Here is a 919,500-nt window from a genome sequence, read left to right on the forward strand (position 1 = left end):
TTAAAGCAAAATAGCTAAAAAAAAGGCTGATTCCATGATGGAGTCAGCCTTTATCTGTATCGATTGTCTCGCTTTCGAGATATCGGTACAACGTACTTTTACTAATACCGGTCTGTTCGCGGATATCAGCGAGCGAATAGTTTTTACTTTGATACATCGCGATCGCGCGGCGGACATTTTCATCCGGCTTCCGCGGTCGACCGGTCTGCTTTCCTTGTTCTTTTGCTTTTGAGAGTCCGGCACGCGTCGACATGCTGATGACGTCACTTTGCAGCTGGACCAGGTGGCGTGCCGTTTCAAGAAACGACAAGGAAGCACGCTCGCTCGTCCGAATCTGTTCGCGGAGTGACCACAGCGTCGCACCGCGTGTCTCCATGTGCTCGAGCATCTCGATCAAGTGCCGCGTCGAGTCTGCTAAGATGTAGAGATGCGTGACGATGACTTCGTCTCCCGTCTGAAGGGTCTCGAGCATCTGTTCTAATTCCGTCCGTCGTTTCGCTGAATCATGCGTCTCGATGACACGTGTCGTCACATTCATCTTGTCGGCTTCCGCTTGTTGCGTAGAACAGTCTGGATCATCCGGATAGGGTCTCATGTAGAAATATTGCATGGATGGAGCTCCTCTCTGTCGATCACGATCGACGTCAGTTCCTCATCAGTATACCGTATTCTCACCTCCGTGCCGCAGAAAACCGAAAACAAGCCTTTCTTCTCATGTTCGTATCGACTAATTTGTGGTAAATTGAGTGGAAGTAAGTTTCTCGGACTCATCCCGATACCATTCATTCTTTTTAAATGAGGTGCTCATCATGAACAAAGAAGATCATCAACTCGCCCGTCAGCTTTTGACGACCTATTTCATCGGCACACAGTTAGCGACGGTCCATGTCGCAGGCTACGTCACGCTCGAATTCATCAATTTGTTCGATACGACTGCGCCTGAACTACGACTTCGGATCGAGACGGATCGTCTGTTTTATGGCGATGTCGAGACGACACAGGACTGGGTCGTCCGCCATGCGACGAAGGAAGAGATGTTACACTTGATCGTCTCGCTTCACGCGGAACGCATCACCGGTGTCCGGATCGGAAAGACGGCACCCCACTTATTCCTAACGTTTAGCAACGGACAAACGCTCGTCCTGAACGGATCGGATACATATTATGAATCGTGGGCGATCGATATCGGTCTCGCGCCACATCGAGCCGACGCGACGATCGTTGCCGTACCAGGTGACGAACTGGCCGTCTTCTCCGGAATCGGTGAACAAGTTGAAGACTAAGTGGACACGCATGGAGTGGTGCGACTGGATCATGCCGCTCGTTGCGTCACGGTACCCGAATCACTGTGCTGTTTTACTTGCCGGCAGCCATACGCGAGGGCAAGCGACCGCACAATCAGATGTCGATGTGATCATTTTTGAAGCAAGTCGAGGTCAGGCGTACCGAGAGTCGTTCATCCATGACGGTGTCCCGGTCGAAGCATTCGTCCATTCCTTTGAGACGATTGCACATTTTTTCGAGAGTGATCGGGAACGTGGTCGCCCGTCCCTGCAACGAATGATTGCTGACAGTTGGACAATCGAGGATCATCCGCGACTTGCCTCTATCCGTCAAGAAGCGGCTCAACAATTGGTAGACGGACCGATTGCGTGGACGACTTCGGAACAAGAGCGCGCACGTTATTTTTTAAGTGATGTGCTCGACGAATTCGAGAGTGTGACGAACCGCGCAGAAAGTTTAGCGATTGCGTCAGGTTTATATGAACAGAGCATCGAGTTCGTCCTTCGCGCCAATCGTCGCTTCATTGGGCAAGGGAAGTGGGCGATCCGTGCTCTTGCGGAGTTTGACGAAGATTATGCCAGTCGACACACAATGGCATTCGAGTTGTATTATCAATCGGATGACCGACGAGAGGTCGTCGCGTTAGTCGATGATTATCTCGCACCATTCGGCGGGCGTTATTTTGACGGCTTTACGCTCGGTAAACGATAACAAGCAAAAGGAGGTACGCTTTCGGATCAATCGACCGAAAACGTGCCTCCTTATCGTTCACTTCCGTTTAACGCCAATGGGACGGACGGAGTAAGCGACGCGGTAACTGCGTCGCCGCATTACCGATTGCCGCATTGATTTGTGCTTGTGTCAAAAAGAGCGCGTCCGTCAGATCGGCGTCTTTGACGTTACAGTCTCGCAAATCAGCCCCAAGAAAGTTGACTCCGCGCAGGTCACTGTGCGACAAGTTCGTCGAAAGCAACCACTGATTCTGAACACTGGCACCTGAGAAATTACGTCCTTGTAGCTGTTTTCCGACCCAGTCGCGTGGTGTCTGGTCGCGTCTTCCGCTATACTGAGCTTGAACACGCGATGCAATTATTTCAAGGAGTGGTCGGACGGTTTGACGAACCGGTATCAAGTCAAGTCGTTCAAATTGATCGGCTGGTAATGCCGCGTACCGAGTCAGTGCGGCAAGCGTCTCATCGAGTTGATCGTGGATGTCACGCGTGACATCACGTTTCCCGTCGGTTATGTACCACATCATCTCAAACAAATGAACCATCTTCGGGAAGGCAGCATAGATCGCTTGGCGTCGCTTAGGTGCATCATCGCCTTCGAATGTCCGCTGTGATAGATGCTGTCCGGCACCGAGACAATCATAGACGGTACAGCCTTTGTAGCCGCTGTCGCGTAACCGGTCATGGATGCGACAGCTGTAGTCCGCGTCAAGATTACGACACGGTGTTGCTTCCGGTTTGTCATGACCAAAATCACTGGATTTCGAAAAAGCGAGTGCGGTACAACATAAACCAAAACACTTCGTACAATCAATCTGGAACGTAGGTTCCATCGGATTCACCTCCACTACTACTATAACAAGAAAGGAGTTTGAACATGCTGCAATTTCAACTTAATGAAAATGAGGACGGACAGGACTGGCTTAGGCAACAAGTGCGTCAATACAATGTCGAGCGTTCACCGCTTCATGCGACGAAACGCTCCGAGGGAACACAAGCCGTCACATTACTTGCGACGCGTGATGATCAACCGATCGGCGGCATCTCAGGGGAAATGTACTGGGGCTGGTTACATATTGAATGGTTCTTCGTTGCCGAAGAGGAACGGGGAAGTGGGCTCGGTACTCAGTTATTCCGTCAACTGGAGGAATGGGCACGAGCAGCGGGTGTTCAGCGAATCCGCGTCGAGACATTCTCGTTTCAAGCGCTCCCGTTTTATGAGCGACAAGGATTCGTCGAAGTCGGACGAATCGATGACTATCCACCAGGGATGAGCTATCATCTGCTCGTCAAACAGGTCGACTGATGAAACGGCGTCTTTTCCTCATCTTATTGTTCGGTCTCGTGCTCGGAACGCTGACGGGGATTCAGCCACGTCAAGAGACCGCTTCTTTTACGGCGAAGCAAGTCGCCCAGTTATATACACAGATGACGAACACGCCGATTGAAGCGCGCGACGTCTACTTCGTCGAACGACTGTCTGACCATTACGCCGTCGCGTATCTTGAAGCGAACCACGACCGCTTGTTTTTGCTCCTGCAACAAACCGATGAGGCACAACGAATCGACCGAATCATTCGCTCGAAACAGACGAGGGAGACGGATTGGTTTGAAGGTCGTTTGTTGACGACGGACGAAGGTCGATACCTTGTCGCCTACGGCATGAACGGTTCGAAACAAATGAAATCGATCCGGTTCGAGCCGTATAAGACGACGGCTGATGGCGAAGCGCCGCTTCGTCCGATGCAACGCTCATTGTCGGTAGCAGAGCAGGAACGTTTCCATACTGTCCAACCGTTACCGGATGCCTTCCCGCATTCGCTCTATTTCGAGATGATCGCGACGAGCGTAGACGGAAAAGAGACGATCCAACGATTGACGTTACCAAGCGATAACGCATCCGCGTTTTCAACCCGGAATGACTTTTAGTATACTGAAGACGAAAAAAGGGGGAGAAGAACATGTGGATCGTCATGAACCAGTTACACGTCGTCAAAGGTGCAGCAGATCAAGTCGCAGCGCGTTTTAAGACGACGAAAGGAATCGAACGAATGGAAGGGTTCCACCGGATGCAAGTCCTCGTCGATATCAGTCAGGCAGAAGAAGACATCGTCACGATCATGACGACATGGTCGAATCAAGCGGCATTCCATGCATGGCAAGAGAGTCAAGCGTACAAAGGCGTTCACCATAAGCGGGATAACGGAACGTCGGAAGTCAAACCGCTCGTGACGTCGAATACCGTCACGGAATATGCGATCGTCGCTGATCACAGTGCCGTCGTGGACTAAACACTAACACCCCTGAGAAGATTTCTCTCAGGGGTGTTGTTTGTAATGATAGATTAGAATGTTTTCCCGTAATCTGGGTATATTCTAACAAACTAGATGAAACGAGGTGACACCGCATGGTCTATCGTAAACCTGTCGTCTCTAGCCTGTCCGTCCTCGGTGGTATGATCCTGCTCTTTGGTTTCTTGACGAGCGGTAGCTTCATTTATCTCTACTTCTTCGTCTTACTATTCGCTTGCGTGTCCTTTTTACGTGAACCGTTGACGCGTAAAGAGTGGTTACGCGAGGGGATTGCCTTTATCTTCTGGTGTTCCTTGATTTATTTGCTCCAACATCTCATCTTTATGGTGTGAGTCATTTTTCGTATAGCTCAAATAAGGAAAGGATGATGTCACGACCTGTCGCCGAAAGATGAACCGACACGTCACGTTTCGGATCCTTCAAGTAAATCTCGGTCTTTTTGACACGCTTGTCGAGATAAACTTCGTATTGTTGTCCTTTCACTCCTTTTCGGAACGTCAAGTATTTCCACTTCGCCCGTTTTCCTCGTACGTCAGCCTGTTCACTTGTCTTGATTGCTTTTTGCAATTTCCCGGACTCATCACTTGTCATCATGATCGTATCCTCGACTTTAAGACGATCTTTAGAAGAATCGCTTTGATCATAAAGATAATGCTTGAACTGCTTTTGATGGAAGAGTGTTATGTCATTGATAGTGGATAGAACATCTTCTTCCGATAAGTCCTGTCGAGCAAGCTCAGACGGACGTTCCATCGTGTGCTGAATCGACAATTCGTAGCGGAATTGGCGTCCGTTTTTTTCTGTTGCGATAAGCGTGCCGTAATGTTCCGGTGTGCCGTCACCAGGAATGAAGCGGACTTTTCCGGGCTGTTTCATCGCATGGATCGACGTCTCCATCTGCTGTCCACTGATCAATTGCGGTATGCGTACAAAGGAGTTATACGATATATCGTCATTCTCATTATATTTCTCATTGTACGTCAGATAAAGCTTCGTATCTTCAGTAAAGGGAGTAAGGGCTTCTGCATAGACGACGAATGTCTTTCGTTCGTCTTTTTTCGTTACATCAGTCGCTTTCATCACCAGGTAACCTGATCCAGGTAGCGCTAATTTTCGAACAGAACCGTTTATGATGTTATCATCACGTGAGAACCAGTCCTCTTTTTTAATGGTGTCTGGCTGTACTTCTAACTCGGTCGGATGTTCAACCAGCTTCGTTTTCGCAAAGACATCTTGTTTGGTTGATAAGAGGTGATACTCGCTGTCAGCCATATTCTGACAATACAGATATGTTTGTTCTCCGGACTGGACATAACGAGCCATTTGTCCTAAGTAATCTTCAAATGGTGCCGTCATCACGACGGAGAACGTGTCACCATAAGAATAATTTTTTGGAGCTTTTACCGCTTTTGATCGACACTCCTCCATGATGACACTCATTTCCTTTTCCGATAACATCTTCGGAGGTTCTTTGCCTTTAAACCGCGCTCCATCATACAATTTCGATAAGTAATCCCATTTGAAATTCGGAGCGTCACTTTGACAACCGCTTAACGCGAGCGTTGCTGCAAGTGTGAGTCCGATCCAGTAACGTTTGTTCATTTGTTAAGCACCTCACTGAGTGCTTCACTTGTCGTACCCGACAGCTTAGCACCGTTCTTTGTTCCCTTTTTGACGACATAGATTTCAAGCTTTTTGGCGCGTTTGCGTTCAAATAGCTCGAACGTTTGGCTTTTTCCTTGGCGCATCAATGTTAATTTTTTCTGATTTAGTTTCGTGCCCTGTGGCTCCATGACATCGGTCTCTTTTAATTCCTGAGCGATTTTTTTCGCTAATTTATCCGGTATTGCCGAGACAAACTTATAATCGCTCTCGACGAGCTCTTTCGGTGATTGATGGATAAAACCGACATAGCTGGTTGGCGATGTATCAAAGAATACGTATTTGTAATTCGCGGGTTTTTCGTAAGTCTGATTGAGACGCATATAAATCGATGTTTCCTGAACGATTTTGCCTTCTTCTTTCTTCCGAACAGTCGCAAAAGGAACCGTCTGTCCCACTGAAAGTGTATCAGGAAGTTGTTTTCGTTCGATTTGATACGATTGCCCCATCACATGATCTTGAATGACGGATGGAATTCCGATACGATCACCACTGGTCATTAGTTCGATTGATGTATGTTGCAAACCACTATTCGGAATGACACGAAAAGCTAAATTCAATTCGGAACCGGATAGGGATTCGGTCGTCTCAAAGAGTGTTTGTTCGTCGTCCTTACTTTTGTCTTTCATGAAAAGAACGAATTGACCTTCCGGTGGTAAGGACAGCTGGTAGGACGGGAAGAGGTAATGTCCCATCTCTTTCGATTGCTTACTTTCTTCATTTTCCTGTTTTTGCTGATCCATTACTTTTTTTGGTACAGGTTTAAAACGGACAATCGTCGATTTAGCTTTAACCGGTTGTTTTGACCAATTGACGAATGGATAATCACTTCGTTTAATCTGATGGACCGCATAATCCGCATGGCGTATCGGCTGACAGGCCAGATAGTCTTTTTTTTCGTCTGATAGGAAACGAACGTGTTGGAACTCACGCCCTTGGATATTTGCAGGAAGGAAATACAAATCGAATCCTTCGTGTTGCACGTATCGGTCAGGTAAGCGCTTCATGTCAGATTTTTGCTGACAACCCTTCAACAAAGCAGCCGTTTGTTTTTTCGGGAGATCCGGTATCTCTTGACCATCAAAGGTAGTCGAAATACCACCCCAGTAATTGGCATCGTATGTAAGATCTAAGTATTGTTCTTTACCGCATCCGGCAAGTAGGACTACGCCTGCGAGAATACCGGTATGTATATAGCGTCTCATGGAAAACCTCCTTTATCCTAGTGACTATATTTTACCATAATTTCTAGAATAGACAGAATTTTCTATAATACTTTAGCATCAAGATGTTTGACATCTCTTGACTCGGGAATAATAGATGCATGCACGGCAATCTATTACTATGGGGGTTTTATGATGGGTACATTCATTCAAGCAGTTGATGGCACGAAAATTTATGTCGAGGATGTCGGGTCGGGTCAACCGGTCGTCTTTTTACACGGCTGGCCGGCAAACAATAACATGTTCGAGTATCAAAAGAACTTGCTCGTCGAAGAAGGGTACCGTTACGTCGGAATCGATTATCGCGGTTATGGCAAATCAGATGCACCAGCAACGGGATACGATTATAAGACGATGGCGTCCGACATTAATGAAGTCATCGAACAGCTGAAATTAACGAATGTCACGTTGCTCGGCTTCTCGATGGGAGGAGGAATCGCCTTGTCCTATCTCTTGCAATACGGGGATTCAAAAGTCAGTAAGCTCGTTCTCGCTGGAGCCGCAGCCCCTGTCTTTACACAACGCGACGGCTATCCATACGGGATGACAAAAGAAGAAGTCGATGCGTTGATTGCCGACACGAAACAGGATCGTCCGTCAATGCTCAAAGGATTCGGGGAAATCTTCTTTGCGAAGGAACATCCAGAACCACTTCAACAATGGTTCCATGGACTTAGTATCGCCGCTTCGTCCCACGGTACGATTCAGTCAGCGATCGCCTTACGTGACGAGGACTTGCGTGGGAAACTCGGAGACATCAAAGTCGATACGTTAATCATCCACGGTAAAAAAGACCAAGTCTGTCCGTTCGAGTTCGCGGAAGAAATGCAAAAGGAAATTCCACATGCACGCCTCGAAGTCTTTGAAGAGAGTGGGCACGGTATGTTGCTTGATGAACAAGAGAAGTTCAACGAAACGTTACTCTCGTACGTTAAAGGAAATCAAACCGTCTAATCCAACAAGCCATGGACACCCGTCCATGGCTTGTTTTTGTGTACAGGAAAAAGCGTGCGCCGGCGCACGCTTTTATGGGCGATACTTCCGCATGAACCGTTGATCGATCCAGCGCTTCAAGTACCAACCGAACGGGTGAGTCGAATACTGATTGCCATACATTGAAACCGCATGCCGTGGTCCCATCGATAAAATCGTCAAATAGTTCATTTGCGGACGATAGGTTTGCAGTGCCTCTTCCTGGACGTACCGTAAGAGATTTGCTAGTAAGATCGGTGCTTGCCGGACAGCTGTGACGCCATTCTTTGGAATATCGGGATAAGCGACGAGGGTCGCTGCGTCACCCGCAGCAAACAGACTTGGATGATTGAGCGCTTGCAACTGCTCATTGACGAGTAGGAACCCGTCTTCCGTGAAGAGCTTACTGTCTGCAAACAATACCGGTGCTTTCGCACCCGTCAAGCGGATGATCGCATCTGACTCGATTGGTGGGTGATGCTTGAAGCGGAGTGGTGGTTCGTCATCTATTGGACGTTCCCGGATCCAATATACATCGAGTTCTTTTAACCGTCGTGTAATGGCTTCCGCTGCTGGGTGTCCTGAAAGTAACTTTGGATCCGTGATCAGTGTAATCGGCACATCCGCCACTTTCAAGGACGCCGCCATCTCGACGGCCGCTGCACCGCTTCCAATCAAGACTGGACGCTTTGCTTGTTGCAGACGCTTTAATGTATCCGGTAACCGGTAGTTCGGTTTAATCGATAATCGTGTCGTATCTTCCGACCAATCGAACGAGCCGATATTCGTCGAGACGACGTCATAAGTATAGTGTCTGCCGGATGCACCGAAGACGACTTTTTCAACGGGATCGATTTTGATGACGATCTCCTCGATGAATTGTTTATCATAGGCGCGACATAAGGCGGCGACGTCGATACGGATCTCATCAATGCCGTATGTTCCGTCAGCAAGTCCGGAGTACATGCCCGAGTAATATTGGTACGTCGAGGCGTTTAAAATCAGCCACTCGACGTCTTCTGTTGGTCCGTGTGTAATGCAATGCAGATGAGCGTGCCCTGCACCAATCAAGAGGATTCGTTTCATGTCGTTCTCCTTCAATCTGTCTTGCTAGAATGTACCCGGATACGGGTGGCGGTAATCATAGACAAAAGACAAGACTGATAAACAGGAGGATGACCACGAGGTAGATAATATCCTTGCGCTGAACGACTGGCACTTCATAATATGTCCGTTCCACTGAAAAATGACGGGCTTCGAAAGCGATTGCCATCCGTTCTGCCCGCTGGATCGATCGCGAGAAGAGCGGTAAGCCGATTGATAGGAACGCATCACCAGGAAAGCGACTGTGCACGTTCCGAATCATTCGGACTCGCCGTAAGACGCGGACTTCTTCGACCAGTTGTGGCAGAAAGCGGATCCCGGCAAGGAACCCATACGCGAAGCGAGGCGACACCTTTGCCTGGTGAATTAAGCTCATCACGAACCGGGTCGCATCGGTCGTCGTGACGAAAGCGAAACTTAAGCAGACGAACGTTGCCATCCGTAAGGCAAGTAACCAGCCGTGCATGACACTTTCCGACGTGACATGAAACCAACCAAACGACCATAGAGGATTCGTTCCTTTGCCGAAGGCTGCCATCATCCAGAACGTCAATAAGAATAATAGACTGTAAGGTGCGAGTCGTTTCAAGAAATCGCGAGGACCCCACCCGGAGAGGAGTAGCAGAGCGATAGCAAAACTCAGGAACACCAACGTCTTGACCCAGTCGTTCGTTGCAATCAAGGCAAACATGATCAAAACCAATCCGCTCCCCTTAATGACAGGATTGAGTTTAGCGAACGGTGACGCGTTCGTCTGCATTGCGCTTCACCTCCTGGAATTGGTACGAAAGTGGACGTTGTAGCTGACAGCGTTCGAGTAACGGAACGTCAGCGAATAACTCGCTCGGACGTCCGTCAAAGGCAATCCGGCCTTGCTCCATGACGAGGACACGATCCGCGTATCGGGCAACGAGTTCCATATCGTGTGTTGCCATGACGAGCGTCGTTCCGTTTTGTTGTTCCGTCAACAACTGTTCCATGAGCCGCCGTGTCGTCAATCCATCCTGTCCGAACGTCGGTTCATCGAGCAACAATAAATCCTTCGTCTGCCCGAGCATCGTCGCGACGCTGAGCCGTCGTTGTTGCCCCGTACTAAGCGCAAGCGGTGACTGCTGTTTGACAGATGCGAGTTCCAGTCGTTCGAGCAACGCTGTGCGCTCATCACTCGTCGCTGCCCGGTGACTCCAGTCGATTTCCGCTTCGACTGTCAGTTTGAGAAACTGCAGATCCGGTTGTTGAAAGACATAACCAACGTGCTCATAAAAGCGTCGCCGGGAGTAACGCTGAGCCGGACGTTCCTGGAACCGATATGTTCCACGATGCGAGAGCAACCGACCGAGTGTTGCAAGCAACGTACTTTTCCCGGAGCCGTTTGCCCCGAGCAGCATCACCCATTCTCCCGTCTTCAGGGAAAATGTCGCATCGGTCAGCGGGTAAGGTGCTTTCGTCGATAATGCAGCGACGTGTAACAAGGGAATGCCTGCAGTAGCGACTGGAGGAAGCACATGAAGTCGCGCTGCTTGTGGTCCATCTATGGGTAACGTCTCTAACGTGTACGGATACAAAGAGGGAACAGCGATCCCTTTCGATTGAAGATCCGTATACGCCTGCGGGAACAAATCCTGCGGATGCGCCGTTGCAGTCACCGATCCGTCCTCAAGTAAGACGATTTTGTCGATGTAAGGTAAACAGACATCGAGTTGGTGTTCGATCAAGACGATCGTTAAATCATGTTCTTTCTGAATCCGAAAGATCAACGCCATCAGCTCGTGTTGCCCGATCGGGTCAATCTGAGCTGTTGGTTCATCGAGTAATAAGATCGTCGGCTCAAGTGCCAGGACCGCGGCGAGCGCGAGGCGTTGTTTCATCCCCCCGGATAGACTCGCGATTGGTGTCGAGAAGGGGAGAGGGAGACCAACGAGTGCGAGTAAGCGTTCAATGCGTTCCTCCATCTCTGCGCGTGGAATCGACCGGTTTTCTAAGCTAAAAGCGATTTCCCGTCCGATCGTTTCCATGCAGAACTGTTCTTCTGGATTTTGGAACAGCACTCCGACCGAACCGGACCGGGTAACGGTTCCAGTCTGTTCGACTTCAATCGTCTCTGGTGTCAGTCCGGCTAGGGCATGAAGCAGTGTCGTCTTGCCACTCCCGCTTCGTCCGAGCAGAAGGGTCGTTCCTTGCTCGATCGTCAGCGATACATGATCGAGCACCGACTTCATCTGACCGGGGTAGCGGATGCTGAGATCGTCGACAGTAATCATGCGACTTCCCGTTTCGCACGTCCTGCCGCAAACCCGTTCAAGACACCGGTCGCAACAAGGCGACGGACGAGAATCGCTGCAAGCAAGCCGCCCAGTAATGCGCCACTAATTAATTGTAAGCCAGTTGTCGCAAGCAACGTCGTCGTCGTGTAGTAACCGAATCCGTTCGCGATCAGACTATAGACAATGCTACCAATCGCGGCTCCAACACCCGATAACATCAATGTCCATGTGTCATAACGGCGATAACGCGTCATCGCAAAGACGATTTCCGCACCAAGCCCTTGGCATACCCCGATCAGTAGAGCCGATAAACCAAAGTGACTACCCGTGAACAGCTCGACGGCTGCCGCGACGATTTCCGCGATGAGAGCGGCACCTGGTTTTTGAATGATTGCTGCGACGAGCGGGCTCGCGATGATCCAGATCCCAAACATCCAGTTGGCACCGACAGGTCCGAAGATCGCAGACATCGGTAACCAGAGTGTTGACCAACCAAGATAGATGACCCCGCAAGCGACGGCGAGCATCATCATGACCATAATTTCTTTCATTTTCCAGTTTTGCATTAGGTACGTCCTCCTTAGAATGGGGGAGACGCCAAAAAAGACCGCCCTCCGTAAAAAAGAGAGCGGTCCTCAGAAAAACTGCGCGCAGCAGGAGTCATTGGATGTGATCGCTCCACTTTCCTACGCTAGTATGAACTAGATCAGGTTCGAAGGGTCCGAAGTGAATCGTCTCAGCCAAATGGGCTCCCCTAGTGGATATGGTAATAGGTGATACGCTGTTCACTTTAGGCAATCTTCTGTCTATTGTCAAGACACAAAAAAACGATACGCCACGAAGGGCGTATCGTCAAACGACTTATTTGTTGTCTTCGTTCTCTTCTTTTGCTTCTTCTGAAGACTCTTCCGTAGCTTCCGCTTCGTTGTCTTCACCAGCTTCCGCTTGTGCCTCAGCTTCTGCTTCTTCGATTTCCTCAAGCTCTTGTTCAAGCGTTGATTCGACGACAGCTGCGACTTGAATGTCGCCTTCTGTGACGATACGGAAATCTTTTTGTTCTGGAAGATCAGCAACAGAAATCGAATCGCCGATTTCGAGGTTCGTGACGTCGACTTCGACGTTCTCTGGTAATTTATCTGGTGTAGCTGCGACTGTTACTTTAAAGAGTGTCTGTGACAGGAATCCACCGACTTTAGCGCCAGCTGCTTCGCCGACGAGTACGACGTCTGCTTCGACTTCTGTCTCTTCATCCATTTTAACGGCGATGAATTCAACGTGATCGACAGTTGGTGTGAAGACATCCATATCACGACGGTTGATCAAGACGTTAATATTTTTACCGTCGAGTTTCAGTGAAATCAAGACGTTCTCACCGTTTTCTCGAACGATTTTAAGCAATTCTTTTTCTTCGAATGAGATTGGTGTACTTTCCACTTTGTAACCATACACGACACCAAGAGCTTTTCCTTCATGACGTAATTGTTTACGGAGTGAGCGTGGACGTACCTCGCGTTTTTCGGCTGTTAATTTAACTGACATGTTCATTTCCCCCTTGAATTTGGTATAGCCCTCAAAAGGTAATGAATGTAGGAGCAGGACAAGTCCTGAACAATATGAAACATGCTAAGACAATCGGTTTCAGACTCGCTTTGAATCTGACGCTTTCGTGACTTTGCATTTCTCTCCCAGGTCATTACGCTGATATTGAGAAACATGTGTGAGTAAGTCACCGGTTTGATGCGGTGCTAGTGAGTTTATACCCCTATGTTTTAAATCCTTAAACCTCTATTTTTTATTTTTTAAAGTCGAAAGACCTCCAAACCGCTTGAAATCAAGGGTTAAGAGGTCTTTCATTTTTTTCATTTTTTATGGTGATGCGTTGGTTTTCACGGACTAATACTCGGATGAGACGTTCGATGTGCCGCATCGTCGTCTGTCCCATCGTTGAGATTTGGAGCCATTGATTATGGACGAGATAGTCGCTTTCATATTGAACATGATAGCCCTGGATCCGGAGAGCGTCTCCTAAAGCGGTTGCCGACGGATGGACGATCGTCAGAATTCCCGGCGCTTGTGCTTCTTGAGTCGCAAGCAGGTTAAAACCAGTCGCTCGAACGACCTGTTCGAGATAAGTCATCTTGATGGCGGCTTGATCGAGATCAAGGGCATCGAGCGCTGCCTGACAAGCCAGCAACAAGTTCGATGAGCCGGAAAAGGCGACGCCTTCCGCATAGAGTCCGAGATCCAGATAACGTGGAACACGTGGAGAAGGTAGGATGCAGTCTGTATGACCGATGAACGCAAGACCCGGTAAACCTCCAATTGCCTTTCCGGAGACGGTCGTGACGAATCTGCAGCCAGCGTATGAGAAACGTCCGGTCCCGACGGCGCTGATCGCATCGACGATGAGTGCGGTTCGTTGATTTAACAGCGCTTTTACCGCATCGAGATCGTAGAGAACGCCCGTAGACGTCTCACAATGCGTCAACCAAATCCAGTCGTACTCCGTTTGATGCAGCTGGCTTGCGAGCTGTTCTAATTCGATTGGGTGACCGGACGGAAGCAGGTGGATATCAAATGACTTTCCTGCTCGTGCCGCGTGATCGATCAAGCGTTGACCGAACTCGCCACCGTTTAGGATCAATCCATGTCCACTCAGTTGTTGTGCGACAATATCGTTGGCGAGGGTGCCACTGCCAACAGCCATCGAGACATGTGGCAAATCCAGCAACTGACACATCCGACCACGTAAATCTTGATCGAGCTGGCGCATCGAAGCCGTCCGGTGTGGGCGCGGTGCTTGTTGCGCCGCTTGGCGGACTGTTGGTGCAACCTCGACCGGACCGGCTAGAAAATGCAGAGGACGTAAAACGTCCGCGATGACGGACCGTTCGTATGTTGCGCGCGACAACAACATCGGTACGAACTGGGCATCGCCACTACCGAGCGTTGCTGCGATTGGTGTGAAGCCGAACCGCGCATATAGTTTAGCTTCCCGTGTCGTACCACTGATATAGACATGATCAATCGTTTCCCGCTCCAAGTAGACCATCAAAAAGCGCATCAATTGCATGAACGTAAGACTATTGCGGTATTCGGGACGAACGCTGAGTAAACGGATTTCCGCTGGGTCCGTCAGTGTCTCATCTAGCGTCACGCCCTTTTCCTCAAGCGAAAAAGGACGATGCTTCCGAATGGCGATCATCGCGACGAGTCGATCGTCTTCCTTGCCGATCAGATAAGTATTTTGATCATGAAACCGGTCAATCCGTTTCCGTTCGGTGTTCGGTTGATGTTGCGGAATCTCTTCCGTGAAGGTGAGGTAGTTCAGTTCATGGATTGCTTCCGCGTCCGAAGCGGTGGCAATGGAAAAATCAATCATGAGACGTCCTCCTTATGTAATGACTGGCTTGTGAAGTGCATCATGAGCCCACAGGACAAGTAGACTTACGGCAACGGTACACAAGATATTGATGGGTCCCGCGTCAAAGTAGACAGGGAGTAACGGGAGCAGAACAACCGGAATCAGCCCCGCTTTGACGCTATCTTTCGTTACGAGATAAGACAGACCGAGTATGCCTAGTCCGGCAAGATATGCCCACGGCGTGATGGCGAAGACGATTCCGGAAAATACGGCATACCCTTTACCGCCGCGTCGCGGATGAAACAATGGAAACAAATGACCGATAAGTACGGCAAGAGCGACCGGATAAAATGCGTCTGTGATCTGTAATGCAAGAACCGTCTTCGCGGCATCAAACAGGTACACGAATAAAAAAGCCGGGAGCCCACCGGCGCGATGGGCGTTGCGGGCACCGATGTTTCCGGAGCCGATCTGAGCCAAATCGGTACGACTGACGTACTTCCAGAGCGTACCGCCAAGAATACTACCGATAAAGTAACCAAGCAGGAGATCAAGGATCACCGATGTTCCTCCTTTGTCGTTACGAGATGAACGAGTTCCTTGACGGTCAAGGCATCACTGTCTGGAGCCGTCAGGACAGCATCGACCATCTGGGCTTTTCGATCTTGTAATTCCGTCATCTTTTCTTCGATTGTCCCGCGTGTCAGCAGTTTGATGACCGTCACGTCGGACTGTTGTCCAAGCCGGTGAGCGCGATCGGCAGCTTGCTGTTCGACGGCCGGATTCCACCAGCTGTCAAAGAGAATGACGGTATCAGCAGTTGCGAGATTCAGTCCCGTCCCGCCCGCTTTTAAAGAAATCAAGAAGAGATCGACTTCACCGTCATTGAACCGATCGCATAACGCCACCCGGTCTTCGAGTGGTGTCTCACCCGTCAACAGGAAGTGGGGGAGGTGACGTTGCGCGAGATCCGAGCGAATACGCTCGAGCATTTGTGTATACTGCGAGAAAATCAAGATCCGCTTTCCGACGGCCCGTTTTTCGACAATCAATGAGAGCAGACGCGTTCGTTTTGTTGCCTCCCCTGTGTATCCCTCAACGAATAAACCTGGATCGTTGCAAATTTGCCGCAAACGCGTTAACCCAGCTAGTAACTTCAAACGATCTTCGCGTTTCGTCTCGTCTAAGTGTTGCAGCGTCTCCAGTTGCAATTTGGCAAGATACGACGCATATAACCGTTTTTGGTTCGGACCGAGCTCGACATAATGATGCTCGATCTGTTTCTTCGGTAAGTCCTGTAAGACATCTTGTTTCTCACGTCGCAATAAAAACGGTTGGATGAACTGTTGCATGTCATCGAACGACCATTTCTCAAACGTCATTAGATCCGGCAGTAGCTCCGGAAACAAGACATGGAAAATCGACCAGATATCACGCGGTCGATTCTCGAGCGGTGTGCCTGTTAAGGCGAACCGTCGTTTTGCTTGCAGATGCCGCAGTTGACTGACTGTTTGTGACTGCGGATTCTTCAAGTGCTGGGCTTCATCAAAGAAGACGACGTCATATACAGGATGAAGACGGACGTCGGTCCGAAGCGTCGTATAGGAGACGATCGTTACCGTATCGTCAGGTAAGTGCTCCAGTTTGCGGAGTCGGCTGGCTTGAGAACCCGTGACGACATGAACCGGTCGACCGGGTAAAAAGCGCTTCAGTTCCGCTTCCCAGTTGCGGAGCAGTGACGCCGGCGCGACGACGAGCGCACGACGGGCAGGAATCGTCGCGATATAACCAATCGCTTGAATCGTCTTCCCGAGCCCCATCTCATCGGCTAGGATCCCGTGACATCCTTGTGCGTCAAGATTCTTCAGAAATTGGATACCCGTCCGTTGATACGGATAGAGTCGTGACTCTAACGAATTCGGCAAGTCGAGCTGGAATCCTTGTCCCGATTTCAATTCAAGCCATTTCTCGAGCAAATCGGCATGGAGATGGAGGACGGAAGCGCCAATTAGATGCTTCATGTTCCGGACAGCAGGTAAGACGATTCGTCCGTCGCGTAAGTCGCGTTCACTTGCTTCCATCTGAGCGAGGACCCGTTGTAACTGCTGAAAAGCCCTTGTTTCTAAAGAAACGAACTGTCCGGATTTCAAGCGGTGATAGCGCTTTTGTAAGACGAGCGACTTCAGGACACGTTTCAGCTCGTCTTCCGGAATCCCGTCCATCGAGAAGTTGAACACGAGCCAATCGAGGCGGTCCGTTACGTCGACTTCGATCCGCGGATGGAACGGACCTTTTGGTAACGTCGTCCGGATCGCTTGTGTTGCAAATAACTCCAGTTGACCGAGCGCAACCCGTTCGTCAAGCAGACTCCGCAAAAAGGCATACTGCGCGGCGTCACCCGTGATGATGTATCGCATGTCTCGTGGTGTTGCTTGGAATTCACGTAAGAAGCGTAAGACACTTTGCTCCGTTACTTGATCCCGTCCAGCGTAAATCGTCTCATCGAGCGGATTCAGCTGAATCCCTTGATAATCAAACGACACGCGGACTTCGACTTCCTGAGCCGTTCGGTCGAGATGGAGTTTGACGATTGGTGTCCCGGAAACGATTCGTTCTTGTAAATCAGGACTGAACGAAACATCGGCGACTCGCTGCAAATACTCCGTCTGTCCAAGCAGACGATCAAAGTAGGATAGGGACAGTTGATGCTGCTGATTGTCCGTCAATCGTTTTAGCGTCACGACGGGTCCTGTCAGTTCGAAATGAATCGCCACCCGACGATCCGGTGTGAGACTGCGTAAATAATGGCGCGCGCCAGCGTCATCGACTTGAAACGCCGTGAAGGGACGAATCTGCGGCGATAGCGGCGTCGGTGTACCGTGCGCCTGTACATGATGCATCGCTAGTAAAACAGCGACGATATGTCCACAAAACGATGTATCCATCGCAAGTGATGGACAATTACAGCCGGCGTCGACACCGTGCGTCTTGACGCGGACCGTCACCGTGAATCGTTCCTCACCGTCGACACTCGCTTCGATCAGCTCGTCGCCCATTCGATAATTATGCAACGTGACCTTTCGAGCGGCGACATATTTCTTTCCCCGTCGAAAGGCATAGGCATCAGACATCTGTTTGATTTTGCGTTCACTGAGCCCGTAATTCATGACATCCCTCCTTAGTTAACATAATGTTATTATCGTTCACCATCGAATAAATCGACGGCGCGTTTTTTCTCCGAATCGCCGATGTGGGCATAGACTTGTGTCGTCGCGACGGATTCATGACCAAGTAACTGCTGGATCGTCAGAACATCGACCCCACCGGTCGCAAGACGTGTCGCAAACGTATGCCGCAATTTATGCGGTGTAATTTTTTTGCGCTCTAAAAAGGGCAGGACTGGCTTTAATCGTTCCGTGTGCCGCTGCAAAATATGCTGGACTGCCCGTGGACTGAGTGGTTTCCCATGTTTTTGAAAGACAGGCACGGCGCCGCTCGTTGGCATCTGATAATGAATCGCGTATTTACGTAAGGCGATCCGGGCTGGTTTTGCGAGCGGAATCAGTCGTTCTTTGTTACCTTTTCCGATGACGCGGAGCGTGTTTTCATGGAAATCGACATCGTTCCAGACGAGTTGAGTCATCTCACTGAGACGCATCCCGCTATAGCCGAGCAGTTGGAATAACGTCACGTCGCGGACGCGGTCTCGTTCATAATGCGAAGCTTCCCGGGTATTCATCTCGACGTTTGACGGTAACAACTGAATCAATTCGTCCCACTCGCGTTTCGTCAGGTAAACCGGTTCCCGTTTTGCTTGTTTCGGACGATTGACTTTGGCGACCGGATTTTCCGACAGCTGACCTGTATCGACCAAATAACGGAATAACGACTGTAATGCTGATAATTTCCGATTGATGACGCTTGGTGCATTTTGTTTCGTTAAGGCAAGGTATTCAGCGTAAGCTTCGATTCCTGCTGCGTCGATCTCGACGAACGCTTCGAGTGGAATATCCCGCGCCGTTACTTCTTCACCTGACGCTGCAGCGACAAATTGAAAGAACGCTTCGTAGTCGTAAACGTAGCGACGCATCGTCGCTAACGAGAAATGTTTTGCTGCTAACTGATCCAAATAGGACTGAATGAAGCGTGGCATCCGCTCATAACCGGGAATCGCTGGTGCTGTAGCCGAAACGGTCGTTTTATGTATCGTTTTTCCTAGGTTTTTAAATAAACTCATCCGACAATCACCCCTCTAGTGGTAGTATACCAAACGTTGGTGCGTCAGACACTTGTTTGCGTGAAATAGTTATTTCACGCAACGTTAAATTGTCAGACAGGGAGCTCTCAGTTGCATCGACAAGGTATCAGGCGGGTCGTTGATCAACTCGATGCACGTGAGAATTCAACCTATTTTTATCGTTTTTGAGCTACAACATTCTCTTTAATGACAATAATAGTATTATGTCACCTCAATCATCAAAAAAGAATGAATATTCAATTTCGCTCTCAGTTGCATCGAGAAGTCGTTCGACGGGTCATCGGTCGACTCATTTGATTTCAAGACGATTTCTGAAAAACGTCGAAAACGTGCTCGATTTCGCATACTTCATCTCGGTTCGGGTATAGAGTGTTAGGTAAGAGTTATTTTCATAAGGGGGAGTTCTAGATGATTACCGATCAACAAGCACGTCAATATTTGAAGGATGCGAAACGCATTGCCGTCGTCGGCGTCTCGAGTGATTCCGGAAAGACCGCGAACTGGATTGCTGACTACTTAGTCCAACACGGATACGAAGTCATTCCAGTCAATCCGACATTAAACGAGTGGAACGGTCAGAAAGTCTATCCGAGCGTCGCAAGTATTCCAGGACACATCGATATCGTCGATGTCTTCCGTCGGTCTGAGTTTTTAGCGGATGTCGCCAAAGATGCTGTTGCTCACGGTGACGTCGGGATGATTTGGAATCAGCTTGGTCTCTCGAGTGTCGAAGCAGAAAGTCTCGCACTTGGTGCTGGTATTCCATATATTGAGAATCGTTGCATCAAAATCGAGCATCAATATCTGTGAGTCATCGCACGATTTCAGGCATCTTCACCCGTTCGTGAAGGTGTCTTTTTTCATGCGCTTTACAGGTTATGCTTGTCAGGAAGCAAGAAGATGCCTACAATTAGAGACAGACTACTCGAAATAACGAACGAACGTTTGTAAAAACGACGTCGTACTTTCGAATTTTGAGGTGAAATGAATGGCGACAGACTTAAATAACTACAATGATGATGCCATACAGGTGCTCGAAGGACTCGAAGCAGTCCGGAAGCGCCCAGGTATGTATATCGGTTCAACCGATCACCGTGGACTTCACCATCTCGTCTACGAGATCGTCGATAACGCGATCGATGAGGCACTCGCAGGGTTCGGGGAACAAATTGACGTTACGATCCATAAAGATAATGCAATCACGGTCCGTGACCATGGACGTGGGATGCCAACGGGGATGCATGCGTCTGGAAAACCGACTGCTGAAGTCATCTTCACGGTCCTTCACGCTGGTGGTAAGTTCGGTCAAGGTGGATATAAGACGTCTGGTGGCTTACACGGCGTCGGGGCGTCGGTCGTTAACGCCTTGTCAACGGATCTGAAAGTGACGATCTTCCGTGACGGGAAACAATATGAGCAAACGTTTGAAAACGGTGGGATGCCGAAGACGACGTTGCTTGAAACGGGTACGACGCGTCAAAAAGGAACGAGCGTTTACTTTAAACCAGATGGCTCGATCTTCAGTACGTTGACATACAACTACGATACGCTCGCGGAACGCTTACGCGAATCCGCTTTCTTGCTGAAAGGTCTGAAGATTACGCTGACGGACGAACGGTCCGATAAACAGGACATCTTCCAGTACCAAGACGGTGTCAGCGAATTCGTCCAGTACTTGAATGATGATAAAGATACGCTTCATCCGACGGTCGCGTTCGAAGGTACGGAAAACGAGATCGAAGTCGATATCGCCTTCCAGTTCACGGATGCGTACTCGGAAAACGTCCTGTCGTTCGTCAACAACGTCCGGACACGCGACGGTGGAACACACGAAGTCGGTGCGAAGACGGCGATGACGCGGGTCATGAATGAATACGCCCGAAAGAACACGCTCTTGAAGGAAAAGGATAAGAACCTTGACGGAAATGATATTCGCGAAGGGTTGACGATGATCGTCTCGATCCGAATTCCGGAAGAATTCCTTCAGTTCGAAGGACAAACGAAGTCGAAACTCGGTTCACCGGAAGCACGGACGAGCTGTGACGCTGTCATCAGTCGTCGTCTCTCGACGTACTTGGAAGAGAACCCGCAAACGGCGACGCTGTTGATCAAAAAAGCGATCCGCGCAGCGCAAGCTCGTGAAGCAGCACGCAAAGCCCGCGAAGAAGCACGAAACGGGAAAAAGAAGAAACGCTCGAGCATCTTGAACGGAAAACTGACACCTGCTGCTTCGAAAAACGCGGACAAGAATGAATTGTTCCTTGTCGAGGGTGATTCTGCCGGTGGTTCTGCGAAACAAGGACGGAACCGGACGTTCCAAGCGATCCTTCCTCTCCGTGGGAAGGTCTTGAATACGGAAAAAGCGAAACTCGCTGATATCATGAAGAATGAAGAAATCAACACGATCATTCACGCGATTGGCGGCGGTGTCGGAGCCGATTTTGACTTGTCGGATTGTAATTTCGATAAAGTCATCATCATGACCGATGCCGATACCGATGGCGCGCACATCCAAGTCTTGTTATTGACGTTCTTCTTCCGCTACATGCGCCCGTTGATCGACGCCGGGAAGGTCTTCGTTGCCTTACCACCGCTCTATCGTGTCTCAAAAGGAAAAGGCAAATCGGAGAAGTTCGAATATGTCTGGGACGAAGAGACGCTCAAGAAAACGACGAAGAAGTTCGGTAAAGGTTATATGATCCAACGTTACAAAGGACTTGGGGAGATGAATGCACCACAGCTCTGGGAAACGACGATGGATCCTGAGACACGGACGTTGATTCGGGTCACGATCGACGATGCTGCTGTTGCGGAAAAACGCGTCTCTGTCCTCATGGGCGATAACGTCGGGCACCGCCGAACGTGGATCGAGGACAATGTCGCCTTCGGTCTCGCGGAAGACCTCTCGATCATCGAGAATGAGCACGTGACGAAAGAGAGTGTGAACGAACATGTCTAATCTACAAAACATCCTGAACCTGTCGCTCGAGCAAGTCGTCGGCGACCGGTTTGGTCGTTATTCGAAATATATCATCCAAGATCGTGCCTTACCGGATGCCCGGGATGGTCTGAAACCGGTTCAACGCCGTATCTTGTATGCGATGCATACGGAAGGCAACCTGTTTGACCGTGCTTACCGGAAATCGGCGAAGACGGTCGGTGTCGTCATCGGTAACTACCACCCGCACGGTGATTCATCGGTCTATGAAGCAATGGTCCGCTTGAGCCAAGAGTGGAAACTGCGTTACCCGTTGATCGATATGCAAGGGAATAATGGATCAATCGACGGCGATAGCGCGGCAGCGATGCGGTATACGGAAGCCCGTTTATCAAAAGTTTCGAGTCTGATTCTCGACGGGATCAACAAACAAACCGTCGATTACACGCTGAACTTCGATGATACGACGGAAGAACCACTCGTCTTACCGTCACTCCTGCCGAACTTGCTGATGAACGGTTCGACGGGGATTTCCGCCGGTTATGCAACCGAGATTCCACCGCACCACGCGGGAGAAGTCCTCGATGCTGCAATCGGTCGGATTTCCGGTACGGTCCAGAACGTCGATGACTTGTTGACGCACATGCAAGGTCCTGATTTCCCGACTGGTGGTGTTGTTCAAGGGCTTGACGGCATCAAGAAGGCGTTCGAGACAGGACGCGGGAAAGTCATCATCCGCTCGCGCTCAACGATTGAGACACTGCGGGGTGGTCGTCAGCAAATCGTCATCACGGAGCTCCCGTATGAGGTCAATAAAGCCAATCTCGTTAAACGGATGGAAGAACTCCGTCTTGATAAAAAGGTCGAAGGTGTCGCTGAAGTCCGTGATGAGACCGACCGCGACGGCTTACGGGTCGTCATCGAGTTGAAGAAGGAAGCGGACGCAGAAGGTGTCTTACACTTCTACCTCAAACAGACTGACTTACAAATTGCCTATAACTACAACATGGTCGCGATCCATGAACGGACACCGCGGCAAATGGGCGTCTTGACACTACTTGATGCGTATCTTGCACACGTCAAGGAAGTCGTCATCCGCCGGACAGCGTTTGATCTCGAACAAGCGAAACGCCGTCAGGAAGTCGTTTCTGCCTTGATGACAGCAATCTCTGTCCTCGATGAGACGCTTGCCTTGATCCGATCTGCGTCGAACAAAGCGGACGCAAAGGAGAAGCTGATCGCGCGCTTCAACTTCACGGATCGCCAAGCGGAAGCCGTCGTTATGCTTCAACTTTACCGGTTAACGAATACCGATATCGTCGAGTTGCAGGAAGAAGCTGCGAAACTCGAGAAGGAAATCGCTCGTCTTGAGAAGATCCTTAACGATGAAAAGACACGGAATCGTCTGATCATCAAGGAATTGACAGTCTTGAAGGATCAAGTCGCGGACAAACGTCGCTCGACGATCGAAGCGGAAGTTGAAGAACTGAAGCTGAAGACGGAAGTCATGATCGCTGTCGAAGAAACGATGGTCTTCCTGTCAAAAAACGGTTACGTCAAACGTTCGTCGCTCCGTTCATTCGGTGCCTCGAACGACTTACCGGACTTGAAGGAACAGGATCGTCCATTGCTCCAAGGGCAAGCGATGACGACGGATCACTTGATCGTCTGGACCGTTCGCGGGAATTACTTGCTGATTCCGGTCCATCAATTGCCGGATACGAAGTGGAAAGATGGCGGTCAACACGTCGCGAACCTCGTTCCACTCGAACCGGGTGACCGGGTTCTCTCGGCGGATCTCGTCCGCTCGTTCGACGAAGCACAGCATTGCTTGTTCGTGACTCGTCAAGGGATGGTCAAACGCTCGAAACTGAGTGACTACAACGCCCAGCGGAAGTCAAAACCACTTCAAGGTGTCCGTTTGAAGGCAGACGACGAAGTCTTGTATGCTCAGGTCTCAACGGGTCAAACGGAGCTGTTCCTTGCAACACAGAACGGTTTCGGTCTCTGGTTCACGGAAGACGACGTTCCAGTCGTCGGTGTCCGGGCAGCTGGTGTTAAAGCGATCAACCTGAAGGATCAGGATGTCGTCGCGGGTGCAATTGGCTTCAAGGAAGCACCACAGATCGTCCTCTTGACGCAACGGGGTGCCTTGAAGAAGATGCGCCTCGCGGATCAGTTCCAAGTCTCGAGCCGTGCGCTCCGTGGCTTACAGTTGCTCCGTGACTTGAAATCGAAACCACACCAAGTCGCAGCATTGATCGACGTCACACAAGCGAAAGAATTGGTCCTCAGCGGAAAAGAGCAGGAAAAAACGATCCAAATCGGTTCGTTATCGTTCCTCGACCGCTTATCGAACGGTTCATTTGCCTACGATGAAGAGAAATTCGGTCCCTTACTCGACTGGTATACACGATAAGACGAGGCTCCTCCGGATAACGGGGGAGCTTTTTTAGATCTAGCGGGGCAGGAGAGGGGGAATTTTGAGACGAATGCTCGGAATTTTGAGATTTATCGCTATAAATATCGTTTACAAATTGAAACACTGACCAATAACGGCTACAATAGAAGAAATAGTCAGGTCACGATTCGTCACGAACAAGCGTCGGGTCACGCGTCTCCGCAGCTTTGCTTATAGCGTCAATTGATCAAGCAGCTACGGGACCGTCCCTTTAGCTGCTTGTTGTGCAATCTGCCGACCTTGGAGAGGTGATGAAGATGAAATTCAGACGTCGCGAAAAAGTAGCAATCTATATCACTCGGGAAAAACCTAACGGATGGGAACTACTTGTTTTTCATCCACAATCGGCTCCTGAGAGTGATTGGCAGATCCCCGCAGGTACGATCGAAGATGCTGAAATCGCAAAAGAAGCGGCTGTCCGTGAGACGCTTGAGGAAAGTGGTCTCTCGTTAGCATCCGTCCAGTACATCGGCGAAGAAGAGATGCGCTATCCGGAGCGAATGCGGGTGCATTACACGTATTTCTACCATGCGCACATCGAATGCCAAGAGAACCGCTGGACGCATTGTGTGGCTGGTGACGGTCAGGATTGCGGTGATTTCTTTGATTTCGCGTGGTTGCCACTTGAACGGATCACGCAACTTGAACGCCGCCATCATATATTCCTGGATCGTTTGATTCATCGATTAGAACGGACACGTCCGTATGATTGTCGAAAACACGGTTAATTCCGTGTTTTTTTGTTTTGTCTCACTATCTTAAGTTTACCTTGATTATGAGACAAAATCTTATGACTATTGATAATATATGTTATGTTAACTTGAATAAAAAAATGATTTCCTGGTCAGATTCATTCATCCCCCCTGTCATCTAAAAATCGGTCTATCGTCCTGTTGGTCTTCTTCTTCATTCTTTGTTACTCTAATAACAGTAACACCGCGAATGTTACCTTTTTAACGGTAACAAATCAAATGTTTCCATGATTGTGGCAACAAATGAACAGGAGGAATCGTCATGCAAGCTGTTGCCTTGTCGTTTGATGTCAAAGGCTCCCGCGATTATCCGAGCAAAGAAGCATTACTTCAAGCGCTCCGAGAACTCGCGAACGATCTGAATACGGCATTTCCTACGAGTATCGTTCCGTTCCAAATCAAATCCGGTGATAGCTTACTGGCGGTATTTGCGGATTATCCGGTCAGTTATCCGGTCATGCTGCACTTATTGAATCAAGAATTACCAGGTTACATCGGGATCGGATTTGGTCAATATGAGACGATTTCAACGACCCAAGCTGAAGAAGCCAATGGCAGTGCGATCATTCATGCCTTTGAAGCACAGGAATTGGCGAAGACGCTTCCGTCACAGATCGCCTTTGCTGGACCGCCCTACTTACCGACCGCCCTGCTGAATGGTTATCTTGAGATGCTCTATCCGGCGTATTTCGGGAAGACGGACCGTCAAATTGAGTTGCACCGGTTGATGGATCAATATCCGGATGATACGTATGAAGAGATCGGTTTAAAGATGGGCTTTAAGGAACAAGATGCTCGCGCGAATGTCGCAAAACTCGTCTCTCGCTCGCAGCGTAAGCAACGCAAGCGACTTGAAGCTGCCTTGGCACAGGCACTGGAGCAATTCCAAGTCTGGGAGGCGATTCGGTGACTGTCTTACTTAGCCTTATCCTTGTCCACTTACTTGCTGATTTTCCATTACAGACGAGACGGATGGCGCAACTGAAACATCGACACCGACGCATCTTGTTCCAACATCTTGCCGTCCATGCGTCTCTGATGCTACTTGTCCTCGCGTTCTTCGTCATCCGAGGGCAGTTGACCCTCGACATCGCCGGATGGCTAGGAGGGAGCATTCTCGTGTTTCACGCCCTACTCGATGCTTCCCCGCTCAAACGTCGCGTCAAGCAAGCAGCGGCGTACTGGATCGATCAAGCGTTACATATCGCTGCCATCATTGCCTTGACATGGGTGTTCGTTCCGATTGATTGGTCATTGTCGTTCGGGCGACCTGAGCAGGTCCTCTGGATTCTGTGCTTTAGTTTAGTGACGACAGAGTTACTCGGTCACGGGATTGCTTTGATGCTCGCACCATTTGCTCCGCGCTTGATCGAAGCACATTTCGAGCGAAAAGTGACACGTAAAGAGCAACTCGACGGCGTCTCACGGACCGTCACACATGAAGTCGAAGATTCTGCCCGCAGTTATACGACGGAATTAAACGGGATCGGACGTTATATCGGTCTCGTCGAACGGGCAATCATTACCCTGCTCGTCGTCACGAACGCAACCGGAGCCATCGGCTTCATCATTGCCTTGAAGGCACTGGCCCGTTTTAAACAGTTTGAAGATCGCCGCTTTGCGGAATATTACATCATCGGGAGCTTGCTCAGTATCTTAGGTGCGATTTTATGTGGACTGGCGATTCGCGCCGCACTCTAAATGATGAATGAAAGTGAGGGAGACGGTCTTGACCGTCGCACGAAGCATGAAACAAATTGGATTAGTGAGACATCACCGGGTGACGGAAGGATACCCGACAAAAGGCTGGATCAGCGCCAGCGATATTGAAAAATGGATTGAACGGTATGATACGTCAGACATCGATATTCAACCGGTCGAGCTTGGTCAGATTGACTGGACGGTCTGTTATGCCAGTAGCATGCCACGCGCCGTCCAGACGGCGAAGAGTGTCTACGATAAAGAGATCATCGTGACGGATCTACTACGGGAAGTACCGTTTCCGACGATTCAGTCGAATCTACGGTTACCGTTTCTTGGCTGGGCGGTCCTCGGTCGACTCGCAGCCCCGTTCAGCAAACGGATTCAAGCGGAGATCAAGGAAGCGAATGAACGGATTGAGGTCCTGTTGAATCAACTGATGTTCGAGGATGATGAACGGGTCTTACTCGTCGGGCATGGCGGTATGATGATTTTAATGCGTGCTGCCTTGAAACGGCGCGGTTACCGGGGGCCACGGTTCGGTCATCCGCGTAACGGCATGCTGTATCTGTTCGAGAAAGAGGAACCGACATGTTGAAATGGGGATCAACGATTCTGTTAGCACTCTGCCTGATCGTCATCTTCTATACGACACGGGACGAAGAGCCCCTTGCCCCAACAGAGGGACAAATGGAGGTCTACGGTTTTGACGTCGGTCAAGGAGATAGCACGTTCATCCGGACGAAGGAAGACGCAATCTTGATTGACGGCGGGAATAACGGCAAAGGTGAGGATGTCGTCCGCTACCTGCAAGAATTGGGTGTCAAACGCTTAACAGCAGTCATTGCGACACATCCGGACTCCGATCATATCGGTGGACTTGATACCGTCCTCGATGCCTTTCCAGTCGATAGCGTCTATGCCCCGCGTGTCACGCATACGACAGAGACATACCGCGATTTCCTCTTTGCCGTCAAACGCGAAGGGGTGACGATCAAGTCGGTTAAGGCAGGTCTTGAGATCCCGAGTGAAGCTGCACGCTTTACGTTCCTTGCGCCCCTAACGGACGGAACGCAGGATCTCAACAGTTGGAGTGCCGTTCTGCGGGTCGAACATGGACAGGACCGGTTCCTCTTCATGGGTGACGCTCCGATCCGGACGGAACGACAATTGCTCGAGTCGGATGCCGATCTTAGCGCCGATGTCTTGAAGCTTGGGCATCACGGAGCAGACACATCGTCCTCCCTGCCCTTCCTACAAGCCGTTGATCCGAAGCGAGCCTTGATCTCAGCCGGGCAGGATAATGCTTATCGTCACCCACGTCCCTCCGTTTTACAGGAACTGAAAGCAGAACGGATTACGATTGACCGGACCGATCAAAGTGGAACGATTCAGTATATTTCGACCGGTGACGGCATCAAGGAATCGAACCGGACCGATTTACGACCGGAATAACGAGACGTGGAGGTGCATCAGATGCGATTGACCCTAGCAGATTTTGAAGACGATCTAGCGATTTGCGAAACCGACGAACGCGAGACAATCACGTTACCGAAAAGTCGTTTACCGCGCCAGGCAACGATCGGCGACCGACTTGACTGGACCGGACGTTCGATTCGGATCTTACGCGATGAGACGAACGCACGTAAAAAAGAGATCTCCGAGTTGATGGATGATCTCTTTGAAGAATGATGAGACTCCCTCGGAATGCTGAGGGAGTCTTTTTTAACCGAGTAGACTGATGACGAGTCCAGCGAGGATGCCTGCTGTGAATAAGGAACCGATCGTATACGTCAGCAAACGTAATGCGAATGGGAGCCGACGAATCGCGGCAAAGGCTCGGCGATTCGGAGGTCCTCCAGCAACAATCCGTTGATACTCGTCGATAGGACTGTGAGCAACGTCCTGTTGCTGGTTTAGAGTAGAGTTCGATTCGGTAGTATGTAGTTTCATCTGTCCATCCCCCCTATTCTAATGACTATATCCTTCTATTCGCTAAGTAACTTCATAATCCTGTTTCAATTTTTTTGATATTTCACGAAACTTTTGGATGAAACTGGTAGTATAAAAGATAGACGTATTTCTTTATGCGTGATTCCTGGAAAATCACTAGCAGTTTTTTCTGAATTTTCGTACACTTTAGAAATACGATGCATCTTAAAGGGGGAATCATCTATGTTTCAAACGTTACGTACATCACTCAAACAATCTGTCCTTGGTCAGGACGATGTGATTGATCATTTATTGATGGGCTTGCTCGCAGAAGGTCATGTGTTGCTCGAAGACCGTCCGGGGACCGGTAAGACGACACTAGCAAAAGCACTAGCGCAGACACTCGAAGCGAAGTTCTCACGTATTCAATGTACAGCGGATACGTTACCGACCGATCTACTTGGGATGGAGCTGTTCAACCCGCTGACAGGATCGTTCGAACAACGGTTTGGTCCGCTGTTTGCGAACATCGTCCTCGTCGATGAGATTAACCGGACGACGCCACGGACACAGTCAGCATTGCTCGAGGCAATGGCGGAAGGACAAGTGACGATCGGGGATACCTCCTATACGTTACCGCAACACTTTCTTGTCATCGCGACACAAAATCCATTCGATGGACACGGCACATTCCCACTGCCGCATGCCCAACTCGACCGTTTCTTGTTCAAGTTGTCGTTCGCTCCGCTGACACGTCAGGCGGAGAAGGCATTATTACGTGGAGCACACTTAACAGCAGCCGAACTACAGATTCCGCTCGAACAACTCAATGACTGGAAAGAGGAAGTCATCGCCGTCTCGATCGAAGATAGCGTCGAAAACTACTTACTCGATGTCTGTGACGCACTCCGCGCCCATCGTGACGTTGAGATTGGACCGAGTCCACGAGCGACGCTCGCACTCTTAAAAGCCGCGAAAGCACGGGCCTGGATGCAGGAGCGGACGTACGTCACACCAGAGGACGTCAAGCACTTGGCGACGCCATTGCTTGCCCACCGTCTCGTCTTGACGCTCGAAGCGACGCTGAAGCTATCGAACGAACGTCTCGTCGAGCAAGTCCTCGATTCACTCACTGTTCCAACTGAGGTGTAATCATGCAATTGATCATACCAAAAGGCTTTAACCTCATCATTCTTACGATGACAGGTGCAAGCGGCGTCATCGTCGGTCTCTATGGTCCTGTCTGGATTGCGACTTTATTACTCGCCTATACATTATATGGCTGGGTGATGCCGTATTATCTCGAATACGTTGCGAAGCGGATTCGCGTCCGCCTCCTTGAGACCGTTCGCGCTTTTCGAGAGGAAACGATCCAGATACCGTTCGAGTTATCGAACCCAACGAAGTTACCACTCGGTCGCATCACGATTTCTGGCTTGCTCGGGGATCAGATCAAGCTTCCTGATGCGAGTAGTCAATTTTGGCGTCAACACTTATATGTCAGCAAACAGACGATTGTACCGTTTTCAATCGATGTCATTGCCGCTCACCGGGGAACGATTCGAATTCAGTCGTTTGACGTCATGATCTCGGATCCGTTTCATTTGATCACAATCTATGTGACGCTTGATATCCAAGAGCTGGGTCACGTCTTCCCTGACTTTGCACCAGCGTCGGTCGAGTGGAATGAACGGATGATTCCCGGTGAGACGATTGATCGCTCGAGTCCGTTCACCGATCGCTCGAGTTTCCACTCCGTCGTTCCCTACTCCGGAGATGCGAAGTCGATCTACTGGTCCGCTTATGCGAAGACGAATGAACTGTACTCGTATCAATATGACCGGAAACGTAACCATGATTATGCCGTCATCGTCGATGGCTTGTCCGCAGACGGACTCGCTCTCCGCTCGGACTTCGAGAAACTATTATCGCGTGCCGCGACGATCATCCGTGAACTCGAGAAACAAGGGGCTTCCTACAGCCTCTGGATTTCGATGGTCAACCGATCCGGGCAGTGGTACCATGTTCCGTCTGGTATGGGAAAACATCAATTCCTACGGACGATGGAATGCCTTGCTCGGATTTCCGAATACGATCTACCGCTCGAACGCCGGTACTTCACGAAACGATTGCAACGTAGTGTACCGTCGACGACGGCGGAGATCCATCTCGGTCACCGGCAGAAAGGAGTGAGCGCATGATTCTCTGGTGGATATTCCTTGCGAGTCTGTTACCGGTTCCGTTCTATCTCGCGCTCGCTCTTCCGGCACTTGCCTTCGTGCCGCATCGTTCGCTTCGCATCGGATTACAGCTACTCGTAGCGGGGTCCTTATATTTCCTCTCTCCCGTAGCTAGCGTCTTAGCGCTCGTCTTCGTCGCCTGGACCGCGTTTCTTGATACGGTCGATTCGCCGTGGCGATACGCTACGAGTGCGATGGTCATCGGCGTCGTGATGGTATTGTTCCCAGGAGTGACACCACCGATTGGCGCATTTTTAATTTTGGTCTTCGTCATTGCGTATCCATTCGTCGTCACGTACATGACAGAATGGCGGCGTATCTTACCGACGATCGCGTTAGTCCTCAGCGCGGGGCTGATCATCGCTGTCGTCTTCCGGCTCACGAAAGAAGCGCTCGTCGGATCCGTCACGAGTGCGATTCGTCCGCTATTTGAAGCATTCGGTTCATTATTCCTTTGGACGGAACCACTTGGTCGAGAAGCGGACACGATGACGAACCGGGCAATGGGGCTAAAGAATATCAAAGGTGTTCAAGACGTGGATCAAGCTGCCGTCCAGGCAGGAACACCGGATTGGATTTGGATCGCAACGACGCTTCTGACCGTGATCTTAGTTGCGGTTACGCTTTATGTCATCCGGAAGCGAAAAGTCATAGCAATCGAAAGAGAACAAACCGTCAAGCACTCCAAGCAGGTACGGGCGCATGCGCCAAAGCGGCATAGTCATCATCCGCTTCTGAAGATTGCCTCTCAACTCGAGCAAGCCTTCCCAAGACGCCATGAAGAGACGACGCTTGAATGGCTGACACGGATCGAGTTCCCGGATGCGTCACCAAACGCGCGTCTGATTGACGGAATCGAGTTCAGTCCAAGTGAACCAGCTTACGACATCCAGACGTTCCGCCGTCAAGTACGGGAACAAATCGAACGTTAACAAAAAGCCCCTGCTCATGGAGCGGGGGCTTCCTCGTCGCATAACGTGCGCATCAATTGGTTGCGTGGTGTCGTCGCAAGACCCCAGTCGCAAATCGCATCAAGTAAGGGAATCAAAGAGATTCCTTTTTCGCTCAAGGCATATTCGACGCGGGGTGGAATCTCCGGGTAAACGGTCCGTGTAATCAAGCCATCTTGTTCGAGTTGTTTCAACTGTTGCGTCAGCGTCTTTGGTGAGACGTCCTGGATATAACGCTCCAGTGTATTAAAACGTACTGTCCCTTCTTCGTGCAGCTCGTACAAGATCATAACTTTCCACTTGCCTTGAATCTGACGCATCGTCGCATCGAACTCATTTAGATACGGCATACCGTCCCCTCCCTTACCAAAAGGTAACCGACTGACCTAAAAGTGCGTACTTCTCGGATTGGTTTCCCTCTGTTATCTTCAATCTATCATATCAAATAAGGAGACGATATCATGAAAACAGGATTCATTGCCATCACAGGTGCAACGTCAGGAATCGGGCATGCGATTGCGCGAACGTTCATTCAAAAAGGATACCGTGTCTTATTGCTCGGACGACGGATTGACCGTCTGGCGAGCCTTGCTTCAGATGATGTCTTGATTCGCCAAGTCGCAGCCACCGACCGAGTTGCCCTCGATGCTGCTTTAGCAGACGCGACGGAAGCGTTCGGACCGGTCGAAGCGATCATCAACAATGCAGGACGGATGTTACTCGGTCAAATCGAGACGCAAGGAGCGGAAGAATGGGAAGAGATGTTTGACGTCAATGCGCTCGGTGTCTTACACGGGATGCAAGCCGTCCTTCCCTCGATGGTAGAGCGGAAGACCGGTACGATCATCAATATCAGTTCGATTGCCGGTAAAAAGACGTTCGCCGACCACGCCGCATACGTCGGCACGAAATTCGCCGTCCACGCGATGAGTGAGAACGTCCGGGGTGAAGTCGCCTCTCACGGTGTCCGCGTCATGACGATCGCACCAGGAGTCGTCGAGACGGAATTACTCGGTCATACGACAAGTGACGCGATCAAGGACGGCTACAACGAATGGAAACAGTCGATTGACGGTGGTCTCGATCCGCAAGTCGTCGCGGACACCGTCTTATTCGCCTTCGAGCAACCACAACACGTCAATATTCGAGAAATCGTCTTAGCCCCGACGAAACAAGTCGATTGACGAATAATAGACCGAAGCGCTCGGAAATGGATGTACTTCCGAGCGCTTCGGTCTGTTTTCATGTAAGCGTTACTTTATTAGGTGACTCTGTTCAATCGTTTGAAAGATTGATTGATAGATCTTCAGTTGCTCTGAACGATTCGGTCGTTCGATCCCCTCACCGAACAACCAGGTCGTCTCTTGTGTATCGTCATAGAGCATACCAGCCGCAAACGTCGGATTCGGCACCGAGATGCTTTCCTCATAGGAGAGACTCGGATCAAGAAACGGTTCGACGGATTTTTGAGAGCCGATGAAGAAAAACGGAATCTGTGCTTTCCGGTAGACGGTGGCATAGTCACGTCCCGATGCCTGATGTAAGTACTCCGGCATGATCATGACGGCATCGTAACGTCGTAAATCCCTTTTGATATCCTGCAGATCAATCGAGTGGAAGTCCGGGGATTGCGTAAGTACTGGAGCCTTTCCGACGACAGCGATGGTGAGATCGATGGTACTGGCCTTTGGCGTCAACGTTGTTTTTTTCATCATACATACGGTAAGCAGTAAACTGAGTGCAAGTAAAGTCATGACGGTTCTTTGTCTCATCTGTCCCTCCATGATTTCCTAATATTAGGTCTTTCGCCTAGTTCCTTTATACCATAGAAATGGATGACATTATGTTTTTTCACAATAGGGAAATCGTGCGAATAAAGTAACAATAGGATCCAATAAAAAAAGACTCCCTGAATGGAGTCTCCTTACTTTTCAGCATCGATTTTTGAAGCCTTACGCGCAATGACGACAATAAAGACGATGGCACCGACAGGAATCACGAGCGGCATCCAGTCGAGGATATACTGTGCGTTCATCGTATCCCCCCTTACCTAGCAAGCTATAAGCGTAGCATATGCCAATTGTTAGGGAGTTGCAAGTCACGGTCGGGGCAGAAGTTCGTTAGCAAGTGAGTAATAAATCAGCACACTTGTCGAAAGGATGTATCCGATCAATAAAAGCGGTGTGAATTTAGGTTTCATGCGTCGTTCGATCAAGCGTAACGAGCCGATGGTGACAACAAGAGCGACGAGCGGACTGAATCCGAATACGACGATATCTAAGGATGTCGCGACATCTTCTGGAAACACGAGATGAAAGACAAAAAGTGAGAATAAGTACCACGATGTATAGGATAGACAAACGAAGAAGAGGAAAGTAGCTAGTTTCCGCATCCCGTTTGATTGGCTTTTTTCCATCTGTTGCATGTCGTTCCTCCTACATAAGTATCAGATATCCTTAATAGTAACTGGAACTATTCGCTTAAAATATTCAAATATGAATATCCGACAAAAAACGACAAAAAGTTTTTTTCTCGACAATTAAAAAAAGCAAGATCCACGGTCAAGTGAACCTTGCTTCAACTCTTAAAGAGCAGGTGTTTCGACTTGATACATCGTCGCAAGACCTGCCACCTTGTTCTTGAATGTCTCCCGGCGTTCGACAGGCGCAATGATTTCCGCCTGATTGCCGAATTGAATCAGCCACATCATGAACCCGTCGGAAAAGAGCGCATCGACCTTGACTTCGAACCAGAGGTCATCGAGACGACGGCAGCGGATATCCGTTCCGAACCGGTCGACGACGGTCGGCATTAGACTTTCCTGAAATTTAAGCGTCAATTGCTCGTTCTCTCCCCCATACATGTTGAACATGTTACTTAAGTAACTCGGCTCGACATGGACCGGTTCTTCCATCGGTTCAAACGCTTTACAATTGACGATTCGGTCGACCCGGTACGTCCGAATCTCTTTGATCCGCTCATCACGTCCAATCAAATAGTAATTTCCGTTATCCATCAACAGGTGAGCCGGAGAAACGAGGTAATGCTCGCCATCTTTCCGTAACTCGAACTTTCGCGTCCGTTCGTTAAACTTTCCTTGATACTGGAAACTGATGACGAACTCATCACTGATAGCTTTCTGGATCGTATCGATCGAGCGCGACGTCATTCCTTTTGGTTTTTTGACAGTATGTAGTACCGGCTGGAGAGACTCCGCCATCTTATCACTCGTCAACGACTGAATCGTCTGAACGAGCGACGTCGTCTCACTTTCCGAGATAAACTTCGCACTGGCGATGGCATCGACCAGCAATCGGAGTTGATGATGCTCAAAGGGACGACTGACGAGATGATACGGAATGGCAAGTCCATTCTTCGTCTCTTCCGCCACGACGTCAAAACCTGATTTGGCAAGTGCCGCAATATCATCCTTCAACGATTTTCGGGATAGCTTCTCGATCAGTCCTCGTTTCGAGAGTTCCGTGCTCAATTGCTCAAGCGTCAACGTATGGTCTTCATCCGACTGACGTTCGAAGATTTCTCGTACAGCAAGTAAGCGGTCACGGTTCGTTAATTTTTCGTTAGACACTACGCATCCTCATTTCCTAAGTCACAATGGTTTGGTTATACTTTACAGTATACATGAAAATAAACACGAGATTAACAATAAAATGGTAAAAATTAAGAGATAGGAGAATTGGGATGCATTATATCGCAGAATGGAACGGTCAGCGTTTTGAATACCGGGATAGCGGGAGTGGTCCCGTCATTTTATTAATTCATGGTACACAATCGGATTACCGAGAAGTCTACCATGTCGAGAAGTTAATCGCGGCAGGATATCGCGTCATCGTACCGTCACGCCCCGGGTACGGACAAACCCCACTTCAGCTCGCTGATAGTCCAGAGGCGCTCGCAACATTCTATTCTAAGTGGCTAGCTTCCCGTCAGATTAAACATTACACCGTTTATGGCATCTCTGCCGGCGGACCGACGGCAATCGCGCTTGCTGGAATGGATCCAGGCGTCCATGCCCTTGTCTTAGCGTGTGCGATGACGCACCGGATTTCCCTGCCGTACCATCGTCTTCTGATCCAACCGGTCTTACAACGTCCTTTACAGTTCATCCAGTGGGGGCTTTGGACGTATGTGAAGGATAAGATACGCAAGTTTCCTGAAGAAGCAGCAGTTCGGATGGTCGAGATGACGAGTCTGTTACCACGCGAAACAATCCGTACCCACATTAGTGAGACGGATGCGTCGTTATTATATGAAGTTGGTCTTCAAAATGGTCCTGGGCGAGGTGTCTTGTTTGATATCACACAAGACATCGAACGAGAACGGCTTGAAGCCGTCACGTGTCCCGTCTTGATCGTCCATTCGAAGTCAGACCGTGCTGTTCCGTTCGAGCATGCCGAACACGCACGACGGAGTATTCCTCACGCGCAGTTCATTGAATCGAAAAGTCCCGGTCACCTGATTTGGATTGGTCCATCCGCACGTCGAGATGAACGGATGATCGAACGATTCATCGCCTTCAATCAGATAACTTGAAGGCGGAGCCGCATTTTTAGCTTCTCATCATCTTCCTCGATCGCAATCAGACCACGACGCGTCAGTTCACCAATCGCACGACGCGTCCGGTCTTGATTAAGTCGGGCACAGCGGGCAATCTCAGCGATGCCCATCCGACATGACAGTTGGTTCGCCTTAATCTTTGATGAAGGCTTCGCGACGGAGCGTTGTAAGAGGCGCCAAAAGACATGGCGGGCATCCTCTGATAAAGCATAGGCATTTTTCTCGATCACCGGTGGCATGTAACGAACGTCTTCTCGAATCCGGCGAATCAGATAGAGACTGAGCCATTCTTCAAGCTCCGCTTGAATTCGTGAGAATTCGAACCACCAAAGCTGCTCGAGTGCCTCTTCTTCTTTCGTTGCCAGCTGCCAGCTAGCAGGAATCTCATCAAACTCTTCCTCGAGCCAGTCTTCGTAGTCGAGTGCCGTCTCATACAAGACTTGTGACGGAATCTGCTCGAGTGACGTCCGATGTTTATAGATATCAAAGCTCATCCGTCGAAAATGTTCGACGGATGCAGCCACTTGGCTCAAATGAATTAATTGTTTCGTAATGAGGCGCGCCAGTCCATCCATCTCGAGGTGGATGGCATATAAGTGTTTTTCTAGCGCAATGAGCGTGCTTCTCTCCATTCGACTGTTCCTCCCCTATTTGTTTTTCGTCTTCTTGTCTTTTTCCGCAAAACCCTTATTCAAAACCAATTGTGAGCATATCGGTGTATTGACAGTGCAGTTTGGAATAGAATAGAACAATCGAATTCAAAAGGAGATGCACGATATGTATACGATTTTTGGTAGCTCACGTAAAGGAAACAGTGAATGGCTCGGGGAACAAGCATTGAAAGGAATCCCTCATGTTGCTGTCGATTTGGCGAACGTCTCGATTCAGCCGATTGAAGACCGCCGTCATCACGGAGGCTTTTTGCCGATTGGCGATGACTATCGCCGGATCGTCGAAGAGATGCTTGAACACGATGACATCCTGTTCATCACTCCGATTTACTGGTACTCGATGTCGACGAAGATGAAATTATTCATTGACCGATTCAGCGAGTCACTGCGCGATGAAGAACTTGAATTCAAACGTCGGATGGCAGGGAAACGATTCCACTTGATTGCGGTCGGAGGAGATAATCCACGCGTCAAAGGACAAGCACTCGTCACGCAGTTCGAGCATATCGCATCGTTCCTTGGCGCAACGCTTGAGACAGCGATTCTTGCCGAAGGGAATGCACCAGGTGAGGTCGAGCACGATCAAGAGGCGATTGCCGCAATCGAGGCGTTTCGTGAAAAAATGTCAGGAGCACGTGTTTAAGCACTGTTCGTGAAGGGAAATAACTGAAGCAGAGCGCACGACTATCTAGCGTACGACTCAATTCAGGAGGTGGTCAGCCATGTTCGCATCTAAAAAACGATCGAATCGCAAGTGGAAACAACTGACTTCACGCCAGCATATCCTTCATCTTGAACATCTGTATCAATCACGCGAAGAGACGATCGTTCGTGATCGCCTCTCCTTACAACACATCATGGAACGTGCAGTCCGGACCGGACAGACGGTCCACGTCCGATTAAAACAACTCGATACGGTATCCGGTTCGATCCAAGCGATTTTTCATGACCGCGGAACGATTGAACTCGTCACATCGACAGGTATGCGCCGGATGGTGCGATCGTCGGACGTCATCGATATCCAGTGGACGACAACCTAACAGCATGTAACCCCTTCTCGACTAGAGGAGGGGTTTTTGGTTTACATGAGTCCTTTGCCACCGAGCGGGTGGTCTTCGAGCACGCGTTCAACATGCTCGAGCAATGGACGCGCTTGCGTAATCAAACGCCGCGTCACCGGTAACTCTAAAGACGCGAGGTGTGCAGCGGCATCCGTCCAGATTTCACGGACATGTAGCACATCCGATTCGTCAGAAATACTGATGATGTAGTGCAGACAACTCGGATGAGTCTCTAAAGAAGCCGCAGCTTCAAGTAACAGGGCGATGACGTGGTCGCGTTGTCCGGTTTGAGTCGTAAATGTCGTCCATAATCCATACATCAAGAGGTACCTGATAATGGACGGACTTCTGCGCGCCAACCGTAAGATTCCCCTTCTGCGACTTGAGTCGTCGGATGAAGGGAAGCCAGTTCCATCGCATGATTCAAATCACGTGCTTCAAAGACAATCAAACTGCCAATCTGCTCTCCATGCGCTCGATCCGGCTCTACTTTCTTCTGTACGACCCCATCTTGCCAGTAAAATGCTTGTGTCGTAAGACCCGGGTGCCAGTCTGATAGGACATCGACTTGTTCATTGAAGGTGTTCATCAACGCATCACAACGCGACATCAAAGCATCGATCTCTTCCTTCGATAAAACATCCATTCGGTCTGCATCATAATAACCAACGTATAAGAATTGCATCGTCTTTCCTCCTCTCAATTTTCCCATTCCCTTCCATGAGAAGGCTAAACAAAAGCCTCTTGTCTCTACGCTGAGAAACAGGAGGCTTATGTATCATTCATCTTTTAACTTGACGTTTTGATCGGCTGGTAACGTCGTCGTCGTTTCCTCGTCTTCAAGTTTCGGAACTCCAGCACCATAATCGGTTGCTTCATCCGTCACGTAAGACGCCGCGAACGCTGGATTCAGTAAATCGGACTTCGAACCGACGATGACGATCCGCCCGTGTCGGACTTCTTCTTCTAGATCCTCAGCGACATCCTTCGTCATGCCAAGCTCGGACAACTGAGCAATCCGGTCATTTCGGTTACTCCGGACGGCTGATAATAACGTCTCAAAGAACGACTTCTTCGTCACGCGGTATGGTAACGTCTGTGTGTCATTCGCGATCCGTTCCGCGAGTTCTTCGTCTTTGGCAAAGATGTAAATCTGTTTATTCGAATAGCCACTTGATTTGAGGCTCGTCACTTCTGCGTCGACAGCGGTCATGTTTCGTACGATGCGTGTTTCAAGCATAAAAATCCCTCTCTTTCATGCAGCAAGCTGCTGATAAGAAGTTATACCCGGAACATAATAGTTGAAACCTGAAATTGAAAAATGGATCAAGCAGCAGTCTGGATTGAAGACGCACGCCGCTTTTGCCAGATCGTAAACAAGGCAATCAGAATCATCAGGACGACTTGTGGGATAAGCGTCTCGAGCGTTGGGTAGAAACCAATCCACCCGGCAGTTCCGAGTCCATTGATCGGATGAATCGGTAAGACGTTCGTCAGCTGCAACGCGTGCAGACTCGTACCAAGAATCTTGAACGCCATTAGATAGATTAACCACGACGCGACTTGGAACAGACGATGGATCGGTAAACGGACACCAATCTGGATGACCGCATACGAGACGAGACCGATGATGATGATCGCGAGACCGATTCCGGATAATAAGGCAGTTTTCGTCATCGCTGGTGCCATTCCGATATAAAATAACAACGTCTCGGCGCCTTCTCGGAAGATCGTCAAGAAGCTGACGAAGAACAAGGACGTCGTCGAAAGCGTCGATAAAAAGTGTTTTCGTTTCGCAACGGCGCTTTTCGAGTGCAACCAATAGCCGACGAACAACATGACGACGACTGCAACGATGCCCGTGTAGCCTTCAATTTGTTCCCGACCCGTCGCCGCGAACGAGGCCTGAAAGACCGTCTGGAGGATGAGCGCTAACAGACCGCTTGCGATCAGACCAAGCCCAGCGCCTGCCCAGACCTTCCCTTCTTGTTTTGAACGACTTTTCCGTGCGAAAGCAACGAGCGCACTGACGATCAGTAACGCTTCGAGACCTTCCCGCAGCATGACGAGCATTGCATCAACAAACGTATAATGCGTCTTCGTTTGTAATTGTGCGATAGCATTCTCAAACGACTGGAGTTCTTGTGCCGTCTTTTCCCGCGTTTCCGGCGTCAGGCGGGCAAGTAACAGTGGTACATCTGATTCAAGCTGGGAATAGAGACCTTCATTACGTGTCCGGACCTCGCCTTCCGCACGTGGCCAAGTCTTCAGAAACGATTCGAGTGCTTGTTTCGCTTTCGGTAAATCATTTTCAGCTAGTGCGGTTTGCGCCTCCTCGAGTGGCGTCAGCAGCGACTGCAGTCCCGTTTTCTTCGCCTGGACTTTCTCTCCGTCGAGGAAAGACTGAACGGCCGTATCGAACTGATCAAGTGCGGCTTGCCATTCCTTCGTATCCGCGGAATCACGCGCCGCCGCGATCCGGATCGACGCGAGCGCCATCTCGATGTTGCCATAGTGACCGACACTGTCATTGCGAACAAGACTCTCGTGCGTCGCCCATGCGGTCAACAATCGTTGCTCCGCTGCCGGACGGTCGCTCGCCTTGACCTGCCGCATCTCTTTCGTCAACGAAAGCAATTGCTTCACCTTTGCTTTCGCGACCGGATCCGTCTTCGGTTTCGTTGCTTCTTCCTGCTTCCGGACGGCAGCAGAGAGAGCTGTCAGTTGCTCGCGGACTTCCGGAAACGCTGCCGATCGTTTCGCATCGACCTGTTTGACGGCTTTCGTGATTGCCGCTTGTTGATCAGGTAAGTCTTTAGATGCTTGATTCAGTTCATCAATCGCTTGATTCAGTGCCGCGCGATCTTCACTTGCGACGGCAGACAGGGCTTGTCCGATTGCGACATAGAGATCATCCGTCGATGCAGCATGGACGGGCACCGCGTGTTGACCGGCTATAAGGAGTACAAATACAAGGACGAGATTACGCAAATAACGCATCACCGATGTAGCCTCCTTTCGAGATTCCACCGAAGCAAGCGAAGATGGCACTTCCACGGTGCGTGATGTATTCATTCAATCGGTCCTGTGCGGCAAGACGACGCTGAATCTCGATGAATTGTTTCGGTGAACGCTGATACGATAAAAACAGCAGTCCGGCATCAAGGGCACCCGTCTTTTCATCGATGCCGTCTTGATACGAGTAGGAACGGCGTAAGATCGCTGTCTTCCCGTCCCCGTGTGCGACAGCGGTATGCGAGTCAACCGGTAAGGCGGCTTCGCCACGAGCTTGTCGTTTCGCTGGTGTGACGGAAGCGAACTCGTCTGTTGAGCCAAGCGGAGCCCCGGAAGCACGTTCGCGTCCGAAGGTCCGTTCTTGCTCTTTTAGAATCGTCCGGTCCCAGACTTCAAGATGCATCTGGATGCGACGGACGACAAGGAACGAGCCGTTCGTCAACCATGGTGTCCCGTCTTGCCACTGACAAAAGAGAGAGTCTTTCCGGACCTGCTTCTTCGAGACGTCAGGATTCCCCGTGCCGTCCTTGAAGCCGAACAGATTACGCGGCGTCCCACCAGAGGCATCTGCTGCTTTACTGCGCTGGAAACCAGCTTGCGACCAACGCATCGCGACCGTCCCACGCCCGACACGGACGAGGTTACGGATCGCATGGAAGACGACTTGGGCATCATCACCACACACTTGGACGACGAGGTCGCCACCGCTCCATTTTTCGTCCAGACGATCGAGATCGAACGTCGGCAACGGTTTAAGGGCATCCGGTTGTTTATGACGGATGCCGAAGCGACCGTCAAACAGACTTGGACCGCACCCGAACGTAAACGTCAAGTGTCCGGCAGATAATCCATCCGCTTCCCCCGTATCTTCCGGTGGAACATAACGGGACTCAGAGTCGCCATATGGTAACCCGGCCGCAAGTCTGGCGCATAATCGCGTCCAACGCTTTAGTAAATCAACGAGTTCGTCGCGTCGGTCCGTCTTGATATCAAACGCTACGACTTGGACGTGATTTTGTGGTGGAGTCAGAATTCCCGCTTGATACGTACCGTAGAACGGCTCTTGATCACTGGCTTCAACAGTCAATGTCCGCGGAAGAAACTTTTCAAGACCACTGGCATACAGGGCAGCACCGAGACTCGTCAAGCCCGCGACCTTAAGAACGTCACGCCGCGTGACACCTTCTTGGATTGGTTTCATGCTTATCCCTCCAGTACGATGCCCATCTTCGAGAGCGGTTCCGCGAGTTCATTGATGGCGACACTCATCTGTTTGACATCTTGTTTCGAGAGACTCGTATAAAGGACATAGCCATCGCCCTTTTTCTTCGCGTCGAGTAACGCATGGACATCCTTGAAGCGAGCCGCAATCTCTTTTGATAACGCCGCATCTTGTTTTTTCAGCGCCGGGTTCAATAGTTCGTAAATTTTTTCAGCCCCTTCGACGTTTGCCGCGAAGTCATATAAATCAGTATGCGAATAACGGTCTTCTTCCCCTGTCACTTTTGACGTCGAGACCTCGTTTAACAGATCGGTCGCCCCCGTGACGAGTAATTCTGGTGTCACCTCGACCGTCTCGACCTTTGCCCGAAGTAAGTGGACGTCCTTCATCAATTGTTTCGCGTACGCTTCATAACCTTTTGTCGTTCCCTTTTCAAATAACCCTTGCTCGATCCGGTGGTAACCACCCCATTCCGACGCTTTCACGTCGCCTGCTCGCGCATCGATCTTCGGATCAAGGTCACCGAACACTTCCGCGATTGGTTCTGCGCGTTCGTAATACATCCGTGTTGGTGCGTACAATGCTTTCGCTTCTTCAAGCTTGCCAGCCTGTACGGCATCGGTGAATTTTTCCGTCTCGCGGACGAACGTATCGATTTCGTTAATCGCATACGTCCGGTAATCCTCAACGACCTGGTCAAAATTCTCTTTTTTCGGTGCTGGTGTCTCCGCCTGTTTCGCTTCACTGCAACCTGCTAAAACGACGGCGAGCGCCCCTGTCATCAATAATGCTTGTTTCATGTATGGTTCCCCCTGTTACTAATTAAGTCAGTTCCTTAAATAGTATAGACGACAATGATAATCGTTATCAATAAAAATTTTTTGCAATAAAAAAAAGCTTGAACCGGTTTATTTCAACCGATTCAAGCGCTCTATCAGGCTTGTTCTTTGCGTTTTTTGAAGTACGTCCGTGAAATGATGAACGTGACGATCCCGAAGCCAATGAAGACGAACGCTTTTTGGAATAAGCTCAGGAACGACAAATCGAACAGTAAGAGCTTGACGGCACTGATGGTCAGTAGCAACAATCCGGACAATCGCCACGTCGACGACGTCCGCATCCGACCGATCGCGACAAGGACGAGTGCGAGAACAATATAGGCAGCGGACAACGTCGTACTACGCGCCGTCTCTTCAAGACCGCGGTAGAATGGTAACTCCATGATGATCAACGTGTAGGTCGTAAAAACCCCGATTGCGGCTAAAACGAGGACAAGTTGCCATGACCCTTTCCAGAGCGGATCACGATGTGTCTGAACGAGGAGCAAGACGAATGCCGTTGAAGCGACGACCATCGCGAGAACAGTCAAAGCGTAGGACAAACCTATGTTTTGATAGGATTCATAATCAATGACGGCTGAAAAGATAAAGACGACATACAAGCCGACGTTAAACAACCGTTGATGTGGCATGCGCGCCCGCGGAACGAACCAAAATGCGGCGATCAATCCGGCAATCAAGAAGTAGCGTAGTTGATACGTCCAGCTGAGGGCATCTGCCGGAATCAAGAGGACGGCGACGAGTAAGGCAACGTGACCGACGCCGTTTTGAGCGTGATCCTTCAATCGTTCCGCAAGCACGTAGGCAATTCCGGCGAACAGAATCGCTACCAGCATTCCGAACGACCAATCAAGGATCAGTAACGTCAGTAAGACGACAATTCCGGCAAGCCAGCTTGGGACGTTTGGCTGAAACTGGATGCGTCGGCCGACGAACGACGTCGCACCGTAACCAAAGAGTGCTGCAAGTAAGACCGACCACTCATCAAGTCGTGGTACCTGTTCATCAAGCCAGTAGAGCTCTAACGAGAGTAGACCGAACGCGAGTGCGATCGTAAAGATCATCCAAGCGAAGACGAACGCCTTTTTTGCCTTCAGTCGGTCAACGGCAAAGAAGATCACTGCGAACAAGACGACTTCGTACAATAAGAAGAGCGGCAAGTTCGGCTCGTCTGATAATTGTAGATACGGTAATAAGAAACCGGTGATGGATACGAGGACGAGCAAGGCTTGCGATCGCATCCAGAGCATCAAACCGTACGCGATGAAGACGACGACGAGCTCAAGTAAGAAAGCTAAAGACGGTGGATAGAATTGATATAAGGCCATCCCGGCGAACAGTGCCGCCAACGCGACGATCGTACCGGTCGCGACAAGTCCGACCCCGAGCTCACGTCGTTTCTTCTCATACTGGTATTCTCCGAGAGCGATGACGAGTAAACCAATTAAGACCCCACTTCCGATGCGGACAGGTGGACTGATCAGACCGGCAACCGAGGCGTAGGAGAAAAGGAATAAAGCCCCGAGCGCAGCGAATATCGCTCCAATCCGGGGTAACCAGACGGTCGCGATGACCTGTTCCCATTCTTCGCGGGAGCGTTTTTCCTTAAATGTTGGTGGAGGAACAACCGGTTTTCGTTTCGTATAAGCAGGGCGCGGAGCTGGGCGAGCGACTGTACTTACTTCTGGTTCGCTCGGTTCAGGTGCGACAGGCGAAGTGTGCTGTCCTTCAAGGGCAGCTACTCGTTGTCGTAACGCCGCGACCTCCTGCTCGAGACGCGTGATCCGTGGATCTTCCATCTCTTCACTTCCTTTCATGAATACATTGTCATTCTTTTACACACCTAGCAGGTGAACTCCTTCATTTTACAGTAGACTTCGTATCGATATGCCTGAAAATGACAAAAATCCGGTCGCGTCGGAGCGACCGGATGAGGGTTTAACGAACAGATAACGCATATTGTCCCGTTTGATTGAAAACGGATGTGAACTGCGAGCGACTGACACTGTACTTGCCGCGGTATGGGTCCGAGACGTAGAACGAACCACTTGAGACACCTGTCACGAGCATGACGTGATAGTTCCGGTAGCCTGTGAATGTTTTACCGTCCGGTTTGATCCAAGAAAAGTAGCCATATGGATTCTTGAAATCGACCGTTGCCCAGACGATGACTGGGTTACCGCTACGGATTTCACTCTCAATTTTCGAGACGCCTTGTTTCGAGATATCAACGGCACCACTGCGGTATTTTTTCGCAAGTGGTAGGATCCCTTTCGGGTAGATGCCCCAGTTCTTGTAGTAGTCGAGCGTACCGGCTGGATTCCCCGTGAACATTTTTTCTGGATCTGCCCAGTAATACTTTCCGTTCTTATACGTCGCGTTCTTCATACTTTTTGGCATTTGCTTATAGAGTGACGCAGCAGAGACGGCTTTTTTCTTGTATTCGAGTGCCATCTTCAACGAGACGAACTCACAGCCAGATGGATACCCGAGTGAATATTGGTTGTAGTACGGGACGTTTAGCTTCTTCGTCGTCGTCGATGGTTTCGACTTCGAGACGTATTGCGTCGAGATATAGCGGTAGCTTCCCTTGTAGAGAATCCGTGTCCAGCTCCCTGACGTGCCGTATGTCGCGACGGCAACCCCTTTATTCAGCTGCCCTACGACCTTATACTTCGTTCCAGCACCCGTCCGGACGTTAAGTGTGCCGACCGTCGTATACTTCGTCCCGGTCGATGTGTACTTCGACGAAGACGATTTGACGAAATCCTTGTGTATGTAGCCGGTGCGGGATTTAAAGCTGATTTTGTACCAGCTGCCAGACGTGCCTTTTGAACTGTAGACGTTTCCTTTGTAAATCTTTCCGAGAATCTTACTCGATGTCGACGGTTTTTCGCGAACGCGCAAAACATCCGTCGTCACGGTTAATTTCGTTGCTGCTTCAGCAATGAGCGAAGGACTGAGTACGCCAACGAAGATGACTGCAATCAGCAGTACGGAGAAAAAACGTTTCATGATAGACCCCCTATGGTGTAATTTGGTGACTCGTTCCCCTTTTCCCAACTTTTTGAAAAAATAATCAACATTTCTTTAGAAAAATCTGAAAAATGAGGAACGTCCTTGTTCGTTATATCAAAAAAACTCGATCATGCCTACGGGCACAGTCGAGTTGTCATCTTTCTGAAATCAAAATAAAATTTAATTTTTAATCGTTAAAATATATGGTGATGGTTGCGCAAATGCTTGTTCGAGCAGATGAGCGACGAACAAGGTATCCTCTTCCTTGACTGGTAGCGGCGCGTCCTCGACGATACTACGGTAAAAGGCGCGATACATTTTACCGTAATCGCCAACAGGACTTGGAATCCGGACGTCTTGCAGATGACCGTGTTCATCATGATAAATCAAACGCCCATAATCGTCTTCTGAATCCTCACCGAACCCCTCTTCTCCCGGGAAGTAGTTCGCTTTCAGGTCGAGCTCTTGCCGGTCGACGTGTTGTTTGATGAACGTGCCGTTCGTGCCGTGTAACATCCACCGGGGTGCCGGGGCAAGTGCGACATGACTCGTCCGGACGCTGACCTTGAGCTCCGGATAATAGAGATCAATCGCAAACGCGTCGTCTGGATTATGCGGCAGTCGAACACTGCGCACGTCAAAGGCGACCTTGTCCGGTTTTCCGAACAAAGCGATGATTTGATCGAGCGTATGGACGCCGAGTCCGTAAAGCGCACCGTTTTCGTGACGCGCATCAGCTGACGCCGCTTCTGGGCGGAATAGATCAAATTGCGAGACGACCTCGACGAGACGACCAAGTTTCCCGGACCGGATGATTTGCGCGACGACTTGGAAGTCGCTGTCGTAACGTCGGTTTTGATAGGCGAGAATCTTGACGCCTTGCGCATGTGCTTCTGCAAATAGACGCTTCGTCTCCTCTTCCGTCACCGTAAATGGCTTTTCGACGAGAACGTGCTTTTGATGTTGCAGCGCGAGCAACGCGTATTCGAAATGTGTCGCCGGTGGTGTATTGATGACGACGACATCAAGTGCCGGGTCAGCGAGCATTTCGGACAGATCCGTCGTAAAACGGGCATCCGGCAGTCGATCCTGATAGGATGCGAACAGCTCCGGTTTTTCCTTCCGATTGTAAATCCAGGTGACGTGATAATTGTCCTCGATCATCACGTACGGTAAATGGTAACGGGTCGTACTTTTGCCAAAGCCGATGAAGCCGATATTCAATCGCATCCGATCACTCCTTGAACCGTTCTTTTTCTATTACCATACCAAACGAAACGACCGTTGTCTTGATTGAACCGCTTCAAGCCGTCGCTTCGATGCGTTCATACTCATAAATCGAGAAGCCGTCCCGTGTTCCTTGATGGACGAATCCGAAAGACGTGTAATACGCGTTGAGAAACTCGTTTGAAGCGACACAGTCGAGTCGTAGGATTTCTCCTTCATCCTCTGTCACTGCAATCGCGTGTTCCAGTAGTTTTCGACCGACACCACGTCCTTTTGCGCGGTCGCTGACGACGATTCGATGGATATACAGACCTTCTACATCATCCCACAAGGATTGATCCCATTCGAGCGAAGGAAGCAGGGCAACGGAACCAAGCAGCTCGTTCTGATCCTCAAAGACATACAGGCGGCCGGCTTCTAAATCTCGCGCGACGAGTTGTTCGATGTCTTGCTCCAGATAAGCAGACCACTGGCTACTGCCACTGGCTTTGAGGGAGAGCGCTTTTTGCTCAAGTAGGGTTGCGATGTTTCGAACGTCTTTTGATGTAGCTTGTCGTATCATGTTATTCCTCCTGTTACAAAAAAATTCTTCTCTATCCTAACGAATGTACAGCGAGAAGAAAACCTTTTTGCTTCAAGATTTCATCGTTCCCCATTATTTTGTGATTTTTTTCATATTCCACAATTTTATTTCAATGTAACGTATCCTTTAGGAGTGATCTGACCCCCAGTCGTCACAACGGTAAACGACCGGCTTCCCACGAGCCGGTCGTTTTTTTTGTCATTCAGGCGAGTTCGACCCAGCGGCGCGACAGATTCCGTGCTTGTGCCCGGTACTCGTCGTCTTCGACGATCGGATTGCTGAGTCGTGGAGCGGAATCCGCATAGTAGCCGCCGTTGTCAAGCGGATCGTCGGTTGTTGCGAGATAGAGTGCCGTCTTTGCGCCGTATTCCGGCGTATAGAGTTTTCCGGTCCAGTACCCGACTTGCGCGACCGGTTTGAGTAACGTCTTCATCACTTTGCCGTACTTGCCGCGATAGAACAAATCCGTATTGACGATCCCCGGGTGGACGCTGACGAACGTGATCCGGTCGCCGTGTATTTCAGCCAGTTCACGCATATGAATCATTTGCAGGAGCTTTGATTCGCGGTAAGAACGCATCGGACTATAGTGTTCTTTTTTGACGTGGGCGATTGCTTCAAGTTCGACGTCGGTCCGAATCAAGCCACCTTCACCTGCGAGCGACGAAATCGAGATGACGCGCGGGTCGTTCCCTTTCTCAAGTAACGGCAATAAGCGCTCAATCAAATAGAAATGACTCAAGTAGTTGACCTGGAATTGTGATTCGAAGCCGTCCTTCGTGACATGATACGGCGGTACCATGACACCGGCGTTTAAAATCAAGCGGTCGATGCGACCCACTAAATCAAACAGACGATCCGCGAAGCGACGGACGGAGTCCAGTTGATCGAGTTGGACGATCTCGATTTCCAGGTGCGTATGCGATACACCATGTTCCCGCAGTAGTTGCACGAGTGCCGTCGCTTTTTTCTGCGAACGGACGGTAGCGATGACCCGATCTCCTCGCTCCAATAATTCTTGAATCGTGACCATCCCCATGCCGGAGTTGGCACCCGTGACGATACAGATGTTCATCCCTTTTCCTCCTTGTGTTCCGTATTGAACGCAAATAGTTCTGTTTCTAGTTTTCCTTTTTCTTTTCGTTTGTACACCTCGTTTTGACGTTATTTTTCGAAAATTTCAAAAAGTAACGTATACTAAAAGGAGAACATGTTATCACGAAAGAGGTGGTCGGATGGAAGAAGGGACGATCTTATTCGTCGCAGGAACGTTACTATTGATTGCGATCATCACGACGAAGTTTGCCGTCCGGTTAAATGTACCGACGTTGATCCTGTTCGTCGTCGTCGGGATCGTGGCAGGGTCAGATGTTACAGGAATCATCAACTTTGGTGATTTCGAGCAAGCTCGTCTCTTTGGGACGATGGCGCTCGTCCTGATTCTGTTTGACGGTGGCTTGCATACGAAGTGGACACACTTCCGGAAAATTCTCCCCGCTGCCCTGTCGCTTGCGACCGTCGGGGTCCTTGCAACGACCGGGATCATTGCCATCGTTGCGTATCTATTACTTGATTTTTCTTGGCCGGTCGCGCTATTGATCGGCGCGCTCGTCGGCTCGACTGATGCGGCTGCTGTTTTTTCCCTGCTTAGTGGACGACCGGTCGATGCCAAAGTCAAACATACGCTCGAAGCGGAGTCCGGAACGAATGATCCGATGGCCGTCTTCCTGACGATCTTGTTCACATCGTTTGCGTTAGCGCCGGAATCGTTCTCGATCGGTGCGGGTATTCTGTCCTTCATCTACGAGATGGGACTCGGGACGCTAGTTGGTCTTGCGATCGGGTATCTCGTCACACAACTGCTGAACCGGATCGAGTTGCCATCGTCCGCCCTTTATCCGACGCTTCTGTTCAGTGGGGCGCTCTTCTCGTATGGTCTCGCGACGATTTTGCACGCCAGTGGGTTTCTCGCCGTCTATCTGACCGGGATTTGGATCAACAATCATGACATGATCTACCGCGAGACGCTCAAACGATTCAGTGGTAGCTTGTCGCATTTAGCAGAGATCGGCATGTTCATCATGCTCGGACTGCTCGTCTTTCCAAAACAATTACTCGATCCTCGGACCTTGTTCGTCTCGGCCGTCATCGTCCTGACGTTGATCCTGCTCGCTCGTCCACTTGCCGTCGTCTTGTCGTTGCTGCCGTTTCGATACACGGTCAAAGAACAGAGTGTCATCACGGCAGCCGGATTACGGGGCGCCGTTCCAATCATTCTCGCGACCTATCCGCTTTCAAGCGGTCTCGCGGAAGCGCCGCTTCTTTTCAATATCGTTTTCTTCACCGTCATGACGTCTGCTCTTTTGCAAGGAACGGCCTTGCCGTGGATCGTCCGGCGAATGGGGCTAGAGACACAGCCCGACACGACGGTCGAACCATTCCTGAAATTCATGACCGTCACCCATCCACAAGCGGAGATCATCGAGGTCAGGGTCTCGACAAACAGTGTGATTGCCGGAAAAACGCTACAGGATATCGAGATGCCCCAGGATGTGCTCGTCGTTGCAATCATTCGTGAAGATGAAATTCTGACGCCGCGTGGTCAGACACGTGTCCTCGTAGACGATCAACTGTTGATTTTGACACCTAAACAAGCGGATCAGGATGTTCGACGGCTAATCGTGTCGCTCGGGTTATAGGTCGTTCTTTACACATCCTCCAGTAGGGTGTGTTTTTTGGTGTGGATTGGTATACTCAATAAGGAAAATAAAGGAGGAAAATTCATGTTGAAGCGATTGCTTGCCGTTATTATGACAACCGGTCTCGTTTGCACTGTGCTGACGTACATATCATATACACCGATTACAGAGAGGGAAGCGAATACGATGTATGATTCATTCGGTTCAACATTTTTGTCATACGTCTTATTCGCCTTGCCAATCATCTTGCTGTCCGGCTTTTTACTTGACTTTATCATCGGCATGATCATTAATCGTTCTTCAACGACACTAGCGTATGTGCCGACAGTCGTTGGTTATGGGATGTACGGCATCGTGATTGCGAGTCTCCTGATTCTCTTGACGACGAAGGACGAATTTGACCTGCCGCTTTCTTTTACGATCGCTACTCTGACAGCAATGATCTATTACAGTCTGTCCGTCGTCTTTCATCGATTGTCACAGCACGCGCACTAAAAAAACGAACAGGCACGTCTGCTTACTCGCGGACGTGCCTGTTCGTGTTATTCTGCTTCCGCTCGTTCAATCGTGATGACACCCGGTGGACGATGCGGGAAGGTCAACGTCAGACCGGCAAAGCGACAAATATCATCTTCGTTCGGTGCCCGGTGCACCCACTCGATCGTCTCTTGTCGTGCTAGCGCGTGGCGGATCCGGTTATCGGCTTGTGTACGCGAGATGCCGTGGCAATCGACGTTCGTGATATACGTTGCTTCGTCCGACTCGATCTGTTGCCAAATCCCGAGGATCAGTTGACCAATCGGACTGACGGATTGACCATCCGGTTCTTCACTGCTGACGGCATCATCGAGCATTTCGATGACAGCGTCACACGTCTCACCGGAAGCAAGCAATCGCGTCGATCCTTGTTGTAGAATCCGGTATCGCGTCACGCCGTTCTCGAGCCACAAGCGCTGTGCGAATGGATTGACCGGAACACCGTGGAAAAATGTCTGCGTCCCGCGCCAAGCAAAACCAAATGATGGATCGTACGCCCGAATCGTCGCCATGGCGCGATCATGGAACTTAGCGATCGTCTGTCGTTCTGTTTCCAGTAAAGTCCGGATCGCGTTATCGTCTTCTAACGGGACCGTCTTTGGTGTCACGGTGAATAATTCCGATTCCGGTAAGCGGTGTGGGGATAAAATCGTTCCGTCGAATCGATAATCGTTCGCCGGACGTCCAGTGCGCCCGACGGATAAGCGCCACGTTCGTTCTTCCGGCATGAAGGCATAACTTTGATGGGCAAAAGGTGGTGCGACGAACAGTCCCGGAAACGGATCGAATGTGTCGACTCGCAGGACGTCACCGTCATACCAACACTCTTCGATCAGACGGACGAGCCGTCCGACGGGTGCATTACGGTCCGTCAGGTAACGACCGGTATTCGCATGAAATCCGAGTAGGAACTCGCGCTCTTCTTCTTGGAACGTCACCATCAAGAGTTGGAACAACGACGCAATCTGCTGCTCGACGAGTTGTGGCTCCTCCTCCGTCTTTGCCTCGAAGGCGACCATCTTCCAGCCGGACCGCTCATACAGATGGATCGTCACCGGAAAGAACAGGAAGGCACCATGTGTCGCTTCGAGCTTGACCATGTCCTGCGATGCTAATCGTTCCGTCAGTAGGGAAAAGCCCATTCGTTCGAAATGATCTTGCAGCCGTCGTTTCCAATGTGTGAACTCCACGCAATCCTCTCCTCTCGCGAATTATGCGCCGCGCTTTCGTAACGGATTCTTTGACCAGTAGATGTAGAGACCAACGAGTCCCGCGATGCCGATGAGATAAGACGGCGTTCCGCTGACTTGAATTAAGACGTCTGGTGCCGGGAAGACCGTCACGAGCAGTGCCTTGTAGGTTGAAAATAAAATGAAGCTGATGACGAATTGAATCCACACCCGCGGTTTGACTTGTTTAAGCTTCGGTGCCGTGATGACTTGTGACATCGCGTCGATCAAGAATAGAGCGATGATCGAGAAGAATAAGTAGTCAATCAAAGCGAATTGGAACAATCCATCGATCCCTTCGATGAAGATGAACATCAGGATCGACGAGACATAGTTTCGCGTCCAGCGTTTTTGTGTCTCCATCCGGTGTCGTTGTGGTAATTCAGCAATCATCTGATCGAGGCGTGCTTCGACCGATAGTCCGTGAATCTCTTCGAATGGACGCTGTTTCCGCTGGGCTTCATAGATATCTGCCCGCAGACGGTCTTCAATCTCCGTCCGGTCCGGTTCTGCGACATTCAGGTTCAAGCGTGGTAAAACGGTTTCTAATAGACGTGTGTTGGCTTTCGTTAATTTCAATCGATTTCCCCCTTTTTCATGTTTAAGTATACTGGGTTTTTGGGAAAAATACGTAATGGAAGTAAAAGATTGCTTGACGAAACGATGAAGAATGTTCAGAATTATTAAAATATAGTGTCGGAATCAGACAGAAAGGACGTGTCGGACCATGCGTCAAACATTGACGAGCGCCGCCTTGATCACCTTGCTGACAAGTGCGGGCATCGCCTTCCCGTTGGCTGAAGCGAAGCCACCTGTGGACCAAGAACCGGTCGAACTCGATCAGCAACAGGAACAAACGCCTGAAACAGAATAATAATAACCCGCGCTCAAGCAGGAGCGCGGGTTATTTCATGTATCACTAGGTTGGGTGACGCGTTCGTCAATCGTGACGGTCCATGTAACGACCGTCGTACTGTCACGAACACCCTGTGCCTCGATCGTCGAGAGAAGTTCTTTGACACCACCTGATCGTAAAGTTTCCTCGATCTTCATCGCGTTAGCATATGGGGTTCCCGGGCACTCAAGCAAACCATCCGTCGTCACGAACAACTGATTCTCGCCTTGGCGCAATTCGCGGACGCCTCTTGTATAACTCGGCACCGGTAACGCAAACGTGTTCGCGCGTCCAATCCATTCATAGAATTGCCGCTGGTTCAAGGCGGCTTGTCCCATCTTCATCAGCTCCGGTTGAAACAGATACAAGACGACGTCACCGACCGAGAACCACCAGATGAACCGCCCTTTCCGGACGGCAATCAGACACGCTGTCTCCCCTTGCAACGTCGCACACGCCGCTAAAAAGTCCGGATCTTGAAAGAAATCCAGCACGGTCGTCTCGATTCGTTGGAATGCGTCCGTAAGTGGGGCATCAAGATCAGTCCGAATGCGCGACTCGTGTTGTGCTAACTGCTGTAAGACAAGTGCCGCACTATCCGCTGTCTTATGAGCGTCTAAGACGACGGTCATCTCCCAATCGTCGCCGATTAAGATGGCAGCCCCGTCTTCGTTTTTATATTGACCGCTTCTTGAGCAGCCTCCGAATCGTCCGAGCGTCACTCGACCAATCTGGTCAATCTGCTTCGTGTCGACGAATGGTTCGTCGGATCCGACCCAGAAGTAGGATGGATGTGTCGTCTGCATGCATCAGTCTTCCCTTCTTTACATCTCCCGCAAGTACGGTTGCAAGAATAAGCGTAATCGTTTTTCGTAGTTATCCGGGTCCATCGTGTACGTCTCGTCATGACCGGCATCGCGAACTGGATACAATTGTTTTAATCCCGTTTTTGCTTGATACAGTTCGTACATCATCCGAACCGGAACGAGTTCGTCCTTCATTCCATGAATGAACATCGTCGGAACCCGACTCTTCGTTGCTTGACGGGTCACCGAGACGTCACCATAAAAGAAATCTTGCTCGCCCTTGTTCCACATGCTCGCGATCGTCAGAGACGGAAGTGCCGGGTAACGGATCTGTTCGTCCGCAAGTAGACTGAGCCAGTCGTCGAGTCGGGCGTAAGCTCCTTCAGCGACGATCGCCCGGACTTGGGTTGGTACGGTCTCGCCAGAAGCGAGTAAGACGGTCGCTGCGCCGACACCGAGTCCGTGATAGACGATTCGTGTATCGTCTCCGTTTTCAGCAAGCAGGCGTTTCGTCCATTCCAAGACATCCAGTCGATCGAGCCAACCGTAATTCCGGACGCCACCGCTTCGATCCTGCCCACGCCGTTCGATGAGTAAGACATTGAAATTAGCCTCATGGTAATAACGGGCAAGCGCATAAACACCGGTCTGTGAAAACATCATCTCATCCGGAACGAGGAGGACCGTCTGTTTGCTACCGTCAACCGGTAGATAACGTCCGAAGCGGACGATCCCGTCCTTCGACCATTGCTGCGTCTCGCTCGTTTGTTTGAACCATGTCTCGTCGTTCGTCACTTGTCCGTTTCTTGTCGTCTTCAGAATCGGAGAAGCGTCCGACTGACCGATCAATGTTTCTTGCATCCGGTATCCATCATAGACGATGAACAATAGCAGACACGTGACGAGCAACACGATGCCGATTCCCCATTTGCGCATGTGCTTCGCTTCCTTTCCGACAGTGAGTCTTTCCTTATTCGTCGTCGGTTTTCACTTCCCCTGCTAACGGGGTCGAAAGGAACGATTGTTTATACCAGCGCTGTAAGGTATCGATATCTGTTCGTTCAAAATAGAGCGCGTTAAAGGCAGTATTGCCCCGCAGTTGAATCTCAATCCGGGCAATCTCCTTTGCTTCGAGCCAGCGGGAGACGGACCAGGTCAATTCCTCAATCTTCAGTCGCGGCGTATAGACGGTCTCTTTTTGGACCCATTGTTTGCGTAACATCAAGAGATCGTGACCGGTTCCGAAACGGGTCTTTCGGTAACCGCTGCGCACAGCGAAGTAATAGAACGGTAACCAGATGAACAGAAGCAAGATTAAGAAGCGCCAGGAAGAATCAAGGACGATGATGGCGATACTGCTTAGTGCCGTAAATAACAGCGCATAACCGAGTAACGGCCAACGAACCCGGTAGCGAAAGCCAATCGGTGCGACTTCATGCTGCGGACTGAACTGACGAAAGCGCGGCAGATATGTCGCTAGGAACGGATCAATCTCGTTCGTCCGGATGAATGGATGGAGCAACAGTCGCTCCTTCTCTCCGGTCGCCGAGATGATGTGTAAGGACAGACTCGCTCGACCGATCAAACGCTGAATCCAGCTTTCCTGAATGACGAGGGCTTGAATCTTATCAGCATGAAACGCGACCTCGGTCCGGTTCAACATCCCGTACCCGATCAACAATCGGTTGTGTTGCAAGACGGCACGGTACGAACCGTATTTCAAGATATAGACGATGATCGAGCCGATGTAGATGACGAGTAAGACGAGTACGCCAAGTCCCGTCAAAACGAACAACGATAAATGCGCGAGTTCCGAGAACAGTCGATCGACATAACGTTCAATGAACTGATCGATGAATTGATAGGCGGTCCCGATCCCGACGAGCGCTAGTCCGACGCGTCCCGACAAGGCACCAGCTAATGCCAAATCGCGGACCGGGATCGTATAGGCGACTTCCGCCTGCTGTTCTTCGACGACGAGTTGCCCCTCATTTTTGATCGACGATTTCAGTTCTTTCGCAAAATCAAGACGGATCCCTTTTAATTCGACTTCTGGTGTTCCGCTCTCAGACGACGTCTCGACGGTCAACGTCGCAAGACGCAACAGTCGTTCGATGACGTTTTGCTGAATGCCGATCGACTCGATCCGTTTACGTTGCGTCGTCCGTTCACTTTTTTGAAAAATTCCTTTGCGGACCCGAATCGTCTCGGCATCAATCGTGAACGTATAGAAATACCAGGAGGCGATCCCGTATAAGAGGACGAACACAATCCCAACACTGATCCCGATCCACGTATAGGTGTTGATCTCGCCTTTGCGGATCGCATTTAAAATCAAGGCGGCGAACGGAATCAGGAGCGAGCGGATGATCGAGATACTCGACATCACGATGAACAGCGGGTGGACACGCCGGGTCATAACGATTCCTCCTCCCGCTCCTCGAGTTTCGCGAAGCGTTCGACTTGTATGCGTAGCACGTCTCCTTGCGCACGATCGAGTCGTGACAACGTGACGAAGCCGGATGCCGTTCGAATATCCAGTGTGATCAAATCATAGCGACGCAGAATCGGACCCGTTTGGCTATCGATCAATTGCACCTTGACGAGCGGCACGGTGACTTCGCGGCGGAAGAAGATGCCGTTGCGGACGACGAGAAATTCCTCATCGATGCGATAACGCATATACTTCAAGCGAAGAACGGGTATGTAGACGATACGGGGAATGAAATAGATCAGCCAAAGCAGACCGGCGATGCCCATCCACCAAGGTGTCAGGTCGAGCCACATGACTTGGGTAATCGTCGTTCCGATCAAAATGACGGCGATCAAGCCGTGTAACGGCAACAATCCGAGCCGTTCTGCTCGAATCGATCGTTCTGGCAGCGTATGCCATTGTACAGTAGACATCAAAAAAACACTTCCTTTCGTTTCCATTTACGGTTAAAATCGTCGCTTAGTTTCAGACAGCGGTTGACATTTTGTATGATTTCATCGCATATATAGAAGTGAAGAACTGTAACACCAAGGAGGAACCATGTTAACTTTTGAAGAAAAATTACGAATTATCGAGACTTTCCCACAGCTCGTCCGCAAAGATGTCTCGCTAAAACGCGTCAATTTCCAATTCCCGGACAGTCAGTATGAGAAGAAGAATCTCGTCTATCATTTGCATCCGAACGGGAACGGCTTCGTCTATGCCGCTGGTCTACCAGGTTATGAAACGGACGAAAAAGGATTCGTTAATATCCGTGAATTTTCAGAGCCTGCTTTAATTCTCTTATTAGAAGATGCAATCAAAGCACTCTCGACGGTCCAATCGGTCGAAACACTCGAAGAAACATGGGTCAACGATAACCAGTTCGAATTAACGTTGCTCAATGAAGACATCGACACGTGGCTCGTCTACGCTGGTGATCTTTTAGACGGTGCATTCAACTCGTATAAGGAAGCAGCGAACTATCTTGAAGAAGAAGGTTTCCGCCGTAAATAAGACAATGAGCGATCCGGTTAATCCGGGTCGCTCATTTTCATGACGAGACGATTCAGTGCCGCTTTGACGACGCGTAAGTCTTCTTCGTCGACGTCGAGTGTCTGGACGAGATCAAGCGGAACAGTCTCTGCTTGTTTCCTTAACGCACGACCAGCATCCGTTAAAAAGATTTGGATGTGCCGTTCGTCTTCCGGCTTACGGACGCGTCGCAACAGATCTGCCGCTTCGAGTTTCTTCAGTAACGGCGTCAACGTTCCCGAATCAAGATGGAGCCGTTCACCGATGGCTTTCAGCGATTGTCCCTCCTCTTCCCAGACGACGAGCATGACGAGATATTGCGGATACGTCAGACCAAGTGGTTCAAGTAACGGACGATAACGACGCGTGATCTCACGCGAAATCGCATAAAACGGAAAACAGAGTTGTTCATCTAAAGCTAACGGGTTCATAAAAAATTCCTCCTATCGTGAGCAAACGAGTTGCATTTCGATTTAAATTGTATACAATCTAATTGTAAGCTACTTATTTGAATCTAACAACGAAAGGGAGTTACACACATGAAACCAATGTTCACATCATCTGCAACAGCTGTCGGAGGTCGCGACGGACGCGTCGTATCGGAGGACGGTATTCTTGACGTCGCCCTCGCAATGCCGGTACCAGGATCGAAAAAACAAGCAACGAACCCAGAACAACTCTTTGCTGCAGGATATTCTGCTTGCTTCGACTCTGCCTTGAACATGGTCGCTCGCAAACAAGGGATCAAACACGATGGCAGTGAAGTCACAGCACACGTGACATTAAACGAAGCAGCTGACGGATTCATGCTTTCCGTCGAACTCGATGTTCTCGTCCGTGGGATTTCGGAAGAAGCGGCGGCTGAACTTGCGAAAGTCGCGCATACGGTCTGCCCTTACTCACGTGCAACTGCTGGAAACATCCAAGTCGACGTCTACACACGTACGACTGACGCAGAATAAGTGTAGCATTTCTAGCCAGCCCGAGGTTTACTCTGGGCTGGTTTTTTATTTTTTATATTAATTATGGTATCTGAAATAATTGTATGTTCATACAGACGGGACTGATTCAAAAGTCAGTTTCTACAAGGATAAGGTTGGCAGATCATCATTCTGCCAACCTTATCTCGTAACAAAAAGAATGACGCATCACACGCTACTCCTACAGGAAAAGCGCATTTATGCGCTGGCAGAGACAAACAAGACCCGATTTCCTGCTTGAATAAGGCAGGAAATCGGGTCTTGTTTGTCTCGCCTGAGGAAAGGGCGTGAAAAGACGCGTCATTCTTTTTTTGAGTCAGCCCCACCTTTTTATAATTGATGTACCGATAAAATGACGAGTTCCCCGGACACGGTGACGTAATACGCATCCTCAAAGCGATGACGCTCATTGTGCTCTGCGTCATAAACCGTGACCATTGGTTCCGCATCGTCACCAATCGCTTCGTGTAGATAAAAGCGTCCCCGTAAGACCCGTTCGAATGGCTCCTTATCGAGAAAGCGAGCCCCGTTGCGTAAGTTGATCACTTCATGATGGTGCTCGGACCGGTCATTGACGATGAAGATCGTCGACTCAACGTCATCATACGTGAAATCAAGCGGTTCATAGTTGCTCCACTGAATCCGGGCGACTTCTTCAACACTCGCTTCCGTATCAATCCGGTAAAAGACTTCTTCATTCAAACGATCGGTATAGGCACTGAAGATCAGATGCCCTTCTTGTTCTCCGAGATACTGGACGGTATCCCCTTCCCCGTCTAATTTTAACAAGGTTGCGAACGATAAGTGCTCAACACCGCGTTCAATCTCTTCAATCAAGGTTTGCAGTGGGGCAATCAACAGACTTTCCGAATGGTCGATTGGGTCTTCCGGTGAGATGACACCACTTTCAAGGGCGTCATAGAATGAGAACTCATCGAGCCGGGCGTTACAGACGATGTACTCCTTGTCTTCAAGCGTGACGAGAAAGAAATAGAGTTCCCGGTAGTTCTCCGTCATCCCGTAGAGTCGTGGATCGCGAATCGTCTGCCGGGATTCGTCCTTGACGTCATACAAAAACGCGGACGTCGTATCCGTCGTCTGTAAGAACACGAGATAGTTCTCATTGAGCACCCAGTAAAGCGTCAAATCCCCTTCAACATAAAACGACGCAATCTGCTCCCGTTTCCCGGACAAGAGATCGATGACGAGCACTTCCGTCTCACCGCCCTGCTCTTGCGTATGTTCATTCAGACAATAGACTTTCCCGTGACGCACGAATGGTCGGGTCGGTCCATGATCCGTCAAGACCTGCGGCGTCAGATCGACTTGTTCTTGATCTTCAAGATCATATCGGCTGATGTGATAACGTGCGTCATCGAGACGACGTCGAAAATAGATCGACGACGGTGTGACATGCAAGACATCCATATGGTCGGCAGGTAAAGCACGGGCATCCACTATTTCCATTTTCAATCTCCTCCTGAACACGTACTACTTGTCTTTTTCCCACGAATCACTCTGCTTCAAACAGGGTCTTCTTGTGCGTTTAGCGAAGCAGAGTGCTACAATATGGCTAGATGACTACAGGATGAGGAAGGTGCGAAACGGTGCAATCACAAGATTTGAATACAATGATGCTTGAATATGTCAATGATAAGGAAGAATACGATGCTTACGCCGACAAGTTGAAGATGCTCTTGTCCGAGTTGCTCGACGCGGCAGGTATCAAGTACCACTCGATCGTCGCCCGAACGAAGGACTCCGAGAGTCTGTATCAAAAAGTCTTGCGGCAACCGAATAAATACCGCTCGCTCAAGGACGTCCATGACTTGACCGGAATCCGGATCGTCACCTATTTCCATGACGACGTCCGGGAAGCGGCACGGATCATCGAGAATGAGTTCGCGATCGATCGCGATCAATCGGTCGATAAGTCGACCTTGCTCGATACGACGGAATTCGGTTATCTCTCGGTCCACTTCGTCGCGTCACTGAGCGAACAGCGACTCGCCTTAAGCGAGTACGGACGCTTCAAGGACTATACGGCTGAGATCCAAATCCGCTCGATCCTCCAGCATGCGTGGGCGGAGATCGAACATGATCTCGGATACAAAAATCCAAACAGTGTTCCAGCAGAAGTTCGGCGCAGCTTCAGTCGGGTGGCAGGATTACTCGAGATCGCCGATCAGGAATTCGTCAACATCAAGAAACAATTGAAACAATTCGAGGACGAGACCGTCCAGCAAATCTTGTCTGACCCGCATCAAGTCCGGATCACGGCAGATAACTTGAACTACTTCATCGACCACTCCCCGGTCATTAACGAACTCGACAAACGACTCGTCACGTCGCAGATGATGCTCGATTCCGACCAACAGTTGATTAACGAACTGATCCGGATGTTCCATTATGTCGATATCCGGACGTACGGGGAACTAATCGAGGCGGTCTCGACACACAGCCCGCTCGCCCTGCGCTGTGCGAAGGTCATGCCGAATCCATTCCTGCCCCGTCAAGGAATCGGGATCGCCTATATCTGTATGGCGTTGACGATTGCTGGCGAAGATACGCACCGGATTGACTACTTCTTCCGCCGTTTCTACCCAGAGTTACGCAACGTCGAAGAAATCGTCGCCCAAGTCGCTCGCGTCGTCGAGTCAGATGATTCAAGAGAAAAATATTGATTAAACTAAAATTTTTCACTATACTAAATCACGAGTGAAAGAAACTACGGTATAGAAAGAGTGAAGGATACATGGCAACTACACTAGAAGTGGCACAACGCGATCAATTGATCGTTGATACGGAAAAAGGATTACGGATGAACTACCGCGCGATCAAAAAGGACGTGCGTAGCATGTTCACGACCTACTTGACACGTAACGAGTTCTTCATCTTAAAATCACTTTGTGCGAACAGTCCGCAAATCGCTTCAGCCCTCTCGCAAGAGTTTCAGTTTTCAGCGAGCATGATCACGGCACTAGCTGACGAATTGACGAAAAAAGAGTTGATCTCACGTGAACGGAGCGAACTCGATCGTCGCGTCGTCGAACTGCGGGCCACACCGAAAGGCATCGAGCTCTACGAAAAACTCGAGTCGATGAAGATGGATTACCTCGCAGACGTCTTCGAGGACTTCTCGGATCAGGAACTGGAACTGTTCCGCTCGCTCTTAACGAAGCTTGAAAAAACAGTCTAAGCTGTTCGATGGAACGGATCCGGTCAGGACGACCGGGTCCGTTTTTTAATGCATGCAAAAGGAGGAAACGATATGTTTGATTTTGAATCGGTGCAACACTTACGGCAGACGGGACAATATGAAGCAGCAAAGGCAGTCGTTCTTCAATATGTCGAGATGGCGCCAGACGATCCGACCGTTCTCTATCAGATGGCATGGTGTCATGATAGTCTCGGTGAGGAACATGCTGCTGTCCCCTACTATGAACAAGCACTAGCGCTCGGCCTTGCAGGTGAGGACCGTCTGCAAGCGTATATCGGACTCGGCAGTACCTACCGCGTCATCGGTCAGTTTGAAGATGCGTCAGACGTGTTCCACCGCGCATTGCTTGAATTCCCGGAAGCTTACGCCCTGAAAGCATTCCTCGCGATGACGGAGTACAATCTCGGTCAAACCGATCAGGCTGTCGGTCGCTTGCTGAAGACGCTCGCAACGACGTCGTCGGACGTCTCGATCCAGACATTCGACCGGGCAATCCGTTATTATGCCGATCATTTGGACGAGATCGTTAAAGAATGAACGGCAACGGTTGACGAGTGCTCGTTTTGCACAGCATAATGTAACAGCCAAGCGGACTCGCTTTTGGCAAGAAAGGAAGTTAAGGATGTCATCAAAAAAAGTATGGACCGTAGAAGGATACGAAGAACAAGGGCAAGAAAAACACGGCAAAGCCAGTAAGTCAGAGACATATACGACTGAAGCGGATGCTAAGAAAGCTGCTAAGAAAATGGCGGATCAGAATGATCATCTCGACGTCTACGTCATTTTTACGAGTACAGTCAATGGTAAAACAGAAGAACGGTTCTTCAATTCGAACGGTAAGTATAGTGAAGAAGGTTTCGAATGGTAATCCGCGTTTTCATTTAATGATTCACAAAAAGCAACGGGTTCGTTTCTCTTCGAGTGAGAGACGGACCCGTTGCTTTTGTAATGACTTCTTTACGTCTCGTACCAAAGCGGCATTTCAAGCTGAAATCCATCGTGATCTCGGATGATTCGCTGGATACGTCGTTGCATCGCTTCCATTCCGTCTACATCGAACCGCTTCGCCCAAACGAGTGCTGAAAAGACGACCATCGCCATATAGAGACTGTAAATCTCCCAAAATCGCTTCGGTACCTGCTTCTCAAAATATCCCTCGATCATGCGGCGTGCGAACACAGGACTTGTCTCAACTTGAAATAATCCACATTTGACGAAGTCATGCCATGGATCGCCGTAGTCATGATTGCCGTAATCGAGGAATGCGGAGAGATGCCCGTTCTCGACAAGGAGATTACCGAGATGGACATCGTCATGTTGCAACCGGTTCGGACGCGTCTCAAGTAACGGAATCCTCTCGCCGATGAATCGATCGAGACGATCCACCCACTCCGGGGCAAGTAAATCATGAACCGCTGCGCGATACCGGTCATGCTTCGCCTGACAACGTACATGCCAAGACGTCATCACGCTGGGAGCAGGTACCTCATGGATATGTTTCAATGCTTTTCCTGTCTCCTGACCGAGTCGGGGTGCTAATTCCGGCGACTCGAGGAGCACACTTTGGACGGTTCGTCCGGGTAAGTATGGATAAATGCCGTACGCAGTCGTTGCGGTCCGTCCGGTCGCAAGTGGTAAGGCATGAGCAATCCCCTGTTGTTTTGGAATCATCAAAGTTGCTTCTCGTTCAAACTGACGACTTGACGGGTCTGTCACGACCTTGACGATGTAGTGTGCTGTTGTTGTCTTGACGGACCAGACGGCTTGATGCGAGCGTCCGGCAAGGCGTTTAACGCTATCAATATCGATTAGTAATGGATGATCGGGTAGCATGAAAACTCCTTTCTGACACCAAAAAGAGGACGCATCTTGCGCCCTCTTCGTCATACCTGTGGAATGTAGCCAGCAATGATCTCAAGCAGATCGGCATACGCTGTCTCAAAATCGATGTTTTCAATCATATAATCATAATGATCGCGTTCTTTCCACGCTTCCTCGTAATCGACGAGTCGCGCTTCAAACTCCGGTGTATCCCCGCGCATCAACAGTCGTTCCTTCATCAAGTCGGGTGGGACCGAGACGAAAATCGTGATCACTTGGTCGCCAAACAAACGCTTGAAGTTCGCCGCCCCTTTCGGATCAATGTCCTTGATGACGATTTGATCCTGTTCGAGGACATCGACATACGCTTGACGCGGTGTCCCGTACCACGCCCGGTGGACGTGGGCGTATTCGATGAAGCCGTCGTCTTGGATCAATTGTTGGAACGTCTTGACGTCGACGAAATGATAGCTTGCTCCATCAATCTCTGTCGGTCGTTTCGGTCGGGTCGTCACCGACGGGATGAACCGGACGTGCGCGTATTCCGTTCGCAGACGTTTGATCAGGGAGGACTTTCCGCTGCCCGATCCACCAATCAAGAGAATGATTTTACCTGACATCGTTTTCCCCCTGTTGTTGTGTCGTGAAGTAACCTGTAAAGCGAAGAGCGAACTGTTCGAGTTCACTATCGACGACCGTTCCGTAAATCGGTCGAATGACGATTAAATAGCGTTCATACGAGATGATCCGGGATGTCTCGTTTCGTGTCATCTGGACTTGTTCTTCCGGATAACTCTCGACGTAATACCAATCGACCGCAATTCGTTCATCGGATGGGGTCTCATAAATCCAGGTCACCGTCGTTCCATCCGCAGGAAGGGTGCTTTTCAAGGTGAAGCGCTGAATCTGCTTCAGTTCCCGTTTCGCTGACGCAAGTCCTGCCTGATAATCCGCAGGGCGCATCGGTGTCGTCGTCACTTGCTTCGGTTTTGGTTCCGGCAAGCGGGCAAAGCCAAGCTGAAGTCCGACGAATAAAGCGACGAGCGACAAACTGATGACGAATACGTATTCCTTGCGCATCCCTTCCTCCTCCTCATCCTTCGAATGTGTCACGCATCCCTTTTGGATCATTGACGATGACGGCGTCGACACCGATTCGTTGCATCTGCCGGACATCCTCGACCGTCTTCGGAGTGTAAACCCGGACCGTGACGTCTTGCGCGTGAGCGAACGCAACGTCCGCTTCCGTCACCCGTCGATAATCGGGATGGATACCGGTCGCACCAATTCGGAGGGCTTGTTCTTCCGGATGATAGATCGGATACGGATAGAGAATCGCTGTTTCAACGCGTGGGTCGAGCTTTTGGATCAAGGCAACCGAATAATGGTTGAACGAACTGAATAACAGCCGGTCAGTCGCGATGCCGTGTGCGGCGCAGCGTTCAAGGACATACGCTTCAAGCCCGTCATAGCGGATCGTATCCGTCTTCAGCTCGATGTTGAGCCGCAGGGTCACTGGTGCAAGGATTGCGAGGACTTCGTCAAGCGTTGGAATCTTCGTCTTGATCGGTTCCCCTTTGAATCGTGCTCCAGCATCCAGCGCCTGCAGTTCAGCAACCGTCATGTCGATGACACGTCCTGTCCCGTTCGTCGTCCGGTTGACGGTCTCATCGTGAATAATGACACCGACACCGTCCTTTGAGAAATGGACATCGAATTCGACCCCATCGACGTCGTCTTCAATCGCAGCAGCGATGGCTTCGAGCGTGTTCTCCGGAAAACGGTCACTGACGCCGCGGTGTGCAAACCACAACATCAGAGTGCCTCGACGACACGCGTGTATTTCTTCGTCAAGTAGTTGACGAGTGGTGCGACAGAGATCGATTGCCCCGTTGCTGCTTCGATCAGTTCAGCCGGTGTCTTCGATTTCCCGTGACGGTGGATGTTCTCTTTCAGCCAGCCTTTGATTGGAGCGAGTGTTCCCGCCGCGATTAGACCATCGACGTTATCGACGTCACGACGAAGCGCTTCGTTCAGCTGTGCCGCATAGACGAGACCGAGCGCGTAACTTGGGAAGTAACCGAACGAGCCACCTGACCAATGGACGTCCTGTAAGACACCTTTTGCGTCACTCGGCACATCCACACCGAGATACTCTTTATAGAGGCGGTTCCATTCTTGCGGAAGATCCTTGACTTCGAGCTCTTTCGTCATCAAGCGTTTTTCCAGCTCATAGCGGATGATGATATGAAGCGCATACGTCAATTCATCGGCTTCGATCCGAATCAGTGACGGTTTGACTTCATTGACCGCAGCATAGAAGCGTTCGAACGGGACGTCAGCCAGTGACGGAATCGCTTGTTGTAAGCCATGATAACGTGCGTCGAGGAAGCCTTGGTTGCGTCCGATGAAGTTCTCAAAGAACAGTGATTGTGATTCGTGAATCCCCATCGAAGCCCCGTCACCAAGACCGAGTGAATCGAGTTCCGGTTCGATCCCTTGCTCATACGTCGCGTGTCCGGCTTCATGCATCGTGCCGAAGACAGAGTTCCGGTAGTCGTTCTCATCGTATTTCGTCGTGATGCGTGCGTCCTTCCGGTTGATCGTCGTCTGGAACGGATGGACCGTCTCATCCAAGCGACCAGACGTGAAATCATAGCCGATATCGCGGAGCCATTCTTGGTTCAAGGCGATCTGTGTCTCGCGGTCCGCTGACCAATCAAGCGTCGGGAAGTCTTTTCCTTCGAGCTGACCGAGCAAACCAATGATTGCTTGACGAAGTTCTGCGAACAACGGATCGAGTGTCGCGACCGTCATCCCCGGCTCATAATCATGGAGCAATGCGTCATATGGGTGCGCGTCATAGCCCCAGTACTCGACGAACTGGCGCTCCATCGCGACGATTTTCTCGAGGTATGGTTCGAACATCGACCAATCGTTTGCGTCCTTCGCCTTTTCCCAGACGCTCTCTGCCTCAGAGATCAACGTGATGAACGTTTGGTACTCGGCTTCTGGAATCTTCGAGTCGCGATCGAATGCCTCTTTTGCTTTTGCGAACGAGATCGCTTCGATGCCCGTCAGCGTCTCTTTCTCCATTGCTGCTAGTAATTGTTGGTATGTTTCGCCTGTCCGGCGACGGAAGCTCTCTGTCGAGAGGAATCCGATCGACGCGGAACGGTTTGCTGCGCCTTGATCCGGCATGTATGTCCGCATGTCCCAGTAAAGTAATGCGACGGCTTCTTCGTATGCGCGAAGACCATCGAAATGGTCGCGCCATTGTTGTGTCGTTGACATGATTAAAAACCCCCTTGAAGTATGTAACAGTGTAACATTTTTAGCATATCACATAATGTTCAAAACTTTCACACACAAGTGATTTTTGAAACTTTTCCTGTCAGATGAGCGTATAATGGGTATAAGAAATGAAGGAGGAAAGGAAGTGACACCATTGAAAACTGACGCTGAGTTAGCGCAATTGATCCAATTGAAAGAAACAGGCTTCGTTTGTACGATCGAGCATCTTCCGAGTGAACTTGACTTAATCGGGACAGGACGAAGTGCGTTCGTCTTTCGCATCCGCGGCACGGATCGCGTCATCAAGAAATTTTACCCGTCGTTTCGAACGCTCGCTGATCTCGAAGGGAGCATCTACGCACAGTTGACTGATTTTCCGACGTATGCGCAAGTCTACGAATACGGTGCCGATTATATCGTGCTTGAATACATTGAAGGTCAAACGTTATTTGAATGTCTCGTCAGCGGGACGTTCATCCCAGAATCCGTCTTAACGACAGTCGATACGGCTTTAGCACAAGCACAATCCGTCGGTTTGAACCCATCAGACATCCATTTACGCAATATCCTTTTGACCGCTAACGGAACACGAATCATCGACGTCGCTCGGTTCCGTCAAACGGAACCGTGTACACAATGGGATGATTTGAAAAAGGCGTATCATTATGTGTATGCAAAACCGTTCTTCCCGAAAAAGTTGAGCGAGACGTTCCTCAATACGATTGCCGACGTCTATAAGGGACGATTATTCGAATCGATCCGAAAGACCGGTTAACGAAAAAGCGCGCTGGATCTCTATAAAAGAGAATCAGCGCGCTTTTTTGTATGTAGCCATAGAATCTAATAGGCAAATGACCTGTCTTAGTGATTTTTGGTCTGTAAACATTAAAATCATTTATACGGTCAGTGAAATAAATTCACTTCGAATAAACAAGTCGAAAGACGATCATACTGGCGACGGCTAAGAGACGTTCCTTCGTGTCACAGTCAAAGACGAGTTGCGCCCCGTGCCGTGACCCTGTTGCGATGCAATCCCCGTTTTGATAAACGCCGATTTTTCTCGTGACTGTCGAGGACCGAATCTGATACTCCTGACCGGCATACGAGACGAGTAAGACTTCTTTCAGCTGCAGTTGCTGACGAAGTGCCGCATCCGTGCGAATCGTTCCGACATCGCGTCCGTCTTTACGAATCACAAAATGTGTCGTATTGCGAAGCCACTCCGTCTTCGTCTCTTTAATTTGTAATTGTTCCCCGTCTCCTTCGAACGTCACGTCGAGGAAAAATGATTCAAACTTTTCGAAGCGCGCAAGGATTGCCTGCCACCATGTGGCGTAACGTCGTGAGAACGTTAGCCATCGTTCATGCGCGAGAAAGACCGTATTCATCTTTCGGCTCGCCCGGTCCGCTAAGCGAACGGATACTCCCTCTTCTACTCCTCGATAACGTAAATCGCAACGGATTTGCCACCATTCGACTCCACCGATAACGAAAGCGACGCCCGTTACACCGAGTAATCCGTACAACTCACGTGGAGCGAGTTCCCCTGTCATCAAATAATGTCCAATCAAAGCGAAAAAGCATAAAACAATCAGTAGTATACTCTGAACCATAAACCATTCACACCTCCACTTTCATTTTTCCATAAAGCGACAAAAAATCCTCCTTTCACGTAGAAAGGAGGGATCACTTATAGAGTTGCTGCGACTTCTTGTAAGTCATCCGCTGTCTCAGCAATCGCTTCTGCAATCTTACGCATACCTTCGATCGTTCCGGCGACATCCTTCGTATCGGTCGATAGTTCATGAATTTGCCGCGAGACCGCATCCGTCTGTTCTGAAATCCGTGAAAAGGCACGGACGACTTGTTGCATCTCCGTCGTCGTTCGGACAACCGCTGTCTCCGTCGTTCCCATCCGCTCTGAGACGACGAGCATCTTTTGCGTGATTTCTTGGGCGATCCGCGACGTCTCGGCTGCCGACTGTTTACTCTCTTCAGCGAGTTTCCGAATTTCTTGCGCTACGACGGTAAATCCGCGCCCCATCTCCCCGGCACGCGCCGCTTCGATTGAGGCGTTCAAGCTGAGAAGGTTCGTCTGATCAGAAATCGTCGTCACCATCCCGGCGATTCGCTCGATTTCCTGCGACAGACGAGACAGTTCAGCGACTTGTTCGGTCGTCCGTGATAAATCCGCGACAACCTCCTGAAAGCGTCGTGTCTCCTCTTCGACGAGGACGACACCTGCTTCTGCTTCACTGACCGCTTCCGTCAACTGGATCGAAATTGCGTCTGTCGTCGTCGAGACGTGTTTGGCGTGCCGTTCAATCTCCTGGAAGTTCGCTGACGACTCTTCACTCATCGCAGCAAGTTCTTCCGTTGATTTTTGAACGCCATCTCCGACGTGCCGTTTGGCTGTCGCGATTGCTTGGCGTTCCTCATCGATTTGATCCTCATACATCGTCATGACGATTTGTTGCTCGAGGTTGAAGAGTTTCCCCGCTGCCCGCATGATCCGGACACGTTCTACTTCCGGCCAATCACTGCCGTCAATCTGTTCACTGAGGACGTTCCAAACTTTTTGGAAGGCGGCGATATACCATTTATTATGCAGCCCGATTTGAACATGCCGTTCAGCGATCCGGCGCCGGGCTTCGATGTAGTCCATCGTCACCTGACCATCGAACATTTGTAGGATGTGCCGAGCGAGAGTGCCTTTCAATCGTTCGAGCGTCGAATGCTGTTCAATCAAATGCCGGAGTGACGGAACACGAACCAGCTCCTCGTAGAACGCGTCGACCATGCTCGGCATCCAACGGGATACATCTTCGCGGATGACCCGGACAATTTGTAAATCGACTGCTTCTAGACCGATTAAACGTAATTGTTCATGTAAGGATGTCGGAACGTTCAACACGACATGAGCGCGTTCGCCTTCGATGCGCACATCGAAGGACGGTGATGCTGATTTCGCGAACCATTTCATATGCTTCTCTCCCTCATTCATAGATGGACTTCATTTTCTTTATCGTCACCTATAATTGACATTTGAATGGCTATCATTCGAAAATCCAAAATTTTCATATGGAATTTCCCGTCATGATTGGTACTTTTAATGTGCGACACTCGCCCATTTCCTCAAGCATTCTAGGTAAGTACCATTCAAAAAATGGAAAATTTGACCGATATCTATATAACACTTCTCGCTTTTTAACTTAAGGAGGTCCGTTCAACTCATGTGGCGTTACTTCTCTTTCATCGTCTTTCCTGTATTCCTGGTTTTCTATGGTTGGATTCGTTTTGGACCTGCTGAAGAGTGGGCACACTTGATTGGAATCAACGTCTTTCATATGATGGCGGGTCTGATTGCCGCCTATTGGATGATTCGCGCACGCATTGAACAGCGCAATCCACACCTCCGTTTTCTAAGTTTCTTGTTCGCGGGTCTTCTATTACACGTCCTCGGGAATGGTCTATGGCTGTTCCTTCAATTGACAGACGGACGGGTCGATGCACCGATTGCCTCGACCATTCTTTGGTGTTCGTCTTATTTCAGCTATGTCTTAGCGCTAATCACGAAGATGCGTAGCATCGGATTGAACTTCACGAATAAGAACTACATCTTCAATTTAGTCGTGTTCATGACGACGGCTTTCGTCATGAGCGACTATTATTTATTGCAACCCTATTTTGAGATCCTGAATCCCTCGCTCGAGCGAACGATCTCCACCTTCGGATTTCTCATTGCTGATGTGTTACTCCTCTTTTTCAGTGCGATTTTGTATTACCATGTTCGTTATAACCAAGGAAAACCGCATCACCGTTTTCTCGTCGTTGGTTTTTTGTTTCAAGTGTGCGGTGATGTCATGCTTACCGTCTTTACGTTTAACAACAGTCCGTTTCTTGAACATCTCGTCGATGTTTTCTGGGTCATCGCGCTTCTGTCCATCGGATGGAGTGGTCATTTAGAAGGAAGACAGCATCCGCAACAAGAACGACACTTTCGTTCTCAGCGAACGGTAACGGAACGCGATTTCATCTTGCCTTATGTTAGCATCGGTTTACTGACAGGGTTCGTCTTATCGACTTATGACTGGTACCTCAATATTCTATCGAGCGGTTGGCTGCTCTTGTTCTTTCTTGTTCTCGGTCGGCAAATCTTTACCTTACGAAACAACAATCGCTTGCTAAACGAAGTCTCATTTATCGCTTACCACGATTCGCTGACACAGCTCGCGAATCGGCAACACTTCATCGAACGGCTTACGAACGACTTACCGCGTTCTTTTGCGGCCGTCTCGCTTGATTTACATCGTTTGACGATCGTCAATGATACGATGGGGCATGCGACGGGTGACCGTGTCTTGATTGAGACGGCGAATCGACTTCGGCTGTTGCGTCACGATGACCTGGAAATCTACCGAATCGGTGGGGATGAGTTCGCGCTCATCCTTCCGTACGCGACAAATGATTCGTTGACCGCTCTTGAACAGGCTTTATTACACCAATTCGAGCGCCCGTTCCGAATTCGCGGATATTCGATTCAAGTCAACATCCATGCTGGTAGTTGTCTCATCGAAGACACTTCCGTGCACCAGGACATTCTTCCTTGTCTTGATACGGCACTTCTTCAAGCGAAACAACAAGGACCGATGCACTGCGTCCGGTATGATGAACGACTCCATCAATGGTTCATTCGGAAAATCCAGCTAGAAATGGATATGCCGGCAGCAATCGAGAACGATCAATTCCAACTGGTCTATCAGCCAAAAGTCGATTTGATGACGAACCGTCCGATCGGTATGGAAGCACTCGTTCGCTGGCATCATCCAGTCTTTGGTTTGATTTCTCCCGTCGAATTCATCTCGATCGCTGAAGAGAGCGGTCATATCATCGCTCTTGGACGCTGGATTCTAAAGACGGCATGCCGCAGAACATTTGACTGGCATGAGCAAGGCTATCCGCTAATCGTCGCCGTCAACATCTCCGTTCCCCAGTTCAAGGATCAACATTTCCTAAACATGATTGAAGAGACCTTGTCTGAGACGAACTTATCTCCAGCTTATCTGGAACTCGAAATTACCGAGAGCGTCTTACAAGACGTCACAGATAGCAGCAAGATGTTACATTCGTTGCGCGATCAGGGAATTCACTGTGCCATCGATGACTTCGGAACCGGTTTCTCTTCTTTATCCATCCTGCATCAACTGCCAGTTCATGCGCTGAAGATTGATAAATCATTCGTCGACGATTGTCCGGAAACAACGGGTGGAGCTGCTTTACTCCCACATATCATCGCAATGGGACAAACGATTGGTCTGACGATGATCGCAGAAGGTGTCGAAAACGAGGCGCAGCACTTGTATCTTAAATCCGTCGGCTGTCACATCGGTCAGGGGTATTACTATGCGCGTCCTTTATCGGAAGAAGCTTTTTCTCTGTATTTGAAGGAACAGTTACCGTCAACCGAATCCAATCTCCCCCCCCGCTCAATAAAGAAGACCCGTATGCTTAGTAGATTGAACTACTAAGCAAAACGGGTCTTTCTGTTAGCTTGACGGCAAGGTCAACTTGACATCCTGAATCTGATATTGGGCAGAACGCAAGATTTCAAGCGTAAACGCCTCATCTGTGACGATCGTTCCCTCTTCAAAAGCAGCCGTCCGTGATTGGATATATCCACCGATCGTGTCGACCGCCTCTGCTTCAGTGAACCGAAGACCAAATCGTTCTTCAATTTCAACTAATAGGACAGTACCCGCTAAGCGGTACGAGCCGTCCGGTAACTGTTCGATTTCGGCTTGCTCCGCTTCATCGAATTCATCACGGATATCACCGACGATTTCCTCCAAAATATCCTCCATCGTGATCAAACCGGATGTCCCACCATACTCGTCGATGACGAGAGCGATGTGTGACCGTGTCTGCTTCATCTTCAAGAGTGTTTCTTGCAGCGGTGTCAATTCCGAAACGACCGGCAACGGTTTAAGGAACGATGCAAGTTCTCGTTCGTCTTGTACCGCGTGATGGGCGAGCACTTCCTTGACGTTGATATAACCACTAATCCGGTCCTTATCCGTTCCCTCACTGACCGGGTAACGTGTATACGGATTGTCAGACATCGTCTGTAATAGATTTTCCCAACTCATCTCGTCCGAAATGACCATCATGTTCATCCGTGGCACCATGATGTCACGTGTGACACGCTCATCAAACGCAAAGACGTTTTGCATCAAGGCGAGTTCCGATTGATTGATCTCACCACTTTGAAAACTTTGAGCCATGATGATCTTCAACTCTTCTTCGGAATGGGCTTGTTCGTGACCGGCTGGTTTCACACCGAACATCCGCAAGAGGACACGGGCCGAACCGTTCATGATCCAGATGAATGGATACATGACTTTTCCGAATACATAGAGTGACGGCGCCAGTAATAACGTCATCCGTTCCGCATACTGGATCGCGAGCGTCTTCGGTGCGAGTTCTCCGATGACGACGTGGAGAAACGTGACGAAGATGAAAGCGATACTGTATGAGAGAAGCGTTGAGAGCGCAACGGCGACACCGAGTTCATCAAAGACCGGTGTCAACAATTTCTCGACGGTCGGTTTTCCGAGTGCACCAAGACCAAGTGCAGTAATCGTAATACCAAGCTGACAGGCCGACAAGTAATAATCGAGATCTCCTGCGACCTTCTTCGCAAGTACTGCTCCCTTTTTTCCTTCTTGCACCATCTGGTCGAGACGTGATATCCGGACTTTGACGACAGCAAATTCCGAACCGACGAAAAACGCAGTCAAACCAATCAATACGACGAGCAACAACAAATTCAGTGTTAAGACGATGTCCAACTTGTATCCCCCTAGAAGCGGGGGATCACCTCCTTTTGATTTTAAACTGTACAGTATAACGTGACACTTGATAAGAGTGTACGATGCTTTTTCTTCAAACGCAACCAATATCACTTCGTTGAAGTTCAGACGACCATTAATCATGTAACTGTAATACTAGGTTTCTCTTACTTATTTAGCGGTTATATAAGAGCTATGCGCGTAAGAAACTTGAGATGAAGCTTTTACATTCATGAACATCTCGAACTTGAAAGACCAATTTGGGGAGAGGTAGTGCTTATTATGGAAAAGACAAACAGAGGCTTTTCGTCGCATTTCCGAGCGGAAGCGGACGGAGCAGGTCGTAACATCTCATGGAGCTCGATTTTTGCAGGTGTGGTATCATTTCTATCTTTATTGATCTTATTTAGCTTAATCGGTTCAGCGATCGGACTCGGCGTCACGGACGTCACGTCAAATAACCCATTCGATGGTGTTGGAACTGGCTTAATCATCTGGGCAATCCTTTCATTGCTCATCTCGCTGTTCGTTGCCGGATTCGTCTCCGGTGTGACGTCGGCACGTGCCGGTCTCGTCCACGGTTTCTTGACATGGTCGACGAGCGTCATCTTACTGTTCGCTCTCTTGACATTCACGACGGTCAATACGTTACAATCGGTCGGCTCACTACTCGGTACGGTTGGTGGTGCGGCTGGTAACGGTATCGGATCCGTTGCTTCGACGGCGCAAGACGCTGCGACGAAAGGATTCGATTCGATTACGAAAAACGTGTCACAAGTTGATACGAAAGAACTTGAAGGGAACGTCGACGAAATCTTAAAAGATACGGACATCAAAGAATTGCAACCAGGTTACTTGCAGAACGAACTTGACGCTGTTCAAGAAGACGTCACGGCTGCTGGTAAGGAAGCAATCACGAAACCAGAAAATTTCGATACGATCGTCCAGGATCTTGGTGATTCGTTGACAGCACGAGCTGAAAAAATCGAGAAATCAGTCGATGAAGACAAAATCGCTGATGCAGTCGCAAAAAACACCGATTTGACAGGTGCTGAAGCGGAAGAAGCGACACAAAATATCGTCGATGGTCTCAACACGGCAACAAAAGAAACGACGCAACAAATCGAAAACGCCAAACAAACGCTTGATGAAACATCCGCTGACCTCAAGAAAACGGTCCAAGATGTCCGCGAGCAAACAGAACAAGCGACACAAACGGCGTCAAAAGTTTCAATCTGGGCGTTCGTCGGACTGCTTCTGACTCTTATCTTCACGTCATTCGCAGGAATCGTCGGCTCACGCGTCGCAACACGCGGTCGTGTCATGAATAAATAATGATTCTTCCTTAACTGATTCCGCCTTCGCGGAGTCAGTTTTTTTGTGCGGTAAGACAATCTGATTGACTGCATTTGAAATTTACTGTTACAGTGTTACCTAACGACCGTTAGGAAGGTGATTCATCTGAAAGCCCAACAATTGTTACAGACGAGCATCCATCATTTTGCTGCGCACGGCTATGAAGGGGCATCGTTGCAAGAGATCGCGACAGAGGTTGGCATAAAAAAGCCATCGATCTATGCGCACTATAAAGGGAAGGACGACCTGTTCCTGCAAGCGACGACGTACGCCTTGCAAGAACAAAAGCGCCGCTTTGCGACGTATTTCACGAGTACGCGGCAGCAGCCGCTCGAGCAATCGCTGCACGGCTTCTTCGATTGGTTCATTTCGGAACAGCAAGACGATATCCTGATGCGATTCATCCTTCGGGCTGCCTATTTTCCACCGGAGAAGCTCGAACAAGAAATGACGGACCGCTTCAATCCGTTTTTCGATTCACTGCACGATCTATTAACGCGATTACTACGCGAACGAGACCGAACGGAACAGATTCTCTATTCGACGGATTACAAAAGTGCCGCTCTTGCCTATCTGACGGTTGCGGAAGGTACGCTGACGGAACTCGTCTACAACGGTGTCGACGCGTTTCACGCTCGACAGCAAGCTGTCTGGCCGATCGTCTGGCGCGGTATGTCAAAAACGATTTAATTCTATTGAGGTGAACTATGCAAAACAATACATTGATTTTAAGTACACTCCTGCTCAACTTATTCATCGCCTTTTTAGGTATCGGACTCGTCATTCCCGTCACACCGACGATCATGAACGAGTTGAACATCTCCGGGGCGACAGTCGGTTACATGGTTTCCGCCTTCGCCTTTGCGCAACTAATTCTTTCACCACTCGCGGGACGTGCCGTTGACAAGTACGGACGTAAACCGATGATCATCATCGGTTTATTCATCTTCAGCATGTCCGAGCTCTTATTCGGTCTCGGTCAAAGCGTCGAAGTCCTGTTCGCGTCACGGATTCTCGGTGGTGTCAGCGCGGCTTTCATCATGCCAGCCGTCACGGCATTCATCGCTGATATCACGACGAACGAAACTCGTCCGAAAGCGCTCGGATATATGTCTGCTGCCATCTCGACCGGTTTCATCATCGGACCAGGGATTGGTGGGTTCCTCGCTGACCTCGGCTCGCGGACACCGTTCTTCTTTGCTGCTGCGTTCGGTTTAACAGCGATGGTGTTATCCGTCTTTACGCTTAAGGAACCGGAACGTCATTACGAGACAACGACTGTCAAACAACAGACCGGTTTCCGGAAAATCTTCAGTCCGCTCTATTTCATCGCTTTTCTTGTCCTATTGATCTCATCGTTCGGTCTCGCCTCGTTTGAGTCGTTGTTCGCCTTGTTCGTCGACCGGAAGTTCGGCTTCACGGCGAAGGACATTGCGCTTGCGATTTCTCTCGGTGCGATCGTCGGCGTCATCGTCCAAGTTGGACTGTTCGATCGTTTGACGCGCTGGTTCGGTGAGATTCGCTTGATCCGATACAGCTTGATCGGTTCGACACTGCTCGTCGTCTTGATGACGTTCGTGACGAACTATCTCTCGATCATTCTCGTGACGATGGTCGTCTTCGTCGGTTTCGACTTGATGCGACCTGCTGTCACGACCTATCTTTCGAAGATTGCCGGAAATGAACAGGGATTCGTCGGCGGAATGAACTCGATGTTTACGAGCATCGGCAACATTCTCGGACCGATCGTTGGTGGACTACTCTTTGACGTCAATTTGAACTATCCGTTCTATTTCGCGACAGTCATGCTCGCAGTCGGCATTTTACTGACGTATTTCTGGCGTGCACCACGCGCTGAAGCAACCGAAGCAGATCGATTGTCTTCTTAAAAAAAAGCCCCGTTTCCATCACTGGAAGCGGGGCTGTCGTTATGTCAGTAACAATTCCTTTAATCGACCGGGCGACGTTACGGTATACGTCGCAACGGTCTCATTTGGTCGGTTGCTTATCAAACACGTCTTGATACCGGCATGATGTCCGGCTAAGACATCGAGTTCCCGGTCTCCAATCATGATCGTCTCGTCTCGTGCCATCTGATGCCGATTGACTAAATACGTGACAGCTTCCGGATCCGGTTTTCGGGCGAATCCATCCGGTGCCGTCAACACATCTTGAAAATGATGCGTCAACCCATGTTTTGCAAGCAACGCATGAATCGATGTTCCGCGATGGGTGACGATATGATGCGTCGCACCTCTCGTCGATAACGCCTCTAGCAGTTCACGAATTCCGAGAAACGGTTCAGACTGTTCTTGTTCAATCATCATCTTTTGTTGCTTGTAGTTCAGAATGAATGCTTCAGACACATCAAACGTATCATACGTCGTTTTTGCTGAAATCGCCATCAGCTCTGCTACTTGCTCGCGTTCGACCGTTCGCCCCTCACGCTCGAGTAATTCCACGAACACATCGACTAACACCGGATACGTATCAAACAAGGTGCCGTCAAAATCCCAAATGAAATGTTTCAACATCTGCCTCTTCCTCTCCCACTCTCTTGACGCCGACAAAGACGGCTTGCCCGTCCATCTCGACTTTCCATTTGCTATGATCAAGACCTTCGCCAGAAATACGGATTCCGACCTGCCCGGGACGACCCATCTCGTGTCCTTGTTCGACGATGATCGCTGTTTCCGTTTCAAGTGGCTGGATGAATTTTCGATAATAGACACCCATCACACCACTCGCCGTTCCCGTAACCGGATCTTCGACGCTACCTGCCCCCGTTGCTGAGAAGTGACGTCCATGCATCGTCGCTTGTCGGTCATATGTATCGAGACAAATCGGATGAATCGAGGCTTGTGGGAGATCGGTCAACACGGTGGTAAAGCGTTGGTTATCCGGCACCATCCGGTGAAAGTCCTCAAGTCGACGAATCGGGAGGAGCAGTGTCCAGTTCCCAGTACTGCCGTATACGATTGGCCATCGGTCATCGAGATGTGTCAATTCGAGACCAATCGCGGCTAGAACGTGCTTTATGTCACCGTCAAACTGATGTAATTGTGGTTGTCCCTGTTGCAAGCGAAACATTCCGTTCGCTAAACGCATCACGGGCAAGATGCCTGACTTTGTCTCGATCTGACATGCCGTAGATAAACGGATCTTTGAATCAAGTGCCGTCAATGCGGCAATCGTACCATGTCCGCATAAGTCCATTTCCCGTTCCGGTGCAAAGTAGCGCATGCGGTAGTCCGCTTGCTCGGATGACAAGACGAACGTCGTCTCGGTAAAGCCATTCGTACGCGCGATTCGTTGCATTTCCGACTCAGTCAATTGATCGGCGTCTAAGACGACCCCAGCTGGATTACCGCTTCCTGGCGTCGTTGTAAACACATCATAATGTAGCGTCTTGATCATTTTTTTACTCCTCTCTTTTCTAAATAGCGTTCAACGGATCGTAATGAGTCTTCTAAGTGTCCACCATGACTCGGATCGGTCTCTGTCCCAATCAATGAAATCGCTGCATGCTCCACTCCGAGATTGATAGCATGATATGCCGGGAAATCCACGAGTGGGGCTGCATCGGCTCGTGATGCTGTCCAACTATCTGTCGACCAGTCTTTATATGCCCAACCAATCGGCTGACGCGCTTGTTCACCGAACAGACGAACCAGCTGCGCGAGTACCGTTTCCTTGATTTCCGCCTCGGTCAATAATCGTCGTTCACGTGCCGGTGTCCGGAAAAAACCGAACAACGCTCCCGGTCCATCTTGTGGGGAAGCGTCATGAATCTCTTGCACCATCCCAGTCCAGCTAATTGCCTGACCGGACCAGCCCGAATCACGCCAAAACGGTTTCTCGTAAAAAATCAGACATTTCGCTTGCTGCGCCATCCAAGTCGGTAATGCTTCAAGTTCACCCAGAACTGCTTCAGGTAAAGATGGTACAAATGATAGTGTTGCCGCTAGACGCGGTGGTAGTGCGAGAACGATCTCATCGAACGGTTGAATCTTCCTTCCTGAACTGACGATAATCCGATTCATGACATCAATCTGGCTGATGGGAGACTTGAGTCGAATCGTTCCCGGTGTGAGTCGTGCAGCAAGTGCCGTAGCAACGGAGCGGATTCCGTCACGAAGGCGAAGCGCCGTCGGTTGATTCGCAACCACATGCGACTCGATTCCGTCAGCCCGTTCGAGTCGAAGCGCACCCGTCGTGTATTGTTCCAGTTTCGGTAAATCGAATCGATGGATCAAATCAACCATCAGTGGTTCACTGTCCGGCCAAAACCAAGTCGGTCCAAGATCAAACGCATATGCTTGTCCGGCTAGGTCGAAATCGACCGTCTCAATTCTCCCACCGATTCGGTCGCGTGCTTCATAGATCGTCACGTCGTGTCCAAGCTCCTGCATACGCGTCGCGAGATATAAACCACTGATTCCTGCTCCAATGATGGCAACGTTCATTTTACTTCATCCTCTCGATTTGAGATGCTTGTTTTAGTATACCGGAACACGCGAAAAAACAAGGACGTGACGTCCTTGCCTTAGGATGATTGCATTTGCTGCCAGTCGTCTTCTTCACCAATTGATTGAACCCATTCGATCGGAACATACAAGGATCGGGCAATCGCTTCGTCCGTCTTCCCCAGTTTTCGCAACAGATGGACGATCCGAATCCTTCGTTCGAGCTCCCGGTTATCCGGTATCAGTTCAGGCATCATCTTCTCTTCTCCTTTCCACTGAATCGGCGATGGCGTTTTCAACAGAATACCCCATAACTATCTGAATATTCCGATTGATGTGCAGAAGCGAGGATTTTTGATAAAGTTCAGGGATAGATAACAGAAAGGAATTCATCGCTTTTTGTAGAAACATATTGAATAGGTGCAACAATAGGATTTCTTGCGTCAACCAAACAGAATAGGAGTATGCATATGATTAAACATAACGCACTATTTCGTCTGTCGATCGGCTTGTTGCTAACTGGTGTCTTTGGCGGTATCCTTTTAGATGCCATCGGCTTCTTTCCACACGCGACAGCTTACTTATTGAGCATCCCGATTGCTTCGAATAGCACGGAGTTTTGGCTAGGATGGATTTTATCCGATATGACGATCACTGGGCTGGTCACGTTTTTCTTATCCTTACGTCATCATCAGGGATTGACGACGTTCGCCTGTCTCATGGCTGTCATTTTGACACCTTACGCATTTTAATGTTCACGTGGGCTTCAGATGACTGATCCTAAAAAATGACGCGTCTTTTCACGCCCTTTCCTCAGGCGAGACACAAGTCAGTTTTCCCGCTCCGTTCGAGCAGGAAAACGGGTCTTGTTTGTCTCTGACAGCGCAAAATCGCGCTTTTTCCTGTAGGAGTGGCGTGTAATGCGTCATTTTTTTATATCCGGAAGAAGGATCAGAGAAGCGTTTTGTTCACTCGACATCGCTTCCTAGGGAAAAACAAGCAGGAGCGACCCTGCAGCGAAGCGAAGCGGCTCGATGCTTTTCCCAGGAAAACGATTCGAGATGAACAAAAAAAAGCGCAATCCTTTTTGTTAAAAGAAAAATTACGCTTTGTCTTCAGTCTGAGGAGTTGACTTTTGAGTCAGCTCCATTTTTTACATATATGACGTAAAGTCTACTTTACAAAATGTAAACCCAACTTTACAATGTAAACAACTGGAAAGGAGGTCGTCAGATGAAACTGACGAACCATGTCCGCCTCTATCGTCAACAGCACAAGTGGACACAAGAGCAGTTCGCTGAACGAATCGGTGTGACACGACAAACTGTCATCTCACTTGAAAAAGGAAGCTATACGCCGTCGCTCTTACTCGCGATGCAGATTGCCCGCGTCTTTGATTGCCCGATCGAGGAACTATTTCAATTAGAGGAGGAATCCTGATGAAACGTGTCGTCACTCAATCTTTACTTAATTGTTGTCTCTACTTTTTAGCTGCTTATCTCATTAGTGCCATTCATGCGAACCTACAACTATTTCAAGATGATCCGGTATCCGGTACGGGATTGTCGCTGGAATTGAATCTAATGAGTGTCCTTCCAGTGCTAGTGATTGCGATTGTCCTTTCGATCGTCAGCTATTTCTTACGAGAAGACCGTACAAGTTCGTTTGCGACAGCAGAATTTTCCGACTCCGATGAACGTGAGGCACAAATCACCGGTAAAGCGACCCGCGCAGCGTACGTCGCTTTTATGATCAGCCTTCCTGTCCTGATGATTGCTTTCTTGTTTGAACAGCCGTTACTACAACTGTTTCCAGCGTTTCCGTTCTATGCGATCGCTCTTGTCTTATCGATCGGAACACTTACGTACATGTCGGCTTGGATCGTGCACGTCCGGCGTTAAAGTCGCTTGACGAAGAAGTATTGAGTTTGTCCAATCGATGGATGATCGGTCAGTCGTCCATACTCTTCATAACCATGCTTGCGGTAAAAGTCTGGTGCTTGAAAATCAAACGTGTCCAAAAGAATTTTCGTACACCTTGCTTCCTTCGCATATCCTTCGATTGCTTGCAGCAGGCGGGTTCCGATACCTGCCTGTCGTGCTGTATCGCTCACCCAAATGAACTGGACATGAATGTGTTGCCAACCGTAAGACGCGGTAATTCCTCCGATGCATTCGCCCTTCTCGTTATATGCTGTAAAACAAAGTTCTTCCGATTGTTCATATAAGGCTTTAGGAACATGTTGCCGATTGTAGGCAATCAATTGCTCGCGGATGAATGTCCTATCTTCCTTCGTTCCAGTTTGAATTTTCATTTCTTCTCTCCTTAAATTTACAAATGATACCATCCCTGCCATAATGATAGCATATTCCATCTAGAACGGAGGATTACATATGCAGACGATGCACCACTCGTTCGATACACAACGGTACCAGATTCGACCGGCTCGACTCAGTGACGCTGAAGCCCTCGCCGAACTCCGCCAAACACTCGATGCGGAAACGGAATACTTCGACCGAATGCCTGGTGAGGACGTGATGACCGCGACGGATTTCGCAAATCAGTTACGCGATTCCTCGGTTCCGGATCGTATCCTCGTCGTCGAGCGCGATGGACGACTCATCGCCTACGCCCGATGTCGTGGTTTTCATTTAAAACGTTTCGCGCACAAGGCATCATTTGGACTCGGTGTACTTCAATCCGACTGGGGGCAAGGAATCGGTACCCAACTGCTGGAACGAATGATTGCTTGGGCAAAAGCGCAATCCCTGCAAAAAATTCAGCTCGAAGTCGTCGAGACGAACCTCGGCGCCATTCGCCTCTATCAGCGACATGGATTTCAAGAAGAAGGACGACTACGCCACGATCGGTTACTATCGGACGGTTGCTTTTACGATACGGTGTTGATGGGCTTACAGCTATGAGTCTTTCATTGTCGATTGCGACATATAACATCTGGCATCACCCGCACAAACGACAAAAACGGTTCGAGGCGTTATGCGCGGAGATCAAGCAACACCAACCGGACATTCTCCTTCTGCAAGAAGTCATGTCGACGTTTCATCCGGATGAACCATTCGTCTCGATCGCTGAGCACCTCGCAGAGGCGACCGGTTATCCGTATATGATGATGGATCCTTACATGGATTCACCAGATGAAGGACTTGCCATTCTGACGAAATTGCCGTTTGAACGAACCGATTCGAGTGCCGCTGCGACAGCAAACATCAACCATCACTGTGCGATTCGGATTCCGTTTTCGATTGAAGGTTTTCGATTTGCCGTGACGAACATTCATTTCAACTGGCGTGCTTCAGACATTCGACTCGATCAACTTCGATTCGTCAACGAATGGATTGCCTCACAAACAGATGACGCGACGGTCGAGTTCCTTGGTGGTGACTTTAATGATTGTCCAAATTCTTCTCTGCATCAAGCTGCGCTTAAGGAATGGGTCGATCTCGCCGGTAGTTTTGCCGCTCGTACAGGACAGATTGCCGCCGCGACGCTTGATTCTGTGATGAATCCGTACGCAAGGAAGAATGACGGCATCACAAGCCCCGTTCGATATGATTGGTTACTCTGTCAGCGTTCGCTTTCACAGGTGACCTTACAGCACGTCCAGCTAATCGGAAATCATCGACTGCCGCATCACCTTGTACCGAGCGATCATTACGGTGTCCTCGCTCATGTGACGCTACACTAAGACAACAGGTCTACACCCCTTACGGGTGCAGACCTGTTGTTTATTTTTTATATTCTTTTTCGGTTCCGTCTGAGAATTCGATTTCAACCTCTAAGCGAGAAGCATCTTGAATCGCAAACACACGTTCAACCTCACTGATGACCTCATTTTCAGATGTATCCGCATCAATCTTTAAGTTCTTGAACTTCGCGTCGAGTTCCGCCATCGCGTCGTCTCCTTGCTTTTGCTCCCCTTTATAGCGATATTCCGCTTCCGTTCCGTCATTATCCCGGTCATAACTAATATCAATGGCATCGTTATCCCCATCAACGTCCGCTTCAATCGACAGACTGTTGAAGCCATAATCGGTGTCGGCATTTTTCGTTACCGTATCCTTGTCCTGCATCGTATCGTCAGTCGTGTTCGAATTCGTTGATCCTTCTTCAACCTTGTCCGTAGACGCTTCGTCGTTTCCGCAACCCGCAAGCATTAAACTCATCGCGAACAATGTGGCGACACCGTACCCTGTTAAACGTTGTTTTTTCATTCCATCACATTCCCTTCTGCTGGAATCGGATGCTCCTTTAACATCTTCGCAAAATGGTATAGGTTGGCAGCTAAAAACTGTGCGTGTCGCTTCGTAAAATCGTTGTCCCGTCCTGCTTCGATGTACGATGGTCCTGGTCCCGCTTCACCGACCCAGTAAGCATCGACGTTCGGCGGAATCGTAAAGCCAATATGCGACAGACCGTACAAGATGGAGGCAGACGCATGTTTAGCTCCATCTTCATTCCCCGTGACGATGACGCCACCGACCTTGTTGTAGTAAATTGCTTGTCCAAGATTGTTCGTCAAGCCGCTCCCTCCGTATAATCGTTCAATGACTTGCGTCGCAACACTACTTTTTTCACCTAGCCAGAGCGGTGTCCCGATGACGACGATGTCGGCTCGTTTCACCTTTTCAAAAATCACGGGCCATTCATCCCCGTTGCCTTCGTCTTCCGTGACGCCGAACGCCACTTGGTGATCGGCGATCCGGACAATTTCTGAAGTGACGTCCTCCTGTTTCCAATATGTGATCACGTCACGGATCAGCGCCTCCGTATTCGATGGTTCACGTGATGCTTTTAAGGTGCAGTTCAAGAATAAGGCATGCAACATCCGTCCATCCTCCTCTGTCATTTTAGGTAGTATCATTCGTCTTTAATACTTCCCTTCTTCCATCGACGGATAAACTAAAAAACCTTCGCTTCAGCGAAGGCAGATCATGGTAGAAGAATTGAATTGAAAAATCAAACGCCGAAACATCACTTCATCACCTGAGGTCATTTCGTCGCTCAAATAACAACGTGTCTCGCCAGACACCATGATGCTGTGCGATGGCACGTCGTCGACCAACTAGCTCGAACCCAAGTCGCTCATGCAGCCGTCTGCTTGCGATGTTTTCTGGGAACATGTGTGATTGAAGCGTCCAGATCCCATTGGCGTCCGCATAGGTGATCAATGTCTCCATTAAGAATCGTCCACCGCCGAGTCCTCGAGCGGAACGCTCTAGATATATACTGATTTCTCGAACGCCACGATAGACATGACGTTCAGAAATACGTCCCAGTTTAGCCCAGCCAATCACTTTTCCACCTTGCGCTAGAACGAATCGTTCAGATTGCGTCAGCGTTCTCCACCACTCTTGCTCATGAATCATCGTCTCGAACGTCGCGTTCCCTTCTTCTACTCCTTGACGATAGATGGCTAACACAGTGCTACGATCTTTCTCTTCCATCGAACGAACAAGCATCCAATTTCCCCCTTTCCTTATTTACAATTGAATATGAGAAAATCATATATTTATTATTTGCAATTTGCAAGTTTATATCGTATAACTGATTCATAAGCAAAATAGAGAAGGGAGAGCTATACATGAATGAAACGCGTGAATTATTTCAAACGTTCACTCGGCGCTTTGGATTATTGAATAAGAATTGTTGTGCCGTCCTAGATGAAGAGATATCTCTCGTTCAAAGTCATCTGCTGTATCAGGTTGCCAAACATCCTGACTCCGCAATGCAAGAAATTGCGGACCAACTCGCTCTTGATATCACTACGTTCAGCAGACAAGTACAAACATTGATTAAGCGGGACCTACTCGTAAAGCGTCCCGCGATCAACGATCGGCGAATTCACCTACTTCGCCTGTCCGAGAAAGGATTACATGTTGCTCAAGCCATTGATGAAGAGATGAAAACGTATCTTGATTCTATCTTCTCGTCAATGACTTCCTTCGAAAAAGCACATGTCCTCCAGGCAATCGACTTGCTGAATACGAAGATGGGCGAGAGTGACGTCTGCTGTAAACCATGTCTCTAATACTTGCAACTTACAAATAAAAAGGAGGTTTTATTCATGTCATACGCTTCTTCCCACCCCATCGTCATCATCGGTGCCGGTCCGATCGGTCTTGCGGCTGCAGCTCAACTTGTAGTGGAAGGTCAATCGTTTTTACTATTTGAGAAAGGTCCTTCGGTTGCCCACCATATCAAACAATGGGAACACGTTCGGATGTTTTCGACGTGGCAATACAATATTAGTGACGCAGCACGTCACTTGCTCGAGCTGACGGACTGGATTGCACCAGCAAACGATACTGTGCCGACCGGAACTGAATTGATTAAGCAATACCTTGCCCCACTTGCTGCATTACCGGAAATTGCTCCCTCTCTATATTTCCAACATGAGATTCTCTCGATCTCACGGGCAGGTCTAGACAAAATGACGAATACCTCACGTGATTTAACACCGTTCGAATTAGTCATAGACACGCCGAACGGACGTAAACATATGCTCGCTCGCGCGGTCATCGATGCGTCTGGCGTCCTCGGGCGACCAAATCCTGCAATCAGTTCTGGTCATCGAGTCGAAATCGAGCAGAACTTACCTGTCCGGTATTCGATCGTAGATGCGAAACGTGATACTGTTGTTTTCGCGAATCAATCCGTCGCTGTCATCGGTAGCGGGCACTCGGCTTTGAACTCGCTCCTTGAACTCGTTTCTATTAAAGCGCACCACCCTGAAACGGAGATTCATTGGATCCTTCGCAAATCGGACCCGGTTCAAGCCTACGGCGGAGAAGAAAAGGATGCACTGGAAGGTCGCGGAGCACTCGGTTCGCGTCTCCGTCAGCTCGTTGAACGAGATCAGATTAGGGTTCACTCCAGCTTCAAGACCCAATCCATTGAATCGGAAGGAAAGTCGTTTGACATCACTGCTCAAGATGGTCGGTCCCTTCATCAGATCGATCAGCTGATCGTCAATGCAGGAAGTCGACCCGACTTTTCGTTCCTCGAGGAAGTACGGCTTGATATCGACCCTGTCACCGAGAGTAGTCGAATACTTGCTCCTCTGATTGATCCGAACCTTCATAGCTGCGGAACTGTCCGTCCACATGGAGAAGCGGAGTTACGTCATCCAGATCTCGGACTTTATCTGGTCGGTGCAAAAAGTTACGGTCGTGCTCCGACCTTCCTGCTTGCGACCGGTTATGAACAAGTTCGATCAATCGTTGCTTTTCTTGTCGGAGACGAGGCACGTGCGAAGCAGGTCAAGTTATCATTACCAGAGACGGGTGTGTGCAACGTTTCCCTGCCACAATCATCGACTTCCTGTTGTTCTTAACAATATACATCGGACCAGTCTTAGACAGGTCCGATTTTTTCTGCCAACTCAATGATCACGCCTTCTGGTCCTCTTACGTAACATAGGCGATATTCATTTTCGTAATTCGCGACGTCGCCAATCGACTGATATCCATTGTCCGCTAAACGTTCGACGAGCGCGGCGAGTGCCGTTACTTCAAAACAGAGATGACGCAATCCACCTGCGTGGACGGATTGGATCACGGAAGGCGTGTCACGCGGGTGTTTAAATCGAACGAGTTCAAGCCAGATTGCTTCACCTGGTAATCCGAGTGCAACACACTCCGTCTCCGCTCCCTCTAAATTTAATAAACGATCGAGTAACTCTCCTTTCATCTCCCATCGTCCGCGTACTTCGAGGCCACAAAGCGAAAAAAAGTGAATCGCTTCTTCTAGGTTCACGACGTTCAGACTGATATGATCCATTCGTTTACTCGGCATCCGTCACTCCTCCTCAAGTGTGTCAAAATGTTGTCAAACCGTTGATAGACTGCACATCAAGAGCGTTTCGACGTGGTGTCTGAAGTTTGTATCGTCAGTAAAATAAAAGTATGAAAGGTCGTGTCCACTTACGAAAAGGAGTCGAAACAACATGGAAGACGTCAACCTTCTCGTTCTTGCGACCCAGTATATGTTCTGGGTCGGATTCGTCGGAATGGCCGCCGGTACGCTCTATTTTCTCGTCGAACGAAATTCCCTCGCCCCGGAATACCGCTCGACCGCAACAGTCGCTGCACTCGTCACGTTCGTCGCTGCGATTCATTATTATTTCATGAAGCAAGCTGTCGGGGAATCCGGTTTGTTGTCGGAGATCGATGGCTTTCCGACTGAAATCCGCTACATCGATTGGCTCGTCACGACACCTCTCTTGCTGATCAAGTTTCCGCTGTTACTCGGTTTAAAAGGTGGAAAAGGACGTTCCCTTCTAACGAAACTCGTCATCGCCGACATCATCATGATCATCGGTGGGTATATCGGCGAGTCGTCGATCAATCTGGCGGGTGGCTTCACGCAACTCGGTCTTTGGGCATACGTCGTTGGTTGTGTCGCATGGTTTTATATCATTTATCTGCTGTTCACGAACGTCACGAAAGCCGCTGAAGATAAGCCTGCACCGATTCGTAAAGCCTTGCTGCAGATGCGCTTGTTCATCTTGATTGGATGGGCGATCTATCCGGTCGGTTACGCGGTCACCTTGTTTGCACCCGGTATCGAGGTGCAACTCGTCCGCGAATTGATCTATAACTTCGCTGACTTGATCAACAAGGTCGGATTCGGTCTGATTGCCTTCTTTGCCGTCAAAACGATGTCTGCTACGAAAAATTTAAAATCGACTTAATCAAAAGACCGGATGTTTTGAGCATCCGGTCTTTATTTGAATTCATGCTGTAAATCCTGTGGAAATCCTCCGTTTTTAAAGATAAAACTTGACAGCCTAATCCTTTTCCCATCCATATCTAGAAAATAAGTTACGTTAGGTTCATTTGCAAATTCGACTTCGATTGAAGCCGGATTCGCCGAAGACTCATACGAAAATTTTTGTGTTTTTGTAGTGTATACTTCATCAGGGAATTGACGTGCTAGTTCCATCTTAAGCAATTTCTCATTCTCAGCAATCTGTTGATTGACGAGCGTCGGTCGGATGTACCAAAAGGAACTGCACCCGATCGCCACCAAACCAAGTAAAATCAAGCCATAGCGCTTCCACCGTTTCGGAAGACAAATCACACCACATCCCAGTACGAGTAATAGAAAAGCAATCGTCATCCCTTCGATTATGAAATTCGGTACCATCTTATCCACTCCTTTCGTTCTATCCTCGACTAGAAAACCGTGGTATGATCAATTCCTATGACAAAAAATAGGAGGTCTATGATGCGAAAAATCATCCTGATCGGTTCCGGTGGATCCGGTAAATCGACGCTTGCTCGTGCGATGGGCAAAAAACTCGGTTATCCCGTCGATCATCTCGACACCTTATTATGGCGTCCGAACTGGGAGGCGGTTTCGCGTGAGGAGCAACGCCAGATTCAACACATGCTCACGTCGCGCGACACGTGGATCATCGACGGCAACTACGGTGGAACGCTTGATTTACGAATCAAAGCCGCAGATACGATCATCTTCCTTGATCTACCGCGGACGATCTGTCTGTACCGAGCACTGAAACGGACGTGGCGCTACCGCAAGACCGGTCGACCGGATATGGCAGCAGACTGTCCGGAGAAACTATCGTTTGATTTTTTGAAATGGATTTGGCGGTTCCCGATCGATAAACGACCGAGTATCCTCTCAACGCTTAAAGCGACGTCCGATAAACAAATCATTCATTTGACGTCCCGTCGTGCTGTCAAACAGTTTCTTCAATCTTTACCTGAGGCGTGATAACGTCCGTTCGTAACCGACCGTACATCCGTGCATCATGCGACATTTCGCCTTGATAGAGATAGCCGCGTAAGACGCCTTCAAACGTAAATCCGAGTTTTTCGAGTAAGCGATAGGATGCTTCGTTCTCAAGAAATGTCACCGCACCTAACCGATGAAGCGCCAATTCTTTGAACGAAAACCGGATGACTTCTTGAACAGCTTCCGATACATAGCCTCGTCGCCAAAAATCTGGATGTAATTCGAATCCAAGTTCGGCTTTTTTCGCATATGGACTCCAGTTATTGAGTCCGACCGTTCCAATGAACCGCCCTGTCGAACGGTCGATCATGCCCCATCGGATTCCCCGTTTCATAGAAAACGTTTGATCAAATGAATGGATGATCTGACTTGCTTCCTCAAGAGACGTGAGCGGATCAATGCCATAATATTGAGTCACGCGTGAATCAGATAAGATCGTATAGAAATCATTGACGTGACTTTCCGTAACGCGAATCAAATCCAGCCTATTTGTCGATAACGATTGAAAGTTCATATTTATGCCTCCTAAAATATAGTATTCAGATACATACGACGCGTCTCCATGAATCACCTTCTTTTCCCATTTATCCCTACATAAAAACGACCTCGATCATGTCTCCATCGAGGTCGTTTTTAATCTTATACGGTAAATCGTCCGGTAACGTGTTTCAAATCATCCGCCATCGTTGCGAGTGATTGGGACGCGGATGCAATCTCTTCCATCGACGCCATCTGTTCCTCGGTTGAAGCGGAGATGTTTTGCGTTCCGGCAGCAGTTCCTTCCGTCACTGCTTGAATCGTCCGCATGACAGATGCGATCTGTTCACTCGCCGCCGCCATTTCCTGAACGGCACCGGATACCTCCTCGACGTGCCCTGTCACGTCGGTGATGGCTGTCTCAATTTCTGAGAATGAGGCACCTGCCCGATCGACGACAGCGATTCCACTCGTCATCTCGGTTGAGACTTTTTCCATCGAGACAACCGATGCTTCCGTCTCTTGTTGGATGACACGAATCAACGACTCGATCTGTTTTGCCGAGACTGCCGACTGCTCAGCGAGCGTTTTGACTTCCGCTGCGACAACGGCGAATCCGCGTCCTTGTTCACCGGCGCGCGCTGCTTCGATTGCTGCGTTTAACGCGAGTAAGTTCGTCTGCGCCGCGACACCTTTGATCGAATCCGTAATTTGTCCGATTTCCTGCGATCGGTTACCGAGACCATCGATGACGTGGCTGAGACGCGAGACGTCTTCCTGAATCCGTCCCATCTGTGTCCCGAGTGTTCCGACGACCTGACCACCGAGCGAAACTTTTTCCATCGCCTCTGCCGTGCGTTCCGTCATCTGCTGCGCATTGCCAGCGACGTAACGGACCGACGTCGTTAACTCTTCGATCGTCCGTGAAGCATCAGACACTTGGTGCAGCTGCTGACTCGCACCACTTGCCATCTCTTCCATCGTCACGGCAACCATCTCGGTTGCTTTCGTCGTCGATTCTGCGTTGACGCTGAGTTCATCTGAAGCAACAGCGACACGCTCTGCTGTTCCCGTCAATTCTAAAACGACTTGTTGTTGTGACGCGATCATCTCATTAAAGGACGTCGTCAATTGACCGAGTTCGTCTTTAGAATCATAATCGCCACGAACCGTCAAATCACCGTTACCCGATTGGTCCATCCAGCCTTGTAATCGACGAATCGGACGGGTAATCAGACGCGTGATGTATAAAGCAAGTCCCACGAATAGGACGACACCTAACAAGATAATCCCGAGCATTAAGTAAAAGGCGGTCTGTTTTTCTGACTGATTTTGAGCGTTCAGATCCTTCGCCTGTCTCGTCATCGAAGCCATCAACGACTTCGCTGAACTGGCAACATTGTCCCGGACTTGCTCCAAACTATCCGAGTAGGCTTTATAAGCCTCTTCGTTCTCATTTCGCGTCGCGGCATCTTGGACGAGGCTCATCCCGTTATCATAGGCTAGGACGTTATCCTTTAAGTCTTCTAATTGTTTTTTTGACTGTGCGGTAAATAGTCCTGTATCTTCTACCTTATTGAGCGATGAACGGATTTGCGCTTGTCGCGTATCGATATCCGCCTGCAGTTCACCGATTCGAGTCTCGTCCTTCGTCAAAATCATCTCGACTAAAAAGGAATCGAGTGCCCGTGTATCGATTCGGATCTGTGCCACCTCTTGAATTGGTATCAGATTTTCTTGATACATCGTGCGTGAAGCATTCGACATCTGATTCAAGAAATAGAGTCCTGCTCCTGCGATTAAGAGCATTGAGATGATTGCTGTCGCAATCAATACTTGAATCTTCCGTCTGACTGACATGTGTTTCATTCCATCCCCTCCCGTTTTTTTATCGGTTCAGGATTAAAATAGTTGATTGATTTTTCAATATTCCTATATTTTGATGTGCTCAAGCAAAGCCCTGCCGTACGACTTTCTCTCTCGTGTTCGATATAATCAGCATACAGCAGGTGAAGAAAGGATGGATTCCATGCAACGTGTAGCCAATGAGATCACACAATTCCGCGGCAGTCATTATGAGTTCGGTCGCGAACAAGGGCGTTACGTCAAACGAAACCAGTTGCTCCATAACCGGGAGGACAACTGGAAGATCCGTGTTCCGCGCTTTCAAGTCGATCCGGTCGAGACGAAGGAGATGTTTCTCCGGTACGCCCCGCATATTTGGGACGAGTTACTTGGACTCCAGGACGAACTTGAACTGTCGCTTCCGGATACGTTACTCCATTTCGGGCATTACCGGGTCGAAGGACCGAAAAGTGGTTGTTCGATCATGACCGGTGATAATTTCCTCGTCCGTAACTATGATTACCATCCGATGACATATGATGGTCGATTTTCCGTCTTTCAACCGAATGATGGTGGCTCAGCAATCATCGGTCCCGCATCGCGGGTGACCGGTCGGATGGACGGGATGAATGAACATGGGCTTGCAATGGGCTATAACTTCATCAACCGTCGCCGTCCGGGCGATGGGTTCGTCAGTTTCATGATCGGGCGGATCATCCTCGAGATGTGCACGTCGGTCGACGACGCGATTTCACTCGTCAAGGAAATTCCGCATCGCGGATCGTTCACGTACGTCGTCCACGATAAATCGGCGCGTTCGTTCGTCATCGAGGCGACGGCACGCGACGTCCAAGTACGGGAATCGAACATGTGCACCAATCACTTCGATTTGCTGCAGCACGAAAACCGTTATCACCTCGATGACTCAAAACGTCGAATGATGGAGTTAAAGACGCATCAACACATGATTCAAGATGCGGAGTCCGCATTCCGACTACTCAACGATACTGATAAAGGCGTCTTCGCTGATTTATATGCGCAGTGGGCGGGAACGATCCATACGTCTGCCTACTTCCCGGAAGAATTGAAGGTCTGGTTCGCGCTCGGTGGTGATCAGGAACCGGTCACGTTCGACTTTGCCGACTGGCTCGCTGGCAATGACTTCACAGCAAGCGAGATTACAGGAGAACTGGAGACGAACATCCAGTTCGCGAATACATTACAGACGTGGCGTTAATACACGAACTCCCTTAGTGAACGATTCACTAAGGGAGTTTTTGTTCAAAATACATGTTGCAGTAACTGTTGATCACTCGCTTGCAATAAGTTTTTGTGAATGACTTGATCCGGTTTTGCCTTCAACGCTTGTTCCAAATAGCTCGCCTGGCTCCGCTCACCAATTAAAATCAGCCGTTCCCAGTCTTGTGTCCGTCGTAATGTATCGATTTCAGACGCTAGTTCACGATAGAAGCGTTCCGCTTGCTGATTGACACGTGCTTGGAAATCGTCTGACTGACTACTGCTCGATGCTCCTTGCCGTGCACTTCGTCCTTGATAACGGCGCCATTGTCCCGTATCCAAATCAAGTTCATAGTCCCGTCTTGATTCGACTTCACCGACCCGGACATCAAGAATCGATGCCGAGTCGAGATGCGTCAAGATAATACCCGTTCTCGGAAACTGATGATCGAGCACCTCTAATTGATTGACGTTCGCTTTTGGACCGTAGCTGACCTCATCGGTCACATCTACTTGTAACAGATGAATTTCCTTTAATTGACCATCGTCCGTAAAGAAAGCAACGACACTACGTAATAGTTGCGTCCGATGTTCTTGAATCGCTCGCTCAACAGCATCAAAACAACCTTCAATCGTTGATTGATCGTCGTGTTCAGACAGGATGCGTTTTCGCTCATTGCGTAAGATCGTTTGCCATTGATTCCGTTTGTCCGGTGCTGTGCTCAAATAGACCGATAAGACTGGCTTGCCCGAATAATTTTTCAGACGACTAATATCCTCTTGTAATCCCATTTTCCAAACCTCCATTCAATAGATGAACGACGCTAAAATACCGGTGATGAAGACGGATGTGATCGTCACCGTCGAAAAACCGGCAACGACCATCTTGGGTAAAATTTCGTTTTCAATGATTTGGACCTCATCTTCCGTCTCCCCGATATTTTTAGCAGCTTCTTGACTGAGAATCAATGTACCTGGAAAGCCATATAAAGACGTCAAACCAATCGCGATCGCCATCGAATAGGAATATCCGAGCAGTTTCCCGGCAAGCATCGCGAACAACACGATGCCTAGTACACCAAGAGAAAAGGCGATCAAAAGTGGTACGAGTAGTTCGACGAGGTCCGCAAATGAAGTCGTCGCAAGTGGACCGAAGATGATTAATAAAATCGCCAGCATCATCAAACCATAGGCATCGATCCCGTTCAAGACGTTTGGTTTTAGGACGCCCGTTGCCCGTAAGGCGATACCGAGCAATAAGGCAATGACGAACGTATTGAGCCAGCCATTCGTCAAACCGCTGAGAAACGTCGAGACGATTACGACGACTCCGACGACGAACAATGTACCTGCCGTCGTTCGAAACGGTTCTGGAAGAATCGTTTGCTTGTCAGACGTTTGTTCTGGATTAAGCTCCGTACGTTTCGTGATACTACCATCCCGAACACCGTCCCGAATCCGGAGCGCTTCTTTCCGAAGAATGATCGATGTCAGCGGAAAACCGATCAATCCTTGTAAGGCGGCAATCAAGACTGGAAAAACAGCTACAGAGATTAGTCCAGCATTTAATGCTTCCTCCTGCACGATGATGACGGAAATCGTTCCACCACTGATGGCAGCAATCGCACTTAAGACGTAATTGGTATCAAGCAGTAATCGTCCGATCGTAAACAATAGGACACTGATACCTAACACTGCTGATACCCCGATCAAGAACGTTTTCCACTGTCGCTTGAATTCATCAAGACTGATCAAAGTTCCGAGGTGGACGATGATCATACCGACGACCGTTTGACCAAGTGGCAGTAATGAGGACGTCGGTAACAAATCTTCTGGAAAAAGATTCGTCTTGAATCCAATCAAGAAAATAATGGAGGCAACGAATAAGGAAGATAATAAGGCCTTCGTTTTTTCGTTAAACATAATCGCTGACAGTCCAGATGAGCATAATGATCGTAAAGGCGATGATGGGTTGCATGCGGTTTCCTCCCTTTTAGACGACCAGGCGGCAGCTTATCCATGACCAAGAACACCTTAATTTGACGACTTAATTTGACGATGGGAAAGAAGGCATCTGTCGAACGAGTTCAAGTGCGAAGTTGACGGCTTGTTCGAATTCTTCGATTAGAATATATTCATTCACCGTATGAATTTCTTCATAACCGATCGATACGTTGACGACATCCTTCCCTTTTTCATTAAAAACGTTAGCATCGGTTCCTCCACCACTCCGCTCAAAACGAGCATGACGCCCGACTACCTCAAGACACGTTTTGGCATGGACCACTAGTGGATGCGTCTCTTCAAAATGATATCCGGTGATCAGGGGCGTCGCCTGAAAGTCCAGTTTTGCTCCATACTTCGTGACCTCTTCGTTTAATAACGTCTCCATCATCTTGACGTGTTCTAAACACTTGTGATGATCAAACGATCGAACTTCTGCGACGAATTCTAACCGTTCCATGACGACGTTCATCGCCGTTCCACCAGTTATCTGACCGATATTTGCTGTCGTTTCATGGTCAATCCGTCCTAGCTTCATCCGACTGATTGCCTGAGCAACAACTTCAATTGCCGATATCCCTTTTTCTGGTTCGAGACCGGCGTGAGCGGCGCGACCAGTCACGCTTACATCCAACCGATACATCGAGGGGCTCGTCGTGATGATCCCACCGACGGGACCTCCATTATCAAGGACATATCCATAGGTCGCTTCTAACATCGCCATGTCGACGGCCTTCGCCCCTAGCAAACCAACCTCTTCCCCTGCCGTCAGGATGAATTCGATCGGACCGTGCTGAATTCGTTGTTCTTGAATCCGTTTAATCAATTCGAGCATGATTGCGATCCCTGCCTTATCATCCGCAGCAAGTATCGTCGTCTGATCCGACTCGATCCGATCGTCTTTTTCTCGCGGACGAATGCCTTGACCGGGGGAAACGGTATCCATGTGTGAGGAGAAGAAGATCGGTTCAATTCCTTCAACACCCTTAAGACGGGCAACGAAGTTATTGGCACCTAGTCCTGTCTGCCCTTTTGTATCATCCTCTAAAATCGTCAAACCAAGTGCTTGAAAACGCTGAATTAAAGCATGCTGAAACTCCCCTTCTGCGTAAGATACAGAATCGATTTGAACCAACTCCATGAATTCTTGTAAGAGTCGCGACGTTGACATCTTGATTCCTCCTCCACCTAAGTGCTTGATGAAATGGATCATGAAATGATTTGAGCATGTTCGACAACTGTTTATTCGGTTTAGTCGAGTGAATGAATCAGTTGGGAGAATCAAAGAGAGATGATGAGAATAATCAGGAAGGCGAACTGTGCTTGTCAATGTGATGTTTTAGCAGTCTCATACGAAAAGGAATGAAGGTAGTGTGCGAAGTAGATCAATGAGGATTTTCACTTATAAGAACGATGCGATCAAGTTAACTTATGATTACCCATTCTGTTTAGAAAATAACAATTATATGTAATAAAGAATATATTGTTCAAAATATTCAAATTATTTTAGGCGTTTTCGGGAAAGGATACAACATGTCCATGATATTTAGAGAGGGTGATCGTTTTGTCTCGCTTGATTTCCAATCGTTCCTTTCGCATCGGATTGTTCATCTTGCTCGTGCTTGGCATCATCTACATGGCACGGCTCGTCGATTTTCTTTTCTACCCGCTGTTCGTACTCTTCACGACGATTTTCACACCTTTCATCATCGCTGGTATTTTATTCTATCTGTCGGTCGGCTTCGTCGATTCACTTGAACGCCGACTCCGCTCACGTAAACTAGCTATCGTCATCGTCTTGATCGGCTTATTCAGTCTTGTTCTTCTTTTCTTTTTGACGTTATTTCCTTTGATTACGAAACAATTGGTTGCTTTCGTCGCTGCCGTTCCTGGATTTGCTGAACGATTATATGCACAATCCTTATTGTTATATGCAAAATACGGCACCTCCATCCCATCCATTGAAGATAACTTCGCATCGTTCGAAAACTCGATGAAAAGTGCGACGACTTTTCTTGGTCATGTTTTTTCATCCATCGCAGGGTCCGTCGTATGGTTGATTCGATTCATTGCTTCAACCGTCTTTACATTGTTCATTGCCCTCTTTTTATATGTTTTCATGTTAGTAGACGGAAAAAAATTACCGAACGCCTTGGTCCAGTTCATTCCTGCCAGTTATCGAAAAGAAGCCCTATTCATAATAAAAGACATGAATGGAACGATCCGGTCATACGTCCGAGCTCAATTGATTGTCTGTACTTTCGTCGGGAGCCTCGCGACACTCGTCCTTTGGTGGCTCGATATTCCGTACTTCTTACCACTCGGACTATTCATCTTCGCGACGAACATCATCCCTTATCTCGGTCCTTTTCTTGGAGCAGCTCCCGCAGTCGTGATCGCCTTTCTCGATGAGCCGATCAAAGGACTGTACGCCATCATTGGCATTACGATCGTGCAACAGCTCGATGCTAACGTCATTTCCCCACTCGTTCAAGGAAAATCATTAAGAATTCATCCGATCACGATCACGGTCGTCTTACTCGTTGCTGGGCAACTAGCAGGCATCCTCGGAATGTTACTCGCGGTTCCGTTTTACGCCGTTGCTAAAGTCACCGTCCTTAATGTCATCAAACTTGCTAAGCTTCGACATACCGCATTACGATCGGACGAACCAGTTCCGGATCATATCCCGGAAAATCCAACATAAGATACCACACGCCACTATGATTCCGGGAACTAAGAGGACATGACTATGCGTCGCCCACCAAGTCGAGAATCGGTTCAACAACCCGTAAGCTCCTAAACGATGGATCAAAAACGTCCAACTCAACGCATAGACACCGGTTCCGGCTAACGTCACGAGTACGTACGGACGAAATGGATAGGCAAGCAAACCCGCCATGTAATGAATCGGACGCCGAATTCCGGGTAGGAAAAATGATATCGCGATCGCAAAAGCACCTTTCTCTTGTAAAATCGCTTCGGCTTTTGCGAGATGTTTTGTGGTCAATAGCTTTTGAATGATCGGAAGCTCACGGAACAACCGTGGAATACCGTAGAAGAGAATAAAACAAACGAAACATGCTGACCAGACCAACAAAAAAATGGCGAACGGCACTTGACCTTGCTGGAGCCAATTCGAAATTTGACGGATGACCAATAAATCATCCGAAATCGGAATGAAAATGATGCGTGAGATGAAGCGTACCCACTCCAAGACCATCGTTCCTTCCTCCTGTCAACGTCATTCTTTTGAAAACGAGGTGTTCGTATTGATGGACTATACCCTTATTCTATCGATTTTGTTCTACGCCATTTTCTTCGCCAACGTAGCCGCAGCCATCGCCATCCTATTCTTCGAGCGACGCGACATCAGCGCGACCTGGGCTTGGCTGATGATTCTTTTCTTCCTACCGATCATCGGGTTCTTGATTTACTTGGTACTCGGTCGCTCATTAAAACAGGACACCTTTTACCATGTGCCTGAAGAACACCTCCGAGTACGTGAACAACAATTCGTTGCACAAGACAAAACCGAAATCGCATACAACACCCCTCTTTTTCCTTATCAAAAACTGATTCAAGCCAATCGGGCGTCAGGTGCCCTCTTAACAGAAGCGACAGATGTCCGGACACTATTCGATGGTCATCAGAAATTCGATACCTTACTGTCAGATATTCAAAAGGCACAACTCGAAATCAACATCCAATATTTCATCCTGAAACGCGATCCGCTCGGCGATCGACTTCTTACTGCCTTGTTCGAACAAGCCAAGCGCGGTGTCAAAGTTCGGATTCTGTATGATGCCGTCGGATCTTGGAAATTAAAAGCGAAGGACTTTGATGCGTTCAAAAACGATGGTGGTGAGGTTCGATCGTTCTTTTCATCACCGCTTGGTATCTTGAATCTACGAATCAATAACCGCAATCATCGGAAATTATGTACGATCGACCGACGCATCGGCTACATTGGAGGATTTAACGTCGGTTCCGAGTATCTCGGGGAAGATGAACAATTCGGCTATTGGCGAGATACACACCTGCGCGTCCTCGGCCCTGTCGTCGAAGAGCTCGAATATCATTTTGAACAAGATTGGGATGCGGCAAGCAAAGAGCGAACGGATTGGTCGACGACACCGATTCCAGTCCATGACCGAACGAACGACACCGTGCCGGTTCAAATCGTTACATCCGGACCGACATCTGAATCGGAATACTTAAAGAACATGCTGATTCAAATGATCCTTACGGCAGAGAAATCCATCTATATCCAGTCGCCTTACTTCATCCCCGATACAAGTTTCATGGATGCCTGCAAAATCGCTCTTGCCTCAGGCGTGACACTAAAAATCATGATCCCGAATCAACCGGATCATCCATTTGTTTACTGGGCAACCTATGCCTCTGTCGGTGAATTGATTCAACATGGTGCTGACGTGTATACGTATGACCTCGGTTTCATGCATGCGAAGACGATCGTCGTCGATGGGAAGATCGCCTCGGTCGGAACGACGAACATCGACGCGCGAAGTTTTCGATTGAATTTTGAAATGAATGCGATTCTATATCATCAAGCCGTAGCAGAAGAATTGGAATTACTCTTTTTGTCTGACGTCGCAGATAGCGAAAAGCTGACAATTGAAAAATATGCTGCTCGCTCGCGGATGATTCGTTTCAAGGAGAGTATTTCTAGGCTCTTGTCACCCATTCTATGACAAAACCCGCCCTATCTTCAGGCGGGTTTTCTAATTATTCATCCAATAAGGACTTCGACATATGATAATCCGTTTTCTCGTACCCAAGCGATTCATACACATGAATCGCCCGTTCGTTATGCGCAAAGACGTGTAAGGAAATCTTCTTGACGTTCATCCGCTTCAACATCACTTCCAGTAAGCGGAGCGCTTCCTTGCCGTATCCTTGGTTTTGCTTTTCAGACGTAATCTTGACGTCGAAGATGAAAGCGCAACGTCCGCGTGATTCTTCTGTCACATGGACCCAAACCATCCCGATGTCGCTATCTGTCTCATCACGAAACGTAAACAAATAATGATCCTTCGTTTTCAGACCTTCTGGCAACAATGTTGCGAACTCTTCAGTCGCCTTCTCAAGTGACTCGTTCTCTGACCACGTACCAGCGCGACACTTATCTCCCGCATATTCCTCGATTGCTACCGGTAGATACGACTCATAAGTCGCTTGATTCATTGGCTCGATACGCATGCTGCCACCTCCTTTGTTTTTAACCAGTCCTGCTTTAACATCGCATAGACGACAATGTCATGATAGGTCCCGTATAATTTTTCAGCGTCCCGTAAGACGCCTTCTTCCGTGAAGCCGAGTCGTTCCGGGATTCGTCGGCTCCGATTATTTCCGGTCGCACACTCGATGACGACTCGGTTTAAGCCGAGCGTCTCGAAACAATAGTTCGTGACGAACCGGACGACGTCCGTCATGACGCCTTTTCGAAGTCCCTTTTCTCCTAAATAATAGCCGAGCGACGTTTGCCCGAGGTGTCGATTAATCTCATGCAAACCGATCGTTCCGACGAGCTCGTCCTCAAGATAAATGCCACATGTAAAGCCGTTGCCATCGGCGAACTGTTGCAGCCATGCTGGAATGATGATCTCCTGATATGTAATGGCATCTGTTGTACCATCGACCCAACCGAGCCATTCGCGAAGATGTGTGCGATTGGCATCGACGAGGGCGAATAATCCTTCCGCATGGTGCCGTTCGATTAATTGAAGCGATACGTGATTGGATACTTGTAATCTGAACATGACCTCTCTCCTTTCTAGTACCTGTTGTTTGACATCACGTTGTCGTTTCCCTGCTTGACGTCACGTTCCATTCCATTCGTCTCGAGCGGACAGCCATTCCAAGTGCCTCGTAAAAGGCGATCGCTTCTTGATTGGCGTCATCGACGCCGAGTTCGATTTTGTCACAGCCAATCGTTTCCGCATGTGCGTAAGCGGCTTGCATCAATCGTTTCCCGACGCCTTGTTTTTGATGCGTATCCGCAACGACGAGACTGATGACGCGTAAGTAATGCTTATCGAAGACGAAGCCGCTTCCTTCGACGATGTCTTCCTTTAGGACGATCACACCGGCAAGCCCGTCTTGTTCCGCAACGAGTAATGCAAAATCCGGATTCTCGAGTTGCGACAGAAATAAGTCTTCCGGAACCGGCATCTCGTGCGGACGGTAATGATCGGGTCGTAAGGCGACGTGTTGATCGTGAATTTGCTGGAACAATGGAATCAATTCCTGAAAATCGTCAGGTCGAGCAGTGCGGATATTCATCAGTAGTTCGCTCCCTTTCCGTTTTGTAGTATATTAACATATTATTCCAAAGTGTAGAGGTACTTTTTTATACAAAAAGGCACTCCGTTACCGGAATGCCGTCTCTCACTTAAATTGCTTTTGTAAAGTCTCGCGCTGTCTTCGTTAACGTCGATGCCGCACTCTGAACGTCATGGAAGCGATCGACCGTTTCTGCGACGACCGTGACACTTGCTTGTGCATCCGACGTTGCTTGCGTCATCGCACGGGCAATCCGCTGCAGTTCATCATTCATTCGCTGCGTCGTTTGTCGGACATCGACGACGGCTTGTTCGACGAGCTTTGAGAGATTTCGGACTTCCGTCGCGACGACATTGAATCCTTTGCCGTGTTCTCCGGCTCGCGCTGCCTCGATCGATGCATTCAGTGACAAGAGATTCGTCTGTGACGCAATTGTTTTGATCGTCTCGGTCACTTGAGTGATGTCCTGTGCCTGGCGTTGCAACCGTTCAATCGTCTGATGGTTATCACGGGTCGTCTCGGCCATCTGTTCGATCGTTCGCCGTAACGCTTCGCTTTCCTGCTCGCCATGCGTCGACCGCGTATTTAAATCACTAGCAATCGTGTCAAACGAAGTCGCGAACTTTTGAATCGTCTGCTGACGATCAGTAATATCGGAAGCAATCTTCAAGACACCGGTCACTTCCGTTCCATCGTAAATCGGCATATAGGTTGCTTCTAGCCAAATCGATTGACCATGCGCATCGATGCGTTCAATTTTATCTGCCGTACTGAAGCCACTAAACAGCTTCTGCCAAAATGCTTGGTAACTGTCACTCATTGCAAACTCCGTCGTGCAGAAGAGGTGATGTTGCATCCCGATCATCTCTTCTCGTTTATATTTCATCGTCTTTGCGAATAAACCATTGACGTCGACGACACGACGTTGCCGGTCGAATCGAATCATTGCGACATTATCTTGCAGGGAGGCTAAAATATCTTGGGATCCTAGGTTGGTTGAAAGTTGGGTGGTCATGATTACAAACTCCTCTCGTCATCTACCTCCCGTTGCAGGCTATCCAAGATATTACAAATCGGAATAGTATGAATTAAAGATATATGACTAAAATTTTTTTATCTTCTATTTATATATCCAGACAACGATAGGATGAAACGTTATTTCTCTAAATATTCTTATCCTACACCTCTTTTTTAAACTTGTCTTTTTCTTCCGACCTGCTATACTCAAATCAAAACTTATTAAACTTTTTTAATAAGTGATTTAGATTGGAGGTCTTTGTTTGACTGAACTCATTTCACTTACACGTCACGCTTTTTTAGTCGACCATCTGGATACGATCCCTGCGATTCGTCAAGTCTTGGATGTCAGTTTTCCGACTGCAAGCAAACAGATCGATCAGATGATCGCTGCTCTTGAAATTGAAGAGACACCACTTGAATTGGTTCGCGGAGGGCGTCCGGCAAAACGGTATCGCTACCGCGCGGATCGCTTCCACGGACTCGCTCTATATCTCGAACGCACGTATCTGCAGTATCGCATACACGACGTCGGTGGACATCTGATCGCAACGGATCGCCTGAACTTCAATTCGTCGGATCATGGATCTGTTTTATCGAAAACACTGACAACATTACTCGACGATCATCCATCTATTCAAACGCTTGCGATTGGTGTCGCTGGTGCCGTTGATACAACCGGCACGATCCTATTCGCCCCGGATTATCCGACGCTAGACGGTCGCCCTTTGCAACAAGAACTGACGGAACGGTTCGAGCGACCCGTCATCGTCGAAAATGATATGAATGCGGCTGTCATCGCTCCGGCTCAAGAAAACGAATCGACGGTCTATATGTATCTCGGAACGAACGGACCGGGAGCCGGCGTCGCCGTTTCCGGTCATGTCGTCCGCGGAGCGCATCACTTTGCTGGAGAGATCTCGTTCATCCCGTTTGACGACAAGCGAAATGTCGGTCAAATTCTCGCAGAGAGTTCACCATACTCTGACGACTGGTATGAGGCGTTATGCCGGATCATTCTCTCGTTTAGCGTCACTTTGAATCCAGATGTCATCTTGTTTACGTCGTCAGATGTTTCGGATGACGGATTAGCACGGTTGACGGAACGATGCGCCAAGCGCTTTCCGCTCGACAAATTACCTCAATTGCGGCAAGGCGACTGGGAAACTGATTATTTAGATGGTCTGATGCAACTGAGCATCCAGTCATTCATTGAACAAATTCCGTTAGGAGGTCTCGCCCATTGACCCGTCTACTATTACCTTTGATTTATCTCGCTTTCATCAGTCTTGGGCTTCCGGATGCGTTACTCGGTACAGCGTGGCCCGTGATGCGGCTCGATCTCGACGCACCGCTCGACATGGCAGGTTGGCTCTTCATGACGATCGCTGCCGGAACGATCGTCTCGAGTCTGTTTAGCGGTCGTCTGATCGAACGTTATTCAACGGGTCCAATCACGGCAGCTTCTGCCGGTTTGACGGCACTGGCGTTAATTGGTTTTTACGTTGCTCCGTCCTTGATTTGGCTCTTCGTCCTTGCGATCCCGCTCGGACTCGGTGCTGGAGTCGTCGACGCGGCGTTAAACCACTTCGTTGCCACCCATTATCAAGCACATCATATGAACTGGCTCCATTGCTTCTGGGGCATTGGTGCGACGGCTGGTCCGCTCATCATGGCTGGTGTATTGCTCGATTCCGGCTGGCGTTTTGGTTACCTCGTCGTCGGCGCATTGCAACTTATTTTGATGATTGTCTTGATTGTCAGCTTACCACTCTGGAAGCGGGCTCCGAAACAGGTGTCTGAACAGGTTCAGTCCGTGAATACGTCGTCCGGAAAACCACGCGGATTGATTGCCGCTCTCGCAGCGTTTTGCTTTTATTGTGGGGTTGAGGCGGTCGTCGGGCTGTGGGGCAGTAGTTATCTTGTCCAAGTCCGGTCCTTTTCCGTAACATCAGCAGCGACGTGGATTTCCGTCTATTACGGAAGCATCACCGCGGGGCGATTCATCAGTGGTTTTCTGTCGCTACGCTGGTCGAATCGTCGTTTGATTCGTGTCGGTCAATGGACGGCATTCGTCGGAGCCGCCTGTTTCATCCTCGCACCCGCTGCCTGGATGCCGCTTGGTTTCGTACTTGTCGGGCTTGGTCTCGCACCGATTTACCCGGCAATGCTACATGAGACGCCGGTACGGTTCGGAGAAGCTGCGGCGCAACGGCTGATGGGGGTACAAATGGCATTCGCCTATACCGGTAGTACCTTCATGCCACCATTGTTCGGATGGCTGGCGACGTCCTACTCCTTATCATTGTTCCATTGGTTTACGATCAGTCTCATCTTCTTGATGCTGGTCGCTACGGAAGGCTTGAACCGGATGTTATTCAGACAGCGATTGGCAAAAGCGTCTTGAAAAAAGGAGGAATGGAGATGAAGATTGAACATATCGCCCTCTGGGTGGCAGACCTTGACGGGATGCGTCAATTCTACGAAACACATTTTGATGCTACGGCAGGCGAGCGGTATCATAATCCGACGAAAGGGTTCACGTCGTATTTCCTGACGTTCTCGAGTGGTGCGCGTCTTGAGTTGATGCAACGGACGGATATCACGGAACGGACGATGAATGCGCTCGGGTATGCCCACCTCGCCTTCTCGCTTGGCAGCAAACAAGCGGTCGACGACTGGACGGCTCGGTTACGGGACGCCGGTATACAACACCTTGACGGTCCCCGGACGACGGGTGACGGGTATTATGAAAGTACGATCGCAGACCCGGAAGGTAATGTGATTGAGTTGACGGTCTAATGATGAAACGAAACAATCCCTCATTCTGATTAGAGTGAGGGATTGTTTGTTGGTCGATGACTGTTCAATTGTTTTCTGCTTATTGGTATGTCCCGTGACGAGCAGTTGTCTGACACGTATTTCATTCAGGTTATCATTAAGCGACGATTACAAAACTCTTTCGCTGTAAACATTTGTAATGATATGCTAAAAAAGAACCAAATTATGACTATACGTATTCATTTTAAGAGGAGGCAGTTTATGCGAAAACATCTAGGATGGATCTCGATCGGCATCGTAGTCTTTACTTTTATAACGTTCAAGTTCTTGCCTTTCAATGGCTTTTGGGGAACGAACTATATGTTAGCTGGACTAGTGCTTGCGCTAGTGTGCGCCATCATAAGTCTAAGAAATACGGGGAAAATCCTTGCGTTAACATTGCTCACTTCTCTATTGGTGCTTTTTATTTTTTCAGTGATCGGCTTCTTGGCACTAGCTTGAGTATTTCTAAAAGCGATTAAATTCGATTAGCTGATATCATTACGATATTTCTTCTTGAACACGTCATACGTTGCTGAATCACCGAACAGTAGGAAACAACCGCGATCATCATAGATATTCATGACGATCTTTTGATCCACGTTCACGAAAAAGATTTCTGGATAGTATGTATACGTTTGACGAAATCTTGGATGTAGCGTCGGAAAATCCTGATGGCAGATTGCTTTGATTACACGCTTATAATCTAATGCGCTTTTGTTCGGTAATAACACGGCATATTCGGATACCTGCTCTTCTTCATCCATTATTTTCTCTACGAATTTTATGTTGTATTGATCTTCTCTTCTTTTTAAGTGACGGAATACTTTCGTCGCTGACTTTTGATACTTACCGCGCTCACTTCTCACATGCACGATGAAGTAAAGGGACTCCTCTTCTCGGAATAGATCTTCAAACAGTTCGTTCGATTTTTGATATGCCTGTTTGAAGTATTCCTCGTTGATTTCATCTGAATTTTTCTTTAACTGATACAGGTCCTTTACTAAGTCTACGTGGAATACTAAATCCTTCTCGACAAAGGAACGATCAAATAAGTTTACCTTCCCAAAATGGTGTTGCAAGTATTGTTCGAAGTTCATTCCAAAGCTCCTTTATTCTGATCAGGACAGATTAATTTAACGATCGATACAACCAGTCTAGAATGGAGGATGAAAAGATGATCATTGATACATTATCGAATCATCCTGAACAACTAGAAGTAGTTGCCACAATGATTCATACCGAATTCGTTCAAAAGAAAAAAGGGACGACACCCTATGAACAAATAAAAGCCTTTTTAGACAAAAAATCAGATGAGTCGTATCCTGTGACGTTGATTGCCTTAGATGATGTCACGTGTATCGGAACCGTCTCCTTCTTTGAAAATGACTTGAAGGAACGACCAGCCTATACGCCTTGGCTCGCTTCTTTATTCGTTGAAAAAGTCTATCGAAATCAAGGGATCGCGCTGCAACTGATCAATCAACTAATCGTCTACGCCAAGTCACGACAGATCACAATAATCTATTTAAAAACAGAAAACGCTTCAGCATATTATAAAAAATTAGGATGGACTTTAGTTGAGGCGATTGAGACGACGAATTCACCCATGTATATTTTCGCTTATAATATTGATGACGCTTATTACGTTCTAGTGAGCGACAACAGCAACTATTAAAGCTTTACTCTTATGAGATAACAGAAAGGACGTTTTTATGAATCTCGAAATTAAAAGCTATCTTGAAATTCCTCCTGAAAAAGAAGAGCATGATGTGAATCACACTTATCCAGGATTCGTAGAGATGACCCATACGATCGACAACGATATCTTTAACTATGCTTTTGGTCGAGCTGGCGGCTATCCTGCTGGAAAAGTCGTTTTTTGTATAGAGGGCATGCCTCTCTCTTTTAACGCACACGTGAGCGAGCTATTCCAATTTTGGCATGCGTTAATAAAAAGTGTGACCACGAATGATTTGCATGACATCGAAAAGTTCGATTGGTCACTTCCATATGAAAACGAAGAAATTTCTAACCAGTTCATTATTCGATTTTTCTATCGAAAAAAACGAGTAGAATTTCATTATCAAAATCAACTCTTGGCTACTTTTTCACTAGAGACCTATAAAAAAGCAGTCCTGCATGGGTTTTTAGATTTCATGTGGCATACGAATCTGGAGTTTGAGACGATCGTGTATGATTCGCTTGGTGAGGAGATTAATTACGCAGCGATGCGAGAAGATACAGGAGACGATTTATACACATGTCGCTACATCTTCTTACAATTCATGAGAGAACTTTATCGTCAAAAAAATGATATACAGACGTTGATTGACTTCGATTTTAAGATTAGTCGCCCTTTCTCTAAATTACATTATGATTTAAACGACTAAGGACATACTGACTTAGACGAACTTACAGTTCTTTTTTAAATCGATTCTTCGTATTCGTATAGACGCCTGCAAAAATTATAAAAAACACGAGTAGAACGAAGCCTACTATGAATAAAAACGAGTATCCAGATATCTCACTGAATGCGATCAATAATAGGCTAAAGCTAATCCCATACATGATTTTCCCCATAAATTTACACAGGGCGACTTCGTCATATGTTTCCTTTTTACTTTCTGACATCGTATTATATCCTGCAAGCAATGAGGCACCCGTTCCTCTTGATAAAACGATCGCAAACACTAGCATGGGGATTAAAATCACGACATACAAGATGGAATCGTTCAAGGTCGTTCGCTCCTTTCTCCTGTTTTAATAGATATCATGTTATTTATCCATTTACGTTCTATAAGCAGTCTGCGTTTCATAAAATATCATAAGTACACTACCACAGTAATATGTTGATTTAGTAAATGACCGAAAGAACAATCGTATGTTGAAACTCTTAATCGTACCCATTATCTGTATCCCTTAATTGATTCTATCTGCGTGTAAGGAATAACACTCAAGTGATCAAGTAAGAGCAAAGACCGCAGTGATCAACCAAGATAGTGAGCTGAACATCGTTCTACTATATGATTCCTACCAAAAATACTTTAGCGCTAGAGAGCGATTCCTTTTGAGTCAGAACCGCATGTAAAGCTTTCATCCTTAGTTCTTCTGGTTAGCGTGTCCACTTTGTTCGATTATCAAATGTAGATAATACTCCCATGCGATATTTTGTCCTTCAACTATTCAAGGGCGTGACTGAAAACTCGAAGAGCGAGGCGATTGACTTAATCGAGTCTGTTCCATCCTCACCCATCGTGACGAAAATGATGTATTGTTTTTGACCTATCAAAATCTAGATGTAGCTATAGTAAAAGCTCCCCCAAAAAGTAGACAGTTGAAATATCAAAGCTGTCTACTTTTTTAGGGAGCTTACCATTCTTATTTCATCAAGACCATTTTTCTTCAGCATCCATCCAACAATTGTTTTTTAAATCAAGAGAATCATCACTATCGTGTATCGTAAAGTACGATGGAAGATTTAGTGACGCTCCACCAGCTTTTTCCCAGCACAATCTGAACCATTGTGCAAAAACGCTTTGTTCTTGTGGAATTAACTTTTCTTCATTTTGCTCATGAAATTCAAAAAAAACCTCGAGTTGACTGTCGTTCATTTGATGATATTCGACTTCTTGTAATACATCTTCGCTCCCAGCAAAAACAGTTGAATCGTTTCCTTCGTAAAATACTTCATTTGCTTCTTTATCCATTGAGAACATGATGACCGAAAGTTCAAATCTAGTCGGTTCAATGAATGCTGTGAAGTCCAGTACTTCGATGTCCTTAGAGAACGGATAAGAAAAGATTTTCTGGAGTTGGTCCTCCACTAAACCTGACTGCTTTTCAAGATGGATCTTAATTGAATCAATATAGTTTTCGACTGTAAACATGATAAGTACCTCCAAGCATGAATCTATCAATTTATGTTGTTAATTCGTCAGCCTTGCTTAATGTTTTCATCGTGTTTCTCTTGAAGTCGTCTCTCTAGAACGAATACGTATATTACAGCAACCAATACTCCAATTATTCCTGGCAAAACAGCAACGATGGGATCCTTCAAATATGCGAATGGAATTACATACGTCAACAACATCTTGATCCCATATGAAACCAACACGGACGTCAGTAAAACTAAAGTTATAGTCCGCTTTTCGATATTCCCAAAAAATTGATGTCTTTGTTTCTCTACTTTATGTATACCGAGCCAAGATAACATCTTCAAATCTCCTTTATTCATAGCTAATAGTTGACAATCATCACTCTACCATACGACCTTCTATTTGTATTAAAAAGTAAGTTTACTTTAATGATTTTCACCAAAAATGCTTATCAATATAAAAAAACTAACCTAATCAAAATTTACGATACGTATAAGAGGATGATTCATAGTTATCATTAAGTATGTGAGATAGGATGACAGACGTTTAGAAGAGAGACGTACACCTTTAATTGTTTGAATAACATCCCATTTTTTGTATACTGATAATGGAATTTATACAAATAAAAGGGGGTCTTCTCTTGAGAGCAAAACTTGGCTGGATTTCTATCGGATTAATGGTTCTTACTTTCTTGGTACTTTTTACATTCCCGATTAATGGATTTTGGGGCGACGCCATCCTCATTGGTGGTCTGGTCCTTGCTTTATTAGCTGCTATCTTTAGTAATCGAGGTATAGGCAAAATGTTAGCATTTATTTTAATGATAGTTCTTTTAATTTTATTTGTACTATCTGTCTTGAATTTTTTAGGGATTTTCGCATAAAATCGGATCGTTCGAATTGGATAACGAATGTCTAAGCTCTTACAAAGATGTGACTGTCTAAAAAGAACGCTCCCTCAGAGTATATGTAAGAGAGAAAACATTCTTATATCCAATAGATCGTCACGCTGTCACTTCAGCATAACTTTATCTGAGAGTATGCTCTTCACATTCTCTATTATATCTTCGGTTGCTTTTGGCATTTTGACCTTCTAGATTGAAAGTATTTACTTTTTCGCTTCAAACGTCAGTGTTTTTTAATGCACCTTCTCCTCTTTACTCAAGAATCAATTTAAACTTTCCTTCATGAATGACATCTGAAACTGGTGTTAATGAAAACTCTTGCAGTGTCTGCTCAGATTTTTTTTGTCGGAAATCTGACATTAACTCCGTTCCTAAACTGTAAACAGTTAATCGAGGGACATCCTTTGCTTCACTTCCAGTGCTAAGTTCTTCGTAGCTTAAGGAGTTGTTCTTAACCTGTTCGAGTATCTTCTTTTTATCGCTGAAAGCCATCTTCTCTGTTTCTATAGGGGGCGCTTTAGGATAAAGTTCCTTCGCAAACACCTCCGCTTTACCTTCGAATATGAGATAGTCGATGGAACTTGGTTGCCTGATTTCAGGATGTTCGTTCACTACGGAATGATTATACTCATGCGCAACAACGTACTCCAGTATCTCATGCGTATACTCTTCACCTAACATAATCACCATACTACCATCGCTCATCGTAGAACCAATCAGCCCGCTCGTCGCCTTTGCGGCGTATCGATGCTCTTCCGATAAGGGTAGCATCAGGATAATCTTATCTTTACCAGGAAGGTGGTCAGCTGATTTTCGGAGTGCCTCATGAACAGCTTTCATATTTTCTTTCTCTTCATGCATCAAACGTTTCGTCAATCTTTTTAAATCGTTCAAATAGGAAGTGGCGGAAAACACGTCATTGAACCCCTTGAAATCAAGAAAGATATCCTGCTCTTTCTGAATGCGATCCAGTTCCCGACGGACGGTTTTATCGAAGATTCGCTGTAGGTCCTCGTCCGTGACGTTTGTGTCCTTCATCTTTTTCTGAACTTTTGTGATGTAGTCGATATAGGCTGGATACAACGTGATGATTTTTGCATGCTGGTCTTTTGCTAGTTCAACTTCTCGAATAGTGGACTTGGGTTTCTCAGTCGACTGCGTCGGTTGGAATGTACATCCTGATACACAACAAATGAGTATTGATAAAAAGAACGCTAGACGTATTCTCAAAATTATTTACCACCTTATTGTTGAAATGATTGTATCGAATAATGCTTATAAAATAATTATATAGATTTATTTTCCATCTATCCATAAAAAAGTAAGTTCTAGTTTATTCATAGACCATTTTTAAGAACCGATAACGTTATCTACGTATACATTTGTTTTTCTAAAATTCTCATCGTTTGGAGTGATTAGCATGTCAATTGGGTGGAGTGGTACGATTCAAAATTATTTACAGACCGATCAACGTCAACGGAATTCGTCCTATCGAACATCGGAATTGCCGCGCCTGGTCCACTCGATACGAAGAATGGACTTCTGTTATCTCCACCAAATTTACCAGGATGAGATGAAGTCGACTTGGTTACCCCACTTTCCTCCGCATTCGACTTACCCGTCTTTCTCGAGAACGATGCTAATGCTGCGGCTCTTGGTGAAGCGTTATACGGTGTGGGACGTCACTCATCATCTGTCTACTATGTAACCGTCAGTTCAGGAATCGGCGGAGGTTATGTCTATAAGAAACAACTGATCCGTGGAGCAAATGGATACGCTGGTGAGATTGGCAATACGATTATCGACTCCTCGGGTCCACTGCATCCTGTGTTGAACAAAGGTTCTCTCGAAGGATATGCCAGTGGTACAGCACTACAATCACACGCTTCAAATCGCCATGTCTCATCCATCGAGCGATTACTCGCCCATCCGCAAGAGTGAGATCGTTTTACTAATCATTTAGCAACTGGACTTGCAAACATCACTCACACGATTGATTCGGAAATTATCGTCGTTGGAGGAGGTGTTACGGAATCTGCTGATTTATACTGGGAAGCGCGTTACTGGAACGTGTTCGCGAACTCGTATATCCGTCCCTTCGTTCAAAGGTCGATATCCGTCTTGCTGAATTAAAAGGACAGGCAGGCGTCATCGGAGCTGCTGCTCTAGATGAAGTAGAGTAAGCAACACATCACTTACCTTATTTAATCAAAGCAAAGAGGGTGATCCATTCCGTTATTGAAATGGATCACCCTCTTTGTATACATCCTATCTATTCGAATATAGCTATTTTTTAGAGCAGCGAATTGCTAAAAATGACTTCAGCTCGTTCTCAATCCGTTTTGGGTTTAAGGAAGAACAGAAAAATGTTAAATACCAAAAAAAGACCAAGCAGTACCCACAAGACAGAATAAAATGCTGTATTCGGAACGAACAAATAATCTATCAATAGCACGATTAAAAAGAGAATATATCCAACAAAATATACTTTTTTCTTACGCGGATCCATCGTCTCATCTCCTTTATACATATAAGTGTTCTGTCGATTACTTCGTATTTTTAATAATCACTACAGCTAAAACAAGGGACGGGATGAAACAAATCAGTAGATCCGAGAGTGAGATCGAGAGTGAAGTAGGATGAATCAGCATCTCTATCCCTTTAAAAATGGCACCGAGTACAACAAGTAAAGATAGGAGAACCGGAACGAAAATACGCATCCATCTAGGAATACTCAGCCACATCCGTAAGATCTTTTGTGTTTTATCATCCATGTCATTCACTTCTTTTACAATTTTACATAAATTAGTATATCATACGTATGATTTTTGTGAAAAAATGTCGAAGTCACGTGTCGATTGAATCTCCTCCTTTACGTACAAAAGCAGTAAAAAAGACACTTACACATCATGTAAGCTTCTGTTTTACTGCTTTATAGGATACAGATCAATGTCTCTTCCCCTGCTACTTTGAACTAATTGATCACACCTTCTGCACTACAATAAAACTCCAGAGGAATGTTGTGTGTGGAAGAAATACCATTTTGAATGAATTCTCCACCGACCGTCACATCGTATGTTCTTCCGCCATCCATCAAAGCAGCGGTATATCCAAGCTGTCTCCATGTCCCCTTACTCGATGAAGCGGTTGACGTCATAGACGTGATGGCTTTAAAGACTTGCCTTTCTGCCTCCTCACGAAGTGCGGTATCAAATGTACCAGTGATCGAAATGGCAAATGTTGTCCCCTTCGCATGAATCGTTTTTGATTTAGATGTGGATTCTTTCTTTGAGAAATCGAACGTCGATGCGAACTTTACTTTGACTCGATCTTCCGCTATCTTTCGAAAACGGTTCGGCGTCACCCAATCCTTTTCCTTGAAGGATTTTTGATTGACGAGTTCTAAATCTGTATCTGGATGATGCGAATTAATAGTACCAAGAATAACCGCATACTGCTGATAATATTGGTTTTTTTGTTGTGGAGTCAGCGCCTTTTGTTTTCCCTCTGCAAATGCCTCGTACATAAAGGAGCTGGTTAAGGTAACACTCAATGCTGTTAAGAACGTCATCGTTTTACGCTTCATTTTTTCCACTCACTTTTTTTTAGATTATGTAATATATTCTCAAATTATCACGTTATTTGTTCTTTTCCTATACTTTCACCGTCTGTTTTTCTATTCTTACTCACACTTCAATTTTATATTTATTTTCGAATTGAAATTTATGAATTCAGCGTGATGTGACTTAGACCATTATTTATTCACAGATTCTGTGATGAGGAAGTTAAAGTCATTTGCTCCTTTTGCCAATCATTCCTTTATATTGATGTACGAAATGAACTGCAGTACCTTTCTCTTCTGGTCATTAAAAAAACGACCTCTTTTGAGATCGTCTTCCTTTAGAAAATATGTACGCTTTCCATCATAGTGTATCGTGGACTCGCATCCGTTCTAGTTCTTTTTCTTGCTTCTTTTTAAAGATTTCCGCCCATTCGACCATTCAACTTAGAGGAAGCGTCGTTGGAAGAGATCTTCTTGAATTTAGGTACGGAAATCCGTTCAGCATAAAGTTGATTAACTTCATTCATTTAGAGTTCAAGAGGTTTCTGAAAACATTAGCAACGATTTAAATTATTCAACTAAGAGCGAGCTAAAAAAAATAGGGTATCTCACATCGTATTTCTCAGATGTAAGATACCCTATTGCTAATATGGAGTTAAACATTTATCACTTAACAATATATGACGATTATTATACTAGGTTGTTCACTGCGTACTTCTTTTTAGAGCACTTAACTCAAAATAGTCGCATTCACATCGACTTCATTTTTTCCATAAGACAGATTAGAACTAGGCATAATTCCCTCTTCATCCATTTCGATGCTTCTAAAGTACTCTTGTGCAACCATCGATGTTTTGAACTCAGCAGTTGGATCGATTGTTTCGACTAAGTTTTGTAATTCTTCAACTGTTGTTACGAAAAACTCTTTGCGTAAATTTACTTTATTAAATCGCTTAGCCGTCAATTCTTGATGAAGTTGATATTCTAACCCTACTGCATCATCGGAGAAAATCATTGCATGTACATCAAATTTAAATGGTACAGAGGCATCTCCAAGTTCGTCGACTCGATCTTGTGGGTTCATACGTCTTGTCATTCCCACTTTGAATATCTGTTGACCGAACGATCCTAGATTCGAGATAACGTAAACGTATCCAGCCTTACCGTTCGCTCTCTTTAAAATTTCTTCTTTCTGCTCTAAAATGTTATTTTGTTGTTGTATAAGCTCTTCAACACGTAACTGTAGTTGAGCAATAATATCAGGGTTATTTTCGCTTACTAGAAGCTCGTTCGTTCGTTGTAATTCTACATCGAATTTTGCCTCTTCTGATTCTAACTTTTTCTTTTGTGCTTCTAGTTCTTTGCGTTCTGCAGCTTCTTGACGCATTTGCTCTAGTATTAGACGTTGTTCTTCTTTTTCCTGTTCACGTTTAATGTAGTATTGATACTCAACATCTACCGCTTCGATGAATAATGGTTCTAGTTCTGCTAGGAATTTCGAGATTGTAGGTGAAATAGAAGCATTGCCGTTAGTTGAAATAGCTAAATATTTCCGAATTAAAGACTTCGCATTACCAATAGCCTCTTCATGCTTAGCGTACGAAAGAGTATATAGAATGTTTTGCAGCTCAGCCTGTAAACCAATTACCATTAGCTGATAAATAGCTTGATTCGTTTTTGTTTTGTAGCGATCTTTGTATTTGTCTAACAATGTAGCAATCTCTTTTTTGATTTTATTAATTTGTTTACGTAACTCTTTTGAACTCATGGCATGGTATTCTAACTCAACCAAACTCTTCATGATGCTTTCTTCATCATAATCTGCTAATAACTGTTCTAACTCATTCGGAAGATCTTCTTCGTTGAACAACTTAGGGAATAAATTAATTAAATTGCGAATACCAATGAACTCCGTTTTCAATTTTGAAAGTTTTGTACTTTGAGATTTAATGTTTTTGCTTAACTTTTCATTTTCAATCGCTAAGACATCACGTTCTTCCGCGAACTTTTGGAGCTCGGCTACTTTCTCTTGATTGTCTAAAATGATTTCGTCGACAATTCGTTTTCCTTCAGATTCATATTCAAGACGAATTTGCTTTAAGTACTCCGTTTTACTTTCCTCAAAAATGCTCTCAGAATTCGAGATGTTGCTTTGAATTTCTTTTTGCTTGATTTCTAGCGTATCCAACTCCGACTTTAAGGAAGTGACTTCTTGTTGTAAGTTCGTAATTTCAAAGATTTGAAATTTTAGCTTTTCAGACTTGATATAGTAGTAACGACCGAACCATAATATGATACCTATCATTGATGTTATACCAACCGTTGAAACTCCAGCTAGAATCAATAAGATTATTAGCCAACCATTAAAGTACCAAGGAATTTTCGCCTTCATACCTCCAGATTTATTTTGCCCCATATATATCGACCTCTTCCTCTATAATGTTTGTTGAACTCGTTTCACTCACTGAGCCAAAAAGTATCAATTACTAAACGAATCTTATTGTAACCATCTCACAATATGTAAATATTTACAAACAAATAAGTAAAAAATTAAACAGTGCTATTTATTGACTCAAAATAGAGGAAACTTCCTTATAAGGAATCTTCTTGAACTTATATATTAAAAAACAATCTGCTTAACTAATATTAGAATTTAAAGTCACAGTGTTACTAAAAATGGAGTTCCCAGCGTTCACGCTAAGGACACTCCATTTTTATAATATCGAACTTTATGCCGCCCGCTCTCTCCGTAAGAGATACAGAAAGTACGGTACACCGATGATTGCTGTGATCAATCCGGCTGGTACTTCAAGTGGCGGATGAATTCCGCGACCGAGCGCATCAGCGACGACGAGTAACCCACCGCCGAGCAACAGCGCCATCGGTAAGACAGCGAGGTGTTTATGTCCGACGAGACGACGTGCCATATGTGGGGCAATCAGACCGATGAAGCCGATTGCACCGACTGTTGCGACGGCAACACCGGCTAGGACGACAGCGAGCGCCAAGAAGACGTGCCGTGTCCGCTGAATTGGTAACCCGAGACCAATGCTGACTTCCTCACTAAGTGATAAGACATCGAGTTGACGATGGCGATAGAAGAGGATCGCACCAATCACGACGAGCACCGGCGCTAAGATCAACACTTCCTGCCACCCTTTCCCGAACAGACTTCCAGCAAGCCAGACGAGTGAATCGTTCGTCTGGAGTGGAAATTTAATCAACAGGTATTCTGTTCCGGAAGCACAGATCGCACTAACGGCGATACCAAGTAACGCAAACGAACTGCGGGAAACGTTCCCCCCCCGCTCAAGCATCATCAACGCTAACATGACGAGTGCTGCCCCGATAAAGGCGGCGATCGGTGTCAACAAGAGCGGACCGTCCGGCACGAGGGCAATCGTCAAGACAGCGAACAGCGACGCTCCGTTCGTCACCCCGATCACGTCCGGTGAGATCAATGGATTACGGATTACACTTTGTAAGATGACTCCAGCAAGAGCGAAACTCGCACCTGCTAAAAAGGCAAGGACCGTTCGCGGCAAGCGGTAATTTTGGACGATGAAGGCATCCTTTCCACCGAAGAACGACTGCCAGAGTTCCGTTAACGACAACTGAATCGAACCGACCGACAGTAAGGCGAAACTTGTGACAAGAACGATTACTGCGACAAGTAGAATCCGACGCATCTCTCTCATCGTAATCCCCCTTTCATCTGACGGCGTGCCAAGATAAGGAAGAAAGGTGCCCCGAGCAATGACGTCACGATGCCGACCGGTGATTCATACGGATAGGCAATAAAGCGCGCCAGGACATCGGCGTACGTCAACAACAGACCACCGATGACGGCAGAGACAGGTAAGACGATTCGGTAGTCCTCGCCAACGAGTCGACGTGTGATATGCGGCACCATCAGACCGATGAAGCCAATTGCTCCGGCAACGGCGACCGTTACCCCTGCGAGTAACACGACACTGATGCCGGCAAGCAGACGGATCCGCGTCACTTTTTGTCCGAGTCCGACCGCGACGTCTTGCCCGAGTTGGAAAACGGCGAGCGACTTCGCGAGACTTGCCGCAAGAATCAAACCGGCGAGCGACCACGGTAAGACGATCCGGAGTTCGAGCCAGCTTGCATCACTGAGCGAACCAGACAACCAGTACAACACATTCGTGATTCGATCATTGAACAAAATCAAGCCTTTCGTTAGCGACGTCAACAAGAGATGGATCGCCATCCCGACGAGGGCGAGTTTTAACGCCGTCATCCCGCGAATCGAAGCGAACGAAAAGACGAGCACGCCACCGAGTAAGGCACCAGCAAAAGCGAAGTAAAGCAAGTTCGCCGTTCCGAGTGACGGAAAGATGAGCAGGCTTAAGACGACAAGAAACGACGCACCGGCATTGACCCCAAAGACTTGTGGTGAAGCGAGCGGGTTCCGCGTCACAGCTTGCATGATCGCTCCAGCGACGGCAAGGTTTGCTCCGAGCAACAATCCGAGTAAGAGACGCGGCAGGCGCAGATTCGTCAGGACGAGTCCCGCTTTAGAGGTCGTGCCACTGATCCACTCCTGCACTAAGTGGACCGGATTCATCTGTGTGATACCAAAGAACAAGCTAATATAAACGGCCAAGCCACTGAGTAAGATAAGTACGAAAATCAGACGTTTCCGCTGCACCGGATCTTTCCCCTTTCATCAAGACGAAAAGCCAGATTGCTCCGGCTTTTTGTCGTTCGTTATTTCTGTTTGAGCAATTGAATTGCTTCGTCAACGATTTGTTCAGCAGCGTCCAGACCACGGTAACGTGTCCAGAGGTCACGATTGACTTCATAGACTTCTCCGTTTTTGACCGCTGTGATCTGATTCCAGAGCGGATTGTTTTTCCACTCCTTCAATAACTTCGGATCGGCTTCCGCCATGAAGATGACGTCCGGATCCCACTTGACCATCTGCTCTAACGTGATCGTCACAGTCGGTTCCGCTGTTTTCGTAACGGCATTCTCGATACCGATCTTCTCGAGCAACTCACCGTCAAACGACGTCTCACCGTGCGCTGTCAGTGAATCGGCGCGGAAGACACCGACCATGACTTTCCGGTCATCTTTTGGATCAACCTTCTTCTTCGCTGCCTGCAAGCGCTCTTCATGCAGGGCAAGGCGATCGTCCATCTGTTTCGTTTTGCCGACCGCTTCCGCAATCGTCTTGAACGAATCGATGTTCTCTTCATACGTCGCATTGCGACTCTTCAAGATGATCGTCGGTGCGATTTCTTGCAATTGCTTGTAAATTCCTTTATGACGGTTGAAGTCGCCGATAATCAAATCCGGTTGCAAGGAACTGATCACTTCAAGATTCGGTTGTTGGCGTGTACCGACTTCCGTGAACTCGATGTCTTTTCCGAGTAATCCAGAGACATCGGTCTTGTTTTCTTGTGCAATCCCGACCGGTGTGATGCCGAGTTCGTCTAACGCATCAACGAACGAGAATTCGAGCGCGACGACCTTCTTCGGCTTTTCCGGTACTTTCGTTTTTCCTGCTTCGTGCGTGATCGTCCGCGTTTTTTCGTTCGATTGCTCTGCTTGACCTGAACATGCTGCAAGCATCAAACTGCTCAACACGAGGAGCGTCAACGCTGTCATCCAAGTTTTCCGTCTCATGGTGAGACCTCCTTTAATTCGTGATTCGACATTGAGAATCATTCTTAATTAATCCTGTCTCAGCATATCAAAGATTTCCATCGAACAAAAGGGAAATCCTTATTTTCAGATAATATAGACTGAAATCCACATTTTCTGAAGGAATATGGGATAATCAGGTAGTGAATAAAGGAGGAATCAGAGATGGATTGGATGAAAGACTTAGGACAGCGAATTGAGTTTCCGCTCGATGCAATCACGTTTGATCAATTACCTGACTTACTCGAAGCCTTCGCCTACCAGTTACCGTTCGAGAATACGACCGTCCTTGAGAAACGCATCCGTCCGTTTAGCGACGAGCGCTTCATCGAGACGTTTCTGACAGAACGACGCGGTGGTGTCTGTTATGACTTAAACGGACTGCTGCACCGAATCCTGCAGGAACTGAATTGTCCCGTTCGACTCGTTCAAGCGACTGTTTACGATACGAAGTCGAACGTCTGGTCAGCGACCGGACCGACCCATGTCGCGATCATTTGGAATGAAACACACTTGCTCGATACCGGCTTCGGCGTTAATTTACCGCTCGTTCCTGTTCCGTTGAATGGGGAGACCGTTCATTCCGCGAGCGGCAGTTACCGGATCATCAATAATGACACACTTGAGATGAAGCGAACGGGACAAGCGGAGTTTGTGACTGGATACCGGTTCGACCGAGAGACATCCATTACAACAGATGACTTATCGAAGATGGAACAGATCATCCAGCAGAGCGACGCTTCGCCGTTCAATAAAGGTCGCCTCGTCGCGATGCGGACGCCGCGCGGACAAAAGACGTTGACCGAGCGGACGTTACGGATTGAAGAAACGACGACGACCGAGTTACCGGTCGCAGGTCCCGCCCAATTCGAGATGCTGTACAACACACACTTTTTAGGACGGGAGTCGTAAACCATGGATTGTTACACACTTTGTTTAATCCGCCACGCAGACCACTTTTTACTCGTCAATCGGCAAAAACGTCCGGCGATGGGCATGTGGAATGGTGTCGGTGGTAAGATCGAACCGGGCGAGACACCGGAAGCTGCCGTCATCCGCGAGACGTTTGAAGAGACAGGTATCACGCTCACCTCAGTGACATCAAAAGGCATCGTCCGCTTACATGGGGAAGAGACTTCTGGCATGTACCTCTACCTGGCTGATTTAGAAGATCGTCCATTTCCGACACCGGTCATGACAGTTGAAGGAATCCTCGATTGGAAATCACTCGACTGGATTTTAAGCGACGATAACATGGGTATCATCAGCAACCTCCGGCACTACCTACCGATTGCTCTGTCGACCGAACACCCGTTACTGCATGACTTCCATTACGATGCCCATACGATCACGGCATACGAGACACATGAATTAATCGAGACATAACACAACATCCCCGCTCGTCCTTTCGGACAGGCGGGGATGTTTCGTTAGAATAGATGTAAGCCCGTCACGATGACAGCGACGATGACGATGCCCGGTAACAAGTTCGCGACGCGGATCTTCGTGATTCCGGCGAGATTAAGACCGATCGCTGCAATCATCACTCCACCGGTCGCCGTCATCTCCAAGATGAATTCTTGCAAGGCGGCGTCGGGAATGAACTTCGTGATCGCAACGGCACTCAGTGCGATCGCTCCTTGATACAGAAAGACGGGAATCGCTGAGAACATGACGCCGATCCCGAGCGTTGAACTGAGGACGAGCGCCGTGAAGCCGTCAATCAATCCCTTCGTATAGAGGACGTCGTGATCCTGACGTAGTCCACCGTCGAGCGCACCGAGAACACCCATCGCTCCAATGACGAAAATCAACGTCGCGGTAACGAAGCCTTCGGCGATATTCGATGGTCGACCGCGACTGATTTTACGTTCGAGCCATGCCCCCATCCGGTCGAGCTTCTCATCGAGACGGAACCATTCCCCGATCGCACCTCCGAGAACGAGACTACCGATGACGATCAAAAAGTTCGTGCTTTTCATTCCCATCTGGATCCCGAGGACGACGACGGCTAGACCAATCGCTTGCAAGACCGTCTCCTTCATCCGTTCCGGAATCCGGTGGAACATCAATCCGAGCAACGTCCCGACGATGATCAGGACGGTATTGACGAGTGTACCTGTTAAAACCATCTGACAGCCTACTTTCTCAATTGATTTTTCGTTTCGCAGGACGGACGACCGTCCGCTCCACCTGATTCAAGCTATGCAACGTCATCCCGAGCATGACGAGGATGATCCCGAATGTCGCGAGTCCCGTCGGTAGTGCCGCATGGAGAAACAAAATCTCCCCGAGAACGGTGAAGACGATCTCAAACGACTGGGTCGCCTCGATCGCGGCTAACCGGACCGGTTCCGTCCGGACGAGTGACGTCGCGTAGAAGAAGAGCGATGTCGCGATGACGCCTGAGAATAAGGCGACGAAGCCGGACTGGGTCACTTGACTGACACTTGGTAATCCGACTTGTATGTAAGCAATTACGGAGAGCACGATCCAAAACGGTAGACTCGCGATCGTCATCCCAAGGATCCGTTCAAACACGTCGAGCTCGTTTCCATACCGTTCCATCATCTTTCGGTTCCCGAGCGGATAGGCAATCGCAGCGACGAGCACCGGCAAGGCACCGAACAGTAAGGATTGTAGCGATAGACTTCCTGCGATGGATAACTGCATGACGACGACGCCAAGGACGATCAAGACGGAATACTTGAGAGCCGACCACGGAATCCGTTGCTTGAACAAGGGCGCAAGCAACGGTCCGGCTAGGATCGTCAATTGCCACGTTCCGGCAATCAGCCAGCCCGGCGCATGATCGGCAGCAAGACAGATGCTACCGTAAAACAGTCCAAAACCAATCGTTCCGTACAGTAACCAAAAGCCGATATCTGTTCGAAGTGCTTGTATGACACGTCCGATACCCCGGCGCATCAAGACGATGACGATAAAGAACGGCAACATCAAGAAGAAGCGAAGCGATCCACTGTAGATCCAGTGCCCGCCTGCTCCTTGCATCGATTGATTCAAGATGAAGGTGACGGCAAAGAACATCGCCGCTAGGATGCCATACATGATCGGTCGCATCAGCGCTCCTCCTTTAGGGTCGAGACGAGTAGACGTCCGAGTCCGTTCCAGTTGTGTTCCGTCGCTTGGACGAGCTGTTCGATATCCCGTTGTTGGCACGCGATCAAAATCGCCGCATGATCGGCAATCGATTGGCGTCCGAGTCGATCGAACTGGGCGTATTCAAGCCGGCGGATCAGCGGTGTTAATCGGCGAATCGTTTCTCGTAGCTGAGCGTTCTGACTGCGCAACACAAAGACATCGTGAAAGGCATCGTCTAACGTCAGTGCTGTCTCCGTCTCCTGTTGATCGATTGCCGTCGTGAACTGTTGATGGATCGTCTGAAGTTCCATCAAGTCGTCTTCCGTCAATTGCGGTCCGGCTAGACGCGCTGCCAGCCCGTGCAACGTCGCGATGATTGGATAGGTTTGCTGTGCCTGTTCAGCGTCAAGCTCTGTCACGATCGTCCGCGAGCCCCGTTTCGCAAAAATCAATCCTTCCTCCTCGAGTCGTTTCAAGGCTTCGCGGACCGGTGTTCGGCTGACCCCGAACATTTCCGCGAGCGCTTGATCGTTCACCTTCTCACCTGGGGCGAGGCGTAAGGTGATGATGTGATGTTGCAAACGTCGATATACTTCCTCACTGAGAGGAAGTCGTGCAATGGCTAAATCATCTGTAGGTTTCATACAAGTAATATATTACATATTAATCATTGATACTAGCTTTATTCAAAAAAACTCCCCGTCAAACAACGAGGAGTCAACTATTCAAACGTTACGTGGATTCATCGGTCCATTCAGGTGACTGAGATCGTGCCGTTTCAACAAGATCAATTGAATGACAATCGCGACGAGTAGATAAGCTTGTGTCAAAAGAGGAGTGATGCCTAAATTGACGTTCACGACATCCGCTGCGATGCTCGCGAAATCCCATAACGCATGAAAAATGATCAATGGCCAAAGAGTATTCAGCTTGAGTGCGATGATCGCTAAGAACACACCAAAGACGAATGTATTCGCAAGTTGAAACAACATCGCTGCTGGGGGAATCAAAGCGATCAAATTAAGCAAGTGGAAAGATGAGAATAGGAGCGCACTGATGAGGACGGCACGATACGGATGTTCGTTCGGTCGAAGGTAACGTAAGATGATGCCTCGAAACAAGACTTCCTCATTGAAACCAACGAATAAGGTCGTCAGGAAGACGATTCCGACAAGTTGGAGTGCCGATGATGAAATCGAGGTCGTGAGCATCGCATTGACGATCAATCCGACTTGAACGATAACGATCAGCAGTAACGGAATGTACCAGATCAGACCCCGCGACTGCAGTTTCGAAAACCCGACGGCAGCAAACGTGGAATGTCGACGAATGTACCAGACGAGAAAAATCGCTGTAACGACTTCACCGAAGATCGCGATACGTAACAACTCCGGTTCACCATAATGAATGCCGAAACCAAACGCAGAGACAGCCATGACGATACCCATGATGATGAAGACGACGGTCGCCGAGACGACAGTATTCCGCTTATCCACGATCAATACCTCCCTTTTCTAAACAAGCGACGTATCTACTTTATGATTTGTTTACCTTTTTTTCAGGGAAATGAATCTTTTTCCTCCAGCTACCTTGCAATACAAAATAGCTTGGTATATCATTACCTTGTAATACCAAGTAGCGAAAGGATGATGCGGATGTCATCGACACAAATGTTAAAGGGGATTCTCGACGGTTGTTTACTTGCACTGATCGCGGAAGAAGAGATTTATGGTTATGAACTTGCGACGAAACTGAAAGCATACGGTTTCGCTGACATCAGCGAAGGAACGATCTATCCCTTATTAATCCGGATGCAAAAACTGGGCTGGATCGAAGCGACTTCACGCGTCTCTCCGTCCGGTCCGAAACGGAAGTATTATTCGATCACGACGAGCGGTGCAGAAGAACTCACCGCATTCAAGGAAAGATGGCAACACCTTTCGACAAGTGTTGAAAGTATTTTAAAGGAGGATGATTGAGATGACCCTATCAACGGAATCAACCCGATTTTTGGAAGACTTGAAGGTCTACCTGCTTGCTTCGGGAAAAAATGAACAAGCGACGAACGAGATCGTCCTTGAACTCGAAGACCATCTGATTGAAGCGGAAGCGGATGGCAAATCGGTTCGTTCCATCACGGGTGACAGTCCTGCTGCCTACATCCAGTCGATCTCACACGAGATGGCATTTGATTCAAAACAAGCCTTTTGGACGATCATGCAAGTGTATCTTGGTGCTTCCAGCTTTCTATACTTACAAAATCTCTTGAATGGCACGACGACTTACAGTATCCTGCTCGTCGGTGGCTTCCTACTGATAAGCGCTGTTTATTTGACGACACTTGCATTGTTGTTCCGCAAAGACGCCTTACGCGATACTGCTCGACCACGCCTCCTGCGTTACGGGATTCATGGGAGTGTTCATCTTCTTCTGATCGTCGGACTGTTGATCGTCAACGGACTCGTTGATTCGCCCAAAATCACGTTATCTCCAAGCGTCGGCTGGATGATTGGTGCCTTTCTAATTGCCTGGATTCTCGTCACGGCATGGAAAACAAAGACATGGATTTTACCGATTGCAGTGTTCGTCTTTTTCGTGCCTCAACTACTGCTTTTGTTTGTATTTAATTTGTCAGAGATTACCGCCGTCCTCGTGAGTTATGTTTTGACCTCGATTACGATTGCAGTTACTTTTATCCGTTCATCTAAGAACAGTCAGGCAGATTAATCACTTAATCATTAAGTAGAAAATAAGATAAAGCAGCGATGTTCTCCTACTTTGAGAACGTCGCTGCTTTGTCTTATGACTTTTCACACCTTTCACATCTTGAGTTATTTGAGTGGATTAATGATTTACACTCGTCTTTTTAATGTAAAAATCACACCACCTAAAACAATGAACGTTAGAGGAATAAGTAATCCTAATATATTTCGATAATCGACAAACGTCAGATCAGCGTAATTACGATGATAGGTTTCTAACAGTAACCAACCAATCGGAAAAATCGGAAAAGTATACGTATATGCGCTTGAAACAATTCGTCTTCCCCGCTCATCTTTTCCTTCCTCACCGAAAATAAACGGTAGCGATACGAATAAGCTTAATAGAAAAATCGGTATTACTATTATGTTTATAATCACCCTTTTCCCTCACCTTCTCGTTCATATTGAAATACTTCGTTAATATCCTTATCAAATAAATATGCAATTTCAAACGCCAGAATCAACGAAGGGCTGTAGCGACTTCCTTCTAAAGAAATAATGGTTTGTCTACTGACTCCGACCTTCTCTGCCAATTCTTTTTGCGACCATCCTTTTTCAGCTCTTAAAATCGCTAATCGATTCTTAATGAATCCATTACTCTTGATGCCCAAACCATCTCTCCTTTCATCAAACTATATTTATTACCATAAATAAACAGTAAAGTTTTTTTGACTTAAAGTAAAGTTTTTTTTACACATCAAATCAAATAAAAAGCGAAATTCTCAGATTAAGAGAAGTTCGCTTTTTATTTGTGTCGGTTTCAATTACGTGTTCGTTATTTCACGCTTTGCTTCATACCGCTCACGCGTCCAGTTGTAGACATGACTCGTCACTGTCCGACCGTCGATTCGTTCTAAGACGAATGGGCGGTCAAGAACAGGCGTAAACCCGAGTTTTTCAACGACACGGCGTGATTGGTCATTGAAATCAAAGTGACCACACCAGACGATGTCGATCGGCAGTTCCCGGAAGATGAAATCGAGCATCGCTTCGACGATTTCCGGCATCCGTCCTTCTCCCCAGTAATCAGGTGCGAGGACATACCCAATCTCGACTTGACGGTCATGGGTGATTGAATCGTCCGGCCGACGATTAAAGTGAAATCCGAAGCTACCGATCACTTCACCAGTTTCCTTATCGGTCACTGCATATTCGCCAGGTGACGCTTGGAAAATGCCGATCACTTCTTGGCTTTCGTCAAGTGACGCGTGCGGCGCCCAGCCTGCTTTTGGTCCGACATTTGGATCCTTCGCGTAAGCATACAATGCTTCCGCATCCTCATCCTGCCAACGGCGTAACAGGTGCCGTGGCGTTTCAATAGTATCTGGTAAGTTCATCTATATTCCCCCTTATTAAGATACGTTTCGCTCTCGCTCGACAGATTCCTTCACGAACAGACTCGTATAAACTAATCCAAAGCCCGTCAAGAGGATCAATCCGAGGTATACACTCATCATTGATGGAATCAAGAAGGTCCCGACGAGAATCGTCGACCGAGAAAGTAAATCGGCTCCAGCAAACGACGTTCCCGCGAACGCTGAGTACGCCCCACGTTGATCGGCTGGCATCATGTTCGCTTTTTGTGTGTTCAAGACCGGAGAGTAGAGCAACTCGCCAATCGTTGCGATGAAGATGAAGACCATCAGTGCCGTCATGCTGTTGGCACTCGTCACGACGACGTAACCGATCGTGTACAGCATGAGACCTGCAGCGAGCGTCCGGCGCGGAGACAAGCGTTTCGCTAGTCGCTGGACGATGAACGTCAATGTGACGACGAGTAACGTATTTTCGATGTTGATGATACTCATCATCCGAACCCCGTTGATCGACCACCCGGCAAATGATAACGGTTCAAACGAATCGGCGAGTCGGACGGCGACATAACTGCCCATCGAAAACTCAGCCGCTAAGATACACATCGAACCGAAGACAACCTTAACGAACGGACGGTCCCGCCAAGCGAGTTGATAGCTCGTGAAGATATCCGTGAGGACACCACGAAGTTTTTGACGTTGCCACGTCCTTGGTGTGTCGTCAAGAAACAGGAAGTATGCAATTGGTAAAACGGATGACGTGAAGCTCAAGATCCAGAACAACAGCAATTGGTTACTGACGTAGAGCCAGCCCCCGAGTGCTGTACCGATGGCGATCGAGAGATTGATCAGCCAGTAGTCGAGCGCATAAACCGCTTGGCGATTTTCCTTCGTCGTTGCATCGATGATGATCGCCCCCATTGCCGGCCGACCAAGATTACTCGTCACCGAAAAGACAGCGTAGATGACCATGAACAACAGCATCCAGTCGAGTGTCAATGAGATCGTCATCGTGATGAACGTCAGCGCTGTGAGCGCAGAAGTCGTGACGAGCAGACGTTTGCGGGAAAAACGATCGGCAAGATATCCGCCGAGTAGATTCGTGATGAAGCTGACAAAGACCATCGCGATCAAAAATGCACCGGCGATGACTTCGTTGAATGCCTGTACGAACAAGAGGGCCATGAACGGCATGATCGAGAACGAGACAGCCCGGTTGAAAAACGATGTGATGAGACGTACTTTAATTGGTTTAGGTATTTCTTTCCATTTCATATTGTCACCTTCCATTCTCTACCTGTATCATAAACAAGACAAGACACAGGAAAAATGGACGTCATTTAAAAAAGATGTCCCCTTTTAAGGAGGAGAAGTACGATGGATGCTTATCTTTTTATGTTATGGAAGACTTGCCGAAATGGACACTACTCGATTGCGACGCTTGCCGACGCCATCCATCTCAGTCCTAAACAAACGAAACGATATCTCAATAAATGGCAGGAAGACGGCTGGATTGGTTACACAAGTGGTCGCGGACGAGGCAACTTAAGTGAACTCGTCTGGTTGCGTCACGTTGAACGGGAATATGCGAAACGGATGCTCGAGCGGATCGATCGCGACTCGATCGAATCAGTGACGGAGGAATTGACGTGGGACTGGTCGCCGGCGCAAGCAGGTCGCTTCATGCGGCAGCTCGAACGAAAATTCGGCTATACACAGACGACGTCTGATGCGTTATTGATTCCTCGAAAACGGAATTTCCTGACGACCCACCCGTTAGAAGCAGCGGATATCCATAGTGCCCATCTCGTCCAGAACGTCTTCAACCGCCTGTTTACGATCGACGTCGACGGCAATATTCAAGGTGAACTGGCGCATCACTATGTCTGGAACGGGACGACGCTCAGTCTCTTCTTACGGAAGGACGTCCGCTTCCATGACGGCTCGCTCCTGACGAGTAAAGAGGTGACGAAGAGTCTGCGTGCTTTGATCGCCTATCCGGCTTACGCTTATTCCTACCGGCACGTAAAACAGATCGTCTCGAACGGTCCGTACCGGGTCGACCTCACACTCGATCAACGCCGGAGTTCGATTTTGCCGCAACTTGCCTCGATACATACGAGCATCATCAAGGATGGCATTGGAACGGGACCGTTCCAACTGACGCAACATGACGACAAGAAAACCGTTCTGACAGCGTTCCCGCATTACTTTGGCATCCGTGCCCTGCTCGACCGGATTGAGTTCATCCAGATGCCGGAGCAATATGACCCGGTCTACCGGACATCGGTCTCTGACTCTAGTCCGATTGATACGATCGCGACACAATCCGGGTTTGGTCTCGTCTTACTCCATCCACGCGCCGGTGGTCCGTTTGAATCAAAAGCCGCGCGACATTATATCCACCGGCTCGTCGCGGAAATTCGTGGTGGCATTCATGACTTCCATGAACGGGCACAACCGAACGACTGTGGTTTTCTTGAGTCCTATAGTCAACCGTATACTGTCCCGGATGGTCCTGCCGTCTTTTTCACGCAACCGATCCGAATCAAGCTGACTGACTTTACGGACAAGGTGACACGCTGGCTCTGTCAGCGATTTGATCAAGACGGGATTCCGTATGAGTTCGTCGAGGTCGGATTTGAAGAGAGCATCACGGATTTTCATGCCTACGATACGATCGATCTCGCCATCCATGCCGAAGTGTTCGAGCGAAATATCCAGTACGCCTTTTATCAGTTCATGACGAACACGTTCTCACCACCGATCCGACTGTTTCAGCAGATGCCAGAGATGTTGAAATCGATTGAACAATATGACGCGACACCGTTCGAAGACTGGCTCCCGATCCATCAAACGATCGAGCGTTACTTGATCGACGAATCGTACTTCATCCCGTTCTATCACGATACACGACTGATTCCGTATCCGATCGAGTTGCAAAACATCACGATCGACTCGTTCGGTTACTTTGATTTCTCGAAGCTCTGGATCTCCAACCAATCGTGACGAATCGTTGACGAAATCTTGACCTGCTTGTGACAAAACGCACGATATCCTTTAATCTAGTATTTTAAATGTTGTATTAAAGGTGAGGCTGCGAAATACTAAGACTGTCTTCATTACTTAGAGAAAAGGAAGTGGTCTTATGTTATCAACCTCTACCATTCAAATCGTTCAATCGACTGTTCCAGTCCTCGCGTCGCACGGTGCCGCGATCACGAAAGTCTTTTATCAGCGCTTGTTTCAGGCTCATCCGGAACTGAAACACGTCTTCAATCAATCGAATCAACGAAGCGATCGTCAATCGCAAGCACTCGCGACCGCCGTGTATGCCGCTGCTGCCCACATCGATCGACTCGAGACGTTAAAGCCGGTCTTATTACCGGTGCTCCATAAACACCGTAGTCTACAAATCAAACCGGAGATGTATCCCATCGTCGGACACGAATTACTCGGGGCGATGCAAGATGTCTTAGGACAAGCCGCAACGCCAGAAATCTTGCACGCGTGGGGAGAAGCATATGGGGAGATTGCCAATCTGTTCATCACGCTTGAAGCCGAACTTTACGCACAGGATGAACAAGCAAAAGGTTTTTCCGGATATCAGACAGTCGAGATTTCGGATGTCGAGGAGCAAGCGAGTGGGATTCGCGCCTTGACCTTCCGCAAGGACGGTCCACTCCCCGCTTATCGAGCCGGACAATACATCACGGTGCGGATTCAAGACAAAGATGGCTTATGGCACAATCGTCAATACAGTCTGACGACGGCATCGAACACGGAGACATATACGATTGGTGTCAAACGAGAAGGCATCGTCTCGGACTATTTACATGCAGCGCAAGTCGGTGACACGGTGTTCATTAGTGCGCCAGCGGGTGCTTTTACACTCGATGCGTCAGACGAACCAGTCGTGCTGATTGCCGGTGGGATCGGGATTACACCGATGCTTGCGATGGCTGACGAAGCGTTAGCTGCTGGTCGACAGGTCACGTTACATCACGCTGTCCAAGACGAACGCAATCGTCCATTTAACGAGCAACTTGCCTTGCTTGAGCAACGTGGCGCACGCGTCATTCGTTACGCAGAACACAAGGCAATGGATCAAGAGGGTCGCCTGCCGAAAGACGTTATCGCAGGTATCACGGATTCGACATACGTCTGTGGTCCGGAAGCAATGATTCAATATGTGATCGAACACTTCACGGCGTCACCCGACAAACTGCATTACGAAATCTTTGGACCAACGCTTGCTTTTGCAGCAGAAACTCCAGTTGCACAATAAAAAACATCCCGCTCTCTTTGACACGTGTCAAGGAGAGCGGGATGTTTGATTAGAGGGGCAATCGTTCTGACAATGGACGGACCAAGACGACGTCCGTTGCCATTCGGTTATCACGGCGTGGTTCATCGACCGGTTCGATCGTCCAGTTTTTCGCATGAAGCGTATTCAAGGCACGCGCTAAGTCGTACATCGAATAACGCTCGTTGCCGTTCAACTGATAGAGCCCTGCTTCCTGTTCAAGTAAAATCGTAACGAGCGCTTCTGCCGTGTCCTCAAGTAGCGAACTCGACGGATACCAGTTTTGACTCGCTCGAATGACGCCGTGCTGTTTCATCTCGTTCATGAAGTAGTCGACCATATTGTTCGAACCAGCTTCCGTCCCGATCTGCCAACCGATCCGGACAATCTTCGCTTGTGGATTGAGTGCTTGAATTGCTTGCTCGCAAGCAATCTTGTAGGCACCATACTCGTCGGTCGCGTCCGGTACCGCGTCCTTGTCAATCGGTGCCGGCACGTCGTCTGAGAAGACAGACACCGTGCTCGTGAAGAAGAACGGAATCGCATATTCTTGGCACAAACGGACGAGCGCTTCCGTCCAACTGACGGACCCCATCCCGATATGTAAGAAATAATCTGGTCGTTCCGTTTCTAAAAACGTGCGCATCGCGGATTCGTCAGTCGTCGAGACTTTCGTTCGGTCCCAGGCGACTGTCTCGATGTCGTGCTTTGCTAAGACGTCCGCAACGACGGGTGCTACCGTTCCGTTCATACCTGTAATGATTGCTTTCATATAAATACCTCTTTCCTTAATATATAAAAATAGTAAACATTTAGTACGATAAAGAAGTTTATAATAATTTTTACATAATTCATTAAAATATTTTATTCAAAGGAGATTAGATTTGATTGAAGGTAGCAGATCGGCTCAGTAGAATTGTCGTTATCTTTACACTTGTAAGTTTCATTAGTTTCTCACTTAAATTTTTGCTTAGGATTTATTCAATATCGTTTTCTAATATCTACTTAGGTAAGTTGTTGATTAGCGAGGAACAACTGTTAGCAATAGCACTAATTATAAACACAATAATTATATTATATTTTTTATTTAACTATTGTTATTACGAAATGCAAGCATTTTATAACATCAAAGAAACAAAACTTAAACACGAACTCGAAGAAAAAATTGATGAACAATACACAAAAATCTTTAAGGTAATGAGTTTTTGTTTAAAACTATCCTTATTTATTTTCTTATTACGTTCGTTCATTCTACCTCTACTTCTTTACTTAATAGAATTAGATTTCATCAAAGATATTCGTTTTATCATTTTTATTATTATATTAATAATAATAAATTTATTTATTTTCTACATAGAAAAAAATGATAAAACAAGTTACAATCTCAAAAAAATAATTAGAAAAAAGAACTGTATTTCATATTATTTTTAGTATGGATAATTTCTGCACTATTATTGAGTTCAATTGGAATAACTCAATTTTCTAATCCAATTTTACGAATAAATTTTATTGAATCTAACAATAAAAAAAATCCTGAAATCTCGTTTAAATTTACGGATCGAATATCAAACAAAATGCCTAACAAAATTGAATTATTAATAATAACTAACACTAATAATTCAGAGAGTGAAATTAATTTGTCACCATCAGATTTTTTCAAAACATTCACAGAGATTAACGTAAATAAAAATCAAAAATCTTTATTAGATAATTATTTTAAAAATGATGAAAAATTTTTTGACATTAACAAAAGTAATGTTTCACTTTATAAAAAATTGAATTACCAAAAATAAAAGATTCAGGTTCTCTAATCATTACTTTTGATGAAAACAATCCACTCGAAAATAAGAAATCCTATAAAATTGTAAATGATTTTTATATTGAAAATAATAAACTTCACTTTAACGAACCTAGTATAAAAGTAAATTTAAAATAGTTCATCAAAAAACAGCTGACAATTTTCTAATTAAGAAGATTTGTCAGCTGTTTTAGTCATTACTCCGAAACGCCTTCCGTTTCCATTCGGCGCCACAGTACATTCAAAAAGACCGTCATCCCACTAATCGGAATCAAAAACAATAACGCTGTGATCCATAAACTCTCCATCGACTCCACTCCTCATCGTTCATTTCTATCTCTAGTGTACATAAGCGCGAAACCGCTTACCTCCACCTCAAGGCGGATATTTCATCCGACCTTGTCCTGTCGTACCTCAGTAAAGGAAACGGTACGATGAAGAAGTAACCAGACACTGGTCATCACAAGACCACTTAAGGCAAAGAACAGGAAAACGAATGAGATGCTGAAGAACGACGTCAAGTACGACGAGAGACCGTAACAGAGCGCAGAACACGCCGTTGATGCTGCGACCATCGCCGTCCGGACCCGGCCGAGCAAATGCGCAGGCGTCGAGCGCTGCAACAAGGTCGCAAATGGAATCCCGAATAACGTCAGCGCCATCCCGAGCAAGACGAAACCGCCAACAGCCACTGGGACGAATGAGACATAGGCGACGATCGCAATCGCAAGACCTTGCAAGACGACGGCAAAACGAAACAGTTTATCCTGTCGTACGGAGGCGACCCATTTTCCGTAAAGGAGCGACATCGCGATTCCCCCGATCACCGTCGATAGTTCGAGTGCAGAAAACGTCTGGGCATTTCCCAACAAGACATCCTTGGCATATGGTGCAAGTAAAGTATTCATTGGTGTGATCATCCAGTTTGCAAGGATCGCACAACCGAGGATCCATTTCAGGCGACCGTCACGGACGACGTGACCGATCCCTTCGAGCAACGCTTCGCGGTACGAACCATGACGCGCTCCTTCTGCGACTTGCCCTGTCATATGTCGAACGAGTAACCAGGCGGCAAGATGTAGACCAAGATCAAGCCATAAGATACTCGTAATCGAGAAATGGGCAATCATCATCCCACCGAGCAAAAATCCGCTCAACGTACCGATCCGCTCAATCGTTGCAAGATACGCATTCGCTTGCGGCAATTGGTCATCTTCGACTAGATCAACGACCCACGTGAAGACGGCATTGCCACCAATGATTTGCAGAATCGTCTGCACGACGAGTAAGCCGAGTAACCATGGCAAGACGATGTTCGTCAGACCGATTCCCGCTAACGCGATCCCAAGCGCAAGCAAGCGAATGAGTAGCGACGTTTGATACAACGATGCACTGACGAATCGATCGATCCATGGTCCGACGAACGTTGAAACGAGAAAACGAATCAAAAAGACACCAGTCGCAAGCAAGGCGACGCCAGAAGCACTAATCTCTTCCGCACTCACCCAGTAGATTGCGATATAGACAAAACTCGTCCCGACGGTCGATAACAAATCCGAGACATACATAAAACGAAACGCACGCGACATGATGCATTATTCCTTTCCTAAAACGACTTCTTGTCTATCTTACAATTTTTCTCAATTGCTGCCCATTCTTTTTTCGTCATCACATCGTCATCGTCTGTTAAGGCATTCTTACCCGTCTGTAACAGAGCCGACATGTTCATTCGCTATACTAAAACGCATAGGGAGGTGAAGATCCATGAAAACGCAAACGCGTTATGACTATGAAACCGAACAGGAACAAGTCGACGTCCCATCCGAGGCACGTCTAGGCTACTACTTTCTTTTGATCGTCCTGCCGCTTGGTCTCGCGCATCTTGTCCAGTCGCTTGCTCCTTCGCCGGATCAACACCACTCGTCCGTATTGACGGGTTTGACGTTCTTATCCATCGTCTCTTTCATGTACTTAGGTAACCGAGCTGCTGGAAATGCCAAAACGACCTTTTTCGGATACTCGATGTTCTTGAGTATCAGTCTGTTCGCGACGCTGTTTCTACCAACGGTGCCGATCATTTGAGCATAAGCAAACGAGCACCCGTCCGACTTGGACGCGTGCTCGTTTTTTAATGCGTATGCGATTCGTGTTTACCGTCACAATACAACGTATTACCGTGCGCATGCTGATCCGTTTCGACCTGGATCGTTGCATGGTTAATCCCGACGTGTTTTAAATCGTGATCAATCTGTTCACGAATCGACTCCGATTCCCTGACGGTCATGTCCTCATTGACGACGACGTGACACGATAATGCGTTATACCCACTCGTGATCGACCAGATGTGTAGATCATGTAATCCGAGGACGGCTTCGTTCGTCTGAATCGTCGAAACGACCTCATCGATATCGACGTCGCTCGGCGTTCCTTCCATCAAGACGTGAACGGATGCCTTCGTCACGTAATAGCCGCTCCGTAAGACGAGGATCGCAACGATGACACTTGCCAGTGGATCCGCCCATCCCCAACCGAAGAACATGATCAGAAGAGCAGCTGCAATCGCACCGACCGATCCGAGCATGTCACTTAACACATGTAGATACGCACCGCGCATGTTGAGGTTGTGTTCATGTCCACCGCCGCGCGTCATGATCCAGGCAACGAGAATGTTGACGAGCAACCCGAGGACACTGATGATCAGCATCCCGGTCGTTGCGACAGCGGGTGGATCGATGAAGCGTTGAATCGCTTCAATGAAAATATAAAGGGCGATGACGATCAGCGTCACACCATTTATGATAGCGGCTAAGATTTCAAAGCGTTTTGAACCGAATGTCTTACTCGCATCCGGTGCTTGACTCGAGAACTGGAAGGCTAACAGGGCGATCGCGAGTGAAATCGAATCACTTAACATGTGCCCTGCGTCCGATAACAACGCGAGACTATTCGTCCAAATCCCGCCGATGACTTCGACGATCATGAACGCGGTGATGATCAGGAACGATAAGAGCAGTACCTTTTTATTGTCGGTATGATGATGGTGGTGGTGATGATCATGTGCCATGACGTTGCCTCCTTTTACCTTACATTCAAACGTATATTTGAATTATAACGTGCCTCCGTTCTGTGGTCAACGGGCTCATCTGTTATATCCCACGCCTTTACTCTTCTAAAACGACTCATCTGACTAAACAAAAAAACGATGGCTCATTACCATCGCTTTTTCCATATCCATTTCAAATAAACGACCGAAAATCCTCTGTTTGCTGCTCGAGTTGTCGTGCGACCTCTTCGATCGCAGTAAAGCGTTGCATCGTTTCTTTTACCGTCACAAGGCTCGACGCAACTTCGAGATGGGACGCTTCAATCTTTTTCATCATCGCCATGATTTGACGGTTCATCGTTTCCGTATTCGTGCGTACTTCGACGACTGCACTGCCGACTAAATCCGATAAGTTTTTGACTTCACTGGCAACGACGGTAAAGCCTTTACCGTGTTCCCCAGCCCGTGCCGCTTCGATTGCCGCATTCAAAGACAATAAATTCGTCCGGGCCGCAATCTCCTTGATCGTATCAGCAATCTTCGTGATCTCGATGGCTTGGTCATACAGTGTTTCGAACGTCTGTTGGTTTTCTGCCGTTTCACTCGCGATCGTAGTCATCGTCTCTTGAAGCTGGTTGCCCTCTTTCGATCCTTGAACCGATTGCAAATTCAGTCCTTCAGCAAGCGTCTGGAAGCTTTTCGCATATCCTTGCACGCGGTCGATCCGGTCCGTAATGTTACTCGCAATCTTGACGACACCGACGACCTCTTCTCCTTCAAAAATCGGCATGTAGGTTGCTTCAAGCCACAAGATGTCGCCCCGGGCATCGACTCGTTTGATTTTATCCGCTGTACTGAAGCCCGAAAACAGACGTGTCCAAAAGTCCTGATACTCACGGCTGTTCGCGAATTCTGGTGTGCAAAACGTATGGTGCTGTAAGCCAATCATCTCGTCTCGTTTATATTTCATCGTTTTCGCAAACAAGTCATTGACGTCGACGACGCGTCGTTGGCGATCAAAACAGATCATCGCGACGTTTGCTTCAAGGCTCGACAAAATCGCTGGTGAGCGTAGCGGTCTCGGTAAGGTTTCATTCATGGTGTCATTAACTCCTTCTATGTATCGTTCATGTACTAAGACAGTTTTTCAAAAGAACAATCTGTACCTATCTATCGTCATCGATTGACCTTTTTTATAGCTGAATCGGCGATTATTCAAGTTGTTTTTCACGAAAACGAAATCACTTCGATAAAAATATTGTGACAGTTACAATCGATACACCATGGCATTGTCAAAAAGCGTAGCAGATGCTACATTTATTTATGTAGTAAATACTACATATTTAAGGAGGAAATACAAATGACACATGATAAGCCCCCTCTATTCTCGAAAGGACAATCTATCGTCTTGGTCGTACTTGGTGCAGCATTTTGGTTCGTCGGTGCCCTGTCAGTCAGATTCGGATCTGGAATCGGCATGTTCGAAAATGTTGGAAACGTGATTGCCTTCCTGATTGGTTTACCGGTTTCGTGGATTTCCGTCATCATCATAAAAAAAGTTGCATGCTTGAATGCTGAACAGATGGTGCCAGGTGTCAGTCTCGGACTGTTAGTGGCTACGTTCTTAGACGGAATCGTTCTAACGTGGGGCACATCGCTATATGGAACGGATCCCTTACTCGTCGGACGTGGGGCAGCATGGATTCTTTGGGGAGTATTCGCCTTTCTTGCTTCTGCTTTCATCGAGGCGAGGCGAATGGGAGATAAAATGATCTGAGGCGATGAAATGTGTTCTACAGGACGACAAATAACGAGCGTAGACCGTCGGACTAATCCAACGGTCTATTTGTGTTAAAATACAGTCGAACACAAATATATTGGAGAAGAACAGACTATCATCGGAGGTGACCAGCATGGATTATGAAAAAGCATCTCACAAGTTCCAACACCGAAAGCAACAGTTGACGTTAAAAAAAGAAACGGTCATCGAGCGCGTATGCCGGCGTTATAATGCAATCGAAATCCCGAAAGACGACATCTCGGATTTAGTGAATGATGATCAACTCGAATACGATGCCATCTTTTGCTGCTTGAAGATTGATGACGCTGCTATCTTGGATTCGCTTTTCACGCCTAAGGAATTAGAGGATTTCGAGTGGGAGATTCAAGATAACAAAAGGAGAAACCGACGATACCGATATGCTACTCAGAAAGAAGCAGATTATAATCAATTGATTCTCGATGAGATGGAAGGACGCCGGATTGATATCGTCTTAGAGAGTCTCGATGGTACACACATCACCGGTTTTTTAGTCCGGAATCAATCCGAAGTAATCGGCTCTTACTTATATGCTCTCGTCGGCGGTGCATATTTTGCCGATTCTGACGTAAGAGACCTCGTCATTCGTGCGCGAGAATTGACGGAAGTAGAAGTCGAGGAATCGTATCGTGATTACCTTGAAGATTTAGTTCGGTGGGGTCATATTTAAAAAGAACGATGGACTTCATATGAAATCAATCGTTCTTCGTTTGCGCTTCGATTTTTTCGTTCCGAGCAGCCTCAAAGTTGCGATAAATCGTAAATCCTACTAAACCAATCAACCAGATAATGCCATACCCGAGTTCCCAGTCGAAGCCGAAATACAAGATTGACGACGTGATGACGACAATCAGGATTAAGCGAATGCTCGACAGATGATATTTACTCATGATTTCCCACCTTTTCTACCGCCACCGAAGTAGATGTATGTCACAAATAGAATTAACGTCCACGTAAAAACCGCGAATATGATTTTAAGTAAGCCGTCAGGCAGTATTTTTGAGATATATAACATGGTCATTAGGATTGAAAACGTTAAATGGTTATTTCTCATTTGTGTAGAGAGCTTATCTCAATTGAGCAGTACAAGTAGTACCGCGACGAGTGCGAGGAGTGCCGTTAGGAAGAAGAACGGAACGTTTCTCATGTAAAATGGTGTCGTATCTTTTTCTGCCCTCATCAGAATCCCCTCCTCATATATGTATAAAGTACCATAAATAATACACTTCTTCCTATTTCTACATCAATATGCCATCATGAGATGAGAGTCATCTGATTGGTGCTTCTTATTCTATTATCTTTTCGAATACTATTTCCACATATCGAAAGAGGTGTCACTATGCCAGACCTCATTCTCAAAAGACTTCTCCCCTTCTATTCGGTGCGGATGGTGAAAAGTCCGTTCTATATTTGCACGCTGCTATTGTTTCCTTTCTGCATGGCGATGAAAATATTGGTTGATCTTCAAGAAGACTACGTCTATATGGATTATTCCGGATTATTAAATGGGGTAGTTATCCCAATACAAGGAATGATGCTCCTGATTTCCGTTTATCTGTATCGTACGGTATCGGATGAAATCCACTATCGCCACAGTATACTTCTGCCGAAGATTGTTCAAATACAGTACCAACGGATCATCGCTCTTCTCTTAAATCACGCTGCCTTTCTGATTATGACAATCTCTACTGGATTAATCATGTTACTAATATATTTTCAGATACAACGCATTCCTTGGTCAGACTTTCAGATCAGTTTGCTCCGTCATGCACTCACATTCTACTTTTTACCCCTTTTTCTTGCTGCCTTATGGGGAATCAACTGCGCTTTACTCTTTGGAAAACGAAAATCTGGATTACTTGGTCTTTTTCTTGTTTGGATCTTAATTGGTCCTTTGAACACAGAATTTTTCTCCGATTATTTTTATGCGGGTGGTCTGTCAGATATTCGAAGTCTCTTTTTCATCGGTCCGCTTCAACCTGGCAGTATTTACGCCCAATTGACTGGTTTCATTGAAAACGATGCTCTTCTACTGAAGAACGGGTTACATATTCTGTTCCAGTGCATCCTCTCATTATTTCTGATTGGAAGATGGCAATCACGAACTGCGAAGCGTATGATGACGACAGTCTCGTCCTTCATCTTATGCAGTCTTCTGTTAACACTCTCACCGTTTGCGCTAGCAAATGATCAACTTGTATTTGATCGAAGCTTTGACAATCAATTATCCGCACGACATATACAATCACCTGCCGATCACTTCTCGAATCAAGATCTGGATTTCACTATACAGAAGATACATTTAAACATCACGCGGCAGACGCATTATCTTCTCGCTGACGCGACTCTATTGATTCATTCTCGTGACACAACGTCGACTCGTTTATCCCTATGGCGCGAATATCCCGTACAATATGTCGAGGTCGACAATCGACGTGTACCGTTTGAACGACAAGGCGATTTCCTCTCTTTCAAAACGAACGCATTAACCTCTACTCAATCGGTTAGGATTGGTTATCAAATCAAAAATAGCGCCTTTTTTCCGATCACAAGTGATACATGGTATTTACCTGCTTCCTTGAATTGGTATCCGGTACGTCAAGCAGATCCAATTAACCGGGTCGGCGTCGAGACTCTTGATTTAATTAGAGATCGGCAAGCTGTCGTGGACGTTACAATCGAAGGTGACCTCCCAAGCGATTTCGTGACGAATTTGACAAAAACAGGTCGGACATTGACCGGTCGAGTAGCAGGCGTGACACTGATGCGTGGTGGTCTTCAGGTTTATCGCCAGAAAGACAAACAACTCATCACGGACAGTTCATGGTCGGAACCAGACAATTACTGGTCACCTGTCTATAAAACGTTATTACAAGTTGATCGCATCGTAGCACGTAGGTTTCACAAAGAGTCTGTTTTTCCAGACAAAATCATCTTGCTTTCTCCAAATCTAGAACGTGACAGCTATCGTGATGACGCCCATTTGCTCTTACAGGTCGGTACGACACTTCGAATAGACAAGGCAATTGATGAAGTCATTTCTGTTTATATTCCAAGCATCCTCTGGTCGAATGCTTCAGGTGACATCCAGACCCATCCAAAATGGCGTGTGTTCAATGCAGCACTCGCTAATTGGGTACAAACAGAGATGGATATGGAAGCGAGCGACATCGATCCGTTTTTCTTACAGCAATCGAACCTAGAGATGGACCAAATCGAACAATGGATCAAAGACTATACCGACCTTGATCATGAGAAACAACTGAAATTACTAAAAACATGGTATGTCGAATTGAGTCATTCGGCGTCTATCCATTAGGAGGGGAATCATTTGATCGAATTGAAACAGGTCACGAAATCCTATCGAAAAAAACACGTCCTTCATGAGCTATCGCTTAAAATCGAAGGAGTCTATGGTTTACTCGGCCCAAATGGCGCTGGCAAAACGACCTTAATGAAAATTTTATGTGGATTGACCTCTTTATCAAAAGGTGACATTCAGATCGATGGAAGATCTGTCATGAAGCGAAAGTATGCGGATGTAGCACGTCAAGTCGGCTTCTTACCGCAGGACTTTAATATCTATCCGGAATTGACAGCAAAAGATGTCCTTCTTCATTTGGCTTTACTCCAGGGGATTTCAGGTGAAATGGAACGACTCAAACGCGTCAACGAAGTCCTTCAGCGCGTGAATCTTCTAGAACATGCTGATACATACATGAGAGAACTTTCAGGAGGCATGCGTCGACGTGTCGGAATCGCCCAGCTACTCTTGAGAAAACCGCAAATCCTGATTTTTGATGAACCAACAGCAGGACTCGATATCGAGGAACGCATCCGCTTTCGAAATCTCTTACGTGAACTCGGTGATGATCATACCATCGTGATCTCATCTCATATTGTTGAGGATATCGAGTTCTTATGCACAAAAATCGGTATCCTGCGCCAAGGAAACATTCAATTCGAAGGTACACCGCAACAACTTAAATCAAAGGCGAATGGATATCTGATGCGGACAATCATCCCGACAGAGTGTCTATCGTCTTGGATGAAAGATAACCGTGTCGTTCATCTCATCGAACATGGCAATCAGATTGAAGTCCGGTACTTAGAGGAAATGCTCCAACCATCTTCAGATGTAGAACCACGCCTAATCGACGGCTATCTAAAAATCATGCGTGGGATACAATGAACATGCTATTCATGATCAAGCATCTCTTTTTATTCGATTGGAAATTGCATAAATCAGCGATTTTGCTTCCGGTATTCATGTTTTTCATTGTATTTGCTCATAGTGTGACAGCTTCTACATTATCCAGTTTACATGTTTTGCAAACCGCGTTTCTCCCTTGGATCGCGTGGACGATTATCCATCATCTACACCCCCTATTTAGTGAGGGAGCGCGCGATACGCTTTTACCGTATTACCGGAAAAGGTTCTTCATCGACAGCATACGGTATACTGCTATTTTTTTGAGCATGTATATCGTCTTGATCGCAATGATTCTACGTCATAGTGATACATTATCACCCATCGTTTTCATTCATCATGCGTCACTCTTTTTATTTTTCTTGTTTTTCGGAATGACATTAATCTTACTGATGAAAAACTTTGAGTACGCTCTTTCCATCCTGTTGATGTATACCTTGATCGAAATCGTCACAAAAGGGCAGTTCATGCCCTGGCCACACGTGTTTCAGTTCGAATCATTCGAATTCGATCCGTTGTACGTCTCAAAAGTAGGTCTTACATTCATCTTTTCGATTCTCTTTATGTCGACTGGATTGTTTCAAATGTACCGTCGCTGACTCACCTTTCACACTTCATACGTTTTCATTAAAATAAAAATCGAGTCCATTCATGTAGCTCATGAATGGACTCGATTTATGTACCTCTTAACATTCGTCTCTCATGTTCAATGATTCTGCCGAGCGAATTGTAATTTGTTTTGTAGCATCATCGATGGATATGACACAATCCCATGTCGGCTTTAATTGCAAGATGTTCTTTTGATCCAACCACAAGACCGCAGTCAGTTCGATGAAGTCCCCCATCACTACCATTTTTCTCGCCTTCTCATCAATGACGACATATAGTTCATCATCCAAGCTGATTTTCCAACCAAAAAATTCACTAACGTTCACTTATCATTTCCTCCAAACAATCTTTTATCATCCGATTCAATCTCCCATTAATACGAAATCTTCCATTTGTTCCGCGCGATCAATACAACGATCAGAGAAGCCAATAAAGATATTTTAAGCGTTGTATCACTGATTACGTGAAATCCGTAATGAAGTGAAAAGAGTACCATGAGTAGCGCAACGACGCTTCCTAAAAAGATCATATTTTTCATTTTGTCACCTCACTTCCATTCTTGACTACTTGCTGTCAATACTCTGAAATATACCGTCCTTCTTGTTTGTTCGTAATTTGTTCGCCGTCTTTGAATCCCGTGACTTTAAAGCGATGAGATCCCGATCGATAAATCTCATATTCATTTTCCGGTTCATCTTGGAACACGACCTGCGCAATGAATTCACCCGTGCTCGTATCGTATCGAATTTCCTTGTTCTTCACATATGTCATATAATCCTGTTGCTTCAGATAATGATCGATTGCCTGAGTGACTTCTTGTTTTTCATCATAGTAAAACGATTTATAGGCAGAAGCACCGATGATGCCCACTCCTAGAATCATCACTATCTTAATCCATACATAAATTCGTTTCATACCATCACTCCCGAGTAGAAATAAGAAAAATATCGTATTTCCAGATTCCATTCCCCTTGTTTTAAAAACTAGATATGTATAAACTAATATAAGACCACAAAAAAAGGAAGTTATTTATGATAAAAAAATCCATAAAATACTTTTTATTGTCATTTATGTTACTTGTTATCATCTTGAATCTCTTGAATGGTCGAATGATTGAAAATGAGCGATTAACGTTAGCCGTGAACATCGCTATCGTGCTGATGGCGTTATTTTTTATCAGCTTGAGATTTTCAAAGCGAAAACGTAAATAGGATGCTTATCGCTCTAAAAAAGTACGTAAAGGTGGTTAACTCGTGGGGCAATTCATGATTTTCGGCGCCTTGATGAATCTTCTGATCATTGGCGCAGTCGTCTATGTCGTATGGAAATTAGGAAAAAAACTCTTTAAAAAATAAATGATGGATGTCCCTTTTTGATTCATTGCTGAAATTCGTATCAATTATGCTTACATAAACAAGTTCCCTTTCTCATTCGAAAAAGGGACCTTGTTCTATTTTATCCTGCGTAGTTGAACAACGGACCACGCAATTCGAACTCATACGTCTCACCGTCGACGATGCCGACGATCGCGTCACTTTCGATCAACTGATGCAGGAAGCCTGCCATTTCAGCTGCCGTATGGTACTTCTTGACGTTCTTGCTGTAGTCGAACCCTGCTTCGCCGCGCGAACGATCCGCAAACTCTGTCTCAGTCGCAGCTGGTGCCAGTACTTTCGCCCGGAGTTTTGCCCCACCTTTTTGCAGTTCTTGCGCGAGACCCTCTGTGTAAGCACTGACATAGAACTTCGTCGCGCAATACGTGACCGCGTTCGGCACGATCCGGTAACCGCCTGCTGACGAGATATTGACGAGCGTCGTTCCGTCGACGTCATGATGATCGCGGACGAACAGACTCGATAGAATCGTCAGCGCCTCAATGTTCAAGCGAAGCATTTTCTCGATTTTCCCGAGCTCAATGTCCTGGACAAGATCAAAATCGCCGAATCCGGCATTGTTGATCCACGTCTCGATGTCGAGTTCCTTTAGTCCATCATATAAATCATGGACGTTTTGGTTATCGGCGAGATCGACCGACTTGAGGATGACATCACTATCTGGTGAGATTTGTTTGACTTCATCCCGAAGTTTTTCGAGCTCAGACGTCCGTCGCGCGACGAGAACGAGTGATTTTCCTTTTCCTGCGAGTAGTTTTGCCGTCTCATATCCAATTCCTGAACTTGCTCCTGTAATGACCGTGTACTTCATGTAGCATATCCCCTTTTTGATTTGGTATAGTGAGAGTCTAATCCTTAGAGTGAACTCTAAGTCAAGCAGAAAGGTGAGATGTATGTATACGATTTCTGAAATCAGTCGATTGACCGATACGAGTGCCCATACGATCCGCTATTACGAAAAGGAAGGGCTACTGTTTCCGAAGCGCCAGAACGGTCAACGTCGTTATGACGATCAAGACGTAACATGGCTTCGGTTCGTTCTCCGCTTGCGCGAAACGCATATGCCGATCGAGCAAATCCGTTCTTACGTGACGCTGTTTCTTGCTCACGGCGAGCAGGATACGACGCAAGAACGGCTCGCATTGCTTGAAGCCCACCATGCGAACGTCTTAGCACAACTGGCAGCATTACAGGAAACGGAGCGAATGATTGCAGAAAAAGTCGACACCTATCGTCGCCTCCATCCTACAATTCCCGCTCCTGATGTTGTTCAATCCTCGGAGAACGCCTCCGTCAATTGACGATAGACTGTTTCACGTTCGTCAGGCGTCAACGTAAGAAAACTATCGCCGATGTTGACTTCCGTCGCGCAGCCGCTCTCTTTCTCAACTAGATAACCAGCGATACCTACTTTTCCGTGCGACTGGATTTCAACCAATTTTTCCTCGACGACTGCTTTTTCTACCTTGAAGTAGAGATGAAACATGTTCGAGACTGGCTCTTGGGGACGAGTCGAGATGCCCGAAATCGCATTCAATCTGCTCGCAAGCTCCTTTGCGGCTGCATGGTACTCTGCCATGCGGTCTTTTCGTTGTTCATAATAAAAATCGGCAGACAGAATATACGGATATAGACTGATCAAGTCACCGCCGTAGCGACGTTTCCAGATCCGTGCCTCTTGGCAAAACGGTTCTGGTCCAGCTAAGATTGCTCCTGCGACACCGCCGAGTCCCTTATAAAAAGAGATATAGACACTGTCAAACAGTTGCGCGATGTCCTTAGCTTCTGCCTCATAATACGGTAAGACCTCAAGTAAACGGGCACCGTCCAAGTGAAGACGGATATTCTGTTTGCGGGCATACGCACAAATCACTTCGAGTTCTTCACGCGACGGAAGCAATCCGCCGAGTTCGCGTTGTGGTAGTTCGAGTAACAGACAGCTGACGTCCGGCAAAGCTTTGACGTCGTCTATCGTCATCATCCGATCGGCTTCTCCGACTAGTATTGGTTCTATCCCGTGCAATTTCTTTAAGCCGTCCTGTTCATGAATCTCAAGGTGACAGAGCGGGTGATAAGCGACCTTACGATTGTTCTGTTCATCCGACCAGATACGTAGCGCAATCTGTTGCGCCATCGTGCCACTCGGGAAAAAGACCGCATCGTCGTGTCCGAGTAAGTCTACCATCTTGCGCTCAAAGGTCTTGATTAATTCGCCGTTACCATAGATATCGCTCATTTGATCGGCAGCAACGCCCTGCAACGCTTCTTGTAACACGCCGACCGTCCGACTACCATGTCCATCTAAACGTTTCGTCGTTTCTTGGTAACTCGTTCGTAAATCCATCTCTTTCATTCCCTTCTAAATCAATGACTATTTTTTGAAAAAATCAAAATATTCCCTCTCCACTTTTGCTATACTGTGTAGCGAAAGTCTGTTAAACGTACTCGTCAAAGGAGGTGTCCCTATCGTGAAAACGCTTCGCACTCGCCTATTACTTCTTATTCCACTTGTCTGTCTACTACTACTTACCGTGCAACAATTCGTCCCGTCGCTCTATACGTCACTTCTTGGACGAATTGATTCAGCAACGAATACATATTGCGTCGACCGTTGCGGTCCAAAGGAATCGATCTTCGATACGATCGAAGAAGGAACGTCTTATGGTGAAAGCACGGTCACGATGAGCGAAGTCGATCCACCAGCTCCATGGTTCCGGACAGGGTTCGATTCTTCGGTGACGACACCTCCTTATCTTCTCGTACTATGTCTCGTTCTCCTGTTTTGTAGCTGGTTTTTCTGGCAATATCTCCAGTGGTTGCGTCGACCGCGTATCGATCCATCAGGGTATGTGCTTCCGCCACGATTTCCAATCTTCATTTATGAGACAAAAGACCTGCCTGCTGACTCGATTCGAAAACAACTCGCTCACTTTAATGCACAATTGCCGCTTTCCTTACGACGCCGGACCCACGAGACAGTAACAGAATGGTTCGACCGGATTGCGTTTCCATCTCCTGTTGATCCGCTCTACTTTGAAGTGCGATATGGGAAAATGCCGGTCATCTCGACACATCAATTGACCTTCTTCGTTCAAGCGATGGAGCGATATCTTCGGAACTGCCAAGTCCAGTCATCAATTTCTTGAATCTAGTCGCCTTGCGCATTGAAGCTTGGCGGTTTTTTTGTGTTTACAGATGTGATTGCTCTTGAAAAAAGATTTTAGAGGACTTTACAGACTGAATTGACTTTTTTTCAAAATCAGACGATTAGTTGCCAGAAAACTGGGTAATATAGACTATAGTAGAGAAAAATTTTTCAATTAGGAGAGTGAGGTGAGAGAAGATGATCAGTGCCCAAGAAGCCTATTACATTAAGAACGAATTGAATGAGAAATTTGTAGATCCGCGGATTTCCTGTGATTTTTCAATCTTTTCGCTTGAACCGTTCCAACTTCTCTTACACGTACAAGAAGATGTCGATGAACTTAGTACTGAAATTCGCTATGGTTTAAGCCGCAAGATTCGGTCTCAGCTCACACAACTCGATGCACGTGTCGGGGGTGTTCCCGTCAAAACGGTCTACATCATATCGGCACCTCTCATTTCCGATCGATCGTATTGCGTCATCTTACAATGAACTTTAAAATACCCCGTATGAGAAGCAAACTCTCACGCGGGGTATTTTTGTGTTCATCGGTCTGTAAAACCATCGATTTTCCATGCGTTCTTTAAAAAAGTCTGCTCCTTGGACCAATAGACAATCGCATATTCTTGATTGATGCGTTCCCGTTCTGTTATCAAATGCTCGATTTCTGCATCAAAATCACAATAGGCATATAAAGCATTCGATCGATTGGCAATCCTCTGCATATCCTCCATGAAAATCGTCTCCTGCTGATCGAGTGACCACGCAGTTAAATTCTCTTCTTGAAAACCGAATTGAAAACCGAAACAGTCTGGTTCTTTTTCAATCGTCATTCGAACAGGTATTGTCGTTAAACCATGATACGCAAAGAAAACGAGCGAGGCATTCCCGTAATGATGACTCAGCAATGGACGCCAGTCTTTCGGAAGACCTTTTTCCTCGCCCCAATGTGATCCATCAATATCCGTCGCGTAACTGTATCCGAGAACTCGTATGTCTGAATGAAATGCATCCAAGACCGTTCGAGCAGCGTTTTCCATGTTTTCCGTTTTTTCAAAAACAAATCCTACCTGTATCACCATTCTTCATTCCCATCTGATTATGCATTACCCTGCCATGTCACCGATTTGGTTCCGACCATTCTCTTTCGCCCGATACAACGCTTGATCGGCTTGGTCGATCACCTCTTTTTCCGTCGTCTCTGCTCCAGGTACGAGCGACGTCAAGCCAAGACTGACACTGACCCGGCAAAGTGGTTCATACCGTTCATGTACGATATTCAAATCGAGAATGTCCTGACGAATTCGTTCTGCAATGTGCCGGGTTTCTTCTGCTCCACGCGACAACAAGACCGTGAACTCCTCCCCACCGTACCGTGCGACTTGCCCATGCCGTGCTTGACGCTTCAAGACGCGGGCGACTTCCTTTAAACATTCATCCCCTTTTAAATGACCATACGTATCATTATACGATTTAAAGGCATCGACATCGATCAAAATCAGGGAGAGTGGTGTCTGCTGTTGTTTGGCTTCTTCGAGGAGATGTTCTAATCGTTCATCGAACGCCCGCCGATTCGGGATACCGGTCAAGGCGTCGTGAAGCGAACGATGAATCAAGGCTCGTTTACTGCGTTCCATCCGAAACGTCTGGATGAAGGCAATCAAGACAAGAACGGCAATGCTTGCGACAACGACGATGACCCATTTCGCAGCACTCGATGCTTGCTCGGAACGATTCGTTGCTTCGGCGATGATTCGGTTGACGTCCGTCCGTAGACGGGCATCAATCGGGCGAAACGTCTCGATGAACTGCATCCCTTGATAACGCTTTGCCTCAGCGGCTGCTTGATCCCCGTTTCGAACGAGTGCCAGTTGGGCATCATAAAATCGGATGGCTGTCTCGATCCGGGGAATCGCTTCCGTTCGGACGAGCTTTCGCATGATCGGATGATTCTCATCGAGTTGATTGAGTCGTTCGACCGTTTGATCTAGCCGATCAATCGTCCGATCATACTGCGCTAGATCCGCCTCGTTCGGTGAGAGGATGTAACTGCGAACGACCAGTTCAAGATTTAGTAACGCCGGAAACAACTCCGCTGCTTCCGTCGAGATCGGAATCGCCTCGTTTAAGATGCGTGCATTTTCTCGTTCGATTTTCAGGAAAGCTTGATAACTCCAGACGCTTGTAAACAATAGCGCACAGAGTGCCAAAAACAAATAGCGCTGCAACGTTGACCATTTCACAAAAAGACCGACCTTTCTTTCTCTTTCTAATTGACTAAAGTCTATCCCTTCTATCGGTGTCTTGAAATCAAACTGTTAGTCGTTTGTATGAAATAATGCCCGTTGCTAGCACATTCCAAACGCTTCCAGCCTTCTTAATCGGTCAGGGATGTGTTTTCCAGCTGTTCCTGTGACTGCCTTCGTCTCAGTGCTCGTTCTGTCACATCATTGTTCTTCCACCAAGCGACGAGTAGACCGACCAGTCCGATCAGACCCGTCACGAACCGTTCGACGTCACTTGACGATACTGGCAATGCTGTAAAACCGAGCGTCGGTAAGAGTAACTCAAGAAAAACATAGAGAGGAATCAAGAGGCGGATCCACGCCTGAAGACGAATCATGGGGACACCGGAAAGAGACGACGCCATGTTTGCGGACCAACGATCCCGTCAGCGACTAGACGACACGTCTGTTGGAACGTTCGAACGGCGTGCGTCAATCGGGCATCAAAGACTCCCGTCACCACAAGTCCCAAGCGTTTTTCAAGGGCTCGGACGAGTTCCGGTGCTTGGATTTTTACCCGGAGATAGCGTCCTTGTTTTGGAACGTGATGGCGGGCAAGACTGACATGATCGTACAGTTCAAAGTGTGGGTAGTCGGGAAAACGAGACCAATCCCCTCCCCAGTCCATTCCGCGTCGTTTCATCGCTGCAACGATTCGTCGGAGTCGCGCATCTGGTGGAGAAAGGAATACTGCTCCGTCTTCGTAAAGGAAGACATCGATTGCGACACCGAAGTTATGGTTCGATTGTCCGCCGCGGGCTTGCGTCACGATGGGTCCTGGTGTCGTCCGTCCTTTTGCATACAACGCATTCTGTTCCGCGATGCTTCGAAAGCTTTGTGCTATACCGAGTTTGATCCCATGCGGATACAGCTCTCGAATCGCGTCACGCGCGATCCGGACGACAGACGGATGCATGCCCGGAACGGATAGTTTTTGATTGGCACGTCGGAGTATTTCTTCCAGTTGCATCAGGCTCCCTCCCTTGTCAGTCCTTGTAATAGTTCAGCAATTTCGATGTCGTCAGGTATGATTTGGTTCTCCTTTTGGTGTGCTTCATACGCTCGTTGCGTTGCTTTTTCTTGTTCTATCCAATTCGGTAATTGAAATAATGAAGTGTCTCTTCTTGAACGTTTGGTTATTCGTTTCCGCCGTTCAGCCGGTAATCCAGTCGCGAGACGCTTGACGACTTGCTCGATGTAACCAAAATGACGACTGTTCGCCCGCGCCGCCTCTTCGATCGCATACTGGATGCGCTCAATCGGATGGTCTGTTGCCAGCTGTAGCAATTCCTGCTCGATTCGTGGTGTCGCCTTGCCGAGATTCGTTTCGTACTGCTGCATCAGTTCCTTTTTTAAAGTCGTATTCTTCAAGACTTCTTCTTCGGAGGCAGCAGAAACCTCGGGGGCAGTCGTCTCGTGACTCACCGAGGACGGTGTCTCGACACGGGGCAGGACACGATAAGCATTCGAGGTCTGTCCTCCGTGTTTCGTGAACCGTTCGACTTTCTCGATCCGACCGCTTGCGATCAAGGACTGGATACATGACTTAACCGTCGATTTACTGCACGGGACAGCGTCGGCAATCGTTTGATAGGACGGGAATGCTTGACCATCCTGACCGCTGAAGCTTTCAAGGATCAGGTAAATCATCTTTTCATGGACGGACACAAATGCCGTCCCGCTCCGTAAGAGCGTATGGGGAACCGGGAGATATGGGGCTTGCATGGTGATTCCTCCTTTCTAGGAAATATGACAGGAAGAAGTCGAGGATTGTTCGAAAATAACATGCAAACCAATCAGATGATGCTGCTTGGTTTGACCAACACTCCTGACGATTCGTCTTTATGACATTGCAGACGTAAAAAAGCGCTCTCCGTCAACGAAGAGCGCTCCTGTTCATTTTAAGACGTCCCAATTCGAGAAGTGTCGTGCCTCAAGATCGAGTTGCTGTTCCTCGATCCAGCGAAACGCTTCGAGTACGAGCGGTGACGCGTTATCAATCGAGACGTCACTCGCATTGACCCAGCGCGCACCGAGCGAGTCTTGTCCGACGAATTGTTCGGGGATACTCAGCGTTCCACCCGTCTGTCGGACGAGATAAAAGACAGCGATGTGATGGACTTCTTCGAACTCGCGCCAATCCCACGGAAGCTTGAAGTCCGCGACGCCGATCTGTCGTTCGAGTGCCACTTCGAGCCCTGTCTCTTCCGTGAATTCCCGGCGCATCGCCGTAGCGAGCGTCTCTCCTTCTTCGAGGCTTCCCCCTGGTAAGTCATAGCGATTGATATACGGTCCACCATTCTTGTCGATGACGAGTAAGGCATCCTCCTTCATCAATAAGCCATAGACACCAAATGCCCGGTGGCAACGAATCGTCTTCATGTGTCATTCCCCCTTCTCTTCATCTGTAGGACAGTCGGGATGAATGAATCCAAAAAGCCGTCAAACGGAAACTGTTGCTGCGCGATTCGTTCTTGTAGGTTCAGTAACGATGCGCGGGCTCGTTCAATCACATCAGGCGGATAGTCGTACAATTGTTGGTTCTCTAAAAATTCGTCCTCGTCGACGACCGTCCACACGCCCTCGCGATGGACGAGATCGAGATCCAGATCAATGAACGATAAGGTATTTCCTTGAAGAACCGGCGGTAAGCAAATGTTACAGTAGTACGTCACCTCTCCCGTCCGTTCTAAATCGAGACCGACCGTAAAATCCGCATCAAGCGGATAGAATTCGAGACTATAATTGGCATATGTATAAACCGCTTCGCGACGATGATGCAAAAGAGTCCGCCCGGGCGTATTCGCGACGAGCAGATAGTTTTCCGTCTGTTCAAGGACATAGCCGTCCCATGAATAGTGCGGACATCCATCAAATTTTCGCGCTTCTATCGTGACATGCTTCGGTTCCATTCTCATCCCACTCCTTCCCTAAAGCTCTCTAATTTTACCAAATGAATTTGTTTAAGCAAGTCTTTACCTGAATATTTAAAATTTTGAGAGTCTCTCGTTGACATCCTTTATCAAACTGCTATCGTGAAAGTATCATACTCAAGGATGTGGAACCGATGTTCATTGCCGAGTTGTTATTGAATGCTTGCATCGCCTTCACCGGCTTTTATTTGATCGCCAAAATCATCTATAGTCAGCGTCTTGCGTCAAGTAACTTGAAAACCCTCATCGTCGGTCTCGCGACCGGGCTGCTCGGGGTACTGTTGATGTTTAAGGGGATTGCCGTCAACGAGTCGTTACGGATGGATTTGCGTCATTTACCACTCGTCTTACTCGCTTTTTATGGCGTCCGTTCGCCCCTGATCATCGCAACGCTGATCATCGGCTGCTCCCGGTTCTATTTCGGCTGGACACCACAAGCGGTCGTAGCGTTTCTTGCAGTCCTTGGTATCAGCACCGGGATGTACTTCATCCATAAACGGTTGCTCCACCGACCATTCCTGCAAAATCTCATCATGAACGTTTGGGCGTTGTTCATGATCTCGATTGCCGTCTCGATCAATCTTGGCTTCAGTGACGCCGCTCTTCGTTTGCTCGCTTCGACATGGACGATTGGACTGGCGGTCGGACTCTTATCGAGTCTGTTGACGATTGATTTTCAGTTGCTCAACGAACAAGTGCAGCGCTATAAACAATCAGCGGAACTTGATCATTTGACGGGACTGTACAATCGCCGAGTTTGGGACGAACGGACGGCGTTGCTCGAAGAAGAAGGACGTGTCTACAATGTGCTCGCACTCGACATCGACCACTTCAAGCATGTCAACGATACATACGGGCATGCGAACGGGGATCTCGTCTTGCAACAGTTCGCACGGATCTTACAGGAAGAAACGCGTCCGCATGATATCACGGCGCGCATCGGGGGAGAGGAATTCATGGTCCTCGTCTATGATTTGACGCCTTCGAAAGTCGCGAAGGTTGCCAACCGAATCCGGGAGCGGATCGCGAACACGCGCTTTCAGCTCGACGGCTTTCCCGCCATCTCGATCACAGCGTCCGTCGGCATCGCCCATGGGAAACACGTCGCTGCCCAGAGGATGAATATCCTTGCCGACGAAGCGTTATATGCCGCCAAGGAACAAGGGCGGAACCGTGTCATTCTGTACGAGGTCGATGCTGAGGCGGCGATGACGACGCAAGACCGTGAACCGGTCCGTTCTTAATCTTTATCATACGCATTCGATTATTGAGTAGACTGCGCTCGGTGATGCAAAAACAGATCATCCATCATCGCCATGCAGACGAGGACGATATGTCACGCAATGCTTCATCCATGCAAAAGAGGACTTACCATGAAACCGGTAAGTCCTCTTTCTTTACGCTTGATCGATTCGCCGAAACTGTAAGCCACGTGCTTTCCACTCCGGTAAGAGTTCTTTCAGCGCCGCAATCGTCTGCACGGGTGCTTGTGGATCCGCACCGAACGTATCCCCGTTATCATGCAATAAAATGATGTCGCCTTCTGACACATGCGACAACAATCGTTTGATTTTTGCGGTCCCGCCCTCTAGCTTCCAGTCCTCCGCCATCTTCGACCAGAGAATCATTTTGTAAGAAGGAGGACAGAGGACATCTCCAGCATTGAGCGCACCCCACGGTGGACGGTAGACCGTCGGTCGTTCGCCCGTGATCCGTTCAATGATTGCTGCTGTCCGTTCGATGCCTGTCCGGACTGTCGACGGTCGCATCGACCAGTTCGGTCGATGGACATAATTGTGGATCCCGAGTTGATGCCCTTCTTCGTGCATCCGGCGAATGAGGTCCGGATGTGCTTCTGCTTTATGACCCACGACGAAAAACGTCGCGTGAATGCCTTCTTGTTGTAAGAGATCCAGCAGTTCTGTCGTATAGACAGGATCTGGACCGTCATCGAACGTCAAGGCGATGGATTGTGAGTCCAGTGATTTCGTCACGCGCCATCCAAAGACGCGTGACGCCATATACGGAACGACCGTATAAGCAAGTGTCGCGAGAACTCCCGCTGTGACAAGACGTGAACGCATGTAAACTAACTCCCTTATTATCCATTTACTTTTTGACGACGATCTTGCAGGCAACCCGCAATTCGTTCCGCGAAAAACCGCTGATCGGCCATGACACAATCATTTTGATACTGCGTGACCGCCTGTTGCCAAGCATGCATGACGTCCGGGTTCTCAAGCGTCCGACGGATGACATCCGCGAGTGAATCCGTTTGATTAAAGGAGAACGCAAGCCCTTTCTCCATCAAATACGTACGATTGATCTCTTCTTGCCCCGGTAGGACATGTTGAATGAACAGCGGAACACGTTTTTCGAATGCTTCGCTGACCGTCACGCCTCCCGGCTTCGTGACGATCGCATCCATCCGTTCATACAGTTGATTCATCTCATCTCGTGAATCGATATAGGCGAGTGGATGAATATGTGGATGACGTCGCGAAGCTAACCGTTTATAGAGCGTCTGATTGTTCCCGCACAAGACATGAAAATCGGCTTCTGCACACTGTTCGATTTGCGTCAGCAACGTCTCGAGTTGACCGAGCCCACCGTTTCCGCCCGCAACCAGAATTTGTTTGCGCGACTGCGTCGAACGAATGATCGAACCACCAGAAATTGCTGGATGGACAGGAATTCCCGTCACGAACAACCGCTCTTCTGGTACGGCATGATGCGCGTGTAATTCCCGCCTCGCCTCACGATTCGGCAACAAGTGATACTCGATATGCGTCTTTCCCCAGACGCGACTGACGAATAGATCGGTATAGGCATTGATGACGGGTACATCACAAAGGTTTCGTTCCTTCAATTGATTCAAGAGATAAGATGGAAACGCATGCGTACAGATGATGACATCCGGTTGTTCCGTTCGAATGATTCGTAACATCTGTTGTTGGAAATAATGCGACGTCCATCCGGTCGAGCGCGCGTTACTCGAACGCCCGGCAATATGCCGATGATAAAAACGACTATAACCGTTTGAGAAATGTCGGATCCAGTTCAGATAAAACTTCGATGTCACCCATTCCGCGAACGGGCTGATCGTACTGAGTAACTCTACTTCCTTGACTTCAACATCTGGTCCCTGCAATCGTTCGGCAATGGCTTCCGCGACGAGATGATGACCGGATCGCATCCTTAAAAAAGGAAAGATCACTATTTTTTGCATCGTATGTCCACTCCTTCAAACTATCCGCAAAAATCCTTTAAAAAGAAGTATCGCTTAGTCTTCTTTTCCCGCTTGGTTTTTCCCTGAAACGACGCGTTTTTCGAGCCGTTTACGCTTGATCCATTTGACGAGTACACCGAGCAGGAACAATACGAGTAAGGCAAGTCCGAAATACGGTACGACTTCCGGCTTGATATGAAACGTCTTTCCGGCAAAGTGACCGAGTAAGACGAAAGGAACGACCCATAGCGCGGAACCAAGTGCCGACACCCAGAAATACCGACCGAACGGAATTCGCTTCATGCCTGCAAAATACGGATTGATTTGCCGCACGCCCGGAATATAAAGACCGGCGATGATCGTCCGATTAATCCGTCCCATGTAGCCGTTCGACACCCGCTCCCAGCGTTCTCTCGTCAATCCGATGAAACGACCGTATCGTAAGACGGTCGGTCCGAAGAAGCGCCCCGCGCTATATGCCGTCAACATACCGACGAACGTCCCGGCGTATGCCGTTAAGATTGAATAAATCAAACGTTCTTCGTTCTGACCATTTAAGATTCCAATCAGGACGAGTAGTGATTCTTCCGGCGCCGGAATCCCGACGATGCCAAAAAATAAAAAGATGAAAATAACGCCATATCCATAGGCATCGAGATACTGGTTGACCGTATCCATGTTCATGTTGTCACGTCCTCTACTACTGTCTCTCTGTACTGTTTCATCGTCTTCTGACTATGTATTCGGTATCGAAGAAAAATTCCCTTTTCTCCTTTGAATAAACCTTTTGAAGGATTCATCTGTTCCTGAAACGGAAAAGAACTATTAAAGGAGGGATGCTAGATGCACTGGCAACAACTGATGGAGCAGTACCGCTATCTTGGAATCATCTTTGCGTTGTTCGCTCATTTTATTCCTACTGAATTAATCTTAGCGTATGCCGGATATCTCGTTTCGATTCAAAACGTCGCTTTTTTACCAATGCTCCTCATCGCAAATCTTGCGTTCGTCGCTTCCCAGAGTATGCTGTATGCGATTGCATACTTAGGTGGACCACCCGTCCGATCTCGTTTGGCACGGATGTTCCCAACTTTCAGTGAGCGATTGACACAGTTTGAAGATCGTTTTCATCAGAAAGGAACTTATTATTTATTGCTTTCCCCGCTTTGGAAGACGTTGTTTGCCTGTCTCGCTGGATTTTTACGGATCCGCTTCTTGACGTTTGCAGGACTCACGAGTGTTTCATTTCTGATCTGGTCTCTCTTGTTCATGTGGAGTGGCGTTTTGCTCGGAGAACGCTGGTCCTTGATTGCCCATCTCGTCATGCGTCACGCCTCTTGGGTCATACTTGTCATCGTAATTCTCCTTTTTGGTCTTCGACGCGTGTTACATCGCAAGCAATGATGCATGACCCTGTTGTTTAAAAATGAAACTTGTCTCCTTCTAATATTTGGTAGAATGCTCCTAACTCATTGAAGGAGGTTCTTTTTATGCTTAATGGTATCCCGTTACACCCGCTTGTCGTGCATGCACCGATCGGACTGTTGTTATTCGCGACCTTACTACTGCTGTGTTCACTGCAGTGGACACGACTCAAGTTGTTCGCCTTAATCACGCTCATCGTTGGATTACTCTCCGGTATCGTCGCCTACATTACAGGGGATGGCGCCGAAGAATTCGGAATCGACAAGTGGAATTTGGAGCGAGCTGATATCCATCAACATGAGAACTTTGCTTTATACAGCCTGATTACATTTGGCATTTCGTTGTTATTCCTATTACTTAGCTATCGTTCAAAAGGAAAAGCCTGGTTGGCAGTCAGCCTGATTGTTGCGTTAATCGGCAGTGGACTTCTCGCTTACGCCGGTCACCTCGGTGGTCAAATGGTCTACACACGCTGACGCATCTCGACATAGAAAACGGAGGTCTATATGTCAAATCCACTAACGATCAGCATCCGTCCGCTTGATTCGTCGACAGTCACTGTCGTCAATGATGCAAACGATGCCTTTCCCGTCATCGGATTCATTTCGCCTCAGTTCATCGATGGTGAATGGTCGTATGAAGAACAGCTCTTCGATCGACCGCAGTCGATTCGCTTTCCGGATGACCAGCTCGACTGGACGTCCTATATCGATAGTGCGGACCGAATCGTCCTGCTCGCGTTTTCCGGTCCGTCGTGCGTCGGACAGATTCGAATGCACCGGGACTGGAACCGATTCGCTTATATCGAAAACATCGCTGTCCGAAGTGACTATCGTCAGCATGGTATCGGTCAACAGCTTCTCGACGCCGCCACACAATGGGCGAAGGAAAAACAGTTAGTCGGTCTATCGCTAGAAGCCCAGCATGATAACGTGATCGCTTGTCGGTTTTATGTACGTCACGGATTCAAGCTTGGGGGTGTCGATACGCTGAAACAATTCGCGAATCCACACATCGATTGGACACTATACTGGTACAAAGTCTTCTGACATCAACAGACGCCCGCTCCCTCAACGTGGACCGGGCGTCTGTTTTGAGTTCTCATCAAATACCCAAACCGACTGTCCGATAAAGTTCAACCCTGTGTATAAGATCATCCCGATCAAGATGGCGATCGTTTCGGAAAGTGTCGGAAACAGATGATGAACGATGACTAGGCTCACGCGATAAGCAATTAGGTAACTCAGCACGACGACGAGCAGAAAACGAAGCCAGTAGCGATAGCCGCCCGTCGCCTGGCGAAACGTAAAACGTCGGTTCAACTGATAACTGACGAGAATACCGCAACCGTTTCCGATTGCCGTCGCACCCCAGTAGCCAACTCGCATGAAATGATACAGAAATAACGTGATGGCAAGTCCGACGATCGTATTGATGATACCGACAAGGAGAAAACGTCCGAACGTCGCAATCATTGGCGTTTTTCCTCGACGACGTACCGGGGACGCCGCTTGACTTCCTGATAAATCTTACCGATGTATTCACCAATCAAGCCGATCCCAAACAGTTGTAACCCACCGATAAACCAAATCGACATCATTAAAGAGGTCCAGCCATTGATTGTCTCCCCAATCATTTCCCGATAAAAGGCATACCCGACGAACCCGATTGAGACGATCAGCATTAACACGGAGATAAGAAATAATAGCTTGATCGGGCGGACACTAAAGGAAGTGATACCGTCCCATGCGAGATGTAGCATTTTTCGTAGCGGATATTTTGATTCCCCCGCTTGGCGTCGTTGGCGTTGATACGATACCGTCGCCGTCTTGAATCCGAGTGTCGGAACGATCCCCCGTAAAAACAGATTGCGTTCCGGAAAATCACATAACGTCTCGACGGAGCGTCTACTCATCAAACGGTAATCGGCATGATCCGGTATCGTCTCGACACCAAGTCCGCTCATGACGCTATAAAATCCTTCAGCGCTGGTCCGTTTGAACCAACTGTCAGACGAGCGATCCGCTCGTACTCCGTAGACAATGTCATGACCGACATGAAACTGCTCCAAGAAAGCGGGAACGATGCCTAAATCATCCTGTAAATCAGCATCGAGTGAGATGAAACACTCGGCTTGCGTCCGACTTTCCTTCAGACCACCAAATAATGCCTGTTGATGTCCGACATTATGGGCAAGCTTCAGACCATGGAACTGATCGTCTTGTTCATGGATTGCAGTGATACACGCCCATGTCGCATCCTTACTACCATCATCAACGAATAAGACGAACGAATCGTGAGCAATCAACCGCTCCTCTTTCCACTGCATGAGTAACGACTGCAACGTTCGAATCGTGAGCGGCAACACATCCGTTTCGTTATAACACGGAATGATGAAAGCAACTGTTGGAGTTTCATACATTTGCATCGTTTCTTCCTCCTCTTAACGAATCCGATATAGTCGAAGTGTCCATGCCGATTGAGGATCACGAAATGTTTTGATGCGGACGAACCCTTTTTGACGAGCATCTTTGATCGTCACGGCAGAAATCAGATACGATGCCCCCATCCGCTTCATTTGACGTGTATTGAGCTGTAAATCATCAATCGTTTTCGGACGATCAGACGTCATCATGTCATCTTTTCCAAGTGTTGCGGAGAACACATACACGCGGTTTCCCCATGTGTCGTAATAACGACGTAACGTTGGACTCTTATTTAATTCTCCTTCAATGATGCGACGAAACTGCCGCTTATAGGAGAGCGGATAAAAATTGACGTATCCGTCGATCGTCTGCAGTCCATTGTACTGGGCAATCGCTGGATGAAACCCGAGTGAGGCAACGCGATACGTTGATGTCGGACGATCAATCTCACGTTTGATTGCGTCAAACTGATTTGTCGCATAAAAGGCGCGATAGCTCGGTTCGTTCCGATAGATGATTTCCGGATGCCAAAGCAAAAGAACGATGGTTTGTGCCATCAACAGCCGTTTCACCCACCGGCGTTTTACATGAAGCCAGAGCCATTCCAGGGACAAGAAAAAGACACCATACCAAATCATCGGTTGTAAAAAATGAAAGCGCGAGAAGTTGAATGTCCGCAATAGACTGATTTGGTCCTTCAGTGGATTCCACCCTATATAAAACCAACCGGCATACCAGATGGACAATCCAATCAACAGATATGTCAATCGACGAATCCGTCGCGGGAGTTGACCTTTCTGACGCCAAGACAAGATGACGACCACTCCGATCGTCAACAACAGAATCGGTGCTTGCGCAGCCCGGTCATGCGTGTGTCCGAGTACAAGGTGCTTCAGCACCAGCCGCATCGTTGCCGGCAGTCCGTTTCGCCCTTCTTCAAAGTCTTCTCGGCTCGTTGGTTCACTTTCCCATAAAAGTGAGTAGACCAGTCGATATTCAATGAGCAGATAGAGTAGCGTCTGACCGATGAATGCCACCCAAAACAGACGATGGAAGGCGCGCGCACGAATCTCTTTGCTGGCATGATAGATGGCGAGAAGACATAAGAAAAAACAGATTCCTAAGACAAAGCTGGAATAAAACGGGACCAGAAAGAGCACGAGCAGACTGACGCGTCGTTTTTGCTGATGCCACAGGTTCCAATATGCCCAAAGCAAAAGCGGCATTCCAAGCGTACTGAGCATCCCGGACGGCCAAAATGGCGTCCAGGAAAATAAGACCGCACACCAGACAACGACGTACAGCGGTAGTCGGTTTCGCCCATAATCTCGCAGTAAGAGAAACATCCCAATGAAAGCAACAAATCGCACGACGAGTTGACTGAAGACATACGCCGTAAACGGAGAAAACCATTCATAGAACCAGATGATGCCTGAAAAGGAACTGACGAACGCGTTGCGTGAGACGACTCCACTCATCAAACCGGGAACCGTCGCCCCAATCCCTGCGTGCACACTATTCGTCTCGACTAACCACTTATACCAAACGACATTTGAATCCAGATTGTCGTGGATGCGAACGTGGCTATCCTGTCCAAACAGGATTAGGGGTAAGACGTAACTGGCCGTCAAGATGAGCCCGATCAAGAACAATTTACGTTCCCGCATGATGATATCCTTTCCTTCGACACAACGAGTCGATGGTATAATGTTCCTTACTATCCCCCTGTGTAACCCTCTTTCCACTAGATTACATAATGGTAAAAAATATTACGCAACAAGTATACGCTATCGTATACTGAAAATACTAATATATGGAAAGTGGGTCTTTCTTGAATGCAGCACATGTCGCGCGTATTTCTTTCAACCATTTTGATTGCCTTTCTATACGCATCGGTCACTCAAATAACTCTAATGATTTTAGGCGAAGACGAGCTTTCTTTCATGACCGCCTTTTTGATCGGATTCGTTTACGCAGGACCCATCATTCTGATAGGGTCATTGCTATCTAGTGGTCTGTTCTACTTCACTCGATCATTAGCAAACCATTTCATGATACGTCTTATCATCAATCAGGCGTTCGCACTTTTGTTCAGTCTTGTTTTGATTCCTTTTGTCTTGGATCATTCTTTTTCAAGCAATTTCGTCCTAATCTGTTGTGGTGTGGCGTTAATCTATTTCCTCGTTTCCGAAATGTCACGGAAATATCCAGAGTCGTATCGGTCCCTTTCCGGCTGGCTTTTCCGAATCGGACTCAGTTACTGGTTATTCTCCATGCTATCAGGATCGATGGCAAGTTTTGTTCCGAACGCATCTCGAATGGAACAGCTGATGGATACTCACACGGATGCATTTCTTTTACTTTTCGTCAGTGGCATCGTACTTGCTGAAGTCGTCTGTTCTTTTCTGTTTTCAAAACGGTCTCTGCCTTGGATGTCTCAGCTGTACATCCATATCGGAAGCGCTTGTATCCTGGCTGGCGTGACTTCTGTCTTGACTCCACTGCCCTTAACATTAGTGTTTACTAACGTATGTACCGCATTGACCTATGTACTGATTTCTCGACTGTTTATCATCATGAAAACCGGGAAGGAGGAACACCATGATCCGTCTGTCATTTCGACTACTGATGACTAACTGGATTTTTTTAATGCTGTATCAACATCTCCCGTCGTCACCGCGGCTCATGCCCGAGACGGACGCTGGGTATTATTCAGGTGTTTTTGAGACATTACTGTCGTTTATGATTGTCATCACGGTCGGTGGCATCCTGACTGACGCGATCCGTTACTTCAGCTTCCAAACGCGTCCACTTGCTTGGACATCACACCTCTTCTTAAATCAAGGCATCGCCTTCCTCATTGGTGGAATCTTATTAATCGTATTCGATGGTCTGTTTCAACCGCTCTATTTTCAGGCAATCGCGAGTAGCGCTGCCTTCCTCTATTTTTTGATGACACGTTTGACATTACTATACAAGAAGGAACCAACTGTTTAAAATCAGCCACATTCTTACATTTTTGTTAGGTAAGAATGACAGGCTAGGTACTATACTGAATGTATCGTTCAGTAAAGGAGACATGCCGCATGTTTCGTCAAAAATCAATTCTGTACTTACTCATTTTATTATCCTTCGGTTTCACCTTCGATACGATCACTGGATCATCTCTTATTCCGTTCGTCGAACCCCTTCATCAATTGATTGCCACACTTGCGGTGACGATCACGACCGCCTTTTTGACACTGTTCTTTCTGTTCTACCACGGCGTTCGTCCGCACCTTGAATTACTGATCGTCCTCCCCTTTTTGATTTTGACGAGCGGCGTTACGTTCTTCTTCGTCTTCTTGAACGCAATGACTGTCATCTAACGTCACCAAAAAGCCCGTCTTCTTGAAGGAGACGGGCTTTTAAAGTCGGCAGTATGTACATCACGGTTTGGCGTGAAGTTCTATCAACGGATCGCTTTCACTCGGCCAATTGATTTGTCCCTCGTAATGATCATCGATCGTCGCGACCGGTTCCGAACGTTCGAACCGGGACGGTTGCGCAGATGTCGTACAGACGATCAAGACAGCTAACAGACTGATGATACTAAAAACTCGTCGCATCATGATTTATACTCCTTTAGTCGTTTCTATCCTCATATTAAACAAACCATGCTATTATGCCATCCGTCCTCCGCTGTATCTCTCGCTCCGCCCATTAAAAAAGACCGACTACGTAAGTCGGTCTTACACCATCACCCTTGTTCGCCAACGACCGAGAACCGTTCGTTGAGATGTTGCGCGTTTTCAAGCTCATCGACTACAGCGATAGCGTAATCCGCGTAACTGATGTAGCTTTCCCCTTTTGCGTTTAAAATCATCTGCTCACCGCCGACTGTATACGCTCCTGTACGTTGACCGCTCGGATCAAAGAATCCAGCGGGGCTGAGATACGTCCATGTCACGTCTTGCTGCCCTTGCAGTTCGATCAAGTTTTTCCCCATGTTCGAAGCTGTCGGATAATACGCTTCCGGGAAATCCGGTGTTTCCATGACACGTACATTATGCTCAGCATCGACGAATAGACTTCCCGCGCCACCGACTACGAATAGTCGTGTCTTGCTTCCTGCTAACACGTTGATTAAATGACGACCGACTTCGATATGTTTCGTTTCCTCACCCGGTGCTGCGTTAAACGCATTGACGATTGCGTCAAACCCGTTCAAGTCGTCTTTCGTCAGCGCGAGCACATCGCGCTCGAGAATCGTGACGTCTGCGGTCACTTTTGCTGCGTTACGGACGATTGCCGTGACGTCATGCCCGCGTGTGATTGCTTCTTGTAAAATCAATTGTCCTGCTTTTCCTGTTGCGCCGATGATTCCGATGTTCATGATGATTCCTCCTTTTGATATGTAACTACTTTGATTACATGTAACCAATATAGTTACAATCACTTTGTTTGTCAACCGTGTTGTTCCTATTCCCCGTTTCTTGCCAAATGAACAATACGACGTATAATGAGAGAACAATGTTTTTAAGAAGGAGGATCATCCGTTGGCTATCAGTACACGTTTTTCCGTCGGCATCCATATTCTCTCGTTGATCGCGACCGACGAGAAGATGACATCCGACTTGATTGCTGGCAGCGTCAATACGAATCCGGTCGTCATCCGTAAAATCATGAGCATGCTCAAAAAAGCCGATCTGATTGAGGTCCGCCCGGGTGTCGCCGGTGCGCGACTCGCACGCCCGTTATCTCGCATCACGCTACTTGACGTTTATCAAGCCGTCGCTGTCGTACCGGACAAGGAACTGTTCGGCGTCCATGCCGCACCGAACCCAGATTGCCCGGTTGGACGAAACATCCAATCGACGGTCACACCAATCTTTGAGCTTGCGCAATCTGCTCTTGAAAAGGTGCTCGCTCACGTCACACTGGATGATATCGTCAGTGAAATCGAACAAAAAGAAGCATCGTCCTCATGAGGGGCGATGTTTTTTTGCAATATATACATTGCATATGTCATCTATATATGACATAATAGCTAAGGGAATATTTGTGAAGGAGTGGATAGATATGTCTACATCGTTGAGTCCGATGAAACAACTTCGCATGCAGCAAGGCTTAACACAAGGTCAACTAGCAGAGAAAGTACATGTCACACGACAAACGATTGCCTTGATTGAAGCGAATAAGTTCAATCCGAGTCTTCGACTTTGTTTAGACATCGCACACGCCTTAGAAACGGATTTAAATACATTATTTTGGGAGGAACAGCATGAGTAAGTGGTTAGAATTCTTTGGTATTAAAAAAGAAACGGATGAACGGGTTCAACAACAGGGGACAAAAGTGTTTTTCGAAGCAGGAATCTTCGTCTTCTGCATAGCGATACTCGATATCATCGTACGCGGGATGGTGTTAGATCGTCCGCTGGCTGAGTGGGGGTTTAGCTTTTTCATAATAGGAGCATATCTTGTGTATGGCATCATTCGAATGGCGTTCGCTGGAGTATACGATCAAGATATTTATGATGAGACATCCTTTGAGAAGAAAATGAGAAAACACACGTTAGAACATTTGTTGATCAGCTTATTCTTATCGATTATCACGACGGTTCATGATGGTTTGCCACATGATCTAATGGGATGGATGGAGATCCCTGTTAAGTTTTGTTGTGCGTTCCTAGCGATGCAGTTGGTTGAATGGGTCTTATCTCGTATCTCACTTCGAAAAATCAAGAAAGAACTTCAATAATACATGAATACATAATGAAACGCATCGTCCTATACAGGATGATGCGTTTTACATTACATGAACCATTGATACAGTAGATATCCTCCACCGAGGACAACAAGCACCGCGAGCATCTCTAGACCACGCATTCCGTCGTTTTGCCCACGGGGTACGGCACTACCGAGACCTTGATCGACACCATCGCGGAGATGATCGAGTGGTTGTTTCTTTTCTTGTTTGAAGCGAGACATATAAACGCCCCCTTTTTACATATTGTACCATTCCATCTTCACCTTGCAGTACATTCTGACAAAAAAATACGTGGTAGTGCTTATCTTACATTCAATTCGTTTCTCTATTCATTTCGAAGCAATTTCATGAATCCCATCTTTTCAACGATCAAAACATCCTGCTCGAAGCGTTTGATGGAACGTTCCGTCGATTGATCGTCAATCAAATTCGGATGACCAAAGCATACATTTAAGATCGAATTAAGTTTCTCTGCCTCACTGCCGATGAAGTAGTGAGACATATAGGTATCGTCTTCTGATGCGATGACGACGAATGTCGCCATATCAAGCACTCCATCGACGCCTTCTACTGTCATGAGTTTGTCGTTCGCAGATGCATTCTGAAAGTCATACGATTCGATGGAGGCAATCCTACCTTGCAACAGATCAAGAATTGATTTTCGGTAGACACAATAGACTCCAACAATCGTTTCAATGGGTGGAACGAATGGATCTTCGAGGATCGTGATCCATCGCTCGTCGTCTTGATTCAGGCGGATGGCATGTAAGTGATTAACTAATAATTGATCAATGACGTTGTTCGTCGGTTGGATCGATTTAAAATCATATTCAGGCAAGTCTTCTCCCCCGTTCGTTTAGTCGATGATTGTATCCTTCCCTTCTGCGCGTAACCGCTGCAGGGATGCTTTCATCTTCTCAATCTCCTGGTCTGTATGCCGTTCCCACGTTCCGAGTTCAGCGATGATCTTCACGGGTTCCGTCGAACGATACGACCGGGTCGGATTGCCTGGGAACCGTTTGTTCGTCAAGTTCGGATCATCCTCATACGCTCCGAGTGGCTCAACGAGGTAGATACGTTCCGGAGCGTCAGATTGTGCGAGCTCCGCGCCCCACTTCGCTGCATCAAGTGTTGCCGTGAAATAGACGTGCTGGAGCGGTCGTTCACGAAAATTCGATGCATGCCCTGGTTTCAATTTGTCACCGATTTGCAACGTGGCTTTCGTGCCATGGAAAAACGGACCTTCGACTGGTTTCATATGCTCGCCTCCTGACTGGATACATTCAGTATAGACAGTCAATTCATTCAGGTGTAGTCTGTTTTAAAATGAAATTTCACGGTATACTTATAGCAAAGGAAGAGCATTTGTCGTCAGATTGTAACTCGTTTTTTGTCTGGCCATCAGGCATGATAGGAATAGTCATTTTACATACCCTATAGGAGGTCATCCGTTTAACGTGAAGTTCTTTAAAGCTTTAGCGAAAACCGAAGAGGCTGTCTGGATTCCAGAAGCCGAGTGGCAAACCGTTTGTGAGCAAGAAGGACTGACCGTGCCGCATCATCCGCAGGAACAATTCGTTGGTCTCGCGTACAACAATCAGCGGCAAGTCGTCGAAGTCACGCGTAATTTACGTCCACCAGCTCTCAGTTATTACGTCACGATTCTAGAACCACCCCATAGTCGATCCCTTATTTCAAAACGTTCGTTCTTAACCGTGCTTCATGAACGAACGGAGCGCACATCCCTCACCGAATACGGTACATTCTGTTTACTTGAGATCAACGTTCGGGAAGAAGGACTCGGCGAGCGTGGTCTGTTACTTGAGTCGTTGATTCATGACATCGAAAAAAAGTACACTCATTACGCGATTCGTGGCGATTATGCGACAATCACCTTACAAGGACGCGTCTCAGATCAATGTTTTACGAAATATGGATTCCAGTTAACGGATTCCTATCTCACGCTTTCGAATGGGATTCCTTCCTGAACCGACCTGACACGTTCAGGTCTTTTTTTGTACAGTTCCTAGGTAATGATGGGAAGTGATGGGTTTACGTTCAAACTAGTAGCACTACATATTTTTAATATGGTATGGTAAAAGTAATTCATCAGCAGTACATTCTACATTTAAGAGGTTCCTCATGACAATAATGACAGAGACATACCCCATGACATGCTGGCATACGATTTCGACGTATCATAATCAACAAATCAAGCGCGTCAATGCTTTCTTGAAACAGTGGGATCTCTCCCATACGAATCTTGAAGTATTGCGTTGCCTACAGACGACCTCATGCACGAGCCAGAAGGAAATCGCTGAACGGATCCAAGTGACCGATGGCACGATTTCACACGGAATCAAACGCTTATTCGATCGGCAACTTATCACCCGCAAACGCAAATGGAAGACGAACTATTTGCTCTTGACGGAAAAAGGAACAGCCATTCTGCAAGAAGTGTTGCCCGCCTATGAACGTTTTCAACAGGAACAATTCGCCGCTTTGACGGCTCGACAACAGGAAGAATTAATCCGTTTCTTCGATAAGCTCAACCCTGCATGACAGAAGAGGAGGAAAAATCATGACCTTCACATTCGAATCTTCAATGCAACATTGGAACGCCATTCAGCGGATCCATTCTCGTTATTCGAAAGAAGTCAACGATGTATTGAAACCAAAAGGACTCTCAAAATCCCAATTCGATTTATTAATGACCTTGTATCATCAAGAGAGTGCGACACAAAAATCACTTGAACGAACGCTCGAACTCTCAAGCGGTGCCATTTCGCAAACGGTGAAGAAGTTACTCGCGGAACACCTCGTCATCCGAAAACGAATCAACCGGGAAAAACGGATTCTCTTGACGGAAGATGGTGCAGCGCTGATTCAAACGTCAGCTCCCGAGATCGAAGAGATTGATGATCGTTATTTCCGTGCCTTTACATCAAAGGACCACGAGACGTTCGACCAATTGCTCCATAAGATGCAAAGCGATCATTTTTGATCGCCCTACCGACACTCGCGGACGCTTCCCTAATGAGGTGTCCGCAATTTTTACATATAAACACCATAAAGAGGGAGTAACAGAGATGACACATAGAGACGTATTATTGGAACGATTAGACGCAATTGGGCAAACGATTGCACAAACAGATGATGCGCTTGTCCTGCTCGGACTAGGTTCAGTCGGTCAAGAACTTGAACGACTCGATGACTATTCGGACTTAGACTTTTTCGTCATCGCAAAGCCCGGTAAAAAGGCTCGATTCATCGAGCAACTCGACTGGTTAGAAAACACATACCCTTTACACTTTCAATTTCAAAATACGCAGGATGGACATAAAGTCATGTTTGACGACGGTATCTACGCCGAATTCGCGATCTTCGAACTAGATGAACTTTCTGAAATTGCATTTTCCGCTGGTCGTATCGTGTGGTGCGATCCTTCCTTCGACGCGTTTGAACGCTTAGTCCCACAACCACGTAACAGTTCGAGCGAACATCCATCCGTCGATTACGCCATCCATGAAGCACTGACGAACCTATATGTCGGGCTCTGTCGCGAAGCACGTGGTGAAACATTATCAGCCTTCCGTTTGATTCAACAATTTGCCGTTGGTCAATTGTTACACGTTCTGTCCTCATTTGAAAAAGAGGAAGCGACATCTGTTGATCCGTTTGCTCCGGAACGTCGGATTGAGCAACGTTTCCCAGAAATGGTCAACCGATTCTCAGAGATGATGCCAGGCTATTCGCATAATAAAACGGCTGCACTAGTGATCCTCGATTACATCGAACAGATTCATCCTGTCTCCCCTGCCATGTCAAACGTGATCCGTTCACTCGCTTAAATGATGTCTTCTAAAAAATACGTCCGGATGTCCTAAGTCATAGGAAATCCGGACGTATTGCGTTTAAGATGAATCCACTTCAAAAGAATACTTCATTACAGTTTTGAAAGAAATAATATTCCTGTTAGTGATAGGTTGCTTCCCTATACATAATACCATTTTTTACATTATTTTGAATCAAAAAGATCGTTTTTATATTTGTAATCCTTCAAGATTGTTTCCGCGTCTTGAGTCGTCCAATCTACTATCGATTCCGAGGGATGTTTTTCAAGATAGGCGTCCATGATATCTTTACCTAATCGGTACATACTCCACAAAGGTACATCCTTATCCTTATTTCCGTCCATGATATCATCTTGCGTTAACTCACCATTTTTCATTAAACGTAAAACACGCTGTTTCGTCTCTTCTTCTAATGGCTCGACCCAAGCTGGTGTCACTCCTTTAACGACGTGTTTCGCGAACTGATCCGCTTTTCCTTCAAGAAGGAGTGAATGGATCAGTGGACTAGCTTCATCTTCTAAGGATGTATCTAGCTTCATCCGATCATACAAAGCAGTATGATGATATTCATGGGCTACCGCATAATCTAACATTTTCTGATCGTAGTCAGCGGTAAGGAATAGCATGAAGCAATCTCTAGTTGCCAATCCTGCGACCCCTCCCATGACATCCATACGCTGCATGAATTCCGTGTTAACAGGCACGATGAATATCGTATTCGTTTGCTTTGGTAATGCCCGATGTGAAGCAGTGTAACTTTTTTCAATGATTGTTTTGATCTCTGTATCTTGTTTCATCAGCTCTTTCGTCCGACTTAGTAATTGTTCTTTATACTCAGTTGCTTGTAGCATAAAGTAACTTTTCATATATGTTAGATCAAGATTCTGTTGCTCACCAATTTCATCGATGTAACCTAAGACATGTTTTAGGTAACTGTTCGTGTTGTCGTCTGAGTTCCCTGTCTGCATCGCTTCTTCTAAGTACTGATTGTATTGCGTATAGAGCGGAACGATCTTGACCTGATCATCTTGACCAATCTTGATCGTCTTATTTTTAATCGTTTCGTCGTTTTGTGAAAAGAAGTTTTCTGCCCTTTCCCAAACGGTACACCCCGATAAGGTAAGCAATATCAAACAGAGTAATACGAGCCATCCTTTTTTCAATATAACCCCTCCCTCAGATTCATGTCTCAATATTTCATACTGTCATTTAATAACAAAAGTTTCATATTTTACATAAAGAAATCCATATCTAAATTGATTAGAAACAAAAAGAACCTTGAAGCGTCGCAACACTTCAAGGTTCTCCTTCTTTCATGATCCCGTACTCGCGAATGCCTTCAGTCCAAACAACCAGAACCGATAAGCAATCAAACAGGCGATGATCGCGACGAGTGGTGTCGCAATCGCCATTACGCCATAGCCTCTTCCGTCAAAGAAATACATCGCCGGATAAAAAGCAGTGAAGCCGAACGGGATGATGTAAGTCAAGACGAACATCAAGGCCTTCGAGTAGATCGTCATCGGGTAACGAGCGAAATCACTCAAACTGAAAACTGCTGAGACGATCGGTAAACTGTCGACCATCCAAAACGAGAACGTCGCAAAAAACAGATTGATTGCGATATAGAGCAATCCGCTCGATAAGACGAGCACGAGCAACATCAAGACATCACCGAAGCTCCAGACCATATCGAGATGATCCGAGGCGATGTACAGTACGCCACCGCCAATCAATAGTTGACCGAACCCGTCTTGCTGAACGCGCTCAGCGACGATTTGAAACAACGGATTGACTGGTCGCATCAACAACCGATCCAGATTCCCGGTCCGGATGTACTGCCAGCCGATCGTCCACAAGTTATCAAAGAAGATATGGTGTAAGGCTCGTCCTAAAAAAGCGATCCCGTAAATGAATAGGATCTCGTAAAAGTCCCAGCCGTTTAACGTCTCGATATGCTGAAAGACGACCGACAGGAAAAAGAGTGAGGCGAACTGTTGACCGAAGACCGACAAGACACCGATCAGGAAATCAATCCGGTATTCCATCATGACTTTAAAATGACTTTTGGCATACAACCAGTAGAGTTTTATGTATCGTTTCATCCGCCGAACACCGTCACTTTCCGGATCGCGAGCGCGAACGTGATCCGCAAGATGACAAAGAATCCAATCAACCAACCGATTTGAATCAGTAACGATTGCAGGATACCGCTTGCCCCGATCTCTCCCGTATAGATTGCAGCCGGGACATAGACGAGTGAAGCAAACGGTAAGTACAGACTAATCGTCTGAAACCAGTCCGGAAACAGCGTCAACGGAACGATCGCACCGGACATGATCGTGATGACGGCGTCCTGTAAGACAGACAGTCCCCAAATGTTGACGGTATAGAAGGCAAAGATGCCGACGAGCAGATCAATCAATGTCGCGAGCAACACGGCACAAATCACGCTACCGACGAAGGCAATGCCAGCCAACCATGACTGTGGTCGATCCACGCCGATGAACAAAATCGAGACGAGGACGAGTGGTAGGATCGAGCGGAACAAGACCGAGACTTTTGAGCCGATGTCTTGGGCGAGTAACTTATCGAGCAAGTGATACGGACGGAGTAACTCGATTGCGATCGCCCCTTGTTTGATCATCCGGGCGAGATCGCGTCCGGCACCCCCGCGGAACTGATCGATCATCGTCGCAAGCACCGCATACGTCAGCATCGTTGACAGCGAGATACCGGAAACATCGGTCTTATTGGCATACACGGCTTGCCAGAAGAAATAGAGGATGAACAGACGCATCGTCACGCTAAACATGCTTGCCCAGTACCAGGCTGTGTAGGCGAGATCAACTTTGATTTGGGACCGCATCAACGCGGTATATTTACGGATTCTCATGCACTGATCCCCGCTTGGTAGAGCTTGCGGATTAACGTCTCCATCTTCGGGACGGACACGGAGACGTCCCGAACGGCGTACAGCGAAACGATTTCCTTGATGACTTGACCGCTTGACAGTTCTCGGTCGTCGAAGGCGAGCTCATACGTTAGTTCATCCGTCTCAAACATGATCACACGATTGATCAACACTGTCGGTAAAGCGAACGGCACCGGTTCTTCGAGCGTGATTCGAAGTGTCCGCTCGTGACTGAACGATGCCTTTAACTGATCGATCGTATCGTCATAGATGATTTTACCGTCGTCGAGGACGATCACCCGGTCACAGACTTCCTCGATATCCTGCATGTCGTGCGTCGTCAAGATGACGGTCGTCCCCCAGCGATCACTCATCTCACGGATGAAGTGACGGATCGTCTCCTTGATCTCGATATCAAGCCCGATCGTTGGTTCGTCGAGATAGACGACTTTTGGTCGATGCAGGAAGGCTGCGGCTAGTTCACAGCGCATCTTTTGTCCGAGCGACAGTTGTCGGACTGGTACGTCTAAAAGCGGTGCGAGATCGAGCTTCTCCCGAAACCACGCGAGCGTCTCCGCAAACTCGGACGTCGGTACTTGATAGATTTCCTTCAACAGCTCAAACGATTCTTGGACCGGAATGTCCCAGAACAGTTGTGTCCGCTGACCGAAGACGGCTCCGATTTGCGATGCGTTCTTGACGCGGTCGGCATGCGGATCAAGTCCGAACACCCGGACGTTCCCCGCGTCCGGACGCAAGACTCCAGCGAGCATCTTGATCGTCGTTGATTTCCCGGCACCGTTGAAACCGATATAGCCGACCCGTTCTCCTGGTGCGATCGTCAAATCAATCGCTTTGACCGCCTCTTTCGTCCGGTACGTCCGGTGAAACAACGCTTTGATCGCTCCGCGTAATCCCGGTTCCCGTTGTAGGATTTGATAGTGTTTCGTCAGTCCTGTTGCTTTGACGGCATATGGTTGCATGTATTCTCCCCCTTTTGTGCAAACGCTTTCCGAAAACGTAGTATACCAGAAAAATCCAAGAGTCTTCCATCTCTTTTGAAAATTTTTCTCGATATTCTGACGCTGTCGCGTAATAATAGAGGAAAAAGGAGTGGTCTGACCATGCTATTACGTCATATGACACATCGGCATCACATGAAATCAATCGTGACGCGCGGTGGATTGTCACCGACATTTCAAATCGATGCACCAACAGGATGGATCGCCTTTGAAGTCGATCCTCCAAGCGTAGCGTATCAAACGCATTTTCATCAATTGAAGAGTGATTGGCAGGATGGAGATGTCGTTACGCTCGAATTCGACGGAGAGCGGATGCAAGCAGCAGGCTTCGAGATGCTGCAATCGCAAGAAGATGACCGCAATCAACAGGCAGAGAGATTAGGCGTATCCATCGAGGAAATTGGCTCGTATGCATTCATTCGCAATTTCGTCTCACTTGATTATCTCGTCGAGTCTTCACGTGAGAAAATCTCAGAGTATTATTAACTTAGTTGAAGAAATCTAATCTTTTTTAAAATATACGGAAATTAAGATATTTTCATACATCTTTAGGGTATCGTTGGCTATATAGAATAAATATTCATTGAATGAAACATTTTTTTGTAGTTATTTTTCAGAACTCATTTGAGAGGAACACGAATATGTGGAATACGCTGAACCATCTTATCCTCAACGTCGCTCTGACCTTTTTCTTCGTGCTCATCTCCCTGTTCTTTTTTAAACGATTTCAGTTTCGAAACACGTTCGACAGCTGGCTGAAGAAAAATCTGTTAGTACTAATTCTTGCGACAGGTGCCGGCTACTGGGTCATCCATAATGCCATCACCTATGAGGGATTTCAATTCGACTTATCGATTACCTTGATTGTCATCGCCTTCATTTATGGAGGTATTAGTAGCGGCTTCATCACGACCCTCGTCTTCGCTTCCCTTCAAACGTTCGTTTTTGATTCCGCTCATGCCTATTGGCTGATCGGTACGTATCTGATTGTCAGCATCGTTGTCTTGTACTTACAAAATGAAGCACCGGATCGATTCATCTCGTTTCCAATCATTTTCGGCATTGCACTCATTCTCTGTTTACCATACGTTCAACATGTTCAACCGAATGACGTGACAGCGATGACGATCTTTCTCGTCGGGAATGGTTGCGCCGGTCTCCTCTTGCACAGCATCTTGCATCAAGTCCGCTGGCACTTCACTCAAGTCCGGATGCATCGGCGTCTTGCCTTGACGGATACGTTGACAGGGCTTGATAATCGACGTCGTTTAGAAGAGACCGTCCTACGTTACAAATCACAACAGACGGACTTTTCAATCATGATCATCGATGTCGATCATTTCAAACAGGTCAATGATACTTACGGTCATGACCGCGGCGATCATATTTTACGGCAAATCAGCTCTTTGCTAGCATCGTATTGTCCCCCAACTTGTGTGCTCGGACGATTCGGCGGTGAAGAGTTCATGATGCTGTTGCCGGAGCATTCGTTGCCGGAGACGCGTCGACTCGCGGAACAAATCTGTGAAGCCAGTGCCAAACGGACGTATGAGTTATCAGCGACGAAACCGTTGCAAGTGACGTTATCGATTGGGGTGTCTCGCCAAACGCATCAACCGTCTGAGACCCATAATTTTCTGCAGACGATCCAGCAGGCAGACGCTGCCCTCTATCAAGCGAAGAAGAGTGGTCGGAATTGTGTCTTTCATCATGACCCGTTGCGATGAATACGAAAAGTGCCCCCTCGCGTGACGTGGAGGGGGCACTGCTATCTGAAATGGAGGAACGAACGTGGAAATCACGAATGTCTTACGCTTTACCGATCGCGATGGCTTTCGACAGTGGCTGACGAAACACGCGAATCGCGCGACCTTCTGTTGGGTGATTCTCAGTCGAAAACAAATCGGGGACGGTTTACTTTATCTCGATGCCGTCGAAGAGGCACTTTGCTTCGGCTGGATTGATGGAATTGCAAAGAAGACCGAAGACGGCGAACTGGCGCAACGATTCACCCCGCGTCGAAAAAACAGCAACTGGACCGAACTGAACAAGGAACGAGTCCGTCGCTTAGAGCGCCTCGGCTTGATGCAACCGTCCGGACGACAGGTTCTACCAGACATGCGTGCTGATGCGTTCGTCATTGATGACACGATCCAAGCGCGCCTACAAGAAGACCCGGTCGTCTATGAACAGTTTAATGACTTCCCGGAGCTCTATCGACGCATCCGGATCGATACGATTCAAAGTGTACGCAAGGATCCCGTTCTCTATGAAAAACGTCTGCAGACGTTGATTGAAAAAACGAAACTAAATCAGATGTACGGTCAGTGGAATGACGGGGGTCGTCTTTTACTCGAAGATGTTCCGGAGACGGAATCAGAGGCTAGTCGGTCAGACCGCTAAGAAAATCTCTTCTAACGATTGACGTTCGATCTGCACCTCGTAGACTTTGACGTCTTGTTCCGCAAGCATGACGAGTAACTCTGGAATATCCTCTTCCGTCGATAAATCAAGCCGTGTACAATCATCAGCTTGCGACAAAAGTCGAGCGTATGCTGGCAGATGCGATGGCGCTAATCGCGGAACAGTCCGAATACGGATTTGAATCTCCTGCCTCATTGCTTCTTGTAAGGACGCAACGGTTCCACAGCGGACGATTCTTCCCTCCGTCATGATGGCGACACGGTCACACATCTTTTCGATCTCATTCAAGTTATGCGAGGTTAAGAAAATCGTTTTTCCGTCCGCTTTTAATGCAAGCAACAATCGCTGGATCTCGATCGCCGATTCTGGATCAAGACCGGACGTCGGTTCATCTAAAAAGAGTAATTCCGGATTTCCGGTGAGCGCTTGTGCGATACTGATCTTTTTCTTCATCCCGAACGAGAAGCTCCCGATTTTTTGTCGCTCCGTCCCGCTTAATCCGACTTGTTCAAGCAATCTTCTAACTTCTTGCTTCGTGATGCGAACTCCTGATAATCCTGCCATATAGTTAAGAAACGCACGTGCCGTCATATCATGATACAGATTTGATGTATCCGGCATGACCCCGATCCGTTGTTTGATGGCATCCAGACGATCAGCGGATTCACCGAGAAGTGCGACGGTTCCGCCTGTCGCTTGTGTGATTCCGGTCATAATCTGAATGAACGTCGATTTCCCAGCACCATTACGACCTAAAAAACCAAAGATTTCTCCTCGTTCGACCGTCAAATTCACTTCTCGTAAGACTTCCTTCGCACCGAACGATTTCTTCAACCCATTTACTTCAATCGCACTCATATTACAAATCCTTTCGCTTTAACGTGAGATAGGAGACTGTCAAAAACAACCCACTCCATAAAACAGGTAACAGTAATAACGTCCCAGACATGATGACAGCGTGGTACGGCAAGATGTATTGAAACGGTACCAGGTACCATTTTTCCGAGAACGCTGACCAGAGACCGATGATCGGGACGACAATCCCGAGAAATATACCGAGAAACATCGTCAAACCAGGCTTCGCAATCATCGTAGATAAAAAGATGTTGAAACTGGTGATGTATAGGATGACGATCAGAACCGTCAGATAATCGATCCAGAACCATTGCTGCGCGTAGAGCGAGACAATCAGGAAATTGATCGTAAGCGTCGCGCACCAGAATAACAATGATCCGAGAAACTTCTCCAAAACGATTCGCAGACGCGACGTCTTCGTGACCAGTAAACGAATCGTCCGTGTCTCGATTTCACGATTGATGATGTCGTGTGATAACGCAGCCACGAACAGAAAACCGAAGAACAGGATGAAGAACTTAATGCTTGAAGTATAGGCAGACGGTTGATTAACGCCAGCAAGCAGTTCCGGATGCCTCGTCAAATACGAGGCTGTGAAGACGGACGTGATCGTCAGAAAAAGAATCAATAGAATCGCTTTGATGCTTTTGAAGCTGCTCGTGAATTCTTGTTTTACGATTGGAAACATGACGGACTCCTTTGGACATATTTTTGATTAACGCAAGCGTTGTTTTACTTTCGTGACAAGGACACCGAGTCCATATAAGGTAACGGCTGTTAAGAGCATCGTGATGATGGTTTCCATGTGAATTCTCCTCTATGTAAATGACGTGTTATCTTACTCTACGCTACTCCTTAAAGAAAGTTTCCTTATTTTTCAATTCCCAACATTCTCCTCATGGTACAGTAAAAGAAAAAAGGAGACGGCAAATGAAACGTTATACGATCACCTGTCAGCAACAATCCGTCCACATTACGGAATGGGGAACCGAACAGCTTCCGACGATTGTCTGCTTTCATGGACTCGGCAGTACGAGTCTCAGCTTCATCGAAATCGCCGAAGCGCTCGCTGATGAATTCCGTCTGATTGCGATTGATTTACCCGGTCACGGCAAAACACCAGCTTTCTTAGATCCTCTACACTATCGCATGAAACCCTTTACGGACTGGATCGACGAAGTCTTACACATCCTTGATGTCAAGCGGTTCTATGCCTTGTCGCACTCATGGGGAAGTGTTCTGTCACTGTATTATTTGATTGAACATGCGGATCGTGTGCTCGGCACGATTCTGATTGACGGCGGCTATCATAGTAAACGGCTTTACGGTCTTTCCGTAGAGGAAGAAGTCGTCTTTTATGAACAAGATTTCGAGGATTCCGTTTCAACATGGGACGAATTTTTAGACGTTGCTGTCTATGCTCCGGATGCACGTCGCTCGCACTCCCTCGATTTAGCTGGTGCCGATCTCCTTCGGATGGAGGAAGGACGATTCCACTGGCATGCGCGAGGAGCGACGGCTGCTGCGATCGTACGCGCGCTTCACCACGAGGATGTTCTTGATTTCCTCCCGGACGTTCCACCAGCGGACATTCAGTTGTACGTCGCAACGTTACCGACAGATCAAGCATCGATCCGTCAGCAGGCAACGAACCGATTACATGAGATGACACAAGCGACGGTCCATTTCGTCCCGGAGACAGGACATCTATTACACTGGGATCGCCCTGACGTCATCATCGAAGCGATTCGTCACTACTGGACGTCCGGAAAAAGATTGTCTCCCATTTGAAAAATGGTTTATTATGGAAGCAGAGTAAAAAGGAGGGGTCATATGTTAAAACGGTTAACGTTCGTTTGTGTGACCTTATGCGTCGCGATCGTCGCCATCCTTGTCGCTGCACGCCACTCAACTGGAAACACCATTTCGTTTGAAGAGCCATTATCGGTTTACCTCGCGATTGGACTAATTGTCTTCTTATTCGTACCACCGCTCGTCCTATCATTTTTCGAACATCCTGTCCTGAAGATCATCAATGTCGTCTATCAATCCTTGATCGTCTTCAGTTTCGTCGGACTGATTCCCGTCGGCTTCTTGATTCCGAATGGATCCTCGACGATCATCGTCGCTGTCCTTGGAACAGTCGCAAGTCTTGCTAGTGTCATCGTCGCTACGCGGAGTACGACGTTCCAACCTGTCTTAAAGTGAATCGACTACCTGAGCAGGATGTCTCTCTTGACATCCTGCTTTTATCGTTTTAAGTTGTATATACAAACGTTATGGAAGGAGCATGATTCATGTCATTGATTCAGGAAGAGGAAGACTTATTGACCTACTGTCTCTATTTCACATCGAGCCGCTTTGCCCGTAATATCGCAAAATTGGCTGATCAAGCCATCGATGGTGAGCTCGCACCCTCTTATTACTACATGATGCTCGTCGTCCATTTCCATCCAGACATCACACAAAAGGAATTGAGTCAGCGCTTATCACTCGCACCCTCAACGAGCACACGGTTCTTAGACAAACTCGAAGCACTAGGATGGATTCATCGTACGTCACGCGGGAAACAATCTCACGTCCGCTTGACGACAGAGGGGGAAGAAGTTTACGGCTCGTTTCGTCAATCGTTGAAGCAGTTATTCGCTGATTATGCGGCGATTCTTGGCAAGGACGAGAGTAAGCAACTGAGCAAATCACTTCGGGATGCAAATGAAAAACTTGAGCGTGCTTGAGTTTTTTTGCCCTAACGTTTGTATATACAACTATTGAGGAGTGTTTTCATGACTACACAACAGACCATAGTAATCATTGGCGCCGGTCCCGGAATCGGATATCATACGGCACTTCGTTTCGCACAGGACGGCTATCGCATCGCACTGATGGCGCGGGATGAACAACGTCTTCAATCACTCGTCACTCGCCTGACAGATCAAGGATACGATGCGACCGCTCATGTCGCGGATGTACGAACTACCGTCTCGCTTGCGGCGCAATTTGAAGTCATTAAACAGATTCATGGCTCGATTGATGTCCTGCTTTATAATGCGCTAGCTAACACGCCAGGTCGTCCAACAGTGTTACGCGCAGAAAATTTACGCGCGGACTTCGAAGTCAATGTCATCGGTGCACTCAACAGCGTCAATGCAGCACTCCCGTACTTATCACCTGACGCATCGATCCTGCTGACAGGTGGTGGACTTGCGCTCTCACCTGTTGCCGAAGTCGCTTCTTTATCGCTCGGTAAAGCGGCACTCCGAAATCTAGCGTATAGCTTGCATGACGAGTTGAAGGAACAATCGATCCATGTCGGAACGTTGACGATCGCCGGTTTCGTCAAAGAAGGAACCTACTTTGCACCACAGCATATCGCGCAAGCCTTACATGAGCTTCGTCAAGATCGAGCTATCGAACGCATTTACAAGGAGGAACAACAATGAAGACACTCGTTATCGTCGCCCATCCGGATCTAACAAACTCTCGTATCAATCGAACGTGGATGCACGCGTTTCAACAGCAAGAAAACGTGATGGTTCATGATTTGTACGCCGCCTATCCCGATTTTAAGATTGATGTAAAACGGGAACAAGAGTTATTGATGGCACACGACCGGATCGTACTCCAGTTTCCGTTCTTTTGGTATAGCAGCCCCGCTTTACTGAAACTATGGCAAGACGAGGTACTTGCTTACGGCTGGGCTTATGGTCAAGCTGGTACACGATTGCATGGGAAGGAACTGTTACTCGCTTTTTCAACGGGCGGTCCAGCGGAAGCTTACCAACCGTCGGGTTTAAATCGCTTCACGTTTGATCAATTGACGACACCGTTTCAAGCGATGGCGAATTTGACGGGGATGACGTTTTTACCCCCGTACATTTTGTCCGGCGTCCGCACCTTATCCGATGAAGCATTAGCAAAGGCAACGGCATCTCTCATCGAACAGACACTTCAAGTTCCCATCCGAAAGTGAGGTCTCACATGGCACGTTTTCTCTACCAGACACGTGAATTCGACTGTCCGGTCCAGCTCAGCATGACCGTCTTGATGGGCAAGTGGAAAGTGTTAGTCTTATGGCAACTGTTCTTAAAAAATCGTCGGTATGGTGAATTGAAACGTCTCGTTCCCGGCATCAGCCATAAAGTCTTATCGGATACGTTAAAGGTGCTTGAAGAGGAACGATTCATCTTCCGTCACGACTATCATGAGAACCCACCGCACGTCGAATACGGTCTGACGGATCAGGGACGTGACCTCGAGCCGATTCTACGTGCCTTGCAACAATGGGGAATGCAGTATAAAGCACCCCACTCACCTTAATGTGCGTACTTGTCCTTCTGAACGTGTTTGATACGATGACATTAAGTCATCCATCACACCACGAACAGGAGGATTTTTTCATGAAAACGATCTTACTCGTCGTCTCGAATCCAACCGTCTCATCGACAACACAATGGCCGGTCGGGTTTTGGTTATCAGAGTTGACCCATCCGCTGGAAACGTTTCAAAAACACGGGTATCACGTAACGATTGCAAGTCCAGATGGCGGTAAAGTTGACTGGGATGCACTCAGTGATCCTACTGATCCAAGCGGTTACTCGGCTCATGATCAGCTCTCACTGTCGTATCGGGATAACCCTGAATTTTTGACACGCCTGTCAACGACACCGCGCATCGATGATCTGGACCTCACCGGATTTGATGCCATTCTCGTCGCTGGTGGTCAAGCCCCGATGTTTACGTTTGAACAAGCCACTTCACTCCATGAAGCCTTTCTCGCCTTTTATGGTGCAGGAAAACCATCAGCGGCACTATGTCACGGTACGAGTCTATTACTTTATCTAAAGGATGGCGCGCGCCCGTTCGTCAAAGACAAACGCATGACCGGCTTTACGAACGCGGAAGAAGATTTAGCTGATCAAGCAACAGGCATGCGTGTCATGCCGTTTCGCATCGAGGAGGAAGCGAAGCGTCTTGGTGCGGTGTTCGTCTCCGCCTCCCCGTGGACACCGTTTTCAGTCGTCGATGGACATCTCATCACCGGGCAACAGCAAGAATCGGGACAGGAAGTCGCAATGCGTGTCATCGAATTGCTTGAAGCATAAGGGGGTCTGAACATGCACGAATGGTCACGACCAACGATTCATACGACGACTGGGCACCGACAGGCGTCGTGGATTGAACTGTTCTTTGATCTCGTTTTCATCGCTTCTCTCGTCGAAGCGATTCATTTCGTTGAAGCGCATCTATCCGAAGGCATCATGTCGACGCTTCTACTCTTCTTGGTATTTTTCATCGCGCCTTGGATCGTCTGGCGCAGTACGACGTTCTATTCCGATCGTTACGAGGAGAACACGAGCCGCCATCGTCTACTCTTGATCGCCTTGATGATGCCGATTGGCTTGTTCGCTTACTCTGTTCACCATGTCGTCGAAGGACATGTCGGCTGGTTCATCCTAAGCTTTATCCTCTCACGTCTTTGGCTCTTATTCATGTGGGGTACTGTCCGGATGACGGAAGAGGCACAAAGAAGAACCTTCCGTATTTTATTGCTCGGACATGGCACCGCGATGCTCCTCGTCACATTCAGTTATTGGGTTGCATTTTTACCGCTCGTCCTGCTTGCTTTACTCATTGAGTTATTTCAGACGCTGTGGACGTTACGTGCTCACGAACAACTTCCCGAGTTGACACGCAATCACTTGCCTGAACGGTTCGGCCTCTTTACGATGCTTGTCCTCGGAGAAGGTGTCCTTGGCGTGATCGACTTGCTGGCAGCAGGAGAAGATTTATTGTTCCCGTTCTTACTCTTCCTCTATCTCGTCTGCTGTTTTTGGATCTACTACGATCAAGTCATCTACCGCCTGTATCATCCGACCGCCTGGCACGTCTATTGGTGGGGAATGTGGAACCTTGGTATCGTGATATCTTTATTGCTCGTCCGTAGCGCTTTTTCAGGTTATGTCGCAACTGATCCGGATGCTGTTCTGCTCTTTTTCAGCGCGACTCTGCTGCTCATTTGGACGACCGGTGGTATCGGATTGACTGGCCAAAAAGATACCGTGTCTGTTCGAATGACGAGACGCTTCCTCCAACTCCGTCTCTTGCTGACATGCCTACTCATCGGAAGTTTCTTCATTCTCCCTCCCCTCTTGTTGCTACTCGTGATGCTCCTGACCTTACTTCTAATCCTCTTTCAGGGGATGTATTATTGGACGACACTTTTACGTCCCTCGTCCGAAACATGATCAACCAGATGGTGCTAATCATCTGGTTATTTTATGTATAAATTTATTTATCGATAAGCTCATTTTTATTAATTTGTTTTTTGATTCATGCGGGCGTATTCTAATCACGTAGCCAATCGGCAAACGAAAAAGGAGGAACATATCATGAGTAAACACATCTTAATGGTCGTCACGAACGCAAAAGAAATGAAGGAAGGTCACGCAACTGGACTTTGGTTGTCTGAGTTCGCGGAAGCGTACATCGAATTCAAGAACGCAGGATATACGGTAACGGTCGCAAGCCCGAACGGCGGCGAATCACCAATCGACGCTCGGAGCCTTGAAGACGAAGTCCCAGCTGAGATTCAAGCGACAGCTCCACTCTTGAAAGAGACACTTGATTTAAAAGCAATCCAGGATTTCTCAGCATTCGATGCAATCTTCATGCCAGGTGGACACGGTACGATGTTCGACTTGCCACAAAGTGATGCCTTGAACAACGCTCTTCGGACATTGTTTGAAGCGAATAAGACGGTCGCTGCGGTCTGCCACGGACCCGCTGGACTCGTCAGTGCGACACTCTCAGACGGAACACCACTCGTCGCTGGAAAGACGATCGCAACGTTCACGGATGAAGAAGAACGCGCGACAGGTCTTGACGTCTACATGCCATTCTTGCTCGAGACACGTCTTCGTGAACTCGGTGCGAATATCATCACGGCTGACAACTTCACGGAAAACGTCCAAGTCGACGGAAACCTTGTCACGGGTCAAAATCCACAATCTACGATTGCGGTCGCGAAAGCCGTCATCAATACACTCAACTAATCAAAACAAGGGATCCTTTGGATGAAGGATCTCTTTTCATAGGAGGTTCTATCGATGATTCAACTGATTGCCCGAATCGAAGCGCATCCGAATCAAGGCGAACAGCTCGCTTCTATCATCGAAGGTGTGATCGTACCTTCGCGTGCAGAAGAAGGGTGCCTGACGTATCAGACACATCGCGCCATCGACAATCCGAACGTCTTCTACTTTTATGAACAATGGCGTGATCAAGACGCTTTCGATCAGCATGTCGCATCACCGCACTATCAAGCCTATCGAGCAGACAGTGCCAATCTCGTCGTTGATCGAAACTTGACGTTCTTAGATGACGTATCAAAGTAATCTGTAATTCATACAAAAAAAGTCCAATCCTCTCAGCATTTGCTTGTGGATTGGACTTTTTTAACTTAATTCAACTTAACGCCTTAATCACCTGTTGCAAAACCGGATCGTGGCGCGAGTCCGTTCGATAGGCGACATATAACTGATTCGTCGCGAATCGTTCCGGTGCAATCCGTTGTACCCGTCCAGCGCTAACCGCTGCTTCGACGAGATAATCGGGCAAAACGCTAATCCCGTGTCCTGCTTCGATGGCTTTTAGTATCGCATCGACGTTCGGTAAGATCATTTCCGGACGGATCCCAGGTCGTTCTCCGAACTGCGTCTGATAGTACCGACGAATGATCGGCAGCTCGAGTCCGTAACTGATCCAGCGCTGACGGTCCATCCACTCCTTTAGATCCGCTACTGGAACTTCGTAGCCAGTCGGAGCGATCAAATGGAATCGTTCGTCAGCAATCGGGACGTACTGGACGCCCGGCTCATCGATCCGCTTCGTTGCGATGATGAAGTCGAGCTCATTCGCAAGCAAGCGTTGCAAAAGAGGAACCGTCAAATCAAAGACTGCCGTGAACTGTGCGACATCGAGCGGTAGCTTCGGCACGATCCCATGCGTGACAAATTCCGTAGGTCCCCCGAATTTCAAGACCGGACGAGGTTGTTCCCCTGCTTCGTACTTCATCTCAAGCGATAATTCCTCGAGCCGATCAATCAATCCGACGACTTGTGTATAGAGGGCTGTTCCCGCGTCCGTCGGAATCATTTGCCGTGGCGCACGGATGAACAAGGATGTCTCCAGTTCTGCTTCTAGTGCCGCGATATGCTGGCTGACCGCCGGTTGCGTCAAAAAACGAATTCTTGCCGCTGCCGAGACGGAACGCTGTTGGTAAACATGAATGAAACTGCGATACCATTCAAAATCAATCATGTGGTTTCTCCTTTTGCTTGGTCTTCTTAAAAAGTATAGATTCATTCAATCTATAAGACAAATAACGAATAATTTAGTAAGTCATAAATTTATTTATCGGATAATGACAGAGGATTTCCATAATGCTTCGTTAGAAGTTTCTCTATTTAGAACTCAACGATTGCTCCGCGGATCATTGCAAGAAAAGCGTCAAATCTGATTTCATTTCTGCTCTTCTTTCTTTTTCTTCTCCCGGTGATATTGTTTTAATGCCATATTGACGTTTACGATGACGGCACTGAGAACACCTACGCCAAGCATGACGTAAACGATCGAAAACAATTTACCGAACGCTGTTTGGGGGACAAGATCCCCATATCCGACCGTTGCGAGCGTCATGACGGAGAAATAAAAGGCGTCCAGAATACTGAACTGTTCGACATTGTGATAGAAGACCGTTCCAATCAAAAAAAGTGCCCCGACCATGATCATCAATGCCTTCTGTTCTTCTTGCTTGAATAAGATACGAATGACATGAAAAAAATTTCGGATCAAAATAAAGAACGCCAGCATGCTCTCTCCTCCTCAGTTCCGTCATCACGGCGCACGTTCATTGAACAATTTCTCTAGTTGGTCAGGATCAAGTTGATTCAAGTCAGAGATCAGGAAATAATCGATTCGTTGTAAACTTTGATCCGTCCGTAGGAGCTATTTGACACCGAGCAACGTCGCGATCAAAATAAAACTACAGTTGTACAGAAACAGATATCTGCACCGAGCGCGTAGGTCATGTATTGATTCGCAATGCTGTTATAGACGGTGGCAGCAAGGCGGTGGCGATTACGACACCGGGAACGTCCGCGCAATCAGTTCGTCACTTAAAACGAGTCACAACATTTAAGTCATTGATTTTTATTTACCCGTTTTTAGTGTGTTCGCCTTATTTCACTTATGAAAAATAAAAATCCCTTAACTGAAAGGTCCATCGTTCATGAAAAAATTCCGCGGCAAACGCCGTTATTTTAAAAATCTCGAACTGGAATTCAACAGTTTTTCTTCTCCATCCTATATTGATCCAGACGTTTGGTTTAACGACTGGCACGAGCACCCTGACTTTTCTGGACATGGCAACGCGAGTCTGCGCATTCGTAAAGCACATCTTCGGATCGCGTTGAGCGCTATGCAGGACATGCGACAAAAACTAGAGGAAAAACAGATTGAACATCAGCTTTACATAACGATCGTCCTCGAGGATGCTTCACAAGACGCACTACATGTCCACACGCTGAACCCGGACGGAACCCAATTCCCACTCGAGCGGATTCAGTCGTTCCCTCACGCTTCACACGTTCCGACCTGGGTAACGGAACTCTTTCCGAGCAACCGGTATACGATTCATGAATCACAGGAGGAATTGGTTGATGATACGGAAGAGGAGCCTGTCAGCTCGATCGTCACGTTTTTTTACATCTTGCCTAGTCCTTAAATTGACACGAAAACGAGCTACCCTTTCCTGCACAGGAAGAGGATAGCTCGTTTTGTTCGGTTTCTCTTATGGTAGCAAGACGACCTTGCCGAATTTACCAGCTTGTTTGAAGTACGCTTGGGCTTCTCGCGCTTCAGCGAGCGGGAACGTCCGGTCAATGACGGGCTGAATCGTCTGCGTCCGAACGGCCTCCAGTAATTTCTCATAATCATGGCGATTGCCAAGGACAGATCCTTGTAGACGGATATGTTTTAAATAAAGCGTCCGAAAATCGAGCGAAGTCACCTGTCCCCCGGACGATCCGGATATACAGTACGTTCCGCCGCGCTTTAGCAGATCCAGTCCTTGTTTGAACACGGCATCGCCGACGACGTCGAGAATCGCATCGACCGGACCAACTTCTTGCATGACCTGCTGATCCCAGTCCGGCTCACGGTAGGAAACGACCAAGTCCGCCCCGAGTTCGTGCAATTGATCCGTCAGCTTCAAGTCACCGACGAGTGCGACGACACGGGCTCCGAAGACCCGTTTCGCAATCTGGACGTTGAGTGAACCGACACCACCGCTGGCACCTGTTACAAGTACCGTCTGTCCTTGTTGTAAGTCAAGTTGTTCGACCATGTGCCACGCCGTCAATCCACTGACCGAGAAGACCGCACTGTCCGTATAGGAAGCAAGCGGCATGTCGTAACAGAGTTCGAGCGGCCAGCAGACATACTCCGCGTATCCGCCGTCGTACTCGGAACCGATGAACGATAAGTCCTCGGCACTCTGTTCGTCAGCGATTTCTCCACTCGCCGTGAACGGGAACAAGACGACGTCGCGTCCAATTTCCGTCTCGGCGACACCCGCTCCGACCGCGACGATCCGTCCGCTGATGTCTGAACCGGGAATCCGGGGGAACTGCACCCCTTCTGCTTTCCAGCCGGATTCACTCTCCGCACCATAGGCGCCTTCCCGCATCCAGATTTCTGTATTGTTCAAGGCACAAGCTTTGATTTCAATCAGTACCTCGCCTTGTTTCGGTTGTGGTGTCTCTTGATCGATATAGGCGAGATGCTCAAGCCCGCCATGCCCTGTTACGGTAACTGCCTTCATGTTTTTGCCTCACTTTCTTTCTTCCATATGATATCTCTCTTCTTTACCCCTTCATCCTGATTTTAATATCCTGCTTCCGTAACCCGCTGTCTCCTCCTATAGAACGATTCGTCCTCGTTTAATATCTAGATATAATATGGATACGAATTCACGTCTGGAGGAACGATGCATGAAAAAACGATTGATCTTTATAGGGACTTTAGCAACCATCACGGTACTGGGTATTTCCTGGTCGAGAGGTGGCGCAGATCCCGTCATGAAAGACAACTATCCACCCATCCCAAAAGATACGACGTATCGCGGACAGGTCGCTTGGCCACTAGAAACGCGCGATCGTTCGATTGCCGGGGAAGCGAGCGGCGTCGCTGTTGCTCCGAACGGTGACGTCTACTATTTACACCGAGGTAGTAATTCATACGGGGATGACACCTACATCACAGAACCGACATTGATCGTGCTCGACGGAAAGACGATGCAGGTGAAGAAGCGGTTAGGTGCAGGACTATTCAAGTCACCGCACGGTCTCGAAGTCGATGACCAAAACAATATCTGGATTACCGACATCAGTCTGAACCAAGTCTTCAAGCTCAATGCATCCGGTAAAGTCTTGCAAACGTTCGGAAACGCATATGGTCCGTTCACGGAAGTCGGTCTGCGTATCCGAAACGTCTTGCCAAGCATCCCGCTACAGCTAGATGAAAAGACGTTCGCTCGTCCGACAGACGTCACCGTTTTCAAGGACGGCTCATTCGCCGTATCTGACGGCTATCGGAATAGTCGCATCGTCATGTTCGATTCAAAAGGAACAGTCAAATGGGAAGTCAATGAACTCGGCAAACAAGACGGACAGTTCAATCTTCCGCATGGGATCAGTAGCGACGATGAGATGAATCTCTATGTGGCGGACCGGGACAACGCCCGGGTCCAAATCTTTAATCGAAACGGCAAACACATCGATACGTGGTCGTCAAAAGAACTCGGTCGACCGTACGGGATCGAAATCGGCGCGAACGGTAAAGTCTACGTCGCCGATGGTGGAAACTATCTTAATGGACAAAAAAAGAACGCGCAAAGCCAAATCGTCATCTTGAACAAACAAGGAAAGATCGAGAAACGATTCGGTACATGGGGCAAAGAAGCAGGACAACTCCGGATTGCGCACGACATCGCGGTCGGTTCGGATGGAACGATTTATGTCGCGGAGTTGTTGAACAAGCGACTACAACTGTTCTCTGAAAAAAGATGACAAGTGCACTCGTAAAGTGTAAGAAATAAATAGTCTTTCCTTAAAAAACCTCTTCACTCGGTTCGCTCTATTTTTGGTAAAATAAAGCAAACCAACTGGAGGTGTCTCATGAAACGTGCTTTTGCTTTAGCTGTCCTACTGATCCTTGTCGTCTGCATCATCGTTTTCGAACCGTTCCGTGGTGCGCCACCAAATCCCGAAGTCGAGGCAAACGGAAAGGATGTTCCGACCGTCCAAGGGTCTTATTGCTGGGATAGCTTACTCCGCAGTCAATGTGTCGATAAGACGTATCGTGACGGTCTTGATCTAGCAAAGGGGAAAACGCCAGTTACCGTCTCTGCCGGAGCATCTGTCCGTGTCAAATTATCTGGCAATCCAGATCAAGTTAAGCTAACACAATGGGACGATCAAAAACAGGACTCCCCTGTCGCTTTGAAAAAAGATCAGTTCAATGCCCCGACAGAACCTGGCCTCTATGCGTACGAACTAAACTCGCGCTGGAAACAAGGAGACGGACAATTCGGATTCTTACTGAAAGTGCAGTGAAACAATAACCCCCTTGACGTACGATGACGTCAAGGGGGTTATTTCATCCTGCTTGGTGATAAAGTTGCAAAATGCCAAAGACAGTCAAGATTATATACCCTGTCCCGATGAACAGAAAGACCGGGCGAATCAATTGATCCTTCGGTTGGCGCGTAATGCCTTCGAAGAAACAACCGGTGATGAAACCAAGAATCAAGATTCCAAGATACATCAATATGAACGTCAGGATGCGACCTCCAAGACCAGTCTGCAACAAGACTGGCGAGAGCCAGATCAGTATCCCAATAAAACTAGTAAGCCCAAGAATTCCGATCACGATCCCGTATAGCGGTCGTACTGTATTCAAACGCTTGAAAAAACGTTGTCGCTCAACGAGCATCATCGCCGACAGACATGTCAGTAAGAACACTACCAAAAAGTAGAGCGTTTGTGAGATTGGCTCAGTCATCGAGAAGAGTGGCGTGCTGAGTACGACAAGTAGTGGCAATACGCTAAGTATAAAGAATTTCACTGTCATTCTCCTTTCAGTGAATCAATATAAAAGGTGTTTCTGAATCACTTATGACTTAGCGTATCATACAAATCATTCCAGGATTTTCCCATTTGATTCGTTCTGATTATGAAAATCCGTTTACTTACGATCGATGGAGTTCCTGAAATCGATCAATCATGCGCACAAGGGAACGATTGATGATGTCCAGTTCCATTTCGTCAAGAATCGTCGTCATCTCCTCCGCCAATTGCTCTTCAATCTCATCCATCTTTCGCAAGTAGGCTACCCCATTCGTATCGAGTTGGATGAAACTTTCCCTTAAGTTTGCTGGATTCTTTCGACGCTTGATGAATGTACGTTCTTCCAAAATCTTGAGTACTTGACTGACCGCACTCTTCGAGATTCCCATCGTTCGTGCGATTTCCGTCGACGTCCAGGAGTCTTTTCGTTTGAACAATAGCAGTAGCTGTTCCTGTTGTTGACTCAAAGCAAACGGATTCAACGCTGCGAAAAACTTCGCCAGCTGAAGATCTAGTTCATCGATACGCCGATACATCGTCAAGATGTCCTGTTTTTTTGATCCTTCCATTGTTTTCCTCCTGTCATGAAATGTTCCGAAAATCTCGACTTCTGCGATAGAGTAACAGACCACAGACGACACCAATCACTGCGAACGCAATCAGTAGGAACTGGATAGGAATTTCGATCGCGACTAGCAGCGATAAGACCGCGAACGCAATCGGTTCTAGACCGGAAGCGGCAAGCGCCATGATGCTCATGACGCGTCCGATCTTATCCGGATCACTCCGCTCCTGTAAAATCGTCACGGTCGGCAGATAGACGAGCATCAACAAAAATCCACTCATCGCCGCCGTGAAAGCAAGTAACGGAATCGATGCCACCTGGGTGTACAGCAAGAAAGCACCTAACGTCAAAAACAGCGCACGAAAGACGAACCGACCGCGATGAATCGACCTTAGAAACAACACGACGACACTGGCAACAAATGTCCCGACAGCAAGACCACCTTCGATGAGACTGAGATCCGCTGCTGACCCTTTCGCTGCGCCGACGAGAATCGGGATGCTCATGATCAACGGTCCCATGACGAATAGATTGACGATGGCAATCGACAACGTACCGGCACGTAAGACGGGCGTCTCTTTGACATATCGAATCCCTTCACGCAAGTCGCGTAAGACCTGACGTATCGAGAGGACGGAGGTATCAGGAATAGGATCGCGAATTAGCCGCGGCAGGACCAGTACGGCTGCAATAAAGATTAAGATCATCGCTGTCCCGAAGCTCAGTCCAAATCCCCCTTGCGTCAGCAGAAGTCCTGCGAGAAACGGACCGATGACGAACATCAATTCGAGTGATCCTTGAAATAAGGAATTCGCCCGCTGTAATTGCGACGCAGGAACCAGAGACGGCAACAAGGACGATAAAGCAGGATAAGACATGCCATCCAAAATGCCAAACACGACAGAAATCAACAAGAGTGTCCCGACCGAGTACGCATCAGCGTAATGTAAAAGCACGACACCGAGCATCAAGAACGCCTGTCCGAGATTCGTCCAAAAGAGAAGACGGCTTTTTTGGAATCGATCCGCGAACACGCCACCAAACACCATCATGATGACTCGGGGCAACGACACGGCAGTTAATATCAGACCAAGCAAGGCGGGCTGTCGCAAGACATCAATCGTCAACCACGACACACTCAAGAAGAAGATTGCAAAACCGAGCGTTAATGTCATACCGGACAACCACATGAAGACAAAGCGTTGATTCCTCAGCACTGCCATGAATCAGACTCCCTTTCCTTATAGTTAAGTTAACTAAACTATATGAATCGACCGATCGCTTGTCAACGGATCAATCGGTTAACGAGGCTGATTCAAAAGTCAGTCTCTATAAAAATAAGGATGGCAGAATGATGATCTGCCACCCTTACCGCATTCTTTTTGCGTCAGTCTCGACTAATCATGCTTTTTCGATGACACGACGGACGATCCGGAAAAAGACCGCGTGCGGCAAAAATCGTTTCAATCGAATAAAGTTCGCTGCGTTCTTACCGGCAGGATAACGCATCTTTTTCGAGTCATCCATCACGGCACGGTGAATCGCACCCGCGACGACTTCCGGTCCTTCGGCTTCTTCTCCTGCTGCGTTCGAATTTTTGAGTGCCGTTTTCATATAGGTGGCGTAATCCGCGATGTCCGTTTGCACGAGATCTTGCGACCGTCCGTAGAAGTCGGTCTTGATCGGTCCTGGTTCGATCAGTTTGACGGCGATCCCGAGCGGAGCAAGCTCATAATGCAACGATTCCATGAATCCCTCGACAGCCCATTTCGAGCTGTGGTACAGGCTATAGATTGGAAACGTGACTTGTCCCCCGACGGATGTCACGGTCACGATCTTCCCCTTTCGCTGTTTTCGAAAGAGCGGCAATGCCTGACGCGTCACGTTCATGACGCCGAAGACGTTCGTATCGAATTGACGCTTGATTTGCTCCGGTGTCGCCTCCTCGAAGATGCCGACCGCACCGTACCCTGCATTGTTCAACAGGACGTCGATCGTACCGAAATCGTTCGTGATAGCTTCAAAGGCTAGACGAATGCTCCTCTCGTCCGTGACATCCAGTGCATACAAGCGAACACCTGGTAATGAGGCGAGGTCACTTGACGTCTCCGGCTTTCGCATCGTTGCTGCGACTTGCCATCCTTCCTGACTGAACCGTTCGACGGTTGCCCGTCCGATTCCGCTAGATGCTCCCGTGATGACGATCGTTTTCTTTTGTTTCATTGTGAATTCTCCTTTGTAGTTTGACTTAGCGTGCAAAATAACGTTTTGCGATGGTCATTTTTTTCGATGTGTACGGCGCGTAGCGTAACGATGGATCAAGTTTCGTCGACGTTTTGACGATGCTCTTCGCATGCGAGAACGTCTCAAAGGTGTGTCTGCCGTGATACGCCCCCATCCCGCTACTACCGACTCCACCAAACGGCAGTTCAGCGTTCATCAGATGCACCATGCCATTGTTGATACATCCTCCTCCGAACTCGACGTGCTCCAAGAAGTAGGATTCCATCTCCAGTGATTCCGTATAGAGATATAAGGCGAGTGGATAACGGTTGCGGCGAATGATCGAGACAGCTTGTTCCGGTGAGCTGAACGCTACGATCGGAAGTAACGGACCGAAGATTTCTTCTTTCATGATGTCGTCCTCAAGCGATACAGCGTCAAGCAATGTTGGCTCCACGTAGCGATCCGCTAAATCGATTCGTCCTCCGTGAACGATCGTGCCTTGTTGCATCAGACGTTGCAGAGCGTGTACGCGGCGCTCATTGATGATGCGTCCATAACTTTCACTCATTTGTGGATCCGCTCCGAAAGCACGTCTGATTTCTGCTTTTAGCAACTGGATCAACGCATCCTTGACCGTCTCTTCAACGAGCAGATAATCCGGACAGACACACGTTTGACCAGCATTGAAAAATTTCGACCAGACGATCCGTTTCGCTGTTATCTGCAGATTGGCACTCTTATCGACGATGACGGGACTTTTCCCGCCAAGCTCAAGTGTCGCCGGTACCAGTTTGGCAGCCGTCTTCATGGCGATATGTCGTCCGACACCCGGGCTTCCCGTAAAGAAGACATGGTCGAAGCGGAATCGATCGAGTAACTGGTCACCAACGACTGCCCCATCACCGAGAACGACACTGATATAGTCTGGATCGAACGTCGTTGCGATGAGCTCTGCAATCAAGCCCGACGTATGCGGTGTCAAATCCGACGGTTTCAAGACGATGCAATTCCCGGCTGCGATTGCGCCGATGACGGGTGCAAGCAACAATTGGAACGGGTAATTCCATGGTCCGATGATCAAGACGACGCCGAGCGGATCGTGCCGAATGAAGCTCTTTGACGGCTGCAGGACGAGTGGTGTTGCGACTCGCTTCGGCTCCATCCAGCGCGCCAATTGTTTTTTCGCTTCACGTAGCTCTTGATAGAGCACGCCGATTTCTGACGTGTAAGCTTCAAATGTCGGTTTTCCTAAATCTTTTGCTAATGCTACGAGAATCCGTTCTTCGTTTGATCGGACTAACTGTTCCAGCCGTTCGAGCTGACGTAACCGAAAATCGATCGTCTTCGTTTTCCCTGCATCAAAGAACGCACGTTTCCCACTATAGACTTCTTCGGTTACGGCTTGATCTTGTAAAATCATGGTTGGATGTTGCATCATTCATCGCTCACTTTCATTATGTTCTTTCGTTTAAACATTTAAACGTTTAGTGTAAAATCAAACTCTCTTCTCATGTGTGAGAAAAGAGCCTCGTTCAGCGTAGGATACAATCTTCTTCAATGGCTGCCGTCAATGTTTTTAAGACGTTGACCGCTTCTTGTAAAGTCAGATAATAGTAGTTCTCCGTACCGACTTTCTCAGAAGCGACGATTCCTGCTGCCCGCAATACTTTCAGGTGATGCGAAATCGCTGGTCGAGATAACGAAATTTTTTCATCCAATTGACTGACGTTCAAACGATCGTACCGTGCCAATTCAATGATGATCGCTTGACGATTGACATCCGATAAGACTTGAAAGATCGGAATCGCATCTTGAAAATACCCTACCGCTGCGTCTAGAGCTTGTACATCCTGTTCATTTTTTCTCATAGCGCCTCCGTTTAAACGTTTAAACATTTAAATTCATGCTCCTAATTTACAATCCTTTCTTTCCGTTGTCAACTGATTCATTTCAATTTCCTATTTACAGGTTCAGGAAACTCATGATAGGATGGTAAAAATTACATGATTCAAACGCGTCGAAGAGAACAGTACGTCATCTCGGCTTTTCCTAGAGAGCTCCGATTGGTGGAAAGGAGCATCAGCCATTGACCGAACCAAGCCTCTGAGCAGCACGGTGGAACCGAATCGGGGATATCGTGACGGGTGCTCCCGTTATCGAGCTCAGGTATTTGCCGTTTGAAAACGGTCGTACCGATGAAGGCGATACCGGTGACGGTCTCGCGAACAGGGGTGGCACCACGACACGTACAGTCTCGTCCCCAAGACCAACGTCTTGGAGGTGGGATTTTTTTATTGGCTTAAAACACAATAAAAAAGGAGTGTGTCATATGTCGAATTGGAAATACCCTGGGTTGCTATTACTTGGTGTCGGTGTTTCGAACGTCGGTGCTTGGATCTACTTCATCGCCTTGAATTTAATTGTCCTTGAACGAACGGGATCAGCGTTTGCCGTCTCCGTTCTCTATATTTTATTGCCGATTTCCGCGCTGTTGACGAGCCTCTGGTCCGGTAGTGTCGTCGATCGGATCAATCAGCGCCGCTTGCTCGTCATGCTTGACGTCTCGCGTGCCGGACTCGTCTTTTCACTGACACTGATCGATTCGTTGTATGTCCTCTATGCGCTCGTCTTTATCCTGAACATCGGCAACACACTGTTTGAGACATCGTCATTGATCTACATGACGAAGCTCGTCCCGGAGACGAGTCGCCAACGGTTCAATGCGTTGAAGAACTTTATTCAATCAGCCGGCTTTATTCTCGGACCGTCGATTGCTGGATTCTTATTTTTGATCGGTTCTCCGGAGACGGCAATCATCCTGAATGCGGGAGCGCTGTTGTGTTCTGCAGCCTTACTGTTCGTATTGCCTGACGTCCGTCTGGCGGCGACTACAGCGGTCACCTTCTCACTCCGAGTGATTCTCGCGGACTGGAAAGAGACGCTTCAGTTTGCACGGACGCGTCGCTATATCACGCTCGTCTACGCCTTCTATGCGCTGATGATCGTCCTGATGAGCGGGCTCGATTCGCTCGAAGCCTCGTTTGCGACGATTGTTCTGCAGCTGGATGAGAGTACGTATGGATTTCTCGTCAGTATCGCCGGAATTGGCATCATCTGTGGCTCCGCCGTCAATGCGACCTTCACACATCGCTTGTCGCTCCGCTTCTTGATTCAATTCGGAGCACTGATAACACCGATCGGTTATGTGATCTTTGCCACAGCGACATCGTTCCTGACGGCAGCAATCGGCTTTTTCTTGCTGACGTTCGCCCTTGCGTTTGCGAACACCGGCTTCATGACATTTGCTCAAACGCACATTCCGGTCGAAACGATGGGACGATTCCTCAGTAGCATCCACGTCGTGCAGTCAGCTGGTGTCATTCTTTTGACGGCGTTGATCGGTTTCTATGCTGAGACCTCAATCCGCTTGACGTATACCGTCGCTGCGGTCAGCTTCCTGATCATCGGTGGATTGATCGTCTTCATCATACAAGACCGCACGAAACGGCATTATTTTACGACGGAAACGGACGAAACGATCAAGCTTTCGTCATGAGAAAGGACGGTATCCATGAACCTGACCGCAGAACGAATTTTCCTACGCCCGCTTGACGTGACCGATGCACACGTCTTATTCGAACAAACCCAGGATGAGACATTACGTTATTTGACTGGTACGACAGCAACGTTTTCGATTGAACAGATCGAGCAGCACATTCTTTCGATTCAAGCTGATCCATCGCGCTTCGATTTCGCTATCTGTTTGAATTCCGGTGAAGTGATTGGTGAATGTTCCATTTTAGACATTGAGGCAGAGTTGAAACAAGCGGGCTTTCGTATTTCGATGCGTGCCCTCCCCTGGACCGGTCAAGGATACGGGACAGAAGCGATCGCGTGTATCATCCGGTTTTGTTTCGAGGAACTTCGACTTCATCAACTTGAACTTGAAGTGTTTTCGCATAATGAGCGAGCCATCGCTGCGTATAAGAAAGTTGGTTTTGAAATCGTTCAGAGGAACGTTAACGTCATGATGAATGAGCATGACTTCGCTGATGAGATCATTATGCGAAAGGTAGCAATCAACTCTTAGAAAAATGATAAGAAGATGGTGAAATTCAAATTTCCAAAAATTTCATCGTCTTTTTGTTGTTTTTTGGGGGACACATGATTTGTTAAATTCTTTTGTTATGTAGTGATTCAAAATGACAATCAGTATCTTAATCCATCCTTATTTTCACTAGTATGCATTTAGAACAGCCTACTCTGATGTTGGTTTAGCATTTATAAAATCCATCCATTCCAAACCATTCCTACGTTGATTACAAAATGAAAACAAATGGTCGGATAGATGCTGTTGCTCTTTATAACGACCCACGAATAATATAGTCCACCAATGGAAAACAGAACTGTGAACACTAAAGAGATACCGAGTGTTAGATGCAAGATACCAAAAATGAGACTTGTCACAACTATCGCATAGCGAGTCGAGACTATATCTTTCAAGAAAGTAAGCATGGCTCCTCTATACAGTAATTCCTCGATTGTTGCATTCACTAGAGAAAAAAATAAACTAAAAAAGATCAAACGTGAGGTCAGTTCGAGTGGTGAATCAAAGAAAAGCGGAAAAAAGACACTACACGATCCTAAAATCCCCAAAAATAAAAACGTTCTCATAGAAAGGGTATGTCGCGGAAACATAATATGTTCCTTAAAGTTTGGAAAGCGGAGAAAAATCGAAAATAACGACCGTCGATGATGAGTGATTAATACGAATATTACAAATGGAATCAAAATCAAAAGTAAAGAAATCCGATGAAGTAAAACGAACTGAGTGTTCGAAATACCAGATAGTTTAAAGTACGATAGAGCATACTCGTAGAATGCAAGACCTACCAAAAAAATACTAAATAAACCGGCAACTGATGCGTACTTCCTTCGGCAAATGAATATAAGCATCAGTGCTGTAGTACAAAACAATCCGACTATTAACCAACTTTGAATCCATGCGATGACACCACTAAAGAATAGAACTGTTATTAGAAATATTGATCGCGTTGATTTCTTCGATCCATTCATATCTGCACCGCCCTTTTAAAAGCAATTGGAATTTGAATTTCAAACAACGATTCATCCAACCGATCTGTCACCGAAACATCCACCTCGACCATCTGAATTGCCTTTCCGTCAATTCTCATCTCATTCTTTTCAAGATAATCCTTCGCCTGTTTTAAACTTTGCGTACGATCCCAAACCTGTCCGAAGTGACGTAAACATACATAATATCCTGCTGGAACACGAATGAGATTCATCTCTGGATAATCATTTGGAAATGCTGTTTGTGCCATCAGTATTGAAGTAGGTGCGGCACCTGCTTGGATTTGCGAATCGACATCAAATAAGAGACCCAAAAAACTCCCTGCGACAAGCGATACGTGAAGCTCTAATAATTTTTCAATCTCAATCGTCGCATAACTCAATTCAATATCATCTGCCACCTCGTCATGTGTCGTTAAAAAATAGCGTTCCTCGATATAACGGACGTTTGGTTGTGGTGTTTTTCCCTCTTCAGCAATTCTTTTTAGATACGTCGTCTTCTGTTGTAAACTACTCTCGATTCGGACTAGTTGTTTGATTTTCCTTTGTAATTTCGTTTGGTGCGATTCTATGATCGATAACGATTTTTCTAAGTTTCGTTCCACTAAGAACGTACGAATTTCTTCTAAACTCAGACCAATCTCTTTAAGTTCGCGAATTGTACCCAGGACCTCATATTGATGAATCGAGTAGTAGCGGTATCCGGTCGTCGCATCAATCCGGTGAGGCTTAATTAATCCGATTCGGTCATAATGCCGCAGTGTTTCCGCTGTCATATGTCGTAGTTTCGCCATTTCACTGATGGATAAAAATTCTTTATACATTAGTTGATCCTTTCGTATTGACCTTTGTGTTACACAAAACTTTATACTTGGACTCAAGTTAGATAAAGGAGTGATTCAGATGAATCGAAATTGGGTCTTCGTCCTAATCGCAGGACTGATTGAAATTGGTTGGGTAATTGGATTAAAACACGCTACTTCACCGCTTGAATGGGGTTTGACGTTCATTGGAATCGTCGCTAGTTTTGCACTCATCATCAAAGCAACTTCCACACTTCCTGTTGGTACAGCGTATGCCGTCTTCACAGGAATCGGAACAGCAGGAACGGTTCTCGTCGGAGCGGCTTTGTTTGGTGAACCACTATCACTTGTGAAGCTGTTATTGATCGCGACGTTGATGTCTGGTGTCATCGGATTAAAATTATCAACATCCGATAAAAAATCCGCAACGAAAGGAGCACATGAATAATGGCTTGGATTACATTAATCTTTGCAGGACTTTTTGAAGTGATTGGCGTCTCGAGCATCAATCGACTCAATCGTGAACGTAACACGTCATCGTTTTTAATTTTCATACTGTTCTTCGGATTGAGCTTCACACTACTGTCACTTGCGATGAAGACCATTCCGATGGGCACGGCTTATGCAGTATGGACCGGAATCGGAACAGTTGGAGCGACCATCCTTGGAATGGTGATGTTCAATGAAGAGAAGTCATTCAAACGCATCCTCTTTCTCAGCATGATCGTCCTCTCTGTTATTGGCCTAAAGGTTCTTGAATGATACTGAGGCAGGATTCTTACGCTTCACGAGGACCTTGTCTCTTTTATATAACGGGGTAAAACAAATGCTGCCTCATGGGTCATTGCATCAAAATACTTGGTTTCGACTGCGACACCTCGCGTGACTCGTGTTTGAATGATTCCTGTATTTGTTCCAATACGGAAAAGAGCAATCCCGCCTGGAAAAGTCGGCACATAGGATAGATAATCTTCAAACTGATTCCCTTTTTGCCTCATTAATCGATTTATCTCCTCGTATCGTTTTGATTCAAACATCGGATGAGGAAGAATCATGTTCCACAATCCATCAGATCGTAGCGCCGGTAAGAAACGTCGTAACATATCATTACAACTCGCAGCAGAATAATTTCTCGGTAAATCAAAAACGATGATGTCATAGTGGTCCGTGCATGCCACACTTTCAAGTCGTCTAATGAAATGTGATGCAATCGTATCCGTTTTAAACCACTCATCGTAATGACGTGCGATTGACTCGTCAAGCACGACATGATCGACTTGCTGAAGGTCAGAATGTTTCAAAACCTGATGATACAGCAATTTCCGCGCATTACCAATAAACAAGACTCGTTTCGGATTCGGATGAGCGTATAAGATGACATGAACGAGCATTTCGTAGTAGGCAAAAGCATCGCGTTCCGATGTAACAAGTGTCCGATCGAGCATCATTAGACGATTGAATTGACTACTCTCATAGATTTCAATGGACCGTCCTTTGTTCTCTTCAGCATTAAGGATATTCTGTGCATGGAATAAGTGTCCATAATATGCTGTATGTTCATTGGTTACCCGTCTAATCATTCAATCTCCTCATTTCCAATACTTCAATAGGTGGTGGCAACTAATGGATTGTTTTCATCAATATTTATGGAAATTTTTCGTCATCTGGTTCTCAATCGGTCTCGTATTGGTAGGGTTTTCTTTACTTCCCTCATGGCTAGAGTGGGCAAATGCTGTCTTCTTATTTCTTTCAGGCACATATGCCGCATTCTATTTATGGCATGTGTTGCCAAAAGCACGCTTCATTATTCCATTGATTTTTTTTGGATCGATTCTTATAGAGTCCATCGGAACGAAAACTGGTTTCTTGTTCGGTAAATATATCTATACGACGGAGTTCGGACCTCTCTGGCTTGGTGTACCTATCACTATGGGACCCGCATGGTTATCTGTAATCGGAGCTAGTTACGCCTTCTCCAAACTTTTTTTTATCCGATACAATACACTTTTACTCGTTCCTCTTTTGACAGTCTGGTTAGATTTAGCGATAGATCCTGTCGCTTCGCTAAATCAATATTGGGTTTGGCAGGATCCGGGAATATATTACGACATTCCTTTTCAAAACTTTTTGGGTTGGTACATCACTGCTCTCTTTTTCAGTTTATTCATCGCTAAGTACGAAGAACCTGCAACGAATCTTCAGCTCGAGCGAAACAATCAAAAGTTGTTTTTAATGCTACATGTGTTATTTGGAGTAACCGCATGGACAAGTGGTCTGCATGGCGTTCTTTTTGTGACCTGTTCTGCCATTCTTATATATCTTGCTTACTATTCACGTTATAAAAAACGTACGTTTAATCAATCAGTAGATTTTCCTTGACGAACGCATGTATGAATAGATCAAGCGCTGCTGACTTTCGTTGATTAAAACGTTTTGGACTATCGTATAAACACCCGACAATCAATCCATCAAACAATGTCAAATAATGAAGAGCACATGCTTCAGGTGATGAGGTCGACGTCAACTGTTCCATATGTTCCTTAAATAACGCGATGAACCGTTCCTCTAGATACGAGATGAATTGCTCCGTTCCTGCTTCAATCCGAGTTTTGAACTGTTCAGGTGCATAAAAAGCAAATCTATAGAAAAATGTCATATCATCATCCGATAGATGTCGCGACAAGTATTCTTCAACAAACGTTGGTAACAGTGTATTTAAGTGATTCGCTCCGTGACGACTGATCCACATATCGATATACGCGATTTCATTTTTTAAAGCCTCATCATAAATCTCTAAGAAGAGAGCGTCTTTACTCGTAAAGTGAGAATAGATGGATTGTTTTTTCATAGCACATTCAGTACCAATCGTTGATAACGTCGTTGCTTCAAATCCTTTTTTAGCAAATTGTCTCAAAGCAACTTGCATGATCGTTTGTCTTGTCATGATGATCCTCCTTATTTAACTGACGACCGTTCGTAAGGAAAAATAACAAAAAAAGAAAGATATGTCAATTCATTTTCATTAATGTACAACGAATGTTGAAGCGTATCGCATAAGCGATACGCTCAGATTGTAGACAAACCCTCATTTCGTAATTGAAATGAGGGTTTGTCGTATGTAATGGAGACTAATATATGAATAAGACACGGATAAGCGAATTGCTTCTCACGTTCCCCCTTCACGTAATAGCCACTCTCCGGATCTGTCGTACTCTCCTTTATCTGACGTTCTTCAACACTCTTCGTCTTGGGGGTGAAGGGCTTTTTTACATGCAAGATCCAATCCTCATTGACTTCTTGATCTAATTCGTCTTTGTACTGTTGGGCAGCGCGTCAAACGAGTTTTTTCTTGAACTTCCATTTGTTTGCGTTAGCCTTGATGTGGTTGGTGGTTGGAGTCGATAAAGAGGACCGAAGGGTCCACGAATCCAGCTTCGACCCCTTGGTGAGGACACGATAAAAAATACTCTCTAAGACGTCCGTACCCTGAAAGCGACGGACGTAATTCTTCCCGAATATAGAGAAATGGGGTACCTTCTCATCCAGCCCAAGACTTAAAACCAATGGTACGCTACGTTAGTATCGATTTCTTTGAAGGTACGTCGCATGGAAGGAATACCGTGAAGAAGCGCATCTTGATTAACAGGACGGGGTCGATGCTGGATCTGCCGGTGTTTTCGCTATACAATTTCTCGATGGCACGATAGATGAAGTCGACATCGATCACCGCATCGATTTTACGATCAAACTGGTCCTGCGGACCAGTTGTTCCAATGTGATGGTGACATGCTCTGATCGATGATGGTACCTCTCTTACCCATCATTGGAAGTCCTCTTCCTTCTTCGTTTCTACTTTTCAAATCCGGAAGAAAGAGGAGAGAAGCGTTTTGTTCACTCGAAATCGCTTCCTAAGGAAAACAAGCAGGAGCGACCCTGCAACGAAGTGAAGCGACGCGATGCTTGTCCCAGGAAAACGATTCGAGAGGAACAAAAAGCGCATGTCTTCAGTCTGAGCGTATCACATAAGCGATACGCTCTTTTAAAAAACTTAAAACACTCGATTTTCAATTAACAGATTTTTAGTCAATTCACTATAATTTGTATATAATGGAAATATAAAAAGAAATATATGGATATGTACATAAGTGATAATTAGGTCACATTGTACGATTTTCCTTAAGTCAAACGAAAGCGAGGAATAGTACATGCTGAGATTCATCTGGAATTCCTGGTGGCGCAACAAGGAGCGGTTCATCTTACTCCTCGTCGGCGTCCTGATCGTCAGTACTGGACTGAGTTACTTGATCGGTACGACGCAAGCCAATAACGGAACGGTCGTTGATGAACTGCAAAAACGCTGGGGCTCATCATACGATATCGTTGTTCGACCGGAAGGCAGCCGGAGCGTGACAGAAGACTTGAACCTGCTCGAACCGAACTACATGAGTGGGCTCGACGGCGGGATCACCCGCAAGCAGTACGAGACGATCAAACAGATTACTGATGTTGAGGTCGCAGCACCAATTGCGATGATCGGGAACTATTATACGGATGCTGTGAAGGATACCTACAACTTCAAGGAACCAGGCATTTATAAGATTTCATATAAAGATATGCAAGATACTGGACTAAAAAAAGAAACAGAGTCTATGTCGTTCTTTGCCGGAGCAGGATGGTCCCCTCCTGAGAGTGACGGATTGAATCGAGATATTTCACCGCAAGAACTAGGCGAGTTTCCCATCTACGGTTACGGGAGTGCAGTGATGCTTGCCGGGATTGATCCGGAAGCAGAAGCACAACTCGTTGGACTCGATCAGGCAACCAAAAAGGCTACGCATAGTCGTTATTTCACGAAGGACGATGTCGTGAACGATTATGGTGACGGTGTCTGGGACATCCCATTGATCATGAACAGTCAGGAATACGTCAATGCATCGCGGACCTATCGCTACGAGAAAGTCGATATTCCGCTCGTCAAAGATTCAATGGTTGAAACGGTGCGCAATATCATGAAAAAAGGTGGCGAATCCTATCTCAAGACGCTTCCTGTTAAAGATACGAAGGAATACTATATTTCGACAGAGCAAGCATCAAAGCAACTTATTAAGAACATTCTCGAAGATAAGGTTCCGGAAAATGCAAATGGTGGCTTTGACTGGATGTATCTAAAACCATCGTCCGTCGAGTATCAAACGATTGCTAGCCCCTTTGCCAAACGTTGGCCATTTACTTATCAAGTAACGCCTCAAGAGGTTGCAAAAGAAGTTCTGATTTCGAAACGATCGATGTATCGAAAAGCTCGTATTTTCGGTGACGGTACGGGTAACCTTGATAAAGTACCGAAAATGCATTTGAACTATATTGGTGTCTTTGATCCGAAGAAATTGAACATTTCGAAAGACCCATTGACGGAACTGCCGATGGAGACCTATTTCCCGGCGAAAGCCCAATGGGTCATGGACAAGAATGAAAAACCGGTCAATCCAGTCCGGGAAGTCAAACCGACGAACGATCCGTATGACTTTTTGACGAAACCACCATCGATGCTGACGACGCTTGACGCCGCCTTTAAGTTACGTGGTGATAAAGCCATCTCTGCCATTCGTGTCAACGTCAAAGGTGTCGAGACAATGAACGCGACGAGTGAGAAAAAGTTGAAAGCTGTTGCTCAAGAGATCGAGGACAAGACCGGTCTGATCACCGACGTCACGCTTGGCTCCTCGCCACAGCTCGCGCTGACATACCTCCCTGGATTAAAAGGTGAATCGGCACTCGGTTGGATCCAGCAACCGTGGATCAAACTCGGTTCATCGATGGCCATCTTCCAAGAAGCAAAAGTCGGAATGAGCGGCATCATCGCCAGTGTCATCGCTGTTGCTCTCGTGTATGTCTTTAGTTCAAATACCATCTTACTCTATGCCCGCAAGAAGGAATTCGCGATCTTACTGTCGCTCGGTTGGCGTCCACGTCAGCTCTCGAAGCTTCTGTTCCTAGAAGCAACGTTACTCGGCACACTCGTCGCCTTGATCTCTTGGACGATCCTCGGTTCGTTCTGGCTGACGACGGATCATCCGATTGCCTTATCACGAATCATCTTGATTGGACTTGCTGGTCTATTGATTTACTGGGGCGGTACGCTCGTCCCGATGACGCTCATCCGCCGGATTCAACCATTCGAAAGTATGCGTTCTGGTGAAGTCTCAAAAGGTCGTCGCTTCGTCCGGGCACAAAGTGTCCTTGGGATGAGCATCAACCAACTTGCAACGTATTGGCAACGGACGATCCTCTCGACAATCGCGATCGCCTTGCCGACGAGTCTGTTCATTTTCTTCCTATTCATCACCTTCCGACTGAAAGGTGTCTTGTATGCGACATGGCTCGGCGAATACGTTGCACTCGAAGTCGGCACGATGCATTATGTTGCGATGGGTGTCGCTTTACTTATCGCTATCCTGACGACGACGGAGATCATGTGGCAAAACGTCAACGAACGAAAGAGTCAGCTTGCCGTCTTGAAGGCAACCGGTTGGCGGAATGGTCAAATCCGGACGCTCGTCTTAAGTGAAGGATTGATGACGGGACTGTTCGCTGGAATCATCGGCTTACTAATCGCTCTTGCGATGATCGGCTTCGTCTATAACCAGTTCCCAACAGGTGAGCTCGGCTTCTTGAGTGTTATGTTGTTGATTCCTGCCATCACGGGAGTTCTCGGTGCCCTCTTACCCGCTCAACGCGCCGTCAGCATTACACCAAATGCTGCGATTGGAAGTGTCGTAACGAATACGAAAGCGACGGAACGACGCTTCCGACTCGCCTTGTCCGCAGTTGGTGGTGCCCTTGTCGTTGGTGTCGCTTCCCTGTTCTTCTTTGCTACGACAGAAGAAGGACCTGCGTCTACGAAACCGGTACAAACAGCTGCACCAACGGTCAAGACGACAGGAACGAAATTGGCAGATGTAAAAGACAAGAAAAAGAAAGCGTCCTCTACGAAAAAAGTCAATTCGATCAAGCTCGATCAACTAATGGAACGTGGAGTCGTTCAAACCTATCCGGGAGATCCTAAAACAAAAAGCAATATTTTCCATGTTGATAAACTTCTCCTATCACCTCCAAAGGAGTTGAAATTACCAACTCTTGTTGATGAACAATATGTTACCGTTCCCGTCATCCTTGAGAACTACAAGGATAAAGACGCAGATGGCGGATATGGTATTTATAAGCCAAATCTATTCACGTTAGAGGATACAAGCGGTAATGTATACGAAGCTGTCGATTATGAGAACCGGAACCCAGACGCTTGGAAGGACGGCTATCGCTATTTCCCACCTTTCGTTTCTCGCGTCGATCTTGTGTTCCGTGTTCCAAGTGATAAAAATACGTATGTGCTTCTCGCGACAAGCGAAGCCATCGCCAAACCGACGACCGTCAAAATCGAAGTCGATGCTGCGAATGCTGCATCAACCAACGTGAAGACCGGACAAAAGAACAAGTCAAAGAAAACGAATACAGACGCCATCGAAGAACTGATGAATAAAGGTGGTCTTCAGACTTATGCTGGTGATAAAAACTTAATGAAAGAACGTGGGTTCATGGTCAGTTCGGCGAAACGTGTTCCACTGAAGAATCTTCCGAAAGATAAACAAGCCGTATCTGTCAGACTTGAGATGCAGGTAAAGGGTGAAGATTCAGCTGACTCTTATATCGACTATAAACCCTCTTCTTTCCCATTGATTGATCGTCACAAGAAAAGCTACACGCCTGAAGAAACGATTAATCTGAACAAAAAAGCCTATTCAGAAAGCTTAGGTTATTACGCTCCGTTACACTCAAAAATTGATGTCATCTACATCGTACCGAAAAATGAAAATACCTTCGTCATGAACGTAAAAACAGGATTCACTGGTTTTCTCTACACCGTTAAAATCAAATTATGATTACTACTTAATCACTGGCTGTCATATGACGGTCAGTGATTTTTCTATTTATACCGAAATTAATTTCTTAACGTTCTACTTTTGGTAAGATGAAATACAGGAAAAGAATTGGAAGTAAACTACTTAAACGAGGACCTGCTATGACCTATTTCATGTATCTATTTTGTTTAATCGTCTGGGGACTGAATTTCATTGCTGTCAAAATCCAAGGAACTCCCGTCGCCTTGGAAGTATCCCTGACCTATCGATTAGCGATGACAGCCCTTCTCTTCATCGCCTTCGCGTTATTCGTTAAACGAACGAACAAACCTACCGTAACGGACCTGCCTTTCATCGTCGTATTCGGTGTCTGTAACTTCGCTATGAGTTACTTATGTCTCTATTACGCGACGATGTTAAGTTCTGCTGCCATCGTGACGTTGATTTTCTCACTCAAGGTCATTCTGACACCAATCGCTCTGCGTCTGTTTTTAAAAGAGACGCTCCATGCGCGCGTCTGGATCGGCGGATGTTTTGGCATCATCGGTGTCGGTGTTCTGCTCGTTCCGAGTCTAAGCAGCATCCATGGACTGACCAATCTGAAAGGTGTCTTGATTGCTCTGGTCGGCACGCTATTAACGGCAGTGGGTGACGCCAGTTCAGCGCGTAACGCTAAGCAGCGGATCCATCCGGTTCATGCCAATGCGATCGGATTCACTGTCGCGAGTCTACTGATGGGCGCAATCGTCTGGTTACAGGGAACACCGCTTACGCTCCCGACAAGCGTGACGTATCTTTCTGCCTTACTGTATTTAACTGTGATCGCATCGTTTCTTGCGTGGCTGTTTTATTTGAAACTCGTCGAACGGATCGGTGGTGCGAAGAGCGGTTATATGGTCGCGCTATTCCCATTGATTGGCGGTGTTGCTTCCGTATTGATCGGTGAATCGGCGCTATCCCTTCCTCTAGTCATCGGTTGTTTGTTTAGTTGCATCGGGGCTTCGATTGCTCTAGGGATTCGTCCGTCTCGGCAACGAAATAAAGTATTCAGCTAATGTCAATTCATGAACCGGAGTGATGAACATGTCTTCTCAAATCAGATGTACGTATGATTTTTTAAATTCACCGAACGCTATTTCAAATGCTTCAGCAAGGGACATCCCCACCATTCTGTCGATTGAAGCGAATGTCAAAATCATCATTGATCATGCACTATATCTTGAAACATCGTTAGCCATCTTCGAGTTTTATAAATCGTTGTATCGGTGGAAAAGATTGGTGACACCTTCATGTACTCCTGCCTTTTATTATTATTCGGTGGAGTTTGACCATGATGAAGAAGGGGCAATCGTATCGATGGTCCCTTCTGCTGATCAAGGAAACATTCAATCGATTTGGGGCGATGAACGGATGAACACTGTTTTTCCGCTCGACACCTTAGTGACGTGCTTGTCTGATTTAGAAAGGCAACTGCGATTCGATCTTGAAGCGTACTTCGACATTCAGCTGGATGCTTTCATCCGTCACATTCCCTATTCGTAACCAAATCGCTAATAGAATGAGGAGACTTCTATATGCTTGATTTATCCCAGTTCCAGGTTGAGCTTGATATCAGGAAGCCAACACCCTATTTTCAGTCAATACCAGAACGCCGTATCCGCTTTTTAATGGAAGACCTAAATGCCTCGCAGTTGAAAGAAATTCTTCAGACGATTTTTCAAGAAGACAGATCCATCCATCTTCTATTCGTCGCTGCGTACATTCATCGTTTTCGTCGTTATTCAGCAAAGGCAAGAGTAGGCTCGTCGATTACGATTCGAAACTGGAAAGAGTATATCGTGGAAGATGAAGGAGCTCATACGGGTGTCGTCTATGCACATGTGAAACATATAAAGCTAGATGAAGTCATCTCCTACTGCTTAAACGTCTATCGAGGGCACACGCCAGCTTACATCGTATTCTATGACTCAGTTTTTCTTTTGTATGTGTCGACGGATGTAGTGGATATCATTGGCGATGCGACTGCGATTAAGTCACTCAAGGAAACATACGCAGAACTTTACAATAGCTTTCACGACAAGTACGTCGAGTAATATTCATAATAAACCTAGATATGTAAACATAAGTATTAATAATTAATTTTTTTGAATATTAAGGTTCATATATTGAATAAATGGAATACTTAATTATGTTTTTAGCAGGAACTATCATCTATCCGGTATTTGAAGGATAATTAGGGTATTATATAACTAATACAAGTATTTTATTTACCACTTTACAACATCAGTGAAGCCTCGTTCATCTAAGAGAGGAAAGGAATTTTCCCATGATTTTCATTACGGACTTTTCTTCACCGATCGGGCAGCTCGTCAGCCAACGTATGCGCACGGAAGAACAGCCTTTTTGCATCGGGGTATCCGATCCACAAGCCGCTTCCGAATTATATGGAGAGCATTTTGACTTTCGTCGATTCGATGTCCAGGATGCCTCGACGTTCGTAGAAGCACTCGCAGGATGCGATCAAATCTTTCTCGAATTTCCTGCAAACGCGGACTTGGAAACATTCGAATATTTTATTCATTATCTCAGACAGACTGCCCTGCAACACATCGTCTACCTCTCAGCCAAAGACGCTCTATCCCTCCCATTCACGCCACATCATCGTATTGAAGTCGTCATTCGCCAAACCGACATTCCCTACACGATCATTCGTCCTAGCTACTACATGCAGCATTTAAACATGTTCATCCGAGATATGTTACGAGATCATGCACACCTCTTCGCACCGGCAGGAATTGGTAAGACGTGCATGATTGATGCCCGTGACGTAGCGACCGTCATGATGACGTGTCTTGAAAACCCAGCCACTCACTTCAATAAAATCTATACGATCAGCGGTGAAGCGGCTTACAATTTTTACGAAGTCGCCCGGCTTCTCGGAGAAGAACTTGAAACAGAGATCATGTATACGAACCCGTCGATTGATTTTTTCCGGTCCTTTATGATGCAACATGGATTGTCTTACGAAGAAACCAATGAAATCATCAAACTTCATGTGCCGATCTTATTAGGTCTAGCGGATGAGACGGATAACCACTTTTTAGAACTGATTGGTGAACGCCCGATCACCCTTCGCCAATATATAAAAGACCACCTATCCGATTGGGTAAATGAAGAGGAGGGCAAAGCATATGATTACTCATGAACGAGCGCTGTTCGTTCGTCAATGCATCGTCGATTATTATCACCGGCTCGGCATTCATTGTCAGGTGACAATATTCACAGAGTACCCATTGCAATTGTTGCTCGACTTCGACTCTCGAAGAGATGAACTGATTACGCCTCAACGGCGAAGCCTCTCCTGTCGGTACATTCGCGCACACCTCATTTCTGCTTTAATCACTTTCGATGATTCCTACACGCATGTTTACATGACGAAAGCGCCCTTTTCCTCCATGACGCGATATTGTCTCTTGATAGTCTAATATCATCGTCAGTCAAAATTGAAAGGAGATGCGGTCGTGCGGTTGAAACGTGCTACGGAACACGGCTTACTGACATTACTTTTTTTGGAACACACCTCAAAATCGATGACACGAAGAGGAGAATACGTAAAGACGAGAGACATTTCGCTTCAATGTAACATCTCGTACGAGCATCTCACGAAAATCATTTCAATTTTAGGAAAAGCAGGTCTTTTACGAACCCATGCTGGACGAGAAGGCGGTGTTCAACTTCTCCCATTGAGTCATACTGTCCGGGTCGGAGATGTCGTCGCGTTATTCGAACGTCCGCTTTTCCCGGGAACGCGTTATCAGGTACGTGCGTTAGATCAACTATTAGATGTTGCACTGATTTCGTTCTTTAATACGCTCAATCAAGTTACGATAAAGCAATTAGCGGACGATTTACCACCTTACTTTTTCTTAGACATATCATGATTTACTTCTCATCAAACAGCAGTTCAGTCAAGTGTACAGGAAGGACGTTACACATGACGATTTTAGTAACAGGATTCACAGGAAACGTTGGACTAGCCGTCGGTCATGCAATGATGAAGCGACATATTCCCTTTCATGCGGCTGTCATCGATCCAGCAGCTGCTTCAGAGAAATTCGGCAATACTTTTCACTATCGTCACCTGGACTACGCCGATATCTCAACGTTTTCACAAGCGTTAAAAGGCGTCGATCAACTCTTTTTGATGTATCCGTCCCAAGTATCAACACGACAGTTCCATCTCTTTCTGCGCTATTTGCGCTTCACCTCAGTCCGGCACATTGTTTATCTCTCGTTCAAAGATGTTCCAGTCTTTCCGCTGACACCTCACCATACAATCGAAAAGATCATTCAAGAGACCGGCATCCCGTTTACGATCATCCGTCCCGGATACTACATGCAAAATTTGAATCTCTTCATGCGTGATGACATCCGTTTTCACGAGCAGATCGTTACGCCAGCTGGTCTTGGGAAGACAAGCATGATCGACATCCGCGATATCGCGACGTTCGTCATCCATTGCCTCGAACATCCTGCTCCCCATTTCAATCGTGTCTATACGTTGCATGGCGAGGAAATTTTCGGTTTCCATGAGGTCGCAAGTCTGATGACGCTACTCCTAGGAAAGACGATCCGTTACACGAACCCTTCGATTCCATTCTTCCAAATGAAGATGGTTCAAAAAGGATATCCGAAAAGCTACGTCAATGAAGTCATCATGTTACACCTCCCGATTAGTCTTGGACTCACGAAACGAACGAATAGTCAGTTCCGCGAGGTGACTGGTACCGAGCCGATTCCCCTAAGTCAATATATTCTCGATTATCAAGCCCACTGGGAGAAGCATTGATTCCTCTATTCTTCGTAAAAGGAAAATGACTTCCTCAAAACCTAGTCGTCTCAAAGAGACACGTGTGCCTCATTCATAATCCCTTCATCCATTTGAAGGGATTTGATAGTTTATTGTGGAAAATGATTCTATATGAAGATTCTTTTGCATGATATATGACTTGATTGATTTTAATTTCCGATTTAACACTATTATTTATTCAATAAAGGAGGAGCTGGTATCCTTAAATTCATTTTGATTGGCTCACTACTTGCCGTGATTGCTTTTTTTATCTATTTTGAGCCATTCCGTATTGAACCCTACGACCCCGACGTCGAAGTAAACGGTAAACCAATTCCGACTGTCCAAGGTTCTTATTGCTGGTCCAGTTTGTTCAGTGCTCAATGTGCGGACATGATCTATGTGGATGCTTTACACATGACTGAAAAAAGTAAACCCGTCATCGTCTCACCCTCTGACAAAATCCATCTCTCGTTTGATCGTAAACCCGATACGCTCGAAGTCGTACGCTGGGATTCGAAAAACGAAAAGTGAACAGGTTTCATTAAAAAACGACATTCTTATCGCACCTTCTTCTCAAGGTACGTATACCTATGAGGTCATTGCGCGATGGAACGAACATGGTGACGGTCTATCCGCCTTTTTGATTCAAGTCCGATGAAACCTACCCCACTCAAACAGGAGATGAATGACCATGCGTAAAGGTTTTCGACTTTGGCTTCCCTTGCTCTCACTTGCCGTCTGTCTGTTCAATGCCTTCGGCTACGACGACAAAAATATCTTATTGTTTCTGACGAGCCCTGTCTTCTGGCTTCTTGAATCACGATCCTTTCTTGGAACATGGCTAGATTCCTTCCATGTCCCACTTTTTCTGATCTACATCCTGACCTTGATCAGTTGGTTCTTGATCGGGTTACTGATTGATGTCATTCTTTCTGTTTTGTTTAGAAGATCGTCTAGACGCATCCATGATTAACTGAGGAGGAAAATACATATGGGACCAACCAATGACATGTGGGTGTGGGTACTTTCCTACGCATTCTTTTTCATCACGCTTATCAGTGCAATCTTCGTCGCGATCAAGCATCCAGCCTTGAGAAAAGCGTCGATCCGAGCGGTGGTAGCGTTGCTTTTCCTGTATGCACTATTTATTTGGAACTCTTTGTACCGTCTTGACATTACAGAGTTCAGACATTTTTACGAAGGATTGACGACACTGCGACCGTGGGCATGGATGTGTGTCTTCTTGTTCGCCTACACATTAAAGTGGTGGTATCTCGTGTTTCTTCATACCCGGCGTCCAAGTCCCTCTTCACATGAGGTACAGCAATGAACTACATTTCCGAAAACCTTTGAAGGAGCTACCTAATATGAAAGTACATCGATTCGCATCCGTCTGTTGCCTCTCGACCATCGTTTGGACGACAGCGGGTTGTACCATGATGGAAGAACAAGCAACACCGCGTGTAGCACAAAAAAATGTCTTGTCACCTGAACAAGTGAACACTTCCTTGAAGAAAGCAACGACCGACTCCAATAACCAACAAGCAATCGAATTAGAAAAGCAAACGGAGCGCGTCACGTTAGGTCAAACGAAAACGTACGACCTCTCTTCATTACTGAGCAAACACCGTGTCTCGATTGATCCGCAGTATTTCTATCAAAACCAGATCTTCTACTTTGACCTACAAGAAAATAAGAGTGTCATCTATACATACGATACGAAACGACAGCACAACAAAATCGTCCATGCGACGAAGAATGCAATCCCGATGATGACGGGTACAGGTGCGTTTTTACTATGGGTCGAAACGGAACAACCGACGAAAACAGGTGTAAAATGGTCGATTCGTCAATTGAAGATTACGACGAATCAGGTGACGACGCTCGATGTCGGTGAAAGTCGCTTCGATACGTCCCCTCCGAGAATCGATGTTACGTCAACTCGGGTTTCCTGGATCACGCAAGAAGCGACTGCACAAAAAACGGTCTCCACGATAAAAACGTATTCGTTAAAAACCGGAAAGATCACACCACTCCAGTCCTTCATCTTAAAAACAGGAAAGGTACGAGACGGTCTATTCACATACGAGCACCGCGATAGCGATGACGGGGCTTTATACACGTCTCACTTTAACAACGGAAAGAACGTCCATGTACTTGAGACTCTGGATGGTGCCTACAAAAAAGAGCTATCCGGATTAATTGATTTCAGTCGCAGTGGCACCTACTTCGCTCTTGGAACAGAAGGCGACGCCATGTTCCATCCAATCGGATTAGACGAACAGACGCTGAACTATTCTGCTTCAAGTGCCCAGACGACGATCGACGGCATTCAGTTCCTCTCAAATACAAAAGTCGTCTTCCGCGAAGGCATCCATCAGTTGATGTATGCGGATTTACAAGCGAAGACCGTCGTTCCTTTAACAGACTTTGAAGAGCTGGTATCTCTTCCTCTACTGCAAGATGGGAAACTCACTTACTCCATCACGAACCGGAAAAAATCTACCTTGCATGTCGTAAAGCTCCTCCCGTCTAATTAAACGATCATGATCTTAATCTAACGAAAGAAAGTCGTTTTCCGGTACTCTGTACGGATGACGACTTTTTTCTTAAATGTTCTTTTGTACTCTTAAGAAGAACGGAGGCTCACAAGTTCTTACATAACGCTGCTATATCAACTATTGAGACAATAGAGTGAAACTGACTTCTAAGTCAAACGCATACAAATACATCTATGAGGAGAGAGAATATGAACATCCGACAATTATCCGTCCATGAAAATCCACCGATGGAGCTCTTGCTAGCAGCGGACCCGTCTCAAAAGTTAGTCGAAAGCTATGTAAAAAGAGGTCATTGTTTCGTCGCTGAAAGCAATGATCAATGGATTGGTGTATATATACTTCTCCCGACAAGGCCCCAAACGATTGAAATCGTAAATATTGCAGTAGATGAGTCGCATCAAGGGCAAGGTATCGGAAAAGATCTTTTACGACATGCGATTAGCACAGCGAAAACACTGGGGTATACGACCATTGAAATCGGAACGGGCAATTCAAGCATTGGACAGCTAGCACTTTACCAAAAATGTGGATTCAGAATCGTTGAAGTCGATCTGAACTTCTTCTTGAGACACTATGAAGAGGAAATCATCGAAAACGGGATCCGGTGCATGGATATGATTCGGTTATCGCAAGATATATAAGAATTTCAGCATTCTTTTCGAAAAGTATATTCCGCTATCTCGCAGTAGAGCTCGAACGATTGTAGAAGAAACATCCTGAGGCTCTTGACGTTAAATAGGATTGCAAAAAATGGATTCATCCTCCATAATATGAACATACGTTCTTATTATAAGGAGGTCCATCATGCAGCACCTTCAAAAAGAAATGACTCATCCGTTGTCGTTATCCACTATGAATCCGCTTATTTGCCTCTCCATCGATTCATCCATTATTGATTCTTCCGTTTCTACGGCTTATAAAATGGAAGTCATGTTATTCATCGCTTTACGGGAGAGATTATCCTTAAAACTGCTTCCTCCCCATCATTCCGGTGGCATTACAGAACTTGTCTACATAGAAGAAGTCGACTTCGAGAGTCGACAGTTGACGCTCTTTCATATGAACGATTCGTCATTGTCCTATCATCGCTACGTCGAAAACGATTATTTACTCTCCCAACAGCCTCAACTATTACTTAGCATGATGTAAGTTGAAACAAAATGATGACGTCAAAAGAGGTTGAATCCATTCCGATGCGTGAATGGATTCAACCTCTTTTCGCGCTTCTCAACAACAGCGCTATTCCATTTAACGATACGAACGTTCAATCACGAAATTTGTCTTATCCCCGCGGAAGTAGGATCGTGAATACTCGATGATTCGACCTTCCTGATCCTCCGTTACTGTTTCGATGTAGAAACATGGCGCATTGACTGGACATTTCAGATGACTACTGATCGCTTCATCCGCTAGGACGATTTCGAGTGACTCTGTCGTTTTCGCTACCTGAATGTCGAAAACTTTTGCTAATGTATCGAACAACGAATGCTCCGCTTGTTCCTTCGTAATCCCTGGAGCAATCGACCACGGGATGAATGAGATCTCATATTGTGTCGGTTCACCATCTGCATGACGAATCCGTTCAATCTTCTGGATGGGCGCTTGCTCTTCTACAGGAAAGACTTCCGTTAGGACGTCGGTCGCAGAGACGACGAATAATTGAATCAACGACACCTCGCCCCGCTTACCTTGCACCGCTAACTGAGCGGCGTAATTGTTCGGTGTATGCGACAATGTCTGCCGAACTTTTTTACCGGCGACGAACGTCCCACGTCCTTGCTGTCGAATCAGATACCCTTCAAGCGTCAACTGGTTCAACGCACCTCGAACGGTCGTCCGACTGACATCGAACTCTTCACAAAGTACATACTCCGTCGGGAACTTCTTCCCTTCTTCGTAATAGCCTCTCTTGATTCGCGACAGTAACTCTTCCTTGATTGCCGTCTGTAACGTCGATTGCGACATACCCCCACCTCTTCCTCTAATCCTTTGTGCCTTTATTGTGATACAGACATCATACAAATGCAAATACAAATCATAATTTGTTTTATTTGTATTTTTATATTGCTCTAAGTTGTATTATTTGTTACATTTGTTACAACAAAAAGAAATCGCTTTCATGAGGAGGAATTCACAACATGCCACTCAAGGTAGTCATCATCGGTGGAGGCTCCAGCTATACACCGGAAATCATCGAAGGTTTCATCTTGCGTCACCATTCCTTTCCGGTCGACGAGGTCGTGCTTGTCGATATCGAAGACGGAAAAGAAAAGCTCGAAACCGTTGGCAAACTCGCACAACGGATGATTGACAAGTCTAACGTGAAGATTGCACTTCGTTGGACACTCGATCGAAGAGAAGCGCTCCGTGGAGCCGACTTCGTTTCGACGCAAATTCGGGTCGGTGGTCTTGCGGCCCGTGCGCTTGATGAGCGCATCCCACTGAAGCACGGCTTCATCGGTCAAGAGACGAATGGCGCTGGCGGTATGTTCAAGGCGTTCCGGACGATTCCGGTCTTACTTGAGCTCGCTGACGAGATGGCTGAACTCTGTCCCGACGCCTGGTTGATTAATTTCACGAATCCTGCGGGGATCGTGACCGAGGCACTTCTAAAACATTCCAAGCATCAGAAGGTGATTGGTGTCTGTAACATCCCGTTCAACATGCGGAACTCCGTCGCTGAAATCCTACATGCCCCCGTCGAGCACGTCTCGATCGAATTCATCGGGTTGAATCACTTCATCTTCGGTCGACAAGTCTTGGTGAATGGTGTGGACCGGACGGAAGACGTTCTTTCCGCATTGAGTCAAGGGAACGACTACTCACCAGCGAATATCGTCGGACTTGGTTGGTCCGAGTCGTTTCTGAATTCGATCAAGATGTTGCCGAACCCCTACCATCAATATTATTTCCAAACGCGTGACGTGCTCGCAAAAGATCGACAAGCTTACGAAGAGAACGGGACACGCGCTGAAGTCGTTCAAGAAGTCGAACGCCGACTATTTGAGCAGTACCGAGACGTGTCACTCGACGTGAAACCGAAAGAGCTCGAACAACGCGGTGGAGCCTATTATTCGGATGCGGCGTGTAACTTAATGGACTCGCTCTATAACGACCGTGGTGATATCCAGACCGTCAATACGCTGAATCAAGGGACGATTCGTGACTTACCGGAAGATGCCGTCATCGAGGTCAACGCCGTCATCACAAAAGCTGGGCCACGTCCTCTATCAATCGGTAGCTTACCACTCTCCGTCCGTGGACTGATAACGAACTTAAAGGCATTCGAGCAACTGACGATTCAAGCCGCCATTTCCGGGAAGTACGAGGATGCTTACCTCGCTGCCCTGATGAACCCATTGATCCAAGACGAGAAACGGATCGACGCTTTACTTGAAGAGCTGTTTCGCGCGCATCACCCGTACTTACCCCAATTCCAGCTTAAGGAGGTTCTCTCATGAACAAGTTCATTGAAATCGCCGGACGGATCGGTTCCCAGCGTCATCTCGTCGCCATCCGTGACGGGTTCGTCTCCGTCATGCCGCTCATCATCGTCGGTTCACTCGCGATTCTGATCAATAACTTCCCTGCCATCCAGCTCGGTAGCTGGTCGCTCGACTTCGTCGGCTCGATGAATGCCGCTTTTGGTGAAGGCAGTTGGCAACGGCTCGGCGGCAACATCTGGAACGCCTCCTTCGCGATTCTCGGCTTATTGGTCGCTTTCTCGATTGCCTATAACTTGGCACGATCCTACGAAATCGATGGTCTCGCCGCAGGTATCTTGTCGATCGCGTCTTACGTGATGCTCGTTCCAGTCACGAAGGACTGGGGACTTAGCTTCGCTTGGCTCGGCGCACAAGGCTTATTCGTCGCCATCATCGTCTCGCTTCTCGTAACGGAAGCATTCCGTTTTCTCATTCATACGAAGCTGACGATCCGAATGCCGGACGGTGTGCCCGGTGGTGTCACTCGATCGTTCCAAGCCTTGATTCCTTCGATGATCATCTTGACGGTCGTTGCTGCGATCCAGTTGTTCATTCAAATAAAACTCGAGCTCAGCATCTTCGAAGTCATCTTCAAGGCAATCCAGCAACCGCTTCAAGGCTTCGGTGATTCGCTCGCTGCTGGTCTAATCATCGCCCTGTTGAACCATGTCCTCTGGTTCTTCGGTCTACACGGCACGAACATCATCGGTTCGGTCATCGAGCCAATCTACTTACCGCTGATTGAACAGAACTTAGCTGCCTTTCAAGCTGGTGCTTCCGCCTATGACGTGCCATATACGGTAACGAAACCGTTCCTCGACGCATTCGTCTTCATGGGGGGCTCTGGTACGACGTTGTCACTGCTACTTGCGATCTTCATCGTCGTAAGGAAACAACGCAATCATCCCTATCATCAAGTCGCTAAGCTATCAGCACCCGCCGGTCTATTCAACATCAACGAACCGGTCATCTTCGGCATGCCGATCGTCCTCAACCCGGTCATGCTGATTCCGTTCATCCTTGCACCGGTCGTCTTGACGGTCGTCTCGTATGTCGCACTATCGACTGGGATGGTACCGAAAACGGTCGCCATCGTTCCATGGACGACACCACCGATCATTAGCGGGTACCTTGTCACCGGTGGTAGCATCCGCGGTGTCCTGCTTCAGGTGTTCAATCTGACGCTCGCGACATTGATCTATATCCCGTTCGTCGTAGCAGGAGCGCGCGCCATGACTGCCGAAATCAATCGAAACAAAGACAGTATCCACGAAGGAGAGAAAATCAGTTGAAGACAGAATCGATCCAACAATTATCGTTCATGATCATCTTACATGCCGGAAATGCACGCTCGAGTGCTTTTGAGGCGATTGCTGCTGCCAAACGCAGTGACGAAGCACTTGTCCAAGCGAAACTCGAGGAAGCAGAGACTTCGTTTCTTGAGGCACACAAACTTCAAACGGAACTTTTGCAAGAAGAAGCACGAGGAACGAGCAACGAGATGAGTGTCCTACTTGTCCACGCTCAAGATCATCTGATGACGGCGATGACGGTCAAGGAACTGGCGACCGAGATGATTGACATGATCACTAAAATCAATCGACTGGAGGAAACGAAATGAATATCTTACTCGTCTGCTCAGCAGGCATGTCCACTTCAATCTTGGTAGAAAAAATGCGGACGGAAGCCGTAGCACGAGGGCTTGACGCAACGATCGAAGCAGTACCCGAATCGCGACTAAAGGAACATACGACGATGGACGTCATCTTGATCGGTCCGCAAGTCCGCTACCTCGAGAACAAAATCCGTTCAGCGGTTAACGTGCCGGTTGCTGTGATTGACAACATGGCATACGGGTTGATGAAGGGCGATCAAGTGCTTGATCAAGCACTCTCGCTGACTGGCACGGCACATGCCTAAGACGCGTGTAATCGTCAATGCTGATGATTTCGGTTTGACGACGGGTATTAACCAAGGCATCATCGAGAGTCATCTTTACGGTTCCGTCAATTCGACGACGCTGATGATGAACGGACATGCGGTCGAAGAAGCTGTTCGACTTTCTCAGCAACACCCGGACCTGCATGTCGGTGTACATCTCGTACTCTCTTGGGGAAAACCGCTCGCTTCGACAAGTCAGTCGTTAACGAAGGAGGACGGAACGTTCCGCTTCACGAGTCGCTTTTTGAAAGAAGAGCCACCGGATCCTAAAGACGTCTACCTAGAATGGAAAGCCCAGATTGAAGCTTTTCTTGCTACCGGGCTGTCGCTGCATCACTTAGACAGTCACCATCATATCCACGGCTGGTCGGCGATCGATTCCATCATCGTCGATCTCGCTAACGAATATCAAACGACGTTCCGTGCTGCGGGGAACGAGAAGCACCGGGATCTCTGGCTGACGAATCGCTTCGATGAGCGGTTTTATGGAGAGGGCGTTTCGTTTGCGACACTTGATTCAATCACACCCGGTTCATCCGTTGAGGTCATGGTGCACCCTGCCAACATGGATGCGCTACTTCCAAGCGTCACGTCTTATGTGAATCAGCGACTCGTCGAGAAAGATCTTTTAACGAGATATACTCCACCGGATTGGTGGACATGAAAAAACATCCCTACTACCTTGACGAACCGAGGAGTAGGGATGTTGTCATTTTCTTTATGAAACGTTGTAATAAGAAATTGCGACTTTTTTTAGAATTAATTTTACATATATAAAATTAAAGTACAAAATGATTGTTGCTTTCACACTACGCATTATTTGGTGTAATGCGAAATTGAGTCTCAGAAAGTATATCTTCCGTATAATCAATCGCAGTTAACTGAGTGAGGTCTGTTAAGACGATATCAATTAATGGTCCCTCGACTTTATAGTTGTTTTCTTGAAGCCATTCTTGTAGAAATGAATATAATTTACGAAAACGTTCCTTCCCTGCCATACCTCTACTCACAATACAAGCATAACTACCACTAGGCAAAGTCGCATTCTGAAACGGGGATGTCATGGAAGGAAGAAGCACGCCTACCTCTAAATCGATTTCTGGAAGATGTCTTTCGAAGTGAGAAAATTCTTCATTTAGTTGGATATGATGATGCTGTAACACGAGCGATGTAACGGGTACATCCTCAAACGAATTTTCTTTGAGTAACTGTAGAAACGCGTCTTGATAGATATCAATTCCGCCTCTGTCGAAAATCTTTCGCTTCGATAGAATAGGTCGTTCATCAAAATGTTTCACTACTATTTCCCAACTATCCTTTTTCGTGATTGTTGTCGAAATTAATTCCTTTTCTATAGATTCGATTCGGCGATGCACTTCCTTCTCAGTCTGAAGAAGTGCCAACCGCTTTAACTTAATTTCTTGTTTCTTCTTATCTAACAATCCAAGTTGAAGATTCATATCTCTTTCGTTTAAAAAAAGTTGAACTTCTTCAAGAGAAAAATCCATCCTGCGCAGATGCTGGACGATTTTCATATGTGTGATGTCGTGTTGTGTGTAATATCGATACTTACTATGTGGATCGATTTGACGCGAACGGATCAGACCAATCTGATCATAATATCGTAGTGTGGATGCAGGTATCCCACTTTGTTTTGCAGCCTCTCCAATTTTAAATAAACTCAAGTTATCTCTCCTTTTAAACTATATTTTATAGAAAGCTTGACCTTAAAGTTACTTGAAGGTTGATAATCAATCAGTGTCATCACAACATTGATTGAAGGAGAACTGAACTATGAAGTCAAGAAGGAAACGTACTCTTTTATTTTTATCTCTAATAGTAATTGGGAGTCTTTTCGTCTATCTTACCCGCCCTTTCGTACAAAACGAAACAGATAATGAAAATATTTCACTTCAAAGTAAAACAGATACTGAACAGTTGAAGATAAGTCTTCAACAGCAGATGAAACGCAATGAGTCGGACGCATTATATGCAATTCAGGATACCCAACAAGTGGCATCCATCGGCTCTTCGAACGAATTGTATAATGTCGCTTCTATTCGTAAAAGCATCATCAGTGCACTATTTGGGATTGCAGAGGAAAAAAGGTTAGTAGACTTGGATATGACATTGGGACAACTCTCTGTCGATGATTCCAAGCAACCCTTAACGAAACAAGAGAAGTCCGCAACAATTCGGGACTTATTACAAGCACGATCAGGTATCTACTTAAACGCATTGGGTGAATCACAACGAATGAAAGATTTACGTCCAAAACGTGAAAGTCATACTCCAGGAAGTTTTTATTACTATAACAATTGGGATTTTAACATGTTGGGTCTTATTCTTGAGAAAGAGACGAAAATGAAAATCGGAGATGCTTTTGAACAATGGATCGCCAAGCCTGTTGGCATGAAAACATTTAGCCCTTCTCATGTCACTTATGAAAAGAATGAAGAAACATCCATTCCGATGTATCGATTTTATATGTCTGCCGAAAACCTTGCCCGATTTGGTGCGCTTTATGCCCAAGATGGTAAGTGGAAAGGACGATCCGTTATTCCAATCAAGTGGGTTGAGGAGAGTACAATGGCTTACTCTAAGATTTCGGACGTCGATCGTTTTTCAGGATATGGATATCTTTGGTGGTTAGAATCAAATGCTAAAAATCCTCTGTTATGGGGAGTGGGATCAGGCGGACAGTTTTTAATCGTTGATCGGAAGAATAATTTATCTATCGCTTTATTGAATGACACTGGAACTTCGCCATTATCAACTCTCACTTATCGTTGGTTCGGACAGGAATCGACATATGCTGAGGCAAGGGCGATTCATCGACTATTAATAAAGTAGAATGTAGGAAACATGAAAAATCCCTGCTCTCTTGACAAAACGAGGAGTGGGGATGTTGTCATCTATTCCTAAAATTTTATGATGAAAATCCAGGGTTCTAATTGGAATTAATTTTACAGACATCTTACTTAATGACATAATAATGGTAACCTTTTCATAAGGAGGAGATACTTTTGAAAAAACAGCTTGCTTTTGCCGGTTCTTTTGCGCTCTCAGCTATCACAATCGTCATCATTCTTAAATTAGTTGGAGTCGATATCTAAAGCAATCACTCAAATGATGTAGATTTTCAAATCAATGATTCAATCCCTGTTATGATGTATCGTCTTCCGATCATCTGTAACAGCTTTTCTAGGTTTAATGCTATGGAACGATCGGAAGTGATGAATTGAAAAAAGTCGGAATGAACGTTTTGGTTGCCTCACTCCTATTAGGTGGACTGCTGTTTTACTTAGACGTCCGATACGATGAACGATTCGAGCAGCACGTCAGCACAAAAGTCGAAACCTATGTCGAGAAAAAATACGGTCCAGCTCGTGTCGTCTCACTCCACTCTGCTTATGACGACAAACACCGCGATAAGGAAAAACGCTATCAGATTGCTGTTAAAGTTCAGGGTCAAGGGCTTCAACAAGAAGAATACTTCCTGTATCGTCTTCAAGATAATCACGTCGTTGAGATGGGCACAACGACCAGTTTGCCAAAGCGAAACTAAATCACGTGATGATTTCTTATTTCACACTACATATCAGAAAAGGTCAGAAGATTCTTTTTTACTCGAAATCAACCGACCTTTTCGTTTAACCTTTTTAAGGCTCAGAAATACTGTAAGCCAGTAACAATAAATATGACATCATACAGAACGTAATGAGATGGATGCAGACGAATCCCCACTTGAGTATTCGGTGCTTCGTTTTGTACCCTGTGTATACACCGACTAACGGAATGATAAACAGAAGCAGGATATAGGCAGTTCCAAACCCTTTCAGACTGACTCCGCTCTTCATCAGGAAAAATAAGAAACAAAAACAGATGAATGCAGATAACGAAAGAATACTGTAACGATTCATAAGCCCTCCTCCACTACAAATACAGCTTAGCGTCTTACCGACTGAAGATTAAAGTATTCCGATAGCGGCACGATCCGCCCCTGCTCATGCCAGTTCCGATATGCTTCGAAAACGCGTAAGACGTCCCCGGCATATCGTTCCTCGATGAGATGGTGGATTGCGAGAAAGCTCCGCCAATAATCAAACATGATACTCGACAGACTACCGGCATAGGAGGCACTCCCAAATTGATCAATCGAGCGCGCTCCATACTCCTCCTGAAAGAGCTCGACCAGCTCTGTCTCAATTGTCGTAATTCGCTTGAATGCTTCGTCCGACAACAAATGCTTCCGGGGTAGGTATTCACACATTCCCTCTTCGAACCAGATTCCGTCTTCTCTCTCATCGTCGAATTCATCAACGAACAAATCCAAGTGATGCGTCAGTTCATGACCAGCAATCGTCAAGACGTGATCTTCCGCGAGCGTTTCGTAGAACGCTCGAATATGCGGTACGTCCTTCCCGTCGAGTTGAGACAAAAATAACGTTCGCCATTCTGCAACGTCTGGTGATATGTAAATCAAGTCCTTATTCGTAAATGCTGGAATCGGAATGTCTGAGAAGACCGTCGTCGCGAGTTCCGCTGACGTCCAAACGATTCCTTTCGGTACGTCGATCAGTTGATACTTCTCTTGTAAGATCGTTTGATACTCGTCTAACCGTGTTCGAAAGCGATGCGTGACCGCTTCGTATTTGTCATAGTCCGTTTTTGTCTCAAACGCATGAATCTGTTTCATCATCGCTATATCCCCCCCATCCTTAAAATAGCCTATTTTATTTTAACATATATTGGATAACCATAAAAAAACCACCTGAATCAGGTGGTTCGATGAATCATTCGTTTGCTATTAACACGACGACGTTACCGAACTTTTGCCCGGTATCGACATAACGATGCGCTTCGACGATCTCATCAAGTGAATAGATATGGTCGATGACGGCTTTGAATCGTCCCGCTTCAAACAGTTCATTTAAATAGTGTAGATCTTCTTTCCGTTCTCTCGCCACACCTTGTCCCGCGACGGATGCAAAGGCACCGTTTTGTTTGACGTGCCGTTTCGCTTGCGTCTTATTGATTTTTCCGGAAGCATCGAAGACGGCATCATACTTCAGCAACAATCCATCGTAACCGTCCCTTGTATAATCGATGACGTGATCGGCACCGAGCGCTTTGACCCGCTCCGCGTTTCGTCCACTACAGACAGCTGTCACCTGAAGCCCTTTTGCTTTGGCGATTTGAACGGCTGCTGTTCCGACAGCACCCGACGCACCGTAAATCAAGATCGTCTTCATCTGATCGATTTGAAGTTTCCGGAAGAAATGGAGCGACGTCGTACCACCGAACGGGAGACAGACCGCTTCCGTATACGATGCGTGTTGCGGCATTTTTGCAATGCAACGCTTCTCAGACACGCACGCATACTCGGCGTATCCACCGAAGCCAAATCCGGTCAAAGCATGAATGCGGTCTCCGACTTGAAACTGCTTGACGTCTTGACCGACTTCGACGACTTCACCGGCAAGAACAACGCCAAGGATTGGTTGTCGCGGTCGCTTGAAACCGACAGCCAGACGCATCGGAAGTTTCCCTAACAACGGGACATCGAGCGAACGCATGCGACGATCTCCAGAATGGACTGCAGATGCATACACTTTGATGAGCAAATCGGACGATTTCGGAACCGGACGAGGTACCTCTGTGATGTGCAAGACGTCCGGGGATCCGTAGCGGGTACAGATAGCTGCCTTCATCGTAATGCCTCCTCATATCGAGATGATGGTATTCCCTTAATCATACGCCGATTTCAATCTAAATTCCTGTTGTTTTGGAGTAAGAAAGATTTTTTTGTTTTACATCAATCGGTTTTGAAAATGGTAAAATTTATATATTAATATGATTTCATCTAACCCTATTAACTGACGAAAGCAGGTGCCTGGTTTATGCCGACACGTCGGTGGCTTTTCGCTTTTATTCTATTCCTTTGTATACCGCTTAGTGCCTGTACACACGAGAACGATGCACGTACCGTCGAGAAAATTACAGGTGATACTTTATTCGTCGCTCCGAGTGAACAAAAGCCGGACGAACAGTATGCATTGACAGAGATTCGCATCACGCCGGACACGATCGTGTATGGCAAAACGGATAACACGGCTGCCATTCAGACGGGTGACACGATTCAAGTGACGTTTGCAAAGGACTCGATTGTCGCGACCGAGATCCGTCGAACGAAAAACTAAGAAAGAGGGGTTATCCATGATAGTCCAAGTACTTCGCCACCTACGGAATATTTTCATGATTACCACTGCAATTTTTGGTTCATCCTATTTTTTTCAAAAGAACATCGGCAATGATCTCATTGGTTTCCTGTTCATCGGAATCATAGGTGCGATTGGTTTTTTCATTACCCTCGGACTACTCTGGTATCTCAAACGAAAAGAAACGCACAGTTTTTAATAAGTTTGTCAAAGGAGACACAATCATGATGGCACGTACGAAAAAATCACACCTTCTTCGGTTGAAAGTACTCTTCGCGCTTCTGATCACGCTTTCGATGATTGGTGCTATTTTCGCACCTCATTCTGTCGATGCAGTGACTAAGGAGTATACATCTTACAAAAAGCTAAAACTCGGCATGACCGCGACAGACGTCGCAAAGTCGCTTTACGGAAAATCGTTTAAGAAATACATAAAGAAAGAACACGGCGTCACGACACTCAATCACAAGGTAGTATTGAGTGAGATCAAAAACGACTATGCTTTATACGCTTTCTCATTTTATCCGTACGATGAAAAAAACGATCATTGGTCTTTACAGCGCATGCACCTGATCTTCAAAACGAAACAAGAAGGTCACACGTTATATCTTGCGCAAAAGGAATACACCCCTAAAACGCCTTCGAAAAAGCGACTCTTACCAGGAAAGAAATTTAAACCAGGCATGACGATGGCTGAATTCGATCATATTCTTTCAGGTAAAGGGCTAGGTGTCATGACGGCTCACCGCACAGAAGATTACTCTAAGATCGGAAAAGCCTATAATGACAGTACAGTCGAATATCCAGAAAAACAGACATCGCTCTTTTACTCGTATCGGAATCCAACGGGTGATGAATGGATGATCGTTGAATTTAAATATGATTTCGATCAAAAGAGATATATCGCTCAAAAATAACGAGTATTCATCTTCGGATGAATACTTTTTTACTTTTAATTGAAATTTATTGAATCTTTTTGCATTAATATTCGTAAAAATCTGTATACACGAAAGGAGCTCGACACACATGTATGATTTGTTATTGGCCGTTGGTATTTGTCTCGTTGCCTATTGGTTCTACTATGTCTTCTTACTCGGATTCAAAAAAGGAAATATCGTCATGACGTTTAACGAGCGGTTCATCCATCATGAAGACCATATTCAAGCTGTTAAGCGAAGATTAAAGGATGACGGTCGCCACTTCGAGTATCTTGGAGATCGAAAATTCATCGTCGATGGAAAACCGTACCTGTTCATGGAACGGACGGTTCCAGGGGACTTTGGTCCTCTGCAACAGACGATTCTAAAAGGTCAACGCAAAGCGTTTTAACCAAAGCACCGCTCCTTCTGTCAATGACAGAGGGAGCGGTGCTCATTTGATTAAGCATTATTCAGGTGTATGTGCATACAATTCATCCATGACGCGTCGAATCGCGGGCAATGAATGCTCTAAATCAATCCAGGTTTTAAAGTAATACTCGAAAAAGACACCTTGGTTCCGCATTCGCTCTAATGTATTAATCGGATCTCCCTCGGTGACCCAATCTAGGTTCTCAAAATTTGTATAACTATCCGTAAATGATACGTCCTCCTCGAGAATGCCTGACTCTAAATAATCATTCGAACAAGTCTCATTTTGTACATCAACTTGTCGATAAAAATCACGAATTCCTTCCTTTGGACGATTGATATGGTAGGACTCACCCGTTTGATAACTCTCCTGGTAATACCATTCCCACAAGATGACCCATTTCCAGACCAACCCATCGATTAGATAATGGCCGATTGCCCGGTCCATTCGGCAAAAGTTAAACCGAAACGTCCGTTCACCAAAGTTCGTCTTCAGATCAAGGACGACTTTGATGTCGCTAGTTTCCGGTGGATGACCGAAAAACAAGATGCCATGCTCGAATCCTTGTGCAAACTCATCGATTGACTGGCGTCTGCCGGCTTTATCCTCAAAACTAACGGTAATCGAATCAAATTGAACGATTGGTTGTTCCATCTGTCTACCCCTATTCTGTATATGATGTACTCAAAAAAGTGAGCCTCAGGCGAGACTCACTTTTATTCGTCATGACGAGACGACTTCTCCACCCGTCAAATCGATATGTCCTTCTCCCCATGCGCACATCGCGTCCAGAATCGGCTTCAGCGACCAGCCGTACTCGGATAACGAGTAGACGACTTTTGGTGGGACTTGTTCAAAGACCGTCCGGATGATGACGCCGTCTTCTTCTAACTCGCGCAATTGTTGCGTCAGCATTTTTTGCGTAATCGTCGGCATTAGCTTGCGGAGCTCACTCGTCCGACGCTCGCCTTTGATCAAATGACACATGATGACGACCTTCCACTTTCCGCCGATGACTTCAAGTGTTGCTTCGACCGGGATATTGTATGGCATATATGTTCCATCCTTTCGTGATTCCGTTAAGGGCATAGGTACTTTTTAGTGCCTATCGTACTTGAAAGTGCGTACTTCCCAAGCAGATTAGCTGGCTATATGATAGCAATTGTCAACGGAAAGTACAACCTCCTTTTAGACCTTGCATCTAAATGAAGGAGTAGGGTACTTTTTAGTGCCTATCGCACTTTAAAGTACGTACTTCCCGAAATGAAACACCCCCGTTATGCTGGGGTCATGTCAATCGGATCATGTTCGGTCGGGCCCACTGAACACGATCCCTACTGAAATCATTTTTAGGAGGAATTCCCATGAATCAATTAAACTCACGGATCCAGGAGGAACAGGTCCCAAGAAACGGCGGACTTGCCCTACTTGCCTTAGCCATCAGCGCCTTTGGGATCGGCACGACGGAATTCGTTCCCGTCGGACTGCTCGCAGCGATCGCTGGTGACTTAAATATCGGCATCACACTCGCTGGTCTCATCATCTCTGGTTACGCGATCGGTGTCGCTGTCGGTGCTCCGATCTTGACAGCACTAACGAACCGAATGAATCGGAAAACGTTACTGATGGCATTGATGGTCGTCTTCATCGCTGGTAACCTCGTCTCAGCGATTTCACCGACGTTTGAATTGTTGATCGTCGCCCGTTTCATCACTGCTTTCTCGCACGGTGTCTTCTTCTCAATCGGTGCGACGATTGCCGTCCAGCTCGTACCAGAGCATAAAAAAGCGAGTGCCATCGCCTTGATGTTCACAGGTCTGACAGTCGCAACGGTCACAGGTGTTCCACTCGGGACATTCATCGGTCAATCATTCGGCTGGCGCGCGACGTTCTTCGCGGTTGCCGCACTCGGAATCATTGCGATCATCGCAAGCTTCTTCTTGACTCCAAAAGACTTGAAACAATCACCACCTGCTAAGTTCTCCGACATGTTCAAATTGTTGACGAACGGACGCTTGATGCTCGGCTTCTTGATCACTGCCCTCGGTTACGGTGGAACGTTCGTCGCCTTTACGTACTTGACACCGATCATGCAGGACGTCACGAAAATCAGTCCCAGCTTGATCAGTATCATTCTGCTCGTCTACGGAATCGCGGTTGCGATCGGAAACACGGTCGGCGGAAAACTCGCAAACGGTAATCCGATTAAAGCGTTGTTCTATATGTTCATCATTCACGCTATCGTCATGATCGCTCTCTCGTTCATGATTCCGTTCAAGGTCGCCGGTATCATCGGTATCATCTTAATGGGACTCCTGGCGTTCATGAACGTCCCTGGACTCCAGCTCTACATCGTCCAGTTGGCTGAAAAATATGTCCCAGCAGCAGTCGATGTTGCGTCTGCCTTGAATATCGCAGCCTTCAACATCGGCATCGCACTCGGAGCAACGATTGGTGGTCTCGTCACCGATACGATCGGTCTCGTCCACACGCCATGGGTCGGCGGAATCATGGTTATCCTTGCCGTCATCTTGACGGGTGTCTCGCGTCGTCTCGAACATCAATAAGGAGGACCACTATGTTGAACGATCATGCAAGTTATCAGCGGATGTACCGGGAGGGCGAGCTCACGCTCGGTCTCCACGTCCCGCTTGAAAATTTCAAGATGCGAACACCGACGCTTGCCAATCAAGTCGAGCTCGCACAAAAAGCAGAGAACTATGGTTTTACGACCCTCTGGTTACGCGACGTCTTATTGAAGAATCCTTATTTTCTTGATCCTGCTGTCGGACAGATTCACGATATGATGATATACGGGACGCATCTCCTTAGTCAGACGAAACAGATCGCCCTCGGAACGTCAGCGCTCGTCTTACCGCTCCGTCATCCGTTACGCTCTGCGAAAGAAGTCGCGACGATTGATGCGTTGTTCCCGGAACGTTTGATTCTCGGTGTCTCGTCCGGTGACCGGCAAGCCGACTTCCATGGACTCGGTGTCGATCACCCGAGCCGTGGTGCTCAGTTCAAGGAAGCTCTGCAAGTGATGGAACAAGCTTTATATAAAGATTATCCGCAAATTGATTCGACGTATGGAGAAGTTCGTGGTGCGACACTCGTGCCACGACCAAAGAAACGAATCCCGACGATGATCACGGGTTTCGCACAGCAAGATATGGACTGGCTCGCTAAAAACGGCGACGGCTGGATGTATTATCCTCAAGGACCGTTCGAACAAGCACGTGCCATCGAGCAATGGCGTGCCGCGAGTCAAGCAGCCGGTAACACAACGTTTCGTCCGTTTTCGATGCCGATGCATCTTGATTTATCCGCGGATCCAAATGAAGAAGCGACACCGATTCGACTCGGTTTTCGGATCGGACGCAATCGACTGATCGAGTTGCTGGAATTGTATCGCGAGCTTGGCGTCAATCATCTGTTCTTCGCCTTATTCGACGGTGAGCGATCAGCAGAAGACGTCATCGATGAACTCGGAACGTACGTCGTGCCGCATTTCCCTCCCTTATCATAATGACTTATATAATTAAAAGTAACATGCATGAAACCCAGTCCCTTCTCGGAACTGGGTTTCATGTCGTTTTATTGCACATCACGTCGAATACATTCGTCCACTTTCGGGGATTGTTTTTTAACCAATTGCACATTCCAAACATTTTTCGCTTTACTTTTGAGTTCTTATGACCTTATAATAAATTCAAGATAACAATTACCTTAAAGGAGGAAGCGCTGTTGACACTACTCATTGCTTTTCTAGCCATCGTTTTCATCATGCTCGCCCTTGACCTTGGAGTCTTCCATCGTAAGGCACATGAAGTTTCGCTTCGGGAGGCCTGGACGTGGACGTTCGTCTGGATCGCGATTGCCGTCGCCTTCGGTGGCTGGCTCTACTTCGATCAAGGAAGTTCCGCTGCGATCGAATATACGAGCGTTTATTTCATCGAGAAGGCTCTCGCGATCGATAACGTATTCGTCTTCTCGCTCGTCTTCGCATACTTCGCGATTCCATTGAAGTATCAGCACAAAGTCTTATTCTGGGGTATTCTTGGTGCAATCTTCTTCCGCGTCATCTTCATCGTCGCTGGTGTTTCGTTGCTTGAGAACTTCGCTTGGGTCTACTACATCTTCGGAGCGTTCCTCGTCTACACTGGTTGGATGATGTATAAAAACATCGGTCAAGAGACGTCGCTCGAAGAGAACAAAACGATTCGTTGGTTAGAGAAACGTTTACCGATCACGCAAGACATCTCGTCTGGTAAGTTCGCAAAACGAATTGATGGGAAACTGTTCTTCACGCCACTCTTGATCGCGCTCGTCTTCATCGAGATCTCGGATATCGTCTTCGCCGTCGACTCGGTCGCAGCAAGCTTCGCGTACTCGCGTGACCCGTTCATCATCTTCTATGCGAACATCATGGCGATCCTTGGACTCCGTAGTCTCTACTTCGTCCTCGCGAACTTGATTGATCGTTTCTACTACTTGAAACACGGTCTTAGCTTCATGCTCGTCTTCATCGGAGCGAAGATGATCTTCAGTGACGTCTACAAAATGCCAATCTGGATGTCACTCGGTACGATCGTCCTCGTCATCTTGATCAGCGTCTTCTACAGCTTCTACAAGACGAAACCAGGAAAATAATCAATCGTAATACAACAGGGAGTGGATCCGTTGATCCACTCCCTGTTTGTGTTAGCCGACCTGTTCGAGTCGACCTTGATTGATGCGGTAGACGGAGTCACAAAGTGCATCGATGTCCTGTTGATTATGACTCGTCAAGATGATCGTCTTCCCTTCTTTTTTGAACGACAACAAAAGTTCCCGCAGACGCAAGACACTATCGTGATCGAGTGCATTGAATGCCTCATCCAAGATCAAGATGTCCTGCTGTTCCATGATAGCTTGCGCGATTGCGAGCTTTTGTTTCATTCCGAGCGAATATTGTTTGACCTTCTGACGATTGCCAGGCTGTAATCCGACGGTCCGCATCGCTTGTTCGATGTCAGCATCTGTGATCACTTTTCGGATCGCTGCGAGTTGCTTTAAGTTCTCAAATCCTGATTTATGGGCGATATAACCCGGTCGATCGATGATGACGCCGACGTTTTCCGGAAAGCGTCGTGTCGGACCAAGCTGTTCATTCCGGACGGTGATCGTTCCCGCGTCCGGATGGATGAATCCGCAAATCATCTTGAATAAGACCGACTTTCCTGAACCGTTCGGTCCCGTAATGCCGACGATGTCTCCTTTTAGAATCGTCAAATCGACGTCTGCGAATAACGGATTGCCTTGATACCCTTTCGTGACCTGCTCGAGCTTGATCATTTCCATGATACATCCTCCTTATATTCGTATGCTTTTTTGAAACAGAACATATAACCAGACAAGTGAAAGTCCAACATAGATCAACAAAACGATTAAGAGGTGTGTCAGACTAAACGACTGCAATTGGGCAAATCCATTCAATCCGGACGGAAAGATGCCATACCGATTGAAGTTCGGCAGTAAGAAAACCGATAAGACGCCGAACAAACCGAGCATCGCGTATCCATCTGGGAATTGCCACAGCAAGATGAAGCTGAAAAGAGAATAAAGCATTAATTGTAGCATCGAGATGCCAAACAGTTGCAGCAGCAATTGCATCGGTGAAATCGATAAAAGGCTAGTCGAAAGCGATAGCGATACGCCTTGCAGCATTCCGATTACCATCGTTCCGAGGATCAGAAGTGAGAGAGCAAGTAGATAAAAACGCCCTTCTTTTACGAAGACATGGAGTGCCCATTTTTCGAGTCGTTGGTAACGCATCCACGTGTATGGTCCGATTGCCGTCATTTGATCCTGCAGACGCAATTGACTTAAGTAAGCGAGTCCGAAGAAAAGGATCAGATGCGACACGAGTTGGAGAAACGAACTGCCCTCCGCACTGACACCGTAAAACACGACGACGAACAGATCACCAATCGTTTGCAACTCAGTTGACGCTCGACTACTACTGAGGAAGATGTACAGACTAGCAAGCATCGCATAGGTGAGATACGGTACGAACTCATTTCGCGAAGTCAGTAGCTGACGAAGCGGTCGCATCCATTGCGCCAGTAAATAGATCAGCACGATCGCAAGACTGAGGATAACGAGTGCGATCCAGGGATGCATTATATTGGATACAGCCCCGACAGAGAAATATGTTGCGGGTGAAAAGAACTCTCCTACTCCAAACGATGATTTAAAACTAAAGATACACCAAATCACTACCCCTGCCGCCTGAAGCAACAAGCCATTACGCTTTTCGTGCAACAGAAACATAAGACACATCAATCCATGTAGGACAATGCTTGTAAGCAACCACAGAATCGGTTGTAATAAAATCACTGACAGGGGTGAATGGAAAGATGAAACGAGATAATGACTGATGTTATCACTCGTTGCAAGTTGACTGTATGGACTCCACTGCAACGTAAACGGTTGATCAACGGCACTAAGAAGACTCAGCAACAAGACGAATCCGAACAGTGTCAGAACAGCGCGTACATACCGTTTTGTCGAGTAGTACACCCAGTTCCGAAATGAGCCAACCCGAATCAAAATCGTCGGTTCATACTGCTGTTCAATCGTTCGAAACGAGAGGAATAGCAGTAACGGCATCAGGAAAAAGAGGATTAGGTACATATCATTTTGAATCGCAAATGTGATGTCCCACGCGTTGACGTCTTTACCGAATTCTTGTGCTTCGGACAGAACTTCTTGTCGTCTATACCATGCGACGTAGCTGATCACGAGGAAGAATAAACTGTTCAGTACAATCGAAATGTTTCGTGTCCTCTTCATGATTGGAAGATCCACTCCGGTTTCGGTCGAATCATCGTCAGATAGAGCGTGATGTTAACGACGACCAAAATAGTAAACGGCACGAACACCGTCCAAAGCGGTTGTTCCGTGATATTGAACGGAAAGACCGTACTGATGGGCGAGAACTGTGGTGCTTGCATGATACCCGCAACGAAATTAAAGATATGATAAGCGACGAACGGTAACGAAATTGCGAGATAGACTTGTTCGAGCACCAAAATCAACAGATAAGCAAGCGTCGCATACGCTGCTCCGTTGAGTCCAATCCAGGCAGCATAGAGGACGGCATAGAGTAACGGATGAATGTCCGCTAAGAACGAAAATGCATTTGAGGTCTCATATGTCTTTTCGCTGAGAGACCAATAATTAACGAGACCGATGATTGGTTCGACGTAATGAATGAGGACGAACGTCACGATTGTCATTAAAAAGAATACGAGTCCTGTCAGTGTCGCATTGACGAAACCGACCGCAAGCAGATAATCCTTTAGACTCGCACGTGTTCGGACATATGTCAGATAGTTATCCTTGTATTCAGCGATGAAGATTGGCAAGAAGATCAAGACCGCAAGTACCGGAAACAGCATCGGGATCATTCCTGATAGCGTCTCCTCGAACACTTCGATCGGTAAGAAGAACTGATAGCCTTCATAAATGAAACTGAATTGAAGCACCGGTAACCCAAGAATGATCAGAAGATATAACACGCATCGTTTCACCGTGAACGCTTGCGACCAAACGAGCTTGATTTGCTGCGACATATGACCCCTCCTATTTTCGTAATGCCCAAAACCAATAACCCAGGACGTTAAAGAATACGACTGAGACGATACTTAACAGATGCAATCGTCCTGCATGATAGAGCTTGATGATGCTCCAAATGACCGATGTCACAAGATAGATCGTCATGCCGATCAACGCGAGCACGGCACCGAATTTCGTGACGTCAAAGCTTTCTGTCGTCGTCAGGTGCTGCTCGTCAATCAGATAGATGCCATGTGAAATGAACAACTCCGGTAACCAAATCGATTTATGAATGGTGAAATCACGCGAGGACGCCGCGTCTTGTCCGGAAATCGATACCAGCAACAGATGATCTTCTAGAAGACGTTCATACGCTTCGATTGAGCGTTCATTGCTATAAAAGGCATCCGCATAAGTGAGCGACTGATGCTGGCTCAATATCATCGTGCCGATAAAGCATAATATCGTTGCAGCAGCTATACTAATCCCGATGCGGAGCAACCACGAAGCGAACGTCCGCTCTTTTCGATAGACCCACGTCAAGAGCTGATCGACATGTTCCTTGCTACCGTAGCGATACATGGCAAGCTTCGTCGCTTCTTCTTCTGAGTAACCTTGAATCATCAAGTCTCGCACCGATTGTTCGAGATGGCTTCGCGTCTCTTCCATGACGTCGATGATTTCCGGATCCGTCACATCCGCATCTTGATACAAGTCATGGACGAAATGATCGAGTTTATTCAAGCGCACCGTCTCCCTCTTCAAGAAACTTCGGGAGTAGTTGCTTCAGAAAACGCCATTCACGTCGTTTTTTCGCAAGAAGGATTTTTCCTTCAGTCGTCAGCGTATAATATTTACGCCGCCCGCCGCCCGCTGCTTCGTCACTCCAATAGGATGTGACGAACCCTTTTTTCTCGAGTCGCTTGAGTGACAAATAGAGTGTCGCCTCTTTCAGTTCGAACTGCTCGTCTGACGTTTGCCGGATCGTCTTCGCGATTTCATACCCGTATCGGTCTTGATCGTTCAGCAACGACAAGATAATCGTGTCGACGTGCCCTTTTAACAGTTCTTTATCGATTTCCACCCCGTCCTACCCCTTCCTTATTCTGGATTTATCAGTACCTTAACGATAAACTGAATTACTCTGTAATGCAAAGTACTTTTTACAACTTATGGGAATGAATCAACAAAAAGCACGCTCCTGTTTAAGAGCGTGCCAGTCGATTTAGTTCAATAAGTCGTTTACTTTCTTCGAATCTTCGATAAAAGGTTTCGTGAACGCCTTCAGCGCTTTCTCATTATCGTACGCCGTAAAGTCTTTTCCATACCAATCGCGCAGCTGTTGTTTCGTAAAGTGATACGAAGCATCCTCGATCGTCATGTTGACGTGGTCGACATTCGGAATCAATGTGAACAGTGCTGTTGCATTGTAGATTGCCGTACGATTGCTTTTTTGTTCGACCTGTCCTTCTTCATATCCAGCATAACGTAACGTGAGTTGATACGGTTTATCCTTCGTCGACAGTTCCATTTTCTTCAACCGATCCCCATGCGGTAGCTGTTGGACGATGTCTCGTACTTTGCTGTTATCTCCTAAATATGTACCTTGTTGCTTAAATACATCGGTTTGTGTTGCGGCTGTTCCGCAACCACTGAGTATTAGCATGCCGCTCGCTAAGGCGATTGCACCAACTGTCTTTTCCATGTTTATTTCCCCCAATACGTTGACTCGTTCTCATCCTAATAAACGAACCAAACAAAGAAAAGTTTCGAAATAAAGGAAATCAACGCTTTGAAGAACTCGGTGATCTTAGTTTTAAGTAGAGTAGGCTGTACAAAGTACCTACACCTACAGCAATCAAAACTTTAATAAAATTAAACCGAGTGAACCCTTCAAAAGCGTACCCTTTTATCTTTTGAGCCAAAGTTGCTTCCGGAATCCAATCAATCGTATATCCGATGCTGAAGGATAAAAGCAAACTGAGGAATAAATAAGTAATGATGGCACTAAAAATAAATCTTTTGATAATCATGATATCCCTCTCTTTTTCAAAATGGAATAAAGCAACTATTCATTCATATAAAAAGTAAATCATTTAAAAAATATATAAAACCACAAGTCATTTCCCTATATAATGTTAATTACTATGTTACTCTATTATTATTCGAAAGTTCGAAAATCCAGCTATACCTATTTACGGAGGTCTTTGATGTTAAATCTATCTGCCTACCTACTAGTTACGCTTCTTTTATTCGCCCTGCTGACATGCGGATTTGTTTTTGCGATACGCCGGTTCATCAGAAAAATCAAATCGTAACTACGACAACCCGGTCTCTCAGACGAGAGAAGCCGGGTTGTTGTTCGTTTCATAGAGTTGTCGGATGCGATGCACGATGTCGTTTGCCGTTTCCGGTACAGGTGGCATCCAAAGCCCCGTTACTGGACCGTAGACGACGGGATTGATTGCCACCTCGTACCCACCATACGGATGTTCTTCCGCTGTCGGCAAATAACCGATATAACCGTTCGTATAGCCTCCGAAAAAGGCGAGTTCCGTTTGACGCATCTGTTGAATCTGTAGCGCTGTCTCACAGAACGGCTCCATCGGGATGCCTGAGAACGAACCATCATTTAGTTCAAACAATTGAACTTCGACCGGGATGGTGAGTGTTGTTCCCGATTGCTCTTGAACGTACGCCAACCAGCGCGCTGCGCTGACGCCCCATGTCTGTTCAGCGTAAGTTGCCATGTCTTGCAATACGTCCGCAACCGGTATTTCTGTTAAGCGCATCGGATAAATCACCGACTGAATCCGGTGGTGCGTTAACGGTTGAAACGACACGTCTGGAATCGTCGTCAAGACGTGTCCACTTAGAGCAAACGCCATCTTCTGTAGACTTGCTAGGTCACCACGATATTTCGCATTGACGTTTCCCGTCGCCCCCTGGACGATCACGACTGGACAGCCGAGTGCCTGTTCGAGGATCGTTCGAGCGACGCCCGGGTAATCACCGGATAAGACGACACTATCTGATTTCAAGACGTTCGGATGCGCTGTACAGAAAACGAAGGCTCCGACGAGACTCGCATCATCGGCACGGCGAACCAACAGTGTTCCGATTCGGTCATCTGTCACACCAAGCGGATCCGTTCCCATCACCGCGTGACCATTCCTTTTCTCTCGTCGGTTGACGCCGATTTTTCCAGACGTCACACCCCAACCCATCTCGACCGACTGCATCGATTCGCTTGCTTTGACGGCAGATAAGATCGCTTGTTGCGTCAAGATCGTTTTGTAGGCGACGGTCAACGGTTCAGTTCCCGCTGTCGCTGGTCCCGAATGCGTATGCGTGTAGACAACCGTGATCTGTTTCTTTGACACGTCTAGACGGTCCGCGATACCTTCACGAATGGTATCGGTATCGCCGACGAGCAAACCGATGTTATCGATGCTGACAAAAACCGATGTCGTCTGCTCACTTTCAAAGATACTCGCTGTGACATATAGCGGATCATGTATGCTTGCGACACCGACTTCTCGGTGATAACCGATGAAGGCGGCACCGAGCGGTGGATTGATTACTTCTCGATGCATTCCAAAACGACTCATGTCTGACGTTCCCCCTTGAATAACACATTACTTCTTCCATATACTAACATTAACTATAGCAAAGGAGGAGATGCAGATGTCGATTCGTTGGAAGGAAGAGATGCTTCAGTTCGAGACATACCGTGAAGCCGAAGTCTGGGCGGATTCGATCACGAACGAGATCCATGGTCGGTCAATCACCGGTTATTGCACTCCTGACTTTAAAGTCGCGACGATTCTTGCATTTTATTTAGCGGAAAACCCAGACTATCGCGTACGGTCGGCAACGGTTCACCTCGATGAAAAGATTTATTATCAAGTCTGGGTCGAGATACTCGATTCACTTTGACTTCGTGAATTGGTCCAGGACGATTTCCTGAAACGCGCGTGTCACGGGTGAGCCCCACTTCGACTGTTTCGTAAGCAGATGGGCATACATCGGTTCGAACGTCTCATCATGATGAATAACTTTCAACGTACCAGACTCCACTTCATCCGCTACCGTCACATACGGTAACACAGCAAAACCAAGCCCGTTCATCGCCATCTTCTTGATCGCCCCGATACTCCACAATTCTTGTGTCTGAAACGAGATGTCTTGGTTTCTGACGCACGCCTCAAACATCGATCGGTAACTGCATCCTTCTTCATTCGTCAGAAAGACGTATGCGTTCACGGAAGATCGAATCGCGTCAAAATGATCCGGCATCGTCGGATGACCAATGATGACGATTTTTTCTTCTGTCAAAATGTCATGCGTACAACGTTCGGCGGAAAACATCGGATACAGCATCAAGGCGACATCGACCCGTCCATGTAAGAGTTCATCTTGATTTTCCTTACATGTCCCATTCGATAAGACGATGTTGACATTCGGATATGCTGTCATGAACGTCTGTAAGACGGAGCCAAGACGAGAGATTGTCAGTGACTCTGGCGCTGCGACTTTCAAGACGCCTTCAAAGGGATCCTGTTGTTGAATCGACTTTATTTTCTCATGTGTCGCTAGTAAATCTTCAGCTAACGGGATGATTTCCTGACCTAAAGGTGAGAGCTGAAGCGTACGATTGGCATAGAAAAACAAGGCACCGCCTACTTCTTGCTCGAGCAGTTGCATATGGGACGTGATTGTCGATTGCGTATAGCCGAGGTCACTCGCAGCTGACGTATAACTCCTCGTCTCAATAATCTTCAAGAAGCTGATCAAATGGCGAATTTCCATTTCAAGACTCTCCTTTCATCGTCCATCGAAAAAAATGATGGCATGATTCTTTATTTCAATTTTATTTATCGATCTTGTCATCTTACACTAGAATTCAAGTATTCGATAGAACGAAAAAGGAGTGTTCTCATGAATGTTGTTGCTTTTTTATCTTATGTCATCATTACGTCCATCACACCTGGACCAAGTAATCTGTTAGTCCTGCATGAATCGAGCCACTTCGGTTTTCGTGGTGCTTGGCGATTTAATACCGGAATCTTACTAGGGTTCATGATACTCGGGTTGATCAGCGCATTAGGGACGACAGTATTACAAGCGACCTTACCTATGATCGAACCGATTCTTCAGTGGCTTGGTGCCGCATACCTCGTCTACCTTGCCTATAAGATTGGTTTCCCGAAACAGACAGCAAGTCAGATCGATACCGTGCCAGCGACATTTTTATCCGGTCTGTTGTTCCAACTCATCAACGTCAAGAGTATCCTTTTTTTCTTAACCGCTTTATCAACGTTCATTCTGCCGCACAGCACGTCTACTGTAGAAATCGTTCAATACACGTTGTATGCCATCATTCTCGGGTGGATTGCCTTATTGCTTTGGGCAGGAAGTGGCTCGTTGTTTCGTTCGTTATTTCAAAGATACGACGTCGCGTTTCGCGTCATTATGTGTACCTTACTTCTTTATTCAGCTGTAACGATTTTTCAGTGAAATGCCGAAAAAGGACAGCACACCTCAGTTACGAGGCATGTTGTCCTTTGTTAATGCAATCATCGCTTCAACCGCCGCGTCCATCCGGTCTTGTAAACCAATCTTATTCAAAACGACGAGTCCTTCCGTGAAGACAAAGAGCAACGCAGTTTGCTGTTCGACATCTTCCCCCTCTGTTGGCACGTAGATCTGTTTAATCCAATCGTCGAACGACTCCCCGATCGTCCGCGTGATTGACGTATACGGTTCTCCCTGACTCGTTGCGAGATGGGTGATCTCGAACCAAAGATTCAAATATGGCTTGATTCGTGGCTCATCGATTGCTTGACGTAGAAAGCGGACGAATGCCGTGAACTCGAGTTTTAAATCCGGTTGCTGCAGTAAATCAATCAGTTCTTGGCTGATCGCGGTCAACACTGCGGTCTCGATATCTTGCTTATCCTTGAAATAATGCATCAGCATCCGGTCACTCGTCCCGGCAGCGGTCGCCATCTTCTTCAGACTCATTTCCTTGATGCTTGATGCTAACGTCGCTTTTGCGATCTGATGCGTATAATCCTGTCGCTTCTGTTCAAACTTATCCATTATGATCGATTCTCCCTTCTCCTTTTTCATCATACAACATCTAAGTAGATTGACGCATGAATGTAGTACATGCTACATTAATTTGTAGTAACCACTACATTTCAAGGAGGATCCTTTATGAAAGAATCTCAAGCTTCATTTGTAGACAGCATCCCGAAACCTTTATTGCTCGTCATTACGATCGCTTTCGCTGTTTTAACTGCCTTTTCGATCATTGACTTTGGTGTACTTGGCATCTTTGCGGAAGCGACACAAAACACGGCGACGCTCCAGATTTTCGTCGACCTGATTCTCTGCGCCCTCTTCATCATCGTTTGGCTCCGCCATGATACACGTCGTACCGGACGAAGCTTTCCGCTTTGGGCAATCATCACCCTCGCGATTGGTGCGTTCGGACCCCTACTCTATTTATTGACTCGAAAATCATGACGTTCTGACACGTGCCGCATCTTCGGTACGTGTTTTTCTTAAGACAAACTTAAGAATGCGACTCCGTCTATCAAAAGAATTCGATCGTATCCTAAGAGGTAGATTACAACTTAAAGGAGTTTTTACCTCATGAAGAAAGCCATCTTTGATACGATCGTCCACTTAAATGCTCGACCAGTTGTCGCGAACACACTAAAACGGTTTGCAATGAGTCGCTTTAGTAAACCACTCATCCGACCTTTCATTCGCACCTATCACATTCAGACGGATCAAGCGCTGAAGTCCGTCGATTCGTTCACCTCGCTGCACGATTGTTTCGTACGCGAGTTACGTCCCGGTATGCGACCAATCGCAACTGCGCCAAATGCCTTCGTCAGTCCGAGTGACGCCGTCCTATCCATCGTCCCGGTGTTAACGCAAGATAGTCGGTTTACAATCAAAGGTCAGGATTATACCGTTGCTGAGCTGATCGGCTCGAGCGAACGCGCCCAGGATTACGCGAACGGTGTCGCCTTGATTTTCTATTTGAGTCCGACCGACTATCACCGTATCCACTCGCCAGTCACGGGCGAAATCACGACGAGTTATACACTGGGGCGAGAATCGGCACCCGTCAATGACATGGGGCTACGATTCAGCAAACGTCCGTTGACACGTAATTATCGCCGCGTCACGCGTCTGCAAGTCGATCACCGCACGATTGAGCACGTCATGGTCGGTGCGCTGAACGTCAATACGATCGTTCAGACACATCAAGGACGCCTGCTGGAGCGTGGTGCAGAGTTCGGTTACTTTTCGTTCGGTTCAACTGTCATCCTCGTCTTGCCACCGGACACGGTCGAACTCGCTCCAGGCATCGAACGTAGCGTCAAGATGGGTGAGCAGATCGGACGCTGGATATCCTAAAAATGGATTCCCCTTTTTTAAGATTTCTGACTAAGAAAAGCATTTGAATTTGCTAGACTAAAGGAAACTGCTGTTCAGAGGTGGTCCTCATGTCCGAACGCTTATTTAAGCGAACCTTACTGATTGCATGCTTACTTTTCCTCACGTTTTTCACGCTCTATGGTATTCACCGCGCTTCAGCGATATCTGAACCCGAACACCTCATCTTTCAGGCAAAAGGCGAATCCTGGAACGCCGTGATTCATGTACGGCAAGTCAAAGAACGTCCTTTATCTTACCGGGTAAGCGAAGGCTACGCCCTAACATATATCGGACAGGATCTAAAACGAGTGGAGCACCAACAGAAACCTGTGACCTGGTTTGTCGATAGTCAGTTGTCAGATGGTCGATATGCTAAACACTCTAGCCATTTCCAAAGCTTCATTGGAACCGAAAGAGATGGCGCCACCTTTGAGACGAGTGCCGCCTTACAAATCTTTAAAGATACTGACACGTACCATGTCCGAATCAAATGGGATGGCAACCGTGAAGAGCAGTTGACGTTAACGTGTATCGGCATGGAATAACTTACAAAACGGGAAAGAGGTTATATCATGAAAAAAGTCGTTTTATCATTCGCTTTCTCGATTATGACGGTATGGATATTAGTTGGTTGTAATAATGAAGAGATAATGCAAAGTACTAGTGAAAAACCGACGGCATCCGAAGTATTGAGCGAAGATGCTAAAGCAGACATTTTTCAATTCAATGATACGATCTACAAATCAGACGTAGCATGGGCAGAAAAAACCGAAGTCACTCAGAATGAAAAAGTTGGAGAAATTAAAAGAAGAAGTTCGGATAAAGACGCTTTTGATAATGGGACTGCTACGAAACTCTATAAGGGTACCGTCCTATACTCTACTAAAGAAAGAAATGACATTTTGCTAGTGAGTTTCAATGGGAAATTAAAAAAGTACGTTGCTTTAGGAGAAGGTTAATTTGTCTATAAGAAAAGGCATCCTCAGCTAAGGATGCCTTTTCTTATTTAGATCATGCTGATAATTGAGAAGCTAATCAGCCGTTGACGACTTTTTCAGATACATCTTCATTCATCGACTGACGATTGATCGAGAGCGTTTCTCCCTCTTTAAGTCGTTTTCGATATTCTGCTGTCGCCGTGAATAAGACATCTGTTGACGAGTTGAGTGCTGTCTCAAACGAATCTTGTAACACACTGACTAGAACACCCGCTGCTACGACTTGCATCGCGATGTCATTCGGAATCCCGAATAAGCTACATGCGAGCGGAATCAAGAGGAGCGAACCGCCAGCGACACCGGATGCGCCACATGCACAAACAGCAGCGAGAACACTCAAGATGATGGCTGTCGGAAGGTCGACTGGGATACCAAGCGTATGAACCGCTGCTAACGTTAAGACGGAAATCGTGATGGCCGCTCCCGCCATATTGATTGTGGCACCGAGCGGAATCGAGATCCCGTACGTCTCTTTATCGAGGTCAAGTTTCTTACATAATTCCATGTTGACCGGAATGTTTGCAGCTGAGCTTCGTGTGAAGAAAGCGGTAATTCCACTCTCCCGGATACATTTGAAGACGAGTGGGTATGGATTCTGACGAACGTTGATGAACACGATGAGAGGATTAACAATGAGTGCTACGACAAGCATCGTGCCAATCAATACCAATAATAAATTCCCGTAATCGAGCAATGAAGAAAGACCGTTTTCCGTAACAGAGCCAATGACGATTCCCATGATACCAAGAGGAGCCAGTTTGATGACCCATCCGACCATTTTCGCAATGGCGTCAGAGAAATTCGAGATGAATGTCTTCGTCGTATCGGACGCATTCTTTAAAGCTATTCCTAATACGATCGCCCAAGTCAGAATGCCAATGTAGTTCGCTTGGATGAGCGCATTAACTGGATTATCAACCATATTCAAGACGAGTTTCTGAAGAACTTCAACCGTGTTCCCAGGAGCAGCCAATTGTTCCGCACCTTCTGTTAATCGAATGTTCACTGGGAAAAGGAAACTAACGATGACCGCAATGGCTCCCGCTAGGAACGTCCCGAGCAGATACAAGAAAATGATCGATTTCATATTCGTCTGCTGTCCTTTTTTATGCTGCACGATTGATGCCATAACTAAGAAAAAGACTAAAATCGGCGCGACTGCCTTCAGGGAAGAAATAAATAAAGTCCCAAAAATGGTCAAGGATTTCGCCGCTTCAGGAATCGTGACGGCTAAAATAATACCCACGATCAAGCCAATCGCGATTTGTTTCACTAAACTGATTTGGTTCCACATCTTCAACACTTTCATACGTTCCCCTCCAGGCTTACAAAAAATAAGTTATTTAGAATTCGAAAAACGATGACTTCTCTCTTCTACTCAAAAGGATGAATAGTCTAGTCATTCACTTTTCTAAAAATTCTCGCAGTTTGTTGTGTTCTATTCTTGCATAAATCGTGTGAAATAAAAACTAGTTTTTTGCAAGAAATATAATTCCTTTTACTGGATGTTGAATTAGCATACGAATGCAATCGATTGCATAATTACAAAAAAAAAGTAGAAGAATAGACATGCCTCCTTCTACTTCATTATGTAAACTAAATCTTTTTTTTAAGTGTTAATTATCCTTTCTTTACTTTTCAAGAGATCGTTGTTTTTTTGCGTTTGACGATCAACAAAACGATCACGAATAGAAACTCAAGGATTATAAAGATGCCGACGAAGAAATAGACGACTAACACCTGACTAATCCCATCGACAGCAATCGTGTAAAACCACAGTAATGAAATGCCCGTCGTATAAAGAAGATTGATGATTGTTCCACTAATCAGACTAGCTTTCAAACTTTTCTTACTCCGCGCCTGGCTCACGATGATGATGATGGCACCGATCACCCAGACGATGAGTATGAGTTCAAGGATAGTCTTATCGTTCCATTGTACATCCATGATTTACTCTCCTTTTCAATAGGCTGATTGAATGCGATTGATACCTATATTTTACAGCAATACAAACTCTTCTAGCCTTATGAAAGTTAAGCAAATAAGTTTTTAAAGATCCAAATCAGAATAGTCTTTCATTTTCCTAACCCGAACACTTTCCTCCTGACCGATTTGATCGGTCTCTTTCAAGCGGTGCTGAACGACGAGCAACACTAGTATGATCGCAGAAATCACACAAATCGTCGCACAGTACGGTTGCGCGACGCGCTCGAACTCTAACGCTGATAGCACCTGTAAGATCGTCAATCCCGCGAGCATCCCGTGGAAATACCGTTGATAGCTGCGCGGCATTCCTGGCTGCCCGAATGTCTCATACCAGACGTATAAGCCGAGTCCGAACGCAAGTCCGTTCAGGATCGGCGAAGGAAGAAGGAAGAGAAGAATGCCGAGACTAAGCATCAACCAGGCGTAACGGATGACCGGCTTAAAGAAAGCAGGATCGAGCTGCGCTTCCTTTTCCTCGATGACGGGCGCTGCTTTCTCCGCTTCAGTCAACGGTCGAAACCCAAGGGCTTCTTTCGCTTCTGCTAACTCGAGCATTCGTTTCTTCATCCCGAAATAAAACGGAAAACGTTCTTTGACGACCTCCCCTTCATCCGTTTGACCATCCGCTTGCTCTTGCACGGATACCTGATACAGCGTGCGCCCCATCCGGTAACTGACCCAGTAGTCGGTCGCTTGACCATTGTCGCGCTTGAGTTCAATCACCTTCGTTTGTTGATTCGTCATGATATGTGATTCCTTTCGTCGCAAGTTCCTGTAATTGTTCTGACGCATACAACAGGAGAATGAACCCTGAGATGAGACAGACCGCTCCGTTAATCGAGAGATTGATTGGTGATAGATAGTTTTTTGATGAGCCCGCTAAGGCGAACATGAAAAGTGCTCCTGACCAGCGATACATGCGAGTACGTGCAGATTTCCCTTCGAGATCAATCGGCCAGAAAATCATCAGAACGACGAGTGTTATGTATCCCGGAATCGGCAAGATATCAGTCAGCGTCAGTAATCCACTGAATAAGATCAATAGAGCGCTTAAAATACGCAACTTTATGATTCGTCGGTCGGCTCGAAAATCCATCGCTTCAGACAGAGCAAAAGGTGACCGGATATATCCATCGTCTAATTTTTCACGAACCCACGTTTTTTTCTGGCGATACGCGAGGAACGGATTTTTGAAAATAATCCGCTTCGTTGCAGACTCTTCATTCGTTTCCATCATATCCTCGCTATCGATTGCCTGCTCTTTTTGGGCAACACCTTCCCGGCAGAATAAAGTGCGCCCCTCTTGGTGAAAGACGATGTGATACACACGATCGTCGATTTGTTTTACTAATTGAATCATGATTTGTGCTCCCTTTATCTTACCTTCTACATTCCCATAGGTCTCACCATGCTGCGCTGACCACATATAGTATGAATAGTCCATCTAAGACACAGACATAACCATAATGTCTGACGGTCAACGAACAAAATAGGATGACGCCAATTGACAGAATGATACTGAGTCCAAATGAATCCACCGTGTCGACGCTATCCCCGTGTCCCGCTAGCGGTGTCTTTTTCGCATGCTTCGAGCGGATGAAATAGATGCCTAACGTCAACAAGAATATCCCGACACCAAGTCCAAGAAACGGTACCACCATCGACGTCTCCTCCGACATATGTATTCTTTGAATATATTTGTTTCATGAAGTTATTATACAACTATTAATTACGATATTTTCCTTTATTAAGTTTCATTGGAATTTTTCTATGTCTGGTCTACATTTATGATGTTTGGCGTATGATTTTTTCTTTTATATCTCGATTTTTCACAAAAGGAGTGCAAAACTATTTACGCTTCCATCGCACCAGCCTGCACTCCTATTTCGCATGAGGTATCTACTTTTCTTATTTAAGATTCTTGTCCGAAAAAATCAGGTCATGGACCTGTACCACAAGAGACCGCGTACTTTTCTTCACTCACCTTCTTCGAATAACAGACAAAAGGAGTTCCGCCTGTTTCACTTTTCCAATGGTACCAAAACATATGGTAGCGCTCCGCTTGTGGATCTTGTTCCGTAATGATTGCAAAGTAACTTTGATAGAAATAGCCTTCTTTATAAAGTTCGTGTCTTAGAGCACCTCTCGGCGAAGCATCCGTAAACAGAACCGGTGATAGGATTGGCATGAGTAGTACGATGATGGCTAGCGTTCCGAAACAGATCAGGACTATTTTCTTTCTGTTCTTTTTCTTAGAATTCGATTTACCCATCTTTTTCAACCTTTCCTTTTTTGGTTTTTTTGTTATATAGTAACATTATCTATACAACAGAAAGAGGTTTTGATATTGAAGAAAACTATTTTATTATCACTCTCTTTAGGTGTACTTCTATCTTCTGGTTTTTTGATAAGTAACGCAATAGCGACTTCTAATATTTCACAGGAAAAATTTGAAAGCGCGATTTCAAAGGAGCAAGCCTTCTACTTTTTTCACGAAAGTCCTGGAACAACAAAAAGCGGATTTTTTAAACAATACGCCGTTGGCACACACCAATCAATCGAGATTATCTTCACGCGACGAGGCTGTATTAATTTTTCTATCTAGTACAAAAGTGGATAAACAACAGCTACATTCATTTAGTTATAAACTTTCTAACGTAAAAGTGTACTCCGAAAATCAACGAAATTATGCTGAAGCTTATGTAACACGAACTTTTAACTTCGGAAGTGGGCTTGAAACGGGTTTAGGTGATACATTAGTGCTCGAAATCCAATCAAGTCCAGATGATTTGAAAGGATCATCTCACACCATTTCCTCGAGTAAATCAACGAGTGAAGTAAATGAGAAGTTCTCTATTGATGAATTTTTAGAAAAGTATGAAGCAGAGGCAACAAAATAAAATAACGTACAGCTACGTCTAAGAAAAACTACATCGGATATTTTGCTAACGTCCTGCTTTACAACACGAGTAATGCTCAGTACTAGTTGATATAGTCATACGAGTTCACTTCTTTTGAATAAAGTACAACTTATGCTATATTTCGTTTTGGTAATTCTTTTAACGAAGGAATCAGTCATTGTATTTTAATTTTATGGATGAAGGAGTTATCGTGTTGAGTAAATTTAGTATTCCTGTCGAAGCTGCTTTAAAAGTAATCGGCGGGAAATGGAAAGTCGTCATCTTGTGCCACTTGTTTAAAGATAAGTACCGGACGAGTGAGTTGAAACGCCTCATGCCGAATGTCTCTCAAAAAATGCTGGTCCAGCAATTAAGAGAATTAGAACAGGACGGTGTCATTCGACGTGTCATCTATCACCAAGCTCCACCTAAGGTCGAATATGAGTTAACGGATTATGGACGATCATTAAAATCGACCATGGATGTCTTATGTGACTGGGGAGAGCAACATCTCCAAAATGAACACTTGAAAAATAGCTGTTAATTTTTCTGTACTTCCCTAAACAGCCCTGCATTTTCGAATGCAGGGCTGTTTGGTGTTTGATTTTTTTTACTTCCCTCGCCCCTGTGATTTAGGAAAAGTCACTTTTTGGTGACTATGGAACTTTAAAGTGCCGTCTTCTTATTTCTGATTGCTCCCGATATGATGATGTCACACATACAGCATGATTTTTTTGCTGTAATTTTGATAAAGGAGCTAGATGAATATGAAAATCTCTACAGTACGGTTAAACAATGGCGTGGACATGCCACAAGTCGGATATGGCGTATTTCGTGTCGAGGACGGTGCGGATCTCGAGCAAGCGGTCGTGACTGCGATTCGTGAAGGCTATCGCAGCATCGATACTGCAGCCATCTATGGTAACGAACAAAGTGTCGGCAGAGGCATTGCGAAAGCTATCGAAGAAGGACTCGTAACACGCGAAGAACTATTCGTGACATCAAAAGTCTGGAATGCACATGGTTCATACGAAGAAACACTTTCTGACTACAAGGAATCCTTAGAAAAAATGCAGTTGGAGTACCTCGATCTCTACTTGATCCATTGGCCAGGGAAAGCCAAGTATCAAGCTCCTTGGAAAGCACTTGAAGAATTGTATCAAACGGACAAGGTCCGCGCGATTGGTGTGAGTAATTTTCAAATCCACCATCTCGAAGACTTACTGCAACATGAATCCATCATACCTGTCGTCAATCAAATCGAACTCCATCCGAAACTAACTCAGTCAGAGTTGCGTCAATTCTGCAGTGAACATGGGATTCAAATTGAAGCCTGGTCACCGCTTATGAATGCGGAACTTCTAGAAAATGAGGTCATTCAGGAGCTCGCTACACAATACAAGAAATCAGCCGCTCAAATCATTCTACGATGGGATATTCAGCAGGATATCATTACGATTCCTAAGTCCATGACGCCTTCACGGATGCAAGAAAATCTGCGCATCACTGATTTCGAAATCCTTCCAGAAGATATGGAACGATTAAACCAATTGAATGAAAATCTTCGGAGTGGACCGGATCCAGATACGTTTGACTTTTAATCAACATGGACACTTTATCCGATCTGAAAAGGAGCTTACCGATGTCGATCGAAGACTTGATACAACAAACACAACAGGAAGAACATACTTTACGTTTTAAGCGATTCACACTCGATGATATCTTTCCTTTAGGATTGACCTTGATTCAAGAAGCACAGAAAAACAACGTATCCATCGCCATTGATATTACAGTCAATGGTACGTCGATGTTCCATTATAAGATGCCAGGTACGACCCGTATCAACGGGGAATGGATTGAACGAAAAAAACGAGTCGTCGACTACCATCTTCACAGTTCTTACTTCATGCAATTACAAGCTGCACGTAGTGAGATGACGTATAACGAGGAACATCGACTAGACTCAAGCTTTGCTGCTTTCGGCGGTTCTTTCCCGATCATACTGGATGGTGGACTAATTGTTGGAATGATCACAGTTTCAGGATTAACTCCTGAAGAAGATCATACGATCGTAGTAAATGCATTGCGTACTTATCTAAACGAACGGGAGGTGCTCTGATGCCATTACTTTCTCTAAATACTTGGCCAGCGATGTCACGTGATACGAAACGACAACTCATCCATCAACTGACGAATACAACGGTCGAGACATTGAACATGATTCCTGACAAGATTCAAGTCTTGATTCACGAACAAGAACCAGAAAACTTTGGAAAAGCGGGTGCCATGGCATCCGATCCGACCTTTTCTTCCGATAGCCGCATAACGAATTGGCAGACACTAGCGTCTTATGCAACAGACACCACTCCTGTCGCAGGAATGGCTATCTTGACAATCGATGTGTGGGATACGTTTGATCAAGAAACAAAAGATGCATGGGTGAATAAGTTAACTGAAGTTCTCTCGCTTTTCACCCATGCACCTGGAGATAAGATATTGATTCTTATTCGAGAAATGCCCCCAGGAAATTGGGCGCAAAACGGTGTCACAGGTATCCATGAAGATTTTTTAACGAAGAGTAGAAGATTGAGATAATTTATCTTCGTTACATTATTGATTTAAGATTCAACCTAGCGTTCTTTACTACCATAATTTTTTGTTTCATGGCCATGCTGTTTATCCTTTCACTTCTATCGAGACGGTTTTATCTTTTCCGCTAATGCTATAAAAATTTGTATTATGATTTTAGCTTAGTAAGAAATCGATTTTCAGTCATAAAAAATGAACGAGTATAATAAAATGGGTAAAGAAAAAAATCTTCTATCAATTTTATTATCGAAATTTACTGGAGCAGTGACGAGGTACTCGTCACTGCCTTTTTTCGTCCCCAGAAACGGAGGGATTGATGAGACATCGAAAAAAACGGATTGAAAACGAAACAGACGAGGGAACAAGAAGTGGATCCCGTTTTTGATGCCCGAGCATAAAGGATTGCTGAAACGCTATTACCAGGAGGTGCATCATCTCAAGTTCGAGGATACGGAGGGACCGATTGATGGGACGATCGAGAACGCGTTGAACGACGCGATTTTTAGTGGAGACATCGTCACGGTAACGGCAATAAACGGTCCGTTGACGCATCGTTTCGATGTCTTCGTCGAAAAACACATCTGAAATTGAATTTTTATACAGTAAAGCGGCGAGATTGTTGATCTCAAACTCTGAACACACTATATTCATCCTGATTTCATCCGAAATCGTTCTATGTATTTTGAGTCAGTTGTAATTTTAGAAGCTTTAAAGCAAAGTATTTAAATTTAATAAGATAATAAATAAAATTAAATGTAAAAATTAAATATAAATGTAATAAATGTAAAGAAATAAAAATAACAAAATTGACTAAAAAAGCAAAAAAAAATTTTAGTATGTTATCATAAGTGTAAAATATTTCAATAAAATCAGAGTGGAGATGATATGAAATGTCAAATGAAACAATTTTTCTTGTGATTGCAATCCTTATAGGTTTATATTTTGGAGTTTTCGCAAAACCTTCAAAAAAAAATAAAAAATAATGTATTTTGAAATTAAAAAAATTGAGGTGAGTAAACCTGTTTAGTAAAAACTATTTAATAATGCAATTTGATAAAAGTGATTGCGCAGCTGCTTGTCTTGCAACTGTTTGTAAATTTTATAGGAAAGAAATAACCATTAATGTTTTAAGAGATATTCTTGGAACGGATATGAAAGGAACAAACTTGACGGGACTAGAGAATGGAGCAAAACAACTTGGATTTGAAGCAAAAACGATTCGAGTAAATAAAGACGAATTTGTGACGCCATTCACAGTTCCGGCTATAGCTCATGTTGTTACAAAAGAAGGAATCAGTCATTTTGTAGTAATACATAAGATAAGTAACAGTACCGTTACTTATTTAGATCCTGCTAAAGGAAAAGTTAAAGAGTCAGTTGAAGAATTTTGGGAATGTTTTACGGGGGTTCTTCTTTTGTTGATTCCTGGATATGAATTTTCAAATCAATCATATTCAGATGAAAAATCTCTTTTATTACAGTTCATTAAATTGTTAAAACCTCAGAAAAAATTATTTATCTATAGTATACTAGCCTCGATTTTTTTAACGATTTTCGGTATAGCCTCATCACTATTCTCAAAAATTTTAATTGATGATTTAATTCCAGGACAATCTAGTAGTCAATTACAAATTTTTGTTTTGTTTTTCCTTTGTATCGGATTATCTCAAACAATATTGTCTTTTGTTCGTCAGCATATGCTTCTTTACTTATCACAAAAAATCGAAATGCCGTTATTGCTGAATTATTTTAAACATGTCTTTAAGCTACCTATGAAGTTCTTTATGAATAGATCTGTAGGAGATATTTTAACTCGATTTAACGACGCATTTGTCATTAAAGATATTTTTACGAGTTTAGTTCTAACATTACTATTAGACATTGTTTTAACTATCGCTTCAGGAACAGTTTTATATTTTATAAATGATTCGCTCTTTTTTGTAGTTTTATTATTAGTTTTTGTTAACGCATTGCTTGTCTATTTGTTCAAATCGCCATATAAACGAATTAATATTAAACAGGTCGAATCAAGTGCTCGATTGAATGGTCATATAATTGAATCTCTCAAAGGGATTGAGACATTAAAAATGTTGTCTGCTGAAAAAAAAGGATATCAAAATATAGAAAGAGAGTACATTAGAACATTAAAGATATCTTTCAAAGAAGGACTGCTTTCAAACACACAGGAGCTCCTTTCAACCTCTTCTTTCGTCATCGGAAACATGGGGATTATGTATATTGGCGCTGTTAGTGTTATGAAAGGTGACATTACTCTTGGAACATTATTAGCTTTTTTAACACTTTCTCAATATTTTATGGATCCTATTGGAAGGCTTATTGAATTACAACTTAGTATTCAAGAAGCGAATATTTCATTAAAACGACTTTCTGAAATCTATAGTGTTAAGCAAGAGAAAGATGATGCAAAAAATCCTCGGGAATTACTGAAAGGAAGTATAAAATTCCGAAATATTCAGTTTAGTTATGGGGGAAGAAGTCCGGTTCTAAAAGGAATTGATTTAAATATTCAATCTGGAAATAAAATTGCAATTGTAGGACCTTCAGGAAGTGGGAAATCAACGATTGCTAAATTATTGATTAAGTATATGGAAGCAAACAAGGGTGAAATTACAATTGCCGGAGAAAATATAAACGATATTGATGTTGCTCGATTAAGGCAATCTATAGCATATGTACCACAAAAAATAGAGTTATTTTCCGATACTATTAGAAATAATTTATTACTAGGGGTAGATGCTGTTTCTCAAGCTGAAATAGAAGAAGCATGTCAAGTTGCATGTTGTAATGAATTTATTCAGCGTATGCCAAATAAATATGATACATATTTAATGGAATCAGGAGAAGGTATATCAGGAGGAGAAAAGCAAAAAATCGGATTAGCACGAACTTTATTAAAAAAATCGGACATATTAGTACTAGATGAAGCGACGAGTAATATCGATGTAATTGATGAATCCAAAATATATCAAAATATTTTTAAGGTTTATCAAAAACAAACAATGATAATGATTGCGCATCGTCTATCAACGATTCGTGATTGCGATAATATTTATGTTGTAGATCAAGGTAAAGTTGTAGAGTGTGGTACACATGTAGAGCTTATAAAAGAAAAAGGCTTATACTTCCGAATGTTTTCTGAACAGTCAGAGATTCAGGAAACAGATTTACAATCAGTTGAAGATAATGAATCAGTCTCGACTACTTATGAAAAAAATATAGAGGTGACAGAATTTGAATACAGATAAAACTATTCTTTTAAAAAATAATAAAACTTTAAAACTTACAAATGTAGTTGCTATTGAATCGACTGAATATCAGGATGATGAAAATATGTTAGTTCAGTTTGTGAATCATAACTCCTTAAAAATGGTAGGACCATTAGTTTATTACAGCTCGGCTTTTTTAGACTCTGACGGTGAGGTGTCGATTGTTAGAAGAACCATGACTCAAGTTGGAACATTACCAACGATAAATTCTTCTCACATTACAACTTACTCGAATATAAAAGTAGAAAATTGTTTGTTTGCTAGATTTAGAGGGCGTGAAGAAGATTTAAAGTATGCTTTTTCAAAAATCGAACTACATGCTTATGAGAACAATATACAACTTAAAGGAGATAGTTATACTATTCTTTTAGAAGGCGAGGAACAAGGTGATATTATAGCTGATGTTTTTATGGAAACACTAAGTAGAGGGCTGAATAAATGAAAGTTTACAAGTTAGAAGACTTAAAGGAAAGTCGCTTGTTTTACGATAAAAAACCACCTTCTTTTCTTTTTATATTTTGCATATTAATTCTAACTTTAACTATTGCATTTATAGCTTGGAGTATTTTTGCTACTAAAGAAGAAAAATATAATTTTGTAGGTGAGGTCGTTGCTATTCAGAAAGATTACTTTTCTGTAGGTTCTCCTCGTGCGATTTATGCGATTCATGTTAAAGAAGGGCAATTCGTATCCAAGGGACAACCAATTATGAGCTTTAATTTTGAAGAAGTAGATACTGAAATAAAGGCGATAAAAGAACAGAAGAAAATACTAAAATCAAAATCCCAGCTGTTTTTGAGGGCAAAAAAAGATCTCCAAAACAACAATAATACGTTTAATTCGAAAGACTCAAGCGAAGCAGTATTTTATTCTGAAATCCAGAGTTTAAATGCAAAGATAGAAGAGTATAAGGTAGATGAAGTGATGTTGAAGAAAGAAAAAGTTCCTAAATCTGATATAAAAAAGTACTATAAGCTTTATGAAATGAAGAAAAATCAATTGATACAAGATCTTTATGTACAATGGGGAGAAAAACAATTACAACTTGAGGATGAAATGAAAAAATTATCCATCCAAGAACATTTGCTTTCTGATAGAAAAAAGGAATTTTCAATAAAAGCAAAATTTGATGGTGTTATTCATTTTACAGCAGATCTTCATGAAGGATTACTTGTTCAACCTGGTCAAGCAATAGGAACTTTAGTTTCGAGAAAAGAAGGAAATCGAATTGAAACTCAAATCCCTGTACAAGATATTGGATATTTCAAAAAAAAAATATCGGTCAAAAGTACTATTATAGACTCTAGCGAAGTGAAAGAATATTCCAATATACAAGGTCGGGTTACTCAGATTGCTTCAGATACTGATATTAACTCTAAAGGTGAATCATTCTTAAGGGTATGGATTGACATTGAAAATACAAAGAATATGACTATTCGTAATGGAATGAGCCTGACGAATGAAATCATTATTTCAAAGAAAAGTTATTTTGATTTTTTTAAAGAAAAATTAGGAATATGAATTTTAGTAGTAAATAAATACTATTTTTTATTTTTTTATGGTAATAAATACTTTTAATTGGTAAAATAAAATTGTACAAAAAAAAATTTTTTTTTGATACAAAATTTCAGGAGGTATTTATTATGAATGCGTTAGCAATTGAAACAAAGAATGTATTGAAGTTTCCTAGTTCTTTTACAGAAGTAACAAATGATGAGATGGAATATTTAGAAGGTGGAGGTTGGGTCGGATTTAAAATTAAATTAACAAAAAGTACACGAAGTAAAGGTTCGATTGTTGGTGCAGCTTTCGTTGCTGGAGTTGTTGGTGGATATTCTAAGAATCTAATTGCCTTAGGACCATGGGGTGCAGGAGCAGCGGCAGCAATAACAGCAGCGGCTGGAGGAACTGCTGGTTGGGCAATCAAAAACCATCTGAAAACAGTTAACATTGGAACAAATGTTAAAGGGATCTCTTGGTCAAAAACACTTACAATATGATGAGTAGCTCAATTCAACATTATAAAGTACCTTTTCTATTATTCTTGATTGCTTTCAATGCTTTTATTTTCATTCTCAATATTGAATCTATAATTCCTTTTGTAATAGTTGCCAGCCTCATTGGTTACTATAAAGGGCGATGTAATGAGAATGACTTCAAATCAATCTTTAATTTAAAGCAAGAGAAGATCGACTTAAAAAACAAAAACACTGCTTTGGAATTAATGGGAGCGATCTTGTTCTCGTTAAGTACAGATATTTCGTACTTATTAGGTTTTGTAGAAACAAGTACAGTCACTGAAAATATACTATTTATAGTCATTACGTTGGTAATTAGTGTAGCTTTCGGATTACTCATTTTCCGATTTTTATTTTTAAATTTGTTTAAAGAATCAAAATGATAAGAATCACTACCTGTGAATTGTATGAAAATCTTAGTAAATGGTCGTTAATCCTATTGCACCAAGGATTAACGACCATTTTTATTATTCGATAGGTTAGACATATATTAGTAATTTGCGATTGACTAAAAATTTAGTTACAAAATAGATCATATATATTTCGACGTAGGAATGTATATAGTCTATTTTCTGCGAGTACATATTCATCGAGGTCTCTTGCTAGAATCCATACTCTGATGCTTAATCCATATATTTTTTCAAGACGATGGCGGCATTATGACCACCGAATCCAAAAGAATTGGATAGTCCATACTCTAATTCCACCGAACGTGCCCCTTCTTTTACATAGTCGAGATCACACGTCGGATCATCGATTTCAAGATTAATCGTCGGTGGAATGATTCCTTCTTGTAAACATTTCGCAAGCGCGATTGCTTCCGCTCCACCGGCAGCACCAAGCATGTGACCCAACATTGATTTGTTCGCCGTCACAGGGAGTGTGTTCGCCTGTTCCTCAAACAATTTTTTAATCGCACGTGTCTCGGACTGATCGCCGACGATCGTACTTGTCGCATGGGCACTGATCACATCGATATTCTTCGTCTCAATCCCTGCCTGTTGGACTGCACGCTTCATGGCGAGGTAGGCTCCATGACCTTCTGGATGGGTCGCCACTATATGATAAGCATCTGAACTTGCTCCGTATCCGACGACTTCCGCATAGATGGACGCACCTCGTTGCTTCGCATGTGTTAACGATTCTAGAATCAAGATGCCCGCTCCTTCCGACATCACGAAACCATCGCGTGTCCCGTCAAAAGGGCGACTCGCTTTAGCAGGTGATTCGTTTCTTGTAGACAATGCCGTCGCATTACCGAAGCTTGCTATGGACAATTCCGTGATGCCCGCTTCCGTTCCACCAGCGAATGCAGCATCAGCCTCTCCCATTCGAATAAGTCGATATGCTTCACCAATAGCCGTGTTTCCGATCGCACACGCGGATACAGGTGACATGGAAGGTCCCATCGTTTGCCACTTGATGCTAATCTGCGCGGCTGCCGCGTTAGACATCATGGAAGGTACGAGACTCGGGCTGACCCTTCTCGGACCTTTTTGGTGTAAAGCATGAACACCGTCAATCAACGTTTCAATGCCCCCTACACCTGACCCCACATATACAGCAAGTCTTTCCCGATCCAGATCAGATTCTCCTAATTTAGAATCGTTCCAGGCTTGATCAGCAGCCGCTAATGCGAACTGGACGAAGCGGTCCAGGTTACGAGCGACTTTTTTACCAATCGCCTTTTCCGCATCAAAATTTTTTACACTCCCTGCAATCTTTACTTTGAAATCAGTCGTATCAAACGTATTGATTTCCGTGATGCCTGAATTTCCAGCAATCATATTGTTCCAAAAGGACTCCACGTCGTTTCCAATTGGTGAGACGACACCCATTCCTGTAATCACTACGCGCTCCATGTTTTTTCACCCCTCGTAATAGTATGAGATAATCATACGTGTCATACATCCTATTACAAGTGTTCATTTATCCTATTATCATTGATAATTGAATAGAGAGAAGTCAGGAGGAGAACATATGGATGACTTGAATCGATTAGAAGCCCTATCCTATTTTTTGAAGACGAAAAGAGCACAGCTCAAACCGGAATCAGTGGGGCTGCCGTCTGGATCAAGAAGAAGAACGCCTGGCTTGAGAAGAGAGGAAGTCGCTCAATTAGCAGGCGTCAGCACAACATGGTACACCTGGCTAGAACAAGGACGGGATATTAAGGTATCTAGAAGCGTCTTGGACTGTATCGCCGAGGCGTTATGTCTGAAAAGGGATGAACACGAATATTTATACGATTTAGCATTAGGAACGCAGATCGTCAGTACGAAAAGTCAAGCTTCACCTACGACTATCAGTCCGTCACTTGAAAAAATTCTGTCTGCCTTGACGACGTGTCCGACGATTATCACGGATCGTTACTGCCATATTGTCGGCTGGAATCCGGCAGCGGCTCATGTGTTCGTAGATTTTGCGACCATTCCAGAATCACGACGTAACCTCATTCGCCTCTTGTTCTCACAGAAAGAATTCAAAGTACTTGCCGGGAACTGGGAACATTTCGCCAAAGGGTTCTTGTCTATTTTCCGTGCATACTACGGTCAATACTCTGGTGATGAATGGTATACGTCCTTCATCCAGGAGATGAGTAATACGTATCCCGAATTCAAGTCGCTATGGATGGAGAGTCAGGTCAGTAAGGCTCCGGAAATTCTGATTGAATTCCGTCATGGAAAAGTCGGTAAGATGCTATTCGACTTGACCTCCCTCCAAGTACAGGGAGAAGACGACTTGCGATGTAGCATCTATACACCTGTCGAGGAATCCGGTACAGAAGAAAAACTGAAACGACTGATTTCAGCTCAGTGAATTCGAAGATCACGTCGGATTTATAACGACGGGTAGTCAGGACAAGAATAATTGGATTCGTCGTTTCGTCGAAGGGCGAATCACAACGTTCACGAAGGCAGACGAAAGGATGCTTCCACTGACATCAGTGAGGCGACCATCAATCGCGTGTTGCGGGACTTACGTGACAAAGGGATTCTGGACTTAGAGGAATAGAGAGTAAACATGGATGAACTGAACTAATTTGAACTGCATTTAATAAAATTCCTACCTCATAAAGTTACATGCTTCGTATACGGTTATTGCAAAATAATTATGAGGTGATTGAATCGGTAAAAAACGCATTTTGTGAACTATTTGAATAGAACGAAGAAGTGTAACTGGTTTCTCGCGAAATATTTAAAACATTTAGATTTTTAGATTACATCAAAGGTTTCTCATTCTATTTTAATAGAAAAATATCGTTACTAAATTAATAACCAAAATAAATTATTATTTACTTCTTTCACTTCTATTGTATTCAAAAATCGCCCACGGCAGCCATAAAACTGCTTCTGTCGCCTCGCCTAATTCATTACAATAATCTGAGTAACGATCCGCTTCTTCGAACGTATGGATCAAACCATGGCTGTTTAGTAAAGTGTTGAAATGATGATAAAAATCGCGTTCCAGTCCGTTACACAAATACGAATGAAATGATCCCGAATCAAATCCTAGCACTTCGTACCCGATTTTTTTGGCACCGTCTGTGTCAGGGCTGATATGTTGTGATACCATTTTTTCAACTCCATAAGGCTCTGAATTTTTACTACTAAAAGCCGCTATATCTTCAAGAAAATCCACTTTATACTGCTCAGGCAAACCGATGCTAATGATACGTATTTCAGGAAGATGATTCAAAAAACGATCTACGAACGTTTGCGAAGCATTTAAGTTAGAGAACACTTGAGGAAACAACATATCTCCTGTCTTCCGATGTTCTTCTATCCATTGTTCGAGTAACTGAAAGGTGGTAAGTGAGAGACCGAGTTGATCCATATAACGGTCTTTCTTAACTTCCGAGTTTCCCCATAAGATACTGATGTCAGGATAGTGTGTACAGATGCATTCACTTACGGATAGAACGGATTCAGGAACAACCGTCTTGTCCATGTATTCTTTTCGAGGAGTTGGCAGAATAAGATAGTATCCCGCAGATAGGTAGCTCATAAATTGGCTCCTTGTCATGTAAAATGAATTCAATGAGTGTATGTAATGGATTCGGTACGATAGATTAAGTAGAAAGGAACTGAAAACATGGATAAAGAACAAGAAAGAGTGCTCGTCCAATCATTTTTTGTCAAGCGCGTTCAAGAGCGCGTTCTACATGAATTGTTCACGCCAAAAAAACGAGATATGGCGCTTCAGCGGTTAGATCACCGGTATTTAAGCATGCTGAAGAATGATTATTTGATTGAAATCAAACCACCTAATTCATGGCCAGACGATACGTATGATTTGTTGAAACAATATGGTGCACCGGATACGTGCTATTGTCTATCAGAAAACGAGCTGATTAGCGGGAAAACGTTACCTCTCCGTGAGGCACTCGAACACGCCATCGGCTTTGGATTCGCATCGATCATTTCTTGTATTCCAGGCGAATTGGCGTATTTCGAAGCGGAGCAATCTTTCGGTCCACCACCTCGCTATTTATTGAAGAAACCGGGCAATCGGTAATCATCATCCGTGCATGCTTGGTTTTTAACAGCTACGCCTCATGATCGCACGCCAAGATTTGTTGAATGCATACCATCATCCTCATGTTCCTCTTAGTCTGCTTCGTATATTCCCTCTCTGAAGTCATACACTTGACTCCATATCTTGATCTTAGTGCCATTGATCGTCACCGTATCCTTCGTCCATTTCACTTCTTTTATTTCGCTACAAGGATACTCCCAGTACATTCTGCGCTTTTCTCCGTCCTTGTTCTCCATAATGCCGAGCATCGCATAATCCACAGTCGCGCCACCATTCGCGCGGTAAAAGCGAATCGTGTACGCCTGATCGGGCGAGCTACTTTTTGAGATATACTCTTCTTTTGGTACAACATTGATATCAACCAAGAAAAATAGTCGGTAGATCGTCCACACGACATATATTGAAAGACTTACACCTGCTATGATTCCCGTTATCTTCAGCTTTTTTCTCACTTTTCAAAACTCCAATTTTTATATATTCTTCAACATTCAATCAATCAGTCTCCCCAAAAGCAAATCAACGTATTTTGATAGACCGACGCGATGCACATCCGCTTCAACAATTCTAAAAATTGATGTAGTTCCATGATTCGTTTATCTGATTGATGTATCATCCACGGCTCACTCGCATAATGATTCGCTTGATTCATCCTCCACTCTTCCTTCGGTGTGCAATAGCGTTGAATAAGCAGCTCGCAAATTCCAATCAACTCGTTCACTTCTCTCGCTCTAAACAACTTATCGCCGTAAGGATCGAGATCAATCAAGAGGTCACAGCGATTGGAGGTACTTGCGAATTCTTCTCTTAAAAAGCGTTGGACGTGACTCGGAAATGGGAGAATCTCTTTTTCGTTTTCTGGCACTTCTTTTAAACTCGTACTAATCCCAAACATGATCGTCCTCCTTTATATCGTTCCTATGAATGTCAATCATAGTAGTCGATGTCTTCTCCTTTTGGAAGAAATGCTTTTACCTTGTCTTCACTATCAAAACAAGCTTCATTCGAAAATAGATAGTAGCCCATGAAATCATGTTCCAGCGTGATGAATGACATTTCTTCCGTCGCACGAATGACGGGAACGATCAGTTCTCTTTTAAAGAACCACCCTTTGACCATTTTCCGCTCAAACGTCAGGAGATTCGTAAAGGATAGGAAGTAAAAATCGTTCACAGTCGCATACCAATACGTTTCGTCCAGCAGACGCTCAAGTTCGCTCGCATCGTTCACTTGAAGGCTATAATAAGGGCTGCTCTTATCTGGTTGAACCTTCGTATAGCATAGGTTTTCCTTCTGAAAAAACGGTTCCACTTCTTCATTGGTAAAACCACCACCGAACGTGACGAATATTGGAAAGCGATTCAGACGCGTCAAAAAATGCTTCAGTACTTCATTGGAGTCATGTTGATAGTCTCGTTTCTCGTCATTCGGAAGACATCCCATCGAATAAATCGACTTAATAGCACCCGGTGGATCAATGTCGAGATAGCGGTCTTTGATCACTTTTGCATGACTCGTATGTTCTTCGAGATCGATGTATAACATGGAAATCCCTCCACGTATTCTGCTTGTCCACCTACATCATCCAACTGCTTGTTTCATCAATAGAATTCAATGGTACCGTCGTCAGGAAAGATGGCTTTCACCTTGTCCTCCGTATTAAAAAAGGGTTCATTCGAAAACAGATAATAGCCCATGAAATCATGTTCCATCGTGATGAACGACATCTCTTTCGTCGCATGAATGACAGGAACGGTTCGTTCTTTTTTGAAAAACCATCCTTTGACCATTCTCCGCTCAAACGTCAGGAGATTCGTAAACGATATAAAGAAGTCTTCGTTCACAGCCCCATACCAATAGGTCTCATCTAGCAACAACTCCAGTTCGGTCGCATCATGTACCTGGACGCTATAATACAGGTTCTTATGGGGGCGAACCTTTGTATACGATAGGTTGTGCTTTTGAAAAAACGGCTCGACCTCCTCGTCCGTAAAACCTCCACCGAACGTGATGAAAATCGGGTAGCGATTGAGACGCGTCAAAAATTGTTTTAAGACTCGATTTGAATCGCCTTGATAGTCGCTTTTAGTTTCCATATCCGGAAGACACCCCATCGAATAGATGAAGTCGATACGTTCTGGTTGATCAACGTACAAGTATCTGTCCTTAAATACTTGTGCGTGATTCATATGCTTCTCAAAATAGACATATAACACGATTCCACTCCTCTCTCAATCACTTTATTACCGCTCGATTTCATCTTCTGGAAAAAGTGCTTCTATTTTTTCTAACGCATCGAAATCTGTTTCATTCGAAAAGATCAGGACATTCTCGAAATCAAAGCCAGTTTTAAAAAATGTCGTCGGTTTCGTCATATCGATTACTGGCACTACTCTCTCTTTTTTGATCAACCACCGTCTTACTCTCCTCGTTTCAAACTTCAATAAATCAGTGAAAGCAATCAAATAGTAGCCATTGTAGTTAGCCATTGTAATTGACTGCGTGAGTACCTGAAATAAGTCTGCTGGGCAATTCACTTCGACGGTCATATATCTTTCACGCTTAGTGATTAGGATCTCTGTATACGATAATTGTTTGTGCTTAAGCGTAGACAGCAAATCTTCTTTTTCTAAATCCGTCAGTTCATGGAATCCAAAGGAGAGATAGATTGGAAAACGATTCAACCGTGTGAATAATTGGGTTAACACTTCTTCGTCCGAAATGACTTCATCTTCCTTTGAGTCATCATTATAATATTCGAATGAAAAAATGGATTCGATTCGGTCTTGTCCTTTTAGTGTCAGATGATATTCTTTAATCGTCTTCGCATGATTTTGGTGTTCTTCAATGTAAATCTGCACGTTAATCCCCTCACTTTCGCTGGATTGTCACGGTCTCCATCAGGATTCTCTACCAACGGGTGTTACACTACAAGTATGCTCTCTTCTAACGTTCGACAACGAGACATACATAACTCAACTTAGAGGTGATTCCAATGAAAAAACTTCTGCCTTGCGCCATCTGTGGCGAACGCCACGACGAACTCCCGACTGAATATGAAACACTCGGACCGGTCTACTACGAACAAATGTCTGAGAAAGAGCAAGAAACGAAAAGCGAGATGCATGATACGTGGTGTGTCTTAGAACTGGACGGTCCGCATTATTTCGTGAAGGGCATTCTTGAACTCCCGATTGCTGGACAAGACGAACCCTTCTGGTGGATTACATGGGTGAGCCTGAGCCCTGAAAACTTCGCTCGCTTCATCGAGAAGAAACGTCCTCGCATCGAGGAGCCGATGTTCGGCTGGTTTTCAAGCGATCTACCCGCTTACCCGGATACCGTCAACTTAAAAGTGATGGTCCATGATGAAGGAACCGGTCAACTTCCTTTCTTTGAACTCGAGCCGACGGATCATCCTTTGTCGATCGAATTCTATTCCGAGATGACGCTTGCGCAAGTCCATGCCATCGCAGACATCGTCTATGCACAAGAGTGAACCAAATAAACCAAAGCCGCTGTGGATCAGCGGCTTTTTAGTTTTCACTCTGTTTCGTGATCAAAATATGCGTTCTTTCAGGAATCTCAATGTCTTCTAACTGATCAAGTTCCAAAGATAGTGTCATACTTTTTACTTTTGGATAGTACTCTTCCCCAATCCAACATGTATACAATTCGAATGATTCACCCTCGTCTAAGAAGTCATTCATGAACGTAAACAGATAACGTAGCTTTTCTTTCGACTCCAGTGCAATTTCAGAATCAAAAGGTTCAACGATCTCGATGCCCCAGTTACTCGAAATTTCATATACATACCATTTGTGAAAATGCTTCGTTTTTACTTCATACAGACAGTCTTCATCCGCAAAACAGGGACCGATATATAAGGGAACGGTCTCATCTTCTTCATATAAATTGAGATACTGCTCAGGAATTTGTCTCTCCATACAAATATATGACGCTAAGCTCATTATGCTTCCTCCTAATGTATGATGTTTCCATCGTTACTTGAAAGACGTCTCTCCATCGTTCATCTTTCCAAAATGCGCGATCTTTCCATTCGTACAAAAGTGATCGAGCATGCCAAATCGATTTGTTGCATCGCGGGTCACGATGAAGTTATAGGGCATCAATAACGAGAATTCAGACATGAAGTCCTCAAGCGTTTGCCGTGCGGGACGTGCATCTTTCGAAAATAATCCTGATGTCACTTCCTTGCGCTTCAGCAAATGCAATACATGTTCTTCCAACACCGCTTGCCAATTGGAATCGTGCAACATCATCACGTGAATCGAACCATCATTATCTAGAACATCCCGACCACAAAAGACAATCTCGACCGGAAACGTGGCATGCGATAAGACCGCATCAAAAAAGTTCTCATACTCTGTTCCAACGTCATCAAGCTCCTCATACACGACTCCGTACATCGAGACACAATCGTTCGTGACTCGGACGATTCCTTGTCCTTGTTTTTGGATAATGAGCGTCACTTCTGCTTTAGTCGCCATTTCCTGCTGTTCGATGACAAGGTGTTCGAGAAATCTTTCAAGCTGTGAGTCGTCGGTCATAATCATGTGAGATCGGACCGTCCAATCTGAAAAATCGTCGATGTGTGGATTCTGCTTGAGTGGTCGTTCCAGAAACTTTGCTTCAAATGGATACGAATGCTGACTCACTTGAAGACGGACGAGGTCTTGCCAATCGTCGCGTGGTAGCAGTTCCCGGAACACATCGATCCACTCGTTTCGGTCAAGTAGCATCCTATTCTTATTTTTCATCTTTCATCCGACCTTCTAGTTTGCTACAGAGATAGCCCACGATATGTTCATGCGTCGTCCGTTCTTCGAGATCATCATTGTCGACTAATTCATTGATTGCCTCCGAGATGACCTGCCATAATGCGGTTCCGTGATACTCGTCGTATGGTGTTTTCACTTCCTGTCCTCCTTTTATCCTCTACGGATTTCATTCGAAAAAATCTCCGTTCTTTGAAACGCAGAGATCAGATCTTCTCCAAACAACGTGATGCTACCCTCCCACGGATGACCGAGATATCCCCAGCGAAAATCACGAGCGATGAAAAAGGAGTAATCGCCATCTGGAACTGCTGGAATCATCCAGTCTCCTTCTTCATTGCGAAGAAACGGACGTCTTGGGTCGATCCAATACCCTTGATGATTCCAATCGAGCGCCATGACGCGTTCTCCTTCAACAGTCAGCTCGATCAGAATACGCTTTAACGTTTGCTCGATCTCTTCGCGTTTCTCGTAATCCACTTCGTATGTAATGAACGGACTCGGGGCATGGTATGAGGGAAAAACTGTCGTACTGGGTGCGAATTGAAATTGTTGATCAATGACGTGCCATATCTTCTCGTCCTCCGCTTGCGTCATCGGAATCCAGCTCCATGGTTTACCTTCACCAATCAAATCGAACGTCGCTCCTTGAGGAGATCGAACGGTGTACGCTGCTCCTTCTTGTACTGCAATTTTTGGTTCGTCTTGTACATCGCGTGCTTTCATTTCTTCAAAAATTAGTGTAATGGCTGCCCCGACATCAAGGACACGATAAAAGATATTCGTTGTACCACTACCGATATCTCCCCCTTCGCAGTAGCCGTTCCCCGTATGAAGCAAACCATCATTAATTACTTCTTCCATCATGTGACGGCGCTCGAGCGCTGCTTCTGCCTGACCCTCGTCATAAGGAAACTGGACGATTAGTTCCCGGTAATCTGCCTCGTTCAGCTCGCGATAACCTTGACGTTCAAACTTCTCGATCAGCTGCAAAATCTGTACACCTAATCGATTGAAGCGCGAGACGCGCATTTGCTTTACGTTTTCTGCTTTCACCCACGCTCCAACGATTCCTTGATGTTGAACGATGAGGCGTCCCTCTGTATAGATTGTTTGGTAGAGCGTACTGGAGTCGCCTTTTTTTGTCAGTTGGATCATGCAACTCCTCCTTAGATTCAATCTTTTCGGTCCCATGACTGTTTTTATTGTTTAGTCCCACTGACATGTCACGCTTTGATTGGTTTCAAATCGTAGATGTACGAGTTCATTTATTTTGAGATTAGACAGTTTCAGCGCAATTTGAGCTTCATTCGTGTAAGGCAATTCGAATCTGACACCTTCGATTTTCTTCAGTAAAAAATATGCCCAGTGCCGATTGTATTCATTTTCGGATAGGACATCCCATAACGCATCTTCACAATGATTCGCCTCGTAGACATATAATTTCATGACCGTGTTCTCCGATATCACGTGTAACCCCGCGAATACAGGAGGATTCGGAATTCGCGGTTTTTGAATGACCAAGGTATAGCCCTCTTTCAGAAGATGATTCAATTGTTCTCGGCTATCTGGAAGCTCCTCTTCGATGACGGAAGCCGGCAGTTCTCTGATGCGAATCGGCAGACCCACCTCATATTCAAAGGGATCTTCGAGTGCGAGTAAGTCTTCACGAGAATAGATTATTTTCATGATATTATCCTCACATTCTTTTATGTAGTGCTTTCAGATTACACGCGCGCCATGCATCACGGATGATATCTTGGAAAGTCGTTGCCTTCGGTTTGAGTTTCAACGTTCTATAATCGAAGCGATAGACGGCTTCGTCTGGACGCTCTTTCAATACTGCATAGTATTCGTCCTGTCTAAACGACGAGCCAAAAAAGAAATACTTGTCACGGATTGCATCGAACTCGGTTAACGCGTATTCATCGAGACTGTCCGAGAGATTGCCCTGGATCTCATGCGATAACCCGTTCCAGCTCGTTAGCGGTATACCGTATAAGTTCAACTCTTCGGTAAAACGTACACCGTTACATACCTTCAAAATACCTTTATACCACTCCGGAATCGCAAAATGATCGATCTCGAATGCTTGGATGCGGGCTTCTGGACAAGGACTCTCCACGGACACTTGATAGTTTTGGATGGAGGATGAATAATCATACAAATACAGCTTGTGCTCCACCTTCTCACCTTCGATTGGAATACTGTATTTCAAGGATTTTTGATCGTTCACATAAAATAGTCGCATCGCCTGAAGGATATTTGTAAGAAAGACATCGTCTGGTAAAGCAGTGTTCTGATGATTCAGTCGTGGAACTTCAACGTCTTCCAGCGATATTTCTTTCTCGTCATCGTGTTCTTCAAAAGCCTCATGTTCTCCGAGGACGATCGCAATCCCTGTCATGTCACCGTTTTCCCGTCGGACAAGGACTTCATAGTGTCCGTCCCCCATTAACTGAACGGCGACACCGAACGGAAACAGGAAGATTTCATCTTCCATCATTTCATCTGAGATTGCGATATAGAACGGATCGATTTCTTCGTCGAACTCTAGCGTATTTCGAATCTCCCAGTCGATGGCTTCCCGTCTCCCGTAATCCGCTGTGTTCATGACGACGAGTTGCGCTGAATCGACGACGACTAGATCGGATAGCGGTTCGAAATCGGATGGAGCTATCTCCGTTTTTTCGTTCACTGTTAGGTAAAGCAAATTGATTGATTCGAACTCATCTTCGTCATAGAAGACCGTCCAAATCGAACCTTGTTCAACTGGAATTGTCACGTTGTATTCTACATCCGGCTCAAGGAAAGCCGGATCCGAGACAATCAGATTCCCTTTGTGACTTGTAAACGTGCCTAGTTTTTTCATGTTAAATACCTCTTTCTTAAATATAACGGAGAGGACATTTCTAACTTGGTAATGCCATTGGATTAATCAAACTCAACCCTTGATTCTTGTTGCATGCGCCACTCCATGAATCCGGTGGTTTGCTCTTGCCGGAAACGAGTCCAATCCGTTAAGGTTTGATTCATCTTCTGCCATTCGTTAATACATTCCGATTTGAAAAGCGCATCTTCGAGTTGCTCGATTAGTAACCAAGCCACTGATAAGGTTGCTGCGTCCTCTTCTATTTCTCCTAAATACAAATCATCATCGAGATGGTGGAAAGAATACCAAAGTCCATACAAGTGATGATCAATCATCGTCTCGATCGCTAACTGCTCCCGTCTTCCCCCTCGTGTAATCGCCTCTTGTAAGTAGATGAAACGGTCATCTTCATCAAAGAAAAGACCATACCAGCGATACGGTCGGACGTCATCCGGCAACTCTTTCATCCACTTCTTCAAAGTCGGTTTTAGAAGACGTTCTTTTAGCGGATGAATCAAGAGGAACGAAGCGTCTGTCTCTCCTTCACAGGTAGATAATAACCAACTCACAAACGTCCGCTGTCGTTCGAAGTATCATGTATCCGCTTCTTCAATGAACCCCTCCATATGTAACAACCACGCTTTGCGCAAGCCTCGTTCTTTCGCAAGAAGAGCACTATGTAAACGTGGTACCTCAGAAACGGCAGGTTCTTGTAGTAACTTATCTAGAAGCGACATCTTTCATTTCCTTCTAAAATGTCATTGCTCCATTTTCATTTGTTGTCTCGTTTTTCGAAGATGAAACCAGAGGAGTAAACCCGTTCCAATCGACAGAACCGGAAATAGATGCGGGAAATACTGCTCTTGCCGAAAACTGACATGCATTAAGAAATAATCGACGAAACAGATGACACGTAGCCACATCGGAAACTGATCTTTACTAAGAAACGCTAAGAACATCAGAGTGATACCGATACCTAATACAACAAACGGTAATATAGTGAACGGTATCACGAACTGGAACAGACCGAGACCCAGAAGAAGATAAGCGAGCCAGGACGTCCGGCGGTGAAATTTCTCACGCTCTTTACGTCCGGGTTGCATCCTGTAAAAATCATCCTGCCTGTATCCTTCAGCCTGTTTCTCAGCAATCAATTCCTTCAGTCGTCGTTTAGCTTGACGCCGAAATGTATATCGTTCTTCAATTGAATCACTGACATCCTGATCGAGTTTCCATTGTTCGGTGACACCGTGATACATCTGGATTGTTCGACCATCCCGGTACATGAACCAGAAATAGATGATGCCATCCACTTGTTTACTGAGCGTGACAATCATTAAATTATCATCCTTATCAATTGAATTGGTCTCCTGTAGCAGTTTTTAAATAGAAGCATGGTTCGGCTGTTCCGCTAGAAAATCCGTTTGATTGTATGTGTTTTGGACATAAAACAACAGGAGTGTACCCGTTCCAATCGCGAAACCAGCGTATAACCCCTCTTGGTATTCAACGTTCATGACACAGCAACTGATGAAACAAACCGTGCGTAGCCAGCCCGGTAAATAGTCTTTACTGAAAACGACCATTCCCATTTGAAGTAGCGCAAGCACTGCGATGATAATTGGAGAGACGAGAAAAGGCATCACTACCAGAAACAAACCGACACTAATCAGCAGAGACGCGAGTCCGATCATTCGACGCTTGAACGTCTGTCTTTTCTTGCGGTTCGGTGTCAGTCCGAATACGTCCTCGAATATGTATCCTTCTGCCTGTTTTTCCGAAATCCACGTATCCATCCGACGTTTCGCTTGATATCGGAACAAGTAGCGCTCTTCCATCGCTTGTTTCATATCGTCCTGATGAATTTCGTTCATGACACCGTGATACGTATACAATTTTCGTCCATCGCGATAGATGAGCCAAACGGCTGTCATTCCATCGACTTGTTTACGAAGCGTCCGAATCATGTTAACCCTCCAGATCTGCTAGGACATCTTCTGGATCCAGCTCAAGTCCGACGAGCTCCGGTCCCCAATCCAAGCCACAATACAGATCGTCGTCAATCATGTTCGGTAACCAACCGTTAATAAACAAGTCTAAATCCAATCGAATCAGATGATAATTCGTCCATTCCTTCGTCTGTAACGCCTTCGCCGCTGCTTCCGTCGAAAAGAATAACAGCACGTCTGTCTCGTCTTGATTCGACGGACAATAGGCCCAGCCCGACTGTTCAAATTTTGATAGACCATAGACAGCTCCCGTTTCAAGAACCGTCTCTAAGAAAAGTTCTGCTTGTTCCGCACTCTGTTCCATTTGTTGTTCCTTTTCAACGAACGCATTCAACGTCGGTGCTACCGGAAATAGTTCTTGTTCTTCGTGGTCCCATAAGACGATCGTCTCTGTGTCCGGTAACTGATATCCGAGTTCGTCACCTGTTCCGTCACTGGCAATTCGTAAGAAATCGGATGGGTAGTCCTCCGCATCCGTCGTGTTGACACGAACAAGGTCGTCCCATGTCCGCTTGATATACTGCTCGTCCTTGATTGGATGAAATTCCCATTCGCCGATGCTGAATTTATTTTCGTGCTTGTACCTATTTCGTAGTTCTTTCGGAAGCTCGAAGCCAAGTTCTGCTTCTACCTCTTGTAATCTCTCTTCTGTAACGCCTGGTAAACCGATTTGATATGTCATCTATATGACTCCTTCTTCTACATTTTTGTCTTTAATTTTTCCGGTTAAAATTCTTGCCTTTGGGATAAAGTCCGGTCAAACGTCTGCCGTAATGAACTTTTGCCTGCCCCATTCGGATTTTCTTCAGATTAAACTGGTCCTTAAAATAATCAATGACGGGTTCAACGATATAAGACGGCTCCAAGATATGAAGGACGAATTCGATCGCTTCTGGACCATATTCATCTTCAACAAAATACCCGTTGCCGATTTCAAAAAGAAATTCATTGAGGTTTTCTTCAATGCTCGAACGATGCTCAAAGATGACGTCATACTCTGTATCCTGACAAAAGATCTCGACGACAACTTCGTGGTAATCCGCTTCTTGAACGACCGAGTATCCGTCCTTTTCTTTCTCAGCTACGAGTTCTCGAATGTAGGCATCCAGATTAAAAAAGCGCGAGAACTTTTGCTCGCTCATTGGTTCTTTCAATCTCTCTCCCATGATTCCGTGAAACGTGTAGAGTGTCCGTCCATCCTTCTCGAACAGCCAAAAAAGATTCTGACCGTTCATTGGTTTGATGAGTTGCATGACTTCCCTCCCGTTCTTATAGATCCGCGAACATTTCTCCATTGAGCTGGCGAATCACCGTATCGTTCGGTAACTGTTGTCGTAGTCGATTTGCCCAATCTGTGCGAAGATCATAGGCGAATTGTTCTTCGTTCGAGAGCAGATAAAGCATTGTTCCATCATGGTCGACAATCACGACCGTCGTATCTTCCGGATAAACGAACCGATCTTCTAAGACACGTGTTTTTCGGTACGTTGTTTCGACCTCTTGTTGAATCGACAAGCGATCGGAATACGAAAACATGAACAGTTCGTTCATCGACGCAACTCTATAAGCGTGTTCAAGGATGAGTTCGAGCATCCTAGCATTTTCAATCTTTACCGTGAAAAAATGACTCTCACTTGTCGATGTTCGTTTTCCACGTAACTAACCGTTCGTTTGTTTCTGTCTAGACAAGACATGTGAAGTGGACGACATATGATGTTGCGAGAAGAAAGCTCTGTTGTCTTTGTCTTCCTCTTCAAAAGCAAAAAAGGTCGCGTAGATCGGAAAACGATTTTGATGATTTAGAATATCAAACAGGAAAGTTTCGTTTTGAGCTGTATCGCCTTGTTCTCCCGATTCAACACTCATGTGATACGCTTTCGCTAGCGGTCCATTTAGTAAGAATGGTCGTTGGATATCGTCTTCAAAAAGGGAGTCGTTAATTTCGCATTCGCAAACGAATACCTCCCTGTTAAAAATCGATTCTTCAATTTCTTCATTGTCTCCCACGAGCGGATGACGTTTTAAATTAAGCAATTGCATCTCAGTTTCATATAACATCTCATTAAATTTCTCAGCGCCGTATTGTTCGATGTATGCGACTTCCGAAGCATAGATGGGTACGAACCAGACCGGTAGCACCGTCTCCGGTTCCCCGAACGCCGCATTCCCTTTATAGACTTGAAATGATTCTTCAAAGTAGAATGGTGTCGCTACGTATAGGGCAGCGAAATCGTACTTCGATAACAACCCATCCGGCATCGGTAAGTAATCGCCTAAATCATAAGCGTGTCCAGTCTTTAATGCTTCCAGCGTCAAACGATAGATCAATTCAATTAAATCCGACTCGGCCTCTTGTTGCATGACGGACAACATCACTTCTTGATGGACAACAGCACCGTTCTCGAATTGCAATGGGTGGTGCAATAATCCAAGTGATGTCACGGTATTCGCATTCGCAAACGGTGCATTTTGAAACTGCAACAATTGAATCGCATGATCTTGTAATTCTTCTATCTCAAGATGACCTGTAATTTCACCACAATGGGCTTCTAAATGTTCTATGTAATTCATTTTGTATAACCTCATCTCATGACATAAAGGAAATGTTCTTTTAAAAAAATACGCTCTACCATATATTATATGTTTCACGATACATTTTTGGAATTTTTTATTTAAAAATTGATATAATGTATGTTTTTAATTTAGAGAAGAACAGTGTTTACGAATAGATGGTGTTTTTCTTCAAGAGGAACACTACTATATGTTGGAATCGATCGAAAAAAAACGATACATTCTGTGTATATTTCCGTATCAACCTAGTTAAACGTCATACTTTTCTTGCGTGAAGGATAGTGTGACACATGAAGTTCTGGAAATTATAAAAGATGACTCCGGTCAAATACCGAAGCCATCTCATAGCAGCTTAAAACGTTAAGGGTGCTTTTATTAAACTGTCCAAACTGTAGGGCTCAGTTCACTTTAAGACGTTATAGCAAATAGACTTTCATTTGATGCAATACTTCATTATTGCAATTAGCATTTAATTTTAAAAAATGATATAGCCCTCTAGGAGCTGTGATAAAAATTGTAGTGTCTTAACCGAAGGTATTATTTTTCAAATTACCGATTGTTTTTAAAACTATTTCAAGTTTCTTTTACATCTCGACTTCCATTTCATCATAGTGATCAACATCACTGTACATCACGCTATCCTCATGCCAATTCCAGAAGTTATCGCCTTGTGCGATCACTGCACATTCAAGGAAGGATTCGAAATTCATGTTCAAGGGATACGCCGTCTCCATACCATCGGACGGATGAAGCATGATGATGTATGACTTTTTAAATAGCCCTTCTGATTCCTGACACTTCAGCTTATCGATCAAAATCCAGTACTCATTTTGTTGACCGATGATCCAGTAATGTTCATCCTCAAGAATGCCGTCTTCCGCTTGCTGTTCTTCAGAAAACTCAAGCATTTCTTGCAACGTAAACAATTCAATCTTCGTATCCACCTCTGTACTAAATAAACGACCTCCGTTGTGTAGGGTGAGAAACTTTATGTAGTCTTCCGGCAGGAAAAAAGAATCTTCTTTTATGAAATTAATTATTTCACTCTCCGGCAACGGATCGTTAAGCGTGCAAGTAGAATCGCCACTCTCTCCATAACGTCCCATAATATATCGTGGACCATCTTTATACATCTTGTGTAATGACGCTATCGTTCTCTCGATTGGTTTCATGTAAAACGCTCCTTCATCTTATTTTCGGAAAAACGCACACGCTAGTATCTGATAGGAAAATCATATGAAACGGTCGAGAATTGATACTTTCTTATTCGTAGCATCCAGTTGAATCGTGGCACCAATTGGTAACGTCAACATCGGATGGGTATGACAACAATCGAAGTCCGCTAAAAATGGTACCTTCGTCTCTCCGAGTACCTCGATTAAGATCTCATATGGTTTACGTCCCGTCTCTTGATCGTCAAAGTGTTCATGCTTCCCAAGGATGATTCCAGAAACCTTGTCGAACACACCGTTTACTTTTAACAGCGAGAAAGCACGCTCAATTTCTGCAGCAGTCTTCATCGTGTCCTCGATGAAGAGGATGTCCCCTTCACGTACCTCAGGCATATACGCGCTTCCCCAAATCCCCTGGATAGTGTTCAAGTTCCCACCGATGACTCGTCCTGTCGCAATTCCCTTGTAAACACAAATCCATTCGTTACGTCGCTGGTCTTTTTCCTTTGTCTTCTCTTCCCAGTTTACGAACTCATCCGTCCAGTACGGAGGTACTTTCATTTCGTACGGCAGCGATGGTTCCTCAATCAATAAATCGTTGAAGTACTCATAGGTATGATGGACGAACGGTTCGAATTCACCAAAAGAAGGAACAAGCGCTGGACCATAGAACGTCTGAATGTCCGTCTTCGCATATATCGCGAGTAGAATCGCGGTGACATCGGAGTAGCCGATGATGATTTTCGGATGTTGTTTGAAGGCTTCATAATCGATGTACGGGAGAAGTGAGTTCGAGTTCATTCCACCAATCGTCGACATGATACATTTGATGTCAGGATTTCGAATCAGTTCATTCAGTTCTTCCGCCCGTTCTTTGATGCTTCCAGATCGATAATGGTCCTGTTTTCCGGTCAGCTTTCCTTCGACAATCACGAACCCTTTCGCCTCCAAAAATGTTTTCGCACGCTGGAATCGTTTCGGACTGGAATAGGTAGCTGGAGCTGACGGTGAAAATATCCCGATCTCATCCCCCGGTTTTAATCGTTCAAGGTGTCTCAACTTTTTCATCCCCTTTCTAAACTGACGGCTCATCCTGATTTCGACGTGCAACGATACGATTTACGAAATCGGTCTTCTTTGCAGCATAGGTGTGTTTATCCTCGGCAAAGGACGTCGCTAATGTGTATTTCAACTCTTGATAGTCCTGCCTGAGTGAATCATCTTCTCTGAGCGCATCTCGAAAGATCAACTGTTCTTGTAAAAACGAGCTTCCGCTACGATAGAAATGAATTTGATGCGTCCGGGGATCTCCCTTGATGAAATAAAAACGGTCTGGCAGGATTTGATCTCCCATGCAATGGTATCCTAGTTGTTCCAGTAACTGAACCTGTTCTTCAATTACGCTGAAGTTTTCGACTTCGATTGCGATATCAAGAACGGGTTTAGCATCCAAGTGCTTGATTGCAGTACTTCCAATATGGTGAACGATCACATGATGATCCTTCATCGTATTTAAGATAGACTTTCGCTCTTGTTCAAAATAAGATGACCACTCCCGATTCCACGGAACGATGGTCACTACGCCATTCGGTAATCCCAGCATGTTCTTCCTCCTTCATTGTATGTACGGCTTGTTAGAACGTTACCTTTGAAATGCATCGTTACGTCAATCGCTGCATTGCATATCATTTTTATCTTTTAAAGCTTCCCGCTAAGATTTTGCCTATTTTAAACATTTGTTGTATCAAGTTTTGTACCTAACGCATAAAGTAATACATCTGTACAGTTTTTGGTACCTACAAGATTACAATAACATTTTTTAACTGTAGAGAAATGATGTATTCTGTTAATAAATAGGAGGAACAAAGAACATGATTGGATTAAAGATAAAGAATGATCGCATTCGTCAAGGTATGTCACAAAGTCAACTCGCTGGGGACGACCTTTCCCGTGCTTATATTAGTATCATCGAAAGCGGAAAAGCTATTCCTTCTGCAAAAATATTAGCGCTACTTGCAGAACGATTGGGAAGACCACTACACTATTTTTCAGATGATGTGGAAGAGACAGACGAAGAAATCTGTTACGCCATACTAAATCGCCTTGATAACGACTTTTTGGATTTCGATCCTGCTGTGAAGCTCCTGAATAAAGTATTACATCTATCGAAGGATAAGCATCTGTTAGGTACTACATTTTTACGTCTATTTGATTTATTTGCGAAGCATCAAGCTTTTGAGGACATCCTCCTTCGTCGTAAAGAGGCACAGCAATCGCTACTTGATCATCCTGATAAATCTCTAATCGTACGTCTTCATATGATTATTGCAAAGGCGTTCTTTAGGACGGAACGATTTTTAGAAGCGAAAAGGTATTATTCTTCTGCCTTGCTATATGGTCGTCCTCAAAAAAAGTGTCAATATGAAGTAACTCAAACTCTGATCTTCCTAGGTACGACGAATCTTCGACTCGGTGATATACCTCAAGCGCACATACATTACAAAGAAGCGTTAGCGCATATGGAATACACAAACTTCGAAGATTTACGCGCAAACATCTATCTTGGTTTAGGAAAAACTTACTCACTTACTGGGCAAGAACAGAAAGCGCTACACTATACGAACTTATCCCTTCAAGGCTTCGAGGATATAGGCGATCAAGCAGGTGCACAAATTGCGTTTCAAAACTTATTAATCCTGAATGACCGCAACAACTCGATCGAATATACCGTCGAGCATCTTCAACAGTTATATGACTTATATCAAGGACGTAATCCTTTTAAGGAGGCTTCCGTTCTTGAAGAATTCGCCATCATCCATTTACGGAGTAAGCAATACGAGGATGCCAAGCAATTTGTTATCCGTGCTGTCCAGGTATTAGAGGATAAAAATCTTGTTCATTCGCGAGCTCTCTACTACAGCCTTTATGGCGTCTTGGAAAAATTATTAGGAAACGAGAACACGGGAAATTTATTAATTCGAAGTAGTCTTGATCTATTCTCACGGATAGATGCTCGTCACGACGTTTCGATTTGTCAGCAGTTGTTAGATTGCCCCGAGTATCGAGATTTAGGGGAATATTTTCTATCATTGCATGCACGTGGAGAAATCTTTGTAGACAACTCACTTGGCACACTATCTTAAGTCACCTATGTTATTCGAATCATGTCGATACCTTTCTATTTACATGGGGTAACTATTATTTACGTCGTTCTAGTCAACATATCGCTGTTGATCCCTCTTATAGTTAGTGATGAAAGATGTACAACTTAAGGAGGGATCATGTATGCGACTGAGAGAACTACATATCAACATCAAGATCCGCATTTTGATTAATTTTCTTCAAAAGGTCACCCAAATGGCAATTTTCCCATTTATGGCTATTTATTTTTCGACTCAATTCGGATTAAAAATTTCTGGGATATTAATGGTGATCGTTATCATCGCTTCGCTCATTTCTAGCTTTTATGGCGGATATCTATCCGATGTCAAAGGACGGAAGCTTGTTTTATTTCGCGGCGAACTCTTACGATTCTTTTCTGTTTTACTGATGGCTTTATGTAACTCACCCGTCTTTTCCAATGCGGAATTGACGTTCGTCACTTTTTTATTTACGAACATCTTGATTGGATTGATCACACCTGCGAATGAGGCGATCTTGATGGACGTTAGCACAGATAAGACACGCAAAATGTTGTACAGTATCAATTACTGGTCAATCAATTTATCAATCGCCATGGGTAGCTTAATCGGATCATTATTCTATGCCGACCATTTCTTTGAACTTCTACTTGCAACAGCATTTACTTCTCTTATCTGCTGCGCTCTCATACAGGTGTTCATTATCGAAACACATACATTTAAAAGCATTCCGACTAAACTCTCTTTTCGAGATTTGTTTTATGGCTATTTTGATGTTTTAAAGGATCGTATATTTTTAATCTATCTATTAGCTGGAACGTTGATGCTCGGACTTGAGTTTCAGCTGACTAACTACATTTCAGTGAAACTGAACACCGATTTCAAACCGTTCGTGCTTCCCTTTTCACATGAAACGAAAATTGACGGTATACAGATGTTAGGGTACTTGAGAATTGAGAACACAGTACTGGTTGTCGTACTTGGTGCTGTCATGCTGAAGATGATGAATAATCGAAAGGAACAATATGTATTGTATATCGGTTCCATTATTTTTGCGCTCGGATTCTCACTTCTAGCGTGGAGTAATAATTTTTATATCTTACTCATTGCAACGTTTATCTTCACTATTGGTGAATTGATGTATGTTCCAATTCATCAGTCACTTCTGGCGACGTTAATCGATGAGAAGAAACGAAGCCAATATATTGCAGTCAACGCTTTGCGGCTTCGTGGTGCCATGTTGATCGGCTCGTTTTTCATCATTCTTGGTGACTACGTAAGCTCGAGCATAATTTCGGTTTTATATGCGTTTATTGGCGGTATTAGTGTCGGACTCTATACTATTTTGTATACAAATTACCAAAGCAAAGAAAAATTAAATCACAAATCGGTTAGCTAGTTCGTACAATCGTTGTATTATGTTTTAACCCAATCAATATATTTCGACATCGAAATGTATACTGCTTGGGTTAATTCTTTGGTTTTTTTACCTGCAAAAAGAAATAAATTGACAATCCGTATGATTTATTGTCAAATTAATTTAACCGGTCAAAAAAGGGGTTTTACTATGCAACCGATGATGACATTAACCGAACTAAACCAGTTAAAATCATTAAGTGTTCCGATCCGAGCTGAAATCATGATGTACTTGATTGAAAAACCGCTCACTGGACAGATGCTTTCTGAACTATTGAACCTATCTCGTCCCAAGGTCCATTATCACTTGAAGGAGTTAGAAAAGAACGGACTGATCGAATTAGTGAGAACGGAAGAGAAAGGTGGTATCCTCCAAAAGTTCTACCAATCCGTCGCTCGCGGATTCACGCCCTCGACTGAATTGTTACCACATGCTGAAATCATCAGTGAATCATCTAGACAAATTCTATACCAGATGACAGAGCGAACGAAGTCCATCATCCTTTCTGCCCCAGAAGAGGCATTCACATCTCCAGTCGCAAGCGAGTCTCCGGAGAACTGGAATCATGTCGGATCGATGTGGCAAATCTCTGCAACCGAAGAGAATTATAAGGAATGGATCAAAAAATACTTCGCATTGATGGAAGAATTGCGAATACTTTCTCACGAACCGAAAGATGCAGAAGCCCAACGTCTCTATTTCTTTTCAACGATGGCTTTTGCGATTGATCATCCTTTCTTAGATGCGCCTGAAAAAGAATCGTAAAACATTCTTTTTCTTTTTTGATGTATTGTCAAAAAAAATTGACCGGTTAAAAAAAAAAAAAAAGGAGTTACTTTCCATGTTTCGCTTACTTACACATCCCTCTTTCTTATTCTTATTACTGGGTAGAGTCGTCACGAATATCGGAGATAGCTTGTATTATGTCGCGTCGATGTGGCTTGTCTTTGAACTGAGTCATAATCCTTTTTATACTGGCCTTGCGGGATTCTTAATTCTCGTCCCGAAAGTATTGCAGTTTTTGATCGGTCCTCTTGTCGACCGGTGGCGCGTTAAGCCTATTTTGATTTCCACGCAGGTGCTACAAGCCGTCCTATTAGTGACCATCCCGATTGCTTATCATTTCGATGCACTTCATATTACCTATCTACTATGTATCATGCCACTCCTAGCATGTATCGAAGAGTTTGCTTATCCTGCCCAGACGAAGACTCTCCCTCTTTTGTTGAAAAAGGAGGACTTGCTACATGCCAACTCTCTATTTGCTATAGCCTATCAAGGCATTGATTTGATCCTCAATTCTTTAGGAGCTATCCTTGTTGCAAGCTTTGGGGCTATCTTCGTCTTTTGGATCGACTCAATCACTTTCGTCATAGCTGCTCTCTGTTTTTCACTCGTGAAAATCCCACGAAGAAAGCTTGATCAGGACGATGTGAAAGAAAAACAGTCTTCCATCAAGCGATACGTCATTGAATTACGCGAAGGATTTCATGTTGTCCTTCATTCCTTGTTGTGGGTTTTCACGATTGGCTCCCTTCTTGCTAACTTTACGATTGGTATGACGTTAGCCATCCTTCCAAGCTTTTCCGATCAAATCGGTGGTGTAGGAACTTACGGTTTTTTATTGACGGCTATCTCAGCAGGTTCGTTGATGGGCGCATTCTTAGGTCCTGTCCTTGGAAGATTTCGAATCGGTTCGACTGCGATTCTCTGCTTTACACTCGGTGGTCTTTGTTGGATCGTCGCTGGCTGGATGACTTCTCCTATACTGATATGTCTCTTGTTCGGTGTCGCCTGGATTCCCGTCGGTGCAGTCAATATTCTATTCGCTGGACTCATCCAGGCCGCTGTCCCGCATGAAATACTTGGGAGGACTACGTCCATCACTTACAGTATCAGCGTATCCGCCATGCCAATTGGTTCCTTGGTAGGTGGCTCATTAGCCAATTACCTAGGAAGTTCATTCATTTTCTCATTTTCAGGTATCGGTCTCATACTGATTTCTTTCGTTTGGTTGTTGCATCCTCAATTGAGACAGCTTTCAACGCAGGATACTATTGATGCTAGTGTTCTAAAATTACCTCCAACTAGCACGCCCCCTTCACCAGTCGTGAACTAAGATGGATAGACGATTTAATTGACGCGATGGAAAAGTTTTAGTCTACAGGCTTGTCAGGTCAATCATTATATTGTATTCTGAAATAATTTGTTAATGACATAACTTAGGAGAGTTTTTTATGGATGTACTCAATCGTTCCAAACAGATGACTGCAGAAGCAAATACCATACTTGACGAGCTAGGCTTAAGAAAGAAATGGAGCGCACTCGGCGACGTTCATATCGTTGGCGCGATGTCTTATGACTTAATGGTGAAACCGGATATTGATATAGAGATTTTTAGCGATTCGCCTAAACCATCGCAAGCGCTGAATCTATTACACGATCTCGCGGAACACCCCCGAATCATCGAAATCAAATATCGGAATCATCTCAACACTCCTTTTAACGGATTTTACTTCAAGATGACATACGAATCTGAAACACGGTTGCTCTGGAATATTGACATGTGGTTGTTCCACAGCAATCGTCAAGGTCCGGTATCACGCGATCTTGTGCATGACTGCTTCCTTGACGAACAGCTCAAGAGAGCTAATTCTGCTGATTAAAGAAGACATCCTCCGGAAGAACTTAGATTATCCTTCAATTTTCATCTATCAAGCTGTCTTAGACGGACACATTCAACATGTGGATGAGTTTTATGACTGGGTGAAAACGATCAATCTAGATTGCTTGACTGATTGGACACCTCAGTCATGAAGTAACGCGTCACAAGCCATCCCTACACGAAAAGGCGACTTCTTTCCATAAAGAAGAATCGCCTTTTCGTTACCTTTATATAACGCAATATCAAACATTCAAGACCTTACGTTAAAGCTTTCAATGGGTCGTCAGAGTAAATTTTCGTAAATCTGATTCGATCGTAAAAGATACTCGATTGCCTGTCGTTCCTGGTGTTGTTCGATTAAGATTTGAGCATGTACTCTCAGAGTTTTTGCGAGAAGTTGACGTTCGTCAAGTCTTTCTACTATGGCAAGAGCATCATCACTCCACCACTTCGCTTGTTCGTATTGCTTATCCTCATATTCAATCTGAGCAAGCAATAGACGCATCTTCACCTGTAGCGCGTCTTCTGGATCTACTTTTTGAATATGGCGTTCGCACAGGCTTTTTGCTTCACTCCATTGATTTAAGCGGAAATATGATGTCGCTAGTTCCAACGAACTGTTAACGATGTTCCATTGACTATCATTTTGTTCAGCCAAGGCGACGCTTTGCTCGAGATAATCGATCGACTGATTTAAATCACCCGACTCTCGCAAGAGAATACCGAGATTCGTCATACATCCGGTAACATACTCACTTTGCTTATTTTCTTCGAAAAGGGCTAACGCCATCTTGGTATGCTTGATCCCCTTTTCGTAATCCTTCATATAGAGAGCAGCTAATCCGTTAAGCATGCGGAACAGGCTTTCGTTATAGAAACAGTTCGTTTTTTGCATGTAATCTAACGCATCATCAATGATCTCCATTGCTTTTTCGTAACTTTTCAACCGAGCATATCCATATGCCTGCACGTACATTAGTTGTAAACGTAGTAAAATATTTTTGTTCGTCGGTAGTGAATCAAGTAGGAGCATACCTTGCATCGCAACATCAATGCTTTTACTGAATGCCGAGGCATTCAAATGACTTTTGGCTAGATGGTAGAACGTATCTATATATTCATCCATGACAGATGAGTCCAGGTACAGCAACGCATTATTGAGACAATCTATAGCACGACCATACTCCGCCCGTTCAATTGCCAACTCCCCCTGTAGTTTTAAATAACGTCCTTTTAAAGAAGCGGGAATATGAGTTTGATCAAGCTCGTCGATCATCTTCTGTGCTTCCTCGTGCTTCCCTACGCGAAGTAACCCTTCCGTTTTTCGAAGAAGAACGCCAGCATCTTCTGTTCCACTTAACTCCGCTTCTTCTTGATTCAACAGATAATTCACACTCACTTCAAGTGTTTTTGCTAAATGCTCAAGCGTTTTAAGAGACGGATTTGTCATATCTCGTTCGATTAGACTAACCATCCCGCTACTCAGTTCTGCTCCTGCCAAATCACTTTGCGTCAATCCGATTGCTTTTCGTCGTTCTTTAATCCGCAAACCTAACGTACTCATCCTCATCCTCCTGACTTTGTTTCCTATTGGTAATGTTTGCATCAGTTACGTTCCAACTCTCTATTCATCATACATTTTCTTTATTTTATTCTCAAACGTGTCATTTCTTTAAAATATTACGAGTACTAATCCCTTTCTTATTGATAGTTCATGTGCAAAGAAGACCAAGACATAGACGTTTTTACGCCGTGCCTTGGTCTTCTGGATACTTGTTCAGCATGTTCATTTTTATGGACTATGCTACATGTTCCTCTGGCTCATCATGTGAAATCCCTCTTGTTTCAAACCAATAAATGATTCCAAGTAAACTTGTCAAAAGAACACCCATTATGGCAAGTAAGATTCCTGCATTTAAGATATCTAACCACGCTAGTGGATAAACTAGAAGCAGTGGTGTCAGCGCTTTCGTGAATTGAAACGCCGTCGTCGTTCGCCCTGACCAAATGACCGTCTCTTCTTTCGTCTCTAAAAACTTGAACATTAAGATCCGTTGATAGATCCGGAATCGGTTGAATACGAGACCGAGGCTGAACCCTAGAAAGATGGCAAGAGACCAATTTTCTATCGTACCTAGCAACGCATCAATGACTAGTATCAATCCGAACGACGCATACGGGACGAATCGTCCAAATCGACCAAGTACCGTCGCTATGAATGCACCAAGTCCCATCGCTGCGCCAACCACTCCATATTGAACGGATGACCAGTCATACACATCATGGAAAATGATCGGCAATAAGAAATTAATGGATGCGAGCTGTACGGTCAATAAGGTGACACCTATTACGGTAAGCCGTAACATGTGATCCTTTGAAATACCTGCGCGTAATTGGATAGAGTCAAGCGGATCACGGTCGACTGGTTTCGTCACTTTTTCCGCCACTTTATCCGATTGATGAGAGAGAAGCGGTAAAATGAGTGGAATGCCAACACCGATCAATAGCGTCATACTTAAGATCAAGCCGACCATCTCGATTCCACCGAGTGCGAGTAGTACCCCTGTCAAAGAATTCCCTGCGAAGGCACCGATTTGAATCGCTGCCTGTAACTGATTGGATGCTAGACTCGAATCCACCTTCCCTTCGAGGACTTTTTGTGACATATAGGCTTCGAGACTTTGCATGGACAAAAAGAAGATACACGCAAACACACCACCGATAACATAATACGTATAGATGTTTTCCTGATCAAAGATGAAGAACAAGATTCCAAGCATGAGGATGCCTAGTATACGGACGACCGCAAAGACCAGCAAGGGATTCGAAGATAACATCGTCTTCAGTGGCTTGACATATTTTTGTAGAAGATACGGGAATACACTCATGATACAAATGGTAATACCGAGATGGACCACTGATCCTTGTCGCTCAAGAATCGTCCAGATCAACATGAGATTCAACATGCTATCCCCACACAACGTGATGGACAGAAATACGATCGAGAATATTTTTCTCATCCTACCCGCCCCCTCTTCATCTTTGTTATTAAAATGTTCATAGCACGACCTCCTCCTCGATCTCGACTTGGAAGCGTTCAGATGCCCGCATCAACCGAAGACGTACTTCTTCGAAAGAGTTTCCCTCAATGACGATGAAACCAGAGCGCGACATCGTATCTTTTCCGCCACTCAATACTTGTCCGGTCCTCACGGGAATAGTGACCGATACGACGCCTTCGATCGTAGTCGTAAAGTCTTGTTCAGACGAAATGGTTTTGACTTTTCCAATGGCTGACGGAAACGATAACATGCCTGTGTATTTAGATGTCTGTTTCGATGGATCTACTTGATATATACCGAGTTCGACGTCAATCACTGCTTGAAAAAGATCGACGCCATGCGTGTTTAAGACAATCGGGGGAATAACTGCGATTCCCCCAATCCGTGCAGCGATCTCTCCGAAGTAAAGCGTTCCCTCTGCTGTTACAAATATCTCTGCATGGCAAACTGAATTCGTAATCCCGAGTGCTCGAATGATACTTTGATTAAACTGTTTAAGCCGCGTTACTAATTCGTTCTTAACTTGGCTTGGATAAGCAATACTACCAAGCGGTTTTTGATGATCAATCACATCGAGGCAATTGAATAAATACTCGGAGACGGACGTAAAGACGACCTCTGCATGCGAGACAATAGAATCGACATGAAACTCCTTTCCTGAAATGAATTCTTCGATAAGTACTGGTTGCGGTGAAGCAGACCACTCGCTTAAGAAGGAATCGAACTGCGCTTGATCCTCGATGCGATATGTCTTGATGGTTGCCCATCCCGCTACCGGTTTGATGATACAGGGATATCCGATTAGCTCCACATACGCCCGCAACTCACGTTCGGTCGACGCGTTTTTTGTTCTGGGAGACATGATTCCGTGTTGCCTCGCAATTTCTTTCATGACCCACTTGTTACGAACACTCGTCGCCTGATTATGTTGCATCCCTTGAATGCCGAATCGGGTTCGCAGACGTCCCGCGACTTCAATGATATTTTCCGTAGTCGCGATGAGAGCTTGAATATCGTTTTGATCCATCAATTCGTTCATGACGGTCTCTAGTTCAGAATAGCTTGAAATATCATTTATGACGTACACTTCATCAAAGCACCCAGTGGGTATACCTCCCATCTCTTCGAATCCTTCTTCGATGATTAAAATTTTCTTCAATGCGTATTCTTTCAAATGATTGAAAAACTTCAGCTTCGATTGAACTCGTTTATCGACTAAAAATAAAATGGATGCCATTAAAATCACTACCTTTCTTCAATACTTAATGAATAGAGATACAGAAAGACACAAAATAATTAATATATTAATAAATTCAATATAATGCATAAGTTAGTGTATTTCAACAAAAAAATTAATATAAATTAAAAATTTAATATATTCAATAAAAAAATAAAGAGAATATACACATGACAATGTGATATTTCACCTTGATTAATTAAGGATTTATTTATTGAATTCAATTTATTAGTATTTCCACATGTAAACGCTAAAGATTTACATGGTATATCGTTTTAAGGAGCGGCGCTTAGGCGTTAAAATGTATTATGACTTCTCTTTGGAAGTCGCTTGCTCGAACTACCACCATTAATAGATCATCGAAGGAAACGTCTAGGCGTATCCTGAAGAAATCATCGAAGCGATCGAACTATAATGTACCTGTCCTAAGGCACTTCCCTATTTCTCAAGTACGCTACGTATGAAGTGTTTCCTTGATGTACACTATCGGTAGTATAAAAACGTGTACTTTGGAGGTGTTCGCACTTGAAAATGAAACGTTTAGCTTTCCTCCTTTTTTCGATCGTCTTCCTAGCAGGATGTAGTGATTACGATCAAGACGGTAATACGACGAGCGAGAAAGCAAAACAGAAATATGATGTAGCTATCAATCAAGTCTTCAAATCTGAAAATCAGTACTTGAAGAAGCAACAGGTTGATCGACAACTAAAGCGAAACACCGGTGAAACGGGCGTCATCGTTTATGAGGATCAAGGCCTCATTGAAATCTATTACGACCAATCAGCTGGAGGAGAAAGAGCCATTTATCAGAAAGACGGATCAACTTACGCGCGGAAAACATATACGAAACAAATCAGCCGTAAAATCGATGACTCTGAAAAAAAATACCTTGAGAACATTGGAATCAAGTAATTTTCATCAGACTAGCTCAATTTTTAATTGTTTATATCAAAAAGAGTCGATGACTCTCCTCAAAGAAGAGAATCATCGACCCTTTTTCAAAAATACGATGTCATCGAACTACACTGTCACAAGAAAATTAGAAAATATGGAAAAGAAGTACGCCGATGAAAGATTACGTTAGAAACCGATGCAAGTAGTCTGCAGTGTTCCGTTGCATGACTTTTAATTGATCTATTATATAGTTAAGTCAAAAAAATACGTTTTTGGAGTGATAAAAATGGAAGGTAAGGAAGAAAAATCACCTTATTATCTAAGAAGAATCCCCTTCTTTATTATTTCTTACTTATTTGCACCTTTAGCGTACATCTTACTTTTCATCAAATGGCGTACGTTAGATTCTTCCGTACGAGATGCGCGACTGATTGTTGCATCACTATTTTTACTACTCTTCATCGTTGATTTTTTTCCAGCTGATCTATATCAAAACATCGTACTTGCTATCGCTCTCACAGTTGGTTTGTTTATTACCTTTATTGGATTAGGTGGCGGAAAAAAATAGTCGATTAACCGTACATCCGGATTTATGAACGTCGTTTTGCTCAGAATCCCATCAATCCATTCCATTTTCTATTCTATATCTCCATTTTACCTACTCATTATTTAATATACTTAAACAAATCATTGTAAGAAGGGATCATTCGGATGTGGAAGGCACTCTTGTTTTCTTCCATCTGAATCGGTACCACGATTCCACTTGTGTTAGTTGTCATCTTTACGCATTTCGAACCCTTACTTACTTTTGATACGAGTGGCATCCTCATGTTGATCACAATGGCGATCGGTGCAATTGCTGATTTCTATTTAGCAACTCGTATTTGGACTTGGATCGAACATAAGCTGTACAAACGAAAGCATTACATGTGAAAACGCAGATTATTCGTTCGTCATCGAACAGATAATCTGCGTTTTTTTAGATGAATCGTGCCATATAATCGGAAAAAATTTTTGTCATGACTTTCGGCGTATTCGCGATGTAAATCCGCATCTGTTCAACGTTTGCCTCAACAGCATTTTCTTCCTTCTCTTCGGTCGGAAAATCGGAGATCCCTTTGATGATGATACATTCGATTCCGTTTTTCTGACAGATGTACGCGATTGCCCCAGCTTCCGTATCGGCAATCGTCAATCCGTTATCCCGCAGTTCGATATAGTCTCGCCACATGACGACAGCCCGATCTGCCGTTCCTATCGTTCCTGTATGAAAGTCCTCGCCATACTTCGCTAAATCGAGATCCACAATAAAGGATGGCTTGAGTAAGGGTTCAATCTCTTTGACTGTACAGTCATACTGCACTGCCTGAGCAGGAACGATGATATCGAGTACGTCAAACCGTGGATCAATGCCGGCACACGTTCCAGCAACGATGACCTTCGTCAATGTAAAGCGGAGGATCATATATTGATTCGCACCGATACCGTTTACTTTTCGAACGCCGGTGCTATAAAATAAGAGCGTTTTTCCATTCATCTCTCGCGTGAAATATTCACCATACGGATAGGCAATTCTTTCTTCGGGCGAGACACGAAAATACGCAAGTGTTGCGTCGAACTCCCATTTGGTTGCGATACTGATTCCAATCATTTCATCCTTCACCTTCCAATCTCCATGTTTAGGAACATATTATTTTTTATTTTACGATAGTTCATTTTGTTTTGAACCGTTTTTTTCCCAGAAGATAGCAATTATTATCAAAAAACATTTTTCACTTATGCCTATAATAAGGATGTAAACAAACAGAAAAGGAGTCCTGTCCATGATTCTAGATTTATTGACTTCCATCGTAGCAGAAATATTGCATAGTCTGATGTACACTTCGTCTACGAAACGTTCGGAGCAAATCAATGACTACCATTGATGTCATTCTAAAAGATATCGAAGACCATCTATTCGATGAGTCCTTACTTGAACAACTCGCAGAGCGCCATCACTACTCTACGTTTCATTTCGGACGACTCTTCAAACGACAAATCGGTCAGACGCTCGGAGAATATGTCCGTTTACGTCGTTTGTCGGTCAGCGCCACTCTTTTAAGAGACGGCGTCGACTTACTCGAAGTTACATTGATGTGTGGGTACCAATCTCAAGAAGCCTATACGCGGGCGTTCAAAGGGTTATACCATTTACCTCCACGAAAATATGTAAAGTTGATGGAACTAATGACGAATAAGGAGATGATTCAAATGGAAGAACAGCTTGTAGAAGGTTGGTTCTTAAGCGGTAGTCATGCCGGATCTTACACGCTTAAGACCGATTCAGAGATCGTCCATCAAGGACGTAGCTCTGGAAAAATCAGTTTTACGTCTGTCACAGAAGAAGCGGGGATGTTCGGTACGATGATGCAAAGCATACAAGCAACTGCTTATCGGGAGAAGCGAATTATGGTTGCAGGTTTCCTGCGAACGGAAGCAGCCGAAAGGGCAGCCATCTGGTTTCGTGTCGATGACGTCCACGGTGATCCGGTACAGTTTGATAACATGACGAATCGTGGATTAACTGGTGACCAGGATTGGACGTATTGTGCCTGTGTTCTTGACGTTCCCTTTGAAGCCGCATCGCTTCACTTCGGTGTATTACTTGAAGGAAGCGGAACCGTTTGGGCAGATTCATTCACCTGTCATGAAGTTCAGACATCTATTCCGTCTACAAATCAATTACATCAGGAGCTTCTTCCGTTACATCCGACGAATTTGTCTTTCGACATGACGGTTTAATACTAAGATGAAAAAATCCAACACAGAAGAACCCTTTACAGTTCTTCAATGTTGGATTATTCATCATTCTCTATCCTTTGCATCGATCTCTTTTTGTCGTAAAATCTCCGCAATTTGATGATGCTCGTTCGCAAGAGCTAGATCGCGTGCGGAATTCCCTGCAGCGTCGCGGTGAAGCGGATTTGCTCCATAAGAAAGTAATATGCGGACGATACGTTCGTATCCCTTCGCGCTAGCTAGCGTCAATACCGTCTCCCCGTCCTCTGATGGGCTCATCTCATGATCTGCTCCTGCTTTGAGTAACGACTTAACGGCTTTCGGATGATTATTTTCAACCGCTAAATACAGTGGTGTGATGCCCTCTGGTCCCTCTGCCTCGATTTCCGCTCCCGCTTCAAGCAATAAGGTAACTTTTTTTGCTTTCCCTGCCTGAGCGGCAATGTGTAGAGGCGTCATTCCCTCACCCTCTTCAGTTCGTTCGTGTAATAATTCCATATCCTGAGCCAATTGACGCAGGATTTTTTTATTGCCAGACCGACCTGATATTAGATGTAGTGCTGTAAATCCATCACCTGTTAAATCTAAATAGGCGCCGCGCTTCATTAATAACAAAGCAATCTCAGATTTCCGGTCATACAATGCGATGTGTAGCGGCGTCATTCCATCTTGATTGGGTAGATTGATGTCTGCTCCGTGGTCGAGCAGCATTGCGACGATCGCGATGTGTCCTTCCTGGATTGCCCAATGTAGTGCCGCGAATCCTTCTTCATCCCACTCATTCAGATCATCCCCTCGTTCGATACAGCGCATGACCTGCTTCTTTTTCCCTAGAAAGGCTGCATCTTGAATGGATCGCTTCCCCATGTCGGTTCGCCCCTTTATCAACTCTGTCGTTAGTTCATTTTACAACAACCGGCTTCAGGAAAGCGAAAAAACCATCTTGAGCAGCGCCAAGATGATTTTACCTAGTGAACAAATTTTTTTATATGAATTTTCCAAACGCAAGTAACTGCATCGCTGCTTGTCGGACTTGTTCCGACGTTTTTGCTGTCGTATCAATCGGATATACCGAAAATTGTTCATACCATTTCTCTTCGAGCGCCCAAAGCGGTTGATGCTGTTCAAAAGATTGACGAGTTCTTTCTTGATCAGCGTCGCGCCGCTCTCGTAAGAGATGGTCTAATGCCTGTAAATAAATAATCTGGTCGGACCGACATTCTCTTAATGCCTCAAGTTCCGTCTTTAAACGAGATTCCATATCCCAGTCATGCCCATGTATCTGTGGATAATGAAGCGTATAGAATTCAAGATCCTCCGGACCACGATCTAATATGATGTGTCCGTCCGGAAAGTGACGAAACCGTTCGATTTCCGCTTGAATGAACAAGCGCTGATTCTCAACGAATCCGTCTTCGGTACGGATGTCTAATCCGAGCTCTTTTCGTTTTTGAACGATCGGATATGGATTTTCATAATAGACATGCAACTCCGGGTAAGCGTCTTCGAGCGCTCGCGCTAATGTCGTCTTCCCTGATGCCATAGCGCCTTGGATCGAGAGGATGGTTCTCATGAATGGTGTTCCTCCTACTTGTATATACTTTAAGTATTAAAAAAATAAGCGCCTAGGTCTGGATGACTGATCAATTCCTTTAACTGCCTTTGTTCTGCACTCGGGATTTGCTCAAGCGTCCTAAGAATGGCCATGAGTCGTAACCAGTCTGAAAGATTCGATAGCTGGATTGACGAAACAGCTTGATAACGGTCAAGATATTCGCGACAGACGAGACGTCGCATCTCGTCCGGCACCGCTGTTCCACCTGCTGTCCGCAACAAGAGCAACGTCCGCGCGACATCCGCGATCGGTGGACCTGTCGTCGCATCATGCCAATCGATGACGACGAACGTTTCATCTGCTGTCACGAGGATGTTCTGGAAATGGAAGTCCCCGTGGAGCAATCCTTGCTGTTGCGGAACGTAAAGTGTTTGGAGTAATCGTTCCGCCTTCAAGCGTAACTCTAGTGATAGATGACGTATTTTGTGCTCGGTGACATCGTACCATTCAGGAGCTACACGCGATTGTTGCTGATGAATCCGTTGATGTAATGTCGCGAAGGCGTTAAGAAAATCTGTTATTCGCTCCGGTTCGAACAACTCTAACAATTCGCTGCCGTCGACCCGCTGCATCTCAATGAAAGGCGAATCTTCTAATTCAACGGCATATACGTTTGGTGTCGGGATGGCCGTCCGCTCAAGTTCTTCGAGCATGCGAAATTCCTGAGTGATCCGTTGTTTTTCAATCGATGCTTGAAAGTACTTACGGACTCGTTCGTCAGAGATCGTCATCACGGTAGCGGTAGCACCGGTTTTTTCCTTATTCATCTGTATAACCCCCAGTCTCTTATGTCGTTTGTCGAATCATCAAAGAAGGTTCCAGTAAAGAACTAGCGCTTTCACTCTGATTCAGCGCGTCACTCAATAATTGTTCTGCTGCCAGTCTGCCAAGCATTACAACCGGTTGTCGGATCGTTGTTATTTCAAGCGCTCTGGCAAGTGGTACATCATCAAATCCCGTAATCGCGATATCCTCTGGCACCCGAACGCCATCCTTGCGAAATTGATCGATAAGACCCGCTGCGACTTCGTCATTGCCGACGATGATGGCGTCTGGTAAGTCTATCGTTAGAAACTGATCTGCTAGTGCCTGTCCGTCTTCGAAAGAATAGCATCGATCCGCGTACCATTGAATTCCATGACGGAGCGTAGACGTCTTGAGATATTGGTCGAACGCCTCTCGTCTGACTCTTCCGACTCCGCTATCTGGATTTCCAAGACAGAGACCGACTGTTTGTGCTCCTCGTTCTTCAACATGTTCCAGTAACATTGTGATCGCTTTTCCATGGTTAAAAGAGAGCGACGGCACGATACCCTGATGGTCTTCGCAGGCAACGACTGGTCCAACCGTACGCATCGTCTCAAGTAATTGCGGCTGACTGATGGCGCCAATGATCAATCCGTCAATCCGCTTATCGCGAAGGTATTGCATACTCGCTTCTTCTTTTGCTGGATCATGTTCCGTCTGGATGACAAGGAGTGTGTGGTTTCGTTCCATGCACACTTGACCGATCCCCTCGATTAATTGATGAAAAAACGGATGACCGACACGCGGCACGAGGACACCAATCGTATTCGTCTTACCGCGTGAGAGGTTGATCGCATTTCCGTTCGGACTATACTCCAGTCGCTCCATCACGTCTAAGATGATCCGCCGCTTTTCTTTTGAGACATGCTTATGACCGTTTAAGACACGGGATACCGTCGACTTCGAGACACCCGCTTGTTTAGCGATATCCGAGATGTTCGCCATACTGTTCCTCCTTCGTTTGTTCCCATCGTTCTAAGCCGTTTAATGCCTTCGCTACACCGTCCTCGTCATGATCACTGGTGAGGTATGTCGCTCTGCTTTTGACAGATGCTTCAGCGTTTCCCATGGCAATCGATGTTCCCGCCACTTCAAACATCGGTAGATCGTTTTGATTATCACCGATCGCAATGATGTCCTCGGCTGTCATCCCGTACGCTCTCGCGATGTCTTGAAGGGCAGTCCCTTTTGTCACGCCGTTTGCCATGACTTCTAAGTTATAGGCACCTGAACGTGTCACGGAACAGATCTTCAGCTGAAGGAGTTGTTGCTCGAGGTGTTCGAGCTGCCATCTGTCAGGTGAGACGAACATGAATTTGATGACGTCCAGTTGATCGATTGCGATTTCGTCAACTTCCTCAACACCGTATTGCGTTAATTGAGCCTGAATCGCTTCTTGAAACGCACGATCTCCGCCTTGAAGAGCAGCAAGCGAAAACTGCGGTAACAGGATGTTGTCTTGTAGATAAATATGTATGAATACGTTTGTAAATCGTACGATCTCCCAAATCGTTCGACTACTGGAACGGTTCAAAAAATACCGTCTACCTTGTCCTACCTCGACTTCTGCCCCGTTCGCACCAATGACCGGACAATCCAGTCCGTGTTGCGCTAGAATCCGTCGCGCATCAAAGGCAGCTCGCCCGGTGACGATAATGACGATATCTCCTTTATCCTGCCGTTTCTTGATGGCTGTCTGATTTCCCGCCGAAATTCTGTGTTCCTTATTCAATAACGTTCCATCTAAATCAATCGCAAAGCATCGCATCGCGTTTCCCCCTTTTCGTGTCCTCTTGATGCTACAGGCTGAAACGCGTCCCAGTGCAACAAAAAAATCTTGAATGAACAGTTCATTCAAGATTTTTTGTTTTTTTATCCTTTGCTTCAAATGGAGACGTGATGCGCTGTCTGTTGTTTTTGAACATACTCCATCAAGATCGGTCGTTCCGGTGGATTGAGGTTTTCTGGTAGCTGATCGATAGCGAAAAAGCGTAATTCCGCGACTTCTGACGGATCCCGAAGCACTTCACCGGTATAAGCCGTACACAGAAATGCCGAAATGACATTATAGACTTCATCCCCATGCGGGTACTTATAGTAAAACGCATCACCCGAATAGACGTTCAATAATTCGAGCTGCTCTGCTTCAAGACCGGTTTCTTCCCTTAATTCTCGTTTTGCTATCTCTACGAGCGTCTCCCCGATCTCAAGCGCTCCACCAGCGAGTCCCCAGCAACCGTTATCTTGCCGAAGTTGTAATAAGACTTCTTGTTTATCGTTGACGACGATGACACACGCCCCTGCCATGACGAGCGGTCGTGTGCCGACGAGTTTTCGTAATTCTGTGATGTATCCCATGTCATTCAGTCCTTTTCCATTTAAATCACTCTCGTTCGGACGCGCATCCGTTTGAGTTCCGTCAATAGGATACACAACAAGATGATGCCCGAAACGAACAGTACGTACGTATGAATCGTAAAGAGGGAACGGAAATCGATTACGGCAACATTCTGTTGCACCTCAATCCAACTACTAAGTAGGATTCCGCTGATTGTAAATAAGATGAGTACGCCGACCTGTCGACGTGTCAACGTAACATACGTCAAAACGCGCATGCCTTCACAGATCACGAACGGTAGGAGAACGAGGAGTGCTGCGACCGGTAAGATGACCGGGTCACCGCCTTGCTGAGTCGGCATCGACCGGGTCAAATAACCAAACAGAAAAAAGAAACCACATACGAACAACAATAATCCGAACGCGATACTCTCATTCACCGCTTTATTCATCTTACTTCCCTCACTTTTTAGAATAATGAATTATGAAGAAACAGCACTTTGATGCCATACACCCGCTGCGTCAAGCCGGACCCGATGTCTGCCGTCGAGTTCCATCTCGATCGGACTGACCTTCGCCGTCTTCGGTGAGAACAACCATGTCCGTCCTTCTGGGACGAGCAAGATATGCGTTCCATCCGCGACTGGTCCGAGGAAGTTGAGTGACGCGCCATTGAGCGGACGTTCCCGTCGTTCGAGAACGCCAATCTCTGCTAACTGCTCACCCACTTCAAGCACGTCTTTCACCGTCAGACTCATCTCACCGATTCCGAGAATGTCGGATACATCAAACGTCGGTTCCGCTTTAGATGGATTGATTTGATGCCGCGCGATCAGCTCCAAGACATTTTCATCTGGATCATAAAAATAGCAGGAATGCGAGTCCGTGAAGTCAAAATAAATCTCGTCCTGTCCATCTTCGATCAAGAGTGGTGTCCGTTCTACGAGCCACGCTTTTCCTTGTTGGAAGACGTTTTCCGGAATGTTGAACGCCATATGGTACTGCGTATCAACATCGTCCGTCTGTTGATATGTCAGTTGATCGGTACCGATTTGCAGCGTAAACGACTCATTCGTTTCCGAAACGAGCGGGAATCCGATCTCGTTTATGTAAAAAGCCTTCATTGCCGGTAGATGGCGTGTCACAAGAGTGGTTTTCGAAATGTTCAAGCTGATGACCTTCCTTCATTTGCCGTAAAATTTATCAAATTCGATATGCTTTATTTTACCACTAATGGTAAAATCATGACGAATGGAAAGTCTGATTTTTCAGATATATTTATACCTGAAAGGATGTTTTGATGAAATTATTAATCGCTCAACCAAAACGCGAGACCGGACTCGAGCAATTTGAACGTGAAATCGCCGCTTATCCTGAAGTCGATCTGATTGTCTACCCGGAAGGCTATTGTACGGTCACGGAACTCGAACGCGTGCAACATCTTGCCAAACAGTTCGAAACAGCCATCGTCCTCGGTTACAAGGATGAAGCGAATCTCGATCGCGCTGTCATCATCGATGCGACCGGGACGATTCTGCTTGATCGCGCAAAAACACCAGAAGCCGGACCGCTTTACACGCCTTCAGCAGCAAACGACGGGTCGTTCCGCTATGGATACGTCCTCTGTCGCGAAATCTTCTTAGGAAAAGACGGACTACGCGAGGAATCCGGACTTGATCTCATTTTCAACCCGATTGGCGTCGGCATGTTCAGTGAAGAACAATACGCCGAGTGGTCCGGTGAAGCACGTAGTATCAGTCAGGCGCAACAAGCGCTCATGATCGGAACGAGTCATGCCGATGGTTCGTACCGCAACTGTGGTTTTTCGATTCCGATTGCCTTCATCTATGACGAGACCGGTGAACCGTTGCTGTTGTCTCATAACGATACGCGGACACGTCTGTTTGATACGGTCACGCGCCACGTCGAAGTCGTCGGTACACCATCCTTATCGTAAACGAACACACGCTTCTTCCAGTCAGAAGAAGCGTGCCATTCCTTCAGGAGGTGCTCATATGTCTCAAACAGGTCGTGCGTCATTCTTTTGGAAACGATACTTCTATGTCTTCTTTCCTTTGTTCCTCTTCGGCGTCAGTCACGAATCGTACCTGGTCGATAATCCGTTAGCTAACCTTGAGGACATCGGTGAGTTCGTCTTCTTCTTTTGACGAATCTGTGGTGGTTCTTCCTTCCGACAAAACCCGCTCATTCCGAAACCGATTTTTGATAGGAAACGAGTGTCGCCCGTTCGTTGAGCGGTTGACTGACACCCGTCAATCGGTAACCCATCTTCTCATAAAAGTAACAGTTACGTGTCTCTTCGCGAATCGTCCGCAGTTCCCATGTCGTTGCAGCCGGATACGCTACTTCAACGAGCTGTAATGCGCGTTGGGCGATTCCTTCACCTTGACGGGCTGGATCTAAGAACATCGGACTGATGGCGTAGCGCCTCGGTGCTTTCGCAACGACACAAATCCCGCCGACGACGACACCGTCGACGATGATTTGATGAAACGTACTGCTCGGATGCGTGATCCGGTGAATGACACGATCGATCGATTCGTTCGCCGGATTCGTTGCAAAATCTTGATACCGCTCAAGCGTTTCTGAAAACGCCTCGATTTGAAGCGTATGAAGCTTCGCAGCGTCTGCAAGAGACGCTGTCTGTAATTGAATGTCCACTGAACCTCTTCCTCTCTTAACGGAACCATTCCCAAAATGGCGTGCCTTGCGCGACGCTCAAGTAGTCGAGCCATCGCTCGAAGCCAAACGGCATCGCGTCTTCCTCCCATTCCTCGAAATTAAGAAATTCCCCACTCCAAATCCGATTTCCTGCTGGGCGATTCATCTCGTAGACGATCCACTCCCCGTCTGGTCCTGCGCCGATCGCCAAGAAGTTTTCGGGACATTCCCACATCTCGCTATACGTCAGGCAATCTTCGATTGAAAAGAGTTCGAACCCATCGTTGTAGGATAACGTTTCGTGTTGAAACAGCTTCGCCCCGTTATGTTGACGTAAGAACGTCTGATAGTCGTCTGCCGTCCACGCAGGTAACAGCGCGAGCTGTTCGTCCGTTGCTCCTCGGTTAAAGATGAAACGTTCTCGTGCTACTTCCCCTTCTTCTTTTTGGACCTCTAACAAACCGTCGACGAGTCGAGCTTTAAATGCTTCTAATGCAATCATGTTCTTCTTCTTAACAATATTCTTTTGTTGGTGTGAACGAGACACCGACATCGTGTCCGCCTAGCTGAACATCCCCTGCTCCTTGTAGCGGTTCAGTTCGCACGGAGGATAAGGCAAGGTGTTTGAATAACAAAGGCTCAAACGTCTCGACGATCGGTTGGAACGTCGCATCGACCGACAAGACGAGATCGATTCGGGCGTCCCGCGATAACGCTTGTGCCTTCCGTTCCGACTGGATATAACGGACTAGCTCCCGCATCCAGCGTTCTTGCTCCAGTGTTTCCGTGATTCGTGTATCGAGCGTCACGGTGAGTCCACCAATCGTCGCAGCAGCAAAGCCCGTCTGGACGATTGGTTCGATGATGACGTCCGCTTGACGCACTTCGACTTCATCGCCTGATGCGGTCTGATAGATCAATCTTCCGGTCTCGAGCAAGTCGGAAGTCTCCTGTGCAGACAATTGTTGTAGCCATTGGTGGATCGCGTTCGCTTGCTGTGCGAATTTCGCTCCGGCTGCGCGGAAGTTCAGTTTAAGACGGAACCGTGTCGTCGCTTGCGTCGTCGGAACGATTTGGACGTCTTTTACATTCAGTTCCTCTTGAATGATTGCCGTATAGTCCGCCCACGAAAAGGTTTCGCTCGATTGGACGCTTAGGCTAGCAAGCGGTTGTTTGACTTTTAAGGCGTGCGTATTACGTACTTGTCGTCCTAACTCGACGACAGAGACAACCTGTGCCATTTCGTATTCCAGATCAGGTCGGAGCATCGATCGATCGGCAACCGGATAATCCGCTACATGCACGCTCATTCCTGTTAATCGCTGATAGACATCATCGGCAAGGTATGGGGTGAACGGAGCGAGTAGTCGTGCCGTCGTCGAAAGTGCGAAGTGAAGCGTCTTGTACGCGGCTTGTTTCTCTTGCGACCAGTCAGCTTGCCAGAAACGTTCCCGCGAACGGCGGATGTACCAGTTACTGATCTCATCGACGAGTTGCGCAAGACTCCGTGCTGCTTGAGTCAATTGATAATCGTCCATCGCATCCGTCACGTCTTGCGTCGTCTGATGGACACGCGAGAGCAACCATTCGTCGAGACGCGTCCGTTTTTGCGGACGTGAGCCATCAAATCCGTCTAGTTCGGCATATGTCAGATAAAACTGGACGGCATGATCCAACGTATCGACTAGTTTTGATTTTGCTTCTTGGACGATCCGCTCAGCAAACCGTTTCGCACTCCACGGACTGCTGTCGACGAGTAGCGCCCAGCGCAGGCTATCAGCACCATATGCTTCGATCAACGCCACCGGATCGAGGGCATTTCCACGACTCTTCGACATCTTCTGCCCGTTCTCATCGAGGACGTGCCCGAGTGCGAGGACACGCTTATAGGCAGGCTGTCCCGTGAAGAGTGTCGAGATCGCTTGCAAACTGTAGAACCAGCCCCGCGTCTGATCGATGCCTTCGATGACGACATCGGCTGGATACCGGTTAAGCGTCTGCGTCCGTGACGGATAATGCTGTTGCGCGAACGGCATCGCTCCGCTATCAAACCAGACATCGATGACTTCTGGTGTCCGGTGCATCACACCCTGACACGTCGGACACGAGACCGATAACGCATCAACGTACGGTTTATGCAACTCGACGGATTCCGTCGATGTCGTCCGGTGCAACAAGTCCGCCTTATTTTTTGGAACGAATGTCGTGTCACACGCTTCACACTCCCAGACGTTCAGTGGTGTACCCCAGTAGCGATTGCGACTGATGTTCCAGTCGACGAGTTGCTCAAGGAACTTTCCGAACCGCCCTTCCTTGACGTGATCGGGATACCACGTCACAGATGCATTGTTCGCAAGGAGTTGTTCCTTGACGGCCGTCGTCTCGATGAACCAGTTGTCTTGTGCGTAATAGAGCAGTGGTGAGTCACATCGCCAACAATGCGGATAGCTGTGCGTATAGCGTTTTTTCGCAAACAAGCGTCCCCGTTCAGCGAGCATCTGGATGATCGCGACATCTGACTCCTTGACGAATCGACCAACGAGTGGTGGAACGGCATCCGTGTAACACCCAGCAGCATCGACGACATTAACGAATGACAGACCGTTTTCCCGGACGACCCGGTAATCCTCTTCCCCGTACGCTGGAGCAAGATGGACAAGTCCGGTTCCGCTCGTCGCTTGGACGAAGGGCGCCCCGACGACCGTATGACCGTTCTCTGGCGTCACGAAATCAAACGGTGGTTCATAACGCAAACCGACGAGTTCCGCACCGAGCTGTTCGGATACGACCTCGACGGATTCCGAGAACAGTTCAGCGACTAACGCTTTAGCGACAATGAATCGCTCTCCTTCAAACTCTACCGTGACGTACGTCAATTCAGGATGAACCGCAACCGCGACGTTTGCCGGTAACGTCCAAGGTGTCGTCGTCCACGCAAGCAGAAATGTCTGCTCCATGTCGACGATCGGAAGTTTGACCGTCGCCGATAAGTCCGTCACGTCCTGATAGCCTTGCGCGACTTCATGGGAACTGAGTGACGTCTGACAGCTCGGACAATACGGTGATACACGATGTCCCTTCGTCAACCAGCCCTTGTCATGGATCGTCCCGAGGATATGCCAGACGCTTTCGATATACTCGTCCTCCATCGTCACGTAAGGGTCATCCATGTCGACCCAGTAGCCGAGTTTTTCCGTGAAGGCACGCCACTGTGTTTCATAGGAGAAGACACTTTCCTTACAGCGGGCGATGAATGCTTCGACACCATAGTCTTCGATCGCTTGTTTGCCGGAGATGCCGAGTTGTTTCTCGACCCCGAGTTCGACCGGTAGTCCATGTGTATCCCAGCCGGCTTTTCGTTCGACCCGGAATCCTTGCATCGTCTTATAGCGGGCGACGGTATCCTTGACGGTTCGTCCGAGTGCATGACCGACGTGGGGTAAGCCGTTCGCGGTCGGCGGTCCTTCGTAGAATACGAATTCCGCTTCCGTGCGTTGTTCAATCGATCGTGCGAAGACTTGGTCTTGTTTCCATCTGTTGCGGACACGCTCCTCGCGTTGTTGTACGGTTTCTGCTTGATTTTGTGACGTCATCTCTTGTTCGCTCCTTTGTCGGTAACTAAGAGAATACAAAAAAGTCCGCCCCCTTTGACAGGGACGGACTTCACCGCGATACCACCCATATTCCGCCGAGAATGCTTATTCTCGACAGCACTTAGTTGCACACTATCATGCGCATTCCATGTAACGGTGGACACCCGGTCACGCTTACTGAATGGTTCAGCGTGACTTCTCAGAGAGGATCTTCATGATTGATCTGGCTACCGGCTCTCAGCAATCCCGGTTTTCTGTAAGGCAGAGGGACAATCATTACTCTTTCTCGTCAACGAAATGATATGCTCTTGTTGTGGAGAATCTTACCATATGACTTAAAGACTGCACAACAGCTTTATACATTTTCTTGCAAAGGAGTTTTTTTGAATGTTACATACTTTCCCAACGCTTAAAACGAACCGTCTCGTCTTACGCGAAGTGTTACCCGAAGATGCTACGAGTGTCCTCGCCTATTTATCAGACGAACAAGTCGTCAAACAGATGGGGCTCGCCCCCTTTCAATCAGAAGCAGACGCGCTTGAAGAGATTGACTGGTACGCTTCGATTCGTCGCGATGGCACGGGTATCCGGTTCGGGATCGCGTTACAAGAAGACGATGTCATCATCGGCAGTTGCGGATTCTTGAATCAGTCGGCACGCCATCAGCGGGCAGAACTTGGTTTTGAGTTGAATCCTGCCTATCAGGGACAAGGCATCGCGAAAGAAGCAGCACTTGCAGTCATCACATATGGGTTTGAGGAGCTCTCTTTAAATCGTATCGAAGCACTTGTCTTACCAGCAAATACTGCTTCACACCAATTGCTTGAACGTCTTGGTTTTCAGCGTGAAGGGTTGCTTCGTCAATATGAGAAAACACGTGGTCAGTTCGATGATTTGTATATGTACTCGATTTTGCGGAGTGAGTGGTCTGTCAAAGATCTCACTTTAGGTTCTTCGACTCTAACTCTTTGATCCGTCGGTAGACTTCTTCTACTTCTGATTGCGCAAACCAAGCATCGGGATGCTTTTCAAACATCAACAAATTGATGTACCATTCGATGTTATCAGGATCTAGTTCGACTGCTTTTTTTGCATGGAATAAAGCGATTATGCAAGCTCCCTCGAGATGGCAAAGTGGATGTAGCATCAATGAAGATGTCAAATCATGTATCTCGCTCGATTCGTGGTGTTGGAGTAAATAATTCATAAAGGCATATATCGTGAGATGAAACGTATCAAACCCTGCACTAAGAATCATGTTGAATTGCTCTTCTTTTGTTAACTCTAAAAATAGTTTCGCTGCTTTCTCGAAATCCATCTCAGCAATATGTTTCCTTAATCGGTACTCTAATTCTGTCACGGTGATTCCCTTCCTCCATAAAAAATCGCTGTTAATTGGCACTTGCACTTTTACACGAGTCGTCTCTCCCAGTAATGTATCTAACATCCATTGCAGAAGATCGACTGCCATTCCTTTTCATCGATAGGATCGTGCCTTTAGGAATTCAATGATCGGCAACAGTGTCAGTCCGATCGCGAACAAGACGATCAATAACAGATTCGCTGATTCATGCAAAAAGTAATCGAGACAGATGAATCCAAAAATCAGGACGATCAGAATTTTGTAGCTAACGAGCCCACTCTCCGTCGTAATCTTTTCTCCAAGTTCATCATTCGGTGTCGGTCGACTGTCTTCTCCTGAACGTGCCCACGTAAAATACGAGAAGAACATGATCAACAAAATCGCCAATTGAACAATCGAGAAGAACGTTACGTTGTTTTCGATGATCATACTAATGATGGTAAGACTCGCCACTATCACGAGCGTTACTAAAAATAAACCCGTTTTTTTCTTAGACATCCCATTCCTCCTGTTCTGAAATGAACAGATGATCGACTTGTGTCTGCAATACTTTGGCGATATTAAACGCTAATTGTAAAGTCGGATCATACTTGTTGTTTTCAATCGCATTGATCGTCTGCCGACTGACCTGACAACGGTCAGCCAGTTCTTGTTGCGATAATTTTGCCGCTAGACGTCGCTCTTTGATGTGGTTTCTCATGTCCATTCCTCCACGACGTGTCAAATTCTTTTTACATCTCTACTGTAATGAAATTCCATCCTCATGTCAAAAACATTTGACATGAGGATTATTAAAAAACACGTTCTGATGATCAGAACGTGTCGTATATGATGGCTCAACCTCGTGGTGGAAATGGATCATGTCCGTAGGAATCTTTTTCGCGAATCTGCCCTTCTTTGTTATGAATGACAAGCTCCGTCTTCTGACTTTTCGCAATGCGACGCCCTTCTGCAATCGCTTCTTTCTGTGTAGCAAATCGTTTAGTTGCTCGAGTCGCACCAGCAGCTTTCACTTGATAGCCACCTTTAGGATGTGGCGTGACATGTTGCTCTCGTTTCATCCAACTCCTCCTCTCATACGTGTAAGCTAGATTCGTTCACGTCACATTGGTGACTATCTTGATGTCCCTGTTCAACAGTATCTTCGATTGGCAACGTAGACATGTCATCAATCGAAAGGTTGCTTTTTTCGTGCTGACCGCGTGTCTTCGTAATTCATTCTCATATACATGTCTTGCCTTGATTCGATGGTCGACTTCACTTTCCATCTCAATCCCTCTTCCCTCAACTTATATTTTTTTCTAACTATTATGTGCCCTGAATTATTCTTGATAAATCCTTTTTTTAGAAAAAACGGTTTTTCTTACGACCTTTTATAAAAAAATCGTTAAAAGGTCCTGTTTAATATGTATTGTAACGACCGATAAATGAATTACAGATAGAAAATATGAGTTGAAAGGACGGTTGCATGTGAAAAACACAACCAAGAACCATTCCATCCGAACACGTCTTTTAGTAATGATCAGTTTGATTTTGATTGCCTTTTTTGTTTTTAGTAGTCTGGCTTTATATTTCAATACGAAACAAACCGCTGTCTCAACACTGAAAGCGACTGCTGAAAAAGATGCCTTACGCATCAGCAAGACATTCGATACGGTGGCTTACACTGAATTCCTACAATCGCCTGTCGCGTCCGAACAATACGAAACGTTACGAACAGAACTCGATACGTTACGAAAGCAAAATGGACTCTTATATACATACACAGCACGGATCGATCAAAACAAGGTCCGCTTGTTGATCGATGGTTTACCAAAAGATAAGGCTGCAAAAATCAATGCCCCGGCAAGTGGTGCAACCGTCACCGATATGCAGGACGTCCTAAAGGGCAAAACACATACGACGGACGTGATTGATGATCCAATTTATGGACAGTACATCAGTGTCTATGTCCCCTTGAAAGATTCGACTGGGAACGTCATCGGCATCCTTGGAACCGATATCGCGGCGAAGGAAGTCGATGCCCTGACGACGGATCTACTGCAACAAAACGCTCCGATTTTCATTGGACTTTTACTTCTTCTGTTAACGGCCACACTCATCTTGCTTTACATCGCCCTCGGTCGTAAATTACGTCCGCTCGAGACGTTACAGAAAGTCGCTGCCTTGATTGCTGAGGGACGACTGGATCAGGCGAAACAGACGTTGACCAATTTGACGATTTCTTCGAAAGACGAAATCTATGCGCTTGCGATCTCGATTCGTGATATGAACGAGATGCTGCGGACGATGATTGTCGACATCAAACAGACGGCTACCCTCGTCTCGACGACGAGTCAATCGATCGACCAAAGTACGTCGGAAGTACTCGACGGTTCTGAGCAAATCGCTCATACGATGTCGGAAATCGCGACCGGAACCGAAAGTCAGACCCAAGTCACGCTTTCATTGAATGATGAGATGAATCGGTTCGCAACATTGATCGAGACGACGAATCAATCTGGTGTCGAAATTCAAGGAACGACGGAGCAGATGGCAACACTGACACGAGTCGGACGGGAGCAAATGTCTACTTCTGTTGAACAAATGCGTCACATTCATCAGCACGTCACACAATCTGCTGAACAGATTGATCTACTGAAACAGCAATCATCAGATATCCAAACGCTCGTCGGTATCATCCGCGGAATTTCCGAACAGACGAATCTACTCGCCCTTAATGCCGCGATTGAAGCGGCACGGGCTGGTGAACAAGGCAAAGGATTCGCTGTCGTTGCGACCGAGGTCAAGAATCTTTCGAGCCATGTCGCTAGCAGTGTCAGTGAGATCGCAACGATTGTAACGTCAATCGAAGCCAGTGCGCAGCAGATGCAACATAGCTTTAAGACGACGGTCGAGGCAACAGCAGCCGGTGAACAGATCGTTCTCGATACAGATACGACGTTCGAACGATTAACGGATCAAGTCACGCACGTCTCAACGGCAACAAAACAGATGACGCAACAGATGGAAGACGTCTTGCAGGCAGAACGATTCATTCGCAATGCCTTGACGGAAATTGCCGCTGTCGCGGAAGAACATACGGCGAGTAACGAGGAAGTTGCCGCTGCGTCTGAACAAATGATTGCGACGATTACGACGCTGCATACGCTCGTCGGTGATTTAAACGCACGAACAGAACACTTAGAACAAGAAGCCCGTCGCTTCGAGATTTAATCTTTCATTTGTTCTTTTCTAGTTCTCACTCTATACTGGTGTGAACTTACATATGAAGGAGTCGAACCAGATGTCCCATTATGATGTCATCATCGTCGGTGCCGGTTCCATGGGGATGGCAGCCGGCTACTATCTCTCACGAACCGATCAAAACATCTTACTACTAGACGCCCATAATCCACCGCATGATCAAGCGAGCCATCATGGCGAGACACGGATCATTCGCCATGCCTACGGGGAAGGTGAAGCTTATGTGCCGCTGGCGTTAGCCGCGCAACGCTTGTGGTATGAGTTAGAACAGATCAGCGGTCGGAGTCTGTTCCTGAACACCGGAGTCTTAAACGCTGGTCACCGCTCGTCCCGTTCGATGCAGACGATCATCAGGAGTGCAGCGCAATATGTTTTACCGCTTGAGATCCTGACGGCTGACGAAATGAGAACGCGCTGGTCCGGCTTAACGATGCCCGACGAGTATATCGGTTGTTTTGAACCGACGTCCGGTGTGTTGAAGTGCGAGGATTGTATTGAAGCATACCGCGATCTTGCTGTCGCGAACGGTGTCGACATCCGGACGAATGCGAAAGTGACGACGCTTACCGCCCACACTCATGGTGTGGACGTAACCGTCGGAACAGACACCTACTCAGCTGAGGCGTTAATCGTCGCAGCCGGTGCCTGGTCTGGTCCGTTGCTCGAACAGACTGGACTCTCCTTACCGCTGCGCCCTATCCGTAAGACGTTCGCCTGGTTCGAAGCAGCGGAAGAGGTATTCAATGACGCGGTGTTCCCTGCCTTCGCCTTTGATACACCCGCCGGTTATTATTACGGTTTTCCAAGTATCGCTCAAGCCGGTCTGAAAATCGGACGCCACGACGGCGGCATCCCGGTTGATCCGAATCAACCACGCCGTCCTTTCGGTCAAGAGACGGGTGATCTGGCTGATTTACGACAGTTCACGAATACGTTCATGCCCTCGATCGATACTTTAGCTCACGGCAAACCGTGTCTCTATACGATGACGCCAGACGAAGATTTCATCATCGATTTGCATCCGGACTATCCGCACATCGCGATCGCCGCCGGCTTCTCCGGTCACGGATTCAAGTTCAGCAGCTTAGTCGGAAAAGTACTCAGTGAATTGATCATGGAACGATCGACGACCGAACCAATCGGACCGTTCGCGATTAAGCGATTTAAATAATTGAACACATGAAACGATAAAGACCGGCAACGAAAATGCGTTGTCGGTCTTCTGTATCAACGGTATGATGTCACACCGATTCATTCGATTCTTGCTGATTTTTTGCAGCTAGCTTTTCACGCTGTTTTTTCTCATCTTCAGTCCACCAGCCGTGGATCAGTAATACGAGTCCAAGGATCAATGCACCGATTGGGAAGTATGTTAAGTAGTATTCGCCAAGATTTTCTCCTAGAAACTCTGGTGATAACTCAACATACGCACGAAACATCTGAACGATGAAGAATAAGAAAAAGCTTGTAATGAGTGCATATGTACCATAGCGATAACTTGTATTTTTCATATGACGACTCCTTTCTAAAACATACTCTAATCTAAATCATTCAAGGAATACATCAAATTCCCTCTTTTTACATTATCATTTTTAAGAATGTTTCCAAAAGCATGATAAGATAGTTTTAGAATCGATTGAACGAAGGAGTGAAACACGTCGTGAACTTTAACTTATTCAAAAATCATGTCCGGTTTAAGATTGCACTTGAATTAATTGATCGCGAAGACGGTTTATCAATCATGCAACTGAATCAACGCTTAACGGATGTACCGCAGTCGACCTTATACCGGCAAGTCAATGCGATGATGGACGATCAGTTGTTGAAGGTCGTCGCAGTCCAGCGTGTTGGAAAAGTCGAAGAGAAGATCTATGCCTTGAACACAAGCGGCTATCAAATCAGCGAAGCAGACTGGAACAGTGCGACGTACGATGAAAAAGTGAACTTCGTCTCGTTCTACTTCATGTACGTCTTGCAACAGTACCAGACGTACTTCGAACAGACAGTTCAAACGCAAGGTCAGGACCATTCGACGTTCTCGATCGCGAAATTGCAACTGACGGATGAAACCTTCAACGATTTCCAACAGGACATGCGAACATTGCTCGAAAAATATCATCACCTAGAGACAGAAGACCAGGCAACTGAACGGACCGTCTCACTCGTCATCTTACCGTAGACACTCTCCGAATTCAGGAGGGTGTTTCTACGACACAACTTTAATAGGGAGCGAAATGGAGACCATGAAACGGATCAAAGAAGACCTTGATGAAACGGTAATGGATACGTTAAACAACACCTTCACCAAGTGGAATCTCGAGAACATACATAAAGAACAGATTCTAAAGATTGGTGAAGGAGCTTGGCACTCTGTTTATAGAGTAACTAGATTAGATAATCAAGACCTTGTGATTCGTATAAAAAAGAACGAAGCGTACGGTGAATTACAAGCAATTGATGAACAAGAGCTGACTACAGAGTATGAGTCTACGAAAGCTTACTATTTACATGCCAATACAAGTGACCAAAATGTCTGTCCTGACTTTTATCAGTATTTTATTGAAGATGACACAGTATTTACAGTAGAAACGTTCATGGGTCGTGGAACAGATTTATTGTTACTCGATCAGAATAAAGCCCATTCTTACGGTACGAAATTAGGACAAATTTTTCATCGTATACACAACCAGAAAACCTCTATTGTTGGTTTCGGGGAACTGCACTGGCAAGGGGAAACTTTACAAGGTAGTGATTTAAGGAACGAAGATGAATTATGGCTGGAAGAAAATGAACACGTCTTAACCGCCTTAAATGCTCTCATTCACTCTAATCTTTGCTTTGATAAAGAAAAAGTCAGTCAGCATATTCATGCTTTAATTGAAAATAGACGAACTCAGGTTCAAAACATCTCGCTCGTGAATCAAGATGTAACACCAGAAAATTTAATTTTAAGTGATAAACACATTGCAATCATTGATCCGTTTCCAAGATTGGATTTTGATTTGAAATATGCGGCTTACTTCGTTTTTTGTTACAAATTTCTGCTACCAGCCTTTTCAAATGCACCACGATACATAAAGCAAGCGTATCAAGAAAAAAATAATGTTCTTAACAAAATCGCTGACGGATTCATAAGTGGATATTGCTTTAACGTGGTTGGAGACGAACGCACCACTCAAATTCAACGATTACTGGATGAATATACATTATGGATATTGCAAGAAGCGTATGAGCACTACGATATTCTACATCAGCCTCAACTCACTCATAAAACAACGCAACAGATGGGAAATCGAGAAATGATCACTGCTCGGTTACATCTATGCCTCGAAGAATTAGAAAAATGGTGTACGGAATCAGAGTAGAGGCTGACGGAATCAGAGTAGAGGCTGACGTAAACTTTAGTCTCTACAAAGATAAAAAGATTGATGCTTTACACACCACTCCTATAGGAAAAGCGCATTTTTGCGCTGTCAGAGACAAACAAGACCCGCTTTCCTGCTTGAATGAAGCAGGAAAACTGGCTTGTGTCTCGCCTGAGGAAAGAGCGTGAGAAAGCGAATCATTCTTTTTTTGAGTCAGCCTCTTTATGTATCCCACTTAGTTTCGTCATACGGAAACGAGAGATGATCTATCGAGTTCTTCACTTTCGAGTACAATCGCCGTTAAACTCGTATCCGTCTTCGTTTCGTGCCATTCTCCTTGATCCCAAAATACGGCTTCTCCACGCTGAACATTTATGTAGTCATCCGTTTCTCCTCTTACCCATCCTTCACCCTCTACAATTAACAAGAGTTGCGGCACGACCGCCTGGTGATAACCGACTACGCCATCCTTCTCTAAATGGATGCATCCGATGTGCGTCACTTTTTCCGTCTGCATGATCCGTGACATCACGAAGTTCGAATCGAATTTCGTAATCTTCTTACCAACCTCTTTTTTGAATTGATAAATTTGCATATAAGCCTCCTTAAAATTATGATTCGTTTGATAGTTCGTCTTTCATTTAAACGATTTGATTCAAATCGCATTTGGAAAATTTTGATAAGAGAAGTTTATCATAGCTCTAACTGATTGAGAACTAACGATGATTCGTCCATGGCATTGACTTTTCCATTTTCATTATTGATAATGGTAATAGAAAAGGAGGGTTTTTCATGAACACAGATTTCTCTGCCTTATCACACATCGACTGGGAACGATTCCTGCCCCTATTATTGATTTACATCTCCATCAGCCTGATTCTACTCAGCTGCGCCTGTATCGATTGGTTTAGACGGAAGGACCGGATCGCGACACCGACTACTTGGTTATTGATTATTCTCCTCGTCCAGCCGATTGGCTCGATTCTCTACTTCGTCCTCGGAAGGAGGATGACAGCATGATTCAGATTTCTCATCTCCAGCTTTCACTTCAACGACGTCTTATCCTAGACGATATTTCCTTTACGATTCACGAACATGAATGTCTTGGACTGATTGGTCCGAATGGTGCCGGAAAGACGACACTCCTGAAATGTCTGAGCGGCATGATCGAGAGTGACCGTGGTTCGATCACGATGTCTTCGCGCTCCATCCGTCAACAGCAGCAATCGATCGGCTACTTATCACAACAGACCGACTTTAAGCCTTGGATGACGTGCGAACAATCATTACGTTTTTTCGGTCGCTTGTCAGGTCTCGATCGCGCAACGTTAAATAAGCGGATTCCGGACGTTCTACATGAAGTTGGACTCCACGATCAACAAGCAGAAGTCATCGAACGCTTGTCCGGCGGGATGCGCCAACGTCTCGGAATCGCCCAAGCGATCTTACATGAACCGATATTTTTGATTCTCGACGAACCGGCTTCCGCCCTTGATCCGAGTGGTCGACATGATATCAATCAATTGATCCTCCGCTTAAAGAAACGGATGACGATCATCGTCTCAACGCACCTGTTAGAAGACGCAAAGACGTGTTGCGATCGCTTCCTCGTCATTAAACACGGAAAATTGTTAGGTCCACTCGACAATCAACGCAACGTGGATCAATACCGGATTCAAGTCGAGACGCTTACAGCTGCCCCGTCGTTTTCTGCGACACGATTTCCACGAGTCGAGATTGATCGAATCAACCCGTGCTGCTATCAATTCTCCGCGCAGCAACCGCTTGATCTCTCAGAGTTAGCGATCACTCTAATTCAACAGGGATGGTCGATTGCTTCGATTGCCTATCAACCGATCGGACTCGAGGAACGGTTTCTCGACATGGTGGCAGACGTATGAGGACGTTTTATACGTTGACGCTGACCGAGTGGTTAGAAGCATGGAAAGAATGGAAGATCGTCTGGCTACCGCTGTTCTTCATTGCCCTCGGCGCGACCCAACCATTGCTGTTGATGTACATGGATGTTTTGCTCGCACACGTCGGAAACGCGGACGGAATCATCGTTGATCCGAATCGTCCTGCCCCACAACCGCTTGACGTCTTCAGCGTAACGATCCATGGGCAATTCAATCAGCTTGGCTTGATCGTCCTGATCATGAGCTTCATGGGATTGCTTGCTTCAGACCGACAAACTGGCATGCAGGATTTCATTCTGACGCGTCCCGTCTCGCGAAATATCTATCTGCTGTCGAAATGGTTCAGTCACGGGATGATTAGTCTATTCGGGATGCTGATCGGCGCCCTCACGTCCTACTGTTTGACCGTCTATTGGTTCGGATCTCTCTCACCGATGCTTGCACTACGTATCATCCTCGGTTTTAGTCTTTGGACGTTATTCGTCGTCAGTCTGACACTTCTGATCAGCACTTTCTTGCGACGTGCTGTTCCGATTGGTATCCTGTCGCTCGTCGTTTCCTTACTACTTGTTGCACTTCCTTCATTAATGCCAGACATTCTATTCTTTATGCCTAGTGCGCTACTGTCGCTCCCATCGCACACGTCGTTTTTTTCTTCGTCTCATCTGATTGGTGTCGCTTCTTGTCTCATTTGGATTCTTCTCACACTCGGCTGGTCGGCTCTTCGATTCCGAAAAACAGCTTATTGATCCACCGCTACAACACAAAAAGGATAACGGAGCCGTTCAGCCGTCCGTTATCCTTTGTTTGCTTGTGTCTTTCGAATCGTTCGTTGCCTTGGATGCACGGCAAGCTTTGCTTGGCGCATCCGTTCAACGGCAGGATCCGTCGCAGCATCGAACGCTGCTAAACTCGGGTAATGCCCGACGAGACGTCCCTGCTCCAAAATCGCAAAGCTGTCACACAGTTGTTCGGCAGCTTTAATGTCATGGGTGATGAAGACATATGTTAGACCGTGTAGCCGTTTCAAGTCAGCTAACAATGCAAGAATCAATCGTTTGTTGACCATGTCGAGGCTACTGACTGCCTCGTCTAAAACGATCAGACGTGGTTCAGCAGCAATCGCTCGCGCAATCGCGATCCGCTGGAGTTGCCCGCCACTGAACTGCGCCGGATATTTCGTCAGATCCGTCGCCTTGAGCCCGACTTGTTCAATTAGCGTGACGAGACGCTGTCGCCGTGCTTCACCCTTTAAACGAATGAAGTTATCAAGCGGTTCGGCGATAATATCGGCCGCCGTCAGCTTCGGATTGACAGCAGCGAAGGAGTCCTGGAAGACGACTTGGACATCTCCTTGAAACGGTCGTTTTGTCGCATGCCGGTCGACACCGTTGAACCAGATCGTACCGCTTGACGGACGTTCGAGTCCGAGTAACAATCGTCCGAGCGTACTTTTGCCGGCACCACTCGACCCAAGTAGTCCGAGACACCGCCCCGCTTCAAGCGTCAACGAGACATCATGTAAGACGGTCTGAGCTGGTCGAAACCGGCGTTTGTAGACGTGTGAGACTTGATCGATTTGTAGTAAACTCATCCGAACGCCTCCCTTCCTAGATGTTGGGCAAGAAGGGACTGTGTATATGGATGTTGCGGTCGATCAAACAAATCAAAGACATCTGCCTGCTCAACGATCCGTCCTTGCTGCATGACGAGGACATCGTCTGCAAGTTCGGCGATCACACCGAGATCATGCGAGATGAGTAAGATCGCCGTTCCGTAAGTCGCTCGCATCCGTTCGAGTAATTCAAGAACCGTCTTTTGATTAAAGACATCGAGTGCCGTCGTCGGTTCGTCGGCAATCAAGACGCTCGGGCGCAAGGCAACGGCTAAGGCAATCATGATCCGTTGCAACATCCCGCCACTCAGTTCGAACGGATATGCTTTGAGCAACCGGGCAACGTCCGTCAGATTGACTTCTTCGAGTGCCGTCATCGCTTGTTGTTTTGCTTCACGTTTTGAACAACGCGTATGGGTCTGAATCGTCTCGATCATCTGGTGCCCGATCGAATAGACCGGTGTGAAGGCACTCATCGGATTTTGCATGATGAACGCAATCTCATCGCCCCGAATCGTTCGCACAGCGCGTTCTGATAAGGATTGAATTGATGTTCCGTTCAGTCGAATATCGCCAGTGACGTCTGTCGTCTGTGGATTAAGCAGACGCATCAAGGCGAGACTCGTCACCGTCTTTCCGCAACCACTCTCTCCGACAAGACCAAGAATCTGTCCAGCTTGAATTGAGAACGTCACACTTTCGATCAATGTTACTTGTTGTTTCGTATGGACGGTCAGACCGTCGACAGCTAAGATCGGTTCGATACGGGCACCTCCTCTCATTTCATCGTTTTTGACACACCGAATCGTTCTGCTAACTGTTCTCCTACTAGGTTAAAGCTGATGATGACGAGCATGATCGCAAGTCCCGGATAAATCATCAATTCCGGATTCGTCCGAATGTACGATTTTCCTTCGTGAATCATCGCTCCCCACTCGGCTGTCGGTGACTGAACACCAAGCCCGAGGAACGACATCGCCGAGATATCCATGATTGCCCATCCCATCTCTAGCGTTCCGATGACGAGCAGCGGCGGTAAGATGTTCGGCAGGATGTGCGTCCGGATGATTTTCCACGAAGACGAACCATTGACGCGAGCAGCGGCGATGAACGCTTCCGTCTTCAGCGTCATGACCATTCCGCGGAACATTCGCGCGTAGTAGACCCACTGGACGAGCATCAAGGCGATGATGACTTGCTTAAGACCTGGACCGAAGATACCGACGAGACCGAGGACGAGAATCAAACTCGGAAATGCCATCACACCGTCACACAGTCGCATCAAGAGTTGGTCGACCCAGCCGCCACGGTAACCGGCAAGTGTTCCGACGAACAGTCCGATTGCGAGCGAGGCGATGAAAATCAACACGGCACAGCCGAGTGAAATCCGCGCGCCGTAAATCAAACGCGACAAGAGACAGCGTCCGAGTTGGTCGGTTCCGAGTGGATAGGCTGACGACGGTCCATGGAGCTTTTGCGTCAAGTCGACGAGGTTCGGATCATGAGGCGCGATCCATGGCGCAAACAACGCAATGCCTGCCATCGCGATTAAGACGAGGGCACAGAGATAAAGAAGCGGCGTATACCGCGACCGGATCATCGTTGCTGGAAGTGGAGTATTCATACCGTCCCTCCTTTTTTCGCTAGGCGTGGATCGAGCACGGCTTGAATGATGTCGACGAGCAAACTGCTACCGATGAAGACGAGTGCCGCGAGAAAGACGTAGCCTTGGATGACCGGCATATCCCGATCAAAGATTGCTTCAATGAAGTAGCGACCGAATCCTGGCCACGAGAAGACGGTCTCGACGATGATCGTTCCCGTCAGCAACTTCCCAAGGTTCATCCCAAGACCCGTGATCATCGGTGGAATCGCCATCCGGAGAACGTGTTTTCCAAGAATCCGTCCTTCCTTTAAGCCACGTGTCCGGGCAAACAAGACGTACGGTTCGTTCAATGCTTCACTCACACTGCCACGGAGCAATCGTGTATACAAGGCAATCAACGGAAAGGCGAGTGTCAATGCCGGTAAGATCAAATGCATCACACTTCCCGTCCCCCCGACCGGGAACCAATCCAGCTGGACGGCAAAGAAGAAGATGAACAGATACCCGAGCCAAAACGACGGAATCGAAGCCCCGATGAAGGCAATTGCCCGACTGAGATGGTCAAAGAAGCCATTCTTCTTGATCCCGGCAAGGAACCCGAGCGGGATGCTGATGACGAGTGCGAGCAGTAGACTCGTTAATGCCAACTCGACCGTCGGTGGTAAGCGGAGCAAGACATCTTCAAGGACCGGTTTTCCGGAAAGATACGATGTGCCGAAATCGAGCTGCGCCAAGCGGATGACAGCATCGAAGTATTGTTGGTAGAACGGTTGATCGAGTCCGAATTCTGCTCGTTTGGCAGCGAGCAGTTCATCCGTCGGTTGGATATGGGCAGCGGATAGATAGGCCTGTGCCGGATCAACTGGTGACAAATGAATCAACCCTGTCAGAATCAAGACAGCAAGTAACAAGATCGGGATGACGGATAATATGCGTTTGACGAGGAAGACCCCCATGTCATCCCTCCTTTACTTAATTCCGATTCGGGCAAATGGACTCTCATCCCGGTTCGCCGGGAACTGGAAGTTCGTCACGTCCGACTGATAGACCGCCATCTTCTTCAAGTACGAAATCGGAATCAATGCCCCTTGATCTTGGAGTGATGGCAGAATGTCGGCGTACATCTTCTGACGCTTCGTCTCGTCTGTCGTCTTCAAAACATCTTTGATCTCTTGCAACAGTTGTTCTTTATTCGGATAAGCCGAAATCGCTTCTTTGAAGCCGAAGCCATCCGTATCAATCAGGTTCACGAACGTATGCGGATCATACGGTGCACCGAAGTTGCTGTAGAAGTTGATGTCAAATCGGTTGTCCTTGAAGCGCTGGACTTGATCCGGTAATTCGACAGCTTCCGTCTTCAGCTCGACGCCGATTTTCGACCATTCCGACTGCAACGTTTCGGCCATCGCCTTTTGGACCTGCTCGGCCGCATCATACATCATCCCGATTTGCAGCGGTTGACCATCCTTGACGCGGATCGTTTCACCCTTCGGCAGTTTCCAACCTGCTTCATCTAGGAGACGATTCGCTTCCTTGACGTCATAATCTCGTTGCTTCACTTTTAGGTTCGACGTGTACGGCATGTTCGGTGGCAACAGGTAGTCAGCTGGTGCTTCTATTCCCGACGTGATCCCTTCGACGAGAGCGGCTTTATCAAACCCGTGCTGGAGCGCCTGGCGGACGCGTTCGTCAGACAGACGCTTATTTTTCGTATTCAAGACGAGAAGACGCGTCGCGACTGGTTCGGACATCTCTGTCTTGTAGGATTTATCCGTCTTCAACTGGTTGAAGGCATCGATGCTGATCGCCCCTTCACCGTAAATCAGATCAACCTGTCCTTTTTCGAGTGCTAAGACACGCGTTTCCGCATCCGGGATGATGTCGACCTTGATGTGATCGATGTTCGGTTTTGGACCCCAGTAGTTCTTATTGACCTTAAACGTCGCATACTGATCCGGTTTGTATTCGTCGAGCATCCACGGACCTGTCCCGACTTCCTTTTTGACACCCTTCGACGTATCGCCGTTTTCCGGGAATCCCGCTTCTCCTAGGAAACGGACCGGGCGAACGACCGCGAGCTCTTGGATCGTCGGGTAATAGGCTTCGGATAATGTCAGGCGGAACGTCTTCGCATCAACAGCTTCCGTCTTCTCGATTTTCGTGATGAAGCCAAGCCAGCTATGTAAGGCTTTTTGTTTGAGGATCGCGTCAAAGTTCTTTTTGACGATCGCTGCGTCGAACGTCGAACCGTCCGAGAACTTGATGCCGTCACGGAGCGTGAACGTATACGTTTTTCCGTCTTCAGAAATCTTCCAAGACGAGGCTAAGTATGGCTCGAGCTTTCCACCTTCTCCGTAGTGGACGAGTGGTTCATAGATCATTGACTGTGCGAACAGTTGTGATGGGTTATAAACGTGCGGGTTCATCGTTCCGACGTCGCGTGGCCACGCGAGCGTCAATGTATCTTTATCTTTTCGCTCTCCTGTCGACTCACCCGGGTTCGAGCAGCCGATCAATAAAGATGTCAAAGACAGGATCGAGACGGTAGAAATCAGTAATTTTTTACGGTTAACGTTCATGGTAGGCAGAACTCCCAACTTGTATTGATAATCATTTTCAATTGTATGAGGGAAAGGGAAGGATTGTCAATGGATAATCTAGATGTTAACTGGACGTACAGGCGCTTTTTGACAGGATTTCCACGCTTAACTGAGTAACATTCTGTGTACGTCTCTTGTTTGTAAATAATTGTAATCAACTGTGTTAAACGGTATCCTAGTTTGTATGCTGCATTTCTTGTCTAACGAAATCAATTGCACGGAAAGGATGATAGGATGTCACGACTGGTTTCCTCCGTCTCGCTTGTTTTGCTCAGTCTGCTCTTAGTGCTCCCTTTACTGATGATCGATGGACTGATTTTATACGTCGGAGATGTGTCCTACGACTCGTTCGTTGGTTGTCTAGTGTTTCTCGTATGTTTCTATCTCGCTAGCCTGGTCGTCAGCGTCGTCTTCGACGGGATGATGCGTGCGCTTGGCGGACTGTTCAAGCGTCGTTTCTCGAACATACTGTTTGCTGTCGTGAACGGTTCCGTCAGTTTGAGCGTCTTACTTTGGATGGACCTCTACGTTGCGTCGATCACGATTTCTCTCGCGACAAAAGTCGTGCTGGTATCTGTACATACGGTATTGTTTTACCTGATTCATCAATCGAGCGATTCGACTGCTTCGTCTTCTGAAGACAGCGCACAACATGAGCCAATCGTCCAAGAAGCCATCCGCTTGTTAGAAGATGTCGATCCCGTGACATGTGTCGAACAGTTATGTCTCAAGTACCCTGATCTTCCGAAAAAGGACATCATTCGGATCGTCTATCGTCTTCATGGCAACTAAAAAGACCTGAATGTTTCTGAGAAGATTCAGAAGCGTCAGGTCATTTTTTATTTCTTTCATTTCTTCGCCAACTCATAGAACTGATACGTATTCTTTCCTAACGACTTAGCGGCATATAGCGCGGCATCTGCCTGTTGTAACAAGGCTTGCAACTCTGGACGGTACTCACCGTCATACATCACGATCCCGATGCTCGTCGACACCCGGTAGTCCGTTTTCCACTCACTTAACGCGGTGACGATCTGCTCCGCAAGTCGTTCCCAGCCTTCCCTCGAATCAGCATGTCCAAAATGCAGAATGAACTCATCGCCTCCTAGTCGCACGGCTATCGCATCATCCTGTTCACGTACGAATTGTCGCAAGCGTTGTGCGACTTCTTGCAGGACGATGTCCCCCGTCTCGTGTCCATAAACGTCGTTGACCTGCTTAAAGCCATCTAAATCAATGAAGAAGACGGCTCCTGTCTGCCCGAGATGCTCCTCGAACTGTTTCGTTAAGTACCGTCGATTATGCAGTCCTGTCAACGCGTCTTTCCAAGCATGACGCTCGAGCTCCAAGTAGTACAAAAACAACCGGACGATGCGTTGCAATAGCTGAACATTCTTCTGTTCATACAAGCTGACTCGATTATTGATCGCACATAACGTTCCGAACGTCTCACCGCTCGTTAAGACGATCGGAATACCTAAATAGGACCGAACGTGAGCCTCCTCCAGACCTTTTCGCCAGTCGCCGAGTTGTTCCGCGTTCGGAATATCTTCGAGGACGACCGGCTGTTTCGTCTCGAAATCAATCAGTTTACATAACGATTGGTTCAATTCAAGCTGCATGCCTTCCACCATCGGGATATCCGCTTTATCGTTCGCGATTTTCAACATCCGTTGTTGCCCTGCTTCGATCGCTGATAAATACAGCATCTGGTCCGGTAGAATCTCTTTTGCGAAATCGAGGACATCATCTGCGAGCTCATCAAAATTTTGATACATCTTCAAGTCTTCAAATGGTTGATTCATACAGCACCTCATTTCGAAGTCATCTTCTGTAGCGTCTCTGATTTAAAAAACGAAAAGGTTACATTTATTACCACTTTCTCTTTTTTCAGTCACCTAAACCTCTTTTCGTCAAAAGCGTCCAATGTTCCTACTTCCAGTCCTAAATGAGAAAGATTATCATTTTTTTATTTTCGTATAGTTTATAGAAGGTAAAAATTCAGACAGCCATTTGGCTGGAAATTAGCGTTGCGTCTTCCAAAATCGTCTGCTATCATTCTCGTTGAACATGACAATGATAATCATTATCACTTATTGAGAACAGATTAATCACGTCGATATACATAATTCATCTGTTCCTCAATTCGTGATCCATGTTTATCAAATCAAACAAGAGGAGCTGAATCATCATGGGGAAATGGAAAACACCACTCGTCGTGAGTTCGCTTGCTGTCTTACTGGCAGCATGCGGGAACGCAGGAGAAGCAGACACGAAGAAAAACGCCGAGGCACCAAAGACGGTCAAAATCAAGGACGCACACGGAACAGTCAACGTCCCGGTTGATCCGAAAAAAGTCGTGGCACTCGACAACCGGACGTTCGAGACGCTTGCCGCGTGGGACGTCGAACTCGCAGCAGCACCAGTCGGACTGCTCCCGGCTGAGTCACCGTATGCGAAAGATAAAGATATCGTCGATGTCGGCATGCACTTCGAACCGAATCTCGAAGCAATCGCTGGTGTTAATCCGGACGTCGTCATCGTCGGGCAACGTTTCGCTGATCATTATGAAGACATTAAAAAACTCGTTCCGAACGCTGCTGTCATCGACCTTGACATCGCGTTACCGGAAGACTCCGGTACACCAGGTGAGTTACTCGTAAAGGGACTTGAAGATACGACTGAGACACTCGGACAAATCTTTGATAAAAAACAAGAAGCGGATCAGCTCGTGACGACGCTCGAGCAATCGATCAAAGATGTTAAAAAATCATATAACGGACAGGACAGCATCATGTCGGTCATCGTCTCAGGCGGTGATATCGGTTTCTCGGCTCCGATGAGTGGACGTGTCTTCGGACCGATGTATGATTTGTTCGACTGGAAACCGGCCCTCGAAGTCAAACAAAAATCGGGCAACGACCAAGGGGATGAAGTCTCGGTCGAAGCGATCGCTCAAAGTAACCCGGACTGGTTACTCGTCCTTGATCGTGACGCACCACTTGGAAACGCAGAAGGTGCCGTACCGGCGCAAGATGTCATCGACCGTGCGCCTGCCCTGCAGAAAACAAAAGCAATCAAAGACGACAACATCGTCTACGCACCGAAAGATACATACTTGAATGAATCGATTCAGACGTACTCGGAATTCTTCACTGACATCGCGAAAGCGCTCGAGAAGTAATGGCACACGCACAGCAACAAATGAATGGAAGAGTTGAGCCACCCGCTCGACCTTCCTTTTCTGTCGTTTGGACGAAGCCGTTCGTCTTGACCTTATGTCTAGTTTTAGCGCTCGCGACCGCGTCTCTCTTCACGGGTGTCTACGAACTACGGAGTGCCGCGAACGATTTCGATATGTTCTGGATCACACGTGTTCCGCGAACGCTTGCCTTGATGCTGACCGGTGCTGCGATGGCAATGGCTGGACTCGTCATGCAACTGATCACGCAAAATCGGCTCGTTGAACCGACGACGACGGGAACGATCGAATGGGCGGGACTCGGACTGTTAGCCGTTTACTTACTCGTTCCGGCACCGTCCTTGTTGATGCGGATGACCGGAGCCATCGTGTTTGCGTTCATCGGGACGATGGTCTTCTTCTGGTTTCTCCGTTCGGTCCGATTGCGGTCATCGTTGATCGTTCCAATCATCGGTCTGATGCTCGGAGCCGTCATCTCCGCGATTTCGACGTTCCTCGGGTTGTTCTTCCGTGCCAGCCAAGCGATCGAAGGCTGGTTCGTCGGTTCGTTCGCGTCCGTCCAAATCGGTCGCTACGAATACCTCTGGATCATCATCGGTGTCACGGTCTGCATCTTCTTTCTCGCGAGTCGCTTGACGCTCGTTGGACTCGGGGAGGACATTGCGACGAGTCTCGGTGTCAACTACAATCGACTGATGCTGATTGCGACCGGGCTAATCGCCTTATCCGTTGGCGTCGTCGCGACCGTCATCGGTAATCTGCCGTTCCTCGGTTTGATCGTTCCGAACATCGTCTCGATGTTTCGCGGTGACGATCTCCGCAGTAATCTGCCATGGGTCTGTCTGATTGGGATGGCAACGATTCTGATCAGCGATCTAATCTCGCGCACGATCATCCGACCGTTCGAGCTCCCGGTTTCTTTGATTCTCGGAACCGTCGGAGCAGCCGTCTTTATCATCATTCTGTTACGTCGACGGAAGACTGGAGGTGTCAGATGAGTACCGCAATCAAACAACAACGTATACGCCCTCAACCGAACGTTACACGTGAAACCAATCGCCGGGCGTCTGCGTTTCAATCGAAACGACTCGAGCGCCGTTACTGGATCCTCCTCGTCCTGTTCCTCTGCGGCGGAGTGCTCAGTACGATTGGTCTCTTGCTCTACAATAATCCGGTTCCGTTTGATTCTCCGTCCTTTTGGCCGGTCGTCGAACGCCGGATCACCGCCGTCATCACGATGGCGATCGCGGCAATCTGTCAAAGTCTCGCGACTGTCGCCTTTCACTCCGTCACGCATAACCGGATCATCACACCGTCCCTACTCGGTTTTGACGCTCTCTACTCGACGATCCAGACATCGATGATCTTCTTCTTCGGTGCGGGAGCACTCGTCGGCTTTACGGGCACGAGTGCCTTTTTGACACAGGTCGCTGTCATGCTCGCGATGAGTCTCTTGTTATACGGATGGTTGTTGTCTGGTAAGTACGCGAACTTGCAACTGATGTTGCTCATCGGAATCATTCTCGGCACTGGTCTGAACTCACTGTCGTCATTCATGCGGAAGATGCTCGATCCGTCCGAGTTCGATATCTTACAAGCGCGATTATTCGGTTCGGTCACGAATGCCGACGCGGCTTATTTCCCGATCGTCATTCCAGTCGTCCTCGTCGTTGGTCTGCTGCTCTACTTTTCGTCCGGACGACTCAATGTCGTCGCGCTCGGAAAAGAGGTCGCGACATCGTTCGGCGTCAATCATCGCGGCAGTGTCATCTACTTCTTGATTTTGATTTCACTCCTGATGTCGATGTCGACGGCATTGATTGGACCGTTGACGTTCTTCGGTTTCTTAGTGGCGACACTCAGTTATCAGGTCGCTGCGACGTACGATCATAAATACGTTTTCCCGATGGCATTCGCAATTGGTTTCTTCGTTTTGACGAGTGCTTATTTCTTCATGTATCACATTTTCAACACGCCAAGCGTCGTCTCCGTCATCATTGAACTGTTCGGCGGGCTGATTTTCCTTATCGTGTTGCTTAGAAAGAGGTCCCTATGATATCACTCGAACACGTTAAAAAATCGTATACGGACGATGTCCAGATTGGTCCGATTGATCTGTCGATTCCAAAAGGCGGATTCACGGCGTTGATCGGTCCAAACGGCGCTGGCAAGTCGACGACGTTGATGATGATCGGACGCCTGCTTGATCTTGATGCCGGGCAGATCGAAGTCGCCGGAATGGATGTGACAAGTAGCAAATCGAAAGACTTAGCGAAAATCATCACCATCCTGCGACAGGAAAATCATTTCGTGACCCGGCTGACGGTCCGGCAGCTCGTCGGCTTCGGACGTTTCCCCTACTCGAAAGGTCGCTTGACGGCTGACGATGAGACGATCATATCGAAATACATCGATTTTCTCGAGTTGACGTCGCTTGAGAACCGTTACCTCGATGAATTATCGGGTGGACAGCGGCAACGGGCGTATGTCGCGATGGTACTCTGTCAGGAAACAGAATACATTCTACTCGACGAACCCCTCAATAACCTCGATATCGCCCGCTCGGTCCAGATGATGGGGTACCTGCGACACGTCGCTGATACGTTCGGACGGACGATCATCACCGTCTTACACGATATCAATTTTGCCGCGAAATATGCCGATCACATTTGTGCGATGAAGGACGGACAAATTGCCGCTTTCGGAACGGTCGCCGAAGTCATGGATGAAGCGCTATTATCCGAGATTTTCGAGACACGACTTGAGATCATCGAAGGTCCATACGGTCCGATTGCCGTCTATTGATGCTGATAGCGAGTACCTAATATCTTTTTAAATCAATGAGCAAACGTCACACAGTGGTGTCGTTTGCTCATTTTCGTATATACTCTCCTCTTGAAACCATCATCCATATTTTGTAACATGAGTTTATGAAAGGATGACTGAATATGGATGTTTTACTCTACAACTTCATCATGTTTCTCTTCTATTTCCCTTGTTTGATTATTCATGAGTATGGTCATGCGTTCGCTGCACGATGTTATGGTATTCCGATTAAATCCATTGCATTAGGAAAAGGAAAACCATTTTTTCAACTGGGACATTTCTTTATTTCTAGAAAGTACATTTGGGAAGGGTTATATACTCCGGGCGGTCCTATCAGTACGTTAAATCGCACGCAAAAATCTTTTTATTATCTAGGTGGTGTAATGTTTAACTTCATTTGTGTTGTGATCGGGAGTCTGATCCTTTTTCTATTGCATAATGAGACAATACAATACATCCTACAAGCTTTCGTACGTATGTCCGCTATATTCGTCATTTTCAATCTATTACCACTTCGTTTAATTAGTGGATTTCCAAGCGATGGATTACAACTGATCTATCTATTTAAACGAAGAGATCATGCATAATGAATTAGGAGTGTGATCTCTTCACATTTTATATAAAGAGACTGGGACTGTGTAGATGTCCTAGTCTTTTTTTAATGAGTACATCTAAAACATACCTTGGATTGCGATATGCATTTTGATAAAAGATAGTATGTACACATATAGTTACGTTAAGGTATGAGAAACTATAGAAAATCCAAGCGTCTCAAGAAATATTAGATTTATTGAAAAAAGATGTAACATTCGGCATAAACTGATGACTCCCACATACCTTAGTTTATACCACTCCTCAGAATAATTTTGTAAACGCATTCAAATTACTGGTGATTTAGTGGTAACGTACGTCATACTGACTGTAGGTAATAGAAAAGGAGTGTTGAAGATGGAATACAAAAAAGGACTCGAAGGCGTCATTGCCGCTGAAACACAAATCGGTTTAGTCGATGGAACGTTAGGTCACCTTATTTATCGCGGACACTGGGCAAAGGAACTCGCATTATCTTATTCGTTTGAAGAAGTCGCGTATTTCATCTGGAATGGTGAATTCCCGACTGAAGCGGAACTGGTCACATTCAAGGAACAGATGACGAGCTATCGTGAACTTCCTTCTTATATTAAGACGATTCTCGATACATTGCCGAACGAGATGGATGTCATGAGTACGATGCGAACAGCAATCTCAGCACTCGGTACACCCGCTTTCGCTTGGCCACCGACAATCGATCAAGCGATGCATCTAACAGCACTCTTGCCAACGATCATTGCCTATAAATATCAAAAAAATCAAGGCGCTGACTTCATCGAACCGAATCCGGAACTCGATCATGTCGCGAATTATATCTATATGATCAAAGGACAATTGCCGAGTGAAGTTGAGATCAAAGCGCTGACGGCGTATCTGATCCTAACGATTGAACACGGTATGAATGCTTCAACGTTCGCTTCCCGTGTCGTCGTCTCGACGGAATCGGAAATGATTTCTGGCGTCTGTGCCGCGATTGGTTCCATGAAAGGACCGCTTCATGGTGGCGCTCCGTCAGAAGTCATTGAGATGATTGATGAGATCGGAACGATCGACAACATCGAACCGTGGATCCGAAACAAGTTAGAAAAAGGCGAAAAACTGATGGGCTTTGGTCACCGGGTCTACAAAACACGCGATCCGCGTTCAGAAGCCTTAAAAGTCGTCTCAAAAGATCTCGCGCAAGAGAGCGATTGGTTCAACCTGATTACACAAATGGAGCAAACGGCGATCGATTTACTCGAAGAATACAAACCGGGTAGAAAACTGTATACAAATGTTGAATTCTTCGCGGCAGCCGTCCTAAAAGGACTCGACATTCCGAAAGAACTGTTCACACCGACGTTCACCTCTAGCCGTATCATCGGCTGGACGGCACACATCCTCGAACAATCGCAAGATAACCGGATCTTCAGACCACAATCGTCCTATACAGGACAGATGCCGGAACAAGCAGCTAAGTTTTAATCAGTCTCTAGATACGATCAAAAAATGGACCGATGCCTGACATCGGTCCATTTGCTATGGCGTTTTATTTAACGATTGTCTCTAATGAGAAATCTAGTACTTCCACTTCACACCCTGCCGCTTCTACATCCGGACTACACGCATACGGTCCAATCTTCAAATCCGTCACGTCATGTAAGTGTGCGATGCGAAGCTGCTCTTTGTGCTCTCCTGTCACGTGATACAACGTGACGTCTTGATTGAGGTAATGGAGTTCAAAGACCAGCGGTGCATCAAACAGCGTATTATCGACGTCCCGACACGACCAATCCGAGTAACCGAAGCTCGTCACGACGGCACCGAGATGTGACGGACCATCCGGAATGAATTCAGCCGACACTTTCACCCAGTGATCGTCGTTCACATAAAGCAAAATCCCCGCTTGATCATATGTCGCATTCGGGTTTAATTTTACTTCGATTCGGCAATTGTATTCCCCGTCCGGAGCATCCTGCAACAACGCATGACCTGTCAGACGGTTAAACTGATAATGGGTATTGCGCCAAAAATCCGTATCCGGATCCGTCACGAAACGTAACGGTGTTTCCTCCTTGATACGTGTCGGTCGATTGAGCCATTTCATTCATAACACCCTCCTTTTATCGCCCTCTTAACTTCCGTAACTTTCGATAGCCACGAATGAGCATATCGAGCATACAATCCCTCCTATTTTCGATGAACCCTTAGACGACTGGACGAAGTCGTTGCATATCCTTATATAAAGCTGATCGTTTCAAACGTCTATTCTGTATTAAGTATTGCACATCCGACCGGTTATCGTACATCAGTTGGATATGGAAATAATTAATGTATTCAAGAATGGCAAAGACATACAAAAACAACGTGATTCGTAACCCGTACACTGGAAAATCGGATTGAAAGCGAATCCAATCGAGTCCGAATGCACATGCTGTCAGGACGATCAGCCCCAGATTAATGATACGACAATGGCGTAATCGTCGAACGACGGGTTTCGGGGTGATCGACGTCCCTTCTTTCTTCAGACGCCTTGACTTGCTGTACCAATACCAAGCTCCTTGAATCAGTAGCAGTTCGAACAAAAATAGTGACATCCAAAAGGCACTCAGTTCAAATAACTGCAGTCGTGGAAAGACACGATTGCCAACCCAACTCAGCGGTAAAATCGTAATCACCGTGAACAATTCTCCACGGTACAGATAGGCGAGTCGTTCCGCAACAAGCCGCTTCATGGCGTCACCCATTCGATGCGGAACTTGCTTCCTGGACCAATCTGTGCGATCAATGGTTGATCTGCCTCGATCACGCGTCCGAGGACGTTGACTCGCTCATTAGCTGGTAGATTATGTTTCGTAATTTGAACCTCGCCCGCGTATCGCCCGTATTTTTCATTATCGATCGTGATCGTTCCAAGCGGACGGGCAGACGGATCTTGCGGTGTCAGATCGATCGTCGACGGATTCATCCGCGACTCGACGGACCGAATGACATCCCGCGCTGGATCAAACCGATTCGTTTCCGTCTCTCGTTGTATCTGTCGTCCGTTCGCTACTGCCCGCAGTACGATGACTCCGGTTTTCTCTGCTTCAAATTGCCGGATCGTTGCCTCCGACAATCGTGGATCTCCGACAAGGATTCGGTCAACGGTCGATTGTAAATCGATGTAACTGGCGAATGGTGCCGCATGCCGGTGTTCTTCAAGTGTCGGTAACGTCTCAAACAACGGTCCTCGGAGTGTCTCGTCACCCGGTATGAACGCTTGGACGCGCAATCCTTGCGCCTGCAACCAGGCATTCTTTTCGTCAAACCACGTCCGGTCGAGTCCCGTTTCCGGTCGCGGATAAAAATTATGCCACGCTTCCGTGTGATCGATTCGCAGACCCTGTGCCTTCATCTCGGTTAATTCATCTGCTGTTAACGTACTGGCGTTCAGCGCAACCATCATTTGGTTCGATAACGTCGCGATTTGCTGCGGACTGATGCCGTAATCAAGACGGAGTCCCGTCACACCCCAGTCCGTTAACGTCGCTGCCGTCTCCCATGTCTTGCCAAGCGTCGCGAGCGACGCTGGTGCGATGTCCGCCACGAGTTCGAAACCGAGCTCACGTGCTAAACGACCGAGCGCTTGCAAGCGTTCGACGTACAGTGAAGAATCGTCTTCGGGAATATGCAGCGATGTAAAGAGCGACGTAAAGCCAACAACACGCATCCGCTGTAGCCACTCGCTCGTCTCGTCTGTGATCGGTTCACTTAAATAGATTGATAATCCTTTCATCGACTCACTCCTTCACTTCTCTACTTAGAGAAAAAGCAGCTGATTCCTTCTTTTGGGAAGGATTCAACTGCTGGTCCACTCCTTAAATACCGTCTGCCATCTCTTCTTTGAAACCGAACCAGTACGTGAACAGGAATCCTGCCGCGTACGAGATGACGAGACCACCGATGTACGTCAAGTACATTCCGTTGTCGATCAACGGTGTCAATGATAACCCGGATACGCCGACTCCAAGTGCCGTCGTCTTCATCGTTGCTTGGAAGGCACCACCGACTGCTGCGCCGAGACATGCCGTTACGAACGGACGACCGAGCGGCAACGTAACACCGTATAACAACGGTTCACCGATTCCGAGGAATCCGACCGGAATCGCCCCTTTGATGATGTTACGCAGGCGCGGATTGCGCGTCTTGACGAAAATCGCCATTGCCGCTCCGACTTGACCCGCTCCTGCCATCGCAAGAATCGGTAAGAGTGGTGTGTTACCAATCGTGTTCAAGAACTCAAGATGGATTGGTGTCAATCCATGGTGGAGACCGACCATGACGAGTGGTAGGAAGAAGCCAGCCAGCACGGCTCCGGCGAGTGGTCCACCGACCTCAAGCACGGCATTGATTGCCTTCATGATGCCGTCTGACAACAGTCCAGCAACCGGCATGATCGCATAGAGCGAGGCGAATCCGACAATCAGCACCGTAAACAGTGGCGTAAAGATAATATCGATCGATGCGAACATGAAGCGACGGATGTGTTTCTCAAGATACGTCATCAACCACGCAGCGAAGATGACACCAAACAATCCGCCCCTGCCTGGAACGAGCGGTTCCCCGTAAATCGTGATGTCCGCTAGCACGGGGTTGAATAGAATCCCACCGGCAATCGCCCCGAGCACCGGTGTTCCGCCGAACTCCTTCGCCGTATTCCAACCGACAAGGATTGCGAGATATGCAAAGACCGTCCCACCGATCAAGAGTAAAATCTGCATCCATGTCTGTGTTGCATCGACACCCGCATTTTTCGCGAAGTTCGCACCACCGTTGATGATACCGGAAGCAACAAGACCCGGAATAAGCGGGATGAAGATGTTCCCGATTCGGCGCAAGAAGCGTTTGAACGGAGACTGTTGTTTTGCTTTCACTTTTTGCCGTTCGACGGCGGCCCGTTCTTCTGGCGTCAGATTTGGATCAACGGACTCTTCCCCGATTGCGAGTCCCGTCTCGCGACTTAAGTGGTCGGCTACCCGATTGACCGTTCCCGGACCGACGACGATTTGTAACGTCTCGTCATCAATGACCCCCATGACGCCGTCAATCCGCTTTAACGCATCGATATTTGCTTGCGTCGGATCCTTTAACGATAAACGAACCCGCGTCATACAGTGCGCAAGCTGCCGGAGATTATCTTTTCCACCGACGTGCTCGAGAATCGCGTGTGCCAGCACTTCTTCCTTCTTCATCGTGTTTCCCCCTTAGAGTGCGTCTCGGACGAATCCGTTTGCTTGTTGTAATCGTTCGACGGCTTCTGTATACGAAACATTCGCGAGAATCATGACGATTGCCGTCTTGACGTGACCGTGCGCTTCACTAAAGACACGCTCCGCCGTTACAGCGTCGACTCCTGTTGCCTCACTAATCATCCGCTTCGCCCGGATCTCCAGTTTCTCGTTCGTCGACTGGACGTCGACCATCAGATTTTGATAGACCTTGCCGACACCGATCATCGCCGCCGTCGAAATCATGTTCAAGACGAGCTTTTGTGCCGTTCCAGCCTTTAGTCTTGTTGATCCCGTCAAGACTTCCGGACCTGTTTCGACTTCGATTGCATAACGCGCGTGCCCACTGATGACCGCATCCGTGTTGCAAGAAATCGCTGCCGTCACCGCTCCGACTTCCTTCGCGTAATCAAGCCCGCCGATGACATACGGCGTCCGACCGCTTGCTGCAATCCCGATGACCGTATCACGTGCTTCTAGCTGGAGCCCTTTTAAATCGTCGACGGCAAGCGTCCGACTATCCTCTGCTCCCTCGACCGCTTTGATCAACGCGCGTTCGCCGCCAGCAATCAATCCGACGACCATGTCTGGTGAAACCCCGAACGTCGGCACACATTCTGCCGCATCGAGAATCCCGAGCCGCCCGCTCGTACCAGCACCGATGTAAATCAAGCGTCCTCCGTTTTTGAATGACGCAATGACATGCTTGACAACTTCCGCGATGACGGGAATTTGTTCCCGAATGACCGTCGCGACCGTTTGATCCTCAGCGTTCATCACCCGTAAGACATCCTCGACTGTCATCTCATCGAGTTGCATCGTCTGTTCATTCCGACGTTCCGTTGCTAATTGATCTAACATCTGCTTCACCCTTTCTCTTCCCTCCCTTTATTATACAATTAAGAAATTTTAATTCAACATTATTTATTTAATTTTGAAATTAAATTTCTATATATAAAAATAAGGTTTTGTCCTTCTTTTTCAGGCTCGGTCTCTTGATTTCCTGCTTGTCGTAATTTCCTCATCCGCAAAGTCCAGTAACGCAGACATTCGCTCCCGTCGAATCGTCGCATAGTATCATTAGTGAATAAAAAGCTGATTTTCACCCGTTAGATGCCTAACAGACGAAAACCAGCTTCACATGGACCACTTTTGTACGTCTCATGTTACTCATAACATCATTCGTACTGAAACCTGTATGAGGCTTTAAGATATTTATTAAAGAAGTCGTTCACCAGAGGCGTAAATCATTTTAATTTCTCTTCCATACTCTCTACTGAACTAGAACTGTCGCTGTACTGTTCTTTCTCCTCAACGAGATATTCGATATCGTATGTACCCGGCTCGATTGTCTCGCCTTGTACCGTTTGTTTGAGAACGACGGTTTCTGATGCTTTGACACGTTTCTTTTGTTGTCTTGTTTTAATCTGTTGTTTTCTTGAATCGAAGACGACAGTCCTCGACTTGCTCTCACGAACGACGACATTCAACAAATGTCCAGAACGCGCAACGACATCAAATGCATGGTCTCCTGTGTTCGTCAATTTGTATTCAAAGACGAATCCTTCTTTCGTAGTCCCTGTGAAGGACGTCTCATTCGTCTCACTTCCACTTTGCGGTTGGATCATACAACCGCTTAAACAAAGAATCATGAGGATCAACAACCATTTTTCATTTGTAAAACTCCGTGCTGTGTGAAGAATTTCTAAATCATTCCCACCCTGGGAGTGGGCGTGGTGGCTCCTCGACGAAGGCACGATATCCATTGAAGCTCAGTCCTTGACGTTGCGGATTATGATTACGAATCAACGGATCACCTGTCTCGTCCTCGTTCTGCCAAAACCGATGCTCCGTTTGAAAGACCATGATTGACGAATACTGGAATCGCTCTGCCATTAGATATTCTCGAACCGATTGCATCACTTGTTCAAAGCGCGAATCCGAGTCGTAGCTACTGCCAAGACGTTCTTTTTCTTGTTTCCCTTCGAAAATCTTAACCGAGAAATACGCATCTCTTTTCGCAATCGGATACTCGATTTCAACGCGAACCGAGTCGACGAAGCGAATCGGTCGTGGTTTGCTCACTTCTTCTTCGGAATTGTAGTCCTCTACATAATAAGTATTTGTTGCAATCGAGAAGTCCTTGAACTCCCAGAACATATCGCCTTGCGCAATAATCGCATACTCGAGGAACGTGCCGAAGTTCTGTCCAATCGGGTCAGTCTCCTCTGTCGATAACTCATGAAACATCCAGTGCATATACGGTGTCTCATCCGTCTTTGCATCTTCCGTCTGGATCAAGACATATCCTTCGTTCATTTCGCCAATCATCAAGAAATGATCGTAGTCTTCATGGATCAGGTCGTCCTCTTTAGCCTGGATCGTCATTTCAATGACTTTTTCAAGTGGATAGAGTTCGATACCGAGACCTTGAATCATGAACAATTCTGCTCCGTCATGTAAACGAAGGAATGTCTTATATTCACTTGGTAACGTTAGTTTGAACTGCTTTTCAAATGACTGAATCGCCTGTTCCGTCACCGGATCATTTAAATTGAATTGAGCGACTCCTGTATCGTATCGTCGCTGAATGAAGGTCGACCCGTGATTGATTTTTTGTGATAAGACGTCAAGTACCGCTTCGATTTGGTTCATTTCTTTCATGGGTCCCATCCTTTTCATTTTCGTATTCGTGAATGATACGACTTCATCCTATACACCATACCATTTTTTCAATTATTTGGTGTATTCCATCCTATTCGTTCTGTGGTATTCTCGTTCTAATATCATTTTAAAAAATTGCATTCGAAGAGGTGACCCATGTCTAAATCATCATCGATGTTGCTCATATTACTCGCTGCGATCTTTTGGGGCACGACGGGGACCTCACAAGCCTTTGCGCCGGAAGATGCACATCCGATTGCGATTGGTGCCGTTCGTCTGGCTGTCGGTGGACTGTTCTTACTCTGTCTCGTTCTCTTCAAAGGAACGCTGACGTTACGCGACTGGCCGGTGCGGACGTTTTTACTCGCTGCCGTCAGCATGGCAGCTTACCAACCGCTGTTCTTCTCCGCTGTATTGATGACCGGTGTCGCCGTCGGTACTGTCGTCGCGATCGGTAGCGCGCCGATCTTTTCCGGTTGTATCGAGTGGCTGTTCCTAAAGAAACGTCCAGCGCTGCTGTGGTGGGCATCGACCGCACTATCGATCACCGGTTGTCTGTTGCTTTTGAACAATCAAGGAACGGTTGCGATTGATCCAATCGGGATCGTCCTCGCACTCGGTGCCGGACTATCGTTTGCCGGGTACACGTTCGTCAGCCGAGACCTCGTCAAGACACACGCACCGCTGTCAGTCGTTGCCGTCATTTTTACGACAAGCGCTTTGCTGTTGTCGCCTCTGCTGTTTTTATTCGACCTCTCCTGGTTGTTCACGTCACGTGGTGCCGGAATCAGCCTCCATCTCGGCGTCGTTGCGACTGGAATCGCTTACTGGTTATTCGCGAAAGGACTATCGAATGTACCATCGTCGACTGCCGTCACGCTCTCGCTCGGTGAGCCGCTGACTGCCGCTTTGCTTGGTGTGTTCGTCCTTGGTGAAGAATTAAGTGGTACGGCTTGGTTCGGAATCTCGTTATTGTTACTCGGAATCGCCTTATTGATCGGTTCGTCTCGCCTAGCAGCGCGCCAAACCGTTTTGACAGAAGAACGACAAACTCGGACTGGAGGCTAAATCATGCAAGAAATCACGTTTGAGAAACTACAATTTTGCGAAGATTATCACATCGGACTCAATCAGTTCTTGATGGATGTCGCAACTGGTAACCGATTGATTTTTCATTTTCGTGGGCATACGGAGGAGACGATGGTCATCGTCGGCGACTACAGCTGTAATTACTTCCGATTGACCTTCGAGGAGGATGCGATTCTGCTTCGTTCACCGGACCTTTATGAACTAAAAGAAGATGTCGAGATCAACCCGATTCCACTTCTGACGCTGACCGATTCAAAGCTACTGACGTTCGCACATGAAATGATGAATCTCGATCCTACAAAAGACTGGGTTCATTACTGGCTTCGTGCGTTCGAGCAGGATTTTCATGTCTTGTCCCCCCGTCCACCGGTCCTGACAGACCTCGGACATAAGCGCAGTGATGCGATCGTCAAGCATTCCTTTGATTCGGTTAGCGTTGAATGACCTGAACCATTTTCATACGCAAAAGATCCACGAAACGGATATTCGTTTCGTGGATCTTTTCTATGAACATTCATAGGAGCAGATTATGGATGGTCAATCGTATACTCCATCATCCAGCACGTATCTTCATTGATTTTTTTAACTTTCTGAAACCCACATTTTTCATAAGCTTTAATCGCTCTAAGATTTGATACGTCAGGATCTAGAATAATTCGATTTACTTCCTTGCCTCGAGCGATATCTTCAACGAATAATTTTATCATTTTCGTTCCAATACCTTTATTAAAAAGTTCAGGATAACCAATAAACTGGTCCATTCCAATTATGATAAAATTCGCAGGATATCCAAATGCCTCTTTTTGTTCGTCCGTTATCAAATAACGTTGCATGAATCCAATAGGTTCATCCTCTAACTCTACGATGTATGGAGCGACAGGTATCTCTCCATTTACTCTCGGTTCGTATTTATCTATCACTTGTTGCAACGTAAATGGTGCGTTCATATCTCCATAGAACTCTAACACTTCTTTTGTACTTAACCATTGAGATATGATTTCATAATCAGTATGTTGCATCTTTCTGATTGAGATAGAATTGATTTTCATATGTACCTCTCACATTCATTCGTAACCGTCCGACGATTCACACCGGACGGTTATTTGGTTTATAAATACAAAGATAGCGTTCTTTCAACTGACTGGACGGAATCGACCGGACTGAACCGCTGTACGACACGACCTTGGCGATCGATTAAAAACTTCGTATAGTTCCATTTAATCTTCGACGACAGCAGACCGGAGCGTTCGCGTTTTAGGAATGTATAGAGCGGATGCTCATTTGGTCCATTGACGTCGATCTTCTGAAATATCGGAAACGTCACGCCATAGTTCAGCTGACAGAACTGCATCGTCTCTTCCTGACTCGCGAACTCCTGCTGATTGAATTGATCGCACGGAAAGCCAAGCACCGTGACTCCTTGCTCGTCATATTTATCGTACAATGCCTGTAGTTCGCCAAGTTGTTTGACGAGCCCACATTTGCTTGCCGTGTTGACGATCACGAGGACACGCCCTGCATAGTCACCTAATGAAACAGTCTCGCCCGCTGCGTTTTGTACGGTTGCATCGTATACGGTTTGCATGTTTCCCAGCTCCTTTGCCCCGAGTATAAGACAAAACGCGCACCCTGTCGTTTTCAGGCATGCGCGTAATGCTTTACCAAATCGTCTCTTCTTTGTCGCTCAGTTTGATGACGAACGGTAGGATCAAAACGAACAAGAGACTGACATATCCGAGCGATAAGTAATGTTGCGAGTCTTTCGAAATGTATTGCTTCACGCCACAGTTCGGACATGCTTTCCCATGTTTCGAAAATCCGACAGCAAGCACTTCTTTTGTTTTAAACGTATACTGGCAATTCGTACAATGTACCATCTGACCATCTCCTTCTTCCTTATTTACTGGTGGATTCAGGAAAAAGTTTCATGAAATCGAAGGGAACCGACATCTTACCTCATCGATTCTTCCTGGTCGCTCAACCGAATCAGAAACGGCAAGAACAGGACGAACAAGAGACTGATATTCCCGAGTGAAAGATAAAATTGCGACTTTCGGGACATGTATTGTTTCACGCCACAGTTCGGACATGGTTTGCCTTTCCCATGTATTGCAACACTGACAGCGAGTAGTTCTTTTGTGTTGAACTTATACTGACAATTCGTACAGCGTGCCATGACATCATCTCCTCCTCAATTTAGCTGTCCCTCTTACAATTACCTTTCAGATGGATACGCATTAGACCAGTGATAGGGTTGAAGCTGTTGAAGTGATTTAAACAGAATGGTTTGCTCAGTGTTCGTCACTGCCGCTAGAACATCCGGTCCAAAATAATTCAATCGTTCCTGACAGACTCCACACGGCGTCAAGATTTTAAATGGTGCTTGTTCATCATCCCGAACGACACACATCGTATGCGTGATGCGGCAATTGAGTTTGTGCGCCTCAAGAATCGCTCCGGTTTCTATGCATAACTCGGTCGAAGCGTTCACTACTTCTGGCGCCACACTCGTCAAAACTTGACCGTCATCGGTCGCCATCGCTGCTGCCCCACCCCATCCATTTGGATATCTGCTATTGATCAAATCCGTCGCCGCCTCGAATAATCGTTGTTCGATTGTCATGACATCACTCCTATCGATAAACGCATCTTCAAAAATTCATAGCTTCCACCATTCGTCGCCTGTTGGAAGCGTTCGACGGGAAGGAAGCCACTTTTCGTATACAGGCGAATCGCCCGCTCGTTGAATGTCGCGACAGCTAATTCAATTTGTTTAGGTGCATATCGGTCCATGATGAACGAAAGACCGGCTTCTAAAAATGCCACTCCATTTCCTCGGCCCGTCAAGTCTGGTCGCATGCCAAGCCCGACGTCAACGATGTCTGCGTTTGGTTCAAATACATAATAACCAATCAATTCTTCCCGATCCAACACAGCAAAATAATGTTCCGTCCGCTTTGCTGGATCGAGAAATTCTGCTAAATCTTCTTCGTCATTCGGCATATCATAAAATGCAAACGCCTCGTCATATTGCCACTCGTAGGCAATCTGTTCCGCCTGTCGTTGCGTCAGCGGTGAAAATGTATAGCTCATCAGGATTCAGCTCCTCTTGGATTTCTCAACGAGATCGATTCTTTCGGTAGTCTAACAGTAGCGGCAATACATTTAATCCGATCGAGATGAACGTCAATACCCACAGTGCCCGCTCCATGCCCGGTACGACGTCTTGTAGTGCTGCCCAATCTTCTCGCGCCACGAATTCCGCAACGAGTCGGTATTCAGCGCACAAAGTCAGTGCCGTAAAACTCAGTCCGAGCACCATCAGGAAACGATAGTCCTTACCGATCAAATAAAAGATGATATTCAGTGCCGTAAATCCAATCGCCAGTAAACCCAGTATGATCCACATCTTTCATTTCCTCCAAAGATAATTCGTTGTGTAATTCCGTGCGTTTTGAACGCTTTTCAAGACTATGTATGCCTCATGCTACTTCACTCATAAAACTTTGGTATCATTCATTTACTTTAATAATACGCGTTTATTTAAGCGTGTGTTGAGCGGTATTTATAAATACTCCAGATGCTGAAAACACTTAAAATCGTTCCAATGAACGAAAATAATGTTGTTGTCATCCCATTTGGAATCATGAAGCCAATTGGCATCAATCCGATAAATGTCAGAACAATAAAGGATTGATAGGCAACATTGATGATATTGATTAGTGGATGGTTAAAGAACGATAAAATGAGCGGTGGTAAGAACAATACGATGGTCATGATTAACGAAATACGAAAGGCTACCGGCTCCTCTAACGAAATGACGTGATCTCCTACTGTATTTTTTGATGCGATGAATAATAATGCCACTGCGGAGCACATTGTTAAAAACACGAGCAATACTTTTCTAAGCATAATTTGACCTCCTTTTTTCCATCATATCATTCTCTCCAAATAAAATGTTTATATTATACTTTAAATAACATCATTTAACAATTATTAAAAATTTTATATTTTTATTTTTTATCTTTTTACAAACTAAACAGCATTACTCTCTATACCACTCACAAAAAATCCCTTCTTAGACTAAAGTCCACGTAAGAAGGGATTTAATATGCAAAACGATACATTTCTCTTTTTTAGAGTGTTATGGATTTAACTGATCAACAAGAGTGTAGTTACCTGCTTCGACATAAGTCGTAAAACGATCCAGAATACTTTGCCATGAAGCACGTTGTGCATCCGGATCATTCACTTGATCGTCTTCAAAAATTTCAATCACTTTCGTTCGATGGCGCAACGGAATGAACATGACTTCGACAAGTCGTCCATCTTCTAATTGATAGCGTAAATGCTCTAAGGGTGAGACTTCCTGATACGTACCCAAATATTCGACATATGTCGGACTTCCTTCGCGTTGCATTCGACTTTTAAAATGTCCCTGTTCCATTAATTCGTTCTCGACATGTGTCGTATACCAGCCATTCGACGATCGATACCATTGCATCATATGTTGCGGTTCTGTCCACAGACGCCATACGGTCTCGATTGGAGCTGAAATCGTTGACGATATCATTAAAAAATTATCCAACATGTTCCCTCCACTTCAAAGTCTTCATTAAAGAAGTTAATCCTCTTAGATTTTTTCTAAGGATAACTTTCGATAGACTAGTCTAATTTCCCTACTTATTTATCGAAATAGTTTTAAAGAACTAAGAAAACAGGTCAGATGAAATGTTTATTCAGGAACTTTGTACCTTAGTCATAAAAGAAAGTAGAAATTCAAAATAAAAAACCGCTCAACAGAGCGGTTCGTGAGAAAAATCCCGATTTTCACATCAACTGTGCAATGAGATTTTTATAGGTGCTAGAAATGGCTTAAGCCTGCGGACGTTTTCGACGCAAACCATAGTATTGGTAGAACTGAACTTCGATGTTCCCGTTATAGAGCTTCCGGCGCTTCGTCGCTGGACGACCGTACGCTTTTTCGAACTCAACATACGACGTGATCATATAGACACTGTAGTATGGGAATTCTTTGTACGCCGTTCCAATCTTACGGTAGAGCTGATGGACTTCACGTGCGTCCTCCAAACGCTCCCCGTAAGGCGGGTTCCCGATGATGACACCGAAGTCTTCCTTTGGTTTGAAGTCTGCTGCGTCGCGTTGCATGACGTTGATCGCATCGCGGACGTCTGCGAGTTCTGCGTTCGTTTTCGCGAGCTTGACCATCTCTGGATCGACATCGCTTGCGTAGATCTTCAACGGTTTGTCCCACTCTGCTTTTTCGTTCGCTTCGTTGATCGCATCGAACCATGCCTTCTTCGGAATGCATTTCCATTCCTGTGAGACGAACTCGCGGTTGATCCCTGGTGCGATATTACGCCCGATCATCGCTGCTTCGATCGCCAGTGTACCTGAACCGGTGAAGACGTCGTAGAGCGGCATATCCGGCTTCCAGTTCGTCAGCATCAGCATCGCTGCTGCCATCGTTTCTTTGAGTGGGGCTGCTGAGTGGAATTCACGGTAGCCACGTTTGTGTAATGCGTCGCCTGACGTATCGATCGTTAATGTCGCGATATCTTTTAACAAAGCAACTTCAATCGGATAACTTGCGCCTGTCTTCGGCAACCATTCCGTTCCTTTGTTGTACTGTTCTTGCATGTGCGAGACGATTGCTTTCTCGGTGATCTTCTGACAGTCACGGATCGAGAACAGCTTCGACTTGACCGAACGACCGTTGACGATGAAGTTCGCATCCCACGGCATCAATTCGTGCCACGGCAGTGCCTTGACTTGATCGAACAATTTTTCGAATGTCGTCGCGCGGAACTCAGCAACGACGAGTTTGATGCGGTCCGCTGTCCGGAGCCACATGTTCAAACGGGGAATATCCTCCATCTCACAATCGATGTAGACCTTTCCGTCCTCGACCGTACATTCATATCCTAACGCACGGACTTCTTTTGCGACGAGCGCTTCAATTCCCATCGCCGCTGTCGCGATGACTAAGCGTTTTGCCATATTGCGTTCACTCCTTTATCGTTTCTTCCACTGGATCGTTTCATTGCAATAAAAAAAGAGCCCAGGGTGGACCTGGACTCTCGTTCAACTTAAAAATAACAGCCTATGTGGTCCTGTAAGCCATGTTCTGTTCCTTAGTGTTTCAAACGGTTTGACCCTCACACGCAGGCGACAATCATCTATCTCCGTATTTGCATACGCTCTCCTTCGCGTTCAGTTCCGCTCCGGAAATTCCCCTACCAAATTTGGGTTTCTCGCTCGTGGGGTTTACCTCGTTCCACCTTCATGGTTTCCCATGAAGCTCCGTCACTGTGGCACCTTCAAGAAGTTTCGGCCCTATCCGAAGACTTAGGCGTTCCTTCTGCCGTCAGCTTGACGCTGCCTACACTTATCTTTTTGTGTAGCACGATCACTACAGCCATCGCAGGCTGTGCGAGCATGGACTTTCCTCAAAGCACCGAAATGCCCCGCGATTGTCCGAACCAACATAGTCACTGCTTATGAGTGTAGCGTAGATGCCGCATTCCTGCAAGAGGCAATTCTCGTTTTATAATCGAAAAAGTTGCGTCCCTGCCTCATTTCACGGTATAGTACAAGAGTTCAGAAGGGGGCATGTAGCATGAAAAAACGACGCTCTGGTACGAACCGGCGAACGGTTCGCAAGTTGACATTCCTGATCGAGATCGATGAGATCAAGGCACTTCATCTGCGAAACGGCATCTTCGCCTTCTATCGTCAAGGAGAGCTCATCCACGCGTTCGAGCCGTTCAACGTCAAGGCGCCCGATGCACTCTCAAAACGTAGCTATCATTTCGATCAACACGATATCTTGCTTATGAATGAACGTTTCCCTGAGCAAATCCCGTTGTATGATGAAGCAATGACGTTACGCTCTTGGGCCGACCAGGTCGCTTATGGTTTATACCAATTGATCGATTCCAGTCGCTTGTCGTTCGTCCATGAGGATGACACAGGATACAAGATGGAAGCGATGATCACGTGGACTGGAGAGGCATTAACACCTCCGACGCCCGTCTATAAAAAAGGAAAAGACCCGAAGTAACCTTCAGGTCTCGTACGGCGCTTCCTACTCGGTGGGAGGCGCTTTTTTTATTTCACGGTCAGGAGTCGTTCGACCGTTCGCGTATGGCGTCCACCACTCGTCTTGAATACGAGTTTATAGGACCCTTTTTGTTTCAATTGAAACGTGAACTTGTGCGTCCCATTTTTTAATTTCGACTGGGTGAACGTTTTAATGACTTTCCCATCTTTATAAAGACGGGTCGTCGTTTTCGCATTCGAATATTCGTCAAAGTAAAACGCGAATAGTTGATTCGGTTTGACTGTTGAAGGGAGCGACACTTTAGAAATCGGCGCTGGAAGCGCCGCTAACATTCCGGCATTCAAGCGACCGACTCCGTAATGTGAACTTGTATCTCCTGTTTTTTTGGTCGCAGCAGCATACAGTTTACTGCGCATCGCTTCATTCGTGACGAATGGATTCTTTGATTTCGCAAGCGCCAATACCCCGCTGACGACCGGTGTTGCCATCGATGTCCCGTCTAAGTAACCATACTTATTCCCAACGATCGTTGAATAAATCCCTTCACCCGGTGCCATGATGTTAAGTCCTTTGCCGTAATTCGAGAACGTCGACGCTCGACCGAGTGTACCAACAGCCCCAACGGCGACGACTTGACTCATCGAACCTGGGAAGAGCACTTTATTGCGTCCATCATTCCCCGCTGCTCCAACGACAAGGATGTTCTTCGCTTCTGCTTTTTTGATTGCTTCTTCCATGTAGGGATCGAATTCATATTGTCCAAGCGACAGGTTGATGACGTCTGCTCCCTGCTCGATCGCATACAAAATACCGTCACCGATATCAATCGACGCAGCAAAGTCACCATCGAATACGTCGGCTCCGATCAATTTAACACCGGATGCGACACCAACGATCCCTTTCCCGTCTTCCCGTGCCCCGACGATCCCAGCGACATGCGTTCCGTGATCATCCGGTTTACGGATGCCCGAGATCGTCGTCGTTTTATAAATGACGTCCTTGAACTCGCGATGTTTCGTATCGATTGCGTCATCAATGATTGCAACGCGGATATCCGACTTACCACGGCTGTACTTCCAGTAAGTAGGGATCCGTGACTGATCGAGATACGTTTGCTGGAACTGAGCAGAATCCGTCGCTTTCTTGACGTCCGTGATCGGAATCAAGTCGGCATCGATATCCTCTTCTTCGAGATGTGCAAGTGGCTCGACGAGAGAGAATCCTTTTTGTTTCAAGGCACGAATCTCGCTCAGCCCCTGATTCGCCAACCAGTTTTGTTTTTGTTGTTCTGTAAAAGTTGGGTCGTATTGTACGTATTGAGACTGCGCAAAGGCAGACGTTGGCATGGCGACGATTGTCGCTAGCGTGAGTAGTGCAAGTTGCTTTTTCATGGGAACCCTGCCCTTCTCTGTTTACGCGCCGACCGAAGAATCGTCTGGACTAAAGCGGAACCGTACCGTCCGGTTCTTCGCTGACTTCAAAAGGAATGATTTTTCCGATCGTCACGTAAGCATAATAGCGTGCAAGGACCGCACGCCAACGCGTTGCATCGATGCCTGTCAGATCTTCACCTAACGGGGACCCGTCGAACGTCTCGAACTGTTGGCAAAAGAACGCTTCCTCTTCTTCATGCCACGTTACTTCTTCGCCGATGAACCCAGTCGAAAAGCGGACGAAGTCCGCAATCGAGGGTCCAATCACTTCTGCCGGCAAGCGTTCGCTCATCCGTCCGACCAGTTCATACCGGTCGCGTTGTGCTTGTTCCGCTTCTTCAATCGAATGACACAGCAGCACTTCACGATTTATTTCTACTAACACGACATAGTCACCACTCGGTAAATTGACGTGAATCATCCCTACACCCCTTGGATTGGATTCGTGCGGCTTCTAGGTGTCATTTTTTCTTCGATAATTTATAATGTCCATTTTCGATCAAATGTTAATTCAATCGGCTCGTTATCTTTCGACTTTAACATAACGACCCGTGTCGTTTCAATTTGATCGAGGAGATCCGCTTGACGAAGAGACTGAATTTCCTTCGACGAACCGGCTTCAATCCGATCTCTGTACGGGGCAAGCAACGCTTGTTGATTGCTCGCGAGCGCGTACCAGGCAAGTCGAGCGAACGGTTCATCTTTTGCTGTCTCGAGCGCGTAGCTCTCGAAGATATCTGGAAGATAACTGCTAAATTGATCAAGCGCGTCGATCCGTTCTGCAACGTCGAGAATCGTTAACCAACTCGGGAGCGACAGCAACGATTCACTTGACCACCAGTCGAGTAAATCGACATGTTCTTTAAGTAATTGCTGTGCTTCTGGTCGATCGATCATATGTTGTAGGGTCTGGATGAGTTCGTTCCAGGCAAGCGACCAGTATTCTTCCGATGGATTAGCTGAAAGGAAGAATTGACGATAGACCGTCAGCAATTCCGAAACGTCCGTTAATGGTTCGACTTCCAATCGCTGATTAAAACGGCTAACTGCTTTTGTAAAATAATTTGGTTCAAGCGTTAATGCCATATAGAGTAATTTTGGTGCGTTTTTAATTTCGCCTTGATCGACCGTCTCGAATAATTCTTGAATCCATTCTGGTTGTGGTTGTGTCATAATCCTTTTCCTCCGTTTAGTAAATTTGTTTACTATACCCGAAAAAAGATTAGTTAAATCCTTTCTTCCCTAAATCGCTCCAATTCGATTCGCCGTCTCTTCTGAGCAAAGGACGATCAATGTCCCGTTTTTCGGAATCGTTTCATCAAGTCGCCGATTCAAATCCAGCCGTTTCCCGTCGGACAGAATCGTCACCCCTTCTTCTAGCAAAGCATGAAACGCATCGCGGTATGTCGCCCACTCCGGTCGCGTCGGAATTGAGAACATCCCTTCACCGTCTTTCGTCAACAGATTCGTCACGACCTTCGTTACGCCAGGATGATGGGACGCGAGGATCGCCATCCGTGCAATCGTCTCGTCACCAAGCAATACCTCATCGACCTTGACCTGTTCAAAACTATCGAGGTGTTCTTCAAGCATCATCTCGACGATCGTGTAGATGTTCGGGTTCGCCCGTTCGATGCTTGAAGCGATCAACAGTGTTCGTCCGTCAGCATGGACCGGCGGAATCGAATGATCAGCGAGGACGATCGCGCGGACCGCCTTTTCGATGTGTGCTCGCTCAAGCGTCGACGCCAGCGCCGGATCACCACAGACGTAATGAAACCGGGGATGACTGAATGGCTCTCGCTCTAGGTCATCGACGAGGACGACATCCGTATGTTCGAGCAATGACTCGATGACGTGCTTCGAACGCCGACTGTATCCGAAGACGACCGTATGTCCTGTTTCCTTCACTTGTAACAACCCTCTTTCCTTTTGATTACGAATCAACTGGACACCGTCGACCAGTTTTGAGATCAATCCACCGACGATCCCGATCCCGAAGATGAACACGAAAATCGTCAGAATCCGACCAGTATCCGAGTTCGGGAAGAAGTCCCCGTATCCGACCGTGACGACGGTCGTCATCGTCCAGTAGACAGCGCGGAAGTAGGACCCGAACGTCTCCGGCTCAAGCGCATACATGATACCCGCGACACCGAAGACGAAGATCAACGATGCATATCCGAGCGTCCGCATCCGTAGAAACGAGACTTTTCGTAAAAAACGTAACCAGACCATGTTTTTTTCATTCCTTTCGAACAATCCGGTCTCTTCCCCTGTCAATAAGGGCGAAGGAGGTGATACACATGACACAAGCAGAAGAAATCAAGACGAGTCTCGTCATCGTCTTCGAGCGAAAGGACAAGGTGACAGCGAACGGTGATGCCGTCGTCGCTCGCCGCCGCTACAACGGCTTACGTTCAAATCTTCCAGCAGACGTCGTCGCTTCGATCGGGCAATCGATCGGCAGCTTACTCGATGGACGCTACGCGCTGACGGAAATCAGCCGCGACTACGCTTTACTGAAGGCATGACCCATCCTCTACATTTCATGAAAGGAGTGACCATTGATGGAACATACGATCGTCCTGACGTTCGATACGGTGACGAAAAAACCGTATCGCTTACGGATCGCTGGTGCGAAGGAGAATGCGACCGTGGCTGAGATTAAAGCAATCGGTGACTTGTTCGTCGCCCATGATCCGTTCATGAACGGTGTCACACGTCTCGCGTCCGCCGAATTGCAAAACAGTTCGGAATCGGCATTCGTCTTGTAAGCTTTTTCAGTCCATCGTCACGGGATTACGTGACGATGGCTTTTTTTTGGTATACTAGAAACATCAACCAGCTGAAAGGAAGTCAATTTATGGCCAAACGCCCACTCACTCCTCGCGAATGCGAACTCGTCGTCTGTAGTCTCTACGTAATGGAACTCATCCCGTTCGAAGGCATCATGGAACGTCTCGAATCCATTACGCTCCGAGACATCATCGGCCCCGTCGCACGTGGTGAATCGACGCGGGAGCAAGCTGCTGACGCGCTTGACCAATACATCAAGGTCCGACGTCGCCGGTTCCGCAACGTCCCACCGGAACATCTGTGGTCGCTTGACGACCGGATTGAACAAGAGGCACTGCGGATGATCCGCAAGCGTTCGCCGCTCTCGGCAGGAGAAAAGCTCCAGCCGAAAGCCATTCCTCATGAAATGGGGGATACGGTCGAGATGAAAGTGACCGAAATTCAGGATCGCAACAACAAAGTGACCTTAATCGGAAAAGTCGGTAACGTCACGGCGAAACTCCCGGTCGCGAACCGTCAAGCCTATAAAGGCAACAAGACGATCTCCGCCTGGATCACGGGTGTCGAAAAGAAACCTGCCTTACTTCATTTGTCGACATCCGATTACGGCAAACACCAGCCGTCAGAAGACGTCAAGGCAGCGTATGCGACTGCCGTCGCCGCTTTACGTCGCTATTTCGAGACGAACGAGCTCCCGACGACCGAAGAAGTCGACCTTGCAAAATCACTGTTCCAACGGATGATCCGTCGCGATCAGAACGATTGGTTCACGGTTTACGTCGCGATGGGTCGCCCGCAACTCGATCACGTCCGGCGCTGGGTCAAGGTCATCCAGATGCTCGCCCGCTCCCTGCGTGGTGACGAAGAAGCGACACAACAACTCGCTTCGCAAGAAGATCGCTTCTTCAAGGATGCCTTATTGCGTGCCTGTAAAGCGGCAGAGAAAAACTTCACGTCTTAATGCTTTCGCCTTAACACGTATCGATTCCTAGTCAAAACGAAAAAATAACGCTTCGCACCGGACAACTTTTCCGGTGTGAAGCGTTTTTGTATTCGTTGATCATTGAACTGAAAAATCGTAGATATTCGTTCCTTTTTTGCGATTCGCATCCTTGATTTTTCCCTGATATATCAATTGCTCATGCTTCAAATCAATCACGGACACTTGGAAGCCAGCGTTCGTCTCGGATGAGAGATAAAGCTCCATCTCGTCCGTCAAATCCAACCAATCAATCTTTTTCAAAACAAGCGGACTACTTACACTATGCTCGGATAATCGTTTTGTTTCCAAGTCGAACGTCGACCATTCGATGCGTTTCGTCTCTCCTTCTGGCAGACGGAGTCCAATCAGGTAACGACCATTTGCATAAGGCGTATAACCGATTTGTTGCTGATCTAACTCCTCGATGGACCGAACGCTTTTCCCATCATCAAGGAAATAAGAATGTTTCGTGTTCTCTTCGTCGCCATCAAATGGTTGTTCCGTGTAGACGATCTCATTTTGATGAATTGCTAAAAATTGACGCGCGTTTTTAGGCGCTACTGGTTTTTGAAGAACGATTTCTTCGACTCGGTCGCCTGTTAAATCGAGCACAAGAAGTTTCGTTTTCGTGGGCTGATCGATCCGATCAAGTTGGATGTAAACTTTCATCGCCTGCTTATCGATGACACTGGCTTGTAAGTCAATCCCTGTCTCAAGTTTTGTATCATACTGAAATGTTTTCTCAAACATCTCCTCCGTCTTGAACGTAAACATCTTAAATCGTAATTTATTGTGTTTAATCTGAATCGCATACTCCGATTGTTCATCTCCACTTACATTTGTTTCCATTTTTGTCGTGAATGCATAATATTTGTCTGGTAAATCCGTCATTTTATCTTCACGGAATAGTTGTCCGACGTAAGAGTTTGACTGTTTTTCGATGTCACCCTTTGCGTTGACATCATAAATCGTCGAGCGCATCCCTTTCGTCTGAAGACGTAAATTAAAATTTTCGATTTGCGAAGACTTTCCACTGACGGTCTCAAGCGACAAGTCCGCCCCTTGGATCGATAGTGTATAACCGATGTAGCTTCCGATTGTCATGAGAATGATCAATCCATAGATCAAAAGTTGACGATATCGTTTCATGAGAGTTCTCCTTTAGACGGATAGGCGCGTCTGGACTAACCGCAGATTTTTGTACGACACATATAACGTCAAGAGCACGACGTACCCGAGATAAAATTGCATGTGCAGTTGACTCAAATCGTTCGAAATAGCTGACAACGTCACACCTATCACGATCCACCCGGCAATCAGCGCAATCCCGGTTAATCCGACGAGGAAGAACGCTTTGCTCTTTCGGAACGATCGCTCAAGTAAAACTGTCATGAAAACGAACGAGATGACGATGAATGTCATCAGTAAGATGAATAAAATATCACTCGGATACATTGTGTAGAACAACTTCATGTAGAAGGAGTATTCGTTGATGCTAGCTGTGACTTGTTGAGCATCTGGTAATAACCATAAGTAGAGAGTGCGACTAAGCAACAACAAGACCCACTGGATGCCGATCAGACTAGCGACGACAAGTAAGAGTGTCGTCATCTTCGATGCAACAATCGCCCGGCGTGATCCAGGAAGCAATAGTAGCCGGTAGATGTACTTCGTCTCGCCCATCCAGTCGCGGTACCAAATCCAGAACGCGAACAGGACAATCATCCCCATCGCTAATACAATGATCGAATCGTAAAAATTCGTTGCTTGCGCAAATAACAGCGGACCACCACCTTGCTCGATGGCGTCGAGTTCTGATATCTGTTCGATCCGCATCGTTGCCTCAACCGAGTGCTGATAATCGTAAATCTGATAGAGCAGTGACGCAATTTCTGCGACAATCAATCCTGAAATCAACAAAACCAGTAATTTCGTACTTCGTTTCAGTTCTTCATTCGTTAATAACAACCAACGTTTCATCCTTGATAAACCTCCCGCATCCGGTCCTGGACCGATTGATGATGACGGCCGCGCAGCTCATCCGTCTCTTTGACTTCAACGATCTTTCCGTCCCGTAAGAATAATACTCGGTCAATCACCTGCTCGACCTCAGCGATTTCGTGTGTCGTCATCAGGATGCTTCGTCCTTCCATGAACTCACTTGAGAAAATCCAGGCAATCTGTTCCTTCATGAAGAGATCGATTCCCGCGAGCGGTTCGTCGAGTAATATGTACGGTCGATCAAGCGCGAATCCTAAGACGAGATTGAACTTCGCCTTGTTCCCTTTTGATAAGTTCGCCATTTTATCCGTCGTAAACAGCTGGAACGTCTCTAGTAACCGTTCCGCTGTCTCTTGATTCCAATCCGGATAATGATCCGTCATATACGTGAGCGCTTGTCCAATCGTCATATAGCTCGGCATCGTCTGAAGATCAGGCACGAATGCGATTTTATCACGCGACGTTTTACCGTCGACCGTCACCGTCCCGGCATCCACCGGAATCAAACCGAGAATTGCTTTTAGGATCGTTGACTTCCCTTCCCCGTTCAAGCCGATCAGACATGTCACTTCGTTTAGACCGACAGAGAACGTCACGTCACGTAAGACGTGCTTTTTTCGTCCGTATCGCTTTTGTAGCCCTTTCACTTCAAGCACTAGACTTCCCTCCTTGATTACGACCATTGTATTAAGACAATAGTACATCTGTTAACTGTATGGTACATGCCATACAGTCTAGCGTCAACCTGTTTTTTCCTGCTATCATCCAGAAAATGAAAAAGAGCCGGACAATCATGTCCGACTCTGCGAGTATTTCGATTTCGTTTTTGCTATTTAATTTATGAAAGAAGAGACGTTTTGTTCACTCGAAAACGCTTTCTAGTAAAACGGTTCGATATGAACAAAAAAGAGAGGACGCCCTGATGGACGCCCCCTCTGAACACGTGACTGGTACTTCAATAAATATCAATCGTTGACTCCAGTGCCCGGCATGTCCGACGCACGGTCGGTAAGAAGTCGGTCCGTTTTGCGACACCGCCTTCAATCTGGACATGCTGAATGCCTTTCGTCCGCTGCATCGCTGTTAAGACGGTGACCAGCTCGATAAACCAATTCGAGATCAGTTCGACGACCTGTTCGTCAAAAGCGGCAGCGCCATACACATCATACCCGTTCTCGCAGAGATGGTTCGGGAAGCGGGCTTTGAACCGATGAATCAAAGTGTCCGTCGTCGGAATTAAAAATTCGTCATAGACAACACGCTGCTCGGCATCAAGCGTTTGTTCTGTCACACCATCCATCATCAAATGTGGCTGATTGCCGATATTCAATGCCCAACTCGTCTTCTTTCGCTCGCCAGTGGAAGTGATCGTTCGCATGGTTTCATCCATCTCCTTTTGATGTGTAAGCGTTTACCTTCTCATTCTACCTGTCATTTGACCTATTCTGCAACCGTCAACTTGACCAATTTAAACGATAACTTCGCTTGACATTCAGTCTATCAAACTCAACGCTTTTTGACGATGTCAGGAATTAACATCGTCCTTGTAGACGTAGACGGCAACGAGATCAATCAAGACATGGATGATGATCAGCGGCCAGAGTGTCTCGAGCGCTAGATACAAGTAGCCGAACCCCGCCCCGATCAGCCCCGTCACGAGAATCGCGAACCACCCTTGATAACGATGGGCGACCCCGAACAAGATGGCCCCGATCCAGACAAAGCTAACGTCTGAAAACGGTAAAAATAATCCGAGCGTATGAAAGAGAAACCCGCGATAGATCAACTCTTCCGTCACTCCTGCCATCAGCGCGACCATTTGGAACCCCGTTCGCTCCTCTTTCGTTCGCGGTAAAATCAGTCGTTCCGCTTCACTTTGATAAAGCGGCAACAAACGTTTGCGAAACGCTGGAACGGTCGCTGTCAAAAGCAAGACGATACAAAGCAAGACAAGCAGTCCGATTGTCGCGTACCAAACCGGACCACTTGGGACAAAAAACGTCAAACCGATTTCCGGCAACCGTGTGCCGCTAATCAGCGTGCCACCGACGAGCAACAGACATAAGATGCCGCTCGACTGGACCATCGAGGGGTAGAATTCCTTGCGAGGAACGATCGTCAAATCGACTGGTCGGACCGCTGCGATGATCGAAAGGACGACGAGCAATCCGAGTAAAAATCCATTTAGGAAGAGATACATGACTTCGACTCCTTTTTTGATTCCACACTCCCGTCACAGAAAGTGCTATTAGACCCTACTAAAATATGATACCATTCAGTGGAATCCTATACAGAGGAGAGAACAACATGCGAAAAGTTTTTCGAATCAGCATCTTGTTCGTACTGTTCGCCCTCATCGTCAGTAGTTTCATCTACTGGCAAAATCGGGAACGTGTTCAAAATGAAATGTATCGTACGTATTATGGACAGCATGGCGTACCTGCCGAGAACATCGACATCTACGAACAAGCCGCGGCACGTTACGGCATCGACTGGAAGCTCCTCGCCTCCATTCATCGCGTCGAGACGATCTTCTCAAACTCGTCAGCGATGCAATCGTCCGTTGGCGCCATCGGCCCGTTCCAATTCATGCCGAAAACATGGGTCGGTTGGGGATACAAAGGCGGCACGTCGCTCGGTGACATCGAGCATGACGGCATCGACGTCACGGATCCGGAAGCCATCAAAAAATATGGTGGTCTCGGAGTCGACGCGGACGGCGACGGCAAAGCTGACCCAACGAGTCTCGTCGACAGCGCCCACACGGCAGCGAAATACCTGAAACAACACGATGTTACGAAGACATCGGACCGAGACACGCTCGCGACAGCACTGTTTGAATACAATCGCAGTGAACAATATGTTTCTGACGTGCTCGCCCAATATGATCGTTACCAGCAACACGTCGAGGCGATCGATGCGAACGACCTCGATCTCAAGAAGAAGACACTCGCGTTCTTCCTTCGCATCAGCTCACGTTTGACCAATTAAAAGGAGGCACCACCCATGACACCAGCCGATTCTTCCGAACTCTTGATTGAGGAATCGTCGATCCGCGTCCAGACGACGTTTGATCGAGACAAGACGAAACGCTATTTACGCAGCTACATCTTTGACGACATCGCAGAAGGTACGCACGTCGCCGCTTTAATCTACACACCACGGACGACGGACGCCTTTCTCTCTGGAACGACGACACAACGTGCGTACAATTTGATGAAGAAATATGTCAGTGATCCTGTTAAGCAATATGACATCATCAGTTTGATGCCGGACCTGCTCGTCAGCGAGGATCTGCCGTTCGCGCAAGCGAGCTTCGATGAGACGAACTATGAGTTCGTCGCAAAGACACTTGCTGAAGTCAAAGCGAAAAATGGCGTCGTCCTCTGTGGCTGGGGATCGCCTGGTCGACTGATGCACCATTTACCGGCTTACGAGGATCTATTCAATGAATATGCCGACATCTTGTACTGCTCCGGCATTACGAACAAAGGCGAACCGAACCATCTGCGCTTGACGATGGACGATAGCCCGATGATCACGTACAACGACATGAAACAAAAAGCGAAAAAATTGCGTCGTAAATGACGCAATGGACCCTTCCATAACGGCAAGGGTCTTTTTTTGAAACATTTTCCATCAACTTCGCGTATAATCAAAGTCTACATATTACATAGCAAGGAAGGTCATACGATGCCATTTTGGGATGAAGAATTACAGGAAGAACTCGTTGAAGCGTTCATGACACTGATTGAACGAAACGACCATCCTGATTTCCTCGACTCCTATGCGTATTACCTCATGGAAGTCTTGACGAACAACCCGGAGTTGTTAGAACAGAAACGAGCCGACGTCACGGCCTTGATCCTCAGTAAAGAGGATGATCTCGATGCAGAAGATATATTGTCTCGGATCGACGATGAGGAAGAGTTATGACCTAAACCATAAAGCCAGTATTCCTCGTCCATACGGATGACGAATACTGGCTTTTTCGCATGCCTATACAATCGTTTAAGACAACATCAACTCAAGCAGACAGTCGACGAGATCCTTCTCGAGTTCGAGTGCTTGCAACTGGTGCATCATGTTGACCGGGTCGAGCTTTTGTGACAGCAGACGGTACAAACGATCCTTCAAATCATAGCTGATTTCCGCTTGGTCGAGGAACGCATACAACCGGTCCATCTTGTTCTCGTTCGTCGAGATTTCGACTTGGAGTGACAACGTGATCGTATCGGTCACTTCACCGAGTTCGACGCGAAGGGACTGCGTCGCATGATCATAGACACCGGTGACACTCTCTCCGTCGCGCTGAACGTATCCTTCACGGACTCCACGTAAGATCAACGTAATCGACCGGTTTTCCGGTAGTAAGTCTCGATGTCCGGTTGGTGCCGCAATCGTCAACTCACGTGCGCCCCAGTCGAGCGCAAACGTCGTCTCGACATTGACGCCGTCGCGGTGCGCAACACCCGTGCTATCGTCTTCAAATAATGTAAACCGATTCGATGCTCCCGGGAAGACGACGACTTCGAGATCCTCTGGATTATGCAGGGCATTCGACTGTTCGAGATGACGACCAAGTGGAACGATCGCACCGGCTTTTGCGAGTACGCCTTGATCTTCGAGGTAACGGAACAGACGGATCTGTTTGCCGCCACGGTACCGGTGACCATTGAAGAAATCAAACCATTCCCCTTCTGGTAACCACGCTGTCGTCGCCGTCATGTGCAGTTTCCGGTGCATTGGTGTGACCATCGGCGCGACGATCAGTTCTGTTCCGAAGTAGAACTGGTTCGGGACATTGTATGCCTGATCGTCTTCCGGATGCTCATAATACATCGGTGAGACGAGTGGCAAGCCGTCAAAGTGATTGCGGGCATTCATCGTGTAGATGTACGGCACGAGTTGGTGTCGGAGTCGTAAATAGTTCTTCATGACGTTCGCCGCATCGGTCGAATAACGCCATGGTTCTTTCCCGTTGAAGATGCTCATCGTACTGTGCAGGCGCATGATCGGACTAAAGACACCGTACTGGAGCCAACGTGTCGATAACTCGTCATCCTTCTCCCCGCGTTGGTGACCACCGATGTCATGGCTCCACCATCCATAACCGATGTTCGACGCCGTCGCCGTGAAGTACGGCTGGAATTGAAGTGATGCCCACGAGATGATCGTATCGCCTGAGAAACCAACCGGATAACGATGACTTCCGGGTCCCGCGTAACGCGAGAAGATCAACGGTCGATTGCCGTCGCGAGCGATATCAAGCGCGTGATAATGATTGAGCATCCAGAGCGGATCAAGCCCTTTCATCTTCGAGTTCGCGCCCTGTTGCCAGTCGATCCACCAGAAGTCGACGCCATCTGCCTCGTGCGGATGATGCAGCTTCGTAAAGTAGTTCTCGATGAACGTCCGGTCCGAGAAATCAAACGGGATCCGGACATCCGATTCGGGATCGACGCCCATCGCGACCGCCATCGCCTCGTAGGCTTCTTCAAACCCACGCACACCGTCCGCCGGGTGCAAGTTGAGCGTTACCATCCGGTCGTCATCCTTCAACCATTGTAAGAATCCGCGTGGATCCGGGAATAGATCACGGTTCCACGTATAGCCCGTCCAGCCGCTCCCGTACCGTTCCGGGATATCGGTGACGTGCCAGTCCATATCGATGACACTGACCGAGAACGGAATGTCTTCTGTCTTGAAGCGCGTCATCAAATCCTTGTATTCCTTCTCACTATAACGCCAGTAGCGACTCCACCAGTTGCCGAGTACCTGACGTGGTAACATCGGCGTCGGTCCTGTCAGGTGGTAGAAGTCACGCAGTGCCTGTTTGTAGTCGTGACCGTATCCGAAGTAATAGATGTCATGCGTACCGGAGCGTCGCGGTTCGACGAAGTGGTCTTCCGTCAGGACGAAGGCGTTCGAGTCGTCGATCGCCGCGTAACCTTGTCGTGAAAGAATCCCTTCTTCGAGTGGGATGACGCCGTCCGCATGATCAAGCGTCCGTGCCGTTCCTTTTAACGTCCGGAGCGGTCCGCCGAACGTATAGCGGCTGTAGTAGGTACTGAAGTTCCCTAAGACATCGATATAGAGTGTGTTCGCAGCGAACGGTCCCTTCGTATAATGCAGATGGACGTGCTCGGTGATGATTTGCAATTCTTCCTCGTTTTCGACGATGCGGTAAGCAGGTACCGGGAAATCACGATTGAAGACCGTTTGGGTCGGTCGATCCTCGAACTGTCCATCCGCCGCGTACTCGAGTCGAATCATGCGACTCGTCAAGACCGTGAAACGGTAGACATCTCCTTGGATGATGGCGTCTGGTCGTGCTTGTGGTTTCATGTCGCGCGTGTAGAAATGGGATTCATCAATTGTTCGCATACGGGTTCGGGACTTACGCCCCTTTCACTTCCTTCCAGGCTAAGTAGTGTGCAACCGATTACACATCTAGTGTATAAGAGTTCATGTTCCCACTTCAAGGAAGAATGAACCAAAAAAACGTCCCGCACCTGAAAATCGATGCGGAACGTTGCGTCATAATAAGGGTGAAATCAAGCGCGAGAGCGACTCAAAAATGCGGAAGCGGAGCGGACGTTTGACGTAATCGTTCGATGATAACTGAATCGAGACATCGAAATCAGCGATGAAGTCACGCTCGAGCTGTTCCGTACTTTCTGTGTCATACAGGAACGCCATTAGTTCATAATTGAGGACAAAACTGCGAATGTCCATGTTTGCCGTCCCGACGGCACCGATTTTCCCGTCGACGAGAAACAGTTTGGCATGGATGAAGTGACGGTTGTACGTGTAAATCTTGACGCCGTCCTTCAGAAGTGGTCCGAAGTAGGACCGGGTCCCGTAATAAGACGTAAAACTGTCGCCTTTCCCCGGCGTCAGGATGCGGACGTCGAGTCCGGCACGTGCCGCGAGTCGGAGTAGCGTCATCGTCTCATTGTCCGGAATCAAGTACGGTGTCGCAATCCAGATCGAACGTTGCGCTGCGATGATCGCGGCAATCAACGCATTGCGAATCGCGGGGTCCTTTGAGGTCGGTCCGCTCGTGACGATTTGAATCGCCCCGTCTGACGCCACATCATGTTTCGGGAAGTACTGGTGGATTGACTCATCCCCCGCAAACGTCTCCCATGTGTCATCCGATTCGATTTGGGCATAGATCCAGTCGTCGAGGAACGTCGCTTGTAATTCTTTGACGGCACGTCCTTCGAGCCGCAAATGCGTATCACGCCAAAACCCGAACTTCTTACTCTTGCCGTCGTACTCATCCCCTACGTTCAATCCGCCGGTGAAGCCAACTTTTCCATCAACGACGACGATTTTTCGGTGATTGCGGAAGTTTGCCGTGAAGATGAACAAGGGACTCGAGATTGGATCATAGGCTGCGATATGCGCTCCAGCGTCGCGTAGCGGGCGCAGGAAGTTCTCACCGAGCATATAGCTTCCGAGTCCGTCATACATGAACCGCACCGTTACTCCGGCTTCGAGTCGTTCCATCAACGCTTCACGGATTACCTTGCCTGTCTCATCGTTCCGATAAATGTAGTACTGGATGTGGACATGATGCTGCGCTTGACGAATCGCGTCAAGAATCGCTGGGAACGTCTCTTCCCCGTTCGTCAGGATTTCACTTGCTGTATGAACGTCCACCCCGCCGCCACCGAAGTTACGAATCGTGTTCGCAAGCTTCAAGTGATTCGGTGGCAACTCACTGACAGCAAGCGACCGAACTGGACGAATCGCTTGCTTGAGCAATTTCCGTTCGTCATGCGAACGACGATTCCGACGGCGACGCCGTGGATTCCGACCGAACATCAACCAGATGATGACTCCGAGAATTGGTAAGAAAATCAGAACGAGGAACCAAGCGATCGTTGATTCTGCTGTCCGGTTTTCGATGAAAATGATCATGATGACGGCGAGCGGCACGACCGTCGCTGAAATCGTTAAGACATAAAATAAATAGCCGAGTTGATATAGTCCCCAAATGATGCCACCGGCGACTAAAAATACGAGTGCGAATTGTAAAATCCGGTTGCGCACAGATTTTCCTCCTTCAATTAACATACCTTCACTAGTATTCTTTCCCCATTCACTATGAAAATATAACAAAAAAGAGAAACCGCAGATACGGTTTCTCGAAAGATTGACCTCTTATAAAAATGTTTCTTCGTACATCTCGCGACCAGGAATTGGATCATTCAATGACGTCCAGTCCGTTTCGTCTGCTTGGACGAGACACGCATCGAATAGCGCTTCGAGCTTCTCTTGTTCTAGTCCGATACCGATCAAGACGAGTTCGGTCCGTCGATCCTCATCTGATGCAAAACGACCAGCGTATTCCATGTTCGACGCATATCCTGCCTGATGGAACAGCAATGCCATCTCGGGACGTGTCGCAAGGAATAAGAATCCCTTCGCCCGGACGACTTCTTGCGGCCAGTCTTCGATCAAGGCAAGCAAACGCTCCGGGTGGAACGGCACGTCGCGCTTGTAGACGAACGAGCTGATCCCATACTCTTCCGTTTCCGGAATATGTTCTTCCGCATTCAACTCACGGATCCAACCAGCACTCGCTGCCGCTTGTTCAAAATCAAATAGATCAACATCTAAGATGTCTGCCGGATCGACTTGACCATACGTCGTCTCGATCAAACGGGCAACTGGATTTAATGCCTTTAGATAACCGATGACGGTATGGCGCTCTTCCGGTGTCAGGCGATCGACTTTATTCAAGACGATGATGTCCGCGAACTCGACTTGATCGACGAGTAGATCGACGACTTCGCGCACGTCTGTTTCATCGACTGCCTGTTTCCGCTCAATCAACGATTCACCAGACTCGAAGTCCTTCAGAAAACGATATCCATCGATGACCGTGACCATCGCGTTGATTTTCGTGACTTGTGATAAGTCGATGGCACTGTCCGGATCTTCGTACGTAAAAGTCTGTGCGACCGGAATCGGTTCCGAGATACCACTCGACTCGATGACGATACCGTCAATATCGCCTTGGTCGACGAGGCGTTTGACTTCAAGTAATAAATCGTCACGTAACGTGCAGCAAATGCACCCGTTCGAAAGTGTGACGAACGACTCTTCCGTCCGCGAGAACCCGCCTTGCTCAATCAATGCCGCGTCAATGTTGACCTCACTCATGTCGTTGACGATGATCGCGAGGCGGCGCCCTTCGCGATTATGTAGTAAATGGTTCAATAGTGTCGTTTTACCGGATCCAAGATATCCAGATAAAACGGTGATCGATATCGGTTGCATCATCATTCATCTCCTAAAACGTAATCGTTACGTTTTATAGAGTAACCGACTTTTCACCTGACGTCAATCGTAATGATTTCGATTTATTTTGTTCCCTAAAAAAAAGCCGATAAGCATCGACTCAAGGAGTAGACCGGTCTGACTCCAAAAAAATGACGCATCTTCTCACGCCCTTTCCTCAGGCGAGACACAAGCCAGTTTTCCTGCTTCCTTCAAGCAGGAAAGCGGGTCTTGTTTGTCTCTGATAGCGCATAATGCGCTTTTTCCTGTAGGAGTGGCGTGTGACGCGTCATTTTTTGTAGATACTGGCTTTAGAGTCAGCTCCGTCAGATATTCCGAAGCACAAGAAAAAAACGTTTTTTAGCTCGGAATCGCTTTCTAGGGAAATACAAGCAGAAGCGACCCTGCAACGAAGTGAAGCGGTGCGATGCTTGTCCCAGGAAAACGATTCGAGCGAAACGAAAAAGCGTAACCTTACTACTGACTTTGAATCGGTAAATCCCATGTTGTACCAATCAAATCCGTGATCCGCTCCGCTGCCTCGTGCGAAAACCCGGCAATCGTGTAATGATTTGTATCCGCAATCACATGATACATCCCGTTCGGTAAACTATCGGCGAACGCAGCGTGAGCCGCATTGATTTGTTCGGTCAATGCTGGATTTAACCAACTTTCTGGCATACCACCCGCCCAGTTCGAAGCGGACAGGACGAGGACCGGCTGTGTCACGTCTTCAAGCAACGAAAGAATCAGCTGATTGTTCTCCTCGACCGTTTGCCATTCGTCGAGCGTCCCCCGCCAATGTCCAGGTGCTGCAAAATGCCGCCACATCGGTAATTGATCGGCTTCCGGTAAGACACTGAACATCTTTTTGCCGAGACGATCAGGAATCATCCAGGCGATCGGTCGGACGTGACTAAGGAAATAGAGGAATCGATTCCACTCCTCTTGTGTTCGTTCGTACCAGTTCGGTAATGCCTCGTCGACATCGGGATGCGAGGGATCGAGCAAGACGATGCCGCGTGTCTCGTCTGCAAACAATCGTCCACTTGCGAGCGAGATATAGGCTCCGAGCGAGTGCCCGATGAAGACATACGGTCCTTCGACACGAAGCATCCGTAAGACGTCCGCGAGCTCATCCGCTTGATGAGAGAAGAGCCGTTTATTTTTGCCACGACTCGACCGCCCATATCCGAGACGCGAATATTCAAAGACCCGTCCCCGCTTCAACAATTCGGTCCGTAGCCAGCCCCACTGGTGTCGATTCGACATCATTCCGTGGTCGAGGACGAAGGTGACGTCCCCACTTCCCGTCAGCCGGGTATCAAAGCGACCGGCTGATGTTTCAACGATATATTCCATACACTATCCCTACTTCCATTCATTCAAATAACGAGATCTCTAGCTCGTACCCAAGGATGTTCAAGTAATCAAATAACTGGGATCGATGATGATAGAGATGCACGGCTGCTTCGATTGCCCAGCCGTTCATCGAGTCGGTAACGCCCCAGTACGTCGGACGCGTCGTAAATCCGGTCGTGACTTTCTTCTGATAGATAGAAAACGCACGATTGATTCGTTCATTTAACTGATCGCGCGGGACCGGTTCCGTATAAAACGCCTGCATTGCTTCAGCCGTCGCCCCTTCTGCTAGCATCAAATCGGCTTCAAGTAACACAGCGAGATGGACAGCGACTTCACCGACGGTCCGTTTCCCGGGGATTGGTCGCGCGTCCCAATCCTGCACCTCGATTTTCTCAAATAATGCTTTCGACGTCTTTACACCAACACCGACATGGCGAATGAGGGCATGTTCCCAGTCAGTCATGCGCATTCTTCCAAGCGATTGCGCGGTGTTCGAGTTCCTTGACGAACGCATCCTTGCCGGCGATATAGGCTTCGATATCAAGCGGATATGTCGTTGCTAATTGTTCCTTTAATGCTCCGTAAGCAGCGGCTTCTTCTGGATGGGTACGTAAGTAATCCCGAAAGACGAGATGACGCATGATTTCTGGATTTCCTGCCGCATAGAGATGGATGTGATGCGTCCGTTCGTCTCCACCTTTTCGATAGTACCGACGCCCCGGCATCCCGAATTCACCCTTCGCTTCGTAACCGAGCGCTTCCATCCGTCCGTCGAACTGCTCAATTCCCTCGAGTGTATCGACGACGGGTAAGATATCGATGATCGGTTTTGCAGCGAGTCCCGGAACTGATGTACTTCCCATATGATGGATCTGCTTAAGACGTGCTCCGAACACCTCTCGTAACTGATCCGCTTCTCGTGAGTATTCACTCGCCCATTCTGATTGATACGGTAACACAATGACTTGTCGCATGGTCGTTTCCCCCTCTCAATTCAGTATGCCAGTTTTTGGGGTAAAACAAAACGACCATCCATTTTGGAGGTCGTTAATGTTAGAGAGTCGTTAATCCGTTAAATAATCATACAGTTTCGCAGGTCCACCAAGTCGAAGATCAGCGATGATATGCTGGGCATCGACGATCTTCCGAACAGGGAAGTCAGCGAGTGGTGCCATGACATGTTCGAATAACTGAAGTCGCGCCGGTCCACGGTATGCTTCTTTAATCTCAAGATCCGTGATTTGACTCCGCGTCAGTTCGGAGATGATCAACTCGCCTTGATAACCGCGATGCTGTTTGAGCATGAACTGCGGCGCACCGACAATCGATTGTGCCTCTTCGACCGCCATCGGAACATACTTGTATCCCATCGTCGCTTGGGCAACGCGGAGCGAATGATAGTCAAGCGTTCCAACGAGTACATCATTGTCGAGATAAAGCCGGGGTGAACCATACTTCTTCGGAAACGCAGCCACTTCACGACCAGAAGCGATCGCCGGCTGATTGTTGACATACATCGAGAGATAAAACTCACCGACTTCTTCTTGATACCGAACCGGAATGACTTGCCCGCACTCGAGATAACTCCCAAGACCTGTGCTATCCGGCATATTAATGATCTCAAATTTGATCTGATTGCTCAGCACCTCAAGCGGTTCCGGAACGACTGCTTGTAACGCTTCGATGTCCGTCTCATAGATGATGTTCAAGTATTCCCGATTTCGAAAGAAGATATCGACTGCCGGAAAGACCGGTGCATTAATCGGCGTCGCGACGACGTTCTTTACATCGTTCTGTCTCATCTGAATCCCCCCTTTATGAGTTCAACAATGCGTCAAAACGTGCGACACTTGTTTCAAAATCAGGAACTGTCTTCGCTGCTTGCGCTTCTTCGACGATTTCTTGAATGAGTGAGTTGAATGGCGTTTTGATATCGTATGTGTTGCCATACATCGTGACGATCCCATTGATGAAACGAATTTCGGTCGGTTGCCCTTTTTGTAAGTCCTGCAACATACTCGCTTCTAAGTCACGCGACCCGTACATCAATTGTGGCACGGTGCACAATTTTTCATCGATATCGTCTAGTGTTGCGTAAGCTGCCGGCTCAAACGTACTCATCGGTGCGAATGTGATGCCGTGGGCGTGACCGACTTCAACGACTTCCTGCATCGTATGAATCGCTGCTCGTAACAAGACCGGATGATCGAGAACGTCGCCATACGTACCGTTACACGCAGCGGATAACCCACTGAACGTACTATTGATGACGAGTTTTGACCATTTCGTTCCCGGTAGATTATCAGAAATCTCCGTCCCACCGATGTGATCAAGGATTTCCTTCAAGTGAATGATTCGGTCCGTCTTCTTGCCGTCCAGTTCACCGATTTGCATCGCATACGTCTTGAAGTGCTCGTAATCCGATGTCAGACGTGACTCACCTGGTCCGACGTATGTCGCTCCGAACTCGACGGATCCCGCGATGATGCGTTCGCGTGGAATCTGTTGTTGAATGAATTCTTCCGGTACACCGTTTTGCAAGGAGACGAGAATACCGTCTTCCTTCAAGATCGTCCGGACTTTCGCTAGGACCGGTTCATTGTAGACCTGTTTCGTCAGCAACAATACGATATCGTACATCTCCGTAATGTCATCCGGATGCATCGCCTGGACGGCTTGCGTCAAATCTGGTCCAATGACATGCGCGCCTGTTGTGTTCAGCGCTTCGATATGTGCGCGATTCGTATCAATCAAATCGACATCCTCATACTGTTGACTTAAATAAGCTCCCATGATGGTTCCTAGTGATCCTGCTCCGTAAATTCCGATTTTCATATCTATCACCTCTGGTATTTACGATATACTGGTTTCATCATAAACAGAAATATATATATTTATATATTTTAATAACCTATAGGTTATGTTGGGAGGATATCATGGAACTCTTACATTTGAATTATTTTCGTCACGTCGCGGAGGAATTGAACGTGACGCGTGCTGCCGAACGATTATTCATCAGTCAGCCTGCCCTTAGTACGACGATCAAAAAACTGGAGCGTGAATTGAACACGACGTTATTTCATCGAAAAGGCAGAACGATCAGCTTGACCGACAATGGACGACTTCTACTGCAGTCGGTCGAAAAAATCGAACACGAGCTAACACGGGTCCAGGAAAGAATGATACGAAATGATGCCTCTACCGAAACGCCACTTAGTCTTGCCAGTTCGCATGGTCGCTTCATCCAATTGATTCTACGAGAATTTCTCTTGCCGCAGACGGCGCCCTTGTTCAATTCGGACATCCTCTCGAACCGCGACATTTTAAGCGGTCTGCTTCATCAAGAATTCCATTTCTCGATTAGCTTTATGGAACTCAAGCACCCGCTCATTACGAGCGAACCGATCGTGGAAGAGGAGATTGTCATCACCTATCCTGCTTCCTATTCAGAGAAAGAAGCGATCACGGCGCTCTATGCGGACGCAACGGAGACTGCCTTTTTATTTCCCTCTCACAATAAGGATTACAACCGCTTCATCCAATTGAAGATGGCGGAACTAAACATCTATGCCGATACCTCGCACTATATTGATGACGTCTCACTGCAACTCGCCTTACGCCAGCAACGGTATTTCAGCTTCGTTCCCGTCTCCGTCTGTCGCGAGATGGGACTTCCCTTCATCACAGACGATGTGTTTACCATTACGTCACGACTCTACATGTCGCACGCGACGAATCAATTAACAGTCGAGCAAGCAACCATCTACGAACGCATTAAACGATTTCTACTCTCACAACGCACATATCTAGCCAAATAGAAACGGATGCCTGCATATGCAGACATCCGTGTGAGATATTACTTCGTGATGAAGTAGCGTGACTGATCGAGATGATCTTTCGCTGTATAGATGTTGAGTTTGTACGAGCCGTTCGTCAATGCCTTACGCATCTTCAAGACATAGTTCCCGTGCTGATCCGCCACGTCTTGAGCGATCAATTGATAACCAGCTTCTGTTTTTTGGTAGAGGCGGACGATTTGTCGTTTTTCGACTTTACCTGTCAACGTCTTTTTGCCTGACCATTTTTTGACCGGATACGTGTTCTTGATCGTGAACGACGCCTTTTTCGTGATCTTGTTCGAGATGTCTGTCGACTTGACCGTGTACGTACCTGTCGTTAGACCGTTCTTGACCGCAATCTTGAAGCCGTTTGCCGTCGTTTTCGCTTTCGCGATCTTCGTTGATCCTTTATAGAGCGTCACGTCAAGACCTTCCGTTGCTTTACCGCGGAGGACCGTTGAACCGTAGACTGCTGACTTTTTATCGATCGCTGGTGTCGCAACGACACCTGTGCCGACTGTGACGTTCGTTTCTGTCTTCATGAAGCTGAGTTCAGAGACGATCGTCAACTTGTCACGCAATTTGAGCGGACGTGTTCCGACTTCGTATTGACCCGCTTCGTTTGCTGTTGCTGTTCCAAGGACTTTTTCGCCAAGTTTGACTGTGACTTTCGCACCTGGAACGGCTTGACCAGTAACGACTTTTGCACCCGGTTTAACTGCTTTTGCCGAGACCGTGAAGTCTTTCATCGGAACGTTCATATTGAATTTAAGGAACGTACCTGTCTCACCTGGACGTGTTTCACCTGTGTTCGTGATGCCTTCATACCGCTTGACGTACGGTGCAGCTGCAACCGCTGAATCAAAGCTGACCGTCGTCGGCTTACTTGCGACGAGTGACCAGTTGTCATCGGCTTTATAATCAACCGGTTGTTTCGCTTTGATGAAGTCCGAAATGACATTACGTGTTTCGTAGGCTGATTTGTAGACGATATTCTTTCCGCCACCAAGACCTGGGAACGTCGCACTGCCTGCGCGGTAGTTGTTCGTCGCGACAAGGAATTCTTGATCGTCTGCGATCGCTTTACCTTGATACTTGATATTTTGGACGCGATTTGCGTCTTTATTGACAACGACACCGTTATAGTCAAACTTCGCTGGTTTCGTGATGTCGATTTCATACGTCAATCCATCGAGGATATCAAAGTTATAGCTACGGAATTCTTTGTTCAACAAGTTCGTTTGCTCACCGCCGACTTGGTTGAACTGACCAGCTGACATTTCGAGCCAGTCTTTGACGTCAGCACCGGTTACTTTGACGACTTCGAGTGTATTCGGATAAACATAGAGATCGGCGACGTTCTTGAGTGCGATTGGTCCTTTTTTGATCAACGTGTAATCGGATGCGTTGACTTGGTTACGACCACCTGTCTTGAATGGTGCACCAGCAGACAACAACGGGAGATCTTTATATTTCGCAAGATCGGCATTTTCTTTGAGTTGTTTCTCGACATACCATTTCTGAGCGTTCGTTACGAACTGAACTGAATCATCGTCTTGCGCGAGAGCGAAGAAGCTCTGGATATCATCATTGATCGTCCCGACTTCTTGACGAATGTAAGCGAGCGTTCCTTCATGTGCTTTTTCGATCAATTTGACAGCACCGGCATCTGCTGTCGTGTCTTTCGTCACGTCCGCTAGTTTCGCACCTGACGTATCAACGACCCATTTCCCGTCGACTTGCTTCAACTCAAGATCGATGACACCGACGTTTTTCCCTTGTGTGTTTGCCATGACGACCGGCTTGCCATTGATCAGACCGTTCGTTGCATCAACGTTCGGCAGTTTGTTGAACGCTGAATCGGCTGCTGGGAACTTCCCGTGCTGATGACCTGTCATCAAGACATCGATGTCTGCGACTTTCGTTAACGCGTAGCCGACGTTCTCATCGCCATCTTTTTGATCCGTCGTATCCCCGATACCTGTGTGTGCGAGTGCAACGACGACGTCTGCGCCAGCATCTTTTAATTTTTTCGCTGTTGCTTTAGCAGTCGGGATGATATCTTCAGCCGTGACTTTCCCCGTCAGGTTCCCCGCATCCCATGCCATGATTTGTGGCGTGACGACTCCGAACACACCCACCTTGACTGTTTTCATATCACCGTTCTGGTCCTTGACTTGACGTTCGATGATTTGATAGTCTTTTCCATCTTTGTTGTAGTCCGCGACGATTGGCTTTTTCGTGACTGCATCCAATACGTTCGAGTTGACGAACTTGATTGAACCGCTCGAAGCACTCATCGCTGACTTGAGGAAATCAAGACCGAAGTTGAATTCATGGTTTCCGAGCGTGACCGCATCATAACCGAGGTATTCCATCAATTCGTACATCGGATGTTTGCCTTTGTTTCCTTTGTCGTACTGGTTCTTGACGTAATCACCGAATGGCGTTCCTTGAAGTGTATCTCCGTTATCGAACAAGAAGCTATTCGTAACGCCCACTTCAGCTTGTTGCTTTTTGATGACTGTAGCCGCTTTGACGAGACCAATCGTTTCGTCCTGCGCATCCTTGAAGTAATCGTAGTTCATTGAGTTCGTATGTAAATCCGTTGTTTCTAAGAAGCGTAACTTGACGACACTGTTGTCGGCAGCAAGTGTCTTGACTTGAACGACTGGTACAAGCATCGGTGCGATCAATGTCGACGCGATGACGAGTTTCGTTGCTTTTTTCATATGGATTTTCCCCCCAGGATGTTTTGACTGCTTCATTAATTTAGCATGGTTCGATTATAGCTAATAGTCCTTTCAAATAGGTCGGACATCCGTCTTATTTAACCTACTTAACTAATTCCAAATACTGGCTTAACATTGTTGATTTTCCCTTTACAAACCAAGTTTACATGGTAAAAAAAGGAGATGGTGCAAATGAGATAAACCACGTAAAAAAACGATACATTTCAGGTCATGAACCTGAAAACGTATGTTTATGCTTGATGTAGAACGTAACTGTTCCTTCTCGACTCCTACAGGAAAAAAAAGCATGGTTTTCGCTTAAGTCAGGGTCAGGTAAGACCCGGTCGTAGTTTAGGATACGCGACTTACCTCTCGTCTGTGGAAAGCGAGGATGACAGTAACGTTCGTCGTCCCCATTCAGGGTATCTCTCCTAGTGGAGGAGCTTCATCACTCCACGTCCCTTACACCGCTTTGTCTGGTTTCCGTCGGACGACATAACCAAGAATTCCACCAAGTAACGCAAGCCCTGCAGCATATAGTACCGTCCAGCCTGCCGTCTGTTGAGCGAACTCGAATAAGACTTCACTGCGCCATTTCATTGCGAACTGAACGTACGAAGCTTGACTGACGATGAAGCTGATGACACCGATCGCGATCGCAAAGACGAACGGATCGATGATCGATTTGAAGCTTCGGATACTACAGACGAAGTAGATCGCAAACGTTACGAGCAACAACACCCAATACGCACTCTCACTGGAGACATTCGGTGGCGTCGCTCCTGCCGATTCCGCATCAATCACTTGGATCGTCTGCCGCGCGACGCCGTAATCAACAGGATCGAGCTTCAATTGTGTTGCTGACAAATCCGGACGTTCTCCACCGAGTAACGTCAACAATTGTTCTGTCACCCGGTCCGTGTCGATCCCATCGACGACTTTTTGGATCGAGTCATTGAGCTGATCCTTTGAGGTCTCCCCGTTCAACATCGAGACGGGGATTTCCGCATTCGCTCCAAGGACGTCTGCTTGATACACGACTTGACCGCCGTGGATCCAGTCGTACATCCCGCCACTTCCGGCGTTCAGACTCGCGACGGTCAATGCCGTCCGTAGTGAAGAATCGCCGTCATATTCCGCTTCGTCCTGTACCGTAAAGACGAGTTGAAGCGTACTTGCGAGCATCAAAATCAGTAAGCTGGCACGTCCAGCAGCTGTCAGACCGGATAACTTTTGCGGGAAGAACGCCATCCAACCAAGCAAACTGACGACGAGAAGCGGTAAGATGCCACTCATCGCATAGCCGTCTTGTAACGAGAGGAATGGCACGTCGTTTCCACGTCCGGCAAGGACGAACCAGATGATCCCGACGGTTAAGAAGAAACTAACCGATCGAATCGTCCACCCAAGACGACTTGCCTTAATCCGTAATACTAAAAATAACAGGACGATTAAACCGATGCCAAAGACAGAATAAAGTAACGTGCCGTAAGAGACATCGAACGTAAGTGGTGCGAGGACCTGTTTTAAGTCGATCCCAAACAACGATAAGACATCACCGGCAGAACTCGCGTCGAGTACCTGATTGATAATCCCTTCCCGGACCGCACTCGGCATCGTGATTGACAGCCCACCGACGAACAGTAGCATCAATGACACCGTGATGTCTGCATCTTTCCAGGAGACATCCGCCTGTTGCATCTGCGTCACGAGATCCTGATAGTCTGAGGATGAGGTGATTTGTGAAGTCAAAAATGCCATCACACCATAGATGACACCGAAAAAGATGAGACCGATAAGGACGCCAAACAGGACATCCCAGACGGAAAACCGTCGTTGTTTCCTTTCTTGCCTTGACTCCATCCCATTTCCTCCTTTTTATGTCTGATGTTTGAATATTCCTGCTACAGCGAAACCAAAAACATCAAATTCATTCAACAGCCATTATATCCCACCTTTTCTCCGACTGTCTCCACTGATTTCCAAAATAAAAACCGGCTTCTCACAGTGAGAAGCCGGTTGAACGATCAGGTGCCATGGTATTTTTTTCTCTATTAGATGCCTTCGTATGCTTGTTCCATGATCGTCCGTAACTCAGCGACAAGCGGCATCTTCGGATTCGCCGTCGTACATTGATCCTCGAAGGCATCGACTGCCATCTTATCGAGTTTTGCCTCGAAGTCTGCTTTTTGAATGCCTTGCGCCTTGAATGACATCTTGATGTTGAGACGTTGTCCAAGATCAGCAACCGCTTGAATGAGTGATTCGACCCCTTGTTCCGTCGTTGCTGCCGGAAGACCGAGGTAGCGTGCGATGTCGGCATACCGCTCATCCGCAACGAATGATTCATATTTCGGGAATGCTGCTAGTTTTGTTGGACGTGACGCGTTATAGCGAATGACGTGCGGCATCAGGATCGCGTTCGTCCGTCCGTGTGGCGTGTGGAATTCACCACCAATTTTGTGTGCGATCGAGTGGTTGATTCCAAGGAAGGCATTCGCAAATGCCATCCCTGCCATCGTTGACGCATTGTGCACTTTTTCGCGTGCTTCGGCGTCAGAACCGTTAGCATATGCTCGTGGCAAGTAGTCGAAGATCATCTTGATTGCTTTGAGTGCCAGTCCATCCGTATAGTCGTTCGCAAGAACCGAGACGTAAGCTTCTGTCGCATGCGTCAAGACATCCATTCCGGTATCAGCAGTGATCGAAGCCGGGACGGTCATGACGAATTCCGGATCAACGATTGCGACGTCAGGTGTCAACGCATAGTCAGCAATCGGGTATTTAACGTTTTTCTCTTTATCCGTGATGACGGTGAATGGTGTCACTTCTGAACCTGTACCAGAAGTCGTCGGAATCGCGACGAACTTCGCTTGACGACCAAGTGTCGGGAATTGATACGCCCGTTTGCGAATATCGAGGAATTTTTGACGTAAGTTCGAGAACGTTTCGTTCGGTTGTTCGTAGAAGAGCCACATTCCTTTTGCAGCATCCATCGCTGAACCACCACCGAGGGCGATAATCAAGTCAGGCTTGAAATCACGCATCGCTTGAGCACCTGTCTGAACAGTCGTCACCGATGGATCTGGTTCGACTTGGTCGAAGATCCGGTAACTGACGGACTGTGGTAAGTTTTGAATTACTTTATCGGCATACCCGAACTGTACCATCGTTGGATCAGTGACAATCATGACACGTGAGACGTCAGTCATCGACCGCAAGTACTGAACGGAGTTCTTTTCGAAGTAGATTTTTTCAGGGACCTTGAACCATTGCATGTTCACGCGTCGTCTCGCCACCTTTTTGACGTTGAGTAAGTGTTTCGCTGTCACGTTTTCAGAAACAGAGTTTTTCCCGTATGATCCGCAACCGAGTGTCAGTGATGGTGTCAACTCGTTGTACAGATCACCGATTCCGCCATGAGCAGATGGGCTGTTGACGAGGATCCGGCAGGCTTTCATGCGGAGTCCGAACGCTGTCATCAAGTCATCGTTCGTCGTATGAATGACGGCTGTATGACCGAGACCACCGATTTCAAGCATCTGTTCGGCAATCGTAAACGCTTCTTCGGTGGAAGCGACGCGGTACGCACCGAGGACGGGACTGAGTTTTTCATGAGACAGTGGTTCTGCTGCTCCGACGTGCTCGAGTTCCGCGACGAGCATGACCGTTGTTTCCGGAACATCGATTCCGGCTTTTTCTGCGATCCATGTCGCAGGTTTCCCGACGATGTCCGCGTTGACGGCACATGTATCGGTTTTGATGACGAGTGATTCGAGGCGTTGTTTTTCTTCCGGTGTACAGAAGTAACAACCGAGTGCTTCCATTTCCGCACGAACCGTCGCATAAATCTCTTGGTCGACGATGACAGCTTGCTCAGACGCACAAATCATCCCGTTATCAAACGTTTTTGAAAGAACGAGATCGCTGACGGCCCGTTTGACTTTCGCAGACTGTTCGATGTAACACGGAACGTTCCCTGGTCCAACACCGAGTGCCGGTTTACCTGTTGAATACGCTGATTTGACCATTCCTGCTCCACCTGTCGCAAGGACCATGGCGATTTTTTCATGGTTCATCAAGACTTTCGTTGCTTCAAGTGATGGTTCTTCCACCCATTGAATACAGTCTTTCGGTGCCCCTGCTTTGATGGCTGCGTCGCGGAGTGTTTTCGCTGCTTCGACGGAACATCGTTGTGCCGACGGGTGGAACGCGAAGACGATCGGGTTACGCGTCTTGATCGCAATCAATGCTTTGAACATCGTCGTTGATGTCGGGTTCGTGACCGGTGTGACACCACAGACGACACCGACGGGTTCAGCGATATATGTGATGCCGTTTTGGACATCTTCTTCTAAAATCCCGACCGTTTTTTCATGACGTAGACTATTGTAGATGTATTCTGTCGCAAACATGTTTTTAATCATCTTATCTTCAAAGACACCGCGTCCCGTCTCTTCTGCTGCGAGACGAGCGAGTTCGACGTGCCGTTCAAGTCCGGCAAGTGCCATATTCCGAACGATCGTATCGATTTTTTCTTGATCGAATGTCAGTAATTCTTGTAATGCGCGTTGCCCTTTTTCAACGATTTGTCCAACCGCTTGTTCGACCGGCGTTGCCGTCGATTTTGTTTTTTCTTTCACAGCCATGAGTGGTTTCCTCCCTGTCGTGGAACGAATCTGAGTTTGATTTGCCAACCATTATGTCAGGAATGCCAAGCTGTTTTTCAATAGTTTGTGCTTTCCTTCACAAATCAATCATAACCCCTTTTTCCTGTTTTGTGCATGACCATCCTGTGAATTCCCTCACACTTTTGATAGCGTTTACAACTGTTGTGAATTCCTCTTTTTCATCGTTTTGCTTCAAGTACATGGATGTGTGCGATTTGTCACACCTCGCATTTTCGTGACTTGATAGCCGTTTCATCATCTTGTATTCTGATATGGGGTACATATTAAGAGCTACCACTAAAGGAGGACACTTGAATGTCAGTTGTACAGGAAATGCTAGCCTTCAACGAGCGATTCGTCGCCGAAAAACAGTATGAGCAGTTCGTCTCGGATAAGTTCCCGGACAAAAAGGTCGTCATCCTGACGTGTATGGATGCCCGATTGACGGAGCTCCTCCCACACGCACTTGGTCTTAAGAACGGGGATGCGAAGATCATCAAAAATGCCGGTGCTATCCTCTCGCACCCATTCGGTTCCGTCATGCGCTCGATTCTCGTCGCATTGTATGCCCTTGGCGCTGAAGAAGTCGTCGTCATCGGTCACCATGACTGTGGCATGAGCACGATTGATCCTAACCACATGATCAACGAGATGAAGGATCGGGGAATCGACCAACAGATTCTTCACACGCTTGAAGTATCAGGTGTTGATTTGAATCAATGGTTGCGTGGCTTCACGTCAGTTCAAGAGAGCGTCGCTCACTCGGTCAGCCTCGTGAAGAACCATCCATTACTACCGCCAGGAACGAACGTCCACGGACTCGTCATCGATCCGGGTACTGGTAAGCTCGACGTCGTCGATTGCTGATCACTCTTTATAGAAGAAACGCAAATAGATTCAGATATTCTACTCCGTCTTAAATTAAAGATAACGTGCCATATTTTCTCGTAACGGAGAAGGATGGCACGTTTTTCGTATGAGTCATTTTCAGTGATCAAAACGCTTCTCACTTCATGCTTCGGGGTATAACAGAATGTAACTTCTTGTGGAGAGCTAAAAAGCGTATCATTCATCTTTCGATTACGAGGTCAGACTTTTACTCTTGACAGCATTCCAACATGGCTGTAAGATACTTTAGTATAGTACAGTGATAACAAAAGAAAGTGTGGTTTTACTGAATGATAAACGCCGTATTGTTTGCCGTCTTTTTACTATTTATTTTAGCGATCTTCCGCGTCCACATCGTGCTCGCGATGGTCATCAGTTCGTTTGCTGGTGGTCTCGTCGGTGGTCTTGACCTGACTGCGACGACAAAAGCATTCTCCGGTGGTCTTGGTGACGGAGCAGAAATTGCCCTTAGCTACGCGATGCTCGGTGCATTTGCCGTCGCCCTCTCGAAAACAGGTTTACCGGATGCACTTGCGCACTCTTTGATTGCGCGTTCGCGTGGTAACGCAAGTGCCGCTTCCGTCAAAAAATTAAAAGGATTCATCTTGTTCGCGATTCTCTTGCTTGCGATCAGTTCACAAAACGTGTTGCCGATCCACATCGCATTCATTCCAATTATCATTCCGCCGTTGCTCGGTCTCTTTTCTCAGCTTAAGATCGATCGACGCCGGATAGCGATCATCATGACGTTCGGTCTTGTGACACCATACATGTTCTTACCGGTTGGATTCGGAGACATTTACCTCAATCAGATTTTGCTGAAGAACCTGAAGGCAAATGGTCTCGATACTGCTGGAGCTTCCGTCATCGAAGCAATGGCGATTCCAGCACTCGGAATGGTCGTTGGTCTCTTGATCGGTTTGTACACGTACCGGAAAGAGCGGACGTATGAGATTCGCGACATCGCTCCAGACGATTATGAAATTCCGGTCATCACGAAAACGAAGCTTGTCTTAAGTGGAGTCGTCGTCATTGCGACATTAATCGTACAACTACAGACCGGATCAATGATTCTCGCTGCGACGACGGGGTTGATTCTCTTCTTGTTGCTTCGTCTTGTTCGCTTCAGTGAAGCAGATGACGTCATTACACGCGGTATGCGCATGATGTCATTCATCGGTTTCGTCATGATCTCAGCGAACGGATTCTCAAACGTCTTGCGTAAGACGGGCGATATCGAGCCTCTCGTCGAGAACTCGAAAGCGTTGATGGGCGATTCGCAACTCGTTGCCGCCTTCGTCATGCTCTTGATTGGTCTTCTCGTCACGATGGGGATCGGCTCCAGTTTCTCGACGGTTCCGATCATCGCTGCCATCTTCGTTCCACTATGTATCCAGTACGGATTCAGCTTAGAAGCGACGATTGCCATCATCGGTACATCCGGTGCTCTCGGTGACGCGGGTAGCCCGGCGTCTGACTCGACACTCGGACCAACGAGTGGTTTGAATGCTGATGGTCAGCACGATCACATGCGAGAAACGGTCATTCCGACGTTCCTGCACTACAACATTCCATTACTCATCTTCGGTACGATCGCTGCGGTCGTATTATAAAAACAAGACGGATTCGCTGTCATCGCGGATCCGTCTTTTAAATTGTCTCCGTTTTTTTCCTTTTCATTTCGTCCTCGGTTCTCTAAAATAAAGGAATGAACTGATACAAAGGAGTTGTCTAACGTGTTATCTCAAGTCGTCAACCAGATTTTGCTTTCGCTTGCCGATCTCGGATATTTCGGCATCGCCCTCGGGTTGATGATTGAAATCATACCGAGTGAAATCGTCCTCTCTTACGGTGGATTCATGATTTCCCAAGGAACGATCGGCTGGCCGCTTGCTATCGTCGCTGCCGTCATCGGTGGATTATTCTCGCAATTATTCTTATATTGGTTCGCTCGCTACGGCGGTCGTCCCCTTATCCTGAAATACGGGAAGTATGTTTTGATTTCAGAACATCATCTCGATCTAGCCGAGCGTTGGTTCTTAAAGTACGGACAAGGCGTCATCTTTGGAGCCCGTTTCATTCCGGTCGTCCGTCATGCCATCTCGATTCCGGCAGGTCTTGCCAAGATGGATCAAACGAAGTTTTCTCTTTATACGGTGCTTGCGATCATTCCGTGGTCGATCTTGTTCCTGTATCTTGGCGAAACGCTCGGAACGAACTGGCGCTCGATCAAGGAAGTGGCTGCACCGTACACGAACGGTGTCCTAATCGCTGCCGTCGTCTTGATCATCTTCTATGTCATCTACAAACGCCGTCAACGAACGGTTTGAACAACTAGCAGTCTGTCTGACGACGGACTGTTTTTTTAAACAAACAGGAGGTCCTGCCATGCTCACATCCCCACTTGCTCATTTTCCGTTACGTCGTTTGACTGCATCCTATCGGGCGGGTCATCCTGTCGCGACCGGGATCACCGTCGACGGACATATTTTAATCGTCGAAGAAACCCTCGACGAAGCACGCAATGAACACGTCCTTTCCATTCATCAATTGAAGGATGATTGGCGTAAGACGACGATCGTTAAAAAAAGCGAAATTGATTTTTCGCTCGTCGATCGATTTCCGGATGGACGTTTGTTACTCGTCGCTTCCCGTTGCGATGATGACGTAGACGGAACGTGGTTGCCGAATGCCTTTATTTATGATGTTCAGGGAAATCTAGTCAATCAATTTTGTTTAGATGATGGGATTCAAAACATGCAAATCGATGAACGAGGGTGGATTTGGGTCAGTTATTTTGACGAAGGTGTCTATGCTGACGCCGTAACCAGTTCAAATGGTGCCTTTGGTCTCGTCGCTTTTGACGATACGGGCGAAGTACAATATAAAAACCGTCAATACCCGATTGATGATTGTTACGCCTTAAACGTCTGTTCATCAAAAGAAGTCTGGTTCTTCTACTACTCTGATTACCGTTTCATTCGTATCGATCAAGAGGAAGATCTCGTCTGTGAGGCACCTACGATCGCCTTTTCTCAGTTCGCTCGGTACGACGATTTTCTGCTTGCCGCAAATTCTGATGAAGCACATTTACTCGAACGGAAAGGTACGCTCTTTGAAAGTGTTCGTTCGATTCGATTCATGACAGAACAGGGAAATACCCTGTCAGGTGACCTTACAATGCGTAATGACTTGATCGTACTAGCGACCTCGGAACACCTATATTTCGGGAGACTCGGTCAGCGAGTTGTCTCTCTCTTAGCAGGCAAATGAAAGCCATTACACAGTTGTTTCATAATCTTTTTACTTTTGAAAACCTCTAACCCAAATTTTCAAAAAGACTAGCGAGTTCTATCTGAGGATAGTATACTCAGCGTTATAGTTATTCGGACAAATTGTCTGAACATTATGACGTCACAGAATTTTTTTGGGGGAAATGATGAGTTCGAATTTGAAACGAGATTTAACAGCACGACAGGTACAAATGATTGCACTCGGAGGAACGATCGGGGTCGGTCTTTTCCTTGGAGCATCGAGTACGATTGCTTGGACGGGACCATCCGTCTTACTCGCGTACATGCTAGCAGGAGTCTTTATCTTTTTCATCATGCGGGCACTTGGTGAGATGGTCTACACCCATCCTCACAGTGGTTCGTACGCAAAGTTCGCAAACGACTATATCCATCCAGCAGCTGGTTTCTTGACAGCAAGCAGTAATATCTTCAACTGGGTCGTCGTCGGGATGAGTGAAGTCATCGCCGTCGGAACCTATCTACGCTTCTGGTGGCCGGAGCTACCGACTTGGATTCCAGGCGTCGTCGTCATCATTCTCTTGACGCTCGCGAACCTCGCTTCCGTCAAGATGTTCGGTGAACTCGAGTTCTGGTTCGCCTCAATCAAGGTAATAACGATTCTTCTGATGATCGTCGCTGGATTCGGCATCATCTTCTTTGGTCTAGGGAATGACGGAAACCCGGTCGGCTTCTCGAATCTTTGGGCGAACGGTGGATTCTTCACGAATGGTTTCACCGGCTTCTTCTTCGCGCTCTCGATCGTCTTCGCCTCTTACATCGGTGTTGAGTTGATCGGCGTGACAGCTGGAGAAACGAAAGATCCAGAGAAGAACATCACGAAGGCGATCAATGGTGTCGTCTGGCGAATTTTGATTTTCTACGTCGGATCCATCTTCATCATCGTTACGGTGTATCCATGGAATGAGTTGTCGGATCTCGGCAGTCCGTTCGTTGCGACATTCGCCAAGGTCGGTGTCACGATTGCTGCCGGGATCATCAACTTCGTCGTCATCACGGCCGCTTTATCCGGTTGTAACTCCGGGATCTTCAGCGCAAGCCGGATGATTTATGCATTGGCTGAAAAAGGACAAGTGCCGTCCTTCTTCTTAAAGGTCAACAAACGCGGCATTCCATTCTACACGGTCTTCGCGATTTCAATCGGGATTTTCTTCGGTGTCATTCTCGATATCACCTTGCCACTCGTTCTCGGGAAGGATACGAACATCTTCGTGTATGTCTACAGTGCTTCGGTACTACCAGGGATGGTGCCGTGGTTTGCGATTTTAATCAGTCATATTCGGTATCGTAAACTTGAAAGTGAACGGACAGCCTCACATCCGTTCAAGATGCCCGGTGCGCCGGTGACGAACTATCTGTCGATCGTTGCGCTGGTGACAGTGCTCGTCGGGATGTTGTTCAACGATGAGACACGCGTCTCGATCTTAATTGGAGTCGCTTTCTTGATCTTAAGTACGGTCTATTACATCGTAAAAGTACCGAAAATCGAAAAATAAACGTCTGTCTCTCCTCTCATAACCGCATGAGAGGAGTTTTTTGATGGAGATGATTTTCTATATTGACATTGAATAATATTCATGATAGATATTTTTCGCGAACGCTTAAACCCTTAAGACGTCGTAACATTCTTGATTTCAATGCGTAAAGCCGTATTTCATCTACTATTTTTCTAATAAATAGATAAATTTTCAGAATAAATAGTCTTTTTATTCTAAGTGCATTTTCATGTTTCGAGTTCGTTTGAGCGGGAATATTCTCACCATACACATAATATTTCATGTGTAGAACAATCACGTTAAAACAATTTAACGGCAGAAAGGAGAGATGTAATATGAACGGATTCAATCGTTTCCTACTCGTCCTGATCGGCATTCTCGGTTTAGTCAGCGTCGGTCTTCTTGTACTCGGCGTCTATGATGTTCCACGACTCAGTCCTTTGATTGAACAGTGGCAAGATCAACAATGGTATAGCTACACGATTTTATCACTTGGTGGCTTCCTAGCATTCGTATTTGTCATTCTATTATTCACTGGACTACTCAGTCGTTCAAAAGGACAACGTCTCCTGATTCAAACGGGTGACGGGAATATCACGATCTCTAAGCAAACGATTGAACGAACGGCACTCGAGTCGATTCGTGGTATTAATGGTGTACGTTCGCCACGCGTCAACGCGGATATTCACTCGAAAAAAGAAACCGTCGCGTTAGAAGTCGACTGTTCCGTCTTTGGTCAAGAAGGTTTGCCAACAATCGGAAAAGACATTCAAGAACGTGCCAAACACGCAGTCGAATCGTTGCTCGAACTACCTGTCACAAAAACACGCGTCCGGATCAGTGACACGAAGACAAAAACGTCTGAACGTGTCGTCTAAGACACGAGAGGAGGAAGATCATGAAAATGAGCGAAGCACTTCGTCCGTATCGCTACCGTCTACTCGGCGGGCTAGTCGGACTGATCCTCGCCATCTTGTTCTTGACGATCGGTTTTGGACCGACGTTGTTGATCATCGTATTCGCAACAATCGGTTACTTGATTGGTCAGTGGCGGGATAATGCGCTTGATGTCGAAGGATGGATTCAGTTCTTTCAGCGGGATTGAGCATAGCATACAGAAAATAAAAATCACTTAACTCACACTAAAAGGAGAGATTTCTCATGTCTAACGAAATCAACACTAAACAAAACGAAGTAGTACGCGAAAACAAACTCACATTCGAAGATCAAGTCATTAAAAAAATCGCTGGTATTGCATCAAATGATGTCAAAGGCATCCTCTCAATGAGCGGTGGCTTCATGAGTGGATTGACAGATCGTTTCCGGAGCACGGAAGATATCACAAAAGGCATCGACGCGGAAGTCGGCGAACGACAAGTCGCACTCGACTTGAAAGTCATCGTCGAGTACGGCAAAAACATCCCGTCGATCTTCCAAGATGCTGTAACGAAAATCAAAAAATCAGTCCATGATATGACAGGACTCGATGTCGTCGAAATCAATATGCATGTCGAAGATGTCATGACACGTTCTGAGTTCGACGCAAAAAGTAAATCGTCGAAAGAAGAGGAAGAAAAACGCGAAATCAAGTAATCACAAACAAACTAAAAGCTGGAAGCGGAAAAAATCCGTTCCAGCTTTTTTCTTATTCAAATTCTTTTAAAATGACTGCTTTATTCAGCACGTCAAACACGTGCGTCTCTTTGGCATTCGTCGTCTCAATCTCACGCAGTCGCTTAAGTACGAAAGAACGTTCTTCGCCGTTCAAAAGAGGTACGAGTAAAGCATAGACGGAGCTTGATTCGTCTTTCATCGTCGGTGTTGCTGTTAAACGGTCGTAACGCGCATATACTTTCCCGTTCTTCAGCTCTTTAGAGATGAACGACCGAAAAGACGCGTCTGATTCACCGGTCACGCCTACGCGTAATCGTTCAATCAAGACTTGATCAATCATGTTCACGACTTTGTCATCTGCCCACTTTGATTCGTCTTGATTTGCAAAATAGAGTTCTGCCGTGAATGGACCTTCTCGTTTCGCTTGAACCACTCTTTCTTTTGCAAAATCGAGTACCTTCAATCGTTTCAGTGCCGACGGTTCTAAATAGTTCAAGTGGAGTACATCCGTCGCCTGTTGTAAATCCCAATCGTAAAAGTCAACGATTTTACCGTTTATTCGTTGCCGCTTGAGTAAGGTTGTCTCGATTCGACTAGCAAGCTTTGAATAGGTCGGTTCATTGAATTGTTTGCCAGCTTTCATTAACGTTTCCGATATACGAATGTCGTCAATCCAGGCATTCGTTGCCGTTTTCTCACCCAACTCCCATTTGATGTATACATCTGATCCGCGCGCAACTAAAAAATGATTGTTTAGTATCTGTACCTGTTCTTGGAATCGCTCTTCATCATCAATCAATAAGACATATTGCATATACTGACCCAGACTCTCCGACAGGCGTTGGGCATCTGAACGATCATAAGCACGAATGATACCTTCTTGCATATAGTCCGCTTCTACTTGTTGAACGATATCATCCTCTTGTTTTTGCACGAAATACCAAACTCCCCCCGCTAACAACATGATGAGTAGACCAATCCCTAATCCTTTTTTCATGACTCAATCTTGACGCGCTTCGTCTTATCCCAGACGATGACCTCATTGCGTACCTTACTTTTAAGATATGCATACATTCCGCGGAATAAAAGAATGACGAATAATTGGGCGTAGGTAAAGTACATAATCAACCCGACGAGGACATTCTTCGGGCTAGCAGTTCCTTCGAGTTCTTGCGCCGCTAAGATTTGGATCGTATAGACAAGATAAGTCATGAACCAAAACATGATGAGTGGCGTCGTCGCCTCATCAAATGCATAACCGAACAATCCGAGAATCAAGACGATATCAGAGATTAACAACAAGAAGATGAAGAGGAGGTACGTCATGATATGCTGCAAGGAATGGACGAGCGTGCTTCCTTTCCAAAAATCTCGTGTACGTAGTGATTTTTCTAATAAATAGATGTTTCCAAGCATCCAACGCGTTCGTTGCTTCATGTATACTTTCATCGTTTCCGGCTCTTGTTCCCATGTCTCCGCCTCGTAGACGACAGGAAGTGTGTAACCGAGTGCCGTGATCCGCATCGTCAATTCCGCATCCTCTGCCAGTGCATACGGATCATATCCACCTAATTCTTCGATGACATCCCGTTTTAACAACATGTTCGTCCCTGCTAACGATCCCGTCTTGAATGCTTTCCAGCGACCACTTTGCATGATCAGCTGAAACACTTGAAATTCGATCGCAATCATCCGCGTTAGCAGGTTCGTCGTTGCATTGATCGTCTTGACGATTCCAACCGCTCCACAAGCATTCTTTTGAGTCATTGCTTGTTCGACGAGTCGTGTCACAGTGTCCGATTTCGGTTGATTGTCCGCGTCAAAAATTAAGAAATATTCGGAATCCGTGATCGATAGACCATAGTTCAGGACACGTGATTTTCCGATTGGTTCACCTTTTGGGACATGGATGTAATGGACTCGACTGAACATCGTCGTAAATTCCATAGCAATCTCTTGCGTCTCATCTTGCGACTGATCATCGAGTAAAAATACGTCGAGTTTCCCTGGATATTCGATCCCCATCATCGCCTCGAGTGTTTGACGCATGACGATGCCTTCATTATGTGCGGGGATCAAGATAGCGACAGATGGATACTCCGTTAAAGTGATCTGCTGTTTTTTTCCATATCGATCGAGAATACCGGCAATCGTCAGATAAGAATAATACAGTAAAAGTAACCAAAAGATCGCCATGATGACGTTCAAGACGAGGTTCATTGATCTACCACCTTCCGTTGCTTCAACGTCTCTTCCACAGATGATCGTACAGGAATAATTTCGACCTGAAACGGAAACGCAATTACCGTAAAGCGTTGTCGGAGTTCATCCTCATAACGTTGCCACGCAATCTCCGCACCACCATGATCGGTATTTTGCAGAAAGATGATGAATTCCTGACGGTTTCGTTGCGACATGACGTCATAATGTGCGCGAAATACCTTTAGTCCAGCATCCGTCAATTGTTGCATGATTGTTTTCTTGTTTAAACTAGCGTATGGAATGTGAATATGCAGCAACATATTCTGTTCTTGACGACGATTCGCACCCGCAATCAAGAAATCCGTTCGGTCTAAAAATTCACTGTAAGAGAGCAATTGAGGTGAAGCGGAGAAACCCTCAAGCAAAGCAACCCGCTTTTGAAGCGATGCATTCTCTTCGAATACACTCCGTAACTGCCGCAAGAACAACCAGTATAAAAAGACACCGACTGAGGATAAGAGATGTTGTCCGATGTAGGACAACTGTTGCTCGTTTGATGCTTCGTTATACCACGATAAAATGAGATAGAGAAAACCCATGATAAGAACATAGCTGATCAATATCAAGAAATTTTTTCTTCCATTCAAGAGCGTCATAATGATCAATACGGGAACCAATAAGAAATGAAGGATCGACGTTGTGATGTCAAACGTCATCTGATACAAGACAAGAACAGTAGCCAAGAGACCTACTAATAATAAAAGTGACAACGCATATCGCCTCATTGAACCCCTCCTCTTTAATCGTCGAATCCTCAAATATATACCCTTAAATTGGATAAGAATATCCTATTTTTTCAATGCCCCACGTGCGTTCAACGCAGCAAAGATCACCATCGCAATGCTAAGAACAGCAGCGACGATCAAACCTTGCCAATAAACCGACCAATCGATTTCCGGACGGGTCAATACACTGCGCATCCCTTCCATGATATAGGTCGTCGGATTGATCGTCGCAGCAATCTTGAGCCATTCGGCTTCAATCAAGTCTTTCGGCACAAACGTCGTCGACAGGAAAATCAACGGGAAGAACAGAAGCGTTCCAGCTTGAGCAGCTTGTGCGTTACGCGTCTTCAAAGCGACACCGACCGAGTAACCGGCAAATGCGAGACCGAAACCGAGCGCGAGTAAGATTGTCAAGAAAAAGCCGCTAACACCGACTGGAATCGATAGACCAAGCAAAAATGCCATCCCGAAGATCAGTAACGTTTGAACGAATAATTGCAACATCCCGGCAAGCATCGGTCCGAGAACGATCGCTGTTCGCGAGACGGGTGTCAATAAGAGTCGTGCGAAGTAACCACTCTCGATATCCTTGACGAGTGCTTGACCGGCTCCCCCGGCTCCACCAACAGCACCCGAGACGATCGAAACAGGCAAAATGAAGTTCAAATAATCGACGCCGTCGAACTGCGGTAAATTCGAGATTCCGGACAAACCACTCGTGTAGACGAGCAGGAAAAAGACACTGATGATCAAATTCGGAATGAAGGAAAATGGATTACGTAACGTGACGAGAAGACTCCGACGCATCAAAAACCAAGTTTCCCGTATCATGTCACGATTCCTCCTTATAAGCTTGTCCCGTTAAACGAATGAAGACATCATCAAGTGACGGTTGTTTGACGACTAGTGACGTCGCAACCATTTTCCGTTCGTCGAGAAAACGGACGACAGCGCGCAGTGTCTCCGTTCCCCGCGAAGGAATGACGAGGCGATCTTTTTCCTGACGACCGGCAAACATCTCTAAGACGACCCGTTCGTTCTCTTTTTCAGCTAGCGTCAATTCGATCCGCTCTTCTCCATTTGCTGCTTTCAGCTCAGCTGCCGTTCCTTCCGCAATCAATTGTCCCTCATTGATGATCGCGATTCGGTCGGCTAGCTGATCGGCTTCTTCCAAGTACTGTGTCGTCAAAAAGATCGTCGTGCCGAACTCTTCGTTTAATCGTCGGACCTCGTTCCAGATTTGTACACGGCTCGCGGGGTCGAGTCCTGTCGTTGGTTCGTCAAGGAACAAAACAGTCGGTTGATGGACGAGCGTCAAAGCCAGGTCAAGCCGACGTTTCATCCCACCGGAGTAAGTGCCAGATCGACGCTTGCCGTCTCGATCGAGTCCGACGAGTCGTAGCAATTCTTCTGCCCGTTTCTTAGCTTCCGTCTGACTTAATCCAAATAATTTTCCCTGTAGAACGAGTAACTCAAGACCGGTTAAATCTTCGTCGATGCCGGTATCTTGAAGGGCGACTCCAATTTGCAAGCGAACCTGTTTTTCTTGTTTGACGACATCAAATTCCTGAATCGTCGCCCGACCTCCGGAAATCGGAATCAATGTCGTCAGCATCTGAACAGTCGTCGATTTCCCGGCCCCGTTCGGTCCAAGAAAGGCAAAAATCTCCCCTGCCTGAACGTCGAACGAGATACCTTTGACAACATCCTTCCCATTGTACGTCTTCGTCAAGTTCTCGACATGAATCATCTTCATTCCTTCTTTCTCTGAATTCCAAGTCATGTCCAAGATTTTCCCGTTTTTTCTGTTCTCGAATCAAAAAAAAGACACCTGATTCGGTGCCTTGATTCACTCTATAACTATTACGCAACAATCTGATACACACCATACAAGACGCTGGCAGATACCACGAGCGTTGTGACGATCGACACCAGCATCATCGTTAATCCGATTCCTGTTAATCGAACAGTTCGGGCTAACGCGAGACTAAATGAGAGCACTGCACCACTTGTAAATATAAGCGCCCCTCCGAATAACAACGTAGGATTGATCCATGCATCTCCGATGACGATCCATCCATAAGTGATACAAACAAAAAGAACGGTCATAATGAGCCATTGTCTCGCTGACAAATTTTTCAACATATTGGTTTCCTCCTAATTTACTTCTACATACTTGTTCGCCCTTTCCCATTAGATTCCTGTTACTAAAAAATCGTGCCTCCTGCTGTCAGGAGACACGATTCACTTATGATGCCACTTGCCATTTCTCTTTTAATTGCTCCATCTCTTCTTGACCTTCGTGCGATTGCATCCACAGATTGAAGACATCAACGACGTCCCCTTCCGACTCTCGGACGAGGTAGCTCTTCTCCGCCGGAATCCATTTTTCTTGAATTCTTGGTGCCGCAAGTCGTTTGTCGAGCGCTTCATAATGAATCGCCTCGACCGTATCGGTGATCATGACATCGACTTCGCCCGATGCGACTGCATGCGGGATGTCGAGATTTTGTTCATACATGACGATGTTCGCCTTCGTGAACGTCTTACGGACGAACTGTTCATTCGTTCCCCCTGGATTTAGACCAATCGTCACGTCTGGACGATTGATTTGTTCGATCGAAGCAAGCCGTTTAGCATCTTCTTTACGGACAAGCGGTGTCTTTTGGAATGACAGATAACTCGACGTGAAGTCGCCGATGATCTCGCGCTCGATGTTTTTCGTCACACCCCCGACGACCATATCGAATTTCCCGCTAGCAAGATCAGCAGACAGCGTCGGCCATGTCGTCGGAACGAACTCGACATCGATGCCGGTCGTCTTGGCGAATGAACGGATCACTTCGATATCGAACCCTTCGTACTCGTTCGTCTTCCGGTTCAAGTAGGTGAATGGTTTGTAATCCCCAGTCGTTCCGACGACGATTTTTTTCGTCGCAAAGACGTTCTTCGCTTGTACACGTCGTGGTTGCTCCGTTTGCCATAGCGTCAGTAAGCTCGCAAATAAGACGCCACCTCCGACGACGATCCATCCCCATTTACTCATGTGCTCCCGCTCCTTTCGCTCCGACCGTCTCACGTGTCGAGACGATGTTCCATTTTTTCTTCAATTTTTGAACTTGTTCTTGCCCCTCTGCACTTTCAATCCAGACCCGGAAAACGTCTCCAAGCTGTTTTTGGTCCGGTTTCATCAAATACGCCATCTCAGCTGGTTCCCATGCCTCTGTCAGTTTCGGCACCGCAAGATCGAGTTCTGTCGCGTAATGCAACGCCTCGATGTCGTCCGTCACCATGACATCGACTTGTCCGCTTTTTACGGCTTTTGGAATATCCAAGTTGTTCTCAAAGACGGTCACATCTGCTTTCGGAAAATGCTTCTTCACGAACGCTTCGTTCGTGCCACCCGGATTGACACCGATTTTGACTCCTGGATCATTGATTGCAGCGAGCGAATTCAAGCGTTCGACATCTTTCTTCTTTACGAGCGGTGCTTTTTGAAAGGAGAAATACGACGATGTAAAGTCTCCGACGACCTCGCGCTCGACTTTCTTCGTGATGCCACCGACAGCGATATCAAACTTTCCTGATTTCGTATCCTCCGATAATGTCGGCCATGTCGTCTTGACGAACGTCACGTCAAGATTTGCTGCTTTTGCGAACGCTTGGATGACATCGATATCAAAGCCTTGATAACGATTCCGTTCCTCGTTCCAGTATGTAAAGGGCTTATAATCTCCCGTCGTTCCGACGACCAGCTTTCGGTCTTCGAAGATGTCATGTGCTTCGGCATCCGTCTGTTGATTCCAGATCATCCAAGCGGCAACCCCTGTCAAAACAAGCCCTGCCAGTAGCCATGGTTTCTTTCTCATCGTATCTCTCCTTTCTGTTTCGTCGTTGCCCATTCACCGAATATTGCTACAATTTAACCCAAATGATTCTCGGTGTGGGTAATAGTCATTATCCTACCACACTTACACGTGATTTCAAGATAATTTGATGATTTTATGCATAAAAGCGTTAAAAAGATATTTTGATGACGGTTACAGTTCTACAAGTCGTCTCTCTTTACAGAATCCCCCCGTCTTTTCCATACTGAAACAGAATCATCAAATCGTGAAATGGAGGAATGGAACATGAGTCAGATTTTCATCATTGGTGCAAATGGTAAAGTAGGTCGTCACGCTGCTCGCTTACTGCAGGATTCGGAGCACGATGTCAAAGTAGGATTACGTTCCAAGGACCAGTTCAGTGATTTTGAGAAATTAGGTCATACCCCGGTCCATCTCGATCTTGAAGCGGACGTCGCGACGATCACTGATGCATTACAAGGATCAGATGTCGTCATCTTTACGGCAGGATCCGGCGGTCACACGGGTGCGGACAAGACGATGCTGATCGACTTCGACGGTGCCGTCAAATCGATCGAAGCAGCGGAAGCAATCAATGCAAAACAGTTCATCATGGTCAGTGCCTTGAATGCCGATTCGCCGGAAACATGGTCCGACAGCATGAAACCGTATTACATTGCAAAACGCTACGCGGATCGTGTCCTGAAGGAATCGTCACTCAACTACACGATTCTTCGTCCAGGCGGACTATCGGATGAAGCTGGCACAGGAAACATCACGACGGATCCGTCCGAACAAGCAACTAAAAAAATTCCGCGCGAGGATGTCGCACGCGTCATTTTGGCAGCAATCGGTCACGACAAGGCGTCGAAGCAAGTCGTCACACTACTCGAAGGTGACACACCGATCAATGAGTTATTTTAATACAAAAGCTCACGTCTCCATTTCCGAGACGTGAGCTTTTTTGATGAAATCACTCATTGGTGAAGTTGCAGATACATCGTTCACATCGTTTCAGCAATCGTCGAGAATGAGAGCACGTAATGTTTCCTCGCTAGCTCGGATTCCGATGTTTAATCCTGCTCCGCAATGGCACGCAATCCACGTAACGTTTGAATTTTACGTTCGTGGCGTTGCATCACGAATGAGAGACCCGTCACGATCGCGAGATTGAACCAAATCATCGTGTCGGTAATCGGATTAAACAAATTAATGAGTACTGCAATGATATTAACCAAAAAAACGACTTTATAGAGTTGCAAAATCCGATGTTCGTGATGGATCTGTGAATCAAAGTCCGAGTACAAATGAAATGGTTCATCCGAGGTCCGTTTTCTTAAGAAGACCCAGCGGAACGATGTATCCACGACTTCGATGCCCATCTCTTCCAAAAACGCAAAGTAATCCTGCGACTTCGGATGCTTTGGCATGTTTTCTAATAACTCAATTCGATACGTATACATACCAGGTTCACCTTTGGTGAATACATAACGTCCGAGTCGAAACTGCTGTAAGTACCAGCCGTTGTTTGCCATCTCGTTTAACCACACTTCTTCTTTCGCATAATCAGCGTAAAAGCGATAGACCGTTTTACTGCTCACCTTGATCCACTCCCATCGTTTCTTGTCCATGTCGCACGAGTTCTTTTAATCGATCCAGCTCTACCTGTAATCTCTCCCGCCCCTGATTCGTCATGATGTACTCTTTCTTTCGCCCTGCTTCTTGCTCGATCGCTTCAATCCACCCTTTATCGACCAGACTACTGAGTGCGCCGTACAACGTACCAGCAGCTAACTTGACCCGGTTGTTGCTCAATTCCTGGACGAATTGCATGATGCCATAGCCATGACGGGGTTGTTGAAGTGACAGTAAAATATAATAGACGGCTTCTGTTAATGCTGTCTCCTGGACTGTTCTTGCCATTTTCCCACTTCCTTATTACGCCTTCCGTTATATCGTCTGCCGATATACTAAAAATATCCTATTTTTAACGATTTGACAACAAAAAAAAACGTGATGATTCCTAAACGAATAGGATCATCACGCTACATGGATCAATATTATGACAAACATTTTTTTATATGCTGATAGTTCTTGTTACCACCTGATAAGTTGCATACATCCGTAAATCCAAGGTTTTTCAAGACATTCTGCGCAGCATTTCCGGTTACCCCTTTGTTGCAGTAGACGATCGTTGGTAACGTCGGATCCAATTCCTTCGCGCGTGTCCGTAATTCACCAAGCGGGATATGGATCGCTCCATCAACATGATTTTTTTCGAATTGTGCTTTCGAGCGTGTATCGATGATTTGGAACGACTTCCCACCCGCGACTTGGTCGATCAATTCATTCGGCGTCATCAAACGCGCTGTTTTTTTGATAGCATTATCGAGCGCCATTCCCGTATAGAGAACGGGATCCTTCGTCGTCGCGAACGGTGGAGCGTATGCTAAGTCGAGATGGAATAAATCCTCTGCCTTCGCTTTAAAGGTGATTGCCGTCGCCAGGACATCAATCCGTTTGTCGACACCTTGCGGACCAACGATCTGGGCTCCAAGGACTCGTCCTTTTGCCCGATCGGCAATCGCTTTGATCGTCATCTCTTTCCCACCCATGTATTCCGGACGATCTGGTTTGATGTTATGCAATACTTCGATGTCATAGCCTGACTCACGCGCTTCTTTTTCCGTCAAACCTGTTTGAGCGACGGTCAAATCGAACGCCTTGAAGATACCCGTCCCTAAGATCCCACGGTGCTCCGCTTCTTCTCCGGTAATGACCATACCGGCAATCCGTCCCATCTTGTTCGCGGTTGACCCAAGCGGACGATAAAGTGCTTCACCCGTGATGACGGAGAAACTCTCTGCGACATCGCCGACTGCGTAGACATCGGCTACATTCGTCTGCATGTAACGGTTGACTGCAATCGCTCCTGTTTTACCAAGCTCTACACCGATCTGCTTCGCAAGACCCGTGTTCGGCTTGACGCCAACCGATAAAATGACGAGATCGGTCTCGATCGTTTTTCCACTCTCAAGCGCGACCTCAGAAACACGTTCTTCTCCGTTGAACGCTGTCACGGATTCGCCAAGCAAGAGCGATACCCCTTTATCTTTCAAATGATCCGCTACGCGTTCTGCCATATCGCGATCAAGTGGCGGCATGACTTGCGGCAAGCGTTCGACGAGCGTGACTTGAATACCGCGATACGTCAATTGCTCTGCCATCTCGAGTCCGATGAATCCTCCGCCGACGATCGTTGCCGTCTTCGGATCATGGGCGTCGATGTAGGACCGAATCGCGTCGGCATTGCGGACATTTCGAACCGTAAAGACATTCTCATGCTCAACGCCTGGAAGCGGTGGAACGATACTAGAAGCACCGGTTGCCAGCACTAACGTATCATACGTGTCCGTGAAACGATCCCCTGTCAGGAGATTGACGATCGTCGCCGTTTTTGTCGCATGATCGATCGACTCGACTTCGTGTTGTGTGTGAATATCGATGTTATACCGTTTTTTAAAGAAAGCGGCATCGCGTGGTGTCAATTCATCGATATCAGCGATCTCCCCACCGACGAAGTAGGGAATCCCACAACCTGAGTAAGAGATGTCCTGATCCCGATCATAAATCGTGATTTGCAACTCTTCACTGTTACGACGTGCTTTTGCTCCAACGGACGTTCCCGCAGCAACTGAACCAATAATCATCAATTTCATCTCTCGTTCCTCCTTGAAAATCAATAAAGTATCAAGCTGATATACAAGCCAAGCAATGTGATCGCGAGTGTCGGGATCGTTAGAATCGCTCCAATCTTAACGTATTGTCCCCAACCAATCTTTACACCCTTCGTTCGAAGCACGTGTAACCAAAGTAACGTCGCTAAACTACCAATCGGCGTGATCTTCGGTCCAAGATCGGATCCGATGACGTTCGCATAGATGAGCGCTTCTCGCATCGTTCCAGTCGCCTGACTCAAGTCGATTGCAAGGGCATCGATCATGACGGTCGGCATGTTATTCATGATCGACGACAAGATAGCAGCCAAAAAGCCCATACCAAATGTTGCAGCTGCTAAATTCGTCGCAAAGCCATCAATGATGTCAGCGAGCACTTGCGTCAATCCGGCATTTTGCAGTCCGTAGACGACGATGTACATGCCAAGAGAGAAGAAGACAATCGCCCACGGTGCACCACCGATGACCTTTTTCGTCGGTACGCTCGGTGAACGGCGTGCCATCAATAAGAAGAACAAGGCGATGATTCCAGCGACAAGACTGACGGGAATGCCGATGACGTCACTCGTAAAGTATCCGACGACAAGCAAGAGGAGCACGAACCAAGATAACTTGAACATCCGTTGATCCTTGATCGCTGTCGCGGGTGCGACGAGTTGCGCGACATCATAATTCTTCGGAATACTTTTTCGGAAATAGAGATACAAGACGATCAGACTGCCTACGACAGAAAAGAGATTGACGAATACCATTCGTGACGCATACTCCGTAAACCCGATGTTAAAGAAGTCTGCTGAGACGATGTTGACGAGGTTCGAGACGACGAACGGTAAACTGGCTGTATCGGCAATGAATCCGGAAGCGAAGACGTAAGCTAGAACGACATAATCCGGAAGTTTCAAGTGACGAACCATCGCGAGGACGATCGGTGTCAGAATCAAGGCTGCCCCATCGTTCGCAAATAAAGCCGCAACGACAGCACCGAGCAATGTCATGTACACGAATAGTTTGACACCACCACCTCGTGCGATGCGTGCCATGTGGAGTGCCGCCCATTCGAAGAACCCAATCTCATCAAGAATCAATGAGATGATGATCAGGGCGATGAACGTAAAGGTCGCATTCCAGATGATGCCCCAGACCGTCGAGACATCATCGAGGTTGACGACTCCCGTCAATAGCGCAACGAGCGCCATTCCCATCGCGGAGTAACCGATGCCGAGTCCTTTCGGTTGTTTAATGATTAAGAATAAGGTGATCAGAAAAATTCCGATCGCTAGTAAATGTGTACCGGTCAATGCGTTCACTTCATTTCTGTATTAAATTTCAAGTGGTTTTGTTAACGATTCGTCATCCTTGAACGTGTCATTCAGAATGGAATATCGTTTTAATTCCCCTGCCTTACTCGGGCTAATCCATTTCATCCATGGTGTTAGCAACTTCTATCCGGGATGTTCGGCGTGTCCATTTCTGCTAAAATCGTCAATAACAACTTGTATTGCGGGTGATCTGGATTGATTCGAAAATAAATCCATTGTCGTTCCCGTCGTTCCAAGATGAGCTGGGACTGACGCAATAATTTTAGATGACGACTGACTGCCGGTTGCGAAATATCAAACATCTCGACGAAATCACAGACACAATGTTCCCGAACGTGTAGTCTTCGCAAAATTTCAAGACGTGTTCCATCGCTCAGTAGCTTTAAGAACTGACTCATCTCTTCTACCCGTTTTGCTGTCTCGATCAATGAAGAGTCCTCCTTTCTCTTAAACGTATAATCCATGCATGATACAGGAGCGAAAATGTCAATTTCGCTTTTCACATAACCATATTATTATATAACGTTTTTGTTATGCAATGATTTTTTCATAAATCGATCTAAAACAAAAAAATCGCCATCTCATTCGATGACGATTCTTCTTATATTCTTCATGCAACAACACGTCGTGCTTGTCGTTGCTCCCTCCAACTCACCACTAAGCATGTCACGATAAAACTACCGAGGCCAATCAGTGATAAATGAAGCACCTGTGGACCTACTGAACCATCCATGAACAGTAGACGGCTGAAACCGGAGACTGCATTCGGAACGGGCAGGAATGTTCCAAGCGATTGATAAAACGGTGCCAGCATCTTCGCCGGCACGATGTTTCCGGCAGTCATCAACTGGAACGGAATCAATGCGACGTTGACGAGTGGCGCAATCGGTCCAAATATCGCAAAGTTCATCTGCGTGACGGCGATACAGGTCGCGACGACAAGGAGTTCGAACGCCCACAGTTTGATGAACGGTGTCGTGATGTCCGTTAATACATGTGCCACGGAAACGAGTAGCAATGGAACGACCAGAAGGACGATTCCGTGTAATAGTTGGCGACTCCAAAATAGTGACCAGATTGAATGACGCTTACTTAAGATCGTGCTGACGAGATTGAATTGAATCCCCATCGTCATCGTCGCGATATAGATGACGAACCCGAGGACGAGTGGCAGCATCGATAATGCAAAATCCGAGACGGCATGCTCCGTGACGACCGATGTCGTGAACGTCGGCTCACCATTCAACTGTTTGCCGATCGTTTCCGTTGCCCGCTCGAGAATCGCATTCGCGAATTCGGCATTCGTCTGGCTGACGTGTGCCGTCAGTTGACGCGAGGCATCATCCTTTTGTAGAACGAGATCGACTTTATTGGCATCGAGTGCTTCCAACCCTTTCGCTTCCGTCGCGAGTGTTTGGACCGTGAACGGTGCTTCCTTTAGTGATATGACGAACGGGTCATTCACTTCGCCAACGACTCCGACGTTCAATTGATCGAGCCGTTCCGTCGTTCCTTCGTAACCAGTCATCCAAACGATGAGGAATAAGAGCGGGACGACGATTGCGAAGACGAGTCCCACTTTCGTTTGTGTCATTGACCAGACATCTTTCCATGCTTTCATATTACGATCTCCTTTTATATGCATTACTTATAATATCATGTGCAACTATATGTCCGAAGGAAAACCATTCACGTCACATTCCGGTGAATGGTCTCAAGTATTTCCTTTAATTGCTCGATTTGCTCTCGCGATAGTCCACGGAACGCTTCGAGTTGTAGCTGATCGAGCTCTGGTCCGAGGCGATCGACGATGTCGCGTCCTTCTCGTGTCATCAAGAGCAGAACCGCTCGTCGGTCCCGGGGGTCCGGCGTCCGAACGATCAGTTCTTTTTTACCGAGCTTATCCAGAATCTTACCAATCGTCGTTTGATCACGTTCTGTCACGAGTGCCAGCTGCTTTTGCGAAACACCATCTTGTTTAGCGAGTTCGCTCAGGACAGAAAACTGCTCTGGTGTCAGACCGAACGCTTCCATCCGTTTAGCAGCAGCACGTTTGAACGCATAATAACTACGGGATAATTGCATGCCAAGCGACCATTCCGATTCTTTCATCCCATCATCTCCATATAGTTGCACTACTTATTATTTATCCACTATACCTGAAGAAGAACAAGTCCGTCAACGGTCTCATTTTGCCTGGCGTTGGCGAATCCCTTCGATATGCGCTTGTTGCGTGGCACGATCGACTTGTGAATGAACCCCGAGTTTCCCTGCAATCGTATCAACTTGACTCGGTGTCAATGGTTTTCCTGTCGCGAGTTGCTCGATCGTCTTGCGAAGGACATTTCGTTTCAAGACACGGACATGCGCTGAATCGACGGTGATCTTTTTCAGTTCACAGCGTTCGCTGAAAACGATCAAGGAGTGAAAGAGCGCGGGATCCGTTCCTTCTAAGAAGCGTTGCATGCTTTTGAGATGCCCTTCATTTTGTTTGATCGGATTATAGAACCGTTGCTTGAAGCGATTCTGGAACTGCTGCGTCCACTGACGGTCCTGCTCGCGTCCGAAAATCCACCCGCTGTAGTTTTTCGATTCGAGTACATAGATGCCACTTTCATGAATGAACGTCACATCGATCTCCGTCGTTCCTTCTCCACGCGCACGTGGTAAGTATGTATTAAAGACATAAGTGCCGTATCCGGAAACTTGATCGAGTTGACGTGTCGTCAAGTATTCGCCCCATTTCCCTTTATCACGAACGATCCGTAAAAACGGTTCGCGCGTTAAACGATAATAACGACTACTGTGATACGAACTGCGTTTTACGAAGAAAAACAGACCAAACGTTCCGAAGAAGAACAGTACCATGATCAGTCCGATTTGAATCAAGAATGGTAAAAATGTTACTAATACATTGTCCACTAGATTTATCTCCTTTCCATATTAACCCTTTATTTTCCACTATATCAGCATAATCAATTTCCACCTCATTTTCCACTATTTGTTATGGAGACTGTCCTATGGTACGGTGAAACAAAGGAAGGTGTTCACTATGGATTCTGTCGTCACGTTCGCACCACTGATCGTCTTATTCTTCATCTGGATGTCCTTATCACAAAAAGCGGACGAAGCGAAACGCCGCCAACAAACGATTCTGAAGAAGCTACAACGGATCGAGGAGCATCTCGGTCTGAATGAGGTGTCACTAGAAGAAGCAGCGTTACAAGTCGAATTAGTTCAGTTGCTTCATGAAGGAAAGACGGTTGAAGCTGTCAAACGCGTTCGAGAGACGCTCGGATCGTCTTTGCTCGAGGCAAAACAATACGTCGATCAACTGAAAAGCGAGCACGGACTATGATCAAAAAGACCATCTGACAGCGAAGTTCAGATGGTCTTTCTATTCATTCCGTTACTTCATATTGTTCGTCCGAAACTGCCTCGAGCCAGAGTGGTGTCCCAGCAGTGATCGCAATTGTGCGAAAACCAGGAAGACCGTGTTGCCCCGTGCCAATGCTTCACAAAATCATGCGTGACGACAACATCTCCTGCTTTCAAATGTCGAGCGGGTTGCCCTTCTTCTTGATACCATCCTTCCCCTTCCGTGACGAGGAGAATTTGATATCCTCCATCATGGATGTGCCAATGGTTCCGCGTCTTCGGCTCGAACGTCACATGTGATACGGAAACGGGTAATGATTCGTCGACAAGTGGTGCTAAATAACTGATACCTGTGAATACCTCTTGATACGCTTCGTTCTTTTCGCCTCGTGGAAACATCTGTACTCCTCCTTTTTACCACGGTTGAGTCGTTGAACCGACCGTAAATTCGCTCACATTCGTATCCTCTGGTTGATCGATCGCAAAGGCGACGATCCGCGCGATACTCTCTGGTGAGATACCGTATTGGTCATATAGTGCAGTCATTCCTTCAAGCGACTCTCCGTGTGAGATCGTCTCGAGCAATTCGGTATGAATCGCTGCCGGATAAATCGTTGCCGTTCGGATGTTCGTTCCTTCTTGCGCCGACTCCATCCGTAAGACTTCCATTAAGTTACGTACTGCCCATTTCGTTGCGCCATATACAGCTCCACCCGGATACGCCTTAAGACCTGCTACGGATGAGGTCGTCAGAATATGCCCCGCACGTTGGGAGGTGAATGTCGGCATGACAGCTGCAATCCCGTTCAAGACACCTTTGAGATTGACGTCAATCATTTGATTCCACTCGTCTACTTGTAAAGCAGATAGTGGAGAACTCGGCATCAGCCCCGCGTTGAGGAAAATTGCATCAATTCGACCATACGCCGTCAATGCTGCTTCGATAAGTCGTTGATTATCTTCCAGTTTCACGACGTCTGTCTCTTGGTATATTGCTTCCCCACCGTCCGCTTGAATCGAATCGACGAGTTTCGCCAGTCGATCATTGCGCCGTGATCCTAAGACTAGCCTTGCCCCCTGCTTTGCAAGTAAGCGTGCTGTTGCTTCTCCAATACCTGAACTTGCTCCTGTGATGATAATGACTTTTCCTTGAATGGCCATGATGATGACTTCCTCTCTTGTTTTCTTATTGTTTCGTGCTCATTTGAACACGTACTGTATCAGCCGATAATAGTTCGGATAATCGATTCGGTTCGACCCAACCAATTCGCGTGTATTTTATATCCGTTTGAAACGACTCATAAAACAGGACGAGACAATCTGATCCATACAGCATGAGATCTCCCGCTTGCACCGTTCCGACATTCTTTGGATTCGTCGGTAACGAGAACGGAAAGTAATGATACTTTTCATTTCCATTCAACTCTTTCATCTGCATCGTCAACGGCAATCTTTTTTGTAATGCCATCGCTGTCTCATTGTCCGCAAAACGAATCGGGACGGTTGTTTCATCGATTTGAAGCAAGACGCTTTTCAACTCCTTTTGTTCTAGATCACTCGGTCGTGACGATTCTATCGTATCGGTACATCCACTCAACAGAAAAAATGTAAGCAGACAACAGTACCATCTATTCATCCGACACCTCGACCGTTCGAATGATTCTCGCCGGAGTACCTGCGACGATCGTACGGGGCGGAACATCGCGTGTCACTGTTGCGTTCGCTGCGACGATCGCATCCTCACCAATCGTCACGCCAGGTAAAACCGTCGCCCCGGCACCAATCCAAGCATTACGCCCGACATGAATCGGCGCTGTCTCAACGCCACCTCTTTTCGTCGGTGATTCCGGATGGTTGACAGTCAGCAACCGTGCGAACGGACCAATTAAGACATGATCGTCCAAACGAATCGAACCAAGATCCGTGAACATGACACCTCGATTGAGGAAAACGTGCTTGCCGATGGATAGATGCCGTCCGAAATCCGTAAATAGAGGCGTTAAGACTCTAACAGACGAATCGATGTCTTGCCCTGTGATCACGGTAAGCGCCTGTCTTCGCTCTTCTTGTGATATCGCTTGATTCAATCGCTGCAATTCCGGTTCGATTTCATCTTGAATGGCATGAATGTGCTCAAGGACCGGATCCGTTGGAAGAATCGTATATTCTTTCACATAAGTTTGTAGTTCAGTCATCGTATATTCTCCTTTCTTTTGATTGCTTGGTCTCATCTTACGGCTGACAACCATTCATGTCTAATGCTAATATTAAGTAATAAACCATACGATTTTTGCATGGATAGAGGTGAAATGATGGAATTACAACAACTCCGCTATTTTTTAGCTTTAGTTGAAGAAAAAAACATTACAAAGGCAGCACGGATCCTTCGTTTGTCGCAACCGGCATTATCGCGTCAGCTGCAACAACTAGAAGAAACGATCGGGGTCGAATTGTTTGAACGGTCGAAACAGGGGTTGCGTTTAACAGAAAAGGGACGATTCTTTGAAGAGCGCGCACGCGAGATGGTTACACTAGCAGATAAAGTATTAGTCGATTTGAATACAAAAGAAGTATTGACTGGTGAAATTCATATCGGTGGTGGCGAAACCCAACAATTGACGACGGTGTTGCAAGCGTTTAGAGAGTTACACACCATTCATCCTGATGTAACGATTCGTATGTACAGCGGCAATGGGAATGATGTACTCGACCGACTCGAAAAGGGATTGCTCGATTTCGGACTTGTCATTGCTCCGTTCGATCTATCCGCGTTTCATTCCTTACCGTTACCCGGTCAGGACCGTTGGGGAATCTTAACACGTCGTGATGCCTCGATCGCACAGTCTAAGTCGATTTCACGAGAACAACTTGTCACCCTCCCGTTACTCTTATCCGAGCAGACACAACTCGATACGTATTTCCGTGAACAGAGTCGTCTAACGCTTGAGGATTGTCAGATTATCGGAACATATAATCTGTTGTTCAATGCGTCCTTACTCGTACGCCAAGGAGTGGGTCACGCTCTAGCAATCGATGGCATCATCGATACGACCGCTTCCGATCTAATCTTTCTTCCCCTTGATCCTCCCGTCGTCTCGGACGTCCATTTGATTTGGAAAAAAGAGGCGACTTTATCGCCTAGTGCGCGTGTATTACTGCGAACGATTAAGGAAAGATATCATTCTTAAGGAGACGATGATACAGATACGATTGTTACGTTTGTTTTAAACTTATACATCCGAATAAATTGACAAGTACCAACTATTTTAAAAATTAATATTGATATAAGTTTTCGCAAAGGAGTGCGATTTATAAAATGAATACATTACATGAATGCTTAGTATGTGGATTTGAAGGATTAGAAGAACCAATCTTTATAGATGGGACATACTCAAAAACATATGAAATATGTCCTTGTTGTGGATTTGAATACGGGTTTAGCGAAGATCATGATGTCATCCATGGTTTTATAACAATACCTGAAGAATTTTTAGAAGTTGCATTTCAGTTGTATCGAAAAAAATGGATAGAAGAAGGAATGCAAATTTTTAATCCAGATACTATTCCTGAGAATAAAAGAAATAAAGATATTTTAAAATTTGATATTTTAATAAAGCAGCTGAAAGGCTTGAAATTAGATTTATCAAATTTTGATATCACTGGATTTTAAAACTTTTACTCGTAATTACCTGATATAGCAAGAAGTTATCTTTTCAGTTTTGCATACATCTGTAGATTTATACCATTCCTATGTATGACATACAACAAACCCTCATTTCGTCTTTGAAATGAGGGTTTTGTTTACAATCTGAGATGACGGATTCTCCGTCGTCTATTGCTGTTAATCCCGCGCCGCGAGACGGTACAGGAGATCAAGTAATTCGATATAGAGCCAGATGATCGTTACGATCAATCCGAATGCCGCGACCCACTCCATCGACTTCGGAGCACCAGCGCGAACTTGTTGCGAGATGAAATCGAAGTCCATTACGAGTGACAAGGATGCTACGATGACGATGACGAACTGAACGCCGATCGCAACCGGTGAGCTACCTGTCATGAATGGGAGGTCGACACTAAATAACGCGAGAATCAAGTTGACTGCATACAAGACGAAAATCGAGAGAATCGCTGCTGTGACCGCAGAACGGAAACGTTGCGTCACTTTAATCATCCCCGTCGAGTAGACGAACCACATCGCAAACGCGACGACGAATGTCGCAACGACTGCTTTTCCGACGATTCCTGGGTACATACTTTCGAACATCAACGATAACGCTCCGACTGCCACACCTTCAACGATTGCATAAACCGGAGAAAGGACTGGAGCAGTTGCTGGTTTGAATGTGATGATCAAAGCAAGGATCAGACCGATGACGAATCCACCGATTAAGGCTGGGAACAACAATCCTTGGTTTTCTGCGAGGAAGAACCAACTGCCCCCTGCTGCTGCCGTGACGAGAGCGAGCATCAAGAAAATCTTGCTCATCGTCCCGCTTTTTGTCATTGGTCGTTCTCCGACACGTGCCGTATCGAATCCGCGACGCAATGCCGGGTTAACTTTAAAACGTGAAGCCATTGCTTTCACTCCTTTTTATGATTCTGTTTTCTACTACGAAGGTTTCCCGAAAAAGTTTCATAATAACCATTGATCAAGCGCTTTTAATTGCAACATGACGACTGGGATCGAGGCTTTCGCATCGATGCGGTAAGATTTCGCTTGTCCGATCAGACCGGACGTGACGAAATCGGCACTTTCTAACCCTTCACCGATCGGACCGAACGCATCACTATCGATTTGGCGATGTCGGTAATGAATGAATCGTTCCGTCGTTCCTTCTTTGACTTTACAACCATCCTCGACGTCCGGACGATTTAACCCGTATTCTGCATAATGCCAAACGGTCGTCGTATCCCAAGGAGAACCAATATGCAGAATTTGACCGTCCGCCTCGATGAAGCGTTCAACCGGTGAACCGGGACCGAAGCCATTTTCTAATGTATGATCAGCAACGAATGTCGCCGCATCTTTCCCCCAGGCAGTCACGGACCACATCGGATGATCGCTTCGAACGACGCCGGGATATGTCCGGAAAACTTCCGGAACACGACCGATGCCGCGTGTGACCGTTTTTGCCGGATCATATGCCGGCATTTCCCGGCGAATCGTTTCCCACCATTCTTCAGGCACAGCCGGTTGACTCCAGTTCTTCGGATCCGAATTATCGGTACTTTGCGCCGGCATCATGATCAACCCTTCCGTCGTGACGACTTCCTGTAAGGCCTCGATCAACGCTTGTACGCCGCCGGGAATCCAGCCGATTTGTTTGAGAGACGAATGGACGAACAATTTCATACCGGGCGTCACACCTAATTCGTGTAACGCCTCTTTGATTTGTGTTTTCGTGACCATGTTTCGTGTTTCCATCGATCTTATCTCCTTACTCGACGACTAGTGCAATCGTCGACCCCGTTTTTCCTTGTTTGACCTCGATTTTTGCGTCAACTCGTGACTTCAGTTCCTGGACGTGACTGATGATCCCGACCATGCGACCGCTCGCTTGAATCGAGAGCAACGTCTCGATTGCTTGTTCAAGTGATTCTGGATCAAGTGTTCCGAATCCTTCATCGATGAACATCGTCTCAAGTGACACGCCACCGCTCGCTTCTTGAACGACTTCCGACAACCCGAGCGCAAGGGCAAGGGATGCTTTAAAGCTTTCGCCACCGGATAACGTCTTGACATGCCGTGTTTGCGACGTGTAAGCGTCAAAGACATTTAAATCAAGCCCGTATTTCTTAAGCCCTTTTCCCGCCTCCGTTTTCCGTTCAAGCTGGAAACGCCCGGAGGTCATCTCGTGCAGATGCCGGTTTGCGGCGAACAATATTTCATCAAAGTATGCCGTCTGGACGTACGTCTCAAACGTCATCCGTTGCGCATTCTCCCCGACACCAACGCGAGCGAGTTCGCCGATGATGCCGTATCTCGCATCCTCGTCCTCAATCTGGCGTTGCAAGCTTTCCCAGGCCGCCATCAATTGATCGATATGTGCGCGTTCCTTCTCGAGCCCGACTCGTCGGTCGGTCTGCTCCGTCAGTTCGAGCGACACCGTCTTCACATCCATCCGCAACTGTTCAAGATCCGGACGCACTTGACCTTCCGTCTTCAAACGGGCTTGTTCCTGTTTCAGCTTCAATTCCTGCCGTTCGAGGCGATCTTGTTCCAAACGTTCTTGGAGGTGACGGAGTTCTTCACGAGACCGTCTCGCTTCGCGGAAGGCTTCAATCGTCATAAACGCTTCTTCTGCCAAGACAGCTTGCAATTCGTTTTCGCGGTTCGTTAATCGGTCGCTTTGTTCAGCAGATGCCTCAGTCAATTGACGGAATCGACCTTGGTGTTCCGCGAAGTCACGATCGAGCTGTTCCTTCTCGCGTAGCTGGCGTTGTTTGTCTTGTTTGAACTGCTCGATACGTGTTTCTGCCTGTTGTTGTTCCTCACGGAGTGCTGATAGCGATTTCTCTGACGCTCCTGATTGACTTAGGCGACCAGACAAGTGTGCCAATTCCGATTCGATAACGGTCCGGTCTTTGATCATTGCATCGATTTTCAGTTGTAGCTGATCCATGGATTGCTCGAGTTGTTGCAGGCGAGTCTCAAGACGCACTTTTTCCGTCTGTGCTGACGCTAATCGGGCTTCCGTCTGTTCGACTTCCCGAAGCTGTGCTGAAACATCTGCATGAGATGACTCGTTTTCACTCGTCTTTTGAATCTCGGTCGTCAGTTGTCCGAGACGTTCGGCAACCGTTCGGTACGAGGCTTGTAACTCTTGATGCGCTTGTTGGGCTTCTAGGAACCGCTGTTGCGCTACATCGACGGATAGTTCCTTTACGACGGCGACAGCATGCTGTGGATGCGACGTACTGCCGCAGACTGGGCAAGCCGTCCCGTCTGTCAATCCTTTGGCAAGTTCAGCAGCCAGTTGTTCCCGTTCGTATCTGCGCGCTTCTTCGTATTGGCGCGCTGCTGCCTCTTTTTGATCCCGAACGCTTTTGCCGCGGACAATCAGCTGTTGCCGTTCTACTTCCAATTTGTCATGTTCCGCCATCTTCGTCGCCAGCTGTTGCAGGATGAAGCGCCGTTCTTGCACCTTTAAGCGCTCTGCTCCGATGTTTTGCAATGGATGCAGTTGTTCTTGAACAGTCTTACGCTCCGTCCGTGCTTGTTCGAGTTGCTTCCGTAATGGCTCTGGGTCCAGAAGCTTCGAACGTTCGATTAGTTGTTGCTGTTGTTGTCGTAAAGCCGTTTCTGCTTCCAACCGTTCGCGTTCTTCTTGAATCTTTTCGAGGCGACGACTGAGTTGCTCGATCTGTGGTTCCTCCGCTAGCAATCGATCCACTTTTGCTTGCACGACATCTTGTTGCTCTTTCAAGCGAGCGATGTGCTGCTCGGTTTCCTGTTTTCGACGCGTGAGTTGCGTCAATTGTTCTTGATCCTGCTGCCACTGGTCATAGATCGGTCCGATGATTTGAGCGCGCTCAGCCGCCATTGCTTCTTCTTGCATCTGTTTGATTTCCGGTAAGCGATCCACTAGCAACTGTTCCGTCTGTTGAAGTCGCTCCTGCTCTTGGAAAACCGCTTCGAGTTGCTCGCCTTGTTGCAATTGTGTCGTTTTCTTCTCGACGATCGCACGGGTCTCTATTTCAGCTTGACGAGCAGCCGTTAACCATTCGTCCCGTTCTGTCGTCAATGCCTCCATCCGTAACCGGATGTCGCCTTCCGTCAGTTCACTCCAGTTCGCTTGCACAGGTAGTTCCTCAAGCTTGGCCCATTGCTTCGTCTTCGTTTCCTTGATGCGTGCCGCAAGATCGAGCGCTTGTCGGTGCAAACGTTGCTGGAACTCACCATAGTGTTCCGTCTTAAACAGCTGTTTGAGAATCTGGAGTTTGTCTTTTGACTCTGCCATCAACAGTTCGCGGAACTTATTTTGCGGCAACAGGAGAATTTGCGAAAACTGTTTATGGTCGAGCTGAATCAGCTCTTGAACCCGTTGCTTGATTTCCGGAATCTTGACCGCGAGCGGTTTCCACGTCGTTCCGTCGAACCGAGCGAGCTCCGCTTCATGCGAGTAGCCGGTTTTATTGACCGGATGCGGTTGACTTGGTTGGCGGATGATCCGGTACCTTTCCCCTTTCAGCGTAAACTCCAGTTCAACTTCCGTCTTTTGCTCGGGCACGGCAAAATGACTTCGCAGTTCGCTCATTTCCCGTTCGCCGCCTGACGTTTCGCCATACAGGGCGAACGTCAATGCGTCAAAGATTGTCGTTTTTCCTGCCCCGGTATTCCCGGAGATGACGAACATCGTCCGTCCGGCAAGTGCCGTGAAATCAATCGTCTCTTCACCAGCAAATGGTCCAAAGGCGCGTAATGTCAGTCGTTCTGGGCGCATGTCGCTTCCTCCTTCAGGACGGCTTGCATCGCTTCCGTCGGTTTCTTCTCACGGACTGCTTCATAGAACTCACTGAACAGGTCCGCAACGGATGCATCCTTGACTTGTTCACGCGACGCCTTGACCGCCCGTGTACTCTCGCGGACGAATCCGATTCGCTCGAGGTGCAGGATGTTCGGATAGATCTTCTTCAGCTTGCCCATCGGATCCATCAAGGCTTCGCCGTCCGTTAGGTTGATCTTTAAGTAATCGTCCGTGTCTTGTGTCGTGACGAATGCCGGGTCTGTCAGCTCCGCGAGACTTCCAGTCAGTTCCCGCAAGTCACGTTTCGGTGCAAGTGGTTCGAATCGGCGATCGAACGTACCCACTTCGTTCAACGTCAACACATCGACTCCTTTGACATGATGGGCTTCCGAGAATGAATATTTCAAGAGCGATCCGCTGTAGCGAACCGTCTCGGATTGAATTGCAAGCGGATTGTGTAAATGACCGAGTGCCGCATACGTAAACGGTGCAAATTGGCTCGCACTGACCTGTCCTGCTGTTCCAACGGACAATTGCCGCTCCGAATCCGTCTCGAGTCCACCGATTACAAAAGCATGACCGACGAGGACACTCGGTCCATCCGGAATACATCCGGCAAGGATCGTCCGCATCGCGTCATCATGTGTTTTGATCGTTTCGTCCTTGTACACGTACCGAACGGTCGCAGGATCGGCAAATGGCACAGGGTAAAACGACACTCCTTTGATCGTGACCGGAGTAATGACCGGCGTTAATTTTCCGACGAGATGCAGACCGGCCCGTTGGAGTAACGTCGTTCCGAAACTTAACCGTTCGGCCGAATCGTGATTTCCACTGATCGCAACGACCGGGATATCCCGGTCAAGGATCAAGGCAGCGAGCGTCTCATCAAGCAGTTCGACGGCTTCCGTTGGTGGTACAGCGCGGTCGTACAAGTCACCTGCAATGACGATCGCATCCGGTTGTTCACGGTCGACGAGTGTCAAGAAATCAGCCAAAACAGCCCGTTGATTCTCGAGCATTGATTCCCCGTGAACGATTTTGCCGAGATGCCAATCGGCAGTATGTATCCATTTCATCTTCATCACACTCACTTTTTGAATATAGTAGCTTAAGTGTAGCATGCAAGCGGTCGTTCTGCGACGAACATCCGTTTGGAACACAAAAAGAAGGAGTCATCATATTTCTTAGCGACTCAACAATGAATTTGAAGAAATAAAAAGTATACTTTTTGTTATTGAAGAGAAGCACTATGCGTTATCTTTCACCTGAATTTCTTAGGTGATTTATACGATGCTCAAACAAATCTGACGAAATTTTGATGTTTTGAAAAACCTTACTTCCGGTCACTTCCAATATCCAATAAATGTATTTTGTGTTAAGCTAGTGTCGTTATACCTCAAGTAATAATTGAATCATGTCAGGACTCTCGTAAACTTTAATCGTTATGGATCATCCATTGAAATATGAGGAGGTAAAACGTGAAAAAACTTATACTGTTAGCTCTGTTATGTACTTTATTATCTGCCTGTAGCATCAACGAGTCTAAACTCAGTTTGAGTGAGTTACAGACAATACCTAACGATGTACAAATGAAAATTAATCCTGACTCTACTTTGCAATTGATTAACACGAAAGATGATATCGCCTATATTGTCTATAACACAAAGAAAACAATTACTACTGATCTCGAATCAAAAGAAGATACAGTGAAAATAAAATTGGACGAATCTAACGATACTAGTAAGAAAATGAAACAACATGTCTTTAAATTAACATTAGATTCTAAGCATGAAATTATCGATGTCTATTTAAACGGTAAATCTGCTGTATTCGATAACGTAACCGGTTCATGATTTTTGATTTCATAAAAAAATGAACACATATCACCCTCATTTTACTTGTAGATTGAGGGGATATACAAAAAAGCAGAAGGCGAATGCCTCCTGCTTTTTTCACTCTCGTGACGAATGTGTTATTTCGTCCGTTGTTTTCTAAAGCGTTGAACGGAACGAATCACAGAAACCGATCCGCCGATGATCGCACCGACGCCGACTACGATGCCTGTTTTAAATTTTTTGCCCGATTGTTCTGATTTATGCGTTGCTTGATTGTGTTCAAAAAGTTGTTGGAGGGGCGACGACGTCTCGACTTCGAGAATTTTCGATGCATCCTGATGCACGTCTTCTCTACGTTCGACACTACAAGGTGACAGATAGAATGGGTTCAAGTTTGTCCGGTACCGATCCGGATTCCAGTTGGCTTGCTGAACAACTGCTTGGGCGTCTTCCGTCTGTGCTTGATCCTTGATTGGATCGAATTCTTGTTTCATCTGAATCACTCCTCTTCACGTTCAAAACTTGTAGACCGATTTATGTCTGAAGTCTTATTTACCTGTTTTTCAAACATTTAAAACATATATATTTAAAATTAGTTTTACTGTTTTATGAACGTTAGCCGAAATAGGCATGATAGAGCCGTTTCGCTTTGACGAGATCCGCCTCGCCATGAATCAGAACACGTCCATCTCGGAAAGCGACCATCCGATGTTCGTCCGTCGTAAACGCCAGCAAATATGGATTATGGGCGGAAATCGCAGCGACCGGCTGGAGACGTTGTTTCAACTGTTCCAGATCCCGCTGTCCGTCTCCGCGGATTTGAACGGCATCCCGACCGCACAGTGCCGTGAAACGAACCGTTTGATCCGATAAGTAAGGGTAGGACGGATCGATGCCGCACGACGGGCACTCCGTTTGCTTCAGTGACTGGACGTTAATTTGTTGAAACGTATTCGACCAGACATCAAACGCAAGCAAGCGCGTCCGCATGGCGTCCGTTTTTCCGCTCAACCACTTCAACGCTTCCGTCACCTGCAAGGAAGCGACCATCTGTACAGCTGGTCCGATGATTCCCGCTGTATCACACGTCTCCTGATCTCGCGGTAATTGATCGAGCAGACAATGCAGACACGGCGTCTCCCCGGGACGGACGGTAAACGTGATCCCATAACTGCCGACGCATCCACCATAAATCCACGGAATCGAACGCATCGACGCCATGTCGTTCATCAGCAAGCGAATATCGAAATTGTCCGTCGCGTCGATGATCAGATCGATATCATCGAGAAGCCACGTCAGCGCTGCCCGGTCGACGTCTACTACATGCGCTTCGATCGTCACCGTCGAATTAATCGCTTCAAGCCGTGCTTTTGCGGCAATCGCTTTTGGTACGATATGACGCGCATCCTCCTCGGTATAAAGCTGTTGTCGTTGTAGATTACTCCACTCGACATAATCACGGTCGACGATTCGGACGACGCCGACACCGGCGCGAACGAGTTGTTCTGCCGATGCCGTTCCGAGCGCTCCCATGCCGATGATCAGTACCTTTGCTGCAGCTAAGCGTGCTTGTCCCGCTTCCCCGATCGGTTGAAATCGAGTTTGCCGTGAGTAACGGTTCATCGAATCAATCCACTCGTTGGACTACTCGCGACCGCATACTGTTTTTTCTCGATTCGTCCCGCTTCGTATCCGAAGCGCCCTGCTTCGACAGCTAGTCGCATGGCGTGCGCCATCTTGACCGGATCTTTCGCATGGGCGACAGCGGAGTTTAATAAGACACCGTCCGCACCGAGTTCCATCGCATAGGCGACGTCGGTCGGCGAGCCGATCCCGGCGTCGACGATGACCGGGACCGTCGTCTGCTCGATGATGAATCGTAGATGAAGTGGGTTGAGAATGCCTTGCCCGGAACCGATTGGTGATGCAGCCGGCATGATGGCGTGACAACCGAGTTCCTCGAGTCGCCGTGCAAGGACGACATCGTCTGACGTATACGGTAAGACGATGAAGCCTTCTTTGAGTAATTCTTCAGAAGCCCGTAACGTCTCGATCGGATCAGGTAGTAACGTCTTATCGCAACCAATCACTTCGACCTTGACCATGTCACACATACCGGATGCCCGCGCAAGCTTCGCTAACCGAACAGCTTCCTCCGCCGTCTTCGCACCAGCCGTGTTTGGAAGTAGATCGTACTTCGCTAAATCAAGCGACTCCAAGAAATTCGCTTGTTGTTTGTCGAAGATATCGAGCCGACGGACGGCAAATGTCAAAATTTGTGAAGCAGACGCATCGATTGCTTTCTGCTGTACCGTAGCATCCGTATATTTCCCTGTTCCGAGCAATAACCGTGATTCAAATGTCTTTTCTCCAATTTTCAGCATGTTTATCCTCCTCCTACGAAATGAACGATTTCAAATGTGTCATTGTCCCGAACGACTGTCTGACCGTACGCCATGCGATCGATAATTTGTCGATTCTGTTCGACGATGACGAGCTTTTCCCCTAAGCCGAGTTGCGTGAGCATGTCCTCGATCGTTTTAATCTGTTCGATCGTGTGGTCATTGCCGTTAATCGTAATGTTCATCGGACTTCCTCCTTCTGAATCAACCGTAATGTATTTACCAAGACTTCCGCTGTCGCTGGTGCGAGTAATATGCCATGCCGATGATGCCCTGTCGCTAGGAAGATCCGACGGGATGAATCGGTGACTCCGATATATGGCAAGCCGGACACCGTTTGCGGTCGTACACCGGACCAGACTTCTTCGATGACCGCGTCACGAATCGGTGGATACAGTCGTTCTGCTGCTTGAAGCAGTGACATGATCCCAGCGACACTGACGCCGACCGTCTCGTCGTGCGGCAGTTCGGTCGCACCGATCAAAATCCGTCCGTCAGCTTTTGGCACGAGGTAGACGGCTTCATCAAACAGAATCGAGCGTAACGGCTGACCCGCGAGACGGACGGCGAGACACTCCCCTTTGACCCCATATGTCGCGATCGAATTTCCGACTGTATCGAGCAAGGCTTGCGACCCGCGTCCGGCAGCGACCGTCACTGTTCGTCCGGTCCACGTTCCTGCGTTCGATTCGATCCTGATGAAGTCATCGTTCTCTTCGATGCGTGTGACATCTACCTGTTCTTCAATCGATATGCCACGTGCGTGTAAGGCATACATCAATGCAGTCGTCAGTCGTCGTGGATCGATTTGACCGACAGCTGGAAACAGATGCTCGCTTCCTTTACGTTTTAACAAAAACGGTTGTTCCCGGTACCCACAATCGATGCCTGTCTCTCGCTCGAGTCGACGTGCAAGCAACGGATACAGACGACGACTACGTGCGGCAAGTACATGCAATTCCGCCCTCAGCTCGATGTCCGTCGCGAGCATCCCGGCAGCTGCGCGGCTCGTTCCTCGTCCGCATGTTCCACGTTCTAAGACGACGACGGATTCATTCTGACAGGCGAGACCATAAGCAAGCGTCAACCCGATGACTCCACCGCCGATGATGATGTGATTCGTCATACGCGAACCCCCTGATAACGCTTGACGGCGGCGAGTGGATCCGATTGACCGAGAATACCCGATAAGACGGCGATTCCGGTTGCCCCGGTCGCTGCGATTTCAGGCATGCATTCTGGTGTAATCCCACCGATCGCAATGACTGGTTTCGTCGTGAAGGTGACGACTTGCTTTAATGCGTCGATCCCTCGGGGTGGTAGGTCCGGCTTCGACGCTGTCGGATAAATATGACCGTACAGCAGTCGGTCGGCTCCTTCCGCTTCTGCTGCCAGTGCCTCTGCTAGTGAATGGACCGATTTCCCGATGACGAGATTCGGAAAATGACGTCGCACATCGCGGACACGCAAGGAACGGCGCGTCAGCTGCACACCGATGCCGGCGACATGGGCGACGTCGACCCGGTCATGAACCGTTAACTGTTCAGGCGAATAACCATGCCCAAGGAGTGCTTCAATCAGATCAAGTAATTCTGCCGCCGATAAGTTCGGTTCACGTAGATGCAGCTGATCCGTATAGGGTTGAAGTGATTGAAAGGTCTTTATTTCGTCAAGCGGATGAATGGATCCCGTCGAAATCAGATGTAAACGCATCATGTTCTTCCTTTCCATACGAAAAAGGACCACTCCCGATGTTGAAGGGAGTGGTCCGAAAATGCGCTGAAGCGCTAAGGATATCTAGGGTTTCGAGCCACTTCCCTCCGCTAGTACGAACTAGATCAGGTTCAAAGGGTCCGGATACTTCCGTCTCAGTCTGCTGGGAGACTCCCCTAGTGTCTTTTCGTGTTTAATTGGCTTGCCCCATTAGTCTAGCATGAGTCGCTTTGCTTCGCTAGTCCTAGTTGAGCGCTTCCACTTGCTGAATCAGCTCCGATTTCGTCGGTCGCTGTTGCTCTTGGCTGTCGGCATACGTCTGCTTTAGCTTCAGGATGCGCATTACTTTAGCATCGAGCATCTCCGGCGTCAGCGTTTGGTCTTTGACGGCTTGCATCACTTCAGCATGAACTTTTGCGTAAGCACCTGCCTCTGAAAACATCGCCATATCAGCTCCATTGACGAGCGACTGACGTGCCGCTTCTGCGAGACCATATCGTTTCGTGATCGCTCCCATGACGAGATCATCCGTGATGATGACACCGTTGAATCCGAGTTGCTGACGCAAGAGGTCAGTCAAGATCGGCTTTGAGAGCGAGGATGGATTCGTATCGTCATACGCGGGATAGAGAATATGGGCAACCATCACCATCTCGGCGCCCTCTTGAATCGCTTCTTTAAACGGTAACAGTTCCGTCTGCTTCAGTTCTTCCTTTGATGCCGTCACTTTCGGTAGCCCGACATGGGAATCGACACTCGTATTGCCGTGACCGGGAAAATGTTTGACGACCGGAATCGTTCCCGTCTCCTGCATCCCGTGCATCAGGGCCGTACCAAGCGTCGCGACGGTCTTCGGATCAGCACTGAACGCACGGTCGCCGATGATCGGATTGTTCGGATTACTGTTGACGTCTAGGACCGGTGCGAAGTCCATGTTGAAGCCATAAAATCGTGACAAATGTCCGAGCGTACGTCCGACATCTTCCATTTTCGCATCATCTGCTCCTTGCGCCATCCGTTGACTCGTCGGTAGACGTAATCGTTGATCCGGTACCCGGCTGACCCGTCCGCCTTCTTCATCGATCCCAACAAACGCATACGGTTTTTGATTCGTCTCTTGAATCGCACGTGTGAACGTCAAGAGTTGTTCTTCTGACGTGATGTTTCCGCCGAGCAATAAGACCCCGCCAATCGCATGCGTCTGTAACAATTTCCGGTCAGCTGCTGAAAGTTCCGTGCCGGCGACTCCGATATAGAGCAGTTGATCGATTTTTTCTGACGTCGACATCGCTTTTAATTGTTGCTTTAGTTTTGCTTGTTGTCGTTCTTCTTTCGTCGGCTCAGGCTTCGGTTTCTTTTCTTCTGTCGGTTGTTTCGATTCCGGTTGTGATGATTTCGTTGGTTCCGTCGTCTCCTGCGCACACCCTGCAAGCAACAGGCAACCGATCAGTACGACTTTCTTCACAAAGGATCCTCGCTCCGGACACCATTGATCGAATAATAGACGGAAATCTCAGCGTTCAGGGATTGCGAGACCGAACAATATTTATCCTTTGATAACGAGATGGCGCGACGGACCTTATCTTCCGGGAGATCTCCTTCGAGCCGGTAATGAATCGAGATCGACGTAAAACGCCGCGGATGGTCCTCTGCCCGTTCTCCTTCGATATCCATTTCGAAATGGGTGATCGTCAAGCGCATCTTCTCTAAGATCGAAACGATATCAATTCCGGTACAGCCGGCAACGGCATGTAGCAGTAGCTCAGTCGGTCGCGGCGCTTGATTTTCACCCCCGTTTTCGGGTGCTGCATCCATCGCCAGGTGATGCCCTGATTCCGTCTGTCCACTAAACCCCATCTGTTTGTTCCATGTCACTGTCGCTTGCATCGTTTCCACTCCTTTATAAGTAGTCTTCTTCTGTAGTATACGCAAAAAACAGTACGCCTGGAAATTCACACGCTATTTCGAATAATGGTTCTTTTCCCGAAATCTTGCTTTGCGATACCCGACGAAATCGTTTCATGCTATCCTGTTACTCATAGTTTCGCGCGCAAGCGCTAGAATTGAGGAATTATCCATGTCACCTACTACTCGTTTAAGTCGACGCGATTGGCTCTTGATCGCCACGTTGTCGCTCCTGACGTTCGTACTCGGAACAAGCGAATTCGTCATCGTCGGGATCCTCGCTGAAATCTCCTCAGCCCTTGATATCACGATCGCAACAGCCGGTACGCTCGTCTCAGCCTTTGCCATCTCCTTTGCAATCGGTACACCGATCGTCATGTCGCTGACCGGTCATCTGGAACGGCGTCGCCTGATCCTACGTCTCTTACTCGCCTGGGTCTTACTGAACCTTGCCAGTAGTTTTGCTCCAAGTTACGAAGTGTTGCTCGCAACCCGCATTCTGACAGCCATCTTGACTGGTGTCTTGATCTCGCTCGCAATGGTCGTCGCAAGTGACGGTGTACCTGTCGCGAAGCGCGGTGTCGCCGTCTCGTTCATTTTCGGTGGTTTTACACTTGCGAACGTTTTAGGTGTCCCGATCGGAACGTTCATCGGGCAACATGCTGGCTTTGAAGCCACGTTCTGGCTAACGACAGTCATGGGAATGATTGCGTTCCTCGCAGTATGGAAGATCGTTCCGGTCCAGCAATCGACGGGTTCTGGTTCTATTAAGGAACAGCTTGGATTGCTCGCCAACCCACGGATCCTGATCGCCTTCTTTATTCCGTCGTTTGGATTCGGGGCAACTTACGTCGTCTACACATATCTCGTGCCGATTCTGCAAACAGAACTCGGGATTGCGAAAACGTGGATCAGTCCGATCTTGCTCGCTTACGGCGTCGTCTCAATCTTTAGTAACATCCTTGCCGGCAAGATTGCTAGCAAAAATCCGATGGGACGCTTACGGTTCGTCTTCGTCGTGCAAGCAGTCGTTCTTGCTGCATTATACTTCACGACAGCATCCCTTCCGCTTGGTCTGTTCAACATCGCCTTGATGTCGTTGATGTCGATTCTACTGACGACTTCGACACAAATCTATTTGATTGACCTCGCTGAAAAGTTCAACCCGGAAGCAAAAGGACTCGCCGCTTCATTGATGCCGGTTGCGAGTAACGTCGGGATTGCTTTTGGTTCGGCACTCGGTGGCATCGTCTATGCGAACGGTCCGATGATGAACACGGCACTCGTCGGTGGACTGGTCGCGCTCGTTGCTGCTTTATTGACTGCAGTCAGTCATCGCCTCGATCAACGGTCATGAAACCGTTACCTTATCCTTTTTTGTAACAGGTCGATGACGGTTCGATGACGTTATGATGATAGTCCCCATCTCGCTGATGATTTTTCAGTATGATGGGGACTATGTTGTAGTAGAGGAGTGTCTGAAAGTGAAAGCATTACACATCATCGGTCTCGGTCTGTTGACGATCATCCGACTCTGGCTCGGAATCCAGTGGTTCATCGCTGGAATCGGTAAGTACATTAATGGCTTTGATGCAAAACCGTTTCTCGAAGGAGCGCTCGCGAAGTCAACTGGTGAAGACGCATTCGTCAGTTCCTGGTACGCGACGTGGATTGAGCAACTCGCCTTACCGAACGACGGGCTGATCAACGCCTTGATTCCGTTCGCGGAACTCGTCGTCGGGATTCTGTTGATTCTTAGTCTGTTGACAGTTCCTGCACTGGTTGTCGGAAGCATCATGAATCTCAATTACTTACTCGCTGGGACGATCGCATTGAATCCAGTATTCTTAGCAGCGTCAATCGCCTTACTGGCTGCAGGACGCTTTGCGTATCAAATCGGCATCGATCACTGGATCATCCGCTGGTATCGTTCGTCGCAGCAACCGCATCCCCTGGACCGGATTCCGGTCTAACGAAAAAAACTCTCCCAAACGCGGGAGAGTTATTTTTTTTGTTGCTCAAGAATCGTCTGTTGTGTCGGGGTCCCGCCGACTGAGACCGTACGCTCGAGGAATAGGTATGGTTTACCATCAACTTCAAAGCGACGGTCACCGAGATAACGTGCCGAATGCCCATCCGTTGCGAGTTTTTGTTCGATTGCTGCGACATGTTCGTCGAGTGAATAAAACCGATCGTCAAACGTCATCGTGATGTTTTTCTTACGATACCCGAGTAAGAAATTGTAGTAGAACCAATACATAGCACCTGCGAAGACGACAAAAATCAAGAATTGCATATGAGTTCCCCCTTTGTATAGTCTTTATACGTTGGAAGAAAACGGGAGGTTTCAAGTTATTGAATGAAATTTCTATAACTTACTTCAATCGCATATCACTTAGTGATAACTTAACCTTGGAATTTTTATTTCTAATGTTTCCCTCATATTCAATATTTGCTGATGTTGGATTGAAAACCAATACTCTGTAATCATCATTTTTTAGCTGATAAGAAAAATAAATGCGTCCATTTTCCAAAATCGAGACCGGGAATCCACTTCCATCTGTGAATTTTTTACGATCAGGAAGTGGAACTTGATGTACTGTATATTTTTCCGACTCTATATCCAACGTATTCCAGCTTAACTGTGTATCATCATTTTCATTTATCGTCACGATTAATTTGCCTTCATTTAAAATCCGAGTATTCAAATCGTCTCCTTCCAGTTGCTTTAATCGTTTCGTCTTTTTTCCGTCTGTCATAAGCAGACGCTGCTGTTCAGTATCGGGGTTATTCTTAGAAAAATATGTTTGAGAAAAAAGTAGTTGTCCTTTATAGAACGACTCAATGTATTCATTCTTCTTTAATTTGATTGGTAGTTGTTGTTTACGTACGCTATTATTTTTTAAGTTAATGACATAAATAAAGCTTCTTTGGGTCTGCTCATCCATCGAATAGCGCTCCACATAAAGGAGATCTTCTGTTCGTTGAAAGGGTGAGTAGGCGTACTTTTTATTATTAACTTCTGAGGGAGTGCTCAATTGTTTTGTCGTCAATTTTTTAGTTTTAAGATCCCAGTATTGCAACTCCCAACTACCGTCTTCTCGACCTTTTAATCCGTATGTTACAGAATCTTGCATGAGAGTATCCGTTTCCTCTTGCATGAATTGTTTAAACGAACGTGGTGCTTCATCGTATATATAAACACGATCGAGATACAGATTATTTAGATAAGATGATTTTGATTCAGAGACTTGTCCATCTCTAATCGAAACAGCGTAATCTGTGGGTTGACGAACTACATCGATTAAGTTGATTTGTAGATTTTGAAGAGTGCTTTGCTTTGGGTTACCGCTCTTTGTTTCAACTATCAATTCAGGTTTTTCTAAATTCAAGACGTATCCTACGTAAAAAGCTAGTGATGCGACACTGATTAGTATAAAACCTATAAAATATTTATATGAACGCATATTATCCTCCTTAGACCGAGATTTTCCATTTCAGAAGTCGTAAACTTCTCCACAAGGCATAAATCATATAGATAAAAACAAACCCTATAAATAAGGCATCTTTTTCAGAACTTAGTAATAAATGTGTTTGATCTAAAAAGTAGAGACAAATGAACGAATACGCTACAAAAATTGTCGTTTCAATCGCGACTCGAATCAATCCTTTTACTTTTCGATGTGATCGCTCCAACAAAACGAGCAAAAAGATTAAACAGATAACCATTGTAGAAATAAGGATGATGAGAATCATATTGGTTAAATTCGTCGTATAAAATTCTTCCAATGAACTACTGAATATATTCGTATTAGAACTTTTTTGATACTCCGCTTGGATTGACCAATCAAATAAATAAGATCCAACCTTAAGAAAACACCATTGCAAACCAATAAAGCTAATCATGACCAGAAATACAGCAGTTAATTTTGAAAAGAAAATGCTATATCTTCGCCCTGGAAGCATTAATAGTCGATAGATGTATTTTGTTTCCCCAAGCCAATCACGATACCAAATTTGAAATGCGTAAATCACAACGAATACAATTCCTATCAAAGTCATAAATACGAAAAAAGATGTCGTATCTGCATAATCTAGCTTTCCAATTTGTTGAAGTGCCTCTGATAATGTTGCACGATTATTTTCCATGAAATTCTTGATCTCTTGCTCATGAAGCATCACTTGCGCAACGACCGACACCAGCTCAATTGCTACCATAGCAAGTACGACAATCACATAAAGCTTAAAACTCCGCTTAATCTCTTCGTTCGTCAATTGTATGTATTGTTTCATCGCTGATAGACCTCCCGCATCCGGTCCTGAACCGATTTCCCGTACAGTTCTCGCATCTCTTCCGTCTCATGTTCATCGATGATTCGACCGTCCTGCAAGAAGACGACTCGGTCGATCAAATGCTCGATTTCCTGAATTTCGTGTGTCGTCATCAGGATACCGCGCCCTTCCATGAAATGACTCGAGAATAGTCCTGCGATCTGTTCTTTCGTAAACAGATCGATCCCAGCGAATGGTTCGTCGAGTAGTAAGTACGGACGATCGAGCGCAAAACCAAGAATCAAGCTGACCTTCGCCTGGTTCCCTTTTGATAAGTCCGTGATCTTATCTGTCGATAACAACTGGAAGATCCGCATCAGTTCATCAGCTGTCGCCTGGTTCCAGTCGGAGTAATAATCCGCCATATACGTCAGCGCATCACCGACCGTCATGTAGCCGGGCATCGTCTGGATATCCGGAACGAAGGCGATTTTGTTTCGATTGACCTCGCCATCGACGAGAACCGTTCCCGCGTTGACTGGGACGAGACCTGCGATTGCCTTCAGGATCGTTGATTTCCCCTCACCGTTAAGTCCAATCAGACACGTCAATTGATTCATCGGAACCGAGAACGATACTCCTTGAAGAACCGGTTTTTTCCCGTACTTCTTTTGTAAGCCATGGACTTCAAGCATCGATCTTCCTCCGTTCCGTTTCCTGATAGACCGCCTCGACCTTCGAGACGACCTCATCGAGTGGGATTTGAATTGCCTTGACGGCATCGATGAATTCAGAGACGGCTTCTTCCAGCATCTCGGCACGTACTTTTTGGACGACTTGTGGATCACGTGTAATCTTACTCGGGACATTCCGTTCTGTTGTAATCAATTGCTGCTCCTCCATCTCTTTGTATGCTTTTTGTGCGGTATTCGGATTGATTCCGAGCTGTGCGGCGATTTCGCGGCGGGACGGGATTTCTTGCCCGCTTTGCAATTCCTCGGTCGCAATTCGTTGTTTGAACCAACGGACGACCTGCAGGTACACCGGGCTTCTTTGGTCGAACTGCATCGGTAGACCTCCCTTTCCTGTATAATGTATTAAAACAATAATACACTTCTCTTCTGTATCATACTCACCATACAGTTTGACTGTCAAGATAGTTTGTCTTCTTTATCACGAAAAAACCACCATCCGATTTTGGATGGTGGTCACTTCACTCGTTAATAGGGATTCGGATCTTCCTGCGGTGTATCCGGAATCTCGGTTGGTTCTGGGAACGTATCCGGTTCCGGCTGACGGACTGGGTCCTCCTGTGGCGTATCTGGCACCTCACTCGGTGGTGTCTGCGGGACCTCGTCCGGTTGATGATCCGGTTCGCGTTCTGGCACTTCATTCGGATTTTTCTTCATCTTGATCTCCCCCTTAAGACGTAATGTAATCGCCACCGTTGATATGAATCGTCTGACCTGTGACGTAACTTGAATCGCGGGAGGCGAGATACACATAGGCCGCTGCATTCTCAGACGGTTGACCCCGACGCTTCATTAACGTGTTTTCCCCGTGTGCCTCCACTTTTTCCTTCGTGAACGTCGCTGGAATGAGCGGTGTCCAAATCGGACCTGGTGCGACGGCATTGACCCGAATCCCTTGTTTGATCAAGCTTGATGCAAGTGAACGCGTCAGTGTCGCGATTGCTCCCTTCGTCGCCGAATAATCGATCAACGTTGGTGCACCGGCGTATGCTGTCACGGACGAGGTATTGATGATCGTGTCTTCTTTTTTTAGATGCGGCAATGCGGCTTGCGTCAGGTAGACAATCGAGAATACATTCGTCTCGAACGTTTCTCGGAGTTGATCCGGTGTGATGGCTAGAAAGTCATCTTGCGGGAATTGTTTCCCGGCATTATTAACGAGAATGTTCAATTGTCCAAACTCTGCGATGACGGTATCGATGATTGGTTGTGCGTGTTCCGGTCGACTAATATCTTTCGCGATCTTTAATGCTTTGACGCCGTATGATTCGATGGTTGCCACCGTTTTTTCAGCGTCTTTCCCCTCATTTAAGTAAACGATCGCGACGTTCGCCCCTTCTTTAGCGAAAGCGACGGCAACAGCACGCCCGATTCCACTATCCCCTCCGGTAATCAACGCGACTTTCCCTTTTAACTTACCTGAACCGACATAATCTGGATCATCGTAGATCGGCTCCGGTTTCATGATATATTCGATGCCCGGCTGTCGCTCCTGCGTCTGCCCTCGTGCTTCCTGATGTAACGCTTCGAACTGCTCTTCCCTCATGAACGTTCCACTCCCTCATCGATGACATAATGAATCATATGTTCAACGATTCCCTTGCGAAGTATATGTAAACGCTTTTCTAAAAAAGTCAGATGTCATTCGTCAACAGGGGCGGGAATATACTCGTTCGGAGCATATGCGTGAGTTCACTTGGATACAACGTATATTGATCTAACTTTTCGAACGGTACGAACCGATATGTCAATCCTTCACCTTCTGGTCCATAGAAGTCATCCGTTGAGAGCGGTAATGGTTCACGGCACGTCACTTCATAAAATAGTCCCAGTTCGTGAAATTGGTGCGCCGCATAATCAAAGAAATTTTCATGGAGGAAACGGAAGACCGGTGGCTCGATCAACTGACCTAGTTCTTCTAATATTTCACGTTCAATCGCTTTGGCACCATTTTCACCGAAGTGAACACGCCCTCCCGGTAATGACCAAAAATCATCTTCTCCTTGACGATGAATCAAAAGATGTCCATCTTGTATGAGCAGCGCCACTGCGCGAATGTTAAGCTTTTTTTGATCTACTGTAAACGTTAAGTCCATTTTATTTCCTACTCTCTTCTTATTAGATTCCCATACTTTCTCATCATTTCCCACGATTCTATTTTGTCATCAAATTCATCTCGTTGTAACATAAATTCATCTTGATTTTAAAGGATTTTCGAATTGAACGATCACTCAATATTACAACAAATGTTATTAGAATATATTTTAGAAATCGAATTGAAACACAACGGTCTGATAGTTGAATGCTATACTCTCGTTAGTCAAATGACCGCATCACTCACTTCAACACACACTAAACGCATCCACTTCTATAGATGTCATTCCGACGACAACACTAGATATTCAACTTAGGAGGAACATTCATGAAACGAACAATCACGACGTTAGCAATGAGCGCCCTCGTTGTTTCAGGTTTTGCAGCTACGGGCACAGGTAAAGTTGAAGCCTCTTCTGGCTCATCGTATAAAGTAAAGATTAAAGCAGACGGACTTCGCGTCCGGACTGGTCCATCGTTAAAACACCGCATCGTCGACGGCGTCAATGCGGGTCAAACATTCAAGTACCTCGGTCAGACAGGGAACTGGACGAAAATCATGCATAAAGGTGAAAAACGCTACGTCTATTCTGGTTACGTCAAGAAGTACAGTACTTCTAGCAAATCAGCGAAAAAAGCTTCGTTCTCTTCATCGACTGGATTCATGCGTCCGACAAGCGGACCAATCACGCAAGGCTACGGGAATGCTAGCGGTAAGTACGGCTACACGTTCCACAACGGCATCGATTTCGGAGCACCGACTGGAGCACCAGTTAAAGCAGCTGCTGCCGGAAAAGTCATCAAGTCGTCATATCAGGGAGCTTATGGTAACCATGTCATGGTCGAACATAATGTGAACGGTATTTCGTACACAACCGTGTATGCTCACCTTAGCAAACGTTCTGTCTTCGTCGGTCAATCAATCCCGAAAGGCGCGAATATCGGAGCTGTCGGTAGCACTGGTAACTCATTCGGATCTCACCTGCACTTCGAGATCCACCGCGGAAACTACACCTACAGCGGTTCGTCTGCAGCAAGCAGCGTCAACCCACTCGCTTTCTTATAATCACTTTTAAGGTACTCCGTACGGGGTACCTTTTTTGAATTCCATCCAATTTTACATTTTATCCAATTACACCCAAATGAGTCAACTTACTTTCATGATGATAGCAAGCGACTAGTATTAAATCTTACTAGACTAATTCGTTGAATTGATAAGATTGTCTTTCTTTCATTAAAACATTAAAATCCCCGTAAACATGACTTCTCGTAATGTCTACGGGGATAGCGATATAGTGTTAGACGAGCATTTCTGTCTGTTTCGCTTCAATCGTCGAGGCGATCGCACGCGCTGCGGCTTGTCCTCCGTAAATCGAGCGAGCGAACGGACCAACCGTTAAGTCAGCGAGGCTGCCTGTCGCGAATAAGTTCTCTCCCCATTCAAAGGTTTCTTCATCTAATAACGGTGTCCGGCAAGGAGATAATGGCAGCTTCAACTCTTGCTGGACGGCTTCAAGCCAAGATCCTTCAACGACCATCGGACGGATACCCGTTGCGCAAATAATCGATTCAGCGGTGAGAATACGACCATCCATCAGCTTTACTCCGCTTTCGACTTCCTGCTCGACTTCACCAATCACATGACTGATGATTCCTTCTCGAATCAGATGACGGACACGTTGAATCAAATCCTGTGTTGCCGTTCCCGGGCGACGCTCCTGTACGATCAGCGCTCGTTTTTCGCTAGCCGACAAGGACTTGAATGGTGTCAATCCTTTTGGTCCCATGAATTTTCGATCGGCATCGAATGCACTTTTTTCGAGCGGACGTCGTGAAAGAAGGGTCACCTGCCCGGGATAGCGCTCGGCACATTGAATCGTATGATGCAGAGCACTAATTCCACCTCCGATGATGACGACCGGTGGTGTATCGTGCTTCGATAAGAAAACGTGACGCGCCGATTTCGCCCATTCTGGCATGACGTGATGTTCCGATTGTCCGAGAGCGAGAACGACATGGTTTGTTCGTAACTCGCCTTCGTCTGTCGAGACAATCCACGTTCCGCTTTCTCGTCTTAGTCCTGTGACTTCCCCTTGGACCCAGCTCGCCTCCACTTCATTTTGCTTCGCCAATTGAAGAGCATGGTCGTTGAATAATTCCAAGGATGGCCGTCCGTATGTATCCTTGAAGGCTTGATGTGTATAATCCTGTTCTTCCGCATGATGCCTGAGACTCGTCGGATTCGTCGAAGTGTGGTGCACCCGAGTTGAACGTAGGTAAGGCATGCCGATCCGTTCGGTTTGTTTCCGCCAGTTCATCAATGGTTGCCGATGACGGTCGATGATCCGTATCATCTCCCGATCGATTCCTTTTTCACGTAAGGCATTGAATACCGTCATTCCATGAATTCCTCCGCCAACAATCACCCATTCATATCGATCCGTCATCACAAAACTCCTTTACCTTAATTAAATCGTAATCATTACGTTTTATAACGATAGCGTGTTTTTAAGAAGAATTCAAGCGTCATTCGACGAAAGCCCATAAAAAATCCGCTTCCTCTCGGTAGAGGAAGCGGATTTAAACGCATCAATCAGGAAGAAGCATGTTTCGCTAGATACGCTTTCGAATAGCGGTCAGCTGCGATGATCGCATCCGCGACTTCGTCCGCCGTGACGTTAAAACCGCTGTGGATCGTCTCGCCTTCAGCAGTCGCTGCCTCGCCGACCTTGACGATGTCTTCACGCGACGCATCTTTTAGCTTGACGTCTTCGAGCGTCACCGGTAAGCCAAGATCCGTGTAGAGCGCGATGTACCGCTCGATTTCTTCTTGTGGATGTTCTTCGAGCGCCAGTTGAACGAGTGTACCAAAGGCAACTTTCTCACCATGCGTTAAGTGGTGAATCTCACCATCCAGCGCTGTAAACCCGTTATGGATCGCATGCGCTGCAGCTAATCCACCACTCTCGAAGCCGAGTCCACTTAAGAGCGTATTTGCCTCGACGACGGCTTCAAGTGCCGGCGTGACGACTTGCGCTTGAACGGATTCATACGCCAAGCGACCATGCTCGAACAAGACTTCCTCACACCGTTTAGCGATCGCTTGTGCCGCAATCGTTGGTCGTCCTCCTGCCATCGTTTGTCCACCAAAAGCGACGACACTCCGGACCTCGACCCACGTCGCGAGCGCATCCGCGATTCCGGACGCGAAGAAACGCGCTGGTGCTTGGGCGATCAGCTTCGTATCGACGAGAACGAGATCGGGATTCTTCTTATAGAATCGGTAACTTTCGAAAATCCCTTCGTCGGAATAGATGACGGACAGGGCACTCGTCGGGGCATCGGTCGAAGCAAGCGTCGGAACGATGACGACGGACACGTTCAGCTCATCCGAGACGGCTTTTGCCGTATCGAGCGTCTTTCCGCCTCCCACACCCATGACGAACCGGACATCTGCCGCTTGTGCTTGCTCAGCGATTCGTTTCACTTCATGCCGTGAGGCTTCACCACTGAAGTCCGCTTTCTCGATGCCGACGTTTTCGCCGGACAACGAATGCTCAACACGTTCCTTGACGATTTTCCAGACGACATCATCCGCGATGACGAGCGCTTTTTCACCGAACGGGCTCACATATGTACCGAGCCGGTCAATGACATCCTTTCCTTGGACATACTTTGAGGGACTAATGAAGACACGTTCTGACATGTTTCAACATCCTTTCTGTAAGGGACACGATAGTCAATGACATACAGTAGAGGAATTGCCTTTTCTGCTGACGTTTAAACCCCATCGATTCGAATCATTTTGACAAAACGGGTACTCTTTCAAGTGCTTGAACAATAAGAAGTCGATCACTTTTTAAACGCTTGTCTGGATCAGGACCGAACCATTCGAGACTTGCTGTCAAGTGATCGAGATGACCTGAAACGTCTTCAAAGAACTGGTGATAATCGACGATGCCTTCGAACAATGGAACCATCCCTTCCCGCGATCCACTTGCCGCATAGACATTTGTTGGTTCAAAGACTGAGAATTGATCAACATTCGCCACTGTTTTTAAATGTAGGTGATCCACATACGATGCGAGTCTGAAGTATGCTTCGACGGGATCTGCCTTTGATTCGATGACGTGTAAGACGTCAAAGTTGATTCGACATGCCGGGTGGTTGATCGCTTGTAGTAAACGTATCGTTGCCTCTACCGTATCTGTTGCCGTGTTCGGATGAAATTCAAGTAATAATCGCTGTCCTGCAGGATCAAGGACACGGCAAATCCCGTTCAATCGATAAACGAGTTGATCCCATTTGGCATCGGATAAGGTATGGCTCGCCTCATTACCAGCAAAGATGCGGATGCGCTGCGTTCCGATTCGTGTCGCTAATCGCGAGAGTCGTTTCGTCTCCGCAAGTAGTTTTGACATCGGTGTGCTTAAATTTAAATAATGACTCAACATACTGACGTTCAGATGGGACGACTTCAGCCGATCGACTTCTTCCGTTCTTAAATGTTCAGCATGAACACCCCAAATATCAATGGCGTCAAAGTGTTCTTCTGTAGCAAAATCGATCAAATCATTAAATGAACGCAGATGATGCCGATAGCTGATCGTACAGAGTGCGAGTTTCATGTTCAATCCCCTCCTGTCGTTGATACGCATGGAACGTGTCGACGAGTTGCCGTTTAATGGCACTCTCCCGTGCCCATTGTTCTTCGATCAATCGTTCGATTTCTAAGTACACTTCCGGTTGGCGCGTTACAGCGTATTTGACAGCCCGATGCTGGATGACAGAGTATTGATTGACTAATGTTTCAACCTCATCCGTCCATTCTTCAAAATCAGATGTCTGCAAGTCGCGTCCAATCGCTTCATATAAATAAGCAAATGCATGCTCATAGGCATATTTTCGAATGGCAATGACAGGTAACTGCTTTAAGGCATTCGGTAATCCCTCAGGTTGTTCACGATAGTGATGCACAACACGTTTGACTGCCTCAGTCAATGGATGTTGTACTTTTATACAACTCATGAAATACGCACTTACCGTCGTCGCATTCGGTATTCGAACATCCGTACTTCGAAACGCAAACCCACCAGCGACAGCAGGATGACGGACCGCTTCAAGAATACGTTCTCTTTCTAGTTCACCTTCATACCGGAAATCAGGATCAAGCATATGCCATATTTCCGGATCTTCTGTCGCCTCTAACATGACGTAGTGGGGAAACACATCATGGTGAAATTTATTTTCGCGCTCAGGTAGACTAGCTAAATCCAACATGACGATCACTGACTCGTCCATATTTTTCTGTTCAATCCGTTGAATCAGCTGAGTGATGTTTTCTTCTTTTGATTGTTTGTGATCGTACCATTCTTCGACTGGGATTCCGTAAAGACGTTCATACCAAACAAGCATCTCCTGATGGTTAATTGTTTCATCATGATGCGAGAGGACATAATCGGCTGACATGGAAAAGGAAGAGTCCCACACGCCAAAGTAATAGGGACGATGGTCCGCGGCCGATCGTTTAATCGTCTCGCAGACGCAACTGACGAGACAGTGTACTTTAATCATGAATGACCTCCTGTAAAACAGACATCAACTCTTCTACTCGCATTTTGGGAAGGGCTGACATGTGCTCATCGGGAATCACTAATCCGTGTTCCAATTCAAGGTGAAGCAACAGATGAATCAAGCGCATCGAATCCAGTCCTAGATCATCTCGTAGAGAGTCTGTTGTCGAAATAGCGACAGATGATGACCATTCGAGCTGTTCGGTCAGTATATCTTCGAATTGCGCAATCGTTAAACGGGACATGTTTGTTCCCCCAATCGTTTTCTACTCACTTTCCCATTCACAGACAGCTCAATTTGCTCAACGAGTTGCCACTCCGTCGGTCGTTGATGAGGTGCGAGATGCTGCGTGCAATGTTGTTTTAGTTCTTCCTCCGATGCCGTCGTCACGAGTTGAGCGCAGACGCGCTCTCCTTGGAACGCATCCATTCGTTTAAAGACGACGACAGCCTCGACGGTTGGCAGCTGATACAAGACATCTTCGACTTCTCCGGGGTAGACGGATAAGCCAGACACATTGATCATCTCATCGAGTCGGCTAAGAAAGTGCAGCCCGTCTTCAACGTACATTAAATCCTTCGTACCAATCCGTACGCCTTGTTGCGAAACGACTAATTCTGCTGGTTTTCCCTTCGTTCCAGTTTCAATCTCAAGATGCTCTAGTGGAAAGCCGATCGCTTGCGGACTCGGCGGATTCGGATGAAGTGCGATACAGCCGATTTCTGAACAGCCATATTGTTGAAGCAAATGATGTGTCTTCCGTTCAATCGAACGGAACCACTTTTCTGGTAATGTCATCCCGGAAATCATCACTGCGTGAACGGATTCCGGGAACAAACTCATCGCATACGCCAGTCCCGGTGCCGTATAGATGATCGCGTCCGGATGCAAACGATGGATTGCTAGCACATGACGTGGTGAGAAATCTTGTAAGATGACTGGTGTTGCTCCACGTCTTAAAGTCGCGAACACTCCACACAGTAATCCGAATGAGTGCGACGTCGGACAAGCAACGATCGTCGCTTTCGTCGTCAGCGGAAAACTATTCGTATAGGCATTCAGTTCCGTCTCGATCGACTCCCATGTCCGGTGAATGATTTTCGGTTGCCCCGTCGTACCGGAACTGAATTGAATCAATCCACCCGCACGTTTTTCCGCTTCCGGAAGCGGAACGATGGTCTCTTGATAAATCAAATAGTCACATCCGGCTTGTATCGCTAGACGCTCAGCACCGGAAACAGGCGTCTCCGGATGAATGGGAAGGATTGTTCCATTCATTCGTCGCATCGCAAGACAGAGAGCTAACCACGCTTTTGTATCTGACGTACAGATGGCTACGGTCTTCCCTTCCGTTATGAACGACTGCTTCACCAGTTCGTGTGTCGTCAATTCTTCTTCTGTCACCCATTCTTTCTCAATCCATAGCATGATTGTCTTCCTCTCCTCGTTGAACGAGTGAATTTTTTACATCGATTTGATTCGTCAAACCAAACCGTGGTACCAGTAAGGCTTCTGCCGTTACTCTTTGTTCGTACCATCCGATGCGTTCTAGTCGGTCCCGATCAATCGGCAACCCCTCGATCGTCTGATGCATCCAATCAAAGAACGTCGCTTCATTCAAGTTCTCCGTCAGTTCAAGTTGATACGCTAGTTCCGTCAAATGATAGACGAATAATGTATCGTACAGCAGCTCGCGTAAGGCAAGCGGGTGTGACATTTCGTAATAGGTGTTGAGCGGTGCATCAAAATCAGGATGTAGCCTCTTAAAATCGGGTACATTCGATGGATCGTCGAGTAACTCGGTGACGAATTCGACGCTATCATGAAAATCGCGGAGAATGATCCGTTCCGGCCATCCGTCCCGTAAGACAAGTAACGTATTTTGAGCGTGAGCTTCCACACCGATTCCTTTCTCGATCACGAGTCGGATGACTGGTTCGAGATAGACGCCAAAGAATCGACGAAGCCACCGTTCATGACCATATCGTTCCAACCACGGTTCTAAAAAATGTCGTCCATCCACCTCGATTTGAGCAAGTGCGGTCAAAGGCATGACTTGCTCACCCGGTTGAGCATACGTCAAGACGTTTTCACGAAAGACACAGCCGACCCGACCCGCAAGTGGACCGCTCGAGCCGACGCATGAAGCAAATTCAGATAACAACGTCATCGGCAATTCACTCGCCTGTTTTTTCAACCAATCCGATACTGCAGGAGCTGCCACGACATTCGGCACGGAAAAAGTCCGAACGGCTGACGTTTGCTTCAAGTCGAGCGGCAATTTGATATGCGGTAGTTCGGGCTGACCTGGACAAAAAACGGTTCGAATCGACTGCGTCGCTTGCACGAATATCCCTCCTTCGCCTAAGTCGACACCTCCGACTTGTGCCACCTCCTGCTTGATACGTAACCATTGCCATGGGTGGACCGGAAGAATCTGATAATCGGTTTGATTGAGCTCTTCCAGTTTGACTAAAAACATATGTAGGAGCGGTTCTCCAAGGATCAGTGGAATAGGTAAGATTCCATTCCCTTGAACGAGCATAGAAGGTAAGGCAATCCAATGTAACTGGAAGCGATTGCCCGCTTCAGGTCCGTATGCCTCGTGATCAGCTCGCGAAAAACCAATCCTTGATTTATAACAAGGATGATAGGGATGCCCTTCGATGATGGTCTGCTCCAACTCTTCATAATCTAAGCCTGCTCGATGGATTCGTAGACGATGTCGCTGCGACGAGTCATCGAAATCATGTGTACGTCGCAACTCTTCCTGAAAGTCGTCCGGGATCGGCAACTGCGTCAAGAGATGCTCAAACCAGTCGTTGACGCCAGATGACTTCGATGAGCGTAACGTCGTGATGTCGAGCCGGATTCGGTCGAAAGGACCGCGTTTTCCTTCGACTGTCACTTCACTATCTTTTATGTGGAATGTAAAACGATGCTTCGTTCCGTTGTTCATTTCAGTAAAAGGAAGAATCTGCTCGAATAACAAACTCTCAAGAAGTTGTTTGCAGATGCGTGTTTTGCTGTCGTAAAGCATAGTTGCCCTCCCGTAACGGATTATCCAAGTCGATGAAACAAACCCGTTCCCCCTCGACTTCAAGTTCATCGAGTCTTTGTAGGCGTGTTAGTAAATTCGCCTTGTATGGAAGTGTCGGCGATTCTAACAACATCAAAAGCCAAGCTCTGCCTCGCCCTTCTAGACTTTTAACTCGTACTTGACACCATTCGTGCAGTAACGCGATAGCAACTTCTTCCTTTAATAATGTGTCTGCTGCCAATCGGTCGATGATACTCGCTAGATGGTTCCAAATCATGTAGTACGTCAAACGCTCAGCAATGACTTCTTCTGGGTAGAACAACGTCGTATGCTTCAGTTCCGGTTCCAGCAGGGTAAAGGAATCTCGATTCGTGTCTGCTAAGTAATAGCCTTGATTATCCCGGACGTGATATCGAACCGGCCATCCGTCTTCCAATGTGATGAGACTATTTTGCTGATGCGCCTCGAGTCCGATTCCTTGTTCCTCATACAGTGTAACGATTGCTCCTAACGTCAACTCCAGGTACTGTTTCCACCACCGAGTGACATGTTTCGATGCGATTGATCCCGACTGCCGGATGAGCCGCAGCAGGAGCGATTCTGAATTCGGTAATGCCGGTTGGACGAGTGCCGCAACATTTACCGCGTGGGGTGCTGGCTCTCGCAAAATGACTTCGAATCCGGTCTCTTCTTTAGTCCGGATCGCTAAATATGCAGGATCGTGAATAAGGTCAAACGTATCAGGCAGAGACAGATGACAAAACAAGCGATACATCAAATAACCAGCCTCTAATTCGTGTCGCTTGTTGACGCGTCTTGAGTTCGTCACTTGGACAGGGATGGATAACTTCAACATATGACTTCGGTCGAGTGATTCGACGGTCCGGATCGACGAAGTTGCGTTATAGAGTGGTCCAGATGCGCCGTGATAACGGATAATATCTTGCTCAAACCATTGCTCGACTGTCGGCTGACGCAACAAATACTCGGCTTGAAGTGGATGAATCGGAACGAGTCGCTCTTGCGCTGTCACTTGAATCGAATCACCCAGTTGGTTTTCCATCAGCTGACTGATTGTCTCGTAGCTACCTGAACGTTCTTCGAGCAATGTCTCATGTACTGTAAAATAGTGAAGTTGAAACGGTTGACGGAATTCAGGCGCATACGCCTTTTGTTGCCAGTCGGTCATACCGACTCTACTTTTCGGGGTCGGATGGAACCAATGACCACACCACAAGCGTTGTTCATAATCGATGAACGTCTCTTGCTCTTGTGCGTTCAGCTGTTCCTCTAAAATCAATTGCACTGTCCGGTGACTGTCAAGAACGCGAAAGAGTAAGTCCGTTTGATTCGGGTCTTTTTGTTGAAGCTTGATGCAACAGGTGATGATACAGGACATGGCTGAAACTTCCCGCCATCCGCTTTTTGTCTCTTCACGAATCATTCCAATCTCGTGGCGTCCGATGATGGAACGACGTTTGATTTCGATGAGATACGGCTTCATCCAATAAAAAGAGGATGTCTCGGATGCATCAAACGGTCTCTCGTTGACCCATTCGCCCGGGTTCACTTCTCTGATGTAGCTGTTCATGAACGATTGAAGCGTCACCTCGGTCGCTAATCGCTCGATTTGTTCTTCGCATGTTCGCACGCTCTACTCCTCCTCTTATTGAAAATCATTCTCATTCCACATCAATAGAAAAACGGGTTTCCCCGTTTTTGATGGTGCGTATACACACTTATTTTAAGTAAAACGTTTTCAAGTTCCTTCAATCCGTTTTCACAATCGATTAAATGCAGAAGTCACATATCGTCGTGAGATTTAACACCAATCAAACAAACGATCCTCCCTAATATTCGTACGACAAGGCGACGACTTTTTAGGTTCATTTGTCAGTCTTCTCTGCCTCATCGTGAACTCCATCTGTAATGATAATCATTATCAATGATGAGTGACATGGATTTTCTTTTCATTCTTCATGGACAAACAAAACAGTTACTATCGCTGATATATGTATGCAATTGACGTAACATATGCATTCTCCCAAGTGGTCCCCACGGATCCCAATCGACACTGTCTGGGTAAAATATACGCTCCGACCTAACGGCACGAAGCGTTTGCCACACCCTCGTTCCTCGAATTCGTTCCACATCTGCAGGTTGACTCCACAGTATGAACAAACCATCCGGATCCAACTGCTGTAATGTTTCTAGGCTGATTGTCATGTAGACGGTGTGCGGGAGTCCTTCCACGGGCTGTAAACCGATTTCACTGAACAGAAAATCTAACATCGTATGCCCTGTTCGTCCGTACAGTCGGATTTCTGAGTCTCTGATCCAAATAACTGCCCATGTCACATTCCGATTGAATTCGAACTGTTGCTTCACAATTGTTTCAAGCGTTTCGACTTCGTTGATGATGTCAGTCGTTCGCTCAAGCGTATCGGTTGCCGTAGCAACAGCATACAAGTAATCCTTCCAACAAGTTTGTTTCGAAATATCGATGACCGGACAAGACGTCAACATAGGTGGTGATTCACCTCGTATCGGTGTCCGTAAAACGAGATCGAGATTTGATGTCTCAAACCATTCCGGTAAAATCGTTGCTGACGCGTCGTATAGTTGCGTACCTTCGAGTTCACTTAAATAGTCTGGCACACCGTTCGAACGATATTGTGTCGGAAAAGACGGTGCGATGACAGGTTGAATGCCAAGTGCCAATAAGTGATCTTGCAACAACGCTTGACTCCAGATTCCGACCCGTGGAAACAACCGTTTCCGGTACTGACTTGGTGATAGTCCCTCACGTTTTTTAAAGAGACGGCTGAAATAAAATTCATCATTGATTGATACACGTTCTGCGATCTCAGCAATCGTCCAATCTGGATGTGCAATCATCCACTCCTTCGCCCGTTGCATCCGCAATTGATGAATCAGTTCCTTTGGTGATTGATCGTAGTGCTTTTTGAATTGGCGGGAAAACGTCGGCAGTGACATATTCAACTCATTTGCCAAGTCACTGACTGTTCGTGATTTTCCGAGTTCTTCTAACCACTGGGACGTCACTTCCCCAAACGTCTGCTCATGACGACGTTCACTTAATTGCTCGAGCAGTTGATACAGATAGCGATGCTGTCTAAAAGAACCGGTCATTGTGTTTGGACATCCGCGCATTCGTTCTAAACACTCCACTAGTTCATCAGTTGGTTGACGGTAGACTAGAAATGGCGTCAATTCAACGTCTAACTGATACAACAAACAATGCCCTTCCTGAACGATGAATCGTTCACCTGGTTTCATGATGAAACAGGCTTCGCCCGATTCTAGACGTTTCCTTTCCGTGTAGGTAATGCCAACGCCTTGTATGACGACAATCAAACCCGGACGTATCGCTAATTGTCCTCCTGTCTGTAAAGCGTGTTTCCTCACTCGAAATGCATGCAGTGCTTCTGTCATTTTCAACTCACTCCTAAAAACATATACCATCTGACGCTTTTCTGTATCCGTTCAATCTTGATCAATATGAAAGGGAATCTTCGAGATGCTTTTCTTTCACTTGCCTACGTGATCGTTTATTGTTGTGTCGATCATAGATCTGCTGTCTTAAATCCAATCACATCATAGTAATGTTGCTGACCGTCAAGAATGAAGGAGGGACCTGGTTGCCCCCTTCTTTCTCGGTGACCGGCAAGGTGTACCTCACTCGTTTCCCACGCTTTCCAGTCTTGTTCCGATTCCCAGCGGATCAGGACAAGAACTTCTTCTTCCTCTTTTGTACGCTTCTTATGTAAGACACTTAAATCGAGGAACCCTGGTTGTTGCTCGATGATTCCCTTTCCTGAAAAACGCTCGATCATTTCAACAGCACTTCCTTTTTTGACTTTAAATGTCTTTAATTGGATGAACATCACCTATCACTCCTTCTAATTGATAATGAATATCATTTGCATTAACACTATAGCATTATTCCACCGGTTTTTGTCAACAACTGTTGTTAGAATACGTTTCATCGTTACAAAAAAATCCCTTCACCCAGTGTAATCTGAGTGAAGGGATTTAATTTAAGCCACACGCGACGACGATTGTGTCTCCGCTGTTTTCTTACCGACGACTGCTCCGATCACTCCACCAATGATGGCTGGTACGACCCATCCAAGACTGACGGAAGCAAACGGTAGTACCGCGTCGAACACGTTCGTGACGGCTGAGACGTTAATCCCTGCTGTCTTCAATCCATCAAATAAGCTGACAACGAATGTCATCCATAGCGCCCCTTGATAAACGGCTGGTTTACCTTTAAAGAGTGGATGCAAGAATGTCAGGAAGATGAGACAGATTGCCAGTGGATAAAGCGTCATCAAGACTGGTTTTGAGACGGCGAGCAATTGATTCAGACCGATGTTCGCAACGAGTGCACTGAAGACCGATAGACCAATCGTCCATTTGACGTATGAGATTTTTGGCACGAGTGCCGAGAAGAACGACGCACAGGCCGTGATCAAGCCGACGCTTGTCGTCATACAGGCGACCGTGATCATCAGACCGAGCAAAATTGCACCGTATTCACCGAAGTAATAATCCGACACAGCTGACAAGATCTCTGCGCCGTTCGCCAGTTGTCCGATTTCAGAGACACTCGAAGCACCCATGAAGGCAAGCGCCGAATACGTGATTGCTAGCAAGGCTGCTGCGATCAATGACGCTTTCGTACAAATCAACAGTAACTGTCGCTTCGATGTGACACCTTTTTCCTTGATCGCTGCGATGATGATGATCCCGAAGACGAAAGCACCGAGTGCATCGAGCGTCATATATCCTTCCTGGAAACCGTTAAAGAAGGCATTCGACTGATATGTCTTCAAAGGATTCTGAAAACTTCCGATCGGATGCAGGACAGCGACGACGATCAACAGACCGATGAACGTGATCTTAATCGGTGTCAGGACTTTCCCGACGACATCGACGATTTTCGTCGGATTCAATGATAAGAGACAAGCAACCGTGTAGAACAAGACCGTAAAGATGAGCAGCGGCCAGTGGCTCGTCGATTCACTGAAGAACGGCTTGATTCCGATCTCATACGAGACCGTTCCGGCACGAGGAATCGCGAAGAAGGGACCGATCGCAAGATACAAAATGACCGAGAACCCGATTCCAAACGCAGGATGAACGCGTGACGCCATCGCTTGTAAATCGCGTTCCCCTGAAAACGCGAATGCAAGAATCGCAAGCAATGGTAGACCGACACCGGTGACGAGGAATCCGGCATTGGCGACCCAGACATGCTCCCCTGCGAGCTGTCCGAGCATCGGCGGAAAGATGAGATTTCCTGCCCCGAAGAATAAGGCGAAGAGCATCATGCCGATGACGATGATAAATGATGTTGGAACAGTTTTAGACATAATAAACCCCCACTGATGATGATCGACTTCATCTCGCTCCCTAAGCAGATGAAGTACTTCGTTCGAAAGGATACCATACGTTTAAGAGCTCGTGCTAGGAGTTTATCTGGAGAATATTCTGAAAATTGTGCAGAAAGTTTGGTGGAGCTATGGTCTATAGAATTTGTTACGTCTGTGCGTCGAAGCATGAAACCGGATTCATAAGTTCATATGACGTAGTAGGATTAAAAGGCTTCATGGAGAAAGTAAATATATGGATAATCAAACAGGAGGTTTTTCTATGAAATTGATCTATCTTCTTAGCGCCACCCTTTTACTTGCCAGTTGTTCCCCCGCTGCCGAAAAACCAAAGACGTATGACATCTCATTTACGCATGAGAAACAAGAGATTCAAATCGTTCCTTTGTACAGGGCGTATGACGATTACATTCAAGCGGTTTCGAAACATCCAGAGGACAATGAGGCACTATTTAAAAAATATGTATTGGGCGCTAAAAATAGCGTCATCAAAAAAGAACAGCTCCAAGCGATGCCCGTTCCTAGCCTTTATGAACAGCCATCGGAAAACATCAAGGACTTAAAGCAGATGAATACATATTTGAAAAAACACCATCAGCGCATCATGAAACAGATCAAGTCCAGTCTCCTGACTTCGATGAAACAACTTCCACGAGATGAAAAGCTCGTCGTCTTCGTCTCCCCGACGACACCAATCGAGCATGATGATGCCAAACATTATGGCGGTGTCAGCGGTGTCGCTCAAGGAAACAATTCGATGAGTCTATTCTTCTTGAAGGATTTTTCAGAAACATCATTACGCAACACAACGGTGCATGAGTACCACCATACCGTAGCCCTCGATGAACCGAATCGTGCGACGATGCTCGATTACATCATCCTCGAAGGAAAAGCGGAATTCTTTGCCCACAAGCTTTATCCTGTGGAATCATCGGAAGCGATCGCCCCTCTACTTGACCATACTTTAGAGCATGTGATTTCGGAGCTGAATGCGGAACGATTGACGACGGATGATCTGTTCTTAGGAAATTACGAAAAACAAATTCCATCGTTCGTAAAATACAGACTCGGCTACATGATCGTCTCCGACTTCGTGAAGCAACATCCCGAGATTTCCTTGAAGGAATGGTCACGGATGTCCTCCGTGCAAATTCTCGAAAAAAGCAGTTACAAGAAGAAATTAAGGATTCGCTAAAATCAATAAAGCACGAGACAACGGGAGCAAACATCTCCTTCGTCTCGTGCTTTATTAGTTAACCTTCGTATTTTTTGACGATCGTCGCTACCCCTTGACCGCCCCCGACGCATAACGTCGCAAGACCATGTGTCTCACCCGTCCGCTCGAGTTCATGGATCAACGTAACGAGAATCCGCGCCCCACTCGCACCGATAGGATGACCGAGCGCGATTGCACCGCCATTTCGGTTGAGCTTCTCATGCGGGAACTGTAGCTCCGCATCGACCGCGAGAGATTGTGCCGCGAACGCTTCGTTCGCTTCGATGACATCAATCTCCTCAAGCGTCAGTCCCGCTTTATCGAGTGCCTTTTGGACCGCTTGGACGGGACCGATTCCCATGATGCTCGGGTCGACACCGGACGTTCCGTTCGCGACGATCTCAACGAGTGGTGTCACGCCGAGTTCTTGTGCCTTTGTCACGGACATGATGACGAGCGCCGCAGCTCCGTCATTGATGCCAGATGCATTGCCTGCCGTGACCGTTCCGTCCTTCTTGAATGCCGGGCGCAAACGACTGAGTGTTTCGACAGATGTTCCGGCACGTGGAAACTCATCTTGATCAAAACGGATCGGGTCGCCTTTTCGTTGTGGAATCAACACTGGCGTGATTTCCGAAACGAACCGTTCTTCTGCTAATGCCGTCTGCGCTTTTTGCTGACTCGTCGCCGCGAACTGGTCCTGGGCTTCGCGGGAGAGTTCGTAGATGTCGGCTAAATTCTCCGCCGTGATTCCCATGTGATAGTCATTAAACGCACACTCAAGTCCATCATGGATGATCGTATCTACGAGCGGTTGGTCACCCATCTTCAGCCCAGACCGCGCGCCCGATAGGACATACGGCGCTTGGCTCATGTTCTCCATCCCACCGGCAACGATGACATCGGCTTCACCCGACTTGATCGCCTGATACGCGAGATGGACGGCTGAGAGACCGGATCCGCAGACCTTGTTAACGGTCATCGCTGGACATGTCTCCGGTAATCCGGCAGCGAGTGCCGCTTGCCGTGCTGGATTTTGACCAAGTCCTGCTGAGAGGACGTTACCGAAAAAGACTTCATCGACGTGATTCCCAGCGACACCTGCTTTTTCAAGTGCTGCACGGATGACTGTCGCTCCGAGTTCGGTTGCTTTGACGTCCTTCAAACTCCCATTGAAATTTCCGATCGCCGTGCGCGTCGCACTGACGATGACGACTGCTTCACTCATCTGCTCCATCTCCTTATTGAATCGTATATCCTCCATCGAGTACGTTCGCTTGTCCTGTGATTCCTTTTGCTTTGCGGCTCGCAAGGAACAATGCATAATCCGCGATTTCCTCGACGGCGAGCAACCGTTTTTGTGGAACGAGCGGATAGATGACTTCCTCAAGTACCTTCTCAAGTTCGACGTGACGCGTCTTCGCCAAGTCTTCCATTTGATTTCGGACGAGCGGTGTATCGACATACCCCGGGCAAATCGCGTTAACGGTGATCCCGTGTTCTGCTCCTTCAAGGGCTGCGACCTTCGTCAGACCGAGTAATCCATGCTTCGCCGAGTTATACGCCGCTTTCCCAGCAAAACCGATTAAACCATTGATCGATGCCATGTTAAGAATCCGTCCGTAGCCTTGTTCCTTCATGATCGGAAAGGCATGTTTGATAGCGATGAACGGCGCCGTCAACATGATCTTGATCATCAATTCGAATTTCTCAGTCGGAAACTCTTCAATTGGTGAGACGTGTTGAAGACCCGCGTTATTGATCAAGACGTCGAGTCGACCAAACTGTTCGACCGTCTGCTTCAAGACGACTTCGACCTGTGCTTCATCAGTGACGTTGAGCGTCATGCCGACCGCTTCATGACCAGCTGCGCGAATCGCTGCCGCCGCCTCTTCTGCTGCTTCTGCGCGAACGTCCGTTACGACGACCTTCGCTCCTGCCGCAGCAAACGCCTTTGAGATTTCAAGACCAATTCCGCTTCCTGCACCTGTGACGAGTACGATATCTCCTTGAACCATCTGCTTCACTCCCCTACCGTCACGCGCTCGAGTTCCGGACTGACCGTGAATCGTGCTTCCGTGACTTGTTTGACGTCTTCGACCGTATGACCATTCAGCGTCTCGATCAAGACCATTCCGTCCGGTGTGAAATCAAAGACGGCCCGGTCCGTAATCAAACGGTTGACGACGGCGCGTCCTGTCAACGGCAAGGTACACGCCTGTTTGACTTTCGATTCGCCATGTTTGTTGACATGCTCCATGATGATGACGACGCGTTTTGCTCCGTTGACGAGGTCCATCGCTCCGCCCATGCCTTTGACCATCTTGCCCGGAATCATCCAGTTCGCGAGGTCACCGTTCTGATCGACTTCCATCCCGCCGAGGATCGCGAGGTCGATGTGCCCGCCGCGAATCATCGCGAACGATTCGGCACTGTCGAAGTAAGATGCTCCGGATTGTGCCGTGACCGTTTCTTTGCCGGCATTGATTTCGTCGGCATCGACTTCATGATCAAGCGGATACGGTCCGATGCCAAGCAGTCCATTTTCGGATTGCAGCATGACATGCATATCGTCCGGAATCGCATTGGCGATCAATGTCGGAATCCCGATCCCGAGATTGACGTACATCCCATCTTCAACTTCCTGAAGTGCGCGTTCAATGATGATCTCTCGTGTCGTTTTCATATCCGTCTCCTCCTCAAGCTTCCCGGACAGTCCGGCGTTCGATGCGTTTTTCATAATCCGTTCCGACGACGATGCGCTGAACGTAGACAGCAGGTGTATGGATCTCATTCGGATCGAGTTCACCGACTTCGACCAGTTCTTCGACTTCAACGATCGTTACTTTTCCGGCTGTTGCGACGATCGGGTTAAAGTTGCGTGACGTCTTCCGGAAGACGAGATTCCCGAGTCGATCTGCTTTCCATGCCTTGACGATCGCAAAATCACCGACGATTCCTTCTTCAAGGAGATACGTCTTCCCGTCGAACTCCTTTTGTTCCTTCCCTTCAGCAATTGGTGTGCCGACGCCTGTTGGTGTATAGAAACCGGGAATGCCAGCTCCACCAGCACGGATACGTTCGGCAAGCGTACCTTGTGGGACGAGATCGACTTCGATTTCGCCACTAAGGTATTGTTGCTCGAACGTCTTGTTTTCCCCGACATACGACGAAATCATCTTCTTGATTTGTCGCGTCTGCAAGAGGAGACCGAGTCCGAAGTCATCGACGCCACAGTTATTACTGACGACCGTCAAATCCTTGACGCCCTTCTCTTGCAACGCGGTAATTGATTTTTCTGGGATTCCGCAGAGTCCGAAGCCCCCTACGACTAGCGTCGCCCCGTCAAAGATGTCTGCTGTTGCTTCCGCGAATGATCCGTATACTTTCCCCTGTTTCATCTGATGATGCCCCCTTCTAAACTCTTAATACAAACCAGTCAAGCTATACAATCCGATCATCAAGAAGACCGTCACTGTCTTGAGAATCGTAATCATGAAGATGTCCTTATACGACTGACGATGCGTCAGCCCCGTAACGGCAAGTAACGTGATGACGGCACCGTTATGCGGTAACGTATCCATCCCGCCGGACGCCATCGAGATGACGCGGTGCATGACTTCCGGTGGCACGCCGCCTGATGTGATGGCTTGCGTATATTTATCCGACATCGCACTTAACGCAATCCCCATTCCACCCGATGCGGAACCAGTGACACCGGCAAGTGTCGTCGTCGTGACGGCTCCGTTGACGAGCGGATTCGTAAATGTCTCTGAGATCCCGCTTGAGACGGACTTGAATCCTGGTAACGCTGCGATGACGCCTCCGAAACCATACTCAGCACCTGTATTCATGACCGCTAGGAGCGCACCACCGATACTGACGTTCAGACCAGCTTGGAAATTCGTCTTGATCTTCGGGAAGTCATACAGCATCGCTGCGAGAATTCCGATCAATAACGCCATTTGGACGGACCAGATCGCAAGAACGGCCGGTGTCTCGATCTTTCCGAATGCCTCTAGACCAATTGCTGAAAAATCAAATCCTTCCGGATACCATTTCGGAATCGAGAGTGTGAAGACTTTGTTCATGACGGCAACGAGGACGAGTGGAACGAAGGCAAGGACTTGCCGATAGACCGGTTGACGATCCGTCTCGAGCGTCATTTCTGGTTCATTCTTCAACTCCATCTGCGGTGCGGCACTTGCCGCTGTTGCTTCAAATCCAGCGTATCCTTCCCCCGCTTGATGGGCTTTTTTCTTGCGTGACTCGAGGTACCACATGCCGACGACTAGGATGAACAATCCACCGACCGTTCCCATGATCGGTGCAGCGTAGATATCCGTTTTGAAGAACGTCGTTGGGATGACGTTTTGAATCTGTGGTGTTCCTGGTAAGGCATCCATCGTGAACGTGAATGCACCAAGAGCGATTGTTCCCGGGATGAGGCGCTTCGGGATGTTCGCTTCGCGGAACAAGTTCGCTGCGAACGGATAAACAGCGAAGACGACGACGAACAGGCTGACACCGCTATATGTAAGAATGGCGCCGAGTAAGACGATGGCAAGAATGGCGCGTTTCGCACCGATCATGCGGATGATCGTCTTTGCGATCGATTCTGCGATACCAGACATCTCAACGACTTTTCCGAAAATCGCTCCGAGGAGGAAGACCGGGAAGTACGCCTTGATGAAGCCGACCATCTTTTCCATGAAGATATTCGAGAAGAAGGGTAACACCCAATCCGGGTTCGTCAGTAAGACGGCGAACAAGGCACAGATTGGCGCAAATAGGATGACCGAAAAACCACGATAGGCAACGAACATCAATAGGGATAAGGCAAGAAGAATGATGACAAGTTCCATAAGTAGATCTCCTTCGATTTTAGTAAGCGCTTTCATATCGCTTCTTCATCATTTAACAACGCAGTGTCGAGGAGGTCAATTAAATTCCGTCAAACTATAAGTACAGCTTATAGAAATCATAAGTTCACATTATAGACACAATTGCATCAAATAGATTATTTTTTCAAGGAACAGGAGTTAGTCCTTTTATGGCGTATGTCTTTTAAGTAACGTACTTTATTTGAAAGGATGGACATTTCATGAAAAGCATCCTTTTTGACGTCTTGCATAACGTGACGCTATTAATGGCTGGTTTCTATCTGCTCGGAAAATTATCACCGCTCCCGATCACCCGTGAATCCCCACGGCTGACACGCGTGTTGTACGGTCTTGCTCTAACTGTCATCTCGTTACTACTCATGCAGATGACGATTGAAGCAGCACCTGGCGTCATGGTTGATTTGCGTCATATTCCGGTCGTCGTCGCTGCCTATTTTGGTGGCGCCATCCCGACAACGATTGTGACGATTGCAATCATCATCTATCGTTTCAGTTTAGGAACGAATCTAGCAGCCTTCACCGCATTCGGCTTCATTGTCGCCATTGCTTTAGGAACGAGCTTAATCGTTCGCGAAATGCCACCTTATGCAAAACGAACATTCACACTCGTGACGCTCTACGCGACGGCTTTACACGCTCTTGTCTTATGGATTGTCTTACCGAAACAGATTCTTCTACTTGAAGTGATAGCAGTCGTCATTCCTGCATCGTTCGTCAGTAGTTGGCTCGCCCTACTGATCATCCGCGATATTCGCTTGAACAAACAATCATTACGGATGCTTCGGCAAAAAGCGCAACTCGACTTTTTGACAGGATTGAACAATTCACGCGCCTTTAATGAATACTTCACGGATGTCAAACAGCGATTGATTCTAATCAAACAGTCGGTCGTGTTGTTGACGATCGACATTGATCATTTTAAACAGGTCAACGATACGTATGGACATGAGGCGGGCGACGAGGTGCTACGGCAGTTCGCCAATCGACTGCGCGATGGAGTGGCAGAAAGCGGGTATTTATCCCGTAACGGCGGTGAGGAGTTTTCAGTCCTGTTTGAGAGTGCTCCGCTTGCTGAAGTCTTGCCTTTAGCAGAGCAATTACGCGAACGGATCGCTTCTAGTCCGTTCCGACTAGCGACGACAGAGCTACCGCTCACAGCATCGTTTGGTTTAGCCGCATACGATGAGACGACACTGCAAATCGACGATCTTCTACTGGATGCGGATGCTGCTCTCTATCAAGCAAAGCAACAAGGACGGAATCAAGTCGTCCTGTTTTCTCCTAATGCAGAATCTGCCGTCAGCTTTCAAGAATAACGATGGACGCCACCTCTGAAATCCGCTACCTTTAAAGAAGAGGTAGGTGATTGGCATGAAGTTAGCAAAAGGTCCCTATATCCTGATCGGCCTCATTTTAGGTCTCTTGTTCGGATTCATTGGTGACAACTTCTATTTGTATGTATCAGCAGGTATTCTCGTCGGAGCACTGCTTGAATTGTATGTTGCATACGAACAACGCAAAAAAAATAAAAAATCATGATGGAGGTACCAGCATGACATTCAGTGATCTATTTCTTTCAACGCTCTCGTATATCGGTGTCGCGACCGTACTCCTTGCAATCGGTGTCGTCCTGTTCGAGGTGACGACGAAATCGAAGGAACTCGAACTCATCCGTAATGGGAAGAAAGCGGCCGTCTACGCCTTCGGTGGACGTATTCTTGGTCTCGCCATCGTCCTCTATTCGAGTATCTCGAACTCTGTCAGCATTCTCGATATGGTGTTATGGGGCGCACTCGCGATCGTCTTACAAATCGTTTTATTCTATCTCGCGGATTTACTAATCCCACGTCTGAGCATGACGAAAGAGATTGATGCGAACAATGAAGCAGTCGGCTTGCTGCTCCTCTTCTTATCGATTTCGATCGGTTTGATCATTGCAGGATCGCTTACATATTAAGACACATGAAAACAGCCCTGGATCATTAGGATTCAGGGCTGTTTAGATTGTATATCATTTAATCCATATTATAGATTCTAGCTTTATAAGGTCGTAATCTAACTGTGTCATTCGAAACGTTCAAATTTATCCATCCTAAACCCCATCCATATTAGTTCCAAACTGAAGTAATTTCTTTTTCAAACATGACGGCCTCTCCTTCTTGAGAACGATCGACCTCATCTTTTATATATTGTGCAGGTGTAACGACCTCATTCCAAGCACTCTTCAGATAGTTTGCTTGATCGACGTTCATCGATTCCTTACCGTGCATATTGCTCGCAACATATTCAAGCGCCTCAATATAAGCAGTATAGTTCTTCGCTACTTTTTGTAAGGATTTTGATTCTGGATCATTCGACTTGAATTGGAAAGATTTTTCGATGTGGTACATCGTATCAATCTTCGACCTTAGTTCATTCATGGTCACATTCTTTGTAATGGAATCACCCGTCGAATAAGGTGCAAAGTTAGCCATATCTCGCATCGATCTATCGATGTAGTCTTTTCGATTGACTGAATTGACGGTCTTAGCATCCATCAACTCCTCATGCTCTTTATCTATATAAGGTGTTGTATAAGGGATATATCCTGCTTGATACGAATACAAGCTTCCCCCGATTAATACAATGACTGTCGAATAGAAATATAAATATCGTTTTTTCAAAATACCCTCTCCTTAATGCTATGAAATTTTATGTATCTTACATCCCTCTATTAAGATCTGTAAAAAATGTTCGGGAGCAGTAGATTCCTCATAACATCATTCATTTCTTTCAAATTGCTACTTTTTCAATCTTTCATCGACTTTTGATCCACGATAAGAAATTTAGAAACCATTACAAAAAGTGGGTACGTTAATACAATGGTGATTAAAATGAAGCCTAAACCAGGGCTTGGCATATCTCCTTCATTCGTGACTGGAATAATCCTACTTATGAGATATGTGAATAAAACAAAGTAGACGAACCAGGAAAGACAGATGATTCGTTCAAACGACTTATGTAGCGTGGACGTGAAGGTGATCCGTCTAATTAAAAAAGGAATACTGATTAGAGTGAGGCATCCGATCATGATATTCAGAGTCCAAAACATACTTGAAGATATATCAGTAAGTCTTATGATTCGATTGATATTTAGCATGAATTGTAATGGAACGAATAAAGCGATGGCATATAAAAAGCTAGCTATGTTGATGTTTAAAAAGGTTTTCATTCAATGAATCTCCTTTCGAAAACAATGTTTTTCCTTGAATCATGATTGATACAATCCACATCTTACCAGACCGTGCTTTAGGAAAAGAGATTTTGAGTGCTGTTTTTCACTTTTTTTAATATTTAAAGTAAGATAGTTCTCTTTTAAATCGTGGTCAAGACTCTTCCTTTGTACGTCTATTAAATGACACACTTCTAATGTGTCGTTCAATAAACTAGAATCCTTAGATGTCCACGGGATGAAAATGATATATTAATTAAAGACTGCATCTTATATCGTTGTACCTAAAATGTTCTCTAACACTCCATTTTATTAATATCAATGAAATCTAACTAAGGGAGACAGTATGTGCGAAATATTAATGTATACCAATCTTGCTATTGCAGGTCTCACGATCCTTCTTTTCTTTACAAAAAAAGTAGAGCAACCAAATTTTCGAGTCCTAGTAATTGGTGTCAATCTATCTATTGTTATAGTAAGTATTGTGCTTTTTATACTTAAAGATAGTGCCACATATGGCACGTTTGTAAAAACACTCTCGATTAGTATCTATATGATATTATTTGTAACCTATGACCTCGCAACTAATCGACTTAGAAACATATTAATCTGGTCTTTCCTAGTATGTGCGACTGTACTCATCTCCGGGCTTTTATTAGAGTAAAACAATAGCGTTAAAATGACCTGATGTAGCAATCAGGTCATTTTAACGCTATTGAGATGAATGTTTCGAGTAAAGAACGAATTCAATATGTACAGTACATGATTAGCTTTTCAAACATCATTGTAATGGATAGATACGTAAAATGATTTACGGAGTAATCATCACCATAACGGAAAAACATACAACAGCCGCTAAAATAGCACCTGTTATCATTTTGAAAACAAATGCCCAGTAAGATAACGATTGTCTGTTATACCGATCCAACTCCCGGATAGGTAAATTAAGTACGAGCAGAATAACTCCAAATGTTAAAATCATAAAAATATTTGTGTTGAGTTCATAGCGACCAATTAGCATTGTCGTGATAAACAGTATAAAACAAGCAATATAACATCGTATTAATAGTCCTTTATTCACATATCCACCTCACGGATCAGCATGATTATTTCCTTTTCCATACTATACATTATAGATTCTATACGTAAGCTTTATTATTTTCGAACAAAAAAGCCTCAACCTGATATAACACATCACCATTTCAACTAAATATACGCAAGGAGAAATGAATGAAAATTAAGCTGCAAACATTAAATGATATCGAAACCAATCAATACATACCGATTAAATCTAATAGTTCTTTTCCTGAAGATTATTACGCGGATCTTTTAGGAAACATGGATGAAACATCGCTACGGTTCATTTCGAAAAAAATGCAAATCAATATGTTGTATTTCTACATGAGATTTCATTATTTTATCGAGGAAAATGTCACAGAATACTGCCAAGATCAGAATTTATCTATCCACTGGCTAGGTGAAGGAGATAGCTATAAATTCGCTAAAATAGACGTTGATAGCATTCAAAAATTTAAAAAATGTTTTTTCTTAATCAATATAATCACTGAACGCATGGGAGATATCACTTTATTTTCGGTAGGCGATAATTTAGAGATTCCGAGTGGTGAAGCCCTTATAACAGATGGTAGATTTTTTATAACTGAGAACAGCGAAAGGGAATGTGTTACAGTTCTTATTTCGGAAGACGTATATGGCACATTCCGCTTGATGTCTAATGATCCGATGTATACCCCAAAATCCTTACAAGAGAAGTTAGATGAATTGATTTTCTTTGTTTAAAGAGCTACTAACTCATTAAAAAAACTTTCATATTCTAAAAAACTTTTTCTAAATATACAGCTATGTTATTGCAACTACAATTAAAACGGCTAGAGCCCGTTCAAATCCTGGACTCAAGCCGTTTAAATACCTAATAGCTAATTGCTGTTATTTTTCAAGCTCCTCTAGCTCCGTCCGCGAACGTGGAAAACCATTCGCTTGCCACTCCGACCGATAGATCGAATCCAGTTTCGTCAATCCGACCTCATCCGGGTCCTTCGCAGCATCGGGACTCGGATCCTGATCGAGATGCTCTAAATAATCACGTAGCGCATCGGTCTGTGTGCCCTGTTCCCGCTTCCTGAACAACAATAGACTCGCACCGGCAATGACACCTGCTCCGAATAAATACCGTTTTTTCAAGCCCATACGGTTTCCTTCTTTCTTTCCTTAAACCAATCCACCACCGTCACGCAGTCGTGGATGCGCGATACGTTTGACCTTTCCCTCTTCGACCGTCAGGACATGATCAGGCTGTCGCTCGAAGTAACCGGTCTCGAGTACACCCGACCAACTCTTCACTTCTTTTGCGAATACTCGGACGTCCGAGATGGCTGATAAGTCTACGTCAAGAATCACGTGACCTCCATCTGTAACGAAGGGACGATTGTCTTTCACGCGTAGCGTTGCGGATACATGCTTATCACGCAACCGTTGCCGCACATACGGTAAGGCAAACGGATCTAGTTCGACCGGTAACGGTCCGCTTAAATGATGGACGAACTTCGAGGAATCGGTCAGATAGAGCAATTCTCGACTCATCAGTGCGACGATTTTCTCGCGAAATAGTGCACCGCCACCACCTTTGATTGTTTGGAAGTGTCCGTCAATTTGATCGATCCCATCGATCGTCACATCGATTTCCATTCCCTCTTCCAAGTCGATCAACGGAATGTGTAACTGTTCCGCGAGTCGGACCGTCGCAAGTGACGTTGCCACGCCTTGAATCTGTAGTCCCGCCTGCACAAGTGGACCAAGCGCCTCGATGAACCGTTCCGTCGTCGAACCCGTCCCAAGACCCACTATCATCCCATCTTTCACGTAAGTTAGTGCTGCCTCAGCGACTAATTGTTTCTCCTGTTCATACATCCGCATCCCTCCCTACATTTCTGTTCCCGTTTCGATTCGTCTTCAATCGACGGAGAGAGAGGATTCCGTTAACGTCAGGTACTGCTTAATTGCCTGGACGAGCGGTTGTTTAGCTTCCATCCAAAACGCGACAGATGTCGGATCAGCGTCGAGATGACGTTTAACGATCTCATCGATCGTCGCTTGACCGGAATCATGCATGACGGCTTCAAAGACTGTCGAAAATTGACTCGGATCCGCTTGAACCGTCTGATACAGACTATTGCTGAGCAGATAACCGATCGTGTAGGGAATGTTGTAGAACGCAAGATTCGGATTGAACAAGTGACTGATGTACATCCATTTATAGCGCGCCGGTTCAGGCAATACCGGACCATAGGCTAACCGTTCTTCCTCTTGCAGGAGTTCACTTAACCGTTCGGCACTGACCGTCCCTTGCTGACGTTCCGCATAAAAACGTTGCTCGAAACGGAACATGCCGGGAACGATGCTGGCATATTTCAGCCCTTCCCGGATCTTGACCTCTAGGAGAGCGAGCACTTCCTCCCGCTCCGTCGTCTCTTTGATGGCAGCATCGAGCACGAGATTCTCCATGAACGTCGAAGCCGTCTCCGCGATGCTCGTTCCTTTGACTTGATTTAAATACGGTTCGTCTTGCAGTAAATAATTATGATAGGCATGACCGAATTCATGAGCGAGCGTCGCGACGTCCGGATAACTATCACGGTACGTCATGAAAATCCGGCTCTCTTTGGCAATCGGAAAGGCAGCACAGAATCCGCCCTCTGCTTTTCCAGGACGATTCTCTGCATCGACCCATCCCTCACTAAACACGTTTTCCGCGAAGGCGCCGAGCTGCGGATTCAATCGTTTGAATTGTGTCGTGACGATGGTCTCTGCCATCTCAAACGGAACGTGACGCGCGGAGCGATAGGTGTTCGTCTCAAAATCATGCCATTCTCCCGTCACCCGCTCCGCCTGGGCAATCTTCCGAGAGTAATAGGCGTGAAAGAGATCGCGGTGTTGATCGAGTGCTTCCATCATCGCTGTTAGGCTCGCTTCCGAGATCCGGTTCTGCTCAAGCAACTCGGTCAATGGTTGCTCCCAGTTCCGCATCTTGTAGGATTGCAATCTGAAGCCGGCAATCCGGTTCAGAATCGTCGCAAACAGGTCAGCTTCTTGTGCACAAGCGGTGTCAACTGCTGTCGCTGCCGCTAAACGAGCCGAACGGTCAGGTGCGAACATCGCTTCGTGCAGCCCTTGACCGATCGTAACCTGCTTTTTGTCCAAGTCGACGCGCAATGCCATGAAACGCTGTTTGTAGAGCTGCCCCCAGCCTTGGAACCCATCAACACCGAGATCCTGCAATAATTGTTCCTGAACTAGTGGTGCACGACGGGACTGGATGTCACGGCGTTCATTCAAGAAAAAGGCGTATGGTGAACCCGTGACGAGCTCCTCCCACTCTTCTTGTGACAGTGCGGCAATCTTCGTATCGAGTGCTGCCGCCTCACTGCGCACCATCGCTTGCACGATTTCGATCTCTTCGAGCAATGGATGGACTTCTGAGCGCGTGACATCTTCAGCGTACAGACAATAAATGAAGTCGCTCCATTCCTCGACGTCGCGCGCGACTTGCTGATAACGCTCGACCTGTTCTGCCACATTTGTCGGACGTTTCGTCAACGCGGCTCGTATCGTAGCAATTCCTGCTTTGACATCGTTAATCGTGTAGAGTTTTTCTAATTGCCATCGTGTGTGTTTCATGCTTTTCCCCCTATGCGTGATCTATTCGTTCTTTCATTCGTGAGGGCACTCGACTTCTCCTGTATTTTCCATCAGACACAAAAAAACTCCTTCAGCCATTGACTGAAGGAGGACATCCTCATAAGACGAAGAAGTAGACACATAGGAAATGCGCTAGGCTACCCAGTAGTACGAAGATATGGAAGATTTCATGGAATCCAAGATGTTTGAACGATAAGATCCGTGGCTTCAGCCCATAGATGATGCCACCAATCGTGTAGAAGATACCACCAAGGAACAATAATCCGATGCCGAGCGGTGATAAGACTTGCGCGAGTGGTGTGATCGCAAATACCATGATCCAGCCCATTCCGATGTAGAGCGTCGTTGATAACCAACGCGGACTGTTGAACCAAACCAATTTAAAGGTGATTCCAGAGACTGCAATCAACATGACGATGCTGAACAAGACCCAACCGGTCGGACCGTTCAGACTGACGAGACAAAACGGTGCGTAAGACCCGGCAATCAACAGATAAATCATCGAATGATCCAACCGACGCCAGATCGCGATTGCCCGGTCGCTCGCAAGCACCATATGGTAGGTCGCTGAGACGGCATAAAGCGCCATCATACTGACACCAAAAATAATCGCTGCAACGATCGCAAGTGATGCCCCCCGTTCTAACGATGCCTTGATGACAAGTGCCAGTAACCCGACAAAAGCAAAGACAGCCCCTCCAAGATGCGTTAATCCATTAATCGGTTCTCTCATATAAGCTTTCACTTTCGTTCCTCCCCTGATATGTAGTTTTGAATACTACATGGCGTTATATACGTATTCTATCATATGATGGAGAAGTAGAAAGTCCTATTTTAGCGATTTTGGAGGTTTTTTTATGACACATTCTGATGACACGAGATACGATCGTCAATTACGGCTCGAAGATATCCCGAATATCGATCTCTATATGGATCAAGTCATCCAACTGTTCGAGCGGACATTCGAGGAAACGACGCGAAGTGCAGACGAGACGATTTTGACGAAGACGATGATCAACAATTATGCCAAAAAGAAATTATTCTTTCCGGTCACGAATAAAAAGTACACGAAGGAGCACTTGATTCTGATCAGCTTGATTTATCAATTGAAAAGTTCGTTTTCGATCAATGATATCAAAACGATTCTCGCGCCCTTGAACGAAGGGATCGAACAGGATCAACTCGATCTTGAAGGATTTTACCGTGACTATCTCATGTTAGCAGAGCAAAATACATCTCGCTTCGTAACGGAACAAGAGGCTTTGACCGCCTCGACGACCGACCCACTGGAACAGATCTTAGCGATGGCTCATATGAGTAACTTGTACCGGCGCGCAGCAGAACAATTGATTGACACCCAACTGAAAAAATAAGAGAACGCTTTCACTGCGTGATACACTATAAGAAAAGGCAGAGGAGGAACAGTCATGGAGATCGCGACGACTTTCTTGCGACAGCTGGATCACATCGGACCAGAATTCAGAACCTATCAGGATGGCATTCTCATCGAACTGGCATTCGACCGGACAATCGGAACGGAGCAGGTTTCCGCAAGTGTATTGCTTGAGACAGCAGATGACTTAAAAATACGCTTGCGTACACAAACCACCCAGGCATTATTGCTTGCTTCGAAGATTCATGCCTTTGACGCCCACACACCGAGTCGGATTGCTGAGATGATGTCGATTCATGGCTATTTTAAATCGCATCGCTTGTCGCATCCCTTGAATGCCTACTCTACTGCCCTGTTCATCAGCCGTCTTACTCCACAGGACGCGGTACTTGAACGAACGGTACAATTATACACACGCCTCAAAAAACAACATCGGTTCATCGTGTCACCGCTATTGATCTCTTTCGTCTATTTTCACGCTACGACACGCGGTGAGTTAGACGAACTCGCCTCGCGTATCGAAACGGTCTATCAACGACTCAAACGACGGTTCGGACGCGCTCAACAGACGTATGTCGTCGCCTTGATATTCGCTTTATTGCCTGAAGACGATTGGGATCGCTATATCGCACAAGTGGAGTCATCCCGTAAGATACATCGTAAACATCATGTTCCGCTGTCGTTCCACGGCATGCTTGCGTTACTCGGTGATCCAAACGTTCACGCTTCGTCACTCGAACGGATGGCAGAGGCGTTACGCTCCGATTTACATTTTAAATACCGGAAAGACTTAGTCTATTTGACAGCAATCCGATTGTATTTAAGTCAACAAACAATCCTGCAACAGCTCTTCCCATCTTCGATTCTCCCACCGGACGGCGCCGACGCGATTCCGTTCTTACTCTTCCCTGTTGATTTGACCGACACGTCCCATGCGACAGACGGCGGGATCGACGGAGGATTTGATGGTGGTGGTGACGGCGGTGGCGGTGGGGGTGGCGAGTAATCTTTTACTCCATCAAAAAAAGGCAATCGATATCCAGTATTTCTGCCGGACATCGATTGCCTTTCATTTTAGTTATTCTTTATCTTGCTGGTCTTCATCAGACGGCTGGACATCGCCATCTTCATCTGAAGCATGGGACAAATCAGGAGCCTCTTCACTTGAAGCTTCTTCACTTGATTTGTCTGCTTCTTGATCTGGATGCTTCGATTCTTTTTCATCCTTCGATTTTTCCGGAACCTCCGCATGGTTCTGCGGATCACGCCCCGCAATCTCATCCTTCGTCATTCGGTTACCTGAAGTAATTGGATCCGTTTCTTTATCGTGTTGATCAGCCATTTGGCATCCCCCTTAAAATGTACTTGTTCCACCTTTTAAGGTATTCCCGACTGAAGAACGGTTAAACCTCAGCACGTCCTCGCATGATGTCTTCGACGAGCAGTTGATCGATGGGCTGTGGATGATGGACCTCGTATCCTTGCACATACAATAACTCATCTAACGTTTGAATGTGTTGCAGCTGTGACGGTGTTTCGACTTCCTGAATCACGAGCGCGATGTTCAACGTCGACGTCAAGGAATGGACAGAGCGAATCATCGAGCGCTCCAACTGATTTTGAACGAGTCGACGTGTAAAAATCGGATCGAGTTTGACCGCTTGAACAGGTAAGCGTAACAACGAATTGAGCGACGCATAATGACTGCCGAAATGATCGACGGTCAGACGATAGCCTGCTTGGCGTAACTGTTCCAAGCGTTTGATGGCAAAACGACGACGTGTTTGCAGTACCTCTTCACGAATTTCAAGAATGAGACGCTCATTCGGGAAGTAAGACTCTTCTGTTAGTCGAATTAACTCGGAAAATAGTTGATCCGACTCGAACTGATTTGCCGATAGATTGACGGCGACAGAAATCTTACGACCAAACGTTTCTTCTAACCGGCGTTGATCCAAGATTGCCTGACAGATCGTAAATCGACCAATGTCCGGAAAAATCTCCATCTTCTCAGCAATCGGAATGAAATCCGTCGGACTGACGAAGCCAAGCACTGGGTGGTTCCAGCGCAAAAGTGCTTCAACCGCGACATAATGTTCTTGTTTCGCATCGACAATCCATTGGTAATAAAGTTCGAACTGCCCCCGTTCCAGTGCATGCGACAACTCTGATTCAAGGACCGATGCAAACGGGTGCTGTTCCGCATGCCGGTTTGGATTGACGAACGAGGTCCGTCGTTTTCCGTCGTGTTTGACTTGTTGCATCAAAGCTTCCGCCGCGTAGATTTGCGTCTGACGACTCGCCATGTCACCCGTCAAGAGACTGACCCCAGACGATGCCGTCACGTGAATCGGTTCGTCCGCGACACCAACGATTGGTTGCTCGATCGCTTCCGTGACGATGCGGGCATAGTCTATTGCATGCTGTTCGAATTCTTGCTCTTGCTCAAGTTCTGCCAATACGACGAACTCATTACCATCCATCCGTCCGACGACATGATTCGGTAACGGTACATATTTTAGACGACTTGCAATTTCACGCAATACTTCATTCCCTATCCGGTAACCGTGCGTAGCATTGATCGCATGAAAACGGTCGAGGTTCAAGACCATCAAGAAAGCTGGATGAATCGTCACACTCGAAATTAAACGATTCATATAGCGTTCGTTATAGACATCTGTCAAAGCGTCTTTGATGACATACGTTTCAACGTTGATTGATTTACTAATGATGTCAGCGTAATGTTCCACAAGTGCAATATCCTGCTCCTTGAAGTCGAATGGTTGATCGTCGAAGGCGCACAACGTCCCGATCTTCTCATTCTCAGCATTCTTGATTGCCACTCCCATGAAACTTCCGTTCCCCAGTGCTTTCGTGACCGGATGATTGACCGTCAATGGATCGTTGAGCAATTCACTGATTGAAACCTTTCCATCCGTTTCATCGACGACCAGCTTACAGAGAACGTGTTGGAAGACATGGGTCGAGCCTTCTTCAATCAATTGTCGCTCTTGATTGATCGCCTTGACGACAAAGTTGCTATATGAATCATTTAATGCAAAAAACAACGTGTTGACGCCGATCCGTTCACTCAGTTTTTCAAGAATCTCTTCGACGAGCGGATGCAATGCTTCATAACGAATGTGTGAATTATTCACCGTGTCTTCCTCCTTTCTCAGTCGATTGTCGGTCATGCGTCGAGCGGGAGTTGAATGATGAAGGTACTGCCCTTTCCTTCCGTTGATTGGACGGAAATAGCTCCACCATGATCAAGCACGATCATGCGACAAATCGCGAGTCCTAAGCCGGTTCCACCGATTTTACGTGTATCCGAGTTATCTGCTCGGTAAAACTTATCAAAGATATAAGGTAGGGCTTTCTCTGGTATACCGAGCCCTTCGTCCGAAATCTCAATCCGTAATTGATCCGACTGGTTTGACCCTTTGATCCGGATTGCGCCACCTTCAGGTGAATATTTAATCGCGTTCATGATCAAGTTCGTGAACAGCTGTTTCATCTTTTCACTGCTTGCTGAAATCGTATAGGTGCCTGGATCGAACTGGACACTGATGCGATGCGCGCGACTCGCGAGATCAAACATCGGTTTCATCTCGAACATCAATTGTTTCACATCAAGCGGTTCTTTTTGCGTCCCATGCGTCGAATCTTCTCCTTTTTGAATTTCCAAGATGTCATTGATCAATTCCGCCAAACGAACGGTTTCTGAATGAATCGTCTGCAAATATCGCTTTTGGCGCTTCGGATCCACTTCTCGTTTCATCAATAATTCCGTGAAGCCCATGATGGAAGAGAGCGGTGTCCGCAACTCGTGCGACACGATCGAGACGAATTCTGCCTGCTTAAGATCAAGTTCCTTATCTTTCGTCACGTCCCGTAAGACGAGCATCATGCCCCACTCGACGTTTGCGATCGCAATCCGCTCGGCGTAAGCACTGAGTAGCAAGTTCCCCCGAAACGCCGATAGTTCGATCGTTTCTCCCGGAATATCTCCATTCATCAGTTGACCGATGTAGTCATGGAGTGCGTCTGGCTGATCGACATGTTCAAACAGCGACGTCGCCCGTTCGTAGGCGTGGCGGAATCCTTGCGCTTGATTGACGAGCTTCGGTGGAAACATGTTCAACAAAGCTTGGTTCGCATAGATCTGTTCCCCACTACTCTCGATGTATAGGACAGCTTCCCGAATCGAGTCGAGGAGCTGATACGTCTTGATCTTTTCATGCTCCATCTGATGGAATAATAGATGGCGTTCAAGCGTCATTCCGAGTTTTCGTGATAGATCAAGTAAGTCCCCGACTTGCTCTAGATTGAACTGAGGAAAAGCATGACGAATATAAAGTAACCCGACGACTTGTCCATTACTTGGAGATTGGACGGGAATCGCCGATTCGAACTGATCGCCAATCGGTAATTGAACCGATTTACGCATGACGAACGCCCGACGTAAGACAGAATATTGATCGAGATCTTTTTCGATCAGCTCCATCTCGTCGATGCCTTGCGCGACGAAATGATTCAACTGTTCACGACGGTACAAGAGGATGGCACCTTCTTTTACATCGAGCAGTTGCAACAGGATCGTCAGGACGGTCTCACAGGCCGCTTCGACATTTTGCGTCGCTAACGCTTCCATGATTTCATTGCGTTGCTTCAATTTCAGTTCGACTTCTCGTAAATTCTGTTGTAATCGATTGATTTCACGTTGATCGAGTGATGTGAGTCGTGCTTCAGCTGATGCTGGAACCGTTCCTTGGCGCAATCGGTAAGGACGGTCCTTCGAGTGGTCGCGTAAGATTCGTTTCAACGTGTATCCTCCTTTCAAAATTCATTCCTGTTACAAATTATAGCATGGTCCCTATTTGATCGACAGTTCGAGTACTGTCTTCCTTATATGCTTCTTTGCACTAATGCACGAAATGCCTCTTCAAAGGCGCGGTCCGCGTCGCGCGTCCGTTTTTTCGGTCCTTTCGTCCGTCCACCTGCTCGTCGGATTTGTTGTCCAACATGGCGAGTGTGGAGCAATAAATCAATATTTTCATTTGTGAACTGACGACCATTTTGGTCGATCGCGAAGCCTCCTCGCGCTAAGACGAGTGCTGCTAAACCGTAGTCTTGGGTCACGACGAGATCGCCACGTTTCATCCGATTGACGATCGCGTAATCGACGGCATCTGGTCCTTGTCCGACCGTGATCGTCGTTGCCCCCTCCCGCATCATCTGGTGTGCTGTATCACAAACTAAAAAGACGTCACGTCCCTGTCGGTGTCGAACGACGAGATCGACAACGGGACATCCGTCCGCATCTACGAAAATAGACATCTGAATCCTCCCTTATTGTTTCCACTATCAGTGTCACAAAACAAAAGATTTCTTGTCAAGTCGCGTTTCCCATTTGACCGTTTCTTCGTTCTTTCGGACAATGGAAAAGAGAGGATGTGTTGAAATGAACGCTGCGACGTTCCAATCTTTTTACCTGTTATTAAAAAAAACGAAACCCCCGGTCGGATTATTATCCGCTGCCGTTTCCGTCTCCGTCATCCAAGCGCTGGCTGCACTCGCCATTCCTTGGTTCTTAAAGACGTTGATTGATGGTTTTACAGTCGATCGACTGACTCCGCAGCTGATCAGTTTGTTCGTGATTGTCTTCGTCGTCCAAGTCGTCGCGAACGCCTTGTCCATCTATTGGTTACAGATCGTCGGTCAACGAATCGTCGCTAATTTGCGGACGCTCTTATGGAAACACTTGTTGACCTTATCGATTCCGTTCTATGATGAGACGAAATCTGGTGAGCTCGTCTCTCGGCTCAATAGTGACGCTACGACACTCCAGCAATTGCTGTCGGAGCAACTCGTCCGCCTGCTGACATCACTCGTCTCGATCATCGGGGCGATCACGATCCTGTTCTTCCTCGACTGGCAGATGACACTTGTCATGGTCATCGCTGTACCCGTGACGTTACTAATCATCATTCCGCTCGTGCGGAAGCTGCATAAGATATCTCGTGAGACTCAGAAAGAACTCGCAGGATTATCTGGTTTTTTCGCCGAGATGCTCGGCGAAGTCCGACTCGTCAAATCGCAAGCGACTGAATCCTATGAGCTCGACCGTGGGAAAACTCGCATCGAGAATCTTTATGGCTATGGCGTCAAGGAAGGACGAATCCAAGCCCTCTTGTTGCCGATCTTTAACGTCACCTTGACGACGATGTTGATCTTGATCATCGGCTTTGGTGCCTACCGCGTCGCGACGAACCAGATCACGGCGGGGGAACTCGTCGCCTTCTCACTCTATTTGTTCCAAATCATGACGCCGCTCGTGACGATGACTGAATTCATCACGAAGTTACAGAAGGCTCGCGGGGCGACAGAGCGAATCATCGAGCTTCTCGATGAGACACCGGAAGCACCCGGAGCGCTTGTTGCGCCGCGCCCGTTTACGGACGTCACGGTCGATCACCTGTCATTCGGATACAATGAGACGCCCATCCTCCTGGATGTCAGCTTTACGTTACCACGCGGCAAGACGACAGCGATCGTTGGTCCGAGTGGATCCGGGAAGACGACATTATTCGCGATACTTGAGCGGTTCTATCAACCGACGTCCGGTCAGATCCGACTCGGAGATCAATCCATCACTGATTTGACGTTATCGTCTTGGCGCCAAGCGATTGGTTATGTTGCGCAAGACTCCCCTGTTTTATCGGGAACGATACGCGACAATCTCATCTACGGTCTTGCGGAAGACGTCAGTGAAGACAAAATCCGTGAGGCTGCACGAATGGCGAATGCCGATACGTTCATTGAACGTTTTCCGGAGGGGTATGCAACTGAAATCGGAGAACGGGGTGTCAAGTTGTCCGGTGGTCAACGCCAACGGATTGCAATCGCACGTGCACTCCTCCGTGATCCGGAAATTCTATTGCTGGATGAAGCCACGTCAAGCCTCGATTCCGAGTCAGAGCGGGTCGTTCAGGAAGCACTCGAGCGATTGATGGTCGGACGGACGACGTTCGTCATCGCCCATCGTCTCGCGACAGTTCGTCATGCCGATCAAATCATCGTCCTTGAAGATGGTCGGATTTCCGGCATCGGGACACATGATCGTCTTGTCGTCGACAATCCATTGTATAATAAGCTCGTAACGCAACAATTCATCGGCACGGAACGTGCAAGGGGGAATCACGTATGAAGACAGTCGGTTTCATCGGATTAGGTGTCATGGGACAAGGCATGGTCCGCAATCTGCGCAAGGCAGGTTTTACAGTCAAAGGATATAATCGTACGAAAGAAAAAGGACTCGTCCTTGAAGCAGATGGTGTCGAAATCGTCGATACGATTCAAGACGTCGTCACCGATGTCGACGTCGTTATCTCGATCGTCGGTTATCCGCAAGACGTCGAGCAAATCTACTTTGAAGACGGAATTCTTGACCATGCGGCACCCGGAACGATTCTGATCGATATGACGACATCCAGTCCAGCTCTTGCAGAACGCATTGCGAAGGAAGCGGCAGCACGCGGTCTTCAGGCACTGGATGCACCTGTCACAGGTGGTGACCTCGGCGCGAAGAACGGAACACTCGCCATTCTCGTCGGTGGGGAAGAAGCGGCTTTCGCACAAGCGAAGCCATTATTCGAAGCGATGGGAAAATCGATTTCACTCTTCGGTGGTCCTGGTAAAGGACAATCGGCGAAACTCGCGAACCAAATCGCAATTGCCGGCTCGATGATTGGAACAGCGGAGATGCTGTTGTTCGTCACGCGGTCCGGGATTGACCCGACGCAATTCATCGAGACGATCAAATCTGGTTCTGCCGGTAGCTGGAGTCTAGAGAACTTGATTCCGCGCGTCATCGCTGAAAACTACTCACCTGGTTTCTTCGTCAAGCACTTCATCAAGGATATGCGGCTTGCCCTCGAACGCGGCGCTGAGATGGGCATCGCGACACCTGGTCTTGCACTGACGAAGGATTTATATGAACAACTTGCTGAGCTGGGTCATGCTGATTCCGGTACACAAGCGCTTTATCTGTTGCTCGCTGAACGTTCACGCGCTTCGGTAGAATGAGCAAAAGCCTGTACGCTACGTCTACTGACGTAATGTACAGGCTTTTTTCGTTCATCCCTCGACGGATGATTGACGTGTCGGTTTCAAGCGTTCATAGAAGTGTGCCATCGTCGTATCGAAGTATGGCGTCAAGAAGATGACCCCCACAGTACTAAGTAGTGCGAGGATACCCCAGCCGATGAAACTCAGGTAAAGCATGATCAGTTCACGCTTATGCCCTTTCATCATCCGACGACTCTCACCGAGTACTTGCCAAAACGACAATTCCGGTCGGTCGACCAAAATGTACGGAACGAGGCGATACGCTAGATAAAAGTACAATGCCGGTAAAATCAAAAATGATCCGACATAGACCAATACCGTCACGATCGCGTAAGCGGCAATCGTCCGGAAAGCACGTCGAAACGAAGAAAATCCTTCGAATAAAGTTCCGATGCCAGCAGATTCCCCGCGTGTGAAGCGTAAGTAAGCAATCGTTCGTCCGACCGTCACCGGAGCAAGGACGATCGTTACGACCATGTTCAGTCCGGCGAAACGGACCATGCTGTCAATGTCATCTCGATCAAAAGACATCCGGCTTGCTGCAAGCGCAAAGATCAGGAAGTAGATGATCGAGATGCTTAGCCCGACCAGCCAGCGTCCTTTTAGTGTACCAAGGGCGTCTTGTTTTAATTGTTTAGGGTTCATGTCGTACTCCTTCATTTCCACTATTTCCATCTTTGATTCTAGCGTAGTCCCGTTAAAAAACCTAGTTATCCCACTCTGCTTTTCAAACGCATCACGGAATCGTCGAAAATCCGTCACGAACACATACAAAAAAATCCATTTCTCTCATCTCATCAGATTTGAAAAATGGATTCGTGCGGTATAGGATTAGCCGAGAAGTCGTTTCAATGCTTCAACACGTTCTTTTTGAATGATACCGTCTTGTAAGACAGCGGATCCCACATGTAGTTCCGATGCCTTCGTCGCTTTGAGAAGCGTTTCCGCATTCTCAAGCGTAATCCCGGACCCTGGTAAGATGATCAAGTCTGGATGTTCCTCGATCAAGCGCGCAATCGTCTCTTTTCCTTCTAGTGCCGTCGCTTGACCACCTGACGTCAAGATCCGGTCGACTTCCGGAAAATCAGCGAGCACTTCTGTCGCTTCGAAAATATCACGACTACTGTCGATCGCCCGGTGGAACGTCAGTGACAGTTCCCCTTTATGTTTGATAATTCGACCAAGGAAGCCTTCGTCGATGCGACCGTCTGCGGTCAATGAGCCAACGACGATCCCGGCAGCACCGAGTTCACGGATCAAGTCGATATCCGTGATGATCGTCTCCTCATCTGATTTCGAATAGACGAACGACTTACTATGTGGTCGAACGAGGACGTGAACCGGAATCTCGACCGTCGAGACGACTTGACGAATCAGTCCATAGCTCGGCGTCAACCCACCTTCGGATAATGCGGAAACGAGCTCGATCCGGTCCGCTCCGGCTTGTTCTGCTGCGACCGCTTCTTCTACGGTCGATGCGATGATTTCTAACATGATGCATCCCTCCCGCATCAGTGTATCATGAGACGACCATCCAGTTCACGCGTTCGTTGAACAGTTTCATCTCCCACGATGGTGGATAGGAGGCTGGACTGAGGACGATCTTTGCACGCCGGAACTCTGCCACCTTATATTTACGATTGCCTTGGAATTCATCATTTGCCAAAAAGGCATAGACGTCCTTCGTACAACTGATGACGGCTTTTTGAATCAGTGAGGATTCAATATCATCGCTGACGAAGCCACGCTCGATTTCAGCACCGTCAAACGATAGAAAACAAGCATCAAAAGCGTAAGCATCGAGCGCCTGCAAGACTTCGACTCCGACCGTCTGCCCGTAAGCATCGACTGTCCCACCGAGTAATCGAATTTCACCTTTGAACGGTCCCGTCTTACGGCACTGCTCCAAGTGACTAGCGACCATCAGTGAGTTCGTAACGATTGTCGCGTTTCCCGTTAAATACGGCAACAGATGCTCGACCGGCTCACCTCGACCAAGAAAGATACAGGAATAATCGCTGAGCCATCCTTTCGCATAACGCGCTAAACGGCGAGATAACTGATCCGTCCGACGTGAGATCGGTGTCTCTCGTTTTCCTCCTTGATAGATGGCGCCACCATAGACGCGCTTCAATTGCCGTTCCCGTTCGAGTTCCTCTAAGTAGCGTCGTACCGTTTCTCCCGAGACATCGAGACGTTCGATCAAATCCTTCGTCATGACTTTCCCTTCCTCTTCCAGCCATTCCATGATGCGTGATTTCCGCTCTTCTCCTAACAACGACACGTGCGCTTCCCCCTTCACAGACAAGTTCTAGTTCTAGTGTATCGAACGTCTGTAAAGGTCTTGTAAATCAGATGTAAATAAACGTGTAGTTCCTATGAAATGTCGTTGAATTCGTCCGTTATCCGACTTTTTTCACAAACAAAAGACGCATCCGCATCTCAATGAACGAGATGTAGATGCGTCTTAATGACTCATTCAGACGGTTTCTTTGCAAAGAGTGGAATCTTAGATTCTGTTCCTTGGCGAATCCGTTGGATGTTCTCGCGGTGCTTGAAGATGACGAACAAAGCAAGAACCGTAAAGAACGTCGGAACGATCCAATCGTTCGTCAAGAAGCCGATGGTGATGGAAACAACGATTCCGACACTTGCCGCCACGATTGAACTGAGCGACACCATCCGGCTCAGACGAAGTGTCGTCAAAAAGGAGACGAGCAGGAAGATGAACAGAACAGGGCTCGTCACGAGCAACATCCCTCCGGACGTCGCAACTGCCTTTCCGCCTTTGAACTTCGCGAAGATCGGATAGATATGACCGATGACAGCTGCTAATCCAGCAAACAACGGATGTATATCTGCTCCCATTAAGATTGGAACAAGGCTTGCGACGGCTCCTTTTCCGAAATCACCGATCAATACGATGATTCCCGCCTTTTTTCCCAAGACACGGAACGTATTCGTCGTTCCGAGATTCCCGCTACCATGTTGGCGAATATCCATCCCGTGTCCCCACTTCCCGACAAGAAGTGCGAACGGTATCGAACCAAGCAGATAGCCAAGAACTAAAATCCCTATGATTTCAATCATAGTCAACCTCCAACCTCTTAGTGACCGACTTTCATATATTCCTCAAGAGTCTGTCCGTTATTTTTAATTTGTGTCGCGACATCGACACCGACATAACGAATGTGCCATGGCTCATACGTATAGCCTGTCCGTGATTGGAAACCACGATCGTAGCGCACGATGAAACCATATTTGGCTGCGTTATTCGCAATCCATTTTCCTTCTTTCGTATCACCAAGGGCAGCTGTTAACCCGTTACCAACGCTTGGTGCCGAAATATCAAAAGCAAGACCTGTTTGGTGCTCACTGTTACCAGGACGAGCTGAATATTGATCAGCAGCTGCCTTGCCATCACGTGCGACATAATTATTATACAATACTTTTTGACGTGCGCCTGAACGGAATCCGCTGACAGCGTTCAATGTCACGCCTTCTTTTTTAGCAGCGGCGAACATCTTTTCCATCTGTTTCGCAGCCGGCGCCCGCATGTAGCTTTGCTCGAGCACGCCCGAGTATGAGAAGCTGACGTTCGGGACGACAAGATCCGATGGCTTGTAGTCGATCGGCAAGCCGTATTTCTTATTGACGACGACGAGATTACCCAGTGATAGATTTGCTTTGGCATTTGCTGATTTATCGACGTCCGGTGTTTCATCTTCTGGTTTCGACGGTTTCTCTTGTTCTGGATCCTGAGATGAACTATCCGGTTTATCCGTCGATTCGTCTTTGTTGTCTTCTGTTTTGTTCTCTGAAGCTGGTGTATCGTCTTTTTGTTCTTCTTCTTTTTTCGTCTCATCCGAAGAACCTTGATCTTCTTGCGTTGCCGCGTCAGACGAATTGTCTTCTTGTTTTGCTTCTTCTGACGTATCGTCTTTTGCTGTTTCGTCTGTTTTATTTGTTTCGTCTTTGTTCGTGTCTTTTGCTGTGTCTTCTTTTTTCGTTTCGTCGTTTGATTGTTTTGTCTCATCTGATTTCTGTTCCGTTTTCGTTGTATCATCCGCTTGTTGATCCCCAGGATTACATCCTGCAAGGAGAAGCGCTAACGTACTGACGGTTACGATTTTTTTCATGAGTAAGACCCCTCTTCTTTTTATGCTTCTCTATGTTACCGCTAATCGTTCCATCCGTCGAGTCTACTTCCGACAGATAGAGTAAGTCCCTACCTTACTTCAGCTTCTTTATTTTCGCAAATGATTCTGACTTTGTCATCGGTCGTTAGTACCAAGTGCTAAATTTTACTGTTCAGACTGAAAAAGAAAAAAGCAGAACCGATTCAAAAATCGATTCCGCTTTTGATGTATCTCTTCACGCTTCCGTTAAGAGTGCTGCGTCCGTCTCGCTCATCTTTTCATAAATTTCGTGCCAGTTCGGGAACACCTTCGGCAAGCGAATCGGTCGGAAGTTTTCCTTCTTGACGACGACGTGTGTCGTTTTCGCAGATACCGCAAGCTTCCCGTCCGGATGTTTGACTGTATAGCCATAAATCGTCCGTAGTCCATCGTAATGATCAATCCAAACCGTGACGACCGCTGTATCACCGTACGTCAACGAGCGTTTGTAATCGAGATTGACATTCGTGACCGGGGAGACATAACCCGCATCTTCCATCTCCTTGTAATCAAGACCCAAGGACTGGATTAATTCTGTCCGTGCGAGTTCCAAATAGACGAGATAATTCGAATGATAGACGATGCCCATCATGTCCGTCTCGGCGTAGCGGACAGGTATTTCAATCGTGTGCATGTAGCTTCCCCCTTAAAAATCCTCTTTTTCAAGATAGGACCATTCTGAACCGGACAAGCTAACTTTGTCAATTAATCGCATCGACTGCTTCGCGATCGCCTGTTCGACGATCGTGATCGCCGCCCGTGCGTTTCCGTTCGGAACGACATCAATCTTCTCGGTAAGCGTCAACCGTGCGTCCTCCGTCAGCTCGTATCCGAACCGTGCTGCGTATCCTTCAATGATTTGAATCAACTCGTCTGGCGAATAATTCGGGAAGTGGAACGATCGCTTAAAGCGTGATTTCAGTCCTGGATTACTCGCAAGCAAAGCGTTCATCTGTTGCTCGTAACCCGCAAGGACAACGACGAGATTGTCTTGATGTTTCGTCATCTCATCCACGAGCGTATCAATCGCTTCCTTCCCGAAATCGTTCGCTCCACCGTTTAACGCATACGCTTCATCAATGAATAAGACACCACCCAGTGCGTCGCGAATTGCGTCGCGCGTCTTTTGCGCCGTTTGTCCGACGTAACCGGAGACGAGATCCGCCCGGCTGACGACTTTCAAGTGTCCGCGTTTCAAATAACCGCATTGTCGTAACACATCAGCATAAAGCTGCGCGACAGTCGTCTTTCCGGTCCCGCTATTGCCGCTAAAGACCGCATGTAGTTCGACCGGTAAGACTTTATAACCGGCTTCCCGGCGACGTTTTTGCATCGACAACAGAGCTTCAATCTGCTTGAGTTCATCTTTAAGATCAGACAATCCGACGAGCGAAGCGATCCGCTCCTCAACGGTTGCGTCCGGTTCTTGTACCATCTCGAAATCTTCTTGTTCGAGTAAGGCAAAGTCTTCATGACTGGCACTCTCTCCAAGGCTTGATCCCTTCTTGAAGATGGCATCAAGCACGATATTTCGGACGGCGCGTCCATTTCCGAAACTGGCGTCAACCCGTTCTCGTTCCAGACGACCGAGCAACGCTCGCTCTGCTTGTTCCGTCAAGACGTAGTCGTTCGCGGTCGCGATCGACCGTCCGATGGCGAGCAGCTCCTGATCCGTATAGTCGGCGAGTAGATAATGATTTGATTCCGGGAAACGACTCCGCAGTCCAGGGTTCGCCTTCAGGAAATCACGCATCTCTTCTGGGTAACCAGCAAGCACGACCGCAAATCGCCCTGCATATTCCCCACTCGTCATCGCTGCGACGAGCGTATCGATCGCGGCCTGACCATAATCGTTCCCACTTTGTCCGGCACGTTTTAAGGCATAGGCTTCATCGATGAAGAGCACCCCTCCGACGGCTTCGCGGACTTTACTCATGACCTGTTCTTCCGTCTGACCGACGAACGCACCGACAAGCGATGAACGATCCGTCTCGACGACTTCCGGTCGTTCGAGAAGTCCGAGCTCGTGATAGATTTTTGCCATCAAACGGGCAAGCGTCGTCTTTCCGGTTCCGGGGTTACCCATGAAGATCATGTGTAGCGATGGTTGATCGCTTGAACGGTAGCCATCTTCCGATCGTTTTTGTTGATACTTCAAGAAGCGATACATATGATGGACCCGTTGTTTGATGTCTTCGAGACCAATCATCGCGTCGAGTTCTTCGAGTGCTGAGCGTTCGACTTGTTTGCTTTCGACGGGGAGCAAAGCGACGACACGTTTGAGATCCTGGATTGTCGTCGCTTTCAGTTCCGTCATCTCGCGAAACGCTTCTCGGGAATAGAAACGCTCTTGCAAGCTATCGACGAATGTCTGCGCTGTCTGTTCAAGCGTGGCACTCGAACGCAGTAATGCCGTTCCAGCTTCGAACAGTTCCGTCCAACGACCAGCATCCAACCGACGCAGTCGTTCCGTCAGTTCGACGATTTGTTCCGTCTCCTCGACGATTTGGCTTGCTTGGAGAATCAGTTCTTTCGTCGCTGATCGTTTGGCGTTCGCATTGTCCGTCTCGCGAATCGTCGGAAACGTATGCGCAACAAGGCGCTGATACGTACTTTGTAATTGTTGTTCCGTCAACAACTGCTCAAGACGAGCTGGCAAACGACCATGCTGACGGATTTCTTGCATCCAACTCTCAGCTAAGGCATCCAGTCGTCCCGTCATGATATAGCGATGTTCGACGAGTAACGCCAAGATGCGGACGAGTGCTTCCGTCTCTCCAAGCAACCGGCTACTTTGAGCATACCGTAAGGCGAGCACCTCCTCGACCTTCGCGCCCTCTTCCCACGCTTTGATTTGATTGAACATCTCCTCTTTCGAGAATGCTTCCATGTTGAACCTCCTGCGTCTCGAAAAAACCGACTTTGTCCGCTACCGTTTCGTAGCGTCATCGCCGGTCGTTTCTTGTTTATTTTGCTTTTAACCAATCCGGATCGAACGTATCGATCGTTTCAAAACTCTTCATCTTGACAGAGTAGAACAGTTTACCGTTATTACGTGACTCCGCACCGAGTACTTTCGAACGGTCGGAAGCGACATAATACGTTGCTTGTTCTTGGTTGTTTTCTTTATCGAAGATCGATGGGTATTGTTTGATCCAGTCTTCTGGTACCGTGCTTGATGGTTCTTTTTTCACATACACGTCTGCTGCCATTCCAGCGATGTCCGCTTCTCCCTCGACTTGTCCGAAGTCACCTTTGTTGATGAAGGCGAGGATCTGTTCGTTGAAGCCACGTGAGAGGAATGGGCGCGGCGCACTGACACTTTTGCCGGCTTTCGTCTCATTGACTAACTTCCCTGTCGCATCATACTCACGGAACATCGTCCCGTTCCAGATCGCAAGCGATCCTTTTGACGGACCGTCTACGACTTCTGTCCGGAAATGACCTTTGTCATTAAAGACGACTTCATACGTGCGTGATTCAAGTTCATCTTTTTTCGTCGCGAGCTTCTTCTCAACATATTGGATGCGTGTCATCGTATAAAACGGTTTGACCGTCGCGGCTTTTTCATCGCTTGCGGTCTGCGTCTTGTTCAAGAGATAAAAATTGTAGGCAAGGAGGATCGCCATTGCCACGATTGCTACTGCAATCCACGTGCTCGTTCGTTTCGTCATGCCATGTACACCTTCCTAGCTCAAGTCTCTATTCCTTATCATCGTATCGGTTTTATAAGGAGAATACAAAGGGTTTGTCCGAGATTTCACGATTTCTGACTAAATTCGTCAGACTTTTGAACAAATCAGAAAATGGTCAGGACGACAAAAAAAGGCGAACCGAATGAATTCGGTCCACCCTTGATTACGTTTATGCTTCTTTCGGCGTCAGCGAGACGATCATCGACTCATCGACCAAGTAATAGCTATGATGCGGCATTTCACGCAAATAGCCATCTTGAAACAACATCGCGCAGTCGACTTGGAACGTTTTGCTATACGGTTTCAACGGGAGTTTCTTCACCCGGTCAAAATAGCGATCGACGGCAACCTGGACATGATCCATCTCATAGACAAGTTCTCGGTCTTTTGCCTCCATGATGGTGAATGTCTCACGCGACATGTAAAACACTTGTGTCGAACGTGCTTTCAAATACGGCTCCAACTGCTTTAAGTCGATGCGTTGTTCGTTGTCTAAAAGCACTGTCCGATTCGTCCCTTTCGGTAGTTCGGATTCAAAAGCATGCGTCGCTTGTTTGACTTCATCAAGCGTCACGTCACGCATCGGCAACGGCTGGTCTTCCTTCGGTTGAAACCACTTCTTGAATCGGTTCACCTTTTTCCTCCTCTCGTCAAAAAAAGGTGGGGTTTCCCCCACCTTTGATTAGACAACTTATGCTTGTTGGAGACGCTCACGAAGGACCATTGGAAGGATCCCGCCGTGACGGTAGTAATCGATGTCGACTTCTGAGTCGAAACGAGCGATCGCTTCGAATTCAGTGACTTTTCCGTCTGCCGCTGTCGCTGTGACTTTAACGATGTCACGTGGACGAACAGACTCATCGATTGCGATGCTGATCGCTTCTTCACCTGTTAAACCAAGTGTTTCAGCTGTCGTGCCTGCCACGTATTGCAGTGGAAGAACACCCATCATGACGAGGTTTGAACGGTGAATCCGCTCGAAGCTTTCCGCGATGACGGCTTTGACGCCGAGCAAGTTCGTTCCTTTTGCTGCCCAGTCACGTGAAGAACCCATACCGTAATCTTTACCAGCGAGGATGACGAGACCTGTGCCATCTTCTTTATACTTCATCGCAGCATCGTACATCGCCATCGTTTCGCCTGTTGGCCAGTACGTCGTGAAGCCACCTTCTGTACCTGGTGCGACTTGGTTACGGATGCGGATGTTCGCGAACGTTCCGCGCATCATGATTTCGTGGTTACCACGACGTGAACCGTATGAGTTGAAGTCTTTTGGTGCAACCCCTTTGTTGACGAGGTATTGACCGGCTGGTGTCGTTTTCGAGAATGAACCCGCTGGTGAGATGTGGTCCGTCGTAACCGAATCAGCAAACTTACCGAAGACACGGAGTCCGTTGAGCGCTTCGACTTGACCAGCTTCCTTCGCCAAGTTCTCGAAGAACGGTGGGTTTTGGATGTACGTCGACTCACCGTCGAAGTCGTACTGATCCCCTGTTGGCACATCAAGGTTGTTCCAACGTTCGTTTCCTGTGAAGACTGAATCGTATTCTGCACGGAAGCTTTCTGGTGTGACGACCGTGTTGATGATCGTTTGGATCTCATCACGTGACGGCCAGATGTCAGCGAAGAAGACTTCTTGTCCGTCTTTGCCTGTTCCGAGTGACGCGTTCATGATATCGACGTCGACTGTTCCTGCAAGTGCATACGCGACGACGAGTGGCGGTGAAGCCAAGTAGTTCGCTTTGACGAGCGGGTGGACACGACCTTCGAAGTTACGGTTACCGGAGAGGACAGACGAAACGAGTAAGTCTGAACCGAGGATCGCGTCTTCGACTGCGCGGTCGAGTGGACCAGAGTTCCCGATACATGTCGTACAGCCGTAACCGACCGTGTTGAAGCCGAGTTCGTCAAGGTACGTTTGGAGTCCTGATTTCTCGAGGTAATCCGTAACGACCTTCGATCCTGGCGCAAGTGATGTCTTGACGTATTTTGGAACCGAAAGACCGAGTTCGATTGCTTTTTTCGCGACGAGTCCAGCACCGATCATGACGTATGGGTTTGATGTGTTCGTACAGCTCGTGATCGCAGCGATTGCCACGTCACCCGTACGCATTTCAACTGCTTCGTCTTCGAACTGAACGACAGCGACTTTGTTCGCTTCTTCTTCCGCTAAGCCGAATCCAGCGTTTCCTTGTGGAGCCGTCAACGCTTTTTTGAATGATGTATGAACATCCGTCAAATCGATCCGGTCTTGTGGACGTTTTGGTCCAGCAAGGGCAGGAACGATCGTCGAAAGATCGAGTTCGACTGTTTTCGTGAATGTTGGATCTTCGTTTTGTGGCGTGTAGAACAAACCGTTTGCTTTCGAGTAGTTCTCGACTTTTTCGATCAATTCTTCATCGCGACCTGTCAGACGAAGGTACGTCAATGTTTCTGTGTCGACTGGGAAGAATCCACATGTTGCACCATATTCTGGCGCCATGTTCGCGATTGTTGCCCGGTCAGAAAGTGACATCAAGTGGAGTGATGGACCGAAGAACTCGACGAATTTACCAACGACGTTCTCTTGACGGAGCATTTCCGTTACACGAAGGGCAACGTCTGTTGCTGTCGTTCCTGGGTGCATCTCACCTGTAATGCGTACACCGATGACTTCTGGTACTGGGAAGAACGATGGCTGTCCGAGCATGCCCGCTTCCGCTTCGATCCCACCGACTCCCCAACCGAGGACGCCAAGACCGTTGATCATCGTCGTGTGTGAGTCCGTTCCGACGAGTGTATCCGGGTACACATCAACTGTACCGTCTGCTGTTTCCTTTTCAAGGACGACAGATGCCAAGTACTCGAGGTTAACTTGGTGGACGATCCCTGTTGCTGGTGGTACGGCACGGTAGTTATCGAATGCCGATGTCGCCCAGCGAAGTAATTTGTAACGCTCTTCGTTACGTTCGAATTCGAGATCCATGTTTTCTGCAAGTGCTCCAGCAAAACCGTAAGCATCGACTTGAACCGAGTGGTCAACGACGAGGTCGACTGGTACTTCTGGGTTGATGACCGATGGGTCTCCACCGAGATCTTGCATGGCTTTACGAAGTGACGCGAGGTCAACGACCGTTGGAACACCTGTGAAATCCTGAAGGATGACGCGTGACGGTTTGAACGGAACATCGACATCGTTCGAAACTTGAGCTGTTCCCCATTTCGCCAAGTTCTCGACGTGTTCACGTGTGATCGAACGACCATCTTGTTGACGAAGTACTGACTCGAGTAGGACACGAATCGAGTATGGAAGACGTTTGACTTCCGTCAATCCGAGTTCTTCCAATTTTTCAAGACTATAGTACTGATAATTCTTACCGTTTGCTTCAAACGAACGGCGTGCGCCAAAGACATCTTGCGACACATCTGTTTGCTTCATGGTGATTCCCCCTTTAAGTGTTCACGACATCAAGCCCCTGATACCGCTTACTTGTACAGTTCTATCATAGTATAATATGGATTCCGTTACAATTTGAAAGAACAAAAGACTTTCGATAAGTTTTACTTATTGCCGATATTAGAAAATTATTCTGTTGTCCTGTTTTTCTCATATTTCCAGTCTCGCGTTTCCATTTAGAATGTTCAGGGTACTTAAAAAGTGTAGTACGATATCCGATTCTTGTGGAGGCGTTTATTATGGCGAAATACAAAAGCGATGCAACGCACGTTATTACGACAATCATTTTTAGTGATTTAGAAAAAGCAAAAACAGGCTTTGCGATGATTAAGGATCTCGAGGCAATCAAGGAAATCGAGATGGATCAGATGGTTCTCGCAAAACGTGACGAAGCAGAGGGCTTCTCTTTCATCGATGCCATCGACTTCACGCAACAGGACCAATCCTTCAAAGGCTCATTGATCGGCATGGCAATCGGTGTCGTTGGTGGTCCGTTCGGTATGCTCGTCGGCTCCGTTGCTGGTTACTTGATTGGTGCGAACCGGGATGAGAAGAACGAGCGGGAATCATTTGATTTGTTCAATCGGACGCTGAATCAGATCAATCCTGACCATTACGGTGTCATCTTGATCAGTGAGGTCAACGAAGATTCAGAAGCCGTCAATGCGATCGCCGCTGAACTTGGCGCGACGATTCGTCGGACTGGTGAGACATTACCGGATGGTACGGTCTAATCAAATCAGAGTTGTCACCTTTACGTTCTCGTTTTAAACGGGGACGTTTTTTAATTCCTGGATCACCTGTTTTGCTGCTTCCTGTGTCGTGTCAGGATCTACTTTGTTTAATGAATTTTGTTGTACGGATATGAGGATGTTTTTGTAGCTAATGATGAGGAGCTCGCCGTAACTACCGTTTGATTGATACTGAACCAGATCATTGCCTATGTATCGATTCGTATACGCAAAATGAATCGCTAACTGCGTATCTTGTTTTTGGTTTTCAAAATAAAGTGTCTCCTGGGTCGATGGCGTATCAATCGTTCCGTCAACCGTTAACCATCTTCTCTTCTCAAAACTCAAGGATTGGTCGACAGCCGTGAAGTCTGCACCGATCGTACTATCCTTCAACTGAAACTGGTCCATCTTCAAGTGTTCATTCATATGCTTGAACAGCTTTTCATACTGAACTGGATTTAAGATGGGGTGTTTCGTCTGATTCGTATGCGTAGTAGTTTTGACTTCTACTTTTTTCTGTTCCGTCGTGACCGCCTCATCCGTGCATCCAGCGATCAAAAACACACTTGAAAACAGAATCAACATAGTCCCCTTATAATTCATAGAATATCCTCCCCAATTGATAATAACCTTCCATCATTTCGCCTTAAAGTTGTACAGCGGTTTAATGATTTCGACGACATCGACCGTTTCTTTCGTATTACGGATGATTTCGTCCATCGGCTTGTAGACGAACGGCGACTCGTCACGCGTCGATGCGACGACTGAACTTGACCAGACATCGGTCATCGTCTTTTCGAACGCATCCAGTTCAACTGTTTTGAATGCTTTTGACCGCGACATGATTCGTCCTGCTCCGTGTGGCGCGGAATAGTTCCAATCGGGATTTCCTTTTCCTACGACGATCAAGGAACCATCACGCATGTTCATCGGAATGATTGCCCGCTCGCCGGCTTTTGCAGAGATGGCACCTTTTCGTAGAATCATCGCGTCAAGATCGATGTAGTTGTGGATCGTATCGAATTGATCCGCTACCGTCCATCCCATCGCCTCGAAAATGACCTCGGTCATCGCCTGACGGTTCAATGCTGCGTATCGTTGAGCGATCTTAAGATCATGGAGATAACGCTCCATCGCTTCGCCGGAAACAGATGCTAAATCTTTGTTAAACGTAGACCGTTTTTCCTTCAATTGCTGTAAGGTCGTCTGTATATCCGACTCGCGCCCTTGTTGTTTTAATTCGGCGATGACTTGGTCAGCGTCAAATTGGAAGCGTGCAGTTTCTGCCTCTGCTTGATAATGTTCGGCAATCGTCTTCCCAAGATTGCGACTACCAGAATGAATGACGAGATAGCGCTGTCCTGCTGCATCCTGGTTCAGTTCGATGAAATGATTCCCTCCACCAAGCGTACCAATCGATAATCGTGCCCGTGTCTCGTTAAACGGTGCAAGTACTTGATCAAACGGTACCTGTTCGGACAATGGATGAGCTTGCTGACGTACCGACATGCCACTTGGAACGAGACGCTGAATCGTCGCGTCAAGTTTCGCATAATCGATTGGTTCTTGTTCAGCAAGTCGTGTACATAACATGCCGCAACCGATATCGACACCAACGAGATTCGGTACGACCTCGTCCGTCACATGCATCGTCGTTCCGATGACAGATCCTTTTCCAGCATGGCAATCTGGCATGATCCGGACGCGACTGTCTGTCGCAAATTGTTCCTCTAACATAGCTGTGACTTGCTTAATCGTCAGGTCGTCGACGTTATCCGTGAAAATCTTTGCTTCTCCATACGTGCCTTGAATCGTTTTCATACGATCTATCCTTTCTTTCCTGTCAGTTGATCAATCTGCTGTTTCTTTCATGATTTCAATGAATTGTTTCGTCAGTGTCGTCGGTCCCGTCTCCGTCAACCAGACGAAGGCTGTCGTACTTGCTGCACCGGATAGGTATGTCTGGTGCAGTCCTGTCATATCCAGTTCCCGCAACGTACTCTCCGGCAATACAGTCACCGCCTGTCCACTGCGGACAAGTCCGATCAGCGTCAAAACATCGGAACACGTCTCTTGCGATACGACGCTGAGCCGTTGACTTAACGTCTGAAAGACACCGAGTCCTTCTTGACTCGGAATGATGAGATCCGCGGTCGGGTGATCGGGGTGCCAGACTTGATGAAACGGTTCTTCTTCCATCCATTCAATCGAAATCCCTTGCGCATCAATCGGTAGACGGACGAACGCTGCGTCAAGCGACCGCTCTTTCAACCGTTCGATGAGCGCACTCGATTCTCCTTGGTGGACTTGTAAGATAATGCCAGGATGTCGTCGTTTCATCTGTTCAATCCATTCGACGAGCCGACTGGCTGATAAAGTGTTCACACCAATGCGCAAGATTCCCGTTCGTCCGGCTTCAATGTCGCTCACTTCCATCCGTGTCTCCTGCTCGAACTGTAGCAAAGAGACTGCTCGTTCATATAAGCGGTTGCCGCTCGAGGTAATCCGGATCCCGCGCCCTGCCCGCTCAATCAGACGAACACCTAGCTCTTCTTCCATTCGCCGAATTTGCTGCGTCAAGGCAGGTTGTGCCATCCGTAAGCGCTCCGCTGCTCGCGTGACGGATTGTTCCTCGACGACCGCACAAAAATAGCGGTACTGGCGTAAATCCATATTCATCATCTCTTTCATATGTTTTCATGTATAAAGATATATGAATCATAACATCAATCATATGCTATGATGCAGGAATATCTGAAGTTTAAGAAAGGAGCTTTTTCATGAAACAAACGACTTCTACCTTCCAGTGGATCGTCTTTTTACTCGCGAACACGATTGCTTTACCAATCGTCGTCGCCAGTCTGTTCGACCTCTCATCAGTTGAGACTGCTGCCCTTGTCCAACGGTCGTTCTTTGTAGGCGGGATTGCCTGTTTCCTACACGGAGCCTTCGGCCACCGGCTTCCGATCGTATCGGGACCTGCCGGATCATGGGTCAGCATCTTCGTCGTCATCGCTGCACTACCGGTCGATTCAAAAACGGCCTTTACAATCGCGATGGCAGCCGTCGTCATTGCCGGCGTCGTCCTCATCATTCTCGGTTTGACAGGATGGACGAAATACTTATTACCCGTCTTTACACCGCTCGTCAGCGGAACGTTTTTGCTCTTATTATGTATTCAATTGACAGGTGTTATGCTCGGTGCCGTTCTCGCCGTCGAGGCAACACGCCTCGCCGGAATCGTCACGTTCTTGCTCGTGCTCGGACTCAGCCAATTTGGACCGAGTCGCTTACGTCCGTTTGCCTTGATGATCGGAATCATCGTCGGTTGGCTCGTCAGCCGTCCGTCGCTTCCTGCATCATCTAGTTTGTTCGCACCACCGCAAGCGCTACCGTTCGGATGGCCACAGTTTGACGGCAGTGCATTCCTTGTCGCGATTCCGTTCGCGATCTTGCTCGTCGTCAATTTAATTGCCGCTTTAAGCGCCGTCGAAGCGACGCTTCAAAAACAAGGACGTCTGCACCAAGGATTATCCATCGAAGGTGTCATTCATTTACTCGCTGCTACATTCTCGACGCTTGTCCCGGTGCCATTACCCATCACGAGCGGATTCATCGCGCAAACGGGAAGCCGGAAACGTCGCCCGTTCTTGATTGCCTCGCTCGTCATCGCACTGATCGGTTTCTTCCCAAGCTTGATCGGGATCATCGCGACATTACCGCGTAGCGTTGCGAGTGCCGCGTTGCTTGCGACATTGCCGCACATGTTCCTGATTGCCTGGCAGTCTGCGGAAAGTAACATGGAGAACAGTCGCCGCCGCCATGCGTTTGCGATCAGTGCCGTCATCGGCATCAGTATCTTGTTGCAATCGACCGTCATCGCGGAAGTCCTGCCTTTGACGCTTCGTCCGTTCCTCAGTAACGGATTACTCGTCGGAACGATGCTTGTGCTCGGTTTCGAAATCATCGAAAAAGTTCGTTCTCGTCGCGTAAAGCAAGCGGATCAATTGGCGAGCTAAATGGTATTGTACGATCGGACGATGACATCATCCTCGCTTTTCTATAAGAGTCGAGGATGAACATTTCGTCTGTTTATTCACCTAAAAAAGTAGCCTTTTCGATGTGATTCGAAAAGGCTACTTTTTTCTCATTTCATTCAATTAAAATCAAAAAGTTATTTTACTCAACGCACTTCCCGCCACCATTTTCGTGTCGTGCTCTCGGGTGTCACACTCTCCCCGATCATTGGTGTCAGAACCGGAATCTCATCGCGTTTCGCTTCCTTGAGCAACCGTTCGACCGGCTCGAACCACGCATGGAACGCGAGGATGAAGGCAGACCAGTGAATAGGCATCAGGACACGACCTTTTACATCTCGATGAGCTTGAACTGTTTGTTCCGGTAACATATGCGAATTGGACCACCGGACATCGTACTGTCCACATTCCATCATCGTCAGGTCAAACGGACCATATTGTTCGCCGATTGCTTTGAAGTGTGGACCATATCCACTATCGCCACTAAAGAAGACCTTTTGCGAGCCTTCGATGACCCATGACGCCCATAGCGTTGAAAATTGATCAAGACCATTTCGCCCTGAATAATGGCGCGACGGAGCCGCTGTCAGTTTGATGCCACCGACTTGTGTCGATTCATGCCAGTCGAGTTCCGTGATTCGCTCAGCCGAGACGCCCCATCCACGGAGACGACTCCCGACACCGAGCGGCACGATGAAGCGACCGACTCGATTTTTCAAGGCGAGGACGGATGGATAATCCAGATGATCATAATGATCATGCGAATAGACAACGACATCAATCAACGGTAGACGTTCGAGATCAACCGTCTGCGTCGTTTGAAAACGTCCTCCCCCCAGTTTCGGGAACGGTGATGGTGCGCGCCCGAGCATCGGGTCAAAGAAAATCGTTTGCCCATCGAGTTCGAGTAAAAATGCCGAATGTCCGAACCATGTGACACGTGGTGTTTCACTATCGTCTTGACGTCGCTGATACGGAAGCGTCGGTAACGCTTTGACAGGACGCAGATTCGGAATGTTTCTTCCGTAATCCTTTAAGATACTTTTCATCGAGTCCCATTCCATCTTCAACTGGAAATCCATCTCATTTTTGAACTTCCCGTCGACAAAACGATCTGATCGTTCGAAACTCAGCCGCTCTGCACGGCTTGGTCGTTTCCCGAAAACTGGGTACCGGTTAATGAACCAAGCACTGGCAAGACCAATTCCTGCTAAAGCTGTCACTATTTTTTTCATGTCTTATCACCTCTTCGATGCTCTCAGTATAGCACCTCGATTCCTCACACATCTCGCCCTACGCCTCCAGATATGAAAAAAAGTGAAGTCCACCGCAAGCGGCGCCTTCACTTCTAGGTATTAGTCGAGATCGTCCGCTTTCCACTTCGCCCGGTCGCTCTTCTCACCGTCCCCGCGGTGATTGGATTCATAGGCATTGTTCCCCGGATTTTCGACCTTGTTATCATCGTGTCGATGGTCATGATCATGGTCATGGTGATGATGGTGCTCATGGTCGTGGTCATGATCGTGATCTCGATCCTTGACGAACAATGCAAGACCGCCACGCTCGACTTCTGCGTAATGCCGTTCTGCCTCATCGTCCGAATGTCCGACACGTTTTAATGTCTCGCGGAGCGGTGGTTCTTTAGAAAATTTTGATTTGACCTGATCAATCCAACTTGCACCCGATGCTTCGTCTGCCGCGTCATCTCGACCGACGACAGAAAAATCCGAATCATGATGCCCCTGTTGTTTCAATTCCTCGATTTTTCGTTCCAGACTCGATTGATCCTGATAGATTCCAACAAACCGTTTCGCCATCACATGACACCTTCCTTTTTCATATGAATTCAAACTCGCTCTGTTTTTACCCTTGTTCGCTTGCCATCAAACGAGATTTCAGGAACGAAAAAACGGACTACTTCGAAAAGTAGTCCGTCAAAAACTTAGAGTTGTTGCGGTGAATCGACCAATGTGATCGTTCCTTCGTTCTTCTGAACGAATCGCTCGTAGACGAAATCATTCGCAAATAATAGAACAGCATTTTCCCAACGGTCGTAGACGAGAACCGTCCGTGAATCCGTCAATTGTTTGACGGCAGTGACTTCAGCTGGCTTGATCCATTTCGCGACTTGGAAGTTCGCAGCATCCTTCAAGATGTCAACGCCATACTCGCCTTTGAGCCGGTGCTCGAAGACTTCGAATTGGAGTTGTCCGATTGCTCCGAGGATGATTTCGTTGTATTCCGTCTTGTAGACCTGGATCGCACCTTCTTGCGCGAGCTGTTCGACACCTTTTTGGAACTGTTTCGACTTCAAGGCGTTTTTCGTGTAGACCTTCAAGAAGAGTTCTGGTGCGAACGTTGGTAGTGCTTCATATTGCAATGATGGATCACCGTTCGTGATTGTATCACCGATTTGATAGTTGCCTGAATCGTACAACCCGATGACGTCTCCTGCGAACGCTTCATTGACCGTTTCCCGCTCATCCGCCATGAATTGTGTCGATTGAGATAACTTCATCTTCTTGCCTGTCCGTGTCAGGACGACGTCCATTCCACGATCAAATTTACCCGTACAAATACGGACGAACGCAATCCGGTCACGGTGGTTCGGGTTCATGTTCGCTTGAATCTTGAAGACGAAACCGCTGAAGAAGTCTTGTGCCGGCTCGACTTTCCCTTTGTTCGACTCGCGTGGTGTCGGTGAAGGAGACAAGTTCAAGTAATGTTCAAGAAGTGGTGTGACACCAAAATCGACGAGTGCTGATCCGAAGAAGACTGGAGTCAGTTCACCTTTTGCGATCAATTCTTCATCATATTCGTTACCTGCGCCGTCGAGTAAGTCGACTTCATCCATCAACGTCTCATACATTTCCGAGTTGATCGTCGTCGCGAGTTCTTCGTTCGCGAGACCTTCCTCACCGAGTTCGATCGACTTACGATCGTTCTTGAAACAATGGAATTGTCCTTTGACACGGTCATAGACCCCTTCGAACTGTTGACCTGAACCAGCTGGCCACGTCACAGCAACAGACGGAATACCGAGGACTTCTTCGAGTTCTTCCATCAATTCGAGTGGGTCACGCGCTTGACGGTCCATCTTATTGATGAACGTAAAGATTGGAATCCCGCGCATCCGACAAACTTGGAACAGTTTCTTCGTTTGCGACTCGATCCCTTTCGCTGCATCGATGACCATGATTGCTGAGTCAACCGCTGTCAGGATCCGATACGTATCTTCACCGAAGTCCGAGTGACCTGGTGTATCCATGATTGAGACGATCTTTTTATCGTATTCGAATTGCATGACCGAAGACGTAACAGAGATTCCGCGTTGTTTTTCGATTTCCATCCAGTCGGATTTCGCAAATTTCGAGTTTTTCCGTGCCTTGACAGAACCTGCCTCACGGATTGCCCCTCCGTGCAGGAGGAATTTTTCAGTTAATGTCGTCTTACCCGCATCCGGGTGGGAGATGATGCCGAAAATCCGACGCTTTTCGACTTCCGTTTGTAGAATGTTTGTCATGTATGGTAGTTCCTTTCACCGATATATTCAAAAGTCCGATCAATCTTTTTCGCAACTAGTCTATCATACCGAATTTTCAAGGTCTCGTCCATTTCACTTCATTGACTCAATTTTCAGATTTAAAGTTGACAATTCATCACGATCTTCTTTACGATGACTAGGAAGTTTACTATTACAGAAGGAGGAGACGTACAATGGTATTCCATCAAGCCCGGACATCTGTCCACACTGTCTTTGTATCGGCTACAACTGTACGTCACCCAATCGTTTAATTTTTAATTAAGCAGGGTGTGCGTATGCGTATACGTACATGCTGCCCTCTTATATTAGGACGGGTATGCCCATATTTGTGCGTATCCGTCTTTTCTATTGTCTAAAAACGGAATATAAGGGGTTTTCACTATGTTTAACGCACTCAAACAGCTTGATCGCAACATCTGGATCCGGTTCGTCGGGGAAACGATCACGGGGATCATGATGTTCATGATTGCACCATTTTTAGTTCTTTATTATGCGGATCGACTCGATTCCTACTTCTTGGTCGGTGTCATCATGGCGACCGGACCGATCATGTCGCTCGTCGGTGCCGTCCTCGGTGGTCACTTCGCCGATAAATTCGGTCGAAAACCACTGATGGTCCTCTCGATCATCGGTGACGTCATCGCACTAATCGGTTTTTCGTTCGCTGATTCATTCGGACCACTTCTCGCTTTGAACGCGCTGCTCGGTTTATCGAGTTCACTGTTCCATCCGGCGGCAAGCGCGATGGTCGCTGACGTCACACCACCAGAACGCCTGAACGAATCGTTCGGCCTGCTACGGATGGGACATAACGTCGGGGCCGCATTCGGTCCACTTCTCGGAAGTGCGGTCCTATTCGTCGACCGTTCACTCATCTTCTACTCTGCCGCTTTCGTCTTTTTCCTGTACGGACTCGTTCTCTACTTCTTCATCGAAGAGACGAAACCGGAGTATATCGAAAAGACGGACGAAGTCAAAGTATCACCGCTCACTGTATTGCGGAAGGATCATGTCTTTTTAATCTTCATCGGGGCGGGTGTCTTCATCTCGATGGGATTTGCCCTCGTCGAGAGTATGTTACCGGTCTTCTTAAAGGAAGCACTGCCGGGACTACCGACGAAACAAAATCCGTTTCCTTACTTGATGGCACTGAACGGAATCATGGTCGTCTTGTTCCAGTTCCCGATCGCTGCTCGCTTGTCCGGCAAGGCATTCGGAAAAGTCATGTTGCTCGGCGCCTCGATTTTCGGGATCGGCATGATTTTTCTCGCATTCGTGCCGTCTTACCTGTTCTCACTCGGAACGAGTTATGTCGTGCTCGTGACGGTATTGCTTGCGATTTATGCGTTCTATACGCTCGGTGAGATGATCATGTCTCCTGTGCAGATGACGTTCATCGCTTTGATCGCACCAGAACATCTCCGCGGAACGTACAACGGTGCTGCGAGTCTCCAGTGGTTGATTGGCGGCGTCACCGCACCGCTTCTCGGATCGTTATTCCTTGATACCGGAAAAGGTGACTTTGCGCTCGGATTCGTCGGACTGCTCTGTTGTGTCTCAGGTGGGGTCTATCTCGCACTCGACCGGTCGATTCAACGTGCGAAACGCTTAACGAAATCAGCTTAAAAAAGCGATGTGTCATGCTCCGACTTTTGTCAGAGCGTTACACATCGCTTTTCTCGTTAAGAGGGTAATTGATTTGCCGCTACGAACGGACCGAACAGGACCGGTAACGGATCGAGTCGTTGCTGGATTTCTTCAATGAAATTCGTCGATCCACTGACGAAGACAATCGGATCATTCGCCGTGATCATCGTCAAGAATTCGTGCATCTGTTGTTCCCATCCTTCTTGACGAATGTGATGAACGACCATCCCTTTCGTCGTCAAGGATACGACATTCGCTAACATTCGTTCTGCCAGTTCCTCAGCTGAGACATGTAACAATGTCGTTTTTCGACCACTCAAGAGCGCGTGCCTGGCTTCATCGATGACGGCTCCGAGATGATGTTCTTCTGCGATCAACAAAATATCTTGTTGACGCCAATTTTCAGCATGACGGTATTTACAAAAATGGCGGCACGTATCGACGAGTTGATGGTGAACAATTGCCCATGCTTGAAGTAAAGGTGCATCTTCTTTAAGGTCATATTCGATTTGAATAGCTTGAAGAATTTCACGACTGATGATGTCCGGGTACGTCAGCAGAAACGATTTCGTCTGATCGATTTCATTCAGCAAAATCAATTTAAACAGTTCACTCGATTCGTGCTGGTTGGTAATCTGGTTCAGTAATTGACTCAGGCGTAAAATCCGTAATGCGCGAGTTCCGTCCTGAGCTCCTGCTTCTCGAAGCGCGCGCAATTCTTCTTCGTACGTCGCCTCGAGCGAGTCATAGAAGCGCGTCGCGATCCGCAATCCCTTTTGCTCCATCGATGGACCGAGCTGTTGCAAAAGGTGTAATGCCTGATCGAAATGCATAATTTAACCTACCTTTCACCGTCCATTATGCGTGAATCCACTCTCAAAAACAATCTCTAAAATGCATCTTATTTTTTGCACATTGAAAGTTGTAAATGCTTGCGTCCCCCCCTAGTATGTGTGTTAAGTAGGTGATGAAAATGCGCATGACACGTTATACGGATTACGCGATTCGGTCCCTGCTGTTCGCAGCAGCTCATCCCGATCGTTTAGTCCGAATCCAGGAAGTAGCGGATTGTTACGACATTTCTAAGAATCATTTGATGAAAGTAGTCTATCGTTTAGGACAGAGTGGTCTGATTGAATCTGTCCGTGGTCGTGGAGGTGGTTTTCGATTAGCGAGCCCTCCGGATGCAATTCATATCGGTGACGTCGTACAACTGTTTGAACCAACCGTTCATTTTCTCGATCCGCAAGAAGGCATTCACGAGATTCCTTCGCTCAATCCAGCACGTGATGCTTTCGATGATGCCATTGCGGCGTTCCATCAAGTACTCAATGGTTACACAGTACATGATTTGCTACATCCGACAGCTGAAACTCATCCACAAATACTTGAAATGATTCCGAACCGCGATTGAGCGGGTTCGGAATCTTTTTTTATTCCGTCCTCGCTCAATTGCGATTTCTCAAAACGCTCGTGGTATACTTATATAAGAAAGGAGGGGTACAGATGAACCCTCAAGAAGAACTCCATCTCTTATATCTTCGTTTAAAGGAAGAAGAACCCTCCGTTGCACGCGGTGAGGCCTTATGGGCCATCTTTGAGGAAACAGCTGATGATTCACTCCGCTTCCTCTCCTTATGGACATTTTCACAAAATCAATTTGATTTAGGACACTTCCGATCGTTTCTTGTGTCCTTCACGCTCTTGATGGAATGGATCCGAAAAGATGAGATGACACTGACTCCAAAACAAGAACTTGATTTGTACTGGAACTACAAGTCCTACTTGATCTATATGGCAGAACAAGAAGACGTGACGGTCTCGCTTCTCGAAGAAGATCTCGATCGCTTCATCGATTTCTGTGACGCGCATGGCTTTATTCGGACGCGCGACTATATCAGCTTCATGGTCTATAGCAAACTCGGTGATGAGGAACAAGCCGATCATTATCTATCGGAATGGGTTGACGCGCCAAGTGACGAACTTAGTGATTGCCCATCCTGCGAAGCATTTAGCCGGATGACGTATGCGATCGAACGTGGCTTCGAAGATCGTGCCTTGTTACTTTATGCAGCACTTCGGCATGAACGGGGTTGTTCACGGATGCCGGATCAGGCACATCCATACATCCTACCGTTGTTCCTTAGTCGCAAAAAAGAACGCTTCGATTGGAGTGAACGCTTGATCGAAGAAGTCAAACGGGGTGAAACCCTCTTTACAGGTGGCGACGAGCCGTACCACCTATATGCGAAGATGTATTACGATACGAACTATACCTGGTCGATGGAAGAGAAAAAACAATTGATTCCATTCTTGACTGATCGTGGGTATCTTCAGTTCTTACTCGCTCACTATGCGTTCGCCCATCGTCAATCTCTTGGTGAGGAAGCGTCGTATCTCGCAGCGCTTCGGACGAATCTCTATGAGATCGCACAATCTCTCGATCGCCGGATCGAAGGTGTCTTCTACTTGAACCTCGTCGAACGTGAACTGAAACGGATCACTCAGTTCGTTGCCTGAATCTAATTCGTAAAGGAAGTGTCTTCATGTTAGATCATGTCCAGCTCGCTATGCCGAAAAACGAAGAAGATCGCGCCCGTGCATTTTATGCCGGGCTTTTACATATGAAGGAAGTCGAAAAACCGACTGGTGTTCAAGCCAGTGGTGGTGTCTGGTTCGAAGAACATGGTGCAGCACTTCATCTCGGCATCGAGGATCCCTTCTCCCCTGCTAAAAAAGCGCATCCTGGATTAACCGTCGCTGCGTTCGAAGCCTTGAGCGATTCTCTTCAAGCTGCCGGTTATCCGGTTGAGCATGACACACGCCTTGCGCCACGTCGTCGTTTCTTCACAACCGATCCATTCGGTAACCGTTTAGAGATCATCGCTGCCCACCTGCCGACGTTAACGCCAAAGAAGTTGACGGATGGTTCTCATGTCCGCTTAATCGCACCAGCCTCCAGCCTCTCAACGGTCGAGATAAAGATCATCGATGGTGCGATCCAAACGCTCGAATCGCTCGGATTACGTGTCTCGATCAGTCAACATGCGCGTGCCGTCAATCCGTTCGGTTCCAGTGATCCTGAGTTACGCGTCGCAGACCTCCATGCCGCGTTCGCTGATCCGAACGTTGATGCGATCCTGTGCGTTCGCGGTGGGTTCAGCACGAATGAACTTGTCGACTTACTCGACTACGAATTGATTCGGACACATCCGAAAATCCTGTGTGGCTTCTCCGATATCACAGCACTCAGTCACGCCATTCTAACGAACACTGGATTAATCACTTACTCCGGACCGATGTTACGGGCCTTCCGGGACCGCGACGCCTATACGATCGATTACTTCAAGCAAGTGTTGTTCGGAACAGAACCCGTTACGATCAAGCCTTCAGTCCATTGGCGTGATACCGATCGTGGACATATCATTACGTTACCAAACAAAGGTCCACTTCTCTTATCTCCGGGACAAGCAAGTGGTCGACTGCTCGGTGGGAATCTTTGTACGTTAAATCTCCTGCAAGGTACACCGCACTTCCCTGATTTACGGGATACGATTTTATTCCTTGAAGATGATTACGAAGTCCATCCAGCGACGTTCGCCCGTGATTTCGCCTCTTTGATGGCACAACCAGGCGCGGAAACGATTCGTGGGATCGTCTTTGGACGCTTCCAACTCACAACGAAGATGACGGAAGAGCATCTGCGATATCTGATCTCACTCTATCCATTCCTAGAGCACGTACCGGTTCTTGCGAATGTCGACTTCGGACATACGAGTCCTTTGTTCACGTTCCCGATTGGTGGTCAGGTGGAACTGCATGACGAGGTCATCCGACTTCATATTTCTTGAATATCAAAAGAAGGAGACGCGGCAATCCGCATCTCCTTCTTTTTTAATAGTCGAGCAATCTCGAAGCGTCGATTTGACGTTTCGACCCATCCGCGAACATCTCAAGTGTCGCAAAAATCTGGTCATTTGCCCATTCATAGTGAAGTAACGTGAAGTCTTCGAGTGTCGAAACCGTCTTGAACGTTTTCCCGACCGTAAACGCACGCTTCCGGCTCGCATCTTCTGCCGGAACGGTGACGAAGATCACCGTGATCTCTTCACCCTTCGTATCATAATAGAATTCAACGATCCGACCGTCCGCTGTTTCAGGTAAAACACCTTTACGGGGCTGTCCGGTCTCGTCCAATTGTACGTATGGTTGCAGCATTCTTTCGCCTCACTTTCTCCGTCATTCATCATAGCACGTCCACCTGATTTATGCTAATCTATATTTGATGTGAAAGGGGGATGAGTCGCGCATGGAATGGTTCATGAACGGGATTCTGCTCTGGGGCTTTATCATGATCACACTCATGGCAATTGGCGGGTTTTTCATGTTCCGGAAGTTCCTCAAGAAGTTACCGAAAGAAGACGGTAAATCGATGATGGACTGGGAAGATGAGTACATCGACCAAACACGACATCTTTGGACGGATGAGACGATGGAATTGTTGAACGCTCTCGTCATGCCGGTTCCATCGGCATTTCGTGATGTCGCACGCCGCAAGATTGCCGGGCGGATCGGACAGTTCGCACTTGAAGAACGGGCGACAGAGATGACATCCGAACTGGTCGTCAAAGGATATATTTCTGCGACACCGAAACGCGATCATAAATTCTTGAAAAAAGCACTAACGGAGCACGCCATCGACTGGCGAGACTACGCATTATACTTCCAAAATTGAAGGATGCACGAAAAACCGCCGAAGTCGCCTTCAGCGGTTTTTTTAGTGAGGTAAGTGCGCAACCGGCACGGTGCCCGACTTGACTCGTTTGTATTTCATATACATCGCGAAGCGCCACGGTGCAATCATTCCGAAGGCAACGAGATAAAAAATCCCACCCGTTTCGAAGATATCGATCTGTCCGCCGATGAAAAATTTCGCAACCGTCCGAACGAGTAAGATGCCGAATAAGACGATGAAAAATGCTTTCGAACGTTGCAAATAAATTTGTCCTTCCGCTTCATAAAAATTGGATGTCTTGATCAAAAAGATACTGAAGATGGCTCCAACGAGCAATGCTTCTGCTACCTCCGTCCATGTCAGACGGGATGCTGGGTATAAAAACTGTAGCATCCCCGTCGACATCGCAAAGGGCGGGATCAAGATTTTTTTAGCATTCGTCGGTTTTGCTGATGCCTTCACACGAATGAAGCTGATCAGCAATCCCATGACGAGCGCTACCCCAGTTGATATCCAAATCATCCGATCACTTCCTTGATTAAAATCCAGTGAATCCGACGATGTCACTCATCCATGCTGCGAATTTACTCAAGCCATCAAAATACAGCATGACTCCGAACACCATCATCAAGGCTCCCCCGAATTTCGTTAATTTCAGACTATACTGCACGAACAAGCGCGAACGACCGACGAAGAACGCCATCAATAAGAACGGAATCGAGAAGCCAAGGACATACGCGAGCATGTAGAACATGCCTTGACTCGGATTGGTCGCAGCTAATCCGATGACTCCTGCGAGAATCGGACCTGTACACGGTGTCCAACCGGCTGCAAAACCGATTCCGACGAGTACCGTCCCGACGTATCCTCCTTTTCGTTCCCCGAGATTCAGTTTCTTTTCACGCATCAAGAATGTTGGTTGCCATAATCCGACGAGAACAATCCCAAATACGAAGATGACGAGTGCCCCAACCATCCGTAACGTATCTCGATATGTGATAAAGACATCTGCGAACAACGATGTCGATAAACCGAGTACAACGAATACCATCGCAAAACCAACGAGGAACGCTAACGTATGAAACAAGGATCGCTTTTCTCGTACGCCCCGTTCTTTTAAATCCGTTACCGACACGCCTGTGATGTATGAGAGAAACACAGGATACAGTGGTAGCGTACATGGAGAGACGAAAGATAATAATCCTGCTCCAAACGCTAACCATAATGAGAGCTCCATATGAGCATCCCCTTTCTTTACTACTATAGAAGAAGTTCCTCCTCTATTTTGCCAAACTCCTCTGCATTTAGCACCTATTATCTCACAGAAAGTTGCAAAAGATTCGTGTCCGCCAAAATTACAAAAAAATTACATTTCATCGATTTTACTGAAATCTCATTGCACCTCGTAAATGGACTTGCTAGAATATGGATACGACACCAATGTAAGGGAGACTGCTATGACGACACAACAACTATTGACGTTAGCCATCGAAGCCAAACGTAGCGAACTATATCATCAAGCTGACCAGTCCAGCTTCACCTCCCCGCGTGTTCTACAACTTAGCCATGAACTTGATGTCCTGCTTTTAGAATATTCACGGACTGTCCAAAACTATACCATTCACGGTTCGAATGAACCGCTATTATCTTAAATGTACGGTCTGGTCAGCATTCGAGTGCGAATGCTGACTTTTTTATGGCTTCTTATTTCTGATGGGGTGCTTGACGTCCGCTCTTACATTCATTTCTAGCTCTCGTCCCCTTTATATACCTGACGATCTCCCTCAATTATACGTACATGAAGTCGAAGCGGTTGAAATACGTCTCATTGAAGCGAGGACAATTCACGATACCTTACTTGTCTACGATCGATGGTGCCGATCAGTGGGAGTTCATAATTTATCTACAACGTCATATGGAAGAAGGAGATGTCCTCGAGCTGCTCTATATCGAAAATCAAAATGACAGCATGCATGACCATCTACCGTCCACTCCACTACTAGAGCCGATTGAAATCAATATTCGCCAGCGAACGTACCAAACGATTCACGGCACGTTTCAACTTTCCGCTAACGATTGGATGCAGGAATTGTATCATCGTTCTTACCTGACAGCGGTCGGCGTGACGACGATCGTCAAGTATTGATCTACGTATCATCCGTTTCACTTTTTCATCATCAGACGATAGAAGGATTCAACACTTTCTATCTTTAAGGCTTTTTTCTGTTGAATTGTGCGAATTTTTTATATTCAGTAAGCCAAAATACCTATAAACGTCCGTTTTTCATAATCAGTATGTCCTATCGATGACAAAAACCGTCCTTTTGCAATCTTGTTGTCACAAAAGCTCGGTTTGTAACTCGAATGACATTGACCTGTAAACGCACAGGTCAGATTTGCCGTGTAAAGTAGGAACAGTAAACACAGCATATGTCAGGAGGACATCAATAATGAAAAAAGCAGTTTTCGCTGCCGGTCTTGCAGCAACAGCTCTATCAGTAGGATTTGCCCAAGAGACAGAGGCTGCCTCAGAAACGGTAACAGTAAATACACCAGTACTCAACGTACGCACAGCACCTACAACTGCATCAGCAGACGTAGGCAATGTATATAAAGGTCAAACATTAAATGTCGAAGGACGTTCTGGCGCATGGATCAAAACAACAGTTAACGGTCAAAAACGTTATGTCCATGGTGCGTATACGTCTGCAGCAGGCTCATTCGACTTTAAAAAAGCGACAGTTACTACGGCAGTACTAAACGTCCGCACACAACCAACGACAAGCTCGAAAGATGTCGGTAACCTCTACAAAGGCGAAAAAGTCAACGTAGAAGGTAAAGTTGGTGCATGGATCAAAACAACAATCGATGGTAAAACGCGCTACGTACACAGCGACTATACTTCACTCGCTGGCGTATCGAAAGCACCAGCAGCAAAAGCACAACCGGCTGCGAAGCCAGCACCAAAAGCAGCAGCTAAACCAGCTACTGCAACAAAACAATCAACACCTGCAAAATCAGGTACGAAAGTGACGATGAACGTCAGTGCTTACACGAACGACCCATCTAACAACGGTAGCCAACTCTACAACGGTCGTGCGTTGACAGCAAGCGGTTATGACGTTACAAATACGATCACGTACAATGGTATGCGTATCGTAGCAGCTTCTTCACAATACCCAATCGGTACACGTATGCACATCGAAGGCATTGGTGAAGCAATCGTACTCGACCGTGGTGGCGCAATCCAAGGTAACAAACTTGACCTTCTCGTTGGTTCACAACAAGAAGCACTCAACTGGGGACGCCAAAACGTTACAGTTACAGTCTACTAATCAAAACAAACAACCTGCCGGGCGAGATCGCCTGGCAGGCTTTTTTTGTCTATTTTTTTAAGAAACCGTGACATGACCGGATTGCAACTGATACATCTTCTTATACAGACCATCTTGTGCGATCAATTCTTGGTGATTTCCTTGCTCGATCACTTCCCCTTGATGCAATACAAGAATCAAATCTGCATCTTGAATTGTCGATAGACGATGGGCAATAGCAATCGTCGTCCGCCCTTGACGCATCCGTTCAAGTGCGACTTGCACTTTCTCCTCTGTCTCCGTATCGATCGAACTCGTCGCTTCATCAAGGATCAGGATTTTCGGATCCCGCGCCATCGTGCGTGCGAAGGAGATTAACTGACGTTCCCCAGCTGAGAACGTCGCCCCCCGTTCCGCAACGGGACTGTCATATTGCTGATCCAGTTGATTGATGAATCCGTCCGCTTGTACGAATTTAGCAGCTGCTTCGACACGATCAAAGGAAATCGAACTATCGAATAATCGAATGTTGTCCGCGACCGTTCCCGTGAACAAGAATGAATCCTGCAACACGAGTCCGACATGCTGTCGTAGTTCTTCTTCTGATAACTGCTCAAGCGGTTGACCATCGATCAAAATCCGACCCGATTGGTATGCGTAAAAGCGCATCAAGATATTGATGATTGAACTTTTTCCACTTCCCGTATGACCAACGAGGGCAATCGTCTGTCCTTTTTTCGCCTCGAACGAAATTCCTTTCAAGACATCTTTCTCTCCGTCATAACTAAAGCGCACGTCTTCAAAGACGATATGTCCTTCCGATACTCGTGCATCTCCTTCGAGTTGTTTCGTTGGTTCCGGCTCATCCGTATCGAGGACCTTGAACACACGGTCTGCTGAGACGACAGCTTGTTGGAACTCGGACAACCGTTGCATGATTTGCTGAACCGGTTGGAAAATCCGCTCCATGTAGCTGATGAAGGCATAGACGACACCGACTTGGACCGTTTGCGAGAACGATAGGACACCGAAATATGTTACGAGTGTTGCGATCGAAACCGCCAGTAACAATTCAATGATTGGTCGCAGTAACCAACTATCGAGCTTCAAGTTCTTATAACGTCCATTTTGGTGGGCGACGTTCGTCTCCTCGAACTCTGCCATTAAGCGTTTTTCTTGGCGGAATTGTTGGATGATTGCCATCCCGTTGATCGATTCGTTCAGTTGGGCATTGATTTTCGATAGTAAATCGCGGACTTCCGCGTAATACTTCGTCGAATACTTCCGGTAAATCCAAATGATGAAATAAAACAGCGGTAACAATAGTAACGCAATCGTCGCGAGTCGCGGCTCTAGCAGATAGAGGAAGATATATGTTCCAATCAACTGAACGCCGCTTTGCACGAATGTCGACAGGACACCGATGTAGAGCTCCTTGATCGCTTCCGTATCGTTCGTGATCCGGGACACGAGCACTCCAGCAGGCGTCCGGTCAAAATAGGCAAGCCGTAAGTGCATGACGTGCCGGAACACATCAATCCGTAAGCGTTGAATGACTTGCAAGGCAATCTTTTGGAATTCGAACGCCTGTAAGTAATCGACGATGATCCCTGTCGTATGCAGTAACAAGTACGCTGTAAACAAAAGTGCGACTTCCTGTACGGGATATGTACCCGGTGCGACGTATTCATCAATGAAAATCTTGACGAGATACGGTCCCCCGAGTTTTGCCGCTGTCGTAATGAACAGCAGGATGAAGGCGATACTGACCTGTTTTTTGAACGGTTTGACGAAATCAAGTAATCGTTTCAGGACGGCTTTTTCATTGATATCATGATTCATTAGAACGCCCTCCTTGTTCGACGAGTGATTCTAGTTGCTGACGATCGTACGTCTCTTTATACCAACCGTCATGAGCGAGTAACTGCTCATGTGTGCCTCGCTCGATGATCCGACCGTCTTCAAGGACGATGATCTCATCGGTATGTGACACAGCCGACAGGCGATGAGCAACGATGATTTGTGCCTGATCGTGATCCGCCGTGCGGAAGTGGTGGATGATCGCTTCCTCAGTTTTGGCATCAACCGCAGATAAGGCATCATCGAGCACTAAAATCGGACAGTCTGCTAGTAATGCCCGAGCAATCGAGATCCGTTGTTTTTGACCGCCGGATAACGTCACCCCACGCTCCCCGACCATCGTCGCATACCCTTCCTTAAATCCAAGAATATCATCATGAACCGCTGCGATCCGAGCTGCTTCCATGATGTCTTCCATTGATGCATCCGGTTTTGCAAAGGCAATATTATCAGCAATCGACGCGGAGAATAAGAAATGATCCTGTGGAACGATCGCCACTTGACGACGGACGGTGTCACGCGTCAATTGTTTGATGTCTCGTCCACCAATCGTGATGGCGCCTTGTTTGACGTCGTATTCGCGAGACAATAAGCGAACGAACGTCGATTTCCCAGCACCTGTCTTCCCGACGATTCCGAGCGATTTACCGGGCTTCAACGTCACATCGATGTCTTGTAAGACCGGTTGCGTATCATAGATGAAACGCTCAATCCCAACGTGGAGTTCAGGTGAGGAAACACTTGTTGCTGCTTCTTTCGCATCTTTAATTTCCGGTTCGATCGCAAGCATTCGCTCGATCCGATCGTAGGAAGCACGACCACGTTCGACAATGTTGAACAACCAACCGAAGGCAAGCATTGGCCATGTCAATAAACCAAGATATGTAGTGAATGAGACGATGTCACCAATTCGGATTTCACCTTGTTGTAACAGATATGCACCATATCCGACAGCGATGATGTACGATAGACCGACTAATCCAAAAATCGTCGGATCAAATAATGCATCGATTTTTGCGACACGACGGTTCTTTTGGACGACGTCATCCGATAGATCCGTAAACGTCTGCACGTCAGATTCCACTTCCCCTGTTGCTTTTAAGACGCGGACACCACTAATACTTTCCGCGACCTTGTCATTCAAATCGGAGAATGCTTCCTGCGCGTCGTGAAAACGCGAATGTAACATTTTCCCGTAGCGTGACGTCAAGTAGACCATCAGCGGCATCGGTAGAAGTGATACGAGCGTCAATTTCCAACTGATCGTCGTGACCATCGTGATGATGACAAAGCTCCCCATCGTCACCGAGTCGACGAGCGTGAGAATACCGGCACCTGCTGTCATCGATACCGCCTGTACGTCGTTCGTCGCATGCGCCATCAAGTCCCCGCTCCGATATTTCTTATAGAACGATTGATCCAAATCTGAAAAATGTCCATACAGTTGGCTGCGCAATAATCGACCGAGACGAATCGATGCTCCAAAGATATAGAAGCGCCAAAAATAACGAATGATATATGTCGCGACCCCGATGAGCAACAACGTACCTGCGAGACGAATCAAATCATCTTTCGTCAAGCTTCCCTCACTCAGACCGTTGACCGTCGTCCCGATGATTTTTGGCGGAATCAACTCTAACGCCGCTACAAAAATCAAACTGACGACCCCAAGACTATACGCTTTCCATTCTCGCCGGAAAAACCAACCGAGTTTCCTGAAGACTCCCATTCAAGTCTCCCCCCTTTTTTAAATCCTATGATTATTTGAAATAGTCTCACATTTTAGATTAGTTCTCTTTCTAAAAAATAGCAAATAAAAAGGAGACCATTTAGTCCCCTTTCGTACAGCTTATTTTTTAGGTGATTTCATTGAACCACTCATTGAACGCATCACTTGGTTGACTTTCTTTTGTGATGGCTTTTGACCCATTTGCATCATCAATGTCTTAATCATATCTTCGTTGATTGGTGGGTTTTGCTCCAAGTAGTTCATCATGTATCGACGAGCGATATAGAAACCAAGGGCGACACCTGCTACCAAGCAAAGAAGGGCAATTAAAATCCAAATCCATGTAGCCAAGTTGCTTCCTCCTCTAACTTAAAACGTCGCTTTTTACTATACTATAATTCCAATTGTTTGCATAGATGATAATAGATGAAAAACGAGCCCGACGTAAGATCGGACCCGTTTTTCCGGAAAAGATTATCCGAGTTGTTTGACTGTCGCTAAAACGTTCTCAACAGACATGCCGTATTCTTTCAAGAGGAAGTCTCCAGGCGCAGATGCGCCGAAACGATCGATTCCGATGACTTGTCCTTCTGTTCCTACATATTTGTACCAACCGAGCGAAGCGCCTGCTTCGATCGCAACACGTTTCGTGATGTGTTTTGGAAGAACTGATTCTTTATACTCTGCTGACTGCGCTTCAAATACTTCCCATGATGGAAGCGAAACGACAGCTGCTGATTCACCAAGTTCTTTTTGTGCTTCGACAAGAAGGTGAACTTCTGAACCCGTACCGAGCAAGAGCGTGTCGGCTTTCGTGACGTCACCAGCGATGACATAACCGCCTTTTTCTGCGCCTTCCGTCGTTGTGCCTTCAAGTTCAGGAAGACCTTGACGTGTTAAGACAAGAAGTGTCGGTTTGTCTTTCGCTTGAACTGCTGTTTTCCATGCTGCGATCGTCTCTTTTCCGTCTGCTGGGCGGTAGATCGTGACGTTCGGCATTGCACGGAAGCTCATCAAGTGCTCGACTGGCTCGTGTGTTGGACCATCTTCACCGACAGCGATCGAGTCGTGCGTCAAGACGAAAATTGATGGAAGTCCCATTAATGCTGCTAAACGAACTGCTGGACGGAGATAATCCGAGAAGACGAAGAATGTCGCGCCGTAAGGAATGACGCCGCCGTGAAGTGCCATACCGTTGACAGCCGCAGCCATTGCGAATTCACGTACACCGAACCAGATGTTACGACCACTTGGGTCGATATCGAAGTCTGCTTCGCCTTTGAGCATCGTGTTGTTCGATCCTGCAAGGTCAGCTGAACCACCGAACAATGTCGGAACGTTCTTCGCAAGACCGTTCAAGACTTCACCACTCGTTTGGCGTGTCGCTTTTTTCGATGACAAGTCGTACGTTGGAAGATCTGCTTCCCAGTTGCTTGGCAATTCGTTTGCGATCGCGCGAACGAGTTCCGCATGCAATTCCGGGTGAGCTGCTTCGTATTGTTTCATCGTTTCGTTCCATGCGTCTTCCGCAGAAGCACCACGTTGGACGATCCGCTCGTCGAACAATGATTTGACTTCTTCAGGGACGTAGAACTCTTCGTGATCCCATACATAGCTAGCTTTCGTCAATTTGATTTCCGCTTCACCGAGTGGTGCACCGTGAGAAGCCGATTTCCCTGATTTGTTCGGTGAACCGAAGCCGATGACTGTCTTGACTTCGATCAATGTTGGTTTTGTCGTCTCTGCTTGCGCCGCCGCGATTGCTTTCGAAATCGAATCGATATCCGTTCCGTCTTCTACGCGAATGACTTGCCAGTTGTACGCTTCGAAGCGCTTCTGGACGTTTTCAGAGAATGATTTATCGAGATCGCCATCAAGTGAGATATCGTTTGAATCGTACAATACGACCAATTTACCAAGACCAAGGTGACCTGCGAGTGAAGCCGCTTCAGCTGAGACACCTTCCATTAAGTCTCCATCTCCACAAATTCCGTATGTGAAGTGATCGACGACGTTGAGCTCGTCACGGTTGTATTTTGCTTCAAGATGACGTTCTGCCATCGCCATACCAACTGCCATTGCAATCCCTTGACCAAGTGGACCTGTTGTCGCATCTACACCAGCCGTGTGACGGTATTCCGGATGACCTGGTGTTTTTGATCCCCATTGACGGAATGATTTAAGATCATCCATTGATAGATCATATCCCGATAGGTGGAGGAGTGAGTAGAGAAGCATCGAACCGTGTCCGGCTGAAAGTACAAAACGGTCGCGGTTGAACCATTCTGGATTTTTAGGGTTGTGGTTCATATGATCCGCCCAAAGCGAGAATGCCATCGGCGCTGCTCCCATTGGCATACCTGGGTGACCCGAATTCGCCTTTTGTACGGCATCAATCGATAAGGTACGAATCGTATTAATTGCTAATTGTTCTACTGTCGTCATGTTCGTCAAAACAATCATCCTCTCTCTTTTTCACAAATTCCTACTCATTTTAGCATAACCATAAATGTGATACAACTTTATCTAAATAGTATGTCACATTAAAATGAATGCGTTCTCTATTACTGTCCTTCCATCCCTTTCAGGATGTATCATTTCAGATTTGGTTCTAAAATTTTATTTTTATGATGCTAAGATTCCTGCAAAAAGAGATATATATGAGACGAAGTAACATAATGTCCATCCTATTATTTTGAAATATATTTTTCGGAATCAAAAAATAGTAGATTAATTTTTAGGTACTATTTCCTTTAGACTCCTTTCATTCAAAAATAAAAAACTTTGCTATACTGAACATAAAATAAGTGAATACAGGTGATGATATGGCAAATATAAGTGATGTCGCAAAATTATCCGGCTTTTCTAAAACAACGGTATCACGGGTAATCAACGGTTCTCCTCTCGTCAAACCTGAAAAGCGGGCACGTATCTTGCAAGCAATGGAAGAACTCGGATACACTCCAAATCCCTCAGCACGAAAACTTCGAGGTTCCGTGACAACAACAATCGGTGTTCTAGTTCCTAGACTTGTTAATCCATTTTTTGCAGAACTAGTCGATAAAATCGAACAAGAAGCACAACGACATGGATACAACGTTTTAATTTCTCAAAGTAATGAAGAACCTGGAAAAGAACTATCTTTCTTAAATCTTTTAAAAACCAAACAAGTAGATGGCTTGATTTTAACGGCTGTAGTCAATGAATGGGAAAATATACTGCCCTATTTAAAATATGGACCAATCGTTGTATGTAACGAACAAATTGATCAAACGGACGTTGCAGTCGTTCGCCCGGATCAAGCAAAAGGAACTTCTTTAGGCGTTCAACATTTGATTGAACAAGGTCATTCTCAAATCGGCTATTGTACAGGCGGAGATTTTTCTGAAAAAAGTAAAGGTCGTGACAGAAATATTGCTTTCTTGAAAATACTGAAGAAGGCACATCTTCCATTCCACGAGGATTGGATCTTCACTCATCGTCACACTATTTCAGATGGAAAAGATGTTTTTAAAGAATGGTTCAAGCTATCTAATCGACCAACTGCTCTTTTCGCGAACAGCGATGAAGTAGCTTGTGGGATTATCCTTGCTGCTAAAGAACACGGGATTAATATCCCAAAGGAATTGGCGGTGGTTGGATTTGATGATCAACCGATTGCTGAAATCATTACGCCTTCTTTGACGACTATTCATCAGCCTATTCAACAAATGGGGAAACAAGCCGTGCACTGTCTTTTGCAACAATTATCTCCAGAAGATTTCAGTCTAGAAAAAATGGATTCCCTTGATATGAAGTTAATCATTCGTCAATCAACTTAAGCTTTTCAAGAGGAGCTACAGTAATGTACGCTCCTCAAAGAGGAGGAGTTAAAAAAATAGGATTGACAACTAAAATATATATCGCTTATTCTTGATACAAGAAAACGGTTTCATATTTTTTTAAATCAAATTGGAACCGATACCAAATTTTTTTGAGTGTTTCTGGTATCGGTTCCAATAAAATTAAAAGCAAAATTGGTATCGATACCAATAAGGAGGCAGTTTATATGAGCTGGTGGAAAGAGGAAGTCGTGTATCAAATCTATCCTAAAAGTTTTAAGGATCATAACGGAGATGGCATTGGCGATTTAAGAGGTATCACGACTCAATTGGATTACCTCAGCAAACTCGGCATTACGATGATTTGGATTTGTCCCATCTATCAGTCTCCAATGGATGATAACGGATATGATATTTCCGATTACTATACGATTCATCCTGATTTCGGAACAATGAGTGATTTGGACGAATTATTGGCAACAGCAAAAGAATATAACATTAAAATCGTATTGGATTTAGTCGTAAATCATACTTCTGACGAACATGCTTGGTTTCAAGATGTATTAAAGCAGCCTGAGACTAGTCCCTATCGAGATTATTACGTGTTAAAGAAAGGAACAAACGGACAGCCCCCGACCAATTGGCGTTCTGTTTTTGGCGGAAGTGTGTGGGAACCTATTCAAGGAAGCGACCTTTATTACTTCCATTCTTTTGGTGTCAAACAACCTGATTTGAATTGGGAAAACCCGACTCTGCGTGAAGAAATCTACGAAATGATTGAATTTTGGTTACAAAAAGGTCTTTCAGGATTTCGTGTCGATGCTATCACCTTTATAAAAAAAGATCAGACTTTCAGTAACTTACCCGCCGACGGTGTCGATGGTCTCGTCAAATGTACTAAAAAAACACGTAATCAACCTGGAATCGAAATTTTTCTACATGAACTGAAGGAACGTACCTTTGATCGCTATAACTGTGTCACGATTGGTGAGGCGCCTGGTGTTCCTTACGAACAATATGATGATTTCATAGGAGAAAACGGATACTTTTCTATGATTTTCGATTTTCGTTATGCTGATCTCGATGTTGAATCGGGCAGCGAGTGGTTCAAGCGTGTCGATTGGAATGTTAACGATTTTAAACAGATGTTATTCCGTAGCCAAAATAAGTTACAAGAAAGCGGTTGGGCAGCTAACTTTCTCGAGAATCATGATCAAAATCGTTCTATTAGTAAATACATTAAAAATCCGGAAGAGCGTCATTTCTATTCAGCATCTATGCTAGGAGCAATGTACTTTTTCTTACGAGGCACTCCCTTTATTTATCAAGGGCAAGAAATAGGCATGACCAATTTCACCCGTGAATCTATTCATGATTTTGATGATATTTCAAGCATTGATCAATATTACCGCTCCATGCAAGAAGGGCATAGCGAGCAAGAAGCGCTTCACTTCATAAATTTACGTAGCCGAGACAATTCTCGCACTCCGTTTCACTGGACACATCATGAACATGCTGGATTTTCAGATGCGACACCTTGGTTAAAAATGAATGAGAATTATCGTGATATAAATGTTGCTCTGCAAGAACATAGTGCTACGTCTTTACTCAATTTTTATCGTTTAATGATTTCGATTCGTCAGCATAGTGAAGCTAGTGATACGTTGGTTTATGGGGACTTTCTACCACTCTATGAAACGCATCCACACCTTGTCGCATACGAACGAAAACTCGGTGAAGAAGCCGTGATTTGTTATTTTAACTTTTCTAATCAATATATCGACTTGCCTAACGAACCAAAAGGTACTGTGCTACTCGATAATTATCATTTCGTTGATGGTGTCTCAGAAACTCCATCTATCCTACGCCCTTATCATGCTCTCTTACTTCATCGGAAAGAAGGCTAAACCATGAAGAAATCAGACCAATATCAAACCATTGCCGAGCAAATTCTTCAAGAAATCGGATTAGAAAACATCGAATCTTACACGCATTGTGCTACACGTCTTCGATTTTCTGTAAAGGACCGTTCCCTCATCCATGATGAAAGAATCGAGCAAATTGCAGAGGTAAAGGGTGTGTTCTATAATGCTGGACAGTATCAAGTCATCCTTGGTACCGGCATCGTCAATAAAGTTTATGCCGCTTTAAGTGAATTAAACATTGAAACCCTTGCATCAGATGAAGAATCCTCTTCATCTGATAAGGGACTTCGACGTGCTGTCCGTACACTCGCAGATATCTTTATCCCGATCATTCCTATCATTGCCGCTACAGGACTCTTTTTAGGATTAAAAGGAGTAGTGTTCAGTGATATCGTATTAGGTTGGTTCGGTTTAACATTAAAAGAAATTCCAAGCTATGTACCGACCCTCGTATCTGTTTTGACTGATACTGCTTTTGCATTCTTACCTGCTTTAATTTGTTGGTCCGCTTTTAAAAAATTTGGTGGAATGCCGATTATTGGATTTATTGTTGGTTTAATGCTCGTATCACCTGCTTTACCAAATGCCTATGCTGTTGCAGATGTCAATAGCGGTGTGGATCCAATTCTTGCATTCGGCGTTATTCCAGTCGTTGGTTATCAAGGAAGCGTCTTAACTGCTTTGGTCATTGGTATATTAGGAGCAAAATTTGAAAAATGGTTACGGCGAATCATGCCAAATGCACTTGATTTGATATTTACTCCGTTTTTTGTATTATTAGGTTCAATGATATTGGGATTACTTGTACTAGGTCCTCTTTTGCATATTCTAGAGAATGGTCTGATTACTCTCGTGACGATGTTAATTGGAATGCCTTTTGGTCTTGGAGGCTTGCTGATTGGTTTTATGTATCCGCTTGCAGTCATGACTGGAATGCATCATTTATTCATTGCTATCGAAACGACGCTACTTGCAAATACAGGATTTAACCCACTAATCACTTTATGCGCCATGTATGGATTTTCAAATGCTGGTACGGCGCTCGGTATTACATTACGCGCAACAAAAAGTACAGTACGGGTTGCTGGTATGAGTGCCACACTCACGCAATTATTAGGAGTTAGTGAACCTGCATTGTTTGGGATTGTCATGCGATATAGTATGAAACCTTTATATGTTATGATTGCGTGTTCTGCTTTGGGTGGTACTCTTCTTTCGCTCTTACAGATTAAGGCCAACTCTTACGGTCTAGCTGTTATTTTATCTCCTTTAATGTACATTTATGAATGGAATCAACTTTTAGCTTATTTAATCGTATCGGTCTTAACCTTTGTTGCTGCACTCACCATCACTTACTTTTTCGCAGTTCCTAAATCAGTTTTGGTTGCGGAACCACAAAAAGTAACTTCCAAGATATCTTGATATCAGCTGAAAACAATAAAATAGCCTTCTATATTAGACACCTACTTCTCGGGTGGTCCTATAGAAGGCTATTTTTTATTGTTTATTCCGTTCTTCTTCTTGTGCTTGTTTTAATTTCTCAGGTGTTACGTCTGTGCCCTCTTCATCGACGATCTTCATGCCCATGAGTTGGTTTTTGAACGATCCACGGAATGCTGCGAGATACGCTGCACGTAACTCTTTTTGCTCTGCCGTTTCGGCTTCTGATAACGGCTCGACTTTTGATTTATTCGCTAATGCATTGATTCGATCTAATTGTTCTTGTGATAACATGGAATCCCTCTTTCTGTACGACTCAAACTTGAGTTGTTCAATTGTATCCTTACTTTAAAAGAGGCTATAAAAAAAAGCAAGTTAACCGCGTCAGTCGACGGATAACTTGCTCTTCATTCCGGGCTAGGTGTCAGTTCGCGGTATTCAAGATATCGACGATTGACCGTTGCTTTTGAAATATCATGTCCCATCCCACGCAAGGTGATGGCGATATCTGAAAACGTCAGTCCGAGCTCTCGAAGACGTACGATTTCTTCGATCGGTACGTCCTTTCGACTACGCCCAGCGTTCTCTCCTTGGCGATTCAGATTTCGTTCCGGGCGAAAGCCTTGTTCAACAGCTCGCCGCATGCCGCGCGCGATTTTTGCGTTATGCAGTTTCCGTTGATATTCTTCCACCAGTGAGACAATCTCAAGGACCATTGCTTCTGCATCCGCAAGCTGGTATTCTCCATCGGAATCAAGTGTCATCAACCGAACACCGTGCTTCTTAAACGTGTGCAAAATAGCGATTTTCGCATTCCCTCGACCAATCCGTGTGTCATCTGTCACGAGGACCGCATCTACCGCATCACGTGTTACATGATCAAGAACCGTCAGCATCCCTTCCCGATCGACGTCATATCCACTCTCTTTTTCAGAGACGACATCCACGACATCAAAACCCTTTTGAGACGCGACCTTCGAAAGCTCCATCCGTTGGCGTTCAATCGAACTATCTTGTGCTTCTTTTTCGGTCGACACCCGACAATAAATCACGACCTTCATCGTACCTCACATCCCTGTTCGTTCTTTCACAACTTTTCCATTTTGTCATTGTTGTGCGATTGGTACAACGATTTTGCTTTTTGAGATGACGTGTTTTGTTTCAACATCATTATTTTTTATCAACCAATTGACGTACTCTTCATCTGACATCGAACCATCATTGTAGACTTCAGCGATTTGTTCGACTGTAGCGTTCTCATCGACCGTAACGGAAGCTGTCATCAGTTGCGCCACTTTTTCATCCGGGCGTGGTGTGAGTAAAAAGATCACGAAGGCAATACTTAATGCATAGAAGAGAATTGAAAAAGCATGAGTACGAATCGTATGAATCATCATGAATCCCTCCAAATATGAAATGAATGAGTTAGAATAAATGTTCGCGGAACAATTGTTCGCATAACTCATAATAAACACAGAACCCGTGTTCGGTCAACACAAAATGTCGAACAATTGTTTGTACGCTCATTTGTTCTATGTTATAGTGAATCTAGAAACATATATTCTTACATTTCAAACTTCAATCCAGAAAGAGGTGGCAATTCGTATGCGGAAAATGTCTAAGCGCCAACAAGAGATTCTCGACTACATCGTCTCTGAAGTGAAACTGAAGGGGTATCCACCATCAGTTCGTGAAATCGGAGAAGCAGTCGGACTCGCGTCTAGCTCGACGGTACACGGTCATTTGGATCGACTCGAGAAACGGGGAATGATTCGCCGTGACCCGACGAAACCACGTGCGATTGAGATATTGCTTGATAAGCCTGAAGAAATCACGGAAGCCATCGTCCATGTTCCCGTCATCGGGAAAGTCACAGCGGGTCTTCCGATTACAGCGATTGAAAACATCGAAGAACAGTTCCCGCTCCCTGCGCATTATGTAGGAAATGAGACGGTCTTCATGTTGACGATCGATGGTGAATCGATGATTAACGCAGGTATTCTTGACGGCGATCGTGTCATCGTGCGCCAACAAAACACAGCAGAAAACGGAGAAATCGTCGTAGCTATGACCGAAGATAGCGAAGCGACGGTGAAACGGTTCTTCTTAGAAGATCAACAGGTACGTCTACAACCAGAAAATGACTCGATGGATCCGATGTATTTCGATAATGTCTCCATTCTTGGTAAGGTAATCGGCGTGTATCGGACGATTCATTGACGGAGGGACCAGTTACGACTGGTCTTTTTTCATGCCTTCAGGAAATGTACATGATACCGTCAATACCGTCGCACTGACGGGTTACGTTGCGTATTCGGTCGCAACGCAACAAACCGATTGGTTACCAACCGCCATCGGTATCGCTGTCGGTACGCTTTGGTTGTCACCCGACCTCGATTTAAAGTCAGAACCGTATTATCGCTTTGGACCATTTCGAGTCCTTTGGATGCCGTACGTCAAAATCATGCCCCACCGCTCGATCTGGTCGCATGGACTGATCATCGGAGATATTATTCGGCTTCTTTATAGTGCCGCGATTCTGATTCCGCTACTATTTTTAAGTCTATATTTTCAGGTTCTTGATTCTGCTACGATTGATTCGTGGTTCGCTTCCTTGCCTGCATTCGTCGTCGGTATCATGGTGGCAAGTACGATTCATATCCTACTAGATTATTCCAGCAGTTGGTTTCGACCTAAAAAAAGAAAAAACGTCGTCGGTAACACCTCTTTTGCTTGCTTGCAAGCAGAATGAGGTGTTTTCTTATCCACTTTTTCGTATCTTTAAACATCAAAATAAAAAATTTCCATTCCTATATTTCAATTATATGTATTGAAAACGTTCTCAATTCGGAGTAATTTAAAGTAGAAAGGCCATTATCTGCTTTAATCCAAAGGGAGGGTTTTTGCATGAATAACTTTGTATTGGAAATGATCGGTACGATGATCCTCATCCTGCTCGGGGATGGAGTCGTCGCCGGTGTCGTCTTGAAAAAGACGAAATCGGAAAACAGCGGATGGATCGTCATCACGTTCGCTTGGGGTCTTGCCGTCATGACAGCAGCATTCGTCGCTGCTGAAAGTGGAGCACACTTGAACCCCGCATTGACGATCGCACTTGCTTTGAACTCTGACCTACCGTGGGCAGACGTTCCGATCTACATTGCCGGACAACTTGTCGGAGCTTTCATCGGCGCCATTCTCGTTTGGCTTCATTACATGAAACATTTTGAAGCGACTGATGATCAAGCTGCAAAACTCGGTGTGTTCGCAACAGGTCCAGCGATTCGTCATACGCCGTCGAACTTGATTTCTGAGATCATCGGGACATTTGTTCTCGTCTTCGGTATCTTGGCACTTGGTTTAACAACGTTCGGAGATGGCTTAAAACCACTCATCGTCGGTTTACTCGTCGTCGTCATCGGTCTCTCGCTCGGTGGTACAACAGGGTATGCCATCAACCCGGCTCGTGACCTTGGACCGCGTATCGCGCACGCTATCCTACCGATTCCGAATAAAGGTTCATCTGACTGGGGCTATTCATGGATTCCTGTCGTCGGTCCGATCATCGGTGGAGCGATTGCCGTGTTCATCTATCAATTGATCTACTAAGATCACATCTCACTAACACATACCGCTCAAGGGGGATTTCGAAATGGAAAACAAGTATATCCTAGCACTCGACCAAGGTACGACAAGCTCACGTGCGATCATCTTCGATCACGATGGGAAAATCGTCAACTCGGCACAACGGGAATTCAAACAGTACTTCCCACAACCAGGCTGGGTCGAGCATGATGCAAACGAAATCTGGGGTTCGATTCTTGCCGTCATGGCCGAAGCACTCGGGACAGCAGATATCAAACCTGAGCAAATCGCTGGAATCGGCATCACGAACCAACGTGAAACGACGGTCGTCTGGAACAAAGAAACAGGTAAACCGGTCTATCACGCACTCGTTTGGCAATCGCGTCAAACGTCTGGTATTTGTGACGACTTAAAAGAACAAGGTTTGAACCAGAAGTTCCGCGATAAAACAGGACTTCTGATTGATGCCTACTTCTCTGGAACGAAAGTCAAATGGATCCTCGATAATGTCGAAGGTGCGCGTGAGCAAGCAGAGAACGGTGAATTGCTCTTCGGTACGATCGATACGTGGCTCGTTTGGAAACTGTCTGGTGGAAAAACGCACATCACGGACTACACGAACGCTTCACGAACATTGATGTATAACATCTACGAACAAAAATGGGATGAAGAGTTACTCGATATCCTAGGTGTTCCTGCTTCGATGTTGCCAGAAGTTCGTCAGTCGAGTGAAGTCTACGACAAAACGGTACCGTATCACTTCTTCGGTTACGAAGTGCCAATCGCTGGTATTGCGGGTGACCAACAAGCAGCACTCTTCGGTCAAACGTGCTTCGAAGCGGGTGAAGGGAAAAACACATACGGAACAGGGTGTTTCATGCTCATGAACACAGGTGAGAAAGCCGTTTCTTCTGATCATGGACTCTTGACGACGATCGCTTGGGGCGTCGATGGAAAAGTGGAATATGCGCTGGAAGGTTCTATCTTCGTCGCTGGTTCTGCGATCCAGTGGCTCCGTGATGGACTTCGGATGCTGAAAAATGCGAAAGATTCAGAAGGTTACGCAACGAAAGTCGACTCAACAGACGGTGTTTATGTCGTTCCTGCCTTCGTTGGTCTTGGTGCGCCATACTGGGATTCAGATGTACGCGGGGCAATCTTCGGATTAACACGCGGAACAGATAAGGAACACTTCGTTCGTGCAACGCTTGAATCACTCGCTTATCAAACACGTGATGTGTTGACAGCGATGGAACAAGATTCTGGTATCGAACTGAAGACACTTCGTGTCGACGGTGGTGCAGTAGCGAACAACTTCTTGATGCAGTTCCAATCGGACATCCTCGGCGTTCCTGTCGATCGTCCAGAAATCAACGAAACGACAGCACTTGGTGCAGCCTACCTTGCTGGATTAGCTGTTGGTTACTGGAAAGATAAAGCGGAGATCAAAAAACAATGGAAGCTGGATCACCAGTTCAAACCAGAGATGAAAGAAGACGATCGTGAACAACGCTATGCCGGATGGCAAAAAGCAGTGGAAGCGACAATGGTCTTCAAACCATCAAAATAAAACAATTGACCCGGTCCCTTTTGCAGAGGGACCGGGTTTTCACTGTCTTATAGAAACTACAATATAATCATTCTTCTAACACCAGACTCAGACTAGAATGTACCACCGCAGCACATACATCATAATTCTTTGTGCTACTCATTCGCATAGAAGAGGTCCCACGTATTCCCCTCAACATATAATGTGGATCACTCATTTTTCTCTAGCATGATCATGTCGATTGCCTGTATTCCGTTCTCCCAGATTTCCTCTGGATACGACCGAAAAAAATCTTTTTTTATGTCGTATAGCCGGAAACCAAGCTTTTGGTAGAAAGCTAAATTATCAATACTCGAATTAGCCGTTCCTACGATGAAATGATGATACTCTTGTTCCTTATATTGTTCGAGCGTTAATGAGATGATCCTCTTTCCTAACCCTTGACCCTGGTGTTCTTTTTTGATGGCAACGTTTTTTATCTCCATTGTATCTTGATTAATTTTGGTCATAACAATAACACCTACTACATGCCCAGATGAATCTTCGAGATAATACAGGTCACCGTTAGGTAAGTATTCATAAATCTTATCGATAGATTCATCAGCCAGTAATAATAAGTGGATGAATGTCTGCTTTTTGATTTCAGTGTCTGCTTTCCTTAACGTATAACTCAAGAACTCACCTCATGGTTTACATTCTTTTACTGTCCTATTTATGTACATGCATTATGATTACAATTTTCATACCACCATTTCATTCAGATATGAAAGAATCCCCATTGCATTGAAGCAAGGGGGATTTGATCCTTATTTGCTAAACTCTTTTTTCAATCCGTCTTCAATCTCATCAACGGATTTCGACTGTCCGCTAAGAACAGCCGCTAAAAACGCGCCTTCGACGAGTGGTGCGTCGATAAACCGAACCGTCCGTTCGCCACTGTATAGTTCAAGGGCCAATTCCGTATTCATCGTCGCAGAACCGATATCCGTTAAAACGACTCCATCGTCGTCTAGTGTATTCAGTGTTTCTTCGATGCGCGTCGCGTCCGTTCCGATGCTACCGTCCTCAAGACCTGCTGCTATTAAGACTGGTGTATCCGGCGCCATCTCTGCCAGCAGTTCCTTTAGTCCAGCTGCAAGTTTTTCACTATGGGAAACGAGTACAAGATTAACCATGAAGCACCTCCGCGATTTCGCCGAGTAACAAAGCACTCGATAGACTACCTGGGTCCTGGACGCCTTCCGTCGCTTCACCGAAGTAAGACGCACGACCTTTCGTTGCGATGCGCGCTTTCGTATCAGCAAGCGCTTGATCGATTGCCGCTTTCAAATCCCCTTCTTGCGAGAGCGCCTCTTGGAACGGTGTCCAGATATCGACCATCGTTTTTTGACCGAATTCCGATTTCCCACGCGATTTGATGCCTTCCGTCGCTTCATGGAAAGCATCCGCGAGTTCTGCACCTTCCACTTCTGTTTTCCCTTTGAACGCACCAGCGAACTTAACGAATGCTGTGCCGTACAAAGGACCGGATGCTCCACCGACCGTCTTGATCAGCGTCATCCCGACCTCTTTCGATAAAGCTCCTAAGTCCTCATACTCGCCGTGTTCTTCTAACGTCTTTTGGACTGCTTGGAAGCCACGTGACATATTGATCCCGTGGTCCCCGTCACCGATTTCCCGGTCAAGGTCCGTCAATTCATCCTTGTGCTGGTCAATCTGTTCCGCTGCTTTGATGAGCGCGCTTCGTAACTGTTCCGTCGTCAACTTCATCTTTGTACACCCCGTTTATCTAAATTAGAATCCAATCGCTTTCGTTTCTGCATCGAGATACCCAAGCAGTTCATCATCCACTGGTAAGAGCGTGATTGAGAATCCGTGCATCTCGAGCGACGTCATATAGTTTCCAACGAACGAACGGGCAATCTCGTAACCGTGTGCCTGAAGTTCTTCCGCGACGTATTTATACGTGATATACAGTTCGGATTCTGGCGTTCCACCCATCCCATTCACCATGACGGCGACTTTTTTGTCTGGTACCTCTTTTGTCAGACGATCGAGCAACTCTTTGACGATCGCATCAACGGAAGCGACTGCTTTTCGTTCAAGTCCTTTTTCACCATGGATCCCGATTCCGATTTCCATCTCGTCATCATGCAACTCAAAGCCTGGTTTGCCACTCTCTGGCATGTAACATGGTGAGAGTGCCATTCCGATCGAACGAACGCCCTGGATGACTTTTTCCGCGACTGCTTTGACTTCACTCAGTGATTTCCCTTCTGCAGCCGCAGCTCCGGCAATCTTATGGACGAAGACCGTTCCCGCAACCCCACGACGATCCTCTTCCTTTTTGATCGCGATGTCATCATTGACGACGACCGTGTCGACTTCGATGTCCTCGAGTTCAGCGAGTTCCTTCGCCATATCGAAGTTCATGACATCACCCGAGTAGTTCTTGACGACGAGTAAGACACCTTTTCCACCATGGGCTGCCTTGATGCCTTCGAGCACCATATCCGGTGTCGGTGACGTGAAGACTTCCCCACAAACAGCCGCAGCAAGCATACCGTCCCCAACGAATCCAGCATGTGCGGGTTCATGCCCACTTCCCCCACCAGAAACGAGTCCGACTTTTCCATCAAGCGGCACTTTCCGTGCGACGACATTAACACCTTCGACCTTTTTATACAAATCAGGGTGAGCTAGTACGAGTCCGTCGACCATGTCTGAAACGAACCGGTTTGAATCTTTCATTAATTTGTGCATGAAAAACGCTCCTTTACCTAACTGATTTTGCCGTACCACTTAGTCTTTACCACCAAATCAAGTCGAATATGTCGAAAAAAATGATGAAAATATTGACCAGTTGGTGACGATATTCCGCATGAGTGCTATGCTCTTAAAAAAGAGGAGGAATCGAATGTCATCAGCCTTTCAAGCAGGCGTCCGTGCCTGTCTACCCACTGTCCTCGGATATATCGGCATCGGTTTTTCAGCTGGGATCGTCGGTCGTGCCTCCGGCTTATCCCCTCTTGAAGTCGGATTCATGTCCGTCTTCATCTATGCCGGCGCCGCTCAGTTCATCATTACGAGTCTCTTACTATTAAATGGTCCTGCTTCTGCCATCATTCTGACGACGTTCATCGTCAATCTCAGGCACTTGTTAATGAGTCTGACGCTTGCGCCACATGTTGAGACACGTCATCTCCGCGACCGCCTCGGTACCGGAACGCTACTGACGGATGAGTCGTTCGCTGTCGCGATGAACACTGCGCAAAAAGGGAAGCTCTCCCCGTCCTTCATGCATGGCTTGAATCTGACTGCTTACTTCAGCTGGATCGTCGCAACCGTTCTCGGCGCCCTTGTCGGCAGCTGGTTCCCTGATCCCGAGCGCTTCGGTCTCGATTTTGCCCTGACAGCGATGTTCATCGGCTTATTGTACTTACAGTTTGAAGGGGAACGTTCCCGTATTGCCGTGAATAGTTGCCTTTTACTGATTGTCTTACTATTGCTTTACATAACCATGCGCTACTTTTCTCCAGAAGTCGCCGTTCTTTGCGCGACGCTCGGTGGTGCAAGTATAGGAGTCGTGATCACACGATGGAAATCCGCCCGGAATTAATTGCTCTTTTTTTAGCTTGTGGACTCGTCACATGGATTCCACGCGTCTTACCGTTTCTCGTCCTTCATGGACTGACGTTACCGCGCCTCGTAACAGAATGGCTCTCGTTCATTCCGGTCTGCCTGCTCGGTGCCCTTTTCTTTCAAAATCTTCTCATCGCTCAAGATGAGGCGTTTCCGACGGTTTCGACGCTTCATGTCTTCGCCGCCCTCCCGACCATGGCGGTCGCGATTTTCAGTAAAAGTTTATCCTGGACGGTCGTGACTGGTGTTGTCACGATGGCGTTTCTACGATTGTATCTATAAGCAAGTCATTCATCTTTAGCCTATTTCGATGTATCTCTTGTGTTATCCTTATAATAGAAATAAATGGATAGTGAAGGGGGTCCTGATATGCCAAATAAGCAGTTCATACCCTATTTGATATTGCTGTGCGTCATTTTTATAATCGCGAGTCAAATGGATCTGCCTTATCTGCTAAAACAAGGATTGATTGTGTTGTACGTCATCGCCTATTTCGGCACGCTGATGGTTTCTCGCAAAATGAAAGTTAGGGATCATAAACAATGACTCGAAAAAATCTCCTCTGGTCTTGAGAGACTAGAGGAGATTTTTGTGTTCACGTATTTGCTTGTACGTCCTGATAATCGGATTGATGTTCAAACTCTTTTTTCGCAAACGGACATAACGGTAACAGCTTGACATTTGCTTCTCGTGCCCAGTTGACGATCTCGGCAACGAGTTGTTCCCCGATCTGTTGATTGCGGTGCGCGGGATCGACGTATGTGTGATCAATGATCCACATGCCGTTGTTCGTATCGCTGTAAGTGATTTCCCCAATCACTTCCCCTTCCTGATGGGCTTCGATTTTACGTTCCGCTCGTTTCAGCTCCATTTGCTTCCCTCCGTTCGTAAGATAAGGCGCCGCTCGGACAACCGTCGACGACCCGCATGACATCGTCCACTGGTGCCCCGTCCGCTTCAATCCACGGACGCCGCTTGACATCAAAGACAGTTGGTAGACTTTGTACACAATGACCAGAGTGAATGCAGACTTCCGAATCAAAATAGACCGTGATCTCTTTGCCTTCATATCCTTTTTTCATGATGTATCGTCTCCCTTTCTTTGTACTCTTGTATCTTTCCACATCCTTGACTCAATCCCTGTCTGCGCTATGAAAAAAGCACTTCCGGACAGAAGTCCGAAAGTGCTTGAGTTGGATTAGAACAAGACCATGTACTGATCGCGTTCCCATTCCGTGACTTGCGTCCGGAACATATCCCATTCGATTTCTTTCAATTCAACGAAGTGCTCTGCGATGTGATCGCCGAGAGCGTGCATGACGACGTCATCCGCTTTCAAGACTTCGAGTGCGTGGCTGAGTGTTGATGGAAGATCATCAATTCCGTTTGCAACGCGTTCCGGTTTGTCCATGACGTAGATGTTGCGGTCGATTGGAGCCGGTGCTTTCAAGTTGTTCTTGATTCCATCAAGACCTGAAGCGAGCAATGTCGCAAGCGCAAGGTACGGGTTCGCTGCTGGATCGACTGAACGAACTTCGATCCGAGTCGAGAGTCCACGTGCTGCAGGAACACGGACGAGTGGTGAACGGTTACGCGCTGACCATGCGACGTAGCAAGGTGCTTCGTAGCCAGGAACAAGACGTTTGTATGAGTTGACTGTCGGGTTACAAACCGCTGTGAACGCACGAGCGTGTTTGAGGATACCTGCCGTGAAAGCACGTGCATCATCCGACAATTGCATGTCTTCGTTGCCTTCATCGAAGAAGACGTTCTCGTTGCCTTTGAAGAGCGACATGTTCGCGTGCATGCCTGATCCGTTGACACCGAAGAGTGGTTTTGGCATGAATGTCGCGTGCAAGTTGTGCTTCGCAGCAATCGTCTTGACGACGAGTTTGAACGTTTGGATGTTATCCGCTGTCGTGATTGCATCCGCATATTTGAAGTCGATTTCGTGTTGACCTGGAGCAACTTCGTGGTGTGATGCTTCGATTTCAAAGCCCATGTTCTCGAGCTCGATGACGATCTCTTTACGGCAGTTTTCACCGAGGTCGACTGGTGCGAGGTCGAAGTATCCACCTTGGTCGTTCAATTCAAGTGTCGGACGACCTTTTTCATCTTTCTTGAAGAGGAAGAATTCTGGCTCTGGTCCAACGTTGAATGATGAGAAACCGAGCTCTTCCATCTCTTTAAGTACCCGTTTGAGCTGACCACGTGGGTCTCCTGCGAACGGCGTGCCATCCGGATTGTGGATGTCACAGATTAAACGTGCAACTTTCCCTGTTCCATCTTCTGTCCATGGGAAGACGACCCATGTGTTCAAGTCTGGGAAGAGATACATATCTGATTCTTCGATCCGGACGAATCCTTCGATCGATGAACCATCGAACATCATTTTGTTATCAAGTGCTTTTTCCAATTGGCTTACTGGAATCTCAACGTTCTTGATCGTTCCGAGGATATCTGTGAACTGTAAGCGAATGAAGCGTACATCCTCAGCTTTAGCGATTTTCAAAATGTCTTCTCGTGTAATGTTGCGACGTGTCATGTGACAAATCCCCTCTCCGATTCGTTTTTATATGGTTACAGGTCCTTACTTGAAGAAACGCCCGAGCTCACCTTGGATGAGCGACGTCTTTCCATGTCGTCCTGCTTCCTTCAATTCATTTTTCAGGAGTTTATACAATTCGCCGTCAGATAGTTCCGGGCGCGTCTCGACGACGCTCTCCGCAACGCGTTCGCGTTTGACAAGATCGTTTTCAAAAATCAATTTGATCCCTGCGATATTCAGTCCCTGATCCAGGTATTCCTTGATCGACAACAAGCGATCGACATCGTTGAACGAATAGAGGCGACGCTTCGTCTCTGTCCGCTCCGGTTTGATCAGTCCTTGTTCTTCGTAGTATCGGATCTGGCGGGCAGATAACGCGGTCAACTCTTGAACGACTCCGATGGGAAATAGTGGCTTGGACTGGCGTGATGAGTCTGCCATGTGGTTCCTCCTTTTTCCTTACTCCATGAGAATAAACCTCTGTCAGGCAACTTGTCAAGCGATGTGAGAAAAGTTAACACAACTTTTTTAATCACTTTACATGAAGTCGTTCAGAGGTCTTTTCACGAGATATTCTAGTATTAAACGTTTTTTTCTGGAATTAATTGTTTTTCCATCAAGTGATTGACGGCTGAGATGATGGCTATCTTGACGTGGCTATACGTCAAACCACCTTGGACGTATGCGGTATAGGGCGCACGGATCGGACCATCCGCTGATAACTCGATCGATGATCCTTGTACAAAAGTCCCTGCTGCCATGATGACATCGTCCGCATAGCCCGGCATATAATCCGGAATCGGTAACGCATGTGCATTGACGGGTGAAGCGGCTTGAATCGCCTGACAGAAGGCAATCATCGGCTCTGGCGCATGAAACGAGACCGATTGAATCAAATCCGTCCGCTCTGCCGTATGATGAGGTGCCGTGTCAAAGCCAAACTGACCAAGCATGCTCGACGTGAACATCGCGCCCATCAACGCTTGGCTCACCGTATGTGGTGCCATATAGAAGCCTTGGTACATATCCGGAAGTGCGGATAACGATGGACCGGCTTCGGCGCCAATCCCTGGTGTCGTCATCCGGAATGACGCTCGTTCAATCAAATCAGTCCGACCGACTAGATAACCGCCAGTCTTCGCAAGTCCACCACCCGGATTCTTAATCAACGATCCTGCCATCAAGTCCGCCCCGACGTGTGTCGGTTCGATCGTCTCGACGAACTCACCGTAGCAGTTATCGACGAAGATCAGTACGTGCGGATGAACGGCTTTGATGGCAGCAATCGCTTCTCCGATCTCGTTGACCGGCAGACTACGTCGTGTCGCATAGCCTTTTGAACGCTGAATCCCGACGACCTTCGTCTGTAGTGTGATCCGTTCGAGAACGGCCGGTACGTCGATCGTCTCGGCGTTTTTCATCTCGACGACATCATACTGGACGCCCAGTTCCTTTAATGAACCGCGTCCGTCACCACGAATTCCGACGATCTCTTCAAGCGTGTCGTATGGTTTTCCTGTGATATAGAGCAATTCGTCTCCTGGCAATAACAAACCGAACAACGCGATACCGATTGCATGGGTTCCGCTGATGATTTGCGGACGACAAAGACCGGCTTCCGCACCGAAGACATCAGCATAGATCCGTTCGAGCGTATCGCGTCCTTCATCGTTGTAGCCGTAACCTGTTGACGGCATGAAGTGAAAATCACTGACCTTGTGACGTCGGAACGCATCGAGGACGCGGAATTGATTGTATTCCGCGACCTCTTGCGCTTTCTTGACGTACGGGGCGATCTGTTCCTCCGCCCGGTCAATGAGCGGACGGAGCGTTTCGTAATGGGTTAATTCTGAAAACATGTTTACACCTCGTATTGTTTCAATGTCGCGTATAGACGCGTATCTTTACGCAAGTAACCTTTTAGAATGACGGAACCATCTTCTTCGAACGATTCCTTCAAATTCATCATGACTTCCTTCGCCGGATTGTAATGGGCAAATCCGTCAACTGGAATACGAATCTCGAGATACTCGAGGATTTCGCTGATCGAACGTTCGATCTCTTCGATCAAGCGCTCGATATCCTGCGGGTCAAGCGCAGAAATCAGCAGTTTTCCACCTGTGAACAAGCGGTTCAATTGATCCTTCTTGTTGTAGACTTCGAGTTGCGGAATGTCACCGGCACCGAGTTCATCGAGGACATCGTTCGTCGTCTGCATCTGATTCAAGTAATGCTCACTCGACGCATCAACGACATGGAGGATCAAGTCGGCTTCCAGCACTTCCTCGAGTGTCGAACGGAACGCCGCGATCAACTTCGTCGGCAGATCTTGAATGAAACCGACCGTATCCGTCAGGAGAATTTGACCACCTTCCGGCAAATCGACTTGACGTGTCAACGGATCGAGCGTCGCGAACAACTCATCCTTCTCGTATGTGTCGGCTTGTGTCAACCGGTTGAAGATCGTTGATTTGCCAGCATTCGTATAACCGACGAGCGCGATTTGGAATGTCTGGTTCTCTTTGCGACGTTCCCGGTAACGGGCACGGTGCGCGACGGATGTCTCGAGTTGTTTCGAGATCTCATCGACCCGACGCCGGATATGACGGCGGTCCGTCTCGAGTTTCGATTCACCTGGTCCACGCGTCCCGATTCCGCCACCAAGACGTGACAGTTGTGTGCCCTGCCCGGCAAGACGTGGTAAGAGATAACTCATCTGTGCCAGTTCGACCTGCAATTTCCCTTCGCGTGACTGGGCTCGGCCAGCGAAGATATCGAGGATCAACTGCGTCCGGTCAATCAATTTGATGGCTTCCGGGTCCGACAAGGCGATCCGGATATTCTTCATCTGACCGGGCGTGACCTCGGCATTGAATATGATTAAATCAGGTTCAAGTTCGTCTGCTAAAGCAACGAGTTCTTCAACCTTTCCTTTTCCGATGAACGTACGGCGATCAATCGCTTGTCGTTTTTGATCCAGACGACCGACGACGACACCATGCGCAGTCGTTACGAGTGCTTCGAGCTCCGCGACCGATTCTTCATAGACATGGTCCGGGACACCGGGGAGCTGGCAACCAACGACGATGACGCGTTCTGACATAATATCATTCCTTTCACGAGTAAAGACGTACTGCGCCCTTTATCATACCACAGGCACCGGTTCGTCTGAACTTTTTTGGACAGGAAACATCCGTTCGGTTTATGATGGAAGAAAGATTACGATAAGGGGAGGAAAACCATGGCACGCGAACAGTCGTATACGCTTCCAGAGTTCATTGAACGCTATTTGTTTTATCTAACGACAAGTGGACGGCAACTTTCGACCGTCCGCCGCTATCGCTATGATTTAATCGAAGTCCATCGCTACATGACCGATGTCGACCAACCACTCGAGACGATCGACGATTTCAAGGCGATTTCGATCGAGACGTGGAAGACGTTCATCAATGAATACTTGATCGAAGAGAAACTCTACCAGCAAGCAACGGTTGCCCGGATCGTCACCGTCATCAATCAAGTCAATTATCAGATTCGACAAACGAAGGCGAAGCTGATTGAATACGCACAACCGACGCACGAATTGACGGCAAAACACGTCGCTTCCTTCAAGGAATATGAACAATTGGTCCGGACGAATCAATCCGATCGCGGCTTGACGGAACATCAATTGAAGGCACGTCCGTTTTTAATCGATCGAAACGAACTGATCCTTCGATTGTTTTATCGCTACGGTCTACGTGTTCATCACATCATTGGTTTGAAGATGCATGACCTTAATTTCGCCCAGCAAGAGATGACTGTCCACGATCGCCTTGGTAACCGTTACCTGCTCCATCTCGAGCGGGAAGATCAAGACATCATGTTGCGTTACTTGAAGACGATTCCGGAACCGGTCCGTCCCCGTTATCACAGCACCGACCCCTTTTTCGTCGCCTTCGACTTTGCTCGGATGACGTTCCGCTGGGTTTACAGCAAAAATGCACCGAAGCAACTGTCGATCGTCATGATCACGAAGATGATGCGTCAGTTGAATGAACGGTCCGATAATAAACGGGTCTTGACACCGTCGATGTTACGCAACAGTTTTATCCTGAAAACATATCAGGACGAGATGACGAAGGAAGAACGCCTACAGAAGACATGCCTCTATAAGGATGTCTCACTCCGACGTTATGAAGAAGCAGTCGAGGAACTGACACCATTACTGTAACGACACGTTTACGATGGAGTGAAGCAACTGTCATTTTTCGCTTCACTTACGAAGCGCCACACCTGAATGAAACCTAAAAAAAAGACGACCCCCCGGTCGTCTTTTTTACTTAGCGAGAGACTTCTTGTGTCTCTTCTTGCTCATATAACGTCACGTTGCGCGCTGGTGCGAACGTCGAGATTGCGTGCTTGTAGATCAACTGCTGTTTGCCTTCCGACTCCAAAATGACCGTGAAGTTATCGAATGACTTGATCAGCCCCCGTAATTGATACCCGCTGATTAAGAAAACCGTTGTCGGGACTGCATCTTTCCGTAATTGATTTAAAAAGACGTCCTGAATGTTGTATGTCGCTTTCATGATTCCCCGTGCCCCCTCTTTTTATCTGTTTCTGTCTTCGGGCAACTCTTATTTAACCGCTTTCAGAAACTCTACAGTTCTATCATAGATAATTTTGAACGTTTCTTCAAATGAAAACTTTCCCATATCCACCCAAACGCCATCAAATTGGTGACGGAACCACGTCAATTGACGTTTCGCGAAGCGTCGCGTGTTCCGTTTCAGCATATCAACGGCAGGATCGAGTGGTGCTCCGTCAAGGACTGGTAACATCTCTTTATAACCAATTGCTTGCAGCGCCTTCGTCTGACGGTACCCGGCAGCGTCCAGACGCGCCACTTCCTCAAGAAGCCCACTTTCGACCATCATATCTACTCGTTGATCGATCCGGTCATACAAGCGATCCCGGTCTTCCATGTGTAGGACGAACAGTAGACTCTCATAAAGTGCCGGCTTACTACCGGTCGTTTGTGTCTGACCGGTCCGTGCGACCTCGATCGCCCGAACGACCCGCTGGATATTATTCGGATGAATCGCTTCGGCGCGCACCGGATCAAGTTCCTTCAACTGGTCATGCAATGCATTCGCACCGTGCGTCGCCGCGTACGCTTCGAGTTCAGCACGCAAGGCTGGATCTTCCGCCTGCTCAGTGAACTGGTAATCATATAAAATCGACCGGATATAAAGCCCGGTTCCACCGACGATAATCGGTAACTTGCCCCGACTTGCGATCTCATCAATCGTCGCTCGGGCAACCGTCTGAAAACGCGCTACACTCATCTCGTCGTCCGGTGTCACAAGATCAAGCAGATGGTGCGGCACCCCTTCCATCTCTTCGGTCGTCACTTTGGCTGATCCGATGTCCATCCCTTGATAGACTTGGACGGAGTCTCCCGATAACACTTCTCCGTTTAATCGTTTGGCTAGTTCAATGCCCGTCTTCGTTTTTCCGACTGCCGTCGGTCCGACGATGACGATGACTGGTTGTTTCTTCATTTTTCTTCACCCATTCTCTATCTTTTCATTCTGATTCGAGTGTACCACAGCCACTTACTCGGATTAAAAAAAATCAATGAAAAAACCGCCCATTCTGGACGGCTTCCACTTGCTCGTCTTATACGCGACGGATGAAATCGTCATAAATGGCACTAAAAATGCACCACCCACAAATGACGACGCCTGTCAGCATGATGCCCCAATCTGCCATGGTCGTTCCTCCTCTAATCATCGTTATTCTCTCTTTTGACGGTTTGAATGGTTTGTAAACCCTTTCGAGCAGGTTTGACACCAATTCTTGGAATCAGTATGATAAAAGTACGATTGGTACGTAGCGCGGAGGCTGACCTGCATCGGCTTCCTATTAGAGGCACTGCCTCTCGATTCCATGTCTTGTGCTTGCACGAGGCGACATAGGGAGAATTCGTTCTTCCAAGCGACAGGTCCGGCATCATGCCCGGACCTGTTCTGCGTGCCGATACATTATTTCGAAAGGAGCCGATTGTCGTGCGTATTCAAATCATTGGTGGATCAGGTACCGGAAAAAGTACACTGGGCGCCTTCATCGGGCAAGCTGAACAGATTCCCTGGATTGATACCGACCATTATCTGTGGACAGATACGACGTTCACTGAAAAGCGAGACGTCTCCGAGCGATTTTCTATGTATGAAGCAGATCTTATGTCTTACAACGATTACATCGTCTCCGGTTCTGTCTTCGCCTGGCATCCGGACGGTTTCATCGATCGGGACTTGCTTGTCTTCCTGTCGCTCGACGAATCGATTCGGATGGAACGTCTCATCGCACGCGAAGCAGCACGATACCCAGATTTTACAGGCTCCAATGAATTCCTTGACTGGTGCCGGACGTATCACACGGCGACGGACCCATCGATGATCGGTACGTTCGCAGAACACCAGTATCAAATGGACCGGTCAATTTCCCCGATTCTGATAGTGGATGCTTCGTTATCGACACAACTTCAGTATCAAAAAATAATCGAGACATACGATCGTTTGTCGCTTCATCCATGAAAAACGGGTCCCCCTCTATAGGTGGACCCGTTCGTCTTAATACATATCTTTTTGTGTGAAGTTCCAGAACGCAACGATTAGCGCCGCGACCGTCCAACAACCGAGGACGGCAAGGGAGAACGGAAGCGTCATCCCTTCGATCGGTGGTGCTTGTCCATCGAGATAGTTGATCAGTCCGAAGTTGACGTTGACGAGATATTTCGAACTCGTCCAACTTGAACCGAGTGTCGTCAGTAACGTACCGGAAATCAAGACTGCCATCATGATCCCGATCCCTGTCGCTGTGTTTTTGACGAGAACAGAGACCATCAAGGCAATCGTTCCAACGACAGCTGTAACGATCCACGCTAGACCGACTGCCATCAAGAGGTACTCCCACATCGGTAACGTATGCACGAACTCGGTCGAGAACGTACCGCTCGGTGAAGCTTGGAAACCGGTCAAGATCGGTGCGGTCCAGCCGTCATAGCCGAGCACGATCCCGGATATCGCGTAACAGACGGCGACGGTCAATGCCATCAGCATCGACGTATAGAGCAACACCGTCAACCATTTCGCCATCAGGATCTTCCAGCGCCGGACTGGTCGCGACAGGAGCGTCTTGATTGTTCCGTCATTTTGCTCCCCACTGACGATATCCGCCATGATGACGATGATGAACAGCGGTAAGATCAGCGTCAATCCTTGCGAGAAGAAGATCCGGATGAACGTCGGGGCTCCCGGATAGTTCGGGTTGATGTCGTTATCGAGATAGTATTGATTTTGTTTGAGGTCAAACTCAAGGAACTGACGGAACTCATCTTGAATACTGCTAGAAGCAAGACGGTTCTGCGTGTCGACGATGTCTTGTTGTAACTCAACCCGCCAATCGAGCGTTCCCTGCTTTTTGATTTGTTCTTGGATGTCTCGGTACTGTGCGTACGTAAACATCGAGACAAGAACGACGAGAATGATCGCAACGACGGCAAAACGACGTTTCGAAGCAATTTTCGTCACTTCATTTCGTACGAGACCGATCATGTTCGGATTACGCAATGTGATCGCCTCCCGTTAACGTGATGAATAGATCTTCGAGCGTTTGGACCTTCCGTTCAATCGTCCAGACTTCGACCCCGGCTTCGAGCAGCTGCTTATTGAGCGCTGGTGTCTTGCTTGCATCCATCAAAGTATGAACCGTATTCGCATCGACGACTTCGGACACTTGGACTAAATCGGATGCTGATAAAATCTCATTCGCCTTAAAGGCATCATCGACACGCCAGTCAACGCCTGGTGCGAGCGACTCGACCAGTTCCTTGACCGTTCCGACTTGAACGATTTTGCCATAACTCATGATTGCAACTCGATCGGCAAGCATTTCGATCTCAGCCAAGATATGACTCGAGACGAGGACCGACAGTCCCGTTTCCTCGACGAGCCGGCGGATGAATTGACGTAAATCCCGAATCCCCATCGGATCGAGACCATTCGTCGGTTCGTCGAGAATCAAGACGCTTGGTCGTCCGAGTAATGCTTGTGCGATGCCGAGACGCTGCCGCATCCCGAGCGAGTATGTCCGGACTTGATCATCAACACGCGCCGTCAAATCGACGAGATCGATGACTTCCTGAATCCGAGCCTCATCGACATTCGGTAACATCCGGGCAAAGACTTGTAGATTTTCGCGACCCGTTAAATACTTATACAACTCTGGATTTTCAACGATCGAGCCAATCCGCTCCATCGCTTGGACGAACTGTTTGCGGACGTCGAAGTCACAGACCGTGATTTTACCGGACGTCGGTTTGATCAAGCCGACGAGCATCCGGATCGTCGTCGTTTTTCCTGCCCCGTTCGGTCCAAGGAAGCCAAAGACTTCACCTGGTTGGATCTCAAACGAGATATTATCAATGATCGTCTTTTTTCCGATCACCTTTGTTACACCTTCTAATTTCACTGTTGGTTTCACGTCTCTCACCTCTTATTGTCTATTCTAGCGGAATAATGAATCATTTGACTTGTCAGAACACTTCATTTCCGCACATTCTTTCAACTTTTGCTACAATCAGGTTAGAACCTAGAAGGAGGAACGTTCATGAAGCGATTACGCTGGCCCCTGTTTTTAACCGTCTCACTCGTTTTGACGGCAATCTTTGGATACGGCTTCGTCAGTGCCTATAGTGACGTCGTCAACCCACCAAAACGTGCCGTCTTGACACCTACGAAGGAAGAGCCTGTCAAAAAAGGCGGGACGTACGTCGCGCTTGGTGATTCCTTGACACGTGGTGTCGGAGCATCAAACGGCAATAGTTACGCTGCAATCGTCGGACGCGATCTTGTCAAAGATAACACTGTCGAGCGCTTCCAAAATCTTGCCGTCAGTGGTGCCCGGACGGAAGATTTACTGAAACAACTAGAACAAAAAGAAGTCTTACGCTCAATCAAACAAGCAAAAGTCATCTCGGTGACGATTGGCGGAAATGACTTATTCAATCGTGGTGAAGGCGTCGCAAACTTCAATGCGAAGAAGACAGCCGAAACCGTCACGACGGCACAAGCGAACTTGAAAAAGACGTTCAGTATCCTACGAGAACAAAATCCGGATGCTGTCATCTTCTACGTCGGGCTCTATAATCCTTTCCGCGCGACGGAAAACGGTGAAGCATTCGATGCCATCGTCCAAGATTGGAACGCAAAATCACGGACGCTCGGTATCGAGTACGATGTCGAGATCATCGACACGTTTAATCTCGTGCGTGACGTCAAACGTGATTTATCGAGTGACCAATTCCACCCGAACGATTCTACCTACGAAGAGATTGCAAAAGCTTCCTTACTTGCTGTCAACAAACGTTTTTAACAATAAAAGCCGCCAATTTGGCGGCTTTTTGTTCCGATTCATTTCAGGCGTTTCGCAAGAGAGACGAGTCCCCATTGGAGCGGCAACCGTGTCCAAAGCAACCAAGACGGAAGACGTTTTCCATTAATCGGCTTCGGATTGACTGCCATGTTGACGTTTGCGGGTAAGACTGCATATAAGAAGGCAGGAAGAGTCTTACGGACGAGGTGCACCCCTTTTCCTGTCAACAACATGACACCGTAAGCGATTTCGATGACACCTGTCACTTGAACGAAAAAGCGCTTGAACGGAATGAACGACGGCATGATGCTGACGAATCCTTTTTCATTACGGAAATGACCAACTCCCGCAAACAACAATCCTGCTCCATAGACTAGACGCAATAGCATTATGTTCCACACTCTCTTTCTGTTAATGAAATATATGTTCGAGACAGCTTCAGTGTATCGAACTGACCTGATTATCTCAACTTTTAGAAATTGTCGTCGAATTATGGGGAATGATGAGTCATTTCGGAATGTCTCCCGTAATCAGTGAAGAGGTTGTTTCATTTGCTATGATGAAATCAGAAATCATACAGAGAGGAATGATGACTTATGGCTGGAAAAACGAAAGCACTTTTACCTGGATTGACTGGAGGCATCATCGGCGCGGTCTTGACGGCTACGGTTGCCTTTCCGATCCTACTCGATCAAGAACAGCAGGTCGCTGATACCCCACTATCAAATGGTATGCCAAAACAAGTCTCAACGACGACGAATGATCCGGTGACGAACGCAGTTGCTACGGCTCAAAAATCTGTCGTGACCGTAACGAACTATCAAGCGGGCAACTCGATGTCGCAACAAGAAGCAGCGGCTGGTTCAGGGTCCGGTGTCATCTATAAGAAAGAGGACGGTAAAGCATACATCATTACGAACCATCACGTCGTCGATGGGGCATCAAAACTCGATGTAACGTTGAATGACGGCAAGACGCTCTCAGCCAAGTTGCTTGGTAGCGACGAAACCTATGACTTAGCTGTGCTTGAAGTTGACGCAAGCGATGTTCCGGGCGTCATCACACTCGGGAAATCAGCGGACTTAAAAGCCGGACAAACGGTCCTTGCAATCGGTAACCCGCTCGGTGAGTTCCAAAACTCCGTCACACGCGGAATCGTCAGTTCGAAAGACCGGACCGTACCGGTCGATACGAACAGTGATGGACAAGACGACTTCAATACGACAGTCATTCAAACGGATGCCGCAATCAACCCTGGTAACTCAGGGGGTGCCTTGATCAATGAACAAGGACAACTCGTCGGAATCAACTCGATGAAAATCGCTGAGTCTGGTGTTGAAGGCGTCGGCTTCAGTATCCCGATTGATGATGCATTACCAATCCTCAAACAGCTTGAAACAAACGGTAAAGTTGAGCATCCGACGCTCGGTGTGTCCTTACAAGACGTTGCGGCGTTCCCTGCCGGTTATCTTAAAGATCAAGTCAAACTACCAGACAGTCAAAAAACAGGTGTCGTCGTCATGTCAGTCGAACCGAACAGTCCAGCTGCTGCGGCTAAACTGAAAACAGGTGACGTCATCACGAAAATCAATGACTCCGAAATCAAAGCATTCGTTGACATCAAAACGGCACTGATCAAATCAGATGGACCGCTCTCCTTGACGATCATCCGTGATGGGAAAACGATGACGGTCGAAACCAAAACAACGACGACCGACCAGCTGTAAAGCTTCAGCCTGACGTTTCGTCCGCCTTCCTTTTCGGGTATTGTTTTAGAACAATATCGAATTGGGAGGCTTTTTCTATGTATGACTTAATCGGCATTGGCATTGGTCCGATGAATTTAGGATTGAGCGCACTTGCGCATCCGACAGATTTAAAGACGTTATTTTTTGACGAAAGCGAACAATTTTCATGGCATCCCGGCATGATGATCCAGGACTCGATGATGCAGACGAGCTTCATCTCCGATCTCGTCACACTCGCCGATCCGACAAGTTCGTTTTCCTATCTCAATTACTTACGATCGATTCACCGTCTCCACACGTTTTACTTCTATGAAAAACTTCTGATTTCAAGACAAGGTTACAACGATTACTTACGTTGGGTCGCAACACAACTTGAAGATCTCCGCTTTTCGACACGTGTCATCGACGTGCAAGACACCGGTGATAGTTTTGAAGTCCTCGTCGAAGATGTCTCGACCGGTAAACGCGAAACGTTCGAAGCACGAAACGTCGTCATCGGCACTGGTTCAAAACCCGCCATCCCGGATACGTTTGACGAACGCGTCATCCACAATACGCAATATGTCATGAACAAGGCAAATTTACTTCAGCGCAACAAAATCAGCATCGTCGGCTCCGGTCAAAGTGCCGCCGAGATTTTCCTTGATCTCTTGACGACGCCTGCTTCAGAGCGTCCTGAACTCGAGTGGATTGCGCGTTCGACACTGTTTGAGACACTTGAGACCGGCAAACTCGGAGAAGAAATTTTTTCACCGAGCTACGTCACGTATTTCAACCAACTTCCACTCGAAGTACGTCAAGAATCGGTCAAGAAGTTTGCCCGCTCTCAGAACGGTATCAGTCCGGAGACACTTCAATCAATCTACGCCCATCTCTATGATTTGACGGAAGAGGAACAACGACAGGTCGCGATCCGCGCAAATCTCGAAGTAAAAGAGATTACGTACGATGAGCGGTTCACGATTGCGATGCAACATCAAGAACTTGAGGACGAGCGCTCGTCCGTAACCGATGCCGTCATTGCAGCAACTGGTTTTTCGCCATCCCTTCCGAGCTTCATCGACCGACTTGATATCGTATTCGAAGCACCGAATGCCTGGAAAGTCGATGCCGACTACCAAATCGTGCGTTCGGTCGAGACAGCCCATCATCTTTACGCAACTGCTAATTTAGAGCTGTCACACGGTCCGGCTGCGGATAATCTCGGGATGTCCGTCTCGCGGAACCAGTTGATCTTGAACGCTGTCGCCGGTACGGAACTGTATCCGGTCGAACGACATGCGACGTTTACGACGTTCGATTAAGTCACTAAACCAAACGAACGAGGAATGGCGCGCGCCACTCCTCGTTCGTTTTACGGTTTTTTCGTCAACTCTAGTGCAGCCAGCAATAACAACGTGGCTTGAACTCGTGTCACACCTGTTTTAGCGAGCAACAAATGAAAGGCAATCAACCAGTTGACCTCGTCTGAAAATCGATTCCGTGCCCGCTCCCGGTCGACGATCCGGGTCACATAAATCCAGTCGACACGTTCCATTGTAGGGAGTAACGCAAGAATTGGCATTAAACGATCCCAGATGATGATCTCTCTCCGCTCTAACAGTTCCCGCCACGCAATGATTCGTTCCTTTTGCGCTGAAGGATCTGGATGCGCCGCTAAGATTTGCGCCGTAATGACACGTTCACTCGTTCGTTCCATGAATTGCGCGAGCCACTCTTCCGATGTATTGACCCGCTCTAGAAATTCTTCTGGTAATGGCTGCTGTTCAAGCAAGGTCGATGTCACGACGTACTGCTTTGCTGCATTTAGATGAGGTCGTGTCGCGTGCAGCCGTTCCATATAGGGAAAGGCATCGATTCCTTGACGCCGATTCAATACTTCGTTGAGAGCAAAAAATGGACGAACCCCTTTATCACGAATCAGGCGATGTTTAATCTTCTTTTCCGCAACGATGATCTCTTCGATGAGAACATCGGGATCCGTGCTATTCAATTGAACATGGGCGACAAGTAACGGCGTATAACGGCTCCGAAGCGCTGAAAAACGCGATGTCTTGTGTTTGATTGTCCGCATTAGTCTTTCATATACAGTTTGTTCAAAGACAGTATCATGAATCGTGTAAGACAGTGCAAAAAAACGATGGAAATCATGTGACGTCTCTTCCCGCAAGACGGGATAACTCTCATCATAGTTCTCACAGAATTGACCGTACATCCTTCCACCTCGCCTTCTTTTCTATAAATCGTTTTCCCTAAAATTAGCATACACAATCTTATTTTTGAACGAACAAAAAAAGCAACGGAACATGTCCATTGCTTTCCAATCTTTCAAATCGATTCAAACTCGTTGTCTCTCTAACAACCGGGAGAAATAACCACCTTGATTCATCAGTTCGTCATGCGAGCCTTCTTCGACGATGCCGTCCTTCGTAACGACGAAAATCTTATCCGCATTCCGGATCGTCGCTAAACGATGGGCAATGACGAGCGTCGTCCGGTTCTCGGACAACTCGGCGAGCGATTCTTGGATCAGTGCTTCCGTTTCCGTGTCGAGCGCAGACGTCGCTTCATCGAGAATCAAAATCGGCGGGTTCTTAAGGAACATCCGTGCAATGGCAAGTCGTTGCTTTTGCCCACCCGATAACTTGAGTCCCCGTTCGCCGATTTGTGTCGCATACCCATCCGGAAGATCCGCGATCATCGGACCGAGATGGGCACGTTCCGCCGCTTGCACGATGTCTTCGTGCGTCGCATTCAGGTCACCGTAGGCGATATTTTCAGCGATCGTCCCTGAGAACAAGAAGACATCCTGCTGGACGATCCCGATTTGTTGTCGCAGAGACTCCTTGGTCATCTGCCGGATATCGATTCCGTCAATCGTGATTGCGCCATCTAGAACATCGTAAAAACGTGGAATCAACGAACAGATCGTCGTCTTCCCTGCCCCTGATGTTCCGACGAACGCGACTGTCTGACCCGGTTCGACCGTCAGATTGATATTCTCTAGAATGAGACGATCGGCTTCATAACCGAACGCCACATCCTTGAATGTGATGCCACCGTTCAACCGATCAACGACGAGTGCGTCTGGCGCATCCGGAATCGATGCATCCTCATCAATCATCGAGAGGAAGCGTTTGAAGCCAGCCATCCCTTTTGGATACATCTCAAGTAATGCGGTGATTTTGTCGATTGGCTTCAGCAGGATGTTCATATAAAGAATGAATCCGACGAGTTCCCCTGCCGTTAAAGCTTCGCGATACGTCAAGTAGGCACCGACGACTAAGACGGCAAGCGTCATCAAACGGGTCGTCAAGTAGATGCCGGATAGACTCTTACTCATGACCTTGTAGGCATTGATCTTCGACTGCCGGAACGTCGCGTTGTCTTTTTCAAAACGCTCGATTTCGTAAGCTTCGTTCGTGAATGACTGGACTACACGGACACCAGAAACACTGTCCTCGACGCGCGAATTGACTTCCGCGATATTACCATACATCCGGTCCCACGATTTATTCATCCGGACGTTCGCATAACTGATCAGCCAGATCAGGAATGGTACGGCGATGATCGTCACGAGCGCGAGTGGTACGTTGATCGTCAACATGATCGAGAACGCACCAAGCAATGTCATGACGGCAATGAAGGCATCTTCCGGACCGTGATGGGCAAGTTCCCCGATATCAAACAAATCATTCGTGATCCGACTCATGATATGACCCGTCTTCGTATTATCGAAGAAGCGGAACGACTGTTTCTGCACATGGCTGAACAGTTGACGACGCATATCGGTCTCGATATTGATTCCGAGCTTATGTCCAAAATAGTTGACGACGAACTGCATCAACGTGCTGATGATGTAGAGCGCTAATAGTCCGACGCTGACGAGGATGATCCAGTTCATCTCACCGTTTGGCAACAAGGAGTCGATGAACCACTGGACAGCGAGTGGAAAAGCAAGTTCTAAAACCCCGACGAATAAGGCAGATATAAAATCAAGCCAAAATAAACGTTTATGCGGGATATAATATTGATAAAAACGGCGTAACATGTGTAGCCTCCTTCCGAGTACTTCTAGTGTACTCGAACTTTTTTGAAAATACTGTATCGAGCTATTCATTTTTTTATTAAAACAACCGCGTAGTTTTTTAGAACAAAAATATATTTTAAAATCAGGGGAATTAGCACTTTTTATGACAAAATGGTAACAACGATTTTTACCTATCTATTTGGAAGGAGCTACGTCACGTGAAGAAGACATTTCTCGCTCTTACGACGATCGCCTTGATCAGTTCAACCGGACCGGTCTCTGCTGCGTCAACGACCTTAACATTGACGGATAACGTCAACATTCGCTCGGCTGCCTCGACTTCCGCGAAGGTCATCACGACACTGAAAAAAGGAACGAAGCTGACAGCAGTCAAGAAGGTCAACAGCTGGTACGAAATCCGTTACCAGTCAAAACCAGCCTTCATCACTTCAGCATACGTCAAGGCGACGACAGTAAAGACTACGACAACGACGACCTACATAACGAACACCGATGCTGTCAACGTCCGCCAACAAGCAACGACGAGTTCGAAATCACTCGGAAAACTGGCAAAAAATAGCGTTCTGACTGTTACGAAAAAATCCGGTGATTGGTATCAAATCACGTATAAGAAGCAAGTAGCTTTTATCCATGCATCATTAGTTGATAAAAAGACAGTGAAAGTAACGTCTATGTCAAAACCTGCTACGACGACACCCGTCAAGAACGTCATTAAAGCGGTCGATCGCTCGAAGATCTACACGGTTAATGCGAAGGAAGGCTTGAACGCACGGACTGCTGCAGCAACGAACGCAAAAATTTACAAGACATTACCCCATCAGACAGTACTCGATGTCACAGGTGCCGTTGATTCGTGGTACCAAGTCAAGCTCGACGGAAAAGAAGCGTATGTTGCTTCAACTTATGTCAAAGCTTCAACAAAAGCTTCGCCACCAACAACACCAACGACTCCCGGAGTCTCTGTGACGCCGGTTGATGCTTCGAAGACGTATCGCGTCAATGCCCCAACCGGGCTGAACGTCCGCACATTGCCTTCGACGTCTTCTAAAGTCTTCACGCAAGTCGGACACGGCTCAACGGTCAATGTCACAGGTGAAACGACAGGAAAAGATAGCGGCTGGTACCAGATCAAGATTGGAACGGGTCTCTACTATGTTGCGAAGAGTTACATCACGACGGGATCCGTCACGACGACGCCTCCGGTCACGCCACCACCTCCTGTGACGACCGTACCTGGTTCGACATTGATGGAACGTGCGATCTCGATTGGGCAACAATATCTTGGTACACCATACGTCTGGGGATCAAGTAGCCCCGTCAATGGTGGATTCGATTGCTCTGGTTTTGTGAATTACACGTTGAATGCCGCTGGCTATGCTGTCGGACGGACGAACGTCAACGGTTACTGGAACGATGATCGGTATCTCGGAGCGAAGTTATCAAAATTACGTCAACCGAAGCGTGGCGATATCATCTTCTTCGAAAACACCTATGCCGCTGGTCCGACACATATTGGCATCATGCTGAACAATGATCAGTTCATTCATGCAAATGAACCTGCTTTAGGTATCAGCCGTGTATCGGAACGTTACTGGACGCAAAAACTATTAGGCTTTAAATCACTTTAAACTTTCCTCATCCATCCCTCGGGGTGGATGTTTTTTGTCTTACCACTTCACTTTGGGATATACTGGATATGGAAAGGATGTGTCTGCATGTCTTACAAAACACTGTATGTTCGGCTTCTCTTTCTTGCCTTATTGATTTTTGGTGGCTCGATGCTCTTGCATTATATCCAGACGGGAGACGTCTATATCGGTCACTTGATCATTTCCGTCGCCGCATGCGTCTTATTGATTTTCAGAAGAACGACATCCTCACACGAACAGGCATGAAGCGCACTCGCCTCATGCCTGTTTTTTTGTCATTGAACCTTAACCAATGCTTGTATCTCTCGCTCAAGATCGCCTTTGAGTCGTTCGCTTTGAAGATCATCCTTCAATCGAATGACATCCTCCAGCCGTTCCTGACCAATCCCTCGTTGCATCGCTAGTACGAGCGTCTGTAGCATCATCGCTTGGTCGAATCCACTCGCGGCAAGCCACGCATCTTGCATCTCCCATATCTTATCGACGCTCTGCTGCAGCGTCTGATTCGGTAATTCGATGCCGTTGACAAGGAGATGGACTTCGAGTTGTCCGATGTAATGCTTCGCGTCATCGATCGCCACAGTGACGAGTTTTTCCCACGCCATTTGCATGCCGTCCGTATCGTTTTCAAAAATCGCGATGAGTCCTTTCGTTAAATCGACTTCGATTCGTCCGACGGCAGTCGTTTCACTAAATGCAAAAAACTGCTCCAGTCGATCAAACTCTTGCCGTGATTGTTCGATTTCCCCTTCTAGATATAAAAACAATCCGAGGAAACGTTGAAACGAAATGACATGATAATAGACATCTTGCTCCCGCATATACTGAACCCCTTCACGCAATAAGGCGATCGCTTCTGTGTAGTGATCATCGAACAAACTTGCTCGGAGCGCACGCAGGATTTGAAGCTTTAAATAGGTTTTCGGTGCAAGTGGAATCTCACGTGGTATATCCATTGCTTCGATCAGCTCATACGCTTCCTTCGTCCGTTTGAGATTGAATAAAAAGTAAACTTTTGCGATTTGGGCAAGTAATTGTTCATCTTGACGACCAAGCTGTTGAAAAACTCGCTCTGCCTTCTCGAAATATGTCAAACCAAGCTCAGGGTCAGACGTTCGGAGGGCATCCCCATATTCCTGAAAGACCTGTCCTTGCCAGTAAGAGTTTGTCTCTGGCACTAAATACGGATGCAGAATTTCTCGAACTTTTTCGTCCGAATGATATGAGGTATCTCGTGAACGGATTGTTTCAAGGAGTTCCCGCATCCGAACATCCCGCGGATCGAGCATCAATTCCTCGACCGTAACTTGTAATCGCCTAGCAATCGCCTGTAGTGCGGGCACTGAAGGTGTCGCTTTCCCGTTCTCGACCATACTGAGCATCGACTTCGTGATGATGCCGGTCGCAACGTCCGTTTGCGTCATTTTTTTCTGTTTTCGGATCTGTTTGATACGTTCCCCTAACACACTTGTCACTCCTTTTATCATAAAAGTTAAATTTTATTGAACTTTATCTTTACATTTTTCTTCCACTCCTTTATTCTACACTAAAGTTCAATAAAATTTAACTCTGAAGGAGTGAACAGGATGTCATTTAATTTAAAGCGTGTCTTATTCGGAAAGTTTTGTTCATTATTTGCGGCAAGTCTCTTTACGTTCGTCGCTGGACTGACCGTCTTACGGGAAACATCGTCTGGTTTTCAGTTTGCGCTCGTCCTGCTTGCAGGATCAGTGCCACGGATTTTGCTCTCACCGGTTGCTGGTGTCCTCGCTGATCGTTGGAACCGGAAACGAATCATCGTCATGACCGAAAGCTTAAGTGCACTCGTCTTGTTCGGACTTCTGCTCTATTCGCTACAAGCCCCTCTACATACCGTTCATTACATCGTTGCTAGTGTCCTCTTGACGAGCCTGTCGACGTTCCTATCCGTCACCTTATCAAGCTCGTTACCGCGACTCGTAGAAGAAGATGAGTTACAACGCGGAAACGCGCTTTTCTCGACGATTCAATCGACCTCAACGATCACCGCTCCACTCGTTGCGGGATTGCTTATCGCCACTGTCTCCATCACGCAATTCTTGATCTTACCGTTCCTCTTGTTTGCTTCTGCTGCCTGGTGGAATAGCCGCCTCCGCTTTCTTGCAGTGGATACCTCTCCTCTGGCTACTACCGATACTCCGTCTTTCGTCTCGGAGTTTAAAGAGGGCTACCGTTATCTGTTCCGTCAACCGGTCTTGACGACACTCGTCCTGATGGCGATTTTCCTGAACTTCTTTTTTGTCGCTTTCGAAATCCTATTACCAATCATTTTGCTCGATCGACTGCAATTCACACCATTTCGGTTTGGACTGGTCGAGTCCGCACTCGGTGCCGGTCTTCTTGTCGCTTCGTTGCTTCTTGCCTTACCTCGCTTTACGGTGAAACGTCCGTTACGCACGATATTCGAGTCGCTCTTTTTAATCGCCTCTTGTTATGCGCTTCCTGCACTTGCCCTACTCGGCTATGTTCCATCTGCTCTACTATTACCTTTTTTCATGATTCTATTGTTCATCGACGGCATGCTCGTCTTACGGATGAACATTCCACTGCAGCTCATCGTTCAAAAACAGACCGATCCGGCTTACCTCGGACGTGTCATCGGTGTGCTGGAATCCATTGCAATGGCGATGATGCCGATCGGTACCCTATTGTTTGGTTTACTCAGTGATCATGTATCTATCATCGTGCTACTTGGAGTCGGTACAGTCGGCTTATTCGGTGCAGCATCATTCGGATTCCTCCGACTTCGTAATGACATCTTATCCGAGAGCATTCCCGTAGCAGACGCAAAAAACACGTCCTCCCTCACTTCGTGAGAAAGGACGTGCGTATCGGTCAGACCGCCGCTTTGACGGCATCCATGATTAATTTCAATGATTGTTGTTTTGCTTCCTTGTCAGCGATCATCGAAGCGATCATTACTTCGTCTGTGCCGTAGGAATCAGCGAGCTCTTGCAATTGTTTTGCAACGGATTCCGGGTTACCAACGATCATCCGCTTCCGGTTTTCAGCGATCCGGAATTGGTCTTGGAACGTATACGGATACGCCGCTGCCTCTTCTGGAGTTGGCGTTCCTGTCGACGAGACCCCTTTTTCAAGTAGGAGTAGTGACAGATCCAGGCTTGAAGCTAACCGTTCTGCTTCTTCCGTCGTTTCAGCACACGTCACGAAGATCGAGACGAGCGTTTGTGGTGTCTCATTGAACGACGTCGCCATGAAGTTATGACGGTAGTAGTCCATCACTTCTTGTCCACCTTGTCCATTGATGAAGTGGGCAAAGGCAAATCCGAATCCGCGTTGCGCAGCGTTCAAGGCACTACCCCCACTTGATCCAAGCAACCAACCTTCTGGTGTCGTATCGACTTCTGGTGTTGCGACGAGTCCCGCGAACCGGTGTCCGGCAGGTGCTCCGTCTTTCAAGTAATCGACGAGATCATCGAGTTGTTCGCCGTAATCGGCTCCACCAAAACGTGGCGACGATCCTTCTTGCAACGCACGTGTCGCAAGCGGCATACCGCCTGGTGCCCGACCGAGTCCAAGGTCGATCCGGTTCGGTGCAAGCCCTTCAAGGACACGGAAGTTCTCCGCGACTTTATAAGCACTGTAATGCGGCAGCATGACACCGCCTGAACCGAGGCGAATCTGTTTCGTCACTGCCGCCATGTAAGCGATCAAGACTTCCGGGCTTGAACCAGCCAATGTTTTAGCGAAGTGGTGTTCGGATACCCACAGGCGATGGTAGCCGAGTTCGTCCGCGATTTTCGCGAGCTCGACCGTTTCGTGTAAGGCATCAGATGGCGATTGTCCTTTAGAGACCGGGGATTGGTCTAAAATACTAAGTTTCATGTATGTCTCTCCTTTTTCTTTCGAATGCGTACCTACACTGTACGCCTCCTCGTTGTACGGTGCAACGAAACTGCTTCTTTCTATCATGGGGACGTTTTCATTTTGAAATTCAGGGAACAATGCCTAAGTGAGCATAAAAATCTAACGAATGAGGTGGAGTTACATGTCAACCCATACTACGAATCAAGAAGCAGTCGAAACGGTCAAGAAACTGATTGATAAAATCGAAACAGCGATGCTGACGACGATTTCAGCAGAAGGACTCGTATCGCGTCCGATGCAGACACAGGATATCGAATTTGATGGCGACCTCTGGTTCCTCACTTCAAAAGAAACAGACAAGTACCAAGAACTACTTAAGAATCCGAGCGTTAACGTCGCGTACGTCGACAAATCATACGTCTCGATTCGTGGGACAGCAGAACTCGTCGAAGACATCGAACGAAAAAAAGAGCTCTGGAGTCCACGCTACGAAGCATACCTTGGAACGACATACGAAGATCCGAAAGTCGTCTTGATCAAGGTCAACACGGAAGCTGCTGAATACTGGGAAACGGGAAACACGACGAAGTCCGTCAAACAAGTCTTGAAGAAAGTCGTCGGCAAAGACGATGAGAACGAAATCAATAAAACAGTCGACTTGTCTTGACGAGTTAAACCCGCGCAGCTTGCGTGGGTTTTTTCGTGTGAAGATAGTCGTTTTTCTCAAAATGATGTAACATAATAAAATGAACTAATATGTAACTTAACTAAAAGGAGTACAATCATGGGAGAATTTTTTACGTTATTACGCCGGGGAAACCGGTCGGCGCTGACGGCAGGCATCGTTAACTCCGTCATCGCCATCATCAAGGCAATTGCCTACGTCCTGACGGGAAATGTCGCAATGTTCGCGGAGATGATGCATACGCTCGGGGACGCTGCTAACCAATTTTTCGTCTTCATCGGTTCTGCCCTCAGTAAAAAGGCACCGACGAAACGTTTCCCGAACGGCTTCGGTCGTCTCGTCAATCTCGTCTTGCTCGGTGCCATCCTCTTCGTCGGTATCATGGCGTACGAGACGATTCATGAAGGGATCGCCCACATCATCGAACCGACAGAATCAACTGGCTTTTGGATTACGTTGTCTGTCTTGTTCGTCGGTGTCGTCTTAGAGAGTGGCGTATTTGTTAAAGCGATGCAAGAGATCGCGCACGATGCGAAGTTAGACTCGAAAGGACCACGCTTGATTCTTGACAGCTTCCGCTCACTCAAACAAGCGAAACCAGCCACACGCCTTGTGTTCCTAGAAGATTTGGTCGCAACGGCTGGTGGCGTCGTCGCGATGCTCGCCGTCATCATCTCGCATGTGACACCGTTCCATCAGGCAGAAGGAATTGCTTCGATCCTCATCGGACTGATGATGTTTTACGTCGTCGGGAATGTCTTCCTGCAAAACGCAGCTGGTGCACTGGGTGAAGCCGATGAGACGATGGCAGCACGTCTCGGCGGACTAATCATGAAGGACCCTGACGTCAAGGACATTAGTAAACTAGAAGTCATTAAGGAAGGCGATCATTTCCACGTCGAAGTCGAGATTGAAGTCGACCCGACGTTGACGATCGCACAAGCGGACGATATCAAGGACCGTCTCGAACTCCAGATTCGCCTGCAACAAGGCATCATCGATGTGACGATCGGCTTTGATGAAGACGATAAGATTCAACAGTATGTCGTTGCTACGGACGAAACATGACACCATTCACGCAAGATGTCCTGACTATCATTCGTTCGATCCCTGCTGGTCGGGTCATGACGTACGGGCAAGTCGCTCGACTCGCCGGCCATCCGCGTAGCGCCCGACAAGTAGCGCGGATTCTTCACAGTATGAGTAAGACGGAACGTCTACCGTGGCACCGCGTGCTCGCTGCTGGCGGAAAACTATCGCTTGAAGGCGATGAACAGCGACTGGCACTTGAAGCAGAAGGGGTCGAGTTCCTGACCGTCCGTCAACTCGATTTATCGCGTTATCAAGTCAAAAGTGAATAAATACAACAAGAGAGGGATGACCGGTTCGCAGACCAGTCATCCCTCTCTTTTTATCGTCATGAATCACGCTTTCGACGTACTCGAAGCTACAGCGATTTGCCGACGCACTTCTGCTTCTAATTGTGGTTCCGGTGGTTGCCAGCCTTCCGGTTTCATGACCTTTTGGTCCGATTCCCGGAAGATTGGTTTTCCGTCCGGTCCAAGCTTCGCCATGTTCGCACGCTGGACGATCTCGAACAATGGAGCCGGATCAAGCCCGATCTCAACGAAGCTTCCCATGATGAAGTAGAGGGCGTCCGTCAAGGCATCCCCTTGTCCGACGAGCCGTTCGACATCTGTTTCGGGTTGTTTCATCTGAAGCGATTTTTCGACCGCTGTATCAAGTCCTGACTTGAAACGTTCGATCGCTTCGAGAAATTCTGCTTCACTCGTCGCCGATTGATGCAGGAACTCAACGACCGCTTCTTCTGCCGTCCAGGTCGAGCGTTTGATTCCACGATTGACCGTCATAGGTGTTGGCGTCGTTGCGCCAGGGTGTGAAAACACACGGTGGAATTCCTTTACGTCTTGATAATAATTTGTCATAACCGATCATCCCCTTTTACCGAATGTCTCCATTCTAACAGGTTCAGAACCGGAGTTCGACTCATTGATGAACGACGTCGAGTAAGGCCATCCCACGCGTGATCAATTCATCTCGCTGCTCAGATGTCGCTTTTAAGCGCTCGAGATCTGCAATCAGACGTGGTTGATCGACTTCATCCGCTAACTCGAGTAATTCAAGACGGAGTAACCAAGCGTCCGGTAACTGGACGAGTGTCTGATCGATCAGTTGCGGTAACCGTTCTCGTCCGGCACGACCTTCGCGAATCTCGCGGACGACTTCGAAGATCGGATCAGCCGCTGTCAACGGACGTTCGATTCGTTCGAACTCGACCGTTTCCGGAATCGGCTTCAGTGCTTCAACTTCCGTTCCCGGGAATGCTGACGTGATGTCACCGACGATCAATTCCATCCGGTCCATCGTCATCATTTTCCCGTCGTTTGCAAGCGTCGCTGCTTCTAAGACGACGAGCGCCCGATTTCCATTGACGTTTTGAATCGCTGTGATGTCCCCTGTGACGCGAACATTTCCTTCCGCCCAGTCGAGACGTTCACCGACTTTGACTTGCATCAATACTTCGTTCAATTCCTTGCCGTGAAGGAGTGTAAAGCCTTCCGGATGATCTGCAAGTCCTTGACCTGTCAACACTTCGCCGTTCGCAGCAAGCGCTGTCGGACCTGTTAGTTTGACGAGATGAAGCGAATCGTGAATCTCTTGCGTTTCAGGAACACCGACGAGCGAGAGACCACTGTCGAAGACGAGCGTTGACAGGTTACCCGATTCGACCGCTTTTGTTAGTCCGTGGATGCCACCGCGGATGTAAGACATCGACTGTGCGAATTCTTCAAGTGCATCGCGGAGTTGTTCGAACGATTCACAAACGAAGAGTTCTTTTTGCATGCTCGTCACGTCATGTTTCGTTGCAAGTGCTTTTTCAAGTGAGAATGGATGTTTGACGACCGCGTCCGTTAAGCAGTGGCGACTTTCACCGACGGATGATAAAAGACCTGCCCCGTAGATTTGTGGGTTGTCGATATTACCAATCAGACCGAATTCAACCGTCCACCAGAACAGACGTGAGATTTCGTTCGCTTCCGAAATTCCTTTGACGTGTGTCCGTGTCTCCGCGAGTTCGACTTCAGCTTGCTCGATGTCGGCTGGCGTCGAGAACGGGCTCTCTTTGACAATCGTCAATTTCTTTAGTGCCTTGAACACGTCATGCTCGGCTTTATGATTAAAGGCATGTGCCCCGATCTCACCGAAGCGTCGAACGAATTCCGCGTAGACCGGATTCATCAAGATTGGCGCGTGCCCCGCTGCTTCATGCAAAATATCTGGCGCCGGTGTGTAGAGAATGTTATCGACCTTCCGAATGTCGGTCGCGATCGGCAAGAGTCCGTGCCCTTGGAAATCGAAGAAGGCGACGCCAGGAATGAGACCATCAACAGCGACTGTTCCCCAGCCTCCACGGCTTAGGTTCGCTGTCATTTCACGCACGTCCGGAATCCGTTCCGTGCTGATGCCCGATGCAGCAAGCCCTTCGAGGTATGCCGGATGTGCTGTATCTTGTAACGTATTTAAATTCAGTCGCATGACGTATCTCCAAACGGCATGATCCGTTGGCGTGTAGTCTTCGTAGTGCTGTGGTGCGACGTGTGGACGTAAATGACTTGGAATGATTGGTGTAGACATATGAGTTCCCCCTTGAATGAATGTGAGATAACAAAAAAGCCCCTGCCGAACATATTGTTCGACAGGGGCGACGAAAGCCGCGGTACCACCCTGATTACCCAGTCATCGACTGAGTCACTTATGATTGGGATAACGGTGTGCTCCGCTCGCTTACGCAAGAAGCTCAGAAACTGTAATTCAACACCATCTGTGTACACGTTCGCAGCGCCACGTGCTCTCTGAAACAGGGAGATGGTCTTTACTTCGGTTTCATCATCGCTTAATCTTTCGTTCTGTTATGCTGTTATACTGTTATGCTTTTAGCAAGTAAAGTATCGTTAAGGAGGACTATACGCTTACTTTTTACTTTCGTCAATGGCTTTTTTACGTTTAAATCGATTAAATGTTTTATCACGGACTGATTTTTGTTCGATCGTCAGTGATGTGATATGACGACGAAGCGCACCATTGAGCCGTTTTTCGAATGCTTCAAGCTCTTGGATCCACTCATTCATCGAAACGACGATCGGTAAGATTTCCATGATGACTTCTTCCTCGAGTTCATCGCGGTCAAGGAAAGAGTGCTTAACGAAGGCGATGTTCTCTTTGACGAGATCCTCCATTGCGAGTGGTTCTTCCGTCAATAAGAGATCATATGTCAGCAAGACCTTCTCTTGTCGCTGGGCGATATGCATCAAGTGATAAAACAATTCACTCCGAAGATCGTCCGCAATCGAGTCAAGGGCCTTCTCTCGCTCTCTGAAGCGCTCTGCCGTCGCGACACCACGTTCGAGGCACGATTGCATATGTTTGAGAATCAAGAGGTTCCGTAAGAGCGAGGCGTGCTTCTGACGCGTTCCTCGAATCTCTTCCTTGTGTAGGTTGAACAAGTTTTGTGTCTCAAGGAGCGAATTTGACATTTTATCGATTGCCGCCCGGTATGGGGCGACCTTGCCTTCGAAGGCAATCGCTCGCGTGACGACGAGCAGCTTTTCGAAGAGTTTCGTCGCTTTTTGATAGTAGACATTGCCATAGCGCGGCGGGAAGATCAGCGCATTGATGCCAAGCGCACAGCCGATCCCGAGCATGACGAGCAAGTAACGGATCAGGACGACTTGCCAAAGTGGCTCGGTCGCTGTCGCCACACTTTCGAGAATGACGATGATCATCAAAACGACGTGTGGAATCGTCCGCCCGAAACCAAAGGCTAGCAAAATCGAGATTGCTGCCATGATGACGATTCCGATCGCGAGCGGATTGGCTGGATTATCCCCTAAAATCCAAAGTGCGAGTAACGTCAAAAAGGCACCAATCAAGTTGGCCTCTGCTTCCTCGAGAAATTGTTTCCATGTCTGATAGACCGAAGGCAGGAGTGTCGTCGCTGCCGAGATTGCAGGCAGGATCGGGCTGAGGTTGAACAGATTACTGATCAACAGCGCCAAGATGACCGCAAGACCTGTCTTGATGGTCCGTGGTCCGATTTGTAAGGATTGTCCACCCATGTCCATCCCTCCTTCTTATTCAGTATGCCCTCTATTCTTCACCGTTAGCCGTCAAAATTCAACAAAAAATCCCCTCCGCTTGAAAACGGAGAGGATTTAGGTGAATTATGATGCTTTCGTACCTGTTCCTTCTGTCATTTCCGCTTTCGCGACCGATTGGTCAACAAGTGGTTTTTTGAGGAAGGATAGGATTGCCGCACCGACGAGTGAACCGATGAGGATCGCACCCGCGTAACCGACGATTGCCATGACCGTACCTGATGGACCATCAAGTAACGGGAAGACGAAGATACCGCCATGTGGTGCTGGGAGCAAGACGCCGAAGACAATCGTCAATGCACCAGCGATAGCTGAACCGATGACGCTTGACGGAATGACGCGGAGTGGATCGGCTGCTGCAAATGGAATCGCACCTTCTGTGACGAACGATGCACCCATTGCGTAAGCAGCGATACCTGCTTCACGTTCTTGCGGTGTGAATTTCTTACGTGCGAACAATGTTGATGAGAAAGCCACGATGAGTGGTGGAACCATCCCACCTGCCATGACGGCTGCCATGACTTCCGTGTTACCTGCTGTAAGAGCAGCTGTACCGAAAACATATGCTGTTTTGTTGATTGGACCACCCATGTCGATTGCCATCATACCTGCGACGAGCATACCGAGGAGGATTGCGTTCCCACCGCTGAGCCCGTTCAACGAATCCGTGAGCCATGTCATGAACTTCGCGATCGGCTCATTGATGACGAGTAACATGATCATCCCTGTGATGAATGAACCAAACAGTGGATAGAGCAAGACTGGTTTGATTCCTTCAAGAGCTGCCGGGAGACCTTTGAAGACTTTAACGAGTAAGAGAACGACGTAACCAGCAAGGAAACCGGCAATCAATCCACCGAGGAAACCAGCGTTACCACTGCTAGCAAGGAACCCAGCGATCAGACCAGGAGCAAGACCTGGTTTATCAGCGATCGACATCGCGATGAATCCGGCGAGAATCGGAATCAAGAGACCAAACGCTGCTTTCCCGATTGTCATCAACTGAGCTGCAAACTCATTGTATGACGGATCTTTCGGGTCAGCGGAGTTGATTCCCCAGAAGAAGCTGATCGCAATCAAGAGACCACCAGCGACGACGAGTGGCAACATCGCGGATACCCCACTCATCAAGTGTTTGTAGAATCCACCACGCGCTGGTTTTGAGCTTTCGCTTGAACCGCTCGCTTTATAGACAGGTGCGTCTTGTTTGACGGCACGGTTGATCAATTCTTGTGGTTTACGAATCCCTTGCGCTACCGGTACTTCAACGACGTGTTTCCCGTTGAAGCGATCCATCTCAACTGCTTTATCCGCAGCGACGATGATGGCTGTCGCATCTTTGATGTCTTGTTGTGTCAAACCGTTCTTGACACCTGTCGATCCGTTCGTTTCGACTTTAATACGAACACCCATCTCTTCCGCTTTTTGACGAAGCGCATCAGCTGCCATATACGTGTGCGCGATTCCTGTTGGACAAGCTGTGACAGCGAGGATGTACGGTGCATTTTGGTCGACATTTTCGCTTGAGACGTCAACTGGACCTTCTTCTTCGCGTTCCTTCGCTTCGATTGCTGCGATGACTTCGTCTTTCGTTTTAGCCGCAAGGATCGTATCGCGGAAGTTCATATCCATCAAATAAACAGATAGTTTCGAAAGTGTTTCAAGGTGCGCATTATCAGCGTTCTCACCCGCTGCGATCATGAAGAACAACCGACTCGGTTGACCGTCGAGTGCTTCGTAGTCAACACCTGTCGAACGACCGAAGGCGATCGCTGGTGTTTTGACTGCTGCTGTTTTTGCGTGTGGAATGGCAATGCCTTCCCCTAAACCTGTCGTACTTTGCGCTTCCCGTGCGAGAATCGCTTCTTTATATGCCGAGCGATCGTTCAGTTTTCCTGCCCGATCGAGGACGTTGACGAGTTCATCGATGACAGCGGCTTTAGATGACGCTTGTAAATCGAGCTGAATCGTATCACGTGTCAAGAGATCAGTAATTTTCATGAGTAGTCACACTCCTTTTAGGATTGAATGAGTTCAACGACGTTGACGTCTTTGATGAGACGATCGATATCTTCCTTCGTACAAAGACCAAAGGAATAAGCAGACGCGCTACCAGTCGTCACCGCATAGCGGAACGCTTCTTCTGATGATTTACCGAGCGCGTGGCTGGCGACGAATCCAGCGACGAGTGAATCTCCAGCACCGACGGAATTGACGAGCTTCCCTGCCGGTGTGTTTGCCGTATAGGCACCTTCACGATTGACAAGCAGTGCTCCGTCTCCTGCAAATGAGATGACGACGTTCTCGGCACCTCGCTCGACGAGCTGTTGGGCGTATGGAACTGCCATCTCCTTCGACGTAATCTCGACGTCGAAGATTTCACCGAGTTCATGGTGATTCGGCTTGATTAAAAATGGACCGAGCGGTAAGACTTCAAGCATCGCTTCCTTCGTCGTATCGACAGCGAAGCGGACGTTCCGTTCATTCAGGATCGTCGCGATATGACGATAGAGATCATGCGGCAGACTGCTTGGGATACTACCTGCGAAGACGACGATGTCACCGGCTTCCATCGTCTTGAATCGGGATAATAAATGCTCCAGCTCTTCCGGTTGAATCTTCGGTCCCGCTGCATTCAGCTCAGATTCTTGATCGGCGCGAATCTTTACGTTGATTCGCGTCTCATCTTGAATCGGTGTGAAGTCCGTCAACACGCCTCGTTTCTCGAGTTCCGTCCGAATGAATTGTCCGGTACTTCCTCCAAGGAATCCGAGTGCTTGTGTTTCCACCTCATAGTTTTTTAGGACGAGAGAGACGTTAATCCCTTTCCCTCCGGCCACTTTTTCCGCCTGTTCGACACGATTGACTTGTCCTGCCTCAAATACCGGTAACGTGACATAATAGTCGATGGATGGGTTGAGTGTCAGTGTATAAATCATTTCGCGTTCACCACCTCTGTGTATTGACTGTATTTCGCTTCTTGCTCACTGGATGTCGTCGTGATGATCGTCGCCGCTTGCAAGGACGCCACACGACTGAAACTGATCGCATCCAGCTTCGTCTCATCGACGAGTACATACGATTGTTTTGCTAATTCGATCGCTGTCTTCTTTACGAGTGCCTCTTCCGGATCTGGTGTCGTGAAGCCTTGTGCCGGATGAACACCGTTCATCCCAAGGAACGCGACATCAAAATGGTAAATCAACATTCCTTCACGTGCGTTGTAACCGACGAGTGCTTGCGTTGAATGCTTGAGTTGCCCTCCGACGACGAACGTCGGGATACGGTGATAGAGTAACGTGTTCGCTAGAGGAAGACTGTTCGTTACGACCGTAATCGCCTTCTCTTCGAGATACGGAACGATGGCAAGCGTCGTCGTTCCGGCATCGAGATAGACATACATCCCGTCTTCAATCAGGTCGGCAGCCGCACGCGCGATCCGCTCCTTCTCTTCGACGTGTTGGTCACTCTTCTCGAAATAACTCGGTTCTTCAATTTGCAAATGGTTCGCTGTTGCGCCCCCGTGCACCCGACGCAGATGACCTGCTGTCTCGAGTTGTGATAAATCCCGACGAATCGTGGATTCACTCGCACCGGTTTGTTCGACGATCTTTTGCATCTTGACGACTTCTTCTCGGGCTAAAAGCTCAAGGATGAGTTGATGGCGTTTTTTGGTTAACATAAGGTTTCCCTCCGCATCTTTAATATAAAGCGTTTACATCTAAAAATCAATCAAAAACGTTCAAAATTTATATAAATTCTTTATAAAACGTTCAAAATACGACTTTTTTCGACATTAAACCGTTCTTATAGTTTCATTATACATCAAAAACGGTCATTTTATGACTGTTTTGTTGGTTAGAATCAATCATTTTTTAAATTTTTGACGATTTTCACAAAATAAAAAACCACTTTCCAAAGTAATTCGGAAAGTGGTGAATGAAAATCGGTCATTTCAGTCATCTTCGTTCACTGGACTTCATTTTGCAAGCGACCGATTCCTTCAATCGATACTTCGACGACATCCCCTGTCTGAAGGTAGACCGGTGGTTTCATGCCGTGCCCAACACCAGCCGGAGTGCCTGTCGCAATGATGTCCCCTGCTTCAAGCGTCATCCCGCGCGACACTTCAACTAAAATCGTTACGACATCACGCAACATCAAGGCCGTTGATCCCGATTGACGGAGTTCCCCGTTCACACGCGTCTCGACAAGGACGTCACGCGGATCAAAGCTGTCCGCTGAGACGATGACCGGTCCGAACGGACAGAACCCATCGAGTGATTTGCCACGGAAGAACTGGACGTGTTCTTTTTGTAAGTCCCGCGCTGTCACATCATTGACGATACTGTAGCCAAACACGTGATCAAGTGCATTCTCAGGTGTCAGATCACGCCCCGTCGTGCCGATGATGATGGCGAGTTCACCTTCATAATCCAGTTGCTGTGTCAAATCCGCATGCCGCTCAATCGATTCGAACGGACCAACGATCGATGTCGGTGCTTTCGTGAACAAGACGAATTTCCCCGCTCCCGCCGTATCCATCTCCTTGATATGATCGGCGTAGTTCTTGCCGACACAGATGACGTTTCGTGCTGGTACATAAGGTGCGAGCTGTCGTACATCCCCTTTAAGTAGTGGCGCGATATCTAAATCAAGATCAACATCGAACTCACGTGAAATCACTTCAAACAATGAATCCGTATAGACTTGTGCCGTCACATCATATGTAGAGCCATCCCGTTCAACCCCGATACCTACTTTTCCTTCTTGCTCAAATCGAAACCATTTCATCCTAAATGCCCCCTTTTGTTTCTAGTATAGCGAAACTGAAAGCACGTCGCACTTATCCTCTCCAGCACATGTTCAATCCTCAAATCGTTTTGCTATTATTTTTAGTGATAAAACATAATTCATACATGGTATTCAGTCATTCCTTGACTTTTAGTTCGTTTCAACAGTTGAAGATCATATAGATATCTTATAAATCATATCGGACGAGTAGTAGGTTTGAATGTTAAAACATCATACTCATTTATTCCTGTGATAAGAAGTTAAATTTTTCTATAGGAATATGATGAATATTTATAGGACACTTGTATTTTTCTAATACATTTTGGAGCAAAGGAAAAATGTCATCCAAATTATTTTTATGTTTGAAATTACCAATAACTTCAATATCTAAATTCCATCGACACTCTTCTTTATCCTCTAAAAAACCACCTGCCACGGTACATAATTCATCATACGTTTCTTGAATAACTTCCTCAGATGAAATAATGATTGCTTTTATAAAATTATCATATCCAAAGTCGTCTTCCGAGATTCCATCTATATTTTTTAAATAAGGAAAATCGTCAATTGTGCTAGGACGTTGATAGTCAATGAGTATTAGGCAATACATAGGTGGTGTTAAATAACCATCTCTCAAAAAAAATGCTTCGACTGTCCTTAAATTGAGTATTCTATTCAAATGGTAATTTTTCATTTAGTGAACCTCGTTTACTTATTAGAGTGAGTTTAATTAAAGTTTTTAACGTTAGTTCATATAACTTTCTTTTTAATAGCTTACACCTTATCACATCATACAATTATTGGATACATAATGCGTATATGACTCGTCGAGACAATAGAAAGGGGTGGCATTCCCAAAGTACCTAGGAATGCCACCCCTTTTATACAATTCGTTACGCAATCCGCTGAGCTAGTCGATCAACAAGAGCCTGCGACTCTTCATTCAATCCAACAAGTTCGACTTTTTTGCCAAGTCGTTCGTATTTCAAGACGACGTTTTCGATTGCTTCGATAGCGGAATCATCAAACAAGTGACACGCTGAGAAATCAAGTGTGATGACGGATGATGGATCAGTTTCGAGCTGAAACTGTTCTGCAAATGCTGTCGTCGATGCGAAGAACAACGGTCCACGAATCGTATAACGGACTCGATCTGTTTGCTCCTTGCGCTCGACTTGAATACGAGAAATTTTTGACGCAAATAATAACGCAGCAAGCAAGATTCCGACAAGAACACCCATTGATAAATCGTTCGTCAATACGGTGACGAGAACGGTTGCGAGCATGACAGCAGAATCACTCTTCGGTGACGTCTTGAGCATCTTGAATGATCCCCAGTCAAACGTCGCATACGAGACGAAGAACATGACGCCGACGAGTGCTCCCATCGGAATCGTCATCAATAGATCATTCATCGTAAACATCAACAGCATTAAAAACACACCTGCTGTCAACGTCGACAAGCGACCACGCCCACCCGACGTGACATTGATGACCGATTGACCGATCATTGCACAGCCCGGCATGCCACCGAACATACCTGCGATGATGTTCGCAATTCCTTGTCCGCGTGATTCCATCGCTTTGTTCGACGTCGTATCCGTCATCTCATCGACGATTCGTGCTGTCAGCAACGATTCGATCAACCCAACGAATGCAAGTGACAAAGCATACGGGAAGATGATTTGGAGCGTCTCAAGCGAGAACGGAACATCCGGCAGGAAGAAGCTTGGTAACGCCGCTTCGATTTGCCCCATGTCCCCGATGACTCGTGTATCAAGTGAGAAGACGACCGTCAACACTGTCATGATCGTGATCGCAACGAGTGGTGCCGGGATCGCTTTCGTCACGCGTGGGAATAACAAGATGATGGCGAGTGATGCGGCGACCATTGCGTACATGATCCAGTTCTGTCCTTCGAACTGCGGCAGTTGTGCCGAGAAAATCAAAATCGCTAAAGCATTGACGAATCCGACCATGACGGATCGAGGAATGAACCGTAATAACTTAGCAATTCCTAAAAATCCGAACGCGATTTGTAGAATTCCGGCAAGGATACCGGCAGCTAGTAAATAATCGACACCATGGTCCTTGACGAGCTGGACGACGACGAGTGCCATCGCACCGGTCGCAGCTGAAATCATTCCGGGACGACCGCCGGCAATCGAGATGACGATCGCAATGATGACGGAAGCGTATAAACCGACCATCGGATTAACGCCAGCAATCAGCGAAAACGCGATTGCTTCCGGAACGAGTGCCAAGGCAACGACGATTCCGGACAGCAAATCCGCTTTTGGTTGCAGGAACCACTCTTTTTTCCATTGAGTAAACATATGATGATGAGACCCCTTTTCTAACATGAATGATCTCAGTGTAATCTGGTCAGTTTCAAAAAGCAACCTTTTTAGGAAGTTTTGGTCCGCACACGGGCAATCTCATCGACCATCGCCTTATAGGTTGCCATGATTTCCTGACCCGCAAAGACCGGATCTTCGTCCATCGTCTCGAGTGCCCGGCGTAGAAGATGAATTTTTGGCTTCTTCCGTTCGAGTAGTTCTTCATAGATGAAATCAAGAACCTCTTCATGGGCTTCCTTCGATTCATCGGAAATCGATGACAGGGTAATCAAGCGTTTCATATGCGCACTCGTCTTCTCAAACAAATCCTTCCGAATGACGACTTCATCTTGTGGACGGTCGAGCCAAACGGATAGGAAGCGCGGCGGAATCAACTGTTCTTCCGTCCGACTGACGTCTTCGACGAGATGCGTCAATCGATTGAATACGTAACGGACGACCCGTTCCGGTTGTGTGTTCGGTTCGGATTGTCGGAAGAAGTACATCGCATATTGCAACATTCCTGTATAAATGACCGCTAAATCTAGAAGATACGGTTCTTTCGTCTGACCGAATAAATCACGTAATCGTTCAAACGTCCATTCGATCTCGAGAAGACGGTTATTCTCCATAAACGTCTTCAGTTCTTTTTCATTTGAAGCAATCGCCTCTTCGAACAACGTATACAATTTATATTTTTGCATCAGTTCCAAGTAACAGTTACCTTGTTGAATGAACGTCTCATAATCCGAGACATCTCGTCCGACGAGAATTTCCTTGCGCGCTGTCCGCATCTTTTCAAAGACGGTATTGAATACATCGATAAATAATTCATTTTTAGAGGAGAAGTAGTTATAGAACGTTCCTTTGGAAACGTTACTGTGCTCAAGAATGTCCTGGATGGACGTCGATTGATATCCTTTTTCGACGAATAGCTGATAGGCGGCATCTAGAAGTTGTTTCTTTTTTGGATTCATGGTCTTGTCCTTTTCTGTTCAAATGATTGCAATGGTTTACCAATCACTTATTTTAGTGTATGAAGCAAATAATTTGAATTCATTCGACTTAGCCTGGTAAGATAGCCAAGTTAGTCATAGAATTCAAGTCTAACATTTTAGACTCGTAGTACAAAAGGAGCATAACGAAATGCAATCAAGCAAGCAATCATCACGACTTTATTTAATTTTAACTGTCCTTATGGCAGGTGCGTTCGTTGCGGTCCTGAACTCAACGTTACTTAATATCGCCTTACCGTCGATCATGGGATCCTTCGGTATTCAGGCAAGCACCGCCCAGTGGTTGACGACGGGCTATATGCTCGTCAACGGAATCATGATTCCGACGTCAGCCTTCCTTGTCCAGAAGTTCTCGACACGTCAACTGTTCTTGACGGCGATGACGCTGTTCTCACTCGGTACGATCATCGCTGGACAAGCACACGTCTTCCCGCTTCTACTTGGTGCGCGGATGATGCAGGCATCTGGTTCTGCGATCATGATGCCACTATTAATGAACGTTCTTTTGACCGGTTTCCCGATCGAGAAACGCGGACAAGCAATGGGCATCTTCGGACTTGTCATCACGTTCGCCCCAGCCATCGGACCTACATTGTCAGGCTGGATTCTTGAACACTACGAATGGCGGATGTTGTTCCATCTCGTTACACCGATCGCATTACTCGTACTGTTCACGGGTGCCTTCTTGTTGAAGAAAGAGACAGTTCGTAGCACACTCAAACTCGATTTGTTCTCACTCGTTCTCTCAAGCTTTGGTTTCGGTGGTTTACTGTATGGATTTAGTTCCGCTGGTTCTGCCGGATGGGGGTCTTGGACGGTCATCGGATCATTGATCATCGGTGTGATTAGTCTGACTTCCTTTATTATACGTCAATTCATGCTCGAAGAACCGATGCTTGAGTTCGGGATTTTCCGTTATCCGATGTTCGCCTTATCGCAAGGAATTTCGATGGTCTTGAACATGTCGATGTTCTCCGCAATGATCTTGATGCCGATCTATATCCAGACGATTCGGGGTATCTCACCGTTTCACTCTGGTCTCTTGATGTTACCGGGGGCGATCGTCATGGCGATCATGTCACCGATCACAGGTCGTCTGTTCGACCGATTCGGTGCCCGGATCCTTGCAATCATCGGCTTATCACTGACGGTCTTGACGACGTTCTCGTTCAGTCAGCTAGCTGCGGATACGTCATACGCGTTCCTCGTCATCATGTATACGCTACGTTTCCTTGGAATCTCGATGGTCATGATGCCGGTCATGACGAACGGATTGAACCATATTCCGCAACACTTGACGCCCCACGGTACGGCATTGAACAATACGTTGTCACAAGTATCGGGTGCGATCGGTTCAGGTCTGCTCGTGACGATCATGACGTCGCGGACGAAACATCACGTTCCGGAATTCGCTTCACAACCTGAAGCCGCTAATCCGGAATGGTTACAAATGCAGGCGATGATCGAAGGAATCAACGATACGTTCTTCATCGCAACGTTACTTGCACTCGCGGCACTGATTTTATCGTTCTTCATCAAAAAACGACGGACGACGACACTCGCAGTCGTCGAATCCGTCGATCAAGAACAAAAATATGCATGATCTGATTCTCCCCTGTCTGATGAGACGGGGGAGTTTTTGTTTTTGTGTAACACTCTTTTTTGCAGTTGCTGTCGATCGTAGATTCGTTGATTCGTGCTGCCCCGAAAACGTGTCGTTCGGTCGAGTTTCGACAGGATGAACGGACCATCGATGAGTCCATCTAGTCGCAGTATTAGTGGATACCATCGTTGACGTCTTAAGATTTCCTCTAGTACATAGCCAGTATATAAAATGACGTCATAATCTGGTCCAAGTCGTTCGAGAAGTTGCACAAGTGCTGCCGCTTGAAGCATCGGCTCGCCGCCGGATAATGTCAAACGACGATTTCCGATCGCCTGAATCCGTTCCACCGTTTCTTTAATCGTCCAATCCACTCCACCTGCCGAATCCCAGGAGGACGGATTATGACAGCCGACACAGTGGTGTGGACAACCGGCAAGAAACAGGACCGTTCGCAAACCGGGTCCATCAACGACAGAATCAGGATGAAGGGAAAGAACGCGTAACATCGTGCTTCACCCGATTCTGCTCTTCAGCCCGTTTTGCCTCATTCCAACGGTCCAGTGTACCGACGAGATATCCTGTGATGCGTCGAATCCGTTCGATCGATCTACTTCCGCAAACCGGACACTGATCCTCGATTGTCTGCTCCGTTCGACAATCAAGACAACGATCGACGGGATGATTGATTGACCCATAGCCGATTCCAGCTTCCGCCATCAAACGAACGATGTCTTCAATCGCTTGTGGATTTCCAGCAAGTGCGCCATCTGTCTCGACATAGGTGATATGTCCACCATTACATAATGCATGAAACGGTGCTTCGAGTTGAATCTTTTCACGGATCGTTACGGGCGCATCGACAGGGATATGAAAGGAATTCGTGTAATACGGCTGATCGGTCACTCCTTTGATTTCACCGAAGTCACTAGCATCACGACGTGTGAACTTACCTGATAACCCTTCAGCTGGAGTTGCCAGTAAACTGAAGTTCAATCCCGTCATCTCGCCATAGTTGTCGACGACCGTTCGCATCGCTTGAATCAAGGCAATACCAATCTGGTGCGCCAGTTCGGAATACCCGTGATGATTGCCCGTCAAAACGGTCAAACATTCCGCGAGACCGATGAAGCCGACCGCTAACGTCCCGTGCTTGAGGACCGGACCCACCTGATCCGTACTTTTTAGCGTCTCACCGTCTTTCCAGACATGTTGATATAAAAATGGAAACTCGTCAGCCGTTCGACTTGCCTGGAACTCATAACGCGCGATGAGTTGCCGGCATGCAAGTCTTGTCGTCTCTTGGACGGCTTCGAACATTTGATCGACGGTTTGACTCTGAAGTGCCAAACGGACGAGATTGATGCTCGTAAACGATAAGTTGCCTCGCCCTGTGACGGACGGGATGTCTCCACGATCTTCAAACACACGGGTCCGGCATCCCATATACGCGACTTCTGCTCCCCCCGGTTGCTCCTGACGGTTAAATGGTGCATCAAGAAACGCAAAGTTCGGAAACAATCGTTTTCCTGTCACGCGGGTGGCAAGTTGAAACAAATCGTAGTTCGGATCCGTCGGTAACAGGTTGATGCCTTGTTTGACTTTAAAGATTTGAATCGGAAAGATCGGCGTCTCTCCTCTTCCTAACCCTCGTTCCGTCGCTGTCAGCAAGGCGCGCTGAAAGAGCCGCCCTGCCTGCGTCGTATTCGTCCCATAATTGACGGATAAAAACGGCACCTGTCCACCGCCGCGTGAATGCATCGAATTCGTATTATGGATGAACGCTTCGCACGCCTGAAACGTCTTTTCATACGTCTCCTGCCATGCGCGCCGCTCCCGCTTGCGTCGCTTCCAATGCGGCACAATGGCGTTTAGTTTGGTCCATTCGCGTTGGTAGGTCTTTTCGACGAATGGCGCTACATCATCGTCAAAGGTCGCGAAGGCTTGTCCGCCATGCTGCATGTTTTGATTCGCTTGGACGATGATTGCCGCAAGGGCGAGGGCAGAACGGATGTCTTGCGCTGGTCGGATTGAACCGTGTGTCGTCTGAAATCCGTTCGAGAGTAGCTGACCGAGCGGAATCTGAGCACACGTCGTCGTACCGGTCACGTAATAATCGGCGTCGTGGATATACAAGATGTTGTCGTCAAGCGCCTGCAAGACATCTGCTTCGAGATGTCGTCGCATCATCTGCCGCGCTGCTTCCCCAGCAATCCGCTGTAATTTCGCAAGCGGTGTTTTGCCATCAATGTTTGCATTCTCTTGTTCGATATCTTGCGGTGGTGTGAGTAACGCTTCTAAGCTCTCCATGATTCTTCTTCCTCTCACGCTTTTTTGTAATCACTATAGCGAGAGTACAGAAACGTTCGCAATCCCTGCACAATTTACGATTTTTTCAACTGTTTCAGCCGTTCTGTCATCAATCTGTCCGATTTATCGTTCAAATGTCTGCATCATACTCGTTTTAGCCAAACGCATGAATTTGGACGAATCTCACACGTGAAACGACAAAAAAGAAGAGGCGCATGATATCGCCTCTTCTTCGTCTCTTCATTCTGCTTCGAGTAACGCGTCTGTCGCACTCGGCAATTTGACCCGGAAGACCGTTCCTTCTCCAAGGATCGATTCGACTTCGATATTGCCATCATGTGCGCGAACGATTTCCTTACAGATCGATAATCCAAGTCCCGTCCCGCCAATCTTTCGGCTGTCTGAGTTGTCGACCCGGTAAAACTTGCTGAATAAATGCGGCATCGAATGGCTTGGAATCCCGATCCCGAAATCGCGAACGCTGAGTTCGATCTGATTGTGTTGGTGAGTCATCGTCACGACGACATCCCCGCCGTCCGGTGAGTACTTCACCGCGTTATTCAAGAGATTACCGAGTAACTGTTTCATGCTGTTCGCATCTGCCTCGACCATGAAGTCCTGTTCATCATTCAAATCAAGTTTCAGACTGTGTTGCTCCGTCGCTGCTTGATAAAACTGAATTTGTTCCTTGACGATTTCTTTCAGGTCAAAGATTTGTTTGTCATACTCTTGCTTTCCTGACTCCATCCGCTGGACGTTCAAGAAGTCACTGACGAGATCGGTCAGACGTTTTGATTCATCGTGAATCGTCTGCAAGTATCGCTTGTTCCGCTCAGGATCCAAATCCCGTTTCAACATGAGCTCCGTAAAGCCATAAATCGAAGAGAGCGGTGTTCGAAGTTCATGCGAGACCGTTGAGACGAGTTCCGACTTCACGCGGTCGACTTCTGTCTCAGCCGTGACGTCACGGAAGACGAGAATCGTTCCTTTTGAATGTCCCCCGTGCGCAATGGCTTCGGCATAGACTTGAATGAAGTATTCCCCTTGGTCGATCGACAAGGAGAACATGCCCTCCGGAATCTCACCCGATAAGACTTCTTCAAAGTATGCTTCAAACGCTTCCTTTTGATCCATCTGTTCGAACATCGTTTCCGGTCGGACTTCAAGGAAGGTCATCGAATCGTTGTCTTCTTCGACTTGTAACGACTGGAAGATATCGAATAACGCCTGATTTCCTAAGATCGTCTTCTCTTCGTGTTTGATGTAGAGAATCGCTTCCCGAACGGAATTCAGCAGTTGTGCCGTCTCTTTTCGTTCGTATTCCATCTGTTCGTAGAGTGACATTCGCATCAATGAGATCGCAATCTGTTTTGAGAACGATTCCAGTTCCGCTAAATCCTGTTGGTTGAATGGTGCGTCAAACCGTGCTAGATAAAGACAAGCAATCAATTCTTCTTTTGCCGGATCCATGATCGGAATGACACCTTCATATACGTGATACGGATACTTGATCAGATCGTCGTTCGCGACCTTTTTTGAAGAATGTGCGGTTTCCTTTGAAATCATGACTCGCTTTAGTAGTAACGACTCCGTCTTCAGACTTTCTTGTTGTTCTTCTGTCATTTCTTTTGGAACGACTTGCGCGATTTCATTATTCTTGATCAATAACAGTGCACCAAATTCCGTCTTCGTCAACCGAACGATCGTACTGATGACGGATGAATAATCGAATAAACTCTCCTTTGAAGCAAGCGTTTCGATCAGTTCATTCCGATCCTGCAAATGGAGTTCATTCGTCCGCGTCAATTCAAGAGCACGCTCAAGCTCGTTCTGTTTTTGCTTCAATACTTCCTGATTGTGTTCCATTTCTTGATTCTTAGCTGACAATTCCGCATGTTGTGATGAGATCGACCGTGCCATCTGGTAAAATGATGCCGTTAATTGACCGACTTCATTATGGCTGTCGACATCATGTTCGAGCGAAATCGACTTGCCTTCTGCAAGGCGACGACTTTTGACGTTCAATTCGCGGAGTTGTGACGTCACTCGATGAATCAATGGGCGAACGATGAACAATAGACAAAATAAAAAAATCATCAAGTTCAAGAACCAGAACCATTGTGTCTTTTGTAACTGGTCGAGTACTTGCTCCTTCGTCCGACCGTCTGCATTATCCACGTATAAATAACTGGCAACCGATGTGATGACACTTAGTGCAAAGACACTATAAAAAATCGCCATCAACTGTCTGCCTAATTTCTCAGTCATCCAGTGTTTCATGTTCATAAATCCTCCTAGCAGTAAGTTGCCCTTCGTTCAAGATTGTTTCCTCCTCATCTATTATCATCTAATGATTCCCGGAAACATCTTTCTTGAATCCTTTATGGTCGGGCAGGCGAGAGTCCAATCCCGGTCACGAGGGCAATCGCATCGACGATCTGTCCTTTCGTCAGATCATCCGTCTCGATCTGTTGACTGAACAATGGATCGGTCAGTTGACGTAAGCGTTGTTCTGCCTGTTGACCACCCCATGAATTCGGATGCTCGAAGCGGCTAATCAACCGACGTTTGACAGTCGTCTCCTTCGCCATCAGTGTGATATGTCGGACGTCATGCCCGTTCGCTCGTAACGTCCCGATGATTTCCTGAAAGTACGCTGGATTCGTCAAGGTCATCGGCACGATGATTCGCGCATCTTCCGTATCGAGCTGTTCGAGGAGCTGTCGGTTGAACGCACGCCACAACGGCTCATCCTGAAAATCGTCCTTGTTTTCCGGCAGTTGCGCTCGTAGAAAATAACCTGTCTCTTCCGGATCAAAAATGTGTGATCCGCTCCAACGCTTTTGTAATCCTTTTGCTGCTGTCGTCTTCCCGACACCAAACGTACCGTTAATCCAAATGATCATCTTCTTCTCCTCCACCCTGTTTTCTGTTGTACTATACTGCAAAAGTGGTCGACAAGTTTCAATCGGTTACAAAAAAACACTCCGTTTAAAAAACAGAGTGTTTAGCCATATAACCATGTGATTAAAAACGGTGCGATGACGCTAGCACAGACAGCCGTCAAGACCATCGTCAACAGACCGACCGCCCCTTCGCGTTGGTCGAGACTCATCGATTTTGTCGCGCCCATGACGTGGGCAATCGATGCTAAGCCTACTCCGCGACTGACGAAGTGCCGAATCTTCAAGCCCGTCATTAATTTTGGTCCGACGATGGATCCCGTCAATCCGGTCAATAAAACGAAGGCTGCCGTCAGCGTCGTCGTCCCGCCTGCTTTTTGTGAGATCGCTAAGGCAACGGGTAACGTGACCGATTTCGGTAACAAGGCAAGGTTCGTCGTCCGCTCAAGATGGAGTAGCAGACCGAGTAACAGATCTGAACTCATTGCAATACAGGTTCCAAGCAACACACCGAGTCCGATTTCCGGTAGAAAACGGCGAACGTGATGTCGGACGCGGTAGAGCGGAATCGCAAATGCCGTGATCGCTGGACCGAGCATCTTTGACAAGTATTGTCCACCCTGCATGTATTCTGCATGTGAGACGCCGCTATAGACGAGAATTACGATCAGGACAGCTGTCACCGTCAGGATCGGTAACGTCCAGACACGGGGATGACGTTGGTAAAGAAACATTGCACCACTGAATAAAAGAATGGTTAGGATGATCCAGAACAGTGTCTCACTCATGTGGGTTCACCGCCTCTTTCCGGTGTGCCAAGCGATCGACGATGTACGCTGAGCCGACTAACGTTAGCAGGCTGCTGACGACGACGATCAACACGACTTGAAGACCAGATGTTCGAAGGAATGCCGTATAATCCATGATTCCAGACAGTGCTGGAACGAAGAATAACGGCATGACGAACAGCAGAAAGGTTCCGCCCCGTTCAACAGCGACGAGAGGAAGCAATCGACTTTTTAACGTCACGTACAGAAGAATCAAGCCGATGATGTTACCGGGTAATGGTAACTGGAAAGTTTCGCTCACCCAGTCCCCACTGAGTGAAAAACAAAAAATAAGTGCGATTTGAGCAATGATTTGAATGATACGCATAACGCGTGAAAGCATGATAAAGGTCCCCTTGTTAACAGTTTCGGGTCTTATTATCCGCCTCTTTCCTTCAACAATCAATGAAATCTAGTTAATCAACTGAAGTAACCGTTCTCATGAAAATCCTCACCTTTTTTGTATTAGCACAAACAAAAACCAGTCAGTCGTGTATCAGTACAAAAAATGATTCGAGACGAACAATAAGCGCAATCCTTCTCATAAGAGAAAAATTGCGCCTTGTCTTCATTTTGAAGATGATTCCTTAGTGGAATCGTCTCCTCATCTTGATCACATGACCCGTTTGAATAACTTCTCAAGTTCATATGTCGTCCATTCGATGATGACCGGACGTCCGTGTGGACACGTGAACGGCATTTCCGTTTTCGCTAGATCGTCAATCAACCGGCGCATCATCTCATCGTTCAACGGATGATTCGCCTTGATTGATTTCTTACATGCCATCATGATAGCGGCATCTTCCCGGTACGTCTCGAGATCGATTTTTCGCTTCATCAAGGCTTCATCGAGTAATTCCTGAATCGTCTCTTCCTGCCGATGGGACGGGAACCACGTCGGAACTTCTCGGACGATGAAGCTTTGTGGACCGAATGGTTCGAACTCGATGCCGACGTCTTTTAGCAACGGAAGGACTTCATCCATCCGTTTCATATCATCCGACGAGATTTCGAACGTATACGGTAAGAGCAATTGTTGCCTCTGTTCCGGTGGTCGACCGAACATGACCTTATACGTCTCGTATTTGATTCGTTCCTGTGCGGCATGTTGATCAATCATATACATCCCGTCTTCCCCGGCACAGACGATATAGGACGAATGGAGTTGACCGATGACGTCGAGATGCGGAAAGCGCGGACGCGCGGCTGGTTCCTCAATCAGTTCAGCAAACTCCTGCTTGACCGGTGCGATGGGCTCGAATAGATCATCCTCGTTGCTAAAAGGTAATGATTTCTCGACAGGTGGTCGATCGTCTTCTTGCGGCTTTTTCGGAATCGGATAATTCCAGACCGCTCGCGATGACGTTTCTTCGACCGGTTCAGCGACATAAGAAAAATCGAGTTTTTCCTGGCTACTCGGATCTTTTTTTGGTTTCGGTGGCGTCACTTTCGGAATCAGCGTCTCCCGGCTGAGCGTCATCTTGATCGTCTCCTGGATCAACTGGCAGAGCTCCATCTCTTTTGAAAGACGGACTTCTCGTTTCGCCGGGTGAACGTTGACATCGATCAAGAGTGGATCCATCGTCACCTCGATGACCGCAATCGGATACCGCCCGATCGGTAAGAGCGTATGGTAACCGTTCAAGACCGCTTGCGTCAGGGCGAAGTTTTTGACCGAACGTCCATTGAGAATCAACGTGATGTAATTCTTTGAGGCACGGGTCACTTCCGGTTTGACGAGATGACACGTCAATTGATAATCGGCATTCGCACCTTTGGCGACTAGTGTTCCTTGAATCGTTTGATGACCGTAGACACTCGCCAGTGCTTGCCGGACGTCTCCTGATCCGTTCGTCTGGATCAATGTCTTCCCTTCATGCGTTGCTCGAAGTTTGACGTCTGGATGAGCGAACGCCATCCGGTTCAGCACGTCCGTGATCGCCGCAAGCTCCGTATGCGTCGTCTTCAAATACTTCAGCCGTGCCGGTGTATTGAAGAAGAGATGCTCGACCGTCAATTCCGTTCCCCGGTTCATTGCTGCTGGTGTCCGTTCAACGACCGTCCCGTACTCAAGCGTCACTTGAATTCCTTCCGCGTCCTCACGTTTCGTCTTCAATATCACTTTACTGACGGACGCGATCGAGGCAAGTGCCTCTCCGCGAAAACCAAGTGTCTTGATTCGGAACAAGTCATGCTCGTCCTTAATCTTACTCGTCGCGTGACGGACGAAAGCCAGTTCAGCGTCATCCGGGTAAAACCCGTGTCCGTTGTCGCGGATCGTCATCCGTTTCATTCCAGCTTCTTCGAGTTCGACATCGATTTGGGTCGCACCGGCATCAAGTGCGTTCTCGACCAGTTCCTTGACGACCGACGCTGGTCGTTCGACGACTTCTCCCGCCGCGATCCGGTTCGCTAAACTATCGGATAATTCACGAATGATTCCCACTGCATTCTCCTCACTTTCTCGCTTCGGCTTGTAGACGATACAGCGTATTCAATGCCTCGAGTGGCGTCATATTGATCAAATCAAGACTCGCCATCGTCTCTCGCAGAGGATCCGCATCTGAGAACAGACTGAGTTGATCAATCGGCTCCTCCTGAACAGGAGCTTTTACAGGTGCTGCGACCGGAACAGGCTCAGCCTGCTCGAACTCGGACAAGAGGACTTGCGCCCGTTCGATCAGACTATCTGGTAAATCAGCTAACCGCGCGACATGGATTCCGTATGATTGGTCGGCTTTTCCGTCGCGTACTTCATGCAAGAAGACGACACGCCCATCTTGTTCAACGGCACGGACGTGAACGTTCGCTAATCGATCAATCGATTCTTCGAGCACTGTCAGTTCATGATAATGGGTCGAAAATAGCGTCTTCGCTCCAACGTGCCGGGCGATGTGTTCAACGATTGCTTGTGCGAGTGCCATCCCGTCGTACGTCGAGGTCCCGCGACCAATTTCATCTAGCAGGATCAAAGACCGGTCCGTTGCACGCGTCAAGGCTTCTTGTGTCTCGACCATCTCGACCATGAATGTCGACTGTCCACTGACGAGGTCGTCTGCCGCCCCAATCCGGGTGAAGATTTGATCGAAGATCGGCAGTTCCGCTTGAGCAGCTGGTACGAACGAGCCAATTTGATGCAATAAAGCAATCAAGGCGAACTGTCGCATATAGGTCGATTTACCGGACATGTTCGGTCCAGTGATCAACAGCATCTCGCGTCCTTCGTTTAAGGTAATCCCGTTCGCGACGTATTCACCGCGCTGTAAGACTGTCTCGATGACCGGGTGACGTCCTTGCTGAATATCAACCGTTCGTCCGGTCGTCGTGATTGGTCGGACATAGTCGTGCGTTTCAGCAATCTCAGCTAGTGCGACGAGGACGTCGAGTTCCGCGATCCGGCGACTGACCCGTTGCAAGCTTTCGATATGTCCTTTGACTTCATCGCGCACTCCACAGAAGAGATCGTACTCGAGTGTGACACTCTTCTCTTCCGCCCCTAGGATCAGCGCTTCTTTTTCTTTTAATTCCGGTGTGATGTAACGCTCGGCATTGGCGAGTGTCTGCTTCCGTTCATACCGTCCTTCTGGCAACAGCTTGGCATTGGCTCGTGATACCTCGATGTAATAACCGAAGACGCGATTGTAGCCGATCTTCAACGTCTTGATGCCGGTTGCTGCCCGTTCACTGGCTTCAAGTGTCGCAAGCCATGTCTTTCCGTCTTTTGAGGCGACGAGTAACTCGTCGAGATCTGCTGAATAACCAGCCTTAATCATTCCGCCCTCTTTCGTTGAGATTGGTGGTGCTTCAACGAAAGCACGATCGAGCAAATCGCTCAATTCGTCGTGCGGATCGAGTCCGAGACTGAGCTGACCAAGACGTTCGCTCATCATCTCCTCGAGCGCTGATTGAATGCGGGGAATCAGCCGTAACGTCGACTTCAATTGAACGAGGTCGCGCGCTGAAGCCGTACCGTAACCGACTTTTGCGACGAGTCTCTCGAGATCATAGACTTCGCGTAACGTATCTTTTAATTGCTGACGTTCGAAGTAGTGTTGCAACAATTCCTCGACAGCGTCGAGCCGCTCGGTGATCACGCGTTCCGATAACAACGGTTTTTCAAGCCAGCGTTTCAACATCCGTCCGCCCATCGCTGTACCTGTCACATCAAGCAGACCAAGCAACGAACCTTTTTTGTCTCCTGTTCGTGCCGAGCGGACGAGTTCGAGATTCTTGACCGTATTTGGCTCGAGTTGCATGAAGTCACTCGCTTCATAGACGACAGCGGGTTGTAGATGTGTCAACGCTCTTTTTTGTGTATCGTGCATGTAGGCATAGAGCACCGCAAAGGCTTCCGCTTGGGCTGCATCAATCGCACGATCCCCGTGCGGATGCGATTCGCGCCGAGAACTACGCGTCAGTGGAATCCGTAAGTGCGCGAGCGCCGTCTCGTGTTCCTCTGTCGTGACGATGATTTCCCGTGGCAAAATGATGCTCAGTTCTTTGACTACACCGTCGAGTGTCGCAACGCTTGTCAAGGCACTCTCACCTGTTGAGACATCACCGCGAGCAATCCCAAAACGACCGTCCTGTTCGACGACCGCTACTAGGTATCGATTCTCTTTTTCCGTCAAGGCGGACATCAACGTTCCCGGTGTGATGACTTGGATGACTTCGCGTTTGACGAGTCCTTTCGTCAACTTCGGATCCTCGACTTGATCACAAAGCGCCACTTTATAACCACGCTCGATCAACTGTTCGATGTAGCCGTTCGCTGCGTGATGGGGCACGCCACACATCGGAATCGGATGTTCCGCGTTCTTGCCGTTTTTCGCCGTCAGCGTCAACTCCAGTTCATGGGCGACTTTCTTGGCATCCTCAAAGAATAATTCGTAAAAATCACCGAGTCGATAAAACAAAAAGGCATCCGGATAATCCGCCTTGATCGAGAAGTATTGTTTCATCATCGGAGTGTTGTGTACCGCTTCCATTCTTCCACCTCATTCGTAGAAAAAGCCGACGGATGTCCGTCGGCTTTTCGTTCATTTCGTGATTAGTAGCCGCAACCGCCGCTTTTGTTTTCTGCTTCCATGCCGCTACCTGTCTTACCAGCGAGAACATCTCCGTCCGTCGCTTCGATGATTTGATCCGTAATCCCGTTCGAGATCGTCACCGTGATGTATTGGAGAAGTCCGTTGACTTCTTCTTGTGTTTCTTGGAACTGTTGGACGACAGGCATCTCATCGAGCTCAGCGAACAATTTATCGAGCTTCGCTTCGACACGTGCGAGTGCTTCTGTTTTGCCGTAATGTTGGCAGTTGACTGCCTCTTTTTGAAGGAACTTGATTTGTTTCATCATCTTTTGGACTTTTTCATTCCCATTGATGTTGGCTTCTGCCGCTTTAAATCGTTCTACTTCCGGTGTCTCTGAAATCATTTTGGCGATTTCATTGGCTTTTTCGATGATTTGTTCATCTGTATACATCCACATTCGTCCCCTCTATCGTTAGCGAACACGTCGCTTCCCTTAGCATTCTGAACGATTCCTCGTTCTGTCGCATTCATTATACCGTTCTCGCGATAGAGTGACAAGAATAGTTCCTTATTCAATCGAACGCCATAATAGATAGGCGGCGTGACTACGGACAGGGGCAAATTCCTCCGCCAGTCGCGTCGCTTCTTCCACCGTCGGTCGGTAACCGAGCAACCGTTCGAAAGCCCGTAATATCCCGATGTCCGATGCCGGAAAAAGGTCCGGACGACCGTATCCGAACATCAGGACGTTTTGGACCGTCCATGGTCCGACGCCTTTCAGTGCAATCAACGTCTCAGCGATTTCTGCATCATCAGCTGACGTCAATGCATCATAATCAATCGTTGCTGTCGCTACGCCAAGCAGATAATCGACTTTACGTCCTGATAGTTGCAGAGCAAGCAAGTCTTCGCGACGCGCAGTTGCTAATTGACGCGGTGTCGGCGGAAGGATGATCCCGTCCTTGACCGTTCCGAATGTTCGAAAGACACGTTCCGTCAACGTATGGGCAAATGAGAGATTGATCTGTTGATGAATGATCGAGCGAATCAAGGCCGTGAACGGTGAATGATCAAGCACGAGTCGTTCATCGCCGAACCGTTCGACGATCGCGTGTAACGACGTCGCCTTGAGACGCTGCGCAGGATTTGGCTCATTGAGTCGAAAGCGTCGATTGAGTTGCGTCAGCACCGCTGTTTGCGGTCCTGAACCGTCAATCCGTAACGTGTAACCATCGATGGCTTCCATCGTCGTGATGTATGCCTGATCGTTGATGAAGATCGGAACGACGAGTCGCCCATCCTGTTCGATTTGTAACGGGTCTTCCGTCAAACGAGATACGATTCCTTTAAAATCAAATGCTTCCGACAACGTCACATCATGCGTCCACCGGCTCATCCGACGAACACCTTGATCGCACCGAGAATCAAACCGATGATGAATCCACACAATGCCCCGTTGACCCGAATCCATTGCAAGTCACTGCCGACCTTATCCTCGATCATATGAATCAGTGTCTCCGTATCGAACCGGTTTAAGTTCTCGCGGACGAGTCCACCGATTTTTTGGTGATTTTGTTCGACGAAACGAACGAGTTGCTCCTTCATCCATTGATCACTGCTATCTTTGAACGTCGGATGCTGTTCCCAGTCGTCTAAAGCGCGCGAAAGCATCGGCATCGCCCGTTCCGTCCAGAAGGCATCTGACGTCAAGTAGCGTTCGAGTTCGATCAAACCAGCATCATACGCGCGTTCAATGACCGGAACGAAGTCAAACCGGTCGACCTCGCTTGCCTTCCAAGCATCGATTTTTGCTAGACGCTCTTCATCAATCGATAACTGTGCCAGATTACGACGCAGATGATCAAGAATCGCTAAACGATTCGGGTGATGGACGTGTCGCATATCTTGAATGACCGTCAACAAGACACCTTGAATGACAAGACTGAGTTTTTCTTCTGAATAGACTTTTTGGACGGTTCGCGCCGTCACCCGCAAGAACGTATTCTTTTCTTGGTCGATCATCGCCGTATAGGCAAGGCGCCCAATCTGGTCTCGGATGACGGGGTCTTCGAGCAGACGTTGCCCATAACCGAGTAACTGATCCATCAGCCACTCGTCGAGTCGACGTTCCTCATTTAACTCCATCGCCCGTACCGCCAGCCGTTTTGACGGATACGCTTTGATCGTCTCCGTCACCCGTGTATTCGCAAACTCAAGAATCGCCTCTTTCGGTAATTTCCGGATCAGACCGACCAATAGTTCGGTAACGGTCGCTCGAAAAGCAGGCAGAACGAGAATCGAACGTAAGATTTTGATGACACGGTCTGCGAGCGTCATATGCTGGAGCTTCGCGACGATACTCTCTTTATTGAGCAAGTCCGTCTCGAGCATATGAACGATTGATTCGATGACCCGTTCCCGATTTTTCGGCAACAGGTTCGTATGGGGAATCTTTAAGCCGAGCGGATGGCGAAACAATGCCGTGATCGCGAACCAGTCGGCAATCCCACCGACGAGTCCGGCTTCAAAACCACTCTGGAGCCAAAAGACCCACGCATTTTCTTTAAATGGCAATGAGACGACGAATCCGACCGCCATGAAAATCAACGAGACGGTCGCAAGCCGCCGTGTCGATGTTTTAGGTTGTTCAAGTGATGACACATCGTTTCCTCCTTCAACTGAGTCACTTATCTACCTTACGAACGAGACAAGGATTAGGTTTCGACACGAAAGAGCCCCAGTCATCGACTGGGACTCCCTATGTACTTAAAACGTGTATTCACCAAAACGGTCGCCATCCCATGTCGCGGTTGCCGTTGAGACAAAATAGACCAGTCCGTTGCCGAATGTATTTTCCATCAATGAAACGAGTTGTTGACCATTCGTCTGCTCGACGAATGCTAATCGGACTTCTTCTTTCCCTTGATAAATCCGTTCGTAGACACTTAAACCGCGTGCATTGAGAAACGTACGCGCCGACTCGAATTGAATCGGACCGACTTCAGGTCGTCGTTCCTGAATGAACGACTGACATTTTTGCTCGAATGTCTCCATGGTTCTTCACTCCTTCTCTCTTTCTGTTCATGGATATCATGTTCCCGACTCTTCCTCATCATAATCCTCAAATATGAAAAAAGCGACAGATGCGTCGCTTCTTTCATCATTTTACGATGATTTCTCATAATCTGACATCAAACTGTCGGGCAACATGAATCGCAGACGTCGTCGCCCCGATCGTCCCGGCACCCGGAAAGATCGTGTCGCCGATCGCAAAGAAGTGATTGATGCCTGTTCGAAACGGCGCTGCGAACAAGAGACTCGTACTCGGACGTTGCGGATATCCCCCGACTCCACCGTCCGGACGGAACGTATAGCGAACCCACGCACCGGGTCCACCCGGATGACGTTCGATCGCCTGTTGCACGAAGCCAGGAAACTGTTGTTCAAGAATGGCTTCGAAGATTGCCGACATCTTCTCGACTTGTTCGTCGTAGCGTTTCCGGTTCGTCGTAGCGAACGTACCAATCGGAACATGACATGACATCGTCAGCGTCCGTTGACCGACTGGTGCACGTAATCGGTCGTCCGGACGGGAGAGGGAGATGAAGGCATGACCTGAAGGTAGGGACGGATCATGGACTTGCCGGAATGCTTCATCAGACAAAATGATCGACTCCGGTATCGCCGCATAATACGTAAAGGTCGCCCATTGCTGTAGCTTTTCCTGTCGCTGGTACGTCCGTCGTAACGTTCGTCGCATATCCGCGCTGACGACTTCCCGGATGCCTTCAAGCGGAACCGCACAGATGACCGCATCTGCAAGCGTCAAGCGCCCGCGACGATCCTCGATCAAGAAACCATCCGGTGTCTTACGAATCGACGTGACTTTTCGCCCAAGGAGACAGGTCGCCCCGCTCGCCTCTGCTGTCTCTTTCAATTGCTCGGCCAGTCGGTATAATCCACCCGGTACATAATAAGCACCCTCGTGGTAAATCGATAAGGCGACGGCTCCTAGTAAAGCTGATGCTTCCTGCCCTGTCTGCATGCTGTCGAGTAGGATCCCGTCGATCACTTGTGCGAACAGCGTATCCGTTAGTCGATGTTTGCGTAACAGATGACCAATCGTCAGCGGAAAATATGGTAAGAGGACGACACTTTTCGTGTGACGAACTAACCGCCGGACGTCGGCTAAATCTTGAAGTGGCAATGCCGGCAGTTCTGCCATCAGTGGACGAATTGCCTCGTGTATCTGCTCGATTTCAGCAAAGAATGCCCGAATCGACGATGCCTGCTCCGGAAAATGTGAGGTCAATTCGGTTAGAAACGCATCACGATTTTGATAATAATGAATCAATCGTCCTTCGATGCGAATCGTCATGACGACGTCGAGTGGCTCGACTTGGTGCGTCACTCCGAGATGATCGAGCACACGAGCATGAATGCCACCCGGTTCAAATCCCATCCCAAGGGTCGCTCCAACGGGATACGTCAAGTCCCGGCGTGTGAACTTCCCGGCTGACCCTCCCCATTCACGGCTTCCTTCAAGTACCGTGACGGCATGTCCTTCTTGTGCGATCAATGCCGCAGCCGTTAGACCGGCAATTCCTCCGCCGACGATGGCGACCTGTTTCATGATGGTTCCTCCTCCGTGACTCGATTTTCTTTAAACAGGAAATTGCGGATTTCGCGGAAGACCGGCTCCCGGCGATGAATCGTGAAGTGATCATACTTATAGGATTTCGTCTGGATGTTATCCGTGTAGTTCTCGAGTGCAAACGAACTATTTAACGAAATCAGATTGAAGTCGCCTCCTTTGGCACCAAACGAATAGACGAGTACGTCGCGTGGCCACGTCTCAAGCCTTTGGGTCAGATTGTTCATCGCTGGTGAGCCCTTCGCAAGATCGCGTATCGCAGGACTGTTCGTATTCGTGCCAAGTGGCGCAAGTGTCAATCCGAGTTTCGCGTAATCCGAACCGGCGATCGGTGAGTCGAGCGTCACGACTTTCCGGACGTGATACGGCATCTCCTCTTGGACCGTGTAGGCGACGACATCGACACCACCCATGCTGTGCCCAACGAGCTGAATATCGGCAAAGGTCGCTTTTTGTTTCGCATCGTAAGCTGCAATCGCTGCATTCAACCACTTTTGCTGATTGGCAAGACTTGCCTCATCATCTGCGAAGACGATTCGGACAAGTGGATAGCCCGTCGGCGAGGGTTTGACGCTACAGGTTGCTTTTCCGGAACGAGTCACGTCACATCGACCACCATCATCGGCGACTTTTTTATTCGTGAAGTTTTGAATCATCGGCACGAACGTCCGCTCCGTTCCGAATAACCCGTGGACGAGGAACGTCGGCACGATTTCACTCTTTCCTTGCGTGACGATCTGACGCGTTGGTGGCGGCGCACTTGACGTATCTTCCGCGAACACCCACCACGCTCCTCCCCCGACGATCAAACAGACGAGGAGCGAGATGCTGATCGTCTTCAACTGTTGCCGGCGCAAACGACGGACACGGTGAAAGACCCAGTAGAGGAATAATCCGACACCGATTAATAACACGATACCGGTAATGATCCAACCTGTCGGATTCGGTACATACGCAATCAACTGTAGCTGGTTGGCTTTCGTTCCGTATAATTTCCATGACACATCATGGTAATTCGACCAGTCGATCTTTTCTCCATTTTGGAGACCAATGACTTTCGGACCGTGGAGCTTGATCTCAATATCGGCTTGACGGATATACCGATCGGCGAGTTTCTTGACCTGTCCTGTCGGTTGATAGCCTTTGATATTCAAACGATCGATACTGAGATCGATGTTCGTATCCAGTCGATACGTATCAAACCAAAAACCATCCGATTTTTTCATGTCGAACTTCGTATCAGGTGGAATGAGAATCCCACCGATACCTGTCTTCCATTCGTCCTTGATCGATGTCATGTCCTTGAAGTTCGCGAATGTCTTCTGCATCCGGATCCCTTCATAGTCATCCTTCGTCTTGAACGTCTTCGCTGCATAGCCGTTCTTTTCTGCCTGTTTGACATAACTATTCCAATTCGGATTTAGGTTCAGTAAACGCGCCACTGGGTGTTCCTTTGCGGCATATGTCGTCTTTAAGGTGACACTTTGATTGGTATGGATCGTCGCATCATATTGGATGCGAATACAACCCCCAAGGAGCAGCGTCAGCATCAAAAATGAGAGCAAAATCCCTTTCTTCTTCGTACTCATTAGGTCACATCCTTTCCTCATCTGTTATTCCCTATCTTGCAAAAGTAAAAACGGTCGACGTTGATTCTTTCGCCCGTGACGCACTTCAGGCAGCGGATCGCTGATCCGCTGCCTGAAAGTATGCGGACGCATTTCGTCCGTGATCGATATCAACCGATCAAGTTTAATTCACGACCGACTTTTTCGAAAGCTGCAAGCGCCGTCGTTAAATCTTCACGCGTATGTTCCGCCGTCACGATCGTCCGGACACGTGCTTTTCCTTTTGCAACCGTCGGGAAGGCGATGCCTTGAGCAAAGACACCTTCTTGACGTAAGCGGTCCGACAACTCGTGGCAACGTGCTTCATCCCCGACGATGACAGGTGTGATCGGCGTCGTCGACGTTCCGATGTCGAATCCAAGATCCCGGAGTCCTTGTTTAAAGAATTCCGTGTTTTCCCACAGACGATCGAAGAGTTCCGTCTCTTCCTCCATGACACGGAGCGCTTCCCGGTTCGCTTCGACGACTGCTGGTGGATGTGATGTCGAGAACAAGAACGGACGTCCTTTATGGATCAGGTAATCTTTGACGTGCTGTTCACAAGCGACGTATCCCCCGAGGACACCGATGGCTTTTGAGAGCGTACCAACTTGCAGGGCAACACGTCCGTCAAGACCGAAGTGATTGACCGTACCGCGTCCCGCTTCCCCAAGCACACCTGACGCATGGGCATCATCGACCATGACGAGTGCGTCATATCGCTCGGCTAATTCAACGATTTCCGGAAGTGGTGCGATGTTTCCGTCCATCGAGAAGACACCGTCCGTGACGATAAGGCGCGTCCGCGCGTCTTGCGTTTCTTGTAAGGCCGCTTCAAGATCAGCCAAGTCGACGTGTTTATAGATTCGGCGTTTCGCTTTCGTCAGACGAATCCCATCGATGATCGAAGCGTGGTTCAACTCATCCGAGATGACGACGTCTTCCGGACCGAGCAGTGCCGATAAGACACCGAGATTCGTTGCGAATCCCGACTGGAAGACGAGTGCTGCTTCCGTATGCTTGAATGTCGCAAGTTCCCGTTCGAATGCTTGGTGCATCTCGAGTGTTCCGGCAATCGTCCGAACTGACCCTGTTCCAGCACCGAACGTGCGCGCTGCTTCCGCAGCTTGTTCAGCGAGACGTGGATGTGCTGCGAGTCCGAGGTAGTTGTTCGACGACAGTTGAATGAGTTCCTTCCCGTCGATCGTCACGCGGTTATGTTGCGCGCTCTCAAGTGCTACGAGGTTGCGGAACGTGCCCGCCTGTTTCATCTCTTCTAGTTCTGTCCGTAAGTGTTCAAATCCCATTAATTCGTCCCCCTTGGTTGTAATACGACTTTCCCGCATTTCCCTTGACGCATCAATTCAAATCCTTCTTCGAACCGCTCGAGCGGCAACGTGTGTGTGATTAACGGTCGGACATCGACTTTTCCGCTCGATAAGAAAGCAGAAACCTGGCTCCATGTCTCATACATCTTCCGACCGGTGATCCCTTGGACCCGGACACCTTTGAAGACGACGTGGTTCGTCAAATCGATTTCAACCGGTTTGACCGGCAGACTGAGGATGTTGACGTCTCCACCTGCTGTCACCATCTCGAAGGCTTGACGAATCGCAACCGGATGACCACTCATCTCACAGACGACATCAATCCCGTCGCCGTCCGTCATGCGCTCGATCCGCTCTAACACATCGTCATGACGTGAATCAATGACGACATCCGCCCCCATCGTCCGTGCGAGTTCGAGACGATACGGATTGACGTCGATCGCAACGACTTCCGCCGCACCAGCTGCTTTAGCGACGGAGACCGCCATCAGACCGATCGGACCACAACCGACGATTGCGACCGTTTTTGCACTGACATCACTCGCAAGAACCGTATGGACAGCATTGCCCATCGGCTCTTGGATCGAGGCAATCCCTGCTGGCATATCTTCCGGGTTGACCCAGAGGTTTTCTTCCGGCATGACGACGTATTCTGCAAAACAGCCTTGTGTATCGACACCGATGATCTTCGTGTTCTTACAGATGTGATATTGACCACGAAGACACTGTTTACATTGATGACAGACGATATGCGTCTCCGCCGAGACACGGTCACCGAGTTTCAAACGTTTCGTGCCTTCTCCGAGCTCGACGACTTCGCCCGAGAACTCGTGACCGAAGACATACGGCGGATTGACACGCGAGGCTGCCCACGCGTCCCACTCATAGATATGCACGTCCGTCCCACAGATCGATGTTGCCTCGACTCGAATCAAGACTTCTCCACGACTCGGTACGGGTACCGGTACTTCTTTGAGTGCCGCACCGAACCCACGTTCTTCTTTGACGAGTGCACGCATCGTTTTCGTCGTTGTCGTCTCTTCTACCGTCGTTACTAATTTCGTCATCTTTCCCCGACTCCTTCGCGGAAGTTCACGTTTATTTATATGTGGCGAACTTCCAAATGTTTAGCATCCCCAAAAAAACCAAACACATCTTTCCTCTATCTTACATGAATTCCGCTGCCAGTTTACCGAATGTTTCTTCGTTTAGCTCAAGATCCGCATACGCGAGACCAGATTCTTGATACCCATCGATTTGTGACTGGTAATCAGGACGTGTTTCATCCTGATAGATCAATCCCATGACGAGTCCGTCGTGAGCATGAACGGTCTGTTTCGCAAGATCCAAGTTCGACGGATCGTATCCTTCGATATCGGACAGCTTCGTCAAGTTCTGTTTGAACCAATCGTACGTATTGACCTTGTTGAACGTGACACATGGACTGAAGACGTTGATGAAGGCAAATCCTTTATGTGCCGTCGCTTGCTCGATCAATTGCGTCAAGCCCTTCAAATCATTCGAGAAGCTTTGGGCAACGAACGTCGCGCCAGCCGTCAAGGCGAGTTCAACCGGTGAAACACTCTTTTCAATCGACCCTTTTGGCGTCGATTTCGTCTTGAATCCAGGTGCAGAAGTGGGTGATGTCTGCCCTTTCGTCAAGCCGTAAATTTGATTGTCCATGACGATGTACGTCATGTCGACATTGCGCTTGAATGCATGAATCGTATGTCCCATGCCGATCGCAAATCCATCACCGTCGCCACCAGACGCGATGACAGTCAATTCGCGGTTCGCCATCTTGACACCTTGGGCAATCGGAAGGGACCGTCCATGAACGCCGTGGAAGCCATACGTATTGATATAACCGGATATCCGACCAGAACAGCCGATCCCGGAAATCAATGCCAACTCTTCTGGTTCGAGACCGACGTTCGCGACAGCACGCTGAATCGCTGCTTGAATCGAGAAGTCTCCACACCCTGGACACCAGTTTGGTTTGACATCATTTCTAAAATCCTTAAAGGTTGCCATGATATACCCCTCCTACGACCTGCTCGACGACCTCTGCTGGGTAGAACGGGTCGCCATTGAATTTCAGGATATGCTCGATCTTCGATGCATGTCCACAGTTCATCTGGATCAGCTTCGCCAGTTGTCCCGTTGCGTTGTACTCGACGACGATGACTCGTTTTGCCCGCTCTAAGTGCGGCGTGACGAGCTCACTTGGGAACGGATGGACTTGACGGATATGCAAGTGATCAACTTTGATTCCTTGTGCTTCGAGTCGTGGCATGATCTCTTCGATCGTTCCACGTGTCGAGTTGAAACCGACGAATAAGATATCCGGTTCTGCATGATGCTCCGTTACGAGAACGGCATCCTGTAAGCGGAACGTGTTTAGCTTACGGAGTCGCTTCGTCATCTGATCGACTCGGTTCTTCGTCGCTTCCGACGGACGTCCTTCCTCATTGTGCTCAACACCTGTTACGTGGTGAATTCCGTGCTTGACGCCTGGAATGACACGTGGACTGATCCCATCTTCCGTCACTTCGTAGCGTTTGAAGTACGCTTTTCCTTCAAGTTCCGGTAAGTCTTCCTGGATCAACTTCCCGCGTCGGATCTCAACGCGTGACATATCCGGTGGTTCGACCGATTGTTTTCCAAGAGACAGCATCAAATCCGTCAATAGAATGACAGGACACTGGTATTCCTCTGCGATGTTGAATGCCTCTGCTGCATCGTAGAACGCTTCCTCGACCGTTGACGGTGCCAAAACGACCTTTGGAATCTCACCATGCGTGCTGTAGATCATCGCCATCAGGTCAGACTGTTCCTGTTTCGTCGGTAGACCGGTTGACGGACCGCCCCGTTGTGTATCGACGATGACGAGCGGTGTTTCCGTCATCCCGGATAATCCGATCGCTTCCGCCATCAATGACAATCCTGGACCAGCAGACGCCGTCAAAGCACGGACACCTGCGTAGTTCGCACCGATTGCCATCGTGACTGCTGCCAGCTCGTCTTCCGTCTGGACGACCGTTCCGCCGAACTGCGGCAGTTTCTTGATTAAGTATTCCATGATCTCAGATGATGGTGTGATCGGGTAAGCTGCCATCAGACGCGCTCCACCGGCGATTGCACCAAGGGCGATCGCATCGTTTCCGATCATGAACATCCGTTGTTTTCCGTCAGCCGGTTCCAAGACGAAACGCTCGCCCTCTCCTGCAAGTGCTTCAAACGCTGCTGCTCCTTCACGGATTGCCGCTAAATTTTTCTCGACCATGTCTGGACCTTTTCGACCGAAAATCTGTTCGACGACGGCTTGGAAGCGCTCCGGTGCAATGCCGAGAATCGCGCTCGATGCACCGATCGCGACCATGTTCTTCATCAAAGCCGTACCGAGATCAGCTGCAATTTCCGTAAATGGAATCGCATACAAGGAAGCGCGTGCTTCGTCCGGATTCGTCGGATTGAATTTCGCATCCGCGATGATGATGGCACCTTGACGCAATTCATGGAAGTTAACATCGATCGTCTCTTGATCGAACGCGACCAAAATATCGAGATCATCGGAAATCGTCCGGACTTCCTGTGTCGCGACACGAATCTTATTGTTCGTATGTCCTCCCTTGATACGTGACGAAAAGTGACGGTAACCATACAGGTAATAGCCGAGTCGATTCAAGGCAATCGCAAAGATTTCGCCTGTTGATTCGATCCCTTCTCCCTGCTGACCGCCAACTTTCCATGATAACTGATTATACATCGACGTTCGCTCCTTCTCTGTCCCCTGAAATGATAGTTCTCTCTATCCTCCCTCATGATACCGATTTACCGGAAGTAGTACAATGCTCCCTCGGTGGAAAGGTGAGAAAATTTCGAAGGCGCAGCAAAAAGACCATCTACTCCAGTCGAGTAAATGGTCTACTTGCAAATAGGACCTATGTCCAATTCGTTATCGTGGTTCGATGATGAGTTTGATGGCGGTTCTCTCTTCCCCATCAATCAAAATGTCTGTGAAGGCTGGGATACAAATCAAGTCGATGCCAGAAGGCGCCACGAATCCGCGTGCGATGGCGACGGCTTTGACAGACTGATTGAGCGCTCCCGCACCAATGGCCTGAATCTCGACGGAACCTCTCTCTCGAATGACACCCGCGAGTGCACCTGCTACCGCGTTTGGATTCGACTTAGCTGATACTTTCAGGACGTCCATGCGTGTACCTCCCCATCCAGAAATGGCAATCAGTCGAAGAATACTGACTGATCCGTCAGATGAATCCGTTCAATCTTCGTTGCTTTTTTGGTTGTGTCATCGATATGAATCAAGACTCCATTAAGTTGTTCCCGTCCTTCGGCAACTTCAAACCGTGTTGGGAGCTGTGTCTTGAATTTTCGTAGGACATCTTCCTGGCGCATTCCGAGCACGCCGTTCAGCGGACCTGTCATCCCGACATCCGTGATGTAAGCTGTTCCTCCGTCAAGGACACGCTCATCTGCTGTCTGGACGTGCGTATGTGTGCCGACGACAGCTTGTACTCGACCGTCGAGGTGATAGCCCATCGCAATTTTCTCACTCGTTGCTTCCGCATGGACATCAACGAAGATGGCATCAACTTTTCCTTCGACTTCGGCAATCAGTGCATCGACGGTACGGAAAGGGTCACCGAGTGGTGGTAAGAAGACCGTTCCTTGGACGTTGATGACGGCAATCTTTTTATTACCTGCTTTGACGATCATCATCCCACGACCTGGCGTGCCTTCCGGATAGTTCGCCGGACGGACGATTCGATCCGCGTCGTCGATCCAGTCAAAGATGTCGCGGTTATCAAACGTGTGGTTCCCCATCGTGATTCCGTGGAATCCGAGTTCAAGGAATTGATGATAGATCGACTTCGTGATGCCGCGTCCGTGTGCCGCGTTTTCGCCGTTGACGAGCATGACGTTCGGGTTGTACTTCGCTTTCAGGCGTGCTGTGAATTGTTGCAGGATGTGTCGACCGGGTGCACCGACGACGTCTCCGATGAATAAAATCTTCATTGCTGTTCCTCCGTTCATTAAAAAAAGTGGCGGTCGCCCGCCACTCCACTTATTTCGCGTATTCGACTGCTCGTGTTTCCCGAATGACCGTGACCTTGATGTGTCCCGGATAATCGAGTTCTTCTTCGATTTTTTTCCGGATGTCACTCGCCATCTTGTGAGCCAGTACATCATCGACGACGTCAGGTCGAACGATGATACGGACTTCACGACCCGCTTGGATCGCAAATGATTTTTCGACACCGTCGAACGATTCCGAGATTTCCTCGAGGCGTTCGAGACGGCGGATATAACTTTCGAGTGTCTCTTGACGTGCACCTGGACGAGCAGCAGATAATGCATCCGCAGCTGCAACCAAGACGGAAATGACAGATGTCGCTTCCGTATCCCCGTGGTGGGACGCGATCGCATTGATGACGGTTGGATGCTCTTTGTACTTCGTACCGAGCTCGACTCCGATCTCAACGTGACTGCCTTCGACTTCGTGGTCGATCGCTTTCCCGATATCATGCAGAAGACCCGCACGCTTCGCAAGCGTGACATCTTCTCCAAGTTCAGCTGCCATCATACCTGCAAGGTGGGCAACCTCAAGTGAGTGATACAGGACGTTCTGTCCGTAACTCGTACGGTACTTCAAGCGACCGAGAATTTTGACAAGGTCCGGATGAATGCCGTGGATTCCGACATCATACGTCGCTTCTTCTCCGATTTCTCGAATCCGCTCGTCGACTTCACGACGGGATTTGTCGACCATCTCTTCAATACGGGCCGGGTGAATCCGACCATCCTGAACCAATTTCTCGAGCGCCATTTTAGCGACTTCGCGACGAATTGGGTCAAAACCAGACAAAATGACGGCTTCCGGCGTATCATCGATGATCAAGTCGATCCCAGTCAAGGTCTCGAGCGTACGGATGTTGCGGCCTTCCCGTCCGATGATCCGACCTTTCATCTCATCGTTCGGTAAGTTGACGACCGATACAGTCGTCTCTGCGATATGTTCAGCGGCGAACCGTTGAATCGCAAGTGACAAGATGTTACGTGCTTTCTTGTCGGCTTCTTCTTTTGCTTTTTGTTCGATTTCTTTTTGAAGAATGGCTGCGTCATGTAAAGCAGCCTGTTTCGTCTCATCCATGATGATCGTTCTTGCCTCGTCTTGCGATAAATTCGCGACGCGGACAAGCTCTTGACGTCCCTGTTCATACAGGTCCTCTACTTTGCGCTCTAGTTCTTCAGCTTGATGCTTCCGTTTCGCGATCTCTGCATCACGTGTATTGATTTGATCTTCCTTACGGTCGATAGCGTCAACACGGCGATCGAGTGTCTCTTCTTTCTGGAGCAACCGGGCTTCTTGTTTCGCTAGCTCTTGGCGACGTTCACGCAATTCTTTTTCCACTTCGTTACGAAGTTTGAATGCTTCATCTTTCGCTTCGAGTACTGCTTCTTTTTTCGTTGCCTCAGCCGATTCACGCGCACGTTCGACGATTTTGTTCGCTTCCGTTTCTGCGCCTTGAATTTTCGCTTCTGCAATCGATTTCCGCAAGAAGTAGCCTACGATGAATGCGATCAGCAAAGTGAGGAGAAGTATGACAATCCAAGTCAGTGTACTCATGGGTTCACCTCCCCTTTGCAAGGTGTTTCTTAGTTCATTTCGGTATTTCATCGAAGCTGTCTAAAAAACGTACATCTATATTGTAAGGATAGCACTCGTTCATTGTCAACGAACGGACGGGAAAGAATTCCACTGTTTTCCTCTTTTACACTAAAAAAGAGAGGATTCGCACGCGAATCCTCTCTGAAACGGTTTATTCAGCAAATAGATCTTCTGGTTGTTCTGCTTCGAAATCAACCGGCTCTTCGCGATCGACGAGACCGTGGTGTTCACGAATCAAACGTTCGACCTCTGCTGCGACTTCCGGATGCTCGACCATGTATTGTTTCGCGTTCTCACGCCCTTGACCGAGACGTTCAGAGTTGTACGAGTACCATGCACCACTCTTTTGAACGATATCAAGGTCTGTTCCGATGTCGATCAACTCGCCGACTTTCGAAATCCCGAGACCATACATGATGTCGACTTCCGCTTGTTTGAACGGAGGTGCGATCTTGTTCTTGACGACCTTAATCTTCGTTTTGTTACCGACGACATCCGTACCGTTTTTCAACGCTTCTGCACGACGCACTTCTAAACGAACAGACGAGTAGAATTTAAGTGCACGACCGCCTGGAGTTGTTTCCGGGTTACCGAACATGACACCGATTTTTTCACGGATTTGGTTGATGAAGATGACGATCGTCTTCGATTTATTCGTTGCACCAGACAACTTACGAAGCGCTTGGCTCATCAAACGTGCTTGAAGACCGACGTGTGAGTCACCCATCTCGCCTTCGATCTCTGCTTTTGGTACGAGTGCTGCAACAGAGTCGACGACAAGAATATCGACCGCACCAGAACGAACGAGTGCTTCCGCGATTTCAAGTGCCTGTTCCCCAGTGTCCGGTTGTGACAAGAGGAGCTCATCGATGTTGACACCGAGTTTGTTTGCATATGCTGGATCGAGCGCGTGCTCCGCATCGATGAATGCGGCTTGTCCGCCTTGTTTTTGAACTTCTGCGATTGCATGAAGCGCAACCGTCGTTTTACCTGACGATTCAGGTCCGTATACTTCGATGACCCGTCCACGTGGGTATCCACCTGCACCTAGGGCAATATCTAATGTAATCGATCCAGAAGAGATTACTGATACCTTCTGATCCGCATTTTCTCCGAGTTTCATGATAGAACCTTTACCGAACTGTTTCTCTATCTGGCGTAACGCCATCTCAAGTGCTGCTTTACGATCACTCACGTAGCAGGCCTCCTTTTAATTATCTTACTGAGATTATTGTACTTCTTTTGAGACCGAATGACAAGCATTTTACGAACATTTATTCGCATACTTGTACTTCGATCATTTTTCTTACTCTGATGATTTTTCGAGATGTTTCAGTAAAAGGAAATAGGTATCCTTGACGGCGCGCAGTCGAATCATGCCTCTGTCGAACGATGGATATTGCCATTCGACGATCCGTGTTCCATGTGCGTCCGCAACAGCACAATAGACCGTTCCGACCACTTTTCCACTGTTGCTCGTCGGACCTGCTTCCCCCGTCAAGGCGACGGCGATATCGGATTGATACAGTTCTCGTGCCCCTTCAGCCATCGCAATCGCTACCTCTTTACTGACAGCAGTATGCTCTCGTAATAAATCCTCTGGTACCGATAACACGGCTTGCTTCGCTGCATCATCATAGACGACAGCGCTCCCGCGCAATACTTGACTCGCACCGCTGACATCAACGAGACCACTCGCGACAGCTCCTCCCGTCAGTGATTCGGCGAGCGAAAGTGTCAATCCTGCTTCTTGATACCGTTTTAGGACGACTTCCGGCAGACTCGTCTCCCCATATCCATAAAAGTACATGCCGACTTCAGCAAGGACGTGTTGTTCGAGTTCATCGAGCATACGATCGGCTTCCTGTTGATCGAGTGCTTTAGCCGTCAGGCGCAACCGGACTTCAGCGAGCTCCGCATACGGTGCGACCGATGGATTGGTCGCTTCCTTGATCAACGTTTCTAGACGGTCGTTTAAAGCCGATTCCCCGATTCCGAAGAATCGTAACGTCCGAGAACGAATCGTTTCTTGACCGAATAGATGACTGAAGTGATCTTTGAGGATTTGCTTCATCTCGCGTGGCACACCGGGTAAGACGATATATTGGTGATGCTCCGTTTGGACCGACATACCGGGAGCAAGTCCTGCATCATTACGTAAAACCGTTGCACCATCGATGATTAATGCTTGTTTTCGTTCGTTGATTGTCATCTCCCGTTGACGTGTCTTTAAAAACCCTTCGATTCGCTCGTACGCCGCTTGATCGAGAACGAGATCACGTCCGAGGAGATCAGCGAGCACCTCTTTCGTCAAATCGTCTTCCGTCGGTCCAAGACCTCCTGTGATGACGAGGAGATCTGCCCGCTGTTGCGCCTGACGGAATGTTTCTTGCATCCGTTCGCGATTGTCACCGACGACTGTATGATAATGAACGTCAATTCCGGCACTCGCTAACCATTCGGAAAGGTACTGTGCATTCGTGTTCGCGATTTCCCCAAGGAGGAGTTCGCTTCCGACTGCGATGATTTCTGCTTTCATGTTGATTCCTCACCTTCTTGAAGTATAAGAAAAGACTGTTCGGTATGACGAACAGTCTAAATTGATCCATCTTACATGGATTTCGTAATTAACTTAATGTTTTTCGAGAAATATTCGACGCCTGAGTAGATCGTCAAGATCAAAGCAAGCCACATCGTAATATCTGCGAACGGAATGTTCCACATCGCAAAGATGATATCGTGCAACAAGTATGCCGTGATTGATGTCAGCTGGACCCATGTCTTGGCTTTGCCAGAGTTTCCGGCAGCAAGGACGATCCCTTCGTCAGATGCGACGAGACGAAGACCCGTGACTGCGAACTCTCGACAGAGAATGATGACGACGATCCATGCTGCGACGAATCCAAGTTCCACCAAGTAGACAAGCGCAGCTGCAACTAACATCTTGTCGGCAAGTGGATCCATGAATTTTCCAAAGTTCGTCACTAATTTTTGTTTACGAGCGATATATCCATCGAGCCAGTCCGTCAGTGAAGCAACAAGGAAGATGATAGCTGCAACGAAGTGTGAGACGGGAAGCTCGGCTCCCAACACATCCCACTGTCCCCAGTTCGGATCAATCGCAAGTACGATGACGAACACGGGAATTAATAAAACACGTAATACTGTCAATTGATTCGGTAAGTTCATGTAACGCCCTCCTCCTTCATTTCATATGTAAATGACATACCATCTAAAAGAAGGCACGCCGGATTACGGCGTGGCTACTTTCTTTAGATAGATGTTTTGGACGAGAAGCGAACGGTTCAGTTTCAGTTCTTGGTCATTGACGACGATTTTATCAATCCCTTTAATCGAACCGATCCGGATGCGGATCAAGTCCGTCTTCGCGTCCTTCACGACGATCGGATTCGGATCCGATGCGTTGATGTGGTCTGGCGCGAGTGCTTTTCCTTCAAGTGATGTATCACGCACACCGACGAATGGCGACGGAGAGGCATCTTTCTTGATTTGAATCGAGACACTCATCGTATCTTTCGTTGCGACTTCATACGTGACATCTTGACCAGATGTCGACTTCGCAGCAAGTGCCTCTTTTTTAGGTTCTTCTTTTGTTTCTTCCTGTTTCGCCGGTTCTTCCTTCGGCTCTTCTTCCGTCTTCGCAGGCGCATCCGTCTCTTTACTTGGCGCGTCCCCTTGATCGATCGTGACATCATTTTGCTTCGGTGCGGACGTCTTCGCCTCTTCGTTACCGTCGAGGAACGTCTGCAGACCATAATACAATGCAGTACCGATCGCAAAGATTAGTACGATGATGATGATGTTCGGAATCCAACGCTTCGCAACGCTCTTTTTCGGAGCACTGGATTTCGAATACGTCGCGCGCCGTGACAGTTCGACGACCGGTTGTGCTTCCGGTTCCGGAAGATCACGTTTATAAGTCGTAAAGACTTCATCGACGTCAAGACCGAGTGCTTCCGCATATGTCTTGATGAAGGCCCGGGCGTAAAAGGCTCCCGGCAATTGATCATAATTGCCTTCTTCGATCGCGACGATGTAACGCTTTTGAATCTTTGTCGTCGTTTGAATTTGTTCGAGAGAGACGCCTAGCGCCTCCCGTTGTTCCTTTAAGTAGGTTCCGAGCTCGGTCATCGGTAACACACCTTCCATTTTTCATACTTATTCAAAGTTGAACCAATCATTTCCCCCATGGGAACGAGGCAGTTCAGTCACAATGATTTCTTCAGTCGTGTTGCGTAATTCAATGATGTAATCAAAATCATCCCACGTATACTCACTCGATTTGACGAACGCATCCGGATGTTCGACGATCTTCGTCGCGGGTAGACGCATGACTTCCCGCAGGATTTGCCAGTGTCGTTCATCGAAATTTCGTTGTGACACTAACGCATCGATGATGTAAACATAATCACCCGTCCGCTCGTCGTCGAACAACGATGTTCGAACCGTCTGTTTAATCAACGTCGACGATAGGAACAGCCATTTCTTATTTGCACTGACGCTCGCTGCGACGATCGACTCCGTCTTACCGACGCGTGGCATGCCGCGGACACCAATCAACAAGTGCCCATCCTGTTTACATAGCTCTGCCATGAAATCGACGAGAATCCCTAAGTCTTCCCGGACGAAGCGGAACGTCTTTCGTTCATCACTGCTTTGATCGATATAGCGCCCGTGACGAATCGCGATTCGGTCACGTAGTTTTGGTTTTCGTAGTTTGATGACCTCTATGGTTGACATCGTCTTGAGAATAGCGGCGAGTCGTGGAATTTGATCCGGTTGTTTCGTTTGGAGCAACATACCGCGTCGTTGATGATCGACACCATTGATCGTCACGATCGAAATATGTAACATTCCCATCAACGAAGCAATGTCCCCGAGTATACCGGGACGATTGACCTTTAATTCATATTCGAGATACCATTGCTCGAACTCACTCACGCGCCCATCCTCCTCTATTGATACGATTATCCATTCCTCATGTTAAATGATTTTTTGAAAAATGAAAAGCATTCCTGAACTGAAATTCCAATGCTTACATCCACGCGCCATCTATTTTAAGGATGGCTCCCGATACATAACTCGATTCGGGTTGCACTAAGTAACGGATCGCAGTAGCCACTTCCTCTGCTTTTCCGAATCGTCCGGCAGGAATTTCAGCAATCGCTTCTGCCTTTTCATCCTCAGAAAAAATCGCGTTCATCGGCGTATCGATCCACCCCGGCGTAATCGCATTGATGCGTCCATGCATCGGTCCAAGTTCCTTACTGTATGCCTTGACGAATCCAAGCTGTGCCGCCTTGCATGTCGAATAGACGACCTCACCCGCGACACCTTGTTCTCCTAACACACTACTGATGACGACGATCGCAAGCTTCGACGTAAACGGTTTCGTCCGTGTCACGGTTTGGCTGATGCGCATCAACGCCTCGACATGAATTTTCCAGAGTTCGTGCATTGATGTTGCTGATTGATCGAGCAACAGACCGCTATAACTCGTTCCGGCACAATGGACGAAGGCATCGACGACAGGTAATGCCGCACAAAATGCCTGCAAGTCCTTCTCGTCTGCTAAATTCGCAGTCAGGATGTGGTGCTCGCCTTGCCACTCCTCTATCATCCGTTCTAAAACCGCTTGCTGTCGATACGTCTGAAGCACCAATTCATGTCCGGCGGCAGCAAGTTGTTTTGCTGCCGCAAGACCAATGGCGCCACTCGCACCGGTGATGAGGATTCGCATCACGCGTACGGTTTGACGATTGAGATCGCCCGGTTTTCAATGGCGAACAACTCGTCGAAACGGGCTTCAATCTCTTCTTTCGTAATCGAAGCAATCAATGTCGGAAGCGTGAACAGATTCGTACCGGCAAGTGCGTGACGCGAGAACTGATTCGCAATGAATTCCGGTGAATTCAAGGCACGGAGGAATTTCCCTTGCATCATGTTCCGCTTGCGCGTGACTTCATCTTCCGTGAAGTCAGGACGCGTTTGCAGGAGTGTCTCATACGCTTGGATGAACTTGTCTGGATCCTCTGTCTCCATGCCAAACGTCGCAAAGGCGAACTCTTCCTCACTCGAGTAATCAAAGCTGAACGTATCGTCAATCAGACCGTCTTCATACAGTTCCAAATACGTCGATGATGTCTGATCGAACAAGAGGTGTAACAGCAGTTCACTCGTTAACTCACGGCGGACTTGTGCCTCGCCGCGAAGCGATTCGTCCTTGTAACCGATCAATACCTTTGGTGTCTTAACGTCGAGCTCGAGTTCAAAACGTGGACGATGTACGCCATGCGGCTCTTGACCGTAATCTCGTTCGATTGCCGGGCGATCCGTATAGTCTTTCTTCGCTTGGTTCGCCTTGATCAATGCCAGTGTCTCTTCCGGATCGATGTTTCCGACGACGAACAACACCATGTTCGATGGATGATAGAACGTACGGTAGCAAGTGTACAAGTCATCGGCTGTGATTTGATTGATTGATTCCGGAGTTCCCGCGATATCGATCCGAACTGGATGCGATGCATACATCGATTCGATCAGACCGAAGAACAGGCGCCATCCCGGATTATCTTGATACATCTGGATTTCTTGCGTAATGATCCCTTTCTCTTTTTCAACGCTTTCCGGCGTGAAGTAGGGATCTTGTACGAAATCGATCAACGTCTCGAGGTTTTGTTCGATCAACGACGTCGCTGAGAACAAATACGCTGTCCGCGAGAACGAGGTAAAGGCGTTCGCAGAGGCACCGAGACGACCGAACTCTTGGAAGACGTCCCCTTTTTCGGATTCGAACATCTTATGCTCGAGGAAATGGGCGATGCCGTCCGGTACCGTGATCCATTCCTCGCCTTTTTTGAATCGTTGATCAATCGAACCATAACGCGTCGTAAACGTCGCATACGTCTTTTCGTATCCTTTTTTTTGCAACAAATAGACGGATAAGCCGTTATCGAGCTGCTCGTGGTATACCGTTTCGTCTGTATCGTGATAGGTTAGTTGTTCCATCATGCTTCACCTCGCAATAGATATACGGCATCAAGATCGATTGCCGCTGCTAATCGAACGACGTCTTCACGTGTCGCCGTTTCAATGATATGAATCTCATCTTCCAGTGTCAGTCCACGCATCTTCGAACCATTCAACCAACCAATCAGTTGACCTGGCTGATCAAGGATTTGACGGCGCGCATTGATCAACATCGCCTTCGTCTGTGTCAATTCTTCATCCGTGAACTGTCCTGCTTTCAAATCAACGAGTTGTTCCAAGATGATCTTCTCGGCACGTTCTGCTTCTTTCGTGTCGACCCCGGCATAAACATAGAGTGCACTGTTCAATGCCGCATACCGTGAAGCCGCATAATAGGCGAGACTCTCTTTTTCACGGACATTCATGAACAGTTTTGAATGCGGGAAGCCACCGAACAGACCATTGACGATTTGCATCCGAATCGAGTCAGCAGATGTCGGATCGACCGCTACCCGGTAACCAAGATGCAATTTACCTTGTTTGATCGGTTGCGTTTCACTCGACCGTTTTACACCATTGACTGCTTTTTGGGCCGGAATGTAATGACTGATTTTTTCAGAATGCGATGGCAAGAATGATAGAGCGTCTTCCATCTCCTCCTTCGTTACATGTCCGACGACGAAGACATCAATCCGGTCGTCTTCGATCATCGAACGGTATGTATCACGCAAGGATGACGGGGTGATCTGTTCGAGTTCTTCGAGTGTTCCAAGCGATGGCAACGCGACGGCTTCACCTGGTGCCATCAATTCGAGAAGACGTTGCTGTGCGTAGCGCATTTTATCGTCATATAGTGAACTGATCCGTAAGGCATGCAATCGTTTTTCTTGTTTGACGAACTGTTCACGGAAGCCACCTTCCGTCAAATCTGGATACAGCACCATTTGCTCGAGCAATTCGAGTGCTTCTTTTAACAACGACGGATGATGGACGAGTTCTCCCCGGATGACATCGAGTTGGAATGAGATGACATGCTCTTCTCCGAACTTCGACGCGTCCGCATAAAGTCCCGCATCATATAGTGTTTCAAGCGGCTCACGTAACGCTTTCATCGACGGATAAGCGGCTGTCGATTTTTCCATGATATACGGTAGGATTGCACGGCTTGTCAGCGTCTTCGCTTCTAACGGTGCTGAAAATGTGACGAGAATCGTCGTCGTCTTGAATTTATTAGTCGGAACGAGATGGTAGCTCGTTCCTTCCTTTTTCCATGTGCTAAATGACTGACTCATTGCTCTCCATCCTTTCGTTTGAATACATGCGCACTGCGGACATATTCAATATCTGCTTTTTGTTTGACGGCATTCTCGTAACGGGCTGCTGTAAAGAAGAAGTCACTGAGTCGGTTGATGAACGGTAACAAATGAGCCGCTTGAGGAACATCGATCATCGAACGTTCAACGCGACGACAGACCGTCCGTGCCACGTGTAACGTTGCAGCTGCTTCCGTTCCGCCAGGCAAGATGAACTTATCGAGCGGCGGTGATAACTCCGTTAACGTGTCGATCCAACTTTCTAAATCAACCGTCGCTTCTTGACTCAAACGTGACGGGCGCGGCTCGACATACATCAAGTCACTACCACAATCGAATAAGGCGTGCTGGATCACTGTCAGTTGCTCACGCACCTCGATTGACGATGCTTTCGTCCGGGCAAGTCCGACGAAACTGTTCAATTCGTCGAGTTCTCCCATCAAGCTAATCAACCGATCATTTTTTTTGACTCTTCCACCAACGAGAGATGTTTCTCCTTCGTCACCAGACTTCGTGTAAATTTTCATGTTTCATTCACTCCTATAGCGAAAGGAAGCGACTCATAATGTTCGCTTCCCTTGTTTTTTCGGTAATCGGATCCGGAAGGTCGCTCCCTCTCCTAAGCGGCTGTCGACTTCGACTTCACCACCATGAGCTCGGACGACATTCGCCACGATCGCAAGACCGATTCCTGTACCCGTCTTGCCACGTGTCCGCGCTTTATCCGCTTTATAAAAACGGTCAAAGACGAACGGTAGATCTTCTTCTGGAATTCCGTCACCCGAATCAATGACGGATAATGTAATGTTTTCCCTATCTTCGTCAATCTTAATCTTGATTTCACCGTTCTCCGTATAACGCAGGGCGTTCCCAAGCAGGTTCGTCAAGACTTGCTCCATCTGATCAGGGTCTGCTTCAAACGCGATGTTCGGACCAGAAACCGAGAAGGTAACTTGTTTATCGCGTCCCATCTGTTTGAACTTCTTGATCACCCGCTTCGCAAAAGGGATTGCTTCGACGGATTCAATCCGTAACTCCTGATAACCCGCTTCCATTCGTGCAAGATCAAGAAGATCGTTAACGAGTCTCGACAGTCGCTGGGACTCGTCGTAAATGATCGAAGCGAATTCCTTCGTTGCCTCATCACTCTCGGTCATCCCATCGACAATTGCTTCCGAGTACCCTTGCAGCATGACGAGTGGTGTCCGCAATTCATGACTGACGTTCGCGACGAAATCAGCGCGCATCTTCTCGAGTTGCTGCGCTTCCGTCATATCACGCAAGACGGCGACCGCTCCGATCTGTTCTTCTTGTTCGAGTAACGGACTGACGATGATGATGTAGAAGCGTCCCTCTCGTTCAAAGGAGACCGTCATCTCCGTCTCTTCACGCATGACCGTCTGGAATAACTCAATTAGTTCATCCGGTACGGGAGAACCCGCCAAAAAGGCTTCAGCCGGTGGATTCGTCGCGAGGAGCTCACCTGATTTCGAGAACGTCAACACACCGTCTGCCATACAGCGCAGAATCGAGGAGAGTAAATGCCGCTCCTTGTCGAGATCGGTGACGTATTGATTGAGTTGACTACTCATTTCATTGAACGCAAGCGCTAAGTCACCGATCTCATCCCGTGAACGTTGCGTCAGGCTCTGATCAAACTTTCCTTCACCGGCCTCAACGACAGCTTGGCGAATCGTTCGCAGTGGCGCCGTGATTCGTGTCGAGAGGAAGAAGGCAAAGACGGTCGTTCCGATGATCGCTAACAGGACACAGAGTTGAATGATTTGACGTGCACCCTCATTCGCCTGTTCGATGTTCGTCAATTGCTCGATCAAGTAGATCGTTCCGTTGCCACTATCCGTAATGAGCGGTGCCCGATACGCGAGTGCTGCTTTTCCATCAAAGGTCTCATAGTTGCCTATCGCTGTCTCGCCTTCTTCACCATCAATTGCTTTCCAGTTCTGACGTTCGAGTTCCTTGATGATCCGGTTCGCCTTCGCTTGTGAAATGTTCGCTTCGACGGAATCGTCCTGGGTCTTTGCAATCAGTGTCGCCCCATAGATATCCGTGATTTCAACAGCAGTACTCGACCCTTCCTCGATGCCGGAGTGCGCCTGAAAGACGGTCTCGACTTGTTGACCGAGCTTTGCCAAGTGCCCCCGCTCCTGTTCGATATGGAACGAGTTGAAAAATTCAAGTAACAAGATCGTCAAGGCGATCAAGACGACCGAAACGAGTAACAGAATCGTTCCCCATAGTTTGATGACAACGCTTTGCAACCATTTCATCGTCAGGTCGGACTATTCTCGAACTTGTATCCGACACCCCAGACCGTCGTGATCATTTGAGCGGCGTTCGGAGACAAACGATTCAGCTTTTCACGCAGACGTTTGACGTGTGTATCGACTGTCCGCAGATCTCCGAAAAATTCATAGTTCCAGACTTCCTTGAGTAATTGTTCTCGCGAGAATACCTTATCCGTTTGTTTTGCTAAGAAATACAGGAGTTCGTATTCTTTTGGTGTTAAATTGACTTCTTGCGACTCGACCGTCACGCGGTGCGCATCATTGTCGATCGTCAAGTGTGGGAAGACGATGACATCTTTTGTTTTCGCATCCGTGTGGAGGAATTTCGTCGCACTTGCCCGACGAAGAATCGCTTTGACACGCAAGACGACTTCACGTGGACTGAATGGTTTGACGATATAATCATCTGCCCCCATCTCAAACCCATGGACGCGGTTCGTCTCTTCGCCTTTTGCCGTCAACATGACGATTGGCGTCGCTTTTGTTTTCCGCAGTTCTTCACAGACTTGCATCCCATCCATCTTCGGCATCATCAAGTCGAGGAGAATGACATCGTATTCTGTCTCAAGCGCCATTTCAAGCGCCGTCTCTCCATTGTCTGCTTCCTCGATCGTGAAATTTTCCCGCTCCAGATACATCTTCAACAGGCGACGAATCCGTTCTTCATCGTCGACGACTAAAATACGTGCTTCTTCTGACATGCTGTCTCCTCCTATGAACTAAACTCTACTCCTCTATCCTACTACTCTTTTAGTATACTATGAAACGAAAAGAATGGCTTGCTCCGGCTGATTTCTCCGAAAAGGCACACTTCGGTCAGACGCACACGAAAAAGCAGCGGACCGTTTCCGGGTACGCTGCTTGCTTTTTCTTACGCGTATGAGTGTAATCCTGCTACGACAAGGTTAACGAAGACAAGGTTGAACATGATGACGGCAAATCCGCCGACACATAACCAAGCTGATTTTTTACCAATCCAACCACGCTGGATGCGCATATGGAGATAAAAGACGTAGAAGAGCATCGTAATGAGTGCCCATACCTCTTTCGGGTCCCAGCCCCAGTAACGGCTCCAAGCCATTTGCGCCCAGATCATCGCGAAGATCAGACCGCCCAGGATGAAGATTGGAAGACCAATCGCAACAGAACGATAGCTGATCTCATCTGCTGTCTCAAGATCAATCTTACGTGCAATCGGCTTCAAGCTCTCAGCAAGACGCTTGCGAAGAATGACGAAGCGAAGCAAGACGTATAAGACGACGCCACCAATGATCGACCATAAGACCGTATTGACTTTGTTCGCGTTCAAGAAGTTCGGTAATTCGATGACGGCACCTGAACCCGATAAGACTTTTCCGCCTTCAGGACCGGTCAAGACTGGCATCGCGTAGTCATGTGTCATCGTTGCACCGTTTTTCGCAACGTATTCGATCGTCGATGCAGAACCTGTTGCTTTGAACAACAGCCCAACTAAGATGTAACCGACAACACATGCGAGTGAGAACATGACGACTTCGAGCCACGTCCGTGTTTTCGATTCCTTACTGAAATCTGTCGCGTGAATCAGATACAGTAATCCCGTCGCGAAGCTGACGGCCAGAATCCCTTCGCCGAGCGCTGCCGTCGTGACGTGGATTTTGAGCCAAACACTTTGTAGTGCTGGGATCAACGGTTGGACTTCATCCGGGAACATCGACGCATAGGCGATGACGAGCAATGCAACTGGCATCGCAATCAAGCCAAGGACGTTGTTTTTGTAGATGGCATAAACGATCAAGAAACCAAGTACCATCATCATGCCGAAGAATGTCGTGTATTCATATAAGTTCGAAACTGGAACGTGCCCAGCTCCAGCCCAGCGCGTGAAGAAATATCCGAGCTGCGCGAGGAAACCGATGATCGCGAGCGTAAAGGCGATTTTACCAGAACGCGTCGGTCCTTTTTTACCACTCGTCGCTACAGCGAAGAATCCTGTACTGACGAGGTAGACGATGAATGATGTAAGGAGCAGGTTACTGCTCAACTGAAGCAAATTCATTTAGCTTCCCCCTCTTCCCGCAACTTTTGTCGATCCTCAAGTTCTGGTAGACCGACTTCCGTCAACGCGAGATTAGCTTCTTTTTGAAGCCCCAATGCATTTTTGTTCGTAAATCCAGCAATCTGGATCCGACCGTTCTTCTCTTTGAGCCAGAGACGACGGTGTGGCCAGTACATTCCGATCAATAGACCTGCCATGAAGATGATACCACCTGCAAACAGGAACGGTAGCGTCAGATCTTTTTTAATCCGGACACCCGAGATGTTCGAGAGTTCCGTACCCGCGAATGCCATTTTGTACTGGTTCTCATCTCCACCGACGTTCAATTTGATCCCAATCAAACTCCGTTCACCTTTCGGATGTTCCGGTGACTTGATACTAAAGACGAAGGCTGGATTGACTGGACGTCCCGAGTTCGTCGTTGGCTGACCATCTTTAACGACGAAGTCCGGAAGGAAGTCCTTCAGTTCGACTTCATATCCATCTTTTAAAGCATATGTTTCTTTCGGATCACGCAAGTCGACTTTGATCGTATCGACGACTTTGTCCGTCTTCTGGTTGACGATATTAAACGACATCGTCTTGAATTCCGGATCTGCCGCGTATTGTTCCTGGAAGACTTGATAATCATCGAATTCGAATGGGCGGTTGACTGCCGTCTCACCTGACTTGATTTCTTCAAGCTTCGGTTTGAAATCGGATGTTTCGCCGACTTTCTTGTACAGCGTCATCTTCGTATCATAGTTCTTCGGTACGTTTCCGCCTGCTGCTTCAAGTGATTTCTTGAACTTCTCATCGACCTTCTCAGGATCATAGAACTCGATGTTGAACGCTTCATTTTTCAAGTAGTACTGATTGTCCGTCGCCTCGATCGGCAACGTCTCTCCCTCGCGGAGCCAAAGTAATTCATCTTCGTGCATCCCTGGTACGACTCGAAGCATCGCACCACCGAAGAATAAGACGAGTCCGATATGATTGATGTATGGACCCCATCGTCCGAAACGTTGCTTTTCCGCTAAGAGTGCCCCGTCTTGTCGACGGACTTTATAGCCTTTTTTCTCAAGCAACGGTGCGATCGCATCGATTTTTTTGACATCGCCAGTCGCTTCCGCGCCAAATCGCTGACCGTTCATGAAACGGTCCGACTGGATGACCGGTTGTTTCTTCAGTGCTCGGTAGAGCGGGAAGAATCGGTCAATCGACACGATGATGATCGAGAGTAATAAAAGCGTGATCAATCCGATATACCACCATGATTCAAATAGGTTATGGAATCCTAACGTATAGTAGATGTCACCTGCCGTGCCGTATTCCTTTTGGTAAAACTCTTCTGGTGGTGTTGCCTGTGGAATATACATCTCTTGCGGGAAGATCGTTCCGACCCCGCTCGCGATGATGATCAAGGCAATCAACCATAACCCGACCTTGACGGACGAGAAGAACGTCCATGCCCGGTCGATCCAAGATGGATTCTTACGTTTCGATCGAAGCTCCGCTTCCTCGTAACGCATGTCCAGTTGTTTGAAATCTTCTTGCTCCTGCATCCTTAAATCCCCCTTCGATGCGTTACTCGTTCGCCTTCTTCACCATCTCTTCGAGCTTCGCTTGATCAATCTCACCTTCATACTTCTCGACGACTTCACCTTTTTTATTGATGATGAACGTCACAGGTAAGTTGTAGATCCCGTAAGCCTTCTCGACCGAACTGTTCGTATCCATGAGAATCGGATAGTCCGTTCCGCCAATATCCTTGATGAAGCTTGAGACACGAACTGGTGTTTCACCGACATTGACCGCTACGAAATTGACGCCTTGGTCTTGCATCATCTGATAGTTGTCATTGATCAATGGCATCTCTTTCTTACATGGTTCACAGAATGTTCCCCAGAAATTGAGTAAAAGTCCTTTTCCTTTGTATTCGTCCATCGAGTGCTGTTTCTCACCATATAGATCGACGAGTGCGAAACCAGGGGCATCATCGCCTGCCATGACACGACCGTTTTTATCACGTGTCGCTTGATCGACGAATTGCATGATGACGACTGCTCCGGCGAACAAGACAATCGTCATGATCATCAGACGCCAGAAGGAGCGTTTCTTCTTTTTTTGCTGGGCCGCTGCTAAGCGTTCTTCCGGATTTTGTTTCGTTTTTTTCATATTTTACCGCCTCCACCCATATTGTACTTGAAATCGCTTTACCGTTGACAAAATGTGAAATTCGTTAATCGTTTTGTCACAAAAAAAGAAAACTCAACCCGGAGGATGAGCTTCTCGCTTTACAAATTAACGTTTTTTTGTGTTCTTACGTCTTTTCGTAGGTGGAGCGGCTGGATCCGCTAGCTCACGCAATTGATTGACTTCTTTTTTTGAAAGTTCACGCCACTCGCCAGAAGTAAGACCGGCCAGTGTCAAGAAACCGAACTGTTCACGTTTCAACTTCAAGACTTCCGAACCGAGTGTCTCGACCATTTGACGGACTTGACGGTTATGTCCCTCGTAGATGACCATTTCAAGAATCGCTGTATTTTTCTTCTTATCGATATCGCGCATCTCGACACGTGCTTTACCTGTCTTGAAACCATCCGGTAAGACGACACCTTTTTCAAGACCTTTGACGTGGAAGTATTCTGGTACACCTTTGATTTTGACGATATAACGCTTCGGCACCTTATATTTCGGGTGAAGCAAGAGGTTCGAGAATTCACCGTCATTCGTCATTAAAAGAAGACCGCTCGTATTGTAGTCGAGTCGACCGACTGGGAAGACACGGTGTCCGGGTGGTACGAGATCGACGACCGTCTTACGTCCTTTGTCGTCTTCAACCGTCGAAACGACACCTGTTGGTTTATAGAGCATGTAGTAGACGTGTTCTTCCCGTTCGAGCTTCACACCGTCTACTTCGACTTCGGCACGTGCTCCGACTTTCGTTCCAAGCTCCGTGATGACTTTTCCGTTGACCTTGACGCGACCTGCTGTGATCAATTCCTCTGCTTTACGCCGCGAAGCGACACCTGCTTGTGCGATGATTTTTTGTAACCGTTCCATTAATTCACTCTCTCCTCTAATGAAGGATCATTCCGGAAGAAGAGATCTCCATCCGATTCGAACGTTTCTTCGAACTCGAGTGGCGGCAACTCTTCAATACTGTTCAGACCAAAATGGTCCAGGAAATGATCCGTCGTTTTATACAATTTTGCGCGACCGACGCCTTTAGCGCGTCCCGCCTCTTCAATCAAACCTTTTGCACTTAACGTATGGATGACACGCTCCGTCTTCACACCACGAACGACTTCGATGTCAGCACGTGTGACAGGTTGTTTGTATGCGATGATGACGAGTGTCTCCATCGCTGCTCGAGACAAGGAATCTTCTGCGAGCGAACCGGCATATGCCTGAATATATGGCGACATCTCTTTTCGTGTCACCATCTTAAAGACACCACCCGACTCCACGATTTGCAACACACGCTGCTCTGCTTCGAATGTCGTTTGAAGAGCCAGCAACTGTTCACGCGCTGCCGCTTCACTGATCTCTAGCGCTTGACTGAGACCACGCGGATCGATTCCATCGTCTCCGACGACGAATAACAGGCTCTCAATGATTTGTTCATACGCCAATCTGACTCTCCTCCTTCACCATGCTCCGCAATAGGATATCATCGGTCATCTGTTCACAATCAATGACCCGTTGCTTCACGAGCTCAAGAACAGCGAGGAAGCTGACGACTAGTTCTTCGACCGTCGGTTGCTCCGCAAAAAAACCGAAGAATGTCGTCCGCTCACGGGTCGCGACGTACCGGGCAACGGACTCCATCTGTTGCTCGAGTGAACGTTCTTCCCGTTTGACCGTCTTCGAACGGCGTACCTTCCAGGCTTCCCGTTGGCGCATTTTTTCGTAAGCACGTAATAAATCACTCAGTGATAACGTACCGTTATACTCTTGTGCATCCGTGTCGAGATAACGCATCAAATCCTCTGGTTGTTTCGAGAACAGCTCAAGGCGTGCCTCTTCCTTTTCTTTCAGGACGAGTGCTGCTTCCTTATATGCTTTATACTCGATCAACTGTTGAATCAGACCTTCTCGTGTCGGTTCTTCCTCGAAATCAGGAATCTCATCGTATTCCGTCTGTTCGATCGGCAAGAGTTGTTTGCTTTTCAGTTGCAACAGCGTCGCTGCCATGACAAGATATTCACTAGCAACATCTAGTTCAAGATGCTGCATCGCACGGATATAGGACACATATTGATCCGTCACCATGGAAACGGATATATCATAAATATCGATTTCTAATTTACCAACCAAGTGTAACAGCAAGTCCAGCGGGCCTTCAAACGCATCCATCTTTACACTGTATGATTCCATGATTCTCCCTGCCCATCAACGTTTTTTGCGCCTTAGTATACCATACAACAGATGGGTTCGACTATGTTATATTCAAAGGAAGAGGTGATTCCATGAATCCGATCGAGCGATTCGTATTTGAATTCAACATTCGGCACGATTACTTCGAGTGCCATGAAATCTTAGAGGAAGTCTGGCAAGAAGGACAACGCCAGGACGAGGCGCTTGTCGGTCTGATCCAACTGGCCGTCGCCCGCTATCATCACCGCCGCGGAAATACGACTGGGGCACAGCGGACATATGCGAAAGCATTCGATAAAATCGAACGTCACCGGGCATCACTGATTGCGTCCGGGATCGACGTCTCATATTTGCTCGATCATCGCGACCATTTTACGGATAAGGTCTATCGACACATCCCGTTACCTGTCTTCTCGGACGTCATCCGAGCCGTCGCACTTGAAGCGACAGCACCTGATCTCGACTATGTGACACATAAACACCGTTTACGCGATCGTACGGATGTCGTCACGGCACGACAAGAAGCGCTACAAAACCGAAGAGACCGGTCCATCTGAGCCATGGACCGGTCTTTTTATTGATTTTTCCATTTGTCGACGAGGCGTTGCGTCTCTTCGGTCGCACCCGTAATATCCGTTCGAAGAAGTTTGGCTGCTTCATCGAGTAGGAGATACGACATCCGTTCTCCACGGAAAGACGGTGATAATGCGATATGTTTCAATTCAGCATGGCCATCCATTAATTGAAACCCGATGACACCGACGAAATCCTCATCTTGTTTGTACAAATACAAGCGTTGGTCTTCTTCCTGTTCATAGGCTTGAACCGTTTCAAGCAAATACTTCGGATCCTTCACTTCGCACGAAAAGGCGATCAGCCCCATCGCGGTCCGTTCATTCAACTTCTTATATTTTACTAGCATGTGATTCTACACCTTCCTAATTTCAACAACTCTCAGGAGCATGAACGACTGAGACTCATTCATTCTACACCTTCTCACACAGAATTACTGCATTTTTTTCATAATCCATGAAAATGCAGGAGTCCGTCTCGTGACGTCCCCTGCATCTGAATCACGCTTGTTCTTCCATCACTTGGATGAAGGCACGCATGTAGTCCGGTAGATCGGGCGGACGACGACTCGAGACGATATGTCCGTCGACGACGACTGCTTCATCATGCCAAATCGCACCCGCATTCGTCATGTCATCCTTAATCCCTGGCGTACTCGTGACGTTGACGCCTTTTAAGATGCCAGCAGAGATCAGCACCCAACCAGCGTGGCAGATTTGACCAATCGGTTGTTTGTTCTGGTCAAAATGACGCACCATGTTCAGAACAGAGTCAAAGCGGCGTAATAGATCGGGCGACCAACCACCTGGAACAAGAATCGCATCGTATTCTGCTGGATTGATCTCATCGAACGTCTTATTCGATTTGATTGGGACACCGTACTTCCCGATATATGTTTCATCCGCTTTCTCACCGACGATGTCGACGATTGCGCCTTCTTCACGTAAGCGATGGACTGGATACCATAATTCTAAATCCTCGAAGTCATTGCTGACGACTTGGATGATTCGTTTTCCTTCTAAACGCATGACAAACACTCCTTTTCGAGTTGAGTTCCCTTACTGATTGTACCCGGTTCTAAAAAAAGAAAAACTCCTCTTCGAACGTTCGAAGAGGAGCAAGAACTTACGCTTCGACGCGGATTTCTTTAATGCCAGCGCCTTGCTTCATTTTTTGTGCATGTTCGAGACCTGAAGTCACTTGTCCGAAGACCGTGTGTACGCCGTCGAGGTGCGGTTGTGGCTCGTGTACGATGAAGAACTGGCTTGATCCTGTGTTACGACCAGCGTGTGCCATCGAGAGTGAACCCGCCTTGTGTTTGTGTGGGTATGATGTTGACGTTTCACAAGGAATCGTTTTTCCTGAACCGCCTGTACCGTTTCCGATTGGGCATCCGCCTTGTGAGACGAAGCCTGGGATGACACGGTGGAAGTTCAATCCATCGTAGAAGTTCGAGTTCGCAAGGTTTTCGAAGTTTTCAGTCGTGATCGGTGCTTCATCGTTGAACAATTCGAATTCAATTTTATTTCCATCTTCTAATAAGATATGACCAGTTTTTTGCATGTTTGACCAACCTTTCGTGCTTTTCAGCAGGAGATTCGTCACGATTCAAGATCGTGATTCCATGGTACAGTGTACCAAATTTCAAGGCGTCGTGCAGACCTTTTTACTCGACGGCTGCCTCTAACACATCGAGTGTCACCGAATCCGTTGCTTCGACACGAATCTGCACCCCATTCGCGAGTGTCGTGACGGGATCCGTATGCCCGAAGTCCGCATCGAGAATGATCGGGAAATCATAGCCTCGCGTCGCGCGCAGAATGATGTCCTTGAGCGGGAAGTCCGGGTCAAAATCGACTTTTCGCGGGAAGCGTCCGACGACGAGTGCCGCAATCTTGTCATACGCACCCATGTGTCGCAATTGCGTGAAATACCGGTCGATTGTTTCTGGTGTCTCACTCTCGTCATCCTCAAGCATCAAGACGACACCGTCAAACGATGGCAAGTAAGGTGTTCCGGCAAGCAGTAAAAGTGTTCCCGTGTTCCCCGTCAGAATCGGACCTTCTGCGACACCGGTCTTAACGATCGTGTACCCTGCGTTCACTTGATGTTCTCGTCTTCGGTCGTCCGCGACATCCCAGCGTAAAACCTCATCTGTCCACTCCTCAGACGCTTCGATCCGACCAATCGGCTCCGTCTGCATGAACGTACGTTTGAACGATTCTTCTGTATACGGATCAAGACCATCGAATTGACCGAACTGCGTCAGCAGTGCGGGTCCGACGAACGTCGTCAATCCTGTCTGCTGATAGATCCCAGCAAACAGTGCCGTGATATCGCTGTAACCTACGAAGATCTTCGGATTGTTCCGGATTAATTCATAATCGAGTTCGTCGAGTAGCTGGTGCGAGTTAAACCCACCGATCGTCGAGATGATCGCCTTGATCGACGGATCAGCGAACGCCATATGTAAATCTTGTAGCCGTTCCCCGATCGTTCCTGCCGTATGACTATGGACAGCTGTTGCGTTCGGCATCAAGACGACCTCAAAGCCCATTTTTTCAAGTGTTGCGATACCGCGGGCGAGACGACGCGGTACGTATGCTGCGACAGCAGACGCCGGCGAGACGATAGCAATCTTATCCCCTTTTTGTAAGCGTGGTGGTTTCATGAAAGTTCCCCCTTATTCATTACAAGTATTTCCAGTATAACAAATCGAAAGGGAACCGCGTACTTTCATTTTTTAATCCATTTTATAACGTTACGAACAACGAATTCCCGTCCTCCAGTAACTCACCTTTTTTCGAGACATAGTCAATCTTGACCGTCATATGTTGCAGGATCTTTTGTTCGCGTAATGACTTTGCCCACTCTTCAATTCGTACTTTGTCCAGTTCATGTCGTTTACGATGGACATCAATTAAGATTGTCGGTGCCACGTCTTCACGTAAGTATGCTTCTGGTTCAAAACGCGCGTCATCAAGTTGTTGGATCTCTTCGTTATCATATAAAACGTTTACTTCCAATTCCTCATCAATGTTTTCAAGCGTAGGAGGCATGATACGTCTTTCTAACTGGTCTTCCCAAAGTGACGCATGATACGAATCAACGAATGTTCCCGATTCTTCAGTTTGATAGATTAAAAACTCGGTATTCGTTTTTTTATCAACAGCTTGTGCTGCATAGTCAAATGAAAAATTCCCCATACTATCGTAAACACTACCGGTCACTTGCGCTTCCTTTAGATACTTTTGCTTTTCTAAGTAAACCTTGGCTTCGTTTTTTATTTTCGCTTCTTCTGCTGCGTCTGGCTTCGTACTTTGCCAAAAGGAAAAAACTAGTATGACAATGCCACATCCGATGACTCCGATTAGACTGAATAACAGGATGGTCAAACGTTTCATAAGCTTCATGGCGGTAAGCCCTCCTCTTTTTAAATACCATTTTTTTACACATTCGATTTTACCATAAAAAAAGAGTAGCGGACAAAGTCCACTACTCAGGTATTGCTGATTGGATTGCTTACTGGATGACAGCGTGAACGAGCGGACGTTCTGCCGGTTTCGTTTCACTGATATGGTACGCATGGTCCATTTTTTCGATTGCTTGATCGAGTGTTTCTTTGTTTGAACGAAGTGTTGCAATGACATCGCCGACTTCGACACGATCGCCGACTTTCTTGTGCAACGTGACGCTTGCTGCGTGATCGATCTCATCTGCTTTCGTCGCGCGTCCTGCACCGAGGATCATTGCTGCAACACCGACTTCGTCAGCGATGATTTCAGAGACATAACCTGCTTTTGAAGCGACGAATGTTTTTTCGTATTTCGTTTCAAGTGCTTTAGTCATGTCGTCAACGAGTGACGCGTCGCCACCTTGAGCTGCGATGAACTTCTTGAAGACGTCAAGTGCTGCTCCGTTACCGAGACGTGTTTCGAGATCCGCATATGCTTCGTCAAACGTCGGGTAGAACTCACCGAGGACTGCCATGTGTGATGCAATCGTCAAGGCGATGACTTTCAAGTCACGGACATCTTTCCCTTGAAGGACTTCGATCGCTTCTTTGACTTCGTTTGCGTTTCCGATCTCAAAGCCGAGCGGCTGATCCATGTCTGTAATGACAGCAACCGTCTTACGATTGACACTCTTACCAATCGAAACCATCTCTGTCGCAAGCGCTTTTGCATCTTCGAACGATTTCATGAAGGCACCAGAACCGGTCTTAACGTCGAGTACGATGCTGTCTGCTCCTGCTGCGATCTTTTTCGACATGATCGAACTTGCGATCAATGGAATCGAGTTGACCGTCGCCGTGACATCACGAAGTGCATAGAGTTTTTTGTCTGCAGGCGTCAGGTTACCCGTTTGACCGATGATCGCCATCTTGATGTCGTTGACTTGTGAGACGAACGCTTCTTCTGAAAGCTCGACGTCAAAACCAGGGAACGCTTCGAGTTTGTCGATGGTTCCACCTGTATGACCGAGTCCACGACCGCTCATCTTCGCAACCGGAATACCGATTGACGCAACGAGTGGTGCGACGATCAAACTGATTTTGTCACCGACGCCGCCAGTTGAGTGTTTGTCGACTTTTTTCCCGTGGATACGTGAAAGGTCGATCACGTCGCCCGAGTTGACCATCGCCATCGTCAAATCAGCGATTTCACGATCTGACATTCCTTGATAGAAAATCGCCATCGACATCGCTGACATTTGGTAATCTGGAATCTCACCATTCGTGAATCCTTCTACCATTGCTTGAATATCAGCTGTTGCGAGTTCGCCACCGTCTCGTTTTGTTGCAATCAAATCTACCATACGCATAATCTAGTTCCTCCTCAGGAGTGGTTTGTGAGTTTTATAAACAGTCGTTACATTTTTTTGATCGAACCGCGAACAAGCGATAGGAAGTGTGCTCGGACACGTTCTGTCGTTTCGATGACTTCATCATGATGTAACGGTTGATCGAGAATACCTGCTGCCATGTTCGAGACACATGAGATCCCAAGGACTCGCATATCGGAATGACGGGCAACGATGACTTCAGGGACCGTCGACATACCGACGACGTCGCCACCGAGCATCCGTGCCATCTTGACTTCTGCTGGCGTCTCATACGTCGGACCAGTGTTTCCGAAGTAGACACCTTGACGGACACGAATTCCGAGTTCATCTGCTGTTTCTTGTGCAAGACGAAGTAATTCCGCATCATACGGCTTCGACATATCCGGGAAACGTGGTCCCATCTCATCGACGTTCTTCCCGATCAATGGGTTCGTACCGAAGAAGTTGATGTGATCTGTGATCAACATCAAATCACCTGGTTCGAACGCTTCGTTACAAGCACCCGCTGCGTTCGTGACGATCAATGTCTCGACACCGATCGCTTTCATGACACGGACTGGGAACGTGACCATGTCCATCGAATATCCTTCGTAGAAGTGGAATCGCCCTTGCATCGCAACGACTTGTTTCCCTTCAAGAGTACCGAAGACGAGTTGTCCCGCGTGTCCTTCGACCGTTGATACTGGGAAGTTCGGGATTTCATGATATGGAATCGCGATCGGGTTTTCGATCTCATCCGCGAGGACACCCAGTCCTGAACCAAGAATCAATCCGATCTCCGGTTTTGCCTGCATCTTGCTTTCTAAAAACGAACGTGTTTCATTCCAGTTGACTGTCATCTGAATCGCTCCCTCGAATTATAGTTCTGTTAAAAAGCTTGTTCCATGTGCCGGCATCTTGACGGCGAAGTTTTCTGCGACCGTCGCTCCAAGATCAGCGAACGTTTCACGGATACCGAGCGGTTTTGCAACACCATTTTTATGGTAGGCAAGCAATGGTACGTATTCCCGTGTATGGTCAGTCCCAGCATGAACCGGATCGTTTCCGTGGTCAGCCGTGATGATCAAGAGATCGTCTTCGTTTAAGCGAGCAAACACTTCAGGTAGACGTGCATCGAACTCTTCGAGTGCTTGTCCGTAGCCTTGCGGATCACGACGGTGTCCGAACAACGCATCGAAATCGACAAGGTTTAAGAAGCAAAGTCCGTTGAAATCACGATCAAGTTGTTTCACGAGCTGATCCATCCCGTCCATGTTCGACTTCGTCCGGATTGCATCCGTGACGCCTTCTCCATCGTAGATATCAGCAATCTTACCGAGCGAGATGACATCGAGTCCTGCCGTCTCGAGTTCGTTCATGACCGTCCGGTCGAATGGTTTAAGTGCATAGTCGTGACGGTTCGCTGTCCGGACCCACGCTCCTGCTTCACCAAGGAATGGACGCGCGATGATACGACCGAGCATGTACGGGTCATCCCGTGTGATATCACGTGCGTATTCACAAATCCGGTATAATTCTTCTAATGGCACGACTTCTTCGTGTGCTGCGATTTGAAGAACAGAGTCTGCCGACGTATAGACGATCAAGGCGCCCGTCTCAACATGTTCTTGTCCGAGTTCGTCGAGAATTTCCGTACCAGAAGCCGGTTTGTTCCCGATGATCTTCCGACCTGAGAACTCTTCTAGGCGATGAATCAAATCATCCGGGAATTTTTCGAAGACACGGAATGGTGTATCGATCCGGAGTCCCATGATCTCCCAATGCCCTGTCATCGTATCTTTCCCTGCAGATACTTCCTGCATTTTTCCGTATGCCGCAAGCGGTGCTTCTTCAGCTGAGACACCTTCGATCGGTTCGATATGCGAGAGACCGAGTTTTGCCATGTTCGGCATGTTGAGTCCGTTGCGTTCACGCGCGATGTGACCGAGCGTATGCGAACCAAGATCTCCGAACTGTTCAGCGTCCGGTGCTTCTCCGATTCCTACGGAGTCCATGACGATCAAAAATACACGTTTAAATGATTGAGCCATTTGCTGTTCCTCCTATATACGAGCTGTAGTTGTGCGATTCCCGTTACGATTTTTCCCGGAAAGGGACTAGACAAAACGCATCATTTGTCTGAAGTCAGACCTTTAAAAGATAGAACCATCATGCCCGTGGATGATGTTTCTTATACACGTCGTGAAGTCGTGCTTTGTTAACGTGTGTATACATTTGTGTCGTCGACAAATCAGCGTGTCCTAGCATTTCTTGTACGACGCGTAAATCGGCACCATTTTCAAGTAGATGGGTCGCGAACGAATGGCGCAGGACGTGCGGTGTGATCTCTTTTTCAATACCCGCTTCCTTTGCCCGTCGCTTGATCATCTTCCAAAACCCTTGCCGTGACAAACGATCACCGCGACTGTTCAAGAAGACATCGTCCGTCTTTTGACCGCCGAGACTATTGCGCGCGAGGTCAAGATATGTCCTGACACTTTCAATCGATGTCGTACTCATCGGGATGATCCGGGATTTGTTCCCTTTCCCAAGACACGACAGATACCCGAGTTCGAGTTGCAAATCGTTCAACTTCAGTTGGAGCAGTTCGCTGACGCGCATGCCTGTTCCATAGAGAAGCTCAAGCATTGCTGCATCTCGTCGTGTAAGCGGATCGACACCGACGACCGAATCAAGCAAGCGTTCGACGTCCGTTTGACTCCAGACGACGGGCAACTTTTTCTCCGGTTTCGGTAAATCAAGATGACGAGACGGATCATGTGTTGCAAGTCTCTCTTCGACCAAATATTGATGGAACGAACGGATCGAGCTCGTCGCCCGGCGAACCGTCGATCGTGACTTTCGTGCTTCAAGCAATCGTTCAATATGGTCGACGATATGATGTCGGTGAACCTGTTCGAACGAGGAAACTTCCGCTGTTTCAAGCGTCTGTAAGTATTGATTTAAATCATTTCGATACGCAGCTGCCGTATTCGCGGACATTTGCCGTTCAATCACTAAATAATTGATAAATGCTTCCAGTTGTTCACGCACTGAACTCATCCTCTTCGTTTACGAAATCGCTTACTTTCCCATCATATCAAAGGTGTAAACCGTTGTGAAGAGGTCTGACCTATAAAATTGAAAAAGAAAAACCATCCGAAATTTCGTCGGACGGTCAGACTGTTTGTGTTTGCGATTGTTCCAACGCTTCCCGAGCATGACGCTCTTGGCAGACACGGCAGACGCCATGGAATGTCAGGCGGTGATCCTTGATTTTAAAGTGGAATCGGGACACGATTTCTTTCTCTACTTCTTCTAGCATGTCGTCTAAAATCTCTTCGACGGATCCGCATTCGATACAGACGAGATGGTGATGCGAATGACTCGCACCTTCTTGTCGTAAATCAAACCGGGATACGCCATCTCCGAAGTTGACTTTATCGACGACTTCAAGCTCCGTCAATAATTCGAGCGTCCGGTAAACCGTCGCAAGTCCGATGTCGGAGTTCTTTTCTTTTACAAGGAGAAAGACATTTTCGGCACTGAGGTGATCCGACTCGTGTTCGAGCAGGACACGCACAGTCGCTTCACGTTGGGGAGTCAGCTTATATCCTTTACCGCTTAGCTGTTTTTTGATGCGTTCTACACGACTTTCCATCATAACGCCCCCTTTGTTCGAACTGATGCTATTATCATAGCTGATAATCAGTCTTTTTTCAAATTAAAATGATTATCAACTGAAAATCATTTAAATGAGAATCATTTTAAAGTACGAATTTGCCAATGCTGGATCGCCATGATCGTTTTCGCGTCGACGATCGTTCCGTTTGCAACGAGTTCGAGTGCTTCTTCGAGCTTCAATGTCTTATTCTCAAGGAACTCATCCTCATCGAGTTGACGATCACCGGCAGTCAGACCAATCGCTTCATAGATATGTACACGCTCACTGCAGAAACCAGGCGCACCGTAGAAATCAAAGACATGTCGTAACTCTTTCGCGACGTATCCTGTTTCTTCCTTTAATTCGCGTCCGGCACAATCGAGTGGATCTTCGCCTTTCTCGAGTTTTCCTGCTGGAATCTCGATCGATAGACTCTCGAACGCCTTCCGGTACTGTTCCACGACGATCAAATCACCTTGTTCATCAAAAGCAATGATTGCGACGGCACCATTATGATAGACCAATTCACGGACCGAGGTATTGCCGTTCGGTAACGTGACGACATGTTTCTCGACATCAAAGACTTTTCCTTCATAGATCACTTCACGTTCAATCGTTTTTTCTTCCATCGGATGTGTTCCCCTCTTCTATCTTAGTTTACGTTCTCTGTCATGATTAGTATGCCGTTTCCGACGTATTGCCGCAAGACTTCGAAATCGTCTTTTTCATCAGATATGATACACTAGAAAGCAGAAGTTCCAAACTTATAGTTCATCTAAGAAAAGAGGGAATTGAACATGTCATTAGGATTAGGTACGATGACGATCTTAAAGCGTGGTCAGGAGGAAGCAACAGCAATCCTGCGGACGGCACTTGATGCCGGAATCACGCACTTCGATACAGCGGACGTCTATGCGAACGGAGCGGTCGAATCCATCATCGGTCAAACCTTCTCACAAGAGGATCGCAGTCGATTGTTCCTCGCCTCAAAAGGTGGGAATCGGATGAACGCGACCGGAACCGGTTGGACATGGGATCCGAGTTATGACTATCTGAAGCAAGCTTGTCTTGAAAGTTTGAATCGTCTTGAAACACCTTATCTCGACCTGTATTACGTCCACGGCGGCACGATCGATGATGACATCGATGCGTCGATCCGCGCAATGGAAGATTTAAAAGCAGAGGGGAAGATCAAGGAATATGGTCTGTCGTCACTGCGCCCGAATGTCATCGAATATTGGCTCGAGCATAGTAATTTCTCTTACTTGATGACGCCTTATTCGTTGCTCGATCGCCGCATCGAAGAGTTGTTGCCACGCTTAAAAGAGAAAAACATCCAAGTCGTTGCCCGTGGTCCACTGGCAAAAGGACTCTTGACACATGAGAGTGCTTCACGCCTGCAGTCGGTTGATCGGTTCGAACAATTCGATAAGGAAACGCTTGAAGCGAGTCTTCAAAAACTTCAAGATTTCCCGCTTCCTGCGCTTGCGTTGCAAGCCATCGATCAACAGGTCGACATCGTCCTTCCTGGTGCGTCGAGCGTGTCACAGCTTCAGGCAAACGTCCAAGCGATGAAAGAGTCGATCTCACAAGCTCAAATCGACCAGGCACTTGCTACACTACCGGTTCATCACTATACGGAACACCGGTGAGGTTTAACTCTTCATATCTCCGGGAAACTCCTTCTTTGTAACGTTCATACAGAGGAGGAGTTTTATTATGGCTCGTATTTTAATCGTATCAACAAGTGCAGATGACATGAATGGTCACAAAACAGGATTATGGTTCGAAGAGTTCGCAGCACCATACAACCTGTTTAAGGATGCAGGACATGACGTGACGGTCACTTCGATCAAAGGTGGCGACGTCCCGATCGATAAAGCATCGATCGTCAAAGAAATCTTGCCAAAATTCCAAGATGCACGCCGTGCGTTGCACGACACGAAAGCACTCTCGGAAGTCGATCCAGCATCATTTGATGCTGTTTACTTCCCAGGTGGTCACGGTGCAGTCGTCGACTTCCCGAATAACCCACAAGTGGCTGGTGCCATTGAAGCTGTCATCAAAAAAGATGGCGTCGTCGCATCAGTCTGTCACGGTCCAGCGGCCTTCGCGCACGTCATGATCGATGGCAAACCTTTCGTTTCAGGTCGTCAAATCAACGGCTTCACAGACGAAGAAGAAAAATCGACAGGTCTCGAAGATAAAGTACCATTCTTGCTTGAGACGACACTCCGTGGCGAAGGCGCTACTTTCCTCACATCGGATGCCGGTAAGGAATTCGCCGTCATCGATGGCAACGTCGTCACAGGACAAAACCCAGCGTCAAGTGAAGCAGTCGCAAAACTAGTCCTCGCAAAACTGGCGACACAAGCGTAATAGATAGTATTCATACAAAATGGAGCACGCGACATTATGTCGCATGCTCCATTTTTTCATACGTTATAGACGGTGAATTGAATCCAATCGTTCGAGGTCAGCTTCTGTCTCACGTGTTTTTTGTTCGAGTCGCTTTAACTCGTCCTCGAGTTGTTGCTGTTGTACCTGTAGCGCAGATCGTTCTTCCTCCGTATAGGAACGTGCTACTTCTTTTTCTTTGAGATACCACCATTTTTTGACCTTTTTAGGTGGTGGTCCGAGTTCAATCTGTTGCTCGTGTTGTTTGACCTCATCTATTTGTTCAGCATGCGCCAATTGAAGCTGCTTCAATTCCGCCTCATAAGTGGCTTGTCTCGCTTCAAGAATTGGTGTGAGGTACGCGAGGATATGCGCAGTAAAGTCTCGCTTGACGACCCGTCGTAACACATCTCGCCGAAGGGAAGCTTCCGAATGACCTGAGGCATTCTCCCAAACGATTGAATCCGCTCGTTCTAGAATCTCCTCTTCTTCTGCTTCTCCGAGCCAACGTAATTTCAGCAATAATGGTTCAAGGAGTGCCTCTTCTACATACGCCGTAAATTGCGAATACGAGATCGCTTCTCGTATCAGCGGTTCTTCATGTAAGCGAAATAATGCTTCCGCCTCTTCCTCAATCCAGTCTTCATAGTCATTAAAGTACATCGATTCTCTCCTTACTAAATCCTATTACAAAATAAAACTGGCTCGAATCCGCCATCTACATGACAGTCGAGCCAATATTGTTAGACGTTTGCTTCGTTCTTTTTGATTTCCGCGATTGCCCAGTCACACCAATCCAAGTAATTCAACATCATACGCAAGCCGTACTCACTCGTCAAGGTCTCCCCTAGTGTTGCACCGTTCTCGAGGTGGTCGTGACGCCAACTATGCATCATCTCGACGGCAAATTGATGGTGCCGCTTCGACTCTTCCAAATAAGCAACGGCTTCCTCTGGTGGGAGCAGATGCAAGAGCGACACCCGCATCAAGTTCTCATCCTTCATCTTCGGTTTGAATTCATTTGGTGTCCGTAACCATTCAACGAGCTCCGTACGCCCTTTATCGGTAATCGAATAGACTTTCTTGTCCGGCAAATCTTCTTGGACGATATGAACACTCGTCACGAGCTCTGCCTCTTCCATTTTCAACAACTCTCGGTATATTTGAGTATGGTGTGCGGTCCAGAAGTGGATCATCTGTTTTTTAAAAGTCGCGCTTAAATCGTAACCGGTCGCTTCCCCTTGGGTCAGCAGCCCGAGTAGTGCAAATCGTAATGCCACTGGCTGCACCTTCTTTCCTTCTTTTGTATATATACTTAATTATCTCAAATATATCTTAATTTCGCTACTCTTGCGTCGAACGAATGTACGATTAAAAAAAGACCTGCGAGCGAAATCACTTTCGATCGTAGGTCTTCATGCGTTATTTCTTTCCCATTCTTTCTATTTTCGTAATTGCTCGATTCCCTGTCGTACATGTCTCCAGTAAGAAGAAGGATGCGGAACGAATTGACGACGATCGAACCATTCGCCTGTCGTGTCCTGAATACACTCGATGGACATGTCAGCAATTCGCTCAAACTGCTCGATCGAAAAAGCAATCAATCGCTTCACTTCTGTTTCCTGGAGGACGTATGCGTCTATCGCTTGATCACTTCGAGCAAGAAAGACATGGCATCGCTCACAGTCCCAGAGCGACGCATCCCGAAACTCCTCTTCCTGGATGCCAAGCGGTATCAATTGATCAAACGTACACGTCAAACCAATCTCTTCCTCGAGTTCCCGGACACCATCCTCGACTGTCTCATTCGCAAGCAAGTGACCCGCTGCCGTGATATCAAGCATTCCTGGAAAGTCCTTCTTTTGTTCAGACCGTTGCTGGAGCAACACGACGTCCCGCTTTGGATCATAGACGAAACAATGAAACGTTTCATGCCACAAGCCGTTTGCGTGGACTTCTGATCGTGGACGAGGTCCGAGCAGGTTGCCCGCTCGATCCACGGTCATGATCATCTCTTGTTCACTCATCGCAACACCTTCGAAGCTTGATGGAACCGCTCCCCGACCGTATAGAGTTCAGCAATCAAGAAGACAATTGCGATCCAAATGATGGCACTTGGGAACAGGATCATCGCTGTTAGGAATAAGAACCCTTCCGTCCGCTCGACGAGTCCCGGTTGATATTGAAACGACTTGTAGCCGTAATTTTCACTGACTGCTCCGATTGCAAGGAACATCGTCATCCCAATGACGAATGATGCGACGAGCAACAGAATAACGACCTGCGTTTCCGGAAACCGAAGCGCAAGTCCAATCAATACTGACAGCTCGACGATCCGGTCGAGAACAAGGTCAAGAATCGTGCCGATTGGAGTCGTCTTTTCTTTTCGTGCCATCGTTCCATCGATGACATCAAGCATGCCCGAGATCCACAACAAGACAATCGCCGTTCCCATCATGTCGTTATAAACGAAAAAGCCCGTCGCACCACCGATGATGCCGGAGATGATCGTCACCTGTGTCGCCGATAATCCAATTTTCTTAAATAAGGTCGCCCCTTGATCAAATAGGGGTTGAACGATTTTACGCGCACGCGTATCTAACATGTCACCCCTCCTTTCTAACGATATAGCCTTCTTTCTCATGAATCGTCTCGTCTGAAGAAAGCACGAGTCGTTCTCCGGATGCTCGTTCGACTTCGTAGAATCGAACACCGTATTGAATGAGTTCTTTCGTAATCGTAACACGTTCATCCGTCTCCTTCGTCGGTCTTGAGACCAAGTTGACTGCCGTCAACGGATGCCATGTTTCTTCAATTTGAATGCCTTCGCCAAAAAACGGACTTGTCTGACTAAGTGTGATTGGAGTGCCATGATCGACGATTCGTCCGTGCTCTAAGACATAAACGACATCTGCCATCGCCATTGCCTCTTCCCGATCGTGTGTGACAAGGAGTGTCGTGACACCTTGTTCCTCGGTCAACTTCCGAATCAATGTCCGAAGTTCACGTCGTCTCGGTACATCTAGACTCGAGAACGGTTCATCGAGCAACAAGAAGTCCGGTTGACTCGCCAGCGCACGAGCTAAACTCGCCCGCTGCTGTTCGCCCCCTGACAATTCGTGAACAGCACTTTTTCCTCTTCCCTCGAGTCCGACGCGATGTAACCAGGATTCGAGCTCGATCGGTGTTAATTGTTTGGCACCGAGACGGATGTTTTGTTCGACGTTCAAATGTGGGAACAACAGCGACCGTTGAAACATCATCGTCACACCTCGCTGATTCGGTGAAAGGACAGTCACATCTCGGTCGCCGAACTGAATCATTCCGCTCGTCACGCGCTCAAGACCTGCAATCAGGCGGAGAAGCGTCGTTTTCCCACTACCACTCGGTCCGACTAAAGCCACACATTGTCCAGACGCAATGCTTACATCGATATCAGACAATACATGCTTCGTTCCAAATCGTTTATTGACTTGTTGTATCGTGACTTCCATTTAAACGCCTCCGTACGATTCGTATCCAACTAGAAAAAATAACGGCTTGTCCAGCATAAAAGAGAATGGGCAACCCGATCAACCAGAGCGTCGCTAGACGCGCCGCCCCTTGCGAATTACCAGAATACGCCGGGAATACTTCGAGTGATATCATGCGGACGATCCCACCACCAATCAACGCAACTAGTGCATACTGACTGATCGTGATCACCGTGACGAGTAGCGTCACGGATTGTAACGTCGACCGAAGCATCGGTCCCGTCAAATAGAACCAACGCTTGAACCGGTTTCCCTCAATCAAGACCATCTGTTCAAGCATCCGTTCTCCGAGCGCCTGAAATCCGTTCGTGTACAAGCGAACTGTATAGGGTAAGGTCGGCAGAAGCAACACGAGCAGGACACCAAAAAATCGATCTGCCAAACCAAGACGGATCCATGTCAAATAGAGACCGAATGATAGCAATAACACGGGAACGAACAGCGGCAAACTAATCAAGAACTCTGCTATACGAATCCGTTTCCCCGTTTGAAAGGCAATCGCTTTTCCTGCCATGTATCCGAAGAGATGATTTAACAATACGACGGCACAAATCATCGCGACGGTCGTGCCGAGCGTCGCTTCTAGGCGCGGATTCCAATTCCACTCTCCTGAAATCAAACCAATTAAAGGAACGATGAACAGGAGTATAACGAATACTGTCACACTGATTTTTTTCATCATTCGCTTCGCCCCCTACTGATCTTCGTTGCCAGTGGGCGTGTCAAACCAGTCATAAGCAATAGCAGGAGGAAGAGTCCTCCCGTCAAGACGACACTCATTGCAAAAGCGAGTGGTTGCTCCGATAAATCGCCTTGTGTATACAAATCGAATGCATAGACGCCAAGTAATTTTGGATAGGTCACGCCGAGCAGTGCTGGAATCTCATATGCGAACAGGATGAAGGCAAGCAAGATAAATGCTGCCTCAAGCATCGGAACGAGTAGGAAAACGCCCCGCGCATGCCAGAAGCGGCGCACTGGTGATAAACCGAGCATCATACCGAGTTCTTGATAACGCGAATCAAGGCGCCGGACCACCGGTAAGAGATAAAAAAACACGAACGGAATTTCTTTATACAGATACGTCAGGATGACACTAAAATAATTCCCTTCATGCGGTCCGATGACAGGCACATCACTCAAATAGAGAATCGCGAGGTATGCTGCTCCTAGATGAGGGATGAATAAAGGAATCGCAAGTAACGCAGCTAGTCGTGTTCTGCTCAAGAGCCTTGCGAGCACCACACCAATGATCAGCGCGAGCACCGTACTGATGATGGCCACGTAACTGCTGACGGCTAGACTCTCTAAAAAGACCTCATCCGTCAGTAGCTCGCGGTAATCAGCAGATGTCGTCATCGAGATACTGACCCATAACCCGTATAAGACCATCCCTGCCATCAAGAGTGCAGCAGGATATGCGTTACCGCGCCACACGAGACGGCCATTCCTTACGGATCATCTCGAAAATGGATGGGTCGAGTTCCGTCCGGACCTTTCCTTCAAAGACGCTTGGCTTTGGTGTCGACGGTGCAGCCGGTACATCAGCGAATTGCTTTTGTTCTGATGAATCAAGTGTCGACAAATCAAGACTCGTTCCGTCTCCCCAATACGTCGCATCATATTTTTTCAACTGTGCTTCTGGTGATAACAACGTATTGATCGCTACGAGTGCGCCCTTCGGATTCGGTGCGTTGAACGGTACGGAAAGGAAATGCGTCGACGCGATTGATCCATCCTTCAAGACGATCGGACGTGTTTGTTTCGGAAACGTTCCTGTCTTCACTTCTTGTTCAGCCCGTCGTTCGTTGAAGCCCATCGTGAAATCAACGTCTCCCTTCGCGTATAACTGATCGAGTTGGGCAAGTGTCTTTGGATAGGTCTTCCCTTTTTTCCAGAGATACGGTTTGATTTCGTTCAAATAAGCCCATGTCTTCTTGAAGTCTGCTTTCGGGTCTTTTAAGGTTTCATTCGATTCGACACCATACATGACGTGGCGGACGAAGGCATTCCCCGTAAAGTCCGTCACTTCCGGATAAGTGAAACGTCCTGGATTTTCCTTGACCCATGACTTCAGTGCTTTCAAGTCGGTCGGTGGCGACTTCACGTCAGCTGCGTCATAGTGCAACGTATATTGAACTTTCCCCCATGCGGCTTCAAGTCCGTCTGTTTTCGTACCACTATCTGAACTCTGTGCGGCAGCATCAACATATTTCATGTTCGGGAGGACTTTTGTGATTTCTCCATAGAGTAAATCATCTTTTTTAGCATTTAAAAAATTATCGCCATTGATCCAGACGACATCGATGACACCTTTTTCCTTACCTGCCTGTTTCTCAGCACGCAGTTTTTGAATGATATCCGCCGTCTCGATCGGGACCCGTTCTAACGTGATGTTGTGTTCCTTCTTCAGACGCGGTGCTACATACTCATCGATGTAGGCATTGATGCCGTCATCGCCGCCCCACATATACATCCGAACCGTTGATTTTTCCGCTTCTTTTTCGATCGTCTGATAAGAAGTCCCTAAGACATTCTTCGGCTCCGGTGTCGCATCCGGAGTACCACAGCCTGCGAGCAGCGTACCTAGGGCAAGAAAGCTGATTACCTTTGTTTTCATTTGTCGTTCTCCTCCGTCATCACTTTTTATCGAAGCCCGGTTTTCCTAACCACTCGATCAACCGTGGTATCACGCCGTACCCTTTTGCCGATAACTCCATCCACCATGGTGCATTGACTTCACGTTTACGTCGCTCTATTGCTCGGACGACAGTCGAAGCCAGTCGTTCTTTCGATAGGACGATGGAAGCGACATTTTGCTCATACTTCCGGTCGACATCCGCACGGACAAAAAATTCTGTCGCGATCGGCCCTGGATTGACCGTCATGACGTGGATGCCTTTTGGACGTAACTCCAGACGTAACGCGTTCGAAAACTGCAACATCGCTGCTTTCGTCATGCAATAGATCGTTGACTTAGGTGTCGGTAGTTTTCCGGCCTGACTGGCCACGTTGACGATCATGCCACCTTCTTTCAGTAATGGCAGACAGGCCTTCGTTAAGCGGACGGGACTTAAGACGTTGATTCGGTGCATCGACTCAATCGTTTCAATCGAGGTATCGTCTAGGAAGCTGAATTCCCCGAAACCTGCGTTATTAATCAAAATATCGATGCGTCCATAACGATTTGCGAGTGTTTTCGCAAGAATTTCAGGCGCCTCTTCCAAATCGTAGACCAGGTAGTCTGCCTGGAGTTCAGATGCTAACGTTTGTAACCGATCCTCGCGTCGTGCGATTAAAATCAAGTTTGCGCCTTCTTTATGCAGAGTGCGCGCCAGTGCCTCCCCGAGTCCACTTGAAGCACCCGTGATGACGATCGTCCGGTTGATGAGTTGCATTAGACTTCCTCCATTTTCGAATAGTAGAGGATACCTGATCGTTTCTCGACCGTGATCGCACCGCGGGCGACGAGTGTATCGAGGCGTGCTTTCATCTCACTCATGACAAGAGGGAATGATTTTTTTAATCGGTTTCCATACGTCACTTGTGCTAATTCGAATAACGTATGTTCTCCCGAAAAATACTTCAAGAGCTGATCACCACGTGCCTTGCGTTGCATCAATCGCTCTTCGACGAGTGCCGCGACATCTCGAATCGGAGCACCATGTCCGGTATAGGCGATTCGAATCTGTTCGCCTTGTAATTTTTCTAAGGAGTCAAGATACGCAAGAACGGGACGTTTTACGAGCACATCATCACCTGGTTGCGGTTGTTCGAGCAATGGATTCGGCTCGACTCGGTCGAGCAGATGATCGGCCGCGAACAACACACCATCGTCACTTAGAATTCCGATTTGGTCACTTGCATGCCCCGGTAGTTCGATGACCCGGTATCGCCCAGACGGCGTAATTGCGTCGCCTTCTTTTAATGTGAAATCAAGCTGACCTTTACCAAGCCATTTCAAGGCAGATTGATAGCTCGGTAACATCTCTTGAATCGCTACCGGAACACCAAACGATGTCGCCAATCGACGCAAGAATGCGTCCCCGTTGTTTAAGAAGGTCTCGTCCTGTTCCAAGTATGGACGTAACCGCGCATGTCCATAGACGGGAATGCCTTTTTCTGAAAAGCGATGCGCCATTCCGGCGTGATCCGCATGGTGATGTGTCACGATGACACGATCTAAATCCTCGACCTGAAGTTCATGTCGCGCAAGCGTCCGTTGCATCGTTTGCCATGCTTCAAACGTATCCGGTCCACAATCAATGAGGATGTTTTTCCCTTCCGTTCGTAGTACATAGCAGTTCACGTCCCCTACCGGAAACGGTGTCGGAATCGGAATCGGGATGATTTCGTCTGATACAGTCATACCTACACGCCTCTTTTCTCTCGTCCATTTTCTTTCATTATAGAGAGAATGAAGCTATAGCGCCAAACTTTGTGCGTCAAAGGGTAACATTTGTTTTCTAGCTTACGTTAAAGCGCGAGAAATGGATGCACAAAAAACCGACCTTTCCGCAGATTGAAAGGTCGGTCAGAAACTTATTTTAAGTTGAGGACTGTTAATTTGTCACGTGTCATCGAAGCTAAGCTACGTCCGACACCTTGGACGCCGAGACCCGATGATTTCACACCGATGAATGGGAAGTGGTCAGGACCACGTTCTGTACGACCGTTGATTTGAACAGAACCTGTTTCAAGCGCATCCGCTACTGCAAACGCAGCATCGATGTTCTCTGTGAAGACACTTGCTTGAAGACCGTATTCTGATTCGTTTGAGTATGCAATCATTTCGTCGACCGAGTTGACACGGATGATTGGAAGAACTGGTCCGAACGGCTCTTCCCAAGCAACGCGCATATCGCGTGTCACGTTGTCAAGAAGTGTTGGTTCGATCAAGTTCGCCGTACGTCCGCCACCTGTGACGAGCGTTGCGCCTTTGTCTGTTGCGTCCGTGATCAAGCCTTCGACGAAGTCCGCTGATTTCGTATCGATGAGCGGTACGACGACACTGTCTTGTTCAGGTGAACCGACTGTCAATTTCGCGATTCGTGTCTTGAGTTCTTCGATGAGTGCATCCGCTTGATGATCAAGAACGAAAACGCGTTTGATTGCTGTACAACGTTGACCTGAGTAAGAGAACGCCCCACTGATGATATGGTCTGCCGCAAGTGACAGATTCGCATCTTCAAGAACGAGCGCTGGGTCTTTTCCACCAAGTTCAAGGACAAGTGGAATCATTGCCGATTGACGCGACAAATGTTGTCCTGTGCCTGTACCACCAGTAAATGTGATCATGTTGATGCCTGGGTGAGACGTCAAGTAATCACCGATGACCGATCCACGACCTGTGACGATGTTGACGAGTCCAGCTGGAAGACCTGCTGCGACGAGTGCCTCGACCATCAAGATACCGCTGATCGAACCTTGTGTTGCCGGTTTGAAGACGACGGCGTTTCCTGTCATGAGGGCAGGTGCGAGTTTCGCTGCTGCCAAGTTGACTGGGTAGTTGAACGGTGAAATTGCAAGCACGACGCCGAGTGGTACTTTTTTGATGACCGCGATTTTTTTCGCGCTACCACCAGGGAACGAATCCCCTTGCATCATCTGACCGTCGAAACGGAGACCTTCTTCCGCTGTGTAGCGAATGATTTCAGCTGTCCGTTTGACCTCTTTGACGCCATCTGCACGTCCTTTACCGACTTCGCGCATGATGACTTCACCGATTTCGTCCGCACGTTTTTCGAGTTCCGTTGCCCAAGCGTGAAGCAATTCAGCCCGTTTGTTCGCTGGTTGTTTTGCCCACTCTGCTTGTGCCGCTTTCGCTGAAGCGATGGCACGATCGACTTCCGGTTTCGTCATCGCTTGAACGCGACCGACAAGATCCTCTTTATATGGTGAAGAGATTTCAATTGTCTCTTTTGATTCACTTTCATGCCATTGTCCATCTAGTAAAAATGTGTAGGTTGTTGCTGTAGTCATTCCACTCTACCTCCATTTATTTTTATCTCTCTCATTTCAGTGTGTGGCTGCATAGCTTATTGTAATCAATTGGTCTGACAAATGCCAAACTTTTTGCTTAACATATTATGAAAGCGATTACAACACTTTTTTTGTCAATTCAGAACTAGAATTTTCAGCGTAGCATGCCGATAACTAGTCAGAAGTGAAGTGAAGGTAATGGAAAGGGGCACAACCATATGTATAATCAGCACGATATTTTATTAGAAGCCGGCACGAACGAACTCGAGATCGTCATCTTCCATTGCGGACCATACACGTTTGGAATCAACGTCATGAAGGTCCGGGAAATCATCGTTCCGCTCCCGATGACACCACTCCCAGGTACACCGGATGCTGTTAAAGGATTGATTGAACTGCGTGGCGAAGTCATGACAGTCATCGATTTGCCGACGGTCATCGGTGTTCCCCACGATGAAGCAACCGAGGATCGATTGATCATCTGTGAATTTAATGGGGAAAAAAGCGTTCTGCGTGTCGATTCCGTGACGGAAATCCGTCGTATCTCATGGGAACAGATCGATACACCAAACGAACTCGCTCGTGGCATTGAGGGATTAACGAATGGTGTCGTCAAAACGGGCGACAAAATGATCATCCTGCTCGACTACGAAAAAATCGCACTTGAGCTCTCACGCAAGGATATCTTTGCCCGCGAAGAAGGGCGTCGCGTCCAGTCCCGTGACCGGTCCGACAAAGTCATCTGGATCGCCGAAGACTCGGAAATGCTCCGGACGTTGATCATCGAAACACTCGAGGAAGCCGGTTACCATGGTCTGAAATGGTTCATCAACGGTAAGGAAGCTTTTGATGCGTTTGAGAACGGAAGCAACTGTGACCTCCTGATCACCGATATCGAGATGCCGAAGATGGATGGACTACACTTGACGAAACGACTCCGTGAAGATGATCGTTATGCGGAATTGCCAATCATCGTCTTCTCTTCCTTGATTTCCGACGATTTACGCCATAAAGGTGAGTCGGTTGGTGTCAATGCACAAATCACGAAACCGGAAATCGGTCGTTTGATCGAAACGGTCGATTCATACGTCTTATAAGAAAAAAAGCCGACAGCATGTCGGCTTTTTTGATCTATTCGATTGCTCAACGCAGCGCGTCAAGATTTTTTCCAGTAAACACATCGAGCCAGACGACACGGAATTCCACCATGCATTGCTCAATCCGATCGACGATTTCTTGTGTTCCGGTCATTGAACCAGATTCTGCTTCTTTTTCAAGCAGTTCGAAATCATCAGCTAAATCATCAGCGGCAACGGAATAGGAAGCACCTTTTAGCAAGTGAGCGAGCTTTTCAGTTTGCTCAGCATCTTGCTTGGCGACGGCATCTTTTAGTTCAGGAAACTTTCGATCGAACTGCGCGATATACGTTTCTCCGATTTTTTGAAGGAACGCGTGATCCCCACCCGCGATCGATTGAAGTTCTTCGAGCTTCTTAGCATTAAAAAAAGGCATGTCTTCCCCTCCTCTGTTTTCATCTTATCACTAATCTTCGTAAAAAAAAATCGGAGAATCATTTACACGCCATCGTTTCTATTTCTATAATGAGACAGTGAAGAGCAGGAGGGATAGACAATATGTTGACGATTTATCGAAGCGATGTCACCGGGGCAGTCAACGAGATACAGGAGTTCACGAAGGGTTCCTGGATCCATCTTGTCAATCCGACAAAGGACGAAGCCGACCAAGTCATCGCTGCTACGAATATTCCAGAGGATTTCATTTATGACCCTTTGGACGTGGAAGAAAAACCACGTTTTGAAAAAGATGAAGAAGGTCTACTGATGATCGTCGACGTTCCCTACATCGAAGAAGAATCATCAGGACGCCGTTATAATACGATTCCGCTCGGTATCATCGTGACATCCCGTCATTTCATCACCGTTTGTTCGCAACAGCTCGATGTCCTGACGTTATTCTCGAGTGGTAAGTTGCGAGGATTCCGGACGAATTACCGATCGCGCTTCGTATTCCAGATTCTCTATAAAGTCAGTTCCTCGTATTTACGTTTCTTGCGTCAAATCGATCGTCGTATGGACGAACTTGAGGAAGAACTTCAACGTTCGATGCGAAATCAAGAAATCTTTCAATTGATGAACCTTCAAAAATCATTGGTCTATTTCATGACGTCCTTGAAATCGAACGATGGTGTGCTCGACCGAATCATTAAGACTCCGAGTCTTGAGAAACATGAAGATGATGAAGATTTACTGGAAGACGTCTTCGTCGAACACCGACAAGCGATGGAGATGGCTCAAATCTATAAAGACATCATCAGTTCGACGATGGATACGTTTGGTTCTGTCATCTCGAACAACGTCAACTTCGTCATGAAGTTCCTTGCCTCGATTACGATCGTCATCTCGATCCCAACGATGATTTCCGGAATGTTCGGGATGAACGTTCATGTTCCGTGGGAAGGTGAAGTCATTGGTTTCTGGATCGTCTTCGGTATGATGATTTTCTTCTCTGGCCTTGCAGCATTTATCCTATGGCGGAGAAGGTTCTTCTAGACGTTTGTATGGTTTCATACAAAAAAGACTAGGTAGCGGAAGTATCTGCTACCTAGTCTTTTTCTATTGCGCCTTAGTTAATCTCGACTGTCACGAGACAAAGGTCATCCGCTTCATCGCTCTGATCTGGTTGAATCAACTGATGGATATTCGGTCCTTGTTGTTCAATCAAGTTTTGAATAGCGTGGATCCCTTCATCAATACCTTTACTGTAGAGTTCCATGAAACCGTCCGTATAGAGGTAAACACATCCTGGTGAGACGAGATCGATCGTCTTGCTCGTATAGGTCGAGTCTTCGAACATACCGACTGGAAGGCCCGTATTCTCAAGCGGAATGATTTGATCATTCATGCGTAACAAACCAGGTGGGTGCCCTGCGTTCGCATAGCTGAGCTTCATCTCATCTAGGTCGATGTAAAGGTAAACGGCAGTGAAATAGATTTCTGTCTCGTCTCCCGGGAACAATCGACTCATCTGCTGATTCAATTCTTCAAGTACTTGTGCTGGATCACCAATTCGGTGCACGAGTTCAAATAAGATCGAACTCATCCCCATCGTGATCAGCGCAGAAGAGACACCGTGTCCCATGACGTCAAACAAGATGATGCCATATTTATTCTGAGAGATGCGATACCAGGCATACATATCTCCCGCTAATTTCTTAGACGGGATATACGTCGCCATGATGCGGATCTCATCGTCTTCGATATTCGCACTGAGCACACTCTGTTGCAGTTTTTGCGCCAAATCAAAGTCTTCCTGTAATACTTTTTCATAGCGTTTTCGCGCATCGATTGCTTGCTTCAGACCGATCGCATTACGAACTCGCGCGAGCAATTCCGTTTTTCGGATCGGTTTCGTCGTATAATCCGATGCTCCTGCATTCAGTCCATCAACGATATCTTCTTCGTTTGATCGCCCGGAAACGATCAGAATCGGTAATTCATCAAGACCAAACCGTTTTCGAATCAAACGTGTCGCCTCGATTCCGCTGATTCCTGGCATTTCGACGTCGAGAAGAACGACGTCCAACTGTTCGATGAATAACGGATCCTCCATCAATTCGATTGCTTCTTCCCCACTCATCGCCTTGACGACGTCATAGCCTTCATTTTCTAACAATCGCTCTAGGAGCATTAAATTCGTTAACTCATCATCTACGACCAAAATACTCATACGCCGTCACCTCGTTCCGTTTAACATGTTTATCTGACATCAGTTTAGCACACAACCTACAATTTCGTTTAGACGGAAGCTGCGTTTTCCGTCATACTAGAAAGTGAACGAAAGGAGGAGTGGACTATGTGGTTATATGTCGTCTCCATTCTCATCATCGTATTCGTCTTGGTCGCCTCGATCATCGTCATTTCGAAAGGATATGGCTACAAAGGCAACAAAGATGATATCGAAATCGATTATGATGAAATCAACCGAAAACTTCGTCACGAAAATGATGATAATTCATCCAACAAATGAACCTCTTAGACCATCATATCACGATGGTCTTTTTTATATTCATTTCAAATACATGTTATTTTTAAATGTTTTTGATTCACTCACAAGGGTATATCCATATCATGGTTAAATATTATCTCAAGGGAGTGTTCATCATGGAACCGAAGCTTCAACATGATCCACACGCAGCACACGCAGAACATCCGAATCGCCAGTTCGATCAGGAAGAATCATCAGGTCGTCAAATTAATCTCGTCACAGGGATGTTGCTCGGTGCCCTTGTCGGCGGTTTATTGACGCTACTTAGTTCTTCGTCCCGCCAAAATACGAAACAGAGCTTACGTGGTGCGAAGGATTCCGTTTCGACGCTCGCATCTTCCATCAAAGAAGATCCGTCAGGTAAAGCGTCACAAGTCATCAATCAAGTGAAGAGTGCTTCAAGCATCATCCAAGAAGTCGCGTCTGACGTTCAGAATGTCTATGACAAAGTGAACACAGAACTTGAAACGGTGAAGTCAGATGCCTCGACGGTGAAAGAGACAGTAAATGAGACGAAAGGTGACTTGAATGCGATCAGCAATAAAGTCGTCGAAGCGAAGGATGTCGCACTCGGCAAAGAAGAACCACCAGCTGAGCATGATGCTTCTAATCAACAAGCAAATGATTCTCAATCTTCTGAGGAAAAACATAAAGGTGAAGGCATCTAATCATTCAATGCACTTCTTCTTTCGCCCCGACGTGTTGAACATGTCGGGGCTTTTAGCGTAGGAATTGAACAACGATCGCAACACGTTCACGCATTCCGAATCGAAGGACTCCTGAAAGTGGCGTCTCAGCCGGAATCGCATCCGTCTGTAAACCAAGTTGCTGTGCTTCTTTTCGAGCACGGTATAAGTGGAAATCCGACGTGACGATTGAGACGCGTCGGACGTCCTTTGGCAACAACGCTTTTGAAAACTTTAGATTTTCTGTCGTTGATGTCGAGTCGGCTTCAAGGATCAATCGCTCTTCAGCAATCCCGGACGCCATCATTCCGCGTCGCATCGCTTCTGCTTCCGAAATATCTTCATCCGGACCTTGTCCACCACTTAAGATGAAGCGGACTTCTGAATGTTTTTTCCCATATGCCGCAGCTGCCTGAATCCGGTTATGTAGGATTTGCGAAGGTTTTTCTCCTTTGACACCAGCGCCGAGGACGATGACATACGGTGACGTTCCATCAGCGAGTGGTCGCTCCCCTTTGTTGACGAAAATACCGACACTGTACCAGAAGGCGACACAAGCGACTAGTCCCCCACCGACCATCCATTTGATGTTTCGTTTGTTAAACGTGCGTTTGATCATACCGTACGACCTCTCTACTAAAAAATGGCTTACGGTAGGCAATACGAATGGTTCTCCAAAAAAGTTTCAGCATAACAGGTTCGGACTCAATGAAAAAAGGCTGACTCAAAAAAGAATGACGCGTCTTTTCACGCCCTTTCCTCAGGCGAGACACAAGCCAGTTTTCCTGCTTTATTCAAGTAGGAAAGCGGGTCTTATTTGTCTCTGTCAGCGCAAAGATGCGCTTTTCCCTGTAGGAGTTGCGTGAAACGCGTCATTCTTTTTGTTACAAGATAGGGGTGGCAGATCATCATTCTGCCACCCCTATCTTTGTAGAGACTGACTGTTGAGTCAGCCCCTTTCCTATTTACTGACTCGTTATCAATTTCCCCAAATTGATGTTACGTATTCCGGATGATCGATGAACGGATTCCGGTTTTTTTGCCACTTCTCGAAGATGACATCGTTGCGACGTTTCTCGAAGCTATCAACTGGGTCAAGCTTATTCCATGCTTTCAGCGTCGACAATTTGCCGTGTAACGGGTTCGTACCATTATTGACGTTTTCTGAAGCTTCGAGATCGATTTCTCCGCCACCTTCATAACGAACCGCCATGTAGAAGATCATCCGTGCGATGTCACCTTTGACGCGGTTTGGTGGTTCCCATGAATCGCCATCACGGTAGCAATCGCAACCACTGTATTTCGTACCGCCATTGTCGAAGTCAAGATTCCCACGTGCACTGTTGACGACGACGTCTTCCGGACGCAAGTGATGCAAGTCTGTTCCAGGACCGTTCGTCGTACCAAAGTCACCGTGCGACTTTGCCCAGACATGTTCACGATTCCATTGACCGACATTCCCACCGTTGTTACTTTTCGCAATCGATTTCCCCGTGTATAACTCGATGACGTTATTCGCATTATTTGGATCTTGATCCGTTTCTTTCAGTGCTGTCCATACCGTGTCGTATGACACTTGTGTATGGTTGTCGATGATATCGTGCAGCGATGCCTTCAACGCTGCCCCTGTCTTCCCCGCTGCTGGTAGATAGTACGCATCGATCGTCGATTGTGACGTGACCATCTGCGGACCTGCTGAAACTTGTTTTGGATCAACTGTTTTTGCTGTGACCGGTGTAAAGACGATTGACCCGAGTGCAAGTGTTGCGGCAAGCGCACCTGTGACCTTTGACTTCCAGTTCATGTGTGTTCCCCCTTAAATGGTATGTATGAGAGCTGGTGTTACACGCTCATTTTCACACCGAATCCATTCCTGGTGGAAGATGGACGATAGACCTGCTTTTTTAAAGGTGAGTCGTCGTTCAGAATATTCATCAAAAGGCAACGGTTAGATGGTCCTGATTTTTTTCATTCATGACGTCAATCTCATCAAAATAATTCTTCAGAAGAAATATTCTAGGGTCAAAAGTCACGAACAAAAGAGACTTACAAATAAGAATCCGGGACGATATTCCTCCTGTCTGAAGCTTCCCTATAATAAATAATGCAAGCGCTTTCACAAATCATAAGGAGGTCTTTACGTGAAACAAAAAAGATGGATTTTAGCAACCGTCGCATCCGCTGCTTTTTTAGCGCCACTTGCGCAACCGATTGCAGTCGGCGCAACGGCAGACAACGGAACGATGATGCAGTATTTCGAATGGTATGTGCCAAATGACGGTAACCATTGGAACCGTCTCGGGAGTGACGCAACAAAGCTTGATCAGCTCGGAATCACATCGGTCTGGATTCCCCCTGCTTACAAAGGTACCTCGCAAAATGATGTCGGATACGGCGCCTACGATCTATACGATTTAGGTGAGTTCAATCAAAAAGGAACGGTCCGTACGAAATACGGCACAAAGGCGCAATTAAAAACGGCGATCGGACAATTGCATACCGCTGGAATCGATGTCTATGGTGATGTCGTCATGAACCATAAAGGTGGCGCCGATTTCACGGAAGCCGTCACGGCAGTCGAAGTCAACCCGGGTAACCGTAATCAAGAAGTCTCTGGCGATTATCAAATCCAGGCATGGACGGGTTTCAATTTTGCAGCACGAAATAACCTCTACTCGAACTTCAAGTGGAAATGGTACCACTTCGACGGCACGGACTGGGATCAATCACGTTCTAAGAGTGCCATCTACAAGTTCCGCGGTACCGGTAAAGCGTGGGATACGGATGTCTCAACTGAAAATGGCAACTACGATTACTTGATGTATGCGGATCTCGACTTCGATCATCCAGAAGTCCAGCAAGAAATGAAGAACTGGGGTAAATGGTACGTCAACGAACTTGGTCTTGATGGGTTCCGTCTCGATGCCGTCAAGCATATCAAACACGGTTACTTAGCGGACTGGCTCGCGAATGTTCGTCAGACGACGGGCAAACCATTGTTTACAGTCGCAGAGTACTGGCAGAACGATCTCGGCACGTTGCAAAACTACTTAAGCCGGACGAATTATCAACAATCCGTCTTTGATGCGCCGCTTCATTATAAGTTCGAACAGGCAAGTAAAGGCGGCGGGTATTACGACATGCGGACGATCTTTGATGGTACTCTCGTCAAGAGCAATCCAGTCCAAGCCGTCACACTCGTAGAGAACCATGATTCGCAGCCTGGACAATCGCTTGAATCAACGGTTCAGTCATGGTTCAAACCGCTTGCTTACGCGATGATCCTGACACGTGAACAAGGGTATCCGTCGGTCTTCTATGGTGACTACTATGGTACAAAGGGTACGTCGAATCGCGAAATTCCAGCACTCGCTTCGAAGATTGATCCGTTACTCAAAGCACGGAAGGACTTCGCGTTCGGGAAACAAAATGATTACCTTGATAACCAAGACATCATCGGTTGGACACGTGAAGGTGTCTCAGACCGGGCAAAATCAGGTCTTGCGACAATCCTTTCGGATGGTCCTGGCGGTAGCAAGTGGATGTACGTCGGTCTTCAGAACAAAGGAGAAGTCTGGACAGACATCACTGGAAACAACACGGCATCGGTCACGATCAACCAAGATGGTTACGGTCAATTCTTTGTTAACGGTGGTTCGGTCTCCGTCTATCGTCAACAATAAGCAATCAAAAAAGACTCTTCCGTATGTGGGAGAGTCTTTTTTTCTTCATTCTGCTAAACCGACACTCGATTTGATATGATCTTCTGTTTCAATCGCTTGTAAGAGGAAATGCGCCACATCTGCGCGATTGATCTGTTTCGCATCTTCCGGTACACCTGTATCTGCTTGACGATAAAGTCCCGTCAACGGACCGTTCAGTAAGCGAAGTGGTCGGGCTACCGTATAGTTCAAATCTGCTTGTTGTAAAAGCGCGATCGCTTGGCGGTGATCCTTCAGTGGATTTTTCAGAATCCGCTGAGCGAGCATCCCTTGTACACCCGGTAATTCATCATCAACACCGGCAGACGCAACATAACCGATCCGGTCTACCCCCTGTTTTTTCATCGCTGTCACGATCCGGACGAGACTTCGTTCTAAAAAGCCGCTGTATGCAAGACTCTCTGTGCCAAGAGCCGTCAGGACAGCCTCTTGTCCGGCAACAGCAGCCGTCACCGCTTCTTGATCGAGCACGTCGCCTTTAACGACGTGTAACCGTTCGTCACGTAGTGTCAGTTTTTCCGGACTGCGGACGAAGGCTGTGACCTCATGCCCGTGATCAATCGCTTGCTTGACCAGTTCTTGCCCCGTTTGACCCGTCGCTCCAAAAATAATCAATTTCATACAAAACACCCTTTCTCTTTCAAGAACCACTGATTCCATCATACCCTCACCACTCGAAAATGAATCGTCTCACCTTGTCTTTATTTTCAGAAAATTGTTTTTATTTGTTAAGCGTGTATGCTAAAATCTTCCTAAGTACATATGGATATTTTTTCCTTAAAAACAGGAAGGAGGATCGCTTGTGTTACGGCAACGCTTTATCATGTCGCTTGGTGTCATTCTGATTGGTCTGTTCTTGTTTCAAACCGTCACGACGTACGTCTATACGCATTACATCATGCCGGATCCTTTTAAAAAGCCTTCGATTGCAGAAACTGAAGCGAACGGCGAAATTAGTTTTAAAGAAGGTCACTCACCTACTAAAACAAAAGGCAAAATGCCTTTTGAACCGATCGATCCACGACCTGGTCCAAAAGAGCTCTGGAAATCTCTTAAAGCGGATGCTTCTGACTCCCCCTTTTCTTATCTGCAATATGTCATTTTAATCAGCTTGTTTAGTTTCATGGTCTGGAAACTCGTTCAGTCACATCTCGTGAAAAAACGGCGCAGGTCTACAGGAGAAGTAACGGATGACGTTCCATTTGCTCAATCAATCTTTCGTCCTGCTTCTTTAAGAAAATCGCCTTATCTGTATGCATCGTATTCGTCTTCACGTGTCCGTGATCTCGTCATTCGTTTTGAGCAACACTTACCGCGCAGTCAGCAACGTCGTCCGAACGAAACGCTTGAAGACTGGTTACGTCGGATTGAAGTCGCTGTCGATTTTCAGTTATATCGGAATATTCGCTACGGTGATATGTCGGAAACGATCGTCACGGATGATGAAATTCTACGCTTCGAACAACAACTAGCACGCTACTCAACCATTTAACTTTGGAGGGATTTCCTATGAAACTACAACAATTAAAAGACCAACTCAATTCGATCTATCTCGGTAAACCGGACGTCATCGATCTTTGTCTGACGGCACTCATCGCAGAAGGACATATTCTACTAGAAGATGTACCGGGAACGGGGAAAACGATGCTCGCCAAGGCGCTCGCTCAGAGCTTCGAGAGTGCCTTCTCGCGGATCCAGTTCACGGCGGATCTTCTCCCATCAGACGTCATCGGTTCAGACTTCTTCAATTTAAAGACACAGGAGTTCGAGAATAAACGCGGTCCACTGTTCGCGAACGTCGTCTTGATCGATGAGATTAACCGTGCCGTTCCGCGGACACAATCGGCATTGCTTGAAGCGATGGAAGAGCGTCAGGTCTCGATTGGTGGAACGACCTATCAGATGCCAGCCCCATTCTTCGTCATCGCGACGCAAAATCCGATCGAATCGGCAGGAACGTTCCCACTACCGGACGCCCAACTCGACCGGTTCATGGTCGCGATCGAAGTCGGTTATCCGGATTTTGAGAACGAACGGCGCTTATTGTCTGAAATTCTGACGAACGTCCGTCGGTCAGCTGTCGGCATCGCGTCAGGTGGCGACTTGATTTCCTGGCAGGAAGAGGCACGCCGCGTCCATGCATCGCAAGACGTGCTTGATTATCTATTACACATCGTTCAAGCGACACGAAACCATGAACTCATTGAAGTCGGTGTCAGTCCGCGTGGAGCGATTGCATTACTTCGCGCCTCGCAAAGCTACGCTTTCTTGAATCAACGCGACTTCATCATCCCGGAAGATATCAAATATCTTGCAAAACACGTCCTATCCCATCGCCTGACACTGACACTCGAAGGTGGAATCAAGACGACGAAAGCGGCTGTTTTGACGCATATTCTGGACGACGTGCCGGTTCCGGTCGAGATGGGGTGACGAATCATGCAGATTGAACGTTCCGTCCCGTTTTGGCTTGAACGCCGACTTTTTCCACTGTACGTCACGATGACGTTCATCTTCCTCTTCATTCCGCGTCTTTCCGTCCTCGGATTTCTGTTCGCAGCTTTGGCGACGATTCATTTCGTCGTCGGGCGAACAGAAAAGCAGTTACGACGGGATGTCGCAATCGAATGGAAACATTATGAATCATTGATGTTCAACCAGGAGAAGACGTCGCTCCATTTGCAAGTCTTCGGCGTCGAATCCTTGAGTCAGCTTGGGCTCGAAGCGACACTTCGTTTGCACACGGATGGCGGAGTCATCTTCACGGAGATGGATCCACTACACCCGGCGACGTTTCACGCAGTGATTGACTCTGAAGACGCAGTGACGATCCCGATTCAGACGGTTCGCCGCGGACCAGCCGAGTTCGATGAGATCATCTTAACGATTCGCCTGCCTTGGAAGATGGGCGTTTATCTCTTTACGTTCGATACGTATCCGTCGTTTACAGTCTTGCCGTCCTTGACAGCGCAAGCGACGCCGCTTCTTTTACAACGTTTACGGATCGGCGACCGACCGGACCGTTATTCACCGCTCAAGAACAAACTGGTTCAACTCGGTGCAAAACCCTATACAGCGGAACCGTCAAAAGAAATCGATTGGTATGCGACGGCGAAGACCGGTCGCCTGCAGGCGAAAGTGTTCGAAACGAGCAATCAGGATACGTTTACGATTGCCTTGAATTTATCAGCTCCGAGCGGTTACGGTCTCCATCAACAATTTGAGACGTTCATTGAACAAGCCGCATTCCTGATCAGTGAATTGATCAAGGAGGGCTGTAAGATTGAACTGTTCCTCAATCGACTCGACGGAGCGAACCGAATGACGCATCTCTCGTTACAAGAAGGACAACCACAATTAAAACATGTCCTGATGACGCTCTCGACGGTCTCGACGCGCGATTCGTTCATCGCAACGCAACAGTTCGAACGCTACGTACTGCGCCGGAAACATATAAACAGTCAGTTGATCCAAATTGGCAATGACCGGATCCTCGCCATCGGCTGAGGATCCAAAGAAAGGAGTTTTTCGCCTCATGGTGTTTATCGCCCGAAAATCAATTCAGCTTATCGTGGCATTTTTTGTCTTGATTACGATCAGCGCCCTTCCGGCGCTTGTCGCGCAAATGAAATTCAACCCAGCAAGCTACTGGGAAGGTCTGAAGCAACAATTTGCTCAATTAACGAAACTTGATGAGATCACTTATTTTAACGTGACTGCTCAAAAAGAAGTTCTACTACTCCCTTCTTTACAGCCCTATATTCAAGAGACGTTAATCATCTTTACGACAGCTATGTTAGTCTCCGTTGTGTGTGCGATTCTTTACGCCTATCTGTTTTATCGAAGTGGCAGACGAACACGGACACTATTGAAACAGACGACACGCACGCTTGAAATGGTTCCAGACTTGTTTTGGATCATTCTTTCACAATTCCTTGTCATTTATTTATTTAAAATGACAGGTTATAGCAACATCGAGATTGCAGGTACATACGCTGACTCTATTCGTTTCTTACCGATTGCCACCTTAACGCTGACCACATTATTTTTCTTTATTAAATGGCTGACGACACAAGTACTCGAACAAGAATCTGCACCATTCCTCGAACTCGCACGCGCAAAAGGCATTCGTCCGACCGCCCTTTTCTGGAAACATTTACTGCCAACGATGATCTATCGGTTTTATCTATTTTTCCGAGCCAATATCATTACGATACTATCGAGTTTGTTAATCATTGAGTACACTTTCCAGGTCCAAGGTCTGTTTCGCTTCGCCCTTTACTTTGGACAAATGCCAATTTTGATGGTCATCTTGTTCTTAATCTACCTACCCATCTTCATCATTGATTTACTGGCTGAGTGGTTGATTCCAAACGCCTGGAAAGGTGGGATTTGATGCGCCGTACCTTGATGAAAGACCCAGTTTTCTGGCTCTGCCTCATTCTACTTACCGGTCTACTATTGCTAAGCTTTGGTAATACGATTTTCCGCGATGGTCAAGTCGATCAGATTTCGAACCGGTATGCTGAAGATGGTACGTTCCTTGCGACGTCACCACTAAAACCGTCAAGTGATCAATGGCTAGGTACGGATCGGTCCGGTAATGACCTTTTCCAAATGATGATTGAAGGTTTTAAATGGACGATTGGTATATGTACGATTGTTGCGATTAGTCGAATGACTCTCTCATTAGTCGTTGCGATTCCGTTAGCTTTTCGAAATGCTCGTGTTAATCGATACTTAAAACTTATCCTTGATGGTTTTTTAGTTTTACCACTTTCTCTCGTTTCTTTACTGCTTTTATTTTCATCTCTTGTCTTCATGGATTCGACTGTAGTTCCACCATTGTTCGATCGCGTCTCGTTTGAGTTGATCGTCCTGATTCTCCTTGGTATACCCTCTTTGTCGCTTTATCTAATTGCTGAGACTCGTCAATTGCTCAATCAAGAATTCATGATCGTCGCCCAGACACTCGGTGGTAGTCCGTGGTATCGGTTTAGACGTCATATCTGGCCACACCTTGTTCCGACATTGACGATTGTCTTCATGCAACAATTCATTCAAACGTTGATGTTGCTGATCCATTTATCACTCTTAGGTATTTTCTTCGCCGGAACAGTCAATTTATATGAGGGTGTCATGCCAACGATCTTTGAGTGGTCTTCAATGTTCGGTTATTACTACAATCAGTTTTCAGCGACGTCGTGGCTCAATCATATGTTCCTCGTTCCACTGATTGGACTAGCATTGATTGTCTTTTTCAGCAATCTGTTCATGAGTCGACTCGAACGGGCTTTCCGCTTCCGCCAGCAACTAAAACCAATCAAGCTATCGGCATCTCGTGCTCAAGACGAAGCCGCTGCGACGTCGATGGTCGATCCCTTTACACTCGTTGCCCGGAACTCCCGTCACGATTCTGATTGACAATCCATTTTTTTCCTCTTACACTAGAAAAAAACATGAAATGAGGGCGTCCAATGTAAGTCATTCTGAATTCTCACTCCTAACTAAATACGTACGATATGGAGGTCATTCAGAATGAACCGGTTTACGCTTTTATTGGTCAGTCAATGGATTGCGAATGCGGGAGATGCGCTCTATATCGTCTCCCTGATCGCGATGATCTATCAAACGACAGGGCAAGCGAGTCTCGCTGCCCTGTTTCCCGTTCTCGTCACAGCAGGCATGACAGGAAGCGGCTTCTTATTCGCCCAAGTCGCTCAACGTGTTCCCCATGCCTCCTTGTTATTCGGCAGTCAACTCCTCAAGACGATTCTATTAGGCATCATCTGGGGATTTGATTTACCACTGCCACTTATCCTCGCACTCGTTGGGTGTATCGCTTTCTTCGATGGATTTGCTCGTCCGATCGAAAGTGCCTTCATCCCTCGACTGTGTCAGGATGTCCAGAAAGCTAACAGTCTCGTACAAGGTTCGAATCAAGTAATTCAACTTATCATGTGGCCGCTCGGCGCCATCCTGGTCAGCTGGTTATCGCCTCTTTCCGTCTTGTCCGTCTCGGCTGGTCTGTTTTTAGGTGCCAGTCTCATCAGCTATCTGTTCTATCGAAGTGTCCGCTCTCTACCCGACCCTTCGATGGAAGAAGAAGACGTCTCCTTCCGGTCGAGTATTCGCTACACGCGATCGCATTCTTTCGCGAAAGCCAACACCTACCTCGTCGGAATCGATGCGTTCGTCAGTACGGCGTGGATTTCTGCTCTGTTTCTCGTCTACATCGATACACATTTCCAGCTATCGGAACGCTGGTGGGGCATTCTAAATGCCTTCTATCTGCTGAGCATGATCGCCGGTAGTTACATGATGTTACGTCGTCGTGGAACGCGTTCGTTGCTTTATTGTAGTATCGCCTTTTCGATTGGGGCGACCTTCTTGTTTGCTTTCGCTCCAATCGTCACACTTGCCGTGATCGCTTGTCTGTTCCAAGGCTTCGCAAGTCAGGTCCGGGCGATCGAGATTAATACGTTGTTGCAGACGACGACACCACTCGAACGGTTACCGTATGTCTATAGCGTGCAACAAACCGTGTATGCACTCTGCTTCTGTCTCGGTAGTCTGCTGTTCGGATGGCTTGCCGATCTGTTTGCGATCGAGCTTGTCTATGCGCTCGCAGGAGCCCTCTCCTTGTTGATGTGGCAACCGGCTCGCCAGGTATTGGCACGTTCCTCTCAGGAGCAACGACACGTGTCGTAATAAATGACAGTCAAAAGGACAAAGGTCAATGCACCTTTGTCCTTTTTTTGATTCAGTTCTGACGCGTTCGCGTCACACTATACAACAGAAGCAATATAAGTGAGACGAGACCGAGCGCAGCATAGGTCATCTGAAGCGAGAAGACACGTTCGACGAAGACGAATAGCGTACCGGTTCCAAGCACAGCTAAACGTTCAATGACTGAGATCAGCGACGTAAACGTTGCGCGTCCATTTGTCGGCGCAACATCTTGGATGACAGTGGTCACATAAGGCTCAGCCCAGCCATAGCACAAGTACAGCGTCCCGAGTAAACCGATACTGACGAGCGGAGAGGCAACCGACAATCCGGCAAGACACACGATATAGATCATCGCCCATCCGACGGGCGATCGGAACCGAGATAAGGACGCACCAATCGCCTGCATGATTTGGAATAACACGAAGACGAATCCGAAATGGACCATCGGTATCGTTTGATCCCGTAGATAGAGTTGCCAAAACTCATCAACGAAATCAATCGTCGCCCCGTATAACAAGACAAGACAAAGAATTCGGACGTAGACGCGTCGAAACGAAAAACCGTTTAGCAATGTCTTCAACGAACTCGTCTCTCCGTCTTGTTCTCGCGATGCTTCCTTTAAGAAAAACGTCAGGAGTACTGTTCCGAGCAAAACCCACCAAGACACGTGATAGTGCCAGATCAAGTCTACCGATCGCACGGCGTAACTCCCGACGAGTGCCGCAAGTCCAGACGTCAACAAACCACCGATTGAAATCACTCGCCAGATCGTCTCGAATCGCTCTTCTCTCCTATGCATTCGCAATGTTTCATAGACGTGGGCTTCAAGCGCTCCACTAAGTGCTGCGCCACCGATGCCAGCAAGGGCCATCGCCAAGAGGAAAGCAGGTAATGAGTAGGCTTCAAGCAACACCGTAAACGATAACCACTCACATACGAAACCAGCCAGAATGAACGGCTTTCTACCCCACCGGTCGGATAACAAACCGAACGGGATCTCACCAATCAACATGACCCAAGCAAAGACGATTTCTGCGATGACGACGTCGGCAATTCTCATCCCCCGGTCTTCCCAGTAAAAGCGTTCAATCACATAAGCTGGAATGAACGAACTACTGGCTTCGATCAGGATCCAAAGAATGAGTGATCGTCGGACTTAACATGGCCATCTGCTTCGCCGCATCTCCTCACTTCCTTTCTGTTTGATAGTAGTTAATTCCCGTTTTGCAGATGAAACCAACAAAAAACGTTCTTTGATTTTTCAATCAAAGAACGTTTTTGACATTAACAATCCTCCACCGGTTCCGTGACCGGTACGACGGACTGGACGATCGGTAGTTCGACGATGAACACGGACCCGACACCTTCCGTTGATTCGACATGAATCATTCCTTCGTGCGAACGAACGATTTCCTGACAAATCGCAAGACCGAGACCCGTACCGCCGATTTTTCGACTATCCGAATTATCGACTCGGTAAAACTTACTGAACAGTTGTGGTAGCGCGTGACGTGGAATACCAATCCCTTCGTCTTCGATCTTCAACTGAACCCGGTCTTCGACTTGACGCATCGTAATCGTGATCTGACCACCATCTGGTGAATACTTGATCGCGTTGTTGATCAGGTTCGTGAACAGCTGGCGCATTTTTTGTTCATCGGCATGAATCCGACCCGTCGTCGTTTCTTCAAAATCAAGGACAAGCTCGTGATCTTTTGCCGAAGCGGTATGGAACTCGACCGTTTCCTGAATGACTTTCGTCAGATCAAGCGGTTTAAAGTCATACTGTTGCTGACTCGATTCCATGCGCTGGACATCGAGGAAGTCGTTGACGAGATTCGTCAACCGTTCGGTTTCCGCATGAATCGTTTCGAGATACCGTTGACGTTTTGATTCCTGGACGTCGCGCGCGAGCATCAATTCCGTATAGCCGTAAATCGAGGCAAGCGGTGTCCGCAACTCATGCGATACGGTCGAGACGAATTCCGATTTCATCCGGTCGATCGCCGTCTCTGCCGTCACGTCACGTAAGACGAGCATCGTACCGCGGAAACAACCACCGTAATGAATTTCCTCTGCATACAGCGTGACGAATCGCTCTTCCTTGTTTAAGGACAACGCCAAGCTCTCCGTCGGAATTTCCTGACTGCAGACATGATCCATGTAGGTTAAGAACGCCTCATGTTGATCGACCTGCACTGCCAACTCTTCGATTTTGACGTCGAGCGTCATCAATCCTTCTTCCGCCACTTGATCGTGCGCCGGATGATGGAATAAAGCGAGCAATGGTTTATTGGCAAAAATCGTCTCTCCTTCGATATAGATGACCGCTTCCCGAATCGAATGGAGAAGTTTGGACGTCTTTTCCCGTTCTCGTTCGACTTCTTCAAAGACACGCATCCGGAGCAAGGAGAGTGCCAATTGACGGGAGAACGACCAGATTTCGTTCGTCTGGTCTTCCGTAAAGGCATCCCGGTAACGAACGAGGTAAATGCTTGCAATCATCGTGTTCGTCGCTGGATCCATCACCGGTACGACGATTTCGTACATCGTGTACGGATATGGGAGCGGATGATGACTCGCGACTTGTTTCGTCGAGCGAACAGCACGTTTGTTTAGACGTGTGCGTTCGAGTAATGACGTCGAAGCATGTAATAACTGGTGCTCCTGAGCTGCCGTCATCCCGTACGAGACGAGATTCGTATAGCGGTCCTGCTCTAAGAAGACAATCGCTCCGAGCTCCGCATCGGTGATCGTGATCAATTTTTCGATGATCGCCGGATACGCCGTCAACGTTTCGCGAGACGCGAGTGTCTCGGTCAACTCATTGCGATAACGCAAATGGGTCTCGTTACGTAACGTGATGTCGAGTGCTTCTTCGAGTTCTTCCTGTTGCGATTGAAGTTCTTCTTGCTGGGCAATTAATTCTTCCTGTTGACTTTGTAGTTCGTCGTTACTTGCGACGAGTTGATGTTTTTGCCCGGAAATGGCGGCTGCCATCTGGTTGAACGTCGTCGTCAATTCACCAATCTCATCTTGACGATTCGTGATGACGATCGGCGTCGCATCTTCACCTTTAGCGAGTCGCCCACTTTCCCGGTTCAACTGACGCAACTGACGCGTTAAGCGGCGGACGAATGGTCGGACGAAAACGAGAGTGATCAATAAGAGGATTGCGATATTGATTGCTCCAAGAATTTGCGACGAGTTCACTTGTTTACCAAGCCGCTCTTGCGCCGCCATCTCTTGATCGTTTAAGGAATTACGATATTTTGTAAAAACGCTCTCCATATCAACGATACTTGAACTCATATCAGCCGCACTCTTTGTCTTGATATTGAACTTTCGCTGTGGATCGAGTGGTTTTGATTTCGTCACTTTTCCGAGCGTCGGCATCTTCAAGAACGGCTCCGTCACTTTGCCGTCTTTTTTCGCCGCGACATAATTGACGAGGCTTGGCATGACGCGTTGGGTATACGCCGTGTAAAGTTCCCGTGCGTCCGTTGCATACTGCCGTTCTTCTTTGAAGCGTGCATTGCGCTCGAACCAAGTCGTTTGTTGATTGATGCCATTTTTCTTTGCTTCGATTTCTTTTAACATCTCTTCGTCACCAAGCAAGACGAAGCCACGCATCTCGTACTGCATGCTTTGCCATGATTCGTACAAATCGGTCGCTCGTGTCCGATGTTCGTTTAACATCTTTAATTCTTGGCGTAATTCATCCACCTGTTGTTTTGTATATAGGTAGACACCACCTGTCGTTAACAGCAGTGTCAGAAAAATCACATAAAACGCAGACATGATTTGCCGCCCAATCGTTCGATTCAGCCATGTTTTCATTAAAGGAATTCAACTCCTTTCCCTTTATTCTTCTCCAGCAATAAAGGTATTCCCGTCCATTCATTGTAAACTTTTTTCAATCGATACACAGCATTCTGCTCAAAAAGATTTCAATTTCATACAACTTTAATCTAAATCGTTGTATATGACAATTAGATGTCACGATTCGATCGTTTTCAACAAAAAAAGAGCCCCTCAGGACCCTTTTTTAATGATGATGGTGATGGCTATGGCTATGGCTCCGGACCGGCTGTTCGTCCGCTAAATGATCCGCATCCAAAATACCGAGCCGTAAGTACTGGGCGACGACTTGTTTTTTCGTCGCTTCGGAAATCTGATCCGTTCCTTGGACAAGCCTTAAGATGCCGGTCGCAATCCGGAACGGTTCGAGATTCGTCTTTTCAACCGGAAAACTTGTCAACGTTTCTAAGTAAGCGACGTAATTCAGTGCATCCGATTCATTCGGACTGACGAGACGCGCCGCATACTCGCGCAGTTGTTGCGTCAATGAATTCGTCGAAATTCCCTTTGAGGCCGCAGAGATAACTCCAAACAGAATGAAACCGATGATGAGAACAAAAAATCCGACCATGAAAATCGGCATGCCCGAGAAGAAGCCGTCGCCTCCCAGTTCGCCTTCCATGAATGCTACTGTGAACATAGTGAACCCTCCAAATGAATAGAATGATGACGATCACTTATCCTACGTCATCCTCTTCAAGGAAGTTTCACTTAGTTAGGTAGTTTTTGTAAGTCAGCTTGGAACCAGTCTTCAACGAAGAAGCGTTCCTTCTCCGTCTCGATTTGATACGAATACAATACTTCGAAGTCGCCCTCCGTCAACATCGGTAACGTCAATTCGCGCACGAGTTGGCGTAACTCTTCCGTCAGCTCAGCTTCGTAGCGGATGAATCCATCTTCCCGGTGCTCGACTTCCGTCAAGTACGGAAGTAGGATGTGTTTTCCGAATGATTGTGGATCATCGATCACTTCCGCAGTCACACCAAACAGTTCTTCTGCTTCTTCGACCAGTCCTTCTGCCGACTGTACCTCAATGTGGTCCGGAAACCAGACCGTCAAGCGGCGCCCTTCTTGTAACAGTCGCTCAAAGACAGGACGAAACGTTTGATTTTGAATCAGTTCGTATTGCATCAGTCTTCCCCTTTCGTGAATTCGAATTTTAATTGATCACGTTCGAGATAGAGCATCGCCTTAAACTGGCGCGCATTCTTTTTCATCTCGAGTGGCTTTGTTTTTTGACCCGCTAGTACTTTTTTGACTTCCGTTTGCGTCAGTCGGGCACCAAGGATCGTTTTCGGTAACGTAAAGCCACAGTTGTTCTTTTGATAGCCACTGCAGCCATAGAACTTCCCACGATCAAGCACTGCTGATTGACACAGCGGGCACGGACCGACCGGACGATTCGTTGCACCCCGCGGGGACTTGCTTTTGACTTGTGTCGGATCAACGGCGAGTTGTTCAATTCGTTGTTTGGCATCGACGACGAGATGCTCCGACAATTTTTTCGCCTGTTCAATGAACTGGGCAGCAGATGCCTCCCCTTTACCGATTTGCTCGAGACGGCTCTCCCACTTCGCTGTCATCTCTGGCGAAGCAAGAATACTCCCCGTCACGGCATCAATCAAGATCCGACCTTTTGGCGTCGGATGAATCTCTTTTTTGACGAGTTTGATGTATTCCCGTCGTTTTAGTCCATCGATGATCCCGGCACGAGTTGCTTCCGTCCCGAGTCCCTCGACTTCCTTCATGATCGCTTGCAGATCGTCTTCAAGCAACTTACCAGCTGTTTTCATACCGAGGATGAGCGTCCCTTCCGTATAGCGTTTCGGCGGCTCCGTTTGTTTCTCGAGCAGTCGACAGCCTTTGATCGGCATCTCTTGTCCTTGTTCGACGGCTGGCAATTCGACTTCTTTTGACTCGATTTGTAAGACCTGTTTAAAGCCCGGATCAATCGTCCGACTGCCGCGTGTTAAAAAACGGTCCATCTCACGCATCGTCACGATTTCCGTTTTCTCCGAGACAGCGTCCGGTGCAAAGGCAGCAAGAAAACGGCGAACGATTAAGTCGTAGACTTGCGCATCTCGTCCGGAGAGCTTCGCGACGGCACCCGCTTCTTCTGTTGGAATGATCGCATAGTGATCGCTGACCTTTGCCGGATTGACGTAGCGCTTATCGTTAACCGGATTGTTCGTCAGGACATCCTTGATTGGACTATATTCCGCTTGCTTCAGTAACCGATCAAGAATGACCGGGAACTGTCCTGCCTCCTCTTTCGTCACGAAGGAAGAGTCCGTTCGCGGATAACTGATCCAACCACGGATATAGAGTTTTTGCGCGATATCGAGCGTCTCTTTTGCACCGAGACCAAACCGTCGGCTCGCTTCTGTTTGTAAGAGTGACAAACTGAACCAAAACGGTGGTCGTTCCGTCTGCCGCTTTTTCTCGATTGATGCGACGACTCCGGTTCCTTTCGTCCGATCCACGATCGCTTGTGCCTGGTCCCGGTCACTCAGTTTCGTCTGTTTCTTCGCATTGATGTATTTTCCTTTGTATTGCGTAAAATCCGCCTCGACTTCGTAGTACGTCTCCGGTCGAAAATTCTCGATCTGTTTTTCCCGTTCGACGATCAGTGCAAGCGTCGGTGTCTGGACCCGTCCGAGGGAAAAGACGTCGGCGATGCCCTTCTTCTTCAGTAACGTCGTATACGCACGGGACGCATTCATCCCGATCAACCAATCGGCACAAGCGCGACTCATCGCCTCGTGAAAAATGTTCTCCGTTTCCTTGCCATCGAGCAGGTTCGCAAAACCATGGTCAACGGCTTGAGGCGTCAGACTCGAAATCCAGAGTCGTTGCAACGGTTTTGCGTTGTTCGCGAGACGTAAGATCAATCGGACGATTGCCTCTCCCTCTCGCTCGGCATCCGATGCTATAATGATGGAAGTCGTCGTCCGCTCATTCAATAATTTCTTGATGACCTGGTATGGTTTACTCTTGCCTTTTGCCAGTCGGTAATCAAATCGTTCCGGGATGATCGGCAGATGATCGTAGTTCCATCGTTTCCATTTGGCGTCATAATGCGCTGGCTCCTGCAGTTCACATAAGTGTCCGACCGCATAAGCGAGTTTTGCTCCTTGCGGAAACCGGTCACATGGTTTGATTTCAATGTAGCCGTCCCGCTTCACCGATGGATACGGAGCTGCCAGTTTTTCCGCTTGTTTTGGTTTTTCAGCAATGATCAATTGCACACGCTTCACCCTCATTTCCTTACTTCAGACATGTGGAGGTACCCATGCCCTATTTTACGTTATTCATGGCTTTATTCTTTATTTCAACATCGGCAATCTTCGTCAAGTGGGCGGAGACACCGATCGAGGCTGTCGCCTTTTACCGCATGTTGTTCTCGACCTTGTTGTTGCTCCCGCTCATTCGATTGAAGGAACTGTTGCAACTCAGTTCGTCAACGATCCGGCATATGCTATTAAGTGGCATTTTGCTCGCCGGGCATTTTTGGCTGTGGTTCCTCTCTCTTGATTATACGACAGTTGCGAGCTCGACGCTCTTCGTGACCGCGAGTCCGATTTTTGTCCTTGCCGGTAACGCGTTATTCTTCAAACAACACCCGTCACGCAAGGCACTCCTGTTCGTTGCTGTCGCCCTATTTGGTGGCGGTCTCGTCGCTTACGGAGATATCGCCGTCGGCATGCGTGCCTTGATCGGGGACGGTCTTGCCTTGCTCGCAACGATTTTAGTCGCTGGTTACTGGTTGCTCGGTCAACATGTTCGCACGAGCGTCTCGACGAACCTCTATTCGTTCGGTGTCTACGCTGTCGCGTCGCTCGTCTTGCTTTTGTTATCGTTGATTCAATCGACGAATCTCGTCGCTGCGTTCCAACAGGATTGGTGGCTGTATATTCTTCTTGCCGTCTTCCCGACGTTACTCGGTCACAATTTATTCAACTGGGCGCTCGCTCGTGTCAGTGCCAGCATCGTCAGCATCACGATCCTTGGCGAAGCGGTTTGGGGGATGATCTTCGGATACTATCTGTTCGATGAGAAGCTGACATGGATTCAAATCACCGGTGCCGCTTTACTATTGATCGGAATTGGATTGTTCCTCCGACGCAACGAACGCGATATTCGCGAACAACTTGCCCAACGTGAGAGTGCCACTAGTCAATCCTCCTAATGACAAGGGGCTGACTCAAAAGTCAGTCTCTACAAAGATAAGGGTGGCAGAATGATGATCTGCCATCCTTATCTCGTAACAAAAAGAATGACGCGTCACACGCCACTCCTACAGGAACAAGCGCATTTATGCGCTGTCAGAGACGAACAAGACCCGCTTTCCTGCTTCAACGAAGCAGGAAAGCGGGCTTGTGTCTCGCCTGAGGAAAGGGCGTGAAAAGACGCGTCATTCTTTTTTTGAGTCAGCCCCTTCATTACGATCGTGGATCGTCAGGTCGAACTTTCGGTAAACGCCATGTCATCGCGAACGCAAGAATCGCACAAAGAACGCCACCGATGAAGACGTAACGTAATCCATGTGATAACGCGATTTCTGCCGCATACTGCACATCCTGTCCGAACGTTTTTGCCGTACTCGATTGGAAAAATGGATCAATCGCGTACCCTGAGAGCGTGTCCGACGCTGAAAACGAACGAAGGATGGATAGGTTGAAGATCGTACCGAAGATCGCAACACCGAGCGTCTGTCCCGTCGTACTCAAGAACGAGTTGACGGCCGTCGCTGAGCCACGAAGTGACCAATCGACGGAAGTCTGCAGGACGACCATGAAGACGGGTTGTGAGAGACCAAAACCAATTCCAATCAGCGAAACGGCAAGATAGATGAAAACATCACTTGATTCGCGCGTGATCAACGATAAAATCACTGTACCGACGATCAGCAGTCCCATTCCTGTCATCGTCCGATACCGGGGTGAGGCGGCACCAATCGTCCGTCCACCGATAATGGCGGTCAGCGTCCAAAAAAGCGACAGTGGCATCAACATGAAACCAGCTTCGGTCGGACTCTTGCCGAGTACCCCTTGGGCAAAAATCGGAATATACGCTGACATCGAGACGAGTACCCAGGCGGAAAAGAAGACCGCTAAGTTGATCACGAGAATGACCGGATGGCGAATGACTGCTGGTGGTAAGAGTGGATCGTTCGCCTTCTTCTCGACCCGATAGAACGTGAACAATAAAACGAAACTAATGAAAAAGCTGGCTAGAATGATTGGACGCAAGAACGTCTCCGATTCACTCCCCGACAATAAGCCGTACAGAAACGCACTCATCCCGAGCGCAAACAATAACGCGCCCCGGTAATCGATTTTCCGCTCTGTTTCACGGACCGTCTCTTTGTAGTAAACGACGATCATGAAGAACGACAATAAGGCAAACGGTACGTTTAGTAAGAAAATATACCGCCACGAAAGCGATTCGACGAGGAACCCACCGACGAGTGGTCCAGCGACACCAGAGATCCCCCACACGGCACTGAGCACTCCTTGGATTTTCCCTCGTTCCTCATATGTATACAAATCACCGATGATCGTCATCGCGATCGGTAATACAGCTCCTGCCCCGATACCTTGGACGGCACGGAAAACGATCAACATCTCCATCGATTGAGCGAGTCCACAGGCTAACGAAGCGACGGTGAAGACGCCGATCCCGAATAACAGAACCCGTTTTCGACCATATAAATCTGCCATCTTTCCGTAAATCGGTGTTGATACCGCCATGAACAACAAGAATCCAGCAAAGATCCAACTGACTAATTTCGCCCCGTTCAATTCACTCGCCATGACAGGTGTTGCTGTTGCAACGATCGTCCCCTCGATCGCGGCTAAAAACGTCGCGAGCAACAAGGCGACGGTTACTTTTTTCCTCATCTGTTCCACTTCCCCTCTACTGTTCTATCATACTGGTTGGACCAGTGATAAGAAAAGTAAATGCTTACGAAACAGGATTCGCGGGAACGGTATGGAATGGTATACACTAGACTCAGATTCACGATTTCGAATGGAGGAATGTCCTATGTTACGAAAAACGGCACTGATTACCGGTGCATCGGGTGGAATCGGACTGGATCTCGCTGTCCTCGCGGCGCGAGATGGCTTCGATTGTGTACTCGTTGCCCGCAATGAGAAAAAATTGAAGGAGCTTCAACAGGTCCTTGAAAAACGCTATCAGATCAAAGTCTATGTATTCGCTGCTGATTTATCACTAAGCGACAGCGTTGATCGTCTCGTGCAATACTTAGAGGAACAAGAATTGACAGTCGATCTATTGTTCAATAACGCCGGCTTCGCCACGTCAGGACGCTTTGCGGAAATCGATCCAACAGAAGACATTAACTCGATCCAGGTCAACGTCGTCGCCTTGACGGATTTGACGAAACGTCTCTTACCAGGAATGGTTGAACGTGGCTTCGGACGCATCCTGAATGTCGCGTCGGTCGCTGCCTTCATGCCAGGACCTTACATGAGTGTCTACTACGCAACGAAAGCCTATGTCCTGTCGTTCTCGGAAGCACTTGCGACAGAAGTCGACGGCTCGGGTGTCAGTGTGACTTGTCTCTGCCCGGGACCGACCGATACGAACTTCTTCGACCGGGCGAACATCACGCTACCATTCAAGAGTATGCCGTCACACCTCGTTGCCTTCGCCGGGTACCGTGGCATGCTCAAAGGACGCCGCGTCGTCGTTCCAGGTGCAAGCAACCGCGCCATGGTTTCCTTGTCTCGTCTCTTGCCACGCCGTCTCCTGACAGAAGTGACAGGTCGAATTCAAGATCCTGCTCGCCAACAAGAATCCTCGACAGAAGAAGAACTCCTGTACGCGAATTCATGAAAAAAACGGAAGGACCAGATAGCTGGTTCTTCCGTTTTTGTATTTATGCCTCATGATGACGAAAACGCCGCGTCGCATAACGTTTGACGCGATCAAAGGTCGTCGTATAGCGATACAGATAACGAATGACGAGCGCACCCGTGATCGAGACGATGTAGCCCGTCGATAAGACGAGTAACCAGGAGACAATCGCGAGGAACCATGAACTCTCGAATCGTAAATGTTGCCAAAGTAATCCTTCTGATGAGGTAATGAGCATGGCGCTTGGGAAGATGGCGGCAGCAAGTAAGTAACAAGCAGCGTAACGTCCTCTAATCGTACCTTTCATCAACAGAATACTGCCAAACACTAAGCCGACACTTGAGACGATGAGCAACATGACGACATAAGCAAGCGAAATCGACGATCCCAGCATATGCCTTCCCTCCTGTTCGGTATGTTACTATTCTGTACCCCTCTTTTCATCGAATGAATGCATAATTCGTAAAAAAATCGGAAACAATATCCAAATGAATATCGCGTTACTAAATCCGTGAAGCATATCAAACGTTCCCCCGGCTACAAGCAGTGTCAAAAAAGCTTGCCACGAGAATCCGGTCAATACCAAGAACCCGAGATTGCTCACCCATCCATATAAGAAACCAGCGAGAAATCCATACCCAGTCAATACGATCCGGTAACGAAGAAACGGAACGAATCCTAGACTGGCAATTGTTGCATACGCCAGCGCCTGAAAGAGGACGAACGGACCGCTTCCGAGAAACAAACTCGTTAACACGACGACAAGCATCCCAGAAATGGCTCCGACGATCGGATGGATGAAGACGGATACTAACAAGACAAGTGCCGTTGCCGGCTGGACATTCGGCAAACTGGAGAACAACAATCGTCCGACGATTGCCGCTGCCGTGATGATGGCGATGAACCGTAATCGTTGATCCGTCATCTGGAGTCTCTCGAACATGATCAAGAACAAACAAATGATCAGAACCGTTGCGACGATCATACGAACAACCGACTTTCTTGTAAAAAGTTCTTCGTCGGTCCATCGAAAGCAACTTCTCCGTGTACGAGATAAATGATCCGCTGTGCTGCCCGAATGAGAACTGGATCATGTGTCGCCATGACGATCAGATTCGCCGGATTCTTCTTCCACGATGCGACGAAAGCCATTCGTGCGCTGTCATCAAGTCCAGCCGTCGGTTCATCAAAGTAATAGCTGTCTTTACTCCAATCGATACCGTCCAAGAGACGTTTTTTTTGCGTCGTAAAACTACCGCTTCGATCGTCTAATGGCGCAAGCATCGGATGCGCTGGTATATAATGCGTCTCCCCCGACCGCCGAACTTTTCCGTATAGCGGTCGCTCGACACCGAGCGCGAGCCGTAGTAACGTCGATTTCCCACTACCATTCGCACCGATGATCGCAATGCGTTCACCTTGATGAAACGACAATTTTGCTGTCACGAGTGCATAGCGTGTCTGTAACGGATAACGGTGTTGGACGTTTTCGATCCGATTCAGGACACGACCTGTCAGTTCAGTGGCGCGACTTGTGATCGCCAAGTCGGATTGTATCGTCATCGAGCAATGGATCTGACAACCAAACCGTCGTTCGATTTCTTCAAGCAATCCCATCAATCGCTTTCTCCTGACATGATCAAGAAAGAGAAACGGTTCCGACAAGAACAAGCTCTTTGGTGACGAAGACAACGCATGACCGAGACCGACGAGCTGTTGTTCTCCAGATGAGAGTTCACTCGATTCCGCTTCAAAAAAAGCTTCTAGCCCAAGCAAGGTCGCGAGTTCTCCTGCCCGAAACAAGGAATCCGTCGCCAGAAGATCTCGGACACGTCCATGAAGCAACCGCTCCGGTGTCAATACCGGTTGTTCATGTTCGCTCGCCTGTTGACGTAGTCGCTCTTCGCGATCGGTGTCGGTATACATGATAGGCATCCCGGATTCCCCCTTTTGTAAATAATAGCGCTATAGGCAAAATCATCGCCGGAATGATTGCCCATGGTGTCAGACAAAGAGCCAGTCCTGTCGCAAGCAATAAACCTATCTGAACATCACGTCGTGTGATCGGTCTTAAGCGAGACGGCACCGCTTCGATCGGTACGATATGATAGGCGGCCATCCGCTCCAGTCGAACAGCAAGCGACGTATCCGGATGACTCATCTTGACTTCGGGCCAAGTGCGTAAGAAAGACGGAATCAGCGCCAGCACCATCCCCGTCAATCGTGTCAATCGAGGTAAGAAACGAAACAACGGTCCCATCTGATCGAGTCGAACCAACGTAAAAATCCATTGACTCGACGTGATGAATAGCGTCACTTGGACCGTCGTTTCATAAATCGCTACTGTGTCAATGCTTGCACCATAAAGAAGCGGGACACACATCATGACCGCATAAAGAGCCGGGAGGACTAAATAGCGAAACACAGTCCGTTCTTGAACGAATAAAAACAAGAGCAGATGATAGACGACGATCACTGATTGATCATGTGTGAGGACGAACGGAATCGTAATCATCCCGATGAAAAAGAGAGCGACGTTCACTGGGTGAAGTCGCTCCCGTTCTGGCTTACTCAAAATAAGCCATTGCATCTTTTTCAAATCGCCATTCGAGACGATCTCCTTTTTTCAGTTCATAACTTCCGGCACCGACTTCGCCTGGTTTGCCATTGACTCCGAAGACCCAGCCACTACCTGCTCCAGCTGATTTCTCTCGAATCCCATCGACTGCCGTGACATATGCCATCTCACCTTTACCTGTTTTGACGACATCGAGCGTCGTATCTTCCAGTGCATCCAGTGCTGTATCGTTTTCGTTCAAGCATACGTCTTTATTAAACAACGTCTTATCCTTGACGTGATCCACGACCGATACCTTGACTTCCGCCTCACAAGAAGCTGTTTGTTGTTCCTCTTTTGCTTCTGCGCAACCGGCAAGTAACACGATACTTGCAGCAAATAACCATTTTTTCATCGTACGACTCCTTTTCGCCTTGATGTCTCAAAGCTGTAATTATATAACAGAATAGTTTTATCGCGTAAGGATTGACCGTCAGAACGATAATAGGTCAGACGGACCGCATTCGCTAAGACATCGTCCCCTGTATTGACGTACGGAATCAGTTTTCCTTCGTCATCAATCAAGAAGACCGTTGCATCCTGTAGACTAAACGTTTCATAGAGCCCATCGAGATCCATCTCGACATAGGGTGTTTTGGAATCATGTAAAATCTCATGAATCGAAAGCTTTCGCAACGTCTCAAACGATTGATTCGCATCAATCAGTTTCTGGTAATACGACGTCAACGATTTTGTCGTCAACTCTTCACGCGGTCGATAGGAAATCGTTCCCGTCAGCTCCTGATAACTCACATCGTAACGAATGAAACGTTTCGGTGTTTCGACGAGCATCTCAAACGAGGCGTTCCTGAGATTCCCGCCCCGATCGAACATCAACTGACTTTGTTCCATCCGCAGCCCCTCTTCACCGACACGTCGTTCGATTTGAGAAAGGAAATTGTCGAATGAGTCATCCGTGATCGTCACGCGACCAATCTGTTGTGTCTCTTCCCGCAACATCCCACCATCAAACGGACCGAGAAAGAGTTGGAACAGGAAGAATAAGAACCCAAAGAGTGCCATATACCGTTTATAACGCGAGTTCTTTTTCGGATGCAGGACAATCAGGAAAATGATGATGCCGAGCGGTAACTGAATATCATAGACTGGAAATGACACAGCCCCGAGACACGCATAAAAAACGAACTTCATGTACAAGTATTTTTCTTTTTCCGTCCGACGTTCGAGCAAAAAACCTAATCCGCTAGCAGCCAGTAAAAAGAGTGCCCATAGAATGAGAAAGTCCATCGTCTATCCTTTGACCGGGACGACCCGGTGATCAAACATGAGATGGCTGTTCGCGAATACTTCTCGCGCCTCTTGTTCCAGTACTTCCTCTTGATCGACATAACGAGCGGAAACGTGCGTCAATAGAAGCTTTTTCGCTTGTGCCGTTTCTGCAATGACAGCTGCCTGTCGAGCGGTCGAGTGACCGAAGCGTCCCGCATGTTCGATTTCCCGATCGGCAAACGTCGCTTCATGGACTAATACATCAACGTCTCGCGCCAGTTCGACCGAGGCCGCGCACGGCATCGTATCGCCAAGAACGGCTAGCTTGACACCCGGTTTGGGTGACTCTAAAAAATCGGACGATGGATAGACCGTGCCTTCGAATTCGAAAGTTTCTTCCAGTGTGATTCGGCGATAGATCGGACCGGATGGCACGCCTAGTGCCTTCAGTGCATCCACACGCAAAGCACCCCGCTCTTCTGGCCCTTCTAGTCGGTACCCGAACGCCGGGAAGCGATGTTCAAGCGACCGCGCCGTCACGCGGAATCCATCCTGGTCATAGGTTTGACCGTCTTCGACTTCAACAATCCGGAGTGGATAGCGTAGATATGTTCCTGTGATGCGTAATGTCGCGTCCATCCATTCTTTGATCCCGGTCGGTCCATAGATCGTTAGCGGTGTCGTGCCTTCCAGCGCTGCTCTTGTACTAATGAATCCTGGTAACCCAAAGATATGATCCCCGTGTAAATGGGTGATGAAGATCGCGTTGACTTTCCGTGGTTTGATCGGACTGTGTAAGATTTGATGTTGCGTCGCCTCTCCACAATCGAACAACCAGGTCATTTTGGGGTGTAACAAGGCAATCGATGTGACGTTTCGTTGTTTCGACGGCATACCGGCTCCTGTCCCTAAAAAATAAAATTCCATCTTTTTCCCCTTTTCGTAAAATTAGCATTTTTTATACACAAAATACACCTTTCTTCTGTTGAAGCATGGTAAACTGTACCTATTCAGATTTGGAAGGTGGTTTTTTCCATGACTAAGATTGAACGGACCTATGCCCGCATCGTCCGGGAAGCCCGCAAACTGAACGAGAGTTATCGGCAAAAATACGGAAAGTCGATTCAAATCGATGAAATCGCTTCGACCTTATTATGTACAGAAGAACTCGTTCTAGAGTCTATGGAATATGTTGATCGTCCTCAAGTAGTTTAATCGTACAATGATAAAGAGTGTACCGCAATGTTGCGGTACACTCTTTTTTGTGTTTCATCAGCTTATTTGTTCGTGATGTAATCAACTAGCGTCACGCAAAGTTCCGCTGTTTTGACGAGTTCTTCGATTGGCATCTTCTCATTCGTCGTGTGGATATCTTCATATCCGACAGCCAAGTTGACCGTTGGGATACCAAAACCAGCAATGACGTTGGCATCTGATCCGCCACCAGAATGTAAGAGGCGTGGCGTGCGTCCGAGTTGTGTGATCGCTGCTTTCGCGACTTCGACGACTTGATCTCCATCCTCGAACTTGAAGCCCGGGTACATGACTTTGACTTCGACTTCAGCACGACCACCAAGCTCTGCTGCTGCTTCTTCGAACGCCGCTTTCATCTTCTCTGTCTGTGCCTCCATCTTCGGAGCGACGAGTGACCGTGCTTCCGCGAAGATTTCTACATAATCACAAACGATGTTCGTTGATGGACCACCACCGCTGAACCGTCCGATGTTCGCTGTCGTCTCTTCATCAATCCGACCGAGCGGCATTTTCGCGATCGCTTTCGAAGCAATCGTAATCGCCGAGACACCTTTTTCCGGTGCTACACCAGCGTGAGCTGTTTTCCCGAAAATCTTCGCATTGACTTTTGCTTGTGTTGGAGCAGCCGTGATGATGTCTCCGACTTTTCCATCTGAATCAAGGGCAAAACCATAATCGGCATCGATTTTTGATGGGTCAAGCACCATCGCACCGACGAGCCCAGATTCTTCACCGACTGTGATGACGAACTGAATTTTTCCGTGCGGTTGTTTCGTTTCATTCAATACATGCACGAGTTCGATCAGAGATGCGAGACCTGTTTTATCATCTGCCCCAAGAATCGTTGTGCCGTCCGTCTTGACGTAACCGTCCTCGATGATTGGTTTAATGCCTTGCCCCGGGAATACCGTATCCATATGGGAAGTGAAATAAATTTTATCGACGCCTTCTTTTGTTGCCGGAAGCGTGACGATTAAATTGTTTCCTTTATGTTCCGTCTTGGACGAAGCGTCATCCTCGAACACCTCACATCCGAGATCCTCGAACGTTTTTTTCAAGTGAGCACAAATGCGTGCCTCCTCTTTTGATTCCGAATCGATCTGGACAAGTTCTAAAAACGTATCTAATACACGTTGTTCATTGACCATGACAAAACCCTCCTCTTAATATGTTTCAATCCATTAGCGCTTTTTTAGTATACCATCCCCATCGTCATTTGCACTTCTGAAAGGTTGTTTGTACAATGGCATTAATCAGTTGATGTAAGAGAGGAGTAGTGGATATGGCAAAACCATCGAAACAACAACGCATCATCAAATGGACGACGATCGGGATTTTAGCAATCTTCCTGATCGGTACGTTCGCTTCGACGATGTTTTATTTCTTTTGATTGACGTAACGTTGTTTTAAACGTAAATACTGCTCCGCTTCTTGTAACATATGCAGTAAGGCAGAGCGGACCTCGAACTCTTCCCGCGTGACGGGTAAGGCAGAGGCACGAAAACGTGTCAATAATGCCTCTAGTTCTGAAATGTACACCATTGCGTCGGCTTCAGGTCGGACATTGTCACCAATCGTCCGAAAGAAGTCGGCGACTTTTTTTCCTTCTTCGACGACGAGGACCAGTTCCTCGGCATGATGGACGATACCGCGCAGTAACTCGAATTGTTGTTCGCGCATCCGGAAGTAGGCATAATCTTCGTCATCGTTCCGACGACCGATCGCGTTTCCCATCCGTTTTAAGGCGGCATCCTTCCCTTCACGTAACAGACGTTCTGTCTCGTCAAGCGTCAACGCATGATGATTGACCCGCCCTGTCTCGATCGCAGCCGCGACTTCAAAAAATAAGGCGGCGATCCGTTGATCAATCTTTTCTCGGCGGTCGTCAATCAACAAATCGAGACTTGGCATGTACATGTTGACAAGTAATCCGACACCAACACCAATGCCAAGCAATAAGGATTCGTTCAATAAGATGTGCGCGTTGAGCTGACGTTCCGTATACAAATGTGTCAGAATGACGACACTCGTGATGAAACCGTCCTGAAGTCGGAGGCGTTGAACGGATGGAAGGAATAAAATGAAATAGATCAATAACGTCACCGGACGATAGCCGATGACCTCGAATAGAATGAATCCAAGCACGATGGCAAGTAATGATGCCATGATGCGTTCGTAAGAAGACCGGAACGTCTTCTTTCGTGTCGACTGGATGCTCAAGATGGCGATGATGGCAGCGAAGACGTAATAGTCGAGCTTGAGTTGTTCTGCGATCCACATCGCGAGCGCAGCAGCGACCGCTGTCTTCAGCGTGCGATAACCAATTTGCAACAGGTTCACCCCCTTTTGTTTTTCTTTGTTAGACTACCTACGTTGGACAGGAATGTCCATTGCTTTTTAAAGGACGTGATTTACTTTGACGACACGCACTATCCGCCCCGGTCGCCCCGTGCGCCGGACCGGTTCGATAAAAGGATTACTTTTTTTCTTCCTCATCGGAGTTCTCTTGTTCTTTTGGCTCCGCGAGGAACCGAAGACCGTCTTAACCCCACCTGCGCCTTATTCGGCTGAGCGCTATGAGAAAGGTAAAATCAACGAGCAAGACTTCCAGACGTTCGCCGAGGCGAAGGAATATGCGGGTCAGAGTGGTGCGGTGAAACGTTCATCGGACGACCGCTATGTCTACCTCGGTGGACCAGGTACTGGGATCGTCGACGATCGTGGTATCCTTTCAATTCATCGTGACCCTGATTTAAAGAAACGGCTCACGTACGTCGCTTCCGGCTCACGTGTCCAGTTGCTTGAATTCGGGGAACAGACAAGTCGTGTCAGCATCGCCGGCGTGACGGGTCATGTCCCAACGGACCGCTTACGCCCATTCCCCGCAGAACGTGTCTCGAATGCATCGTATTACCAGACGAAAGGTGATCGTCTCCTTCACTACATCGTCGCGGACAGCGGACTTGGTGGACTGATCGTTGCCGGCGAAGCAACGAAAACGACGCCTCGGACGAGCAAATATGTTGAATCGAAGACATTAACACGTGATTTGACGAAACCGACGCGTCTCAGTGCCAAACAACTCGATGCGTTCATCAAGGAGCAAGCTCCGGACAGCCCCTTGATCGGTAAAGGAAAAGTCTTTAAGTCCGTTGAAAAGAAATACCGTGTCAACGCGGCTTATCTGCTTGCACATGCGATTCACGAATCCGATTATGGACGGTCTGAGATTGCCCGCGAGAAAAATAACTTGTTCGGCGTCAATGCGACCGATTCCGCACCGGGAGAAGATGCGACCGTCTATAAATCCTTGACGGACTCGATCGAGCAGACCGGTCGATTCATCGCAAAGGATTATCTCGATCGGGATGGACGTTATTTCCGTGGGGCGTACCTTGGGAACAAACAAAAAGGCATGAACGTCTTTTACGCGTCAGACCCCTTCTGGAGTGAAAAAATCGCTGGTATCATGGTGAAAATGAACGCTTTCTAAATCGGAGATATGATACACTATAGGGCGAGACAACAATCATTGAGGAGTGAACACGTCATGGAAAAAGTTTTAGTATTTGGTCACAAAAATCCTGATACCGATACAATCACATCGGCAATCGCTTATGCAGAATTAAAGAAAGCACTCGGTGTCAATGCCGAAGCCATCCGCCTCGGTGAAATGAATGATGAAACGTTATTCGCACTCGATACGTTCAAAGTTTCAGCACCACGTCTCGTGACAGAAGTCGCGACGGAAGCATCACACGTCATTTTAGTCGACCACAACGAACGTCAACAAAGTGCGAACGATATCGATGCGGTTACGGTAACAGAAGTCATCGACCATCACCGGATCGCAAACTTCGAGACATCAGACCCTGTTTACTACCGGGCAGAACCAGTCGGCTGTACAGCAACGATCCTGAACAAACTCTACAAAGAGCATGGTGTTGCCATCAAACCAGAAATCGCTGGGTTGATGTTATCAGCGATCATTTCTGACTCGCTCCTATTCAAATCGCCGACTTGCACGGAGCAAGATATCATCGCAGCACGTGAACTCGCAGAAATCGCTGGTGTCGATGCGAACGTCTACGGTCTTGAGATGCTCAAAGCTGGAGCTGATCTCTCGAAAAAATCCGTTCCTGAATTGATCTCACTTGATGCAAAAGAATTCACGATGGGAACACTCAAAGTCGAAATCGCTCAAGTCAACACGGTCGATACAGCTGAAGTCTTACTTCGCCAAGAAGAACTCGAAACAGCAATCAACGAAGTCATCCTTGCAAAAGGACTTGATCTGTTCGTCTTCATCGTCACGGATATCTTGACAAACAACTCTGTTGGACTCGTCCTCGGGAAAGAAGCGAATCTCGTTGAGCGTGCTTACGGTCTTGAAGCAACGAACAACCTTGTTTACCTCGAAGGTGTCGTTTCACGTAAGAAACAAGTCGTTCCTGTCTTAACAGATACGGCTCTTGCAACACAATAAGTCAGAAAAAGAAGGAGTTCGCTCCTTCTTTTTTGAATAAAGAATATGAATGGCTGTTCATTCATTACATAAAGGAGGAAGCAATATGACACAAACGATCATGGTGACGGGTGGAACGAACGGAATGGGGAAAGCGATGGCGCTCGCCTTAAAGGAAGCCGGCTGGAACGTCGTCGTTACAGGACGCGACGCGGAACGCTTGCGACTCATGGATGAAGCATTGGGTCAGATTCAAGGTGAACATCTGACGATTCAGATGGATGTCCGTGATGCTGACGCTTGTCTGGCTGCTGTCAATCAAGCACGCGAACGGTTCGGTCGTCTTGAGGCATTGATCAACAATGCTGCCGGGAACTTCATCTGTCCGACCGACGAGTTATCACCAAATGGATGGAAGACGGTCATCGATATCGTCCTCAATGGGACATTCAACTGCTGTCACGCTCTTGTCAAAGGATGGCAGGAAGATCAAGTCGTTGGCGGACAAATCGTCAACATCGTTGCGTCTTATGCGTGGCAGGCTGGCGCTGGTGTCGCTCCGAGTGCTGCTGCGAAAGCCGGTGTCCTGAACTTGACGCGGACGCTTGCCGTCGAATGGGGCTATAAATATCAAGCCCGTGTCAACGCGATCAGTCCAGGTCCGATCGAACGGACAGGTGGTGCTGACAAACTTGCTTTATCACCGGAACACGCGGAACGAATTCGTCGCAACGTCCCGCTCGGTCGATTCGGTACACCGGAAGAGATCGCAACGCTTGCAGCGTGGATGGTGTCAGATCAAGCCCGCTACTTGAACGGAGAATGTATCGCTCTTGACGGTGGTCATTGGTTAAATAAACAACCATTCTAATGATTGAGATGTAATGACTTAAGAAGTCGGTCTCCACAAAGATAAGAATGACACGCTTCACGCAACTCCTACAGGAAAAAGCGCATCTTTGCGCTGTCAGAGACGAACAAGACCCGCTTTCCTGCTTGAAAGAAGCAGGAAAACTGGCCTGTGTCTCGCCTGTGGAAAAGGCGTTCGTCATTCTTTTTTTGAGTCAGCCCCTTGCATTCGTCTCGAACTATTTTTCTTCCTTTTCGCTATGTTTATGAATTATCTAGAACAGGTAGAAAGGACAAGAAGGAGGCGATCGTATGTGGGAAGCGTTCGGTTGGGGAGCGCTAGCAGGTGGGGCCGTTGTCATCGGTGCCCTATTCGGGCTGTACTTACCCTTAAAGCAACGCCTGATTGGTTATATCATGTCGTTTGGTACTGGCATCTTGATTGGAGCAGCGACGTTCGAGTTACTCGATGAAGCATTAAAGAAGTCAACGACGCTCGTCGTCGCGATCTCCTTCATCGTCGGCGCACTCGTATTTACGGGCTTTGACTTATTCATTTCGTCACGCGGTGCGAGTAAACGGAAACGCTCATCTGGTGGGAACGAAGGCACGGGAACAGCGATTTTCTTCGGGACGATTCTTGATGCCATCCCGGAATCAATCATGATCGGTGCCAGTCTGTTATCCGGAAATGTCAGCGCGGCACTCGTCGCGGCCATTTTTGTCAGCAACATCCCGGAAGGTTTATCGAGTACGACCGGTTTGCGAAAAGATGGATTCTCGAAGAACAAAGTATTGCTGATGTGGGGAGTCGTCTGGTTGATCTCCGCCCTCGCCTCACTCGCCGGCTACACGATTCTCGCAGAACTACCGGACATGCAATTCGCCATGATCGGTGGCTTCGCAAGCGGTGGGATCATCGCGATGCTCGCCTCGACGATGATGCCGGAAGCCCACGAGGAAGGCGGCGCGATCGTTGGTCTGTTCGCAGCACTTGGGTTAATTACTGCCATCATCCTTAGTTAATGACAAAAACAATGCACGTTTTCCGCAAGCTTAATCGGAAACGCGCATTGTTTTTTTGAAGTGATTTTGAAAACAAGTATTCAACTGTATATAGTGCCATCCCACTCTTGCTTGAACCGATCAACGAACTCTTCCATATAGCGATGCCGCTCCTCTGCTAAATGAAGTGCCGTTTTCGTATTCATTAAATCTTTTAGTCGGAATAACTTCTCTTCAAAATGATTCAGGGCACTCGTCTCTCCCTTTCGGTCACCTGGCTCTCGTGGCGCTAGTCCAGGCACATGCATCGGCTCCCCGAATCGACCAGCGAACTGAAACGTTCGGGCAATTCCAATCGCACCGATGGCATCGAGGCGATCGGCATCCTGGACGATTTGCCCTTCGACCGTCCGCATCGGTGGACGTGTGCCGTCTTTAAACGAAAGACTCATGATGATGTCTAGAATCTGTTCTTGTTCTTCCTCTGTCACCTTTCCTTGCAAAAAGGATGCGACCATCTCTGCCGTTCCTCCGAGTTTGCTATCTGCTACGTCATGAAGTAAGGCCGCCAGTTCGATGATTTTGACGTTCCCGCCTTCCTGTTTGGCAATATGTAAGGCTAAGCGGCGAACTCGTTCGATGTGAGCATAATCATGACCTGAAAAGTCCGTCGCGTGAAACGACCGGACGAACGCTTCCGTTTCTTGAATCATTGTCGTCCCCTCCATTCCGGTTCGAGTAATCCGTACAGTAACATATCATGTCGCTCTCCGTCTCGTCGTAAAAAGGCTCGGTATCTTCCTTCCTGAACGAACCCGAGTCGTTCGTACAGTTGAACCGCACGTGTATTATACTCAAAGACCGTCAATTGAATCCGGTACAGATTCAGTTCGAAGAAGGCGTATTCGAGGATTGTCTGTAGCGCATCCGTTGCATACCCTTGCCCTTCACAATCCGGATCGATGCCGATCATCAGCCATGCCGTTCCATGTGTCGGTAAAATATCTTCTAATGCGACCACCCCAATCATCCGTTCATCTTCGAAGTTACGAATCGCAAACCGAAACGTCTCCGGAGCATCCGTCGCCATCATCTGTTCAATCTTTTCCTTCGATAAGTGACGATATGGCGTCGCACTGAAATGGCGAGCAAACGTTGCATCGTCAAGCAGCCGTTGCATCACTTCGGTATCTTCCGATTGAAAACGCGTCAGACGAGTATGATGACCTTCAAGCAATTTTTTCATTCTTATCCCCCCTCTATACAAAAAACCGAAAAACGCTAACCCTCTTCAGAGTTAGCGTGCTGTGCTCATAAAACTTTTTCGAGGAACTTTTTCGCCCGGTCCGTCTTCGGATTGTCAAAGAGTTCGACCGGTGAACCTTCTTCCATCAGAATCCCCTCGTCGAGGAACAAGACACGATCTGCAACCTCTTTTGCAAAGCCCATCTCGTGTGTCACGATGACCATCGTCATCCCACTTTCCGCCAGTTGCTTCATGACGTCAAGGACTTCATTGACCATCTCTGGGTCAAGCGCTGACGTAGGTTCATCAAACAACATGACGTTCGGTTCCATCGCGAGTGCACGTGCGATCGCGACCCGTTGTTTTTGTCCACCTGACAACTGGTTCGGATAATTATCGCGTTTTTCGGCTAAACCAACGCGATCTAGTAGCGTCTCTGCCCGCTTGACTGCCTCGTCCTTCGAGATACCGAGGACGTTGATCGGTGCGTACGTCAAGTTATCAAGAACAGACTTATGTGGGAACAAGTTAAATTGTTGGAACACCATTCCGATGTTCTGACGTGCTTTCGAGATGTTCGCTTTGGGTTTCGTCAGTTCAAAACCATCGACGATGATCGTTCCACTCGTTGGTTGCTCCAGTAAGTTGATACACCGTAGAAATGTTGATTTACCGGATCCCGACGGTCCAATGACAGCGACGACTTCACCGCGTGTAACCGTCGTCGAGATACCTTTTAATACTTCTAATTTTCCGAATTGCTTATGCAAATCGGTGACTTGGATCATAGGTTCCATCTGATTACCCACTCTTTCTCATAGCTTTTTCGACTTGTTGGCCTATCAAGCTCAATCCCATGACGAGAACAAAATATACGAATCCGGCAAACAACAACGGTTCGAAATAAATCGCCTTTTCTCCTCCAACGATTTGTGCACGACGCATGACATCGAGAACACCGACCGTCGAGACGAGTGCCGATTCCTTCGTCAACGTGATCAATTCGTTCATGATCGCTGGAAGGATATTTTTAAAGGCTTGCGGCAAAATGATCGAACGGAGTTGTTTGAAATACGAAATACCAAGCGCATCTGCAGCTTCCCACTGCCCACGATCAACGGCTTGAATCCCGGCCCGAATGATTTCCGAGATGTACGCTCCGGAGTTCAAGGAGAAGGCGATGATTGCCGATTGGTATCCTGTCGTGACATACCCTGTCAACTGTGGTAATCCGAAGTGGACGATCGCCAGTTGCAAAATCAATGGGGTTCCCCGGAAGATCGCCGTATACGTATGACCAATGAAACGGATGAAACGGCTCTTCGTGATTTTCAGTGCCGCGACGACGATTCCGATCAGCATCCCGGCAATGGCCGCCACGATGACGACTTGGAAAAGGACCGGAATCCCCTCAAGAATATATGGAATTGAATCTTGAATCTTTGTAAAGTCTATCATAATCAATCTCCTAACGTCGCACAAAAGGGATGAGGTTACCCCCACCCCCATGCACTTGACTTATTTTGCTTCTTTTTGGAACCATTCTTCTGCCAATTTATCGATTTCACCACTGTCAATCATCTTCTTCAACTCTTTGTTGAAATCGTCACGCATCTTGTCACCTTTTTTGAAGGCGATCGCTGATCCAGCTGGACCATCTTCTTCAATCTGGTACGTTTTCAGGGATGCATCTTGATCCATGTATTTGACGGCAACTGCATCCTCGATGATGAGGGCATCGATCCGACCTGTATTCAATTCTTGAATGATTTCTGGGATTTTGTTTAAAGGAACCGCTTCGCTATCTTTGAAGCGATCTTTTGCGAGTCCCTCTTGGATGGATCCAAGCTGGACACCGATTTTTTTGCCTTTGAGTTCGTCTTCCGAACTGATGGCTTTATCCTTCGTCATGACCAAGTTTTTTGATTCGAAGTAGATGTCCGTGAAGTCAGCGTTTTTCTTCCGCTCTTCTGTCGGTGTCATGCCCGCCATGACGAAGTCGACACGACCTGAGCTGAGGGCACCAAGTAGGCTACCGAATTCCATGTCTTCGATTTTTAAGTCATATCCGAGATTTTTCGTGACTTCTTTGGCGATCGCAACGTCGAACCCGACGATGTCCTCTCCTTTTTTCGTATCGATGTATTCAAATGGGAAGTAATCCGCTGACGTTCCCATCGTCAATACTTTATCGCTTTTGCTTGATCCACCTGTTGATTCTTCCGACGCGCCACATGCTGCCATCGTGACTGCCAGAATGCCTGCCATTGCCGTTGCTAATAATTTTTTCATTCGAGTTTTCCCCTTCCAACGCTCAATTGTCAGAACTTTAACAATAGTATGACTTATGTGTATGTCCAATTCAATACCGAAAAGCCTGACCTGTTCTATTGCTTTTAGGATATACGAATATTTATTCACTGTAAAGCATAAATATATAAATTTTTTTGACTTTCTATTCATAAATCATGCATAAATGACTTTTTATACAATTTTGCAAACGCTTTCAATTTTAAAATTTATTATGTTAATCTCATGAATGTGCAAAAAAAAGACTCCTTTATCAGGAGCCTTCTTTGCTTATGCGTAGATTTCAATCAATGATTCAAGTTTCTCGACGACCTCTTCCGCCGTGAACGATTCGATGTCGAAGCGCTCGACCATCGAGAGGATGTTTCCATCTTGCATTAATGCAAATGATGGAGATGAAGGTGGGTAACCTTCGAAGTATTCACGCGCACGGTCTGTCGCTTCGCGATCTTGTCCAGCGAATACCGTGACGAAATGATCGGGCTTGATACCCTCTTTCCGATTAACGTACGCTGCAGCAGGACGGGCGATCCCGCCAGCACATCCACACACCGAATTGACAAGGACAAGTGTTAGCCCTTCGCGTTTCATTGCTTCATCCACGCTCTCTGGCGTCGTTAATTCTTCAAATCCAGCAGCTTGCGCTTCTTTGCGGGCTGTTTGGACGACATCTTCAAAATACATTTGGAAATCCATCGTATTGCCTCCTTTGATTCGTTCTCCTTCTTATTGTACGAGTTTCGGTGAAATCTGTCCAAGTCTGCCGCTTAATTCAGTTTCTAAAAATGGTCGGGCATGCAACAAATCACGGAACGCGATGTAACGATCGATTTTCTCTTCCGTTGGTCGCTTGTTTTGTTTGTATGCTCGAATCAAGATGTTCTTCGGTGTGTGCTCGAGATCAATGAATTCGAGAAGTTGCGCTTCATATCCGACCAGTGTTAGCAACTCAGCACGAATCGAATCTGTCGCCAGTGATGCGAATTTTTCTTTGATCAGTCCGTGCTGGAGCATGACATCGAGTGGCGAACAGTCCAGTTGACGGTTCAATTCCTTTTGACAGCACGGTACGCTCAGGATGACTGATGCATTCCAGTCGACAGCTCGTGCGAGTGCGACGTCCGTCGCGACATCACAAGCGTGAAGTGTCACCATCAGGTCGACTTCCGTCTCCCCTGTGTAATCATGAACGTCCCCGACGCGGAATGTCAGATCGGTATAATCCAGATCACGCGCAATTTGCGTACATTCTTCGATGACTTCTTTCTTTAAATCAAGACCTGTCACTTCGAGGTCGAATCCTTTGACGACTTTTAGATAATGATAGAGAGCGAACGTCAAATACGACTTCCCGCATCCGAAGTCCAAGATCCGGAGTTTTTTTCCTTTTGGCAAGGCAGCAATGCTATCCTCAACGAATTCAAGAAAGCGATTGATTTGTTTAAACTTATCGTACTTCTGTTTTTTGACTTGACCCGCTTCCGTCATGACGCCTAAGCGAATCAGAAACGGAACCGGCACACCGTCTTCTAATAGATAGGTTTTTTTCCGGTCATGCGACAAGAGAGCTTTCATCGGCTCCTTTTTGGATGTCTTGATCGCGACTTTCATCTTTTTCGAGAGCTGGAATTGCCATTCTTCTTCTTCAAAACGGAATAAGAATTGACGAAATTCCGTGAACCAGTCATCGAGTCGTCCGACGAAATCGTCAATTAAAATATTTTCATGCTTCATAACGCGTTCAAATTGAAACTCTACCTGCATCATCACCGTATCTCTTAATAGAATCGGTTTTACCTTGATTCGTCGGAGATCATTTGATTTTTGACGCGGATTACTTATCGTTGCATGGATCAGTGTTCCTTGCGTGATTTGCGAGGCAAGACTCGCTTTTAATTCATGTAGTTCCACTAGTCGTCCCGTCCTTTTCTGATGTTCTTTCGAAACTGTAGCAAATTCGTACCTGTTCGACAAGTTTACACGCTTTATCATTCGTACGTAATCAAAAGGAGGAATTCATCATGTTCAAAAAAATTCTCTCACAAATCGGAATCGGTGCCGCAACGGTCGATACACGCTTGACGGATGACCGCTGCGAACCAGGCGGTCAAATTCACGGTGTCGTCCATATCAAAGGCGGAAACGTCGATCAAGAAATTGATCGAATTTATCTTGAATTCAACACGCAGTACAAACAAGAAGTCAATGATAGCACGACGTTCACGACCTTCACGCTCGATCGGTTTGCCTTAAATGAAGCGAAGTTCACGATTGAAGCGGGTATCGAGCGGGAAATTCCCTTTACATTACGCGTACCGCTGAATACACCGCTCTCCGTCAGCCAATCGAAATCGTGGATTGAGACGGGTCTCGACATCGCTCAAGCCGTTGATCCATCGGACCGTGACGCCGTCATCGTCGAAGCGAACCGCTACCAAGCGACAGTCTTAGATGCGATGGAGTCACTTGGCTTCCGATTGAAAAAAGCCGATACGGAAAAATTACCTGGACGATTCCGGAAAGATTTACCGATTGCTCAGGAGCTTGAGTATTCAGCTCGCAATACACACTACGCCCATAAACTGGATGAGATCGAAATCATCATGCTCCAAGACAGCTCAGGGATTGATTTAATCGTCCAAGTCGACCGTCGTGCGCACAGTCTCGGTTCATTATTCAGTGAAATGGCTGGTGCAGATGAGTCGATGATCAAACTGCGTCTGTCCAATAGTGAACTGCAGGATCAATCGTTCGTCGAACGTCAGCTGACAAGCATCGTCGAACGCTATAGCTGATCAATCGATCGACTTTACTTGAAAGTGATTCCTCTTCAGGGGGAGTCACTTTTTTTCATTCAAGTCAGTTTGTCTAAAAACACCTTTGAAATTTATTTCAATTTGAAATCGTTCACAAATAAAATATTGTTTTAAAACAAACACCTTGCTATACTGTCCGTATTGAAAAGAATTCCAGTCACGGTTTGACTAAAGGAGGACGTACATCATGAAAAAAATCGGACAGTTCACGTTAACAGCCGGACTCGCAGCAGTACTCGTCTCAAGTAGTTTACCTGTCATGGCAGAGGCAGGATCTTCAGCCGATCGGATCAGTCACAAAATCGACACGATGACACTCGAACAAAAAATCGGGCAGATGATCATGCCGGACTTCCGGCAGTGGAATGGCAGCAATCATACGTCGCTTGCCCCAGAAGTCGCGAACATCATCGATCGCTATGATTTAGGCGGCGTCATCTTGTTTGCTGAGAACGTCAGCGAAACCGAACAGACGACGAAACTCGTTCATGATCTGCAAGAAGTCGTCAAACAAGACGCTAGCAACGATATTCCGCTCTTCGTCACGATCGACCAAGAAGGTGGAATCGTTACTCGGCTCGGAACAGGGACGAACTTACCTGGCAACATGGCGTTAGGTGCGACCCGCAGTAGCACATATGCCAATGATGCCGGTCATATCATCGGTTCGGAACTGCGTGCGCTCGGCATCAATGTCAACTTTGGTCCGGTTCTCGACGTCAACAGCAATCCTGGAAATCCTGTCATTGGTGTCCGCTCGTTCTCGAGTGATCCGGCGCTCGTCGGCACACTCGGTTCCGCTCTAATGAAGGGAATTCAGTCTGAAGGTGTCGCGGCGACCGCCAAACACTTCCCGGGTCACGGCGATACGGCGACCGATTCCCACTATGGATTACCGGTCGTTGACCGGTCCCTGCAGGAGCTAGAACAAGTCGAGCTCGTACCGTTCAAGCGAGCTATTGCTGAAGACATCGATATGATCATGACAGGACACATCGGGATGCCGCAAATCGAACCTGAAGTTGTCACGTCGACAAATGTTACCTTCCCTTTACCTGCGACGTTATCGGATGATGTCATCACGGGCGTACTGCGCGAAAAACTTGGTTACGATGGCATCGTCATCACAGACGCGTTGAACATGCAGGCGATCGCCGACAACTTCACGGAATCAGAAGCCGTCTTAAAGACGTTTGACGCCGGTGTCGATATCGCGCTCATGCCGACGATCCTTCGTTCCGAGCAGGATGTCACAAAACTCGACCGGATTTTCAAGGATGTGATCGCAGCAGTCAAAGATGGTCGCCTCTCAGAGGAACGGATCGATCAATCGGTTGAGCGGATTCTGACACTGAAAGCAGAACGCGGAATTTGGAACGGTACGACTGACACGACATCCCTAGCTGAAAAAATCGCGCAATCGAACCAAATCGTCGGTAGTCCCGAGCATAAAGCAAAAGAACGTGCGATGACGGAAGCCGCGGTCACACTCGTGAAAAATGATCAGCGGACCTTACCATTCAAACCGAAAAAGAATGCCAACGTTCTTGTGATCGCTCCTGCGGCGGATCAAACGGACAGCATGAAAAAAACGATCGCTTCCCTACCGAAGAATCGGAACTGGCACGTGACGACAGCGAATTACTCGGCTACTACGCTACCGCTCGACCAAAACCCGACATTACGGGCGCAACTCGATGCAGCAGATTACATCATCGTCGGTTCCAACGTCAACACGAGTGCTAAACTACTACCTACTGCACCAGAACAAGCGATTCCGGCTTCGATCTTCCGCTATGCGAAACAAACGGATACACCATCCGTCCTGCTCAGTCTCCGTAACCCATACGATGTCGCCGTACAACCGGACGCACCGGCACACGTCCTCGTCTATGGCTTCAAAGGCGATCCAAACGGTCCAGACTCCGAAGCAGGCAATCTAAAATCAGCGGGACCGAACCTGCCTGCAGGTATCAGAGCGATCTTCGGAACGTTCAAACCGCAAGGCACTTTACCGGTTGATGTGCCGGTCTTTAAGAACGGTGTCTTTACCGATCAACTGCATCTCGAATTCGGTGACGGCTTTAAAAACTGGAAAAAATGATGACGTGATACACCAAAAGACCGAAGCTCCTTAAAGGATGCCTCGGTCTTTTAATGATTGATACGGATATTCAGCTTCTTCTTTCGCACGATGGTAGACGCGGTATAACCAATAAGTCAGCAGTGCATAGACGACGATGACAAGAACAGCAGAAATATAGCTTCCCATGCTATACGCTACCTTGAAGTTTCGAGTCGATGCGGATATACCGGATAATACGATCAACGTTGGGATGATAAGTCCTACAAATCTTACTTTGACTTTACCAAGCATTCGTTGCATAGCATATGCCGCGAGGATCACAAGTGCGATCACGATGATTTCCATTCCAATCCCTACTCTCACTAAATGGTATTCCTAATTCTACCATCTAGTGATTCAAGAAGATACCGCTCGTGCTGGAATCGTTTCGTAAACTGATGCAAATGTCTCTTCCGTCCACCCCATGTGCCAGAAGAGTAACTCATAGTAACAACTCGTCACGAAATGACGTTTCATCCGCTCGCGTTCCGTCGGGCTCGCTTGCTCCGCCAGCGCATCAAGCCGTGCAATCTGTTCAAAGACGACCTTTTCAAACCATTCCGAGCTATACGTGTCGATCCATTGCTGATAGATTTTTTCTTCCGGTGTACACGTTAGTAATTGTTGCCCGACTTCATAATACAACCAGTAACATGGCAAGATGGCAGCAATCGTCTCACCGAGCGTTCCTTCACTCGCATGATGCATGTGCGAGACATACGCATATGCTGTCGGTGCCGGTTCAAATGCTTCAAGATCTGCTGCCGTAATACCGAGCGGCTCAAAAAATGATTGATGTAAGCTCAACTCTGCCTCGTAAGTCGAAGTAGCATGCTCGGCAAGTGTCGCAATCGTCGCGAAGTCGTCTGCTTTTGACGCTGCCTTCGCTTGAATCTTCGCAAAGTGTTTTAAGTAATAGGCATCCTGCATGACGTAATGCCGAAATTTCGAGAGCGGTAACGTCCCCTCCCCGATTCCTTGTACGAATGGGTGCGTAAAACTACTATCCCAATACGCTTGTGCCGCTTGTTTGATTTCTTGTGTGAATGTCATGATCTCATCCTCCTCGTTTAGTTATGAAACGAAAAAACACCACCCCGAAACACACGGGCATGGCGCAAGAAGAACAAGACTTGACGCCACTTCCCTCCGTAAGTACGAACTTAATCAGGTTCAAAGGGTCCGAACGTCTTCGTTCGTCTCAGTCGGTCTACCGACTCCCCTAGTGGTCATTATTCGATTCAAATTCACTATAGCATGCTGAAAACGGAAGTCAAGTTGTCTCCTTTTCGCTATACTATGGAGTGTCAGAAGACGGATATCGTCTCCATCTGCAGACCGATTCCGAACAGACATCGTTCCCGTACACTAAATTTAGTACCTGATACTATAATTCATTCTGTTACTTACAATTGGAGGATTTCATTATGCATACACCAACAAAAATCATGGCATCAGCCGTTATCGCTTCTGCTTTATTACTCCCAACAGCCGCATCCGCCGAACAAGTCGTCGATAAGACGATCGTCACACTCGGGGAGTCGCTCGGCGCAAAAGATAAAGCATGGGTGCTTTCACGTCTCAATGCACCGGAAGGGATTACACCGATCATCGCAACTTCTGCTGACGAGGAAAAATATCTCGGGAAAAACATCCCACAGTCGCAAAAAGGCGGCAACATGTATTCGTCGGCTAAAATCGAACTGACGGAAAAAGGAGATGGACTCTCCGTCTCGACGGAAAACATCACATGGGTGACGAAGGATATGTATCTCAACGCTCTCGTCACAGCGGGTGTCAAAGATGCCGACATCACGATTACTTCCCCTTACAAGGTGACCGGGACATCCGCCTTGACAGGAATCATGAAGGCGTACGATCAAACTTCCGCTGAAACCGGGATTAAGTTAAGTGACGAACGCAAGGATCTAGCACAGCAAGAATTATCAGTCACATCAGACGTCGGGAAAACCGTTGGAACGGATAAGGTGGCTGACTTGATGAATGAGATCAAGGCTGAGATCGCCAATCAAAAACCGGAAACCAAAGTCGAAATCGAAAACCTGATCGTCCAAGTCATTCAAAACAACAATATCCAATTGTCTGACGCACAAATGGACCGGCTGACGAATCTGTTCAATCAAATGGAGCAAGCGAACATCAACTGGGGACAAATCGAGAGTGGATTGAAAAATGCGGGACAAGACATCCACGCGTTCGCAACTTCAGAAGAAACGAAAGGATTTTTCGCTAAATTATTTGATGGACTCAGTGACTTCTTCAGTTCAATCGCGGGTGTGTTCAAATAATTCAGACTTCCGTAACTGACAAAAAAATAGTAAACTAGATGTATCTGAAACGAAAGGTGGTGTGAAAAGATGGACTTTGCCGCGTGCAAACACTGGTTGATGGAACAATTGTATCTGTTGCGCGCGATTTTTCATGAAATGGCGTTCTAAGGCACCCGTCTGTCCTTTTTTAAGAACTTCATGAATGAAAAATACTGCAAAGCGCATCTTTCACACGTTAGGGAGAGTGCTATTTGCGCTCTCCTTTTTTGATGCGCGCGAAAGGATCAATTGAATATGATGATTTGCGACATTCAACACCTGACAAAACAATTCGGAGGCGAGACGATCTTAGCGGATGTTTCCCTCTTCTTAAACGAACACGACCGTGTCGGTCTGATTGGACGAAACGGGAGTGGTAAGACGACATTACTCCGCTTGCTTGCTCGCCTCGAGCAACCGGACGGTGGTGTCATCTATCAAAAGAACGGTTTGACGATCGGCTACTTGGAACAACTTCCTGTATATAGTGAAACGATGACCGGACTCGACGTCCTTTGGACAGCGTTTGCAGAGACTCTTGCGATCCGTTCCCGGATGCAACAGTTGGAGCAAATGATGGCGACAGCACCAGATGATCTCGATGCACTACTCGTACGGTATGCGGAAGCGACGAATGCATTCGAGCAAAAGGACGGCTATCTGCTCGACTCGAAGATCGAACGCATGGTGAACGGATTACATCTCCGTCCGTTACTCACTCGTCCTTTCCACCAGTTGAGCGGTGGTGAACAGACGAAGATTTGTCTCGGTCGCATGTTACTCATGGAACCAAATCTGCTTATTCTTGACGAACCGACAAACCATCTCGATTTAGCTGCCGTGGAATGGCTGGAGCAGTTCTTACGGGACTACACAGGAACCATCCTGCTCGTCTCTCACGACCGGGTCTTCTTAGACGCCGTCGTCACTTCGATCGTTGAACTCGAAGACGGTGAACTGACAGCCTATATAGGGAACTACAGCGCGTTCGTCGTCGAGAGAGAACGCCGTCTGCTCGAGCAGTTCCATGCGTATCAAGAGCAACAGAAAAAAATAAAGAAAATGAAGGAAGCGATTCGTCGACTCCGGCAATGGGCAAACGAAGCGTCTCCACCGAGTGAGAAATTATTCCGTAAAGCAAAATCGATGGAACGGGCACTCGAGCGGATCGAACGGATTAAACGACCACAACTCGAAGCCAAAACCGCTGATGTCTCCTTCTCTTCCACTGATCACTCGAGCCAAGTCGTCTTTCGCGCTGAAGAACTCTCGTTTGCTTACGGAACCCGTCACATTTTTGATGAAGTCTCGTTCGAGATCATGGCACAGGATCGGATCGCGATCGTCGGAACGAATGGGAGCGGGAAATCGACGTTGCTCTCACTGCTGCTTGACGAATTATCACCAGACGCAGGCACACTCACGCGTGGACCATCGAATCGGATCGGTTACTTGTCCCAGCATGCCCATTTCGAGGAGGACGCGCGGTTAATCGACTGGTTTAGAGACCGGATTGCCGTTCCAGAAGCGGAAGCCCGCCATATCCTAGCCCGGTTCCTGTTCTTTGGACCAACTGTCTTTCGGTCCATTTTGTCACTGAGCGGAGGCGAACGTGTGCGATTGCAACTCGCCGTCCTCGTTCATTCGTCGATCAATGTATTAATTCTCGACGAGCCGACGAATCATCTCGATATTGAATCAAGAGAGACACTCGAAGAAGCACTCGAGAATTTTTCTGGTACATTGATTGCCGTCTCACACGACCGCTATTTCTTGAATCGTCTTTTTCCGCAGATCCTTTGGCTTGAAAATGGTCTGACGCGTTATCATGGTACGTATACGTATGCCCAACAGAAGCGTAACGAGTTCGCTGCGTCGTCTCCACTTCACGTAACCCTACAAAAACCAAAACGCTTATCACAATACGAGTTAGAAATGCAGATCGAGCGGCTTGAACAGAAATTAGCAAAACGTGAAAAATCGACCGATACCGTTTCTAAAAGCATCCAACAGCAACTCGATGACTTATACGAACAGTTACTACAGTATGGATGATCCAGCTTTACTTGACTGTCACTCTCGATACCGAGAGTGACAGTTTTTCGTTCATTCATAAGATTTCATCATATGATTTTTTAGCTAACCTTATTAAGTTTTAAAATTTTATTTTATTTTGTTGTTGATTATTTTCAGAAAATTCGTATAATTTAGCGTATAGCTTTTTATTATTCTTTGGGAGGAATACATCATCATGAACGCCATTCAGCAAGTCATTCAAGGAAGTGTCGATTACGCCAACAATATTTTATGGTCGTATGTATTAATTGCCGTATTGATCGGCGGCGGGATCTACTTCACGATCCGAACTGGCTTCATCCAATTCACTTACTTAAAAGAGATGTTCCGTGTCACGCTCGATAAAAGTGAACAAACAACAGACGATAATGGGGAAAGCATCACTTCTCTCCAGTCATTCTTCATCGGTGCTGCGACACGGATCGGTACGGGTAACCTTGCCGGTGTCACGATTGCCGTCACACTCGGTGGACCGGGTGCCGTCTTCTGGATGTGGATGGTCGCTCTTCTCGGTGGTGCGACAGCTCTCATCGAAAGTACACTTGCTCAAGTTTATAAAGTGCGCGATACGAAATCGAACGCGTACCGTGGTGGTCCTGCCTACTACATCGAAAAAGGCTTGAAAAACCGAGCTCTCGGAATCGTCTTTGCAATCTTGATTGCCGTGACGTTCGGTCTCATCTTCAACTCCGTTCAATCGAATACGATTGCTGCTGCCTTTGACAATGCGTTCGGTATCAACACAGCTGTCGTCGGTGCTGCACTCGTCGTCTTGACGGGACTCGTCATCTTTGGTGGCGTTCACCGTGTCGCGAAGTTCTCTGCGATCATCGTTCCTGTCATGGCAGGTCTCTACTTGATTGCTGCTCTTTATGTCGTCGTCACGAACCTGACGGAACTTCCTGGTGTATTCGCAATGATCTTTAAAAGTGCCTTCGGAATCGAGCAAGCATTCGGTGGCTCGGTCGGTGCTGCGATCTCACTCGGTGTCAAACGCGGATTGTTCTCGAACGAAGCCGGAATGGGGTCTGCTCCGAACGCTGCTGCTGCGGCTGAAGTCTCACACCCAGCAAAACAAGGTTTCTTGCAAACACTCGGTGTATTCCTCGATACGTTGATCGTCTGTACAGCGACAGCAACGATCATTCTCCTCAGTGATAGTTATGCTGCTGGAAATGGCGAAGGAATCGGCATGTTGCAAAACGCGCTCTCCGAGGAATTTGGTGCAATTGCTCCACCATTCATCGCACTCAGTGTCTTCTTGTTTGCTTTTAGTTCGATCGTTGGTAGTTACTACTACGGTGAGACGAACATCGAGTTCATCAAACAAAGTCCAGCAGCTGTCTTCGGTTTCCGGATTGCGACAATGGGCTTCGTCTTCATCGGATCCGTGCTCAGCCTTGGTATGGTATGGAGTTTTGCCGACCTCTTCATGGCAGGCATGACATTGATTAACATGACGGCGATTCTCCTCTTGAGCGGCATCGCCTTCAAAGTCATCAAAGACTACCAGGAACAACGGAAACAGGGACTCGATCCTGTCTTCTCAGCAAAAGCACTCGGGATCGAAAATACGGAGTGTTGGGACGTTGAAGAAGAAGCACGTCCTGCGGCTGGTGAAGTGCCACCATCACAATAAATCACTTCTGAGTTCGAACTTCAACACCGAGTAAGCCATGTGCCTACTCGGTGTTTTTATTTGTAAAAAAGAATTGGGATTATGTTTTCATCGGACAGGGAAAAAGTCAACAGATTGTCCTGAAGGAGGAATTCATCTTGTCTCAAGCCATGTTGATCATCAACCCGTCTTCTGGAAAAGAACTCGGAAAAAAACACGCGACGCTCGCTGAAGAGACGCTTGCTACTCGCTTTGAAACCGTCGACGTCCGGTTTACGGAAAAAGAACACGATGCGACGGAATTCGCGCGTCATGCCGCCCAGTCTAATTACGACGCTGTCATCGCCATGGGAGGTGACGGAACGGTCAATGAAGTCATCACCGGAATCGCCGAGCAACCGCATCGGCCAACACTCGGGATCGTCCCACTCGGAACGGTCAATGACTTATCGCGCGCATTACACATCCCGACGGATCCCGAAGAGGCGATCCAGATTCTAGCTGATGCCCCTGCCCGACCGCTCGATATCGGTAAATATGATGACCATTACTTCATGAACGTCATCGCTGTTGGTCTGATTGCAGAAGCCGTTGAGGAGGTCAGTGTCGAACAAAAAACGTCACTCGGATCGGTCGCTTATTTCATTGAAGGTCTAAAAGCCTTCAAGGATCATAGTCCCTATCCGATTGAAATTGATTCTGCTGAGAAACAATTCGATGGAGAAGCACACTTGTTGATTATCGCCTTGACGAATTCCGTTGGTGGGTTCGAATCCTTTGCAGAAGACGCAAAGGTCGATGATGGACTGCTACATGGGTTCATCATTACGAAGCTTGGATTCTTTGATGCGCTCCAAGCATTACCTAAACTTATCACGGGTGGATTATCAAAAGCCGATCAAATCGAACACTTCACGACGACACGTGTCGAAATTCGCTCGAAAGAAGAACTGCCGATTAATGCCGATGGAGATACAGCAGGTCATGTTCCCGTGACTGTCGAGGTACTCCCGCAACATTTAACTGTGTTTTCACCCTCTTCCATTGAATAACAGTATAGGTTTCATAGAAAAAAGAACTGACTCTTCGTCAGTTCTTTTTTACTTATTAATCCATTACAATATATGTTAATAACGCATAATTTTGAAATACATTTGAAATATTTTTGTGTTATTGACGATGCTATAATCATCTCAGGCGAAAAATCATTCCCTAAAATAAATAAATATACATAAAATCTTACAATTTTGTAATGATCCGTTCTGTCGCTTCAGATTTTTAAGGAGGAAATACACTCAATGAAACGTTTACTTACAACAATGACAATGACAGCTTTGGTAGTTTCAGGTTTTGCAACAACGAGTGCTTCGAAAGTTGAAGCTGCAACGACATATAAGGTAAAGGTCACAGCGGACGGGCTTCGTGTCCGTACAGGTCCATCAACGGCTTATAAAATCGTCGGTAGCGTCAATACAGGACAGACATTCAATTATCTCGGTGTTTCCGGTTCATGGACGAAAATTTCGTACGGCGGCGCATCACGCTATGTTTCTTCTACATATGTTAAAAAGTACAGTACGACGACTTCGTCAAAAGCAACGACTGGTTTCTCACGTCCAGCAAGTGGTCCAATCACGCAAGGATATGGTGCTGCGAGTGGCGTTTACGGTTATACGTTCCATAACGGCATCGATATCGGTGCTCCAACAGGCACACCTGTCTATGCATCGGCTGCCGGTAAAGTCATCACATCCCGTTATTACGGCGCATACGGAAATCATGTCATGATGACACATACGGTGAACGGTATCCAGTACACGACAGTATATGCACACTTGAACAGTCGCTCTGTCTCAGTCGGACAAACGATTGCTAAAGGATCGAAAATCGGTACGATTGGTGCGACAGGTAACGCATTCGGTGCGCATCTCCACTTCGAAATGCATCGTGGTCCATACGTCTACAGCGGAACGTCTGCTGCAAACAGTGTCAATCCACTCAATTACTTCAACTAAGCTTGATTCACCGGACTTCTCTCCATGAGAAGTCCGGTTTTGTGTTTCAGATGAAATCTCCTGACAGGAGTGGTACGGTATGATTATGAGTCTAATCCACAACGGAGGCGAAACCCATGAAACGAACGATCCCTCTTCTTTTATCAGCGACGTTTGGTGTGACGTTACTTGCCGGATGTCAAGATCAGCCGACACCTGAAGAACGTCTTGATGCCTACATCAAACTTTGGGAAAAACAAGATTACGATAAAATGTATACGTACGCGAGTACGGCTACTAAAAAAGAATATGGTAAAAAAGAATTCATCGACCGGACAAAACAGTTGTCGAAAACACTTGATATCAAAAAGTTATCCGTCGAGCGAAAAAAAGCAGAGGAAGCAACGGATGACGAAAAAGCGTCCCTTCCCGTACGAATCTCCTTTGATACGGTTGCAGGAGCCGTTGCTTATGATAAACAAGTCCCGTTAACATTCGAGAAACAAGGAGAAACGGAAAACTGGTTCATTGACTGGGACTCTTCGTTTGTTCTAAAAGACTTTAAGAAAGAAGATAAAGTTCAGTTACAAACCGTAGAAGGCAAACGCGGTGATTTACTTGATGCGAACGATAAACCGCTCGCGACCTCTGGTAAAGGATATGCTGTCGGCGCAACTGCAGGACAACTTAAAGATGTCGCACAAGTTGCCGAGTTGCTCGATCGCCCGACCTCATCGGTCGAAGATTCCTTAAAAGCAAGTTGGGTCAAGGACGGACAATTCGTTCCGCTCAAAACACTGACCGACGAAGCAACGGTTGCGAAATTGCGTGACATTCCAGGTATCAGCGTTAAAGAGACGGAAGTCCGAACATATCCACTCGGGAAGGCCGCTTCACACTTGATCGGTTATATCGGTTCGGCGACAGCAGACGAGATTAAAGAATCAAAAAATAAAATCCAAGCTGGCGAACAGATTGGGAAACGGGGTCTCGAACAAGTCCTTGATGATCGCTTACGCGGTAAAGCCGGAGCTTCGATCATTCTACAAAAGAAAGACGGATCAAGCGTCACCGTCGCTGAAACGAAACCGTCGGATGGTGAGGACATCCCGTTGACGATTGATGCTACGCTTCAGAAAAAGACGTATGACACGATGAAAGAAGATCCAGGAACGGCATCGGCAATCGATCCGCGGACTGGTGAGACACGTGTCTTACTCAGCTCCCCTGGCTTTGATCCTTCTGAATTCATGTCAGGGATCTCGCAAGCGCGACTCGATGAATTGACGCAGGATCCGGATCAACCATTGTTGAACCGATTCACGAGTGCTTTCGCACCCGGTTCGACTCAAAAACCCCTAACGGCCGCGGTTGGTTTAAAGAGTGGAACACTCGACCCGGAAAAAGCCTATACAATCAATGGACTGAAAAATAAGATCGATGGTTTTAACGTCACGCGGATTCACGAGACGCCAGCACCCGTTAATCTGCACAATGCGCTCGTTTATTCAGACAACATCTATTTCGCCCGCTCCACACTCGAACAGGTCGGAACGAAGGCGTTCACGTCTGGACTTGAAGCCCTCGGCTACGGAGAGAAGCTACCGTTTGCGTATCCGTTACGCGCTTCTCAAATCTCAAACGACGGGACGATTGCTTCAGATGGACAGCTGATGGATACGTCCTACGGACAAGGACAGATGCTGACGAACATTCTACATCTAGCGTCGATGTATGAAATTTTCCTGACTGACGGAACAATCTATCGTCCGACCCTTTTACAAGAGGAAAAAACGAAGCAAGTCTTTAAAAAGGATCTGCTGGATGCAAAAGACGCGAAGATGATTCGCGATGATCTTTATGACGTCGTCCATAACGGTTATACGCTCCCGGCCGATATCAAGGAAGTCGATGTTGCCGGTAAGACCGGTACGGCAGAATTGAAAAAGGCAGGCGAAACCGATGGAAAAGAGAATGGCTTCTTTGTCGGTTACGACAACGACAAAAAAGATCTTCTCGTTGCCATCATGATCGAATCGGTCGAAAAAGAAGATCGTGGCAGTCCGTATGTATCGGGACTCGTCGCCGAAGTACTCAAACAAAATCGATGATCGGAGTGATTACTTGATGATCCGCACGAGCCGTACTTCAGACCTCCCTGTCCTGCTTTCTTTGACGGCAGAGACGTTCGAGCATCATAAGCGGTTATCGTCTCATTTTCATCCAGATGTAACGACACCGTACACGCTGGAGTCTTTAAGTCAGATGGTGGAAGCAGAACAACACCTCTGTCTGACGGCACTCAACGGAGACGACATCACCGGTTACTTATTTGGTAAGTGGACAGCGCCAGCAGCCAATCGATTCACGCCTGTCCGGATCTTGAACATCACTGACGTCGGTGTCAACGCTTCCCATCGTTCATCCGGAATTGGTCGCCAGTTAATGCAGGCGGCAGAAGAACTCGCGCTCGAGCGAGGTGTTGCTGCGGTTCGCTTAAACGTCTGGGCGGTCAACGATCATGCCGCCACATTTTATGAGGAACTCGGATTCGAACCACTGTATACGAGCTTGCAGAAGTCGCTCGTTCAACAGTGACATCTATACGAAAAAGAAGCTGACTCAAAAAAAGAATGACGCGTCTTTTCACGCCTTTTCCTCAGGCGAGACACCAAGCCATCTTTCCTGCTTCATTCAAGCAGAAAAGCGGGTCTTGTTCGTCTCTGACAGCGCATAAATGCGCCTGTTCCTGTAAGAGTGGTGTGTGACGCGTCATTCTTTTTGTTACGAGATAAGGGTGGCAGATCATCATTCTGCCACCCTTATCTTTGTATAGACTGTCTTTTGAGTCAGTCCCTTTTTATTAATGCGACGGCGTCGCCGCAAGACGTGCTGCCATCAACTGTTGAATTGTTTCTCGATCGTTCTGATGGAGTAAGTCGACGATTTTACTACCGACGATGACCCCCGAGACTGGGCGGCTCAATTGTTTGACATGTTCCGGTGTACTAATCCCGAACCCGGCAAGGACTGGTACTGGACTATTTGCTGCGACGTTCGCTAAGTGGTCTTCAAGCGTCGTATCAAACGTCGTCTGTCCGCCTGTCGTTCCGTTGACCGTGACCGCATAGAGGAATCCTTCACTTTTATCGGCAATCTTTTGGATCCGCTCCATCGGACTCGTCAAGGAGACGAGCTGGACGAGCGCGATGTCCGACTTATCCTCTTGTTCGAAGAACTGTTCGCTCTGCTCAAGCGGCAAATCAGGAATGATCAGTCCGTCGACCCCGACTTTGCGACATGTCGCTAGAAACGCCGTTAATCCGTAGCGGAAAATCGGATTTAAGTACGTCATCAAGACGACAGGAACATCGACGGTCTGACGAGCAACGCGAACTGCCTCGAGGACATCCTTCAGTCCAACGTTCGCTTCTAGCGCCCGGAGTCCCGCTTCTTGAATGACTGGACCGTCAGCGACAGGATCCGAAAACGGAACACCGACTTCAATCGCTGTCGCTCCGGATTCAGCGAGAAACGACAGGATTTCCGGGAGTTGATCAATCCCTCCGTCTCCCCCCATGACGTACGGAATGAAGGCTTTCTCCCCTTTGCTCGTAACGGTACGAATGGCTGTTTCTAATCGCATCACGCTTCCCCCTTTAGTGCGTTTCTGACAGTGACGACGTCTTTATCGCCCCGTCCTGATAAGCAGATGACGAGAATCTCTTCCTTGTCCATCTCTGCCGCGAGTTGAGTCGCGTAGGCAATCGCGTGTGCCGACTCAAGTGCCGGGATGATTCCCTCCTTGCGGCTCAACAACTGGAGTGCTTCGAGTGCTTGTTCATCGGTCACCGCTTCATATTGGACGCGACCGATATCTTTTAGCAAGCTATGCTCCGGACCGACACCCGGGTAATCGAGTCCAGCTGAGATCGAGTGCGCTTCTTGTACTTGACCGTGTGCATCCTGTAAGAGATACATCATCGAGCCATGCAAGACACCGACCTCTCCTTTTGTCATCGTCGCTGCGTGTTTCTCTGTGTCGATTCCGCTTCCCGCTGCTTCGATCCCGTATAATTTTACATCTGTATCATCGATGAACGGATGGAACATCCCGATTGCGTTACTACCACCGCCGACACAAGCGACGATTGCCTCTGGCAGACGCCCCTCTTTTTCGATGATTTGGCGTCGTGTCTCTTTTCCGATGACCGCTTGGAAATCACGGACGAGTTGCGGGAATGGGTGGGGTCCGAGAACAGAACCCATCAAGTAATGCGTGTCTTCGACATGTTTGACCCAGTAACGAAGTGCTTCATTGACGGCATCTTTAAGTGTCCGACTGCCTTGTGTGACCGGGATGACGGTTGCTCCAAGTAACTCCATCCGGAAGACGTTCAACTCTTGACGACGGACGTCCTCTTCTCCCATGAAGATGACACACTCGAGATCGAGTAAGGCACAGACCGTCGCAGTCGCGACACCGTGTTGTCCTGCCCCTGTCTCAGCAACGATTTTTCGTTTCCCCATCCGTTCAGCCAATAACGCTTGACCGATCGTATTGTTGATTTTATGGGCACCAGTATGGTTCAAGTCTTCTCGTTTCAAGTAGATCTTTGCGCCACCGATCGTTTGCGTCAAATGTTCGGCAAAATAAAGTGGTGTTTCACGTCCGACGTATTCTTTCAATAACTCGTCCATTCGCGCTTGAAACGCTGGATCTTCTTTTACCGTTGCGTAAGCTTCTTCGAGTTCGATCACCGCGTGCATCAATGTTTCCGGGATGTAGCGTCCTCCGTATTTACCGTATTGTCCGAGTGTATCTGGTTGTGCGTAGCTCATACTTCTCTCTCCTTTACGGCATCTGCGAATGCCTGCATTTTGATGGGATCTTTCCGTCCATCCGTCTCGATGCCACTTGAGACATCGACGGCGAACGGGTGATATCGTTTGATTGCTTCTCCGACGTTTCCTGCTGTCAAGCCACCGGCAATGAACAGTGGTCGATCGGCTTGAATGTCTCGTGACCAGTCGAATGTCTCGCCACTTCCAGCAACCGGTGCGTCAACGAGCAAATAATCCGTCTGTTGCTCTACTTGTCCGATGTCCGTCACCGGAATCGCTTGAATGACGGGAACTGGTAACTCTCCGTCCGGAATGACACCATGAATTTGGACGAGATCTAGCGCGACTTGTTCGACCGCGTCGGTCACCTGCTGGTAAGTCGGGGAGACGAAGACACCGACGACTTGGACCGTTTTTGGAATGTCGCGTCTGAGACGAGCCGCCTCTTCCAGCGTGACCTGTCGTTTACTTTTAGCAAAGATAAAGCCGATGTAGTCCGCTAAGCGAACTGCCGCTTCGACATGTTCTCTTTCCCGGAGACCACAGAACTTAATCCGTGTCATACGCGAACGCCACTCACTTCTCGGATGAAGACTTGCGGATCGTCTGCCCGCATCAACGTCTCGCCGACGAGGATCCCGTCTGCACCGGCAGCGTGTAATCGCTGTGCTTCCTCGACCGTCTTGATGCCACTCTCACTGATATACCGGACGTCCGGTTGTTTTTGTTCGAGTAATCCAACCGATATCTGTAAATCAACTTCGAACTTTTTCAAGTTCCGGTTGTTGATGCCAATGATTTGCGCACCAATCGCCTCTGCTCGGCGTAACTCCTCTTCGTCATGGACTTCGACCAAGACCTCAAGTCCTTCTGCGTAAGCATACGCATACAAGTCAGCAAGCGTCTCCTGCTCGAGAGCGGCGACAATTAAGAGAATCAACCGTGCCCCATGTGCTTTTGCCCGGTCGATTTGAATCCGATCAATCATGAAGTCCTTACAAAGCACCGGGATGTCGACTGCTGCAGCGACTGCCGCTAAATCGTCCATCGACCCTTTGAAGTACGTCTCGTCCGTCAAGACGGAGATGACGGTCGCCCCACTCGCTTCATATTGTTTTGCCTGAGCGACGACATCGACGTCGAGTGCGATTGCCCCTTTTGATGGCGACGCTCGTTTGATTTCCGCGATGACGGATAAATCCGCTCCCGCTAGTCGTTGCTTAATCGACGGCTTCAATGCCTCCCGACTGATCCGTTCGACCCCGTTTAATTTTAATTGCAGGACTTCCGCTCGTTTCGTTTCGATGATGCGATCTAAGATATTCATCCGATTGCTTCCTCCCGTGTCATTTGTCGTAATTGGTTCAATCGTTCCATCGCCCGTCCTGAGTCGATGCTATCTGCTGCTAAGGCGATTCCTTCTTCGATCGTCTTCGCTCGATTTGCTGCAAAGAGAGCAATTCCCGCATTGAGTAGAACCGTGTCGCGATAAGCACCATGCTCTCCACCAAGAACACGGAGTAAAATCGCCGCATTCTCTTGTGCACTACCTCCGCGAATTGCTTCAAGCGGTGCGGTCTTCAGTCCGACTTCCTCCGGGTGAAGACTGAAGCGAATCAGCTCACCTTCGTCGAGTAAGACGAGTTGGTTCGTTCCGGCAAGGGATGCTTCATCCATTCCATTCGCACCATGTAAGACGATTGCTCGCTTCCGCCCGAGTCGATGCAATGTCAACGCCATCGTCTCGAGCATATCCTCCCGGTAAATTCCTAATAGTTGTGTCTTGAGCGGGACCGGATTCGTCAACGGCCCGATCAAGTTAAAGATCGTTGGAATCCGCAGATCGCGTCGGACCTTCATGATTTGCTTGACGCGTGGGTGCATCCTTTGCGCAAACAAGAAGGCGATTCCGTTCGACTCGAGCTGTTCTGCTAAACGTTCCGGTGTCGCATCGAGCGAAACCCCGAGTGCTTCGAGCACATCAGCGCTGCCCGTTTTACTCGAGACACTCCGATTCCCGTGCTTCGCGACTTTCATGCCGGCACCTGCCAGAACGAAGGCAGCTGTCGTACTGATGTTGAACGATTGTGAGCCGTCGCCTCCAGTGCCGCAGTTATCCATGAAATCGCCGGTGACCGGAATGTCGAGGGCGACCTCGCGCATGATCGAAGCAAGACCGGCTAATTCTTCTGCAGTCTCCCCTTTTGCTTTCAATGCGACGAGAAAAGCGGCAATTTCGCTATCGGTCACGTCTTCCGCAAACAGTTCGCGTGCTGCCTGTTGCATTTCTTCATATCGTAAATGTTTTGCTTCTGCTAATTTCAATAACGTCTCTTTCATCGTTCGTCACTCCTTTGTCAATTCAATGAATCGTTTAATCATCTGCTGTCCTTGTGGTGTTCCGACAGATTCAGGATGGAACTGGATTCCGAAGGTCGGATGCGTCCGGTGCTCGAGTGCCATGATCGTCCGGTCATCCGTTTCTGCTGTGATGACGAGCTCCGTCGGTAAGTCGTTGCGAGCGACGATCAGCGAATGATAGCGCATGACCTCTAACGTTTCCGTCATGTCGTCGAAGAGTTGTCCCGATTGTCGGATCATCGATGTCTTTCCGTGCATGATGACCGGTGCTTCGACGACGCGTCCTCCGAATGCTTCGCCGATTGCCTGATGTCCGAGACAGACACCGAGAATTGGTACTTGACCCGATAATTGACGAATGAGATCGATGCAGATGCCAGCGTCAGCCGGGCGACCGGGACCGGGTGAAAGGATGATACCGTCTGGTTTCATCTCGCGTAGTTCTTCGATGCTGACCGCATCGTTTCGAATGACGTGAACGTCCGTATAAACGGATGCGTATTGGTATAGGTTATAGGTAAAAGAATCATAATTATCAATTAGGACGATCATTTCCAAACCTCCAGTAGTGATTTCGCTTTGTGTAACGTCTCCTGGTACTCGAGGCGTGGAATCGAGTCGTAGACGATGCCAGCTCCTGCTTGAACAGAAGCGACACCATCCTTGATCACCATCGTCCGGATAGCGAGGGCAAAATCCATATTCCCCCGAACATCGAAATAGCCGACCGCCCCGGCATATACTTCTCGTTTCACCTGCTCGTACTGGTCGATCAACTGCATCGCTCGGATTTTCGGAGCTCCCGTGACCGTCCCTGCCGGTAGACAAGAGACGAGTGCGTCTGCTCCAGTCTTCCCGTCTGCTAACGTACCTTCAACGACCGAGACGAGATGCATAACGTTCTTGAATCGTTCGATTTGCATGAATCGCGTCACCTCGACGGTACCAATTTGGCAAATCCGTCCTAAGTCGTTGCGTCCAAGATCGACAAGCATTCGATGTTCCGCTCGTTCCTTCTCGTCGTGCAGCAACTCTTCTGCTAACCGTCCATCTTCCTCTTTCGTCTTCCCCCGGCGCCGGGTGCCGGCAATCGGATTCGTCGTCACGCGATTCCCTTTGACTTGGACCAAACTTTCCGGGGAGGCCCCGAGTACGATTGCTTCGCCTAAGTCGATATAGAAGAGATAAGGGCTCGGATTGTCCTTGCGGAGCTTCCGATAAAATTGGAACGGATCACCTGAGAACGTCGCATCAAGTCGTTGCGAGAGAACCAGTTGGAAGACGTCGCCTTGGCGGATGTGTCTCTTCGCTTGTTCGACGAGTCCTTCAAACGTCTCTTGATCCATTAATGGTTCATAGACGACATCCCGGAGTGGACGCTCGATGTCCGTTCGCTCCCGTGGTTGCTCAAGTTGCGCTTTCCGTTCTGCTAGACGTTGACGTAAGACGTCACGATCAGTGATGCCACCGAGCGACGTCTGAATCAAATGAACACGATGCTCGAGATGATCGAACAGGATGATTTGGTCGTATACGGCGAGTAACGCGTCTGGTAATTGTCGCGTTCGCTCAGGAACCGCTCCGAGCGTCTCATAGGCGCGCATCATGTCGTAACCGACATATCCGATCCCACCCGCTAAAAACGGAAGTTCTTCTTCGACGCCACCCCGAAGGATCATCTGTTGCATCAGTCGTACTGGATCACCCGTTTCCTGCGTCAATTGACCTGTCGTCAACTGTTCCCGTGTCACGGTCCGTCCCTCTGCCCGAATCATCTCCACCGGATCGACACCGATGATCGAATACCGTCCTTGATCCGTATGCGCAGAACTTTCAAGTAAACATTTCTGTGTTCCGCTCAGTTGTTGGAAAATCATGATCGGCGTCATCTCGTCGCCGTTTAGTTCAAGTTGTTCGATGATAAGTGTGTCTGTCTGAACCATCCCTGTTCGCCTCCTGGAATATAAAAAAAGTCCCCCATACAGCGTATGCTGCATGGAGGACGATTATCTCGCGGTGCCACCTCTCGATTGGAACGGTTTGACCGTTCCCACTTTGTCTGATGCGTCTTAATAAGAGACATCATAGCCTACGATAACGGGGGCATCCGTCGCGACCTACTTCTTCGTTCAGCCACGCTCTCATGAGACCATTCACGAAACCTCGCCGTACGGAAGTCACACCATTCTCCCGCTCTCTGAAACGCCGATGTTGTCTCGCTACTTAACTCACTCTACGATTTGTTTGATTCGATTGTATACGAAAAGGGTCTTCTCGCCCATTCATGTAGAACATGAAGGACGGGAAGACCCGCGGTACCACCTTCGTTGACGATGCTGACACCGTCCCCTTTGAAACGAACCGGACCGTTGTCCTGATTCGTCGACCCCGATAACGGGAGGAACCCGTCAGAGCCTACTACCCATTGAAGGGATTCGGTCTGAAGCTCAGAAGGCCATTCGCTTGTTGCCCGATACTGATTCGCACCACCCATCAGCTCTCTTGAATCGTTTCACAAGTTACTTCTCTTCGTCTTTGCTATCGTGTGTTGAATTGATTCTTATATTACGATGCTTCTTCTTCCCTGTCAACTGGAAAAACTCAATATAGGGAAAGTTGGTTCGGATCAATCGATTCGAGCGCTTGTTTGACGGTTTGCAGGAACTGTCCGGCAACGAGTCCATCGAGTACCCGGTGGTCGATCGACATACAGAGGTTGACCATGTCGCGTGCTGCGAACATACCGTTCACCCAAACCGGACGTTTGACGATCGATTCAACGGATAGAATTGCCGCTTGCGGGAAGTTGAGGATCGGTGCCGATTGAATCGAACCGAACGATCCTGTGTTGTTGACCGTAAACGTCCCGCCCTGCATCTCAGCAGACGACAACGTACCTGCTTGTGCGCGTTTCCCGAAGTCATCGATCGCGCGTGCGATACCTTTGATGCTTAGTTCATCCGCATTCTTGACGACCGGTACGAACAGAGCGTCTTGCGTCGCGACAGCAAGTGATAGGTTGATCGCTTTCTTTTGAATGATCTTATCTCCCGCCCATGTCGAGTTCATGATCGGATGTTTCTTCAATCCTTCGACCGTCGCCTTCATGAAGAACGGCAAGAACGTCAATTTGACCCCTTCTTGTTTGAAGAACGCATCTTTATGACGATTACGTGCTTCGACCAAGTTCGTGACATCGACTTCGATCATCAACCAGGCATGTGGCGCTTCGTGTTTCGCACGTACCATGTTCGAAGCGATCGCTTGACGCACACCGGCAGTCGGAATCTCGATGTCGCCCGTTTCCGTCGGTTGTGGTGCACTGACCGGACGTTTTGGTGCAGGTGGTGCTTCTGCCGGAGGCGCTACCGGAGCCGCTTGCGCTTCCGGTTTTGGTTCCGTTGCTTGTGGTGTCGGGATCGATCCAGACTCGATCAGTTTCAAGAGGTCTTTCCGTGTAATCCGTCCGCCAGCTCCAGTACCCGTCACTTGTTCGAGATCAATGCCGTGTTCTCCCGATAGTTTCAAGACAGCTGGTGAATAGCGTTTTTTCATCGATGTATCAGACGACGTCGTTTCTTCGACAGCCGGTACTTCTTGTTCGGTCGCAGCGACTTCCGTTGACCCACCACTGACTTGCATCGTGACAATCGCGTCACCGACTTGCAACGTATCCCCTTCTTCTGCAAGCAGTTTTTCAATCACACCATCAAATGAAGATGGGACTTCTGCCGTTACCTTATCGGTAATGACTTCTGCAATCGGATCGTATTTTTTGACAGTATCGCCCGGTTTGACGAGCCACATCGAAATCGTCCCTTCTGTGACGCTTTCTCCGAGTTGTGGCATCGTAAGTGTTTCAGTCTTCATCGATCAGTTCCCCCTTAGTATGCGTGCAACGTCCGGATTTTATCTTCGATTTTCTCACTAGAGATGTTGAAGAACTTCTCCATTGTCGGAGCGTATGGCATGGCTGGTACGTCTGGACCACAGAGTCGTTCGATTGGTGCATCGAGATCAAACAATGCTTCTTCTGCAATGATTGCCGACACTTCACTCATGACGCTACCTTCTTTATTATCTTCCGTAACGAGCAAGACTTTCCCCGTCTTTTTCGCCGCTTCGACGACTGCTTCGCGGTCGATCGGATAAACAGTCCGTAAATCAAGGATGTGGACATCAATCCCGTCTTTTTCAAGGCGCGTTGCCGCTTCGAGTGCCATATGGACACACAGACCGTAGGTGATGATTGTGACATCTTCTCCCTCACGTTTTACGTCTGCTTTACCGATTTCAACGGTATAATCGCCTTCCGGAACATCGCCTTTCAATAGGCGATAACCACGTTTATGCTCAAAGAACAAGACCGGATCATTCGAACGAATCGCTGCCTTTAGCAATCCTTTTGCGTCATATGGATTAGACGGGATGACGATCTTCAGACCAGGCGTCGAGTTGAACATCGCCTCGACCGACTGAGAATGGTAAAGTGCTCCGTGAATTCCGCCGCCGAACGGTGCGCGGATAACGATCGGACACGTCCAATCATTGTTCGAACGGTACCGAATCTTCGCTGCTTCACTGACGATTTGGTTGACCGCTGGCATGATGAAGTCAGCGAATTGCATTTCAGCAATCGGGCGCATGCCGTACATCGCAGCTCCGATTCCGACACCAGCAATCGCACTCTCAGCGAGCGGTGCATCGATGACACGCTCTTCTCCGAATTGTTCGAGCAATCCTTGGGTCGCCCGGAAAACACCACCACGGACACCGACGTCTTCGCCGAGGATGAAGACGGACTCGTCGCGTTCCATCTCTTCTTTGATTGCACTATTGATTGCTTCGATTAAACTTAACGTCGTCATTTCGTTTCCTCCTCGTCGTACACGTAACGTAATGCATTTTCTGGCGCATCGTAAGCTGCTGCTTCCGCATAAGCCGTTGCTTCGTCGACTTCTTTCTCCATCGCTTGTTCGATTTCAGTCGCTGATTCTTCCGTCAGGACGCCCATTTCGATCAGACGCGCACGGAAGAGTTTGATCCCGTCACGTGCTTTTAAGGCATCGAGTTCTTCAGCAGAACGGTACGATTTATCGTCATCATCGGATGAGTGTGGCACGAGGCGTTCGACTTCAACTTCGATCAAGGTCGGACCTTCTCCCCGTAATCCGCGCTCACGCGCTTCCTTGACGACCTTGTAGACAGCGAGTGGGTCAATGCCGTCCACCGTATAGCCTGGCATACCATAGCCGATCGCCCGGTCAGCGACGTGTTTAGCCGACAACTGTTTCGAAAGTGGTGTCGAGATCGCGTATTTATTGTTTTCACAGAACAAGATGACAGGAAGCTTGTGAATTCCGGCGAAGTTCGCCCCTTCGTGGAAGTCTCCTTGGTTTGAAGAGCCCTCTCCGAAAGAGACGTAAGCAACGAGTGGTTCCTTACGCATCTTCGCAGCAAGTGCGATCCCAACGGCATGTGGGACTTGAGTCGTAACTGGACTTGAACCCGTGACGATATTCAAGGCACGTGAACCATAGTGTCCTGGCATTTGACGACCACCTGAGTTCGGATCTTCTGCTTTTGCGAATGCCGACAGCATGATATCGCGTGACGTTTGACCGAAGTGTAAGACAACACCTAAGTCCCGGTAATACGGCAAAATGTAGTCCGTTCCTTTTTCAAGGGCGAACGCTGCACCGACTTGAGCCGCTTCTTGTCCTTGACATGAGACAAGGAAGGGAATTTTACCCGCTCGGTTCAACTTCCACATCCGTTCGTCAATCTTCCGCGCACGGACCATCGTTTCGAACATGTGAATCGCGTCCTGTTCCGTTAATCCGAGTTCTACCAATTCTTTGAATTCTATCTTTTCCATCCGTAATTCCTCCTTAGGCGTGAACCGCGAGTCCGTCGACGGCAAGTGCTGCTTCTCCGAATGCTTCTGACAAGGCCGGGTGCGGATGCACGAGCTGTCCGACTTCCCATGCCGTTGCATTGAGTACGAGCGCTAATCCACCTTCACTGATCAGTTCCGTTGCTTTTGGTCCGACGATGTGAACGCCGACGAGATCATCTGTCTTCGCATCCGAGACGAGCTTGATGAAGCCTGCCGCCTCTCCTTCGATCCGCGCTTTCCCTAATCCATTGAACGAGAAGCTCCCTACCTTGACGTCCATTCCGGCACGTTTTGCTTCGTCTTCCGTTAAACCGACCGATGCCGCTTCCGGTACGCTGTAGATACAACGTGGTACGAACGCATATTCAAGTGGTGTCGTCGTTCCGTGGACGATCGCCTCGACCGCTTTGACACCTTCTGCTGACGCAACGTGCGCCAGTTGTAAGCGACCGATCACATCCCCGATCGCATAGATATGTTGATCCTTCGTCCGGAAATGGTCATCGACTTGAATGAAGCCATTTTCGACGACGATATTCGTGTTTTCAATCCCGATGCCTTCGACGTTCGCCATTCGACCGATGGCGACTAGCAATTTATCCGCTTCAAGCGTCGTCTGTTCTCCGTTACGGTCGATCGCGATCGAGACACCGTCTTCTGACATCCGGAACGTGTCACTTTGTGCAGCTGCACCGGTATGAATCTTGACGCCCCGCTTTTTCAATTGACGAGCGACTTCACGACTGACTGCCGCATCTTCCGTCGGTAAAATCCGGTCGCTGAATTCGACGACCGTTACTGCGACGTCAAAATCCGTCAACATCGATGCCCATTCAACACCGATGACACCACCACCGATGATGACGATCGATTTTGGCAAATCTGCCATATCGAGCGCATCATCCGAGCTGAGGACATACTCTGAATCAAAAGCAAGTCCGTTCAATGGACGTGGACGCGACCCTGTCGCGACGATCAATTGACGCGGAAGGATCAATTCGCCTTCGCCTTCTTCCGGCTCGACGCTGATTGTTCCCGGCATCGGTGAAAAGATACTTGGTCCAAGAATCGAACCACGACCGTGAAAGACTTCAATCTTTCCTTTTTTCATCAGGTGCTGAATGCCTGCTTCTAATCCATCTACGATCTCTTGTTTGCGTTGTTTGACCTGTTCGAATCGTAAAAACGATTCCGGTACGTCCACGCCATATGTAGCAGCGTGCTTGACCGTCTGATAGACTGCTGCTGATTTCAAAAAGGCTTTAGATGGTATACAGCCACGATGTAAGCATGTCCCGCCTAATTTTCCTTGTTCTACGATTGCTACCGACTTCCCAGCTTGTGCCGCACGGATCGCGGCGACATATCCACCGGGTCCACCACCTAGGACAACGACGTCGAATTCTCTAGCCATGTTGGTTCGCCTCCATATTCCTTGACTTCCTCTTCTCCACGTAAGACACGCAACACTCCTTCTGCGAGCGCCTGCAACTCATCTTCACCAGGACTACGTACGACTTGACCGAGGTGGGCGACACGTTCTTCGATCGCACGCGTCAACCGATCACTATAGGCAAGTCCGCCTGTTAGAATGATCGCGTCGATCTGACCGAACAAGACGGCACTTTGACCAGCGATCTCTTTTGCGATCCGGTACGCCATCGCGTCATATAACAATGCCGCTTTTTCGTCGCCTTCCTCAATCCGGCGCTCGATCTCGATCGCGTCAAACGTACCCAAGTGCGCGACAAGTCCGCCTGACCCAACGACCAGACGCTTCATCTCTTCAAGTTTATACTTGGTACTATAACATAGTTCTACTAGTTGACCAACAGGTAGAGATCCGCTTCGTTCTGGCGAAAACGGTCCTTCTCCATCGAGTCCGTTGTTGACATCGATGACACGCCCCTCTTGGTGCGCACCGACCGTAATGCCGCCGCCCATGTGTGCGATGATCAGACGTAGTTCCTCATATGGACGTCCGATTTCCTTTGCGTACCGCTTCGCGACAGCTTTTTGATTCAAGGCATGGAAAATACTCTTTCGTTCAAGTTCAGGTAAGCCTGTAATTCGCGCAATCGGCTCAAGTTCGTCAACGACGACTGGATCAACGATGAACGATGGGATATCGAGTGTCCGAGCAATCTCATCCGCGAGGAGTCCGCCGAGGTTCGATGCATGGACGCCAAAAATACCGCTGAGTAAGTCTTCTCGCATTTCTCGATTGACGGCATACGTACCACTGACGAGCGGTCGGAGTAGTCCTCCGCGACCCACGACTGCGGTAAGCGCTTTCAAATCAATCTGCTCTTCAGCCAATACTTCGAGTAATACATGACGACGCATCTCCAGCTGCGCTGGAAGCGGTCCTCCGACCGCTTCCGCTGGATGGCGTAACGTCTTCGTGAACACCTGGTTCGCCCCTTCGAAGATACCGATCTTCGTCGACGTCGAACCGGGATTAATCGTTAAAATACGTTCGCTCATGGATATCCTCCTCTGATCAGCCACGTGATCCTAGAATGTTTTTATCACGACGCAAGAATTGGCTGCGGGCACTGCGCATCGTTGCGATACGCTCTTCTGCCATTTTCTCAGCCGCACGGTATGTCGGTAAATGATCGCGTTTTGCGATTTCAAATACTTTCGTGACCGCATCGTAGACGAGTTCAACTTTTTTCATGGCACGATCACGGTTGTATCCGTCGAGTTCATCGGCAACGTTGATGACACCACCCGCATTGATGACGAAGTCGGGTACGTATAAGATATCGCGTTCTTCGAGCATGTCACCATGACGGTCTTCTTTGAGTTGGTTATTTGCCGCACCGGCGATGATCTTGACTTTCAATTGTGGAATCGTCTCGTCGTTTAATGTCGCACCGAGGGCACATGGCGCAAAGATATCCGCTTCGACGCTATAGATGTCTTCTGGTGCGACGATCAAGGCACCAAATGCTTCTTCTGCACGTTGAAGTGCTTCTTGGTTGATGTCCGTGACGATCAGCTTCGCCCCTTCTTCATGCAAGTGACGGCACAGATTGAAGGCAACGTTACCGACACCTTGGATCGCAATCGTTTTTCCACCAAGTGAATCTGTTCCGTACACTTCTTTTGCCGCTGCTTTCATCCCACGGTAGACACCGTATGCCGTAACCGGTGATGGGTTACCACTTGATCCGAATGCTGGGCTGACACCTGTGACGAAATCTGTCTCCATATGGATGTAATCCATGTCTGCAACCGTCGTATTGACATCTTCTGCTGTGATGTAACGACCGTTCAGTGACTGGACGTAACGTCCGAATGCCCGGAAGAGTGCTTCTGACTTTTGTGTCTTCGCATCGCCGATGATGACAGCTTTACCACCACCGAGGTTCAAACCAGCGGCTGCGTTCTTATACGTCATCCCTTTTGATAAACGGAGCGCATCAATCAATGCTTCTTCGTCTGATGCATAGTTCCACATACGAAGTCCACCGAGTGCCGGTCCGAGTGTCGTGTCATGAATCGCGATGATTGCTTTTAATCCAGATACTTTATCGTGGCAAAATACGACTTGTTCGTAATCTTCCATCTCCATTGTTTCAAAGATGCTGAAGCGTGATTCTACGTTTGTTTCGACCATTTTAAGTTCCTCCTCAGATTGTTTGTTTTACTTTTTTCGTCTGTTGAGCATTTAATAGCGCAAAGGCTAGTGAGTACATTTTTGCTTCAGCTGTATCGGCACGGCTTGTCAAGACGACCGGAGCCCGTGCTCCGACGAGAATCGCCGCAACCGAGGCATGTGCGAAATACATGAGTGATTTGTAGATGACGTTTCCGACTTCGATTTGCGGAACAACTAGTAAATCCGCCTGACCTGCTACGTCTCCCGTTAACCCTTTTTGCTGGGCAGCGACGAGGTTCACAGCATTATCGAGCGCGAGTGGTCCGTCTACAAGGCAATCCTTGATTTGACCACGTCGGTTCATCTGTGTCAAAAGTGCGGCATCAATCGTTGCCTGCATCGTTGGATTGACGACTTCGACGGCTGCTAAGACTGCGACTTTTGGTAAGCCGTATCCGAGAGCACGTAAGGCGGAGACACCGTTTTCGATGATTTTCACTTTATCTTCAAGTGACGGCTGGATGTGAATCGCTGCATCGGTCAATCCGATCGCTGATTCACGCCCTGGTACTTCGAACAACGCGACATGCGACAGGACATTCCCTGAACGCAGACCCGTTTCTTTGTTCAAGACAGCTTTCATGAACGTCGCTGTCGGAACAAGACCTTTCATCAAGACGCTCGCATCCCCTTTGCGAACGGCATGAGCAGCACGTTCTGCCGCTTCTTGTGATGAAGAGGTGTGAGTAATCACGAATTGTGACTCCCGTAATGCCCGTTTTTGAATCATCTGCTGAATCCGTGTCGCATCCCCGAACAAATGAAAACGTGCTAAATCGTTCTCAATTGCTAATGCGACAGCATCCATCACTTCTTCGTCATCCGCAGCTGCAATCGCAACGACGGAATCTTCGAGTCGAGCTGCCTGCTCGACCATTTCATTGAATCTCACCGTATTCCCCCCTCACCTGTCATACATAAATAGTAATAGCAATTTTCGTGCCAATTCAAAAGAGACGGCAGGATAAGCAAGAACGTCTTTAATTTTGCACGCTTTTGCATTTTTTGCAATATATTGCACGCAAAAATTTGCGCTTCACGAATAGATGTTAAATCGTTCCACTTTGTAATAAAGTGCCCGGAGAGAAATCCCGAGTTGTTTCGCGGCTTCTGTTTTGTTGCCATTAAAGGCAGTAAGCGCTTCCCGAATCAACCGTTCTTCGACGTGTGACATCTCATCCGATAAATGCTTGATTTCCTTTTTCTGTCTCGTCGCGACTTTCGTTGTTTGTGGCACGACAAGCTGAAGATGACCTTTTCGTAAGACTGTTTCTGTTTTATCCGTAAAAATCAACGCGCGTCCGATGACATTTTCAAGCTCGCGGACATTTCCTTTCCACGGTTGCTTCTTCATTGCTTCGAGTACATCATCCGATATCCGTCCGACCGATCGCCCATAACTTTGATTCAATTTACGGAGTAAGTGTAAGGTCAATGGCGCGATATCATCCGGACGCTCACGTAGTGCCGGTATGTGAATCGGTAAACGATTAATCCGGTAGTAGAGATCTTCTCGGAACTCATTCATGATGATCTTCTGCTCCAGATTCGCATTCGTCGCCGCGATGATCCGGACATCGACCGGAATGGCCTTCGTACCACCGACGCGAACGACTTCATTTTCCTGTAACACCCGTAACAGTTTGGCTTGGACGTCGAGTGGCAGTTCGCCGATCTCATCTAAGAACAGCGAACCCCCGTGTGCTTCTTCGAAGTATCCACGCTTACCACCACGTCGCGCTCCTGAGAACGCGCCTTCCTCGTACCCGAATAGTTCACTTTCGAGTAACGTCGGTGCGATTGCCGCACAATTGACGCGGACGAATTGTTCATATTTACGTTCGCTCGCTGCATGGATCGCATGCGCGAACAGTTCCTTGCCGGTTCCGGATTCACCGCGAATCAAGACATTGACTGGCATCGTTGCCGCAAGTTTCGCTTGATCGACGACGAAGCGCATCGCTTCACTCTCGGCGATGATATCATCGAATGTATATTTGGCTTCGAGCGTCCGGATTTTTTGTCGCGCTGCCTTCAATTCTTTGGCGAGTGCCTTCATTTCCGAGATATCCCGAATGACCCCAACGGAACCACGGACTTGTCCATCGACGATGACGGGTGCCGCGTTGACGATGATATCGCGTTGATCTTGCCCGATCTTCATGCGAACATCTCGAACGTTCTCGCCCGTATTCAAGACTTTCAAATGAACGGATTCCTGCATTCCGATATCGGCACTTGCCGGTTTTCCGACGACGTCTCGCTCCGTGAAACCGGTCATGCGCGTATATGCTGGATTGATCAGCATCGTCTGTCCGTCTTGATCGGCGACGGAGATTGCTTCGCTCGTACAATGAATGATCGCTTCGAGCATTTTCTCTTTTTCAGTCAATCGCTCGAGCAACACTCTGACGAATTCCCCCGGTAAGACCGCCGCTCCCGGAAAATCATGAATCAATTGCTCAAGTACGCCATTTTCTCCTGTAGCGTCAATGATGAAATCGACATCCGCCCCTTCGAAAGCTGACCAGCTCGTTTCGATCCGAATGTCCGCACGCCGTGCAAGCGCCACCCCAGGCGCATCCATGTTTGGATCGACAAGACCAATGACCGTTAATAATGGTGAACGTTGAAACGCATGCAGGACTTCTGTTCCCCCTTGACCAGCCCCGACGACGAGTAGATGATGCATATGAATTCCCCCTTTGAAACTGCTTACATTTCTATCGTACTCGGAATAAAATAGGGAAGCAAACCCGATTCGCAGAACGATCGATTTTTTGATACAATACGCTTGGAAAGGAGTGGCGTCCTATGCGTATCATTGGTTTGCTCTCATTATTAATCCCCGGCATCATCGGCGCGATTGGTATTAAGCTCATGCGTGATAGTGTTTTTCTAATTGCACAAGTGCCGTTTAAATACTTAGGCGATGCGGCTTACGTATATGTATTGCAAGGTCTCGTTGGTTTGATTCTTGCGATGGGTGGCATTGGATTTGTCGCAGGATATGTTTTTTATCGCGATCGAAAACGTGGAAAAGTCTCCGACCGCTATCAAAAAAAATGAACACAGAAAAAGGTCCCCATCTCTTGAACTCATTTCAAGCGCGGGACCTTTTACTCATATAAAATTGGTTTCACTTACGGATGAACTCCTCTCATAGTTAGAACTATTCGTGTACTCCAAAACCTTAGGTGTTCCTCTTAATGAAGAGGTAGAAAGAAATCAGATCTGGCTATCGGGCTAACGATAGAATGGTGTTTCAGTTCCATCATCTGACTGTACTCGGGACCTAGGTGGAGCGTAATGTCATCCGCTTGAAGCAGTCAAACATTCGGTTGCTAACAATCACTGCTAGACAACACTCCTTTTCACGAACTGTACTTTTCATTTTAGACGATCCGTTACCTTCCACTTTTCCCTAGCTTCGAAATCATGGAAGCTCCCATTCATTCGAGATTTCTCATCTAGAATGAACAAGATACCTTGGTACGACTTCTACCAAGAGAATGTCGTCCGGCATTCTTGAGCCATTTACAGTTGGCGTTCTGAGATGATGTTCATCAACAGGATTTCCGGAGTCCTTGTCGACTCGACGTTCATCTGACGTCTTGCCAAATCATTTGGTACCTTTATTATAACAAACATTTCAGTTTATGCAATATTTATTTGCAAGCGCTATTATATATTTTTAGCTTTACGGTATGCTATAAGCAGATCGTAATCGAAAGGAGACCCTTCATGCGAAAAATCATCGTATTCGAACATCTATCGTTAGACGGTGTCATTCAAGCACCGAGCGGAAAGAATGAGGATGTGAGCAACGACTTCGAACAGGGTGGATGGACTGCTCCATTTCAACATCCTGAGATTGGTCAGGTCATCCGTGGATGGATGCAAGAGGATTGTTCCCTGTTACTCGGTCGCAAGACATACGAGCAATGGTCAAGTTACTGGCCACTCCACCCAGATATCTGGCCAGTTGCCGATCGTGCCATGAAGTATGTTGCTACGCGTCATACACCACCTATTCTTTGGCAACCGACGACTTATTTGAATCAACCAACTTCTGAACTAACACGCTTGAAACAACAGGACGGACCACCGCTTCACGTCTGGGGGAGTAGTCAACTCGTTCATACGCTTTATCAAGCCGATCTGATCGATGAACTTCGATTGATCCTCTATCCCGTCATCATCGGTTCTGGTAAACGTCTATTTCCCGACAACGGAATGACGCCCGTCACTTGGAATGTCACGAAACGACACACGTTTGATAACGGCGTATTGATCGCTTGCTATGAACGGGATAGGAACTAAAAACACACCGTCTATCATTCAGACGGTGTGTTTCCTTTAACCAGATTGTTCTTGATTCATATGACTCGAAACATACGAGATGAATTCCGAGTTCTTCGGACTTTTCTCTTGTTCGATTCGGCCATTGAAGAGCTCGTGCTGTTGCATCCCTTCGTTCCAGGCGGACTTGATGGCGTGACGCATCGCTCGTTCGACACGAGAAGCCGTCGTTTGGTGTTTCTTCGCGATCGTCGGATAGAGTTCCTTTGTGATCAATCCGAGTAAATCTTCCCGTTCAAGCACCATTAAGACAGCGTCCTTCAAATACGTGAAGCCTTTAATATGCGGAGCAATCCCCACTTCTCGAAGTGTCGTACCGACTTTTAAATCAATCGTTTCGACGATCGGTGCTTGTCCTTGATTCGTCACGAGACGAATTTTTTGAACGAGCTGATCCATGCTGAACGGTTTAAGTAAGAAGTACGATGCTCCGAGGGTGACCGCCTGTTGCGAGACCTCGTCTTTACCGAAGGCACTCAACATGATGACAGCAGGGTTCTTCTTTTTCTTCATCAATTCTTCGAGAACACCAAGCCCATCTAAATGAGGCATGATGATGTCGAGGAGCAATACATCCACTTCGTGTTCTTTCATGCGTTCGAGACAACTCTCGCCATTGTAGGCGACGCAAACGACTTCCATGTCTTCTTGCGCAGAGATATGCTGGCGAATCAGTTCGACCATTTCGCGATTATCATCTGCTATCCCGACTTTAATCAATCCTTACACCCCATTTTTAAGCGATTCTTTCATCGTCTTCGCCTGATCCATCAATTCCTCGGCATGGCGTAACGTCAAATCCGTCATATGTGCACCGGAAATCATCCGTCCAAGTTCGTTTCCTCGGTCTGACTGAGACAAGACATTGACCTGTGTCGTCGTACGATCCGTCTCTTCAATCTTCCGAATATAGAGATGTTGATCAGCCATCGAAGCGACTTGCGGTAAGTGCGTAATACAGAGTACTTGTCCGTCTACTGACAAACGATAGATTTTTTCAGCCATCGCTTGTGCGACACGACCCGATACTCCTGTATCGACTTCATCGAAAATGATCGAAGCGACTCCAACCGAGCGCGAGAAGATTGACTTCAATCCGAGCATGATACGAGATAACTCCCCGCCCGATGCGACTTTTCCGAGCGACTTGAATGGCTCTCCCGCATTCGTCATGATGAAGAACTCTACTTGGTCGATCCCGTTCTTGCGTAGCATCGGTGTCTTCCCGTCTTGAAGAAAACGAATTTCAAACCGTGCTTTCTCCATGTAGAGCTCACGCAATTCCAGATGAATCGCTTCGCTTAATTGAACTGCCGCTTTTCGACGCTGTTGCGAGAGTCGACCACCAATATCAAACAATTCGCCTTCGAGCTGTTCGACTTCGGCTTTTAATCGTTCAATCCGTTCATCTCGATTCGTCATCGTATCGAGTTCAACTCGAATCTTCTCCCCATACGCGATGACTTCCTCGATTGTCGCCCCGTATTTTCGTTTCAGCTGTTGAAAGACCGATAGACGTTGTTCGATCTCATCGAGTCGATTGGAATCAAACTCAAGTGTTTCGAGTTGATCTCGAATCGCATACCCGACTTCTTCCAGTCCATAAAAAGCGCTTGCGATCGCGTCACTCTGCTGCGAAAACTGTTCATCGATGCTTGATGCTTGCTGTAATTCACGCATCGCGTCTCCAACAGAGTCGATGCCGCGCATCTCATCATGCAAAGCATCATACGCTGTCTTTAACGATGCATATAACTTCTCGAAATTCGCGAGACGATTTCGTTCGACGAGCAACTCATCTTCCTCATGTGCTCGAAGTTTTGCGCCTTCAATCTCTTCTGTCTGAAACGATAGTAGATCGATCCGTTGAGCGAGTTCTTGCTCACTTTGCGCGAGCGATTGCAGCGCCGTCCGTTTTTCTTCATACGCTTGATAACCGGATTGATAGGCTTGAAGGAGCGGCGCAATCGTCTCTTGCGCGAAGTCATCGAGAATCGCTTGATGATACGTACTGTCCATTAAATGCTGATGTTCATGTTGCCCGTGCATGTCGACGAGGACACGCCCGAACTCACGTAAGATCGTCAGTGTGACCAGCTTATTGTTGACGCGACAGACACTTTTCCCGGTCGCGAACAGATCACGTCGTAAGATGATCAATCCATCTTCGATATCGATACCATACTCTTCTGCAAGACCATAGACGAGATGGTCGTCTTCAATCAGAAACAATCCTTCTAGTTCCGCCCGATCTTCCCCGTATCGAACGAATTCCGCGGATCCACGTCCACCAATCAATAAACCGATCGCGTCGAGAACGATCGATTTACCGGCACCTGTTTCCCCAGTCAAGACGGTCATTCCTTTTTTAAAGTCGATCTGTAGCTCGTCAATGATCGCAAATTGTTTGATCGATAATTCAGCTAGCATCCTGTCAACTCCTTACAGCATTTCTAAAATTCGTTCGGTCACTTCTTTCGCTTGTTCCTCACTTCGTGCGATCAATAGGATCGTATCGTCCCCACACACCGTGCCAAGCAGTTCGTTCCAGCTCAAATGGTCCAGTAAGACGGCGACTGCGTTCGCATTTCCCGGCAGGACATGCATGACAATCAGATTTTGAGCAGAATCAATCGAGATGAAGCTGTCACCGAGCAGACGCCGCAATTTCCCGAGTGGGTTGAAGCGTTGGTCGGCGGGTAAGCTGTATTTATAACGTCCATCATTCAACGGAACCTTAACGAGATGAAGTTCCTTGATATCTCGTGATACCGTTGCCTGTGTCACCTTATATCCTGCATTCCGTAATTCCTCTACCAATTCATCTTGGGTTTCTACTTCCGACTGGGTGATGATCTCCCGAATCTTAATCAACCGTTGCCCCTTTGTCATTCCTGCACCTCACAGTATTCTTCGATGTTACTATTGTAATCCAATAAATCATTAAAAGTCCACGTTTGCCATTTTATTATACGGTTTTCGTCGCTCCGAACAACAATGAGGACGGACCCATGAACCGGATCCGTCCTCGTTTTCATCTGTTCGTTTAAAGACTAGCATGTGCTTGCTTGACTGTCTCTGTCGCATGGACAGATGGATCAAGTCCTGGTTGACCAAGGCGCGCATGCAATAAGAACTCGATGTTCCCCTCTCCACCGGTAATCGGCGAATAGTCGAGCTGTTTCACATAGAACCCTTGTTGAATGAAGAATTCAACCATCTCCTCGAGGACCCGGACATGAATCCGTTCATCCCGCACGATGCCTTTTTTACCGATATCATCACGCCCCGCTTCGAATTGCGGTTTGACGAGCGCCATGACATCTCCTCCTTCGACGAGGATCGTCTTCAGGGGTGGAAGCATCAACCGTAACGAGATGAATGAGACATCAATCGTCGCAAACTGTGGCGCAACAGGGAACATATCTGGTGTTGCGTGCCGAAAGTTCGTTTTCTCCATCACCGTCACACGATCATCCGAACGAAGCTTCCAGTCCAGCTGATTGGAACCGACATCAAGCGCATACATATGCGCTGCTCCATTTTGTAAGGAGCAATCGGTAAAGCCACCCGTTGACGATCCGATATCGAGACCTGTTTTACCAGCGACATCGAAATCGAATACTTGAAGTGCCTTTTCCATCTTGAAGCCTCCACGACCGACATAAGGCATCAACTGACCTTTAACATGCAGGTCGATGTCCGACTTGACCTTCTCACCAGCCTTCTCTAATCGTTCCGTTCCGCTAAAGACAAGTCCAGCCATGATCGATCGTTTCGCTTTTTCACGCGTTTCAAACAAACCGCGCTCGACGAGAAGAACGTCGAGGCGGATTTTTTTTACATTTTCCATGAATCGTCACACACTCTGTTTCTTTCCTTGATTGACGAAAGCGCGTACTTCTTCTGCGATTTGTCCAGGTAATAATCCGATTTCTTCAAGTAATTCGTTGACACCGCCGTGCTCGATATACCAATCCGGAATACCGAAGCGTTTGACGCGTGGGAATGCTTCCTGCTCGTTGGCATGCTCAAGGACAGCTGATCCGAATCCACCTTTTAAGACGGCTTCTTCGAGCGTCACAAGTGGAATGCCTTCTGCGTAAAGGGCATTCAGCATCTTCTCATCAAGCGGTTTGATCGTCCGAGCATTGATGACACGAACCGACAGTTCGTCTGCTAGGAGATCCGCGATTTTGAGTGCATCTTGTACTTGTGGTCCGAATGCAAGGATCGCGACGTCCGTTCCTTCGCGTTCGACTTCCCATGTATCAAGTGAAATTTCATGCAGTGTCTCGTCCATTGGTACACCGATACCTTCTCCACGTGGGAAACGAACGGCGATTGGTCCTTCATATTTGACGGCTGAATAAAGCAAGTGTTGCAGTTCGTTCTCATCCTTCGCCATGACGATTCGAATGTTCGGTACGTGACGCATGAAAGCGATATCGAAGACCCCTTGGTGTGTCTCACCATCTGCACCAACCAGACCTGACCGGTCAATCGTAAACGTCACATCTAGATTTTGACGAGCCACGTCGTGAACAAGCTGATCGTATGCACGTTGGAAGAAGGTCGAGTAGATCGATACGACAGGTTTCATGCCTTGCGTCGCTTGACCAGCTGCGAACGTCACAGCATGTTGTTCTGCAATCCCGACGTCAAACATCCGCTCTGGGAATTCTTTTTCAAAACAATCGAGTTTTGAACCGACGCTCATCGCTGGCGTAATCAACGTCAGCTTTTCATCATCGCGTGCCATCTTTGTCAACGTATCCGCTACCGTAAAGGAGTAACTAGGTGCTTTTGATTTCCCTTTGATGACTTCGCCAGACTCCATCTTGTACGGTCCAAGACCATGCCATGTGCCGACGCCATCAAACTCTGCCGGACGATAGCCTTTCCCTTTTTTCGTGATGACATGAAGCAGGACAGGACCTTCTTCTTTTTTCACGTAATTGAGCTGTTCGATCAAATCATCAAGATCGTGCCCATCGACTGGACCATAATAGTTGAAGCCGAGCTCTTCAAAGAACATGCCAGGAACAAGTGCGCCTTTAACAGCTTCCTTCAACTTCTCGCTTCCTTTTTCAAGACGTCCGCCAATGACCGGAATCTTTTTGATCAACGTTTCAAGCTCGTCTTGGGCAAAACGCACTTTACGTGATGAACGAATTCGTCCAAGCATTTGATGCATCGCCCCAACGTTTGGTGCAATCGACATCTCGTTATCGTTCAAGATGACGATGACGTTTTGTTGTTCTGCTCCAATATGATTCAATGCTTCGAGTGCCATACCACCTGTCAAAGCACCGTCACCAATGATCGCGACTGCACGATCACTCTTACCGCTCAGTTCGTTCGAAACAGCAATCCCCATTGCTGCTGACAAGGACGTCGAGCTGTGTCCTGTCTCCCAGACGTCATGCACACTCTCATTGCGTTTCGGGAACCCACAGAGTCCTTTGTGCTGACGGAGCGTATCAAACTGGCTCGCACGTCCTGTCAAAATCTTATGCACGTATGCTTGGTGCCCGACATCCCAGACGAACTTGTCATTCGGACTGTCGAATTCACGATGCAACGCAAGCGTCAACTCGACGACACCGAGGTTCGGTGCCAAGTGTCCACCTGTCGTCGCTAATTCTTCAATCAAAAAGCGTCGAATATCGCCTGCGAGTACTTCGAGTTCGGAGACCGACATACGCTTTAAAAATGACGGATCCTGTATTTCTGTCAATTTCATACCTTACCGCCTCTTTTCCTTACAATCTTATAGGGTTTGTACCCTACATTGTACTAGAACAATCTATCGAGCGCCATTGTCAGCATAGAAAAAGACGACGCAGATGCGTCGTCCTGCTTAATGGTCGCGCTTGACCACGAAGTCGAGCAGTTCCTTAAGTGTCGTCGCTTCGACTGATAATGCATCAATCGCTTGTTCCGCTGCTTCCACCTGAGCTGTCAGTGCGCGTTTCGCTCCTTCAAGACCCAGTAATTTTGGGTACGTTGCTTTTTCGTTCCCTTCGTCGCTACCGACCGGTTTGCCGATTTTTTCAGCATCGCCTGTTACGTCCAAGATGTCATCTTGGATTTGGAATGCGATTCCGAGATGGCGACCGTATTGCTTCAAGTGATCAAGATCCGTCGAGCTGACCGAGGCAAGCAAACCACCCGCTTCGACTGCAAAGACGAGGAGTGCTCCTGTTTTCCGACGGTGAATCGACTCAAGCTCCGCTACGTCATTGATGCCGCCACGCTCACCGAGCATATCGTCGAGCTGACCACCGACCATACCCGTAGCGCCCGCTGCTGTTGCCAACTGTTCGACAAGAGCAAGCTTCACTTCCGGCGAAGCTGGTGTCTCAAGAAGACAGCTGAAGGCGTTCGTGAGCAAGGCATCTCCTGCTAAAATCGCTGTCGCTTCATCAAAAGCGATATGATTCGTCGGACGCCCTCGACGCAGATCATCATCATCCATTGCTGGAAGGTCATCGTGAATCAGTGAGTATGTATGAATCATCTCAAGTGCCGCAGCAGTCGCGTCACCTTTTGAACGATCGATGGAAAAAGCATCGAGTACCGCATAAATCAAGGCTGGGCGAATTCGTTTACCACCCGCATCGAGTGAATACCGCATCGAATCGCGTAAACGATCCGGTGCGTCGAGTCGCTCCATGAACTCTTCCATTTTGTTTTCGACTTGTGTCTTCCACTCATTCAAAGCAATCATTGCGCTCCTCCTTTTTCCCGAAGCGTACCATCTTGCTCCAGGATTTGATCGAGTTTTTTCTCAGCAACGGATAACTTTCCTTGGCAGAGGGCTGTCAGTTTGACGCCTTCTTCATATAGAGCCATCGCTTGTTCAAGAGGAGCTTCGCCCTCTTCAAGTAACGTGACGATTTCTTCTAATCGCTCCAGTGCTTCTTCAAAAGATTGTTCCGTCTCCATTCTTACTCCCCATCCTCTCGTTTAGCACGAATCGTTCCATCATGGAATCGGATATCGAACGAAGACGCTGTCAATGCCTTCGCGGAACGGACGATTTGTCCATCCTGTTCGACATACGTATAGCCGCGCATCAAAACATGCGTCGGACTGACGGAGTCGAGTCGCGCGAGCACATGACGCACTTGTTGTTGCTTGGATTGCAAGAGTCGACGCACGATTTCGAGTCGACGCCGTGATTGTTCAATCGTCGCTCGTTGTTGCACGAAGCGATCCCGCATCGGCACACGCATTAAGCGTGTGTCAAGACGCTCCACCTGTTGCTGGTGTTGCGCTACTACTTGCTTGATCTCCTTTTGGAGTGACATCTCTGCCCGGTCCAATTGTTCCTGCTTCAGTCCGAGTAGGACGCGTGGTGATTTCAGACCGTAGCTCGCGGCAAGCCGTGTCACTTGCTCTTGTTTACTTTTGAGGAGTTGTGCATACGTTCGTTCTAAACGTCGCTCTACATCCTGCACACGTCGAGTGAGTGCCTCTGCTTCCGGAGTGACGAGTTCTGCCGCTGCCGTTGGTGTAGCAGCACGAACGTCGGCGACGAAATCACTGATCGTAAAATCCGTTTCGTGACCGACAGCAGAGACGATCGGAATGCGGGATTCAAACACGGCTGTCACGACAGACATCTCATTGAATGCCCACAGCTCCTCAATCGAACCACCACCACGACCAATGATCAACACATCACAGGCAGCATGCTCATTCATCAGCTGAATGGCACGACTGATTTGTGGTGCCGCGTCCGCTCCCTGTACAAGGACCGGGGCGAAGACGATGGCTGCTTGCGGATAGCGGCGCCGGAGTGTCGTTGCGATATCATGAAGCGCTGCTCCTTTTGGCGACGTGATGATCCCGATGCGCTCTGGAAAAGCTGGCAACGATTGTTTGATTGCTGGATCAAACCAACCACGCTCTTCAAGATCCACCTTCAAGCGTGAGAACGCCTCATATAGCGCTCCTACACCATCTTCCGTCATCCGTTCGACATAGAGTTGCATCTCTCCAGAAGAGACGTAAACGGATAAGCGCGCGGTGACGACGACACGCATCCCATCGCGAACGTCTGCTTTGACTCGACTCGCATCCCGGGCAAACATGACGGCTTTCATCCGTGACTGCTCGTCCTTCAACGTAAAATAAAGGTGACCGGAAGAGTGTCGTTTAAAGTTCGACACTTCTCCCACCACCTGGACTTGTTGCAGAAGGGCGTCGCCTTCTAGTTCACGTTTGACATAGTGGACTAAATCGGAAACGTGAAGAGGTTCGCTCATCGCGCAGCCTCGATCGTGTTATGCAGTAGCATCGTGATCGTCATCGGACCAACGCCACCTGGAACAGGTGTGATCATCGATGCAACGTCTTGTACCGTATCAAACTCGACATCACCGACGAGTTTGCCATCGACACGGTTGACACCAACGTCAATGACGACAGCACCCGGTTTCACCATATCCGCCGTAATCAGCTTCGGTACGCCGACTGCGACGATCAAGATATCCGCTTGACGCGTCATCGCACCGAGATCTTTTGTCTTGGAATGACAATAGGAAACGGTAGCCGATTCATTCAAGAACAACATACCGACGGGTTTACCGACGATTTGGCTACGACCGACGACAACGACGTGTTGACCGGCAATCGGTACGTTCATCTCTTTGACGAGATGAAGAATGCCGTTTGGTGTACACGGTAAAAATGTCGGTTCACCAATCATCATTTTCCCGACAGAGACAGGATGAAAACCATCGACGTCCTTTTCAGGAGAAATCGCAAAAATGACTTTACTCTCATCAATATGGTCAGGCAACGGCAATTGAACGAGAATCCCGTGGACACTCGCATCAACGTTCAGACGTTCGATCAAGTGAAGAAGCTCTGATTCCGTTGTTTCTGCCGGAAGTCGGATCAACTCCGAATCCATGCCGATTTCCTTCGCCGCCTTTTCTTTACCACGTACATAGGACTGACTAGCAGGATCTTCGCCAATCAGGATGACAGTCAATTGCGGTTGAATCCGCTGTTCTTTCAGACGTGCGACTTCTTCTTTCAGCTTCATACGATATGAATGGGCTACCTGTTTTCCATCGATTACTACTGCCATGATTTGTCCACTCCCCCAAAAAGTTCGATTCACTCTTCTGTCTGTTTGTCTCTATTCGGTTTTACAATTTTATGAATTTTCTTTAACGACGCCTTGTGCGACCTTACCGAGAACACCGTTCACGATTTTTGTCGCTTCTTCGTCAGCGAACGCCTTCGTCAATTCAATCGCTTCGTTGATCGTCACTCGAACCGGAATATTCGTTTCGAACAATAATTCGTAGACGGCTAAGCGAAGAATCGTCCGCTCGATGTTTCCGAGTCGTTCGAATGACCAGTTGACCAGTGCTTCTCGGATGTGTTGGTCAATCGTTGCTTTGTTCGTTTCGACACCGTTCACCAATTGCTCGACGAATGTGTCATATTCCTTACCTTCTACCGCGAATTCAATGGCCTCTTGTGCAGTCAGATCCGAAAGCTCCATTTGGAACAAAGATTGGACTGCGAGTTCGCGTGCCATGTGTCGTTTCATCATGATTTTGCGTGCTCCTTTTTTTGTCGTTCTCAATCAGTTAGTTTAGCACATTCCTCTTTTAAAAAACATAGAGAACGCCAAAAAAAGACGGGAGTTCGTCGCACAAACTCCCGTCCCGATTCAGTTAACGATCGTACCTTTTAGCTCACGCTCTGCGAATTTCGTCGTGAACGTCCCACGCCGGAATACCGGGTGACTGAGAACACGTTCGTGGAACGGGATCGTCGTTTTGACACCTTCGATCCAAAATTCAGCCAGTGCACGTTCCATCTTCGCACATGCTTCTTCCCGTGTTTCCGCATGGACGATCAATTTCGCGACCATCGAGTCATAGTACGGTGGAATCATGTACCCTGGATAGACTGCGCTATCGATACGTACGCCCATTCCGCCTGGTGTCACGTATTGTGTGACGCGTCCAGCAGACGGACGGAAATCATGATCTGGATCCTCGGCATTGATTCGGCATTCGATCGAATGACCGTGGAACTTGATATCCTTTTGTTTAACGGCAAGCGGATGATCGAGCGCGACTTGCAATTGCGCTTGAACGAGATCGAATCCAGTGATCATCTCCGTTACCGGATGTTCGACTTGAATGCGTGTGTTCATCTCCATGAAGAAGAACTCTTCCGTCTCTTCGACGAAGATGAATTCGATCGTCCCAGCTCCTGTATATTGAATCGCTTTTGCGGCTTTTACGGCAGCCTCTCCCATCTTCAATCGTGTCGCTTCACTGACCGCAGGTGACGGCGCTTCCTCGATCAGTTTCTGCATCCGGCGCTGGACGGTACAATCCCGTTCACCGAGGTGAATGACATTCCCGTGACGATCGGCGAGGACCTGTACCTCGACATGGCGGAACTCTTCGATGAAGCGTTCTAAATAGACATCCCCGTTTCCGAAAGCTTGTTTTGCTTCACGGCGTGTCTCACTTAGCCCGTTGATCAGCTCTTCTTCCGAACGAGCGACCCGAATCCCTTTACCGCCACCACCTGCTGTTGCTTTGATGATGACCGGATAACCAATTTCTTGCGCCAGTGCGACCGCTTCTTCGTCCGTGACCGTTCCATCTGAACCAGGCACGACAGGCACTCCACACTCGATCATCGTCTTCTTCGCAACGTCCTTGATCCCCATCTGACGGATCGCATCCGACGTCGGACCAACGAACTTGATCCCGCACGCTTCACACATCTCAGCAAAATCAACGTTTTCTGCTAGGAAACCGTAACCCGGGTGGATCATCGTCACTTGACGGTTCGTTGCGACCGCGAGGATATTCGTAACGTTTAAGTAAGATGAAGCAGAACTCGCCTCACCGATGCAGTACGCCTCATCGGCTAAACGAACGTGTAAGGCTTCCTTATCCGCTGTCGAGTAGACAGCAACGGTTTGTATTCCAAGTTCCTTTGCCGCTCGAATGATGCGGACGGCGATTTCTCCACGGTTGGCAATCAATAATTTTTCCATGCTGTTCACCCCCGTTTACGGACGGATCCGGAAGAGTGGTTGACCAAATTCAACGAGATCTCCATCGGCGACAAGAATCTCGACGACCGTTCCAGATACTTCCGAGTTTAAGTTATTGAAGAGTTTCATTGCTTCAAGGACACAAACGATCTGACCCACTTCAATCTGATCACCGACTTTGACGTATGCAGGTTTATCTGGATTCGGACGCGAATAGAACGTTCCGACCATCAAGGCATTGATCGTGACCGTATCATCCGCAGTCGCCTCTTCCTCGACTGGTGCTGCCGCTTGCTTCACAGGAGCAGGCGCCGCCACTGGAGCAACAGGTGCTTGGTGCGAGACCGTCACTGTTTCTCCTTGTTTCTTCAACTTTAATTTATACGTATCCGTCTCGAGTGAGAGTTCATTTACACTCGACTGATCGAGCATTTCGAGTACTTGTTTCAACTGATCGATTTTCATCTGTCATTCTTCCCCCATCTATGCTGTATTCACAATTATTATACCAGGTGCTAATGCCTACTCAAATACTTATATTAACTGGTCATACCATTGGATGCAAGTCAAGCTGAATGAAAAAAGACGTCTCTCGACCTGATAGAAGGTGAGAGACGTCTTGTCGTTTCAATATTATCCGTTGTAACGACCTGTGAAATCACCTGTACGTGTATCAACCGTTACTTTTTCGCCTGCTTCGATGAAGAGTGGTACTTGAATGATATGACCTGTCTCCACTGTCGCATTTTTCTTGACGTTCGAAGCTGTATCACCCTTAACGCCAGGCTCTGCTTCAACGATCGTCATGACGACTGTGTTCGGTAATTCAAGACCGAGGATTTCGCCGTTGTAAACCGCGATTTGAACTTCCATGTTTTCAAGCAAGTATGGAAGAGCTGCTTCGACTTGCGCCGTCGTCAATTCCAATTGCTCATACGATTCTGTGTCCATGAAGACGTAAGTCTCGCCCATTGGGTAAAGGTATTGCATCTTGTTACGCTCGATGTGTGCACGCTCGACACGCTCACCACCACGGAATGTCATCTCTTGGATGTTTCCGTTACGGATGTTACGCATTTTCGTCCGAACGAAAGCTGCCCCTTTACCTGGTTTAACATGTTGGAATTCAAGTACTTGCCAAATCATACCGTCTGAAGTCTTAATCGTTAATCCTGTTTTTAAATCGTTTACTGATACCATGAATGGTTCCTCCTAAAATGTCCCGTCACTCTGAATTAGAGAGTGATCAGTTCTTTTGGTGAAGACGAAAGAATTTCTCGACCTGTTTCCGTGATCAAGACGTCATCTTCAATCCGGCATCCGCCAACTTGCGGCACGTAGATACCTGGTTCGACCGTAACGATCATGCCTGGTTCAAGTTTCGTCTCAGAGCGGAACGACAAGCCAGGTCCTTCATGTACTTCTAGACCAATACCGTGTCCCGTCGAGTGACCGAAGTATTCACCGTAACCTGCTTCTTTGATGATATCACGTGTCAACGCGTCCGCTTCGATCCCAGTGATGCCTGGTTTTAAGCCGTCGACACCCGCTAGTTGCGCTTGTAAGACCGTATCGTAGATTTTCTGCAACTCGGCATTGATCGGACCGACTGCGACAGTCCGTGTGATATCTGAAACATAACCGTTCAAGAGCGCTCCGAAATCAAGCGTGACGAGTTCACCTGTCGCAATGACCTTCGAGCTGGCAACACCGTGCGGCAAGGCAGAACGATAGCCCGATGCCACGATCGTATCGAAAGAAGAAGACGTCGCTCCATGCTTACGCATGAAGAATTCTAGTTCATTTGATACTTCAAGTTCCGTTCGTCCTGGTTGAATGTACGTCAAGATGTGTTGGAAGGTCGCGTCTGCGAGCTCCACCGCTTCCTTAATCATCTTAATCTCTGACGAATCCTTAATCAAGCGTAGGTTTTCAATGATTCCTGTCGTCGGAACAAGCTCGATTGCCGAAGCTTGATCGTATGCTTCAAAAGCACCAAGTGTCATCGCATCCTTTTCGACACCAACCGCGCGAACACGCGCTCCTGCCATCAATTCGCCCATCGTCTCTGGAATCGACCGTTCGATTTGGACGATCTCCATTCCTTTAACTTGGTCTGCCGCTTGCTCCGTGTAACGGAAATCCGTCACGAAGTACGCTTGCTCTTCTGTTACGAGACATGCACCACTTGAGCCAGTGAAGCCGGAAATGTAACGAATATTCTCTGCCTTCGTGACGAGTAATCCTGGAAGGTCCCGTTCCTTTAAAGCTGCTTGTAACGCCTCGATCCGTTGTTTCATGATTGATTTCCCCCTTGTTCCGATTGTTGTAAAGCTTGGAGTGCCTCCGTTGCCAGACGATATCCCGTCATGCCAAGTCCAGCGATGACACCTTGGCAGACGGGTGCGATCATCGAATGATGCCGGAAGGATTCACGTGCATGGACATTCGATAGATGGACCTCGATGACGGGCGCTTCGATTGCAGCAATCGCGTCACGTAACGCGATACTCGTATGCGTGTAGGCAGCCGCATTGAAGACGATGCCGTCCGCTCCCCGTTCCTCGTGAAGAACATCAATCAGTCGTCCTTCATGGTTCGATTGTTCAAACCGAAACTGAATGTTCGGAAAATAAGTGCGAAGGTCGTGTTCTAAGTCGGCTAATGTCGCCGTTCCATATGTATCCGGTTCGCGTGTTCCGAGTAAATTCAAGTTTGGTCCGTTTAATATCAAGACACGCAAAAAAACACCTCCTCGAATTCCTTTTCATTGTATCATAACCCGATTTCCGACTCCTAAAGATTACCTCGTTTTGACGAGTCGAACATAGTTTTTTTGTCGTAAATCAAGTACACTGACGATACACCTAATTTTAATGAAGACGGGATGCGTTCTATTATGAAAACGACTAATCCGCCGGTCGGTGGTCAAGCCATCGTCGAAGGCGTCATGTTCCAAAATGCGACCCACGCGGTCTCTGCGATTCGTCGAAATGATGCGTCGATCGAGACGTTCGCCCAACAAAAGCCGGTTCGACCACGAATCGCTAAAGGTAAAAAAATCCCACTTCTACGTGGCTTGTTTGCTTTAATGGAGTCCTCAGCGAATGGCGCCAGTCATATGAACTTCGCAAGTGACCGATACGGTGTCAAACCTGGTGAAGAAGAGCCGGAAGAAACGACTGCCAGCCCCTTGACGAAATGGCTCGGCGTAGCTGTCGTCGGGATCCTATCATTCTTTTTCGGTAAATTACTCTTTACGTTACTACCTGCTTTCCTTGCATCATTATTCGATGTGATCCCTGCTTTATCGGGACATGTCATTCAAAATGTCATCGAAGCAACAATCAAATTAACGCTTTTGTTCAGTTACCTCTACGTGATTTCATTGACTCCGCTCGTCAAACGGCTCTTTCAATATCACGGTGCAGAGCATAAGGTCATCAACTGCGTCGAATCAGGACGCCCACTCACGGTCGAGAATGTTCGCGTCAGCAGTCGTCTTCATTACCGTTGCGGCTCGAGTTTCTTGATCTTCACCGTCATCGTCGGATTTTTCGTCTATCTGATCGTGCCAACGGATCCGCTTTGGTTGCGTCTCGTCTGCCGGATCGCTTTATTACCGGTCGTCATCGGTCTTTCATTTGAAGTGTTACAGCTGACGAATAAAGCACAGCACATCAAAGGACTTCGCGTCATCGCCTTGCCTGGCCTATGGTTACAGTACTTGACGACGAAAGAACCGGACGATGCACAGATCGAGGTTGCGATTTATGCGTTTGAAGCGTTGGAAAAACAGGAACATAACCTACATGAGAATGCACTGGGTTAATCGATAACAGGGGTGATATTATGATCAGACAACGCATTGGTTCTACATTTGCACTCGTCGTGTTACTGTTCGCTTTTGTCGGCTTCGGATATAAACTCGTCAACAATCCAAGTAGTCTGTTTTCACAATTGCTGTTCTTCGGGATTACCGCCGGGATCATCTTCTTGCTCTTTAAGTTCCTGACTCGTAATCGAAGCGTCGGAACGGGCGTAAATGCCCAGTACCGAAAATCCGTCGCTCAATCAAAAAAAATGCATGGCTCTTCGAATTCTGTTCGCCGAACGGACTTTAAGAAAAAACCGGTCAAATCTTCAAAAGCGCCGGCATCGAATAAAGTCAGACCGTTGCGGGATCGTTCAAAAGCGCCTCATCTGACAGTCATCGAAGGAAAAAAAGGCAAAAAGAAAAAACGTGCTTTCTAATTTCAGAAGTACATTAAAAAGGAGATTCGTCACGCGACGAACCTCCTTTTTTCGTGTTTAATCCGTTTCGACCCAACCGATATACGGTAGATTGCGGTATTCCTCAGCACAATCGATTCCGTACCCAACAACGAAGTAATCCGGAATCTCGAAACCGACATAGTCTGCGTCGAGTTCTACTTCACGACGTGCCGGTTTATCAAGCAATGTACAAACTTTGAGAACTCCAGGTTGATGCAATTTCATGTGATCACATAAGAAATGGAGCGTCCGCCCTGTGTCGATGATATCTTCGATGACGACGACATATTTCCCTTGAACATCAAGATCGAGATCTTTCTTCAACTGAACACGCCCTGAAGAGACGGTCTTTGTTCCGTAAGAAGAGCACGCGACTGTATCAATTTGAACGCTTCCTTTGATTTCGCGCATCAAATCCGCAGCAAAGACCATCGACCCTTTCAACACGACGACGAGAACGATTTGACGCCCAGCCGCATCCACTTCGATCTGTTGTGCTAATTCACGAACCTTTTCTTTCAGTTGTGACTCCGACACTAATTTTTCTTTAATCGTGATTTCCATGACAAGGTGCGAACACCCGCCACCCCCTTCGTCCATTTTCAGGCTCAGTATAGCATACCTACCTTAAAATGCGCACTTTATCATAAAATTGTAATGAATCGTTCGTGTTTGAGAGTTTTTTAGAAAGAAAAAATCAATAAAAACAAGCCTCAATCCTCTGGATGGGCTTGTTGATAGCGATGCAGTTCCTCTTTCAAACCAGGACGTTCCGCGAAAAACTGAATCATTCCGTTAATCTTATCCAATGCTTCGATACTAATATGGTGCTCGATTCCTTCGACATCCTTATAGATCAGTTCTTCATCCACACCAACGAGACGAAGAAAATCTTCAAGTAAGGCATGTCGTTCCACGAGACGCTTTCCGATTTTGCGTCCTTTAGGCGTCAGCATGAGACCCCGATACTTTTCATAAACGAGGTACGTCTCCCGGTCGAGCTTTTGAACCATCTTCGTTACCGAGGACGGGTGAACTCCTAACGACTCCGCTATATCCGACACGCGGGCATATCCCTTATCTTCGATCAGTTTATAAATTTGTTCCAAATAATCTTCCATACTCGGAGTTGGCACGACATCACCTTCCCATTTCATTCATTAGCGTTTCCAGTTCCACTCATCACTACGGTATTTCTCGGCAAGACGCTCAATCTCCTGCCACTGCTCGCTAGTGAACGTTAACGGAACGAACGACAAATCAAGCGCCTCTTCGAAGCCTTTCGTAAACGCTTCTCGTACCTCGTCAAATGCGACAGCGCGACCTGCTAGCTCATTCAAAGCGACAGCTTTACCTGAAAAACGTGCTTTCATCCGCTCGCGCGTTGACTCATCATCATACAAGAAACAATCAAACAATTCACCTTCATCGACAGAGAGCGGGACCGAGCCGTGCTGCAGGACAACGCCTTGATGGCGGACTTGTGCACTTCCGGCGACTTTCCGTTTTCCGACAGCGAGTTCATAATACGATGCTGCATCAAAACAAACGGCTGATTTCGGCTTCCGTAATTCTTCTTTTTCCTCTTCCGTCAACGGAACGGAAAATTCGACCGGAATGCCGAGGTGATGGTATCCTTTGCGAATCCCTTCCGTCAACATCCGATAACTTTCGATGACCGTGCGTGGTAAACCTTCTGTATCTTCCGGGATGACGACACTGTATGTCAACTCGTCTGCATGCAAGACAGCGCGCCCTCCTGTCATCCGACGCACGATTGGAATCCCGAGCTCTGCGATCCGCTCACGATCGATATCACGGGTTGCCCGTTGAAAATGACCAACACTTAGTCCGCGTGGTTCCCATGAGTAAAAACGAAGCGTTGGTGCGATTTCACCACGCCCGACGAACTGAATCAATGCTTCATCAATTGCCATGTTCATTGCCGGCTCCATCGCCGGCGTCGTCAACACTTGCCACTCTCTGTTCACTTGAGCACCCCCAAAACGTTTCCGTCTTAGTGTATCAAACCCATTCTCGGTCGCGCAATCACGAGTCGATTGCCGAAATCGATTTCGTTGACTATAATGAAACAGAGGTTAAACGAACGAAGGGGTTGGAAGTCGAATATGGAAACTGGAACTATCATTACGATCGTATTATGGGTCGCGCTGATCGCCTACATCGCTTGGCGTTTCATGCCGGTCAAAGGCATCACGAAATTGTCGCAAGAAGAATTCCGTGCGAACTACCGTAAAGCACAAATCGTCGATGTTCGCGAAACACAGGAATTCAAAGGTGGACACATCGTCGGTGCCCGTAACATCCCGGTCAGCCAAATGAAGATGCGCTCGAAGGAATTACGAAAAGACATGCCGATTTACTTGTATTGTCAAGGGAGCATGCGTTCTTCACAGGCTGCAAAAGTCTTGAAAAAAGCAGGCTATACGAATCTGTATCAGTTAAAAGGCGGATTCAAGCAGTGGTCAGGAAAAATCAAACGGAGCTAATGCTTCGTTCATCGCAAAAAGAGGGTCTCTCCTTCGTCGGAGAGATCCTCTTTTTTATGAAACAGCTTATGCGTGTACTTCTTGTTTTGGTTCGTAGCGTAAGACCGGTTTTCGAGCAGCAAGTGTCTCGTCCATCCGTTTGACGACCGTCGTGTGTGGTGCGTTCAAGACGACATCCGGTGTCTCTTCGACCTCTTTTGCAATCTGGAGCATCGCATCACAAAAGGCATCGAGTGTTTCTTTCGACTCTGTTTCCGTCGGTTCGATCATGATACACTCCTCGACGTTCAACGGGAAGTAGATCGTTGGTGGATGGTATCCAAAGTCAAGCAGACGTTTAGCGATATCAAGCGTCCGGACACCTAATGCTTTTTGACGTTTACCCGACAAGACGAATTCGTGCTTGCAATAGACGTCGTATGGCGCGTCATACGCACCTTTGAGACGAGCCAACATATAGTTCGCATTCAAGACCGCTTCTTTCGAGACGCGAGCGAGACCTGCCCCACCCATCGTCCGAATATAGCTATAGGCACGAACGTTGATGCCGAAGTTACCGTAGAATGGTTTGACACGACCGATTGCTTCCGGGCGATCGTAGTCGAGGACATAACGATCTTCTTCTTTGCGGACGATTGGTTTCGGTAAATACGGAATCAAATCTTGTTTGACCCCTACTGGACCCGATCCTGGTCCGCCGCCACCGTGCGGTCCTGTGAACGTCTTATGCAAGTTCAAGTGGACGACATCAAAGCCCATGTCTCCTGGACGAGCGATGCCCATGATCGCATTCGAGTTCGCACCATCGTAGTACAGTTTTCCGCCTGCCTCATGCACCGCTTTTGCGATTTCGACGATATCCGACTCGAATAAACCGAGCGTGTTTGGATTCGTCAACATGAGTGCCGCTGTATCGTCACCGACTTTTTTCTTTAAGTCTGCTAAATCAACGAGACCACGTTCATTCGATAAGACCGTCACGGTATCAAATCCAGCGACTGATGCCGATGCGGGATTCGTTCCGTGTGCCGAGTCCGGTACGAGGACTTTCGTCCGTTTAAAGTCACCACGTGCATGATGGTAGGCCTTAATCAACATCAAGCCTGTCCATTCACCGTGTGCTCCCGCCGCCGGCTGGAGCGTCACTTCATCCATTCCTGTGATGACTGCGAGTTTTTCTTGCAGATCATACATTAAACCGAGTGCCCCTTGGACACTTTCGACTGGTTGAAGCGGGTGAATGTGTGCAAACCCAGGGAGGCGTGCCATATCTTCATTGATTTTCGGGTTGTATTTCATCGTACATGACCCGAGTGGATAGAATCCAGAATCCACACCATGGTTACGGTTCGAGAGTGCCGTGTAGTGACGGACGAGATCCAGTTCAGATACTTCCGGTAGCGCCACGTCTTCCTTCCGTAACATCGAGGTCGGTAACAATTCTTCTACTGCCACCTCATCGACAGTCGGTAACGGTAAGCTATAGGCGATACGACCCGGTTTAGAAATTTCAAAGATCAATGTTTGCTCATTCATGTGTGAGTCCCCCTAACGCTGTCACGAATTGATCCAACTCTTCATTCGTCCGTAATTCCGTTGCACAAACAAGCATTTCATTTTGACGTGCCGCGTCATACGATCCTAACGGCAAACCGCCGATGATCCCGTGATCGAGCAATTGTTGACTCGCACGTGTCGCGTCGATTGGTAGCGTAACGACGAATTCATTGAAGCTCGGTCCATCGTCAACGATCGTAAAGCCAGCCTGTTTCAGCTTTTGTTTTAAGGCATGTGCCGTTTGCAAGTTACGTGTCGCGAGTTCCCGGATACCCCGTTTTCCGAGTGCACTCATCGCAATCGAAGCAGCGAGTGCATTCAACGCTTGGTTCGAACAGATATTAGATGTCGCCTTGTCACGGCGAATGTGTTGTTCACGTGCTTGTAACGTCAGAACGAAACCGCGTTTCCCATTCTCATCGACGGTCTGTCCAACGAGACGTCCCGGAATCTTACGCATCAACGCTTTTGTCGTCGTGAAATAACCACATGTCGGTCCACCAAAGCTTTGTGGAATTCCGAACGGTTGGCAATCTCCGATCGTAATGTCAGCGCCAAGTTTACCTGGCGCTTCTAAGATACCGAGTGCCAGTGGATTCGCAGAGACGATGAAGAGCGCACCACGTGCATGTGTCGCATCGGCCAATGCTTGTAGTTCTTCGACACGACCGTAGAAGTTCGGATACTGCACGATGACACAGGCGACGTCTTCGATGGCATCGAGTTGATCGATCCGTGTGACACCTTGCTCAAGCGATAATGTCTCGACGTTTAGTCCAGGACCGTTCGCATACGTCCGAACGACATCGTGTGCTTCCGGGTGAACGCCGTCTGAAAGAACGATCGTCTTTTTCTTCGTATGGGCACACGCAAGCATGGCCGCTTCCGCTAACGCCGTGATCCCGTCATACATCGAAGAATTCGCGACATCCATCCCTGTCAATTCACAAATCATCGATTGGAATTCAAAAATCGCTTGTAGCTCACCTTGCGAAATCTCTGGCTGATACGGTGTATAGGCAGTGTAAAACTCTGAGCGCAGTAACATATGGTTGACGACAGCAGGTGCATAGTGATCATAGATGCCTGCGCCAAGGAACGATGGATATTGTTTCGTATTCATGTTTTGGTCGGCAAGCTTCGATAGCGTCCGAATCAAGTCCGTTTCCGGAAGTGGCACGCCGACTTCTTCCAATGTACCGTTATCACGGACGGATGCCGGGATATCAGCGAGTAAATCTTCGATCGATGCTGCACCGATCGTCTGTAACATCGCCTGCTCATCTTCTGCTGTCATTGGTAAATAACGAAAATCCATAGAAATATCCCCCTTATTTCGTGCGACGATAAAACGGTGTCGCTGTTCGTTTCGCTGCTAAACGTTTTCCGCGTACTTCCACTTCAAATTGCTCTTGTTCCGCTACTTCTGCAGGAACGAGTGCCCAAGCAATCGCTTTTCCGACTGTCGGCGGCAACGTACCTGTCGTCACCACACCAACGACTTCCCCGTCATGCCAAACCGGTGCATCTTGACGCGCAATCCCTTTATCGAGTAATTCAAGACCGATCAAGCGTCGCGGTGCTCCTTGTTCTTTCTGTTGCAACAAGACTTCCGAACCGACGAACGGTTTGACTTGTGGTTTGACCGCAAAGCCCATTCCCGCTTCGATGGGTGAAATCGTTGCTGATAATTCATGTCCATAAAGTGGCAGACATGCCTCAAAACGTAATGTGTCACGTGCCCCGAGACCGCATGGTACGACACCTTGCTCAAGTAGTGCTTGCCAGACAGCAGGTGCGTCACCAGCTGCCATGTAGAGTTCGAACCCATCTTCCCCTGTGTACCCACTGCGTGAGACGATCATTTCCACTCCTGCAACCGTCCCCTGTTGGAACTTGAAAAATCTGATCTCTGATAAGACAAGTGGTGTCATGCCGGAAAGGATGGCTTCCGCACGTGGTCCTTGGACAGCAATTTGACCATATTGTTCCGATTGATTCTCAAGCGTGACGTCCCCTGTTAGATAGTGACGTAAATGTTGTTCGTCTTTTTCAATGTTCGAAGCATTGACGACGAGAAGATAGTCCGTTTCTGCCAAACGATAGACGAGTAAATCATCCACTGTCCCACCGTCTTCTTGGCATAAGACGTTATATTGCGCTTGCCCCACCGCAATCTTTGAAATATCGTTCGATAATGTAGCTTGTAAAAACGTCAGAGCATCCGGTCCGCTGACGAACAGTTCTCCCATGTGCGAGACATCGAACATGCCGACGTTCTCCCTTACTGCAACGTGTTCTTCTTTAATCGAGGAAAACAAAACTGGCATTTCAAATCCCGCAAAATCCACCATCTTACCGGTTTGCGAAACCGTTTCGAATAACGGTGTTCTTTTCAATGTCGTTTGACTCATACAAATCCCCCTATTTACGAACGTTTTCACTCTCTCTTCTCTTTAATGTTCCATTTTCAAATCCATCTTACCAATTAAAATCATAATTATCTAGTATTATTCGGAAAAAGGAACATACGAAAAAGAGAGAAAGGACCCTGTCCCTTCTCTCCTATTGTTTCATATTCTTCCCATGAAAGCCATTTCAAAATTGTTTGATTCCGGCAGTTCGTTTGATTTCTTCCTGGAGTCGACGACCTTCCGTCACCAATTGGCTCGCTCCTTGCTTCACACGATTTCCTTCTTCAGTGATTCGATTGATATTCCCTTTGATTTGATCGATTCGCTGCGTCGTATGATCAATGTTCGTCTGCAAGGTTTGCTGACGAATCGTAAAGCGCTCCATCAGTTGTTTTAACTGCCGAATATCCTGAGACAGCTTCTTTTTGTAAAGACTGAATCCAAACAACACGAGTCCTATGATAGCCAATAAAATAATACCTAACGTAATCCAAATCATGACTTCTCCTCCAATACAGTTTCAATCGCACGCGTTAATTCTTCGATTGATGCCGTTCCTTCAAGTCGGACAGTAGCTACTCCAGCATATAAGGAATAGCGACGTTCAAACAATCGTCTCACTTGTTCCCGTTCTGTCACGAGTGGACGATTCGGATCAGCGGCGATCCGTTCCCAAATCAAATCAAAGGGTGTATCGATCCAGACGACTGTTCCGGACTCCTGCATGTACAGTCGGTTCTCTTCCCGTTCGATGATCCCGCCACCTGTGACGACCACTTCGGCTTTGCTACTCTTCAACAATTCGCTTTCATGTGTACGAAACCCTGCTTCGCCATGCTCAGCGAAAAAAGCGGTAATCGTTTGTCCATGTTCCTGTTCGAACCGTTCATCCAGTTCGTCGACCTCGTATTGTGAACCCAATCGATGTCCGACGGCTGTTTTACCAGTTCCCATAAACCCAATCAAATAAACCTTACTCATGTGTGACGACCGCCTCGATTCTTTGACCATTCTCTAATCTCGCTTCCATTTTAAAGCCTTTATCGGTCGCTGTACAGCTGACTTGTCCGATTGGGTAGCGGAGGGTCTCGTCCTTCGTACAATCTGCTTTCGCCGCTCGGATGAGAGACTCGAGTTGAAGGGCTTCTTGCTCTAACTGATGATGCCGCATCTCTTCGTCAATCTGCTGACAAGAAATCAAGAGCACGACTCCCATTCCTAGAAGTAACAGTAACGTTTGAATCAAGATGAATCCTTCCTGACGCATCGGAAGGAACGTCTGCTGTCGTTCAACTGAATCGAGAGAATCTCGGCATCGCCTGTCACGGTATATTGTTTGACGTCGCGGGCGTATGTCAGTTCACCTCCCTGTTCTTTCTTGAGACGTAGTTGATCTTGCACACGGACGAGACGCCACTTTTCAGCCGTCTCTCCCGGATTGACGTCCATTCCACGAATCTCGTCTCCGACGCGCTCACACATCGTACTGCGCCACATCAATCGTTCCACGGTATGAAAGAACAACTCTTCATTCATTCGGTTGACTTCCGGCGGACGAACGAGTGGGGTCAATGTCAAGATTGCCAGCAGAAGAAGTGGGCTCAGCCATAGGACGAATGACAGTTCGAGAAGGGTCATTCCGGATTCCGCTCGCAAGACACATCGTTTCATTGCACCACGCTCCTTGTTTCAGGACATAGGACGCTGTTCGGTTTTCAACTTGATCCGTCGCCATCTGCTCAAGCTGTTCCGTTTCTTGTTCCCATTTCATTTGTTTCGTCCGTAACTCGAGATAAGGATCGATCGCTAACGTCATGAAGATACCGATCGCAACGATCGAGAGCATCACTTCAAGCAAAGAGAAGCCCGCTTGGCGTTCGTTCTGCATACTTCTCACCTCACTTTACGGATTGCCATTTGATAGTTCCCAAGTAAGAATTTGATTTCATATTCGGCTGTTGCCGAACGGCAAGACCAGGTAGCTGCATAGATCGAGTGATAGCTTTTAAAATAGATGATGCGATTCGAGGGCGGAACGGTACACGTATGACCATTTTGGAATGTTCGTTGCCATAACAACCGGTCATCCGCAAGGACAAGGTATCCCGTACCGTCCCCTCGAAATCGAAACTGCATCAATGCTTGATCTTGCTTTGAGTACTGCATCAGTCGAAGTGTCTGAATATCTTGTTCCATCAGACGAACCTCTTGTTCAAGCGGAATCCAGTCCGGTCGTTTTTCAAACAGTGCCGGCAACAAAAAAACAAGTAAACAAGCAATGATTGTCAGCACCGCCGTCATCTCAAATAAGGTAAATCCTTGTTCACTTCGTAAGTTCGCCAGTCTTCGGATCATACGTATACGTCTCCTGATCACAGACGAGGGCATTCGGTTTATCAGCTGTTCCGCGATTGATTGTCTGGAGCGATTCCGGGTACTTTTTCTCTTTGGCATAGTAAAGGTTTACCTCTGACCGAATGACTCGAATGTTCGCCTCACAACTGACACCTTTCGCCTGGTCCTTTCCACTTGTCATCGTTGGAATCAAAACGAGCAGTAACAACGAAATGATCAATAAGACGGCTGCCATCTCAAGTAAGGTGAATCCATCCTGTCGCTTTAAGAATTGTTTCATCGTATCGTCTCCTCTATTTAGAATGGAAGCTGCTGTATCGCTAGCTGAATCGGATAATACAAGATGAGAAACAACGTTCCCGTCATGATCGTCAATCCGCCGTACAAAATCGGCTCGATCCATAACAACTTTTTCTCTAGTTCCTCTTCCATCGACTCATGCAAGAGTGTCGCTTGTTCAAGCAACAACGGACCAAGATCGCCACTTTCCCGCGCCAAATGGACGATTCCAATCGTCTCGGCTTCGATGATTTCATCTTCGCCAAGCGCTTCTGCAAGTGGTTCCCCTGCCTGTTGTTTAGCATGTAGACGAGCATAGAGGTGTCCTTTTTTATTCGCTTGTCCTTGCTCGAGATGACGAAAGGTCTCTTCAAGCGAGAAGCCAGCATCGATGAACGATCCTACTTCGATCGTGAATAAATAGCTGTAGTAGAGACGAATCAAACGCTGTAGCGGTTTCAGTCGTAAAATACGGTTTAACGGAAAAAAGCGAAAAAAGAGGTAACTGGAGGTTAACAAAATAACGGGAATACTTGCGAGCAGATATTTCGCAGAGGGGTGAAGAAGGAGATGAAGAAATGAGGGGAGAGTCTTCGGGTCCGACATCTCGAGGAGAGACGGAAATACGTAGAGGGCGTAAAAGAAGAACAGGAGGAATAGACTGGTCGCTAGAACAAGCGGATACCGGATCATCTTCCAAAACTTCGATCGCATTTCTGTTTCGAGGTCGAGCAGTTTCACGATTTGGCGAAGGACGAGCAACGGTCGTTCTGTCCTTTCTCCAACAAAAAGAAGTCGTTTTAAAGTATTCGTTAACGCAAGCGGTTCAAGCGATGCTGAAAAGGAGTCTCCTTTTTCAAGACAGCGTTCCATTTCTCCGATTACTTCGGAGAACGGCTGACGCTCGAATCGTTTTAAAATGAGTAACGTCTCTTTCGCGGAAATGCCTTTTGATAACAAGCGATGATATCGTTTTAAGAACCGACTTTGATCGCGGCTTGTAAGTTTCTGACGGTACAGCGGACATCCTCTCCTTTTCGCTCGAGATGAATGATGCGTTGACAGACAGCCAGTTCTGACTCTTCGATACCTAAACTGCGCAATCGCAATCGCGCCTCATCAATACTTCCAGCGTGTAACGTAAACAACACGACGTGACCACTAAGTGCGGCATTCATCGTCAAACGTGCTGCCTCTCTCGTCCGCACCTCACCAAAAGCAATCCAATCCGGATCCGCTCGCAATATTTCTTCAAAACATCGCGTAGCAGTGAACCCTGCTTTTTCATTTAGTTCCAGTTGCAAGACGTTTGGTACCGTACACTCCACCGGATCTTCAATCGAGATGATTCGTTTTTCTTCCATCGCACTCATCAAGGAATATAACATCGTCGTCTTTCCTGCGCCTGTCGATCCAGAAATGACGATACACCCGTGTCGTTGTTCAGCTAACCAAGCGAAGTCCAATTGATCGTGTAACGTTCGTAAAGCCGTTTCTTGAGAGACCGTCGAACGATAAAATCGCCACGACATTGCATCTCCTTGTCGACTCGGTAACAACGAGACCCGCATGCCCTTTTTCCCGTGCGGATATAAACCACTTTGCGGAATCCGCTCATTTTGTTCCTTTAAGTTCGCCTCATAGCGAACATGACTGACAAGCGTTCGATAACGCGTCAATTCCACCTCTTCTTGTTCACACAGACCGTCACCCGTTCGACAAATGATCCGGACGCAAGCTTCATTCGGTACGAAATGAACGTCTGTTGCACCAAGTGATTCGAATCGTTCCATGAGTTGTGTCGTCCATTCCTTCATTTCTCTTCACCTCCTTAAGCAGACAATACACAAAAAAAAGAAGCCGACCAAACCGGCTTCTTTACGATACGTGTGCGATTGTCCGATGTTTACGCTTCGCCAATGTCTCAAGACCTGGTTTATCGTATCCGATAACAAGTTGTTTTCCATCAGTGATGATTGGGCGGCGTAATAATTTCGGATTGTCACTCATGAGGCGTAATAACTCACTGAGTTTCATGTCTTCAATATCAATGCCGAGATCCTTGAAGGCTTGACTGCGTGTTGCGAGCAAACTTTCAATCCCATCCGTCGATAATTTCAACAGTTCCATGAGTTCATCAACTGTTGGAGCATTTCTGAACAGATGACGTTCCTCTACATCAACATGTTCCTCTTTTAACCATGATTTCGTTTTACGACATGATGTACAGCTTGGGTATGTGAAAAAGACTAACTCATTCGTCATTTTTGCTCCTCCTCTCAAAGTGTGGGGTTTCATTACAGTTACTATAGCACGTCAATTTGACTTTGTACACCTTTTGTACAACTATTGTACAACTTTTTTTGAAACTTCATCTTTTGTTCACAGTTATTCCTTAACAATCACTAGAACAGGATGGACGGATGATTGTTTGCTTGGTAAAATAAGTACGTATATTGACTATCTGTCGGATTTAGGGGGTTATAGGAATGGGGAGAATGTACCGCGTACTCGGTTTCTGGACTGGTATCATCGCAGTCATGGCATTTATCGGCGCATTGGGTGGCGATGCAAGCTCAAGTGAGCATACGGATTCATTTTTAGTCATGGGCTTCGTCTTCTTAGCACAAACTGTCTTTTTTGCAGCGCTCGGTTACTTGCGCTTAACTGAAAAAACGTATGTCTATATCTTTGGAGCTTACTTAACTGTATTTTTCATCGTCTTTACGTACTGGTCGAACTTCCAGATGTAATGAAAAAAACTCGTCATCCTTTTGGATGGCGAGTTTTTTTAGTCAGAGGAATGGATTCGATTTCATTTCTTGACGAATCGTCGTACTCGGACCATGCCCTGGATAAACCGTCGTATCTGCCGGTAGTTCCGCGATGAGTCGATCCAGTGAACGCATCAATACGTCTTGATCCCCACCGTGTAGATCCGTTCGTCCGACGCCTTGCTGGAACAGGAGATCTCCACCGAACGCGATCCGTTCTCCTTTAAAGTAGAACGTCACACTTCCTGGTGAGTGTCCTGGCGTCTCAAGTACATGCATCGAAAAGCTACCGATCGTCAATCGTCCTGGTTGCAACAAATGATCCGCTGGTTTCATCCGCATCGGTGGCATTCCGAATTTTGCTGAACCATTCCATTCTGGATTACCGAGCCATCCTGCTTCTTCCGGATGCACGTAGACAGGGGCTTCCGTGAAGCGTCGTAACATATCCACACCACCAATGTGGTCAAAATGCGCATGCGTCAACAAAATCGCTTTTAATGTTGCTCCCCGACTTTCAATCTCATCGAAAAACCGCATATCTTCTGTACCCGGATCAATGACGAGACATTCCTTATCTTTAAATAACAAATAACCATTCTCAGATGCCATACCGGAAGTGATCATTACGATTTCCATTCTATAAAACCCCTTTACAATAGACTCTTCTCCTACTATACACGAAATTGTCGAAAGTTCCTGCAACGCCCTCTCGACTTTATCCCGCCAGTCGGATAAACTAAAAAGTGAGATTTAAGTGAAATCTTCGTGAAATTCATAACGTGATTGTTTAAGGGGGAGTACGTCATGCATTTGGATCAACCAATCGGTTGGCTTTTCTTCTTCGTCGCACTCGTCGGCGTTTGGGCCGTCGTTCGTTCACTTAAGAAACGCCAAATGTTTCCACTCGTATTCGCAGGTCTGACTGTCGTCTTATTCGGCTGGTTCGGGATTGCGACATTGATTTACGGCGGTATTCCATCGTAATCAAGATACGCTAAAAAGAGGCTGACTCAAAAGTCAGTATCTACAAAGATAAGGGAGGCAGATTGATGATCTGCCTCCCTTATCTCGTAATAAAAAGAATGACGCGTCATTCTTTTTTTTGAGTCAGCCTCTTGAGACTAAAGACAAAGTGCAATTTTTCTCTAACGAGAAGGATTGCACTTTTTTGTTCGTTTCGAATCGTTTTCCTGAGACAAGCATCGCGCCGCTTCAATTCGCTGCAGGGTCGCTCTTGCTTGTTATTCCCTAGGAAGCGATGTCGAGTGAACAAAACGCTTCTCTGATCCTTCTTCCGAGTATCAAAAGAATGACGCGTTACACGCCACTCTTACAGGAAAAAGCGCAATTTTTCGCTGTCAGAGACAAACGGGCGTGTGTCTCGCCTAAGGAAAGGGCGTGAAAAGATGCGTCATTTTTTGATGTCAGCCCTTTTGTCTAAAATCTGAAGAGAGATGCCTCGCGCATCTCTCTTTTTATTTGCCTTTCTACAAAAAAACGAATCCACTCGAAAGTAGATTCGTTTTCCTCATCTTATTTTGAAGTTTGAAGGAAACGGAGCAAGTCACCATAGATGACTTTATCCGAAAGTCCTAACTCCTTCTCGGATTGTTTCGTAGATTGTTTACACATCTCTGATAACTCTCCATCTTTTACCTCTTCACCTGTCTGACGATCATAACATGTTTCCTGCGTATAAACCGTTTTGTCTGTTATGACGGAACCATCGCGGAACAGCGCATAATCCTTGTGCTGTTTCGAGAAGAGATCAGTACCGAACAGTACTTCATTCTTGAAGTCTTGTCCTAACAGATGTAGCAATGTCGGTTTAATATCGATTTGGCTCGCGACGTCTTCATGTTTAACACCTTTCGTTTGACCCGGTAAATGGATCACGAATGGTACACGTTGCAATTGCGCGACATCATACGGTGTCAACTCATCTTTGTTCATGAGCTCTGCCATCGCAGCATTGTGGTTCGTCGAGATACCATAGTGGTCGCCATAGACCATGAAGATCGTGTCATCCCACGTACCATCTTTTTTCAGACCCTCGATGAATTTACCGAGTGCCATATCTTGATACGCTAGTGCCTGAACATAATGGTTCAACGTCGTAGAACTTGTCTCAAGCGGTGGTACGAGTTCATCTTCTGGTTTTGGCATCTCAAATGGATAGTGGTTCGTCAATGTGATGAACTTCGAATAGAACGGACGTGGTAAATCTTTCAACATCGGCAATGACTGTTCAAAGAATTTATCGTCAAGCAAGCCCCACTCCGTCAAATCTGCTGGATCACCTAGGTCATAATCCGTCTCTGAGAAGAAACGATCGACGCCAAAGCTATTGTAGACGATGTCTCGGTTCCAGAACGATTTGTTGTTTGCATGGAAAACAGCTGAATAATAGCCGTCTTCTTTCAGCATTTCAGGAGTTGCCCGGAATTCATTTTCTCCGTTCGTAAAGAATGCTGCACCGCGTCCAAGTGGATAGATCGAGTTTTCGAGAATGAACTCAGCATCTGCCGTTTTCCCTTGTCCTGTGTTGTGATAGAAGTTATCCCATGAATGCGATTCCTTGATCAACTTATTCAGGTTCGGTGTAATCTCTTGTCCGTTTGGTGCTTTTAATCCAACTGCAAAGGATTGTGCCGACTCAAAGGAAACGACGATGACGTTCTTTCCTTTGTACTTTCCGAACATAGCTGGGTTCGGTTCAGCATGTTTTGAATCAATGAAACTTTGAACTTCCGACAGTTCAGAACTGTCCGCGAGTGCTTTTTGCGCAGATGTCTTAGACTGAATGAGAGCATCATACATATGGAAGTTAAATGTTCCGATGTTTTTAACGAGCAATTCTCGGTCGAAGGCACGTGTGAGCAATTCTGGACGTTCTGTCTCAGCGAGCGTCAAGTTTCCAAGGAAAACGACAACTGCTGCAACGAATGCGAGAATCGCGCGTCCACGTGACGCAACATTTTTTGACATGTCCATTTTCCGTAAGAAGAACGGTAAGATGATCAAGTCACCGACGATCAATAAATCGGACCAATTCAAAAGTGACCCGAGCGATGCAGAAACAGTTTCCGCATTCGATGTTTGGAACAATACCGGCAACGTCAGATAGTCATTAAAGAAGCGGAAGAAAATGATGTCCGCATATAAAATGAGTGTCGCGACGAACAGTGTGCCGTAGATGAACCATTTTTGAACATTTCCTCGGAAGAAGAAGCTGAACCCGAACATGAAGAGCGCTGAACTAATTGGGTTAATTAGTAGAATGAATGCTTGCGCAGAGTTTGTTACGGGAACGTTGAAGAAAAGTGTATACGCTAAATACGTTTTTAACCAAATCAATAAGGTCGCAATCCAAAAGAGCTTGTGCTCTTTATAGGTGCTGCGAACGCCTTGACCCATCTTTAGGCGCATTCGCGACCAGATGTTTGCGTCTTGCTGCATAAAAACCTGCCTCCTAATTTACATGTGCTTTCTGCTTTCAGTTCACACAACTTACATCATAATTTACATATACCCATATCACGTGAAAATTTTACGCTTAGTTTTACAAAAATGCAACTGGAATCCGGAAGATACTTAACAATCACATAATTACTGTACGTTTGTAAACAAAAAAAAGATTCGCCGAAGCGAACCTTCTACTGAAATTGAATATTATCATTTTTTGAGAAACATCTGCTTCGCAAGCCATGCACAGCCGATGACTCCGGCATCGTTTCCAAGTTCGGCAATCTTGAACGTCGTCGATCCGAAAACACGTGGTAAAGCGAAGCGTTCGAACTGTTTACGCAGTGGTGCAAGCAATGTCTCTCCTGCTTTTGACACACCACCACCGATGACGATGATTTCCGGGTTAATACTGTTCGCTAAGTTGGAGATGGCAAGACCGAGGTGGAACGTCACTTCTTCTACGACTTCCGTTGCGATCCGGTCTCCTTTCTCATACGCTTCGAATACGTCTTTCGCCGTCACTGCCTTGATGTCGTTGAGTAACGTTTCCTTCTCTTTACGCTTCTCAAGACCAAGACGGGCGATCCCTGTTGCTGACGCAATCGTCTCAAGACATCCTTTGCGACCACATCCACATAGAACGCCACCTTCAGGCAACATCGTGATATGACCGATTTCTCCAGCCATTCCGACTGTACCATGCACGATTTGTCCGTTCGTGATCAGACCACCACCGACGCCCGTACCGAGTGTGACAGCAAGGAGTTCTGTTGCCCCACTACCGGCACCTTTCCACATCTCACCGATTGCCGCTGCGTTCGCATCATTTTCAAGCACAGCCGGTAAACCCGTCAAACGTTCGAATTCACCGATCAGTTCAAAGTTATTCCAACCGATATTGACTGCTTTCTCAACGACACCTGTATTAAAATCAATGAATCCCGGCGCACCGATGCCCGCTCCGACGAAATCTTCTGGTCGTTTATTGCTCTCTTGACACTTCTCAAAGAAAGATTTTGCAATATCTCCAGGAATTTGTACGCCATCATTCAAAACGACCGTCTCGATTTCCCACTTTTCTACGATGATCCCTTGCAAATCCAAAATTGCCATCTTGACTGTCGTTCCGCCGATATCAATGCCGAGTAACCATTTCATTGCTTCGTCTCCCCTATACTCATATAATGTCTGCTTCATCATTTTACCGGACATAACCCATTTGCGCAAAGGGTTGCACAATCTTAAATGTTATCGGATTGTGAACGCTTTAATTCATGTCGTAAGATTAGTTTCGCTGAATCGTACTGACGTTGTTCCAAAACGCCCGCTTCTTGTAATTCATCGAGTTCAAGCATCATCATCGCGATATCGGACGCTCGATCCCCAAGATAGATGAATGTCCCGTATGTCTTGAGTAACTGCTGTACGTCATACAGTGTCTTCATCGACCATCGGCTCCTTTACATAGGCATGTAGCAAATCATATGTCGCTTGTAACGACGTCTCATGCGTACGTTCGTACGAATGACTAGATTCGATTCCCGGACCGAACAATCCGTGCCGGACGTCGTGGCCCGCACTTACTGCTGCCGAGGCATCCGAGCTATAGAACGGATAGATATCAACTTTATATGGAATGCTATTACGTTGTGCTAAGCGTGTTAACTGGTGGCGTAAAGCTAAGTCATACGGACCAGAACCATCTTTGGCACAAATGGAGACTGTGAATTCATCGGAGTGTTGCCCCTCTCCTAGTGCTCCCATGTCGACCGCGATGTATTCTGCGACTTCTTCCGTGAATCCAGCATTTCCACCGAATCCGACTTCTTCGTAATTTGAAATCAGGATCTGGACCGTGTGTGGTAGTTCGATTGTTTTCCATTCCTTGATCAATTCAAGCAACAAAGCAACAGATGCTTTATCATCGAGATGGCGCGACTTCACGAATCCTGTTTCCGTATAGAGGAATCGCGGATCAAACGTTACGATGTCTCCCACTTCAATCCCCGCGACGCGCGTCTCTTCTGCTGTCGTCGAACGGATATCGAGCCGTACTTCGATATTATCAGCGGATCGTTCCGTTTTGTTCGTCTCGCGCGACGTATGAACACTCGAATGGTGGAACACGATCGTACCTGAAATCGTTTGACCGTCCATCTTGTGAATGAGACAGTTCTCACCTTCGATCGCTGTCCAAGCATATCCCCCCAGTTGTGATAAACGAAGTCGTCCTGTTGGTAAAATTTCTTTCACCATCGCTCCTAGTGTGTCGACGTGTGCCGTCAGTAACCGCGTGCGTGTTGAAGCACCAGGTAGTGTCGCTAAAATCGCTCCTTTTTCAAGCTTTCGATACGTGATCCCTTCTGCTACCAATCGCTTTTCTACATATGTAATAGCTTCTTTTGTCGAACCTGTCGGACTCGGAATCGAGACAAGCTCTTCAATCGTACGTATGACTTCTTTCATGTTCATTCGCTCCCTTTCAATCGGACTACGACGTGACATCCGCTTTGTTCTCATGATAACAAATATTCATTCTTTGCCGATACTGATATCCTACGGATACCATGCGAAAAAGCTGTAGCGCTTTTTTGCTACAGCTTCTTTCCACACCATCTCAATAACTTAGACGTACTTCTTCATCCAAATATCATCACGATATGTGCCGTCTTCTAATTTTACGGAATCTGGATCTTCGGCATATACTTCAAAACCGAGCGACTCATAAAGATTTTGTGCGGCTTCGTTCCCTGATAAAACGGCAAGAATGACTTGCTCGACGTCCGGTAACTTCTTCGCTTCCTCGATTAAGGCTTCCATCAGAGCGCGACCAGTACCCCCACGATATTCAGGTGATACGTATACTCCGGAAATCATCGCTTTATGCGATTCACGTGACAATTCATATGGTTTGACCTGACCAAACCCAAACAATGTATCACCGTCGAACATACCAAGCCAAACCTCATCGGAGTCGGGTTCTCCCTCAAGTCCTTCTTGTACTTCGCGGAGCGGGGTTTGCTGTTCATCATCAAACGAATGACCGAATGCATCTGGATGATTTTTTAATCCCTCAAGGCGTAGATTCCAGTATTGTTCTGCATCCTCTTTAGTTAGTTTTCGAAAAGTATACATGACTGTCGGTTCTCTCCTTTTTGGGTATCATGACGTACAAAAAATGACGTAAAAACGCTTCTATCTCTTACTTAACCCTTTTCTAGTAAAATAAAACCTAGATTTTTCTCTTTTTACTACCGGACGAATAGATGTAATTATTAACGTGTTTGTTCTCCACATCAAAAAAACTCAAGTGTGGACAATATGAAGCAGGTCCGACACTTGAGTTTTTTGCTACTTTATTTCGTAACACCTTCATCATGATTCGTACGATTATCCTTGTAAGACGGGTTCAAGCGTCTGACGCAATACATCAGCAGAATGATGGAATTTCTTCAACTCTTCATCCGTCAATGAGACTTCAATGATTTCACGCACACCTTGACGATTGATGATGGCGGGAACTCCAATGTGGATACCGGAAATGCCATACTGACCATCGACATGCGCACCGACCGTCAACAGACAGTTCTCATTTCCGAGGATGGCACGAACGATACGAACGAGCCCAAGCCCAATCGCATAATAGGTTGCCCCTTTGCGCTCGATAATATGATAAGCAGCATCTCGGACGTTGATGTAGATTTGATCAAGATCTGCTTGAGAATAACGATCGTCTTCAGCAAGTAGTTCATCAATCGTTTTTCCATAAATGCGGCTGTTACTCCAGGCAGCGAATTCCGTATCACCATGTTCGCCAAGAATATAGGCATGGGCATTTCGGGAATCAATGTGAAAGTATTCTCCGAGCATTTGACGCAGGCGCGCTGTATCAAGCACCGTTCCTGATCCAAATACGCGGGATTTCGGAAGACCAGAATATTTCCAGGCAAGATGCGCCATGATATCAACCGGATTAGAAGCCACGACGATGATACCATCAAAACCGGAATCCATGATTTGACGAATCATTTCTTTCATGATCAACGCATTCTTTGCAACGAGATCGAGTCTTGTCTCACCTGGTTTTTGTGGAGCGCCTGCAGTGATGACGACGACTTCCGCTTCGCGGCAGTCCGCGTAGTCGCCAGCCCATATTCGCATCGGTGAAGAGCTAAATGGTGTTCCATGGTTTAAGTCCATTGCCTCGCCCTCTGCTTTGGCTTTGTTGACATCAATGATGACAAGTTCTTCACAAAGCCCAGCTGTTGACATCTGATAGGCAAAGCTTGAGCCGACTGCACCAGCTCCAATGAGGGCTACCCGTGTCACTTTCGCATGTAATTCCATATCGTTATGTCCACCCTTTCATTCGTCCTAAGAGTTTGTTAACTATCTCACAAATAAATTGTAACATCTTTCACATTATTTGTATCATGTGAAATTAATCACATTTGTCCATTTTGTGTCATTGATATCCTAACATAAGGAATTACATACTCATATACTTTCCAGTTACCAGAATCGAACGATGATAAACCCGATTCCACTTGCCAAACCACTCGTTAAGACATTGACAGCATCATTCCCTAAAAATCGAATACCTGAAACATAAGCTGTCGGTTGCCCATGGTGCTTTCGCTTTTCTGTGTATTCCCCACAAACTGTACATCGGTAAACGCGTTGCCCTACTGCTCCAAATAGTGTATCCAGCAGGCTCCCGAGTACACCGATACTTGTTACGAGTAAGACGTCTCTTAAAGAAAGAGAAAATATCCAATGCGCTGCTATCGCGATGAACGCAGCTCCTGCGATCGTACCGACCGTTCCAATCAGCGACATCGCTCCACTTGTTCCTGCTGGTACCCGTCGTAACGTTTTGAGCGACCATGGATCACGTCTTGAGAGCGGTCCGATTTCGGATGCCCACGTATCAGCATTCGATGCTGCGATGACGAATAGAAACAACAAGAGATACGCAAAATCCATCGTCATGGCATACGCTAAGGCAGCAACGAACGCTACCCCTCCATTCGCAAGGACTTGCCATCCGTCACGCGCGCCGTCTTTCTCAACGATGGAGTCGACCGATTGTTTTCTAGATCGTCCGACCTTCGATAACAGACTCGAGCTACCAAAGAAGAGTAAGAGTACTACTAATCCTTGCCAACCGAATCCGAATGAGACACCACTACCGACGAGCAGGGTCATGATCGCACCACTTGTCGTCAATAAACGAAAAGATCGTCCGGTCCAAGCAAGCAATAGACAAAACAAAATGGTCGCGCTTAGCATCGGATGACCTCTAAGTCAGTGACGATCAGATCAACTGGGATATCAAAGGCTTCCACTTCAAAATCTGAAAGAAGTTGTTCAGAAAAGGCAATCGATACTTTACATCCTGCATAGGTCACGAGTGCACGATCGTAATAACCTCCCCCCCATCCTAACCGATATCCGTCCCGTCGATAGGCACGACCCGGAACAAGGCAAAGCTCTGCTTGAGCAAGTGAAGCGCGACGTGCTGAAGCGGTCGGTTCAGCAATCCCCATCTGATTTGCTTGCAGTTGATCTTCTGGTCCATGTTCATAAAAGATCATCTCGTCTCCGACTACTTTTGGTATCAAGACCGTCTTGCCCTCTTGCCACGCCTGTTCAATCAGCATTCTTGTATCACATTCATTTCGAAAAGCTAATGTGATCGCGACACAAGTCGCTTGTTGCCATTCAGGTAATAATAATACATGTTCGTGAATCAACCGTTCCTTCTCCGCACGGTTCTCCATCATATCGAGTCGTTCTTTGATCAGACGGCGTACTTCTTGTTTATTCATGAATGTCTTCCTTTCCACAAAAAAAGCCATCACACGAAGTGACGGCTTCCATCTCAATTATTTCACTTCACGGTGAAGTGTGTGCTTACGGAGACGTGGGTTGTATTTCTTCAACTCAAGACGCTCTGGGTTGTTACGCTTGTTCTTTTTAGTGATATAAGTACGGTCACCAGTTTCAGTGCAAGCTAATGTGATTTTAACGCGCATGGGATTCCCTCCTATCTAGCTCTCGATGTATCAAGTGATTTTGCTTTACATAAGGTTAAGCATACTCAAGTATCGTACCAAGAAAGGAAAGGAATTGCAACTGTTCATCCGTTCTTTTTCGGATTCGTCACGTGTTGATATGGTTTTTCAAGGTTCTCTTCAAAACGCAGTGGCTTCTTTTCGACGTGATACTCTTGCTCCACCCCGTGACGTGACTCTTCTCGTTCTAGATAAACAACCGCTGATTGGCGCAACGCATCTCCTTCAAGTCGTTTTAAGGCAACGACCAGACCACCTGAACGATCAGGAGAACGCTCACTTTCGACATCGTAGACGTTACTGACGAGTGGCAACTCTTTGATCTTCGCGATAGCTTGGGCAGCTGATGCGGTCTCCATGTTGAAGTTGTGGATGACTGCGAAATCAACGATCTTACTCAAAGCTTGCGCTTGGCGTAAGAAGGCTAAATTTAGTGCCGCCAGTTGGTTATAGGTCTGAACGAGCGGTAGACCTGTCACTTGCACTCCGTAAACGTGAACACCTTCTTCAAATCGATACGCTTCCAGATGTTCCGTGACGACATAGACGTTCTCACCAGCAGCAGCAAGCCGTCGAGCGAGCTCCGAAGCTGGCCGGTCTGACGCATCATATTGTCGGACAAACAATAAGATGGCGTCTGTATTCCAAGATTTTTCACGTTTCACTGCCACGTAGTAATCATGTGCCGTCAAGAAGACATCCGGTTCAATATCTGAATCTTGAAGGAAAGGATATTCGCGATATCGATCATCCAACCATTCCACCGTCAGCTCCTCCGCATCCAGGCGACGCTCAGTTTCTTCAAAACGTAGGATGTGCTCCCGGAAACGATTCGCAGCATACTGCGCTGTCGTCTGTCCATCAAGGATGAACGGCCAGTCGCTCGAGACAGCGAGGAGGTATTCTCGAATGAGTTGACGCTTCGCTTTGACAGTCAATGCATCTTGATGACGATTTCGAGCTACGATTCCTGCTAGTCTCTTCTCAAGCTGATGGAGATGACGAATCATCCAGTCATTCCGTTCATTGATCCAGACTTCCGCGTAGCCTTTTCGTCCCCATGTTCCCATCGCGACGTGGGCCGTGTCGATGTCTTGGAAGTGACGTTCGAGGAAGATCGCCGGTGAAATCGACTCAATTCCTTGGTCTTCTAAACGTTCCATCGCTTTACCGAGGAAGTCGGGACCTTCAAACCACCAGTGACCGAATAATTCGGCATCAAATGGTGCTGTGACAAGGAACGGTGGGAAGTCTTGTCCTTGATGCGCATCTAAATGTTCACCAAGTGCTTGTGCGAAGTCTGCTGCGTGCTCACTTGTCCGTTGCCATGCCCAATCACGAACGTAATAGTCTTTTTGATCCGTTTCTCCTGTTACACGATGCAATTTCAATCCTGTATCATAACGTAAGCCTTCCGGGTGCATGAACTCAGCGATTTGATCCCACTCTCGATCGTACGCAAGGTCACGATAAAACTCGCGGTAATCCGGATGACCCGGGTATCCGATGACAGAGCTCCAAATCTTGCCGGAAATGATTTGATCACGCGGGAACAGTGCCACACCGTGCGGCGAATAGACAGGTGCTCCGATTCCGTGTTTCGGTGACGGATCCGCGTTTAAGATTGAATGTTCGTCAACGAATGTATAACGAATGCCCTCTTCATACAAAATACGATCAAGTCCGGGCGTATACGCACACTCTGGCATCCAAAGACCAGATGGACGGAATCCGTAATGACGTTCGAAACAGTTCAATCCCGTCTGAATTTCAGAACGTGCCGCTTGTTCAGACAACATGTGCGGACTGAATCCGTGCGTCGCCGTACACGTAATCAAATCGAGATAACCTTGCTCCTTGTAATGACGGAATGCGCGGTTCAAATCTTTTTCCCAGTGAAGGAACGTATTCAATAAATCTTGATAGCGGTCTTGATAGAATAGAAGCGCATCTCGTTCCTTTTGAGCAAGCTCTCGCTCTATTTCCTGGCGAATCAAACGTAACGTATCCTCGATATGCTCGATATACCGCTCTTGAATCAATGGGTCGGCAAGCATCTCGATGACGGGTGGTGAAATGCTGACCGTCCAGCCGAGCGGACGTGACAAGCGATCGACCTCCCACAATAATGGGATGTAGGTTTCTGAAATCGCTTCATACATCCACCGTTCTTCTAGACGATGCGCCTCTTCATGACGGATATATGGTAAATGTGCATGTAAGACGAGTGAAAAATATCCTTTTCGCATAGCTTCTCTTCCTTTCCCTCTCTCTAATTCCATTATCGGACGCGATCGAAATAGGAGTAAGGACGTAATACTTCGACCCATTCCGGTTGTTCGACCTCTCCGTATTGCCAATGATGCACGACTTCCGCGAACCGTCCGTCCGTAACCGGCTCGTCACGTGGCGTTTCGACTGGTTTTGAACGCAGTACTGGAACAAAGTCCCCGTCGATCGTTTGAATGCCCCATTCAATGATGTATGTAGTATTCGGGGCGACTGGTCGAACGAACCAAGCATTCGTCATTTCTGGTAGCTCGAATTGATACGTCCGATTTGCCTGTCCTTGTTCATATTCAACAAGCGTGACATCAATAATGCGTAATTCTTTACGGAACGAATCAAACGTCGTGTGATAGTGCGTCTCTAGCAACTGTTTCGACAGTTCAGACAATTCCCAGTAGACGTATAACGCTGTCGGTGACTGAACGATGGCGTGGAGGATGTCATCCTCGTAATGTGTCGCCATTCCAAACGCGTCACGTTCTAGCGAAGGTACCACTTGCACAGACGGTACGACGTCTAATACAGGTGCAGTCGACTTTTTTGTCTGCTTGACCGTTTTTGATTCTACTTTCGGCGCTACTAAAGGTTGTTCTGTTAACGATTTACGATATTTAGTCCACGCATATTTGATTTTTCCTTCAGTCGTATCCAATTGAGCTGCGATTTGTTTTGTTGTCAGCCCTTGTTCTTTCAATTTAATGATTTGCTCAAGCATTCCCAATCACCTCTCTGTCATTATTCACTTCTTTCCTATTCTACAAACGTGTTTCGAATCCCTTTACAAAAAAAGTAGGCAGAGGAAATTCCTCCTGCCTACTTGATTCATCCGTTTAAATCATAATGTTTTCCTTTTTCGAGATAGATCAGATGCTCCCCGACGTTCGTCAAGTGATCACCCATCCGCTCGATGTAGCGGCAAATGTTCGTGAATTGCATGACTTCATCGACGACAATCGGCTGAAGTGACATGTGACGCATGTACTGGCGAAGTGCCTTATATGTCGTCTCATCAATGACGTTATCGAGATCAGACAAGGCTTTTGCTTTCTCGACATCTCCGTCACGATAGGCGACGATCGCAGTTTCCGTCATATCCAGTAATGTCTCGAATGCTTCTTTCAACAAAGAGATATCGATGACATACGGGAATGTTTCGACACGAAGAACAGCTTTTGAGATATTCCCCGCATAATCTGCAATCCGTTCGAGATCCGACGAAATTTTCATCGCGGTGATGATTCGTCGTAAATCCGTCGCAACGGGTTGTTGCTTCGCGATTAAGAGAATCGCATCATCGTTGATTTCAAGTTCAAGATCATCGAGTTCATTATCGTTTTCGATGACACTACGCGCGATGTCTTGATCATATTTTTCGAGTGCTTCTGCCGTTGTTGCGATCTGTTGCATCGTCTTGCGAGCCAGTAAAAAGACCTTTTGATCGAGTATTGCAAGATTTTCTCCAAAAATCGTACGGTTCGCTGCCATTCGTCGTCTCCCCTTCTTATCCGAATCGTCCTGAAATGTAATCTTCCGTCCGTTTGTCACTCGGATTTCCAAAGATCCGGTCTGTTTGATCGAACTCGACGACTTCACCATTCAAGAAGAACGCTGTTTTGTCCGAAACACGTGCAGCCTGTTGCATGTTGTGTGTCACGATGATGATCGAGTAGTCTGATTTCAACTCTTGGACGAGTTCTTCTACTTTTAATGTAGAAATCGGGTCAAGTGCGGATGTCGGCTCATCCATCAAAATGACATCTGGCTCGATTGCAAGGCAACGCGCGATACAAAGACGTTGTTGCTGACCACCAGAAAGACCATAAGCATTTTCGTTCAAACGATCTTTGACTTCATCCCAGATCGCCGCACGGCGTAAACTGCGTTCGACGATCTCGTCGAGGATTTTTTTGTTTTTGACACCGTGGACACGGGGACCATAAGCGATGTTGTCATAAATTGATTTTGGGAATGGATTCGGTTGTTGGAAGACCATTCCGACCGATGTCCGTAATTCTTCGACACCGTATTCTTTATCAAAGATATTGCGTCCGTGATACTCGATTGCACCATTCGTCCGTACGATCGGAACGAGTTCGACCATTCGATTCAATGTTTTGATGAATGTCGATTTCCCGCATCCAGACGGTCCAATGATTGCCGTGACTTCATTTTTCTTAATGTCGAGATTAACATCTTTCAGCGCATGATCGTCACCGTACCATAAGTTTAAGTCTTTGACGTTATAGACGCTCTCACGTGCTGCTACTGGTTGATTCATACGCTCTGTCCCTTCTGTAACGACTGATTTCGTATTCAGCTTCGTATCCATCATCTGTCTTCCTCCTTAAAAGAAATCCCTTCTATCTATCTCGTTCGATTAGTAGCGTTTGGAGAATCGGTTCCGAATCCAGATTGCAAGTGAATTCATCGTCAAGAGGATGACCATTAAGACGATGATTCCTGCCGCTGCAAGTCCTTGGAAGTCCGCTTGTGGACGACTTGTCCAGTTGTAGATTTGAATCGGTAATGCTGTGAATTCTGAGAAAATGCTTTCAGGCGCACGAGCAATGAAAATCGCAGCTCCGACCATGATGAGTGGTGCTGTCTCACCAATTGCTCGAGATACAGCCAAGATGATCCCAGTAATGACACCCGGAAGTGACGCCGGAAGAACGACTTTGAACGTCGTTTGCCATTTCGAAGCACCGAGTGCAAGTGATGCATGACGCATCGCTTGTGGAACGGCACGGATTGCCTCTTGAGACGAGACGATGACGACCGGAAGACTCATCAACGCGAGTGTCAAGGCTCCTGCAATCAATGTTGAACCGAAGCCCATGTTACGTACGAAGAACGTCAAACCAAGTAAACCGAAGACGATTGACGGAACACCAGCAAGGTTTGAGATGTTGACTTCGATGAATGAAGTCATCCGACTCTTCTTCGCATATTCTTCTAGATAAATCGCTGCCCCGACACCAATGATGAAAATCATCGGGATGATCAAGAGCATCAAGAAGATGGAGCCCATTAACGCTGGATAAATCCCGGCACGTTCTGCACGACGCGATGGTGCATTTTGTAGAAACTCAAGTGATAACCATGACGCACCGTCACGGATGACGCCGAACAAGAGAATACCTAAGACGACGAGACCGAAGAACAGTCCAGCAAGGAAAATGACTTTTGTGACGTTGTTGACGACGAGTCGCTGGCTAATGGATTTCTTCACCGCGACTGGATCAATGAATTTCTTTGAGACAGGTTGCTTTTCTGGTAAGGCCATCTTAGTACTCCTCTCTGAAGCGGCGTGTGATCCAGTTCGCAAGTAAGTTCATCACTAACGTGAAGACGAACAAGAGTGTACCAACCGCATAGATACTGTAATATTCGACAGTTCCAAATCCAGCATCACCTAAGGCAACCTGAACGATGTAAGCTGTCATCGTTTGAACTGGTTCGAGTGGATCAACAGCAGCTGTTGGATTCGAACCACCAGCGATCGTTACGATCATCGTCTCACCGATTGCACGTGACATACCGAGTACGATCGATGCAATGATACCTGATAATGCAGCTGGAACGACGACTTTCAATGCAACTTCAAGACGTGTCGAACCGAGTGCAAGCGCACCATCGCGAATTTTTTTCGGAACGGAGCTCATCGCATCCTCAGAAATCGAAGCGATCATTGGAATGATCATGATCCCGACGACGATCCCCGGACTGAGCGCATTATAAATTTGAATACCTGGAATCAATTTTACGAGTAGTGGTGTGACAAACGTCAATGCGAAGAATCCGAAGACGATCGTTGGAACACCTGCTAACACTTCAAGAATTGGTTTTAAAATACGGCGTGCGCGGTCTGACGCGTACTCACTTAAATAAATCGCTGATGTGAGACCGATCGGCACGGCAACTAGCATCGCAATCACGGTAATCTCAAGCGTACCGACGACAAGTGGCCAAATCCCATACTCTGGTTGTGAGTTGAGTGGATACCAGCTCGTACTGCCGAAGAATTCCTTGAACGGAACGACTTCGAAGAAGTGTTCTGTTTCAATGACTAACGTGAGAATGATGCCGATGGTCGTAACGACCGAGACGAACGCACATAGGAATAACACGATCGGCATGACGCGTTCCATGACGTTTTTCATACTGTATTTTTGCTGTCGGTTCTGTTGAATCAGCTCGCGAACCGATTTATTTTGTGTTGAACTCATCCTTCTTCACTCCCTACTCCTTCTTGACATGAGAACGGGACCCAACCGGTACAGACTTCCCCGGTTGGGCCATCCTCATGACTCGATGATTTATTTCATTGCATCTTCAATTGCTTTTGCGTTTTCATCGTAACGATCTTGCGGCATTTTGATGTATCCGACTTCTTCAGCAAGATCACCAGCGTTTTCGTTCGTGAACTTCACGAAGTCTGCGACTTGTTTTTTGTCTTTCATTGATTTGTTATTGACATACGTGTAAATTTCACGTGAAAGCGGGTAAGATAAATCTTTGATCGTTTCAGGTGTTGGATCAACTGCGTCTTTTCCTTCAGCAGCAAGTGGTACTTCCTTCAACTTATCTTTATTCTCTGCGTAGTAAGCGTAACCGAAGTAGCCGATTGCGCCTTTCGTTCCTTCAACACCTTTAACGAGTACGTTGTCGTCCTCAGATAATTGAACATCTTTACGCATATCTTTTTTCTCAAGTACTTTTTCAGAGAAGAAGTCGAATGTTCCTGAATCTTTACCTGGGCTGAAGAATTTCAATGGTTCAGCTGGGTAAGAAGAATCGACATCTTTCCAAGTCTTGATGTTCGGGTCGAGCCAGATTTTCTCGAGTTGCTCCATTGAAAGTTCTTTTACCCATGTATTTTCTTTACTGACTGCGACAGTCAAACCGTCATATGCGAGTGCAAGTTTTGTATATTCAATGTTGTTCTTTTTCGCTTCAGCTGCTTCTTCTTCTTTAATTTCACGCGATGCGTTTGAAAGATCTGTTTCCCCAACGACGAAGCGTTTGAATCCACCACCTGTACCAGAGACACCAACTGTGACATCTACATCTGGCTGCTCAGTCGAATACTCTTCACCGACAGCTTCCATAATCGGGAAGACTGTAGAAGAACCGTCGATTGCGATTTTTCCTTTTAAATCAGATGAGCTAGCAGAACCGCCTTTATCGTTACCACATGCTGCCCCCACTACTGCGATTGATGCTACCGTTGTGATGAGTGCTGTTTTTTTCATCCAAGACATGATTAATTTTCCTCCTCGAAAGTATGTCGCTGACGATGCTACGACTTTTTATCCGTTTTCCTTACAAGACTTATACTACGGACGAACTATTAAAACGAAATGAATCCAACGTAAAAGAATTGTAAAGGCGTGTTTTTTAGTGTTTACAATTCGAAATCCATTAGAAAAAAAGGTCAATACAAACAAAAAAACGAGAGTGATAGCTCACTCTCGCTTAGTTTCTAGTTAATTTGGCTTAGTTTGCCACGGTACATCCTTGACGTTGAAATACGCTTTGACAAGATCATGACCGATTTTCGAGTTGACCGTCTCTTGCTCCATATAAGGAAGGAACACAGCCCACGCCATTTCTGGATTATCATATGGTGCCCAGCCGACAAGGTTCGAGTTCAATGAACGAACTGGTTGTCCACTTCCGTCACGTAAGGCGATTCCATCATCACCATAGACACTAACCTGCGCTGTACCTGTTTTCGCAGCTGCATCAATACCGGTTTGGGCAATGATTTTTGCTGTACCACGCTCTCCTTTAACGACACGATGCAATCCTTCGCGGACATGATCAATGTTATCTTGACTGACCTCAATCCGATTCAGGTAATTCGTCTTGAAGCTATAATCCACTTGTTTCGTTCCTTTTTCAATCGAATTCGACGCGAGAACTTCTTTTAAGAAGTGCGGTTGAACACGATAGCCACCATTGGCAAGTGTTGAAATATACTGTGCAACTTGTAGCGGTGTAAAGGCATCGTACTGTCCGATGACTCGGTCCATGAGTAGCGTGACACGGTCCGGTGTCCCTTGAACACCTTTTGCTTCGTACGGTAAATCGACACCGGTCGTCACTCCGAGCCCGAACTGACTGTAGTAATTCTGCATGATCGCAGCCGCTGCATCTACACTTGCTCCAGCGATACCATTACTCGGATATTTCGCCATCCGCATCGCAATATTGAACATGTAAACGTTTGATGAACGCTCAAGTGCCGTCAAATCCGTGATTGCTCCCATGTTGACGTACGATGCTTTTTTCGTACCACCAATCGTGATCGGAGCATCATTGATGACTTCGTTTTGACGGATAACACCTTCCTCAAGTCCCATCGCAACCGTTGCACCTTTGATCGTCGAACCGATTTGAAGCGACGTCAAGACGTTATTGATTGCGACATCTGAGAACTTGCCGGTTGCTGGATCCAACTTTTGACCAGACATCGCAAGAATCTCACCTGTCTGTGGATTCATGACGACGGCGTAACCTTCTTTTAGATAACGACTACCCATGCCACGCCCCATTTTAATGGCTTGTTGCATGATTTTGTCGACTTGTTTGTTGTACTCTGCATCAACAGTTAAAACGAGATCTTTACCAGACTCGCCTTCCTCGCGTTTTGGATCACCGACCGGCTCTCCGTTAAACGTCTCATACACATCGTATGCGGGTTTCCCACGCAGTAGATCTTCATACTGTTGTTCAAGGAATGATGTTCCGACACGGTCATTCAAGCTGTAACCTTTTGCTTTGAACTCTGCTTGTTGTTCTGCTGGAATCTTCGAGTACTTCCCAAAGATATTCCGAAGTGTTCCTTCATATGGATAAGAACGCTCGTAAAACGGTTCCACCGATACACCTTTTAAATCTTCTAGATTTTCATCGATGATCGCCATCTCTTTTGCAGATGCACCGAGTTTGACGAGCTGCGGATCAAGTGCATAACCAACTTCCATGTTATGTTTGATCGCGATGACTTCCATTGTCTGATCATCATAATCGATATCCTCTTTTGTGATGGCATCTAAACGAATTTTATCTTGCTCCGGAATCGAGAGCTTACTTTGTGCTTCTGTTGAAGGATACTTCTTTTTTACTGCCTCTTGGTATCGACGATCCGATTCTTTTGTATTCGTCGCCACCCAAAAATCCTTGATGTCCCGTTCCGTGACTTTCCAATCTTTTTTCGGTAGATCAATGATTGCCGCAAGACGCTGTGCAATTTCAATGCGTTCATCGACTTTCGTCGTTTGTGCGCGACGGTAGACGATGGAGTATTTAGAAATCGTATCAACCAAAAGACGACCATCCCGGTCATAAATCTTTCCGCGTGGCACTTCATATTTTGATGCGATCATTTCTGTTTTTTGAACTTCCCGCGAAATTTTCTCACCATTGACGATTTGCACGACTCCTAAACGGAAAATCAAAATCGCAAACAATAAAAAAACGACGAAGAACATTAAATTCAGACGAAGCGGCAGATGATTACGCCGTCTTCCTCGTACGGTGATTCGTTTAGCCATGGCGTACTCCCCTATCGTTCAAAAGTCATCTTGTTTCATTATATAGAAGGAAACTTTCCATAACAACCTATCCCATCATTTTCCGCATTAAAAAAAGCGTATCGTTCACAATTGAACGATACGCTCGTTTTCACATTACTTCGCGTCAGCGTAAAGCTTCGCTACGTGATCCCAATCAACGACGTTGAAGAACGCATTGATGTAATCAGGACGGCGGTTTTGGTAGTTGAGATAGTATGCATGTTCCCAAACATCAAGACCGAGGATTGGTGTTTTGCCTTCCATGACTGGTGTATCTTGGTTTGGTGTCGAAACGACTGCCAATTTCCCACCATCAACGATTAACCAAGCCCAACCTGAACCAAAACGAGTTGTTGCTGCTTTCGCGAATGCATCTTTGAATGCATCGAATGATCCGAATGCTTCGTCGATTGCTGCCGCGAGTTCCCCTGTTGGAGCAGCACCATCGTTCTTCTTCAACAGTTTCCAGAAGAATGAGTGGTTCCAGTGACCGCCACCGTTGTTACGGACTGCAGTTTGAATGTTTGCTGGGAGAGCATCCAAGTTTTGAAGAAGTTCTTCAAGTGACTTTCCTTCATGTTCTGTACCCTCAAGCGCCGCATTCACGTTCGTGACATACGTGTTGTGGTGTTTCGTGTGGTGAATCTCCATCGTACGAGCATCGATATGTGGCTCAAGCGCATCATAAGCGTAGCCGAGTTCTGGTAATTCAAATTTTGACATGTTCATGTCCCCCTTTGTACTATTTTCGAAAACTTCAATACCCTTTAAGACTAGCAAAAGAACCTGTGTTGACGCAAGTCAAGACCCTCGGATTTACTCGACTTCTCGTGGAGCAAAAACTGATACACCACCACCTGGAACTGGGAAGACACCAAATCCTTCATCGTCGATCACAACAGGGTGATCTTGATGGTTCGTATAGTCAAACCATTCTTGACCTGCACGTTCTTCACCGACAAACATCCGTTTTTCACACATATCGGCATTCGACAATAAGACCGCACAGCCGGAGTTCTCAATTTCCTCAACTCCACGACGAACCCAACCGACACAATGTGGATCATCGAGATAATCTTCTTGTTCACCATACGCTTTGTGATACCGTGCATAGAGTAAGGCATCAATCATTTCTTTTTTTCCTTCTACCGGATGTGGTCCTTGCACACCATAATAGTCACCGTAGAAGACACATGGATAACCATCTTTACGAAGTAAAATCGCCGCGTAAGCATGTTGTTTAAACCAGTCATCCACCCACGACTCCAGTGATTCGCCCGGTTGTGAATCGTGATTATCGACGAACGTGACGGCATTCGTCGGGTGTGATTCGACAAGGGTATCCGCAAACAACGTCGTCATATCAAAGTCTTGCCCCTGCTTCGAAGCTTCATGGAACTTGTAATGAAGCGGAACATCGAATAAATCGATCGTATAGTCGACGCTATCGAGGAAATGACGACAATCATCGAGATCTGATTTCCAGAACTCACCGACCATATAGAAGTCACCTTCACTTTTTTCAATCATTGATTTTGCGAATTCATGAACGAATTCATAGTTGATATGTTTGATGGCATCGAGTCGGAAACCTTGGCAATCAATTGTTTCTTGGAACCAATGTCCCCAGCGGATCATTTCTTCTCGGACTTCAGGGTGATTATAATCGATGTTCGCGAACATCAAATAGTCATAGTTTCCGAATTCATCATCGACTTGATCATTCCAATCTTTATTTTTACCGGAAATTTTAAAGACACCCGTCTTTTCTTCACGAGCATCAAAATCCGTTCCATTGAAAAATTCATGTGTCCAGATGAAATCTGAATATTTTCCGTTACGTCCCGGGAACGTAAACTTCGTCCAAGCTTCGATTTCAAACTCTTCTGAAATTTCTTTCGAACGATCTTCCGGATGGACTTCGACGACATTGATCGTCTCGAGTTCATCGGCTGCTGCTTTATGGTTCATGACGACATCCGCGTAAACAGCGATATCGTTCTCACGAGCAACCTGGATCGCTTCGACGAGTTCATCTTTCGTACCGTATTTCGTACGGACCGTTCCTTTTTGATCAAATTCGCCTAAATCATAGACGTCATAGATGCCATATCCTGTATCTTCATCCGATTGACCTTTTGACGCCGGTGGAATCCACACGGACGTGATGCCGGCAGCACGTAATTCAGGCGCCCGCTCTTTCAAGCGTTGCCAGTGCTTCCCATCATTCTCTACATGCCACTCAAAAAACTGCATCATCGTATGGTTACGTTCCATCTCTCTTCGCTCTCCCTTAGTTACTATAGTATGAATATTATTACAATATCTTTACTATTCCCCGGGGGAACAAAAATAAACGCTCCTCGTTTTTCAACGAGAAGCGTTCTACTGAATGGACCCTGCAGGGCTCGAACCTGCGACCGGACGGTTATGAGCCGTCTGCTCTGACCAGCTGAGCTAAGGGTCCTTAAGTAATAGTAGCGGCGGAGGGAGTCGAACCCACGACCTCACGGGTATGAACCGTACGCTCTAGCCAGCTGAGCTACACCGCCATGATGTATGTTTCTTACTCTTACTAGATTACGAGATGTGGCGAAACTTGTCAATATGCTATTTCAAAAAAATAAACAGCTGATTTCATTTTTTGAAATCAGCTGTCATAGATAAATCGTATTTCACTTAGTTCGTTAATGCGGTCCGCTGTTCAAGGACGAGATCCGTGATGTTGACAGCGTGATCGCCAATTCGTTCGAGGTTCGACAAGAGATCGACGAAAATCATCCCTGCTTGTCCCGTACATTCGCCAGCGTTAACACGAAGGACATGATGCTTACGGAATGAACGTTCGAGTGCATCGAGTTTACCTTCGAGTTCAAGAACTTTTCGAGCCCGTGTGACATCATCCTCTTCGACAGCGCGAACGGCACAATCGACGATTTCTTGTGTCAAAGCGTACATGTCATCAAGTTCTTGCTTCGCTGATGATGTGAACTGAATCCGGTTGACGATTTGGAAGTCAACCAATTCGACGATGTTTTCAACGTGGTCACCAATCCGTTCAAAATCATTGACGGCATGCATCAGTAACGAGTGCTCATTTGATTCACGTTCTGATAAATCATGTGCCGCTACTTTAACGAGATAACTCGTGACTTCTGTATTTAAATGGTTGATCGCATATTCAATCTGTTGTGATTCCGATACATCTTTCTTATCATGCGATTGTGTGTAACGCTGTGCTTTTGCAAGTGCGTCTTTCGAGAATTCACCCATACGCAATACTTCGAGCTTTGCTTGGTTTAATGCGAGTGCTGAAGATTGGTTCAAGATATTTTGATCCAGATGACGCGGTTTTGAATCAATCGTCGTATCCGTACCCGGTACGATTTTTTGTACAAGCCATGCGATTTGCGCAATGAACCAACACTGAATCAACGTATTGACGACGTTGAATGTTCCATGTGCAAAGGCGATTTGCATCTTTGGACCTAAATCAAGCGCGCCCGTGATCCAAGTAATGAAATTCGAGAAGATCGGTAAAGCAATCAAGAATAAAATCGTCCCGATAATGTTGAAGATGACGTGTGCTGCTGCTGTTCGTTTAGCTGCAATCGACGCACCAAGTGCTGCGAGTACTGCTGTGATCGTCGTTCCGATGTTATCACCGAACAAGACGGGAAGTGCTGCTTTGATATCGATCATGCCACCAGCGTATAGCTCTTGTAAGATACCGATCGTTGCTGACGACGACTGAACAAGAACGGTAAAGATCGTTCCGACGAATACACCAAGCAATGGGTTATCCGACATCGATACCGTCAACTCACGGAACCAGACACTTGACTCAAGTGGAGCCATTCCGTCGCCCATCAATGTCAAACCATAGAACAATGCACCGAAGCCAAAGAAAATCTGTCCGATGTATTGAACCCTTTCTTTATTAAAGAAGAAGATCAAGAAAGCACCAATGGCGATTGCTGGAAGCGCAGCTTCCTTGACGTTAAAGCCGATGATGAAGGCCGTAATCGTTGTTCCGATGTTAGCCCCCATGACGACTCCAATCGCCTGTCGTAAATTCATCAGACCTGCACTAACGAGTCCGACGACGATGACGGTCGTCCCTGACGACGACTGTATCAAAATCGTGACGACGATACCTGCTAGGATACCTAACAGTGGGTTCGTCGTATATTTATCGAGGATATAACGTAATCGGTCTCCTGCTGTTTTTTGGAGCCCATCTCCCATATACTTAATACCGAATAGGAAAATCCCGAGTCCACCGATGAAGGTGAAAATCATTTCCTGCAAATCATAGTTCATCTTGCCAGCTCCTTTATTTCATGTGGATTGATGTGTTTGTAAAGTTTATTTTCTCAACTCCCCCATTATGTAAAGGTCTGTTGAACTTGTAAATAGTTTTTGAGACATCCGTTTGTTAAGGTTTTATTAATCTGTACCATTACACAAAAACCCTTTATTACTAATAAAAATTAAATAATTAAAATCTGTTTTAAAACAGTAGAAAGAGTGATTTACTTGTCATTTTTACGTCAACTGATTAATTACTTACAAACTTCTTTAATTCCAAATCGTCCGTTTTTGCGTCTTCGTTTGGCAGATGTTTCCCTTTATTTTTGTGGATTAGCTTGGATTTCATTTTGGACGACGGTCATTGATTCCTTCTTTTTACAAAAAAACATCCCAATCGTCGTCTGGTTCATCCTTCATTTCATCTTTATCGCAATCGCTGTATTACTTTACGTATTGTTTATGGCGTATCTAACGAAGGGATTTGTCCGATTGTTGCTTCCCCGTCCGTGGGCGTATCGCCAAACGTTTCCTTACACGGTCGCGACGAATCTCTGGTCTTTCCCACTCGGTATGCTTCTATATCAACTCGATTATCCTCGCTTCGGAATCGGGATACTCGTAATCGGACACCTCGTCTACACATTAGTGCCATTATGGATTGCCCGTTCCGCGAAGCCACGCGCTTCACGCAAACCTCAATGAGTATCAAAATCAGGCGTCCGACGGATTGACGGACGTCCTTCTTTCATTAAACAATTGTAAATGTTCGATTTTCGTTCTTGTTTCTCGATTTTTAGGGAATAGTTCGATATGATAGAAAAGGTAAACATAAACAATATGGCGGTATGCCACAAAAGGAGATTTTCGATATGCCGAAAATGGTCCATCGCTCTAAGACTCGTCCTGTTCGTGTAGGGGACCTTGTCATTGGTGGAAATAATGAAGTCATCATCCAAAGTATGACGACAACTAAAACACACGACGTCGAAGCGACAGTCGCTGAAATCCTACGCCTTGAAGAAGCTGGTTGCCAAATCGTTCGTGTCGCTTGTCCAGAAGAACGTGATGCGCTCGCACTTGCAGAAATCAAAAGCCGAATCAACATTCCGCTTGTCGTAGACATCCACTTCAACTATAAACTTGCGCTCATGGCAATCGAAGCTGGCGTCGATAAAATCCGGATCAACCCGGGTAATATCGGTCGCCGCGAAAAGGTCGAAGCCGTCGTGACAGCAGCCAAAGCGAAAAACATTCCAATCCGGATCGGGGTAAACGCCGGTTCACTTGAAAAGCACATTCTTGAAAAATACGGCTACCCGACAGCACGTGGTATGGTCGAGAGTGCGTTGCACCACATTAAGATCCTCGAAGATCTCGACTTCCATGACATCATCGTCTCGCTTAAGGCATCAGACGTACAGTTGGCGCTTGAAGCGTATCAACTTGCTTCTGAATCGTTCGACTATCCACTTCACGTCGGGATCACGGAATCTGGTCCACTTCGCTCTGGTTCATTAAAATCAGCAGCGGGACTTGGCGCGATCTTGTCACGCGGAATCGGAAACACGGTTCGTGTATCTCTTTCAGCGGATCCTGTCGAAGAAGTAAAAGTCGCAAAAGAAGTCTTGAAATCATTTGGTCTCGCGGCGAATGCGGCGACATTGATCTCATGCCCAACATGTGGTCGGATCGAAATCGATTTGATGTCGATCGCTGCAGAAATCGAAGACTATATCGAAAACATCCAAGCGAACATCAAAGTCGCGGTTCTCGGATGTGCGGTCAACGGTCCTGGTGAAGCACGTGAAGCTGATATCGGTATCGCTGGCGCACGCAACGAAGGATTATTGTTCCGTCACGGAGAAATCATCCGTAAAGTACCGGAAGCAACGATGGTCGAAGAATTGAAGAAAGAGATTGATGCAATCGTTCTCGAAAAACAGGCTGAAAAAGAAGCCGAAAAAGCAAATCACGCATAAGTGGAAGACTCCTCCCTCGCGAGGAGTCTTTTTTCCTATCTCGATTTCGACTATGTTATACTAAGTGAAGAAAAATTTTTAGAACGTGGGTGACTGTAAATGAAAATTGGAATCGACATTGATGGAACGATCACACATCCATCCTCTTGCTTCACTTACATGAATAAACATCTCGGAACGTCGATTGACTTCAATCAGGCGTCCGAGTATGAATTGCATACGTATACCGATATGAATCAAATCGAATTTTGGGACTACATGGTGAACTCTGGTCACGAGACAGGCATTTATCGTGAATCCATCCCTCAAGAACATGTTCGTCATCACTTATGGAATTTGCGGAAGCAGTATGATCTCCATTACGTAACAGCACGATCGGAGCTCGTTCGTCCTGTAACAGAAGAGTGGATCAAACAACACGAACTTCCTCTTGATTCCTTGATCATGACGGGATCACACGACAAAGTACAAGTCGTCCGTGATTTATCACTCGATTTATTCATGGAAGATCGATTAGAGAATGCTGTACAAATCGCAGAAGACACCTCTATTCCTGTAATCTTGTTCGATGCACCTTATAACCGTAAAGCCGTACCGAATAATGTCATTCGTGTCGCTTCCTGGAATGAGGCCGTTCAAGAGATTCAAAAATTTGCACCGATTCGTTAAAACAGCCGATTAGGCTGTTTTTTCCATTTTCTATGCCATTATCCGATGAGATAGCATACAATGGCATTAGATTTAGATTTTCTAATAGAAAGGGTTTCATGATGCTTACGACAGTGAATATCTTTTTCGTCAATATCTGTATTATCTTTCTTGTCTCTACATTCACTTTTTATCTGTTGCGTGATCGCTTACCGATTCACCCGGACTCGATGATGTCCACTCGCCTGTATTTCGGACTCGCGAATGGAGTAACAGGAATTCTCCTTATGCACCACGCCATCGATTTAAATGGGGCACTGATCGATTTACGATTGTTACCTCTCGCTTTATCCGCCCTATTTGGCGGTAACGTCAGTATCGCAGTGACAGGAACGATGCTTCTATTTTATCGGTTCTTGATTCATGACGGCGCTTCACTGAATGTTCTACTTAGTTCTGTCATCACACTACTTGGTTTTTTAATTCTTTCGTTTATTTGTCGCCGATTTATCACACGACAAGGGTACTTCTTTTCCGCCATCGTCACGGTCGGTTCATTACTTGTTCTTTGGCGACTGATCATTAGCAATTCTCCTGTCGATGCATGGGAAACGATCTATATTCCCTATTTTATCCTAACGATTGGTGGAGCGATTTTGTTTTATAGGTTATCCTCGCTCCTTCAACAGCACTTTGTTCTGTACTCCTATCAATCCTACCTCGCATCGACCGATCAATTGACACGGCTTGCGAATCGACATGTCATTTTAGAAAAAGTAACGACGCTCGAAAAAAGTAACGCCTCTTGGAGTGTGATTCTATTCGATTTGGATCATTTCAAGACTGTGAACGATACACACGGTCACGCCATCGGTGACGCCGTCTTACGCCATTTTTCGATTATATTGAATGAATATTGTCCTGTACCAGTCACGGTCGGTCGATATGGAGGCGAAGAATTCATCATCATCATTCCGGATAGCGAACAATACTCTCCTGTTATCATAGCGGAAACGATCGTAACAGCCGTTCAGCAAACACCGTTCGTGATGCAGGATCATGCCGTATCAATCACCGTATCCGCTGGAATTGCTTACGCTCATCATCAGCCTGCTGAAATGGTCTTTAAGCAAGCAGATGCCGCTTTATATGAGGCAAAAACGCAAGGTCGAAATCAATATCGACTGTACCAATCATAAGTATTGTATGAAAAAGCCACTTCTCTCCGAAAAATTCGGACTGAAGTGGCTTTTGTTGGTCAACGGACCGTTCCTTCATTCGTTTTTTGTAGTAGACAGATGATTTCTTTAAGTGGTACCGGTTTAGCAAAGAAATAACCTTGGAATAGATGAATGCCGATTTCCTTGGCAATGCGTACTTCCTCTCCTGTCTCTACTCCTTCAACGATACATTCGACATGCATCGACTCACTCAATTGAAAAATCGACTCAAGAATCGATTGTCGTTTCTCCGATGCTCCAATTTGTTCAATGAATTGCTTCGGAATCTTTAATTGACGTAACGGTAATAAACGTTCGAGGACGTGATAAGACGCATGACCAGTACCGAAATCATCAAGCGAAACTGGGAAATCAAGCGTTTTGATGCGCTTGAGCGCTCGATGAATCGACTGACTCTCAAAATCGAGCGACTGACTTTCCGTAATCTCAATCTTAATCTGTTGCGGCTTTAATGCATACTTGAGTAACGTTCGTTCAATGAATGGCATGAACGACTCACTCGTCAACTGTCGTGGTGATACGTTGACTGACAACGTAAACTCATCCGGAACCAGACCGACCAATGCTTTACGCGTCTTACATCCTTCCTCAAAGATCCACTCACCTAGACGAATGATCAAGTCACTTTTTTCAGCAATCGGGATGAACACGGATGGTCGATCGGCTCCCTGTAGCGGGGTCTTCCATCGAACCAATGCTTCGAGACCGATGAATTGCTCTGATCGAACATCGTATTGCAGTTGATAGACGAGGTGAAAATCCGTTTCAATATTAGCCTGTGCTAACGATTGTGCTGCTTTGACTCGTAATTCTTGATCCTTACGCCATTCTTGGTCAATACACATCACACGTTCGTTTTGTTGCGCTGCTTCTTGTAAGGCAGTCAATAATTGCTGCACCCGACGCTTTCGATTGTCGGTCGCCCCATCGCCATTATCAATGACGATGGATATGTTGACATAGACATGATGCCCCTCGATTTCGTATGGTACGGAAATTTCTTGGCTCAATTCTTCCATCGCTTCCTTACATGCCACCTCGTCCGGCTTTTCCATGACAATCAATAACGTCCCTGCTTCAATCCGAGCAAACGCTTGATAAGGAGGTAGTTGTCTCTTGAGTCGCTCGATACAGGCGCGTAGTACTTGTAACTGAATATCTTCTCCAAAATAACGTGCCAGCTCATAGTAGTTTTCTAAATGAATCCCGACAAAAATGAGCTGTTGTTCGGATCTTGGAAAATCAATTTCGTTTAATCCTTGGCGATTCAAGACACCTGTTTCTTCATCACGTCGCGCCGTATCGTGTAATTGTATCGCAAGGTCATTCAAACGATTTAAATTGCGAATATGCAAGTGATTGATGACAAGTGCAATCGATACGCCAATCACAATCATACCAATCCGCCCATAATGGTCGGTCGGATCAATTTCCACCGTTACGGTATCGACATTCCCCATGACGTACAAACTAGTTGCGATGGTAACAATGATGGCGTACCACATCATGATGCGTTGATAGGAGATTAAAGCGATCATCAAAAACAAAAAGCTACTTGCCCAAACGGTAACTGCCGCGTAAGGTAAAAAGCTAATCGATGTAATCGGAACGACGAGCAACATCAAGGACAATAAGTGCGTTTGCAAAACGATTTCCATCTTACGACGACTGATATAAAAAATAAAAATTCCCATCATGACTAAAAATGAAATAATGACAGAACGACTCAAATATGCATTCTTGATTGTCTCTTCCGTCGTCGTATAAATGATTAGAGCACCAACAAGCATCATGAAAAGAGCAAAGTTTCCAATCCACCATTGTTGTTTCCGAACGATATCCTCCATGCTTTTCCCCTCCTTTCCGTCAGATTTTCCGTATAAAGGTTTCGACATCGCTTGATGATACTCCTGTTAAATGGAATGTGTCAATTCCTTCCTAAAAAGAAAAGTCTTCCCTCATACGTATCGTGGAAGACTTTCTTTCAAATTGATGTTTTTATAGTTCGACTCTACCTAACTCCTCGATGACATCCGTCGCTAGCAAGCTACTCGGATGTAAGCGTCGTTCAACTTGCCGAGAAGCACGTGCATACCACTCTGCTCCTTGCGCTAATGTTCTTTCGATGTCGCCTGTTGGATGTTGTGCAAGAAGGCTGGTTAATATGCCAAACAGAGTATCCCCACTTCCTCCTTTGGCGAGACCACTTGATGCACCAGAGATGACGAATCCGCCTCCATCCGGTTTCGCGATTAAGATGACATGGGACTTCAAGACGACAGTTACTTGATGCAAGATGGCATAGTCGGTTGCCTGACCAAAAAGATCATCTTGAATACTTGCGACACTCTGGTTCGTCATCCGGGCGAATTCACCGATATGCGGTGTGACGATGATCGGCGCGGTTCGCTCGGGATAACTTTCTTTTACTAGAGCTGCAGCATCTAATACAACCGGCACATCACTCTCAAGTAGATGGTCCACCCATGTTTCGACTGCCTCTTGCGATAATCCAGGACCGATTCCAACTGCTGAGATGGAGGGGAGCATCTCCTGAATTGCTGGTAACGTCTGATCAATGACCATCGCTTCCGGTGCTTGGGCGATGATTCCATGTTTCGCAAGTGCCGTCGTCGCAACTTGTAGTTTACCGACTCCTGTTCGTAAGGCTGCCCGTGTAGCGAGTTGGATGGAGCCCGGCATCGTCTCACTTCCACCAATCAATAGCGCCGTCCCGTACGTTCCTTTATGCCCGTATGGTTCCCGCTTGAATAAGGCGGTCACATCCTTAGGTGATACGCGCCATTCACCAAAAGTCGGTAATCCGATATCAATTGTTTCTAATTCGCCATAAAACGGGGCTGTTCGTATTAAAAAGGCAGATCGTTTCATTGCATGCAATTGGAATGTCACGTCTGCGCGAATCGCTGTCTCCTTAAATTCCGTTGCATGATCTGTCGGTACTCCGCTTGGAACATCTACTGCATAGATACGTGCCCCTTGCCGCTTTTGTTCCGATACGAATTCACACTGCGCTTCGAACACTTGATTCATCCGCTTTGGATCAAATCCCGTTCCATATAAGGCATCTAGAATCACATCATATTGACCACACGGTTGTTCGGTCACAAGTCCGAACGCTTCTGCATAATGAACATGAACGATGGATGTATCCGAACGATTCTCTCCAAATGGCGCAAATAGTGTGACATCAAATCCGTCGCGTATCAATTCGCGACCAATGACATACCCATCCCCACCGTTATTGCCTGTCCCACATAAAATCAAGATTCGCTCCGTCTTCCTATGACGCTCTTTGATACGTGTTGCGATGTGACTTCCAGCTCGTTCCATCAGCACTTCAAGTGGCAGTCCGGATGTCCGTGCCCACTCATCGATTTGTCGCGCTTCTTGTGTATCATAAATCATCTTCTCATCACCTCTGTTCGACTATTCCCGTTTTGAACAGGACTAGTCTTTTAAAACGCAAAAAGAGGACGCCCGACCGGGCATCCTCTTTCATTTAAGATGTCATGCGTTGACAATTCGCACAGCGTCCATAAATTTCGAACTTATGATCCTCGACTTCAAAGCCAGTCTCTTGGACCGGAGAAACCCATTCCATCGGACAGACATTCAATGTTTCCGTCTTGCCGCAGATTCGGCATATCAAATGATGATGATGGTGTCCTGAAGCACAAGCTGCTCGGTATTTCATCTCACCGTCTAATTCCGTCACTTCTAATAAGTCGATTTCCGAAAAGTCATTCAAGTTTCGATAGATTGTATCATAACTTAACGAAGGATGAGACGTTCGAAGAGCTTCTGCTACTTCCCGCGCACTGACATAACGATTCACTTCAAACAGATACGATAGCAAATCGAGACGCTTCGGTGTCATTTTAAACCCAGAAGCCTTCATGCGTTCACGCGCTTGTTCGATGTTCGTCTTCATGTGTTTTCCCTCCTATCCAAAAACGTTCCAACAGCATCACGATGATCAGCTCAAGTACCGCAATCAAGACGATCATTCCGCCGGGTGCCAAATCGAACTGATAAGCCAGGATGAGTCCAAGTACTGTAGCGATTTCGCCGAAGATGATTGCTAAAAAGATTGTCATCTTAAAACTCTTCGCAATTCGAAGTGCTGCCGCAACCGGTAACGTGATTAAGCTTGAGACAAGCAAAATCCCAACGATTCGCATACTGATCGCAATGACAAGCGCAACGACGATCATAAAGAGAATATGCACTAAGCGAAGGCGAATCCCGGAAACGCGCGCCTGCTCCTCGTCAAAGGAGAGGAACAACAATTCCTTGTAAAAAGAAAAGACGAAGATGACGACGACGATCGTCACGATAAGAATCGTGTACACATCCGTCAAGGCGACAGCCGAGACCGTTCCGAACAAGAAGGAGACGAGATCCATTGAAAAGCCGTTCGCGAGACTGATGAATGTTGCCCCAAGCCCCATTCCCGTCGCCATGATGATCGGGATTGCGAGTTCTTGGAAGTGCTTGTACTTCGCACGCAACCAATCAATCGTCAGTGCCGCGATGACCGACGTCACGATTCCTAAATACAGTGGATTCAAGTCCGCTAATTGTGCGACCATTCCAGAGATCAAGAGACTGAGCGCAATCCCAGCTAGCGTGACGTGTGATAGTGCATCTGCGATTAAGCTCATCCGCCTGACGACGACGAACGAACCGATCAATGGTGCCGTGAATCCGATCAGAATGGCAGCCACCAAAGCGTACTGTAAAAACTTTAACGTCATGAACGCTTCAATCATTGGACACTCTTCCCTTCATGAACGAGGACACGTCCCGGAACCGGATAGAGGGAGCGGATCGTCTGTTCATCTAGTTCCCAGTATTCCTTGATGCCACAGTTACATCCTAAACGTCCATCGACCAGATGAATCACATCCGTGACAAGTTTACTGACGAAATGAATATCATGCGTGACAAGAACGAATGTCCGGCGCTTATCTCGACGAAGTTCTTCTAAGATCTCATAAAATTCTTTCACGTATCGCTGATCGACACCAACGGTTGGTTCATCCAAGATCATTAAATCAGGATCGTTGACGAGCGCACGTGCGATGAAAACACGTTGTTGTTGACCACCGGATAGGTCGCCGACTTTTGAATCGCGTCGCTCCCACATGCCGACCGTTTCGAGGGCCGTTCGTACTTTGTCTCGATCGTCGCGAGACAAGCGACGAAAGAGTCCTTTTTTAGCGTACAGTCCCATCTCAACGACTTCTGCGACAGTCACCGGAAAACCGGAGTTGAACGCTGCCGCTTTTTGCGAAACATAGCTGATCCGCCACCATTCATTGAATTGTGATTGGGATTGTCCAAATAAACGAATCGTTCCTTTCGGTTGCAATAACCCTAATATACATTTGATCAGCGTCGATTTTCCGGATCCATTTTCACCGACGATGGCTAAAAATTGCCCTTGCTCGACCTGAAACGAGACTTGATTCAACACCCGACGATCCGGGTAATCATAGCTGACTTGATCAATCTCGATGATTGGTGTTTCCATGTATTTTCACTCCTTCCGTTTTCGTAAAACGGAATAATTACGCCTTAATCAACTGTCTTATTATAGCGCCCGCCAATTATTGGTGCAACTCTAGCAACTTCCTATCCTCCTTAGAAAACATTCAAGGTACAATAAAGAAAGAAGCTAGCTGTTTCCGGCTTGTTCAGAGAGGGAATTCTTTTAGTGCACGCATCGCAGAGAGGAGTCGGAGTCATTTGAAACAAGAACTTGCAGTCATCGATATCGGTTCCAACTCGATTCGTTATGTCATCTTCCATCCGATCGCTTCTGGTCGCTATATCGAGAAGATTAATATTAAAGTCGTCGCCCGGTTATCTGCTCACATCAACGAGGATGGAGCACTCGATGATGAAGGCATCGCCTTACTCGAAGAAACGTTACATCGTTTTTATGAAGTTGGTGTCACCCATGAAGTCGAAGAAACAATCTGTGTCGCGACAGCAGCCATCCGTAATGCAACGAACCGAGATGCCATCGTTGAATCCGTTACAGAAAACACGCCTTTTTCCATTCAGGTTCTGACAGATGAACAAGAAGCATACTATGGCTATTTTGCCATCATCAATTCGACCTTCCTGACTGATGGCTTTTCTGTCGATATCGGTGGTGGTTCCATGGAAGTCACCTTGATTGAAAATCGCGAAATGGTGGCGTATCACAGCTTTCCATTTGGTGCCGTCACTTTGACACGGCAATTCGTTTCGGACGAGACACTAAATACCAGCGATAAGAAAAAATTGGTGAAATTCCTACGGGAGCAATTCGAATCGATTCCATGGCTGAGTGATAAAAAGCTTCCTTTAATCGGTGTCGGTGGTTCTGCCCGAAATTTCGTTCGGATCCATCAGTCGAGTCAGGACTATCCCCTACGAAGTGTTCACCAATATCAAATCAAAGCGAAGGAACTCGCGAAGATGGTGGACGATCTCGAAGGCAAGTCGGCGAAACAACTATCGAAAATCGAAGGACTCTCAAAGGATCGAATTGATATCTTCCTGCCGGCATTGATTGCGATTCAAGAGTTAGCTCATCACATCGAAGCGGAAGAATTCGTCATGAGTAATCTCGGTCTTCGCGAAGGTCTTGTTTACGAGTTCGATGTGCAGGACGAAGCATACCGTCGGATTGAAAACGTACGTGAGCAAAGTCTCTATCAGCTCGAAAGCGACTATAAGGTCAATCGAGATCGTGCGTCATATATTGGAACTCTCGCCAAATCGATGTACCGGCAGCTCGTCACGCTCGACTTGATTTCAGAACGCGCGTCTGATCTACGACTGCTCGATTCAGCAAGTCGCTTATTTTATTGTGGACAATACATTAATCCAGATACACGATCGGACCAGACGTTCTACCTGTTGACGAATACCGAATTGAATGGCATGACGCACAAGGATCGCGTTGCTCTCTCGCTTGTCAGCTCCTATTCTTCTGCCAAACGGATGAACCAGCTTGCGAAACCTTTCAAGGACTGGTTTACGGAAAAATCGCTGGATCGCTTTGATCTACTTGGTTCTCTCCTCAAATTAAGTCATGCGCTCGACGTGACGGAGCGAAAAGCTGTCGATCATTTGGAGCTATTCCTTCAAAAGGATCAACTCCAATTCGTCCTCGATACAGGGGATCATGATTATGGATTCGAAGTCGAAAAAGCGGAAAAACAAAAGAAACACCTGGAACGAATCATTGATTGTACGATTACCTTCGAAACGAAAGGAGATCTTCCTTCATGAAGCTCGACATACCGGAACATTTCAATAATCGTGAGCTTAGCTGGCTCCAATTCAACAAACGTGTACTGGATGAAGCGTTTGACACACGCAATCCGTTAATGGAACGTTTTAAGTTTCTCGGTATCTTTAGTTCCAATCTAGACGAGTTCTATATGGTACGAGTCGGTGGTTTAAAGGATGAAGTACTCGCCGGATTCAATAAACCGGAAAATAAACAACAAATGACACCCAAACAGCAGTTACGTGCGATCGCAGCGAAAACAAAGGAGTTAGTCGATCGGCAATACGAAGCATTTCAATCAATCAATCAGACGTTATCCGATGAAGGCATTACATTCTTAAAATATGATGCCCTGACTTCGGATCAGACGACCTATGTAAAATCCTTTTTCCGTGAACAAGTCTTTCCGGTACTCACGCCTGTCGCCGTCGATGCCTATCGTCCATTCCCGATGCTCTCGTCAAAGTCACTCAACATCGCGACGGTACTCGAGGCAGAAGACGGGACAAAACGGAATTTGGCGCTCGTACAAGTACCTGCTGTCTTGCCACGATTCGTCGATTTACCGGTAGAAGATGATGAGACGACCGCTGTCATCTTACTCGAAGACGTCATCATCGCCTTCATCGATAGTCTATTCAAAGGCTATCGTGTGTTGTCTGCGATGCCGTTTCGAATTACGCGTAATGCCGACCTTCCGTTTCACGAGGAAGGTACGCATGACTTATTAAAGCTGATTGAGAAAGAATTAAAAAAGCGGCGTTGGGGAGTCGCGATTCGACTCGAAGTTCAAAAAGCTGCCATCAATACCGAACTGCTCAACATGTTGCGCGATGTACTTGATTTACAGGAACGCGACATCTTTGCCGTGGATGGTCCGATTGATTTAACGTTCTCCTTTGCCTTTTACAGTCAAATCGGTATTGAATATGATCATTTGATTTATCAGACGATCATGCCAGTCGACCCACCAGCACTCGATAGTTCAAAAAATCTGTTCAATCAATTACTCGAACGCGATTATCTCTTGCATCATCCGTATCATACGTTTGATCCTATCGTCCGGTTCATCGTCCAAGCGGCAAATGATCCGAACGTCCTTGCCATCAAACAAACACTTTATCGCGTATCTGGTGATTCACCGATCATCAAGGCCTTAAAAACGGCTGCCGAAAACGGGAAACAGGTCACCGTCCTCGTTGAACTCAAGGCTCGATTCGACGAGGCGAAAAACATCGAATGGGCAAAGCAACTAGAAAAGGTCGGCGCCCATGTCATCTACGGATATAGTGATTTAAAGACACACTCGAAGATCACGCTCGTCGTCCGACTCCACGAAGGCAAAATTCAGCGTTTTGTCCACCTTGGTACCGGCAACTATAATGATTCGACGGCGAAACTATACACGGACGTCGGATTATTAACCGCTCGGGAAGAAATCGCCGAAGATGCGACGAACTTCTTCAATTGGTTATCCGGGTACGGGGAACAGCCGGAATGGAACGTTATCCAAACTTCACCGAACGCGATGCTTGAGAAGTTCCTGTCATTAATCGATGAAGAGATTCATCATCATAAAAAACACGGAAATGGTCGAATCGTTGCTAAGATGAATAGTTTAACGGAAAAAGACATCATTTTACGGCTCTACAAGGCATCGCGCGCCGGTGTCCAAGTCGAACTTATCGTTCGGGGCGTCTGTTGTCTGCGTCCTGGCATTCCAGATGTTTCGGAGAATATTCGCGTCATCTCGATCGTCGACCGTTACTTGGAGCATTCACGCATCTTCTACTTCCACCACAATGGACAGGATTTGATGTATGGGTCAAGCGCGGACTGGATGACACGCAACATGCGAAAACGGATTGAAATCTTGTTCCCGATCATGGACGAAGAACATAAGGAGTATTTAAAGGATTGTCTCGCCCTCGCCCTTGCTGATAATGTAAAGTCGCGTGAGCAGGCAGCCGATGGATCTTATCATTACGTGAAGGATGGAAAACAGAGCTGTGAATCCCAGCTGCTGATTCAAGACTATACGAGCGGCAAACTAAAACAAAAACCTAGTTTTACAGCTCCATTGACACACAAGTGGATCACGATTGAAAAGAAAGAGGACAAAGTCATTCTTGATCAAAATGCTACATGATGTTGGTCATGTTTTACCACGTACTCTACTTCACATGCTGATTTACAGCAGAAAGGACGAAATGTATGCTTCAGCAAATCTTATTATCCCTTCTCGCCGGCGTCATCTGCGGCGTTGTGTTCACCGCACTGAAACTGCCGATTCCTGCTCCACCTGTTTTTCCAGCCGTCGTCGGAATCTTCGGTGTCTTTCTTGGGATGAAAATCTATCTATTTTTAGTAGAACGCTTTTTCTAATCCAAACAAAAACAGTTCCTTTGCTGCCAGCGCAGAAAAGAGAACTGTTTTTTTGATTCTTTTTAAGGTTTTAATGATTAAATGTCAGTCGCGGGAGCTCTGCTTGAATAGGAAAAGATTTTACTCACTCTCTTCCGTTGCTGCTGCCGTATCCACCGCATGCAGCATCTGTTGGTGTAACCATCGGTGGCAGGTCGGGCAAACCGTCTGATATCCTTCTGGCGTCAGATGCCATTCAAGTAACGACTGCCGAGACTCCTCACAATGCATACATTGACGCGCGACTTGTTCCAGATGATTTCGCTCCTTGAAGCGCTCGATTCGACGTTGTTTAGATTGTTCGAGTGTCAGTACATCCGTTTCGAAATACCCATACTGCCATGAATCGAGCAGACGTGTGCGAACCACGCCTTCGACTGATCCGGTTTTAAGACCAAGTTGATCGAGTGGTCGTCCAAGTAACGGATGACGTAAATCCACACTGATGAGGTCCAGGCACACATATGACCCTTCTGAGTCGTCAGCGTTCGTCAGCCAAAACGGATCTTCTGGACGTGTCGTATACTCGGTGAACAAGGCTTCAGCATACGCCATGATACCGTCAGTCGTCGCAAGAAACACCTCTTCTCCCTCTGCCAGTTCTGCCGGCAAATAAAATGGTTCCTTTGTTTCATAGTAGTGGACAACAGCTTGTCGTATCGCAAAACTAGTCTCATCAACGACGAGTATATGACACATCACAGACACCCCTTTATGAGTTATTCGACTGGTGCTCCTAGAATCGGTAGACGCCAGTCTGCATCAAACGCACCCGAACGTAACATATCGATTTCTTGTTTATACGGTGCCACTTTTTTCTTTGGATCGAGACCAATGTATGGCGTCTCTAAGATTTTCGGTAAATGTGCTAGAGCAGGATGATGCACGACACGATGTAAGGCATCAAATCCAATCTCACCAAAACCAATATTTTCATGACGGTCCTTTCGAGCACCACGGATATTCTTTGAGTCATTCACATGGATGACACCAAGACGATCCAGTCCAACGATCCGGTCGAATTGTTCAAGAACACCATCTAAGTCGTGCACGATATCGTATCCTGCATCATGCACGTGACATGTATCGAGACAGACGGACAGACGATCATGATGTGTGACGCCTTCGATGATTTGAGCAAGTTCCTCGAAGGTTTTTCCGATTTCCGATCCTTTTCCAGCCATCGTCTCAAGCGCGATCTTGACCTGTTCGTCACCTGTCAGTACTTCATTGAGTCCTTCGACAATCCGTTTGATTCCGATTTCTTCCCCAGCACCGACATGCGCACCAGGATGTAGTACGATGTGTTGCGCCTTTTCAAGCGCTTCTGCTCGTTTAATTTCTGCTGCTAAAAACGAAACAGCAAGTTCGAATGTCTCGGGTTTCGTCGTATTCCCTAAGTTGATGATATACGGCGCATGCACGACGATTTCCTCTATTCTATTAGCACTCATATGTTGCAATGCTTCTTGAATCCGTAATTCTTCCATCGGCTTACGGCGTGTATTTTGAGGTGCTCCTGTATAGACCATCATCGTCGTTGCACCGTAAGATGCCGCTTCCTCACTTGCACCTAACAGCATTTTTTTCCCCGAAACGGAGACGTGTGAACCTATTTTCATGTTCTTTTCCACCTTTCTCTTTTTACAGTGTACCAAATCTTGAAAACGACAAGACACCCGAAAAATGTTTTTTCATTTCACGGGTGTCATCAATGGAATTATTTTGATTTGCGTGCGTTTTCTTTACGTTGCGCGCGACCGACACCACGTTGTTCTTTGATGCGTTCACGTTTTGCTGTTTCTTTCAGCTTATATTGATGCTTCTTCTTATAACCTGGTTTAACACGTTTTTTCGCTTTTGCTGCTTCACCCGACAGACGGCTATGCGCTGTCTTCGAGACAGCAGTTTTCATGTGCGGCTTCGCACGACGACGTTCTTTGACCTCGACGATTTGAGTTCCTTTGACATCAACGTTCGTGAATTGAATGCCACGGTCCTCTAAGCGATTGATCATGCCGTTCTCGTGATCTTCAAACAATGTGTACGCCAATCCATCTTGATCGACGCGACCTGTCCGACCGACACGGTGGACGTAGAAGTCTAAATCTTTTGGAATACCGTGGTTAATGACGTGCGAGACACCTGAAATATCAATTCCGCGTGCTGCAAGATCCGTCACGATGACGTATTGATACTTCGCATCGTTGATTTCTTTGATGGCTTGTTTACGACGACGTGCCGGAAGATCTCCGTGAAGGGAACCAACGTTCAGTCCTGCTTCTAGGAACAAAGCTTCGACTTCGATTGCTTCTGCTTTTGTATTCGTAAAAATTAAACAGATATAAGGGTTTAACGCTTTCGCGACTTTCAACGTCAATTGTGAGCGCTCACGATGTTTGACCGGAATCGTATGGTGAACGATTTTCTTCGCTGTCTGTTGTTTTGGATCCACATGCGCATAACGCGGGTTATTCATGTATTTTTTCAAGAACGGTTGCAATTTCTCAGGAATCGTTGCTGAGAAGACCATCATCTGAAGCTGTTCTGGAAGAGCTTGCGCAATCCGGTCAACTTCTGGCAAGAAGCCCATGTCGAGCATTTGATCCGCTTCATCGATGACATAGTGCTTCACGAAATGCGGTTTTAAAGCCTGTTCTTTGAATAGGTCTAAAATACGTCCTGGTGTTCCGATGACGATTTGGGGCGAGACTTTCACACGACCGATTTGACGTTCGCGATCCATTCCACCTGTAATAAGACTCGTCTTGATGAAGTCTGGTTCCTTCACGAGTAACGATTTCAGTTCTTCATGAATTTGCCATGCAAGTTCGCGCGTTGGAGCAACGATGATGGCTTGTAATTCTTGAAGCTTTGGATCGACGTTTTGAACGATTGGAAGAAGGAACGATAACGTTTTTCCTGTTCCTGTTTGTGATTGACCGATGATATCGCGTCCCTTTACTGCAGCTGGGATGATCCGCGACTGAATGTCGGTCGGTTTTGTGATGCGGGCGTCATCGAGTGCTTCGATGACGAACGGGTGTAATTGATAATGGCTGAATCCATTCATGAATTGACACCGTCCTTTCCTTATTTGCTGAGGCTTCTGCCTCTCGATTAGTTCAACATGGTTATGGGTCTACTACCGTCATACAGATAGGAGTACGTATAAAAACGAGTTGGAATCTTTTTGTTTTTCGTATGAAGCTTCAATGCACTGAAGGCGACTTTCATCATCTCATCAGCACTCTGGACGACCGTCGCATCCATCGATTTCATGTCAACAGCTTCTAATATAGCACGATTCCCGTCTATGCCGACAATTATTTTTCCTTTGATCCCTGCTTTTTTCAATGCTTCGAGGACACCTAGCGCGATATCGTCATTGTGACAATAGACTGCATCAAACGGAATTCCCGACTCAATCACCTGTGTCATGACCTGTTCTGAAGTGACGGGGTCGTAATCTCCATTCACGGATTCGACGATTTTCAGATCCGACTCCCGCTCAAGACCAGTCAAAAATCCCCGGTGTCGTTCATTCGTCGTGTTGACGTTTGCCGTACCTGCGACTTCAATGATATTAGCGGTGGCTCGTCCCGTCTGCTTGATGCGTTCGTGTTTGATGAATGATGCAAGTTGTTCACCAATCAATTGATTATTTGAGGTAATCGAACTGACGACTGCATCGGAGCGAATCAATCGATCGATCGCAAAAACAGGGATATCTTCTTTGGCAGCTTTTTCTAAAGATTCAGCGATGTAAACATCGTCGAGTGTGGTAACGAAAATTGCATCCACTTTCATTCGAATGAATTCTTCAATCTGCTCTCTTTCATTAATGCGTGAATTATGCGACGTCGCGACGACTGCTTCATATTTATTCAGTTTCGCTTGTGTCTTGAACGCATCAACGAGCCGCTGCGCAAATTCATGTTTATCATTGACGATCGTAAAACCGATGAGATGACGACGCGGATTCGAATCCGTATTCACGAACATATTGGATATAAGAAGAACGGATGATATCCAAATGACTAAGACGAATAGCCACGCTTTATTGAATTTCATTCCGTTTGCTCCTTTCGAGGTAAGTGAACTTGAATCGTTGTGCCAACTCCAGGTTTACTGTCAAAAATCATCTTCCCTTTGTGATCGCGTACGATTTGTTTTGACATGAACAGTCCAAGACCATTTCCATCCACTTTTGACGTCTTGAATGCTTGACCAACATGATCAATCTGATCACCGTCCATTCCGACACCATTATCTTGGATGATGAAGACAACCTCTTCCGGATAGATATGCACATGCAAATGACAAATCCCATCTGGCCCTTTAAACGCGACAGCTTGAAGGGCATTTCGAACACAGTTTGCTAAAATCTGCAAAATCCCCTCTTCTGATGCATGAATCTTTGGCATAAAGGAAGGTGTATAAATTTTACAATCCGCTTCGTAAAGATGAGCTTCCGCTTCTAAGATATATGTCAGCTTCTTCATTAAATCATTCATATCAATCGTCGTTTTTTGAAGCGCATTGTTCTCGCCTTTGGATAAATCAAGCATCGTCTGAATCATGCCGTTCGCTCGATCAAGCTCAGATAAAGCTAACATCAACATCTCTGTATCTCGATCCTTTTCTGCGGCTAATAACTGTAAGGTCATTTTGACTGGTGTTAATGGATTACGTATCTCATGAGCAATGCCCGCCGCTAATTGACCAAGTGACGCTAGCTTCTCTTGCTGCAACATGGTTTGCTGTTGACTTAACTGCTCAAGTCGCGCATGTTCCATTCGCTGTGAGTATTCATTATAAGCAGCGACCAATGTCTTCACTTCGTTTGATCCGGCACGTTCAAGGACGATCGGTTTCGGGGAACTACTTTTCTCAATTTTATGAACAAGCTCAAGTAAAGGAGATGTCAATTGTCGTGACATTAAATAGCCAACAATCAGACTAAGGACGAGCGTCAAAGCGGCGATGATCAAATACTGCTGCCGTGTCGTGTAGACAGGTTCATAAAAAACGTTTCGCGGCGTTCGAACGAGAATTTTCCAATCCGTCACCTTTAAATCTTTTGCAAAGTAATACATATCTTGATTCGTACTAAAGATTTCAGATGGTTCGACGGATTGAAATGCACGATCGATCACACTTCTCGACAATAGTCGTTCTTCGTCTGTCACAAGATTACTCGACGTTGCTAGCAATTCTTTTTTACTATTAAATAAATAGGCAATCGTTTGATCATCAAAAGATTCTAATGATTTCCGGAAAATGATTGAATTCATCGCACTTAGTCCACCACCAAACACACCTACACGTTCGTTACCATCTCGAACTGGCACGAACATATATGTGACGGCATCTGATTCCATTGAGTACAGCTTACTCATATGAAAATCCGTACTTGTCAGAGTTTGTAGAAAATCATCATCCTTTACTATCGTACTATCTGGTACGCGACGATCTTCACTTGAGAACCAAGTAATCTGTTTCGTCTTTCTGTCAAAATAAAAAAGACTTTTAAATCCAGTATCAATATCAAGAAGATTTGATTCTTCAATTTTTCGACTTAGCTTATCAGGATTTTCGACGTTTAACTGCAAACTCATGATTTCCTCATGTAAATTCCCAATGTTATCACGGATCGCGTTTCCAGAAACTTCGACACTTTTCTCACTCTGCTTTTCCGTTTGCTGTTCGACTCGTGAAATCGTGACTCGATCCGCAGTAAAGGCAAGCGCTGAAATGACAAGACATAACAGGATGAATAAGATGGCGGTGATTTGAAAAAAATACGACCGCATCATTTTCTTAGACTCCACCCTTTCGCCCCCTTATTAAATAATTGCAACTTCATTAGTATACCATGTTCTGTTTCTGAAACAGACTCCTCTATTTTCATTCCCGTCTAAACAATGGTACACTCTAACTAATCATTCTTTTTCACAAAGGGAGAATCTACAACTATGCTAGTAAAAAAAATCAGCCCCCGCGGCTATTGTTACGGTGTCGTCGATGCAATGAAACTTGCACAACAAGCGGCATTGAATAAAGACTTGCCACGCCCGATTCATATTCTTGGTATGATCGTTCACAATGCTCATGTCACACGTGAATTCGAAAGTATGGGTGTCATCACAGTCGATGGTCCCGATCGCCTCGAAGCACTTGAGACGATTCAAGAAGGAACTGTCATTTTTACAGCGCATGGTATTTCGCCTGCTGTTTATGCACGCGCCGCCGAAAAAAATCTGCACGTCGTCGATGCAACATGTCCTGACGTGACGCGTACACACGATTTGATTCGACAAGTCGTCGCGGATGATTATGAAGTCATCTACGTCGGCAAACATGGACACCCGGAACCTGAAGGTGCAGTCGGTGTAGCACCAGAGCATGTGCACCTCATCGAAAAAGTCGAAGATATCGATGAACTCCCGCCTCAGCTCGCTCATAAAAAAATCATCGTCACGAATCAGACGACGATGAGCCAATGGGATGTCCAAGCTTTGATGGAACACGTGCGTAAAAAGTATCCGCATGTAGAAGTACACAATGAAATCTGTAACGCAACACAAGTCCGGCAAGAAGCGGTGGCTGATCAAGCAGGAGATTGTGACCTTGTCATCGTCGTCGGTGATCCACGTTCTAACAACTCGAACCGATTGGCACAAGTATCATTCGATATCGCAGGAACTCCAGCGCATCGGATTGGTGATTTAACAGAACTCGATCTATCATGGCTTAAAGGTGTACAGCAAGTTGGTGTCACATCAGGTGCATCAACACCAACACCAATCACGAAAAAGGTCATTGATTTCTTACAGCAATATGATCCATCAGACATCAGTACACATGACAAGACACCATTCCTTGAACTACGACGGATTTTACCAAAAGTAAAAATCCTTTAACCTGAATATGATAGAAGTAATAACAAACACCGGACAGCGAATCATCGCCGTCCGGTGTTTTATCTCATTTTTTACTTTACATATCACAAAAAATGAAAGGGATTCGTATTGGCTGTCGAGACGATGAGTTCCACATCTATCTTCTTCTCTTTGAATCGTTTGCTTAATTCGTTGACGACGCCTTCTTTCATGACCGACTCCACATGATGTCCCGGATCGACGACTGCTAGTCCAAGTGCCATCGCATCATGCGCTACATGGAAATAGAGATCTCCTGTCACAAGGACATCTGCTCCTGCAAATGCTGCAGTCGAGACGTACTTATTGCCGTCACCACCAAGGACCGCTACTTTTTGGATATGGCGCGATTCGTCTCCGACGAAGCGTAAGTTTTGTACACCAAACGCATCGCGAACATGTTCTGCAAATTCCCGCAACGTCATTGCTTCCGGTAACCGACCAATCCGCCCAAGACCAAGTGATGTTGCTGGGCGTTCTTGACGAATGAGATCATAGGCGACTTCCTCATATGGATGAGCCTGTTTCATCGCTCGAATGACTTGTTTCTGATTCAGTTCCGTGACGATCGTCTCGATTCGGACTTCTGAAACGCGTTCGAGTCGCCCTGCTTCACCAATATACGGGGTAGCTTCCGTCAACGGTCGGAATTGACCCGTTCCATTGACGTGGAATTGACAATCACTGTAGTCCCCTTCTTTTCCTGCTCCCGCTTGTGCAAGGGCTGTTGAAACGCGCTCTACAGCCTCAGTCGGTACGAAGACACTTAGTTTATATTGCGTGTTTTCAAACGTCGGTGCTAGTACTTCACAAGACTCAAGACCAAGCGCATCTGCCATCCAGTCATTGACCCCGCCTGGTGTCACGTCAAGGTTCGTATGCGCAGCATACACCGCAATATCGTGTTTGATACATTTTGTGACAATCCGTCCTGTTGCAGAACGATCCGTCACATTTGCTAACTTACTAAAAATCGGGGGATGATGCGCAATGATGAGATCAATCTTCTTTTCAATCGCTTCATCGACGACAGACTCCAAGACATCAAGTGTCACGAGCACACGTTTGACGTCCTTGTTCAATGTTCCGATTTGTAGACCAATCGGATCACCTTCGAGTGCGAATTTTTTCGGAGCAAATGCTTCAAACTGCTCAATGACATGGTTCCCATTCGCCATTAGTTCGTCACCTCTTCCATCTTTTGAATCAATTGTTCGATAGCTTCGATTTTTTCAGATAAAACCTCCGTTGCTTGTCCTTGTTTCATCTGAGCTAGGATATACTCTCGCTTTTGTTTTTCGATCTGCCATTTTTCGATGAATTCTGGTGCACGTTCCCGCATTAACTGTGGTCCAAAGAACAATTCCCACTGACGTGTTGTTTCGTCCTCTGAGTAAAGTGTTTCATCTCCACGTTCTGCAACGAGAATTTCATAGATCTTCCCGTTCTCCTCGACGATCGCTTCAGACAATAACGCATAAGAATTCGTCAGCAACCACTTCCGAACATCGACTGCATCGACATTCGGTTGAAGAATCAAGCGTTCCTCACCTGACAACCGATCTTTTCCTTCTTCAAGGATAGAGGCAATCAGCGTTCCGCCCATTCCCGCAATCGTAATCGCTGTTGCTTCGCCCGGCTTCAAAACCGATAAGCCACTTCCTAAACGGACATCAATCTGTGATTCAAGACCGACAAGCGCCACTTGTCCTTTTGCCGCTTCCATCGGTCCTTCATTCACCTCTCCTGCAATCGCACGCTCGATTTTCTTTTGTTGTACACAAAAACAAGGTACGAATGCATGATCTGATCCAATATCTGCGAGGATCGCTCCTTGTGGAATATACGACACGACTTTTTGGAGTCGTTGATCCAATACGACGTTCATTTGCATCATCTTCATCCTTCCTATTTTCCGAAAAACTCTCTTTTAAAAATAGCGGATTTACGCTAAAAAAGATACCATACACCACAAAAAAACATCCATCTCGTAACGAGATAGATGCCCTTGTTCTTATTTCTTAGCAGCTAACCATTTGGCTAGAACAGCTGCTTCTTCGTCATTCGCAAGACCGCCAGGCATTTGCCCTTTACCGTTCATTGCGATGTTCTTAATTTCGTCTTCTTTCAGCTTCGCGCCGATCTTTGTTAAGTTCGGACCTGCTCCGCCTTCTAAGTTTCCACCGTGACATCCTGTACATCCTTTAGATGCAAACAAGTCTTCCGGCTTCATTTCTGCAGTTGACGGCCCTTTACGAGCTTCCTTCACCTGATCGACCCCAAAGTAAGACAATGAAATCATAGCGATGATGGCGATGACTGCGATCGCCGCGAACGGTACTAATGGATTACGCATTTGGATTCCCCCCATATTCTATACCCAACCAAGTTGGTGACTGAATGGTATTCCCCGTTACTATTCTACTGTAAAAAAAACAGGGAAGGAAGAAAAAAACGAAACTTTTTTCTTCCTTCCCACTAAAATTTCATATATTCTTCACACTTTGAATTAATCGAGGAAATCTTTCAAGCGTTTTGAACGACTCGGATGACGTAACTTCCGGAGTGCTTTTGCTTCGATTTGACGAATCCGCTCACGTGTAACGCCAAATACTTTTCCGACTTCTTCAAGTGTCCGTGTCCGACCATCGTCAAGACCAAAACGAAGACGGAGGACGTTTTCTTCACGATCCGTCAGTGTATCTAACACATCTTCGAGTTGTTCTTTCAAGAGTTCGTATGCCGCAGCATCTTGTGGTGCTGTCGCATCTTGGTCCTCGATGAAATCTCCGAGATGTGAATCATCCTCTTCCCCGATTGGTGTTTCAAGAGAAACCGGCTCTTGCGCAATTTTCAGGATTTCACGGACTTTTTCCGGCGTGATTTCCATCTCTTTCGAAATTTCTTCCGGTGATGGTTCACGTCCAAGATCTTGCAAGAGTTGACGCTGGACACGAATCAATTTATTGATCGTTTCAACCATGTGAACCGGAATTCGGATTGTCCGCGCTTGGTCAGCAATCGCACGTGTGATTGCTTGGCGAATCCACCATGTTGCATACGTCGAGAATTTGTATCCCTTCGTATAGTCGAATTTCTCGACCGCCTTGATCAGACCCATGTTTCCTTCTTGAATCAAATCAAGGAACAACATGCCACGTCCGACATACCGTTTAGCAATCGAAACGACGAGACGTAAGTTTGCTTCCGCCAATCGTTTTTTTGCTTCTTCATCGTTTTGCTCAATTCGTTTTGCGAGTTCGACTTCGTCTTCCGCATTCAACAGATCGACACGACCGATTTCTTTTAGATACATCCGGACAGGGTCATTGATCTTGACACCAGGAGGAACAGACAAATCGTTTAGATCCGCCTCTTCTTTTTCGTCCCCTGTACCGTCATTGTTGACCTTGATACCTTCTGTTTCAAGCAATTGAAGGAATTCCTCGAATTGCTGAGCATCCATTGATTCGAACGAACTTAGTTTGTCTTCGATCTTTTGGTGTGACAATTCACCATTTTTATGTCCGAGCGCGATGAGTTCCTCTTTCGCGAGACGGAGTAATTCAGCTTCTGATCTTGCTTTTTCTGCCATCGAACCATACACTCCTTCCACATCATGCAGCAGGTCATCGATCTTTTAAACGACGCTTCCGTTCTATGATCGCCTGCATCAGCTCCGCTTGAGCACGGATATCTGTTTGTTGATTCAATCGTGACTTTTCTTCTTCTAACAACCGACGTTGCTGTTCATTTTGGACGGCACGAATGTAGTGACTGAGCAAATCAGGATCATACTCAGGCATCAGCATGAACTCTAAATCCGCTACAATTCGTTGCAAAGAGGCGTCGTGCAACATCGTCAAAAAACGATCAGGACTTCCTTGCGTACCTGCTCCGTAAAATTCATATAGCTTGCCGGCAATCAATTGGTGTGCCGGATCATTGAATTGGACACCTAGTTGCTCTCGCACTTCAAGACATACTTCTTCTGAACGGATCATGTAGGCAAGTAAGAAGCGTTCTGCCTTCTTCCAGTTCGCGAACGTTCGGTCTGGAGGTGCTGTCGGTAGAGCAGCTGGGCGATCGGAAACGATTTGTTCTCTCTTCGGTTGTTGGACGGTTGGACGCACTTGTGCGATCAAGGAGTCTTTCGAGAGTTTGAACTCCTCAGAAAGTTTTCCTAAATAAATGTCCCGTAACAACGGATTGGATGTTCGACCAATCTCTTCAAGCATAGTTTCAATATATCGAACGCGTTCTCCTTCTAATCGCAAGTTTTTTCCTTGTCGAAAATAAAAAGATTTGAATTCAAGACTTGAAACCCGTTCTTGTTCGATCCAGTGTAAAAACGTCTCTTCGCCCTGATTACCAATGAAGGAATCCGGGTCTTCGCCATCCGGTAAGCGGATGACGGAACAGTCGACGGCAACGGCTTCAAGCAACTGTAGGGCTTTTAACGTCGCAGCGCGTCCTGCCTTGTCTCCGTCATAACAAATAATGACTTCATCGACGATACGTGCTAGGTTTTGGGCATGAACCGGTGTTAAGGCTGTTCCTAAAGAGGCTACCGTATAAGGTATACCCGCTTGAGCGACACGCACAACATCAAGATTCCCCTCAACGAGAACAACTTGTTTGATTTTGCGCATCGCCCCTCGTGCTTGAGCGAATCCGAATAACAGTTCACTTTTATTGAACAAAGGTGTTTCCGCTGTATTGACATACTTCGGATCACGACCATCAATCGAACGTCCACTAAATCCGACGATCGTGCCATCACGATCGGAGATAGGGAATACGACTCGACCGTTGAATCGATCTCGATAATCGCCATCGCGTCCGATTGAAATCAATCCCGCTTCGACCATCTCATCTAAATCAAACCCACGTCGTGCCAAGGAATCCACTGTAAAACGATCTTGATCCGGCGCATACCCGAGTCGGAACTCACGCATCGCACCTTCACGGATACCGCGATTCTCTAAATAAATCCGTCCCGCGTCGCCTGCTTCCGTTTGAATCAACACCTCATGATACAACTCGGTGACGATCCGGTGTGCTTCGCGCATCCGGAACTTCTTTTCCTGTTCGGGTGTCGATTCCGATTGTTCGAATCGGTCCGGCTCCAGTTCCGGAAGTGTGACATCACTGCGATCAGCTAATTTAGAGACGGCTTCCTTGAAACTCATTCCTTCTGTTTCCATGACGAAAGTGATCGCGTTTCCACCTGCACCACATCCAAAACAGTAGTACATCCCTTTATCAGGAGAAACAGAAAAGGAAGGTGATTTCTCAGAATGAAACGGGCAAAGCCCTGAATATCGATTCCCTTGTTTTTTTAATTCTACACGTTCTGAAATCAATTCGACGATGTCCGTTGCTTGGCGGACCTGATCGACGATTTCATCAGGAATTCGCTTCATTCCGTCCTCTCCCCTTTCCTTGAGAACTTATCCTTACATGACCATACCCGCAATGAAACGGAACGATGACTCGTTCCGTTTCATTAGAAAAAGGGCATTATCTCATTTATCAGCTAAACAAGTATACTATGTTCCTGACTGCTTGACTAGTCATGCGCCTTCCCGGAAATTCCGGTCAAAATCAGGTTCGCCGTTTCCTCGACTGCTTTATTCGTCACGTCGATGACTTGGCAACCGATTCGTTCGTATAAATTCCGTGCGTATTCGAGTTCCCGGTTGATTCGGTCCATCTGCGCGTATGCAGCTTCTGGTTTGAGTCCTAATGAACGCAGGCGTTCCATTCGGATGTCGATCAACTTTTCCGGTGAGATGAGTAGTCCAAAACATTTTTCTTTTGGAATATCGAATAGCTCTGTCGGCGGGATCGATTCAGGTACGAGTGGTACGTTCGCTACTTTATATCGCTTCAAGGCTAGATACTGCGAAAGTGGTGTCTTTGATGTACGCGACACCCCGATCAAGACGATATCCGCACGTTTAATTCCTTTTGGATCACGTCCATCGTCATACTTGACAGCAAATTCAACCGCTTCGATTTTTCGGAAATACTCCTCATCTAAGCGATAGATTAATCCTGGCTCTTCCTTCGGTTGCATCTGCAAGCGATCTTCCATGGTGTCAAGCAATGGACCAAGTAGATCAATCGCTTTTACACCGTGGGCGCGAGCTGTGTCTGCAAGCAAACGACGATGGGTCGCATGAACGATCGTAAAAGCAATCGTCGCTTGTTCTTCTTTCGCATGAAGAACCAAGTCATAAATGACTTGATCATCATCGACGAACGGAATGCGGACCGTTTCGATGGCTTGTTCCGGGAATTGGATTGCAGCTGCGCGGACGACGAGTTCACACGTCTCTCCGACAGAGTCACTCACGACATAAATCCGTTGACGCATCAGGAACCCTCCTTAAATTTCTTCATCACGTGCTAAAGCGACCAACACTTTCGTCATGTTCGTCTTCGTCATTCGACCCACGACTTTCAAGACGCCGTTCTCTTCTTCGACGACTGGCATTGAATCAATCTGCTTTTCGATCAGTTTCATGCCGGCACCAATCAACGTCTCCGATTTTTCACAGACCGTCAAATTCGGCATCCGTGTCATGATGATGTTGACCGGTAACGAGTCTAATTCTTGATTACCGATTGCCGCACGTAGAAAATCCTTACGTGACAACACACCGACTAACGCATGGTCCTTACTGACGACGAACAGCGAACCGACATCTTCCAGGAATAAGTGAACGATCGCATCGTATACGGTCATCCCTTCATGAATGACCTTTGCCGACGACATGAATTCGCCGACGGTCAAGGTGTCGAGTTTCTCATGAAGCATGGACGCATTTTTCTTTCCAACGTACATATAGCCGACACGTGGACGCGCTTCTAGCATGCCGGTCATCGTTAAAATCGACAAATCGGGTCGTAACGTCGCCCGTGTCAGGGAGAGTGCAGAAGCAATCTGCTCTCCCGTGATCGGACCGTTCTCTTTGACGATTTGGAGTATCTTTTTTTGCCGTTCATTTAACTTCATCGGCTCATCCGTCCTTTTTCTTTACGCTAAAGTAAGTGCATTGAACCGGGCGACTGATTCGATGGCTTGCGCAAATCGTTTCATTTCGCTAAGGCGGTTCGTACGGACTGTTTCGTCGTCCGTCATGATCATCGTACCGTCAAAGTATGCTGTGATCGACGGAACGGTTGCCTCAAGTGCCTCAAGCGCTCGTTCATAATCAAGTGACGCGATGGCTTGATCAACCTCTGGTAAGGTTTTCTCAATCGCCTCATGCAACGCGCGTTCTGCATCATTTTCAAAGAGCGCTGGATTAACAGTTGTGACGTCTTCTGCTTTTTTCGAGATATTTAAGACACGGCTGAGTTGTTCGACCGTTTTCTTGAACGATTCTTTTTTCGTCGCACTTTCAAGCATTGCAGCACGTTGCTCATTCGCTTCGACTGTCAACGTATGATCCAGAGCGGCTTCGACGACATCATGGCGGAAGTTCATTTCCGATAGACGGTATTTCAAGCGTTGTGCAAAGAAGTCTTGTAATGCAGCTTGAACTTCTTCGGCATCCTTCGCATAAAGACCTGCTGCCACCTGTTCTGAAACAACGAAAGCAATCAATTCAGTCAATGTCAGATTCAACTTACGATCGGATAAAATCTGAACAATCCCTTGTGCTTGACGACGCAATGCATACGGATCTGCTGATCCACTCGGAATCATACCGACACCAAAGAATCCAGCGACGCTGTCCATCTTATCAAGAATCGCATAGAGTGTTCCTGTCGGTGTCTCCGGACTTGCATCCCCCGCGAAGCGTGGCATGTAATGTTCACGAATCGCAGCCGCGACTTCCGGATCCTCATTCTTCATGTTTGCATACCGCTCACCCATCAGACCTTGTAATTCTGTGAACTCATAGACCATTTGACTGACGAGATCGAATTTATAGATTTGTCCTGCACGTTCAACACGTGTTTTGTCCGCACCGACACGATCTGCAAGTGCGAGTGCCATCTGACGGACGCGACGGACTTTTTCACCTGTCGTTCCTAATTTTTCATGGAAGACGATTTTATCAAGACGTTTCGCCTGTTCATCGATATCTGCTTTTTTATCTTCTTCATAGAAGAACTGCGCATCGGCTAAACGGGCACGGATGACTTTTTCGTTTCCGCGTGCGACGTTTTCAAGATGTGTTGCGTTTCCGTTTCGTACCGTCACGAAATAATGGAGCAACGCCCCGTCACGTTTGACCGGGAAGTAACGTTGGTGTTCCTTCATCGTCGTGATCAAGACTTCTTCTGGTAACTCAAGATACGCTTCATCAAATGCACCGAACAAGGCTGTCGGATACTCGACGAGGTTCGTGACTTCTTCAAGTAAAGACGCATCGATCGGCACTTCGAATTGTTCGCGTGCCGCAAGCGCTACAATTTGTTCTTCGATCAATTGACGACGTGCTTCGTAACTGACGATGACATTTTCTCCTGCGAGCGCTTCAACATAAGCGTTCGGACGTAGGATCGTGATGTCCTGCCCGAGGAAACGATGTCCACGCGATGTCCGACCTGTTTCGACGGATGCGACTTCAAACGGGATGACTTGATCGTCAAGCAGGGCAATCAACCAACGAATTGGACGCATATAACGTAACGATTGTGTGCTCCAACGCATGTTTTTCGGGAATGTCATCGCTTCGACGACTTGTTTTAGTCCAGGAAGTAAATCAGCTGTCGCTTGTCCGACTTCCTTACGTGTCGCATAAAGGTATTCGACTCCTTTTTCTTCTCCAAGGAAGAGATCGTCCGTCGTTAACCCTTTACCACGCGCGAATCCTTCGGCTGCTTTCGTCCAGTTACCGTCTTCATCCATCGCGATTCGTTTTGCTGGTCCTTTTAATGTTTCTTCGAGGTCGCTTTGACGTGCTGCGAGACCTTTGACGTAAACTGCAAGACGGCGTGGTGTCGAGAAGGATTCGACGCTCGCGAACTCAATCCGTGCTTCTTCAAGAAAACGCGTCACGCGCTCCTTGAGTTGTGTTTCGGATTGAAGAACGAATCGAGCCGGCATCTCTTCTAAACCGATTTCAAGTAATAATTCATGCATGTGACTCACCTGCTTTCGACTTGATCAATGGGAAGCCAAGACGTTCCCGTTCTTCGATGAAACTTTGCGCACAACGACGCGACATGTTCCGGACACGATGGATGAATCCTGTGCGTTCCGTGACGGAAATCGCCCCTTTCGCGTCGAGAAGGTTAAAGGTATGTGAACATTTCAAGATGTAATCATACGCTGGGAAAACGAGGTTCTCGTCCAAGGCACGATTCGCTTCTTTTTCATATTGATCGAACAACGTGAAAAGTAATGCGACATCTGACGTTTCAAACGTATACTTCGAATGTTCGAACTCCGGTTGATAGAAGATATCACCGTATTTGAAGCCATCTGTCCAAACGAGATCAAAGACACTCTCGACGTCTTGGATGTACGAAGCGAGACGCTCGATTCCGTACGTGATCTCTACTGCAATCGGATTACACTCGATTCCACCGACTTGTTGGAAGTACGTGAATTGTGTGATTTCCATCCCGTTCAGCCATACTTCCCAGCCGAGACCTGCAGCACCGAACGTCGGGTTCTCCCAGTTATCCTCTACGAAACGAATATCATGTTCGAGTGGGTTGATACCAAGCAACTCGAGACTTTGTAAGTACAATTCCTGAATGTTGTCAGGTGATGGTTTCATGATGACTTGGAATTGATGGTGTTGATACAGACGGTTCGGGTTTTCCCCGTAACGACCGTCAGCCGGACGGCGTGATGGTTCTGTATAACAAACGTTCCATGGTTCTGGTCCGAGACTCCGTAAGAACGTCATCGGATTCATCGTACCGGCTCCTTTTTCTACGTCGTATGCTTGCATCGTCAAGCAGCCTTGTTCTGCCCAAAATTTTTGTAATGTCAAGATCATGTCTTGTACTGTCATCTTCACGACTTTCACCTCCGAAATGATTAAGGAACGCAAAAAACGCCCCTATGTACAACAATCGTTGCACATAGGGACGAGACGAGCCCGCGGTTCCACCCTACTTGCATGCATCGCATGCCACTCTTTTTGACAAAGAACACTCCGAAACGCCATTCGCGCCCCTCTCACTTCCAGCTCACACCACCCTGGAATCGCTTGATTGAGAAAAAGACGGTACTCCTTTTCGTCATCGTGTTCATTTAGTTGCTTCTACCGCATTTATTCTACCGAACCCGCTTGTTGCTGTCAATCGTTGCCGAAATCAATCAACTGGTCGAGGACACGTTTTGAACGTAGACGTAACCCGCTGTAGCGTTCCATATAAGCATCCATGATTTGACGTAGTAGACGCTTCGTTTCCGGCTTCACCGTCACTGTCCCGATCCGCGAGAAATCATAGACAGAAAACACATAGAGCATCTTCGCGACTGCCTCTGACATAAAGACGGCATGTTCATCCTCATGACGGTGCCGACGACAGAGTAGACCGCCGTGGTGTAACGAAAAAGCAAACGGTGCTTCAGCACTCCCGCAAATCGTACAGCCGTTCAAGTGTGGCGCAATCCCTAGATGACGCAACAGGCGCAACTCAATGATGAAGGAGACGACGTCGGGATCGAGTCCTTCATCCATCGCCTCCAGTCCTTCGACAAATAAATCATACAGCGCTGGTTGCGGCACACGTTCATCAAGCGCTTTATCTGCAAGCTCCAGTAGATACATCGCATATGCCATCAAGACGACATCTTGCCGGATATGCGCATGACTCGTGATGACGTCTGCCGATTTTAACTGACCGAGACCACGAGACCGTGGATAGATATAGACGGCTCGAACGAAAGGCTGGCTTGCCGCGTTAAAGCGGCTGCCCGGCTTCTTCGCTCCTCGCGCCATGACGGCGAGCTTGCCGTATTCACGTGTCAGTAGCGTGACGATCTTATTCGATTCACCGTATACGACCGTTCGTAGTACAAGCCCTTCCGCCTTATCGATCATCGCTTAATACTCGTCATCGCGGAAGCCAAGTTCACGCAATTGACCGGCCTTATTGCGCCAATCCTTTTGGACTTTGACCCACAAGTTCAGGTAAACTTTTGTTCCGAGTAACATCTCGATGTCCGTTCGTGCTTCGGAGCCAATTTCTTTTAGAAGTGCTCCGCGTTTACCGATGATGATTCCTTTTTGGGAATCACGCTCGATCAAGATCGTCGCATGGACATCGACCATGTTTCCATTCTCACGCGTCTTGATTTGATCAATCGCGACCGCGATCGAGTGTGGTACTTCATCGCGTGTCTTTTGCAAGACTTTCTCACGGATCATCTCTGAGATGATGAAACGCTCCGGGTGGTCAGTGACTTGATCCGCCGGATAATACATCGGTCCTTCCGGTAAGATCTTCGCGATTTCTTCAAGTAACGGTCCGACGTTGTTACCTTGAAGCGCAGAGATCGGAACGACTGCCGCAAACTCAAGCTCATTTTTATATGATTCGATGATGGGCGGAATATCATTCGGATGAATCAAATCGACCTTATTCATGACGAGAATGATGGGTGTATCGAGTTCCTTCAATTTTTCAATGATGAAATCGTCACCTTTTCCTTTTGGTTCTGTCACGTTGACCATGAATAAAATCGCATCGACTTCACGCAATGCGTTCGTTGCGACCTTCATCATGAAATCGCCGAGTTTATGTTTTGGTTTATGAATCCCTGGTGTATCGATGAAGATCGTCTGAACATCTTCTGTCGTATAGACACCTTGAATCTTATTTCGTGTCGTTTGTGGCTTATCAGACATGATGGCAATCTTTTGTCCGATGACACGGTTGAGGAATGTCGATTTTCCGACGTTCGGGCGTCCGATGATCGAGACAAAGCCCGATTTGAATCCTTCTTTAAACATGTAAATCCCCTTTCGTGAATGCTCCTGGTAACAGGGCGCCCACTGTTGTTTCTGTGACGTCCCCTTTAAGGTTCGTCAAATAGATTGGCATATCCGCGTCACACATCTCTGATAACACTTGGCGGCATTGTCCACATGGTGCGACCGGTCCTTCCGTATCCGCAACGACAGCCATCGCTGCATACTCGCGCGCATCCTGTGCCCACGCAGAGAAGATTGCTGTCCGTTCTGCACAGTTACAAAGACCATATGCAGCGTTTTCAATATTGCAGCCATGGAAGACTTGTCCGTCTTTTGTTAGTAGAGCAGCACCGACTTGGAATTTCGAATATGGAACATACGCTTTTTCGCGTGCACGTTTAGCTTGTTCGAGTAATTGTTCTGTTTTCATGTGAATATCCCCTTCTTAGGAACGGTATTGGCCAAAAAGGCCGGATTCTTATTGTACCAAATATGGGATGAAAATGCATAGTGCAATTGCAATAGATGTAAGCGCCAACACGAAAACAGCTCCACTTGCAATATCCTTGACTGCTTTTGCCAGCGGATGCCATTCCTGTGTCACGAGATCAACGACGCGTTCAAACGCTGTATTGAACATCTCGGCACTGATGACGATCCCGACCGTCAAGAAGAGGATCGCTCGTTCGACAGACGTCAATGGTAATAAAAAGGCGACAAGTAACACGATGGCACCAACTGCCACGTGAACCTTCATATGCCGTTCTTCTCGAATCGATTGGCGCAATCCGTTCATGGCATGCCGAAACGGTTGCCACCAGCTTTTCACAATGTGCCCCGATATAACTCGAAGTGATGCAGGATTTCCTCCTGTCGCTTCGTCATGACTTCCTCATCTGCTTTTTCAATGTGATCATATCCGAGTAAATGGAGGAAACCATGGACAGCGAGGAAACCGAGCTCTCGCTCGAAATGATTGCCATACTCTGCCGCTTGTTCGCGACACCGTTCCACGGAAATGATCAAATCACCGAGGACGATTGGTTCGTCTTCGAGCAATCCAAAATCGATTTCATCTTCACCGAGTTCTTCCATCGCAAAGGAAATGACGTCCGTTGCCTGATCCTTTCCACGCCATTCACGATTGATCTCTTGAATCTCATCGTTTGAAACGAAAGTCACGGACAACTCACTATTTGAATCGACTTCTTCCTGTTCCGCCGTGTAAATCAAAATCGATTCGACAAGCTGTCGTTGTTCTTCCGTTAGACGATTATTTTCGTCTGTCATATAAATATTCATGTCGTTGCCTCTTTCTTTAATTCTGGATACTCGATTCGTTCATGGAACAAACCGGATAAGGTATGACACGCACTTTCACCGACGCGATAAATCTCGCGTGTCGTAATGTCACATTCCGCAAATTGATCATCCATCATCTTTTCACGAATGATTTTCGCGACCAAGTCCCGAATTCCTTCTTCTGAAGGGGCTTTCATCGAACGAACGGCCGCTTCAATCGAGTCAACGATCATGATGACCGCCGCTTCACGGGTTTGTGGTTTCGGACCCGTGTAACGGAACGTCTCCTCATCGATCTCCCCTTGTTCTGCTGCCTTGACATAAAAGTATCGCAGCAGAGAGGTTCCATGATGCTGGCGGCAAATATCGACGATGGCTGCAGGCAGCTTTGCGTCTTCGAGTAATTCAACACCATCCTCGGTATGTGCCAAAATGACACGCGCCGACTCTTCTGGTGTCAATCGATCATGTGGATTACGTCCATGCTGGTTCTCAATGAAATAAAGCGGTCGTCGCGTTTTTCCTAAATCATGATAGTAGGCGCCGACTCGTGCAAGCAAGCCATCTGCTCCGATTGCTTCACAGGCTGTTTCTGCTAAGTTCGCGACCATCATGCTGTGATGGTATGTTCCCGGTGCTTCAACTAATAATTTTTTGAGTAACGGATGCGTCGGGTTCAACAGTTCAAGTAGACGGGTCGGTGCTAAAATACCGAACGTCATTTCAAGAAACGGCAATAGTCCAATTGCTAGGACGGCACTCAAGATACCACTCGCAATCGCAAAACCGATTAAAATCAGCGTTTCTCGTAGTTCGAACGTACCACTTCGTAACAGGACGAATGCTAAGAAAATCGCGATGTTTGCTCCGGCAATCGAAACACTGCTCATGAAAATACGACGTCGTGACAAACTAGAGCGCAGGAAAAACGTTGCGACTAAACCACCGACCAATAAATAGATTGCGATATTGAAGCTGAAGTTCTGGTTCGTACTATAGAAGAACGTTCCGGCAAGCGCCGTAAACAGAGAACTCGATAAGGCAATCCGTTCGTTCAATAAATTGCGCAAGACGAGCGCAGCAAAAGCGGTCGGCGTGAGTAAGTAAAATGCTGGATTGATGTCGTCTGCTAAGAACGCCATACCATACATGACGAGTAATTGTAGACTGACGACGAGGTAGACAAGCCCGAATAATCGAATCCGCCCCATTTGAGCGTATCGCAGTTTTGAACGGTGAATGAATCCAAATAAAAAGGCAGTCATCAACGCACTGACAAGCATCGCCCCGAGTAACGGTTTCAACGACTGTCGATCAGAAATCAAGCCGACTAATTGTAGCTGACGATAGGCATCTTGTGAAATCACTTCGCCTCGTTTAACGATCACTTCGCCTTCTGAAATGATGACTGGTTCAACTTTATCACTCGTCTGCTTACGAAGCTGTTCCGTCTTTTCCGGATCATAGACGTAGTTCGTCACGATCAGTTGATCGGTCATCGCTTTAGCGACTGCTTTTAGTGAAAAGGACAGTGGCGAACGTTCAATATCCGTTCGCGCATTCTCACGTGCCTCCGCTACTTCACCACCATCAGACGAGATACGTTGACGCATCGCTTCTTCAATCGCGGTGATGACGACGTCACGTGTCGTATTCCGTAGTGCTGTCGTCGACGTCACAAGCAAGCGTAACTCATCATCCTTCAAAAGAGTTGCCGCCTCCGTTCCACGCAGACGCTGTTTGATTTTACCGATCTCATTTGTTTTTTTGATACCAGACAAACTCGCAAAAAGTTGTTCGACTTTATCAATTTGTTGTGCTGCATACTCTTGTTTGATCGTATACTGACTCTCGATTGCAGCAACCGAATTTTCCTTGATTTGATTTGTTGCAACCCGGTCCTCCATCGTCAAGGGTGACCGGATATCTTCTTCTGCAATTGAGAATGGTTCTGCGGACAAGGCTTCTGGCCGAACACTGACATACATCATCGTCGATACGACGAGATAGAATACTACTGTCAAAAGCCCGACCCAGACCCCAACCTTGCGCATATCATCTCCCCCTTTTCCATCTATTTTCGTAACGGCTTAGGTCAAATCCTGACTATAAGCATCAACGATTTTTCGGACAAGTGGGTGACGCACGACATCCGCTGAGCCAAAGTGCTCAAAATGAATCCCTTTGACATTGCCGAGCAAATGTAACGCTTCTTGTAGACCAGACGTTTTTCCTCGCGGAAGATCGACTTGTGTCAAATCGCCTGTGACGATCATCTTCGAATGGAATCCGAGACGCGTCAAGAACATCTTCATTTGTTCACGTGTCGTATTTTGCGCTTCATCAAGAATGACGAAGGCATGTTCAAGTGTCCGTCCACGCATGTAAGCGAGCGGCGCGATCTCGATGACGCCACGCTCAAGCAGACGAGCCGTATGTTCGACACCAAGTACGTCATGTAGCGCATCGTATAGAGGACGTAGATAGGGATCGACTTTTTCTTTCAGATCCCCTGGAAGGAATCCTAGATTTTCTCCTGCTTCTACTGCTGGACGCGTCAGGACAAGTCGTTTGACGTGACCTTCCTTTAACGCTTTTGCCGCCATCACGACAGCAAGATACGTTTTTCCGGTTCCCGCTGGTCCAATACCAAATGTCAAATCACAGCGGTCGATTCCCCGAACGTAACGTGCTTGACCGAGTGTCTTTGCACGAAGTGGTTTTCCTTTATGATTCGTATGAATGACCGTATCGTAAAGTTCCAGTAGTTCATCCACCCGATCTTGACGTGCCAGTTGAATGGCGCTCGTCGCGTCACGCTCCGTCAAAACAGCTCCACGATTCACAAGTTGTTTCAAGACGCCTACGACCTGTCCTGCTAAGATTACAGACTGCTCCTGTTCGGATTGTGCCAACAGCTCATCTCCTCGATGCGTAAGCTGAACGTCAAGTTCTGCTTCCATCGTACGTAAGACTGCATCATTCGGACCGACGAATGCTTGAATCTGTTCTGAATTCGAAAATGCAAATGGGATTCTTTCGTTGAATATCACGTTGTGAATGGCCTCCTAGTCATGGATAACAAGTTGTCATCGCTTCATATCTAATCTCTTCCACTTTAGCACTTCCGCCGAAAAGATGGAAAGAAAAACCCGTTCCCACCTTTTGGGAAATAAAAAGAGTCGATCCTACGCGTTTCCTAGGATCGACTCACTGTCTAATCATCATCGTTTTCGTTTTGAAACGGGTGCACCCAGAACCTCACTCCAGACGATGGCACGACGCATTTCATCCTGTGAGAGTCTCGTCGCTGATGCTGAACGACTCGACGTTCCAATAGCACCGTCTGCGACGCTATCTTTGATTTCACCGATCGTCGAAGAGGACATCCCTTTTTTCGAATGTTGTTTCTGACGCTGGTCCAAACGTTGTTGCAATTCCGTTCGTTCATGAACGGGTCGCGCTTTTGTTTGCGTTACCCCCGGTTGTTTCTTCGCGGGTGCTTTTTTACGAACGACAGGTGGAGGTACCATCTCTTGTCGCGCCGTATCGACCTGTTCGGTTATTTGTTTCACATAGTCGCCGAACTCCTTTGAAGGTGTCCGGTTCGTCTGCTTCGGTTTTTTATCCGCTGCTTTTGAGATGACGGAGATGACACCGAATGCGATCATCAATCCGATCCATATGATATCCATACCGTCTCACCCTTTATTGTGAGTCATTTGGTGATGATTGCCCACCGATTGCTTGACGCATTTTCGTATCTGCCGTCACGTTCAAGTAGTTTGCATAATCCATGACGCCAAAGTTACCGTCACGCATCGCTTCAGCGATCGCAAGCGGCACTTCCGCTTCAGCAGCGACAACCTTCGCACGCATCTCTTCAACACGTGATTTCATCTCTTGTTCACTTGCGATCGCCATTGCGCGACGTTCTTCCGCTTTTGCTTGCGCAATGTTCTTATCTGCTTCTGCTTGATCCGTCTGCAGAACCGCACCGATATTCTTACCGATATCAATGTCCGCGATATCAATCGAGAGAATCTCGAACGCCGTACCCGAATCGAGTCCTTTCGCAAGAACCGTCCGTGAGATCATCTCTGGATTCTCAAGTACTTCTTTTTGGTCATTACACGAACCAATGGTTGAGATGACACCCTCACCAACACGTGCGATGACCGTTTCTTCCCCAGCACCACCGACGAGACGATCAATGTTCGCACGTACCGTGATCCGGGCTTTCGCTTTTACTTCAATCCCGTTCATTGCCACACCGGCGATAAATGGTGTTTCGATGACTTTCGGGTTAACCGACATTTGAACAGCTTCCAGAACGTTACGACCAGCAAGATCAATCGCTGCTGCGCGTTCGAAGCTCAACTCGATATTCGCACGGTGTGCTGCAATCAAGGCATTGACGACGCGGTCAACGTTACCACCGGCAAGGAAGTGACTTTCCAGTTGATTCGTATTCAAGTTCAATCCCGCTTTAACTGCCTTAATCAACGGATTGACGATTTTAGATGGTGTCACTCGACGTAGTCGCATCCCGACTAATGTAAAGATCGATACACGTACGCCTGCTGCGAGCGAGCTGATCCAAAGTGGGATCGGAACGAGCGTGAAGAAGATGGCGAGGAAAATTAAAATTCCTCCAGATATGAGTAATACGGTCAATAGTTCAGGTGTCATGTGTGGGACTCCTCCTTCGTATGTTGGACTCTAACAATGACGCGTCCATGCGTCACTTCTTTTACGACGATTGTTTCCCCCGCTTGAATGAAGGTCCCTTCCGTTACGGCATCAATTCGATTCCCATCGATTTCAATCGTTCCTGATGGACGAAGAGGCGTCAAACTGACTCCTTCTTGTCCTAACAGTTGTACTTTGTCTTGATGGGAGAGATAGCCTTTTTCAGACGATGTCGAATCCGTCAAAATCAAACCGCGCCATAGTAACGACTGATTTGATTTAATTCTGCGATACGCCCAGTATCCGGCCGCAAGCGATAGAAATACAGCAAGTCCGATTGCGATACCTACTTGACCAACTGTAGCGCCTGCCATGATCAGACTAGCAAGGACCGCACCGATTCCGAGGACTCCAAAGATTCCGAACCCTGTGACGAATATTTCGACCAGTAACATGAGGACCCCAATCATGAAGACCGCCAAAATCATTCCTAAGCTAAACGTCATGCGTACGTTCACCCCTTTTCATTCGTGTCAGAAGCTGCTTCTTTTGCACTTTGATTCGTTACTATAATTATATACGCTTTCAAAACAAAAAGGTTTCATGACTATTCTGAATTCATTAAGAAACTTTTAATTGTGACAGGAACGACAAAAAAGGTGCCCCGAAGGACACCTTTTTCATGTATTAAGCGAGCCGTTGTTTGACGAGTCGATTAATTAACGCACCGTCTGCCTTGCCTTTAAGCTGTGGCATGACGATACCCATTACTTTCCCCATATCTGAAGGAGCAGAGGCACCCGTCTGCGCAATAGCTGCGTCGACGATTTCCTGTACTTCTTCCTCGGAAAGCTGTTTTGGCATATAAGCTTCGAGCACGACAATCTCTGCTTGAATTTTCTCGACGAGATCGTGACGACCAGCGCTTTCGAATTCTCGGAGGGAGTCGTTGCGCTGCTTCATTTCACGTGAAAGAATTGTTAATTCTTCCTCGTCTGTCAATTCTTGCTTACCGAGTTTGATCGTTTCATTTTGCAGCGATGATTTCACCATCCGAATCGTCGTAAGACGATCTTTTTCACGTAGACGCATGGCTTCTTTCATATCCGCTGTCAAACGCTCCTGAAGACTCATGAGGATACACCCTCTCTAACGTTAGAACTTCTTACGCTTACGCGCAGCCTCCGATTTAAGCTTACGTTTTACACTTGGCTTTTCGTAGTGTTTACGTTTACGAACTTCTGCAAGCGTACCATCTTTTGAAACACCACGTTTGAAGCGACGAAGTGCGTCTTCAAGTGATTCATTTTTACGTACACGAGTTTCCACTAGTTTTCCCTCCCTCCGATATTACCGACTAAAGGAAACGTGTCAGACACGTCATACAACATTATAGTAGGAATATACAATTTGGTCAACAGTTGATTCTAGCGACTTTTCTGCATCCTACGCTGTTCCTTTTTGTTCCTTTCTATCCTCTCATGGTTACATCCGTTTGACAACAAAATCTAGTCATTCCTGCATCAAAATCCAGAAACTTTTTTGTAAGCGTTATCATCTATTTTTTAAAATGTTTTGTCAAAAAGGGTGATGATGTGTCAAAATATAGACAATTATCTAATAAAGGAGTGTGACACCACTTATGAAAGAAGCAAAGCGCATCATCTGGGGATTGATTCTCGGGGTGATCCTCGGAATCGTCCTCGCTTCCTTACCGGACAAGTCGATTTATGAGGGATTGAATAAATATGCTTTACAACCCATCGGGACGATCTTCCTGAACTTGATTAAGATGCTCGTCGTACCGATCGTCTTCTTCTCGATCGCCCTCGGCGTCATGGGTCTTGGTAATCCAAAAGAGCTTGGTCGTGTCGGCGGAAAGGCAATTGGCTACTTCATGACGACGACGGCTGTCGCGATTGTCATTGCTCTCGGTTTGTCATTATTGATCAAGCCGGGTACGTTCGGTAACTTCGAGACGCAAGGTCTTGAATATGATAACGGAAATCTACCAGATACGAGCATTATCAATACAATCGTCGGTATGTTCCCGACGAACCCGATCACGTCGATGGCAGAAGGTAATATGCTGCAAATCATCGTCTTTAGTGTCTTTATCGGTTTTGGAATCACGTTCCTCGGTCAAAAAGTCTCAACGTTACGGACATTCATCGAGCAGGGTAATGATTTAATGACGTACTTGATCACGCTTGTCATGAAAATGGCACCGCTTGGAGCATTCGCCCTAATCGCATCAGCCGTTGGTTCACAAGGACTTAATTCCCTAAAGGCGATGGGGCTTTATATGGGTGTCGTCATCTTGTCACTATTCGTCCATTCCGTATTGACGTATGGTTCGACCGTTTCACTTCTTGGGAAGATGAACCCGTTCTTCTTCTTTAAGAAATTCGCACCTGTCATGCTGTTCGCTTTCTCGACGTCTTCGTCGAACGCAACACTTCCTGTTGCGATGCAAACGGCTCAAAAAGAGTTGAAGGTTCCGCGCTCCGTCTCAAGTTTCGTCCAGCCTCTCGGTGCGACGATCAACATGGATGGAACAGCAATCATGCAAGGTGTCGCGACTGTCTTCATCGCGCAAGTCTACGCTGTTGATTTGACGCCAGGTCAACTTGCGACTGTCGTCCTGACAGCTGTTCTCGCCTCAGTCGGTACAGCCGGTGTACCAGGTGTCGGTCTCGTCATGTTGACGATGGTTCTTCAATCGGTCAATCTACCGGTCGAAGGAATCGCTTTAATCATCGGTGTCGATCGTCTTCTTGATATGATGCGGACAGCCGTCAACATCACTGGTGACGCAGCATGTGCCGTCATCGTCGCGAAATCGGAAGAAGGTAATCTGAAAGAAGAAGAGAACGAAGAAACGGATGAGCGTTACGCTTGATTGCATGTTTCTCGACTGACGAAAAGGACGTTCCGCCAACCGGCGGAACGTCCTTTTTTATCTGTTCATTTATTTTGATAAGACGAATGAGCTAAGTCCTTCGACACGAACCGCACCTGATACGTTACGGATTGCTTTGGTTCCTGCTTGTTTACCGTCTACAAGCAGCTTCCATTTTCCTTTTGGTAACTTCATGTCGACTGCTTTTCGATTTGCATTGTGAATGACATAGAGATCCTCTTTTTGTTTCGGCGCAGCATCATCTAGTCGATACGCGATGACTTGAGCCGGTGCTGCTTCAAACGTCAGGTAACGACGAATGTCTTTTGCTGTTGCTAAATGAAGTACTGGATTCTTTTTGCGTAACTCGATCAATCCTGTCATATAATCAACGTCTTGTTGACGGTCCATCTTCCGTTTCCAGTCGAGCTGGTTGACAGAATCCGGTGATTTATATGAGTTATGGTCGCCGCCCTTCGTCCGCATGAAATCCTGTCCTGCATGGATGAACGTTGTTCCTTGAGACGTCAACAAGATACTTGAAGCCAAACGATGCATCTTTGTCTTCGTTGCGTCATTGTCTTTCGGATTCGTCAGGTTCAACTTATCCCAGAGCGTATGGTTATCATGTGCTTCAACGTAAGTGATCGCTTGATCTGGTTCTTGCGTAAATCCTTGAATCTCTTTGTTATAAGCAATCTCTCCGACGATTCCGCGTTTGATGCGCGTTTCAAGACCCGTTGCTCCGTTAATGAAACCAGCATCTGAATCGATGAAGACGCTACCTTTGAGCGCATCGCGTAGGTTGTCATTGAAATGTCCGATTCCTGGCATTTGTTTTGTATTCGTTTGGTTGGCCTTCTCTGAATCTGGAAGCGGTGTTCCAAGGCTCCACCCTTCTCCGAATACGAGAATCGACGGATCAATTCGTTTTGTCGCCTGTTTGACAGCATTCATCGTCTTGACATCATGAATGCCCATTAAGTCAAATCGGAATCCGTCCCAGTGGTATTCTTTCGCCCAGTAAGAGACAGAATCAACGATCAATTTGTGCATCATTTGACGCTCAGACGCTGTATCGTTTCCGACACCCGTTCCGTTCGCTAAATCGCCGCCTTCTGTATAACGGTAGTAATAACCAGGAACGATTTTATCAAGGTTTGATGCCTTTGCGTCAAACATGTGGTTGTAGACGACATCCATGACAGCACGAAGTCCATTGTCATGTAGCCCTTGAATCATCTGCTTCATTTCCTTGATTCGGACTTTTGGATCATAGGGGTTTGTCGCATACGATCCTTCTGGTGCGTTATAGTTCTTTGGATCATAACCCCAGTTATACGATTTAAGCGGGTTCGTCTCATCGACGGAAGCTGTGTTGAAATCATAGACTGGAATGAACTGAACGTGCGTGATGCCAAGTTCCTTCAGATGATCAAGTCCCGTCTTCGTCTTCGTTTTCTTACCATCCTTCGTTAAACGTGTACCTGGCTCGATGACGCCGAGATACTTCCCTTTTTGTTTGATACCTGAATCGTAACCCGAGTTCGTCACATCAAACATCGATAAATCACGGACGTGTGATTCATAGATGATCGCATCTGTCGCATGGCGAAGTGGCATTTTTCCATTTGTCCAGCGTTTTGGATCCGTCTCGCGTAAGTCGACGACGACACCTTGGTCGCCATTGACGGCGACTGCTGTCGCATACGGATCAACCGCACGCGTCGATTCTTTGGCATGTTTGACTTCGTATGTGTATCCGACACCGTCAAGATCGCCCTTGACCGTCACTTGATACACACCACGATCCGTTCGTTCCATCTTGATTTCGCGCGTGATATCTTTTGTCGTAGCAGCTTGTTGCTTTGGTAAGCGATACAATTCGAGCTCGACCGCTTGTGCTGTCGGTGCCCAAACTTTAAACGTCGTCTTTGACTTTTGATAGTCGACACCGAGTTTTCCATCGTAGGCATACTTTTGGTCGAATGCTTTCGAACGGAGCACTTTACCCGCTTCAAGGACTGCTTCTCCAAAAACAGGATGAGACGCTCGGACGACTTTTGCTAAATCGATATCTGAAATGACTTCGACTTTTACCGTTTTGGCATCGATTGCTGACACGGCTGGATTCGTCACGCCTTCAAACGTAAATGCCTTTACGTCTTCTTCCGTCAACGGTGCATTCGTTTTCAATGTCATCGTCCGGAAGTCATCTGCTAAAAAGCTTGTGATTTTCGGTGTGCGATCGATTTCCGGTTTGCTGTAGTATACCGTCTGATCCCCTTCAATCAACCAGATGTCTTTCGCCCCTGCATAAAAGAAACGATCAGCTCCGTCTTTTTCCGACCATCCTTCAAGATGAGGAATGACGCCTGCAAGACGTGCTTTCGTCGGATTATCGAGTGTTACCTTGGCAACGGCACCGAACTCATCTTGCTTGTCGAACTCGAATCGCTTGCCATCTTGCTCTTCCGGCCAAGACCAAACGCCATACTTGTCATAATCATTGTCATACCGGTAATAGTGGATGTTCGTGTCGATATTTTCGACATCTGCTCCATTGCTTGGATTGACTGTCGAGATGTTCTTACTTCCCGACTCGATCCAGATTTCAGCAACACCATTTTTAATCATGTCTTTCGTAATGAAGCGATCATTCTCAGATCCCCCATCTTTGTTCCAGTTATCATCTCGAACGATGAAGCCGATTTTTTCCGGCTGATCAACTGGGAATTCATAAGCTGCGATTTTTCCGTAAGCATCCTCGCCGTTAAAAGCGTGAGCTTTATTTGGAAAATAATCCGGTCCATTTGCCCATAACCACAGATTCCAATCCTTTGTGGCATTCGGGTCTGCCTTGTAGTGAATGATGACCAATGTCGACTTCCCTTTTTCCAGTGCTTGACCGGATAAAGAGAGTCCACTAAATATCAGTGCAAACGTTAGCGCAACGATACAAACGAATCTCATGCGTTTCATACGGTAGCCATCTCCTTTTGGTATGTAATCGTTTTCATTTTGCATCCGTTTACAAGTCCTGTCAAAGCCTATTTCATCGGTTTGGTCGAAAATAAGACTTTTGAACCAAGCACTTTTTTTCAAAAAGAATGGGGAGTTACATCAGAGGAAGACAGAAGAAAAGCGTCTCCACAATCATGTGCTAGAGACGCTCATCCTGATTTGTCTGATGGTACTACTAGTTATAGCTTACGATCGTGCAAGAAGTTTAGCGATTGTCTGCTTCGTCTGTTCCATTGATTCGTCCGATGCAAAGAAATACCAGACACCATCACTTGCGATATATCCTTCTCCCTCGATTTTCAGCGGCTTTAATTGTTCGAACCCCCGCTGATTTTCCTGCGCTAGTTGCGCTACGACATCGAGTCCAATATTCGTCGTAAAGTTGTTTTTCATGACGTCCGTAATCTTTTCGAGTTGCGTCAACAACTGTGGTCCAGCAAGCTTCATTCCGACGGCTTCTAGCACTTGACGCTGACGAATTTGTCGTCCCATATCGCCGAGTGGATCTTGCTTTCGCATCCGAGCGTAACCACTCGCTTCAAGACCCGTCAGATGAATTTTCCCTTTCTCATACTCCTTTTGAAGACGACGGTCGTTCCAACTGAAGGCAGATGGATTGTCGACCGTGACACCCCCAACAGCATCGACCAACTCAATCAATCCATCCATGTTGATTTTCGCATAATAAGGAATATCGGTCTCAAACGTCTGCTCCACCGTCTCGACTGTCTCTTTCACCCCCCCATAGGCATAGGTATGATTGATTTTAGTCTTTTCGCCAGACGGCACGGTTACCTGCATATCTCTTGGAATAGACAGAGAAGTCGCTTGTCTTGTTTTTGGATTGAATGAAAGAAGCATGATGGCATCGGCACGTCCTTTATCGTTTTTCCGTTCATCCACGCCCAGTAACAAGACATTGACCGGCTTCATCGATTCGAGTGGCTTCGGCCGCTCTCCATCTAACGGTGTTAAGAACGCGTCTGCCGTTTGCTTCACTTTTAAAAAAGCTAAACCAGCTGATGTACTAGCAATCAGAACGAACCCTAGTAGGAGCGCACTCAATACGCGCCAAACAAGGCGTGGTTTTCTTTTCGCCATTCGGGATCTCATGTCATGAACTCCTTCATAGTGTGTTTTCATACGTCTTCATCAATCCAGCAATGTTCGAGTTATGCAGGAACAACACGGAGTCGACTTGTTTTTGTTTAGCGAACTGCGAGACGTCGAATGATTTTGGCACATAACGAACGTCGACGACTTCTAGATTGGCACTTTTAGCAAGGAACGGTAAGACGGGATTCGCGAATGAATCCTTTAAGACGAGAATCGTTGGGCGATCATTCTTCGTCTGCTCCTTCATCGACATGATGCCGTGATTCCCGCGCAAGAATACTTCATACCGATCGACGTAATCTCCCTCCTGCTGAACGAAGGATTCATCAATGACTGGGCGATCGCATGCCCCGTCGTAACAGACATCGATCCCTTTAAAGAATGCTGGTCCATAATAAGCTAACTGATCACCGGACGTCGCGTACGCAAGCGTCGTCTTTCGCGCTAATGAACCATAATAGGCATGCTCATCCTCTTTACGATCTACTTTTGATGGTGTGACCGGTTGCAAGCCCATCCCCTTCGTAATCGTCTGGTATGCTGACGCTGCCCCGTCGATATTCCAGTGATGGTCCGTCTTGAAGTAGTCCGTTAGTTTTAATTGATCAAGTGACAAATTCGTCATCCCGGCAGCCTTGAAGTCACGAATCATTCCTGCGTAACGTGTCCGTGCATTCGAAGCAACATACGATGGGATCAACTGATCGCGTTCAGCAATGACCGTCTTCGATGGAGCTAGCGCCATATATACGGGTCGATCGACTTCTTGCACGAATTGCTGAAACGCGTTTGGAATCTGGACTTGAGTCGAGGCACTCGGTTCGATCATATAGCCATTTTTAGCTGTATAGATTCCATTACGAAATGGCTGTCTGAAGACATCCTTCGATAGTAGCGCTTGCATCTCAACGAACGTTCCCCGCAAAAGTAGTTGATCCGTGAAATACGTCTCCATCTTCAGCATGTCTTTTCCAGTCGCGATTCCTTCGATCGTCGGATTGACCGATTGTGCGAGTGTACGGTTTTCTAACTGGGAACGCACACGATCCTCTCGGACGATCGTTCCGATACCAATCGTTAACAAGATGAGTAAAAAACTAATCGTCGTCACCCACATCATGATCCGTTCAAAAGAAGTCGTCCGTTTTTGTCCCTGCTTATTTTCTGTTTCAAGTGGCTGTGCCATCAGTAGACCTCCTTTTTAGAAGCGGAAATAGATGAATGGGTTAAACGTACTTGCAACAAGTGCTGATGTCGCCAAAAATAGTAGCAACATCGCATACCCATACTGCATCGTCGTACCAATTCTTCCGAGTGACACGACTAATCGCTCTCCGATGATTTTCGGAATCGGTGTCGCTGCGATACACGCGACAAGCAATAGAACACCATTTTGGACAAGCTGGTAGCTCGCGCGTTCATCCCAGATTACATCTGGTACGAACATCGCTTGAATGTACGTAACGGCTTCTGGGAACGTCTCGGAACGGAAGAATACCCAACCGACCAACACGAGTACGAGTGTCCAAACGGTCGAGAAGACTGGCATTTTCTCCAACCATTTCCCGAGAAATGCTTTCTCGAGCATGATCCAGATTCCGTAATACGCTCCCCACGCGACAAACGTCCAACTCGCACCATGCCAAAGACCTGTCAGCATCCAGACAATTGCTAAGTTGCGATACTGTAACCATGGTGAGACACGATTTCCACCAAGCGGGATGTAGACATAATCCCGGAACCACGATCCAAGCGAAATATGCCAACGACGCCAAAATTCAGAAACTGACTTTGAAATGTAGGGATAGTTAAAATTCTCAAGAAAATGAAATCCGAACATCAAAGCTAGTCCAATCGCCATATCACTGTATCCCGAAAAATCGAAATAGATTTGTAAGGCGTAGGCGATGATGCCGATCCAAGCAAGCCCCATCGAAAGATCTTTCATATTGAAGATGGCATCCGCGACCTGACCACATCCATTGGCAAGAATCAGTTTTTTAGCTAAGCCGATCGTAAACCGACGAACCCCTCGGGCAAAATCGGAAACCGTCTCTTCTCGTGACTCGATTTGGCTCGCAATCGTGTTATAGCGAACGATCGGACCCGCGACGAGTTGGGGAAAGAACGCGATATAAAGGGCGAGGTCAAGCGGATTCTTTTGCACCGCTTCCTTCCCTTTGTAGATGTCGATGACATAACTCATCGCATGAAACGTATAGAACGAGATCCCGAGTGGCAAGACGACTTCTGGTACGAACCATCCTAATCCGAATGTCTCGTTGACTGAACGAACAAAAAATCCGCTGTACTTGAACCAGCCGAGTAACCCCAGATTGACTACGATCATGCTGAACATGATCCATTTGACGCCAATTCGGTGTCGATACAGATCGACGAACAAGGCGAAGAAGTAGTTGATTGTGACGCTCAGTAGCATCAGCAATGCAAAACGCGGTTCTCCGAATGCATAAAAGAATAGACTCGTCACTAATAACCAGCCATTTCGGAAGCTGCGTGGGAGTAGGTAATAGACGATCAACACAGTCGGTAAGAACAGAAATAAGAATATCGTCGAACTAAATAGCATACGTCGCTTCCTCCCCTGCCGTGACATGTTGCACAATCTGAATGTCCCGGAGATGGACCCGGAAGCTCCCCTCTTGCAAGAACTTCCATGCCACCTTGAAATACTTCGCTCCTGGTACTCGTTTCATCTGTACATGAACGACTGTCGCATTCGTCAATGTGACGGTTTCCGTTTCCGATCCCATCCGTTTTTTCTGTCCATATTGCATCTTGAATAACTGAACGACACATGGTGCATCGACTTCGAAATGACAGGTCACCTCGATGAGATCTCCTGTAATCGTTGCGTCTGATCGGTATAACTTTGAAGGCGGATGTTGAAATCCTTGATCAAACAACTGAATGTACAATTTGTCGTCTGCCGTCGCTTCTTGAAAATCAAAATAGACACCATCTGTAGCATCCTCAAGCAAGATTTTTTCCTGCGTTCCGAATGGAAAGAATTGATAAATCGCTGGAGGAATACGTTGACTCATACAGGTACCTCACTCATGATGGCATCGACGATTCGCTCCGCCGCTTGTCCATCGCCATAAGGATTCGCCGCTTGTGCCATCGATTGATAGAACACCTGATCCGTCAACAATTGATGACTCATCGTATAAATCATCTCTGGATTCGTCCCGACGAGCTTCAACGTTCCAGCTTCGACCCCTTCTGGACGCTCTGTCGTCTCCCGTAAGACAAGGACAGGCACGCCGAGCGAAGGTGCTTCCTCTTGAATCCCACCTGAGTCGGTCAGAATGAAGGATGCCCGAGCCGCAAGATTATGGAAGTCAAAGACATCAAGCGGTTCGATCAATTGAATCCGCGGATGATGCTCCAAGCGAGCTGCCGCTTCTAGTACGACCGGATTCGGATGAACCGGATAGACGATTTCGATTTCTGGATGATCATTTGCTAACCGTTCGATCGCCTCAAAAATCGTTGCCAGTTGTAAATGATTCTCACGGCGATGAACCGTCAAAAGAACGAGTTTTCGTCCCGACTTCTCTAGGCGCGATAGGACAGGATGCGTATATGTCGGTGATACAGTCGTCTTCAACGCATCGATGACCGTATTACCGGTTACGATGATTGGTGTCTGCTTGTTCTCAGCACGTAAATTCATTGCAGCCTGTTCGGTCGGTGCAAAATGATAATCCGCCAACACACCTGTCAATTGACGATTCATCTCTTCTGGGAACGGCGCATACTTTTCATATGTCCGTAGTCCTGCTTCCACATGACCGACTGGAATCTGTTGATAGAACGCCGCTAAAGAAGCAGCGAACGTCGTCGTCGTATCCCCATGGACAAGGACGAGATCCGGCTGTTCCTTTTCGAGGACGCGACGCATCGCGTTTAAAATACGCGCCGTCATTTCCTCTAACGTCTGACGCGGACGCATCAAATCCAAGTCATGGTCCGGAGTGATTTCGAACAGTTCAAGGACCTGATCGAGCATCTCTCGGTGTTGTGCTGTAACGACGACGATTGGTTCGACGTCCTGACGATTTTCAAGTGCTTTGACGACCGGCGCCATTTTGATCGCCTCTGGTCGTGTTCCGAATACAAGCATGACACGTTTCATTTACTTCATCCCCTATCTCATTTCATGACGATTGTTCAATCGTCTCGCCCATCATCTGCTGATCCACGGAACCAATCCGTTCCGTTCGTTTCTTAGCTACGTAATGGGAGGCTTGCTTTTTTGATAACTGTTTGTACCAATATAGATATTTATTGTATTCAGCCAACGTTTCGTTCGTCGGACCAAATAGACGTACTTCCCCGTATTCCAACCAAAGGATTTTTGTACAGAAACTCTTTACCTGGCTGAGCGAATGACTGACGAAAAAAATCGTTTTCCCTTGATCGCGGAATTCACGCATCTTATCGAGACACTTTTCAGTAAACGTTTGGTCTCCGACTGAGAGCGCTTCGTCGATGATCAAGATATCTGGATTAATATGAATCGAGATCGCAAAACCAATTCGAGCTCGCATGCCGCTCGAGTATGTCTTGACTGGCTGATCGATGAACTCCCCGATATCAGCGAACTCTAAAATTTCTGGAGTAATCGTCTCGATTTGGCGTTTCGTCAAGCCCATCATCAGCCCTTTTAATTCAATGTTATCTCGCCCTGTCAGTTGACTATTCAATCCACTAGAGATGGCAATCAATGCTGACTTCCCACCCAATGTGACCCGACCATACGTCGGTGGTGTCACGTTAGCAAGCAGATGCGATAGTGTCGATTTCCCACTTCCGTTGATGCCAACGACACCGACGATTTCTCCCTCTTCCACAGAAAAGGAGACGTTCTTCAGAGCATAGAACGATTTTCCATTCACCTTACCGAACAACACTTCCTTTAGCTTGTCGATCGGTCGGGCATAGAGCATGTACCGTTTCGATACATTCTCAAACACGACATGACCCATCGTTCTCCCTCCTATACGTAATCGATGAAATAGCGTCGGAATCGAATGTGAATCGATGCTCCAACAAGTAAGATTGCGAGCGTCATACACCAGAAATACACGCCGTACCACATATGATCGAGCAGATAACCCGTTCCGATGAGTGCGGACCGATATCCCTCAATCAAATAAACGAGTGGGTTTAACATCAACAACATCTTAAATAACGAGTGATCTGGCGGAATCCACATGATTGGTGTTAAATACATCAGCATGCGAATCGCAGATGTCACCATGTTTTGCACATCTCGAATCATCGTCGCAAGTGCGGATAACAATAAGGAAACCGCATAGAGGAATACGACGCCCGCCGGTACGATATATAGGAGTTCAAACGTATGCCATCCCGGGAAGTAACCGAAGGCACATCCCAAAATGATCGTCAAAGCAATCATCGCGAGATGACGGTAGAATTGTGCCAAAATGACATACGCCGGAATCGTACTCAATGGAAAATGCATCTTCGAGACGAGGGCGACCCGACCATAAATCGACCGGGAACCACTTGGAATCGTACTGCCGATGAAGAACCAAGCAATCAATCCGCTGACGAGCCAAAAAACGAACGGAATTCCATCGACTGGATGCCCACCACGAATCCCGAAGCCGAATACGACCCAGTAGACACCGATTTGGAGTAGTGGCGTCATGATCTCCCAAAACCAACCCAGGTATTGCATGCTATATTGACTCTTTGTTTCATAAAGCGAGAGCCGAAAGATCAGATATAGATGATCCTTCAACTCTCCCCCAATCGTTCGTAACGCGTTCATATCGCTTTCGCATCCACTTCCGTCACGCGGTGCGTATGCAAATTACCGAAGTTCAGGACTTTGACAGCGTCGAGCTCATTGACGATCCCTTTCGTATCAAAGAGTAACGGTGTCCGCATGTAGTTTGCGAGACGACGTGAATCGAATTGTTTGAATTCATCGTGGTCGACTAAGACAAGCGCTAGGTCGGCGCCTTGAATCGCCTCCAGCTCATCGACGAGTTCGAAACGTGTCGAAATCGAGCGTTCGACGTGCGGATCACAGACAGCGACGTCAAGTCCACGGTCGAGTAATTGTTCAATGACTTCGACAGCTGGACTCTCGCGCATGTCGTCGACGTTTCCTTTATACGTGACACCAAAGACGGCGATTTTTGGACGGACACGCGAACCGACGAGACGAGCTGCTTGTTCGGCAACGAATTGTGGCATCTGAACGTTCGTTTGTCGTGCCGTATGAATGATGCGAGCAAGCGATGGGGCTTTTGCGACGATGAAGTACGGATCCACTGCGAGACAGTGACCACCCACTCCCGGTCCCGGATGATGCAAGTTCACCCGTGGGTGCATGTTCGCCATCTCAATCACATCTAAGACGTTGATCTCTAGCTGATGACATACTTGCGTCAATTCATTTGCGAGAGCAATGTTGACATCGCGGAACGTATTCTCCATCAACTTCGACATTTCGGCTGTCTTCGCATCTGTCCGGACGATTTCACCTTGAACGAATGTTTCGTAGACGGCAGCACCTGCCTCCGCACACGCTGGCGTCAATCCACCAACGATTCGGTTATTATGGATAAGTTCATGTAAGATTTGTCCTGGCAAGACACGCTCGGGACAATGGACGACATAAATGTCCTCACCGATCGTAAATCCAGCTGCTTCGATTAAGGGACGGACATGATCATCCATCGTTCGTGGCGCAATCGTCGATTCGACGATGACGACGTTCCCTTTTTCAAGGAAGGGTAGCATGTTGTTAACCGCTGAAATGACATATTTCAAATCACACGATTTATACGTATCGTTTAAGTTAGGAGTTGGAACGGCGATTAAAAAGACATCTGCTCGTTCTGGCGTAAGTGTCGCTCGGAATTTTCCGTTCGCGACGACTCGTTTGATGACATCCTCGAGTCCTGGTTCTTCAATATGAATCGTTCCCGTGTTCAGAAGATTGACGATTTGTGGATCGATGTCGACACCTACGACTTCCGTGCCATGATCCGCGAACATCGCAGAAGAAGGTAATCCAATATATCCTAGTCCGATTGTGCAAAGTTTCATTTTGTCATTCCTCCATCGAGTTAGTCATACTAGCCAACGAACGGTCTGTGGCTTGGCTGTAACTAGACCATAACGACATTTCCTTTGCTTTCCAATGCTTCTAACCATCTCTTAAACCATTCTTCACAGACCTTACATTTCCAGTGTTTTCTATCGTTTTTGTAAATCTTATGAAGCTTTCGCGAATCCTTCGTGTCTATTCGAATGAAACAAAACGACTCGTCAGGAATCCGCCTTCATTGCACGTGGATTTCCCTTCGAGTCGTTGACTATTTTTCTTATTTTGCGCTAGATTCCATGAAAATCGAGTCATAGACAGCAAGAAGTCGACCTTTTTCTTGCTCCCAGTTGTATTGTCTCCTTGCTACGCTTGCTCGTTCCTGCATCGCCCGTCGCAAGTTCTCATCCTTCACTAGACGATTGACCGCCTCGGCGATACTCTGCGGTGATTCGACATCGACGATTAATCCAACTCCTTCTGTTTCGACGACACGACGGATTTCTGGTAAGTCGGCCGCGATGACAGGAATCAACGCCGCCATGTATTCGAATAGTTTATTCGAAGAAGCGGAATAATGATTGAAGCAAACGTTCTGGAGGACTTGAAAGCCGACCGTCGCCGCTGCCGTGTAACTGGGTAGTTCAGCAAGTGGAACCTTATCAATGAAGCGGATACGAGACTTTTCCGATGATTGCGTAGCCAGTTGCATCAGTTTCCCCTTTAACTTTCCATCTCCAACGAAAATAAGTGTTCCTCGATCGATGAACGGCATCGCTTCAATGAGTCGCTCCAGTCCACGTCCTTCCTGGATCCCGCCCTGATACAACAAAATCGGCTCGTCTGGTACGAGTGCTAACTCTTCGCGTAACGGTCGCGGTTGCGGAACAATCGGTTCGTAAAACGGATAATTGTGCAAGACGGATGGTCGGGTTCCATATAATTTTTGATGATAATCTGCACGCGTGTCATTTTCAACGATCGTCTGGTCGACGAATCGAAGCAGCCAGCGTTCTAATTTCCCTTGCATGCTTCCGTATCCTGTCCGATCGGTTTGGACTTCATGCGAGTCATAGACGATTTGGGCACCACGCGCCGCCCCAATCGCTTGTGGTAACGTATTGACATCGTTCGCATGCATGACGTCATAATCATGCTTCCGGGCAGTACGTGTCATACGAAGAATGCCGAAACTGTTATATAGGGCGTAACGGATGAATCGACTTCGCATGAGTAAAAAGAGCACGAGCATCACGGGAATAAGCCATGGCGCAAGAAGCGCACCCATCAATCCGATCACAAGAGTCCGTTTTTTCCGTTTGCGAAAGAACGGGAGCCACCTCGCAAAAGGTGGCGTCCGGTCGATTCGAATGACGCGAAACCCAGACATCGGGTATTCGACTTCTGGAAGTGTTCCGTCATTTAAGCAGTATAGGTCTACGCGGTGTCCTGCTTCGACAAGTGCCGTACATTCACGTAAGACACGGGCATCATTCGTAAACGGATTCCAAACAAACATTCCAATGCGCTTCATTCTGCGACCGCCTTTCGTGACTGCGTTTGTTCGATGGCTTCAAACAAGCGCTGTTCATTTTGTTCCCAATCGAAATGGCGTTGGACGTAATCCACACCCGCCCGTCCCATCGCTGCACGTTTCTCTGGATTTCGTGATAACTCGAGAATATGATCAACGATCTCCTCTTTTTTCCGCTGGACAGACACATAACCGGCTCCTGCTTCTTCAATGACATGCGCCGCATGACCGGATACCGCACCGACGATGGCACAGCCCATCGCCATGTAGTCGATGATTTTGCCTGGTGTCACTGTATCGAACGCTGTACTCTCGACGAGTGTCGCAAAGGCGATGTCACTCTTCGCGAGTTGTTTCAACGCATCCCAGCGTGGCATCGCGTCAAGAAATTCGATGTTCGTTAATCCACGTTCCTTGACGAGTCGTTCGAACGTTTGCTTGTGATAGCCGTAACCGACGACTTGAAAATAGATATCCTCCTCTTGTTGAAGTTCCTGTGCGACGTCAAGCAACAAGAACACATCTTGTGCGAGACCGATATTTCCTGTATACACGACGCGCACTTGTTCCGATACTTTTCGACGTTTGATCAACCACTCATTTTCCTCGATCGAGTTTGGAATATAATGAATTTTTTCCGGTGCAATGCCTCGTCCTTCAATATACGATCGGAACCCCTCACTGTTGATGACCAATTGATCGGCCTGACGATACATCCATTTTTCAAGCCAGTAGAGCGGAGTCAATAAGAGACGCGATTTTGTGATGCCGACGCCAATCAACGATTCCGGCCATAAGTCACGTACATCGAGAATCAAAGGAGCCTTTTTGACATGTTTCGCGACGACCCCGACGAGTCCCATGAAGATGGATGGCGTCGTCGCATAGATGTAGGCATAGGATTTCGGGTCATGTCGCACCTCTTTAATCGCGAGCACGAATTGTTCGACGAATAAACGAAGACGTCGCCATAAATTATTCGTTGCCCGGACGTCACGTGGCTGAATACGGGTCACATGAGCCGTATCGAGGCTCGGTTCATCCCAGAACATCGAGTCCGTATAGAGTTCTGCCGTTGGATAGAGCGGTTCTGACGTTAGCACATGGACATCATTTCCCGCTTGTTCCATCCGCTTGAAGATATTCTTCATTCGGTTTGCCGCACTACCGATTTCTGGATAGAAATTTTGACAAATCATCAAGACGTTCATCGACGACTCCGGTGTTGTTTGAGTTGACGTCGGAACTTCCAGTAACGGACGACGACTTTTCCGAGTTTTGAGCGCGCGAGTGAGCGGTATTTTGATTTCCATGATGCATTCGCCTCCAACAATTCCAGATTTGTCACCAGTGATCCTTCGAATCGATCAAGCAGTGCGGCATATTGTTCTTCAAGCATCTTGTATTGTTCATGCTGTTCCTGCAGTTGCTGTTCATGACGTAGCGATTCTGCTCGAATATGCTCCAATTCTTCCGTTTGTTCTCCTAACCGTTGCACTTTCCGTTCTAGATTCTGTTGCTTGCGTTTTAAATCAAGGATCGTTGCCAGATGCAATCGTTCCACCTCTTCAAAGGCATCCTCGAGCCATTCGACTTCCGCTGGTAAAATTGCTCGACCCTCTCGAGGTTCCGGATAGACTTGGATCGTGACCCCGAGCCACTTATCAATCCGCTCGATCGTCTCGATTTTACCGAAGGGTGTCAACTGCTCAAGCAATTGATTTAAATAGTATGTCCGTTTATGATCCGCATAATCGTTTACTCCGAATGGGACTGTGATGACGAGTCGTCCTTCTGGTGCGATGAACGAGACGGCACGGGCGATAAAGCGCTCTGGCTCTCCGATATGTTCCAGTACTTCCGTCATCAAGACTGTATCGAATTGAATGTCAGGTGTGTATGTCATGACATTTGCTTCATGTAATTCCACCTTTTCTTTAACGGATGTTGGTTCCTCCAGTAAGGCTTGTTTGGCCTCGATGATTGCTTCCGGTAGTACATCGATTCCGACGACGTGTTTCCCTTCCCGTCCAAGTAAAATCGGAACGACTCCACCCGAACACCCGATATCTAAAATGTGCTCCCCTTTTGCTTGTCGAACGATCCAGTGAACACGTGCGCGAACTTTTTTACCGAATCCACCACCTAACTGATCGTAGTAGGCAGCTCGGATTTGATCCTTGGGGCGTGCTGTTTTCATCGATGCCGTCATTTCTGCACCTCCTCGAGTAATAAGTGTTGAAGTCGATCCGTCTCCTGTCGATCCGCAAGTTCTATGAACTGACGGATCAATGGGTTCGTCAACGTGATGGGTTCATAGAATCCGATGATTGTTCGCAACAATGCGACACTCGGTGCAAAATCCTTATCACTGCAGTAGCGTAATTTGACAAGATACCAATGCTCAAAGAAATGCTCGAATCGAGTTTCCTTGTATTCCTCTAGCACTCCATAACGAGCGAATTTCTCAGCACGTGCCCGCTCTCGGACGACACTTCGTTCGAAGAACTTCACCGTCAATGCATTCACGGTTGACCCCGCAACGGCTGCGTAGTAATAGTGGATAACTCGATTGACGAGTAAGACACGGTTCGCGCGAAGCATCAATTCTTGGAAGAACAAGGAGTCCTGACCAACCGCACCGATGACCTGTTCCAATTGATGTTCAAGCAAGAAGGTGCGACGGACGACGAGTGCTTGAATGCTTTGTACCGCAAACCGATGTTTCAATAGAAAAGCTTTCGGATCCTCACAAACCGTTCGTCCTTGTTTACGAATCGTCGGTAAGGCGATGATACTTGTCTTCTCGGCAAGCTTTTTCATATGCCCTGCCACAAAATCAAGTGATGGATCTTTTTCTAGTTCTTGAAGCAAAAAGGCATATCGATCACTGAGCACCTCGTTATCCGGATCAAGGAACGTCACGTAGTCAGCTCGTGCCATCTCGACTCCTTTGTTACGCGGACGTGAAGCACTACCGCTTCCACCTGTCTCAAAGAAATAGGTTCTGACATTTTCATGACGTCGTGCGAGACGCTCTACGGCTTGACGTGTCGCTCTGTCCGTCGATCCATCATCTACGAGTAAAATCTCTGACTCCATGAATCGATCCATCCGCGTGAGACTGGCGAAACATTTATACGTGAGGTGTTTTCCATTGTTATAGATTGGAACAACGACCGACAGTTGCGGAGTCTGATTCGTCGGAACTACCGTCTGCTCGTTCCACTCCAATTGATCAAGCAACAGTGTTTTTCCGTTCAGTTCATCTGCCTGGAACATGTCATATCCGATAGCTGACCGCCAAACAATCGCACCGTTTCGGCTACCGCTCATCTCTTGTACATGATACGGATACTCACTTCCTTTGCGAACGATGCTGGCATCACTGTATTTAAAACCATTCACAAGATCCTCTAGATAATACTCACCATAGGATTCCTGTCCATCCATCCAAGCAACGAGATCTGCTTGATTGTAAAGTTGCTCCGTTAATGCATCCACAGAAACGATTGCGTCGGGTGTGAGGCTTTGGCGATCGATTACGTTACGGATGTCTTCTCCGTCCTGAGCGACGACGACTAGTAAACGATGTTTTTGTGTCTCAGGTATGCGCCCGATGAACGCTAGAATCTGATCCATCCGCTCGAAGACCGTATGCCCCGTCATGACGGCACGAAGTCCTTCTGCTCGTAACCGTTCGATTTCTTCTTGCGACGTGCGCTCCACGATTGCCGTCGCCTCTTGTGCGTCATGCACGGTAAAAATATTCGGAAATTCATTATTGACGGCGATACTGTAATTCGACAGAATCAAATTCCCGAGTGCTTGTGATTCATAAACGCGACGGGCACACATCGTTTTGCTGTATTTGATGCTGTTCAAGTTCAAAACCCAGTCATAACATTTACTGACTTGTTGTAAGGCATCATAAGGAATCGCTGGTGCGACCCGTGATTGATAGCGCTCCGGAAACTGATAAGCTGGTAAGTCGAGATGATAATTTCGGTCCACGATATCGAGTTCGTGCGAGGATTGCATCACCCCATCAAATAACATTTCCGTATCTTTCACACGTTCCGGATATTTCGCCATCCAGCTACCGGCAAATAAGACGCCCTTCTTTCGGCTACGTGTCGCCCCGATTGGATTATGAATCAGTGGATTGACACCAAACGGCATCGCCATGATCCGATCGTGTCCACATAAGACACGGTATTCAGGAATCATCGCCTCATCTGAAGTCAGAACGTAATCCGCAGCTTGCGCCACGTCTTGAAAACGTTCATGATTGCTCGGATCTTCTGTCGATTGAAAAACGACTGGAATGCCTTTATCTCTCACTTCTTGCATCATCGCAAGTAATCGGTTTCGCTTCTTGGAATTCGGTGTGGCGACACCTTTCCAATCATCATTTTGGAGTCCTTTCCAAGACGAAATAACTAAAAATAGATCAATTGGGCGTTTGAAGACATCCTCAAACGTATCAGAATTAACGTAATGAAGATGAGCCGCATCTTCATAGTAGGCATACATGAATTCCGAACAGACGATGGCTATTTCGATTGATCGTTTTTCATAATAACGCGTCGTCGTCCGGATCGGTATATGTGAGACATCCAATTGATCTAGTAGTGACGCTTGGCTATTTTGTCGGTAACGTGTCGTCGTGTTATTAGAAGTTCGAACCGTCGGCAGTCGCAAGACGTCTAACTGACGGAGTTTTTCGAGTGCATCTTTACTTGCGGTCGTCGCGCTCGTCAGCCGTTTTTTCTCTTCGCGGACCCAGTTCAGTTGTTGCATGATTTGTCGTTTCCATTTTTGATCACTCACACGTAAACACCCTTCCTCTTTTCAACTCTTTCTTAGTCTACGGAAGCAGTTCAAAGGCTACTTGAAGGACTTGCAAGGTTTTTGTAAAGACTTCATGAAGCTTTTTTGGATTTTCCTTACATTCCAGTTCAGTCAACCTGTATTTCCTAGGAAATCGACCGCTTTCACTTTCTTGTCCGTGGAAGTCATTCACATGTTTTCAAAAACGAATCCTATGCACCCTGATTGTTTTGGATTTAAAAAACGGGGAAACATTACTACGTATTGATAAAAGGAGATGACTGGACATGTTAAACGAAAAAAATCATGATTTACCAGATGAAAAGGCAGACGTTGGTCTTCACCCGGATCCTGATCCAGCTGAGACATCCGATCCCGGAATCAAGCCTGCGGAAACACAACATCCGGATCCTGATCCTGAAGAGCTCGAGCGCGATCGAAAAGATTCATGAATCTTACGCCATTGAAAAAGAGGTTGCGGAAATGATTCCGCAACCTCTTTTGGCATATTTACTTCACTTTTACTAATAGTTTCCCCGTGTTCGACCCATCGAACAAGCCAAGGAAAGCATCTGGTACACGATCGAATCCTTCAAAGATCGTTTCTTCGTATTGTAACTTTCCTTCACTAACCCATTGACCGAGTTGCTCAGCCGCCTCCTTGAATCGTTTGCCATAATCGCCCACTAAGAAACCTTGCATGCGCGCACGCGCGATGATTAATTTCGATTGAACACGTGGACCGATGTCCTGTTGTGCGTTATATCCAGAAATGGCACCGCAGACTGGTACCCGCGCGAATGGATTGAGTCGATCAAGAACTGCATCACCGATTTCCCCACCGACGTTTTCAAAATAGACATCGATGCCGTCTGGACATGTCCGGTCTAACGCTTCCCGGATGTCTTCCGTTTTATAATTGATGACTTCATCAAAACCAAGATCTGCTTTCAAGTGTTGTAGCTTTTCGTCACTTCCTGCGATTCCGACGACACGTGCGCCTTTGATTTTAGCGATTTGACCAACGATCGATCCAACAGCCCCTGCTGCTGCCGATACGACGACCGTTTCCCCTGGTTGTGGATTCCCGATATCAAGCAATCCGAAATACGCTGTCATCCCTGTCATTCCGAGAACACCAAGTGCTGTTGAAATCGGTGCGATTTGCTCATCGATTTTACGAACGGTTTTCGCATCGACGACTACTTTTGTTGCCCAATCGAGCATCCCGACAACGACATCACCTGACTTGATCCCTTCACTTTTAGACTCGATGACACGTGCTACGACACCTCCGTGAATCGGTTCATCAATCTCAAATGGTTGCGAATAAGAACGCGCATCGTTCATACGACCCCGCATATATGGATCGACCGAGATATAGAGTGACTCCAGTGCGACTTGTCCTTCCTTCAGCTCTGTTAACTCAAATGATTCATAGCGGAATGTTTCCCCTGTTGGTTTTCCGTTTGGTCGTGCTGCTAATACGATACGTTGTTCTGACATGATTCATGACCTCCTCATTCAATGTACTTCTTCACTGTAACAATTCCGTTTCTGAAAGACGAATCCTTTGCTTGTTTGGAATTTTCTAACTTTTTCTTGACGTCCTTCTGTTCTTACCGTAAGATAAAACACAATTCATAACTTTTATACTGTTATGCACAAAAGCATTACATAAGGAGAGGATTTGTATGGATTCATCTATTTTGCGTCAGCCACGTCAATTCGCTGTTCATGTTTTAAACGGACTCAGTATCGGAATTCTTGTTGCCCTCATTCCGGGAGCACTACTCGGTGAACTCGCTAAGGCGTTGTTGCCATACGTATCCGGAGCCCAGCATGTTTTAGATGCCACTACACTCGCGATGCGCCTTTTGCCGATGGTGATTGGTGTTGCCGTAGCCATGCAATTTAAAGTGACACCGATTGCGACCACGTCGATTGGACTCGCGACGGTCGTTGGCTCAGGCGTTGCAACTCGTGCAGATGCGACCTTCGTTTTCGTCGGCACGGGCGACGTCATCAATGCCGGACTGACGGCAGCTGTTGCGACGGCAATCGTCTTATTGATCGGTGAACGTTTCAAGACGTATACGGTGCTTGTCATGCCAACGATTTTGATTGTCGGTGCCGGTGGGATTGGTGTTTTGACGTATCCGTTCGTGACACGGATCACGACAGCGATCGGACATGTCATCTCAGACTTTACGGCACTTCAACCCGTCTTAATGGGTATTCTGATTGCGATTACTTTTTCCGTACTGATCGTCTCTCCGCTTTCAACGGTCGGTATTGCGACCGCCATCAGTCTATCGGGTGTTGCCGCCGGAGCTGCAAATCTAGGCGTCTGTGCCGCTGGATTCGGTCTTGCGATTGCCGGGTGGCAAGCCAATTCGCGCGGAACGTCGATTGCTCATTTTCTTGGTTCTCCTAAAATCCAGATGGCGAACTTCATCCGTAATCCCTTGATGATTCTTCCTGTCATGGGTAGTGCTGCTATCCTTGGCGCACTAGCAGGAATGCTCGGCGTCCAAGGTACACCGTTTAGTGCCGGCTTCGGAATGTCTGGATTAATCGGTCCGATCAATGCGTTACATCTGATGTCAGGAGGCTGGACATTGTTCAACATGACATTTGTTCTGGGATTATTCATCTTCTTGCCGGTCATCCTTTGTCTAGTGTTCCACCTGCTCTTCCGGAGATTCCGTCCATGGATGAGTGCAGAACCATACCGACTGGATTTCGAGTAAGTTCATCGTTATCGTTCTCTCATCACAAAAAAAGCCAAGCCGACCGTCTAAAAAATCGACGGATCGAGCTTGGCTTTTTGGTGCATTTATTTGATCACTGTCAGTAAGTCAAGCGGTGACTCGATGACATGGTCTGCCGAATCCCACTCGGATTGTGTCCCAAAACCGTACTGGCATAAAACGACCGGCATCTTTTCCTTACGAGCCGCTTCCACATCGGAAGACCGATCTCCGATCATCCAGTAGGACTCTTCCCCAAACTCCTCACGGTGCGCTCGTAAAATATCCGCCTTTTCTTTCCCGTTGACGGATTCTAAGCATTTCGGACTCGTGAAAAACGAACGAATGTCTTGACTATCCAGCACAAGGTTAAGATAGTGGTTGCCACAATTACTCGCTGTTGAAATGGTATGTCCTGCAGACACTAGCGCTTCTAATAAGGATCGAATTCCATCAAACAAGACATTCTGTTCTGCCATCGTCGCTTCTAGATGACCATGTCTTTTTTTACGAATCAACCGAATATCCTCTTCTGAGGCTTCCGGAATCGCCTTACGCCAAAAGGCACTTCCTGCTAAACCATAACTTGCTTGTACACTAGCTTTAGAAGGTTTTGGAAGATGCGGCATGTCCTCCATCGCCCGATGGATTGCTTCTGTCATCTGTTCCGTTGAATCGATCAATGTACCGTCAATATCGAATAAGATAATTGCCATGTTCCCACTCCTTTTAGATTTCTTTTTTTGCTTTTCTCTTTTTTTGAATCAAGTAGCCAACCGTAATCAACACACCTAAACCAATCCAAACTATTGGATGATTGAGATGGTGCAATTTTCGCCATTCATGCCCGACGGCTTTCCCGCCCCAAATGAAGATCGCCGACCAAAGGAAAAAGGAAATCGTCGTCACGACGGTAAACGTCCAGCGTGAAACACCAGTCAGACCGGCACCAATCGCAAATCCGATGCGCCACATCGGGGACAGAAGGAGAATATAGCGTCCCTTCGTCTCCATTTGTGTCTGAAACTGAAGCATTTTTGTTTCCGAAATCCGAAACCATTTGAATAAACGGTTCAATAACCGTTCACTCCCGAACTGACCAATCGTAAAGAAGAGGTTCTGACTAATGACGAAGCTCACTACAGCGAGGAACAACATGAATAGCAGATTCGCCTGTGCCGTGTGGACGAGATATCCGGCATACGCTAGCGGCACTTCGCTCGGTATGAATGGAAACATGAGCGTCATCATGATGCCAATATAACCGTATGACTCCATCCAGTGATGTCCCATCTTCGTCCCTCCTCCCCCTTTACCAACTATTTCTAGTGTATCGAACTTTCAAGAAGGCGTACAGGAAACGGCTCTTTTTACATCAGAAAGAGCGACTTCTCATAGTGAAGTCGCTCGGATCATCTATTTGATTAATACGCATCCTCACTTTGTACTGGTTGCGTACGGCGCTTTTGTTGTTCATCTTGCCAGTCACTGAAACGTGTCAATTCTTCAAAGACTGTTTTCGTGACGAAAAGGATGACCGCGATATCGTCTGCGAAACCAAATCCGAGTACGAAATCAGGTACGAGGTCAATCGGTGACACGAGGTAAATCAACGCTCCGATTACTTTTAAGATCGTCGTACGACGAATGTTGCGATATTCACCTGACTGGTACGCGCGAATCATATCGACGAATAACGTCAACGGTGAGAAGACGACGGACAAACGAGAGTTACTGTTTACCTTTGCAGTTGCTCGTTGTAACAACGAATTCGTCTTTTTCGGACGATCGATATAATCTTTTGCATCTTCGGCATATTGATTTTGTTGTTTTTCTAATTGTTGATTCGAGAATTTCATTCCTATTTTCCCCCATTCTAAAGTAACTTCAACGCTTTTCTATTTCCCTGTTCCTACGGATGATAATCCTGTCAGGTTTCAGGATATGATGGAACGGTAAAAAAGGGAGAGAAGCGTTACAGAAAGGATGATTTTTATGAATCATGTTAATCAAACCGTCATCATTACAGGAGCTGCGAATGGAATTGGTGCAGAACTCGCCCGCACCTATGCTGCGCATGGCGCAAATGTCGTTCTTGCTGATATCGATCAGATGACAGGAGACGAATTGGTCCAACAAATTGAAGAAGATGGTGGTACGGCTTACTTCTATCACCTCGATATCCAACATGAAAAAGACGTTCAACTGTTGATTGAAAAAGCGATTGAACATACTGGTCGCATCGACATTGTCATCAACAACGCTGGAATTATGATTCGAAAACCATTACTCGAATTATCGCTTGAGGAATGGGACCGAGTTCATCATACGAATCTGCGTAGCATCTTCTTGACAACTAAGGCGGCTACACCCTATTTGAAACAAAGTAAAAGTGGTGGTCGAATCATCAACCTTGCTTCGACCCGCGCCTTTATGTCGGAACCGCATACGGAATCCTATGCGTCGACGAAAGGTGGCATTTTTGCTCTGACCCATGCACTTGCTGTCTCACTTGGAGAAGACGGAATTCTCGTCAACGCGATTGCTCCTGGTTGGATTGAAACCGGTGACTATCAAGAATTATCACCTGAAGATCATAGTCAACATCCAGCTGGTCGCGTCGGAAAACCAAGTGATGTCGCTCGTGCGGCTCTCTATCTGACACACCCAGATAACGATTTCTTGACGGGCGAAACATTGGTCCTAGACGGTGGAATGACACGAAAGATGATTTATGAAGAATGATTCGTGCTGAGTGCCTTTCGGGGCACTTTTTCATTTCACAAAAACTATACTTATACCTTTTTCAAACATTAATAAACGTTCTATTTATATGATGTTACAAAAATATATCCTATGACATCATTCGGAAATCAATCAATCGTTCCTCAATTTTTCCTTCTATATCAACGATTCAAGCATGTCCTTTTACTTCTCTATCGTTATTTTCATAAATTCTTCATACTTTCTGTTAGTTTCTCTTGTATTTTTTTAAAAGAATTGTAAAGTGGATTTTTCGATTTTCTTGTTAGAGTGGGATAGGTAACACTTCACAAGGGAAAGGAATGACGCTTAGTTTATGAAACGACCTTTCGGAAAGTCACTCGGGCTATCGCTCATGACACTCACTTTACTCGCAAGTCCGCTCATGACGACAACTCCCGTCGACGCGGCAAGCTCATATAAAGAAAAGCAACAACAAAACCAGCAACAACAATCGAAGCAACGCGAGGCGTTGTCTCAAAAAAATAATCAATTATCTAAAGCACAGCAACAAGTCTACGCCCTGGATCAACAGATTAACGGGCTGACATTACAAGTCGTCGAAAATCAAAAGAAGATCGACGAAAACACGAAACAGATTGCTCGATTAGAAGATAAAATCGAAAAGTTACAAAAGAAAATCAAGAAGCAAGAAAAAATGCTCGGTGATCGCCTGGCAGTTCGTCAGTCTAAAGCCGATAATGCCCCGCTGCTTGAAGCCGTCTTCGGCGCAAAAGATGTCGGTGATATGATTAGCCGCTTCAATGCCTTCAATACGATTGCGGAAAGCGATGCTTCTTTGTTAAAAGATTACGAATCAAACAAAAAAGAACTGGCAGCTGCGAAAGAAGAATTGAAGCAGACACGCCAAGACTTGATTGAAGATCGTAATGTTTTAAAAAAGAAACAACGTGAACTGAAAGAAGAGAAACAAAAACGAACAGCCCTTTTGAAACGCTTGACGTCACAAAAGAAAAAAATAGAATCCAATATCCTCAGCCTGAAAGAGGCATCGGCCCAACTGAAGGCACAGGAAGCAGCTGAAAAAGCGGCAGCTCGTGCTGCAAAAGCAGCTGCCGCAAAAGCCGCGAAACAATCGGCAGCGCCAGCATCTGTTAGCAAGGCCAGTACGAAAGTCATCTCAAAAGCAAAAGGTAAATTCATCAAACCTGCTCAAGGCTCTGTTTCGCAAGGAATGGGTGCAGCAAGCGGAAGTAATGGTTATGCGTACCACAACGGAACAGACTTCGCTGGTCCACTCAACTCGCCAATCGTTGCGTCTGCAAGCGGAACAGTCATCTTAGCAAGTTCAGGTGGTCCTTACGGAAATCACGTCTATATCTCTCATAATATCGACGGGAAAACATATACGACCGTGTATGCTCATATGAATGCCTTAAACGTTAAACAGGGACAACAAGTCAAACAAGGACAGCAAATCGGTGTTCTCGGAAGCACCGGTAACTCAACTGGTCCACACTTGCATTTTGAAATCCACGATGGTGGATACCAGTATGATGCGAATGGACGGACGAATGAGCTCGATCCAGAAAGCTTCTTCTAATAAGTCTAATAAGTCGATTCAAAAAAAAGTGCACGCCTTCTCTTCCTGAGAAAGCGTGCACTTTTTGCTGTGTTCATTAAATTTTGAATTGATGTGTCTGACTGTCAAGCGACGTCGTCGTCGATTCGAGTTCTTGCATCAATTGATGAATCTGTTCGAACGATGCCTGTTGATCACGCATCGAAGCAGCAATTTCTTCGTTTCCGGCTGCAAGTTCTTCCATGACGCCACTGACTGTACTGACTTGACCAACGACATGACGGGCTTGTTGTTTCGAATGAACGAGTTGTTTCGTCACGTAATCGAGCGTTTCCGTCACACTTGCTACCTTTTGACGCGTCTCACCGAATGCTTCTTGAACGTGTGTGAAGTTCTCGACCTGATTCGTCTGCTCCCGCTCCGCTTGCACGAGTGCTTCTTGTAAGACAGCACCATCCTGACGAATCGAACGAACGAGTGAGAAGATTGAGCGCGTCGCCTCATTTGTCTCATCCGCTAACTTTTTAACTTCACTTGCTACGACGGCAAATCCACGACCGGCTTCCCCAGCCCGCGCCGCCTCGATGGCCGCATTAAGTGATAATAAATTCGTCTGTGCAGAAACTCCAGCGACGAGTTGCGCCATCTGTTCGATTTGTTGCGTCTGCTCTAAGAAACCTTCCAGTTTCTGACCAAGTTCGCGATTTTGTTCTGTTGATGCACATAGTGATGCGGCCTGTTGTTCCATGATGGAACTACTTTGAACCATCACGTGATCGGCCGCCTGTCCTTCTGCATAAGCCGTTTGTGCACGTTGTTCACTCTCTTCAAAGAGCTGTTGCATATCGGACATCGTACTGACTGTCGTCTGGATATCGTCCGACACCGTTTGTGTCCCGCTCGCCATCTCATTGATCGCATGGGTCATGTTACCAGAAACTTCAACGATGTTCGCGTTCTCCGTCGTCGCTTCCGTACTCATCTGACGAATCGTATTCGACGAACGACTGATCGTTCCGATGACCTCATGCAATGTTCCTTGCATCTGCGCAACCGCTGTCTCGAGTCGACCAATCTCATCTTTTCGACCGGATACGACTAATTCCTGCGATAAGTCTCCGTCCGAAATCTGTTCTGCTGTCCGGACGACACGGCTGATCGGTCGCGTGATGCTACGTGCGAAGTACCAGTTGTATAACGCAAGACCAATCAGGAGAATGAATGTCGCAATCATGACGGTCCGCGTCAGGTTCAATGTCTCGTCTTTTGCTTCACGTTGTAAGACATCATAAAACTCTCCATTTTTCGTATGTAACGTATAGAGATCACTGAGCACACCTTCGATTCGTGCGGCATGGGAGCGAATCTCAATCGGATTCATCGCGTCCGTCAGTTCCGTCCGTTTCGCAGCAAGCGTCTTATATTTCATATCCGCCCGGTTCAACTCTTCTTGAAATGCTGGAATCAAATACGTCTTTTGTAACTGGTTCAAGGCTTGTTCGTTCTTTTTGCTAAGTGCCTGTACTTGCTCCGCCTGACTTTCAGACGGTTGGCTTGCCAGTCGGTTCCATGCTGCCTGTTCATATAAGAGCTTTGTTTCAAGCTCTGAGATCTCAACGAGCTGTTTCCCGTAATCTTCGTTATAGGACTGAATTTGACGGAGTTGGAACAAAGTCCATCCCATCAAGATGACGACACTCAAAATCGTCACTAACGTGGAGAGTAAAAATCGTTTCCGTAACGTCATTGGATCGTCACCTTACCTTCGAGCACGTCTTGTTGTAGCTGCTCTAATTTTTTTCGTTCCCCGTCCGTAAAGTTCGTGTTTCGGATTGGAGCCAACTGGATTGCCCCTTCTTTGACACCCAGGACGACTTGTCCGGACTGTAGACCTTTCGCAGCCACATCTTGTCCGATTTTCGTGATCGCAAGATCAACTTGTTTTAGCATTGACGTCATGACAGCGTCAGGTGCGATCGGGGTCTGATCGCTATCGACACCGATCGCTTTTTTCCCCTTCGTTTGCGCTGCCTCAAGGACACCGCTTCCCGTCAACCCCGCTGCTGCGTATAACACGTCTGCCTTTTTCTGCATCATTTCGTTTGCGAGCGTCCGTCCCTTTTCAGGCGCTGCAAAGTCCTCTGCGTATTCGACGAGTACTTTTGTTTTTGGATTGACGGCTTTTGCGCCAGCTATGTATCCTTTTTCGAATTTTTCGATCAGAGGTGACTTCATCCCACCGACGAAACCAATCGTATTCGTCTTCGTTTGGATACCTGCAGCCGCACCCGCTAAATAGCTTCCTTCGTCCTCTTTGAACGTAACCGAGAGTACGTTCGGTAACGTCGATACAGCATCAATCAAGGCGAATTGTTGTTTCGGATATTTTTTAGCAACGGTCTCAAGATCCGTCTGTCCCATGAATCCGAGTCCGACGATGACGGTCGGCTTCTTCTTCGCTAACGCTTCGAATGCTACTTTATAGGTCTTCGTTTCGTTCAACTCTCGGTAATCGATTGACCAACCTTCCTTCTCGCGTAACAACGCCATACCGCTCATCGCCGCATCGCTGAATGATTGATCGCCAAGACCCACATCCGACAAGACGACTGCCATTTCCTTTCGTTCCTTGACTGCCCGTTCTGGATCATCGATGACACTGCCGCACCCTGCGAGGCTAAGTGTCGATGCCAGTATGATTCCACTCCACCGTTTCATTCATTCCACATCCTTCCGACATTCTACATCTGATTATCGGAAGCGATGTCTGACTTCTTAATACAAAATTTAAATTCAGAATAATTCCATAACAAAAAAATGCCCCTCAAAAAAAGAGGGACATTTGAGATATTCTTAGTAGTCGCTATCAGAAGTACCACCTGTAACGATTGCGATTCCTGCTGATGCGCCAATGCGCGATGCACCTGCATCGATCATTGCTTTTGCACCTTCGAAGTCACGAACGCCACCAGATGCTTTAACACCGATGTCAGGACCAACTGTCTCACGCATGAGACGGATGTCTTCGACAGTTGCACCACCTGTTGAGAAACCAGTCGATGTCTTCACGAAGTTAGCACCTGCTTTAACTGAAAGTTCAGCAGCTGTTTTGATTTCTTCTTTTGTAAGAAGGCAGTTTTCGAAGATGACTTTAACGAGTGTACCGTTTGCCGCTTCGACAACCGCACGAATGTCACGTTCTACTAACTCAAGATCGCCATCTTTTAATGCGCCGATGTTGAGAACCATATCGATTTCAGTTGCACCGTTTTGGATCGCATCCTTTGTTTCGAATGCTTTTACTTCTGGTGTGTTTGCTCCAAGTGGGAAGCCGATGACTGTACATACTTTGACGTCATCATCTGATTTTAAGAGTTCTGCTGCTAACGCGACGTATGTTGGGTTAACACAGACGCTTGCGAATTTGTATTCTAATGCTTCTTTACAGAGTGTTTCGATCTGAGCACGTGATGTTTCTGGCTTCAGTGCCGTATGGTCGATCATTCCTGCTAAATTCATGTTTGTTGTCCTCCTTAAGGGTATCCCTTAGACTCTGTTTTTATTCTATCACGCAAGAGGTCAGACTTCTATCTTTTTACGCGACTTTTCGGAGCTGTTTTTTCCGAATCCAGACACCATTGAGCGTAAAGACGATTGCTGCTGTCCAAATACATGTAAACGCCACCATGTGCGTTTTAGTAAATGGTTCGTGATACAGCAACACACCGAGTCCAAGCGACAAAGTTGGTGCGACGAATTGCAGGAATCCGACCCACGTGAACGGAATCCGTTGTGCCCCGAATCCGAATAACAAAAGTGGAACAGCGGTGACAATCCCGGTCAAGATGAGTCCGGTCGTCGTACCGACAGATTCGGTCATCGAAGACGTCCCTTGTACTTGCCAATAGCCTAGGAAAATCAAAGCCAGCGGAAGCGGCGCCATCGTCTCGAGCGTCAGACTGACCGTTGATTCGAGTGGTCGCCGCTTTTTGACGACGCCGTAAAAGCCGAAGCTTAAGGCAAGTGCGATCGAAATCCATGGAAACTCGCCGTAGCCAATCGTCAAAATCAAGACACCGATTGTCGCAAGGACAATCGAGATCCACTCGATCCGTGAAAGCTTTTCCCGAAAGAATACGACACCAAAGACGATGCTGACAAGCGGATTGATGTAATAACCAAGCGACGCTTCGACAATGAATTGATGATTGACGGCCCAGATATAGATGAACCAGTTCAGACTGATGATCAGTCCGTTTAAGAAAAAGAGTCGCCGCGTGAACGGATCGCGTAACGCCGTTTTCCACTTCCCAAGTGCTTTTTGAAATGATAATAAGATGAGCAGAAATAAGAATGACCAGATGATCCGGTGTGCCAGTATCTCTTCACTCGGTACGTTAGCGAGCATCTTCCAGTAGAGCGGTAAGAGTCCCCAAATGATATACGCGACAAGTGTCGCAAAGAATCCTGGTAGATTCACGTAATCCCTTCTTTCATTATGATACCTTCTTCATTCGCATTTTTCCTGCCGATAAACCGCTGATCGTAAAGAGAGCAACAGCAATCCAAATGAACAGGAAAGCGATGAAGTGAATCGTCGTAAAGACGTCATTAAATAGATAAATTCCAAGGAGTAGCGTCAGGGTCGGGGCAATGTATTGGAGAATCCCGACGTAGACAAACGGGATTTTCGGCATTCCGTATCCGAATAACATCAATTGGACTGCTGTTGCGATTCCGAGCATGATGATCGCAATCAATGCACTCGTCGGCATCGCAAACGGTTGACTATCTGTCACACCAAGCGTCAAGAGAGCGAACGGAAGCGTGACGAGTGTCTCTAAAAATAATCCGGATAATGGTTCGGCTGCTGCCTTTTTCTTTAGTACACCGTAAAATGCGAACGAGACGGCAAGTGAAAAGGCGATAATCGGAAATTGACCATAACCGAGCGTTAAAATCATCACACCGATGATTGCTGATAAAATCGCAATCACTTGCGGACGCGTCAATCGTTCCTTAAAAAAGATCAAACCGAACAAGACGCTGACGAGCGGATTGATGTAATACCCGAGTGACGACTCAACGATATACCCTTCCCCGATGGCGTAAAGATAGAGCGACCAGTTCCCACCTAATACGAGCCCTGCCGCAAGCACGGTATAGCGCTGGCGTTTGTTTTGCCATAATTGACGAACGAATTGGAATTTCTTCGTCAGGCGTAGTAACAACGTCACAAAGATGAACGCACTCAATATCCGAATTGAAACGACCGTCCATGCTGGAATACCAGCAGCAAATACTTTGTAGATCGGCAACAGTCCACCAATCACGTAGGCGACGAATGTCGCACTCATACCCCGTTTATCCACGGTCATCCCCCTTATGTATGAAGAAAGCCGCCAGTGGCGACTTTCATTGAACCTTATTGCCCGTCAAGCGTCGTAAACAACTCGCGTAATTCCTCTTCTGTCAAATCTCGCCAAGAACCAATCGGTAAATCGCCAAGCTCGATGTTCATGATCCGGACGCGTTGGAGACGCTTAACTCGGTAGCCGAACTCTTTACACATACGGCGAATCTGACGATTTAACCCTTGCGTCAAAATGATCCGGAATGTCCGTGTCTCAAGTGGTTCAACGATGCATTCCTTCGTTGTCGTACCGAGAATGTCAACACCACTCGCCATCCCTTGAATGAACGTATCCGTAATTGGTGCATCGACGGTTACGATATATTCTTTGTCGTGATTGTTTTCTGCTCGTAAGATCCGGTTAACGACATCACCGTCATTCGTCAACAGAATCAAGCCGTCTGAATCTTTATCGAGGCGACCGATTGGGAAAATCCGCTTCGGATGATTGACGAAATCGATGATGTTTCCTTCGATATCAAGCTCTGTCGTACACGTGATGCCGACTGGTTTATTTAAGACGATGTAGACAGGTTTTGGTTTTGTCTGAAGCGGCTGACCGTCGATTTCGACGACGTCCGTTTCTTCAGCTTGCGAGCCGAGTTCTGCTGTCAGACCGTTGATCGTCACACGACCTGCATCGATCAGTTTATCGGCAGCACGTCTTGAGCAAAAACCCGTTTCGCTAATGAATTTGTTGATTCGCATGAATGATATCCTCTTTCCTTAATTGAACTGTATTCAGTGTAGCGCATTCCTGAAATGAAAACAAAAAAAGTGGCAAAGAAAACCAGAGGTTTCCTTTGCCCTTTCGATTAGACCGCAGCGTCTTTTAATGTCTGCATGATGCGGACGAATTGACCATCATTCATCGGATAGCCGGCTTTCGTGATTTTGACACGAACGAGTTGTCCGATCATTGACTCATCGCCTTCGATTGCGACACGCAGATAGTTATCCGTGTAACCGACGAGACGACCGCCTGCTTCTTCCGAAAATTCTTCCGGAATGATCTCAAGCAGTTCTCCCTCGTATTTCGAAGCATATTCCTTCGCGAGTTGATCTGATAATGCGATCAAGCGCGCGACGCGTTCTTCTTTGATTGATTCCTCGACTTGATCGTCCATCATCGCAGCTGGTGTTCCCGTCCGTTTCGAGTACGGGAAAACATGCAATTCACTGAACTTATGATCATTGATGAAGTTGAACGTTTCCATGAACTCTTCTTCCGTCTCACCTGGGAAACCAACGATGACATCCGACGTGATTGCACAGTCAGGCAGGACTTCCTTCAGACGTGTGATTCGTTCTCCGAATTCCGCCATCGTATACTTGCGGCGCATTCGGCGAAGGACCGTATCGGATGCAGACTGGATCGGAACGTGCAAGTGACGAACGACGATCGGCGAATCCTTCAGGACATCAAGTACCTCGTCCGTGATTTGACTCGCTTCAATCGACGAAATGCGCAAGCGTTCAAGTCCATTGACGGATTCGAGTGCTTTAAGTAATTTTGCTAAGTTGTAGTCTTTCAAGTCTTCTCCGTATCCACCTGTATGGATTCCCGTCAAGACGATTTCTTTGTAACCCGCATCAACGAGCTGTTGTGCTTGCTTCAAGACATCTTCCGGTTGACGAGACCGCATGAGACCACGCGCCCATGGGATGATACAGAACGTACAGAAGTTGTTACAACCTTCTTGAATTTTCAGCGAAGCCCGTGTCCGGTCCGTAAAGGCCGGTACATCCAGTTCTTCATAGACTTTTGCTTTCATGATGTTTCCGACCGCATTGATTGGCATACGTTCTTCACGGAATTGTTCGATGTATCCAATCATTTTATGCCGATCTTGTGTTCCGACGACGACATCGACGCCAGGAATCGCCATGATCTCAGCAGGAGACGTTTGAGCATAACAACCCGTTACGCAGATGACACTATCCGGATTTTGGCGAATCGCCCGTCGGATGACTTGGCGACTTTTCTTATCTCCGGTATTCGTGACCGTACATGTATTGACGACATACACGTCCGCATGATCCGCAAAATCAACGCGTGCGTAGCCAGCGTCCTTGAACAGTTGCCAGACAGCTTCTGTTTCGTAATGGTTGACTTTACAGCCAAGCGTTTGAAAGGCAACAGTTGCCATTTCGTTCACCCTTTCAATTCAAAATGATACGAGACGGCGGAAAGGACATAAAATGGTGCCGTTTCCGTCCGTAAGATGCGACGCCCTAGAGCGGCTTTTTTAAAACCGGCATCCGTCAAACGTGCGATTTCTGCTTCAGCGAACCCACCTTCAGGTCCGATGACGACAAGAAGGGAATCACCTTCTTGCAATCCAGCAAGCGTCGTAGCGAGGACGGAGGCCTCCCCTTGTTTTGCTGATTCTTCATAGGCAACCAGACAAGCCGTATAGTTCGATGCATCCTGTAAGACTTCATCATACGCCACGAAGTCGACTGTCGGCAAGTGGGCACGGTACGATTGTTCGGCTGCTTCCTTGAAGATTTTTTCGAGTCGCTCAATCTTTTTCGGAACCTTCTTCTGATCCCATTTCGAGACGGAACGATCGGCTTCGAAAATTCGTAGATGATGGATCCCGAGTTCCGTTGCTTTTTGGGCAACGAGTTCGATCTTATCGCCTTTTGGCAATCCATGGGCGATCGTCACACGAATCGGTAATTCCGTCTCGATCGGTAGCGTCTCTTCGATCCGGGCAGAAGCCGCTTGTTTATCGAGTGCTTCCAGACGGCACCGGTAAAGACCTGTCCCGTCGAGTACGAGAATCTCTCCGCCGACTTCCATCCGCATGACGTTTTTCATATGGTGTGCGTCGTCTTTCGAGAGATGAAACACCTCTCCCTGACGCATCGAGGGCTCGACGAAATACCGTTGCATATGTTTACGCCTCCCGTTTCGCGATGATCGCGACCCAGTCCTCAAGCTTCGTTGTCTCGACGATCGTAAATCCTGCTTCTTGCATCGCTTGGACGACCATATCCTTCTTCTGACTAATGATACCGGAAGCGATGAAATGACCGCCTGGTAACGTCAACGTATAGGCATCCTTGACGAAGAGGAGGATGACTTCCGCTAAGATGTTTGCGACGATCAACTCGACCGGCTCACTCAATTCCTTCATCAAGTCGCCTTGGCGGACTGTGATCTGCTCACTGACTTCGTTCAAAGCGACGTTTTCCGTCGCTGATTTGACAGCGACTTCGTCTAAATCGAGTGCAAAGACATCTTTTGCCCCAAGCTTCGCAGCTGCGATCGCGAGGACACCGGATCCCGTTCCGACATCGACGACACGGTCTTGCTCTTGCAAGTAATTCTCAATCGCTTGAATACAGAGGACCGTCGTCGGGTGTGTTCCCGTTCCGAATGCCATACCTGGATCGAGCTCGATGATTTTTTCATCCGGTTGTGGCGTGTAGTCTTCCCACATTGGGACGACCGTCAGATGGCGGCTGATTTTGACTGGCTTATAGAATTGTTTCCATGAATGAGCCCAATCTTCTTCATCTACTTGAGTCAGCGTGACAGCACCCGTGCCAATCGACAGACCGAAGTTCGTCAACTGTTGGATGTCATGTTCGATGCCTTTGATCGTGTCCGTCAAATCGCTGCTTTCTGCAAGATACGCCTTCACGAGTACACCTTGTGTCGGATACTCGTCTCGTTTCGTCTCATCCCAAATTTCACCGAAGTTATCTTCGCGGTGGGACATCATCTCGAAATCTTCGACATCCTCGATGACGACTCCGCTTGCTCCCGCTTCATGTAAGATGTTTGAAACTGCTTCGATGGCTTCTTGTGTCGTATGGACACAGATCTCTGACCATTTCATTTCTTGTCACGCTCCTCTGTAGTGATCACCCTGTAAAGAATGTCTTGATCCGGCTGAAGACACCTTCGTGTTGCTCTTCGACACCTTTTTCATCGCTGATTTCATTGAATTCCCGTAAGAGTTCTTTTTGACGTTCCGTCAGATTCTTCGGTGTAATGACGACGACATTGACGTACTGGTCGCCATGGTGACCGGACCGAACGTTCGGCATCCCTTTTCCGCGGAGACGGAATCGCGATCCTGTCTGTGTGCCGGCTGGAATCTTCAGACTGACCTTACCGTGAACGGTTGGTACTTCAATCTCATCACCGAGTGTTGCTTGTGCGAATGTCAGTGGCATATCCATGACGATATGATCATCGACACGTTCGAATAGTTCGTGTGCTGCAACACGAACGACGACATACAAGTCACCCGCTGGTCCACCGTTGACACCGGCTTCCCCTTTACCTGCTAAACGAATTTGTTGCCCATTGTCGATCCCTGCTGGAATTTTGACACGGACATCTTTGTTTTTACGGACGCGACCGGCTCCACGACATGTTTCACATGGCTCCTTGACGATTTGTCCACGGCCATGACATGTCGAACATGTCGTTTGGTTGACGACACGACCGAACATCGTGTTTTGTTCGACGTTGATGTGACCCGAACCACCACATCGTTTACATGTTTCCGGATGTGTTCCTGGTTTAGCACCCGAACCGTGACATGTCCCGCAATCTTCTTCGACTGGAATCGTGATCGTCTTCTCGACACCTGTGACCGATTCCATGAAGTCGATTTCCTCGACGTATTGTAAATCCTGTCCTTTACGAGGTGCATTTGGATCTTGACGACGTCCGCCACCGAAGAACATGTCGAAGATGTCTCCGAATCCTTCAGCTCCACTGAATCCACCGCCACCTTGCGATGGATCTTGGTGACCGAATTGATCGTAACGTGCTCGTTTATTGTCATCGGATAACACTTCATACGCTTCCGATAATTCCTTGAATTTCGCATCCGCATCCGCTTCCTTGTTGACGTCCGGGTGGTACGTCCGGGCAAGCTTACGGTACGCGCGTTTGATTTCCGCTGATGAGGCATCGCGCGCGACGCCTAGTACTTCATAATAATCGCGTTTTTCCACGTGCAGTCTTCCTCTCTCTATTCCGATTCATTTCATACTGTTTGATTTTACCGAACTTCGTGCGACATGGAAAGAGCCAAAGCGCGGATACGCTTTGGCTCTCTCTAGCGCCCGAAAAATCGGTCGGATGAATTACTTGTTGTCTTTCTCGTCGACTTCTTCGAACTCAGCGTCCATGACGTTGTCGTCTTGACCACCAGCTTGTGCGCCTTCAGCGCCCGCTTGTTGCTGTGCCATGTTCTCGTAGACTTTTTGTGTCAACTCTTGGACGACTGTCGACAATTCGTCTTTTGCAGAACGGATTGCTTCGATGTCTGTTCCTTCGAGAGCTTTTGTTACTTTTTCTTTTGCAGCTTCTGCTTTTTCTTTATCAGCGTCAGCGACTTGCTCACCGAGGTCTTTGATTGCTTTATCTGTTGCGAAGACGAGTTGGTCTGCTTCGTTGCGTAATTCGACTTCTTCTTTACGCTTGTTGTCTGCGTCCGCGTTTGCTTCTGCATCTTTGACCATTTGCTCGATGTCCGCTTCAGTCAAACCGCTTGATGATTGAATCGTGATCGACTGTTCTTTGTTCGTTCCGAGATCTTTCGCAGAAACGTTAACGATACCGTTCGCGTCGATGTCGAATTTAACTTCGATTTGTGGCACACCACGTGGTGCTGGCGGAATGTCCGTCAATTGGAAGCGACCAAGTGTTTTGTTATCTGCTGCCATTGGACGTTCCCCTTGGAGGACGTGGATGTCAACAGCTGGTTGGCTGTCTGCTGCAGTCGAGAAGACTTGTGATTTCGAAGTTGGGATCGTTGTGTTACGATCGATCAATTTCGTCATCACGCCACCCATTGTCTCGATACCGAGTGAGAGTGGAGTTACGTCGAGAAGAACGACGTCTTTAACGTCTCCTGTCAATACGCCACCTTGAACCGCTGCACCGAGGGCAACGACTTCATCCGGGTTAACCCCTTTGAACGACTCTTTACCAGTGAAGTCTTGGATTGCTTTTTGAACTGCAGGAATACGAGTCGAACCACCAACGAGGATGATTTTGTCGATTTTGTCTGGTGTCAGACCTGCATCGTTCATAGCACGGCGTGTTGGTTCCATCGTACGTTCAACGAGATCTGCTGTGAGATCGTCGAATTTCGCGCGTGAGAGCGTCATTTCCAAGTGAAGTGGACCTGATGCGCCAGCTGTGATGAACGGAAGGCTGATTTGTGTTGAAGAAACACCTGAAAGGTCTTTTTTCGCTTTTTCAGCTGCATCTTTCAAACGTTGAAGCGCCATCTTATCTTGAGCAAGATCGATGCCGTTTTCTTTTTTGAATTCTGCTACGAGATGGTCGATGATTTTTTGGTCGAAATCATCTCCACCAAGACGGCTGTCACCAGCAGTTGAAACAACTTCAAAGACGCCATCACCAAGTTCAAGAATCGACACGTCGAACGTACCGCCACCAAGGTCATAGATGAGGATCGTGTGATCTTCGCCTTTTTCGAGACCGTATGCGAGTGCTGCCGCTGTAGGCTCGTTGATGATCCGTTTTACATCAAGACCAGCAATCGTACCAGCGTCTTTTGTCGCTTGGCGTTCTGCATCGTTGAAGTAAGCAGGTACTGTGATGACAGCTTCTGTGACTTTTTCACCGAGGTAGTCTTCTGCTTGCGCTTTTAGTTTTTGAAGGATGATCGCAGAGACTTCTTGTGGTGTGTAGTCTTTGCCTTCGACTTCTACTTTATAGTCCGTACCCATATGACGCTTGATCGACATGATCGTGTTCGGGTTCGTGATCGCTTGACGTTTTGCGACTTCCCCTACTTGACGCTCGCCGTTTTTGAATGCGACGACAGATGGTGTCGTACGGTTTCCTTCTGCGTTAGCGATGACGACAGGTTCGCCACCTTCCATTACTGCAACACATGAGTTCGTTGTACCTAAGTCAATACCGATGATTTTTGCCATGATCTATTTCCTCGCTTTCAATGATTGGAATAATAAAGTGCAAGCTGGTTACTCAGCTACTTTAACCATACTCGGACGAATCACACGATCGTGCAATTTGTACCCTTTTTGGAATTCAGCGATGACGACGCCTGATTCGTGTTCTTCGCTCGCTTCTTGAACGACCGCTTGGTGTAAGTTCGGATCGAACGCTTCACCGACAGCTGGAATCTCGACGACGCCTTCATTTTGAAGCGTTTCGACGAGTTGACGTTTCACCATTTCGACACCCGTCAAGACGGATTTCGTTTCTTCGTTTTCTGTCTCGATTTGGAGCGCACGGTCCAAGTTATCGACGAGTGGCAATAGCTTTTCGACGATGGCTTGTGAAGAATACTTCGCGCGATTCTCTGCTTCGACACGGTTGCGACGTTTGAAGTTCTCAAAATCCGCACGGAGGCGTAATTCTGAAGCTTTCGCTTCTGCGAGTTGTGCTTCGAAGTCTGGTTTCTCATCTTCGACGAGATCCGCTTGGATGACTTCTTCTTCTGTGACTTCGACGGTTTCAGTCGGTTCTGTCACGTTTTCTTCTTGTTGGAGGTTTTGATTCTGTTCTTTTTCTTCCACTCTGAATCGAGCCCCTTTCTATATTCAATCCAAATTGTTCTTATGCAATTCGGTTTGGAATGCTTGAAGTAGATGGATGATCGAGTTGATTCCCCGGTTGTAATCCATCCGTTTCGGTCCGATCAAAGCGAGTGTCCCGATCGAGACACCGTCGACCGAATAATGGGCCCGGATGACGCTACAATCTTTTAATGCATCCACATTGTTCTCACTCCCGATCGTAATCAGGATTTGATTATCGAGATTCGGTCGGAGAAAATCGAGAACGGCTTCTTGCTGTTCGATCAACTCGAGAACAGGTCGTAGTTTTGCGACGTCCTGAAATTCAGGCTGATCGAACATGTTGGCTTTCCCGCCTAGATAGATGAACGGTCGCTCCTCTTGATCCGTCAAGACGAGATCAAGTGCCTTCGAAAGCAACACCGTCTGTTCAGAATGCTCTGAACGGAAGCGACGGATTTCCTCGAGCAGACGACTGCGCAAGGCTGAGAGCGGCGTACCGCGTAACGTCTGATTCAGACGTTCCATCAGCCGGCTCGCTGCTTCTTGGGACAACGCTTGATTCAATTGCAGGGTCTTGTGTTCGACATGTCCCGTCTCGGTGACGAGAACGATGACGACACGACCTTCGGCAAGAGGAATTAATTCCAGATGATGCAAGCGTTGTCCTTCTTCTTTTGGTCCAAGTACAAGCGTCGTGTAATGGGTTAAATCGCTCAACAGGTCTGCTGTGTGCCGAATCAACCGATCATTCTCATTCACGGAATGGGCAAAGAGTGATTTCAATGCCTGCGCTTCTTTTGGTGTGATGCTTTCCGGACGAATCAGATGGTCGACATAAAAACGATATCCGAGTTCGGAAGGAATCCGTCCTGCGGAAGTGTGTGGCTTTTCAATCAGACCCATCTCTTCGAGGTCCGCCATCTCGTTACGAATGGTCGCGGAACTGAACGTCACGTCGTCTCGCTTGGAGAGCGTCCGTGAGCCGACGGGTTGAGCAGTCTTGATGTAATCATCGACGATTGCACGTAAAATCAACAATTGACGATCCGTCAGCACCTTCTTCACCACCTTATTTTGTTAGCACTCACTTTTAACGAGTGCTAATTACATCTTTTACTATAAGGAATTGTCCGTCCGATGTCAACCGAATTGCGTGACCCTTTGAACAGTTTCCCATTCTGCGATACAGTGAAACAAAGAATGGAAAGGATGAATCGGATGATTGAATTATTGGCAATGGCAGGAGTCTTTGTCTGGCTGTTCATCGCGGTCATCGGAACGACTGCTTATTTTTTAAGGAAATCCAAAAAATGAAAAGAAGCGGCATTCCTCTTTATTAAGGGAACACCGCTTCCTTTCATTTATTCAAGACTCATTGAACCTGCGCTTCACCGATGAATTCTGCAAAGACTTCGTTCGCTAACGGAACACCGGCTGGCGTCAAACGGATATGTGTCTCCGTCTGTTCGACGAGACCGTTTGGCAACAAACGTTTCATGACATCACCAAACACATCTTCAAACGCTACTCCATATTTCGTCTGGAAACGTTCGAGTGATACGCCATCCTTCATTCGAAGTCCAAGGAACATCTCTTCTTCCATCCGCTCGACGTTCGTCAACGGCGTCTCTTTTCGAACCGGTAACCCTTCTGCCTTGATATAGTGCGGAATCGGTGCGATGTTCGCACGACGCGTCTGATTGATATAGCTATGTGAGCCTGCACCAAATCCGTAGTACTCATCGTTTTCCCAGTAGACGCGATTATGACGACTCTCTTTTCCTGTTTGCGCGAAGTTCGAGATCTCATACTGCGCATATCCACCTGCTTCGATCGTATCGATCATCACTTGATACATCTCTGCCTCGAGATCTTGCGTCGGTAGCGGTAACTTTCCTTTTCGCTCTTGAATCGCAAAGACCGTGTGCGGTTCTAAGATCAACGAATAGGAGGAGATATGCGTGATCGGTAATTGAAGTGCACGCGAGACGTCGTAGCGGACCTGATCGAGCGTCTGATTCGGTAAGCCGAACATCAAGTCGACGGAGATGTTATCAAACCGTTTTGCCGCTGCGTCGAGCGTCTGCGCGACTTTTGCTTCCCGGTGCGTCCGACCGATGCGTTCGAGCAAACCGTCATCAAACGATTGGACACCGAAACTGACGCGATTGACACCGCCCGCCTTCATGATATCGAGCTTCTCTTCTGATACACCGTCCGGGTTCGACTCGACTGTATACTCTAAATCATCGCCTGTCAGGGGCAACAAGTGTTTCTGGATGATTTCCATCAACCGTTGCATCTGTGGTTCATTTAAAGCGGTTGGTGTTCCGCCACCGATGAAGATCGTCTCGAGATGATCCGTCGGGTATTGTTTCAACGTCAGTTCGATTTCGCGTTCAAGCGCATCGAGGTATTCATCGACGGGCTGATTCTTTAAAAAGACTTTATTGAAATCACAGTAATAACAAATATGTTCACAAAAAGGGATGTGGACATATGCGGCGCGTATTCCCATTTCGCCTCATCCTTTCTCTATAAAAACCAAAAAGGGGACGCAAGCGCCCCCCACCTGTTTAATCTTCGTCCATGGATAGAACGGACATGAAGGCTTCTTGCGGTACCTCTACTGAGCCTACCATCTTCATGCGTTTCTTACCTTCTTTTTGCTTCTCGAGCAGCTTCCGTTTCCGAGAGATATCTCCCCCGTAACATTTCGCGAGAACGTTCTTCCGTAATGCCTTAATCGTCGAACGAGCAACGATCTTCGTTCCGACAGCGGCCTGTATCGGCACTTCGAACTGCATCCGCGGAATCAATTCTTTCAACTTATCAACGATGACTTTCCCGCGTTCGTACGCAAAGTCACGGTGAACGATGAAGCTGAGCGCATCGACGTTCTCGTTGTTGAGCAGGATGTCCATCTTGACGAGACGCGACTGTTGGTAGCCGATCAATTCATAATCAAGTGACGCATACCCTTTCGTACTCGATTTCAACTGATCGAAGAAGTCGTAGACGATCTCAGATAACGGTAACTCATACGTGATTTTGACACGTGTCGTATCGATGTATTGCATGTCAACGAATGTCCCACGCTTCTTTTGACACAACTCCATGATCGCACCGACGTAATCATTCGGTGTCATGACAGCAGCCTTAACGAACGGCTCTTCGATGAATTCGACTTTTTGCTGATCCGGCATCTTCGATGGGTTATCGACGTGCAAGACTTCACCCGCTGTCGTCGTCACGTGATAGATAACCGATGGTGCCGTCGTGATCATATCGATGTTGAATTCACGTTCGATTCGCTCCTGGATGATTTCCATGTGGAGCATCCCGAGGAATCCACAACGGAATCCGAATCCGAGTGCTTGTGATGTCTCTGGTTCGAACTCAAGCGCCGCGTCACTAAGTTGTAGTTTTTCAAGCGCTTCTCGTAAATCGTTGTATTTCGCAGCATCGATTGGATAGAGTCCACAGTATACCATCGGATTCATCTTACGGTATCCTGGCAGTGCTTCAGTAGCTGGCTGTTTCGCAAGCGTAATCGTATCCCCGACACGTACGTCGCCGACCGTTTTGATCGAAGCAGACAACGTCCCAACATCACCGACCGTCAATTCTTGCTGACGTAATGGTTTTGGTGTCGCAACGGCAAGTTCCAGAACCTCAAAGTCCTTACCTGTCGACATCATCCGAATCTTATCGCCGACTTTAACTGTTCCGTTGACGATTCGAATCGATGCTACGACACCACGGTAAGCGTCATAATAGGAGTCAAAGATCAATGCTTCGAGTGGTGCAGACGGATCACCCGTCGGCGCTGGTACTTTCTCGACGATTTGTTCGAGAATTTCTTCAATACCGATCCCTGCCTTCGCAGAAGTCGGAACGGCTTCAGATGCATCAAGTCCGATGACATCTTCGATTTCTTGACGGACGCGTTCGACATCCGCAGAAGGTAAATCGATTTTGTTAATGATCGGAAGGATTTCGAGATCGTTGTCGAGTGCTAAGTAAACGTTCGCAAGCGTCTGCGCTTCGATTCCTTGCGCCGCATCGACGACGAGGACAGCCCCTTCACAAGCTGCAAGTGAACGCGAGACTTCATATGTGAAGTCGACATGTCCAGGTGTATCAATGAGGTGAAGAATGTAATCTTCCCCATCTTTTGCTGTATACTTCAATTGAACAGCGTTGAGTTTAATCGTGATGCCACGCTCACGTTCGAGATCCATGGCATCAAGTGTCTGATCTTTCATTTCGCGCGATGTCAACGCGCCAGTTTTTTCTAAAATTCGGTCAGCGAGTGTCGACTTCCCGTGATCGATATGGGCAATGATCGAGAAGTTACGAATACTCTTCTGCCGCTTTAAACGGTCTTCATTCGTCATGTTTAGAGTCACCTTACCTTATTTTCAAACGTACATACGGTTCATTATACCAAAAAGCGCTTCACTGTACTATCTCGTTTTGTTTTACCCGAAAAACAAAATGTGAAGATTCCCTAGACGTCGTATTGCTTTTAAGAAAAACGTTTGCTACAATTGTGTTTGTTCTGTTGAACGATAACTGCAGATATGCGAATATAAATCTCGAATGAGTTTTATTGGAGGTGAATCATCCATGGCTAACATTAAATCAGCAATCAAACGCGTTAAAACAGCTGAAAAACGCCGCGTCGCTAACGTACAACGTAAATCGGCAATGCGTTCAGCGATTAAAGCAGTCGAAACTTTCGCAGCTGAAGGTAACAAAGACCAAGCGGTCCTTGCTTTCGCTACAGCTTCTAAAAAAATCGACAAAGCTGCTGCTAAAGGTCTCATCCACAGCAACAAAGCTGGTCGTGACAAATCACGTCTCGCTAAACTCGTAAACGCACTTTAATTCTTTCCGAAGAATACGGTGATGGGTCGCCACTAGGAGGTATCTCCAGTGGCGATTTTTTATATGATCTAAAATGGCGGACGAAGGACTCGTGTAAAACGATTCCTTCGTCCGCCATTTCTTGTCTTACTTGTCGTCTAGACGATCGATCATGACATAGTGAAGACCGATCCCTTCAATGAGGAACGGTTCTCCAACACGTTCCAGTCCGAGGCGCTCATAAAAAGGAAGTGCCGTGACGCGGGCGTTACACCACCATGCTGTCACTTGTCGTTCTTTCAATAGACGACGGGCTTCTTCAATCAGCGCCCGACCATACCCTTCACCACGCACGTCTTCACTCGACGCCATACCACGAAGCTGATACGTCGCTCCTGGCGCTTGTCCATGAGATTGTTCCGAGAAACTACCGATTGCGACGATTTGTTGTGCTTTTATCCCGCCGAGATGAAACGTCGATGCAAGCGCATCGTCTGGGTAGATACATGCTTCACGTGGTTGATGGGGACGTAACACATCATGCCGTAATGGGATGACCTCTTCTGCTGTAATGATCTGGACTTCCATCATCGTTTGCCTCCTCTTATAGCGTCGCTAAGCGAACAATCAACGCATCGAATAGAATCTTCTTATCACCGCGTCCTGTTTTCATACCTTCATCTGTCGTCGTGATGGCGATGAGTGCTTGCTCGAGCTGCGCAAACGTAAACCGTTTGGCAGACTGGAGTGCCAATTTGATCGCATACGGATGAGCTCCGACTTTTGATGCGATTTGTCGTTCTCCGTATCCTTGTTCTGCTAATCGTTTCGACAGCAACATCATCCGGTATTGGCGTGCCATCAGTCCAAGGAGAGCCAACACTTCCTGTCCTTGTTTTTCAAGGTCGCGAATCAAGCGGATCGCTGGTTCGAGTTGACGCTTCATCAAGTAGTCCGTTAATTGAAAGACGTTGTCCTCTAATGTCCGCGGAACAAGCAAATCGACATCCTCGATTTCGATTGTTGGTCGGTCCCCTGCAAACAACATCAACTTCTCAAGTTCATGGGCTAATGTCCCCCACATCTCAGCAGTCAAGAAAATGAGTCGCTCGATTGCTGGACGTTCCATCCGGTATCCTTTGTCGTTGACAGCATCCAGAACGAAGCGGAACAACTCTTCGGTCGTCGGTTTTTTTGCCTCTAGTACAGTCGCGCGCTCCTTCAATCGTTTGACGACGGTTTTTCGTTCATCGAGCTTTTCTGCTTCGACGATCAAGACAACCACCGCGTAGTCTGCCGGTTGTAGGATATAATCTGCTAACCGTTCGAGATTATGTTGTTTTTTATCTTTCGCTCCTGTCAGAAACGTTGCAGGTTTTGCAACGACGACACGGTAGTCGCTTAAAAAGGGTACCGTCTCCGCTTCATCGAGTACCGCATCAAGCGGTTGGTCGTTCAAATCGATTTTCATATAATCAAAGCGTTCTCCGTCCGGAAGAGCCGCTTTTACGATTTCACGTTCCCATTCTTCTAACAAGTGTCGTTCTGTTCCATATAATAAGTATAAATTCGCTAATTTTCCATTGACGAGCCAAGGAGTTTTCATCATTCCCACCACATTTCACAGTTTGTTCTTAACTTCATCATAGATAATCCTCTTTTATTCCGCTATACTAGAAGCGGAATCTATTAAGGGGGAATGCAGCATGGCACATTCAGTACGCCCACCAAGTGAAAACGCGTTCGAGAACGATATTCAATCAAAACGCAACGATGCGCTCGACTCTGCCGTTGGTTTTGGTGCATCATTCGGCTTCTTCGCAGTCTTGTTCATCATCGGTGTCGCAATTAAGTTCTTAAGTCTATAATCAGTAAAACAGCAACCTTGGGGGGTTGCTGTTTTTTTATTTTATCATAGGTTCACAGCCCGCTGAAGAACAAGTTACACTCCCGTCCTCATCCGTTCGAAAGACGATCCGATCTGTCCCGATCCGCTCAAGCACGTCCGGATGCGGATGCCCGTATCGATTTTTTCGTCCGACTGATAAGATGACAATCTTCGGATTTGTCTTCTGCAAGAGTTCTTCACCGGTCGACGTGTTCGAACCATGATGACCTGCTTTTAGAATATCGATCGGACCAATCGTTAATTCGTCCTCGATTGCTAGGCCAGCGTCACCCGTCAGTAAAACACGTTGTTTGGCAATCTGTGCAAGTAATATAATAGACCGATCGTTCTCTTCTTCTTCTCGTCCAGTCGGTGCAAGTACATGTAACCAAGGACGAATCGTTTGTCCCTTTTGAACGAACTTGACATGCGTTCCAGTTGCTTCGATCGAATGAATCAAATCGTTTCGCTTCTCATCCGTGTTGTCATACGCCCCTAAATAAATGGTTTTCACACGAACTTGACGCAGTAATCCTAGCAGTCCACCGACGTGATCGTGATCAGCATGTGTCACGATGAGACCGTCGATTTCTGCTTCTCCTCGTGTGAATAAAAAGGGCGCGACGATATGACTACCCGGATCAAACGGACGAAGCAGTGGATGCGTCGTTTGCTGATAAACACCACCTGTGTCTACGACGAACGTCTCTCCTGCTTTCTCAAGTACGATACTATCCCCTTGCCCGACATCTAAAAACGTGATTTGTTCAGGTACGTGCCACTCCGTGTAACCCCATGCCGTAAGCAAAAGGACCAATGGGAGAGCATGCCCCCACCATCTCCGTTCAGCAATGAACCAAGCGATTCCCGTTCCGACAACGACGATTGTCAAGACGATCGGAGAAAATGTTGGAACGGCAACCATTGCTAACGGCAGATGTTCCGCTAGCTGTAATGCTTGGTCCATCCATTGAATCGCGTACTGATGCGCAATCTGAAACGTCGAACTGAGCGGTAAAAATGGAAGCGTCGCAAGGAGGAACGATCCTGGCAGAATAACCCACTCAATCCAGCTACCAATTAATAAATTCAACAACGGAGACCAGATTGAAACCGTTGTTTGTTCAATCCCCTGTAAAAACAAAAGGGTTCCGAATTGTGCCCACGCACTGATAAGTAGCCAGTTCCAAGGACGACGAACCGAACCCATGAGTCGTCTCGACAGCACAAGAAACAGCGTCAGTCCGACCGTCAATTGAAATCCGATATCGTAAATGACAGTTGGTTGAATCGCTAATTGAAAAGCCGCGACCCCCGCAATGACCTCGACCGGATCTAACGGTTTGTGGAAACGACGACCGAGCAACAGAATGATCGCGACGAGCACAGCCCGAGTGACTGGAGGACTCCACTCCGTCAACCATCCGTAAATCGGCAGTAAAATCAGAACGATATCAAGTCGTTTTTCTTTTGTCATCCTGATTTTTCGTAAGACGTACAGCAGACTAAACACTAAAAAAGCGATATGTGATCCTGAGATGACGATCGCATGTAATAAGCCGAATTTCTTAAACCGTTCGAGCGTCACTTGATCCATTAATCGATCCTCACCAAATACAAGTGCTTCGACGTAGAATGCTTGCTTTTGTGGTAACAAGTCTTCTATCCGTTTCAACCATGCTTCACGTACCCGTCTTCCTTCTGCCGCATATCCAAGTGTCGGATGACAGGAATCAAACGAACGTACTTCCCACTTTCCAGCGTAACGATTCGTATGCATGAATTGCAGTTCGTCAAAACCTCCCGCATTCGATTGTTGACGGACATCGAGCGGTTCCGTATCGACGTGACAGGAGTAACCGATTCGTTCGTATCCTGTCTCATCTTCTGCAATCGTTGCCGTCAATAGAATCGATTGACCGTTGCTCTCCGCCTCATAGCGAATTCGATCCCCATTACGCTTACCTGATAAAATGTCAACAGACGAGACGTCGTGCGGTTCAGGTGACAGATGACCCATTCCGATGAATAGAAAACTCAGAATGAACAAAAAGAAAAGACGACCGATTGAAAAAGACCATGACTTCATGACAGTAAATAGCATCAGCGTCACTAACCACCAGATCGATTCTTTAATGGCGACAATGAGTAAGAGAACGAACAGCGCATGAAGTGGCATCAGTAGACGATCAGGTAGGATTTAAGCGATTCTAACGTCTTTTCCCCAAAGCCCTTTACATCTCCGAGTGATTCATACGTCGCAAATCCCCCCTTCTCCTCACGATAGGCTAAGATCGCTTCTGCTTTGGCAGGACCGATTCCCGGAACCTCCATCAACTGTTCCGCCGTTGCCGCATTGAGGTCAATCAGTCCTTTTGGTATCTCTGCTTTTGAGCGTTTCGTTGGTTTCGGCTGATCTTTCGTCTTTTTTACCGGCACGATGACTTCCTGTCCATCAATGAGACGTGCCGCGAGATTCATTTGTCGAATGTCAGCTTTCTCAGTCGTCTTTGCTTTTTCGATTGCATCCTTCACTCGATCACCGAGGTGAAATTGATAGGGTCCAGGTGCTTCTACCGCCCCTTTCACATCGACCATGATGAGTTTGTCACGAATCGAGGTATCTTTTTCTGCTGGCTCTGCTTTTGCCTCTTGTTGTTTATCCGTTAAGGACGGTTGATCGACCATCGCTTCATTCGAACAAGAGGGTAATGGTACGAACAATAAAATGATGAGTAGCAGGACGACGACGAGACCTGCGATCTGTTGCAAACGTGGAACGGTCAAGACGAATCCCTCCTTTTTCCACGACTCTAACAGGTCGCTACGGACTTCAGGAAACGAAGGAATACGTACTAACCACTCTTTTACAACATGATACGGTGTGTTATGTCGGATAAAGGTCATATCATCCATACCGTTACTTTGAATTAGCATCTGTTTGACGAACAAAAAATCCGTCTTCTTCAAGCAACACGAACGTGTATCGCTTAAAGAAGACGGATGAGATCACTTTTACATTTTTTCAGCAACGAAGAAAATCCGCTCGGCTGTCTCAGAAGGAGCATCCGGTCCAAAATCGCCTGTGACCGCAAGAACCCGGAATCCGGCGTCGCGTAACCACGTCACGTACTGTGCTGGAGGATACGTCCGCTGATGATGCGTTTCATCGACACGCTCATAGCGACCGTCCTCTTCCTCGATGAAGAAAGTCAGTTCATGGACGACAGAAAGCGGTGCTTCACCAGGATCCGCGAACCAGATATACGAACTTTGCTCCGCATGTGTCGCATATGTCTTTCCATTGAACAATGTTTCCATCTTGTATGGAGAGTGTGTATCAAACAAGAGACGTCCACCCTCTTTGAGGATTGCTGCTACATGTGTAAACGTCTGTTTGACATCCTCTTCCGTCCGGAGATAGTTCAAGGAGTCGCATAGGATCGTCGCGGCATCGACAGGTGTCGGCAATTCGATTTCGCGCATGTCTTGCGCCCAGAATTGAATGCGTAATCCCTCTTCCATCGCTTTTTCCTGCGCGACTTCGAGCATCTCTTCCGATAAATCGATTCCGAGCATCTCATAGTGTGCCGCTAATGCAAGCGTCGCCGTACCCGTTCCACATCCGATATCAGCAATCGTACTGCCAGTCGGAACGTATGCTTTGACCCAGTCGACCCATTGATCGTACGGGACGTCTTGCATCAATTCATCATAGATGTAGGCGAACTGTTCGTATGCCATTAGTTGACCTCGACTTCAACCTTTGGAGCATCTGCCCAGAGTTTTTCGAGATTATAGTAATCACGATCGTCACGGTGGAAGACGTGAACGACGACGTTTTCAAGATCCGCTAACACCCAACGTGCCGCATCGAATCCTTCGAGACGTTTGATCGGCAGGTTATGTTCGTGCGCGACTTCTTTGAGTTCACGTGCGATTGCCTGTACTTGTTTTTCTGAATTCCCTTCACAGATGACGAAGTAGTCGGCAACTGGTGAGATGCTCGACATATTCAGGACGACGATATCTTCAGCGCGTTTATCGTCGATGGCATTTACGATTAATTGTAATTCTTGTTCGACTGTCATAGGACGGTCCCCTTTCGTTTGGCCGCGACGAAGGCATTATAAGTCTCAATCGTTCGCGGAAAGATGATGGCTTGTTTTTTACATAAAAAATGAATCGTCTGACTGAGTGTTGCAATGACGGCGTCCGTCAAATCCTGCTCCGCTACTTCACGAAGCGCTTCGACACCTGGATAACTACGATTTGGTTCAATCGCATCCGCGACGAAGATGATTTGATCGAGCAACGGCATACCGGGTGCCCCCGTCGTATGATTTGCGATGGCCTGATAAATTACATCTGAATCAAGACCAAGTTCTCGACGGACAAGCTCCGCACCTACTGGCGCATGAAGCAGTTCGTCATCATAATCGAGTAAAACCCGTTGATTCAATTCAACGGCAATCGAACGCATCTCATTCGTATCGCGGTATTTCGCATAATCATGAAGCATAGCAGCAAGTGTTGCTTCTTCTTCGTCAACACCATATTTAAGAGCTAAGTGTCGCGCTGTTTCGACGACACCTAATGTATGCACATAGCGTCGCTCAGGCAACGTACGCTCAATGATTTGACGTGCTTCTTCAAGGCGCATATAGATTCCACTCCTCAATCCGTTGTCGAACGGCTTCCGGTACAAGGTAGCGAATGCTCCGTCCGCGCGCGACCCGTTGCCGGATATCCGTCGAAGAAATTTCTAGCAATGGCATATCGACCGCTTTCACACGGGCACCGCGCGGAATCAGATACCGACTGCCCGGTCGAGCGACGGCACCAAAGACGACTTCCTTGTATAACCGTTCGGCTTGATACCACGTATCGAGACTCACGAGTGAGTCTGCTCCAACGAGAAACAGAAACTCATGCTCCGGGTACCGGTGCTTGAGTGCACGAATCGTATCATACGTATAAGAAGGCTCTTCGCGCTCAAACTCGATTGCTGAGACGGAAAAAGCAGGATTCAATGCAATTGCTTCTTCTACAAGGCGTAAACGCTTGGTTGCGTCTGTGACTGTACGTTGTTTATGCGGTGGCACATTCGCTGGTACGAACCAGACCGCATCGAGTTCGAGTTGTTCCTGCGCTTGTTCGGCAATCAGGAGATGACCGATATGCGGAGGATCGAACGTTCCGCCCATCAGTCCGATTTTCATCGTGGCAATTCGAGCGTCTTGTTCTCTTTTGATTCTTTATAGAGAACGATGACTTTTCCGATGACTTGAACGAGTTCAGCATTCGTTCCTGCGACGAGTTCTTGTGCGACATCCTTTGGTGCGTCCGCACAATTTTGCAATACTTGTACTTTCAAGAGTTCCCGTTTTTCGAGCGCATCCATCAAATCAGCGCACATCGCTTCGCCGACTCCATTTTTACCGACTTGGAAAATCGGGTTTAAGTCATGAGCTGTCGCGCGTAAAAAACGTTTTTGTTTACCTGTTAACATGATTAAAATTCCTCCAATTGCTTTCGTATCACCTGCTCGCCAAGTGCAAGGTCAGGTGCTTGTCCGGTGAAGCGTTCAAATGCTTCAGCCGCTTGTAAGACGAACATCGGGACGCCGTCAAGTGTGTCGAGACCTTTTTCGGTCGCTTCACGCAATAGACGGGTCGGCGTCGGTCGATAAATAATATCACAAATCAAGGCGTGCGTCTCCGTCAATTCGATCGGACGTGCCTCGATATGTGGCGCCATCCCGACAGAAGTCGTATTGATGATGACGTCGTAACTCGTTAAATCAAATGTTTCTTGCCATGGTAGAACGGTTGCTCCGAATTCATCGGCAACTGCCTTAGAGCGTTCTTCTGTACGATTCGTGATCGTCACATCTCCGGGCAACGCAGCAATGATGCCTCGCGCCGCACCGCCCGCACCAAGAACGAGCGTCTTTTGAAATGACGGACGACGTTCTATCAATGCGCGGACGAATCCGATTCCATCTGTATTCGCACCAATCAACTGCCCATCCTGCCGATATACCGTATTCACAGCGCCTGCTTTTTGAGCTGCCGGCTCTAGCCGATCCAGATACGGGATAATTGCTGTTTTATGTGGAATCGTCACATTGATTCCGTCTAGCTGATGTGTGCGTAATTTTGTAATGATTTGCGGCAATTGCTGCTCCGTTACATCGATGAGGTCATAACAGCCGAAAAGCCCAGCCGCTTCCAGCCAAGCTGTATGCAGCTCAGGTGAAAGTGAATGGGCAATCGGATGACCGATGACGGCAAAGCGCATCAGACGAGCGCCTCACGTAAGGATACAGCGACACCTTTCGGGGCATAAGCAGCGACACGTCCACCTTTTCCGTGAACCGCAACCCACCCGAGTCCACTGAAGACGATATCCGTCTTCATGTTGTCGCGGAGGCTGAATTCATGACGGACAAGCGGCGGTAGCATCTCCCGCGTCTTTTCGTTTGGCGGAGACAACAGCTCACCGTTGTGGTTCGCGTATAAATCGTCTGCTTTTTCAAGCTTCGTCCGGTGAACTTTCAATTCGTTCGACATGTAGATGACGAATGAACGCTTGTTCCCTTCCATATAGTCCAATCGTGCAAGACCTCCGAAGAAGAGTGTCTGTTGCGGATGGATTTGGAAGACTTGTGGCTTGATCTCTTTTTTCGGTGTGATCAGCTTCAAGTCCTTTGCATCAACATAGTGAGCCATCTGGTGATGATTGATGATCCCCGGTGTATCATACAGGTTACAGTTATCGTCGAGTGGAATGTCGATCAAGTCTAGTGTCGTTCCTGGGAAGTGACTGACCGTGATGACGGCTTCATCTTCTTCACCGAAGCGTTTGATGACTTGGTTGATCAGTGTCGATTTCCCGACGTTCGTACAACCAACGACATAGACGTCGCGACCTTTTCGATAATAATCGATTTTTTCAGCGAGTTCATCGACTCCGTGCCCTTTTTTCGCACTGATCAGATGAACGTCGACTGGACGTAATCCAAGTTCTTTCGATGCTTGACGCATCCAGTTCATGAGGCGGTTCGGGTTGAGTGACTTCGGTAATAAATCGGCTTTGTTCCCGACGAGTAAGACATCGTTTTTACCGACGAACCGATGTAAGCCCGGTAACCAACTTCCATTAAAATCGAAGATATCAACGATTTTAACGACAAGTGCATCTTTTTGACCGATTCCGTCTAAAATTTTAACGAAATCATCGTCCGATAACGATACATCTTGAATTTGATTGTAGTGCTTTAATTTAAAGCAACGTTGGCAAATGACCATTTCACGATCAAGTGCAGATTTAGGTGCGTATCCTGGTGCTTTCGTGTCTTCCGTTTGAATGGCGACACCACAGCCAGCGCAGTGGATTTCTTCGATCATATTATGTTGAGCCGCATGCGGGAACGATATCCCTTCTCTTTTCACCGTAGCGCCCTGCTCGCTACTCCAAGAGCGTAACTTCCGACCTCTCGCCGTACATGTTGCGACTGCTGCCTTCCCTTTCATCTACCGATCTGACAGGGTTATTGTTGCTTATCCTGACGAAGTGTTTCGATCGGATGCTCCAGTGCAGAAGGATCTTCCTTGACGCGTTGTGTCAATTTATAGATTCCTTTGCGTTTCATCCGGCGGAAAATGACACGTTCCATCAGGCGATTGAATTTCGTGACGACACCGTCCGTCTTAACGACAGGTTGAACGTGGATGACTTCGATTCCAACGGAGTTTGCACCGAGTACATCCGTGAAGAGTTGGTCTCCTAAGAAGACAACTTCCTTCGCGTGATAACCGAATTCCGTCAATGCCCGTTTAAACCCGATAGGAAGCGGTTTTCGAGCTGGCGCAATATAATGCAATCCGAGTGGATCCGCGAACTTCTTGACGCGGTCTCCGTTATTGTTCGATACGATGATGACGTCGAAACCATATTGATTATTCACCATATCCAGCCAAGCAACCAATTCGTCTGGAGCATCTGCGATATTCCATGCGACGAGCGTATTATCAAGATCGGTCAAAATCGCTTTGACACCGTTTCGTTTGAGCATTTCAAGGTCGATATCGTAGATCGAAGCCACGAAATGTTTCGGATAAAGTCGTTTGAACAAGAATAAAACCTCCAGATAATGGTCTAGCTCTATAGTTAAGTTTAAGAAACAGTTATGCTCTTATCGTTCGATTATAGCACAATCAGGTAGTAAGAGCGACGCACAAAAGAAAACGGAAGGCGGACCTTCCGTTTTCTTAATAATACCGAATCCACAAATAGAGTTGGGATAGAATCAACGTTACGATCGTGATCGGTGCTCCGTAAATCAAAAAGCGCATATAGGTGAATTTTTCACCTTGTCGTGTCGCGAGACCCGCGACGATGACGTTCGCCGATGCACCGATCAATGTCCCGTTACCACCGAGACAGGCACCGAGTGCGAGGGACCACCATAATACGTCCACTTTCGCATCTGCTGGTGATAATCCAATTCCAGCAGCTACATCATTGATGAGTGGAATCATCGTCGCAACGAACGGGATATTATCGATCGTCGCACTGGCGATACCAGACAACCAAAGAACAGCAGTCGCTGTCGTCTGAATGTCACCGCCTGTCAGATCAATCGTCTTTTCAGCAAGGTAGCGAATGATACCTGCTTCTTGAATCCCGCCGACGAGCACGAATAGTCCAGCGAAGAAGAAGATCGTCGTCCATTCAACACGAGCAAAGATTCCTTCTAGCTGATGATCGTTTTCAATCGTCAGCAACATCAGGATTGTCGCTCCAAGAATCGCGATCGCCGGTGCTTCGAGATGGAGTCCGATGCGATCAAGCACCGGATGCAGTACGAACAGCGCAATCGTACTGACGAGGACGATACTGCTTCGTGCGACCAATTTTCGACTGACGATATAACTCTTCTCATCGATTTCCATCAGTTTCTGCCGATCTTCCGCTTCAACATGTAGTTGCTTCCGGAAGACGAAGTAAAGAATGCCGATCGTTACGACCGTGATGACGAGGATGATTGGTGCGAGATTCACTAAAAAGGCATTGAACGTCAAGTGTGGATTCGCAGCACCAATCATGATGTTCGGTGGATCCCCGATCAACGTTGCTGTTCCACCGATATTCGCAAATAGGACTTCTGCGAGCAAGAATGGAAACGGCGCGATCTTCAGTATCTTCGTAATCGAAAACGTGATTGGAACGATCAATAGAACCGTCGTGACGTTATCAAGGAATGCAGATCCGAGTGCTGTCAATGCGGACAGTAAAACCAATACCTTGATCGGATCACCTTTTGTCGTCTTCGCAGCGCGGATCGCGATGTATTCGAACAAGCCAGATTGATTGGCAATCGTGACGAGAATCATCATCCCAATCAATAAGACGATTGTTCCCCACTCGATATATTCAAACAATGCAGTCTCGAGATCCACAATGCCGATGATGACCATCGCGAGCGCTCCAAGTAAGGCAACGATTGCTCGACTAATTTTTTCACTGATGATGAAGCCATAGGTCACTAAAAAAATAATGAGTGCGATATACGTTTGGACCTGCGTACTTCCGATTTCTGCTAATGCCAGTGCCGGCATGATTCATTCCTCCTAAATGTAAGGAGACGCCCATAACGGGCGCCTCGCTGTCATGAATGCCATTGTCCGAGGCGTTGCCCCATTAAAACCGGTCCAATCGCTTGGCTGTCTAACGTCAATGCATCTTTCGGACAAATCAGGACGACCGTCGAACCGAATGAGAAGTATCCAAACTCATCCCCGCGACGAAGGTCCTTCGACTCGTTCGTCCGAACGATCGAGTTAACGTTCAGTGCACCGACCATGACATGTTCAAGTGCATGTTTCCCTTGGACGATGCGCGTCACGCGACGGTAATTACGTGTCAACGGGCGAAGCGCATGTGTAAGACCAATCTCATTCACCGGTGCCGAATCGCGACCGAGCGTATAGCTCGTCCGGACTGTTCCATCCATCGGCACATGAACCCGGTGATAGTTTTGCGGACTTAAGTAAAAGATCATCACACGTCCACCAACATATTGCTGTGCTTCATGATGGGAACCGAGTAACTCGGATACCGTATACGATTGTCCTTTGACAGTAAAGCGGCTATCAGCCGTCAAATCGTCAACGACAGACAATACACCGTCACACGGACTGACGAATGCACCTTCTGCTTGATCGATCGGTCGCATTTCCGGTTTGACATGACGAATGAAAACGTCATGTAAACTCGAATACGCTTCTAAATTCTGAGTCGCTTCTGTCATATTTAAATCGTATGCCTGAACGAACGGACGGATGAACGGACGACTGATACGGCTCATCGCAAACCGTTTCAGTTGTTTAGCAACAAGCGGGTGTCCATTTAATTCGAACACGCGAGAGTAAAACCATTTTTTAATCATTGAGATCACCAGATGATTCTTCTTTTGAGTCCTTTACGTCTTTTCCAGCGAAGAACTCTTTATAGCTGTCTTCTGTTTGTTCACCTGCTACGCGTCCGACTTCCTTACCGTCTTTAAAGTGAACGACCGTCGGTGTACCCTCGATGCCAAACGTGTCCCAAGCCGACTGTTCGACAGCAAGATCGATCTGTTCGAATGGAATGTCTTGTTTTTCACCAAGCGGAACGAGATATGGTTTTACTTTTTCACAGTGGACGCATCCCGTTTGATAGAAATACGTATAGAATTCATCACCGGATTTCACTTTATCTGCGACTTGTGTAGCCGTTAGATTGCCATTCTTCGATGCAGAATCTTCTCGATCCGTGAAGACGAGCAGTAACCCCCCAACCAATACGATCAAGGCGATGACTCCCGCTGTAATCCAATTCGCCTTGGATTGCGGTTTTTTCGTGTTTTTTCGTTTCGACTTCTTTGACACGTCTATCCCTCCGTCATTCTGGTATTAGCCATTTTTTCTGAATCATTATAGCATGACCATTCGCAAGAATCGTATCGATTTGCAAAGCGTCATCAATCAGTAACAGATCCGCTCGTTCTCCAACCGCGATTCGCCCGCCTGGTATACCATATGCATCCGCGACATGCCGCGTAATCGTCGCGATTGCCTGATCAAAAGCAACACCCTGCTCCACTGCATCGCGTACGGCTTGCATCAAGGAAGAGGGTTTTCCTGTATCAATTCGCACTAATCGACCTGCCTCATCAAACGCCGGAAGACTTGCGCCAGCATCGCTCGACATCGTGATCTGCTCGAGTGGAATTCCCGCTGCTAAAGCACGGGCGACAGCCTGTCCTGCTGGAATCTCGCCTTCCGCAATGAAAGTTTCCGTCGTACACGTCGTGAAATCGATCCGTCCTCCTCGTTTCGCCCAGGCAAGTCCCGCTTCAAAGATTCGTTCACTTCGGTTGATATGCGTCGGAAGGAATTGTCCGATGGGGAGGTCCGTCGTATCAATCACCTCATGTAACAGATCGAGCCCTTGTTTCCCGTCTCCGATATGGACGTTCATCGTTCCCGACACTCCTTTGACCATGCCGGCAATTCGGGCTTCTGACGCTAATCGCGCGAGTTCATGAGCCGTCGGTTGTGTCGATCGGTGATCGTTGATGGCAATCTCTCCGATGCCAATCACTTCATTGATGAGGATGATATCATGTCCTGTCGATTGCGTCAGGAAGACCGGCGGAACCATATAACTTCCGCTTAATAGAAAGGGACGGATACCAGATGCAGCATATCCCCGTATATGTGCCAGTAGATCGATTCCAGTTCGCGTCCAGCCGTCCGTTCCGAGCAATCCGACAACCGTCGTGACACCACCTTCGAATATGTCGCGAACAGTCAACGGTGCCGTTCGCGTGGCAAATCCGCCTTCTCCTCCTCCACCGATCGGATGTAAGTGTCCGTCGATGAATCCGGGGACTAGCCGTTTGTTGCGACCATCAATCCGGTGCGTAATCAGTGCTTCATCTATGGTGTAGGAACCGATTCCGATGATCTGGTTTCCTGCGATGTAGACATTTTGCGGCATCTCTTGCCACAGAACCTGTTCGATGACGATCATCAATCATTCCTCCTTAAGACAAAAAGCGAGCCTATCGCCCATATGACGACATCTCGCTTTTCCTTATTCTGCCTTAGTCCCTTGACCAAGACCTAAATCTTCATTGACGGCATCGAGTGCGAAGACGACAAGTGAAGTGACGACAGACATAGCTGTCGCGAATCCGAAGCTATACGTTACTGCATCAACTGCCGATACGATGAACACAGCCGTGTTCACGAGTAAGAATGACCAAAAGAATGTAACGAGAAAACGCATGATTTCCCCTCCGTTTCCATAACGTACTATAGAGTTATCCTACGATTTGTAGTATACCATTTTTTAATCCAAGCAACAGCTTTTCTCTAATTTTTTCAAGCGCTTTCTTTTCCTTGAAAAACTTAATCGTTTCATACGAAGGACAATCGCTTCATATGCTACAGTAGAATTAACGAAAAGAAAGCGGAGGATTTCATTATGACCCGTCACTTAATTGCTGTCGATCTCGACGGCACCCTTTTAAAAGATGATAAGACAATCAGCGCTGCGAATATCGCTGCGCTCCAGCGTGCGCGTGCGAACGGTCACGAAGTCGTCATCGCAACTGGACGACCATTTCGTCACGCCAGGAAATATTACGAACAGCTCGGTTTGACGACACCGATCGTTAATTTTAACGGTGGTCTCGTTCATCACCCGCAAGATAATCACTTTGAAGTCCAGCATCATCCGATTCCATTAAAAACTGTTCAACATATTTTAGAATCCGTCGCTGAGACGAAAACACAAAATATTGTCTGCGAAGTCACGGATCATGTCTATTTTCAATATGACCCAGTCGGCATTTACGAATTTTATACCGACCATGCCTTATCTGTCACGACCGGAGATTTACGAAAGGTGCTTATGCATGAACCAACGTCTCTCTTGATTCATGCCAAAGGAGAACACGTCGACGAGATCCGCTCCGAACTATCTGGCATCCATGCTGAGACGGTACTCAATCGTCAATGGGTGAAGCCTGAATTCATGGTCGAAGTGATGCGAAAAGGTACAAGCAAAGCGGTCGGTCTTGCTCATATCGCACACCACCTTGGAATTGATTCGCGACAGATCGTTGCGTTCGGTGATGAGGAAAACGATTTAGAGATGATCGAGTATGCTGGACATGGTGTCGCGATGGGTAATGCCATCCCCGCGCTGAAGCATCTGGCAAACGGCACGACGAAGCGAAATGAGGATGACGGGATCGCGTATTACTTGAGACACGTTCTTGGACTCGCATGATAACAGATAAAAGGCACTTGCTGCATATCGCAGAGCAAGTGCCTTTTTCATTATCCTTTTCGGAAGTATCCGACGACCGAGTCCGTTGCGACGACGTTGATGAATACTGTCTCGTCCGCTTCCCGGCAAATTCGTTCAATGTCCCGCAATTCGTGACGCTCGATGACCATCATCAACGTCGCTTTTTCAGCTCGCGAATACGTTCCAATCGAAGGAATTTGCGTGATTCCTCGGATGATATGCTGATGCAAAGCCGTCGTGATGTCATCCGCATGATTCGTGACGATGAAGATCGTCAGGCGCTGATTGCTCGTATGAATCTCATCGACGACCTTAGACGTCACGTAGATGAAGACGATCGTGTATAAAGCAGTCGACCAACCGAACAATGCGCCTGCTAATAATGCGATTAAGAAATTCAAGACGAACAGATACAAGCCGACACTACGATCGGAGAAACGAGCAAAGATGAGGGCAACGATATCGAAACCACCTGTCGAAGCACCGAACTTAATCGTTATACCGGTACCGATCGCAAGCAAGACCCCTCCAAACACTGCATTCAGTGTTTGATCACCTGGTATGACAGCGTATTGAGGAATAAGACCAATGAAAATCGTCGTTGCCAAAACTGAAATCAAGGTGATGATTGTAAAGCTCCGACCTAACATGATCCATGCGAGCACGATCAAAGGGATGTTCAACGCCAAGAACCAGACGTTTTCCCCAAACGCAAATGCTGTATTTTGAAGGACTTGCGTCAAGATTTGGGCAAGTCCTGTAAATCCAGTCGAATAGACCCCACTCGGAATCAAAAACCAGTTCATGGCAACGGCGATGACGAATCCCCCAATCGAAGCCACGATCACTTTTAACATACTTTCCTTTACTACTGCTGTCACACGCCGTTCTCCTCTCATTCATAACTATCTTGAAACACTTTAGCACATTCAAATGTCGTCGGATAGTCAAGATTTCCAAAGATTGATGTTCTTTTTCATGATGGCGTTTTCATTTGTGACAAAGGTGTCCTGCTTCTTGTTACACAAAAAAAAGAACCGACTCAAAAATCGGTTCTTTTTTCTCTCTTATACTGTCATCGAAGCAGGAACTGTAATCTGTCCTCCTGCCGGAACTTCAACAGTTGTTCCATGAACGTTTAAGCTGAATGCTTCGCCTTCTGTTTGGGCGATTTCGACGGCATTTGGCTGTACATGGACATGGATATGATGACCGCGCCATTGCATCCGGAACGTATAGCTCGTCCAGCCTTTTGGCAACATCGGCTTGAAGGATAACGTATCGTTCGCCACCCGTAATCCAGCGAATCCGTGGACGATCGACATCCATGATCCAACCATCGACGTGATGTGTAACCCGTCTTCCGTATCATTGTTGTAGTTATCGAGGTCAAGTCGTGCTGAGCGTTGGTACAGTTCGACCGCTTTTTCCTCATAACCGACTTCCGCCGCAATGATTGAGTAGATACATGGTGATAATGACGATTCATGAACCGTGCGTGGTTCATAGAAATCGAAGTTCGCTTTTTTCTCTTCTACACTGAATCGATCCGTCAAGAAGTAAAGACCTTGTAAGACATCTGCTTGTTTAATGAAGACAGAGCGAAGGATCCGGTCCCATGACCAATTCTGGTTTAGCGGAAGATGTTTTGGATCGAGGTCAGCGACCAAGATTTGTTCCTTATCCATGAAGCCATCCTGTTGCATGAAGATTCCAGGGGCTGCCTCATCTTTTGGATAATACATCTTCGCGTCGATATCTGCCCACTTCGCCAGCTCCTCATCCGTCAACGCTAATTGATGCATAAGTTCTTGCAGACGTTCTGGCTCTTCTTGTGCCAAATGACGGTGGACGGTCTGCGTATATTCGAGACACCATGCCGCAATCAGGTTCGTATACCAGTTGTTGTTGACGTTGTTCTCGTATTCGTTTGGTCCCGTCACGCCAAGAATCATGTAGACGTCCTTATGCGCGACGTAATTGACACGGCTTGCCCAGTAGCGAGAAATCTCGACTAATACTTCAAATCCGTATTGTCCGAGGTACGATGTGTCTCCCGTGTAATTCGTGTAATTATAAATCGCATGCGCGATTGCACCGTTCCGGTGAATTTCTTCATGTGTGATTTCCCACTCGTTGTGACACTCTTCTCCGTTCATCGTTACCATCGGATAAAGTGCACCCTTCATGCCGACATTCTTATCCGCATTTTCTTTTGCTTGCGGTAATTGATTGTGGCGATACTTGAGTAAATTCCAAGCCACTTCCGGTTTCGACGTCGCAAGGTAGAAGTTCAAGCAGTACGCTTCTGTATCCCAATACGTCGCACCACCATACTTCTCGCCCGTGAATCCTTTTGGTCCGATGTTGAGGCGTGAATCTTCACCTGTGTAGGTCTGGAACATATGGAAGATGTTGAAACGAATCCCTTGCTGTGCCTCGACATCTCCTTCAATTTTCACGTCCGCTTCTTCCCAGTGGTGCAACCAAGCTGCTTCATGTGTCGCAAGCAATGGTTCAAAGCCTGATTCGAATGCGACGTGAACCCGTTTCATTGCTTGCTCCAGTAACGCATCGATGTCATGGTCACGATTCGTTACGAGTGCGACGAATTTTTCGACTGTGACACCCTCACCTACTGTGGCTTGTTTCGTGAAACGATTCGCGACGTACTGCGTATTGCCATCGACGACCTCACACCGTGCGCCTTCGACGTCCGTGATCATCGCTGCCGTCACATGCCAATCGAGCTTTTTCGTTTTTGATGTGACATAACCAAACCGTTCTTCAATTCCGTGTTCGACAGGAAGCCAGAACTTCTCGTCATAGTTCGAGTCTTCATTTTCAACATCCGCATCAAGATACGATTCAATGACGATTTCTGCTTCAAAATTGACAGGCGTCACCGTATATTGCAAAGCAGCGATTTCTTTATCGACGATCGAGAAGAAACGCTTGGATTCGACTTTCGTTTCCTCTACCCCATTCTTCAATAGCATCGTCCGTGTCAACACACCGTGTTGCATATCAAGTTCGCGTTTGAAGTCGATGACTTCCCACGTGTTCAAGTCAACAGCTTTTCCGTTGACGGATACTTTCAATCCCATGATATTGACAGCATTGAGTACTTTCGCGAAGTACTCCGGATAACCGTTTTTCCACCAGCCGACACGTGTCTTATCCGGATAGTAAACACCTGCGACATACATGCCTTGATGCGTGTCCCCTGTGTATTCTTCTTCAAACGTCCCGCGCATTCCCATATGACCGTTTCCGATCGATGTCATCGATTCTGCCAATCGATTATCTTCTGGATGAAAACCAAGCTCTGTAATTTTCCACTCATTGACCTCAAAAAGTCGTTTCATCGTCAAGTCGCTCCTTTTTATGCTACGCATGTCGGTTATCCTGATCATGTAAGCGTTTCATCTATACTATACATTCTTTATTGTACACATAAAAAGCATCAATGCAATCGTTTGCACGAAAATAAATTTCTTTTTCTGCAACCGCTTCCTTTTACTAGAAATCGATAGCCATTTGAATCAAAAAAAAGTCTATTTTTAAACCAATCGGCTTAAAAATAGACTGTCGTTTCATGCTTCAGATTTTCCGCCACAAGACTGACGGACGACGAGATAATGCGGGACGATGACGCGCTTCCCATAAGGGGTCGCATCTTCATTGATTTGTTCAATCAAACAATTCGTCGCTTCAAAACCAAGTCCAAAGATATTGATTTCAACAGAAGTCAACGGCGGGCTTGAGAATTCTGCGATGAACAAGTTATTGAAACTGACGACGGCCATTTGATCCGGCACACCGATCCCCATCTCATTCAGTGTACTCATGACACCAAGTGCCATCATATCGTCACTGACGACGACGGCCGTCGGCGGATGTTCAAGCGACATCAGTCGTTTGACTGCCTCAGCGCCTCCTGTCGTCATGAATGGTGCACTGACGATGTAGGATTCTTGAATCGGAATACCCTCTTCCATGAGAGCCGTCTTGTAACCCCCGACACGTTCTTGCGTCACAGCTAGGTCCTGTGCGCCTCCGACGAATGCGATACACTCATGCCCAAGTTGATGCAAGTACTTCGTCACTTCGCGACCGGCTAGATAATTATCCGTATCGACATACGTGACATGTGATGAATCACTGAATGGTTTTCCGACGACAACGAACGGAAACTTCGAATCTTGCAGAAATTGAACAACTTTGTCATCCGTACGGGAATACAGTACGACGACACCATCGACACGACGGCCCTGAACCATCGAGACGACACCTTCATATACTTCTTCTTCCGAGACACCTGTCGTCATATATAACGAATATCCATTTTGATGCGCTTTTGTACTGATTCCTCGAATGACCTCCGAAAAGAACGGGTTTTGTAGCGTTTTTGTTGCAGCACTTGGCATGACGAGACCAATCGCTTGTGTCGTTCGATTCGCTAGACTGCGTGCATGAACGTTCGGATAATATCCGAGCTCATCCATCGCCTGCCGCACCCGTTCCTTCGTCTTTTGACTGATGCGTGAACTATTCGCAATGACGCGTGATACCGTCGAGGGTGCGACATTCGCTTCCCGTGCTACATCCTTGATTGTTACCTGCATCCCCTTCACCTCACATTTCCCCTAGTTAAGTATTTTATTTTGTTTGACGTTGCATGCGTTTACGGTGAACGAGAAGAAGTATGAGCGCTAAAATCGGAGCGATCGCACCAATTGCGATGATCGACCACCAGTTGACTTGTGACTTTTCGATGACATAGCTGTTCGCACTATTTGCATCAAGCGTGATCTCATAGGCGTCACCATCTTGACGCACCAAGTCTGAGAATAAAAGTCCTCTTAAACGCTGGTCATCACCGATTTCTTTCGCAGACACGCGTAAGCTCGTCTTTTTTTCTCCAAGATTGATCGCGTAAACGACTTGTTGTTGTTTCGTCTCCCGTGAGTAGACTGCCATATGATCGGTTTTTGCGATCAAGCGTTGCTTCCCTGTTGCAAACGCTGGGTAGTCCTGACGCATCTCGTTCAACGTTTTTACGTACTGTTGCATCTTCTTGTTTTGATCAAATGTCATCATCATCCGGTTTCCAGGATCCTCGCCACCTGGCATCGCCACCTCTGTTCCTTGGTAGACGATCGGCATCCCCGGGGCAGCATAGAGTGCGAACAGCGCCAACCGAAGCTGCCGTTCCTCTTCGTCTGCTCCACCAATCTTTGCTTCCGTGATGAAGCGCTTGACATCATGATTATCAATGAAGGTTGCAAGTCCCTTGGCATTCGGATTAAACGTAGTATCTCGATTATAAACTGAATCGAGCTCTTCCGCTGAACCATTTTTGCGGGCAAACTGATCCTTGACTCCATAATAAAACGGGAAGTTCGTCACGGAATCAAAACCTAATTTTGAATAGGACGCGATTTTTCGCGGATCTCCATCGAATACTTCAGCCAACAAGAATAAGTCTGGATGCTTTTCTTTGACTGCTGGGATAAACGTTTCCCAAAATGAGGCTGGCACATGGCGAACTGTATCGAGCCGGTATCCGTCTATACCCGTTTCATCGACCCAGTAGTTCGCGACATCAACTAAATAATCGACGACTTCTGGATTTTCCGTATTGAAGTCCGGTAAATCGAACAGCCAGTTATTCTCGACTTCCGACGGGTTATTCCAGTTCATGATCGGTTGATTTTTATGGAACCACTCCGGTTTTTCTTTCACCATCGGATGATTTGGTCCTAAATGATTGACGACAAGATCAAGGACGACCTTGATATCCCGTTTATGCGCTTCTTTGACGAGACGTTTAAACTCTTCCTTTGTTCCGAAGTGCGGATCAATCTCGTAATAATCATCCGTCCAGTATCCATGATAACCGTTCGGACGGTTCTTAAAGATCGGCGTTAACCAAATCGAAGTGAATCCCTTTTCCTTGATGTAATCGAGACGTTTCGTCACGCCTGCTAAATCGCCACCTTGGAACGCTTTTGGATTTTCAGGATCCGCCTCTTTATCATTACTCGGATCGCCATTCTCGAACCGGTCGACCATGATGAAATACATTCGTTCTTTTTCCCAACCTGCTGCTTCACCCGTCATCGGTTGAAGCCCGATAGACAAGAGAAGCGGCAAGAGGAGAAGCATTATGCCTCGTCTCATGCCGCTGATTTCCCCCTTATGATTATCCTTTTGTTCCACCTGCTGTCAATCCAGACACGAAGAAGCGCTGGAATGCGAAGAAGAGAAGAACGATTGGAACTGCTGATAATACGGCACCTGCCGCAAATAACGTGAAGTTATTGTCGAACTGCTCCGACACCATGTTGTACAACCCGACCGCAAGTGTCTGTTTCTCAGGAGAACGCAGGACGAGCGATGCTAAAATGAAGTCGTTGAATGGTGCCATGAAGTTGAACAACGCGATGACGGCGACCATCGGTTTTGCGAGCGGTAAGATGATTTGCCAGAAGATTCGTAAGTGACCGGCACCATCCATCCGCGCCGCCTCATCGAGTTCTTTTGGAATAGTATCGAAATATCCTTTTGCAAGATACGTATTCATTGGAATCGCTCCACCCGAGTAGAGTAGGATAAGCGCCAGATGCGTATCAAACAATTCTAACATATTAAGCAAGACATAAATCGCAATAATGGCAACGAATTGCGGTACCATCTGCAACACGAGGAACAAGATCAGTGAATTTTTCCGACCGACGAAGCGATAGCGTGAAAAAATGTATCCTGTTAACGTGATTAGAGCGACGGAGACGACCATCGTGATGACGGCAATCTTGATTGTGTTTAAATACCACATGCCATAATCCGTTTTTGATGGATCGAACAAATCGAAGTAGTGAATCAAAGTCGGATTACTTGGGAAGATATCCGATGTAATACTTTTCCCTGGGTTGAGTGAAGTACCAACAACCCAAAGGAGTGGATAGACGATAATGATGGAGGCGACCGTCAAAATGAGATATGACAACGCCATGTTGATTCGGTTTTGTTTTCTCATATTAGATCATATCCTCATCTTTGAATGATTTTGAACGCTTGAACTGAATGACGGCAATCGTCATGATGAAGAACGACAACACAAGCGTGATCGCTGCTGCGAATCCATACTGCGGGTTCGCGCCAAGCGACAATTTGTAAATCCACGAAATCAAGATATCCGTTCCACCGGCCGATTGACCCGGCACTGCCGGTCCACCGTTGTTGAAGAGATAGATGATATTGAAGTTATTGAAGTTGAACGTATACTGCGTGATCAAGATCGGTGCTGTTGCGAAAAGAATCATCGGCAATGTGATCAAGCGGAACTTCTCTCCTGCTGTCGCTCCGTCGATTGTTGCTGCCTCATAAAGATCTTCTGGTATAGACTGCAAGATTCCCGTCGTCAGTGTCATGATGTATGGGAAACCTAACCACCACTGAATCCCGATCAAAGCAAGCTTCGTATACGTCGGATCTGTCATCCAGTCGACACCGTCAGTAAGACCGATCGCTGGTAACAATGTCGTATTGAAGACACCGAATGTCTCATTGAACATCGAGCGGAAGATCAAAATCGTGATGAAGGCTGGTACTGCCCATGACAGGATCAAGATGGAACGGAAGAACCGTTTTCCTTTGAGTCCTTTTTGGTTCAGCAAGACTGCAAGTCCGATACCGATTGCGATGACACCTGTCGTCGAAGCGACGGTCCAGACAAGCGTCCAACCAAGAACGCTGACGAATGTATCGCGGAAAATATCAACCGTAAAGATATTCAAGAAGTTTTGAATCCCGATCCAGTCGACCAGCTTTGCTGGAGGCGAGTTGTTGAACTTATAGTTCGTAAAAGCAATTAAGAAAGTAAAGATCAACGGTAAGACGACTGTGAACACTAAAAGTACTAACGAAGGAATCAACATCGCATACGGGAATCCATTATCGCGGAAGTTCCGTAGTTGCATCTTCAAGGAAGGTACTTCGAGGTTCATGTCGCGCAACTTACCGATTCGATACGCATCGATAAAGTTCCAGACGTAAATGGCGATACCAAAGACAAGTAAAATCAAGGCAATGATGCCCTCGACCATTAGAAAGATCGAGTGATCCCCCCTTACGCCTGGTACCTCACCGAGTGTAATCAAGCCCCAGATCGCTCCGCGATCGCCAGGACCATTTCCGGCTCCTTTGAAGAACAGTTCAAAGTTGACGAGAAAATATGATAGTACGACGACAAAAAATGTCGCGCCTTTAAGGAATTGTTTATTGTATAGTTGTCCTACTCCTGGAATGATCGACATCAGCGCCGCAATCGTGCGGTGGTTCGTCTTTTTTTCAGGCGTTGGATTCGTCGGGTGTGGTGTTGCAATCGCAGCCATCGTCCGTTCTCCTTTCCAAAGGTCATGTCTGACCTCAGGCTTCTCTTCCAACCATAAAGATGAGGGGGAATCCAAGATCCCCCTCTCTTTATCTCTTTGTCATGGATTCACGCGTTCCACTTACGCTTATTGATTGTTTGCTTCGATTTGTTGCTTGATTTGTTTGACAGCATCATCAGCTGATTTTTGTGCGTCTTGTTTGTTTGTTGCAACAAGCTGGAGTGCTGCTGCCATTGGTTCCCAAACTTGACCCATCTCAGCGATGTTCGGCATTGGCACACCGTTTTGTGATTGTGCAAAGACTGCTGCTGCGACTTCGTTATCCTTGATTGCTGCATCTTCTTGAAGCGCAGTGACTGGTGGGATCTCATTGTATTTTTCGAACATTGCTTTCGCGTTCTCTTCACCAGTGAGTGATGCCAAGAACTTCTCAGCCCACTCTGCATTTTCCGAGTATGCTGAAATCGCGTATGTTTTTACACCAACGAATGTTTTAATCGGCTCACCGTTTGGAAGTTTCGGAAGAGCTGAAGCTCCGAGGTTGATGCCTTTTTCTTTATAGCTCGCAACTGCCCATGGACCGTTCATGACAGCAACAGCTTTTTTATCGCCGAAGAGTTGGTCAAGTGCTTGACCACCGCCACCACCGATAAGACCTTTCGGGAAGAGACCTTCTTTGTACCACTTGCCGATGTAATCCATACCTTCGACAGCACCTTTGTTGTTCAAGCCGATATCTGCTGGATCCAATTTGCCACCGTTGTCTTTGAAGACATATCCGCCGTAGCCACCAATTGGACCGTGTGCGAAGTAGAAGTTATCCCAAAGCGCGAGGAATCCGTATTTGCCGTCTTTCTTTTGCTCTGTTGAGATCTTGTACAGATCGTCCATTGAAGCTGGTGCTTCTTTTAATTCATCTTTATTGAAAAGGAGGATTGGTGTTTCAACTGCTTTCGGATATCCGTAGACTTTACCGTCAAACGTTACTGCTGATTTCGCTGTATCGATGAATGGCTCAAGTGCTTTTTCGCCATCCTTGAGCTCTGCGATCAAGCCTTGGTCAACGACTGTACCGATTTGGTCGTGTGGAAGAAGCATGATATCCGGTCCTTTACCTGCTGGTCCGTCAAGTGCTACTTTCTTCTGCTGATCTGTCATCTTAACTTCTTTGACTTCGACTTTGACGCCTTCTTTTTCTTCGAACGCTTTAGCTGCTGCTTTAGTCGTTTCAGCTTTTTCAGTGTCTTCCCAGATGACGATCTTGCTTGGTTTTTTACTACCTGAATCTGAAGATGATGATTCAGAGTCTGATCCACCGCCACATGCTGCAAGTGCACCGATTGCCATGACAGATACAGAGAGACCTGCTACGAATTTTTTCATTTCCATGATTGAAATTTCCTCCCCAAGTTAACTTATGAATGATAAGTTTTAATGCACAACGTTTGCATAAAGGCACAACCATTTTCTCATGATAACAACCGAGTGGTTGTAAGCGTTTTATGAAAACGTTTGCATCACCTTTACATTTTTATTATACAATCTAAAATCCTTTTGACAAGTCCTTTTATTCAATTATTTTCTTACATTTCAAAAACTTTTTATTTTTGATTTCATTATTTGAATCAAATGCTAGATAGAATAAGTGCATAAAAAGAAAACGTTTTCATTTTTATTGTTTGCACAACATGATGCAAACGATTGCATCATACTCTCGACTTTTATCAGGAATCCTTGATTTCACGGGATTGGAATTGACTTTAAGAAAGCGCTTTACTATTCTTAGGTCGAAGACATAATCAATATGATGCAAGCGATTGCGTTAAGGAGTGACTGCCATGTTCAAAGAAGCTGTGTTTCACCGTGCGATGTCTCCGTTCGTCTATAAATATGATGAGCGAACAATCCACATCCGTTTACAAACGAAAAAAAATGACGTTGATCGCGTCGATTTGATATGGGGCGATCCATACGATTGGCATACTGAAAATCCGGATGCTGCCGATTGGAACTTCGATCCCTCAAAATCAAACTACTGGAATACATTTGAAACACCGATGAAGCGAAGTGGATCAGATGAGTTATACGATTATTGGTTCATCGATGTCGTACCTCCCTTCCGTCGTCTACGATATGGTTTCCGTCTCCATGACGGTTCAACGAGTCATGTATTCACGGAACGTGGATGGTTCGACGAAAAACCGCTCGATGATACTGGCTACTATTTCTGCGTTCCTTTTCTTAATGCAGTCGACGTATTCACTGCACCAGATTGGGTCCAGGATACGGTTTGGTATCAAATCTTCCCAGATCGCTTCGCAAATGGCGATACGACGAATGATCCAGCTGGTACACTCCCATGGAATAGTACAGCACCGACGACGACGAATCTTTTCGGTGGAGATTTCCAAGGGGTCATCGATCACATCGATTATCTCGTTGAACTTGGTATCACTGGTATTTACTTCTGCCCTATCTTCTTGGCGAAATCGAATCATAAATATGACACAATCGATTACTTAGAAATTGATCCACAGTTCGGTACGAAAGAGAAATTCAAGGAAATGGTCGATTTGTTACACGCACATGACATTCGTATCATGCTAGATGCCGTTTTCAATCATGCCGGCTTCCACCACAAAGCATTCGCTGATATTCGTGAACATGGTAGTCGTTCCACCTATAAAGAATGGTTCCATCTGCGCGATTTCCCACTCGTGACCGAGCCGCTACCGAACTACGATACGTTTGCTTTTGTACCTGAAATGCCGAAATTCAACACCGAGAATGATGAAGTAAAGTCTTACTTGCTCCATGTCGCCCGCTACTGGGTCGAAGAATTCGGAATCGATGGCTGGCGACTCGACGTCGCCAACGAGGTCGATCACGCATTTTGGCGTGATTTCCGTCAAGTCGTCAAGGAAGTCAACCCTGACACGTATATCCTTGGTGAAATTTGGCATGACTCACAGGAATGGTTGCTCGGTGACCAGTTTGACGCCGTCATGAACTATCCATTTACGAATGCCGCTTTGAACTTCTTTGCCTTAGATAAGACTAAAGCAAGCTCGTATGCGAACGATATGTCGCATGTGTTGTTCTCAAACACGATGAATGTCAATGAAGTGACCTTCAATCTAATCGGATCACACGATACACCGCGTGCGTTAACGCGTGCTGGCAATAACAAACAGAAGCTTCGTCTTCTCTTGTTATCAATGTTGACGTTCTCGGGTAGTCCCGTCATCTATTATGGTGATGAAATCGGTCTCGATGGCGATCAAGATCCAGGCTGCCGAAAATGTATGCCATGGGATCCAGAGGAGCAGGATCGGGAGTTATTCGCCTATACGCGACACTTGTTACAGCTTCGAAAGCAACATAAGACACTTGCGAACAAAGGACATATCTCTTTCGTTCATGCGAATGATGAGACGAATACAATCATCATGCGTCGCATGAGCCCGGAAGGATTGTATTATATCTACTTCAACAATTCAGATGTTCCTGTTTCATTGACCGCTCCACAAGCTGGTCGAGGGCTTGATTTATTAACGAACACGCACCAACAGACACTTGATGTTTCTCTCCCTGCGTATTCTGGAACGATCGTTCAAGTCTTATAACCATCTAAAAGCCTGTACACTCACCTTCTAAAAAAGAAGTTTTGTGTACAGGCTTTTTTCTGTATCCGTTCTCCAGGAGAGAAACGAGTTAATGAATGCTATCGAATTAGGGTATAGGGTACAGAAAGGAGGACATCCTCCATGGAAATTTTCTTTTACGCCGGTCTCATCCTCATCGGCTTATTTACGATCAGTTATTTGAGTGAACGATTCCATGTTCCGAGTATTCTGGCCTTCATCTTGATAGGAATCGTCCTTGGATTTTATTATGACCCTCCCGAAGAGCTGAAACTCGGAGGAGAAGCGGGCATCATCGTCCTGTTCTTTTTACTCGGTCTAAAATTTTCAGTGGCGGACTTGCTGATTCAGCTCCGTTCCATTTGGAAAGCAGGAGTCATCGATATTCTACTTTCGTTTGGTGGGACTATCCTGTTGACCCTATCGTTTGGCTTTTCAGTCGCCGAATCGTTTTTGATTGGCTGTGTCTTATATGCGACGAGTTCTTCGATTTCTGCTCGGCTGCTCGATCGGGAACCGGATAAACATCAGGATGTGAATCGCTTCGTGCTGTCCTTACTCGTCTTCGAAGATTTGATGGCACCAATCCTACTGACGACGGCCCCGTTCGTTTTAGGGACTGAGACGTTCTCGGTAGCAAAAATTAGTATCATCTTTCTCGGATTTGGCTTCTTCTTCATTGCTTTAATCATCATGACGTTATTCATCCGAAGACGGAAACGTCTCGTCGATTCACTCTACCGTCATCCTGATGCCGGCATCGGAATCATCGGGTTAATCTTGTTATTTTCCGGTATCGGTATCTTATTCGGATTGTCAGAAGTACTTGGCGCCTTCATCATCGGTATTCTGTTAACCGAACTGGATGAGACGCGTTATCTTAGACGACTAGTCACTCCGTTCCAAGACTTATTATTACCATTGTTCTTTATCATGTTCGGAATGTCATTCGAGTTGACTGACGGATTACCGATTGATCTATTTTTCTTCGCTCTTGTCATTTGGGGAGTCGTCTCTAAATTCTTAGTCGGTTACCTCGGCGGAAGGTCCTTTGGTTTATCGAATTATCATGCGATCGAATCTGGCTTTTGTCTGGGTCCACGTGGTGAATTTTCGATACTTTTCATCACGCTCGCTAGTGGTGCATTCGTGACGTTGACCGGGATATACATTTTTGTTTCTGCTTTTCTTGGAATTCTACTATTCCGTATCTCTACAGGATTGACGAACCGTACACATGCGACCGCACGAAAAATCAAAAAGAAATTGAATTAAAAAGACGTCGGCGCATCGTGCGTTTCCGACGTCTTTCTTCTATAAAGTATGCTTGATTCATCGTCCGACAAAAACAGGACGTTTTTTTTCGATGAAGGATTCAACAGCATGGCGATGGTCTTCCGTTTTTCCAGCACGTGACTGATAGATGATTTCTTGAGCAAGCATTTCCTCCAGGTTATTTTCATAACTCGCTGCTTGCAGCTGCTTGATGTACCCGATCACTTTTGTCGGACGATCTGCCAGCTGACGAGCAAACGCTGTGACCTCTTCTACAAATTTCTCTGATTCGATACTTCGTGTTGCTAGGTTGAGCGAAACGGCTTCTTCTGCTGAAATCGTGTCACCGAGTAACGCAAGCTCCGTTGCTTTTGCCGCACCGATTAGCCGGGGTAAGAAATACGGCGCTCCTGCATCCGGGACAAGACCGATATTGATGAATCCGAGCGACAATTTCGCTTCAGCGTGGACGAGCCGGAAATCGCAGGCAAGCGTCAATGACAAACCGGCACCTGCCGCTACACCATTGATGGCAGCGATCGTCGGTTTTTTCGATTTAGCGAGTGCCCGAACGACAGGATGATAATACTGTTGTAGATATTCACCGTGATCGAGCTCAGGCGAGACGGTTTTCAAATCTTGTCCTGCACAAAAACCACGTCCTTCACCAGTCAAGACGATGACACGTACTTCCTCATCCTGATTCGCTTCTTCTAGAGCGTCTGCCAACTCTTCTAGTAAATTCGACGTTAATGCATTCAGTTGTTTGGGTCGAGCTAGCGTTAGCGTTGCGATTTGATCCTTGACGACATAATGCATTTCTCGTTTCATCGGATTCCCCTACCTTTAAAAAATGAATGATTGTTCATTATGATGTATTCGTGATATTTTATGAAAATCCTTTTAAATCTCTTTTTTTTCGATGAAAGACAAAAAACCCTCTTTCATTATGAAAATCGAAGGCGTATAGTTTCAAAAAGATAAAGAAACACTATTCGTTTTATGAAACAAAGGGGATTTATTTATGAAAACAGTCAAGCAACCAAGCTTATTCCACATTACGTGGCCATTATTCATTGAGATTGCATTGCATATGAGCCTCGGGATCATTGCAACGTTGATTTTAAGTTATTACTCAGATAGCGCTGCTGCGGCAGTCGGTGTATCCAATCAAATTTTGAATATCTTCATTATTCTCTTTAACATCACCTCGGTCGGTGCAACGATCATCATTGGTCAGTACCTAGGTGCAAGAAAGACGCAAAACGCTCGTCAAACGGCTCGTTCTGCTTTTGCGATTAACTTGTATACCGGTCTAATCGTTTCTCTGACCGTCGTGTTGTTCGGAAGACAACTCCTTGGATTTTTCTCGTTAGAAGGAGAGACGCTCGTCTATGGCGAAACGTTCATTAAGATCGTTGGTCTATTCCTTTTCTTAGAAGCCATCTCATTGACACTGGGTGCGATTCTCCGGAGTCATGGATTCACTAAAAATGCTATGTACGTCACGCTACTGATGAATTTCGTTAGTGCTTTTGGTAACGTCATCGCTGTTCTTGGACTCTTCGGCATTCCCGTTCTCGGTGTTGCTGGTGTCGCTTGGTCGATCGTCATCGCCCGGACAATCGCTGTCCTGGTCTTGTTCTTTGTCGTTTACCGCAAACTTTCTTTACGTTTTACAGTAAAAGACTTGATTCATTTCAATCGTGAGGATGTGAAACGAATCATGAACATCGGAATCCCATCTGCTGGTGAAGGGATCTCGTATCAATTCTCACAACTCATCATCACAGGATTCATCGCAACAATTGGTGAAGCAGCGTTGTCTGCTCGCGTCTATGTATCGAATATCACAATGCTTTGTTTCTTATTCACACTTGCGATCGCGCAAGGAACGCAATTACTCGTCGCACGCCAAGTTGGTGCGCAACAATTTGAACAAGCATATGGACGGGCTGTGAAAACATTGAAGATTGCCGTTTTCGCAAGCTTCATCTCAGCTGTTGCACTTGCTTCATTCGGTTCATCGATTCTATCAGCATTCACATCGAGTCCTGAAATCATTGCAATCGGTATCCCACTACTTTGGGCAAGTGTCATTCTTGAACCAGGTCGCGCAATGAACATCGTACTGATGGGAACTCTTAAATCGGCAGGAGATGTTCGTTTCCCTGTCGCCATCGGTATTCTATCGATGTGGGGAATCGCGGTCGTCCTCAGTTATACACTTGGTCTTGGTTTCGGTCTTGGTTTACTTGGAATCTGGATTGCCTTCTCTGCTGACGAATGGTTCCGTGGCATTTTCGCCATGAAACGTTGGCACGGACGGAAATGGGTCCAATACTCACTCGTCAAAGGAGAAACACATGAGCAAAACGAACGTCGAGAGGCTTCTGAAGCAGTCTAAGATTGACTTTGAATCCCTCACTTATCCTGTTGATCTTGATGATTTATCTGCTGAAGCCGTCGCTAGAAAGATTAATTACCCCCTTTCGACCATTTTTAAAACCCTTGTTTTGAAAATGGTCGAAAATAAATATGTCTTCGTCGTCATTTCGGGGGAAGAAGAACTCTCTCTAAAGGCAGCGGCTAAAGCATTGCATTCGAAAAAAGTCGCGCTTGTTCCGATGAAGGAGTTAGAAGGCCTGACTGGCTATATTCGAGGCGGTGTCTCTGCAATCGGTGCTAAGAAGAATTTTCAGGTTCTCTTATCGGATCGTGCTATCCATGAACCATTCATCATCATATCCGCTGGAAAACGTGGACATCAAGTTCGGTTGAATCCTCATGATTTTTTATCTTTCACTCAGGGGATTCTCTTTACGAACGGCTGAATTCCATCTCCTAATTATGGTATGATGAGTAGTATCGATGAAGTGGCAGGAGGAATCATTTTGTGGAAAGATCGTGTTCGTAATTCAATACCCAACCTATTTACGTTCGGAAATCTGTATTGTGGTTTTTTAGCCATCGTCATGGCAGCAAAAGGTGATTTTCAAAATGCCACCTTACTAATCGTCATCGCGATGATGCTTGATAGTCTGGATGGACGTCTTGCTCGGATGCTTGGTGTAGCAGGCGACTTCGGAAAAGAACTGGACTCATTAGCAGATATCGTGACATTCGGTGTCGCACCTGCAATGATGGCCTACTATACGTATTTCTATGAATTCGGAGAAGTTGGTTTACTAATCTCTGCTCTGTTCCCGTTGTTTGGCGCATTTCGTCTTGCTCGTTTTAATTTATCGGCAACGAATGTGGCATCTGCTTATTTTTCAGGTGTACCGATTACAGCGGCAGGTGGTATTTTGGCCGTCGTCACGTTGTTTAGCGGACGAATGAACGACTTGATGGTCCCACTCGTCTTTACAGGTCTTGCCTTCTTGATGGTCAGTCGTGTCAAGATTCCAAGTTTTAAAGACATTCCCGTTCCGCGCCATACGTTCGTCATCACCTTTACGTTGCTGTACGTGACGTATGTCATGATTGCGCGTAGCAATGAGTGGTCGACGTTTTGGTTCGTTGCTGTTCCGTTGTATATCGCGTTTCTCCTTTTCTCGTTCATCAAAAAGAAGAAGCAAAAACAACATTCAAACGGATGATGATAGGAAGTGGTTCGGTTTCTCTTGCGAGAAGCCGGACCACTTTTTTTATAAGACCGCTTCTCCCTCGCTCGTTTTCAAGATATATGGGTATACTTATGACAGAAGCTATTTTGGAAATGGAGGAATGTCACGCATGGAGCAGTTTCATAAACGTCTTTGGATTTTCTTTTCGATTTGGTTCACCATCGGCTTGATCTTAGTCGGTTTTTCGTTACTTCCCCCTTGGCTCGAGTGGGCCAATGCCGTCTTTTTATTCGCTTCCGGCTTATACGCAGCTCTCTATTTTTGGCATGTCTTACCGAAGGGGCGTCTTGTCATCCCCTTTATCTTCTTTGGTTCGATCATCATTGAGTCGATTGGGGTCCATACCGGTTGGCCGTTCGGAACATATCGTTACGAGTCGGATTTCGGTGTCCAATTATTAGGTGTACCGATTACGATCGGGGCTGCATGGCTATCGGTCATGGGGGCGAGTCTCGCTTTCTCCCGTTTGTTCTCGTTTCGCTATAGTACATTGATTCTCGTTCCATTGTTTGCCGTCTGGCTCGATTTAGCGATCGATCCTGTTGCTGCTAACGTGAAATCGTATTGGCTTTGGCAAGACGGTGGCTGGTATTACGATATTCCGACACAGAATTTCTTCGGGTGGTATGGAACGGCGCTCGTCTTTTCCTTTTTCATCAATCGATATCAAGTCAAGGCGACGGATGCCGCACTCGAACAAAACAATCAGTATCTCTTTTTGATGTTGCACACTTTATTCGGTGTAACAGCAGGAGTTGCTGGTCTCTATGGCGTCACTTTGGTCAGTTTAAGTGCATTCATCGTCTATTTCATTGTGAAACGAGGGGTTATCGTTGAAAGAAGCAAACAAAAGCAAATTAGCTGAATCCGTATTTCATACGTATGTCGATCATGCTTTGATCCGACGTCATTTCCACCGTGTCTTATATCGAGCAGACGATTTACCTGTCCCGGGTCTCATGCTTGCTACACACAGTTCTTGGTGGGACGGTATGATTCTTTTTCATTTGGATCAGACCTGTTTCCATCACGACCCCTATGTCATGATTGATCAAGCAGGGCTTGCTCGTTTCCCGTTTTTCTCCCGTCTCGGAGCTTTCTCTGTTGACCGGACATCATTCGCTGATATCAAGACAAGCCTTCATTATGCAAAAGAACGACTTCAAAATGGCAGCAGCGTCTGGATGTTTCCTCAAGGCGAAGAACGTCATCAAGAGGACCGTCCGCTTCGCTTAGCAAGTGGTGCCACACATTTGACGCGTCATACGGATCACGTGTCTCTCGTCGCCTTTTATTATTCATATGGTCATGAACAGCAACCGGACGTCTATATCCGGACGCGTCGCTTTCATCCATTACCTGACGAACGGTCAAGTGCTCAGGCAAAACGACTGACAGCAGAACTAACTGATTTATACGACGACATTCGAGCAGATGCAATTGCGGAACGTGTTGATTTGTATCGCTGTATCTCTACCCGAAGGGAACCACTTCCTGCACGAACGGAGCGCTGGTTACGGGCACTTCGGTCATGAGTTGGTTCTTTCTCTTCTTCGCTCTAGCTGTCTGTCTCTATACATGGATCAATTTAGCTTTTCTACCACGATTAACGGATCCCGTTCAACCAGATAGTCTAGCAATCTGTATCCCGTTACGGAATGAGGAGCGTAATGTACGAAAATTATTAGACGCATTAGAACCTGCTCTGACACCAGGGATGCACGTTTACTTATATGAAGACCGCTCGACCGATCGGACGCGTGAGTTATTGCTCGATCGGATTGGTCAAGACGATCGTTTTACAGTGATTGATGGTCTTCCCTTACCAGCAGGCTGGGCAGGAAAGGTTCATGCATGTCATCAACTCGCGAAACGAACGACAGAGGACTATCTGTTATTTCTCGATGCTGATGTGACACTGACACCTGATGCGATTTGTCGCTTATACGGAACGTTACGAACAGAACGAGCCGTTTTCCTTTCCGGTTTCCCGTCCTTTCCTGTACCGACGTTTCTCGGAAAGTGTTTGATTCCAATGCAACATGTTCTTATCGCGCAACATCTTCCGATTCCGTTTCGCAAAGTGAAGCATCCAGCGTTTGCTGCAGCCAACGGCATGGTCGTTCTCGTCGAACGACACGCGTATGACCAAGTCGGTGGACATGAAAGCATCCAATCGGCTCTCGTTGACGATTTAGAACTTTGTCGTACGTTTAAACGACACGGGTTCACGACGACGCTCGTCGAAGTCGCCCCAGCAGTCTCTTGTGATATGTACGCCACGAACGAAGAAGTCTGGCAAGGTTTTCTAAAGAATGTCTTTCGTGGGATGAACGATTCTTATATCGTCGGATCATACTTTCTACTCTTTTACTTGGTTCAAGCAAGTGTCCTACCTTATCTCATCCTCCACCCATCCTGGCAGATGGGTTTCGCACTGATTCTTCTTTATTTAGCACGATTTCAAATCGATCGTGCGGCACGAATCCGACATGTTTGGTGGCTCCATCCACTGGCGGTATTCCTTTATGTCATCTTGCTAGCAAGTGCGATGATTCGAAGCTTTAGGAAACGGGAAATCACATGGAAGGGTAGGACCTATTCATAAGGAGGAATCAGTAGCATGAAACATATAGCTGTCATCGGAGCCGGTCTTGGTGGACTCAGCGCTGCTATCTCATTAGCAGCAAAAGGATTTCGCGTCACGGTCATCGAGCGCAATACACATATCGGTGGCAAAATGATGCCAATCGTCACAGAAGGACATCGCTTCGATTTTGGTCCGAACACGATCACGATGCCGGAAGTTTTTCAGTCTGTCATTCTTGAATCCGGTGCGGATCCCGATGAGTACTTTACATTCACGAAACTTGAGCGTCATACGGTCAATCACTTTTCCGACGGAAGAACATTAACATTCTCGTCTGGACGCGAAGCGATGCGGACAGAAGTAGATCGTTTCACGAACGGTCAGTTGGCGAAGAACGATATTACGGGTTACCAAGAAGAAGTGGCGAAGTTGCATACGATCGCAAAACAACAATTCTTTACGAATATTGATTCGTATATCCGCCCCTCCCTCTGGCGAGACATGTTGAAAGTGCATCCCTTTCAAAACCTTCATGGGTTGCATAAGCACTACTTTAAGGATAAAGGGTTAATTCAGGCACTCGATCGTTATGCGACGTATATCGGGAGTAGTCCGTATCAAACACCCGCTACCTTCAGTTTAATCGCTCATTTAGAACTAAATGACGGTGTCTACTTCACAAATGGCGGTAATACAGCAATCGCAGAAGGGTTCGCCCGACGTGCAAAAGAACTAGGTGTCGTCTTCCGTCTTGGCGATGAAGTGACACAGATCGAAGTCGTCGATGGACAAGCAACGGAAATTGAATTGAATCACTTGGAATATCTACCGGTTGACTTCGTCGTCATGAACGGTGATTTGTTGACACAATATCCACGTCTGATCTCAGAAACGGCACGACCTGATTTTAAAAATCCGACACCTGCTCAAGTCGAACCGTCGATTTCTGCCTATGTTCGATGTATCGGTCTCTCACGTCGGATCGAAGGGCTGGCTCATCATAACGTCTTCTTCTCTTCGGATTACGAAGCTGAGTTCAAGGCACTCTTTGATGAAAAACGTTACGCTGAGGAGCCGACGATCTATATCTCGAATTCTTCCGTCACAGCACCAGAAATGGGACAAGCGGGTGATAACTTATTCGTGCTCGTCAATGCACCTGCAACGGATACTGGACATGCGATTGATTTTGATACGTATGATCAACTGATCAATCAACGATTGCAGTCCTTTGGGATTGATATTTCGTCCGATGTCGTCTTCGAGCAACGGGTCACGCCACAGGATATCGAACAAACCTTCTTTGCCTATCACGGCTCATTGTATGGCTTGTCATCCAATGGCATCCGGTCGTCTTTCCTCCGTCCGAGCAACCGTTCAAAGAATGTTCACAATTTGTTTTTTGCCGGTGGATCAACGCATCCTGGTGGTGGTAGTCCAATGGTGACGCTTTCAGGAAAACTAGCAAGTGAACGAATCGTCTCTGCTGTCGCCGCTACCCTGTGAACGTTATGTGAATTGCATATCAATCACTTGTACGGACAACTAAGATTTGATACGATTACTTCGAGTTCAAGAGGTAGTGATTGACCCCACATCCTCAATCAAGCGCAAGGTGACTTCCCCGAGTCAAGAGCGTTGAAGAACTTACTTTTTCTAACCAGCGAAATCAAATGGGACCCACCCATTTCATCACGTGACTCATCGTGTGTCCATTCGCATGACTTACGACGTTCCCCCTTAGATCGTCTCATCCGTTTGGTCCACAGATAGCTCGATAAAGAAAAGACCATCCCCGTGGTCGAAACAGACCTATCTCGTAGTCCAGATGTTCGCTCTGGTGTAGAAGTAATCTGAGACTCCCCGGTCTCAGACCATAGAAAAAAGACCTTGGTCCCCGCCAAGGTCTTTTTTCTATGGTCATGTATTAAATCGTAGCAAGTAACTTCATTTTTTGCCAACGGCTGACGTATGCCCGTTTTGTAAAGACGTCATAGTGATTATCCCGCGCTGCATCGAGTATACCACGGTACAGGAAGGCAGCAGCCTTAAGAGCACGCCGACTCTCTCGTGGATACCGTTCAAACGATGGAATCGCCGCGTCATACAGATGCTCTGCTCGAAGTGCAACCTCTTCCCAGAGACCGATGAAGTCTCCTGAAGGACGACCAGCGAGTAACGACTCCGCTGTGACACCGTATGTCTCCATCCATGAATGAGGCAAGTAGATACGGCCGCGTTTTGCATCTTCACCAACATCTCGTAAAATATTCGTTAATTGCATCGCGATTCCAAGATCGATAGCAGACTTACGGAGATCAGGCTGTTGCGGTGCAAGGATGGGCAACAGCATCAAACCGACCGTACTCGCTACGTAGTAGCTGTATTGCTCTGTCTCTTCAAGCGTCTGATAACGATTTTTCTCGATATCCCAACGCATCCCTTCCGCGAGCTCAAGGAATGGTGTCTCATCCATTTCATAACGTCCAAATACGTCTGCCAACGCAATCCATAACGGTTTATCTAATACTTCGCCATCACGGAATCGTTTGAATTCATTCAAGAAAGCTAGTAAACTCTCTTTCGGCGTATCCGACTCATCGACGGTATCATCGAGGAACCGGCAAAATGTATAGATGGCATAAACAGCTTGTCGATCTGCTTTTGGTAAGAGTGAAAAGGCTTTATAGAACGTCTTAGATCCGGACTGAATGACTTCCTCACATTTGATATACGCGTTCTGGATCGTCACTGAATTCATGTTTCCACCCCATCTCTTGTTCCATTCGGTTTACGAGTATCGTTGCGCCCATCATGACGACTGGTACTCCTCCACACGGATGCACCGATGCACCGACGGCATATAATCGATCGATATCCGGATACGGTTTTGCCTGTGTCTTTAAGGCAGCCGATTGGCGAATCGTCGGCGCAATCCCAAAACTACCTCCCTGATATAATCCAAAGGCCTGTGCATCATTCGGTGTACGAATCTTCATTTCTTGTATCTTTTCCCGGAATCCCGGATGATGATGCTCGATTTTTTCAAGTACAGTCTCAATGAAGTCTACTTCTTCATAATCTTCTACACCATAGCCTCGCGGAGAAGGAATTAATGAGTAGACGACACTATCGTCTGTTCCTGTTAAGCTACGGTCAATCCGACTCGGATGGAACAGATAGACTGCCGGATGTTCTGGTAATCGTCCTTTTTTAAAGATATTCGTCATGAGCGGTTCCAAGTCGTTTGGCATCAAAAAGCGATGCACCGGTAAATCGACTTTCCCTTTCATCTTGAAATACAGCAGTAGCGTACCGCCTGAAGGCGTATAGGTCTTAGGTTGTTTACCTTCTACAAGACGTTCCATCAATGGAAACTCTCCGTTTAATACGATTTGATCGAATGCTTCCTGTGTGCCATCTTGTAAGACGATTTCCTTCGCCTGTCCTTGGTCGATGACGATTCGTTCAACGGGTGCTTCGAAGACGAATCGGACACCACGTTCGACTAATGTGTCGTACATGCGTTCAGCAAGCGAGAAATAGCCACCTTTTACATACCAGACACCTTCTGCTTGTTCCCGGTACGGAATCAAACCGTAAATCGATGGTGTTGTATAAGGGTTTCCGCCGATATAAAATGTCGGAAAACTGTATGCCATGCGCAAATATTTACTCTTGAAGTATCGCTTCAAATGGTCATGTGCAGTCTCTAGAGCATGCATCTGTAATAATGGACGCATCATGTCTGGGTGCAACAACTCCGTCTTCCGACGATAACCACGTTCTAAAAATTTCGATACACTCGTCTCATAATCCTTTTCTTTTTGATGCATGAATTCATAAAATCCACGACCTTCACCGAATTGACGTTCGATCGCGATCGCTTGATCCACGACATCGGCTACTTTCGTAACGACCGTACCATCGTCGAAGTGAAGGTCATACAATGGATCGACCCGTTCAAGTTCTACTCCCGTAACTCCGGCTTCTGCCAACTGCTCTTTTAACTTGCCTGGCATCAGAACGATCGTCGGACCTTCATCGATGCGGCCACCCGATTCAAAATCGACGGATCGTAATCGACCACCGACATGCGCTTCTTTTTCAAAAATCGTAATCTCGACTCCAGGATGTCTTGCTGTCAGCAAAAGCGCTGCATGCAGTGTACCGACACCGGCTCCTACGAATCCTATCTTCATGTCCGCACCCCTTCTTTTTTGAGCACGAGTTCTGCCGTAATACGCGCGGATTCGAAAATCGTCGGTAATCCGCTACCCGGATGTGTGCCACCTCCGACGAGATACAGATGATCGAGCTCTTCAAATTGATTATGCGGTCGGAAATACATCATCTGTGTCAACTGATGACCGAGATTGAATGTCGCGCCTTGATGAATCCCCATCGCTTCCCAGTCGTCTGGCGTGAACATCTCTTCGACTTCGATTGCCGCTTCAATCCCTTGATATGGTGAACGCGTTTCAAGAGCGTCCAGAACACGGCGACGTAGCTTCGGTCCTTCGATCGACCAATCAAGTTCCGAGTAATTGTTCGGTACCGGCACTAGGACATACATAGCAGACTTGCCTTCAGGTGCTAGCGTTGAATCAATCACGGATGGATTTTGGACATAGAATGAAAAGTCATCCGACAATTCTAAAGTCTGCGTCATCTCGCGAACGTTTTTCTCATAATCCTCTGCAAAGTAAATCGTATGGTGTGGTGCATCGAACGTCCGGTTGACACCAAGGTATAACATGAACGTCGAACACGAGAATTTTTTGCGGTCAATTTTTGGTCGGGACCATTTTTTCAAAACCCCTTCCGGCACCAGATGATTCATCGCATGTGCGAAATCGGCGCCGATGATGACTTCATCGAATAACTCATGTTGACCTGACTCGAGGATGACTCCTTCGACAGCTTTTCCGTTTAAAATCAATTGTTCGACGCCCGCACCCAACTGTACGGTTCCGCCTAGCTCCTCAATCGCACGTTGCATTGCAAGCGGTACTTGATGCATCCCACCAATCGGATGGTGGACACCGTAAGCATGTTCCATGTAAGACAAGATCGAAAAACCACCCGGACATTCCCAAGCTGACATGCCTAAGTATTTCGCTTGGAATGTAAAAGAATACTTCAATTCTTCGCTCGTGAAGTAGTCGGATAAAACATCATAAAGCGATCGTCCGAGCGATAGGCGCGGAAGTGCCGTTAAGACACGCGGTGATAAGTAATCCGTCAGCCGATCGTGACGTGTCTGTAAGATTGGCATGAGTTTTCCAAGCTTAAGTGCTTGCTCTGCCATGAATCGATCGTACCCTTCCCCGTTTCCAGGAAATTGCCGTTCGATTGCCTCTTTCATCCGGTCCCGATCCGTCGTCATCGTAAACTCCTCTGTTCCTCCTTTGAAATAGAGTGTATACATCGGATCAAGTGCCTTTAAATCTAAATAATCTTCTAACCGAAGACCGGCTTCGTGAAAAACGTTTTCTAAAATATGCGGCATATTAAGGAATGTTGGTCCTCGATCGAACGTATAGTCACCTAGCTTGACGGCAGAAGTTCGTCCACCGACTTGCGTTTGTTTTTCGTAAACGGTGACGTCTACTCCTTTTCCTGCTAATAACAAGGCACATGCAAGTCCCCCAGGTCCTGCTCCAATCACTGCTACGCGTCGCTTCACCCAAATCTCTCCTTTTTATCTCTCATCGTTTCAACTATTATACTAAGCACATAGTAAAAGCAACAAATTTAAACTGTCTTCCAACTGTAAAAACGCCAGACTTCGCTTAGGAAGTGGCGTTTGCAGTGACGATATACCAGGCACCTTCTTTTAAGAATGGTGTGATCGAAATGTTTTCAAACCCAGCTTTCGTTAGATCTTCTTTCAATTCTTCCTTACTTGGTAATGGATACAGATTCTCATGCAACGTCATGAAGGCATTGAATGCTGCTGAGAAAGGTGCACCATGTGAACTGTCACGTAATGGTGTGACGAGAATGACTGTTCCATCATCCTTAACGAAACGACGAACTCCTTTTAATAGTGCAAGGCGTTCCGGTTGCGGGAAGTAATACAAAATATTATTCATCATGACACCGTCATATGTCTCTTTCACATCAAACGTTTTAATGTCTCCAACGACAAAATCAATCTCTCCGCTCGTATCTCGTCGTTTTGCTTCTGCGATGACGGATTCTTCAATATCGATTCCGGCAAGTCGTAAGTCCGGCAATGCCTCATGGATTTTACGGAGATACCCACCATAAGCACAACCAATATCAAGTAGTGAGGTCAGATTACGACTCCGAATGATATGGCGTACTGCTGGGAAAGCAACAGTCTCAACGAGAGCTGAAGTTTCAGCTACGATGTCTCCATGTTCCTCTCCATTAAAAGTCTTTTGTTGACCCTCTTCTAAAAATTGAGGATAAGAGAATAGTGCTGGCAAGTGCAACTCCATCATTTCCGATAACATGAATCCGATACTCCGATCGTCTGATTGAGAGAGTTCCGGAAGAACATGGCGAGTCGCTGTATAGCGTAAATCTTTTTTCTTCAAGTGACCGACTGCAACGCCGACTTCGAACCAGCGGGATAACGCTTCCTGTGTCAGCGGACGCTGCATCCGTAGCTGTGCCTCTGCTTGTGTTGCTCCTGTTTGAAGAGCATCGAATAATCCATATTTATAACCGATATACCCATGCCAAAGTGGTAACACCGGTTCTGCGCGTTTCATCCATTTTCGTGCTCGGAAAACTTTCGTCCATTCCTTCAACTGTGCCACAAGCGTTCCCCTCTCTACTGTTTAATACATCCCTTTTCCCAAATAACAACCACTTGTAAACAAAAATTACTAACGAACATGACAAAAAGAGTCCTTTTCAACCTATGAGGTCGAAAAGGACTCTTTGATCCCGCATGAACTTAGAAGAATTTCATACCGTATGGGAGTGAATAGCCTAGGAATACTGTCACAAGGACGAGCACGATGAATCCGATGACGAAACCGGAATAAGCTTTTCCTTTTTTAAGTCGAACAAGTGTCAACTCTCCGAAGATGAGCGACAATAAGCCAAGTGTAATCTTCGCATGGTAGAGTGGGTCTGGATTTTCAGACATCCCCATAATTTTGATGTACAGATAAAGACCTGTCGCGAACGTCAATAAGAGCAACAGACGGAACGCCATATGAATCCCTTTTGCAGCTTTTTTGTTGTTCTTGTACATCGAAAAAGCGACGAAGAACGTAACCAATAAAAGTACCCAAAGTAAGACGTGTGTGTGAACGAATGCTGTGATTGGCATTTCATTTCCTCCTTTCTTTTCCTATTTCATCGTATCTGATTTCAGGACGAACACCTAGTGTTATTTTGTTGATATATGGTTTTTTCAGGAGATTGTCACATGTGTAGACTGGACAAGTGGGAATTTGACGGTAAAAAGACTACCTTCCTTCACGACTGACTCGACATGAATTTCTCCACCATGACCCGTGACGATTTCCTTACAGATAGCTAGTCCTAGACCAGTCCCACCAATTTTTCGACTATCCGAGTTATCGACGCGATAGAACTTTTCGAATAGACGACTCAGCGATTGTTCTGGAATCCCGATTCCCTCATCTCGAACTTGAAGAATGACTTGATCAAGTGATGTCGTGAGTACGACATCGATCGCACCACCAGATGGTGAATATTTCACCGCATTATTCAATAAATTATTGAGCAACTGTCTGATTTTTTCTTCGTCTGCTTCAATGACAGGCAACTGATTTCCCTCGTGACGGAACGTAATCCGATGAGCCTGTGTCGAAGCCGCATAAAATTGTGTCGTTTCTTCAGCAATCGTATAGATGTTCACGGATGCTTTTTTATACGATTGTGTGCCCGACTCCATGCGCTGGACATCTAAGAAATCATTGACGAGATTCGCAAGACGTTCCGTTTCGGAATGGATCGTCCGCAAATATCGATCTTGGCGCGACTCTTCGATGTCTCGGTTGAGCATGAGTTCTGTAAATCCGTAAATCGAAGAGAGTGGCGTCCGAAGTTCATGAGAGACAGTTGAAACGAGTTCTGATTTCAAACGATCCATTTCAGTCTCTTTCGTCACATCACGCATGACGAGCATCGTTCCTTTATGTACGTGATGGATGTGGATCACCTCGACATAAAATTGAATGAATACCGTTTCGTTTCGAATCGAGAACTGTAAACTATCAGTCGGTAATTCTCCACGCAGAACTGCATCAACATAACGGCTAAAGACTTCTGGTTCGTCGACGACGGATCGAATGACTTCTAAGCACGTTTGCAATGTCTCCTGTTCAGTCTGGACATCGTAACGCAACTCCGGGAATAAATCGTATAATGGTCGATTGACGAAGACCTCTTCTTTACCCGGTTCAAGATAGATGACGGCCTCTCGAATCGAATCGAGAATCCGCTCCGTCTTCGTTTTCTCTTTCGTCATCTCGTCAAACAGCCGCATCCGTAAAAGCGATAGCGATAATTGGCGGGAGAAGGACATGACATCACGCATCTGTTCGTTCGTAAACTGATCGCGGTAACGGACAAGGTAGATGTACGCAATGATGTCATCTGCAGTGGGGTCGAGAATCGGTACAGCTGTTTCGTACATATAGTACGGATATGGCAATGGATGATTGCTTGCGACTTGTTTAGAAGAATGAACAGGTGACTTTAGTGACTCAGCTCGTTTTAAGAGAGACGCATCGTTTTGAAGCAGCTGTTCTGCCAATTCATCCGTCATTCCATACGTAACGACAGAATAACTATCTTCTTCATCAACAAATACTAATGCACCAATCTCAGAATCCGTGATCGTGACGAGCTTCTCGATGATTTCCGGATAAGCAGTCAACGACTCACGCGCCGCGAGCGTTTCTGTCAAATCATTCCGATACTGCAGATGTTGCTCATTCCGCATCGTCAGCTCTAATGCTTCTTCGAGTTCTTCTTGCTGTGCTTGTAATTCTTCCTGCTGTGCTTGCAATTCTTCCTGTTGCGCTTGTAATTCTTCATTTTTCGCTAATAAATGCTGCTTGTTCTCGGAAATCGAACTTGCCATCTGATTGAAGGATAACGCCAGAATTCCGATTTCATCTTTACGATTCGGTACTTTGACGCTCGAAACATCTTCACCGTTCGCAAGCCGTTGACTGTTCTTGACGAGAGATAATAATTCCATCGTGATGCGGCGGATAAACGGATAAATAAAGAAAATCAAGACGGCAAGTAAGACGACGATATTCGCTAACCAAATCAGCTGTGTCGTCCGGATTTCCCGTTCCAGTTGGTCACTCGTCCGTTGTGCCCAATCCTCTAAAAATTCACGATAACCGCCGAGTGCTAGCTCGCTCTTATTGATTTCCGAGAGTACATCAATGTTTCCTTGAGCATCTAATTGAATCTTACCTTCAGCTAATAATCGCTGACCAAGTGGCAGTTCAGCAAGTGTTGTTCCTTTTAAGAAGGATTCCGTGACATCTCCAGATTCTTTCGCTTCGACATACGATTGAATAAGCGGCAAAATCGCATCGAAATAATAACCATACAATTCTCTCGAGGACTGGGCGAATGCCTTTCCTTGATCATAAATCGCATTTTTTTCGAACCATTCTGTTTGTTGATCAATCTTATCTTGTTGAGCCATGACTTGATTGTATAGATCACCATTCCCCATCAAGGCATAACCGCGCATGTTGAACTGGACATCCTGCCACTCTTCCCATAAAGCACCCGCACGTGCACTCCGGTCACGGATATCTTCTAATTTCGCCCGAGTCGCCTGCAGTTTCGTATCGGTGTAGTTGTAGACGATCAATGATGAAATCATCAATGTAGCTAATACGACATAAAAGGAGGCCATGAGTTGACGTCCGATTTTTCGATTAATCCACTTGGTGATCACTCAGTATTCCTCCCACGACATCAATCAGTTCTAACGGACTAAAGGGCTTCGAGAAAAAGTAATTCGCTCCGATTTCTTCTGCTCGTTCGCGGTCTGATTGTTGACTTTTAGCCGTCAACATCATGATTTTTAAGTGTTGCTTATCTGGATGTTGTCGGACTTTTTCGATGACTTCAATCCCTGTCATTCCAGGCATCATGTAATCGAGTAAAACGAGATCATACTCAGCGTTCATGATTTTTTGATACGCTTCGTCACCGTCCGTCGCTTCGTCAATCGTATATCCTTCATCTTCTAGTGTATCGAGTACTAACATGCGTAAGACATCTTCGTCTTCTGCTAATAAAATACGCGCCATCTATTAAAACCTCCCAAAATTATCCATCATCAAAGTGACATATCTTCTTTATTTTACACAGTTCCTTCACAATAAGAAACGGAAATCACTTCAGAAACTGATTTTACCTCCTTCTTCTTCATCCCTCTTTCGACCCATACTAAAACCTCCCTCATCTCTACCTAAAGTAGGAGGATGAGGAAGGTCTCAGTAATTTAAATTAAATCAATCGTTTCTTCTAAAGCAAACGCATAGATGACCTTGCGTGAAATTCGAATATGAAGAATCGCTTCTAACGCTTCTTGATACAGATTCAACTGAGTTGCGTATCGATCCCGTAACACATCAGCAGGTGTCTGTCCGACTTCTGTCGTGACGATTTGATCCGATTTATAATCGAGCAAGATATATGACTCCCCATCCTGAATCAAACAGTCGACGATTCCTTGCATGACTGCGTCATCCACTGGACCTATCCAGTCTTTCCGGAAACGCGATGCCCCGATCTTATATGTGAACGGCAATTCCCGATAGACGTGGTTCGTCCGTAATCGTTCGCTAAACAATTGTCCGATTTCAGAGTCGAGGAACCCTTGTAACTGTGCTGTTGCTTCCCGCATCGTCGTCGCTTCAATCGGCGTAATGCGTTCCGTTGCTTCCCACTGATTGATTTGTTGCGAAATTGATTCGTCCGGTTCATACAATTGCATCGCTAAGTGTAAGACCGTCCCTCGTTCCGCTCCACTTAAAACAGGTCCGAGGAATTGTGGCGTACGGTAATACGTCGTCTGGCGATATGTCGTTTCGAATGCTGCACGTTCTAGCTGTTCCGCCCGCTTCAGTTCCGTGACGGTCTGTTTTGCTGCCGTCTCTGTCGCAAGCGCATGCGGATACTGATACGAAAATGCCGCTTCGACGATTTCTTTGACTTGCGAATTAACCGGCACATCGATTTTTTCAAGCTTCTGAACATGTTCGAGTTGCTCCACGAGTGTTGAGATTTCTTGATACGGTGCTAACTCCTCTAACGACATCACGCGAATCGACCAATCCGTCTCATCCGGACGTAGTAAACTGCTGCGTAAGACTGCCGGAACGACCCATTCCGCATAACTCTTCGCTTGGCGCCGGTCATTTTCAGGAAGTAAGACTTCATCTGGTGGCGTCATCTGCCAGGTCGCCATTTGATTTTCTAAATCCTTGACTGTCCCGACGAGAATCAACTTTTCCTTCGCTCGAGTCATCGCAACATACAAGACGCGCATCTCTTCTGCCTTCATCTCTCGATCCATTTCCCGGCGGATGACTTCTTTTAAGAGTGTCCCAGATCGCAAACGACGAATCGGATCAATCGCATCCAGGGCAATACCATACGTCTTATGCAACTGAATCGCCTGCATTTGATCCTGTCTGTTGAATTGCTTCGTCAATTGGCTGACGATCGTCACGGGGAACTCGAGTCCTTTTGATTGGTGGATCGTCATGATGCGAACGACGTCCTCGTCTTCTCCAAGCGAACGGGCTTCTGCGAAGTCTTCTCCTCGTTCAATTAATCGATTGATTAGACGAAGGAAACGATAGAGACCACGATAACCGGACGTCTCATATTGCTTCGCTCGCTCATATAAAGCGTTTAAGTTGGCTTGACGACTTTTGCCTCCGGCGAGACAGCCGACGTATTCAAAATAGCCGGTCTGATCAAAGAGCGATCGAATGAAGGCAGGTAGGGCACTCCCACGCGCTTCAGTTCGCCATGATTGAATCTGACGGATGATTTCATCCATTCGAATTCCGAGTGATGATTCCTCTGCCGCCATTGCGAGCGCTGCCTCATAAAAGCTTCCTTCTTTTTGTTTTGCTCGAATCCGTCCTAAATCTCGATCCGCCACCCCAAAAATCGGCGATCGTAACAAACTCGCGAATGGGATGTCTTGAAGCGGATTATCGATCGTCTTGAGCAATGCCATCATGATTTGAATTTCCGTCGCTTGGAAGTATCCACCTGTCGTATCCGCATAGACCGGAATCTCATACTGTTCGAGCACTTCGACAAGCGCTTGGACACGCTTACCACGCGACCGTGCTAAGACGACGATGTCGCGGTATTCACAGGTCCGGAATCGGTTGGCTTTCGCATCATAGATTAGATGTGGATGCTTCGAATCAACGAGTTCTAAAATTCGCGTTGCAATCGCTCGTGCTTCAACCTCTTCCTTTTCACTATCAAGTGGATCAATCAAAAGTAATTCAGGTGCCACTTGCTCCGATTCGAGATAACTCAGATTCCCGAGTCGAAGGTGCGCGGCTTCATCGTAATCAATCTCCCCGACCGTCTCATCCATCACTTGGCGGAAGATTTGATTCGTTCCATCCAGCACCTCAAGACGACTGCGGAAGTTTTTTGTTAAATCGATCCGTGTTCCAACGTCGGTCTGTTGGAATCGTTTGAATTTCTCAAGGAACAATCCTGGCTCTGCATGACGAAATTTATAGATGGATTGTTTGACGTCACCGACCATGAATAGATTTCCTGTCGCCTCATCCGTTTTCGAGACCAATTGGATGATGCGTTCCTGAACCTCGTTCGTATCTTGATATTCGTCGACCAGTACTTCAACGAAGCGTTCCTTCAGAAGTTTTGCCACGTCTGACGGTTGTCCTTCGTCCGTCAAAATCTCTAATGCAAAATGTTCAAGATCCGAAAAATCGACGATACCACGTTGTTGTTTCGCTTCGAGATAATCGCTTGCAAATTGACGTACGAGTGTCACGATCGTCTCCACGTGTCGAAGCTGCGACCGCAAGTCCTCCAAGTAATCAACACCAGTCTTTTGGACGAACAGCTCTTTCATTTTCTTGAACTCCGCTACGAGTCGCGTCCGCTCTGCTTGAAACGGTTTGATTCCTTCATCCCCGCGTGGACTCTTCCAGCGACCGAACTCTACTGCTTGAAAAGCAAGCGCAACCATCGACCAGTGTCGTTCTGACGTTTCGAGCAAGGTAAAGGGAGAGATATCCTGTCGCATCATGTTTCCCATTTCCGCATAACCAGACTGCTCCAGCTCAAAAGCAAGTTCTCGGTAACGTCCCAATAAATTCGAGAGACTTTCCCACTCTAATTCGACTAGTCGTTGCATAAGTGGAGAATCATCCGGGTCAATCGGCTGATCGTACTGACTGATTAAATGTGCATAAAAGGCTTCCGGATCCGGTAAGGAACGGGAAAATCGATAGAGATTCGAAATCAGCGTCAACATGGCTTGATCATCCCGATCTGACGTATAACTATCAATCAAATCATAGAATCCTGGGTCCTCGGAGGCATAAAAGGACTCAAAGACTGCTTCTAAGACATCGTCTTGTAACAACAGTAATTCGGATTCATCGGCAATTCGAAACGCAGGATCCAGACCAATCCGGTAATAGTTCTCGCGGAGAATCGACAAACAGAACGAATGAATCGTCGTAATTTGTGCCCGGTTCATCAATTGACGCTGTTTTTTCAAATATAAATCATCCGGTGCTTCTTTGATGCGCTGGTCCATGACCTCGATGACCCGCGTCTTCATCTCACGTGCTGCCGCATTCGTAAAGGTAGCAACGAGAATCCGATCTGCCGACAACTCATCTTCGGGATCAATCAATCGTTGCGTCAGCCGTTCAACGAGGACGGCTGTCTTCCCTGATCCAGCAGCCGCTGAGACTAGGATATGTCCACCTCTAGCTGAAATGGCTTGTTGTTGTTCTTCCGTCCAACGCACGCTCATTCTTCTTCCTCCTTCAACCGTTCCAGTACCTCTTTTTCAGACATCGGTTTTAATGGGCGATACTGATTCCCAAGCGATTCATCGAACTGACAGACTGAACGATACTCACAAAAACTACACGGTGTCCGCTCTTGATAATCAAACGGATTGATGGCGATATCCCCATCATAGATGTCTTGACTGCTGTCTTTTAATGCCTCCCATGCATGATCCATCAGCGCTGATAAATCTTCCTCTTTTACGACACCTTTCGTCTGCGTCTTATGCAGTCCGTTTTTTGTGAATGTCACTTTGACGAGCGGTGATTTTTTTCGTTCATCGTACGCAATATGATCCATCGCTCGTAGTACCTCGTCATTCTCTAGGATGACGCCTTGCATTTGATAGGACTCGAGTAACAGTTGATTGCGCTCTTCTTCGTCAGCCGATAAATCGCCTCGTAGCATCGGGTTTTTGACGTGGAAATATAACGCACCAGCTGGTTTCGCCTGCTGTTGATAGAGCAACTCCGACTGTTCCACGACCGTCTTCAGATAAAGAAGCATCTGAATGGCAAGCCCATAATAGATTTCCGCAAAATCCAGTCCTCGAGCACTCGATTTGTAATCAATGATTCGAACGTATAGCTGATCACCAATCGTCGCCTGATCAATCCGGTCGATGCGACCCGTGAATTCAATTTCTGTTCCGTCTGGTAACGTAAAGCGTAATGGTGGGAACGTCGCGTTCCCAAAACTGATTTCAAATAAGTCGGGTTCAAAGTCTGTTCGTTTTGCTTGTTCAACAAGCATTTTAGCTGTTTGCTCCACGACATCCGTCAATTTTTTCTTGATATACCCGAACCGACTCGAACTCATCAAAATCGCATTCTGAATTTCCGGTGTCACCTTTTCGACAGCTTCTTTCGCCAGTGTCCCGCACGTTTCGCCGTCGAGCTCTCGCCAGTGTCGTCCAGAAGCTTTAATACTGAGCGACAAATCATTTAATGCGCCATGGAACAGATTCCCGATGTCCGGTGCTTCAAATTTATACAGCTTCCGCTCGCGTAAACGAAGTCCGTATCGAGCAAAATGCTTATACGAGCAGGCGTTATAGGTCTCAAAACGCGAAACGCTCGCTTGCAGTGAATCACCATATAGACGATGCGCCAACCCTTCCGGCAAGGCTTCCGCTTTATTTTGATAGAACAAGGCACTCGAGAATAATCCCATCCGTTCACGTCCCTGTCCGTTTTCGAGAAGTGTGTTATACACTTCGAACCAAATCGGTTGAATCGGATAACGTCGTTGAAGACGCCGGAGTTCAATCGCTGTCGCTGCTGCCGCGCGATCTGGACTCGTCACGAAATCAAGTTGTTCTTGTGGTGCGTGTTCTCCAGCTTCCGCAAAGTGTGTTTTGATCGGACGATCGAGCAACAGTTGTCGCTTTAATTGTTTTGTGATCGCTGCCGGCTGAAGCGCCTTTCCTTCTTCATCGACAAGTGCGTAACTAACATACAATGCTTCACTTGGAGCCATCATCCCTTGATACAGGTAAAACAGCTCATCATCAAACACATCAAGAGACGCTTTTCCAACCGGAATACCATGCTCATGTAAAAAGTCATGATCATTTTCAGACAGTAACTTTGATTGATCTTGAACGAACGGAATCAGACCATCATTCGCTCCTAGTAAAAAGACGACTTTTACTCGTTGTAATCGTCCACGGACATAGTCCGTCGCGATGACTTGATCGAGCGATGGCGGAACAAGTGCAAAACGAAGGCTCTCAAGTCCTGTCTCGACCATTTGGACGAACAAATCCGTCGATAACGTATGCTCAGGCGCAGCAGCTTCTAGCTGTTCGAATAGATGAAGTATCGCTTCGTACACTTGATCATGCTCTCGAGCAACAAGTAACTGATCCTGCTCTAGTGCCTGCTTACGCCATTCCATTAAACGTTCTGCAATTTTCTGTTCTTCAAGGAATTGATAAAGACCTTTCGTATACGCGCTCATCGTCTTTGCCTGCTTCAATCGACGGTGCAACGGTTCAATCAAGTCGACGACGAAGGTTCGTAAATGGTTCAGTTCTTCTTCTTGCGCAAGCTCTTCTTCCGTTAAGCGAACTTCCTCTGCTAGGCGTCGCTTTAATTGCCACGGTTGTTGCCACATCGATCCTTTGATGCCGCGTTCGAGCACGAACGTCTCGAAACGATCGAGCGCTAGACGCGCATCTTCTGCTGGAATCGGCAAGAGCTCCGTCTTCAGTAAACGAAAGACCGTTTCTTCCCGATAACCCGACGTTACGATGTCTAAAGCAGATTGAATCAAGTCAACGAGCGGATGGTGAACCATCGACTCACGTTGATCCAAGAAATATGGAACATCATACATGTGGAAGGCTCGTTCCAAGTGATCCGCATACGGCTCAAGATGTCGCACGACGAATGCCATCTCATGAAACCGATACCCTTTTTGTCGAACGAGTTGAATCGCTTTCCGCACGGCTGATTCCGCTTCAACTTGACGGTTAACTGCAGCTGTCATCTGAAAGCCCTCAATGTCATGATCGACAGGAGGATATCCCGGCTTCAACAAGGCCTGCTCCAAATGTCGTAGTCCTTCTGATTGAAACTTGATTGGTTGATCATACAAAATTTCTTCATATGGAATCGACAGTTCCTGCATCTGACCGATCAATTGCATGTAGCACCGCTGAGACACACCAAAAGAAGTTTGTTTCGCATAAGGATCCGTTGCGTCCATTGTAAAACTAATATGCATTTCAGCCACTTGTTGCATCAAGGCGAGTAAAACTTGTTGTTCCTGGAGCGAAAATTCATAAAATCCGTCGACGATGATCGTCGCTTGATCCAGTCGCGCTTTGGGAAGTAATTCGAGTAACGTCGTATAGTAATCGTCTGCATGGAGTGCTTTATCGACAATTCGTTCCGTAAAGCGCTCATAAATCAACGCAAGGTCGTATAATTTCGGTGACCGTTCGAGAGAGCGATCACTCACTTGACGCAACATGTCTGGCTCAATCAACGAACGTTTAAACGACGCAATGAGCTCATCAAGTCCTTGGAAAAATCCTGGCATGTTTTTAGTTCGTTTAAAAATCTTCAGTTCGTCTTCTGATTCCTCAACGACCTGTCGCAGTAATAGCTGTGTCCCCGTCTCATCAAGAAATGGAATCGCTTGATTCCCGTAATCGCGTAAAATATGAAACGCAAAGCGCCGTAGACTCATGACCTCAAGACGAACAAGACCTGCTATCCGTTCATCTGTCGCAATCCGCCGCTCCATTTCAAATGACATCTGATCTGGAACGATGAAATACATCTTCTCCCCTAATGGTCGTTGCTCGAGTTCTTGTACGACGCGCTCGATCAATTGTGTCGTTTTCCCACTACCGGCACGACCAATATGCATATGGTTCATCAAGAAAACCTCCTCTTCGTTTTTCTTTACTCTTAGTATCTCACAAACAAGAACAAATGTACTGTTTTTGGCGCATGTCTTCTACGTATAAATTTGCTATAATCAGGACACATCCTATGTAAGGCAGGTGATGCTCCTTGTCACTTTACGAAACCATCGGAGGCGAGCATGTACTCACATCCTTGGTTCGCTCGTTCTATCATCAAGTCTACCATGATTCACTGTTGCGACCGTTGTTCCCTGACGATCGACAACGTGTCGAACAGGCACAACTCGTCTTCTTGACCCAATTGACAGGGGGACCGCGCGACCCGGATCAACCGCCGGCGAGTTTAGCGATGATTCACCGGTTATTACCGATTCAAAAAGAACATGCCATCCGTTGGTTGGAACTGATGGAAGTAGCTGCTCTTGATACAATTCCAAATGAAGAAGCACGACTTCAACTACTCGATCGATTACGAATTGGCGCGATGAATGTACTACGCGTTTGTGAAGCACACCAGATGGACTGAGGGATTTTTCTTTCTCATCTGTCCATTTCCATGTAAAATAATAAATGGAGGCGATAAAACATGACGGAAGAACAAGAACAACGACCTGAACTCGTAAAGAATGCGATCGAGCAAGCCGAAGCATCGACGAACGAGGATGACACGCTCGAGGAAGAGCAAACCGAAGAACAAAAAAAATTGGATCACATCAAAGGTCTCGTAACCCTTGAACGCGGATCTGATTACTATCGTGTCGTTTTTTATGACGACCATAAACACTTGATTTTCAAGGAACTCGATTACGACCGTGTCGACTTCGTAGGTCGTTTCTACAATGATAGCTTTGATCCGACAAACTTGACGGAACTAGAAGAAATCGCAGAAAAAGCACTCTCGACTTCTTTACGAAAACGATTCTTGTAATGCATGAAATAAGCCGTCCTCCGATTGGAGAACGGCTTATTTTTATTGATCAGATTGTTTTTTCTTCCGACGAAGGACGTAAGCAAGGACCCCACCTGCGACAGCGATCCCTGTTGCCGCTAAGATCGGTAATAAGACCTTTTTGTTAGATGCTAGTTTTTGTTTGACTTGCTCTAGGCGCGACTCATTCGTCTCCTTCAAGGCGATAGATGTCCGACGGTTCATCGTGACGTGTTTCGCAGCATCCGTCACAACGATACGTTTCGTGACCCAACGGCGATTTCCAGCATCATCGACGACCAATTGTCGTGCCCGTTTAATTCCTTTGATTCGTTTACCCGGTGTATTTTCCGGACGTACGATGCGGGAACTGATAAAGCGTCTGCCTCCAGTCGCACCAAATCCAGGCTGTAGTTTTCGGCGATTTAACCATTCGTATGATTCATTCATCGTGTCGCGGTAAAAGTTACCGCTTCACCTCCCTATGATTTCTCTCTCTACTGTTTCTCCTTACGTAAGTAAGATTCCTGTTATGTGTTTCCACTTTTCACCGATTCTTAAACTCCGGCAATTGAAAACGACGTTGCATTTCATACGCCAGTTCCAGCGTTTTAATCCGTTGTCGCTCGATGCTGTATGCCGAGGCATCCGTATCGATACATTGCCCGGTCTGAAATTCGACTTGTACTTTTCCCGATTTTTTCTGAACAGTCTTCATCTGTTTAAAATTAATCCAAATACATTCTGCCTTTTCTTTTGCGGTCGTTGGAAAGAAAATCGTCTGTGCTTGCCAATCCACTAAAACAGGTGTCTTTCGGTTCGGACCAAGAATATGCCGCGCTGCTTCAATTCTTCCACGCATCGACGAACCAAAATACAAACAGGATTCTTCAATTAATTTAATCGGATGACCATCTAAAATGCTCTCAGAATGTTCCTTAATAACGAGTGTCTGCGGCTCTCCGTACTGACCATATTGCGGGATCAAGGCTAACGTTTCTTCCGTAACTGGGTATGACATATTCTTCGCTCCCTTCCTGGACTACATTGGTTATATCAAATAATCAGTTATGTTGTTTAGTCCTGCTAGTTATTTCCTAATGAAAAAAACGAGATCCAAAGATCCCGTTTTTAATATTTCTCTGTCTTACTTTCATTTTGATTCTCCATTTGTTCGATGAAGTGCCTTGGAAAATTAAAAATCACACAAACTTTTCCGACTCCATTTCCCGCAGAGCGATTCTCGATTGCGACCGTCCCGTCATGACGCTCGACAATCCGTTTGACAATATAAAGACCTAAACCGAACTTCCCTTCCTTACCACGTGAGAATTGATGGAACAGTGGTGAGGAGGCGTCAAGCGGTGGTCCATCATTTTCGATTTCAATATGAACATGATCCGATGTTCCGGACAATCGGATATCGATTCGTGTTTCGGCATAACGAATCGCATTGTCCATGACATTTTCGAGCGCAACACGCAACTGCTCTCCTTCACCAAGAACGATTCCTGCTTCCCCACTGACATGCCACTCGAGTGACTTCGTCCCGGAAAAGCGATTTTTCAACAGATGCACCATCCGGTCGATGTCAACATTGTCCCACGTCGAACGATCGAGCTCGAAATAGTCGAGCTTCGTGACGTAGAGTAAAGCCGCGACTTTTTTCTCTAATCGTTCCGCTTCTTCATCAATGACGGATACGGATCCGGTCAAATCACCATCAGGATAAATCCCGTCTGAGATAGACTGGGCATAACTTCGGATGACCATGATCGGCGTCTTCAAATCATGGGAGATGTTTTGAAGTAATGATTTTTGTGCCTTATCTTGTTTTTCAAGATCCATTCGCATCGCATCGACCGATCGTGCGAGTCGTCCAATCTCATCCCCACGGTCAAGCGGAAGTGGTGTATCCCACTTTTGAGCCGCAATTTTCCCAACCGCTCCCTCGATCTCAACGAGTGGATGTGTCAAACGTCGCGCTAACCAAAAGGCAATGAATAACGTAAAGATACTCCCAATGATGACGACGAATCCGATTTTCGAGAACAACTGTGTAATCAGTTCTTGCCGATACGCATCCCAAACATAAGAGACACGATAATAGGTTTCGCCGCTAACCTCGATTTTTCGAATACTGTAATAGACGTCTTCTTTATCAAGACGAGTTGTATACTTTGCTGTAACGGTCTTTTGATCAATTGCATCACGGTACATCTGATTGATCAGTTGTTGTGGCGCTCCACCGTAGTAGAGTTTGCCGTTTTTAGAAAGGAGTAAGATGTTAACAGAACGTGACTCCTGTTTTCGGCGGTCGAATTCGATCGGATTATCCTGTAACATCTCGATGACAGAAGCATCTTTCGAGAAGAAGACTTCACTATTCTCAAGTGTCGCATAGACCTGTTCATCGATGAAATTTCCAATCGATGAACGGATGACCAGGAGAATGACCGCAGAAAGCGTGACGATGACGAGCAGAAACATCGCCCAAATCTGGAATCCGAGACTGCGGTTTTTCATGCAGACACCAAGCGATAACCGATGCCGTAAATCGTTTCGAGCTCAAGCTTCGATAATTTTTTACGGACGCGACGAACGAGATCATCGACGACTCGGTCTGAACCGAAATAATCGTCACCCCAGACGCTGACAAGAATCTGCTCGCGTGACATCGGCGTCCCAATTTGTGTAGCGAATAAAATCAACAAATCGTACTCTTTCGACGTCAAATCGATTTCTTGACCATTCTCTTCGATGATTCGTTTCTCTGGATAAATCATATAATCGCCGTATTGGATGACACCACTCTTTGGTGTCGCATACGTTCGTGCCAAAATCTTTTTGACGCGGATGACGAGTTCTCGCGGAAGGAATGGTTTTGCGATGTAATCGTCTGATCCCATCTCAAGACCAATGATTTTATCGATGTCCTCATCCCGAGCCGAGATGAAGATGACAGGTGTCGTCTCATCATGTGCCTTGATCCGTTTAATCAATTGAAAACCATCCATATCCGGTAGCATGATGTCTAAAATCCATAAGTCAGGCTTTTCAACGATGGCAGAGGCCGCTGCCTCACCAGACGTAAATGATTTCACTTGCCATCCTTCTTGCTCCAAATATTTCACGAGTACACGGTTCAAGTTCACTTCATCATCAACTAAATAGATTGTATGCATGGCTCTCACTCCTCGACTAATGTGCTTTGTTTCAGTGTATCAAAGGAATTCCGCAAAATTATGGGAGAGTGGATAATAATTCAAAAAAACCTTTCTTTTCAAAAGAAAAGAAAGGCGAAGTCATAAATTTTCTATTATTTGACGAGACGGAGCGCTGGATACGCTACTTGCTCGTTCTTTGAAGTCACAGGTGTTGCCTGTTGACGACGTTCCATTTTTACGACGTGCGTCAAAAATCCAACGCCGCCTCCTAGCAATACCGTTACACCCGTCATTAATAGAATCTCCATTTTCTTCGCCACCTTTTCCATCGCAATTGATAATCAGTATCATCCTCAAACTGACTATATCATGCTCAAACGAAAATGAGAAGCGTTCTCATGAAATTAATCATCTAAAAACTTTTGTTGTTCCAGTTCATGGCGTTTTCGAATGATTTCCTTCCAATCAAATTGTCCTTGTTCGAGTCCATTAATTAAAATTTCAGCAGTTCCGACATTCGTCGCAAGCGGCAAATCGTATACGTCACATAATCGAATGAGTGCCGAGACGTCCGGCTCATGCGGTTGGGCCGTCAGTGGATCGCGTAAAAAAATCACGATATCGATTTTTCCTTGTGCTACCAGCGCTCCGATTTCCTGATCCCCGCCGAGTGGACCTGACTTACAGCGATGGACGTGCAGATCGGTTGCTTCCATGATCCGTTGCCCGGTCGTTCCTGTCGCGTATAATGTATTTTTCTTAAAGAATGCGGCGTAAGCCCGTGTAAAGCCCATCATCTCATCCTTTTTCTCATCATGTGCAATCAATGCGATATTCATTCGTATCCCCTCCTTCTTGTCTATGCACAGAAAAAGAACTTCAGAAACCTGAAGTTCTTGAGACAGTCATGAATTCGTCGGTTGTTTCTTCAACACGGTCCGTAAAATCTTTCCGGTCGTATTACGAGGTAATTGATCGATGAACTCAATCTGTGTCGGACATTTATATTTCGCGAGTGATGTAGCACAGAATGCCTGCGTTTCCTCTTCCGTCATCGTCTCACGAGCAACAACGAATGCTTTGACGGCTTCGCCCATCTCCTCATCCGGTATACCGATGACGGCGGCTTCGATGACGTTCGGATGCTGATAGAGGACTTCTTCGACTTCACGCGGGTAGACGTTGTACCCACCGACGATGATCATATCTTTTTTGCGATCGACGATATAGAAATACCCGTCTTCATCTCGACGAGCCAAATCACCCGTATATAACCAGCCATCGCGTAACGTCGCTTGCGACTCTTCCGGCATCTTGTAATAACCGGTCATGACGTTTGGTCCCCGAACGATCAATTCTCCGACTTGACCATCTGGTAATTCTTGTCCGAGTTCATCGACGACTTTGTTTTCGACATCGACGATCGATGTTCCAATCGAGCCTGGTTTTTGAACACCATTGACCGGATTGAAACAAGTGACGGGTGATGCTTCCGATAAACCATATCCTTCGAGGATATGACATTGGAATGTTCGATCAAATGCTTCAAGAAGCGGCACTGGAAGACTCGCTCCCCCTGAGACGAACAAACGTGTTGATTCAAAATAGGTCGCATATTCCGGATGAGCCTTCACGGTTTGCAGTAAGAAATTATACATCGTCGGTACACCCGCAAAAATCGTCACCTGTTCTTTTTTCGCTAACTCAAACGTCTCTTGTGGTGAAAAACGTGAAGCAATGATGATTGACGCTCCATGTGCGAGTGACGCATTGACGACGACCGTCAAACAAAAGACATGGAACATCGGTAATACGGCAAGTGTCCGGTCGTTACTGGATACATGTAGATAATCCCCAATCGAGCGCGCATTCGACGTCAGATTACGGTGGGATAACATCGCACCTTTTGGTTTTCCTGTCGTTCCACTCGTATAGAGAATGACAGCGATGTCGTCCAGTTCATTCGTCACTTCGGTCAAGGGATGTTCGATTTCGAGCCAGCGATCGAGCGTGATGAACGTCACTTGTTGATGTGTTTCGTTTGGTCCTTCTTGATCCGCGTAAGGAACAGAGACGACAATCTTAAGATTCGGTAAATGCACGAGACGATCTTTTGCAGCTTCGACGAGCGGTGCAATCCCTAAAATCCCCTTCACATCACCGTTCATCAGGATATACCCGATTTCATCCGGTGTGTATGTAGGGTTGATCGGAATCGCGATTGCCCCTTGTTTCATGATGGCGTAATATGCCACTAGGAATGCTGGGCTATTCCCTAAAATCAGCGCGACATGATCGCCTTTTCGGATCCCGTTCGCTTCAAGCGCACCGGCTGCCCGGTGAAACTTCTCGACAAACTCACGATAGCTGACTTGCGTGTCCTCAAACACATACGCCGTTGAATCCGGATGTGTTCGAGCAGTTTCTTCGACGGATTGAATCAATCCAAGCATGAGCAAAATTCCCCTTTCGAATGAATGACTATTCATTTTTTACGTAAAAAAAATCCATACGTAGTCAAAAGCGACCGTATGGATAGTGTAACACTTTTTGGAAACGTTTTCACAGAGTTTCTTTTTAACCGTTGACGATGACGCCACCGTTTAAGTGAAGGACTTGTCCTGTCATATAACTTGAATCGTTACACGCGAGGAAAACATATGCTGATGCCATCTCAGCCGGCTGCCCTGGGCGATCCATCGGTGTATTTTTCCCGAATGTCTTGACTGATTCATGCGGGAACGTTTCCGTGATGAGCGGCGTCCAGATCGGACCCGGTGCGACAGCATTGACACGAATGCCTTCCTTCGCTAAGTTCATCGAAAGACTTCGTGTGAAGCTGACGATTGCACCCTTCGTCGCAGAATAGTCAATCAAAAGCGCGTTTCCTTCGTATGCCGTCGACGATGTCGTATTGATGATGGCAGAACCGAGTGAAAGGTGCGGGAGCGCGGCACGGGCAAGACGCATCATTCCGAAGATATTCGTCTTGAACGTCTTTTCCATCGACTCGTCTGTGATGTCCTTCAGACTATCTTCTGGTTTTTGCATACTCGCATTGTTGACGATGATATCTAAGCGACCGAAACGATCGATTGTTTTTTGGACGAGTGTTTCACAGTAATCTGCATCTCCGATATCCCCTTTAGAAAGTAGGACTTCGCCGCCTAATTCCTCAAGTCGTGCTTTTGTTTCTTCCGCTCCTTCTTGATCACCGTAGAAGGCGATGACGACTTTTGCTCCTTCACGGACATAAGCAATTGAGACAGCACGCCCGATTCCAGAGTTGCCGCCTGTGACAATCGCGACTTTTCCTTCTAATTTTCCTGCTGCCTTATAATCATCACGCTCATAATATGGTAACGGCTGTTCATCCTCCGTTTTTGGTAATCCTTCTGAAATCCGTTCAAAATCAATAAAGTCCGTCAACGAACCTTCTAAAAAATTATCTTTATTATAGCCCATGAAAAAAACTCCCCCTATGCAGTTGATAGAAGGAGTTTTCCCATAAAGACTTACGCTAAAACGTCTAGCACTTCATCTAGTTCGACAGCGCCGAAGTATTTTTTCAATTCGTACCGACCGAGCACTTCGCGAAGAGACGCGCGATCATAGCGTGAACCTTCGAGCGCCCGCGCAATTTCTTCTGCATCCTCGACACCAAAGAAGTCACCGTAAATCTTCGCTTCTTCAATGATGCCTTTTTTGACGTTCAGCCGGAAATCAATCGTACCGATCGGGAAGCGTTTTTTATGAATGACATCAAATTTCGGCGATTTTCCGAAATTCCACTCCCAGTTGCCATAACGTTCTGCTGAGATGGCACGTACTTTATCCCAGTCCTCTTCGGTTAAGATATACCGTTCAATCTCTTTTCCTTCATAGATCGAAGCAAGGAGATGATCGACGAATTGTTCCATCGTCAACGGTTCTGACAGGAATTCCGAGATATTCGCGACACGACTTCGGACCGATTTAATGCCTTTAGAGCGCATCTTTTCTTCACTGACGACAAGCGCATTGACGACTTCTTCGATGTTCGAATCGAGCATCAATGTACCGTGACTAAACATCCGTCCTTTCGTCGTGAACTGGGCATTCCCACTGATTTTCCGACTTCCGACATGAATATCGTTTCGTCCGGATAGCTCCGCTTCGACACCGAGTTTATGCAGCGCTTGTACGACTGGCTCCGTGAACTTTTTATAGTTGTTGAACGAATCACCGTCATCTTTTGTCAAGAAACTGAAGTTCAAGTTTCCTTCGTCATGATACACCGCGCCACCACCTGAAAGACGACGGACGACGTGGATCCCGTTTTCCTCGACATACTTCAAATTGACTTCTTCGTTCGTGTTCTGGTTTTTTCCGACGATGATCGATGAACCGTTGATATAAAACAAGAAATAGTCTTCTTCATTGACGTTCAGGTTGTTCAAGATGAATTCTTCGACAGCGAGATTGATTCGCGCATCGCGAATCTCAGGATGGAAGATGAATTTCATAAGGGTTTCGTGCTCCTTTGTGATGGAATCATAATGTGATCAGTTACAGCCGTCAACACCACACGCATCACCTTCAGCGATGACTTCAAGTGTTTGTTCTTGGCGGATCTTCGCGAAGACTTGTTCGAATGCTTCTACTGGTTGTGCGCCTGAAATCGCATATTTCCGGTCGAAGACGAAGAACGGTACACCACGAACTCCGAGTTGTTGTGCCATCGCTTCTTCTTCTCGAACATCTGTCGCCAGCTCTTCTGACGCAAGAAACGCTGTGACGTCTGCTTCAGTAAGTCCAGCATCTACTGCGATCCGTGTCAAAATGGCTGGGTCATTCAAATCTTCTCCATTAATGAAATACGCTGTGAACAAGGCTTCTGATACTGCATTCATCTTACCATGTTTTTTAGCGAATTGAGTCAAGCGATGAGCCTCGAATGTATTGGCTGGGATGACACGATCCATCTCGTAGTGCAAACCTTCCTGACGTGCCGTATCAACGACACCTTGCGACATATTCCGTGCTTGCTCGAGAGTCGTTCCATATTTTGACGCAAGAATTTCGTATAAGCCTTGTGTCGGTACTGCTGGTGCATCTGGATCGAGTTCAAAGCTCTTGAATTCGACCTCGACATCTAACTTTTCGTTCGCAATCGCTTGTTCTAAGCGACGCTTCCCAATATAACAAAACGGACATGCGTAATCCGACCATACTTCTACTTTCATCTGTGTTCTCTCCTTTTGTGTAATTTCATACATTAAGCATAGTCGCCTCTAGACAGAGTTGCAATCTTTCCGCCCGCGCCAATACGAATATGCAAAAAAGGAATCAAGATCATATTGATCTTGATTCCTTGATGAGTTAGAGAGCTTATTCTGTCACGAGTGCATGTGCTGCATCTTCGATTTCGATATCGAGTTCTTTCGTATAAGCATCTGTTTGTTCTGCTGTCCAGTTCAAGACAGATTTCATTTCTTCGATGACGGCATCTTTGTGCGCACGAGCCCAAGCGATATCGAAGAAGACAGCACCTGTACGGCGGATGAAGAAGTCGATTGGACGAGCGACCATTTCATGTTCGATGCTGTAGTGGAGTTGTGCATAGACAGAACGTGGAAGAGCTGTCGTTGCTGCATCGAATGCTGCTGCATATTCCAGTACTTTCGGTAAGTTCGAACCGTAGCGTTTTGCTAGGAATTGAACTTCTTCTGTCGTTAGACCGTTCGTTGCTGTTTGAGCTTTTAAGAATTCAGCAAATCCTTTTGCTCCGCCGACGTGTCCACCAGACATTGGCATGTTTTTCGTCGAACAACGTGCATACGCGACGTTCTCTTCTTTTTTCAAAAGTTTAGCGACGAGATCAACGACGTGCTCACCCATTTTACGGTATCCAGTCAATTTCCCACCCGCAATCGTGATGAGACCTGACTCAGACTGCCATACTTCATCTTTACGAGAGATTTCAGAAGGGTCTTTTCCTTCTTCATAAATCAATGGACGTACACCAGCCCAGCTTGATTCAACGTCTTCTGCTGTCACTTTAACCTCTGGGAACATATAGTGAATCGCGTCTAAGACGTAGTCTTGGTCTTCGACTGTGAACTTCGGATGTGCAGTATCTTTATCGAAGAACGTATCTGTCGTACCAACGTATGCTTTTCCATCACGTGGAATCGCGAAGATCATCCGACCGTCTGGTGTATCGAAATAGACCGCTTGTTTAAGTGGGAATTTCGATTGATCGATGACGACGTGGACACCTTTTGTCAAACGAAGTTGTTTCCCGACTTTAGAGCCATCTTTTTCACGTAATTCATCAACCCATGGACCTGTCGCGTTGACGACTTTTTTCGCACGGATTTCATGTACGTCACCTGTCAAGAGGTCTGTCACACGCATGCCGACGACTTTTCCAGCATCGTAGATGATTTCTTCCGCTTTTGTATAGTTGACGACGCGTGCACCGTGTTCAACCGCTTCTTTCATAACTTCGATTGTTAGACGGGCGTCATCTGTACGGTACTCAACGTAATAACCGCCACCTTTGAGACCTTGTTGTTTGACGAGTGGTTCTTTCGCTAATGTTTCTTTCGCAGATAACATCGTACGCCATTCCGAACGTTTAACACCTGCTAAGAAGTCATAAACACGAAGACCGATTGACGTACTGAACGGTCCGAACGTACCGCCTTTGTGCATCGGAAGCAACATCCACTCTGGTGTCGTGACGTGTGGTCCGTTTTCGTAAACGATCGCACGTTCTTTACCGACTTCCGCGACCATTTGAACTTCGAATTGTTTTAAATAACGTAGACCACCATGGACTAATTTCGTTGAACGACTAGACGTACCGGACGCGAAATCCTGCATTTCGACGAGGCCAATCTTCATACCGCGTGACGCTGCATCGAGGGCAATCCCCGCACCTGTGATACCGCCACCTACGACGAGTAGATCGAGTTCTTCACGTGTTAATCGATTATAGACATCTGCACGGTTTTTGCTTGAGAATGGTTGGTTAGCCATGAATAGTTCCTCCTGTTTAGGTTCGAAAAAAAAGAGACCACAACAAACACGCTGACTATGTCAACTGCTGCTGTGGTCTCTCCATATTCTCCGACCGATTTATTAACTTGACCTTACTATAACATACGTCACATCATTTGAACAACATCGTAGCTTGAACAGCTTTTTGCCATCCACCGTAGAGCGCATCCGTCTCTTCTTTTGCCATGCTCGGCTCGAAGCGACGTTCTTTTTTCCATTGCGTCGCAATTTGTTCACGGTTCTCAAAGAATCCAACAGCAAGACCTGCGAGGTACGCTGCACCTAATGCCGTCGTTTCATTGATTTCCGGACGCTCAACTGGTGCTTGGATGATATCACCTTGGAACTGCATCAAGAAGTCGTTTTTAACTGCTCCACCATCAACACGGAGCGTTTTCATCTCGATGCCTGAATCTTGCTCCATCGCAGATAGGACGTCGCGTGTCTGATAAGCGAGTGATTCAAGTGTCGCGCGGATGAAGTGTTCTTTTTCCGTACCACGTGTCAAACCGAAGACGGCACCACGAACGTCTGAATCCCAGTAAGGTGTACCAAGACCAACGAATGCTGGTACGACGTAGACACCGTCTGAAGACGTGACGCGTGTTGCGTATCCTTCTGATTCTTTGGCATCATCAATGAGACGTAATCCGTCACGTAACCATTGAATCGCAGATCCTGCGACGAAGATACTTCCTTCTAAAGCATACTCCACTTTTCCATCGACGCCCCACGCGATCGTCGTCAGCAATCCGTGATCTGATTTAACAGCCTCTTCCCCTGTGTTCATCAACATGAAGCAGCCTGTACCGTATGTGTTCTTCGCCATTCCTGTATCAAAACACGCTTGACCAAACAATGCGGCTTGCTGATCGCCCGCTGCTCCAGCAATCGGAACTGATTCTCCGAAGAAGTGATACCCTGCTGTCTCTGCGTACACTTCAGAAGATGGTCGTACTTCTGGAAGCATCGCTTTCGGGACATCTAAGATGTCGAGTAACTCGTCATCCCATTTTAATTCATGAATGTTATACATCAACGTACGACTTGCATTCGAATAGTCGGTCACATGTGCTTTTCCGCCGGATAATTTCCAGATGAGCCACGTATCGATCGTACCGAACAACAGTTCACCACGTTCAGCACGTTCCCGTGCTCCTTCGACATGATCTAAAATCCATTTGACTTTCGTACCAGAGAAATAAGCGTCAATCAATAGACCTGTCTTCTCACGGAAGAGCTCGGCATGACCGGCTGCTCGAAGCGCTTCACAGATTTCAGCCGTTTGTCTCGATTGCCACACGACTGCATTGTGAATCGGTTTCCCTGTTTCTTTTTCCCAGACGACAGCTGTTTCACGTTGGTTCGTGATTCCAATACCAGCAATCTGCGACGGCTTTACGTTCGCCTCCGTCAGACAAGTCGCCACGACAGCAAGGACACTTCCCCAAATCTCGTTTGCGTTGTGTTCGACCCAACCTGGTTTCGGAAAATACTGCGTGAATTCCTGTTGTGCTGAATGGACGATCTCGCCGGCACGATTAAACAGGATCGCACGTGTACTCGTCGTTCCCTGATCCAATGACAAAATGTAGTTCTCCATCTCTTCCCCATCCTTTTGTATCTAAATAAGTTAAGCTGACTTTGACTCCACTGACGTTGTTTTGTTCGGACGAACACCGAATCTATAGCATAAGCCTAATATGACGATTGTCACAAGTCCTACAATCCAAAAAGCCGGTGTATCTTTCCCTGTGAAGACCGAACGATAAAACAATCCGCCAAGACTTCCACCGAGAACTGGTCCGAGAACCGGAATCCAAGAGTACCCCCAGTTCGATGATCCTTTTCCATGAATCGGTAGGATGAAGTGGGCGATACGTGGACCAAGGTCCCGCGCCGGATTCATCGCATATCCTGTCGTTCCTCCGAATGACATACCGAGGCTGACGATCAAGAAACCGACGATCAATGGATTTAGACCATCTGAGAACTTATTTGCTCCGATTGATAACAACCCAATGACAAGCAAGAATGTCGCGATCATTTCACTCATTAGATTGGCAAATGTATGTGGAATCGCTGGTGACGTCGCAAAGACGCCGAGTTTCGTTGCTGGGTCTTTCGTCTCCGCCCAGTGTGGTAAGTAATGGACGAAAACAAGACTTGCACCAAGTATCCCGCCGGCAATTTGAGCGACGATATAGCCTGGTACGTCTGCCCATGCAAATGAACCGTCAAAGGCTAAACCAAGCGTTACTGCTGGGTTAAGGTGTGCTCCACTGAATTGACCGACGGCATACGCTGCAATCGCCACGGCAAAACCCCATGCAAACGTGATGACAATCCAACCTGCATCCTTCGCAAACGATTTCGTCAAACTAACGCCTGCACCAACACCGTTCCCAAGCGCGACAAGCAAAGCTGTGCCTAAAAATTCCGCTAAAATGGGTGACATATGTGTTCCTCCTTTTGGTTATGTGAAAAAAGCAACATAAAAAGGAGATCCACGTCAGTTCATACTTGAATGTTCTTCAAGCAGGACTCACACGTGAATCTCCCTTTTCTCCGTCACTTTGTATCAACTTGATATCACTATAACAATCAGTGAAAACGCTGTCAAATAATCCGAATGATTTTCCTCACAATCAACTTAAGAGCGTGGTTCAAAATGACGCCACAAGTCCTTATTCGATGTTGTGATACTTGAGGCACCTGCTTCAATCGCTTGTTCCACTTCCTCGACCGTATCGATGAGTCCACCGGCGAATACGAGACGCCCTGTCTTTTCTTTCACTTCTTGAATGTACTTTGGCATTAACCCTGGTAACACTTCGATGTAATCAGGTTGCGTCCGTTCCATGAGTTGATAACTTTTTTCGAGTGAACTGGAATCAAGTAAGAACATGCGTTGCATCGTCTTGACCTTTTTTTGACGTGCTTTCAAGATGACGCTCGCCTTCGTCGAAATGACACCATACGGCTTCAATTCTTGGCAGACGTATTCTGTGGCATATTCATCATTTTTTAACCCTTGAACGAGATCCATGTGCAAAAACATTTTTTTGTCGTAACGATGCGCCATCTCATAGACCGCTTTTAAACGCGATACATGCATTTCGAGTAAGACCCCATATTCATATGGACTCTTCAGCATCTTTTCAAAGTCTTCTAATTTTCTAACGGAAGGCAGGATCTTCTGTCCAAAATATGTCATATGTTCTCCCCCTGATTCGTAATGTGTCCTAAGTATGTCGTGAAACATAAGGAATAGGCAATGCTCTTTTCATGAAAATAAGTGAAAAGAGCGCTACGATTAGGGTATAGCTTAACGAAACGATTTCTTTTCAGGAGGTGAACGCGCAGTCCTACCGTCTGTGCACGTCAATGAGTCAGCAAAAACGGATTGTCATCTATTTATTCTCTATTTTAATTAACGCCTTAGGAAACAGCTTCATGGTGACCGCCTCGATCGGGAGTGCACCTTGGACATCAGCGAGTGAAGCCGTTGCGGCCATCTCCCCTTTAACTGTCGGACTAGCGATCATCGTCTTACATGTGCTCGCTTTGATTGCGGCACTCTCTCTTGGGAGTCGATTTAGTTGGTGGACGATCGTCCTCAGTTTCGCACTCGTCGTCCTGTTCGGCGCTGCGATTGATTTCTTCTTATCGATCCATCAATTGATTTATACACCACAGGGACTTTGGATGCGCGTTGTGTACATGTTGATCGGCATGCCATTGATTTCACTTGGACTCGCTCTCTATCTACAAATCGGATTCGTATTGATGCCACCGGATTACTTGATGAAGTCACTGATCAGTCGCTTTAAAAGTACCTCGCTCGGGGCAACGATCAGCCTCGGCATTCCTTTTTTGATTGCTTGTCTCTTTTCACTGATTGAACGCGAACTGATCGGCATCGGAGTCGGAACTTTCATTTTTCTCTTATTGAACGGTCCACTGATCGAATGGTTTCAGCGATTGTTCCCGATTACAGCACGTCCACCTAAACGGACAAGTTCTTGAATACTGTAAAAGAGCTGCTATTGATAGACAAATTCATCTATCAATAGCAGCTCTTTCATTTACGTATATGATTTTCTTTGGAAGACAAGAATCGATGCACCTAACAAGACGATGATATGAGCCAATACGAACAAGGCGGAGAACGTCAAAGTTGTTCCCATCGCTTCACTCGTACCATAGGTCATAGAATCCTTGAAATACATTGACCAGTCTAAATGCATGAATACGATCCACTTAGCGATTGCTGGTTTGAAACCAACCAGTAAGTTACCCGCAATGCTCGTAAAGAACTGTGCTAGTACGGTGAAGCCGATAATCATTCCAACAGAACGGAACAACAATGAGAAGAATAACGTCATGAATATTGTAAAAATCGGACTGACAACTTCGACGATCGTATCGCGGAACAGAATTGGATCTCCTGCCTCTGAAAACGCAAATGAGCCTGCGTAGACGATCGCAGCGATGAACACGAATTGGAACAACATGATCAAGATCGAAAAGATAAGTTTCGAGAAATAAATCGTCATTCGGGAATACGGACTCATTAATAAGTGTTTCATCGTGTCATAACGTACTTCATTCCCGATGGCTTCTGCCGTGAAGACAATCGTGATGATTCCTAATAGAGATGTCAGTAAAAGGAACGTTGATGAATAATAATCATAACGTGTGAACTCAAAATCATTCGTCTTTGCAACGATGATAATACCAACTGCAATAACGACATATAGTGCTAAAACGATTTTCGCTTTTTTAGTCGTCCACCATTTCATCCATTCATTTTGTATGAGCGAAAGCATGTGAATCCCCCTCTTTTTTCGTTACTTGCAGGAATTGTTCCTCAAGCGTCAAACGTTTAACGGTCAGTTCATGTAAATCGGCAATCGGCACGACGAGTCGAGCGATAGCTGGACATTCACTTTCCGGTGCGGTGATAATAATTTTATTCTCGAGTACTTCTGATGGGTAGTTCGCGACGCGAAGGGCATCGAGTACCTCTGTCATCGCTTCTGCATTGACACGAAGAGCGATTTTCGCTCCAGTTTCATTACGAACGGACTCGACCGACTTGATGACACCCTGATCGATGATCGCATAACGATCACTGATTTGTTCCATCTCACTCAACATATGGCTTGAAATTAAAATCGCGATATCTTGCTCACGCGCCATTTGGCGTAAATATTCACGAAGCTCTGCAATTCCGGATGGATCCAGACCATTCGTCGGTTCATCTAAAATCAAGACGCGCGGGTTATGTAGCAAGGCACGAGCAATTCCGAGTCGTTGCTTCATTCCGAGTGAGTACTCTCCGACTTTTTTTGAAAGCTTTCCTTCAAGACCAACGAGTCGTGCTAGTGCATCATAATCCACTTGACCGAGTCCCGGAATGAGATTTTTTGCATGAACTAAGTTTTGTTTTCCTGTCAGATAAGGATAAAACGCTGGATTTTCAACGATTGCTCCGATTTGCGTCAGCGCTTTCGAACGCTCTTCTACGACATCAAATCCATTGACTGTGACTTTCCCTGCATCCTGCTCGAGTAGTCCCGTGATGATCCGAATCGTCGTCGTCTTCCCTGCTCCATTCGGTCCGAGGAAGCCGAACACTTCTCCTGGGGATACCTCAAAACTGACGTCTTTTAAAATTTGCTCTTTTCCGAGACGCTTTGAGATATTTTCAATCTTTAACATCTGCTCTTCCTCCTCATTCATATTTTGTCTATGCTATTAGTGTACGTGATTTTAAAGGATAAGTTTCATTTCTTACAAATATGTAATCTGATTCCAATTAAAAAGGCGTAACAACAGAAATTTTATATTAAAAATAAAGAATGGAGTCGCTAGATGATTCGCTTTGAACAAGTAACACATGATCACTTTCCGATCATCCAATCGTTGTACGCGAGCGTTCCTGCATATGCGCTCTTAGAAGAACGAGTGCTTCCGCTCTCTGATTCGACCTTACAGGAAGAGTTTTTAAATCCCGATACCGTATCGCTGATTGGGTATGTAGACGGAGAACCCGTCTTACTGATTGATTACCTACCGAAGCATCCAAAAGACGGTACACCTTGGATCGGTCTATTTTTACTGGATGCTTCTCAGCACGGTACGGGAACTAGCAGTCGGTTACTATCTGCTTTTTGTGATCAGTTTCTAAGTCAGGAACCTCACATTCATCTCGCGGTCTTACCCGATAATTTAAGAGCCCGTCGTTTTTGGGAAAAACACGAATTTCGATATGTACGAACGAGTATCTCGAACCGCGAACAACAGGTAGACGTCTACGTGTATGATGTAAGTAAAAAAAAATGAAAACGCATGAATGGAGTATCTCACAATGTTCAGACTCTCACTTCGCTTTGATGTTTTGTTAGCGGGATTGATTTCCCTGCTATTTTTTAGCATGACGCTCGGATTAACTTTTTTCATTAGTCAACATGCAACAAACCGACTCCAATCGGAAGTCGGGATGAATCTGTCAACGACTGCTCACCAACTGTCTGATAAGCTTGATCATTACATGTGGTCACGTTATGCCGAAGTAAAATTGCTGGGTTCTTTATCAACGATTCAACAAACAGAACAAAAAGCAGAAACACGGCAGACACTCGAAGAGTTACAACGACAGATTCCTGACTTTTCTTGGATTGGTCGCTTAGATGCGAAAGGCAAAGTCGTTGCGTCAACGAATCAGATTCTTGAAGGAACATCGATCAAGGAACGTCCCGTCTTCCAACAAGCCTTATCACAACCATTCATCGGGGATGTCCATGAAGCTGTTCTACTCGCAAAATTATTGCCAAACCCAAGCGGTGAACCGTTACAATTCGTCGATATTAGTACACCTTTGTACGATAAGGGGCGATTTTCTGGTGTCCTTGCGACACATCTCAGCTTCGAATGGGCAAAAGCGATCGAACAAAGTTTTCAGAGCGCCACGTCCTCTCTCCAACAAGTCGATGTCTTCATCATTAGTCAAGATCGAAAGACGATTTTGCTTGGACCGAACGGATGGAGCGGTAAAACATTACCTGATAGCGTAACGCTGACTTCGAATGCTTCTGCGACCGCTTCTTGGCAAGGGAAAGAATTCGTCTCTGGTCAAAGTACAAGCCGAGGTTACAAGGATTACGATGGATTAGGTTGGACGGTTCTCGTGCGTCAACCGACTTCGATTGCCTTCGCTGATGCCGACGCTTTACGTCAAACGATTTTTATCGCCGGATTGATTGCCTCTTTCATCACAGCGGTACTCGGATGGATGTTAGCGAAGTTATTGACACGACCATTATTAAAAATCACATATGCCGCCCAACAGATGCAGGATGATCCCTCAAAATCACTCCCGAATCATCGTGGAATCCGAGAAATCGAGACACTGACGGATGCCTTACAACGACTGATTCATCGCTTGCTACATACCGAACAAGAGAAATTAACGTTTGAACGCTTGTCACAACGCGATAGCCTGACGGGTCTCGCGAACCGCAACGGTCTCGCTCAATACATCGAACAATTGCCTGCAGAAACGCATTCTATCTATCTTTGCCTTGATTTAGACGGCTTTAAAGCAGTCAATGATACGTATGGTCACGCGCTAGGTGATCTCCTGCTGATCGAGGTCAGTCAACGTCTCGAACAGTTGCTTCCACCTGGTGGATTCGTAGCTCGTCTGGGCGGCGATGAGTTCATCATCGTCTTGACGACTCAATCCTTAACAGAAGCACGATACTTAGGTGAACAATGGATCGCTCACGTCTCGATGCCGTATCACTTAGAAGAACAAACCGTCCACATCGGTATGAGTATCGGAGTCGCCGAACAGGTGACAGGAGAATCACTCGAACAAGTCATGCATCGCGCTGATTTAGCGCTCTATCGTTCGAAGCAAAATGGCAGAGGATGTATGTCCGTTCATTGACCATTCAGGACGGAGGATTGACAAGCGCAGCTCTCCTCCGTAAGGTGAACGAGAGAAGCGTATAATTTTTCAACGAGGAGCTGTCAACATGAATCAATGGACACGTGAAGCACGATACCGTCCCCTCTCGGATGTCGATCCGAGCGTCTACCAAGCGATGAAGGAAGAAGTTCGAACATCTCCTTGGCGATTTTCTTACCATATTCAACCTCCGACCGGACTTTTGAATGATCCGAACGGCTTCGTCTATCATGACGGTCTCTATCATTTGTTTTATCAATGGTTTCCACTCGGACCCGTACACGGGCTGAAGTACTGGTATCACATGACATCAAAAGATCTTGTACATTGGTTCGATGAAGGAGCTGCCTTGATCCCAAATGACGATCCTGATTCACACGGTGCTTATTCCGGTAGTGGCTTCATTAAAGATGATCAAGTGCACATCATGTACACCGGTAATAAACGGGATGCGGATTGGAATCGCCATACGAGCCAAATCGTCGGTCATCTCCGCTCGGATGGACGAATCGAAAAACATTTACCACCTGCTATTCCAAACGTTCCTGAAGGATATACGGAACATTTCCGTGATCCGAAAGTCTTCCAAGATGCATCGGGCATTTGGTACTGCATCATTGGTGCACAGCGTAGTGACTTGACGGGTTGTACTGTCATCTATCAGTCTCAAGATGCAGAGCACTGGACATTCCTCGGTGAGTTACAGACGAATTACTCGACATTCGGTTATATGTGGGAATGTCCTGATTATTTCGAGCTGGATGGAAAAGGGATCCTCCTCTTTAGCCCTCAAGGGATTGAACCAGATGGTCCGAACTATCAAAATATTTTCCAGTCCGGTTATTTCATCGGCGAACCGTTAGCTTTACCCGACTTAACATTCACACACGAATCGTTCCAAGAACTCGATTTCGGATTTGACTTCTACGCGCCACAAACAACTGAGGCGGCAGATGGTCGACGGATTCTTGTTGGTTGGATGGGGTTACCGGATATCAGTTATCCTTCTGACATCTATAACTGGGCACATGCTTTAACATTGCCACGTGAATTAACGATCGAACAGGGACGACTTCGTCAACGACCTGTCCGTGAACTGACACAGCTACGAAAAGAGACGCTGTTTGACGAAACGATTCTTTTCGAACAAGACGTGACAATTGCGGAAGCCGAGATTTTCGAGCTCGTGATGACAGACTTAAAACTGTCGTCGGACTCGTTCCGCTTCTCGATTCGTCAAGACGCCACTGAAGAAACCGTATTCCATTACGATGCTGTATCACGTCAATTTACGATCGATCGAAGCCGATCAGGTGCAGAAGTACCTGCTGAATCATTCGGCACTTCGCGATCGACGATTCTTGCGAAGGACTTGCATACATTACGTCTGTTCGTGGATCGTTCTTCGTTTGAACTTTTTCTAAATGACGGAGAAGCCGTTGCATCTGGACGGATTTTCCCGAAAACATCCAGTCGAGGTATTGTCTTCTCTGGTGAAGCAGGTGCGCATTTATCACTCTACGATTTATCTTAAATAAAAAAGCATTTTCCTGAATAGAATCAGGAAAATGCTTTTTTGCTTCAATGCTTCAATCGTGATTCTTTTTCTAGATCAAATGCAAGGATGTGCTGCTCCCCAATTGGACCCATGACGGACTGTAACGTATCAACGTATCCCGTTTTGAAATACAGTGATTTTGCAGCAATATTCTTTTTATTGACCGCTAGTGTGATCGCTGTGACTTCTGGAAAATGATGATGCACGAACTCTGGCAACTGCATCATTGCCTCTTTCGCATATCCTTGGTGCTGATGGCGTGCATCAATGGAAAAGGCACGTAATAGGACACTTTGTTCATGTGTTCGATGTGTTTTAGGGGGATTAAGATGAAGAATAAAAAATCCGACGACTAAATCGTCTTTTTTGATGACAACCGGGAATTTATCTGGATGGGCAACCGCATCTGTGACGACATCCGTCGGAAAAGAAGTAAACTGGACTTGTTCTTCCGGAAGAATGAACGCATCACATTGTTCATAATGTTCATTCGTATACATGTGTAATTTCACTACAGACATTCTCATTCCGCCTTCCCTCTTTGTACAGGACAAGAGAGTACTCTCTTACATCTATTCCCATTTTAATGTTTTTGTGTCCATTTGCCTAGTCATTCAGGGTACTCGTCTTACATAACATCCAATAGGCTCTTGTCTCTTTATTCCACGGTTCTTCTTTCCGTAATCCAATCCTGACACTAAAAATGATACACTAGGGAAAGTTCGATTATTGGACGCGAAATAAATACGCTCGAGGTGAACTGTATCATGCATGAAGATTTTTTCGAACAGGTGGAGCGATTGACCGGCATTCAACTGAATCCTGTCCAACAACAGGCAATCGAACATGACCATGGTCCGTTGCTGTTACTCGCCTCACCCGGCTCTGGAAAAACAACGACGCTTAATTTTAAGATTGCCTATTTGATTTTACAAAAAAAGATTGAACCACATCGTATTTTAGGGCTGACCTTCAGTAAGGCAGCAGCTCGCGAGATGGCGGATCGTTTTTATCATCTATTTCACGAATTAATTGGAACGACAGCGGCATTCTCGACGATTCATAGCTTTGCTTTTCAAGTCGTTCGGGATCATACATCCCAGCAACGTCTCTCCTATACGATCATTGAGGGACCAATGGATCAACAACATCCGAATGTGCCACATAAACGCATGTTACTCCGGCGTATTTTCCAGGAAATTAATCGGAGTGTCATTACAGACGACCAGATGGATGAGTTATTGCGGATGATTTCCTTCGTCAAGAACCGTCTTCTTTCTTTAAAGGAGATCAAGGCAGTACCGACGACGATCAAACATTTCCCTGATATCTATGTGGCATATGAACAATTCAAGTCGCGTGATCCCTTACATCCGTTACTCGACTTTGATGATATGTTGACGTATGCGAATACGATTTTGGAGCAAGACCGTCGTCTGTTGCAACATTATCAGCGACGCTTCGACTATATCCTAACGGATGAAAGTCAGGATACGTCGCTCGTCCAGCATCAATTGGTCGAGAAGTTAGCCTTACCGCATAACCGTCTTTGTGTCGTTGCAGATGATGATCAGACGCTATACAGTTGGCGTGGCGCGGATGCCTCTAAAATTTTGCACTTCAAAGATACGTATCCGAATGCGACGATTCTTTACATGGAACAAAATTATCGTTCGTCTCAAGACATCGTATCCGTCGCAAACCAATTCATTCAGCGCAATAAAGCACGTTATCCGAAACAGATGTTCACGGAGAACGCTGCTGTTCGTCCGATTATCTTAGAGACGTTACCAACTTACGAGGATCAGACCCGCTATCTGTTGAATCAACTACGGACAGAGACGAATTACCGCGAAGTAGCCATCTTATATCGCAACAATGCCTCATCGATCAATGTGATGAATGCTTTGGATCAAGCAAATATTCCGTTTTATATTAAGGATGTCGATCATAAATTCTTCAGTCATTGGATTTTGAAGGATATCTTAAACTTCATGACATTCGCACAAGATCCGACAGATATCGATGTGCTAGCAACTATTCATACGAAATTCGCCGGGTATATCTCAAAAGCGCAACTTTCTCAATTGCAACAGTTCGGTACGGGTGAATCTGTATTTGATCTACTCATAAACAAAATCGAGATGAAGTTTTATCAAAAGAAACAACTTCAACAAATGAAGCGCACATTCGCTTCCATCCAAACCGTTCGCCCCTCTGCCGCCCTCTCTCTGATTCGTCATGAACTGGGTTACGAAAAGAATTTGCGAAAAATGAGTGAGAGTCTCGGTTTTAGTCTCGATCACCTGCTTGAAACATTGAATACGATCGATAACATCGCAAGTGATGTACCGACACTACTCGCCTTTCGTGAACGGATCACGCATCTCGAACAATTGATGCGTGATGCGAAACAAAATAAAAATCAAAATGCGGTCACCCTTTCGACCTTTCACAGTGCGAAGGGACTTGAATTCGATCGCGTCTTCATGATTGATCTCGTTTCTGGGATTCTTCCATCAGCTGATACGATCAAGGCGTACAAGAATGGACAACTCGATGATATGGAAGAAGCTGCACGTTTGTTTTACGTCGGCATGACACGGGCGCGACACGAACTACATCTCCTGTCCTATCGTTTTAAATCGAAATCATTTGATGTCTCACCATTCGTCGAAGACGTCCATCGCCTCGTCACGCCTGATGCTGCAAAACGAAAAGTAGAGCGCAAGCGAACTGCTGTTACAGCGCGAGCTAGCGTTCCTCCACTTCCGATCACTGAGAACATGCGTGTCTCGCATACAGCATTTGGTCCCGGAACTGTCTTGCACCTGGTTGACGATGTGCTGGAAATTTCATTTGATCAAGGAATGAAAAAACAGCTTTCGTTACAAGTCTGCTCTGAAAATGCGTTACTCGAAATTTTATGATTCAGAATGGACCTGACTCAAAAAAAGAATGACGTGTCTTTTCACGCCCTTTCCTCAGGCAAGACACAAGCCAGTTTTCCTGCTTCATTCAAGAAGGAAAGCGGGTCTTGTTTGTCTCTGACAGCGCATAATGCGCTTTTTCCTGTAGGAGTGGCGTGTGACGCGCCATTCTTTTTGTTACGAGATAAAGGTGGCAGATTTTTATTCTGCCACCTTTATCTTTGTAGAGGCTGACTTTTGAGTCAGCCTTTGTTGTATCCGTCAGTTTTTCGTCGATGACTCATTTTGATGAATCAAGGCATCTCTGATTTCTGTCAATAATTTTTCTTCTGTCGTTGGTACCGCTTCTTCTTCGACGACCTCTTCCTTCTTTCGGAATGAAGTGATGCCTTTGACGAAGATAAACAGCGCAAAGGCGATCAACAAGAATTCGATGCTCGCTTGAAGAAATTGACCGTACTGCAACTCTGCATTTCCGACCATGACTGACAATCCTTTAACATCAATGCCCCCGATGATGATACCGATCAGTGGCATGAAGACGCTGTCGACGAGGGATTTGATGATCCCACTAAACGCAGCACCAAGAATAACTCCGACCGCTAAGTCGATCACATTCCCCCGAAAGGCAAACTCCTTGAATGCCTTAAACATGAAACGTCCCCCTTACCAAGCGCGGGACGCCAACTGCTGAATCGCATATCCGACGCCGTGCTCGTCATTTGATTTCGTCACGTGATGGGCAATCGCTTTTGCCTCATCATGACCATTCCCCATCGCGATCGCCTTGCCGGCAACTTTGAACATTGGAAGATCATTCAGGTTATCACCGATGACAGCAACCTGTTCGATTGGCACACCGAGGTGGTCAGCGAGGATTTTAACTGCCGTTCCTTTATCGGCACCGACTGCCATGACTTCGATGTTATCGTGTCCTGACGACGTGACATAGACACCGTCGACCTTCTGCTCGATTTCCTGCCAGATTTTTTTCATTAATTCTTGATCAAACGAGAATGAGATGAATTTAAATACTTGTCCCGCTTGGTTACGGATATACGACCGGAATCCATCAATCATCTTGACGTCTTCGTGGACATAATAACGATCGTGGAAGAAATCAAGCACTTGTTTAGCCCGATCACTTTCTTCACTCAACTCTTTTAGAGAATCATAGGCTGCGTCGATCGTCGCTCCTTGTGCTGTCACGAGTCCTCGATCACAGAACATCTCGAAGAAAACTTCATATTGACTGATGATACCGTAAATTTGCTGTGCTTGTTCCGTCGTCAACGTCGTCGCACTTAACTCTTCTCCATCTACGGTCATCACACGTGCCCCGTTTGAAGCAATGATCGGACAGTGGATTCCTGCTGCATCTGTTAATTCTTTTGCATTTAAGTAGTTACGTCCTGTCGCGATTGCAAATTCGACACCTTGTTCGCGTGCCGCTTCAATTGCCTGAATCGTCTCCGGTTCAATTCTTTGTTTACCTGAAAGAACGGTTCCATCCATGTCTGATACGAGTAGTTTGATTGGATTTGCCATCGTCTTCACTCTCCTCTTTTTCTATTTCCATACCACTATACCATTTTTCACATTTTGCCTGGTCGTAAACGCGGTTTACAAAATCGGTGACAACAAACGCGAAATACTTTCCTTGAATTTAATCGTTCTTGAACGCGCGGCATACGACTCGACCGTCATGAGCTTTGATACCTCACAATCAGCGAGGAAAAGACGTTCTAGTTCAATCGCTACTGCCTGATCATAAACGATCGTGTTCATTTCAAAGTTCAACCGAAAACTTCGCGCATCGATATTCGTCGTCCCGACCGAAGCAATCTCGCCATCAACAACGATCGTCTTTGCATGTAAAAATCCAGGTTCATACGTGTAGACTTTAGCTCCGTACGATAACAACTCTCCTACAGCAGCAGTCGTTGCCCAGTAAACGAATGGGTGGTCCGGTTTGTTCGGAATCATGATACGGACTTCCACTCCGGACAGAAGGGCTGCCTTACATGCATCTAAATAACTCGTGTCTGGAATGAAATAAGGCGATTGGATATAAATCGTCCGTTTTGCTTCGTTGATCATCTTGATCAAGGCAAGCTTCAAATACTCTGAACGAGAATCCGGACCCGACGTGACGATTTGCATCGGTAATATATCCTGAATCCTGTGCGTTCCATAGTAAAACAAAGATTTTTCCGTATAGACGTCACTTGCTTGGTTCCAGTCGAGAATGAAGCGGTCGAGTTGATCGTGAACGACGTCACCTTCCAAGCGAAAATGTGTATCCCGCCAGTAGCCGAACTTTTCATCGATCCCGAGATATTCCGTACCAACGTTGAACCCACCAATGTAGCCGATTCGACCGTCGATGATACAGGATTTACGGTGATTCCGGTTGTTCAATCGAAAATTAACGAAACCAATCGTCGACGGGAAAAAGGCGAACACTTCTCCTCCGTGTGCTAGTAAATCCTTAAAATCCGTCCGTTTGAGACTTCGTGATCCGACAGCATCATACAATAGACGTACTTTGATCCCACGACGGGCACAATCGGTCAATGTATCGATCAACGCTAACCCGAGACGATCTTTCTGAATGATGTAATATTGGATATTCACTTCATGCTCTGCCTGGCGGATATCTTGAATCATCCGATTGAACTTCTGCTCGCCATCCGAAAGAATCTGCAGTTGATTCGAGAGACTGAGCAGGGAACCGTTCGACATCAGGTTCATCCGAATCATATCCCGGTGCTTTTGAATCATCGGGTGCCGTCCCATCGTTACAAGTTCTTTTTTCTGTAAGGCGATCCGTCTATCCTGTTCCAGTTGTTCTTCATCCGTGACACGATAAAAATTCGTTTTTTTCAACAGTCTTCCGAAAAACAGATAGACGAGAAACCCAACGAGCGGAACGAAATACAAGATGAATACCCATGCCCATGTCGCACCAATATCGCGCCGCTCAAGAAAAATAACCGTCAGGACAGCCAAGATATTCATGATAAGCAATCCGTAGACGATGATGATCGTGAACGTACTCCATACTTCCACCATACGATTCCCTCCCGCTTCAACGGTATTCTTCAATTTTGATTCCTCTGTCTCTTATTCCCGTTTCCTTCCGTGTCATTCTTCTGAAGACAAAAAAACCTTTTTGAAGCACGGCTAGCTTCAAAAAGGTTTAGGTGTGTCATGATTCTTTACATGGTTCCGGTTGTTGTAACGCCATTTGTTCAAGCGTCGCTTTGACACCTGCTACACAGTCTGGCAATCCAACACCATCATAGGCGAGTCCGGCTAAATGAATGTGCGGATAATGAAAAGCGACGATTTCTCGCACTTCTTGAATCCGCTGTGCATGTCCTACCGTATAGGCCGGTAAGCCGTCTAAGAGACGACTGATGACGACACGTTCCGGTTGCAAGGGACGACCACAGATGTTTTCAAGATCTTCTAAGACGACGCGTTCAATCATTTCGTCAGATTCACGAACGAGTGCATCTTTTCCGGGGCGTCCGATGAAGGCACGGAGCACGGTATGATTCGGTGCTGCATGATTCCACTTTTGATCAATCGCCGTGCATGCTGTAATTGAATACGGCGCCCGACGGTTGACGATGAATCCCGTTCCATCAATCGGTAACGCTGTTTCCTTATCGAAAATCAACGTGACCGTCGCCGTCGAGTGTGTTGAAAGGTTCGCAAGCCCTGGAAGCGTCGCATCTGGTAACAGGGACACGACTTGGCGATGCGGAATCGTCAACAAAATATCATCAGCATATTCTGGACCATGATCCGTTTCGAGACGATACCGCCCGTCTTCTTCCCGTTCGATGGAGCGAAGTGGTGTCTCTAGACGAATCTCTGTCCGTTCGAGCACCTCTTCTAAACGCTCGACGAGAGACTCGAGTCCAGTAGCAAGTGATAGGAATTGACCTGTCGCTTTGAGCGTCGGGCCTTGTTGTTGATCAAGCGGACGCATGAGGCGCATCCCTTCGAACAAGCTTCCCGCCTTTTGCTCATTCGCAACGAATTGCGGATAGGTCGCGAACGTACTCATCCGATCGATATCACCCGCATAGATGCCTGAAAGAAGCGGTTCGATCAACTTCTCGACGAGCGCATCTCCAAGACGCGGACGCAGGTATTCCCCTAATGGGATGTCTGTTTCCGGAATCGTCAAATCAGGAGCAGGGTGAAGCAAGCGTTCTGTCACCTCTGCTTTTTCTTCTTCCGTCAGTAGAGACGTCTCTGCGAATAACTCTAAATCGGTCGGGATGCCCATGACGGCACCTTTTGGAATCGGGTGGAGACCGCGCGCATCCAAGATATACGCTTGCGACGTGTTATTTCGAACGAGTTGATCCCCTAATCCGATCTCTTCAATGAGATCCGTCAACACGTGTTTCCGTGCGACGTATGAATCCGGTCCCCGCTCGATCGTCAATCCTTCGTCCCGATATGTCGCCACCTTACCACCGAGACGACCCTCTGCCTCGAGTAACGTGATGTTCATCTCTGGAAACTGCTTCTCTGCATAATAGGCGGCTGCAAGTCCTGATATACCACCGCCCACGATGACGAGACGTTTACTGGACATAACTACCCACCTGTTTCGCGACGGCTTCCGTGACAGCTTTCATGAAAGCTGGATCCGCGTTTGGCATGACAGGTCGCGCATAGTGAATTCCGAGTTCGTCGCAGACGACTTTACACTCGTAATCATTATCGAACAATACTTCTAGGTGATCGGCAACGAAACCAACGGGTACGTAGACGAATGCTTCATATCCTTTTTCTTCGTAGACGTCACGTGTCAAATCCTGAACATCTGGTCCAAGCCATGGTTCTGGCGTTTGTCCAGCCGATTGCCAGCCTGTGATCATATGCGGTACACCAGCACGTTGCGCGATCAATTCGGCTGTTTCCTTCAATTGCTCTGGGTATGGATCACCGTTTGCAATGATTTTCTCAGGTAGACTGTGTGCTGAAACGACGAGAACGGCTTTCTCTTCAGGTACTGGTAAAGCGTCGAACGTCTTGCGGATTTCTTTCCCCCACCAATCGAGAAACGCTTCTTCTTTGTACCACGATTCGACGGATGCGAGACGAATACCATGTTGGTCCGCGACTTCCTTCGCACGACCGTTATATGAACGGATACTGAACGTTGAATAGTGTGGTGCTAAAACGACCGTGACCGCTTCCGTAATGCCGTCTTTTGCCATTTGCTCGACAGCATCCTCAACGAATGGCTCGATGTGTTTCAGACCAAGATAGAGTTTGAACTCGATTTCACCAACATATTTCTCAGACAGTTGACGGTGTAGCTCTTCAGCCTGATCAATCGTGACTTGTGCGAGTGGTGAGACACCACCGATGGCTTCGTAACGTTCCGTCAACTCTGCCAATGCTTCTGGAGACGGTTTGCGCCCGCGACGGATGTGCGTATAATAACGCTCGATATCTTCTGGTTTATATGGCGTACCGTACGCCATAACAAGTAGTCCTAACGTCTTCATTTTCCTACCTCCATTTTTTCTTTCGAATAATCATGGATAAATGCAGTCAAACGTTTCAATACTTCTGGATCGACTTCCGGGAAGATGCCGTGACCGAGGTTAAAGATAAATCCTGGTTGCTTCATTCCCAGGTCGAGAATTTCCTTCGTTTTTGCTTCAAGGATATCCCACGGTGCTAGCAGATAAGACGGGTCGAGGTTTCCTTGGACAGGTTTCGTCAATCCACGCTCACGTGCTTCGTCAATCGACAAACGCCAATCAAGTCCGACGACGTCTAACGGTAAACTGTGCCATTCTTCTGCCAAGTGACTCGCTCCTACACCGAACATGATCATCGGCACGCCTGTATCTTTTAATTCCGTGAAAATGCGTTCCATCGTTGGCTTGATGTAACGGACATAATCTTTCCGACTTGTCGTTCCGACCCATGAATCAAAGATTTGGAACGCTTGAATTCCTGCATCCACTTGTGACTTGATGTAATCGATGACCATGTCACCTAGTTTCTCCATTAAGGCATGCCATACCTCAGGTTGTCCATACATCAATGCTTTCGTTTTATGGTATCCCTTCGAAGGACCACCTTCAATCATATAGCTCGCAAGCGTGAATGGTGCCCCGGAAAAACCAATCAACGGTACTTCGAGTCGTTCTCGTAACAAACGAATCGTTTCATAGATATATGGAATATCTTCGCGGTTGAATGGTTGTAATGCTTCGACATCTGCCATCGTGCGAATCGGGTTCGCGATGACTGGACCGATACCACTCTTGATTTCGACGTCAACGCCCATCGATGGAAGTGGCGTCATGATGTCTTTATACAGAATCGCTGCATCGACCCCTAATTGTTTTACAGGTAGTTCTGTCACATATGCGCCTAGTTCCGAGTCATGTGTGATCTCGAAAAGCGTCCGCGTCTTCTTGATTTCACGATATTCCGCTTGATAACGACCTGCTTGTCGCATGTACCAGACGGGAACGTGATCAATCTGCTCGCCACGGATCGCCCGCAAAAACGTATCATTGAATTTCTTCATCATAACTACCCCTTTATACTCGTTCTAACGCCCCAAAAAAACGTACGATAAGTTTGTGAACACAGAAACATTATATCTGAAATTAAGAAGTCTGTGCCAATAAATCGTTTACAAAATGACAGTTCTGTTACCAGTTCATGAAATGTTCACTGTTTCTTGTAAAGACCGAACGCAGCGTTTAACTGACCGCGGATCAAGTCTGAACGTTGCTGTTCCGTTACCTTACGTTCTTTTTCTCGAATTTCGTGCGTACGCCAGCCATCCTCGATTTTTTCCGCGACTTCGACGAGTCGCTCGACATCCGTAAACGAATATTTTCGTGTTTTTCCATTTGTCCGTTCTGGAAAGATCAACTTCCGTTCCTCATAGTAACGAATCTGACGTTCTGACAAGCCGGTCAATTCACAGACGATTCCGATCGACATCACCTTTTTTTCACGGTAGTTCATCTTCGTCACTCCTTTCCACAAAAATACCATGTCAGATTTTCTGACACAACACGTTTCTTTGAAAGTATTTCCGTCTAAAGTAAACACATACTTTAAATGGATAAAGGAGGAACGACAATGAAACTGGAACAACTCGCTATCTCAGTCGATACGTTTTATGTCTTATTCGCAGCACTGCTCGTCTTTACGATGCAAATCGGATTCTTACTTCTAGAAACAGGGATGTTACGGGCGAAGAACGCGGGGCACGTCGCCGTCAAACAAATCATCAGCTTCTCGGTTGCCGCTCTCGCCTTTTGGGCCATCGGATTCGGATTGACGTTTGGTGATGGCAATTCTATCATCGGAACGGAAGGATTCTTTTTACAAGGAGGATTCAGCAGTCTTGATTGGTCGAACATCACGATTGATGTGAAGTTCCTCTTCCAACTCTCATTCGTCGCTGTCTCCCTCGCGATCGCTTGGGGCGGATTCGCAGAACGTGCTAAATTATCCGTCTACCTGTTGTTCGGAACGTTTTTCGTTGCTATCATCTATCCGATCATTGCACGTTCCGTTTGGGCAGGTGGATTCCTTGGTTCGCTCGGGATGCAAGACTTCGCTGGATCAACGGTCGTTCACTTACAAGGTGGGATTGCTGCACTCGTTGCTGCTTTACTGCTCAAGAAACGAATCGGTGCTGAAAAAACACCGTTACTCGGACACAACGTCATCTATTCTGTCGTTGGTGCCTTCATCCTCTGGTTATGTTGGTTCGGCTTCAATGCTGGTTCGACACTAACGATTGCCGATGGATTCTTTAGTTACGTTGCCTTGACGACGTTACTTGCGACTGCAGCAGGTGCCCTCGGTGCTCTTGCCATCTCATTCTGGCACCGTCGTGTCGCAGATATCCCTTCGATCATCAACGGTGTCTTAGCTGCACTCGTTGCCATCACAGCAGCCTGTGCCTTCGTCGAACCGTGGGCAGCTGTCGTCATCGGTTTCCTCGCTGGTGTGATCACATATGGAACGAGCATTCTTCTCGCAAGCCGTGTCGATGATCCATTATGTGCCTTCTCCGTTCATGGCGTCGCTGGTATCTGGGGTACACTCGCAACTGGATTCTTCGCTTCACCACGACTCGTTGAAATCACAGGGATCGGACAAGCTGGTCTCTTCTATGGTGGCGGTTTTACGCAACTCGGTGTTCAAGCACTTGGTGTCGTCTTTGCCGTCGTCATCGTCAGTGTCTTGAGTTATGCATTCTTAAAAGTTCTCGACCTTACGATTGGTCTTCGGATCACACGCGAAGATGAACTCCGCGGACTGGACGTTGCGGAACATGGTCAATCTTCTTACGATCTCCCTGCTCCTGTCAGCAAAGAATTGCGTATGGTCGAAGAAGAAGATCTCTCAAACGAACGCGTCAATTAATAAAAAGAACAAGAGCCTACACGATGGATTCATCGCGTAGGCTCTTTCTTGTTTATTATTTTCGAGCGTAGTATTCACCAATCACAAGCGCCAAGGCTGCCCCACCAACGACATAGATGGATCCGCTTAAAAAGAATCCAAGTAGCGTCAAGACGATGCATTGACTGATTGCTGCGAAGCGGATGATTTTTCGTTTCGCCTGTACAGCATTTCCAAACGGTAATAGACGAGTCAATAGATGTTGGTCCACTGCCTTCGTGAACGGTGCTAGTTGAAAGCTTGTCAATCCTGCAAACGCAGGGATTGCAAGCGCAACGAACAACTCGTTGCCACTCGCTAACCACATGAACACAGCCCCGATCAGCGTCAAACGAACAATCAATCCGATCCCGTCTCCACTCCGGATGAACTGTTTGACATACAAGTAATCGAATGTCGTTTGCGCTCGATATGGAATCCGCTCGACCATGTTACTCAAGAGACGACGGCGTTTATATGTTGCCGATAAATGCGGCACATCGACGAACCAGTTCGCTAATCGATAAAAACGATCACGCGATTCCTGTTCGAGCGCAATCCATTCGCGTAGAGGAAGATGGTCCTGACGCTTTAAATGGAGTACGACCATTAAGAGAAGTGCGACGACGATTGTCATCCACGCCATATCGATGATGACGAGTAGCGCCGCTCCGAACGCATACAGTAACACCGTCCGATGTGCAATGCCTTCAAGCTTTGATAAATTCGCAGCAGCTCCGAACAAAGCAAGCGCTACCCCAAGTAAAACAAGTTCAAGTGGTGTCGTCTGTTCCGTTCGAACATAGAGAACAACGACAGCTAAAAACGGAATCACGGCACGGATGATACCAAAGACCGCATTGTACGCTCGTACTTGTTGCATGAAACTTGATAACTTCGCTAACACCGGTAATAGAAACACTTGGTCCGCCTCAACGAGAAACGTCCGACTCGTCCGATAGAGCGGTAAAATCAGAAACAAGGCTGCCATGACGAATCGACCTGGAAACGATGGATCGAGTTGGTCGAGGAAACGTCCGTAGACGACTAAACCGTACAAAATAACGAAGTAAACGGTAAATAACAGTCCGCCATTCGCCATGTACCTTGTATATTTCACCGTTTCCGTCATCGCCGCCTGGTAGCGTTCCTTCCATAAGGACTGGCTGTTCATCGTTCCGCCTCCTCGATCGCGGCAACGTACAGATCATCCAGCGTTCCATCTTGCAGTCCATATCGTGCGCGTAAAGCAGCTGTCGTTCCCTCTGCTGCAATGTGCCCCTCATGTAAGAGCACGAATCGGTTACAGTGACGCTCGGCTGTCTCAAGAATATGCGTCGACATTAAGATCCCCTTACCGTCCTGCTTCAGTTCACTAAAAATCTGAAGTAACTCTCGGATTGCCAGTGGATCAAGTCCAACGAACGGTTCATCGACGATCAACAGTTCACTGCCTGTGACGAGTGCACATAAAATCATCGCTTTTTGCTTCATCCCTTTTGAGAAGACACTTGGAAACCATTCGAGTTGCTTCGTCATTCGAAGTCGTTCAGCATAATGTTGCGCGCGTTCTGTCGCGATTGCTTCTTCGACGTCATATCCTTGCGCCATCAGACGAAGGTGCTCCCGTAACGTCAGTTGTTCATATAACATCGGCTGCTCCGGAATATACGCCACTTGGCGACGATACTCGGTTTCGTTCGTCGTTAAATCCAATCCATTGATTCGAACCGATCCCGTCTTGACCGGTAAAAGACCAAGGATATGCTTGATCGTCGTTGATTTTCCGGCACCGTTCAACCCAATTAGACCGACGAGTTCACCTCGGTCGACTTCGATATTGATGTCATGCAGAACGGTTTTTGATCCGTATCCTCCTGACAAATCTTTAATGTCTAATAACATATCTGCCACTCCCTTTAGGCTCATCGTAAAGTAGACTCGCTTCGTTTTTCTAGCGTAACGCCTAGTTTTTTAAAATATAATGTTTTAATACTTGTTTTTTCGGCAATTACTCTAAGTGTAATCGTTACATCAATATATGAAAACGATTTACATGTAAATTGAAAGTGAAATCAATGAATCGTCTATTCATTCTCTATCAAGTGGTCTAATCGTCTAGTCATTTAAAGAATGAACTAAAGAATGAACGATTTCAGATTTTTTCATTTTCGCACGTGTTTATAACTGCCTGAAAACAGGTAAAACTAATATGTAGAGGAGATGTTTAGAAATGGGTTTCTTATGGGCACTCATCATTGGTGGTCTCATCGGTTGGATCGCAAGTTTAATTATCGGGAAAGACGTACCGGGTGGCATCATCGGTAACATTATCGCTGGTTTCATCGGTTCGATGATCGGTCAAGCCATCTTTGGTTCAATGGGACCAAAAATTGCTGGTTTCGCAGTCATTCCGGCTATTCTCGGAGCAGTCATCTTGATCTTCATCGTCTCACTTATTCTCCGGGCAGTACGTAAGTAATCATAGATCTTAAATTGAAAAGGAGTGTTTTAAATGGGATTCTTATGGGCGTTAATCGTCGGTGGTATTATTGGTTGGCTAGCAAGCTTGATTTTAGGTAAGGATGTTCCAGGCGGTATCATTGGTAACATCATCGCTGGTTTTGTTGGTGCATTGATCGGTCAAGCATTATTCGGAAACTGGGGTCCAATGGTTGCCGGATTCGCAATCGTTCCTGCTTTACTCGGAGCTATCATTCTTATCCTTATCGTATCGTTCATTCTCCGTGCGGTGAATAAACGATAACCAAAAATCCTCGGACGTTCTAGTCCGAGGATTTTTTTAGTCTTTTAATTGTAACCACATACCGTCCTCTCGCTCGACGACTCGTTTTTCTGCTCGTAAGTTCAACCATTCGAACACACCTTCGAGAAAACTAGACGGATATTCCCAAACGGTACCGACTTGCTCGCGCTTCTTTCGTTCTGGTTTTCCAGCGATGGCTTCTAACTCATCTGGAGTCTTATTTAATCGGATTAGCAATTCTTCCACCTGCCCCGATTGATAGGTCACTTCATATCCATCGTATCGTGCTCGATTGGCAACGGTCGAATCAGGCGTGCCGAACGTATTCTCGAACGAGTCACGCGAACGTCCGAGATAGCCAGTCATCGTATCGATACTTTTTCCAGTCCGGGCTTTCACTTCCGTCTCAAGTAACGTTTTGATATCGACTGCATATTCGTTCGAAACGGTCGTATTGAATCGATCAGCCAATTTAAAGTCGACTGTCGCGTTCGGTTCATCTCCGAGTTGTACAGTCTTTGATTCCTGGACGGTCTGTCCGGATTGTTCCGCACTTGCTTGAACATCGTACTCTCCAGGAGATCGCTTGAGTTCAAGGGATTTCTGATCAATCGTCCCGACTTCTTCTCCATCTAATGAAATCTTCGTTCCCGGTAAATCACTTGAAACGGTTAACCGCTGAGGATTCACATCGAGAGAGTACCGGTCATACCAAAGCCATCCATCTTCTTCTTGAAGCGAAAACAGATGTGTCTTCACTTGCTTCCCTGCGCCTTGATCCTGTTTGACTTGTGCGATGACCCGGTCCGTCCGTTCTGAGTCAGCCGTCAACCAATTAACGAGTCGCGTCGCTTCACTCATCGGTAGTGACTTACCATTCATCGTGACGAGTTGTTGGAATCCACGCTGATCCTTTTCCTTTAACAAGGTAGCAAGACGCTCGTCTGTTTTCTCCATTCTCGCCGCTTCTTGCATGTTACGTCCAAACCAAAAGGCAACGAATAAGAAAAGACCGACGATAATGACGCTACCGACGAGCAGGCGCCGTTTTCGTTTTTTTTGTGCCGTCGAGGCTACTCGTGATGCCATGCAATTCGCTCCTTCCTTCAGTAGCTGTATGTTTCTAAGTGTATCGGGTTCAATTTGACTGTCAATCGTGCGGAAGTCGGAAACTTTCCGTATACTAATATTATCTTACCCAAGGGAGTGAACGTTCCATGCAAAAAGAGTCATGTATCTTCTGTAAAATTGCTCGCAAAGAAGTCCCTGGTCATATCGTATTCGAGAACGAACAAGTTCTCGCTTTCCTTGACCTGTCACAAGTGACGAAAGGACATACGCTCGTCATCCCAAAACAACATGCCGATAATTTGTATGATCTCTCTCCTGAACAAGCACAAGACGTATTTGCGACGATCCCGCAAATCAGTCGTGCGCTTCAACAAGAGACAGAGGCAGCTGGCATGAATCTCTTATCGAATACAGGAAAAGTAGCGGGTCAATCGGTCTCTCACTTCCACCTGCACCTCATTCCGCGTCACGATAAACAAGACGGTTTCGGTGCAAAATGGGAAGTTCATAATGACGATTACACGGCAGAGGAATTAGCTGAACTCGCTAACTCGATCGCTTCTCGCATCTAAGTCTGTTCTTTTTCTTCTATTCTTAGAAAAATATTGCCGAAATAGGTTTCTTTCATTCGATTTTCGGTAAAATAATATGAAACAAATATTTTAATATTAAAAAGGAGGTTCAATATGTCGAAGCGTCCCGCCCGTAACTGGGTCGCTTTTGGTGCTACGCTAACACTTGTGACTTTTTACGGTCTGAAGGCGCTTCGCCAAGGTACGAAAAGCGACTCTTCGAACGGTCATCAACGTCGAAATTCTTATTCTACAATCGTAACGAATGTGCAGGATTTGACCCAGGAGGGCAAGAACTTAGTAGAGACAGCAAAAGCGTCTGGTATGCACTTCAAAGAAGAAGTCATGCAGAGCGTCTCGGAATACCAAACGGAAGTCCAAGCATCGCTCACGAAGATCCAGTCTCTCGCTGATGAAGCGAAACAGGAAGCAGACCAGCTTTCTCCACAAAAGTAAGATCCGTTGCTTCGATTTGTTTTTGTATAGTTTGCATTTTGCGCGTTTGAGCCATTGTCACCTTTCGAAAGGATGAGTCAGATATGGAACACGAAAAGTTATATCCTGGACAAGAGGCTTTGTTGTATAGCCACAAGATTGTCCAGTTAAGCAAAGCACTATGGAAAACGGTAGAAAAAGATTGGCAAAATTGGATCAAGCCCTTTGATCTGAACATCAATGAACATCATATCTTGTGGATTTCGCACGCGCTAGGCGGTGCCTCGATTTCAGAGATCGCGAAATATGGTGTCATGCACGTCTCGACGGCATTCAACTTCTCGAAGAAGTTAGAAGACCGCGGATTGTTGACGTTCTCGAAAAAGGAAACAGATAAACGAAATACCTACGTCCAGTTGACACCAGAGGGCGAATCACTCTTGCTTGAGACGATTCAAGCGTTCCGCCCTGAAGAAAACGGTGTCTTCCGTGCATCACTTCCTCTTCAGGAATTGTACGGGAAGTTCCCGGAATTAACGGACATTTCTGCGATCGTACGTCGCTTGTATGGCGACAGCTTCATGGACATATTCGCTGAGACATCAAAGATGATCACAGAAGAAGCAGATCGTCGCCCTCAAGATCCAGTCATGGACTCAATCAAAAAAGCATAACCTTACCAAAAGCGTTTTAGCCTCTAGCTAGAATGCTTTTTTTAGGTCTTTTTTCCTCATGACAAGGACATTACTACTATGTCTCAAGAGCGTTATTTCCCTCACAATTTCCCATAAAAATTATCCTCAACCGACTACTTGGATGTGATAGCATGGAAAAGAGCAAGTATCTCTTGGCATGACAAGATACAGCTGTCAACCAGACGAGAATATGATATGATAAAACGGTTGAAATAAATGGTAAATTAGGGGTGTATGTATGAAAAAGAAATTGTTAGGCGCAGCAGCAGTCGCAAGTGTATTTACGTTAGCAGCATGTGGATCAAATGACGAAGCCGTCATCAATTACAAAGGTGGCGAAGTCAACAAGGCTGACGTCCAAGAAGAAGCATACGAAAAAGCTGGTGCTCAAATCGCTTTCCAGCAAACAATGAACAAATTGCTTGAGAAGAAATACGGCAAAGAAGTCACGGATAAAGAAGTCGAAGCAGAAGTCAAGAAGACAAAAGACCAGTTCCCGGATAAAGAGCAGTTCAATACAACATTGAAATCTGCTGGAATCAAGAACGAAAAAGAATTCGAGACAGTTCTTCGCACACAAATGCTCTTAACGGAAGCAAAATCTGCGAAATCAAAAGTAACAGATAAAGAAATCCAAGAGCGTTTTGACCAAGAAAAAGTCGAAGTCAAAGCAAGCCATATCCTCGTTGCGAAAGAGTCAGAAGCAAAAGACATCAAAAAACAATTGGATGACGGCGCGGACTTCGCGAAACTGGCAAAAGAGAAATCAACAGATACAGGTAGCGGTGCAAAAGGTGGAGACCTTGGATACTTCACAAAAGGTAAAATGGTCAAGGAATTCGAAGATTATGCGTTCAAGGATGGCGTTGAAGGTAAAATCTCCGATCCAATTAAAACACAATTCGGTTACCACATCATCAAAGTAGTCGATCGTAAAGAAAAGAAAGACTTTACGCTTGATAAAGAAAAAGCACGCATCAAAAAAGCACTTGCTGAAGAAAAAGCAGCACAAGTCAACCCGAACGATATCTACCGTTCACTCATGAAAGAATACGATGTTAAAATCGAAAACAAAGACTTCAAGGATGCTTTTGATTTAGATAAACAAGAACAACAACAAATGCAACAACAAATGATGCAACAACAACAGCAGTAATCAAAAAAGGAAGCCGCGAAGGCTTCCTTTTTTCGTGTCGTTTTTCATTCATATGAGCGATAGTTAACGAACCGTCCGGATTGGTGCCCGTTCGTATTGTTTCGGCAAGGCTACCGTATCTCCTAGTTCGGCTGCCGCATGATAGACCCAATAAGGTTGGCGAAGTAGTTCACGTGCGAGCAGGACGATATCTGCTCGACCGTTACGGACGATTTCTTCTGCATGGGCAGCTGTCGTAATCAATCCAACCGCGCCTGTTGCAATACCCGTCTCTCGTTTCAACTCTTCTGCATAGCTCACTTGATAGCCTGGATACACTTCCGGTACGGCATTAGCGACGACAGCCCCTGAACTGCAATCGAGTAGATCGATGTGACGTGCAGCTAGTTCTTTCGCGAGTGGAATATAATCCGTCGCCGTCATTCCCCCTGTTGCGTGATCGGCTGCTGAAATCCGGACCCAGATCGAGAGCTTGGAAACGGCTTGAATGCCATCAATGATCTCTAGCAACAAGCGCATCCGATTTTCAACCGATCCACCGTATTGGTCCTCACGAACGTTTGATAACGGAGAGAGGAACGTGTTCAGTAAGTAACCATGAGCCCCATGAATTTCAATGAAATCATACCCTGCTCGTTCCGCACGCAGTGCTGCATCGATGAACTGTTGTTTGATCGTCGCGATTTCCTCAAGCGTTAATGCTCGTGGATGTGTATACGTATCATCAAACGGTAAAGCACTCGGTGCAACGGGTGGTTCTGCCGTCGTACTTTTGCGCCCGGCATGGGCCAGTTGAATGCCTGCTTTTGCACCCGCTGCTTTGACTTGCTCTGCGATCCGTTGTAAGCCTTCGATATGAACATCTGACCAAATTCCAAGATCACCGGCTGAAATGCGACCGTCTGGCGTAACAGCACTCGCTTCTAAGATGACGCCACCGACACCACCCATCGCACGGGTTGCATAGTGCGTGACATGCCAATCCGTAACGAGTCCATCTTCTTTTGCACTGTACATACACATCGGCGCCATGATGACCCGATTTCGGAATGTCAACGTTCCGAGTTGAACCGTATCAAACAACTTCGTCTTCATCTTTTCTCCCCCTTATAGCTTCGGACGGTAAAAAGCACGATTATCTAGTGCGAATGATCGTTCCGAGAACTGTCCTGGCTCGACATATTCAAGGAGACGATCCATCATCGTCATCCGTGCATCAAGGTTATCGATCAAGAACAAAACTTCTGCCTCGCGCATCTGTGGTGCGACAGCAGAACCCCATTCCGGTCGTCCGTGATGACTTAAGACGAGATGTTGCAAGACCGTCAGTACTTCTGCGTCAATTTGTAATTCTGCTCCGACTTTTTCAAGTTCCGCTACCATCATCGTAATATGACCGACGAGTTTACCAGGCAACGTATATTCCGGTGCAACCGGATCGGATAACTCCTTGATTTTCGCATAATCGTGCAGAATGATGCCACTGATTAGCACGTCACGGTTTAAGGTCGGATAGAGTTGAGCGATTTGATCCGCTAGACGCAACATCGAAAGGACGTGGTATGACAGCCCCGAGTAAAAAGCATGATGGTTCTTGACCGCTGCCGGATGCGTGAAGTAAGCGTCGAATCGCGAAGTAATCAAATGTTTAACGAGCTTTTTCATATCACTGTTCTGAATCGATTCTACGAACGCGAGGACTTCCGTCTCGATTTGCTCTCGCGGAATCGGTGCGGATTGGACATAGTCCTCGACATTCGTCTCCTCTAGAACCGTGATTTGTTTGAGCTTGAGTTGTGTCCGCCCTCGATAGTCCATGACTTCTCCAGCAGCATGGACGATTGATTTCGGCGCATATTTTTCAAGATCACTCGTATCCCACATCTTCGTCTCGATTTCGCCTGTCTTATCCGTCAAGATGAGCGTCAAGTATGGTTTCCCATTCGCTGCAATTCCTTTGACCGCTTGCTTGATCATCGCTCGTTGATCGAGCGTTTCTCCAACTGCTAATTTACCAATTCCTTTCATACTTGAAACACGTCCTTTATCTGTAAAATAGGTGTCTTTTTTATATTCCATTGACTACACTTAAGGCATATACTATTTCATTCTACTATATGGGAGTCATGAACATGGAACTGGAACCTCAATTTAATTGGTCTCGCTATCTCGATTTAGCTGACTATGAACAAACCTTTCCGACGGCTGCCGTCGATCAATCCGAAATGGACTGGGTGACGCAGCTGCGATCGAAAGACATGAACTTCACCCGCTCGGAAAAAGGGGTTCTCTATGGCGCTGTCGTCACCTGGCAAAATCCTGTCGACAAAAGTGACCGCCGCTCGATTTGCTTTTATGTAACGAAAGAAAAACTGATCACGATTGGATTGTCGGATTCAATCGTGTCCCTGGTCGCTCCCTATTCTCCCGCGCATCCATTCGCAGCCTTTTATACGATTCTTGCTTTACAGCTGAACACGTATTTTGCCGGTATCGATCAGTTTGAGACGGAACTATTCTCAAGACAAGATGAACTACGTGGCAGCATCAATGAAGATTCGCTCGATAGCATCTTCGCTTTACGCGACACGATCGAGAACTGGTCCGATTTAATCGTTCCGTTTCAAGAGCTCGTCATGGCTGGTGAAGAATCATTTCTCGACGAGGACGCGTATCTCGAGGATCTCTCGTTGAAACTAGCTACGAAACGTGTCCGCCGTCTGTTGATGCTCATTGAACATTATCAAAAAGACATTGAGGTCCTGCTCGACTTATCGACGACCGTCTCGAACTTCCGTGGAAACGAAATCATGAAGGCATTAACAATCTTTACTGCCGTCGCGACACCAACGATGGCTCTCGGTGCGATTTGGGGGATGAACTTTAAAATCATGCCGGAATTAGAATGGAAATACGGTTACGCCCTATCCCTTGGTCTAATTTTTCTCTCGACTGGTGGCATCTTCTACTGGATGCGCTGGCGTGGATGGTTAGGCGCTCTTGTTCGGATGCCAAAGAACAGTCGACCAAAAAAATAGATATCAGAACATAAGTTCGTTATACTAATTGTATCATATCTACTGAAAGGAGACGCTTGTACGATGGAACGAAAAATCATTCATATTGATATGGACGCCTTTTACGCTTCCGTCGAGCAACGCGATCGTCCTCGATTAAAAGGTGTTCCCGTCGTCGTCGGTGGACCGCCTCATGCACGTGGTGTCGTAGCGACCTGTTCCTATGAAGCACGGAAATACGGTATCCATAGCGCGATGCCGTCAAGACGTGCCTTCCAGCTCTGCCCCCGTGCGGTCTTCATTCGTCCCCGCTTTGACGTCTACCGAGCTGTCAGTGCGCAAATCATGGCGCTTTTTCGAGAAGTGACACCGCTCGTCGAGCCTCTCTCGCTTGATGAAGCGTATCTTGACGTCACGGAAAATTATTTTGATCAAAAAAGTGCGACCTATATCGCGCAATATGTTCTTCAGCAAATTAAAGAACGGACAGGTCTGACGGCCTCTGCTGGTGTTTCGAACTCTAAGCTCGTCGCGAAGGTCGCATCCGGATACGAGAAACCGAACGGGATGACGGTAGTTCCTCCAGAGGACGTCCTCAGTTTCTTGTCTCCATTAAAAATTGGAGATTTACACGGCGTCGGAAAAGTCACGGAACAAGCGTTACGAAAACAAGGAATTGAAACCGTCGCAGATGTCCAAGCAATGCCGGTCGAACAATTACGAGCATTGCTCGGACGCGATCGCGGAACGGAACTGCATGCGATGGCACACGGGATCGACGAGCGTCCGGTTCGTCCGGAACGCGAGCGAAAATCGATTGGTTCTGAGACGACCTTCGAAGAAGATACGGAGGATATCGATACGATATTCGAGACGTTGATTCGAGAATCAAAATCCGTCATTGCGAGTCTTCAAAAAAAAGAACTCGTTTGCCGGACGATCACGATCAAGTGGAAGACCGATACATTCCAGTCACGTTCGAAACGGCATACATTTTCAGAAGAAACGGCGGACGAAGAACGCTTACTTGAGGAAACAACGAAATTGTTCAATGGTATCACCTTCGACGGACCGATCCGCTTGATTGGTATGACGGTCAGTCACCTGACTACTCCTCCCGCTGCGCGACAGTTGACGTGGCAAGACTTAGACCTGCGCTTGTAAAATGAATAGCTATTCATTATACTAAGTACAAGACCGATCAGACAAGGGAGGAACAAGTATGCAGTATACGATTACAGTCTTTTCAGATCGTGGTGAAACGTTACTCGATGACGTTTTTGAAGCAGAAGCAGATGGACAGGCACGAGAAGAAGGGATTCGGCGTCTCAATGAGAGTGGGTACGCTCATCATGCAGCTCGTGTCACACGTTCAGGTCGTTTGATTCATTTCGAGCGCGCTTACTTGCCACGGATCGTCCCTACTTCATCTTGAGCTATACAAAAAAGGAAGACGGCCATAATGGCGCGTCTTCCTTTTTGATGACTTATTGAACGTCGTCTTGTTGCTCCATCATTGGCGCGTAGAGTTCTTCTAACGGCTTCATGATGATTTGTGTGACTTCCGTCAGCATCGTGTGCATCCGTTGCTCTTCTTGCATCAGCTGACTGATTAGTGGGTTGTTTTGGACTTCAAGCATCTTTGTTTGGGCAGACGCCATATCGTCTGGTGTGATTTCTTCACCTTGCATCTGCTTTTGTTGTAATTCGAGTTGGATGTTACGGAACGATGCAAACAATTCGTTTGATTCCGGATCCGCGTTAACTTGCGTGTACAAATCTTTTAATGTCGTGTACTCCGAAGTCTCACGTAATGCACGCTCCAGTGTGTACGCGTGATCATATAAGTTTGTTTCTGCCATGAGTAAAACCTCCAATTTGTTTAGACGAGATAAAGCCCCGCCTGTATCAATCCAATTAAACCACCTAACAACCCTCCAAGCCAAGTGATAGCCCGGAATTCTCGCTTGGAAATCGATAAGACGATTTCCTCGAGATACGCAGTATCCAGCAAACCGACCTCTTCTCGAACAATCGTTTCGAGATCAAGCGTTTGTAGAATTTGCCCGATTTGATTCGTCGTCCGTTCGAATAGATGATCGATGACGACAGGGACATGTTGCTCGAGTAATTGTGACTCGAGGGGATTCAACCAGACGCGTAATGGTGTAGCAAGCATCGATTCAATCGGTAAACGCGCCAAGACTTGTTCTTTGACGGTCTGTCGAATCCGTGACTCCGTCTCTTCTGTCATATAAGACGACAGTGGACGATCTAGTCCCTTTTGCCATTCCTGACGTAATAAGGCAAGGATGAACTGAGACGTCGACTCTGATTGAAGTACCCGTTTCAGCTCCGGCTGAATCATATCAACGACGTTGACGTTCGCGAGCAACATCCCGAACATCCCACCTCCGAGACGCTGTTGGATGAAACGAGCAACAGTTTCCTCGAGTTGTAGACGTCCTTCTGGTCCATCAAAATATTCCTCTGCTTGGTGCAATACGGATGTGACGAGTCTTGGCATGACCTCTTCGATTTTTTGTTCTCCGGCTTCCCCGATCAACTCGCGCACGGACTGCTCACGCCATTTACCCATGAGGAGTGAAAACTCCTGCTCCAAGTGATAACTGATTTTTCCTTGAATCCGTTGTTTGGGTTCATCGATGAATCGACTAATCCACGCTTCCGTCGTCTCTTCTGAACGTGTCCATTTCATGACTTCATGTTCGACGAGCCGTGTGACAGCTCCACGAACAGCTGGTGATGCGAGACGTTTCCCGATCCCTTCTGGCGTCAAGAGATGCTTGACGACCGTCCGTCCGAGATTCGCTGCTAGTTCATCTCGCCGTTTAGGAATCAGACCCGGCGTAAACGGCACGCGAAATTTTCCGATGTATTTCGGTTCAAGTGGTCGAAATAACATCCGAATCGCTAGATGATTCGTGACTGCGCCAATCAGGGCCCCAATGACAATGATTCCGACAAGTTTCAATACGAGTAAAAACGTATCTGACATAAGTTATCATTCCTTCCGATTTTCGACTTATGGTAAAGTCGAGATAGTTATGTACGATTTAGGAGTGATGCCGTGTGTTACGACAACTGATGACTGTATTCAATGACCAGCTTACGACCGATCCGAATGTTTATTGCCAGGAACAGTATAGCGTATATCGCCTTGAAGATGGACTCTGTTTTGGAATCAAGGCGACTGCCATCTCTGACCGCGAACAACAACTGCTTGATGTATTCGCTGAACGCATCATCACGACGTCGCGGTCTGATATCGATCTATGGCGAGAGCGTATCCAATCTGCTCATGCCCTCGAAGATCAGTCGTTCCGACTTGTCCATTTTTTGTTCAATCCAACCGATGAACGGACAAGTGAAGAAATTCAACAATTGCTCTCCTCTTTCTTTTCGCAGACGAGCATCCTTATTCCTTTTAGCACACACCGCTTCACGGTCGTTGAACGCGAAGAGTTTGTCATCGAGTCCGAACTATCCGATTTATTTTTTGCATTACAATCTGATTTTGTACTCGACGGTAAGGTATTGCTTGGTCAACAACGTGCTGCAGGTGATATCGCCGTTCAGTTCCAACTCGAACAAGCAGCGCTTGCTTTCGTTCCTTCGATGCAAATCGAACGTTTCTTGCCTGCCATGATCCGTCTTGCAAGTCTAGATGACCGGCACCGCGCGACACTCGTCGATCAGTTCATCCGTTTACTCGAGCCAGAGTCTCGTGAGACGATCCTTGCTTTTTGTCGAGCTAATTTGAACGTCTCCCTGACAGCAAAACATCTATTCTTACATCGAAATAGCCTCCAGTATCGACTCGACCGGTTGACGGAGCAGACTGGAATCGATGTTCGCTCATTTGAAGGCGCTACTTTCCTCTATACCTTACTTCTTGTAGCATGATGCCTAATTGAAAACGTTTGCATTTAGTCAGGTTGTCCATAGGCAGACTCCCTGACTTCTTTTATACTAAATCTTGTAAGCGTTATTATTTCATCATTTACATTAGGGGGAACTACACATGGCTGAAATTCGTCTTGAACATATCGATAAAATCTACTCAGGTGATGCAAAAGCGGTTGATGACTTCAACCTTCACATTAAAGATAAAGAATTCATCGTCTTCGTCGGACCATCAGGTTGCGGTAAATCAACGACGCTCCGGATGATTGCTGGACTTGAAGAAATCTCAGGTGGGGATTTCATCATCGACGGCAAACGCATGAACGATGTAGCGCCAAAAGATCGCGATATCGCGATGGTCTTCCAAAACTACGCGCTGTATCCACACATGAACGTCTTCGATAACATGGCGTTCGGATTAAAGCTTCGGAAGTTCCCAAAAGATGAAATCAAGCAACGCGTCGATAACGCAGCTCGTATCCTCGGTCTTGAAGAATACCTCGAGCGGAAGCCAAAAGCACTCTCTGGTGGTCAGCGTCAACGGGTAGCGATTGGTCGCGCCATCGTTCGTGATGCTAAAGTCTTCTTGATGGATGAGCCGCTCTCGAACTTAGATGCTAAATTGCGTGTACAAATGCGTAAGGAAATCATTCAGCTACACAAACGTCTTGAGACGACGACGATTTACGTTACGCACGATCAGACGGAAGCGATGACGCTTGCGACACGAATCGTCATCATGAAAGCGGGTATCATTCAACAAGTCGGTACGCCGAAAGAAGTCTATGATCACCCAGATAACATGTTCGTTGCCGGATTCATCGGTTCACCATCGATGAACTTCTTGACAGGTAAATTAGCGGAAGACGGTCTCTTCCACGTTTCAGGAACAGAAGAGAAGTTCGAAGTACCAGAAGGAAAAATGAAAGTTCTCCGCGACCGTGGTTACACGAACAAGGATCTCGTCCTCGGAATTCGTCCAGAGGACATCCATGCGGAATTGATCTACCAAGACACGAAAACAGCACACCGCTTCCCAGCACATATCGAAGTATCCGAATTGATGGGTGCAGAGTCTTACCTCTACTCAAAAGTCGGACAACAAGCGTTCACGGCACGTGTTGATTCACGCTCACACGTCGAGATGGGATCGCAGCTTGATCTCTTCTTCGATATGACAAAAGCACACTTCTTCGACTCTGCGACGGAAGCAACGATCCGTTAATCGCATCATCGATCAGTTACGATGTTTCAGACTGTCCTTTTAAGGGCAGTCTTTTTTATTGACAGACGTTCCTGTAACTTTGTATGATACTGCTTGTAGCTTAAAATTAATCCTATTCGAAAACTAGGAATTGAAATCATTCATTTATAAAGGAGAGAGCGCTATGAAACACGGTTTGAAATTAGCTGTAGCAGCATTATCGACAGCGGGGGTGCTTGCAGCATGCGGCGCTTCGAACGACAACGCAGGTTCTGATAAAGAGTCAAAAGTCATTACAGTCGGTACAGAAGCAACGTACCCACCTTTCACGTATAAAGAAAAAGGAAAATTGACAGGTTATGACGTAGACGTCATGAACGAAGTCGCAAAACGTGCCGGCTATAAAGTCGATTACAAAGCGATGGACTTCAAAGGACTCATCCCAGCACTCGATTCAAAACGAATCGATGTCATCGCGAACCAAATGGGAATCACGCCTGAGCGCCAAGAAAAATACGCTTTCTCTGATGCGTATACGGTCTCTGGTTCAACGATCATCGTCAACAATAAAACGAACGACATCAAAACACTCGACGACTTAAAAGGAAAGACAGTCGGTTCGACACAAGGTTCACTTTACGCGAAGACGGCTGAAGAAGCTGGCGCGAAAGTGAAATACTACAAAGGTGCGAACCAAGTCTTAAAAGATCTTGAAGCAGGTCGTGTTGATGCTGCTATGAACGATCGTCTCTTCGTTTTGACGGAGCTGAAGAAAGCAGGCTATAAAGTCAAAGCGGTAGGTGAGACGTTCGACAAGAACGAATCAGGCTTCATGATGGCAAAAAACAGCAAGTATACAGAAGACTTCAATAAAGCACTCTCTGAGATGCAAGAAGACGGCACTCTTGCAAAAATCGGTGAGAAGTATTTCAACGAGGATATCAGTAAGTGAGTGAATTACTAACGATCGTCCGGGATAACTCGGACGTCTACGCAAAGGCGATTGGTACGACCCTTCTAGCAAGTGGTCTCGCCATCGTCTTTGCGCTTATTCTCGGGTTGATTCTTGCCGTCATGCGTGATAGCCGTCTTGCCGTCTTTAGCGGTTTTGCACGTTTATACGTCTCCTTCTTCCGAGGAACACCATTGCTGTTACAAATCCTGATTTTATACAATGGTCTCGTTGTCCTTCAATTGACTGGATTCCAAGCTCTCGCTTTCGGCTTATCGCTTCACTTTTCTGCGTATATCTCTGAATCGTTCCGGGCTGCCATCTCCTCTGTCGATCGTGGACAATGGGAAGCCGCTGACTCGCTCGGTATTCCGCGCCGTAAGACATTCAAGGACGTCATCTTGCCGCAAGCACTATCTCGGGCGATTCCACCACTTTCGAACTCTGTCATCGATATCATCAAATCAACATCACTCGGTACGATTGTTGCTGTTGAAGAATTGACGTATGTCTCTGACCAGATTTCAGCAACGACGTATCTCGTCATGCCGTTGTTGCTATTCTCAGCTGCAATTTACTGGATCATGTCGACACTCATTCAAAGTGTTCAACATCGCTTAGAGGCACGATTCAGCATTCCAGAATGAATTTTCCACACTTGGAACCGTCAGGATTTCAAGTGTGTTTTTTTAGATTTTTTTAGGTTTAGCACTAGGCAATCCGGGAATAATCAAGTATACTAATAAAAATCAGAATTATCTGACAACTTACAAAGGAGCGTGGCCTAGATGAAACAAGTAATTGAAGCTTTCCGTAGACAAGATGCAGAGCAGCGAATTCCAGTGCTACGTCTCGAAATCGATTATGAGCTCAGTACGCTCTTCGATGCGATTCAAGCCAATGACCAAGCTGCCATGTCAGCAAGTAAAGATCGTTTAGATAAATATCGTCAGGAGATGCTTCGCTTAGAAGCTTAACCTCATAGATCCCCCATCTCTCCTCCCCCTTGAGATGGGGCTTTTTTTATTTACTTTTAAATGAGAGGAACACTCTATTCGTAAACGAAAGAGAGGATCGCCTCCAGATGATATATCGGAAACGATCCTCTCACTTTATTTCGCTAACGGACAACGTGCGCATTGATCCGCTTCTATCTTAAAACCAATTAATCGACGTCACGACCACGTGATGCCTTTAAAATCTCAAACCATTGCTCGCGTGTCAAAGACAATTTCGTCGAACGAACAGCAGATTCGATACGTTCAATCTTACCAGAACCAACGATTGGCATGATACGTGCTGGATGTTTGAGCAACCATGCATATGCGACTTCATCGATTTCTTCTGCCCCGATCGACTCTGCGATTTCAGCTAATTTTTCGCGTAACGGTGCATATTGCTCTTCCTTGAAGAGACGACCGCCTGCAAGCGGACTCCATGCCATCAACGGCATCTCATTTTCATGACAGAGATCAACGGATCCATCCTCGAAATGTTTCAGTTCCGAAACCGACAACTCGAGTTGGTTCGTCACGAGCATGAATGGTAAGCGCGACTGAATGAGACTTTGTTGCGCAGGTGTATGGTTCGAGAGACCGAATGTCCGTACCTTTCCTGCGTCCTTCAACTCTACGAACGCTTCAGCAATCTCGTTCGGGTCCATCAACGGATCTGGACGGTGAATCAACAACGTATCCACGTACTCGACACCGAGTTCATGAAGAGAACGATTCACCTGTTTGATGATATGCTCTTTCGTCGTATCGTAGAATGATAACGACTGATCCGAGAAATGGTTCCCTTTCATCTTGATGCCCGTCTTCGTAACGATCTCCATTCGGTCACGTAACTCCGGTTTTAAAGCAAGCGCTTCTCCGAATAAGCGTTCATTCGTGTAGTCACCATAGATATCCGCGTGATCAAATGTCGTAATTCCTAAAGCAAGGCATGCTTCAATCAATTCAAGCCGCTCTTCTTTAGTCATCTCCCATTCATTCAATCGCCATAAACCATGAATAATGCGTGAGAATGATAAATCTTCTGTTAGTTGAATCCGTTCCATCTGTCTTCCAACTCCTCTATCGTATAAACTCTATCTCGTTTACTTTACCTCAAAATGGTACCGGTTGCACGAATTTCACTTTTTGATGCTCTCAGACAAAAAACAGGATCCCGTCGATGACGTGATCCTGCATAGGACTTATTGAATTTGTTCGACTTCTTGCATGACTTCATCTTCGATCTGCTGACGTTTCCGTGTCGTCTCAGCAGCATCGGGTGACGTGACGCTGAAGTAGAATTTGATTTTTGGTTCCGTACCCGATGGACGAAGGCAGAACCATGATCCATCGCTAAGCGTAAACTTCAGTACGTTGGATTTTGGCAGGTTGATCGGTGAAGGTTGATGTGTCTTCAAATCGTGGGCGATGCTCGCATCATAGTCCTCGAATAAGACGACCTGTTCTCCAGCCACTTGTTTTGGCGGATTCTCACGGAACGTATCCATGATACGCCCGATCTGTGCCACGCCATCCTTCCCTTTGAGTGTCAGAGAGCGGAGTGACTCTTCAAAGTACCCGAACTGCTCGTAAATCGCCTGTAATGCCTCATAGAGCGTCCGTCCTTCTTTCTTATGGTACGCAGCCATCTCAGCGGCTAACAAGCACGCTTGGACGGCATCCTTGTCTCGGCAGAAGTCACCGATAAGGTAACCATAGCTCTCCTCGTATCCGAAGAGATACTCATATTGACCCGATGCGTTATATTGTTTGATTTTTTCCCCGATGAACTTAAAGCCTGTCAATGTATTCTCGACATGGAGATCATAATGACGTGCAATCAACGCGCCGAGTTCCGACGTAACGATCGTCTTCGCGACGAATCCGTTCGCTGGCAGTGTTCCTTGCGCCGCTTTTTGTGAAAGGATGTAGTCGAGCAATAACGCTCCCGTCTGATTCCCTGTCAGGACTGTCCATTCTCCGTCTGCATCACGTGTTGCGACTCCGACACGGTCAGCATCGGGATCCGTCGCAATCAAGATGTCGGCATCTGTCCGGTCACCATATTCGATCGCCAGTTTAAAGGCAGCATGTTCTTCCGGGTTCGGTGACGTCACGGTCGGGAACGCACCGTCTGGTTCTGCTTGCTCCTTGACGACTGTTACCTGTTCGAATCCATACCGTTTCAAGCCTTCTGTTACCGGCACAAGACCTGTTCCGTGAAGTGGTGTGAAGACGATTTTAAGTGGATTCGCTAATTCCGATTGAATCGAAGGTAAGACACGAATCGTTTGTAATTTTTCTTGATACGCCTCGTCGAGCTCTTCTCCGACACGGACGATCAAACCGTTCGCGCGAAGGACTTCTTCTTGCTCCAGTTCAATCGATAGCTCATCTTCGATTTGGCTGACGTACGAAACGAGTTCATCTGCTTCTTTTGGCGGAAGTTGTCCACCGTCATCCCCGTATACTTTATAGCCATTGTACTCTGGTGGGTTGTGACTCGCCGTGATGACGATCCCGCCCGCCGCTTGTAAAGACCGAACCGCAAACGAAAGTTCCGGTGTCGGACGTAGACCGTCGAACAGATACGCTTTGATGCCGTTACTTGCGAGCGTCCGTGCCGCCTCTAACGCAAATTCTGGTGAGAAATGGCGTGAATCGTGTGCGATGACGATTCCTTTTGCTGCCGCTTCTTCCCCCGATGCCTTAATGAATGCTGCGAACCCTTGTGATGCTTTTCGGACCGTATATACGTTCATCCGGTTCGTTCCGACACCGATTTCCCCACGCATACCACCTGTTCCAAATTCGAGTTCTTTATAAAATGCTTCTTCGGCTGCTTTTTCATCCGTTGCTAACGTGACTAACTCTTCTTTTAATGCGCTATCTAAATCAGCGAACTGATCCCATTTTTGATAGGTTTCTTTCCATGACATGGTAAATCGACTCCTTTTTGAATGAGGGTAAGACTTGCGATGAAGCGATACCTTTCATATGATTAACACTAGAAAGGGTAAGGTGATGAGGCATGTTTCCTACGATTCAAATGGCAGATCTTCAACAGCTCGTCCGAACGGATCAGATTCGCTGGTTTGACTGCCGATATGACTTGCAACAACCTGAATATGGACGGAATGCTTTCTTGGAACAACACGTCGAAGGTGCACAGCACCTGGATTTAACGACTGACCTTTCCGGTCCCATCGATGAGGTCGGTGGTCGGCATCCGCTTCCTTCAAAAGAAGCGTGGCAACACACACTGGAACAGCATGGTGTAACACCAGAAGACTTCGTCGTCTTGTACGACGATGGTTTTCCGTATGCCGCTCGTGCCTGGTGGTTATTTAAATGGATCGGACATGAGCGTGTCGTCGTCCTTGAGGGCGGATTCTCCTCTTACCTAGCGTTCGATCTTCCGGTCACGGACGACGTTCCTACTTATGAACCGTCTCAGTACACGCCTCGTTTTCAAGATGAGATGCTTGTCTCGTTCGAAGAGTTGAAAGATCAGCTGACAGAAACGATGGTCATCGATTCCCGTGCACCCGATCGATACCGTGGAGAAATCGAACCACTCGATCACGTCGCCGGCCACATTCCAGGTGCCGTGAATTGTTTCTTTGAACAAGCACTCTCACCAGATGGTCGCTTACGGGACGCGGAAGATTTGAAAGAACTGTACGCCGACATCCTACCGGTCAAAGCCCCTATCCTCTATTGTGGAAGTGGTGTGACAGCGTGTGTCAATGTCATCGCTCTCCATTCACTCGGGAAAACCGATGTCCGGCTTTACGCCGGCTCTTATAGTGATTGGGTCAGCCGTGGTGAAGATGTCTCCCGTTCGTAAGCATCAGACACTGACAGAAACATCTGTCAGTGTCTTTTTGTTCAGAGTTGAATCGGTTTGATGTTCCAGATCGCATTCGCATACTCTTTAATCGTGCGGTCACTTGAGAACACACCTGACCGTGCAATATTAAGAATGACGCGTTTATACCATTCTTCTGGTTGCTGATACATCCGATCGATTCGTTCCTGCGCTTGTTGGTAGGATAAGAAATCTTTTAAAATTAAATATTCATCATTATACGTCAATAATGAATCATAAATCGCTTGGAATTCACCTGGAGCAAATAATGTTCCATCAACGAGACTATCGATGATTCGTCGTAGCTCGGGTTGGGCACTGTATTGATCGTATGCACTGTAACCACCGTACTGCTTATAATTCATGACTTCCTGCGGTGTTAAGCCGAAGATGAAGATGTTCGCATCCCCGACCTCGTCTCGAATTTCGATGTTCGCTCCGTCGAGCGTTCCGATTGTCAGTGCACCATTCATCATGAACTTCATGTTGCCGGTTCCAGAGGCTTCATAACTTGCAGTCGAAATCTGTTCACTGACGTCACTTGCCGGGAAGATTTTCTCAGCAAGCGATACACGATAGTTTTCTAGGAAAACGACTTTCAAGTACGGACTGACGTCTGGATCATCGTTAATCAAGCGTGCCAATGCATTAATGTAACGAATGACTTCTTTTGCATAATGATAGCCTGGCGCCGCCTTTGCACCAAAGATGAATGTCCGCGGTGTCATCGTGAAGGAACGGTCTTCCTTCAGACGATAGTAAAGTGAATGAATGTGTAACGCATTCAAGAGTTGACGTTTGTACGCATGCAATCGCTTGACTTGAACATCAAAAATCGAGGTCGGGTCCACGACGATCCCGGTTTCTTTTTCAATGAGCAACGCTAATTCTTCTTTACGCTGAAGTTTGATCTCGGCGATGTCCTTCTGTAATGCTGAATCTTCTGCCCATTTCGTCAACTTTTGCAAATCGGACGGATGCTGAATCCAACTATCCCCGATTGCTTCTGTCACACGATTTGCCAGTGCTGGATTCGATGAGAGGAACCAGCGACGATGTGTAATTCCGTTCGTCTTATTATTAAAGCGAAGCGGAAACATCTCATAAAATAGTCGCATCTCGCGCTGCTTCAGAATCTCAGTATGAATCTGAGCGACACCATTCGTCGAATGCGTGCCGACGACAGCCAGATTCGCCATGTTGATCCGGTCATCCGCGATGATGGCGATATCTCGCATATGCGCTTCCATGTGTGGATAGTTTGCAAGCACATCCTTACAGAAGCGTCGGTTGATTTCCTCGATGATGAGGTAGATGCGCGGTAACAAGCGACGGAACAAATCGATCGGCCAGCGCTCGAGTGCTTCTGACAGTAACGTGTGGTTCGTAAACGACATGACACTCTTCGTGATCCGCCATGCTTCTTCCCATCCAAATCCTTCTTCATCTACAAGAATCCGCATCAACTCCGGAATCGCGACGACCGGATGTGTATCGTTGATATGGATAGCGATATGGTTGCCGAGTTGCTTCAATGAATGATTTCGCTTTTTAAAGGACGTCAAGATACTCCGTAATCCGGCAGAGACAAAGAAGTATTGTTGCTTCAAACGCAACTCTTTTCCTTCATACGTCGTATCATCCGGATACAGAAACTCTGAAATCGTCTGAATCGATTGTTTATGTGCCAGTAAATCTTTATAGTTCCCACGGTATTGGCTAAGTAATTCATCATCATCAAGTGGAGACTCAGCACTCCAGAGTCGCAGGTTATTGACGACCTTGTTTTGATAGCCGACGATCGGCATATCGTACGGAACAGCACGGACGATTTCAGCCGGCTCATGATGGACACGATATCCATCACCGACTTCTTCGAGCCAGACATGTCCACCGAATGGAACATCGACCGCTTTATCAGAACGTCTGATTTCCCACATGTTCCCGTTCTTCAGCCAGTTATCCGGTAACTCGACTTGATAACCATCAATGATTTTTTGCTTAAACAGACCGTACTGATACCGGATCCCGTTCCCGTGTCCAGGCAGCCCCAGCGCAGCCAGGGAATCGAGGAAACACGCCGCGAGACGACCGAGCCCTCCGTTCCCAAGTCCAGGTTCCGGCTCTTCTTCTGTCAAATCACTGAGCTGATATCCGAGTTCGTCAAGTCCCCGTTCCACATCCTTTAAGACATCAAGACTCAATAGGTTGTTATGCAGGAAACGTCCGAGTAAAAACTCGAGTGAAAAGTAATAGACTTGCTTACTTTTTTTATGGATATACGTTTCCTTCGTCCGTAACCAGTCGGTCGTGACCGTCTCACGTACCAGATAGGCAAGTGTCTGATAGATATCGTTTTCTGTTGCTTCCGTTATTGCCTTGCCATGCATCGAAACGAATCGTTCCGTAAACCTCTCCTTGAACTTCTCTTTATCTTTGAACATGACGTAACCCCTTTTCCCAGTGATACGATCAAGTGGCGGACGGTGCAATCAAACGATATAAAGCCAAGTATTCGTCGGCTGAACGCAACCAACTGAAGTCCTCATTCATCGCTGTCTCAATCAAATGCTCAAAGACTGGTCGATCATGATAAACCTCAATCGTACGTTTAATCGCTTCTAAAAACTCATGTGCATTATAATTCGCGAACGAGAATCCATTTCCTTCTAACGTGAACTGATTGAACGGTTTAACCGTATCACGGAGCCCACCTGTTTCCCGAACGACCGGTAAACAGCCATACTTCATCGAAATCAACTGACTGAGACCACACGGTTCAAAACGCGAAGGCATCAAGAAAGCATCACTTCCTGCATAAATCCGTTGTGCGAGACCAACGTCAAATCCGATATAAGAAGCGATTTTGTCTGGACGAATCGATGTCGCATGATGGAACAACCCTTCATATTCCGCTTCACCCGATCCGAGAATGATGAACTGCGCATCGAGTTCGAACAAATCTGGTAAGATATGCGCGAGTAAATCGATTCCCTTTTGGTCGACAAGACGAG

General features: G+C 47.0%; 976 protein-coding genes, 2 tRNA genes, 1 other RNA gene, 2 pseudogenes, 3 riboswitches and 5 other annotated features (1 of these 989 cut by a window edge). Of the genes and pseudogenes, 330 read left to right on the plus strand and 651 right to left on the minus strand.

The annotated features are described in order from the left end of the window. Positions 1-43 precede the first annotated feature (43 nt). Positions 44-610, minus strand: coding sequence for a recombinase family protein (locus EXG77_RS07755; protein WP_023468356.1), 567 nt, complete (start codon positions 608-610; stop codon positions 44-46). Between the two features lie 199 nt (positions 611-809). On the opposite strand from EXG77_RS07755, the gene EXG77_RS07760 reads away from it, so the two are divergent. Together EXG77_RS07760 and EXG77_RS07765 are read left to right on the plus strand one after the other, a co-directional pair. Continuing rightward, a complete protein-coding gene (locus tag EXG77_RS07760) occupies positions 810-1,283 on the plus strand; it encodes a hypothetical protein (RefSeq protein ID WP_029341746.1) in 474 nt (157 codons plus the stop codon). Next, complete coding sequence (locus tag EXG77_RS07765; RefSeq protein ID WP_238987927.1) at positions 1,165-1,995, plus strand: nucleotidyltransferase domain-containing protein; 831 nt, start codon at positions 1,165-1,167, stop codon at positions 1,993-1,995. Before EXG77_RS07760 ends, EXG77_RS07765 begins: the two co-directional genes overlap by 119 nt. A 67-nt stretch (positions 1,996-2,062) precedes the next feature. Here EXG77_RS07765 and EXG77_RS07770 read toward each other — a convergent pair whose 3' ends face one another. Beyond that, positions 2,063-2,848 (minus strand): pentapeptide repeat-containing protein, encoded by a 786-nt coding sequence (locus EXG77_RS07770; RefSeq protein WP_035397320.1) that lies wholly within the window; start codon positions 2,846-2,848, stop codon positions 2,063-2,065. A 44-nt stretch (positions 2,849-2,892) separates the two neighbouring features. Between EXG77_RS07770 and EXG77_RS07775 the strand changes: the two genes are divergently transcribed. From EXG77_RS07775 to EXG77_RS07790, 4 genes are all read left to right on the plus strand, one after another. Then, on the plus strand, positions 2,893-3,321 hold the full coding sequence (locus EXG77_RS07775) for a GNAT family N-acetyltransferase (protein ID WP_035397323.1): 429 nt from the start codon (positions 2,893-2,895) through the stop codon (positions 3,319-3,321). Beyond that, positions 3,321-3,944: a hypothetical protein gene (locus EXG77_RS07780; protein WP_035397326.1), complete on the plus strand. Its 624-nt coding sequence runs from the start codon at positions 3,321-3,323 to the stop codon at positions 3,942-3,944. Before EXG77_RS07775 ends, EXG77_RS07780 begins: the two co-directional genes overlap by 1 nt. A gap of 32 nt (positions 3,945-3,976) precedes the next feature. Continuing rightward, on the plus strand, positions 3,977-4,306 hold the full coding sequence (locus EXG77_RS07785; RefSeq protein ID WP_035397328.1) for an antibiotic biosynthesis monooxygenase: 330 nt from the start codon (positions 3,977-3,979) through the stop codon (positions 4,304-4,306). A 116-nt stretch (positions 4,307-4,422) separates the two neighbouring features. Next, positions 4,423-4,659 carry a hypothetical protein gene (locus EXG77_RS07790; protein ID WP_023468349.1) on the plus strand — a complete coding sequence of 79 codons (237 nt, stop codon included), beginning with the start codon at positions 4,423-4,425 and terminating at the stop codon, positions 4,657-4,659. 1 nt (position 4,660) lies between these two features. Here the strand turns inward: EXG77_RS07790 and EXG77_RS07795 are convergent, their stop codons facing one another. Continuing rightward, a complete protein-coding gene (locus EXG77_RS07795) occupies positions 4,661-5,929 on the minus strand; it encodes a hypothetical protein (RefSeq protein ID WP_035397330.1) in 1,269 nt (422 codons plus the stop codon). Then, positions 5,926-7,194, minus strand: coding sequence for a hypothetical protein (locus tag EXG77_RS07800; RefSeq protein WP_035397331.1), 1,269 nt, complete (start codon positions 7,192-7,194; stop codon positions 5,926-5,928). Before EXG77_RS07800 ends, EXG77_RS07795 begins: the two co-directional genes overlap by 4 nt. A 153-nt stretch (positions 7,195-7,347) precedes the next feature. On the opposite strand from EXG77_RS07800, the gene EXG77_RS07805 reads away from it, so the two are divergent. Beyond that, positions 7,348-8,166 (plus strand): alpha/beta fold hydrolase, encoded by an 819-nt coding sequence (locus EXG77_RS07805; protein ID WP_035397332.1) that lies wholly within the window; start codon positions 7,348-7,350, stop codon positions 8,164-8,166. 72 nt (positions 8,167-8,238) lie between these two features. Here the strand turns inward: EXG77_RS07805 and EXG77_RS07810 are convergent, their stop codons facing one another. The 9 genes from EXG77_RS07810 to EXG77_RS07850 form a co-directional block, all read right to left on the minus strand. After that, positions 8,239-9,270, minus strand: a complete 1,032-nt coding sequence (locus EXG77_RS07810) for an NAD(P)/FAD-dependent oxidoreductase (protein WP_035397334.1) — start codon at positions 9,268-9,270, stop codon at positions 8,239-8,241. A 55-nt stretch (positions 9,271-9,325) separates the two neighbouring features. Next, on the minus strand, positions 9,326-10,048 hold the full coding sequence (locus EXG77_RS07815; protein ID WP_035397336.1) for an energy-coupling factor transporter transmembrane protein EcfT: 723 nt from the start codon (positions 10,046-10,048) through the stop codon (positions 9,326-9,328). Continuing rightward, positions 10,020-11,549, minus strand: coding sequence for an ABC transporter ATP-binding protein (locus tag EXG77_RS07820; protein ID WP_035397338.1), 1,530 nt, complete (start codon positions 11,547-11,549; stop codon positions 10,020-10,022). Before EXG77_RS07820 ends, EXG77_RS07815 begins: the two co-directional genes overlap by 29 nt. Further along, a complete protein-coding gene (locus EXG77_RS07825; protein ID WP_035397340.1) occupies positions 11,546-12,118 on the minus strand; it encodes an ECF transporter S component in 573 nt (190 codons plus the stop codon). The genes EXG77_RS07820 and EXG77_RS07825 overlap by 4 nt, the downstream gene beginning before the upstream one ends. 100 nt (positions 12,119-12,218) lie before the next feature. Next, positions 12,219-12,318, minus strand: a riboswitch (TPP riboswitch). A 95-nt stretch (positions 12,319-12,413) separates the two neighbouring features. Then, positions 12,414-13,091 carry a 50S ribosomal protein L25/general stress protein Ctc gene (locus tag EXG77_RS07830; protein ID WP_035397342.1) on the minus strand — a complete coding sequence of 226 codons (678 nt, stop codon included), beginning with the start codon at positions 13,089-13,091 and terminating at the stop codon, positions 12,414-12,416. A 292-nt stretch (positions 13,092-13,383) separates the two neighbouring features. Continuing rightward, on the minus strand, positions 13,384-14,934 hold the full coding sequence (locus EXG77_RS07835) for a GNAT family N-acetyltransferase (RefSeq protein ID WP_052017120.1): 1,551 nt from the start codon (positions 14,932-14,934) through the stop codon (positions 13,384-13,386). A 12-nt stretch (positions 14,935-14,946) separates the two neighbouring features. Next, positions 14,947-15,477 (minus strand): glycerol-3-phosphate acyltransferase, encoded by a 531-nt coding sequence (locus EXG77_RS07840; RefSeq protein ID WP_052017121.1) that lies wholly within the window; start codon positions 15,475-15,477, stop codon positions 14,947-14,949. Continuing rightward, entirely contained in the window at positions 15,474-18,083 is a 2,610-nt protein-coding gene (locus EXG77_RS07845) for a DEAD/DEAH box helicase (RefSeq protein ID WP_035397344.1), read from the minus strand. The genes EXG77_RS07840 and EXG77_RS07845 overlap by 4 nt, the downstream gene beginning before the upstream one ends. Positions 18,084-18,112: 29 nt before the next feature. Further along, positions 18,113-19,153, minus strand: coding sequence for a tyrosine-type recombinase/integrase (locus tag EXG77_RS07850; RefSeq protein WP_035397346.1), 1,041 nt, complete (start codon positions 19,151-19,153; stop codon positions 18,113-18,115). Positions 19,154-19,582: 429 nt separating this feature from the next. Between EXG77_RS07850 and EXG77_RS07855 the strand changes: the two genes are divergently transcribed. The 9 genes from EXG77_RS07855 to EXG77_RS07895 all read left to right on the plus strand — a co-directional run bounded on the left by EXG77_RS07855 (position 19,583) and on the right by EXG77_RS07895 (position 28,718). Continuing rightward, positions 19,583-19,984, plus strand: coding sequence for a CoA-binding protein (locus tag EXG77_RS07855; protein WP_023468336.1), 402 nt, complete (start codon positions 19,583-19,585; stop codon positions 19,982-19,984). A 178-nt stretch (positions 19,985-20,162) separates the two neighbouring features. Continuing rightward, on the plus strand, positions 20,163-22,133 hold the full coding sequence (parE, locus tag EXG77_RS07860) for a DNA topoisomerase IV subunit B (RefSeq protein ID WP_023468335.1): 1,971 nt from the start codon (positions 20,163-20,165) through the stop codon (positions 22,131-22,133). Continuing rightward, positions 22,126-24,531, plus strand: coding sequence for a DNA topoisomerase IV subunit A (gene parC, locus EXG77_RS07865; RefSeq protein ID WP_035397349.1), 2,406 nt, complete (start codon positions 22,126-22,128; stop codon positions 24,529-24,531). Before parE ends, parC begins: the two co-directional genes overlap by 8 nt. A 299-nt stretch (positions 24,532-24,830) precedes the next feature. After that, on the plus strand, positions 24,831-25,301 hold the full coding sequence (locus EXG77_RS07870) for an NUDIX domain-containing protein (RefSeq protein ID WP_230088538.1): 471 nt from the start codon (positions 24,831-24,833) through the stop codon (positions 25,299-25,301). Positions 25,302-25,587: 286 nt separating this feature from the next. Continuing rightward, a complete protein-coding gene (locus EXG77_RS07875) occupies positions 25,588-26,235 on the plus strand; it encodes a hypothetical protein (RefSeq protein ID WP_035397351.1) in 648 nt (215 codons plus the stop codon). Then, positions 26,232-27,026 carry a DUF3307 domain-containing protein gene (locus EXG77_RS07880; protein ID WP_035397354.1) on the plus strand — a complete coding sequence of 265 codons (795 nt, stop codon included), beginning with the start codon at positions 26,232-26,234 and terminating at the stop codon, positions 27,024-27,026. Before EXG77_RS07875 ends, EXG77_RS07880 begins: the two co-directional genes overlap by 4 nt. Positions 27,027-27,072: 46 nt before the next feature. After that, positions 27,073-27,624 carry a histidine phosphatase family protein gene (locus EXG77_RS07885; RefSeq protein ID WP_035398499.1) on the plus strand — a complete coding sequence of 184 codons (552 nt, stop codon included), beginning with the start codon at positions 27,073-27,075 and terminating at the stop codon, positions 27,622-27,624. Continuing rightward, positions 27,618-28,481: a ComEC/Rec2 family competence protein gene (locus EXG77_RS07890; protein ID WP_238987928.1), complete on the plus strand. Its 864-nt coding sequence runs from the start codon at positions 27,618-27,620 to the stop codon at positions 28,479-28,481. The genes EXG77_RS07885 and EXG77_RS07890 overlap by 7 nt, the downstream gene beginning before the upstream one ends. 21 nt (positions 28,482-28,502) lie before the next feature. Further along, entirely contained in the window at positions 28,503-28,718 is a 216-nt protein-coding gene (locus tag EXG77_RS07895) for a DUF3006 domain-containing protein (RefSeq protein WP_023468328.1), read from the plus strand. A gap of 33 nt (positions 28,719-28,751) precedes the next feature. On the opposite strand, the gene EXG77_RS07900 is transcribed toward EXG77_RS07895, so the two are convergent. Next, positions 28,752-28,979, minus strand: a complete 228-nt coding sequence (locus tag EXG77_RS07900) for a hypothetical protein (protein ID WP_023468327.1) — start codon at positions 28,977-28,979, stop codon at positions 28,752-28,754. Between the two features lie 222 nt (positions 28,980-29,201). Here EXG77_RS07900 and EXG77_RS07905 point away from each other — a divergent pair, with 222 nt between their 5' ends. From EXG77_RS07905 to EXG77_RS07915, 3 genes are read left to right on the plus strand one after another with little or no spacing between them, the layout of a single operon-like run. Beyond that, positions 29,202-30,110, plus strand: a complete 909-nt coding sequence (locus EXG77_RS07905) for a MoxR family ATPase (protein WP_023468326.1) — start codon at positions 29,202-29,204, stop codon at positions 30,108-30,110. A 2-nt stretch (positions 30,111-30,112) separates the two neighbouring features. Continuing rightward, positions 30,113-31,159 (plus strand): DUF58 domain-containing protein, encoded by a 1,047-nt coding sequence (locus EXG77_RS07910; RefSeq protein WP_035397357.1) that lies wholly within the window; start codon positions 30,113-30,115, stop codon positions 31,157-31,159. After that, entirely contained in the window at positions 31,156-32,130 is a 975-nt protein-coding gene (locus EXG77_RS07915) for a hypothetical protein (protein ID WP_023468324.1), read from the plus strand. Before EXG77_RS07910 ends, EXG77_RS07915 begins: the two co-directional genes overlap by 4 nt. Positions 32,131-32,144: 14 nt before the next feature. Here EXG77_RS07915 and EXG77_RS07920 read toward each other — a convergent pair whose 3' ends face one another. Further along, a complete protein-coding gene (locus EXG77_RS07920; protein WP_023468323.1) occupies positions 32,145-32,498 on the minus strand; it encodes a helix-turn-helix domain-containing protein in 354 nt (117 codons plus the stop codon). A gap of 111 nt (positions 32,499-32,609) precedes the next feature. On the opposite strand from EXG77_RS07920, the gene EXG77_RS07925 reads away from it, so the two are divergent. Then, positions 32,610-33,332 carry an SDR family oxidoreductase gene (locus EXG77_RS07925; protein ID WP_035397359.1) on the plus strand — a complete coding sequence of 241 codons (723 nt, stop codon included), beginning with the start codon at positions 32,610-32,612 and terminating at the stop codon, positions 33,330-33,332. Positions 33,333-33,401: 69 nt separating this feature from the next. On the opposite strand, the gene EXG77_RS07930 is transcribed toward EXG77_RS07925, so the two are convergent. From EXG77_RS07930 to EXG77_RS07940, 3 genes are all read right to left on the minus strand, one after another. After that, on the minus strand, positions 33,402-33,920 hold the full coding sequence (locus tag EXG77_RS07930) for a hypothetical protein (RefSeq protein ID WP_052017122.1): 519 nt from the start codon (positions 33,918-33,920) through the stop codon (positions 33,402-33,404). 326 nt (positions 33,921-34,246) lie between these two features. Further along, a complete protein-coding gene (locus EXG77_RS07935; RefSeq protein WP_035397360.1) occupies positions 34,247-34,573 on the minus strand; it encodes a hypothetical protein in 327 nt (108 codons plus the stop codon). Positions 34,574-34,732: 159 nt separating this feature from the next. Next, a complete protein-coding gene (locus tag EXG77_RS07940; RefSeq protein WP_035397361.1) occupies positions 34,733-35,737 on the minus strand; it encodes a YafY family protein in 1,005 nt (334 codons plus the stop codon). A 113-nt stretch (positions 35,738-35,850) separates the two neighbouring features. Here EXG77_RS07940 and EXG77_RS07945 point away from each other — a divergent pair, with 113 nt between their 5' ends. Beyond that, on the plus strand, positions 35,851-36,702 hold the full coding sequence (locus EXG77_RS07945; protein WP_035397363.1) for an alpha/beta fold hydrolase: 852 nt from the start codon (positions 35,851-35,853) through the stop codon (positions 36,700-36,702). On the opposite strand, the gene EXG77_RS07950 is transcribed toward EXG77_RS07945, so the two are convergent. Beyond that, complete coding sequence (locus EXG77_RS07950; RefSeq protein WP_029341707.1) at positions 36,690-37,358, minus strand: hypothetical protein; 669 nt, start codon at positions 37,356-37,358, stop codon at positions 36,690-36,692. The genes EXG77_RS07945 and EXG77_RS07950 overlap by 13 nt on opposite strands. Before the next feature lie 145 nt (positions 37,359-37,503). Between EXG77_RS07950 and EXG77_RS07955 the strand changes: the two genes are divergently transcribed. Together EXG77_RS07955 and EXG77_RS07960 are read left to right on the plus strand one after the other, a co-directional pair. Further along, a complete protein-coding gene (locus tag EXG77_RS07955; protein WP_035397365.1) occupies positions 37,504-38,040 on the plus strand; it encodes a flavodoxin family protein in 537 nt (178 codons plus the stop codon). A gap of 79 nt (positions 38,041-38,119) precedes the next feature. Further along, complete coding sequence (locus tag EXG77_RS07960) at positions 38,120-38,437, plus strand: hypothetical protein (protein ID WP_023468315.1); 318 nt, start codon at positions 38,120-38,122, stop codon at positions 38,435-38,437. Between the two features lie 41 nt (positions 38,438-38,478). Here EXG77_RS07960 and EXG77_RS07965 read toward each other — a convergent pair whose 3' ends face one another. From EXG77_RS07965 to EXG77_RS08015, 11 genes are all read right to left on the minus strand, one after another. Further along, positions 38,479-38,778 (minus strand): putative quinol monooxygenase, encoded by a 300-nt coding sequence (locus tag EXG77_RS07965; RefSeq protein ID WP_035397367.1) that lies wholly within the window; start codon positions 38,776-38,778, stop codon positions 38,479-38,481. Then, entirely contained in the window at positions 38,778-39,143 is a 366-nt protein-coding gene (locus tag EXG77_RS07970) for a YciI family protein (RefSeq protein WP_035397368.1), read from the minus strand. The genes EXG77_RS07965 and EXG77_RS07970 overlap by 1 nt, the downstream gene beginning before the upstream one ends. 93 nt (positions 39,144-39,236) lie before the next feature. After that, positions 39,237-39,698 (minus strand): general stress protein, encoded by a 462-nt coding sequence (locus EXG77_RS07975; RefSeq protein ID WP_035397370.1) that lies wholly within the window; start codon positions 39,696-39,698, stop codon positions 39,237-39,239. An 86-nt stretch (positions 39,699-39,784) separates the two neighbouring features. After that, positions 39,785-41,458: an FTR1 family protein gene (locus EXG77_RS07980; protein WP_035397372.1), complete on the minus strand. Its 1,674-nt coding sequence runs from the start codon at positions 41,456-41,458 to the stop codon at positions 39,785-39,787. Continuing rightward, positions 41,442-42,674: an iron uptake transporter deferrochelatase/peroxidase subunit gene (efeB, locus tag EXG77_RS07985; protein WP_370448367.1), complete on the minus strand. Its 1,233-nt coding sequence runs from the start codon at positions 42,672-42,674 to the stop codon at positions 41,442-41,444. The genes EXG77_RS07980 and efeB overlap by 17 nt, the downstream gene beginning before the upstream one ends. A gap of 2 nt (positions 42,675-42,676) precedes the next feature. Then, positions 42,677-43,495, minus strand: coding sequence for an iron uptake system protein EfeO (gene efeO, locus EXG77_RS07990; RefSeq protein ID WP_023468309.1), 819 nt, complete (start codon positions 43,493-43,495; stop codon positions 42,677-42,679). A 134-nt stretch (positions 43,496-43,629) separates the two neighbouring features. Continuing rightward, positions 43,630-45,351, minus strand: a complete 1,722-nt coding sequence (locus EXG77_RS07995; protein WP_238987929.1) for a DUF2339 domain-containing protein — start codon at positions 45,349-45,351, stop codon at positions 43,630-43,632. A 121-nt stretch (positions 45,352-45,472) separates the two neighbouring features. Further along, complete coding sequence (locus EXG77_RS08000; protein WP_035397379.1) at positions 45,473-46,549, minus strand: C39 family peptidase; 1,077 nt, start codon at positions 46,547-46,549, stop codon at positions 45,473-45,475. 183 nt (positions 46,550-46,732) lie between these two features. After that, positions 46,733-47,782, minus strand: coding sequence for an oxidoreductase (locus tag EXG77_RS08005; protein WP_023468306.1), 1,050 nt, complete (start codon positions 47,780-47,782; stop codon positions 46,733-46,735). 73 nt (positions 47,783-47,855) lie between these two features. Continuing rightward, complete coding sequence (locus EXG77_RS08010; protein ID WP_023468305.1) at positions 47,856-48,341, minus strand: GNAT family N-acetyltransferase; 486 nt, start codon at positions 48,339-48,341, stop codon at positions 47,856-47,858. A 223-nt stretch (positions 48,342-48,564) separates the two neighbouring features. Then, positions 48,565-49,437 (minus strand): SDR family NAD(P)-dependent oxidoreductase, encoded by an 873-nt coding sequence (locus tag EXG77_RS08015; RefSeq protein WP_035397381.1) that lies wholly within the window; start codon positions 49,435-49,437, stop codon positions 48,565-48,567. A 160-nt stretch (positions 49,438-49,597) separates the two neighbouring features. Between EXG77_RS08015 and EXG77_RS08020 the strand changes: the two genes are divergently transcribed. Then, a complete protein-coding gene (locus tag EXG77_RS08020; RefSeq protein ID WP_035397383.1) occupies positions 49,598-51,061 on the plus strand; it encodes a potassium/proton antiporter in 1,464 nt (487 codons plus the stop codon). Between the two features lie 84 nt (positions 51,062-51,145). Next, on the plus strand, positions 51,146-51,556 hold the full coding sequence (locus EXG77_RS08025) for a hypothetical protein (RefSeq protein ID WP_035397385.1): 411 nt from the start codon (positions 51,146-51,148) through the stop codon (positions 51,554-51,556). Between the two features lie 47 nt (positions 51,557-51,603). Here the strand turns inward: EXG77_RS08025 and EXG77_RS08030 are convergent, their stop codons facing one another. Beyond that, complete coding sequence (locus tag EXG77_RS08030) at positions 51,604-52,788, minus strand: hypothetical protein (RefSeq protein WP_035397387.1); 1,185 nt, start codon at positions 52,786-52,788, stop codon at positions 51,604-51,606. Positions 52,789-52,809: 21 nt separating this feature from the next. Beyond that, the gene (locus tag EXG77_RS08035) at positions 52,810-53,406 is read right to left on the minus strand and encodes a hypothetical protein (protein ID WP_023468300.1); all 597 of its coding nucleotides are present in this window, start codon (positions 53,404-53,406) and stop codon (positions 52,810-52,812) included. 148 nt (positions 53,407-53,554) lie between these two features. Between EXG77_RS08035 and EXG77_RS16320 the strand changes: the two genes are divergently transcribed. Further along, positions 53,555-53,701 (plus strand): hypothetical protein, encoded by a 147-nt coding sequence (locus EXG77_RS16320; protein WP_023468299.1) that lies wholly within the window; start codon positions 53,555-53,557, stop codon positions 53,699-53,701. A gap of 35 nt (positions 53,702-53,736) precedes the next feature. On the opposite strand, the gene EXG77_RS08040 is transcribed toward EXG77_RS16320, so the two are convergent. Genes EXG77_RS08040 through EXG77_RS08055 form a run of 4 tightly spaced genes read right to left on the minus strand, consistent with a single transcriptional unit; the run spans position 53,737 to position 57,435 of the window. Beyond that, positions 53,737-54,528 carry a protein phosphatase 2C domain-containing protein gene (locus tag EXG77_RS08040; protein WP_035397389.1) on the minus strand — a complete coding sequence of 264 codons (792 nt, stop codon included), beginning with the start codon at positions 54,526-54,528 and terminating at the stop codon, positions 53,737-53,739. A gap of 18 nt (positions 54,529-54,546) precedes the next feature. Further along, positions 54,547-55,464 carry an alpha/beta hydrolase gene (locus EXG77_RS08045; RefSeq protein ID WP_035397391.1) on the minus strand — a complete coding sequence of 306 codons (918 nt, stop codon included), beginning with the start codon at positions 55,462-55,464 and terminating at the stop codon, positions 54,547-54,549. Between the two features lie 34 nt (positions 55,465-55,498). Continuing rightward, positions 55,499-56,947, minus strand: coding sequence for a PH domain-containing protein (locus tag EXG77_RS08050; RefSeq protein ID WP_035397394.1), 1,449 nt, complete (start codon positions 56,945-56,947; stop codon positions 55,499-55,501). Then, positions 56,944-57,435, minus strand: a complete 492-nt coding sequence (locus tag EXG77_RS08055; RefSeq protein WP_035397397.1) for a PH domain-containing protein — start codon at positions 57,433-57,435, stop codon at positions 56,944-56,946. The genes EXG77_RS08050 and EXG77_RS08055 overlap by 4 nt, the downstream gene beginning before the upstream one ends. Positions 57,436-57,562: 127 nt before the next feature. On the opposite strand from EXG77_RS08055, the gene EXG77_RS08060 reads away from it, so the two are divergent. Next, a complete protein-coding gene (locus EXG77_RS08060; RefSeq protein WP_023468294.1) occupies positions 57,563-58,018 on the plus strand; it encodes a hypothetical protein in 456 nt (151 codons plus the stop codon). Positions 58,019-58,035: 17 nt separating this feature from the next. Here EXG77_RS08060 and EXG77_RS08065 read toward each other — a convergent pair whose 3' ends face one another. Next, a complete protein-coding gene (locus EXG77_RS08065) occupies positions 58,036-58,467 on the minus strand; it encodes a MarR family winged helix-turn-helix transcriptional regulator (RefSeq protein WP_023468293.1) in 432 nt (143 codons plus the stop codon). A gap of 108 nt (positions 58,468-58,575) precedes the next feature. Between EXG77_RS08065 and EXG77_RS08070 the strand changes: the two genes are divergently transcribed. Next, positions 58,576-58,998 (plus strand): organic hydroperoxide resistance protein, encoded by a 423-nt coding sequence (locus tag EXG77_RS08070; RefSeq protein WP_023468292.1) that lies wholly within the window; start codon positions 58,576-58,578, stop codon positions 58,996-58,998. Positions 58,999-59,346: 348 nt separating this feature from the next. On the opposite strand, the gene EXG77_RS08075 is transcribed toward EXG77_RS08070, so the two are convergent. Beyond that, on the minus strand, positions 59,347-60,483 hold the full coding sequence (locus EXG77_RS08075; RefSeq protein ID WP_035397399.1) for a hypothetical protein: 1,137 nt from the start codon (positions 60,481-60,483) through the stop codon (positions 59,347-59,349). A gap of 140 nt (positions 60,484-60,623) precedes the next feature. Between EXG77_RS08075 and EXG77_RS08080 the strand changes: the two genes are divergently transcribed. The 4 genes from EXG77_RS08080 (at position 60,624) to EXG77_RS08095 (ending at position 63,104) form a co-directional block, all read left to right on the plus strand. Beyond that, positions 60,624-61,700, plus strand: a complete 1,077-nt coding sequence (locus tag EXG77_RS08080; RefSeq protein WP_231496854.1) for a GTP pyrophosphokinase family protein — start codon at positions 60,624-60,626, stop codon at positions 61,698-61,700. Positions 61,701-61,771: 71 nt separating this feature from the next. After that, positions 61,772-62,215, plus strand: a complete 444-nt coding sequence (locus tag EXG77_RS08085) for a MarR family winged helix-turn-helix transcriptional regulator (RefSeq protein ID WP_035397402.1) — start codon at positions 61,772-61,774, stop codon at positions 62,213-62,215. A gap of 72 nt (positions 62,216-62,287) precedes the next feature. Continuing rightward, positions 62,288-62,773, plus strand: coding sequence for a tetratricopeptide repeat protein (locus tag EXG77_RS08090; protein WP_035397404.1), 486 nt, complete (start codon positions 62,288-62,290; stop codon positions 62,771-62,773). A gap of 85 nt (positions 62,774-62,858) precedes the next feature. Then, positions 62,859-63,104: a hypothetical protein gene (locus EXG77_RS08095; protein WP_035397407.1), complete on the plus strand. Its 246-nt coding sequence runs from the start codon at positions 62,859-62,861 to the stop codon at positions 63,102-63,104. An 89-nt stretch (positions 63,105-63,193) separates the two neighbouring features. Here EXG77_RS08095 and EXG77_RS08100 read toward each other — a convergent pair whose 3' ends face one another. The 5 genes from EXG77_RS08100 to EXG77_RS08120 are packed head-to-tail and all read right to left on the minus strand — an operon-like array spanning position 63,194 to position 67,351. Then, entirely contained in the window at positions 63,194-64,069 is an 876-nt protein-coding gene (locus EXG77_RS08100) for a phosphotransferase family protein (protein ID WP_052017124.1), read from the minus strand. A 50-nt stretch (positions 64,070-64,119) separates the two neighbouring features. Beyond that, on the minus strand, positions 64,120-64,677 hold the full coding sequence (locus tag EXG77_RS08105) for a guanylate kinase (RefSeq protein WP_035397409.1): 558 nt from the start codon (positions 64,675-64,677) through the stop codon (positions 64,120-64,122). Beyond that, a complete protein-coding gene (locus EXG77_RS08110; RefSeq protein ID WP_023468285.1) occupies positions 64,667-65,137 on the minus strand; it encodes a hypothetical protein in 471 nt (156 codons plus the stop codon). Before EXG77_RS08110 ends, EXG77_RS08105 begins: the two co-directional genes overlap by 11 nt. A 13-nt stretch (positions 65,138-65,150) precedes the next feature. Next, positions 65,151-65,873 carry a glycerophosphodiester phosphodiesterase gene (locus EXG77_RS08115; protein WP_023468284.1) on the minus strand — a complete coding sequence of 241 codons (723 nt, stop codon included), beginning with the start codon at positions 65,871-65,873 and terminating at the stop codon, positions 65,151-65,153. Then, complete coding sequence (locus EXG77_RS08120) at positions 65,873-67,351, minus strand: carboxypeptidase M32 (RefSeq protein WP_035397411.1); 1,479 nt, start codon at positions 67,349-67,351, stop codon at positions 65,873-65,875. The genes EXG77_RS08115 and EXG77_RS08120 overlap by 1 nt, the downstream gene beginning before the upstream one ends. 145 nt (positions 67,352-67,496) lie before the next feature. Here EXG77_RS08120 and EXG77_RS08125 point away from each other — a divergent pair, with 145 nt between their 5' ends. After that, positions 67,497-68,126 (plus strand): serine/threonine protein kinase, encoded by a 630-nt coding sequence (locus EXG77_RS08125; protein WP_238987930.1) that lies wholly within the window; start codon positions 67,497-67,499, stop codon positions 68,124-68,126. Positions 68,127-68,268: 142 nt separating this feature from the next. Here the strand turns inward: EXG77_RS08125 and EXG77_RS08130 are convergent, their stop codons facing one another. Both EXG77_RS08130 and EXG77_RS08135 read right to left on the minus strand, forming a co-directional pair. Next, positions 68,269-68,964: a hypothetical protein gene (locus EXG77_RS08130; protein ID WP_035397413.1), complete on the minus strand. Its 696-nt coding sequence runs from the start codon at positions 68,962-68,964 to the stop codon at positions 68,269-68,271. Positions 68,965-69,041: 77 nt separating this feature from the next. After that, positions 69,042-70,334: a globin-coupled sensor protein gene (locus EXG77_RS08135; RefSeq protein ID WP_035397414.1), complete on the minus strand. Its 1,293-nt coding sequence runs from the start codon at positions 70,332-70,334 to the stop codon at positions 69,042-69,044. 250 nt (positions 70,335-70,584) lie between these two features. Between EXG77_RS08135 and EXG77_RS08140 the strand changes: the two genes are divergently transcribed. Next, a complete protein-coding gene (locus tag EXG77_RS08140) occupies positions 70,585-72,879 on the plus strand; it encodes a bifunctional diguanylate cyclase/phosphodiesterase (protein ID WP_052017125.1) in 2,295 nt (764 codons plus the stop codon). A gap of 18 nt (positions 72,880-72,897) precedes the next feature. On the opposite strand, the gene EXG77_RS08145 is transcribed toward EXG77_RS08140, so the two are convergent. After that, on the minus strand, positions 72,898-74,199 hold the full coding sequence (locus EXG77_RS08145) for a hemolysin family protein (RefSeq protein WP_035397416.1): 1,302 nt from the start codon (positions 74,197-74,199) through the stop codon (positions 72,898-72,900). Between the two features lie 282 nt (positions 74,200-74,481). On the opposite strand from EXG77_RS08145, the gene EXG77_RS08150 reads away from it, so the two are divergent. From EXG77_RS08150 to EXG77_RS08160, 3 genes are all read left to right on the plus strand, one after another. Further along, entirely contained in the window at positions 74,482-75,534 is a 1,053-nt protein-coding gene (locus EXG77_RS08150; protein ID WP_035397417.1) for a hypothetical protein, read from the plus strand. Positions 75,535-75,651: 117 nt separating this feature from the next. Continuing rightward, on the plus strand, positions 75,652-76,245 hold the full coding sequence (locus tag EXG77_RS08155) for a TetR/AcrR family transcriptional regulator (RefSeq protein WP_023468277.1): 594 nt from the start codon (positions 75,652-75,654) through the stop codon (positions 76,243-76,245). Between the two features lie 17 nt (positions 76,246-76,262). Further along, complete coding sequence (locus EXG77_RS08160; RefSeq protein ID WP_035397418.1) at positions 76,263-77,444, plus strand: MFS transporter; 1,182 nt, start codon at positions 76,263-76,265, stop codon at positions 77,442-77,444. A 39-nt stretch (positions 77,445-77,483) separates the two neighbouring features. On the opposite strand, the gene EXG77_RS08165 is transcribed toward EXG77_RS08160, so the two are convergent. From EXG77_RS08165 to EXG77_RS16260, 4 genes are all read right to left on the minus strand, one after another. Continuing rightward, positions 77,484-78,089: an HAD-IA family hydrolase gene (locus EXG77_RS08165; protein WP_035397421.1), complete on the minus strand. Its 606-nt coding sequence runs from the start codon at positions 78,087-78,089 to the stop codon at positions 77,484-77,486. Further along, the gene (locus EXG77_RS08170) at positions 78,061-78,972 is read right to left on the minus strand and encodes a PhzF family phenazine biosynthesis protein (protein ID WP_052017126.1); all 912 of its coding nucleotides are present in this window, start codon (positions 78,970-78,972) and stop codon (positions 78,061-78,063) included. Before EXG77_RS08170 ends, EXG77_RS08165 begins: the two co-directional genes overlap by 29 nt. After that, positions 78,969-80,021 carry an FAD-dependent oxidoreductase gene (locus EXG77_RS08175; RefSeq protein WP_035397422.1) on the minus strand — a complete coding sequence of 351 codons (1,053 nt, stop codon included), beginning with the start codon at positions 80,019-80,021 and terminating at the stop codon, positions 78,969-78,971. The genes EXG77_RS08170 and EXG77_RS08175 overlap by 4 nt, the downstream gene beginning before the upstream one ends. An 80-nt stretch (positions 80,022-80,101) precedes the next feature. Beyond that, positions 80,102-80,320, minus strand: coding sequence for a hypothetical protein (locus tag EXG77_RS16260; protein WP_143404455.1), 219 nt, complete (start codon positions 80,318-80,320; stop codon positions 80,102-80,104). 171 nt (positions 80,321-80,491) lie between these two features. Here EXG77_RS16260 and EXG77_RS08180 point away from each other — a divergent pair, with 171 nt between their 5' ends. The 3 genes from EXG77_RS08180 (at position 80,492) to EXG77_RS08190 (ending at position 81,922) form a co-directional block, all read left to right on the plus strand. Then, positions 80,492-80,773, plus strand: coding sequence for a hypothetical protein (locus EXG77_RS08180; protein WP_052017127.1), 282 nt, complete (start codon positions 80,492-80,494; stop codon positions 80,771-80,773). A gap of 481 nt (positions 80,774-81,254) precedes the next feature. Continuing rightward, positions 81,255-81,461 carry a helix-turn-helix transcriptional regulator gene (locus tag EXG77_RS08185; protein WP_023468270.1) on the plus strand — a complete coding sequence of 69 codons (207 nt, stop codon included), beginning with the start codon at positions 81,255-81,257 and terminating at the stop codon, positions 81,459-81,461. Next, positions 81,461-81,922 carry a hypothetical protein gene (locus EXG77_RS08190; RefSeq protein WP_035397424.1) on the plus strand — a complete coding sequence of 154 codons (462 nt, stop codon included), beginning with the start codon at positions 81,461-81,463 and terminating at the stop codon, positions 81,920-81,922. The genes EXG77_RS08185 and EXG77_RS08190 overlap by 1 nt, the downstream gene beginning before the upstream one ends. Here EXG77_RS08190 and EXG77_RS08195 read toward each other — a convergent pair. Next, a complete protein-coding gene (locus EXG77_RS08195) occupies positions 81,919-82,335 on the minus strand; it encodes a GNAT family N-acetyltransferase (protein WP_035397426.1) in 417 nt (138 codons plus the stop codon). The two genes, EXG77_RS08190 and EXG77_RS08195, sit on opposite strands and share 4 nt — an antisense overlap. A 79-nt stretch (positions 82,336-82,414) precedes the next feature. On the opposite strand from EXG77_RS08195, the gene EXG77_RS08200 reads away from it, so the two are divergent. After that, positions 82,415-82,945, plus strand: a complete 531-nt coding sequence (locus EXG77_RS08200; RefSeq protein WP_052017128.1) for a GNAT family N-acetyltransferase — start codon at positions 82,415-82,417, stop codon at positions 82,943-82,945. Further along, on the plus strand, positions 82,942-83,727 hold the full coding sequence (locus tag EXG77_RS08205; RefSeq protein ID WP_035397429.1) for an endonuclease/exonuclease/phosphatase family protein: 786 nt from the start codon (positions 82,942-82,944) through the stop codon (positions 83,725-83,727). Before EXG77_RS08200 ends, EXG77_RS08205 begins: the two co-directional genes overlap by 4 nt. Before the next feature lie 40 nt (positions 83,728-83,767). Here EXG77_RS08205 and EXG77_RS08210 read toward each other — a convergent pair whose 3' ends face one another. The 3 genes from EXG77_RS08210 to EXG77_RS08220 form a co-directional block, all read right to left on the minus strand. Continuing rightward, positions 83,768-84,253, minus strand: coding sequence for a YusW family protein (locus tag EXG77_RS08210; RefSeq protein ID WP_035397431.1), 486 nt, complete (start codon positions 84,251-84,253; stop codon positions 83,768-83,770). Next, positions 84,250-84,867, minus strand: coding sequence for a flavodoxin family protein (locus EXG77_RS08215; protein WP_035397434.1), 618 nt, complete (start codon positions 84,865-84,867; stop codon positions 84,250-84,252). Before EXG77_RS08215 ends, EXG77_RS08210 begins: the two co-directional genes overlap by 4 nt. Before the next feature lie 154 nt (positions 84,868-85,021). Then, complete coding sequence (locus EXG77_RS08220) at positions 85,022-85,501, minus strand: GNAT family N-acetyltransferase (RefSeq protein ID WP_035397437.1); 480 nt, start codon at positions 85,499-85,501, stop codon at positions 85,022-85,024. Between the two features lie 122 nt (positions 85,502-85,623). Here EXG77_RS08220 and EXG77_RS08225 point away from each other — a divergent pair, with 122 nt between their 5' ends. Together EXG77_RS08225 and EXG77_RS08230 are read left to right on the plus strand one after the other, a co-directional pair. After that, positions 85,624-86,070, plus strand: coding sequence for a MarR family winged helix-turn-helix transcriptional regulator (locus EXG77_RS08225; protein ID WP_035397441.1), 447 nt, complete (start codon positions 85,624-85,626; stop codon positions 86,068-86,070). A 36-nt stretch (positions 86,071-86,106) separates the two neighbouring features. After that, entirely contained in the window at positions 86,107-87,375 is a 1,269-nt protein-coding gene (locus tag EXG77_RS08230) for an NAD(P)-binding domain-containing protein (protein WP_035397443.1), read from the plus strand. A 20-nt stretch (positions 87,376-87,395) separates the two neighbouring features. Here EXG77_RS08230 and EXG77_RS08235 read toward each other — a convergent pair whose 3' ends face one another. After that, positions 87,396-87,836 carry a VOC family protein gene (locus tag EXG77_RS08235; protein ID WP_035397446.1) on the minus strand — a complete coding sequence of 147 codons (441 nt, stop codon included), beginning with the start codon at positions 87,834-87,836 and terminating at the stop codon, positions 87,396-87,398. Between the two features lie 151 nt (positions 87,837-87,987). Here EXG77_RS08235 and EXG77_RS08240 point away from each other — a divergent pair, with 151 nt between their 5' ends. Then, on the plus strand, positions 87,988-88,734 hold the full coding sequence (locus tag EXG77_RS08240) for a bacteriorhodopsin (RefSeq protein ID WP_023468260.1): 747 nt from the start codon (positions 87,988-87,990) through the stop codon (positions 88,732-88,734). A gap of 32 nt (positions 88,735-88,766) precedes the next feature. On the opposite strand, the gene EXG77_RS08245 is transcribed toward EXG77_RS08240, so the two are convergent. Then, the gene (locus tag EXG77_RS08245) at positions 88,767-89,189 is read right to left on the minus strand and encodes a hypothetical protein (protein WP_035397448.1); all 423 of its coding nucleotides are present in this window, start codon (positions 89,187-89,189) and stop codon (positions 88,767-88,769) included. 81 nt (positions 89,190-89,270) lie between these two features. Between EXG77_RS08245 and EXG77_RS08250 the strand changes: the two genes are divergently transcribed. Beyond that, on the plus strand, positions 89,271-89,780 hold the full coding sequence (locus EXG77_RS08250; RefSeq protein WP_035397451.1) for a DNA topology modulation protein: 510 nt from the start codon (positions 89,271-89,273) through the stop codon (positions 89,778-89,780). Here the strand turns inward: EXG77_RS08250 and EXG77_RS08255 are convergent. Together EXG77_RS08255 and EXG77_RS08260 are read right to left on the minus strand one after the other, a co-directional pair. After that, the gene (locus EXG77_RS08255; protein WP_035397453.1) at positions 89,746-90,315 is read right to left on the minus strand and encodes a GNAT family N-acetyltransferase; all 570 of its coding nucleotides are present in this window, start codon (positions 90,313-90,315) and stop codon (positions 89,746-89,748) included. The genes EXG77_RS08250 and EXG77_RS08255 overlap by 35 nt on opposite strands. Positions 90,316-90,440: 125 nt before the next feature. Continuing rightward, positions 90,441-92,147: a methyl-accepting chemotaxis protein gene (locus tag EXG77_RS08260; protein ID WP_035397455.1), complete on the minus strand. Its 1,707-nt coding sequence runs from the start codon at positions 92,145-92,147 to the stop codon at positions 90,441-90,443. A 160-nt stretch (positions 92,148-92,307) separates the two neighbouring features. On the opposite strand from EXG77_RS08260, the gene EXG77_RS08265 reads away from it, so the two are divergent. Continuing rightward, positions 92,308-93,360: a C45 family peptidase gene (locus EXG77_RS08265; protein ID WP_023468255.1), complete on the plus strand. Its 1,053-nt coding sequence runs from the start codon at positions 92,308-92,310 to the stop codon at positions 93,358-93,360. A gap of 44 nt (positions 93,361-93,404) precedes the next feature. On the opposite strand, the gene EXG77_RS08270 is transcribed toward EXG77_RS08265, so the two are convergent. The 3 genes from EXG77_RS08270 to EXG77_RS08280 form a co-directional block, all read right to left on the minus strand. Continuing rightward, complete coding sequence (locus EXG77_RS08270) at positions 93,405-94,154, minus strand: VLRF1 family aeRF1-type release factor (RefSeq protein ID WP_035397458.1); 750 nt, start codon at positions 94,152-94,154, stop codon at positions 93,405-93,407. Between the two features lie 15 nt (positions 94,155-94,169). Further along, a complete protein-coding gene (locus EXG77_RS08275; RefSeq protein WP_203229910.1) occupies positions 94,170-95,285 on the minus strand; it encodes a hypothetical protein in 1,116 nt (371 codons plus the stop codon). A gap of 124 nt (positions 95,286-95,409) precedes the next feature. Then, the gene (locus EXG77_RS08280) at positions 95,410-96,537 is read right to left on the minus strand and encodes a M20/M25/M40 family metallo-hydrolase (RefSeq protein ID WP_035397460.1); all 1,128 of its coding nucleotides are present in this window, start codon (positions 96,535-96,537) and stop codon (positions 95,410-95,412) included. 384 nt (positions 96,538-96,921) lie between these two features. On the opposite strand from EXG77_RS08280, the gene EXG77_RS08285 reads away from it, so the two are divergent. After that, on the plus strand, positions 96,922-98,073 hold the full coding sequence (locus tag EXG77_RS08285) for an AI-2E family transporter (RefSeq protein WP_238987931.1): 1,152 nt from the start codon (positions 96,922-96,924) through the stop codon (positions 98,071-98,073). Here the strand turns inward: EXG77_RS08285 and EXG77_RS08290 are convergent. Next, the gene (locus EXG77_RS08290) at positions 98,023-98,589 is read right to left on the minus strand and encodes a DedA family protein (RefSeq protein WP_052017129.1); all 567 of its coding nucleotides are present in this window, start codon (positions 98,587-98,589) and stop codon (positions 98,023-98,025) included. The two genes, EXG77_RS08285 and EXG77_RS08290, sit on opposite strands and share 51 nt — an antisense overlap. 52 nt (positions 98,590-98,641) lie before the next feature. Between EXG77_RS08290 and cls (EXG77_RS08295) the strand changes: the two genes are divergently transcribed. Then, on the plus strand, positions 98,642-100,081 hold the full coding sequence (gene cls, locus EXG77_RS08295) for a cardiolipin synthase (protein WP_035397464.1): 1,440 nt from the start codon (positions 98,642-98,644) through the stop codon (positions 100,079-100,081). A 34-nt stretch (positions 100,082-100,115) separates the two neighbouring features. Here the strand turns inward: cls (EXG77_RS08295) and EXG77_RS08300 are convergent, their stop codons facing one another. The 4 genes from EXG77_RS08300 to EXG77_RS08315 all read right to left on the minus strand — a co-directional run bounded on the left by EXG77_RS08300 (position 100,116) and on the right by EXG77_RS08315 (position 102,687). Next, the gene (locus EXG77_RS08300; RefSeq protein ID WP_035397466.1) at positions 100,116-100,589 is read right to left on the minus strand and encodes a GNAT family N-acetyltransferase; all 474 of its coding nucleotides are present in this window, start codon (positions 100,587-100,589) and stop codon (positions 100,116-100,118) included. Next, on the minus strand, positions 100,571-101,149 hold the full coding sequence (locus tag EXG77_RS08305; RefSeq protein WP_035397468.1) for a GNAT family N-acetyltransferase: 579 nt from the start codon (positions 101,147-101,149) through the stop codon (positions 100,571-100,573). Before EXG77_RS08305 ends, EXG77_RS08300 begins: the two co-directional genes overlap by 19 nt. Positions 101,150-101,183: 34 nt before the next feature. After that, positions 101,184-101,672: a GNAT family N-acetyltransferase gene (locus EXG77_RS08310; protein WP_035397470.1), complete on the minus strand. Its 489-nt coding sequence runs from the start codon at positions 101,670-101,672 to the stop codon at positions 101,184-101,186. 109 nt (positions 101,673-101,781) lie between these two features. Continuing rightward, the gene (locus tag EXG77_RS08315; protein WP_035397472.1) at positions 101,782-102,687 is read right to left on the minus strand and encodes a methyl-accepting chemotaxis protein; all 906 of its coding nucleotides are present in this window, start codon (positions 102,685-102,687) and stop codon (positions 101,782-101,784) included. Between the two features lie 265 nt (positions 102,688-102,952). Between EXG77_RS08315 and EXG77_RS08320 the strand changes: the two genes are divergently transcribed. Genes EXG77_RS08320 through EXG77_RS08330 form a run of 3 tightly spaced genes read left to right on the plus strand, consistent with a single transcriptional unit; the run spans position 102,953 to position 105,491 of the window. Continuing rightward, the gene (locus EXG77_RS08320) at positions 102,953-103,936 is read left to right on the plus strand and encodes an ROK family protein (protein WP_052017130.1); all 984 of its coding nucleotides are present in this window, start codon (positions 102,953-102,955) and stop codon (positions 103,934-103,936) included. After that, on the plus strand, positions 103,933-105,096 hold the full coding sequence (locus tag EXG77_RS08325) for a sugar MFS transporter (RefSeq protein ID WP_035397474.1): 1,164 nt from the start codon (positions 103,933-103,935) through the stop codon (positions 105,094-105,096). The genes EXG77_RS08320 and EXG77_RS08325 overlap by 4 nt, the downstream gene beginning before the upstream one ends. Before the next feature lie 17 nt (positions 105,097-105,113). After that, the gene (locus EXG77_RS08330) at positions 105,114-105,491 is read left to right on the plus strand and encodes a VOC family protein (RefSeq protein WP_035397476.1); all 378 of its coding nucleotides are present in this window, start codon (positions 105,114-105,116) and stop codon (positions 105,489-105,491) included. Between the two features lie 506 nt (positions 105,492-105,997). On the opposite strand, the gene EXG77_RS08340 is transcribed toward EXG77_RS08330, so the two are convergent. Continuing rightward, complete coding sequence (locus EXG77_RS08340; protein ID WP_035397480.1) at positions 105,998-106,609, minus strand: hypothetical protein; 612 nt, start codon at positions 106,607-106,609, stop codon at positions 105,998-106,000. 77 nt (positions 106,610-106,686) lie between these two features. On the opposite strand from EXG77_RS08340, the gene EXG77_RS08345 reads away from it, so the two are divergent. Both EXG77_RS08345 and EXG77_RS08350 read left to right on the plus strand, forming a co-directional pair. Further along, positions 106,687-107,187: a GNAT family N-acetyltransferase gene (locus EXG77_RS08345; RefSeq protein WP_081637390.1), complete on the plus strand. Its 501-nt coding sequence runs from the start codon at positions 106,687-106,689 to the stop codon at positions 107,185-107,187. A 37-nt stretch (positions 107,188-107,224) separates the two neighbouring features. Then, positions 107,225-107,902 (plus strand): hypothetical protein, encoded by a 678-nt coding sequence (locus tag EXG77_RS08350; protein ID WP_035397482.1) that lies wholly within the window; start codon positions 107,225-107,227, stop codon positions 107,900-107,902. Between the two features lie 22 nt (positions 107,903-107,924). On the opposite strand, the gene EXG77_RS08355 is transcribed toward EXG77_RS08350, so the two are convergent. Further along, the gene (locus tag EXG77_RS08355; RefSeq protein WP_370448378.1) at positions 107,925-108,224 is read right to left on the minus strand and encodes a DUF3784 domain-containing protein; all 300 of its coding nucleotides are present in this window, start codon (positions 108,222-108,224) and stop codon (positions 107,925-107,927) included. Between the two features lie 674 nt (positions 108,225-108,898). Next, entirely contained in the window at positions 108,899-109,399 is a 501-nt protein-coding gene (locus EXG77_RS08360; protein WP_035397485.1) for a hypothetical protein, read from the minus strand. Positions 109,400-110,027: 628 nt separating this feature from the next. On the opposite strand from EXG77_RS08360, the gene EXG77_RS08370 reads away from it, so the two are divergent. Beyond that, complete coding sequence (locus EXG77_RS08370; protein WP_035397490.1) at positions 110,028-110,270, plus strand: hypothetical protein; 243 nt, start codon at positions 110,028-110,030, stop codon at positions 110,268-110,270. A gap of 273 nt (positions 110,271-110,543) precedes the next feature. Here the strand turns inward: EXG77_RS08370 and EXG77_RS08375 are convergent, their stop codons facing one another. Next, positions 110,544-111,521, minus strand: coding sequence for a DUF2268 domain-containing protein (locus tag EXG77_RS08375; protein ID WP_035397493.1), 978 nt, complete (start codon positions 111,519-111,521; stop codon positions 110,544-110,546). Positions 111,522-111,722: 201 nt separating this feature from the next. On the opposite strand from EXG77_RS08375, the gene EXG77_RS16425 reads away from it, so the two are divergent. Then, positions 111,723-111,863 carry a hypothetical protein gene (locus EXG77_RS16425; protein ID WP_203229911.1) on the plus strand — a complete coding sequence of 47 codons (141 nt, stop codon included), beginning with the start codon at positions 111,723-111,725 and terminating at the stop codon, positions 111,861-111,863. A 12-nt stretch (positions 111,864-111,875) separates the two neighbouring features. Further along, positions 111,876-112,424 (plus strand): annotated as a pseudogene (locus EXG77_RS08380) (ROK family protein). Positions 112,425-112,837: 413 nt separating this feature from the next. Here the strand turns inward: EXG77_RS08380 and EXG77_RS08390 are convergent. The 6 genes from EXG77_RS08390 to EXG77_RS08415 form a co-directional block, all read right to left on the minus strand. Further along, a complete protein-coding gene (locus tag EXG77_RS08390) occupies positions 112,838-113,065 on the minus strand; it encodes a hypothetical protein (RefSeq protein WP_035397495.1) in 228 nt (75 codons plus the stop codon). 200 nt (positions 113,066-113,265) lie between these two features. Continuing rightward, positions 113,266-113,877 (minus strand): hypothetical protein, encoded by a 612-nt coding sequence (locus EXG77_RS08395; RefSeq protein ID WP_052017132.1) that lies wholly within the window; start codon positions 113,875-113,877, stop codon positions 113,266-113,268. 706 nt (positions 113,878-114,583) lie between these two features. Beyond that, a complete protein-coding gene (locus tag EXG77_RS16430; RefSeq protein WP_119182611.1) occupies positions 114,584-116,269 on the minus strand; it encodes a GIY-YIG nuclease family protein in 1,686 nt (561 codons plus the stop codon). A 313-nt stretch (positions 116,270-116,582) separates the two neighbouring features. Further along, positions 116,583-117,542: an iron ABC transporter permease gene (locus tag EXG77_RS08405; protein ID WP_119182625.1), complete on the minus strand. Its 960-nt coding sequence runs from the start codon at positions 117,540-117,542 to the stop codon at positions 116,583-116,585. Between the two features lie 5 nt (positions 117,543-117,547). Beyond that, positions 117,548-118,531: an iron ABC transporter permease gene (locus EXG77_RS08410; protein ID WP_035397500.1), complete on the minus strand. Its 984-nt coding sequence runs from the start codon at positions 118,529-118,531 to the stop codon at positions 117,548-117,550. Positions 118,532-118,590: 59 nt separating this feature from the next. After that, positions 118,591-119,511 (minus strand): Fe(3+) dicitrate ABC transporter substrate-binding protein, encoded by a 921-nt coding sequence (locus tag EXG77_RS08415; RefSeq protein WP_035397502.1) that lies wholly within the window; start codon positions 119,509-119,511, stop codon positions 118,591-118,593. A 183-nt stretch (positions 119,512-119,694) separates the two neighbouring features. Here EXG77_RS08415 and EXG77_RS08420 point away from each other — a divergent pair, with 183 nt between their 5' ends. Together EXG77_RS08420 and EXG77_RS08425 are read left to right on the plus strand one after the other, a co-directional pair. Continuing rightward, positions 119,695-120,441, plus strand: a complete 747-nt coding sequence (locus tag EXG77_RS08420; RefSeq protein WP_052017133.1) for an arylamine N-acetyltransferase — start codon at positions 119,695-119,697, stop codon at positions 120,439-120,441. 3 nt (positions 120,442-120,444) lie between these two features. Further along, positions 120,445-120,915 (plus strand): 8-oxo-dGTP diphosphatase, encoded by a 471-nt coding sequence (locus tag EXG77_RS08425; RefSeq protein WP_052017134.1) that lies wholly within the window; start codon positions 120,445-120,447, stop codon positions 120,913-120,915. Between the two features lie 44 nt (positions 120,916-120,959). On the opposite strand, the gene EXG77_RS08430 is transcribed toward EXG77_RS08425, so the two are convergent. From EXG77_RS08430 to EXG77_RS08445, 4 genes are all read right to left on the minus strand, one after another. Continuing rightward, on the minus strand, positions 120,960-121,661 hold the full coding sequence (locus EXG77_RS08430; RefSeq protein WP_035397505.1) for a DUF554 domain-containing protein: 702 nt from the start codon (positions 121,659-121,661) through the stop codon (positions 120,960-120,962). Positions 121,662-121,677: 16 nt separating this feature from the next. After that, positions 121,678-122,610, minus strand: coding sequence for a multidrug resistance efflux transporter family protein (locus EXG77_RS08435; protein ID WP_035397507.1), 933 nt, complete (start codon positions 122,608-122,610; stop codon positions 121,678-121,680). Further along, entirely contained in the window at positions 122,610-123,275 is a 666-nt protein-coding gene (locus EXG77_RS08440) for a GntR family transcriptional regulator (protein ID WP_035397508.1), read from the minus strand. Before EXG77_RS08440 ends, EXG77_RS08435 begins: the two co-directional genes overlap by 1 nt. 81 nt (positions 123,276-123,356) lie before the next feature. After that, positions 123,357-124,127: a CPBP family intramembrane glutamic endopeptidase gene (locus EXG77_RS08445; protein WP_035397510.1), complete on the minus strand. Its 771-nt coding sequence runs from the start codon at positions 124,125-124,127 to the stop codon at positions 123,357-123,359. A gap of 159 nt (positions 124,128-124,286) precedes the next feature. Between EXG77_RS08445 and EXG77_RS08450 the strand changes: the two genes are divergently transcribed. Further along, entirely contained in the window at positions 124,287-124,610 is a 324-nt protein-coding gene (locus EXG77_RS08450) for a PadR family transcriptional regulator (protein ID WP_035397512.1), read from the plus strand. A 1-nt stretch (position 124,611) separates the two neighbouring features. Next, entirely contained in the window at positions 124,612-125,358 is a 747-nt protein-coding gene (locus EXG77_RS08455) for a hypothetical protein (protein ID WP_035397514.1), read from the plus strand. Between the two features lie 409 nt (positions 125,359-125,767). Here the strand turns inward: EXG77_RS08455 and EXG77_RS08460 are convergent, their stop codons facing one another. From EXG77_RS08460 to EXG77_RS08470, 3 genes are all read right to left on the minus strand, one after another. Next, positions 125,768-125,998 (minus strand): helix-turn-helix transcriptional regulator, encoded by a 231-nt coding sequence (locus EXG77_RS08460; protein ID WP_035398535.1) that lies wholly within the window; start codon positions 125,996-125,998, stop codon positions 125,768-125,770. 159 nt (positions 125,999-126,157) lie between these two features. Next, complete coding sequence (locus EXG77_RS08465) at positions 126,158-126,730, minus strand: GNAT family N-acetyltransferase (protein ID WP_035397516.1); 573 nt, start codon at positions 126,728-126,730, stop codon at positions 126,158-126,160. A gap of 15 nt (positions 126,731-126,745) precedes the next feature. Continuing rightward, on the minus strand, positions 126,746-127,981 hold the full coding sequence (locus EXG77_RS08470) for an MFS transporter (RefSeq protein WP_035397518.1): 1,236 nt from the start codon (positions 127,979-127,981) through the stop codon (positions 126,746-126,748). Between the two features lie 120 nt (positions 127,982-128,101). Between EXG77_RS08470 and EXG77_RS08475 the strand changes: the two genes are divergently transcribed. Both EXG77_RS08475 and EXG77_RS08480 read left to right on the plus strand, forming a co-directional pair. Further along, a complete protein-coding gene (locus tag EXG77_RS08475; RefSeq protein ID WP_238987932.1) occupies positions 128,102-129,715 on the plus strand; it encodes an ABC transporter substrate-binding protein in 1,614 nt (537 codons plus the stop codon). Between the two features lie 139 nt (positions 129,716-129,854). Further along, a complete protein-coding gene (locus tag EXG77_RS08480; protein ID WP_035397521.1) occupies positions 129,855-130,994 on the plus strand; it encodes a globin domain-containing protein in 1,140 nt (379 codons plus the stop codon). A gap of 49 nt (positions 130,995-131,043) precedes the next feature. Here the strand turns inward: EXG77_RS08480 and EXG77_RS08485 are convergent, their stop codons facing one another. Continuing rightward, positions 131,044-131,784: a sugar nucleotide-binding protein gene (locus EXG77_RS08485; protein WP_035397524.1), complete on the minus strand. Its 741-nt coding sequence runs from the start codon at positions 131,782-131,784 to the stop codon at positions 131,044-131,046. An 802-nt stretch (positions 131,785-132,586) separates the two neighbouring features. Between EXG77_RS08485 and EXG77_RS16435 the strand changes: the two genes are divergently transcribed. Further along, positions 132,587-132,805: a hypothetical protein gene (locus EXG77_RS16435; RefSeq protein WP_203229912.1), complete on the plus strand. Its 219-nt coding sequence runs from the start codon at positions 132,587-132,589 to the stop codon at positions 132,803-132,805. 394 nt (positions 132,806-133,199) lie between these two features. On the opposite strand, the gene EXG77_RS08495 is transcribed toward EXG77_RS16435, so the two are convergent. Continuing rightward, positions 133,200-134,399, minus strand: coding sequence for an MFS transporter (locus EXG77_RS08495; RefSeq protein ID WP_035397528.1), 1,200 nt, complete (start codon positions 134,397-134,399; stop codon positions 133,200-133,202). A 175-nt stretch (positions 134,400-134,574) separates the two neighbouring features. Here EXG77_RS08495 and EXG77_RS08500 point away from each other — a divergent pair, with 175 nt between their 5' ends. Beyond that, positions 134,575-134,892, plus strand: coding sequence for a hypothetical protein (locus tag EXG77_RS08500; protein ID WP_035397530.1), 318 nt, complete (start codon positions 134,575-134,577; stop codon positions 134,890-134,892). A 46-nt stretch (positions 134,893-134,938) separates the two neighbouring features. Here EXG77_RS08500 and EXG77_RS08505 read toward each other — a convergent pair whose 3' ends face one another. Both EXG77_RS08505 and EXG77_RS16630 read right to left on the minus strand, forming a co-directional pair. Beyond that, positions 134,939-135,874, minus strand: a complete 936-nt coding sequence (locus EXG77_RS08505; RefSeq protein WP_035397532.1) for a cation diffusion facilitator family transporter — start codon at positions 135,872-135,874, stop codon at positions 134,939-134,941. Between the two features lie 172 nt (positions 135,875-136,046). Continuing rightward, positions 136,047-136,952 (minus strand): methyl-accepting chemotaxis protein, encoded by a 906-nt coding sequence (locus tag EXG77_RS16630; RefSeq protein ID WP_023468202.1) that lies wholly within the window; start codon positions 136,950-136,952, stop codon positions 136,047-136,049. Positions 136,953-137,213: 261 nt separating this feature from the next. Between EXG77_RS16630 and EXG77_RS08515 the strand changes: the two genes are divergently transcribed. Together EXG77_RS08515 and EXG77_RS08520 are read left to right on the plus strand one after the other, a co-directional pair. Beyond that, positions 137,214-137,630 (plus strand): hypothetical protein, encoded by a 417-nt coding sequence (locus tag EXG77_RS08515; RefSeq protein WP_035397534.1) that lies wholly within the window; start codon positions 137,214-137,216, stop codon positions 137,628-137,630. A gap of 136 nt (positions 137,631-137,766) precedes the next feature. Beyond that, positions 137,767-138,342, plus strand: coding sequence for a hypothetical protein (locus EXG77_RS08520; RefSeq protein WP_023468200.1), 576 nt, complete (start codon positions 137,767-137,769; stop codon positions 138,340-138,342). A 25-nt stretch (positions 138,343-138,367) separates the two neighbouring features. On the opposite strand, the gene EXG77_RS08525 is transcribed toward EXG77_RS08520, so the two are convergent. Next, positions 138,368-138,562 carry a hypothetical protein gene (locus EXG77_RS08525; RefSeq protein ID WP_035397536.1) on the minus strand — a complete coding sequence of 65 codons (195 nt, stop codon included), beginning with the start codon at positions 138,560-138,562 and terminating at the stop codon, positions 138,368-138,370. A 548-nt stretch (positions 138,563-139,110) separates the two neighbouring features. Between EXG77_RS08525 and EXG77_RS08530 the strand changes: the two genes are divergently transcribed. The 3 genes from EXG77_RS08530 (at position 139,111) to EXG77_RS16440 (ending at position 142,481) form a co-directional block, all read left to right on the plus strand. Further along, positions 139,111-140,991: a hypothetical protein gene (locus tag EXG77_RS08530; RefSeq protein WP_145981729.1), complete on the plus strand. Its 1,881-nt coding sequence runs from the start codon at positions 139,111-139,113 to the stop codon at positions 140,989-140,991. Between the two features lie 12 nt (positions 140,992-141,003). Then, positions 141,004-141,864, plus strand: coding sequence for an ATP-binding cassette domain-containing protein (locus EXG77_RS08535; RefSeq protein ID WP_035397539.1), 861 nt, complete (start codon positions 141,004-141,006; stop codon positions 141,862-141,864). Between the two features lie 410 nt (positions 141,865-142,274). Beyond that, the gene (locus tag EXG77_RS16440; protein WP_203229913.1) at positions 142,275-142,481 is read left to right on the plus strand and encodes a hypothetical protein; all 207 of its coding nucleotides are present in this window, start codon (positions 142,275-142,277) and stop codon (positions 142,479-142,481) included. An 87-nt stretch (positions 142,482-142,568) separates the two neighbouring features. On the opposite strand, the gene EXG77_RS08545 is transcribed toward EXG77_RS16440, so the two are convergent. The 3 genes from EXG77_RS08545 to EXG77_RS08560 form a co-directional block, all read right to left on the minus strand. Beyond that, entirely contained in the window at positions 142,569-142,817 is a 249-nt protein-coding gene (locus tag EXG77_RS08545) for a hypothetical protein (RefSeq protein ID WP_035397544.1), read from the minus strand. 247 nt (positions 142,818-143,064) lie between these two features. Next, entirely contained in the window at positions 143,065-143,457 is a 393-nt protein-coding gene (locus tag EXG77_RS08550; protein WP_035397546.1) for a DUF3139 domain-containing protein, read from the minus strand. A 489-nt stretch (positions 143,458-143,946) separates the two neighbouring features. Next, entirely contained in the window at positions 143,947-144,696 is a 750-nt protein-coding gene (locus EXG77_RS08560; RefSeq protein ID WP_035397548.1) for an SDR family oxidoreductase, read from the minus strand. A gap of 82 nt (positions 144,697-144,778) precedes the next feature. Here EXG77_RS08560 and EXG77_RS08565 point away from each other — a divergent pair, with 82 nt between their 5' ends. Then, positions 144,779-145,186, plus strand: coding sequence for a MerR family transcriptional regulator (locus EXG77_RS08565; protein ID WP_035397549.1), 408 nt, complete (start codon positions 144,779-144,781; stop codon positions 145,184-145,186). Here the strand turns inward: EXG77_RS08565 and EXG77_RS08570 are convergent. Continuing rightward, the gene (locus EXG77_RS08570; protein ID WP_023468189.1) at positions 145,156-146,229 is read right to left on the minus strand and encodes a low specificity L-threonine aldolase; all 1,074 of its coding nucleotides are present in this window, start codon (positions 146,227-146,229) and stop codon (positions 145,156-145,158) included. The genes EXG77_RS08565 and EXG77_RS08570 overlap by 31 nt on opposite strands. Positions 146,230-146,353: 124 nt before the next feature. Here EXG77_RS08570 and EXG77_RS08575 point away from each other — a divergent pair, with 124 nt between their 5' ends. Together EXG77_RS08575 and EXG77_RS08580 are read left to right on the plus strand one after the other, a co-directional pair. Then, positions 146,354-147,031, plus strand: coding sequence for a hypothetical protein (locus EXG77_RS08575; RefSeq protein WP_023468188.1), 678 nt, complete (start codon positions 146,354-146,356; stop codon positions 147,029-147,031). Positions 147,032-147,228: 197 nt separating this feature from the next. Next, the gene (locus tag EXG77_RS08580) at positions 147,229-147,522 is read left to right on the plus strand and encodes a hypothetical protein (RefSeq protein ID WP_023468187.1); all 294 of its coding nucleotides are present in this window, start codon (positions 147,229-147,231) and stop codon (positions 147,520-147,522) included. Positions 147,523-147,575: 53 nt separating this feature from the next. Here EXG77_RS08580 and EXG77_RS08585 read toward each other — a convergent pair whose 3' ends face one another. The 7 genes from EXG77_RS08585 to EXG77_RS08615 all read right to left on the minus strand — a co-directional run bounded on the left by EXG77_RS08585 (position 147,576) and on the right by EXG77_RS08615 (position 152,227). Further along, positions 147,576-148,070 carry an Imm64 family immunity protein gene (locus tag EXG77_RS08585; RefSeq protein WP_162236800.1) on the minus strand — a complete coding sequence of 165 codons (495 nt, stop codon included), beginning with the start codon at positions 148,068-148,070 and terminating at the stop codon, positions 147,576-147,578. A 66-nt stretch (positions 148,071-148,136) separates the two neighbouring features. Continuing rightward, the gene (locus tag EXG77_RS08590; RefSeq protein ID WP_023468185.1) at positions 148,137-149,273 is read right to left on the minus strand and encodes a diguanylate cyclase; all 1,137 of its coding nucleotides are present in this window, start codon (positions 149,271-149,273) and stop codon (positions 148,137-148,139) included. A gap of 134 nt (positions 149,274-149,407) precedes the next feature. Then, positions 149,408-149,653, minus strand: a complete 246-nt coding sequence (locus EXG77_RS08595) for a phage holin (RefSeq protein ID WP_023468184.1) — start codon at positions 149,651-149,653, stop codon at positions 149,408-149,410. Further along, complete coding sequence (locus tag EXG77_RS08600) at positions 149,650-150,285, minus strand: M15 family metallopeptidase (protein WP_035397553.1); 636 nt, start codon at positions 150,283-150,285, stop codon at positions 149,650-149,652. The genes EXG77_RS08595 and EXG77_RS08600 overlap by 4 nt, the downstream gene beginning before the upstream one ends. Continuing rightward, positions 150,285-151,040, minus strand: a complete 756-nt coding sequence (locus tag EXG77_RS08605; RefSeq protein WP_035397557.1) for a helix-turn-helix domain-containing protein — start codon at positions 151,038-151,040, stop codon at positions 150,285-150,287. The genes EXG77_RS08600 and EXG77_RS08605 overlap by 1 nt, the downstream gene beginning before the upstream one ends. Positions 151,041-151,211: 171 nt before the next feature. Further along, positions 151,212-151,697 (minus strand): NUDIX hydrolase, encoded by a 486-nt coding sequence (locus tag EXG77_RS08610; RefSeq protein WP_035397559.1) that lies wholly within the window; start codon positions 151,695-151,697, stop codon positions 151,212-151,214. After that, positions 151,694-152,227 (minus strand): DUF402 domain-containing protein, encoded by a 534-nt coding sequence (locus EXG77_RS08615; protein WP_035397562.1) that lies wholly within the window; start codon positions 152,225-152,227, stop codon positions 151,694-151,696. The genes EXG77_RS08610 and EXG77_RS08615 overlap by 4 nt, the downstream gene beginning before the upstream one ends. A 155-nt stretch (positions 152,228-152,382) precedes the next feature. Between EXG77_RS08615 and EXG77_RS08620 the strand changes: the two genes are divergently transcribed. Then, a complete protein-coding gene (locus EXG77_RS08620; protein WP_035397564.1) occupies positions 152,383-153,492 on the plus strand; it encodes a GGDEF domain-containing protein in 1,110 nt (369 codons plus the stop codon). A 153-nt stretch (positions 153,493-153,645) separates the two neighbouring features. Here the strand turns inward: EXG77_RS08620 and EXG77_RS08625 are convergent, their stop codons facing one another. Genes EXG77_RS08625 through EXG77_RS08635 form a run of 3 tightly spaced genes read right to left on the minus strand, consistent with a single transcriptional unit; the run spans position 153,646 to position 156,161 of the window. Continuing rightward, on the minus strand, positions 153,646-154,332 hold the full coding sequence (locus EXG77_RS08625; RefSeq protein WP_035397567.1) for a polysaccharide deacetylase family protein: 687 nt from the start codon (positions 154,330-154,332) through the stop codon (positions 153,646-153,648). Between the two features lie 17 nt (positions 154,333-154,349). Next, complete coding sequence (locus tag EXG77_RS08630; protein ID WP_052017135.1) at positions 154,350-155,477, minus strand: glycosyltransferase; 1,128 nt, start codon at positions 155,475-155,477, stop codon at positions 154,350-154,352. A gap of 54 nt (positions 155,478-155,531) precedes the next feature. Next, the gene (locus tag EXG77_RS08635; protein ID WP_035397569.1) at positions 155,532-156,161 is read right to left on the minus strand and encodes a DedA family protein; all 630 of its coding nucleotides are present in this window, start codon (positions 156,159-156,161) and stop codon (positions 155,532-155,534) included. 159 nt (positions 156,162-156,320) lie between these two features. Between EXG77_RS08635 and EXG77_RS08640 the strand changes: the two genes are divergently transcribed. From EXG77_RS08640 to EXG77_RS08650, 3 genes are all read left to right on the plus strand, one after another. Continuing rightward, positions 156,321-156,881: a DedA family protein gene (locus EXG77_RS08640; protein ID WP_052017136.1), complete on the plus strand. Its 561-nt coding sequence runs from the start codon at positions 156,321-156,323 to the stop codon at positions 156,879-156,881. Positions 156,882-156,967: 86 nt separating this feature from the next. Beyond that, complete coding sequence (locus EXG77_RS08645) at positions 156,968-157,378, plus strand: DUF2231 domain-containing protein (protein WP_035397571.1); 411 nt, start codon at positions 156,968-156,970, stop codon at positions 157,376-157,378. A gap of 30 nt (positions 157,379-157,408) precedes the next feature. Further along, on the plus strand, positions 157,409-157,951 hold the full coding sequence (locus EXG77_RS08650) for a GNAT family N-acetyltransferase (RefSeq protein ID WP_035397574.1): 543 nt from the start codon (positions 157,409-157,411) through the stop codon (positions 157,949-157,951). A 21-nt stretch (positions 157,952-157,972) separates the two neighbouring features. Here the strand turns inward: EXG77_RS08650 and EXG77_RS08655 are convergent, their stop codons facing one another. The 3 genes from EXG77_RS08655 to EXG77_RS08665 are packed head-to-tail and all read right to left on the minus strand — an operon-like array spanning position 157,973 to position 160,995. Then, complete coding sequence (locus EXG77_RS08655; protein WP_035397577.1) at positions 157,973-158,377, minus strand: GtrA family protein; 405 nt, start codon at positions 158,375-158,377, stop codon at positions 157,973-157,975. Then, on the minus strand, positions 158,374-159,330 hold the full coding sequence (locus EXG77_RS08660; protein ID WP_081637393.1) for a glycosyltransferase family 2 protein: 957 nt from the start codon (positions 159,328-159,330) through the stop codon (positions 158,374-158,376). Before EXG77_RS08660 ends, EXG77_RS08655 begins: the two co-directional genes overlap by 4 nt. A gap of 15 nt (positions 159,331-159,345) precedes the next feature. Continuing rightward, positions 159,346-160,995: a DUF6044 family protein gene (locus tag EXG77_RS08665; RefSeq protein ID WP_035397579.1), complete on the minus strand. Its 1,650-nt coding sequence runs from the start codon at positions 160,993-160,995 to the stop codon at positions 159,346-159,348. Between the two features lie 525 nt (positions 160,996-161,520). On the opposite strand from EXG77_RS08665, the gene EXG77_RS16445 reads away from it, so the two are divergent. The 3 genes from EXG77_RS16445 (at position 161,521) to EXG77_RS08680 (ending at position 162,696) form a co-directional block, all read left to right on the plus strand. After that, positions 161,521-161,964 (plus strand): hypothetical protein, encoded by a 444-nt coding sequence (locus tag EXG77_RS16445; RefSeq protein WP_145981731.1) that lies wholly within the window; start codon positions 161,521-161,523, stop codon positions 161,962-161,964. Beyond that, positions 161,957-162,325: a hypothetical protein gene (locus EXG77_RS08675; RefSeq protein WP_145981732.1), complete on the plus strand. Its 369-nt coding sequence runs from the start codon at positions 161,957-161,959 to the stop codon at positions 162,323-162,325. Before EXG77_RS16445 ends, EXG77_RS08675 begins: the two co-directional genes overlap by 8 nt. Positions 162,326-162,414: 89 nt before the next feature. After that, the gene (locus EXG77_RS08680; RefSeq protein ID WP_035397587.1) at positions 162,415-162,696 is read left to right on the plus strand and encodes a hypothetical protein; all 282 of its coding nucleotides are present in this window, start codon (positions 162,415-162,417) and stop codon (positions 162,694-162,696) included. A 60-nt stretch (positions 162,697-162,756) separates the two neighbouring features. On the opposite strand, the gene EXG77_RS08685 is transcribed toward EXG77_RS08680, so the two are convergent. Next, positions 162,757-162,939: a hypothetical protein gene (locus tag EXG77_RS08685; protein WP_035397589.1), complete on the minus strand. Its 183-nt coding sequence runs from the start codon at positions 162,937-162,939 to the stop codon at positions 162,757-162,759. Between the two features lie 128 nt (positions 162,940-163,067). Further along, the gene (locus EXG77_RS08690) at positions 163,068-163,703 is read right to left on the minus strand and encodes an NAD(P)-dependent oxidoreductase (RefSeq protein WP_035397591.1); all 636 of its coding nucleotides are present in this window, start codon (positions 163,701-163,703) and stop codon (positions 163,068-163,070) included. Positions 163,704-163,866: 163 nt separating this feature from the next. Here EXG77_RS08690 and EXG77_RS08695 point away from each other — a divergent pair, with 163 nt between their 5' ends. From EXG77_RS08695 to EXG77_RS08705, 3 genes are all read left to right on the plus strand, one after another. Continuing rightward, on the plus strand, positions 163,867-164,298 hold the full coding sequence (locus EXG77_RS08695; RefSeq protein ID WP_035397593.1) for an Rrf2 family transcriptional regulator: 432 nt from the start codon (positions 163,867-163,869) through the stop codon (positions 164,296-164,298). Between the two features lie 91 nt (positions 164,299-164,389). Next, positions 164,390-164,599: a helix-turn-helix transcriptional regulator gene (locus EXG77_RS08700; RefSeq protein WP_023468167.1), complete on the plus strand. Its 210-nt coding sequence runs from the start codon at positions 164,390-164,392 to the stop codon at positions 164,597-164,599. Further along, a complete protein-coding gene (locus EXG77_RS08705) occupies positions 164,592-165,068 on the plus strand; it encodes a DUF6773 family protein (protein ID WP_035397596.1) in 477 nt (158 codons plus the stop codon). Before EXG77_RS08700 ends, EXG77_RS08705 begins: the two co-directional genes overlap by 8 nt. Positions 165,069-165,121: 53 nt before the next feature. Here EXG77_RS08705 and EXG77_RS16330 read toward each other — a convergent pair whose 3' ends face one another. The 3 genes from EXG77_RS16330 to arr form a co-directional block, all read right to left on the minus strand. Next, positions 165,122-165,298: a hypothetical protein gene (locus tag EXG77_RS16330; RefSeq protein WP_156357191.1), complete on the minus strand. Its 177-nt coding sequence runs from the start codon at positions 165,296-165,298 to the stop codon at positions 165,122-165,124. A gap of 104 nt (positions 165,299-165,402) precedes the next feature. Next, positions 165,403-165,915, minus strand: a complete 513-nt coding sequence (locus EXG77_RS08710; RefSeq protein WP_052017137.1) for a hypothetical protein — start codon at positions 165,913-165,915, stop codon at positions 165,403-165,405. A gap of 18 nt (positions 165,916-165,933) precedes the next feature. Next, a complete protein-coding gene (gene arr, locus EXG77_RS08715; protein WP_035397600.1) occupies positions 165,934-166,335 on the minus strand; it encodes an NAD(+)--rifampin ADP-ribosyltransferase in 402 nt (133 codons plus the stop codon). Between the two features lie 199 nt (positions 166,336-166,534). On the opposite strand from arr, the gene EXG77_RS08720 reads away from it, so the two are divergent. The 4 genes from EXG77_RS08720 to EXG77_RS08735 all read left to right on the plus strand — a co-directional run bounded on the left by EXG77_RS08720 (position 166,535) and on the right by EXG77_RS08735 (position 168,928). Further along, complete coding sequence (locus EXG77_RS08720) at positions 166,535-167,065, plus strand: hypothetical protein (protein WP_052017138.1); 531 nt, start codon at positions 166,535-166,537, stop codon at positions 167,063-167,065. Positions 167,066-167,246: 181 nt separating this feature from the next. Then, the gene (locus tag EXG77_RS08725; RefSeq protein ID WP_052017139.1) at positions 167,247-167,639 is read left to right on the plus strand and encodes a MarR family winged helix-turn-helix transcriptional regulator; all 393 of its coding nucleotides are present in this window, start codon (positions 167,247-167,249) and stop codon (positions 167,637-167,639) included. Between the two features lie 19 nt (positions 167,640-167,658). After that, on the plus strand, positions 167,659-168,081 hold the full coding sequence (locus EXG77_RS08730) for a MarR family winged helix-turn-helix transcriptional regulator (RefSeq protein WP_023468160.1): 423 nt from the start codon (positions 167,659-167,661) through the stop codon (positions 168,079-168,081). Between the two features lie 85 nt (positions 168,082-168,166). Continuing rightward, positions 168,167-168,928, plus strand: coding sequence for a hypothetical protein (locus tag EXG77_RS08735; RefSeq protein ID WP_035397602.1), 762 nt, complete (start codon positions 168,167-168,169; stop codon positions 168,926-168,928). A gap of 167 nt (positions 168,929-169,095) precedes the next feature. Here the strand turns inward: EXG77_RS08735 and EXG77_RS08740 are convergent, their stop codons facing one another. The 4 genes from EXG77_RS08740 to EXG77_RS08755 form a co-directional block, all read right to left on the minus strand. Then, positions 169,096-170,094, minus strand: coding sequence for a DUF2268 domain-containing protein (locus EXG77_RS08740; RefSeq protein WP_035397605.1), 999 nt, complete (start codon positions 170,092-170,094; stop codon positions 169,096-169,098). Positions 170,095-170,244: 150 nt separating this feature from the next. Next, a complete protein-coding gene (locus EXG77_RS08745) occupies positions 170,245-171,036 on the minus strand; it encodes an ABC transporter permease (RefSeq protein WP_035397607.1) in 792 nt (263 codons plus the stop codon). Next, entirely contained in the window at positions 171,033-171,827 is a 795-nt protein-coding gene (locus tag EXG77_RS08750) for an ABC-2 family transporter protein (RefSeq protein ID WP_203229914.1), read from the minus strand. The genes EXG77_RS08745 and EXG77_RS08750 overlap by 4 nt, the downstream gene beginning before the upstream one ends. After that, positions 171,824-172,828, minus strand: coding sequence for an ATP-binding cassette domain-containing protein (locus EXG77_RS08755; protein WP_035397608.1), 1,005 nt, complete (start codon positions 172,826-172,828; stop codon positions 171,824-171,826). Before EXG77_RS08755 ends, EXG77_RS08750 begins: the two co-directional genes overlap by 4 nt. A gap of 141 nt (positions 172,829-172,969) precedes the next feature. Between EXG77_RS08755 and EXG77_RS08760 the strand changes: the two genes are divergently transcribed. The 3 genes from EXG77_RS08760 to EXG77_RS08770 all read left to right on the plus strand — a co-directional run bounded on the left by EXG77_RS08760 (position 172,970) and on the right by EXG77_RS08770 (position 175,270). Beyond that, entirely contained in the window at positions 172,970-173,353 is a 384-nt protein-coding gene (locus EXG77_RS08760) for a hypothetical protein (protein ID WP_035397610.1), read from the plus strand. 155 nt (positions 173,354-173,508) lie between these two features. Beyond that, entirely contained in the window at positions 173,509-174,594 is a 1,086-nt protein-coding gene (locus EXG77_RS08765; RefSeq protein WP_035397612.1) for a GGDEF domain-containing protein, read from the plus strand. A 64-nt stretch (positions 174,595-174,658) separates the two neighbouring features. Then, positions 174,659-175,270: a YdeI family protein gene (locus EXG77_RS08770; protein WP_035397614.1), complete on the plus strand. Its 612-nt coding sequence runs from the start codon at positions 174,659-174,661 to the stop codon at positions 175,268-175,270. On the opposite strand, the gene EXG77_RS08775 is transcribed toward EXG77_RS08770, so the two are convergent. Both EXG77_RS08775 and EXG77_RS08780 read right to left on the minus strand, forming a co-directional pair. Next, positions 175,259-176,149, minus strand: coding sequence for an ABC transporter ATP-binding protein (locus EXG77_RS08775; protein WP_035397616.1), 891 nt, complete (start codon positions 176,147-176,149; stop codon positions 175,259-175,261). The two genes, EXG77_RS08770 and EXG77_RS08775, sit on opposite strands and share 12 nt — an antisense overlap. Before the next feature lies 1 nt (position 176,150). Continuing rightward, positions 176,151-176,834 (minus strand): ABC transporter permease, encoded by a 684-nt coding sequence (locus EXG77_RS08780; RefSeq protein ID WP_023468151.1) that lies wholly within the window; start codon positions 176,832-176,834, stop codon positions 176,151-176,153. Positions 176,835-177,076: 242 nt separating this feature from the next. On the opposite strand from EXG77_RS08780, the gene EXG77_RS08785 reads away from it, so the two are divergent. The 10 genes from EXG77_RS08785 to EXG77_RS08830 all read left to right on the plus strand — a co-directional run bounded on the left by EXG77_RS08785 (position 177,077) and on the right by EXG77_RS08830 (position 183,540). After that, complete coding sequence (locus tag EXG77_RS08785) at positions 177,077-177,937, plus strand: alpha/beta fold hydrolase (protein WP_035397618.1); 861 nt, start codon at positions 177,077-177,079, stop codon at positions 177,935-177,937. A gap of 42 nt (positions 177,938-177,979) precedes the next feature. Continuing rightward, on the plus strand, positions 177,980-178,354 hold the full coding sequence (locus EXG77_RS08790) for a hypothetical protein (protein ID WP_035397620.1): 375 nt from the start codon (positions 177,980-177,982) through the stop codon (positions 178,352-178,354). 89 nt (positions 178,355-178,443) lie between these two features. Next, positions 178,444-178,881 (plus strand): MarR family winged helix-turn-helix transcriptional regulator, encoded by a 438-nt coding sequence (locus EXG77_RS08795; protein ID WP_023468147.1) that lies wholly within the window; start codon positions 178,444-178,446, stop codon positions 178,879-178,881. 48 nt (positions 178,882-178,929) lie between these two features. Continuing rightward, entirely contained in the window at positions 178,930-179,586 is a 657-nt protein-coding gene (locus EXG77_RS08800) for an SDR family oxidoreductase (protein ID WP_035397622.1), read from the plus strand. Further along, complete coding sequence (locus tag EXG77_RS08805) at positions 179,583-180,116, plus strand: NAD(P)H-dependent oxidoreductase (protein WP_035397624.1); 534 nt, start codon at positions 179,583-179,585, stop codon at positions 180,114-180,116. The genes EXG77_RS08800 and EXG77_RS08805 overlap by 4 nt, the downstream gene beginning before the upstream one ends. An 8-nt stretch (positions 180,117-180,124) precedes the next feature. Continuing rightward, positions 180,125-180,463 (plus strand): helix-turn-helix domain-containing protein, encoded by a 339-nt coding sequence (locus EXG77_RS08810; RefSeq protein ID WP_023468144.1) that lies wholly within the window; start codon positions 180,125-180,127, stop codon positions 180,461-180,463. A gap of 80 nt (positions 180,464-180,543) precedes the next feature. Next, positions 180,544-181,248: a type 1 glutamine amidotransferase domain-containing protein gene (locus tag EXG77_RS08815; protein WP_081637395.1), complete on the plus strand. Its 705-nt coding sequence runs from the start codon at positions 180,544-180,546 to the stop codon at positions 181,246-181,248. A 12-nt stretch (positions 181,249-181,260) separates the two neighbouring features. Next, a complete protein-coding gene (locus tag EXG77_RS08820; RefSeq protein WP_035397627.1) occupies positions 181,261-182,391 on the plus strand; it encodes a low temperature requirement protein A in 1,131 nt (376 codons plus the stop codon). A 144-nt stretch (positions 182,392-182,535) separates the two neighbouring features. Beyond that, the gene (locus tag EXG77_RS08825) at positions 182,536-183,198 is read left to right on the plus strand and encodes a type 1 glutamine amidotransferase domain-containing protein (protein ID WP_023468141.1); all 663 of its coding nucleotides are present in this window, start codon (positions 182,536-182,538) and stop codon (positions 183,196-183,198) included. A gap of 54 nt (positions 183,199-183,252) precedes the next feature. Next, entirely contained in the window at positions 183,253-183,540 is a 288-nt protein-coding gene (locus EXG77_RS08830) for a putative quinol monooxygenase (RefSeq protein ID WP_035397629.1), read from the plus strand. Between the two features lie 70 nt (positions 183,541-183,610). Here EXG77_RS08830 and EXG77_RS08835 read toward each other — a convergent pair whose 3' ends face one another. Both EXG77_RS08835 and EXG77_RS08840 read right to left on the minus strand, forming a co-directional pair. Further along, positions 183,611-184,465 carry a LysR family transcriptional regulator gene (locus EXG77_RS08835; protein WP_035397631.1) on the minus strand — a complete coding sequence of 285 codons (855 nt, stop codon included), beginning with the start codon at positions 184,463-184,465 and terminating at the stop codon, positions 183,611-183,613. A gap of 201 nt (positions 184,466-184,666) precedes the next feature. Beyond that, positions 184,667-185,017, minus strand: a complete 351-nt coding sequence (locus EXG77_RS08840) for a potassium channel family protein (protein WP_023468138.1) — start codon at positions 185,015-185,017, stop codon at positions 184,667-184,669. A gap of 418 nt (positions 185,018-185,435) precedes the next feature. Here EXG77_RS08840 and EXG77_RS08845 point away from each other — a divergent pair, with 418 nt between their 5' ends. Then, entirely contained in the window at positions 185,436-185,930 is a 495-nt protein-coding gene (locus tag EXG77_RS08845; protein ID WP_052017140.1) for a hypothetical protein, read from the plus strand. A gap of 66 nt (positions 185,931-185,996) precedes the next feature. Here EXG77_RS08845 and EXG77_RS08850 read toward each other — a convergent pair whose 3' ends face one another. After that, positions 185,997-187,028 carry a zinc-binding dehydrogenase gene (locus tag EXG77_RS08850; RefSeq protein ID WP_035397634.1) on the minus strand — a complete coding sequence of 344 codons (1,032 nt, stop codon included), beginning with the start codon at positions 187,026-187,028 and terminating at the stop codon, positions 185,997-185,999. A 169-nt stretch (positions 187,029-187,197) separates the two neighbouring features. On the opposite strand from EXG77_RS08850, the gene EXG77_RS08855 reads away from it, so the two are divergent. Both EXG77_RS08855 and EXG77_RS08860 read left to right on the plus strand, forming a co-directional pair. Further along, positions 187,198-188,274 (plus strand): peptidyl-alpha-hydroxyglycine alpha-amidating lyase family protein, encoded by a 1,077-nt coding sequence (locus EXG77_RS08855; RefSeq protein WP_035397636.1) that lies wholly within the window; start codon positions 187,198-187,200, stop codon positions 188,272-188,274. Positions 188,275-188,382: 108 nt separating this feature from the next. Then, positions 188,383-188,820 (plus strand): hypothetical protein, encoded by a 438-nt coding sequence (locus EXG77_RS08860; RefSeq protein WP_035397638.1) that lies wholly within the window; start codon positions 188,383-188,385, stop codon positions 188,818-188,820. 43 nt (positions 188,821-188,863) lie between these two features. Here the strand turns inward: EXG77_RS08860 and EXG77_RS08865 are convergent, their stop codons facing one another. From EXG77_RS08865 to EXG77_RS08890, 6 genes are all read right to left on the minus strand, one after another. Beyond that, positions 188,864-189,331: a hypothetical protein gene (locus EXG77_RS08865; RefSeq protein WP_058713514.1), complete on the minus strand. Its 468-nt coding sequence runs from the start codon at positions 189,329-189,331 to the stop codon at positions 188,864-188,866. 124 nt (positions 189,332-189,455) lie between these two features. Further along, on the minus strand, positions 189,456-189,902 hold the full coding sequence (locus tag EXG77_RS08870) for a MarR family winged helix-turn-helix transcriptional regulator (RefSeq protein ID WP_035397643.1): 447 nt from the start codon (positions 189,900-189,902) through the stop codon (positions 189,456-189,458). Between the two features lie 13 nt (positions 189,903-189,915). Continuing rightward, positions 189,916-191,121, minus strand: a complete 1,206-nt coding sequence (locus tag EXG77_RS08875) for an MFS transporter (protein ID WP_035397645.1) — start codon at positions 191,119-191,121, stop codon at positions 189,916-189,918. 178 nt (positions 191,122-191,299) lie between these two features. After that, on the minus strand, positions 191,300-192,121 hold the full coding sequence (locus tag EXG77_RS08880; protein ID WP_035397648.1) for an SDR family oxidoreductase: 822 nt from the start codon (positions 192,119-192,121) through the stop codon (positions 191,300-191,302). Positions 192,122-192,146: 25 nt separating this feature from the next. Next, a complete protein-coding gene (locus EXG77_RS08885) occupies positions 192,147-193,544 on the minus strand; it encodes an aldehyde dehydrogenase (protein ID WP_035398565.1) in 1,398 nt (465 codons plus the stop codon). 112 nt (positions 193,545-193,656) lie between these two features. Next, on the minus strand, positions 193,657-194,019 hold the full coding sequence (locus EXG77_RS08890; protein WP_023468128.1) for a helix-turn-helix transcriptional regulator: 363 nt from the start codon (positions 194,017-194,019) through the stop codon (positions 193,657-193,659). Between the two features lie 113 nt (positions 194,020-194,132). After that, positions 194,133-194,389, plus strand: a binding site (T-box leader). 64 nt (positions 194,390-194,453) lie between these two features. Here EXG77_RS08890 and EXG77_RS08895 point away from each other — a divergent pair. After that, positions 194,454-195,680, plus strand: a complete 1,227-nt coding sequence (locus tag EXG77_RS08895; protein ID WP_035397651.1) for an MFS transporter — start codon at positions 194,454-194,456, stop codon at positions 195,678-195,680. A gap of 15 nt (positions 195,681-195,695) precedes the next feature. Beyond that, positions 195,696-196,214 (plus strand): GNAT family N-acetyltransferase, encoded by a 519-nt coding sequence (locus EXG77_RS08900; RefSeq protein WP_035397652.1) that lies wholly within the window; start codon positions 195,696-195,698, stop codon positions 196,212-196,214. Positions 196,215-196,405: 191 nt separating this feature from the next. On the opposite strand, the gene EXG77_RS16660 is transcribed toward EXG77_RS08900, so the two are convergent. Both EXG77_RS16660 and EXG77_RS08910 read right to left on the minus strand, forming a co-directional pair. Beyond that, positions 196,406-197,200: a type II CAAX endopeptidase family protein gene (locus EXG77_RS16660; RefSeq protein ID WP_052017141.1), complete on the minus strand. Its 795-nt coding sequence runs from the start codon at positions 197,198-197,200 to the stop codon at positions 196,406-196,408. Then, positions 197,197-198,042 carry a MerR family transcriptional regulator gene (locus EXG77_RS08910; protein ID WP_035397655.1) on the minus strand — a complete coding sequence of 282 codons (846 nt, stop codon included), beginning with the start codon at positions 198,040-198,042 and terminating at the stop codon, positions 197,197-197,199. Before EXG77_RS08910 ends, EXG77_RS16660 begins: the two co-directional genes overlap by 4 nt. 79 nt (positions 198,043-198,121) lie before the next feature. Here EXG77_RS08910 and EXG77_RS08915 point away from each other — a divergent pair, with 79 nt between their 5' ends. Next, entirely contained in the window at positions 198,122-198,469 is a 348-nt protein-coding gene (locus tag EXG77_RS08915) for a multidrug efflux SMR transporter (protein ID WP_035397658.1), read from the plus strand. Further along, the gene (locus EXG77_RS08920) at positions 198,469-198,783 is read left to right on the plus strand and encodes a multidrug efflux SMR transporter (protein ID WP_035397660.1); all 315 of its coding nucleotides are present in this window, start codon (positions 198,469-198,471) and stop codon (positions 198,781-198,783) included. Before EXG77_RS08915 ends, EXG77_RS08920 begins: the two co-directional genes overlap by 1 nt. Before the next feature lie 23 nt (positions 198,784-198,806). Here the strand turns inward: EXG77_RS08920 and EXG77_RS08925 are convergent, their stop codons facing one another. Then, positions 198,807-199,601: a hypothetical protein gene (locus EXG77_RS08925; RefSeq protein ID WP_035397663.1), complete on the minus strand. Its 795-nt coding sequence runs from the start codon at positions 199,599-199,601 to the stop codon at positions 198,807-198,809. Between the two features lie 43 nt (positions 199,602-199,644). On the opposite strand from EXG77_RS08925, the gene EXG77_RS08930 reads away from it, so the two are divergent. Beyond that, complete coding sequence (locus EXG77_RS08930; RefSeq protein ID WP_035397665.1) at positions 199,645-200,400, plus strand: carotenoid biosynthesis protein; 756 nt, start codon at positions 199,645-199,647, stop codon at positions 200,398-200,400. Here EXG77_RS08930 and EXG77_RS08935 read toward each other — a convergent pair. After that, entirely contained in the window at positions 200,375-200,965 is a 591-nt protein-coding gene (locus tag EXG77_RS08935) for a TetR/AcrR family transcriptional regulator (RefSeq protein ID WP_052017142.1), read from the minus strand. The two genes, EXG77_RS08930 and EXG77_RS08935, sit on opposite strands and share 26 nt — an antisense overlap. 1,261 nt (positions 200,966-202,226) lie before the next feature. Between EXG77_RS08935 and EXG77_RS08940 the strand changes: the two genes are divergently transcribed. The 13 genes from EXG77_RS08940 (at position 202,227) to EXG77_RS09000 (ending at position 214,496) form a co-directional block, all read left to right on the plus strand. After that, positions 202,227-205,955: an ABC transporter permease gene (locus EXG77_RS08940; RefSeq protein ID WP_052017143.1), complete on the plus strand. Its 3,729-nt coding sequence runs from the start codon at positions 202,227-202,229 to the stop codon at positions 205,953-205,955. A 140-nt stretch (positions 205,956-206,095) separates the two neighbouring features. Further along, positions 206,096-206,989, plus strand: a complete 894-nt coding sequence (locus tag EXG77_RS08945) for a DMT family transporter (protein WP_035397666.1) — start codon at positions 206,096-206,098, stop codon at positions 206,987-206,989. Between the two features lie 28 nt (positions 206,990-207,017). Beyond that, entirely contained in the window at positions 207,018-207,476 is a 459-nt protein-coding gene (locus EXG77_RS08950; RefSeq protein ID WP_035397668.1) for a hypothetical protein, read from the plus strand. A gap of 32 nt (positions 207,477-207,508) precedes the next feature. After that, positions 207,509-208,027 carry a hypothetical protein gene (locus EXG77_RS08955; protein ID WP_035397670.1) on the plus strand — a complete coding sequence of 173 codons (519 nt, stop codon included), beginning with the start codon at positions 207,509-207,511 and terminating at the stop codon, positions 208,025-208,027. Between the two features lie 233 nt (positions 208,028-208,260). Further along, positions 208,261-209,139: an NAD(P)H-binding protein gene (locus tag EXG77_RS08960; RefSeq protein WP_035397672.1), complete on the plus strand. Its 879-nt coding sequence runs from the start codon at positions 208,261-208,263 to the stop codon at positions 209,137-209,139. Positions 209,140-209,455: 316 nt separating this feature from the next. Further along, positions 209,456-209,875, plus strand: a complete 420-nt coding sequence (locus EXG77_RS08965) for an Rrf2 family transcriptional regulator (protein ID WP_052017144.1) — start codon at positions 209,456-209,458, stop codon at positions 209,873-209,875. Positions 209,876-209,928: 53 nt separating this feature from the next. Continuing rightward, positions 209,929-210,783, plus strand: a complete 855-nt coding sequence (locus EXG77_RS08970; protein ID WP_035397674.1) for an NmrA family NAD(P)-binding protein — start codon at positions 209,929-209,931, stop codon at positions 210,781-210,783. Positions 210,784-211,017: 234 nt separating this feature from the next. Next, positions 211,018-211,317: a hypothetical protein gene (locus tag EXG77_RS08975; RefSeq protein WP_238987934.1), complete on the plus strand. Its 300-nt coding sequence runs from the start codon at positions 211,018-211,020 to the stop codon at positions 211,315-211,317. A 160-nt stretch (positions 211,318-211,477) separates the two neighbouring features. After that, positions 211,478-211,759: a hypothetical protein gene (locus tag EXG77_RS08980; protein WP_035397676.1), complete on the plus strand. Its 282-nt coding sequence runs from the start codon at positions 211,478-211,480 to the stop codon at positions 211,757-211,759. Positions 211,760-211,777: 18 nt separating this feature from the next. After that, the gene (locus tag EXG77_RS08985; protein ID WP_035397678.1) at positions 211,778-212,116 is read left to right on the plus strand and encodes a hypothetical protein; all 339 of its coding nucleotides are present in this window, start codon (positions 211,778-211,780) and stop codon (positions 212,114-212,116) included. A 37-nt stretch (positions 212,117-212,153) separates the two neighbouring features. After that, entirely contained in the window at positions 212,154-213,326 is a 1,173-nt protein-coding gene (locus EXG77_RS08990; RefSeq protein WP_035397680.1) for a hypothetical protein, read from the plus strand. A 209-nt stretch (positions 213,327-213,535) separates the two neighbouring features. Next, entirely contained in the window at positions 213,536-213,988 is a 453-nt protein-coding gene (locus EXG77_RS08995) for a GNAT family N-acetyltransferase (protein ID WP_035397682.1), read from the plus strand. Positions 213,989-214,151: 163 nt separating this feature from the next. Then, complete coding sequence (locus EXG77_RS09000; RefSeq protein WP_035397684.1) at positions 214,152-214,496, plus strand: hypothetical protein; 345 nt, start codon at positions 214,152-214,154, stop codon at positions 214,494-214,496. A 99-nt stretch (positions 214,497-214,595) separates the two neighbouring features. Here the strand turns inward: EXG77_RS09000 and EXG77_RS09005 are convergent, their stop codons facing one another. Next, positions 214,596-215,312: a GntR family transcriptional regulator gene (locus EXG77_RS09005; protein WP_035397686.1), complete on the minus strand. Its 717-nt coding sequence runs from the start codon at positions 215,310-215,312 to the stop codon at positions 214,596-214,598. A 173-nt stretch (positions 215,313-215,485) separates the two neighbouring features. Between EXG77_RS09005 and EXG77_RS09010 the strand changes: the two genes are divergently transcribed. The 5 genes from EXG77_RS09010 to chbG are packed head-to-tail and all read left to right on the plus strand — an operon-like array spanning position 215,486 to position 219,437. Next, complete coding sequence (locus tag EXG77_RS09010; RefSeq protein WP_035397688.1) at positions 215,486-216,808, plus strand: 6-phospho-beta-glucosidase; 1,323 nt, start codon at positions 215,486-215,488, stop codon at positions 216,806-216,808. After that, the gene (celB, locus tag EXG77_RS09015) at positions 216,805-218,124 is read left to right on the plus strand and encodes a PTS cellobiose transporter subunit IIC (RefSeq protein WP_035397690.1); all 1,320 of its coding nucleotides are present in this window, start codon (positions 216,805-216,807) and stop codon (positions 218,122-218,124) included. Before EXG77_RS09010 ends, celB begins: the two co-directional genes overlap by 4 nt. Positions 218,125-218,153: 29 nt before the next feature. Further along, complete coding sequence (locus EXG77_RS09020; RefSeq protein WP_029341536.1) at positions 218,154-218,453, plus strand: PTS lactose/cellobiose transporter subunit IIA; 300 nt, start codon at positions 218,154-218,156, stop codon at positions 218,451-218,453. Beyond that, on the plus strand, positions 218,450-218,752 hold the full coding sequence (locus tag EXG77_RS09025) for a PTS sugar transporter subunit IIB (protein ID WP_029341535.1): 303 nt from the start codon (positions 218,450-218,452) through the stop codon (positions 218,750-218,752). The genes EXG77_RS09020 and EXG77_RS09025 overlap by 4 nt, the downstream gene beginning before the upstream one ends. Further along, positions 218,745-219,437, plus strand: coding sequence for a chitin disaccharide deacetylase (gene chbG / locus EXG77_RS09030; RefSeq protein WP_035397692.1), 693 nt, complete (start codon positions 218,745-218,747; stop codon positions 219,435-219,437). Before EXG77_RS09025 ends, chbG begins: the two co-directional genes overlap by 8 nt. A 145-nt stretch (positions 219,438-219,582) precedes the next feature. Here chbG and EXG77_RS09035 read toward each other — a convergent pair whose 3' ends face one another. Then, entirely contained in the window at positions 219,583-220,458 is an 876-nt protein-coding gene (locus EXG77_RS09035; protein ID WP_035397694.1) for a MerR family transcriptional regulator, read from the minus strand. A gap of 109 nt (positions 220,459-220,567) precedes the next feature. On the opposite strand from EXG77_RS09035, the gene EXG77_RS09040 reads away from it, so the two are divergent. Together EXG77_RS09040 and EXG77_RS09045 are read left to right on the plus strand one after the other, a co-directional pair. Beyond that, positions 220,568-221,626, plus strand: a complete 1,059-nt coding sequence (locus tag EXG77_RS09040; RefSeq protein WP_052017145.1) for a serine hydrolase — start codon at positions 220,568-220,570, stop codon at positions 221,624-221,626. Positions 221,627-222,029: 403 nt separating this feature from the next. Further along, positions 222,030-222,341 (plus strand): hypothetical protein, encoded by a 312-nt coding sequence (locus tag EXG77_RS09045; protein ID WP_145981733.1) that lies wholly within the window; start codon positions 222,030-222,032, stop codon positions 222,339-222,341. A gap of 381 nt (positions 222,342-222,722) precedes the next feature. Here EXG77_RS09045 and EXG77_RS09055 read toward each other — a convergent pair whose 3' ends face one another. Beyond that, complete coding sequence (locus EXG77_RS09055; RefSeq protein WP_035397701.1) at positions 222,723-223,475, minus strand: collagenase; 753 nt, start codon at positions 223,473-223,475, stop codon at positions 222,723-222,725. 94 nt (positions 223,476-223,569) lie between these two features. Next, complete coding sequence (locus EXG77_RS09060) at positions 223,570-224,487, minus strand: NAD(P)-dependent alcohol dehydrogenase (protein ID WP_035397703.1); 918 nt, start codon at positions 224,485-224,487, stop codon at positions 223,570-223,572. A 189-nt stretch (positions 224,488-224,676) separates the two neighbouring features. Between EXG77_RS09060 and EXG77_RS09065 the strand changes: the two genes are divergently transcribed. The 4 genes from EXG77_RS09065 (at position 224,677) to EXG77_RS09080 (ending at position 226,323) form a co-directional block, all read left to right on the plus strand. Beyond that, positions 224,677-224,976 (plus strand): hypothetical protein, encoded by a 300-nt coding sequence (locus tag EXG77_RS09065; RefSeq protein ID WP_035397705.1) that lies wholly within the window; start codon positions 224,677-224,679, stop codon positions 224,974-224,976. 55 nt (positions 224,977-225,031) lie between these two features. Further along, positions 225,032-225,193, plus strand: coding sequence for a hypothetical protein (locus EXG77_RS16450; protein ID WP_203229916.1), 162 nt, complete (start codon positions 225,032-225,034; stop codon positions 225,191-225,193). Positions 225,194-225,218: 25 nt separating this feature from the next. Then, positions 225,219-225,911 carry a hypothetical protein gene (locus tag EXG77_RS09075; protein WP_035397710.1) on the plus strand — a complete coding sequence of 231 codons (693 nt, stop codon included), beginning with the start codon at positions 225,219-225,221 and terminating at the stop codon, positions 225,909-225,911. Between the two features lie 109 nt (positions 225,912-226,020). Then, positions 226,021-226,323, plus strand: a complete 303-nt coding sequence (locus tag EXG77_RS09080; RefSeq protein WP_035397713.1) for a hypothetical protein — start codon at positions 226,021-226,023, stop codon at positions 226,321-226,323. A gap of 57 nt (positions 226,324-226,380) precedes the next feature. On the opposite strand, the gene EXG77_RS09085 is transcribed toward EXG77_RS09080, so the two are convergent. Both EXG77_RS09085 and EXG77_RS09090 read right to left on the minus strand, forming a co-directional pair. Next, on the minus strand, positions 226,381-226,998 hold the full coding sequence (locus tag EXG77_RS09085; RefSeq protein WP_035397715.1) for a hypothetical protein: 618 nt from the start codon (positions 226,996-226,998) through the stop codon (positions 226,381-226,383). Between the two features lie 69 nt (positions 226,999-227,067). Further along, positions 227,068-227,397: a helix-turn-helix domain-containing protein gene (locus tag EXG77_RS09090; protein WP_023468096.1), complete on the minus strand. Its 330-nt coding sequence runs from the start codon at positions 227,395-227,397 to the stop codon at positions 227,068-227,070. A 311-nt stretch (positions 227,398-227,708) separates the two neighbouring features. Here EXG77_RS09090 and EXG77_RS09095 point away from each other — a divergent pair, with 311 nt between their 5' ends. The 3 genes from EXG77_RS09095 to EXG77_RS09105 all read left to right on the plus strand — a co-directional run bounded on the left by EXG77_RS09095 (position 227,709) and on the right by EXG77_RS09105 (position 230,997). Next, positions 227,709-228,911, plus strand: a complete 1,203-nt coding sequence (locus EXG77_RS09095) for an MFS transporter (protein ID WP_052017146.1) — start codon at positions 227,709-227,711, stop codon at positions 228,909-228,911. Positions 228,912-228,922: 11 nt separating this feature from the next. Next, positions 228,923-229,873, plus strand: coding sequence for a TIGR03571 family LLM class oxidoreductase (locus tag EXG77_RS09100; protein ID WP_035397717.1), 951 nt, complete (start codon positions 228,923-228,925; stop codon positions 229,871-229,873). 218 nt (positions 229,874-230,091) lie between these two features. After that, on the plus strand, positions 230,092-230,997 hold the full coding sequence (locus EXG77_RS09105) for a TerC family protein (protein ID WP_035397719.1): 906 nt from the start codon (positions 230,092-230,094) through the stop codon (positions 230,995-230,997). Positions 230,998-231,048: 51 nt separating this feature from the next. On the opposite strand, the gene EXG77_RS09110 is transcribed toward EXG77_RS09105, so the two are convergent. From EXG77_RS09110 to EXG77_RS09145, 8 genes are all read right to left on the minus strand, one after another. Then, complete coding sequence (locus tag EXG77_RS09110; protein WP_035397722.1) at positions 231,049-231,687, minus strand: ATP-binding cassette domain-containing protein; 639 nt, start codon at positions 231,685-231,687, stop codon at positions 231,049-231,051. A gap of 12 nt (positions 231,688-231,699) precedes the next feature. Beyond that, positions 231,700-233,130, minus strand: a complete 1,431-nt coding sequence (locus EXG77_RS09115; protein ID WP_145981734.1) for a hypothetical protein — start codon at positions 233,128-233,130, stop codon at positions 231,700-231,702. 47 nt (positions 233,131-233,177) lie between these two features. After that, positions 233,178-233,963, minus strand: coding sequence for a hypothetical protein (locus tag EXG77_RS09120; RefSeq protein ID WP_035397725.1), 786 nt, complete (start codon positions 233,961-233,963; stop codon positions 233,178-233,180). 10 nt (positions 233,964-233,973) lie between these two features. Then, positions 233,974-234,696 (minus strand): hypothetical protein, encoded by a 723-nt coding sequence (locus tag EXG77_RS09125; protein ID WP_035397726.1) that lies wholly within the window; start codon positions 234,694-234,696, stop codon positions 233,974-233,976. Then, a complete protein-coding gene (locus EXG77_RS09130; RefSeq protein ID WP_035397727.1) occupies positions 234,683-235,030 on the minus strand; it encodes a PadR family transcriptional regulator in 348 nt (115 codons plus the stop codon). The genes EXG77_RS09125 and EXG77_RS09130 overlap by 14 nt, the downstream gene beginning before the upstream one ends. 141 nt (positions 235,031-235,171) lie before the next feature. Further along, the gene (locus EXG77_RS09135) at positions 235,172-235,651 is read right to left on the minus strand and encodes a DUF4825 domain-containing protein (RefSeq protein WP_035397729.1); all 480 of its coding nucleotides are present in this window, start codon (positions 235,649-235,651) and stop codon (positions 235,172-235,174) included. A gap of 79 nt (positions 235,652-235,730) precedes the next feature. Then, entirely contained in the window at positions 235,731-235,979 is a 249-nt protein-coding gene (locus EXG77_RS09140) for a hypothetical protein (RefSeq protein ID WP_023468086.1), read from the minus strand. A 303-nt stretch (positions 235,980-236,282) separates the two neighbouring features. Next, positions 236,283-237,557 (minus strand): alkaline ceramidase, encoded by a 1,275-nt coding sequence (locus EXG77_RS09145; protein ID WP_035397732.1) that lies wholly within the window; start codon positions 237,555-237,557, stop codon positions 236,283-236,285. A gap of 76 nt (positions 237,558-237,633) precedes the next feature. On the opposite strand from EXG77_RS09145, the gene EXG77_RS09150 reads away from it, so the two are divergent. Beyond that, positions 237,634-237,885 carry a hypothetical protein gene (locus EXG77_RS09150; RefSeq protein WP_370448369.1) on the plus strand — a complete coding sequence of 84 codons (252 nt, stop codon included), beginning with the start codon at positions 237,634-237,636 and terminating at the stop codon, positions 237,883-237,885. Here EXG77_RS09150 and EXG77_RS09155 read toward each other — a convergent pair. After that, complete coding sequence (locus EXG77_RS09155; RefSeq protein ID WP_035397734.1) at positions 237,877-238,758, minus strand: LysR family transcriptional regulator; 882 nt, start codon at positions 238,756-238,758, stop codon at positions 237,877-237,879. The genes EXG77_RS09150 and EXG77_RS09155 overlap by 9 nt on opposite strands. Positions 238,759-238,887: 129 nt before the next feature. On the opposite strand from EXG77_RS09155, the gene EXG77_RS09160 reads away from it, so the two are divergent. Then, positions 238,888-239,466: a LysE family transporter gene (locus EXG77_RS09160; RefSeq protein ID WP_035397736.1), complete on the plus strand. Its 579-nt coding sequence runs from the start codon at positions 238,888-238,890 to the stop codon at positions 239,464-239,466. A 24-nt stretch (positions 239,467-239,490) separates the two neighbouring features. Here EXG77_RS09160 and EXG77_RS09165 read toward each other — a convergent pair whose 3' ends face one another. After that, positions 239,491-240,051 carry a TetR/AcrR family transcriptional regulator gene (locus tag EXG77_RS09165; protein ID WP_035397738.1) on the minus strand — a complete coding sequence of 187 codons (561 nt, stop codon included), beginning with the start codon at positions 240,049-240,051 and terminating at the stop codon, positions 239,491-239,493. Between the two features lie 117 nt (positions 240,052-240,168). On the opposite strand from EXG77_RS09165, the gene EXG77_RS09170 reads away from it, so the two are divergent. The 4 genes from EXG77_RS09170 to EXG77_RS09185 all read left to right on the plus strand — a co-directional run bounded on the left by EXG77_RS09170 (position 240,169) and on the right by EXG77_RS09185 (position 242,366). After that, positions 240,169-240,480, plus strand: a complete 312-nt coding sequence (locus EXG77_RS09170) for a DUF2834 domain-containing protein (RefSeq protein WP_081637398.1) — start codon at positions 240,169-240,171, stop codon at positions 240,478-240,480. A gap of 129 nt (positions 240,481-240,609) precedes the next feature. Further along, complete coding sequence (locus EXG77_RS09175) at positions 240,610-241,386, plus strand: phosphatidylserine decarboxylase (RefSeq protein WP_035397739.1); 777 nt, start codon at positions 240,610-240,612, stop codon at positions 241,384-241,386. Positions 241,387-241,475: 89 nt separating this feature from the next. Continuing rightward, positions 241,476-241,952, plus strand: coding sequence for a hypothetical protein (locus EXG77_RS09180; protein WP_035397741.1), 477 nt, complete (start codon positions 241,476-241,478; stop codon positions 241,950-241,952). Between the two features lie 27 nt (positions 241,953-241,979). Further along, positions 241,980-242,366 (plus strand): hypothetical protein, encoded by a 387-nt coding sequence (locus tag EXG77_RS09185; RefSeq protein WP_035397743.1) that lies wholly within the window; start codon positions 241,980-241,982, stop codon positions 242,364-242,366. A 76-nt stretch (positions 242,367-242,442) separates the two neighbouring features. On the opposite strand, the gene sstT is transcribed toward EXG77_RS09185, so the two are convergent. The 6 genes from sstT to EXG77_RS09215 form a co-directional block, all read right to left on the minus strand. Continuing rightward, the gene (sstT, locus tag EXG77_RS09190) at positions 242,443-243,714 is read right to left on the minus strand and encodes a serine/threonine transporter SstT (RefSeq protein ID WP_023468078.1); all 1,272 of its coding nucleotides are present in this window, start codon (positions 243,712-243,714) and stop codon (positions 242,443-242,445) included. 329 nt (positions 243,715-244,043) lie between these two features. Continuing rightward, positions 244,044-244,352 (minus strand): hypothetical protein, encoded by a 309-nt coding sequence (locus EXG77_RS09195; protein ID WP_035397746.1) that lies wholly within the window; start codon positions 244,350-244,352, stop codon positions 244,044-244,046. A gap of 102 nt (positions 244,353-244,454) precedes the next feature. After that, positions 244,455-245,135 (minus strand): hypothetical protein, encoded by a 681-nt coding sequence (locus EXG77_RS09200; RefSeq protein WP_035397747.1) that lies wholly within the window; start codon positions 245,133-245,135, stop codon positions 244,455-244,457. After that, complete coding sequence (locus EXG77_RS09205) at positions 245,107-245,751, minus strand: hypothetical protein (protein WP_035397749.1); 645 nt, start codon at positions 245,749-245,751, stop codon at positions 245,107-245,109. Before EXG77_RS09205 ends, EXG77_RS09200 begins: the two co-directional genes overlap by 29 nt. Positions 245,752-245,794: 43 nt before the next feature. Continuing rightward, positions 245,795-246,052: a hypothetical protein gene (locus tag EXG77_RS09210; RefSeq protein WP_035397751.1), complete on the minus strand. Its 258-nt coding sequence runs from the start codon at positions 246,050-246,052 to the stop codon at positions 245,795-245,797. A gap of 278 nt (positions 246,053-246,330) precedes the next feature. Next, positions 246,331-246,663: a hypothetical protein gene (locus EXG77_RS09215; protein ID WP_023468073.1), complete on the minus strand. Its 333-nt coding sequence runs from the start codon at positions 246,661-246,663 to the stop codon at positions 246,331-246,333. A gap of 178 nt (positions 246,664-246,841) precedes the next feature. Between EXG77_RS09215 and EXG77_RS09220 the strand changes: the two genes are divergently transcribed. From EXG77_RS09220 to EXG77_RS09265, 10 genes are all read left to right on the plus strand, one after another. Then, entirely contained in the window at positions 246,842-247,291 is a 450-nt protein-coding gene (locus EXG77_RS09220; protein ID WP_035397754.1) for a hypothetical protein, read from the plus strand. A gap of 214 nt (positions 247,292-247,505) precedes the next feature. Beyond that, entirely contained in the window at positions 247,506-247,835 is a 330-nt protein-coding gene (locus EXG77_RS09225) for a helix-turn-helix domain-containing protein (protein ID WP_035397757.1), read from the plus strand. A 217-nt stretch (positions 247,836-248,052) separates the two neighbouring features. Continuing rightward, complete coding sequence (locus tag EXG77_RS09230; protein ID WP_035397759.1) at positions 248,053-248,892, plus strand: aldo/keto reductase; 840 nt, start codon at positions 248,053-248,055, stop codon at positions 248,890-248,892. Between the two features lie 41 nt (positions 248,893-248,933). Continuing rightward, entirely contained in the window at positions 248,934-249,410 is a 477-nt protein-coding gene (locus EXG77_RS09235) for a heme-degrading domain-containing protein (protein WP_035397761.1), read from the plus strand. Next, the gene (locus tag EXG77_RS09240) at positions 249,410-249,886 is read left to right on the plus strand and encodes a tautomerase family protein (protein WP_035397763.1); all 477 of its coding nucleotides are present in this window, start codon (positions 249,410-249,412) and stop codon (positions 249,884-249,886) included. The genes EXG77_RS09235 and EXG77_RS09240 overlap by 1 nt, the downstream gene beginning before the upstream one ends. Before the next feature lie 378 nt (positions 249,887-250,264). Next, positions 250,265-250,465, plus strand: coding sequence for a hypothetical protein (locus tag EXG77_RS09245; RefSeq protein ID WP_035397766.1), 201 nt, complete (start codon positions 250,265-250,267; stop codon positions 250,463-250,465). A 458-nt stretch (positions 250,466-250,923) separates the two neighbouring features. Beyond that, entirely contained in the window at positions 250,924-253,146 is a 2,223-nt protein-coding gene (locus EXG77_RS09250) for a peptidase domain-containing ABC transporter (protein ID WP_035397768.1), read from the plus strand. Further along, positions 253,133-253,609 (plus strand): hypothetical protein, encoded by a 477-nt coding sequence (locus EXG77_RS09255; protein ID WP_035397770.1) that lies wholly within the window; start codon positions 253,133-253,135, stop codon positions 253,607-253,609. The genes EXG77_RS09250 and EXG77_RS09255 overlap by 14 nt, the downstream gene beginning before the upstream one ends. Further along, positions 253,606-254,688, plus strand: a complete 1,083-nt coding sequence (locus EXG77_RS09260; RefSeq protein ID WP_035397771.1) for an HlyD family secretion protein — start codon at positions 253,606-253,608, stop codon at positions 254,686-254,688. The genes EXG77_RS09255 and EXG77_RS09260 overlap by 4 nt, the downstream gene beginning before the upstream one ends. Before the next feature lie 122 nt (positions 254,689-254,810). Further along, a complete protein-coding gene (locus tag EXG77_RS09265; protein WP_052017147.1) occupies positions 254,811-255,167 on the plus strand; it encodes a hypothetical protein in 357 nt (118 codons plus the stop codon). Positions 255,168-255,808: 641 nt separating this feature from the next. Here EXG77_RS09265 and fabF read toward each other — a convergent pair. Then, positions 255,809-257,047 (minus strand): beta-ketoacyl-ACP synthase II, encoded by a 1,239-nt coding sequence (fabF, locus tag EXG77_RS09275; RefSeq protein ID WP_035397775.1) that lies wholly within the window; start codon positions 257,045-257,047, stop codon positions 255,809-255,811. A gap of 118 nt (positions 257,048-257,165) precedes the next feature. Here fabF and EXG77_RS09280 point away from each other — a divergent pair, with 118 nt between their 5' ends. Continuing rightward, positions 257,166-258,005, plus strand: a complete 840-nt coding sequence (locus EXG77_RS09280) for a helix-turn-helix transcriptional regulator (RefSeq protein WP_035397776.1) — start codon at positions 257,166-257,168, stop codon at positions 258,003-258,005. 471 nt (positions 258,006-258,476) lie between these two features. Here EXG77_RS09280 and EXG77_RS09285 read toward each other — a convergent pair whose 3' ends face one another. Beyond that, complete coding sequence (locus EXG77_RS09285) at positions 258,477-259,193, minus strand: hypothetical protein (protein WP_238987935.1); 717 nt, start codon at positions 259,191-259,193, stop codon at positions 258,477-258,479. Positions 259,194-259,280: 87 nt separating this feature from the next. On the opposite strand from EXG77_RS09285, the gene EXG77_RS09290 reads away from it, so the two are divergent. Next, positions 259,281-259,703: a hypothetical protein gene (locus tag EXG77_RS09290; RefSeq protein ID WP_035397779.1), complete on the plus strand. Its 423-nt coding sequence runs from the start codon at positions 259,281-259,283 to the stop codon at positions 259,701-259,703. Positions 259,704-259,795: 92 nt separating this feature from the next. Here EXG77_RS09290 and EXG77_RS09295 read toward each other — a convergent pair whose 3' ends face one another. From EXG77_RS09295 to EXG77_RS09315, 5 genes are read right to left on the minus strand one after another with little or no spacing between them, the layout of a single operon-like run. Next, entirely contained in the window at positions 259,796-260,176 is a 381-nt protein-coding gene (locus EXG77_RS09295; protein WP_035397781.1) for a DUF5412 family protein, read from the minus strand. A 44-nt stretch (positions 260,177-260,220) separates the two neighbouring features. Beyond that, positions 260,221-260,616 (minus strand): hypothetical protein, encoded by a 396-nt coding sequence (locus EXG77_RS09300; protein WP_035397783.1) that lies wholly within the window; start codon positions 260,614-260,616, stop codon positions 260,221-260,223. 32 nt (positions 260,617-260,648) lie between these two features. Next, positions 260,649-261,266 carry a hypothetical protein gene (locus EXG77_RS09305; protein ID WP_035397785.1) on the minus strand — a complete coding sequence of 206 codons (618 nt, stop codon included), beginning with the start codon at positions 261,264-261,266 and terminating at the stop codon, positions 260,649-260,651. Between the two features lie 56 nt (positions 261,267-261,322). Further along, positions 261,323-261,910, minus strand: a complete 588-nt coding sequence (locus EXG77_RS09310) for a hypothetical protein (protein WP_203229917.1) — start codon at positions 261,908-261,910, stop codon at positions 261,323-261,325. Positions 261,911-261,964: 54 nt separating this feature from the next. Continuing rightward, entirely contained in the window at positions 261,965-262,582 is a 618-nt protein-coding gene (locus tag EXG77_RS09315) for a hypothetical protein (protein ID WP_035397789.1), read from the minus strand. Positions 262,583-262,716: 134 nt separating this feature from the next. Here EXG77_RS09315 and EXG77_RS09320 point away from each other — a divergent pair, with 134 nt between their 5' ends. Continuing rightward, positions 262,717-263,220, plus strand: coding sequence for a DUF2199 domain-containing protein (locus tag EXG77_RS09320; protein ID WP_023468059.1), 504 nt, complete (start codon positions 262,717-262,719; stop codon positions 263,218-263,220). A gap of 37 nt (positions 263,221-263,257) precedes the next feature. Here the strand turns inward: EXG77_RS09320 and EXG77_RS09325 are convergent, their stop codons facing one another. From EXG77_RS09325 to EXG77_RS09395, 17 genes are all read right to left on the minus strand, one after another. Next, a complete protein-coding gene (locus tag EXG77_RS09325) occupies positions 263,258-263,668 on the minus strand; it encodes a hypothetical protein (RefSeq protein WP_238987937.1) in 411 nt (136 codons plus the stop codon). Between the two features lie 57 nt (positions 263,669-263,725). Further along, the gene (locus EXG77_RS09330; protein ID WP_238987938.1) at positions 263,726-264,502 is read right to left on the minus strand and encodes a hypothetical protein; all 777 of its coding nucleotides are present in this window, start codon (positions 264,500-264,502) and stop codon (positions 263,726-263,728) included. After that, complete coding sequence (locus EXG77_RS16455) at positions 264,492-264,659, minus strand: hypothetical protein (protein WP_203229918.1); 168 nt, start codon at positions 264,657-264,659, stop codon at positions 264,492-264,494. The genes EXG77_RS09330 and EXG77_RS16455 overlap by 11 nt, the downstream gene beginning before the upstream one ends. Before the next feature lie 14 nt (positions 264,660-264,673). Then, positions 264,674-265,678: a DUF2716 domain-containing protein gene (locus EXG77_RS16545; RefSeq protein ID WP_052017148.1), complete on the minus strand. Its 1,005-nt coding sequence runs from the start codon at positions 265,676-265,678 to the stop codon at positions 264,674-264,676. 51 nt (positions 265,679-265,729) lie between these two features. Next, a complete protein-coding gene (locus EXG77_RS09340) occupies positions 265,730-266,209 on the minus strand; it encodes a hypothetical protein (protein ID WP_035397794.1) in 480 nt (159 codons plus the stop codon). Between the two features lie 10 nt (positions 266,210-266,219). Continuing rightward, entirely contained in the window at positions 266,220-267,392 is a 1,173-nt protein-coding gene (locus EXG77_RS09345; protein WP_035397796.1) for an SMI1/KNR4 family protein, read from the minus strand. A 62-nt stretch (positions 267,393-267,454) separates the two neighbouring features. Further along, positions 267,455-267,961 carry a hypothetical protein gene (locus EXG77_RS09350; protein ID WP_145981735.1) on the minus strand — a complete coding sequence of 169 codons (507 nt, stop codon included), beginning with the start codon at positions 267,959-267,961 and terminating at the stop codon, positions 267,455-267,457. A 24-nt stretch (positions 267,962-267,985) separates the two neighbouring features. Then, positions 267,986-268,129, minus strand: coding sequence for a hypothetical protein (locus tag EXG77_RS16340; RefSeq protein WP_158408689.1), 144 nt, complete (start codon positions 268,127-268,129; stop codon positions 267,986-267,988). A gap of 21 nt (positions 268,130-268,150) precedes the next feature. Beyond that, positions 268,151-268,729 (minus strand): hypothetical protein, encoded by a 579-nt coding sequence (locus EXG77_RS09355; RefSeq protein WP_035397798.1) that lies wholly within the window; start codon positions 268,727-268,729, stop codon positions 268,151-268,153. Between the two features lie 45 nt (positions 268,730-268,774). Next, entirely contained in the window at positions 268,775-269,359 is a 585-nt protein-coding gene (locus EXG77_RS09360; RefSeq protein WP_052017150.1) for a hypothetical protein, read from the minus strand. 1 nt (position 269,360) lies between these two features. Continuing rightward, entirely contained in the window at positions 269,361-270,083 is a 723-nt protein-coding gene (locus tag EXG77_RS09365) for a DUF2750 domain-containing protein (RefSeq protein ID WP_081637400.1), read from the minus strand. Between the two features lie 31 nt (positions 270,084-270,114). After that, positions 270,115-270,654, minus strand: a complete 540-nt coding sequence (locus tag EXG77_RS09370; protein WP_035397800.1) for a hypothetical protein — start codon at positions 270,652-270,654, stop codon at positions 270,115-270,117. Positions 270,655-270,670: 16 nt separating this feature from the next. Continuing rightward, positions 270,671-270,994 (minus strand): hypothetical protein, encoded by a 324-nt coding sequence (locus tag EXG77_RS09375; protein ID WP_035397802.1) that lies wholly within the window; start codon positions 270,992-270,994, stop codon positions 270,671-270,673. Between the two features lie 66 nt (positions 270,995-271,060). Next, complete coding sequence (locus EXG77_RS09380) at positions 271,061-271,972, minus strand: suppressor of fused domain protein (RefSeq protein ID WP_035397804.1); 912 nt, start codon at positions 271,970-271,972, stop codon at positions 271,061-271,063. A gap of 584 nt (positions 271,973-272,556) precedes the next feature. Continuing rightward, complete coding sequence (locus tag EXG77_RS09385) at positions 272,557-273,144, minus strand: SMI1/KNR4 family protein (RefSeq protein ID WP_035397807.1); 588 nt, start codon at positions 273,142-273,144, stop codon at positions 272,557-272,559. Between the two features lie 60 nt (positions 273,145-273,204). Next, on the minus strand, positions 273,205-274,212 hold the full coding sequence (locus EXG77_RS09390) for a S66 peptidase family protein (protein WP_035397810.1): 1,008 nt from the start codon (positions 274,210-274,212) through the stop codon (positions 273,205-273,207). Positions 274,213-274,219: 7 nt separating this feature from the next. Then, positions 274,220-274,747, minus strand: coding sequence for a GrpB family protein (locus EXG77_RS09395; RefSeq protein WP_035397813.1), 528 nt, complete (start codon positions 274,745-274,747; stop codon positions 274,220-274,222). A 268-nt stretch (positions 274,748-275,015) separates the two neighbouring features. Between EXG77_RS09395 and EXG77_RS09400 the strand changes: the two genes are divergently transcribed. The 5 genes from EXG77_RS09400 to EXG77_RS09420 all read left to right on the plus strand — a co-directional run bounded on the left by EXG77_RS09400 (position 275,016) and on the right by EXG77_RS09420 (position 280,367). Then, the gene (locus tag EXG77_RS09400; protein WP_035397815.1) at positions 275,016-276,287 is read left to right on the plus strand and encodes a helix-turn-helix transcriptional regulator; all 1,272 of its coding nucleotides are present in this window, start codon (positions 275,016-275,018) and stop codon (positions 276,285-276,287) included. A 142-nt stretch (positions 276,288-276,429) separates the two neighbouring features. Then, positions 276,430-277,683 (plus strand): MFS transporter, encoded by a 1,254-nt coding sequence (locus tag EXG77_RS09405; RefSeq protein ID WP_052017151.1) that lies wholly within the window; start codon positions 276,430-276,432, stop codon positions 277,681-277,683. 168 nt (positions 277,684-277,851) lie between these two features. Further along, a complete protein-coding gene (locus tag EXG77_RS09410) occupies positions 277,852-278,466 on the plus strand; it encodes a winged helix-turn-helix domain-containing protein (protein WP_052017152.1) in 615 nt (204 codons plus the stop codon). A 76-nt stretch (positions 278,467-278,542) separates the two neighbouring features. Then, on the plus strand, positions 278,543-279,820 hold the full coding sequence (locus tag EXG77_RS09415) for an MFS transporter (RefSeq protein WP_052017153.1): 1,278 nt from the start codon (positions 278,543-278,545) through the stop codon (positions 279,818-279,820). A gap of 118 nt (positions 279,821-279,938) precedes the next feature. Further along, positions 279,939-280,367 (plus strand): hypothetical protein, encoded by a 429-nt coding sequence (locus EXG77_RS09420; RefSeq protein ID WP_035397817.1) that lies wholly within the window; start codon positions 279,939-279,941, stop codon positions 280,365-280,367. A gap of 282 nt (positions 280,368-280,649) precedes the next feature. On the opposite strand, the gene EXG77_RS09425 is transcribed toward EXG77_RS09420, so the two are convergent. From EXG77_RS09425 to EXG77_RS09435, 3 genes are all read right to left on the minus strand, one after another. Further along, positions 280,650-281,930, minus strand: a complete 1,281-nt coding sequence (locus EXG77_RS09425) for a helix-turn-helix domain-containing protein (protein ID WP_035397819.1) — start codon at positions 281,928-281,930, stop codon at positions 280,650-280,652. Between the two features lie 235 nt (positions 281,931-282,165). Then, positions 282,166-283,386 (minus strand): MFS transporter, encoded by a 1,221-nt coding sequence (locus EXG77_RS09430; protein WP_035397821.1) that lies wholly within the window; start codon positions 283,384-283,386, stop codon positions 282,166-282,168. 37 nt (positions 283,387-283,423) lie between these two features. Further along, positions 283,424-284,665: an ATP-grasp domain-containing protein gene (locus tag EXG77_RS09435; protein ID WP_035397824.1), complete on the minus strand. Its 1,242-nt coding sequence runs from the start codon at positions 284,663-284,665 to the stop codon at positions 283,424-283,426. A 525-nt stretch (positions 284,666-285,190) separates the two neighbouring features. Between EXG77_RS09435 and EXG77_RS09440 the strand changes: the two genes are divergently transcribed. Continuing rightward, positions 285,191-285,577 (plus strand): hypothetical protein, encoded by a 387-nt coding sequence (locus EXG77_RS09440; RefSeq protein WP_035397826.1) that lies wholly within the window; start codon positions 285,191-285,193, stop codon positions 285,575-285,577. A gap of 268 nt (positions 285,578-285,845) precedes the next feature. After that, positions 285,846-286,127: a hypothetical protein gene (locus EXG77_RS09445; RefSeq protein ID WP_035397828.1), complete on the plus strand. Its 282-nt coding sequence runs from the start codon at positions 285,846-285,848 to the stop codon at positions 286,125-286,127. A 411-nt stretch (positions 286,128-286,538) separates the two neighbouring features. Here the strand turns inward: EXG77_RS09445 and EXG77_RS09450 are convergent, their stop codons facing one another. Beyond that, positions 286,539-287,210, minus strand: a complete 672-nt coding sequence (locus EXG77_RS09450) for a permease (RefSeq protein WP_035398605.1) — start codon at positions 287,208-287,210, stop codon at positions 286,539-286,541. Between the two features lie 260 nt (positions 287,211-287,470). On the opposite strand from EXG77_RS09450, the gene EXG77_RS09455 reads away from it, so the two are divergent. Beyond that, complete coding sequence (locus tag EXG77_RS09455) at positions 287,471-288,340, plus strand: helix-turn-helix transcriptional regulator (RefSeq protein ID WP_035397830.1); 870 nt, start codon at positions 287,471-287,473, stop codon at positions 288,338-288,340. 63 nt (positions 288,341-288,403) lie between these two features. On the opposite strand, the gene EXG77_RS09460 is transcribed toward EXG77_RS09455, so the two are convergent. The 8 genes from EXG77_RS09460 to EXG77_RS09495 form a co-directional block, all read right to left on the minus strand. Next, the gene (locus EXG77_RS09460) at positions 288,404-289,204 is read right to left on the minus strand and encodes an ankyrin repeat domain-containing protein (protein ID WP_035397831.1); all 801 of its coding nucleotides are present in this window, start codon (positions 289,202-289,204) and stop codon (positions 288,404-288,406) included. Positions 289,205-289,322: 118 nt separating this feature from the next. After that, positions 289,323-289,910, minus strand: coding sequence for an AAA family ATPase (locus EXG77_RS09465; RefSeq protein ID WP_052017154.1), 588 nt, complete (start codon positions 289,908-289,910; stop codon positions 289,323-289,325). A gap of 29 nt (positions 289,911-289,939) precedes the next feature. Then, positions 289,940-290,719, minus strand: coding sequence for a phosphotransferase family protein (locus tag EXG77_RS09470; RefSeq protein ID WP_035397833.1), 780 nt, complete (start codon positions 290,717-290,719; stop codon positions 289,940-289,942). A 19-nt stretch (positions 290,720-290,738) separates the two neighbouring features. Beyond that, entirely contained in the window at positions 290,739-291,704 is a 966-nt protein-coding gene (locus EXG77_RS09475; RefSeq protein WP_035397836.1) for a LacI family DNA-binding transcriptional regulator, read from the minus strand. After that, the gene (locus EXG77_RS09480; protein ID WP_052017155.1) at positions 291,679-292,527 is read right to left on the minus strand and encodes a Cof-type HAD-IIB family hydrolase; all 849 of its coding nucleotides are present in this window, start codon (positions 292,525-292,527) and stop codon (positions 291,679-291,681) included. The genes EXG77_RS09475 and EXG77_RS09480 overlap by 26 nt, the downstream gene beginning before the upstream one ends. Positions 292,528-292,643: 116 nt before the next feature. Continuing rightward, on the minus strand, positions 292,644-293,117 hold the full coding sequence (locus tag EXG77_RS09485) for an NUDIX hydrolase (protein ID WP_035397838.1): 474 nt from the start codon (positions 293,115-293,117) through the stop codon (positions 292,644-292,646). A 20-nt stretch (positions 293,118-293,137) separates the two neighbouring features. Then, complete coding sequence (locus tag EXG77_RS09490) at positions 293,138-293,548, minus strand: hypothetical protein (RefSeq protein ID WP_035397841.1); 411 nt, start codon at positions 293,546-293,548, stop codon at positions 293,138-293,140. Between the two features lie 30 nt (positions 293,549-293,578). After that, positions 293,579-294,265 (minus strand): glyoxalase, encoded by a 687-nt coding sequence (locus EXG77_RS09495; RefSeq protein ID WP_035397843.1) that lies wholly within the window; start codon positions 294,263-294,265, stop codon positions 293,579-293,581. Positions 294,266-294,396: 131 nt separating this feature from the next. On the opposite strand from EXG77_RS09495, the gene EXG77_RS09500 reads away from it, so the two are divergent. Together EXG77_RS09500 and EXG77_RS16345 are read left to right on the plus strand one after the other, a co-directional pair. Continuing rightward, complete coding sequence (locus EXG77_RS09500) at positions 294,397-295,053, plus strand: hypothetical protein (RefSeq protein ID WP_035397845.1); 657 nt, start codon at positions 294,397-294,399, stop codon at positions 295,051-295,053. Between the two features lie 58 nt (positions 295,054-295,111). Beyond that, positions 295,112-295,264 (plus strand): hypothetical protein, encoded by a 153-nt coding sequence (locus EXG77_RS16345; protein ID WP_158581860.1) that lies wholly within the window; start codon positions 295,112-295,114, stop codon positions 295,262-295,264. A gap of 37 nt (positions 295,265-295,301) precedes the next feature. Here the strand turns inward: EXG77_RS16345 and EXG77_RS09505 are convergent, their stop codons facing one another. From EXG77_RS09505 to ileS, 3 genes are read right to left on the minus strand one after another with little or no spacing between them, the layout of a single operon-like run. Continuing rightward, a complete protein-coding gene (locus EXG77_RS09505; protein ID WP_035397847.1) occupies positions 295,302-295,778 on the minus strand; it encodes a GNAT family N-acetyltransferase in 477 nt (158 codons plus the stop codon). A 16-nt stretch (positions 295,779-295,794) separates the two neighbouring features. Further along, a complete protein-coding gene (locus EXG77_RS09510) occupies positions 295,795-296,280 on the minus strand; it encodes an SMI1/KNR4 family protein (protein WP_035397850.1) in 486 nt (161 codons plus the stop codon). A 10-nt stretch (positions 296,281-296,290) separates the two neighbouring features. After that, positions 296,291-299,371, minus strand: coding sequence for an isoleucine--tRNA ligase (ileS, locus tag EXG77_RS09515; protein ID WP_052017156.1), 3,081 nt, complete (start codon positions 299,369-299,371; stop codon positions 296,291-296,293). 56 nt (positions 299,372-299,427) lie between these two features. Continuing rightward, positions 299,428-299,673, minus strand: a binding site (T-box leader). An 85-nt stretch (positions 299,674-299,758) separates the two neighbouring features. On the opposite strand from ileS, the gene EXG77_RS09520 reads away from it, so the two are divergent. Then, a complete protein-coding gene (locus EXG77_RS09520) occupies positions 299,759-300,343 on the plus strand; it encodes a GNAT family N-acetyltransferase (RefSeq protein WP_035397852.1) in 585 nt (194 codons plus the stop codon). Here the strand turns inward: EXG77_RS09520 and EXG77_RS09525 are convergent. The 4 genes from EXG77_RS09525 to EXG77_RS09540 form a co-directional block, all read right to left on the minus strand. Continuing rightward, the gene (locus tag EXG77_RS09525; RefSeq protein WP_145981736.1) at positions 300,312-300,818 is read right to left on the minus strand and encodes a hypothetical protein; all 507 of its coding nucleotides are present in this window, start codon (positions 300,816-300,818) and stop codon (positions 300,312-300,314) included. The genes EXG77_RS09520 and EXG77_RS09525 overlap by 32 nt on opposite strands. Positions 300,819-300,848: 30 nt before the next feature. Beyond that, positions 300,849-301,232, minus strand: a complete 384-nt coding sequence (locus EXG77_RS09530) for a hypothetical protein (protein WP_035397856.1) — start codon at positions 301,230-301,232, stop codon at positions 300,849-300,851. Then, complete coding sequence (locus tag EXG77_RS09535; protein ID WP_023468028.1) at positions 301,225-301,434, minus strand: helix-turn-helix transcriptional regulator; 210 nt, start codon at positions 301,432-301,434, stop codon at positions 301,225-301,227. The genes EXG77_RS09530 and EXG77_RS09535 overlap by 8 nt, the downstream gene beginning before the upstream one ends. Positions 301,435-301,570: 136 nt before the next feature. After that, positions 301,571-301,795 (minus strand): DUF2188 domain-containing protein, encoded by a 225-nt coding sequence (locus tag EXG77_RS09540; protein WP_029341445.1) that lies wholly within the window; start codon positions 301,793-301,795, stop codon positions 301,571-301,573. A 457-nt stretch (positions 301,796-302,252) separates the two neighbouring features. Between EXG77_RS09540 and EXG77_RS09545 the strand changes: the two genes are divergently transcribed. Then, positions 302,253-303,950: a methyl-accepting chemotaxis protein gene (locus tag EXG77_RS09545; RefSeq protein WP_052017193.1), complete on the plus strand. Its 1,698-nt coding sequence runs from the start codon at positions 302,253-302,255 to the stop codon at positions 303,948-303,950. A gap of 70 nt (positions 303,951-304,020) precedes the next feature. Beyond that, positions 304,021-305,151 carry an N-methyl-L-tryptophan oxidase gene (gene solA / locus EXG77_RS09550; protein ID WP_035397863.1) on the plus strand — a complete coding sequence of 377 codons (1,131 nt, stop codon included), beginning with the start codon at positions 304,021-304,023 and terminating at the stop codon, positions 305,149-305,151. 70 nt (positions 305,152-305,221) lie between these two features. Here the strand turns inward: solA and EXG77_RS09555 are convergent, their stop codons facing one another. After that, positions 305,222-305,491 carry a hypothetical protein gene (locus EXG77_RS09555; RefSeq protein ID WP_023468025.1) on the minus strand — a complete coding sequence of 90 codons (270 nt, stop codon included), beginning with the start codon at positions 305,489-305,491 and terminating at the stop codon, positions 305,222-305,224. Positions 305,492-305,640: 149 nt separating this feature from the next. On the opposite strand from EXG77_RS09555, the gene EXG77_RS09560 reads away from it, so the two are divergent. Both EXG77_RS09560 and EXG77_RS09565 read left to right on the plus strand, forming a co-directional pair. Beyond that, the gene (locus EXG77_RS09560; RefSeq protein ID WP_035397867.1) at positions 305,641-306,159 is read left to right on the plus strand and encodes a hypothetical protein; all 519 of its coding nucleotides are present in this window, start codon (positions 305,641-305,643) and stop codon (positions 306,157-306,159) included. A gap of 64 nt (positions 306,160-306,223) precedes the next feature. Next, the gene (locus EXG77_RS09565; RefSeq protein WP_145981737.1) at positions 306,224-307,345 is read left to right on the plus strand and encodes a hypothetical protein; all 1,122 of its coding nucleotides are present in this window, start codon (positions 306,224-306,226) and stop codon (positions 307,343-307,345) included. Between the two features lie 244 nt (positions 307,346-307,589). Here the strand turns inward: EXG77_RS09565 and EXG77_RS09575 are convergent, their stop codons facing one another. Next, positions 307,590-307,940: a hypothetical protein gene (locus tag EXG77_RS09575; RefSeq protein ID WP_035397871.1), complete on the minus strand. Its 351-nt coding sequence runs from the start codon at positions 307,938-307,940 to the stop codon at positions 307,590-307,592. Positions 307,941-308,137: 197 nt separating this feature from the next. Between EXG77_RS09575 and EXG77_RS09580 the strand changes: the two genes are divergently transcribed. From EXG77_RS09580 to EXG77_RS09590, 3 genes are read left to right on the plus strand one after another with little or no spacing between them, the layout of a single operon-like run. Next, on the plus strand, positions 308,138-308,365 hold the full coding sequence (locus EXG77_RS09580) for a PLDc N-terminal domain-containing protein (protein WP_035397873.1): 228 nt from the start codon (positions 308,138-308,140) through the stop codon (positions 308,363-308,365). Further along, a complete protein-coding gene (locus EXG77_RS09585; RefSeq protein ID WP_035397874.1) occupies positions 308,362-309,246 on the plus strand; it encodes an ABC transporter ATP-binding protein in 885 nt (294 codons plus the stop codon). The genes EXG77_RS09580 and EXG77_RS09585 overlap by 4 nt, the downstream gene beginning before the upstream one ends. After that, positions 309,243-310,013 (plus strand): ABC transporter permease, encoded by a 771-nt coding sequence (locus EXG77_RS09590; protein WP_035397875.1) that lies wholly within the window; start codon positions 309,243-309,245, stop codon positions 310,011-310,013. Before EXG77_RS09585 ends, EXG77_RS09590 begins: the two co-directional genes overlap by 4 nt. A 47-nt stretch (positions 310,014-310,060) precedes the next feature. Here the strand turns inward: EXG77_RS09590 and EXG77_RS09595 are convergent, their stop codons facing one another. The 5 genes from EXG77_RS09595 to nikA are packed head-to-tail and all read right to left on the minus strand — an operon-like array spanning position 310,061 to position 315,064. After that, entirely contained in the window at positions 310,061-310,858 is a 798-nt protein-coding gene (locus EXG77_RS09595) for an ATP-binding cassette domain-containing protein (RefSeq protein ID WP_035397877.1), read from the minus strand. Continuing rightward, positions 310,855-311,661 carry an ABC transporter ATP-binding protein gene (locus EXG77_RS09600; protein ID WP_035397879.1) on the minus strand — a complete coding sequence of 269 codons (807 nt, stop codon included), beginning with the start codon at positions 311,659-311,661 and terminating at the stop codon, positions 310,855-310,857. Before EXG77_RS09600 ends, EXG77_RS09595 begins: the two co-directional genes overlap by 4 nt. After that, positions 311,658-312,503, minus strand: coding sequence for a nickel ABC transporter permease subunit NikC (nikC, locus tag EXG77_RS09605; protein WP_081637405.1), 846 nt, complete (start codon positions 312,501-312,503; stop codon positions 311,658-311,660). Before nikC ends, EXG77_RS09600 begins: the two co-directional genes overlap by 4 nt. Next, on the minus strand, positions 312,500-313,441 hold the full coding sequence (gene nikB / locus EXG77_RS09610; protein ID WP_035397881.1) for a nickel ABC transporter permease: 942 nt from the start codon (positions 313,439-313,441) through the stop codon (positions 312,500-312,502). Before nikB ends, nikC begins: the two co-directional genes overlap by 4 nt. A gap of 12 nt (positions 313,442-313,453) precedes the next feature. After that, entirely contained in the window at positions 313,454-315,064 is a 1,611-nt protein-coding gene (gene nikA, locus EXG77_RS09615; RefSeq protein WP_035397883.1) for a nickel ABC transporter substrate-binding protein, read from the minus strand. Between the two features lie 255 nt (positions 315,065-315,319). On the opposite strand from nikA, the gene EXG77_RS09620 reads away from it, so the two are divergent. Further along, positions 315,320-315,877 (plus strand): hypothetical protein, encoded by a 558-nt coding sequence (locus EXG77_RS09620; RefSeq protein WP_035397885.1) that lies wholly within the window; start codon positions 315,320-315,322, stop codon positions 315,875-315,877. A 56-nt stretch (positions 315,878-315,933) separates the two neighbouring features. On the opposite strand, the gene EXG77_RS09625 is transcribed toward EXG77_RS09620, so the two are convergent. Then, entirely contained in the window at positions 315,934-316,890 is a 957-nt protein-coding gene (locus tag EXG77_RS09625; RefSeq protein ID WP_035397888.1) for a diguanylate cyclase domain-containing protein, read from the minus strand. A gap of 386 nt (positions 316,891-317,276) precedes the next feature. Here EXG77_RS09625 and EXG77_RS09630 point away from each other — a divergent pair, with 386 nt between their 5' ends. The 6 genes from EXG77_RS09630 to EXG77_RS09655 all read left to right on the plus strand — a co-directional run bounded on the left by EXG77_RS09630 (position 317,277) and on the right by EXG77_RS09655 (position 323,168). After that, the gene (locus tag EXG77_RS09630; protein ID WP_035397889.1) at positions 317,277-318,269 is read left to right on the plus strand and encodes a siderophore ABC transporter substrate-binding protein; all 993 of its coding nucleotides are present in this window, start codon (positions 317,277-317,279) and stop codon (positions 318,267-318,269) included. 20 nt (positions 318,270-318,289) lie between these two features. Continuing rightward, the gene (locus EXG77_RS09635) at positions 318,290-319,285 is read left to right on the plus strand and encodes an ABC transporter permease (protein ID WP_035398616.1); all 996 of its coding nucleotides are present in this window, start codon (positions 318,290-318,292) and stop codon (positions 319,283-319,285) included. After that, positions 319,282-320,343: an iron chelate uptake ABC transporter family permease subunit gene (locus EXG77_RS09640; RefSeq protein ID WP_052017158.1), complete on the plus strand. Its 1,062-nt coding sequence runs from the start codon at positions 319,282-319,284 to the stop codon at positions 320,341-320,343. The genes EXG77_RS09635 and EXG77_RS09640 overlap by 4 nt, the downstream gene beginning before the upstream one ends. After that, entirely contained in the window at positions 320,340-321,092 is a 753-nt protein-coding gene (locus EXG77_RS09645) for an ABC transporter ATP-binding protein (protein WP_035397891.1), read from the plus strand. Before EXG77_RS09640 ends, EXG77_RS09645 begins: the two co-directional genes overlap by 4 nt. 170 nt (positions 321,093-321,262) lie before the next feature. Next, entirely contained in the window at positions 321,263-321,700 is a 438-nt protein-coding gene (locus tag EXG77_RS16665; protein WP_370448379.1) for a site-2 protease family protein, read from the plus strand. Positions 321,701-322,061: 361 nt separating this feature from the next. Further along, positions 322,062-323,168, plus strand: coding sequence for a citrate synthase/methylcitrate synthase (locus tag EXG77_RS09655; RefSeq protein ID WP_035397897.1), 1,107 nt, complete (start codon positions 322,062-322,064; stop codon positions 323,166-323,168). Between the two features lie 64 nt (positions 323,169-323,232). Here the strand turns inward: EXG77_RS09655 and EXG77_RS09660 are convergent, their stop codons facing one another. From EXG77_RS09660 to EXG77_RS09690, 7 genes are all read right to left on the minus strand, one after another. Next, positions 323,233-323,790: a DUF1349 domain-containing protein gene (locus tag EXG77_RS09660; protein ID WP_035397899.1), complete on the minus strand. Its 558-nt coding sequence runs from the start codon at positions 323,788-323,790 to the stop codon at positions 323,233-323,235. Positions 323,791-323,890: 100 nt separating this feature from the next. Next, positions 323,891-324,418, minus strand: a complete 528-nt coding sequence (locus EXG77_RS09665; protein WP_035398618.1) for a hypothetical protein — start codon at positions 324,416-324,418, stop codon at positions 323,891-323,893. Then, positions 324,415-325,461 carry a DUF871 domain-containing protein gene (locus tag EXG77_RS09670; RefSeq protein WP_035397901.1) on the minus strand — a complete coding sequence of 349 codons (1,047 nt, stop codon included), beginning with the start codon at positions 325,459-325,461 and terminating at the stop codon, positions 324,415-324,417. The genes EXG77_RS09665 and EXG77_RS09670 overlap by 4 nt, the downstream gene beginning before the upstream one ends. 82 nt (positions 325,462-325,543) lie before the next feature. Next, entirely contained in the window at positions 325,544-326,917 is a 1,374-nt protein-coding gene (locus tag EXG77_RS09675; RefSeq protein ID WP_035397903.1) for a PTS transporter subunit EIIC, read from the minus strand. 12 nt (positions 326,918-326,929) lie between these two features. Further along, on the minus strand, positions 326,930-327,814 hold the full coding sequence (gene murQ / locus EXG77_RS09680) for an N-acetylmuramic acid 6-phosphate etherase (RefSeq protein ID WP_035397905.1): 885 nt from the start codon (positions 327,812-327,814) through the stop codon (positions 326,930-326,932). Positions 327,815-328,200: 386 nt separating this feature from the next. Beyond that, entirely contained in the window at positions 328,201-328,581 is a 381-nt protein-coding gene (locus tag EXG77_RS09685) for a BsuPI-related putative proteinase inhibitor (protein WP_145981738.1), read from the minus strand. An 82-nt stretch (positions 328,582-328,663) separates the two neighbouring features. Beyond that, on the minus strand, positions 328,664-329,617 hold the full coding sequence (locus EXG77_RS09690; protein WP_238987939.1) for an SMI1/KNR4 family protein: 954 nt from the start codon (positions 329,615-329,617) through the stop codon (positions 328,664-328,666). Positions 329,618-329,773: 156 nt separating this feature from the next. On the opposite strand from EXG77_RS09690, the gene EXG77_RS09695 reads away from it, so the two are divergent. Next, complete coding sequence (locus EXG77_RS09695; RefSeq protein ID WP_035397909.1) at positions 329,774-330,685, plus strand: EamA family transporter; 912 nt, start codon at positions 329,774-329,776, stop codon at positions 330,683-330,685. A 3-nt stretch (positions 330,686-330,688) separates the two neighbouring features. Then, entirely contained in the window at positions 330,689-331,150 is a 462-nt protein-coding gene (locus EXG77_RS09700) for a hypothetical protein (RefSeq protein WP_035397911.1), read from the plus strand. Between the two features lie 83 nt (positions 331,151-331,233). Here EXG77_RS09700 and EXG77_RS09705 read toward each other — a convergent pair whose 3' ends face one another. The 11 genes from EXG77_RS09705 to rnpB form a co-directional block, all read right to left on the minus strand. Beyond that, a complete protein-coding gene (locus tag EXG77_RS09705; protein WP_035397915.1) occupies positions 331,234-331,755 on the minus strand; it encodes a GNAT family N-acetyltransferase in 522 nt (173 codons plus the stop codon). Between the two features lie 59 nt (positions 331,756-331,814). Further along, positions 331,815-332,291 (minus strand): glutathione peroxidase, encoded by a 477-nt coding sequence (locus EXG77_RS09710; RefSeq protein ID WP_035397916.1) that lies wholly within the window; start codon positions 332,289-332,291, stop codon positions 331,815-331,817. 73 nt (positions 332,292-332,364) lie between these two features. Next, on the minus strand, positions 332,365-332,583 hold the full coding sequence (locus tag EXG77_RS09715) for a hypothetical protein (protein WP_035397918.1): 219 nt from the start codon (positions 332,581-332,583) through the stop codon (positions 332,365-332,367). A gap of 74 nt (positions 332,584-332,657) precedes the next feature. Then, complete coding sequence (locus tag EXG77_RS09720; protein WP_035397919.1) at positions 332,658-332,882, minus strand: hypothetical protein; 225 nt, start codon at positions 332,880-332,882, stop codon at positions 332,658-332,660. A gap of 39 nt (positions 332,883-332,921) precedes the next feature. Beyond that, a complete protein-coding gene (locus EXG77_RS09725; protein ID WP_035397920.1) occupies positions 332,922-333,329 on the minus strand; it encodes a cytidine deaminase in 408 nt (135 codons plus the stop codon). Continuing rightward, on the minus strand, positions 333,326-333,799 hold the full coding sequence (locus tag EXG77_RS09730; protein ID WP_035397922.1) for a GNAT family N-acetyltransferase: 474 nt from the start codon (positions 333,797-333,799) through the stop codon (positions 333,326-333,328). Before EXG77_RS09730 ends, EXG77_RS09725 begins: the two co-directional genes overlap by 4 nt. Before the next feature lie 25 nt (positions 333,800-333,824). Next, positions 333,825-334,115: a hypothetical protein gene (locus tag EXG77_RS09735; RefSeq protein WP_035397924.1), complete on the minus strand. Its 291-nt coding sequence runs from the start codon at positions 334,113-334,115 to the stop codon at positions 333,825-333,827. A 134-nt stretch (positions 334,116-334,249) separates the two neighbouring features. Beyond that, complete coding sequence (locus EXG77_RS16550; protein ID WP_238987940.1) at positions 334,250-334,483, minus strand: hypothetical protein; 234 nt, start codon at positions 334,481-334,483, stop codon at positions 334,250-334,252. A gap of 367 nt (positions 334,484-334,850) precedes the next feature. After that, positions 334,851-335,297, minus strand: coding sequence for an SRPBCC domain-containing protein (locus EXG77_RS09745; protein WP_023467987.1), 447 nt, complete (start codon positions 335,295-335,297; stop codon positions 334,851-334,853). Positions 335,298-335,581: 284 nt separating this feature from the next. Next, entirely contained in the window at positions 335,582-336,727 is a 1,146-nt protein-coding gene (locus EXG77_RS09750) for a class I SAM-dependent RNA methyltransferase (protein WP_029341397.1), read from the minus strand. 111 nt (positions 336,728-336,838) lie between these two features. After that, an RNA gene (gene rnpB, locus EXG77_RS09755) (RNase P RNA component class B) lies at positions 336,839-337,212 on the minus strand. A 134-nt stretch (positions 337,213-337,346) separates the two neighbouring features. Here rnpB and EXG77_RS09760 point away from each other — a divergent pair. Then, positions 337,347-337,790, plus strand: coding sequence for a hypothetical protein (locus EXG77_RS09760; protein ID WP_029341396.1), 444 nt, complete (start codon positions 337,347-337,349; stop codon positions 337,788-337,790). A 47-nt stretch (positions 337,791-337,837) separates the two neighbouring features. On the opposite strand, the gene EXG77_RS09765 is transcribed toward EXG77_RS09760, so the two are convergent. From EXG77_RS09765 to EXG77_RS09780, 4 genes are all read right to left on the minus strand, one after another. Then, entirely contained in the window at positions 337,838-339,181 is a 1,344-nt protein-coding gene (locus tag EXG77_RS09765; RefSeq protein WP_035397930.1) for a S8 family peptidase, read from the minus strand. Positions 339,182-339,230: 49 nt separating this feature from the next. Next, entirely contained in the window at positions 339,231-339,644 is a 414-nt protein-coding gene (locus EXG77_RS09770) for a hypothetical protein (RefSeq protein ID WP_023467922.1), read from the minus strand. A 59-nt stretch (positions 339,645-339,703) separates the two neighbouring features. Continuing rightward, on the minus strand, positions 339,704-340,396 hold the full coding sequence (locus EXG77_RS09775; protein WP_023467921.1) for a hypothetical protein: 693 nt from the start codon (positions 340,394-340,396) through the stop codon (positions 339,704-339,706). 69 nt (positions 340,397-340,465) lie between these two features. Then, the gene (locus EXG77_RS09780) at positions 340,466-341,461 is read right to left on the minus strand and encodes a TrkA family potassium uptake protein (protein ID WP_238987941.1); all 996 of its coding nucleotides are present in this window, start codon (positions 341,459-341,461) and stop codon (positions 340,466-340,468) included. Between the two features lie 68 nt (positions 341,462-341,529). Between EXG77_RS09780 and EXG77_RS09785 the strand changes: the two genes are divergently transcribed. From EXG77_RS09785 to EXG77_RS09795, 3 genes are all read left to right on the plus strand, one after another. Continuing rightward, entirely contained in the window at positions 341,530-341,757 is a 228-nt protein-coding gene (locus EXG77_RS09785; RefSeq protein ID WP_023467919.1) for a hypothetical protein, read from the plus strand. Between the two features lie 36 nt (positions 341,758-341,793). Continuing rightward, positions 341,794-342,000 (plus strand): DUF2922 family protein, encoded by a 207-nt coding sequence (locus EXG77_RS09790; protein WP_029341392.1) that lies wholly within the window; start codon positions 341,794-341,796, stop codon positions 341,998-342,000. Positions 342,001-342,089: 89 nt separating this feature from the next. Further along, positions 342,090-342,983: a hypothetical protein gene (locus tag EXG77_RS09795; RefSeq protein ID WP_023467917.1), complete on the plus strand. Its 894-nt coding sequence runs from the start codon at positions 342,090-342,092 to the stop codon at positions 342,981-342,983. 99 nt (positions 342,984-343,082) lie between these two features. Here EXG77_RS09795 and EXG77_RS09800 read toward each other — a convergent pair whose 3' ends face one another. The 5 genes from EXG77_RS09800 to EXG77_RS09820 form a co-directional block, all read right to left on the minus strand. Continuing rightward, on the minus strand, positions 343,083-344,153 hold the full coding sequence (locus EXG77_RS09800; RefSeq protein ID WP_035397937.1) for a hypothetical protein: 1,071 nt from the start codon (positions 344,151-344,153) through the stop codon (positions 343,083-343,085). Between the two features lie 12 nt (positions 344,154-344,165). After that, positions 344,166-344,984: a hypothetical protein gene (locus EXG77_RS09805; RefSeq protein WP_023467915.1), complete on the minus strand. Its 819-nt coding sequence runs from the start codon at positions 344,982-344,984 to the stop codon at positions 344,166-344,168. Then, positions 344,981-345,661, minus strand: coding sequence for an ABC transporter ATP-binding protein (locus EXG77_RS09810; RefSeq protein WP_035397939.1), 681 nt, complete (start codon positions 345,659-345,661; stop codon positions 344,981-344,983). The genes EXG77_RS09805 and EXG77_RS09810 overlap by 4 nt, the downstream gene beginning before the upstream one ends. A gap of 299 nt (positions 345,662-345,960) precedes the next feature. Then, a complete protein-coding gene (locus tag EXG77_RS09815; RefSeq protein WP_023467913.1) occupies positions 345,961-346,383 on the minus strand; it encodes a hypothetical protein in 423 nt (140 codons plus the stop codon). A gap of 147 nt (positions 346,384-346,530) precedes the next feature. Next, positions 346,531-347,205 carry a CPBP family intramembrane glutamic endopeptidase gene (locus EXG77_RS09820; protein ID WP_052017160.1) on the minus strand — a complete coding sequence of 225 codons (675 nt, stop codon included), beginning with the start codon at positions 347,203-347,205 and terminating at the stop codon, positions 346,531-346,533. Between the two features lie 107 nt (positions 347,206-347,312). Between EXG77_RS09820 and EXG77_RS09825 the strand changes: the two genes are divergently transcribed. The 3 genes from EXG77_RS09825 (at position 347,313) to EXG77_RS09835 (ending at position 348,941) form a co-directional block, all read left to right on the plus strand. Beyond that, positions 347,313-347,996 carry a lytic transglycosylase domain-containing protein gene (locus EXG77_RS09825; protein WP_035397942.1) on the plus strand — a complete coding sequence of 228 codons (684 nt, stop codon included), beginning with the start codon at positions 347,313-347,315 and terminating at the stop codon, positions 347,994-347,996. A gap of 15 nt (positions 347,997-348,011) precedes the next feature. Beyond that, positions 348,012-348,593, plus strand: coding sequence for a DUF1643 domain-containing protein (locus EXG77_RS09830; RefSeq protein ID WP_035397944.1), 582 nt, complete (start codon positions 348,012-348,014; stop codon positions 348,591-348,593). A 105-nt stretch (positions 348,594-348,698) separates the two neighbouring features. Then, positions 348,699-348,941, plus strand: coding sequence for a hypothetical protein (locus tag EXG77_RS09835; RefSeq protein WP_035397946.1), 243 nt, complete (start codon positions 348,699-348,701; stop codon positions 348,939-348,941). 75 nt (positions 348,942-349,016) lie between these two features. Here the strand turns inward: EXG77_RS09835 and EXG77_RS09840 are convergent, their stop codons facing one another. The 8 genes from EXG77_RS09840 to EXG77_RS09875 all read right to left on the minus strand — a co-directional run bounded on the left by EXG77_RS09840 (position 349,017) and on the right by EXG77_RS09875 (position 358,502). Beyond that, positions 349,017-351,392: a glycoside hydrolase family 31 protein gene (locus EXG77_RS09840; RefSeq protein WP_035397948.1), complete on the minus strand. Its 2,376-nt coding sequence runs from the start codon at positions 351,390-351,392 to the stop codon at positions 349,017-349,019. Between the two features lie 153 nt (positions 351,393-351,545). Further along, on the minus strand, positions 351,546-353,069 hold the full coding sequence (locus tag EXG77_RS09845; protein ID WP_035397950.1) for a cardiolipin synthase: 1,524 nt from the start codon (positions 353,067-353,069) through the stop codon (positions 351,546-351,548). Between the two features lie 111 nt (positions 353,070-353,180). Then, positions 353,181-354,302 carry a GTP-binding protein gene (locus EXG77_RS09850; RefSeq protein ID WP_035398631.1) on the minus strand — a complete coding sequence of 374 codons (1,122 nt, stop codon included), beginning with the start codon at positions 354,300-354,302 and terminating at the stop codon, positions 353,181-353,183. A 477-nt stretch (positions 354,303-354,779) separates the two neighbouring features. After that, positions 354,780-355,664 (minus strand): alpha/beta fold hydrolase, encoded by an 885-nt coding sequence (locus EXG77_RS09855; protein WP_035397953.1) that lies wholly within the window; start codon positions 355,662-355,664, stop codon positions 354,780-354,782. Between the two features lie 19 nt (positions 355,665-355,683). Continuing rightward, the gene (locus EXG77_RS09860) at positions 355,684-356,130 is read right to left on the minus strand and encodes a DinB family protein (RefSeq protein ID WP_035397955.1); all 447 of its coding nucleotides are present in this window, start codon (positions 356,128-356,130) and stop codon (positions 355,684-355,686) included. Next, entirely contained in the window at positions 356,123-356,641 is a 519-nt protein-coding gene (locus EXG77_RS09865) for a GrpB family protein (protein ID WP_023467904.1), read from the minus strand. Before EXG77_RS09865 ends, EXG77_RS09860 begins: the two co-directional genes overlap by 8 nt. Positions 356,642-356,731: 90 nt before the next feature. After that, positions 356,732-357,469 (minus strand): acetoacetate decarboxylase, encoded by a 738-nt coding sequence (locus EXG77_RS09870; RefSeq protein WP_035397958.1) that lies wholly within the window; start codon positions 357,467-357,469, stop codon positions 356,732-356,734. Between the two features lie 13 nt (positions 357,470-357,482). Beyond that, the gene (locus EXG77_RS09875; protein ID WP_035397960.1) at positions 357,483-358,502 is read right to left on the minus strand and encodes a ketopantoate reductase family protein; all 1,020 of its coding nucleotides are present in this window, start codon (positions 358,500-358,502) and stop codon (positions 357,483-357,485) included. Between the two features lie 101 nt (positions 358,503-358,603). Between EXG77_RS09875 and EXG77_RS09880 the strand changes: the two genes are divergently transcribed. Continuing rightward, positions 358,604-359,485, plus strand: a complete 882-nt coding sequence (locus tag EXG77_RS09880; RefSeq protein WP_052017161.1) for a LysR family transcriptional regulator — start codon at positions 358,604-358,606, stop codon at positions 359,483-359,485. Positions 359,486-359,523: 38 nt separating this feature from the next. Here EXG77_RS09880 and EXG77_RS09885 read toward each other — a convergent pair whose 3' ends face one another. The 3 genes from EXG77_RS09885 to adhE all read right to left on the minus strand — a co-directional run bounded on the left by EXG77_RS09885 (position 359,524) and on the right by adhE (position 366,887). Then, positions 359,524-362,238, minus strand: coding sequence for a bifunctional 2',3'-cyclic-nucleotide 2'-phosphodiesterase/3'-nucleotidase (locus tag EXG77_RS09885; protein WP_035397961.1), 2,715 nt, complete (start codon positions 362,236-362,238; stop codon positions 359,524-359,526). Between the two features lie 462 nt (positions 362,239-362,700). Next, positions 362,701-364,101: a hypothetical protein gene (locus tag EXG77_RS09890; RefSeq protein ID WP_035397963.1), complete on the minus strand. Its 1,401-nt coding sequence runs from the start codon at positions 364,099-364,101 to the stop codon at positions 362,701-362,703. A gap of 191 nt (positions 364,102-364,292) precedes the next feature. Next, positions 364,293-366,887, minus strand: a complete 2,595-nt coding sequence (gene adhE, locus EXG77_RS09895; RefSeq protein ID WP_035397965.1) for a bifunctional acetaldehyde-CoA/alcohol dehydrogenase — start codon at positions 366,885-366,887, stop codon at positions 364,293-364,295. A gap of 336 nt (positions 366,888-367,223) precedes the next feature. Here adhE and EXG77_RS09905 point away from each other — a divergent pair, with 336 nt between their 5' ends. The 8 genes from EXG77_RS09905 (at position 367,224) to EXG77_RS09940 (ending at position 374,196) form a co-directional block, all read left to right on the plus strand. After that, a complete protein-coding gene (locus EXG77_RS09905; RefSeq protein WP_035397969.1) occupies positions 367,224-367,775 on the plus strand; it encodes a carbonic anhydrase in 552 nt (183 codons plus the stop codon). A gap of 314 nt (positions 367,776-368,089) precedes the next feature. Continuing rightward, the gene (locus EXG77_RS09910; RefSeq protein ID WP_035398635.1) at positions 368,090-369,409 is read left to right on the plus strand and encodes a Na+/H+ antiporter family protein; all 1,320 of its coding nucleotides are present in this window, start codon (positions 368,090-368,092) and stop codon (positions 369,407-369,409) included. 123 nt (positions 369,410-369,532) lie between these two features. Continuing rightward, positions 369,533-370,126 (plus strand): DedA family protein, encoded by a 594-nt coding sequence (locus tag EXG77_RS09915; RefSeq protein ID WP_023467894.1) that lies wholly within the window; start codon positions 369,533-369,535, stop codon positions 370,124-370,126. Between the two features lie 58 nt (positions 370,127-370,184). Next, positions 370,185-371,069 (plus strand): hypothetical protein, encoded by an 885-nt coding sequence (locus tag EXG77_RS09920; protein WP_052017162.1) that lies wholly within the window; start codon positions 370,185-370,187, stop codon positions 371,067-371,069. Positions 371,070-371,232: 163 nt separating this feature from the next. Continuing rightward, positions 371,233-372,603, plus strand: coding sequence for an amino acid permease (locus EXG77_RS09925; protein ID WP_035397971.1), 1,371 nt, complete (start codon positions 371,233-371,235; stop codon positions 372,601-372,603). 335 nt (positions 372,604-372,938) lie between these two features. Further along, on the plus strand, positions 372,939-373,481 hold the full coding sequence (gene amaP, locus EXG77_RS09930; protein ID WP_035397973.1) for an alkaline shock response membrane anchor protein AmaP: 543 nt from the start codon (positions 372,939-372,941) through the stop codon (positions 373,479-373,481). A gap of 20 nt (positions 373,482-373,501) precedes the next feature. Further along, on the plus strand, positions 373,502-373,708 hold the full coding sequence (locus tag EXG77_RS09935) for a DUF2273 domain-containing protein (protein WP_035397975.1): 207 nt from the start codon (positions 373,502-373,504) through the stop codon (positions 373,706-373,708). A 56-nt stretch (positions 373,709-373,764) separates the two neighbouring features. Continuing rightward, a complete protein-coding gene (locus tag EXG77_RS09940) occupies positions 373,765-374,196 on the plus strand; it encodes an Asp23/Gls24 family envelope stress response protein (protein ID WP_035397977.1) in 432 nt (143 codons plus the stop codon). A 52-nt stretch (positions 374,197-374,248) separates the two neighbouring features. On the opposite strand, the gene EXG77_RS09945 is transcribed toward EXG77_RS09940, so the two are convergent. The 8 genes from EXG77_RS09945 to EXG77_RS09980 form a co-directional block, all read right to left on the minus strand. Continuing rightward, positions 374,249-375,214, minus strand: coding sequence for a hypothetical protein (locus tag EXG77_RS09945; RefSeq protein WP_035397979.1), 966 nt, complete (start codon positions 375,212-375,214; stop codon positions 374,249-374,251). Beyond that, positions 375,211-376,437: a glycosyltransferase gene (locus EXG77_RS09950; RefSeq protein ID WP_035397981.1), complete on the minus strand. Its 1,227-nt coding sequence runs from the start codon at positions 376,435-376,437 to the stop codon at positions 375,211-375,213. Before EXG77_RS09950 ends, EXG77_RS09945 begins: the two co-directional genes overlap by 4 nt. Then, complete coding sequence (locus EXG77_RS09955; protein WP_035397983.1) at positions 376,434-377,204, minus strand: hypothetical protein; 771 nt, start codon at positions 377,202-377,204, stop codon at positions 376,434-376,436. Before EXG77_RS09955 ends, EXG77_RS09950 begins: the two co-directional genes overlap by 4 nt. 63 nt (positions 377,205-377,267) lie before the next feature. Beyond that, positions 377,268-378,035 (minus strand): ABC transporter permease, encoded by a 768-nt coding sequence (locus tag EXG77_RS09960; protein WP_023467885.1) that lies wholly within the window; start codon positions 378,033-378,035, stop codon positions 377,268-377,270. A gap of 1 nt (position 378,036) precedes the next feature. Further along, the gene (locus tag EXG77_RS09965) at positions 378,037-378,987 is read right to left on the minus strand and encodes an ATP-binding cassette domain-containing protein (RefSeq protein ID WP_238987942.1); all 951 of its coding nucleotides are present in this window, start codon (positions 378,985-378,987) and stop codon (positions 378,037-378,039) included. Positions 378,988-379,067: 80 nt separating this feature from the next. Further along, the gene (locus EXG77_RS09970; protein ID WP_035397985.1) at positions 379,068-379,349 is read right to left on the minus strand and encodes a hypothetical protein; all 282 of its coding nucleotides are present in this window, start codon (positions 379,347-379,349) and stop codon (positions 379,068-379,070) included. Between the two features lie 103 nt (positions 379,350-379,452). Beyond that, entirely contained in the window at positions 379,453-380,250 is a 798-nt protein-coding gene (locus EXG77_RS09975) for a transporter substrate-binding domain-containing protein (RefSeq protein ID WP_029341356.1), read from the minus strand. After that, positions 380,243-381,073 carry a transporter substrate-binding domain-containing protein gene (locus tag EXG77_RS09980; protein ID WP_035397989.1) on the minus strand — a complete coding sequence of 277 codons (831 nt, stop codon included), beginning with the start codon at positions 381,071-381,073 and terminating at the stop codon, positions 380,243-380,245. The genes EXG77_RS09975 and EXG77_RS09980 overlap by 8 nt, the downstream gene beginning before the upstream one ends. A gap of 264 nt (positions 381,074-381,337) precedes the next feature. On the opposite strand from EXG77_RS09980, the gene EXG77_RS09985 reads away from it, so the two are divergent. Beyond that, positions 381,338-381,976 carry an SDR family oxidoreductase gene (locus tag EXG77_RS09985; RefSeq protein WP_035397991.1) on the plus strand — a complete coding sequence of 213 codons (639 nt, stop codon included), beginning with the start codon at positions 381,338-381,340 and terminating at the stop codon, positions 381,974-381,976. A 149-nt stretch (positions 381,977-382,125) separates the two neighbouring features. Here the strand turns inward: EXG77_RS09985 and EXG77_RS09990 are convergent, their stop codons facing one another. The 8 genes from EXG77_RS09990 to EXG77_RS10025 all read right to left on the minus strand — a co-directional run bounded on the left by EXG77_RS09990 (position 382,126) and on the right by EXG77_RS10025 (position 389,030). After that, positions 382,126-382,683 carry a DUF2812 domain-containing protein gene (locus EXG77_RS09990; protein WP_081637406.1) on the minus strand — a complete coding sequence of 186 codons (558 nt, stop codon included), beginning with the start codon at positions 382,681-382,683 and terminating at the stop codon, positions 382,126-382,128. After that, on the minus strand, positions 382,643-382,975 hold the full coding sequence (locus tag EXG77_RS09995) for a PadR family transcriptional regulator (protein ID WP_035397993.1): 333 nt from the start codon (positions 382,973-382,975) through the stop codon (positions 382,643-382,645). The genes EXG77_RS09990 and EXG77_RS09995 overlap by 41 nt, the downstream gene beginning before the upstream one ends. Before the next feature lie 137 nt (positions 382,976-383,112). Next, positions 383,113-384,771 carry an FAD-dependent oxidoreductase gene (locus tag EXG77_RS10000; protein WP_035397995.1) on the minus strand — a complete coding sequence of 553 codons (1,659 nt, stop codon included), beginning with the start codon at positions 384,769-384,771 and terminating at the stop codon, positions 383,113-383,115. Positions 384,772-384,791: 20 nt separating this feature from the next. Further along, complete coding sequence (locus tag EXG77_RS10005) at positions 384,792-386,096, minus strand: arsenic transporter (protein WP_035397997.1); 1,305 nt, start codon at positions 386,094-386,096, stop codon at positions 384,792-384,794. A 125-nt stretch (positions 386,097-386,221) separates the two neighbouring features. Then, positions 386,222-386,536: a helix-turn-helix transcriptional regulator gene (locus EXG77_RS10010; RefSeq protein ID WP_023467875.1), complete on the minus strand. Its 315-nt coding sequence runs from the start codon at positions 386,534-386,536 to the stop codon at positions 386,222-386,224. Between the two features lie 182 nt (positions 386,537-386,718). After that, positions 386,719-387,729 carry a hypothetical protein gene (locus tag EXG77_RS10015; RefSeq protein WP_052017164.1) on the minus strand — a complete coding sequence of 337 codons (1,011 nt, stop codon included), beginning with the start codon at positions 387,727-387,729 and terminating at the stop codon, positions 386,719-386,721. 68 nt (positions 387,730-387,797) lie between these two features. Further along, a complete protein-coding gene (locus EXG77_RS10020; RefSeq protein WP_035397998.1) occupies positions 387,798-388,220 on the minus strand; it encodes a MarR family winged helix-turn-helix transcriptional regulator in 423 nt (140 codons plus the stop codon). A gap of 75 nt (positions 388,221-388,295) precedes the next feature. Beyond that, complete coding sequence (locus tag EXG77_RS10025; RefSeq protein WP_035398000.1) at positions 388,296-389,030, minus strand: nuclease-related domain-containing protein; 735 nt, start codon at positions 389,028-389,030, stop codon at positions 388,296-388,298. 130 nt (positions 389,031-389,160) lie between these two features. Between EXG77_RS10025 and EXG77_RS10030 the strand changes: the two genes are divergently transcribed. Continuing rightward, a complete protein-coding gene (locus tag EXG77_RS10030; RefSeq protein WP_035398001.1) occupies positions 389,161-389,466 on the plus strand; it encodes a hypothetical protein in 306 nt (101 codons plus the stop codon). A gap of 56 nt (positions 389,467-389,522) precedes the next feature. On the opposite strand, the gene EXG77_RS10035 is transcribed toward EXG77_RS10030, so the two are convergent. The 4 genes from EXG77_RS10035 to EXG77_RS10050 all read right to left on the minus strand — a co-directional run bounded on the left by EXG77_RS10035 (position 389,523) and on the right by EXG77_RS10050 (position 391,681). Beyond that, a complete protein-coding gene (locus EXG77_RS10035) occupies positions 389,523-389,885 on the minus strand; it encodes a cupin domain-containing protein (RefSeq protein ID WP_370448371.1) in 363 nt (120 codons plus the stop codon). 15 nt (positions 389,886-389,900) lie between these two features. Beyond that, positions 389,901-390,647 (minus strand): SDR family oxidoreductase, encoded by a 747-nt coding sequence (locus EXG77_RS10040; RefSeq protein WP_035398003.1) that lies wholly within the window; start codon positions 390,645-390,647, stop codon positions 389,901-389,903. 25 nt (positions 390,648-390,672) lie between these two features. After that, the gene (locus tag EXG77_RS10045; RefSeq protein ID WP_119182614.1) at positions 390,673-391,011 is read right to left on the minus strand and encodes a cyclophilin-like fold protein; all 339 of its coding nucleotides are present in this window, start codon (positions 391,009-391,011) and stop codon (positions 390,673-390,675) included. A 103-nt stretch (positions 391,012-391,114) separates the two neighbouring features. Then, on the minus strand, positions 391,115-391,681 hold the full coding sequence (locus EXG77_RS10050; protein WP_035398006.1) for a DapH/DapD/GlmU-related protein: 567 nt from the start codon (positions 391,679-391,681) through the stop codon (positions 391,115-391,117). A 117-nt stretch (positions 391,682-391,798) separates the two neighbouring features. On the opposite strand from EXG77_RS10050, the gene EXG77_RS10055 reads away from it, so the two are divergent. Further along, positions 391,799-392,674: a LysR family transcriptional regulator gene (locus EXG77_RS10055; protein ID WP_035398008.1), complete on the plus strand. Its 876-nt coding sequence runs from the start codon at positions 391,799-391,801 to the stop codon at positions 392,672-392,674. A gap of 128 nt (positions 392,675-392,802) precedes the next feature. Then, positions 392,803-393,156 (plus strand): hypothetical protein, encoded by a 354-nt coding sequence (locus EXG77_RS10060; RefSeq protein WP_023467865.1) that lies wholly within the window; start codon positions 392,803-392,805, stop codon positions 393,154-393,156. Between the two features lie 171 nt (positions 393,157-393,327). Here EXG77_RS10060 and EXG77_RS10065 read toward each other — a convergent pair whose 3' ends face one another. The 4 genes from EXG77_RS10065 to EXG77_RS10080 are packed head-to-tail and all read right to left on the minus strand — an operon-like array spanning position 393,328 to position 399,036. Beyond that, a complete protein-coding gene (locus tag EXG77_RS10065; RefSeq protein ID WP_035398010.1) occupies positions 393,328-394,065 on the minus strand; it encodes a Bax inhibitor-1/YccA family protein in 738 nt (245 codons plus the stop codon). Positions 394,066-394,122: 57 nt separating this feature from the next. After that, on the minus strand, positions 394,123-394,914 hold the full coding sequence (locus EXG77_RS10070; protein WP_035398012.1) for an aminoglycoside N(3)-acetyltransferase: 792 nt from the start codon (positions 394,912-394,914) through the stop codon (positions 394,123-394,125). A gap of 13 nt (positions 394,915-394,927) precedes the next feature. Further along, positions 394,928-397,933 (minus strand): AAA family ATPase, encoded by a 3,006-nt coding sequence (locus EXG77_RS10075; protein WP_035398015.1) that lies wholly within the window; start codon positions 397,931-397,933, stop codon positions 394,928-394,930. Next, positions 397,915-399,036, minus strand: coding sequence for an exonuclease SbcCD subunit D (locus EXG77_RS10080; protein ID WP_035398645.1), 1,122 nt, complete (start codon positions 399,034-399,036; stop codon positions 397,915-397,917). The genes EXG77_RS10075 and EXG77_RS10080 overlap by 19 nt, the downstream gene beginning before the upstream one ends. A gap of 402 nt (positions 399,037-399,438) precedes the next feature. Between EXG77_RS10080 and EXG77_RS10085 the strand changes: the two genes are divergently transcribed. Beyond that, complete coding sequence (locus EXG77_RS10085; RefSeq protein WP_035398016.1) at positions 399,439-399,813, plus strand: hypothetical protein; 375 nt, start codon at positions 399,439-399,441, stop codon at positions 399,811-399,813. Positions 399,814-399,932: 119 nt separating this feature from the next. Here the strand turns inward: EXG77_RS10085 and EXG77_RS10090 are convergent, their stop codons facing one another. The 8 genes from EXG77_RS10090 to EXG77_RS10125 all read right to left on the minus strand — a co-directional run bounded on the left by EXG77_RS10090 (position 399,933) and on the right by EXG77_RS10125 (position 405,797). Then, positions 399,933-400,289: a hypothetical protein gene (locus tag EXG77_RS10090; protein WP_023467859.1), complete on the minus strand. Its 357-nt coding sequence runs from the start codon at positions 400,287-400,289 to the stop codon at positions 399,933-399,935. Between the two features lie 121 nt (positions 400,290-400,410). After that, positions 400,411-401,418, minus strand: a complete 1,008-nt coding sequence (locus EXG77_RS10095) for a ThiF family adenylyltransferase (RefSeq protein ID WP_035398019.1) — start codon at positions 401,416-401,418, stop codon at positions 400,411-400,413. After that, a complete protein-coding gene (locus tag EXG77_RS10100; RefSeq protein WP_035398021.1) occupies positions 401,415-402,179 on the minus strand; it encodes a thiazole synthase in 765 nt (254 codons plus the stop codon). Before EXG77_RS10100 ends, EXG77_RS10095 begins: the two co-directional genes overlap by 4 nt. Positions 402,180-402,181: 2 nt before the next feature. Next, entirely contained in the window at positions 402,182-402,382 is a 201-nt protein-coding gene (gene thiS / locus EXG77_RS10105) for a sulfur carrier protein ThiS (protein ID WP_023467856.1), read from the minus strand. After that, positions 402,379-403,323 carry an FAD-dependent oxidoreductase gene (locus tag EXG77_RS10110; RefSeq protein WP_052017166.1) on the minus strand — a complete coding sequence of 315 codons (945 nt, stop codon included), beginning with the start codon at positions 403,321-403,323 and terminating at the stop codon, positions 402,379-402,381. The genes thiS and EXG77_RS10110 overlap by 4 nt, the downstream gene beginning before the upstream one ends. Beyond that, entirely contained in the window at positions 403,320-403,913 is a 594-nt protein-coding gene (locus EXG77_RS10115) for a thiamine phosphate synthase (protein ID WP_023467854.1), read from the minus strand. The genes EXG77_RS10110 and EXG77_RS10115 overlap by 4 nt, the downstream gene beginning before the upstream one ends. Before the next feature lie 82 nt (positions 403,914-403,995). Beyond that, a riboswitch (TPP riboswitch) is annotated at positions 403,996-404,098 on the minus strand. Between the two features lie 56 nt (positions 404,099-404,154). Further along, positions 404,155-405,375, minus strand: coding sequence for a beta-N-acetylhexosaminidase (nagZ, locus tag EXG77_RS10120; RefSeq protein WP_035398024.1), 1,221 nt, complete (start codon positions 405,373-405,375; stop codon positions 404,155-404,157). Then, on the minus strand, positions 405,372-405,797 hold the full coding sequence (locus EXG77_RS10125) for an OsmC family protein (protein WP_023467853.1): 426 nt from the start codon (positions 405,795-405,797) through the stop codon (positions 405,372-405,374). Before EXG77_RS10125 ends, nagZ begins: the two co-directional genes overlap by 4 nt. A 190-nt stretch (positions 405,798-405,987) precedes the next feature. Between EXG77_RS10125 and EXG77_RS10130 the strand changes: the two genes are divergently transcribed. Continuing rightward, positions 405,988-407,172 carry an MFS transporter gene (locus tag EXG77_RS10130; RefSeq protein WP_035398026.1) on the plus strand — a complete coding sequence of 395 codons (1,185 nt, stop codon included), beginning with the start codon at positions 405,988-405,990 and terminating at the stop codon, positions 407,170-407,172. Positions 407,173-407,299: 127 nt separating this feature from the next. Beyond that, positions 407,300-407,788 carry a DoxX family membrane protein gene (locus EXG77_RS10135; RefSeq protein WP_052017167.1) on the plus strand — a complete coding sequence of 163 codons (489 nt, stop codon included), beginning with the start codon at positions 407,300-407,302 and terminating at the stop codon, positions 407,786-407,788. Positions 407,789-407,817: 29 nt separating this feature from the next. Here the strand turns inward: EXG77_RS10135 and EXG77_RS10140 are convergent, their stop codons facing one another. The 8 genes from EXG77_RS10140 to EXG77_RS10175 form a co-directional block, all read right to left on the minus strand. Next, positions 407,818-408,111 carry a hypothetical protein gene (locus tag EXG77_RS10140; protein ID WP_023467850.1) on the minus strand — a complete coding sequence of 98 codons (294 nt, stop codon included), beginning with the start codon at positions 408,109-408,111 and terminating at the stop codon, positions 407,818-407,820. Positions 408,112-408,190: 79 nt separating this feature from the next. Further along, entirely contained in the window at positions 408,191-409,282 is a 1,092-nt protein-coding gene (locus EXG77_RS10145; RefSeq protein ID WP_035398029.1) for a hypothetical protein, read from the minus strand. Between the two features lie 10 nt (positions 409,283-409,292). Next, the gene (locus tag EXG77_RS10150) at positions 409,293-410,108 is read right to left on the minus strand and encodes a hypothetical protein (RefSeq protein WP_035398031.1); all 816 of its coding nucleotides are present in this window, start codon (positions 410,106-410,108) and stop codon (positions 409,293-409,295) included. After that, the gene (locus EXG77_RS10155) at positions 410,105-410,782 is read right to left on the minus strand and encodes an ATP-binding cassette domain-containing protein (RefSeq protein ID WP_035398033.1); all 678 of its coding nucleotides are present in this window, start codon (positions 410,780-410,782) and stop codon (positions 410,105-410,107) included. Before EXG77_RS10155 ends, EXG77_RS10150 begins: the two co-directional genes overlap by 4 nt. Next, positions 410,775-411,155 carry a GntR family transcriptional regulator gene (locus tag EXG77_RS10160; protein ID WP_035398037.1) on the minus strand — a complete coding sequence of 127 codons (381 nt, stop codon included), beginning with the start codon at positions 411,153-411,155 and terminating at the stop codon, positions 410,775-410,777. The genes EXG77_RS10155 and EXG77_RS10160 overlap by 8 nt, the downstream gene beginning before the upstream one ends. Positions 411,156-411,307: 152 nt before the next feature. Continuing rightward, a complete protein-coding gene (locus tag EXG77_RS10165) occupies positions 411,308-411,496 on the minus strand; it encodes a hypothetical protein (RefSeq protein WP_023467845.1) in 189 nt (62 codons plus the stop codon). A gap of 13 nt (positions 411,497-411,509) precedes the next feature. Further along, complete coding sequence (locus EXG77_RS10170) at positions 411,510-412,385, minus strand: SDR family oxidoreductase (protein WP_023467844.1); 876 nt, start codon at positions 412,383-412,385, stop codon at positions 411,510-411,512. An 88-nt stretch (positions 412,386-412,473) separates the two neighbouring features. Further along, a complete protein-coding gene (locus EXG77_RS10175; RefSeq protein WP_238987943.1) occupies positions 412,474-412,887 on the minus strand; it encodes an NUDIX hydrolase in 414 nt (137 codons plus the stop codon). Between the two features lie 374 nt (positions 412,888-413,261). Here EXG77_RS10175 and EXG77_RS10180 point away from each other — a divergent pair, with 374 nt between their 5' ends. After that, entirely contained in the window at positions 413,262-413,999 is a 738-nt protein-coding gene (locus EXG77_RS10180; protein WP_035398042.1) for a peptidoglycan DD-metalloendopeptidase family protein, read from the plus strand. A gap of 232 nt (positions 414,000-414,231) precedes the next feature. Here the strand turns inward: EXG77_RS10180 and EXG77_RS10185 are convergent, their stop codons facing one another. The 11 genes from EXG77_RS10185 to brnQ form a co-directional block, all read right to left on the minus strand. Beyond that, a complete protein-coding gene (locus EXG77_RS10185) occupies positions 414,232-415,380 on the minus strand; it encodes an FAD/NAD(P)-binding protein (protein WP_052017168.1) in 1,149 nt (382 codons plus the stop codon). Between the two features lie 146 nt (positions 415,381-415,526). Beyond that, positions 415,527-416,639, minus strand: coding sequence for a glycerol dehydrogenase (locus EXG77_RS10190; RefSeq protein WP_023467840.1), 1,113 nt, complete (start codon positions 416,637-416,639; stop codon positions 415,527-415,529). 94 nt (positions 416,640-416,733) lie between these two features. Then, positions 416,734-417,561 (minus strand): sugar phosphate isomerase/epimerase, encoded by an 828-nt coding sequence (locus tag EXG77_RS10195; protein ID WP_035398044.1) that lies wholly within the window; start codon positions 417,559-417,561, stop codon positions 416,734-416,736. Further along, positions 417,509-418,507: a DUF6005 family protein gene (locus EXG77_RS10200; protein WP_081637410.1), complete on the minus strand. Its 999-nt coding sequence runs from the start codon at positions 418,505-418,507 to the stop codon at positions 417,509-417,511. The genes EXG77_RS10195 and EXG77_RS10200 overlap by 53 nt, the downstream gene beginning before the upstream one ends. After that, positions 418,500-418,751 carry a phosphopantetheine-binding protein gene (locus EXG77_RS10205; protein WP_023467837.1) on the minus strand — a complete coding sequence of 84 codons (252 nt, stop codon included), beginning with the start codon at positions 418,749-418,751 and terminating at the stop codon, positions 418,500-418,502. Before EXG77_RS10205 ends, EXG77_RS10200 begins: the two co-directional genes overlap by 8 nt. Continuing rightward, on the minus strand, positions 418,739-419,935 hold the full coding sequence (locus EXG77_RS10210; protein WP_035398046.1) for an AMP-binding protein: 1,197 nt from the start codon (positions 419,933-419,935) through the stop codon (positions 418,739-418,741). The genes EXG77_RS10205 and EXG77_RS10210 overlap by 13 nt, the downstream gene beginning before the upstream one ends. Continuing rightward, positions 419,922-421,547, minus strand: coding sequence for an IucA/IucC family siderophore biosynthesis protein (locus EXG77_RS10215; protein ID WP_052017169.1), 1,626 nt, complete (start codon positions 421,545-421,547; stop codon positions 419,922-419,924). The genes EXG77_RS10210 and EXG77_RS10215 overlap by 14 nt, the downstream gene beginning before the upstream one ends. Then, positions 421,504-423,198: an IucA/IucC family siderophore biosynthesis protein gene (locus EXG77_RS10220; protein WP_035398047.1), complete on the minus strand. Its 1,695-nt coding sequence runs from the start codon at positions 423,196-423,198 to the stop codon at positions 421,504-421,506. The genes EXG77_RS10215 and EXG77_RS10220 overlap by 44 nt, the downstream gene beginning before the upstream one ends. Positions 423,199-423,524: 326 nt before the next feature. Continuing rightward, the gene (locus EXG77_RS10225) at positions 423,525-425,003 is read right to left on the minus strand and encodes a helix-turn-helix domain-containing protein (protein WP_052017170.1); all 1,479 of its coding nucleotides are present in this window, start codon (positions 425,001-425,003) and stop codon (positions 423,525-423,527) included. Positions 425,004-425,134: 131 nt separating this feature from the next. Next, the gene (locus tag EXG77_RS10230; protein ID WP_035398049.1) at positions 425,135-425,455 is read right to left on the minus strand and encodes an antibiotic biosynthesis monooxygenase; all 321 of its coding nucleotides are present in this window, start codon (positions 425,453-425,455) and stop codon (positions 425,135-425,137) included. Positions 425,456-425,608: 153 nt separating this feature from the next. Then, a complete protein-coding gene (gene brnQ, locus EXG77_RS10235; protein ID WP_035398051.1) occupies positions 425,609-426,949 on the minus strand; it encodes a branched-chain amino acid transport system II carrier protein in 1,341 nt (446 codons plus the stop codon). Positions 426,950-427,229: 280 nt separating this feature from the next. Here brnQ and EXG77_RS10240 point away from each other — a divergent pair, with 280 nt between their 5' ends. After that, complete coding sequence (locus EXG77_RS10240) at positions 427,230-428,162, plus strand: DUF2268 domain-containing protein (RefSeq protein ID WP_035398053.1); 933 nt, start codon at positions 427,230-427,232, stop codon at positions 428,160-428,162. Between the two features lie 58 nt (positions 428,163-428,220). Here EXG77_RS10240 and EXG77_RS10245 read toward each other — a convergent pair whose 3' ends face one another. Genes EXG77_RS10245 through EXG77_RS10265 form a run of 5 tightly spaced genes read right to left on the minus strand, consistent with a single transcriptional unit; the run spans position 428,221 to position 433,048 of the window. Next, the gene (locus EXG77_RS10245; RefSeq protein ID WP_035398055.1) at positions 428,221-429,411 is read right to left on the minus strand and encodes an acetyl-CoA C-acetyltransferase; all 1,191 of its coding nucleotides are present in this window, start codon (positions 429,409-429,411) and stop codon (positions 428,221-428,223) included. 13 nt (positions 429,412-429,424) lie between these two features. After that, on the minus strand, positions 429,425-430,201 hold the full coding sequence (locus EXG77_RS10250) for a 3-hydroxybutyrate dehydrogenase (RefSeq protein ID WP_023467828.1): 777 nt from the start codon (positions 430,199-430,201) through the stop codon (positions 429,425-429,427). Between the two features lie 5 nt (positions 430,202-430,206). Then, on the minus strand, positions 430,207-430,869 hold the full coding sequence (locus tag EXG77_RS10255; RefSeq protein WP_035398057.1) for a 3-oxoacid CoA-transferase subunit B: 663 nt from the start codon (positions 430,867-430,869) through the stop codon (positions 430,207-430,209). Positions 430,870-430,882: 13 nt separating this feature from the next. Further along, positions 430,883-431,584 (minus strand): CoA transferase subunit A, encoded by a 702-nt coding sequence (locus EXG77_RS10260; protein ID WP_035398060.1) that lies wholly within the window; start codon positions 431,582-431,584, stop codon positions 430,883-430,885. A 24-nt stretch (positions 431,585-431,608) separates the two neighbouring features. Then, entirely contained in the window at positions 431,609-433,048 is a 1,440-nt protein-coding gene (locus tag EXG77_RS10265) for a GntP family permease (RefSeq protein ID WP_035398062.1), read from the minus strand. A gap of 239 nt (positions 433,049-433,287) precedes the next feature. Between EXG77_RS10265 and EXG77_RS10270 the strand changes: the two genes are divergently transcribed. From EXG77_RS10270 to EXG77_RS10275, 3 genes are read left to right on the plus strand one after another with little or no spacing between them, the layout of a single operon-like run. Next, entirely contained in the window at positions 433,288-434,403 is a 1,116-nt protein-coding gene (locus EXG77_RS10270; protein WP_052017171.1) for a diguanylate cyclase, read from the plus strand. A 55-nt stretch (positions 434,404-434,458) separates the two neighbouring features. Then, positions 434,459-434,626, plus strand: coding sequence for a hypothetical protein (locus EXG77_RS16460; RefSeq protein ID WP_023467823.1), 168 nt, complete (start codon positions 434,459-434,461; stop codon positions 434,624-434,626). A gap of 13 nt (positions 434,627-434,639) precedes the next feature. Next, positions 434,640-435,044, plus strand: a complete 405-nt coding sequence (locus EXG77_RS10275) for a DUF350 domain-containing protein (protein WP_023467822.1) — start codon at positions 434,640-434,642, stop codon at positions 435,042-435,044. A 151-nt stretch (positions 435,045-435,195) separates the two neighbouring features. On the opposite strand, the gene EXG77_RS10280 is transcribed toward EXG77_RS10275, so the two are convergent. After that, positions 435,196-435,750 (minus strand): hypothetical protein, encoded by a 555-nt coding sequence (locus EXG77_RS10280; RefSeq protein WP_023467821.1) that lies wholly within the window; start codon positions 435,748-435,750, stop codon positions 435,196-435,198. A 1,778-nt stretch (positions 435,751-437,528) separates the two neighbouring features. Here EXG77_RS10280 and EXG77_RS10295 point away from each other — a divergent pair. Further along, positions 437,529-438,098, plus strand: coding sequence for a hypothetical protein (locus EXG77_RS10295; protein WP_035398070.1), 570 nt, complete (start codon positions 437,529-437,531; stop codon positions 438,096-438,098). A gap of 147 nt (positions 438,099-438,245) precedes the next feature. Here the strand turns inward: EXG77_RS10295 and EXG77_RS10300 are convergent, their stop codons facing one another. From EXG77_RS10300 to EXG77_RS10315, 4 genes are all read right to left on the minus strand, one after another. Next, positions 438,246-438,506: a hypothetical protein gene (locus EXG77_RS10300; RefSeq protein WP_035398072.1), complete on the minus strand. Its 261-nt coding sequence runs from the start codon at positions 438,504-438,506 to the stop codon at positions 438,246-438,248. Between the two features lie 21 nt (positions 438,507-438,527). Continuing rightward, positions 438,528-439,226 carry a ribose-5-phosphate isomerase RpiA gene (gene rpiA, locus EXG77_RS10305; RefSeq protein ID WP_035398074.1) on the minus strand — a complete coding sequence of 233 codons (699 nt, stop codon included), beginning with the start codon at positions 439,224-439,226 and terminating at the stop codon, positions 438,528-438,530. Positions 439,227-439,268: 42 nt separating this feature from the next. Further along, positions 439,269-440,993 carry a M3 family oligoendopeptidase gene (locus EXG77_RS10310; RefSeq protein WP_052017172.1) on the minus strand — a complete coding sequence of 575 codons (1,725 nt, stop codon included), beginning with the start codon at positions 440,991-440,993 and terminating at the stop codon, positions 439,269-439,271. Positions 440,994-441,111: 118 nt separating this feature from the next. Continuing rightward, positions 441,112-441,759, minus strand: a complete 648-nt coding sequence (locus EXG77_RS10315; protein WP_023467814.1) for a hemolysin III family protein — start codon at positions 441,757-441,759, stop codon at positions 441,112-441,114. 112 nt (positions 441,760-441,871) lie between these two features. On the opposite strand from EXG77_RS10315, the gene EXG77_RS10320 reads away from it, so the two are divergent. Both EXG77_RS10320 and EXG77_RS10325 read left to right on the plus strand, forming a co-directional pair. Continuing rightward, positions 441,872-442,387 (plus strand): DUF1836 domain-containing protein, encoded by a 516-nt coding sequence (locus EXG77_RS10320; RefSeq protein WP_035398077.1) that lies wholly within the window; start codon positions 441,872-441,874, stop codon positions 442,385-442,387. A 54-nt stretch (positions 442,388-442,441) separates the two neighbouring features. After that, positions 442,442-443,413 carry a DUF4003 family protein gene (locus EXG77_RS10325; RefSeq protein WP_035398079.1) on the plus strand — a complete coding sequence of 324 codons (972 nt, stop codon included), beginning with the start codon at positions 442,442-442,444 and terminating at the stop codon, positions 443,411-443,413. A 72-nt stretch (positions 443,414-443,485) separates the two neighbouring features. Here the strand turns inward: EXG77_RS10325 and EXG77_RS10330 are convergent, their stop codons facing one another. The 4 genes from EXG77_RS10330 to EXG77_RS10345 form a co-directional block, all read right to left on the minus strand. Then, positions 443,486-443,749: a hypothetical protein gene (locus tag EXG77_RS10330; RefSeq protein WP_035398081.1), complete on the minus strand. Its 264-nt coding sequence runs from the start codon at positions 443,747-443,749 to the stop codon at positions 443,486-443,488. A gap of 61 nt (positions 443,750-443,810) precedes the next feature. Then, positions 443,811-445,565, minus strand: a complete 1,755-nt coding sequence (locus EXG77_RS10335) for an EAL domain-containing protein (RefSeq protein WP_238987944.1) — start codon at positions 445,563-445,565, stop codon at positions 443,811-443,813. A gap of 32 nt (positions 445,566-445,597) precedes the next feature. Beyond that, positions 445,598-447,232, minus strand: coding sequence for an ATP-binding protein (locus EXG77_RS10340; protein WP_023467809.1), 1,635 nt, complete (start codon positions 447,230-447,232; stop codon positions 445,598-445,600). 83 nt (positions 447,233-447,315) lie between these two features. After that, positions 447,316-447,747, minus strand: a complete 432-nt coding sequence (locus tag EXG77_RS10345; protein ID WP_035398083.1) for a YaiI/YqxD family protein — start codon at positions 447,745-447,747, stop codon at positions 447,316-447,318. A gap of 124 nt (positions 447,748-447,871) precedes the next feature. On the opposite strand from EXG77_RS10345, the gene EXG77_RS10350 reads away from it, so the two are divergent. Together EXG77_RS10350 and EXG77_RS10355 are read left to right on the plus strand one after the other, a co-directional pair. Beyond that, a complete protein-coding gene (locus EXG77_RS10350; RefSeq protein ID WP_081637414.1) occupies positions 447,872-449,617 on the plus strand; it encodes an ABC transporter ATP-binding protein in 1,746 nt (581 codons plus the stop codon). Continuing rightward, positions 449,614-450,495 carry an NAD(P)-dependent oxidoreductase gene (locus tag EXG77_RS10355; protein ID WP_023467807.1) on the plus strand — a complete coding sequence of 294 codons (882 nt, stop codon included), beginning with the start codon at positions 449,614-449,616 and terminating at the stop codon, positions 450,493-450,495. Before EXG77_RS10350 ends, EXG77_RS10355 begins: the two co-directional genes overlap by 4 nt. A 51-nt stretch (positions 450,496-450,546) precedes the next feature. On the opposite strand, the gene EXG77_RS10360 is transcribed toward EXG77_RS10355, so the two are convergent. From EXG77_RS10360 to acnA, 10 genes are all read right to left on the minus strand, one after another. Then, a complete protein-coding gene (locus EXG77_RS10360) occupies positions 450,547-451,182 on the minus strand; it encodes a DUF975 family protein (protein WP_035398088.1) in 636 nt (211 codons plus the stop codon). A 186-nt stretch (positions 451,183-451,368) separates the two neighbouring features. Further along, entirely contained in the window at positions 451,369-452,031 is a 663-nt protein-coding gene (locus tag EXG77_RS10365) for a copper homeostasis protein CutC (protein WP_035398089.1), read from the minus strand. Positions 452,032-452,056: 25 nt separating this feature from the next. Then, the gene (locus tag EXG77_RS10370; RefSeq protein ID WP_023467804.1) at positions 452,057-452,821 is read right to left on the minus strand and encodes a DeoR/GlpR family DNA-binding transcription regulator; all 765 of its coding nucleotides are present in this window, start codon (positions 452,819-452,821) and stop codon (positions 452,057-452,059) included. Positions 452,822-453,012: 191 nt separating this feature from the next. Beyond that, the gene (gene plsY / locus EXG77_RS10375) at positions 453,013-453,627 is read right to left on the minus strand and encodes a glycerol-3-phosphate 1-O-acyltransferase PlsY (protein ID WP_035398091.1); all 615 of its coding nucleotides are present in this window, start codon (positions 453,625-453,627) and stop codon (positions 453,013-453,015) included. A 17-nt stretch (positions 453,628-453,644) separates the two neighbouring features. After that, the gene (locus EXG77_RS10380) at positions 453,645-454,676 is read right to left on the minus strand and encodes a D-alanyl-D-alanine carboxypeptidase family protein (protein ID WP_035398093.1); all 1,032 of its coding nucleotides are present in this window, start codon (positions 454,674-454,676) and stop codon (positions 453,645-453,647) included. A 235-nt stretch (positions 454,677-454,911) separates the two neighbouring features. Next, positions 454,912-455,349, minus strand: a complete 438-nt coding sequence (locus EXG77_RS10385) for a thioesterase family protein (protein WP_023467801.1) — start codon at positions 455,347-455,349, stop codon at positions 454,912-454,914. Between the two features lie 12 nt (positions 455,350-455,361). Then, positions 455,362-457,605 carry an AAA family ATPase gene (locus EXG77_RS10390; RefSeq protein ID WP_023467800.1) on the minus strand — a complete coding sequence of 748 codons (2,244 nt, stop codon included), beginning with the start codon at positions 457,603-457,605 and terminating at the stop codon, positions 455,362-455,364. 76 nt (positions 457,606-457,681) lie between these two features. Then, complete coding sequence (locus EXG77_RS10395; protein WP_023467799.1) at positions 457,682-458,389, minus strand: hypothetical protein; 708 nt, start codon at positions 458,387-458,389, stop codon at positions 457,682-457,684. Between the two features lie 190 nt (positions 458,390-458,579). After that, on the minus strand, positions 458,580-459,044 hold the full coding sequence (locus EXG77_RS10400; protein ID WP_023467798.1) for a DUF3939 domain-containing protein: 465 nt from the start codon (positions 459,042-459,044) through the stop codon (positions 458,580-458,582). A 57-nt stretch (positions 459,045-459,101) separates the two neighbouring features. Next, complete coding sequence (gene acnA / locus EXG77_RS10405; protein WP_023467797.1) at positions 459,102-461,828, minus strand: aconitate hydratase AcnA; 2,727 nt, start codon at positions 461,826-461,828, stop codon at positions 459,102-459,104. A gap of 257 nt (positions 461,829-462,085) precedes the next feature. Between acnA and EXG77_RS10410 the strand changes: the two genes are divergently transcribed. Continuing rightward, positions 462,086-462,580, plus strand: coding sequence for a hypothetical protein (locus EXG77_RS10410; protein ID WP_023467796.1), 495 nt, complete (start codon positions 462,086-462,088; stop codon positions 462,578-462,580). A gap of 33 nt (positions 462,581-462,613) precedes the next feature. Here EXG77_RS10410 and EXG77_RS10415 read toward each other — a convergent pair whose 3' ends face one another. From EXG77_RS10415 to EXG77_RS10425, 3 genes are read right to left on the minus strand one after another with little or no spacing between them, the layout of a single operon-like run. Further along, a complete protein-coding gene (locus EXG77_RS10415) occupies positions 462,614-463,183 on the minus strand; it encodes a hypothetical protein (protein WP_023467795.1) in 570 nt (189 codons plus the stop codon). A 33-nt stretch (positions 463,184-463,216) separates the two neighbouring features. Further along, positions 463,217-464,401 carry an RNA-splicing ligase RtcB gene (locus EXG77_RS10420; protein WP_023467794.1) on the minus strand — a complete coding sequence of 395 codons (1,185 nt, stop codon included), beginning with the start codon at positions 464,399-464,401 and terminating at the stop codon, positions 463,217-463,219. 30 nt (positions 464,402-464,431) lie between these two features. After that, positions 464,432-465,253 (minus strand): LysR family transcriptional regulator, encoded by an 822-nt coding sequence (locus EXG77_RS10425; protein ID WP_035398096.1) that lies wholly within the window; start codon positions 465,251-465,253, stop codon positions 464,432-464,434. Positions 465,254-465,360: 107 nt separating this feature from the next. Between EXG77_RS10425 and EXG77_RS10430 the strand changes: the two genes are divergently transcribed. Further along, entirely contained in the window at positions 465,361-466,599 is a 1,239-nt protein-coding gene (locus EXG77_RS10430; protein WP_035398099.1) for a purine/pyrimidine permease, read from the plus strand. A 164-nt stretch (positions 466,600-466,763) separates the two neighbouring features. Here EXG77_RS10430 and EXG77_RS10435 read toward each other — a convergent pair whose 3' ends face one another. The 3 genes from EXG77_RS10435 to EXG77_RS10445 form a co-directional block, all read right to left on the minus strand. Beyond that, positions 466,764-467,852, minus strand: a complete 1,089-nt coding sequence (locus EXG77_RS10435) for an MBL fold metallo-hydrolase (protein ID WP_035398100.1) — start codon at positions 467,850-467,852, stop codon at positions 466,764-466,766. Positions 467,853-467,972: 120 nt separating this feature from the next. Beyond that, positions 467,973-468,434, minus strand: a complete 462-nt coding sequence (locus tag EXG77_RS10440) for a general stress protein (RefSeq protein WP_035398102.1) — start codon at positions 468,432-468,434, stop codon at positions 467,973-467,975. A gap of 125 nt (positions 468,435-468,559) precedes the next feature. Next, positions 468,560-470,140 carry a peptide chain release factor 3 gene (locus tag EXG77_RS10445; RefSeq protein WP_035398104.1) on the minus strand — a complete coding sequence of 527 codons (1,581 nt, stop codon included), beginning with the start codon at positions 470,138-470,140 and terminating at the stop codon, positions 468,560-468,562. A 402-nt stretch (positions 470,141-470,542) separates the two neighbouring features. On the opposite strand from EXG77_RS10445, the gene EXG77_RS10450 reads away from it, so the two are divergent. Beyond that, positions 470,543-471,787: an MFS transporter gene (locus EXG77_RS10450; RefSeq protein ID WP_023467788.1), complete on the plus strand. Its 1,245-nt coding sequence runs from the start codon at positions 470,543-470,545 to the stop codon at positions 471,785-471,787. A 56-nt stretch (positions 471,788-471,843) separates the two neighbouring features. On the opposite strand, the gene EXG77_RS10455 is transcribed toward EXG77_RS10450, so the two are convergent. Continuing rightward, positions 471,844-472,641 (minus strand): hypothetical protein, encoded by a 798-nt coding sequence (locus tag EXG77_RS10455; RefSeq protein WP_023467787.1) that lies wholly within the window; start codon positions 472,639-472,641, stop codon positions 471,844-471,846. 140 nt (positions 472,642-472,781) lie between these two features. Between EXG77_RS10455 and EXG77_RS10460 the strand changes: the two genes are divergently transcribed. From EXG77_RS10460 to EXG77_RS10470, 3 genes are all read left to right on the plus strand, one after another. Further along, complete coding sequence (locus tag EXG77_RS10460; protein WP_023467786.1) at positions 472,782-473,222, plus strand: Rrf2 family transcriptional regulator; 441 nt, start codon at positions 472,782-472,784, stop codon at positions 473,220-473,222. 92 nt (positions 473,223-473,314) lie between these two features. After that, positions 473,315-474,328 (plus strand): hypothetical protein, encoded by a 1,014-nt coding sequence (locus EXG77_RS10465; RefSeq protein WP_023467785.1) that lies wholly within the window; start codon positions 473,315-473,317, stop codon positions 474,326-474,328. 26 nt (positions 474,329-474,354) lie between these two features. Further along, a complete protein-coding gene (locus tag EXG77_RS10470) occupies positions 474,355-475,659 on the plus strand; it encodes an LD-carboxypeptidase (RefSeq protein ID WP_052017174.1) in 1,305 nt (434 codons plus the stop codon). Between the two features lie 43 nt (positions 475,660-475,702). Here the strand turns inward: EXG77_RS10470 and EXG77_RS10475 are convergent, their stop codons facing one another. Beyond that, positions 475,703-476,026, minus strand: coding sequence for a hypothetical protein (locus EXG77_RS10475; protein ID WP_023467783.1), 324 nt, complete (start codon positions 476,024-476,026; stop codon positions 475,703-475,705). A 91-nt stretch (positions 476,027-476,117) separates the two neighbouring features. On the opposite strand from EXG77_RS10475, the gene EXG77_RS10480 reads away from it, so the two are divergent. Beyond that, complete coding sequence (locus EXG77_RS10480) at positions 476,118-476,543, plus strand: DUF2621 family protein (RefSeq protein ID WP_023467782.1); 426 nt, start codon at positions 476,118-476,120, stop codon at positions 476,541-476,543. Between the two features lie 42 nt (positions 476,544-476,585). Here the strand turns inward: EXG77_RS10480 and EXG77_RS10485 are convergent, their stop codons facing one another. Together EXG77_RS10485 and EXG77_RS10490 are read right to left on the minus strand one after the other, a co-directional pair. After that, the gene (locus tag EXG77_RS10485; protein ID WP_035398107.1) at positions 476,586-477,065 is read right to left on the minus strand and encodes a CcdC family protein; all 480 of its coding nucleotides are present in this window, start codon (positions 477,063-477,065) and stop codon (positions 476,586-476,588) included. Positions 477,066-477,081: 16 nt separating this feature from the next. Then, positions 477,082-477,780 carry a cytochrome c biogenesis CcdA family protein gene (locus EXG77_RS10490; protein WP_023467780.1) on the minus strand — a complete coding sequence of 233 codons (699 nt, stop codon included), beginning with the start codon at positions 477,778-477,780 and terminating at the stop codon, positions 477,082-477,084. 220 nt (positions 477,781-478,000) lie between these two features. Here EXG77_RS10490 and EXG77_RS10495 point away from each other — a divergent pair, with 220 nt between their 5' ends. The 3 genes from EXG77_RS10495 (at position 478,001) to EXG77_RS10505 (ending at position 479,878) form a co-directional block, all read left to right on the plus strand. Next, positions 478,001-478,195, plus strand: coding sequence for an aspartyl-phosphate phosphatase Spo0E family protein (locus EXG77_RS10495; RefSeq protein ID WP_023467779.1), 195 nt, complete (start codon positions 478,001-478,003; stop codon positions 478,193-478,195). A 206-nt stretch (positions 478,196-478,401) separates the two neighbouring features. Next, the gene (locus tag EXG77_RS10500; RefSeq protein ID WP_145981739.1) at positions 478,402-478,689 is read left to right on the plus strand and encodes a hypothetical protein; all 288 of its coding nucleotides are present in this window, start codon (positions 478,402-478,404) and stop codon (positions 478,687-478,689) included. Between the two features lie 304 nt (positions 478,690-478,993). Then, complete coding sequence (locus EXG77_RS10505) at positions 478,994-479,878, plus strand: SH3 domain-containing protein (RefSeq protein ID WP_023467777.1); 885 nt, start codon at positions 478,994-478,996, stop codon at positions 479,876-479,878. 57 nt (positions 479,879-479,935) lie between these two features. Here the strand turns inward: EXG77_RS10505 and EXG77_RS10510 are convergent, their stop codons facing one another. From EXG77_RS10510 to tkt, 4 genes are all read right to left on the minus strand, one after another. Next, positions 479,936-481,699, minus strand: coding sequence for an ABC transporter ATP-binding protein (locus EXG77_RS10510; RefSeq protein ID WP_035398112.1), 1,764 nt, complete (start codon positions 481,697-481,699; stop codon positions 479,936-479,938). Next, on the minus strand, positions 481,689-483,446 hold the full coding sequence (locus tag EXG77_RS10515; RefSeq protein ID WP_023467775.1) for an ABC transporter transmembrane domain-containing protein: 1,758 nt from the start codon (positions 483,444-483,446) through the stop codon (positions 481,689-481,691). The genes EXG77_RS10510 and EXG77_RS10515 overlap by 11 nt, the downstream gene beginning before the upstream one ends. A gap of 120 nt (positions 483,447-483,566) precedes the next feature. Beyond that, the gene (locus EXG77_RS10520) at positions 483,567-483,797 is read right to left on the minus strand and encodes a YneF family protein (RefSeq protein WP_012370001.1); all 231 of its coding nucleotides are present in this window, start codon (positions 483,795-483,797) and stop codon (positions 483,567-483,569) included. Positions 483,798-483,920: 123 nt separating this feature from the next. Continuing rightward, entirely contained in the window at positions 483,921-485,891 is a 1,971-nt protein-coding gene (gene tkt / locus EXG77_RS10525) for a transketolase (protein ID WP_238987945.1), read from the minus strand. A 362-nt stretch (positions 485,892-486,253) separates the two neighbouring features. Here tkt and EXG77_RS10530 point away from each other — a divergent pair, with 362 nt between their 5' ends. The 3 genes from EXG77_RS10530 (at position 486,254) to EXG77_RS10540 (ending at position 490,614) form a co-directional block, all read left to right on the plus strand. Next, positions 486,254-487,267, plus strand: a complete 1,014-nt coding sequence (locus EXG77_RS10530) for a LacI family DNA-binding transcriptional regulator (RefSeq protein WP_238987946.1) — start codon at positions 486,254-486,256, stop codon at positions 487,265-487,267. Positions 487,268-487,494: 227 nt separating this feature from the next. Continuing rightward, entirely contained in the window at positions 487,495-489,174 is a 1,680-nt protein-coding gene (locus EXG77_RS10535; RefSeq protein WP_081637415.1) for an alpha-glucosidase, read from the plus strand. Between the two features lie 3 nt (positions 489,175-489,177). Then, complete coding sequence (locus EXG77_RS10540) at positions 489,178-490,614, plus strand: PTS transporter subunit EIIC (RefSeq protein ID WP_035398119.1); 1,437 nt, start codon at positions 489,178-489,180, stop codon at positions 490,612-490,614. Between the two features lie 75 nt (positions 490,615-490,689). Here EXG77_RS10540 and EXG77_RS10545 read toward each other — a convergent pair whose 3' ends face one another. The 3 genes from EXG77_RS10545 to EXG77_RS10555 all read right to left on the minus strand — a co-directional run bounded on the left by EXG77_RS10545 (position 490,690) and on the right by EXG77_RS10555 (position 492,026). Next, positions 490,690-490,926: a DUF896 domain-containing protein gene (locus tag EXG77_RS10545; protein WP_035398122.1), complete on the minus strand. Its 237-nt coding sequence runs from the start codon at positions 490,924-490,926 to the stop codon at positions 490,690-490,692. A gap of 113 nt (positions 490,927-491,039) precedes the next feature. Further along, entirely contained in the window at positions 491,040-491,693 is a 654-nt protein-coding gene (locus EXG77_RS10550) for a recombinase family protein (RefSeq protein ID WP_029341251.1), read from the minus strand. Positions 491,694-491,738: 45 nt separating this feature from the next. Further along, positions 491,739-492,026, minus strand: a complete 288-nt coding sequence (locus EXG77_RS10555) for a hypothetical protein (protein WP_023467771.1) — start codon at positions 492,024-492,026, stop codon at positions 491,739-491,741. 211 nt (positions 492,027-492,237) lie between these two features. On the opposite strand from EXG77_RS10555, the gene lexA reads away from it, so the two are divergent. The 4 genes from lexA to glpK (EXG77_RS10575) all read left to right on the plus strand — a co-directional run bounded on the left by lexA (position 492,238) and on the right by glpK (EXG77_RS10575) (position 495,787). Further along, a complete protein-coding gene (gene lexA, locus EXG77_RS10560) occupies positions 492,238-492,852 on the plus strand; it encodes a transcriptional repressor LexA (protein ID WP_023467770.1) in 615 nt (204 codons plus the stop codon). Positions 492,853-492,883: 31 nt separating this feature from the next. Then, a complete protein-coding gene (locus EXG77_RS10565) occupies positions 492,884-493,384 on the plus strand; it encodes a metal-binding protein (RefSeq protein ID WP_052017175.1) in 501 nt (166 codons plus the stop codon). Between the two features lie 155 nt (positions 493,385-493,539). Beyond that, positions 493,540-494,241: an MIP/aquaporin family protein gene (locus tag EXG77_RS10570; protein WP_023467768.1), complete on the plus strand. Its 702-nt coding sequence runs from the start codon at positions 493,540-493,542 to the stop codon at positions 494,239-494,241. Between the two features lie 43 nt (positions 494,242-494,284). After that, positions 494,285-495,787 carry a glycerol kinase GlpK gene (glpK, locus tag EXG77_RS10575; protein WP_035398125.1) on the plus strand — a complete coding sequence of 501 codons (1,503 nt, stop codon included), beginning with the start codon at positions 494,285-494,287 and terminating at the stop codon, positions 495,785-495,787. Between the two features lie 188 nt (positions 495,788-495,975). Here glpK (EXG77_RS10575) and EXG77_RS10580 read toward each other — a convergent pair whose 3' ends face one another. From EXG77_RS10580 to dhaK, 4 genes are all read right to left on the minus strand, one after another. After that, positions 495,976-496,440, minus strand: coding sequence for a GNAT family N-acetyltransferase (locus EXG77_RS10580; RefSeq protein WP_052017176.1), 465 nt, complete (start codon positions 496,438-496,440; stop codon positions 495,976-495,978). Between the two features lie 132 nt (positions 496,441-496,572). Then, entirely contained in the window at positions 496,573-496,941 is a 369-nt protein-coding gene (gene dhaM / locus EXG77_RS10585) for a dihydroxyacetone kinase phosphoryl donor subunit DhaM (protein ID WP_035398127.1), read from the minus strand. After that, on the minus strand, positions 496,934-497,536 hold the full coding sequence (gene dhaL, locus EXG77_RS10590) for a dihydroxyacetone kinase subunit DhaL (RefSeq protein WP_035398129.1): 603 nt from the start codon (positions 497,534-497,536) through the stop codon (positions 496,934-496,936). The genes dhaM and dhaL overlap by 8 nt, the downstream gene beginning before the upstream one ends. Positions 497,537-497,560: 24 nt before the next feature. Then, positions 497,561-498,529, minus strand: a complete 969-nt coding sequence (gene dhaK / locus EXG77_RS10595) for a dihydroxyacetone kinase subunit DhaK (RefSeq protein ID WP_023467763.1) — start codon at positions 498,527-498,529, stop codon at positions 497,561-497,563. A gap of 154 nt (positions 498,530-498,683) precedes the next feature. On the opposite strand from dhaK, the gene EXG77_RS10600 reads away from it, so the two are divergent. Beyond that, on the plus strand, positions 498,684-499,385 hold the full coding sequence (locus tag EXG77_RS10600; protein ID WP_023467762.1) for an AzlC family ABC transporter permease: 702 nt from the start codon (positions 498,684-498,686) through the stop codon (positions 499,383-499,385). Further along, complete coding sequence (locus EXG77_RS10605; RefSeq protein WP_023467761.1) at positions 499,364-499,690, plus strand: AzlD domain-containing protein; 327 nt, start codon at positions 499,364-499,366, stop codon at positions 499,688-499,690. The genes EXG77_RS10600 and EXG77_RS10605 overlap by 22 nt, the downstream gene beginning before the upstream one ends. 313 nt (positions 499,691-500,003) lie before the next feature. Here EXG77_RS10605 and EXG77_RS10610 read toward each other — a convergent pair whose 3' ends face one another. The 6 genes from EXG77_RS10610 to hflX form a co-directional block, all read right to left on the minus strand. Then, positions 500,004-500,279, minus strand: coding sequence for a GNAT family N-acetyltransferase (locus EXG77_RS10610; protein ID WP_035398130.1), 276 nt, complete (start codon positions 500,277-500,279; stop codon positions 500,004-500,006). Then, positions 500,254-500,490, minus strand: a complete 237-nt coding sequence (locus EXG77_RS10615) for a (4Fe-4S)-binding protein (protein ID WP_035398132.1) — start codon at positions 500,488-500,490, stop codon at positions 500,254-500,256. The genes EXG77_RS10610 and EXG77_RS10615 overlap by 26 nt, the downstream gene beginning before the upstream one ends. A gap of 116 nt (positions 500,491-500,606) precedes the next feature. Continuing rightward, complete coding sequence (glnA, locus tag EXG77_RS10620; protein WP_023467759.1) at positions 500,607-501,953, minus strand: type I glutamate--ammonia ligase; 1,347 nt, start codon at positions 501,951-501,953, stop codon at positions 500,607-500,609. 45 nt (positions 501,954-501,998) lie between these two features. Continuing rightward, positions 501,999-502,397, minus strand: coding sequence for a MerR family transcriptional regulator (locus EXG77_RS10625; protein WP_023467758.1), 399 nt, complete (start codon positions 502,395-502,397; stop codon positions 501,999-502,001). 140 nt (positions 502,398-502,537) lie between these two features. After that, complete coding sequence (locus EXG77_RS10630) at positions 502,538-503,815, minus strand: methionine gamma-lyase family protein (RefSeq protein WP_035398134.1); 1,278 nt, start codon at positions 503,813-503,815, stop codon at positions 502,538-502,540. A gap of 2 nt (positions 503,816-503,817) precedes the next feature. Then, on the minus strand, positions 503,818-505,059 hold the full coding sequence (hflX, locus tag EXG77_RS10635; protein ID WP_034785946.1) for a GTPase HflX: 1,242 nt from the start codon (positions 505,057-505,059) through the stop codon (positions 503,818-503,820). A gap of 138 nt (positions 505,060-505,197) precedes the next feature. Here hflX and EXG77_RS10640 point away from each other — a divergent pair, with 138 nt between their 5' ends. Then, a complete protein-coding gene (locus tag EXG77_RS10640; protein ID WP_023467755.1) occupies positions 505,198-506,169 on the plus strand; it encodes a tyrosine-type recombinase/integrase in 972 nt (323 codons plus the stop codon). A 109-nt stretch (positions 506,170-506,278) separates the two neighbouring features. On the opposite strand, the gene hfq is transcribed toward EXG77_RS10640, so the two are convergent. Both hfq and miaA read right to left on the minus strand, forming a co-directional pair. Continuing rightward, complete coding sequence (gene hfq / locus EXG77_RS10645; RefSeq protein WP_023467753.1) at positions 506,279-506,527, minus strand: RNA chaperone Hfq; 249 nt, start codon at positions 506,525-506,527, stop codon at positions 506,279-506,281. Between the two features lie 48 nt (positions 506,528-506,575). After that, the gene (miaA, locus tag EXG77_RS10650) at positions 506,576-507,502 is read right to left on the minus strand and encodes a tRNA (adenosine(37)-N6)-dimethylallyltransferase MiaA (RefSeq protein ID WP_029341237.1); all 927 of its coding nucleotides are present in this window, start codon (positions 507,500-507,502) and stop codon (positions 506,576-506,578) included. A gap of 507 nt (positions 507,503-508,009) precedes the next feature. Between miaA and EXG77_RS10655 the strand changes: the two genes are divergently transcribed. Then, positions 508,010-508,537, plus strand: coding sequence for a hypothetical protein (locus EXG77_RS10655; RefSeq protein WP_035398671.1), 528 nt, complete (start codon positions 508,010-508,012; stop codon positions 508,535-508,537). Positions 508,538-508,573: 36 nt separating this feature from the next. On the opposite strand, the gene EXG77_RS10660 is transcribed toward EXG77_RS10655, so the two are convergent. Then, positions 508,574-509,572, minus strand: coding sequence for an ABC transporter permease (locus EXG77_RS10660; RefSeq protein ID WP_023467749.1), 999 nt, complete (start codon positions 509,570-509,572; stop codon positions 508,574-508,576). Continuing rightward, positions 509,565-510,485 carry an ABC transporter ATP-binding protein gene (locus tag EXG77_RS10665; protein ID WP_023467748.1) on the minus strand — a complete coding sequence of 307 codons (921 nt, stop codon included), beginning with the start codon at positions 510,483-510,485 and terminating at the stop codon, positions 509,565-509,567. Before EXG77_RS10665 ends, EXG77_RS10660 begins: the two co-directional genes overlap by 8 nt. Positions 510,486-510,611: 126 nt before the next feature. Between EXG77_RS10665 and EXG77_RS10670 the strand changes: the two genes are divergently transcribed. Next, positions 510,612-511,376, plus strand: coding sequence for an SGNH/GDSL hydrolase family protein (locus EXG77_RS10670; protein ID WP_023467747.1), 765 nt, complete (start codon positions 510,612-510,614; stop codon positions 511,374-511,376). A 38-nt stretch (positions 511,377-511,414) separates the two neighbouring features. Here EXG77_RS10670 and EXG77_RS10675 read toward each other — a convergent pair whose 3' ends face one another. Further along, the gene (locus EXG77_RS10675; protein WP_029341233.1) at positions 511,415-511,765 is read right to left on the minus strand and encodes a membrane protein; all 351 of its coding nucleotides are present in this window, start codon (positions 511,763-511,765) and stop codon (positions 511,415-511,417) included. A gap of 207 nt (positions 511,766-511,972) precedes the next feature. On the opposite strand from EXG77_RS10675, the gene EXG77_RS10680 reads away from it, so the two are divergent. Beyond that, on the plus strand, positions 511,973-513,103 hold the full coding sequence (locus tag EXG77_RS10680) for a S1C family serine protease (RefSeq protein ID WP_023467745.1): 1,131 nt from the start codon (positions 511,973-511,975) through the stop codon (positions 513,101-513,103). A 77-nt stretch (positions 513,104-513,180) separates the two neighbouring features. Continuing rightward, positions 513,181-514,428, plus strand: coding sequence for a lysine N(6)-hydroxylase/L-ornithine N(5)-oxygenase family protein (locus EXG77_RS10685; protein WP_035398137.1), 1,248 nt, complete (start codon positions 513,181-513,183; stop codon positions 514,426-514,428). A 50-nt stretch (positions 514,429-514,478) separates the two neighbouring features. Here EXG77_RS10685 and EXG77_RS10690 read toward each other — a convergent pair whose 3' ends face one another. Both EXG77_RS10690 and EXG77_RS10695 read right to left on the minus strand, forming a co-directional pair. Continuing rightward, complete coding sequence (locus tag EXG77_RS10690) at positions 514,479-515,339, minus strand: DUF4003 family protein (protein WP_035398138.1); 861 nt, start codon at positions 515,337-515,339, stop codon at positions 514,479-514,481. Positions 515,340-515,462: 123 nt separating this feature from the next. Then, entirely contained in the window at positions 515,463-517,175 is a 1,713-nt protein-coding gene (locus tag EXG77_RS10695; RefSeq protein ID WP_023467742.1) for an ABC transporter ATP-binding protein, read from the minus strand. Between the two features lie 197 nt (positions 517,176-517,372). Here EXG77_RS10695 and EXG77_RS10700 point away from each other — a divergent pair, with 197 nt between their 5' ends. Together EXG77_RS10700 and EXG77_RS10705 are read left to right on the plus strand one after the other, a co-directional pair. Beyond that, positions 517,373-518,803 (plus strand): C40 family peptidase, encoded by a 1,431-nt coding sequence (locus EXG77_RS10700; protein ID WP_035398140.1) that lies wholly within the window; start codon positions 517,373-517,375, stop codon positions 518,801-518,803. Between the two features lie 87 nt (positions 518,804-518,890). Continuing rightward, positions 518,891-519,070, plus strand: a complete 180-nt coding sequence (locus EXG77_RS10705; RefSeq protein ID WP_035398144.1) for a hypothetical protein — start codon at positions 518,891-518,893, stop codon at positions 519,068-519,070. Positions 519,071-519,099: 29 nt separating this feature from the next. Here the strand turns inward: EXG77_RS10705 and EXG77_RS10710 are convergent, their stop codons facing one another. Beyond that, positions 519,100-520,290, minus strand: coding sequence for a helix-turn-helix domain-containing protein (locus EXG77_RS10710; protein ID WP_052017177.1), 1,191 nt, complete (start codon positions 520,288-520,290; stop codon positions 519,100-519,102). A 120-nt stretch (positions 520,291-520,410) separates the two neighbouring features. Between EXG77_RS10710 and EXG77_RS10715 the strand changes: the two genes are divergently transcribed. Further along, positions 520,411-521,679 (plus strand): MFS transporter, encoded by a 1,269-nt coding sequence (locus EXG77_RS10715; protein ID WP_035398146.1) that lies wholly within the window; start codon positions 520,411-520,413, stop codon positions 521,677-521,679. Between the two features lie 19 nt (positions 521,680-521,698). Here EXG77_RS10715 and EXG77_RS10720 read toward each other — a convergent pair whose 3' ends face one another. After that, positions 521,699-522,709: an LLM class flavin-dependent oxidoreductase gene (locus EXG77_RS10720; protein WP_035398148.1), complete on the minus strand. Its 1,011-nt coding sequence runs from the start codon at positions 522,707-522,709 to the stop codon at positions 521,699-521,701. A 163-nt stretch (positions 522,710-522,872) separates the two neighbouring features. Between EXG77_RS10720 and EXG77_RS10725 the strand changes: the two genes are divergently transcribed. The 3 genes from EXG77_RS10725 (at position 522,873) to EXG77_RS10735 (ending at position 524,737) form a co-directional block, all read left to right on the plus strand. Beyond that, on the plus strand, positions 522,873-523,358 hold the full coding sequence (locus tag EXG77_RS10725; RefSeq protein WP_023467736.1) for a pyridoxamine 5'-phosphate oxidase family protein: 486 nt from the start codon (positions 522,873-522,875) through the stop codon (positions 523,356-523,358). Positions 523,359-523,475: 117 nt separating this feature from the next. Beyond that, positions 523,476-524,444, plus strand: a complete 969-nt coding sequence (locus tag EXG77_RS10730; protein WP_035398151.1) for a cation diffusion facilitator family transporter — start codon at positions 523,476-523,478, stop codon at positions 524,442-524,444. After that, the gene (locus EXG77_RS10735) at positions 524,441-524,737 is read left to right on the plus strand and encodes an MGMT family protein (RefSeq protein WP_035398153.1); all 297 of its coding nucleotides are present in this window, start codon (positions 524,441-524,443) and stop codon (positions 524,735-524,737) included. The genes EXG77_RS10730 and EXG77_RS10735 overlap by 4 nt, the downstream gene beginning before the upstream one ends. A 63-nt stretch (positions 524,738-524,800) precedes the next feature. Here EXG77_RS10735 and EXG77_RS10740 read toward each other — a convergent pair whose 3' ends face one another. The 10 genes from EXG77_RS10740 to EXG77_RS10785 form a co-directional block, all read right to left on the minus strand. Further along, a complete protein-coding gene (locus EXG77_RS10740) occupies positions 524,801-525,322 on the minus strand; it encodes a hypothetical protein (RefSeq protein ID WP_035398156.1) in 522 nt (173 codons plus the stop codon). Between the two features lie 61 nt (positions 525,323-525,383). Then, positions 525,384-527,033, minus strand: coding sequence for an aromatic amino acid hydroxylase (locus tag EXG77_RS10745; RefSeq protein ID WP_035398158.1), 1,650 nt, complete (start codon positions 527,031-527,033; stop codon positions 525,384-525,386). 60 nt (positions 527,034-527,093) lie between these two features. Beyond that, positions 527,094-527,298: a binding site (T-box leader), on the minus strand. A gap of 70 nt (positions 527,299-527,368) precedes the next feature. Then, complete coding sequence (locus tag EXG77_RS10750) at positions 527,369-528,514, minus strand: aromatic acid exporter family protein (protein ID WP_023467731.1); 1,146 nt, start codon at positions 528,512-528,514, stop codon at positions 527,369-527,371. 105 nt (positions 528,515-528,619) lie between these two features. Beyond that, the gene (locus EXG77_RS10755) at positions 528,620-530,554 is read right to left on the minus strand and encodes a fructose-specific PTS transporter subunit EIIC (RefSeq protein WP_035398160.1); all 1,935 of its coding nucleotides are present in this window, start codon (positions 530,552-530,554) and stop codon (positions 528,620-528,622) included. A gap of 17 nt (positions 530,555-530,571) precedes the next feature. Next, entirely contained in the window at positions 530,572-531,492 is a 921-nt protein-coding gene (gene pfkB / locus EXG77_RS10760; protein ID WP_035398162.1) for a 1-phosphofructokinase, read from the minus strand. Continuing rightward, positions 531,489-532,235: a DeoR/GlpR family DNA-binding transcription regulator gene (locus EXG77_RS10765; protein ID WP_023467728.1), complete on the minus strand. Its 747-nt coding sequence runs from the start codon at positions 532,233-532,235 to the stop codon at positions 531,489-531,491. The genes pfkB and EXG77_RS10765 overlap by 4 nt, the downstream gene beginning before the upstream one ends. 287 nt (positions 532,236-532,522) lie before the next feature. Then, positions 532,523-533,347, minus strand: a complete 825-nt coding sequence (locus EXG77_RS10770; protein ID WP_035398164.1) for a fumarylacetoacetate hydrolase family protein — start codon at positions 533,345-533,347, stop codon at positions 532,523-532,525. Between the two features lie 241 nt (positions 533,348-533,588). Beyond that, on the minus strand, positions 533,589-534,041 hold the full coding sequence (locus EXG77_RS10775) for a hypothetical protein (RefSeq protein ID WP_035398166.1): 453 nt from the start codon (positions 534,039-534,041) through the stop codon (positions 533,589-533,591). Between the two features lie 199 nt (positions 534,042-534,240). Continuing rightward, positions 534,241-535,683: a SulP family inorganic anion transporter gene (locus EXG77_RS10780; RefSeq protein WP_023467725.1), complete on the minus strand. Its 1,443-nt coding sequence runs from the start codon at positions 535,681-535,683 to the stop codon at positions 534,241-534,243. A gap of 71 nt (positions 535,684-535,754) precedes the next feature. Beyond that, positions 535,755-536,663 (minus strand): TetR/AcrR family transcriptional regulator, encoded by a 909-nt coding sequence (locus EXG77_RS10785; RefSeq protein ID WP_035398167.1) that lies wholly within the window; start codon positions 536,661-536,663, stop codon positions 535,755-535,757. Positions 536,664-536,832: 169 nt separating this feature from the next. On the opposite strand from EXG77_RS10785, the gene EXG77_RS10790 reads away from it, so the two are divergent. Continuing rightward, positions 536,833-538,305 (plus strand): DHA2 family efflux MFS transporter permease subunit, encoded by a 1,473-nt coding sequence (locus EXG77_RS10790; RefSeq protein ID WP_023467723.1) that lies wholly within the window; start codon positions 536,833-536,835, stop codon positions 538,303-538,305. Here the strand turns inward: EXG77_RS10790 and EXG77_RS10795 are convergent. The 38 genes from EXG77_RS10795 to EXG77_RS10980 form a co-directional block, all read right to left on the minus strand. Then, complete coding sequence (locus EXG77_RS10795) at positions 538,284-538,814, minus strand: 4Fe-4S single cluster domain-containing protein (RefSeq protein WP_081637417.1); 531 nt, start codon at positions 538,812-538,814, stop codon at positions 538,284-538,286. The two genes, EXG77_RS10790 and EXG77_RS10795, sit on opposite strands and share 22 nt — an antisense overlap. Then, complete coding sequence (locus EXG77_RS10800) at positions 538,786-540,615, minus strand: anaerobic ribonucleoside triphosphate reductase (protein WP_035398171.1); 1,830 nt, start codon at positions 540,613-540,615, stop codon at positions 538,786-538,788. Before EXG77_RS10800 ends, EXG77_RS10795 begins: the two co-directional genes overlap by 29 nt. A 240-nt stretch (positions 540,616-540,855) precedes the next feature. After that, entirely contained in the window at positions 540,856-542,895 is a 2,040-nt protein-coding gene (locus tag EXG77_RS10805) for an ATP-binding protein (RefSeq protein WP_035398173.1), read from the minus strand. Positions 542,896-542,996: 101 nt separating this feature from the next. Continuing rightward, on the minus strand, positions 542,997-543,521 hold the full coding sequence (locus EXG77_RS10810; protein ID WP_035398175.1) for an AAA family ATPase: 525 nt from the start codon (positions 543,519-543,521) through the stop codon (positions 542,997-542,999). Positions 543,522-543,622: 101 nt separating this feature from the next. Next, entirely contained in the window at positions 543,623-544,306 is a 684-nt protein-coding gene (locus tag EXG77_RS10815; RefSeq protein WP_023467718.1) for an LrgB family protein, read from the minus strand. Further along, the gene (locus EXG77_RS10820; protein WP_052017178.1) at positions 544,299-544,688 is read right to left on the minus strand and encodes a CidA/LrgA family protein; all 390 of its coding nucleotides are present in this window, start codon (positions 544,686-544,688) and stop codon (positions 544,299-544,301) included. The genes EXG77_RS10815 and EXG77_RS10820 overlap by 8 nt, the downstream gene beginning before the upstream one ends. A 270-nt stretch (positions 544,689-544,958) precedes the next feature. Continuing rightward, a complete protein-coding gene (mutL, locus tag EXG77_RS10825; protein ID WP_035398177.1) occupies positions 544,959-546,791 on the minus strand; it encodes a DNA mismatch repair endonuclease MutL in 1,833 nt (610 codons plus the stop codon). A gap of 10 nt (positions 546,792-546,801) precedes the next feature. Next, positions 546,802-549,333: a DNA mismatch repair protein MutS gene (gene mutS, locus EXG77_RS10830; protein WP_035398179.1), complete on the minus strand. Its 2,532-nt coding sequence runs from the start codon at positions 549,331-549,333 to the stop codon at positions 546,802-546,804. Between the two features lie 62 nt (positions 549,334-549,395). Continuing rightward, entirely contained in the window at positions 549,396-549,833 is a 438-nt protein-coding gene (locus EXG77_RS10835) for a RicAFT regulatory complex protein RicA family protein (protein ID WP_023467714.1), read from the minus strand. Positions 549,834-549,944: 111 nt separating this feature from the next. Further along, positions 549,945-550,772, minus strand: coding sequence for a DNA-3-methyladenine glycosylase (locus tag EXG77_RS10840; protein WP_023467713.1), 828 nt, complete (start codon positions 550,770-550,772; stop codon positions 549,945-549,947). Then, positions 550,769-552,037: a DUF445 domain-containing protein gene (locus tag EXG77_RS10845; protein WP_035398181.1), complete on the minus strand. Its 1,269-nt coding sequence runs from the start codon at positions 552,035-552,037 to the stop codon at positions 550,769-550,771. The genes EXG77_RS10840 and EXG77_RS10845 overlap by 4 nt, the downstream gene beginning before the upstream one ends. A gap of 105 nt (positions 552,038-552,142) precedes the next feature. Beyond that, on the minus strand, positions 552,143-552,430 hold the full coding sequence (locus tag EXG77_RS10850) for a hypothetical protein (RefSeq protein ID WP_029341204.1): 288 nt from the start codon (positions 552,428-552,430) through the stop codon (positions 552,143-552,145). 124 nt (positions 552,431-552,554) lie between these two features. Beyond that, complete coding sequence (locus tag EXG77_RS10855) at positions 552,555-554,009, minus strand: NAD(P)/FAD-dependent oxidoreductase (RefSeq protein WP_052017179.1); 1,455 nt, start codon at positions 554,007-554,009, stop codon at positions 552,555-552,557. Continuing rightward, the gene (locus EXG77_RS10860) at positions 554,006-555,619 is read right to left on the minus strand and encodes an alpha/beta hydrolase (protein ID WP_035398184.1); all 1,614 of its coding nucleotides are present in this window, start codon (positions 555,617-555,619) and stop codon (positions 554,006-554,008) included. Before EXG77_RS10860 ends, EXG77_RS10855 begins: the two co-directional genes overlap by 4 nt. A 149-nt stretch (positions 555,620-555,768) precedes the next feature. Beyond that, positions 555,769-556,944 (minus strand): glycine C-acetyltransferase, encoded by a 1,176-nt coding sequence (locus EXG77_RS10865; protein WP_035398186.1) that lies wholly within the window; start codon positions 556,942-556,944, stop codon positions 555,769-555,771. Then, on the minus strand, positions 556,944-558,032 hold the full coding sequence (gene tdh, locus EXG77_RS10870; RefSeq protein ID WP_023467708.1) for an L-threonine 3-dehydrogenase: 1,089 nt from the start codon (positions 558,030-558,032) through the stop codon (positions 556,944-556,946). The genes EXG77_RS10865 and tdh overlap by 1 nt, the downstream gene beginning before the upstream one ends. 100 nt (positions 558,033-558,132) lie before the next feature. Then, entirely contained in the window at positions 558,133-558,999 is an 867-nt protein-coding gene (locus EXG77_RS10875; protein WP_023467707.1) for a 2-oxoacid:ferredoxin oxidoreductase subunit beta, read from the minus strand. Continuing rightward, positions 558,986-560,734, minus strand: a complete 1,749-nt coding sequence (locus tag EXG77_RS10880; protein WP_035398188.1) for a 2-oxoacid:acceptor oxidoreductase subunit alpha — start codon at positions 560,732-560,734, stop codon at positions 558,986-558,988. The genes EXG77_RS10875 and EXG77_RS10880 overlap by 14 nt, the downstream gene beginning before the upstream one ends. Before the next feature lie 189 nt (positions 560,735-560,923). After that, positions 560,924-561,184, minus strand: coding sequence for a stage V sporulation protein S (locus tag EXG77_RS10885; protein WP_023467705.1), 261 nt, complete (start codon positions 561,182-561,184; stop codon positions 560,924-560,926). A 29-nt stretch (positions 561,185-561,213) separates the two neighbouring features. Further along, positions 561,214-562,008: a TIGR00282 family metallophosphoesterase gene (locus tag EXG77_RS10890; protein ID WP_023467704.1), complete on the minus strand. Its 795-nt coding sequence runs from the start codon at positions 562,006-562,008 to the stop codon at positions 561,214-561,216. Between the two features lie 49 nt (positions 562,009-562,057). Beyond that, entirely contained in the window at positions 562,058-563,620 is a 1,563-nt protein-coding gene (rny, locus tag EXG77_RS10895) for a ribonuclease Y (protein WP_023467703.1), read from the minus strand. 193 nt (positions 563,621-563,813) lie between these two features. Next, entirely contained in the window at positions 563,814-564,857 is a 1,044-nt protein-coding gene (recA, locus tag EXG77_RS10900) for a recombinase RecA (protein WP_023467702.1), read from the minus strand. Positions 564,858-564,968: 111 nt separating this feature from the next. Then, entirely contained in the window at positions 564,969-566,201 is a 1,233-nt protein-coding gene (locus EXG77_RS10905; protein WP_035398191.1) for a competence/damage-inducible protein A, read from the minus strand. Positions 566,202-566,272: 71 nt separating this feature from the next. Then, on the minus strand, positions 566,273-566,851 hold the full coding sequence (pgsA, locus tag EXG77_RS10910) for a CDP-diacylglycerol--glycerol-3-phosphate 3-phosphatidyltransferase (RefSeq protein WP_023467700.1): 579 nt from the start codon (positions 566,849-566,851) through the stop codon (positions 566,273-566,275). Between the two features lie 63 nt (positions 566,852-566,914). Then, positions 566,915-567,814: a RodZ family helix-turn-helix domain-containing protein gene (locus tag EXG77_RS10915; protein WP_035398676.1), complete on the minus strand. Its 900-nt coding sequence runs from the start codon at positions 567,812-567,814 to the stop codon at positions 566,915-566,917. A 27-nt stretch (positions 567,815-567,841) separates the two neighbouring features. Continuing rightward, positions 567,842-568,624 (minus strand): DUF3388 domain-containing protein, encoded by a 783-nt coding sequence (locus tag EXG77_RS10920; RefSeq protein ID WP_023467698.1) that lies wholly within the window; start codon positions 568,622-568,624, stop codon positions 567,842-567,844. A 94-nt stretch (positions 568,625-568,718) separates the two neighbouring features. Next, positions 568,719-569,423 carry an elongation factor P 5-aminopentanone reductase gene (gene ymfI / locus EXG77_RS10925; RefSeq protein ID WP_023467697.1) on the minus strand — a complete coding sequence of 235 codons (705 nt, stop codon included), beginning with the start codon at positions 569,421-569,423 and terminating at the stop codon, positions 568,719-568,721. Then, positions 569,423-570,694: an EF-P 5-aminopentanol modification-associated protein YfmH gene (gene yfmH, locus EXG77_RS10930; RefSeq protein WP_235147631.1), complete on the minus strand. Its 1,272-nt coding sequence runs from the start codon at positions 570,692-570,694 to the stop codon at positions 569,423-569,425. The genes ymfI and yfmH overlap by 1 nt, the downstream gene beginning before the upstream one ends. After that, positions 570,691-571,944, minus strand: a complete 1,254-nt coding sequence (gene yfmF, locus EXG77_RS10935; RefSeq protein ID WP_035398195.1) for an EF-P 5-aminopentanol modification-associated protein YfmF — start codon at positions 571,942-571,944, stop codon at positions 570,691-570,693. The genes yfmH and yfmF overlap by 4 nt, the downstream gene beginning before the upstream one ends. Further along, positions 571,941-572,492, minus strand: a complete 552-nt coding sequence (locus tag EXG77_RS10940; protein ID WP_029341191.1) for a cob(I)yrinic acid a,c-diamide adenosyltransferase — start codon at positions 572,490-572,492, stop codon at positions 571,941-571,943. The genes yfmF and EXG77_RS10940 overlap by 4 nt, the downstream gene beginning before the upstream one ends. A gap of 33 nt (positions 572,493-572,525) precedes the next feature. Next, positions 572,526-574,253, minus strand: coding sequence for an ATP-binding protein (locus tag EXG77_RS10945; protein WP_023467693.1), 1,728 nt, complete (start codon positions 574,251-574,253; stop codon positions 572,526-572,528). A 2-nt stretch (positions 574,254-574,255) separates the two neighbouring features. Beyond that, on the minus strand, positions 574,256-574,972 hold the full coding sequence (locus EXG77_RS10950) for a response regulator transcription factor (RefSeq protein ID WP_023467692.1): 717 nt from the start codon (positions 574,970-574,972) through the stop codon (positions 574,256-574,258). Positions 574,973-575,142: 170 nt separating this feature from the next. Beyond that, a complete protein-coding gene (gene ccsB, locus EXG77_RS10955) occupies positions 575,143-576,309 on the minus strand; it encodes a c-type cytochrome biogenesis protein CcsB (protein ID WP_023467691.1) in 1,167 nt (388 codons plus the stop codon). Further along, positions 576,306-577,853, minus strand: coding sequence for a cytochrome c biogenesis protein ResB (locus tag EXG77_RS10960; RefSeq protein WP_081637418.1), 1,548 nt, complete (start codon positions 577,851-577,853; stop codon positions 576,306-576,308). The genes ccsB and EXG77_RS10960 overlap by 4 nt, the downstream gene beginning before the upstream one ends. A 22-nt stretch (positions 577,854-577,875) precedes the next feature. After that, positions 577,876-578,466: a thiol-disulfide oxidoreductase ResA gene (gene resA / locus EXG77_RS10965; RefSeq protein ID WP_023467689.1), complete on the minus strand. Its 591-nt coding sequence runs from the start codon at positions 578,464-578,466 to the stop codon at positions 577,876-577,878. 126 nt (positions 578,467-578,592) lie between these two features. Then, on the minus strand, positions 578,593-579,354 hold the full coding sequence (locus EXG77_RS10970) for a pseudouridine synthase (RefSeq protein ID WP_023467688.1): 762 nt from the start codon (positions 579,352-579,354) through the stop codon (positions 578,593-578,595). Further along, entirely contained in the window at positions 579,354-579,926 is a 573-nt protein-coding gene (gene scpB / locus EXG77_RS10975) for an SMC-Scp complex subunit ScpB (RefSeq protein WP_023467687.1), read from the minus strand. The genes EXG77_RS10970 and scpB overlap by 1 nt, the downstream gene beginning before the upstream one ends. After that, positions 579,916-580,671: a segregation/condensation protein A gene (locus EXG77_RS10980; RefSeq protein ID WP_023467686.1), complete on the minus strand. Its 756-nt coding sequence runs from the start codon at positions 580,669-580,671 to the stop codon at positions 579,916-579,918. The genes scpB and EXG77_RS10980 overlap by 11 nt, the downstream gene beginning before the upstream one ends. Positions 580,672-580,763: 92 nt before the next feature. Between EXG77_RS10980 and EXG77_RS10985 the strand changes: the two genes are divergently transcribed. Further along, positions 580,764-581,228: a DUF309 domain-containing protein gene (locus EXG77_RS10985; RefSeq protein WP_023467685.1), complete on the plus strand. Its 465-nt coding sequence runs from the start codon at positions 580,764-580,766 to the stop codon at positions 581,226-581,228. A 17-nt stretch (positions 581,229-581,245) separates the two neighbouring features. Here EXG77_RS10985 and EXG77_RS10990 read toward each other — a convergent pair whose 3' ends face one another. The 11 genes from EXG77_RS10990 to EXG77_RS11040 all read right to left on the minus strand — a co-directional run bounded on the left by EXG77_RS10990 (position 581,246) and on the right by EXG77_RS11040 (position 590,361). Then, complete coding sequence (locus EXG77_RS10990) at positions 581,246-581,593, minus strand: GNAT family N-acetyltransferase (RefSeq protein WP_023467684.1); 348 nt, start codon at positions 581,591-581,593, stop codon at positions 581,246-581,248. Positions 581,594-581,744: 151 nt separating this feature from the next. Then, positions 581,745-582,272: a type 1 glutamine amidotransferase domain-containing protein gene (locus tag EXG77_RS10995; protein ID WP_035398198.1), complete on the minus strand. Its 528-nt coding sequence runs from the start codon at positions 582,270-582,272 to the stop codon at positions 581,745-581,747. Between the two features lie 97 nt (positions 582,273-582,369). Continuing rightward, on the minus strand, positions 582,370-582,807 hold the full coding sequence (locus EXG77_RS11000) for a peptidylprolyl isomerase (protein ID WP_023467682.1): 438 nt from the start codon (positions 582,805-582,807) through the stop codon (positions 582,370-582,372). Between the two features lie 103 nt (positions 582,808-582,910). Continuing rightward, positions 582,911-583,915: a S66 peptidase family protein gene (locus EXG77_RS11005; RefSeq protein ID WP_023467681.1), complete on the minus strand. Its 1,005-nt coding sequence runs from the start codon at positions 583,913-583,915 to the stop codon at positions 582,911-582,913. Between the two features lie 82 nt (positions 583,916-583,997). Next, positions 583,998-584,657, minus strand: a complete 660-nt coding sequence (locus EXG77_RS11010) for a hypothetical protein (protein WP_052017181.1) — start codon at positions 584,655-584,657, stop codon at positions 583,998-584,000. 109 nt (positions 584,658-584,766) lie between these two features. Further along, on the minus strand, positions 584,767-586,068 hold the full coding sequence (locus EXG77_RS11015) for a pyrimidine-nucleoside phosphorylase (protein ID WP_023467679.1): 1,302 nt from the start codon (positions 586,066-586,068) through the stop codon (positions 584,767-584,769). Positions 586,069-586,115: 47 nt separating this feature from the next. Beyond that, positions 586,116-586,928 carry a purine-nucleoside phosphorylase gene (locus EXG77_RS11020; protein WP_029341181.1) on the minus strand — a complete coding sequence of 271 codons (813 nt, stop codon included), beginning with the start codon at positions 586,926-586,928 and terminating at the stop codon, positions 586,116-586,118. Between the two features lie 18 nt (positions 586,929-586,946). Continuing rightward, positions 586,947-588,119, minus strand: a complete 1,173-nt coding sequence (gene deoB, locus EXG77_RS11025) for a phosphopentomutase (protein WP_023467677.1) — start codon at positions 588,117-588,119, stop codon at positions 586,947-586,949. A 118-nt stretch (positions 588,120-588,237) separates the two neighbouring features. Beyond that, positions 588,238-589,122: a site-specific tyrosine recombinase XerD gene (gene xerD, locus EXG77_RS11030; RefSeq protein ID WP_023467676.1), complete on the minus strand. Its 885-nt coding sequence runs from the start codon at positions 589,120-589,122 to the stop codon at positions 588,238-588,240. A gap of 124 nt (positions 589,123-589,246) precedes the next feature. Then, positions 589,247-589,729 carry a Fur family transcriptional regulator gene (locus EXG77_RS11035; protein WP_023467675.1) on the minus strand — a complete coding sequence of 161 codons (483 nt, stop codon included), beginning with the start codon at positions 589,727-589,729 and terminating at the stop codon, positions 589,247-589,249. Between the two features lie 101 nt (positions 589,730-589,830). Next, positions 589,831-590,361, minus strand: a complete 531-nt coding sequence (locus EXG77_RS11040) for an NUDIX domain-containing protein (protein ID WP_023467674.1) — start codon at positions 590,359-590,361, stop codon at positions 589,831-589,833. A 168-nt stretch (positions 590,362-590,529) separates the two neighbouring features. Here EXG77_RS11040 and EXG77_RS11045 point away from each other — a divergent pair, with 168 nt between their 5' ends. Together EXG77_RS11045 and EXG77_RS11050 are read left to right on the plus strand one after the other, a co-directional pair. Further along, positions 590,530-591,384 (plus strand): aldo/keto reductase, encoded by an 855-nt coding sequence (locus tag EXG77_RS11045; protein WP_023467673.1) that lies wholly within the window; start codon positions 590,530-590,532, stop codon positions 591,382-591,384. A 67-nt stretch (positions 591,385-591,451) separates the two neighbouring features. Beyond that, positions 591,452-592,111: a type 1 glutamine amidotransferase domain-containing protein gene (locus tag EXG77_RS11050; protein ID WP_023467672.1), complete on the plus strand. Its 660-nt coding sequence runs from the start codon at positions 591,452-591,454 to the stop codon at positions 592,109-592,111. A 63-nt stretch (positions 592,112-592,174) separates the two neighbouring features. Here EXG77_RS11050 and EXG77_RS11055 read toward each other — a convergent pair whose 3' ends face one another. The 11 genes from EXG77_RS11055 to EXG77_RS11105 form a co-directional block, all read right to left on the minus strand. Next, on the minus strand, positions 592,175-592,792 hold the full coding sequence (locus EXG77_RS11055) for a hypothetical protein (RefSeq protein ID WP_035398201.1): 618 nt from the start codon (positions 592,790-592,792) through the stop codon (positions 592,175-592,177). Positions 592,793-592,872: 80 nt separating this feature from the next. Further along, a complete protein-coding gene (locus EXG77_RS11060) occupies positions 592,873-593,409 on the minus strand; it encodes a PadR family transcriptional regulator (RefSeq protein ID WP_023467670.1) in 537 nt (178 codons plus the stop codon). A 162-nt stretch (positions 593,410-593,571) separates the two neighbouring features. Continuing rightward, entirely contained in the window at positions 593,572-594,156 is a 585-nt protein-coding gene (locus EXG77_RS11065; RefSeq protein WP_035398203.1) for an NUDIX domain-containing protein, read from the minus strand. Further along, complete coding sequence (locus EXG77_RS11070; RefSeq protein ID WP_023467668.1) at positions 594,153-594,734, minus strand: CDP-alcohol phosphatidyltransferase family protein; 582 nt, start codon at positions 594,732-594,734, stop codon at positions 594,153-594,155. Before EXG77_RS11070 ends, EXG77_RS11065 begins: the two co-directional genes overlap by 4 nt. A 1-nt stretch (position 594,735) precedes the next feature. After that, positions 594,736-595,623, minus strand: coding sequence for an ABC transporter ATP-binding protein (locus EXG77_RS11075; protein WP_035398206.1), 888 nt, complete (start codon positions 595,621-595,623; stop codon positions 594,736-594,738). Further along, positions 595,595-596,344 (minus strand): ABC transporter permease, encoded by a 750-nt coding sequence (locus EXG77_RS11080; protein ID WP_238987947.1) that lies wholly within the window; start codon positions 596,342-596,344, stop codon positions 595,595-595,597. The genes EXG77_RS11075 and EXG77_RS11080 overlap by 29 nt, the downstream gene beginning before the upstream one ends. Further along, on the minus strand, positions 596,341-597,099 hold the full coding sequence (locus EXG77_RS11085) for an ABC transporter permease (RefSeq protein ID WP_035398208.1): 759 nt from the start codon (positions 597,097-597,099) through the stop codon (positions 596,341-596,343). The genes EXG77_RS11080 and EXG77_RS11085 overlap by 4 nt, the downstream gene beginning before the upstream one ends. Then, on the minus strand, positions 597,086-598,282 hold the full coding sequence (locus EXG77_RS11090; protein WP_035398210.1) for an ABC transporter substrate-binding protein: 1,197 nt from the start codon (positions 598,280-598,282) through the stop codon (positions 597,086-597,088). The genes EXG77_RS11085 and EXG77_RS11090 overlap by 14 nt, the downstream gene beginning before the upstream one ends. Positions 598,283-598,301: 19 nt before the next feature. Further along, positions 598,302-599,060 (minus strand): SDR family oxidoreductase, encoded by a 759-nt coding sequence (locus tag EXG77_RS11095; protein WP_023467663.1) that lies wholly within the window; start codon positions 599,058-599,060, stop codon positions 598,302-598,304. Then, a complete protein-coding gene (locus EXG77_RS11100) occupies positions 599,060-600,031 on the minus strand; it encodes an MBL fold metallo-hydrolase (protein ID WP_035398212.1) in 972 nt (323 codons plus the stop codon). Before EXG77_RS11100 ends, EXG77_RS11095 begins: the two co-directional genes overlap by 1 nt. A gap of 173 nt (positions 600,032-600,204) precedes the next feature. Further along, positions 600,205-601,644: an NADP-dependent glyceraldehyde-3-phosphate dehydrogenase gene (locus tag EXG77_RS11105; protein ID WP_035398215.1), complete on the minus strand. Its 1,440-nt coding sequence runs from the start codon at positions 601,642-601,644 to the stop codon at positions 600,205-600,207. Between the two features lie 218 nt (positions 601,645-601,862). Here EXG77_RS11105 and EXG77_RS11110 point away from each other — a divergent pair, with 218 nt between their 5' ends. After that, on the plus strand, positions 601,863-602,741 hold the full coding sequence (locus EXG77_RS11110) for a chemotaxis protein CheV (RefSeq protein WP_023467660.1): 879 nt from the start codon (positions 601,863-601,865) through the stop codon (positions 602,739-602,741). A 46-nt stretch (positions 602,742-602,787) separates the two neighbouring features. Here EXG77_RS11110 and EXG77_RS11115 read toward each other — a convergent pair whose 3' ends face one another. Continuing rightward, the gene (locus EXG77_RS11115) at positions 602,788-603,156 is read right to left on the minus strand and encodes an Hpt domain-containing protein (RefSeq protein ID WP_023467659.1); all 369 of its coding nucleotides are present in this window, start codon (positions 603,154-603,156) and stop codon (positions 602,788-602,790) included. 122 nt (positions 603,157-603,278) lie between these two features. On the opposite strand from EXG77_RS11115, the gene EXG77_RS11120 reads away from it, so the two are divergent. Next, positions 603,279-604,214 carry a magnesium transporter CorA family protein gene (locus EXG77_RS11120; protein WP_023467658.1) on the plus strand — a complete coding sequence of 312 codons (936 nt, stop codon included), beginning with the start codon at positions 603,279-603,281 and terminating at the stop codon, positions 604,212-604,214. A 73-nt stretch (positions 604,215-604,287) separates the two neighbouring features. On the opposite strand, the gene EXG77_RS11125 is transcribed toward EXG77_RS11120, so the two are convergent. Continuing rightward, on the minus strand, positions 604,288-605,391 hold the full coding sequence (locus EXG77_RS11125) for a PP2C family protein-serine/threonine phosphatase (protein WP_035398217.1): 1,104 nt from the start codon (positions 605,389-605,391) through the stop codon (positions 604,288-604,290). Positions 605,392-605,517: 126 nt separating this feature from the next. Between EXG77_RS11125 and ytzI the strand changes: the two genes are divergently transcribed. Both ytzI and EXG77_RS11135 read left to right on the plus strand, forming a co-directional pair. Then, on the plus strand, positions 605,518-605,691 hold the full coding sequence (gene ytzI, locus EXG77_RS11130; RefSeq protein ID WP_119182616.1) for a YtzI protein: 174 nt from the start codon (positions 605,518-605,520) through the stop codon (positions 605,689-605,691). Positions 605,692-605,825: 134 nt separating this feature from the next. Next, positions 605,826-606,377, plus strand: a complete 552-nt coding sequence (locus tag EXG77_RS11135) for a hypothetical protein (protein ID WP_035398219.1) — start codon at positions 605,826-605,828, stop codon at positions 606,375-606,377. Between the two features lie 52 nt (positions 606,378-606,429). On the opposite strand, the gene EXG77_RS11140 is transcribed toward EXG77_RS11135, so the two are convergent. Together EXG77_RS11140 and EXG77_RS11145 are read right to left on the minus strand one after the other, a co-directional pair. Beyond that, on the minus strand, positions 606,430-607,014 hold the full coding sequence (locus EXG77_RS11140; RefSeq protein WP_081637419.1) for a YdcF family protein: 585 nt from the start codon (positions 607,012-607,014) through the stop codon (positions 606,430-606,432). A 360-nt stretch (positions 607,015-607,374) separates the two neighbouring features. Continuing rightward, positions 607,375-608,199: an endonuclease I family protein gene (locus EXG77_RS11145; protein ID WP_035398221.1), complete on the minus strand. Its 825-nt coding sequence runs from the start codon at positions 608,197-608,199 to the stop codon at positions 607,375-607,377. Positions 608,200-608,536: 337 nt separating this feature from the next. Between EXG77_RS11145 and amyS the strand changes: the two genes are divergently transcribed. Beyond that, positions 608,537-610,078, plus strand: a complete 1,542-nt coding sequence (amyS, locus tag EXG77_RS11150) for an alpha-amylase (protein ID WP_023467652.1) — start codon at positions 608,537-608,539, stop codon at positions 610,076-610,078. A gap of 45 nt (positions 610,079-610,123) precedes the next feature. On the opposite strand, the gene EXG77_RS11155 is transcribed toward amyS, so the two are convergent. Then, positions 610,124-610,738 carry an NAD(P)-dependent oxidoreductase gene (locus EXG77_RS11155; protein ID WP_023467651.1) on the minus strand — a complete coding sequence of 205 codons (615 nt, stop codon included), beginning with the start codon at positions 610,736-610,738 and terminating at the stop codon, positions 610,124-610,126. 181 nt (positions 610,739-610,919) lie between these two features. Here EXG77_RS11155 and EXG77_RS11160 point away from each other — a divergent pair, with 181 nt between their 5' ends. The 6 genes from EXG77_RS11160 (at position 610,920) to EXG77_RS11185 (ending at position 616,828) form a co-directional block, all read left to right on the plus strand. Next, positions 610,920-611,609: a hypothetical protein gene (locus tag EXG77_RS11160; RefSeq protein ID WP_052017182.1), complete on the plus strand. Its 690-nt coding sequence runs from the start codon at positions 610,920-610,922 to the stop codon at positions 611,607-611,609. Between the two features lie 17 nt (positions 611,610-611,626). Then, on the plus strand, positions 611,627-612,550 hold the full coding sequence (locus EXG77_RS11165) for a MoxR family ATPase (RefSeq protein ID WP_029341157.1): 924 nt from the start codon (positions 611,627-611,629) through the stop codon (positions 612,548-612,550). A gap of 6 nt (positions 612,551-612,556) precedes the next feature. After that, a complete protein-coding gene (locus EXG77_RS11170) occupies positions 612,557-613,624 on the plus strand; it encodes a DUF58 domain-containing protein (RefSeq protein WP_035398223.1) in 1,068 nt (355 codons plus the stop codon). 28 nt (positions 613,625-613,652) lie between these two features. Next, positions 613,653-614,513, plus strand: a complete 861-nt coding sequence (locus EXG77_RS11175; protein WP_035398224.1) for an ABC transporter permease subunit — start codon at positions 613,653-613,655, stop codon at positions 614,511-614,513. After that, on the plus strand, positions 614,513-615,541 hold the full coding sequence (locus EXG77_RS11180) for an ABC transporter permease subunit (protein WP_035398226.1): 1,029 nt from the start codon (positions 614,513-614,515) through the stop codon (positions 615,539-615,541). Before EXG77_RS11175 ends, EXG77_RS11180 begins: the two co-directional genes overlap by 1 nt. Before the next feature lie 114 nt (positions 615,542-615,655). After that, positions 615,656-616,828 (plus strand): MFS transporter, encoded by a 1,173-nt coding sequence (locus tag EXG77_RS11185; protein WP_035398227.1) that lies wholly within the window; start codon positions 615,656-615,658, stop codon positions 616,826-616,828. A gap of 52 nt (positions 616,829-616,880) precedes the next feature. Here the strand turns inward: EXG77_RS11185 and EXG77_RS11190 are convergent, their stop codons facing one another. From EXG77_RS11190 to EXG77_RS11210, 5 genes are all read right to left on the minus strand, one after another. After that, positions 616,881-617,990 (minus strand): MFS transporter, encoded by a 1,110-nt coding sequence (locus EXG77_RS11190; RefSeq protein ID WP_081637420.1) that lies wholly within the window; start codon positions 617,988-617,990, stop codon positions 616,881-616,883. Between the two features lie 143 nt (positions 617,991-618,133). Next, positions 618,134-620,689, minus strand: a complete 2,556-nt coding sequence (locus EXG77_RS11195) for a sensor histidine kinase (protein ID WP_035398230.1) — start codon at positions 620,687-620,689, stop codon at positions 618,134-618,136. A 208-nt stretch (positions 620,690-620,897) separates the two neighbouring features. Continuing rightward, positions 620,898-621,350, minus strand: coding sequence for a hypothetical protein (locus EXG77_RS11200; protein ID WP_035398232.1), 453 nt, complete (start codon positions 621,348-621,350; stop codon positions 620,898-620,900). Between the two features lie 71 nt (positions 621,351-621,421). Then, positions 621,422-621,841: a hypothetical protein gene (locus EXG77_RS11205; protein ID WP_035398233.1), complete on the minus strand. Its 420-nt coding sequence runs from the start codon at positions 621,839-621,841 to the stop codon at positions 621,422-621,424. Further along, entirely contained in the window at positions 621,841-623,958 is a 2,118-nt protein-coding gene (locus EXG77_RS11210; RefSeq protein ID WP_035398234.1) for a DNA topoisomerase III, read from the minus strand. The genes EXG77_RS11205 and EXG77_RS11210 overlap by 1 nt, the downstream gene beginning before the upstream one ends. A 44-nt stretch (positions 623,959-624,002) precedes the next feature. Here EXG77_RS11210 and EXG77_RS11215 point away from each other — a divergent pair, with 44 nt between their 5' ends. Beyond that, positions 624,003-624,899 (plus strand): DMT family transporter, encoded by an 897-nt coding sequence (locus EXG77_RS11215; protein WP_023467639.1) that lies wholly within the window; start codon positions 624,003-624,005, stop codon positions 624,897-624,899. Positions 624,900-625,152: 253 nt separating this feature from the next. Here the strand turns inward: EXG77_RS11215 and EXG77_RS11220 are convergent, their stop codons facing one another. Then, on the minus strand, positions 625,153-626,613 hold the full coding sequence (locus EXG77_RS11220; protein WP_035398237.1) for an MDR family MFS transporter: 1,461 nt from the start codon (positions 626,611-626,613) through the stop codon (positions 625,153-625,155). 145 nt (positions 626,614-626,758) lie between these two features. On the opposite strand from EXG77_RS11220, the gene EXG77_RS11225 reads away from it, so the two are divergent. Next, complete coding sequence (locus EXG77_RS11225) at positions 626,759-627,574, plus strand: SDR family oxidoreductase (RefSeq protein WP_023467637.1); 816 nt, start codon at positions 626,759-626,761, stop codon at positions 627,572-627,574. Between the two features lie 43 nt (positions 627,575-627,617). Here the strand turns inward: EXG77_RS11225 and EXG77_RS11230 are convergent, their stop codons facing one another. The 7 genes from EXG77_RS11230 to rnz are packed head-to-tail and all read right to left on the minus strand — an operon-like array spanning position 627,618 to position 632,369. Further along, a complete protein-coding gene (locus EXG77_RS11230) occupies positions 627,618-627,989 on the minus strand; it encodes a hypothetical protein (RefSeq protein ID WP_023467636.1) in 372 nt (123 codons plus the stop codon). A 27-nt stretch (positions 627,990-628,016) separates the two neighbouring features. Then, positions 628,017-628,580, minus strand: coding sequence for a hypothetical protein (locus EXG77_RS11235; RefSeq protein ID WP_035398239.1), 564 nt, complete (start codon positions 628,578-628,580; stop codon positions 628,017-628,019). After that, positions 628,577-629,530: an ABC transporter ATP-binding protein gene (locus EXG77_RS11240; RefSeq protein WP_238987948.1), complete on the minus strand. Its 954-nt coding sequence runs from the start codon at positions 629,528-629,530 to the stop codon at positions 628,577-628,579. Before EXG77_RS11240 ends, EXG77_RS11235 begins: the two co-directional genes overlap by 4 nt. Further along, positions 629,466-630,185 carry a hypothetical protein gene (locus tag EXG77_RS11245; RefSeq protein ID WP_035398241.1) on the minus strand — a complete coding sequence of 240 codons (720 nt, stop codon included), beginning with the start codon at positions 630,183-630,185 and terminating at the stop codon, positions 629,466-629,468. Before EXG77_RS11245 ends, EXG77_RS11240 begins: the two co-directional genes overlap by 65 nt. Continuing rightward, positions 630,163-630,567, minus strand: coding sequence for a DUF4430 domain-containing protein (locus EXG77_RS11250; protein WP_023467632.1), 405 nt, complete (start codon positions 630,565-630,567; stop codon positions 630,163-630,165). Before EXG77_RS11250 ends, EXG77_RS11245 begins: the two co-directional genes overlap by 23 nt. Then, positions 630,564-631,460: a hypothetical protein gene (locus EXG77_RS11255; protein WP_023467631.1), complete on the minus strand. Its 897-nt coding sequence runs from the start codon at positions 631,458-631,460 to the stop codon at positions 630,564-630,566. Before EXG77_RS11255 ends, EXG77_RS11250 begins: the two co-directional genes overlap by 4 nt. A gap of 3 nt (positions 631,461-631,463) precedes the next feature. Beyond that, positions 631,464-632,369: a ribonuclease Z gene (gene rnz / locus EXG77_RS11260; protein ID WP_023467630.1), complete on the minus strand. Its 906-nt coding sequence runs from the start codon at positions 632,367-632,369 to the stop codon at positions 631,464-631,466. Positions 632,370-632,477: 108 nt separating this feature from the next. On the opposite strand from rnz, the gene EXG77_RS11265 reads away from it, so the two are divergent. Further along, complete coding sequence (locus tag EXG77_RS11265; protein ID WP_023467629.1) at positions 632,478-632,657, plus strand: hypothetical protein; 180 nt, start codon at positions 632,478-632,480, stop codon at positions 632,655-632,657. A 62-nt stretch (positions 632,658-632,719) separates the two neighbouring features. Here EXG77_RS11265 and EXG77_RS11270 read toward each other — a convergent pair whose 3' ends face one another. Together EXG77_RS11270 and EXG77_RS11275 are read right to left on the minus strand one after the other, a co-directional pair. Continuing rightward, a complete protein-coding gene (locus tag EXG77_RS11270) occupies positions 632,720-633,844 on the minus strand; it encodes a M20/M25/M40 family metallo-hydrolase (RefSeq protein ID WP_023467628.1) in 1,125 nt (374 codons plus the stop codon). Between the two features lie 229 nt (positions 633,845-634,073). Beyond that, positions 634,074-635,027: an aromatic acid exporter family protein gene (locus EXG77_RS11275; RefSeq protein WP_023467626.1), complete on the minus strand. Its 954-nt coding sequence runs from the start codon at positions 635,025-635,027 to the stop codon at positions 634,074-634,076. Between the two features lie 85 nt (positions 635,028-635,112). Between EXG77_RS11275 and EXG77_RS11280 the strand changes: the two genes are divergently transcribed. From EXG77_RS11280 to EXG77_RS11295, 4 genes are all read left to right on the plus strand, one after another. After that, positions 635,113-636,189, plus strand: coding sequence for an N-acetylglucosaminidase (locus tag EXG77_RS11280; protein WP_035398243.1), 1,077 nt, complete (start codon positions 635,113-635,115; stop codon positions 636,187-636,189). Between the two features lie 57 nt (positions 636,190-636,246). Next, complete coding sequence (locus EXG77_RS11285) at positions 636,247-637,182, plus strand: manganese-dependent inorganic pyrophosphatase (protein ID WP_023467624.1); 936 nt, start codon at positions 636,247-636,249, stop codon at positions 637,180-637,182. An 85-nt stretch (positions 637,183-637,267) separates the two neighbouring features. Then, entirely contained in the window at positions 637,268-638,032 is a 765-nt protein-coding gene (fadH, locus tag EXG77_RS11290) for a 2,4-dienoyl-CoA reductase (RefSeq protein WP_035398246.1), read from the plus strand. Between the two features lie 290 nt (positions 638,033-638,322). Then, positions 638,323-639,036, plus strand: a complete 714-nt coding sequence (locus EXG77_RS11295) for a ZIP family metal transporter (RefSeq protein ID WP_035398248.1) — start codon at positions 638,323-638,325, stop codon at positions 639,034-639,036. Between the two features lie 80 nt (positions 639,037-639,116). Here the strand turns inward: EXG77_RS11295 and EXG77_RS11300 are convergent, their stop codons facing one another. The 7 genes from EXG77_RS11300 to EXG77_RS11330 all read right to left on the minus strand — a co-directional run bounded on the left by EXG77_RS11300 (position 639,117) and on the right by EXG77_RS11330 (position 644,482). Beyond that, on the minus strand, positions 639,117-639,743 hold the full coding sequence (locus EXG77_RS11300; protein WP_035398249.1) for an HD domain-containing protein: 627 nt from the start codon (positions 639,741-639,743) through the stop codon (positions 639,117-639,119). Continuing rightward, positions 639,725-640,261 carry a GNAT family N-acetyltransferase gene (locus tag EXG77_RS11305; RefSeq protein ID WP_035398252.1) on the minus strand — a complete coding sequence of 179 codons (537 nt, stop codon included), beginning with the start codon at positions 640,259-640,261 and terminating at the stop codon, positions 639,725-639,727. Before EXG77_RS11305 ends, EXG77_RS11300 begins: the two co-directional genes overlap by 19 nt. A 65-nt stretch (positions 640,262-640,326) precedes the next feature. Beyond that, positions 640,327-641,049 (minus strand): amino acid ABC transporter ATP-binding protein, encoded by a 723-nt coding sequence (locus EXG77_RS11310; protein ID WP_035398695.1) that lies wholly within the window; start codon positions 641,047-641,049, stop codon positions 640,327-640,329. A 13-nt stretch (positions 641,050-641,062) separates the two neighbouring features. After that, the gene (locus EXG77_RS11315) at positions 641,063-641,722 is read right to left on the minus strand and encodes an amino acid ABC transporter permease (RefSeq protein WP_035398698.1); all 660 of its coding nucleotides are present in this window, start codon (positions 641,720-641,722) and stop codon (positions 641,063-641,065) included. A 57-nt stretch (positions 641,723-641,779) separates the two neighbouring features. After that, positions 641,780-642,553 (minus strand): transporter substrate-binding domain-containing protein, encoded by a 774-nt coding sequence (locus tag EXG77_RS11320; protein ID WP_029341130.1) that lies wholly within the window; start codon positions 642,551-642,553, stop codon positions 641,780-641,782. 288 nt (positions 642,554-642,841) lie between these two features. Then, complete coding sequence (locus tag EXG77_RS11325) at positions 642,842-643,267, minus strand: BrxA/BrxB family bacilliredoxin (RefSeq protein WP_023467616.1); 426 nt, start codon at positions 643,265-643,267, stop codon at positions 642,842-642,844. Positions 643,268-643,297: 30 nt separating this feature from the next. After that, on the minus strand, positions 643,298-644,482 hold the full coding sequence (locus EXG77_RS11330; RefSeq protein WP_023467615.1) for an SAM-dependent methyltransferase: 1,185 nt from the start codon (positions 644,480-644,482) through the stop codon (positions 643,298-643,300). A gap of 110 nt (positions 644,483-644,592) precedes the next feature. Here EXG77_RS11330 and EXG77_RS11335 point away from each other — a divergent pair, with 110 nt between their 5' ends. Together EXG77_RS11335 and EXG77_RS11340 are read left to right on the plus strand one after the other, a co-directional pair. After that, entirely contained in the window at positions 644,593-645,366 is a 774-nt protein-coding gene (locus tag EXG77_RS11335) for a sporulation protein (protein WP_035398254.1), read from the plus strand. Between the two features lie 208 nt (positions 645,367-645,574). After that, positions 645,575-647,491, plus strand: coding sequence for a glycoside hydrolase family 3 protein (locus tag EXG77_RS11340; protein ID WP_035398256.1), 1,917 nt, complete (start codon positions 645,575-645,577; stop codon positions 647,489-647,491). Positions 647,492-647,521: 30 nt separating this feature from the next. Here EXG77_RS11340 and EXG77_RS11345 read toward each other — a convergent pair whose 3' ends face one another. Further along, a complete protein-coding gene (locus EXG77_RS11345; RefSeq protein WP_035398258.1) occupies positions 647,522-647,818 on the minus strand; it encodes a hypothetical protein in 297 nt (98 codons plus the stop codon). Positions 647,819-647,869: 51 nt separating this feature from the next. Then, entirely contained in the window at positions 647,870-648,565 is a 696-nt protein-coding gene (gene tenA / locus EXG77_RS11350) for a thiaminase II (protein WP_035398260.1), read from the minus strand. Positions 648,566-648,639: 74 nt separating this feature from the next. Next, a riboswitch (TPP riboswitch) is annotated at positions 648,640-648,746 on the minus strand. A gap of 193 nt (positions 648,747-648,939) precedes the next feature. Between tenA and EXG77_RS11355 the strand changes: the two genes are divergently transcribed. From EXG77_RS11355 to EXG77_RS11390, 7 genes are all read left to right on the plus strand, one after another. After that, positions 648,940-649,821, plus strand: coding sequence for a DUF1002 domain-containing protein (locus tag EXG77_RS11355; RefSeq protein WP_023467610.1), 882 nt, complete (start codon positions 648,940-648,942; stop codon positions 649,819-649,821). Positions 649,822-650,100: 279 nt separating this feature from the next. After that, positions 650,101-651,897 (plus strand): ribosomal protection-like ABC-F family protein, encoded by a 1,797-nt coding sequence (abc-f, locus tag EXG77_RS11365; RefSeq protein WP_035398702.1) that lies wholly within the window; start codon positions 650,101-650,103, stop codon positions 651,895-651,897. A gap of 196 nt (positions 651,898-652,093) precedes the next feature. Then, positions 652,094-653,557 (plus strand): sodium:alanine symporter family protein, encoded by a 1,464-nt coding sequence (locus EXG77_RS11370; RefSeq protein WP_035398264.1) that lies wholly within the window; start codon positions 652,094-652,096, stop codon positions 653,555-653,557. Positions 653,558-653,694: 137 nt separating this feature from the next. Further along, positions 653,695-654,588: a diacylglycerol kinase family protein gene (locus EXG77_RS11375; RefSeq protein ID WP_035398267.1), complete on the plus strand. Its 894-nt coding sequence runs from the start codon at positions 653,695-653,697 to the stop codon at positions 654,586-654,588. A 246-nt stretch (positions 654,589-654,834) separates the two neighbouring features. Further along, a complete protein-coding gene (locus EXG77_RS11380) occupies positions 654,835-655,551 on the plus strand; it encodes a M23 family metallopeptidase (protein ID WP_023467606.1) in 717 nt (238 codons plus the stop codon). Between the two features lie 116 nt (positions 655,552-655,667). Then, positions 655,668-657,641 carry a penicillin-binding transpeptidase domain-containing protein gene (locus EXG77_RS11385; protein WP_035398269.1) on the plus strand — a complete coding sequence of 658 codons (1,974 nt, stop codon included), beginning with the start codon at positions 655,668-655,670 and terminating at the stop codon, positions 657,639-657,641. Further along, the gene (locus EXG77_RS11390) at positions 657,586-658,128 is read left to right on the plus strand and encodes a GNAT family N-acetyltransferase (protein ID WP_145981740.1); all 543 of its coding nucleotides are present in this window, start codon (positions 657,586-657,588) and stop codon (positions 658,126-658,128) included. The genes EXG77_RS11385 and EXG77_RS11390 overlap by 56 nt, the downstream gene beginning before the upstream one ends. Before the next feature lie 265 nt (positions 658,129-658,393). Here EXG77_RS11390 and trpA read toward each other — a convergent pair whose 3' ends face one another. The 15 genes from trpA to EXG77_RS11465 form a co-directional block, all read right to left on the minus strand. Next, a complete protein-coding gene (trpA, locus tag EXG77_RS11395) occupies positions 658,394-659,176 on the minus strand; it encodes a tryptophan synthase subunit alpha (RefSeq protein WP_035398271.1) in 783 nt (260 codons plus the stop codon). Then, positions 659,176-660,372 carry a tryptophan synthase subunit beta gene (gene trpB, locus EXG77_RS11400; protein WP_023467602.1) on the minus strand — a complete coding sequence of 399 codons (1,197 nt, stop codon included), beginning with the start codon at positions 660,370-660,372 and terminating at the stop codon, positions 659,176-659,178. The genes trpA and trpB overlap by 1 nt, the downstream gene beginning before the upstream one ends. After that, entirely contained in the window at positions 660,369-660,938 is a 570-nt protein-coding gene (locus EXG77_RS11405; RefSeq protein ID WP_035398273.1) for a phosphoribosylanthranilate isomerase, read from the minus strand. Before EXG77_RS11405 ends, trpB begins: the two co-directional genes overlap by 4 nt. Next, positions 660,935-661,702, minus strand: coding sequence for an indole-3-glycerol phosphate synthase TrpC (gene trpC, locus EXG77_RS11410; RefSeq protein WP_035398275.1), 768 nt, complete (start codon positions 661,700-661,702; stop codon positions 660,935-660,937). The genes EXG77_RS11405 and trpC overlap by 4 nt, the downstream gene beginning before the upstream one ends. Further along, positions 661,699-662,715, minus strand: coding sequence for an anthranilate phosphoribosyltransferase (gene trpD, locus EXG77_RS16555; protein WP_035398277.1), 1,017 nt, complete (start codon positions 662,713-662,715; stop codon positions 661,699-661,701). Before trpD ends, trpC begins: the two co-directional genes overlap by 4 nt. 6 nt (positions 662,716-662,721) lie before the next feature. Continuing rightward, positions 662,722-663,288: an aminodeoxychorismate/anthranilate synthase component II gene (locus EXG77_RS16560; RefSeq protein ID WP_035398279.1), complete on the minus strand. Its 567-nt coding sequence runs from the start codon at positions 663,286-663,288 to the stop codon at positions 662,722-662,724. Next, entirely contained in the window at positions 663,285-664,679 is a 1,395-nt protein-coding gene (trpE, locus tag EXG77_RS11420) for an anthranilate synthase component I (protein WP_035398281.1), read from the minus strand. Before trpE ends, EXG77_RS16560 begins: the two co-directional genes overlap by 4 nt. Positions 664,680-664,731: 52 nt before the next feature. Beyond that, positions 664,732-664,981, minus strand: a binding site (T-box leader). Positions 664,982-665,029: 48 nt separating this feature from the next. Next, positions 665,030-665,281 (minus strand) — a binding site (T-box leader). 56 nt (positions 665,282-665,337) lie between these two features. Then, positions 665,338-666,606: a dihydrolipoamide acetyltransferase family protein gene (locus EXG77_RS11430; protein ID WP_035398284.1), complete on the minus strand. Its 1,269-nt coding sequence runs from the start codon at positions 666,604-666,606 to the stop codon at positions 665,338-665,340. A gap of 14 nt (positions 666,607-666,620) precedes the next feature. Next, positions 666,621-667,604: an alpha-ketoacid dehydrogenase subunit beta gene (locus EXG77_RS11435; RefSeq protein ID WP_023467596.1), complete on the minus strand. Its 984-nt coding sequence runs from the start codon at positions 667,602-667,604 to the stop codon at positions 666,621-666,623. Then, the gene (locus EXG77_RS11440; protein WP_035398286.1) at positions 667,601-668,614 is read right to left on the minus strand and encodes a thiamine pyrophosphate-dependent dehydrogenase E1 component subunit alpha; all 1,014 of its coding nucleotides are present in this window, start codon (positions 668,612-668,614) and stop codon (positions 667,601-667,603) included. Before EXG77_RS11440 ends, EXG77_RS11435 begins: the two co-directional genes overlap by 4 nt. A 13-nt stretch (positions 668,615-668,627) precedes the next feature. After that, positions 668,628-670,049 (minus strand): dihydrolipoyl dehydrogenase, encoded by a 1,422-nt coding sequence (gene lpdA / locus EXG77_RS11445; RefSeq protein WP_023467594.1) that lies wholly within the window; start codon positions 670,047-670,049, stop codon positions 668,628-668,630. Beyond that, entirely contained in the window at positions 670,019-671,122 is a 1,104-nt protein-coding gene (gene buk, locus EXG77_RS11450; protein WP_035398288.1) for a butyrate kinase, read from the minus strand. The genes lpdA and buk overlap by 31 nt, the downstream gene beginning before the upstream one ends. A 16-nt stretch (positions 671,123-671,138) precedes the next feature. Further along, a complete protein-coding gene (locus EXG77_RS11455) occupies positions 671,139-672,263 on the minus strand; it encodes a Glu/Leu/Phe/Val dehydrogenase (RefSeq protein WP_023467593.1) in 1,125 nt (374 codons plus the stop codon). Between the two features lie 13 nt (positions 672,264-672,276). Beyond that, the gene (gene yqiS, locus EXG77_RS11460; RefSeq protein WP_035398290.1) at positions 672,277-673,197 is read right to left on the minus strand and encodes a phosphate butyryltransferase; all 921 of its coding nucleotides are present in this window, start codon (positions 673,195-673,197) and stop codon (positions 672,277-672,279) included. Between the two features lie 144 nt (positions 673,198-673,341). Beyond that, positions 673,342-674,997 (minus strand): sigma-54-dependent Fis family transcriptional regulator, encoded by a 1,656-nt coding sequence (locus EXG77_RS11465; RefSeq protein ID WP_029341107.1) that lies wholly within the window; start codon positions 674,995-674,997, stop codon positions 673,342-673,344. Positions 674,998-675,119: 122 nt separating this feature from the next. Here EXG77_RS11465 and EXG77_RS11470 point away from each other — a divergent pair, with 122 nt between their 5' ends. Together EXG77_RS11470 and EXG77_RS11475 are read left to right on the plus strand one after the other, a co-directional pair. Further along, on the plus strand, positions 675,120-675,374 hold the full coding sequence (locus EXG77_RS11470) for a DUF2627 family protein (RefSeq protein WP_023467590.1): 255 nt from the start codon (positions 675,120-675,122) through the stop codon (positions 675,372-675,374). 675 nt (positions 675,375-676,049) lie between these two features. Then, entirely contained in the window at positions 676,050-676,628 is a 579-nt protein-coding gene (locus tag EXG77_RS11475) for a dihydrofolate reductase family protein (protein ID WP_035398293.1), read from the plus strand. A 36-nt stretch (positions 676,629-676,664) separates the two neighbouring features. Here EXG77_RS11475 and spo0A read toward each other — a convergent pair whose 3' ends face one another. The 15 genes from spo0A to aroQ form a co-directional block, all read right to left on the minus strand. Then, positions 676,665-677,387: a sporulation transcription factor Spo0A gene (gene spo0A / locus EXG77_RS11480; RefSeq protein WP_035398295.1), complete on the minus strand. Its 723-nt coding sequence runs from the start codon at positions 677,385-677,387 to the stop codon at positions 676,665-676,667. Between the two features lie 3 nt (positions 677,388-677,390). Then, positions 677,391-679,097, minus strand: coding sequence for a DNA repair protein RecN (recN, locus tag EXG77_RS11485; RefSeq protein ID WP_029341101.1), 1,707 nt, complete (start codon positions 679,095-679,097; stop codon positions 677,391-677,393). A gap of 12 nt (positions 679,098-679,109) precedes the next feature. After that, a complete protein-coding gene (gene ahrC / locus EXG77_RS11490; RefSeq protein WP_023467586.1) occupies positions 679,110-679,559 on the minus strand; it encodes a transcriptional regulator AhrC/ArgR in 450 nt (149 codons plus the stop codon). Between the two features lie 154 nt (positions 679,560-679,713). After that, positions 679,714-680,520, minus strand: a complete 807-nt coding sequence (locus EXG77_RS11495; protein ID WP_035398299.1) for a TlyA family RNA methyltransferase — start codon at positions 680,518-680,520, stop codon at positions 679,714-679,716. 6 nt (positions 680,521-680,526) lie between these two features. Continuing rightward, a complete protein-coding gene (dxs, locus tag EXG77_RS11500) occupies positions 680,527-682,413 on the minus strand; it encodes a 1-deoxy-D-xylulose-5-phosphate synthase (protein WP_023467585.1) in 1,887 nt (628 codons plus the stop codon). A gap of 117 nt (positions 682,414-682,530) precedes the next feature. Further along, complete coding sequence (locus EXG77_RS11505) at positions 682,531-683,400, minus strand: polyprenyl synthetase family protein (RefSeq protein ID WP_035398301.1); 870 nt, start codon at positions 683,398-683,400, stop codon at positions 682,531-682,533. Further along, positions 683,397-683,618, minus strand: coding sequence for an exodeoxyribonuclease VII small subunit (xseB, locus tag EXG77_RS11510; protein ID WP_023467583.1), 222 nt, complete (start codon positions 683,616-683,618; stop codon positions 683,397-683,399). Before xseB ends, EXG77_RS11505 begins: the two co-directional genes overlap by 4 nt. 2 nt (positions 683,619-683,620) lie before the next feature. Next, the gene (xseA, locus tag EXG77_RS11515; protein ID WP_023467582.1) at positions 683,621-684,943 is read right to left on the minus strand and encodes an exodeoxyribonuclease VII large subunit; all 1,323 of its coding nucleotides are present in this window, start codon (positions 684,941-684,943) and stop codon (positions 683,621-683,623) included. After that, complete coding sequence (folD, locus tag EXG77_RS11520) at positions 684,940-685,773, minus strand: bifunctional methylenetetrahydrofolate dehydrogenase/methenyltetrahydrofolate cyclohydrolase FolD (RefSeq protein WP_023467581.1); 834 nt, start codon at positions 685,771-685,773, stop codon at positions 684,940-684,942. The genes xseA and folD overlap by 4 nt, the downstream gene beginning before the upstream one ends. Before the next feature lie 69 nt (positions 685,774-685,842). After that, positions 685,843-686,247, minus strand: a complete 405-nt coding sequence (nusB, locus tag EXG77_RS11525; RefSeq protein WP_023467580.1) for a transcription antitermination factor NusB — start codon at positions 686,245-686,247, stop codon at positions 685,843-685,845. Between the two features lie 120 nt (positions 686,248-686,367). Beyond that, a complete protein-coding gene (gene accC, locus EXG77_RS11530) occupies positions 686,368-687,720 on the minus strand; it encodes an acetyl-CoA carboxylase biotin carboxylase subunit (protein ID WP_023467579.1) in 1,353 nt (450 codons plus the stop codon). Positions 687,721-687,735: 15 nt separating this feature from the next. Then, on the minus strand, positions 687,736-688,185 hold the full coding sequence (gene accB, locus EXG77_RS11535; protein WP_035398302.1) for an acetyl-CoA carboxylase biotin carboxyl carrier protein: 450 nt from the start codon (positions 688,183-688,185) through the stop codon (positions 687,736-687,738). A gap of 168 nt (positions 688,186-688,353) precedes the next feature. Beyond that, entirely contained in the window at positions 688,354-688,920 is a 567-nt protein-coding gene (gene efp, locus EXG77_RS11540; protein WP_023467577.1) for an elongation factor P, read from the minus strand. A gap of 35 nt (positions 688,921-688,955) precedes the next feature. Next, on the minus strand, positions 688,956-690,020 hold the full coding sequence (locus EXG77_RS11545; protein ID WP_023467576.1) for a Xaa-Pro peptidase family protein: 1,065 nt from the start codon (positions 690,018-690,020) through the stop codon (positions 688,956-688,958). After that, entirely contained in the window at positions 690,017-690,463 is a 447-nt protein-coding gene (gene aroQ / locus EXG77_RS11550; RefSeq protein ID WP_023467575.1) for a type II 3-dehydroquinate dehydratase, read from the minus strand. The genes EXG77_RS11545 and aroQ overlap by 4 nt, the downstream gene beginning before the upstream one ends. A 156-nt stretch (positions 690,464-690,619) precedes the next feature. Here aroQ and EXG77_RS11555 point away from each other — a divergent pair, with 156 nt between their 5' ends. Continuing rightward, positions 690,620-691,552: a DUF1385 domain-containing protein gene (locus tag EXG77_RS11555; protein WP_035398303.1), complete on the plus strand. Its 933-nt coding sequence runs from the start codon at positions 690,620-690,622 to the stop codon at positions 691,550-691,552. Between the two features lie 20 nt (positions 691,553-691,572). Continuing rightward, positions 691,573-691,974, plus strand: coding sequence for an SA1362 family protein (locus EXG77_RS11560; protein ID WP_035398304.1), 402 nt, complete (start codon positions 691,573-691,575; stop codon positions 691,972-691,974). A gap of 57 nt (positions 691,975-692,031) precedes the next feature. Here the strand turns inward: EXG77_RS11560 and hpt are convergent, their stop codons facing one another. From hpt to EXG77_RS11575, 3 genes are all read right to left on the minus strand, one after another. Next, complete coding sequence (gene hpt / locus EXG77_RS11565) at positions 692,032-692,559, minus strand: hypoxanthine phosphoribosyltransferase (RefSeq protein ID WP_035398306.1); 528 nt, start codon at positions 692,557-692,559, stop codon at positions 692,032-692,034. Positions 692,560-692,708: 149 nt separating this feature from the next. Then, positions 692,709-693,131: a transcriptional regulator MntR gene (mntR, locus tag EXG77_RS11570; protein WP_035398709.1), complete on the minus strand. Its 423-nt coding sequence runs from the start codon at positions 693,129-693,131 to the stop codon at positions 692,709-692,711. Between the two features lie 24 nt (positions 693,132-693,155). Beyond that, complete coding sequence (locus EXG77_RS11575) at positions 693,156-693,986, minus strand: lipoate--protein ligase family protein (RefSeq protein WP_023467570.1); 831 nt, start codon at positions 693,984-693,986, stop codon at positions 693,156-693,158. A gap of 138 nt (positions 693,987-694,124) precedes the next feature. Here EXG77_RS11575 and EXG77_RS11580 point away from each other — a divergent pair, with 138 nt between their 5' ends. Beyond that, positions 694,125-694,505, plus strand: a complete 381-nt coding sequence (locus EXG77_RS11580) for a rhodanese-like domain-containing protein (RefSeq protein ID WP_023467569.1) — start codon at positions 694,125-694,127, stop codon at positions 694,503-694,505. A 66-nt stretch (positions 694,506-694,571) separates the two neighbouring features. Here EXG77_RS11580 and gcvPB read toward each other — a convergent pair whose 3' ends face one another. The 13 genes from gcvPB to EXG77_RS11645 form a co-directional block, all read right to left on the minus strand. Then, complete coding sequence (gcvPB, locus tag EXG77_RS11585) at positions 694,572-696,041, minus strand: aminomethyl-transferring glycine dehydrogenase subunit GcvPB (protein WP_035398309.1); 1,470 nt, start codon at positions 696,039-696,041, stop codon at positions 694,572-694,574. Next, positions 696,034-697,380 carry an aminomethyl-transferring glycine dehydrogenase subunit GcvPA gene (gcvPA, locus tag EXG77_RS11590; protein WP_023467567.1) on the minus strand — a complete coding sequence of 449 codons (1,347 nt, stop codon included), beginning with the start codon at positions 697,378-697,380 and terminating at the stop codon, positions 696,034-696,036. The genes gcvPB and gcvPA overlap by 8 nt, the downstream gene beginning before the upstream one ends. Before the next feature lie 13 nt (positions 697,381-697,393). Continuing rightward, positions 697,394-698,476 (minus strand): glycine cleavage system aminomethyltransferase GcvT, encoded by a 1,083-nt coding sequence (gene gcvT / locus EXG77_RS11595; RefSeq protein WP_035398312.1) that lies wholly within the window; start codon positions 698,474-698,476, stop codon positions 697,394-697,396. A 184-nt stretch (positions 698,477-698,660) separates the two neighbouring features. After that, positions 698,661-698,975 carry a hypothetical protein gene (locus EXG77_RS11600; RefSeq protein WP_023467565.1) on the minus strand — a complete coding sequence of 105 codons (315 nt, stop codon included), beginning with the start codon at positions 698,973-698,975 and terminating at the stop codon, positions 698,661-698,663. After that, entirely contained in the window at positions 698,972-699,457 is a 486-nt protein-coding gene (locus EXG77_RS11605) for a shikimate kinase (protein ID WP_023467564.1), read from the minus strand. The genes EXG77_RS11600 and EXG77_RS11605 overlap by 4 nt, the downstream gene beginning before the upstream one ends. Further along, on the minus strand, positions 699,450-699,722 hold the full coding sequence (locus tag EXG77_RS11610) for a hypothetical protein (protein ID WP_231925701.1): 273 nt from the start codon (positions 699,720-699,722) through the stop codon (positions 699,450-699,452). Before EXG77_RS11610 ends, EXG77_RS11605 begins: the two co-directional genes overlap by 8 nt. After that, positions 699,719-700,114, minus strand: a complete 396-nt coding sequence (locus EXG77_RS11615; protein WP_238987950.1) for a hypothetical protein — start codon at positions 700,112-700,114, stop codon at positions 699,719-699,721. Before EXG77_RS11615 ends, EXG77_RS11610 begins: the two co-directional genes overlap by 4 nt. Then, positions 700,005-700,364 (minus strand): type II secretion system protein, encoded by a 360-nt coding sequence (locus tag EXG77_RS11620; RefSeq protein ID WP_050678401.1) that lies wholly within the window; start codon positions 700,362-700,364, stop codon positions 700,005-700,007. The genes EXG77_RS11615 and EXG77_RS11620 overlap by 110 nt, the downstream gene beginning before the upstream one ends. A 5-nt stretch (positions 700,365-700,369) precedes the next feature. Further along, positions 700,370-700,831, minus strand: coding sequence for a prepilin-type N-terminal cleavage/methylation domain-containing protein (locus EXG77_RS11625; RefSeq protein ID WP_035398319.1), 462 nt, complete (start codon positions 700,829-700,831; stop codon positions 700,370-700,372). Beyond that, positions 700,800-701,111, minus strand: a complete 312-nt coding sequence (locus EXG77_RS11630; RefSeq protein ID WP_023467559.1) for a competence type IV pilus major pilin ComGC — start codon at positions 701,109-701,111, stop codon at positions 700,800-700,802. The genes EXG77_RS11625 and EXG77_RS11630 overlap by 32 nt, the downstream gene beginning before the upstream one ends. A gap of 17 nt (positions 701,112-701,128) precedes the next feature. Further along, positions 701,129-702,070: a type II secretion system F family protein gene (locus EXG77_RS11635; RefSeq protein WP_052017186.1), complete on the minus strand. Its 942-nt coding sequence runs from the start codon at positions 702,068-702,070 to the stop codon at positions 701,129-701,131. Between the two features lie 14 nt (positions 702,071-702,084). After that, positions 702,085-702,927 carry an ATPase, T2SS/T4P/T4SS family gene (locus EXG77_RS11640; RefSeq protein ID WP_035398321.1) on the minus strand — a complete coding sequence of 281 codons (843 nt, stop codon included), beginning with the start codon at positions 702,925-702,927 and terminating at the stop codon, positions 702,085-702,087. A gap of 61 nt (positions 702,928-702,988) precedes the next feature. Further along, positions 702,989-703,375, minus strand: coding sequence for a Spx/MgsR family RNA polymerase-binding regulatory protein (locus EXG77_RS11645; protein WP_023467556.1), 387 nt, complete (start codon positions 703,373-703,375; stop codon positions 702,989-702,991). Between the two features lie 224 nt (positions 703,376-703,599). On the opposite strand from EXG77_RS11645, the gene EXG77_RS11650 reads away from it, so the two are divergent. Continuing rightward, complete coding sequence (locus EXG77_RS11650; RefSeq protein ID WP_023467555.1) at positions 703,600-703,863, plus strand: DUF2626 family protein; 264 nt, start codon at positions 703,600-703,602, stop codon at positions 703,861-703,863. Between the two features lie 42 nt (positions 703,864-703,905). On the opposite strand, the gene EXG77_RS11655 is transcribed toward EXG77_RS11650, so the two are convergent. Next, entirely contained in the window at positions 703,906-704,523 is a 618-nt protein-coding gene (locus tag EXG77_RS11655) for an MBL fold metallo-hydrolase (protein WP_023467554.1), read from the minus strand. Positions 704,524-704,691: 168 nt separating this feature from the next. Here EXG77_RS11655 and EXG77_RS11660 point away from each other — a divergent pair, with 168 nt between their 5' ends. Next, positions 704,692-704,871 (plus strand): DUF2759 domain-containing protein, encoded by a 180-nt coding sequence (locus EXG77_RS11660; protein ID WP_023467553.1) that lies wholly within the window; start codon positions 704,692-704,694, stop codon positions 704,869-704,871. 549 nt (positions 704,872-705,420) lie between these two features. On the opposite strand, the gene EXG77_RS11665 is transcribed toward EXG77_RS11660, so the two are convergent. The 22 genes from EXG77_RS11665 to EXG77_RS11770 all read right to left on the minus strand — a co-directional run bounded on the left by EXG77_RS11665 (position 705,421) and on the right by EXG77_RS11770 (position 727,627). Continuing rightward, on the minus strand, positions 705,421-707,346 hold the full coding sequence (locus EXG77_RS11665) for an LTA synthase family protein (RefSeq protein ID WP_035398323.1): 1,926 nt from the start codon (positions 707,344-707,346) through the stop codon (positions 705,421-705,423). Between the two features lie 216 nt (positions 707,347-707,562). Continuing rightward, positions 707,563-708,513, minus strand: a complete 951-nt coding sequence (locus EXG77_RS11670) for an ROK family glucokinase (protein ID WP_035398324.1) — start codon at positions 708,511-708,513, stop codon at positions 707,563-707,565. Between the two features lie 83 nt (positions 708,514-708,596). Next, positions 708,597-708,800, minus strand: coding sequence for a YqgQ family protein (locus EXG77_RS11675; RefSeq protein ID WP_023467550.1), 204 nt, complete (start codon positions 708,798-708,800; stop codon positions 708,597-708,599). Next, complete coding sequence (locus tag EXG77_RS11680) at positions 708,784-709,821, minus strand: M42 family metallopeptidase (RefSeq protein WP_029341070.1); 1,038 nt, start codon at positions 709,819-709,821, stop codon at positions 708,784-708,786. Before EXG77_RS11680 ends, EXG77_RS11675 begins: the two co-directional genes overlap by 17 nt. Positions 709,822-709,980: 159 nt before the next feature. Continuing rightward, positions 709,981-710,490 (minus strand): GNAT family N-acetyltransferase, encoded by a 510-nt coding sequence (locus EXG77_RS11685; protein ID WP_023467548.1) that lies wholly within the window; start codon positions 710,488-710,490, stop codon positions 709,981-709,983. A 255-nt stretch (positions 710,491-710,745) separates the two neighbouring features. After that, positions 710,746-711,702 carry an L-lactate dehydrogenase gene (locus EXG77_RS11690; RefSeq protein WP_029341069.1) on the minus strand — a complete coding sequence of 319 codons (957 nt, stop codon included), beginning with the start codon at positions 711,700-711,702 and terminating at the stop codon, positions 710,746-710,748. A 165-nt stretch (positions 711,703-711,867) separates the two neighbouring features. Further along, a complete protein-coding gene (locus tag EXG77_RS11695; RefSeq protein WP_035398327.1) occupies positions 711,868-712,647 on the minus strand; it encodes a DUF92 domain-containing protein in 780 nt (259 codons plus the stop codon). Further along, positions 712,641-713,186, minus strand: coding sequence for a 5-formyltetrahydrofolate cyclo-ligase (locus tag EXG77_RS11700; RefSeq protein WP_035398329.1), 546 nt, complete (start codon positions 713,184-713,186; stop codon positions 712,641-712,643). Before EXG77_RS11700 ends, EXG77_RS11695 begins: the two co-directional genes overlap by 7 nt. A gap of 57 nt (positions 713,187-713,243) precedes the next feature. Next, on the minus strand, positions 713,244-713,393 hold the full coding sequence (gene rpmG, locus EXG77_RS11705) for a 50S ribosomal protein L33 (RefSeq protein ID WP_012369771.1): 150 nt from the start codon (positions 713,391-713,393) through the stop codon (positions 713,244-713,246). A 104-nt stretch (positions 713,394-713,497) separates the two neighbouring features. After that, entirely contained in the window at positions 713,498-715,681 is a 2,184-nt protein-coding gene (locus tag EXG77_RS11710; protein WP_035398332.1) for a 1,4-alpha-glucan branching protein domain-containing protein, read from the minus strand. Between the two features lie 32 nt (positions 715,682-715,713). Beyond that, positions 715,714-716,436 carry a DUF4912 domain-containing protein gene (locus tag EXG77_RS11715; protein ID WP_035398333.1) on the minus strand — a complete coding sequence of 241 codons (723 nt, stop codon included), beginning with the start codon at positions 716,434-716,436 and terminating at the stop codon, positions 715,714-715,716. A gap of 107 nt (positions 716,437-716,543) precedes the next feature. Continuing rightward, positions 716,544-717,206 carry a phosphate signaling complex protein PhoU gene (gene phoU / locus EXG77_RS11720; protein WP_023467542.1) on the minus strand — a complete coding sequence of 221 codons (663 nt, stop codon included), beginning with the start codon at positions 717,204-717,206 and terminating at the stop codon, positions 716,544-716,546. Positions 717,207-717,222: 16 nt separating this feature from the next. Then, a complete protein-coding gene (pstB, locus tag EXG77_RS11725) occupies positions 717,223-717,999 on the minus strand; it encodes a phosphate ABC transporter ATP-binding protein PstB (protein WP_053454494.1) in 777 nt (258 codons plus the stop codon). A 99-nt stretch (positions 718,000-718,098) separates the two neighbouring features. Continuing rightward, complete coding sequence (gene pstA / locus EXG77_RS11730; RefSeq protein ID WP_035398334.1) at positions 718,099-719,007, minus strand: phosphate ABC transporter permease PstA; 909 nt, start codon at positions 719,005-719,007, stop codon at positions 718,099-718,101. Between the two features lies 1 nt (position 719,008). Next, on the minus strand, positions 719,009-719,950 hold the full coding sequence (pstC, locus tag EXG77_RS11735) for a phosphate ABC transporter permease subunit PstC (RefSeq protein ID WP_035398337.1): 942 nt from the start codon (positions 719,948-719,950) through the stop codon (positions 719,009-719,011). Positions 719,951-720,040: 90 nt separating this feature from the next. Beyond that, complete coding sequence (locus EXG77_RS11740) at positions 720,041-720,985, minus strand: PstS family phosphate ABC transporter substrate-binding protein (RefSeq protein WP_035398338.1); 945 nt, start codon at positions 720,983-720,985, stop codon at positions 720,041-720,043. Positions 720,986-721,210: 225 nt separating this feature from the next. After that, positions 721,211-723,283 (minus strand): penicillin-binding protein 2, encoded by a 2,073-nt coding sequence (locus tag EXG77_RS11745; RefSeq protein ID WP_023467537.1) that lies wholly within the window; start codon positions 723,281-723,283, stop codon positions 721,211-721,213. Positions 723,284-723,418: 135 nt separating this feature from the next. Beyond that, complete coding sequence (locus tag EXG77_RS11750; protein WP_016404085.1) at positions 723,419-724,027, minus strand: superoxide dismutase; 609 nt, start codon at positions 724,025-724,027, stop codon at positions 723,419-723,421. Positions 724,028-724,120: 93 nt separating this feature from the next. Further along, positions 724,121-725,581 carry an alpha-amylase gene (locus EXG77_RS11755; protein WP_023467536.1) on the minus strand — a complete coding sequence of 487 codons (1,461 nt, stop codon included), beginning with the start codon at positions 725,579-725,581 and terminating at the stop codon, positions 724,121-724,123. 116 nt (positions 725,582-725,697) lie between these two features. Beyond that, a tRNA-Ile gene (locus tag EXG77_RS11760) sits at positions 725,698-725,771 on the minus strand. Between the two features lie 11 nt (positions 725,772-725,782). Further along, positions 725,783-725,856: transfer RNA gene (locus EXG77_RS11765), tRNA-Met, on the minus strand. 127 nt (positions 725,857-725,983) lie between these two features. Next, entirely contained in the window at positions 725,984-727,627 is a 1,644-nt protein-coding gene (locus EXG77_RS11770; protein ID WP_035398342.1) for a Na/Pi cotransporter family protein, read from the minus strand. A gap of 207 nt (positions 727,628-727,834) precedes the next feature. Here EXG77_RS11770 and EXG77_RS11775 point away from each other — a divergent pair, with 207 nt between their 5' ends. From EXG77_RS11775 to EXG77_RS11790, 4 genes are all read left to right on the plus strand, one after another. Further along, complete coding sequence (locus EXG77_RS11775) at positions 727,835-728,320, plus strand: hypothetical protein (protein ID WP_023467534.1); 486 nt, start codon at positions 727,835-727,837, stop codon at positions 728,318-728,320. A 167-nt stretch (positions 728,321-728,487) separates the two neighbouring features. Continuing rightward, the gene (gene ispG / locus EXG77_RS11780) at positions 728,488-729,597 is read left to right on the plus strand and encodes a flavodoxin-dependent (E)-4-hydroxy-3-methylbut-2-enyl-diphosphate synthase (protein WP_023467533.1); all 1,110 of its coding nucleotides are present in this window, start codon (positions 728,488-728,490) and stop codon (positions 729,595-729,597) included. Positions 729,598-729,696: 99 nt separating this feature from the next. Further along, positions 729,697-730,266 (plus strand): hypothetical protein, encoded by a 570-nt coding sequence (locus tag EXG77_RS11785; RefSeq protein ID WP_023467532.1) that lies wholly within the window; start codon positions 729,697-729,699, stop codon positions 730,264-730,266. A 98-nt stretch (positions 730,267-730,364) separates the two neighbouring features. Continuing rightward, positions 730,365-731,444, plus strand: a complete 1,080-nt coding sequence (locus EXG77_RS11790) for a diguanylate cyclase (RefSeq protein ID WP_052017187.1) — start codon at positions 730,365-730,367, stop codon at positions 731,442-731,444. Between the two features lie 59 nt (positions 731,445-731,503). Here EXG77_RS11790 and EXG77_RS11795 read toward each other — a convergent pair whose 3' ends face one another. From EXG77_RS11795 to EXG77_RS11815, 5 genes are all read right to left on the minus strand, one after another. Next, a complete protein-coding gene (locus tag EXG77_RS11795; protein ID WP_035398344.1) occupies positions 731,504-733,333 on the minus strand; it encodes a GGDEF domain-containing phosphodiesterase in 1,830 nt (609 codons plus the stop codon). A gap of 151 nt (positions 733,334-733,484) precedes the next feature. Then, the gene (locus EXG77_RS11800) at positions 733,485-734,915 is read right to left on the minus strand and encodes a bifunctional ADP-dependent NAD(P)H-hydrate dehydratase/NAD(P)H-hydrate epimerase (RefSeq protein ID WP_035398347.1); all 1,431 of its coding nucleotides are present in this window, start codon (positions 734,913-734,915) and stop codon (positions 733,485-733,487) included. A gap of 94 nt (positions 734,916-735,009) precedes the next feature. Beyond that, complete coding sequence (locus tag EXG77_RS11805) at positions 735,010-735,441, minus strand: Fur family transcriptional regulator (protein WP_023467528.1); 432 nt, start codon at positions 735,439-735,441, stop codon at positions 735,010-735,012. Continuing rightward, positions 735,413-736,282, minus strand: coding sequence for a metal ABC transporter permease (locus EXG77_RS11810; RefSeq protein ID WP_035398349.1), 870 nt, complete (start codon positions 736,280-736,282; stop codon positions 735,413-735,415). Before EXG77_RS11810 ends, EXG77_RS11805 begins: the two co-directional genes overlap by 29 nt. Continuing rightward, the gene (locus EXG77_RS11815; protein ID WP_023467526.1) at positions 736,279-737,046 is read right to left on the minus strand and encodes a metal ABC transporter ATP-binding protein; all 768 of its coding nucleotides are present in this window, start codon (positions 737,044-737,046) and stop codon (positions 736,279-736,281) included. Before EXG77_RS11815 ends, EXG77_RS11810 begins: the two co-directional genes overlap by 4 nt. Positions 737,047-737,261: 215 nt before the next feature. Between EXG77_RS11815 and EXG77_RS11820 the strand changes: the two genes are divergently transcribed. The 3 genes from EXG77_RS11820 to EXG77_RS11830 all read left to right on the plus strand — a co-directional run bounded on the left by EXG77_RS11820 (position 737,262) and on the right by EXG77_RS11830 (position 741,186). Next, a complete protein-coding gene (locus tag EXG77_RS11820; RefSeq protein WP_035398351.1) occupies positions 737,262-738,800 on the plus strand; it encodes a Ppx/GppA phosphatase family protein in 1,539 nt (512 codons plus the stop codon). Further along, positions 738,797-740,950 carry an RNA degradosome polyphosphate kinase gene (locus tag EXG77_RS11825; protein WP_023467524.1) on the plus strand — a complete coding sequence of 718 codons (2,154 nt, stop codon included), beginning with the start codon at positions 738,797-738,799 and terminating at the stop codon, positions 740,948-740,950. Before EXG77_RS11820 ends, EXG77_RS11825 begins: the two co-directional genes overlap by 4 nt. 65 nt (positions 740,951-741,015) lie before the next feature. Continuing rightward, positions 741,016-741,186 (plus strand): XapX domain-containing protein, encoded by a 171-nt coding sequence (locus EXG77_RS11830; RefSeq protein WP_023467523.1) that lies wholly within the window; start codon positions 741,016-741,018, stop codon positions 741,184-741,186. Between the two features lie 120 nt (positions 741,187-741,306). Here the strand turns inward: EXG77_RS11830 and EXG77_RS11835 are convergent, their stop codons facing one another. The 5 genes from EXG77_RS11835 to EXG77_RS11855 form a co-directional block, all read right to left on the minus strand. Further along, positions 741,307-741,924, minus strand: coding sequence for a hypothetical protein (locus EXG77_RS11835; RefSeq protein WP_023467522.1), 618 nt, complete (start codon positions 741,922-741,924; stop codon positions 741,307-741,309). 20 nt (positions 741,925-741,944) lie between these two features. Beyond that, positions 741,945-742,847, minus strand: a complete 903-nt coding sequence (locus tag EXG77_RS11840; RefSeq protein ID WP_023467521.1) for a deoxyribonuclease IV — start codon at positions 742,845-742,847, stop codon at positions 741,945-741,947. 98 nt (positions 742,848-742,945) lie between these two features. After that, positions 742,946-744,298, minus strand: a complete 1,353-nt coding sequence (locus EXG77_RS11845; protein ID WP_023467520.1) for a DEAD/DEAH box helicase — start codon at positions 744,296-744,298, stop codon at positions 742,946-742,948. Between the two features lie 47 nt (positions 744,299-744,345). Then, positions 744,346-745,299, minus strand: coding sequence for a sugar ABC transporter substrate-binding protein (locus EXG77_RS11850; protein WP_035398353.1), 954 nt, complete (start codon positions 745,297-745,299; stop codon positions 744,346-744,348). Then, positions 745,296-747,059, minus strand: a complete 1,764-nt coding sequence (locus tag EXG77_RS11855) for a HAMP domain-containing sensor histidine kinase (RefSeq protein ID WP_023467518.1) — start codon at positions 747,057-747,059, stop codon at positions 745,296-745,298. Before EXG77_RS11855 ends, EXG77_RS11850 begins: the two co-directional genes overlap by 4 nt. Positions 747,060-747,203: 144 nt before the next feature. Here EXG77_RS11855 and EXG77_RS11860 point away from each other — a divergent pair, with 144 nt between their 5' ends. Beyond that, positions 747,204-748,151 carry a 4-hydroxy-3-methylbut-2-enyl diphosphate reductase gene (locus EXG77_RS11860; protein ID WP_023467517.1) on the plus strand — a complete coding sequence of 316 codons (948 nt, stop codon included), beginning with the start codon at positions 747,204-747,206 and terminating at the stop codon, positions 748,149-748,151. 83 nt (positions 748,152-748,234) lie between these two features. Here the strand turns inward: EXG77_RS11860 and EXG77_RS11865 are convergent, their stop codons facing one another. From EXG77_RS11865 to rpsU, 21 genes are all read right to left on the minus strand, one after another. After that, positions 748,235-749,347, minus strand: a complete 1,113-nt coding sequence (locus tag EXG77_RS11865; RefSeq protein ID WP_035398355.1) for a Nif3-like dinuclear metal center hexameric protein — start codon at positions 749,345-749,347, stop codon at positions 748,235-748,237. After that, positions 749,347-750,066 carry a tRNA (adenine(22)-N(1))-methyltransferase TrmK gene (locus EXG77_RS11870; RefSeq protein WP_326188407.1) on the minus strand — a complete coding sequence of 240 codons (720 nt, stop codon included), beginning with the start codon at positions 750,064-750,066 and terminating at the stop codon, positions 749,347-749,349. Before EXG77_RS11870 ends, EXG77_RS11865 begins: the two co-directional genes overlap by 1 nt. 117 nt (positions 750,067-750,183) lie before the next feature. Beyond that, positions 750,184-750,525 (minus strand): cytochrome c550, encoded by a 342-nt coding sequence (gene cccA, locus EXG77_RS11875; RefSeq protein WP_035398358.1) that lies wholly within the window; start codon positions 750,523-750,525, stop codon positions 750,184-750,186. 153 nt (positions 750,526-750,678) lie between these two features. After that, complete coding sequence (rpoD, locus tag EXG77_RS11880) at positions 750,679-751,764, minus strand: RNA polymerase sigma factor RpoD (protein ID WP_023467512.1); 1,086 nt, start codon at positions 751,762-751,764, stop codon at positions 750,679-750,681. Between the two features lie 34 nt (positions 751,765-751,798). Next, positions 751,799-753,595, minus strand: coding sequence for a DNA primase (dnaG, locus tag EXG77_RS11885; protein WP_023467510.1), 1,797 nt, complete (start codon positions 753,593-753,595; stop codon positions 751,799-751,801). 146 nt (positions 753,596-753,741) lie between these two features. Continuing rightward, positions 753,742-754,551, minus strand: coding sequence for a pyruvate, water dikinase regulatory protein (locus EXG77_RS11890; protein WP_029341037.1), 810 nt, complete (start codon positions 754,549-754,551; stop codon positions 753,742-753,744). A 12-nt stretch (positions 754,552-754,563) separates the two neighbouring features. Then, on the minus strand, positions 754,564-755,193 hold the full coding sequence (locus tag EXG77_RS11895; RefSeq protein WP_035398363.1) for a helix-turn-helix transcriptional regulator: 630 nt from the start codon (positions 755,191-755,193) through the stop codon (positions 754,564-754,566). 21 nt (positions 755,194-755,214) lie between these two features. Beyond that, positions 755,215-757,275 (minus strand): glycine--tRNA ligase subunit beta, encoded by a 2,061-nt coding sequence (gene glyS / locus EXG77_RS11900; protein WP_035398365.1) that lies wholly within the window; start codon positions 757,273-757,275, stop codon positions 755,215-755,217. After that, positions 757,268-758,158, minus strand: a complete 891-nt coding sequence (gene glyQ / locus EXG77_RS11905) for a glycine--tRNA ligase subunit alpha (RefSeq protein ID WP_029341034.1) — start codon at positions 758,156-758,158, stop codon at positions 757,268-757,270. Before glyQ ends, glyS begins: the two co-directional genes overlap by 8 nt. A gap of 288 nt (positions 758,159-758,446) precedes the next feature. Further along, positions 758,447-759,196 (minus strand): DNA repair protein RecO, encoded by a 750-nt coding sequence (gene recO, locus EXG77_RS11910; protein WP_023467502.1) that lies wholly within the window; start codon positions 759,194-759,196, stop codon positions 758,447-758,449. A gap of 3 nt (positions 759,197-759,199) precedes the next feature. Beyond that, positions 759,200-760,108: a GTPase Era gene (gene era, locus EXG77_RS11915; RefSeq protein ID WP_023467500.1), complete on the minus strand. Its 909-nt coding sequence runs from the start codon at positions 760,106-760,108 to the stop codon at positions 759,200-759,202. Continuing rightward, positions 760,101-760,499: a cytidine deaminase gene (locus EXG77_RS11920; RefSeq protein ID WP_023467498.1), complete on the minus strand. Its 399-nt coding sequence runs from the start codon at positions 760,497-760,499 to the stop codon at positions 760,101-760,103. The genes era and EXG77_RS11920 overlap by 8 nt, the downstream gene beginning before the upstream one ends. Before the next feature lie 48 nt (positions 760,500-760,547). After that, positions 760,548-760,898 carry a diacylglycerol kinase gene (locus EXG77_RS11925; RefSeq protein ID WP_035398367.1) on the minus strand — a complete coding sequence of 117 codons (351 nt, stop codon included), beginning with the start codon at positions 760,896-760,898 and terminating at the stop codon, positions 760,548-760,550. Continuing rightward, on the minus strand, positions 760,895-761,371 hold the full coding sequence (gene ybeY / locus EXG77_RS11930; protein WP_029341033.1) for an rRNA maturation RNase YbeY: 477 nt from the start codon (positions 761,369-761,371) through the stop codon (positions 760,895-760,897). The genes EXG77_RS11925 and ybeY overlap by 4 nt, the downstream gene beginning before the upstream one ends. After that, positions 761,368-763,425 (minus strand): HD family phosphohydrolase, encoded by a 2,058-nt coding sequence (locus EXG77_RS11935; RefSeq protein WP_035398369.1) that lies wholly within the window; start codon positions 763,423-763,425, stop codon positions 761,368-761,370. Before EXG77_RS11935 ends, ybeY begins: the two co-directional genes overlap by 4 nt. A gap of 36 nt (positions 763,426-763,461) precedes the next feature. Continuing rightward, positions 763,462-764,424, minus strand: coding sequence for a PhoH family protein (locus tag EXG77_RS11940; RefSeq protein ID WP_023467492.1), 963 nt, complete (start codon positions 764,422-764,424; stop codon positions 763,462-763,464). A gap of 171 nt (positions 764,425-764,595) precedes the next feature. Beyond that, a complete protein-coding gene (locus EXG77_RS11945; RefSeq protein ID WP_035398372.1) occupies positions 764,596-765,066 on the minus strand; it encodes a hypothetical protein in 471 nt (156 codons plus the stop codon). A gap of 13 nt (positions 765,067-765,079) precedes the next feature. Next, a complete protein-coding gene (gene floA, locus EXG77_RS11950) occupies positions 765,080-766,063 on the minus strand; it encodes a flotillin-like protein FloA (protein ID WP_023467489.1) in 984 nt (327 codons plus the stop codon). After that, positions 766,060-766,569: an NfeD family protein gene (locus EXG77_RS11955; RefSeq protein ID WP_023467487.1), complete on the minus strand. Its 510-nt coding sequence runs from the start codon at positions 766,567-766,569 to the stop codon at positions 766,060-766,062. The genes floA and EXG77_RS11955 overlap by 4 nt, the downstream gene beginning before the upstream one ends. Positions 766,570-766,750: 181 nt before the next feature. After that, positions 766,751-767,197, minus strand: coding sequence for a GatB/YqeY domain-containing protein (locus tag EXG77_RS11960; protein ID WP_023467485.1), 447 nt, complete (start codon positions 767,195-767,197; stop codon positions 766,751-766,753). Between the two features lie 21 nt (positions 767,198-767,218). Then, positions 767,219-767,392 carry a 30S ribosomal protein S21 gene (gene rpsU, locus EXG77_RS11965; RefSeq protein ID WP_012369719.1) on the minus strand — a complete coding sequence of 58 codons (174 nt, stop codon included), beginning with the start codon at positions 767,390-767,392 and terminating at the stop codon, positions 767,219-767,221. Positions 767,393-767,705: 313 nt separating this feature from the next. Here rpsU and EXG77_RS11970 point away from each other — a divergent pair, with 313 nt between their 5' ends. Beyond that, positions 767,706-768,965 carry a dicarboxylate/amino acid:cation symporter gene (locus tag EXG77_RS11970; protein ID WP_035398375.1) on the plus strand — a complete coding sequence of 420 codons (1,260 nt, stop codon included), beginning with the start codon at positions 767,706-767,708 and terminating at the stop codon, positions 768,963-768,965. 69 nt (positions 768,966-769,034) lie between these two features. Here EXG77_RS11970 and pulA read toward each other — a convergent pair whose 3' ends face one another. The 13 genes and pseudogenes from pulA to EXG77_RS12035 all read right to left on the minus strand — a co-directional run bounded on the left by pulA (position 769,035) and on the right by EXG77_RS12035 (position 786,586). Further along, positions 769,035-771,947, minus strand: a complete 2,913-nt coding sequence (pulA, locus tag EXG77_RS11975) for a type I pullulanase (protein WP_035398376.1) — start codon at positions 771,945-771,947, stop codon at positions 769,035-769,037. Between the two features lie 228 nt (positions 771,948-772,175). Beyond that, positions 772,176-773,090, minus strand: a complete 915-nt coding sequence (locus EXG77_RS11980; RefSeq protein ID WP_238987951.1) for an LCP family protein — start codon at positions 773,088-773,090, stop codon at positions 772,176-772,178. Between the two features lie 25 nt (positions 773,091-773,115). Beyond that, complete coding sequence (locus tag EXG77_RS11985) at positions 773,116-774,291, minus strand: DHHW family protein (RefSeq protein WP_035398382.1); 1,176 nt, start codon at positions 774,289-774,291, stop codon at positions 773,116-773,118. Between the two features lie 15 nt (positions 774,292-774,306). Continuing rightward, positions 774,307-775,695: an MBOAT family protein gene (locus EXG77_RS11990; protein WP_023467476.1), complete on the minus strand. Its 1,389-nt coding sequence runs from the start codon at positions 775,693-775,695 to the stop codon at positions 774,307-774,309. Then, entirely contained in the window at positions 775,685-776,170 is a 486-nt protein-coding gene (locus EXG77_RS11995; RefSeq protein WP_035398384.1) for a hypothetical protein, read from the minus strand. The genes EXG77_RS11990 and EXG77_RS11995 overlap by 11 nt, the downstream gene beginning before the upstream one ends. After that, positions 776,167-777,267: a non-hydrolyzing UDP-N-acetylglucosamine 2-epimerase gene (gene wecB / locus EXG77_RS12000; RefSeq protein ID WP_023467472.1), complete on the minus strand. Its 1,101-nt coding sequence runs from the start codon at positions 777,265-777,267 to the stop codon at positions 776,167-776,169. The genes EXG77_RS11995 and wecB overlap by 4 nt, the downstream gene beginning before the upstream one ends. A 112-nt stretch (positions 777,268-777,379) precedes the next feature. After that, positions 777,380-778,120: pseudogene (gene tagH, locus EXG77_RS12005) on the minus strand (teichoic acids export ABC transporter ATP-binding subunit TagH); the annotation flags it as partial. Between the two features lie 11 nt (positions 778,121-778,131). Continuing rightward, positions 778,132-778,932, minus strand: coding sequence for an ABC transporter permease (locus EXG77_RS12010; protein ID WP_023467468.1), 801 nt, complete (start codon positions 778,930-778,932; stop codon positions 778,132-778,134). Beyond that, positions 778,929-780,221, minus strand: a complete 1,293-nt coding sequence (locus EXG77_RS12015; RefSeq protein WP_023467466.1) for a nucleotide sugar dehydrogenase — start codon at positions 780,219-780,221, stop codon at positions 778,929-778,931. The genes EXG77_RS12010 and EXG77_RS12015 overlap by 4 nt, the downstream gene beginning before the upstream one ends. Before the next feature lie 278 nt (positions 780,222-780,499). Further along, entirely contained in the window at positions 780,500-781,753 is a 1,254-nt protein-coding gene (locus EXG77_RS12020; protein ID WP_035398386.1) for a glycosyltransferase family 4 protein, read from the minus strand. Beyond that, entirely contained in the window at positions 781,750-783,066 is a 1,317-nt protein-coding gene (locus EXG77_RS12025) for a glycosyltransferase family 4 protein (RefSeq protein WP_238987952.1), read from the minus strand. Before EXG77_RS12025 ends, EXG77_RS12020 begins: the two co-directional genes overlap by 4 nt. Beyond that, complete coding sequence (locus EXG77_RS12030; RefSeq protein WP_035398389.1) at positions 782,961-783,965, minus strand: bifunctional 2-polyprenyl-6-hydroxyphenol methylase/3-demethylubiquinol 3-O-methyltransferase UbiG; 1,005 nt, start codon at positions 783,963-783,965, stop codon at positions 782,961-782,963. The genes EXG77_RS12025 and EXG77_RS12030 overlap by 106 nt, the downstream gene beginning before the upstream one ends. Next, positions 783,962-786,586, minus strand: coding sequence for a glycosyltransferase (locus tag EXG77_RS12035; RefSeq protein ID WP_023467460.1), 2,625 nt, complete (start codon positions 786,584-786,586; stop codon positions 783,962-783,964). Before EXG77_RS12035 ends, EXG77_RS12030 begins: the two co-directional genes overlap by 4 nt. Before the next feature lie 287 nt (positions 786,587-786,873). Here EXG77_RS12035 and EXG77_RS16465 point away from each other — a divergent pair, with 287 nt between their 5' ends. Continuing rightward, on the plus strand, positions 786,874-787,038 hold the full coding sequence (locus tag EXG77_RS16465; protein WP_023467459.1) for a hypothetical protein: 165 nt from the start codon (positions 786,874-786,876) through the stop codon (positions 787,036-787,038). Positions 787,039-787,096: 58 nt separating this feature from the next. Here the strand turns inward: EXG77_RS16465 and EXG77_RS12040 are convergent, their stop codons facing one another. After that, positions 787,097-788,092: an NADP-dependent oxidoreductase gene (locus EXG77_RS12040; protein WP_035398393.1), complete on the minus strand. Its 996-nt coding sequence runs from the start codon at positions 788,090-788,092 to the stop codon at positions 787,097-787,099. Positions 788,093-788,280: 188 nt separating this feature from the next. Between EXG77_RS12040 and EXG77_RS12045 the strand changes: the two genes are divergently transcribed. After that, the gene (locus tag EXG77_RS12045; protein WP_035398395.1) at positions 788,281-789,339 is read left to right on the plus strand and encodes a PTS transporter subunit IIC; all 1,059 of its coding nucleotides are present in this window, start codon (positions 788,281-788,283) and stop codon (positions 789,337-789,339) included. Between the two features lie 86 nt (positions 789,340-789,425). Here the strand turns inward: EXG77_RS12045 and EXG77_RS12050 are convergent, their stop codons facing one another. The 3 genes from EXG77_RS12050 to EXG77_RS12060 all read right to left on the minus strand — a co-directional run bounded on the left by EXG77_RS12050 (position 789,426) and on the right by EXG77_RS12060 (position 791,198). Continuing rightward, positions 789,426-790,055 (minus strand): HAD family hydrolase, encoded by a 630-nt coding sequence (locus tag EXG77_RS12050; protein ID WP_035398397.1) that lies wholly within the window; start codon positions 790,053-790,055, stop codon positions 789,426-789,428. 13 nt (positions 790,056-790,068) lie between these two features. Beyond that, on the minus strand, positions 790,069-790,632 hold the full coding sequence (locus EXG77_RS12055; RefSeq protein ID WP_035398399.1) for a DedA family protein: 564 nt from the start codon (positions 790,630-790,632) through the stop codon (positions 790,069-790,071). Positions 790,633-790,763: 131 nt separating this feature from the next. Further along, on the minus strand, positions 790,764-791,198 hold the full coding sequence (locus EXG77_RS12060; RefSeq protein WP_023467454.1) for a YkvA family protein: 435 nt from the start codon (positions 791,196-791,198) through the stop codon (positions 790,764-790,766). 136 nt (positions 791,199-791,334) lie between these two features. On the opposite strand from EXG77_RS12060, the gene EXG77_RS12065 reads away from it, so the two are divergent. Beyond that, positions 791,335-792,084, plus strand: coding sequence for an SDR family NAD(P)-dependent oxidoreductase (locus tag EXG77_RS12065; protein ID WP_023467453.1), 750 nt, complete (start codon positions 791,335-791,337; stop codon positions 792,082-792,084). Positions 792,085-792,418: 334 nt separating this feature from the next. Beyond that, positions 792,419-793,666 carry a murein hydrolase activator EnvC gene (locus tag EXG77_RS12070; RefSeq protein ID WP_035398401.1) on the plus strand — a complete coding sequence of 416 codons (1,248 nt, stop codon included), beginning with the start codon at positions 792,419-792,421 and terminating at the stop codon, positions 793,664-793,666. Between the two features lie 76 nt (positions 793,667-793,742). Here EXG77_RS12070 and EXG77_RS12075 read toward each other — a convergent pair whose 3' ends face one another. The 15 genes from EXG77_RS12075 to lepA form a co-directional block, all read right to left on the minus strand. Further along, positions 793,743-795,392: a methyl-accepting chemotaxis protein gene (locus EXG77_RS12075; RefSeq protein WP_035398404.1), complete on the minus strand. Its 1,650-nt coding sequence runs from the start codon at positions 795,390-795,392 to the stop codon at positions 793,743-793,745. Next, complete coding sequence (locus tag EXG77_RS12080; protein ID WP_023467450.1) at positions 795,389-796,363, minus strand: BMP family protein; 975 nt, start codon at positions 796,361-796,363, stop codon at positions 795,389-795,391. Before EXG77_RS12080 ends, EXG77_RS12075 begins: the two co-directional genes overlap by 4 nt. A 135-nt stretch (positions 796,364-796,498) precedes the next feature. Then, positions 796,499-797,164 carry a deoxyribose-phosphate aldolase gene (gene deoC / locus EXG77_RS12085; RefSeq protein WP_023467449.1) on the minus strand — a complete coding sequence of 222 codons (666 nt, stop codon included), beginning with the start codon at positions 797,162-797,164 and terminating at the stop codon, positions 796,499-796,501. Positions 797,165-797,240: 76 nt separating this feature from the next. Further along, a complete protein-coding gene (gene rarD, locus EXG77_RS12090; protein WP_023467448.1) occupies positions 797,241-798,125 on the minus strand; it encodes an EamA family transporter RarD in 885 nt (294 codons plus the stop codon). A 16-nt stretch (positions 798,126-798,141) separates the two neighbouring features. After that, positions 798,142-799,017, minus strand: a complete 876-nt coding sequence (gene rarD / locus EXG77_RS12095; protein WP_035398406.1) for an EamA family transporter RarD — start codon at positions 799,015-799,017, stop codon at positions 798,142-798,144. Between the two features lie 53 nt (positions 799,018-799,070). Further along, entirely contained in the window at positions 799,071-799,766 is a 696-nt protein-coding gene (rluF, locus tag EXG77_RS12100) for a 23S rRNA pseudouridine(2604) synthase RluF (RefSeq protein WP_023467446.1), read from the minus strand. 107 nt (positions 799,767-799,873) lie between these two features. Beyond that, a complete protein-coding gene (gene mtaB / locus EXG77_RS12105) occupies positions 799,874-801,208 on the minus strand; it encodes a tRNA (N(6)-L-threonylcarbamoyladenosine(37)-C(2))-methylthiotransferase MtaB (RefSeq protein ID WP_023467445.1) in 1,335 nt (444 codons plus the stop codon). A 5-nt stretch (positions 801,209-801,213) separates the two neighbouring features. Beyond that, positions 801,214-801,960, minus strand: coding sequence for a 16S rRNA (uracil(1498)-N(3))-methyltransferase (locus tag EXG77_RS12110; protein WP_035398408.1), 747 nt, complete (start codon positions 801,958-801,960; stop codon positions 801,214-801,216). A 4-nt stretch (positions 801,961-801,964) separates the two neighbouring features. Beyond that, positions 801,965-802,912, minus strand: a complete 948-nt coding sequence (prmA, locus tag EXG77_RS12115) for a 50S ribosomal protein L11 methyltransferase (protein ID WP_029341002.1) — start codon at positions 802,910-802,912, stop codon at positions 801,965-801,967. 25 nt (positions 802,913-802,937) lie between these two features. After that, positions 802,938-804,044: a molecular chaperone DnaJ gene (dnaJ, locus tag EXG77_RS12120; RefSeq protein WP_023467442.1), complete on the minus strand. Its 1,107-nt coding sequence runs from the start codon at positions 804,042-804,044 to the stop codon at positions 802,938-802,940. Positions 804,045-804,176: 132 nt separating this feature from the next. Next, entirely contained in the window at positions 804,177-806,003 is a 1,827-nt protein-coding gene (dnaK, locus tag EXG77_RS12125; RefSeq protein ID WP_035398411.1) for a molecular chaperone DnaK, read from the minus strand. A gap of 48 nt (positions 806,004-806,051) precedes the next feature. Continuing rightward, on the minus strand, positions 806,052-806,609 hold the full coding sequence (gene grpE, locus EXG77_RS12130; protein ID WP_023467440.1) for a nucleotide exchange factor GrpE: 558 nt from the start codon (positions 806,607-806,609) through the stop codon (positions 806,052-806,054). A gap of 24 nt (positions 806,610-806,633) precedes the next feature. After that, positions 806,634-807,668, minus strand: a complete 1,035-nt coding sequence (gene hrcA, locus EXG77_RS12135; protein ID WP_023467439.1) for a heat-inducible transcriptional repressor HrcA — start codon at positions 807,666-807,668, stop codon at positions 806,634-806,636. Positions 807,669-807,984: 316 nt separating this feature from the next. Beyond that, positions 807,985-809,130 carry a radical SAM family heme chaperone HemW gene (gene hemW / locus EXG77_RS12140; RefSeq protein ID WP_035398414.1) on the minus strand — a complete coding sequence of 382 codons (1,146 nt, stop codon included), beginning with the start codon at positions 809,128-809,130 and terminating at the stop codon, positions 807,985-807,987. Positions 809,131-809,188: 58 nt separating this feature from the next. Beyond that, positions 809,189-811,012, minus strand: a complete 1,824-nt coding sequence (gene lepA / locus EXG77_RS12145) for a translation elongation factor 4 (RefSeq protein ID WP_023467435.1) — start codon at positions 811,010-811,012, stop codon at positions 809,189-809,191. A 232-nt stretch (positions 811,013-811,244) separates the two neighbouring features. Between lepA and rpsT the strand changes: the two genes are divergently transcribed. Then, positions 811,245-811,505: a 30S ribosomal protein S20 gene (gene rpsT / locus EXG77_RS12150; RefSeq protein WP_023467434.1), complete on the plus strand. Its 261-nt coding sequence runs from the start codon at positions 811,245-811,247 to the stop codon at positions 811,503-811,505. A gap of 126 nt (positions 811,506-811,631) precedes the next feature. Here the strand turns inward: rpsT and EXG77_RS12155 are convergent, their stop codons facing one another. Next, positions 811,632-812,075, minus strand: a complete 444-nt coding sequence (locus tag EXG77_RS12155) for a GNAT family N-acetyltransferase (protein WP_035398416.1) — start codon at positions 812,073-812,075, stop codon at positions 811,632-811,634. Positions 812,076-812,088: 13 nt separating this feature from the next. Then, complete coding sequence (holA, locus tag EXG77_RS12160) at positions 812,089-813,093, minus strand: DNA polymerase III subunit delta (RefSeq protein WP_231681748.1); 1,005 nt, start codon at positions 813,091-813,093, stop codon at positions 812,089-812,091. A 97-nt stretch (positions 813,094-813,190) separates the two neighbouring features. Here holA and EXG77_RS12165 point away from each other — a divergent pair, with 97 nt between their 5' ends. Continuing rightward, positions 813,191-813,352, plus strand: a complete 162-nt coding sequence (locus tag EXG77_RS12165; RefSeq protein WP_023467431.1) for a YqzM family protein — start codon at positions 813,191-813,193, stop codon at positions 813,350-813,352. 36 nt (positions 813,353-813,388) lie between these two features. On the opposite strand, the gene EXG77_RS12170 is transcribed toward EXG77_RS12165, so the two are convergent. The 15 genes from EXG77_RS12170 to EXG77_RS12240 all read right to left on the minus strand — a co-directional run bounded on the left by EXG77_RS12170 (position 813,389) and on the right by EXG77_RS12240 (position 825,714). After that, a complete protein-coding gene (locus EXG77_RS12170) occupies positions 813,389-815,551 on the minus strand; it encodes a DNA internalization-related competence protein ComEC/Rec2 (RefSeq protein ID WP_035398418.1) in 2,163 nt (720 codons plus the stop codon). Continuing rightward, a complete protein-coding gene (locus EXG77_RS12175; RefSeq protein ID WP_023467429.1) occupies positions 815,551-816,159 on the minus strand; it encodes a helix-hairpin-helix domain-containing protein in 609 nt (202 codons plus the stop codon). Before EXG77_RS12175 ends, EXG77_RS12170 begins: the two co-directional genes overlap by 1 nt. Positions 816,160-816,387: 228 nt before the next feature. After that, complete coding sequence (locus EXG77_RS12180) at positions 816,388-817,116, minus strand: class I SAM-dependent methyltransferase (protein ID WP_023467428.1); 729 nt, start codon at positions 817,114-817,116, stop codon at positions 816,388-816,390. After that, positions 817,116-817,463 carry a ribosome silencing factor gene (gene rsfS, locus EXG77_RS12185; RefSeq protein ID WP_023467427.1) on the minus strand — a complete coding sequence of 116 codons (348 nt, stop codon included), beginning with the start codon at positions 817,461-817,463 and terminating at the stop codon, positions 817,116-817,118. Before rsfS ends, EXG77_RS12180 begins: the two co-directional genes overlap by 1 nt. Next, positions 817,460-818,035 carry a bis(5'-nucleosyl)-tetraphosphatase (symmetrical) YqeK gene (gene yqeK / locus EXG77_RS12190; RefSeq protein WP_023467426.1) on the minus strand — a complete coding sequence of 192 codons (576 nt, stop codon included), beginning with the start codon at positions 818,033-818,035 and terminating at the stop codon, positions 817,460-817,462. Before yqeK ends, rsfS begins: the two co-directional genes overlap by 4 nt. Beyond that, positions 818,025-818,594 carry a nicotinate-nucleotide adenylyltransferase gene (gene nadD, locus EXG77_RS12195; protein WP_023467425.1) on the minus strand — a complete coding sequence of 190 codons (570 nt, stop codon included), beginning with the start codon at positions 818,592-818,594 and terminating at the stop codon, positions 818,025-818,027. The genes yqeK and nadD overlap by 11 nt, the downstream gene beginning before the upstream one ends. Continuing rightward, complete coding sequence (yhbY, locus tag EXG77_RS12200; protein ID WP_023467424.1) at positions 818,591-818,884, minus strand: ribosome assembly RNA-binding protein YhbY; 294 nt, start codon at positions 818,882-818,884, stop codon at positions 818,591-818,593. Before yhbY ends, nadD begins: the two co-directional genes overlap by 4 nt. Before the next feature lie 2 nt (positions 818,885-818,886). Next, complete coding sequence (aroE, locus tag EXG77_RS12205) at positions 818,887-819,675, minus strand: shikimate dehydrogenase (RefSeq protein ID WP_035398421.1); 789 nt, start codon at positions 819,673-819,675, stop codon at positions 818,887-818,889. Continuing rightward, on the minus strand, positions 819,675-820,784 hold the full coding sequence (gene yqeH, locus EXG77_RS12210; RefSeq protein ID WP_023467421.1) for a ribosome biogenesis GTPase YqeH: 1,110 nt from the start codon (positions 820,782-820,784) through the stop codon (positions 819,675-819,677). The genes aroE and yqeH overlap by 1 nt, the downstream gene beginning before the upstream one ends. Before the next feature lie 143 nt (positions 820,785-820,927). Then, entirely contained in the window at positions 820,928-821,512 is a 585-nt protein-coding gene (locus EXG77_RS12215; protein WP_023467420.1) for a YqeG family HAD IIIA-type phosphatase, read from the minus strand. A gap of 136 nt (positions 821,513-821,648) precedes the next feature. After that, positions 821,649-822,998, minus strand: a complete 1,350-nt coding sequence (locus EXG77_RS12220) for an ArsB/NhaD family transporter (RefSeq protein WP_023467419.1) — start codon at positions 822,996-822,998, stop codon at positions 821,649-821,651. Between the two features lie 50 nt (positions 822,999-823,048). Continuing rightward, positions 823,049-823,828, minus strand: coding sequence for a phosphatidylserine decarboxylase (locus EXG77_RS12225; RefSeq protein WP_051353617.1), 780 nt, complete (start codon positions 823,826-823,828; stop codon positions 823,049-823,051). After that, positions 823,821-824,309 (minus strand): thioredoxin family protein, encoded by a 489-nt coding sequence (locus tag EXG77_RS12230; RefSeq protein WP_023467417.1) that lies wholly within the window; start codon positions 824,307-824,309, stop codon positions 823,821-823,823. The genes EXG77_RS12225 and EXG77_RS12230 overlap by 8 nt, the downstream gene beginning before the upstream one ends. Before the next feature lie 13 nt (positions 824,310-824,322). Then, positions 824,323-825,456, minus strand: coding sequence for a beta-aspartyl-peptidase (iadA, locus tag EXG77_RS12235; protein WP_035398422.1), 1,134 nt, complete (start codon positions 825,454-825,456; stop codon positions 824,323-824,325). Positions 825,457-825,519: 63 nt separating this feature from the next. Next, the gene (locus EXG77_RS12240) at positions 825,520-825,714 is read right to left on the minus strand and encodes a YjzD family protein (RefSeq protein WP_023467415.1); all 195 of its coding nucleotides are present in this window, start codon (positions 825,712-825,714) and stop codon (positions 825,520-825,522) included. Between the two features lie 198 nt (positions 825,715-825,912). On the opposite strand from EXG77_RS12240, the gene EXG77_RS12245 reads away from it, so the two are divergent. Further along, complete coding sequence (locus EXG77_RS12245) at positions 825,913-826,722, plus strand: Cof-type HAD-IIB family hydrolase (protein ID WP_035398424.1); 810 nt, start codon at positions 825,913-825,915, stop codon at positions 826,720-826,722. Between the two features lie 50 nt (positions 826,723-826,772). On the opposite strand, the gene EXG77_RS12250 is transcribed toward EXG77_RS12245, so the two are convergent. From EXG77_RS12250 to EXG77_RS12280, 7 genes are all read right to left on the minus strand, one after another. Beyond that, on the minus strand, positions 826,773-827,624 hold the full coding sequence (locus EXG77_RS12250) for a YitT family protein (protein WP_035398426.1): 852 nt from the start codon (positions 827,622-827,624) through the stop codon (positions 826,773-826,775). A 186-nt stretch (positions 827,625-827,810) separates the two neighbouring features. Next, complete coding sequence (locus EXG77_RS12255) at positions 827,811-830,111, minus strand: glycoside hydrolase family 65 protein (protein WP_035398428.1); 2,301 nt, start codon at positions 830,109-830,111, stop codon at positions 827,811-827,813. Between the two features lie 228 nt (positions 830,112-830,339). After that, entirely contained in the window at positions 830,340-831,371 is a 1,032-nt protein-coding gene (locus EXG77_RS12260; RefSeq protein ID WP_035398727.1) for a LacI family DNA-binding transcriptional regulator, read from the minus strand. Between the two features lie 34 nt (positions 831,372-831,405). After that, complete coding sequence (locus tag EXG77_RS12265) at positions 831,406-832,929, minus strand: alpha-amylase family glycosyl hydrolase (RefSeq protein WP_035398431.1); 1,524 nt, start codon at positions 832,927-832,929, stop codon at positions 831,406-831,408. A 22-nt stretch (positions 832,930-832,951) separates the two neighbouring features. Further along, positions 832,952-833,785, minus strand: coding sequence for a sugar ABC transporter permease (locus EXG77_RS12270; RefSeq protein ID WP_023467409.1), 834 nt, complete (start codon positions 833,783-833,785; stop codon positions 832,952-832,954). Position 833,786: 1 nt separating this feature from the next. Next, the gene (locus EXG77_RS12275) at positions 833,787-835,142 is read right to left on the minus strand and encodes a carbohydrate ABC transporter permease (RefSeq protein WP_023467408.1); all 1,356 of its coding nucleotides are present in this window, start codon (positions 835,140-835,142) and stop codon (positions 833,787-833,789) included. A gap of 126 nt (positions 835,143-835,268) precedes the next feature. Further along, positions 835,269-836,525 (minus strand): extracellular solute-binding protein, encoded by a 1,257-nt coding sequence (locus EXG77_RS12280; protein ID WP_174316741.1) that lies wholly within the window; start codon positions 836,523-836,525, stop codon positions 835,269-835,271. A gap of 455 nt (positions 836,526-836,980) precedes the next feature. Between EXG77_RS12280 and EXG77_RS12285 the strand changes: the two genes are divergently transcribed. Together EXG77_RS12285 and EXG77_RS12290 are read left to right on the plus strand one after the other, a co-directional pair. After that, the gene (locus tag EXG77_RS12285) at positions 836,981-838,768 is read left to right on the plus strand and encodes a glycoside hydrolase family 13 protein (RefSeq protein WP_035398434.1); all 1,788 of its coding nucleotides are present in this window, start codon (positions 836,981-836,983) and stop codon (positions 838,766-838,768) included. Positions 838,769-838,909: 141 nt separating this feature from the next. Then, positions 838,910-840,061, plus strand: coding sequence for a cation:proton antiporter (locus EXG77_RS12290; protein ID WP_023467405.1), 1,152 nt, complete (start codon positions 838,910-838,912; stop codon positions 840,059-840,061). Positions 840,062-840,118: 57 nt separating this feature from the next. Here EXG77_RS12290 and EXG77_RS12295 read toward each other — a convergent pair whose 3' ends face one another. After that, positions 840,119-840,892: an enoyl-CoA hydratase/isomerase family protein gene (locus EXG77_RS12295; RefSeq protein WP_035398437.1), complete on the minus strand. Its 774-nt coding sequence runs from the start codon at positions 840,890-840,892 to the stop codon at positions 840,119-840,121. Positions 840,893-841,085: 193 nt separating this feature from the next. On the opposite strand from EXG77_RS12295, the gene EXG77_RS12300 reads away from it, so the two are divergent. From EXG77_RS12300 to EXG77_RS12330, 7 genes are all read left to right on the plus strand, one after another. Then, the gene (locus EXG77_RS12300) at positions 841,086-842,468 is read left to right on the plus strand and encodes an MATE family efflux transporter (protein ID WP_035398439.1); all 1,383 of its coding nucleotides are present in this window, start codon (positions 841,086-841,088) and stop codon (positions 842,466-842,468) included. After that, complete coding sequence (locus EXG77_RS12305) at positions 842,428-842,895, plus strand: aminoacyl-tRNA deacylase (protein ID WP_035398441.1); 468 nt, start codon at positions 842,428-842,430, stop codon at positions 842,893-842,895. Before EXG77_RS12300 ends, EXG77_RS12305 begins: the two co-directional genes overlap by 41 nt. Before the next feature lie 21 nt (positions 842,896-842,916). Beyond that, entirely contained in the window at positions 842,917-843,663 is a 747-nt protein-coding gene (pssA, locus tag EXG77_RS12310; RefSeq protein WP_174316042.1) for a CDP-diacylglycerol--serine O-phosphatidyltransferase, read from the plus strand. Positions 843,664-843,799: 136 nt separating this feature from the next. Next, positions 843,800-844,555 (plus strand): carotenoid biosynthesis protein, encoded by a 756-nt coding sequence (locus EXG77_RS12315; protein WP_023467400.1) that lies wholly within the window; start codon positions 843,800-843,802, stop codon positions 844,553-844,555. Continuing rightward, positions 844,524-845,225 (plus strand): lysophospholipid acyltransferase family protein, encoded by a 702-nt coding sequence (locus tag EXG77_RS12320; protein ID WP_023467399.1) that lies wholly within the window; start codon positions 844,524-844,526, stop codon positions 845,223-845,225. The genes EXG77_RS12315 and EXG77_RS12320 overlap by 32 nt, the downstream gene beginning before the upstream one ends. Next, the gene (locus EXG77_RS12325; protein WP_035398444.1) at positions 845,222-846,298 is read left to right on the plus strand and encodes a glycosyltransferase family 2 protein; all 1,077 of its coding nucleotides are present in this window, start codon (positions 845,222-845,224) and stop codon (positions 846,296-846,298) included. Before EXG77_RS12320 ends, EXG77_RS12325 begins: the two co-directional genes overlap by 4 nt. Before the next feature lie 15 nt (positions 846,299-846,313). Beyond that, positions 846,314-847,786, plus strand: a complete 1,473-nt coding sequence (locus EXG77_RS12330) for an NAD(P)/FAD-dependent oxidoreductase (RefSeq protein ID WP_035398446.1) — start codon at positions 846,314-846,316, stop codon at positions 847,784-847,786. A 421-nt stretch (positions 847,787-848,207) separates the two neighbouring features. Here EXG77_RS12330 and EXG77_RS12335 read toward each other — a convergent pair whose 3' ends face one another. The 9 genes from EXG77_RS12335 to addB form a co-directional block, all read right to left on the minus strand. Next, positions 848,208-849,041, minus strand: coding sequence for a phytoene/squalene synthase family protein (locus EXG77_RS12335; protein WP_023467396.1), 834 nt, complete (start codon positions 849,039-849,041; stop codon positions 848,208-848,210). Continuing rightward, the gene (locus EXG77_RS12340; protein WP_023467395.1) at positions 849,001-850,482 is read right to left on the minus strand and encodes an NAD(P)/FAD-dependent oxidoreductase; all 1,482 of its coding nucleotides are present in this window, start codon (positions 850,480-850,482) and stop codon (positions 849,001-849,003) included. The genes EXG77_RS12335 and EXG77_RS12340 overlap by 41 nt, the downstream gene beginning before the upstream one ends. Continuing rightward, positions 850,479-851,969: an NAD(P)/FAD-dependent oxidoreductase gene (locus EXG77_RS12345; RefSeq protein WP_035398449.1), complete on the minus strand. Its 1,491-nt coding sequence runs from the start codon at positions 851,967-851,969 to the stop codon at positions 850,479-850,481. The genes EXG77_RS12340 and EXG77_RS12345 overlap by 4 nt, the downstream gene beginning before the upstream one ends. Positions 851,970-852,075: 106 nt before the next feature. Beyond that, positions 852,076-853,026: a trans-aconitate 2-methyltransferase gene (locus EXG77_RS12350; RefSeq protein ID WP_217448943.1), complete on the minus strand. Its 951-nt coding sequence runs from the start codon at positions 853,024-853,026 to the stop codon at positions 852,076-852,078. A gap of 188 nt (positions 853,027-853,214) precedes the next feature. Then, positions 853,215-853,595, minus strand: a complete 381-nt coding sequence (locus EXG77_RS12355) for a DUF1516 family protein (RefSeq protein WP_023467392.1) — start codon at positions 853,593-853,595, stop codon at positions 853,215-853,217. A gap of 84 nt (positions 853,596-853,679) precedes the next feature. Continuing rightward, complete coding sequence (locus EXG77_RS12360; RefSeq protein ID WP_035398451.1) at positions 853,680-856,223, minus strand: HAMP domain-containing sensor histidine kinase; 2,544 nt, start codon at positions 856,221-856,223, stop codon at positions 853,680-853,682. After that, the gene (locus EXG77_RS12365; protein WP_023467390.1) at positions 856,204-856,581 is read right to left on the minus strand and encodes a response regulator; all 378 of its coding nucleotides are present in this window, start codon (positions 856,579-856,581) and stop codon (positions 856,204-856,206) included. The genes EXG77_RS12360 and EXG77_RS12365 overlap by 20 nt, the downstream gene beginning before the upstream one ends. Positions 856,582-856,775: 194 nt before the next feature. Next, positions 856,776-860,327 (minus strand): helicase-exonuclease AddAB subunit AddA, encoded by a 3,552-nt coding sequence (addA, locus tag EXG77_RS12370; RefSeq protein ID WP_035398453.1) that lies wholly within the window; start codon positions 860,325-860,327, stop codon positions 856,776-856,778. Next, positions 860,324-863,755, minus strand: a complete 3,432-nt coding sequence (gene addB / locus EXG77_RS12375; RefSeq protein WP_035398456.1) for a helicase-exonuclease AddAB subunit AddB — start codon at positions 863,753-863,755, stop codon at positions 860,324-860,326. Before addB ends, addA begins: the two co-directional genes overlap by 4 nt. Before the next feature lie 137 nt (positions 863,756-863,892). Between addB and EXG77_RS12380 the strand changes: the two genes are divergently transcribed. After that, positions 863,893-864,270 (plus strand): truncated hemoglobin, encoded by a 378-nt coding sequence (locus EXG77_RS12380; RefSeq protein ID WP_035398458.1) that lies wholly within the window; start codon positions 863,893-863,895, stop codon positions 864,268-864,270. Positions 864,271-864,330: 60 nt separating this feature from the next. Continuing rightward, positions 864,331-864,672 (plus strand): hypothetical protein, encoded by a 342-nt coding sequence (locus EXG77_RS12385; protein ID WP_023467386.1) that lies wholly within the window; start codon positions 864,331-864,333, stop codon positions 864,670-864,672. Between the two features lie 42 nt (positions 864,673-864,714). Here EXG77_RS12385 and EXG77_RS12390 read toward each other — a convergent pair whose 3' ends face one another. The 14 genes from EXG77_RS12390 to EXG77_RS12450 all read right to left on the minus strand — a co-directional run bounded on the left by EXG77_RS12390 (position 864,715) and on the right by EXG77_RS12450 (position 878,103). Then, positions 864,715-865,122: a hypothetical protein gene (locus EXG77_RS12390; protein WP_023467385.1), complete on the minus strand. Its 408-nt coding sequence runs from the start codon at positions 865,120-865,122 to the stop codon at positions 864,715-864,717. Positions 865,123-865,219: 97 nt separating this feature from the next. After that, positions 865,220-865,693, minus strand: coding sequence for a competence protein ComK (locus EXG77_RS12395; protein WP_035398461.1), 474 nt, complete (start codon positions 865,691-865,693; stop codon positions 865,220-865,222). Between the two features lie 110 nt (positions 865,694-865,803). Then, a complete protein-coding gene (locus EXG77_RS12400; RefSeq protein ID WP_023467382.1) occupies positions 865,804-867,198 on the minus strand; it encodes a HAMP domain-containing sensor histidine kinase in 1,395 nt (464 codons plus the stop codon). After that, positions 867,195-867,857, minus strand: a complete 663-nt coding sequence (locus EXG77_RS12405) for a response regulator transcription factor (protein WP_023467381.1) — start codon at positions 867,855-867,857, stop codon at positions 867,195-867,197. Before EXG77_RS12405 ends, EXG77_RS12400 begins: the two co-directional genes overlap by 4 nt. Positions 867,858-867,991: 134 nt before the next feature. Next, positions 867,992-868,147, minus strand: coding sequence for a hypothetical protein (locus tag EXG77_RS16470; RefSeq protein WP_023467380.1), 156 nt, complete (start codon positions 868,145-868,147; stop codon positions 867,992-867,994). A gap of 96 nt (positions 868,148-868,243) precedes the next feature. Beyond that, complete coding sequence (mgsA, locus tag EXG77_RS12410) at positions 868,244-868,678, minus strand: methylglyoxal synthase (protein ID WP_023467379.1); 435 nt, start codon at positions 868,676-868,678, stop codon at positions 868,244-868,246. 66 nt (positions 868,679-868,744) lie between these two features. Continuing rightward, the gene (locus EXG77_RS12415) at positions 868,745-870,292 is read right to left on the minus strand and encodes a fatty acid--CoA ligase family protein (RefSeq protein ID WP_023467378.1); all 1,548 of its coding nucleotides are present in this window, start codon (positions 870,290-870,292) and stop codon (positions 868,745-868,747) included. A 124-nt stretch (positions 870,293-870,416) separates the two neighbouring features. Then, positions 870,417-871,304, minus strand: coding sequence for an SDR family oxidoreductase (locus tag EXG77_RS12420; protein ID WP_023467377.1), 888 nt, complete (start codon positions 871,302-871,304; stop codon positions 870,417-870,419). 50 nt (positions 871,305-871,354) lie between these two features. Then, positions 871,355-872,344: a lipoate--protein ligase gene (locus EXG77_RS12425; RefSeq protein WP_035398464.1), complete on the minus strand. Its 990-nt coding sequence runs from the start codon at positions 872,342-872,344 to the stop codon at positions 871,355-871,357. A gap of 39 nt (positions 872,345-872,383) precedes the next feature. After that, positions 872,384-873,064, minus strand: coding sequence for a DsbA family oxidoreductase (locus tag EXG77_RS12430; protein ID WP_023467374.1), 681 nt, complete (start codon positions 873,062-873,064; stop codon positions 872,384-872,386). Positions 873,065-873,209: 145 nt separating this feature from the next. Continuing rightward, the gene (locus EXG77_RS12435; protein WP_023467373.1) at positions 873,210-874,865 is read right to left on the minus strand and encodes a glycerol-3-phosphate dehydrogenase/oxidase; all 1,656 of its coding nucleotides are present in this window, start codon (positions 874,863-874,865) and stop codon (positions 873,210-873,212) included. 133 nt (positions 874,866-874,998) lie between these two features. Next, positions 874,999-876,489: a glycerol kinase GlpK gene (gene glpK / locus EXG77_RS12440; protein WP_023467372.1), complete on the minus strand. Its 1,491-nt coding sequence runs from the start codon at positions 876,487-876,489 to the stop codon at positions 874,999-875,001. Between the two features lie 30 nt (positions 876,490-876,519). Further along, the gene (locus EXG77_RS12445; RefSeq protein ID WP_023467371.1) at positions 876,520-877,344 is read right to left on the minus strand and encodes an MIP/aquaporin family protein; all 825 of its coding nucleotides are present in this window, start codon (positions 877,342-877,344) and stop codon (positions 876,520-876,522) included. A 195-nt stretch (positions 877,345-877,539) separates the two neighbouring features. Beyond that, the gene (locus EXG77_RS12450; RefSeq protein ID WP_023467370.1) at positions 877,540-878,103 is read right to left on the minus strand and encodes a glycerol-3-phosphate responsive antiterminator; all 564 of its coding nucleotides are present in this window, start codon (positions 878,101-878,103) and stop codon (positions 877,540-877,542) included. Positions 878,104-878,273: 170 nt separating this feature from the next. Between EXG77_RS12450 and EXG77_RS12455 the strand changes: the two genes are divergently transcribed. Continuing rightward, positions 878,274-878,915 carry a YitT family protein gene (locus EXG77_RS12455; RefSeq protein ID WP_023467369.1) on the plus strand — a complete coding sequence of 214 codons (642 nt, stop codon included), beginning with the start codon at positions 878,274-878,276 and terminating at the stop codon, positions 878,913-878,915. Positions 878,916-878,974: 59 nt separating this feature from the next. On the opposite strand, the gene EXG77_RS12460 is transcribed toward EXG77_RS12455, so the two are convergent. Next, the gene (locus tag EXG77_RS12460) at positions 878,975-879,718 is read right to left on the minus strand and encodes an ABC transporter permease (RefSeq protein WP_023467368.1); all 744 of its coding nucleotides are present in this window, start codon (positions 879,716-879,718) and stop codon (positions 878,975-878,977) included. Beyond that, positions 879,696-880,613, minus strand: a complete 918-nt coding sequence (locus EXG77_RS12465) for an ABC transporter ATP-binding protein (protein WP_023467367.1) — start codon at positions 880,611-880,613, stop codon at positions 879,696-879,698. Before EXG77_RS12465 ends, EXG77_RS12460 begins: the two co-directional genes overlap by 23 nt. A 153-nt stretch (positions 880,614-880,766) precedes the next feature. Between EXG77_RS12465 and EXG77_RS12470 the strand changes: the two genes are divergently transcribed. The 3 genes from EXG77_RS12470 to EXG77_RS12480 all read left to right on the plus strand — a co-directional run bounded on the left by EXG77_RS12470 (position 880,767) and on the right by EXG77_RS12480 (position 884,401). Beyond that, a complete protein-coding gene (locus EXG77_RS12470; protein ID WP_023467366.1) occupies positions 880,767-881,237 on the plus strand; it encodes a GNAT family N-acetyltransferase in 471 nt (156 codons plus the stop codon). A 25-nt stretch (positions 881,238-881,262) separates the two neighbouring features. Beyond that, positions 881,263-882,846 carry a diguanylate cyclase domain-containing protein gene (locus EXG77_RS12475; protein WP_023467365.1) on the plus strand — a complete coding sequence of 528 codons (1,584 nt, stop codon included), beginning with the start codon at positions 881,263-881,265 and terminating at the stop codon, positions 882,844-882,846. 88 nt (positions 882,847-882,934) lie between these two features. Further along, on the plus strand, positions 882,935-884,401 hold the full coding sequence (locus tag EXG77_RS12480) for a sucrose-6-phosphate hydrolase (protein WP_035398465.1): 1,467 nt from the start codon (positions 882,935-882,937) through the stop codon (positions 884,399-884,401). Between the two features lie 47 nt (positions 884,402-884,448). Here EXG77_RS12480 and EXG77_RS12485 read toward each other — a convergent pair whose 3' ends face one another. Next, positions 884,449-884,946, minus strand: coding sequence for a GNAT family N-acetyltransferase (locus tag EXG77_RS12485; RefSeq protein ID WP_035398466.1), 498 nt, complete (start codon positions 884,944-884,946; stop codon positions 884,449-884,451). A gap of 246 nt (positions 884,947-885,192) precedes the next feature. Here EXG77_RS12485 and EXG77_RS12490 point away from each other — a divergent pair, with 246 nt between their 5' ends. Then, positions 885,193-887,355 (plus strand): ATP-dependent helicase, encoded by a 2,163-nt coding sequence (locus tag EXG77_RS12490; protein ID WP_035398468.1) that lies wholly within the window; start codon positions 885,193-885,195, stop codon positions 887,353-887,355. A gap of 261 nt (positions 887,356-887,616) precedes the next feature. On the opposite strand, the gene mscL is transcribed toward EXG77_RS12490, so the two are convergent. From mscL to EXG77_RS12525, 7 genes are all read right to left on the minus strand, one after another. Further along, positions 887,617-888,009: a large-conductance mechanosensitive channel protein MscL gene (mscL, locus tag EXG77_RS12495; protein ID WP_023467359.1), complete on the minus strand. Its 393-nt coding sequence runs from the start codon at positions 888,007-888,009 to the stop codon at positions 887,617-887,619. A 12-nt stretch (positions 888,010-888,021) separates the two neighbouring features. Beyond that, positions 888,022-888,903 (minus strand): Cof-type HAD-IIB family hydrolase, encoded by an 882-nt coding sequence (locus EXG77_RS12500; protein ID WP_023467358.1) that lies wholly within the window; start codon positions 888,901-888,903, stop codon positions 888,022-888,024. 75 nt (positions 888,904-888,978) lie between these two features. Beyond that, the gene (gene cls, locus EXG77_RS12505; protein WP_035398470.1) at positions 888,979-890,430 is read right to left on the minus strand and encodes a cardiolipin synthase; all 1,452 of its coding nucleotides are present in this window, start codon (positions 890,428-890,430) and stop codon (positions 888,979-888,981) included. A 136-nt stretch (positions 890,431-890,566) separates the two neighbouring features. Further along, entirely contained in the window at positions 890,567-891,976 is a 1,410-nt protein-coding gene (gene hemG / locus EXG77_RS12510; RefSeq protein WP_035398472.1) for a protoporphyrinogen oxidase, read from the minus strand. Further along, complete coding sequence (gene hemH / locus EXG77_RS12515; RefSeq protein WP_035398474.1) at positions 891,966-892,898, minus strand: ferrochelatase; 933 nt, start codon at positions 892,896-892,898, stop codon at positions 891,966-891,968. The genes hemG and hemH overlap by 11 nt, the downstream gene beginning before the upstream one ends. Continuing rightward, positions 892,895-893,941 (minus strand): uroporphyrinogen decarboxylase, encoded by a 1,047-nt coding sequence (gene hemE / locus EXG77_RS12520; protein WP_035398477.1) that lies wholly within the window; start codon positions 893,939-893,941, stop codon positions 892,895-892,897. The genes hemH and hemE overlap by 4 nt, the downstream gene beginning before the upstream one ends. A 143-nt stretch (positions 893,942-894,084) precedes the next feature. Continuing rightward, positions 894,085-894,387 carry a MerR family transcriptional regulator gene (locus tag EXG77_RS12525; protein ID WP_023467353.1) on the minus strand — a complete coding sequence of 101 codons (303 nt, stop codon included), beginning with the start codon at positions 894,385-894,387 and terminating at the stop codon, positions 894,085-894,087. A 117-nt stretch (positions 894,388-894,504) separates the two neighbouring features. On the opposite strand from EXG77_RS12525, the gene EXG77_RS12530 reads away from it, so the two are divergent. Next, positions 894,505-895,803: an ammonium transporter gene (locus EXG77_RS12530; RefSeq protein ID WP_023467352.1), complete on the plus strand. Its 1,299-nt coding sequence runs from the start codon at positions 894,505-894,507 to the stop codon at positions 895,801-895,803. A gap of 55 nt (positions 895,804-895,858) precedes the next feature. Here EXG77_RS12530 and EXG77_RS12535 read toward each other — a convergent pair whose 3' ends face one another. Both EXG77_RS12535 and EXG77_RS12540 read right to left on the minus strand, forming a co-directional pair. After that, the gene (locus EXG77_RS12535; RefSeq protein ID WP_035398479.1) at positions 895,859-896,995 is read right to left on the minus strand and encodes an ABC transporter permease; all 1,137 of its coding nucleotides are present in this window, start codon (positions 896,993-896,995) and stop codon (positions 895,859-895,861) included. Beyond that, a complete protein-coding gene (locus EXG77_RS12540) occupies positions 896,992-897,726 on the minus strand; it encodes an ABC transporter ATP-binding protein (protein WP_023467350.1) in 735 nt (244 codons plus the stop codon). The genes EXG77_RS12535 and EXG77_RS12540 overlap by 4 nt, the downstream gene beginning before the upstream one ends. Positions 897,727-898,054: 328 nt before the next feature. Between EXG77_RS12540 and EXG77_RS12545 the strand changes: the two genes are divergently transcribed. Together EXG77_RS12545 and EXG77_RS12550 are read left to right on the plus strand one after the other, a co-directional pair. Further along, positions 898,055-898,303, plus strand: coding sequence for a GlsB/YeaQ/YmgE family stress response membrane protein (locus tag EXG77_RS12545; RefSeq protein WP_023467349.1), 249 nt, complete (start codon positions 898,055-898,057; stop codon positions 898,301-898,303). Positions 898,304-898,336: 33 nt separating this feature from the next. Further along, the gene (locus EXG77_RS12550; RefSeq protein WP_023467348.1) at positions 898,337-898,588 is read left to right on the plus strand and encodes a GlsB/YeaQ/YmgE family stress response membrane protein; all 252 of its coding nucleotides are present in this window, start codon (positions 898,337-898,339) and stop codon (positions 898,586-898,588) included. A 36-nt stretch (positions 898,589-898,624) separates the two neighbouring features. Here EXG77_RS12550 and EXG77_RS12555 read toward each other — a convergent pair whose 3' ends face one another. Beyond that, complete coding sequence (locus EXG77_RS12555; RefSeq protein WP_023467347.1) at positions 898,625-899,677, minus strand: hypothetical protein; 1,053 nt, start codon at positions 899,675-899,677, stop codon at positions 898,625-898,627. 128 nt (positions 899,678-899,805) lie between these two features. Between EXG77_RS12555 and EXG77_RS12560 the strand changes: the two genes are divergently transcribed. The 4 genes from EXG77_RS12560 (at position 899,806) to EXG77_RS12575 (ending at position 902,517) form a co-directional block, all read left to right on the plus strand. Next, positions 899,806-900,231, plus strand: a complete 426-nt coding sequence (locus tag EXG77_RS12560; protein WP_023467346.1) for an HIT family protein — start codon at positions 899,806-899,808, stop codon at positions 900,229-900,231. 114 nt (positions 900,232-900,345) lie between these two features. Continuing rightward, positions 900,346-900,687: a hypothetical protein gene (locus EXG77_RS12565; RefSeq protein ID WP_023467345.1), complete on the plus strand. Its 342-nt coding sequence runs from the start codon at positions 900,346-900,348 to the stop codon at positions 900,685-900,687. Between the two features lie 83 nt (positions 900,688-900,770). Then, on the plus strand, positions 900,771-901,340 hold the full coding sequence (locus EXG77_RS12570) for an HTH-type transcriptional regulator Hpr (RefSeq protein WP_023467344.1): 570 nt from the start codon (positions 900,771-900,773) through the stop codon (positions 901,338-901,340). A gap of 259 nt (positions 901,341-901,599) precedes the next feature. Then, positions 901,600-902,517 carry a peptidylprolyl isomerase gene (locus EXG77_RS12575; protein ID WP_023467343.1) on the plus strand — a complete coding sequence of 306 codons (918 nt, stop codon included), beginning with the start codon at positions 901,600-901,602 and terminating at the stop codon, positions 902,515-902,517. Between the two features lie 63 nt (positions 902,518-902,580). On the opposite strand, the gene namA is transcribed toward EXG77_RS12575, so the two are convergent. Both namA and EXG77_RS12585 read right to left on the minus strand, forming a co-directional pair. Continuing rightward, positions 902,581-903,612 carry an NADPH dehydrogenase NamA gene (gene namA, locus EXG77_RS12580; RefSeq protein WP_023467342.1) on the minus strand — a complete coding sequence of 344 codons (1,032 nt, stop codon included), beginning with the start codon at positions 903,610-903,612 and terminating at the stop codon, positions 902,581-902,583. Between the two features lie 12 nt (positions 903,613-903,624). Next, positions 903,625-904,545 carry an HD domain-containing protein gene (locus tag EXG77_RS12585; protein WP_029340932.1) on the minus strand — a complete coding sequence of 307 codons (921 nt, stop codon included), beginning with the start codon at positions 904,543-904,545 and terminating at the stop codon, positions 903,625-903,627. 104 nt (positions 904,546-904,649) lie between these two features. Between EXG77_RS12585 and EXG77_RS12590 the strand changes: the two genes are divergently transcribed. From EXG77_RS12590 to EXG77_RS12600, 3 genes are all read left to right on the plus strand, one after another. Further along, a complete protein-coding gene (locus EXG77_RS12590; protein WP_023467340.1) occupies positions 904,650-905,555 on the plus strand; it encodes a magnesium transporter CorA family protein in 906 nt (301 codons plus the stop codon). Between the two features lie 63 nt (positions 905,556-905,618). After that, the gene (gene dinB / locus EXG77_RS12595) at positions 905,619-906,698 is read left to right on the plus strand and encodes a DNA polymerase IV (protein WP_023467339.1); all 1,080 of its coding nucleotides are present in this window, start codon (positions 905,619-905,621) and stop codon (positions 906,696-906,698) included. 58 nt (positions 906,699-906,756) lie between these two features. Next, complete coding sequence (locus EXG77_RS12600; RefSeq protein WP_023467338.1) at positions 906,757-906,969, plus strand: YhzD family protein; 213 nt, start codon at positions 906,757-906,759, stop codon at positions 906,967-906,969. Positions 906,970-907,021: 52 nt separating this feature from the next. Here EXG77_RS12600 and EXG77_RS12605 read toward each other — a convergent pair whose 3' ends face one another. Together EXG77_RS12605 and EXG77_RS12610 are read right to left on the minus strand one after the other, a co-directional pair. Further along, the gene (locus EXG77_RS12605; RefSeq protein WP_023467337.1) at positions 907,022-907,396 is read right to left on the minus strand and encodes a YlbF family regulator; all 375 of its coding nucleotides are present in this window, start codon (positions 907,394-907,396) and stop codon (positions 907,022-907,024) included. Between the two features lie 20 nt (positions 907,397-907,416). Further along, positions 907,417-908,553, minus strand: coding sequence for a DUF445 domain-containing protein (locus tag EXG77_RS12610; protein WP_035398483.1), 1,137 nt, complete (start codon positions 908,551-908,553; stop codon positions 907,417-907,419). A 74-nt stretch (positions 908,554-908,627) separates the two neighbouring features. Here EXG77_RS12610 and EXG77_RS12615 point away from each other — a divergent pair, with 74 nt between their 5' ends. The 5 genes from EXG77_RS12615 to EXG77_RS12635 all read left to right on the plus strand — a co-directional run bounded on the left by EXG77_RS12615 (position 908,628) and on the right by EXG77_RS12635 (position 912,594). Beyond that, entirely contained in the window at positions 908,628-909,461 is an 834-nt protein-coding gene (locus EXG77_RS12615) for a CdaR family transcriptional regulator (protein WP_023467335.1), read from the plus strand. Between the two features lie 118 nt (positions 909,462-909,579). Further along, positions 909,580-910,686, plus strand: a complete 1,107-nt coding sequence (locus EXG77_RS12620; RefSeq protein WP_023467334.1) for an ABC transporter ATP-binding protein — start codon at positions 909,580-909,582, stop codon at positions 910,684-910,686. 163 nt (positions 910,687-910,849) lie between these two features. Then, complete coding sequence (locus EXG77_RS12625) at positions 910,850-911,617, plus strand: transporter substrate-binding domain-containing protein (protein ID WP_023467333.1); 768 nt, start codon at positions 910,850-910,852, stop codon at positions 911,615-911,617. Further along, complete coding sequence (locus EXG77_RS12630; protein ID WP_023467332.1) at positions 911,614-912,264, plus strand: amino acid ABC transporter permease; 651 nt, start codon at positions 911,614-911,616, stop codon at positions 912,262-912,264. Before EXG77_RS12625 ends, EXG77_RS12630 begins: the two co-directional genes overlap by 4 nt. 141 nt (positions 912,265-912,405) lie before the next feature. Further along, a complete protein-coding gene (locus EXG77_RS12635) occupies positions 912,406-912,594 on the plus strand; it encodes a hypothetical protein (RefSeq protein WP_023467331.1) in 189 nt (62 codons plus the stop codon). A gap of 188 nt (positions 912,595-912,782) precedes the next feature. Here the strand turns inward: EXG77_RS12635 and EXG77_RS12640 are convergent, their stop codons facing one another. Together EXG77_RS12640 and EXG77_RS12645 are read right to left on the minus strand one after the other, a co-directional pair. Next, a complete protein-coding gene (locus EXG77_RS12640) occupies positions 912,783-913,679 on the minus strand; it encodes an aldo/keto reductase family oxidoreductase (RefSeq protein ID WP_035398485.1) in 897 nt (298 codons plus the stop codon). Between the two features lie 138 nt (positions 913,680-913,817). Continuing rightward, positions 913,818-915,554, minus strand: a complete 1,737-nt coding sequence (locus tag EXG77_RS12645; protein WP_035398488.1) for a phospho-sugar mutase — start codon at positions 915,552-915,554, stop codon at positions 913,818-913,820. A 92-nt stretch (positions 915,555-915,646) separates the two neighbouring features. On the opposite strand from EXG77_RS12645, the gene EXG77_RS12650 reads away from it, so the two are divergent. After that, a complete protein-coding gene (locus EXG77_RS12650; protein WP_035398489.1) occupies positions 915,647-916,465 on the plus strand; it encodes a sulfurtransferase in 819 nt (272 codons plus the stop codon). Between the two features lie 41 nt (positions 916,466-916,506). Here EXG77_RS12650 and EXG77_RS12655 read toward each other — a convergent pair whose 3' ends face one another. Both EXG77_RS12655 and glgA read right to left on the minus strand, forming a co-directional pair. After that, positions 916,507-918,930 carry a glycogen/starch/alpha-glucan phosphorylase gene (locus tag EXG77_RS12655; protein ID WP_035398490.1) on the minus strand — a complete coding sequence of 808 codons (2,424 nt, stop codon included), beginning with the start codon at positions 918,928-918,930 and terminating at the stop codon, positions 916,507-916,509. Positions 918,931-918,958: 28 nt separating this feature from the next. Beyond that, positions 918,959-919,500 carry the end of a glycogen synthase GlgA gene (gene glgA / locus EXG77_RS12660; protein WP_029340919.1) on the minus strand. Its footprint extends 910 nt past the window's final position, so the window shows 542 of its 1,452 coding nt (coding positions 911-1,452); the start codon falls outside the window, past its right edge; its stop codon occupies positions 918,959-918,961.

It is taken from the genome of Exiguobacterium sp. OS-77, assembly GCF_000414195.2.
Classification (GTDB): Bacteria; Bacillota; Bacilli; order Exiguobacteriales; family Exiguobacteriaceae; genus Exiguobacterium_A; species Exiguobacterium_A indicum.

Excerpts from the sequence above, each read along its gene's own strand:
- EXG77_RS07755 (WP_023468356.1), bottom strand. The coding sequence starts at position 610 with ATGCAATATTTCTACATGAGACCCTATCCGGATGATCCAGACTGTTCT.
- EXG77_RS07760 (WP_029341746.1), top strand. The coding sequence starts at position 810 with ATGAACAAAGAAGATCATCAACTCGCCCGTCAGCTTTTGACGACCTAT.
- EXG77_RS07765 (WP_238987927.1), top strand. The coding sequence starts at position 1,165 with ATGAATCGTGGGCGATCGATATCGGTCTCGCGCCACATCGAGCCGACG.
- EXG77_RS07770 (WP_035397320.1), bottom strand. The coding sequence starts at position 2,848 with ATGGAACCTACGTTCCAGATTGATTGTACGAAGTGTTTTGGTTTATGT.
- EXG77_RS07775 (WP_035397323.1), top strand. The coding sequence starts at position 2,893 with ATGCTGCAATTTCAACTTAATGAAAATGAGGACGGACAGGACTGGCTT.
- EXG77_RS07780 (WP_035397326.1), top strand. The coding sequence starts at position 3,321 with ATGAAACGGCGTCTTTTCCTCATCTTATTGTTCGGTCTCGTGCTCGGA.
- EXG77_RS07785 (WP_035397328.1), top strand. The coding sequence starts at position 3,977 with ATGTGGATCGTCATGAACCAGTTACACGTCGTCAAAGGTGCAGCAGAT.
- EXG77_RS07790 (WP_023468349.1), top strand. The coding sequence starts at position 4,423 with ATGGTCTATCGTAAACCTGTCGTCTCTAGCCTGTCCGTCCTCGGTGGT.
- EXG77_RS07795 (WP_035397330.1), bottom strand. The coding sequence starts at position 5,929 with ATGAACAAACGTTACTGGATCGGACTCACACTTGCAGCAACGCTCGCG.
- EXG77_RS07800 (WP_035397331.1), bottom strand. The coding sequence starts at position 7,194 with ATGAGACGCTATATACATACCGGTATTCTCGCAGGCGTAGTCCTACTT.
- EXG77_RS07805 (WP_035397332.1), top strand. The coding sequence starts at position 7,348 with ATGGGTACATTCATTCAAGCAGTTGATGGCACGAAAATTTATGTCGAG.
- EXG77_RS07810 (WP_035397334.1), bottom strand. The coding sequence starts at position 9,270 with ATGAAACGAATCCTCTTGATTGGTGCAGGGCACGCTCATCTGCATTGC.
- EXG77_RS07815 (WP_035397336.1), bottom strand. The coding sequence starts at position 10,048 with ATGCAGACGAACGCGTCACCGTTCGCTAAACTCAATCCTGTCATTAAG.
- EXG77_RS07820 (WP_035397338.1), bottom strand. The coding sequence starts at position 11,549 with ATGATTACTGTCGACGATCTCAGCATCCGCTACCCCGGTCAGATGAAG.
- EXG77_RS07825 (WP_035397340.1), bottom strand. The coding sequence starts at position 12,118 with ATGCAAAACTGGAAAATGAAAGAAATTATGGTCATGATGATGCTCGCC.
- EXG77_RS07830 (WP_035397342.1), bottom strand. The coding sequence starts at position 13,091 with ATGTCAGTTAAATTAACAGCCGAAAAACGCGAGGTACGTCCACGCTCA.
- EXG77_RS07835 (WP_052017120.1), bottom strand. The coding sequence starts at position 14,934 with ATGATTGATTTTTCCATTGCCACCGCTTCGGACGCGGAAGCAATCCAT.
- EXG77_RS07845 (WP_035397344.1), bottom strand. The coding sequence starts at position 18,083 with ATGAATTACGGGCTCAGTGAACGCAAAATCAAACAGATGTCTGATGCC.
- EXG77_RS07850 (WP_035397346.1), bottom strand. The coding sequence starts at position 19,153 with ATGAGTTTATTTAAAAACCTAGGAAAAACGATACATAAAACGACCGTT.
- EXG77_RS07855 (WP_023468336.1), top strand. The coding sequence starts at position 19,583 with ATGATTACCGATCAACAAGCACGTCAATATTTGAAGGATGCGAAACGC.
- parE (WP_023468335.1), top strand. The coding sequence starts at position 20,163 with ATGGCGACAGACTTAAATAACTACAATGATGATGCCATACAGGTGCTC.
- parC (WP_035397349.1), top strand. The coding sequence starts at position 22,126 with ATGTCTAATCTACAAAACATCCTGAACCTGTCGCTCGAGCAAGTCGTC.
- EXG77_RS07870 (WP_230088538.1), top strand. The coding sequence starts at position 24,831 with ATGAAATTCAGACGTCGCGAAAAAGTAGCAATCTATATCACTCGGGAA.
- EXG77_RS07875 (WP_035397351.1), top strand. The coding sequence starts at position 25,588 with ATGCAAGCTGTTGCCTTGTCGTTTGATGTCAAAGGCTCCCGCGATTAT.
- EXG77_RS07885 (WP_035398499.1), top strand. The coding sequence starts at position 27,073 with ATGAAACAAATTGGATTAGTGAGACATCACCGGGTGACGGAAGGATAC.
- EXG77_RS07890 (WP_238987928.1), top strand. The coding sequence starts at position 27,618 with ATGTTGAAATGGGGATCAACGATTCTGTTAGCACTCTGCCTGATCGTC.
- EXG77_RS07895 (WP_023468328.1), top strand. The coding sequence starts at position 28,503 with ATGCGATTGACCCTAGCAGATTTTGAAGACGATCTAGCGATTTGCGAA.
- EXG77_RS07900 (WP_023468327.1), bottom strand. The coding sequence starts at position 28,979 with ATGAAACTACATACTACCGAATCGAACTCTACTCTAAACCAGCAACAG.
- EXG77_RS07905 (WP_023468326.1), top strand. The coding sequence starts at position 29,202 with ATGTTTCAAACGTTACGTACATCACTCAAACAATCTGTCCTTGGTCAG.
- EXG77_RS07910 (WP_035397357.1), top strand. The coding sequence starts at position 30,113 with ATGCAATTGATCATACCAAAAGGCTTTAACCTCATCATTCTTACGATG.
- EXG77_RS07915 (WP_023468324.1), top strand. The coding sequence starts at position 31,156 with ATGATTCTCTGGTGGATATTCCTTGCGAGTCTGTTACCGGTTCCGTTC.
- EXG77_RS07920 (WP_023468323.1), bottom strand. The coding sequence starts at position 32,498 with ATGCCGTATCTAAATGAGTTCGATGCGACGATGCGTCAGATTCAAGGC.
- EXG77_RS07925 (WP_035397359.1), top strand. The coding sequence starts at position 32,610 with ATGAAAACAGGATTCATTGCCATCACAGGTGCAACGTCAGGAATCGGG.
- EXG77_RS07930 (WP_052017122.1), bottom strand. The coding sequence starts at position 33,920 with ATGAGACAAAGAACCGTCATGACTTTACTTGCACTCAGTTTACTGCTT.
- EXG77_RS07935 (WP_035397360.1), bottom strand. The coding sequence starts at position 34,573 with ATGCAACAGATGGAAAAAAGCCAATCAAACGGGATGCGGAAACTAGCT.
- EXG77_RS07945 (WP_035397363.1), top strand. The coding sequence starts at position 35,851 with ATGCATTATATCGCAGAATGGAACGGTCAGCGTTTTGAATACCGGGAT.
- EXG77_RS07950 (WP_029341707.1), bottom strand. The coding sequence starts at position 37,358 with ATGGAGAGAAGCACGCTCATTGCGCTAGAAAAACACTTATATGCCATC.
- EXG77_RS07955 (WP_035397365.1), top strand. The coding sequence starts at position 37,504 with ATGTATACGATTTTTGGTAGCTCACGTAAAGGAAACAGTGAATGGCTC.
- EXG77_RS07960 (WP_023468315.1), top strand. The coding sequence starts at position 38,120 with ATGTTCGCATCTAAAAAACGATCGAATCGCAAGTGGAAACAACTGACT.
- EXG77_RS07965 (WP_035397367.1), bottom strand. The coding sequence starts at position 38,778 with ATGTATGGATTATGGACGACATTTACGACTCAAACCGGACAACGCGAC.
- EXG77_RS07970 (WP_035397368.1), bottom strand. The coding sequence starts at position 39,143 with ATGCAATTCTTATACGTTGGTTATTATGATGCAGACCGAATGGATGTT.
- EXG77_RS07975 (WP_035397370.1), bottom strand. The coding sequence starts at position 39,698 with ATGCTTGAAACACGCATCGTACGAAACATGACCGCTGTCGACGCAGAA.
- EXG77_RS07980 (WP_035397372.1), bottom strand. The coding sequence starts at position 41,458 with ATGCGTTATTTGCGTAATCTCGTCCTTGTATTTGTACTCCTTATAGCC.
- efeB (WP_370448367.1), bottom strand. The coding sequence starts at position 42,674 with ATGAAACCAATCCAAGAAGGTGTCACGCGGCGTGACGTTCTTAAGGTC.
- efeO (WP_023468309.1), bottom strand. The coding sequence starts at position 43,495 with ATGAAACAAGCATTATTGATGACAGGGGCGCTCGCCGTCGTTTTAGCA.
- EXG77_RS07995 (WP_238987929.1), bottom strand. The coding sequence starts at position 45,351 with ATGAAAGGAAGTGAAGAGATGGAAGATCCACGGATCACGCGTCTCGAG.
- EXG77_RS08000 (WP_035397379.1), bottom strand. The coding sequence starts at position 46,549 with ATGAAACGTTTTTTCTCCGTACTGCTGATTGCAGTCATCTTCGTTGGC.
- EXG77_RS08005 (WP_023468306.1), bottom strand. The coding sequence starts at position 47,782 with ATGCGATTGAATATCGGCTTCATCGGCTTTGGCAAAAGTACGACCCGT.
- EXG77_RS08010 (WP_023468305.1), bottom strand. The coding sequence starts at position 48,341 with ATGATACGACAAGCTACATCAAAAGACGTTCGAAACATCGCAACCCTA.
- EXG77_RS08015 (WP_035397381.1), bottom strand. The coding sequence starts at position 49,437 with ATGAACATCTGTATCGTCACGGGTGCCAACTCCGGCATGGGGATGGTC.
- EXG77_RS08020 (WP_035397383.1), top strand. The coding sequence starts at position 49,598 with ATGGAAGAAGGGACGATCTTATTCGTCGCAGGAACGTTACTATTGATT.
- EXG77_RS08025 (WP_035397385.1), top strand. The coding sequence starts at position 51,146 with ATGTTGAAGCGATTGCTTGCCGTTATTATGACAACCGGTCTCGTTTGC.
- EXG77_RS16320 (WP_023468299.1), top strand. The coding sequence starts at position 53,555 with ATGCGTCAAACATTGACGAGCGCCGCCTTGATCACCTTGCTGACAAGT.
- EXG77_RS08040 (WP_035397389.1), bottom strand. The coding sequence starts at position 54,528 with ATGCAGACGACACATCCATCCTACTTCTGGGTCGGATCCGACGAACCA.
- EXG77_RS08045 (WP_035397391.1), bottom strand. The coding sequence starts at position 55,464 with ATGCGCAAATGGGGAATCGGCATCGTGTTGCTCGTCACGTGTCTGCTA.
- EXG77_RS08050 (WP_035397394.1), bottom strand. The coding sequence starts at position 56,947 with ATGACCCGGCGTGTCCACCCGCTGTTCATCGTGATGTCGAGTATCTCG.
- EXG77_RS08055 (WP_035397397.1), bottom strand. The coding sequence starts at position 57,435 with ATGTCTACTGTACAATGGCATACGCTGCCAGAACGATCGATTCGAGCA.
- EXG77_RS08060 (WP_023468294.1), top strand. The coding sequence starts at position 57,563 with ATGTTAACTTTTGAAGAAAAATTACGAATTATCGAGACTTTCCCACAG.
- EXG77_RS08065 (WP_023468293.1), bottom strand. The coding sequence starts at position 58,467 with ATGAACCCGTTAGCTTTAGATGAACAACTCTGTTTTCCGTTTTATGCG.
- EXG77_RS08070 (WP_023468292.1), top strand. The coding sequence starts at position 58,576 with ATGAAACCAATGTTCACATCATCTGCAACAGCTGTCGGAGGTCGCGAC.
- EXG77_RS08075 (WP_035397399.1), bottom strand. The coding sequence starts at position 60,483 with ATGGAAATAGTGGATGCCCGTGCTTTACCTGCCGACCATATGGATGTC.
- EXG77_RS08085 (WP_035397402.1), top strand. The coding sequence starts at position 61,772 with ATGGCAACTACACTAGAAGTGGCACAACGCGATCAATTGATCGTTGAT.
- EXG77_RS08090 (WP_035397404.1), top strand. The coding sequence starts at position 62,288 with ATGTTTGATTTTGAATCGGTGCAACACTTACGGCAGACGGGACAATAT.
- EXG77_RS08095 (WP_035397407.1), top strand. The coding sequence starts at position 62,859 with ATGTCATCAAAAAAAGTATGGACCGTAGAAGGATACGAAGAACAAGGG.
- EXG77_RS08100 (WP_052017124.1), bottom strand. The coding sequence starts at position 64,069 with ATGCTACCCGATCATCCATTACTAATCGATATTGATAGCGTTAAACGC.
- EXG77_RS08105 (WP_035397409.1), bottom strand. The coding sequence starts at position 64,677 with ATGTCAGGTAAAATCATTCTCTTGATTGGTGGATCGGGCAGCGGAAAG.
- EXG77_RS08110 (WP_023468285.1), bottom strand. The coding sequence starts at position 65,137 with ATGCGCAAGGAATACGTATTCGTCATCAGTTTGTCGCTCGTCGCTTTA.
- EXG77_RS08115 (WP_023468284.1), bottom strand. The coding sequence starts at position 65,873 with ATGTTGTGGTTTGCACACCGCGGCGTCAGTGACCGTTTTCCGGAGAAC.
- EXG77_RS08120 (WP_035397411.1), bottom strand. The coding sequence starts at position 67,351 with ATGTCAACGACACAACAATGGCGCGACCATTTCGATGGTCTTCGCGCA.
- EXG77_RS08130 (WP_035397413.1), bottom strand. The coding sequence starts at position 68,964 with ATGGTTCAGAGTATACTACTGATTGTTTTATGCTTTTTCGCTTTGATT.
- EXG77_RS08135 (WP_035397414.1), bottom strand. The coding sequence starts at position 70,334 with ATGAAATGGTTCGCGAAATCAGCATCACCGTCCTTCGATGTGCGCATC.
- EXG77_RS08140 (WP_052017125.1), top strand. The coding sequence starts at position 70,585 with ATGTGGCGTTACTTCTCTTTCATCGTCTTTCCTGTATTCCTGGTTTTC.
- EXG77_RS08150 (WP_035397417.1), top strand. The coding sequence starts at position 74,482 with ATGGAAAAGACAAACAGAGGCTTTTCGTCGCATTTCCGAGCGGAAGCG.
- EXG77_RS08160 (WP_035397418.1), top strand. The coding sequence starts at position 76,263 with ATGCAAAACAATACATTGATTTTAAGTACACTCCTGCTCAACTTATTC.
- EXG77_RS08165 (WP_035397421.1), bottom strand. The coding sequence starts at position 78,089 with ATGTTGAAACATTTCATTTGGGATTTTGACGGCACCTTGTTTGATACG.
- EXG77_RS08170 (WP_052017126.1), bottom strand. The coding sequence starts at position 78,972 with ATGATCAAGACGCTACATTATGATGTGTTTACAACGACGCCAGGAAGC.
- EXG77_RS08175 (WP_035397422.1), bottom strand. The coding sequence starts at position 80,021 with ATGAACGTTGCCATCATTGGAGCAGGAATCAGTGGTTTATATCTCGCG.
- EXG77_RS08180 (WP_052017127.1), top strand. The coding sequence starts at position 80,492 with ATGATTAAACATAACGCACTATTTCGTCTGTCGATCGGCTTGTTGCTA.
- EXG77_RS08185 (WP_023468270.1), top strand. The coding sequence starts at position 81,255 with ATGAAACTGACGAACCATGTCCGCCTCTATCGTCAACAGCACAAGTGG.
- EXG77_RS08190 (WP_035397424.1), top strand. The coding sequence starts at position 81,461 with ATGAAACGTGTCGTCACTCAATCTTTACTTAATTGTTGTCTCTACTTT.
- EXG77_RS08195 (WP_035397426.1), bottom strand. The coding sequence starts at position 82,335 with ATGAAAATTCAAACTGGAACGAAGGAAGATAGGACATTCATCCGCGAG.
- EXG77_RS08200 (WP_052017128.1), top strand. The coding sequence starts at position 82,415 with ATGCAGACGATGCACCACTCGTTCGATACACAACGGTACCAGATTCGA.
- EXG77_RS08205 (WP_035397429.1), top strand. The coding sequence starts at position 82,942 with ATGAGTCTTTCATTGTCGATTGCGACATATAACATCTGGCATCACCCG.
- EXG77_RS08210 (WP_035397431.1), bottom strand. The coding sequence starts at position 84,253 with ATGAAAAAACAACGTTTAACAGGGTACGGTGTCGCCACATTGTTCGCG.
- EXG77_RS08215 (WP_035397434.1), bottom strand. The coding sequence starts at position 84,867 with ATGTTGCATGCCTTATTCTTGAACTGCACCTTAAAAGCATCACGTGAA.
- EXG77_RS08220 (WP_035397437.1), bottom strand. The coding sequence starts at position 85,501 with ATGCTTGTTCGTTCGATGGAAGAGAAAGATCGTAGCACTGTGTTAGCC.
- EXG77_RS08225 (WP_035397441.1), top strand. The coding sequence starts at position 85,624 with ATGAATGAAACGCGTGAATTATTTCAAACGTTCACTCGGCGCTTTGGA.
- EXG77_RS08230 (WP_035397443.1), top strand. The coding sequence starts at position 86,107 with ATGTCATACGCTTCTTCCCACCCCATCGTCATCATCGGTGCCGGTCCG.
- EXG77_RS08235 (WP_035397446.1), bottom strand. The coding sequence starts at position 87,836 with ATGCCGAGTAAACGAATGGATCATATCAGTCTGAACGTCGTGAACCTA.
- EXG77_RS08240 (WP_023468260.1), top strand. The coding sequence starts at position 87,988 with ATGGAAGACGTCAACCTTCTCGTTCTTGCGACCCAGTATATGTTCTGG.
- EXG77_RS08245 (WP_035397448.1), bottom strand. The coding sequence starts at position 89,189 with ATGGTACCGAATTTCATAATCGAAGGGATGACGATTGCTTTTCTATTA.
- EXG77_RS08250 (WP_035397451.1), top strand. The coding sequence starts at position 89,271 with ATGCGAAAAATCATCCTGATCGGTTCCGGTGGATCCGGTAAATCGACG.
- EXG77_RS08255 (WP_035397453.1), bottom strand. The coding sequence starts at position 90,315 with ATGAACTTTCAATCGTTATCGACAAATAGGCTGGATTTGATTCGCGTT.
- EXG77_RS08260 (WP_035397455.1), bottom strand. The coding sequence starts at position 92,147 with ATGAAACACATGTCAGTCAGACGGAAGATTCAAGTATTGATTGCGACA.
- EXG77_RS08265 (WP_023468255.1), top strand. The coding sequence starts at position 92,308 with ATGCAACGTGTAGCCAATGAGATCACACAATTCCGCGGCAGTCATTAT.
- EXG77_RS08270 (WP_035397458.1), bottom strand. The coding sequence starts at position 94,154 with ATGGGATTACAAGAGGATATTAGTCGTCTGAAAAATTATTCGGGCAAG.
- EXG77_RS08275 (WP_203229910.1), bottom strand. The coding sequence starts at position 95,285 with ATGTTTAACGAAAAAACGAAGGCCTTATTATCTTCCTTATTCGTTGCC.
- EXG77_RS08280 (WP_035397460.1), bottom strand. The coding sequence starts at position 96,537 with ATGTCAACGTCGCGACTCTTACAAGAATTCATGGAGTTGGTTCAAATC.
- EXG77_RS08290 (WP_052017129.1), bottom strand. The coding sequence starts at position 98,589 with ATGGTCTTGGAGTGGGTACGCTTCATCTCACGCATCATTTTCATTCCG.
- cls (WP_035397464.1), top strand. The coding sequence starts at position 98,642 with ATGGACTATACCCTTATTCTATCGATTTTGTTCTACGCCATTTTCTTC.
- EXG77_RS08300 (WP_035397466.1), bottom strand. The coding sequence starts at position 100,589 with ATGCGTATCGAGCCAATGAATCAAGCGACTTATGAGTCGTATCTACCG.
- EXG77_RS08305 (WP_035397468.1), bottom strand. The coding sequence starts at position 101,149 with ATGTTCAGATTACAAGTATCCAATCACGTATCGCTTCAATTAATCGAA.
- EXG77_RS08310 (WP_035397470.1), bottom strand. The coding sequence starts at position 101,672 with ATGAATATCCGCACTGCTCGACCTGACGATTTTCAGGAATTGATTCCA.
- EXG77_RS08315 (WP_035397472.1), bottom strand. The coding sequence starts at position 102,687 with ATGACCACCCAACTTTCAACCAACCTAGGATCCCAAGATATTTTAGCC.
- EXG77_RS08330 (WP_035397476.1), top strand. The coding sequence starts at position 105,114 with ATGAAGATTGAACATATCGCCCTCTGGGTGGCAGACCTTGACGGGATG.
- EXG77_RS08340 (WP_035397480.1), bottom strand. The coding sequence starts at position 106,609 with ATGAACTTCGAACAATACTTGCAACACCATTTTGGGAAGGTAAACTTA.
- EXG77_RS08345 (WP_081637390.1), top strand. The coding sequence starts at position 106,687 with ATGATCATTGATACATTATCGAATCATCCTGAACAACTAGAAGTAGTT.
- EXG77_RS08350 (WP_035397482.1), top strand. The coding sequence starts at position 107,225 with ATGAATCTCGAAATTAAAAGCTATCTTGAAATTCCTCCTGAAAAAGAA.
- EXG77_RS08360 (WP_035397485.1), bottom strand. The coding sequence starts at position 109,399 with ATGTTTACAGTCGAAAACTATATTGATTCAATTAAGATCCATCTTGAA.
- EXG77_RS08390 (WP_035397495.1), bottom strand. The coding sequence starts at position 113,065 with ATGGATGATAAAACACAAAAGATCTTACGGATGTGGCTGAGTATTCCT.
- EXG77_RS08395 (WP_052017132.1), bottom strand. The coding sequence starts at position 113,877 with ATGAAGCGTAAAACGATGACGTTCTTAACAGCATTGAGTGTTACCTTA.
- EXG77_RS16430 (WP_119182611.1), bottom strand. The coding sequence starts at position 116,269 with ATGGGGCAAAATAAATCTGGAGGTATGAAGGCGAAAATTCCTTGGTAC.
- EXG77_RS08405 (WP_119182625.1), bottom strand. The coding sequence starts at position 117,542 with ATGCGTCGGATTCTACTTGTCGCAGTAATCGTTCTTGTCACAAGTTTC.
- EXG77_RS08415 (WP_035397502.1), bottom strand. The coding sequence starts at position 119,511 with ATGAGACGGAAAACTTGGATGACAGCGTTGACGCTCCTCGTGTTGAGC.
- EXG77_RS08420 (WP_052017133.1), top strand. The coding sequence starts at position 119,695 with ATGGATTGGATGAAAGACTTAGGACAGCGAATTGAGTTTCCGCTCGAT.
- EXG77_RS08425 (WP_052017134.1), top strand. The coding sequence starts at position 120,445 with ATGGATTGTTACACACTTTGTTTAATCCGCCACGCAGACCACTTTTTA.
- EXG77_RS08430 (WP_035397505.1), bottom strand. The coding sequence starts at position 121,661 with ATGGTTTTAACAGGTACACTCGTCAATACCGTCCTGATCATCGTCGGG.
- EXG77_RS08435 (WP_035397507.1), bottom strand. The coding sequence starts at position 122,610 with ATGCGACCGATCATGTATGGCATCCTAGCGGCGATGTTCTTTGCCGTC.
- EXG77_RS08440 (WP_035397508.1), bottom strand. The coding sequence starts at position 123,275 with ATGAAACCTACAGATGATTTAGCCATTGCACGACTTCCTCTCAGTGAG.
- EXG77_RS08450 (WP_035397512.1), top strand. The coding sequence starts at position 124,287 with ATGTCATCGACACAAATGTTAAAGGGGATTCTCGACGGTTGTTTACTT.
- EXG77_RS08455 (WP_035397514.1), top strand. The coding sequence starts at position 124,612 with ATGACCCTATCAACGGAATCAACCCGATTTTTGGAAGACTTGAAGGTC.
- EXG77_RS08465 (WP_035397516.1), bottom strand. The coding sequence starts at position 126,730 with ATGAACTTACCAGATACTATTGAAACGCCACGGCACCTGTTACGCCGT.
- EXG77_RS08470 (WP_035397518.1), bottom strand. The coding sequence starts at position 127,981 with ATGAAATGGAAAGAAATACCTAAACCAATTAAAGTACGTCTCATCACA.
- EXG77_RS08475 (WP_238987932.1), top strand. The coding sequence starts at position 128,102 with ATGTTATGGAAGACTTGCCGAAATGGACACTACTCGATTGCGACGCTT.
- EXG77_RS08480 (WP_035397521.1), top strand. The coding sequence starts at position 129,855 with ATGTTATCAACCTCTACCATTCAAATCGTTCAATCGACTGTTCCAGTC.
- EXG77_RS08485 (WP_035397524.1), bottom strand. The coding sequence starts at position 131,784 with ATGAAAGCAATCATTACAGGTATGAACGGAACGGTAGCACCCGTCGTT.
- EXG77_RS16435 (WP_203229912.1), top strand. The coding sequence starts at position 132,587 with ATGCCTAACAAAATTGAATTATTAATAATAACTAACACTAATAATTCA.
- EXG77_RS08495 (WP_035397528.1), bottom strand. The coding sequence starts at position 134,399 with ATGTCGCGTGCGTTTCGTTTTATGTATGTCTCGGATTTGTTATCGACC.
- EXG77_RS08500 (WP_035397530.1), top strand. The coding sequence starts at position 134,575 with ATGAAAACGCAAACGCGTTATGACTATGAAACCGAACAGGAACAAGTC.
- EXG77_RS08505 (WP_035397532.1), bottom strand. The coding sequence starts at position 135,874 with ATGGCACATGATCATCACCACCACCATCATCATACCGACAATAAAAAG.
- EXG77_RS16630 (WP_023468202.1), bottom strand. The coding sequence starts at position 136,952 with ATGAATGAAACCTTACCGAGACCGCTACGCTCACCAGCGATTTTGTCG.
- EXG77_RS08515 (WP_035397534.1), top strand. The coding sequence starts at position 137,214 with ATGACACATGATAAGCCCCCTCTATTCTCGAAAGGACAATCTATCGTC.
- EXG77_RS08520 (WP_023468200.1), top strand. The coding sequence starts at position 137,767 with ATGGATTATGAAAAAGCATCTCACAAGTTCCAACACCGAAAGCAACAG.
- EXG77_RS08525 (WP_035397536.1), bottom strand. The coding sequence starts at position 138,562 with ATGAGTAAATATCATCTGTCGAGCATTCGCTTAATCCTGATTGTCGTC.
- EXG77_RS08530 (WP_145981729.1), top strand. The coding sequence starts at position 139,111 with ATGGCGATGAAAATATTGGTTGATCTTCAAGAAGACTACGTCTATATG.
- EXG77_RS16440 (WP_203229913.1), top strand. The coding sequence starts at position 142,275 with ATGAAAAACTTTGAGTACGCTCTTTCCATCCTGTTGATGTATACCTTG.
- EXG77_RS08550 (WP_035397546.1), bottom strand. The coding sequence starts at position 143,457 with ATGGAATCTGGAAATACGATATTTTTCTTATTTCTACTCGGGAGTGAT.
- EXG77_RS08560 (WP_035397548.1), bottom strand. The coding sequence starts at position 144,696 with ATGAAGTACACGGTCATTACAGGAGCAAGTTCAGGAATTGGATATGAG.
- EXG77_RS08565 (WP_035397549.1), top strand. The coding sequence starts at position 144,779 with ATGTATACGATTTCTGAAATCAGTCGATTGACCGATACGAGTGCCCAT.
- EXG77_RS08570 (WP_023468189.1), bottom strand. The coding sequence starts at position 146,229 with ATGGATTTACGAACGAGTTACCAAGAAACGACGAAACGTTTAGATGGA.
- EXG77_RS08580 (WP_023468187.1), top strand. The coding sequence starts at position 147,229 with ATGATCAGTGCCCAAGAAGCCTATTACATTAAGAACGAATTGAATGAG.
- EXG77_RS08585 (WP_162236800.1), bottom strand. The coding sequence starts at position 148,070 with ATGGAAAACGCTGCTCGAACGGTCTTGGATGCATTTCATTCAGACATA.
- EXG77_RS08595 (WP_023468184.1), bottom strand. The coding sequence starts at position 149,653 with ATGATTCGTCTTCAGGCGTGGATCCGCCTCTTGATTCCTCTCTATGTT.
- EXG77_RS08600 (WP_035397553.1), bottom strand. The coding sequence starts at position 150,285 with ATGCAACTGGAAGAAATACTCCGACGTGCCAATCAAAAACTATCCGTT.
- EXG77_RS08605 (WP_035397557.1), bottom strand. The coding sequence starts at position 151,040 with ATGCAAGCCCCATATCTCCCGGTTCCCCATACGCTCTTACGGAGCGGG.
- EXG77_RS08610 (WP_035397559.1), bottom strand. The coding sequence starts at position 151,697 with ATGAAGACGATTCGTTGCCACCGGGCATTTGGTGTCTATGGCTTATTG.
- EXG77_RS08615 (WP_035397562.1), bottom strand. The coding sequence starts at position 152,227 with ATGGAACCGAAGCATGTCACGATAGAAGCGCGAAAATTTGATGGATGT.
- EXG77_RS08620 (WP_035397564.1), top strand. The coding sequence starts at position 152,383 with ATGTTCATTGCCGAGTTGTTATTGAATGCTTGCATCGCCTTCACCGGC.
- EXG77_RS08625 (WP_035397567.1), bottom strand. The coding sequence starts at position 154,332 with ATGCGTTCACGTCTTGTCACAGCGGGAGTTCTCGCGACACTTGCTTAT.
- EXG77_RS08630 (WP_052017135.1), bottom strand. The coding sequence starts at position 155,477 with ATGCAAAAAATAGTGATCTTTCCTTTTTTAAGGATGCGATCCGGTCAT.
- EXG77_RS08635 (WP_035397569.1), bottom strand. The coding sequence starts at position 156,161 with ATGAACATGGATACGGTCAACCAGTATCTCGATGCCTATGGATATGGC.
- EXG77_RS08640 (WP_052017136.1), top strand. The coding sequence starts at position 156,321 with ATGCACTGGCAACAACTGATGGAGCAGTACCGCTATCTTGGAATCATC.
- EXG77_RS08645 (WP_035397571.1), top strand. The coding sequence starts at position 156,968 with ATGCTTAATGGTATCCCGTTACACCCGCTTGTCGTGCATGCACCGATC.
- EXG77_RS08650 (WP_035397574.1), top strand. The coding sequence starts at position 157,409 with ATGTCAAATCCACTAACGATCAGCATCCGTCCGCTTGATTCGTCGACA.
- EXG77_RS08655 (WP_035397577.1), bottom strand. The coding sequence starts at position 158,377 with ATGATTGCGACGTTCGGACGTTTTCTCCTTGTCGGTATCATCAATACG.
- EXG77_RS08660 (WP_081637393.1), bottom strand. The coding sequence starts at position 159,330 with ATGCAAATGTATGAAACTCCAACAGTTGCTTTCATCATTCCGTGTTAT.
- EXG77_RS08665 (WP_035397579.1), bottom strand. The coding sequence starts at position 160,995 with ATGCGGGAACGTAAATTGTTCTTGATCGGGCTCATCTTGACGGCCAGT.
- EXG77_RS16445 (WP_145981731.1), top strand. The coding sequence starts at position 161,521 with ATGTCACGGAAATATCCAGAGTCGTATCGGTCCCTTTCCGGCTGGCTT.
- EXG77_RS08675 (WP_145981732.1), top strand. The coding sequence starts at position 161,957 with ATGACTAACTGGATTTTTTTAATGCTGTATCAACATCTCCCGTCGTCA.
- EXG77_RS08680 (WP_035397587.1), top strand. The coding sequence starts at position 162,415 with ATGTTTCGTCAAAAATCAATTCTGTACTTACTCATTTTATTATCCTTC.
- EXG77_RS08685 (WP_035397589.1), bottom strand. The coding sequence starts at position 162,939 with ATGATGCGACGAGTTTTTAGTATCATCAGTCTGTTAGCTGTCTTGATC.
- EXG77_RS08690 (WP_035397591.1), bottom strand. The coding sequence starts at position 163,703 with ATGAACATCGGAATCATCGGCGCAACAGGAAAAGCAGGACAATTGATT.
- EXG77_RS08700 (WP_023468167.1), top strand. The coding sequence starts at position 164,390 with ATGTCTACATCGTTGAGTCCGATGAAACAACTTCGCATGCAGCAAGGC.
- EXG77_RS08705 (WP_035397596.1), top strand. The coding sequence starts at position 164,592 with ATGAGTAAGTGGTTAGAATTCTTTGGTATTAAAAAAGAAACGGATGAA.
- EXG77_RS16330 (WP_156357191.1), bottom strand. The coding sequence starts at position 165,298 with ATGTCTCGCTTCAAACAAGAAAAGAAACAACCACTCGATCATCTCCGC.
- arr (WP_035397600.1), bottom strand. The coding sequence starts at position 166,335 with ATGAAACCAGTCGAAGGTCCGTTTTTCCATGGCACGAAAGCCACGTTG.
- EXG77_RS08725 (WP_052017139.1), top strand. The coding sequence starts at position 167,247 with ATGACATGCTGGCATACGATTTCGACGTATCATAATCAACAAATCAAG.
- EXG77_RS08730 (WP_023468160.1), top strand. The coding sequence starts at position 167,659 with ATGACCTTCACATTCGAATCTTCAATGCAACATTGGAACGCCATTCAG.
- EXG77_RS08735 (WP_035397602.1), top strand. The coding sequence starts at position 168,167 with ATGACACATAGAGACGTATTATTGGAACGATTAGACGCAATTGGGCAA.
- EXG77_RS08745 (WP_035397607.1), bottom strand. The coding sequence starts at position 171,036 with ATGAAACGATACATAAAACTCTACTGGTTGTATGCCAAAAGTCATTTT.
- EXG77_RS08750 (WP_203229914.1), bottom strand. The coding sequence starts at position 171,827 with ATGAGAATCCGTAAATATACCGCGTTGATGCGGTCCCAAATCAAAGTT.
- EXG77_RS08755 (WP_035397608.1), bottom strand. The coding sequence starts at position 172,828 with ATGCAACCATATGCCGTCAAAGCAACAGGACTGACGAAACACTATCAA.
- EXG77_RS08760 (WP_035397610.1), top strand. The coding sequence starts at position 172,970 with ATGCTATTACGTCATATGACACATCGGCATCACATGAAATCAATCGTG.
- EXG77_RS08765 (WP_035397612.1), top strand. The coding sequence starts at position 173,509 with ATGTGGAATACGCTGAACCATCTTATCCTCAACGTCGCTCTGACCTTT.
- EXG77_RS08775 (WP_035397616.1), bottom strand. The coding sequence starts at position 176,149 with ATGAGTGCGATTGAAGTAAATGGGTTGAAGAAATCGTTCGGTGCGAAG.
- EXG77_RS08780 (WP_023468151.1), bottom strand. The coding sequence starts at position 176,834 with ATGTTTCCAATCGTAAAACAAGAATTCACGAGCAGCTTCAAAAGCATC.
- EXG77_RS08785 (WP_035397618.1), top strand. The coding sequence starts at position 177,077 with ATGAAACGTTATACGATCACCTGTCAGCAACAATCCGTCCACATTACG.
- EXG77_RS08790 (WP_035397620.1), top strand. The coding sequence starts at position 177,980 with ATGTTAAAACGGTTAACGTTCGTTTGTGTGACCTTATGCGTCGCGATC.
- EXG77_RS08795 (WP_023468147.1), top strand. The coding sequence starts at position 178,444 with ATGTCATTGATTCAGGAAGAGGAAGACTTATTGACCTACTGTCTCTAT.
- EXG77_RS08800 (WP_035397622.1), top strand. The coding sequence starts at position 178,930 with ATGACTACACAACAGACCATAGTAATCATTGGCGCCGGTCCCGGAATC.
- EXG77_RS08805 (WP_035397624.1), top strand. The coding sequence starts at position 179,583 with ATGAAGACACTCGTTATCGTCGCCCATCCGGATCTAACAAACTCTCGT.
- EXG77_RS08810 (WP_023468144.1), top strand. The coding sequence starts at position 180,125 with ATGGCACGTTTTCTCTACCAGACACGTGAATTCGACTGTCCGGTCCAG.
- EXG77_RS08815 (WP_081637395.1), top strand. The coding sequence starts at position 180,544 with ATGAAAACGATCTTACTCGTCGTCTCGAATCCAACCGTCTCATCGACA.
- EXG77_RS08820 (WP_035397627.1), top strand. The coding sequence starts at position 181,261 with ATGCACGAATGGTCACGACCAACGATTCATACGACGACTGGGCACCGA.
- EXG77_RS08825 (WP_023468141.1), top strand. The coding sequence starts at position 182,536 with ATGAGTAAACACATCTTAATGGTCGTCACGAACGCAAAAGAAATGAAG.
- EXG77_RS08830 (WP_035397629.1), top strand. The coding sequence starts at position 183,253 with ATGATTCAACTGATTGCCCGAATCGAAGCGCATCCGAATCAAGGCGAA.
- EXG77_RS08835 (WP_035397631.1), bottom strand. The coding sequence starts at position 184,465 with ATGATTGATTTTGAATGGTATCGCAGTTTCATTCATGTTTACCAACAG.
- EXG77_RS08840 (WP_023468138.1), bottom strand. The coding sequence starts at position 185,017 with ATGCTGGCGTTCTTTATTTTGATCCGAAATTTTTTTCATGTCATTCGT.
- EXG77_RS08845 (WP_052017140.1), top strand. The coding sequence starts at position 185,436 with ATGAAAAAATTCCGCGGCAAACGCCGTTATTTTAAAAATCTCGAACTG.
- EXG77_RS08850 (WP_035397634.1), bottom strand. The coding sequence starts at position 187,028 with ATGAAGGCAGTTACCGTAACAGGGCATGGCGGGCTTGAGCATCTCGCC.
- EXG77_RS08855 (WP_035397636.1), top strand. The coding sequence starts at position 187,198 with ATGAAAAAACGATTGATCTTTATAGGGACTTTAGCAACCATCACGGTA.
- EXG77_RS08860 (WP_035397638.1), top strand. The coding sequence starts at position 188,383 with ATGAAACGTGCTTTTGCTTTAGCTGTCCTACTGATCCTTGTCGTCTGC.
- EXG77_RS08870 (WP_035397643.1), bottom strand. The coding sequence starts at position 189,902 with ATGGAAGGATCAAAAAAACAGGACATCTTGACGATGTATCGGCGTATC.
- EXG77_RS08875 (WP_035397645.1), bottom strand. The coding sequence starts at position 191,121 with ATGGCAGTGCTGAGGAATCAACGCTTTGTCTTCATGTGGTTGTCCGGT.
- EXG77_RS08880 (WP_035397648.1), bottom strand. The coding sequence starts at position 192,121 with ATGAAACAAAAGAAAACGATCGTCATCACGGGAGCATCTAGCGGAATC.
- EXG77_RS08885 (WP_035398565.1), bottom strand. The coding sequence starts at position 193,544 with ATGATTTTACAAGATCAAGCCGTAACCGAAGAAGTCTATAGTGGGAAA.
- EXG77_RS08890 (WP_023468128.1), bottom strand. The coding sequence starts at position 194,019 with ATGTTTAAACGTTTAAACGGAGGCGCTATGAGAAAAAATGAACAGGAT.
- EXG77_RS08895 (WP_035397651.1), top strand. The coding sequence starts at position 194,454 with ATGTCGAATTGGAAATACCCTGGGTTGCTATTACTTGGTGTCGGTGTT.
- EXG77_RS08900 (WP_035397652.1), top strand. The coding sequence starts at position 195,696 with ATGAACCTGACCGCAGAACGAATTTTCCTACGCCCGCTTGACGTGACC.
- EXG77_RS16660 (WP_052017141.1), bottom strand. The coding sequence starts at position 197,200 with ATGAATGGATCGAAGAAATCAACGCGATCAATATTTCTAATAACAGTT.
- EXG77_RS08910 (WP_035397655.1), bottom strand. The coding sequence starts at position 198,042 with ATGTATAAAGAATTTTTATCCATCAGTGAAATGGCGAAACTACGACAT.
- EXG77_RS08915 (WP_035397658.1), top strand. The coding sequence starts at position 198,122 with ATGAATCGAAATTGGGTCTTCGTCCTAATCGCAGGACTGATTGAAATT.
- EXG77_RS08920 (WP_035397660.1), top strand. The coding sequence starts at position 198,469 with ATGGCTTGGATTACATTAATCTTTGCAGGACTTTTTGAAGTGATTGGC.
- EXG77_RS08925 (WP_035397663.1), bottom strand. The coding sequence starts at position 199,601 with ATGATTAGACGGGTAACCAATGAACATACAGCATATTATGGACACTTA.
- EXG77_RS08930 (WP_035397665.1), top strand. The coding sequence starts at position 199,645 with ATGGATTGTTTTCATCAATATTTATGGAAATTTTTCGTCATCTGGTTC.
- EXG77_RS08935 (WP_052017142.1), bottom strand. The coding sequence starts at position 200,965 with ATGACAAGACAAACGATCATGCAAGTTGCTTTGAGACAATTTGCTAAA.
- EXG77_RS08940 (WP_052017143.1), top strand. The coding sequence starts at position 202,227 with ATGCTGAGATTCATCTGGAATTCCTGGTGGCGCAACAAGGAGCGGTTC.
- EXG77_RS08945 (WP_035397666.1), top strand. The coding sequence starts at position 206,096 with ATGACCTATTTCATGTATCTATTTTGTTTAATCGTCTGGGGACTGAAT.
- EXG77_RS08950 (WP_035397668.1), top strand. The coding sequence starts at position 207,018 with ATGTCTTCTCAAATCAGATGTACGTATGATTTTTTAAATTCACCGAAC.
- EXG77_RS08955 (WP_035397670.1), top strand. The coding sequence starts at position 207,509 with ATGCTTGATTTATCCCAGTTCCAGGTTGAGCTTGATATCAGGAAGCCA.
- EXG77_RS08960 (WP_035397672.1), top strand. The coding sequence starts at position 208,261 with ATGATTTTCATTACGGACTTTTCTTCACCGATCGGGCAGCTCGTCAGC.
- EXG77_RS08970 (WP_035397674.1), top strand. The coding sequence starts at position 209,929 with ATGACGATTTTAGTAACAGGATTCACAGGAAACGTTGGACTAGCCGTC.
- EXG77_RS08980 (WP_035397676.1), top strand. The coding sequence starts at position 211,478 with ATGCGTAAAGGTTTTCGACTTTGGCTTCCCTTGCTCTCACTTGCCGTC.
- EXG77_RS08985 (WP_035397678.1), top strand. The coding sequence starts at position 211,778 with ATGGGACCAACCAATGACATGTGGGTGTGGGTACTTTCCTACGCATTC.
- EXG77_RS08990 (WP_035397680.1), top strand. The coding sequence starts at position 212,154 with ATGAAAGTACATCGATTCGCATCCGTCTGTTGCCTCTCGACCATCGTT.
- EXG77_RS08995 (WP_035397682.1), top strand. The coding sequence starts at position 213,536 with ATGAACATCCGACAATTATCCGTCCATGAAAATCCACCGATGGAGCTC.
- EXG77_RS09000 (WP_035397684.1), top strand. The coding sequence starts at position 214,152 with ATGCAGCACCTTCAAAAAGAAATGACTCATCCGTTGTCGTTATCCACT.
- EXG77_RS09005 (WP_035397686.1), bottom strand. The coding sequence starts at position 215,312 with ATGTCGCAATCGACGTTACAGACGGCAATCAAGGAAGAGTTACTGTCG.
- EXG77_RS09010 (WP_035397688.1), top strand. The coding sequence starts at position 215,486 with ATGCCACTCAAGGTAGTCATCATCGGTGGAGGCTCCAGCTATACACCG.
- celB (WP_035397690.1), top strand. The coding sequence starts at position 216,805 with ATGAACAAGTTCATTGAAATCGCCGGACGGATCGGTTCCCAGCGTCAT.
- EXG77_RS09020 (WP_029341536.1), top strand. The coding sequence starts at position 218,154 with ATGATCATCTTACATGCCGGAAATGCACGCTCGAGTGCTTTTGAGGCG.
- EXG77_RS09025 (WP_029341535.1), top strand. The coding sequence starts at position 218,450 with ATGAATATCTTACTCGTCTGCTCAGCAGGCATGTCCACTTCAATCTTG.
- chbG (WP_035397692.1), top strand. The coding sequence starts at position 218,745 with ATGCCTAAGACGCGTGTAATCGTCAATGCTGATGATTTCGGTTTGACG.
- EXG77_RS09040 (WP_052017145.1), top strand. The coding sequence starts at position 220,568 with ATGAAGTCAAGAAGGAAACGTACTCTTTTATTTTTATCTCTAATAGTA.
- EXG77_RS09045 (WP_145981733.1), top strand. The coding sequence starts at position 222,030 with ATGAACGTTTTGGTTGCCTCACTCCTATTAGGTGGACTGCTGTTTTAC.
- EXG77_RS09055 (WP_035397701.1), bottom strand. The coding sequence starts at position 223,475 with ATGATGAAACAGATTCATGCGTTTGAGACAAAAACGGACTATGACAAA.
- EXG77_RS09060 (WP_035397703.1), bottom strand. The coding sequence starts at position 224,487 with ATGAAGGCAGCTATCTGTACCCGCTACGGATCCCCGGACGTCTTGCAC.
- EXG77_RS09065 (WP_035397705.1), top strand. The coding sequence starts at position 224,677 with ATGCCGACACGTCGGTGGCTTTTCGCTTTTATTCTATTCCTTTGTATA.
- EXG77_RS16450 (WP_203229916.1), top strand. The coding sequence starts at position 225,032 with ATGATTACCACTGCAATTTTTGGTTCATCCTATTTTTTTCAAAAGAAC.
- EXG77_RS09075 (WP_035397710.1), top strand. The coding sequence starts at position 225,219 with ATGATGGCACGTACGAAAAAATCACACCTTCTTCGGTTGAAAGTACTC.
- EXG77_RS09080 (WP_035397713.1), top strand. The coding sequence starts at position 226,021 with ATGTATGATTTGTTATTGGCCGTTGGTATTTGTCTCGTTGCCTATTGG.
- EXG77_RS09085 (WP_035397715.1), bottom strand. The coding sequence starts at position 226,998 with ATGGAACAACCAATCGTTCAATTTGATTCGATTACCGTTAGTTTTGAG.
- EXG77_RS09090 (WP_023468096.1), bottom strand. The coding sequence starts at position 227,397 with ATGCCATACAATATCCCGGTCGAAGCAACACTTGAAGTCATCGGCGGA.
- EXG77_RS09095 (WP_052017146.1), top strand. The coding sequence starts at position 227,709 with ATGAATCAATTAAACTCACGGATCCAGGAGGAACAGGTCCCAAGAAAC.
- EXG77_RS09100 (WP_035397717.1), top strand. The coding sequence starts at position 228,923 with ATGTTGAACGATCATGCAAGTTATCAGCGGATGTACCGGGAGGGCGAG.
- EXG77_RS09110 (WP_035397722.1), bottom strand. The coding sequence starts at position 231,687 with ATGGAAATGATCAAGCTCGAGCAGGTCACGAAAGGGTATCAAGGCAAT.
- EXG77_RS09120 (WP_035397725.1), bottom strand. The coding sequence starts at position 233,963 with ATGTCGCAGCAAATCAAGCTCGTTTGGTCGCAAGCGTTCACGGTGAAA.
- EXG77_RS09135 (WP_035397729.1), bottom strand. The coding sequence starts at position 235,651 with ATGGAAAAGACAGTTGGTGCAATCGCCTTAGCGAGCGGCATGCTAATA.
- EXG77_RS09140 (WP_023468086.1), bottom strand. The coding sequence starts at position 235,979 with ATGATTATCAAAAGATTTATTTTTAGTGCCATCATTACTTATTTATTC.
- EXG77_RS09145 (WP_035397732.1), bottom strand. The coding sequence starts at position 237,557 with ATGAGTCGTTTTGGAATGCATCGAGAAGTAATCAATCCACCGCTCGGT.
- EXG77_RS09150 (WP_370448369.1), top strand. The coding sequence starts at position 237,634 with ATGTCGATTCGTTGGAAGGAAGAGATGCTTCAGTTCGAGACATACCGT.
- EXG77_RS09155 (WP_035397734.1), bottom strand. The coding sequence starts at position 238,758 with ATGGAAATTCGCCATTTGATCAGCTTCTTGAAGATTATTGAGACGAGG.
- EXG77_RS09160 (WP_035397736.1), top strand. The coding sequence starts at position 238,888 with ATGAATGTTGTTGCTTTTTTATCTTATGTCATCATTACGTCCATCACA.
- EXG77_RS09165 (WP_035397738.1), bottom strand. The coding sequence starts at position 240,051 with ATGGATAAGTTTGAACAGAAGCGACAGGATTATACGCATCAGATCGCA.
- EXG77_RS09170 (WP_081637398.1), top strand. The coding sequence starts at position 240,169 with ATGAAAGAATCTCAAGCTTCATTTGTAGACAGCATCCCGAAACCTTTA.
- EXG77_RS09175 (WP_035397739.1), top strand. The coding sequence starts at position 240,610 with ATGAAGAAAGCCATCTTTGATACGATCGTCCACTTAAATGCTCGACCA.
- EXG77_RS09180 (WP_035397741.1), top strand. The coding sequence starts at position 241,476 with ATGTCCGAACGCTTATTTAAGCGAACCTTACTGATTGCATGCTTACTT.
- EXG77_RS09185 (WP_035397743.1), top strand. The coding sequence starts at position 241,980 with ATGAAAAAAGTCGTTTTATCATTCGCTTTCTCGATTATGACGGTATGG.
- sstT (WP_023468078.1), bottom strand. The coding sequence starts at position 243,714 with ATGAAAGTGTTGAAGATGTGGAACCAAATCAGTTTAGTGAAACAAATC.
- EXG77_RS09195 (WP_035397746.1), bottom strand. The coding sequence starts at position 244,352 with ATGGATGTACAATGGAACGATAAGACTATCCTTGAACTCATACTCATC.
- EXG77_RS09200 (WP_035397747.1), bottom strand. The coding sequence starts at position 245,135 with ATGACGAATCAACAAACGAAGGTGATTGAACTCAAGCGCGACAATGGT.
- EXG77_RS09205 (WP_035397749.1), bottom strand. The coding sequence starts at position 245,751 with ATGATTCAATTAGTAAAACAAATCGACGATCGTGTGTATCACATCGTC.
- EXG77_RS09210 (WP_035397751.1), bottom strand. The coding sequence starts at position 246,052 with ATGGTGGTACCGTTTCTTGGACTTGGTGTCGGGATATTCTTGTTGACG.
- EXG77_RS09215 (WP_023468073.1), bottom strand. The coding sequence starts at position 246,663 with ATGGGTAAATCGAATTCTAAGAAAAAGAACAGAAAGAAAATAGTCCTG.
- EXG77_RS09230 (WP_035397759.1), top strand. The coding sequence starts at position 248,053 with ATGAATATGAAAATCTCTACAGTACGGTTAAACAATGGCGTGGACATG.
- EXG77_RS09235 (WP_035397761.1), top strand. The coding sequence starts at position 248,934 with ATGTCGATCGAAGACTTGATACAACAAACACAACAGGAAGAACATACT.
- EXG77_RS09240 (WP_035397763.1), top strand. The coding sequence starts at position 249,410 with ATGCCATTACTTTCTCTAAATACTTGGCCAGCGATGTCACGTGATACG.
- EXG77_RS09245 (WP_035397766.1), top strand. The coding sequence starts at position 250,265 with ATGCCCGAGCATAAAGGATTGCTGAAACGCTATTACCAGGAGGTGCAT.
- EXG77_RS09250 (WP_035397768.1), top strand. The coding sequence starts at position 250,924 with ATGCAATTTGATAAAAGTGATTGCGCAGCTGCTTGTCTTGCAACTGTT.
- EXG77_RS09260 (WP_035397771.1), top strand. The coding sequence starts at position 253,606 with ATGAAAGTTTACAAGTTAGAAGACTTAAAGGAAAGTCGCTTGTTTTAC.
- EXG77_RS09265 (WP_052017147.1), top strand. The coding sequence starts at position 254,811 with ATGAATGCGTTAGCAATTGAAACAAAGAATGTATTGAAGTTTCCTAGT.
- fabF (WP_035397775.1), bottom strand. The coding sequence starts at position 257,047 with ATGGAGCGCGTAGTGATTACAGGAATGGGTGTCGTCTCACCAATTGGA.
- EXG77_RS09280 (WP_035397776.1), top strand. The coding sequence starts at position 257,166 with ATGGATGACTTGAATCGATTAGAAGCCCTATCCTATTTTTTGAAGACG.
- EXG77_RS09285 (WP_238987935.1), bottom strand. The coding sequence starts at position 259,193 with ATGAGCTACCTATCTGCGGGATACTATCTTATTCTGCCAACTCCTCGA.
- EXG77_RS09290 (WP_035397779.1), top strand. The coding sequence starts at position 259,281 with ATGGATAAAGAACAAGAAAGAGTGCTCGTCCAATCATTTTTTGTCAAG.
- EXG77_RS09300 (WP_035397783.1), bottom strand. The coding sequence starts at position 260,616 with ATGTTTGGGATTAGTACGAGTTTAAAAGAAGTGCCAGAAAACGAAAAA.
- EXG77_RS09305 (WP_035397785.1), bottom strand. The coding sequence starts at position 261,266 with ATGTTATACATCGATCTCGAAGAACATACGAGTCATGCAAAAGTGATC.
- EXG77_RS09310 (WP_203229917.1), bottom strand. The coding sequence starts at position 261,910 with ATGAATCACGCACAAGTATTTAAGGACAGATACTTGTACGTTGATCAA.
- EXG77_RS09320 (WP_023468059.1), top strand. The coding sequence starts at position 262,717 with ATGAAAAAACTTCTGCCTTGCGCCATCTGTGGCGAACGCCACGACGAA.
- EXG77_RS09325 (WP_238987937.1), bottom strand. The coding sequence starts at position 263,668 with ATGGAGAGACAAATTCCTGAGCAGTATCTCAATTTATATGAAGAAGAT.
- EXG77_RS09330 (WP_238987938.1), bottom strand. The coding sequence starts at position 264,502 with ATGAAAAATAAGAATAGGATGCTACTTGACCGAAACGAGTGGATCGAT.
- EXG77_RS16545 (WP_052017148.1), bottom strand. The coding sequence starts at position 265,678 with ATGATCCAACTGACAAAAAAAGGCGACTCCAGTACGCTCTACCAAACA.
- EXG77_RS09340 (WP_035397794.1), bottom strand. The coding sequence starts at position 266,209 with ATGAAAATAATCTATTCTCGTGAAGACTTACTCGCACTCGAAGATCCC.
- EXG77_RS09345 (WP_035397796.1), bottom strand. The coding sequence starts at position 267,392 with ATGAAAAAACTAGGCACGTTTACAAGTCACAAAGGGAATCTGATTGTC.
- EXG77_RS16340 (WP_158408689.1), bottom strand. The coding sequence starts at position 268,129 with ATGTCGCTTCTAGATAAGTTACTACAAGAACCTGCCGTTTCTGAGGTA.
- EXG77_RS09355 (WP_035397798.1), bottom strand. The coding sequence starts at position 268,729 with ATGATTGTCACGCTCAGTAAACAAGTGGATGGCATCATCTATTTCTGG.
- EXG77_RS09360 (WP_052017150.1), bottom strand. The coding sequence starts at position 269,359 with ATGATTCGGACGCTTCGTAAACAAGTCGATGGAATGACAGCCGTTTGG.
- EXG77_RS09365 (WP_081637400.1), bottom strand. The coding sequence starts at position 270,083 with ATGACATATCAAATCGGTTTACCAGGCGTTACAGAAGAGAGATTACAA.
- EXG77_RS09370 (WP_035397800.1), bottom strand. The coding sequence starts at position 270,654 with ATGCAACTCATCAAACCAATGAACGGTCAGAATCTTTTTTGGCTGTTC.
- EXG77_RS09375 (WP_035397802.1), bottom strand. The coding sequence starts at position 270,994 with ATGCTCGAACTCATCCTTGAACACGCTTATAGAGTTGCGTCGATGAAC.
- EXG77_RS09380 (WP_035397804.1), bottom strand. The coding sequence starts at position 271,972 with ATGAATTACATAGAACATTTAGAAGCCCATTGTGGTGAAATTACAGGT.
- EXG77_RS09385 (WP_035397807.1), bottom strand. The coding sequence starts at position 273,144 with ATGAAACCAATCGAGAGAACGATAGCGTCATTACACAAGATGTATAAA.
- EXG77_RS09390 (WP_035397810.1), bottom strand. The coding sequence starts at position 274,212 with ATGAAAAAGTTGAGACACCTTGAACGATTAAAACCGGGGGATGAGATC.
- EXG77_RS09395 (WP_035397813.1), bottom strand. The coding sequence starts at position 274,747 with ATGCTGGGATTACCGAATGGCGTAGTGACCATCGTTCCGTGGAATCGG.
- EXG77_RS09400 (WP_035397815.1), top strand. The coding sequence starts at position 275,016 with ATGATTGGATTAAAGATAAAGAATGATCGCATTCGTCAAGGTATGTCA.
- EXG77_RS09405 (WP_052017151.1), top strand. The coding sequence starts at position 276,430 with ATGCGACTGAGAGAACTACATATCAACATCAAGATCCGCATTTTGATT.
- EXG77_RS09410 (WP_052017152.1), top strand. The coding sequence starts at position 277,852 with ATGCAACCGATGATGACATTAACCGAACTAAACCAGTTAAAATCATTA.
- EXG77_RS09415 (WP_052017153.1), top strand. The coding sequence starts at position 278,543 with ATGTTTCGCTTACTTACACATCCCTCTTTCTTATTCTTATTACTGGGT.
- EXG77_RS09420 (WP_035397817.1), top strand. The coding sequence starts at position 279,939 with ATGGATGTACTCAATCGTTCCAAACAGATGACTGCAGAAGCAAATACC.
- EXG77_RS09425 (WP_035397819.1), bottom strand. The coding sequence starts at position 281,930 with ATGAGTACGTTAGGTTTGCGGATTAAAGAACGACGAAAAGCAATCGGA.
- EXG77_RS09430 (WP_035397821.1), bottom strand. The coding sequence starts at position 283,386 with ATGAGAAAAATATTCTCGATCGTATTTCTGTCCATCACGTTGTGTGGG.
- EXG77_RS09435 (WP_035397824.1), bottom strand. The coding sequence starts at position 284,665 with ATGGCATCCATTTTATTTTTAGTCGATAAACGAGTTCAATCGAAGCTG.
- EXG77_RS09445 (WP_035397828.1), top strand. The coding sequence starts at position 285,846 with ATGGAAGGTAAGGAAGAAAAATCACCTTATTATCTAAGAAGAATCCCC.
- EXG77_RS09450 (WP_035398605.1), bottom strand. The coding sequence starts at position 287,210 with ATGATTGGAATCAGTATCGCAACCAAATGGGAGTTCGACGCAACACTT.
- EXG77_RS09455 (WP_035397830.1), top strand. The coding sequence starts at position 287,471 with ATGACTACCATTGATGTCATTCTAAAAGATATCGAAGACCATCTATTC.
- EXG77_RS09460 (WP_035397831.1), bottom strand. The coding sequence starts at position 289,204 with ATGGGGAAGCGATCCATTCAAGATGCAGCCTTTCTAGGGAAAAAGAAG.
- EXG77_RS09465 (WP_052017154.1), bottom strand. The coding sequence starts at position 289,910 with ATGAGAACCATCCTCTCGATCCAAGGCGCTATGGCATCAGGGAAGACG.
- EXG77_RS09470 (WP_035397833.1), bottom strand. The coding sequence starts at position 290,719 with ATGAATAAGGAAAAAACCGGTGCTACCGCTACCGTGATGACGATCTCT.
- EXG77_RS09475 (WP_035397836.1), bottom strand. The coding sequence starts at position 291,704 with ATGGCGAACATCTCGGATATCGCTAAACAAGCGGGTGTCTCGAAGTCG.
- EXG77_RS09480 (WP_052017155.1), bottom strand. The coding sequence starts at position 292,527 with ATGCGATGCTTTGCGATTGATTTAGATGGAACGTTATTGAATAAGGAA.
- EXG77_RS09485 (WP_035397838.1), bottom strand. The coding sequence starts at position 293,117 with ATGGGATACATCACAGAATTACGAAAACTCGTCGGCACACGACCGCTC.
- EXG77_RS09490 (WP_035397841.1), bottom strand. The coding sequence starts at position 293,548 with ATGAATAAAGCGGTGAATGAGAGTATCGCGTTCGGATTATTGTTGTTC.
- EXG77_RS09500 (WP_035397845.1), top strand. The coding sequence starts at position 294,397 with ATGAAATTATTAATCGCTCAACCAAAACGCGAGACCGGACTCGAGCAA.
- EXG77_RS16345 (WP_158581860.1), top strand. The coding sequence starts at position 295,112 with ATGTCTCAAACAGGTCGTGCGTCATTCTTTTGGAAACGATACTTCTAT.
- EXG77_RS09510 (WP_035397850.1), bottom strand. The coding sequence starts at position 296,280 with ATGATTGCATTAGAAGCATTTAAAGCTCGACTCGTCGACGGTTTGTTA.
- ileS (WP_052017156.1), bottom strand. The coding sequence starts at position 299,371 with ATGACGTCACAAAATCAAGCAGAAACCGTACAACAACGCGAGGAGCGT.
- EXG77_RS09520 (WP_035397852.1), top strand. The coding sequence starts at position 299,759 with ATGTTACATACTTTCCCAACGCTTAAAACGAACCGTCTCGTCTTACGC.
- EXG77_RS09525 (WP_145981736.1), bottom strand. The coding sequence starts at position 300,818 with ATGTTAGATACATTACTGGGAGAGACGACTCGTGTAAAAGTGCAAGTG.
- EXG77_RS09530 (WP_035397856.1), bottom strand. The coding sequence starts at position 301,232 with ATGTCTAAGAAAAAAACGGGTTTATTTTTAGTAACGCTCGTGATAGTG.
- EXG77_RS09535 (WP_023468028.1), bottom strand. The coding sequence starts at position 301,434 with ATGAGAAACCACATCAAAGAGCGACGTCTAGCGGCAAAATTATCGCAA.
- EXG77_RS09540 (WP_029341445.1), bottom strand. The coding sequence starts at position 301,795 with ATGAAACGAGAGCAACATGTCACGCCACATCCTAAAGGTGGCTATCAA.
- EXG77_RS09545 (WP_052017193.1), top strand. The coding sequence starts at position 302,253 with ATGATCAGTTTGATTTTGATTGCCTTTTTTGTTTTTAGTAGTCTGGCT.
- solA (WP_035397863.1), top strand. The coding sequence starts at position 304,021 with ATGTCCCATTATGATGTCATCATCGTCGGTGCCGGTTCCATGGGGATG.
- EXG77_RS09555 (WP_023468025.1), bottom strand. The coding sequence starts at position 305,491 with ATGAAAAATACAAGTTATCGCTATGGTACATATGCACTCATTACAAGC.
- EXG77_RS09565 (WP_145981737.1), top strand. The coding sequence starts at position 306,224 with ATGAAACGGATCAAAGAAGACCTTGATGAAACGGTAATGGATACGTTA.
- EXG77_RS09575 (WP_035397871.1), bottom strand. The coding sequence starts at position 307,940 with ATGCAAATTTATCAATTCAAAAAAGAGGTTGGTAAGAAGATTACGAAA.
- EXG77_RS09580 (WP_035397873.1), top strand. The coding sequence starts at position 308,138 with ATGAACACAGATTTCTCTGCCTTATCACACATCGACTGGGAACGATTC.
- EXG77_RS09585 (WP_035397874.1), top strand. The coding sequence starts at position 308,362 with ATGATTCAGATTTCTCATCTCCAGCTTTCACTTCAACGACGTCTTATC.
- EXG77_RS09590 (WP_035397875.1), top strand. The coding sequence starts at position 309,243 with ATGAGGACGTTTTATACGTTGACGCTGACCGAGTGGTTAGAAGCATGG.
- EXG77_RS09595 (WP_035397877.1), bottom strand. The coding sequence starts at position 310,858 with ATGAGTTTACTACAAATCGATCAAGTCTCACACGTCTACAAACGCCGG.
- EXG77_RS09600 (WP_035397879.1), bottom strand. The coding sequence starts at position 311,661 with ATGAGAGGAGGTGCCCGTATCGAACCGATCTTAGCTGTCGACGGTCTG.
- nikC (WP_081637405.1), bottom strand. The coding sequence starts at position 312,503 with ATGAATACTCCACTTCCAGCAACGATGATCCGGTCGCGGTATACGCCG.
- nikB (WP_035397881.1), bottom strand. The coding sequence starts at position 313,441 with ATGGGGGTCTTCCTCGTCAAACGCATATTATCCGTCATCCCGATCTTG.
- nikA (WP_035397883.1), bottom strand. The coding sequence starts at position 315,064 with ATGAACGTTAACCGTAAAAAATTACTGATTTCTACCGTCTCGATCCTG.
- EXG77_RS09620 (WP_035397885.1), top strand. The coding sequence starts at position 315,320 with ATGTCACGACTGGTTTCCTCCGTCTCGCTTGTTTTGCTCAGTCTGCTC.
- EXG77_RS09625 (WP_035397888.1), bottom strand. The coding sequence starts at position 316,890 with ATGAATCAACCATTTGAAGACTTGAAGATGTATCAAAATTTTGATGAG.
- EXG77_RS09630 (WP_035397889.1), top strand. The coding sequence starts at position 317,277 with ATGGGGAAATGGAAAACACCACTCGTCGTGAGTTCGCTTGCTGTCTTA.
- EXG77_RS09635 (WP_035398616.1), top strand. The coding sequence starts at position 318,290 with ATGAATGGAAGAGTTGAGCCACCCGCTCGACCTTCCTTTTCTGTCGTT.
- EXG77_RS09640 (WP_052017158.1), top strand. The coding sequence starts at position 319,282 with ATGAGTACCGCAATCAAACAACAACGTATACGCCCTCAACCGAACGTT.
- EXG77_RS09645 (WP_035397891.1), top strand. The coding sequence starts at position 320,340 with ATGATATCACTCGAACACGTTAAAAAATCGTATACGGACGATGTCCAG.
- EXG77_RS16665 (WP_370448379.1), top strand. The coding sequence starts at position 321,263 with ATGTTTCTCTTCTATTTCCCTTGTTTGATTATTCATGAGTATGGTCAT.
- EXG77_RS09655 (WP_035397897.1), top strand. The coding sequence starts at position 322,062 with ATGGAATACAAAAAAGGACTCGAAGGCGTCATTGCCGCTGAAACACAA.
- EXG77_RS09660 (WP_035397899.1), bottom strand. The coding sequence starts at position 323,790 with ATGAAATGGCTCAATCGACCGACACGTATCAAGGAGGAAACACCGTTA.
- EXG77_RS09665 (WP_035398618.1), bottom strand. The coding sequence starts at position 324,418 with ATGAAGCGGCTTGTTGCGGAACGACTCGCCTATCTGTACCGTGGAGAA.
- EXG77_RS09670 (WP_035397901.1), bottom strand. The coding sequence starts at position 325,461 with ATGAAAGGATTATCAATCTATTTAAGTGAACCGATCACAGACGAGACG.
- EXG77_RS09675 (WP_035397903.1), bottom strand. The coding sequence starts at position 326,917 with ATGAAGAAGGAAGAAGTGCTGGCACACGCGATTCTCGAGCACGTCGGT.
- murQ (WP_035397905.1), bottom strand. The coding sequence starts at position 327,814 with ATGTTAGATCAATTAGCAACGGAACGTCGGAATGAACAGACGATGCAA.
- EXG77_RS09685 (WP_145981738.1), bottom strand. The coding sequence starts at position 328,581 with ATGATCCAACCGCAAAGTGGAAGTGAGACGAATGAGACGTCCTTCACA.
- EXG77_RS09690 (WP_238987939.1), bottom strand. The coding sequence starts at position 329,617 with ATGAAAGAAATGAACCAAATCGAAGCGGTACTTGACGTCTTATCACAA.
- EXG77_RS09695 (WP_035397909.1), top strand. The coding sequence starts at position 329,774 with ATGTCTAAATCATCATCGATGTTGCTCATATTACTCGCTGCGATCTTT.
- EXG77_RS09700 (WP_035397911.1), top strand. The coding sequence starts at position 330,689 with ATGCAAGAAATCACGTTTGAGAAACTACAATTTTGCGAAGATTATCAC.
- EXG77_RS09705 (WP_035397915.1), bottom strand. The coding sequence starts at position 331,755 with ATGAAAATCAATTCTATCTCAATCAGAAAGATGCAACATACTGATTAT.
- EXG77_RS09710 (WP_035397916.1), bottom strand. The coding sequence starts at position 332,291 with ATGCAAACCGTATACGATGCAACCGTACAAAACGCAGCGGGCGAGACT.
- EXG77_RS09715 (WP_035397918.1), bottom strand. The coding sequence starts at position 332,583 with ATGGTACATTGTACGAATTGCCAGTATACGTTTAAAACAAAAGAAGTG.
- EXG77_RS09720 (WP_035397919.1), bottom strand. The coding sequence starts at position 332,882 with ATGGCACGCTGTACGAATTGTCAGTATAAGTTCAACACAAAAGAACTA.
- EXG77_RS09725 (WP_035397920.1), bottom strand. The coding sequence starts at position 333,329 with ATGACAATCGAACAACGATTATTCGAGGCGGCGACGGATTTGATCAAT.
- EXG77_RS09730 (WP_035397922.1), bottom strand. The coding sequence starts at position 333,799 with ATGAGCTATACATTTTCACCGCTGACGCAACGACAGGCGGAACAGATT.
- EXG77_RS09735 (WP_035397924.1), bottom strand. The coding sequence starts at position 334,115 with ATGTGGATCATACTGGGTTTACTGGCGATTGGATTTACGGCACTGAAT.
- EXG77_RS16550 (WP_238987940.1), bottom strand. The coding sequence starts at position 334,483 with ATGACCATCGTATTGTTCTTACCACCGCTCATTTTATCGTTCTTTAAC.
- EXG77_RS09745 (WP_023467987.1), bottom strand. The coding sequence starts at position 335,297 with ATGTTGGATAATTTTTTAATGATATCGTCAACGATTTCAGCTCCAATC.
- EXG77_RS09750 (WP_029341397.1), bottom strand. The coding sequence starts at position 336,727 with ATGGCAAAACGCTTAGTCATCGCGACAGCGGCGATGGGAATTGAAGCG.
- EXG77_RS09760 (WP_029341396.1), top strand. The coding sequence starts at position 337,347 with ATGAAAAAACGACGCTCTGGTACGAACCGGCGAACGGTTCGCAAGTTG.
- EXG77_RS09765 (WP_035397930.1), bottom strand. The coding sequence starts at position 339,181 with ATGAAAAAGCAACTTGCACTACTCACGCTAGCGACAATCGTCGCCATG.
- EXG77_RS09770 (WP_023467922.1), bottom strand. The coding sequence starts at position 339,644 with ATGATTCACGTCAATTTACCGAGTGGTGACTATGTCGTGTTAGTAGAA.
- EXG77_RS09775 (WP_023467921.1), bottom strand. The coding sequence starts at position 340,396 with ATGACACAACCACAACCAGAATGGATTCAAGAATTATTCGAGACGGTC.
- EXG77_RS09780 (WP_238987941.1), bottom strand. The coding sequence starts at position 341,461 with ATGGTCTGGTTACGTTTTTTACGAAAAGTCTCGTTTCTACGGATGCGG.
- EXG77_RS09785 (WP_023467919.1), top strand. The coding sequence starts at position 341,530 with ATGACACAAGCAGAAGAAATCAAGACGAGTCTCGTCATCGTCTTCGAG.
- EXG77_RS09790 (WP_029341392.1), top strand. The coding sequence starts at position 341,794 with ATGGAACATACGATCGTCCTGACGTTCGATACGGTGACGAAAAAACCG.
- EXG77_RS09795 (WP_023467917.1), top strand. The coding sequence starts at position 342,090 with ATGGCCAAACGCCCACTCACTCCTCGCGAATGCGAACTCGTCGTCTGT.
- EXG77_RS09800 (WP_035397937.1), bottom strand. The coding sequence starts at position 344,153 with ATGAAACGATATCGTCAACTTTTGATCTATGGATTGATCATTCTCATG.
- EXG77_RS09805 (WP_023467915.1), bottom strand. The coding sequence starts at position 344,984 with ATGAAACGTTGGTTGTTATTAACGAATGAAGAACTGAAACGAAGTACG.
- EXG77_RS09815 (WP_023467913.1), bottom strand. The coding sequence starts at position 346,383 with ATGCGAACGATCACTTCCACTGGCGAGCGAAAGAAGACGAGTTGGGCA.
- EXG77_RS09820 (WP_052017160.1), bottom strand. The coding sequence starts at position 347,205 with ATGTATCTCTTCCTAAATGGATTTTTACTCGGATTGCTCGTCGTCCTT.
- EXG77_RS09825 (WP_035397942.1), top strand. The coding sequence starts at position 347,313 with ATGCGAAAAGTTTTTCGAATCAGCATCTTGTTCGTACTGTTCGCCCTC.
- EXG77_RS09830 (WP_035397944.1), top strand. The coding sequence starts at position 348,012 with ATGACACCAGCCGATTCTTCCGAACTCTTGATTGAGGAATCGTCGATC.
- EXG77_RS09835 (WP_035397946.1), top strand. The coding sequence starts at position 348,699 with ATGCCATTTTGGGATGAAGAATTACAGGAAGAACTCGTTGAAGCGTTC.
- EXG77_RS09840 (WP_035397948.1), bottom strand. The coding sequence starts at position 351,392 with ATGCGAACAATTGATGAATCCCATTTCTACACGCGCGACATGAAACCA.
- EXG77_RS09850 (WP_035398631.1), bottom strand. The coding sequence starts at position 354,302 with ATGCAACCGATATCGATCACCGTTTTATCTGGATATCTTGGATCCGGT.
- EXG77_RS09855 (WP_035397953.1), bottom strand. The coding sequence starts at position 355,664 with ATGGAATATATCGTTGAAACATCAGCCGGTCGCTTTGATACCCGGCTG.
- EXG77_RS09860 (WP_035397955.1), bottom strand. The coding sequence starts at position 356,130 with ATGACTGACTGGGAACATGCCCTCATTCGCCATGTCGGTGTTGGTGTA.
- EXG77_RS09865 (WP_023467904.1), bottom strand. The coding sequence starts at position 356,641 with ATGCGACAAGTCATTGTGTTACCGTATCAATCAGAATGGGCGAGTGAA.
- EXG77_RS09870 (WP_035397958.1), bottom strand. The coding sequence starts at position 357,469 with ATGAGACAGAACGATGTAAAGAACGTCGTCGCGACGCCGATTAATGCA.
- EXG77_RS09875 (WP_035397960.1), bottom strand. The coding sequence starts at position 358,502 with ATGAAAATCGGAATTTACGGAGCAGGATCACTAGGAACCATCATGGGA.
- EXG77_RS09880 (WP_052017161.1), top strand. The coding sequence starts at position 358,604 with ATGGAACTCTTACATTTGAATTATTTTCGTCACGTCGCGGAGGAATTG.
- EXG77_RS09885 (WP_035397961.1), bottom strand. The coding sequence starts at position 362,238 with ATGAAAAAAGCAACGAAACTCGTCATCGCGTCGACATTGATCGCACCG.
- EXG77_RS09890 (WP_035397963.1), bottom strand. The coding sequence starts at position 364,101 with ATGGAGTCAAGGCAAGAAAGGAAACAACGACGGTTTTCCGTCTGGGAT.
- adhE (WP_035397965.1), bottom strand. The coding sequence starts at position 366,887 with ATGGCTGTGAAAGAAAAAACAAAATCGACGGCAACGCCGGTCGAACAA.
- EXG77_RS09905 (WP_035397969.1), top strand. The coding sequence starts at position 367,224 with ATGTCAGTTGTACAGGAAATGCTAGCCTTCAACGAGCGATTCGTCGCC.
- EXG77_RS09920 (WP_052017162.1), top strand. The coding sequence starts at position 370,185 with ATGCTCACATCCCCACTTGCTCATTTTCCGTTACGTCGTTTGACTGCA.
- EXG77_RS09925 (WP_035397971.1), top strand. The coding sequence starts at position 371,233 with ATGATGAGTTCGAATTTGAAACGAGATTTAACAGCACGACAGGTACAA.
- amaP (WP_035397973.1), top strand. The coding sequence starts at position 372,939 with ATGAACGGATTCAATCGTTTCCTACTCGTCCTGATCGGCATTCTCGGT.
- EXG77_RS09935 (WP_035397975.1), top strand. The coding sequence starts at position 373,502 with ATGAAAATGAGCGAAGCACTTCGTCCGTATCGCTACCGTCTACTCGGC.
- EXG77_RS09940 (WP_035397977.1), top strand. The coding sequence starts at position 373,765 with ATGTCTAACGAAATCAACACTAAACAAAACGAAGTAGTACGCGAAAAC.
- EXG77_RS09945 (WP_035397979.1), bottom strand. The coding sequence starts at position 375,214 with ATGAAAAAAGGATTAGGGATTGGTCTACTCATCATGTTGTTAGCGGGG.
- EXG77_RS09950 (WP_035397981.1), bottom strand. The coding sequence starts at position 376,437 with ATGAACCTCGTCTTGAACGTCATCATGGCGATCTTTTGGTTACTTTTA.
- EXG77_RS09955 (WP_035397983.1), bottom strand. The coding sequence starts at position 377,204 with ATGAGGCGATATGCGTTGTCACTTTTATTATTAGTAGGTCTCTTGGCT.
- EXG77_RS09960 (WP_023467885.1), bottom strand. The coding sequence starts at position 378,035 with ATGATACGGGAAACTTGGTTTTTGATGCGTCGGAGTCTTCTCGTCACG.
- EXG77_RS09965 (WP_238987942.1), bottom strand. The coding sequence starts at position 378,987 with ATGACTTGGAATTCAGAGAAAGAAGGAATGAAGATGATTCATGTCGAG.
- EXG77_RS09970 (WP_035397985.1), bottom strand. The coding sequence starts at position 379,349 with ATGTTGAAAAATTTGTCAGCGAGACAATGGCTCATTATGACCGTTCTT.
- EXG77_RS09975 (WP_029341356.1), bottom strand. The coding sequence starts at position 380,250 with ATGAGTAAATGGGGATGGATCGTCGTCGGAGGTGGCGTCTTATTTGCG.
- EXG77_RS09980 (WP_035397989.1), bottom strand. The coding sequence starts at position 381,073 with ATGAGAAAGAAACCATGGCTACTGGCAGGGCTTGTTTTGACAGGGGTT.
- EXG77_RS09985 (WP_035397991.1), top strand. The coding sequence starts at position 381,338 with ATGAGTCAGATTTTCATCATTGGTGCAAATGGTAAAGTAGGTCGTCAC.
- EXG77_RS09990 (WP_081637406.1), bottom strand. The coding sequence starts at position 382,683 with ATGGACAAGAAACGATGGGAGTGGATCAAGGTGAGCAGTAAAACGGTC.
- EXG77_RS09995 (WP_035397993.1), bottom strand. The coding sequence starts at position 382,975 with ATGGCAAGAACAGTCCAGGAGACAGCATTAACAGAAGCCGTCTATTAT.
- EXG77_RS10000 (WP_035397995.1), bottom strand. The coding sequence starts at position 384,771 with ATGAAATTGATGATTATTGGTTCAGTTGCTGCGGGAACGTCCGTTGGA.
- EXG77_RS10015 (WP_052017164.1), bottom strand. The coding sequence starts at position 387,729 with ATGAAAGCATGGAAAGATGTCTGGTCAATGACACAAACGAAAGTGGGA.
- EXG77_RS10020 (WP_035397998.1), bottom strand. The coding sequence starts at position 388,220 with ATGAAAGAATCGGAATGGTCGCTTGGCATGCAATTATCCCGTAGTTAT.
- EXG77_RS10030 (WP_035398001.1), top strand. The coding sequence starts at position 389,161 with ATGGATTCTGTCGTCACGTTCGCACCACTGATCGTCTTATTCTTCATC.
- EXG77_RS10035 (WP_370448371.1), bottom strand. The coding sequence starts at position 389,885 with ATGTTTCCACGAGGCGAAAAGAACGAAGCGTATCAAGAGGTATTCACA.
- EXG77_RS10040 (WP_035398003.1), bottom strand. The coding sequence starts at position 390,647 with ATGGCCATTCAAGGAAAAGTCATTATCATCACAGGAGCAAGTTCAGGT.
- EXG77_RS10050 (WP_035398006.1), bottom strand. The coding sequence starts at position 391,681 with ATGACTGAACTACAAACTTATGTGAAAGAATATACGATTCTTCCAACG.
- EXG77_RS10055 (WP_035398008.1), top strand. The coding sequence starts at position 391,799 with ATGGAATTACAACAACTCCGCTATTTTTTAGCTTTAGTTGAAGAAAAA.
- EXG77_RS10060 (WP_023467865.1), top strand. The coding sequence starts at position 392,803 with ATGAATACATTACATGAATGCTTAGTATGTGGATTTGAAGGATTAGAA.
- EXG77_RS10065 (WP_035398010.1), bottom strand. The coding sequence starts at position 394,065 with ATGGCTTCACGTTTTAAAGTTAACCCGGCATTGCGTCGCGGATTCGAT.
- EXG77_RS10070 (WP_035398012.1), bottom strand. The coding sequence starts at position 394,914 with ATGGAAACACGAAACATGGTCACGAAAACACAAATCAAAGAGGCGTTA.
- EXG77_RS10075 (WP_035398015.1), bottom strand. The coding sequence starts at position 397,933 with ATGCGCCCAGAACGACTGACATTACGCGCCTTTGGACCATTTGCTGGT.
- EXG77_RS10080 (WP_035398645.1), bottom strand. The coding sequence starts at position 399,036 with ATGAAATGGATACATACTGCCGATTGGCATCTCGGCAAAATCGTTCAC.
- EXG77_RS10090 (WP_023467859.1), bottom strand. The coding sequence starts at position 400,289 with ATGAAACAAGAATTCGATCCAATCAAGGATCAAGCACAGACGGAAGAC.
- EXG77_RS10095 (WP_035398019.1), bottom strand. The coding sequence starts at position 401,418 with ATGAACCGTTACTCACGGCAAACTCGATTTCAACCGATCGGGGAAGCG.
- EXG77_RS10100 (WP_035398021.1), bottom strand. The coding sequence starts at position 402,179 with ATGCTGAAAATTGGAGAAAAGACATTTGAATCACGGTTATTGCTCGGA.
- thiS (WP_023467856.1), bottom strand. The coding sequence starts at position 402,382 with ATGAACATTACGATTAACGGCAATGACCACACGATCGAACAGATTAAA.
- EXG77_RS10110 (WP_052017166.1), bottom strand. The coding sequence starts at position 403,323 with ATGACGAATCACATCATCATCGGCGGTGGAGTCATCGGGTTGACGCTT.
- EXG77_RS10115 (WP_023467854.1), bottom strand. The coding sequence starts at position 403,913 with ATGATGCGTTTACATCTGATTTCGACGGGATCCATTCATCCGCTTGAC.
- EXG77_RS10125 (WP_023467853.1), bottom strand. The coding sequence starts at position 405,797 with ATGCAAGCGACAGTGACATGGAACAAACAGATGGGGTTTAGTGGACAG.
- EXG77_RS10130 (WP_035398026.1), top strand. The coding sequence starts at position 405,988 with ATGTCACCTACTACTCGTTTAAGTCGACGCGATTGGCTCTTGATCGCC.
- EXG77_RS10140 (WP_023467850.1), bottom strand. The coding sequence starts at position 408,111 with ATGCAATTCTTGATTTTTGTCGTCTTCGCAGGTGCTATGTATTGGTTC.
- EXG77_RS10145 (WP_035398029.1), bottom strand. The coding sequence starts at position 409,282 with ATGCGTTCATATAAATATTTTATAGGTTTTATACTAATCAGTGTCGCA.
- EXG77_RS10150 (WP_035398031.1), bottom strand. The coding sequence starts at position 410,108 with ATGAAACAATACATACAATTGACGAACGAAGAGATTAAGCGGAGTTTT.
- EXG77_RS10155 (WP_035398033.1), bottom strand. The coding sequence starts at position 410,782 with ATGCTTGAAGTCCATGGCTTACAAAAGAAGTACGGGAAAAAACCGGTT.
- EXG77_RS10160 (WP_035398037.1), bottom strand. The coding sequence starts at position 411,155 with ATGCAGTTCGACCAAAGAAGCCCGGTGTACCTGCAGGTCGTCCGTTGG.
- EXG77_RS10165 (WP_023467845.1), bottom strand. The coding sequence starts at position 411,496 with ATGAAGAAAAATCCGAATGAAGTGCCAGAACGCGAACCGGATCATCAA.
- EXG77_RS10170 (WP_023467844.1), bottom strand. The coding sequence starts at position 412,385 with ATGAGGGAAGAGCAGTTCGAAGCGTTACATCAGGAAGCACGAGGGCAG.
- EXG77_RS10180 (WP_035398042.1), top strand. The coding sequence starts at position 413,262 with ATGAAACGAACAATCACGACGTTAGCAATGAGCGCCCTCGTTGTTTCA.
- EXG77_RS10185 (WP_052017168.1), bottom strand. The coding sequence starts at position 415,380 with ATGACGGATCGATATGAATGGGTGATTGTTGGCGGAGGAATTCATGGA.
- EXG77_RS10190 (WP_023467840.1), bottom strand. The coding sequence starts at position 416,639 with ATGTCAGAACGTGTCTTCATTAGTCCCTCAAAGTATGTCCAAGGAAAG.
- EXG77_RS10195 (WP_035398044.1), bottom strand. The coding sequence starts at position 417,561 with ATGAAACTCGCACTCTGTACGATCAGCTATCGGCATCATCTGCGTTCA.
- EXG77_RS10200 (WP_081637410.1), bottom strand. The coding sequence starts at position 418,507 with ATGATTAAAGTACACTGTCTCGTCAGTTGCGTCTGCGAGACGATTAAA.
- EXG77_RS10205 (WP_023467837.1), bottom strand. The coding sequence starts at position 418,751 with ATGTCCCGTTTAACGATTGCGCAATTCGAAGATATACTGACCGAACAG.
- EXG77_RS10210 (WP_035398046.1), bottom strand. The coding sequence starts at position 419,935 with ATGCTATGGATTGAGAAAGAATGGGTGACAGAAGAAGAATTGACGACA.
- EXG77_RS10215 (WP_052017169.1), bottom strand. The coding sequence starts at position 421,547 with ATGCTTTACGACAGCAAAACACGCATCTGCAAACAACTTCTTGAGAGT.
- EXG77_RS10225 (WP_052017170.1), bottom strand. The coding sequence starts at position 425,003 with ATGACAGAAGCACTGCATGCATTTCGAGTGAGGAAACACGCTTTACAG.
- EXG77_RS10230 (WP_035398049.1), bottom strand. The coding sequence starts at position 425,455 with ATGTTCATCCAATTAAAGACATTTAAAGTCAAAAAAGGAAGTGCTGTT.
- brnQ (WP_035398051.1), bottom strand. The coding sequence starts at position 426,949 with ATGTCTAAAACTGTTCCAACATCATTTATCATCGTCATCGGCATGATG.
- EXG77_RS10240 (WP_035398053.1), top strand. The coding sequence starts at position 427,230 with ATGAAATTGATCTATCTTCTTAGCGCCACCCTTTTACTTGCCAGTTGT.
- EXG77_RS10245 (WP_035398055.1), bottom strand. The coding sequence starts at position 429,411 with ATGAGTGAAGCAGTCGTCATCGTCAGTGCGACGCGCACGGCGATCGGA.
- EXG77_RS10250 (WP_023467828.1), bottom strand. The coding sequence starts at position 430,201 with ATGGTTCAAGGAGATATCGTACTCGTCACAGGTGCAGGAAGCGGAATT.
- EXG77_RS10255 (WP_035398057.1), bottom strand. The coding sequence starts at position 430,869 with ATGAAAACGACACGAGAGATCATCATTGAACGCGCACTTCAGGAAGTT.
- EXG77_RS10260 (WP_035398060.1), bottom strand. The coding sequence starts at position 431,584 with ATGAAACAGGGGAAAGTATACGGATCATTCGCGGAAGCAACAGCAGAC.
- EXG77_RS10265 (WP_035398062.1), bottom strand. The coding sequence starts at position 433,048 with ATGGAACTTGTCATCATTCTTCTTGCCTTATCCCTATTGATGTTCGTT.
- EXG77_RS10270 (WP_052017171.1), top strand. The coding sequence starts at position 433,288 with ATGAAAAGCATCCTTTTTGACGTCTTGCATAACGTGACGCTATTAATG.
- EXG77_RS16460 (WP_023467823.1), top strand. The coding sequence starts at position 434,459 with ATGAAGTTAGCAAAAGGTCCCTATATCCTGATCGGCCTCATTTTAGGT.
- EXG77_RS10275 (WP_023467822.1), top strand. The coding sequence starts at position 434,640 with ATGACATTCAGTGATCTATTTCTTTCAACGCTCTCGTATATCGGTGTC.
- EXG77_RS10295 (WP_035398070.1), top strand. The coding sequence starts at position 437,529 with ATGAAAATTAAGCTGCAAACATTAAATGATATCGAAACCAATCAATAC.
- EXG77_RS10300 (WP_035398072.1), bottom strand. The coding sequence starts at position 438,506 with ATGGGCTTGAAAAAACGGTATTTATTCGGAGCAGGTGTCATTGCCGGT.
- rpiA (WP_035398074.1), bottom strand. The coding sequence starts at position 439,226 with ATGTATGAACAGGAGAAACAATTAGTCGCTGAGGCAGCACTAACTTAC.
- EXG77_RS10310 (WP_052017172.1), bottom strand. The coding sequence starts at position 440,993 with ATGAAACACACACGATGGCAATTAGAAAAACTCTACACGATTAACGAT.
- EXG77_RS10320 (WP_035398077.1), top strand. The coding sequence starts at position 441,872 with ATGACACATTCTGATGACACGAGATACGATCGTCAATTACGGCTCGAA.
- EXG77_RS10325 (WP_035398079.1), top strand. The coding sequence starts at position 442,442 with ATGGAGATCGCGACGACTTTCTTGCGACAGCTGGATCACATCGGACCA.
- EXG77_RS10330 (WP_035398081.1), bottom strand. The coding sequence starts at position 443,749 with ATGGCTGATCAACACGATAAAGAAACGGATCCAATTACTTCAGGTAAC.
- EXG77_RS10345 (WP_035398083.1), bottom strand. The coding sequence starts at position 447,747 with ATGTCTATTTTCGTAGATGCGGACGGATGTCCCGTTGTCGATCTCGTC.
- EXG77_RS10350 (WP_081637414.1), top strand. The coding sequence starts at position 447,872 with ATGAACGCTGCGACGTTCCAATCTTTTTACCTGTTATTAAAAAAAACG.
- EXG77_RS10355 (WP_023467807.1), top strand. The coding sequence starts at position 449,614 with ATGAAGACAGTCGGTTTCATCGGATTAGGTGTCATGGGACAAGGCATG.
- EXG77_RS10360 (WP_035398088.1), bottom strand. The coding sequence starts at position 451,182 with ATGAACCCTAAACAATTAAAACAAGACGCCCTTGGTACACTAAAAGGA.
- EXG77_RS10365 (WP_035398089.1), bottom strand. The coding sequence starts at position 452,031 with ATGTTAGAAATCATCGCATCGACCGTAGAAGAAGCGGTCGCAGCAGAA.
- plsY (WP_035398091.1), bottom strand. The coding sequence starts at position 453,627 with ATGATTGAAATCATAGGGATTTTAGTTCTTGGCTATCTGCTTGGTTCG.
- EXG77_RS10380 (WP_035398093.1), bottom strand. The coding sequence starts at position 454,676 with ATGAAAAAAATCGTAACCGTCAGTACGTTAGCGCTTCTCCTTGCAGGA.
- EXG77_RS10385 (WP_023467801.1), bottom strand. The coding sequence starts at position 455,349 with ATGCACACGATTGAAATACCTGTCCGCTACGCCGAGACGGACATGATG.
- EXG77_RS10390 (WP_023467800.1), bottom strand. The coding sequence starts at position 457,605 with ATGGAAGCATTCTCGAAAGAGGAGATGTTCAATCAAATCAAAGCGTGG.
- EXG77_RS10395 (WP_023467799.1), bottom strand. The coding sequence starts at position 458,389 with ATGACGAAACGAACGAGCACGTGGATTGCAGTAGCAATCGTGGCAATG.
- acnA (WP_023467797.1), bottom strand. The coding sequence starts at position 461,828 with ATGAAGCAAACAGATGTGTCGCAAGATGTCTTTGGCGCACGCCGTTCG.
- EXG77_RS10410 (WP_023467796.1), top strand. The coding sequence starts at position 462,086 with ATGGCGAAATACAAAAGCGATGCAACGCACGTTATTACGACAATCATT.
- EXG77_RS10415 (WP_023467795.1), bottom strand. The coding sequence starts at position 463,183 with ATGAATTATAAGGGGACTATGTTGATTCTGTTTTCAAGTGTGTTTTTG.
- EXG77_RS10420 (WP_023467794.1), bottom strand. The coding sequence starts at position 464,401 with ATGAAAACGATTCAAGGCACGTATGGAGAAGCAAAGATTTTCACGGAT.
- EXG77_RS10425 (WP_035398096.1), bottom strand. The coding sequence starts at position 465,253 with ATGGATTTACGCCAGTACCGCTATTTTTGTGCGGTCGTCGAGGAACAA.
- EXG77_RS10430 (WP_035398099.1), top strand. The coding sequence starts at position 465,361 with ATGAAACAAACGACTTCTACCTTCCAGTGGATCGTCTTTTTACTCGCG.
- EXG77_RS10435 (WP_035398100.1), bottom strand. The coding sequence starts at position 467,852 with ATGAAAAAAATAGTGACAGCTTTAGCAGGAATTGGTCTTGCCAGTGCT.
- EXG77_RS10440 (WP_035398102.1), bottom strand. The coding sequence starts at position 468,434 with ATGGCGAAACGGTTTGTTGGAATCTATCAGGATCAATCGAGTCTGGAA.
- EXG77_RS10445 (WP_035398104.1), bottom strand. The coding sequence starts at position 470,140 with ATGACAAACATTCTACAAACGGAAGTCGAAAAGCGTCGGATTTTCGGC.
- EXG77_RS10450 (WP_023467788.1), top strand. The coding sequence starts at position 470,543 with ATGTTTAACGCACTCAAACAGCTTGATCGCAACATCTGGATCCGGTTC.
- EXG77_RS10455 (WP_023467787.1), bottom strand. The coding sequence starts at position 472,641 with ATGCATTTCGATCAGGCATTACACCTTTTGCAACAGCTCGGTCCATCG.
- EXG77_RS10460 (WP_023467786.1), top strand. The coding sequence starts at position 472,782 with ATGCGCATGACACGTTATACGGATTACGCGATTCGGTCCCTGCTGTTC.
- EXG77_RS10465 (WP_023467785.1), top strand. The coding sequence starts at position 473,315 with ATGAACCCTCAAGAAGAACTCCATCTCTTATATCTTCGTTTAAAGGAA.
- EXG77_RS10470 (WP_052017174.1), top strand. The coding sequence starts at position 474,355 with ATGTTAGATCATGTCCAGCTCGCTATGCCGAAAAACGAAGAAGATCGC.
- EXG77_RS10475 (WP_023467783.1), bottom strand. The coding sequence starts at position 476,026 with ATGCTGCAACCATACGTACAATTGGACGAGACCGGACAGCCCCGTAAA.
- EXG77_RS10480 (WP_023467782.1), top strand. The coding sequence starts at position 476,118 with ATGGAATGGTTCATGAACGGGATTCTGCTCTGGGGCTTTATCATGATC.
- EXG77_RS10485 (WP_035398107.1), bottom strand. The coding sequence starts at position 477,065 with ATGATTTGGATATCAACTGGGGTAGCGCTCGTCATGGGATTGCTGATC.
- EXG77_RS10490 (WP_023467780.1), bottom strand. The coding sequence starts at position 477,780 with ATGGAGCTCTCATTATGGTTAGCGTTTGGAGCAGGATTATTATCTTTC.
- EXG77_RS10495 (WP_023467779.1), top strand. The coding sequence starts at position 478,001 with ATGACGACACAACAACTATTGACGTTAGCCATCGAAGCCAAACGTAGC.
- EXG77_RS10505 (WP_023467777.1), top strand. The coding sequence starts at position 478,994 with ATGAAAAAAGCAGTTTTCGCTGCCGGTCTTGCAGCAACAGCTCTATCA.
- EXG77_RS10510 (WP_035398112.1), bottom strand. The coding sequence starts at position 481,699 with ATGAATCATGATATCAATGAAAAAGCCGTCCTGAAACGATTACTTGAT.
- EXG77_RS10515 (WP_023467775.1), bottom strand. The coding sequence starts at position 483,446 with ATGGGAGTCTTCAGGAAACTCGGTTGGTTTTTCCGGCGAGAATGGAAA.
- tkt (WP_238987945.1), bottom strand. The coding sequence starts at position 485,891 with ATGACGACAGTAGAACAATTAGCAATTAATACGATTCGTACCTTATCG.
- EXG77_RS10535 (WP_081637415.1), top strand. The coding sequence starts at position 487,495 with ATGAGCTGGTGGAAAGAGGAAGTCGTGTATCAAATCTATCCTAAAAGT.
- EXG77_RS10540 (WP_035398119.1), top strand. The coding sequence starts at position 489,178 with ATGAAGAAATCAGACCAATATCAAACCATTGCCGAGCAAATTCTTCAA.
- EXG77_RS10545 (WP_035398122.1), bottom strand. The coding sequence starts at position 490,926 with ATGTTATCACAAGAACAATTAGATCGAATCAATGCATTAGCGAATAAA.
- EXG77_RS10550 (WP_029341251.1), bottom strand. The coding sequence starts at position 491,693 with ATGAAGGTCGTGATTTATTGTCGGGTGTCGACCGAAAAAGAAGCACAA.
- EXG77_RS10555 (WP_023467771.1), bottom strand. The coding sequence starts at position 492,026 with ATGATTCATACGATTCGTACTCATGCTTTTTCAATTCTCTTCTATGCA.
- lexA (WP_023467770.1), top strand. The coding sequence starts at position 492,238 with ATGCGGAAAATGTCTAAGCGCCAACAAGAGATTCTCGACTACATCGTC.
- EXG77_RS10565 (WP_052017175.1), top strand. The coding sequence starts at position 492,884 with ATGCCTTCAGGAAATGTACATGATACCGTCAATACCGTCGCACTGACG.
- EXG77_RS10570 (WP_023467768.1), top strand. The coding sequence starts at position 493,540 with ATGAATAACTTTGTATTGGAAATGATCGGTACGATGATCCTCATCCTG.
- glpK (WP_035398125.1), top strand. The coding sequence starts at position 494,285 with ATGGAAAACAAGTATATCCTAGCACTCGACCAAGGTACGACAAGCTCA.
- dhaM (WP_035398127.1), bottom strand. The coding sequence starts at position 496,941 with ATGGTTAATCTTGTACTCGTTTCCCATAGTGAAAAACTTGCAGCTGGA.
- dhaL (WP_035398129.1), bottom strand. The coding sequence starts at position 497,536 with ATGAAGTTGACGACGGAACAGTTACGAAGCGCGCTCATCAAAGCAGCG.
- dhaK (WP_023467763.1), bottom strand. The coding sequence starts at position 498,529 with ATGCACAAATTAATGAAAGATTCAAACCGGTTCGTTTCAGACATGGTC.
- EXG77_RS10600 (WP_023467762.1), top strand. The coding sequence starts at position 498,684 with ATGTCATCAGCCTTTCAAGCAGGCGTCCGTGCCTGTCTACCCACTGTC.
- EXG77_RS10605 (WP_023467761.1), top strand. The coding sequence starts at position 499,364 with ATGGAAATCCGCCCGGAATTAATTGCTCTTTTTTTAGCTTGTGGACTC.
- EXG77_RS10610 (WP_035398130.1), bottom strand. The coding sequence starts at position 500,279 with ATGGAGCTGAAACGAGCGGAACGTAAAATCGAAGCCCATCAGGAAGGG.
- EXG77_RS10615 (WP_035398132.1), bottom strand. The coding sequence starts at position 500,490 with ATGAAAAAAGGATATGAAGGCAAAGAGATCACGGTCTATTTTGATTCG.
- glnA (WP_023467759.1), bottom strand. The coding sequence starts at position 501,953 with ATGACACGTCGCAACATTACACGAGAAGACATTTTGAAAATCGCTAAA.
- EXG77_RS10625 (WP_023467758.1), bottom strand. The coding sequence starts at position 502,397 with ATGGCAGACTCATCACGCCAGTCCAAGCCACTATTTCCCATCGGAGTC.
- EXG77_RS10630 (WP_035398134.1), bottom strand. The coding sequence starts at position 503,815 with ATGTTTTCAGAATTAACCCATTACGAAACGCTCCGTCCGCTCATTGAC.
- hflX (WP_034785946.1), bottom strand. The coding sequence starts at position 505,059 with ATGTCAGAACGCGTCATCGTCGTTGGTTGCCAGCTCCCCGGTGTCCCG.
- EXG77_RS10640 (WP_023467755.1), top strand. The coding sequence starts at position 505,198 with ATGGCACGCGAACAGTCGTATACGCTTCCAGAGTTCATTGAACGCTAT.
- hfq (WP_023467753.1), bottom strand. The coding sequence starts at position 506,527 with ATGAAAGCGACATACAACATTCAGGACGTCTTTTTAAATCAATTACGG.
- miaA (WP_029341237.1), bottom strand. The coding sequence starts at position 507,502 with ATGAAGAAACAACCAGTCATCGTCATCGTCGGACCGACGGCAGTCGGA.
- EXG77_RS10670 (WP_023467747.1), top strand. The coding sequence starts at position 510,612 with ATGAAGCGATTACGCTGGCCCCTGTTTTTAACCGTCTCACTCGTTTTG.
- EXG77_RS10675 (WP_029341233.1), bottom strand. The coding sequence starts at position 511,765 with ATGCTATTGCGTCTAGTCTATGGAGCAGGATTGTTGTTTGCGGGAGTT.
- EXG77_RS10680 (WP_023467745.1), top strand. The coding sequence starts at position 511,973 with ATGGCTGGAAAAACGAAAGCACTTTTACCTGGATTGACTGGAGGCATC.
- EXG77_RS10685 (WP_035398137.1), top strand. The coding sequence starts at position 513,181 with ATGTATGACTTAATCGGCATTGGCATTGGTCCGATGAATTTAGGATTG.
- EXG77_RS10690 (WP_035398138.1), bottom strand. The coding sequence starts at position 515,339 with ATGTACGGTCAATTCTGTGAGAACTATGATGAGAGTTATCCCGTCTTG.
- EXG77_RS10695 (WP_023467742.1), bottom strand. The coding sequence starts at position 517,175 with ATGTTACGCCGTTTTTATCAATATTATATCCCGCATAAACGTTTATTT.
- EXG77_RS10705 (WP_035398144.1), top strand. The coding sequence starts at position 518,891 with ATGTCTTACAAAACACTGTATGTTCGGCTTCTCTTTCTTGCCTTATTG.
- EXG77_RS10715 (WP_035398146.1), top strand. The coding sequence starts at position 520,411 with ATGTCATTTAATTTAAAGCGTGTCTTATTCGGAAAGTTTTGTTCATTA.
- EXG77_RS10720 (WP_035398148.1), bottom strand. The coding sequence starts at position 522,709 with ATGAAACTTAGTATTTTAGACCAATCCCCGGTCTCTAAAGGACAATCG.
- EXG77_RS10725 (WP_023467736.1), top strand. The coding sequence starts at position 522,873 with ATGTCAACCCATACTACGAATCAAGAAGCAGTCGAAACGGTCAAGAAA.
- EXG77_RS10730 (WP_035398151.1), top strand. The coding sequence starts at position 523,476 with ATGGGAGAATTTTTTACGTTATTACGCCGGGGAAACCGGTCGGCGCTG.
- EXG77_RS10735 (WP_035398153.1), top strand. The coding sequence starts at position 524,441 with ATGACACCATTCACGCAAGATGTCCTGACTATCATTCGTTCGATCCCT.
- EXG77_RS10740 (WP_035398156.1), bottom strand. The coding sequence starts at position 525,322 with ATGACAAATTATTATCAAGACGTAAAGGAATTCCACCGTGTGTTTTCA.
- EXG77_RS10745 (WP_035398158.1), bottom strand. The coding sequence starts at position 527,033 with ATGTCTACACCAATCATTCCAAGTCATTTACGTCCACACGTCGCACCA.
- EXG77_RS10750 (WP_023467731.1), bottom strand. The coding sequence starts at position 528,514 with ATGGGTGGACAATCCTTACAAATCGGACCACGGACCATCAAGACAGGT.
- EXG77_RS10755 (WP_035398160.1), bottom strand. The coding sequence starts at position 530,554 with ATGAAAATTACTGATCTCTTGACACGTGATACGATTCAGCTCGATTTA.
- pfkB (WP_035398162.1), bottom strand. The coding sequence starts at position 531,492 with ATGATTTATACACTGACACTCAACCCATCCATCGACTATTATGTCACG.
- EXG77_RS10765 (WP_023467728.1), bottom strand. The coding sequence starts at position 532,235 with ATGTTAACCAAAAAACGCCATCAACTCATCCTTGAGCTTTTAGCCCGA.
- EXG77_RS10770 (WP_035398164.1), bottom strand. The coding sequence starts at position 533,347 with ATGAAATGGTTTCGATTTGAGCAAGAAGGAAAAGTAGGTATCGGGGTT.
- EXG77_RS10775 (WP_035398166.1), bottom strand. The coding sequence starts at position 534,041 with ATGAAAAATTACCATTTGAATAGAATACTCAATTTAAGGACAGTCGAA.
- EXG77_RS10780 (WP_023467725.1), bottom strand. The coding sequence starts at position 535,683 with ATGTTTACTCAATGGAAAAAAGAGTGGTTCCTGCAACCAAAAGCGGAT.
- EXG77_RS10785 (WP_035398167.1), bottom strand. The coding sequence starts at position 536,663 with ATGAATCCAAAAAAGAAACAACTTCTAGATGCCGCCTATCAGCTATTC.
- EXG77_RS10790 (WP_023467723.1), top strand. The coding sequence starts at position 536,833 with ATGCAATCAAGCAAGCAATCATCACGACTTTATTTAATTTTAACTGTC.
- EXG77_RS10795 (WP_081637417.1), bottom strand. The coding sequence starts at position 538,814 with ATGTTACGCGTTCTTTCCCTTCATCCTGATTCTGTCGTTGATGGACCC.
- EXG77_RS10800 (WP_035398171.1), bottom strand. The coding sequence starts at position 540,615 with ATGGAGAGCTTAGAAGCGTTACTCACACCACCGCAAGATATCGAACAA.
- EXG77_RS10805 (WP_035398173.1), bottom strand. The coding sequence starts at position 542,895 with ATGAAACACTGGATGACTGAGAAATTAGGCAGACAGTTGATGGCGATT.
- EXG77_RS10810 (WP_035398175.1), bottom strand. The coding sequence starts at position 543,521 with ATGATCATTTGGATTAACGGTACGTTTGGTGTCGGGAAGACGACAGCA.
- EXG77_RS10815 (WP_023467718.1), bottom strand. The coding sequence starts at position 544,306 with ATGAGTGAGACACTGTTCTGGATCATCCTAACCATTCTTTTATTCAGT.
- EXG77_RS10820 (WP_052017178.1), bottom strand. The coding sequence starts at position 544,688 with ATGCTTTCACGCGTTATGCGTATCATTCAAATCATTGCTCAAATCGCA.
- mutS (WP_035398179.1), bottom strand. The coding sequence starts at position 549,333 with ATGGAAGCGGTACACAACACTCCGATGATGAAACAATACTTCTCGATC.
- EXG77_RS10835 (WP_023467714.1), bottom strand. The coding sequence starts at position 549,833 with ATGTGGATGTATACAGATGAACAAATCATCGAAAAAGCCAATGAAATC.
- EXG77_RS10840 (WP_023467713.1), bottom strand. The coding sequence starts at position 550,772 with ATGAGCCGGTGGACGCATGATGTGACGTTGTCGGAAGCATTTGATTTT.
- EXG77_RS10850 (WP_029341204.1), bottom strand. The coding sequence starts at position 552,430 with ATGGAGACATTCGAGCAAAAATGTCAGTCGTTCATTCAGGAACGACGA.
- EXG77_RS10855 (WP_052017179.1), bottom strand. The coding sequence starts at position 554,009 with ATGAAACAGGTCGCCATCGTCGGCGGAGGAATTGCCGGTCTAACGGCT.
- EXG77_RS10860 (WP_035398184.1), bottom strand. The coding sequence starts at position 555,619 with ATGAGTACGAAGAAGAAAGGGATTTTGCTCTCATTTTTGATGCTGACG.
- EXG77_RS10865 (WP_035398186.1), bottom strand. The coding sequence starts at position 556,944 with ATGGGATTTGAACACTTACGGACAGAACTAGAAGAGATGAAACAGGCG.
- tdh (WP_023467708.1), bottom strand. The coding sequence starts at position 558,032 with ATGACGAAATTAGTAACGACGGTAGAAGAGACGACAACGACGAAAACG.
- EXG77_RS10875 (WP_023467707.1), bottom strand. The coding sequence starts at position 558,999 with ATGGCAACCTTTAAGGATTTTAGAAATGATGTCAAACCAAACTGGTGT.
- EXG77_RS10880 (WP_035398188.1), bottom strand. The coding sequence starts at position 560,734 with ATGTATAATCAGTTATCATGGAAAGTTGGCGGTCAGCAGGGAGAAGGG.
- EXG77_RS10885 (WP_023467705.1), bottom strand. The coding sequence starts at position 561,184 with ATGGACGTCCTGAAAGTATCAGCTAAGTCGAATCCAAACGCGGTAGCA.
- EXG77_RS10890 (WP_023467704.1), bottom strand. The coding sequence starts at position 562,008 with ATGAAGATTTTATTCATCGGAGACGTCGTCGGTGCACCCGGTCGACAC.
- rny (WP_023467703.1), bottom strand. The coding sequence starts at position 563,620 with ATGAGTACACTGACTTGGATTGTCATACTTCTCCTCACTTTGCTGATC.
- EXG77_RS10905 (WP_035398191.1), bottom strand. The coding sequence starts at position 566,201 with ATGAAAGCAGAAATCATCGCAGTCGGAAGCGAACTCCTCCTTGGGGAA.
- pgsA (WP_023467700.1), bottom strand. The coding sequence starts at position 566,851 with ATGAACTTACCGAATCAATTGACAGTATTACGTGTTTTATTAATTCCC.
- EXG77_RS10915 (WP_035398676.1), bottom strand. The coding sequence starts at position 567,814 with ATGACCGAGCTCGGAACCTACTTAAAGGAACAACGGGAGGCGCTAGGC.
- ymfI (WP_023467697.1), bottom strand. The coding sequence starts at position 569,423 with ATGCGAATCCTCATCACCGGTGCGAGTGGCGCCATTGGTCTTGCGGCA.
- yfmH (WP_235147631.1), bottom strand. The coding sequence starts at position 570,694 with ATGATGGAACAACTAACCTATCACGATACAGACGAAACGGTATACCAC.
- yfmF (WP_035398195.1), bottom strand. The coding sequence starts at position 571,944 with ATGAGTCAGTCATTTAGCACATGGAAAAAGGAAGGAACGAGCTACCAT.
- EXG77_RS10940 (WP_029341191.1), bottom strand. The coding sequence starts at position 572,492 with ATGAAAATTTACACGAAGTCTGGTGACGAAGGAGAAACATCTCTCGTT.
- EXG77_RS10945 (WP_023467693.1), bottom strand. The coding sequence starts at position 574,253 with ATGAAATGGTTGCAAAGCGTTGTCATCAAACTATGGGGAACGATTCTG.
- EXG77_RS10950 (WP_023467692.1), bottom strand. The coding sequence starts at position 574,972 with ATGTCAGAAGAAGCACGTATTTTAGTCGTCGACGATGAAGAACGGATT.
- ccsB (WP_023467691.1), bottom strand. The coding sequence starts at position 576,309 with ATGAATTTGCTTCAGTTGAGCAGTAACCTGCTCCTTACATCATTCATC.
- EXG77_RS10960 (WP_081637418.1), bottom strand. The coding sequence starts at position 577,853 with ATGCAGGAGCAAGAAGATTTCAAACAACTGGACATGCGTTACGAGGAA.
- resA (WP_023467689.1), bottom strand. The coding sequence starts at position 578,466 with ATGAAAAAAACGAAACAAAATCCGGAAGAACGCTTAGCAGCGGCCCAG.
- EXG77_RS10970 (WP_023467688.1), bottom strand. The coding sequence starts at position 579,354 with ATGGAACGGTTACAAAAAATCATCGCACAAGCAGGTGTCGCTTCGCGG.
- EXG77_RS10980 (WP_023467686.1), bottom strand. The coding sequence starts at position 580,671 with ATGGAATCATACAGTGTAAAGATGGATGCGTTTGAAGGCCCGCTGGAC.
- EXG77_RS10985 (WP_023467685.1), top strand. The coding sequence starts at position 580,764 with ATGAATCCGATCGAGCGATTCGTATTTGAATTCAACATTCGGCACGAT.
- EXG77_RS10990 (WP_023467684.1), bottom strand. The coding sequence starts at position 581,593 with ATGCTAGTAAAATATAAGAAGTTGAATGAACGGACCGCGATGGGGCTG.
- EXG77_RS10995 (WP_035398198.1), bottom strand. The coding sequence starts at position 582,272 with ATGCGTTTAGAAGGAAAACGAATCATCCAAGTCGTCAGCAATGACTTC.
- EXG77_RS11000 (WP_023467682.1), bottom strand. The coding sequence starts at position 582,807 with ATGCAAAAAACTGGTCATATCTTATTAGAAGATGGAAATAAAATTGAA.
- EXG77_RS11005 (WP_023467681.1), bottom strand. The coding sequence starts at position 583,915 with ATGAAACCACCACGCTTACAAAAAGGGGATAAGATTGCTATCGTCTCG.
- EXG77_RS11010 (WP_052017181.1), bottom strand. The coding sequence starts at position 584,657 with ATGAAGCTTATGAAACGTTTGACCATCCTGTTATTCAGTCTAATCGGA.
- EXG77_RS11015 (WP_023467679.1), bottom strand. The coding sequence starts at position 586,068 with ATGCGTATGGTAGATTTGATTGCAACAAAACGAGACGGTGGCGAACTC.
- EXG77_RS11020 (WP_029341181.1), bottom strand. The coding sequence starts at position 586,928 with ATGACAGTCAACTGGAATGAAACACGTTCGTTTTTAGAAAGCAAGATG.
- deoB (WP_023467677.1), bottom strand. The coding sequence starts at position 588,119 with ATGGCTCAATCATTTAAACGTGTATTTTTGATCGTCATGGACTCCGTA.
- EXG77_RS11035 (WP_023467675.1), bottom strand. The coding sequence starts at position 589,729 with ATGGAAAGTCGTGTAGAACGCATCAAAAAACAGCTAAGCGGTAAAGGA.
- EXG77_RS11040 (WP_023467674.1), bottom strand. The coding sequence starts at position 590,361 with ATGGAAGAAAAAACGATTGAACGTGAAGTGATCTATGAAGGAAAAGTC.
- EXG77_RS11045 (WP_023467673.1), top strand. The coding sequence starts at position 590,530 with ATGTCATTAGGATTAGGTACGATGACGATCTTAAAGCGTGGTCAGGAG.
- EXG77_RS11050 (WP_023467672.1), top strand. The coding sequence starts at position 591,452 with ATGGCTCGTATTTTAATCGTATCAACAAGTGCAGATGACATGAATGGT.
- EXG77_RS11055 (WP_035398201.1), bottom strand. The coding sequence starts at position 592,792 with ATGTACTTTAATGACTATGAAGACTGGATTGAGGAAGAGGCGGAAGCA.
- EXG77_RS11065 (WP_035398203.1), bottom strand. The coding sequence starts at position 594,156 with ATGAGTGAACAAGAGATGATCATGACCGTGGATCGAGCGGGCAACCTG.
- EXG77_RS11070 (WP_023467668.1), bottom strand. The coding sequence starts at position 594,734 with ATGTTAGATACGCGTGCGCGTAAAATCGTTCAACCCCTATTTGATCAA.
- EXG77_RS11075 (WP_035398206.1), bottom strand. The coding sequence starts at position 595,623 with ATGGAAGTCACGATACAACAAGTCAATAAACGATTTGGAACGAAGCAT.
- EXG77_RS11080 (WP_238987947.1), bottom strand. The coding sequence starts at position 596,344 with ATGATGAAAAAAATCAGTGTGACAGTATTCGTTATACTCCTGTTCATC.
- EXG77_RS11090 (WP_035398210.1), bottom strand. The coding sequence starts at position 598,282 with ATGAAAACAAAGGTAATCAGCTTTCTTGCCCTAGGTACGCTGCTCGCA.
- EXG77_RS11095 (WP_023467663.1), bottom strand. The coding sequence starts at position 599,060 with ATGCAACTCATCAACCGGACGATCGTCATCACGGGTGCTTCAAGTGGA.
- EXG77_RS11100 (WP_035398212.1), bottom strand. The coding sequence starts at position 600,031 with ATGACTGTATCAGACGAAATCATCCCGATTCCGATTCCGACACCGTTT.
- EXG77_RS11105 (WP_035398215.1), bottom strand. The coding sequence starts at position 601,644 with ATGACTACAGCAACAACCTACACATTTTTACTAGATGGACAATGGCAT.
- EXG77_RS11110 (WP_023467660.1), top strand. The coding sequence starts at position 601,863 with ATGTATAATCAGCACGATATTTTATTAGAAGCCGGCACGAACGAACTC.
- EXG77_RS11115 (WP_023467659.1), bottom strand. The coding sequence starts at position 603,156 with ATGCCTTTTTTTAATGCTAAGAAGCTCGAAGAACTTCAATCGATCGCG.
- EXG77_RS11120 (WP_023467658.1), top strand. The coding sequence starts at position 603,279 with ATGTTGACGATTTATCGAAGCGATGTCACCGGGGCAGTCAACGAGATA.
- EXG77_RS11125 (WP_035398217.1), bottom strand. The coding sequence starts at position 605,391 with ATGAGTATTTTGGTCGTAGATGATGAGTTAACGAATTTAATGCTCCTA.
- ytzI (WP_119182616.1), top strand. The coding sequence starts at position 605,518 with ATGTGGTTATATGTCGTCTCCATTCTCATCATCGTATTCGTCTTGGTC.
- EXG77_RS11135 (WP_035398219.1), top strand. The coding sequence starts at position 605,826 with ATGGAACCGAAGCTTCAACATGATCCACACGCAGCACACGCAGAACAT.
- EXG77_RS11140 (WP_081637419.1), bottom strand. The coding sequence starts at position 607,014 with ATGATCAAACGCACGTTTAACAAACGAAACATCAAATGGATGGTCGGT.
- EXG77_RS11145 (WP_035398221.1), bottom strand. The coding sequence starts at position 608,199 with ATGAACTGGAAGTCAAAGGTCACAGGTGCGCTTGCCGCAACACTTGCA.
- EXG77_RS11155 (WP_023467651.1), bottom strand. The coding sequence starts at position 610,738 with ATGAAATTGATTATTTTTGGAGCGACGGGTCAAACGGGGCAAGAACTG.
- EXG77_RS11165 (WP_029341157.1), top strand. The coding sequence starts at position 611,627 with ATGAAACTACAACAATTAAAAGACCAACTCAATTCGATCTATCTCGGT.
- EXG77_RS11170 (WP_035398223.1), top strand. The coding sequence starts at position 612,557 with ATGCAGATTGAACGTTCCGTCCCGTTTTGGCTTGAACGCCGACTTTTT.
- EXG77_RS11175 (WP_035398224.1), top strand. The coding sequence starts at position 613,653 with ATGGTGTTTATCGCCCGAAAATCAATTCAGCTTATCGTGGCATTTTTT.
- EXG77_RS11180 (WP_035398226.1), top strand. The coding sequence starts at position 614,513 with ATGCGCCGTACCTTGATGAAAGACCCAGTTTTCTGGCTCTGCCTCATT.
- EXG77_RS11185 (WP_035398227.1), top strand. The coding sequence starts at position 615,656 with ATGAACCGGTTTACGCTTTTATTGGTCAGTCAATGGATTGCGAATGCG.
- EXG77_RS11195 (WP_035398230.1), bottom strand. The coding sequence starts at position 620,689 with ATGAAAACATGGCTGAATCGAACGATTGGGCGGCAAATCATGTCTGCG.
- EXG77_RS11200 (WP_035398232.1), bottom strand. The coding sequence starts at position 621,350 with ATGTTCACAGTAGCATTCATGGAAGGCGAACTGGGAGGCGACGGCTTC.
- EXG77_RS11205 (WP_035398233.1), bottom strand. The coding sequence starts at position 621,841 with ATGCAATACGAACTGATTCAAAATCAAACGTTTCGTCCTGTCTTTGAG.
- EXG77_RS11215 (WP_023467639.1), top strand. The coding sequence starts at position 624,003 with ATGCCCTATTTTACGTTATTCATGGCTTTATTCTTTATTTCAACATCG.
- EXG77_RS11220 (WP_035398237.1), bottom strand. The coding sequence starts at position 626,613 with ATGAGGAAAAAAGTAACCGTCGCCTTGTTGCTCGCGACGTTTTTAGCC.
- EXG77_RS11225 (WP_023467637.1), top strand. The coding sequence starts at position 626,759 with ATGTTACGAAAAACGGCACTGATTACCGGTGCATCGGGTGGAATCGGA.
- EXG77_RS11230 (WP_023467636.1), bottom strand. The coding sequence starts at position 627,989 with ATGCTGGGATCGTCGATTTCGCTTGCTTATGTCGTCATGTTGCTCATC.
- EXG77_RS11235 (WP_035398239.1), bottom strand. The coding sequence starts at position 628,580 with ATGATCGTCGCAACGGTTCTGATCATTTGTTTGTTCTTGATCATGTTC.
- EXG77_RS11240 (WP_238987948.1), bottom strand. The coding sequence starts at position 629,530 with ATGCCTATCATGTATACCGACACCGATCGCGAAGAGCGACTACGTCAA.
- EXG77_RS11245 (WP_035398241.1), bottom strand. The coding sequence starts at position 630,185 with ATGCAATGGCTTATTTTGAGTAAGCCAGAACGGGAGCGACTTCACCCA.
- EXG77_RS11250 (WP_023467632.1), bottom strand. The coding sequence starts at position 630,567 with ATGAAAAAATGGTTATTTGCTGCAAGTATCGTGTTACTTGCCGGTTGC.
- EXG77_RS11255 (WP_023467631.1), bottom strand. The coding sequence starts at position 631,460 with ATGGACTTTCTCATTCTATGGGCACTCTTTTTACTGGCTGCTAGCGGA.
- rnz (WP_023467630.1), bottom strand. The coding sequence starts at position 632,369 with ATGGAATTTTATTTTTTAGGGACAGGAGCCGGTATGCCGTCGAAACAA.
- EXG77_RS11265 (WP_023467629.1), top strand. The coding sequence starts at position 632,478 with ATGACTAAGATTGAACGGACCTATGCCCGCATCGTCCGGGAAGCCCGC.
- EXG77_RS11270 (WP_023467628.1), bottom strand. The coding sequence starts at position 633,844 with ATGGTCAATGAACAACGTGTATTAGATACGTTTTTAGAACTTGTCCAG.
- EXG77_RS11285 (WP_023467624.1), top strand. The coding sequence starts at position 636,247 with ATGGAAAAAGTTTTAGTATTTGGTCACAAAAATCCTGATACCGATACA.
- fadH (WP_035398246.1), top strand. The coding sequence starts at position 637,268 with ATGACACAAACGATCATGGTGACGGGTGGAACGAACGGAATGGGGAAA.
- EXG77_RS11295 (WP_035398248.1), top strand. The coding sequence starts at position 638,323 with ATGTGGGAAGCGTTCGGTTGGGGAGCGCTAGCAGGTGGGGCCGTTGTC.
- EXG77_RS11300 (WP_035398249.1), bottom strand. The coding sequence starts at position 639,743 with ATGGAGGGGACGACAATGATTCAAGAAACGGAAGCGTTCGTCCGGTCG.
- EXG77_RS11305 (WP_035398252.1), bottom strand. The coding sequence starts at position 640,261 with ATGAAAAAATTGCTTGAAGGTCATCATACTCGTCTGACGCGTTTTCAA.
- EXG77_RS11310 (WP_035398695.1), bottom strand. The coding sequence starts at position 641,049 with ATGATCCAAGTCACCGATTTGCATAAGCAATTCGGAAAATTAGAAGTA.
- EXG77_RS11320 (WP_029341130.1), bottom strand. The coding sequence starts at position 642,553 with ATGAAAAAATTATTAGCAACGGCAATGGCAGGCATTCTGGCAGTCACG.
- EXG77_RS11325 (WP_023467616.1), bottom strand. The coding sequence starts at position 643,267 with ATGGATTTCCAAATGTATTTTGAAGATGTCGTCCAAACAGCCCGCAAA.
- EXG77_RS11335 (WP_035398254.1), top strand. The coding sequence starts at position 644,593 with ATGTTCAAAAAAATTCTCTCACAAATCGGAATCGGTGCCGCAACGGTC.
- EXG77_RS11340 (WP_035398256.1), top strand. The coding sequence starts at position 645,575 with ATGAAAAAAATCGGACAGTTCACGTTAACAGCCGGACTCGCAGCAGTA.
- EXG77_RS11345 (WP_035398258.1), bottom strand. The coding sequence starts at position 647,818 with ATGGAAATCATCGTGATCGCACTTGTGATCCTCGCGGCATATGCTATG.
- tenA (WP_035398260.1), bottom strand. The coding sequence starts at position 648,565 with ATGACATTCACACAAGAAATCAAACAAGCGGCACAAGCGTATTGGGAT.
- EXG77_RS11355 (WP_023467610.1), top strand. The coding sequence starts at position 648,940 with ATGCATACACCAACAAAAATCATGGCATCAGCCGTTATCGCTTCTGCT.
- abc-f (WP_035398702.1), top strand. The coding sequence starts at position 650,101 with ATGATTTGCGACATTCAACACCTGACAAAACAATTCGGAGGCGAGACG.
- EXG77_RS11370 (WP_035398264.1), top strand. The coding sequence starts at position 652,094 with ATGAACGCCATTCAGCAAGTCATTCAAGGAAGTGTCGATTACGCCAAC.
- EXG77_RS11380 (WP_023467606.1), top strand. The coding sequence starts at position 654,835 with ATGAAACGTTTACTTACAACAATGACAATGACAGCTTTGGTAGTTTCA.
- EXG77_RS11385 (WP_035398269.1), top strand. The coding sequence starts at position 655,668 with ATGAAACGAACGATCCCTCTTCTTTTATCAGCGACGTTTGGTGTGACG.
- trpA (WP_035398271.1), bottom strand. The coding sequence starts at position 659,176 with ATGCGATTAGAAACAGCCATTCGTACCGTTACGAGCAAAGGGGAGAAA.
- trpB (WP_023467602.1), bottom strand. The coding sequence starts at position 660,372 with ATGAGCTACGCACAACCAGATACACTCGGACAATACGGTAAATACGGA.
- EXG77_RS11405 (WP_035398273.1), bottom strand. The coding sequence starts at position 660,938 with ATGACACGGATTAAGTTCTGTGGTCTCCGGGAAAGAGAACATGTCGAA.
- trpC (WP_035398275.1), bottom strand. The coding sequence starts at position 661,702 with ATGAATATCTTAGATCGCATCATCGAAACGAAACGAGCGGAAGTCCTG.
- trpD (WP_035398277.1), bottom strand. The coding sequence starts at position 662,715 with ATGAAAGAGACGTTATTGAAATTAGCAGAAGCAAAACATTTACGATAT.
- EXG77_RS16560 (WP_035398279.1), bottom strand. The coding sequence starts at position 663,288 with ATGATCGTCCTAATTGATAATTATGATTCTTTTACCTATAACCTATAC.
- trpE (WP_035398281.1), bottom strand. The coding sequence starts at position 664,679 with ATGGTTCAGACAGACACACTTATCATCGAACAACTTGAACTAAACGGC.
- EXG77_RS11430 (WP_035398284.1), bottom strand. The coding sequence starts at position 666,606 with ATGAAGACTGAAACACTTACGATGCCACAACTCGGAGAAAGCGTCACA.
- EXG77_RS11435 (WP_023467596.1), bottom strand. The coding sequence starts at position 667,604 with ATGACGACGTTAAGTTTAATCGAAGCAATCAATAGTGCAATCAAAGAA.
- EXG77_RS11440 (WP_035398286.1), bottom strand. The coding sequence starts at position 668,614 with ATGGAAAAGATAGAATTCAAAGAATTGGTAGAACTCGGATTAACGGAA.
- lpdA (WP_023467594.1), bottom strand. The coding sequence starts at position 670,049 with ATGGCTAGAGAATTCGACGTCGTTGTCCTAGGTGGTGGACCCGGTGGA.
- buk (WP_035398288.1), bottom strand. The coding sequence starts at position 671,122 with ATGAGCGAACGTATTTTAACGATTAATCCCGGTTCGACGTCGACGAAG.
- EXG77_RS11455 (WP_023467593.1), bottom strand. The coding sequence starts at position 672,263 with ATGGTCGAAACAAACGTAGAATCACGCTTCAGCATCTTTGAAACAATG.
- EXG77_RS11465 (WP_029341107.1), bottom strand. The coding sequence starts at position 674,997 with ATGCATCATCTACTCGTCGTCGGGGCTGGTCAAGGGGGAACAGAAGTC.
- EXG77_RS11470 (WP_023467590.1), top strand. The coding sequence starts at position 675,120 with ATGCGTATCATTGGTTTGCTCTCATTATTAATCCCCGGCATCATCGGC.
- EXG77_RS11475 (WP_035398293.1), top strand. The coding sequence starts at position 676,050 with ATGCGAAAAATCATCGTATTCGAACATCTATCGTTAGACGGTGTCATT.
- recN (WP_029341101.1), bottom strand. The coding sequence starts at position 679,097 with ATGCTAGCTGAATTATCGATCAAACAATTTGCGATCATTGACGAGCTA.
- ahrC (WP_023467586.1), bottom strand. The coding sequence starts at position 679,559 with ATGACAAAGGGGCAACGGTTGATTAAGATTCGGGAGATCATCACCCAG.
- EXG77_RS11495 (WP_035398299.1), bottom strand. The coding sequence starts at position 680,520 with ATGGAAAATGTAAAAAAAATCCGCCTCGACGTTCTTCTCGTCGAGCGC.
- dxs (WP_023467585.1), bottom strand. The coding sequence starts at position 682,413 with ATGAAATTGACAGAAATACAGGATCCGTCATTTTTAAAGCGTATGTCG.
- EXG77_RS11505 (WP_035398301.1), bottom strand. The coding sequence starts at position 683,400 with ATGATTGCTTTGAATGAGTGGAAGACACAAGTCGAAAACAAAATGGAA.
- xseB (WP_023467583.1), bottom strand. The coding sequence starts at position 683,618 with ATGGAGACGGAACAATCTTTTGAAGAAGCACTGGAGCGATTAGAAGAA.
- xseA (WP_023467582.1), bottom strand. The coding sequence starts at position 684,943 with ATGAGCGAACCTCTTCACGTTTCCGATTTAGTCCACTATGTCAAACGT.
- folD (WP_023467581.1), bottom strand. The coding sequence starts at position 685,773 with ATGGCAGTAGTAATCGATGGAAAACAGGTAGCCCATTCATATCGTATG.
- nusB (WP_023467580.1), bottom strand. The coding sequence starts at position 686,247 with ATGATGAAACGACACATGGCACGCGAACTCGCAGTCCAATCTTTGTTC.
- accC (WP_023467579.1), bottom strand. The coding sequence starts at position 687,720 with ATGGAAAAATTATTGATTGCCAACCGTGGAGAAATCGCCGTCCGCATC.
- accB (WP_035398302.1), bottom strand. The coding sequence starts at position 688,185 with ATGAAAATCGATCAGTTGAAACAAGTACTCGAAATGCTCGATCAGTCG.
- efp (WP_023467577.1), bottom strand. The coding sequence starts at position 688,920 with ATGGTATCAGTAAACGATTTAAAAACAGGATTAACGATTAAGACTTCA.
- EXG77_RS11545 (WP_023467576.1), bottom strand. The coding sequence starts at position 690,020 with ATGAAACAACGGATCGAGGCGTTACAAGCAGCTTTAAAGGAACGGGAC.
- EXG77_RS11555 (WP_035398303.1), top strand. The coding sequence starts at position 690,620 with ATGAAAACGACTAATCCGCCGGTCGGTGGTCAAGCCATCGTCGAAGGC.
- EXG77_RS11560 (WP_035398304.1), top strand. The coding sequence starts at position 691,573 with ATGATCAGACAACGCATTGGTTCTACATTTGCACTCGTCGTGTTACTG.
- hpt (WP_035398306.1), bottom strand. The coding sequence starts at position 692,559 with ATGGAAATCACGATTAAAGAAAAATTAGTGTCGGAGTCACAACTGAAA.
- EXG77_RS11580 (WP_023467569.1), top strand. The coding sequence starts at position 694,125 with ATGGAAACTGGAACTATCATTACGATCGTATTATGGGTCGCGCTGATC.
- gcvPB (WP_035398309.1), bottom strand. The coding sequence starts at position 696,041 with ATGAATGAGCAAACATTGATCTTTGAAATTTCTAAACCGGGTCGTATC.
- gcvPA (WP_023467567.1), bottom strand. The coding sequence starts at position 697,380 with ATGGATTTTCGTTATTTACCAATGACAGCAGAAGATGAGCAGGCGATG.
- gcvT (WP_035398312.1), bottom strand. The coding sequence starts at position 698,476 with ATGAGTCAAACGACATTGAAAAGAACACCGTTATTCGAAACGGTTTCG.
- EXG77_RS11600 (WP_023467565.1), bottom strand. The coding sequence starts at position 698,975 with ATGATTTGGATTACGTTAGGTATTATTTTATTGGCTATCATAGGACTC.
- EXG77_RS11605 (WP_023467564.1), bottom strand. The coding sequence starts at position 699,457 with ATGAGTAAGGTTTATTTGATTGGGTTTATGGGAACTGGTAAAACAGCC.
- EXG77_RS11615 (WP_238987950.1), bottom strand. The coding sequence starts at position 700,114 with ATGACCCTTCTCGAACTGTCATTCGTCCTATGGCTGAGCCCACTTCTT.
- EXG77_RS11620 (WP_050678401.1), bottom strand. The coding sequence starts at position 700,364 with ATGCAGAACGAACGCCAAGCGGGCTTCTCTTTGCTTGAAGTGATGCTC.
- EXG77_RS11625 (WP_035398319.1), bottom strand. The coding sequence starts at position 700,831 with ATGATCCGAAGACTGGCGAACTTACGAAGTGAACAAGGATTTACCTTA.
- EXG77_RS11630 (WP_023467559.1), bottom strand. The coding sequence starts at position 701,111 with ATGAAACAATTCTTAAAGCGACAGGATGGATTCACCTTACTTGAGATG.
- EXG77_RS11640 (WP_035398321.1), bottom strand. The coding sequence starts at position 702,927 with ATGAAGGAATGGACGACACAACTCATGGAACGATTCGAATCACTTGGT.
- EXG77_RS11645 (WP_023467556.1), bottom strand. The coding sequence starts at position 703,375 with ATGACGAATGAGTTAGTCTTTTTCACATACCCAAGCTGTACATCATGT.
- EXG77_RS11650 (WP_023467555.1), top strand. The coding sequence starts at position 703,600 with ATGGGGAGAATGTACCGCGTACTCGGTTTCTGGACTGGTATCATCGCA.
- EXG77_RS11655 (WP_023467554.1), bottom strand. The coding sequence starts at position 704,523 with ATGGAAATCGTAATGATCACTTCCGGTATGGCATCTGAGAATGGTTAT.
- EXG77_RS11660 (WP_023467553.1), top strand. The coding sequence starts at position 704,692 with ATGCATTTGGATCAACCAATCGGTTGGCTTTTCTTCTTCGTCGCACTC.
- EXG77_RS11665 (WP_035398323.1), bottom strand. The coding sequence starts at position 707,346 with ATGCAGCAAGACGCAAACATCTGGTCGCGAATGCGCCTAAAGATGGGT.
- EXG77_RS11670 (WP_035398324.1), bottom strand. The coding sequence starts at position 708,513 with ATGAAATGGTTACTCGGCATTGATATCGGCGGAACGACAGTCAAGATG.
- EXG77_RS11675 (WP_023467550.1), bottom strand. The coding sequence starts at position 708,800 with ATGAAGACACTGTATGACGTACAGCAGTTACTCAAGACATACGGGACA.
- EXG77_RS11680 (WP_029341070.1), bottom strand. The coding sequence starts at position 709,821 with ATGAAAGAAGTCATACGTACGATTGAAGAGCTTGTCTCGATTCCGAGT.
- EXG77_RS11685 (WP_023467548.1), bottom strand. The coding sequence starts at position 710,490 with ATGTATACTTTTCGAAAACTAACTAAAGAGGATGCAGAACAATACTGG.
- EXG77_RS11690 (WP_029341069.1), bottom strand. The coding sequence starts at position 711,702 with ATGGAATTACATGCGAAAGTGACACGGGTAGCCCTCATTGGAGCTGGT.
- EXG77_RS11695 (WP_035398327.1), bottom strand. The coding sequence starts at position 712,647 with ATGCTAAGCGCGACCATTTTGTTTTGTCTATTGCTTGCTTGGACCGGA.
- EXG77_RS11700 (WP_035398329.1), bottom strand. The coding sequence starts at position 713,186 with ATGAATAAACAAGAAGTACGCCGTCTGATCAAAGAACGACTCGATATG.
- rpmG (WP_012369771.1), bottom strand. The coding sequence starts at position 713,393 with ATGCGCGTTAAAATCACATTAGCTTGCACTGAAACTGGTGACCGTACT.
- EXG77_RS11710 (WP_035398332.1), bottom strand. The coding sequence starts at position 715,681 with ATGCGAAAAGGATATTTTTCACTCGTCTTACATGCACATTTACCATAT.
- EXG77_RS11715 (WP_035398333.1), bottom strand. The coding sequence starts at position 716,436 with ATGCTTGAGCAAATCATTAAATTGAAAGAACAAGGGCTGACAACAAAA.
- phoU (WP_023467542.1), bottom strand. The coding sequence starts at position 717,206 with ATGGCAGCGAACCGTACGATTTTTGGAGAAAATCTTGCAATACTCGAT.
- pstB (WP_053454494.1), bottom strand. The coding sequence starts at position 717,999 with ATGAATCAACCAGTAGCAGCACGTGAGAGCGTCTATAACGTCAAAGAC.
- pstA (WP_035398334.1), bottom strand. The coding sequence starts at position 719,007 with ATGGCCTTACCAGAAAAGCAACCTGTCTCAAAGAAATTCATTGATCCA.
- pstC (WP_035398337.1), bottom strand. The coding sequence starts at position 719,950 with ATGAGTTCAACACAAAATAAATCGGTTCGCGAGCTGATTCAACAGAAC.
- EXG77_RS11740 (WP_035398338.1), bottom strand. The coding sequence starts at position 720,985 with ATGTCTTGGATGAAAAAAACAGCACTCATCACAACGGTAGCATCAATC.
- EXG77_RS11745 (WP_023467537.1), bottom strand. The coding sequence starts at position 723,283 with ATGGCTAAACGAATCACCGTACGAGGAAGACGGCGTAATCATCTGCCG.
- EXG77_RS11750 (WP_016404085.1), bottom strand. The coding sequence starts at position 724,027 with ATGTCAAAATTTGAATTACCAGAACTCGGCTACGCTTATGATGCGCTT.
- EXG77_RS11755 (WP_023467536.1), bottom strand. The coding sequence starts at position 725,581 with ATGGAACGTAACCATACGATGATGCAGTTTTTTGAGTGGCATGTAGAG.
- EXG77_RS11770 (WP_035398342.1), bottom strand. The coding sequence starts at position 727,627 with ATGAACTATGATTTGCAGGAAATGATTTTCACCTTCATCGGTGGACTC.
- ispG (WP_023467533.1), top strand. The coding sequence starts at position 728,488 with ATGCCGAAAATGGTCCATCGCTCTAAGACTCGTCCTGTTCGTGTAGGG.
- EXG77_RS11785 (WP_023467532.1), top strand. The coding sequence starts at position 729,697 with ATGAAAATTGGAATCGACATTGATGGAACGATCACACATCCATCCTCT.
- EXG77_RS11790 (WP_052017187.1), top strand. The coding sequence starts at position 730,365 with ATGATGCTTACGACAGTGAATATCTTTTTCGTCAATATCTGTATTATC.
- EXG77_RS11795 (WP_035398344.1), bottom strand. The coding sequence starts at position 733,333 with ATGGAGGATATCGTTCGGAAACAACAATGGTGGATTGGAAACTTTGCT.
- EXG77_RS11800 (WP_035398347.1), bottom strand. The coding sequence starts at position 734,915 with ATGATTTATGATACACAAGAAGCGCGACAAATCGATGAGTGGGCACGG.
- EXG77_RS11805 (WP_023467528.1), bottom strand. The coding sequence starts at position 735,441 with ATGAAGACGAACATCGAACAAGCGCGTGAACGCATGAAGGCTTCTGGG.
- EXG77_RS11810 (WP_035398349.1), bottom strand. The coding sequence starts at position 736,282 with ATGATTGAAGCGTTCATGACGTTAAAGTTTTTACAGTACGCTTTGGTG.
- EXG77_RS11815 (WP_023467526.1), bottom strand. The coding sequence starts at position 737,046 with ATGGAAACACCAATCATCGAGATTGATCAAGTCAGCTATGATTACCCG.
- EXG77_RS11825 (WP_023467524.1), top strand. The coding sequence starts at position 738,797 with ATGAAGCTCGACATACCGGAACATTTCAATAATCGTGAGCTTAGCTGG.
- EXG77_RS11830 (WP_023467523.1), top strand. The coding sequence starts at position 741,016 with ATGCTTCAGCAAATCTTATTATCCCTTCTCGCCGGCGTCATCTGCGGC.
- EXG77_RS11835 (WP_023467522.1), bottom strand. The coding sequence starts at position 741,924 with ATGTGTCATATACTCGTCGTTGATGAGACTAGTTTTGCGATACGACAA.
- EXG77_RS11840 (WP_023467521.1), bottom strand. The coding sequence starts at position 742,847 with ATGAAAATAGGTTCACACGTCTCCGTTTCGGGGAAAAAAATGCTGTTA.
- EXG77_RS11845 (WP_023467520.1), bottom strand. The coding sequence starts at position 744,298 with ATGAATGGATTCAGCCATTATCAATTACACCCGTTCGTCATCGAAGCA.
- EXG77_RS11850 (WP_035398353.1), bottom strand. The coding sequence starts at position 745,299 with ATGAAATTCAATAAAGCGTGGCTATTCGTCTTAGTCATTTGGATATCA.
- EXG77_RS11860 (WP_023467517.1), top strand. The coding sequence starts at position 747,204 with ATGCTAGTAAAAAAAATCAGCCCCCGCGGCTATTGTTACGGTGTCGTC.
- EXG77_RS11865 (WP_035398355.1), bottom strand. The coding sequence starts at position 749,347 with ATGGCGAATGGGAACCATGTCATTGAGCAGTTTGAAGCATTTGCTCCG.
- EXG77_RS11870 (WP_326188407.1), bottom strand. The coding sequence starts at position 750,066 with ATGATGCAAATGAACGTCGTATTGGATCAACGACTCCAAAAAGTCGTG.
- cccA (WP_035398358.1), bottom strand. The coding sequence starts at position 750,525 with ATGCGTAATCCATTAGTACCGTTCGCGGCGATCGCAGTCATCGCCATC.
- rpoD (WP_023467512.1), bottom strand. The coding sequence starts at position 751,764 with ATGGCAGAAAAAGCAAGATCAGAAGCTGAATTACTCCGTCTCGCGAAA.
- dnaG (WP_023467510.1), bottom strand. The coding sequence starts at position 753,595 with ATGAAGCGAATTCCTGATGAAATCGTCGATCAGGTCCGCCAAGCAACG.
- EXG77_RS11890 (WP_029341037.1), bottom strand. The coding sequence starts at position 754,551 with ATGCGTCAACGGATTTATGTCGTGAGTGACTCTGTCGGAGAGACGTGT.
- EXG77_RS11895 (WP_035398363.1), bottom strand. The coding sequence starts at position 755,193 with ATGAAGTTAAATGAACGGCAAAAAAAGATACTCCAAATCGTCAAAGAG.
- glyS (WP_035398365.1), bottom strand. The coding sequence starts at position 757,275 with ATGCATGAATTATTACTTGAAATCGGTTTAGAAGAGATGCCGGCTCGA.
- glyQ (WP_029341034.1), bottom strand. The coding sequence starts at position 758,158 with ATGACAGTACAAGACATGATCTTGACATTACAAAAATTTTGGGCAGAA.
- recO (WP_023467502.1), bottom strand. The coding sequence starts at position 759,196 with ATGATCGATAAGGCGGAAGGGCTTGTACTACGAACGGTCGTATACGGT.
- era (WP_023467500.1), bottom strand. The coding sequence starts at position 760,108 with ATGTTTAAAGAAGGATTCAAATCGGGCTTTGTCTCGATCATCGGACGC.
- EXG77_RS11920 (WP_023467498.1), bottom strand. The coding sequence starts at position 760,499 with ATGAAAACAGAACAATTACTCGAACAAGCTAAACGTGCACGCGAAAAA.
- ybeY (WP_029341033.1), bottom strand. The coding sequence starts at position 761,371 with ATGAATATTTATATGACAGACGAAAATAATCGTCTAACGGAAGAACAA.
- EXG77_RS11935 (WP_035398369.1), bottom strand. The coding sequence starts at position 763,425 with ATGCGCAAGGTTGGGGTCTGGGTCGGGCTTTTGACAGTAGTATTCTAT.
- EXG77_RS11945 (WP_035398372.1), bottom strand. The coding sequence starts at position 765,066 with ATGGATATCATATGGATCGGATTGATGATCGCATTCGGTGTCATCTCC.
- floA (WP_023467489.1), bottom strand. The coding sequence starts at position 766,063 with ATGACACCTGAACTATTGACCGTATTACTCATATCTGGAGGAATTTTA.
- EXG77_RS11955 (WP_023467487.1), bottom strand. The coding sequence starts at position 766,569 with ATGACGTTTAGCTTAGGAATGATTTTGGCGGTCTTCATGATTGGGGTC.
- EXG77_RS11960 (WP_023467485.1), bottom strand. The coding sequence starts at position 767,197 with ATGAGTCTTCAGGAGCGTTTGACAGCGGATATGAAAGAAGCCATGCGT.
- EXG77_RS11970 (WP_035398375.1), top strand. The coding sequence starts at position 767,706 with ATGAAAGAAGCAAAGCGCATCATCTGGGGATTGATTCTCGGGGTGATC.
- pulA (WP_035398376.1), bottom strand. The coding sequence starts at position 771,947 with ATGAAACGCATGAGATTCGTTTGTATCGTTGCGCTAACGTTTGCACTG.
- EXG77_RS11980 (WP_238987951.1), bottom strand. The coding sequence starts at position 773,090 with ATGGCGAAAAGAAAACCACGCCTTGTTTGGCGCGTATTGAGTGCGCTC.
- EXG77_RS11985 (WP_035398382.1), bottom strand. The coding sequence starts at position 774,291 with ATGGCACAGCCACTTGAAACAGAAAATAAGCAGGGACAAAAACGGACG.
- EXG77_RS11990 (WP_023467476.1), bottom strand. The coding sequence starts at position 775,695 with ATGCTATTTAGTTCGACGATATTCTTATTTCTGTTCTTACCGACTGTG.
- EXG77_RS11995 (WP_035398384.1), bottom strand. The coding sequence starts at position 776,170 with ATGAGTCAACGTATTCCTCCAGCGATTTATCAATTCTTTCCATTCGGA.
- wecB (WP_023467472.1), bottom strand. The coding sequence starts at position 777,267 with ATGAAACGTGTCATGCTTGTATTCGGAACACGACCAGAGGCGATCAAA.
- EXG77_RS12010 (WP_023467468.1), bottom strand. The coding sequence starts at position 778,932 with ATGAACGCGTTACGAACGATTGGGGGAGAGTTGAAGGATCATCTATAT.
- EXG77_RS12015 (WP_023467466.1), bottom strand. The coding sequence starts at position 780,221 with ATGAAACTTTGCACAATCGGACTAGGATATATTGGATTACCTTCTTCT.
- EXG77_RS12020 (WP_035398386.1), bottom strand. The coding sequence starts at position 781,753 with ATGAAGCGCATTGGAATGTTTGTTTGGAATCCGTTTACGAATGATGCC.
- EXG77_RS12025 (WP_238987952.1), bottom strand. The coding sequence starts at position 783,066 with ATGGAAATCAAAATACCGCTCACTCGCGCGCTCAAAACTCGGAAAAGT.
- EXG77_RS12030 (WP_035398389.1), bottom strand. The coding sequence starts at position 783,965 with ATGACGGCATCGATGAAAACAGCACGCCCCAAGGATCAAATCCGAGCT.
- EXG77_RS16465 (WP_023467459.1), top strand. The coding sequence starts at position 786,874 with ATGTTAAACGAAAAAAATCATGATTTACCAGATGAAAAGGCAGACGTT.
- EXG77_RS12040 (WP_035398393.1), bottom strand. The coding sequence starts at position 788,092 with ATGTCAGAACAACGTATCGTATTAGCAGCACGACCAAACGGAAAACCA.
- EXG77_RS12045 (WP_035398395.1), top strand. The coding sequence starts at position 788,281 with ATGGATTCATCTATTTTGCGTCAGCCACGTCAATTCGCTGTTCATGTT.
- EXG77_RS12050 (WP_035398397.1), bottom strand. The coding sequence starts at position 790,055 with ATGGCAATTATCTTATTCGATATTGACGGTACATTGATCGATTCAACG.
- EXG77_RS12055 (WP_035398399.1), bottom strand. The coding sequence starts at position 790,632 with ATGGGACATCACTGGATGGAGTCATACGGTTATATTGGCATCATGATG.
- EXG77_RS12060 (WP_023467454.1), bottom strand. The coding sequence starts at position 791,198 with ATGAAATTCTCGAATCAACAATTAGAAAAACAACAAAATCAATATGCC.
- EXG77_RS12065 (WP_023467453.1), top strand. The coding sequence starts at position 791,335 with ATGAATCATGTTAATCAAACCGTCATCATTACAGGAGCTGCGAATGGA.
- EXG77_RS12070 (WP_035398401.1), top strand. The coding sequence starts at position 792,419 with ATGAAACGACCTTTCGGAAAGTCACTCGGGCTATCGCTCATGACACTC.
- EXG77_RS12075 (WP_035398404.1), bottom strand. The coding sequence starts at position 795,392 with ATGACGTTACGGAAACGATTTTTACTCTCCACGTTAGTGACGATTTTG.
- EXG77_RS12080 (WP_023467450.1), bottom strand. The coding sequence starts at position 796,363 with ATGAAACGGTGGAGTGGAATCATACTGGCATCGACACTTAGCCTCGCA.
- deoC (WP_023467449.1), bottom strand. The coding sequence starts at position 797,164 with ATGAATTTAGCAGGAATGATCGACCATACGGCACTGAAGCCAGAAACA.
- rluF (WP_023467446.1), bottom strand. The coding sequence starts at position 799,766 with ATGCGAATCAACAAATTCATTAGCGAAACGGGTTTTTGCTCAAGACGT.
- mtaB (WP_023467445.1), bottom strand. The coding sequence starts at position 801,208 with ATGGCAACTGTTGCCTTTCAAACGCTTGGCTGTAAAGTCAACCATTAC.
- EXG77_RS12110 (WP_035398408.1), bottom strand. The coding sequence starts at position 801,960 with ATGCAACGGTATTTCGTCGAGCCCTCGATGCGTCAGGGAGAGGTGTTT.
- prmA (WP_029341002.1), bottom strand. The coding sequence starts at position 802,912 with ATGAAATGGTCAGAGATCTGTGTCCATACGACACAAGAAGCCATCGAA.
- dnaK (WP_035398411.1), bottom strand. The coding sequence starts at position 806,003 with ATGGCAAAAATCATCGGTATTGACTTAGGTACAACGAACTCATGTGTT.
- hemW (WP_035398414.1), bottom strand. The coding sequence starts at position 809,130 with ATGGGAATACGCGCCGCATATGTCCACATCCCTTTTTGTGAACATATT.
- lepA (WP_023467435.1), bottom strand. The coding sequence starts at position 811,012 with ATGACGAATGAAGACCGTTTAAAGCGGCAGAAGAGTATTCGTAACTTC.
- rpsT (WP_023467434.1), top strand. The coding sequence starts at position 811,245 with ATGGCTAACATTAAATCAGCAATCAAACGCGTTAAAACAGCTGAAAAA.
- EXG77_RS12155 (WP_035398416.1), bottom strand. The coding sequence starts at position 812,075 with ATGATGGAAGTCCAGATCATTACAGCAGAAGAGGTCATCCCATTACGG.
- holA (WP_231681748.1), bottom strand. The coding sequence starts at position 813,093 with ATGATGAAAACTCCTTGGCTCGTCAATGGAAAATTAGCGAATTTATAC.
- EXG77_RS12165 (WP_023467431.1), top strand. The coding sequence starts at position 813,191 with ATGGCACATTCAGTACGCCCACCAAGTGAAAACGCGTTCGAGAACGAT.
- EXG77_RS12170 (WP_035398418.1), bottom strand. The coding sequence starts at position 815,551 with ATGCCACTTCATGCGCTGTTCGTTCTCTTACTCATTGTCGCCATTAAA.
- EXG77_RS12180 (WP_023467428.1), bottom strand. The coding sequence starts at position 817,116 with ATGGCATACGAACAGTTCGCCTACATCTATGATGAATTGATGCAAGAC.
- rsfS (WP_023467427.1), bottom strand. The coding sequence starts at position 817,463 with ATGACAGTCGAACAAGAATTACAATTAATCGTAAATGCCATCGACGAT.
- yqeK (WP_023467426.1), bottom strand. The coding sequence starts at position 818,035 with ATGCGCCTTGAAGAAGCACGTCAAATCATTGAGCGTACGTTGCCTGAG.
- nadD (WP_023467425.1), bottom strand. The coding sequence starts at position 818,594 with ATGAAAATCGGACTGATGGGCGGAACGTTCGATCCTCCGCATATCGGT.
- yhbY (WP_023467424.1), bottom strand. The coding sequence starts at position 818,884 with ATGTTAACAGGTAAACAAAAACGTTTTTTACGCGCGACAGCTCATGAC.
- aroE (WP_035398421.1), bottom strand. The coding sequence starts at position 819,675 with ATGCGCTTTGCCGTCATCGGTCATCCGATTGCCCATTCACTTTCACCT.
- yqeH (WP_023467421.1), bottom strand. The coding sequence starts at position 820,784 with ATGATCGAAGAAATCCACTGCGCTGGCTGTGGTGTCGCCATTCAAACG.
- EXG77_RS12220 (WP_023467419.1), bottom strand. The coding sequence starts at position 822,998 with ATGCCGGCACTGGCATTAGCAGAAATCGGAAGTACGCAGGTCCAAACG.
- EXG77_RS12225 (WP_051353617.1), bottom strand. The coding sequence starts at position 823,828 with ATGATTAAAAAATGGTTTTACTCTCGCGTGTTCGAATTAAATGGACAC.
- iadA (WP_035398422.1), bottom strand. The coding sequence starts at position 825,456 with ATGATCGTCATCGAACAGGTTCTGTGGCAAGAGATGCCGCAAAATGTC.
- EXG77_RS12240 (WP_023467415.1), bottom strand. The coding sequence starts at position 825,714 with ATGCGTTTTCTCGTTACATTCTTTTGGTCATTCTTACTCGTGAACACG.
- EXG77_RS12245 (WP_035398424.1), top strand. The coding sequence starts at position 825,913 with ATGACCCGTCACTTAATTGCTGTCGATCTCGACGGCACCCTTTTAAAA.
- EXG77_RS12255 (WP_035398428.1), bottom strand. The coding sequence starts at position 830,111 with ATGAAACGACTTTTTGAGGTCAATGAGTGGAAAATTACAGAGCTTGGT.
- EXG77_RS12260 (WP_035398727.1), bottom strand. The coding sequence starts at position 831,371 with ATGCAGGTAACAATCAAGGATGTAGCACGGGAAGCGAATGTCGCACCC.
- EXG77_RS12265 (WP_035398431.1), bottom strand. The coding sequence starts at position 832,929 with ATGAGACGAGGCATAATGCTTCTCCTCTTGCCGCTTCTCTTGTCTATC.
- EXG77_RS12270 (WP_023467409.1), bottom strand. The coding sequence starts at position 833,785 with ATGAGAAAACAAAACCGAATCAACATGGCGTTGTCATATCTCATTTTG.
- EXG77_RS12275 (WP_023467408.1), bottom strand. The coding sequence starts at position 835,142 with ATGGCTGCGATTGCAACACCACACCCGACGAATCCAACGCCTGAAAAA.
- EXG77_RS12280 (WP_174316741.1), bottom strand. The coding sequence starts at position 836,525 with ATGAAAAAATTCGTAGCAGGTCTCTCTGTATCTGTCATGGCAATCGGT.
- EXG77_RS12285 (WP_035398434.1), top strand. The coding sequence starts at position 836,981 with ATGTTCAAAGAAGCTGTGTTTCACCGTGCGATGTCTCCGTTCGTCTAT.
- EXG77_RS12290 (WP_023467405.1), top strand. The coding sequence starts at position 838,910 with ATGGAAATTTTCTTTTACGCCGGTCTCATCCTCATCGGCTTATTTACG.
- EXG77_RS12295 (WP_035398437.1), bottom strand. The coding sequence starts at position 840,892 with ATGAAACGAGAAATGCATTATGTCGTCAAGGATCAAATCGCAACGCTA.
- EXG77_RS12300 (WP_035398439.1), top strand. The coding sequence starts at position 841,086 with ATGAAAACAGTCAAGCAACCAAGCTTATTCCACATTACGTGGCCATTA.
- EXG77_RS12305 (WP_035398441.1), top strand. The coding sequence starts at position 842,428 with ATGAGCAAAACGAACGTCGAGAGGCTTCTGAAGCAGTCTAAGATTGAC.
- pssA (WP_174316042.1), top strand. The coding sequence starts at position 842,917 with ATGATGAGTAGTATCGATGAAGTGGCAGGAGGAATCATTTTGTGGAAA.
- EXG77_RS12315 (WP_023467400.1), top strand. The coding sequence starts at position 843,800 with ATGGAGCAGTTTCATAAACGTCTTTGGATTTTCTTTTCGATTTGGTTC.
- EXG77_RS12325 (WP_035398444.1), top strand. The coding sequence starts at position 845,222 with ATGAGTTGGTTCTTTCTCTTCTTCGCTCTAGCTGTCTGTCTCTATACA.
- EXG77_RS12330 (WP_035398446.1), top strand. The coding sequence starts at position 846,314 with ATGAAACATATAGCTGTCATCGGAGCCGGTCTTGGTGGACTCAGCGCT.
- EXG77_RS12335 (WP_023467396.1), bottom strand. The coding sequence starts at position 849,041 with ATGAATTCAGTGACGATCCAGAACGCGTATATCAAATGTGAGGAAGTC.
- EXG77_RS12340 (WP_023467395.1), bottom strand. The coding sequence starts at position 850,482 with ATGAAGATAGGATTCGTAGGAGCCGGTGTCGGTACACTGCATGCAGCG.
- EXG77_RS12350 (WP_217448943.1), bottom strand. The coding sequence starts at position 853,026 with ATGAAACGCGCAGAACCGGTGTTACCACTTTGGCATGGGTATATCGGT.
- EXG77_RS12355 (WP_023467392.1), bottom strand. The coding sequence starts at position 853,595 with ATGCCAATCACAGCATTCGTTCACACACACGTCTTACTTTGGGTACTT.
- EXG77_RS12365 (WP_023467390.1), bottom strand. The coding sequence starts at position 856,581 with ATGGCGCGTATTTTATTAGCAGAAGACGAAGATGTCTTACGCATGTTA.
- addA (WP_035398453.1), bottom strand. The coding sequence starts at position 860,327 with ATGAGCGTGCGTTGGACGGAAGAACAACAACAAGCCATTTCAGCTAGA.
- addB (WP_035398456.1), bottom strand. The coding sequence starts at position 863,755 with ATGAACCATATGCATATTGGTCGTGCCGGTAGTGGGAAAACGACACAA.
- EXG77_RS12385 (WP_023467386.1), top strand. The coding sequence starts at position 864,331 with ATGACGGAAGAACAAGAACAACGACCTGAACTCGTAAAGAATGCGATC.
- EXG77_RS12390 (WP_023467385.1), bottom strand. The coding sequence starts at position 865,122 with ATGAATGAATCATACGAATGGTTAAATCGCCGAAAACTACAGCCTGGA.
- EXG77_RS12395 (WP_035398461.1), bottom strand. The coding sequence starts at position 865,693 with ATGTCATACCCAGTTACGGAAGAAACGTTAGCCTTGATCCCGCAATAT.
- EXG77_RS12400 (WP_023467382.1), bottom strand. The coding sequence starts at position 867,198 with ATGAAAAACCGCAGTCTCGGATTCCAGATTTGGGCGATGTTTCTGCTC.
- EXG77_RS12405 (WP_023467381.1), bottom strand. The coding sequence starts at position 867,857 with ATGCATACAATCTATTTAGTTGATGATGAAGTGAACTTGAACCGTGTA.
- EXG77_RS16470 (WP_023467380.1), bottom strand. The coding sequence starts at position 868,147 with ATGGAGATTCTATTAATGACGGGTGTAACGGTATTGCTAGGAGGCGGC.
- mgsA (WP_023467379.1), bottom strand. The coding sequence starts at position 868,678 with ATGAATATCGCATTGATTGCACATGATGAGAAAAAGGATGAGATGATG.
- EXG77_RS12415 (WP_023467378.1), bottom strand. The coding sequence starts at position 870,292 with ATGCTTGGATTGATTCAATCCGTCGAAGAAACTGCTCGAACACATCCG.
- EXG77_RS12420 (WP_023467377.1), bottom strand. The coding sequence starts at position 871,304 with ATGGGCTATAATAAAGATAATTTTTTAGAAGGTTCGTTGACGGACTTT.
- EXG77_RS12425 (WP_035398464.1), bottom strand. The coding sequence starts at position 872,344 with ATGAAATTCATCTTCCATCCTGAGATTCGCGATGCGCGAATCAATCTC.
- EXG77_RS12430 (WP_023467374.1), bottom strand. The coding sequence starts at position 873,064 with ATGAAAGTAGAAGTATGGTCGGATTACGCATGTCCGTTTTGTTATATT.
- EXG77_RS12435 (WP_023467373.1), bottom strand. The coding sequence starts at position 874,865 with ATGGCTAACCAACCATTCTCAAGCAAAAACCGTGCAGATGTCTATAAT.
- glpK (WP_023467372.1), bottom strand. The coding sequence starts at position 876,489 with ATGGAGAACTACATTTTGTCATTGGATCAGGGAACGACGAGTACACGT.
- EXG77_RS12445 (WP_023467371.1), bottom strand. The coding sequence starts at position 877,344 with ATGTCACCCATTTTAGCGGAATTTTTAGGCACAGCTTTGCTTGTCGCG.
- EXG77_RS12450 (WP_023467370.1), bottom strand. The coding sequence starts at position 878,103 with ATGACATATTTTGGACAGAAGATCCTGCCTTCCGTTAGAAAATTAGAA.
- EXG77_RS12455 (WP_023467369.1), top strand. The coding sequence starts at position 878,274 with ATGAGTCAGCAAAAACGGATTGTCATCTATTTATTCTCTATTTTAATT.
- EXG77_RS12460 (WP_023467368.1), bottom strand. The coding sequence starts at position 879,718 with ATGCTTTCGCTCATACAAAATGAATGGATGAAATGGTGGACGACTAAA.
- EXG77_RS12465 (WP_023467367.1), bottom strand. The coding sequence starts at position 880,613 with ATGTTAAAGATTGAAAATATCTCAAAGCGTCTCGGAAAAGAGCAAATT.
- EXG77_RS12470 (WP_023467366.1), top strand. The coding sequence starts at position 880,767 with ATGATTCGCTTTGAACAAGTAACACATGATCACTTTCCGATCATCCAA.
- EXG77_RS12475 (WP_023467365.1), top strand. The coding sequence starts at position 881,263 with ATGTTCAGACTCTCACTTCGCTTTGATGTTTTGTTAGCGGGATTGATT.
- EXG77_RS12480 (WP_035398465.1), top strand. The coding sequence starts at position 882,935 with ATGAATCAATGGACACGTGAAGCACGATACCGTCCCCTCTCGGATGTC.
- EXG77_RS12485 (WP_035398466.1), bottom strand. The coding sequence starts at position 884,946 with ATGTCTGTAGTGAAATTACACATGTATACGAATGAACATTATGAACAA.
- EXG77_RS12490 (WP_035398468.1), top strand. The coding sequence starts at position 885,193 with ATGCATGAAGATTTTTTCGAACAGGTGGAGCGATTGACCGGCATTCAA.
- mscL (WP_023467359.1), bottom strand. The coding sequence starts at position 888,009 with ATGTTTAAGGCATTCAAGGAGTTTGCCTTTCGGGGGAATGTGATCGAC.
- EXG77_RS12500 (WP_023467358.1), bottom strand. The coding sequence starts at position 888,903 with ATGGCAAATCCAATCAAACTACTCGTATCAGACATGGATGGAACCGTT.
- cls (WP_035398470.1), bottom strand. The coding sequence starts at position 890,430 with ATGGTGGAAGTATGGAGTACGTTCACGATCATCATCGTCTACGGATTG.
- hemG (WP_035398472.1), bottom strand. The coding sequence starts at position 891,976 with ATGTCCAGTAAACGTCTCGTCATCGTGGGCGGTGGTATATCAGGACTT.
- hemH (WP_035398474.1), bottom strand. The coding sequence starts at position 892,898 with ATGAAGACGTTAGGACTACTTGTTATGGCGTACGGTACGCCATATAAA.
- hemE (WP_035398477.1), bottom strand. The coding sequence starts at position 893,941 with ATGATGAAGAAATTCAATGATACGTTTTTGCGGGCGATCCGTGGCGAG.
- EXG77_RS12525 (WP_023467353.1), bottom strand. The coding sequence starts at position 894,387 with ATGAACTACCGTGAAAAAAAGGTGATGTCGATCGGAATCGTCTGTGAA.
- EXG77_RS12530 (WP_023467352.1), top strand. The coding sequence starts at position 894,505 with ATGAAACTGGAACAACTCGCTATCTCAGTCGATACGTTTTATGTCTTA.
- EXG77_RS12535 (WP_035398479.1), bottom strand. The coding sequence starts at position 896,995 with ATGAACAGCCAGTCCTTATGGAAGGAACGCTACCAGGCGGCGATGACG.
- EXG77_RS12540 (WP_023467350.1), bottom strand. The coding sequence starts at position 897,726 with ATGTTATTAGACATTAAAGATTTGTCAGGAGGATACGGATCAAAAACC.
- EXG77_RS12545 (WP_023467349.1), top strand. The coding sequence starts at position 898,055 with ATGGGTTTCTTATGGGCACTCATCATTGGTGGTCTCATCGGTTGGATC.
- EXG77_RS12550 (WP_023467348.1), top strand. The coding sequence starts at position 898,337 with ATGGGATTCTTATGGGCGTTAATCGTCGGTGGTATTATTGGTTGGCTA.
- EXG77_RS12555 (WP_023467347.1), bottom strand. The coding sequence starts at position 899,677 with ATGGCATCACGAGTAGCCTCGACGGCACAAAAAAAACGAAAACGGCGC.
- EXG77_RS12560 (WP_023467346.1), top strand. The coding sequence starts at position 899,806 with ATGCAAAAAGAGTCATGTATCTTCTGTAAAATTGCTCGCAAAGAAGTC.
- EXG77_RS12565 (WP_023467345.1), top strand. The coding sequence starts at position 900,346 with ATGTCGAAGCGTCCCGCCCGTAACTGGGTCGCTTTTGGTGCTACGCTA.
- EXG77_RS12570 (WP_023467344.1), top strand. The coding sequence starts at position 900,771 with ATGGAACACGAAAAGTTATATCCTGGACAAGAGGCTTTGTTGTATAGC.
- EXG77_RS12575 (WP_023467343.1), top strand. The coding sequence starts at position 901,600 with ATGAAAAAGAAATTGTTAGGCGCAGCAGCAGTCGCAAGTGTATTTACG.
- namA (WP_023467342.1), bottom strand. The coding sequence starts at position 903,612 with ATGAAGACGAAGTTGTTTGATACGGTTCAACTCGGAACGTTGACATTC.
- EXG77_RS12585 (WP_029340932.1), bottom strand. The coding sequence starts at position 904,545 with ATGAAAGGAATTGGTAAATTAGCAGTTGGAGAAACGCTCGATCAACGA.
- EXG77_RS12590 (WP_023467340.1), top strand. The coding sequence starts at position 904,650 with ATGGAACTGGAACCTCAATTTAATTGGTCTCGCTATCTCGATTTAGCT.
- dinB (WP_023467339.1), top strand. The coding sequence starts at position 905,619 with ATGGAACGAAAAATCATTCATATTGATATGGACGCCTTTTACGCTTCC.
- EXG77_RS12600 (WP_023467338.1), top strand. The coding sequence starts at position 906,757 with ATGCAGTATACGATTACAGTCTTTTCAGATCGTGGTGAAACGTTACTC.
- EXG77_RS12605 (WP_023467337.1), bottom strand. The coding sequence starts at position 907,396 with ATGGCAGAAACAAACTTATATGATCACGCGTACACACTGGAGCGTGCA.
- EXG77_RS12610 (WP_035398483.1), bottom strand. The coding sequence starts at position 908,553 with ATGTCAGATACGTTTTTACTCGTATTGAAACTTGTCGGAATCATTGTC.
- EXG77_RS12620 (WP_023467334.1), top strand. The coding sequence starts at position 909,580 with ATGGCTGAAATTCGTCTTGAACATATCGATAAAATCTACTCAGGTGAT.
- EXG77_RS12625 (WP_023467333.1), top strand. The coding sequence starts at position 910,850 with ATGAAACACGGTTTGAAATTAGCTGTAGCAGCATTATCGACAGCGGGG.
- EXG77_RS12635 (WP_023467331.1), top strand. The coding sequence starts at position 912,406 with ATGAAACAAGTAATTGAAGCTTTCCGTAGACAAGATGCAGAGCAGCGA.
- EXG77_RS12640 (WP_035398485.1), bottom strand. The coding sequence starts at position 913,679 with ATGGAACGGATTCAACTAACAGAAGATTTATCATTCTCACGCATTATT.
- EXG77_RS12645 (WP_035398488.1), bottom strand. The coding sequence starts at position 915,554 with ATGTCATGGAAAGAAACCTATCAAAAATGGGATCAGTTCGCTGATTTA.
- EXG77_RS12650 (WP_035398489.1), top strand. The coding sequence starts at position 915,647 with ATGTTTCCTACGATTCAAATGGCAGATCTTCAACAGCTCGTCCGAACG.
- EXG77_RS12655 (WP_035398490.1), bottom strand. The coding sequence starts at position 918,930 with ATGTTCAAAGATAAAGAGAAGTTCAAGGAGAGGTTTACGGAACGATTC.